The following is a 917,455-nucleotide window of genomic DNA, read 5'->3' as shown; positions in this document are numbered from 1 at the left end:
GCGATCGAAGAGCTGGGTCCGGCTGAGCGAGACCAGCCCGCAAGCGGTGAGGCAGATCGCGGTTGCCGTGCGTGGGCGCCCGTCGAGCGCGCCGATCTCTCCGACCAGGCTGCGCGACAGTTCGATGTTGGCCACCAGCTTCTGGCCACCCGGCGAGTAGATCGAAATCTCCACTGTGCCGCTCATCACGCCATAGATACGGTCGGCTGCGTCTTCCTGCACAAACAGGTGCTGGCCCGCGGCATAACGTTCGACCTTGCAGCCGCTGAACAGCAGATCGAACAGGCTCGGATCGATCCGGGCGAGGCGCGGCAGATCATCGCTGTCGGTTGCGGTGGGCATGATCGGGTTCCGTTGATCCAAGGTATATGGCTGCTCTCTGGAATGTTACCGGTATCGAAAGCTGATTTCGTGCTAATATAGCAGCACGAATTGGGAGGGTCGTCCACACACACAGAGCTTTGGGGCGCTGGCGAGCCGGTTTTCGCATCGGGCAACGTGTTCGGAAATCGTATCACCGCCTGTGAACCAAATCACAGATCGAAGCGACAAACAGAGCGATTGTTCGCATCGACCGGAGCAGCATACCACAATCGGGGGATGTTGTTTCGGACGGAAGTGTAAGGGTTGGGCATCACCGTCGATCTCGACGGTGCGGGTAAAAGGGGTAGGGCGTGACTAATCAGAAATTCAATCTCAGGAAGGAGCAGGACGGGACGTGGACTGTTTTCGAAACCTCCACGGGCGAGCCTGCGTCAACGAAGAGTGCAACCGGCCTCACTGTCTGGCAGGCCGGAGACCTTGCAGTCCTTCTCAATCTGCTGGATGGCAGGCGAAGCGGCACTCCAATGCCGCCTTACGCTTATCGTCATAGCGATTCAGTGGTTCGATCTCAGAAAGCAGACTGATACAGCGAACTTGCCTTACGCAAGGAACGGCTTGTCCTTGCCTTGAATGGCAAGCGCCTCCAGTCTGGATCATCCGGCAATGGCCGGATGTCATCGGGAAGATTTGTGTCGGCTCAAAAAAGATGGGAGGCGGTGCGGCTTCAAGCGCGTGCACCGCCGCCCCCGTCTTATTTCCGCGGGCTCAAATCCATCGCGAACCACTTTTCGGAGATTTTGGCCAGCGTGCCGTCGGCGCGCATGTCCTCGACGGCTTTGTTGAGGATGGCCTTGAGCTCAGGCTCTTCCTTGCGGATGCCCAGGCAGACGTTGGTGGCCATGATGCCCCCCGTCAGCAGCGGACCGCTTGCCTTCAACGCGCCATTGCTGCCCTTGGCGCGATCATTGACGAACACGACATTGTCGAACTGGCCGTCGATGCGGCCGCCTTCGAGGTCGAGGTGGCTTTGCTCGGCTGACTTGTAGGTGCGGACTTCGACGGCGCCGGCAAAATTTTCCTCGACGAACTGCAACTGGCTCGTGGACAGGGACGCACCAAGCGTCTTGCCCTTCAATGCTTCCTTCAGGTCCGCCACGGCCTTCTGGCCTTCCGGCGTATCGGTCGACAACCTCTCTCCGGTGTGAGGCAGGTTGGCGAGCGGGCCATCGGCGGGCACGAGGAACGTGTTGGGCGTGATGACATAGGGATCGGAGAAGTCGATCACCTTGCGCCGCTCCGGGTTGGGCCCCATGGTCAGGACCACGTCGAATTTTCCGGCCAGCAGCGACGGGATCTGGCTATCCCAATCCTGCACGACGATCTTGCAGTCGAGCGCGGCGCGTTTGCAGACTTCCTTCATGACATCGAGATCAAGCCCCTCGACCTCGCCGCCGGCGTTCACGGAGTTGAAGGGCGGGAAGGCGCCTTCGACGCCGACGGTAACCGATTTCCAGTCCTTTGCCGTGGCGACGCCGCCCAGCAGAGGCAATGCGAGGATGGCAAGCGCGGCTGCCAGCGATGATCTTGAGGCCATTGTTTTCTCGTTTTCGTTCCCAGGTTGAAGCCGGACCCCGGTCGCCTGAAGAGGAAGACCGGGAAGTTCAACGCCAACCTTGATATGGCTTTCAGTCCCTGAAAAGCAGAATCACGTTCACATACATGAACCTTGTTCAGATTTTCGCAACACGACGTCAGGCGCAGCCTGCTTTGACGTGGCGAACCACATCCGCATGGGTAGCGAACCAGACCTTGCCGCGGCTGCGTATGTGGGCGATCAGCGCCTCGACGATCCAGATCCGCGAGCGATGGCCGATGATGTCGGGATGCATGGTCAACTGGAAAACACCGCCTTCGTCATAAGCGGCGTCGAACTCGGTGATGAAGATCTTCAGGATGTCGTGCGGCGCGATCTGCGGCCGCAGCCCGCCCCAGCGATCCATCACCAGATAGGCGGCATCGTCGCGGATCCATTCCACCGGCAGTTCGATGACGCCGCTGGGCTTGCCGTCCAGGAGAAGTTCGTAGCAATCGACGTCGGCCATCAGGGACGAGTCGTAGAGCAACCCCATATCGGCGGTGATGCGCAATGTGTTGTCGCTGAAATCCCACGAAGGCGTGCGAATGCCGACAGGGCGCACTCCCGTGATCTGTTCCAGCGTGTCGGCCGCGCGCATTTGCAGGTCGCGTTCCGTATGCGCATCCAGCAAGGTGTTGCGCTCGTGGATCCAGCCATGCAGCCCGATCTCGTGACCGCCGGCGATGAGCTCCCGCTGCTCGTCGGGATAGTGAATTGCCGAAACGGCGGGGACGAAGAAAGTCGCCGGGACGCTTTCGCGCGCCAGCAGGCGGCGGATGCGCGGAATGCCTTGCCGAGGGCCGAAATGGCCCTGCGACAGCGCCGAGATCGAGCGGCCGCCATCGCGGAGCTCGAACGTATCGTGGTCTGAATCGAACGAAAGCGCCACGGCGCAGGCGCCACCCTGCGGCCAGCTTTCCGGTTTCAGGCTCCGCCCGGCCCGGGCACGGTTCATGATCGCCTGCAACTGTTCTTCGGGCCATGTCCATGTCGGGACGGGTGTTTCATTCAGGCTGCTCACGATGTTGGTCCTCCACTCACGGACAAGGTCTGGCCTGCAACCCAGCTGGCAAGCGGCGAAGCCAGGAACAGCACGGCATTGGAAATATCCTCGGGCAATCCGATCCGCCGCAGCGGGATGGAATTGATCATCGCCTGCTGCCCGTCCTCGCCATAGGACGCCCATTGCCGCTCATAATCGGGGCTGGTGCGCAGGAAGCCGGGGGCAACCGCATTGACGTTGATCCCGAACGGACCGAGTTCATGCGCCAGCTGTCGTGTCAGGCTGATCAGGGCTGCCTTGGCGCTGGCATAGGCCTGGATCCCGGTCAGGCTGACGCCCAGGCCCGCACCACTTGATATGTGGACGATCTTGCCGCTGCGCTTGCGCTTCATGGCTGGAACCACGGCCTTCGCGACAAGGAAGGCGCCACGGACATTGACGTCGTAGATGCGATCCCAGTCACGCGCTGGCACGTCTTCGACGGGCTTGCGGGCCTGGCCTAGAACGCCTCCGGCGACATGCACGAAGATGTCGAAGCCGTTGTCACCCGCATGTCGCGTCACGACCCCGGCGATGTCTGTTTCGTCGGTGACGTCCAGCCGTTCACCGGCTAACGAGCCGCCGCGCCCGGGTTTCGCCTCGCGGAGCACGGGCTGCAGCGCGTCTTCATTGATGTCGGTGGCAATCACGGTCGCGCCATTGGCGGCAAAGCTTTCGCAGATAGACCGCCCGATGCCGCGCGCGGCACCGGTCACCAGCACGCGCTGGCCCTCGAAATGAATATCCATTCTATTGATCTTTCGTCGTTTCCTTGTAGCCGAGCCTGTGGCTGAGCTCGGCCGCGTTCCGGATCACCGCGGCGATCATGCGATCGCGGCAGGCGTCGAAGCGGGGCGATATGGTGGCGATGTTGAGGGCCGCGACCACTTCGCCGGTGGCGTCGCGGACGGGCGCGGCCACGCCCGATCCGCCGGTGATGGCTTCCTGATCGCTGATGGCATAGCCATTGTCGCGGGCGGCCTCGATGATCCTGCGGATCTGGACGCGATCGATCACGGTGTGGTCGGTGATCTGCACGATGCGTTCACGCGCCAGGTAGGCGGCCACCTTGTCGGGCCGCCAATGCGAAAGAAGCACCCGCCCCATCGCCGTGCAAAAGGCGGGGTCGGAGCCCGTCAGGTCGGAATCGAAGCGGATCGCGCGGTGGCTCGCGCTCTTGGCCAGCAGCTTGACGCGGCCATCCTTGCGGCGCGCGCCGAGAAAGACGGTCTCGCCCTCGGCGTCGCGCAACGCGTCCATCAGCGGCTGCGCGGTGGCGATCAGCTGCGCTTCGTCGCCGCTCGACCAGCCGGGCCCGTTTCGGAAGGCGTCATGGATCCGGTAGGCGTCCGCCTCGTCGCGCAGGACGTAGGCGCGCGACACCAGCGTGGCCAGAAGATTGAACGTGCTGCTCTTGGGATAGCCAAGCTCGGCGACGATCGTCTTCAGCGACAACGCCTTTGGCGAGCGCGCCAGAAGCTCCAGGATTTCCAGCACGCGCACCGCGGATTTGACGTCTGAATCACCAGTTTTGTTCATGTATGTGAACCATATTCCTATTGAAGAATATCAGCGGAGCCATACCATGCTGAATAGAGGTTGAAAAGGAGCAGTTTCGAGAATGCAGTCACAACACAAGGTGGCCATTGTCACCGGCGCGGCGCGCGGGATCGGCAAGGCCTGCGCGCTGGATCTGGCTCGCTCGGGCTATAACATCGCCCTGGTCGATCTGCTCGAAGCAGAGCTTGAGGCGACGGCCGGCGAGATCGCGGCGCTGGGCGTCGAGGCCGCGACCTTCGTCGCCGATGTGGCCAGCCATCAGCGGGCGGGCGAGGTCGTCAGTCAGACGGTGACCCGTTTCGGACGCGTCGATTTCCTGCTGAACAATGCCGGCCGGTCCGCGCCGCAAGGCATCCTGGACATCACCGAGGATGAGTTCGACCGGGCGATCGCCATCAACCTGAAAAGCTGCTTCAACTATATCCAGCACACGGCGCCGCATATGCTGAACCAGGGTGGCGGACGCATCGTGTCGATGTCGTCGCTCAACGCGCTTTCAGGCGGCGTAACGGCGGCGGTCAGCCGCTTTGCCTATGCCGCCGCCAAGGCCGGCATCCTCGGCATGACCCGGGCGCTTGCCAAGGAACTGGGCCCCGACATCGCCATCAACGCGATCTGCCCCGGCGTCATCCGCACCGAGATCGACACCAATGTGACGGAGCGCGCCGACGAGGTCATCAAGGGCATAGCGCTCGGGCGGCTTGGATGCGCCGACGACGTGGCGCGCCTGGTGACGTTCCTGGCGACCTCGCAGCCCTGCTTCATGACGGGGCAGACACTGACAGTTGACGGTTTCCAGTTCAACGTATGAGGTCAGGCCGGTCATGGACCGGCGATGACGGGATAGCGGCACATGGAGTTCTTTGATCTGGTCGGCTTCGGGCCTGGAGGGTGGGGCAAGGCCCTGCTGCTTGCCGCGCTGGTGACGATCATGGTGGCGATGGCGGGCTTCGCGCTCGGCATCGTCATCGGCGGCCTGATCGCGTGGGCAAAGCTCGCCGGCGGCGTGACCGCTCGCATCCTGGCCGATGTCTACACGACGGTGCTGCGCGGCGTTCCCGATCTGCTGGTCATCTATCTCTTCTATTTCGGCGGAAGCCTGCTTTTGTCGGCGCTGTTCCGTCTTTGGAGTGAGGGCGGCTTCGTCGGCATCCCGCCCTTCATCGCCGGCGCCACCGCCATCGGCGTCGTCTCCGGCGCCTATCAGGCCGAGGTGTTTCGTGGCGCCTTTCGCAGCCTTTCGACAGGCGAGATCGAAGCCGGCAAGGCGGTCGGCATGCATCGGCTGCTGCTGTTTCGCCGCATCATCGCGCCGCAGGTCGCGCGCCATGCCATACCCGGCATCGGCAATGTCTGGCAGATGACCTTGAAGGAATCGGCGCTGGTGTCGGTGACCGGGCTGGTCGAGATCCTGCGCCAGGCGCAGATCGCCGCGGGCTCCACGCGCAAGCCGTTCGAATTCTATCTCATCGCTGCGGCCCTGTTCCTGATCATCACCTGGCTTTCGCAGCGCGTCTTCGACTGGCTCGAAAAACGGGCTTCGCGAAGCACGGTGCGGGAGGCGGCATAATGGACCTGCTCTTCATTCGCGACAGTTTCGTCGAACTGCTGGCCGGCGTGCCGCTGACGCTGCAACTGACCCTGATCGCCTTTTCGATCGGCGTGGTCTTTGCGGTCCTCCTGGCCCTGATGCGCATGTCCGGCATCCGAGGGCTGGACTGGGTGGCGCGGACCTACGTCTTCCTGTTTCGCGGCACGCCGCTCCTGGTGCAGATCTTCCTGATCTATTACGGCCTTGGCCAGTTCCGCCCGACATTGCAAAACCTTGGCCTGTGGCAATTCTTCCGCGAGCCCTATTGGTGCGCGATCCTGGCGCTGTCGCTCAACACCGCCGCCTATGGCAGCGAAATCCTGCGCGGCGCCTTGCGTTCGGTCCCCTCGCGTGAAGTCGAGGCGGGGCGCGCCTGCGGCATGTCCGGGCTGCTGCTCTACCGGCGCATCATTCTGCCGATAGCGCTGCGGCAGGCGCTTCCAGCCTACGGCAATGAACTGATCCTGATGGTGAAGGCGACGTCGCTGGCGTCGATCATCACGATGATGGACGTGACCGGCATCGCCGCGCGCCTGATCTCCGCCAGCTATCGTCCGGTCGAGGTCTTCATCGCCGCCGGCGCGATCTACCTCATCATCAATTTTCTCCTGACGCGGCTGGTCGGTCTGCTTGACTGGTGGCTGACGCCGCATCTGCGCGCGCCGCCGGCGTCATCGAACACAATGGAGCAGGTCAATGCCTGACCAAGCAGCCCTTTCAGTGCGCAAGCTGCGCAAGCGTTTTGGCCCGCTCGAAGTGCTGAAGGATATTTCCTTCGATGCCCAAAAGGGTGAGGTGATCGCGATCCTTGGATCATCGGGATCCGGCAAGAGCACGCTGCTGCGCTGCATCAACCTGCTGGAGATGCCAAGCGCGGGCGAAATCGTCGTTGGCGGCGAAATTGTAAAGCTCAAGCCGCGGCGTGACGGCCTTGCCGTCGTCGATCGCCGCCAGGTCGATGCGCTGCGCGCGCGCGTCGCCATGGTTTTCCAGAGTTTCAATCTCTGGTCGCACATGACCATTCTGGAAAATCTGATCGAAGGCCCGGTCCATGTCCAGGGAAGGCCGCGCCGAGAATGCGTTGCCGAGGCGGAGGCGCTGTTGGCGAAAGTCGGCATCGCCGACAAGCGCGACGCCTATCCCGCTCATCTGTCGGGCGGCCAGCAACAGCGCGCGGCAATCGCCCGTGCGCTCGCGATGAAGCCCGAACTCATGCTGTTCGACGAGCCGACATCCGCGCTCGATCCTGAGCGGGTGGGGGAGGTGCTCAAGGTGATGCGCGCCTTGGCCGATGAAGGCCGCACCATGGTGATCGTCACCCACGAGATGGCGTTCGCGCGCGATGTCGCAAGCCGGGTGATCTTCCTGCACGAAGGCATGATCGAAGAGGATGGTCCGGCGCGGCAGGTGTTCGAGAACCCGAAATCGGCCCGGTTCCAGAAGTTCATTTCCACCAACCGCGACGATGGCTGAACCGCTGCGAATACGAGATCGCGCCTGACTCACTTCGACACGAAGAGAAGACCGCTGCCATGACGACCGACAAGGCCGAAGCCATTTCCGCCTGGCTCGATGAGCAGGCGCCCGCCATGCTCGCCTTGCTTGGCGAACTGGTCGATATCGATTCCGGTTCCCATGACAAGGTCGGCGTCGACAGGGTCGGCGCGCGCCTTGCCCGGTTCTACGCCGAGCATTCGATTGGTGTCGCGACGATTCCCGTTCATGATTTCGGCGATATACTGCGCGCCGGCACCGGTCCCGTGAGTCATAGTTCCGAGCGTCGAAACTACCTCATGATGGGCCATCGCGACACGGTGTTCGGCAAGGGCGAGGCGGCCCGCCGCCCGTTCAGCACCCGTGACGGCCGCGCCTACGGGCCAGGTGTCGCCGACATGAAGGGCGGCCTTGTCATGAATGCCTTCGTCATGGCCGCGCTGAAGCGCTTTGCGCCCGAGATTCCCGTGGTTTCCCTGATGACCGGCGACGAGGAAATCGGCTCGGCGACGGCGCGCCCCACTATCGAGGCGGAAGCGAAATGCGCGGTCGCCGTCTTCAACTCCGAGCCCGGCCGCGTTAGCGGCAACATCGTCACCGGCCGCAAGGGCGGCTTCGGCTATCGCTTCGATATTACCGGCAAGGCAGCGCATTCCGGCGTGAATTTCACCGAAGGCGTGTCGGCCATTGCCGAGCTCGCCCACAAGATCAACGCGCTGCATGCCCTCACCAATGTCGAGGACGGCATGACGCTCAATGTCGGCCTTGTCGGCGGCGGCGTGTCGGTCAACACGGTTGCGCCGACGGCCAGCGGCGAAGTGGATGTGCGGTTCGTCACCAATGCCCAGCGCGACGCGCTGGTCAGGGCGATCGATGCCATCATGGCGACTTCGTCCGTACCGGGAACAAGCACGAAAGCCGTCCGTGACAGCGACTTCTTGCCCCTCGTTCCGACACCGCAAAGCGAGAAACTGACAAGGCATTACCTCGACATTGCGAGGAGTATCGGCCTCGATATCGCGGGCGAGTTCACCGGTGGTTGTGCCGATTCCGGTTTTGCCGCAAGTGCCGGCGCGCCGACGATCTGCGGTGTTGGTCCGGTCGGCGGCAAGGCCCATACGCAAGACGAGTACATCGAAATCGCCAGCCTCGCGCAACGCGCTCGGGTCGCGGCGCTAACCATTTGCACCATGGCGCGATAGCGATCGACGGAGCGCAGGGCCAGACCGCTGACGTTCGTTCGGGGGCGGTCCTCAAAGGCGCGCTTTCGTGCTGCGTGGCGTGGCCAGCAGCAGGTTTGTCTCGCTGCCGGTGATGCCAGGCACGAGCCGGATCCGCCGCAGCACCGCGTCCAGCTCGGTCAGGGTTGCCGTGTTCAGTTCCACCACAAGGTCCCAGCGGCCATTGGTGGTGTGGATCGTGGCGACCTCCGGGAACCCGCCGAGCGCGCGGATCACGCGATCGGCCGCATGCCCTTCGATCTCGATCATCATGATGCCCCTGACGGCAGGGCCGATGGATTCGGCCCGCAAGATCACCGTGTAGCCGATGATCTCGCCGGATTGTTCCAGGCGCTCCATGCGCGAGCGTGCCGTCGCGCGCGACACGCCAAGGTCAGCAGCCAGATCGGAGATGCTTCGGCGCGCGCTGTGGCGCAGGAGCGTGATGAGCTTTTCGTCGAGGGAATCCATGTTTGTCCAATATGGCAGCCTGATAGCTCAAAATGATAAATACTTCTGCGACTTTTGCCAATCGGTACTATTCATTCCGCCGGGCGGATGCGGTTCAACCCTATTCAAAGTAGCGGACGGAGAGTGGCGGAATGAATTGCAACATCCTGGGCGCGCCGGTGCAGGACGGCACTGGCCGAATGGGCTGCGAAATGGGCCCAAGCGCTTTGCGGACAGCCGGGCTGGTCGCCGCCCTGAAGGAGCTTGGTCATGCGGTCGCCGATCTCGGCACGATCGCGCCGGCGCCGATGCGTGCGCTCACCCATGGCAATCTCGCGCTGAAGGCACTTCCGGAGATTTCCGCCTGGACGGCGGGCATCGCCGACGCGGCCTATGCCGCGAGCGCCGACGCCATGCCGATCTTTCTCGGCGGCGATCACTCGATCTCGGCCGGGACCCTGTCCGGGATTGCCCGCCGTGCCGCCCAAGCCGGCCGGCCGCTGTTCGTGCTGTGGCTTGACGCGCACCCGGATTTCCACACGCTCGACACGACAGCCAGCGGCAATCTGCATGGCGTGCCGCTTGCCTATGCCAGTGGCCAGCCCGGCTTTTACGGTTATTTCCCCGACCTGCCGGAACGGGTCGACCCCGCCCGCATCTGTACAATGGGTATCCGCAGTGTCGACCCGGCCGAGCGGCAGGCGCTGCGCGCAGCGGGCGTCACCGTGCACGATATGCGCGCCATCGACGAACATGGCATCGCCCCGCTTCTGCGAGCCTTCCTGGAACGGGTCACGGCCGAGAACGGACTGCTGCATGTCAGCCTCGATGTCGACTTCCTCGATCCGTCGATAGCGCCAGCTGTCGGCACGACCGTGCCCGGCGGCGCGACATTCCGCGAGGCGCATCTGGTCATGGAGATGCTCTCGGACAGCGGCCTGGTCACAAGCCTCGACCTCGTGGAACTCAATCCCTTTCTCGATGAGCGCGGCCGCACCGCGACGCTGATGGTCGACCTCACGGCAAGCCTGATGGGCCGCCGCATCATGGACCGTCCGACCAGGAGCTTTTGACCGATGACCGCCAGACTGAACATCGTTCCTTTCGTCAGCGTCGACCACATGATGAAGCTGGTGCTTGCCATCGGCGTCGAGCGCTTCCTCACCGATCTCGCCGACTATATCGAGGAGGACTTTCGCCGCTGGGCGCTGTTCGACAAGACGCCGCGCGTCGCCTCGCACAGCATCGACGGCGTCATCGAGTTGATGCCGACCAGCGACGGCCGCCTCTACGGCTTCAAATACGTCAACGGCCACCCCAAGAACATGCGCGAGGGCCGCCAGACCGTGACCGCCTTCGGCGTGCTTGCCGATGTCGGCAACGGCTATCCGATGCTGCTTTCCGAGATGACCATCCTCACCGCCCTGCGCACCGCCGCGACCTCGGCGGTGGCGGCGAAGTACCTGGCGCCGAAGGGCGCGGACTGCATGGCCATCATCGGCAACGGCGCCCAGTCGGAATTCCAGGCGATGGCGTTCAAGGCGCTGCTCGGCGTCAACAAGCTGCGCCTCTACGACATCGACCCGGCGGCGACGCGCAAATGCGCGGACAATCTGGCGGGTCTGGGGTTCGAAATCACGTCCTGTGCTTCCGCGCATGCCGCGGTGGAGGGCGCGCAGATCATCACCACGGTGACGGCAGACAAGCAGTATGCGACCATCCTCACCGACAACATGGTAGGCAGCGGCGTCCACATCAACGCGGTCGGCGGCGATTGCCCCGGCAAGACGGAACTCCATCGCGATATACTGCTGCGCTCGCAGATCTTCGTCGAATACACGCCGCAGACGCGCATCGAGGGCGAGATCCAGCAGCTCGATCCCGATCATGCCGTGGTCGAATTGTGGGAGGTGATGGCGGGAACGGCCGAGGGCCGCGCCAGCAGCCAGGCGGTGACGCTGTTCGATTCCGTCGGCTTCGCCACCGAGGATTTCTCGGCGCTGCGTTATGTCCGCGATCAGCTCGCGCGTACCGGCCTCTACGAGGAACTCGACCTGCTCGCCGATCCCGACGAACCGCGCGACCTCTTCGGAATGCTGTTGCGCGCCGCGAAGCAGCCTTGAGGAAGCCGCTTGGCCGGTTTTCAAGGCAGATTCAGCGTTCGGTTCGGGCAAGGAACCGTGTGTATTTGTCCGATACTCCGGAGGTGGCAACTTGCTCGCATCCAATCGCATTGGCGCCAGCACAATGGGTTGAAGGACAATCGGGTTCGCCAGAGCCGCCGTCAAGATTTTGGTGGGGGTATCGATCTCTCGACCGCGGCGTCCTGATTGTCGCCGGCAAGAAACCGCCAAAATACGGGCTGCCAGAGCCCGCGGTTCTTCATATATTGAAGCAGAGAATGAAGAATCGGAGTTCAAGCGTGCCCGCACTGATAGATTCGCCGACGCTTACGGAACAAACCGATCCACCGATTTCTGATCGCGCCATTCGCACGACGAAGAGCGATTGGCTCAATCTTGCAATACGAACGCTGATCACAGATGGCATCGATCATGTGAAAATACAGGTCATGGCCAAGGAGCTCAACGTCTCGAGGTCGAGCTTCTACTGGTTCTTCAAGAGTCTCCAGGACCTTCACGATCAGCTTCTGCAGAACTGGCTGAACAATTATACGGCTCCGATCATCGAGCGCGCCATGCGTCCGGCGCCGTCGATCAATCGGGCCATTCTGAATGTCTTCGAATGCTGGGTGGACGAGAGGCTTTTCGACCCGAAGCTCGACAACGCCGTGAGATTATGGGCGCGCCGCGACCAGGCGGTCCGTGCCGTTGTCGAGGAAGCGGACAACAGGCGGGTCGATGCCATAACCGCCATGTATTCCCGCTACGGATATGATGCGGAGAATGCGCTGATCCGCGCCCGCGTCCTCTACTTCATGCAGATTGGCCACTACACGCTCGACATCCAGGAGCCGATGGACGCGAGGCTTTCGCATGTTCCGGCCTATCTGCGCGCTTTCAGTGGCCAGGAACCGGAACTCGATGATATCAAGCATTTCGATGCCTTCGTGGCCCGCGCCATCAATCGAAAAACCGAAGACTGACAGCCGGCTAACTTCTACCGGATATTGCCGGCCGCGTTCTCCATCCAGGTCCACAAATAGGCCGCGTGCCCTCGGTCGGCATGGATGCGCAGCGTCGCGCCATGACGATAGATGATGGCCTCGATGCCGGCGAAGGATAGTGCGGCGCTCGCGCTGGTCTGTTTGGGGTCCAGCGTCGTGCCCCGCGCCATGAAGGCATCGATGGCATCGCCGCTGACTTCGAATACATGCAGCCCGGCACTGATCTCCGTCACGGCGAAACCCTGGCTGTACCACCCCGTGGCCATGCCGATCGGCGTGGTGGATACGGCCAGCAGGCGATCGCGCGCCAGGCGCACCGTATAGCGGATGCCCTCCGCCAGGCCGAATGCGCCGACAGCCGTCCCGTCGAAGCCGGACGCCTCGGCCCAGGCGGCGAGGTTGCCGCTGACCAGGCGCTGGTGCAGTCCGGAAGCCGAAACGATCCTGAGCCCCGGCACCTCGATGGCGGCATCTTGCCAATCCGGCGCCACTGACCATTTTTCGGCGAGATTACGCATCGAGCCGGCCTCCTTCTGGATCGAAAGCGCAAGGCGGCGAGATCGTCGCGCGCCTGACCTGGCCGAGATGCTGGATCTCGATCGTCTCGCCGTGGCGCGCGGTGCCGCGTTGGATCAGACCAAGCGCGACCGGACGGCCGAGCGCCGGGCTCTGGTAGCTGGAGGTGACGAAGCCGAGGCTCGAAAGCTTGCCGTCGCGGCGTTCTATCCCGTGCGCGCCTGTCGGCAGCGGCGCTTCGCCGGACGGTACTGTCAGGCCGACCAACTTCATCCGGTCGTCCCGCGAGGCCTCCTCGGTGAACAGCGAGCGGCGGCCGACGAATTCGGTCTTGCGCTTGGCGCGCGGACCTTCGACGCCCAGGTCATGCGGCAGCGTGGTGCCGTCCGTGTCCTTGCCGATCACGATATAGCCCTTCTCGGCGCGCAGGATCATCAGCGCTTCCAAACCGATCACCACCGCGTCGAACGCTTGGCCGGCCTCACGCAAACGCTGCCACAAGGGCTCGGCGCGATCCGCGCGGATGGAGATCTCGTAGCTCCGGTCGCCGGTGAAGCTGACGCGGGCGACGCGGACCGCATCCCCGGCATAGGTGCCGTGGCCGATTGCCATGTGCGGCAGGTCGGCGTCGTCAAGCGACAGGCCCAGTTGCAGCGTTTCAAGCAGCTTTCGGGAATTCGGTCCTGAAACCGTCAGCGTTGCCATTTCTGCGGTGGCATTGTGGATGTAGACGGCGTCGCGGCCGAACCGGTCCTGACGCCATTCCTCCAGCCGCGCATGCACGGAGGTCACATGCGAGGAGGAGCACGATACGACGAAGCGGTTATCGTCCAGGCGCACCAGGATGCCGTCGTCGAAGACCACGCCGTTTTCCGACAGCATGAAGCCGTAGCGGCAGCGGCCGGGTTTCAGCGTCGACATGGTGTTGTAATAGATGAAGTCGACGAATTCAGCGGCCTTCGGCCCCATCACCTCGATCTTGCCCAGCGTCGAACCATCGAACAGCGCCACCGACCGGCGGGCGCGCCGCGCCTCGTCCTGGATCGAGCGTTCCGTGTCCCCGCCGCCGTAGTAGGCCGGGCGCAGCCAGCCGCCATATTCCTGGAAGACGGCGCCATCGGCGCGATGGATTTTTTCCAAGGGCAGCCGGCGCACCGGCGCCATCAACTCGCCAGATCGCGCGCCGGCAAAGCTGGCGAGCGGAACAGGCGTGAACGGCGGACGATAGGTGGTGGTGCCGACTTCCGGCACCGTGCGGCCGGTGATCCCGGCCATCAGTGCCAGACCCGCCAGATTGGAGGTCTTGCCCTGGTCGGTCGCCATGCCGAGCGTGGTGTAGCGCTTCAGATGCTCGACGGAGACAAAATTCTCCCGCGCCGCGAGTTCGACGTCCTTCACGGTCACATCGTTCTGGTAGTCGATCCAGATGCGGCCCTTGGATCCCGGTAACGGCCAGGCGGCGGCGATACCGCCGGTCGCCTCCGATCCGGTACTGCGTGGTGGGGTCGCTAGCGTCCGACCGAGAGACGCAACCGACTTGCCGGCGCCGGCGAACACGTCCGCCAGTGACACCGCGCCGGCGGCGGCGCCGGCGACCGCAATGCCCTCGACCGGGTCGCCCGGCAGGAAGGCCGCGCGCGCTTCGCTCCAGGCGAGCTTGCCCTTGGCCTGGCAGAAGAGATGGATTGTCGGCGTCCAGCCGCCGGAGACAAGCAGGCTGTCGGCATCCAGCCTTGTGCCGTCGTCCAGCGTCAAGCCTTCGACGCGCAGCCTGCCACGCGCGGCGGTGACGCTGCGCCCGGCGATCAGCCGCACGGCGGCAGGAATGGCGGGTGTTCCATCGCGGCGAACATCGACCAAAGTGACGTCAGCGCCGGCACCAGCCAGTGCGCCGGCAACCTCGTAGGCGCTGTCATTGTTGGTGGCGACGACGACGCGGCGGCCGACAAGCACCGCGTGACGCTTGAGATAGGCGAGTGCCGCATCCGCCGACATGATGCCCGGCAAGTCATTGTTGGCGAACGGCAGCGGCCGCTCGATGGCGCCCGTCGCCAGGATGATGTGGCGTGGCCTGACCCGCCACAGAGTATCCGGGCGCCCGGCGGGGAGGCGCTGGTTCAGCCCGACCAGATTGTGGTCGTAGATGCCGAAGGCCGTGGTTGCCGGCAGCACGCGGTGGCCGCCTTTGACGAGGTCGCGAACCGTCTCCTCGACCCAAGTGGCGGCCGGCCTGCCGTCGATCTCGCCGGCACGGTGACCGAGCGATCCGCCGGGTGCCTGCTGGTCGTCGACCAGCATGACCGAGAGGCCGGCTCCAGACGCGAGTTTCGCCACGGCGAGCCCGGCGGGTCCCGCGCCGACCACCAGCACGTCGCAATGGGCGTTGATCTGGTCGGCCTTGCCTTGCGATGTCCAGCCGATGTCCGCCTTCCCCAGTCCCGCCATGGCGCGGATGCGCGGTTCGAACATGTGCCAGTCCGGCCACATGAAGGTCTTGTAGTAGAACGCCGCCGGAATGAAGCGCGAGAAGCGGTCGAGGAAGGCGTTGCGGTCCGCGAGCGCGTTCGGCGAGGCATTGACGCTCCGGGCGACCAGGCCATCACGTGCCGGCTCGGTCGTGGCGCGCGTGTTGGGCGTCGACGCTACGTTGCCGCCGATGTCGACCAGGGCATTGGGCTCCTCGACGCCGGCACCCCAGATGCCGCGCGGCCGATGATATTTGAAGCTGCGGCCGACCACCGCGACATCGCCTGCAAGCAGCGCCGAGGCGATGGTGTCGCCGGCAAAGCCCTGCACGGTGCCGCCGTCGAAGCTGAAACGGATCGGGCTGGAACGGTCGATGGCGCTGCCGCCGGAGGGGAGACGCGAGGCGCTCACGCCGCGTGCCCCCCGCCGAGCGCGGTCGAGGACAGCACCTTGTGGGTGACGGTGTCACGTTCCATGACGAAGAACTCGCTGCAATTCATGTGAACCCAGATCTCGCGCGTCGTGCCCTTCGGGTTGCCGCGCATGTAGAGGTAGTTTGCCCAGCGGTCGATGGGCACGTCCGTGCCGTCCGGCCGGAGGTTTCCGGCTTCGCCGCCATAGTGGAATTCGGTCTCGTCGCGCGGACCGCAGAAGGGGCAGGGGAACAGCTGCATGGGAACCTCTAGTCGTGGTCTTTATGCATGTCGCCCAAAACCGCTGCGCGGTTTTGGGCGACATGTATCAGTGCGCGATGCCGGAGCCGGCCGCTTCGTCGATGAGCCGGCCTGTGGCGAAGCGGTCCAGGTCGAACGGACGGCTGATGTCGTTGTGTTTGCCGGTTGCCAGCAATTGCGCCAGCAGCGTGCCGCCGGCGGGAATGGCCTTGAAGCCGCCCGTGCCCCAGCCGCAATTGAGGAACAGACCGGGCAGCGGCGATTCGCCGATGATCGGCGAGGAGTCCGGCACGACGTCGACGATCCCCGCCCATTGCCGCATCAGCTTCAACTGGCCGAAGACCGGGAACATCTCCAGGAGACCGGCGATGACTGTCTCCAGCGTCGGCAGATTGCCGCGCTGCGCATAGGAGGGGATGCGGTCCAGCCCACCGCCAATGACGATCTCGCCCTTGTCCGACTGGCTGACATAGACGCCGGTGCCGGGCGACAGCACCACCGTGTCGAGGATCGGCTTCACCGGTTCGGAGACGCAGGCCTGCAGCGCATAGGAATTGATCGGCAGCCGGAAGCCTGCCTTGGCCGCCAGCACCGATGAATGTCCGGCCACCGCCATGCCGATGCGCTCGGCGCGGATGGCGCCGCGCGTCGTCTGCACGCCACGGCAGCGGCCGCCCTCGATGATGAAATCGGTGATCTCGCAATTCTGGATGATGTCGACGCCCAGCCGGCTCGCCGCACGCGCATAGCCCCAAGCCACCGCGTCGTGGCGGGCCGTGCCGGCCCGGCCTTGCCAGATGCCGCCGAAAACGGGGAAGCGAGCGTCGGCTGAAAAATTGTAGAGGGGTGCTACACGGCGCACGTCGTCCGGTGAAAACAGTTCGGCATCGATGCCGTTGATCTGCATGGCATTGACGGTGCGTGCGCCGACTTCCATCTCGGCGGTCGAGTGGCACAGATTGACCATCCCGCGCTGCGACAGCATCACATTGTAGTTCAGGTCCTTCGACAGGCCCTCATAGAGCCGGTGCGCCAGTCCGTAGAGTTCGACGCTTTCGGGATAATAATAGTTTGAGCGCACAACGGTGGTGTTGCGGCCCGTATTGCCGCCGCCGATCCAGCCTTTCTCAAGCACGGCGACGCGGCTTATGCCGTGGTTCTTTGCCAGGTAGTAGGCCGTTGCGAGCCCATGGCCGCCGCCGCCGATGACGATCGCGTCATAGGACGGCTTCGGTTCGGGCGAACGCCAGGCCGGCTGCCAGCCGGTCTGGCCGGCCAGGCCCTCCTTGAAGAGCGATAGAGCGGAATAGCGTCGGGTCATGGAGTGCTGGACGAGCCTGATTTTCGGAAGGAACGGCAAGGGATCATTGCACGGACTTTTGCGTCCGTGCCACCCGTTTGAGCGGTCATGCCCGCATCTTTATGCCCTTGGGATCGTATGGCGACGACGCGATCACCCGAGCGCCGCGTTCGACGCCGACGATGTGGGTGGTGAGCGCCGTGCCGATGGCGCACGAGTCGCGATCGACGATCGCCATGGCAAGGCTTTTGCCGACCGTGTGCCCGTAGCCGCCCGAGGTGATGAAGCCGGCAAGCGAACCCTTGTTCCAGATAGGCTCATAGCCGCTGGCATCCGCATCGAGAGCATCGATTTCAAGTGTCGCCAGCATGCGCTCTGCTCCGGCCGCCTGCTCCCTCAATGCCACGTCGCGCCCGACGAAATCGCCTTTGTCAAAAGCGATCCAGCGGTTCATGCCCGTCTCCGCCGGCGTATAATCCTGCGTGAATTCGCGCGACCAGATACCAAAACTCTTCTCCAGCCTGAGCGAATTGACCGCGCCGAAGCCATATTCGGTGACGCCCAGATCCTTGCCGGCCGAAAGCAGCGCGCGCCGCAGCGTGGCATGTTCGTTCGCCTGGCAATGGATTTCGTAGCCAAGCTCGCCGACGACCGAGAGCCGGCCGACCTTGGCCCGCACCAGCCCGACGTCCAATGTCTTGCAGGCCAGCAAGCCAAAGGCCTCGTGCGAGATATCCTGGTGCGTCAGGCGCTCGAGCAGCCGGCGAGAATTAGGTCCGGCCAGCGAGAAGCCGACCACCGCGTCCGAGATGTCGCGCACGGTCACGCCTTCGGACAGGTGCTGCTCGAACCAGCGCATGTGCCATTGGCGCAGGTAATAGGAGCCCATGACCCACCAGGTGCCGTCGCCCCAGTTGAAGACGGTGAGGTCGCCCTTGAGCTTGCCGTTTTCGCCCAGCATCGGCGCGAGCTTCGCACGGCCCTGCTTGGGCAGCGCGCAGGCAAGCACCCGGTCGAGCCAGGCCTGCGCCCGCGGCCCGGCGATCTCGTAGCGCGAGAAGGCCGTGATATCGAGCAGGCCGACGCCTTCGCGCACTTTCCGGCATTCGTTGCCGATGATGCCGAAGGCGTTGGAGCGCTTGAGCGTCGGCGTCTCGACAAAACCCTGCGGCGCGAAATAGAGCGGCACTTCCATGCCCCAGGAGTTGCCCCAGCGTGCACCCGCCGCGTCCATCGCGTCATGCGCGCCGGCGGTCTTCAGCGGCCGGCCCGCCGGCAACTGCTCGTTGGGATAGCTCATGATGAAGCGGCGCGAATAGAACTGGCCGGTCGTCTGCTTGATGTATTCGCGGTTGGAGGCGAAGTCGCCGTAACGGGCGATGTCCATGCCGTAGACATCGGCCTCCGGCTCGCCATGGATCATCCATTCGGCGAGCGACTTGCCGACGCCACCGCCTTGCAGGAAGCCGGCCATGACGCCGCAGGCGACCCAGTAATTGGGCACGCCACGCACCGGGCCGACCAGCGGATTGCCGTCCGGAGAGAAGGTGAAGGCGCCGTTCACCCAGCGCTTGATCCCGGCCGTCTCAAGGCACGGATAGCGGCTGAAGCCGAGCGCCAGTTCGTCGGCGATTCGGTCGGTATCCTCCTGGATCAGCTCGATGCCGTAGTTCCACGGCGTGCCGTCCATGTTCCAGTGCTTGTGGTTGGTCTCGTAGATGCCAAGCAGCAGTCCCTTCTGCTCCTGGCGCATATAGGTGAAGCCTTCGAGATCGACGACCATCGCCAACTCGCGGTCCAGTGCCTGGACTTCGGGCAGCGCCTCGGTAACCAGATAGTGGTGCTCCATCGGCGACACTGGCAGGTCGATGCCGGCCATCCTGCCAACCTGCTTGGCCCATAGCCCGCCCGCATTGACGACATGCTCGGCGACGATCGTGCCCTTCTCCGTCACCACGTCCCAGCTGCCGTCGGCACGCCGGTTCAGTTCCAGCACCCGGTTGTGCTCGATGATATCCGCGCCGCGCAGTTTCGCCGCCCTGGCATAGGCGTGCACGACGCCCGAGGGATCGATATGACCCTCACGCTCGGCATAGAGGCCGCCCAATATGCCGTCGGTGTTGAGGATCGGGCAGTGATGCTTGATTTCGTCGACGCCAATCAGGCGGACGTCATCGATGCCCATCGTCTGGAAGACCCGGTAGGAGGCCTGCAGCCATTCCCACCGCTCTGGCGCGGATGCCACCGAGATGCCGCCGGTCATGTGCATGCCGATGTTCTGGCCGGATTCCTTCTCGACCTCCGAGAGCAGGTCGATCGTGTAGCTCTGCAAGGCGGCGATGTTAGGGTCGGCGTTCAGTGCATGAAAGCCGCCAGCGGCGTGCCAGCTCGATCCGGCGGTCAGGACTTCACGCTCGACAAGAGCGACGTCGCGCCACCCGAACTTCGCCAGATGGTAGAGCACCGATGCTCCAACCACGCCGCCGCCGATAACAATTGCCCGGTAATGAGATTTCATCGCGCTGTCCTCTACCCGACGGTCACCAGCACGGTAGCGCCATTGTACACTAGTGTCTAGGTAGTTATGGACAATTGTGTACAGAGCCAGTATCGTCGCCTTGCATCGACCGAAGGCGGCGCCGCGCCCGTCTCTGATCCGTCGGCCGACTGAAGCTGCCGTTTGCCAGTGCTCCCGTCGGCAATCGGGGTTGCGACCATGCGCATGCTTTCCCACGCCGCAATTGTCTGTCAAATACGCGCATCAGACAGACAGCGCCGCGCGGCGATCTCAAGGGAAACACGGACATGACCCAGTTTCGGAAAAACCTCATCGATGGCGAATGGGTGGGCGAAGCCGGCTCCCGCAACATAAACCCGTCCAATCTCGACGATGTTGTCGGCGAATACGCCTCGGCGGGTCCGGAACAGGCCCGACAGGCCATAGCGGCGGCGAAGGCCGCCTTTCCCGCCTGGTCGCGCTCCGGGCCGCTGGCGCGTCACGCCGTGCTGAGGAAGGCGGCGGACGAGATCACCGCGCGCAAGGATGAGATCGGCCGGTCGCTGGCACGCGAGGAGGGCAAGACGCTGGCCGAGGGCATCGGCGAGACCATTCGTGCCGCGCAGATCTTCGATTTCTTTGCTGGCGAGACATTGCGTCTGGCGGGCGAACTGGTTCCGAGCGTGCGTCCGGGTGTCGGCGTCGAGATCACGCGCGAAGCGGTCGGCGTGGTCGGCATCATCACGCCTTGGAATTTCCCGATCGCCATCCCGGCCTGGAAGATCGCGCCGGCACTGGCCTACGGCAACACCATCGTCTTCAAGCCGGCCGAACTGGTTCCCGAGAGCGCCTGGACCATCGTCGACATCCTGCATCGCGCCGGCCTGCCGAAGGGGGTTCTCAACCTGGTCATGGGCAAGGGGTCGGTGGTCGGCCAGGCCATGCTCGACAGCCCCGACCTCAACGCCATCACCTTCACCGGCTCGGTCGGCACCGGGAAGCGTGTCGCCGCCGCCAGCGTCGAGCACATGCGCAAGTTCCAGCTAGAGATGGGCGGCAAGAACCCGCTCGTCGTGCTGGACGACGCTGACCTCGCGGTCGCGGTCGACAGCGCCCTCAACGGCGCGTTCTTCTCCACCGGCCAGCGCTGCACGGCGTCATCCCGGCTGATTGTGACCGAGGGCATCCACGATCGTTTCGTCGAAGCGCTGAAGGACCGCATGGGCAAGCTGGTGATCGGCGACGCGCTGGATGCCAAGACGCAGATCGGCCCGGTCGTCGACCAGAGCCAGCTGAAGCAGGACGAGGACTATATCGCCATCGGCCGCCAGGAAGGCGCCGAGCTCGCCTTTGGCGGCGAGCGGCTCGACCGGCCGACGCCCGGCTTCTATCTGCAGCCGGCGCTGTTCACCGGCAGCACCAACGCCATGCGCATCTCGCGCGAGGAGATTTTCGGGCCGGTGGCAAATGTTATCCGCGTCAAGGATTATGACGAGGCATTGGCTGTCGCCAACGACACGCCGTTCGGCCTGACTTCCGGAATCTGCACGTCCAGCCTCAAGCATGCGACACACTTCAAGCGCAACTCGGAAGCCGGCATGGTGATGGTCAACCTACCGACGGCGGGCGTCGATTTCCATGTTCCCTTCGGCGGGCGCAAGGGCTCGAGCTATGGTCCGCGCGAGCAGGGACGCTACGCGGCGGAGTTCTACACCACCGTGAAAACCGCCTACACATTTGCCGGCTAATTAAATGATGGAAAAATCCGCCGCCGACGGACTGACCTGGCTCAACCCGCCGCCGCATCACGCGGCGGCCGGCAACACGCACCATGTGCGCACCGGCAAGGAAACCGACTTCTGGCGCGAGACCTTCTACGGTTTCTGGCGCGACAACGGCCATTTCCTCTACCAGCCGGTCGAGGGCGATTTCAGCGCCGAGGTCACCGTCAAGGGAAACTACGAGGTGCTCTACGACCAGGCCGGGCTGATGGTCCGGCTGAGCGAGACACACTGGATCAAGGCCGGCATCGAATACACGGACGGCCTTATGTATTTTTCCGTCGTCGTCACCAACGACGCCTCGGACTGGTCGCTGGCCACCATTCCAGCCGATCCGACCGGTGTCAGGATTCGGCTCACCCGCCACGCGGAGACGATCCGTGTCCAATATCTCAACGCGGCCGATGGCCACTGGAAACCGGTGCGCCTTGCCTATTTCCCACCCTCGAAGACAGTTGATGTCGGCATGATGTGCTGCTCGCCGCAGCGCGAGGGGTTCGAGGTTACCTTCGCCGATTTCACGGTCGGCCCGCCGATCGCGCGCGAACTGCACGGCTGAGCGGGCGTCGGCTTCGGCGCGGGCTCACGCCGCGCCATCTTGACCTGTTCCTGATCACAGGGCGGCGCAACGATGTTGCGCCGCGAAAGCCGAGCGTGTCGTCGCCGCGAGAGGATCTCTTGCGCCCTCTTTTGTATATTGTAAAATTGGATCCAATTTTGTCGTGACGATCTTGCGAGAGGGGACCAGAAAGATGACGCATTGGCAGGGAGTGTTCCCCGCGGTCACGACCAAGCTGGAACAGGACGGTACGGTCGATCTCAAGGCGACGCAGGCCAGCATCGACCGCCTGATCGAAAATGGCGTTTCGGGCATCATCGTGCTGCCGATGCTGGGTGAGAATGCCTCACTGCAGCCGCGGGAGCGGGAGGCGGTCGTTCGTGCCGCCGCTGAGGTTGTCGCCAGCCGTGTTCCGTTGCTGTCGGGTCTCGCCGAGATTTCGACCGCGAACGCCATCGCCAGCGCCCGCAAGTATCAGGAGTTCGGCGCCGAAGGCCTGATGGTGTTTCCGAGCCTGGGCTACAAGACCGATCCGCGCGAGACGGCTGCATGGTACAAGGCGATCGCCGGCGCCAGCGACCTACCGATCATGATCTACAACAATCCGATCGCCTATGGCGTCGATGTCACGCCCGACGTCCTCCAGGTGCTTGCCGATTGTCCGACCATCGTTGCGGTCAAGGAGGAAACCGGCGACGTTCGCCGCGTGACAGACATGTTCATCGCGCTCGGCAACCGCTTCGATATTTTCTGCGGCGTCGACGACCAGATCGTTGAGAGCATGTCGCTTGGCGCGACCGGCTGGGTGTCGGGAATGACCAACGCATGGCCGAAGGAATGCGTTGAGATCTTCAATCTGTGCGCGGCCGGAAACTTCGCCAGGGCACGCAATCTCTACCGCATCATGACGCCGTCCTTCCATCTCGATACGCACGTCAAACTGGTCCAGTACATCAAGATGGCCGAGCACCTTGTCTACGGCGCGCCTGAGTGGACCCGGGCGCCGCGCCTGCCGCTGGTCGGCGAGGAACGCGAGCGCGTCATTGCGACCATCAAGACGGCAATCGACCAGCTCAGGCAGGCATAGGCCCGCCGGCGAACTTGTCTGGCCGCGTGGGAGATGGCATGCCTCGCGGAAAGCAGGAAATGATCCCGGAGCGCCGAATGCCCTCAGCCCACAAGCCGCTCCAGCGCCAGACGGTGACGGCCATGGTCGCCGAATACATCGCCGCCAGGATCATCGGCGGCGATTATCCTGGGGGACATCAGATCCGACAGGAGGCGATTGCCGCCGAACTCGGCGTGAGCCGCATTCCGGTGCGCGAAGCGCTTCTGCAACTGGAGGCCGACGGCCTGGTCGTCATCCGCACCCATCGTGGCGCGGTGGTCTCGGAACTGTCGGCCGATGACGCGATCGACCTGTTCGACGCACGGCTTTTGCTCGAACCGTTCCTGGTCGAGAAGGCGATCGCGCTCGTGTCCGATCAGGAGATTGCCGATGCCGAGACGGCGATGCGGGCCTATGAGGCGGCCATCGCGCGGGGCGACGATCCAAAGGAACTCAGCCGGCTCAACTGGGCATTTCACACGGCCTTGCTCGAACCCTCCATGCGGCCGCGCTCGATGGCCGTCGTCCAGACACTTTTCAGTTCTTCCGACCGGTACCTGCGCCTGCAGATCGAGCCCGCCTAGGCGCAGGCCAAGGCCTTGCGGGAGCACCGCGACATCTTCGATGCCTATCGGCGCAGGCAGACCGCCGAAACGTCGATGCTGCTGAGGAGGCACGTTGCCGACGCCGTCGATGAAATTGTCAGCCAATTGAGGCGCGGCGGGGCCGCCGCCTGACCTTCATGGTCCCATTGTTTTTGTCGATCTTGGCCCTTGATAGAGCCGAAGCATCCTTCCATAAGGTCAAAGACACGGCTAAAACTAAGCGTTTCCGCCGAAAGTATTTGCCTTGATTCAAACAGACGAACCGCTCTTTCTGTTCTACACGTCGTTCTTCGGCAAACCTGTCGACATCGCGGCCATATCGCGCTGCGATCTTCCGGTACGGTGGAGCGTCGACCGCCGACGCCTCTCCGAGGCAACAGCAGTCCTTTTTCATCTTCCGGATTATCGCGAGATACGCGACGCCCGCAAATATCCAGGCCAATATTGGGTCGGCTGGTCGATGGAAAGCCGGGAGAACTACCCCGTCATGGCCACCCCGGGGTTCATGCGGCATTTCGATATCACGATGACCCACGAAATCGGGTCGGACATCTGGCGGCCCTATCTGCCAGGCCCAAAATGGTGGAGGAATGCACAAAGAGGGTCCCTGCCGGCAAAAACCGAGAGCGCGCCCGTTGCGCATTTTCAATCCGCCGCGATCGATCTCAGCGGCCGCGTCGCATTTGCCTCGGAGCTTGCCCGGCATATTGGGATCGACTCGTATGGCCGGCATAATCCCACCCGGACGATCGAAGGGCCTGATCTTGGCAAGCAAACGAAGATTGAAACCATCGCGCGCTATCGGTTCTGCCTGGCCCTGGAGAATTCGATCTCGCCAGATTATGTGACGGAGAAGATATACGACCCCCTGCTTGCCGGCACTGTGCCGGTCTATCTCGGCGCCCCGAATGTCGATGAATTCGTTCCCGCCAACGCGTATATCGATGCCTCGTCCTTCAGCAGCCCCGCTGATCTCGCCTCCTACCTCCATCATCTGGTCGAAACGCCGCGGGATTACGAAGCCTATTTCGCCTGGCGCACGAACCCGCTGCCAGAGCGGCTGGCCAGGCGCCTCCACGAATTGGACACATCGCCCGAGTGCCGGCTGGTGGCGCTTGTCCATCAGCGCATGCGCGACAGGGAATGCCAGCCATCGGGCCGGCCGTCTCTTCCATTTGGCCGCGTCGCCTTCCTGCGGACCAAGCTGAGGCGCTGGCGAAGGGTCATCGTCTGAACCCCAACCAAGCATCGCGCCGGTTCACCAGGGGACGTGGAGTATCTCCAGCTTGGGAAGCGCGACCGGCCTGATGCCGAGATCATTGGCGAGGGCGCCGAAACCTTCTGTCTCGATGAGGTCGCGGTAGGGGATTTCAGGGAAGCGGAGGCCGCCGCGATGCAACGCCGCGTCGACCAGCAGCATCGTGCCGCCAACGCAATCGAGCCCGACGATGTCGAGATGCCTGACGTCACTGAGATAAAGCCGGTTTGGTGACGTCGCTGGTGGCTGGTACAGGCCGCCACGTATGTCGCGGTAGTAGCGGTAGTCCCTTTCGAACCGTGTCGCGATGAACGTATTGAGGTCGAAGCTGCCGCCGCCGGCGATCTTGACGCAATTGGGTACGACGATGCGGTGTCCGGCGCCGATCAACCGGTTCACGACATCGTCCGGGAATCGCCAGACGTCGATATCGATCCATAGCGCCCAGTCGTCATCATCATCCAGCCCATGGTCGATCAGATGGTTTCGCACCTTGGCGATGGTGCCGCGTCTTACCCGCTGGTGCCTTGGTTTCGCTCGTTTCTCCCGGTCGAGGCTCGTTCCCACATGTTTGCGCAGCAGTTGGATCCCGCGATATTTCTCGCTGAGGGCGGCCGTCGCAACCTGCAGCTTTTCCCAACTGCCGTCCGTGCTGTCGCCCTCGCAGAAGACCAGCTTGATCCTGTCCTTTGGATAGTCGAGCGCCTGCAACGCATCGAGAAACGGCTGGATATGGTCCGCCGCGTCGCGGAGCGGCACCAGGACGGCAATGTTTGGACCCTTGGGTGGCGGGGTCGAAAGCACTTCGCGATCGACGCTGGCCTTGGCGGAGGCTTCGTCGAGGCAGGCACCTCGCGTGATCTGGTGCCGGAGTCGATAGAGATGCGTTCGTATCCTGCCCCACAGCCGTGGTGGTGGCTGCGTTTTCCACCATGTGCCTGCCCAGCGGTGGACCGACAGGGTCGGTCCTTCAGACCGGCCGATGCTGCCGCCAGCCGAATCGACTGGGCAGAACAGGGAGGACGGATGTATGGATAATGCAGCCTGATCGCTGTAACCGCGCTGCGCCGACGTCAGCATGCACGGTCCCGTGGCGTCGATCACTTCCTTCGCATTGGCCAGTCCGGGCAGCATGGACAGCACGTGAAGCCAGAACGGATGCCCCGGCGGGCTCGCGATCGTGCCGTTGAAGATCAGATAGGGCAGGCCGCGAAAACTCGCCTGGACCAACGCATGTGAATCCGGCTCCTTGCAAAGCACGATCCGTTCCTCGCCCATGATCGGATCGAAGGGCGCCGCGCATTCGCAATCGATGTCGGCGTACACCCCGCCGAAATGGTGGAGAAGCATATAGCGTCCGGCATCGGCGCGCTCTACGCCCTGTGAATAGCTGCAATAGACAGCCAGCAAATGCGGATAGTGTTCTGCAACGAATTCCAGGAGCTTGCGGTCGCTCCAGAACATCATCGTCCAGTCGGGATTGTGTTTCTTCCAGCTTTCAACGTAACCCTGAAACCGGATGGGGATGCTGTCGGTCTTCCACGTCTGGTGCAGTATTGGTGGGATCATCGGCAGCTCGTCAACCTGTGATTAAATTCGTACCCTCTTGAGTAACGTAGGGTTTATCCGCCGGCATCGTCCAGTCCTAATCCGCGGCGTAACGCACTACGGATGGCTTCAGGGCCAAAGCGCGCCCATATGGCGTCATGCGCGCGAATGCGCTGCTTCGCCAGGCGTCCCCGATCCCGGCAAAGCGCAATGGCTGTTTTGGCGAGGTCTTCATCCGATTCCGCCAGAAGCACCTCCTCACCGTCGATCAGGTCCAGGCCCTCCGCCGCCAGCGGCGTGGCAATCACCGGTACGCCCCATGCCATCGCCTCGAGCAGCTTGATGCGCGTACCGCCGCCGCTCGAAAGCGGAACGATGGTCAGGTGCGCGCTCATCAGCAACGGGGCCATGTCGGCAGGGTTCTCGACCAGCGTCACGCCCGGCTGTTCCGCCAAGGCCTGGACCTTCGGTACGGGCGAACGGCCGGCGATCGTGAGCCTTGCATCGGGCAGCGCCTTGCGGATGCGGGGCAGGATGGCGCCGGCAAGTCGCACCGCGGCATCGACATTCGGCTCATAGCCGAGATGTCCGACAAACAGGATGACCGGAAAGCCGTTGGCGGTCGTGGGCTGCGCCGGCAGGTCCGCCGGAATATGCTCGGCGCGGGGAATGCCGTTCGGCACGATATCGATCGGCACGCGATGCCGGGCAAGAGCGTTCAGTTTTTCTCGATCCTGGCTGGAACAGACCCAGGCCCTGTCGACGATAGCAAGGGCTTTTCTTTCGAGGCGCCTGAGGCCTGTCGCGGCCGCTGACGGCCCCCGAGCATTCCGCTGCAACTGCCCCGCCAGATCGGACTCGACATTGTGCATGTCGACAATGAGCTGGCTGGCCAGCGGTCGCAAAGGCCGGAGCAGCTTGAACAGCGGAATGCCTTCGACCACGATCGTGTCCGGGCGAAACGTGCGGACCAGCACTTCCAGGCGCGTCAAGGCGGCGCGCGAAATCCTGTTCTCACCGGCTACCCTCCACCAGCCGATCGAAGCCGTCCTGGGCTCTCCATTGATTGTGAGGGCAGCCATATGAATCCGCGAATCGAGCGGCTGCGACAACTCGGTCCGCGGCCGTATCGAGACGAGGTACACCGGTCCGTATTCCGCAGCCAGCTCGGCATTGCGGTAATTTCGAAGATCCGCGCCCGACACGGGCGGAAAAGCGGGATCGTGGCACACGATCAGTGTGCGCATTTCCTGTCTGTCCGTGTTCATCGCCTCGACCAGGCCAGCCAGCGGTTCGTCAGACGCGTCCAGAAAGGTGTGAGCCGCGTCCGTCTGTAGGCGTCTCCAGCCATCTTGATTCCCTCGGCCTGCGTCGGAAACGGATGGATGACATCGGCCAGAGCACGCAGCCCCATGCCGGACGTGATGGCGAGCGACACCGCGTTGATCATCTCGCCTGCGTGGCTGGCGACGACCGTCGCGCCGAGTATGCGGTCGGATCCTTCCTTGACGTGTACCTTCACGAACCCCTCTTCCTCGCCATCCATCACCGCGCGGGCGACATCGTGCATCAGCACCGTATATGTCTTGACCGGGATGCCATTCTCACGCGCCTCAATCGGGTAGAGGCCGACATGCGCGATCTCCGGGTCGGTATAGGTGCACCACGGAACGACCAGTTCGCTGAGCTTCCTGCGTCCGAGAAACAGCGCATTCCGCACGACGATGCGGGCGGTTGCCTCCGCCGTATGGGTGAACTTATGTTTGAGGCAGACATCGCCCGCCGCATAGATCAGCGGATTTGTGGTTCTCAAGTAATCGTCCACCTTGATACCGCTGGCGTCATACGCCACCCCCGCATTCTCCAGGTCGAGACCGTCGACATTCGGCGAACGGCCGATGCCTGTGACGATCTCGTCGACTGAGATCGTCGTGATCTCGTCGTCCCGCACCAGGTCGGCAAGCTTCTTGCCGCCCTCCGTCCGAACCGCCGCCACCAAGGTGTTCAGGCGAACCTCCACCCCTTCGCGCGCCAGGGCATCCGAAAGGATCTGTGCCGCATCTCTTTCTTCACCGGGCAGGAACATCGGATCGCTCTGCGCCAGGATAACCTTCGCGCCGAGCAGGCATAATGCCTGTGCCGTCTCGCAACCAAGCGGCCCGCCGCCGATGACCAGGAGTCGTTTCGGGCAGTCGACGAGATCGAACAAGGTCTCGTTGCTGAGATAACCGGCCTCGGCGAGACCCGGGATCGCCGGCAGGCTGGGACGCGCACCCGTCGCCACCAGTGCCTTCCTGAAACGCAGGGTTTTCCCGGCGACCAGGATCGAGTCCTGACCGGAAAATCGGGCTTCGCCGAAATAGAGGTCGATACCTTCGGAGGCGATCGCCTCGGCGCTGTCGCCACGGCTGATCCTCTGGCGGATTTGCCGCATCCTCGTCATCGCGCGCTGAAAATCGACGCGGACACGTTTCGGCGTGTCGCCGCCGAAATTCTCGGCATCGCGCATGTCGGCATAGAGCCTGGCCGTGCGGATCAGCGACTTTGAAGGGATGCAGCCGACATTGACGCAAGCGCCGCCGATAAGACCGCGCTCGATCAGAGCGACTTTCGCGCCAAGGCTTGCCGCCTCGCGCGCGGCGGTCAACCCCGCGGGGCCGGCACCGATGACGACAAGATTGTAAGTCCCTGTCGGCTCGGGGTTTCGCCAATGCGGGGGATGGGCGTTCCTGATCAGCTCAAGGTCGTTGCGGTCGACCGGAAATGCGGCGGCCTTTCTGCGGTCACGCGGCATCGCTGCCATCCCTCAGGGGCTGCGCCAGCCAGCCGCCGGTAAACCCCGCCTTGAGCAGTCCGCGACGGATGTGTTGATTTGACCGCATCAGCGTCCAGAGCAGCCGCGAGCGGTGGTTCTCGATCATCATCACTGTGATGCCCTGGTCCAGCCCATAGTGCCCTTCGGACACCCAGCCATCGCGGCCGAATTTTCGCCGGTTTGCCAGGGTCGGGTTGAAACCGCTAGGGAGGCGAAAATTGCTGACCACGCCTGGGTAGCGATCCAGCAGGTGACGCAGCGCCGGCAGGCAGATCTCAGGCGCGAAGGGCAGGGACGCCGGATAGGACCATGGCGCGATCGTTCCGTCATCCGGCCCGAAGGGCGCGCCTCGCGCGGCATAGCCGGAAAACCTGTGAGGCCGTCGCTCCACGCTCGCCCGGAAACCGCCTGGCCCATCCCCCGCCGAAAGCCCCCACAGATTGTCGCTGTAGCCGCCATAATCATAGGGATTGTGACGTGCATAGTCGCGGTGAAGATAGGTCGAGCGACGGCTGTTCTCGAAATAGTCGGAATTCTTCTCGCGCATGAACGCGTCCCGTATGCCCTGGAAGTCGATCCAGGCATGCGAGAACTGGTGCATGAACAACGGCCCGCCATAGAGCACGTCGTAGCCGTAAATATTCTCCCACTGATAGGTCGCGGTCCAGCCCGCATAGCTGTCGTCCGAGCTCGGACTGTCCGGCGAGGCCATGGACAGGACATAGAGGATGGTCGCTTCGTTATAGCCTTCCCAGCCATAGTGCAGAAAGCCGCTCTTCGGCTTCCAGCCCTGTCGCAAGGTGGGCGTGCTGCCCTGCGCCCATCGCCAGTCGACACGTTTGTACAGCGCCTCGGCCAGGTCCCGGATCTCGCGCTCGTGGTCATTGTTTTGCGAGAAATAGGTGCCCGCCACCAGCACGCCTGCGATCAGCAGCGCCGTATCCACCATCGACAGTTCGCAGCGCCAGACGCGCCGGCCCGTGTGCATGTCGAGGAAGTGGTAGTAGAAACCCTTGTGGCCGGTGACGTCGTCGCCATTGCCTTGCTCGCTGCCGTGGAAGAAGCGCAGTGTGGCAAGGGTCAGTTCCACGGCTGCGGCGCGCGTCATCCAGCCGCGCTCGACACCGATGGGATAGCAGGACAGGCCGAAGCCGACGACGGCGATGCTTGCCGGCGAATTGGGGCGCGACGTGTCGGCGACAAGTCCGTTTTTCGGATTCACGTTTTCCACGAAATAGTCGAAGGCAGCGCGCTGGAGTCGGTCCAGCAGCTCTTCGTCGGACAGTGCGGCAGGCTCCCCATCAAGCAAGTGAAGCAAACTCCAGCGTGATCGCGGCGATCCCCAGCGGCGGTACGGTCACGTCGAATTCGAGGCCGCGCTCACTCCAGAGCACAGGCAGGTGCTCTGCGCGCATCTCCGAAACGGCATGGAGTTCATCGGCCATTGCCTGACTGAGATAGTCCGGCTTTCCCATCGTCTCCCACAGCGCCCTGGCGTTGGCGTTGTAATCGTCGATCCGCCTGATGGTCGCTATCGCCGGCACCGGCGCATCGAGCAGTTCGACATGCACGGTCTCGTCCTTCACCGGGTGGCGCGGCAAGGCGAAGTTCGAAACCAGGACGGTTATCGAATGGCCGTCGCGGATGCTCCAGGCGTCGACCGTCGGATGATCGCCCTCCATTTGCAGTATCTCCGTCCCCAGCCCATGCAGCAGTTCGAAGGCACGGTAAGCTGGTTTGGCGATACCGTGAAGATTCATCAGGCCGAAACCACCATGGAAAGGTTGGGAAGGAAAGTAGTTCTCTTCGAAAATGTCGGAAAAGGTCCAGTAGCTGTAGCCCTGCACCAGCCCTCGCGCCTCCATCACCGTCTTGATGATGAAGGCCGCCGCATAAGGCTGGTCATGCATGGGATCGCGCGGGTTCGAGGATGTGCACCATTCGGTGTAGTAGAGCGGCCGGCCGCCTGCATGGGCGCGTGCGATCCGTGCTTCGTCACGCAGTGCGCTTCTCGTGCTTTTCGACAACTGGGTCTCGGTGTCGTCTCCGGGCTGACCGAAAGCGTCGGTCGGATAGTGGTGCGTGCTGATGAAATCCGCCGGCAGGTCTTTGCCGGCGCAGAAGGTGATGAAATCCTCGATCCAGGCGTTGGCGGCGGTTGCAGGGCCGCCGACCTTCAGCCGTCCGTCCACGGATTTGATGGCTCGCGCGGTGTGTGCGTAGAGCTTGAAATAGTCCTCCTGCTTGCCGCTGCCGAACGCTTCGAGATTGGGCTCGTTCCAGACTTCGAAAAACCATTGGCGCACTTCCTCCAGGCCGTAGCGGTCGACCCAATGCGCGACCAGTTTCGAGATCAGCGTCGCCCATTGATCATAATCCTTCGGCGCGCTGACATTGGCACGGTAGTGGAAGATGATCTGGTCGCTGGAGGACAGCATCGTCGGCATGAAGCTCAGTTCGACGAAGGGACGCATGCCGATCGACAGCAGGAAATCGAAGATCTGGTCGGCATTGAAGAACGAGTAGAGCGGCTGGTCGTCCTGGTCGATGAGCGTACCCATGTCGTCATCGAGCAGGCCGTGGAAGCGGACATGGCGAAAGCCGAGTTCGTCATGCGCGCGGCGCATCTGCGCTTGCCAGTCGGCGCGCAACGCGAGCGTGGCGTGGCCGCTGCCGACCGTGTGTTCCCAGAAGTGTGGAAAGTCCTCGCCCTGGCTGCGAAGATCGCAGCGAAAGATGACGGTCATGGGCGGTATCCGATTGCGGCCATTCGTTTGCCAACTATAAGCCTACAAGGTTGCGATCGTTGCCTGGTCACGCCGATTTGTAGTTGGCCGGAGCTGTCGAAGCGATCTCCCGCCCGAAGCTAGATCGGGTTCCCCTCAAGCTGGTCACACAGCGCCTTCACCATGGCCACCAGGGCCGGACCGATCTCGGCATGCGCACGCTCCTCGGTGATGATCTCGCCGATACCGCCGCAAGTGATGGCAACCAGCGGCGAACCGTCGCGCGGGCGGAAGGGCACGCCGACCGCATGGATATAGCTGTGCCAGGCGCCGAAAGAGGTCACATAGCCAAGCCGTGCGTATTGGGAGACCGCTTCCTCGATCGCCGACGCGATCATCGCCGACTTGTCCGGCTCCGCCTCCTGTAGCGTGCGCACAAGGCTGGTGCGTTCCTCCTCCATGAGCCCTGCCGCATAGGCGAGCCCCATCGAGGTCTTCCAGATTGGCAGATAGGAGCCTGGGTTGAGCCGCAGCGTGACAAGGCTCTCCGACCGGCAATTGGCCAGATAGACCATATTGAAGCCATCGCGTGTGCCGATCGCCACCGCCGCGCCGGTCAGGTCGGCCAGCGGCTGCATCAGCGGCCGCGCGATATGGACGACGGCGCTGGAACTGAGCGCGGAATAGCCAAGCGCCACGGTCGCCGGTCCCAGGCTGTAGCGGCCAAGATCCTTGTCGTAGAGGAGATAGCCAAGCGCGCTCAACGTGTAGGTGATGCGCGACACCGTGGCTTTTGGCAAACCGGTGCGCGCGATGATATCCTGATTGCCGAGCGACAGATCGCCGGGCCGGAAGGCGCGCAATATGCCCAATCCGCGCACCAGCGACGACGAAAGCTGCGCGCCTTCGCCGTCGAGCTCCGTCTCGTCTCTGCTGGCTCGCTTGCGCACGCTGAGGTCTTTCTGACGGGAGTGTCCGCCTGTCGGGCCGGTTCTGCCGGCACGGATGATCAAAAATGAAATTAAATTCCATTTATATTGACAGCGGCTTTCGCAGACTGTCAATATGCTCCGATCGATGGCATCTCCCAGCGCCTTGTGCCATCTTACGAAGCCCATCCTTGTGAAGGTAGCCACGTGTCCCGCTATATTTTGCGCAGGCTTATCGCAATGCCGTTTCTGGTGCTCGGCATCGTCACCATCGCCTTCTTGATCACCACGGTGACCAAGGGCGATCCGCTGACGGCAATCGTCGCCGAACAGCAGATGAGCAATCCCGAAGTGGTCGCAGCCGCCAAGGCGCGCTGGGGCCTCGATCGTCCACTTCCGGAACGCTATATGATATATCTTGGCAATCTGATCAGTGGCGACCTCGGCACATCGTTCATCACCAAGCGTAATGTCGGCACCGATATCCTCTACCGCTTGCCGGCGACGCTCGAGCTTGTCTTCGCCGCGATGATCTTTGGCACAACGCTCGGCATCGTGCTGGGCGTTCTGGCTGCCTATTTCCGCAACAGCCTGATCGACCATGGCGCGAGGCTCTTTGCCCTGTTCGGCTCGTCGCTTCCGGTCTTCTGGTCCGGGCTCGGCCTCCTGTTCATCTTCTCCGTCATGCTGAACTGGCTGCCTGGCCCGGGCAGGCTCGACGCGCGCCTGGCGCTGCCGCCCGGCATCACCGGCTTCCTGACCGTCGACTCGTTGCTGGCCGGCAATCTCACCGTGTTCAAGGACGCGCTTTGGCATCTGCTGCTGCCCGCCTTCGTGCTCGGCTGGACCGTGTCGGGAACCATATCGCGGCTGGTCCGCGCCAACATGCTGGACGTGATGAGCCGCGAGTTCGTGCTCACCGCGCGCGCAAAGGGTGCCAGCGAATTCCGCGTCGTCATCGTGCACGCGCTGCGCAACACCATGGTGCCGACACTGACCGTCATCGGTTATTCCTTCGCCTACCTGATCACCGGCGCGGTGCTGACCGAGACCATCTTCTCCTGGCCGGGCATGGGCTCCTATGCTGTTGAAGCCGCGCGGGCACTGGACTTTCCGGCCATCATCGGCGTCACCATCGTCGGCGGTCTCGCCTTCCTGGTCACCAACCTCATCACCGACATCCTTTATGTCGTGGCCAATCCGCGCGTGAGGTTGAGCTGATGTCGGCGGTCGTCACAAAATCCCGTTCCGCCGCCATCCCCGAATGGCTGACCGCGCCGCTGGTCATCGGCACGATCGTTATCCTGTTCTGGCTGTTCATGACCGCGTTCGCCAATCTGGTCGTGCAGTTCGATCCGCTCGAAATGGTCGCGCGCCGCCTGCAGCCGCCAAGCTGGGCGCATTGGCTCGGCACCGACGCGCTCGGTCGCGACGTGCTGAGCCGGACGTTGCACGGCGCGCTTCATTCTCTGCCCATCGCCGTTCTGGTCGTCATCTCGGCCGTCGTCATAGGCTCTCTGCTCGGCGCTATCTCAGGCTTCGTCGGCGGCTTTACCGGGGCCGCGATCATGCGGCTGGTCGACGTCACCTTGTCCTTCCCTCCAATGCTGCTGGCCATGGCCGTCGCGGCGTCGCTCGGGCCCGGTCTCGGCAATGCCGCCATCGCCATGGTGCTGGTCTGGTGGCCCGTCTATGCCCGGCTGATGCGGGCGCAGGTTCTGGAGGTCAAGGAGCGCGAGCATGTCGAGGCGGCCATCGCCGCCGGCGCCAGGCCGCATCGCGTCCTGTTCAAGCACATACTGCCGCTCTGCTGGACCCCCGTGCTGATCAGCGCCACGATGGATCTCGGCCAGGTCGTGCTGCTGGCCGCATCGCTAAGCTTCATCGGCCTTGGCGCCACGCCGCCGACGCCCGAATGGGGCTCGATGATCTCCGACGGCGCCGTCCATTTCTATCAATGGTGGATCGCCTTCGGCCCCGGCGTCGCCATTCTCACCATCGTGCTCGGCTTCAACTTCATCGGTGACGGCTTGCGCGACATTCTCGATCCGAGGTCGGACTAGACGATGAGCGTAGAACAGCTTTCGGCGGGCAGGGCGCCCGCTAATGGAACGGCCGGGCAACCACCGCTTCTGTCCATCCGGGGCCTGCGCGTCGGGTTCCGGCGGGCCGGCAGCCAGTTCGAGGCGGTGCGCGGCATCGATCTTGATGTTGCCAAGGGCGAGGTCCTGGGCATCGTCGGCGAATCCGGTTCGGGCAAGTCCGTCGGCATGCTCGCGGCGCTTGGCCTGACCTCGAAGAATGCCGTCGTCACCGGTTCTGTCCGCTTCAACGGCGACGAACTGGTCGGCAAGTCATCACGCGCGATGCGCAAGATCAGGGGCGCGCGCATCGCCATGATTTTCCAGGACCCGCTGTCCTCGCTCAATCCGGTGATGACGGTCGGCGCACAGATCGCGGAGGCAATCCGGCTACACCAGCGCCTGTCCCACAGGCAGGCCATGGCGCGCGCGGTGGAACTGCTGGCCCTCGTGGCAATCCCGCAGCCCGAGCGCCGGGTCAATCAGTATCCGCATGAATTTTCCGGCGGCATGCGCCAGCGCGCCGTCATCGCCATGGCCGTGGCCAACGACCCGGACCTGTTGATCGCCGACGAACCGACGACAGCGCTCGATGTCACAGTTCAGGCACAGATCCTGGCCGTGCTGCGCTCGCTGCAGGAACGCCTCGGCCTCGGCCTGGTGCTGATCACCCATGATCTCGGCGTCGTCGCTGGCCACGCCGACCGCGTCGCGGTCGTCTATTCCGGTCGCGTCGTCGAGCAGGCTACGGTGTCGGAACTGTTCGCCGACCCCCGCCATCCCTACACGCGCGGTCTCATCGCCTCGATCCCCAATCTCGAGGAAAACCGCGAGCGGCTGTTCTCGATCGACGGCTCCCCGCCGGCGCTCGGCCGCTTGCCGGGCGGCTGCGCCTTCCATCCGCGCTGCATCTATTCCGAGGCACGCTGCCGGACCGAAGACCCGCCGTTGCTCGACGTGGGCGGCCGCTTCTCCGCCTGTCATTTCGCGACGACCTTGCCGCCATTCCACAGCGCCTCGCTGGCGGTGGCAGGCGTGGATATTGGAAACTTGGCCCCATGACCGCGGCAGCAAAAGCAGTGGCAGAACACAAGATCGAGACACAGTCGGTCCCGACGCCCGCTTTGTCGGTCCGCCATCTCGTCAAGGATTTCCCGGTACGCGGCGGTTTCATCTTCGACCGCGCGGTCGCCCATGTGCGGGCGGTGGCCGATGTCTCGTTCGATCTCGCGCCGGGAGAAACGTTGGGTCTCGTCGGTGAATCCGGTTGCGGCAAGTCGACCCTCGGGCGCTGCCTGATGCGGCTCATCGAGCCGACCAGCGGTGAGAGCTGGTTCCGCGGCCAGAACCTCCTGGCGCTGAATCATGAGGACATGCGCCTGATGCGGCGCTACATCCAACTCGTCTTCCAGGATCCCTACGGTTCGCTGCATCCACGCATGCGCATCGCCGACAACATCGCCGAGCCGCTGCGCATGGGCGACATGTCGTCGGCCGATCGGCGCGCGCGCGTCGCCGAACTGCTCGAACTGGTTCGGCTCAACCCCGAGCACGGCCGGCGCTATCCGCACGAACTGTCGGGCGGCCAGCGCCAGCGCGTGGTCATTGCCCGCGCACTCGCGCTCAATCCGCAGGTGGTGATCCTTGACGAGCCAGTCTCGGCGCTCGACGTGTCAGTTCAGGCCGGCGTGCTCAATCTGCTCAAGGACATCCAGCAGTCCTTCGGCACGTCCTATCTGTTCATCGCCCATGATCTTTCAGTCGTGCGCCACATCTCGCACCACGTCGCGGTGATGTATCTCGGCAAGATCGTCGAGATCGCACCGGCGGCCGAGCTCTACTCCAAGGCATTGCATCCCTACACACAGGCGCTGCTCTCGGCCGTGCCGCTCGCCAACCCCGAGAGAGAGCGCAAGCGCAAACGCATCGTGCTGACCGGAGACGTGCCGAGCCCGCTCAACCCGCCCTCCGGCTGTCGCTTTCGCACGCGCTGTTTCAAGGCGCGGGCGATCTGCGCTTCCGTCGAACCGCCGCTCGATCCGGCTGGCGGCGCCCATCGTGTCGCCTGCCACTTTCCCGAGCCGGTGAACGCCTTCAGCGCCGCCTGACGGGCTCTCACAGCTGCAGTTTTTACCGCGAAGGAATTTGATCGTGACCGAAGACCAACCCAGCGATGCCGCGACGGCAGGTCGTGCGCGGCTGCCGCTCGAAGGCATCAAGGTGCTCGACCTCTCGCGTGTCCTTGCCGGCCCTTGGGCGACGATGAGCCTCGCCGATCTCGGCGCCGAGGTCTGGAAGATCGAGAACATCGATGGCGGCGACGACACCAGGGCTTGGTCCGTGCCGAGCTACAAGGGCGTCAGCACCTATTACCTGTCCGCCAATCGCGGCAAGCAAAGCATCGCGCTCGACATGAAGAGTCCGCAGGGCCTCGCGATCGTGCGCGATCTGGCGGCAAAGGCCGACATCGTCGTAGAGAATTTCCGCTCCGGCACCGCCGACCGTCTCGGCGTCGGCTACAAGGAACTCAGCGCATCCAACCCCCGGCTGATCTACTGCTCGATCTCCGGCTACGGCCAGACCGGTCCGGACGCCAACCGCCCCGGCTACGATTTCGTCATGCAGGCCGAGAGCGGCCTGATGGCGATCACCGGCGAGAGCGGGGGCGAGCCGATGCGCGTCGGCGTCGCCATCACCGACGTGGTGTGCGGCATGGTCGCGACGCAGTCGATACTCGCGGCGTTGTTCGAACGCACGACCACCGGCAAGGGTCAGTTCCTCGACCTGTCGCTGATCGATTGCGCGCTGAGCCTGCTCATCAATGTCGGCAGCGGCTACCTCAACACCGGCCGCGAGGTCGCCCGCTACGGCAATGCGCATCCCACTGTCGTGCCCTACCAGATATTTGAAACCTCCGATGGCCGGTTCGCGCTCGCCGTCGGCAATGACAAGCAATTCGCGGCGCTGTGCGAAAAGGTCGTCGGCCTGCCGCATCTTGCCAAGGACCAGCGCTTCATCAAGGCAGGCGCCCGCGCCACCAACCGCGAGGACCTGATCCCGCAGCTTGCCGCCGTCTTCAGGACGCGAACGCGCGACCACTGGATGGCGGCCTGTGCCGCGGCCGGCGTGCCGGCCGGCGTGGTCAAGTCGATACCCGAAGTCTTCGACAGTCCCAACGTGCGCGAGCGCGGGCTCGTGCAAACCTTGCCGCATCCGCATCTCGGCTCCGTCGCCATGGTGCGCCCGGCGCAAGGCCTTGCCGCGCAACTGACGGCGGATTTCACCGCGCCGCCAATGCTTGGTCAGGACACTCAGGCGGTGCTGACCAATATCCTAGGCTACAGCGACGAAACCATCGACCAATTGATCGGCACCGGCGCCATCGGCATCTACAGCCCCGCCGCCGAGCCTCTTCCCGTCTGAGTTTTCACGGAGCCTGACATGTATCCCGACGTTCTCCTCCACATTGACGGCTCGTGGCGTCCGGCATGCGCCGGGCGGACCATGCCTGTCGTCAATCCGGCGACGGAAGCCGAGCTTGGCACACTCGCCCATGCCGATATCGCCGATCTCGATGAAGCCTTGGCGGCGACGGTGAAGGGCTTCGAGGCATGGCGGCGGGTGTCGCCGTTCGATCGCTCGAAGCTGATGCGAAAGGCAGCCACCATCCTGCGCGAACGCAACGAGCATATCGCCACGCTGATGACGCTTGAACAAGGCAAGCCGATCGCCGAGTCGCGCATGGAGGCATTCGCCGCCGCCGATATCATCGACTGGTTCGCCGAGGAGGCGCGCCGCGGCTACGGCCGCATCGTGCCGGCGCGCCTCGAGGGCGTCAGCCAGTCGGTGGTCAAGGAACCGGTCGGTCCGGTCGCCGCTTTCACGCCGTGGAATTTCCCGCTCAATCAGGCCGTTCGCAAACTGTCGGCCGCGCTCGCCGCCGGCTGTTCGATCATCATCAAGGGACCGGAGGAAACGCCGGCTTCGCCAGCAGAACTGGTGCGTGCCTTCATCGATGCCGGCTTGCCGGACGGTGTCGTCCAACTCGTCTATGGCACGCCAGCGGAAATCTCCGCCTATCTCATCCCGCATCCGGTGATCCGCAAGATCTCCTTCACCGGCTCGACCCCGGTCGGCAAGCAACTGGCGTCCCTGGCCGGCCTGCACATGAAGCGGGCGACGATGGAACTCGGCGGCCATGCGCCGGTCATCGTCCTGCCCGACGCCGATCTCGACCGCGCCGCGCGCTCGATGGTGGCGTCGAAATTCCGCAATGCTGGCCAGATCTGCGTCGCGCCGACGCGGTTCCTCGTCGACGAGACTGTCTATGATGATTTCGTCGGCCGCTTCGCGGAGGCTGTCAGCCAGATCAAGGTTGGCGATGGTCTCGCCGAAGGCACCACGATGGGCCCGCTCGCCAATCCGCGACGCGTGCAGGCAATGGAGGAACTGGTCCATGACGCCGTGCAGAAGGGCGCCGCACTCGTCACCGGCGGCAAGCGCATCGGCAACTCCGGCTATTTCTTCGAGCCGACAATCCTGTCGCACGTCGGGACCGATGCGCGCGCCATGAACGAGGAACCGTTCGGTCCGCTGGCGCTGATGACGCCGGTCAACGGGCTGGACGAGGCGCTCGCCGAGGCCAACCGGCTGAACTACGGCCTAGCCGCCTACGGCTTCACTCGGTCATCGGCAAGTGCTGCAAAAATGTCTTCTGGGATCGCCAGCGGCATGGTGTCGATCAACCACTATGGCTTGGCACTGCCGGAAGTACCGTTCGGCGGCATCAACGATTCCGGCAACGGCACCGAGGGCGGCGCCGACGCGCTGGACAGCTACCTCAACAGCAAGTTCGTCTCGCACCTTCAGGTGGATTGAGCAGGTCGCTCGCTACTTCCCGCTGGCCGCCAATTATTTCTGCTGGCCGTAGGTCTTGTAGCGGCCGCGAATGGCGGCGAGTTCGCCGCCCTTGATCAACACGGGCGTGCCGGCGCTGCGCGACAGCAGGTATTGCCGCGCCAGCGTTTCGAGCTTGATGGTGCGGATGAGCGCGGTATCGAGGTCGCCGCCAAAGGCGATCATGCCGTGGTTGGCGAGAAGGCATGCGGTTCGGTCTTCCAGGGCCTCGACGGCAACCTTGGCGAGTTCGCTGGAGGCGAACAGCCCGTAGTCCGAACAGCGCACGTCATCGCCGCCGAAGCCCGCGACCATGTAGTGGAACAGCGGCAGTCCTTCGCGCAAACAAGACAGCGCCACGCAGTGGTCGGGATGGGCGTGTACGACAGCGCCGGCCTCGGGAAAGGCCTTGTAGATCTCGGCATGCATCTCCCATTCGCTCGACGGACGGAAATCGCCGTCCCTGGACCCGTCGAGCCCCATCGGCACCATCTGCTCCGGTCGAAGCGCGCTTGTCGCTATTCCGGTCGGCGTGATCAGCATGCCGTTTGCCGTGCGCACGCTGATATTGCCGGTAGTACCGACATTCATGCCGCTGGCGTCCAGGGTTTCGGTCGCGGCGATCAGTCTGGCGCGTGCGGTCTCGATATCCATCTTATGCTTTCCCTGTCGCGACTTTTGTCGGTGGCCATGTGTCGATTGCCGGAACGATGGTGGTCGCTCGCATCATGTCTTGAAGAACCTCGGCAAAGATATCGGGACCGCCGAGCTTTCCCGATTTCAGCATTAGCGCCAGCGGATCGGCGGGCAGGCCGGGCAGGTGGGCAATTGCCCGCGACAGTCCGGGCCCCTCATAAGCGCCCATGGCGATCCGCGTGATGCCCAGGGCCTTGACCACCGAACCGGCGGTCTCGCCGCCGGCAACGACCAGCCGCCGAACCCCGAGATTGCCCACCAGAAGCCGTGCGATCTCCGCCAGGATTTCCTCGGCCTTTGCCGCCACCGCGTCGCGCCCATGCGCCTGCTGCAACGCTTCGACCGTTGCTTGCGGCGCGGTCGTCGCGATGGCGATCATCGCTCCTGGCAAGTGCCGTTCGGCGAAGGCCCTCGCTTGGGCCAAGACATCCCTGCCGGAAAAGGCGCTCGCGAGGTCTATCGTCAGCAACGGATTGTTCTCGGCGAAGCGCTCGAGCTGTTCGATGGTGCGGTCGGCGACGCTGCCGGCCAGCACGGCCGCCGGGCCTTCCACGGCCGGCAGGCTGGCGGCGACGAGGTCGTCGGACGTCAGCAGTCCATGCGCCAGCCAGGCCGGCGGCAGATGTGCCGCGATCGAGGAGTTGCCGGTCATCAGGGGCAGGTCGAAAGCTGCTTCGGCGATGGCCGCCAGGTCACGCTCGCGGATCGTGTCGGTGACCAGCAGGGTTTCGCCATGCGCGCTCTGTTCTCGTATGGCCTTGCGGATAGCTCCGGCGCCGTTGTCGACGGTGAGATAGGGCAGCAGCCCCGCCTTGCCCTTGCTCTGCGCCTGCAGCACGCGCACCAGGTTGGAATCGGTCATCGGCGTCAGCGGATCGAAACGTTTGGGCGATTCCCCCAGCAACTGAGAACCGCCGAACATATGGCCCTGGTAGACGGTGCGGCCTGTTTCGCAGAGAGCCGGCGTGAACAGCGTGACGCCGCCGCCAAGCCGCTCGAGCAGCGCCTCCGCGCAGGGGCCGATATTGCCGGCCGGCGTGGAATCGAATGTTGCGCAGTATTTGAAGAAAATCTGCCGTGCACCGGCCTCGACCAGCCGGTCGGCGGCCTCAAGCACTTGACGCACCGCGTCGCCCGCCGCGATGACGCGGGTTTTCAGCAAGACCACATGGGCAAGATTGCCTGATGGAATCGGTGCTTCAAGCCCGACCGTGCAGCCTGTCGGAATGCCGCGCGCGACCAGCATCGACGCCAGCTCGGTGCCGCCGGTCAGATCGTCGGCTATGGCGCCGAACAGAAGGGATGGCATCGACGTGGTCATACGCTTTGTCTCATTTTTGCGTGTCTCATGTCGATGGTCAGGCCGGCTGTGATATCATATACACAGCCCGCTCGACGCAGGCGACGCTTGCACGGCTGCAAGGACGGAGACTGGATGTGACTGCTTCCATCGCGCCGATCGCGCGCGACAACCTGACGACCCGCGTCTATGAGGAGCTTCGCCGCGCCATGATGGAGGGCCGTTTCTGGCCTGGCCATCGCTTCAAGATCCGCGATCTCGCCGCCAGCCTCGAGGTCTCCGAAACGCCGGTGCGCGAGGCGCTGATGCAGCTCGTGCGCGAAAAAGGCCTTGAAATGGAGGCGGGACGTTCCATCACCGTCGCGCAGCTTTCTCTTGCCCAATATCTGGAGCTGCGCAGCATAAGGCTGCATCTCGAAGGCATGGCGGGTGCTGCGGCGACGACGCGCATCGAACCGCGCGAAATCGACCGCCTGGCCGCCGTGCACGAAAAGCTGATCGCCAACGAGGACAATGGCCGCTGGTTCGAGGCCGTCCGCGACAATTGGGAATTCCACCACTCGATCTACCAGGCCGCCGGCATGCCGGAACTTCTGGCCATCATCGAGGGCATCTGGCTGCGCAACGGTCCGCTGGTCAACTACCAGTACCCGCACGCCAGGCCGACCTATGACGGCCGCCATCGCCATCTCGACATCCTCGACGCGCTGCGGGCGCGTGACGAGAACGGCGTTCGCAAGGGCATTCAGCAGGACATGATCGAAGGCGGACGCCTGCTGGTCAAGGTTCTGGAAAGACTGAACGACGGCTCGGTCACGTCGGAGGAGCTGCGACGCGCGGCGCAGAACGGCCGCCTGGTGTCGGCGGCCGGCTGAGCGAACTTTCTTCCCACCTCGCATAGGCGTCGCTTCACGCCACCTGCGCTGCCGCGGCCATGCCGGCATCGGCAGCCTGAAGCACCAGGTCGATATCCCGGTCGGTGTGGGCCGCGCTCAGGAACATATTGTGCTTCGGGTGGAAATAGGCGCCCTCGCGCAGGGCGGCCGAGCAGAACGCGTCGGCTTTCTTGAATTCGGTGTCGCCATCGAACAGCACCATCGGCATTGACACCGGACCGGTCTGGCGCAGCGAAAGCCCATGCTTTTTCGCGGCCGCGTCAAGCCCCGACCGCAACCTCTCACCAGCCGCGTTCATGCCAATGATGGCCTTGGTGTCACGCAGCGTCTTGATGGTGGCGATCGCCGCCGCCATGGAAACCGCGCCGTACCAGAACGAGCCTGTCACATAGACCTTGGTCGCGGCCTCGCGGAAGCGATCGTTGCCGGTGACGGCGGCGAGCGGGTAGCCATTGGCGATCGCCTTGGAGAAGGCTGAAAGGTCAGGCCGCACGCCGAGTGGCTCCCAGCTGCCGGCGAGGTCGATGCGGAAACCGGCCCGCACATCGTCGACGATCAGCGCCGCGTCGGCTGCGGTGCAGAGGTCACGCGCCCGCTTGGCGAAGGCGGCGGTCGGCAGTTCCTGGTCGCGGGCAATGTCGTGCCGGAAGGCGGTGACGACGACGGCCGCAAGGTCGTCGCCCGCCTGCTCGACCGCCGTCTCCAGGCTGGCGACGTCATTGTAGTCGAAATGGATGAGGTGGGCGCGATCCTCGGCGGTAACACCGGCGAGCGAGGGCGTGCACCACGGCACCGCGCCATGATAGGAGCCGCGCGCGACCAGCACCTTGCGCCGGCCGGTTCCGGCGCGCGCGATGGTCACGCAGGCCGTGGTGGCGTCGGTTCCGTTCTTCTGCAGCATGGCCCAGTCGGCATGGGCGACAGTTTCAACCAGGAGCTCGGCCAGTTCGACCAGCACTTCTCCCGGGCCGTTCATGGCATCGCCCAGGCCGCGCTGTCGCGCTGCCGCTTCCTCGACCGCGTGATGGTGATGGCCCAGGATGTTGGGACCCCAGCTGCACATCAGGTCGATATATTCGCGCCCATCGACATCCCAGACCCGGCAGCCGTCGGCGCGCTCGAAGAACTGCGGATAGGCGGAGCCCAGATAGCGCGTGGCCATGTGCCCCCACATGCCGCCCGGAATGACCGAGGCCGCCCGCTCGCGCAGCAACTGGTCCTTGGAATTGATCAGGGAAGGCATCGAAAAGTCTCCGCTCGTGGATATATCATATATTAAAATGGACACTGGAAGCACAGGATTTGCTGGTCTTCCTTGACGGGGGACAGGGAGGCGGCAACCGCCTCCCTGTCATTTGTCGGTTCAGTGGCTGATCTCGGCCAGCGGCAGGTTGCAGCAGGCGCTGTAGCGCACGCCCTTGACGTCCGCCTTGTAGGCCAGGATCAGGTTCGGGCTGACCAGCGGCAGGATGACCCTGTCCTTGATCATTTCCTCGCCTGCCTGGTGCCACAGCTTGGCGGCTTCGTCTCCGCTGGCGGCCAGGGCTGCCTTGTAGAGATCCGTCTCCTTCGGGTTGAGCACCGAGGGCTCACGCTCCGCGCCAGCGCGGCGTGCCCACGGGCTGCCCTTGGTCATGCCGAAATACTCGATGTACTGCGACGTGCCGTAATAGTCCGGCGCGTAGAACACCGCTGTCATCGGAATGCCGTCGCCATTGACGCGTTCGCGCCAGTTGGCGAAGGGGATCGGCTGCAGGTCGAGCTTGATGTTGACCTTGGCCAGATCCTGCTGGACCTTCTGCATCAACAGCGACAGGTCGACGCCGTAGACGTTCATGCCGGGGAAGGCCGCTTCCATCTCGAAGCCGTCGGCATGGCCGGCCTTGGCCAGCAGTTCCTTCGCCTTGGCGAGATCGTAGGGCTGTTCCTCGAAGCCGGAGCCGCCGGGGAAACCGATCGGGATCGGCGCGCTGATCAACTGGCCCTGGTCGCCGATAGTGAAATCGAGGATGCTGGGACGGTCGAGGGCGAGCGAGATGGCCTCGCGCACCTCCGCCGTCAAAGGCACCTTGTTGGCCTTGGCGCCGGGCGACAGCGCCACATAGATGAAGTTGTAGGACGGCACGGTCTCGATCTTGACGTCGCTGCCCGTCATCGTCTTGGCCGTGTCCGGATCGATCTGCATGGCGATGTCGGCCGTGCCGCTCTGCAGCATCTGTGCCTGCGCCACCGCGTCCTTGGTCTGGCGGATCACGACTTCGCTCAGCGCCGGCGCCTTGCGCCAGTACTTGTCGTTGCGCGCCAGGCGCAGTTCCGAATTGGGCTCGTAGGACTTCAGCACGAAAGGCGCGCTGCCCGCCGAATGCTGCAGGAACCAGGCTTCGGCATTGTCCGTGGTCGAGGCGTCCGCTCCGGCCTTGGCGCCGGCTTCGGAAGCGACCTTGCTGTTGACGATGGCGGTGTAGGGCGCCGCCGCGATGTTGAGGAATTCCGAGGACGGCGCGACCATCTTGACGACGACGGTATGCGCGTCAGGCGTCTCGATCGAGGCGACATTGTCCATCAGGAACGAGGAGGAGCCCTTGAGGTTCTTCAGGCGCTCCCACGACCATTTCACGTCCTTGGCTTCGACCGGCGAACCGTCGGAGAATTTGGCGGCGGGGTCGAGCGTGAAGGTGAAGCTGGTCTGGTCGGCATTGCCTTCCCACTTCGAGGCCAAGAGCGGGATCAGCTTGTTGTCCTTGTCCAGCGTCAGCAGCGATTCATAGACGCTCGAATTGTAGATCTGGCAGGTATCGCAGAAGGCGCGGTGTGGGTCGAGCGAGTTGAGGTCGATGTTGCGCGCGATGACCAGCGGCTTCTCGTCCTGCGCGAAGGCGGCCGGTGCCCAGAAAGTGCTGGTCGCCAGCAGCGCGGCCGCCAGAAGGGTCGCTCGGGCCTTGGTTCTTGGTAGGATCGTCATGTTCTTCATTCTCCCATTTTCTTGTCGGATCGTGTGGCAATATGTCAGCTCTGTCCGCTCACACCGGTGAGGGATCGAAGCGCGGCCTTGAGCTTGTCAGCGCCGCCCAGTGCGGCCCGGTTGAGCGGGGCCGAAACGACGGGAGCCGAGAGGCTTCCCGTCACATGCAGGATCTCGTGATCGAGATAGTCGAACACGCGGTCCTGAATCTCCTGTGTCAGCCGTCCGCCAAGCGACAGCCCGCGCTGCACCTGCTCGACGACGGCAACGCGGTTGGTCTTGCGGATCGAGGCCTCAACCAGCGGCCAGTCGAGCCCGGTTGGGTCGAGACTGCGCAAATCGATGATCTCGGCATCGACGCCGGTTTCCTCGACCACCTGCCCGGCGACGGCAACCATGCTGGCGCTGGTGAGCAGCGTGCAGGCGCTGCCCGCCCTGACGATTTTCGCCTTGCCGAGCCGTACGCAATAGTCGCGATCGTCGGTGGGAACCGGACCTTCGCTGGGAAACAGTTCGACATGTTCGATGACGACGACCGGATCGTCGCATTTCAGGGCTGAATTCATCAGGCCGATATAGTCGAAGGCCGTCGTCGGCACGACGATGCGCCATCCCGGATAGAGCGCGAACAGGCCGGACGGATCGCCCGAATGCTGCGAGCCATAGCCGGTATGCGGCGAGACCCGGACCCTCACCACGATCGGCACCGGAAAACCGCCGCCGAACATGTGGCGCACCTTGCTGACCGCGTTGAAAAGCTGGTCGGCTGCGACCAGGCAGAAGTCGCCGAACATGATCTCGACGATCGGACGCAGGCCGCAGAGTGCCGCCCCCAGTGCCACGCCGACAAAACCGTTCTCGGCGATCGGCATCGCCAGCACGCGCTCGGGCCAGCGCTCCAGCGCCCCCTTGGTGGCGCCTGAGACGCCGCCGCGCAGCCGGTGCACATCCTCGCCCATGATGATGATGCGAGGGTCCTGCTCCATGGCGCGCGCGATCACCTCGGACGCGGCGACCATGAACTTGACCGGCCTGGTCTCGGCCGGAGGCACGTCCTCGATCTCGAGGAATCGCTCGTTCTTCAGTTCCGACAGGTCGCCCCGGATCTGGTTGTCGACTTCATCGGCGTTCGGCCACAGATGGTCGGGAATGCGCAGGGCGTTGCCGCTCATCTCGGTCAACGAATCCGCGGCGGTGTTGACGACCTCCATGACACGCTGGTCGAGCGTGGCAAGGTCGGCGGCATCGAGAATGCCCATTGTCTTTAGCCGTGCCGCCATCGTGACGAGCGGGTCGCGCGCTTTCCACGCATCCTCCTCGGCGCGTGTGCGATAGCCGAACTCGCTGCCCGGACGTGCGCCGCTCTGGTGCAGGAAACGGTAGCAGAGCGCCTCGACCAGAACGGGGCCGCCTTCTTCCTCGATCGTCCGGCGCGCCTCGCGCATGGCGTGATGAACAGCCACCACATCCATGCCATCGCATTCGATGCCGCGAAAGCCCAGCATCGGGCCGCGCGAAGCCAGCCGCGTCTCGCGCGTCTGCTCGTTGACATGCGTGGAGACGGCATAAAAATTGTTCTCGGCGAAGAAGATCACCGGCAGCCGATAAAGAGCCGCGATGTTCATCGCCTCATAGGCGGGACCGGCCATCATCGTGCCGTCGCCGAAGAAGGCGACCGAAATGTTGCCGTTGCCCTGCAACTTGTCGGCCAGCGCATAGCCGGCGGCATGGGGCAGGTTGCCGCCGATGATGGCGCTGGTGCCCGGAATGCCCGAGGCGTCGTCGCGCATATGCATCGAGCCGCCACGGCCGCCGCAATAGCCTGCGTTCAGGCCCATGATCTCGGCCATCAGGCCGCGCACCGAGCCCTGCATGTCCGGGCTGAAAGCGTCGTGGATCGGATCGAAACCGGTTGGCGTCCGCGCATTGACCAGCTTGGCCAGCACCTGATGATGGGCGCGGTGGGTGCCATTGATGCGGTCGCTGGTGCCAAGCACGGACATGGCGCCGACCGCCGTCGCCTCCTGTCCGATGCTGGCATGCGCCGGCCCATGCACCAGCCCGGCATTGGCCAGGTCGAGCACCTTTTCCTCGAACCGGCGGATCAGCAGCATCTGGTGATACCAGCGCACGAGGCTCGAAACCTCGGCGGCCTTCCAGTCGGACTCGTCGACATCCAGCCGCAACCAGGGCGCCGATGGCTGGATCGATGTCTGTTGGACCATGCAGGCTAGTTCCGTTGCGATAGATGATATATCAAATATTGTCTCAGTCGATTGCTGTCGGATCTTCTTCGCGCCGACACCGGCCTGTGGGGCTTGGCACGCAAATGGAATTAAATTTCATTTTCTGTGCGAGGCAGAGACTAAGCTGGGATGGCGGCGTTCCGCAAGTGGAATTTTGCAGCGCCAATCGGATCGTTTCGGCGGAACGGTGGCCACCTCTGCAGGCGTCGGAGCCCAGCCATGGATCTCCCCGATGCTGGAAAAACCGTGGGAACAACTCCCGGTCGCTTATGTCGGGACGCTTAGTGCTGGCGGGGCAGTCCACCTTTCCTGAAATCCCCAGGACGTCCACATGCCGGTCGCAGCGATCGTTTTTGTCACTTGGGTGACAGGCGGGAGGGGATGGGCTATATTGCACTGCACAATGAAACCTCCCGCGTCCCTGCGCGGCAGGACAGGCGTTGAACGACATGGGAAATCCGACACCGAGATGAAGATCCCGAAATCTTTGTTGATCGACCCGGAGAAGAACACGGCCTATGGCGGTTTTGCTGTCGCTGTCTCCATATGGGCGTTCTCCTACTCCACCATTTTCGGCCAGATGGTCATCCTGGCCTATTATGCGGTCTGGCTGCCGCTCGTTTTCGTGGATTACCGGCGCTACCTGCGCCACGTTTCGAGCGCCTGGTTGCCGCTCGCCTTTGCCGCCTATGTCTGCTTCTCGATCTTCTGGTCCGCGGCGCCCGGCATCACCGCCAGGACGGCGATCCAGTACGCCTCTCACATTGCCTGCGCCTATATCGCTGCGCGAACGGTCAGCGTCAGGACTCTCACGATCGGCAGCCTGATCGGGATCTTCTTCGTCCTGCTTTATTCGCTCAAGGTCGGAGGCTACTCCCAGGATACACTTGACGGTTCCTACAATTTTGTCGGCGCCTTCGCGTCCAAGAACCAGCTCGGCTTCGTCGCCTCGCTTGGCATCTATTTCTACGTCGTATTCCTTGCCTTTCTCCGGCGGGACCGCTTCGGCCTTCTCTGGACGGCGCCCATTGCCCTTCTGTCGGCCTATCTGCTGGTCGCTTCGCACTCCGCCACCTCGATAGCATCGATAGCGGCGGTGCTCGGCTTCATTGTGCTTCTTGCCGCCAGCAAGCTGCTTTCGCTGCGGTACCGAAGGGTTGTGTTCGTTGTCGGCGGCGGCTTGATCGTCGTTGCGATCGTCGCGGCCCTCAATGTGGGGCTCATGGATTTCGTCCTCGGCATATTCGGCAAGGATTCGACGCTGACAGGGCGGACATATCTGTGGGAGCAGGGGTGGAATGCCATCCAGCGGTCGCCACTTCTGGGCGTCGGTTACGCGGCCTTCTGGGTGCAGGGCTTCTCCGAGGCCGAGCGGCTCTGGAATGAATTCTTCATCACCGCCCGCGCCGGCTTCCACTTCCACAACACCTATATCGAAACCCTCGTCGAGCTTGGGTATGTCGGTGCGGCGCTCATCTCGCTGATATTGCTGCGCACCCTGTTGGGGCACGTAACGGCGGTGGTGTTCAAGCCGTGGCGTCCCGAGCCTGTCATTCTTGCCGGCGTGATGGTGCTGCTTCTGATCCGGTCCTTTGTCGAGGTCGACATCCTGACGCCCTACGTGATGGGCTCATTCGTCATGTACTACAGCTATTTCAAACTCGCGAAGGTGCCTGTCACCCATACGCGATGGGCTCCGGCCAGGATGGATGAGGCGAGAATGGCGACGGGCTGAAGGCCCGATCGTGTCCGCATAACCTGTTCAAGGGCGATGCGCGACAAGCGAGGCCGCCAGGGCCGCGCGGCTGAGGGGCCGGGTAATTGGTCCGCTAACACCTCGCCGCAGGATGGACCATTGGCACGCGGCGGTTGCCGCGCGGCCTACTGACTGGCTGCTGGCGTCAGCTTGACCTTGATCACGTCCCCGGGCTGTACCGGCGTATCCTCGCTGGCGGCAATCTCGCTGGACTTGCCGTCCACGACACGCACCAGCGCATAGGAGATCGTGGGCTGCTGGTCACTGGCGCCATCCGCCTGTGACCCGGGGCTGCCGGACATGGCTTCGGACATCAGGCCCTTGTTCATATCCAGCTTGAGAATTGTCGCGTTAAGGTCCGATTCCGTCTGCTGCCGGTCGGTTGCAAGCTTGGCGTTCTGGGTGTTTTCCGCGTCGATGCCGTCCTGCGTGGCCTTGCTGATCGCCTGCTTGGCGGTAAGGATCGCCGTGTCGTAATCCAGGACCTGGCCCTGCAGGTCGGCGATCGATCGCTCCGATGTCAGAACCCTTGTGTTGGCGACAAGCCCCTTCTGGGCCAGCGCGCCGACGCTGGCGAGTTCCTGCTTTGCGAGATCGACCTGCCGCTGCTGGTTGTCGATCTTCTGCTGCAGGGACTCGATCTCGGACTGCAGCAGGTTCTTGAGGTCGTCGAGGGCCTGGAGCTGCAGTTTCAGCTTCTTCTGATCGGCTCCCAGGATCGCCATTTCGTCGGCGACGATGCTCGGCAGCTTCGGATTGTCGGCCACTTCCTTGGGCACGTCGAACGTCGGCTTATCGGCCATCTCCGCTTCGATGCGCGCACGCCGGACGATCAGACGGACCCGCTGGTCCTCTAGGACGTCGAAATTGCCCTTGGCATTGATCAGGTCGCGGTCATAGCGCTGGCCGGTATCCGAGCTGCGGCGCAGCCCGCCTGCGACGCTGATCGCCTTGAGCACGGTCAGGTCGGGCACATAGGGGAACTGCCCGGGCGTCTGCACCTCGCCCGAGATGTAAAACGGCCGGTAGACGGCCATCTCGACGGAAGCTTCAGGCTTGTCCGGCAAGGCGAGCTTTCGCTGCAGCGCCTCGCCGATTGCGGCGGCGACCTCGGACGTGGTCTTGCCAGACGCGGACAATTCGCCGACGAACGGCACGGAAAGTGTTCCGGCCGGACCGACTGTGTATTCTCCGTTGACGGAAGACCAGTCGCGGAAGGTGCCGTCGACCGTCTGCCATTCCGCAATGCGTATGTTGAGCTTGTCCAGCGCGCCGAGATGGTATTCGCTGGCGGCTGAGGGAAATGCGAGGGCCAAGGCAAGGCAGCCGGTCGCGAGCCGCAAACGACCGGCGCCAAGGACGTCGAGGATGTCTGTTTTCAACTGAACGTTTCCAATCCGCTTTGGCCCCGCCCAATGAGCTTTGACGAATGCTGGCGTGTAGGCAGTCGGCTCTGAGTTGCCTGAGCCGAAGGCCCGCCTAGTAGCAGCCGCGTGACATCCAGACGGCCGGTACTGTCTTGACGATGATGCGGATGTCCTCGAACATCGACCAGTTCTCGACATAATGACGATCGAAGGCCACCCGGCTGTCATAGGAGACGTCGTTGCGTCCGCTGACCTGCCATAGCCCGGTGAGCCCAGGGCGCGATTTCAGGTAGTAGACCGCGGCGCTGCCATAGATCTCAAGCTCGTCACGCACGACCGGACGCGGTCCGACAAGGCTCATGTCACCCTGCAGGATGTTGATGATCTGCGGCAGCTCATCGAGGGAAAGCTTGCGCAGCACCGCCCCAACACGCGTGACGCGCGGGTCGTTCTTCAGCTTGCGGGTCGATATCCACTCGGCGTTCGCTTCCGGATTGGCGGCGAGGTAGGCCGCCAGTACCCTTTCGCCGTCCGGGACCATGGTGCGGAACTTGAGGCAAGGGAAGACCCGGCCGCCCCGACCTATTCGCCTATGACCGTAGAAAATGGATCCGCCATCGGAAAATTTGACGAGCAGTGCGATCATCACAAACAGCGGGCTGAGTGCAATCAATCCAGCCAGTGACCCGGCAATATCAAAGCTGCGCTTGAGCAGGCCGCCGATCGGTGGCGGAAAATCAATGTCAGCTTGCGGAAAGCCCGCTGTGGCTGACTTCGCAACGTCCCTCATGCCGAAACTCCATGCGTTGAACGAATGGTTTACGGCACGGTATCAAAAAAATGCTGCAGCGCAACACACTTTTTCCCATTCGGCTGAAATAGTCTCGTCAGGGGGTGGCTAAAAAATAAGCTGATCCTGCCCAAAAATCGGATTATTTAGCAAAATTATGACAATTGACGGGCACAGAGGAAAAATTCAGGGCTTATTTGGAGCAAATATGGGGCAGGCCATCCTCTAATCTGAAAAGCAGAACATACGAGTGCTTTAGAATAATGCGGTCCGTAGGTGTATTCGTATAAAATGCTACTCAATATTGCATATTGTACTGAAATGAGACGATTTCTGAAAAAATGGCCACGATGCCAACGCGTGCATTGCAACATGCCTGAGTCCACCGCCAAAGCCGGTTCAAAAATATGTGCGGTTGCCCTTGCCGCCTATTGCCCGCCTTAATAGAGTTGCAAAGAGTTTCTGTCAGCATGTCGACAGGTCGGAAAGGCTGGAAGCAACCAGCCGAAAGCGGGCGACTTTAACAAGCCCGCATCACAAGGGTAGGCGCTCGGGGTAGGGCAATCTCTTTATTTTAACCCGAGCCGGTAGATGGGCTATGGGTATGTCGCTGCCAAAATTCATCATCGGCATGATCTTCGCGCTCGCGATCGTGGTCGCGTGGTCCTATCTGGGCGGGGCCTCGGTGCTCACGACATTCGTTCGCGTTGTCGTCTGCGCCGTCGTCATCCAGGTCGGCTACTTTGTGGTCGTCTATGTGATGATTGCCAGAAGCGCTCCGACCCCGGCCGACAAGGTTCGCGATGCCGAAAGAAAGCTGAACTCGACCGAGGCCGCCGACGGCGACAAGCTCGGCGCCCGCAGAAGCCTTCACTAAGTCCCAACCATCAGTTCGATATCCGCCGGCCTCACGCGGCGTCGGCCGGCTCCCTCTCCGACTGTTCGCCCGACAGCATCCGGGACAGCCGGCTTTCCGGTTTTTCCTTCAGTCTCTGATATTGGCCGACCTCCACCACGCGGCCATTGTCCATCGCCACCACCCAGTCGGCAAAGGCGATCATCGACGGCCGATGCGCGATGGTCAGGATCGTCATCGAACCGCGCAGTCCGTCGATCGACCTGGCGATCAGCGACTGGTTCTGCCAGTCCAGCGCGCTGGTGGCTTCATCAAGGATCAGCAGGGACGGCTTGCGCAGCAACGCCCGCGCCAGGGCGATGCGCTGACGCTCGCCGCCGGACAGGCGCACGCCGCGATCTCCGACCACCGTATCGAGCCGATGCTCCAGCTTCTCAATGAAGTCGCCGGCCTGCGCGGATCGAAGTGCCGCCCATAAATCGTCATCGGTCGCCTGGGGCGCCGCAAGGCGAAGGTTTGCGGCGATCGTATCATGCAGAAGAAACACATCCTGGGGCACATACGCCACCTGATCGCGCCAACGCCTCCGATTGGCGGTCGTGATTTCGATGCCGTCGGCGAGGATCTTGCCTGCCGTTGGTTCGAGCAGCCCGAGCAGCATGTCGGCGATCGTGCTCTTGCCCGACCCGGAAGGCCCGATGAGGGCGGTGACCTTGCCGGCCGGAAGGCCGAAGGTGATGTCGCTGACAACCGCCTTGCCGGTGGCGTCGCCATAGCCAAAGAACACATTGCGAATGTTGAGCCCTGTCTCGAGCGAGAGCTTTCCGGGTTCTTCAAAGCCGGAACTGGCCGGTTCGCGCTCGGCGTCGAAGCGCGTCTGCATGCCGCGCATCGACGTATAGGCGGGGAGATTGATCAGCACCTGCTGGGCTTGTGTCTGCAGATCCATGAAGCGCGGCGCGATGCGCATGAACACCAGGAGCAGCACCACGATCTCGGCAAGCGACAGATTGTAGCGAACCAGCGCGACGTAGATGAACAGGCTCAAGCCCACGACACTCGCCACCTGGAACAATGCGGTGCCGATCGTCGAGTTGCGCACGTAGTTGATGTTGTCGGTCTTCATCCTGTCGAGGATCGACTGCAACTGCGCGAAATAGCTGGCCTCGACGTTCAGGCTTTTCGCCACCTTGATGCCGCCGAGGAACTCCGAGACCGTACGGTACTGATCCTGCCGATTGGCGGTGAGAACCCGGCCAAAGGCGGTGGCGCGGGTGCGGAACGGCTGAAGCGCCGCAAACATCAGGATGCCGATCACCACGGCGAACACCGTCATCACCGGAGAGATGAACAGCGACACCACAAGGTATCCGGCCAGGAGCACGGCGATCTGGACCAGCATCAGAAGGGCGAAGGCCGCCGCCTGGACACGGTCGATGTCGCCGGTCAGCGCGTGGTCGAGGTCGGAACCGCGCAGCCGGGTGAATATGCCCCATCGCGCCTTTCCGATGCTCTCGAACAGGTTGATACGCAGGCGATTGATGAAGTCATAGAGGAGGCCGGCCATGTAGACGGACTTGAAGCGGTTGAAAGCCGCCTGCAGCGTGATCAGCCCGACAAGCGCGCACAGCACGGTCGTCAGCTGCAGCGTTCCATCAGGCACCAGCCAGCGGATGAATTCCTGGTCCGGCAATCTGATTGCGTAGTTCTGGTCGGAATGCCCGACCAGTTGCAGCAACGGGATGAGAAGAAGGATCGAGATACCCTCGGTCAGGCTGCCAAGGACCAGGAAGATCAACGTCGTCCAGGTTCGCCTGCCGCCGATCCGGGCCATTGTGGCGCCGAATCCGGCGATCTCACGAAACAGCGACAGGCGAATGGCTGGTAATCCGGACATGCTTTTCACCGGGAATGGTTGGAGCGCCGCACGCCCTCTGCCGCCAGGTCCCTCTCGATGAGGTCCACGGCCTCTTCGATCCTGTCGAGCCCTGTTGGCACTTCGAGGCGGCACACTCCGACATCGTTGGCCAGCCCCGCGCAGTGCCCAAGATGCAGCGCGGCGGCGTCGCCGACCAACGCGGGCCGCCCGAAGCGCGTCACATAGGAGAATTTGATGATCGCGGGCAGCGCGGCGATTCCAGCCAGCGGCGAGACCGCCGCCTTTTCTCCCCGCTCGAGGACATAAATCCTGCTTGCCGGGATGCTCTCTTGCGAAAAGCCGCCAAGCAGGCGGTGCTGCGCCTTGTCGATTGCGGGATGCACCCGCGGGCGCACCTCGACGTCGTCGAGGGCGATGGCGGCGGCGGCATCGGCGGCCAACTTCAACTGCGGGAAACCCGGAACGATCATCGCTTCGCCGGAACGCCTCATGTCGAGCGCGACGACATCGTCCGTGAGCAATTGATGGCCGGCTCGGATCATTGCGCCCGCGGTAGTCGATTTGCCGGCGCCCTTGTCGCCCATGAAGATCACGCTCTTGCGGCCGACGGCTATGGCGCTGGCGTGAAGGATGAGCAGGCCGCGCTGGTGCAGCAGTAGCGCCATTACCGGTCCCAGCAGCGGAAACGCGATCAATGCATCGTCGATGCCGGGCGCAGGCTCCACGTCGATGCGGCAGGCATCGCTGATCAGGAAGGCGCCAACCGCCTGCCACGCCAGATACTGCCGGTCGGGCTCGAAGCGGAAATCGGTTCCAAGTTCGGGCGAGGGCTTGGGCAGGTCGATGGGGCCGACATTGATGAGCACGTCGGCCGCCGCCGGCGCGGTCGGCTCAAGTTCCGGCAAGCTGATATCGGAAGCGATGGTCAGTCCATAGGCCCTGTAGAAGCGGCGTTCCCGCACCGCGCCGCCTTGCGGATACGAGCTGGTAAATTCCGGATAGGATGCAAATGTCGCGTTCCTGGGCATCATGCATGGCTCCCGCGAAGTTGAATCTGTCGCAACCAAAGGGAGAGCGACACGGAACGCCAGACATATTGGACATCCAGCGGTGCGGCCTGTTCCGGCTGGCGCACGAGCCGTGCGTAAGCCGCCGTCACCGCGGGAAGGTTCACATAGGGCGCGATACGGTCGGCATCGGCGACCATTACACGCTCCAGAAGGTCGCGGTGGTTGCGGAGCATGCCGTTGACGAGATTGGAGGTGAAGTCGATCTTGTCGCGCCGCCATTGAACCGCTGTCGGCAGGATGCCTTCCATGGCGCGGCGCAGCACATAACGGCCAAAACCTCGGTTCAGCTTTTCTTCCCCCGGCAATGCCAGGCAGAACTCGACCAGCGGCTTGTCCCAGAACGGGTAGCGGGCCTCGACGCCGAAATTGGCCGCTGCCTTGTCGAGAACCTCGAAGGAATGCGGGACGTAGCCGTTCGAGAGGATCCAGCGGTGAGTGAGGGCCTCGCTGGCGCTCACACCCGGCGGCATGTAGCCGGCCCTGTGAAAGCGGTCGACAAGGTCGGTCCGCCCTGCAAGGTCCGGATTGATCAGGCCGTACCAGCTGGCGCCGCGCGATGCTCGCGCCGGCTTGATTATCCGCTTCAGAACACGGTTTGCCACGCTCCTGAGCTTTGCGATGCGCCAGGCCGGCCCGTAAATGGTCAGGAACTGGAAGTACATGCCCAGCATGCCGTCGCCATAGGTGCTGGAGGCGCCCCGCATCTCGCGCCACAGGTCGATCCATCTGCCGGCATTGGCGAGCTCGTGCAGATGGCCGTGCCCCTGCGAGACGACTTCGTCGCCGCCATGTCCATCCAGGAGCACCTTGATACCCTTGGCGCCCGCCGTCCTGTAGATGTCGCGGGTCAGCGTGAGGCCCGGCGCAAGGAAGGTTCCTTCCTGCTCCTCCAGAATCTGTTCGAACTCGGAAAATGGTCGATAGTTGCCGACCGGAATCAGCGTGCCGTCGACCTGTTGTTGTTCCAGCACCGCATCGATGAAGGGGCGTTCGTCCATTGGCGATCCTTTCTCGAAGATCAGCGAGAAGGTCGGCAGCCTTGGCTTGCGTTCGGCGGCATTTTGCATGCCGGCCACGCAGGATATCGACGAGGAATCGAGGCCGCCGCTCAACATCGCCCCAACGGCCGGCGTGCCCCGCATCCGGTTTCGAACCGATTCGGAAAAAATATGGGCGAATTCCTCGGCCGCGTCCGACCGGATTGGCCGCGATGACGGCTCGATCTGCCAGTAGCGGCGCAGCATCACCTGCCGCGCCGTCACGGTCAGCGTATGGCGCGCCGGCAAGCGGAATATGTCGGCATAGTGTGTTGACTGCGGGTCATCGGGAAGGCCGGCCAGGAACCCGGAAATCTGATGCTCGCTGATGCGCGTGCCGATACCGTCGAGGCCGAGGAGCGGTCCGGCCTCCGACGCAAAGACGAAGCGCTGCTCGCTTGCGTGGTAGTAGAAGGGTTTGACCCCGAAGTGATCGCGCGCGCAAAACAGCGCCTGCCGTTCGCTGTCCCATATGGCGAAGGCGAAATCGCCCTGCAGGTGCACCGGGCAGGCCTCGCCCCAGCGCAGATAGGCCCGCATCAAGAGCAAGGCATCGGCAACCGATTTGTCCCGGATACCCAGCCGCGCCAGCAATTCGTCCCGGTTGTCCAGCCGGCAGTCCGCCGTGACGGCAAGCTTGCCGCCGGCCATCGTCAGTGGCCCTGGACCGGACTCATCCGTGGTGTTGAACCATGCATGGCCAAGCGCGACGGGGGTATCCATCCACCACGAGCTTCCGTCCCGGGCGCGGTGTTGCATGCGCGCCAACATCTGCTGGATACCCGCCGCGGCGGCCGCGGGCTCGCCGCCTTGCCTAAGCAGAATTCCGGCCACGCCGCTCATCCCGCTACCGGCCGTGGTCGGCGAGATGGGCGAAACCATCGATCGAGCCGCCAAGAACGATGTGGTTGCCGCTCATCAGCCAGGCATGGGCCTTCAACTGAGCGCCGGTGTTCCGCTCGATGCCGATGCGGATATTGGAGGCGCGGCCGTCACGGGCGAGGATATATTGACCCGCAAGCGCCTGGGTAAGGCAACTGGCGCGCGGCACAAGCCGCGCCGCGGCCGCAACGCCCCAGGCTACGCGCCGCAAGTCGGCGATATCAGCGGATTGACGCGCGTCCAGCCTCGTCACCACCCCGCGAAGGCGGTTGTAGGAGAGCAGCGTCAGACCCAGCCGTACGGCGGTGACCACCAGCAGGCAACGGCCAAGAAAGAGCATTTCCGAGCCGCTCAGGGAGAGGACTCTAGACAAGTTCCTCATGATGCAGCCTCGCAAGCCCATTGTCGGCCAGGCCCTTCAGCAGACCATCGACGTCGGCTTTGCAGCGCTCGGGATCGACACTGTAACGCGCAAGTACCGCCTGGTGGATTTCCTGGATCGGCTTCGGCTCCTGGATCAGGTCCCAGATGAAGGCACCGACGCTGTTCAGGCTGTAGTAGATGTTGGACTTTAGGTTGAGCAGAGCCAGCCCGTTGCCGAACTCGCAAGCCACGGCATCCTTGGTCGCACCGACCCTGTCCTGTTCCGATGGGTTCCAACTCATCCTAAAACCTCGGTTGCAATCACGCTGGCAATCCCCTCGTAAAATCGAGGGGGGCCGAGGGTTGAAAACCCCCGGCCCTCTTATGCTCGGATCTAGAGTCCCAACTTCACTCTAGAAAGCCGCGTCAGTCTTAGGAAAACGTCAGCTGGGAAAGCGGCGTGTGCGCGGGAAAGGATGCGTCGATCGCCGTATTGCCGCCGCCGCCCTGGGTGATGGTTTCGATGGAACCATGAACCGTCAGGCTTGGCGTTTCGTACTCTTGCTTTTCAACATTCTGTTCCATTGTAGTCTCCGATGAGGACTGGAAACGGCCTGTCGAGTGCCGTCAGCAAAATAATGCTGCACCGCAATAGCTGCATGGCAACATTCATGAGTCAAGCCTGATTTACCAACCGTTAATCAATTATGGGTTGCGGTCACTCTCGATACCGTGAAGGGACGGACGCGATTGACGCCCGTCGATGCTGAAACCATGTGCATGATCGCTCGCGCATGCCGATTCTTTAAGCGTCTGATTTTGTTATAATAAAGACATTGGCCTAAAAAGCCCGCTATTTAAGCAGGGCTAACGGGTGGGCCTGATCTGGTGAAATCCAATTGTGTCCGGCTGACATAGTGCGCTGGTTAGGATTACAACCGCGGTTGCTGCCGGGTTTCAAACATGCGCCTTACAAACGCCCTGGTTGCAGCTGCTTGAGTGCCAAAAGGAAAAACTGGACGAAGCCGGCGATTTTGGCGATGCTGTGCCTTCGCAGTTGCAGCATAGATGTCCTGCAATCTGTTTGCGGAGAATTTGCCTGGGATGGCTTTGCAGGAAAGTTCGTATGAGCGTTTACGCGCTGCCGACTGCGCGAATGAAATTGCCTATATCCGGGCGTGCCTGAGGCTGTTTTTTGCGGCGAACCCGGGAGCGCCCGGCGGCGAAGTCTCAATGCCTCCCCTGTCATTGCCTCCCCTGTCGGTCGCCAACGTCGCTGATATCGCCAGGCTGAACAAGGTCGCCACATTCGTGCTGAAGGCCTTGTCACGCTCGACCGGCGAAAGGCCCCGGGATCTGCTCCAGTGGCTGGACACCTACCGCAGGAGGACAATGGCGATGAATTCGTCCTGCATCATGGATTCGATGGCCATCCATGCCGCGCTGCGCGAACGCAACATCGACTTTGTCTTCCTAAAGGGGCCATTCCAGCAGCAGCTTCTCTATGGCGATCATTTCATGAAGCCTTCGGGCGATGCCGACATACTGGTCGCGTCATCCGGGTTCTCCAGGGCGCGCGATGCGCTGCGGGCGATCGGCTACGAGGTTGCCGGCAAGTCACGCTCCGTTTGGTGGGTTCGTTTTCTGGGCGAACAACACATGACGCGCATTGCCGGGACGACCTCCTCCACCGTCGATCTTCACTATCGTCTCCAGCAACCTGGTTCCCCCAGCCCGCGCGACACGGATGGCTTTTTGCGGCGCAAGCGGCCTGTCGAGATCGCCGGCACAAGCGTGCCGTTCATTTCGGCCTCAGACACATTGCTGCTTTCCAGCATCAGCGTCGCAAAGGCGCTTTTCAACCGCGAGCCCTGCGCCGGCTATGTCTGCGACGTCCGCGCCAGCGCCAGCAGGTTGAACACGACGGAACAGCAGACCCTTCTTGACTATGCGACGGAGCAAGGCCTGGTCGACACACTGCTGCTTGGCCTGCGCGCCGCCGACGTGCTTCTCGGCGGAACCGGGACCCTGCTGTCGGAGCGGGCCACCCGGATATTGTCGCGCATTGGTAATGAAGACCTGCTCAACATGGTCATCGCCCCCTGGCTGTCGTCATTGCGGTGGCCGCAGCGGCGAACCGTGTTGTGGGAACTGTGCGGTCGCGCACCGGTCCGTTACATGGCCGAGGCCAGTTGGGCCGCGTCAGCCGATCTCAGTCGTCGCATTTTTGAACGGCCCGGTGGCCGTTGAGGGTGTGAAACATGTCTGTCGCCAAACGGGAGGGGCAAGGAAAACTGGAAATTACTGATGCCAGGAAGAGGTGAAGTCATGACAGGAACCGAGGTCTGCGTGATCATCGCGGCGCGAAACGCAGCGCGGACAATCCCGGTCGCCATCGCTTCGGCCTTGCGTGAGCCGGAAGTGAAGGAAGTCGTTGTCGTCGACGACGCGTCGACCGACGACACCGCAAGCGTTGCCCGGGCTGCCGATGACGGCAGCGGGCGGCTCTCCATCATGCGCCTTGATATCAACCGCGGCCCGTCCTTTGCCCGAAACGCTGCGATCGCCGGATCGAGATCACCGTTCATCAGCATCCTCGACGCCGATGATTTCTTTCTGGAGGGCCGGTTCAAAAAATTGTTTGCCCGCGCCGACTGGGATTTCGCGGCGGATAACATCATGCTCATCAGGGACGACGTCCCTGGAGACATGACGAAGATCGTCGCGCCCCGGTTCTCGGCCGATCCAGAGTTCCTCGATTTCGAGCGCTTCATCGAAGGCAATATCTCCAGGCGCCGTGTGCAGAGAGGCGAGCTTGGCTTCCTCAAGCCGGTGATCAGCCGTGCCTTTCTCGATCGGCACGGGCTGCGCTATGACGAGGGTCTGCGCTTGGGCGAGGACTATGAACTCTATGCGCGAGCGGTTGCCCAAGGCGCACGGTTCAAGGTCATACGGACCTGCGGTTACGGCGCCATTGTACGCCAGGATTCGCTGAGCGGCCGGCACAAGACCCAGGATCTGAAGCGCCTTGCCGACGCCGATCTCGCACTGCTGGAGATCGACAGCCTGCCGGAGGGATCGAAGGCGGTGCTGAGAAAACACGAACGCCATGTGCGGGACAAATACCGGCTACGGAAGTTCCTGGATGTGAAGGCCGAGCGCGGCCTGGCATCGGCCGCGGCCTATGCGTTGGCCAGTCAATCCAACCTTCTTCCGATCGTCCGGGGTGTTACCGCCGACAAGCTCGAGGCGCTGTTTCGCCATGCCGGCCTTGCCTCGAAGTCCCAGAAGGTGCCGCCATTCCGGGTCCTGATGGCCGGAACCAGCACCAGTGGCGAGCCTTGATCAATGCAGGTTCGAAGGGCTCCGTGGCTCGATATTCCCCCTGTTTCATCGGTTTGCCAGCTTGGTGGTTGCTTACTCGCGTCAGGGATGGCACTCTATGTTGCGATGCAGCAATTCCAGATGACGGCATCAAAGTGGCCCGATACGCCTCTCCCCGGCCGGCAATTCCGGCAATGACAGGAGTTTGAAACGATGGCCTCGATATTCGGCTTCCGATCCAGAAACCCCGCCCGCGACCGGCAGACGGATGTCTCGCGCCTTGATCGTCTGGCAAGGCTGTTCGATCAGATTTCGGCGGAGGTCGAAGCGGAAAGAAACGGGCTTGAGAATCGCTACAGGGCAAAGGCCGCCAACGCCGCCTTTCTGGTTGAGGCGATGGAAAACGGATCAGCCTCCGGTCGCTCATCCGAAATCGGCGACCTGACGAAGTCGATCCTGAACTGCGAGCGGCGCATCGCAGTGCTTTCACGGCAGCACCTTCGGATGAAGGAATTCCGTCATTCGCTGGATGCGATCTTCGACGAGAATGGATCTCGGGAGGCAGCGGTCGAATTCACCGTGCCGGCTCGCGTCGGCAGGCGGTGACGTGACGGTTTCGGGGCTGCGGGCGACGCCTCGATAGGACAGCAAGAGGCTGGGAGGAGGTGTCGGACGATCGAGGTCGGCTCGTCTGGCTACAGTTCAATGTCGACTTTGGGTTGGGGTGCACATCACAAAGGTGAGTTTGCCATGAACATGAATTTCGAAAACAACTCCGCCATCGCGAAGGCGGGAACGCCCCGCCATATCCCTGGGCATTGCGGCATCAGGCGGTTGTGGCCGTCCGGCATGTTTGTTCTGGCTGCCCTCGCAAGCCTCGTTGGTGCCCCGGCCATCTCCCGCGCCGAGGACATGCCGACAGCGCCGTCATTTGTCGACAATTTCACCACCCTCGATCAATCCCGGTGGTACGTTTCGGATGGCTGGACGAATGGCAGCCACCAGAATTGCACTTGGTCCAAGGACCTGGTCAGGCTTTCCGATGGCGTGCTGACGCTTGGCTTTGAAAAACGGAAGGTGAAGGATCGCGATTTTGCCTGCGCCGAAATCCAGACCAAGCAGCGTTTTGGCTATGGCACCTATGAGGCGCGTATGAAGACCGATACCGGCCACGGCCTCAACGCGGCGTTCTTCTCCTATATCGGTCCTTCCGACAAGCAGCCCTGGGATGAAATCGACTTCGAGGTCCTGACCAAGGACACGTCCAAGGTGCAGGTCAATGCCTACATAGCCGGCAAAGGAAAGAACGAGAAACTGGTCGACGTGGCGGGCGGGACTGAAAACGCCTTCAACGACTATGCCTTTGTCTGGGAAAAGGACCGCCTGCGCTGGTATCTCAATGGCCAGCTCGTCAACACCATCACCGATCCGGCGAAGCTGCCCAGCCACGCGCAGAAGATATTCTTCAGCCTGTGGGGCAGCGACACCCTGACGGGCTGGATGGGTGCCTTCTCGGATCCAGGCCGCACGGTAACGCTCCAGGTGAAGCGCGTGGCGTTCACGGCCTTGGGTCAGCCTTGCCAGTTTCCAGAATCGGTCGCATGCGCCATAAAGTGAAAGGCGACTGGGAAAAAGTCCATCTGACCTGGCCGCCCTGAGACGATCCGATGCCTTGAGGGGAACCGCGCCAAATGAACTTGACTGTCTTTGGGATAGGCTATGTCGGTTTGGTGCAGGCGGCGGTGCTGGCGGAAGTCGGCCATCAGGTCATGTGCGTCGACATTGACGCGGGCAAGGTCGAGCGGCTCAACCAGGGACTGGTACCAATCTACGAGCCTGGGCTCGAAAGCCTCGTGAGGGAGAACCACGCGGCCGGGCGCATCACCTTCACCACCGATGCCGTCGCGGCTGTCAAGCATGGCGAAATCCAGATGATCGCCGTCGGCACGCCGCCGGGCGAGGACGGTTCGGCCGACCTCAGATATGTGCTGGCGGTGGCCGAGGCGATCGGCAGGGAGATGGACGCGCCCAAGATCGTCGTCGGCAAGTCGACCGTGCCGGTCGGCACCTGCGAGAAGATCAAGGCCAGGATCGCCGAGACGCTGAAGGCACGCGGTCGCGCGGATCTGTCCTTCGACGTGGCCTCAAATCCGGAATTCCTCAAGGAAGGCTCGGCCGTGGCCGACTGCATGAAGCCCGACCGCATCATCATCGGCACCGACAGCGAGGACACCGAGGCGGTGATGCGCGAGCTCTACGCGCCGTTCAACCGCAACCACGAGAAGATGATCGTCATGGATGTGCGCAGCGCCGAGTTCACCAAATACGCGGCCAACTGCATGCTGGCGACCAAGATCAGCTTCATGAACGAGATGGCCAACCTGGCCGAGCAGCTTGGCGCCGACATCGAGGAGGTCCGCAAGGGCATCGGCAGCGATCCGCGCATCGGCTACCACTTCATCTATCCTGGTCTCGGCTATGGCGGCTCGTGCTTTCCAAAGGACGTGCGCGCGCTGATCAAGACCGCCGAAGGGATCAAGTTCGACGCCAAGCTGCTGAAGGCCGTCGAGGAACGCAACAATGAGCAGAAGTCGGTGCTGTTCGAGAAGGTGAACCGCTACTTCAAGGGTCACCTCAAGGGCAAGACCTTCGCCCTGTGGGGCTTGGCCTTCAAGCCCAACACCGACGACATGCGCGAGGCGCCGGCGCGCACACTGATGGAAGCACTGTGGAAGGCGGGCGCCACCGTCCAGGCCTACGATCCCGAGGCGATGCAGGAATGCCAGGCCATATACGGGCTGCGCGATGACCTGCTTTTGTGCGGCACCAAGGAGGCGGCACTCCGCGGTGCCGATGCCTTGCTGATCGCCACCGAATGGAAGAACTTCCGCGCCCCTTCCTTCGACGCGGTCAGGGATGCGCTGACCACGCCGGTCATCTTCGATGGCCGAAACCTGTACGACCCGAAGGTTATTGCCCGCCACGGCATCGAATATCACAGCATCGGCAGGATGGCGGCCTGATGAGGGCGTGATCCCGGAAATCGGATCCCGGTTGTCGAAAAAGATCACGCTCGAACAAACACATACAGCGGGATCGTGCTACCTGACGGCGAAGTCGTGTCGATTGACATAGGTGCGAAATGCACCGCGCTGGGACATTCGGGTGCGAGCGCCGCGAAGTGCTGAAATCCTCGCACGAATGCTGGTTGATGGCTGCGGCGCGGACGTTTCTACCTTGAACACCGACGCAAGCTCGGGAAAACGCTCCAGGAGATCGACATAGGACTGTCGAAAGCGCCATCCCCACGGCGGAACGGCTGCCTTCCATGGCTTGGCCGGCCCGGTGAAATGGATGATCTTCGGCGCGACAATCGTGTGGCAGCGAAGGCCGGCATACGCATTGTGGAAGTTATAGGCCGGCGAGAGCGGTTCGACATTCTGCTGAAACACCGCGTTGAGCGCGCTCTGGTCATGTCGAATGAATGCTTCGCTGTTGCGAAAGAAGGCGTCCAGAGCCTTCGGTCCGTAGACCGCCCAGGTATCCCGGCGGCATGCGAGCACGCCGGCATTGAAATAGCTGTCGCGGGTGGCTCCGCCGAGCGAATCGAAATAGCCCGCCGGATTGACCCCCAGCCTGTCGTCGGGATCGAACCAGGCGCTGCCTCTGCCAGCCGCGATCCAGCCGTCACGGACGCGATGCCGCACGAGCGGCGCAATGTCGCCGACAATTTGGATGTCACCATCCAGATAGACGATGTTTTGATACGTGGGCCCCAGATGCGGGGCGATGACCAGTCGTGCCAATGACGTGACCGGTACGTGGTTCTTGGCGAATGCCACGCCATCCGGTGGCAGATAGGATTTGTCGGGCAGCGCGATGAAGGATATCGCCCGGCCCGTGCCGTTCTGCAGTGTTTCGATCAGGGCGGCATCGACGCCTGCCGTGTAGATGAGGATGTCGGCCAGCGCGTCGATGCCTTGCGCGACAAGTTGGAGCGCAGCCAGCAGCGACGGACCAAGATATCCGTTGTCGGTCACAAAAATGACCGCGGTGTCATGCTGGCTCGCGCCGGTCATGCCCACCGCCCAAGCAGGCTTGAGCTCCTGCCTGCCAGCAGCCGCTTGAACAGGGCGATCATTTCGGTTTCGGGGCCTTCGGGTCGTCGCTTGAAATGCCACTGCAGCAATTGCGCTCCGATGAAGGCGATCGCCCCAACGGCGATCTGCGAAGCGAGGTTCAAGACCAGCTCCCACGTGTCGCTGCCGGATGGAAGCACCGCACGGGAACCGAGCACGGCCACGACCATGATACCGGCACTTGTCAGGCTGCGCAGGTTGGGACGCAATTGCGCGAGGTAGCCGATGCCGGTGAGCTGCCGGACGACCTGGAGATTGAAGAAGATGCCGATGACGCCCGCTACCGCGCGCGCGATGGCCACCCCGGCGAGTCCGCCAAGCCAAAGCCCCACGACGACGGAAGGGACGCGCAGGAGGAATGCCTGGACGTCACGCTTGAAGAGCAATCGCGTGTCTCCTGTCGCCATGGCAAGCGGCTGCGCGAGGCTTCCCAGGGTTTGCAGGGCGAACACGGAGGACAGCGCCTGGATCACGATCACGGCGGGCAGCCACTTGTCCGTCATCGCCAGCCGGACCAGGGGTTCGGCGATCAGCGCCATGCCGACACCCACCGGCAAGGCGATCATCGTGACCAGCGCTTGTGACGATTGATAGACCTTCTCCAGGCCGCCATCGTCGCGGTTCTTCACATGGGCGAACGCGGGAAACAGCACGGAGGTCAAGGGAGCGATGGCCTCACGCGTCGGCATGGCCGCAAGATTGTCGCCCACGGAATAATAGCCAAGCGGGGTCTTGCCGAGGAAGGCGCCGATCAGCAGGTGGTCGAACCGCCAGTTCAGCGTGTTGATGGCCTGTGCAAGCGTGAGCCAGATGGAATAGCCGAACATCTCGCGCCAGTGCCTGAGGCCTGGCTTTGGCCTGAAGGGCGCGACGACATAGGAAATGACCAGGCCGGTGAAGTCCGACGCCAATGTTCCCGCGACAAGCGCCCAGTAGCTTCTGAAGGTGAATGCGAACACCGCCGCCACGATCAGCCCGACAAGCTTCTGGGAAACCTCGATCAGGAATTGTTGCCAGAACACCAGGCCACGTGTGAGCAGTATACGACGCGGGCTGCCGAGCCCTCCTATCAGTGTCGAAATGGCCAGGGCCGCCAGCACCGGCGGCAGGCGCGGTTCGGCGAAGGCCGATTCAGCCGGTATCGCGACGACCATGAGCATGACGGCAACGGCCGCGGCTCGCATGGCGCTCAGCGTCCATGCCGTGTCGAGATGTTCCTTGGTGGGATTTGGATGATGGATGAGCACAGCGCCGATGGAAATTTCGGTGACTGAATTCAAGATGGCGAGCACGGTCAGGCCAAGCGCCACGATTCCGAAGTCGCCGGGTGTCAGCAGGCGCGCCAGGACAAGCGTGCTCACCAGGCCGAGAAGGTTGGTAATGAGGCGGGCCGCCGTGATCCACGCCGCGCCCTTGGCCAGTCTTCCCTTGATTCCGTCCACGCGCCGGCGCCTCCAGTGCACTCAGAACCGACACATCCCCGCCCGCGATCGATCTCCGATCAATGTCCGGTGCGACAGTTTTTATTCTCCGGCGGCTCGGGGTGCAAGCTTTTATGCCGCAGTGCAGCATAAAATCAGATTCAGCTATTGTGCACTGCGGTCAATGGGGCAAGATTGGGAAGGGCGGCGGACAAAAAAGGATCGACTCCTGATGATGCAACAGGAATGGCGAGACGACACGCCACGCGAGAGCCGAACGAGCGAAGACCTTCGAATTGCCTTGCAGGACCGGATCAAGGAGGTCTTGCTGCCGCTGATCTCCGGGCGCGCCGAGCGTATCCACCTTATCGACCCACCGGATCACCCAAACGTCGGCGACTGCGCTATCCTGTTGGGTGAATTGGATTTTTTCAAGCGCGAGCTGCCAGACAGCAAGGTGGGATTCCATGACTGGAGCACCTATAGCCCGCTATCCGCCCGGCACATCGAGCGGGCATCCGTTTTGCTTATGCATGGTGGCGGCAATTTCGGCGACATATGGCCCCATCACCATCAGTTTCGCCTGAAGATACTGCGGCGCTTCTCCAGACAGCCGACGATCCAACTGGCCCAAAGCATCCATTTCGACTCGCCAGAGGCGTTGCGGGAGACGCGTGACGCCATCGCGGCGCACTCGGATTTCACATTGCTGGCGCGTGACACAAAAAGTGAAGCCTTCGCCCGCGCGAACTTCGATTGCCGCGTGGTGCTGTGCCCGGACATGGCCTTCGCCATGGACAGGATCGTCCGCAAGCCCGCGACGGTCGATGCGTTCTGCCTGTTGCGCACTGACAAGGAAGCGGTGGCGCCGCATGAGGGCATCAAGAAGCAGTTGAACCAGATGGACCTGTCCGCGGAAGCGGGGGACTGGATGGATGATCCCAGAAACGCCGCGCGATTGTCGGACATATTGTTCTCAAAGCTCACAAGCAAATTCCCGGCCGCCTATCCGTTCCTGGCGCCCCCGGCGTTTGCCGCACGCCGGTACTACGCGGAGGCCCGGCTGAGGGTGGGGATCGATCTCTTGAGCCGCGGGCGTATCGTGGTCACCGATCGATTGCATGCCCATATCCTGAGTACGCTTCTGGGAATCCCGAACGTGGTTTTCAGGTCGTTCGACGCCAAGGCCGCCGCTTTCTACGAGACATGGACGCATGCGGCGGACATATGCCGGCTGGCGGATGATCCCTCCGACATGGTCCAGGCTGTCCAAGCCGTGATGCCGCCGAAATGAGCCAGGTCGTTGGTATCCCGGATCCAGGTTCTCCGCCACGCTACGCGGCGGTGATCCGCGCATATCAATGCACGCCGCTCCTGCTCGAGGTCGTGGAAGCGCTGCGAAGGCAAACCGCGCCCCCGACGCGATTGATCATCGTGGATTCGTCGCTCGACCCGCGGGTATCGGGTGCGTTTGAAAAGCTCGGCGCCGATGTCGTCACCTACCCCGCAGAGGAGTTCAATTTCTCCAAGGCCATCAATCTCGGTGTCGAGGCCAACGACCAGCCTCTCACGCTCATCATCAGCAGCCACATGCTCATTCACGCGCCCGACCTGATAGCGAAAGGGTGGCAAGCGGCGCTGAGTGGGGGCATGGACATAGTCTACTGGAGGCACCCGCCATACAAGGACGCGCCGCACGAGTGCCGCCATGTCATGACCAGCCGCAACTTCGACGGCAGGAACGGCCTGTCCAACACCATGGCCATGATCCCCACGCAATTGTTGCGAGAACGGCCCTTCCGGGAGGAGGTCTTCTCCGCCGAGGATCAGGAGTGGACACGTTACTATTTCGCGTCGCGCCGTCGCGCGATGTTGCGCATCGACACCAGGGATGTCAGCTACAACAATCCCAATCATAACGCCGGGACGTGGAGCGAGACCAAGCTCCTGCGAGAGGAGTTGGCGATTGGCTATTTCGTCAACCGGCGGCTGCTGTTGCCGGACAGGATCGTCATCCGCTTCCTGCGCGGCGTCCTGGCCACCGTGCGCCGTCGGCCGGAGAAGGCCCGGGTCCATTTTGGCTTTGCCTGGGCAATGACCAAGGCGAACTTCAAGCAACCAAACGCGAAATCCAGATATTTCTGACGGCATCGCCGTGCAGCCGCGGCAAATCGAACGGACATGAGGGGGGTCAAAAGCGAGAGACGACGGAGATCCTGAATGATTGCATTTCTTGTCCTGGTTCACGACCATCCCAGACAGGCGCTGGCGCTTGTGGAAAGCCTTCGATCGCCGCAGGCCCGCACGTTCATTCACGTCGACGCCAAGACCGATATCGGGCCGTTCCAGCAATGCGCCGAGGCGGGAGCCATTCTTATTGAGGAACGCAAGAACGTGCATTGGGGGGGCTTTTCACAGGTGCGCGCCACGTTGGCTCTCATACGGGCAGCCCTGCGGCATGAGATATCCTTCACGCATTTCGCGCTGCTGAGCGGCAGCGATTACCCGATCGCGACGGCGGACGCCATTGCGGGCTATGCGGCCACGCAGGATCGGGAGTTCATCGACGCTGAGCCGGTGGAGGAGGGCCCCGACAGCCTGCCATGGCAGCGTATGCTCAAATACCAGTTGGAAGGCGGCTGGCGGGGCGCCGGCCTGCGCGGGCGCATCATCCGCGAGCTCAACGCCCACATCCTGTCCCGCCTTCCCGACCGCGATGTCCGTGCCATAGCCGGGCCGATCGACTTCTATCGTGGTGGTGCATACTGGATTCTGACACGGGAAGCGGTCGAGGACATCTTCAGCTTCTCGCAGAAGCATAAATCCATCGTCCGGCTGCTATCGCACAGCGTCTGCTCCGACGAAACGTTCTTCCACACCGCCGTCAAGGCGGGCCCACGCGCCGCCCGTGTCGCGGGCACCTCAACCTATTCGCAATGGCTTCCCGGCAGCAGCGGACCCTCTGTCGTCGACGACGGCCTTGTCGATATCGTGACCGCGCCGGGCTTCCATCTCGACGGTGGAGGAGGGGGCGCGCGCCCCGCGCTTTTCGTGCGCAAATTGAACGGCGACGATGACCATATCCGGGCACGGCTGGATCATTACCGAACGGCGCGTGTCCTTCCCACGGAACGTCTTCCTCACATGGAAGGGTGACTTTTGGGACGGCTGACTTGTGGGCGCGCGAAATTGGCGCGGTTTGTTCGAGGTAAGGAGTGACGATGAAGCCCCCCGTTGATGAATCCATCAACATCGTATGCGTTTCGGACACGAACTATGCGCCGCATCTGGTGACATTGTTGAAGTCGGTTGAATCAAATTCCGCCGCTGGCGACAGGTTCAAGGTGCATATCATCCATGATGCCATTGGCCACGACCTGCAAAAGCTGGTGTCGGCTGAACTGGGCAAGATGGACGTTCGTTGGTACTCGATTGTTGGCCACGACGCGCTGACACTGCCTCCGCTCCTGCAGATCAGCCGCGCCACCTATCTGCGCCTGATCATGGACGAGGTTCTCGATGAAACGATATCCCGGCTGATATACCTGGATATCGATATGGTCGTGACCGGCAGCCTGAAAGAGCTTTGGACCTGCGAACTGGGCGACTGCGTTTGTGCGGCGGTTCCTGATCCCGGCGTGGATATCGAGGGGTTCGCCGGGAAGCATGGCCTTGGCCTTCCCGGCCAGTATTTCAACGCGGGCGTCATGGTGTTCGATATGCCGCGCGCCCGTGCCGATGGAACCCTGAGCCGCGCATTGAATCTGCTGCTGGAGGATCCATCAAGGTTTGAATATGCCGATCAGGACGCTCTGAACGTTGTCTTGTGGGGCAAGTGGCAGCAGGTGGACGCGACCTGGAACTTCCAGAGGGAATTCATGTACGACAATCTCGCTGCGTGGCGCTCCATGTCGAAGGATCGCAACACGGTGCCGAAGATCATCCATTTTACGGAAAGCGTTAAGCCGTGGAAGGCCGGGGAGTGGCATCCGTTCGCCTGGCTCTACTGGAAGTATCTGCTCCGGTCCCGGTTTGCCGGCGATGTCATGCGAAAAGGCAACATCAGGTACCGAGACCTACTCAAGATGCGGCTCAAATACCTGCTCAAGAAGCCGAAACTGGCTCGAGGTTCCACAAGGTCATAGGGCCGGCGTCGCGTTTCTTTCGATGAAGCAGGCCGCGATTTTCAGCTCCGATGGCGATTTCGGACAAGCGACACCACATAGTTCAGCCGGGCATGGGAGAGCGTTGAAAGCACGACAATATACACAAGCCCCGATGCCGGCACTTCAGCGCCGATGCGTGCGAGCAGGGATGCTCCGCTCAGGTGCCAGTTCATCACCGCGATGGACGCGACCATCAAAGCGGAAGCTGCCGCCGGCGCCACAAACTGGCTCATGTATTTTGCCGGCGAAATACCCGTCAGCTTCGTGACCATTGCTATCGGCACGGGCCAGCTGACCAAGGTCTTTAAGGCGATTGCCGAGGTGATCGCCAGAACGCCATGGCGATAGAACAGCAGCACGACCGCGATGTTGGAGAGCTGTGACCCGAGTTGATACCAGAACCACCAGTCGCTTTTGCCCTGGCTGGTGACCAGGGCGCTCTGCAGGCTTCCGATACAGCCAAGAAGGCTGATGACGCAGAAGACCTGTATCGGTGCGACCGCTTCCGCCCAATGCGCACCGAAGAACTCGGGGATCGCGTCCGCCGCGATGGCCGCGAGGCCGACAAAGGCGGGGAAGGAGATGGCCGCCGAGGCGAATGTCCCGAGCAGGAAAGCATCGTTCAGCTTCTGCCGCTCGTTTTGAAGCGATGACAGCAGCGTGTAGGAGACGCCGCCAAGCGCCCCGGCGATGACGTCGTTGAGCATGGAACAGACGCGCTTGGCGAAATTGAACACGCCAAGAGACGCAGGGCCGACAAGCGCCCCGATGATGATCTGGTCGACGCTCATCATCTGGAGAAAACGGCTGCCGGACGCGAAAAGACCATAACGCGCAAGATCCAGCACCGACTGTACGCGAATGTCCAGGCCTGGCCGCCAGCCGGCGCTCCAGAATGCCGCCACGCAGGCGACGACGGAGATCAGCAGCTGCGAGACCGCCAGCGCCCACAGCCCGTACCCCATGATCAGCATCACAACGCACAGGATACCGGAGGCAATCGCGGCGACTGTCGTCCTCATTGCGGTCAGCCCGAACGACATCGACCGTGTGATCAGGGCGTTGGGCACGGCGGCGGCAAGGTCGAAAATCACGCGACATCCCAGCAGCCGCAGCAGGTTGACGATCTCAGGCTGGTTGACGAAGCTGGCGATTGGCCCCGCCAATACGAACAGCAACAGATAGATGATTGTCGCCGAGCCGATGCAAAGCCAGAACGTGGTGTCGAGGTGCGTCTTCTGGAGAGCCGAGCGTTGAACGACGGCATCGCCGAAGCCGCCCGGCGCAAATGCGCTTGCCAGTGCGGCGAGCCCGCCCGCCAGCGCGACCAGGCCGAAATCGGCGGGCAGCAGATAGCGCGAGCTCATGACGAAGACGAGACTGCCGGCAATGGTCGGGACGGCCGCGTTCACGGTTGACCACAACACACCGCGCACGGCGGCAATCGAACGACGTGACGACAGATGCGCGTAGGCGATATCGTTCATTGCTGATTTCCATGGCGAGTGCCGCGTGCGCGGTTGGTCGCGGCACGATGGCTAAAAAGATGCTGGAGAAAGCCTCGGCTTTGACGGCGCCCAAAAAGCCGGAGCTCGACCTTGTCCACGCAAACGCAAGACCTGTTCGCCATCCGGCAACCCTCTGTTCGGGTTGGGCTTCAGAACATCAGTCGTGACTTTCTTGGCGTGGATAAATCCACGAACTCATGCCTCGCGACGGAACGCGATCACGATTCCTCAAGCCCGATGCCCTGCCCCAATCCCGCCCAACGTGTAGGCTGATTTCATGCTGCGGTGCAATATGCATAATCGCTAAATTTTGTGTCGATTGATAATGGAGGGGCTGTCAGGCGCGTGGATAGTCCAGGAGCGGGCCTTTGAGGCGGTGAAACCGCAGGAAATAGCGGCCAGGGGAATGATCCGGCAGGCCCCGTGGACGTTACCCACACATGGATCGACGTTTTTTGCTACACTGCACCAAAAATGTTGCGATGCAGCAAGAGCTGTACTAGCATCCTGGTGGGTGGGCCAACAGCGGTCGAGTTTATATGCTGCATGTCTTGTACCTCGTGCATGATGTTTCCGACCCGGCCGTGCGCCGGCGGATCATAATGCTCAGGGCGGGTGGGGCCCGGGTAACGCTCGCGGGCTTCCGCCGCACCGTCAATCCTGTTTCGGATGTCGAGGGATTGCGGCCGATCGATCTTGGCGCGACGCGCGATGGCCGATTCGGCCAACGCATGGCCGCGGTGGCGAAGGCGGCTGTTTCGATCGGCTCGAAGCTTGCAACCATGTCCAGGCCCGACCTGATCATCGCGCGCAATCTGGAAATGCTGGCGCTGGCCAGGCGCGCCAGATCCGCTTTCCAGGCAACGGTGCCGATCGTCTACGAATGCCTCGACATTCATCGGCTCGTGCTTCGCGATGATTTCCTGGGCAAGGCGCTCCGTGGGACGGAACGTTATCTGGCCAGGGACGTGAAACTGCTTGTGACCAGTTCGCCGGCCTTCATAGCCAACTATTTCAAGCCCTTCGGCCAGATCGCGGCCCCCGTTGAACTGCTCGAGAACAAGTATTTCGAAGCCTCGGCTGTTCTGGCGGATGATTTTGCGTCGGCCGAAGACGCGGTCGCTCCGCCGTGGCGGATCGGATGGTTCGGCGCGCTTCGCTGCCGCCGTTCGCTTGAACTCCTGGCCGAATTCTCGCGCCGGCTCGAAGGGCGTTTCGAGATCATTTTGAGAGGGCGCCCGGCACTGTCCGAATTTCCGGACTTCCACGCCTTCGTCGAATCCGAACCGTGGCTTTCGTTTCGTGGTCCGTACCGCAATCCCGAGGACATGGCGGCGATCTACCGGGAAGTTCATTTCTCCTGGGCGATCGATTTCTTCGAGGATGGCCAGAACTCCCAATGGCTGCTTCCGAACCGGCTTTATGAAGGCTGCCGCTTCGGCGCCGTGCCGATCTCGATGGGCGACACCGAAACCGGGCGCTTCCTGAAGCAGCAGGACATCGGCGTTTTGCTGTCCGAGGCGACGCCCGATGCACTGGAAACACTGCTTGGCAAGATGGACGAGCATCGTTTCGGGATGCTCAAGGCACGTGTCCTTGCCCGCAATCCGCGTACGTGGAGCCACGATCGCAACGATTGCAGGGCTCTGGTCGACAAACTCCGAGGGCTGGCCGCAACGCCCGAGCCTCTCGTCGCCGAAGCGCTGGCTTAGCGTGGTCAAGAGTGGATATGGGCGGATGACGCAAACCGAAACGCTTCCATCCAGCCTGATCGTGATTCCCTGCCTCAACGAAGCGGCCCATATCGGTGCGCTGCTGCGGCAGCTTCAGCCCGCGGCGACAAGGCTTGGCGCCAGCATCGTGGTTGCCGATGGCGGCAGCACGGACGGCACGCTGGCGATCGTGGAGAAGGTTGCCGGCGAGGATCCGAAAGTCATCCTGCTGCACAATGAAAAGCGCATCCAGAGCGCGGCCATCAATCTTGCGGTCGCCACATTTGGCGACCGCGCGGAATATCTCATCCGCATCGATGCGCATGGCGGCTACCCCGCGGATTACTGCGACCGGCTGGTCGAGGAGGCAATCGCCACCGGGGCCGATTCGGTAGTCGTTTCCATGCTGACCAGCGGCAGTGGCGCGGTTCAGAGAGCCGCGGCGGCTGCGCAGAACTCGAAGCTCGGAACCGGCGGCTCCAAGCACCGCCACATGTCAGGCGGCGAATGGATCGATCACGGCCACCACGCGTTGATGCGCGTAGCGGCCTTCAAGGCCGTCGGCGGTTACGACGAGACGTTCAGCCACAATGAGGATGCCGAGCTTGATTACCGCCTGCGCCAGGCTGGCTACCGGATCTGGATGAGCGGCAAGACGCAGATGGTCTACTATCCTCGCTCCTCCCTGAAGGGCCTCTTTTTCCAATATCTCGGCTATGGCCGTGGCCGTGCCAAGAATGTCCTCAAGCACCGTGTGATCCCGAAGGTCCGGCAGATGGTGCCCCTCATGGTGTTTCCGGTGGTGCTGCTCGCGGCTTTCTCCTTCGTGCATTGGGTGGCCGCCGTGCCGCTCCTGCTGTGGGCGTCGGTCTGTCTCGGCTATGGCCTCCTGACCGCCATCCGCCAGCGCAATCCAAACATCGCACTTGCCGGTGTTTCGGCGATGGTCATGCATTTTGGCTGGTCTGTCGGCTTCTGGCTGCAACTGCTAGGCCTTGGGACCCGGCGCGGGGTGGCGTGATGGACGCGACCTCCAATACGCGCGGCATCGACGTTTGCGTCTGCACGTTCCGGCGTCCGGAACTGGCCGACACGCTTCGGTCGATCGCCGCGACGGACATGCCTCAAGGGTTTGATGTCCGCGTCATCGTCGCCGACAATGACGAGACGCCGACAGCGGAGCCGCTGGTGACGGCGCTGGCGAAGGAATTGAAGCTGACGGTCGCCTACCGGCATGCGCCTGCGCGCAACATCTCGATCGCCCGCAATGCCTGCCTGGATGCAAGCACGGCGGATTTTGTCGCCTTCATCGATGATGATGAGACGGCGTCGCCGCAATGGCTCGTCGAACTTGTAGCCGCGGCTGAAGCCGATGGCGCCACCGTGGTGCTCGGACCGGTGCGGGCTCTTTACGGACCCGATGCGCCCCGCTGGATGAGCAAGGGCGATTTCCACTCGACCTTGCCGGTCTGGGTCGCCGGCGAGATTCGCACCGGCTACACATGCAATGTCCTGCTTCGCATGGGCGATGAAAGCCTTCGCGGCCGCCGCTTCAGCCTGGCGCGTGGCCAGACCGGGGGCGAGGACACCGAATTCTTCGATCAGATGGTCAAGGCCGGCGGCTGGATTACGTTCGCGCCGGAAGCCTGGGTGGATGAGGTGGTGCCTCCGGCCAGGGCTGCGTTCGACTGGCTTGGCCGCCGCCGCTTCCGCGTCGGACAGACACATGGCCACCTCTTGGGACGCAACGCGAGAGGCCTTGCGCTGGTCAAGGAAGTCGGGCTTGCCTCGGCAAAGGCCGCCTTTTGTTTCGCAGCGGCCATTCCGGTCGCCATCAGTCCGGTTCGCAGGAATCGCAGCGTGCTGCGCGGCATCATGCATGCCGGCGTCGTCAGCGGTCTCGTCGGCGTTCGTGAACTGCGCCTCTATGGCCAGCCAACGCCGCGGCAAGGGGGCAATCGTGCAGCCTGACGTCAGCTTCGTCATCGCGGCATACAATGCCGAACGGACGCTCGACAGGGCGGTCGCGAGCGCCATGGACCAGAAGGGCGTCAGCGTCGAGATCATCATCGTCGACGACCAGTCCAGCGACATGACGCTCGACGTGGCGAATTCCTATCCGAGCGACATTGTGCGGGTCATCGCCCTCCAGCAGAACCGCGGCCCCGGCGGGGCCAGGAATGCGGGCCTCGACGCTGCCCGTGGCAGATGGATCGCGGTTCTCGATTCCGACGATGCGATCTATCCCGAACGCATGTACACGATGATCGCGCGCGCTGAAAAAGCCGGCGCTGAGATCGCCGTCGACAACATCCAGGTCATCAGCGAGGACGGCACCCCGGAAGCAACGATGTTTCCGGCCGAATATCTGCAAGGCCTGAAGGAAATTTCACTGGCCAGCTACATCGCCGGCAATGTGGTCTTCGAATCCAAGTTTAACCTCGGCTATCTCAAGCCGATCTTCCTGCGCAGTTTTCTGAACGAAAACGGGCTTCGCTATGATGAAAATTTGATCATCGGCGAAGACTACATCCTGCTGGCCGAGGCGCTCGCCAAGGGCGGGAAGTGCGTGGTCGAGCCGGCGACCGGCTACATCTACCACATCCGCACCGGCTCGATTTCCCGCGTGCTTGAAATTCATCATGTCGAGGCGATGCGCAAGGCGGATGCCGTATTCGCCGCGACTCATTCCATGGACGCCGAGGCCAAGGCCGCATTCGCGCGGCGCAGCCGCAGCCTGCGCAAGGCGGCGTCGTTCCTGTCTCTGGTTCAACACATCAAGGCGCGGTCCCCGCTCAAGGCGATCCGGACCGCGCTCAGTGATCCGGCTGCGGTCAGGCATATGAGCATGCCGATCGCCGTCCGGTTGCGGAGGGTCGCGGCGCAATTCGCCGTCGGCGCGGGGAGGTAAGGGGGTGGGCACATGAAATTGCTTCTTCATGGCTCGCAGCACGTTGAAATTGATCTCCTCAGAAGGAATTTGCGATGAAGAAAATCAGGAAGGCAGTCATTCCGGTCGCGGGGCTTGGAACACGGTTCCTGCCGGCGACCAAATCCATGCCGAAGGAGATGCTTCCCGTCGTCGACAGGCCCGTCGTGCAGTACGCGGTGGATGAAGCGTTCGAAGCCGGTATCGAGCACATCGTGTTCGTGACCGGCCGCAACAAGGCGGTCATCGAGGACTATTTCGACCTCCATCCTGAATTGATCGGGACCCTGGAGCAGACCGGCAAGAAAGCCCAGCTCGAGTCGCTGGAGAGCCTGCTTCCCGTTGCCGGCGCCACCAGTTTCATCCGCCAGCAATCGCCACAGGGTCTTGGCCACGCCGTATGGTGCGCGCGCGAGGTCATCGGCAACGAGCCCTTCGCACTGCTGTTGCCGGACATGGTGTCCTTCGGCGCACGCGGATGCCTCGCTGAAATCACCGATCTTTACGCCGAGACGGGCGGCAACGTCATTGCTGTCGAGCGCTGCGATCCGAGCGAGACCGGCAAATACGGCATCGTCGGCTGCGGTCCGGATGTAGGCGCGGGTTTCGAAGTCACGGCAATGGTCGAAAAGCCGGCTCCCGCCAACGCTCCGTCCAACTACTACATCAATGGCCGCTATATCCTGCAGCCCGAGATATTCACCCTGCTGGGCAATCAGCAGCGCGGCGCCGGCAACGAAATCCAGTTGACCGACGCCATGGTTCGCCTCTCCCAAAGCCAGGCCTTCTTCGCCCGGCCCTTCAATGGCCGCATGTTCGACTGTGGCTCCAAGGAAGGCTTCATCCAGGCCAACGTCGCCTTCGCGCTGGCGCGCGACGACATGAAGGGGCCTATCTTCGAGATGCTCCAGGAGTTCGTCCGGTCGCATGAACGCCGCGAGGAAGCCGCATAATGCCCTTTTTCTGGATGCATTCTCACGATGCCGGTGGCTCAGGAAACGCCTTTGCGTTTGGTCGCTCAGAAATAGCCCGGGCTGGCATGAAGTTTGCCTCGCATACTTTGCCCCCGATCTTCGAGGCCTAGCGCCTGCAACCTAGAATTGGACCGAAGATGAACTATGCCAACTTTCCTCTCGACAAGAGGATGCCATTGCCGAATTCGGATGCGGGAGACGGCGAAGACTTCATCGACATCGAGCGCCTGCTTGGCATGGCCGCGCGGCAGGCGAAGGTGGCTGCCGTATGTGCCATCATCGGTCTTTTTCTGGGGGTGCTCTATCTGCAGACCACGCCACCGAAATACGCGTCGTTCAGCAGCGTGCTGATCGACGAAGGGCTGAACAAGATTGTCGACGACATCTCGGCCGCGTCGGTGACCATGCAAACCGACTCCGCCATCCTCAGCCAGATTGAAATTCTGACATCGACGCGGCTCGCGGCGGTGGTCGTCGACAAGTTGAAGCTGGACCAGAACGACGCCTTCATGAACCCGCCGATGTCGGCCTTGGCGAAGGGCATGGGCTTTGTGCGCGGCCTGATCCAGTATGTGCATCCCGGTTCTCCCACGGTTGGAGGCACGGACATCACCAAGCTGGATGCGGCCACGCGCGACGCGCTGATTGCTTCGTCTCGCCGCGACTATGCCATCCTCAAGCTGCAGAGCGAGATACGGGCCGAACGCACCGGGCGAAGCTACGTGATCGCCATCGGCTATCAGTCGACGGATCCGGCGCTGGCAACCGCGATCACCAAGGCGTATGCCGACGCCTATCTTGCCGACCAGCTCGATGCCACCTTCGACGCCACCGAGCGCGCGGCGGTCTGGCTTCAGGGCCGGCTGACGGAGCTCCGCCAGAGTTCCCAAGCCGCGTCCCTCGCGGTTGAGAAGTTCAGGGCCGAGCATGGATTGGCCGCCAACAGCGACGGCCAGTTGATGAGCGACAAGCAATTGTCCGACATCAATGCCCAGCTGATCGTCGCACAGGCCGACACCGCGCGCGCCAGTGCCCGCTATCAGCAATACAAGTCGATTGTCGACAGCGGTTCCGAGAACGCCTTCAAGGATTCCGCCATATCGTCGGATCAGCCGAGCGGCTCCGTCATAGCGGGGCTCAAGACGCGCTATCTCGCCGTCGACAAACGGCTTCAGGACGTGGAAGCCAATTATGGCTCGCAGCATCCGCAGGCCGTCGCGCTGGCCAAGGAGAAAGCCGACATATCCGCGCAGATCTTTGGCGAATTGAAGCAACTGACAGAGAGCTATCGCAACGAATACGAAGTCGCCCTGGCACGTGAGACGGCGCTCAAGGCAAATGTCGCCTCGGCGGCCGGCCAGAGTTCCGCCGACAACCAGACGCAGGTCAAGTTGCGTGAACTGGATCAGCAGGCGACGGCACTCAGCACGCTCTATCAGACGTTCCTCAGCCGCTACGAGGAAGCCGCCCAACAGCGTTCCTTCCCGGTCGGCAAGATCCGCATCATTTCGGACGCCTCAATGCCGACGGGCGCGTCAAGCCCCCGTACCACCGTGGTCCTCGGCCTTTCCCTTGTGCTCGGCTTGCTGATGGGCGCTGGATTTGGCGGCCTGAATGAATTCAACGAACGCTTTTTCAGAACCGGCGAGGACGTCCGCGATCGCGTTGGCCTGAAATTCCTCGGCTATCTGCCGATGATCGGCGGCAAGCTGCGCAAGGACGAAAAGCCGGGTGAAGGCGAGCCGGACCCGAAGACCGCCAAATCAGCGTCCGCCGCCGAAAGGCGGGCGCGCATGCGGGTGAGCGTGGATGCCCCGGCATCGATGTTCTCAGAGACGTTGCGCAGCGCCAAGATCGCCTTCGATGTGGTGATGGAAGGTCACGGCAGCCGGGTCATCGGCGTGATCTCGGTGCTGCCTGGTGAGGGAAAGTCGACAGTCGCGGCCAATCTGGCGGGATTGCTTGCCGCCAACGGGTCGAAGACCCTGCTCATCGATGGCGACTTGCGCAACCCAGGTCTCAGCCGCGGACTTGGCATGGAGGCCGAGCAGGGCCTGATGGAAGCGGTCGTGAACGGACAGACCTGGCAGTCCGTTGGCAAGATCGATCGGCAGACCAAGCTGGCGATCATCCCCGCTGTCGCGCGCGGTCATTTCTCGCATACGAGCGAACTTCTCTCGTCGGCGGGAATGCGGCGTTTCATCGAGAACGCCAAGGAGACGTTCGAGTACATCGTCGTCGATCTGCCGCCATTGGGCCCGGTTGTCGACGCCAAGGCCTTCGCACCGCTTGTCGACGGCTTCGTGCTTGTCACCGAATGGGGGCGCACGCCGCGCAACATGGTGCAATCGATGTTGAGGTCGGAACCCTATATCGCCAACAAGATCGTCGGCGCCGTCCTGAACAAGGTGGATTTGAAGAAGCTGGCGAAATACGGCTCGATGGGCGGCTCGGAGAAATTCTTCGACAAATACTCGAGCTACTATCTGGAGAAGTCCGACGTGCGGGCAAAGGCGAACGTCTGAACGGGGCGGCCTCGGGATCATCGTCCCGAAGCCGTCGAGACTTCGCGGCTTTCCTACAATCCGATGCCACGCGCCTTCAGTGCTTGGGTGATTTCGTCGAGGATGATGGGGTCGTCGATGGTTGCCGGCATCGTCCAGGCTTCCTTGTCGGCGATCTTCTGCATCGTGCCGCGCAGGATCTTGCCCGAGCGGGTCTTGGGCAGGCGCTTGATGATCACCACCGTCTTGAAGGCGGCGACCGGCCCGATCCGCTCGCGCACCAGCGCGACCACCTCGCTCTCGATCGCGCCGCTGTCGCGGGCAACCCCGGCATAGAGCACGACGAAGCCGAGCGGCACTTGGCCCTTCATCGCGTCGGCGATGCCGATGACGGCGCATTCGGCGACATCGGGATGCGCGGCCAGAACCTCTTCCATGGCGCCGGTCGACAGCCGATGCCCCGCTACATTGATGATGTCGTCGGTGCGGGCCATGACGAACAGATAGCCGTCCTCGTCGACCAGGCCGGCATCGGCCGTCTTGTAGAAGCCGGGGAACTCTTCGAGATAGGCTTGGCGGAACCGGTCGTCGGCGTTCCACAATGTCGGCAGGCAGCCAGCCGGCAGCGGCAGCCTGACCACCACATTGCCCAGTGTGCCGCGCGGCACCTCATGGCCGGCATCGTCGAGCACGCGGATGTCGTAGCCGGGCATGGGCACGCCGGGTGAGCCGTATTTCACAGGCAGCAGGCCGAGCCCGGCGGGGTTGATTGTCATTGGCGAGCCGGTCTCGGTCTGCCACCAATGGTCGATCACCGGCACGTTCAATTTCTGCTCCGCCCATTTGATGGTGTCCGGATCGGCGCGCTCGCCGGCGAGGAACAGCGTGCGGAATTTCGAAAGATCGTGTTTTGGGACGAATTCGCCTCTGGGATCCTGTCCCTTGATGGCTCGAAAGGCTGTCGGTGCAGTGAACAGGGCGACGACGCCGTGTTCGGCGATCACCCGCCAGTAGGTACCTGCATCCGGCGTGCCGACCGGCTTGCCTTCGAACAGGATGCTGGTGCAGCCATGCAGAAGCGGCCCGTAGACGATGTAGGAATGCCCGACTACCCAGCCGACATCGGACGCCGCCCAGAACACTTCGCCCGGCTTGACGCCGAACTCGTTGTCCATTGTCCATTTCAGCGCGACCATGTGGCCGCCATTGTCGCGCACGATGCCCTTGGGCTGGCCGGTCGTGCCGGATGTGTAGATGATGTAGAGCGGATCGGTGGCAAGCACGGGGACGCAATCGACATTGGCGCCGGCCGCCCGTTCGCGCGCGACGGCATCGGCATAGTCGAAGTCGTAATGTTCCTTGAGTTCGCAGCGCAGCTGGTCGCGTTGCAGGATGAGGCAGGCCTCCGGCTTGTGGCGGGAAATCTCGATCGCCTTGTCGAGCAGCGGCTTGTAGGCAACGACGCGGCCCGGTTCCAGTCCGCAGGAGGCCGAGATGATCAGCTTTGGCCTGGCATCGTCGATGCGGGTGGCAAGCTCATGCGAGGCAAAGCCGCCGAATACGACGGAATGCACCGCGCCGATGCGGGCGCAGGCGAGCATGGCGATGGCAGCCTCGGCCACCATCGGCATGTAGATGATGACGCGGTCGCCCTTGCGGATGCCACGGTTCTTCAGCACCGAAGTCAGCGCGACGACCTCGCGCTTCAGTTCGGCATAGGTGAATTTCCTGACCGTTCCGGTGATGGCGCTGTCATGGATCAGAGCGATCTGGTCGGCGCGTCCGCGGCGACATGGCGGTCGATGGCGTTGAAGCAGGTGTTGCAGGTGGCCCCGGTAAACCAGCGTCCGTAGACGCCGGCCGCGGCATCGAACACCTTGTCGTAGGGTGAATACCAGTCGATGGCACGGGCCGCGTCCGCCCAGAACTTTTCCGGATCGCGTTTCCAGCCGTCATAGACCTCGTGATAGCGTGAAACCATCCGTTTCCTCCCCAGGAAGATTTGCCGTCTTGCCAATAGCCTATGCTGCTTTTTTCCGCGATGTCTTCCTGCATTTTCGTTGGAGGTGAGCCAGAGACGGATCCCACCTGGACTGCGCATGCGCGGCATCGTGGACTGTGGCCTTGAGGGGGTGTGAGCAAATGCCTTGTCCACGATCGATCATGGCCAGGCTGGTTGTCGCGGGGGTGCTCGGTGTTCTGCTCTCGACCGGTGCCGCCATGGCAGGCGATGCTTCGTCAAGGCGCGCGGCTTTCGTCTGACGCTGCTGGGCCAGGACGGCAAGCCTTTCAAGATTCTGCCCGAAGACAAGGCCGTGCCCGGTTCGCGCGATTGCCCGACGTCCTACGCGCTGTCGGAAGCTTACAAATTCACCCCGAGCGGAAAGTCGGCGGTGATTGCCATACTTGTGCAACGCTTCAGCCAAGATTTCGAAGGGCGCGACCGCTGCTTCATAGCCGTCACCGGCGAGCCGCGCTGATCGCACACACGACGTTTCCCGAGATGCATGGGAACTGGCATCGGCGACTCCAGTCCGCATCCGGTCAGTAGATCGAAAATCGGTTTTGTCAGATTGGCATGGCCGCAAGCATGAGGCCTAAGCCGCCGCATATCAAAATAGCCGTTGCCAACGCTTTCCGATGACGTTCGAAAACCGTTGGAGCTCGCTCCCAATTGTAACGCATACGCTATCTCCCCAAGACCCACGGAATCTTTACCTTACTCTGGGGAAGGAACGCAACGGCCTAGCCGGCCAGTCTGCTTGCTGCTCACGCAGGATTGACGACTATTTCTGGGATGAGTTCGGTCGTTGGTGGCCGGCGGCGATCTTGCGAGCGGGTAAGATGCTGTCGGGGCGCAAAACCACAAGAGCCCATCGCCGGTCTTTACCGGACGGCCGATAGACAGGGCGGTATCGCCGCGCTATCTGCATTTCGAGGAATATGCATGGGCTGGGTGGTTAGTGATGGAAGTTGCCTTTGAAACGGTTCTACGGCTGGCTGACGACGCCTCCGTCCAGCACGTCGGCGATGGAGCCGTTGTGCTGCTGGCGCGCAGCGGACAGCTTTTTACCTGCAACGGCACGACCGAGGCCTTTCTCGACAAGGTGGATGGCGCGCGCAGCCTCGACCAGATCGTCGGCCTGCTCTGCGCCGAGTTCGAGGTCGACAAGGACACGCTCGACGAGGACATGGCGGCATTGGCCAATGATCTGCTGTCGCAAGGTATTCTCGCCGCTCCGGGCGCATGATGGCTGACGGACCGCTTATGCGTGCCCTGTTTCGCTGCCATGTCTGGGCAAGCGCGCGATTGATGCCGCTGCTGGTCGCCAATCGCAGTTTCGAGGCCGTGCTCAAATGGGCGCCGCTCAGTTCGCCGACCCCTTATCGGGGGTTGCCGTCGTCCTACATCATTTCAGCGGTGAACCGCGCCGTCAGGCATCCATGGCTGATGCGCGACCGCAGATGCCTGCGGGAGGGCCTGCTCGCCCATCGGTTTCTTCGTTTTGCCGGCTTCGATCCGGAACTGCGCTTTGGCGTCGATCCGAAGTCGATGCAGGCGCCGCGCATGAGCGCTCATTGCTGGGTTTGCCTCGACGGCAGGCCGGTGGTCAGCGACAGCCTTCCGGGAATGGTCGAAATCTATCGCCACCACGCCCATTCTCGAAAGGCGCGCGCAGCTTGACCACGACATCGGCTCAGGTCTGTTACGCTCTCAATGGCCAGGTCATCGGCATATCGGCCGAGCGCACTGATCTTTGGCAGGACTTTGACAGGATGCTCGGCAGCCTGCGCGTGGCCTCCATCGCTGAACCCAGCTTTCATGTCGGCATTGCCGGGATGGCGCTTGCGCCGGAAACGCCTCGCGGTTCTCTCGTCTTCGACGGCGAGGTTCCGGAGGATGGACGGTGCCGGATGTTCCAGGACGGCGAGATCATCCATCTTGTCTTCGCCAGCCAAATACTTTCGATCCATGGGGCCGAGGGCAGGGCTGAAATCCGCATCCGTGCGGAGAACCAGATCAACTGGACAGTCTGGATGCTGGTGCTCGACGCGGCACTGGATGCAGGTGGCCAGCACATGCTTCATACCGCCGGGCTGACGCTGCCGGACCGGGACGCGATTGTCCTAATCCATGCCCCGAGCGGCACGGGCAAGACCACGACGTCCCTGGCGCTTGCCTCGCAAGGCTTCGGCATCTGCTCGGACGATGCGATGATTGTGACCGCGGCATCGGCGGACACGGCCGCCTGGGGCTTGCCGCGCCAGGTGAAGGTTCACCGGAAGACCGCGGAGATGCTTCCGTTCGTTTCGCCGTGCCTGGGTCCCTCATGGGACCGCAATGGCGAGCAGGCCATTTCGCTGGATTGCCTGCGCGACATCGTGCGGGTCGAGGATTCAAGCGTCAGGCCGGTGCTCGCGGTTCTGCACCTCGCGCGATCGGTGGACGGCCAGACCCGGCTTGCGACCATGGCCAGGACCGATGCGATGGTGGCGCTGGCGGCTGACAATGTCAGGACCGGCATGACCGGCCTTTTGCCGCTGCAAAAACGCCGGCTGTCGACGATTGCCAGGCTGGTGACCGCGGTGCCAACCTATACGTTGGAAGTCGGCTCAAGGCCCGCCGATTCGGCAGCACTGATCAGCGCTGCCCTGATGGGGCAGGGCTAGAGCATGATACCGGAAAGTGGAATGATTCCATCGGGATGGAAAAGGCTCTAGCGTAATTCCAGGAAAAGGGTGAAGCGGTTTCCGTCCGGAATTACGCAAATGAGAAGAGCTCTAGGTCCGGCGGCCTTGTTCAGGCAAAGCGTGGCCTGGGTTTGGCAAGCCGCTGGATCCAGCGGAAGGCGTCACGGCGCAGGCGCGAGCGTAGCTTGTCCCGGGAATTGACGTTCAGCAGCGTATTCCTGGTGATCAGCCGCCGGGCCAGCCGGATGCCGAGATCGGGCCTGATGCGGCCCGCGAGTTCAAGCGCCCGTCTTTCGTCGAACAGCCTGCCGGTCACGTTGAGCACGGTCGCCAGTTCGAGCTCGATGCCGGTCATCCGTGCGGCATCGAGAAGGCGCGCTTCGCAGTCCGGGGACTGCAGCGCGCGCACGCCTTGCAGCACGTCAACACAAAGCTGCAGCCGGTGGAATTTGTGTCCGCCGGCGGCATGGACGATGGCGATCGTCAGCAGCGCTGCCGGCGTGTCGATGACCTCGCCGTCGATGGCACGCAATTCACGGTACCCCAGCGACAGGCGCCGCCGCATGCCGGAGTCATGCACGAGGTCGCCATGCAATTCGACCAGCAGGCTCGAATTCTCCTTTTCGAGCCATTTGAATTCCTGCAGCCCGTAGGATTGGGCCTCGTCACCGGCGAGTTCGAAGCCGCATGCCGCGATGACCCGGTTGGCTTCGGACAAACGGCCCGGCTCGACAAGGATGTCGATGTCGGTGAACGGTCTGTCGGAAACGTTGCGGTACAGCTTTCGCGCAAAGACCGGTCCCTTGACGATCCGCGCCGGGATGCCGTCGGCGGCAAGCGCCTTCATGATGCGGTCGCCATGATAGTGCAGCAGCATTGATTGACCGGTCACGATCGTCGCCTTCTGGCGCAGGTCGGACAGCGTTGCTCGCAGCGCCGCATCCTTCGGCAAGGTCTCGCCACCGATCTCCCCAAGCTTGCGCAGCATGATCGGAAGGGTGCCGTGGAACTCTGCATTGGCCAGCAAGGCCATCATTGTATCCGCGGACTCACGAAGGTCGCCAATCATCGACGCCTCCGGATCGGCGTAGCGCAGCAAGAGCTTTTTGTCGGTCGGAGAAAGAGGAGGCAGCATTATCCGGGCAATTTCATCAATCAGGCGGCATGTTCAGGAAGATGGTTGCAGAAATGCGGAGGCGAAGCCAGAGCCGCCTTGCGAGTAAGCGGCGTATATGTTGATTCGCACCGATTGTTGTTGAGCAAAGGGAATTGCATGAGCAAGAAAGCCTATCAGGCGCCGGTGCTGCGCAAGGCAGGGAAATTGTCCGGCGTCACGGCCGCTTCCAATCCGTCCCTTCCGGCAGGTTGACCACTGCAACCGGTGAGCCCGGCGCCTGATATTTCCGAGCCAGTCCAGTTCACGCCATTTGACGATATCCGGAGCTACATGCCCCAACGCAATGCCGGGGCATGGACGGGTGCATCCCACAAGCCGGTCGTCTCCGCGTCGAGCATGGTCAGCGTGATGGAGCAGCCGGCCATATCGAGCGACGTGACATAGCCGCCGACCAGCGATCGGATCACTGTCACGCCGTGCTTCTCGAAAATCCGGCGCGCACTGTTGTACATCAGATAGAGTTCCATCAACGGCGTGCCGCCGAAGCCGTTGACGAACAGGAGTGCCGAGCCCTTGGCCTTGTCGCCGAGGTCGCCCAGGATCGCGGCGCAGATCTCCTCGGCGATCGCATCTGCGCTCTTCAACAGGTCGCGCCGGCGACCCGGCTCTCCATGGATGCCGACGCCGAATTCCATCTCGCCGTCACCAATGTTGAAGGTCGGTCTGCCCGCGGCCGGCACCGTGCCGCTGGTCAATGCCACGCCCATCGACCGCGTCGCGCCGTTGACGCGGTCGCCAAGCGCCTTCAACTGTGCCAACGCCATGCCTTGCTCGGCCGCCGCGCCGACAATCTTTTCGACCACGAGCGTGCCGGCGACGCCGCGCCGGCCGGTCGTGTAGGACGAATTCTCGACGGCGACATCGTCATTGGTCACCACCTGCAACACGCCCTCCGACATTTCGGCGGCCATGTCGAAGTTCATCACGTCGCCCTCATAGTTCTTGACGATGAACAGGCAACCGGCGCCGGTCTCGACGGCCTGCGCCGCCGCCAGCATCTGGTCCGGGGTTGGCGAGGTGAACACCTGGCCGGGGCAGGCGGCGTCCAGCATGCCGTGGCCGATAAAGCCGCCATGCAACGGCTCATGGCCGGAGCCGCCGCCGGAAATCAGTGCAACCTTGCCCGGCCGCAAGGTCTTGCGGCGAATGAATTTATGCTCGTCGCCAAGCACAAGAATATCGGCATGGGCCGCGACGAAGCCATCAAGGCTTTCGGTCAGGGCGGTCTCGACCGAGTTCAGAAATTTCTTCATGGTGTCCTCCCAAACAACCCGGCGAGAAATGATCAGCCGCCACTCTTGCCGGTGATGCTGGTGATCTTCTGGATGAAATCGTTGACCGCACGATCGAGAGCCGCATTCTGCTTGTCGTCGCCGAAATCGGGCACGATGAGCGAAACATGCCGGGTCTTGCGCATGCCGGCGGCCACCGAGATCTTGCCGGGATGCGCCTGGTGGTAGGCGGCCAGGAACTGGTCGCGCTCGGCCGGGCTGAAATGGCAGACGGAAAAAATAGCCGGCAAATGTTTTGATGGAATCGGGATCGAATAGGCGGGACTGGAAATCTGCGTCACGAAACTGCGGTGCTTGCCAAGCGCGTCGGCCAAGCGCTGGCGCATGCCGGACGGCCGCTGGTCGATGACCTGCGACAGGATTGACTTGTAGGCGCGGATCGCCTCTTCGGAACCGGGTTCAGGCGTCTTGTCGACCATGTTAGCCATGCCTAGACCGATACGTCCGCGATGGCCGCCTTGGCCAAGGCGAGCTGAGCTGGCGCGACGGACAGGTCGCGCAGGCCTGCTTCCAGCAACGAAGGGATCTCGGCGGGATCGCCGCCGGCGTCGCCGCACAGGCTGACGGGAATCGTGTGTTCCCGCCCGAAGGCGACGACCGAGCGGATCAGCCGCAGCACGGCCGGATGGCGGACCGAGTTGAGATGCGCGACAGCGGCATTGTCGCGCGCCGCCGCCATCACATATTGCGTCAGGTCGTTGGAGCCGATCGAGAAGAAGGCGACGCTGGCGAACGCCTCCGGCGCGATGGCGACCGAAGGCACCTCGACCATGATGCCGAGCGGTGGCATCCGCTGCGCGACGCCGCGAGCGGCAAGGGCCGACTGTTCGTCAGCGAACAAGGCGGCTGCGCGTACATATTCATCGGCCGTGGCGATCATCGGAAACATGACCTTCAGATTGCCGTGTACGGCGGCGCGCAGCAATGCCCTGATCTGAATACGGAATATGTCGACACGGGCCAGCGACAGCCTGATCCCGCGCAGGCCGAGGAACGGATTGCCTTCTTCCACCGTAAAGCCGGGCACTGGCTTGTCACCGCCGGCATCGACGGTGCGGATCGTCACCGGCTTGTCGCCGGCCCATTCGAGCACCTTGCGATAATGGCGATACTGCGTCTCTTCGTCAGGCAATGACTTGCCGAACAGGAATTCGGTGCGCATCAGCCCAACGCCGTCGCAAGTCGCGATGTCGATGCCGTCGACATCGGACGGATCGGCGATGTTGACCTGCACGCGCACCGGCGTGCCGGCTTTGGTGAGCGCCGGCCGCGCCAGGAACGTCACGGCCCGGTCGCGCCGCGTCGCGAACAAAAGGGCCGACTGGCGAAAGGCATGGATCTCGGTCCTTGAGGGCGAAAGCACGATGCCGCCATGCTCGGCGTCGAGCAGCACCGTGTCGGCCGGACTTGTTGCCGTCGCGCGAGGGTCAATCGCCCCAAGTCCGACCAGCATGGGCACCCCGCGCGAGCGCGCCAGCATCGCGACATGGCTTGCGGTGCTGCCGGCTCGCAGTGCGATGCCGCCGCCCTTGCTCCAGTCGGTTTCGAGAAAGCGTGTCGGGGCGATGTCGTCGCCATACAGGATGGCGCCCGCTGGCGCGCCAAACTCCGCCTCATCGTCGGTCAGCTCCCGCAGCACCTGGTCCCTGATATCGCGCAGGTCCCCGGCGCGCGCGCGGAAATAGTCCTCGTCGGAGGCTTCGTATCCCCCAATCTCGGCATCGAGTGCGTCCCGCCATGCCGCATCGGCGCCTCGTCCGGCATCGATCGATGTCAAAGCCGGTCCGCTCAGCGCGTCGTCCTCCAGCATGGCAATGTGGAATTCGAGTATGCCGGCGGCTTCGCCATCGGCGGTCTCGACCATTGCCGCAAGCCGGCTCACCGCCATGCCAATCGCGGCCTTCAGCGACGCCTTCTCCTCGTCAGGAGTCGTTTTCCGTTTATAGGTGGCTGGCGGCCGGTCGAGTTGGAACAATGGTCCCTCGGCATAGCCAGCCGATGCCGGAACACCCTCAATCCACATGGCCCGAATTCCCCGCGGGCTGGGAATGGCGCGCGCCAGCGTCAAGCCGACCGGACATGACCGGCTTCCTCGTCGAAATCGCGTCGTACCAGTTCGACAAGCGCGCGGACGGCATCATTGGCGTCGCCGCCCTTGGCCCTGATATGCAGCAGCGTGCCCTTCGGCGCCTTGGCCGCCATCACCTTGACGATGCTCTTGGCGTCGAACCAGGGGCCGTTGGCGGCGAGCGCTATCTCCACCTCGGCGGCAAAGTTCTTGGCCAGCTTGGTGAACTTCACCGAAGGACGCGCATGCAGACCCACATCGTGGGTGATCAGGACGGTCGCTTCGGCGGCTGCGGACATTTTCAGAATTCCCGTTTACTCACGACGGCGACAATTCATGCGCTGTCGCAACCACTTCCTTGAGCGAGGCGCCGCCGGACGCCTCGGTCGCCGCCATCACCGCGCCTTCGACGATCGGCGCGTTGCAGACGATGATCTTCTGCGCACGCGGCTCGCCGATCATTTCCACGGCCATCTCGCTGTTGGTCTCGGCGCCGCCGAGATCGACGAGAACCGCGACACCAGCCTCTGACCACGCGTTCTCGATGGCCGCCATGATGGCCTCGACACTGGTGCCGAGCCCGCCATGGCCGTTTCCGCCGCACCATGCAAGCGGCACTTCGTCGCCCACCATCTGGCGTACCATGTCGGCCGTGCCTTCCGCGACCAGCGGTGAATGCGACACGATCACGATCCCGACATTGCTCATGCACTTTCCCCAATGGTCTCGACGATTGCCCGGACCAGCAACGCCGTCGAGCGCGCGCCCGCATCCATATGCCCGATCGAACGGTCGCCGAGGAACGAGGCGCGGCCGCGCAGGGCCTTCATTGGAATGGTTGCCCGGGCAGCGGCGTCGGCGACGTCAGCGATTTCCATTGCTGTCTTTCCCTGCGCCAGCGCGTCATGCACCGGTTTCAGGACATCGAGCATTGTCTTCTGTCCAACCTGCGACTTGCCCCGTGCCGCCACCGCTTCGATCGCCTTGCCAAAGGCTGCCGTAAGGCCGGCGCGATCAGGCTCGGCCGAAATCTCCTTGCCGAGCGCCATGAACAAGGTACCGAACAGTGGGCCGGAAGCGCCGCCGACCGTCATCACCAGCTTGGTTCCAATTGCCTGCAGGGCGTCCGGCAAGGGCTTGGCCGAAAACACCTCGGCCTCGCTGCGCACGGCCTCGAAGCCGCGCTTCATGTTCAGCCCATGGTCGCCGTCGCCGATCGCCTGGTCGAGCGCCGTCAACTCATCCGCGTGAGTGGCAATCATGTCGGCGCTGGCCGCGATCAGCCTGGCAAGGTTCAGCGCCGCCATGTCCAAATTCCCGGTTTCCGTCCTGCCGGCAGTATCGAAAGAACTGTCGTTCGACAACTGAAGCATGCGTCAGGCCGCGGTATGTAGCGCGGCGGCGGCCGCGAAGACCTCGGCCACCGCGTGGGCGCCGGGATCGATCACCCCCCGCAGCTTGCCGCCGACATAGGCGGCTCGCCCGGCCTTGGCCTTCTCCATCGCGGCGGTGGCCTCGGCGCCGCGTCGGGCGGCGGCGGCCGCCTCTTCCAGGCCATTGGCGTCGAGCGCTTTGAGGGCAGGTTCCAGAGCATCGACCATGGTGCGATCGCCTGGTTTGGCGCCGCCGTAGAAGGTCATCCGTTCAAGGCCGGCAAGCAGTGCCTTAGCCATGCCGGCGCCGTCGTCGAGAGCCTGTGCCGCCGCCGTGAAGAAGATCGACAGCAGCACCCCGCTCGAGCCACCCATGGATGCGCTCAATATGTCGCCCACCGCGCCAAGCGTCGCGGCAGGGCTGGCCAGCGGCAGCGCGTCAAGCCGCTCGAGGATGCTGCGTGCGCCGGTCGCCACGGTCGAGCCGGTGTCGCCATCACCCGCCCTGGCGTCGAGCCCGTTCAATGCCGCTTCGAGTGAAATCAGCCTTTCGCAGACCGTGACGATCATGCGCCTGGTGCCTGCATCCTGGCTGGCCTTGTGGTTTGTGCCCTGTCCGGCGGCTTTCGCCATAGGAACGATAGCGGGGGGCACGACCGGCATTATCGGCAACCAGGCATGGGGGCCGACCGGCGCCAGAAGGGCTGCTTCACGTGCGGCATCGAGCCTGATCAGCGACAGCGAGAAGCCGTTCATGTTGAGCGCCGTCATCAGCGGGCCGGGGCCGATCGTCAGCTTGACCATCTTGGCCAGCGGCGAGGCTAGCACCGCATTGGCGATGACAGACATCTCGAGCGGCGGTACCGAGCCGAGATTGTTGATCAGCAAGGCGTGGCTGGCCGCGGGATCGATCCTTGCCGCCAGGCGCTCCGCCATGATGGTCACAAGCCTGTCAGCACTTTGCACCGCGATGCGTTCGACGCCCGGCTCGCCATGAATGCCAAGGCCGAGTTCGCCATCGTCTTCGCCAAACCTGTCCTCGTGAGGCTGGCCAGGTATGGAGCAGGACGACAGCGACATGCCGAGCGAGACAATATCCTTCGCCGCCGCGCGTGCCGCCGCAGTGATACCGGCCAGATCGTGGCCGGCCTCCGACAGATGTCCGGCGATCTTGTGCACGAAAAGGGTGCCCGCAACGCCGCGCGGCTGGGCAATGTCGGGGAGCGCGATGTCGTCGGCGACGATCACCATCTCGACACGAAAGCCTTCCGCGCGCGCTTTCTCGGCGGCCAGGCCGAAATTCAGGCGGTCACCGGTGTAGTTCTTGACGATCAGCAGGCAACCGGCTGGACCGGTGACCGCGCGGATGGCCGCCAGCACGGCTTCGACGCTCGGCGAGGCAAAGATCTCGCCCGAGACCGCCGCCGTCAGCATGCCCTTGCCGACGAAGCCGGCATGCGAAGGCTCGTGCCCGGCGCCACCGCCTGATACGACGCTGACCCTTGTCCTGTCCCAATCGGTGCGCAGCACCACCTTGATCTCGGGATAGCCATCGAGGCGCGCGAGATCGCCAGCGCCGATGGTCCGCAGCAGACCGTCCAACGCCTCGGTGACGATCGTTTCCCGGCGGTTGAAAAAGTGCTTCATCGAATTCGTCCAGTTCCATTGGTCAGTCAAAAGCAGGCGCTGAACCCTTGGCGGCAAATCACCGAAAACGGTTCACATCAGCCCCATTCACATCAGTCGTTGTCCGTCGGCGCCGAAATAGAGCGGCGACCGGTAGCGGATCTCCACTTTGTCGCCTTGCGCCAGATCGGTGTCGGGATCGGTCAGCGTCACCAGCTTCTTTTGGCCCACCGTCACATGCAGGTGGTTCTGGTCGCCCAGATGCTCGACCCAGTCGACGACGCCATCGGCATGGCCATTCGTGGCCTTCTCGATCGCCAGATGTTCGGTGCGCGCGCCGATCGTCTTGGTGCCGGCTGGCGCGCCGCCATCGGGCAACAAACCGGTCGGCAGAAGATTGATCGCGGGCTGTCCGAGCCTTGCCGCGACATGCAGGTTGGCCGGCTCGGAATAGATCGTTCGCGGCGAGCCGATCTGCACCAGCACACCATCGGCGAGGATGCCGATGCGGTCGGCCATGGTCATCGCCTCGATCTGGTCATGCGTGACATAGAGCATGGTGGCGCCAAGCTCGGTCTGGATGCGCTTCAGTTCGAGCCTCAGATCCGCCCGCAGCTTGGCATCGAGCGACGACAGTGGTTCGTCCATCAGGTAGATCGAAGGCTTGCGCACCAGCGCGCGGCCGATGGCAACGCGCTGCATTTCGCCGCCCGACAGTTTTGTCGAGCGGTTGGCGAGCTTGTGATGGATGCGCACCATGGCAGCCACTTCCTCGACCCGGCGCCGGATCTGGTCTTCAGGAACCCGTCGTGCGGGCGAACGCAGCGGGAAGGCGAGGTTGTCGAACACCGACAGGTGCGGGTAGAGCGAGTATTGCTGGAACACAAAGGCCGTGTCGCGCTCGGCCGGCGATAGTGTCGTCGCGTTGTGGCCACCGATTTCGATCGTTCCGCTATCTGGCCGTTCAAGCCCGGCGATCAGCCGCAGCGTCGTCGTCTTGCCGGCGCCGGTGGGCCCGAGCAGCACGACGAACTCGCCATCGGCGATATGCAGGTCGAGACCGTCGACGGCGACATGCTCGCCAAAGCTCTTGGTCACGTTCTTGATATGCACGTCAGCCATGCTGCGCTCTCCCCTGAGAGGCGGTGTCGTGGACGGCGGTTCTCACCGCGCGGCCGGAGCCCTTGTCGAACAGAGACAGCCTCGCGCTGTTCAAGGTCAGGCCGACATGATCGCCGGCATTGAGCCGGATTTCCGCCGGGACACGCGCCTTGATGATGCCGTCAGCCGTCTCCACCGCGACGATCTGCGTGGTGCCGAGATATTCGGTGCCGTAGACGGCGCCGCGCAGTCCGGAAGTGTCATCGAAACGGATGTGTTCGGGGCGGATACCAAGCGCCATGTCGGTGGGCGCGATGTCCTCGCGCACCTCGGGCACCGTAACTGTCGCGCCCTGCACGACGATCTCCCTAGCGCCCTTGGCGAGCCCGCCGCCGAACCCGAGGAAGTTCATCGGCGGCGAGCCGATGAAGTCGGCGACGAACATGGTCGCTGGACGGTCGTAGATCTCACGCGGCGTGCCGAACTGTTCGATGACGCCGTGGTTCATGACCGCGATCTTGTCGGCCATCGACATAGCTTCCATCTGGTCGTGCGTGACATAGACGGTCGTGGCGCGAATGCGGTTGTGCAGCTCGCGCAACTCGTGGACCATCAGATCGCGGAATTCGGTATCGAGGGTTCCCAGCGGCTCGTCCATCAGGAAGCACTTTGGCCGCCGCACGATGGCGCGGCCGAGTGCCACGCGCTGGCGGTCGCCGCCGGCCAGGCCGGAGACGGATTTGTCGAGCAGATGGTCGATGCGCAGCAGCTTCGCCGTCTCCTCGACACGTGTCCGGATTTCGGCCGATGGCATGCCCTGCGCCAGCAGCGGGAAGCCGATGTTCTTGCGCACATTCATATGCGGATAGAGCGCGAACAGCTGGAAGACGAAGGCGATATCGCGCTCGCGTGCCCGCAGCATGGTGACATCGTCGCCGCCAAGCAGGATGTGGCCACCGGTGGGCAATTCCAGCCCGGCGATCATGCGCAGGGTCGTTGTCTTGCCGCAGCCCGACGGTCCGAGCATGACGAAGAACTCGCCGTCCTCGACGACGAAGTTGGAATCCTGCACGGCGACGAAATCGCCGAAGGCCTTTCTGAGGTGTTGGACGCGAATTTCAGCCATGACTATTCCGGGAACTTCGAGACGATGATGAACATCACGGTGCCGGCGAGCATGGTGATGAAGGAATAGGTGTAGAGAGACAGGGCGAAAGGCTGAAACAGCATCAGGAAGCCGATCGCGATCAGCGCCGTGGCGATGTTTTCCATCAGGCCGCGTCGGGCCCAGCGAGGCCAGCGCGACTTGCGTTTGACGGGCTTGGCCATGCTCATTTGCGCACCGCGCCGAAGGTGATGCCGCGCAGCAATTGCTTGCGAAGCAGGATGGTGAAAACCAGGATCGGCACCAGGAAGATCGTCGTTCCTGCCGCGACGGCGGGCCAGTCCTGGCCGCCTTCGCCGATGATGGTCGGGATGAAGGGCGGCGCGGTCTGCGCCGTGCCGGACGTGAGCAGCGAGGCGAACGCGTATTCGTTCCAGGCAAAGATCAGGCAGAAGATGGCGGTCGCGGCGATGCCGGTCGTCGCCTGCGGCAGCACCGTGCGCCAGAACGCCTGCAGGCGCGTATAGCCGTCGATCATCGCCGCTTCTTCATATTCGCGCGGGATCTCGTCGATGAAGCCTTTGAGCAGCCACACCGCCAGCGAGACGTTGACGGCCGTATAGAGCAGGATCATGCCAAGCGCGGTGTCCGACAGGCCAAGCTCGCGGTACATCAGGTAGATGGGGATGGCGACCGCGATCGGCGGCATCATGCGCGTCGACAGGATGAAGAACAGAAGGTCATCCGCCAGCGGCACCTTGAAGCGCGAGAAGCCGTAGGCCGACAGCGTGCCGAGGAAAACCGCGCAGAAGGTCGAGCCGAAGGCGATGATCAGCGAGTTGACGAAGCGCGGCAGGAAGTTGGACGGGCCGGCGATCACCATGTTGCGCTCGCGCGCGCTCTCGTCGCAGACGCCCGTCGCCGGGCCAAGCGAATTGATATACTCCGGCGTCTGCCGGGTCCGCGTTGTGAACAGGTTGCAGTATCCCTCGATGCTCGGTTGGAAGACGATCTTGGGCGGGTAGGCGATCGAATCCGGCGGTGTCTTGAAGCTGGTGGCGAAGATCCAAAGCAGCGGTACGATCGAGATCAGCGCATAGGCGACGATGATGGTGCCGGCGATGCGTTTCGACGTGGTGCTGGGGGCGACGACGGAATGGGCTGTGGTCAGGCTCATCTCTGCTTCACCTTGTTGAGCGCCTTGACGTAGATGTTGGCGAGGCCGAACACCGCGACGAACAGGATGATGGCGAAGGCCGAGGAATAGCCGGTGCGCCAGCTCTCGAAGGCCTGCCGCTTCAGCGTGATCGAGGCAACTTCGGTGGTCGAGCCTGGCCCGCCACCGGTGAGCAGGTTGACCATGTCGAACATCTTGAAGTTCTCGATGCCGCGAAACAGCACCGCCAGCATGATGAAGGGCAGCGCCATCGGCAGCGTGATCGACCAGAACTGCCGCCAGTTCGAGGCGCGGTCGACCTCGGCGGCTTCGTAGATGTATTCCGGGATCGAGCGCAGGCCGGCGAGGCAGATCAGCATCACGTAAGGGGTCCACATCCAGGTGTCGACGATGACGATCGCCCATGGCGCGAGTTGCACGCTGCCCAGCATCTCGAAGGAGGAAGGCGGCACGCCCGTGAAAAAGGCGACGACATAGTTGAAGAGGCCGGTCTGTGGTTGGTAGAGGAAGCGCCAGAAATTGCCGACCACGGCGGGCGACAGCATCATCGGCACCAGGATGATGGTCGTCCAGAAGGCGTGGCCGCGGAACTTCCGGTCGATCAGCCAGGCCAGCGTGAAGCCGATTAGCGTCTGCAGAAGGATGGTCCAAAAGACGAAATGCGCCGTCGTCTGCATGGCGATCCAGACGTCCTGGTCGCCGAGGATGCGCTGGTAGTTGGCGAAGCCGAGATTCTTCACGACCTCGTTGGACCGGTTGGCCCTATAGTTGGTGAACGACAGATAGATCGCCCAGAACAGCGGGAAGATGTTGATGGCGAGCAGCAGAAGGATCGTCGGCGAGATGAACAGCCACGCCAGGCCCTTGTCGCTGATGCCGCGGACCCTGCGCGCCAGCGGTTCCGGGGTCGCCCGGGCAACGCTGTCCGCCGTCCGATTGAGCATGGTCATTCCTGCTTCGGTCACGTGCTCGTCTCGATGATGGAATTTATCTGAACCGCGTCCCGTGCCAAGGCGGCACGGGACGCTCGGGCCGGGCTCGGGAGGAGCCTTACATCTTGCCGTCGTCCTGGAAGGTCGCGGTCCAGTCCTTGACCAGGCTGTCCAGTGCTTCCTGGGCGGTGCCCTGGTCGGCCACCACGTAGTCATGGACGCGCTTCTGCATCGCCTGCAGCAGCGTGGCGTAGCTCGGCTCGGCCCAGAAATCCTTCACCATCTGCATTGACGCGAGGAAGTCAGGAGCGAAGGGCGCGCTTTTCGGGAACGACGGGGCTTCCACCACTGCCTTCAGTGCCGAGTAGCCACCGATCTCCCACCACTTCTGCTGGACAGCCGGCTGGGCGAACCACTTGATGTACTTCAGCGCGGCATCCTTGTGGTCCGAATACGATACCACCGAAATGCCTTGGCCGCCGAGTTGGGTGAAGTGCCCTTCCGGGCCAGCGGGGTTGGGGAAGAACCCGATCTTGTCGCCACCGACGTTCGGGTCCTTGTACAGACCGGGGAAGAACGCGAACCAGTTCATCTGCATGGCCACCTGGCCCGACTTGAAGGCGTCAAGCCCCTCCGACATGTATGCATCGGTCATGCCCGGCGCCGTGCAGCACTTGTAGAGGTCCTTGTAGAATTCGAGGCCCTTCACAGCGCCCGGCGAATTGACGAACCCCTTCATGTCATATGGCTTCTTCGGATTCTCGTACTGGAAGCCATAGTCGTAGAGGACGTTTGTCACGCCCATGGTGATGCCTTCCGAGCCCCGCTCGGTAAAGATATAGGCGCCGTAGACCTTCTTGCCGTCAATATCGCGGCCCTGGAAGAACTTGGCGATGTCCTTGAGTTCGTCATAGGTCTTGGGCGGCGCCAGATCGCGTCCGTATTTCTTCTTGAACTCGGCTTGCAGCTCCGGCTTGGAGAACCAGTCCTTGCGATAGGTCCAGCCGACCGCGTCGGCCATCGCCGGCAATGCCCAGTAGTTCGGCGTGTTCTTCGGCCACTCCGAATAGCCCAGGACCGTCGCCGGCACGAAGTCGTCCATGCTGATCTTCTCCTTGTCGAAGAATTCGTTCAGCTTGACGTAGTGGCCGTTCTCGGCGGAGCCGCCGATCCACTGGCTGTCGCCGATGATCAGGTCGCACAGCTTGCCATGCGAATTCAGCTCGTTGAGGAAGCGATCGGCATAGTTGGTCCACGGCACGAATTCGAATTTCATGCCGATGCCGGTCTGCTTGGTGAAGTCCTTGGACAGTTCGACAAGCGCGTTGGCCGGGTCCCAGGCGGCCCAGCACAGCGTCAGGTCTTCAGCGTGCGCGACACTCGAGACGGCAGTCGACGCTGATATCGCCGAGGCCAGTCCCAACGCCAGTTTCAAGCTCGATTTCATGCCTTCCTCCCATTTGCGAAACGCGCCCGGATGACGGTTTCAAGAACCTGCAACCCCTCTCCTCAGGGGCCCAAACATGGCGGCGCGGCAGCGCTGCGGATGTTTAGTAATTTGTTTAGTGATGCAATTTTTACTAAACAACGCAAGCGAATTCGTTGCTGCGTCGCAGCATGGCGAAACGCGTAATTGAAATCGTTGCGAAATAGGGACCGGACGGACGGTCCGGCTAACGCTCAGCCAGCCTGGACGACAGTGCTCGGGTTCGGCATCACCGGCCGGAGAGGCGGGGCGGGCGGCAACAAGGCGCGTATGTCTGCGAAGGGAAATGTCGGTTCGAAGCGATAGGCCTCGGCCAGTGAACCGGCGACGCCATTGCATTGACCGGCGCGGAATTCATTCTGGATGCGCGCCCTGTCGACATATTGCTCCGGCGCCTGCGACCGATGCATCCGGATCGCCTCCGCCTTGATGGCGGCATGGGTGGAGATATCCACATAATGCGTTGGCGAAAACCCGGTACCGCCCATCGTGTCGGCGTGGACGACCGGAACCCTGAACGACGCCGCGATCCGCACGCCGTCCGACAGGGCGCGGTGATCGGCGTGATAGTCGTTCGGCGCATGCGTGATCACCAAGTCAGGTCCGATCTCGCCGACCAGCGCCTTGAGGGTCGCGATCATTTCGGCATCGGCCACCAGCGCACCATCCGGGAAATCGAGAAAGCGTGGTGTAGCACCCAGCAGGGCCGCCGCCCCGCATGCTTCCTCCCGGCGCGCCCTAGCAAGCGCGGCGGGATCGCCCTTGCCACCCCTGGCACCATCGGTGGCGACGGCAAAAGTCAGTTCTGCGCCTTGCGCCGCATAGGCGGCCATCGTACCGAACATGAAGATCTCGATGTCGTCCGGATGCGCACCGAGCGCCAATATTCTCAAGCCACTCTCTCCCCGGAAATGGAAAAACGTGACGAACGGAATCCTGCTCGCCCTGATCGCCTACGCAAGCTATTCGGGCAGCGATGCCGTTGTCAAAAGCCTGGGCGGACAGTTCACTGTCTTCGAGATCGGCTTTTTCTCGACCTTGTTTGCCGGGTGCTTTCTGTTTTTCAGCAGGCCTGCCGGTGAGCGGTGGCGTGATTTCTGGCGCACCAGGCGCCCCTGGGCGGTACAGGCGCGCGCCTGGGCCGGCATCGCCTCCGGCGTGCTCAGCGTCTACGCTTTCACCACCATTCCGCTGGCGGAGGTCTACGCACTGGTCTTCCTGGCGCCGCTCTGCGTCACCATCCTGTCAACGGTCGTCCTCAAGGAAAAGGTCGGGCCGTGGCGATGGCTGGCGGTGGTCGCTGGCTTTGCCGGCGTCATGCTGGTCGTGCGGCCGGGATTTCGGGAACTCAATCTCGGCCACCTTGCCGCGTTCGGCGTTGCCTTCCTCGCCGCCGCCAACATCATCCTGATGCGTTCGCTGGCACAGCAGGAAAAGCGCACGACCATGCTCGGCGTGCTGGTGGGCTACGGGCTGTTCTTCAACGGAGTGGGCGCCGCCGCAACTTCTTTCACCTTGCCGAATGCCATGCAGCTTTCCTGGCTGGCTCTGGCCGGCGCCTTCACCGCATGCGGTCAATTGCTGCAACTGCTGGCAGCCAAATACGCGCCCGCCAACCGCATCGCGCCGACGCATTATTCGCAGATCGTCTGGGCGGTGATCCTCGGCGCCTTGTTCTTCCAGGAATACCCGGATTGGCTGTCGCTGGTCGGGCTTGCCGTTGTTGGGGCTTCCGGCCTGCTGACCATGGTGCGGGAAGAGGCAAGGCTGGGCACGGTGCGCTGGAACCCGTTTTCACGCACCCGGCTCTGAATTGGCCCCGGTCTCACAAGTTGCATGGCCACCGCGACGGCTGATATGCGGTCGTGGCGGGCCTGCCGCGATTGGATGAGCGCATTCCTGGATCGATGACGACAAAACCCTTGCCGGAGCTTCCGGTATCCGCCGTCCTGCCGGCGCTGCGTGATGCGCTTGGCCAAGGCAACAGCGCCGTGCTGGTGGCGCCGCCGGGCGCCGGCAAGACCACGCTGGTGCCGCTGGCGCTGCTCGATGCGCCCTGGCTTGGCGCCGGCAAGATCGTGCTGCTCGAACCGCGCCGGCTCGCCGCCCGCGCCGCCGCCCGCCGCATGGCCGAACTGCTCGGCGAGGAGCCCGGCGCCACCGTCGGCTATGCCATGCGCATGGAAAACCGCACCTCGGCCAAGACCAGGATATTGGTCGTCACCGAAGGCGTCCTGGCGCGCATGATCCTCGATGATCCGGAATTGCCGGGCGTTTCGGCCGTGATCTTCGACGAATTCCATGAGCGCTCGCTCGACGGCGATTTCGGCCTCGCTCTGGCTGTCGACGTGCAGGGCGCGCTGCGTCCGGACCTGCGCTTGGTCGTGATGTCGGCGACGCTCGACGGCGCGCGTGTCGCGAAACTGCTGTCGGGAGCGCCGGTGATCGAGAGCGAAGGCCGCGCCTTCCCCGTCGACATTCGTTACGACGAGAGGCCTGCCGGCATTGCTGTCGAGGACGCCATGGCCAAGGCGATCCGCTCGGCCCTTGCCGACGAGAGCGGCAGCGTGCTCGCCTTCCTGCCTGGTCAGCGCGAGATCGAGCGCACCACTGAGCGGCTGGCCGGCAAGCTCGGCGGCGACACCGATATCGTGCCGCTCTACGGCATGCTCGACGGCAAGGCGCAGGACGCGGCGATCAAGCCGTCGCCATCCGGCCGCCGCAAGGTGGTGCTGGCGACATCGATCGCCGAGACGTCGATCACCATCGACGGGGTGCGCGTCATCGTTGATTCCGGCCTGTCGCGCTTGCCGCGCTACGAACCGGCCAGCGGCTTGACGCGGCTGGAGACAGTGCGCGTCAGCAAGGCCTCGGCCGACCAGCGGGCCGGCCGCGCCGGGCGAACGCAGCCGGGCGTCGCCATCCGGCTGTGGCGTGCCGAGCAGACCGCCGCACTTCCCGCCTTTACGCCGCCGGAAATCCTCGAAGCCGACCTGTCCGGCTTGATGCTCGATTGCGCGGCCTTCGGTGTCGCCGACCCGACCAGCCTTGCCTTCCTCGATCCGCCGCCGGTCCCGGCGCTGAATGAGGCGAGAGTATTGTTGCGCGCGCTGGACGCCATTGACGAGGCGGGGCGGCTGACGGAAGCGGGCGCTTCGATGCGCAAGTTGGCCTTGCCGGTTCGGCTGGCGCACATGGTCGCGGAGGCAGCCAGGAGCGGGCATGCCCATGAGGCGGCGATGCTTGCCGTGCTGTTGACCGAACGCGGCCTTGGCGGCGACGGCGCCGATCTCGAGCGGCGGCTGATGCGGTTCCGCTCGGAAAGATCGCCGCGCGCCACCGCCGCGCGGCAGCTTGCGGAGAGGCTGGCGAAACAGGCTGGCGGCGGCACGGACGGCGAGCCAGCATCCAGCGGCTCGCTGCTCATCCATGCATGGCCCGATCGCGTCGCCAAGGCGCGTGGCGAGCGCGGCCGTTTCGTGCTGGCCAATGGCTCCGGCGCCATGCTCGATGTCGCCGATCCGCTGGCGGGCGAGGCTTGGCTCGTCGTCGCCGACCTGCAGGGCAAGGCGCAGAATGCGCGTATCGCGGCGGCGGCGCCGATTGATGAGGCCGACATCCGCGCCGCGCTGGCCGACAGGATCGACACCCGCCGCGAAACCAGCTTCGATCGCGACAGGCGCGCGGTGCGCGTGCGCGAGACGGTGCGTCTTGGCGCCATTGTCATTTCCGAACGCATGCTGCCGCCGCCAACCGGCGCCGACGCCGACCGGGCGATCCTCGATGCCTTGCGTGAGCATGGGCTTTCGCTGCTGCCTTGGAGCAAGGAAGCCGAAACGCTTCGCCAGCGCCTGTCCTGGCTGCATCGCGGCCTTGGCGCGCCCTGGCCTGATGTGTCCGATGCGGCGCTCATGGAACGTCTCGACGACTGGCTGCCGCCGTTCCTTTCCGGCGCGTCGTCGCTCAATGCCATCGACGCGGGCGCGCTCTCGTCGGGGTTGATATCCCTGGTGCCGCACGACCTCCAGCGCCGGATAGAAGCCCTGGCACCCACCCATTTCGACGCGCCCTCCGGTAGCCGCGTTCCCATTCGCTATGATGGCGAATGGCCGGTCCTGGCGGTCCGGGTGCAGGAACTGTTTGGCCTCGATCGCCATCCCTCGATCGCCGGCGGATCCGTGCCGCTGACCCTCGAACTGCTGTCGCCGGCGCACCGCCCCATCCAGACGACGCGGGACCTCCCCGGCTTCTGGCGGGGATCCTGGGCGGATGTGCGCGCCGACATGCGTGGCCGCTATCCCAAGCATGTCTGGCCGGAAAATCCGCTGCTTGCCGCCGCCACCAGCCGCGCAAAGCCGCGCGGGACCTGAGCATGATCCCGAAAAGTGGAACCCGCTTTTCGGAAAAGATGACGCTCGAACAAGCAGATAGAGACCCATCCCGGTTCCTGTCGGCATGGAACAGGCTCTGGCGCTTGCGGCTCAGCGCCTGTAATCCTTGACCATGATCAATATCGCCAGAGCACCCGACTTCCAGCAAAGCCAGAGGCTGCGCCTCAACACGCTGATCAGGCTGCGCTGGCTTGCCATCGTCGGCCAGAGCATAACGGTTCTTGTCGTTGCCTATGGCCTGAAATTTCCGCTGCCGGTCAGCCTCTGCTTCGCGCTGATCGCCTGTTCGGCATGGATGAACCTGTTTCTCGCCTTTCGTTTTCCGGCCGCGCATCGGCTGACCCCGTTCGCTGCCTTCGGCATCCTGATCTTCGACAGCCTGCAGCTTGCCGGCCTGCTCTACATGACCGGCGGCCTCACCAATCCGTTTTCGCTGCTGATGACGGTGCCCGTGGTGATCTCGGCGACGTCGCTGCCATTGCGCCTGACAGCGAACCTCGGCGCGCTTGTGATGACGGCGGCGACCTTGCTGGTCTTCCTGCATTTGCCGTTGCCCTGGTATGAGGGGGCGCCGCTGGAGATGCCCTTCATCTATGTCGCCGGCATGTGGATGGCGGTGCTGTCCTCGATCGCCTTCACGGCGATGTACGCGTTCCGGGTGGCCGCGGAAGCGCGGCTTCTGGCCAATGCGCTGGCCGCCACCGAACTGGTGCTGCAGCGCGAGCAGCACCTCTCGGCACTGGACGGGCTGGCGGCCGCGGCCGCGCATGAGCTTGGCACGCCGCTCGCCACCATCACGCTTGTCGCCAAGGAGATGGAGAAAGCGCTCGGCAAGGATCCGAAATACGGCGAGGACGTGAAACTGCTTCGCTCGCAGAGCGAGCGCTGCCGTGAAATCCTCAAGCGCCTGACGAGCCTCTCGTCGGAGGGCGAGGCGCATCTGGCGCGATTGCCGCTGACGTCGCTGGTCGAGGAGGTCATCGCCCCGCATCGCGACTTCGGCATTTCGATCAAGCTTCGGCCGGGCGAGCGCACCGGGCCCGAGCCGGTCGGCCGGCGCAATCCGGGCGTCATCTACGGCCTCGGCAATCTGGTCGAGAATGCCGTCGACTTTGCCCGCAAAAGCGTCACGATAAGCTGGAACTGGGATGAGGCCGAGGTGACGTTCTCGATCATCGACGACGGGCCGGGCTTCCCGGCCGAGATCATCGACCGCATCGGCGAGCCCTACATGTCGACGCGCCAGGGCACCGAAGCCGGCGGCGGCCTGGGCCTCGGCCTTTTCATTGCCAAGACGCTGCTGGAGCGCTCGGGCGCGGCGCTCGATTTCCGCAACTCGAGCGGGCTCGGCGAGGGCGCCGTCGTGCAGATATCGTGGCCGCGCAGTGTCTTCCTCAATCCGGAATCGGCGTCGGCCAACATGTTTGACACTGCGTAAATTGGACAATGGCGCTGCGGAGCGATATCTGCGTAAAATTCGGGCAGCAGGAATGACAAGACGATGACAGGCGACGAAGCGATTGGTGCGATGGTTGAAGGCGAGGACACCTCGCTGTTGATCGTCGACGACGACAAGCCATTCCTCACACGCCTCGCCCGGGCCATGGAAACCAGGGGCTTCGTGGTCGAGACAGCCGAGAGCGTCGAGGAAGCGGTTGCCAAGGCGCGCGCCAACCCGCCGGCCTACGCGGTGGTCGACATGCGGCTCGGTGACGGCAATGGCCTCGACGTCGTCGCCGCCATTCGCGAAAAGCGCGAGGATGCCCGCACCGTGATCCTGACCGGCTATGGCAACATCGCCACGGCAGTGACGGCCGTGAAACTCGGCGCCGTCGACTATCTGTCGAAGCCGGCGGATGCCGACGACATTTTTGGCGCCCTGACCCGCACGAGCGGCGAGCGCGCCGCGCCGCCGGAAAATCCGATGTCGGCCGACCGCGTGCGTTGGGAACACATCCAGCGCGTCTACGAAATGTGCGACCGCAACGTGTCCGAGACCGCGCGCCGGCTCAACATGCACCGCCGCACGCTGCAGCGCATTCTCGCCAAGCGGGCGCCGCGCTGACGCTGTCGTCCGCGCACCATCCCAAACAGTGACGTCGGACCACACCGGCTTGATATGACGGAGGCGATATGCAGGACAGGAAGCCGCGCCCGGTCTCCATCTTCCGCGAGTTTCTCGATGGCGAGGCGGCTGGTGGCATCATCCTCATGGCGGCTGCCGCCCTTGCCCTGATCGTTGCCAATTCGCCGCTGGCGGAAACCTATTTCGCCGCCCTCCATGCCTATGCCGGTCCGCTCAGCGTGTCGCACTGGGTCAATGACGGGCTGATGGCCGTGTTCTTCCTCCTTGTCGGCCTGGAGATCAAGCGCGAGATGCTGGACGGCCAGCTTTCGACCTGGCCGCGCCGCGTCCTGCCCGGCATTGCCGCGGCCGGCGGCATGCTGGTTCCCGCACTCGTCTATGTCGCCATCAACCGCAACAACGCGGCCGCCTTGTCCGGCTGGGCTATCCCCACCGCCACCGACATTGCCTTCGCGCTCGGCGTGCTGTCGCTGCTCGGCAAGCGCGTGCCGGCATCGCTCAAGATCTTCCTCACCGCGCTTGCCATCATCGACGACCTCGGCGCCGTCATCATCATCGCCATATTCTACACGAGCGGCCTGTCGCTCGCCTATCTCGGCGCCGCGTTCGCGGTCATCGCCGTGCTGATCGTGCTGAACCGCATGCGCGTGGTGACGCTGCTTCCCTATATCGTGCTGGGCATCATCCTCTGGATCCTTGTGTTGAAGTCGGGCGTTCACGCCACGCTCGCCGGCGTGGCGCTTGCGCTGACCATACCGCTGAAGGTTTCCGCGGGCACCGGCCACGATCTAGACCATTCGCCGCTGCACCGGCTTGAGCATGGCCTGCACAAGATCGTGCCATTCGTCGTCATCCCCATCTTCGGCTTTGCCAATGCCGGCGTGTCGCTGGCCGGCCTGAGCGCGGCGGCCCTGGTCGAACCTCTGACGCTGGGCGTTGCCGCCGGCCTCGTCGTCGGCAAGCTGGTCGGCGTGTTCGGTTCCTCCGCGCTTGCCATCCGGCTCGGCTTCGCCGATCTGCCGGCCAATGCCGGCTGGTTGCATATGCTGGGCGTCTCGCTGCTTTGCGGCATCGGCTTCACGATGAGCCTGTTCATTGGCCTGCTGGCCTTCGCCAGCGACGTGGCGCTGCAGGACGCGGTCAAGGTCGGCATCCTGGCCGGTTCTTTCGTTGCCGCGCTCCTGGGTGCCGCCGTGCTGCTGATGGCGCCGGCGGCGGGTGGGATGGAGGAGGGCGGGGAGTAGAATTGGTCAGAGGTTTGGAGGCAGGCGCGCATTTCGGCGACGTTCGCGCCGCCCCTCATCTGCCTGCCGGCACCTTCTCCCCGTAAACGGGGAGAAGGGGGCTGACCGCAACGCTAGCGCCCTTTTGCAACGTATGCGATTGGCGAAATCGGTGATGAGAGCGTCCTTCTCCCCGTCACTATACGGGGAGAAGATGCCGGCAGGCAGATGAGGGGCGGCACTGACATTGGAAAGCTGCCCGATCGCCGCTCTGACATTTCGCAGCCCTACTCGCTCTCACCCTCCAGCGCCGGCACCGAGACACCGGCCAGTTCCGCCGCCAGCAATCGCGCCGCACCCGCTCTTGCGATCCTCAGCATCAGCGCCTTGCGCGTTGCCGCCGCCATGCGGTGCTCCGGCGCGTCACGCAGGATCTCGGCGCCGTAGCCGTCGGAAAGGATGAAGCCACATTCCTCGGGAAATATCTCCGCGGGCACGCCGGGGTGGGTGGCGAAGAAGAAGCGGTCGGAGTGCAGCCGGTAATCCGGCCATTTGCGGTCGACCCTGAAATCCTCGATCGACGATTTGATCTCGATGATCCAGATGTCGCCCTGGCGGGTCAGCGCGACGAGGTCGGCGCGCCGGCCGGTCGCCAGCGACAATTCCGGCAGCACATGCGCGCCCATGGCCATCAACAGCCGCTGCACGCCACGCCGCACCAGCATGGCGCGTTCGGACTGGCGACCGTCGATCAGTGGGTTGAGGAGAATCGGCGAGATGATTGGCATGGTCGGCACCATGCCAGATTCTGTTCACGGTTTGAACCTGCTTTGTCGTGGCGATTATCTGGTTGACAAACCCAAACCGAAGAGATAGAAAGATTCCAACAACTTAGGAACTTTCGCCATGTCCGTTCTGTCCCGCCCCGAGTTCCACGACGAAGCGAAGGCTTTCGAGCACGTCGAGGGCATTCTGTGGCCGAATGGTCCGGTCTGCGCCAAGTGCGGCTCTGTTGACCGCCACTATTCCTTGAAGGGCGTTCGCACCAAGCCCTCTAAGAAGAACCCCCACGGCGTCGAGCGTCATGGCCTGTACAAGTGCAGCGCTTGCCGCTCGCAGTTCACGGTTCGCATGGGATCTATTTTCGAGGAAAGCCACTTGCCGCTGACCAAGTGGCTTCAGGCTATCCACCTCATGTGCGCCTCTAAGAAGGGCATTAGCGCCCACCAGATGCACCGCATACTCGAATGCACCTATGAGGCCGCATGGTTCCTCTGCCACCGCATTCGCCTCGCAATGGCGTCTGGCGAACTGGCTCTCATGGGCGGCAGCGGCAAGACCGTCGAAGTTGACGAAACCTATATTGGTCGCCTCAAGGACACTCCGGTTAAGTCTGGCGGTGGCGCGCACAAGAACACCGTGGTCACGCTTGTTGAACGTGGTGGTCGCGCTCGTTCCTTCCACGTCGATACCGCCCGCATTGGCACCGTCATGCCAATCGTCCGCGCCAACATCGCCAAGGAAGGCGCATTGATGACTGACGAGGCTGGCATGTTACGCCGCGTTGGCCAGGAATTCGCCTTCCACGATGTCGTCACGCATTCGACGGACGAATATGTCCGCTACGAAGGCGAAAAGACCGTCCACACGAATACCGTGGAAGGCTTCTATTCGATCTTCAAGCGCGGCATGAAGGGCGTTTACCAGCATTGCGGCGAACACCATTTGCACCGTTACCTCGCTGAATTCGACTTTCGCTATTCGAACCGCATCGCACTCGGCGTTGATGACGGCACCCGCGCTTTCATCGCCTTGAAGGGCGCTGCCGGCAAACGCCTGCGGTATCAAAGACCTGCTTGACGAGAGGCGGACGCACTTCCGAAAGCCGGCGCAGCTAGAGTTGCGCCTCTGGCGCTATCGACAACCCTCCGGCCCCAGCGAACAGATCAAAGGGATTCACAAGCGAAAGCGGCGGTGATATGTTCACCGCCGCTTCCAGTTTCGACTTGGTGGCCCACTTCGAGGCTTCGTGACCCTGCCGGTTGCGAAGCCTCTTCGTTTATCCCGCGCCGTGTCCGTGGACCGTGACACCAGCTAGGGGACTCTTCTGATTCGCATCTCTCACCGCCTTTCTGGAGGTGATAATACTCGCGCCGCTTGCGCAGTCAATTCCTATCATGATACATAACCAATAAGAAAACACCTTCTTATTGGAGACGTATCATGAGCGATGCCCCAGAAACGGTTGCAGCCCAAAAGGCGAAGCGGGAACGTAGCCCCTCTTTCCCATTCATACCGCTTCAGCAGGCGATCAAGCGACTGATGGAATTCGAGGCTACGTTTGGGCGGCACCCCACACCAGCGAAGCATACCGGAAGCGCATGGGCTATGAAGGGCTGGACTAGCCAAGCGCAACAGACATTGGCGGCGTTGAAGGCTTTCGGCTTGGTTGAGTATGCCGGTTCGGCCAGCGATCTGACAGCTTCGATTTCCGAAGAGGGGCGGACTTATCTTCGGGCACAGCAGGACAGCATTAAGGCTGAGGTGCTGAAGCGAGCAGCGCTGAAGCCAAGGGTCATTGCCAAGTACTTTTCCGAATGGGGTCCGGATCGCCCATTGGACGCAATCTGTTTGGACCGTCTTGTTTTGAAAGATGGGTTTACGGATGCGGCGGCCAAACTGTTTTTGAACGTCTATGACAGCACTATTGCCTATGCAGGACTCGGCGATTCTGATAAAAACTTCACTGAAGGCGGAGCCGAAATCGCCTCTGAGGATGATACCGTTGTGGAACCTCCGGTTAAGGAACCGGCTGCCATGACAGAGGTTGAGCCCACGCGCGATTCTCGACCGCTCGTAAAGCAGCGGAGTATTCAGATGACGGAAAATGAGCGTGAGCTAACCACGGGACTGCTATCCAAGGGCGGGGCAAGTTTCCGCTTGATTGTCAGCGGTCGCATCGGTGAAAAGGAAATCGAGCGGCTGATTAAGAAGCTCGAACTCGACAAGGAGATCCTTGCCGATCCTGATGACGAAGAAGGGGATGGTGTGTTTGGGTAAAACGCCAGAGAAACCGCCACAGCCGCAGATCGACAAGTTTAGAGAAGCCGCGCGCGAACTGAAAACCGATCAGTCCGACGCCGCCTTTGAGTCCGTGGTGAACAAGGTCGCCCACGCGCCGAAACTCACGCAAGAGCAGATAAAGGAACTGGTGCGCCGGAAGCGCGAGAAGTGACCACGCACTCGTTCTGGAAAATCAGGTGAATGGTTCGATGAACACTTCGAGCGCATCAATCAAATCGTGTTCTTGCGCGCGATGCTCAACCACTTCAATCAGCAGCGAAGCTAGGTAATCCCAGTCCTCGGTAAGATGGTAGCCGTTTGCCTTTAGGAAAACGTCCGCAGCGATAAAGCCTGTTCGTTTATTCCCCTGTTCGAACACATGGGCTCGTGCGACCGCGACCATAAGCGCGACAGCTAGATCGAGCATATCTTGAGATTCGTAGGCGTGGACTTGCCGGGCTCTTGCTACGGCGCCATCAAGATTGTCGCGGAGCACAAGGGCATGGTTTTCCCCTTTCTCCGCGACAACTAGCTTGTTGATTTCAATTATGTCTTGGCTGTTAAGCCAAATCGGCTCACTCACTCTGCGAGCTTAGCCAGGATCCTAGGAAACTTCTTGATTGAGGCGATCGCTAGAGTACGAACGTCAACGTCCTTCTGAGGACGAGCTTCAAGAGTTTGAGGCGCCTGCATAACGGGCGCAGAAACTGCGTAGCGCATAGGTGCCTCCTTTTCTAACAGTTCTAAAACCGGTCTAGGCCGATCTTGTTCCCATTAAATGAGCCCACATTGGTTAAATGTCAATGAACGAGTCGATCCCTGGTAAACACGAGAAGACTCATCGCGAAACGAATCTGACTCGTAAATGCCGCTTTTTCGTGTCGAAAGGTGGCCAGCGATGACACCCAATTGCCACTTATAACCTTCAAAGGTAACGCTACAGGGCCTGTAGCCATTCCCCTGCGGCTGGGTAGCGCTCGCGCAGGAGGCCAATTCGTGCTTTTGTGTCCCTCGCTAAGGGAGGGCATAGAATGCATCGCATACGTAAATCTGGACCGAAAGGCGTCATTCGTCCGTTCAATCCGACACCCGAGTTTGACGGGTCAATGAAGACCGACGAGAAAATTGCCGAAGCACTAGAGCACATCGCAATAGCACTCTCCGCAATGGACCATAATTTGGAAGCCATCTTGGGGAAGCTTGATGGCCTTCTGCGAATTCAGTCGACGCGAAAGTAGCCGCCTCTGAGGCTGTACAGAAGGCAGACTTTTTGCCTCCCATCTCGGATGCCGTCTTGATTGGTCGTGCCGGCCTGTCGAGGAACATATTCCTATTCTCCTTTGGGTTTGTCAACCAGATAATCGCCTTTGTCGTGGCGATTATATGGTTTGCAAAACCAAGACTGCCAATCCCGGCAAATGCCTTAATCTTCAGCTAGTTCCAACCGAGCTCGCTGCCATTCTTCCCAACAATTCTCGGAATCAATATCGAGGTAGCCTCGCGACTCATCCACCTTTCGAGCAACGTCGCGAGGCATCGCGATCGCCGGACAGGTGTCCCGGATTTGGATCACCTCTTCCTCTGTCAAAGGACTACCCTTTGTTCGCTCCCGGTTAAGAAGGGTCGCGACAAGGCTGGGTACGGGATAAATAATAAGGTCGTCGTTCTCGCTCATCATTGCCCCGTTGTTGTCAGTCCTCTGCTGACGCCTGCGCTTTCGGAGGATGCAACTCCCGCCAGTTGGAGTCCAGATGGCGCTATCCAGCCGTAGGGCGATTGCCTGTTTGACAACCCTCGTGCTTGCCAAGCCCTACGCCAAGGGCGAAGCAACCTTGACGTCGGACATCGCAACTCCCGCCATGTCGTCGAGTATCGGGCAGTCCGGCCGGTCATCGCCGTGGCAGGCGTGGATCAGCTTCTGCAGGGTCGCGCGCATGGACTGCAACTCGCGCACCTTTTCCTCGATGGCGGTGACATGCGCGGCGGCGATGTCGCGTACGTCCTGGCTGGCGCGGCCGCGATCCTGGTAGAGCGCCATCAACTGGCGGCAGTCCTCGATGGAAAAGCCCAGGTTGCGCGCGCGGCGCAGGAAGGCCAACCGGTGGATGTCTTCGCCCGAGTAATCGCGGTAGCCATTGCTGGCGCGCTGGGGCCGGATCAGGCCGATCTCCTCATAGTAGCGGATGGTCTTGGCCGGCAGGCCGGACCGTTGCGCTGCATCACCGACGTTCATGGCCATTCCCTGATTCCAGGTAACCGTTCTGTGTCGCCCTCATTGAATTTCCTTCACAATCCTGTGAGGCATGTTGCCGAAATGCCATAGTGGTAAGGTTACCAGCCCGTCAATTCCCGCATATAGGCATCGCGCGCTTGGCAAGCAAAGCAAATGCCAGCATGAATGGCGACGAACAGGCGGCCGACTCGTGCCGCTGACGTTGGGCGGGGCCTCGGATCACCTTATGCGCATGAAGTCGTTTGCAATCATCGCCGCTCTTGCCCTGTCGACTGCCATCGCCGGTTGCAGCACCATCGGCTCGCAGATGTTCTCCAACGATTATGGTCCGGTCACCGACGCTGGCTACCAGCTGCCGCGCATCCCGATCGAGAAGGTGCCGAGGCAATTCCATCGCCAGGAAGTGGACTATGACACCAAGGAAAAGCCTGGCACGATCATCGTCGATACGCAGAACAAGTTCCTCTACTTCGTCGAGGGTGACGGCCGGGCCATTCGCTACGGCATCGGCGTCGGCCGCGAGGGCTTTGAATGGCACGGCACCGCGCATGTCGCGCTGAAGCGTGAGTGGCCGACCTGGACGCCGCCGCGCGAGATGATCAAGCGTCAGCCCGAACTGGCCAAGTTTGCCAACGGCATGGATCCGGGGCTGAAGAACCCGCTCGGCGCGCGCGCTTTGTACCTGTTCAACAAGGGCGGCGACATGGGCTATCGCCTGCATGGCAGCCCGGAATGGAACTCGATCGGCAAGGCGATGTCGTCGGGCTGCATCCGGTTGATGAATCAGGATATTATCGACCTGTACAACCGCGCCGAAGTCGGCGCCAAGGTCATTGTCCTTTAGGCCATGATCCGAGAAATCCGGCTGTCGGAAAGATCGTGATCACACTAGGAATTTGTAGCTTTCATACGCGGACCGTCTAGGCAACAACTGACGTCCCAAACAGAAAACCGGGCACTTTGGCCCGGTTTTTTGTTTTTATCGCCGTGGTGATTTCGTGCCGTCGCTAGGTGAGGGGCGGACGATCAGGAAACCTGTTCGACCTGCTGCACTTCCGGCACGAAATGCCGAAGCAGGTTCTGGATGCCGTGCTTCAGCGTCGCCGTCGAGGACGGGCAGCCGGCGCAGGCGCCCTTCATGTGCAGGAAAACGGTGCCGTTCTCGAAGCCGCGGAAGGTGATGTCGCCGCCATCCTGCGCAACGGCCGGGCGCACCCGCGTGTCCAGCAGTTCCTTGATGGTGATGACGAGCTCCTCGTCGGCCTTGTCGTAGAACTCGCCGGTCTGGCTGGTTTCGGCGGCAGGGCCGGCCTTGGCCATCACCGGCGCGCCGGACATGAAATGCTCCATGATGGCGCCCAGGATCGCCGGCTTCAGGTGCTGCCAGTCGGGGCCGTCCTTGGTCACCGTGATGAAATCATAGCCGAAGAAGACGCCGGTGACGCCGGGGATCTCGAACAGACGGCCTGCCAGGGGCGATGCCACGGCGGCGCTGTCGGCGTCGCGGAAATCCGCCGTGCCTTCGACAAGCACTTCCTTGCCGGGCAGGAATTTCAGCGTCGCCGGGTTCGGCGTCGATTCGGTCTGGATGAACATGGCTGTCTCCATGCCCGTTTCGGGCAATCAGTTTGGAATAGTTCTAAATAGGCTCTATCGGCTGGACATTCAAGCGAAACGCGTCGCTGGAATGGCTGGCTGGCGGAATGTTTTTGCGGCTCCTGCCGCTCGCCTGGAGGCGTCTTGGGCTTCGGATCAGGCCAAGCATTCGCCTGCCGGCGTCACCTGCACATCAATCACCTCACGCCAGGCTGTCGATCTCTTCGTCGGAAAGATTCTGCGGAACGACGGTGACCGGAATGGGGAAGGCGGCGCCCTTGCCTGCCACCGCGCCGACCAGCGGTCCGGGTCCCTCCTTGCCGGCGCCTGCCGCCAGCACCAGGATCGCGATATCCTGGTCTTCCTCGATCAGCTTGTGGATTTCCTCCGTCGGCTTGCCTTCTCGCACCACCACTTCCGGCTCGATGCCGAGCTTCTGGCGCACCTTGTTGGCGTACCGGTCGAGCGTGCCGCGCGCCGTGGCGGTAGCCTCCTCGCGCATGATCTTCTCGACGCCCAGCCAATGCTGGAAATCATCAGGTTCGATGACATAGAGCAGCACGAGCGTGCCGCTGGTGCTCTGCGCCCGCTTCGAAGCATAGGCGACGGCGCGCTCGCATTCCGGCGTGTCATCGATGATCGCCAGGAACTTGCGGCGATGACCGGCTTCGCGACTGAGGCGTTTGGAGACCATGTCTATCTACTCGATATCTTTTCGCGCGCAATCTGCCACCGCGGCGAACCGGCGGCAAGCCGCCGGTTCCGGGCGATCATGGTGCAACGCACTGTCGACGTGGCTCAGTCCTGCAACAGGCCGATGATGTCGCGAACCGTCTTCATCGTCGCTTCGGCCAGAACGCGGGCGCGATCGCCACCGTCCTTCAGCACCGCGTCGACATAGGCGCGGTCATCGGAAATGCGGCGCATTTCGCTGGCGATGGGCGCCAGCTTTTCCACCGCAAGGTCGGCCAGCGCCGGCTTGAACACGGAAAACTGCTGGCCGGCGAACTCCTTCAGCACGGCCTCTTTGGAGATCTCGGCGAGACCCGCGTAGATGCCGACCAGGTTTTCCGCCTCGGGCCGTGTCGCCAGGCCGTCCAACTCGCTCGGCAAGGCTTCCGGATCGGTCTTGGCCTTGCGGATCTTCTTGGAGATGGCATCGGCGTCATCGGTCAGGTTGATGCGCGACAGGTCCGACGGGTCCGACTTCGACATCTTCTTGGAGCCGTCACGCAGCGACATGATGCGCGCCGCCGGTCCGCCGATGACAGGCTCGGTCAGCGGGAAATAGCCATGCACCGTCTCTTCACCGACCTGCATCTCGACACCTACGCCCAGGCGGGCGATACGGTCCGAGAAGTCGTTGTTGAACTTCTGGGCGATGTCGCGCGTCAGTTCCAGGTGCTGCTTCTGGTCTTCGCCCACCGGCACATGGGTGGCGCGGTAGAGCAGGATGTCGGCCGCCATCAGGCTGGGATAGGCAAGCAGGCCGAGCGAGGCGTTCTCGCGGTCCTTGCCGGCCTTGTCCTTGAACTGCGTCATGCGGTTCATCCAGCCGATACGCGCCACGCAATTGAAGATCCAGGCGAGTTCGGCGTGCTGCATGACCCGCGACTGGTTGAAGACGATATGTTTCTTCGCGTCGATGCCGGACGCCAGGAACGCCGCGGTGATGGACCGCGTCTGGTCGGCGAGGTCTTCATGCACGAGTTGGGCGGTCAGCGAATGCAGGTCGACGACGCAATAGATGCAGTCGGAGGTGTCTTGCAGGGCGACGAATTTCTTGATGGCGCCGAGATAGTTGCCGAGATGCAGATTGCCGGTCGGCTGGACGCCGGAGAAGACGAGTGGCTTGAAGGCGGACATGGCTGTTCCTCTTGGCTTGTGGAGGGCCGTTTCGCACGCGGCGAAAGTCTTTCGACGGCGCGCTTATGGACGAGAGTGAAAAGCGGATCAAGAGGCTGGACAACCGCGAAGCCATTGCTTCAGGCCGCTACGGCTAGGCTTCACGGATTTGGAGACGGCCCCTTGACTGACGGGGAGCCCTTGCGCGTCGCGTTGCGCCGGATCATGCCGAAATCCGCGCCGCCGGTGGCGAAGGCGGTGACGAAGTAGAGCAGTGCTCCGCCGGCTACCAGGGCCAGCACTGTCGTCGCCTTGACCAGCAGCGGCGAACCGGGGCCGATCTGGGCGGCAAGCCAGTGTTCGGCGAAATAGAGCGCCACGCCCATCACGATCGCCGACAGTACGAGGCGCGGGATGCGTTTCAGCAAGGGCACGTCGCGGCCCCAGTGACCGCGCCGGATCAGTGTCGCGAGCAGCATCACCGCATTCACCCAGCCGGCCACCGCCGAGGCCACCGCGATGCCGGGCGCCCCCATCGACGGAAACAGCGTCAGCGCCGTGGCGACGTTCACCGCCACCGAGATGGCGGCAAAGATCATCGGCGTGCGCGTATCCTCGCGCGCGAAATAGCCAGGGGTAAACGCCTTGATCAGCACGAAGGCGGGCAGACCGAGGCCGAAGATAGCCAGGATCGCCGCCACGGTCGGCGTCGAGTGATTGGCGGCAAATGCGCCGCGCTCATAGACCAGCCGCACGATCGGCTCCGACATCACCCAAAGTGCCACCGCCGCGGGCAGCGTCAGGAAGAGCGTGAACTCGACCGAGCGGTTCTGCAGGTTGGCCGCTTCGATCAGGTTGCCGGACTTCAGCGCCCGCGACAGTTCGGGCAGAAGCACGATGGCGACGGCGACGCCGACGACGCCGAGCGGCAGCTGGTAGACGCGATCGGCATAGGCAAGCGAGGAGACAGCGCTGTTTTGGGCCGATGCGATCGCCGTGCCGATCAGCTGGTTGATCTGCGTTATGCCGCCGGTGATCGCGGCCGGCAGCGCCAGGATCAGGAGCCGCTTGACGTTGGGCGTCAGCTTGGGCCGGCGAAAACCGATCGCGATGCCGGCATTGCGCACCGCCACCCAGACGATGGCGAGTTGCACGATGCCCGCCGCCAGCACGCCCCAGGACAGGCCGAACCCGACGTCATGCGCGTCCAGGCCATGGTACCATGCGTAGGCGAGCACACCGATCAGGATGATGTTCAGGAAGGCGGGTGCGATGGCGGCCGCGAAATAGCGCCGCAACGAATTCAGCATGCCCGCCATCATCGCCGCGAGCGACATGCAGATCAGGTAGGGGAACATGATCGTCGCAAGAAGGACGGTCGTCTCGAATTTTCCCGGCGTTTCGGCAAAGCCCGGCGCCACCAGGTAGCGCACGATCAGCGGCATCGCCAGTTCCATGGCGATGGTCAGCACCAGTAGAGCCGAAAACAGCACGCCGAACACTTCCTCCGAAAAGCGCTTGGCGCCATCGGTGCCGTGCGTCTCGATCTCCTTGGCGAAGAGCGGCACGAAGGCGGCGTTGAAAGCACCCTCGGCGAAGAGCCGGCGAAAGGTGTTGGGAAACTGGAAGGCGGCGTTGAAGGCATCGGCGATCGGCCCGGTGCCGAGCGCGGCCGCCATCAGCATCTCGCGGCCGAAGCCAAGCGCCCGGCTCATCAACGTGCCGGAAGCGACCGTCGCGAATTTTCTGACAAGGCTCATAGGTCTGGAAACTGCCTGCGATATTGGGACAAGTGGAGCGAGAGTTTCACTCGGCGGCCGCCTTGGCCTTGCCGCCGCGCTCGGGCGTGATGCCTTCCAGCGCCGATATCAGCCTGTTGTGGATGGCGTTGGTGCGCGCCGGGCTGTCGATCTTCTGGCCGGTGAGGTCGGTGACATAGAATGTGTCGATGACCTTTTCGCCGAAAGTGGTGATGTGGGCCGAGGCGATGTCGAGCGAAAGGTCCGACAGCGCCCCGGTGATTTCCGACAGCAGGCCCGGCCTGTCCAGCCCCTCGACCTCGATCACCGAAAACCGGTTCGACAAGGTGTTGCGGATTTCCGCACGCGGCGGGATCTTGAACACCTTGGAGCCGCGCCGCGGCTTGGTGCGCTTCTCGATCATCTCCGGCAGCCAGCTCTTGCCGGACAACACGTCCTCGATCAGGCGGCCGACGCGCTCGGCGCGACGGCGTTCATCCTCGTCGCGGTCGAACTCTCTCGAAATCAGGATGGTATCCAGCGCGCGGCCGTCCGATGTCGTGAAGATCTGCGCGTCGACGATGTTGCCGCCGGCCCCGGCACAGGCCCCGGCTATGACCGAGAGCAGGCGCGGATGATCCTGCGCCAGCACGGTTATTTCGGTCACCGCCTCGAATTCGCGCGTCTTGACCATGGTGGCGAGCTTCTTGCCGGCGATATCCGCCTCGCGAATGAACTCGGCGTGCCGAAGCTGATCGGCGAGGTCGACGGCCAGCAGATAATTCTCGTAGTGCAGGGCGACATATTGCTTGCGGGCCTTTTCGGGCCATTCGGCAAGCGCCTCGGTAAGCCGCTCTCGCGCCGCCGCCGTACGCTGCGCGCGCGACACTTCGGAAAACCCGCCGGTCAGCAGCAGTTCGGTTTCGTAGTAGAGCGTGCGCAGCAGCTGGCCCTTCCAGCCATTCCATACGCCCGGCCCGACACCCCTGATATCGCAGACGGTGAGAATGAGCAGCAGCTTCAGCCGTTCCACCGACTGCACGATCGCGGCGAAGTCCTCGATCGTCTTGCGGTCGTTGAGATCGCGGGTCTGCGCCGTCATCGACATGACGAGGTGGTTCTCGACCAGCCATGCGACCGTCTCGGTGTCGGCCGGCGACAGCCCCATATGCGGGCAGATGCGCCGTGCGATCCTGGCGCCGGCCTCGGAATGGTCCTCTGGCCTGCCCTTGGCGATGTCATGCAGCAGCACGGCGACGTAAAGCGCCTCGCGGCTCTTCCTCAGGCCCGGCATCAGCGTGTGGGAGAGGGGATGAATCTTCTCGCCGTCGCCGCGCTCGATCTCGGCCAGCACGCCAATGCAGCGGATCAGATGCTCGTCCACCGTATAGTGGTGGTACATCGAGAACTGCATCATGGCGACGATCTTGCCGAAGTCCGGGATCAGTTTTCCCAGCAGGCCCGCTTCGTTCATGCGCCTGAGGTTGAGCTCGGCGTTACGGTCCGACGTGAGGATGTCGAGGAAGAGCCGGTTGGCCTCCTCGTCCCGCCGCAGAGACTTGTTGACCAGTCCGAGCGAGCGGGTGAGCAGCTTCAGCGCATCGGGATGGAACTCCAGCCCGTGCTTGTCGGCGAACCAGAACAGCCGCAGCAGATTGACCGGATCGCGCTGGAACACCTGGTCGTCGGCGATATTGATGCGGTGGTTGTCGACGATGAAATCCGACGTGCCGGCAAGCTTGCGCTTGCGGCGCTGGAAGGTGAGGAAGATGCGGTTGAAGCCAGGCACGTGCTTGGCCTGCTCCTCCTCGAGCGCGGCGCAGAAGATGCGGGTGAGATCTCCGACATCCTTGGCGACAAGGAAGTAGTGCTTCATGAAGCGCTCGACCGCCGAGAGGCCGGGATGAGTGGTGTAGCCAAGCCGCTCGGCGATGTCGCGCTGGATATCGAAATGCAGTCGCTCCTCGGCCTTGCCGGTGAGGAAATGCATGTGGCAGCGCACCGCCCAGAGGAAATCCTCGGCCTTCTGGAACTCCCGGTACTCGCCCTCGGTAAAGACGCCCTTGTCGACCAGTTCCTCGCCGGTGCGCACCCGGTAGAAATACTTTCCGATCCAGAACAGCGTCTGCAGGTCGCGCAGGCCGCCCTTGCCGTCCTTGACGTTGGGCTCGACCAGATAGCGGCTTTCGCCGGCCTTGGCATGGCGCTCGTCACGTTCGGCGAGCTTGGCCTGCACGTATTCCGGACCGGTCGTGCGCACCACCTCGTGGTCGAAGCGCGTGAGCAACTCATCGAAGAGCTTGTGCTCGCCCCACAGGAAACGCGCCTCCAGGATCGAGGTGCGGATGGTGATGTCGGTGCGCGACAATCTCAGGCATTCGTCGATGTTGCGGGTGGCGTGGCCGACCTTCAGCCCCAGGTCCCACAGCATGTAGAGCATGTATTCGACGATCTGCTCGCCCCATGGCGTCTGCTTGTAAGGGAGCAGGAAAAGCAGGTCGATGTCGGAGCCCGGCGCCAGCGTCCCGCGGCCGTAGCCGCCCACGGCGACCACGGCCATGCGCTCCGCCGATGACGGGTTCTTCACCCGGTAGACATGGGTGACGGCAAAATCATAGAGCGCACGGATGATCTCATCCATGACATGCGAGAGGCGCTCGGCGCAGGCGGTGCCGCCGCCATCGTCCATCAGCATGCGCTCGGCCGTTTTGCGACCGTCAGCCAGCCTCCCCTTGAGCAGTTGGAGGACGCCTGTGCGCACCGCCTGCCCCGAGCCATCGCCGGCGGTGGCCGCGGTCAGTGCGCTCATCTCGCGGCGCAAGGCTTCGCCATCGATCAGTTCATCGAGCTTCAGGGAGATTCTTGCCATAAGTGCCGGTTGGCCTCGCCTTTTCGGCGGCGTCTATAGCGCGTTTTCGCGGATATGGGTATGGGGCGCCAAAAGCCGGCTCAAAGCACCGCTATTCCTTTGCATTGGACGGACCGAAGGGGACGATCGTCTGACGCCGCAGCCGGCAGAAATCCACAATGTGCCGGGCGACTCGCGCGAGCTCGACTTTCATCCGCCCGGCGACTGTCTTCCTGGGCTTGCCCGCTGCCTCGATCGCAGCCCATTGGACATCCCGAGGCTCCTTGAGCAGGCTGGGCAGTCCGATCGCCCTGTCGCCAAGCAGATGGTCTTGCGCACACAGTGCCGGAACAAGCTGGTAGATCGTCTTGCGAGGCAAAATCGGGAAAGTCGGGTTGAACACAAGGTCATCGACCGCGACGCGGATCTCCTTGCTTGCCTCGATGAGGTCGCGCGCGGTCTGCTTCGAGATGATGTAGCCTCCGGTCCCTGTGTGGTCGGTGTAGAGTCTGGATAAGGAAAAGCGGTCATCCGCGACGATGCGTTTGCGTCCGATCATGGTTTTGCGGAAGAAGGTTTCCAGCTTGACGATATCGGCGTCGGCCGGAATCCAGCCCGCATGGCCAAGCAATGCGCCGGCCTCGTCGGAAAAGACGACGTCGTCCTCGAAGATGGCCACGTAGGGGTCGTCACCTCCGGCAATCATCATCCAGCAAGCTCTGTGGCTGAGCAGGCAGGCGATCTCGCCACCGGTGAGGCGCAGCCGCTTTGTGTACAACACCTTCTGCGGCATCTGGTCGAGGTCCGGGCGGGCCCGCGCGTCGATGCCCTCAACCCGTTCGAACGCGACGCCGATGCGGGCGAACTCCGCAGTCATGTGCGCAAGCCGGTCCTGGGACCGATCGAGATTGATAACCAGGCACTTCATTTCTTGAGCTGATCGACTCCATTGGATAATCGCGGCGTCATTAGCATAACTGGCCGGTCGTATGCCCGACTTTTTCTGAAGGCCGGCATGGCCTGGATCGCTTCAGCAAAAAGGGAGAAATCAGCCCTTGACCTTCCAGTTACTGGAAGCACTACCTTCGCACCATTGTTGGTACAAAAGGCATTTTTCGATGGCGCATTCCGATCACGATCATCACGCGCACGCACATGGCGGCTGCTGCTCCGTGAAAGCGGCAGCCCCAGCCGGCGACGCCGTCGTGCGCGATCCGGTCTGCGGCATGACGGTCGATCCGGCCGCGGGCAGGCCGACCGCCGAACATGGCGGCCATCTGTTTCATTTCTGCAGCGAGCGGTGCCGGTCGAAATTCGTGGCCGAACCGGACCAATATCTGACGGCCACCGATCCTGTCTGCGGCATGAAGGTCGACCGCGCCACGGCGAAGCATTTCGCACGCCATGAGGGCCAGGGATTCTACTTCTGCTCGGCCGGCTGCAAGGCGAAGTTCGAGGCCGAGCCATTGAAATATCTGGGCGACAGGCCACCAAGCCAGCCGATGCCCAAAGGCACGCAATATACCTGCCCGATGCATCCGGAAGTGATCCGCGACAAGCCTGGATCCTGCCCGAAATGCGGCATGGCGCTTGAGCCGATGGGCGTGCCCACCGGCGATGAAGGCCCCAATCCGGAACTGGTCGATTTTACCAGGCGGTTCTGGGTCAGTGCGGTTCTGTCGGCGCCGTTGCTGATCGTTGCCATGGGCCCCATGCTCGGCCTGTCCTTGGCCAAACTCATCGATGATCGGGCGCTGGTGTGGGCGGAACTGGCACTGGCGAGCCCGGTGGTGCTGTGGGCGGCGCTTCCCTTCTTCCATCGGGGCTGGGAATCAATCCTCAACCGCAGCCCCAACATGTGGACGCTGATTTCGCTCGGCGTCGGCGCGGCCTATCTCTACAGCCTCGTCGCCACCTTGTTCCCAGGCATCTTTCCGCATCAGTTCCGCGACCATGGCGGCACGGTGCCGGTCTATTTCGAAGCGTCCGCCGTCATCGTCGCCCTGGTCTTCCTCGGCCAGGTGCTGGAATTGCGTGCGCGCGAAAAGACCGGCTCGGCGATCCGCGCGCTGCTTGACCTTGCACCCAAGACAGCGCGGCTGATCGGCGAGGACGGTTCAGAAGGCGACGTTCCGCTGGACACGGTCAAGGCCGGCGACCGGCTGAGGATTCGCCCCGGCGACGCCGTGCCGGTCGATGGCAGCGTGCTGGAGGGACGATCTTCGATCGACGAATCGATGATCACCGGCGAGCCGCTGCCGATCGAAAAGACGCAAGGCGACGCCCTTACCGGCGGCACGCTCAACAAGAACGGTTCGCTGGTCATGCGTGCCGAGAAGATCGGTGCCGAGACCACGCTGGCGCGCATCGTCGAGCTCGTCGCCAAGGCGCAGCGTTCGCGCGCGCCGATCCAGGGGCTGGCCGATCGTGTCTCTTTCTATTTTGTCCCGGCGGTCGTCCTGGTCGCGCTCGTTGCCTTCGTCGCCTGGGCGATGTTCGGACCCGACCCAAGCCTTATCTTCGCCATCGTCTCGGCGGTCTCGGTGCTGATCATCGCCTGTCCCTGCGCGCTCGGCCTGGCGACGCCGATGTCGATCATGACGGCGACCGGGCGCGGCGCGCTTGCCGGCGTCCTGATCAAGGAGGCAGCCGCGCTCGAACGCTTTGCCTCTGTCGACACGCTGATCGTCGACAAGACCGGGACGCTGACCGAAGGCCGGCCCAGACTGACGGATGTCGTTCCCGCCGACGGCATGGCGGAAAATGATTTGCTGGCGCTCGCCGCCGGCCTGGAGAAGGGCTCAGAGCATCCGCTGGCCGAGGCTATCGTCGAAGGTGCCCGCGAACGCGGCGCCGTGATCGCCGATGCCGGCGATTTCGAGGCGACAACCGGCAAGGGTGTTTCCGGCAAGGTTTCTGGAAAGAGCGTCTCGCTTGGCAATGCAGCCATGATGGTCGATCTCGGCATCGATACCGCAACGCTCGCCGAACGGGCAGGCGCGCTCCAGGCGGAAGGCAAGACGGCGATGTTCGTCGCCGTGGACAGGAAGCTTGCCGGCATCGTTGCCGTCGCCGATCCGATCAAGGCAACGACCGCCGAGGCCATTAGGGCGCTGCATGAGCGTGGCCTCAGGATCATCATGGCAACCGGCGACAACGAGCGCACGGCCAAGGCCATCGCCAGGCGGCTCGGCATCGATGACGTGCGCGCAGGGCTTTTGCCGGAACAGAAGGCGGCGCTTGTCGAGGAACTGCGCGCCGGGGGTGCCGGCGTCGCCATGGCCGGTGACGGCGTCAACGATGCGCCGGCACTTGCCGCCGCCGATGTCGGCATTGCCATGGGCACGGGCGCCGATGTGGCCGTCGAAAGCGCAGGCATCACACTGGTCAAGGGCGACCTCAACGGCATCGTCCGGGCCCGCACGCTTGCCCAGGCCACGATCGGCAACATTCGCCAGAACCTGTTCTTCGCCTTCCTCTACAATGTGCTCGGCGTGCCCGTCGCGGCTGGCGTGCTCTATCCGCTCACTGGCACGCTCTTGTCGCCGATGCTGGCGGCCGCGGCGATGAGCCTTTCCTCCGTTTCGGTCATCGCCAACGCGTTGCGGTTGCGCACGTTGAAATTGTGATCCCAACCCCCAAATACGAAATCCAATCAACAGGAGACCATGAATGACCTTCGCCAAGAAACTCGTGCTGTTGCTGATGGCGGCAGGAATGTTGCTTGCCGTCTTCCTCGAAAGCGTCCCGGCGCAATCGGAGGAAATGAAACACGACATGAGCGCGATGGCCATGAGCGCGGCAAGTCCTTCGACCGACGGTTACAAGGCGGCCATGGACAAGATGCACAAAGACATGATGGCGTCCGAATACACCGGCAATGCCGACGTCGATTTCGTCCGCGGCATGATTCCGCATCACCAGGGTGCGATCGACATGGCCAAGGTCGAGCTTGCCAACGGCAAGGATCCTGAAATCCGCAAGCTGGCCCAAGCGGTCATCGTCGCGCAGGAAGCCGAGATCAAGCAGATGCAGGATTGGCTCGCCACCCATCCGGTGAAATAGCGTCAGCGAACGCGCGGGGCAAATCCGGGAAGATGGCTTTCCGGATTGCCCCCGATGTCTATGATGCCTTCAGCATCGATCGCAGCATCCCGGGAGCCCCCATGTCATCCGTGATAAGAACAACCACGCTGCCCTCCGGCGAAGCCGTCCAGGTGCTTGGTCAAGGCACCTGGAAAATGGGCGAAGACCCCCGACACCGTACGGATGAGGTCAACGCCCTCAAGCTCGGCCTCGACCTCGGCATCACGCTGATCGACACCGCTGAAATGTATGCCAGCGGCGGCGCCGAAGAGGTGGTGGCGCAAGCCATCGCCGGGCGCCGCGACGAAATCTTCCTGGTCTCCAAGGTCCTGCCGTCCAACGCATCGCGCTCGGGCGTGCCGCTGGCCTGCGAAAGAAGCCTGAAGCGCCTACGCACCGACCGCATCGATCTCTATCTGCTGCACTGGCGCGGCGGCGTGCCCTTGGCCGAAACGATCGAGGCGCTGGAGGCGCTGCGCAAGGGCGGCAAGATCCGTCACTGGGGTGTCAGCAATTTCGACACCGACGACATGGAAGAACTGGCCCGGCTGCCGGCCGGTGGCAATGTGCAGACCAACCAGGTGCTCTACAACCTGTCCCGGCGCGGTCCCGAATTCGACCTGACGCCCTGGGGCCGCCAACGCGGCATCCCGCTGATGGCCTATTCACCGGTCGAGCAGGGGGCGCTGGCCCGCAGCGCCAAGCTGCAGGCCATCGCCAGCCGCCACGACGTGACTCCGGCGCAGATCGCGCTTGCCTGGGTGATGCGCCAGGACGGCGTCATCGCTATTCCCAAGGCCAGCAGCCAGGAGCATGTCCGCCAGAATGTCGCCGCGCTCGACATCGAGCTTACGGGCGAGGATCTGGCCGAGCTTGATCGCGCCTTCCCGCCGCCGACGCGCAAGCGCGGCCTGGAGATGATCTAGCCGGCGTGCAGCTTCGCCCGCGCCCGTTGCAGGGCGCGGGAAAAAACCACCGTATCATCGAACGCACGAGCAAGGGTAAGCGCACCCTGGATGATTGCAACTGTCTCTTCGGCAAGTGCGAACGCCCCGGTCTGGCTGTGCCCAGACCGTTGCAACGCCTCGGCCAGATGCATGACCCAGCGGCCGAAATAGCTGCCGATCTGCCTGGCGAAATGATTGCGGGCATCGTCCAGAGCGAACGCGCCGATCAGGCAGACACGGCGCCCGGACTGGAAATAGCGGTCGGTCGCCTCGAACATCCGCTCGATGCCCGCCCGGGGGTCGAGCGTTTCCTGCAAGGGCAGAAACACGTTGGTTTCGAACCAGCCGTCGATATGGGCTATGACGTCGGCAGCCATCTCCTCCTTCCCGCCGGGAAAGAAATGATAGAGGCTCCCCTTGCCCAGACCCGTCGCTTTGCTGATCAGCGACAGGCTGGCGCCCTCATAGCCGTGCTTGCGGAAGACCTCGGCCACAACAGCCACCAGGCTGTCGCGATCAGGCGCGACCCGGCGCATGTTGTCTAGAGTCCGAGCTCGGAAAGGCTGGGATGATCGTCGGGCCGGCGGCCGAGCGGCCAACGGTATTTGCGCTCGCTCTCGCGGATCGGCAGGTCGTTGATGCTGGCCAGCCGCCGGCTCATCAGCCCGGCGTCGTCGAATTCCCAGTTCTCGTTGCCGTAGGAACGAAACCAGTGGCCGTTGTCATCGCGCCACTCATAGGCAAAACGCACCGCTATGCGGTTTTCGTGCCAGGCCCACACCTCCTTGATAAGGCGGTAGTCGAGTTCGCGCGCCCATTTGCGCGTGAGGAAGGCGACGATCTCTGGCCGTCCGGTGACGAACTCCGCGCGATTGCGCCACACGCTGTCCTCGGTATAGGCGAGCGAAACCCGTTCCGGATCGCGGCTGTTCCAGGCATCCTCGGCCATCCGCGCCTTCCGCGCGGCGGTCTCTAGCGTGAAGGGTGGCAGGGGCGGGCGGCTCATGACGATCTCCAAACGGTCGCGATCCGACCGCAAGGGAGTATTGTACCGAGCGGTACAATGAGGTCAAGGCCGACAGCCGGCGGATAGCAGCCAATTCGCTACGGTTTTGCCGCCAGTCCCTTCAACCGGTATAGCGCGTCCAGCGCCTCGCGGGGCGTCATCTCGTCGGGGTTGATCTCGCCGAGTGCCGCGCCAAGGGCATCGTTCTTCACCGGCTTTGGCGGCTCCCGCTTCAGCGCCACGGAAAACAGGGGCAGGTCGTCGACGAGCCGATTCGTCTTGCCCGAAACCTCGCCTTCTTCAAGCTGGTGCAGCACTTCCTTGGCGCGGCCGACCACCACCTCAGGCAGGCCGGCCAGTCGCGCCACCTGCACGCCATAGGACCGGTCGGCGGCACCCTTGCCGACCTCATGCAGGAAGACGACATCGCCTTCCCATTCCTTCACCCGCATGGTGACGTTGTGCAGCCGGGGCAGTTTCCCCGCCAGCGACGTCATTTCGTGGAAGTGGGTGGCGAAGATCGCCCGGCAGCGGTTCTTCTCGTGCAGATATTCGACCGCCGCCCAGGCGATGGACAGGCCGTCGAAGGTGGCGGTGCCACGGCCGATCTCGTCGAGGATCACCAGGGCTCGTTCGCCGGCCTGGTTGAGGATTGCCGCTGTCTCGACCATCTCGACCATGAAGGTGGAGCGGCCGCGCGCCAGATCGTCCGATGCGCCGACACGCGAGAACAGCCGGTCGACGACGCCGATATGGGCTGATGACGCCGGCACGAACGAGCCGGTCTGGGCAAGGATGGCGATCAACGCATTCTGCCGCAGGAAGGTCGACTTACCGCCCATATTGGGGCCGGTCAGCAGCCAGATCGCGCCGTTCCTGGCACCGCCCTCCGGCGAGAGGTCGCAATCATTGGCGACGAACGGGCCTTCGCCCGAGCGCCGCAGCGCCTGTTCAACCACCGGATGACGTCCGCCCGAAATCTCGAAGGCGAGGCCGTCATCGACGATCGGCCGGCACCAGGCTTCACTTTCGGACAAAAGGGCAAGTGCCGCGGAGACATCGAGCACGGCCAGTGCCTCGGCCCCGGCGCGGATCCTCTCGGCTTCGCCGACGGCTTCCGCTGTCAGCGTGTCGAAGGTGGCAAGTTCGATGCTCAGCGCGCGGTCGGCGGCGTTGGCGATCTTTGTTTCGAGCTCCGCCAGTTCCGTCGTGGTGAAACGCATGGCGTTGGCCATGGTCTGGCGATGGATGAAGCGCGCCTTCGCGCCGTCGCTGCCGGTCATGATCGCGTGATGGTTGGCCGTAACCTCGATGTAATAGCCCAGCACATTGTTGTGCCGGATTTTCAGCGATCGAATGCCGGTCTCGTCGATCAGCGAGCGTTCCAGCCCGGCGATCACCTTACGCGACTCATCGCGCAGCGCCCGCATCTCGTCGAGTTCACCGTTGTAGCCGCCACGGATGAAGCCGCCATCGCGCTTGAGCAACGGCGGTTCGTCGCCGAGCGCCTGCGTCAGATGCGCCGACAGTGGACTCGGCAGCGCCTTGATCGACTCGAGCGCCCCTGCCAGTTCCCCGGGCAAGGCCGTCGCCGCGAATATTCCGGCGATCGCCTCGGCCGCCTCGAAGCCGGCGCGCAACGCGCCGAGATCGCGCGGGCCGCCACGGTTGAGCGCCAGCCGGGACAGAGCACGCGGCATGTCGGCGACGCTCTTCAGGCTCGCCCGCACCGCCTGGCATAGACGGGTCTCGGATCGGAAGAACGAAACCGAATCGAGCCGTGCCGTGATCGCCGCCGGGTCGGTCAGCGGCGCCATCAGTCGGTCGGCCAGCAGGCGCGCGCCGCCGCCGGTCACCGTGCGGTCGATCGCCTTGAACAGCGAACCTTCGCGGCTGCCCGACAGCGTGCGTAGGAGTTCCAGGTTGGCGCGCGTCGCCGGGTCGATGAACAGGGTCGAGCCGGCCTCTTCGCGCTCCGGCCGCGACAGCGGCGGGCGTTCGGCCTTCTGCGTCTTCTCGACATAGGCGATGGCGCCCGAGATCGCCGACAGTTCGGCACGAGAAAACGCGCCAAAACTGTCCGGCGTCGCCACCTCGAAGAAGCGGGCGATGCGCCCCGCGGCCGAGGCCGAATCGAACAGCGATGGCGGCTGCGGGTTGGCGACGCGGCCGAGCACGTCGAAGATAGGCTTCAACTCAGGATCATAAAACACCGGTTCGGCGACGATCAGCTCGCGCGGATCGACGCGGAAGACATCGGCCAGCAGCCGGTCGGCGGTGGTCTCGGCGACGCGGAAGGTGCCGGTCGATATCTCGATCCAGGCAATCGCGAAGCTTCCTTGGTTCCCTGTCGCGCTGCCGCGCTCCCCGCCTCTTGGCTCAGCCCCGCCTTTCACGCGCCCCAGCGCCATCAGAAAACTCGATTCCGACGGCGCCAACAATTTGTCCTCGGTGATGGTTCCCGGCGTCACCAGCCGCACCACGTCGCGGCGCACCACCGATTTTGAGCCGCGCTTCTTGGCCTCGGCCGGATCCTCGATCTGTTCGCACACGGCGACGCGGAAACCCTGTCCGATCAGCTTCTGCAGATAGTCGTCCGCCGCATGCACCGGCACGCCGCACATCGGGATGTCGTGTCCCTGATGCTTGCCGCGCTTGGTCAAGACGATGCCCAGCGCCCGGCTCGCCTTCTCGGCGTCGTCGAAGAACAGCTCGTAGAAATCGCCCATGCGATAGAACAGCAGCGAATCCGGGTTCGCCGCCTTGATCTCGATGAACTGCTCCATCATCGGCGTGACGCCGGCAGTGGCAATCGGCGAGGGCGTCATCGCCTCGGGAGCGTCGGGCTCGTTCGGGGTGTGCATGTTCATGCGCGGCACGCTAGCAGATGTGAACGCGCGGTTTAATGCCGGAGCTTCGAAAAACAGGGGACGACCGGGTTGCCGCCACCATGACGCGCCGCGCGACACTGCGCCGAGCATGCATGTGAGACCATGAGGTTCAAGGGGGCGCCGGCCCGTCTCCCGATCGGCCATGTCCGCATTGAAGCAGCTTTGCCGCGCTTGGCGGTTTACATGGGGCGGCGCGTAGTCTTAATTCGAAACCATACAAGGCACCCGCTTCAAGGAGGTGCCGCACCGGTGAGGAAATCAAAAGCATCATGGCCAGGAAAACCGAGAACAGCGGTCCGTCCGTCAGCGCGCAGGAGGCGCTCGAATTCCATGCCATGGGCCGCCCCGGCAAGCTGGAGGTCGTCGCGACCAAGCCGATGGCGACGCAGCGCGACCTGAGCCTCGCCTATTCGCCGGGTGTGGCGGTTCCCGTGCTGGCCATCGCCGAAGACCCGAGCCGCGCCTTCGACTACACCACGCGCGGCAACATGGTCGCCGTCATCTCCAACGGCACCGCCATCCTCGGCCTCGGCAATCTCGGCGCGTTGGCGTCGAAACCGGTGATGGAAGGCAAGGCGGTCCTGTTCAAGCGCTTCGCCGATGTCGATTCCATCGACCTCGAGGTTGATACCGAGGACGCGGACGAGTTCATCAACTGCGTGCGCTTCCTTGGCCCCTCCTTCGGCGGCATCAATCTCGAGGACATCAAGGCGCCGGAATGCTTCATCATCGAGCAGCGCCTGCGCGAGCTGATGGATATCCCGGTCTTCCACGACGACCAGCATGGCACAGCCATCATCTCGGCCGCCGGCCTGATCAATGCGCTGGAAATCACCGGCCGTGACATGAAGACCACGAAAATGGTCTGCAATGGCGCCGGCGCCGCAGGCATTGCCTGTATCGAGCTGATGAAGGCGATGGGCTTCGCGCCCGAAAACATCATCCTGTGCGACACCAAGGGCGTCGTCTTCCAGGGCCGTACCGAAGGCATGAACCAGTGGAAATCGGCGCATGCGGTCAAGACCGAGGCGCGATCGCTGGCCGAGGCGCTGGACGGCGCCGACGTGTTCCTCGGCCTCTCGGCCAAGGGCGCGCTGACCACCGCCATGGTGCAGTCGATGGCCAAGAACCCGATCATCTTCGCCATGGCCAATCCCGATCCCGAAATCACGCCGGAGGAAGTGGCGGAGATTCGCACAGACGCCATCATGGCGACCGGGCGTTCGGACTATCCGAACCAGGTCAACAACGTGCTGGGCTTCCCCTATATTTTCCGCGGCGCGCTGGATGTGCGGGCCACCACGATAAACGACGACATGAAGATCGCCGCCGCGCAGGCGCTGGCGGCACTTGCTCGCCAGGACGTGCCCGACGACGTTGCAGCCGCCTACCAGGGCAACCGGCCGAAATTCGGCCCCAACTACATCATCCCGGTGCCGTTCGACCCGCGCCTGATCTCGGCCATCCCGATTGCCGTGGCAAAAGCGGCGATGGATTCTGGCGTCGCCCGCAAGCCGATCCTCGATCTCGACCGCTACGCGCAAGAATTGTCCGCCCGCCGCGACCCGATCGCCTCGACCCTGCAGCGCATCTATGACCGCGTGCGTCGCCAGCCCAAGCGCATCGTCTTCGCCGAGGGCGAGGAGGAACAGGTGATGCGCGCCGCCGTCTCCTACGTGAACCAGCGGCTTGGCACCGCCATCCTGCTCGGTCGCGACGATGTCATCAAGGAGAACGCCAGGCACGCCGGCATAGACCTCAACAAGCAAGGCATCGAGATCATCAATGCCAGGCTGTCGCGCCGCAACGGCATCTACACCGACTATCTGTACGAACGCATGCAGCGCAAAGGCTTCCTGTTTCGCGATTGCCAGCGCCTGATCAACAACGACCGCAACCATTTCGCCGCCTGCATGGTTGCGCTGGGCGACGCCGACGGCATCGTCACCGGCGTCACCCGTAACTATTCGACGGCACTCGACGACATCCGCCGCGTCATCGACGCCAAGCCCGGCCATCGCGTCATCGGGGTGTCGATCGTGCTGGCGCGGGGCAGGACCGTGCTCGTCGCCGACACCGCCGTGCATGACATGCCCAACGCCGAGCAGATCGCCGATATCGCCGAGGAGGCGGCAGGCTTCGCCCGCCGCATGGGCTATGAACCCAGGCTCGCCATGCTCGCCTATTCCACCTTCGGCCATCCGCAGGGTGAACGCTCCGAGCGCGTGCAGGAGGCCGTGCGGATCCTCGACAAGCGCCGCGTCGATTTCGAATATGACGGCGAAATGGCCGCCGACGTCGCGCTCAACGCGCGCGCCATGGCGCAATATCCTTTCATAAGGCTCACCGGTCCGGCCAACGTGCTGATCATGCCGGCGTTCCACTCAGCCTCGATCTCGACCAAGATGCTGCAGGAACTCGGCGGCTCCACCGTCATCGGCCCGCTGCTGGTCGGCCTCAACAAGCCGGTCCAGATCGTGTCGCTCAACGCCAAGGACTCGGACATCGTCAACATGGCGGCGATCGCGGCCTATACGGCGGGCGCTTGAGCCAGCGTCGGAGGTCAGCGCCCTGAAAACGCACGGGCAGCCTCGGCGACTTCTTCCACGAGATCCTGCCTGAGCATGTCGATGGGAATGCGCCCCTCGAGATGCGTCGAGGGGCGTGTCAGCCAGAACCAGGCAAGCCTGGGATTTGTGATGGCGGACTGCACGTCGCTGATACCCGCGACCGGCCTGCCATCGACGAACTGCGCGAGCGGGAACACGTGCTTGCGGCCGCCCGTTCTCAGGGCAACGACGTCGTTGCGCTTTTGCCAGCGGTGCAGGGTCGACCGTGCAATGTGCAGATTATCTTCCAGATAGGTCGATCCGGCGACGCGGCCCGCCCAGTCTTCGATAAGCATCGATTCAAAATCGTCGCGCTGGACCGGCTGGGGAGTCACCTCGATAACGACGGGAGCCACGGGTGGGTCTTGCTCCACGCCGATGATCTTCGCCTCGCTGCGGCGCGTGGCTTCGACGGCGAGCGTGCGTACAAATTTCGACGCCAGGCCGGCGAGATCGCCCTGGATGGCGTCGATGGCACGCTGATGCCTGGGCGAAAGCGACGTCACGGCCGCGGCGACGCTTCCTGCTATCTTGCCGGCGGCGACCAATGTATGCGCGTCAACGGCCTCATTGCGTTGAACCAGCAGGCGCTCGACTTCCTTTGCAACGACAGTTGCGAACTCTTTGTGTCGGATTTCATCCGAATCCTGAAATTTGGTCATTCATTATCCTTGCAAGCCGCCACGCGTTGCAGGGGTGCTGATACGGCCGAACGCGCATACGGGAAGAATGCCTATCCAGATGATCGGCAAGCGCAATTGCTACCGATGCGCACAAACGCGCGATCTGTATTGTTCACCCCACGACACTGCGGCCGGACACCCCCGGGCCAATCGACTCGCGGCGCGCATGTCAGTCTACGCGCCGCGAGCTTTGTTCGCGTGTAGGTGCCCTGTGTGACAGACACACGACGACGGGTCGATGGTTCCGAAACCAAATTGATCGCGCCCGGGCACGACGCAATGCCGACGAACAGCGAAACCGCCGCGCCTCCGGACCTTCCGGGTTCGGTCATGATAATTGGCATCTCGTCGGCCGAGCGAAGCGCGACTTCCTGGCCCATCGCGGAGGGGCCGGAGAGAACCTTAAAGCAGTCCCGCCTGTTCGGCCTCGTGGCGCAGATTTTGCCTCGGCCTTGGCCCAATCTGCTGGATCACCAGTCCGGCGGCCAGCGAGCCGAGGTCGCCGCAGGCTTGCAGGTCGCGGCCCTGCGTATAGCCATGCAGGAAGCCCGCGGCGTAGAGGTCGCCGGCGCCTGTGGTGTCGACCAGTTCCCTTATCGCCGTCGCCTTGATGATGACGGTCTCGTCGCCGCGCACGATGACCGAGCCCTTTTCCGAACGCGTCACGGCGGCGATCTTGCAATCCTTGCGGATCCGCGCCAACGCGTCCTCGAAGGACGAGGTCTGGTAGAGCGATTTGATCTCGTGGCTGTTGGCGAAGACGATATCGACCGTGCCGGAGCGCATCAGGTCGAGGAACTCGTCGCGGTAGCGGTCGACGCAGAAGGAATCCGACAGGGTCATCGACACTTCGCGACCGGCGGCGTGGGCGAGCTTGGCTGTCTGCCGGATCGCCTCCTTGGCGCGGGGCGGGTCCCAGAGATATCCCTCGAAATAGGTGACCTTGGCGCCGGAAGCCTTGTCGGCCTCGACATCCTCTGGCCCGAGCTCGACGCAGGCGCCGAGATAGGTGTTCATCGAGCGCTCGCCGTCGGGCGTCACGAAGATCATCGAGCGCGCCGTCGGCGGCTCGCCCTTGAGCGGCTTGGTGTCGAAGGCGACGCCCTGCGCATGGATGTCATGCGCATAGATTTCGCCGAGCGCATCGCTGGAAACCTTGCCGAAGAAGGCGGCGCGGCCGCCGAAGCTGGCGATGCCGGCAGCCGTGTTGCCGGCGCTGCCGCCGGAGGCCTCGATCGCCGGGCCCATGCGGCTGTAGAGCAGTTCGGCGCGCTGGGTGTCGATGAGGTTCATCGCGCCCTTGATGATGCCGTTGGTTTCGAGAAATGCCTCGTCGCATTGGGCAATGATGTCGACAATCGCATTGCCGATGCAAAGCACGTCATAATCCGGCATCAATGTCTCCGCCAAGAACCCAGCCGGCTTCTTGCCACGCCGGCCGGGCGCGGGTCTAGCGATTTGGAATGGGTTTGCCTAGCGCTGATCCCGAAAATCGGAATCTTGTGCCCCGGTATGCCTGCCGGGGCGAGGCGTCATCATTGTTCGATCGTGGTAGAAGCATTTGGGCTGGGCGTTGCCTAAAACACGGCGTGTTCGACCACCGCCCGAAAGCTCCACCATGCCAGCAAAGAACGATGTCACCACCGACCTTGCACTGCTGCTCGTGCTGGCGGTGCTTTGGGGCGCGTCCTACACATTTATCAAGATCGGCGTCGAGACGATCCCGCCGGTCACGCTGATCGCCGCCAGGACATTGATTGCCGGCGCCATCCTCCTTGCCATCATCCGCTGGCGCGGGCTCGCCATGCCGCGTGACGCGGAGAGCTGGCGGCGCTTCGCCTTCCAGGCGTGTCTCAACAGCGTGGTTCCGTTCACCCTGGTCGCCGCCGCCGAGCGTTCGGTCGATGCGGGCCTCGCCACGATCCTCAATTCGACATCGCCGATCTTCACATTCCTGCTCACCGCGCTCATCACCCGCCATGAGCCCGTGACCGTTCGCAAGCTGATCGGCGTCGGCGCCGGCATAGCCGGCATATGCCTGATCATAGGCACCCAGGCGCTGAGCGGCATAGGTCACCAGCTGTGGGCGCAGCTTGCCATCATCGCCGCGACGATCAGCTATGCGGGCGCGGCCATTTTCGGGCGAGGCTTCAAGGGCCTCGATCCGATGCTTCCGGCCGCCGGTTCGATGGTTTGTGGCGCTGTCATGCTCGTGCCCTTGAGCTTCGTGGTCGACCAGCCTTGGAGGCTGGCGCCGTCGATGGCGTCGATCCTTGCCTTGCTCGGCCTGTCGGTTTTCTCCACGGCGCTCGCCTTCTGCATCTATTTCCGCCTCATCCATACGCTGGGCTCCGTCGGCACGACGTCGCAAGCCTATCTGCGCGTGCCGATCGGCGTCGGCATCGGCGCCATCTTCCTTGGCGAAAGCCTTGGTTCCACCGCATGGCTGGGAATGGCCTTTGTCGTCGCCGGCGTCGCGGCCATGACCATTCCCGTTCGCAAGCCGGCGCTCGCGCGCTAGCGAGGTTGCGCTTGCTGCCGGGGCTGCCTATCTCGGAGGCGTCTCTTTCGACACAGGTTGGAACGCCGTGATCCTTGAAGCCGCCCGCGCCGCCGCCAGCCAACTGTTGTCGCCCGAATTCCGCAGGGTGTTCCTGAAGACGTTGGGGTTGACCCTGCTGGCGCTTCTGGGGCTGTGGTTTGGCATCAAGGCGTTTTTCGAATGGCTGGCCTGGGAATGGATCGACACGCTGCTGCCGGGCCTGCCGTCCTGGGCCGGGTGGCTGGGGGCGGTGCTGGTCGGGATAAGTCTTGCCGGGGGACTGGCGCTGCTGGTCGCGCCGGTGACGGCGATCGTCGCCGGCCTGTTCCTCGATGACATCGCCGAAGTGGTCGAGCGTACGGATTACCCAAATGATCCACCAGGCCACGCCGTGCCGGCACTGCGCTCGTTGGTGCTGTCCATAAGGTTCCTGGGCGTCGTTATCCTCGGCAACGTCGTGGCATTGTTGCTGCTCCTGGTGCCGGGCATCAACATCGTCGCCTTCTTCGTCGTCAACGGCTACCTGCTCGGGCGCGAGTTCTTCGAATTCGCCGCCATGCGTTTTCGCCCGGAGGAGCAGGCGAGGGCGCTGCGCCGGAAATATGCCGGCACTGTGTTTCTCGCCGGGCTGGTTATCGCCGCCTGTCTTGCCGTGCCCTTGCTCAACCTGCTGACGCCGCTCTTCGCCGCCGCCATGATGGTGCACTTGCACAAAGCGATCTCGGCGCGGGAAGCGGCTCGATCCTGAAGGTCAGCACTCCTAGCGCAGCAGAAAACCACGCCCAAGCTCGTCATCGGCTTCGACGATGAATTCGGCCTTTCCGGAATAATAGGCGCGGCCGCCGACGCGGGCGATGATGGCATCATGCGGACCGGTCCTCGTCGTTCGCGCCACGGCGCCGGAAAAGCGCGAGCCGGCGATGCTTTCGAACATCCGTGTTCGCCCGATCCCGATCTGTCCCTTGGCATGCATCGCCGCCAGCCGCGCCGTGACGCCCGAACCGGTGGGCGAACGATCGACCTCGGCCTCGGCGAAGACACAGATGTTCTTCGTCGGCTTGTCGGAAAACGCGTCCCGGCCGTCGTTCAGGATGGTGCCATAGAGGAAGGCAAGGTCGGAATGGTCGGGGTGCGACAGCGGGAATTCGGCCTTGAGTTTGTTCGTCAACGCCGTCGCCGCGTCGACGAAGTCGCGCACGCGGTCGCGGCCGAACTCCAGCCCGAACTGATGGCAATCGGCGAGTGCGTAGAAGGCGCCTCCATAGGCGACATCGAAGCCGATCGGGCCGAAGCCCGGTAGTTCGACCGTCCGGTCGCGGGCGAACAGAAAAGCCGGCACGCTTTCGAACGACACCGCGCCCGCCTTGCCGTCCTTGACCTCCACCGAAGCGACGATCAGCCCGCAGGGAGCCTCGATCCTGACTGTCGTCACCGGCTCCTGTTTCACCACCAGCCCCTCGTCGACGGCGTAGCGGCCGAGCGCGATGATGGCGTGGCCGCACATGGTGGAATAGCCTTCATTGTGCATGAACAGCACGGCAAGATCTGCGCCGGGAAGATCGGGTTCGACCAGCAGGGCGGCATACATGTCGTAGTGGCCGCGCGGCTCGAAGATCAGGATCTTTCTGAGATGGTCGAGACGGTCTCGCGCATAGGCACGCTTCTCGAGGATCGTGCCCTCGGGAATATCCGGATAGCCGCCGGTGACGATCCGCAGCGGCTCGCCGCCTGTGTGCATGTCGACGACGGTGAGTGTCATGCGCTGGACTTTGAGAACAGCTCTTGCAGCTTGCCGAAAGGCATGGCGGCGCGGGTGAAGCCGAACGTGCCGTCCTGCTGGATTTCGCGCGCCGCCGTTTCCAGCATGCCGAAGGCGAAATTGGTGAGCCAAGGTCCGAGCGAGATGCGCTTGACCCCCGCCTGGGCTAGGTCGGCGATGGTGAAGCCCGGCCGCGCCATGACATTGACCGGCTTGGTCACCGCCGAACAGATGGTGCGCACGATATCGATGTCGTTGAGGCCTGGCGCGTAGAGCACATCGGCTCCAGCCTTCTCGAAGGCCTGCAGGCGCCTGATCGTGTCGTCGATGTCGGGCTTGCCCCATAGAAAATTCTCGGCCCGGGCGGTGAAGACGAAATCGTGCTTCAGCGCCCGCGCCGCTTCGGCGGCCGCGGCGACGCGCTCGACGGCATGCGAGAAATCATAGATCGGCCTGTCCGGGTCGTCGCCATGGTCCTCGATCGAGCAGCCGGCAAGGCCCGCCGCTTCCGCGGCGAAGATGGTTTCCGCCGCACTCGTGGCGCTGTCGCCCTTGCCTCTCTCCAAGTCGGCCGAAACCGGCAGGCCGGTCGCCGCCGTCACCTCGCGGCAATGGTGGATCATCGCCTCGAACGTCACGGCGCCGTCGGGCAGGCCGCGCGAAAAGGCGAAACCGGCACTGGTCGTCGCCAGCGCCTTGAAGCCAAAGGAGCCGAGCAGCTTCGTGGTGCCGATATCCCAGGGATTGGGCATGACGAAGGTCGAGGCATGCAGATCACGAAAGGTCTTGCCCTTGTCCATGGAAGCTCCCCATCATGTGCTGAGTGATGGAAAGGGTTTTATCGCGACGCTATGCAGCGGGCAAACGAATGCGATTGGCGCAGAAGTATTTTTGAGCTCGCCCCTGCCATTCCGTCAAGCAACGCGGGAACCCGGCAAGAAATGCCGGCCAGCTCAGTGGATCGGCACCAGCCCGGCCAGTTCGCGCATGTCGTCGAACAACACGCCGCCGGCTTCCACCAGCCCGTCGCGGTCGGAATACGGATCGCCGTGGTAGGAAAACACCCGCATGCCGGCGGCAACGCCTGCTTGCGTGCCGGCGACGCTGTCCTCGATGACGATGCAGTCGGCGGGCGCGAAGCCCATCGAGGCGGCCGCATGCAGGAAGAGATCGGGAAACGGCTTGCCGCGCCCCACCATCGTGGCGCTGAACAGCGCATGTTCGAACAGCGGCAGCAGCCCGGTCTGGCCGAGCGTGATGTGCATTTTCGATACCCGTGCCGAGGTGGCGACGCAATAGGCAATGCCCGCCGCCCGCACCGCTTCGACGAACTCTCGCACATGCGGTATGGCTTCGACGCCATGCGCGAACAGGTCGGGGAGGCCGGCATTCCACCGGTCGACGAAATCGGCGCCGAGCCTTACCTCGGTCTGGCCCTCGATCTCTTTTTGCACCGAGACCATGCTGCGGCCGGAAAAATGCTTGCGGCAATATTCGAAGCTTGTCGGAAAGCCGGCGGCTGTCAGCCATTCGGCCAGGCGTCGATTGGCGAGGTTCTCGGTGTCCACCAGAACACCGTCGCAATCGAAGATAACCAGCTTGGGTATGTTCATCAGGCCGTGCCGGTCGACCCGAACCCGCCGGAGCCGCGCGTCGTGCCGCCTGCCAATGTGCGTTCTTCGACGGTCGCCTGGGTCACCGAGGCAAAGACGATCTGCGCGATGCGCATGCCGCGGGTCACCGCGAAATCCTCGTCGCCGAGATTGATCAGCAGCACCTTTACCTCGCCCCGATAGTCGCTGTCGATGGTGCCGGGCGTGTTGAGGACGGTAAGGCCATGCTTGAAGGCGAGGCCGGAGCGCGGTCGCACCTGGCCTTCCATGCCTTCGGGTATTTCCATGACCAGACCTGTCGGCACCAGCGCCCGCTTGCCGGGCAGGATCAGTAGCGGCCGGTCGTCCGGCACCGCCGCACGCAGGTCCATGCCGGCGGCTCCAGTGCTTTCATAGGCGGGGAGGGGCAGGCCTTCACCGTGCGGCAATCTGACGAAGCCGACGGTCGGACCGATGACGGAGGACGTTTGGAGGGATGCGCGCATAAAACCGATCCTATCGGCGCGAACGACGATTCGGTCAACTCGACCGCAATACTATCAACGGCTTTCTTTCGGGCAGCACTATGACCTAGCGTAGCTCCATGGGAACAACCGTCGTTTCCTTGATCTCTTCCATCACGAAGGAGGCGGAGACATCCGACAGCGCCACCTTGGCGATGAGCCGCTGATAGAGCCGGTCATAGGCCTTCACGTCGGCGACGCGGGCGCGCAGCACATAGTCGAGATCCCCGGACATGCGGTAGACACCGGTTATCTCCGGAAAGCCGGTCACCGCCGCGCGGAATTTCCGCAGCCAGTCCGGATCGTGATTGGACGTCCGGATCAGGATGAACACCGAAAGGCCAAGCCCGAGCTTCTCCGCGTCGACCAGCGCCACGCGGCCGGTGATGACGCCGTTCTCCTCGAGCCGCTTGACCCGCCGCCAGCAGGCGTTTCGCGACAGGGCGACCTTCTCGGAGAGCTGGTCCACCGAGAGCGTGCCGTCGCGCTGCAACTCGGTCAGCAATTTTCGGTCGATTTCGTCAATTTCTGGCGCCATGTGGGATGTTTGTCCCATGGATTGGCCAAATACAAGGACATTTTGAGACCGATGAACCGGCGAAGCGTGCCAGGATACTCATATCGGGGAACGTCAAACGCCGAAGGGGAAACAGCATGTCGGTCGCAAGGATTTTCACCTCTCATCCGGCCAAGGTCGGCGAGACCTATTCCGGCCATATGGCCTTTGCCGCCTGGTTCTCCTCGAGACTGTTCATGGCGGCGTGCGCCGCGATTGTTCATGCTTTCTTGCCATTTTTGTTTGAGACTACCGCCAGCCGAATCGTTCGCGAACTCTACGAGCGGACGCACAACAGAGGCTCGCACGCGACCAAGGAGCCGGCAGCTCTGATGGATCGTGCCTAGAGGACGACAAAGCGATGTGCCGGTGGGCGGCCTATCTCGGTGAAGCGGTCTTTCTCGAAGACATCGTCACGGCGCCCTGCCATTCGCTGATCGCCCAGAGCCATTGCGCCCAGGAAGCGAAATCGCCGACAAATGGTGACGGTTTCGGTCTTGCCTGGTATGGTGACCGGCCGGAGCCCGGCCTCTATCGCGACATCCTTCCCGCCTGGTCCGACCCCAATCTGAAGAGCCTCTGCCGGCAGATCAAATCCGGCCTGTTCCTCGCCCATGTCCGCGCCTCGACTGGCGGCGCCACCAGCCGCATGAACTGCCATCCCTTTGTCTCGGACCGCTGGTCGTTCATGCACAACGGCCAGATCGGCGGCTTCGAGAAGATCCGCCGGGCGCTGGAGAATTCGCTTTCCGACGCTGTGTTCGACCAGCGCGAAGGCACTACGGATTCCGAACTCTTCTTTCTGCTGATGATCGACGAGGGATTGGCTGATGATCCGCAAGGCGCCGTCTCGCGCGCCACGGCGCGCGTGCTCGATGCCTCGCGCCGTGCCGGTCTTGAGCCGGCCTTGAAGCTCACCGCCGCCTTTTCGGACGGGCAGGCGCTCCACGCGGTTCGCTACGCCACCGACGATCATGCGCCGACGCTCTACACCTCCACTTTCGGCAAGGGCGGCGGCCGCTGCATCGTCTCGGAACCCTTCGATCGCGACGGCGGCGACTGGCAGGCGATTCCGCCATCAAGTTTCGTCACCATGACCCGGAACGGCATCGCCATTCGTCCCTTTGCTCCGGCCGCGGCGAAGCTGGCTTTGGTCGGATAGATTTCGTCGTCAACTGGTAGCGTCGCGGGACAGAGGGGGCGTCGCAGAGCGCCGACTTCAAAGGTGCAATTTCGATCAAGCGTCGCCGATCCTCGGCTGCTCAATTCCGCTTGAAGTCGCGCTGCTGTCAACCATCTTGATCCGGCTAGCGCGGCCAGGCCGGAGTAATCATCATGGACCTCGTATTTTCCTCGGCAACCGATCTCGCTGCCGCTATCGCCAACCGCAAAATCTCCGCCATCGAAGCGCTCGACGCGCATCTGGCGCAGATCGACGCCCACAACGAGGCCATCAACGCCGTCATTTCGCTCGACCGGGAAGGGGCCCGCGAGAGCGCGAAGAAGGCCGACGCGGCACAGGCGCGCGGTGAGGCGCTTGGACCGCTGCATGGCGTGCCGTTCACCCTGAAGGACACGCATGAGGCAGCAGGCATGAAGACCACGGTCGGCTTCCCGCCCTTCGCCGATTATGTCGCCAGGCAGGACAGCCCGGTCGTTGCCCGGCTGAAGGCGGCCGGGGGCGTGCTGATGGCCAGGACCAATGTCGCGATCATGCTGTCGGACTGGCAGTCGAACAATCCGCTGTTCGGCCGCACCAGCAATCCCTGGAATCTTCAACGCACGGCGGGTGGCTCCAGTGGCGGCGCGGCGGCGGCCATTTGCGCTGGCATGACGCCGTTCGATGTCGGCAACGACATGCAGGCTTCGATCCGGCTGCCGGCCGCCTTCTGTGGCGTCCATGGGTTGAAACCGACCGAGCATCGCGTCTCGCTGGCCGGTGCTTTTCCCGATCCGGGAGGGACCGCGCGCGGCGTGCGCCTGATGTCATGTCTCGGACCGCTGGCGCGCAGCGTGCAAGACCTGTCATTGATCTATCGAATCATCGCCGGACCGGACTGGCGCGACACCGATCTTGCACCGGTGCCGGTCGAGGACATGCCGAAGCTCGACCTCAAGGCATTGCGCATCGCCTTCGTGCCGTCCTTTCCCGGATTTCCAGTGGCCGGCGATATCGGTGCCGCGGTCGAAAATCTAGCAACGCAGTTGCGATCGGCAGGCGCGATCGTCGAGGAAGCCAAACTTCCCAAGCTCGATTTGCACGACGATCTGGAGCAAGGCGGCGCGTTGATCGGCATGATGATGGAGGCCGCGCGACCCGAGCCGCCGGAGAAGCCGACACCGGTTTCGCGCTGGTTCGAGGCGCTGGCTCGTCGCGATCGCTCGATACTGGCCTGGGACCAGTTTTTCGAAAGCCGGGACGCGCTGCTGTGCCCGGTCGCCATGACCACGGCTTTCCCGCATTGCGATCCCGGCACATCGATCGTGGTCGACGGCAGGCAGCAGAGCTATTGGATGCTTCCAGCCCATGGCGCGATCTTCAACTACAGCGGCCACCCCGCGCTTTCGATACCGTGCGGGCTGGACAGCGACGGCCTGCCGATCGGCCTGCAACTGGTCGGCAAACGCTGGTCGGAGTCGCGGCTGCTTGGCATCGCCAGGGCGATCGAGCCATTGACTGGCGGCTTTCGCCGCCCGCCAGGCTATTGAGCGAAACGCGACAGGCCATATGGGGCTAGCAATGGATCGCGCTCGCCGTCGAGGATTTCCTGGGCGGCGAACAAGCCGACGACCGGGGCCAGCGTGATCCCGGAATGCATGACCGCGATATAGACGCCGTCCGTTCCCTTGGCGCGGCCGATGATCGGAAAGCCATCGACCGGTGTCGGACGATAGCCAACCGTGTGGAAATCCAGCTCCAGCCCGTCGGCGCCGCGCAGCATGGGTTTCATGGCCGCGAACAGTTCGCGGGCAGTGACGTCGGCATCCATGCCCGGGTCGGCGCCGCCGAAATCCGAACCGGCTATGATACGGCCCTCTGAGGTCTGGCGCATGTGCAGGCGCTTCGCCAACACCAGTCCGTTGAGCAGTTTTTTGTAAGGGCGCGAGTGGACGATGAGGCCGGGCGGCGTCTCGATCGGCAGGTTGATGCCGGCCGTCGCTGCAATGTCTGGCGAGCCGACGCCGGCCGCGATCACCACCTCGTCGGCGGTAATCAATCCATGCGATGTGTCGACGCCGGTAATCTTGCCGTCGGTTTCAACCAGCGCCGTCACCGTGCTGGATATGATGCGCGTGCCATGTCGCTCGGCATCGGCCAGCAGCGCTTTCGTGGCGGCCACCGGCTCGGCGACACCCTCTTCAGCGACATGCAAGGCAAGATCAGGAAGCTCGGTGAGATTGGGCTCGATGCGCGCGGCGGTGGCACGATCGACGCGCTCGATGCCATAGCCCCAGGCGGAATGCCCGGTGGCATATGCTTCCATTTCGGCCGCCGAGAGATCCCAGCACAGGCCACCGCACCAGGAGAGGGGAATGGTGGGGACGTCATTTGCCAGCCGCGACCATTCGGCCATGGCGCGGGTCCGCAGTCGAAAATAAGGCTCCGGGTTACCCCAGGTGGCATTGATCCAGGCGAAGGAGGCCGGCGTCGCGACCCCACCGACTTCACTGTCGGCAATCACCGTCACCCGCGCGCCTGCCTTGGCCAGATGCGAGGCGATGGAGGCGCCGACGATGCCGGTGCCGATGACGATGATTTGTTTGGCTGCACTCATGCTGAACCTTTGGCGGATTTTGAGTGGCATTTCGGTTAGCCGTTACCATATTGGGCGAGGCCTATCTGCCCAAAACTGTTCGACAGGCCCAAGAAGCGCTGCTAGAAGCCCGCGCCACAGACAGGATTCCAGACATTGGCTGAAGACATCGAACAGGCGGTATCGCGCCGCCGCACCTTCGCGATCATCGCGCACCCGGACGCCGGCAAGACGACGCTGACCGAAAAGCTGCTTCTGTTCGGCGGCGCCATCCAACTCGCCGGCGAGGTCAAGGCCAAGAAGGACAAGATCCAGACCCGGTCCGACTGGATGAAGATCGAGCGCGAGCGCGGCATTTCGGTCGTCACCTCGGTGATGACGTTCGAGTATGAGGACAATGTCTTCAACCTCCTGGATACCCCCGGCCACGAGGATTTCGCCGACGACACCTACCGTACCCTGTCTGCGGTCGACTCGGCGGTCATGGTCATCGACGCCGCCAAGGGCATCGAGCCGCGTACGCTGAAACTGTTCGAGGTCTGCCGGCTGCGCGACATCCCGATCATCACCTTCGTCAACAAGATGGACCGCGAAAGCCGCGATCCGTTCGAGATCCTCGACGAGATCGAGCAGAAGCTGGCGCTGGATACGGCGCCGATCACCTGGCCGATCGGTCGCGGCAAGACGTTTTCCGGCACCTATCATCTGGCTCAGAATGCCGTGCGCAGGGGTGACGCTGAGAAGGAACGCACGCCGGTCAACGGTCCTGATTCCAACCGTGTCGCCGGCTTGCTGCCGGAAAACGAGCGCGAGGCCTTTATCGAGGAGCTCGAACTGGCGCGCGAGGCCTGCCGGCCGCTCGACCTTGAAGCCTTCCGCGAGGGCCATTTGACGCCGGTCTATTTCGGCTCGGCGCTGCGCAATTATGGCGTCCGCGACCTGATCGAGGCGCTCGGCGCCTACGGCCCGCCGCCGCGCGCGCAGGAGGCCGATACCCGCAAGGTCGAGGCGACCGAGGACAAGATGACCTCCTTCGTCTTCAAGATCCAGGCCAACATGGACCCCAACCATCGCGACCGAATCGCCTTCGTCCGCGTTTGCTCGGGCAAGCTCGAGCGTGGCATGAAGGCCAAGCTGGTGCGCACCGGCAAGCCGATGTCACTGTCGGCGCCGCAGTTCTTCTTCGCCCGCACTCGCGTCACCGCCGACGAGGCCTTTGCCGGCGACGTCGTCGGCATCCCCAACCACGGCACGCTGCGCATTGGCGACACGCTGACCGAAGGCGAGGAAATCCTTTTCCGGGGCGTTCCGAACTTCGCCCCGGAAATCCTGCGCCGTGTCCGCCTCGGCGACGCGATGAAGGCCAAGAAGCTCAAGGAAGCGCTGCACCAGATGGCCGAGGAAGGCGTCGTGCAGCTGTTCTCCCCCGAGGACGGCTCGCCGGCCATCGTCGGTGTCGTCGGCGCTCTGCAACTCGACGTCCTGAAGGAGCGGCTGAACTTCGAATACACGCTCCCTGTCGAATTCGAGATGTCGCGCTTTTCGGTCTGCCGCTGGATATCGGCCGATGACAAGGCCGAGGTTAACCGCTTCATCGAGGCGCATCGCGGCGACATCGCTCGCGACCTTGACAACGACCCGGTGTTCCTTGCCCAGCACGCCTTCTCGCTCAACTACGAAGCGGAACGCTGGAAGGCGATCACCTTCGCCACGATCAAGGACTATCAGGTTCGCGACCGGGCAGCTTAGCCGTAGCTCCCTTTCCCTTCTCCCCGTTCAAGGGGGAGAAGAAGGTGCCCGGAGGGCGGATGAGGGGCAGCGCCAGCGCTGAAGCCTGCAGCTCACCCCTTCGCCGCCGCTTCGATCTTGGCGATGTCGATCTTGCCCATCTGCATCATCGCATTCATCACCCGGCCGGCCTTGGCCCTGTCAGGATCCTGAAGCAATCTCGGCAATTGCTCCGGCACGACCTGCCAGGAGACGCCGAACCTGTCTTTCAGCCAGCCGCAAGGCCCGGGTTCGCCGCCGCCATCGGTGAGCCTTGCCCAGAAATGATCGACTTCTTGCTGCGTCTTGCAGTCGATGGACAGCGACATCGCCTCGGTAAACTTGTACTGCGGCCCGCCATTCAGCGCCTGGAACTGGATACCGTCGAGTTCGAACGAGGCCACCAGCACCTTGCCTTCCTCGGCGTGGCCTTTCGGCCAGCGTGTCACGCTGAGCACTTTCGAATTCTCGAATATGGAAATGTAGTGGTTCATCGCGTCTTCGGCTTGGCCATCGAACCATAGGAAGGTGGTGATCTTCTGCATCGTCTCTCTCCTCGGGCTGTTTTGGTCGCTGCTACGGTTGAACGGTTGGCTCCGGGAACGGTGCCATTCCCATGCCTTCCGCCCAAGGACGGACGTGCGACACGCGATCCGACAGTGGTGCGCAATTTTCTTTGAGAATCTGGCGCATTGCAAAATTGTGGCCAGACCAAGCTATGGCGGCTATAACGCCTGCGGTCCGAATTCAGCTCCGTCGCGCCGTTCGTCGGCGGCCGCCAGCCAGCTAAGGAAAATTCATGCCTGCCTATCGCTCCCGCACCACCACCCATGGCCGCAACATGGCCGGCGCCCGCGGCCTCTGGCGCGCCACCGGCATGAAGGACAGTGATTTCGGCAAGCCGATCATCGCCGTGGTCAACTCCTTCACCCAGTTCGTGCCGGGCCACGTCCACCTGAAGGACCTCGGCCAATTGGTCGCGCGCGAGATCGAGAAGGCTGGCGGCGTCGCCAAGGAGTTCAACACCATCGCCGTCGACGACGGCATCGCCATGGGCCATGACGGCATGCTCTATTCGCTGCCGTCTCGCGAACTGATCGCCGACTCGGTCGAATACATGGTCAATGCGCATTGCGCCGACGCCATGGTCTGCATCTCCAACTGCGACAAGATCACCCCCGGCATGCTGATGGCCAGCTTGCGCCTCAACATACCCACTGTCTTCGTGTCCGGCGGCCCGATGGAAGCCGGCAAGGTGGTGCTGGCCGGCAAGACGCAGGCGCTCGACCTCGTCGACGCCATGGTCGCCGCCGCCGACGACAGGATCTCCGACGAGGATGTCAAGGTCATCGAGCGCTCGGCATGCCCGACCTGCGGCTCCTGCTCTGGCATGTTCACGGCCAATTCGATGAATTGCCTGACCGAGGCCCTCGGCCTGTCGCTGCCGGGCAACGGCTCGACGCTGGCCACGCATGCCGACCGCAAGCGCCTGTTCGTCGAGGCTGGCCACCTGATCGTCGATCTGGCCCAGCGCTATTACGAGCAGGATGACGAGACGGCGCTGCCGCGCAACATCGCGTCCAAGGGCGCCTTCGAGAACGCCATGACGCTGGATATTGCCATGGGCGGCTCGACCAACACCGTGCTGCACATCCTGGCCGCCGCCCACGAGGGCGAAGTCGACTTCACCATGGAGGACATAGACCGGCTGTCGCGGCGGGTTCCGGTGCTCTGCAAGGTGGCGCCCGCCAAGTCCGACGTTCACATGGAGGACGTTCACCGTGCCGGCGGCATCATGGCGATCCTTGGCCAGCTCGACAATGCCGGGCTGATCAACCGCGACCTGCCGACGGTGCACACCGCCAGCATCGGCGAAGCGCTCGATCATTGGGATATTTCGCGCACCTCCAGCCAGAGTGTCCGCGACTTCTTCCTCGCCGCCCCTGGCGGCGTGCCGACGCAGGTCGCCTTCAGCCAGAACCGCCGCTGGGACGATCTTGACCTAGACCGCGAGAAAGGTGTCATCCGTTCGGCGGAAACGCCGTTCTCGAAAGATGGCGGCCTTGCCGTGTTGAAAGGTAACCTGGCGCTCGATGGCTGCATCGTGAAGACGGCTGGCGTCGACGAATCGATCCTGAAATTCACCGGCCCGGCGCGGGTCTTCGAGAGCCAGGACGCCAGCGTCAAGGCAATCCTGTCGAACGAGATCAAGGCCGGCGATGTGGTCGTCATCCGCTACGAGGGGCCGCGTGGCGGTCCCGGCATGCAGGAGATGCTCTATCCGACCAGCTATCTGAAGTCGAAGGGCCTCGGCAAGGCCTGCGCCCTAGTCACCGATGGCCGCTTTTCCGGCGGCACGTCGGGCCTGTCGATCGGCCATGTCTCGCCGGAAGCGGCCGAGGGCGGTACGATCGGGCTGGTGCGGGAAGGCGATACGGTCGAGATAGACATCCCCAACCGCACCATCCGCTTGGCCGTCAGCGACGAAGAATTGGCCAGCCGCCGGGCGGCGATGGCGGCCAAGGGCGCCTTGGCGTGGAAGCCGGAGGAAAAGCGCAAGCGCAAGGTAACCACCGCCCTGCGCGCCTACGCCGCCTTCGCCACCAGCGCCGACAAGGGTGCGGTGCGGCACGTTCCGGAATAGGGTTCACGCAGGCCCCCATCCGGCCGCGAAGGGTGGGGGCATGGCTCCGAGATCCGGAGCCAACCCTCACGGCATCAACTGGTATTCATAAAGCTTCTGATAGAGCCCGCCTTGGTTGAGCAAGGTCCTGTGCGGACCGCTCTCGATCACCTGGCCGGCTTCCAGCACCACGATTGTGTCGGCCTGGTGCACGGTCGACAGGCGGTGCGCGATGACGATCGTCGTGCGTCCTTCGGTCAGCTGTTGCAGCGCGTCGCGGAACAGCGCCTCTGATTCCGCGTCCAGCGCGCTCGTCGCTTCGTCGAGCAGCAGGATCTCCGCGTTGCGCAGCATGGCGCGCGCGATGGAAATGCGCTGGCGCTGGCCGCCCGACAGGAAGGCGCCGTTCTCGCCGACTTCCGTCTCGTAGCCTTTTGTCTGGGCGCGGATGAAGTCGTGTGCATTGGCGGCCTTGGCGGCGGCGATCACTTCCGCGTCCGTCGCGTCCTGACGCCCAAGCCGGATGTTGTGCATGATGGTTCCGGCAAACAGGAACGTATCCTGGCTGACATAGGCGATCCTTTCCCGCAGGGACGCGAGCGTCGCATGGGAAATGTCCTGGCCGTCGAACAGGATCTTGCCCCCCTGGGGGTCGTACATGCGCATGATAAGGTTCAGGATCGTCGACTTGCCGCTGCCGGAAGGACCGACCAGTGCCGTCATTTTGCCGGGTTCAAGGGTCAGGTTGAACCGGTCCAGCACCAGTGGGCCGTCCTGATACGCGAAGCTGACCGCGTCGAACCGGATCTCGCCCGGACCGGCCAGGAGGGGGCGCGCATCCGGCTTCTCGGCCAATGTCAGCGGCTGGTCGGCCAACTGGAACATCATGCGCACGCCGACAATGCCGCTTTCCAGGGAAATGCGCACGCGGGCGAGTCGCTTGGCTGGCTCGTAGGCCAGGAGCAGCGCCCCGATAAAAGCCATGATGTTGCCCGGCATCTGGCCACCCTGCACGACCAGGAACCCGCTGACGAAGACGGCCCCGGCGATTGCCAGTCCGGCGAGCGTTTCCATCACCGGACTGGTGGCGGCCTCCAGCGCCGCGATGTTGTTGGCGCGGTTCTCCACATCCGCCACGGCCTGGTACATGCGCTTGCGCATCGTGCCTTCGAGACCGAAGGATTTGACGACGCGCACGCCGATCGCGGTCTCCTGCATCACCTGCACGATCTGGCCAACCGAGCGGAATTCCATCGCGGCGAACTTGCGCACGCGCTTCAGGATGCCGTTGACCCCGTAGATGGCAATGGGCCCGACGACGAAGCAGATCACCGACAGCGCCGGCTGCTGCCAAACCATGACCGCCACTAGGGCAACCAGCGTCACAAGGTCGCGTACATAGGATGTGACGACAAGGTCGAGGACGTTGCGTGCCGCCTGCGCATTGTTGGTCATGCGGGTGATCAGGTCGGACGACGAGGTCGAATGATAGAACTCAATGCCTTGCGCCAGGACGCGGTCGTATATCTTGCGCTGACGATCGGCGATAATGGCGTTGCCGACGCGGCTCATGAAATAGGCCTGGATGAAATTGGCGAGGCCCTTGAGAATGAAGATCGTGGCGACCCCGACCGCAATCTGATTGATGCGATCGATTCGCTTGTAGACCACGAATTCATTCGTGATCTGGCTCAGGATCCAGGCGCTGGCGCCAGTCGTGGCGGCCACCACCAGCATCGACACGATGGCGGCGCCGTAGCCGAACTTATGTTCGTGGAAGGACTCTCTGACCAGCCTTGCAATGAGGCGCTGGTTCTCCGTCGACCGGAAAAAACGAAACAAGCGGGCTGATCCTTGAAACTGGACAATGAAGGGCGGCTTATAGAGCCTGTTGCCACTGGAGGGAACCTGCTGGGACCATTCGAAAGAAACGACTGCGGCAGGCTGTCTTTTGCGCCACTGTCGCGACATGATTCTGCAAGGGGATGACGAAGGATGAATTTCGACCTTATCGTGCGCGGCGGAACGCTGCCTGACGGCACCATCGCCGACATCGGCGTGATCGGCGAGACGATCGCGGCAATTGAGCCCGAACTGAACGTCACCGCTGGCACAGTCATCGACGCGCGCGGCAATCTGATCTCGCCGCCCTTCGTCGATCCGCATTTCCACATGGATGCGACGCTGTCCTACGGCATTCCGCGCATCAATGTGTCGGGCACGCTGCTGGAAGGCATTTCGCTGTGGGGCGAGTTGAAGCCGCTGCTGACCCATGAGGCCGTTCGAGAGCGCGCGCTCGCCTATTGCGACTGGGCTGTGTCGATGGGCCTGCTGGCCATTCGAACCCATGTCGATGTCTGCGACGACCGGCTGCTGGCGGTGGAAGCGTTGCTTGATGTGAAGAAAACCGTGGCTCCCTATATCGACCTGCAACTGGTCGCCTTCCCGCAGGACGGTTTCTACCGCTCGCCGACGGCGCGGCAAAACACCATCCGCGCCCTCGACATGGGAGTCGATATCGTCGGTGGCATTCCGCATTTCGAGCGAACCATGGCTGATGGGGCGCGCTCGGTGACGGAGCTGTGCGAAATCGCGGCCGAGCGTGGCTTGATGGTCGATCTGCATTGCGATGAGACGGATGATCCGCTGTCGCGCCATATCGAACAGCTGGCCTTTGAAACGCAGCGCCTCGGACTGCAGGGCAAGGTGGCCGGCTCGCATCTCACCTCCATGCATTCGATGGACAATTACTATGTCTCGAAGCTTCTGCCGCTGATCGCCGAAGCGGGCGTTTCGGCGATCCCCAATCCGCTCATCAACATCATGCTGCAGGGGCGCCACGACACGTTTCCGAAGCGCCGTGGCCTGACCCGGGTCAAGGAAATGCAGGCGCTCGGCATCCGCGTTGGCTGGGGCCAGGATTGCGTCCTCGATCCCTGGTATTCGCTGGGCACCGCCGACATGCTCGACGTCGCCTTCATGGGCCTTCACGTCGCCCAGATGTCGAGCCCGGCCGACATGGCGCGTTGCTTCGACATGGTCACCAACGTCAACGCCGCCATCATGGGCCTCGATCATCTCGGCCTCGCGGTCGGCAAGCGCGCCAGCCTCGTCGTCCTCGATGCGGGCAGTCCCATCGAAGCCTTGCGCCTGCGCGCCGAACGAATCTGCGTCATCGCCAGGGGCAAGGTGGTGGCGGAACGGACGCGGCAGGATACGCGGCTTTCCATCGAGGGCCGGCCGGCGATGGTCAACCGCCGGCATCGCTCGGGTCACGCACAATGATGCGGCAGGCTTGACAGGGCCTGCGTGCCACGCCGGCTTTTGATCCCTGGATCGTCCTATCGCCCGGTGATTAACCTGCGGCGGCCAAGACAGGCCGCGAAGCGGACAGACCTAGCCGATTCCCGGCGCTGGCCTTGCCAAATGGTGGATTTCTCCTCGTCAAAGCCACCGCTACCGTCTACGACCCGGCAAGGCGAGGGAAAAATCAGGACGGCATGACGCAGCCCGTGACGCAGAATTCAACCATCAGGAACGTGCTCCTGGCCGGCATTCTCCTGATGCTGGCCGGTGACTTCCTGTTTGCGCTGAACGATGCAATGGGCAAGTGGCTGGTTGCCAGCTTCTCCGTCGGCCAGGTCGTGCTGATCCGTTCGATCGGCGCCTTCTTCGTGCTCGGCCCGATGATCGCCCACCAGGGCACGGCCAAGCTGTTTCGGATGGAGCGGCTGGAGTTGCAGGTGCTGCGCGTCGTCATGACGACGCTCGACACGGCCTTCTTCTACGCGGCCGTGGTTTACCTGCCGCTCGCCGACGTCATGAGCTTCTACATGGCTGGTCCGATCTATGTCGCGGCCCTGTCGCATCTGCTGCTTGGCGAGAAAGTCGGCTGGCGCCGCTGGGTCGCGATCCTGCTCGGCTTCTGCGGCGTGCTGATCATGCTGAAACCCTCCTCGGCTGCGTTCTCGCTGTCGTCCAGCTTCGCGCTCGCCGGCAGCATCGCCTTCGCCTTCGCGATTATCCTCAACCGGCGCCTGCGCGGCACCAGCGATACCAATCTTGTGACATGGCAGACCATCGGCACGCTGGTGGTTGGCGGCGTGCTGACCATCGGCGCCTGGCAGACGCCGTCGGCACTCGATTTCGGCGCCATGCTGTTGCTGGGCATCGTCTCCTGCGGCGCGCATCTGATGATCACCAGGGCGCTCAAGCTCGCGCCAGCCTCGACGCTGGCGCCGCTGCACTACACGCTGCTGCTTTGGGCGGTCGTTTTCGGGCTGGTGTTCTTCGGCGATGTTCCGGGCCCGCGTATCCTGATCGGTTCGGGCATCGTGGTGCTGGCTGGCCTGTTCATCTTCCACCGCCAGAAGGTGGTCGACACCACCGTGCCGCCGGAGAACGTGCCGAAGGGCGTGAACTGAAGCCGTAAAGATATCAAACGGCTTTGCGTGGGCGATGGCCTTGAAACACAGTCCTTGGCATATCCCCAATCGTCGCTTCAGAATGAAAGCTTATGCACGGCGCTTCGCTGTCGCTTGACGGCATCTCATACAAGGCTTGGTATTTACATGAATATGTTGCGGTGTAATTTGCTTACTCACCGCAATGCAGCTTTGATTCTCGGGTTGGCCGACTGAAATCAATATATCCTGTCGAATTGCGATGCAGGGGGGATCATGGGTACTTTTTCTATATGGCACTGGCTGATTGTTCTGGTGATTATCGGCTTGCCGCTTGTATTTGTTCTACGGTCGGCGCCAGAAGGCGCTAACCGTTTCGGGGACACGCCGGCAGCGATGAATTTCGCCGAGGCCATTTCAAGCTTCTTTCGCAACTATGTGAATTTTTCCGGCAGGGCCAGTCGCTCGGAGTTCTGGTATTCCTACCTTTTCCTCATCCTCGTTGCCTTCGTTATGGGGATAGCTGATGAGCTTGTTCAGAGTAAGATTGCCTCATCGATCTGGAACCTTGTTGTCTTTCTGCCGACAATCGCAATGAGTGCCCGCCGGCTGCATGACATCAACAGAAGCGGTTGGCACCAGCTTCTGGCGCTGTTGTTCCCCATCGGGACCATTGCCCTGATCATCTGGTTCTGCAAGAAGTCCGACAATACAGGGACGTTGCGGGAAATGCAGAAGGTGTTCGGATAAGGCGAACGATAAGGCAGTCGCTCGCTCTGATTGAATTATTTTCCCTTTTTCGCGGACGCCGCCGCAGGCCTTGCCCGGCGTCTGTGATCCGGCGAGCATCAGTGCGATGGACAGAGCGAGGCTCGCTGAAAACTAAGCTTTCACCCTGTCACCGGCTGGATCATACATCGGCTCAAGACGGATCTTTGCCGGCGTGGGCTCCATCGCCACGACAAGCTCGTATTTGCCGGAAGCCAGGAAATCGTCGCTGACGCCGTCGGCGTTGCGCACATACCCGAAGCCGATGTTCTGACCCAGCGTGTAGCCGTAGCCGCCGCTGGTCAGGTAACCAACCGGGTGGCCATTGCGCAGGATCGTCTCGCGCCCGACGAGCACCACCGCCGGATCGTCGACGGTGAAGCCGGCAAGGCGCTTCTTCAATGCGGCGCCGTTGACCGCCTCAAGCGCGCGGCGGCCAATGAAATCCGTGTTCTTGCGCAGCTTGACCGCCCAGCCGAGGCCTGCTTCCTGCGGCGTATCGTTGGGCGTGATGTCCGAACCCCAGGCGCGGTAACCTTTTTCAAGCCGCAGCGATTCCAGCGCCCGGTAGCCCACCGGCCGGATGTCGTGTTCCTTGCCCGCAGCCATCAGCGCGTCGAATATCTCTCCGGTCGCCGCGATTGGCACATGCAGTTCCCAGCCGAGTTCGCCGACATAGGTAACGCGCAGTGCCCGGACCATATGGCCGGCGATGGTTATCTCGCGCGCATGGCCGAACGGGAAGCCGGCGTTGGACACGTCCGCACTGGTCACATCGGCCAGCACGTCGCGGGCCCGCGGCCCCATCAGCGACAGCGTGCCGAAATCCTCGGTCACATCCGCGAGCCTGGCATTGTGGCCCTCGCCTATATGGTCGCTGATCCACGACAGATCATGCGTGCGGAAGCCGGTCCCCGTGACGATATAGAATCGCTCATCGCCGAGCCGCGCCACGGTCAGGTCAGCCTCGATGCCGCCGCGTGTGTTGAGAAGCTGCGTATAGGTCAGCCGGCCGACCGGTTTGCTGACATCGTTGGCGCAGATCCAGTCCAGCGCCTTCAGCGCGTCGGGTCCGCTCAACTCGTATTTGGCGAAGGACGACTGATCGAAGATTCCGACCTTCTCGCGCACATGCCGATGTTCGTCGCCGACCGCGGCGAACCAGTTCTGCCGGCCCATCGAATAGCTGTCTTTCGGCTCAATGCCTTTCGGAGCGAACCAGTTCGGTCGCTCCCAGCCGAGCTTCGAGCCGAACACCGCGCGGTGTTCTTTCAGCCGTTCGTAAAGCGGCGAGACGATGCGCGGTCTGCCGCTGGTGTATTCCTCATGCGGAAAGCCGATCGTGTAGTGCTTGCCGTAGGCCTCCAGCGTGCGCTCGCAGACCCATTGGCGGTCGCTGCGCAGGTTGGAGAACCGCCGGATGTCGACGGCCCAAAGATCCAGCGGCGCCTCGCCGTCGACGGCCCATTGCGCCAGCACCCAGCCGGCGCCACCCCCCGATGCTATGCCGAAGGCATTGAAGCCGGCGCCGACGAACATGTTGGCGCATTCTGGCGCCACGCCGAGAATGAAATTGCCGTCCGGCGTAAAGCTCTCCGGTCCGTTGATCATCTGCCTGACGCCGACGCTTTCCAGTGCCGGCACGCGCGCGATGGCCTGCGTCATGTGCTGTTCGAAATGGTCGTAGTCATCGTCGAACAGCCGGAATTCCCAATCGTTCGGGACGTCCCCGGTCGTCCATGCCTGCGGGTTGGGCTCATACCCGCCCATCACCAGTCCGCCGACCTCTTCCTTGAAATAGGTGCGCCGGTCCGGGTCGCGCAGCGTCGGCGCATCGGTTGCCAGCCCGTCGATTTTTTCGGTGACGATGTACTGGTGCTTCACCGGCTGCAGCGGCACGTTGATGCCGGCCATCGCGCCGACCTGCCTCGCCCACTGCCCGGCGCAGTTCACCACCTTGTCGCAGACGATGTCGCCCTGGTTGGTCTTGACCGCGGTGATGCGTCCATCCTTCATCTCGAAGCCGGTCACGCGCACCGCTTCGAACAGCTTGGCGCCATGCATCCGCGCGCCCTTGGCCAATGACTGCGTGATGTCGGAAGGACTGGCCTGCCCGTCGGTCGGCAGCCAGGAGGCGCCGACGAGATCGCCGGTCTCCATGAGCGGCCACATTCTTTTCACCTCGGCCGGCGATAGCAAGTGCATGTCCATGCCAAAGCTCCTGGCTGTCGTGGCCAGTCTTTGGTATTCCGTCCAGCGGTCGGCATTGGTGGCCAGCCGCAGGCACCCGGTCATCTTCCAGCCGGTGGCGAGGCCCGTTTCGGCCTCCAGCCCCTTGTAGAGATCGACGGAATATTTGAGCACGCGGGTGATCGAAGCCGACGAACGCAACTGGCCGACCAGCCCGGCGGCATGCCATGTCGAGCCTGACGTCAGCTTTCCCTGTTCCAGAAGCACGACATCGGCCTTGTGATCGCGCGCCAGGTGATAGGCCGTCGAACAGCCGATGATGCCGCCGCCAATGACGACGATCCCGGCATGGGTAGGCAATGTCATGGTTTTTGGATCCCGTATTTTGTCCGGTAGTTTTCAAGCGCGATCTCGAGCCGCGTCAGGTTCTCACCGGTATAGGCGACGTAATCGACGCCCGGTGCGTCGAGATGCAGTTCCGAAACCATGCTCCACATCGCCTCGCGCAGCAGCGACGCGCACTGCATGGCGGCGTGCGAGCGGCGGATTTTCTCGTCCGGCTCGCGGCTGAGATAGGCGGTCAGCAGCTTTTCCGACTCCTCCTCCGACATGCCGGCATTGGAAGCTACGCCGGCTAGGTCGAACATCGCGGTGTTGAATCCGGCATATTCGAAGTCGATCAGCCACAGCTTGTGGCCATCGTCGAGCAGGTTGGCCGGCAGCAGGTCGTTGTGGCCGAAGACGATCGGCAACAGCGCCTGCGCCCGCTCGAGTTCGTCGGCGAGCGCCAGGTAGCGCGGTAATTCGTCGGTCATGCGGCTGTCGCCGGCCTTCAGCGTGCGGGCGTAGTCGCGAATGACATGGAACACCCAGAACATGAAGCCTGCGCCCGAAACGTGGTTGGGCATCTCGCGGTGGAAGGCGCGCATCAGGGCAGCGACGCGGCCGATATTGGCGCGCACGTCCTCGGCCAGATAGGTTCGGGCGCCCAGATACTGCGTCACCATGATGCCCGGCTCGGCATAGTGGACGGCTGGCGCGAAGCCTCCAGCGTGCGCCGCGCGCGCGGTCATCACTTCGCGGTCACGAAAGACGTGGTGGAACGGATAGTCCTTGCCGAAGCGCACGACGTGCTGCCCGGCCGCGTCCTTGACCAGGTAGTTCGCGTTGCTGAGGCCACCCGGCAGCGGCGCGATATCAATGCTGCCCGCCCAGCAGGGCAAGGTGCGGATACGGTCTTCGGCGGTCATGGATGGGCTCCCCGTTTGGCGAGGGGTCGACAGCCTCTCACGGACGACACGACGATGCCGTGCGGCCGTGTCGGCATGTGTTCGTGATTTCGAAGTTCTCGTCGGTGCGAATCTCGGGATTGGTACCCCGCGCCGCACCGACGAGCCCCATGAGCCGGCCTTTTCGGGGCCGACATCCGCCCCCGCGGATTCGAACAATGCCGTCGCCGTGGCGCCATCAATTCCCCAAGCGCTTCGGCGGGCAAGTTTGGATGCGGCTCAGCCATCATTCTCCCATGGCAGTCCGAGCCTGCACCAGGGCAGTGTCATGCCATGTGGTGTGGCTTGTCAACGCAAACTTGTGGCTTTTTCTGTCTTGTTGCCCGATAGCGTCGAGGTTTTCTGGCATAGTCGGCAGGTTTGCCTTACAAGCGGTCAAGATTGCGGCAATTCACCGAACGAGAACCGATGATCCATTCGAAGCGACATGGCGAAATCCTGCGCCTTTTGCAGGAAGAGGGCACCATTACCATCGCCAGCCTGGCCGATCGTCTGGGCGTGTCGCTGGAGACCGTGCGGCGCGACGTCAAGCCGCTCACCAAGGATGGTTCGGTGCTGAAGATGCACGGCGCCATCGGCCTGCTGTCGATGGCGGGTGAAGCGCCCTTCGAGCGACGCATGCGCGAGAACGCCGGCGCCAAGCGCGCCATTGCCCGCATGGTCGCCGCAACCATCCGCGACGGTGAATCGATCATGCTCGACACCGGCACGACGACATCCTTCCTTGCGCGGGAACTGCTGGGGCATCGGCGGCTGACGGTGGTGACGAACTCGTCCGACATTGCCCGCACGCTGGCCACCGTCAACGGCAACAAGGTTTACATGGCTGGCGGTGAGTTGCGCAGCGATTCAGGCGCTGCCTTCGGCGTCTCGGCCATCGACTTCGTCAGCCGCTTCTCCGTCAGCCATGCGGTGATCTCGACCGGCGCCGTCGATGCCGCGACGGGGGTGATGGATTACAATCTGGAAGAAGCGGAATTTGCCCGCATGGTGCTGTCGCGTGGCCAGCGGTCCCTCGTCATAACCGACCACAGCAAGTTCGGCCGCCAGGGTCTGGTCCAGGTCTGCGGCTTCGACGGCTTTTCCGAGCTGGCCACCGACAAGGCGCCGCCGCATGACGTCGCCGCCGCCCTTGCGCAAGCAGGCGCGCGGCTGAGCGTCGCCGGCGGCGAAGCCGGGGTCTGAGCCAAGGTGTGTTGAGATTCGGGTTAGGCCGAGCCGGAGTCGAAGACGGGCGCGAAGCGACCAAAATAGTGGCTTTCCAGAACCGGAGCGGAGCGTACTTTTGGGTACGTGAGCACCGGAAGCACAGAAGGCCATCATTTGCAGGCTGGCATCACCTGAATATCAGGGCACCTTAGCCGAACACCATCGATTGGTGCGCGCACACACCCGCAAAGGCGCCAGCCGACACGGCAAAGGCGATGTTGTGCATGGCGCGTGCGGCGTCTCCGGCGGCATAGACACCGGGAACCGTTGTCTGCTGCCTCTCGTCGACGGTGATCACCGGGCCGAGGAAACCGTCGGTGAAGCCGCAGCCGAGCTGTTCGGCCAGCGGGCTCGCCATGGTGTTGCGCGGCGCGGTGAACATCGCCTGGACGACAGTTTTTCGCCCGTCGCCGAGGTGGACGATCAATCCGCCGGAACCATCCTCCTGCAATTCGCTGACAGTGGTGGGCTCAAAACCCACCTTGCAAGTGTCCAGGACGGTTATTTGCTCGGCGTCAGGCTCGAACTGAGCGTTGCCGAACAGCGTGACATCACCCCAGTCGGCGATCAATTGCGCCTGATGTATCGACATCGGGCCGGTTGCGAGCACCCCAAGCGATCCGCCGGACACCTCGTAGCCGTGGCAATAAGGGCAGTGCAGCACGGTCTTGCCCCATTGCTCGGCAAGGCCCGGCACATCGGGCAGGATATCGCGCACGCCGGTGGCCAGCACCAGTCGTGAGGCGCCGAATGTCTCGCCGCCATCCATCGAGACCTCGAAGCCGGCGCCGGTGGCGGCGGCTCTGCCGGCGTAGCCATTCACCACCCTCGCTGTCGGATAGGCCAGCACCTGCCGCCTTGCATCATCCAGGATCGCGTCGGGCGCGCGCCCGTCCTGACCGAGAAATCCGTGCGAGTGCGCGGCGAAACGGTTGCGCGGCTGGCCGGCGTCGATCACCAGCACATTGCGCCGCGCCCGCGCCGCCTGGATGGCGGCGGACAGGCCGGCAAAGCTGCCTCCCACGACGATCAGGTCATACTGCATGGCTGGATACTCCAATCAGCTCGTAGCGCCGGCGGAAGTCGGCGGTCAGGTCGGCAAGCGTGATGCGGCTGAGTTTATGCTCCAGCAGCTTCTCGGCCTCGACACGGAAGTCGTCGAGAACAGCGATCACCGCCTGTTCGACGAGGCAGCCCGGACTTTCCGGCTCGGTGCTGAATGGCAGCAGCGTTTCGCCCAGCGCTGTGCTGATCTCCGCCAATGAGATGGCCTCCGGTGCCCTGCCAAGCAGCCAGCCGCCACCATGGCCCCGCGCCGAGGTGACGATGCCCGCGTCCCGCAGACCGGCGATGGTGCGACGCACGACAACCGGGTTCGTATGGATGAAGGAGGCGAGCTGTTCGGAGGTCAGCGCGTGGTCGGGCCTCTCGGCCATATGGACGAGGATATGCAATGTCGAGGAAAGCCTGCTGTTGCGTTTCATGTAACTTACATAGTTACGAATCTTCCGTGTGTCAAACCCGGCACGGGATTTTCCGGTCAGCCCTGAGCGGCAGCCGCCGGCGGAAAGGTCATCCTGAAAAGCGCGCCTGATGTGCTGCCTTCGAGAACTTCGATCCGGCCGCCATGCAGATGCATCATTTCCTGCACCAGATTGAGACCGAGCCCGGCGCCATGATCGCGTGGGTGCAGCCGGTAAAACGGCTCGAATATTCGCTCCCGCTCGGCCGATGGCACGCCATTGCCCTCGTCCAGCACCTCGATGACGGCGGGGGTGGTGACGCTGACCGTGATCCTTCCGGCGTTGCCGCCATGTTCGATGGCGTTCTGGACCAGATTGGTCACGGCGCGTTCGATCGCTGTCCGGTCGCCGACGATGAAGACCGACTTCGCCGCGGGTTCGAAGGACATTTCATATCCCGCCGCGAAGGCCATCGGGGCGAGATCGACGACGACGTTGCGCGCGATCACCACAAGGTCGACCGGCTTGAAATCCCCGGCCTGCCGGTCGAGGCGCTGCAGATCCAGAAGCTGGTTGGCCAGCGTCGAAAGGCGTGCCGCGTCCTGCAGCAGCCGTGCTCGTTCAGGCATTGGCGGCAGCGAGGCAAGGCGTGTGTTGAGGATGGCGACCGGCGTTCGCAGCTCGTGCGCCGCATCTGTCAGGAAGCGCTTGTGGCGCTCATAGCCCTTGTCGAGACGTTCCAGCGCCGCGTTCACCGCCTTGACCAGCGGCGTGACTTCCTTGGGCACGCCCTCCAGCGGCAATTGCACGCCGCGTTTGTCGATGTTGATGCGCTCGGCCTCCGAGGCCGCACGGCCAAGGCCCGAAAGCGCGCCGCGCACTACCCACGGCGTGGCGAACAGCGTGGCAAGTGCCATCAGTCCGGCAAGCGGCAATATACCTTGCAGGAAAAACTGTGGCGCTTGGCCCAGCAGGCGCATGAGCGAAAGTCCGCCCTTGGTACCCGTCATGATCTGGACGTTGCCGGCCGCTGTATCGGTCCAGCGGATCTTGCTCTCGGGAGGCGCGGCTTCGCCGATGCCATGGTTGATGCGGGCATCGCCAATATTGTCCAGCAAGCCGACAAAGGGCTGGAACACCGTCGGCACCGTGCCTTCCTGAAGCCGCTGTCCTTGCTCGTCCCGGATGATGAACCAGAGGTCTGGGACGTTCGATCGCAGCTTTGTCAGGTCCGGCGTTTCGCGGAGGATGAACTTGCCGCTCGCATCGCGCGTCAGCGCATCCGCCAACACGTCCATGCTGCCATCCTCGTAGTCGTGCGGAATAAGCCCGGTAACCAGCAGGGCGCCGATGATGGCGATGATGATCAGGGTCAGCATCGCGCACTGCAGCAGGGCGATGCGCAGCACCAGGCTCCATTTCAGCGATCGCGGGCGTCGCAGCGTCATGACGTCTCGCGCAACAGATAGCCGACGCCACGAATACCGTTGATCGTCACTCCGCCATCGGCGTCGGTGAGCTTGCGGCGCAGGCGCGAAACATGGGTATCCAGCGCGTTGGACTGGATCTCGTCGTCGAAGCCGAAGACGGCTTCCATCAAGACCTCGCGCTGCACCATGCGGCCGGTGCGCCGCATCAACGTCTCGAGCACGAGAAGCTCCCGGCGCGGCAGGTTGAGCAGTTCGCCGCGGATCGACGCCTCCCGGTGGCCGACATCCAGGACGAGATGGCCGGCTCGGATCAACTGCGACTGCATGGGCGCCGGGCGCCTGAGCAGCGCGCGAAGCCGTGCCATGAGTTCCTCGAAAGCGAATGGCTTCGCCAGATAGTCGTCCGCTCCCATGTCCAGCCCGTCCACCTTGTCCGCGGTATCGCCCCGTGCGGTCAGCATCAGCACCGGGGTGGTGTTCTTGTCGGCGCGCAGTTTGGAGACCAGCGACAGCCCGTCGCCATCCGGCAATTGGCGGTCGAGCAGGATGGCGTCATAGGCGTCGACGGTGATGAAATCCCTGGCCTCGAGTAGCGAGCCTGCATGGTCGACCACCATGTCGTGCCGCTTCAGCGCGGCACGCAGCGCGGAAACCATTTCCGGTTCGTCCTCAACCAGCAAGATACGCATTCATCACCCCTGGCGAAGACCTTTCCCCGCGCCCTATAGCGCCAAGATTGCGCAAACATGGCGATTGTGAAGCGTCGGCGTCGCAAGGGCCATTTCTTGCAATTTCCGGTTTTCGCAATGTCTGCGCAATCCGCCAGCCGCAAACACCGCCCATCGAATGCCGGCGAGCGATTCGCTTGTGTTCGGACGCGGGAGCATCGGACCCGGAGATTCGCTTCGGGACAATCGGATGCTCAAACAGAGATGGAGCGGTCGCGCCGGCCTCAACGGCGTGTCCGCCGCTTCGATATCGGGGATGGATATGACTGCAAGTGACGCCTTGTCTTTTCTTCGTGCCTGGACCACGGCACCCGCCAGAATCGGGTCCGTCACGCCCTCCAGTTCCAGCCTCGCGGCGCTGATCACGCAAGGGATCGGCCCCGAGACCGGGCCGGTGCTGGAGCTAGGCCCGGGCACAGGACCGTTCACGCGCGCATTGCTGGAGCGCGGTGTGCGCGAGAGGGATTTGACGCTGGTCGAGTCCGATCCCGATTTCGCCGCCTTGCTCAGGCGGCGTTTTCCCGGGGCTCGCATTATCGAGATGGACGCCATCGGACTGCGCCACCAGCCGTTGTTCGACGGGCCGGTTGTCGGCGCCGCCGTCAGTGGCCTTCCCTTCCGTTTGATAACCCCGCGCCACACAAGGGCCATTCTCGAAGGCATCTTCGCCAATCTGCGGCCAGGTGGTGCGTTGTATCAGTTCACGCTTGGCTGGCGCTGCCCGATCGACCAGCCGATGCTGGATGGCCTCGATCTCGAAGCGACGCGGGTCGGCTTCACGTTTCGCAACATCCCGCCTGCCACCGTCTACCGTATCTCCAGGATCAAGACCGTCAAAACCTACGACTGGCGCTTCTCGTGACCGGGCCGCTGTCGAGCATTCTGGGTTTCGGTCTGTTCGGCGTCTTCTGCCTCGCCTTCACCGAAAAGATCCTGCCGATCCCGCCTTCGCATGTGCTGCTGCTGTTCCTCGGCATGACGGCGGCTCCGGACGCCATGACGCTGGCGACCCTGCTGTTGGTAACGACGCTGGCCTCTTCCACCGGATGCCTTGTCTGGTACACGATCGGCCGCCGGATCGGCTCCGATCGCGCTGACCGGCTGGTAGACCGGTTCGGTCGATATGTCTGTCTGCGGCCCTCGACCTACCACAAGCTCGGCCAGGCCTATCGCCGCAATTATCTCCGGGTCTCGTTGCTGGCGCAGTTCATCCCGACGGTGCGCAATTACCTGCCGATCGCGGCCGGCGCGCTTTGCCTGCCGGCGTTGCCCTTCGCGGCCGCGACCATCATCGGCGCCATGCTCTGGAACACCGGCTTTCTCGTCACCGGCTACATGTTGCATGGCAGCGGCCAGGATTCGCTCACGGTGGGCTTTCGCATCATTGTCATTGTCGTGGCCCTGGAAGCGGCCTTCATGCTCGCGTTGCGCTACGGCCCCGCTTGGCGGCGGCGCATCAAGCTGGCGCTCGGCTCTGGGCGCAGCGCCTGATCTCGGTCCTGGGATAAGCTCCGCCGCCGGCTTTCCTTCGGTTGCGCGCCGGTGTTTAGTCCGGCCATGGCTTTCACCATCCGCCAGTTGCAATTCTTCATCGCCGTTGCCGAGCAAGGCACCGTCTCGCGCGCGGCGCAAAATCTCTCCATCTCGCAGTCCTCGGTCACCGAAGCGATCAAGGAGCTCGAAAGCGATCTCGGCGTCGAACTGTTCGAGCGTCATCCGCGCGGCCTGAACATCACCCACAAAGGCCATCAGTTCCTGCGTCATGCCACGAAGATCCTTGCTGACGTCTCCGACGCACGCCGCTCTTTCTCCGGCGAGCAGGCTTCTGCGGGCGGGCGACTGCAACTCGGCGTCACATCGCTGGTCGCCGGCTATGTGCTGTCGGATCTGCTTGCCCGCTATCGCCGCGCCTATCCGGGCGTCGAGGTCTCGGCCATCGAGGACAATGGCGACTATCTCGAACACCTGCTGATCGGCGGCAAGCTCGACATTGCCGTCATGGTGACCTCCAACCTGCGCGACCGCACCGCGCTGCAGTCCGAAATTCTCGAAGTCTCCGCCTATCGGCTGTGGCTGCCGCTCGGCCATCCCTTGGCCGGCGCAGACATCATCGGCATCGGCGACATCGCCTCGGAGCCGCTGATCATGCTCACTGTCGACGAGATCGAGGAGAATACCGGCAAGCTGCTGACGGCGATCGGCGCCAAGCCGCATGTCGCCTTTCGCACCCGTTCCGTTGAAGCGGTGCGCAGCCTAGTCGCCACCGGCGCCGGCGTGGCGCTGCTGCCCGACCTTGTCTACCGGCCGTGGTCGCTGGAAGGAGACCGCATCGAATCGCGCGATATTTCGGGCTCGTTGCCGGTGGTGCAGGTGGGCATGGTCTGGCGACGCGGTTCCGGGCTGCCGCAGGCGGCGCGCGACTTCATCGGCCTCGCCCAGTCGCAGCGCACCGTTCGCCAGCGGCCCTGACCACGTCCTCGGAGACCTATCGGTAAAACCGATATCGGCTTTCTGATAAATGAATTTGCGAAACCGGAATTTTCACAGCACCTTGCATCCTAGGGACCAAAGCCGCCGCAAGTGCGGCCCCTTGGAGCGCTGCTCGCCATCGGGCGAACTGACACTTTGAGTTCGCGCATGATCCGTTCCGAAAGCCGATCCGGGTTTCGGGGTCACGCGCCAAAATGGGAGATTGATGATGAATTCATTTTTGAAGTCATGCACGGCTTTGACGGTCGCGCTGACCTTCTCCGGCCAGGCCGTTGCCCAGGTCAAGGAACTCGGCAAGGGCGAGGGACAGGTCAACATTGTCGCGTGGCCGGGCTATATCGAGCGGGGCGAGACCGACAAGGGCTATGACTGGGTCACCTCCTTCGAGAAGGAGACCGGCTGCAAGGTCAACGTCAAGACCGCCAACACTTCCGACGAGATGGTCTCGCTGATGAACGAGGGTGGTTTCGACCTCGTCACCGCCTCAGGGGATGCCTCGCTGCGCCTCGTCGCCGGCAAGCGCGTCCAGCCGATCAACACCGATCTCATCCCAAGCTGGAAGACGGTAGACGACCGCTTGAAGGACGCGCCATGGTTCACTGTCGGCGGCGTCCACTATGGCGTCCCCTACCAGTGGGGCCCGAACATCCTGATGTACAACACCGATGTGTTCAAGGAGGCCCCCAAGAGCTGGAACGTCGTCTTCGAGGAAATGAACCTGCCGGACGGCAAGTCCAACAAGGGGCGCGTCCAGGCTTATGACGGACCGATCCACATCGCGGACGCAGCCAACTATCTGATGTTCCACAAGCCCGAACTCGGCATCAAGGATCCCTACGAACTGAACGAAGACCAGTACAAGGCAGCACTCGCCTTGCTGCGCGTCCAGCGCACGCTGGTCGGTCGCTACTGGCATGACGCGGCGATCCAGGTCGACGACTTCCAGAACGAAGGCGTCGTCGCTTCGGGTTCGTGGCCGTTCCAGGTCAACACGCTGGTCGCCGCCAAGAAGCCGATCGCCTCGACCGTTCCCGAGGAAGGCGTCACCGGCTGGGCCGACACCACGATGATGGAGGCCGACGCCGCCAACCCGAACTGCGCCTACAAGTGGCTCGAACACTCGCTGGCGCCGAAAGTGCAGGGCGATGTGTCGGCATGGTTCGGCTCGCTTCCGGTCGTCCCCGCCGCCTGTAAGGGCAACGAACTGCTCGGCGAGGAAGGCTGCAAGACCAACGGCTACGAGAACTTCGACAAGATCAAGTTCTGGAAGACCCCGGTGTCGAAATGCGCCAGCCAGAACGACCAGTGCGTGCCCTACTACCGTTGGGTGTCGGATTATATCGGCGTCATCGGCGGTCGGTGATTTTGACTTAGCTTGGCGACCTCGGCGCTGCCCCTCATTGTCCTGCCGGACATTTCTCCCCGTATAGTGACGGGGAGAAAGATGCCGCCATCGATGGTTTCGCCAGTTACCAGCGTTGCGGGATAGAGCCGACTTCGCGGCCATCTCCCTTCTTCCCGTCACTATACGGGGAGGTGAGGAGCGGTCCGCGTAGCGGACGAAAAGCCAATTGCTTGGCTTTTCGAGAGAAGAACGCCGGCAGGCGGATGAGGGGCGGCACTGCCGCTCGAATTGAAAAGCCTGACACATTTCAGGGCCACCCATGACATCAGCCGTTTCCTTCCAAAAAGTCTCCCGCCATTTCGGCAGCGTGCGCGCTGTCGACGCGGTTGATCTCGACATCGCGCCGGGCGAGTTCTTTGCCATGCTCGGGCCGTCGGGGTCCGGCAAGACGACGTGCCTGCGTCTCATCGCCGGCTTCGAGCAGCCGACGTCGGGTTCGATCTCGATCTTCGGCGAGCGGGCCGAGGGCGTGCCGCCCTATCGCCGCAACGTCAACACGGTGTTCCAGGACTATGCGCTGTTTCCGCATCTCAACGTGGTCGACAATGTCGCCTACGGGCTAATGGTCAAGGGCGTCGCCAAGCCGGAACGGCACAAGGCCGCTGAAGAAGCCTTGTCGCTGGTACGGCTGCCCGGCTATGGCGCGCGTCGACCCGGCCAGCTTTCCGGCGGCCAGCGCCAGCGCGTCGCGCTTGCCCGTGCGCTGGTCAACCAGCCCAAGGTACTCCTGCTCGACGAGCCGCTCGGTGCGCTCGACCTCAAGCTGCGCGAAAACATGCAGGAGGAGTTGAAGTCGCTGCAGAAGGCGCTCGGCATCACCTTTGTCTTCGTCACCCACGACCAGGGCGAGGCGCTGTCGATGGCCGACCGGGTCGCCGTCTTCAACGACGGCAAGATCATGCAGATCGGTACGCCGGAGGACATCTACCAGCGGCCAAGCACACGTTTCGTCGCCGATTTCGTTGGCTCCTCCAACGTTCTGCCGCCGGATTTCGTCCAGCGCTATTGCGGCCAGCAGCGCTGGGGCAGCCTGCGGCCGGAATCCATTCGCGTCGGCCGCAACGCAAGCGGCGAAGGCGTATCCGCGCGCCTTGTCTCGACCAATTATCTCGGCGCCACGACAAAGCTGGCGCTCGATGCCGATGGGTTGAAACTGCATGCCATCGTGCCGGCCGGCACCGCGCTGCCGGTGGAGGGCGAGGCGGTCGTGCTGACCTTCAACCGCGAGCACCTGCATCTGATGGACGAGCCGGCATGAGCCTCGACGCCACCATGCCGCGCGCCACGGCGCCCGCCATCCTGCCCGGCAGCGGCGGCATGCGCGGCGCACTCTCCGACCTGTTCTGGCGCCGGCCGCAACTCCTGCTGCTGCTCATGCTGCTGCCGCCGGTTCTCTGGCTCGGCATCGTCTATATCGGCTCGCTGTTTGCCCTTTTGGCGCAGAGCTTCTTCTCCATCGACGAGTACTCCGGCCTTATCAACCGCCAGTTCACGCTGAAGACCTATGGCGACCTGTTCCAGGCCGCCAATCTCGACATCATTCTACGCACGGTGACTATGGCGGCACTCGTCACCCTGGCCTCGGCTGTCGTCGCCTTCCCGATCGCTTATTACGCGGCGCGCTATGCCCGTGGCCGGTGGAAGGCGCTGTTCTATCTCGGCATCATGCTGCCGCTGTGGTCGAGCTATCTGGTCAAGATCTACGCCTGGAAGCTGATCCTGGCCAAGGAGGGCATCCTCACCTGGTTCTTCGGCAAGCTGCATCTGCAATGGGTGATCGATGCCTGGCTGTCGCTGCCCGTGGTTGGCGGCAACTCGCTTTCGGTATCTTTCACCGGCACCTTCATCGTCTTCGTCTATGTCTGGCTGCCCTTCATGATCCTGCCCGTGCAGGCGGCGCTCGAACGCGTGCCCGGCAATCTTGTCGAGGCCTCGTCCGACCTTGGCGCCTCGCCCGGCCAGACCTTCCGCAACGTGCTCTTCCCGCTGGCGTTGCCGGGCATCGTCGCCGGATCGATCTTCACCTTCTCGCTGACGCTCGGCGACTACATCATCCCTCAGATCATCGGCACCTCGCGCCTGTTCATCGGCCAGGCGGTCTATTCGCAGCAGGGAACGGCCGGCAACATCCCGCTCGCCGCCGCCTTCACCGTGGTGCCCATCATCATCATGGGTTTCTACCTCTGGGGCGCCAAACGCATGGGAGCTTTCGATGCGCTCTGATCGTGGTCAATCCGCTCCCCTCGGCCTAAAGATCGCAGCCGCTTGCGGGCTCCTGTTCCTGCATCTGCCGATCCTGCTGATCTTCGTCTATGCCTTCACCACCGAGGAGAAGAGTTTTGTCTGGCCGCCGCCCGGGCTGACAACGCAATGGTTCGCCGTTACATGGAACCGGCCCGATGTGTGGCAGGCGCTGTCGTTGTCGGTCAGGGTCGCCGCCATCTCGACGGCGATCGCGCTGGTCCTCGGCACGCTGTGCTCGGCGGCGGTCTCGCGGACAAAATTCTTCGGCCGCGAAACCATCTCGCTGCTGGTCATCCTGCCTATCGCGCTGCCTGGAATCATCACCGGCATCGCGCTGCGTTCGGCCTTCGCGCTGGCCGACATTCCCTTCTCGTTCTGGACGATCGTGCTCGGCCACGCGACTTTCTGCGTGGTCGTCGTCTACAACAACGCCGTCGCCCGCTTCCGCCGCACCTCCGGTTCGATGATCGAGGCCTCGATGGACCTCGGCGCCGACGGCTTCCAGACCTTCCGCCATGTCGTGCTGCCCAACATTGCCACGGCACTTCTCGCCGGCGGCATGCTGGCCTTCGCTTTGTCCTTCGACGAGGTGATCGTCACCACCTTCACCGCCGGCCAGCAGCAGACGCTGCCGATCTGGATGCTCGAAGAACTGATCCGTCCGCGCCAGCGCCCGGTCACCAACGTCGTGGCCATGGTCGTCATGCTGGTGACGCTGCTGCCCATCCTGTTTGCCTACTACCTGACCCGCGACGGCGACCAGATCGCCGGTTCGGGCAAATAACCGTTCATAAGGGAGAGACGTTCATGGACACCCAGATGCTGATCGGCTCGAAATTCGAGAAGGGCACCGAAACCGAGGAGCCGATCCTCAATCCGAAGACCGGGGCGACCATCCTCAACCTGCCCGAAGCCAGCCAGGCGCAGATCGAGGCGGCGGTGCTCGCCGCCGAAAAGGCGTTCGTCTCCTGGTCGCGGACAACGCCGGCACAGCGTTCCGGCTATCTGCTGAAGATCGCCGACCGCATCGAGGCCGACGCGAAGGAGTTCGCCGCACTCGAGGCGTTGAACTGCGGCAAGCCGATCAATGCCGTGCTCAATGACGAGATCCCGGCGATCGTCGACTGCTATCGCTTCTTTGCCGGCGCCGTCCGCTCGATGCCCGGCGTCGTTGCCGGTGAATATCTGCCCGGTCACACCTCGATGGTCCGTCGCGACCCGATCGGCATCGTTGCCTCGATAGCGCCGTGGAATTATCCGCTGATGATGATGGCCTGGAAGCTGGCGCCGGCCATCGCCGGCGGCAACACCGTTGTCTTCAAGCCTTCCGAACAGACGCCGCTGACCGCGCTGAAGCTGGCGAAGATCCTTGCCGAGATCCTGCCCGAAGGCGTGGTCAATGTCGTGCTCGGCCGTGGCGACAGCGTCGGCAACACGCTGATCAACCACCCCAAGGTCAACATGATCTCGATCACCGGCGATGTCGCCACCGGCAAGAAGGTGCTGCAGGCGGCCGCCAAGTCGGTCAAGCGCACGCATCTGGAACTCGGCGGCAAGGCACCGGTCATCGTCTTCGACGACGCCGATCTCGGCGCGGTTGTCGCCGGCCTGCGCGCCTTCGGCTACTACAATGCCGGGCAGGATTGCACGGCGGCTTGCCGCATCTACGCCGGCAAGAAAATCCACGACAAGCTCGTCGCCGAACTGTCCTCTGCTGTCTCGACCATCAAGTACAATCGTCCCGACGATACCGAAAACGAGATCGGTCCGCTGATCTCGCGCCGCCAGCGCGATCGCGTCTCGAGCTTCGTCGAGCGCGCCTCGGAACTGAAGCACATCGAGATCACCACCGGCGGCAAGCCGGGCGAGGGCACCGGCTTCTACTACCAGCCGACCGTCATTGCCGGTGCGCTGCAGGAAGACGAGATCGTGCGCCGCGAGGTGTTCGGCCCGGTCGTCTCGGTCACGCGTTTCACGGAAGTCGACGAGGCGGTGAGCTGGGCCAATGACAGCGATTACGGCCTTGCCTCATCCGTGTGGACCAAGGACGTTTCCCGCGCCATGGCGACGGCTGCCCGCCTGCAATATGGCTGCACCTGGATCAACACGCACTTCATGCTGACCAACGAGATGCCGCATGGCGGGCTGAAGCAATCCGGCTACGGCAAGGACATGTCGCTTTATGCCTTGGAGGACTATACAGCCGTGCGCCATGTGATGGTTGCGCATGGGTGAGGGATGAACGGCGAGCCGCCGCGCGACTCCGGCCCCTGACAAGGATCCAGGCGATCCCTTTAACGGCATGACGGCGAAAGCCCTGAAAGCGCTCGCGCCACCATATCGACAGGCCGTGAGCGGCGCAAAATCCGGCCTCTCAGTTCGCGGCCGCTGCTTTCGGCAGGGGCGGTTGCGTGGCGAAATAGGCCGCCAGGTCCGCCTGGTCCTGGCTGGACAGTGCGCGGGCGATTGCCGGCATGGGGTTGAGCGCGTCCAGCCTGTCCGCCTCCGGTCCGGAGAAATAGTCGAGTTGACGGCGAAGGTAGACGGCGTTTTGGCCCTCGAGCCGGGCGATGAGCGGGATTGCCGAGGTGAGATCCGGGTTGTGGCAGCCCTGGCATGCCGGTACGCCGCGCTCCGCAATGCCGCTCCTGGCGATTCGGGCGCCACGCTCCACGGAGGACTGGTCAGCCTTGACGGGCTGAGTCATAGGGCTCAAGCCGCCTATGTAGGTGGCCAACGCATCGACCTGGCTTTCGGTAAGATCCCGCGCGGCGAGCTCCATCTTGACGTGGTCTCGCACCCCGGCGCGATAGCTTCGCAGAGCCTGTGCGGTATAGGCGGCGGTCTGGATCGTCAGGTTCGGGGCTTCGCCATCCTTGTCGCCGATGGCCTGCCTGGTGTGGCACGTCGCGCAGACCTTCTCGAACATCGCTGTCGCCGCCGCGATGTCGGACGCCGTCGCCGAAGGCAATGCGGGCAGAGCCCCACCATCTCCCGCCGGTGCCTCGTTCGCGTAGTAGCTCGCAACCGCGTTGATGTCATCGTCCGTCAGATAGTGCGCTTCGGCCGGCATCGGGTTCCATGGCGCGGACCAGCCTCGATCGCCATCGCGCATGGCGAGCAACTGGCGCCGGAGATAGGTCCGCGCCTGTCCCTTGAGATGCGGAGCCGAGATCCTGGCTCCGGCGGCGCTGTCGTGGCACATGGCGCAGGCCGGCATGGCATCGGTCCTAAGCCCTTCCAGCGCTATGGCCTTGCCGCGTGCCAACACTTTCGGGTCGATCGGCGCTTGCCCTTGCTCGGCCTCGTCGGCTCGCGTGTCGGTGAGGCCGGAATAGTAGGAGGCCAAGGCGGTGATCTGGCTTTCCGATAGGGCGGCTGCAACCGGCTGCATGAACCCGCTCTTGCGATCGCCGGCTGCATAGGCCTTGAGGGCGGCCGCGAGATAGGCCGCGCTCTGGATCGTCAGGTTGGGCGCCTCTCCCCCTGTGGCGCTGCCAGTGCCATCCTTGCCGTGACAGCGGCTGCACGCAGTAACCGGGTCGGTCATCAGCCCCTGATCGCCGAATCCTATCGACGGCGACGCATAAAGGAATTCCTCGCTTGGGTAGGTATTGCGGCGCGTATCCGCATCGGTGAGTTTCCGCGGGCCGTTGAATGGAATTTTCGGCCCGGCCTCACCGGGCGACGTCGATCTGGTCATGTCCAGGTAGGTATCGGCCGACATCGAGGGCAGCTTTTTCAGGAACGCCACCATCGACCACACCTCGTCGTCGCGGGTCTGGTTGGGCCAGGACGGCATCGCGCTGAACTTGACCCCATGCTTGACGATCCAGAACAGTTCCTTGTCGTCGAACTGCTTGACCACGGCCGGCAGGCTCTGCGGCCGTGGCTGCATGGAAAGCGCGATCGGCGATTGGCCAAGCCCTGGCCCGCCATGGCAGTTCGAGCACACAAGGTGGAATTGCTGCGCGCCAAGTCTCACGCGCCAAGGGTCATTGAGGTCGGCAGGCGGCGTGTATTCACTGGATCTGACCGACACCGCCCTGTTGAAGGAAAAATGCAGCAGCTGGTAGGTAAGCCAGGAATGCGGCTTGTCGGCCGCGACGTCCACCCCGCCAAGGGCGATGAACACAAAGGCCAGCAGGCCCACGAGCACACCGACGCAAATCAGGGCAACCGCGCCGATCATCCGATCGCGGCGGTTGCGAGCCAACCAATTCATGATCCGAAGGATGTTCATGGAGGACTAGCCGGGGACCAACTGACACAACAAATGCAACTTGCGCCGAATGGTTCCCTGCCGGGTGGCCTCGATCTCCTGATCCTACTTCTGGGAAGAAGCGATCTCGGCTGTCGACTCGCCCGCAGCCGTCCCCTTGCCACCCGGGGCGCCGCGCTCGACCTCAGCGCTGAAACCTGGGCCCTCGGGCGCGTTCGGTCGCCGGATTCTTGCCGAGGCAGCCACGACAATCTCGTTGAACTCCGTGCTGCCGCCGTCCAGCATCTCAAAGAACTGTCGCCGCATCCGTGGCTCCCAGAACTTGTTGATGTGCTCCGCGGTGCCGGCAATGGCTTCCTCGCGAGGCTTGGACTGGAAGAAGGTGCCGATCTGGTTGGCCATGCGCACCAGCTTTTCCCTGGTGCTCATGATGTGGTCTTCGTCATGCGACATGCTGGGCAACTCCCAAAACCACCCGCTCGGGGCGGGTGAAAACATCGAAATCGTCGCCGCGCACCAAGGCCACCAGCGTCATGCCGGCGTCTTCGGCGGTGCGAATGGCCAGTGCGGTCGGCGCCGAGACGGCGATGATGAAGGCCGAACCGATGGCCGCCGTCTTCTGCACCATTTCCACTGAAACGCGGCTTGTCACCACGACGGCGCCGGTCGAGCCGTTTATGCCGGCCCTTGCAAGCGCGCCGGCCAGTTTGTCCAGCGCGTTGTGGCGGCCGACATCCTCGCGCGCCATGACGATGCCCCTGCCAGGCACATAGAAACCGGCCGCGTGTACGGCCCCGGTCTCGGTGTGAAGGGGCTGCACCTTGGAAAGGAGCTTTACCGAACGAACGACGTCCTCGGCCTCAAGCGTAAGTTCTGACGCACCGACGGCGTCGACCGACCGCATCGCTTCCTCGATGGATTCGATGCCGCATAGCCCGCATCCGACTGGACCGGCAAGCCGCCGCCGCCGCGCCTCGAAGCGCGTGTTGGCAGTGTCCTTCAACCGGATCTGGATGTCGATGCCAGCGCCATGATCCTCGACCTCGATCGCCTCAATCTCTTCCGGCTTGGCGATGATGCCCTCGGTCAGGGAGAAGCCGAGCGCGAAATCCTCGAAATCGGCCGGGCTTGCCATCATCACCGCATGAGTGGTGCCGGCGAAGGAAAACGCCACCGGCGTTTCTTCCGGCACCATGCGGTTGGCCGCTGCGGTGCCGCTGGCGCGATGCGCCAGCCGCGAAATCTGCGACGTTGCTTTTCGGTCCTCGTTCAAGACTACTCCGCAGCCTGCAGCGTGGCGATGCGCCGACTCTGCTTGGCCTGCTCGTCATACTCGCGTTGCCATTCCGAGGGGCCATTGGACGCGCCGACCTGCACCGCCGTCACCTTGTATTCCGGACAGTTGGTCGCCCAGTCGGAGAAGTCGGTGGTGATGACGTTGGCCTGTGTGTCGGGATGGTGGAAGGTCGTGTAGACCACGCCCGGTGACACCTTGTCGGTGATCAGAGCGCGCAGTGTCGTCTCGCCCGAGCGGCTGGTCAGCCTTACCCAGTCGCCGTCGCGCAGGCCACGGTTCTCGGCGTCGTGGGGATGGATCTCCAGCCGGTCCTCCGAGTGCCACATGACATTGTCGGTGCGCCGCGTCTGTGCGCCGACATTGTACTGGCTGAGGATGCGGCCAGTGGTGAGCAGCAGCGGGAAACGCGGGCCGGTCTTCTCGTCGGTCGCCACATATTCGGTGCGGATGAACTTGCCCTTGCCGCGCACGAAGCCGTCGACATGGACGATCGGCGTGCCTTCGGGCGCCTTCTCGTTGCACGGCCACTGCACCGAGCCCATCTTCTCAAGGTAATCGTACGAAACCTTGGCGAAGCTCGGCGTGGTCATGGCAATCTCGTCCATGATCTCGGACGGATGCTGATAGTTCCAGGCGAGCCCCATCGTCTGGGCGAGCTTCTGCGTCACTTCCCAGTCGGCCAGGCCGTTCTTCGGGGCCATCACCTTGCGCACGCGGTTGATACGGCGTTCGGCGTTGGTGAACGTGCCGTCCTTTTCGAGGAAGGTCGAGCCCGGCAGGAAGACATGCGCGTAATTCGCGGTCTCGTTGAGGAACAGGTCGTGTACGACCACGCATTCCATCGCGGCGAGCCCCGCCGCGACATGCTTGGTGTCGGGATCCGACTGCAGGATGTCCTCGCCCTGCACGTAGAGGCCCTTGAACGAGCCGTCGACGGCGGCGTCCAGCATGTTGGGGATGCGCAGCCCCGGCTCGTCGTCGAGCTTAACGCCCCACAGGCTTTCGTAGATGTCGCGCACCGCGTCGCCCGAAACGTGGCGATAGCCCGGCAGCTCATGCGGGAACGAACCCATGTCGCAGGAACCCTGCACATTGTTCTGGCCACGCAGCGGATTCACACCGACGCCCGGCCGGCCGATATTGCCGGTCGCCATGGCGAGGTTGGCGATGGCGATGACCGTGGTCGAGCCCTGGCTGTGCTCGGTCACGCCGAGGCCATAATAGATCGAACCATTGCCGCCGCGCGCGTAGAGCCTTGCCGCGCCACGGATCAGGTCCGGGTCGACATTGGCGAGCTTGCCGACGACTTCGGGGCTGTTCTCGGGCAGCGCCACGAACGAAGCCCAGTCCTGGAATTCATCCCAGTCGCACCGCTCGCGGATGAAGGCTTCGTTGAACAGGCCTTCGGTGACGATAACATGCGCCAGCGAGGTGACGACGGCGACGTTGGTGCCCGGCTTCAGCGGCAGATGGTATTCCGCCTCGATATGGGCCGACTTGACCATCTCTGTGCGGCGCGGATCGAGCACGATCAGCTTGGCGCCCTTGCGCAGCCGCTTCTTCAGCCGGGAGGCGAACACCGGGTGTGCCGCGGCCGGATTGGCGCCGATGACCATGACCACATCGGTGTGTTCGACCGAATCGAAATCCTGCGTGCCGGCCGAAGTGCCGAAGGTCTGGCCGAGACCATAGCCGGTCGGCGAGTGGCAGACGCGGGCGCAGGTGTCGACATTGTTGTTGCGGAAGCCCTGGCGGATCAGCTTCTGCACCAGATAGGTTTCCTCGTTCGTGCAGCGCGACGAGGTGATGCCGCCGATCGCCGTGCGGCCATACTGGTACTGGATGCGGCGGAATTCGTTGGCCGTATGGGTCAGTGCCTCTTCCCACGACACTTCGCGCCAGGGATCGGTGATCTTCTCGCGGATCATCGGATTGAGGATGCGGTCCTTGTGGGTCGAGTAGCCATAGGCGAAGCGGCCCTTGACGCACGAATGGCCACGATTGGCCTTGCCGTCCTTGTAGGGCACCATGCGCACCAGCTCGTCACCGCGCATCTCCGCCTTGAACGAGCAGCCGACGCCGCAATAGGCGCAGGTGGTAACCACCGAATGTTCGGGCTGGCCGATCTGGATCACCGACTTTTCCGACAGCGTTGCCGTCGGGCAGGCCTGCACGCAGGCACCGCACGAAACGCACTCGGAGTCGATGAACAACTGATGCATGCCGGGCGAAACGCGGCTGCCGAAACCACGGCCCTCGATGGTCAATGCGAAGGTGCCTTGCACCTCTTCGCAGGCACGCACGCAGCGCGAGCAGACGATGCATTTCGAGGGATCATAGGTGAAGTACGGGTTGGACTCGTCCTTGGCCATCCATTTGAAGTTTTCCGCGCCGTCATTCTTCTTGAAGACGTGATTGTCGCCTTCGTAGCCGTAGCGCACATCGCGCAGGCCAACGACGCCGGCCTGCGTCTGCAACTCGCAGTCGCCATTGGCCGCGCAGGTAAGGCAATCCAGCGGATGGTCGGAAATGTAGAGCTCCATCACGCCGCGGCGGATGTCCTTGAGCTTGCCGGTCTGGGTATGCACCACCATGCCGGGCGCCACCGGCGTCGTGCAGGAGGAGGGCGTGCCGTTGCGGCCGTCGATCTCGACCAGGCAGAGCCGGCAGGAACCGAATGCGTCGACCATGTCGGTGGCGCAGAGCTTCGGGATGGCGATGCCCGCCTCCATCGAAGCGCGCATGATCGAGGTGCCCTCGGGCACGGTGACGGTGAAGCCGTCGACCGTCAGCGTCACCTGCTTCTGCGAGGTGGAGGCCGGCGTGCCGAAGTCGATTTCCTGAATGAGGCCCATGGTTGGCTCCTATTCTGCTGCTTCGGCGACAGGCGCCGGCTTGAAATCTTCGCGGAAATGGTTGAGCGCGCTCATGACCGGGTAGGGGGTGAACCCACCCAGTGCGCAGAGCGAGCCGAATTTCATCGTGTTGCAGAGGTCGGTCACCAGGGCGATCTGCTTTTCCGGCTCGATACCGGCGGCGATCTTGTCGATGGTCTCGACGCCGCGCGTCGAACCGATGCGGCAGGGCGTGCACTTGCCGCAGCTTTCGATGGCGCAGAACTCCATGGCGAAGCGCGCCTGCTTCAGCATGTCGGCGGTGTCGTCGAACACGGTGATGCCGGCATGTCCGATCAGGCCGTCCTTGGCCGCGAAGGCTTCGTAGTCAAACGGCGTGTTGAACAGCGCACGCGGGAAATAGGCGCCCAACGGCCCGCCGACCTGAACCGCCTTCACCGGCCGTCCTGTCGCCGTACCGCCGCCGATGTCGTCGACGATCTCGCCCAGCGTCATGCCGAATGCCGCCTCGAACAGGCCGCCATATTTGACGTTGCCGGCGATCTGGATCGGGATCGTGCCGCGCGAGCGGCCCATGCCGAAATCCTTGTAGAAGGCAGCACCCTTGTCCATGATGATCGGCACCGAAGCCAGCGAGATGACGTTGTTGATCACCGTCGGCTTGCCGAACAACCCCTGGATTGCCGGCAGCGGCGGCTTGGCACGTACCACGCCGCGCTTGCCTTCCAGGCTGTTCAAGAGCGAAGTTTCCTCGCCGCAGACATAGGCGCCGGCGCCGACGCGAATTTCCATGTCGAAGGCATTGGGCGAGCCCAGCACGTTGACGCCGAGCACGCCGGCCTTGCGGGCGACCTCGACGGCTTTCCGCATCATTGCCACCGCATGCGGATATTCCGAGCGAATATAGACGAAGCCCTTGGTCGCGCCGGTCGCGACACCGGCGATCGCCATGCCTTCGATGAGGACGAAGGGGTCGCCCTCCATGATCATGCGATCGGCGAAGGTGGCGCTGTCACCCTCATCCGCGTTGCAGACAATATACTTCTTGTCGGCGCTTGCATCGAGAACGGTCTTCCACTTGATGCCGGTCGGGAAACCGGCGCCGCCGCGACCGCGCAGGCCGGATTCGGTCACCTGCTTGACGACCTCGATCGGCGCCATCGCCACGGCGTTCTGCAGACCCTTCAGGCCGCCGAGCGCCTTGTAGGCGTCGAGAGACAATGGGTCGTTGATGCCGCAGCGGGCAAAGGTCAGCCGCGTCTGCTTGGCCAGGAACGGAATCTTGTCGGGCGCGCCCAGCCAGCGCTTGTGGTGGCCACCGGTGAGGAACCCACTGTCGAACAGGCTTTTGACGTCGGACGTCTTGACCGGGCCGTACGCAACGCGGCCGTTCGCCGTCGCCACTTCGACCATTGGCTCGAGGAAGTAGGCGCCACGCGAGCCGTTGCGCACGATCTTGGCCTCGATGCCGCGCTCGGCGAGCTCGGCTGCGATTGCCTTGGCGACCTTCTCGGCGCCCAGCGCCAGCGCGCCGGAATCGCCGGGTACATAGATGCGCGGGATCATGAACGCACCTCCGCGACGATTTCGTCGAGTTTCTCGTCGTCGAGCCGGCCGATCACTTCTCCGTCCAGCATCGCCGATGGCGCGCAGGCGCACAGGCCGAGGCAATAGACGGGCTCCAGCGTGACCGAGCCATCGCGGGCCGTTTCGTGGAAGCCGATGCCCAGCAATTGCTTGAGCTTGGCGGCGACGGCATCCGAACCCATCGACTGGCAGGCTTCGGCCTGGCAGACTTTCAGCACATGCCGGCCGGCCGGATGGCTGCGGTAATCATGATAGAAAGTAACAACGCCGTGGACTTCCGCGTTGGAAATGTTCAGCGCCTCGGCGATCACCGGCAGTGACGCCTGTGGCACATGGCCGAACTCTTCCTGAATCTCGTGAAGGATGGGCAGCAATGGACCTTCGAGGCCCTTGAGCTCCTGAACAATCGCCGCCGTGCGCGACGCGATCTCGGTACTTGCAGGCTGCATCGTCATGCAGCGCCCTCCCTGGTCGATAGCGTTTTGTCGCTAAGTGTTTACAAAATCAGAGGAAACCCATGAAATCAATAAAGCTGTTTCGTTGCTCGATAGAAATTTTCTATCAAGCGCGATCAGCCAGCAACATCTAGCTCAACGGCGGGCGTGGAAATCGTCCGCCAGCGCCATCGCCTCGTCCAGCAGCGCCGAGACCAGCGGCGTGTGCGGTTCGCGCGGCGCCGCCACCAGGCCAACCGTGTGGCTGGCATCGGGTTCGACGATCGGAATGGCCCGGATCGGCTCCGAAAACCCGAACGTTTCCGCCAGGTTGAGCGGCATGATCGACGACCATTTGCCGGTCCGGATATGCGAAAACAGCAAGATCATCGAGTTGGATTCGAGCGTCGGCCGCACCTGCACCCCGGCCTCGGCCAGATGCTGGTCGATGATGCGGCGGTTCTGCATGTCCGGCGTCAACAGGCAGAGCGGCAGGCTGCCGAGTTCCGACCACGTCACTTTGTCGCGATCGGAATAGGGATTTCCGACAGCGGTGATCAGCTGGTAGCGCTCGTCATAGAGCGGAACACTGGTTACCCGCCCCAGCGGCTCGTTGTCGAGATAGGTGATGCCGGCGTCGATGTCGAAATTGCCGAGCAGTGACAGCACCTCGATCGACGTCCGCGACAATACCGAAAAGGTAACGCCGGGGTGCTTTTCGCGGAAAGGCGTCGTCAGGCGCGGCAGCATGGCGAGCGCCGTCGGTATGGCGGCAATGCGAATACGCCCGGAAAGACCGTGGCGTGCCGCGCGCATTTCCTCGCGCATGGTGCGGGTGTCGCCGACGATGCGGCGTGCCCAGACAAGCACCTGCTTGCCTTCCGGCGTCAGCCCCTGGAAGCGCGAGCCGCGCAGGACCAGCATGACGCCGAGCTGGCCTTCCAGCTGCTTGATGCCCGCCGACAGCGTCGGCTGGGTGACGCCGCACACTTCAGCTGCCCGGCCAAAGTGCTCTTCCCTGGCCAGCGCGATGAAGAATTCCAGCTTGTCGATCATGGTTTGAAGGCTGCCATAGCTGCAAGCGCCTGTCAGCCTGTCAAAGCGACCGCTTGGTTCTGTCCGGAAACTGCATTATCTGAAGCGCCGAACGCCTGAGGAAAAAACCATGCCCGCCGTCCAGAACAATGTCACCAAGGAAATCGTCATCGAACGCCTGAAGACGGTCAATGGGCCGGATTTCACCGGCAATATCGTTGACCTCGGCATGGTTTCGGAGATTTTCATTGCCGACGGGAAGGTCTTCTTCTCGATCACCGTGCCCGCCGCCCGGGCCCAGGAGATGGAGCCGTTGCGCGCGGCCGCCGAACGGGTGGTGAAAGCGATCCCCGGTGTCGCTGGAGCGGTCGTCGCGCTGACCGCCGAGAAGAAAGGCGGCGGCATGGAGGCGCCGGTGCCGACACGGCCGGCTCCCCGGCCCGCGCCGCCGGCAGCGCCCGCGCGGCCCGCACCGCAGGCGCCGGCCTCGCATAGTCAGGGCAAGCGTGGCGTGCCCGGCATCGAGGCAATTATCGCCGTCGCCTCCGGCAAGGGCGGCGTCGGCAAATCGACCACCGCCGTCAACATCGCGCTCGGCCTCGCGGCCAATGGATTGAGGGTCGGCGTGCTCGATGCCGACATTTATGGCCCGTCGATGCCCAAGCTGCTCAACATCCATGGCCGGCCGCAGACGGTCGACGGCAAGATTCTGAAACCCATGGAGAATTACGGGCTCAAGGTGATGTCGATGGGCTTCCTTGTCGATGAGGAAACGCCGATGATCTGGCGCGGGCCCATGGTGATGTCGGCGCTGACGCAGATGCTGCGCGAGGTCGAATGGGGTCCGCTCGACGTGCTCGTGGTCGACATGCCTCCGGGCACCGGCGATGCCCAGCTGACCATGGCCCAGCAGGTGCCGCTCGCCGGCGCCGTCATCGTCTCGACGCCGCAGGATCTCGCCCTGATCGACGCCCGCAAGGGCCTGAACATGTTCAGGAAAGTCGACGTGCCGCTGTTGGGTATCGTCGAGAACATGAGCTATTTCATCGCTCCCGACACCGGCAAGCGCTACGACATTTTTGGCCATGGAGGCGCCCGTCGCGAGGCCGAGCGTCTCGGCGTTACCTTCCTAGGGGAAGTGCCGCTGGAGATGGGTATCCGTGAAAGCTCGGATGCCGGCACACCGGTGGTCGTCTCGAAGCCCGATGGCGCCGAGGCGAAGATTTACCGGGACATCGCCTCGAAGGTCTGGAACCGGGTCAATGAAGAGCGCGGCGCGGCCGAAGCTGCGGTGCCGAGCATCGTGTTCGAGTAACGCGGATATCCCTCCCCCTTGAGGGGAGGGTGCCGAGCGAAGCGAGGCGGGTGGGGTCACCTCAACTGCCTCGACCTTTTACGTGGCCAGGTAGAGCGCGTCGCGGACGACCCCACCCGGCCCTGCGGGCCACCCTCCCCTCAAGGGGGAGGGGATCCTTAGCCGCCCACTTTCTCGCCAAAGCTCGAAAAGAACTGCCCAGCCAGTTTCTTCGAGGTCGATTCGATCAGCCGGCTGCCGAGCTGGGCGATCTTGCCGCCGACATCGGCCTTGGCCGCGTATTTCAACACGGTCGCATCCGGTCCATCTTCCGTCAGCGTCACGTCGGCTCCGCCTTTGGCGAAGCCGGCGATGCCGCCCTTGCCTTCGCCCTGGATGGTATAGGAATGCGGCGGGTTGAGATTTTTCAGGGTCACCTCGCCGTTGAACGTGGCCTTGATCGGCCCGATCTTCAGCACCACGGTTGCCGCCATCTCGGTCGGTGATGTCATCTCCAGGCTCTGGCAGCCGGGAATGGTCGCCTTCAAGACCTCGGGATCGTTCAGCGCTTCCCACACTTTTTGCAGGGGTGCGGCAATGCGTTCCTCGCCTTCGATCACCAAAGCCATCAAAACCTCCCGGACCAGACTGATTGAAGGCCTATCGCACCGTTCGGCGCATGTCTATCGCACCAAAGTCCGGTTGCGACCGTGCGTCCCTCTTGCCTGCTTCCGTGCGTTGCCATATCGATTTGTCGTACAAATACGGAGACCATGATGGCAGGCGCCCCCACCAGAAAGAAAAAGTTCCGCTCGCAGGAATGGTTCGACAATCCCGACAATCCGGGAATGACCGCGCTTTATCTGGAGCGCTACCTGAACTATGGGCTGACACGCGCGGAACTGATGTCGGGCAAGCCGCTGATCGGCATCGCCCAGACCGGGTCGGATCTTTCGCCCTGCAACCGCCACCATATCGAACTGGCCAAGCGCGTGCGCGAAGGCATTGTGTCCATGGGCGGCATTCCCTTCGAATTCCCGTGCCATCCGATCCAGGAGACGGGCAAGCGCCCGACCGCCGCGCTCGACCGCAACCTCGCCTATCTCAGCCTCGTCGAAGTGCTCTATGGTTATCCGCTCGACGGGGTCGTGCTCACCATCGGCTGCGACAAGACCACACCCGCCTTGCTGATGGCCGCCGCTACGGTCAACATCCCGGCCATAGCCCTGTCGGTCGGGCCGATGCTGAATGGCTGGCACAAGGGCAAGCGCACGGGGTCCGGCACCATCGTCTGGGAGTCGCGCCAACGCCTCTCGGCCGGCGAGATCAATTATGACGAGTTCATGGACATCGTCGCCTCCTCGGCGCCGTCGACCGGCTATTGCAACACCATGGGCACCGCCACCACGATGAATTCGCTTGCCGAGGCGCTTGGCATGCAATTGCCGGGTTCAGCCGCCATTCCCGCGCCCTATCGTGAGCGCGGGCAGATCGCCTATGAGACGGGCAAACGCATCGTCGACATGGTGCATGAGGATCTGAAGCCGTCCGACATCATGACGCGCAAGGCCTTCGAGAACGCCATCGTCGTCAATTCGGCCATTGGCGGCTCGACCAATGCGCCGATCCATCTCAATGCCATTGCCCGCCATCTCGGCGTGCCGCTCACCAATGACGACTGGCAGGCGATCGGCCTCCACGTGCCGCTCATCGTCAACCTGCAGCCATCGGGCGAATATCTCGGCGAGGACTATCACCATGCAGGCGGTGTGCCGGCTGTCGTGGCCGAGCTGATGAAGGGCGGGCTGTTGCCCTATCCGGAAGCCATGACCGTCAATGGCAAGACGATCGGCGACAATTGCAGCGGCGTCGTCAACGAGAACGCGGATGTCATCCGCACCGTCGCCGAGCCATTGAAGGCAAATGCCGGCTTCATCAACCTCAAGGGCAATCTGTTCGATTCGGCGATCATGAAGACCAGCGGCATCTCGCCGGAATTCCGCGAGCGCTATCTCTCCAACCCGAATGACCCGGAAGCCTTCGAGGGCAATGCCATGGTCTTCGACGGTCCCGAAGATTATCACGCCCGCATCGACGATCCCGCGCAGGGTATCGACGAGCACACCATCCTGTTCATGCGCGGCGCCGGTCCGATAGGCTATCCCGGCGGAGCCGAGGTGGTGAACATGCAGCCGCCCGCCTACCTCATCAAGAAGGGCATCCATGCGCTGGCCTGTATCGGCGACGGTCGCCAGTCGGGCACGTCGGGCTCGCCGTCCATCCTCAACGCCTCGCCGGAAGCGGCGATCGGCGGCGGACTGGCCCTGCTCAAGACAGGCGACCGCGTCCGCATCGATTTGAACAAGGCCACCGCCAATATTCTCGTCTCGGACGACGAAATCGCGCGGCGGCGCGCCGAACTGCAGAAAGATGGCGGCTATCACTATCCCAAGCACCAGACGCCCTGGCAGGAGATACAGCGCGGCATGGTCGACCAGCTGTCGGAAGGAATGGTGCTGAAGCCGGCGGTGAAATACCAGGACGTGGCGCATACGATGGGCGTGCCGAGAGACAATCACTAGGCGCGGGCACCAAGCGCGGGTCGCGCGCAAAAATCGCAAACGGCGGCTTGATCGGCATCAAGCCGCCGTTTTTCAAGCGCCCTTGCCGGAAGGCCAGCCGTGCTCTGTCGTGCGATCCCGACTGGGCGACAGGTCAAACCAGCCCCTTGTTTGGGAAAGCAACCAGTTTGCCCCTTTGCCAGAACCCCTGTCGCCGCATAGGGTCGGCCACCTGTCGGCGGCCTGTTATCGCCTTGGGCTTGCGTCAGGCATAGAATGCGAAAGTGCTGGCATGGCGGCAGAAGATTTGGATCCGAGGGTGTCGCGTGTGCCGGCGGTGACGGAAGTGTTCGCGGCATTTTTGAAGCTGGGCTTGACGGCTTTCGGGGGGCCGATCGCCCATCTCGGCTATTTTCGCGACGAATTCGTGCTGCGACGCAAATGGCTGGATGATGCCGGCTACGCCGACCTTGTCGCGCTTTGCCAGTTCCTGCCTGGTCCGGCCTCCAGCCAGGTCGGTTTCTCATTAGGCGTGCTGCGCAGCGGAGGCCTGCTTGGCGGTCTTGCCGCCTGGGTCGCCTTCACGCTGCCATCGGCGCTGCTCCTCCTGGCTTTTGCGCTCGGCGCGGCTTCGATGACGGGCCCCGTGGCGCAAGGTGTCATCCACGGTCTGAAACTCGTTGCGGTGGCAGTCGTGGCGCAGGCCCTGTGGGGCATGGCGAAGACCCTGACGCCGGACAGGTTTCGCGCGGCCATCGCGCTCGGCGCGCTTGCCATCGTCACCATTGCCGGCGGCACTTTTGGGCAGGTTGGAGCCATCGCGGTCGGTGCGGTCGCCGGTTTGCTGGTGTGTCGCGCCGAGCCCTCGACGTCCGGCGGGCATCTCACGGTTCCCATTGGCAAGCCCGCCGCGTTCATTGCCTTTGCGCTGTTCCTGTCCCTGCTCATGCTGCCGCCGCTGCTGGCCGCTGGCACCGGCAGTCAGGCCGTAGCGCTGTTCGACGCCTTCTATCGCTCCGGCGCCATGGTCTTCGGCGGCGGCCATGTCGTCTTGCCGCTCTTGCAGAGCCAGGCGGTCACGCCAGGCTGGGTGACGCCCGAGGCGTTCCTGGCGGGCTACGGTGCGGCCCAGGCTGTACCTGGCCCGCTCTTCACCTTCGCGGCCTATCTCGGCGCGGTTTCCGGTCCGCTCCCGAATGGTCCGGCCGGCGCCACCATAGCGCTCGTGGCCGTTTTCCTGCCCGGCCTGCTGCTGGTCTACGGCATGCTGCCTTTCTGGGACGGGCTGCGCAGACTGCCGCGCGCGCAATCCGCCATGCGCGGCGCCAATGCCGCCGTGGTTGGCATACTGGCGGCCGCCTTTTACAATCCGGTCTGGACGAGCGCGGTTCATGCGCCGCTCGATTTCGCGATTGCTCTCGCCGGGTTCCTGCTGCTCGTCGTCTGGAAGACGCCGCCTTGGATCGCCGTGCTCCTGCTTGCTGCCGCTGGAGCCTGCATGGGTTTGGCGGGCGCCGGAGCCTGAGACAATCAGGACCGCGTCACTATATTCGCTCCAGTGCCAACGACAACGGAACGCAAACGGACGGGATCATCATGGCGAGACGACGCTCTTCCCTGGGCTTCCTCGGAATGTTCGGGCGCTCCGGCGACCTCCGGCAGCTCGACGATGCATTGCGGGGCGCCGACCTTCACCCGGCCCTCGTGCCGGAGGGCGTGAAACTCACCATGGTCAATCTGATGAATGACCACTGGCCGGATGAACCGCCCCCGCACGCCTACAAGACCGTTGCTCAGCTGTTCAGCTACTGCATTGCCGAACCGGAAGCTTTCGAACGGTCCAACGGCCTTCAGAACAGGCTGGACGCGGAGCGTCGGATCGAGGCGGCGCTTGAAACCGGCGACAGTTTCGACGCGCGGCTGGTGCTGATGACGCTGCACGCCAAGCTGATCAGCGCCGAGGTCATCGCGCTTTACGGGCTGAGTGCGGACTGACCGCTCGGACGGGCGCTCTCAGCCGCCCATGCTGCTGCGCGGCAAATGGATGAGATTGCCGAAGCGGGCGCGCAGTCTATCGTCGAGCACTTTGGGAATGTGGCGCGGGAAGCGTTCGGCAAGGATGCGCTTCTTCTCGATGATCGCCCTTTGCACGATGTCGGGCCTGCCTTTCTCGTTCCACTCCTTTGGTGAAAAGCGGTCGCCGACGGCCGGGTAGAAATACTCGGTCTGCATCAGCCGCAGGGTCTGCTCATTGCCGAGATAGTGGCCTGGACCCTTCAGGCAGACCTCGGAAATCGTATCTACCGACAGCGCCTCGTCGGTCACGTCGATGCCGCGAACGCAACGCAGGCAATGACCGAGCATGTCATTGTCGATGATCAGGCTCTCAAGGCAGAAGCCGAGCAGCGAGGCATGCATGCCCGCCGATTCATACACCAGGTTCAGGCCGGACAGGCCGGCCATCACGTTGGTGATGCCTTTTTCGTAGCCGGACTGGATGTCCGGTAATTTCGAATCCGTCATGCCGGCGGGCGAACCGCCCGGCAGGTCGTAGAATTGCGCCATCTGCGCGCAGGCCGCGGTCATCATGGCCTGTTCGCCCGAACCGCCCGACATGGCGCCGGTCCTGAGGTCGGAGACAAACGGCCATGTGCCGAATATCGCCGGATGCCCGGGCTTGATCGCGTTGACATAGACGAGGCCGGCCAGGACTTCGGCCACCGCCTGCACGACGGCTCCGGCAATCGCCGCCGGCGCCGTCGCACCGGCCTGTCCGACCGAGAGCAGCAGGATCGGGATGCCGCCCTCGACGCAGGCTTCGAGCACGCCGCAGGCATCCTCGGCGAACTTCATCGGCGGCACGACGAAGGCGTTCGAATTCGAGACGAACGGCCGCGCGCGGAAATTCTCCTCGCCGCCGGCGATGGCATAAAGCAGTTCAAGCGCCGGCTTTACATTTTCGCGCACGGTGAACGACGTGCCGACATGCTTCGATGTACCGGTCACGCAGGCATAGAGCGTGTTGAAATCCATATCGAGCGGGTCGGCGATGTCGCGCGCGACCATGGGGCGCTGGAAGAAATGGATGTTGTCGAGCCCTTCGACGATACGGGCGGCGTCATAGATGTCCTGCAGCCGCGACTCGCGGTATTCGCGCTTTTCGACGTCCACCAGATGGACCGCGGCTCCCGCCGTGCCGTAATGCACGCGTTTGCCCTGGATGACCATGTCGTGTTTCGGATCCTGGCCGCAGAGGGTGAAATGCCGGCCTGCTCTCTTGATCGTGTCGAGCACCAGCGCGCGGGGAAAGCGTATCCGCCCGTCATCGGCATAGATCGCGCCGGCCTTCTTCAACGCTTCGATGCAGGAGGGAATGGCGTTGGCGAAGCCGACCGTCTCAAGCAGCGTCAGCACCGCCTCGTGGATGCGCTCGCGATCGTTTTCGCCGAGCGGTCCGTAGCTGCCGCCTTCGAGGCCGGCGCGGACCGGCAGGGCACTATCGGCCGCCTTCGCGCCACGCGTTTCCCGCCCACCGGAACGCCTTGAACGTTGCTCCGCCGGCACGTCCTGGGTCCCTGGGGCTACTGACATGAATGCACTCCGCCTTTAGCTATGAAGCTGGGAGTGGCGGTTGGCCCACCATCGGCCTGCTTCTCCCCTTTGTGTTGCGACTATGCCGCCAGCGTTGGTACAGCCTATGAGCCAACGAGTCCGGTTGCATATGCCAGGGAGCTAAAGGAACCGGAGCCGTTTATCAACGGCTCCGGTCAGGGATCAGGCAGCGGCAGGCCGGCGTCCGGCCGCTGTCGCCAGTTCGCGAATGCCTGGCTCGATGTGCTGCAACGCAATCGAGGAGATGCCCAGCCGCATGAAGCGCGATGGTTTTTCGGTGCGGTCGAAGAAGCGGTCTCCGGGCTCGATGATGACGCTGCGCGAAGCGGCGGCCTCGGCAAGGCCGCGGGCATCGGTGCCGCGCGGTCCCTCGAGCCAGAGTGAGGTGCCACCGGCGGAGTCGGTCGAACGCCACTCCGGCAGGAAGGCCGAAATCGCATGCACCAGACGCTTGCGCCGCTCGTCGAAGGCTGACGACAGCCGCCGCACCAGTGCCTCGTGGTGGCCGAGCGACAGGAACAGCGCGACCGCGCGCTGGTTGTTGGCCGGGGGATGGCGCAGCATGAAACGGCGCAGCGCCCTCAACTCCGAGATGAGGCCAGCCGAAGCGACGATGTAGCCGAGCCGCAGGCCGGGAGCCAGCGTCTTCGACATCGAGCCGACATAGACGACGCGGCCCGAGCGATCGAGGCTCTTCAGCGCCTGTTGCGGCGCCTCGTCCAGAAGCTGGCTGTCATAGCCATCCTCGATGATGATCTGGTTGTAGCGATTTGCGCGCGCCAGCAGGTCCTGCCGCCGTTCAGCCGACAGCGGCACCATGGTCGGGCAATGGTGGCTGGGCGTGACGAAGACGAAGCCTGAATCATTGGCGATGGATGACGTCACGATGCCGGACTGGTCCACGGGGACCGGCTGTATGTCGGCCCCCGCCAGCCGGAAGATTGAGCGTGCGTCGGGATAGCCGGGGTCTTCCATGGCCACCTTGGAGCCCTTGGTCATCAGCAGTGTCGCCAGCATGTAGAGCGCGTTCTGGGCCCCCAGCGTCACGATGATCTCGTCGGGATTGGCGAAGATGCCGCGCCTTGGCAGCAGCCGCGCCTGGATCTGTTCGATCAGCAGCGGATCGTCGCGATCCACCATGTCGGATGCCCAGTTGCGGATTTCGAGCACCGCCAGCGCCATGCGGTTGCACTCGCGCCATTCGGCTGTCGGGAACAGCGTCGGATCGAACTGGCCGTAGACGAACGGGTAGGACGACTTGATCCAGTTTTCATGCTTGGCCGGCGGCGGCATGTCGCTGGCCGCGATCTGGCGACGCGCCTTCCAGTCGATCTCGTTGGCCTGGTCGGGCGCCTTCTGGTGCGGCTTTGCCGGCGTCGCCAGCACGTCGGGATTGACGAAATGGCCGCGCCGTTCGCGCGCCACCAGGAAACCCTGGTCGACAAGCTGCTGGAAGGCCAGCACCACGGTGCCGCGCGCCACGCCCAGTTTCTCGGCCAGGATCCGGCAGGACGGCAGCGGCATCGAGGCGGCGATCTGCCGGTCGAGAATGGCAGCCACGATCGCCTGGCGAATCTGCGCCTGCAGGGTTTGACCGGATTCCGCCGAAATCCGGAAGAGGCCGGACCATATGGCCGTGTCGTTTCTCTGTGGCATGGGAGATGTTCCTCGATGGCCAGCTTTTTTCACTTTGCTGGCCCAGTCGAATGTAACGGTGGTACAAGGTGTTGCGCCAATCAATTTTTCTGATCGCAGGGATTTATGCCAGTGATCCTTCGTGGTCGAAATCGTGCCTCTCGGCGTGGTCGCATAACGGTTACGTGAGGCAGTGCGTCATCGCTGTGGATTGAAATGACGAATTCGGCTCAATAGTTTTGCGCGACGACACGCGCCGGAAACATCCCACCTGCTATGGTGGTGTCCAAAACCCAGGAGTCCCCCGCCAGTGGATCAACCGTCTTTCCAAAAACAAGTCGCTGCCTTGCGGGATCACCGCGCTGCCGCATCCGGCAGCATGCGCGAGGCTTTTGCCGCCGATCCCCAACGTTTCGAGACATTCTCCGCCTCTGACGGCGATCTGCTGCTCGACTGGTCCAAATGCGCCGTCGATGCCCAGACCATGAGCCTGCTGGAGAAGCTGGCGGCCGCTGCCGATCTCGAGGGCCGGCGCGCCGCGATGTTCGCCGGCAAGAAGATCAACATCACCGAAGACCGCGCCGTCCTGCACACGGCGCTTCGCAACCTGAACGGCAAGGGCATCATGCTCGACGGTCAGGACGTGAAGGCGGAAGTCCTGGCTGTCTTCGACGCCATGAGCGCCTTTGCCGACGCGGTGCGTTCCGGCAAGGCGGCGGGCGCGACCGGCAAGAAGATCACCGACATCGTCAACATCGGCATCGGCGGCTCCGACCTTGGCCCAGCCATGGCGACCCTCGCGCTGGCGCCCTATCATGATGGGCCGCGCGCGCACTATGTCTCCAACATCGACGGCGCCCATATCCACGACACGCTGAAGGACCTTTCCGCCGAAACGACTTTGTTCATCATCGCCTCGAAGACCTTCACCACGGTCGAGACGATGACCAATGCCGAGACGGCGCGCAAATGGGTGCGGAAGGCGCTCGGCAAGGATGCGGTCGGCAAGCATTTCGCCGCCGTCTCCACCGCGCTCGATCTGGTGGCGAAATTCGGCATCGAATCGGATCGCGTCTTCGGCTTCTGGGATTGGGTCGGCGGCCGGTATTCGGTCTGGGGCGCCATCGGCCTGCCGGTGATGATCGCAGTCGGCCCGAAGAATTTTCGCGCCTTCCTCGATGGCGCGCATGAAATGGACGAACATTTCCGCACGGCGCCCATGGCCGGCAATCTGCCCGTGTTGCTGGGGCTGGTTGGCTGGTGGCACCGCGTGATCTGCAAATATCCCGCGCGCGCCGTCATCCCCTATGACCAGCGCCTGTCGCGGCTGCCGGCCTATCTGCAGCAGCTCGACATGGAATCGAACGGCAAGAGCGTCACGCTGGATGGCGGCGCGGTGACAACGCCAACCGGCCCGCTGGTCTGGGGCGAGCCGGGCACCAATGGCCAGCATGCATTCTTCCAGCTGCTGCACCAGGGCACCGACGTCATTCCGGTCGAATTCATCGCTGCGGCCATCGGCCATGAGCCGGACCTCAGGCATCAGCACGACCTGTTGCTGGCCAATTGCCTTGCACAGTCGGAAGCCTTCATGAAGGGCCGCACGCTGGAGGAAGCGCGCGCGCAGATGCTGGCCAAGGGCATGAACCCGGTCGACGTCGACAAGATCGCGCCGCACCGCGTCTTCTCAGGCAATCGCCCGTCGGTGACGATCCTGTACAGGAAACTCGATCCGCATATGCTCGGACGGCTGATCGCGCTCTATGAGCACCGCGTTTTCGTCGAAGGCACGCTGTTCAACATCAACTCATTCGACCAGTGGGGCGTCGAGCTCGGCAAGGAACTGGCGACCGGACTGCTGCCTGTCGTGGAAGGCAAGGAGAGTGCCGCAAAGAGGGATGCTTCGACCGCCGGCCTGGTGGGACATATCCACCATTTGCGAGGTTCGGAGTGAAGAATTTGGCCGACATCAAGGGAATATTGTTCGACAAGGACGGGACCCTTGTCGATTTCAACGCGACCTGGCTCGGCGTCGCCGATTTCATGGCGATGGATGCGTCCGACGGCGATCGCTGGAAAGCCGACAGGCTGCTTGCCGCGGCCGGGTTCGATTTCACCGCCAAACGCTTCAAGCCCGATTCGATCTTTGCCTCCGGCACCAATCTCGACGTTGTCGAACTCTGGTTTCCGAGGCTGTCGGTGGAAGACCAGATGCTGGCCGTGGCCCGCTTCAACGAGATCACTTCCGTGCAGGGGTCGAAGATGGCGGTCGCTCTGCCAGGAATCGTCGACACGTTGGCGGTGCTGCACAAGAAATCCTACCGGCTTGGCGTCGCCACCAACGATTCGACCAGCGGCGCGGAAAAAACCCTGGTGACACTGGGCGTGTCGCAGCTTTTCGACGCCGCCTATGGCTACGATTCCGTGGCCAACCCCAAGCCCGCGCCGGATACGATCATCGCCTTTTCGGACCTCACCGGCCTGAAGCCGGCGGACATCGCCATGGTCGGTGACAACCGCCATGATCTCGAAATGGCACGCGCCGGCGGCTGTGGCCTTGCCATCGGCGTGCTTTCCGGCACCGGCACGCGCGAATCGCTGTCCGAGATTGCCGACGTCATCCTGGATTCGGTTGCCGACCTGCCTAACTTTCTGTCGGCGAGGGTCAAGGAGGCGATCTGATATCCGCTGGCTCGAACGAAAAGACGCCGCTCGGCCTGTTCGCGGCCCCCTTCGCATCGCCGAAATCAGGCACCTGATACTCGGCGAGCAACCGCAGCCGTGACAGCGGCAGGTCGTTGCGGCGGGGGTCGCCGACAAGCACCTCGATGCCGGCGGCCAGGCAGCGGTCAAGGAACGGGATCACCCTTAGAGCAACCTCTGGACCGTAGAACACGTCGCCGGCGAGCACGAGGTCGACCGCCGGTGGCGGACCCGGGGTGATATCCTCGTCGATGACAGTGATCTCGACGCCATTGGCTTGCGCATTGAGGGCGATCGCGGCGACACCGTTGCGATCGATCTCGGTGGCGATCACCGCGCTTGCGCCAGCCTTCGCCGCGGCGATGCCGACAAGGCCCGAGCCGGCTCCAAGGTCGAGAACGCGGCGGCCGGCCACGCTTTGAGGATTGTTGAGTATATGGCGCGCAAGCACCGCGCCGCCGGCCCAGGCATAGGCCCAGTATGGCGGCTGCGGTTCAGGTTGATCGTCGTCCGGCTCGACCGCATCTTCGTCCGCGTCGGCGCCTTGGTGGGGATCGACAAGTCGCCTCAGGCCACTGGCCGGGTGCGCCGTGTAAAGCAGGATTTCACGCAGCGACGGCACCGGGGCTATCAGCATGTTCGCCCTGATGAACGCCACAGGGTCGGGACGGCAGGGCGCCTCTGTCTCGGTGTCGCCGGCGACGCCGTCGCTTGAAGTCACTCGCGCAGCGCTCGCCGCAATATCTTGCCGACTGGCGTCTTCGGCAGTTCGGTCCGGAATTCGATGTATCTGGGCCGCTTGTAGCCGGTCAGGTTCTCGCGGCAGTAGGCGATGAGCGCCTCTGTTGTCAGCGCCGGATCCTTCTTGACGACGAACAGCTTCGGCACCTCGCCGGAATGCTCGTCCGGCACGCCGATCGCCGCGACCTCGAGGACGCCGGGATGCTGCGCCACCACTTCCTCGAGTTCGTTGGGATAGACGTTGAAGCCGGAGACCAGGATCATGTCCTTCTTGCGGTCGACGATCTTGGTGAAGCCGCGCTCGTCCATGAAGCCCATGTCGCCCGACTTGAAGAAGCCGTCCTTGGTCATCACCTTGGCGGTTTCATCGGGCCGGTTCCAGTAACCCGACATCACTTGCGGGCCCTTGATGCAGATTTCGCCCACTTCGCCGAGCGGCACGTTGTTGCCGTCGTCATCGCGGATGGCGATCTCGGTCGACGGCAGCGGCAGGCCGATCGTGCCGGTGAACTGGTCGGAACCGAACGCGTTGGCCGTCGCCACTGGCGAGGTTTCCGACAGTCCGTAACCCTCCGAGATCGGACAGCCGGTCAGCGCCTTCCACCGCTCGGCGACGCCCCTCTGGACGGCCATGCCGCCGCCCAGCGTCAGGATCAGCGGCTTGAAATCCAGCTCGCGGAAATCCTCATTGTTGAGCAGCGCGTTGAACAGCGTGTTGAGGCCCGGAAAGATATGGATCGGGTACTTCTTGAGTTCCTTGACGAAGCCGGGAATGTCGCGCGGATTGGGAATGAGCACATTCTGCGCGCCTTGTTGCATGCCCATCAGCGCATTCACCGTCAACGCGAAGATATGATAGAGCGGCAGTGCGCAGACAAAGTTGAGATGGGCCGGCTTCGGCTTGACCGCATAGGCGTCTTCCAGCCACAGCGCGTTCTGCGCCACATTGGACAGGACGTTGCTGTGCAGCAGCGTCGCTCCCTTCGAGATGCCCGTCGTGCCGCCCGTGTATTGCAGGAAGGCTACATCGCCGGCGGCGACGCTGCCAGGTATGAAGCGCATCCCGGCGCCGGCCTTCAGCGCGGCGTTGAACTTGACATGGCCGGGCAGCGACCATGCCGGCACCATCTTCTTCACGCGGCGCACGACGAGATTGACGATCGTGCCTTTCAGGCCGCCGAGCATGTCGCCCATCGCGGCGACGATCACATGCTTGACCTGTGTCCTGGCAATGACGGCCTGCAAGGTGTTGGCGAAATTCTCAAGGATGACGATCGCCTGGGCGCCGGAATCCTTCAGCTGGTGCTCCAGTTCGCGCGGCGTGTATAGCGGATTGACGTTGACCACGGTGTAGCCGGCGCGCAGCACGGCCATCATCGCGATTGGATACTGCAGCACGTTCGGCATCATCAGCGCGACGCGCGCGCCTTTCGCCAGCCCCTTGGACTGCAGATAGGCGCCAAGGGACGCCGACTGCCGCTCAACTTCGGCGTAGCTTATGTCCTTGCCCATGCAGGTAAAGGCAGGCCGGCCGGCAAACTGCTTGCAGGCCGCGGTAAGCAAATCACCGATAGAGCTGTAGGGCAGGGGGCCGATCTCGGCCGGTACGCCCTTTGGATAGCTTTTCAGCCACGGCTTGTCCGGCAGTCCGGCCGCGAGCGCGGCCAGGGCTTTCGGCAACTTGGCCGGCGCCGTCGCGGAGGCTGGTGCGGGCTTTGCCGGTACGGCCTTCGCTGCTGGCTTGCTGGCGGCAGGCCTGTTCGCGGCACCCGCCTTCGCGGCGGCAGGCTTTGCGCTTGCCTTTGACGGCGCCGCCCTGGGCTTGGCCACGGCGGCTTTTTTGTCGGACGGCGCCTTTGGTGTCTTGGCCGCCGCGCTGGAATCGGGGGCGGGTTTGGCCTTCGCCTTCGCCGGGGCCGCTGTCCTGGGTGTCTTTGCCACCTGTCACTCCCTCAGTCGTTCTTGCCGTATCTTGCCGCGCTCGTCCCTTGATAAGGAGACGTCCTCCGCCGACGACTGCGGATTCCAAGGAAATCCTGCATGACATGTATGTATGGCCACTATCGGCGGTGGTGCAAGTCTTGCCCCTGCGACAGGAACGGAAAGATTTGCCGTCAAAATCTTTGCCCGCGCACGGCATCTTCGGGGAGCGACTTGCGGTCATGCCGACGGCTGCACGAGGTCCCTGGTCGGCGCGTTTCGCACCAGGACAGATCAATAAAAAAATGCGGTCGTTAACAAAGCCGTGATTGGCAAGTTTTGCTATTTTGTTCTGACTTATTGCAAAATATGGGAATTATTTTCCGCTTCCCGTGGGGTAGGCAAACAGGGAGTTCCAAAGCTGGAAAAACGGTGCTTATATGCGCGCTTCGCGAGCCTGATAGAGGGGCTTGGAAGAACATCAGGGAGTGCTCAATGAATAAGAAACTGACTTTTGCAGCCGCGTTGCTGGCTGCAAGCGTCCTGGGCGGCGTGGCCAACGCGAAAACTCTGGTCTATTGCGCGGAGGCGTCGCCGGAGGGTTTCGACCCGGCGCCTTACACCGCGGGACAGACGTTCGACGCGTCCTCGCGCACCGTTTTCAACCGCCTCGTCGAATTCGATCACGGCAAGACCACGATCTCGCCCGGCCTGGCTGAGAGCTGGACCATCTCCGACGACGGCAAGGAATACACCTTCAAGCTGCGTAAGGGCGTCAAATTCGCCCCCACCGACTATTTCACCCCGACGCGCGACCTCGACGCCGATGACGTGGTGTTCTCGTTCGTGCGCCAGGTCGACAAGACCGGTCCCTGGTTCCAGTACATTCCCGGCATTGCCTATCAGTATTATAATGACCAGTTCGGCGACAACATCACCAAGGTCGAGAAGGTTGACGACCTGACGGTGAAGTTCACCCTCAAGGAACCGGCAATCACCTTCATCCCGACGCTGGGCATGGATTTCGCCTCGATCGTCTCCAAGGAATATGCCGACAAGCTGCTGGCCGACAAGACGCCTGAACTGTTCAACCAGAAGCCGATCGGCACCGGTCCGTTCATCTTCGTCGACTACCAGACCGATGCGGCCATCCGCTACAAGGCCAACCCGGATTACTGGGGCGGCAAGCAGAAGATCGATGATCTCGTCTTCGCCATCACCACCGATCCGGCGGTCCGCGCGCAGAAGCTGAAGGCTGGCGAATGCAACATCATGTCGTACCCGGCGCCGGCCGACATTGCCGGTCTGCAGGCTGATCCGAACCTGACGGTCGCCGAGCAGGAAGGCCTCAACGTCGGCGCGCTGATGTACAACACCCAGCAGAAGCCGTTCGATGATGTCCGCGTCCGCAAGGCGCTGAACATGGCCATCAACAAGAAGGCGATCATCGACGCGGTGTTCCAGGGCGCTGGCCAGGTGGCCATCAACCCGATCCCGCCGACGATGTGGTCCTACAACAAGGACGTGAAGGACGATCCGTACGATCCCGATGCAGCCAAGAAGCTGCTCGCGGAAGCCGGCGTCAAGGACCTTAAGATGAACGTCTGGGCCATGCCGGTATCGCGCCCGTACATGCCCAACGCACGTCGTACCGCCGAACTGATCCAGGCTGACTTCGCCAAGGTCGGCGTCACCGTCAACATCGTCAGCTACGATTGGGGCGAATACCTCAAGCGCGCATCCGCGGTCGATCACGATGGCGCCGTCATCGTTGGCTGGACCGGCGACAACGGCGATCCGGACAACTTCCTCGGCGTGCTGCTCAGCTGCGCTTCCGTCGGTTCCAACAACCGCGCGGAATGGTGCAACAAGGACTTCGACGCGCTGATCAACAAGGCCAAGACCGTTTCGGATCAGGCCGAGCGCGCCAAGCTCTATGAACAGGCGCAGGTCATCTTCAAGGAACAGGCGCCTTGGGCCACGCTCGCCCACTCCAAGGTGTTCATGCCGATGCAGAAGACCGTCACCGGCTTTGCGATGGATCCGCTCGGCATCCATCGCTTCGACGGCGTCGATATCGCCGAATAAGGTTCGCGAAACGGGGCGGTGCCATGCGGCGCCGCCCCACCTCGCCCGCCATGCTGCGTTATATCGTCGGTAAGCTCGCCCTCATCATCCCGACCTTCATCGGGATTACCATCCTTGCGTTTGGCTTCGTGCGCATCCTGCCCGGTGATCCGGTGCTGGTGCTCGCGGGCGAGCGTGGCCTGTCGCCCGAACGGCATACGGCGCTGATGCACCAGTTCGGTTTCGACCTGCCGATCTGGCAACAATATCTGACCTATCTGACCAACATCCTCAGCGGCGATTTCGGCACCTCGTTCTCCACCAAGACGCCGGTGATCAAGGATTTCCTGGTGCGCTTCCCGGCGACGGTCGAACTCGCCATCTTCGCTCTGATCTTCGCCATCGTCTTCGGCGTCGCCTTCGGCATCTTCGCCGCGATCCGTCGTGGCTCCTGGTTCGATCAGCTGACGATGGGAACGGCGCTCGCCGGCTACTCCATGCCGATCTTCTGGTGGGGCCTGCTGCTGATCATCGTGTTCTCCGGCACGCTGCACTGGACGCCGGTTTCCGGCCGCATCGACCTTTTGTATTTCTTCAAGCCGGTGACCGGCTTCATGACCATCGATTCCCTGATTTCTGGGCAAAAGGGCGCTTTCCGCTCGGCACTCTCGCATCTCATCTTACCGACCATCGTGCTCGGCACCATCCCGCTTGCCGTCATCGCCAGGCAGACCCGCTCGGCCATGCTGGAAGTGCTGGGTGAGGACTATGTTCGCACCGCGCGTGCAAAAGGTCTGTCACCGTTCCGCGTCGTCGGCCTGCATGCCTTCCGCAACGCGCTGATCCCTGTCGTCACCACCATCGGCCTTCAGGTCGGCACGCTGCTGACCGGCGCCATCCTGACGGAAAGCATCTTTTCCTGGCCCGGCATCGGCAAATGGATGATCGACGCCATTTCCAAGCGGGACTATTTCACGGTGCAGGGTGGGCTGCTGCTGATCGCGTTGATCGTCATGGCCGTCAACCTCATCGTCGACGTGCTCTACGCCGTCATCAATCCGCGCATACGAGCCAACTGACATGACCAACGAAGGCCCAGCCGAGGTCGAAGCCGCCACCGTCGTCAGGCCGCGGGATGCCCGGCTGCAGATGTTTGCCGAGTTCTGGCATTATTTCTCCATCAACAAGGGCGCGGTAATCGGCCTCTTCGTCTTTCTGCTGCTGATCCTGATCGCCATCTTCGCGCCGCTGCTGGCGCCGCACTCGCCGGACGACCAGTTCCGCGACTTCTTCCTCACGCCGCCGGCCTGGCAGGCGGGCGGCAATGCGCAGTTCCTGCTCGGCACCGACGCCGTCGGCCGCGACATGCTTTCGCGGCTGATCTACGGGTCGCGTTTCTCGCTCGCCATCGGTTTCGTCGTGGTGACCACCGCGCTGATCTCCGGCGTCATCCTCGGCCTGCTCGCCGGCTACTGCCGCGGCTGGGTCGACACGCTGATCATGCGCATCATGGATATCATCCTGGCCTTCCCATCGCTGTTGCTGGCACTGGTGCTGGTCGCGGTTCTCGGACCTGGCCTCGTCAACGCCATGATCGCCATCGCCTTCGTGCTGCAGCCGCATTTCGCCCGTCTGACCCGAGCGGCCGTGATGGCCGAGAAGACCCGTGAATATGTGGTCTCGGCCAAGGTCGCCGGTGCCAGCCATATCAGGCTGATGCTGGTCACCATCCTGCCCAACTGCATCGCGCCGCTGATCGTGCAGGCGACGCTGTCCTTCTCCAACGCCATTCTCGAGGCGGCCGCCCTTGGCTTCCTCGGCATGGGCGCCCAGCCGCCGACGCCCGAATGGGGCACCATGCTGGCCGAGGCGCGCGAGTTCATCCTGCGCGCCTGGTGGGTCGTGACCTTCCCGGGCCTCGCCATCCTGATCACCGTCTTCGCCATCAACCTGATCGGCGACGGTCTGCGCGACGCGCTCGACCCCAAGCTGAAGAGGTCGTGAGCATGCCTTTGCTCGAGATCAAGAACCTCACCGTTTCCTTCGACACCGCCGCCGGTCCGTTCATGGCCGTGCAAGGCATCGATATGTCGATCGAGCCGCGCGAGGTGCTGGCGATCGTCGGCGAGTCCGGCTCCGGCAAATCGGTGTCGATGCTGGCGGTGATGGGCCTTTTGCCGAAGACGGCTACCGTCAAGGCCGACCGCATGGCCTTCGATGGCGTCGACCTGCTGAAGCTCAGTCCGTCCGAGCGGCGCAAGATCGTCGGCAAGGACATTTCGATGATCTTCCAGGAGCCGATCGCCAGCCTCAACCCGTGCTTCACCGTCGGTTTCCAGATCGAGGAAGTGCTGCGCTTCCACATGGGCATGGATCGCGCCCAGCGTCGCGCCCGCGCCATCGAATTGATGAAGCTGGTGGGCATTGCCGATCCGGAAGAGCGGCTCAACTCCTATCCGCATCAGATGTCTGGTGGCCAGTGCCAGCGCGTCATGATCGCCATCGCCATTGCCTGCAATCCGAAACTGCTGATCGCCGACGAGCCGACGACGGCGCTCGACGTCACCATCCAGAAGCAGATCCTCGATCTTCTGGTCGGCCTGCAGGCCAAATATGGCATGGGCCTTATCATGATCACCCACAATATGGGCGTGGTGGCCGAGACCGCCGACCGCGTCATCGTCCAGTACAAGGGCCGCAAGATGGAAGAGGCCGACGTACTGTCGCTGTTTGAATCGCCCAAGAGCAATTACACGCGCGCGCTGCTGTCGGCGCTGCCGGAAAACGCCGTCGGCGACCGCCTGCCGACCGTGTCCGACATGATGTTCGAACCGGCCCCCTCTGCGCCAGGAACCACCGCTGGAGCCGCCTCATGAGCACGACGGTCCTCGAAGGCAAGAACATCGTGCGCGACTACCATATCGGTGGCGGCCTGTTCACCGGGCCGCGCACCGTGCACGCGGTCAAGGGCGTCTCCTTCAAGGTGGAGAAGGGCAAGACGCTGGCCATTGTCGGTGAAAGCGGCTGCGGCAAGTCCACGCTCGCCCGCATCATCACGCTGATCGACCCGGCGACGTCCGGTGAGCTGTTGATTGACGGCAACAAGGTCGACATTGCCAAGGGTGGGCTGTCGAAGGAAATGCGCCGCAAGGTGCAGATCGTCTTCCAGAATCCCTACGGCTCGCTCAACCCGCGCCAGAAGATTGGCGACGTACTGGGCGAGCCGTTGCTGATCAACACCGACAAGCCGGCCGCCGAACGGCGCGACCTGGCGATGAAGATGTTGAAGAAGGTCGGCCTCGGCCCGGAGCACTACAATCGCTACCCGCACATGTTCTCGGGCGGCCAGCGCCAGCGCATCGCCATCGCCCGCGCGCTGATGCTCAACCCAAGCCTGCTGGTGCTGGACGAGCCGGTCTCGGCGCTCGACCTGTCGGTGCAGGCGCAGGTGCTCAACCTGCTCGCCGACCTGCAGGACGAATTCCAGCTGACCTATGTCTTCATCAGCCATGATCTGTCGGTGGTGCGCTACATCGCCGACGAGGTCATGGTGATGTATTTCGGCGAGGCCGTGGAATACGGCTCGCGCGACGAGGTCTTTTCAGACCCCAAGCACAGCTATACCAAGACGCTGTTCGCGGCGACGCCGCGCGCCGATGTCGCCTCGATCAAGGCAAGGTTGGCCAAGAAGAAGGCGGCTTGACTCCAGTTCGTCATCCTAGGGCGGAGCGACGCGAAGCGGAGTGCAGACCCTAGGATCCATGCCGTTACCTCAGCCAAAAAGTGCGGCGGAGCAGATTTTGCACCGTTGCGACGCCCGCATGTCACGGCATGGATCCTATGGTCTGCGCCGCGTCGCTTCGCTCCTTGCTCCGCCATAGGATGACGACGTCGAGGAGCCGCGATCCGACTCCCATGCGAAGGTTCGGGTCAAAGGTCCGGGGTTACGACAGCTTGGTGATGATCGCCCGAAGCGCCTCGCCGAAGCGATGAATCTCCTCGACCGTGTTGTAGTGGACCAGCGAGGCGCGGATGGCGCCGCTGTCCATCGACAGGTTGAGGCGCTTCATCAGGCGTGGCGCGTACATATGGCCGTCGCGGATGCCGATCTGCATCTCGGCCATCTCTTCGACGATCTTCTGCGGCGACAGCTTGCCGATGTTGAAGCAGAAGGTCGGCACGCGCTCATTGATTCGGGTCTCCTCGGCGACGCCATAGATGGTCGCGCCGCAATCCTTGAGCACGTCAAGCATTTCGCGTGCCAGCACCAGCTCGTAGTCGCGGATCGCGCCCATGCCGGCGACGATGTTGTCGCGCCGCGAGCGGTTGTTGGCCGGCGCGAGATTGCGGCCGATCAGTTCCAGATACTGCACGGCGGCATCCATGCCCGAAACGTTCTCGTAGATGAAGGTGCCGGCCTCGACCTTGTAGGGCGGCTCATCGGGGATGAAATCCTCGCGGAAGGTCGGCAGCCGCTTCAGCGTTTCGAAGCGACCCCACAGGAAGCCCATATGCGGCGAGAAATTCTTGTAGCCGGAGCAGACCAGATAGTCGCAGTCCCAGGCCTGCACGTCGATCAGCCCATGCGGGCCATAGTGCACGCAGTCGAGAAACACTTCGGCGCCGGCCCCATGCGCGATCTCGGCCACGGACGCGACATCGACGATCGAGCCGATCGAATGCGCCGTCACCGTGCAGGCGACGAGGCGGGTGCGATCGGAGACCAGCGGGCGAAGGTCTTCCACATGCAGATTGCCGTCCTCGCGCATGCGCCACCACTGAAACTTGGCACCGGCGGATTCCAGCGCCAGCCATGTCGCGATGTTGGCGTCGTGGTCCATGTCGGTGATGATGATTTCGTCGCGTTCCTGAAGCATCTGGCCGATGCCGAGGCTGACGAGGCGAATGAACGAGGTGGCGTTCATGCCGAAGCAGATTTCCGCCGGGCTGTAGGCGTTGATCAGCAACGCAACACTCTCACGCGCATCGGCGACGGACTGGTCGACGGCGACGCTGCGGCCATAGCGGCCGCCACGCTGCACATTGTGCGAAACCAGGTGGTTGGTTACGGCGTCGAGCACGCTCTGTGGAATCTGCGCGCCCGCGGCGTTGTCCAGGAAGATGAAGTCGCCGGCTTTCCGCAGGGCGGGAAACATGGCGCGGATGCTTTCGACAGGGAAGCTGCCGCTGGATTGGGAATTGCTCAAGGTCTTCTCCTGCGAGATGTTTTTGCAGATGGGATTGCTGGCGGTCAGCGCGTCTTTTCGGTCTTGAAGCGGCTTTCAAGCAGGCTGACGAGCCGCACCATGGGCCAGAGGAAGATAAGATAGACCAGGGCCGCGCCGATCAGCGGCGAGGGGTTGGCGTAGAGCGACTGCGCGTTGGTCGCTTCCTTCAACAGTTCCGGCAACGCGACCGTGGAAGCGAGCGAGGTGTCTTTGAACATCGAGACACAGTTGCTGGTCATCGGCGGGATGACCACGCGGACAGCCTGCGGCAGCACCACTTTGCGCAAGGTCAGGACGAACGGCAGGCCAAGCGCCTGCGACGCCTCGAACTGGCCGCGCGGAATGCTCTCGATTCCGGATCGGAATACCTCCGCCGAATAGGCCGACATGATGATGGCGAAAGCCGTAACGGCGGACGCCCAGGACGACAGGCGTATGCCGAGAAAAGGCAGCGCGTAATAGATCAGGATGAGCACGACCAGGACCGGCAGTGCGCGGAAAATGTCGGTATAGCCCACCGCCAGCCAGCGCAGCGGCTTCGGCGCATAGAGCCGCAGCAGGCTGATCACCAGGCCGATGGGGATGCCGATGCCGATGCTGAGCAGGCCGAGCAGCAGCGTGTTCAGGAAGCCGCGCAGCAACGCAGGCAAACTGGACGCAATGACATCGGCGTTGAAGAAGGTGTCAATCAGCGACATCTGAGCGTTCCCGAACCATTTTGCGCCCTGTGACGCCAGAGCAAGACCCGGAACTGCCAGATCGGTTGCCGCGCCGACCTGCGAGTCCGGGAAGGATCATGCATCAAAACGAGGCGTGCCGGCCCTTCGAACCGGCACGCGCCCTGTTCCCTTGGTTGTCGCTCAGGCCTTCGGCAGAGGCATTTCCTTGACCGTGGAGGAATCCGCGGGCGCGTCGCTGCCGAACCACTTCTTGTGGATCGCGGCCAGCGTGCCGTCCTTCTTCATCGCGGTCAGCGCGTCGTTCAGCTTGCCGAGCAGCGGGTGGTCCTTGGTGAGCATCAGCCCATACTGTTCGCCCGTCTTGATGCGCTCCTTGACGACCAGGTCCTTCATCTTGGTGAAGGCGTATTGCATGCCCGGAATGTCGCTCACGGCGGCGTCGACGCGACCGGCGATGAGGTCGAGCAGCAGGTTCTGCTGCGTGTCATAGCCCTTCACGTCGCTGAACCCGTCGGCCTCCTGGTGCGCCTTCACCCAGGTCTCGCCGGTCGAGCCGGACAGCACGCCGATGATCTTGCCCTTGAGGTCGGCCTCGGCCTTGATCGGGCTGTCGGACTTGGTGGCGATGCCCATGTCGGAATCATAATAGGGCTGGGTGAACGACTGCGACTTCAGCCGCTCCGGCGTGATGGTGATCGACGAGATGGCGACGTCGATGCGCTTGGACGTGGTGGCGGCGAACAGTGCCTGGAAGCCGAGATCGGCAATGTCCGTGGTCATGCCGATGCGCTTGGCGGCCTCGTTGACGATGTCGACCTCGAATCCCTCGAACGTGCCGCTCTCGTTCTTGAACTCGAAGGGCGGGTTGGTCGGATAGGCGCCGACGTTCAGCACGTCCGCCGCATAGGAGGTTGCGGGGCCGGCGGCGATGCCGATGGCGGCGGCGAGAAGAAGCAGGTGGCGACGTGTGAAGTTCATTTTTGTTCCCTCTGGTTGTTGATCGGGCGGGTTGGTCCCGCACGGTTTCTTGCCGCCCCGCTCCCGGCGGGTCGTCAATTCATGGCAGCGCCCATGCGGTCGAGCGCGGTTGCGATCTGGTCACGATCCCGGCAGACGCACATGCGCAGGAAGGCTGCCGAAGAGTTTCCGAACAGATGGCCAGGCGCCAGCCCGACCCGTGCCGTTTCCAGGATTTTCGCGCAGGCCTGTCGTGCATCGCTTTCGCCTTCGATGGCGAAGAACGCGTACATGCCGCCGCGCGGCTTCGTCGGCAGCACGATGCCGGGAATCCGCGCCAGCCTGTCATAGGCGAGGTCGAGGCCGGTCTTTATCCTTTGCCGGATCTCCTCGACCAATGGCTCGCCCTGGCGGATGGCCGCGACAGCGCCGGCCTGGATGGGGGCCGCGGTGCCGCTGTTGACATACTGGGTCATGGCGCCAAGCTGGTCGGCGACGCCGGACGGGTGCGTCAGCCAGCCAATGCGCCAGCCGGTCATCGCCCAGGCCTTGGAGAAGCTGTTGACGGACAGCACCCGGTCGCCGTCCTCGGCGATCTGCAGGATGGAGGGCGCGACATTGCCGTCGAAACACAGCCTTCCATAGACTTCGTCGGAGATGATCCAGATGCCGGTGCGCCGGCTGAATTCGAGCAGGGCCTGCATCTCCTGGCGCGATGCGGTCCAGCCGGTGGGGTTGGACGGTGTCGACAGGAAGATCGCCCGCGTGCGCGCGTCGCAGGTTGCAAACAGCCGGTCGAGATCAAGCGTCCAGTCGCCCTTGAAGTCGAGCGAACACGGCCGTGGCTCGCCTCCGATCAGGTGGATGGCATTGTGGATGTTGGGCCATTGCGGGGCCACATAAACGACGTTGGTCCCGACATCGACAAGCAGCTCCAGCGCCAGGTAAAGCGCCTGCATGCCGCCCGGTGTCACCGTGGTGCGCGCGATGGGGATCGATCGGCCATGCAGCCGCGTCTGGTATTCCGACAGCGCGTCGTTCAGCGGGCCGAGGCCGCGCATGTTGGGAACGTAGAAGGTCTGGCCGTCGTCGAACGCCGCCTTGGCGGCGTCGCGGATGAAGGCCGGCGTCACCATGTCGCCTTCGCCGTACCAGAGCGCGATCACGTCGCCCAACTCGCGGGCGCGCACGGCAAGGTTGGCGATGTTTTCGGTGTGCAGGTCGCGAATTTGCGCGCGGATGCCATCGAAGGCATAGCGCGCCATGGACGTTGACTGGGGCGGCATGAACGACAAGTACAGGCACCTCTTGATCGCACCCGGAACAGAACGACGCGACCACCGTCAAGCACTTACGGCACGGGAGCCACGATCGTTAGGGAATGCTTATCCAAAGTACCGGACTTTTCAAGGCAAAAGTTTTAAGCTTAAAAAATTATCGGTGCCCGCCCGGATGGCAAGCTTAGCCGGCTGTGCCCCGCTCCAGTTCGGCGCGCGCTGCAATACAGCCGGCAGCAGCGCCCGCGCCAAGGAACATCGCGTCGCTGCCCAGTATGAAAAAGCTGGCGCCGACAGCAGCCCATTGGCCGACATCGTCGGGCTTCGCACAGAATATCCCGGCGGTCTTGTTGTTCGCGATCGTCATGCCAATGATCGTGCGGATCGCCTCGGCAAGTCTGCTGGCGCCTGCAGGACCCAGCGCGTCGATCGACACCGAAAGATCTCCGGGGCCGACGAAGATCACATCGACGCCGTCAACCGCGGCGATCTCCTCGATATTGGCAAGCCCTTCGGCCGTCTCGACCTGGACAGCAATGACGATGGCCTCATTGGCGGCGGCCAGATAGCTCGGGATGCGATAACCATAGGCCGCCGCGCGGCCAGGCCCTACACCTCGCTCGCCGTTCGGCGGGTAGCGCGAGGCTTTCACCGCCATGGCCGCCTGGGCAGCCGTCGAGACGCGGGGAACAAGAACTCCCTGCGCGCCGCTGTCCAGCGCCGCCTGTATGGCTTCGGGCGCATGGCCGGGAACGCGCACCATGGCGGGGACCCGATTGACATCGGCCGCCCGGACCATGTTCTCGATCGTGTCCCTCGATATTTGCGTATGCTCCCAGTCGATGCAGAGGAAATCGAGCCCGGACTGCGCGGCCACTTCCACCGCGACGGGATGCGGTATCGAGGCGAATGATCCGACGAGATTGCTCTTGGCCCTGCATTTCTGGCGGAAGTCGCTCATGCCGATCCCTTTCTCGATCCTCCATGAATCCATACCCGCAAACCGCGTCCGGGCGAAGCTATTTCAGGCTTGAAATATTTCGCCGTGGCCCTAGCCTGCCGTCGTCAGCCCGAGAGTTCGAGACATGATCAAGGCACATCCCCTGCACGGCCCGAACAAACTGAAGCTCGGTGTCTTTTCGACCAATGCCGATGGCGGACTTGCCATTACGGATGTGCCTGAACGCTGGACGGCGAGCTGGCGGGACAATCTGACGGCCGCGCAGATCGCTGACCGTGCCGGGCTGGAGTTCATGCTGCCAATCGCGCGCTGGCGCGGCTTCGGTGGCCGCAACAAGGTGCGGGAATGGTCGTTCGAGACCTTCACCTGGGCGGCCGCTCTTGCCGCCGCCACCGATAAGATCGGCCTGTTCATGACGGTGCACGTGCCGCTTGTGCATCCGCTGTACGCCGCCAAGTCGCTGGCCACGGTCGATCATATCAGCAACGGGCGGGCAGGTCTCAACATCGTCTGCGGCTGGAACCCCAAGGAATTCGGCATGTTCGGCACGCCGCTGGTCGAGAAGGGCTATGACCAGGCGGCGGAATGGATCGAGATCGTTGAAAAACTCTATGCCGCCGACGAGCCTCTCGATTATGAAGGCACCTATTATCACCTCAAGGAGGCGGTCAGCAGGCCGGCCAGCCTGCAGCTACCGCGACCGGTGACCATGAACGCTGCCTTCGGCGGACCGGGTCGCGATTTCGCATCCGCCAAATGCGATTACCTGTTCACGACCTTTTCCGAAATGACTGATGCCGGCAAGCATGTCGTCGACATCCGCGAGCGTGCCGCCAAGCATGGGCGCGATGTCGGCGTCTACACCGTGGCGCATGTCGTCTGCCGGGAGACCATGGAAGAGGCGCAGGCCTATTATAACCGATACGCCGTTGATATGGCCGACCACGAGGCGGTTGATGCGCATATGGCGGGCAAGAAGGAATTTTCCCAGTCGCACGACCCGCATGCCTATGACCGCTATCGCCAGCGTTTCGCCGGCGGCGCCGGCACCTATCCTCTGGTCGGCACTCCTGAGACCATCGCCGCCGATATGGCCGCCATCGCTGGGCACGGCTACCAGGGCATCGCGCTGTCCTTCGTCAACTACACGCAGGAGCTGCCCTATTTCTGCGATCGCGTACTGCCGCTGTTGAGGCTGGCCGGGCTTCGCGAATAGATTATTCCAGGAAGATGGCTATGTGGGGGATGGGCTATTCCGGGATAACGGCGGTGGCCTGGATTTCGATCTTGGCCCGGTCCTCGACAAGGGCCACGACCTGCATGGCGGCCATGGCTGGAAAATGCCGGCCGATTACGGCGCGGTAGGCTTCGCCGATCCCCTTGAGGTTGGCGAGGTATTCGGCCTTGTCGGTAAAATACCAGGTCATCGAGGTGATGTGCTGCGGGCCGGCGCCGGCTTCGGCCAGAACCGCTACCACGTTCTCAAGCGTCTGCCGCACCTGACCGACGAAATCATCGGTTTCGAACTGGCACTGTCCGTTCCAGCCGATCTGTCCGCCGACGAACACAAGCTGCCCGCGCGCGGCGACGCCATTGGCATAGCCGACCGGTTTGGCCCAGCCTTCCGGCTGCAGGATGGTGTGCATGTCCAGTCTCCCGATTCCCTGAATTCGGTTCGCAATGTCCGCGTTCCGAGCAAAATATCCCCGCAGGAGCTGGCCTCAGGCGGCCCCCATCACCTGCCGGGCGATCACCACTTTTTGCACGTCCGACGCCCCTTCGTAGATGCGCAGCGCGCGGATCTCGCGGTAGAGGCTTTCGACGATATGGCCTTTGCGGACGCCATCGCCGCCATGCAGCTGCACCGCCTTGTCGATCACCTCTTGCGCTTTGTCGGTGGCGAACAGCTTGGCCATCGCCGCCTCGCGGGTGACGCGGGCCGCGCCCATGTCCTTCGTCCAGGCGGCGCGATAGACCAGGAGGGCGGCGGCATCGATATCGAGCGCCATGTCGGCGATATGGCCTTGCACCATCTGCAACTCCGCCATCGGCGCGCCGAACAGTTTTCGCTCGGCCACTCTCTTGATGCTTTCGTCCAGGGCACGCCGGGCAAAGCCGAGTGCCGCCGCGCCGACGGTCGACCGGAACACGTCGAGCACCGACATGGCGATGCGGAAGCCGTCGCCGGGCTTGCCGATCAGCGCGGACGCGGGAACGCGTACGCCGTCGAAGGCGAGGCGCGCCAGCGGATGCGGCGCGACCACTTCCAGCCGCTCGGCTATGGTCAGGCCCTTCGTCTCGGCTGGTACGATGAAGGCGGAGAGGCCCTTGGCGCCCGGCGCCTCGCCGGTGCGGGCAAAGACGATGTAGAGATCGGCGATGCCGCCATTCGAAATCCAGGTCTTTTCGCCATTGAGGACATAGCTGTCGCCGTCACGCACGGCCACCATCTCCATGTTGGCGACATCCGAGCCAGAGCGCGGTTCCGAGAGCGCAAAGGCGGAGATTGCCTTGCCTGCCCGGGTTCTCGCCAGCCAGTCTTGCTGGTCGCGCGTACCAAACAGGCTGAGCGCACCTGTGCCGAGCCCCTGCATGGCGAAGGCGAAATCGGCCAGCCCGTCATGCCGGGCCAGCGTCTCACGCGTGATGCACAGCGTGCGCACGTCCAGCGGCCCGGGATTGTCGGTGTCGACGGCCGTCGGCTTCAGCCAGCCATCCCTGCCCAGCTTCGCCACCAGCTCGCGGCAGGCGGCGTCGACATCATGGTGGTCGACCGGCAGGTTTTTCGCGCACCATGCGTCGAGCTGTTCAGCCAGCGCGCGGTGGTGGTCTTCGAAAAACGGCCAGTTGAGAAAGCTCTTGTCAGCCATCAATTGCCCTCGAACACCGGCTTCTGCTTGTCGACGAAGGCGTTGTAGGCGCGCTCGAAATCGCGGGTCTGCATGCAGATCGCCTGCGCCTGAGCCTCCGCCTCGATCGCCTGGTCGAGGCCCATCGACCATTCCTGGTTCAGCTGCGTCTTGGTGATGCCATGCGCGAAGGTCGGGCCAGACACGATGCGCGCGGCCATGTCGAGCGCGTCGGCTTCGAGCGCAGCGGCATCGACCAGCCGGTTGTAGAACCCCCAACGCTCGCCTTCCGCCGCGGTCATGGTGCGGCCGGTGTAGAGCAGTTCGGCGGCGCGGCCCTGGCCGATGATGCGCGGCAGGATCGCGCAGGCGCCCATGTCGCAGCCGGCAAGGCCGACGCGCGTGAACAGGAACGCGGTCTTGGCTTCCGGCGTTGCGATGCGGATGTCAGAGCTCATGGCGATGATGGCGCCGGCGCCGACCGCTACGCCGTCGACCGCCGAAATGATCGGCTTCCCGCAGTTCAGCATCGCCTTGACGAAATCGCCGGTCATGCGCGTGAAGGCGAGCAGTTCCTTCATGTCCATCCTGACCAGTGGGCCGATGATGTCGTGGACATCGCCGCCTGAGCAGAAATTGCCGCCATTGGGCAGGAACACCACCGCGTCGACGTCGTCGGCGTAGACGAGATCGCGAAACGTGTCGCGCAGTTCGGCGTAGCTTTCGAAAGTCAGCGGGTTCTTGCGCTCTGGCCGGTCGAGCCGGATCCTGGCGATCCTGCCCTCGACCTGCCAGAGGAAATGCCTCGGCATCAATCCGGCCATTTTTGTCATTCCCGTCCCTCCCAATTGCTTCGAAAGGATTTGAGCATGCCGCTGAGAAGCCGTGCATCGTCCTCGCCGACATTGCCCAACAGTTCGTTGATCCAGCCTTCGTGCGCGGCGGCGATGATGCCGAAGGCGTTGGACCCTTCTTCCGTCAACCGCACCATCGAGGTGCGGCGATCGCCGTTGCGCCGCGCGCGGGCGACAAGTCCCTCTGACACGAGCCGGTCGACGATGCCCGTCACATTGCCGTTGGACACCAGCAGGAAGCGCGACAGGTCGCTCATCAGCATGCCCTCGGGTGCGCGGTAGAGCGCGGCCATCACATCGAAGCGCGGCAGCGTCGTGTTGAATTCCTGCCTGAGACGCTCGCGCAGCTCGGACTCTATGGTGCGCGACGCCCGCAACAGGCGTACCCACAAACGCAGGCGATCCTTGCCGGGGCCGGACGGAGCGGGAAGAGGGCCGGCTACCATGTTTCTCCTCCCGAAATGGAGATCGTCTGTCCGGTGATCGATTGGGCGGCATCGCCGCACAGCCACAGCACCGCCGCCGCAACCTCCTCGGGCTGGATGAAACGTCCCTGCGGATTTGTCGAGGCGAGGCTTGCCCGCGCCTGCTCGTCCGAGCGGCCGGTTTTTTCGATGATGCGCTGGATGGATTCCTCCAACATCTCTGTTTCGACGAAGCCCGGGCACACGGCGTTGACCGTTACGCCCGATTTGGCCGTCTCGGCGGCCAGCGCCCGCATCAGGCCGACGACGCCATGCTTGGCGGCAACATAGGGGGCGACATAGGCATAGCCCTTCAGGCCGGCGGTGGAAGCAATGAAGATGATCCGGCCCGTCTTCCGCGCGGCCATGCCGGCCAGCGCCGGCTTCACCGTCAGGAACGAACCGGTCAGGTTCACGTCGATCGTCCGCTGCCAGTCGCCGAGCGCGGTCTTGTGCGCCGGCGCGCTGCCGGACATGCCGGCATTGGCGACGACGATGTCGATGGGGCCACGCGCGGCCTCAGCCGTCTCGTAAAGGGATGTCATTGCCGCCTCGTCGGTGACGTCGGCGGCGGTGGCGAAGATGCGGTCGCTTCCATCAGCCACCTTGGCGAGTTCCGCTTCGCGGCGGCCGCATATGGTCACGTCAATGCCGGCACCGGCCAGCGCTAGCGCGGTTGCCCGGCCGACACCTGAACCGCCGCCGGTGACGAGGGCGTGCCGGCCCATGACTGCTGGCATTGCACTCATACTTTCAGCCCCGCGGCGGCATCGCGCTCCGCCAGCCGGTAGAGCTGGTCGCGTCCCGGCAGATAGGGATCGGGCCATTTGACGCCGCGATCGCCAAGCGTCACCGCGGCATGGAGTGTCCAGTAGGGATCGGCCAGATGCGGCCGTGCCAGCGCCACGAGGTCGGCGCGGCCGGCCATCAGGATCGAGTTGACATGGTCAGGCTCGTAGATGTTGCCGACGGCCATGGTGGCCATGCCGACTTCGTTGCGGATGCGATCGGAAAACGGCGTCTGGAACATGCGGCCGTAAACCGGCTTTGCCGCCGCCGATGTCTGGCCCGCCGACACGTCGCAGATGTCGACGCCGGCCTCATGCAGCAGCCGTGCGATCTCGACCGCGTCTGCCGGCGTCACGCCTTCGATGCCGACCCAGTCATTGGCCGAGATGCGCATCGAGATCGGCTTGCCGGATGGCCACGCCGCACGCACGGCGTGGAAGATTTCCAGCGGGTAGCGCATCCGGTTTTCCAGCGAGCCGCCATATTCGTCCGTGCGCCGGTTGGTGACCGGTGTGATGAAGGACGACAGCAGATAGCCATGCGCGGCATGGATCTCCAGCATGTCGAAGCCGCAACGATCGGCCATCTCGGCCGAGGCCACGAACTGGTCGCGCACCAAGTCCATGTCGGCGCGGTCCATCGCCTTCGGCACCTGGTTCCGCGGTGACCAAGCGACGGCCGAAGCCGACATGATCGGCCAGTTGCCGGATGCCAGCGGCACGTCGGTGCCTTCCCAGCCGAGCCGGGTCGAGCCCTTTGCGCCGGAATGGCCAATCTGGGCGCAGATCCTCGCCTCGGTCTCGGCATGGACGAAATCCACCAGCCGCTTCCACGCCGCCTCATGCTCGGGTGCATAGAAACCCGGGCAACCCGGCGTGATGCGTCCTTCGGGGCTGACGCAGGTCATCTCGATATAGACGAGCCCGGCGCCGCCCTTGGCGCGCTCGGCATAATGGGTGAAATGCCAGTCGGTGGGGCAGCCATCGACGGCCTTGTACTGCGCCATCGGCGAGACGACGATGCGATTGTTGAGCGTCATGTCACGCAGCTTGAACGGCGCGAACATCGGCGCGCGGCGCAGGCTGTTGCCGCCGGCGCCGGCCTGCCGCTGGAACCATTCTTCCGCTCGGCCCAGCCATTCGGCATCGCGTAGCCGCAGGTTCTCGTGGCTGATGCGCTGCGACCGGGTCAAAAGCGAATAGTTGAACTGCACGGGATCGAGGCCGAGATAGCGCTCCACTTCCTCGAACCATTCCAGCGAATTGCGCGCCGCCGACTGCAGCTTCAGCACCTCGGTGCGGCGCGCGTCCTCATATTTGCGGAACGCGGCCTCGAGGTCCGGCTCTGACTCGACATACTCGGCCAGCGCCACGGCACTCTCCAGTGCCAGCTTGGTACCGGAGCCGATCGAGAAATGCGCCGATGCCGCCGCGTCGCCCATCAGCGCCAGGTTCTTGTAGGACCAGCGTTCGCAAAGCACGCGCGGGAAATTGATCCAGGCCGAACCACGGATGTGGTTGGCATTGGTCATCAGCGCGTGGCCGCCCAGATGTTTTTGGAAGATGCGCTCGCAGACGGCGATCGATTCCTGCTGCGTCATAGCGCCGAAGCCGAAGGCAGCCCACGTCTGTTCGCTGCACTCGACGATGAAGGTCGCTGTGTCGCTGTCGAACTGGTAGGCGTGCGCCCACACCCAGCCATGCTCGGTCTTCTCGAAGATGAAGGTGAAGGCGTCGTCGAATTTCTGGTTGGTGCCGAGCCACACGAACTTGCATTTGCGGGTGTCGATGTCCGGCTTGAAGATGTCGACGAACGTGTTGCGCGCCCTGGAGTTCAGGCCATCGGCGGCGACTACAAGGTCGTGCGTCTCCATATAGGGCTTGGGATCGGCGATGTCGGTCTCGAACATCAGCTTGACGCCGAGTTCGCGCGCGCGGCGCTGCAGCAACACGAGCAATCGCTTGCGGCCGATGCCGCAGAAACCGTGGCCGGTCGAGACCGTGCGCACGTCGTCATGGATGACGGCGATATCGTCCCAATAGGCAAAATGCTTCTTGATCCAGACGGCGCTGACCGGATCGTTCCTCGACAGGTTTTCGAGCGTCTCGGCCGACAGCACGACACCCCAGCCGAAAGTGTCGTCGGCGCGGTTGCGCTCGAACACCGTCACCTCATGGGCGGCATCCCGCAGCTTCATCGAAATGGCAAAGTAGAGGCCGGCTGGTCCGCCGCCGAGAACCGCAACCTTCATGTGTGCGATCTCCTTCTTGCCTTCGCCCACGCCCATCATGGCGCGTCGCGCAAATTGTTTCAAGCTTAAAATTTCGCAATTCGAGAAGCCCTCGCCGAAGCTGACGTGGCCATCACGCGTTCAGCCAGCCCGCGTCGATTTCGGGCAGCGGGATGGCCGATATCAGGTCGCGCGTGTAGTCCTGCTGGGGGTGCTCGAACAGTGCGTCGGTGGGGCTCGCTTCGACGATCATGCCCTGGCGCATGACGATCACCTGCCGGCACAGCCGTCGGATCACCGACAGGTCATGGCTGATGAAGGCGACGGTCAGGCCCATCTCGGCGGCAAGCTTCTCCAGCAGGGTCAGGATCTGCGCCTGGGTCGACACGTCGAGCCCGGAGACGATCTCGTCAGCCAGCACGAATTTTGGCGACAGCGCCAAAGCACGCGCAATGCCGACGCGCTGGCGCTGGCCGCCAGAAAGTTCGTGGCGATAGCGGCTGGCGAAGTTTTGCGGCAGGCCGACGCGCTGCAGCGCTTCGGCGACCCGGGTCCGGAGATTGTCGCCAAGACCGTTCTGCTTCAGCGGCGCGGCGATGATGCTGGCGATGGTGCGGCGTGGATTGAGCGACGACATCGGGTCCTGGAAGATCATCTGCAGGTCGCGGCGCAGTGGCCTGAGCTCCGCTTCCCGCAAATGCGTGATATCGCGGCCGTCGAATGTGACGCTGCCGGCGCTGGGCTCCAAGAGGCGCACCAGGGCGCGGCCGAGTGTCGATTTTCCCGACCCGGATTCGCCGACGATGCCGGTGACCGATCCCCTGGGCAGGTTGAAATCCAGACCCTTCAGGATTTCGATCATCGGCGCACGGCCGATCAGCGGCTTGCGTGTCATGTCCGGCAGGGCGACCGTCAGGCCGCGCACGGAAAACAGCGGCTCAGCCATGCGGCCGCCTCCATGCCTGGTCCGCAGCCGCGATCTCCGAGGCCAGCCCGGCCAGCACGGCATCGTCCACCGGCTTCAGCGACGCGAACGGATCGGTATATCGCGGCGTCGCTGCCATCAGTGCCCGCGTGTAGGGGTGCTGCGGCGCGGCGAAGAGATCAGCCGTTTCGGCTTCCTCCACCACCTTGCCGGCATAGAGCACCGAGACTTTCTGGCTGATCTTGGCGACGACGCCGAGATCATGGGTGACGAACAGGATCGCCGTGCCGTGCTCGCGCTGCAACAGCGCGATCAGGCGCAGGATCTGTTTCTGCACAGTGACGTCGAGCGCTGTCGTCGGCTCGTCGGCAACGATCAATCGTGGTTCGGCGGCGAAGGCGGCCGCGATCAATACGCGCTGGCGCATACCGCCGGAAAGCTCGTGCGGGTAGCTTTTCAGCACGCGGTCGGGATCGCGGATTTGCACCTCGTCCAGCAGCTGGCGGATGCGCTGATCGGCCCGCTCGCCACTCCAGCCGAGGATGCGCACCAGCCGATCGGTCATCTGTGGACCGATGCGGCGTGACGGATTGAGCGCCGTCAGCGGATCCTGCGGGATCAGAGCGGTGCGCGCGCCGATCAGCGTGCGCCGTGCCTTGGGCTGCAGCTTGCCGAGGTCTTCGCCTTCGAGCAGCATGGCGCCTTCGACGATGCGTACGCTCGACGGCAGGACGCCAAGCACGGCCTTGCCGATCATCGTCTTGCCGGCGCCGCTTTCGCCGACCAGCGCGCGGACTTCGCCGGGTTGGACGGAGAGCGAGACCGAGCGCAGCACGCGCTGGCCGTTAGGCAGCACGGCGCTCAAGTCCCTGATGTCGAGACAAGCGCTCATCGTAGCACCGGATCGAAGCGCGCCCGCAGCGCCTCGCCGAACTGGCTAAACGACAGCACGGTCAGGATCAGCGTTATCAGCGGAAACACCAGCACCCACCAGGCCTGATGTATCGAGAGTCTTCCCTCGGCGATGATCCCGCCCCAGGTCGGATCGTCCGTCGAGATCGACAGATTGACGAAGGACAGGATCGCCTCGACGATGACCGCAATGCCCATTTCGAGGCACAGCAATGCCACGATCGAGGGAACGACATTGGGCAGCACTTCGCGCAGCATGATGCCGATCTGGCCATAGCCGGCGATGCGGGCGTTCTCGACATAGTCCATGCGCGACTGGCCCATGGCTTCTGCGCGGATAACCCGGCAGAAGCGCGTCCAGTCGATGACCGCGATAGCGAGGATAACGGAACTCAGGCCCGTGCCGAGCACGGCCACCAGCAGGATGGCAAACAGCACGGGGGGGAAGGCCATCCAGATGTCGACGATGCGTGAGATGATCCGGTCTGCCCAGCCGCCGAAATAGCCGGCGACCAAGCCAAGCATCGAGCCGACTAGGCACGCCGCGATCGCAGCGGCAAAGGCGACGATGAAAGCGATGCGGCCACCAAAAATCAGGCGGGAGAGCAGGTCGCGGCCAAGGCTGTCCGTGCCCAGCCAATAGCCGGGCTCCGCTCCATCCATCCAGAAAGGCGGTAGCCGCTCCAGCATCAGGTCCTGCGCCAGCGGATCCTGAGGCGCGACCAGCGGGGCGAAGATCGCCGCCAGCAGGGCGAGCAGCAGCCAACCGCCGGCAAGCCAGAGCCTTACGCTCGAGCCATGTCGAGAGATGCGGCCCTTATCCATGGCGCAGCCTCGGGTTGAGCAAGGCGTACATCATGTCGACGGCAAGGTTGATCAGCACGAACAGCAGAGCGAAGACCAACACGATGCCCTGGATCAGCGGCAGGTCGCGATTGATGACGGCATCGATGGCCATGTTGCCGAGGCCTTCATAGGAGAACAGCCGCTCGACGATGACGGTGCCGCCGATGAGGAAGGTGAACTGCACGCCGACCAGGGTGAGCGTCGGCAGGGCGGCATTCTTCAGCGCCTCGCGCAGGATGACCTGCGTTTCCGAAAACCCCTTCACCCGCGCCAGCACGACATAGTCGAGATCGAGCACTTCCTTCAGCGACTGCTTCAGCAGCTGCGAGATGATAGCGGCCAGCGGCAGCGCGAGCGCTATTGCCGGCATCAGCATGTGCTTGAGAAGATCCCAAGTCAGGTCGAAGCGAAGCCGAAGCACGCTCTCGAGCAGATAGAACTGGGTGACGAAGGGCAGGTCGAGCTGCGGCGACACCCGGCCGGAAATGTCGAAGATCGGCACCAGCACGCCGAACAGAAGGATCAGCACCAGGCCCCACAGGAAATCGGGAATGGAAAGCGCCGTTCCGCTGGCGATGTCGATGCCGGCCTCGATCGCAGTGCCGCGCTCGCGCGCGCCGATGATCGCCGTCGTGCCGCCGATCGCCACCGCCATGACGAGCGCCACGACTGCCAGTTCCAGCGTCGCCGGCAGCCGGTTGAAGACAAGCCCAAGGACATCCTGCCGCAGTGAGATCGACGTGCCGAAATCGCCCCGGACGACGCCGGACAGCCAGATGAAGAACTGCTGCACGATGGTCTTGTCGAGCCCGTAAAGCGCCCGCAGCCGGGCAATGTCGTCGTCCGTCGCGCCGGGCGGCAGCATCATCGCTATGGGATCGCCGGGCGCGACGCGGATCACGACGAAGACGACGACGGCCACGCCGAACAGCGTGACCAGCATCGTCAGAAGACGGATCAGAAATCTCTGCAGGAGCATGTAAATCTTTGCACGAGCCCTCTGGCCCGGATGCCTGATGGAAAATGCGCGCCGCCACAATCGACGGCGCGCGGCAATACCAGGCCGATATCAGGCCGGGGTCATCAGGGCCGGCAGCAGCGCGCCGGAAAGGTGCTGGACTACCTTGACGCCCTTGGCGTGCACAACCGGCTGCGCGAACTGCATCAGCGGCAGCACATAGGCCTGCTCGGCGATGTACTTGTCGACCGCCTTCCAGCCGGCGATGCGCTTGGCTTCGTCCTTCTCGCCCCAGAGCGGGCCGATCTTGGCGTCGAGGTCGTCGGTCTTCCACGATGAGTGCGGCGATGGCCCGAACATGGCGAAGCCAGTCGACGTGGTCGGATCGCCGATGGCGTTGCCCCAATTGTAGAAGGCCGCCGGCGCCAGTTTGTGGGCGGCGCGCAGTTCGTAATGCTTGGCGATCTCGTAGACTTCGATGGTCGCCTCGATGCCCACCTTGCGCCACATGCCAACGATCGCCTGCACCATTTCATAGTCCTTGGGCTTGAAGCCCTTGGTGGTCTGGATGGTGATCTTGGCCGGCTTCTCGGGCGAGTAGCCGGAGGCGGCCAGCAACTTCTTGGCCTTTTCCGGATCGTGCTCGACCTTGATCGATGGATCGTAGGCCGCGTATTCCGGCGTCTCCAGCGTCGCGATAGGCTGCCCGTAGCCGCGCAGCAACCGCTTGACCAGAAGCTGCTTGTCCACCGCCATCACGGCCGCCTGGCGGACATTCTTGTCCAGCATGGCGTCCTTGTTGTTGAAAAAGATCATGCCGATGTCCGACACGTTCTTGCACGTGCCGGCGAGGCCGTTCTTGGCGATCAGCCGGTCATATTCCTCATAGGGGATTTCGAGCGTCACCTGGGAGGATCCCGACTCGATTTCCGCGACGCGGCTCGCCGCATCGGTGACGAACTTGATCGTCACATTCTCGAAGGCCGGCTTGCCGCCCCAGTAGTTCGGATTGGCCTTCAGCCGCAGAAAGGCGTTGCGCTCGAATTTGTCGACCATGTACGGCCCGGTGCCGATCGGCGCCTTTTCGAAGCCTTCGGGTCCGACCTTCTCGTAATAGGCCTTGGGCATGACGTAGCCGGTCAGGAACGACATCCATTTGAAATACACCGGGTCGAACTGCACGACATCGCCGGTGATCTTGTTGCCGTCGATCTTGAAGTTGTTGACGTTCTTCCAGACGAACTGGATCGGGTTGCCGGTCTTTTCGTCGCCGGCACGCTGCAGCGACCAGACCACGTCCTCGGCCGTGAACGGCGAACCGTCATGCCAGGTCACGCCCTCGCGCACCGTCATCATGATCTTCGTGCGGTCTTCGTTCCAGCCCCATTCGGTGAGCAGGCCCGGCGCGAAGGACAGGTCCGGCTTTTGCGGGATGAACTGGTCGAACACCGACTGGTAGAGGCCCTGGATCGTCGGGTTGACCGCCGAAGGCCCCGTGGTCGGGTCCCAGGACGGCAGATTGACATTGTAGGCGATGGTCAGTTCGCCGGCCGCGGCTTTCGCGATCTTCGGCAGGCCGATGGCGGTGGCCCCGAGTGCCGCCGCACTGTATCCGAGCAATTCGCGTCTGTTGATTGGCATGGTCGTTCCCCTTGTTGATTGTATTTTCTTTACGCGGTGTCGTCAGTTCATTGGGTTCAGGCTCCATGGGCAACCGCGTCTCGCCCTCCTTCACCTCTATGAAATCGTCGGCTCCTACCTCCCGCCAAGCTGTTGCGCGAGCATGAAGCCAGAGGCGGCACCGGTGCCGGCGCCCGGCCATGTCGCGGCTCCCGTGAGATGCAGATTGCCGACCGGCGTGTTCCAGCCGGCAAAACCGCGCGCCGGGCGAAACAGGAAATTCTGTGCCAGATGATGGCTGCCGCAAACCTGGTCGCCGCCGACGAGGTTCGGGTTCTCGCGCTCCAGGTCTACGGGAGAGAATACCGATCGACCCAGGATCTTCTGCCGAAGGCCGGGTGCATAGGTCTCGATGATGTCGAGCACTCTTTCGGCGTAGCGTTCCTTGATCTGATCCCAATGGCCCGGCGCGATCTTGCCTGCGGCATCGCCGATGATCTCCGCCGGCAGCATGCGCACCTGCACCCACAGCACATGCTTGCCCTGAGGCGCGCGCGACAGGTCGACCGCCGTCGGCTGGCCGACGACCAGCACCGGCTCGTCCGGCAGCATGCCGGCCATCGCCTGCTGGTAGGTGCGCGACATGGCGTCGAGTGAAGGAGACAGATGCACATAGGCGAATTGCCGAAGTTCGGCTGACGCGCGCCAGTCCGGCAGGTCGTCGAGCGCCAGATGGATCATCATCGTGCCCGGCGCATGGCGGAATTTCCGCATCGCCGTATCGAAGCCGGCGTCGCCGGAACCGTTGGGCAGAAGCTTTCCCGGCAGCGCCCCGGGCGCGACGCCCGCGATCACCGCCTTGGTTGCGGTATGTGTTTCGCCCGAAGCAAGCCGCACGCCGGTTGCCTTGCCGCCGGAAACCGTGATCTCCGCCACTTCCGCTCCGTTGACGATCCTGCCGCCGGCTGCCGTGACCATGCCAGACAGGGCGCGAATGATGGTGTCCGCCCCGCCCTTGCCCAGCACCATGCCGAAGCTCTGGTTGGCCATCGATTCCAGATAGGGGAACACGGCTCCCCCGGCGATATCGGGCGCGAAGTCGAGATGCATGCCCCAGGTGGCAAGCGTCGCCCGCACATGCGCGGACTCGAAAGTCTCCTCCAGCCATGCGCGCGGCGAGGACAGCAGCAGGCGACCGGTGTCGAGTGCGCCGGACATGCCCTTCCTGCGCCAAAGGTTCCAGGCGGTGCCGGCCAGCGCGCGTGCGCTCATCGGCGAACCCAAGAGCCGGAACAGATGCTCGGCCTCCGCCGGAAACGCGGCAACCAGCCGGCGCCATGTCGCGGCATCCGCGGCGGAGAAGGCGGCCATGCGGCTCGCGGTCTTTTCCAGATCATTGCTGACGCCGAACCAGCGTCCGTCGGGGAAGGCACTCGCGAAACAATCCGCGACAGGGGCGAACTCGAGGCCCTGCGCTTTCAATTCATTTGCATATTTCCGGTGGAAGGCCGAGCCGGCGAACAGGCTCAGATTCATCGCTCCAAAGTCGTGGCGGAAACCGGGAAGGGTGAACTCGCGGGTCTGCACGGCGCCGCCAATTGTTGCACTGCGCTCAAAAATCCCGGTTTTCCAGCCTTTGAGCGCCAGATGCGCGGCGCATGCCAGACTGTTGTGGCCGGCCCCGACAAAGATGGCGTCGAACTCGCTCACGCCCTGTTCCCATTTCCTTTATGCTTAAAGATAATTGCAGATGCATATGTTTTCGTCTAGTAGGATATTAAGGGCCGAAACGAGCCATCAGCATCAGCTAGAAAGAGGGAACAAAGACCATGGACACGCAAAAACTCCTCGGCGAGGTCGCCGGCCAGCTCCTTTCGGGCGCCATAAAGGTGGTCGACCTGACGGCATCGCTCGGTCCCGACACGCCGCTGATCAAGCTGCCGCCGGAACTCGCGGTCGACACGCCGAAGGTCGAGATCCACACCATCTCCGCCTATGACAAGAACGGCCCGTGGTGGGCGTGGAACTGGCTGAAGCTCGGCGAGCATTCCGGCACGCATTTCGACGCGCCCAAGCACTGGATCACCGGCAAGGATTATCCAGACGGCGCCACCGACACCATTCCGGCGCAGAATTTCGTCGGCCCGGTCAACGTTATCGACTGCTCGAAGGAAGCCGCCGCCGATCACGATTTCCTGCTCACCGTCGATCACATCAAGGCGTGGGAAGCCAAGCACGGCGCCATCAATGCCGGCGAGTGGGTTGTGATGCGTACCGACTGGTATAAGCGCAACGGGTCGGAAGCCGAATTTCTCAATGCCAACGAGACCGGCCCGCACACGCCCGGCCCGACGGCTGAAGCCATCCAGTACCTGATCAGCAAGGACATCAAGGGCTGGGGCTCGGAGACCATCGGTACCGACGCCGGCAAAGCGGGTGGCATGGAGCCGCCATTCCCGGCGCACAGCCTGATGCACAAGGCCAACCGCTATGGTCTCGCTAGCCTCTGCAATCTCGACCAGTTGCCGCCGAAGGGCGCTATCCTGATCGCGGCACCGCTCAAGATCGAACACGGCACCGGCAGCCCGATCCGCGCGCTGGCGCTTGTCTCGAAGGCATGATCGCACCAAGGCGAGGGCCGGTTTCGCAAGAGATCGCGCCCCTGCCGGATGACAAAGGCTGAACGAAGGCACATCAAGGTGAGCCAGCCCGATCACATCATCGTCGGCAGCGGCATCAACGCGCTGGTCTGCGCGGCAATGCTTGGCGGCAAGGGCGCGAAGGTGCTGGTCCTCGAGCGCAACGACCGCATCGGCGGTTGCATGCGCACCGAGGAGATCACCGCTCCCGGCTTCATCCATGACGTGATGGCGACGACCTTCGTGCTGTTCATCACCTCGCCGGCCTTCGCCGCGCTGGGCGCCGAACTCACCCGGCACGGGCTGGAATTCTGCCACACCAGCACGCCGACCGGCGTGCTGCGCCCGGACGGCAGCCATGCCGTACTGCGCACCGATCGCGCCGCCAACATCGCCGCGCTCAACGCGATCGCTGCAGGCGACGGCGATAGCCACGCATCGGATGTCGTCGGCATCGAGCGCAACGCCGGCCTGCTGTTCGGCCTCCTCGGCGGCAGCCTATGGTCCTATCCGACGGCCAAGCTGCTGGCTGGCGATGCCTGGCGGCGAAGCCCGCGCGGCCTTGCCGCCTTTCTCGGCGAAGCGCTGGTGCCGGCACGCGGCTGGCTGGAAAACAGCTACCAGTCCGAAACCATCCGCGCGCTGTGGGCGCCGTGGGTGCTGCATGCCGGGCTTGGACCGGAAGACGCTTTCTCGGGTCAGATCGCCAAAGTCATCGCCTTCGCGCTGGAGGCGGCCGGAGCGCCGATCGTCAAGGGCGGAGCAGTGAATTTGCTGTCCGCCTTCGAAGCGCTCATCACCGAGCGCGGCGGCGTCATCTCCACCGAAGCGGACGTTGCCTCCATCATCCTGACAGGGGACCGCGCAACCGGTGTGCGACTAACTTCGGGCGAAAAGATCACGGCTAAGAAGAGCGTGATCTGCTCGGTCACGCCGACGCAGCTTTATGGTCGGCTGCTCGGCAACGAGGCCCCGAAGGGCGATGCCGAAGCGATGCGGAAATATCGCTACGGCAAAGGCAATTTCCAGATGCACTACGCGCTCGACAAGCCGCCGGCATGGCGCGGCGAAGGCCTGGACAAGGTGGCGCTGCTGCATCTGACGCCTGGCCTGGATGGCGTCTCGAAGGCCTGCAACGAGGCGGCGCGCGGCATGCTGCCGGAAGTGCCGACCATTTGCGTCGGCCAGCCGCATGCGCTCGATCCGTCGCGCTGTCCGGAAGGCAAGGCCATCCTCTGGCTGCAACTGCCCGAGGCGCCCCGTCACATCAAGGGCGACGCCACCGGCAAGCTGCAGGCGCCGGCCGACGGCCAATGGACCGAAGCATTGCGCGAAGCCTATGCCGACCGCGCCGAGGCGATCCTTGCCAGCCATATCGACGGCTTCAAGGGCAGCGTCATCGCGCGGCGCGCCTATTCGCCGGCCGATCTCGAAGCGATGAACATCAACCTGGTCGGCGGCGACCCTTATGGCGGTTCGTCGACCATCGACCAGTCGTTCCTGTGGCGGCCGTTCAAGACCAGCCGCAACCACCAGACGGGCATCAAAAATCTCTACCATATCGGCGCCTCGACCCATCCGGGCGCGGGCCTGGGCGGCGGTTCCGGCTTTCTCCTGGCGGGGAGGCTGTGATGGAGCAGAAGGTTCCGGAAAAGCGCCAGCGCATTTCGACGCTCGGCCAGATCGGCCTGCAGCAATTCGCGCCCTATCTGATGAACCGCATCATGGGCCGCTACAACGCCACCTTGCGCGACGATTTCCGCAAGCAGGGCCTGACCATCCCGCAGGTGCGCACGCTCGCCGTGCTGTCGGTCGCCGACGGTGTCACCGTCAACGACCTGTCGGTCTATACGGTGATCGAGCAGTCAACCTTGAGCCGTACGCTCGACACGCTGGAGGGCCAGGGCCTCGTGCGGCGCGAGCAGGGCGTGACCGACAGCCGCATCCGCCATGTGTTCCTGACCGATGACGGCCGCGCCGAGTTCACGCGCGCCTGGCCAGCCATGCATGACGCGTTCGAGGCGATGTTCGACGATGTCGACGACGCCGAATACTCAGCGCTGATCGCGACGCTTTTGAAGATGCTGAAGAACATCCGCAAGCACGACATCTAGATGTACGCGCCGCCGGCATTCGGCGGCAACGGAAGGAGGCCACCATGGCCGAACGGTCTTTTGCCAAGGAAGTCGAGAAGCTTCGGCTCGGCGCCGGCGAGGAATTTGCAGGCGAGGGCATCCTCGCCATCACCAAGGCGCTGCTGCAATGCGGTGTCGGCTACGTCGGCGGCTATCAGGGCGCGCCGATCAGCCATCTGATGGACGTGCTGGCCGACGCGCAGGACATTCTGGGCGAACTCGGCGTGCATTTCGAGGCCAGCGCCTCGGAAGCCACCGCCACCGCCATGCTGGCGGCGTCAGTGCATTACCCGATCCGGGGCGCGGCCACCTTCAAGTCGACCGTCGGCACCAATGTCGCTTCCGACGCGCTCGCCAATCTCGCTTCCGGCGGCGTCACCGGCGGCGCGCTGATCATCGTGGGCGAGGATTATGGCGAAGGCTCCTCGATCATGCAGGAGCGCAGCCATGCCTTCGCCATGAAGAGCCAGGTCTGGCTGCTCGACCCGCGCCCCAACCTGCCGTCGATCGTCAAGGCGGTGGAGAATGGTTTCGAACTGTCGGAAATCTCCAACACGCCAGTCATGTTGCAGGTCCGCATTCGCTGCTGCCACGTGCACGGCCATTTCATCGCCAAGGACAACAAGCGGCCACCCATGACCGTGGCTGATGCGCTCGACGCGCCACGCCGCGACACCGGCCGCATCGTGCTGCCGCCTGCTTCCTTCCTGCATGAGAAGGAAAAGGTGCAGAAGCGCTGGCCGGCGGCCGTGGAGTTCATCCGCAAAAACAGGATCAATGAATTCTTCGGCTCGGACCATGGCTCGGTCGGCATCGTCATGCAGGGCGGCATGTACAATTCGGTCATCCGCGCCCTGCAGCGCCTTGGCCTCGCCGACGCCTATGGCGACACCGATGTGCCGCTCTATGTGCTCAACGCCGTCTATCCTTTGATCGACGACGAGTTCCTTTCCTTCTGCGAGGGCAAGCAGTCGGTCCTCGTGGTCGAGGAAGGCCAGCCCAACTACATCGAGCAGGCCTTCGCTTCGATGCTGCACAAGGCCGGGCGCGGCACCAGGCTGGTTGGCAAGGAGCACCTGCCGATGGCCGGCGAATATACCGGCCAGGTCATGCTCGACGGCATCGGGTCGTTCCTGCGCGCCGAGGCACCGCATCTGCTGCCGGGCGAGGTTCGCGCGCCCAACAAGGTCGGAGACGGCGTCGACACCGCCGATTTGATCAACGTCGTGCCGGGCCGTCCGCCGGGCTTCTGCATCGGCTGCCCGGAACGGCCGATCTTTGCCGCGACCAAGCTGGTCGAGCAGGAACTCGGCAAGCACCACATCGCCTCCGACATCGGCTGCCATCTGTTCTCGATCATGCCGCCCTTCGAACTCGGCGCCACCACCATGGGCTACGGTCTGGGGCCCGCCTCGGCGTCCGCGTTCAATTCGCCCGACGCCAAGCGTCGCTCGATCTCCTTCGTGGGAGACGGCGGCTTCTGGCACAACGGCCTGACCTCCTCGATCGGCAATGCCGTGTTCAACAAGAACGACGGCGTCATCGTCATCGTCGACAATTTCTATTCGGCCGCCACTGGCGGGCAGGATATTCTGTCGTCGCGCGCGGGCAACAAGACCAAGTCGACGAAGCATCCGATCACCGAGGCGGTGAAGGGCATGGGCGTCAAATGGCTGCGCCATGTCGACCGCACCTATGACGTGACCAAGATGCAGGACACGCTGCGCGAGGCGCTGACGACGGACGAGAAGGGGCCGAAGGTCATCGTTGCCTCGTCCGAATGCATGCTCAACCGGCAGCGCCGTGAAAAGCCGTTGGTCGACAAGGCGATCAACGGCGGCGAGCGCGTGGTCAAGCCGAAGTTCGGCGTTGACGAGGACATCTGCACCGGCGACCACGCCTGCATGCGGCTGTCCGGCTGCCCGTCGCTGTCGGTGAAATCGCTCGACGATCCCTTGCGTGACGATCCCGTGGCAAGCATCGACCAGAGCTGCGTCGGCTGCGGCAATTGCGGCGAGGTCGCCGATGCGGCGGTACTGTGCCCGTCCTTCTACCGCGCCGATGTGGTGCACAATCCGAGCCGCTGGGACCGCTTCCTGGAATCCACGCGCCGCGCCACGATCACCCTGTTGCAGCGTCGCCGCGAAAGCCGGCGCCTGACCTTCGCCGATGCTTGACGCCGTCCCCCCATTTCGCGCCCGGGCCGGGGCCCAGGACGACGAGCCCGTCATCAAGCTCGCCGTGCTGGCGGTCGGCGGCCAGGGCGGCGGCGTGCTGGCCGACTGGATCACCGATGTCGCCGAGCGCAATGGCTATGTCGCGCAATCGACCTCGGTCGCCGGCGTCGCCCAGCGCACCGGCGCCACCATCTACTATGTGGAGATGGCCCGTGACACTGGCCGGCTGCCGGTATTCGCGCTGTCGCCATCGCAAGGCGATGTCGACATCCTGATCGCGGCCGAATTGATGGAGGCGGGCCGCGCCATCATTCGTGGTTTCGTCACGCCCGAGCGCACCACGCTGATCGCCTCATCGCACCGCATCGCCGCCGTGTCGGAAAAGATCGAGCCGGGCGACGGCCGGGCTTCGTCGTCGAAGGTGCATGCCACCGCTGAAGCCGCGTCGAAACGCTTCATCGCCTTCGACATGGAGAAGATCGCCGCAGACAATAGCTCGATGATCTCGGCCAGCCTCTTGGGCGCGCTGGCAGGGTCGGACGCGCTGCCGTTCACCCGCGAAAGTTACGAGCAGGCGGTCAGCGCTGGCGGCCGGGGTGTGAAAGCCAGCCTTGCTGCCTTCGGCGCCGCCTATGATCGCGCGCGCGGTACGGCAGCGGCGTCGGTGCAAAAGGCGCCCGAGCCGGCAATTGTCGAATCCGCCCTGGGTGTGGGACGTGTAAGCGGCCCGCAAAACCTGGTGCAGGGCTGGCAGGCGCTGGCCGCCCGCATCGATCTGATGCCGGTGGCAGCGCGCGACTTGGCGCTTCGGGGCCTTAGGAAGGTCGTCGACTATCAGGACATCGCCTATGGGCGCGAGTATCTCGACCGGCTGGACAAGGCTGTGGCACTGGACAGTCCGGAGCACGCCTATGCTCTGTCCATCGCCGCCGCGAAGCACCTGGCCAACGCCCTATGCTATGACGACATGATCCGCGTTGCCGACCTGAAAACGCGCTCGACACGCGACAGGCGTGTGCGCAAGGAGGTCGGCGTCAAGGACGGCTCGATCCTGCAGGTGACCGAGTATTTCCATCCGCGCATCGAGGAGTTCTGCGGCACGCTGCCAGCCGGGCTCGGCATCTATATCGAGAGCCGGCCAAAGCTCGCCGCTTTCCTCGATCGCCGCATCAACCATGGCCGCCGTATCCGCACCGACAGCTTCGCCGGCTTTGCCGCTTTGTGGTTCATCGGCGGCTTGCGACGCTGGCGCCGCGGCCTGCTGCGCCACAAGGTCGAGACCGCGCATCTCGATCGCTGGTACGCGCTGGCGCTCGGTCATGTGCCGGCTAATTATGCGCTGGCCGTCGAAATCCTCAACTGCCGCCGGCTGATCAAGGGCTACAGCGACACGCATGTGCGCGCCCAGTCGAAATTCGACCGGGTTCTGTCGGCGCTCGATCTGCTCAAGGGCCGTCCCGACGCCGCAGACTGGATCCGCCGCCTGCGCGAGATGGCGCTGAAGGACGAGAAGGGCGACTTGCTCGACGGCGCGCTGAAGACCGTGGCGACGCTTGGGGACCCGATGCCGTAGCACGTCTAGAGTGGCCCGAAGTCAGGTTCAAGATCCAGAATTGCAGTTCCAAAAGCCTGCAACTTTTGCATGCATGGAAGATGGCGCCGGCAAGGCCGCGACCGCGGTGATGACCATGGTCTGTCTGAGCGAGAGCGTCGCGCCTAACGAACATTTGATCGCGTTGCTTACCCGGAATTCCGTGGGCAGGGTGTTATGTTGGCTGGGGGTGTGAACCGTGGAGGACCCAGTCTTGATCACCAGATACATTCTGCCGATTGCCGTCGCAGCGGGCACATTGGTGTTGTCGGCCGTGAGTTCGCAGGCCCTGCCGATGATAAAGCCGAGCGCTGCTCAACTGCCGATCGAAAACGTCGGCTGGCGATGCGGCCCTGGCTGGCATCTGAACCGGTGGGGACGTTGCGTGCCCAACCGACGCATCATCATGCGGCGTCACTGGCATCGTGGATACCGCCACCACCGCTGGCACCATCACCATTGGCGCCGCTACTAGAACTCTTTGTGACTGTGCGGATTGAAGCGGCGGCCGTACCGAAGCGGTGAGGGCAATTCCGCGAACGGTGGCGTCCCTGTGACGCCACCAGCCTTCGTCAGGCGATGAGGTTCGTCATCGGCTTCGCCGCCGCGGATTCCGGAAACACCTTGTCGCCAAGCACGGCGGCGGAAAGACCGAACTGGTCGGCGAGCAGGCCTTTCAGCACCGCCCTGACATCGCTGGTCGGCGCGAGATCGCGCTGTTCATAAAGCTGAGCCGGCTTCAGGCCGGGCCAGTCGGCGATGACGCGGCCGCCCTTGATCGCGCCGCCGGCCAGTAGCACTACCGTGCCGGTGCCATGATCGGTGCCGACCGTGCCGTTGATGCGGGCCGTGCGGCCGAACTCGGTGATGGCCACGATCGCCGTGTCCTTCCAGCGGTCGCCAAGGCCTTTTTCGAACTCCTCGAAGGCGCCATCGAGGCCACCGAGCAGGCTGGCGAGCCGCCCGGTCGCGCCGCCTTCGTTGACATGCGTGTCCCAGCCGTCGAAGGCGAGTGCCGCGACACGTGGCCCATCATCGGCCGCGATCAGCTTGGCCGCGCCCTGTGCGGCCTGCCGCATGCCGGCGGCACTGTCGAGGCCGCCCTTGGGCTTCATCGAATCCATCTTGTCGCCCAGCGCCATCTTGTCGGCGTCGAGTCCTCTTTTGAGGGCAACGGCCAGCACCGGGTCGCGATGGCTGTAGAGGTCGAGCACGCGCGCCGCCAGAGTGTCGGAGGGCGCCGGCAGATATTGCGGAGCCCAGCCAAGCACGGGTGCCGACCCGCGTATCACCAGCGGCGTCGATGGGCCAACGGCGAGGCCGCCCAGCGTCGCGACGCGGTCGCCGGACGGCAGGCTTTCGAGCGCCCGGTTGAGCCAGCCGGTGGCCACATGGCCGGGACCTGCAAAGCCGCTTTCCAGCACATCCTGTCCGTCGAAATGCGAGCGTTCGCGGTAGCCGGTCGCCGCCGCGTGCACAACGGCCGCCTGCTTGTCCTTGAACAAGCGCGCAAACACCGGCATCGCCGGATTGACCGCGAAGAACCCATCCAGCGGCAGTGCCGCATGCGGGCCGGTCAGCGAGAGAGCGATGTCGCCGTGCAGGCCGGCATAGTCGGGATCGCCGACCGGACCGACCGTGGAGAGGCCATCGAGCGCACCGCGCAGCACGATGACGATCAGGCGCGGATCGCGATTGCCGGCGGCGCGGGCAAAGCGCGGCATGTAGGCCCAGGCAAACAGCGCGCCACCCGTCATCAGCATGGCGCGTCGGGAGGGATTGGGGATTTCGCACAACAGGCTCATCGCATCATCTCCGCTGGGGTCATCATCCGTGGAATTCATCGTCTCTGGAATTCATCTTCTCTGGAATTCGGGCGCCATCAGCAGCATCGCCAGCCCCTGCTGCTTGGATTCGGCCTGCGCGATCGCCAGCCTCGTCTCGGGTGACGCCGAGGGACCGATGACGGCGTCGAGCGTATCGTTGGGATTGCCGATGGCCTTGACCTGTCGGGCCGCCTGCCAGGCGATGTCGAGTCGGATCTTCATCCCTTCCGCGGAGGCCCAGGCGTCCGTCTCGTCGGCGAAGCCGTTCGGTCCCGGTGGCTGCCAGAGCGGCTCGCCGAGCGCGTTGAGCCAGCCAAGCGACTGGTTGGGGTTGTTCGCCGGGTCGGGTCCCGCCGCTCGTCTGATGGCGACAATGAAGTCAAAGGGCGAGCGAATCTTCGCCAGCGGCGTGGACCAGGCTTCCGGCATGTCGATGAGCGTGGCCGCCATCGCCCGCAGATCGCCGTCGCTCTTGGTGAAGACCTTGACGAGGCGCTCGACCGCCGCCGGCGGTGGAGTGTCGGCAATGAAATAGCGGGCCAGTTTGGTCGCGATATGCAGAGCCGTCGCGGGATGGCGGGCGATGTCGTTCAGTGCTGCCTCGGCCTGTCCCTGGCCGCCGGCGGGATAGGTCTTGCCCAGCAGGACTTCATCGCCCGGCTCATGTGCGTTGGCGTTGAAGACGAAATTGCCGGGCTCGCCAAGATGCCCGTCGCGCCCGCCGATCATCCAGCCGGTGAGGATGCGCGCGAAGCTGGTGACATCGGCCTGGCTATAGCCGCCGCCGACGCCGAGCGTATGCAGTTCCAGGATTTCGCGGGCGAGGTTTTCGTTGAGGCCCCGCTTGCCATTGTTCCCCGCGCGGGACTTCGGTCCCACCGATTGCTGGTTGTCGAGATAGAACAGCATGGCGGGGTGGTGCTCCACCGCCAGGAGCATGTCGGCGAAGCGGCCGAGCACGAAGGGACGGATTGCCTCCCGCTCGAAGGCGCCGGCGCTGGCGCGCACGATATTGTCCTTCGCCACCGAGATGCAGAAATGGTTCGACCAGAAATAGACCAGACGTTCGACGAATCCGACATCGGCCTTGAGCGCCTTGTCGAAGCGCGCCTGGGCTTCCGCCTGGAACAATCGTGCCTCGATCGGGGGAGGGGCAGGCGGCGAGGCGGGCGGCTGGGCAACTGGTTTGGTGGCCCCGGCCAGGCCGCTGGTCGGTTTGGCGGGCATTTCAGCGGCCGCGGCCGGCTTGGCCGACGCGGCGGCAGGCATCGTAGGTGCTGCCGGGGGCGGCACCGCCGCGGCATTCGTCATGGTTGCTTGCCGCGTTACGGCCTGCATGTCGAGCTTGCGCTGGAAGCTTGCCGCCATGCTGGCCTGTATGGCGGCCGTGCTTCCCAGCAGGCCGGCATAGGCCGGATCGTCGTAGGGGATCATGGCAATGTCGGGCTGCCGGAGTTCCGCCTTCAGATAGGCGCGAGGGTCACCTTTGAGATCACCCCTGAGCTTGTCAACATCGCCGGGCCGGGCTCCGAGCCCGAAACGGTTGAAAACGACCAGAGCGGGATCCGGCCTGGAATTTGAAACTGGGGCAGCCAAATCCGGTCTCCATCATCCGAGGCCGCAAGCCTGGGGCATGAGGCCCAATGCTCCGACTTCGGTCGGACGGGCAGGATATCCAGGCGCCGGCGCTCGGCCGACGCCTGTGATCCGGGTGATCCTACCAGTGGTGCCAGCGATGCCAGCGGTGGACGGGATGCCAGTAGTAGGACGGGCCGTAATAGTACCCGGGATAGACGATCACTCTGCGGTAAGGCACGCAGCGCCCCCAGGGATTGGGGTGCCAGCCAGGCCCGCAGCCATAGGCCACGTGCTCCACCAACCCAGCGGTTGGGCCAACCTGCACCATCGGCATCGCGGACGAGGCCGCGACGGTCGTAAACGTTCCGCCCAGGACGAGGGCGGCGGCTGTGGCGTATTTTTTCAGGCGCGTCATGGGGATACTCCGAAAATGGTTGCCGAGTTGAAATCACAACCTGTCCGGACCATTTGGCCGGGCATGTCTGTCCCTTCTGCGCATTAAACGGCGGCGTGCGGTCTTTCCGTCGGAGGATGCTACGATTTTTCGCCGAAGGCCGTTCACGATCGCGTGCCTGGGCGGGAGGATGCCCGCCGAACTCGCTTTGCGGCGTAAGCCAACTCAAGCTCGATGATCACCTTCGGATCGGCCCGTGATTTAAACTCGCGCTGCTCCGCGGGCTCGTGCTTCCGCACCCCAAAGCGCCAAACGAAGGGCAATAAGCTCCCCCTCAGCTAACGACCGTCGAGAGTCTTGATATCTTGATTGAAGTTCCGCACGAAGTATCAAGCGGTACCAGAAGTGAAAAGAATGCGGCGAACGCTTGGCCGAACGACGTCGCCGCCGTTAGAACTCAATTCCGAGGGCTGTGATGTCATATTGGCGAACCCACCAAGATTCCAGAAATTGTGCCATTCTTAGTGACTGGGGGAATGACTATGGATCGCGAGATTTTCTAGGAATGGAAGGTGCGAGGGACATCGACCAAAGCAAGCTGCGATTCCGCTTTGACAAACAGCGCCCCCTCCCAATCGGCGATTTCGCGCCTGCTAAGAGCGGTGTCTTTTTTGCAAAGCGCGGAATATTCGATCTGTTTGGGTCGATAATTTTACAGAGCCGCCACAAATTCTACACAGCAAAAACTGACAAATACGATCTGGAAATATATGTTCCGATGGAAGAGGTGGATGGCTTCGACTTTTTAAGGTCTAACTACGAAAAATACGACTATGATGGCGGCGACATATCTAGGATTTTTGATTTGAAATTGAAAGAAGGCTTTTCAACAAATCTCGATGTATTTAGAATAGGCGATCCATTTGTTGCCAGATTTGATATAATCGTCTCTGATAAGTTCAAAAATATATATGATTCCAGTAAACTAACAGGCCTCCGGTTCGTTGCGGCTTGATCTTAGATCGACGGTGTCACTTTTCTTTTGTTTTGATAAATCTGATTCAACTGCCGATAGTGATGCTGGTGAATCCGCGACTGATGGACGTCATCCAACAACGTTTTTCGCCGATCCCAAGATTATGATGGTCTTCTTGGATGGACATGTCCGGGCTGGCGAATGGTGCCGCTTGCGTGACTCGAACACGCGACCCCCGCATTACGAATGCGGTGCTCTACCAACTGAGCTAAAGCGGCCCGGGAGGCCGAGACCTCCAAGATGGGCTGGGTGATAGACTCAACCAGCGGCGAATTCAAGATAGGAGTTGGCAATTCGTATCGGCATCGCATTCTTCGTTAGAATGGGCGCCGTGCAGTCGGTCTTCTCGCCTTGCCAAGCCAAAGGCGGGCGCAATCGCGAATGCCGTGTCGCTGCTCCGATCGGTCGTATGCCCGAGAACGAGAAACCTGGCTGGGATACTCGATCGTCATCCAGCGCGGATCGGTGAAATTAGGCGACCGCCGCGTTGCCGCCGAAACGCGCGAAGCAGGAGCCTTGGCGCCGCCGAACGGCATAGGCGCCTCGTCGCCCACGGTCGGGCCGTTGATGTGGGGGATGCCGGGTTCGATTCGCGCCGCCACCACTTGTGGCCCTGCACCGCAAGGCGCCCCACCTCCGTGTCGGCGCGGTCCTTCCGAATCCAGATCAGCCCCGCTCAACCGCCCTGGCGTGCCGCTTCGCGAATGGTCTGCAGAAGAATGGAGAAGGCGGGCGAGGGGGCGACGTCCGTTCGCATCGTCAACCCGACCGGCCCTTTGGTCTCATCCGTGTTGACATCGAGGGCGACGAAGGCGCCGCTGCCGATCTCATTGGCGACGACGCCGGCGGAGATGATCCAGACGGCATCGCTTTGCCGCAGGAAGGCGCGGCCGAAGGAATCCGAGACCGTCTCGATCTCGGTTGCGGGCGCCGTCATGCCGTTGGTGATGAACAGGCGGTCGACGAAGGGACGGATCACCGAGTTCCGCGTCGGCATCAGCACCGGAAATTCGTCGAGCCGCGCGAACACGTCCTCACCCGGCTGCAGCAACGGGTGCCCCGACCGCACGACGAACAGCACCTGCTCGGAATAGAGGTGTTCGAAGAAGAAACCGGTCATGTTTTCCGGCGCGGCGAGCCGCCCGACGACGAGATCGAGCGCGCCGATGCGCAACTGTTCGAGCAGCACCGCGTTCTCGCCGGTGACGATCTTGATCGCAGTCCCCGTATTTTCCTTGAGGAACAGGCTCATCGCTCGCGGCATCACCCGAGCCGACACTGTCGGCAGCGCGCCAATGCGTATGGGATGGCGGTTGATGGCGCCGTCCTGCCGGACGGAATCGACCCCGCGCTTCAGCGCGCTGATCGCCGTGCCGGCATGGCCAAGGAAGATCTCACCCATGCGCGTCACCCGGATGCCCCGCCCGTCGCGCTCGACGACGGCGACGCCCAGCGCCTCTTCCAGTTCGCGCAAGGTCTTGGTCACCGCCGGCGGGCTGACATGCAGGAAATCCGCGGCCCGCGCCACGCTTCCCTGGCGCGCGACCTCCAGGAAGGCTTGCAGGTGCCGGAAACGGATACGGCTTTCGGACATGAATTGCCTAACCCCTGGGTTAATGAAACGCCGCGAAATATCATTTTACCGAACCAAAAGCCTAGTGCAATGTGGCGTTGGAGGATCGAAATCGTGCCATTCGTCAACATTGGCGGCATCACGCTGCACCATCGCCATATCGAGGCGAATGGTCATGCGCGCCCGATCGTGTTGATCAATTCGCTCGGCACCGACTTCCGGATCTGGGACGAGGTCGCGGCTGAGATGAGCGGCGAAATGCCCTTGCTTGTCTACGACAAGCGCGGCCATGGGCTCTCCGACATCGGCGGTGGCATCCGCTCCATTGACGACCATGTCGACGATCTGTCGGGACTCGTCGATCATTTCGGTTTCAGGAATGTCGTGCTGTGCGGCCTGTCGGTCGGCGGCCTGATCGCGCAAGGTCTGTATGCCCGGCGCCCCGACATCGTCGATGCCCTGATCCTGTGCGACACCGCCCACAAGATCGGCACGGCCGACAGCTGGAACGCGCGCATTGAAACGGTCGAGCGCGACGGCATCCAGGCTATCGCCGAAGGCGTGCTGAAGGTGTGGTTCACGCCGGCCTTCCATTCCCGGCGTTCGGCCGAGCTTGCCGGCTGTCGCAACATGCTGACCCGGCAGGCGCTCGCCGGTTATGTCGGCACTTGTGCGGCAGTTCGCGACGCCGATTTTACCGAGGTCGCACGCAGCATTGCCGTGCCTACGCTGTGCATCGTCGGCGATCAGGATGGTTCGACGCCGCCAGAGCTGGTCCGCTCGCTGGCGAACCTCATTCCCGCCGCGCGCTTCGAGATCATTCGCGACGCCGGCCATATTCCTTGCATCGAGCAACCGCACGTCATGGTTGCCCTGATCCGCGATTTCCTCGCGGCGCTTCCCTTTGGAACAAAAGCTCATGGATGAAGCGCCTCACAACGCAAGCCGATACCAGGCCGGGCTGGCGGTCCGGCGCTCCGTGCTGGGCGACACGCATGTCGACAGGGCGGAGGCGGTCGCCACGGATTTCGACCAGCCCTTCCAGCAATTGATCACCGAGGCCGCATGGGGCACGGTGTGGGCACGGCCGGGCCTTACGAAGCGCGAGCGTTCGATTGTTACCCTGGCGCTGCTGGCGGCACTTGGCCACGACGATGAGGTCGCCATGCACGTGCGCGCCACCGCCAACACCGGCGCCTCTCGCGACGATATCCGCGAGGCGTTCCTGCATGTCGCCATTTATGCCGGCGTGCCGGCAGCCAACCGCGCCTTCAAGATCGCCAGGGAGGTGTTTTCGGAAATGGACGGGGGCAAGGCTGATCATGTCGGCTGAGTCCGGTCCGAACCGAAAGCCGGAGACCGGCGCCTTTTTCCAGCGCGACCGTACGTGGCATCCGCCCGCGCTGACGCCGGACTACAAGAGTTCCGTGCTGCGCTCGCCGCGGAAGGCGTTGCTGTCATTCGACAACACGCTGTCGGAGATCACCGGCCCGGTTTTCGGTCACGCCATGCTTGGTGAACTGGACGACGACCTGATCCATAATTTCGCCAGGCCGGGCGAAAGCGCCATTGGCGAGCGCATCATCGTCTATGGGCGGGTGCTCGATGAGCGCGGCGTGGGAGTTCCCGGCGTGCTGCTCGAATTCTGGCAGGCCAATGCCGGAGGCCGCTACCGTCACAAGAGGGACGGTTATCTGGCGGCGCTCGACCCGAATTTCGGCGGCTGCGGCCGCACCATCACCGGCGAGGATGGCGGCTATGCTTTCCGGACGGTCAAGCCCGGTCCCTATCCTTGGCCGAACGGGCCCAATGACTGGCGCCCCGCGCATATCCACTTCTCGGTGTTCGGCCACGGCTTCGCCCAGCGGCTCATCACCCAGATGTATTTCGAGGGCGACCCGCTGATCTGGAAATGCCCCATCGTGCGCGGCATCGCCGACAAGGCGGCCATCGACGCGCTGACCGCCACCCTCGACACGCAGGCGACGATCCCGATGGATGCGCTGGCCTACAAGTTCGACATCGTGCTGCGCGGGCGCCGCTCGTCGCTGTTCGAAAACCGGCTGGAGGGCAACTGATGGCCCAATCCATTAGCCGGCTGAAGGAAAGCCCTTCGCAGACAGCGGGACCCTACGTTCATATCGGCCTGACACCCAATTTCTGCGGCATCGGTGGCGTCTATGCGAGCGACCTTGGCGCGACCATGGTCAACGACAAGACCAGGGGTGAGCGGATCAACCTGCACATCCGCGTGCTCGACGGCACCGGCACGCCGCTCAAGGACGCGCTGATCGAGCTCTGGCAGGCGGACAGCGAGGGACTCTATAACTCACCGGCCGAATTGCGCGGCACCGCCGATCCCAATTTCTTCGGCTGGGGCCGTTGCCCCACCGACATGGAAACCGGCCTTTGCGTCTTCGAGACCATCAAGCCCGGCCGCGTGCCTTTCCGCGATGGCCGCCTGATGGCGCCGCATGTCAGTCTCTGGATCGTGGCGCGCGGCATCAATATCGGCCTGCAGACGCGGCTGTATTTCTCCGACGAGGAACAGGCCAATGCGCAGGATCCGATCCTGGCGCGGATCGAACACCGCAACCGCGTGCCGACGCTGATCGCCGAGCGCAAGGGCGGCAGCTATGTCTTCGACGTCCATCTCCAGGGTGAAAAGGAGACGGTCTTCTTCGACAGCTGACCGCTCACGACATGACCGTATCGCCTTTCGACCACCCGCTGCTTTCCGGTCTCCTCGGCGACGAGGAAACGGCCAGGCATTTCTCGGTCGAGGCCGAAATTGCGGCTATGTTGGCCTTCGAGCGCGCGCTGGCTCAGGCCGAGGCCGAAAGCGGCGTCATCGCCGGCGATGCGGCGGACGCGATCGTGTCGGCGCTGACGTCGTTCCGGCCGGACACCGCCCTGCTTCGGGCCGGTGTCGCCAAGGACGGCGTGATCGTCCCCGAACTGGTGCGTCAGATCCGCGCCGCGGTCGGCGAACGGCATGGCGCTTCCGTTCATTTTGGCGCGACCAGCCAGGACGTGATCGACACGGCCTTGACGCTCCGGTTGAAGTCCGTGGTCGAGCACCTGTGGCTTCTGCTGACCGAAAACATCGTGCGGCTTACGGCGCTTGAAGAGCGCTTCGGAAGCAGGGGACTGGTCGGTATGACGCGGATGCAGCCGGCGATTCCCATTCGGGTCTCGGACCGCGTCAATGCGTGGCGAGCGCCATTGCAGCGGCATCGGGAAAGATTGGCGGAACAGTCCGCGCGGCTGCTCGTGGTACAGTTCGGCGGTGCCGCCGGCACGCTGGAAAAGCTGGGCGACAAGGGGTCGGCGGCGCGTGCCGCGCTTGCCTCCAGGCTCGGCCTTGGCGATGCGCCGCAATGGCAAAGCCAGCGCGACGTACTCGCCGACTTCGCCGGCTGGCTGTCTCTGGTGACCGGCAGCCTCGGCAAGTTCGGCCAGGACATTGCGCTGATGGCGCTGAGCGTCGTCGATATCAAGCTTTCGGGCGGTGGCGGTTCGTCGGCCATGCCCCACAAGCAGAATCCGGTGAAGGCCGAGGCCCTGGTGGCGCTTGCCCGTTTCAACGCCACGCAACTGTCCGGCATGCATCAGGCGCTGGTCCATGAGCAGGAACGGTCGGGCGCGGCGTGGACGCTCGAATGGCTGCTACTCCCGCAAATGGCCGTGGCGACGGCGGCTTCGCTGCGGCTGGCCGCCGAACTGGCGGGGCAGATCGAAAGCCTTGGGCGTTGATGCATGTCGCCCAAAAGTGCCATGGGATTTTGGAACAGCGATATGCATGAGAACAAACCTTGACCCGAACACAGGTCGTCATTGTCGGGTCCGGGCCATCGGGCCTTCTGCTCGGGCAACTCCTGGCGGCCACCGGCGTCGAGACGGTCATCCTCGAACGGTCGAGCCGCGAGCATGTGCTTGGCCGGGTGCGCGCGGGCGTACTCGAGCAAGGCACCGTCGAATTGCTGGAAGAGGCGGGTGCCGCGACTAGGCTGCATGCCGAGGGACTGCCGCATTCCGGCATCTCGCTTGCCTTCGATTTCCGCCTGCACCGTATCGACCTGGCGGGCCTGACCGGCGGCAAGCATGTGACTGTGTATGGCCAAACCGAAGTGACGCACGACTTGATGGATAAGCGCGATGCGGCAGGGCTGACCACGATCTACGAGGTGGAAAACGTCGCGCCCCATGGTTTCGATGGCGAGGCACCTTTCGCCACCTTCGAGAAGGACGGCATCACTCATCGCATCGATTGCGACTTCATCGCCGGCTGCGACGGCTATCATGGGGTCAGTCGCAAATCCGTGCCTGAAGGTGCGCTGAAAACCTTCGAGCGGCAGTACCCGTTCGGCTGGCTGGGCGTGCTGGCTGAAGTGCCGCCGGCCGACCATGAACTGGTCTACGCCAACCACAGCCGGGGCTTCGCCCTGTGTTCGATGCGCTCCACGCACCGCAGTCGCTATTATGTGCAATGCCCTCTCGACGACCGCGTCGAGGCCTGGTCTGACGACCGCTTCTGGGATGAATTGCGCCGCCGCTTGCCGGAGCGGATAGCGGCCAGTGTCGTCACCGGGCCTTCCTTCGAGAAATCGATCGCGCCACTGCGCTCATTCGTCGCCGAGCCGCTGCGTTTCGGCCGCCTCTTTCTGGTGGGCGACGCCGCCCATATCGTGCTGCCGACAGGGGCCAAGGGTCTCAACCTCGCTGCCAGCGATGTGCGCTATCTGTTTGCCGGCTTGCGAGACTTCTATGCCGACAAGTCCATGGCTGGTATCGACGCCTATTCGAGCAAGGCGCTGGCACGTGTCTGGAAGGCCGTGCGTTTCTCCTGGTGGATGACGACGATGCTGCACCGCTTTCCCGACACCGGCGATTTCGGCCAGCGTATCCAGGAAGCCGAACTCGACTATCTCGTGCATTCGCGAGCCGCATCGACCGCTCTCGCCGAGAACTATGTCGGTCTGCCCCACTGACGATCCGCGAAGCCGCCTACCGGCCGTCTCCTACCGGCCCAGAAGATTGTGTTCGACTGTCCTCAGGTGAGTGAGCATCGCCTTCTTCGCGCCCTCGGGATCGCGGTCGAACAGGCACTCCAGGATTGCCTGGTGCTCGCTGCAATAGATCTGGCGGCGCTCTTCCGAGAACGAGCGCTTCTTCATTTCGAACCAGGGCGACTGGTTGCGGATGGCGCGCATGAGATTGTGGATCTCTTTCAGGAAGTCATTGCGGCAGCAGGCGAACACCCGGTGATGGAATTCGGCGTCCCAATGCTCGAACTCCGGCATGTCCCGCGCATCCGATGCGGTCTGGTGCGCTTCGCGAACCGCGTTCAATTCCGCCGCGCTTGCGTTGGTCGCGGCAAAGGCCGCGGCAGCCGGCTCAAGCAGTTGGCGGATCTCCATCATGTCGGCCGGGCTCGTCCCCTCCATGCGGGTGACCATCGAGGTGATCGACGTCGGATTGGGCGCGGTCAGGAAAGTGCCGCGCCCGACATGACGTACGACGGTCCCGTCGTCCTCCAGGAAACCGACGGCACGACGCACGGTGTTGCGCGCCACGCCGAATTCGACCGCAAGGTCACGCTCCGGAGGCATGCGTCCCAGTTCAAGCCATTCGCCCGATGAAATACGCTTCCTGAGCATGGTGGCGATGTCGTTGGCGACGAGTTTGGGCATTCGTGGCTGACTTAATCTGATCCAATATTGAACCAAAAAATAGCAAAAGATTCCAGCCTGGTCCAGTGTTCAGATCGGTTATGCTTGGTGCATGGCTTTTTTGATGAACCAGAAAGCGAAAACCCTCTTGATGTCTGAACCAATGGGTTATAGCGTGTAATGAAAGGACCGGTTTTGGTTCAAAAAAGGTTCAGGGAGGAACTGGATGCGGGTCGCGACATTTTCGATCGCGGGTGAGCGCCGTGTGGGCATGGTCGATCTCGACGCCCAAACTGTCGCGCCCTTCGATGTTCCGGTCGAGCATGCCGAGGCAGGTATCCTTGCGTTGATCGAGCGCAACGGCGCGGGCGCTCCGCGTACCCTTTCGCCAATCCCTCTGTCCCGGGTCGAGATCGAGGCGCCGATCCCGCGGCCGCGCCGCAACATCTTCTGCGTCGGCAAGAATTATCACGAGCACGCGCATGAATTCGCCCGCAGCGGCTTCGATTCCAGCGCCGGCGCTGGCGCCGTGCCAAAGCACCCGATCATCTTTTCCAAGGTTCCTGAAACCGTCGTTGCCAACCATGCCAGCGTGCTGATCGACTCCTCCGTTTCAGCAGCCATCGACTACGAGGCCGAACTCGCTGTCATCATCGGCAAAGCCGGGCGCGGCATCTCGAAGGAAGATGCGCTCGATCATGTCTGGGGCTACACGATCGTCAATGACGTCACAGCCCGCGACCTTCAGGGCAAATATAGCCAGTGGCTGATCGGCAAATCGCAGGATACGTTCTGTCCGATGGGACCATGGGCGGTGACCCGGGATGAATTCGATCTCGAGACCGCCGGGATCCGGTGTTTCGTCAACGAGGACCTTCGCCAGGATTCCCGGATATCGCTGCTCATCTTCGATATACCGACCATCATCGCGACGCTGTCGCAGGGCATTACGCTGAAGCCCGGCGACATCATCGCCACCGGCACGCCGGCCGGTGTCGGCATCGGCTTCGATCCGCCCAGATATCTCAAGGCCGGCGACGTCGTTCGCGTTGAGATCGACGGCATCGGCACGCTGGAAAACAGGTTCGCGGAGCGCGTCCAATGACAACAGTCACTGTCGGCCCCATCGTCGCGGAAGTCACCGGCGAAGGCATGCCGGTGGTGATGATCCACGGTCTCGGCGGAACGTCGAACATGTTCCAGCCGCAGATGCCGGCGCTCGCCGGCTACCGGGTCTTGCGCATGGACCTGCCGGGTTCCGGCCGCTCGGCAAGGCCGATCGAGCCGTTGACCGTCGAGATCATGAGCGAAGCCGTCATTCGCGCCATGGGCGGCATGGGCGTGACCAGGGCGCATCTCGTCGGCCATTCGATGGGTACCATCATCTGCCAGCAGATAGCGGCGACGCAGCCCTCGCTGGTCGCCTCGCTGGCGCTGTTCGGCGCCTTGGCGGAGCCTGGAGAGGGGACGCGGCAAGGCCTCGCCAATCGGGCCCGGCTGGCGCGTTCGGGCGGCATAGCGGATATCGCCGACCAGATCGTCGCCAACGCGATTTCGGCGCACACCAGGGAAACCTCGCCCGCCGCTGTCGCCTTCGTGCGGGAATCGATCACGCGCCAGGACCCGGAATCCTACGCCCGTACCTGCGAGGCCCTGGCCAAGGCGACGGCCGTCGACACCAGACGGATTTCGGCGCCGACGCTGCTGGTCACCGGCGACGCCGACACGGTCAATCCGCCCGGCGTCGCCCAGGCGCTTGCCGACTGGATCAAGGGCGCCGTATTCTCGTCCCTGGATCGGTGCGGACATTGGGCTACGGTGGAGAGCCCGCGCGAAAGCAGCCAGAAGCTCGCCGATTTTTTGAGACGGGTTGATAGGTGAGGATTTTTGATCGAGCGTAGAACTACGCGCTCGGCAAGTTGGGAGGCTTGTTATGGCAGACGACAGCTGGAACGGAAACGGTTCGGGCAGCACGCTGTTCACCAATGTGCGGGTGCTCGACGCAACCGGTGAATATCCCTACACCGGCGAGGTGCTGGTTCAGGGCAATCGCATCAAGCAGATCACCAAGGGATCGTCGCGCTACGGCTCGTCTTCGTCCTACAGTGGTGGCGCCACGGTTATAGACGGCATGGGCGCGACGCTGATGCCCGGCATGATCGACGCGCATCTGCATCTGTCGTGGAACAACGCGCCGGGCATCGATCCCATCCAGATGATGGAAATCGAGGAGCACATGCTGGTCACCATGGAGATGGCCAAGCTGGTGCTCGACGCCGGCTTCACCGCTGGCCGGGGTGCCGCGGCCGCCAAGCCGCGCCTTGATGTCGTCGCCAAGAAGTTCATCAACCAGGGACGCTTCCCCGGGCCGCGCTATCTGGCGGCCGGTCCCGAGATCACCACCGTCGGCGGCCTGGGCGACTCTTCGCCCTCGCACATTCCCCACGAAGGCCTCAATCTCGGCATCGTCGTCTCCGGTCCCGAAGAGATCCGCCGCACGGTGCGCCAGCTGATCAAGTACGGCGTCGATTCCATCAAGCTCAATTTGTCGGGCGAGAGCATTACCGGAATGGGCGCCGAGGAGACGCCGATGTCGGAAGAGGAGGTCGCCATGGCCGCTTCCGAGGCGCGCTGCCGCAACAAGGTCCTGTCGGCGCATGCGCGCTCGTCCGGCTCGGTCAAGCAGTGCATTCGCCACGGCATCCAGAACATCTACCACGCGTCCTTCGCCGACGAGGAAGCGCTCGACATGCTCGAGGCGGTCAAGGACAAGCACTTCGTCGCGCCTGGCATCGCATGGCTCATCAACACCGCGCGCCATGCCGAGCAATGGGGCATCAAGCCCGGTTCGCCGCTGTCGCTCGAATATGAGCGCGAACTCGAAATGTGCATCGACACGATGAAGAAGATGCACCGGCGCGGCATCCGCGTGTGCATCGGCGGCGACTATGGCTTTGCCTGGACGCCGCAAGGCACCAACGCCAAGGACATCCAGACCTTCGTCGAGATGCTCGGCTTCTCGCCGATGGAAGCGATCCAGGCCGGCACCAAATATGGCGGCCAGATCATGAACATGGGCGACGAGCTCGGCCTGATCAAGGAAGGTTACCTCGCCGACATGCTGTTGATCGACGGCGACCCGATCGCCGACGTGCGCATCCTGCAGGACAAGAACCGCATCCTCGCCATCATGAAGGACGGCAAGTTCCACAAGGCGCCGCGCATCAACGAACAGCGCCGCCGGCTGACCGCATGAGCGTTCTCGACCGGCCATCTTCGTCCGGTATTTCGGGCGGCGGCATGACGGGCCGGCAGGCATGGGGCCTCTTCTGGCTCCTTGTCGCCGCCCTCATTGCATGGCTGGTCTTTGCCGTCTGGCCGGATTGGCTTAACGCCATCCTGATCTCCAAGAAGGCCTTCGTCAGCGCGATCCTCAACGGCATCACGCTGGCGGGCCTGTATTTCCTGGTCGCCAGCGGCTTCACGCTGATCTTCGGCCTGATGCGCAACGTCAATCTCGCGCATGGTTCGCTTTATCTGCTTGGCGCCTATATAGGCTACGAGGTCACCAGCCGCACGGGCTACTGGCTGCTCGGCGTTTCCGCCGGCTTCGTTGTGCTCGCCCTTGTCGGCGTCGTCATGCAGGTCTTCGTCTTCCGCCGCCTGGAAGGCGACGACCTTCGCCAGACCCTGGTCAGCATCGGCATCTCCATCGTCGCCGCCGACCTGATGCTGGCGGTGTGGGCCGGCGGTACCTACCAGATATCAACGCCCGAATGGCTCGATGGCGCACTGACCTTGCCGGTGATCACGGCGGTGCGGTCGAACGGCGCTTCGGTCTTCCTCACCTATCCGCTCTACCGCGTCGTCGTGCTGGCGGCCGCGATCGTCATCGGCATCGGCCTGTGGCTGATGCTGAACAAGACGCGTGTCGGCATGATGATCCGCGCCGGGGTCGATGACCGCGCCATGCTGTCGGCTTCGGGCGTCAACGTGCATGCGGTGTTCGCCATCGTCTTTGCGGTTGGCGCCGGGCTTGCCGGCTTCGCCGGCGTCGTCGGCGGCTCCGCGCTCTCCGTCGCGCCGGGCGAGGACGTCCGATACCTGCTGGCGTCGCTGGTCGTGGTCATCGTCGGCGGCATGGGCTCGATCACCGGCGCCGCCATCGGCGCCTTGCTCATCGGGCTCGCCGAACAAATCGGCCTCGTCTACTTCCCTACCTATGGCATCGTGCTCACCTTCGTCATCATGGTGGTGACGCTGGCAGTCAGGCCACAAGGCATCATGGGGAAAGCCCGATGAGCCTGACGATCTCGGTAGGCGCGGTCCCTCGAAAGAACTGGCTGGAGAAGCTTGGCGCGGGCCACATCATCCTCGCGGTCGTGCTGGTGCTCTATCCGTTGGTGGCGTCGGATTTCTTCCTGACCCAGATCGGCGGCTATTCACTGATCTTCGGCATGCTGGGTCTGTCGCTGATGCTGCTCGCGGGCTATGGCGGCATGGTCAGCCTGGCGCAGATCACCGTTGCCGGCATCGCCGCCTACGCCATTGCCATCCTTGGCAACAACAATTCGAACATTTTGGGTTTCGGCTGGCCGTGGTGGCTGGCCGTGCCGTTCGCGGTTCTCGTGGCGGCACTGGCGTCGGCGCTGATCGGCTGGATCTCGGTGCGCACCGAAGGCATCTACACCATCATGATCACGCTGGCGATTGCCACCGCGACCTACTATTTCGCGCAGCAGAACTACGCCATCTTCAACGGCCATTCCGGCTATGCGGGCATTCGCGCGCCGGCGTTCTGGGGCGTCAACTGGCGCGATCCCCGGCCATTCTACTATCTCTGCCTTGGTCTGGCTGTGCTGTCCTACGCGGCCGTGCTCTACGGGTCGCGCTCCACCTTCGGCATGACCCTGCAGGCGATCCGCGACAACCCGCGCCGGATGCGCGCGCTGGGCTACCACGTCACCGCCCACAAGGTCTTCGCCTGGCTGCTGGCGGGCGTCATTGCAGGCTTGGCGGGGGTGCTGCTGGTCTGGTTCAATGGCCGCGTCTCGCCCGGCACCATCGGCGTCGATGCCGCCATCGACGTGCTGATCATCGCCGTCATCGGCGGCCTGCGCCATCCGATCGGGCCGTTTCTCGGCGCGGTCGTCGTCGTCCTGATGCAGACCTTCGCCATCGACATCGTCGGCGCCGAGCGTTTCAACACGCTGATCGGCATGGTGTTCCTGGTGATCGTCTTCGTCTCACCGGATGGAATCCTGGGGTTGTGGGGGAGGATCAAACCACGGCTTGCACAGGAGTCCCTGCGTTCCGGCCCCTAGCGGCCGAAACGGAATCAACTGCTGCGAAATGAAATCAACGGGAGGAAAATCATGAGGATGCATAGACGTACAGTGCTGGCCCTGGCTGTGTTCACCGGGCTGACCGCGCCGTCGATGGCGCTGGCCGCCGACGACACGATCAAGATCGGCCTTCTTGCCACTTTCGAGGGACCGTTCACGGTGCTCGGCGAGGACGGCGAGCGCGGCGCCATGACGGCGGTCGCCGAAATGAACGGCACGGTCGCCGGCAAGAAGATCGAGATCGTCAAGGGTTCGTCCGACGCCTCGCCCGACAGCGCGGTGCGCGCGGCGCGCAAGCTGGTCGAGCAGGATGGCGTCAAGGTGCTGGTCGGTCCGCTCTCTGGCGACGAAGGCATCGCGGTCAAGGACTATGCCAAGACGCAGCCGAACGTCACCTTCATCAACGGCACGTCGGCCGCGCAGGACACGACGCTGCGCGACCCGGCCCCGAACTTCTTCCGCTTCTCGACCGACGGCGCGCAGTGGATGGCGGGCCTCGGCACCTATGCCTTCAAGGACAAGGGCTACAAGAAGGTCGCCACCGTCGCCGAGGATTATTCCTTCCCCTACACGCAGGTGTTCGGCTTCATGGCCGAGTTTTGCAAGGCCGGCGGACATGTGCCGTCGAAGTCCTGGGTGCCGATCGGCAACAAGGATTTCTCCTCGGTCATCGCCGCCATTCCGGAAGGCGTGGATGCGATCTATGTCGCGCTTGGCGGCGCCGATGCCGTCAACTTCCTGACCCAGTACCAGCAAAGCGGCGGTACCGCGCCGCTGATCGGCGGCTCGATCACCGTCGACCAGACGGTGCTGACCTCGAAAGGCAAGCTGCGCGACGTGCTCAAGGGCACGCCCTCGGCTGGCCCCACCGCCGACACCAACGACGCTCCGGCATGGAAGACGTTTGTCGAGGCCTATAAGAAGCAGCCGGGCGCCTTTCCCTCGCCCTCGCTCTTCGCCCACGGCTACTATGTCGACATGAAGGCGACGCTGCTCGGCCTCGACAAGGTTGGGGGCGATGTCTCCGACGGCGGCGTGAAGCTGCGCGATGCGCTGTCGAAGCTCTCCTTCGACACGCCGACCGGCAAGGTGTCGCTGGACAAGAACCGCAACGCCATCGCCGACATCTTCCTGACCGAGGTCACCGAGGGGCCGGACGGCAATCTCATGAACAAGCTGGTCAAGGTCGTGCCGCAGGTCAACCAGACGCTCGGCATTCCCGAGGACGAGTTCATGAAGCTCGGCGCGGTCAACCGCGACAATCCGAGCTGCCCGTAACAACTGACCTGAAAGCGTAGCCGCCAGTGACCGAAAGCCTCGCGACCAACCGTCTTCAAAGCACCGGCGCCTATGCGCTGGAGCTCGATGGTGTTGCGCGGCATTTCGGGGCGCTGGTGGCGCTCTCCGGCATCAACATGAGGATCGCGGCCGGCGAGCGGCGCGCGGTCCTCGGCTCCAACGGCGCCGGCAAGACCACGCTGTTCAACGCCGTCACCGGCGACTTCCTGCCGACGGCCGGGCGCATCCGCTTCTTTGGCGAGGACATCACCGATCTGCCGCCGCATGAGCGCATCCGGCGCGGCCTGCGGCGCACCTACCAGATATCGCAATTGTTCAAGGGCCTGTCCGTCCTCGATTCCATCTTCCTCGCCTGTCGCGGCGTCTCGCGCCGGCGCTTCTCGCTGCTGCGCCCAAGGACCACCGACGTGAACATGGTGCAGGCGGAATCGATCCTGAACGCCGTGCATCTCGAAGCCTATCGCGACACGCTGGTGGCGACGCTGAGCCATGGCCAGCAGCGGCAGCTGGAGATCGCGCTGGCGCTCGCCGGCGCGCCGCGTTTCATCCTGTTCGACGAGCCTGCGGCCGGCCTGTCACCCACCGAGCGGCGCGACCTCGTTGCGATCCTCAACGGCCTGCCGAGGCATATCGGCTATGTCATCATCGAGCACGACCTCGACGTGGCCCTGCGGGTCTCGGAATATGTCTCGATGATGCACAATGGCCGCCTGTTCAAGGAAGGCACCCCGCGGGAGATCGAGGCGGATCCCGAGGTCCAGGAAATCTACCTTGGAGGCAAGCATGGCTGAGCGCCCCGCACCTTCAGGCAAGGCGGTCCTCAGAATAGAGGACCTCCAGGTCTATTACGGGGAAAGCCATGCGCTGCAGGGCGTGTCGCTGACACTGGAAAGCGGCGTGCTGTCGGTCGTCGGCCGCAACGGCATGGGCAAGACGACGCTGTGCAACACCATCACGGGGTTGAAGCGCGCGCAATCGGGATCGATCCGGGTCAACGGCCGCGAAATCTCATCGCTCGAGCCGCATGAAATACACCGCCTAGGCGTCGGCTATGTGCCGCAGGGCCGCCGCGTCTGGCCGAGCCTGACGGTCGACGAGCATCTGCGTCTGGCTGCCGGCAACCGGCGTGATGCAAGCTGGACGGTCGAGCGCATCTACCAGACCTTTCCGCGCCTCGCCGAGCGCCGGAGCAATGGCGGCTCGCAGCTGTCGGGCGGCGAGCAGCAGATGCTGGCGATTTCGCGCGCGCTGCTGAGCGATCCGAAACTGCTGGTGATGGACGAGCCGACGGAGGGGCTTGCCCCCATCATCGTCGAGCAGGTCGAGCGCATGCTGGTGACGCTGGCCGAGGAAGGCGAGATGGCGATCCTCGTCATCGAGCAGAACATCGGCGTCGCGACAGCCGTGTCCGATCGCGTCGCGATCATGGTCAACGGGCGCATCAACCGCATCATGGAAGCCTCGGCGCTTGCCGCCGACCGCGAACTGCAGCAGCGCCTGCTCGGTGTCGGCCGCCATTCCGACGAGCCCGCCGTGACCCCCGCGGCCGCTGCCCAGGCGCAAGAGCAACTGGCCGAGGTCTATCGCATCGATCGTGGGGCGTCCCAAGGCGGCGTCCCGCAAGACGGCATCTACCGTCCGGTAACGGAGCTGCCGAACCGCTGGAACGTGCCGGTCGCGGCCATGCGCCAGGCGGCGGTCGAAAAGACAACACCTCGGGACGACCTGAAAAAGGTCTTCGCCATTCCCTTTGCCGAGCGCATCGGCCGCACCGTGCTCGTCGCCGGCACCTTCGACACCAAGGGCAAGGAATTGCGCTTCGTCGCCGATCGGCTGAAGTCGCTGGGCATTCCGGTCCGCACGGTCGACCTGTCCACGTCAGGAAAGCCGTCCAGCGCCGACGTGCCAGCCATGCAGGTGGCCAGCATGCACGCGCGCGGCGCCTCCGCCGTCATGTCCGGCGATCGCGGCGGCTCGGTGGCGGCGATGGCCGAGGCCTTCGCGCGCTGGATCGAACGCGAGCCGCGCATCGGCGGCGTGATCTCGGCCGGCGGCTCCGGCGGGACGACGTTGGCGACGGCCGGCATGCGCGTCCTGCCCGTAGGCATCCCCAAGCTGATGGTCTCGACCGTGGCAGCCGGCGATGTCGCCCAATATGTCGGCGGCGCCGACATCATGATGTTCCATTCTGTCGCCGATGTTCAGGGCCTGAACTCGATCACCGAAGCCGTGCTCGGCAACGCCGCCCATGCGATGGCCGGCATGATCGCGCAATTGCCGACCGGCGAGGCCTGGGAGGCAAAGCGCAGGCTGGCGCGCCCGGCCGTCGGCATCACCATGTTCGGCGTCACCACGCCGGCGGTGCAGGCGGTCACGAAGCGGCTTGAAGCGGATTACGATTGCCTCGTTTTCCACGCCACCGGCATTGGCGGACGTGCGATGGAGAATCTTGCGGACTCGCGGCTGCTCTCCGCCTTCCTTGACCTCACCACCACCGAGGTGGCCGACATGATCGTTGGCGGCGTCTTCCCGGCGACCGACGACCGTTTCGGCGCGGCGATTCGTACGGGCCTGCCCTATGTCGGCTCGACCGGTGCGCTCGACATGGTCAACTTCGGCCCTCGCGAGACCGTGCCGGAAAAGTTCCGCGGCCGCAAATTCGTTGTCCACAATCCGAACGTCACGTTGATGCGCACCACCCGCGACGAGAACCGCGCCTTCGGCGAATGGATCGGTGGACGCCTCAATGCGATGAACGGCCCGGTCCGCTTTCTTTTGCCGGAAGGCGGTGTGTCCATGCTCGACGCGCCCGGCCAGCCGTTCCACGATCCGGAGGCCGACAACGCGCTGTTCGAGGCGATCGAGAAGACCGTGCGCCCGACATCGCAACGTGTCGTCCAGCGCGTCCGCGCGAACATCAACGACATGCCTTTCGTCGATGCGGTGATCAACGCGTTCCACGCCATCACGCCGAAGCTGCAGAGGCGCGCATGATGGCGTTGAGCGAACGGATTTATGAATTTGATGCCGGTCGCCTCTGGCTGACCGCATCCTGTCTGGGAGGGTAGAAAAATGGACGCGCAGATTTTTGGCGCTTTCCTGTTGTGGCTGATCATCGCCGCGGTCGTCGTTGTCATCGCGGTCTACATCCTGCGATGGCTCTACCGTCGCTCGACCAAGGAGACGGCGTTCGTGCGCACCGGCTTCATGGGCGAGAAGGTGGTGGTGAACGGCGGCGCCTTCGTCATCCCGGTGCTGCACGAGATCACGCCTGTCAACATGAACGTGCTGCGTATCGAGGTGCGCCGCGAGGATGGTCTGGCGCTGATCACCCGGAACCGCATGCGCGTCGATCTGATCGCCGAGTTCTTCGTGCGTGTCGGCGCAAGCCGCGAGCTGGTTGCCGCCGCCGCCCAGACGCTTGGCCGCCGTACGCTGCAGCCCGATAGCCTTCGCGAACTGCTGGAAGGCAAGTTCGCCGGCGCGCTTCGTACCGTTGCCGCCCAGATGACGCTGGAGGAAATGCACGAACTGCGCGGCGACTATGCCGCAAAGGTGCGCAGACTGGCCGAGGAATCGCTAGCCGCCAACGGGCTCGAACTGGAAAGCGTCGCCATCGTCGATCTCGACCAGACCAGCCTGGAGTACTTCGATCCGTCGAATGCCTTCGACGCCGAGGGCCTGACGCAGCTGACCGAATCCATCGAGACGCGCCGCCGCATGCGCAACGAGATCGAGCAGCGCACGCTGGTTGATATCCGCAACCAGAATCTCGATACCCAGCGCAAGGTGCTGGAGATCGACCGCGACAGCGAATATGCGCGCCTCGAACAGGAGCGCGAGGTCGAGATACGCCGCGCCGCCCAGCGCTCGGAACTCGCCATAGAACGTGCGTTGCGCGACCAGGAATCTGAGCAGGCACAGCTCTCGTCACGCGAAGCCGTCGAGAAATCGCGCCTCAACCAGGAGCGCAACATCACCGAGGAGCGCATCCGGAGCGAGGAAGATACACAGCGCCGCGAGATCGCGCGCCGCCGTTCGCTCGACGAAACCGAGATGAAGATGCGCGAACTGACCGAGCGCGAGCAGATCGCGCTCGAATTGTCGCTGGAAAAGGCCCGCATCGAGCGCGAGGGCGCGCAGAGCCAGCTTGAGATAGAACGCAGGAAATTGCTCGAGGTCGCCGAACTGGAACGCCAGATCGCACTGGCCGAAAAGGCGCTGGAGGTGACGAAGGCCGAGGCGGAAAAGCGCCGCGCCGAGATCGTCGAGAACCAGGCGACGGAGACCGCGCGGATCGCGCAGGATCGCGCCATCGATGAGGTCAGGATCGCGCGCGAGCGCCATCTCGAGGCACTGCAGATCGCCAAGCGCCAGGCCTTCGAGGAGGCCGAGATCTCGGCCGGCGAAGAGGTCGAACGCGCCCGCATCACCACCGAGCGCGGCATCGAGGAAGCGCGGCTGATCAAGGACCGCGACATCAGGCAGCTTGGCGTCGACCGCGACCAGAAGATCGAGATCGCCGAGATCCAGAAGGCCATCGACATCGCCAAGAAGACGCAGGAGCGTTCCTCGGCGATCGCGGCTTCGGAAGCCGTCCGCGCCAAGGCTGTGCAGGCCGAGGAACAGGCCTTCACGGTTCGCGAACGCGAGATCGCCGAACGCCGCAAGCTGACGGATCTGATTGGTGCTGCCCGTGAAGCCGAGCGCGAGGCGCTGCGCATCACATCCGCGGCGGACGCCGAGATGAAGGCGGCGAAAAGCCTCGCCGAAGCGCGGAAGATCGCGGCCGTTGCCTCGGCCGAGTCGGAGAAGATCCATGCCCTGGCCGCTGCCCAGCGCTACGAGGTCGACGCCGCCGGCCATCGCCAGCTCAACGAGGCCGAGAACCTGCTTTCCAACGAGGCGCGGGCAGGGCGCCTGCGTGGCAAGCTGCTCGACCACATGGAGGGCATCATCCGCGAAAGCGTCAAGCCGATGGAGAAGATCGAGGGCATCAAGATCCTGCATGTCGATGGCATCAATGGCGGCCAAGGCGGCAACCGCAACGTCACCGACGAGGTGATCGACTCGGCGCTGCGCTACCGGGTGCAGGCGCCGATGATCGACAATTTGATGAAGGAGATCGGCATCGAAGGCGGTTCGCTCGGCCGCATGACCGACGTGCTGCGCGACGCCAAGGATATTTCCAGCCTGACCCGCGACAAGAAGGGCAAGGGCAAGACCGCCAAGGACGACGATGACGACCGCGATCACTGACGGGAACGTCTGCGCTGCCCCTCACCTGCCTGCCGGCATCCTCTCCCCGTATAGGGACGGGGAGAGGGACGCTGTCGTTGATGGTTTCGCAAATCACCAGCGTTGCAAGTTTGGCGCCGAGGTTGCTTGCGGGTCCTTTCTCCTCGTCACTATACGGGGAGAAATGTCCGGCAGGACAATGAGGGGCGGCGCCGATGTCGACAGGGATGGCACACCCAGGCACGGCCTCCGTCGTTCCATCCTCGGCTTCCAAGCATGACCAGGGTCTATATCTCCTCCGTCATTCCCGCGCCCGCTGCCGAAGTGTGGAAGATCGTGCGCAATTTCAACGGCCTTCCCAATTGGACGCCGTTCGTGGCCGAGAGCCGGATCGAGCAGAACGCGCCGGCCGACCAGATCGGCTGCATCCGCAGTTTCACGCTGAAGGGCGGCGGCCGCATCCGTGAAAAACTGTTGGCGCTGTCCGACTATGACCTGTCCTGCAGCTACGCGATCCTTGAAAGCCCGATGGGCGTGGAGAATTATGTCTCCACGCTGTCGCTGACGCCGATCACCGACGGCAACGCGACATTCGCCGAATGGCGGGCCGAGTTCGATTGCGCCCCCGAACGCGAGGCCGCCCTCATGCAGCAGATCGGCACCGGCGTGTTCCAGGCGGCGTTCACCGCGCTCAAGCAACGTTTCAGGGGCTGATGGTCAAGGTTCGTCAGAGCACCATCATCGATGCACCGATCGACGCCGTCTGGGCTATCCTGCGCGATTTCAACAGCCATGAGCGCTGGCACCCGGCAATTGCGTTCAGCCAGATCGAGGGCGGCGATCCCGTCGATGCGGTCGGAGCGGTCCGCCATTTCCGGCTTGCCGATGGCGGTGAACTGCGCGAGCAACTGCTGGCGCTGTCGGACAAGGACCGGCGGCTGAGCTATTGCTTGCTCGAAGCGCCCTTGCCGCTGATGGGCTATGTCGCGTCGGTCAGGCTGAAGCCGGTGACCGACGGCGACGCCACATTCTGGGAATGGTCGTCGGAATTCCAGCCGCCCGCGCACCGTCGCGACGAACTGGTCAAGCTGGTCACAGAAGGAATCTATCAAGCGGGTTTCAAGGCTGTTCGCCGGTTGCTGAAGGGCAGGGCTACTGCGTCGCCCGTCGAGGCAAGGCCGCTAACGATTGTCGCGCCGACACCATCGGCAAGCACGCCGCGCGCGGTGTCACCGATCGCGCCCCACCACGCTGAACGGACCAAAGCGGTGCTCGTGGAGCGCCATGGCGGGCCGGAAGTGCTCCAATTCACGGACATCGTATTGCCTCCGCCGGCGCCCAACGAAGTGCGGATCCGCCATACTGTGATCGGGGTCAATTTCATCGACGTCTATTGCCGCACCGGCTACTTCGATCTCCTGCAGCCGCCGGGCGTACTCGGCATGGAAGCGGCCGGGGTCATCGAAGCCGCCGGACCCGAGGTTTTGGGCTTTTCGGTCGGTGACCGCATCGCTTATGCCTGTCCACCGGTCGGCGCCTATGCCGAGCGGCGCAACATGGCGCCCGAACTGCTGGTTCATCTCTTCGACGATGTTTCGGATGAAATTGCCGCCGCCGGCCTCCTCAAGGGCGTCACCGCCAGTTTCCTGCTTCATGATGTCCATGCGGTACGCCCCGGTTCCGTAGTGCTCATCCATGCCGCGGCCGGCGGCGTCGGTCAGTTGCTGGTGCAATGGGCGCGCCATCTCGGCGCGACGGTCATCGCCACCGTATCCAGCGACGATAAGGCGCGCATTGTCGAGAGGTTGGGCGCACACCACGTCATCGTCTATTCGCGCGACAATTTCGCCGAAGCGGTCATGCGGCTAACAGCCGGCAAAGGCGCCGATGTCGCCTATGACGCGGTGGGCAACGATACGTTTGGCGGCTCGCTGGCGGCACTCGGTGTCCGGGGCCACCTCGTCAGCTTCGGCCAGGCTTCCGGCCCCGTTGGCAACTGGGATATCGGCCGCTTCTCGTCGAAATCGATCACAATCTCCCGGCCGAACTACGCCCATTACACGAACACGCCGGAGAAGCTCTCGCCGCACGTCAACCGCTTTTTCGCGGCATTGCGGCAAGGCGTGGTCAGCATCGAACCGCCGACACGATATCCGCTTTCAAACGCTGCCGCCGCGCATCGCGATCTCGAAGCTCGGCGCACCACCGGAGCCTTGGTGCTGACGGTTTGAGGCGCGGCCTGGCTTTCGCGACCGGCGCTTGGACAGTCGGCCAGTTGGTGAACAGTGGAAAGCCGATCGCGCCGGCATGTGCGCCGGCGTCGGATAGGCTATTGTGGCCCATTCTTTCCATGCAGTCAGGATATCCAGATGGCAAATCCGCCGCGTCGTCCCACCAATCCGATGGCTGCCGCCGAGGCCGCCTTCAAGCCGGTCAAGAAGCCGGCGCCGGCGCCGGTTCGCGAGGCATCGGCAGCTCCGAATGTCAGGGAACTGGTTTCGATCCGGATCGACCGGTCGGTGCTGGACTATTTCCAGGAAGACGGGCCGGGCTGGCAGGATCGCATCAACGATGCATTGCGGCAGCTCGTTTCGGGAAAGCCCGCAGGGACCAGCGACGGCGATTGAGATACGGGCGCGCGGGGGCCGCGACCGCGATATCGGCGGACTGGCCTGGTTTTGTTGGCGGAAAACCTTGGAAATTGCCTTTGAATTCATCGACAAGGCAGAATGCTGCCGCTCGGCCGTTGATTGATTGGTCGGCTGCCGCTAACGATCATGTGATGTAAGCGAACGTGCAGAGGGAATTCGCTTGGACGCGATCGAAACAGCGATCCGCAACGCCCTGGAAAAGGGCAATGCCGACGACCGGGCGTTTCGCGAAAAGGTCTATCGCTCGGCCTTCGCCGCGCTTGACCGCGCGCTTCAGGCCAATCCGAACGTAACGGTGGAAGTCGCCATCAAGCGCCGCAAGGCGGTACAGGCCAAGATCGCCGAAATCGAATCCGAGTACATTCCGGCTGTTTCCGATGGGGAGCAAGCGCAGGGCAACGCGCCGGCGATCGAGCTTTCGGGCAACGGACAAGCCGCGCCGGTGCCATCGATCGCCGTCGGCCCGGCTGCCGATGCGCCGCATTCGCGCGTCGTGCCCGTCGTCCCCGACATCATGCCCGACGCCGTCGTGCCCGGCTCGCCCGCCGATATGTCAGCTTCGGCAGGACCCGCGGCCGAGGTGGCGCCTGACCGGGACGAGCGGCGGATAAGAGGACGTCGCTTGCCGCTGACCGCCATCTTCTTGGGCGTGACGCTGCTCGCCGCTGTCGGCATCGGCCTGTTCTTCGCCATGCAGACCGGCGTCTTCAAGACGGCGGCCCAGCTCGACACGGCTCCGCCCGAAGCGCCCCCGACCGTGAACGACGACGACTTCACGCCGCCGGCCGGCAGCGGCTCACCGCAAAAGCCGGGTACCGCTGACCAGTCGCGCGACTGGATCAACGTGTTTTCGCCGAGCGATGCATCGCATGTCAGCGCGCCGTCCGACGCCAAGGCCGACGTGATGAAGGACGATACGGGTTCGTTCCTGAGGATACGTTCGGGCACGTCCGGATCAGCCATAAGCTTCGACGTCGGGCAGGGCATATTGGAGAAGCTCGCCGGCAAGCACGCCGTGTTCGACATCATCGCTCGCTCCGAGGAAGGCAAGGAGACGCAGATTTCCGTCGACTGCAATTTTGGGGAACTCGGTGATTGTGGCCGCAAGCGCTATGCGATCGGCCAGCAGCGCAACGAATATCTGTTCGACGTGCCGTTTGCCGACAAGCATCCCGGCGCCGCCGGTACCATCGCCATCAATTCAGACTTCGACAAGCAGGGCAAGGCGGTCGACATCTACGAGATCCGCGTCTCGATCGCGCAGTAAGTTCCGCGCATATGCGGAGGTCGCAAGCTAGCGATCGAGCAGCGCCCGCAGCGTTTCGATGCGGTCGGCCTCGGCGCTCGGCTTGTCCCAGCGCAGCCGCGAAATGCGTGGAAAGCGCATGGCAACCCCGGATTTGTGCCGTGTCGAGCGGTTCAGGCCTTCAAATGCCACTTCCAGCACCAAGCCGTTCTTGCGGTCGGCCCGTACCGAGCGGACTGGCCCAAAGCGCTCGATCGTATTGTCACGGACATATTTGTCGATCTGCTTCAGCTCCTCGTCGGTGAAGCCGAAATAGGCCTTGCCGACCGGCACCAGTTCTTCGGAACCTTCCGGGCCGGACCAGACGCCGAACGTGTAGTCCGAGTAGAAGCTTGAGCGCTTGCCGTGGCCGCGCTGGGCATACATCAGCACCGCGTCGACGGTGTGCGGATCGCGCTTCCATTTGAACCAAGGCCCCTTGGGCCGGCCGGCGAGATAGGGCGAATCCCACCGCTTCAGCATGACGCCTTCGATGATCGGATGCGGCGGGGCCCGGCGCAGTTCCTCCAGCATGTGCCAGTCGTCGAAGGCAACGAAAGGCGACAGGTCGAAACGGCTCGGGTCCAGCGTTTTCACGAAGCTTTCGAGACGGTCGCGCCGCTCGCGGAAGGGCAGGGCACGCAGATCCTTGCCGTCGAGCTGCAACAGATCGTAGCAGCGCATGAAAGCCGGATATTGCTGCTGCATCTTAGGTGTCACGCTCTTGCGGTTCAGTCGCTGCTGCAGGTCCGAGAACGTGCCCGTCGCTTCACGGGGATCGCCAACCAGAAGTTCGCCGTCGAGCGTGGCGTGGAAAGTCATGGCCTCGGCGAGGTCGGGGAAAGCGCCAGAGACATCATCACCAGTGCGCGAATAGAGCCGCCGGATGCCGCCTTCCGAAACTGCCTGCACCCGGATGCCGTCCCACTTCCACTCCGCCGCATAGTCGGCGGGATCGAGCTTTTCGAGATCGCCGTCGCCGACAGGGTTGGACAGCATCACCGGACTGAACAGGGCGAGCGCGGTCCTCTCTGGCTTCTGCGCCTTGCCTTCCAGCCAGGCGAAAAGCTCGGTATAGGGTGGCGTCAGCCCGTGCCAGAGTTCCTCGATCTCGGCGACGTCGACCTGGCCGAAATCCGCCAGCGCCTGTTTCGCCAGCCGCGCCGAGACGCCGATGCGCAGACCGCCGGTGACCAGCTTTATGATGGCGAAGCGGGCCGAGATGCCGGCGCTGTCGAGCAGCCGGGCCAGAACCTTCGGCCCGTCGGAGCGGCTGGCCGCCTGCAGCTTGCCGACCACCTCGCCAAGTGTCGGCACGCGGTTGGGGATGGCCTCCGGCGCCTGGGGCCAGACCAGCGAGACCGTTTCGGCGAGGTCGCCGACATAATCGTAGGAATAGCCGAACAGCACCGGGTCCATTCGCTCGGCGACGAGGGACCTCAGCATGGCGGGCTTGACCGCGGCGATGTTGAGGTCGCCGGTGATCGCGGCCAGCGCCAGTCCGCGATCGGGATCCTCGACGGTGCGGAAATAGTCGGTCAGCAGCGTCAGCTTGCCGTTGCGAGACGGCGTCAGCACGAGGCGGTCGAGAAGCTCGGCGAAGCGGTTCATGAGGATATGGACCGCGATCGTGGGTCAAAGAGCGCCATCAATCGCCCTCGTCCTCATACCCCACCAGATGCAGCGGCCGCGCGGCGATGCCCTCGAGTTCGCACCAGCGCACCAGTGCTTCCTCGCGGCCATGCGTGACCCAGACTTCCTCCGCGCCCGTCTCCTTGATGGTCGCCGTCAGTTCATCCCAGTCGGAATGGTCGGATATGATCAGGGGAAGCTCGACGCCGCCTTGCTTGGCGCGTTGCCGGATACGCATCCAGCCCGATGCGAAGCACGAGATTGGATCGGGAAAGCGTCGCGCCCAGCGGTCGGCGAAGGCCGATGGCGGTCCGACGACGATGGCGCCGGCGAAGTCCCCCTTGCCGCCGGTCTCGATGGTTGCCGGCTCCAGTGTGCCAAGGTCTATGCCCTGGCTCCGGTAATAGTCGCTGAGCTTCGCCAAGGCGCCGTGGATGTAGATCGGCCTGTCGTAAGCGGCATCGCGCAACAGCCGCATCACGCGTTGTGCCTTGCCCAACGCATAGGCGCCGACAAGATGCGCGCGTTCGGGAAATTGCAGCGTTGATTTCAGAAGTCGTGCGATTTCCTCCGTGTCGGGCGGGTGGCGGAACACCGGCAGGCCGAAGGTCGCCTCGGTGATGAACACGTCGCAGGGAACCGGCTCGAACGGCAGGCATGTGGCGTCCTTCCGGCGCTTGTAGTCGCCAGACGCCACGATGCGCATCCCTTGGTGCTCAACCGCGATCTGTGCCGACCCCAGCACATGGCCGGCGGGATGGAAAGTGACGCTGACGTCGTTCAGCGCGATCGTCTCGCCCAGGGTGGCCGCCTGCCTCGCGCCGGCAAAATCCTCGCCGTAGCGCAGTGCCATGATGTCCAGGGTCTGCCGCGTCGCCAGTACGGACCGATGCCCGGAGCGGGCATGGTCGGAATGGCCGTGCGTGATCAGCGCGCGGTCAACCGGCCGCACCGGGTCGATGAAGAAATCGCCGGGCGGGCAATAGAGGCCCTCCGGCCGGGGATGAAGCAGGTCACTGGCGCGCATGTCTGCAACATAGGCATGAATTGCGTCACGGGAAGCCTGTTGTAAGTCACTGCTGACTCCAGCATACACACGGTCCCGGCTACTACTTCCGCCGGTGGGACCACTGCCATGAAGCCGCTTCAGGCCTCGTCCGGCGACTTGAACGCCGATCGCCGCGCCGATTATGCCGAAATGCTCCATGCATCCGGCGACCACGCGGCCGCGGCTGAACTGCTGCTTGGCGCCATGGAACTGGTGCCGCAATGGGCAATGGGCTGGTTTCGTCTCGGCGAGTTTCAAGAGGCCGGTGGAGCGCTCGATCTTGCGGCGCAGGCCTGGGCAATGTCTCTGAAACTCGATCCGACGGATCGCCAGGGCGCCGCGCTCAAGCTGCAACTGATCGGCAGGGAGCCGCTGGCAGGGTCGCCACCCAGCGCCTTTGTCGAAACGCTGTTCGATCATTATGCCGAAACCTTCGACGATGCCCTGGTCGAGAAGCTTGGCTACCGGGTGCCCGAATTTCTCGAGGCGGCCATTCGGGCTGCCAGGCCGGGCCGGTTCGGGCTGGTGCTCGATCTCGGCTGCGGTACCGGACTGATGGGTGAAAGGCTGCGGCCTATCGCCGAACGGCTCGAAGGGGTCGACATCTCCGCCAAAATGCTCGGAAAGGCGCGGGCAAGGAACATCTACGATGTCCTCGCTAAGGCCAACTTGCAGGATTTTGTCCATGTGGGCGACAAGGCGCACCTCGTCACCGCTGCCGACGTCTTTATCTACGTAGGCGCGCTCGACGGCGTGGTGAGGAACGTCGCGGCGATGCTCGCCGAAGAAGGATTGTTTGCGTTCTCGGTCGAGAAGCTCGGTGACGGGGAAGGGGATGGTGATTTCGCGCTCCGTCCTTCGCGCCGCTATGCGCATTCGCAAGCCTATGTACGCAGCGTACTGGCCGACAAAGGCTTCTCGATCCTATCACTGGAAACCAAGGTCATCCGTCAGGATCGTCGCCAGGCGGTCGATGGATTGGTGGTCGTCGCGGCCCGGTCATCCTCTCCCCCGAAGGCTGATGTGTGAACAGCTTTTTTCGATCCGCATCGAACGACCATTGCAGCGGTGGTGAAAAAGCCCGATTCTTGAACTTCGACTGACATCCACGAACACGCGATATGGAGCGCCCCATGCGTTGGAACATGATGGTCTTGGCATCCTGCCTGGTGGCAACGGGTTGCATGGAGAATTCGCTGGCGGAGAGGCAGGATGCGAATATCCAGTCCTCGCTTCAATACGATACGGTCCCTTGCGATCAGCTGCTGGCTCAACGCAACGGCCTGGCGCAGCAATATCACCTGTCACCGCAGACCGCGAAGCCGACCTTCACCAACCCTGCGATGGGCTTTGGCCCGTTCATGATGGACACACGTTCGAAGCCCCAACGCGACGCTGAGGCGGCCAGCGGCAAGATCGACGCCATGAACCGTTCGATCACCCGACGTGAATGCGGCAAGCCCGCCGACAAGCAGAAAAAGTTCACTTTGCCCGGCTAAGTCGCGAAACCGTCATCCTCAACGAGTTATCGGAGCCACCAAGTCCACTCGCCTTGGGTCACATCGCATGAATCTCTCGGACCTCGGTGACCGCATATGCATCCTGGGGCCATCGAACAGCGGCAAGTCGACCCTTGCCGACGCGATCGCGCGCAAGCGCGATCTGAAGGTTGTTCATCTCGATCAACTCCATCATCTTCCCAATACAGATTGGGAAGCGCGTCCAACGGACGAATTCATCGCTTTGCATGATGCTGCGATCGCCAACCCGCGTTGGGTCATGGATGGAAACTACTCGGTTTGCATGCCGCAACGCTTTCGGCGGGCGACCGGACTGATCCTCCTGGACATCTCCACGGCGGCAAGCCTGTTGCGTTATTTTCGACGAACGCTGTTCGAGAATGAGAGACGCGGCGGTCTGGAGGGCGGTCGCGACAGCATCAAATGGGATATGATCCATCATATCGCCGCGATCCAGCCGCGAAACCGCGAGCGATACCGGGCGATGTTCCGGCAGCTCGATCTGCCAAAGCTGCAGCTATCTTCCGCGCCGGCAATCAAGAGATGCTTCGCGGCATGGGACCTGGCCAGATGAGAGCTGCGCCTCCGGGTCAATATCCCGCGTCGCGATCCACCAGGTTTTGCAAGGTCTCGCCCCGTTCGAAGGCGTCCATCTGGCGCAGCATGGTCGGTACCAGATGAGCGGGGTCGGAGGTCGCCGCCGCGTGTGGCGTGACGAACACCTTCGGGTGGCCCCATATCGGGCTGGTCTTGGGCAACGGCTCGACCTCGAACACATCGAGGCTCGCCTCCTTCAACGTGCCGTCATCCAGTGCCCGCACGATGTCGGCGTCCTTCTGCAGGCGGCCGCGCCCGGCATTGATCAGCACCGAACCGCCGAGGCCGTTGCGTTTCCTGAGTTCCTTCAGCAGTCCGTAGTTGATCAGGCCTTGCGTATCGGGCGTCAGGGGCAGCAGCACGACCAGAATGTCGGTGGCGTTGAGAAACGGCTTCAATCCGGCCTCGCCCGCAAAGGTCGAAACACCGGCCATCGGCCTGTCACCGCGCGCCCAGCCATTGACCTTGAAGCCGAGCGACAGCAGCGCTGAAGCCGCCGCGCGCCCAAGCGTGCCGAAGCCCATGATGCCCACCGAAATGTCGCCGGCGGGCGGCTGGGTCGGGTCGTGCCATGCCTTCTTCTTCTGCTGTGAACGATAGAGCAGGCCCTGGCGGTGATGATCGAGCACCCGCCACACGACATATTCGGTCATGTATTGGGTCAGATTGTCGGCGACGACCTTGACGATCGGCACATTCGGCAGGCCTGGATCGGCGAAGATATGGTCCACGCCGGCGCCGATCGAGAAGATGGCGCGCAGGTTGGGCAGCGACGACAGCAGGTTCGGCCGCTGCTTCCATACCACCGCATAGGTGATCGATGGGTCCTTGGCGCCGTCCGGTTCCACCACCACATCGCGCTCGGCCGACAGCAATTCGTGCCAGCGTTGCGGGTGAAAGCCTGTCACGGCAAGCAGGATACGGCCTTTTTCCATTGCGGTCTTCTGTTCCGTTAGATGCAAATCACTGGCTGACGATGCCGACCGGGGCGGTCTCGATCTTGAAGGCGGCGGAGATCAGCGCCCGAGTATAGTCGGTCTGCGGCCGTTCGAAAATTTGTTCGGATGGGCCAGCTTCCACCACCAATCCATTGCGCATGACGATGACCTCGTTGGCAAGCGCCCGGATGACCTTCAGATCGTGGCTGATGAACAGATAGGCGAGGTCGTGCTTTGCCTGCAGGTTGCGCAGGAGATCGACCACCTGCGCCTGCACGCTCATGTCGAGCGCGGAGGTCGGCTCGTCCAGCATGACGAAGCGTGGATTGAGCACCATGGCGCGCGCTATGGCGACACGCTGGCGCTGGCCGCCGGAGAATTCGTGCGGGTAGCGATTGCGCGTCTCCGGATCGAGCCCGACCTCCTTCAGCACGGCGACGACCTTGTCGTCGCGCTGATCGGGGGACAGCTTCGGCTCGTGGATCTTCAGCCCTTCCTCGATGATCTCGGCGATCGACATGCGCGGGCTGAGCGAGCCGAACGGGTCCTGGAAGACGATCTGCAGTTCGCGCCGCAGCGGCCGCATGGCGTTGAAGGAGAGCTGGTTGATGTCGCGCCCGTTGAACTGGATCACGCCGGTCGAGGAGATCATCCTGGCCAGCGCCAGGCCGAGCGTCGTCTTGCCGGAACCGGATTCGCCGACCACGCCGAGCGTCTGGCCGGCCCGCACGGTGATGTCGATGCCGTCCACCGCCTTCACATTGTCCACGGTGCGCCGGAAGAACCCCTTCTTGATCGGAAACCAGACCTTTATGTCATGGCCCGTCATCACCGGCTTGGCGGCATTGTTGGCGGCGGGCGGCTTGCCCTTCGGTTCGGCGGCCAGCAGGTGGCGCGTGTAGGGATGCCGCGGATTGGCGAAGATTTCCTTCGTCGGCCCGGTCTCGACGATCTTGCCCTTGGTCATCACGCAGACACGGTCGGCGATCTTGCGCACGATGCCGAGATCATGGGTGATGAACAGCATCGACATGTTCTTGCGGGTCTTCAGTCCGGCGAGCAGCTCCAGGATCTGCGCCTGCACGGTGACGTCGAGCGCCGTCGTCGGCTCGTCCGCGATCAGGAGTTCCGGTTCGTTGGCCAGCGCCATGGCGATCATGACGCGCTGTCGCTGACCGCCGGAGAGCTGGTGCGGATAGGCGTCGAGGCGTTTTTCCGGCTCGCGGATACCCACTTCCTTGAGCAAGGCCAGCGTGCGTGCCTTGGCCGGGCGGTCGGCCATGCCTTGGTGCAGCTTCAGGATTTCGATAATCTGGTGCTCGATCGTGTGCAGCGGATTGAGCGAGGTCATCGGCTCTTGGAAGATCATGGTGATCTTGTTGCCGCGCACTTGCCGCAACTGTTTCTCGTTCATGGCCAAGAGGTCGGCGCCCTGGAACAGGATCTGTCCAGACGGGTGGCTGGCGGTCGGATAGGGCAGCAGTTTCAGCACCGACAGCGCCGAGACCGACTTGCCGGATCCGGATTCTCCGACAAGTGCCACCGTCTCGCCCTTGGCGATGTCGAAGGAGACATGGTCGACGGCCATCGACTGCTTGCCGCCTTGCGAGAAGGCGACGCTGAGATCGCGAACGGAGAGGAGGGAGTTTTCGCTCATCTGAATGTCTTGCGCGGATCGAACGCATCGCGGGTCGCCTCACCGACGAAGACCAGCAGCGACAGCATCAGCGAAATGACGACGAAGCCGGAAATGCCGAGCCACGGCGCGTTGAGGTTGCGCTGCGCCTGCTTCAGCAATTCACCAAGCGAGGCCGAGCCCGGCGGCAGGCCGAAGCCGAGATAGTCGAGCGACGTCAGCGTCGAGATCGAGCCCGAGAGCAGGAAGGGCAGGAAGGTCAGCGCCGCCACCATGGCGTTGGGCAGAAGATGCCGGAACATGATGGTGCGGTTGGAGACGCCGAGCGCCCGTGCCGCGTTGACATATTCGAAGTTGCGGGCGCGCAGGAATTCGGCGCGCACGACGCCGACCAGCGCCACCCAGGAGAACAGCAGCATCAGCCCGAGCAGGATGAAGAAGCCGGGCGGCAGGATGGCGGCCACGATCAGCAGCAAATAGAGGACTGGAATGGCCGACCAGATCTCGATGAATCGCTGGAATAGAAGGTCGGTCCAGCCGCCGAAATAACCTTGCGTGGCGCCGGCCGCCACGCCGATCAGCGCCGAGCCCGTGGTCAGGATCAGGCCGAACAGCACCGAGACCCTGAAGCCGTAGATAACGCGCGCCAGCACGTCGCGGGCCTGGTCGTCGGTGCCCAGCCAGTTCCAGTTGCCGACGATGCAATTGGGGTCGGCAGCGCCCTGCGGATACTGCTTGCAGCGTGTCGCGGCATCGTAGCGCCATGAAGGCTTGGCCGGCGCGGCCTCGGGAATGGCGTTGTTGACGGTCTGGTAGGAGTAACGGACAGGCGGCCAGAGCGTCCAGCCATGGGCGTTGATCTCCTCCTGGATGACCGGATCGCGATAGTCGGTGACGGCGTAGAAGCCGCCGAATTTCTCCTCGGGATAGGCGACCAGCACCGGGAACAGGATCTCGCCCTTGTAGGAGGCGATGAGCGGCTTGTCGTTGGCGATGAACTCGGCGAACAGCGACAGCACGAACAGGATCAGGAATATCCACAGCGACCAGTAACCACGCCGGTTGGCCTTGAAGTTCTGCCAGCGGCGCTGGTTGAGCGGTGAGAACCGGGGCCGGGCTGTCCGGCCAGGCGTCGTCTCGGCGGCGATCTCGACCCCGGACATCAGACGTCTCTCCGCTCGAAATCGATGCGCGGATCGACCCATGTATACATCAGGTCCGACAGTAGCCCGACAAACAGTCCGAGCAGTGAGAAGATGTAGAGGTTGGCGAACACCACCGGATAATCACGCTCGACCACCGACTTGAACCCTAGCAGGCCGAGGCCGTCGAGCGAAAAGATGTTCTCGATCAGCAGAGAGCCGGTGAAGAAGGCCGAGATGAAGGCGCCAGGAAAGCCGGCGATGACGATCAGCATGGCGTTGCGGAAGACATGGCCGTAGAGCACCTGCCGTTCCGACAGCCCCTTGGCGCGCGCGGTGACGACATATTGCTTGCGGATTTCCTCGAGGAAGGAGTTCTTGGTCAGAAGCGTCGTGGTGGCGAAGGCCGACAGCACCAGCGCCGTGAGCGGCAAGGTCATGTGCCAGAAATAGTCGACGATCTTGGCCGGCCAGGACAATTGATCCCAATTGTCGGAGACGATCCCGCGCAATGGGAACCAGTCCCAGAACGAGCCGCCGGCAAACAGGATCATCAGCAGGATGGCGAACAGGAAGCCGGGAATGGCGTAGCCCACGATGACGACGCCGCTGGTCCAGACATCGAACGCCGAACCATCCTTCACCGCCTTGCGGATGCCGAGCGGGATCGAAATCAGATAGGACAGCAGCGTGATCCACAGCCCGATCGAAATCGAAACGGGCATCTTCTCGAGGATCAGGTCGAGCACCGAGATATCGCGAAAGTAGCTGTTGCCGAAATCGAAACGCGAATAGTTCCACAGCATCATGCCGAAGCGTTCGAGCGGCGGCTTGTCGAAGCCGAACTGTTTCTCGAGCTTCTTGATGAATTCCGGGTCGAGTCCCTGTGCGCCCCGGTATTTCGAACCGACGTCGCCGGCAACGTCGAAGTTGCTGCCGCCCGTATCGCCACCGCCGCCGCCAAGGCGGTCGCTGCCGCCCTGGTTCGTCAGCTTGGCGATGACCTGCTCGACCGGGCCGCCTGGCGCGAACTGGATGACGGCGAAGGATATAGCCATGATGCCGAACAGTGTCGGGATCATCAGCAGGATGCGGCGCAGTATATAGGCGCCCATCAGCTCGTCGGTCCTGCGTGCGCGAGAATGTCAGGCTTTGCCAATTTTTGCCGCCTTGCCCTTGTCGAACCACCACAGCGTCTCGACCGGAAAGCCGAAATCGGGCTTCTGTTCAGGAAAACCGAACATGTCCCAATAGGCGCTTCGGTGATTCGCTAGGAACCAACTTGGAATCCAATCGAGCCGCGCGCGCAAGACCCGGTCGAGCGCCCGCATCGCAACGGTCAGGCTTTCGCGATCCTTGGCGGCGCCGACAGCATCGACCAGCGAATCGACCGCCGGATCTGACGTGCCCGGCAGGTTGCGCGAATAGGAGGCATTGGCCGTGCTCGAATGGAAAATGATTTCGAGATCGTCGAGGGTCGGCGTCGCACTGAAGTTGAAGGCAGCCGAGATCAGGTCGAAATCGAACGTCGCCTGCCGCAGCTGATATTGTGCCGAATCCACCAAGCGGATCGTGGCGTCGATGCCGACGGCCTTCATATTGGCGATCCAGGGCGAATAGATCTGAACGAAGATGTCGTCGTCGACCAGGAATTCGGCCGACAGCTTCTCGCCCTTGCCGTTGACGACGAAGTCCCCGGACCGTTTCCAGCCAGCCGCGGCGAGAAGTTTTGCTGCCTGGCCGAGCAGCTTGCGGTCGCGGCCGGACCCATCGGATGCGGGCTGGGTCACGGCCTCGCCGAAGACCTCTGCTGGAACCTTGCTGCGCAATGGCTCCAGCAGCGCCAGTTCCGCCGGCGAGGGCGGTCCTTCGGCGCGAAAATCCGATTTCTCGAAGCACGATTGCGAACGCTCGTACGATCCGTAGAAGAAGTTACGGCGTGTCCACTCGAAATCGAAGCAGAGCGCGATCGCTTGCCGCACCCTTGCGTCGCGAAAGTGCTCACGACGCTGGTTGACGGCGGTTGCCTGCATCGTGGGGAATTTTTCGCTCGGAAACTCGTTCTTGACCACCTTGCCGGAGGTGAAGGCCGGAAAATCATAACCGGTGGCCCAGACGCGTGAGACGGATTCCTCGCGATAGAGGATCTCGCCTTTCTTGAAGGCTTCGAAGCCGGCCGTTCGGTTCTGATAGAACTCGATACGGATGATTTCGAAATTGTTCTGGCCGCGATTGACCGGAAGGTCGCGGCCCCAATAGTCCGCGACGCGCTCATATTCGATCCATGTTCCCGCCGACAGTCGTCCGACCTTGTAAGCGCCAGACCCCAGTGGCGCATTCAATTGCGAGGAGTCGAAAGGGTTCGCCGTATAGAAAGTCTTCGACAGAATAGGAAACTGGACGACATTAAGTACAGTACGGGCGGACTGCCCGCCGGAAAAGGTGAGCCGCAGCGTGTGCGCATCGACCGCCACGACATCGGTCAGAAACTTCAGTGCCTGCGTGATTTTCGGATGGCCCTTGTCCTTGTAGAGCTTGTAGGTGAAGGCGGCATCCTCGGCCGTCAGCGGGGTGCCATCATGGAAGCGCGCCTCCGGCCTCAGCGAAAACTCGTAACTGTTGCGGTCGGCCGAAAGGATCACACCGTCGGCAAGCTGGCCGTACACGGCGTCGGGTTCGTCCTGCGCCCGCGCCATCAGCGTGTCGAAACACATCTCCATGCGCGGCGGCGCATCGCCCTTCGATGTGAAGGAATTCAGCGTGTTGAACGTTTCCGTATTCTGATTGTAGTCCCAGTTCGGTGGCGAGAAGTTGAAGACACCGCCGCTCGGCGCATCGACGTTGACATAGTCGAAATGGGCGAAGTCCTGCTTGTATTTGAGATCGCCGAAGGCGGACAGTCCGTGCAGCTTCACGCCGGTCGCGACGTCCGCGAAGGCCCGGCCCGGCAGAAGCGCGGCTGCGGCCGCCGCCGCGCTCAAGGTCAGGAAGTCGCGGCGGGCCAGAACCGCCATCAATTGACGCCCTTGTACTTGGCTGCCAGTGCTTTTTCCTTGTCCGGGTCGATCCACCAGGAATCGAGGTCGACGCCGAGATAGCTTGGCTGCTTGTCGGGGAAGCTGAACTTGTTCCAATAGGCCAGCCAGACCGCCGATCGGTAATATTGCGGCACGACGTAGAAATTCCACAACAGCACCCGGTCAAGTGCGTGGGTGGTGGCTACGAGGTCCTCGCGATCGGTGGCGAAGATGATGCGGTCGACCAGCGCATCGACGATCGGGTTCTTTATGCCCATCAGATTGCGCGAGCCTGGCGTATCAGCGGCTTTTGAGCTCCAGAAGTCGCGCTGCTCGTTGCCGGGCGATTCCGACTGGCCGAACAGCCCCGTGACCACATCGAAATCGAAATTGGTGACGCGGTTGACATACTGGGTCTGGTCGATGATGCGTAAGGTGGCGTCGACCCCGATCTTGCGCAGGTTGGCGATGTAGGGGCTGGCGATCACCTGGTCGGTGTCGTTCCAGCCAAGGATCTCGAACTTGAACGGCTCGCCGGTCTTGGCGCTGACCATCTTGCCGCCCTTGATCACCCATCCAGCTTGGGCAAAGAGGTCGACCGCCTGTTTCAGGTATTTCCGCTCGGCCTGTGGTGAATCGTAGACCGGCAGCTTGAACTCCTGCGTGAACAGTTCCGGCGGCAGCTTGTCGCGATACTGTTGCAGGATTTCCAGTTCCTTGCCCTGCGGCAATCCGCTGGAGGCCAGTTCCGTGCCTTGGAAATAGCTGGATGTACGGGTGTTGTAGCCGAAGAACAGCGTTCGGTTCATAGTCTCGAAGTCGAACGGATAGGTCAGCGCCTCGCGCACCAGACGGTCCTGGAACAATGGCCGCCTCTGGTTGAGGACGAAACCCTGCATCGGCTGTGGCGACTGTGTCTGGAAATCCTTCTTGATCACATCCCCGGCCTTGACCGCCGGGAAGTCATAAGCCGTTGCCCATTTGCGCGAACTGTATTCCCGGTTGACGTCTTCGAGCCCCCCCTTGGTGAAGGCGAGCCACGCGGCATTGTCGTCGAGGATGTAAGTGTAGCGCCGTGTATCGAAATTCTCGCGGCCCACCTTCACAGGCAGCTTCGCGCCCCAATAATCGGGGACACGCTGCCAGACGATTTCCGAGCCTGGCTTGAAGCTGGCGATCTTGTAGGCGGCCGAACCCAGCGGAGGCTCCAGGGTCGATTTAGTGACGTCGCGCTTTTTGCCATTGGCATCGGTGCCTTCCCACCAATGTTTGGGCAGCACGGCGAGGTCGCCGAGTATCTTCGGCAGTTCCCGGTTGCCCTTCTGGCTGAAATGGAACTCCACCTCACGGTCGGACACGGCCACCGCATCGGTGACATTCTCGAAATAGCGGCTGTACAACGGGCTGTTGGCCTTCAGCACCTGGAACGACCAGATCACGTCATCTACGGTGATCGGCTGACCATCATGCCATTTCGCGCGCGGATCAAGCCGGTAAGTGGCCGACGAGTAGTCAGGCGGGTATTTGTAGGCGTCGGCGATCAGCGGGTGGCTGGTGCTGCCTTCGTCGGTCGCCTGCTCCATCAGCGTATCGTAGAGAAGGCCCCCGCCGAAGCCGGAAAAGCCGGCGGCAGGCGAACCCTGGACGATATACGGGTTGAAGCTGTCATAAGTGCCAAGCAGCACCGAATTTAACGTGCCGCCCTTGGGCGCATCCGGATTGACGTAATCGTAGTGCTGGAAGTTGTCACCATATTTGGACTCGCCGATCAGCGAGGAGGTGGTGCGCCATTCGTCCGAAAAGGCCGTCTGCAGATTTGCAGCGAGAGCTGCGGCGACGAGCACCGATCTGAGAAGCGTCCGGCCAGCCGTCATGCGTTTTCCTCTTTGCGATGCCCTGTCAGCGGACAATCTAGATGATTTGACGCCCATGAAAACCGGCGTGACCCGGCTTTGTCGCCGCACTTGGAATTTTCCCAATAAAAAAGCCGGGCTGAACCCGGCTTTTTCAAGGATATGTCCATTACAATCTGGTTATTGGGCCGCCGGAGCTGGTGCGGCAGGGGCCGCCGGCGCTGCTGGGGCCGGCGCCGCCGGAGCGGCACCCGCCGCGGGCGTGGCCGGCGCTGCTGCGTCCGCCGGCTTGGCGGGAGCGCTTGCGTCGGCCGCTGTGCCGGGTGTCGGCAGCGGCTTCGGATTGTCCGAAAGCGTGCGCAGATAGGCGATGACGTTGGCGCGATCCTCATCCTTCGGCAGGCCGGCGAAGCCCATGGCCGTGCCCTTCACGAATTTCTTCGGCGAGGTGATGAAGTGGTTGATGTTGTCGTAGGTCCACTTTTCGGCGCCGCCTTTGGAGAATTCCTTCATGCCGGCCGAATAGGCGAAGCCTTCGTGCTCGGCCACGGGACGGTCGACGAGGTCCCACAGGTCGGGGCCAACCTTGTTCGGGCCGCCCTTCTCGCCGGAATGGCAAGCCTGGCACTTCTTGAAGACGGCAGCGCCCGCTTCGACATTGGCGGTAGCCAGGAGATCGGCGATCGGCTTGGCCTCGGCGGCCGGTGCGGCCGCGCCGGCTTCCGCGGGCTCGGCGACCTCGATCGCGAAGCCCGGCTTTTCCGGGGCGGGAGAGGCAAACAGCGCGTCGGACACCAGGCCAACCGAGAAGACGACGAAACAAGTTCCGAGCAGTCCGCCGATCAGCTTGTTGATTTCGAAAGAGTCCATACGCCCCAGGCTCCCTTTTCCGGCGGACTGATCCGTCCACTCCGTCCGTCGGTATCGTGACCCACCCTGCCGGGGCGGTCAAATCGGGCGGAAACTAGGTCTTTTGCTCCGGCGTTGCAACACCTATAAGGGCGCTTCCAGTGAGACCTTTTGCCACTTTTCCCCTCCTCTTTTCAAACGCCTGCTGTCCTCATGTCCACGCTCATCCTGATCCCGGCCCGCATGGCCTCAACCCGCCTTCCGGGCAAGCCGCTGGCCGACATCAGCGGAGCCCCGATGATCGTTCATGTTGCCCGCCGCGCAGCCGAGGCCGATCTGGGCCGAGTCGTGGTCGCGACCGACACGCAAAGCGTGGCTGAAGCGGTTCGCGCGCACGGCTTCGAAGCGGTCATGACGCGCATGGATCACGAATCGGGTTCCGACCGTATCTTCGAGGCGCTGACCGCGCTCGACCCCGGCGGCAAGGTGGAAACCATCGTCAATGTTCAGGGCGATCTTCCGACAATCGATCCCAGTGACATCAGCGCCGCGCTCAAGCCTTTCGAGGACGCGGCGGTGGATATCGCCACGCTCTGCGTCGAGATTGTCCGCGATGCGGAAAAGACCAATCCCAATGTCGTCAAGCTGGTCGGTTCGCCACTGTCGCCGGCACGGCTCAGGGCTCTGTACTTCACCCGTGCCACCGCACCGTGGGGTGAGGGACCGCTCTACCATCATATCGGCCTCTATGCGTATCGCCGTTCGGCGCTTGAGCGTTTCGTGGCGCTGAAACCGTCGCCGCTGGAACGCCGCGAGAAGCTGGAGCAACTGCGGGCGTTGGAGGCCGGCATGCGCATCGACGCCGAGATCGTCCATTCCGTGCCGCTCGGGGTCGACACGCCGGAAGACCTGGAACGCGCCAGGACGATCCTCGCGGCCTAAGAAAACCATCCTTCAATCCGAGATCTGGCCATGCCTGAAAAAACCAACAGAATATCCTTCCAGGGCGAGCCGGGCGCCAATTCCGACACCGCCAGCCGCAATGTCTATCCCTCGATGGAGCCGTTGCCGTGCCCCACCTTCGAGGATGCGTTCAACGCGGTCGAGACCGGCAAGGCCGATCTTGCCATGATCCCGATCGAGAACACCATCGCCGGGCGTGTCGCCGACATCCACCATCTGTTGCCGGAATCGAAACTTCACATCGTCGGCGAGTATTTCCTGCCGATTCATTTCCAGCTGATGGTGCTGCCGGGCGTCAAACGCGACGAGATCAAGACCGTCCACAGCCATATCCATGCGCTCGGCCAATGCCGGAAATACATTCGCAAGAACGGCTGGAAGGCGGTCGTCGCGGGCGACACCGCAGGGGCGGCCAAAATGGTCTCCGAGGTCAAGGACCGCACCATGGCAGCCCTGTCGCCGGCGCTGGCCGCGACGCTCTACGGGCTCGATATCCTCGAGGAGAATGTCGAGGATACCGATTCCAACGTCACGCGCTTCGTCGTGCTGACCAAGAACAAGCACTGGGCCGAACGTCCGTCGCCCGACGTCAAGATGATGACGACCTTCATCTTCCGTGTCCGCAACGTGCCGGCCGCGCTGTACAAGGCGATGGGCGGCTTCGCCACCAACGGCATCAACATGACCAAGCTGGAGAGCTATCAACTGGGTGCCTTCACGGCGACGCTGTTCTACGCCGACATCGAAGGCCATCCCGATGACCCTCTGGTAAAGCTGGCGCTGGAGGAGCTTCGGTTCTTCTCACGCGAAGTGCGGATCCTCGGCGTCTATCCGGCGAGCGAATCGCGAGAACAGTGGAAGGTGGCTGATTAGACAACCGAGCCCAGCGGCACGTAGTCGATTTCGAGAAATTGCGCGACCTCCGGGATCCAGCGGTCGCGCACGAAAGCGACATGGTCCGGGTGCTCATTGTATCTCGTATAGGCGGCATGGTCGGCGAACTCCATCGAGAAGCCGAAGTGATAGTCGTTCTTGGGGCTGATCTGCCGCAGTTGCTCGAAATGCGTGACGCCCTTTATCGCTGTGAGGATTCGCTTGGCATCGGTGAGGAAACGCCTTTCCTCGAGCGAATGCGTTGGGTGCTTCAGCGTGAAGACGACGGTGTGACGGATCATTTGCCTGCTCCTGCAATGCCCTGATTATTCGCTGTCGACCCAGGCGCGGATGAGATGATGCGCAATGGCGCCTTTCGGCGGCGTGACCAGATTGCCGGGATGTTCCCTGGCCAGCATCAGACGAACCTCGTCGCGAAGAAACCAGCGGCAGTCCTCCAGTTCGTTGAGGTCGGCCTGGATGTCGTCATTGAGCGGCTCGCCGAAGCAGCCGATCATCAGCGAATAGGGAAACGGCCAGGGTTGGCTGGCATGGTAGACGACGCGTCCAAGCCGGATGCCGGCTTCCTCCAGAGTCTCGCGGCGCACGGCCGCCTCGATGGTCTCGCCCGGTTCTATGAAGCCGGCAAGTGCCGAATACATGCCCGGTCCGAAATGCCGGCCCCGGCCGAGCAGGCACTTCTCGCGGGTCGCGGTCAGCATGATCGCCACCGGATCGGTGCGCGGAAAATGCTCGGTGCCGCAATTCGGGCAGTGGCGCTTGTAGCCGCCGGCCCGCATCCGCGATTGCGTACCGCATTTGCTGCAGAAGCGATGGCTGGCATGCCAGGCCAGAAGTGCGGCCCCTTGCGCCATCGCGCCGGCCGCTGCCTCGTCGATCAGGCCCTGCATGTAGACAGAGCGGTAATCGATGGCCTTGATCGTTTCCGGAAGGTGCTCGGGATCGACGCCTGCCGGGACGGCCAGAACCGGTCCGCTTTCTGAAAAGCCGAGCAGGACGCCCTGGTCCAGGGACAATTCAAGAGCCTGGCTCTCGCTGGCGCTGAACCAGGGATCGAAGCGGCCATCGACAAGCTTCAGGTAGAGCCGGCCACCGTGCGCCAGCAACAGCCGTGCCGAAGGGTCGGCCAGCGCCTTCTCGACGGAATCGTCAGCCCGGTTCTCGGACTGGCGGTCGATCGTGTTGCCGGCGAAGCCGACGAACTGGCTCGGCTCGCGCAAAGGCGCGTCAAAAAGGCGGAAGCTCATGGGGACTCGTGGTGCGGCTTTCAGGATGGACACTGGACAGGCTTATAACGCCGCCTTGATGGTTTCGGCAAACCGTCGGATGTCGGAGCCCTGATAGGGCTCGCGCATGCCGTGTCCCCAGACCGGGCCAGGCCAGCCGGCATCGCCTTCCGAACGCGCGATGACATGGACATGCAGCTGGCGCACGATATTGCCGAGTGCTCCGGTATTGATCTTGGTGCAACCGGTCACCTTTTTCAGCGCCTGCGCCACCATATTGGTCTCGAAAGTCAGCATCGCCTGGTCAAGCGGCGTCATGTCGTGGATTTCTTCGGCGCCGGGCCGCTGCGGCACCAGCAGCAACCAGGGCCAGCGCCGGTCGTTCATCACCCGCAATTCGCACAGGCCGAGCCACATCAACTGCTCACTGTCCGCCTCCAGACGGGCATCCAGCGTGAATCCGGCCTTCAGGCCAGGCAGCATTGGCGTTTCCTCGATTTTATTGTTCCTCAAACTCATGAACGCTAGAGCGGCAGCAAGGGGGCTGCAAGCGAATCATTGGTTCCTCACGCTTTGGTGCGCCGATTCTTGACCGCACTTGCATTTCATCGCCGAATTGCCGATATGGGGGCCGGGAGGTTGGTGGTGGACGATCCACTCGCCAACCGGGTCAGGTCCGGAAGGAAGCAGCCCTAACGAGCCCGGAACGGGTCATTGTTCCAGCCTCCCACCTCTTCGCCTTTCTCTCGCGACATTGACGGCGCCGAGCCGTGCGAGCGAAACTATGCGCGGGAATCGGCCGCCTCCAGTCGCGGCACTTGGAGCTTTACGGGCGAATGAGCGAAGCCGGAAATCCTGGGACCGAAAAGGCCGTGGCCTATCGCGTTCTGGCGCGCAAATATCGTCCCTCGAACTTCTCCGAACTGATCGGCCAGGAGCCGATGGTCCGCACGCTCACCAATGCCTTTGCCACCGGGCGCATCGCGCAGGCCTGGATGCTGACCGGCGTTCGCGGCGTGGGCAAGACGACGACGGCGCGCATCCTGGCGCGGGCACTCAACTACAAGACGTCGACCATGGACCAGCCATCCGTCGATCTTGCGGTCCTGGGCGAGCACTGCCAGGCGATCATGGAAGGCCGCCATGTCGATGTCATCGAGATGGACGCCGCCTCGCACACCGGCATCGACGACATCAGGGACATCATCGAGCGCGTGCGTTACGCGCCGGTCTCGGCACGCTACAAGGTCTACATCATCGATGAGGTGCACATGCTGTCGACGCAGGCTTTCAACGGCCTGCTGAAGACGCTTGAAGAGCCGCCGCCGCACGTCAAGTTCATCTTCGCCACCACCGAAATCCGCAAGGTGCCGATTACCGTGCTGTCGCGCTGCCAGCGCTTTGACCTCAGGCGCATCGATGCCAGCGCGCTGGTCGCGCATCTCGGCTCGATTTCGGCCAAGGAAGGCATTTCGGTCGATGATGACGCGCTGGCCATGGTCGCCCGCGCGGCGGAAGGCTCGGCGCGCGATTCGCTCTCCATTCTTGACCAGGCGATCGCCCATGGCGGCGGCACCGTCACCGCCGAGGCGGTGCGGGCCATGCTTGGGCTCGCTGATCGCGCCCGCATCGTCGACCTGTTCGAGCATGTGATGAAGGGCGACGTGGCGGCGGCACTCGGGGAATTCCGCGCGCAATACGACACCGGCGCCGATCCGGCGGCGGTGCTGACAGATCTCGCCGAGTTCAACCATCTGGTCACGCGCCTGCGCTTCGTGCCCGCGGCCATCGACGACGCTTCGCTGTCCGAGGACGAACGGCAACGCGGCGCGGATTTCGCCAGGGCCCTGTCGGTCAGGGTGTTGTCCCGGACATGGCAGATGTTGTTGAAGGGCATTCCGGAGGTGCAGTCCTCCAACCGGCCGGTCAGCGCCGCCGAGATGGTGTTGATCAGGCTGGCGCATGCCGCCGACCTGCCGACCTTGGACGAGGCACTGAAATCCCTGGAGGGCGGATATTCCGCGCCGGGCGCAACACCACGTTCGAACGGCGCGCCGGCAGGCCCCGGCAATGGCGGCGGCGCCAGCGCGGTGGCACAGGCGCGCATGCCCACCGGTTCGGGAGGCGGCGCCCAGGCCATGCGGCTGGTCGAGACCGTGCCTGCTCCTGCCGCCTTCGTTGCCCCGCGAGAGCCGGTGCAGGAGACGCCGCAAGTGTCGGTGAAGTCGCTGGCCGATATCGTTGCGCTGGCCGATGCGCAGCGCGACATCGCCTTCAAGATCCTGGTCAAGCGCTGCATGCGCCTCGTGCGCATCGAACCGGGTCGCATCGACGTCAATCTGACCGATGACGCGCCAAAGATGCTGCTCAACGACCTGACGACCAAGCTGCGCGCCTGGACCGGCCGCAACTGGCTGGTGTCGCTGTCGAAGGAGGAGGGCGGCCAGACACTGGCCCAGATCGAATCGGCAAAGCGCGAGACCGCTTTCCTCGATGCCAAGAGCGACCCGACCGTGGCTGCCATCCTGGCCCGCTTTCCCGGCGCCAAGATCATCGACGTGCGCATTCCCGACGCCCCGGAAGTGGACAGCGACCAAGCCGATCCGCCGGTAGAGCCGGCAGCGGACGACGACGAAATTTAAACTGTATCAATCGCAAAGGAACACGCGATGAAAGATCTTCTGGGCCTGATGGGCAAGGCGAAGGAAATGCAGGCCAAGTTCCAGGCCATGCAGGACGAGATCGCCACCTTGGAAGCCACCGGTCAGGCCGGCGGCGGCCTGGTGGTGGTGACGCTCACCGGAAAATTCGAGATGAAGTCGCTGAAGATTGATCCCTCCCTGTTCAAGGAGGACGAGGTCGAGATTCTGGAGGACCTCTTGCTTGCCGCCCACAATGACGCCAAGGTCAAGGTCGAGCAGATCATGCAGGAAAAGACCAAGGCGCTGACGGCGGGATTGCCGATACCGCCTGGAATGAAACTGCCTTTCTAGCCATGGCGCCACGCCCGTGATCGAAGAACCGTCGGACAGGCTGATCGAGCAGCGGATCCGCAACAGGATCTACGAGATCCTTGAAATCCTGGCGGAATGCGATGGGGGCGTGGATCTCGTCGGCATTAATGGCTATTTCAATCTCTTCGAGGATTTCGTCCACCGCCCATCGATCGAATCCGGCAAGTCGGTTCTTTCGAAGGATGAGCGCGAGATCGTGATGGAAATCGCTCATTTCCTGGAAGCGGCCTGCCTGGCAATGCCGGACTTCACCAAGGTGGAGTTCATAGCCAGTGGCTGGCCGGAGCAGATCGCACCCAAAGCACGCGATGCGCGGACCCTGTTTCTGATTCGCGGCCTCTTTTCGGAGGAGTTCGAAGAGGCCGAGCCCGGGCAGTCCATCGCCGCGCGGGCCGCGCGATAGCCGGGTTTCTGCCATCGAACTGTGCCAATTTGAGCACTCCTGCAAGTTAATAACGCTTTAGCCATCTTTTTGCCCGAAAGTGTCTCATTCTTGCCGCAGCCTGGGGGCGGGCATCGAAATGAGGGTTGCTTGTTGATAGCCATGCGATGGAAGACGCCGCTGTTGCTCGGTGTCGTCACCTCCCCGCTGTTTTTGGCCGGTTGCAGTCAGACCACGTCGCACGGCATGTCCGTCGCAAGCCTGACCAGCGCGATTACGCCGAGCTTCCTGAGCTCGCGGCCCTACAGCCACACACCCAAGGACAAGGAGTGCCTGGAGCGCGCCATGTTCTTCGAGTCCAACCGCTCGAGCCGGGACGGCATGATCGCCGTCGGCACGGTGGTCATGAACCGGCTGCGGTCCGGTCAACATGGCAGCACCATCTGCGAGGTGGTCGGCGAGCCCGGCCAGTTCGCGCCCGGCGTCATGACCAGGCCGATGAATTCGCGCGCCTTGCCGGACGTTGAAGAAGCCGCCGACGCCGTGCTGAGGGGCGAGCGGCAAACCAAGCTGAAGAACACGATGTATTTCCACACCGCTGGCCTTCGCTTCCCCTACAAGAACATGCACTACACCATGGTTGCCGGCGGCAATGCCTTCTACGAGAAGCGCGGTCGCAACTGGCAGCCGCTGCCGGACGAGCCGCAGGTTGCGGTCGCCTACGCGGCGCCCCCGGTGTCGAAGCCCGTTGCGCCCGCGGTGCTGGTTGCCTCCGCCGCTCCGGCGCCCGTGGCCAAGCCGGCTGCCGCCAGAACCACCACCGTCGAGCCTGTCTACACGACCGCTTCGATCCAGCCGCGGGTGAAACCGGCCAAGGAGACCATGGTGGCGATGCAGGAGCCCATGCAGGAGCCTGACGCCGCCCGTTTTGGTGGTGACGTGCAGCCACGAACGATACCTTTCCAGACTGCTTCGCAACAGGCGACGATGGCCTTCGAGGCGACGCCGGAAAATACCGATGCGATCGGAGCCATGATCGCCAGCCAGAGCCGCCCGCTTCAAGACTAGGCCGCCGGCGGCGTCACGGATGCCCGGCACCGGTGACCGCTTCGCGGGCGTTGCAGGGGAGGGACTGTCAGCACGGTCCCGCCCCGCATGTTCCAAAGCGCGCGGAAAAATCCTAGACCGGTGCCATGTCGAAGCGAATCGCCGGTCCCGAGATCGAACGCCTGATCCAACTCCTGGCCAAGGTGCCGGGGCTTGGCCCCCGTTCGGCCAGGCGCGCGGCCCTTCATCTGATCAAGAAGAAGGAGCAACTGCTGTCGCCGCTCGCCGCCGCCATGGGCGAGGCAGCCGACAAGGTTCGCATCTGCTCGACCTGCGGCAACGTCGACACCTCGGACCCTTGCATGATCTGCACCGATCCGCGCCGTGATGCGGGCACGCTCATCGTCGTCGAGGATGTTTCCGACCTTTGGGCGCTCGAACGCGCGGCGGCCATGAATGTCAGATATCACGTGCTGGGGGGAACGCTGTCGCCACTCGACGGCATCGGCCCCGAACAGCTCAACATCCGTTCCTTGGTCGACCGCGTCGCTGGAGGCGAGGTGAAGGAGATCATCCTCGCCGTCAACGCGACAGTCGAGGGGCAGACCACCGCGCATTACCTCACCGACCAGTTGTCCGGCTTCGACATCAAGGTGACGCGGCTGGCGCATGGCGTGCCGGTGGGCGGTGAGCTCGACTATCTCGACGAGGGCACCCTGGCCGCGGCATTGCGCTCGCGGACAGCATTTTGACGCGATTGCCGGCCACGAGATGCGAATGAACCCAGCGTCCCTCAAATCGATCCTTGCGGTTGTCCTTTTTACCGTTGCGGCGGCGATGATTGCCGCGCCCGCTTCCGCCGGGAAGATCGACGACCAGTTCAGCGCCTGGCTGCAAAACGACCTGTGGCCCGAAGCCAAGGCGAAGGGCATTTCGAAGCAGACGTTCGACGCGGCCTTCAACGGCATCAAGCCGAACCTCAAATTGCCGGACCTGGTCTTGCCGGGCGAGAAAGCGACAACGCCGCAAAAGCAGCATCAGGCCGAGTTCGGTTCGCCGGGCGCCTACTTCGCCGAAAAGACCATCGGCGCCGTCGTCGCCGGCGGCCGGACCCGCGCGGCCGCCAATGCCGGAATTCTGACGGCGATCGAGAAGCGGTTCGGCGTCCCAGGTGAGATCCTGCTGGCGATCTGGGGCCGCGAGACCGGTTTCGGGGCGGCCAGGATGCCTTACGACGCGTTCGAGGTGCTGGGCACCAAGGCGTTCATGTCGACCAAGAAAGAGTTCTATCGCACCGAGCTTTTGGCCGCGCTGGACATCGTCCAGCGTGGGCTGGCGCCTGTCGGCGCGATGAAATCGTCCTGGGCCGGCGCGCTCGGCCAGCCGCAGTTCATGCCGACATCGTTCCTGAAACACGCGGTAGCCTACAATGGCGGCGGCCAGGCCGACATCTGGAATTCCGTGCCCGACACGCTGGCCTCCATCGCCAACTATCTCGACCACTATGGCTGGGTAAAGGGGCGCGGCTGGGGTTTTGAGGTGACGGTGCCGTCGGCGGTCTCCTGCTCGCTCGAAGGTCCAGACCAGGGCAAGAAGATTGCACAATGGGCGGCTATGGGCATCAAGCGCGTCGACGGCAAGCCGTTTCCGGCAAGCGAGCTGAAGGCCGAGGGCTTTCTGTTGATGCCGGCCGGCCGCAGCGGCCCGGCCTTCGTCGTCACGCCCAATTTCTACGTCATCAAGGAATACAACAACAGCGATCTCTACGGACTGTTCATCGCCCACGCCGCCGACCGCATCGCGCATGGCGATAGCAATTTTTCGGGAAAATGGGGCGCCGTCGGCGGTCTCTACCGGTCCGATGTCGCCGCACTGCAGCGGTCGCTCGAAGCCAAGGGATACGATGTCGGCAGCGCCGATGGCTTGCCAGGCTTCAAGACGCGCCGCTCGATCGGTATATGGCAGGCCAAGAACGGCCGAGCCGCCACTTGCTTTCCTGACGCCGACCTGGTCACGGCACTTAAATAACGCCGGCATTAGAGCCTGTTCCATCCCGATGGTATCGGGATGGGGCTCTATCTGTTTGTTTGAGCATGATCTTTTCCGAAAACCGGATTCCACTTTTCGGGATCATGCTCTAGCAGATTTTTCCCGATCGGCCGCTCCGATTGGCTTGCTTTTGCATCGACTCATCGCCGCCTGTTCTGGTTGAGTATGCCGTGCTGCAAATGCTCGTTGCCGGCTCGGAAGCCGCCGGTTATGGTGTTGACCAGCTGGACAAAAAACGCGACGTTAAAGATCAGAGGGCCGTCACGAAGCCCCATAAGAATTGTGCAGCCCTGAGCCGGGAACTCAGGTCAATAACCAACAAAACAGGGAACAATCACCATGATGATGGAAAAGTTTGCTCTACGCTCTCGTACGTTGCTGGCGGGCGCGGCGATGTCCGCGCTGCTCATTGGCGTCGCGCCTGCCTTCGCCGTTACGCCGGCCGACACGCTGGTCGAGGGCTTTGCCATCGACGACATCATCTCCATGGATCCGGGGGAGGCCTTCGAACTGTCTACCGCCGAGGTCACCGGCAACACCTATGACCTGCTGGTCCGTCTCGACCTCAGCGACACGTCCAAGGTCAAGGCCGATCTCGCCGACAGTTGGAGCGTCTCCGATGATGGCCTGACCTATACGTTCAAGCTGAAGCCCGGCCTGAAGTTCGCCTCGGGCAACCCGATCACGGCCGCCGATGTCGCCTATTCGTTCGAGCGGGTCGTCAAGCTGGACAAGAGCCCGGCCTTCATCATCGAACAGTTCGGCATCAGCGGCGACAACGTCGCCGACAAGGCCAAGGCCGTCGACGATACCACCTTCCAGTTCACCGTCGACAAGGCCTATGCGCCGAGCTTCGTCTTGAACTGCCTGTCGGCGACGGTTGCCTCGGTCGTCGACAGCAAGCTGGTCAAGGAGCATGTCGTCAAGGCGGCGCCTACCGCCGACTACAAGTATGACAACGACTTTGGCAACGCGTGGCTGAAGACCGGCTATGCCGGCTCGGGCGCCTACAAGCTGCGCGAATGGCGCGCCAACGAAGCCGTCGTCATGGAGCGCAACGACAATTACCATGGCGACAAGGCCAAGCTCGCCCGTGTCATCTACCGCAACATGAAGGAAAGCTCGGCCCAGCGCTTGGCACTCGAAGCCGGTGACATCGACGTTGCCCGCAACCTCGAGCCGAACGATCTCGACGCCATCGCCAAGAATGACAAGCTCACGACCACCAGCGCGCCGAAGGGCACGGTCTACTATATCAGCCTCAACCAGAAGAACCCTACTCTCGCCAAGCCGGAGGTTCGCCAGGCTTTCAAGTACCTGGTCGATTACGATGCGCTGAGCACGACCATCCTCAAGGGCATAGGCGAAATCCATCAGCCCTTCCTGCCCAAGGGCGACCTCGGCGCCATTGACGACAACCCCTTCAAGCTCGACGTTGCCAAGGCCAAGGAACTGCTGGCCAAGGCCGGCTTGGCCGACGGCTTTAGCGTAACCATGGATGTACGCACCGGCCAGCCGACCACCGGCATGGCGGAATCGATCCAGCAGACTCTGGGCCAGGCCGGCATCAAGCTGGAGATCATTCCGGGCGACGGCAAGCAGACGCTGACCAAGTACCGCGCCCGCAACCACGACATCTATATCGGCAATTGGGGCCAGGACTATTTCGATCCGAACTCCAACGCCCAGACCTTTGCCTCCAACCCCGACAATTCGGATGCCGGCAAGTCCCACACGCTCGCCTGGCGCAATTCCTGGGACATCCCGGATCTGACCAAGGAAACGGAAGCGGCTCTGCTGGAGAAGGATTCGGGCAAGCGCGCCGACATCTACAAGGATCTGCAGCAGAAAATCCTCGACACCAGCCCCTTCGTCATCATCCATCAGCAACTGGAAGTCGCCGGGCTGCGCAAGAACCTCAAGGGCTTCGCGCTCGGCCCGAGCTTCGACAGCAACTTCGTCGGCCCGGTCTCGAAAGAGTAACGCCAGCGGACGCGCGGCATGAGCGCGATTGAAAGCGAGGGCGGGCGCGGCAGCGCCCGCGCCGTCGCCATTGCGTCGGCGATCGGCCGTTTCCTGGTCATCGCGGTAACGACCTATCTTGGTCTGCTCGCGGTGACCTTCTTTATCGGGCGTGTCATTCCGATCGACCCGGTGCTGGCGGTGCTCGGCGACCGGGCGCCTGTCAGTGTCGTCGAGCGCACGCGCCGCGAAATGGGCCTCGACCTGCCTCTGGTCGAGCAGTTCTACATCTATGTGAAAAATGCGCTGAACGGTGATTTCGGCACCTCGGTGCTGACCACCAATCCAGTCATGACCGACATCCGCCGCGCCTTCCCCGCGACCATCGAACTGGCGACGCTGGGAACGCTGATCGGGGCGCTGTTTGGTGTGCCGCTTGGCGTGCTGGCGGCGGTGAAGCGCGGCAGCCTCATCGACCAGATCGTGCGCGTCATTGGCCTGGTCGGCTATTCAGTGCCGATCTTCTGGCTCGGCCTGCTTGGGCTCGTCCTGTTCTACGCCAAGCTGCAATGGGTGGCGTTTCCCGGCCGCCTCGACGTCGTATACGAATACACGTTCACACCGATCACAGGTCTCTACCTTCTCGATTCCGCGATGCAGGGGCAGTGGGACGTCTTTTATGACGCCTTCCGGCACATCATTCTGCCGGCCTCTCTGCTCGGCTATTTCTCGCTGGCCTATATCAGCCGCATGACGCGCTCGTTCATGCTCAACGAGTTGGCACAGGAATATATCGTTGCCGCGCGCGCCAAGGGCCTGTCGGAAACCCGCATCATCTGGGGCCACGCACTGCGCAACGCGGCGGTGCCGATGGTGACGGTGATCGCGCTCTCATACGCCGGGCTGCTCGAAGGCTCGGTGCTGACCGAGGTGGTGTTCTCCTGGCCCGGGATCGGCCTCTACATCACCAATTCGCTGCAGAATGCCGACATGAACGCGGTGCTCGGCGGCACCATCGTCATCGGCTCGGTCTTCATTGGCATCAACCTCCTGTCGGACCTGCTCTACCGCGTGCTCGATCCGAGGACCAAGGTCCGATGAGCGCCGAGATCGTCCAATCCCGCCGCGACTGGCTGCTCAGCGAGCGCCCGGCGTCACGCATGCAGGCTAGGCTCGGGCGGGCCTATGTCGCGTGGCGGCGCTTTTCCGCCAACCGGTTGGCCTTTGTCGGCCTGCTGATCATCATCGCCCTACTGGTCATCGCCGCCCTTGCCGGCGTTCTGGCGCCCTATTCGCCGACATTCGGCGATCTCAAGAATTCACGTTTGCTGGCGCCCAGCGCCGAGCACTGGTTCGGCACCGACGACCTCGGCCGCGATATCCTCTCGCGCATCCTCTACGGCTCGCGCTGGACGCTGTACGTTGTCATTCTGGTGGCCATCATCGCCGCGCCCATCGGGCTTCTGGTCGGCACCGTCGCCGGCTACGCGGGCGGCTGGACCGATGCCATCCTGATGCGCATCACCGACATTTTCCTCGCCTTTCCCAAGCTGATCCTGGCGCTGGCCTTCGTCGCGGCCCTTGGCCCGGGCATCGAGAATGCGGTGCTGGCCATAGCCATCACCTCATGGCCGCCTTACGCCCGCATCGCGCGGGCCGAAACGCTGACGGTGCGCAATTCCGATTACATCAAGGCGGTGCAACTGATGGGCGCCTCGCCGTTCCGCATCGTGCTGCGCCATATCATGCCTCTGTGCATCTCCTCGCTCATCGTCAGGGTGACGCTGGATATGGCCGGCATCATCCTGACCGCGGCCGGTCTTGGGTTTCTTGGGCTCGGTGCCCAGCCGCCGCTCCCCGAATGGGGCACGATGATCGCTTCCGGCCGCCGCTTCGTGCTTGACCAGTGGTGGGTGGCCGGCGCGCCCGGTTTCGCCATCCTCATCGTCAGCCTCGGCTTCAACCTGCTCGGCGACGGCCTGCGCGACGCGCTCGATCCCCGGAGTGGTGACCAATGAGCACGGAAACGAAGACGCTTCTCGATGTCGACGATCTGCGTGTCACCTTCCCGACCCGCACCGGAATGATCGAAGCGGTGCGCGGCGTTTCCTTCACGCTCGGCCGCGAACGGCTTGGAATTGTCGGCGAATCCGGCTCCGGCAAGTCGCAGACCGGCCGTGCCATCATGGGTCTGACTCCGCTGCAGGCCAGGATATCGGCCAACAAATTGGCCTTCAATGGCATCGATCTGCTCGGCATCTCACCGCGCGAACGCCGGGCGCTGCGTGGCAACCACATCGCCATGATCCTGCAGGATCCGAAATATTCGCTCGACCCGGTGATGAGCATCGGCCGCCAGATCGTCGAGACGCTGCGCACGCATGAGAAGGTCGGAAAGGCGGAGGCGCGCGACAGGGCGCTGGCCATGCTGGAAGCCGTGCAGATCCGCGATCCGGCCCGCGTCTTCGACCTGCATCCGCATGAGGTCTCCGGCGGCATGGGGCAACGCGCCATGATCGCCATGATGCTGATCGCCGGTCCGGAGATGATGATCGCCGACGAACCGACCTCGGCGCTCGACGTCACCGTGCAGCTCGACGTGCTTGGCATCCTCGACAAGCTGGTCAGCGAGCGGGGCATGGGGCTGATCTTCATCTCGCACGACCTGCGCCTGGTCTCGTCCTTTTGCGACCGCGTCATCGTCATGTATGCCGGCAAGGTGGTCGAGCAGCTCAAGGCTTCCGAACTCGGCCGCGCCCAGCATCCCTACACGCGCGGCCTGCTCAACTGCATGCCCAGGATCGACGACGACCGTCATCCGCTTCCGGTGCTCGACCGCAAGCCGGAGTGGGCGGCATGAGCGCTGCGCTTGTCGTCAATCAGCTTGAAGTCCTGTTCGATCGCTTTCGCGCGCTGAAAGGCGTCAGCCTCGAGGTCCAGTCGGGAGAGTCCTTTGGACTGGTCGGCGAATCCGGTTCCGGCAAGTCGACGCTGCTGCGGGCCATTGCCGGCCTGGCACCCGTCGCTTCGGGCAGCATCACTGTCAATGGCAAGAAACTCGGCGCGCACCGCGACAAGGCGTTTTATCGCGAAGTCCAGATGGTCTTCCAGGATCCGTACGGATCGCTGCATCCGCGCCAGACGGTTGACCGCCTGCTGCAGGAGCCGCTCGCCATCCATGGTTTTGCCGATGGCGAAAAGCGCATCCAGCGGGCGCTGGACGAGGTGGGCCTCGGAAACGGCTTTCGCTTCCGCTACTCGCATCAACTATCGGGCGGCCAGCGCCAGCGCGTGGCGATCGCGCGCGCCCTTATCCTCGAGCCGTCGATCCTGCTGCTCGACGAGCCGACCTCGGCGCTCGACGCCTCCGTGCAGGCGGAAGTGCTCAACCTGCTGGAGGAAATCCGTCGTCGCCGCAAGCTGACCTTCCTCATGGTCAGCCACGACCTCGCCATCATCACCCATATGTGCGAGAGGCTGATGGTGATGCAGAACGGCGAAGCGGTCGAGAATCTCAGCGCGAACGATCTTGTCGAACGCCGCGTGACGAAGGACTACACGCGCAATCTGCTGAGGGCCAGCGAGGGGTTTGTGCGAGCGTAGGCGAATTTTCTGCGCCACGTTCCGTCGCGCTCCCCTCTGGCCTGCCGGCCATCTCCCCCACGGGTGGGGAGATCGCCAGCCCCGGCGCCCCGCTCTTCATTGACGCATTGGTGATTGGCGAAAGCCGCGATGACAGCCAATCTCCCCCCGAGTGAGGGAGATGCCCGGCAAGACAGAGGGGGCGCGAAGGAACGCAACGTTCGGTTTAGGCTTTGCCGCCCTCAGCGATGGCTTCACCTGCCGGTTCAGCACTATCCTGCCCCTCTTTCGGCTCCTTGATCCGGAACCACGTCACATACAGCGCTGGCAGGAACAAGAGCGTGATCGCCGTGCCGGCGATGATGCCGCCCATCATGGCATAGGCCATCGGCCCCCAGAACACTTCGCGCGCGATCGGGATCAGCGCGAGGCTGGCGGCCGCCGCCGTGAGCGCGATCGGTCGCATGCGGTGTTCCGTCGCTTCGATGACGGCTGCCCAGCGGTCCTTGCCCTCTCGCACGAGATCCTCGATCTGCACGATCAGGATGACCGAATTTCGGATCAGGATGCCGATCAGCGCCAGCACGCCGAGGATGGCGACGAAGCCAAGCGGTGCGCCACTTGGCACCAGTGCCGCCACCACGCCGATCAGCCCGAGCGGCGCCACCGCCACCACCAGGAAAAGGCGTTGGAAGCTCTGCAACTGGATCATCAGGATCGTCGCCATGACGAACAGCATCAACGGCACCACGGCGGCGATCGGTCCCTGGCTCTTGCCGCTTTCCTCGACCGATCCGGCGGTCTCGACGGAATAGCCCGGCGGCAGCTTGGCGATGAAGGCCTCGACCGATGGCTTCAACTCGTTGACGACGGTGGCTGGAAGCACGTCGCCGACCAGGCCGGCCCGTACGGTGATCGTCGGAATGCGGTCGCGCCGCCACACCGTCGGCTGCTCGAGGTCGTAGCGGAAGTTGGCGACCGCCGCGAGCGGGATCGCCTCGCCGGTGCTGGTTGGCAGCTGCATGTTCTGCAACGTCTCGATCGAGCCGCGTTCGGCCTCGCGCGAGCGCGCGACGACATTGATCAGGTAGGTAGCGTCGCGCACCTGGGTGATGGTGGCGCCGCCGACCGTGCTGTTCAGCGCGCTGGCGATGTCGGAGGAGGTGATGCCAAGCTGGCGCGCCTTGTCCTGCAGCACGTCGACCCTCAGCACGCGTTGCGGCTCGTTCCAGTCGAAGGTCGGCGCGGCGAGCTTGGGATTGACCGAAATGGTAGCGGCGAACTGCTGCGCCAGCTCGCGCACCTTCTGGATGTCGGGCCCGCCGACGCGGTACTGCACGGGACGGCCGACCGGCGGTCCGAGTTCGAGCGGCTTCACAAAGGCGTCGGTGCCGACGAACTCCTCGCGCAGCAGCTTTTCCAGCGCAGGTTTCACCCGGTTGCGGGCCTCGATGCTCTTGGTGACGATGACGGTCTGGCCGAAATAGGGGTTGGCCGGCTGCACATCGTACGCCAGCACGAAGCGCACGGCGCCCTGGCCGATATAGGACGAGAAATGGTCGATGTCGGGATTGCCGACCAGCGCGCGCTGCTCGAACCGCTCCATCTGGTCGCGTGTGTCGGCGATCGACGCGTTCTGCGGCAGGTTCCAGTCCACGATCAGCTCGGGCCGGTCCGAGGGTGGGAAGAACTGCTGCTGCACCAGGCCGAAGCCGGCGATCGAGCCGGCAAACAACAGCACCGTGACGATGATGGTCAGCCAGTGATGGCGCACCGACCCGACAAGCACGCGCCGGAACAGGGCGGTGAAGCGGCCTGGCTTGTCGTGATGCTTCGTCTTCATCGTCGCCGGCAGGATGGTGACGCCAAGCAGCGGCGCGAACAGCACCGCCACGATCCACGACACCAGCAGCGAAACGGCGATGACGACGAAGAGGGTGAAGGTGTATTCGCCGGCGGCGCTCGAGTTCAGCCCGATCGGTATGAAGCCGGCGACCGTCACCAGCGTGCCGGTCAGCATCGGGAAGGCGGTCGATGTGTAGACATAGGTCGCCGCCTTGCGCAGCGTGTCGCCGACCTCCAGTCGCGCCACCATCATCTCGACCGCGATCATCGCGTCGTCGACCAGAAGCCCCAGCGCGATGATCAGCGCTCCCAGCGATATGCGCTGCAACGATATGCCAAGATATTCCATGACGGTGAAGGTGATGGCCAGCACCAGGGGTATCGACAGCGCCACGACGAAGCCGGCGCGCATGCCGAGACTGATGAAGGACACCGCGAGCACGATCGCCACGGCCTCGAACAGCGCGCGCGTGAAGCCCGAGACCGCCTCCTCGACGATGACCGGCTGGTCGGCGACCAGATGCACACCGACGCCGATCGGCAGGTCGGCCAGCACCTTGTCCATTTCCTGGTGCAGCGCCTCGCCGAACTTGAGCAGATTGGCGTTGGGCTTCATGCCGATCGCCAGCCCGATCGCGTCCTGGCCGTTGAAACGAAACAGCGCCGCCGGCGGGTCGACATAGCCGCGCGTGATCGTCGCCACATCGCTCAGCCTGAAGAAACGGTCGTTGACGCGCAGGTTGATGGCGCGAAGGCTGTCCTCGGAGGTGAACTGTCCGCCGACGCGCACGCTGATGCGCTCCGGGCCGGACTGGATGACGCCGGACGGCGTGATGGCGTTTTGCGCCTGCAGGCTTGCCACGATCGCCTGCTGGTTGAGGCCAAGCGCGGCGATCTGGCGGGTCGAAAATTCAAGATAGATCGCCTCGTCCTGGGCGCCAACCAGATCCACCTTGCCGGCATTTGGTACGGTCAGGATCTTGGTGCGGACATCCTCGACATAGTCGCGCAATTGGCGGGGCGTCAGCCCGTCCGAGGTGAAGGCGTAGATGTTGCCGTAGACATCGCCGAAGCGGTCATTGAAGAACGGTCCCTGCACGCCTTGCGGAAACTGCGCCCGGATGTCGTTGACCATGTTGCGCACCTGAATCCAGTTCGGCACCACATCGCGCGCCTTGGTGGTGTCCTTCAGGTTGACAAAGATGACGGTCTGGCCGGCGGTGGTGACGGATTTGGTATAGTCGAGGCTGTCGAGCTCCTCGAGCTTCTTCTCGATGCGGTCGGTTACCTGCTGCAATGTCTCCTTGACCGACGCGCCCGGCCAGTTGGCCTGGATGATCATCGTCTTGATGGTGAAGTTGGGGTCTTCCTCACGGCCGAGATTGAGGTAGGAGAAGATGCCGGCCACAACGAATACCAGCATGAAATACCAGACCATGGAGCGGTGGTTGAGCGCCCAGTCGGAGAGATTGAAGCCTTTCATCAGACGCCGCCCTCCGGCACTTTGACCTTCTGGCCTTCGCTCAGGCTGTGAACACCGGCGGTGACCACCCGCATGCCGGCTTCAAGTCCTTCGGCGACGGTGAAGGTTGCCGTGCCCTTGGCGGCCACCTTGATCTCTTTCGTGGTCACGCTCGATGTCTGTGGGTCGACGATCCAAACCTTGTCGGCGCCGTCCTTTTCGAGCAGCGCCGACATGGGCAGTTCGATCGTCGGCGTCACCTTGGTCATGCGGGTTGCCGTCACCGTCGAGCCGAGGCGGAAGGCCTGCGGCGGATCGGTGAGCGTGAGCTTGACGCGCCGCGTCCGTGTCGAGCCCTCGGCCTGCGGCGCGATCTCGCGCAGCTTGGCCTCGGTCTGGATCGTCGGCAGCGATTGCAGGATGACCTGGAATGGCGTCCCGGTCGTCAGATCGCCGGTCAACTGGTCGGGAATGTCCACCACCGCCTCTCGCAGGTCCGAGCGGGCCACGGTGACGACCGTCTGGCCGGGCGAGACGGTTTGGCCGACTTCGGCGCCGACAGCCGTGACGACGCCGTCGAAATCCGAGAAGAGCCGGGCGTAACCAAGCTGTTCCTGCGACTTGGCCAGCGAAGCCTTGGCCCGTTCGACGCCGGCTTCCGCGGCTTTGCGTGCCTGCTGCGCGGCGTCGAAGACCGCCTGCGTCGTGTTGGCGGAGGCAAGCAACTGGCGCTGGCGATCCTCGCTGGCTGCCGCGTTGGCGAATTGCGCTTCGGCATTGGAGAGCTCCGCCTTGGCCGCTTGCACCGCCAGTTCCAGCGCGGTCGGATCGAGTGCCGCGATGGTGGTGCCCTTGCTTACGATGTCGCCGACCTTGACATCGCGCGAGACGACCCGGCCCAGCAGGCGGAATGCAAGATCGGCGCTGACCTGCGGCTCGACCGAGCCGGCGAAACCGTAGATCCGCGTGGTGCGCGGCTCGACCACGACCGACAGCACCGGCCGGATGATCTCGGGCGGCTTTTCATCCGACTTCGAGCAGGAAGCCAGCGCGCCAAGTGCCAGCAGGCCAAGCAGGAGATACGGTAGCCGGCTCATTGGGCCGCTCCCGATATCTCGACCGTCTCGCCGGGGCTGAGCAACTGTCCGCCAGCGGTAACCACGCTTTGGCCCTCGTTCAGTCCCTTGGCGATCACGACGGTGCCCGAATCGAAAGCCAGCACCTCGACGGGCGTTGTCGACACCGCCTTGGTCGAGGGATCGACGACCCAGACGGCCGGCTTGCCGTCACTGGATGTCAGCGCCTGCCACGGCAACAGGATCGCCTTTGCCGGCCTGGCGCTGACCGAGCCGATCACGGCCGCCCCAAGCGGCATTCCGGCCGGCGTATCGGGAATGCCGACCTTGACCCGGATCGATCCGGATGCCTGGTCCACGGCAGGCGAGATCTCGCGCACCTTGCCAGTCGCGCGGATCTGCGGATCGGACAGCAGCGTGATCGTCACCGTCGGCGAGTCCGGCGTCCTGGCGACCAGCGTCTCCTGCACGTTGAACACCGCGTCGCGGTCTCCGTCCTCGGCAACGGTGAAGACGGTCTGCGCCGCTTGCACCACCTGGCCGGTTTCGACCTGGCGGGCGGTGATGACGCCGGGCGCGCCGGCCTTGAGCTCGGTGAAGGACAGGTTTTGCTGGGCATTGGCGAATGCACTCCGCGCGGCATCGACGCTGCCTTGCGCCACCTTCAGCGCCTGGTCGGCCGCGTCATAGTCGCGCCTTGTGGTGAAGCCCTGGGCAAGAAGTGTCTTCTGCCGCTGGAAGGCGGCGGCGGACTGGGTCAGTTGCGCCTGCGCGGCATCGAGATCGGCTTGTGCGGAGCGCAGATCGGACTCCTGTTCCTGCGGGTCGATGCGGGCAAGCACCGCGCCCTGGTCGACATGCTGGCCGACATCGACAAGCCGTTCGGCGACGCGGCCGCCGACGCGGAACGACAGGTTGTTCAGCGTGCGCGCCGCGATCACCCCTGTCAGCGAAGTCCTCGGCGCATAGTCGGCCATCGCCACCGTTTCCGCGCGCACCATGATCGGCAGTTTCCTGTCCGTCGCCTGCTGCTTCTGGCAACCGGCCACGAGCAAGGCTGTCAGCGAGCAGGCCACGATGGTGGAAGCTGTCCGTAACGGCAAATGTCTGGGGTGTTTTTGCGATGGCTGCGGGGCGGACGATGTCGCGTTCCAGCTCATGGCTTCCCTCGCCCGCCTGGGAGTGTCCTGACGTAACGGGTTGCGGGCAGAGCGAAGATAATCAATCCCCGGAAAAAGGAAACCTCTCTCGTACATGTATCGACCGACTGGTTAAGACCTGGTGGCACCATTGCCGCACGGCAGGCCCAATCGCCTCCCGATGGTGCCGACTTGAGGAAAATATGAAATAAGGTCAGAAGACTTCCCGGCAGCCATCAAACGAGAACGGGCAACAGCCTGACGAGGGATAAGCAATGAAGAATTCAGCCATTTCCGAACGCAAGAACCAGTCGATTTCGCGCGGCGTCGGGATGACCACGCAGATTTACGCCGACAAGGCCGAAAACTCCGAGATCTGGGATGTCGAAGGCCGTCGCTACATCGACTTCTCGTCCGGCATTGCCGTGGTCAACACCGGCCACCGCCACCCCAAGGTGATCGAGGCAGTCAAGGCCCAGCTCGACCGCTTCACCCACACCTGCCACCAGGTCGTGCCCTATGAGAGCTATGTGCGGCTGGCCGAACGGCTGAACGCCATGCTGCCCGGAAAGTTCGAGAAGAAGACCATCTTCGTGACGACCGGCGCCGAGGCGGTCGAGAACGCCATCAAGATCGCCCGCAACGCGACCGGCCGCCAGGCCGTCATCGCCTTTGGCGGCGGCTTCCATGGCCGCACCTTCATGGGCATGGCGCTGACCGGCAAGGTCGTCCCCTACAAGGTTGGCTTCGGCGCCATGCCGGGCGACGTCTACCACGTGCCGTTCCCGGTGCCGCTGCATGGTGTCTCGGTAGCCGATTCGCTGGCTGCGCTCGACAAGCTGTTCAAGGCCGATGTCGATCCGGCCCGCGTCGCGGCGATTATCATCGAGCCCGTGCAGGGCGAGGGCGGCTTCTACGACGCGCCGCGTGAACTCCTGACCGCGCTGCGCAAGCTTTGCGACCAGCACGGCATGCTGTTGATCGCCGACGAAGTGCAGACCGGCTTTGCCCGCACCGGCAAGATGTTTGCCATGGACCACCATGACGTGGCGGCGGACATCACCACCATGGCCAAGAGCCTGGCCGGCGGATTCCCGCTATCGGCGGTCACCGGCCGCGCCGAGATCATGGATGCGCCCGGCCCTGGCGGTCTCGGCGGCACCTATGGCGGCAGCCCCATCGGCGTCGCCGCGGCACACGCGGTTCTCGATGTGATCGAGGACGAAAAGCTGTGCGACCGTGCCAACACGCTGGGGGCAAGGTTGAAGCAGCGGCTCGAGTCGATCCGGGACGACGTGCCCGAGATCGTCGACATCAGGGGCCTCGGTTTCATGAACGCGGTCGAGTTCAACGACGTCAAGAAAGGCCAGCCGTCGGCCGAGATCGCCAATGCGATCAGGCTGAAGGCGCTCGACAAGGGCCTGATCCTGCTGACCTGCGGCGTCTATGGCAACGTCATCCGATTCCTGGCGCCGATCACCATCCAGGACAATGTCATGAACGAGGCGCTCGACATTCTGGAAAGCTCGATCCGCGAAGTCTGCGCCGCCTGACCTTCAGGCGGGAGGTCGAGCACGATCCCGAAAGCTTCGGAATAGATCTTGCTCCCACAAACAGATACGATCCCATCCCGATTTCATTGGGATGGGATCTGCTTTAGCCGGCGGCGCGAGACGGTTCCTTCTCGAGAAAAGCGGCCAGCGCCGCTTTCAACCCGTCTGGCCCAGCGGCAATCGTCTCCGGCGTCGGCGAGAAGCCGGCGCCGAGCATCTTGCGGCCAAGCATGTGGTCGCCCGGACGATTGACGGATTCGATGCCAAGCAGCCTGTCCCCGGAATAATGGTAGATCGAGAACTTGTTGTCGGGCAGGTCGCCCAGCACGACATGGCTGTCGCCGCCGGCGGTCAGGCCGACCATCTGCAGTTTCATGTCGCCAATGTCGGACCAGAACCACGGCACCGCTGAATAGTCGTCGGCATGGCCAACGATCGTCCTTGCGGCAAGCCGCGCCTGGTCGGTGGCGTTCTGCACCGATTCCAGCCGCACATCGGCACCGGTGAACCAGTGCCGGTAAGAGGCGGCGTCGCCAATGGCCAGAACCTCCGGCACCGAACTGCGCATCTGGTGATCGACTCGGATGCCGTTGGCGGTGGCGAGGCCGGCGGATTCAGCCAGTTCCACATTCGGCACGGCGCCGATGCCGACGATGACCATGCGCGCCGGCAGCCTTTCGCCGGTTGAGGTGACCGCCGCCGACACATGGCCGTTTTCGCCTTCCAGCCTGGCGATCGAGGTGCCGGTGAGGATGCGTACGCCGGTTGCTTCCAGCCTTTGGCGCACATGGCTCGCAACGACCGGCGCCACCGCGCGGCCAAGCAGCCGGTCCACCGCCTCGACCACTGTCACCGTGCGACCGGCCGCCCGCAGCGTGGCTGCGATTTCCAGGCCGATGAAGCCGCCGCCTAGGATGACGACATCGTCGCTGCGCGCGCTGAGCTCTCGGATCAGCCGCGCGTCGTTCAGTGAGCGCAGCGACAGCACGCCTGAAAGGTCGGAGCCTGGCAAGGGCAGCATGCGAGGGCGCGACCCTGTCGCCAGGATCAGGTGATCGAAGGCAAGCGCGCCTCCTCCGGCAATCTCCAGGCTTCTGTTGCCCGTGTCGATCCGGTTGATGCGCACGCCTGGACGAAAGTCGACGGCGCTGCCCGTGTAGAAGGCCTCGCCGCGCAGCGGTTGCGGCTTTGCCTCGGTATCCTTGATGAAGGTCTTCGACAGCGGCGGCTTGTGGTAGGGCAGGTCCGTCTCGTCGCCTATGAGGATCACCGGCCCGTCATAGGCTTCCTCGCGCAAACTCGCGGCCGCCTGTACACCGGCATGACCCGCACCGACAATGACAACACCGTTCTTCATCGAAAGCTCAATTCCTGTTTCCGAAGTGCAAAGCGCGTCGCGTTCTCTGTTTTATGCATGTCGCTATCCCAAAACCGCGGCGCACTTTTGGACGACATTCATTAAAAGGTTTTCGCCAGATCAGGATTGTCCGGCACCGTCGCGGGACTGGATTTGCGGTCGCACCCGGAATGGCCGATGTCAATTGCCACGTCTCGCGGCAAGTCGGTCCACAGCACGGTGTAAAGTTGAGCTTTGTAGTTTAGAATAATTCTAAACTATTGTTTCAATTGGCTTTTCCCGTCGATTTCTATTGACTTCCAGCAGTGCCGAAGCTTTATGGAGGCTCGCGCATTAGCGCATCCCTTTGATGTCTGGGCCTTGAACCCGTTCGATTGGAGGCATTTTGGTGTCTTTCTTCCACGAGCCGCGCCCCGGCGCGGCATGTTTTGCGCATATGGCTTGGCGTTCGGCGCCACGCGCGCCGTTTATGGAATTTCCAAGAAGCTGGAGAGCGATGATGACAGCACGAAATGGCAGCAGGCTTGCGGCGATCGGTGCCACGGCCCTGTTGACGGCGGCGGTGTTCGTGCTTCCGGCCAAGGCGGACTCGGATCCGAAAGCGGTCATCAAGACCTATGTCGACATCGGGCTTGCCAAATTCGAGGACTCGCTGACCACCGCGCAGGCTCTCGACAAGGCGGTGGACGCGCTGCTTGCCACGCCTTCCACCGACACGCTCAATGCCGCCCGCGACGCCTGGAAAGCGGCGCGCGTTCCGTACCAGCAGACCGAGGTCTACCGCTTCGGCAACAAGATCGTCGACGACTGGGAAGGCAGGGTGAACTCCTGGCCGCTGGACGAAGGCCTGATCGACTATGTCGCCAAGAGCTACGGCACGGAATCGGATGCCAATGCGCTCTATACCGCCAATGTCATCGCCAACAAGTCCATCGAGATCAACGGCAAGACGGTTGATGCCACGAACCTGACCCCGGAATTCCTGTCCGGCACATTGCAGGAAGCGGGCGGCATCGAAGCCAACGTCGCCACCGGCTATCACGCTATCGAATTCCTGCTCTGGGGCCAGGACCTGCATGGCACCGGCCCGGGTGCCGGAGAGCGGCCCTATACGGACTACGACCTCAAGAACTGCACCGGCGGCAATTGCGATCGCCGTGCGCGGTATCTGAAGTCCGCCAGCACCCTTCTGGTTTCCGACCTGCAGGAGATGGTTGGCAACTGGAAGGAAGGCGGCGCCGCGCGCAAAAATCTCGTCGACGGCGAGCCGAATACCGCGATCTCGACCATTTTCACCGGCATGGGCTCTCTTTCCTATGGCGAACTGGCCGGCGAGCGCATGAAGCTTGGCCTTTTGCTGCACGACCCCGAAGAGGAGCATGACTGCTTCTCCGACAACACCTTCAACTCTCATCTCTATGACGCCGTCGGTATCCGCGCGGCCTATCATGGCAGCTACAAGCGCGTTGACGGCACCGTCGTCGAGGGTCCGTCCGTGGCCGACATGGTCAAGGCGGCCGATCCGGCGGTCGACAAGGAACTGTCCGGCAAGCTCGATGTCACAGTAGCCAAGATGGAGGCGATCAAGGCGCGGGCGCTGGCCGGCGAGGCCTACGACCAGCAGATCGCCGAGGGCAATACCGAAGGCAACGCCACGGTGCAGGCGGCGGTCGACGCATTGGTGGACCAGACCAAGTCGATCGAGCGCGCGGTGGCGGCGTTGAAGCTCAACGCAATCGCTTTCGAGGGCTCCAAGAGCCTCGATGCGCCGGACAAGGTGTTCCAGTAGGGACAATACCCCGGGCATGGTCTTGAAACGATCGTGCCCGATGAAGATCTAAGCCACACGGCGAGGAGGAAGCGCGCCGTCAGCCAGAGCCAAGTCAATGCTGATCTGCCATTGCAACATCATTACCGAGAAGGAAATCGAGCAGACGATAGTCGGGCTGCTGGATCTGGATCCATGGCAGCTTATCGTGCCGGCCAAGATCTATCATGCCATGCAAAAGCGTGGACGATGTTGCGGCTGCTTCCCAAATGTGGTGGAAACGATCATTCGGGTAACCGAAAACTACCACGCCCGCTCGGAGGCGAACGGCGTGGATGTCGTTTCACATCTGGATCGCGTCAGAGGCCTGCGCGTCCAATACGGGAGCAGAACCCATGAAAGGCGAAAAGCAGATCATCGAGCGGCTTAACGAGGCTCTTTTTCTGGAGCTCGGAGCTGTCAACCAGTATTGGGTGCATTTCCGTCTGCTGGAGGACTGGGGATACGCCAAGCTGGCGAAGAAGGAGCGCGCGGAGTCGATCGAGGAGATGCACCACGCTGACAAGCTCATCGCGCGCATCATCTTCCTCGAAGGACATCCGAACCTGCAGTCGGTGGCGCCTTTGCGCATCGGGCAGAATGTCAAGGAAGTGCTCGAATCCGATCTTGCCGGCGAATATGACGCGCGCACGAACTACAAGCGATCGCGCGAGATATGCAACGAAGCGGGCGACTACGTGACCATGAAGCTGTTCGAGGAATTGCTGGCCGACGAGGAAGGCCATATCGATTTCCTCGAGACCCAGCTCGACCTGCTTGCATCGATCGGTGAGGAAAAGTACGGCCAGCTCAACGCCGCACCGGCCGACGAGGCGGAGTAAGGACATGCGGGAATGCGGCGCTCCCTAGATTCCGTGCGCCGCATGCGGCTGGCCGAGAAGCTCGGCCTGCCATCTCAAGGAAGACCGCGGCGGCACGTTCCGTTTCGCGGTCCTCTGCTCACGATCATCGCGTTGCTTGCCCTCTCCGCCATGGCTGGCGCGCAAGAGGGAGCGGGTTTTTCGGCAGGCCGGACCGACCTCGATGCCAAAGACCTGGCGCGCGTCATTGCCATCACAAGGCCGACGACGGATTTTTCGAAGCCCGAGCAATTCGAACTGATGCAGGGCGGCGCCGGCACGTCGAGGAAGGACGTCAACCGCGATTCCTTCTCGCATTCATCGGCCAACATCACTTTCGAGGAAGAGGGCACCTTCAAGCTCGGCAATGCCATTTTCCGCAAGAACTGGGTGTCGTCGCCATCCTCGACCCAGGCCTCCGACGGGCTCGGCCCGCTGTTCAACGAACGCGCCTGCCAGAACTGCCATCTGAAGGACGGACGCGGCCGTCCGCCGGAAGGCGGTCGTGGCTCAACGTCGATGTTCCTGCGGCTGGCGCGGCAGGCGAGCACCGAGCAGGAGAAGGCACGGCTTGCCGATCGCAAGGTGCTCAACTTCGCCGATCCTGTCTATGGAACGCAATTGCAGGAGCTGGCCGTTCCCGGCCTGCGTGGCGAAGGCCGGATGCGCGTCGAGTATCAGGAACAGCGAGTGACGCTCGGCGACGGCAGCGTCGTTTCATTGCGCAGGCCTTTCTATTGGGTCGACGACTTGGCCTACGGCCCGCTCGATCCCCGCACGACGCTTTCACCACGTCTGACGCCGCCAATGATTGGCCTCGGCCTCATCGAGCAGATCGCCGCGGGCGATATACTTGCCCGTGCAGATCCGAAGGACCGGGACGGCGATGATATTTCCGGCAGTCCCAACATTGTACGCGACGCGGCAACCGGCGAGCTGACGCTCGGCCGCTTCGGCTGGAAGGCGCAGGCACCGTCGATCCGCCAACAATCGGCCGATGCGTTTTCCGGCGATATCGGCATCTCGACACCAGAGGTGCCCAGGCATTGGGGCGACTGCACCGACGCTCAGAAGGATTGTCTTGCCATGCCCAACGGCGTGCAGGAGCGCCTCGGCCCGGTCGAGGCGCCGCCGCCCGTCATGGACCTTGTAACCTTCTATTCGCAGAACCTTGCCGTGCCGGCCCGGCGCGATCTCGACAAACCGGAAGTGCTGGCCGGCAAGAAACTGTTCTACGACATGGGCTGCACGTCATGCCACACGCCGAAATTCGTCACCCGGCGCGACACGCCCAACAAGGCGCAGGCCTTCCAGCTGATCTGGCCCTATTCGGATTTCCTGTTGCACGACATGGGCGAAGGACTGGCGGATGGGCAACAGGCTGGCGACGCGACGGGCAATGACTGGCGCACGCCGCCACTGTGGGGCATAGGGCTGACCGGGACCGTGAACGGCAACACATTTTTCCTGCATGACGGACGGGCGCGCAATCTGACCGAGGCAATCCTGTGGCATGGCGGCGAGGCGCGGAAGGCCCGCGACCGCTTTGCCGCCGCCAAGGCGGCCGACCGCGATGCGCTGATCAAATTTCTGGAGTCGCTCTGATGCTGAAGCGGTGTGTCTTCGCGATCGTCCTGCCGATGGTCTTGTTCGGCGCGTGGCCCGCCGCCGCGGCGGCGAAGGCCACCGACGTGATCCAGAGGGCGGTCGACGGCTTTGTCCGTCCCGCCTATGCCAGCCTGCATGATCATGCGGGGAAACTGACGGGGTCGATGCAGGCGCTTTGCAAGGCGCCTTCACGGCAAGGCCTGGACGCGGCGCGCGCCGAATTCTCGGCCACGGTGGAAGCCTGGTCCTCGGCGGAGATCATCCGCTTCGGGCCGATCACCGAAAACAACCGTCTGGAGCGCATGCTGTTCTGGCCGGATCGCAAGAGCATCGGCCTGAAGCAGGTACAAGCAGCCCTGTCCGAAAAGGATCCGACGGCGGCGGATGCCACCCAGCTCGCCGGCAAAAGTGTTGCCATGCAGGGCCTGGGTGCGCTGGAATTCGTGCTTTTCGGCGACGGCGCCGAGCAACTTGCCGGCAAGGACGAGCCCTATCGCTGCGCTTACGGCACGGCCATCGCAGCCAATGTCGAGACGATGGCCGCCGATGTCAGCGCCGCCTGGGACAAGACCGAAGGCTTTGCCGCGCTCTGGGCCAATCCGGGCGCGCGGAATCCGCTCTACCGGGATGGCACGGAAGCGGTGACCGAACTGGTAGGGGTCTTCATCAACGAGCTGGAAATGGTTCGAGACGTGCGCCTCAAAGGATTTTTCGGCCCCAATCCCAGCGCGGACAAGCCGAAACAGGCTGTCTATTGGCGTTCCGGAAACACCACCGCGTCACTCGCCGGCAATCTCTCTGGTGTCGATGCGCTGTTTCAGGCCTCGCGAATCGGCGACGCGCTGCCGCAGGACGCGCGCTGGATCGCCGAAACGATCCATATCCAGCTGGTCAACGGCGTTGCCACGGCAAAGGCGGTCAAGGGGCCCATCGACAAGGCGCTCGCCGAGCCGGATCAGCGTGAAAAGCTGGATCATCTCGCGCTGATTACATCGAGCCTCTCCACCCTCTTCGGCACCAGACTGACCACTGAATTCGGTCTGACCGCCGGCTTCTCGTCGCTCGACGGAGACTGAGCATGATTCAGAAAAGTGGAAGCCGGTTTTCGGAAAAGATCATGCTCGACGAGAGACTGACTTGAAGGCCCCGTTGATCGACCGCCGCGATTTCCTGAGGGCGGCTGGCGCTGGTTTGGCGTCCGTCATGGCGCCGCCGGCCTGGGCCGCGACACTGGCCGCCGACGCCGTCTTTGCCACGGCATTCGTCAAGCGCGGCGGCGGCTTTGGCGCGGCTGTCTTGTCCGAGGCCGGTAAGGTCCTGCACGCCATCGACCTGCCCGATCGCGGCCACGATGTCACGTTCGACCCGGTCTCGAAGCGCTCGGTCGTCTTTGCGCGGCAACCTGGGACGTTCGCGGTGGTGTTCGACCATAGCGGTCGTGAGGAGCCCCAAACCATTGCCAGCGTGCCCGACCGGCATTTTTTCGGCCATGGCGTATTCTCGACCGACGGCGCCTTGCTCTATGCCACCGAGAACGATTTCGACAACGCGGCCGGCGTGGTCGGCATCTACGATGCGCGCGCGAACTTCAGCCGCATCGGTGAATTCCCGACCTACGGCATGGGTTCGCATGAGCTTCTGTTGCTCGGCGATGGCAGGACATTGGCCATCGCCAATGGCGGCATCGAGACGCATCCGGATTTCGGCCGCGCCGAGCTCAACCTTGCGACCATGAAGCCGTCCTACGTTCTGGTCGACCGCATCACTGGCGATCTCATCGAAAAGCACGAACTGCCGCCGGCGCTTCACCAACTGTCGATCCGTCACATGGATGCCGACCCATCCGGCACGGTATGGTTCGGCTGCCAGTACCGCGGGCCGGGTACAGATAGTCCGCTGCTCGTCGGCCGCGCCGTACGCGGCAAGGAACTGCAACTGCTCGACATGCCGAGGGATGTGCTCTCAGGCTTCCGAAACTATATCGGCTCGGTCGCCGCCAATCCCGCCGCCGGCACGGTCGCGGTATCGTCGCCGGAAGGTAATTCCCTTGTGGTGGTCGATGCGGCCAGCGGAAAGGTCGTCACGGCAAGCAAACTGGTCGAGGTTTGCGGCCTCGCGCCCGATGGGGCGGGCTTCATGGCGACGAGTGGCGCCGGAGAGGTTGTCGGAGCCGCAACAAAACGTTCCGAACCGGACTATGTCTGGGACAACCACATGCTGCGGATCGACCCGGCCGCATAGGCAGCCGCTTGGGCCGAAGCGAAGCCGCTTAACAATTAATGCACTGTCCCCTTGCGGCGACGAGCCATGGCGGGCACAGGGAAATCGACGAGAGCAAGACTGTCACTCGAACCTTTGTCTGGGATCAACCGGCCGCCTCATGAAGTTGCTTGCCATCGATTGTGCCGCCAGTCTTTGCGCCGCCTGCGTCTACGACGCCGAGGCGAAGCGGGAACTCGGCCGCTCGGTGATTGATCTCGGCAAGGGCCATGCCGAGCATTTGATGGCGGTGATCGAGGAGGCGCTGAAGGCCAGCGAGACCGGCTATGCCGGCCTCGGCGCCATCGGTGTCTCTGTCGGTCCCGGTTCCTTCACCGGATTGCGCGTCGGTGTCTCGGCGGCGCGTGGGCTGGCGCTGGCGTTGAAAATTCCGGCAATCGGCGTGACCAGCCTGGAAGCACTGGCGGCGCAGGCCGCCGAGGTATTTCCTGGCCGCCCGGTGCTGTCTGCGCTGGATGCCGGGCGCGAGGAGATCCACGCCGCTTTCTACGATGAAACAATGACACTGACCTTTGGTCCGGCCGTCACCACGCTTGCGGAAATTGTCGCGATCGCAACGGATCGCTCCCCGGTTCTAACCGGCACGGCCGCCATCCAGATCGCGGCCGCGGCTGGACATGCGTTCGATATCGGCCCGACGGAGGCCACCGCCGACATTGCCGTTTATGCAAGGCTGGCCGTCGAAAAAGGCGAGGGCGAGAGGCCGAAACTTCTCTATCTGCGCGGTGCGGACGCCAAGCCACAGGCGGGTTTCATTCTGGCAAGGCTCGGACCATGATCCCGAACCAGAAGGTCCGCGCCAGCGAAAAGTGGAAGCCGGTTTTCGGAAAAGATCATGGTCAAACTGGAAAACGATAATTGATGCGCATTCCCTTTCTTCAGTCGCGCCGCAGGGACTTTGCGCTCGAGCCGCTGAGAATTGCCGATAGCCCGGCCATTTCCGTCTTGCATCGCGAGGATTTCGTCCGGCCCTGGACCGGTGGCGAATTCGCCGCGCTGCTCGAGCAGAACACGGTGTTTGGCTATGCCGTGCGCGAGACCGGGCAGGGCGCCAAGCCGCCGGTCGGCTTCGTGCTGGCGCGGCTGGCTGCCGGCGAGGGCGAGATCCTGACGGTCGCGGTGGCGCGCTCACACCGCCGGCAGGGACTCGGCTGGCAATTGATGGATGCCGTGCTGCGCGAACTGCATGGGCAACGCGCCGAGGCGCTTTTCCTCGAGGTCGACGAGACCAACGTGGCGGCCATCGCGCTTTACAGGCGGCTGGGCTTCCGCGAAGTCGGCAAGCGCCCGAACTACTACAAGTCGCCTGAACATGGCCCGACCGGCGCGCTTGTCATGCGCCGCGATCTTCGCTAGCCAGAGCGCGGGGACAGGGCTACCGACGGATGATCAAGAAAATCAGGATTTTCCTGGCGCTGGCCCTCGTTGTCGCCAGCTCCCTGGTCCTCGTGCCGTTGCAGGTCCTGTCTATGAAGACCGGGCTGTGGCCCGAGACATTCATCCTGAAGATATGGCACCGGATGATCTTGAGGGCGCTGGGCATGCGCGTGCATGTCAAGGGGACGCTGTCCAGCCAGCGCCCGTTGCTGGTGGCGTCAAACCACATCTCCTGGACCGACATCATGGTGCTGGGCTCCTTTGCCGATGTGAAATTCATCGCCAGGGCTGATATGGAAGGCTGGCCGTTGATCGGCATGTTGTCCAAGCTGCAGCGCACCGTCTTCATCGAGCGCGAACGCAAGCGTTCGTCGGGCGACCAGGCGAGCGAGATCGCCAGCCGCATGGCCAAGGGCGACGCCATGGTGCTGTTCGCCGAAGGTTCGACCGCTGACGGCAACGTCATCCTGCCGTTCAAGAGCACGCTGTTCGGCGCCGCCTCCATGGCGATTTCGGAAGGCGCGGCGCAAACCGTGTTCATCCAGCCTGTCGCGATTGTCTATACGAGGCTGCACGGCGTGCCGCTTGGCCGCCGGCATCGGCCGATTGCCGCCTGGATCGGCGATGAGGATCTAATGCCGCATCTGAAGGTCCTGATGTCGGAGGGGGCCCTCGATGTCGAGGTGCATCTCGGCGAGCCGGTTGCCTTCTCCAAGGGCTCGAACCGCAAGGAAACGGCGAAGCTGATGGAGCGTGAGGTTCGCGCCATGATGCAGGCAGCCCTCGCCGATCCCCGCCCAAGCCGCTAGCTCAAGCCGCTTGCCCACGGGGTTCGGGCCAAAAGCGTCTGTTTTTTGTCATCGAAAGGCGTTAGAAGGCGCCGGATGGATTTGAACACGATAGAACATGACGGCATCGAGCCGCCGGCAGCGGTGTCCACGGCGACCAGGAGGGTCTTCGTCAAGACCTATGGTTGCCAGATGAACGTCTACGATTCGCAGCGCATGACCGACGCGCTGGCCGCTGACGGTTATGCGTCGACCGATGTCATTGACGAAGCCGATCTGGTTTTGCTCAACACCTGTCATATCCGCGAGAAAGCCGCCGAAAAGGTCTATTCCGAACTCGGCCGTATCCGCGACATGAAGGCGGAGCGCGCCCTGGCTGGCCGCGAGATGCTGATTGGCGTTGCCGGCTGCGTGGCGCAGGCCGAGGGAGCCGAGATCATCAGGCGCTCGCCCGCCGTCGACCTCGTCATCGGCCCGCAGACCTATCACCGGTTGCCGGATGTGCTGGCGCGGGTGCGCGGTGGCGAGAAGATCGTCGAGACCGAATACGCCATCGAGGACAAGTTCGAGCACCTGCCGCAGCCCAAGCGCGCCGAGGTCATCAAGCGCGGCGTCACCGCGTTCCTGACCGTGCAGGAAGGCTGCGACAAGTTTTGCACCTTCTGCGTGGTGCCCTATACGCGCGGTTCGGAAGTCTCTCGTCCCGTGGCGCAGATCGTGGCCGAGGCGGAGCGCCTGGCCGAAGCCGGCGTGCGCGAGGTGACGCTGCTTGGCCAGAACGTCAATGCCTGGCATGGCAAGGGCGATAACGGCGAGGAATGGGGCCTCGGCCGTCTTCTGATCCGGCTGGCCGAGATTCCCGGCCTGGCACGGTTGCGCTACACCACCAGCCATCCACGCGACATGGACGACGAGCTGATAGCGGCGCACCGCGACCTGCCTGCGCTGATGCCCTACCTGCATCTGCCGGTGCAGTCGGGCTCGGACCGCATTCTCAAGGCGATGAACCGCAGGCACACGGCCAGGGATTATCTGGCTCTGCTCGACCGCATCCGTGCGGCCAGGCCCGATATCGCGCTTTCTGGCGATTTCATCGTCGGCTTCCCCGGCGAGACCGACGCTGATTTCGAAGCGACCATGCAGCTTGTCCGCGATGTCGGCTATGCCTCGGCCTTCTCTTTCAAGTATTCGCCGCGCCCCGGCACGCCGGGCGCCGACATGCCCGATCACGTACCGGAAGCCGTCAAGGACGAACGCCTGCAGCGGCTGCAGGCGCTGCTCGTGAAGCAGCAGCAGGGTTTCGGCACCAGCCTGATCGGCAGGACCATTGATACGCTGATTGAGAAGCCTGGCCGTCAGGCCGGCCAGAAGGTCGGCCGCTCGCCTTGGCTGCAGCCGGTTATTGTTGATGAAAAGGCCGGCGAGATCGGTGACATTATCCAAGTGCGAATCACGAAGACGGGTTACAATAGCCTGTTCGCCGAATTGGCCTGAGAGCCTCGGCAGATGAGGAGAGACGGTTGAGCGCTGCTGAAGTGAAGACCTTGCCCCCGAACCAGCAATCCGGGGCGTCGGACATGGCGCACATCGTACTGACCTTCGACAACAACAAGCTTGCCAGTGCCCTGTACGGCCAGTTCGACGAGAATCTCGCCAGGCTCGAGCAGAAGCTCGGCGTCGATATCCGTTCGCGTGGCAATCAGTTGACCATCAAGGGCTCCGCCTCGGCCGCCGAGCAGGCGCGTCGGGCGCTGGATAATCTCTATGGCATTCTCCAGAAGGGCGTGGATATCGGCCAGTCCGATGTCGACGGCGCCGTGCGGATGGCGATCGCCGCCGATGACCAACTGACGCTGCCGACGCTGGAGCGCAAGGGCAAGGTGTCCGCAGCGCAGATCGCCACGCGCAAGAAGACCATCTATGCCCGTTCGCTCAATCAGGACGCCTATATGCGCGCGCTGGAGCGCTCCGAGCTTGTTTTCGGCATCGGCCCGGCCGGTACCGGCAAGACCTATCTGGCGGTGGCGCACGCGGCGATGCTGCTGGAGCGCGGCATGGTCGAGCGCATCATCCTGTCGCGGCCTGCCGTCGAGGCCGGCGAGCGGCTCGGCTTCCTGCCGGGCGACATGAAGGAAAAGGTCGATCCCTACCTGCGTCCGCTCTATGACGCGCTCTACGACATGATGCCGGCCGACAAGGTCGAGCGGGCCATCGCCGCCGAGGTCATCGAGATCGCGCCCCTGGCCTTCATGCGCGGCCGCACCCTTGCGCATGCCGCCGTCATCCTCGATGAGGCGCAAAACACCACGCCGATGCAGATGAAGATGTTCCTGACCCGTCTGGGCGAGAACTCGCGCATGATCGTCACCGGCGACCCCACCCAGATCGATCTTCCATCGAACACGAAATCGGGCCTGGTCGAAGCTTTGCGTGTCCTGGACGGCGTGGCCGGTGCGGTGACCGTGCGGTTCAATGATGGCGATGTCGTCCGCCACCCGCTGGTGGCCGAGATCGTCAGGGCGTATGACCGCGATGCCAAGCTGGCGCGCGGCCTGGGCGCCGAAAGCTGATATGACGATGCGGCGTCATGCCTGAAAACACCAAACCGGCCGACGGGGATTTTTCGGTTCCCGTCGACATTGACCTGATGCTCGAAGCGGGAAGCTGGCCGGACGAAGCCCGACTGGCGCTGCTGGTCGATCGCGCCGTCGTGGCCGCCTTCGCCGAGACGGGTACGACAGGCGTTTCCGAACTCAGCGTCGTTTTTTCCGACGATGCCCATGTCCGGACCCTCAATGCCGGCTGGCGCGGTAAGGACAAGCCCACCAACGTATTGTCTTTCCCTGCCTTTTCACTCGCCAAGGGCGGCCGGCTGCCGCCGATGCTGGGCGATATCGTATTGGCCGCCGAGACGGTCGCGCGCGAAGCGGCACTGGAAGACAAGCCGCTCGAGAACCATATCACCCATCTCGTTGTCCATGGCCTGCTGCATCTGCTGGGCTATGATCACGAGACCGACGCCGAGGCGGAGGAGATGGAAGCCATCGAGCGCGCGGCGCTTGCAAGGCTTGCCATTCCTGATCCCTACGCGTAACTACGAAGACACAACCAACCGGACCACGATGAACGACAAACCTGAAACTGCCGCCCGCCCCGACGCCGGCAGTACGACCAAGGCTTCCGACACATCGGAAGAGGGATCAAGTCCGAGTACCATTTCCGGCAGCGTCGCCAGCGAGCACTCGGCTGCCGGGCCGTCTCTGTTCAACCGCATTGTCGGGCTGTTCCGGCAGCGCAACGGAACCAGCCTGCGCGAGGAAATCGCCGGCGCCCTTGCCGAAACCACCAGCGACGCCGAGTCCTTCTCGCCTGGCGAGCGCGCCATGCTCAACAACATCCTGCGCCTGCGCGAAGTGCGCGTCGAGGACGTCATGGTGCCGCGTGCCGACATCGAGGCCGTCGAGATCAACACGACCCTGGGGGACCTGCTTGGCGTGTTCGAACAGTCCGGCCATTCCCGCATGCCCGTCTATTCCGAGACGCTCGACGACCCGCGCGGCATGGTCCATATCCGCGACGTGCTGGCGCACATCACCAAGATTGCGCGAGTCAAGAAGGGCAGGACGACACGCAAGGCGCCTGCCACCCCGCTTCTCGATCTGGCCCAGGTCGACCTTGCCCGCACCATCGGCGACTTGAACCTGATCCGCCCGGTGCTGTTCGTGCCGCCGTCGATGCTCGCTTCCGATCTGATGGGGCGCATGCAGACGACGCGCACCCAGATGGCGCTGGTGATCGACGAATATGGCGGCACCGACGGTCTCGCCTCGCTGGAGGATATCGTCGAGATGGTCGTCGGCGATATCGAAGACGAGCATGACGACGACGAGCCGATGATCACCCAGAGCGGCGATGGCGTGTTCATCGTTGACGGCAAGGCCGAGATCGACGACGTGGCCAAGATGATCGGCGAGGATTTCGCCGCGGGTGAACATGGCGAATATGTCGACACGATCGGCGGCATGATCTTCAACACCCTTGGCCGCGTCCCGGCGCGCGGCGAAGTGGTGCAGGCCATACCCGGCTTCGAGTTCCACGTGCTCGATGCCGATCCGCGTCGCGTCAAGCGGGTACGCATCGTGCACAGCCAGAAGGCCGAGCGGCGCCGGCGCGCGGCGCGCACCGAGCAGGCCTGATAACGCCGTCCCGCCCGATGACAGTCGACGACCCATTCAAGCACGCAACCCTGGGTTCCGGCGTATTCTACAAAGACCCATGGGCCGCCTTGGCATGGCTGGAAACGGCTTTCGGCTTCGAGCGCGGCATGGTGGTCACCGATCCCACCGGCAAGCTTGTTCATTCCGAGATGCGGTTCGGGGACGGCTATATCATCGTCGATTCCGAATGGGCTGATCATATCGCCAGTCCGGCATCAGTCTCGGGCAGGAACACGCAGTCGGTCTATGTCCGTCTCAAGGATGGCCTGGACGAGCATTGCGAGCACGCCCGCACCGCGGGCGCGGAGATCGTTGAGGAGCCAGCCGACCAGTTCTATGGCGAGCGGCTCTATCGGGCGCGCGACCCGGAAGGTCATGTCTGGACCTTCACGCAGACCATGCGTTCCGTTGCGCGCGAGGACGCCGAGAGGCTGGGCGGGGGTCTGAGGATCGAGGGATGGCACCGATAGTGGCCGCGAGCCTGTCCGGTGGATAACCCGTTATTTGGAGCACGGAGCGCAGCCTGTTAAATCTTGCTTCCTGATTCGCGCGACTCGGAAGTATGCATGGAGCGCCTTGCCGGCCGGATAATTCTGCTTTGGGGTTGGCGGCGCGCGCTGGTGGCGTTTCTCGCCGGGGCGTTGGCGGTTCTGGGCCAGGCGCCCTACGATTTCTTCGCGGCCTGCTTCATTTCATTCCCGCTGCTGGTCTGGCTCCTCGACGGTGCGACCAGCGAGGCACCCGGCAGTCTGTTCCGGCGCCTGCGGCCGGCTTTTGCCGTCGGCTGGTGGTTTGGCTTCGGCTATTTTCTCGCCGGCCTCTGGTGGATCGGATCGGCCCTTCTGGTCGAGGCCGACAGCTTCGCCTGGGCCTTGCCGTTCGCGGTCGTCGGCATCCCGTTCGCGCTCGCCTTTTTCTACGGATTCGCGGCAATGGTCGCCCGGCTGCTGTGGAGCAACGACATCGGCCGCATCGCTGCCCTTGCCTTCGCCTTTGGCCTGGCGGAATGGCTGCGTGGCTTCCTGTTCACCGGCTTTCCGTGGAATGCCGTCGGCTACGCGGCCATGCCGGTGCCCTTGCTGATGCAGAGCGTGTCGGTGACCGGCATGATCGGCATGAATTCGCTGGCGGTCTTCGTCTTTTCGCTGCCGGCGTTGCTTGCGGCCCGCCGTAATATTCGCCTTGGCGCGGCACTGCTGGTCGTGCTGGTCGCGGCCCATGTCGGCTTCGGCTACATCCGGCTGAATGCTCCGGCCGCGCCGGCAACCAGTTCGATCGACGTGCGCATCGTGCAGCCGGCGGTTGACCTCTCCGAAAAGTGGGATGCCTCGGTGCGCGACCGCATCTTCGCCACCATGATGGGGCTGTCAGCCAAGGCGCCGGAGCCCGGCCATGCCAAGCCACAGCTGATCGTGTGGCCGGAAACCTCGGTGCCATTTCTGTTCACGGAGCGGCCGGATGCGCTGACGGCGTTGGGCGAGATGCTCGCCGGCGGCCAGATGCTGATTGCCGGCATCGTGCGCGAGGAGGGCGGTGCGGCGAATGCCGACAGCCGCTATTACAATTCCGTCGTGGCGATCAACGACAAGGGCGAGATCGTCGACGCGGTCGACAAGGTTCACCTTGTGCCCTTTGGCGAGTATCTGCCCTTTGCCGGGCTGCTCGGTCGCTTTGGCCTCGACCAGCTCGTCGCCGGGCCGACGAATTTCGCGGCCGGCAATGAACGGCACGCGATCACCGTGCCCGGCGGCATCCGCGCCCTGCCGTTTATTTGCTACGAGGTGATCTTTCCCGATCTGGTGGCTGTTGACGCGACGTCAGCACAGCTTATTGTGAATGTCACAAATGACGCATGGTTCGGCGACACGCCGGGTCCGTACCAGCATTTCAGGCAGGCGCAGATTCGTGCGGTGGAAAACGGGCTGCCTTTGTTGCGCGCAGCCAACAACGGTATTTCCGCGGTTGTCGATCCGCGTGGGCGCATCGTCGACGCTTTGGCGATCGATGCGCGCGGAGCCATGGATGTGCGTGTGCCGATTTCCGGGCAGGCGGTTGCCTCCTCCGGTCAACGGCGCATTAACGGAATGCTGATCATGTTGGTGTTTGCCCTCGCTGCCTGCGTGTCGAATGTAAGGCAAAGGCTACGGGCGAATTGACAGCTGACACATTAGAAACTCATACTGTACCGCCTGAAATTTCTCGAAGCCATTGGATCGTACTGTTGGGGCAGTCGCCGCCGGCTTCGTTTGGGCAGGAAAAAATAGAAAAAGCCGGAAAAATTCGGCGAGGAAAAAAATGATAGAAGACAACAAAAAGAAACCGAATCCGATCGACATCCACGTTGGAAGTCGCGTCCGGCTTCGCCGCAACATGCTGGGAATGAGCCAGGAAAAGCTCGGCGAAAATCTCGGCATCACATTTCAACAGATACAGAAATATGAAAAGGGCACCAACCGCGTTGGCGCCAGTCGTCTCCAGGCGATTGCCTCCATACTTGGAGTGCCTGTCGCCTTTTTCTTCGAGGATGCGCCGGGCCAGGAGGCCAGTGGCAATCGCGGATTTGCCGAGGATTCCTCGATGGCGTTCGCCGTCGAGTTCTGTGGCAGTCCCGAAGGTCTTCAGCTTAACCGTGCCTTCGTCAAGATCACCGACATGAAGGTCCGCCGCAAGATCATCGAGCTTGTAAAATCACTTTCTTCCGACGATCCTGACTGACGCGACCTGTGGCGCCGGCGGCCACCACCGCCGGTCAACCACATAACAATATCAACATTCCTTCATGCCAGAACGGCTGCACCGCTTGACGAGCGGCGCTCCGCACCGCTAACACGTGGCGCGCCAAAATCGGCAGCCTGCCGATCGTTTTTCAAGAGGGGACACCCGTGACGCGGCAGAATTACTTCTTTACCTCGGAATCCGTTGCCGAGGGTCATCCCGACAAAGTCTGTGACCGCATCTCCGACGAGATCGTCGATCTGGTCTATCGTGAGGCCAAGAAGACCGGCATGGACCCGTGGAAGGTCCGCGTCGCCTGCGAGACGCTGGCAACCACCAACCGCGTCGTCATCGCCGGCGAGGTGCGCGTTCCCGAGACGCTGCTCAAGAAGGACAAGCAGGGCAACATCCTCAAGGATGCGGCAGGCCATCCGGTCGTCAATCCGGCCAAGTTCAAGTCGGTTGCCCGCAAGGCGATCCGTGAAATCGGCTACGAACAGGCCGGCTTCCACTGGAAGACCGCGAAGATAGAGGTCCTGCTGCATGGTCAGTCGCCCGATATCGGCCAGGGCGTCGACAACGCCGCCGACCGTCAGGGCGAAGAAGGTGCTGGCGATCAGGGCATCATGTTTGGCTACGCCTGCCGCGAAACGCCGGATCTGATGCCGGCCCCGATCTACTACAGCCACAAGATCCTCGAATTGCTGGCCGCCGCCCGTCACCAGAACAACGGCGAGGCAGGCAAGCTCGGCCCGGACGCCAAGAGCCAGGTCACCGTTCGCTATGTCGACGGCAAGGCCGCCGAGGCGACGCAGATCGTGCTCTCGACCCAGCATCTCGATGCGAGTTGGGATTCGAACAAGGTCCGCAAGGTCGTGGAACCCTATATCCGCGAGGCACTTGGCGACCTCAAGATCGCCGACGACTGCATGTGGTACATCAATCCCACCGGCAAGTTCGTCATCGGCGGGCCCGACGGCGACGCCGGCCTGACCGGGCGCAAGATCATCGTCGACACCTATGGTGGCGCGGCGCCGCATGGCGGCGGCGCCTTCTCCGGCAAGGACACGACCAAGGTCGACCGTTCGGCGGCCTATGCGGCGCGCTATCTGGCCAAGAACGTGGTGGCGGCCAAGCTTGCCGACCGCTGCACCATACAGCTTTCCTACGCCATCGGCGTTGCCCAGCCGCTGTCTGTCTACGTCGACCTGCACGGCACCGGCAAGGTTGACGAAGCCAAGCTCGAGGATGCGCTGCGCACCGTGATGGACCTGTCGCCATCAGGCATCCGCCGCCATCTCGACCTCAACAAGCCGATCTACGCCAAGACGTCGTCCTACGGCCATTTCGGCCGCAAGGCCGGTCGCGACGGGTCTTTCTCGTGGGAGAAGACCGATCTCGCCAAGGCGCTCAAGGACGCTGTCGCCGCCTGACCGCGGCGCCAGCTCCGCAGGCGCGGCCCATGGATCCCAAGGACAGACCAAGCCGCGCGACCGAAGCGTTTTTCGGTCGCCGGCGCGGCAAGGCCATGCGTCCGCAGCAGGCCGCTGCGCTGGAGACCGGATTCACCAAATACCGGCTCGACCTCACAGTTGAAGCCCCGCGCGATCTGACCGGCCTGTTCGAAGCCGATGTTGCCGCCGTGCGCCTTGAAATCGGTTTCGGTGGCGGCGAACACCTGCTGCACCGCGCCAGCGAATCTCCGTCGACCGGGTTCATCGGCGTCGAGCCCTTCGTCAACGGCATGGCCAAGATGATGATGGCGGTAAGGGAAAACCCGCTTGCCAATCTTCGCGTCCATGACGACGACGCCACGCGCTTGCTCGACTGGCTTCCGGAAAACTCGCTCGACGGTATCGATCTCCTCTACCCGGACCCGTGGCCGAAGAAGAAGCACTGGAAGCGTCGCTTCGTCAGTCCGCTCAATCTCGACCGTTTCGCGCGGGTGCTGAAGCGAGGCGGACGCTTCCGCTTCGCATCGGACATCGACACCTATGTGAACTGGACGCTGCTGCATTGCCGCGCGCATGGCGGCTTCGCCTGGCAGGCGAAGGAGGCGTCTGATTGGCATCGGCCGTACGAGGGTTGGCCCGGTACGCGTTACGAGGCCAAGGCCATCCGTGAGCAACGCCGCCCGGCCTACCTTACCTTCCTTCGCACTTGATCCTGAGGCCGCGGCGGGGAGCGAGGTCCGAACGAGCAGGCGAGGTTCGCCCGCTTACGCCTTCGAAGCCCAGATCGCCTGGTTCCGCGTGACGAACGCCGCCGTGGGGCGCAGGCAAGCTCGGCTCGGTTGACCTCATCGAGATTTCTCAGACGGTTTGACGCGGCCCTTGGGATTGCCCGCGTCTAGAGCATGATCCCGAAAAGTGGAATCCGGTTTTCTCGGACGAACGGTTCCCGTTTGTCCAGAGATCATGCTCAAACAAACAGATAGAGCCCCATCTCGATTCCATCGGAATGGAACAGGCTCTATAAGCGCCGGGTGTTGTCGAAATGCTCGGGGTTGATGCCGAGCTTTGAGAGATCATGATTCTTCGGGCGGTGACCGCGTTCGACAGCGGCTGCCGCGGCGACGGCGCTGCCGAAGGCGCGCACGAGGTCGCCGATACGGCCAAAGGATCTATGGTTGTTCATCTCATCGTCCTCTTTGGGTGGAAATCTGGCCTGTAGCTAGGTATCGCAAGGCAAAGCGGTAGAGGCCGCGGATGCATGCTTGCCATGCACGTCTTGCATGATCGGTTGGCCGAACCTGTGGTGTCTCTGGCCGAGGGCTTGAAAGGGAGGTCATATTCGTCTATATCGGCTTCAAATTCTTGGTCGGTATGACGAAGAGTGGGTCCACCCGGTCCCGCTCTTTTTTATTACCTGCCGATCAGTATCGAATCGAGCGACAGGGATCGAATGACTGCAACGACCATCGACGGCGACGACCGCATCATCCGCGAGAGCGGCATCGATGCACGCATCGCGCTGATCGTTCAGCCGGTTCTGCGCGGCATCGGCTTCCGCCTCGTGCGGGTGCATCTGTCCGGGCAGAACGGCCTGACATTGCAGATCATGGCCGAGCGCGAAGACGGCACCATGACGGTCGAGGATTGCGAAGAGGTCAGCCGTGCCGTGTCGCCGGCCCTCGACGTCGATGATCCGATTGAAAAGGCCTATCATCTCGAAGTGTCGTCGCCTGGCATCGATCGGCCGCTGGTCCGCAAGTCGGATTTCGTGACTTGGACGGGACATCTGGTGAAGATGGAAACGTCGGTTCTCGTAGCCGACCGCAAGCGGTTCAAGGGCAAGATCGCCGAAGCCGGTGAAGACGATGTGCTGATCGAGCGCGACGTCGCCGCCTATGGCCAGGAACCGACGGTGCGTGTGCCTTACGATGCGATCGCCGACGTCAGGCTGATCCTGACCGACGATTTGATCCGAGACGCGCTGTCGAAGGACAACAGGGAACGCAAGGAGGCGAAGAAACGCCGCGGCGAACCTGACGATGCACCCGAGGGTGCGGAAGACGAAGCCGAACAGGAAATTTGATTGGGCTGCCGGGCATGAAGGCTCGGCAACAAGCTCGGGAGAAATATGATGGTTGTAAGCGCCAACAGGCTTGAATTGCTGCAGATCGCCGACGCTGTCGCGCGTGAAAAGTCGATCGACAAGTCGATCGTCATCGCCGCCATGGCCGATGCGATCCAGAAGGCCGCGCGCTCGCGTTACGGCCAGGAAACCAATATTCGCGCCGACATCAACGCCAACACCGGCGAAATGAAGCTGCAGCGGCTGATGGAAGTGGTCGAGAAGGTTGACGACTACGCCACGCAGATCGCCATTTCCTCGGCCCGCGAGCGTAATCCGGACGCCCAGCTCGGCGACTTCATCGCCGAACAGCTGCCGCCGATGGACTTCGGCCGTATCGCGGCCCAGTCGGCCAAGCAGGTCATTGTCCAGAAGGTGCGCGAAGCTGAGCGCGACCGCCAGTATGACGAATACAAGGACCGCATCGGCGAAATCGTCAACGGCACCGTCAAGCGCGTCGAATACGGCAACGTCATTGTCGATCTCGGCCGCGGCGAGGCGATCATCCGCCGCGACGAACTGATCCCGCGCGAAAACTACAAATATGGCGATCGCGTCCGTGCTTACGTCTATGACGTGCGCCGCGAACAGCGCGGTCCGCAGATATTCCTGTCGCGTACCCATCCGCAGTTCATGGCCAAGCTGTTCACCATGGAAGTGCCGGAAATCTACGACGGCATCATCGAGATCAAGTCGGTCGCTCGTGACCCGGGCTCGCGCGCCAAGATCGCCGTTATCTCGCGGGATAGCTCGATCGACCCGGTCGGTGCCTGCGTCGGTATGCGCGGCAGCCGCGTCCAGGCGGTTGTCGGCGAACTGCAGGGCGAAAAGATCGACATCATTCCTTGGTCGCCTTCGGCCGCCTCCTTCATCGTCAATGCGCTGCAGCCGGCGGAAGTCGCCAAGGTCGTGCTCGATGAGGACGCCGAGCGCATCGAAGTCGTGGTTCCCGACGACCAGCTGTCGCTGGCCATCGGCCGCCGAGGCCAGAACGTGCGTCTCGCCTCGCAGCTGACCGGCTGGGATATCGACATCCTGACCGAGGCCGAGGAATCCGAACGTCGCCAGAAGGAATTCGTCGAACGCTCGTCGCTGTTCATGGAAGCCCTCGACGTCGACGAGATGGTCGGCCAGGTCCTGGCCTCCGAAGGCTTCACCAGCGTCGAGGAAGTTGCCTATGTCGATTCGAGCGAAATCGCCTCGATCGATGGCTTCGACGAGGACACCGCTTCGGAAATCCAGACCCGCGCCCGCGAGTATCTGGAGAAGATCGAGGCCGAGCATGACGACAAGCGCAAGGCGCTGGGCGTCACGGACGAGCTGCGTGAAATTCCCGGCATCACCACCGCCATGATGGTGACGCTCGGCGAGGACGGCGTGAAGACTATCGAGGATTTCGCCGGCTATGCGGCTGACGACCTGACAGGCTGGAAGGAACGCAAGGACGGCGAGACCAAAGTCTATCCGGGTGTGCTGGCCAGTCACGGCGTAGCGCGTGCCGATGCCGAGCAGATGGTTCTGGCTGCCCGCCTCAAGGCGGGCTGGATCACAGAAGACGAGCTTGCGGCCGAAGACGTTTCGGCTGACGAAGCCGTTGGTGCGTGAGGTGAAACCGCATCGCACCGAACCCGCCCCTGGACGAGATGAACGATCGCACCTGCATCGTCACGCGCCGACAAGCCGAACCGGATGAACTGATCCGTTTCGTCGTCGGCCCGGATTCGGTCGTCGTTCCCGATCTCAAGAGAAACCTCCCCGGCCGTGGTTGCTGGGTGACCGCCGACCGCCTACATATCGAGAAGGCGGCGGCGAAGAACCTGTTCGCTCGCGCATTCAAGGCGCAGGTGACCGTACCGCCAGATCTTGGCGGCATGGTCGACGGGCTGCTTTCCAGATCCGCTTTGGGCATGCTTGGCCTTGCCCGCAAGGCAGGCGCGATTTCGCTTGGCGCCACCAAGGTCGAGAGCGCGGTGCGTGGCGGGCTGGCGCTCTTCGTGCTGCATGCGGCCGAGGCGTCCGATGATGGGGTGCGCAAGATCAGCCAGGCGCGACGGGCAACCGTCCATCTCGGCGGACCTGCAACGCTTGCTTACAAACTTTTCTCCGAGGCCGAGTTGAGCTTGGCATTGGGGGGTACAAATGTGATACATGCTGCCGTTCTCGCGGGAGACGCGGGCAGGGCGGTCCTGAAGCGCATGGTTGCGCTCGACCGATATCGGGGCGGTACCCCGGACGATCTTGCAATGATTGCGGCTGTTGCTGACGAAGATGATGCCGCAGAGGATATGGAATGAGCGATACGAAATCGGGCGACGATAAGACGTTGAGCGTTACACCGAAGAAGACCTTGACGCTGAAGCGCCCCGGTATGGAACAGGGCACCGTGCGCCAGAACTTCTCGCATGGCCGCACGAAGGCGGTCGTGGTCGAGACCAAGAAGCGCAAGTTCTCGATGCCCGGCGACAAGCCCGAGCCGGCTGCTGCCGCGCCTGTGTCCGTCTTCACGCCGAAGCCACCGGTCGCGCCCGCGCCTGCGCCAGTGCCAGCGCCGGCCCCCACGCCGGCGCCCGTCGTCGTGCAGGAAGTGCCCAAGGCGCCTCCTCCTCCTCCGCCGCCATCAAGGCCGGTTGAGCGTGGCGGCATGGTGCTGAACGAGCTGTCGCGCAGTGAAATGGAAGCGCGCCGCAGGGCGCTCGAAGGCTCGAAAGTTCGCGAGGTCGAGGATCGTCAGCGTGCGGCCGAGGATGCCAAGCGCCGCGCCGAGGACGAAGAACGCCGCAAGCGTGAACGCGAGGAATCCGCACGCCGTCAGGCAGAGGAAGAGGCGCGCCTCCAGACCGAGGCCGAGTCCCGCCGCCGCGCCGAGGAAGAAGCACGCCGCCGCGCGCCGCAGGCAGCGGAACTGGCAATCGTCGACGACGAAGAAGAGGTCAAGCCGAAGCGGGCTGTGGCCGGTGCACCGGTGCGCCGTCTGGTCACGCCCGAAGTGGCGCGTCCGGCCAAGCCGACCAAGAGCGAGGAAGACCGCCGCCGTGGCAAGCTGACGCTGAATTCCGCTTTGTCCGATGAGGACGCGCGGGCCCGTTCGCTGTCCTCGATGCGTCGCCGCCAGGAAAAATTCAAGCGCGCGATGCATAATGAGCCGCGCGAGAAAGTCATGCGCGAAGTGATCCTGCCAGAGACCATCACCATCCAGGAACTGGCGCAGCGCATGTCCGAGCGCGCCGTCGACCTGGTCAAGTTTTTCATGAAGCAGGGCCAGATCCTCAAGCCGGGCGACGTTATCGACGCCGACACGGCCGAGCTGGTCGCCACCGAATTCGGCCATACGGTTCGCCGCGTCGCCGAGTCCGACATCGAGGAAGGCCTGTTCAACATCGCCGACCGCCCGGAAGATCTGGTGTCGCGTCCGCCGGTGGTCACGATCATGGGTCACGTCGATCACGGCAAGACCTCGCTGCTCGACGCCATCCGCAATGCCAATGTCGTCTCCGGCGAGGCCGGCGGCATCACCCAGCATATCGGCGCCTATCAGGTCGAGAAGAACGGTCACAAGATCACCTTCATCGACACGCCCGGCCACGCCGCCTTCACGGCAATGCGTGCACGTGGCGCCCAGGCAACCGACATCGCCATCCTGGTGGTGGCGGCCGATGACAGCGTGATGCCGCAGACGATCGAGTCGATCAGCCACGCCAAGGCTGCCGGCGTTCCAATCATCGTGGCGATCAACAAGATCGACAAGCATGATGCCGATCCGCAGAAGGTGCGCTCGGAACTGCTGCGTCACGAAGTGTTCGTCGAATCCATGGGCGGCGAGGTGCTGGACGTCGAAGTGTCGGCAACCAAGGGCACCAATATCGACAAGCTGCTCGAGGCGATCCTGCTGCAGGCCGAAATCCTCGACCTCAAGGCCAATCCTGACCGCACCGCCGAAGGTGTCGTCATCGAGGCCCAACTCGACAAGGGCCGTGGCCCGGTCGCCACCGTCCTGGTGCAGACCGGTACGCTCATGCCCGGCGACATCCTCGTTGCTGGCAACGAGTGGGGCCGGGTGCGCGCGCTGGTCAACGATCGTGGCGGGCAGGTCAAGGAAGCGCCGCCGGCGATGCCGGTCGAGGTGCTCGGTCTTCAGGGCACGCCGCAGGCAGGCGATCGTTTCGCCGTCGTCAACAACGAGGCCCGCGCTCGCGAGATCACGGAATATCGCCAGCGTCTGGCACGTGAGAAGGCTGTTGCCAAGCATGCGGGCCAGCGCGGCTCGCTCGAACAGATGATGTCGCAGTTGCAGACAAGCGGGCTGAAGGAATTCCCGCTGGTCATCAAGGGCGACGTGCAGGGTTCGATCGAGGCGATCAACGCGGCCCTGGACAAGCTCGGCACGGACGAAGTGCGTGCGCGCATCGTCCATGCCGGCGCCGGCGGCATCACCGAGAGCGACGTGTCGCTGGCGGAGACGTCGGGCGCCGCGATCATCGGTTTCAACGTTCGCGCCAATGCACAGGCGCGTGCGGCCGCCGCCGCGGCGGGCATCGAAATCCGCTACTACTCCATCATCTACAATCTGGTGGATGACGTGAAGGCCGCCTTGTCGGGCCTGTTGTCGCCGGAGCGTCGCGAGACCTTCATCGGCAATGCGCAGATCCTCGAAATCTTCGACATCACCAAGGTCGGCAAGATCGCCGGCTGCCGTGTAACCGAAGGCAAGGTCGAACGTGGCGCTGGCGTGCGCCTGATCCGCGACAACGTGGTCATCCACGAAGGCACACTGAAGACGCTGAAGCGCTTCAAGGACGAAGTTTCGGAAGTCCCGGGCGGCCAGGAGTGCGGCATGGCCTTCCAGAACTACGAAGACATGCGCGTCGGCGACATCATCGAATGCTTCCGCGTCGAGATGGTAACCCGTACGCTCTGAGTTCGAGTGTCTTGCTGAGACCGGGCGGTGGTCGAGAGACCGCCGCCCAAAACATATGAGACATGCGGCGCGGTCCCATCCCGCGCCTCACGCTTTCAGGATTGAGAAAAATGCCCCGTCCAACCACGTCAAGCCCATCCCAGCGCATGCTGCGCGTCGCCGAACAGGTGCGCCACGCCTTGTCCGAGACCCTGCAGCGCGGCGAGATCATCGACCCGCTGATCGAGAACACGGTGGTTTCGGTCTCGGAAGTGCGCATGTCGCCCGACCTGAAGGTCGCAACCGCCTTCGTTTCGCCGCTCGGCGCCAAGGATACCGATGCCGTGGTGGCGGCGCTCAACAAACACGCGAAATTCGTGCGCGGCCGCGTCTCCGGCGCGCTCCGGCAGATGAAGTTCATGCCTGAGTTCCGCTTCAAGCTGGACACCTCGTTCGATAATTTCGCCAAGATCAACACCTTGCTGAAATCGCCCGAAGTTGCGCGCGATCTCACCGAGGACGACGACAAGGACACTGAATAGTGGGGCGCCGCGGCAAGAAGAAGGGTCGGCCGATTTCGGGCTGGCTGGTGTTGGACAAGCCGGTTGGCATGGGCTCGACCGAAGCCGTTGCCAAGATCAAATGGCTGTTCCAGGCGGACAAGGCCGGCCATGCCGGCACGCTCGACCCCCTGGCGTCCGGCATGCTGCCGATCGCGCTTGGCGAGGCCACCAAGACCGTGCCTTACGTGCAGGACGGCGCCAAGATCTATCGCTTCACGGTGGCCTGGGGCGAGGAGCGTTCGACCGACGACCTCGAGGGGCCGGTGACCAAAAGTTCCGAGCAACGCCCCTCCGAGGTGGATGTACGCGCGCTTCTGCCAAAATACACCGGTGTCATCATGCAGACTCCACCACAGTTCTCGGCCATCAAGATCGCCGGCGAACGTGCCTATGACCTTGCCCGCGAAGGCGAGACGGTCGACATCCCGGCACGCGAGGTAGAGATCGGCCGCCTGGACATTGTCGAGCACGGCGCCGACCGAACCCTTTTCGAGATCGAATGCGGCAAGGGCACCTATGTGCGCTCGCTGGCACGCGACATGGGCCGCGACCTCGGCTGCTTCGGTCATATCTCGGAACTGCGCCGGGTCGAGGTCGACCCGTTCACAGCGGAGGATTTCGTCACTCTGGCCGAACTCGAGGCCGCCCGTTTCGGTGTGCAAAGCGATGAGCCCGCGGAATCGGCCGATGCCGATGACGCTGTGGATGTGCCGGTAGACTTCAGCGCCATCGATGCGTTGCTGGTCGATACATCCGCCGCACTCGACTGCCTGCCGCAGGTTGCGATCAGCGATGATGCCGCGACCAAGATCCGTCTTGGCAATCCGGTGATCATCCGTGGTCGTGATGCGCCGGTCGAGGCCGAGGAAGCCTGTGCCACGGCACGCGGCAAGCTGGTGGCTATCGGCGCCATCGAGCAAGGCATGTTCAAGCCAAAGCGGGTTTTTGCCGGCTAACCACCCCCTAACGCCTTGAATCCACGTACGATCGCTTTCGCCGAACTGATTCCTGTTTCCCGGGTCATTTGCTAAGGTCGAGCGCATTGGACGTGAGGAACAGATGGCGAGGACCGAAATGGCGAGGAAGCGGGCGCCCGTAAAAACGCGGCGACCGCCGGTCGGCGCTTCGCCGGGCACGCTGATCGCCGACCCGGCGGCGCGGCGTACCGAACTGCGGCTGACCTTGATCTCGCCGACGAAGTTCAAGACGATCGAAAACGCCAGTATCGACTACGTCACTGCCAATTGCGACAAATGGCCGGTGATCTGGCTTGATTGCACCGGCCTCGCCAACATTCCGCTGATCGAGGAGATCGGCCGTATCTTCAGCCTGCACCCGCTGGCGCTGGAAGACGTCGTCAACACCGGCCAGCGGCCGAAGGTCGACTTCTTCGAGGACCACGCCTTCGTCGTCGTCAGGATGATCGACGACGTCAGCGCGCACCGCTACGAGCAGATCGCTGTCTTCCTCGGCAAGAATTTTGTCGTCACCTTCCAGGAGCGTGAGGGCGATCCGTTCGACCCTGTGCGCAAGCGGATCGAGAGTTCGGCGCCGAACCGGTTGCGCGCACGCGGCGCCGATTATCTCGCCTATGCGCTGATCGACGCCATCGTCGACAGCTATTTCCCGCCGATCGAGGCTGTCGGCGACATTGTCGACGGCATCGAGGATGAGATGCTGCACACGCCACACAAGCATCATATGCGGCAGCTGCACGAGTTGCGGCGCGACGCCAATGTGCTGAAGGGCGTGCTGTGGCCGATGCGCGACGCGCTGGCGACGCTCATCCGCAACGACGTGCCCTTTGTGAAGGCCGAGACCAAGGTCTTCCTGAACGACACGCTGGATCATTCGTTGCGCTTGATCGAACTGGTCGAAACCCAGCGCGACATGCTGACAGGCCTGATCGAGATGCATCTGTCGCTGAGCCAGGCCCGCACCAACGATGTCATCAGCTATCTGACGATCGTCTCGGTGATCTTCATGCCGCTGACATTCCTCGTCGGTGTCTGGGGCATGAACTTCGATCCCTCATCCTCGCCCTGGAACATGCCGGAACTGAAGTCCTATTACGGCTACCCGGCGGCCCTGTTCTTCATGTTGCTGGTGGCGATGGGGCTCATAGCCTTTTTCCGATGGAAGAAATGGCTCTAGCGGGAGGCTGATCGTCGGCTCCTGGGAGCCGAAACCGCCAGCGAAGCCGGCTTGTGAATTGGGCTGGTGTTTTCTGGGGAATTGCACTATATGCGCCGCAGCATAGCGCCTTGACGCTCTGCTTGCACCGGCCCCTGCTGGACGACATCCCGGCTGAGGGCGTCCCGTTTCCTCAAACAGATAAGGAAAAACACGATGTCGATTACTGCCGAGCGCAAAAAAGAATTGATGGGTGAATTCGCTACCGCCAAGGGCGATACCGGGTCTCCGGAAGTCCAGGTGGCCATCCTTTCCGAGCGCATCAAGAACCTGACCGACCACTTCAAGGACCACAAGAAGGATAACCATTCCCGCCGTGGTCTGCTCGCTCTCGTCTCCCAGCGCCGCAGCCTGCTTGACTATCTCAAGCGCAAGGATGACGCGCGCTACCAGACGCTGATCGAGAAGCTCGGTCTGCGCCGCTGACGAATTGACCGGCGGGCTCTCTTCGGAGGGCCCGCCGGTCGCGCATTGGAGTGCCGGGCAGAAAAGCCGCGTCGCGACCTTCAGACAAGCCAATGCACGAATGAAGGAATGGAGCACCGCCCGTCCGATGGGACAGCAAGGGTTGCTCCGGGAATTTGAATTTGCGTGTGATTGCGTCCGAGGACCGAGGTTTTCGAGATCACGCGCAAGACCGATCGCATCGATCGGCAATTCGGTTCCGAGGCGGCACAGGGCCGCATCGGCACCGCCCATGGACAGTCATGGGGCAGGATTGCAGGACGCTCGCGTGGCCACCGCGCCGGACTTTTCGAGCTTCCCGTTGTCTTGCCCGTGGCTGGTCCGCAAAGGAAGCCAGGGGGAAGGGCATCCGCGCACGGTGAAACGGCGCGGCCCTTTCCTCATACAAAGGACAAGATATGTTCAATCATCACAAAGTGGAAATCGAATGGGGCGGCCGTCCGCTCATCCTGGAAACCGGCAAGATCGCCCGCCAGGCTGACGGCGCCGTGCTCGCCACTTACGGCGAGACCAAGGTCCTCGCCACCGTCGTGTCGATGAAGGAGCCGAAGCCAGGCCTCGATTTCTTCCCGCTGACCGTCAACTACCAGGAAAAGACCTATGCCGCCGGCAAGATCCCGGGCGGCTATTTCAAGCGTGAAGGCCGTCCGAGCGAGAAGGAAACACTGGTTTCCCGCCTGATCGACCGCCCGATCCGCCCGCTTTTCGCCGATGGCTACAAGAACGACACCCAGATCGTCGTCACCGTCGTGCAGCATGATCTCGAGAACGATCCGGACATCCTGTCGATCGTCGCCACCTCGGCCGCGCTCACGCTGTCTGGCGTTCCGTTCATGGGTCCCGTCGGCGGTGCTCGCGTCGGCTACATCAACGGCGAATACGTGCTCAACCCGCACATCGACGAGATGCAGGAATCCAAGCTCGACCTCGTCGTCGCCGGCACCGCCGACGCCGTGCTGATGGTTGAGTCCGAGGCCAAGGAACTTGGCGAAGAGCTGATGCTCGGCGCCGTGATGTTCGGCCACAAGGGTTTCCAGCCGGTCATCGACGCGATCATCAAGCTCGCCGAAGTCGCCGCCAAGGACCCGCGCGATTTCACCGCGCCGGACTATTCGGTGCTGGAAGCCGAGATGCTGAAGATCGTCGAAGGCGAACTTCGCGATGCCTACAAGATCACCGACAAGCAGAAGCGCTATGCCGCCGTCGACGCCGTCAAGGCGAAGGTCAAGGCCGCCTTTGCTCCGGCCGAAGGCGAAGAGTCCAAATATACCTCCGAGCAGATCGGCACGGTGTTCAAGGAACTGCAGGCCAAGGTCGTGCGCTGGAACATCCTCGATACCGGCTCGCGCATCGACGGCCGCGACCTGAAGACGGTCCGCAAGATCGTTTCCGAAGTCGGCGTCCTGCCGCGCACCCACGGTTCGGCCTTGTTCACCCGCGGCGAGACCCAGGCGCTGGTCGTTGCCACGCTGGGCACCGGCGAAGACGAACAGTATGTCGATTCATTGACCGGCATGTACAAGGAGAAGTTCCTCCTTCACTACAACTTCCCTCCCTATTCCGTCGGTGAGACCGGCCGCATGGGTTCGCCCGGCCGCCGCGAAATCGGCCACGGCAAGCTCGCCTGGCGCGCCATCCGCCCGATGCTGCCGAGCGCTGACCAGTTCCCCTACACGCTTCGCGTCGTCTCGGAGATAACCGAGTCCAACGGTTCCTCCTCGATGGCCACCGTCTGCGGCACTTCGCTAGCGCTGATGGATGCCGGCGTTCCGCTGGCAAAGCCCGTTGCCGGTATTGCCATGGGCCTGATCAAGGAAGGCGAGCGCTTCGCGGTCCTCTCCGACATCCTGGGAGACGAAGACCACCTCGGCGACATGGACTTCAAGGTAGCCGGCACCGCCAACGGCATCACCTCGCTGCAGATGGACATCAAGATCGAGGGCATCACCGAGGAGATCATGAAGATCGCGCTGGACCAGGCCAAGGAAGGCCGCCAGCACATCCTCGGCGAAATGGCATATGCCCTGACCGGCGCCCGCCCCGAACTCGGCGAGTTCGCGCCGCGCATCGAGGTCATGCACATCCCCACCGACAAGATCCGCGACGTGATCGGCTCGGGCGGCAAGGTCATCCGCGAGATCGTGGAAAAGACCGGCGCCAAGATCAACATCGAGGACGACGGCACGGTCAAGATCGCTTCGTCGAATGCCAAGGAAATCGAGGCGGCCAAGAAGTGGATCCACACCATCGTCGCCGAGCCGGAAGTGGGCGAGATCTACGAAGGCACCGTCGTCAAGACCGCCGATTTCGGCGCGTTCGTCAACTTCTTCGGTCCGCGTGACGGCCTCGTCCACATCTCGCAGCTTGCCAACGACCGAGTCGCCAAGACCTCCGACGTCGTCAAGGAAGGCGACAAGGTCTGGGTCAAGCTGATGGGCTTCGATGAGCGCGGCAAGGTCCGTCTGTCGATGAAGGTCGTCGACCAGGCCACCGGCAAGGAACTCGCCCGCGACAAGAAGGCCGAAGGCGAAGAAAACGCCGCTTGATCGGTCTGACAGGGTAATAGAAGCGGGCGCGCCGTAAGGTCGCGCCCGTTTTCGTTTCCAGAGTATCACGGCGACCGAGTTGCCACGCTGACGCCGTGGATCGGTCAAGGGCTTGGGATTGGGGAATGTTGGACGAAGCGACGAAGACACTGTTCCATCCGTTCGAGGCGGAAGCCATCTCGATGCCGGGCAGGGAAGGGCGTGCCCTCTTCCTGGGCGCTGAACCCGGCTTTCGGCTACCTGACGGGTTCGAGGCCGAACTCCATATCGTGCAGGGTTTCCGGCCCTATTTCCGGGCGTTGCAGGCGTCCGGGCGGGTCGTCACGCCGCAAGGTGAAGGTAATGGTTTCGATGTGGCGCTGGCACTTGCCGGGCGTCATCGCGGACAAAACGAGTTGCGCGTCGCCGAGGCGCTGGAGCGTGTGGCGCCCGGCGGTCTGATCGTCGTCGCTGGCGGCAAGGACGAGGGCATCGCCAGCCTGCGCAAGCGTCTCGGCGAGCTTGTGGCACTTGACGGCCATATGCCGAAGTATCACGGCACCGCCTTCTGGTTTCGCCGTCCGGCGGATGCCGTGGCCGCTGCCACGCTTCGCGCCGCCAATCCCGCTCAGCGCGTCGACGGCCGTTTCACGACAAACCCCGGCATGTTTTCCTTCGACCGGATCGATGTCGGTTCTAAACTGCTGGTCGATAACCTGCCTGCCGACATGCGCGGCCACGTCGCTGATTTCTGCGCTGGCTGGGGTTATCTGGCGGCGGAGACGTTGGCGCGGTCACCGGCCATCTCCGCCATTGACCTGCATGAGGCGGACTTCGCTTCACTGGAAGCGGCAAAAGCCAATCTTGCGGATGTCGCCCAATCGGTTGCAAGAAATTTCTTCTGGATCGATCTGCTGAGCGAGTCGGTTGAACGACGCTACGATGCCATCGTCATGAACCCGCCATTCCATCGCAGCCGTGCGGCCGAGCCCGAGATTGGTGCCGGCATGATCCGCACTGTGGCAAAGGCCCTGAAGCCGGGCGGGCGGCTGTTCATGGTCGCGAACCGCCAACTGCCCTACGAGCCGGTGCTGGCGGCGGCCTTCTCCAGCCATGGCGAGATCGCCCGTGACGGCATGTTCAAGGTGCTTTCCGCTCGCCGCTGAAACGGCGCTACGGCGGCCTCAATGCATGTTGGCGACGAGACGCTCGCGAACGCCTTGCGCTGCGTGCACCTCGCGAAGCCCGATCTTGAGCGGAGCCGGGCGGCCGAACAGGTAGCCCTGGACCACTTCGCAGCCGGCGGCCCGGAGCAGTGTCGCCTGGTTCTCGGTCTCGACACCTTCAGCGATGATGCTGACGCCGAGCGCGCGTGAAAGGCCGACAATGGTCGAGACGACCGCGCCGGAACTTGAATCGGTGTCGATGCGGCTGACGAAGGAACGATCGATCTTCAGCTTGCCGAACGAAAAATCGATGAGGTAGCTCAGGTTGGAATAGCCGGTGCCGAAATCGTCAACGGCGACGGAAATGCCCATATCGGCCAACTCGCGCAGGATGGCCGCGGCGCGGTCGCGATCCTGCATCATCGCTGTTTCGGTCACCTCCAGCTCCAGCCTGGACGGCTTGATGCCGGTGCTTGCCATCGTATCGCGCACGATGCCGACGAAATCCCTGGTCATGAATTGCACCGGGGAGATGTTGACGGCGACGAAACAGTCATCCGGCAAATGTTGGGCATCGCTGCAGGCCTTGTGCAACACCCACTCGCCTATGGGGCCGATCATGCCGGTCTCCTCGGCGATCGGGATGAACTCCATGGGCGGGATCATGCCGCGCTCCGGATGCTTCCAGCGGATCAGCGCCTCGTAACCGATGACGCGGCCGGTCGGCAGGTCAAGCTGCGGCTGATAGTGGAGATCAAAATCACCGCGGTCGAAAGCGGCGTTCAGTTCGGATTCGATCCACTGGCGATGGTCGGCGACCCGGCCCATGTCGGCGTGGAAGATCGACCAGTTGCCGACACCGCTGGCGCGCGCATTCTGCAGTGCCAGGTTGGATCGACGCAGGATGAGCACGGGGTCGACGCCATCCTTGGGCATCGCCACGATGCCCACCGACAGGCTGACCGATTGCAGGTGGGAGTTGAGCTGGTAGGGCTCCATCATCTCGTCGATGATCTTCTCGACGGTACCTTCCATCGATCCCTGGATCGCGAGGTCGGGCATGAGCACCGCGAACTCGCCGGCACCGATGCGCCCCACCACCGCGCTCTCGGGCAGGCACGTCTTCAATCGCTTGGTGAAGGCGCGGATCAGTTCGTCGCCCTGGCTGTAACCGATTGCGTCGTTGATCTGCTTGAAGCGATCGATGTCGATGTCGATGAGATATACAGGTTCGCCGGTCCTGCTGGTTGCGCAGGCCGCTTCGGCGATCTTGCCGACCATTGCCGGTCGCGCGACCAGGCCGGTCAGCTTGTCGAAATGGGTTTCCTTGAAGACATATTCCGCCGATTCATCGACGCCGGCGAAGAAGGAAAGTGCGGCACCCGCTGCGGCGAGCGCGCAAAGCGCGGCCATGATGCAGATCATCGTGCTTGCCGGCATGCCGGCCAGGCCATCGCCGAAGCTGTACTTCAGACCCCAGAGCCCGAGAACGAAGCTGCCCATGCCCGAGCTTGCAATGGTGAGCAGCCGGAACATAGGTGTTCGCTTCGGGTTGCTGACAGCTTGCATTACGAAAGTCCCCAGTACGGGGCTTTCTAACGGACATCTCCTTAAAATGAGTTTCCGTCAATGCATCTAATTTTACTGGATAGGACTATTCCCGTCCGCCATCCGTCTGCTTCAACTCGTCGAGAGTCGGCATGGAAACAATATGATAGCCGGAATCGACATAGTGGATCTCACCGGTAACGCCGGAAGACAGATCGGACAGGAGATAGAGCGCCGAACCACCGACTTCATCGATGGTCACGGTGCGGCGCAGCGGCGAGTTGCGCTGCTGGTAGGAGAACATATGGCGCGCATCGGAAATCCCGGCGCCGGCGAGTGTGCGCACCGGTCCCGCCGATATGCCATTCACCCTGATCCCACGCGGACCGTAGTCATTGGCGAGATATCGGACACTGGCTTCCAGCCCGGCCTTGGCAACGCCCATGACGTTGTAGTTGGGCATGACGCGGACCGATCCAGCATAGGTCAGCGTGATCATCGAGCCGCCATCCTTCATCAAGGCCGCGGCATGGCGGGCAACTTCCGTGAAGGAATAGCAGGAGATCACCATGGTGCGCACGAAATTGTCGCGGCTGGTGTCGGCGTAGAGGCCCTTGAGCTCGTTCTTGTCGGAAAAGCCGATGGCGTGGACGACGAAGTCCAGCCCGCCCCAGCTGTTTCCCAAGGTCTCGAAGGTGGCCGCGACAGATGCGCTGTCCTCGACGTCGCACGGAATGATCTGGGACGCGCCGAGCTTTTCCGCGAGCGGCTTGACCCTGCGGCCGAAGGCGTCGCCCTGATAGGTAAAGGCGAGTTCCGCCCCGTGCTCGGACAGTTTCTTGGCAATGCCCCAGGCGATCGAATGATCGTTGGCGACACCCATGACAAGCCCGCGCTTGCCCTTCATCAATCCGTCCATGCCGGCAGTCCTTATGCGGAATAACGCTGGAAAACGAGCGTCGCGTTGGTCCCACCGAAACCGAACGAATTCGACAAAACCGTGTCGATCTTGGCGTTGTCTATGCGCTTTCGCACGATAGGCATGCCCTCGAATTCGGGATCTAGGTTCTCGATATGAGCGCTCTCGCCTATGAACCCGCCCTGCATCATCAGGATCGAGTAGATCGATTCCTGCACCCCTGCGGCGCCCAGTGAATGGCCGGTCAGCGATTTCGTGGAGGTAATGTGAGGCATGGTCTCGCCGAACACCTCGCGGATCGCGCCCATTTCCTTGGAGTCGCCCACCGGCGTCGAAGTGCCGTGGGTGTTGATGTAGTCGATCGGCCCGGACACGGTCGCCAGGGCCTGCCGCATGCAGCGGATCGCGCCCTCGCCCGAAGGAGCCACCATGTCATAGCCGTCCGAAGTCGCGCCATAGCCGACGACCTCGGCGTAGATCTTGGCGCCGCGCGCCTTGGCGTGTTCGAGTTCCTCCAGCACCAGCACGCCGGCGCCGCCGGCAATGACGAAGCCATCGCGGTTGGCGTCATAGGCGCGCGAGGCGGCGGACGCGCGATCGTTGAACTTCGACGACATGGCGCCCATGGCATCGAAGAGATCGGACATGGTCCAGTCGAGATCCTCGTGGCCGCCGGCGAACACGATGTCCTGCTTGCCCCACTGGATCAGTTCGTAGCCATTGCCGATGCAATGAGCGGACGTAGAACAGGCCGACGAGATGGAATAGTTCACGCCGTGAATCTTGAACCACGTCGCCAATGTGGCCGACGCCGTCGAAGACATCGCCTTCGGCACGGCGAAGGGTCCGATGCGCTTGGGGCTGCCGTTCTTGAGCGTGGTTTCGGCCGCTTCGACGATGGTGCGGGTGGACGGACCGCCCGAACCCATCACGATGCCGGTGCGTTCGTTGGTGATGTCGCTCTCGGCAAGGCCCGCGTCGGCGATCGCCTGGTCCATGGCGACATGGTTCCAGGCGGCTCCCTGGGACAGGAAGCGCATGGCGCGGCGGTCGATCATGGCGGACGGGTCCAGCGTCGGCGCACCCCAGACCTGGCAGCGGAAGCCATGTTCGGCGAAGGAATCGGAGAAACTGATGCCGGACCTGGCATCGTGGAGCGAGGTCTGAACCTCGTTGGCGTTGTTGCCGATTGACGACACAATGCCGAGGCCTGTGACTACGACCCGTCTCATGGGCTGCTCCTTCCAGAGTGTCCGGTGACGATCAGGCGACCGCCGACTGCTTTGACAGACCCACCTTGAGATCCGTTGCCGAGTATATGGGCTCGCCATCGGCCTTCAGCCAGCCATCGGCGATGCCGAGTACCAGCCGTCCGCGCATCACGCGCTTGAAGTCGATGCCGTACTCCACCTTCTTGACGGAAGGCGTGACCATGCCCTTGAATTTCACTTCGCCGGTCGACAGCGCCATCCCCTTGCCGGGCTCGCCGAGCCAGCCGAGATAGAAACCGGTCAGTTGCCACATGGCATCCAGTCCCAGGCATCCCGGCATGATCGGGTTGCCGATGAAATGGCAAGCGAAGAACCAAAGGTCCGGCTTGATGTCGAATTCCGCGCGGATGAAACCCTTGTCGAAGGCGCCGCCAGTTTCGCTGATTTCGGTGATGCGGTCGAACATCAGCATCGGAGGATAGGGCAACTGGGCGTTTCCAGGCCCGAACAGCTCGCCGCGGGCGCAGGCAAGCAGTTCCTCATAGTCGTAGCTGGATTTCGAACCCGCCATCAATTCGTCCCCGTAATCGTCCCCGGGCGGTGGTGCGCGCCCTTGTCGTTGGTTTCCTAACACAATCTGTTTCCGGCCGGAAACCGGCGTTTGCGCTTAACCCGCCCGTCTGCCCGGGTCAATGCGCGCTATTGATCGTATTCAGCCGACAGAATATATGTCAGCAGGTGTCCGGTTTGGGCAGAGGCCCTTATTCTGCCACTCTGGACGTGTCTTGGGGCGGAATAAGGGCTCGACAAATAGATGGATCAGGGCTGCCGGAAGGAAGATGTCGCTGTGGACAAGCGGGTTCGCGAAGCAGGCTTGAGGCCGACACGTCAACGCATCGCGCTGGCCGATCTGCTTTTTGCCAAGGGCGACCGCCATCTTTCGGCCGAGGAGTTGCATGAGGAGGCCATCGCTGCCGGTGTGCCGGTATCGCTGGCCACGGTCTACAACGCCCTTCATCAGTTTACCCAAGCCGGCTTGCTGCGCATCCTGGCTGTCGAGGGGTCGAAGACATATTTCGACACCAACACCTCGGATCACCACCATTTCTATATCGAAGGCGAAAATCGGATATTCGATATCGCCAACGGTCCTGTCACGGTCACCAACCTGCCGGAGCCTCCGGAAGGCATGGAGATCGCCAATGTCGATATCGTGGTGAGGCTGCGACCAAAACGCCGCGATTGATCGCCGGCGATGAAGCCGCTGGACCTGACGATTCGGCTCGAATGGGCCGCAGTCGCGCTGGCCGCCATAGCCTTGTATGCAGCGGCTGGTGCTTCTTGGCGGCTGTTTGCCTTGCTAATCCTTGCGCCTGACCTGTCGATGCTTGGTTATCTCGCAGGGCCACGAGCGGGAGCCATCAGTTACAACGCCCTGCACGTCCTGATCTCTCCGGTGCTGCTCTTGCTAGCAGGTCACTTCGGCGGCAGTGCGCTGGCGACGGCGATCGCCGTGATCTGGATTGTCCACATCGCCATCGACCGCGCACTGGGCTACGGCCTCAAGCTGTCCAGCGGCTTTCAGGATACCCATCTTGGCCGCATCGGCCGTTAGGCGATGATCCTGCAAGGTTGGCCCTGAACTATAAAGAGCGATTCGGGAGCAGGATCAGTCCTTGACCCGTTCGCCCGGATAAGCGCCCCATACCAGCGACTGCGCGAGCCAGCCGGTATGGCCCTCAAACGTCATTTCGCACCATTGGCCGTTGCAGGACTTGATCGAGCCCATGACGCCGGGCTCGATGATGGCGACCACTCTGGCGCCATCCTGCGGGCTGTTGAGCAGGTTTATCCTGGCATCCTTGCCGCGCTGCCAGGGCGAGACAATGGCCGTGCGCTTGCCTGAAAGCAGCGACTGGTTGATCCAGCCTTCCGACCCGTCGGCGTCGCGGACGCGGCGCCAGGTGTCGAACTCCTGGATGATTTCCATCGGCAGGCCGGCCTTCATGTACATCCAGTCGACGGAGTAGTTGGCGCCGGGGCCGACGCGGGAATTGACGCGGCCGGATTTCAGGCTGACGAAGCGCGGCAGGGGCAGGCCGCTCGGGCCGAGCGTGATGCTTTGCGCGGGCGCGGCGGCGCTTTGCGCTGCCACGACCGGGGAGTAGAGGAGAGCGCCAAGACATGCTGCGCTGAGGGCCAGGCGAAGCGACGCGTAACCAGACACTTTCGTTCCTTTCGGCGCCGGCCCGTTGGCCATGGCGCGCCTTTTTCTTTGTCTTCGGCGGAACCGCTTGTTACATGGGTAACTGGCACCGCGACCGGCTTTCAGTTTCGCCTGTCTTGGTTAAAGAGGTCTCAACGAGATCGGGGTACGAGGAAACAATGGCAGGCAAAAAGAAGCCTCTCGTCGTCATCACGCGCAAGCTGCCGGACCCGGTCGAGACCCGCATGCGTGAGCTGTTCGACGCGAGGCTGAATGTCGAGGACAGGCCGATGACGCAGCCCGAATTGGTGGCCGCGGTCAAGGAAGCGGATGTTCTCGTCCCCACCGTGACGGATCAGATCGATGCGGCTCTGATCGCCCAGGCCGGCGAGAATCTCAAGCTGATCGCCAATTTCGGCAACGGCGTCGACAAGATCGACGTGGCGGCCGCGGCCAAGAGAGGCATCACCGTCACCAACACGCCGAACGTGCTGACCGAAGACACCGCCGACATGACCATGGCGCTCATGCTGGCCGTGCCCCGGCGGCTGGCGGAAGGTGCCAATGTGCTGACGGGTGACAAGAAATGGGCCGGCTGGTCGCCGACCTGGATGCTCGGCCGGCGCATTTGGGGCAAACGGCTTGGCATCGTCGGCATGGGCCGAATCGGCACTGCCGTCGCCAGGCGGGCAAAGGCGTTCGGCCTTTCGATCCACTATCACAACCGCCATCGGGTGCTGCCGGCGGTCGAGGATGGGCTGGAGGCGACATACTGGGAAAGCCTCGACCAGATGCTCGCCCGCATGGACATCATCTCGGTCAATTGCCCGTCCACGCCAGCGACCTTTCATCTGCTTTCGGCGCGGCGCCTGGCCTTGCTGCAGCCGACGGCCTACGTCGTCAACACGGCGCGCGGCGACATCATCGATGAGGAATCGCTGGTAAAACTGATTCAGGATGGCAAGATTGCCGGCGCCGGCCTCGATGTCTACGAGCACGAACCCGCGTTGAACAGCAAGCTCCTGAAACTCGCCGCCAAGGGGAAGGTGGTGCTGCTGCCGCATATGGGCTCGGCGACGCTTGAGGGCCGAATCGACATGGGCGAGAAGGTCATCATCAACATACGGGCATTCTTCGACGGCCACCGCCCACCTGACCGTGTGTTGCCGCTGCGCACGTGATCGCTAGCCAAGGCGGCATCATCCTGCGTCATGGCGAGAGAATGTTAGTATAAACTTACGAAATCAATTTGCGCATGGTGATGGACGTCGGCCGGCTGTAGCCTTCATGCGCGGTGCGTTCCGTTTCGCGAAAGCCCATGCGGGCAAAAATTGCATGATTGGACGTCAGTTCGATCCGCGTCTGGAGTTCGAGAGCCGCCTTGCCGCGGCTGCGAGCCAGCGTTTCAACAGCCTGCATCAATTGCCTGCCGATGCCTGAGCCCTGGCGATCCGGTTCGACTGCGAGCTTGCCGACATAGAGATCGTCAGCCCTTTCCAGAACGAATACGCAGCCGACGATCCTGCCGCCTTGCAGGGCCGCGAAACCCGTCTCGTGTCCGGCCTTCTCCCGAAGCCTTTCGACGGTCAGCAGATGCGCCGAGGATGGTGGATCGATGACGCCATCCATGGAGGCGAATGCCTCGCGGATCAGCGCCAGCACATCGTCAAAGCGATCGAAATCGCTGGGAAGCCGGATGACGGAAACCCGTGCCCCTTGATCCATCGGGTCAGTTTCTCTTGTAGCGGATGGTGTCGAAGCGCGCATTCAGTGCATCGTAGAGCAGCAGCCTGCCGATCAGCGGCTCGCCGACGCCGGTGATCAGCTTGATCGTCTCCATGGCCTGCAGCGTCCCCACGACACCGGTCAGTGCGCCGATCACGCCTGCAACGGCACAGGACGGCACCAGACCCGGCGGCGGCGGCTCGGGGAAGAGGTCGCGATAGCGGGGGTTTGGCTTGCCGTCCTTGCCGGTTTCGAATGGTTTCAACACCGTCACCGAACCGTCGAAGCGGCCGACGGCGGCATGAACAAGCGGCCTTTCCCGCGCCGCGCAGGCATCGGCTACCGTGTAGCGCGTCTCGAAATTGTCGGAGCCGTCGACGACGATGTCATAGCGGGCGATGAGGGCAGGGGCATTGTCGGCCGTCAGTCGCACAGTGTGCGTTTCGACCGCGGTGTTGGGATTGATGCGGGCAATTGCAGCCTTTGCGCTGTCGGTTTTCAGCGTGCCGACCATGTCTGTATCGTGAATGACCTGCCGCTGGAGGTTGGAAAGCGAGACGACGTCATCGTCGACAACGCCGAGCGTGCCGACGCCGGCGGCGGCGAGGTATTCGAGCACAGGCGCTCCGAGCCCACCCGCACCGATGACGAGCACCCGCGACTGCTTCAGCTTTTGCTGCCCGGCGCCTCCGATTTCGGGAAGCACGATGTGGCGGGCATAGCGTTCGATTTCTTCGGCGGTAAGGGCGGTGGCGTTCATTGCCGGACCATATAGTGGCGGAAAAACCTTGTCAGGGGGTTCATGGGCGAAGATTCACCCAGTCGGCGCAACCGTGCCGTGATCGACCGTCAGGAATTGCGCACGTCCGCTTAGGCTGGAAAACAGCGCCGCGTCGGTGCCGGTCATGAAGGCCTGGCAATTCAACTCTTCCAGGATGGAAAACAGAGCCGCGCGCCGTCCGCTGTCGAGATGCGCGGCGATCTCGTCGAGCAGCAGGATCGGGGTCATGCCAGACATCTCGCCGGTCAGCCGGGCATGCGACAGCACGATGCCGACCAGGAGCGCCTTCTGCTCGCCGGTCGAGCAGAGCTCCGCAGGCATCGCCTTGGGCCGGTGCCGTACCACGAGATCCGATCGGTGGGGGCCGTCAAGCGTCCGTCCAGCGGCGCGGTCGCGGTCGCGGCCTCCCGCCAGGGCGCGGCGGAAGCGTTCCTCGACATCGACCGCCGGCCAGGTCCCCACTTCGCGTTCCAGTTCTCCCGACAGGCTGATGTCCGCCTGGGGAAACGGTCCCGCATCTGGCAACCTGTCGATCATGGCGGCAAGCAGGCGCGCCAATTCGGCTCGTGCGGCGGCGATGGCGACGCCGGTTTCCGCCATCTGCATCTCTATCGCGTCGAACCACGCGCCGTCACGCGAGCCCTCGGCGAGCAGGCGATTGCGGCCGCGCATCGCCTTTTCATAATCGAGCGCACGCTGGCCGTGGCCTGGATCGATTGCCAGAACCAGCCGGTCGAGGAAGCGGCGGCGGTCGCCTGCCGGCCCTGTGAAGAGGCCGTCCATCGCTGGCGTCAGCCACACGACGCGAAGCCACTCCAGCATGTCCTCGGCCGAGCGTGCCGTCGCGCCATTGATCCGCACCCGCCTGCCGCCTTCGCCGGCATCGCCGCCGGAAATGCCGGTGCCTATTTCGGCCTCGCCCTGCGGCCCATCAAGGCGCGCGTGCAATGCAAAGCCGCCGTCGCCACCCTCACGCGCCACGTCGCCGTAAGGTGCGCGGCGCAAGCCGCGGCCGGGTGTCAGGAATGAGATTGCTTCAAGCAGATTGGTCTTGCCGGCGCCATTGTCACCGGAAAACACCACCGCGCCGGGGCTGAGATCGATAGACAGCGCCGCGTAGTTGCGAAAATTCGTAAGTGTAAGCTTACTTATATATGTCTGTTCCGGCAACCGCCATCCGCCTGTAGAAGTCGCCGCATCACCGTTCCATCGTTCGCACCGGGTAAGAACCGGTGCGCCAATGCGGCTATACGCGCATCGGCATCAGCACGTAGAGCGCGGTTTCGTCCGCCATGTCGTGGATCAGTGTCGGCGATCCTGCATCGGCAAGCATGAATTTTGCCTCCGTGCCGGTCAACTGGGCGGCGACATCAAGCAGGTACTTGGCGTTGAAGCCGATTTCGATCGGGTCGGACGAATAGTCGGCGGCCAATTCCTCGGTGGCGCTGCCCGAGTCCGGATTGTTGACGGCAAGCGTCACTTGCCCTTCAGTGATCGAAAGCTTCACCGCCCGGCCACGTTCCGAGGAAATGGTCGAAACGCGATCGACGGCGGCGGCAAAGCTCTGCCGGTCGATGATCAGTTGCTTGTCGTTGCCGGTCGGGATCACGCGCTGATAGTCCGGGAAGGTGCCGTCGATCAGCTTCGAGGTCAGGACGACGCTGCCGATGGTGAAGCGGATCTTGGTGTCCGAAAGTTCCGTGGTCACAGCCACATCGGGATCGTCGACCAGCTTCTGCAATTCGCTGACGGTCTTGCGCGGAATGATGATGCCCGGCATGCCCTCAGAGCCTGCCGGCGCATCGATCTCCGCGCGCGCGAGACGGTGGCCGTCCGTCGCCACCGAGCGAAGCTTCAGCTTGCCGCCAACCTCATGCGTGTGCAGGTAGATGCCGTTCAAGTAGTAGCGCGTCTCCTCGGTGGAGATGGCGAACTGGGTTTTTTCGATGAGCCCCTTCAACGCTACCGAGTCCAGCCGGAATATATGCGAGAAGGATCCGGCGGAAAGCTCGGGGAAGTCGGATTGCGGCAGGCACTGTAGGCGGAAGCTCGAGCGGCCCGAAGTGACCGTCATGGCGTTGCCGTCTTCGTCGGTCTTGAGCATCACCTCCGCGCCGTCGGAGAGCTTGCGCACGATGTCATAGAGCAGGTGCGCCGGAACCGTCGTCGCGCCGCCGCGCTCGACCTTGGCGGGCGTGGCTTCGGTCACCTCGAGATCGAGGTCGGTCGCCTTCATTTCGAGACTGGCGCCCTGCGCGTTCAAAAGCACGTTGGACAGGATCGGTATGGTGTTGCGCCGTTCGACCACACGGTGGACGTGGTTGAGCGACTTCAGGAGATTTGACCGTTCCAGGATAACACGCATGACGAAACAGGCTCGCTTGAATGAATGAACGGGTCCCCGGCGAGCGGCGCCCCGCGAAAGGTCTGAACAGGCTCAGAATCTGCATAAACTGACAGGAAAAAGCCAGCAAACGCAAGCCCGCGCCACCGGTTCGGGCCGGCCACGCGGGCTTTCTGGGGATAAAGGGGCCGAAGTCCGCGGGCCAGGTCATTTTGCAACCGGATGGAACCACCCGGCCTCCGCACAAATGCGGCAAAACAAACAGTTAGAGCGGTTCACCAGCGCAAGGCCGACCACCCGCTCCAGTGTCTTTCGAGTGTATCAGGCCTGGTCGTTGATCAGCCTTCTCAGCAATTCGAGTTCCTGAGCCAGCGTGTTGTCGTTGCCGGACAGGTCTTCGATCTTGCGTACGGCGTGCAGAACCGTGGTGTGGTCTCGACCGCCAAAACGCCGGCCGATCTCCGGCAGGGAGCGCGGCGTCATGACCTTCGACAGGTACATCGCCACCTGGCGCGGCTTGACGATGGTGCGTGTGCGACGGTTGGAGAGCAATTCCGTCTTCGATACATTGTAGTGGCGCGCCACGATGCGCTGGATGTCCTCGATGCGGACCCGCTTAGGCTCGCCGGAGCGATAGATGTGGCCGAGGATTTCATCGATGCGATCGATGGTGATCTGCGGTTCGAAGGATTGGCGAAAAAGAAGCTGATTGAAGGCGCCCTCCAGTTCGCGGCCGCTGCCGGTCACCGTGCGAGCGACGTGGTTGAGTATCTCTTCCGAGATATCGAGCGAGGCGTCGTCGATCCTGGCGGTGGCGAGGCGCAGCTTGAGCATGCCAAGGCGCATGGAGAAGTCGGGCGCGGACATTTCCAGCGCGACGCCGCCATTGAGGCGCGAGCGGACCCGCGGTTCCAGCGATTCCAGCTCCGACGGCGGCCGGTCTGCGGCTACAACCACCTGCTTGGCGCTGTCGAGCAGCATGTTGATGAGATGGCAGAACTCATGCTGGATCGACTTGCCCTGCAGGAACTGCATGTCGTCGATGATGAGCAGGTCGATATCGCGCAACTGCTCCTTGAGCGTCAGCGCATTGTTGTCGCGGATCGCGGTGGCGAAACGCCACATGAAATATTCAGCCGTGAGGTAGACGACGCGCGACTTCGGATTCTGCTTCAGCGATTCCGCCGCGATCGCCTGCAGGAGATGCGTCTTGCCGAGCCCCACGGTCGCGTGGAGGAAAAGTGGATTGAAGCGCACGGCGCTCGACTGGGATTCCGCCACTGCCTTGGCCGCGGCGAAGGCAACCCGGTTCGACGGCCCTTCGATGAAGGAGTTGAATGTGTATCGCGGATCTAGCGGGGAACCGAGCACATTGTGCCGGAACTCGCTCTCCATCGGTGTTCCCGGGCGAGGGGCCGGTGCCCGCTCGACCCTGCCTGGGCCGGCTGTGCCTGCCGCAAGCGCCGTCTGCGTCTGCTTGGTCATCTTGCGCGCCGTGGCCATTTCGGGCTCCACGCTGCCGCGGCCCTGACGGGTGGCGGTGCGCACGACGATCTCGATCTTGAGGAGGTCAGGCTCCTCCTGCTTCCACAGCTCGGAAATGAGATCGAGATAATGGCCGTTGATCCACGAGCGCAGAAAGGCGGTGGGCACCGAGATGCGGACGATACCCTTGGAAGCCTCGGCGACCTTCATGCGGCCGAACCAGCTCGAATAGACCTCGGTTCCCAGACGTGCCTTCAGCTGGGCCTTGACCCGATCGAACTTCTGTTCCGCTTCGCTGGAAGCCGTCATGTCGTCCCCTCTGATCAAAGTTCCGGGAAATGGGAGGTCGCTCGTAAGCTCCCTTTCGATGCCGCTCTGCATGATCGAGTTCCTTGTCTTCCTGTACCTGTTTCCACCGGGAGTGCGCCTCCTGCACCCTTGTTCCGGCGTCTGCTTTGCCACGATGCCATCCGCCGCCGCCGGCAGATGATCTCGCCTCGTAGGTCGGGGATCGGCACTGGCTCATGGAAGCCAGTCCGGTTGGTCATGCCAAGGCAATACGACTCCCTCCGGCCAATAAAGCGCCGGCGCGCCGTCAATCTGCCATGTACAATTACGCCAGTCCCCTACCGCATCAAAAAGGCAAAACCAACCTGTCCACGGAATAGATCCGTGTTGCAAACTCCGCCAATTTCAGCTGGCCGATTCAGGCTGGGTTAGGGGCCAGAGGCCCGTCCCTTTTGATAGACCGACATTACCGAAATCGCTGTGGATAGGGCAAGGCCACCACTAACCGATTTTTAAGGAATCTGGTTAGCTCGGAGGGTTGTGCAGGCCTTGCTGCAAGGGCATATTTTGACAAAGCCATTGTGATTCAAACCCTTTTCCGGCGAATATGAAAAAGGCCGCGCCGCCTGAAATTTTCTGAAATAATTCGCTTGACAGCTACTTCTCCCCCATCGCTCGCGGATGATGTGAACAAGCTGTGGATGACCATCTGTAAATAATTGAAAAGTAAAGATAATTTCTGGCAGTCGTCATCCCCGGCAAGGATGCTTTACGTGGCCGTCGAGATTGTCCGGCGTGTGTATGCCGGCAAAGTATTTCAAACCGCGAAATCCCTGCGCTGCGTGATTTTGGAGCTTCGTTTTAAGTGCTTGCCGGCAAACGAAAAAACCCGGCTCAAAAGGCCGGGTTTGAAGAAAATCAGTTCAGAAACGGGATGATCAGGCCGACAGGACCTTGACCCGCTGGGCCAACCTCGAAACCTTGCGCGACGCGGTGTTCTTGTGGAGAACGCCCTTGGTCGCGGCACGCATCAGCTCAGGCTCCGCGATCTTGAAAGCGGCCTGTGCCGCCGCCTTGTCGCCGGAGGCCAATGCCTCCTCGACCTGACGGACATAGGTGCGGACGCGCGAGCGGCGGTTCTTGTTGATCGCCGCGCGGCGGGCGATCTTGCGCGTTGCCTTTTTGGCCGAGGATGTATTGGCCATGATGCCTCTCTTCTGATCTGGTGAGCACTTGCGGGATGCCGCAGGGCGCAAAAAACATACCGGCAGCCACGGGGCCGCCTCGGTTGGTGCGGCTTATAGTTCAGCTTTTAAGGCGCGTCAACGCCGCCCGGCGTTCTTTTTGGCCAATGTTGCGCCTCTACCGGTTCGTGAAATTCGGCTTCCGCTTTTCAGCGAAAGCCGCCATGCCTTCCTTCTGGTCTTCGAACGCAAAAAGGGAGTGGAACAGCCGGCGCTCGAACCGCAGTCCTTCGCCAAGCGTGGTCTCGTAAGCGCGGTTCACGGCCTCTTTCGTCATCATGACCGAGGGTAGCGAAAACTCAGCGATCCTGGCCGCTGCCTTCACCGCTTCCTCGACAAGATCGCCGACGGGGACCACGCGAGATACGAGGCCGGAACGCTCGGCTTCCGCGGCATCCATCATCCGTCCGGTCAGGCACATGTCCATCGCCTTGGATTTGCCGACGAAGCGGGTCAGGCGCTGCGATCCGCCCATGCCCGGCATGACGCCAAGCGTGATCTCCGGCTGGCCAAACTTGGCATTGTCGGCGGCTATGATGAAATCGCACATCATCGCCAGTTCGCAGCCGCCGCCGAGCGCATAGCCCGCCACCGCCGCGATGACCGGCTTGCGCGTGCGCGTGAATTCCTCCCATCCGACGAAGAAGTCCTGGGTGTAGGCTTCGGCATAGGAGATAGCCTGCATTTCCTTGATGTCGGCGCCCGCCGCGAAGGCTTTTTCCGAACCGGTGACGACCATCGCCCCGATCTCGGGATTCGCGCCGAAATCACGCGCTGCCGAGACCAGGTCCGCGAGGACCCGCGAATTCAGCGCGTTCAGCGCCTTCGGCCGGTTCAGCGTTATCAGGCCGACCTTGCCGCGCGTCTCGGTGAGGATGGTTTCATGGGTCATGGCCGTATCTCCTTGCTCAAGACAACTAGCTCACACCTGACACTTCCGGCAATAGAAGGTGGAGCGCCCGCTCTGCACGATGCGCTCGACATGGCCGCCGCAGCCGGGCTTGGGGCAAGGTTCGCCTTCGCGGTCGTAGACCGCGAAGGAATGCTGGAAGTAGCCCAGGGAGCCATCTGTCTGCCTATGGTCGCGCAAGGAAGATCCGCCGGCGGCAATGGCATCGGCAATGACCGAACGGATTGCCTCCGCGAGGCGCTCGCTCTGCTCCCTGGCCTTCTTGCACGGCCTGGCGATCGTGCCCGCCTCGCGCAAGGGGGAAAGTCCGGCACGCCACAGCGCTTCCGAGACATAGATATTGCCGAGGCCGGCGATCAGCCTCTGGTCGAGCAGTGCCGCCTTCAACGGTGACCTGCGCCCCTTCAGAAGCGAGGCAAGCAGCACGCCATCGAGCGTGTTGCCGGTCGGCTCGACGCCCAGCCCCGCCAGCATCGGATGCTCGTTGGCGGTCCCTTCCGAAAACAACATGAAACCGAAGCGGCGCGGGTCGTTGAAGATCACCTGGGATTGGTCGCCATGGGCGGTCGCGACATGGAAGACGACATGGTCGTGGTTAGCGCTCTTCGAGCGTTCATGATGGAACACGCCCGGCATTTCGTTGGTGTCGGACGTTTCGATACGGAATGAGCCTGACATGCCGAGATGGCATATCAGCACGGGCCCTCCGTCCAGGTGCATCGTCAGATATTTGGCCCGGCGGCCAAGCGCTGTGATCGTCTTGCCAGCCAGCCTCTCCGAAAATCGATCGGGAAACGGAAAGCGCAGATCCGGCCGGCGTGCGTCGACACGGACGATGCGCGCGCCTTCCAGAACCGGCTGCAGTCCGCGCCGGACGGTTTCGACCTCGGGTAATTCAGGCATGGTCACCTATCACCGGATAGAAGGAAGTGCCATGGCGGCCGCGCGCCAGCCCGAGATGTTCAGCCACTGTTTCCCCGATATCGGCAAACGTTGCACGAAGCCCGATGTCGCCACCATGAAGACCCGGCCCGGTGCCGAAGACCGGAATGCGTTCCCGCGTATGGTCGGTGCCACGCCAGGTGGGATCATTGCCATGATCGGCGGTAAGGATGAGAAGGTCTCCGTGCTTCAGCCGTGCAAGCGCCTCCGGCAGCCGCCGGTCAAAGGCTTCGAGCGCGGCGGCATAGCCGGCCACATCGCGCCGATGCCCGTAATCCGTGTCGAAGTCGACGAAATTGGCAAAGACGAGGTCGCCGTCACCGGCATCGTCCATCGCGCCCAGCGCCTTGTCGAACATCGCCATGTTGCCGGCGGCCTTGCGCGTTTCCGTGATTCCGCGATGGGCAAAAATGTCACCGATCTTGCCGACCGCGATGACCTGGCTGCCACGCTCCGTCAGCCTGTCCAGCAAGGTCGGTTCCGGTGGCGGCACGGCGTAGTCGCGACGGTTGTGCGTGCGTGAGAAGGTGGCGGCGGTTTCGCCGACGAAAGGCCGGGCGATAACCCGTCCGATGTTGAGCGGATCAACCAGCCTGCGTATCACCTTGCAGAATTCATAAAGGCGCTCCAGGCCGAAATGCTCTTCATGGGCGGCGATCTGGAGAACGGAGTCGACGGACGTGTAGCAGATCGGCATGCCTGTACGGATATGCTCCTCGCCGAACCGTTCGATGATTTCGGTGCCCGGGGCGTGGCAATTGCCGAGAATGCCCGGCACCTTGCCTTCGCGGATCATCGCCGCGGTCAATTGGGCTGGAAAGGTGGGAAGAGTGTCCGGAAAATAGCCCCAGTCAAAGCGGACCGGCAATCCCGCGATTTCCCAATGACCTGACGGCGTGTCCTTGCCGCTGGAAATTTCTTGCGCGGCGCCGTGAAAGGCGCGGGCGAGGCGAACCCTTGTGCCTCCTTCGATGGTCAACCCTGTCGCGGTTTCGGCGGCATCGCCCAGGCCGAGCGAAAGCATGTTGGGCACAAGGAGCGGTCCGCTGCGCAAACCTTCGCGATCCGCGCGACCCTGCGCGCAGCTTTCGGCGATGTGGCCGAAGGTGTTGGAGCCAGTGTCACCATAGCGCTCGGCATCCGCGGCGCCGCCAATGCCGAAGGAATCGAGAACGAAAAGGAAAGCGCGCGCCATCTGGGCTCATCATTGCCTGTCTAGGGACCCAGACATAGGGTTCCGTGCCGGCAATGGCAATTCGGAAACCAAACCGCAACGGCTCGGCGCGATAGTTGAGACGGCAATGCATTTCGCCGAAGGGCATGACACGATTTTGGCTCCTTCAAGCATTGTGGGCTCCCGGCAACACCGGCATGGTTCTGGATCTATGAAGCTGATGGTCGATCTTCCATGAAACATCTCTTCAAGGTGTATGCGGCGGCGATGCTGCTCGGTGCGTCCTGGTCAGGTCCGGCGCGTGCCGATTGGCGCGACGACATCGGCACGTTTCGCATCGGCCTCGTCGCCGAGCCTGGAGCAGGCAACACCGTGCCGGGTCTTGCGGCCCTGACCGACGCCTACACCAAGGCGCTCGGCATGAAGGTGGAGTTTGTCGTGGCCCGGGACTACGCGGCACTGATCGAGGCGCAAGCCAGCGCCCGCATCCAGTACGCGGTCTATTCGGCAACCGCCTATGCCACGGCTTTGCAACGCTGCGGATGCGTTGAGCCCCTGGTGGCCCCCGTTGATTCCGACGGCGCCATTGGCATCCACTCCATCCTGCTGACCCGGGGCGGCAAGGTACAGGATATTGCCGCCATGGATGGTCATCGGATCGCCATGGCCCCGTCAGACAGTGTTGGCGGTTCTCTTCTGCCGCTGGCGGCTTTGGCCGCGGAAGGCATCAAGGTCCCCGAAGACGCGCCGTTCCTGATACACGCCAATTCAGCCACGGCGGCCGAAGCGATGCTGGTCGATGGCGGGGCCGAGGCGATGTTCGGCTGGGCGCGGGTCGCGGCCGACGGCCAGTCCGAAGTCGCAGGTGGCACCGAAGCAAGGCTCGAGGCGGCCGGGATCGGCAAATCCGAACTCAAGACCGTGTGGACATCGGGCATGCTGAGATATGGCCCCCACGCCGTCCGCGGCGATCTTGATCCCGAAGCGAAACGCCGGCTAACCGTGTTCCTCACCAATCTCAGATCGATGTCACCGGACATCTACGATCTTCTGGAAACGAAGCACTCCGGAGGCTTCGCCGCGGCGGCTCCGAAGGACTACGAAATGGCGGTTGCCATCGTGCGTATGGTTTCGGACATTGGTCGCCAACGCTAGGCCAATGCCTGTCGCTCGAACGTAATCGCAAGGCGCAACGCGTCGCGCCGTCTGGTCAATCGCGATCCGCTATCGACCTATGAGCATATGAGCACCCTGTCAGCAATCGCCGCAGGTGATCGTCGAACTCATGCGGGGGCGCAGGTAGTAGGTCTCACCCATCGATATCGAATTGAATGCCGAGCTCAAGCCAAGCTGCTGCTGGCCCGAGGCCGACCAGGTTATGATCGGTTTGTAGGCGAGGTTGCTTTGGACGCGGATCAGGAAGGTGCCCGCGATTTTGAGCGAAGCGGGAACGGTGGTGATGGTGTTGGGTGCCGCATCGACGCCATTGACACCGCCGACAACCCTGCGCGACCAAACGACCTGCACCTTGGGTGTTGGATCGGTGGTGACCTGGATGGCGGTGATGATGATATCCGGGACGGACCGGTTATAGGGCTGAAGCGTCGAGGTGCCGATCTGCATGATCGCGTCCAGGTCAGCCTTGACGATCGTCTGCTGCTGCGTGACGAGATCCGCCACCATGCTGCCGATGCGGCTGACCTTCTTGCTGGTCTCGATGGCTTGCGAGGCCTCCATCGTCAGGAAATACATGGCCAGCAGGACAGGTACGATGAAGGCAAATTCGATAGCCGCGACGCCGCGACGATCGGCGCGGAAACGGACCGCTTTCGACCAGATCCTCGCAACACCAAGATGTGCCCCCGCACAAAACATGCCTGTGCCCCCTTTTCTTGCTCAACCAAGGTCGAGATTTAATCGTTGAACGGCTCGTTCTGCCATGTGGTCGAAGCGAAATGCAGTGTGTAGCCGGTACCCATGTTGGACATCGTCGTGGCCATGAAGTTGGTCATGACAGGCCATTTGTAGAAGACCCGCAGCATGTTCTTGGACGATGACGGGCCGGGCGCGACCGTGAACGTGGCTGGCGACGTGCCTGTCAGCACGATAGCTCCATTCTGGATATTGAACCCGGCCTGGGCAGCAGCGGCGAAGCTTGCGTATTGGCGCAGGTCGACCTGCAATCCCGGGCAATTCTGGGCGACGATGATCTGCAACTGGCTACAGATCGCCTGTTTCAGCGAGGTATCGGTTACGGTCGCGGCGCTCATCTGCCCGGTACGCAACTGACGCGCCACGTTGTCGGTGGCGTTGGCCATCACTTCCTCTCCGGCAAATGAAATACAGCTTTCCAGGATCGCGAAGACCAGAAACGCAAATGGCAACGCGAGCATCGCGAATTCGATTGCCGTGCTGCCGCGGTTGTCGCGAAGGAGACGGGCGCATAGCCCTGTTCGTCTCATGTCGCGCCCGCCGTGCCTGGGTCTTGGGTCTTCGCTCATGCCCGTTCCTGCCGATCTCATGCGTATCGGCGGAGTATTAGCGCAAATGCATTGAGGTCCGGTTTTGATGACCGTTAAATTCGGCCAAAACCCTTTAACCTGCCGGTAACCGAAGCGTCTTTTTCAATCGGGCTTCATCGATCAGCCGATCAGCGGCCGGTGCTCATCTCGGTTTCTGAAGCCTTCTCGGCATCACTCTTGTACGAGCTCTCGCAGTATGGCGTGCAGGATAAGGTTTGTACTTCGGCTCGCCTGTAGATGCGCACCGATGATGCGGCCTGCCGCACGACGGTGACCTGCTCGTCGACGATCGGGCTGCCCTCTTGATCGAGCACGACGAGATTGGTGACGCCGAACCCTTTTCCCGTCAGGACGATCGTCGATGCGTCTTGCACGGAAGCATCGGCGATAGCCGGATTGCCGACAACGATCGTGTCCGCGGCGCGGGACAGTTTCACGATCTTTGCCTGGTTCATGGTGACTTCGATGCCGGCGCCAGCCTCGGCGGGCATGACGAAGGCGGTAACAAGAAGCGCGGCAACTAGAAATGACGATCTCGGCCCGACCATTGTGGCGCTCCACGGCAGCATACTGTTCAACGGAACATGAACGAGATTGGTGAATCAACGGTTAAGTGCGGATCCTCCGGCGGCGTTCGGCTTGTTGTCATGGACCGCCCGGCCCATCCCGCTGCGTCCCCAAGATGGCGCGACAGCGCTTTTCCATTGCTTGGTTGCTGGGTTGGAGGCCAGAGGTATGTACTTAGTTCACGGTTAACCACGCAATATGTTCAAACCGGGAAAGGAATCGGTAAGGCTGTTTATTAAGCCGATCGAAAGAGCTTCTCCCTAGATTGCCAGTATCCGATCAACCACCAAGAGAAGTTGACGGAAGTGCTGTAACACGTGGAGTAGGAGCTCTCGAATGTCTAATCTTTTTGCACGTTTCGTGAAGGACGAATCCGGCGCGACCGCTATTGAATACGGTCTGATCGCCGCTCTCATCGCACTCGCCATCATGGTCGGCGCCGGCCAGCTCGGCAATGCCCTGAGCGCCAAGTTCGTCGCGATCGCTGGCGCCGTCAACACCGGTACCGCCCCGTAATATCTTCCGCTTCTGGTGGTTATCCAGAACAAGGGCCGCCTCTTTTGGCGGCCCTTGTTTCTTAATCTCCTGAAATTTGAATTCTCGGCATCATCAATCATTAATCGAACATGCCTAGGCTGCTCCCAACTGTAGTTTGACGATAGGCGCCCGGCCAATGCTTGAAGCCTTGATCTTCGTTGTCTTTCCGTTTTGCATGCTGTTTGCAGCGATCTCCGACATGCTGTCGATGACGATCGCCAACCGTGTTTCCGTTCTGCTCGTGGTGGTTTTCGCGCTGGTTGCGCCGATGACGGGCATGGACTGGGCAACCTATGGCTGGCATTTTGCCGCTGGCGGGCTGGTGCTGGCCGTGACCTTCGGCCTGTTCGCGCTCGGCGGCATGGGTGGTGGCGACGCAAAACTTTTGGCGGCCACCGCGGTCTGGATGGGACTGAACGTCAATCTCGTCGAATATCTTGTGATCTCGACATTCATCGGCGGCCTGCTGACGCTTGCAATCCTTCTTTACCGCAACTCGCCGCTTTCCGCCTTTACCGGCCATAACCCGTTTCTTCGCCACTTCGCCAACCCGGCGACGGGTGTTCCCTACGGCATAGCGCTCGGGCTCGGCGGGCTGATCACCTATCCGGATTCTCCGTTGATGGTGTGGGCACTCGCAAGACTGGCTGCCTGAGTTCAATCCAGTTGTTAAAACTGTCGGGATTAGGAGGGAGAAAGATCGCTCTTTCCCAGGCTGGAATGCCGTTTCCATCCAATTTATGTAAACCTTAAATTAATCACGATCGTAAGCATTGCATTAACCTTGTTTTGACGATTGCCGCTGCAGAGTCCGGCTTGGCTAGGTGGTTTGCCAAGGGCGAGGATTCGGACAGATGCCAGCATCCCGATTGATCATTCTGAGCGTGGCGGTGGCCGCGGCGGGTGGCGCAGGGTATGTCGCGAAGAACATGGTCGCGGCGCCTCCGCCTCAAATCGTCGTCGATTCCGGTCCCAAGGCGCCGGCGATCGCGCTGCAGGATGTGCTTGTGCTTTCGGGTGACGTTCCCATGGGCACGCAGCTTGAAAACAATATCGCCTGGGAATCCTGGCCCGCCGACGGCATCAACGCGAATTTCATCACCCGCGCCGCCGAGCCGGACGCGCTGGAAAAGCTGAAGGCGTCCGTGGCTCGCGTGGCGATGTACACCGGGGAGCCGTTGCGGCGCTCCAAGCTTATCGGCGAGGGGCAAAGCTTCATGTCCTCGATCCTGCCCAGCGGAATGCGGGCTGTCGCGACCGCCATCTCTGCCGACACGTCGGCCGGCGGTTTCATTCTTCCCAACGACTTTGTCGACGTCATCATGACCCGCAGGGCCGACGCCGCCAGCGGCAGCACCGGTTTCACCACGGAGACCATCCTCAAGAACATTCGCGTCCTGGCAATCGATCAAACCATTCAGGAAGACGAGCAGGGCAAGAAGACCAGGGTTGGCCAGACCGCCACGCTGGAGCTGACGCCGCAGCAGGCGGAGATCATCACGGTGGCCCAGCAGATGGCGGATCGCCTGACGCTGGCGCTGCGCTCGGTCACGGATACCCAGGAAAAGAATTTGGGCGAGGCCGACTATCTCGTTTCCGGGAAAGGGCGGCGGGGAACTGTGCGGCTGATCAAATCGGGCGAAGTTTCCGAAGTTGGAGCAAGGAAATGAAGCTAACCCGCGAGTTCCCGGTTCTTGTCGCCGCGACATTCGGCCTTCTGCTCGTCGGAACGAACGCCCAAGGCGTCGTCGAGGCGAAGGCAGCTGGCAAGAACGCACAGGTGACTGCGTCCACCGCCACTCAGAAAGTGAAGCTCGGGCTCAACAAATCGGTGGTCATCGACCTGCCTAGCGACGCCTACGATATCCTTGTCGCCAACCCTGCCGTGGCCGATGCCGTTACTCGTACCTCAAGACGCATTTACCTGTTCGGCAAGGCTGTGGGCGAGACGAACATCTTCGTCTTTGGTCCCAATGGCGAACAGATCGTCAGTCTGGATCTGTCTATTGAACGCGACGTCGCCGGCCTGGAAGATTACATCAAGCGCTTCATCCCGACCTCGTCCATCAAGGTCGAGTTGCTGAACGACAACGTGGTTTTGACCGGGACGGTGGATACCCCCCTGGACGCCAAGCGCGCCGAACAGCTGGCAAACATATTCGTGTCCGGTGGTGAAGCGACGACGGGACAGTATTCGCAAACCGCCGCCGGCGGCTCCGCGCAAGGCGGCGTCGACATCAACAATCCCGATTCCCAGCGTCGCGTCAGCCAGATCGTCAACCTGCTGTCGATCATCGGCGATGACCAGGTGACGCTGAAGGTGACCGTCGCCGAAGTCAGCCGCTCGGTGATGAAGCAGCTTGGTGTCAACATGATGGGCAGCGGCGGCAGCAACGGCATCAGCTATGGCGCCCTTAGCGACAATTTCACCGGCCTCGGCAAGCAGTTGTCGAATTCGGGCTTCAACATCGGCACTTCATCGCTGCAGGCCTATATCAACGCCATGGAGCAGTCCGGGGTCATGAAGACCCTGGCCGAGCCCACCCTGACCGCGGTGTCCGGCGAGAAGGCGACCTTCAAGGTCGGCGGCGAATACAACATGGTGACCGGCGTCTCCCAGAACGTCTCCACCGACAACCAGACTGGTCTGAAGACCTACTCCATCGACAAGATCGAATACGGCATCGGCCTGGAGTTCCAGCCGGTGGTGTTGTCGCCCGGCCGCATAAGCCTCAAGGTCAGGACCTCGGTTTCCGAGCCGACGACAGAAGGGTCGGTGTCGCTTTCCAGTGGCGGAACAAGTCCCGGCATGAATGCCCTGTCGCTTCGCAAGCGCCTTGCCGACACGACGGTCGAACTTCCTTCCGGTGGCTCCATGATGATCGCTGGCCTTGTCCGCGATGACGTCAGGCAGGCCGTCAACGGGCTGCCAGGGCTGACAAAGATTCCGGTGCTCGGCGCACTCTTCCGCAGCAGGGATTTCGTGCGCAACGAGACCGAGCTTGTCATCATTATCACGCCTTATCTGGCACGGCCCGTGGCGCGCAACGATCTCGCCAAGCCGGACGACAATTTCAATGCCCCGAGCGACGGGGCCGGCATGTTCCTTGGCCGCGTCAATCGTGTCTACGGCACCATGCAGACGGACAAGCCCAACGGCCGCTATCACGGCGTTGTCGGCTTCATCTACAAGTAAGCGGGGAACGGACATGTCTCAGTCAGTGTCGAAGGCAAGGACGATCACCGCCACGGCGCGGTCCGGCCGTTCGCGGATATTCCTGCGCGCCATTCCAGCCATGGCGGTCGCCGCGGCCGTGCTTCTTGCCGGCTGCGCCAGGCGGGACAGCATCACGGTTGGGGCGATTCCGGACGATTACCGCACCACGCACCCGATCATGATCGCGGAAAAGAACCAGAAGATCGACCTTCCGGTCGGCGCGGGGGATCGCGGCATGACCGGCTATCAGCGCGACACGCTTCTGGGTTTCCTTGACGGATACGACAAGAGCGCGGCCCCCGCGCTCACGATAGCGGTGCCACTCGGCTCGGCCAACGAGGTCGCCGCACTGGTGGCCGGCCGCGATTTCGCCAGGCTCGCAGCGGCCAGCGGCGTCGATCGCAAGCGGATCGTGATGACCTCATATCAATCAGCTTCCGCGGAAGCTTCCGCGCCGGTGCGTGTTTCCTTTGTCGCGGTAAAAGCGCAGACCGACAAATGCGGACGCTGGCCCGAAGATCTGTTGGAGACGTCGGAAAACAAGCACTATGCTGATTTCGGCTGCTCGTATCAGAACAACCTGGCCGCCCAGATGGCCAATCCGGCCGATCTGCTCGGGCCGCGCAAGTCTTCCGACATCGACCCGGCAAATCGCAGCAAGGTCATCGATGTCTATCGCGCCAGGGGCATTTCGAACGAGTTCCTCGGCGCCTCGGAAGTGACGTACTAGTCCCAGGTCACGGAAAGAGCATGACAATGAGCAATCTTGCCTATGACGCCGAGGTAGATGGGGGCGAAACGTCGCCGCAGGATGTCGCCGCCATGCAGGCATTGCGGCCGATCCCGCGCATTTCGATCCAGGCATTTTGCGAGACCGAGGGCGTTGCCAACCCGGTCGAACGCGCCGGCGAAGATCGTCGCATGGCGAAGGCGCATCTGAAGGTTCACATGGGCGGCATCGCCACCGCCATCGAATTCTACCAGTCGGCGCCGACGCCCAACCTGATCCTGCTGGAGTCGCGCAGTGAGCCGAAGCAACTGCTGGAACAGTTGGCCCAGCTGTCAGAATATTGCGATCCGACCTCGAAGGTCGTCGTCATCGGCCACTACAATGATGTCGGCCTCTATCGCGAGCTCATTCGTTCGGGCATTTCGGAATATGTCATCGCCCCCGTATCGATGGCCGACATCGTCAGCGTTATATCCTCGATCTTTGTCGACCCGGAAGCCGAGCCGATCGGTCGCTCGCTGGCGTTCATAGGCGCCAAGGGTGGTGTCGGCTCCTCGACCATTGCCCACAATGTGGCCTGGGCGATGTCATCGCTGTTCAAGTCTGAAGTGATCGTTGCGGATCTCGATCTTGCCTTTGGGACGGCGAACATCAATTTCGACCAGGATCCGGCACAGGGCATAGCAGAGGCGGTATTTTCGCCCGAACGTGTCGACGAAGTCTACCTCGACCGGTTGCTTGCCCAGTGCGCCGAGCATCTCTCCCTGCTGGCGGCGCCGTCCACGCTTGAGCGGGTCTATGATTTCGATCCCGAAGCGTTCACCCAGTTGATCGACACCGCGCAGCGCAGCGTGCCGCTTCTGGTGCTCGATGTTCCGCATGTGTGGACGGGTTGGACCAAGAACACCCTGGTCAAGGCCGACGAGATCATCATCACGGCGACGCCGGAACTGGCCAACTTGCGCAACACCAAGAACCTTGTCGACATGCTCAAGCGGCTGCGTCCGAATGATCCGCCTCCGAAGCTGATCATCAATCAGGCCGGCATGCCCAAGCGGCCGGAAATATCGGCTTCCGACTTCGCCGAGCCGCTTGGCCTGTCGCCAATGTCGGTCATCGCCTTCGATCCGCTTCTCTTTGGCAACGCGGCCAACAACGGGCGCATGCTCGGAGAGATGGACGCCAAGAACCCGGTCGTGGGTACGATCAACGAAATCGCGCATGTGCTGACCGGACGCAGCGAAATCAAGGCCAAGAAGAAAGCGGGCCTTGGCAATCTCCTCGGCAAGCTCTCGCGCAACAAGAAATGACGCTTCAGTGGCGAAATTGGTAGTCCATCATGTTCGGTAAAAGAGGCAGTGACGACGGCAGCCGGTTCAATCCGGAATTCCGCCAGCCGGCACCCGCGCCAGTCGCGCCAGGGAGTGCAAACGCCGCGGAAACGGCGGTACTCCCGCGGCCGGGCGCGCCGATGCCGCCAGGCGCGCCCGCCGCGCCGCCCGCGCGCCGCGCGGTCGAGGCGCCGCCGTTGGCGCCGGAGCCCAAGAAGGTCCAGCGCGAGCGCAGCGAGAGCTACTACGACACCAAGAGCCAAGTCTTTTCCGCGCTCATCGACACGATCGATCTGTCGCAGTTGGCCAAGCTCGATCCCGAGAGCGCGCGCGAGGAAATTCGCGATATCGTCAACGATATCATCGCGATAAAGAACTTCGCGATGTCGATTGCCGAGCAGGAAGAGCTGCTCGAGGATATCTGCAATGACGTGCTGGGCTACGGACCGCTGGAGCCTCTGCTCGCCCGTGACGACATCGCGGATATCATGGTCAACGGGTCCAAGAACGTCTACATCGAAGTCAACGGCAAGGTCGAGCAGACTGGCATCCGGTTCCGCGATAACCAGCAGCTCCTAAACATCTGCCAGCGCATCGTCAGCCAGGTCGGCCGCCGCGTCGATGAATCGAGCCCAATCTGCGACGCGCGCTTGCCCGATGGCTCTCGTGTCAACGTCATCGCACCGCCGCTGTCCATCGACGGGACCGCGCTCACCATCCGCAAGTTCAAGAAGGACAAGCTGACGCTCGATCAGCTGGTCAAATTCGGTGCCATCTCACCGCAGGGAGCCGAAGTTCTCAAGATCATCGGTCGGGTTCGTTGCAACATCATCATCTCGGGTGGTACTGGCTCCGGCAAGACGACGCTGCTCAATTGCCTGACCAACTACATCGACCGCGAGGAGCGCGTCATCACCTGCGAGGACTCGGCGGAGTTGCAATTGCAGCAGCCGCATGTCGTGCGCCTCGAAACCCGCCCGCCCAACCTCGAGGGCGAAGGCGAGGTGACCATGCGCGACCTGGTCAAGAACTGCCTGCGCATGCGGCCCGAACGCATCATCGTCGGCGAAGTGCGCGGACCTGAAGTGTTCGATCTCCTGCAGGCGATGAACACGGGTCATGATGGCTCGATGGGAACCATCCACTCCAACAGCCCGCGCGAATGTCTGAACCGTATCGAATCGATGATCGCCATGGGTGGCTACACGCTGCCGCAGAAAACCGTGCGCGAAATCGTGGTCGGCTCGGTGGACGTGATCATCCAGGCTGCCCGCCTGCGCGATGGCTCGCGCCGCATCACGCACATCACTGAAGTGATCGGCATGGAAGGCGACGTCATCATCACGCAGGACATCGTCCTTTACAACATCAAGGGCGAGGATGCGAATGGCAGGCTGACGGGCGAACACGTTTCGACAGGCATCGGGCGGCCGCATTTCTGGGATCGCGCCCGTTACTACGGCGAGGAACAGCGCCTCGCCAATGCGCTCGAGGCGATGGAGAAACGCGCTGACTGACGCATCCGCAGGCGTAGGGGCTCTGGTCAATGTTTGGAATTGACAGCACAGTATTGGCGTTTGTCGTGCTCGCCGGCTTCAGCGCTGGCGCGGTCGCCTACGCTTTTCTGTTCAACCAGATCACCAACGAAAAACAGGCTGGCAAGCGGCTCGAAACGATCAAGACCGCCGAGACCGACCGCACCGTGGTCAAGGCCTCCCGCGACCGGGTGGCGGAAGCTGCCAAGCGCCGGAAATCGGTACAGGACTCCCTCAAGGACCTTGAGGAAAAACAGAAATCCAAGGACCGCGTCGTCAAAAAGCCGCCGCTGAAGGCACAGATCCGCCAGGCCGGCATGACAGTCTCTCTCGAGCGGTTCTATATCTATTCAGCCGTTTGCGGTGTCATTCTGACGGTTCTCGCCTATATGGCGGGCGCCCCGCTATTGGTCCTGCCGGGAGCGTTGCTGGCTGGCGCGCTGGGCCTGCCGCGCTGGTTCGTCTCGTTTCGTCGCGGGCGCCGGGTCAAGCAGTTCCTCAACGAATTTCCGAACGCGCTCGACATCATCGTCCGGGCTGTCAAATCCGGCCTTCCCCTCAATGACGCGATCCGGCTGATCGCCAATGAATCGCCGGAGCCGGTCAAGGCCGAGTTCCGCCGCATCGTCGATTCCCAGCAGATGGGCCTGTCGATCCCCGACGCCTCGTTGCGCATGGCCGAGACCATGCCTTGCACGGAAGCGAGCTTCTTCGGCATCGTCATCCAGATCCAGTCCCAGGCCGGCGGCAACTTGTCGGAGGCCCTTGGCAATCTTTCGCGCGTGCTGCGCGACCGCAAGAAGATGAAGGCCAAGGTCGCGGCCTTGTCGATGGAAGCCAAGGCCTCCGCCGTCATCATCGGCGCGCTGCCTTTCATCGTCGCCTTTCTCGTCTATCTGACCAGCCCGAACTACATCATGCCGCTGTTCACCACCAGCACGGGCAATCTGATCCTCGGCTGCTCCGGAGTTTGGATGTCGATCGGCATCCTGGTGATGCGCAAGATGATGAACTTCGATGTCTAGAATCCCGGGCATGACCCCGGAAAGCGGTATACGGAGTTGGGAAAAGGTCATGCTCGAACGAGAAGATAGAAAGCAATGACCGACCAAGTCGTCAAATCCCTAACGGACCCGGCGTTCCTGATCGCCTTGCTGGTTGGCATCGCCGTATTCGCCACCGTCTTCACTCTGCTTCCGGCGCTTGGTGGCAACCAGCTCAAGAACCGCATGAAGTCCGTGGCTCTCGAGCGTGACGAGTTGCGCGCCAAGCAGCGCGCCCGGCTTGCCGCCGAGGCCGACCGTCGCCGCAAGGGCTTGCGCGAGGAACAGTCGATCGGCATGCGCGCCATCGTCGAGCGCCTTGACCTGAGGCGCGCCCTGGCGGACGAGGGCACGCTGCAGAAGCTCAAGGTCGCGGGTTTCCGCGGACAGAACCCGCTGACACGCTTTCTGTTCTTCCGCCTGGTCCTTCCATTTGTGTTCTTCGCGCTGGCCGTTGTGTATTTGTTCGTCCTGGGCGGATTGCCCGCCCAGCCGCCCCTGATCAAGCTGTTCGTGGCTATCATCGTTGCCTATGGCGGCTTTTACGCACCGGTGCTTTACGTCAACAACCGCGCCACCAAGCGCAAGCAGTCGATTCAGGCGGCGTGGCCGGATGCACTCGACCTGATGCTGATCTGCGTGGAATCGGGCATGTCGGTCGAAGCCGCGCTTCGCAGGGTTGCCGACGAAATCGGCGCGCAGTCCGTGGCGCTGGCGGAAGAATTCATCCTGACCAATGCCGAGCTCTCCTATCTGCAGGAGCGCAAGCAGGCCTACGAGAACCTTGCAAGCCGCACCGGCCTGGAGTCGGTCAAGTCGGTATCGCAGGCGCTGGTCCAGGCCGAGCGCTATGGTACGCCGGTGGCGCACGCGCTACGCGTGCTCGCCGGCGAGAGCCGCGACATGCGCATGAACGCGGCGGAGAAGAAGGCCGCGGCCCTGCCGCCGAAGCTCACCGTGCCGATGATCCTGTTCTTCCTGCCGGTGCTCTTCGCCATCATCCTCGGGCCGGCCGGCATCCAGGTCAGCCAGCGCGGCATCTTCGGTGATCCGCACAAGACCAGCAGCGAGTAACCGTCGGGGTTGAGAACTGAAATAGCCGCCCTGCATGTGCAGCGCGGCCCTTTTCATGTCGATATGTCAAAGTGGAGCCCGGTGCGGACCCGTCAATTGGTGGCAGGTTTTGTCTTGTCCTGGTCCTTGAGCTGGCTCCAGGCGTTCTGCTGCGCCAGCATCTGGCGAAGGTAGGCAACATTCGCCTGCGCCTGGTCGGGCGAGAGTTCTTGGGAAGCAATCTTCTCGGCTTCATCGAAGCGCCCTTGCAAGCCGACAACCAGCGCGAGGTTCTGACGCACACGGCTATCGGCATTGGGCTGTTGCGCGGCCGAGCGCATGTAGGTTTCAGCCGTGCGCAGGTCGCCTTCCAGCACATAGGACATGCCGAGATTTGAAAGGACCGAGGGTTCGTTCGGCTTCAGCTCGAGCGCCTTGCGATACAGCTGGCGTGCCTGGTCCTTCTGGCCCATCTGGTCGAGAATGGCGGCTTCCGCGGACACAAGTTTCCAGTCCGGGTATTCAGGCGTCTGCGCGCGGCGTACGGCGTCAAGCGCCGGCTCGAACTGGCCGTTGGCGGCCAGCGCCTTGCCGTAGGCGGCCAGCACGTCTCGATCCTTCGGCAACGCGATCGCCAGCTTGCGCATCACGGCGAGCGACTGGTCGGCGTCTCCATCCATCTGCAACGCCGCCGCGTAGTTGGTGGCGATTCGCTTGTCGGCGGGGTTGCGGGAGTAAGACTGGCCAAGCGCCATCGTCGCGCTGTGCAATTCGCTGGCCGACATGGTCTCCAGGGGCTTGCCACTGGTGCGGCCGATCGAACCGGTGGTGAATTTGCTTGTTCCGCAGCCGGAAACGCTGGCCGCGAGAGCCAGAATGAAGGCCGTGGTGATCAGCCTTTTTCCGGTGGCGTTCATCATGCGGTTGGTCAGCATAGGCTCCCGGGCCTCCGTTCATGCGCGTGACCATTGCGTGGCCATCTTCCCTCCCGAAGAAATATTCTGTTAACCCTAACGGACGGTTAAGAACGCCGACTCAAAGCCGCCTGCTGGAGACCATCGAATGCCCGTCGAACTCGTCGAGACTAAGCTGAACAAAGCGTTGCCGGTTCATCTGGTGGCGAAGGACGGTCTGGAGACAGCAGCGCTCGAATCGTCCTCTGTCGCCTGGGCCAAGGCCAATGGCTTTTCCGGCGAAGCGGGCAGGGTACTGGTCTTGCCGGGCGAAAACGGCGCCATTGCTGGCGCGCTGTTTGGCACTGGTGAAAACGAGAGCTCCCTTGCGGTCGGCGCACTGGCGAGAATGTTGCCGGAGGGCGAATGGAGTTTCGCCTCCACTCCTGCGGACCCCGATCTCGCTTCACTTGCCCTGCTGCTGGGTGGTTATGTGTTCACCCGCTACGGCAAGAAACCGGGCAAGGCGCTGCGCTTCGCATCGCCATCGGATACGAATGTCGCCCATATCCGCCGCATCGTCGACGGCGTTTTCCTGACCCGCGATCTGGTCAACACGCCGACCAGCGACATGGGTCCCGATGAGCTGGAGAAGGCAGTGAGGACCCTGGCCGCGGCCCACAAGGCGGACGTATCGGTCATCAAGGGCGACGATCTTCTCAAGCAGAATTTTCCGATGATCCACGCTGTCGGCCGCGCCTCGGTCGGCGCGCCGCGGCTGATCGACATGACATGGGGTCGCAAGGACGCCCCGAAGGTGACGCTGGTCGGCAAGGGTGTCTGCTTCGACACTGGCGGCCTCGACATCAAGCCATCGTCCGGCATGCTGCTGATGAAGAAGGACATGGGCGGAGCGGCCAATGTGCTCGGTCTCGCCTCGATGATCATGGCCGCTGGGCTTAATGTGCGGCTGCGCGTTCTGATCCCCGCGGTCGAGAACTCGATTGCCGGCAACGCCTTCCGGCCCGGCGATGTCCTTGCGAGTCGCAAGGGCATCACCGTCGAGATCGGCAACACCGATGCGGAAGGCAGGCTGGTCCTGGGCGATGCCCTGTCGCTGGCGGACGACGAAGAACCGCGGATGCTGATCGACATGGCGACCTTGACGGGCGCCGCCCGTGTAGCGCTCGGCCCCGACCTGCCGCCCTTCTACACCGGCGACGAAGCTTTGGCGTCGGAACTGGCCGCGGCCGCGATGGCGGTCGAGGACCCGCTGTGGCGCATGCCGCTGTGGCGGCCTTACGAGGCAAAGCTTTCGTCGAAAATCGCCGATATCAACAATGTCACCACCGACGGTTTCGCCGGTTCGATCACGGCGGCACTGTTCCTCAAACGCTTTGTCGAGAAGACAGCGAGCTGGGCGCATTTCGACATCTTCGCCTGGAACCCCGCCGATCGTCCGCATGGTCCAGCCGGCGGTGAAGCGCAAGGCATCCGCGCGCTGGAGCGGGTCATCTCGGCCCGCTTTGGCTGAGACTTCAGGCCTTTCGTCGCACGGCGCTCGACTGAAACGGAACCGAAACAATTTGCGGTCATGCTGGCGCGATGTCGATTGCGCTGCGTCCGAGCCAGGCCCTGCGACTGTGGCAGCAGGTGATGCTGTCGCAGGTGCGCGACGATGCGCCTGATCTGACCATGCGCCAGACGGCGATCCTGTTCACCATCTATCTCGATCCGCCCCCGCATACGGTGCGGGGGCTCGCCGCACGGCTCAACGTCACCAAGCCGGTCATCACCCGCGCCCTCGACACGATGGGCGCGCTGAAACTGGTGTCGCGCCATCGTGACGAACTCGACAAGCGCAATGTCCTCATCAAGCGCACCGTCGAGGGCGCGCTCTTTGTCGAGCGCTTCGGCGATGTTATCATCGCCAAGGCCCACGAATTGCCGATCTGAAGCATGATCCCGAAAAGTGGGAACCGGTTTTCGGGCAAGATCATGCTCAAACAAAATTGGTGCATGATCCCGAAAAGTGGGAACCGGTTTTCGGGCAAGATCATGCGCACACAAAAAGCAGGGTTGCCGATTTGACCGTCCACGATTCACGCCTTCACGCCTACCGCTCCGATCTCGCCGATGCGAGGTTGAAAGGAGAGGTCGCCGCCGACCGTTTCGTCGCCGGCCGGCCGGCACGGATTTCGGCCTCCGTGGCCGATGTACGCAAGGCGCCGCGTCCGGATGCCGGCATCAACACGCAGTTCCTGTTCGGCGACGATGTCCTGGTCTTCGAGGATGCCGAGGGCTGGGCCTGGGTGCAGGGCGAACGTGACGGCTATGTCGGCTATGTCGCCGCCACGATGCTGGTTGCGCGTGACGACAAGCCAACCGATATCGTCTCGGTGCCGCGTACTTTTGTTTATCCAGGACCGGACCTCAGGTTCCCGCGCAGTGGGCAACTGTCCATGGGATCTAGCGTGACCGTGACCGGAGCGGCCGAAACGCGCGGCACGCACTACCAACTGCTGGCCTCGGGCGAGGCGATCGTGTCAGCCCACCTGCAGCGCATCGGTGAAGCAGCGGCCGACTATGTCGCGGTGGCCGAGACTTTCCTCGGCACGCCTTATCTGTGGGGCGGTGTCTCCGGCTTCGGCATCGACTGTTCCGGCCTCGTACAATTGTCCATGCGCATGGCCGGCACCGACGTGCTGCGCGACTCCGACATGCAGGCTGCGACCATTGGCGAGCCGTTCGAAACCGGACCGGATTTTTCCGGATTGCGTCGTGGCGACCTGGTGTTCTGGAAGGGCCATGTCGCCATCATGACCGATGCCGACACGATGATCCATGCCAACGGCCACACGATGCTGGTGTCGCGTGAAGGGCTGAAGGAGGCCGTTGCCCGCATAGGCTATCTCTACGGCGGACCGACAGGATTCAGGCGGCCATAGGGCCACGGTCTTCATCCTGATCCCTTTTTGTTCCGATTCTGCTTGGCTATCGACGTCCGCCGCGCTACCTCTGGCCGAGTGACAGAGCAGCCGCGCCTTGCCGAGCAGAATGCCGCAGTAGCCCTACCCGAACCATTCATCAGATGGTTCGGGGAAAAGGGCTGGTCGCCGCGTGCTCATCAGATCGAATTGCTGGCAAGGGCTCAGGACCGGCAATCGGTGCTGCTGATTGCACCTACCGGTGCTGGCAAGACACTCGCGGGGTTCCTGCCTTCGCTGACCGATCTGGCTGGCCGGCCCAAACGCAAGCCCGGGCAGGCGCATCGTGGCATCCATACCCTTTACATATCGCCATTGAAGGCACTGGCGGTCGACATCGAGCGCAATCTCGGCAAGCCGGTCGAGGAGATCGGCCTGCCGATCACTATCGAGACGCGCACCGGCGACACGCCTTCGCACAAGCGCCAGCGTCAGAAGCTGGTGCCGCCCGACATCCTGCTCACCACGCCGGAGCAATTGGCATTGCTGATTGCCGCAGGCGATGCGAGACGTTTCTTCCAGGATCTGCGCTATGTCGTGCTCGACGAGTTGCATTCGCTGGTCACGTCGAAGCGAGGGCACCTTCTGGCGCTCGGGCTCGCGCGGCTGCGCAGCTTTGTCCCCGGCCTGCAGACGATCGGCCTGTCGGCGACTGTGGCCGAACCGGACGAACTGCGGCACTGGCTGGTCAGCCAGAATCCGCCAGGAGACATGGCCGAATTGATTGTCGTCACCGGCGGCGCCAAGCCCGAGATTTCCATTCTCGATTCCGAAGAGCGCGTCCCGTGGGCGGGACATTCGGCCCGCTATGCGACGCCGGAGATCTACCGCGAGATCAAGCGTCACAAGACGACCCTGCTGTTCGTCAACACGCGCAGCCAGGCGGAACTGCTGTTCCAGGAATTGTGGCGGGTCAACGAGGATACCTTGCCGATCGCGCTGCATCACGGCTCGCTGGACGTCGCCCAGCGCCGGCGCGTCGAGAAGGCGATGGGCGACAACGCGTTGCGCGCCATTGTCGCCACGTCGACGCTAGATCTGGGCATCGACTGGGGCGATGTCGATCTGGTCGTGCATGTCGGCGCGCCGAAGGGCGCCAGCCGGCTGGCGCAGCGCATCGGCCGCGCCAACCATCGCATGGACGAGCCTTCCAAGGCGATCCTCATCCCGGCCAACCGTTTCGAGGTCCTTGAATGCCGGGCAGCGCTCGACGCCAACTATCTCGGCGCGCAGGACACGCCGCCGCTGGTCGATGGCGGCCTCGATGTGCTGGCGCAGCATGTTCTGGGCTGCGCCTGCGGAGCCCCATTCCGCGCCGATGACCTTTTTGAGGAAGTACGAGCGGCGGCGCCCTATGCCAGTCTGGACCGCCTCACATTCGACCGCGTCGTCGACTTCGTCGCCACCGGTGGATACGCGCTCAAGAACTACGAGCGATATGCCCGCATCCGGCTGAACAAGGATGGGTTCTGGCGAGTATCCAATCCGCGCGTTGCCCAGCAATACAGGCTGAATGTCGGCACCATCATCGAAGTGCCGGCGCTCAACGTGCGTTACGTCAAAGCGGGCAGCAAGGGCTCGGCTTCGCGTGGTGGCGCGGTCCTGGGCAAGATCGAGGAAGCCTTTCTCGAAACACTGACGCACGGCGACACGTTCATGTTCGCCGGCAAAATCCTGCGTTTCGAAGGCATCCGGGAAAATGAATGCTTCGTGTCGAACGCGCCCGGAAGCGACGCCAAGGTGCCCTATTATGGGGGAGGCAAGTTCCCGCTCTCCACGTACCTCGCCGAGCAGGTTCGTATCATGCTCGACGATCCGCGGCGATGGAAACAACTGCCCGAGCAAGTGGCCGACTGGCTGCGGTTCCAGGCCGACAAATCTATGCTGCCCAAACGCGGTGACCTGCTGATCGAGACCTTTCCGCGCGGCAATCGCCACTATCTCGTCGCCTATCCGTTCGAGGGCAGGCTTGCCCATCAGACGCTAGGCATGCTGCTCACCCGTCGCCTCGACAGGGCGGGAGCCAGGCCGCTTGGCTTCGTCGCCACCGACTACGCGCTTGCCATTTGGTCACTGGGTGACATGGGAGCGATGTTCAAGGCCAGGAAACCGTCGCTCAGCGCGCTCTTCGACCAGGACATGCTGGGCGACGACCTCGAAGCCTGGCTGGCCGACAGCTGGCTTCTGAAGCGCACCTTCCGCAATTGTGCGCTGATTTCGGGATTGATCGAGAAACGCCATCCGGGTCAGGAAAAGAGCGGTCGCCAGGTCACCGTGTCCACGGATCTCATCTACGACGTGCTGCGCAGCCATGAGCCAGACCACATCCTGCTGCAGGCGACGCGTGCCGATGCGGCCACCGGTCTGCTCGATGTCAGCAGACTTGCCGACATGCTCTCGCGCATCCAGGGTCGAATCATGCATAAGAATCTCGAGCAGATCTCGCCGCTCGCCGTGCCGATCATGCTGGAGATCGGCAAGATGCCTGTGAATGGCGAAGCCGATGAAACACTCTTGATGGATGCGGCGACGCTCGTCGAGGAGGCCATGGGGCCGGGAATGGTTGAGGAATGAATTTTTCGCTGGCACGCGCGTCGCTGATCGCCGAGGCCGACATGGTTGGCATCGCGGGCGAGCGCGCGGTCTGCGATCCGCGCGGCGTGCTTTATTTTCCCGGGCTCGGACTTCTCGCCGTGTCCGACCTGCATCTGGAAAAAGGCTCCTCGCTGGCACGGCGCGGAACGTTGATTCCACCCTACGACACAGGCGCGACCTTACTCAGATTGCAGGCAGTCATTGCTGACTACCACCCATCGATCGTCATCAGCCTGGGTGATAGTTTTCATGATGGCGGCGGTGCCGAGCGCATGCACGCGAGCTTCCGCGAGCGGCTGGAATCGTTGATGTCCGGCCGCCAATGGTTCTGGGTCGCCGGCAACCACGACCCGGAAGCGCCGGCCGATCTGCCCGGAGAAACCGTGCGGGAATTGGCTATCGGTTCGCTGCTGTTCCGCCACGAGCCTTCGAAGATGCGCGTCGAAGGCGAGATATCAGGCCATCTGCATCCTTGCGCCCGCATCGTGCAGCAAGGCCGCTCCGTGCGGCGGCGCTGCTTTGCGGGCGATGGCGGCCGCATGATCATGCCGGCTTTCGGCGCCTATACCGGTTCGCTCAACGTGCTCGACCGCGCCTATGCCGGGTTGTTTCGCCTGGAAACATTGATGGCTTACATGCTCGGGACCGATCGCATTTTTGCGATCTCCCGCTCGATGCTTCGGCCTGGCTGACCTCAACGTCCGTAGTAAAGGGTGACGGTGTGCTTCGCCTCGGCGAAGAACAGCCAGCGCTCGACCAGCATGCCGGCGAATTGCACGATAGCCGCGAGCACGGACAGCATCGCCCCGAACGGCCATGGCAAGGCGAACGCCGCAATCAGCAACACGGCCGGCAGGGCAAAGGCCAGCGCTTGCGTGACCTGTCGCAGCCGGGCGCTGTGCTTGCGCGCAATGCGAAAGCCCATTTCCTTGAGCAGGTAACTTTCCTCGGTATGCGGCCATTCCAATGGCCGTACCGTGCCGCCGGCGAGCCCTGTCGCCGTGTTGGCGGTGGTCGGGATTTCCAGTCGGTCATTGTAGCGCCATGTCGCAAGCTTCCAGCCCCAGCCGAGCAAGGTCAGCAGCACGCAAGCCACCAGAAGCATCATTGAACCGAGAGCAAAGCCTTGCAGCAGCGCGTTCGTCAGCACGCTGCCGGTCATCGCCGAGAAAATGAGATAGGCGGGCAGGGTGAAGCGGCTGTGCCACTGGGCGATGGGTTTCAGCGACGCATAGATCATCCCGGTGGTGCAGACGGTGACGACGGCGCCGACGGCCGCGATCAGTCCGGCTGCGCCCACCCATCCGCCGGTTCTGCCCAACAGGACCCAGCCGATGCCGAACAGCCCCGCCGGAATGAAGGTCGAAACCGAAGACACGCCTTCGCGTGACAGCCATGAGCTGCGCCACTGCGAGAACGCCCGCCAGGCGCGTTCGGGGCGGCCGAGATGACCCGTCGACGATAAAAGACCGGCCGCAATCAGCCCGAGCGCCAGTCCCATGCCGATGAAGCCGAGCCAGAAATCGTTCGGGATGATGCCGAGGCCCCCAAGCACACCCAGTAGCGCCAGCAGGCCGTAGCCGGCCCCGGTGGCGGTGGTGAAAAAGACGACGGAGAAGGCTGGATGCATGGGTCAGTTCGAAAGCATGCGGTCGACCCAGCCCAGGAAACCGCCCTCGGCCCGTACCGGCTCGAGTGCGGGCGCGGCCACCGAGGCGGCGCGTTTGGTATGGGCGCGCGGCGGCAGGTACTTGTTGGTTGGCTGGTAACCAAGTTCCGGCATCAGGTCGACTCCGCCGCGCTCCGCCACCAGTTGCGAGACCGCCGATGAGGGATCGCCAAGATCGCCGAAATGCCGGGCGCTGGTCGGGCAGGCGGCGACGCAGGCCGGCACGCGGTCTTCCTTGGCAAGGTTGTCGTTATAGATGCGGTCGACGCACAGCGTGCACTTCTTCATCACGCCGACATCGGTGTCGAATTCGCGCGCTCCATAGGGGCATGCCCAACTGCACAATTTGCAGCCGATGCACTTGTCCTCATCGATCAGCACGATGCCGTCCGAGGACCGCTTGTAGGATGCGCCGGTCGGACAGACGGTGACGCAGGCCGGCGTCTCGCAATGCAGGCAGGAGCGCGGGAAGTTCACAGTGCGTCCACCCATCTCGGTGGTGTGCTCGTAGGTGTGCACGCGGTTGAACCAGACACCGTCGACATGGCCGCCATAGGGGTCGATGTCGGTCAGCGGCGCCATATGGCCACCGGTGTTCCATTCCTTGCAGGCGGTAACGCAGGCCTGGCAGCCAACGCAGGTGTCGAGGTCGATGACGAGGCCGAGCTTCTTGTCGGTATGGCCTGGAAGGCAAGTCATTTCGCGGCCTCTCTTGCCCGCCGGAAATCGGCGCCGAAACTCAATTTGTCGGGCGAGGGCTCGAAGTGCGGCGGCTGATGGAAGCGCTCGAACTGCGGCTCGGTGAAACCGGCTTCCTTGGCCGCGCATTTGACGATGCGCACGCGCAGGTCGAACCACGCCGCCTGGCCGGTCACCGGATCGGAATTCGAATAGCGCTTGCCGTTGGCGTCGGCCGAAGTCTGGTCGCCGATGACATGGTTGAGCAGGAAGCCGCGATTGGATTCCGCGGCATCGTCCTTCAGCCCCCAGCTGCCGCGCCGCTTGCCGATGGCGTTCCAGGTCCACACCGTGCTTTCGTTCACCCCGTCGATCAGCTTGATCTGCCCCTTCACCCGGCCGTTGATGCTCTCGATCCACACCCAGTCGTCGTCGACCAGACCGAGGCTGGCGCCGGTGCGGTGATGAACGAACAGCCGGTTCTGGCTGGTGATTTGCCGCAGCCACGCATTCTGCGAGCCCCAGGAATGATACATGTGCATCGGCCGCTGTGTCAGCGCATGCAATGGATATCTTTGCAGGTCGACGGCCGCTTCCTCGAAGGGCGTGTACCAGAACGGCAGCGGGTCCATGTAGGCATCGATGCGCTGGCGGTCGCCCTCCGGCGGCAACACACGGCCATGGCCACGCGCGGCAAGGCGGAAGCGCTGCATCGGTTCAGAGTAGAGCTGGAATACGATCGGCTCGGCCGTGGGGATGAAACCCAACTGCACCGCGAAATCGAGATAGGAGCGATTGGCCATCTTGTAGTAGCGCTGGTCGTCGGCGAAATCGTGGTGCCAGAAACCGCCATTGTCGATGTAGCGCTGCAACTGGTTGGGATTGACCGCGCCCTTGCCGATCGCCGTTTCGTCCTTGCCGCGCCAGCCGGCGAGTGGCCCGATCCCCGGCGTGCGCTCATGATTGACGATGTAATCGGCATAATCAGTATATTTGGCCGATCCGTCGTCATTGACGAAGCCGGGCAAGCCCAACCTTGCACCGAGTTCGATCAGCACTGACTGGAACGGCCTGACGTCGCGGTCCGGCTCGACGACCGGATGGCGGATGGCGTCGCCCGGTCCGTCGGCATGGCTGATCGGCCGGTCGAGAAGGCTGATGCAGTCGTGACGCTCAAGATAGGTTGTGTCCGGCAGCACGAGATCGGCGAAGGGCACGGTCTCGGAATAGTAGGCGTCGGAATAGATGATGAAGGGGATCTTGTAGTTTCCCGCATCGTCATGGTCGGTCAGCATCGCCATGGTCTCGACGGTGTTCATCGAGGAATTCCACGCCATGTTCGACATGTACATCAGCAAAGTATCGATCCTGTAGGGATCGCCGGCCCAGGCGTTACGGATGACCGTGTGCATCAGCCCGTGTGCCGCCAGTGGCGCGTCCCAGGAATAGGCCTTGTCGATGCGGACGGGTGTGCCGGCCTCGTCGACCAGCAGGTCTGCCGGCCCGCACACGAAACCGAGCGGCATGCCTTCGAGTGGCGTCATCGGCTTGACGGTCTTGCCTGATGGCTTTGGACCCGGCGGTGCCGATCTGGGGTAGGGCGGCTTGAAGCGGAAGCCGCCGGGAACATCGACAGTGCCGAGCAGCACTTGCAGCAGATGAATGGCGCGGCATGTATGAAAACCGTTCGAATGGGCGGAGATGCCACGCATGGCGTGCATCGAAACAGGCCGGCCCTTGATCGTCTCGTGACGCCGCCCGGCCCAGTCGGTCCACGCTACCGGCAACTCGATCGTCTGTTCGAAGGCGACATGGGCGAGTTCAGCGGCGATCCCGCGGATTGTATCGGCGGGAATGCCGCAGCGCTCGGCGACGGCATCGGGCGCGTAGCTCTGGTCGAGGTAGCGATCGGCAATGAGTTGGAACACGGGGGCGCAATGGCGGCCTCCAACTTCAAAGCTGCCAGTCAGTGCTGGCCTCGCAGTCTGATCGGTTGCCTGGACAGGTACCTTCGCCACCCTGTCCCAGGCCAGCGGATTGCCGTCGGTATCGCGCACAAACAGTCCGTCATCGGCCGCACCCGGCTCCTGGATGACGAGCACGTGGGCGTTGGTGTAGCGCAAGAGATAGTCGAGATCGACGCGGCCCGTCTTCAGCAGTTCGTGGATGAGGGCGAAGACGAACAGGCCGTCGGTGCCCGGCCGGATGCCGATCCAGTCATCGGCAATTGCATTGTAGCCGGTGCGGCACGGATTGATCGAGACCACCTTGGCGCCGCGCGCCTTGAGCTTGCCGAGCCCGATCTTGATCGGGTTGGAATCATGGTCCTCGGCGACGCCGAACAGCATGAAGTATTTGGTGTTGTCCCAGTCGGGTTCGCCGAATTCCCAGAACGAGCCGCCGATCGTATAGAGTCCGCCGGCTGCCATGTTGACCGAGCAGAAGCCGCCATGGGCGGCGAAATTCGGCGTGCCGAAGCGGCTCGCCCACCAGCCGGTCAAGGATTGCGATTGGTCACGGCCGGTGAAGAAGGCAAGCTTCTTCGGATCGGTCCGGCGGATGGCCGAAAGCCGTTCCGTCGCGATCGAGAAGGCCTCTTCCCATTCGATCTCGCGGAACTCGCCTGAGCCGCGTGGGCCGGTACGCAACAGCGGCTTTTTCAGCCGGGCCGGGCTGTAGTGCTGCATGATGCCGGAGCTGCCCTTGCCACAGATCACGCCGCGATTGACCGGATGGTCCCTGTTGCCGTTGATGTAGCGGACCTTGCCATCCTTGATGTGCACGTCGATGCCGCAGCGGCAGGCACACATGTAGCAGGTGGTCTTGGCGATGCTGTCGGAGACGCTGGGCGAGGTTTCGACGCCGTCGCCTTCGTCTGGCGCGGTTGTGTCGGCGAGCGGCCGCTGGGACAGGGCGGAATTGGCGCCGCGCGGCGGATGGTGGTTCATGATCCCCGCATGCCGTCGCGGTTCGCGGATTTGGCTCTCGTTTTCGGTCCGGGGCCGCGCATGTAGTGTTCTTCGGCATGATAGCGGTCGCCGGCCAATTGCCGCCGAAGGCTCCGGGTCCAATAGGCAAGCAGTGATTTGAACCGCCCGATCATGTTTGCTCTGCGATCCGATGGCGAAATTTTTCTAACTTCGCGCAAAAACTTAGAATGAATGTATCGATCCGTCTAATCAGTTGTTCTTGTAAATTCAATCGATATTGGTTCTTAATAATCCCATGACCTTGGACCAATTGCGCATTTTCGTCGCCGTCGCCGAGCGCGGCCACATGACCAAGGCGGCGGAGCTGCTGGGCATTTCCCAGTCGGCGGCGTCGGCCGCCATCCGGGCGCTCGAGGAGCAGCACGGCGTCCATCTGTTCAACCGGGTCGGCCGCAACATCGAGCTCGCCCAGACCGGCCACCGGTTCCTGCCCGAGGCCAAGGCCGTGCTTGAACGGGCGGCCGCCGCCCGCAACGTGCTGGAGCATGTCTCGCAGACGGTTACTGGCAGCCTTTCCATCGCCGCCAGCCAGACGATCGCCAGCTATTGGCTGCCGCGTCGGCTGGCCTCCTTCCACGAAGCGTATCCCGCCGTCAGGCTGAGCGTCACCATCGGCAACACCAGGCAGGTGGAGGCCAATGTGCTCGATGGCGCGGCCGATCTCGGCCTAGTCGAGGGGCGCACGGAATCCGACATATTGCGCCGCGCCAAGGTGGACACCGACAGGCTGATGCTGGTCGTCGCCAGTTCCCATCCGGAGATCGCAGAAATCTCTCGCGGCCGTCCCGATATCAGGGGGCTGCGCTGGATCATTCGCGAGGGCGGCTCGGGCACGCGCGAGGTTCTGGAGGACCTGGCGCGCCGTGAGGGCATGTCGCTCGCCGACCTGCGGATATTCCTGGTGCTGCCGAGCAACGAGGCGGTTCGCCAGGCCGTGGAGGCGGGGGCTGGGGCCACCATCATTTCGGAGCTCGTCGTCGCGCGCGCCGTAGCCGAGGGCAGTCTGCGCTCCGTGCCGCTGGAATTGCCCAAGCGCGACTTCGCTATGATCACCCACCGAGATCGCCAGGCAAGCCTGGCCCAGATGGCGCTCAAGGCGCATCTTGGCGCCGAAACCACTGGAAGCAGTTCGGCCTAAATCAACCGAACTTCCGCTGCGCGTCCAATGCCAGGCCAAGCCCGACCGAGCCGAACATGTCGCCGTCGATGACGGATGCTTGCGGCACCAGCGACAGGATCTCTCGTCTTGCCAGCGGGATCGCCGTCGATCCGCCGGTCAGGAACACCGCGGTGATGTCGGATGGCTTGACCTGGGCATCGCGTATGGTCTGACCCACTGTGTCGGTGACCCTCTCGATGTCCCTGCCAATCGTGGCGTCCAGTCCGCCGCGCGTTATTTCCGCGGCGAACTCCGCTCCGGGCAATTTCACCGCGACCTCGGCGGACGACCTGTCGGTCAGCTCGATCTTGGCTCTTTCAACCAGCGCCGCCAGGGCATGCCCGTAACGGTGTTCGACAATGTGGATGAAGCGGTCGACCAGGTCGGCGCGCTCGGCTTCGTAGCGGATTTGGCGCAAATGCGTCATCGCCTTGGCGGTGTAGACAAGGTTGATGCGTTGCCACGTCGCCAGATCGATGAAGTAGCTGGCCGGCAGGTTACGCTTGCCGTCCTTGGTCGGCGTCAGATAGCCGAGTTGCGGCATCACATGGGCGATGCTCAGCAGCCGGTCGAAATCCGTGCCGCCTATATGGATGCCCCGGCTGGCCAGGATGTCGTCCTTGCGGTCGAGTGAGCGGGCACGCTCCGGTGAGACGCGCACGATGGAGAAGTCCGAGGTGCCGCCGCCCATGTCGATGATGAGAGCCAGTTCCTCGCGCGTCACCTTCTGCTCATAGTCGAGCGCCGCCGCGATCGGCTCGAACTGGAAGGCAATATGCTTGAAGCCTTGCGCGCGGGCAGCGGTCTCGAGTTCGCCCTGCGCCTTCGCATCGGCTTCGGCATCCTCGTCGACGAACTGCACCGGGCGGCCCAGGACCACCGTGTCGACGGCGTCGCCCGAATCTTCCTCGAGCCGCTTCTTGAGATGTCCCAGAAACAGCCCGACGATGTCCATGAAGCCGATCGACCGCGATTTGATGCGTGTCTTCTCGTGTGCCAGCGAACTGCCGAGCACGCTCTTCAGCGAGCGCATCAGCCGGCCTTCGACGCTGTCGGTGTAGTTGGAAATGGCATGGCGGCCAAAACAGGTGCGGTTGTCCTCGAAATTGAAGAACACGGCGCTGGGCAGCGTGACCTGGCCGTCTTCAAGCGCGACGAGGCGCGGCTGCCCGTTGCGGACCACGCCCACGGTGGAGTTTGAAGTGCCGAAGTCGATACCGCCGAATGCTGGTCGCATGGCAAGTTCCTGTATTCTGTCTTTTGGGGAGCGGTAGCTCGTGTCCGGCCGGGCCGGGGGCGTGCTCTAGCGCAAGACGCCGGAAAGGGAAACCTCATTTCCGGAAAAAAGACTCGAGGCCTGGAGCATGATCCCGAAACCGGGAACTGGTCTTCGGGAAAGATCAGGCTCGATCAAGCAGTTTAGTCCTTTCGAAAGATCAGCCGTCCGAGCCAGCCCGTCAGCATGGCCAGCGACACGGCGAAGACGCCGTAGAGAAAGGAATAATCGTGGGCGACGCGAAAGATCGACTGCTCGAAGCCAGACTTGCGGATTTCGAGCTGGGCGGAGCTTTCCTTGATGAACAGGCCGCTCTTGAACAGGAAGGCGCGCGCCTTGTGGGTGCCGACCGGAACATTGGGAGCGAGCCGGACGGTGGCGCGGAACAGGTTCTGCGATAAAAACTGCACCCCGCCGACATTCTCGCTGTAGAGGCCGGTCGCCGATTTGCGTTCGCGCAATGCCGCGGTGAATTCCTGGATCGTCGCCGGGCTCTCGCCGGGATCGGCCGGTTGCATGTAGAGATTGGAGGCGCCAAGCGACAGCTGCTTGTAGCTGTTGGGCTCCGTGATGTCCTGCAGCGGCCGCGTCGTGGCCACCGAGTAGGAGACCGGCACATTTTCGAATGTCTCGGATTCCAGATTGATCCAGACGCCAAGCACCCTGTCCTTGCGCCGCACCACCACCGGTTTCGGCGGCCCCTCGAGAACGACGATGACGTCATAACGTCCCTGGCGGGCGACCAACGGATCCGGATTTTCAAGCGAGCCGAAGATGGTCAGATCGGCGCCGGAAAAGCCTGCGGTGATCGAGACATTGTCGGTGGACAGGCCGATCTGGATGCCTTCCGCCACGGGCGTCTGTGCCGATGTCGGCGAGGCCACCGCGATCAGCGACAGGAAAGCGCCAGCAGCGAACGCCCTCAAGCCCGCCATCAGTTCAGGCCCGCGCCGGACAGCGAAAAGAGGTTGGGTGGCGTCACGAAGAGATCGATGGCGAGCCGTATCGCCACCGCCAGCACCAGCAGCGCCAGCAGGGCCCTGAGTTGTTCGCCACGCAGCCTCTGGCCGGCCTTGGCGCCATACTGCGCGCCGGCGACGCCGCCGGCCATCAACAGGAAGGCGAGCATCACGTCGACGGTCTGGTTGGTGGTGGCGTGGACGAGCGTCGTGTAGGCGGAGGTGAAGATGATCTGGAACAGCGAGGTGCCGATGACGACATTGGTCGGCACCTTCAGCAAATAGATCAGCGCCGGCACCATGATGAAGCCGCCGCCGACGCCCATGATCGACGACAGGAAACCGATCGCGGCACCCAGGCCAAGCACCGGAATGACGCTGACGAAAAGCTTCGACGCCCTGAACCGCATTTTCAGCGGCAGGCGGTGGATCCAGTTGTGTTGTCCCGATTTCTTCAGCACCGGGGCCGCGCCGCTGCGCGTGGCGCGCAATGCATTGACGCTTTCGACCAGCATCAACCCGCCGACGGTGCCGAGCAGCACGACGTAGAGCAGCGAGATGAACAGGTCGAGCTGGCCGAGCCGACGCAGGAAGCCAAAGACGAAGATGCCGCCGGTGGAGCCGACGATACCGCCAGCCAGAAGCACCGCGCCAAGCTTGAAGTCGAGCGTGCCGCGCTTCATGTGCGACAGCGCGCCGGAGAAGGACGAGGCGATGACCTGGTTGGCGCCGGTGGCGACCGCGATGGCCGGCGGGATGTTGTAGAAGATCAGCAGTGGCGTGATGAGGAAGCCGCCGCCCACGCCGAACATGCCCGACAGGAAACCCACCGCAGCGCCCATGGCCAGCAGCACGAAGACGTTGACGGAAATTTCCGCGATCGGGAGATAGATGCCCACCCGTCAGTCTCGATCAGTTGTCCCCGGATGAATGCAGCCGTTGCGGGCATTCCGCGCCGAAGAGCACAATTTCCTTGCGCCAGCGGCACGGCGAAGTCAAACCGCGCCGCGCCGCCGAAACAAAAAACATCTCAATCAGTTAACAGGCAAATATGTGGCAAGGGCGTCGCGTAAGCGACGCATCCCGCGTTATTTGCGCGCCAGCAGCGCCTTGACCAGCGGTTCGTCGATCGTGCCTGTCGCTTTCATGCTGTTGTCGGTCTGGAATGCCATGATCGCATTCTTGGTCTTCTGGCCGATCTTGCCGTCCGCTCCACCGGCGTCATAGCCATTCTTGTTGAGGATGAGCTGGATGTTCTTGATCGCCTTTGTCATGTCGACGCCAGCGGTCGTCTGGGGCGTCCCCTCCTGCCAGGATTCGGGGATGTCGGCCGAATTGGCTGCCGGATCGAGGGGCTTGGCCTTCCACAACTCGGTGGCGGCGCGGGCGCGTTCGAGCTGCTCCGGCCGCAATGCATTGGCGATCTCGTCGCGCTTGGCGGCTGCATCCTTGTCGCCGGTCTTGGCGACGAGCGCGAACCATTTGTAGGACTCCTCGAGATTCTGCTTCATGCCGACACCCTTGGCAGCCAGGATGCCGAGATTGAACTGGCTGTCCTTGACGCCGACGTCGGCGGCGGCCTGGAACCAGTGTGCCGCCGATTCATTGTCGGTCACGCCATCCGCTGCCATGGCGAAAAGCACGGCGAGGTTGTGCATGGCGCTGGCGTTGCCCTGTTCGGCGGAGAGTTGGTACCAGGTCTTTGCCTTCTTGATGTCGCGTGCGACGCCGATGCCCTTCTCGTAGAAATTGCCGATACGGTATTCCGCAGGCGCGAAGCCGAGTTCAGCCGATTTTTCGTACCATTTGGCCGCCGCCGCCATGTCCTCCTTGACGCCGCGAGCCTCTGCGTAACGAGAGCCGATCTCGAAGAGCGCCTTGGAGTCGCCGCCGGCAGCCGCGTCACGCAATGCCTGGGGACCGGCGTCCGCCGGGACGTCGATCTTGGCGATGGCGGCGCCCGCCGTGGCCGCGCCGGCTGGAGAAACAGCGCCGGTCGTGTCCGTCGAGGCAGCCGTTGCCGAGGTGGCTGTCGTATTTGCCAAGGCCGGCACCGTAGCCAGGGTTTGGGTGTCGGTGTCCGCGGCCACGGGGTTTACGGCCGCTGGGGCCATCGCGGCCGGTTCGATCGGATCGGGTGTCGTGGATGAAGCCACGGCCGAAGCCTGGGATGCTGCCACAGGGGCGGCGACGGGCTTTTCGGCATTCGGCTGCATGGCGGCAACTTGCGCCGGCGTGTCTGGCCTGGCCGCGGCCTCCGCCTGCCTGACGTTGCGGGCCGGGGCGCTGTCCAGCGACGCCACCTGCGGCTGTGCCTTCGGCTCGGCGGTGATCGAGGTGGTCTGCACCGGCTGCGCGGCGACGAGTGGCGCGGCGCCATTGCTGGCCATCTCGACGGGATCGGCAAAAAAGGCCTTGCCCAGTTGCAGGCCGGCAAGCGCCAGCATGATGGCGGCTGCGGCCATGAGGATCGGCTTGCGCCGTGCCTTGAGCAGGTCGCCGATCCGCAATGCCTTCACCGGGCCGCTCATCGTCGACTGACGCTTCAGGGCATCGGCCTCGGCGGCGGCGGCCTGGGCCGCGCGTCTGGCGGCGGCGATGAAGTCCGATTTCGCCGCGTCGGTATCGCTGGCCTTGGCCGGTGGCCCGCGCTCGTCGCGTACGCGCTTCATGATGGCATTGAGGTCCGGTGCGCCAGAGCCGGGCTCCAGTGGCCGGTTGGCCACTTTCGGGTCGAGCGGCTCATCGAGGTCAACGGTCGGCACTTCGGCCGCCATTGCCGAGCCTGCCAGCGGAAGATCCGCTTCCTTCCTGCCCTTGAAGGCGCGCGCCAGCCCGCCGAACATCGATTTGCGACGGCCTGGCTGCTCACCCTTCTCGGCGATCGTGTCAGAGCCGAGCGCCGCCATCGCGGCAGCGGCCGCGGCCTCTGCCGGCGTGCGCGGCCCCGGTTCGCCACGCGAGCCCGGTTCGCCGCGCGAGCCCGGTTCGTCACGCATGATGGCAGCGGCGCGGCCGTCGAGATCGGCCATGTCGCCGGTCAGCGGTACGGGCTGGTCGATATCCAGGGACGGTGCATCCTGAACCGCGATCTTGTTTCGCAGGCTCTTGCCAAAAGGTTGGGCAGGATGCGTGTCCACGAGCTCGCTCACCGCCTCGATCGGTTCGCTGGTCTCCAGCGAACCCAGACGGTCGACAATTTTCAGCAGCGTGTCGTGGATGGCCTCGAACGTCCTCGAGTTGCGCTCGTCCGAGCGCCGCGTCAGGGATTCCAGGGTCTTCAGGTCCTGCGCGAGGCCGCTGACGGCGGCTGTGTTGGCGCTGGAGCCGGCCATCGAGCGGACAGCGTTCTCGGCAGCCTCTCGTGCCGCGCCGAGGATGGAATCGCGGGTGCCGGCCAGTGATTTCTCGATTTCGTTGAGACGCGGGCTGATGTCCTCGAAGTCCGGCAGCGGCGTGCTGGGCTTGGAAAGGTGGGCGGACAGGCCGGCGACCTGCGCCTCAAGGCTGCGGATCAGGGCCGGGTCGATGCCGGCAACTTGTGCCGCGGACGCGTCCAGCCGGCTTGAGATGTCTTCCAGCCGGCTTTCGAGGCCGCGGATCGCCGCCTCGCCAGCGGGGTCGGGAGCGCGCGTCTCGATGCGTTGGGCCAGCGCGGTGAAGCGTGCGTCGATGGCTTCCATGATTCCGGCGCTGTCGACCTGCGGCATGCGCTGGTCGAGCCTGTCGGCGACCTCGTCCAGCCGGCGCTCGAGATCGCGGAACAGCATGTTGCCTTGCTGGATCGCGTCGCCCTGGCGGCGTTCCATCATCCCGGACAGCACGTCAAAACGCTGCTCGAGCCCCTGGAAGATGTAATCGGCGTCCGGCATGGCCGGCGCGTGGTCGATCTTGTCGGCGATGAGGGAAATCTGGTTGGCCAGACGCTCCATCGCCTGCTCGGGAAGGTTGGCCCTGCCTGCGAGATCGTCAACCCGGTTCGAAAGCATGTTGAGGCGATCGACGACCTCGCTGCCCGGACGATCCTGGGCGACTTCCTCGATCTGCTGGGCAAGCGATGCGATCCGCTTCTCGATGCGCTCGAAGGGTTCCGGGTCGAATGAATTGGCCTGTGCCGCGACGGTCGAGGCGAGAATGGCGCGGGAAATCTCGTCGAGCCGCTCGTCGATCATGCCCAGCGTGTCGGTGCCGCGATTGTTCTGCTGGCTGGCGAAGTGGTCGACGGCGCCGGCAAGCGTGCGGACCTTTTCCTCAAGCGAGCGCAGCGAGAGCGATTCAGGCAGGTTGTTGACGGCATTGCTGATCTGTTCGAGCCGATCGGTCAGCATCGACAGGCCGGGATCATCCGAACGCTTGCGCTGGTCGGCATCGACACGGTCTTCGAAAGCGCTCCAGCGGCGGTCGAAATCGTCCCAGCGGCGGTCGACAGCCTGCACGCTCTCCTCGCGCGCCAGCGTGTCGAGCGCGGCCTTGACCTGCTCCAGCTCAAGCCGCAGCATGTTGACGCTTCTGTCGTCGCTTTTTTCGGCCAGCGTCTGGATGGCGCCGGAAAGCCGTTCGAACTCGACGCCGAGTTCAGCGCTTCCCTTGCCCGACTGGCCACCGGCCTGGAAGGCCCGCTCGATGTCCTTGCGCAGCGCTTCGAATTCGCGCTGCAGGCCGGCTGTCATCTGGTGGCGCAGTTCCTCGCGCAGCCCGCGCAATTCGCCGGCGATCTTGCCGACCGCGGCGACGCTGTCTTCCTGGCCGCGCACGCGGTCGATGTCGCGGGCGATCGCCTGATAGTTCTGGTCGAATACGGGAGCGGCCGGCGCCGGGCTTTTGGGCCGCGCCGATTGCGGATCCTCGTACCAGCGCTGCTGGCCGTAGGGCCGCGCGCTCGGATAGCGTGGCTCTGCTCCGTACTGGCGCGGATCTTGCCGCTCCATCGGATCCTCGCGTGTCCGCTCCAATCTCTGTTCGAGTGTCTCCAGTGAACGGTTCAACTCCTCCAGCGTGGTATGCGGCTTGCGCTGCCTGCCGGCGTTGAGTGTATCGAGATAGGACCGCTTGCTGTTCATCGATGCGCCCGTTTTTCAGAATGGCTGGCTTTCGGCCAGTTCCCCTAAGCCCCTGTCGGGAACGAAGGCGACCGAGCATCCAAGCCACGGTGAAAGACAAGCTTTCCGGGTTCTCACCCGCGCTCCGAAAAACCGTGAAAATTCGATACAGGATAACCACGGGTCGCCGACATGCGCACATTTCACCCAACGTGGTAAACAACGCGTTAACCAAGCTTAAGAAGTTGCAACGTCGCTGATGCAAGCCGCTTGGGTGCGGCTTAAAGCTCCTCTCGTAGAACGCCCTTGCGCCGGCAAGCCGCTATCGATATAGAATTGACGTAAACGTAAAAGGTGCGCCATGCGTCCCATTTGCGATTTGTTTGTTGAAACCACGACTGGAAGCACGCCCCCCGCTTCCACTCAGGCGACGCAAGGTCCGAGACCGCGACGCCACAGATGGGGAAAGCCAGTGATTATGAAACTTGTTTCGCCCGGCGAGACCGCGGCCAATACCAATGAAGTATCGAACGAAGCCGGTGAGGAGCTAGCCCGCATCGGCGAGATGGCCAAGAAATATGGCGTGACTCTGCGCACGTTGCGTTTCTACGAGGACAAGGGCCTTCTCAATCCGCAGCGCGACGGTTCGACCCGTCTCTACACGCGTCGCGACAAGGCCCGGCTCAAGCTGATCCTGCTCGGCCGCAAGGTCGGGTTCTCGCTGCGTGACGTCAAGCAGATGATGGATCTCTACGATCCGACCGGCTCCAACACCAAGCAGTTGCGGCTGGCGCTGGACAAGTCGGAAAAGCAGCTTGCCCGTCTGCAGAAGCAACGGGCCCTGATCGACGACGCCATCAACGAACTGAGCGGCTCGATGTCGGCCGTGCGCCAGATGTTGATCGAGCGCACAACGGCGCCAGCGAGCGCCGCGAGCTGATCAGTCCGCGGATATGTGACGAATGAGAGCCGCGTGGCCATTGCCGCGCGGCTCTTTTGTTTTTTGTTGCCCGCCCCAGATTCCGCGGACCGCACCTTTTTGGCGCATGAAAAATTTCACTTCGAAAAATATTGACGTTTACGCAAACGTCAATATTTGTTATCTCGATCCCAACATTGGTCCGCATGCCGTTCATGGGCTAGCTTCGGGCCAAGGCCGCATGGTGGAGGAAAAGCATGCCGATCTACGCAGCACCGGTTCAGGATACGCTGTTCGTGCTCAATGAAGTGCTGGCCTACCAGCGCTATTCCAATCTCCCGGGATTTTCCGACGCCACGCCCGATGTTCTCGAAGCAATCCTCGCCGAGGGTGCGAAGCTCGCCGAAAACGTCATGCACCCGTTGAACCGCGTCGGCGACCTGGAAGGCTGCGTGCGCCATGCCGACGGCTCGGTGACGACGCCGAAAGGCTTCAAGGAAGCTTTCGAGCAGTATCGCGAGGGCGGCTGGATGGGGTTGGCGGCGCCGGCCGAGTTTGGCGGCCAGGGGCTACCCTACATGGTGCACCAGGCGGTCTCCGAATACATGGTTTCGGCCAACATGGCGTTGATGATGTATCCGGGCCTGACGCAGGGCGCGATCGCCGCCATCATCACCCATGGCACCGACGAGCAGAAAGCCAGGTGGCTGCCGAAGCTGGTCGAGGGTGCCTGGACAGGCACCATGAACCTGACCGAGCCACATTGCGGCACCGATCTCGGCCTGCTGCGCACCAAGGCCGTCCCCAATGGCGATGGCACCTACAGGATTTCCGGCCAGAAGATCTTCATCTCGGCCGGCGAGCACGACATGTCGGACAACATCGTCCATCTGGTGCTGGCCCGCATCGAAGGCGCGCCGGAAGGCGTGAAGGGCATTTCGCTGTTCATCGTGCCCAAGCTCAAGCTCGATGCCGCCGGCAATCCCGGCGAGAAGAACACGCTCTCCTGCGGCTCGATCGAGGAGAAGATGGGCATCCACGCCAATTCGACCTGCGTCATGAACTATGACGAGGCGGAGGGCACGCTGCTCGGCGAGGTCAATGGCGGCCTGAAGGCCATGTTCACGATGATGAACGAGGCGCGGCTCGGCGTTGCCCTGCAGGGGCTTTCGCTGTCCGAGATCGCCTACCAGAACGCGGTTTCCTACGCCAAGGAACGCCTGCAGGGCCGCTCGCTGTCGGGGCAGAAGGCGCCGGACAAGAAGGCCGACCCGATCATCGTCCATCCCGACATCCGCCGCAGCCTGATGACCATGAAGGCATTCAACGAAGCCGGTCGCGCGCTGGCGCTTTGGACGGCGATCAAGTCCGACATCGCGCATCGTTCCCCCGACGACAAGGATCGCCAGGCGGCGGAAGACTACACCGGCCTGATGACGCCGGTGGTCAAGGGCGTGTTCACCGACAAGGGCTTCGACCATGCCGTCATGGCGCAGCAGGTCTTCGGCGGTCACGGCTACATCGAGGAGCACGGCATGTCCCAGTTCGTGCGTGATGCCCGCATCGCCATGATCTATGAAGGCGCCAACGGCATCCAGGCGCTGGATCTCGTCGGCCGCAAGCTTGGCCTGAACGGCGGCCGCGCGGTGCAGGCCTTCTTCAAGGAAGTCGGCGAGTTCTGCGAGGAGAACCGCTCCGACGAGAAGATGGCGCCGTTCACCAAGGGGTTGAAGAAGGGCCTCAACGACCTGCAGGCCGCGACGATGTGGCTGGTACAGAACGGCATGGCCAAGCCCGACAATGCGGGTGCCGCCTCGACCGACTACATGCATCTCTTCGGCCTTGTGGCGCTGGGTTACATGTGGGGCCAGATGGCCAAGGTGGCGCTTGGCAAGGTGGGCGCCAATGGTTCGCGGTCTTTCTACGACAACAAGGTCGTTACGGCGCGCTTCTTCATGGAGCGGATCATGCCGGAGACATCAGCGCATCTCGCCCGCATTTCCAGTGGCGCGGACACGCTCATGGCGCTGCCCGCGGAAGCGTTCTAAGTTTGAGGGCCGGCATACCGGCTGCATTCAAAACGCGGAGGAAGTCGTGGCGATAAATCCCGCCGAAGTGCTCGCTTTGCCGAAACCTGCCTGGGCGGCCGACGACGTCGGGATGCTCTACGACATGGCGCGCCGTTTCATGTCGGAAGAGATCGCGCCGCGCTACGACGAGTTCGAGAAGAACGAAATGGTCGACCGCGAGAGCTGGCGGAAGGCGGGTGCGGCCGGCCTGCTCTGCGCCTCGATGCCGGAGGAGTATGGGGGCTCGGGCGGCACTTTCGCGCATGAGAGCGCCATCATCGAGGCCATCGGCCATGTCGGCGTCGACGGTTTCGGCATCGGCCTGCACAATGCGATCGTCGCACCCTACATCCTTCACTACGGCTCCGAAGAACAGAAGAAGAAATGGCTGCCGAAGCTCGCGACCGGCGAACTGATCGGCGCCATCGCCATGACCGAGCCCGGCGCCGGCTCCGACCTGCAGGGCGTCAAGACGCGGGCAGAGAAGGATGGCAATCAATACAAGATCAATGGTTCCAAGACCTTCATCACCAACGGCCAGCTTGCCAACCTGATCATCGTCGTCACCAAGACCGATCCGGAAAAGGGAGCCAAGGGCACCTCGCTGATCGTCGTCGAGACCGACGAGGTCGAAGGTTTCCAGCGCGGCCGCAACCTAGACAAGATCGGCCTGAAGGCCAACGACACGTCGGAACTGTTCTTCAACGACGTCCGTGTGCCGACCTCCAGCCTGCTCGGTCACGAGGAAGGGCAGGGCTTCATCCAGTTGATGCAGCAATTGCCGCAGGAACGGCTGCAGATCGGCACCGGCGCCATCGCCATGATCGAGCGCGCGCTGGCGCTGACCATCGATTACGTCAAGGAGCGCAAGGCCTTCGGCAAGGCGATCATCGATTTCCAGAACACGCAGTTCAAGCTGGCCGAACTGAAGACCGAGGCGACCGTCGGCCGCGTCTTCTACAATGATTGCGTCGCCCGCCACATCGCAGGCGGGCTCGATCCGGTGACCGCGTCGATGGCCAAGTACTGGCTGTCCGACCTGCAAGGCAAAGTGGTCGACGAGTGCCTTCAATTGCATGGCGGCTATGGCTACATGAACGAATATCCGATCGCCCGCATGTTCCGCGACGCCCGCGTCCAGCGCATCTACGGCGGCACCAACGAGATCATGAAATTGCTGATCGGACGCTCTCTGTGAGCTGCGTTCGATAAACCCAAGGAGCCAGAGAATGTCCGAAGCTTATGTCTATGACGCCGTGCGCACGCCGCGCGGCAAGGGCAAGAAGGATGGATCGCTGCACGAAGTGCCGGCGGTGCGGCTCGCCGCCAAGACGCTTGAAGCGCTGCGCGACCGCAACGGGCTCGACACCGGCACTGTCGACGACATCATCTTCGGCTGCGTCGATCCGGTCGGCGAAGCCGGTTCGGTCATTCCGCGCGCCGCCGCCTTCGAGGCCGGCTACGACACCAGGGCGCCGGGCATGCAGATCTCGCGCTTCTGCGCCTCCGGTCTCGACGCCATCAATTTTGGCGCGGCCAAGATCGCGCAAGGCGCCGATGACATCGTCATCGCCGGCGGCGTCGAGTCCATGTCGCGCGTCGGCATGGGCGCGTCGGGCGGCGCCTGGTTCATGGATCCCTCGGTGGGCCTGCCCGGCTGGTTCGTACCGCAAGGCATTTCCGCCGACCTGATCGCCACGAAGTATGGCTTCTCGCGCGACGACGTCGACGCCTACGCCGTCGAGAGCCAGAAGCGCGCCGCGCATGCCTGGGAAAAGGGCCGCTTCAAGAATTCGGTCATCCCGATCAGGGACCAGAACGGCCTGACCATCCTCGACCATGACGAGCATATGCGGCCTTCGACCGACATGCAGTCGCTGGCCTCGCTCAATCCGTCCTTTGTCATGCCCGGCGAAATGGGTGGTTTCGATGCGGTCGCGGTACAGAAGCACCCCGAGGTGGAGGAGGTCAACCACGTCCACCATGCCGGCAATTCGTCCGGCATCGTCGATGGCGCGGCGGCCGTGCTGCTTGGCTCCAAGAAGGCTGGCAAGGCCATGGGGCTGAAGCCGCGCGCGCGCATCCGCACCTTCGCCAATATCGGCTCCGAGCCGGTGCTGATGCTGACCGGTCCGGTCGACGTCACCGAGAAGCTCCTGAAGCGCGCCAAGATGAAGCTTTCTGACATCGACCTGTTCGAGCTCAATGAAGCTTTTGCCTCGGTGGTGCTGCGCTACATGCAGGCTTTCGACATTCCGCACGACAAGATCAACGTCAATGGCGGCGCCATCGCCATGGGCCATCCGCTCGGCGCCACGGGCGCGATGATTTTCGGCACCGTGCTGGACGAGCTCGAGAGGCGCGACCTGAACACGGCGCTGGTGACGCTTTGCATCGGCGCCGGCATGGGCACCGCAACGATCATCGAACGCGTCTGACAGGGGAGAGAGAAGATGAGCTATACCAATTTCACCCTCGACATTGACGCCGACGGCATTGCGCTGGTCACCTGGAACAGCCCGGACCGGTCCATGAACGTCTTCACCGAGGAGGTGATGCGGGAGTTGAACGCCATCGTGGACACGGTGGCCGGCGATGCCGCCATCAAGGGCGCGGTGATCACCTCCGGCAAGGATACGTTCTCTGGCGGCGCAGACATCACCCTGCTGCAGAAGATGCTGACCACCTTCGCCACCGACAAGCGCAAGGATATCGAAAAGGCGACCAAGGCACTGTTCGACAATGCCGGCACCATGACCGGCCTGTTCCGCAAGCTGGAGACGTCCGGCAAGCCATGGGTGTCGGCGATCAACGGCACCTGCATGGGTGGCGCCTTCGAAATGTCGCTGGCCTGCCACGGTCGCGTCGCCGCCGATAGCGACAAGGTCAGGATGGCGCTTCCCGAGGTGAAGATAGGCATCTTCCCTGGCGCCGGCGGCACGCAGCGCGTGCCGAGGCTGACCGATCAGCAGCAGGCACTGCAGATGCTGACCTCCGGCCAGACGCTGTCGCCGCAGAAGGCGAAGTCCATGGGTCTGATCCATGAGATCGCCGAACCGGCGAAGCTGGTCGAGACCGCCAAGGCGATGATAAGGAACGGCCTGAAGCCGGTGGCGCCGTGGGACGAGAAGGGCTTCAAGCTGCCCGGTGGCCAGATCTATTCGCCCGCCGGCTTCAACCTGTGGCCGCCGGCCATCGCCATCCTGCGTCGCGAAACCCATGGCAATTATCCGGCCGCCGCCGCGATACTTAAATGCGTTTATGAAGGCCTGCTGGTGCCGTTCGACACAGCCTTGCGCATCGAACAGCGCTATTTCACCAAGATCATGCAGACCAGGGAAGCGGCGGCGATGATCCGCTCGCTGTTCGTGTCGCTGCAGGAACTGAACAAGGGTGCCCGCCGTCCTGCCGGGGTGGCTGAAACCAAATTCAAGAAGATCGGCATCCTCGGCGCTGGCTTCATGGGCGCCGGCATCGCCTATGTCACCGCCAAGGCTGGCATTCCCGTTGTGCTGCTCGATCGCGATTTGGAGTCGGCCCAGAAGGGCAAGGCGCATTCCGAAAGCCTCGTCTCGGATCAGGTGAAGAAGGGCCGCGCCAAGCCCGAGGAGAAGGAAAAACTGCTGTCGCTGATCACGCCGACGGCCGACTATGCCGACCTTGCCGGCTGCGACCTGGTGGTCGAGGCGGTGTTCGAGGATTCGGCGGTCAAGAAGGCTGCCACCGAACAGGCCGAGGCCGTGTTGAAGTCGTCGGCGATTTTCGCCTCCAACACCTCGACCATCCCGATCACCGGCCTGGCGAAGAATTCGGTGCGGCCGAAGAACTTCATAGGCATCCACTTCTTCTCGCCGGTCGACAAGATGATGCTGGTCGAGATCATCCTCGGCAAGAAGACCGGCGACAAGGCACTGGCGACCGCGATCGACTTCGTGCGCGCCATCAAGAAGACGCCGATCGTCGTCAACGACACGCGCGGCTTCTACGTCAACCGCTGTGTGCTCCGCTATATGTCGGAAGCCTACAAGATGCTGATCGAAGGCGTGCCCGCCCCGATGATCGAGAATGCCGCGAAAGCCGCCGGCATGCCGGTGGGTCCGCTGGCGCTGACCGACGAGACTGCAATCGACCTGGCCCAGAAGATCATGAAGCAGACCATCAGGGATCTCGGCGACACTGCGGTGGACCCCCGGCAGATGGCGTTGATCAACACCATGGTCGACGATCATGGTCGCTCCGGCCGCAAGAACGGCAAGGGCTTTTACGACTATCCGGCCAAGCCCGCCAAGAAGAAGCTGTGGCCGGGTCTCAGGGATCTCTACCCTCAGCTGGCGGCCGAGAAGGTCGATTATGAGGAGCTGCAGCAGCGGTTGCTGGTCACCATCGCGCTGGAAGCGGCGCGGGTGATGGAAGAGGGCATCGTCACCGATCCGCGCGAGGCCGATGTCGGCTCGATCCTGGCCTTCGGTTTCGCGCCCTATACCGGCGGCGCCCTGTCCTACATTGACGGCATCGGCGCCAAGGAATTCGTCAAGATCGCCAAGCGCCTGCAGAAGAAGTACGGCGCCGAGTTCAAGGCACCGAGGCTTCTGCTCGACATGGCCGAGAAGGGCGAAACCTTCTACCAGCGCTTCGACCCCTACGCGAAGGGCGACGTCAAGCAGGCGGCCTGACTCATGGGTGGAACCAAGAGCCGTGTCGCGTCCTTTGCGCGTCGAAGAGGACGCGTGGGGCAGTAATGTATGTCTGGGCGCGTATGGCGCGCATGATGGCCACGGCGCGACGCCGTGGTCCGTACGTCGTGGGCGGTGAAAGCCGGCTGGCCTTTCGCTGCCTGCCGACGGACGTCGATTTCAACATCCATCTCAACAATGCGCGTTACATGATGCTGGCCGATCTTGGCCGCATCGACATCTTCCTGCGCGCCGGCCTCATCGCGCTGGCGAGGAAAAACGACTGGGCGCCGATGATGGGCGGGCTGCAGTCGGTCTATGCGCGCGAGATCAGGTTGTGGCGGCGCTTCGAATTGGTATCTTCGATCGAGACATGGGAAGGCACGCAGGTCATCGGCAAGCATCGCTTCGTCCTCGACAATGGCGAAACGGCCGCCTTGATCCTGACGACCGCGGGCGTTTACGACCGCAAGGCGCGACGCTTTCTGGGCATCGACGAGGTCGTCGCGGCGCTCGGCCGTTCTGCTGAGCCGCGCCCGCCTACCGAGGCCGAGCGGATGTTCATGGCTTCGCACCGCAACCTCCGTGCCCAGGCCAAGCGGGGCTGATGAAACTTTCATGGGCCGTCTTCTTCACGCTTTGTAGAGAGGAAGACGCTGAGGGGTTCGCTTGGGGCGGGCCGGGCTGCTCCCCACATAGCGCTTGTCGCCCAGTCACTTTGTGAATGATCCAACGCTCCGCCGGTGGACAAGCTGGCGGTCGCGCGTTAGACAGGTCAGAGGCATTTTTTCCTGTTTCGAAGGAGAGCGGACTTGCTCTCACACGACCGCGTATGGGCCGCCATCGACGCTCTTGCCGAGCGCTACTCGCTGTCCGCGTCCGGCCTTGCCAGGCGCGCGGGACTTGATTCGACCGCTTTCAACAAATCCAAGCGACTGTCCTCCGACGGCCGGCCGCGCTGGCCTTCGACCGAATCGCTGGCAAAGATCATCGAAGCGACAGGCGCTTCGCTCGACGAATTCACCGGTTTGGTCGAGGGCAGGGACAGTTCTGGACATGCGGCGTCTCCTGTTCGCCGGTCCTCGGTCCCGCTGCTCGGCTTTGCCCAGGCTGGCGCTGGCGGTTTCTTCGACGATGCCGGATTTCCCGCCGGGCAGGGCTGGGACCTGATCGAACTCCCTGCACAGTCGACTGAAACGGCCTATGCGCTGAAGGTGCAGGGCGATTCCATGCTGCCGCTCTATCGCAATGGCGACGTACTGATCGTCGAGCCTGGCGCCGCCACCCGCAAGGGCGACAGGGTGGTGGTCAAGACCAACGGCGGCGAGGTGATGGCCAAAGTGCTGGAACGCCAGACCGTCAAGTCGATCGTCCTGGTCTCTCTCAATCCTGATCATCCGGACCGCGACATTGCCATGAGTGATGTCGAATGGGTCGCGCGGATTGTCTGGGCAAGCCAGTAGGAGGCGTGGATGATGCGTCCGCTTCATGCCGGCGTCGCGGTTCTGGCGATCGTGACGATGGGAGCCCTGGTTGTCGCCGGTGGCCGTGCCGTTCAGCGTGGCGGCGATGGCAGCAGCGTCGATCAGCTTCAGGCCATAGCCGAACAACCGATCGACGCTCCGACCACTTCCGCCATTCCCCAGCCGGACAAGGCTACGAAGCCCGAGCAGCACTCGCGGACCATCGACCCCGAGGCAGTCGCGCCACCGCCGCTCCAATCCGAAGAACTCGAGCGGATCGACCCGCGCCCGCCTCTGAGCAAGCTGGCGCTGGCCATGCCGCCGAAGCCGAAAATGCCCAACGACTGGGATGGTACAAAGCTGTTCAACCCGGTGGCCTCCGCGGCCGGCTTGATCGAGGCCAAGGGCTATTCGGTTGCTATCTCTGGCGTCGATATCGTCAGGCAGGACGAGACATGCTCCGACAACGACAAGTCGTGGGCATGCGGCGTGCGGGCGCGCACGGCGTTCCGGGCTTTTCTGCGCGGTCGCACGGTTATCTGCAAAGTACCTTCCGAAGGCGGCCGTGACCTGATCGCCGCCGAATGCAGGATCGGCAAGCAGGATGTCGGTCAATGGCTTGTTGAAAATGGCTGGTCGCGCGCCGCCAGGGGCGGCCCTTACGAGGACGCCGGCGAGAAGGCACGTACCGCCAGGAAAGGTATATTCGGGCCAGCGCCGGACCTTTCCGGCTTGCCGCCGGTTCCGGCCGCGCCGAACCCGGCGCCTCAGGCGTCGAGTTCGATCCTGGAAGAGGTCGGCGGGGAGCTCAGGCCAGCTGACCCGCCAGCGCCTGCTGAATGAGCGCCCGCGTCTCGGCGATGCCATAGAGTGCGGCGAACGAACCGAAGCGCGGCCCGCGCTCCTGGCCGATCAGCACCTGGTAGATCATCTGGAAGAAGGCGCCGGACACGCCAGGGCCGCCCTCCGGGCTCTTCTTTGAATGGTCCTGGTAGCGCTCGATCTGGCGGGCGACGTTGAGCGACGCATTCTGGATCGCTTCGCCATTGGCGTCCGCCGGCAGATTGCCCAGCGCCTTTTCCAGTGCTTCCAGCGCCGCGCGCTCGACGTCGTCGGCTGGGCGGAAGGTTTTCGTCGGCTTCACGAAATCGTCGAAATAGCGGATCGCATAGCCCGTAAGCTTGTCGAGCTCGGGATGTGTTTGTGGCGTCACGCCGGCGGCGTGACGGGAGATGAATCCCCACAGCACATCCTTGTTCTGTGCGTTCGAAGCGCTTACCAGATTGAGCAGTAGCGAGAACGGCACCGGCATATCTACGACCGGCGGGTTGCCGTCATGCATGTGCCACACAGGATTGCCCAGTCGCTCCTTCCAGTCCTGCCGTGGATAGGCCGCGAGGAAAGCGTAATACTCGTCCACGGCCCTCGGGATGACGTCGAAATAGAGCTTCTTGGCCTGCCGTGGCCGCTGGTACATGTAGAGCCCGAGGCTCTCGGTTGGCGCATAGGTCAGCCACTCGTCGATCGTCAGTCCATTGCCTTTCGACTTGGATATCTTCTGGCCATTCTCGTCGAGGAACAGCTCGTAGACGAAATGTTCGGGCGCCCGTCCGCCCAGAATGTTGCAGATGCGGTCATAGATCACCGCATTCGTCTGGTGGTCCTTGCCGAACATTTCGAAATCGACGCCAAGTGCCGCCCAGCGCATGCCGAAATCCGGCTTCCACTGCAGCTTCACCCTGCCGCCGGTGATGGAAAGCGTGGTTTCGGTTCCCTCGTCGTCAAAGGTGATCGTGCCGGCCTTGGCGTCTACATGCTTCATCGGCACGTACAGGACGCGGCCGCTCTTCGGCGAAATCGGCAGGAACGGACTGTAGGTCGCCTGGCGCTCCGGTCCAAGCGTCGGCAGCATCACCGCCATGATCTGGTCATAGCGTTCGGCGGCGCGCAGCAGCATCGCGTCGAAGCGGCCGGCCTTGTAATATTGCGTTGCGCTGGCGAACTCGTAGTCGAACCCGAACGTGTCGAGGAAACGGCACAGCATTGCATTGTTGTGGTCGGCAAAGCTCGCATAGTCGCCGCCGAACGGGTTGGGGACCGACGAGAGCGGCCTGTGCAGATGCGGTTCGAGCGCGGCGCGATCCGGCACGTTGTCGGGTATCTTGCGCATGCCGTCCATGTCGTCGGAGAAGCACAAGAGCTTGGTGGCCACCTTGTCCTGCGTGATCACGCGGAAGGCGTGGCGCACCATGGAGGTTCGCGCCACCTCGCCGAACGTGCCGATATGCGGCAGGCCCGACGGGCCGTAGCCGGTCTCGAACAGAACGGTCTCGGGAAAATCAGTGCCTTTGTAGCGCTCGACGAGCTTTCTGGCTTCCTCGAAGGGCCACGCTTTGCTCTCGGCCGCAGCCGCAAGCACCTCGGGGTTGAGATCGATGAGGTTTGATCCCGCCATGTCCACTGTTCCAAATCGTTCGCCGGCTCAGGCGCCGGGTGGGTGTTCAATCGGTCTCTATCGCATCGGTCCAGGAATCGAAATCGATTTTCGGGAGGCGCCAGGTTCAGAAGCGATGGAGGGCACGCCGTGCGTCCATGCGGACGGACGCCGTCGCTCTATGCGGGCCTGCCCCGGGCGTCAACGCGCACGCCGCTTTTTCCTTGCGGCGCCGAGGGTGCATTCCTACCTTCGAGACCGGTTTACAGGAGTAGAGAATGCCCGCGCTGACGCCACATGAAGCCCTGATCTACCTGATGGTCATTACCTCGGCGTCCGATCGCGACATGACCGATGTCGAACTGGCACGGATTGGCGACGTCGTCCGCTCATGGCCCGTCTTTGAAGACTTCAATCACGATCGGTTGGTTACGGTCGCCCAGGCCTGTCAGAAGGCTTTGCACGAGAAGCACGGGCTGGAAGGCGTGCTGGCTGTTGTCGCCGACGTGCTGCCGGAGCGCTTGCGCGACACCGCCTATGCCGCGGCCTTCGAGGTCGCGGCGGTCGATCTTGAAATGCGGATGGAAGAGGTGCGGGTGCTCCAGCTCATCCGCCGCCAGCTCGATATCGACACGCTGACCGTCGCCGCCATCGGCCGGGCAGCCAAGGCAAGGCTGCGAACGCTCACGTAAGCGCGGATCGAACGAAGTCAGAAAAAGCTGACCGGGAAATAGCGCAGGTAGAACTCGGCAAACGTGCCTTTCACCGAAATCTCCTGCAGCGCGTAATCGAACGCGGCGGCCAGTGCGCGGTCGTCGGCCCTGGTGGCAATGGCCATGCCTGCCCCGAGATATTCAGGCGCCAGATATGGGCCGCCGGCAAAACGGCAGCAGCCGGCCGCATCGGTGCCGCCGAGCCAGAAGGCGAAGCGCATGCCATCGCCAAAGGCGGCGTCGATCTTGCCGGCCTTGAGATCGCCGTAGAGATCATCCGGCTTGTCGAAGGGGACGATCTGAACGGTGCCGAAATAATCGCGCAGCATCCGCTCATGCGCGGAACCCACGATCACGCCAACGCGCTTGCCGCGCAGCTTGTCGAAGATCGGCTCGGTCAGCGCCTTGCCTTTCGGCATGATGAAGCGTGCCGGAAACTGCAGGTAGGAGCGTGAGAAGGCATATTTCTGCCGCGACTCCTGCGTCGGCGCAATGCCGGCGATGATCGCTTCGCCTTCCCCTCTCTGCAGCGCACCGTCGAGCTCGGCCCACGGCAAGGCCTGGATCTGGCATTTATCGGCGATGCCGAGCTCAGCGCAGATGGCCCGGGCCAGATCGACATGGAAGCCGGACAGGCGTCCTGCGTTGTCGAGGAAGTTGAAGGGTGGGAAATCCGTGGTCGTCAGGAATCTCAGCCGCGGCAACGCGGAAAGGTCCGGTTTCGGTAGCCGTTCCTTGGCATCCCACAGCACCGGCACCTGAGGCTCGGCGGCCCGCGCACCGCTGGCGATCAACTGTATCCCGATGAGTATCGGTACCATCCACCGAAACGCCACGACCATGCTCCGACCGCCCCTGCCTGCATCGGCTTTTCGTATGAAAATGCCGCAGGCACAACGGTTTTTGATTTCAACGCGCCGATTTAGGGATATGGTTTAGCGGGTTTGCAAATAGCCGCGCTTGCCTTGATGGGGTGTCAAGGTCAAGCGCAACAACAAATACGAGGCATTTTGCAATCCGGGGTTGGTGGTGGAATGCAGGTTTGCATGGACCATTGACCTCAATGCGGAAGGCAACATGGGGTTGATGTTGCGATGGGTCAGTTCGATCGAACATTGGAATTCATAGACCAGCTGCAGCATGCGAACACAGCTGCGGCTGTCTGCGAAAAGTTGCTTGGCATCACGTCGGATTTCGGTCTGACGGCGCTGATGGCTGGAACCGTTCCGCAGCCAGGCACGCCGGCCGGGCAGCAGAAGCAGCACGTGTTGCTTTGCGATTGGCCGGTCGAATGGCTCGAGCGCTACGTCGCGCGCAACTATGTCGATCATGACCCGGTTGTCAGCCACATGAAGCAATTGCAGGCGCCGTTCCAGTGGCGGGAGGCGGCACAGGGCGTTCGCGTCGACAAGAGTAGCGGTGAAGTGATGGGCGATGCCGGCGCATTCAAGCTGCGCGACGGGCTGGCCTTCCCGCTGATCACACTAGACGGCCAAATCGTCATGGTGTCTCTGGGTGGCGAAGCTGTCGAGCTGTCCGCGGACGAGTTCGGTCTGGTATCGTTGGTGTCGACCTATGCGATCGGCCGCGCCATGCAGCTTCACACGATGGCCAACAAGACCATCGAGCATATCGAGCTGACGCCGCGCGAACGCGAATGCCTGCAATGGGCTGCCGTCGGCAAGTCCGAATGGGAGATTTCGCAGATCCTCGGCATCTCGGAGCATACGTCGGAGAAACACCTTCTTAACGCCAAAAGCAAACTCGGTGCCGTCAACCGGGTTCAGGCCGTCGCGGAAGCGATAAGGCGCGGCTACATTAGTTAGGTCGGCCGTGCCGGCCTAGAAATTCTTGCCTACGTGATCACGTAATTTTCTCGGGAAAGCCCGGCCGTATCTTCCTCTGAACACAGGAGACGGCAGATGCTTTTTGCCCTTACAACCCAGGAATTGATGGAACGTCCCGATCTTTGGGAGGCTGTTCATCGCTTACGCCACCAGGTCTTCGTCGAGGAGATGGGGTGGGAGGATCTGAGGCGCCCGGACGGGCTCGAAATCGACCAGTTCGATCATGATGAGGCAGTCCATCAGATCGTCATCAGGGGCGGCGAAGTCGCCGGCTATCAGCGCATGTTGCCGACGACGCGGGGGCACCTTCTCACGGAGGTGCTGACCGACCTGTTTGAAGGAACGCCACCGTCAGGACCCAACATCTACGAGTTGACCCGCTATGCCGTCGCGCCCGGTTTTCGAGATGGCCGTCGCGGCGTTTCCACTGTTGGAACCGAGCTCATTGCGGGCTTCGTCGAGTGGGGGCTGAAGCGAAACGTCAATCAGGTGATCATCGAGTTCGAGCCGATGTGGGTGCTGCGGGCGCTGCAACTGCATTTCCTTGCGACGCCGCTTGGCTATCAGCGCACCTATGGCAACCAGCAGGTCGTCGCCACGCTGCTCACCTTCACCGAGCACACGCTCGATGTGGTGCGCTCGCGCCGCAATCACTTCGCACCCGTGTTGGTCAGGGGATATCCCGACATGCTCGGGCAAAGGCGGGCGTCATGAGAACAGAGGAAAGCATGAGCGTCCATCCTCAACCGGAGCTGCGCGGCCATGCGCTGATCGTCACGGTATCGTCCGATGACGGTCGGCCTGTGCTGGACAGGCGGGCCTACGAAAGCCTGGCAAGGACATTCCATGAGGCTGCCGATGACGGCGATGTGCGCGTCGTGGTGTTGCGCGGCCTGGCAGGGTGCTTCTGCCTTGGCGGCGACTTCTCCGAATTCCTCGACGCCACCAAGCATCAACGTTTGATCGCGGCCGTCACCGACATGTTTCGCATGCTGGCGACGTTCCCCAAGCCGATCCTTGCCTGTGTCGACGGCGACGCCGTCGGTGTTGGCTGCACCATCCTGTTCCATTGCGACATGGTGATCGCGTCGGGCAAAAGTACGTTCCGTGTACCGTTCGTCGACTTCGGACTGGTGCCGGATGCGGCAACCAGCATCCTGGCGCCGCAGAAACTCGGCTACGCCGGTGCTTTCCGCTTCTTTTGCCTCGGCGATACGCTCGGCGCGGAAGATGCACGGGCGCTCGGACTTGTCGCGGAGATCGTTGCGGATGGCAGTGTCGAGGAGGCGGCCCTTGCCAGGGCGCGTCAACTGGCCAAGAAACCGGTAGCCGCACTGCTGCAGACGCGCGGTTTGCTCAAGGGAGACACGGACGCACTCTGCGACCGTATTGACCGCGAGATCTCGCTTTTCCAGCAGGCGCTGCAGGACGACACGACGCTGCGGCGGCTGCAGCGGATTGCCCGGCTGGCAGCGTAAGGTCCCGACGTTCAGGCCTTTACCAAATTGCGCCGCGCATCCTCGGGATGCGCGGCGCAATGCTTAACCCTGCTTTGACAGGAATGACGGTCCTTCGCCGATGATCTTCTTGTCTTCCTTGCCGATGATTTCAAGATCGCGGCCTTCATAGGGAAGCGACAGAAGCACACGCCGGATGACGGCCAGCCGGGCGCGACGCTTGTCGTTGGCGCGCACGATGATCCACGGCGCGAACTCCTTGTGCGTCCGCTCGATCATGAGATCGCGCGCCTTGGTGTACTCGTCCCATTTCGTTATGCCGGCAATGTCGATCGGCGAGAATTTCCAGCTCTTCAACGGGCTGAAGCGGCGATCGTGGAACCGTTCGAGTTGCGTTTCCTGGCCGATGTTCAGCCAGAATTTGAAGAAATGGATGCCTTCATTGCAGATCATCCGTTCAAAATGGGGGGTCTCGTCCAGAAACTTCTCATGCTGCTCGGGCGTGCAAAAGTCCATCACCGGCTCGACGCCGGCGCGGTTGTACCAGGAGCGGTCGAAGGTGACGAATTCGCCGGCCGTCGGGAAATGTTCCACATAGCGCTGGAAATACCATTGCCCGCGTTCCGTCTCGGTCGGCTTGGTCAGCGCCACGTTGCGCGCGGTTCGAGGATTCATGTACTCGTGCAGCACGAAGATCGTGCCGCCCTTGCCGGCCGCGTCACGTCCCTCGAACAGCGTCATGACCCGCTTACCGGTCTTTTGCAGCCAGGCCTGCGCCTTGACCAGTTCGATCTGCAACTGCTCGAGCGTCTGATCGTACTCCTCCGCCTTCATTTTCTTGTCGTAGGGAAAGCCGCCGGCAGTCAGCTTGTTGTCCTCGACCCATTCAGGAAGCGTGGGGTTCTCGATGTCGAACTCCCGCTCCTTGCCATCGATCCGGATCTTGAGCGGGCCCGGTGCAGGCGCTGCGGGAGTTTCCTTGGGTTTTTTCATCAAGACGAACCTTTCCTGCTTTCGGGATCATGCTATTGGGAGCCTCCATATCGGTCCAGCGGCAAGTTTCCAACCGATCGGCCGACGGGGTTGCGAGACGTGAGGCGCGCGAATGGCTGACATGGGCGAGGGGGAGCGAAGCGCGGCGCATCACATCGCCGGCCGGCTTTGGGGCAGTCGCTGGCTGCTTGCGGCTGGCATTGTCGCCATTGTCGTCGTTTACGTCTTCTCGGGCATGTCTTCCTATGTGCTGGTTGCGGCGCTCGTGCTGATCCTTGGCGCGGCGATGCTGCCAACCGGCGGCCTGCGACAGTCGGCGGAGCGTCGCGCCGCGGCGATCGAAGGAAGCGGATTGCAACGGCTGTCGGGGGAATATCTCGCCGCCGCGGTTGCCGACCCGCTGATCATCTTTGACCGGGAAGCGACGATCGTTCACGCCAATGCCGCTGCTTTCGCGGCCTTCGGCGGCATAGCGCCGGGCTTGTCGTTGTCATTGAAATTCCGTGCCCCGGAGATGCAGACCCTGCTGGACAGCATCCTGTCGGGCAAGGTCGCATCCGACGCGGTCGACTATACGGAAAAGCTTCCGGTCGAGCGCGCCTACAGGGTCAGCGCATCCTCGGTCGGTCATGGCACCGACCTCTATGTGCTGGTGTTCAAGGACCAGAGCGAGGCGCGCCGGATCGATCGGATGCGCGCCGACTTCATCGCCAATGCCAGCCATGAGTTGCGCACCCCGCTGGCCTCGATCGCCGGCTTCATCGAAACGCTGCGCGGGCCGGCCCGCAATGATCCGGCGGCGCGTGAGCAGTTCCTGCAGATCATGCAGAACCAGACCGGCCGCATGGCACGGCTGATCGATGACCTGCTGTCGCTCTCGCGGCTGGAGATGAAGCCGTATCTGAAGCCTGGAACCGAAGTCGACCTGCGCCAGACGATCGAAAGTGTCATCGATTCCCTGGGGCCCATGGCCAGGGATAATGGCGTTGTCATCGAACGTGCCTTTGCTCAAGGTCCGTTCGACGTGCCGGGCGATCGGGATGAACTGTTCCAGGTTTTCGAAAACTTGCTTGAGAACGCCTGCAAGTACGGACAGTCGGGGGGGCGCGTCGTGGTGTCGATGGCGCGCGGCAACGACAATCCAGAACCTGGTATCGACGTGACCATCAGGGATTTCGGGCCCGGCATTCCCGAGGAGCACATTCCGCGCATCACCGAGCGTTTCTACCGCGTCGATGTCGAGACGAGCCGCGCCCAGAAAGGCACCGGCCTCGGCCTGTCGATCGTCAAGCACATACTGACGCGTCACAATGCCAGGCTTACGATCAGGTCCGAGGTCGGCAAGGGCGCCGCCTTCTCGGTTCATTTGCCGGCTCGCTGACGAAGCACTATCTTCCCGACAAGCCGTTTCTTTTTTCTGTCATCCCGATAGCGTATCAGCAGGGATTCAAGGGAACGACTCAACCATAAGAATCCGGGAAGGCATTGGCCCATGCAGTCCGTACATATCATGAGCGCCTACGACGAGGAGCTGAAGTACCTGTCGAAGCGCATCGCCGCGATGGGCGGTCATGCCGAGCGTATGGTCGAGCAGGCGATCGCCGCGCTCGTCAATGCCGATCCGGGGCTTGCTCAGAAAGTCATTCGGGATGATGCCGTTCTCGACGAAGGGCAGCGCGAGATCGACGACAAGGCGATCATCATCATCGCCAAGCGCCAGCCAATGGCTACGGATTTGCGCGAGATCGTCGGCGCCATTCGCATCTCGGCCGACCTTGAACGCGTTGGCGACCTCGGCAAGAATGTCGCCAAGCGCGTGGTGGCGGTCACGGACGGGCGCCAGCCGACCAGCCTGTTTCGTGGCCTCGAGGCGCTGGCGGACCTTGCGCTGACACAGCTCAAGGAAGTCCTCGACGTCTACGCCTCACGCTCCGTCGAGAAGATCGGTTTCGTGCGTGATCGCGACGATCAGATCGATGCGATGTACACTTCGCTGTTTCGCGAGCTGCTGACCTACATGATGGAAGATCCGCGCAACATCACGCCCTGCACGCATCTTCTGTTCTGCGCCAAGAACATCGAGCGGATCGGCGATCACGCCACCAATATTGCCGAGACGATCTACTACATCGTCACCGGCGAGCAGATGCCGGCCGATCGGCCGAAGGGCGACAAGACTGACAAGATCAGCCTTTCCGCGACATTGCCGGTGAACTGAGTCGCTACTTCACGATGATGTCGGCCGCCACTGGATTGGATGGCGGCTGAATCAAAACGGCCTGGCTCTTTCGCAAGAAGCCAGGCCGTTTCTATTCGCTATTCGCTATTCGCTCAGCGGCTGCGCCGACGCTCCGAAGCGGGCTGGAAGGCCACGCGCGCGTGATATTTGCAATAGGGGCCGGTTTCCGCCGCGTCGTTGCCGCAGAAGTGGAAATCCTCCGACAGCGGATCGCCGTTCGGCCATTTGCAGGTCCGTTCCGTCAGTTCGACGAGCTGGAGATGCCTGGAGATCGGCACTACGACGTTCTCCGCGACCGGGCGAATATAGTGGCGCGCCACCGGTTCGGCGTCGAACTGAGCCTGTAGCGCGGTCGCGCCGATCGATGTGGTGACATGGCGCGCCGTGCTTGCCGGGCGCGCCACCGATTTCTGCACGGTCGATCCCTGAACGGCCTTCTTCTGACGCGCAGGGGTAGCTGTCGCGCGGCCGCGGCCCGACAGTTTCAGGCGGTGGACCTTGCCGATGACCGCATTGCGGCTGACGCCACCCAACTGTGCGGCGATCTGGCTGGCGCTCAGACCCTCCGACCAGAGTTTTCTAAGAAGTTCTACCCGCTCGTCAGTCCAGTTCATGAGACCGCGCTCCTGCTCAGCGTGCGGCAATCGGAATCCATTCCCGACCCAGCACCACTGCTGGGGCAGACACCACATATATCTAGTGATTAGGTCCGCCGCACGAAATCTAGTTATTTCTCGTCTACAACTACCTTATGCGCTGACTCGGTGACAAGAGTCCCAAGTGCAACACGAATCGGTTTTTTCGGTTTTCCCCAACTTGCCCGGTCGCTTATGAGCCGGCGTCTTGCTGGAGGGCTTGTCGCGTGCCTTACGCGACGTTTTCGTTGACTTCATGACCGAAAAACACGATAAGCCGCAAAGGCCGCCGCTTTGGCGGCTTTTTTGATTTTCCGGTACCGGAGACGCATATAATGAGCGGTTCGGCGCTTTTCGAGACCTTTGCTCGGGCTCCCCTGGCTTTTGACCGTGGGGAGGGCACGTGGCTGATCACCGACGCGGGCGAGCGATATCTCGATTTCGCGGGTGGCATCGCCGTGAATTCGCTGGGCCACGGCCATCCGCATCTGGTCGCCGCACTCACCGAGCAGGCCGCCAAGCTCTGGCACGTCTCCAACCTTTATGAAATTCCCGGACAAAGCCGGTTGGGCGAGCGTCTGGCGGATGCCACCTTCGCCGACAAGGTGTTCTTTACCAATTCCGGCGCCGAGGCGCTGGAATGCGCGATCAAGACGGCGCGGCGCTACCATTTCGTCAAGGGCCATCCCGAACGCTTCCGCGTCATCACTTTCGAAGGCGCCTTCCATGGCCGCACGCTGGCGACCATAGCGGCCGGCGGCCAGTACAAGTATCTGGAGGGATTCGGACCCAAGGTCGAAGGTTTCGACCAGGTCGGCTTTGATGACATCGACGCCGCCGAAAAGGCGATCACGCCGGAAACGGCGGCGATCCTGATCGAGCCGGTGCAAGGCGAGGGCGGTATTCGCCCGGTGCCCACCCAGTCGCTGAAGCGGCTGCGGCAGCTTTGCGACCAGCACGGCCTGCTGCTGATCTACGACGAAGTCCAGTGTGGCATCGGCCGTACCGGAAAGCTGTTCGCGCATGAATGGTCAGGCGTCACGCCAGACATCATGGCGATCGCCAAGGGTATCGGCGGCGGCTTCCCGATGGGCGCTTGTCTCGCCACCGATGAAGCGGCTGTCGGTATGACGGCTGGCGTGCACGGCACCACTTTCGGCGGCAATCCGCTCGCCATGGCTGTCGGCAATGCCGTGCTCGACGTGGTGCTGGAAGATGGCTTCCTCGAGGATGTCCAGCGCAAGGCGCTTCTGATGAAGCAGGGTCTGGCGGCCATAGCCGATGAGTTTCCCGAGGTCATCGAGGGCATCAGGGGTTCTGGCCTGATGCTTGGCCTCAAATGTGCCATGCCCAACACCAAGGTGAACATGGCGTTGCGCGATCATCACCTGCTGGCGGTTCCGGCCGGCGACAATGTCATTCGTTTGTTGCCGCCGCTCACCGTTACCGATGCCGAGATCCACGAAGCGTTGGAGCGCATACGCGCCGGCGCGAAGGGGCTGTCAGAGGCCATCGACGCGGCCGCCGCGAAGTAAGCCCGGAACCATTCCAGATGTCACTTCGCCATTTTACCGATCTTTCCGCCGTTTCCGAAGGCGATTTGCGTTTCATGCTGGACGATGCGGTGGCGCGAAAGGCACGCCTGAAGGCCGGCGAGCGGACCAGGCCGCTCGAAGGCAAGGTGCTGGCCATGATCTTCGACAAGCCGTCGACGCGCACCCGGGTGTCCTTCGACGTCGGCATGCGCCAGCTTGGCGGCGAGACCATCATGCTGACCGGCACCGAGATGCAGCTTGGCCGCTCGGAAACCATCGCCGACACCGCCAAGGTGCTGTCGCGCTATGTCGATGCCATCATGATCCGAACCACATCGCATGAGCGCCTGATGGAGCTGACCGAGAACGCCACCATCCCGGTCATCAACGGGCTGACCGATGATACGCATCCATGCCAGCTGATGGCCGATATCATGACCTTCGAGGAGCATCGCGGCCCGGTTGCCGGCAAGACCATTGCCTGGACCGGTGACGGCAACAATGTGCTGCACTCGCTGCTGGAAGCCTCGGCGCGGTTCCGCTTCAATCTCAACGTCGCCGTGCCGGAAGGCAGCGAGCCGGCGCAGAAGCATGTCGACTGGTCGAAGGCGCATGGCGGCAAGCTGCATTTCACCCGTTCGCCCGAGGAAGCCGTCGACCAGGCCGACTGCGTCGTTACCGACTGCTGGGTGTCGATGGGTCAGGAGCATCGCGCCCGCGGCCACAACGTGTTCTCGCCTTACCAGGTCAATGCCAAGCTGATGGCCCATGCCAAGCCGGACGCGCTTTTCATGCACTGCCTGCCGGCGCATCGCGGCGAGGAGGTGACCGACGAGGTCATCGACGGTCCCCATTCGGTGGTGTTCGACGAAGCCGAGAACCGGCTCCACGCCCAGAAGGCGGTGCTTGCCTGGTGCCTCGGCGCTTGATCTCCGGAGGTGTGATGCCTATTTGCGGCGCATCACGCAAAACAAGCGCGTTTCGACGCATGCTCCCGACAGGGCGGCATGGCCGCGCCCTGGAGCATTGTCATGTTGGAAACCCATCAATTGTCTGAACATCAACCCAAGCTCGGCGAATTCGGCTATGCCGGTGACGACCATGTCGTGCCGTTCGAGGTCGGTCCGCTCGACGTGCGTGGCCGCACCGTCCAGCTCGGACCGATGCTTGACGCCATTCTCACGCGCCACGACTATCCCGAGCCTGTCGCCCGCCTGCTGGCGGAAGCCTGCGTGCTGACGGTGTTGCTCGGCACATCGCTCAAATTCGAAGGCAAGTTCATCCTTCAGACCCGTACCGACGGGCCAGTCGATATGCTGGTCGCGGATTTTTCCACGCCCTCGGCGCTACGCGCCTATGCGCGCTTCGATGCTGATCGGCTTGAAGCGCTCGTCGCGGCAGGCGAAACGTCGCAGCAGACGCTCCTCGGCAGCGGCGTTCTGGCGCTGACCATCGACCAGGGCGCTCATACGCAGCGCTATCAGGGCATCGTCCAGCTCGATGGCGAAACGCTGGAGGATGCGGCACGCACCTATTTCCGTCAGTCGGAGCAGATCCCGACCGATGTCAGGCTATCGGTTGCGAAGCTGTTGACGCCCGGCGTCGGCGGCGCGCGCGAGCAGTGGCGCGCCGGCGGCATCCTGGCGCAGTTCCTGCCGCAGTCGCCCGAGCGCATGCGCGTTCCGGATCTGCCTGGCGGTGACGGCGATCCGCGTGAGGAAGTCCACGATCCCGTCGACAATTCTTGGCAGGAGTTGCTTGCGTTGCTCGGCACGATCGAGCCGACAGAACTGATCGACCCGACCATCGGGGCCGAGCGCTTGCTTTATCGGCTGTTCCACGAGCATGGCGTGCGCGTGTTCGGCGGCGTCCCGGTCGACGATCAGTGCTCGTGCTCCAGGGACAAGATCCGCGGCATCCTCGAGGGCTTCTCGGCGCAGGAGATCAAGGAAAGCACCGAGGATGGCGGCATCCATGTCGCCTGCGAATTCTGCTCGAAGCAATATGACTTCGATCCGGCGGAATTCACGGCGCGGTAAAGGAGCCGCCTTCTCCCCGTTTCACGGGGAGAAGGAGCCCGCAGGGCGGATGACGGGCCGCGCCAACGCTTCCGCGATGGTTGTTGTTCAATTTACCGTCCGCCGCGTTCCCGGCAGGTCGAGCGAGAAGGCGGGGATGGCGATGTCAAACGTCTCGCCGCGCTTGTTGCGCATCGTGTAGTGCCCGACCATGATGCCGGATGGCGTCGAGAGCGGGCAGCCCGAAGTGTATTGATAGCTGTCGCCCGGATTGAGTTCGGGCTGGTCGCCGACCACGCCGGCTCCGCTGACCTCCTCGACCCGGCCGGTTCCGTCCGTGATGCGCCAGTAGCGTGACAACAACTGCACGAATTCATCGGACTGGTTGTCGATCGTTATCTGATAGCCCCAGACGTAGCGGTTCTCGGAGGGCTCGGAGCGCTCCTCCAGATAGAACGGCCTGACCTGCACTTCGATGTTGCGCGTTACGGCGCTGTACATGGGCTACTCCAAAACAATCCGGCAACTTTCGGGTTCTCGCCTGGCCTGGTCAATGGCGCGTATCCGGTTCTTACCAGCCTTGAAGGGCAGGTGCCGACAAACAATGTCATTTAAGTGACACATGACAGTGATGGTGTGCTCGGGATTGTGCCGGGCGACTCAGCGCTCTGTCGACCTGTTGGAAACGGCCCTCAAGTGGTCGGTTTTTCTGGAGTGACCAGATCTCGATGGAACTGACACTCATCGCTGCCCCGCTTTCCGCCGCCCTCATCCTTGCAAATCTTGCGAGTATCGTGCTCGCCTCGCTCCAGCTGAAGCGGCGCGGGACCATCGCGCCGCCAGCCGGCATGGCTCCCACGGTCTCGATCGTCATTCCGGCGCGTGGTGTCGAGCCCTTCACCGAAGAGACTTTGGAGCGCGCCTTCTCGCTCGACTGGCCGCATTATGAGCTTGTCTTCTGCGTCGCCCAGGCCGACGATCCTGTGGTCGGCTTGATCAGACAAGCCATCGCCCGCTTTCCGGATGTGCCTGCCAGGCTGCTTTTCGGTGACGACCGCATCAGCGGCAACCCCAAGCTCAACAATTGCGTCAAGGGCTGGGAAGCGGCACGCCACGAATGGGTGATCCTTGCCGATTCGAACGTCCTGATGCCCAGGGACTACGTGCAGCACCTGATGTCGGCATGGGGGCCTGGAACCGGCCTCGTCTGCTCGACACCGATAGGATCTCGTCCCGACGGCTTCTGGGCCGAGGTCGAATGCGCGTTTCTCAACACGCTGCAGGCGCGCTGGCAGTATGCCGGCGAGGCGATTGGCCTTGGCTTCGCCCAGGGCAAGAGCATGTTGTGGAACAAGCCCCTGCTCGATGCCAATGGCGGCATTCGGGCGCTTGCGGCCGAGATCGCGGAAGATGCCGCGGCGACCAAGCTGGTGAACGGGCTCGGCCTGCGCGTCAATCTGGTGGCCGCGCCCTTCGAGCAGCCGTTGGGCCGGCGCACGCTGGGCGAGATTTGGTCGCGCCAGGCGCGTTGGGCGCGGCTGCGCCGTGTGACGTTCCCGCTGTTCTTCGCGCCCGAAATATTGACCGGCGTGGCCGTGCCGCTGCTGCTCGCGCTGGCCGCCGCCGCTGGCGCTGGATGGAGCCTGCCGTTGACGGCCGCCGCCCTGCTGGCGGCAGCCTACCTTCCGGAATGCGCCTTGGCTTTCGCCAAGGGTTGGTACATCTCATGGCGGACCATCCCGGCCATGATGGCGCGGGACTGCATCCTGCCGGCCATGTGGGTGCGCGGATGGGTCGGCGGCGCCGTCGACTGGCGCGGCAATGCCATGACGATCGGCACCAAGGCCACCGAGCTGGAAGAAACGCCGTCCGGGGCCTGAAAGCAGCGGGCGGTACTGCCCGTGCGCTTACTTCACCGACTTCAGCGCCTGCTCGATATCCTCCAGCAGATCGTCGGCGTCCTCGAGACCGACCGACAGGCGCAGCGTGCCAGGCCCTATGCCCAGTTCGGCGCGCGCCTCGTCGCTCAGGTTCTTGTGCGTCGTGGTGGCCGGATGGGTGATCAGGCTCTTCGAGTCGCCTAGATTGTTCGAGATCAGCACGATGTCGAGCGCGTTCTGCAGGGCGAAAGCCGCCTGCTTGCCGCCCTTGACGTCGAGACAGATCAGCGTCGAGCCACCCGACATCTGCTTCTTGACGATATCGGCCTGCGGATGGTCGGCCCGGCCCGGATAGATGACCCGAGCGATTTCCGGCCTTTCGGCGAGGAAGTCGGCGATACGGCCTGCACTTTCGGTCTGCTGGCGCACGCGCAGCGGCAGCGTCTCCAGGCCCTTCAGCAGCGTCCAGGCATTGAAGGGCGACAGGCTGGGGCCGGTATGGCGGAAATAGTCGTGCAGGTTCTCGTCGATCCACTTCTTGTCCGACAGGATGACGCCGCCGAGGCAGCGGCCCTGGCCGTCTATGTGCTTGGTCGCCGAATAGACGACGATGTGGGCGCCGAGTTGCAGCGGTTTCTGTTGCAGCGGCGTGGCGAAGACATTGTCGACGACGAGCCGCGCGCCGATCGAATTGGCCAGCGAGGCGACGGCGGCGATATCGACCACCTCCAATGTCGGATTTGTTGGGCTCTCCAAGAAGAACAGCTTGGTGTTCGGCCTGACCGCTTGTTCCCAATTTGCGATGTCGGTACCGTCGACAAGCGTCGCTTCGATGCCGTATCGCGGCGCCAGCGTCTCGACCACCCAGCGGCAGGAGCCGAACAGTGCGCGCGCCGCCACGATGTGATCGCCGGCCTTGACGCTGCACAGAAGGGCCGCGGTCACCGCCGCCATTCCCGACGACGTGGCGCGCGCATCCTCGGCGCCTTCCAGCGCGCACATGCGCTTCTCGAACATGTCGACGGTCGGATTGGCGTATCGCGAATAGATGAAACCGGGTTCCTCGCCCTTGAATCGGGCTTCCGCCGCCTGCGCCGTTTCGTAAACGTAGCCTTGGGTCAGGTATATCGCCTCGGAGGTTTCACCGAAGCCGGAACGCAAGGTCCCGCTATGCACGAGTGCCGTCTGAGGCTTCCAGTTGCGCTTGTTGGTGCTCATCGCTTTTGTTCCAGACACAAAAAAACCGGCCGCGAAAGTCGCAACCGGTCCATACGGCCTTGCGGCCAACGGTCCTTTAGCGACTTGTTTAACGTGGCTGCAAGCCGACCGGCCAAATCACCACGGGATAACGACCCTTTAGACCCGCGCCGCGCTTGCGTCAATTGCCGGCTTCATTAAGAGGTTTGTACCAGCGGCTAAGGAGCAGAGCCTTGCGGCAGACAGGCATTCTTCCAGATCAGGATATTTCGGCGCTGTTCCAGTCGGGTGCGCTCACCTCGTCGCGCCCTCTGGATGTCGACCAGATCCAGCCGGCGAGCCTTGACCTGAGGCTAGGGGACAAGGCCTGGCGGGTGCGGGCTTCGTTCCTGCCCGGTCCCAATCACAAGGTCTCGGAAAAGCTCGACCGGCTAAAGCTGCACGAGATCAGCCTGGCAGAAGGCGCGGTGCTGGAAACGGGCTGCGTCTACATAGTGCCGCTGCTGGAGAGCCTGGCGCTTCCCGCCGACATTTCCGCTTCGGCCAATCCCAAGAGTTCGACGGGCCGACTGGACATCTTCACACGCGTCATGACTGATCGCGGCCACGAGTTCGACAAGATCGCCGCCGGCTATAACGGCCCGCTCTACCTGGAGGTAAGCCCTCGCACGTTCCCGATCGTGCTGCGCACCGGTTCGCGTCTGTCGCAGATACGCTTCCGCACCGGCAATGCGCTGCTGTCCGAGGCCGAGTTGCACGACCTGCATCGCAACGAGATGCTGGTCGCGACCGATCCGCCCAACATCTCCGGTGGTGGCATAGCGCTGTCGATCGACCTCAACGGTGACAAGGACGGTCTTGTCGGGTATCGCGGAAAGCATCACACGGGGCTGGTCGATGTCGACAAGCGCGCCGCGCAGGAGGTCGTCGATTTCTGGGAGCCGATCCATAAGAGCGGCGCCGGTGAACTCGTACTCGATCCCGATGAGTTCTACATCCTCGTCAGCCAGGAAGCGGTGCATGTGCCGCCGCTCTACGCTGCCGAAATGACGCCCTTCGACCCTCTGGTCGGCGAATTCCGCGTTCACTATGCCGGCTTCTTCGATCCGGGGTTTGGCCATTCGGCGGCCGGCGGCACCGGAAGCCGGGCCGTGCTCGAAGTGCGCAGCCATGAAGTGCCGTTCATCCTCGACCATGGGCAGATTGTCGGCAGACTGGTCTACGAACACATGCTGAAGCGGCCGCAGGCGCTCTACGGCACCGATCTCGGCTCCAACTACCAGGCGCAGGGCCTGAAACTCTCCAAGCACTTTCGCTCGGCGCGCTGACGCTGATGTCGTGAAGTTTCCGCGTTCAGCCGCGAAAGAGAGATTCTTTTGCGGCGCCAAGGCAGCCATGGAGCCCACCGATAAAGCGCAGTTCGCGTACGGTGAGGCGCTTCCTGCCCCAAAATCCTTTGGTTTGTTTCTCGTCGTCGAGCAAAGCGTTTGTGCCGGACTTCAAGGGGAACAGTTGCTTGTCGAGGCATCCGAAGACATAGGCTTTAGCGGAGTCGATGCCGCAGGCCTTGGCATTCCCGTCGAGTTTGTCGGCAGGTAGCGCGGAAGTTATGCGGTCCGCATTGCGCATAAGAAAGTTCACTTGCGTCTTCGAGTAACCGGTGGCCAGAAGCCGGCGGGTCATTGCCGACTGGGCTTCATGATAGGATTTCGGGCTGCAGCGCTGCGCGCCGTAAGCCATCGAGGAAGAACAGGCAAAGGCAAGCGCCAAGCCGGTGACCACAATAGCAAGCCGTCCCCGGTTCGTTTCCTTGCCCAACATTCCAGTCTCTCGTTACAGCGCCCTCACCGCCACCTTCACCGGCTGCTCGATCTCGAGCGGATTGCGTAGCGGCAAGCCGAAATCCTTGGCTTCGATCTCGAACACGTCGCCGGCTTCTGTGGTGATGCCGTCGGCGAAGGACAATGTCGCCGTGCCGAACATGTGCACGTGCACGTCGCCCGGCTGACGGAACGCCGAATATTTGAAGTGGTGATGTTCCAGGTTGGCGATCGTGTGCGACATGTTCGTTTCTCCCGACAGAAAGGGCTTTTCCCAAAGCACCGAGCCATCGCGATAGATGCGCGATGCGCCACGGATATCCGTTGGCAGATCGCCGATCAGGATTTCAGGTCCGAAAGAGGCGTTGCGCAGCTTTGAATGAGCGAGGAACAGATAGTTCACGCGCTCGGTAACGTGGTCCGAGAACTCGTTCGACAGCGTGAAGCCGATGCGGAATGGCGCGCCGTCGTCGCCGATGACGTAAATGCCGGCCACTTCCGGCTCCTCGCCGGCATCCTTGGCGAAGGCGGGCGAGAGGAGTGCGGCGCCGGGTGCAACCGCCATCGTGCCGTTGCCCTTGTAGAACCATTCAGGCTGGACCCCGACCTCGCCCTTGGCTGGCTTGCCCCCCTCCAGTCCCATGCGGAACATCTTCATGGAATCGGTAAGCTGTTCCTCGCCATCCTTGAGCTTCTTATGCATGGAATCGCGGGTCGCCGCGGAGCCGAGATGCGTCAGTCCGGTTCCGGTAAGGTGCAGGTGCGCGGGGTCAGGATGGTTGATGGGCGACAACAGCCGCCCCTTTTTGTATGCGGCGTCGAGGTCGACCGTCTCGCCATATCCCTTGCGTTCGATCAGCGCGACGAGCCCGGTGCCGGTGCGCGCGGCCTCCATGGCCAGAGAATAGACGCTGCGGGCGCCGTTGATGACCCGGGTCTTGCCGCCGGTACGGGCGACAACGCGGATTGTCTCGGCGTCGTCAAGGATCTGGGAGATCAGCATGATGAATCCTCTCAAGTGTAGTGGGCCGACCTGCCTGTCTGACAAGCCTTCTCCATCGTCGCTCGGACCTTGTCCGCGCCACGGGTTAAACTCTCTGTCCGGATTGCGCTCGCGGTGCTTGGTCCCTGGAGGGATTGTCCAGGCCGGCTATTTGCCGGCGATGCCGCGATGTGACCCGTACGCTGCCTGCTTTCTCTGGACCTCAGCCCTTGTTCTTGTTGTAGACGTCGAAGATCACAGCGCCCAGCAGGACAAGGCCCTTGACCACCTGCTGCCAATCGACGTTGACGCCCATGATCGACATGCCGTTGTTCATCACGCCCATGATGAAGCCGCCGACCACGGCGCCGATGACCTGGCCGACGCCGCCCATCGCCGAGGCGCCGCCGATGAACACGGCGGCGATGACGTCGAGCTCCGAGCCCAGACCCGCCGCCGGCACCGCCTGGCCAAGCCGCGCCGCGATGATCAGACCACCGAGCGCCGACAACACGCCCATGTTGATGAAAACCAGAAGCGTGAGCCGTTCGGTATTGATGCCCGACAACTGAGCCGCCTTCGGGTTGCCGCCCATCGCGTAGATGCGGCGGCCGATCGTCATCCGCTTGGTGACGAAGACGAACAGCGAGATCAGCACGCCCATCACGAGCAACACCACCGGCAGGCCCCTGTAGCTGGCGAACTCATAGACCAGGAACAGTGCCAGCGCGCTGGCGACCAGCGTCTTGACGACGAACAAGGGGAAGGGCTCTGCCTCATAGCCGTGGCGCTCCCGCTTGCGCCGCGTCCTCAACCCGAAATAGGCGTAGGCCAGCACGGCGATCAAGCCCAGCACGATCGTCGTCATATGCAGCGTCAGTCCGCTGCCCATGATCGTTTTGCCGGCGGCATTGACCGTCGGCGGGATCAGCGTCATCGGGCCTATCACGTCGGGTATGAAGCCGGAGCTGAGCATCTTGAAGTTGTCCGGAAGCGGTCCCACCGAAGAGCCGCCGCCCAGTAACGCCTGGCAGATGCCTCGGAAGATCAGCATTCCCGCCAGCGTGACGATGAAACTCGGTATTCGGTGGTAGGCGATCCAATAACCTTGGGCCGCGCCGATCAGACCGCCGACGATCAGGCATACGATCGAAACAACCAGCGGATTGCTGAGCGGTCCAAGCTGCCAGATGACCATCATGTTTGCCGCCAGGGCGCCGATGAAACCGGCGACCGATCCGACGCTGAGGTCGATATAGCCGGAAACGATGACCAGCAGCATACCCAGCGCCATCACGATGATGAAGGAGTTCTGCTGTACCAGATTGCTCAGGTTGACCGGCTTGAACAGCGTGCCCGAGGTCGTGAACTGGAAGAACAGCATGATGACGATCAGCGCGATGATCAGACCGTATTCGCGCAGGTTCGTCGCCAGTGCCGAGACGGCGATGCGTGGGCGCTGTTCCTCGGTGATGTTGCCCTGCGGGGCGGGGGCGCTATCGGTGCTCATGCTGCTTTTCCTTCTCCCCGGACGATGGCGCGCATTATTTTTTCCTGGCTTGCTTCCGCGGCGGGCATTTCGCCCACCATGCGTCCTTCGTTCATCACATAGATGCGGTCGGTGATGCCGAGCAATTCCGGCATTTCCGACGAGATGACCACGATCGCCTTACCCTCGGAGGCAAGGCGAGCGATGATCGTGTAGATTTCGTATTTCGCGCCGACATCGATGCCGCGCGTCGGCTCGTCCAGGATCAGCACGTCCGGATCGGCGAACAGCCATTTCGACAGCACCACCTTCTGTTGGTTGCCGCCCGAAAGATTGCCGGTCAACTGATAGACGCTGGACGCGCGGATGTTGGTCTTTTTGCGATAGTCGTTGGCGACGGCGAGTTCGCGCAAATCGTCGATCACGCTGTGGCGCGACACGCCGCCGAGATTGGCCAGCGTGATGTTGTGCTTGATGTGGTCGATGAGGTTGAGGCCGTAAGTCTTGCGGTCCTCGGTGACGTAGGCGATGCCATGCTGGACGGCCTTGCTTACCGAGGAGACATCGATTTGCTTGCCCTTCAGAAACACCTCGCCGGTGATGCGGCGCCCGTACGAGCGGCCGAACAGGCTCATGGCGAATTCGGTGCGGCCAGCGCCCATCAGGCCGGCGATGCCGACCACCTCGCCCTTGCGAACGTTGATGTCGATGCCCTTGATGACCTGCCGATCGGCATGGATCGGGTGGTAGACCGACCAGTTCTTCACTTGGAACACCACCTCGCCGATCTCGGGCTCGCGCGGCGGATAGCGGTCGTCGAGCGACCGGCCGACCATGGAGGTGATGATACGGTCTTCCGAGATGTCCTTCTTGGCCAGCGTCTCTATGGTGCGCCCGTCACGAATGACGGTGACCTTGTCGGCGACCCGGTTGATCTCGTTGAGCTTGTGCGAAATCAGGATCGAGGTCATGCCTTGCCGCTTGAATTCGAGCAGAAGGTCCAGCAGCGCCTGGCTGTCCTTTTCGCTGAGCGACGCCGTCGGCTCGTCCAGGATCAGCAGCTTGACTTCCTTGCTCAGCGCCTTGGCGATCTCGACCAGTTGCTGCTTGCCGACGCCGATGTTGGTGATCAGCGTCTTGGGGTCCTCCCTGAGGCCCACCTTCTTCAACAGCGCACTGGTGCGTTCCTCGTTGGCGTCCCAGTCGATCACGCCGTATCTGGCGCGCTCGTTGCCGAGGAAGATGTTTTCGGCGATCGACAGCATCGGCACCAGCGCAAGCTCCTGGTGGATGATGACGATGCCCTTGTGTTCACTGTCCTGGATGCCTTTGAAATGGCATTCCTGGCCCTGAAAGATGATCTGGCCGTCATAGGTGCCGGACGGGTAGACGCCCGAGAGTACCTTCATCAGCGTGGATTTGCCGGCGCCGTTCTCACCCACCACGGCGTGGATTTCGCCTTCCTCTACGCTGAGGTTGACGTTCGATAGCGCCTTCACGCCGGGAAACGTCTTGGTGATGTCGCGCATCTCCAAAATCGTCGTCATCAGGCAAGCTCCTAGACGTTTTTGTTCATGCGCAATTCCCCACGGAAAGCGCAAGGCGCGTCTCCTGGAATTGCTCTAGGCCGGCACAAACAATACCGGGGTCGCTTGGGAACGGAAAGGGGCCCTGCATCGCGCAGGACCCCCATCTTTATAACCGGGATTACTTCAGGTCTTCGGCCTTGATGTAGCCGGAGTCGACGACCAGCTTCTGGTAGTTCGACTTGTCGACTTCATGCGGCGTCAAGAGGATCGACGGAACGACCTTGACGTCGTTGTTGTAGGTCTTGGTGTCGAGGCCATCAGGCTTGCCGCCGGAGAGCACCTTGTCGACGAGCGCGACAGTGGCCTTGGCCAGGTCGCGTGTATCCTTGAACACGGTCGAATACTGCTCGCCCGTGATGATCAGCTTGACCGAAGCGGTCTCGGCGTCCTGGCCGGTCACGATCGGCCAAGGCTGGGCGCTCGTGCCGTAACCGACAGCGCGCAGCGAAGCGGTGATGCCGCGCGACAGGCCATCATAGGGCGACAGAACGCCATCGACGCGGCTGCCGTCCGAGTAGTTGGCCGACAGGAGGTTGTCCATGCGCGCCTGAGCGGTGGCGGCGAGCCAACGCAGCGTGCCGACCTTGTCCATGCCGGTCTGGCCGGACTTGATCTTGATCGAGCCGTTGTCGATCAGCGGCTGGAGCACGGAAATCGCGCCATTGTAGAAGAAGAAGGCGTTGTTATCGTCCGGCGAGCCGCCAAACAGTTCGACGTTCCAAGGCTTGGTGTTCGGGAAACGCTCCTTGAGACCCTTGACCAGGGAATTTGCCTGGATCACGCCGACGCCGAAATTGTCGAACGTGGTGTAGTAGTCGACATTGGCGGTCTTCTTGATCAGACGGTCATAGGCGACGACGACAACGCCGGCATCCGCGGCCTTCTGCAGCGCGTCGGACAAGGTGGTGCCGTCGATCGAGGCGATGATCAGCGCCTTCGGGCCCTTGGTGATTTCGTTTTCCAGCTGGCTGAGCTGGTTGGGGATGTCGTCCTGCGCATACTGCAGGTCGACGGTGTAGCCGAGAGCCTCGAGCTGGGACTTCACGGCATCGCCGTCATTGATCCAGCGCTGCGAGGTCTTGGTCGGCATCAGCACGCCGACGAGGCCCTTGTCGGCTGCGTAGGCGGTGGCCGACATGGCCGCGATGCTGACCGCCAAGGCGGCGACTAACGTCTTGATGATTTTCACTTAACTCTCCCTGGTTGATGGACGCGGCACCCCGGGGGTCGCGGGCCGCGCAATCGTGCAGAAGCGCCGGGGCACCACTGCCGTCATATCGATCTCCGGTATCCTCCCATGGCTCCGAAACGCTGGTTTCAATCGATACGATTTTTATCGTCAAAGATCGTCACGTCTTGAAGCGCATCAAGGTTGTGTCCCTTTGCCATAACTGTCAAATGCGATCTTTGATGATTGCTATATCGAAACCGGTATATGGCTTAAGCTGAGAGAGCTCTGGTCCGGGCAATGGCCGGAAGCAAGGGGAAGAGATGGCGGCGTTGCGAAATCCAGCTGGAATTTCAGGTGGTTACAATGAGACCCCTGGCGATGGCGAGACCCTGTTGCGCAGCGGTCTCAGCCTGCGCCACATGCGCATGATCGTTGCCCTCGACGACCACGGCCGGGTCAGTGCGGCCGCTCAGGTGATGAACATCTCGCAGCCGGCGGCCTCGCGCATGATCGGCGAGATGGAAGCGGTGCTCGATGTGAAGCTGTGCGAGAGGCTGCCGCGCGGCATCACGCTGACGCCCTATGGCAAGGCGCTGGCGCGGCGCGCCCGCTCGATCCTGCTCGAGATGCGCGAGGTCGATCGCGAGATATCCGAGCTCAAGGCGGGCAAGGGCGGTTCCGTCTTCCTGGGCGCGGTGACGGCGCCGGCGATCGAACTGGCCGTGCCTGCGATCCGCGAAATCCGCCGCATCTATCCGCGAATCGAGATCACCATGCAGGTCGAGACCTCGAATGTGCTGGCGCGGGAACTGATCGCCTCGCGCCATGACTTCATCATCGCGCGCATCCCCGATGACCTCAATCCGCGTCTGTTCGAATCGCGTGTGATCGGCGTCGAGAAAGCCTGCCTGATCGTTCGTCGTGACCACCCCCTCACAAGGAGCAAGCTGGTGCGGCTGGAGGATACCGCGGCCTATGACTGGGTCTTCCAGTCCGGCGGCTCGCCGCTGCGGCAGGCCATGGAAAGCAATTTCCTCAACCGCAACATCGCCTTGCCGGATCGTATCCTCAACACCAGCTCGCTGCTGCTCACCCTTGTCATGGTCGCGCAGTCGGACGCCATCGCCCCGGTGTCGATCCAGGTGGCGAAATTCATCCAGAGCCCGGAGGGGCTGGCCGGTGCCATCGACGTTGTCCAGACCGAATTCGACATCGAGGTCAGGCCCTACAGCCTGATCACGGTAAAGAACCGCGTCCTGTCGCCGGCAGCCAAGATGCTGCACGATTTCATTTTGCGGGAGGTGGGGTGAAGGCTGGAGCGGGTAGCGGGAATCGAACCCGCGCGTTCAGCTTGGGAAGCTGACAGGCTACCATTACATCATACCCGCGCGAGCCCTCGTTATCATGAGGACACGGCTTCGGGCAATCGCAAAGCGGCATTCGCGCCGGCATCAAAAGATCAGACGTTGGGTACGTAGATGACGGCATATTGGTCGGAATATGCCCGCTTCCAGCCGAGTTCGTCGAAGAGGCTCTCTCGGCTGTCGCCCGCCGAGAGCAGTGCCCAGCCTATCGCGTATTTCTTCAACTGGGCTTCGAGGACTGGCTTGCCGCCGCCGTGCCCCGATTCGTCGTCGGCTTTTGTGAAGCCGCCCAGGAACAGCTGATCCGTCCGGCCATCGATGTAGGTCTTGATTCCGTGGAAAATCAGCGTGCCGCCGAAGTTGTAGGAGTTGAGCACATTGCCTGAAAGCTTGTGGCTCTCGGCGAAGGCGAGCGCGTCGCGGGCCGAGGTCTTCTGGCTGGGCGTGATCTGCTGCACGCTGCCGAGCATCGAGATCGAGGCGGTCGCCAGCACAATGGCCGCTCCGCAGATAGGGTAGAACTGCCTGGCGAAAAACCGCTCCAGCCCGTCCCGCTTATCCGTCATCCATTTCCGGAGGGAAAGCGAAGGGTATTGCTGTGCGACCTCCACCGCCAACACGACCGGAACCAGCAGAAAGAACAGATATGTGAAGCGCAGATGGCTGAGATACAAATGCAGGGCGAAGACGACGAACAGCGCCTTCGCCCAGCCGATTCGCAGCCGCGACACCAGAAGCCCAAAAAAGATCAGCATCAGCACGGCTTCCTGAGGCATCTGCTCGGCCGCGTTGAACGCCTTCCATTCCACGATCAGGGGCACTGCCTCATTGCCGTAGGCGACGGTGAACGTCGCCAGTATGGCCTTGAAACCGTACGGATTGAGAAGGCTGACCAGCGGACACAGCAGCCCGAAAGCAACCCACTTGGCCAGCAATGCCGGCTTCGACAGACGGACGCGCACCAGAAGATCCAGGCCGGCGAAAGCCACGATGACAAAGCTCAAGGTAAAGGTCGCATGCAGGTTCGCCCACAGGACGACCAGGGCAAGCAGCCACCATGGCGGCGCGCGTTCTTCTCTTGCCGCGTCAAAGAGCAGCGCCGTCCAGATGACGATGATCGGCAAGGTGAAGACGTGTGGCCGCGCCGTATAGATGGGGCTGATCAAGGCGGCCGCGGTGAAAGCCAGCGCTATCGCAAGCGTCGGCTTCAGCCATTCGCTGAGAAACCACGCCATCAGGAAGACCGTAAGGCAGATCGTGGCAATGATCAGCGCCACGACGCCGTTCCAGTCCGCGGCCTGGTAGGCGAGCGCCAGCAGGACCTGCCCCAGCCATTCCTTGGCAATCCATGGCTGGCCGGCAAAAGTGTGGGAATAGGTATCGACGGTGGGGAAGGTCCGGTTCGCCAGGAAGTCCAGCCCCACCTTGACCTGCCACCAACTATCGGGGTCCTGCAGGGTGGAGCCGGCGAACATTGCCAGGGCAACCGCCATCAGAAAGGCGATGAGCAGGCAGAATACCAGCCTGGCACGCTGCGCATCCTGAATTGACGGCACGGCGCTCGTGGCGGCCTGAGCGCTGCTCATGTCATCCCTCCAGTCGCGTCCGTATGGCGATCGTGCATCAAGGTATTCTGGCGGTTGACGCAGGGCCGGGCTGTTTGGCGGCAAGCACGCCCTCGGCTCCGCTTTCCGTATTTCCCACGAACACAAAATGGGCGGAACCGAAAAAGAAGATAACAGAGTAGAGACAGATCCCTGCCAGATGGACCAGCGGATTTTCGATCATGCCGAACGAGCGGGCGGCAACCACGACAGCCAGATTGGCGCCATAAGCCGTGAAGAACGTGAGCGCATACCGCTGGACCGTTCCGGGCCGGAACCCGCCAGCGCGACCGAAAGTCCATTGGCGGTTGAGGAAGAAACCAAGGACAAGACCGGTACCGAAACCTGCGGCATTGGATGCGATGTCGCCAAGACCCAGCAGCACCCCGGCCAGGATAACCGCGTATCCCACGCCCGTATTCAGCACCCCGACAGCGCCAAATCGAAGCATTCTGGTCCAGTCAAATGGCAGGCGTGACCACATGCGCAAAAAATTGTGCTCCAACTGAATCTCGGTCAGGAAATGCTCAAGCGGTCGCGGGCCCGCGGGCGGCCTGGGGCACCGGCGGAATGACAGCGCGCTGTGGCGATCCGCTTCTCCACCAGGGCCTGGCTCCCAATACGTATGAGGGAATACGGCGAATTGGTTAGAAAACAGATAAACCCGCGTGCCCGTTGAGGTGGTTGGAAAAGGCCGCCTGCCGACGGATGAATGGGCGAACTCGATGGTTCGGACTACGAATCGTGCGTCATCCAGCCTTCGATCGTCGCGTAGCGGACAAGCGCCGCGCGCGTTCTCAATCCCAGCTTTTCGCTTGCCCTGGCACGGTACGTCTCCACGGTCTTCACACTCAGCGACAATTGCCCGGAAATCTCCTTGTTGCTGAAGCCCTTGGCGACCAGCTTGAACACCATGATCTCGCGCTCGCTCAGCGGGTCGGCATTGGCGGCGGAGGAGCGAGGTTCGCTCAGGATCTTGGCCGCCACGCCGGGATCGATGTAAAGCCCTCCGGCCAGGACAGATCGGATCGCATGGATCAATTCCTCGGCCGCCGAGCGCTTGAGAATGAAGCCCCGCGCTCCTGCCTGGAGCAATTGGCGCACATAGGCGGCCTCTTCGTGCAATGTCAGGGCGAGCGCGGCGATGTGCGGAAACATTGTGCGCATCCGGTCGACCAGCACGATGCCGCTGGCGCCCGGCAACGAAACGTCGACGACGACGATATCCGGCAATGTTTCCGCCAGGCCGATCAGCGCGCTCTCCACGTCACCCGCCGTGCCGGCGACTTGCAGGTCGTGCTGCGCCTCGACCATGGCCCGGATGCCAGACAGCACGACCGGATGATCGTCGACAAGGAACACGCTGCGACGAGAAGTCGAAGGCACTTGGGTCATTGTACGCTCACATCGGCTTGTCTGCTCACCGCTGGCAGGGACGCGTAGATGGTCGTTCCCTGACCGGGGGCGCTTTCCACCGCGAAATAACCGCCAACCAAAGCCAGCCTTTCGCGCATGCCTGACAGTCCAAAGCATCTGGACCGTGTTTCATTGATGACCTCGGGATCGAAGCCCTTGCCGTCATCCTCGACGACGATTCTCAGCTGGCCGTCGGCGTGTTGTGCGGTAACACTGATCCAGCTTGCCTCGGAGTGCTTGGCCACATTGGTCAGAGCCTCCTGCACCACCCGATAGATCGTCACCGCGCCCTCGTCGTCCAGAGGATCGGCCAGCGCCTCAAGATGCGCGTCCGCCGAAACGCTGAGGCGCTCGGCCCAGGTCGTGACCATGTCTTCCACAGCCTGCCGCAGGCCAAGGTCGCTGAGCAGCGTCGGCCGCAGCGTTGCCGCGGTGTGGTGCACCTGGATGCTCATATGCTCGACAATCTTCCGGATTCCGGCAAAGGATTGCTTGAGATCCGGCAACTCGACCACGTCCTCCAAGGTCTTCAGTCCCAATGACAACGCCGTCAGGTCCTGTCCCATCTCGTCGTGAAGTTCGCGGGCGACGCGCAGTCGCTCGTCTTCCTGTGCGTTGACAAGCCGGCGCGCAAGCATCGCGCGCTCCTCGGCCATCTCCTTGCGTTCCGTCACATCGGTAAATGCCATGACCGCGGCCGATATGTTACCCGACGCGTCGAAGACAGGTGCCGAGTTGATGGACAGGCAGGCCTTGGTTCCATCCCCACGCTTGACCCAGATCTCCTCGTCGAGAACCACCTCGCCATCGCGGATGGCCCGGGTGATGGGCCAGTCGTCATGTTCATAAGGCCGTCCGTCCGCGTGATATCCTTTTTGCCCACTCTGTTCCCATAGGTTGACGCCAGAGGTCAGCGTGTACTTCAGCAGTCTTTCATGCTGGTCGTTGGCAAGGATCAGGCTGCCACTGGGAGCTTCGACCACCACGACGCCCACGGGCATGTACTTCACCACCGCCTGCAGACGGGCCTGGCTACCCTGAAAATCCTGACTGGCGCGGGCCCAGTCCCGTTCGACGCCAGCCATGCGGCTTGCCGACCGCATCAACGCGATCGCAAGCGCCATGATCAGCACGATTCCCACGATCAGCAGCAACTCCACGGCGCCATAATGCCGTGAGTGATGCGCCAGCACTGTTGCCCAGGCGAAGTTACAGATGAGCGCGGATACACCAATCAACAGCGTCGCACCGGCGATCTGCTTGTGCAGCCCCAGCCAGTCACGGCTTGTGGTTGTTTGTACCGGCGGCATGTCAAGGTCCATGAGAGCCTCTGACTATTGGCGCCGACTACCTAATCAACAAACAAGGGTCGTGAAGCGTAAGTTTGCCCGCGGAATTGGCTGGAAAGTGGGCTACCCCTAGCAAGAACGTCCCCAAGCGCCAGCTGAATTAATACACCTTTTTCCCCGGCGTGTCTGTCGGGTTTTTCCCGCAGGGCAGGAGGTGAAACCGAAGAGCGCCGCCAGCTTAAAACCTGACTCGCCGCATGGGTGAATTCCAATTGTTTACGCTTCGCATCGACGAGATGATGAGACCGTCAACTTGGCCATTAAAGAGTGGTTGTTGGCAACGCTAATAAGTACTCAGATCTCAAAAAGAGGATATGGATATGAGAAAGATCATTCTTGCCGCAGCAATATTGACCGCTTTTACTGGTTATGCTGGCGCATTTTCTATTGGAAGTGGCAATGGCAACGGTAACGGCAACGTCGGTATCGGAAATGGTAACGGCAACGGCAACGGCAATACAGGCGCCTTCAACGGCAACCTGAACGGCAACGGCAACTGGGGCATCGGCAACGGTAACCTCAACGGTAACGTCAACCATGGCGCCCTGAGCGGTAACGCGAACGGCAACGGGAACGTCGGCTTCGGCAACGGCAACGTGAACGGCAATGCCAACCACGGCATCGGCAACGGCAACGTGAACGGCAACCTGAACGGCGGCGCGTTCAACGGCAACGGCAACGGCAATCACAATCATTGACCGTTAGCGGTTCCGCTGAAGATCGGGATTCCTGCAGTTTCGCCCTCACCCCCGGCGACTCCATAGGGCGCTCCCCCAATCGCCCCGCCAGGGATCCCGGTCGTCGCCTTCTTACGACCTGTTCGAATCTGGTGTTTCGAACAAGGCTCTTCGGAAACAGATCAAGGAGACCGTCATGAAACGCTATATCACAGCACTCACGTGCCTGGCTTTGTGCGCGCCCGTGTTGCTGCCGCCTCAATTTGGGGTAGGCCAGGTCTTTGCCGGCAATGGCAATGGCAACGGCAACGGCAACGGCAATGTTGGTGCCGGCAATGGCAACAACAACGGTAACGGCAATACCGGCTCCGCCAACGGCAACGGTAACGGCAACGGCAATTTCGGCAACGGCAACGGTAACGGTAACGGTAACCACAATACCGGCATCGGTAACGGTAACGGTAACGGCAACGGCAACGTCGGCGCCGCCAGTGGCAACGGCAACGGTAACCGCAACAACGGTACCGGCAACGGTAACGGCAACGGCAACGGCAATTTCGGTTTCGGCAATGGCAATGCCAACGGCAACCGCAATACCGGCATCGGCAACGGCAACGGTAACGGTAACGGCAATTTCGGCTTCGGCAACGGTAATGCCAACGGAAACCATAATACCGGCATCGCCAACGGCAACGCCAACGGCAACGGCAAACCGAACGCCAGCGGCAACATCGGTTATCACAACTCCGGGACCGGCAATATCGGCGCCTTCAACGGCAGTAGCGGAAACGTCGGCGCCTTCAACGGCAACGGCAACACGTCCTCCACCAGCGGAAATGGAAATCTCGGCTCGTTCAACGGGAATTTCAACGGTGGGACGTATAACGGCAACGGCAACATCGGATCCGGCAACGGCAACAACAACGGCAATTGAGGCCGACGATGGCCAACAGCAAATCGGCTCCTATCGTCTCGCTGCTGCTTGCTGTCGCATTGGCCGTTGCCTCTTCCTGTAGCTGGGCCATTGCCGGGAGCGGCAATGGAAACGGTAATGGAAACACCGGCGCCGGCAACGGCAATGGCAATTCCGGAAGCGGGAATGGCAATTCCAATGTCGGTAACGGCAATGGCAATGACAATTCGGGAAACGGGAATGGCAATTCCAATGTCGGCAACGGCAATGGCAATGACAATTCCGGAGACGGGAATGGCAACTACGATGTCGGCAACGGCAATGGCAACGGCAATTCCGGAAACGACAATGGCAACTCCGATGTCGGGAACAACAACGGCGTTGGCAACTCCGCGAACGGGATGGGCAATTCCGTGACAGGCGACAACCAGGGATCTCAGCTGCCGCCCCCCAGTACCCCCTGAAACTTCCGCGTTTCGGGAAGGTGCCGACGGACAGGGTGGGCGACACATCGGTGTTGTTGCAGGCGAGCGCACGCATCCGTGCGCTCGCAGTGGTGTGTATGGCAAATCTCCGATTGTCGGGCTTGGCTTCCCGGTGAACGTGTCACGGATGAACGGGCAGCTGCATCCGAATGCGGGCACCCGGCCATGGGCCTTGCAATATCCTGATCGTTCCTTCATGCAGCAAAGCTATCTGCCGGGCGAGGTTCAACCCCAGTCCCGCTCCATGTGATTGCGGCTGCAGGCGATAGAAGGGCTCGAAGACATTCTCATGCTCTTCCACGGGGATGCCCGGGCCCTCATCGCGGACTTCTACCCCTCCCATATCGTCCATCGCCACCGTGATCGTACCCCTGGCCCCGCCATGGTCGATTGCATTGCGGATGATGTTTGCCAGCGCGCGCTCGATCTGCAGTGTGTTCACCTCGACACGGACCTTGCCATTGGACGGTTCGAAGGCAAGGTCGTAGCCAGCCTCGATGGCAAGCGGCGCGAAGTCGGCCGCGACCCGGCTGACAAGCTCGGCAAGGTCGACGATCTGGCGCTCGCTTGCCGGCCGGTCGAGCATTTGATGGTCCAGCAGTTGTTGCGCCAGATGCGACAGACGCTCGATATCCTGGACGAGGCGGACGCTCTGGGGCTCCTTCTTCAGAAGTTCGGCGCGCGTCCGCAGGATCGCTATAGGCGTTCGCAGTTCGTGCGCGGCATCGGTCAGGAAGCGGTTATGCCGGTCATAGCCCTGGGCAAGTCGCGCAAGCGTCTGGTTGAAGGCATGGACCAGCGGTGCGATCTCCTGGGGCACGCGCTTGACCGGAAGTTGCATCGCGCGTGTATCGATATCGATGCGCGAGGCCTGTTCGGCGGTATCGACAAGGCCGGCAAAGGATCGGCGAACGACCGCTGGTGTGGTCACCAGGGTCGTCACTCCCATGACGAGAATGATAGGCAGGAGCAGTATCGCGATGATGACCGCGAGAGCGGGAAGGGCTTTCTCCCAGTTCCTGCTGCCATCAGGATTCCTGGCCACGTCGACAGTGGCCGAGATGCTGACTTCAAGTCCTTCGGTTTCGCCGCGCGATGATCGTGTCGCGGCCATGATCTGCATCATGCCCGCCTTGGTTGCTGCTTTCTCGATATAGGCTTCGGGCCGCAGATCATCCTCGGAAAATCCAAGGGTTGCATGGTCGACTTCGCTCAGCAGAGCACCAAAATCCTTGTTGTAGACGTCGGGTACGGTCCCAAAGCGGACGCTCTGGCCGCTGCTGTCGCGAATGATGTACCAGACATTGGGAAATTCTTCGCGAAACGACCGAAGTTCATCGGTTTCACGGACGATCAGCTTGCCATTGCTGTCGCGGTCGACTGCATTCTTGAGGGCGGCGACAGCTGCTTCATTGTCGATCAGCAGCCGCGGATTGGCGATCCAAAACGCGGCCACGCACAACACGATGAATATGACAAGGGTCGTCGCCTGCAGCAGGATCAGCCGCCGAACCAGGACCCACTGCAGCGAGCGGGCGCGCATCTCCTTCATGGTGCCGCCCGCAAGAGATAGCCAAGGTTGCGGATCGCCCGGATCTCGATGCCCGCGGCGACATCCTCGAGTTTGCGGCGCAGCCGTGAGATGTGCGCGTCGAGGGCATTGGAGCCGATCTCGTCATCCAAAGCGTAGACGGCCTCTTCCAATGCACCGCGCATGATGGTTCGCCCGGGCCGGCGAATGAGCGTTTCGAGAACGAGACGCTCGCGTCGCGGCAATTCCAGAGCCTGATCCTCGACCAGCGCTTCGCGGTGCCGGAAATCATAGGTGAGCCGGCCGACCACGGTCCGGTTGGAGCGTGAGGTGAAGGAGCGCCGGTGCAGGGCGTGGAGGCGTGCGACCAGCTCCACCGTGGCGAACGGCTTGACCATGTAATCGTCAGCGCCGGCATCAAGCCCGGCGACGCGGTCATCGAGGCCGCTCATCGCGGTCAGCGCGATCACCGGTGCCTCGATCTGAAGTGCGCGCAGGCGCGGTATGAGGCTGAGCCCGTCGCCGTCGGGCAGCCGGCGATCCAGGATGACGGCGTCATGATGCCCAAGCCGCGCCATGGCCTCGGCGTCGGCGAGCGTCGAAACATGATCGACAACGATGTCCTGACGTTCCAGCGCGGTCTTGAGGACGGAAGCCATTTCCGGCTCGTCCTCCACCAGCAAGATGCGCATGTCATTCTCCGTCAGTTCGGACCGGCGGCGATCCCCGGTTGCGGGCAGGAGCGTGGGCCATGGCCTGGCGGTAAACGATTGCCATGATGCGACAAGAGCCAGATGGCGGCTCTGATTTACTCACATTCGAGCTTGGGTTGGCGAAAGTTGGTCACGAACCAGCGGCCCGCGGAAGCCCTTGCATAGAAGGTGTAGAAGCATTCCCGACTTTCCACGTAGCCCGGCGTCTCGGTTGTCTCGTATTCGGTGCCATGCTTGGTATGGCGGACCTCGCCACTGGATGAGCCTGAGACCGCGTTGGTGGATATCTTTCGCCATTGATACGCCCGTTCACCCTGGCCGAGATCGACAACCGTGGTCGGCGGGCCATAGTCGAGGACGACGGATTCGATTGGCTGTCCAATATAGTTCTTCATGATGTCGGAGGCGCATCCCGCCAGCGCAAACACAGTCGCAATGACAAATGCACCCAGGACGCCCTTGAGGCGACCCGTGCCGTGTATGGTCATGTCTGATTCCTGTCGTGAGGTTCGCGACAGGCAGGTAGATTGCGAAGATTACACCGACATTACGACGCGACATGCGAATTTCACACGAACGGAGCGAGCAGTTTTCCAGTGGACTGGCAGCGTGGCCAATCATACCGGAGGCTGCCGGCTCCGTTCGCTACTGTCACCGGACCGAGGCAGGGCGGGTGTGGCGCGGTCCGGTGAGTCCGTTCTAGAACCGGTAGTTGACGCCGGCTTTCAACTCATGGCTTGCGATCGTCGACTTGGATGTGCCGAGTGCCGTGGTTGTTTCGACGTTCGGCGTGCGAATGTAATCATACTCGACCTTGGCGGAGAGACCGCCGGCAAAGGCTTGTTCGATACCGGCGCCGACCAGGTAACCGGTCTTCCACCCGCTGCTGTCGGTCAGGTTGTCGCCCTTCTCGAACTTGGTGAGCGCGACGCCGCCGGTTCCGAACACCAGCGTCTGATTGAAACTCAGGCCGGCCTTGGCCTTCGCGGCGGCGCGCCACTTTTCCTTGACCTTGCCGCCCTGGACATCGTGTTCGGCGCCACCAAGGGTGGAGCCTTCGACTTCGGCGCCCAGAACCGCCGGACCCATCTGGACATTGTAGCCTGCCTGCACGCCGGCCTCGAAGCCGTTCCTGTCGGCAAACGGGTTCGGCATCTTTGTGAACGCCGTGCCGCCATGGGCGCCGAAATAGGCGCCGCTCCAATCGAAAGCCGGGGGACCATTGGAAGCAGGCGAGAGGTCGGCGGCCATGGCCGATCCGTTCAAACAGACGGTGAGTGCAAGGGCAACTCCCGCCAGGGCAGTCAGTTTTTGAGAGGACATTGCATTACTCCAGACACACATGCGCAGCGCTCGACGCGCGGATTTGTTCCTTGAGAGCGCGACCATTTGAGCCAGGCCGTGCTCCGGTTCCGATGTCTCTCGCTTGGGATGATCGCCCGGCGCCGTGGTCACACGAACTGCCGTGGAACACATGTCATTGGGAGCTGATTTTGCCGTGCGATCCGTCATGTGAAAGACGCCGACTATCTCGCAGGCGAAAATTGCAGGCACATTGCGGTAAATCTAAAAGTAAAAATTTTTCGCTGTATTTTCAGTTAATTAGAACGAATGGCTTTACTCATATTTAACCATTGTGGCGTTCGCCGCTGCTTGCCTTGACATCATTTGCACGGGATGTTGGTCTGCGTCATCGCTTGGATTTGCCAAAAGCGTTGCTGTCAAGCTCGGTCATTTTGCCTTTGCCAATTCGGCGCTGGCTGACAAGCGCGGCCAGTATTTGGAAACCGCCAGGATTGCCCCTGCCGTCGAGAAATGGCCGTAGTCGAAATAGAGGAACTGACCGGTGCCGGCGTCGGCGTAGGAGCAGCCCTTTGTATCGCACAGCGACGTCAGCGGATCGATAAACGTGGCGCCCTTGGTAAAGGGTTGAACCTTTTCATTGATCCTGGGGTCCATGGCCATGGGCCATTCCAGATTGCCGGCATGCGCCCGCTTGGCGAAGAAAGCGATTTTCTGGACGTCGGCGATGAATTCCGGCGATTGGCCGATGACATACACGCGCAAGCCCAGCCCGTGCAGCGTGTCGATCGTCTGCTGAAGGCCGCCGAACCCTCGGGTCTCGTAGTCGGTCCAGCGACCGCTCAATATGACGGACTGGATTCCGGCATCCCGGATGATGGTCAACGCCCGCTTGTTGAAACGCGTGCAGTTGGGGCGTGCGTAGGAGAAATAGGAGAGGTCCGGCGGGCAGCCGGCATAGGTGTACTGGACAACGTTTGCCTGGATCTTGTCGATGTTGGCTTCGAGGCCCGGCACGTAATGCGCCGCGAACGAATCTCCCCACAGCATGACATTGGTGGCAAAGCCGTGTGTGCGCGTGCAATCGGCGAGGTTCCAGGTTTCTATCGGGGTTGAGCCTTCGTTGAAACAGACGCCGTTGCGCCAGTCCCCGACCTGGACCTTCTGCGTGGAGAAATCCGGGAAGCGATGCGGAAAACCATTGGCGAGCACGCCGGCGACACCGCAAGCGCACAGCGCCGCGATGGCCGCGCTTGAGAAGGCGAAGATCGGCAGCGGCGCCGTGAACGGCCGTTTTTGCCGGAAGGGCTGCTCGACGAATTTCCAGGAGAATGTCGCCAGGGCAAGGCTGCCGGCCAGCATGGCGATGACCGTCGGTACGCTGATGTTCTGCAGGGAAAGGTAATGGACAAACGAGTTGATCGGCCAGTGAACGAGATACAGCGAATAGGAGATCAGGCCGATCCAGACGAACGGGCTGAACTGGAGAATTAGCGTGGCAATCGTTGCGGGTCGGTCGGCGGTCGGCGGATTCTGGCCGATATAGATGAGCAGCGCCGTGCCGATGCAGGGAAACAGGGCGTTGTAGCCGGGAAAAGGATCGCTCTCCGAGATCGTCAGGAACCCGTAGGCTATCAAGCCGAAGCCAGCCAGTCCCAGAAGTTCCCTCAGCGGCCGGTTTCCGATCGCGGGCGGCCGTCTCAGCATGAGCATGGCGCCCAGCATGAGTTCCCACATTCGCGTCGGCAGCAGGTAGAAGCCGGCGGTGGGCGCTAGCGACGTCGCCATGATTGCCAGCACGAAGCTGCCAATGACGATCGGCACCAGCACGAGGAGCCAGCGCTTGCCCAGATAGCGGTAGATCAGGAACATCAGGATCGGGGCGAATATGTAGTACTGCTCCTCCACGGAAAGCGACCATGTGTGCAGCAGCGGTCGCAACTCCGCATCGATCGAGAAGTAGTTGGTCGTTTTCCAGAAATAGATGTTCGACCAGAAGGTCGACGCCGCGATGACGCTCAGGCTGAATTCGTGCAGGTCCGATGGCAGCAGGATGAACCAGGCCGCGATGCATGTGAGAAAAATGACAAAGACCAGGGCCGGCAGGATGCGCCGGGCCCGGCGCCAGTAGAAGCGCGCGATCGAGAATTGGCCGCGATCGAGGTCATCCAGCAGGCTGCCGCTGATCAGATAGCCGGAGATGACGAAGAAAATGTCGACACCGGTAAAGCCGCCGGGGATGGCGGAGACTCCGAAGTGAAAAAGCACGACCGGAAGCACCGCAACGGCCCTGAGGCCATCGATGTCACGCCTGTAGTTCATTCCAATCGTCCATCCGCTATGTTTGAGGGCATTTGCGCGGCAATCCTGGCGCAAGCGCCCTTGCTGCGGCGGCGAAACTGCATGAGCCCTCAATCTCTGGGCCGCAGGGATGAATCTGGCTGACAAATTTCAACAGGCTGCCCTTTGAGCGATGAGTTTGCTGCACTGCAACATAAGTGTCAAGGCTGGGGAATGGCTGATTGGCGAGGCAGGTTGGTCGAGCGGTCTGACGCCGGTCCCGTCCTTGCCCAGGCCGCATACTCGCTGCCATGGCTTGAAGCGGGGGAACCAAGTGCGTATTTCTGCGGTCGTGCTCCGAATCCGGGCACCCGATTCTGGAGACAGGCCTTGTCCACACTGACGCGCTTTCTCGGCGACTCTCCGTTCAGGGTGATCCTGAAGCTGCTGGTTGTCTCCTTCCTTGTCGGCCTCGTCATGAACGCGTTCGGCTGGTCTCCGTCGGATGTGATCTACGGCATCCAGAAGTTCTTCATCGATCTCTGGAACCTCGGTTTTCACGCCATCGACCGCTTCCTCGGCTACATCCTGCTGGGCGCTGCGATCGTTGTGCCGGCCTTCATTCTGATAAGAATCGCCAACTACAGGAAGTGACTCAGCGGGCGTAGCGGGAGGCAACCTCGAACAGGATGGCGTGCCGCGCCGCCAGCGCGGCCACATCGGTGGAGTAGCCTCCACCAATAACGCCGCAGACCGGTACGCCGAGTGTCCGAAAGTGGCGGATCACCGTTTCGTCGCGCGCACGCACCCCATCATTCGACAGGGACAGCCGGCCAAGCCGATCGTCGGCATGGACGTCGACCCCCGCATTGTAGAAGACGATGTCCCAACGAGCCAGGCCGGACAGTGCCGGCAGAATGCCGGCGACCCGCTCGATATAGGCGGCATCGCTGGTGCCGTCGGGCAGCGCAACGTCGAGATCGGAGGCGATCTTGCGCACCGGATAATTGCGCTCGCCATGCATGGAAAAGGTGAACACGTGCGGATTGTCGCGCAGGATATCGGCCGTGCCGTCGCCCTGATGCACGTCAAGATCGACGACCAGGATGTTGGCGGCGGCATGTTCGGCAAGCAGCCCAAGCGAGGCGACGGCGACATCGTTGAAGGTACAGAAGCCGGCACCTTGCGCATGCCGCGCGTGGTGACTGCCGCCGGCGGTGTTGCAGGCGATGCCGTGCCGCAACGCCAGCCGCGATGCCAGGATCGTTCCGCCGGTGGCCATTTGCGCCCTGAGCGAAACACGCGGGCCCACCGGGAACCCGATTTCACGCTCGATCTTAGCCGGCACCTCGCAGGCAAGCACCTGTTCGACGTAGTCGGCCGCATGGGCGCGTTTCAGCCATGATGCCGGCGCCGGCTCGGGTGTGTTGAGCGCGGCGGGCTCCGCCAGCCCGCGTTGACGCAAGGCCTCCATCAGCAGCGGATACTTGCTCATCGGGAAGCGATGGTTGACGGCAAAACCGGCGTCATAGTCGGGATGATGAACGATCTGCAGGGGCATGGGGATGTCCGGCGGGCTCGCGCCAGGCGAGGAATTCCATTGGCCGCTACGCGAAGAGTAATTGCGCGGCGTGCGGAAAATGGGGCACATCGGGCGCTCGATCAAGCCGCAATCAGCAAGGCAGCAATCCTTGGACAAGGGTGTATCCCCAGCCGACGCCAGATCCTTTGTCGTCACCAATCGTTCCGTGCTCGCCATCGCGGTGCCGATGACGCTTGCCTATCTCACGACGCCGCTGCTCGGCCTCGTCGACACGGCCGTGGTCGGCCAGTTCGGCGATGCTTCTCTTCTGGGCGGACTCGCGGCAGGCGCGCTGATCTTCGATGTTGTCTTCACCTCCTTCAATTTCCTGCGTTCCGGCACCACCGGTCTGGTCGCCCAGGCTTTCGGGCGCGGCGACGCGTTGGAAGAGCAGGCCGTTTTCTGGCGCGCTGTCTTGATCGCGGTCGTTGCCGGCATCATTCTCGCAGCGCTTTCGCCACTGGTGGCCATTGGCGGCCAGTGGTTCATGGGTGCCGGGCCGCGCGTCAGCGAAGCGATGGGCGTCTACATCCGCATCAGGCTGCTCGCCGCGCCCTTCTCTCTGATCAACTACGCCATCCTGGGCTATGTGCTGGGGCGTGGCGAGGGCGGGCTCGGGCTGATGCTGCAACTGGTGCTGAACGGCATCAACATCGTGCTATGCTTCCTGCTCGGTCTCGAACTTGGCTGGGGTGTCGCCGGCGTCGCCTGGGCGACGGTCACAGGTGAGTTCCTCGCCATGCTGCTCGGCCTGACGATCGTCGTAACGCGGTTCCGCGCCGCACCCCGATTGCCCCGTCATATACTGCTCGACATGTCGGCCTTCCTGCACATGCTGTCGCTCAACCGCGACATCATGATCCGCTCCTTCTCGCTGCTCGCCGCCTTCGCGCTGTTCACCCGTCAGGGCGCGCAGTTCGGCACCGTGACACTGGCCGCCAACGCCGTGCTGATGAACTTCTTCCTTGTCGCCGGCTATTTCCTGGATGGTTTCGCCACCGCGGCCGAACAACTGGCGGGCCGTGCGGTCGGCGCGCGCGCCGAGGAACCCTTTCGGCAAGCTGTGCGGCTGACCTTGTTCTGGGGCTTCGGGCTGGCGGGGGCCGCGACCCTGGTGTTGCTGCTCGGCGGCGCCAATCTTGTTGCCGTCGTCACGACCTCGCAGGACGTGCGCACCATCGCCGACATCTACCTGCCCTGGGCGGCATTCACCGCGCTGAGCGGCGTGCTGGCGTTCCAGATGGATGGGGTCTTCATAGGCGCCACCTGGTCGCGCGACATGCGCAACATGATGCTGCTGTCGTTCCTGGTTTTTGTGGCCGCGCTGCTGACACTGGCGCCCGCCTTCGGCAATCACGGCCTGTGGGCCGCGCTACACATCTTCCTGCTGGCGCGCGGCTTCAGCCTGCTTGCTATTTTGCGGCTGCGGGTGCGCACGGCATTCTAGGGTTTCAAAGCGGCTTGGCGGCCCATCTGTCGAGGCCGGCATCGCGCAGTTCCCGCAGCGATCCGAGTCGCTCCTGGACCGCGAAACCAGCCATCCCTGCTAGAATCCTGCCCGGCAGCGCAGGCCCGGCATAGATCATGCTCGTGTAGAGTTGCACGAGATCGGCGCCGGCGCGGATCTTTTCAAGCGCCGCATCGGCGGAATCGACACCGCCGACACCGATGATGGCGCGTTCAGGGCCAAGCAGCTTCCGCATTTTAGCCAGCACGATCGTCGAGCGTACAAACAGCGGCTTGCCTGAAAGCCCGCCGGTCTCGCGCGCGACATCGCCGCTGCGCAGCGGTGGGCGGGAGATCGTGGTGTTGGATACGATGACCCCATCGATCTGCTTTTCGGTCACCTCGGCGGCGATATCTTCCAGTTCCGCCTCGACCAGGTCCGGTGCGATCTTGAGGAAGACAGGCGGCTGCGCCGAGGCTCTGGCGCGTGCGGCCATGACGCGCGAAAGCAGTTCGTCAAGCTGTTCGCGCGCCTGCATGTTGCGCAGGCCCGGCGTGTTGGGCGAGGAGATGTTGACCGTCAGGTAGGTGGCATGTTCAGCGAACCGGGCGACGCCGCGTTCATAGTCACCGATGCGGTCTGCGCTGTCCTTGTTGGCGCCGATGTTGACGCCGACAATGCCGGCTCGCCCCTTGCGTGCGGCAAGGCGTCTTTCAGCCGCCTCGTGCCCCTCATTGTTGAAGCCCAGCCGGTTGATCACCGCCTCATCCGACGTCAGCCGGAAGATGCGCGGCTTCGGATTGCCGGTCTGTGGCAGCGGCGTGATCGTGCCGACCTCGGCGAAACCGAAGCCGAGACCGAGCAGGGCGTCGGGCACCTCGGCATTCTTGTCGTAGCCGGCGGCCATGCCGAGCGGATTGGGGAACTCGATGCCACAGACAGTCACTTTCAGCCGTGCATCGCGCACCGTCCGCGCGCCAACCGGCAGGCCGCACCGCAGCGCGGCGATCGACATGCCATGCGCGGTTTCCGGATCGAACGTGAACAGCAGTTTCTGGCCAAGACGGTCGAGCACGCTCATTCTGCCTCCAGTACCGGGAACTGGTGGGCGCCATCGGCACCAACCGGCAGTAGTCGCACCCAAAGCACGGCCTTGAGATCGAGCGAGCCGTAGAGATGCGGAAACAGCGCGCCTCCGCGCGAGACCTCGTATTTCAGGCGATCGCCAAGGCCGGCGCCGTCAATGGCCACCAGCAGAAGGCCGGTCTGGCCGGCGAAGTGTTTTGCCGCCGTTTCCTTGACTTGCCCTGCCGTCGAGAAATGAATGAATCCGTCGGCGACATCGATCGGCGCGCCGGTGAAGCGGCCATTGGCTTCGGCCTCTCGCCACAGTGTTTCGGGTGCTATCTTGTAGATAATCTGAGACATGGCTGCGCTATAGTCCGAACCAGCGACGCGGGGAAGGCCGAGCCAGGGCTCTTCCCCATTTCCGGCGCAAAGATCGGCTATATTGTCTTTAATGGCCCATGGAGGACACTATGCGTCTGCAGCACATCTTGATCCCCGCCGCCCTCGTCTCGCTTGTCGCGGCATCGGCATATTCCGAGGAAGCCGACCGCTACCGGCTCGAAAAGTCGACAAACGGCTATGTCCGCATGGACACTCAGACCGGAGCTATGTCGATCTGCGAGGAAACCTCAGGCCAGCTGGTCTGCAAAGTGGCGACCGACGAGCGTGCCGCCTACCAGGACGAGATCGATCGTCTTCAGACGTCGATGAAGGCGTTGGACGAGCGCGTCACCAAGCTCGAGAATTCGCCGTCCGCCCGTCTGGAATCCAATCTGCCCAGCGAGGAGGATTTCAACAAGACGATGAGCTACATGGAACGCTTCGTGCGCGGCTTCATGGGCATCGTCAAGGATATGGACAAGGACAGCGGCGGCGACGGCGCCAAGCTCAATTCTCAAAAGACCTGAGCGAAAGCGCGGTCGTAAGTCCTGGGGAAAAATCGGCAAGCCACCTTTGCCGCTTGAAAACAGGACGCATCGCCTCATAATCCGCCTGGTCCCGTAAGAAGCAGAAAATCATCAGGGATTGGGGAGGAGCATTTGCCGTCGGGCTACACTTTCGTCATTGCCGACGACCACCCGCTTTTTCGTGGCGCGCTGAGGGAGGCGCTTGCCGGCATCGGCAATGTCGCCGCCATCCATGAGGCCGGCGATTTCGAAAGCGCCAAGGCCCTGGTCGTCGCCAATGAGGATGTCGATCTGGTGCTGCTCGACCTGTCCATGCCGGGAGCGAGCGGCCTGTCGGGCCTGATTTCGCTGCGCGGGATTCATCCGGCCGTGCCGATGGTCGTGGTGTCGGCGCATGATGATCCGGTGACGATCCGGCGTGCGCTCGATCTCGGCGCGTCGGGGTTCATCTCCAAGTCGGCAAGCATGGAAGAAATCCGCAACGCCGTGCAGGTGGTTTTGGCAGGGGATATCGCCGCGCCCATCGGTATCGATCTCGGCATTGAACGCGATCCCGAGATTTCGGACCTGATCAAGCGATTGCAGGCGCTGACGCCACAGCAGACCCGCGTGCTCGGCATGCTGGCGGAAGGCCTGCTCAACAAACAGATCGCCTATGAGCTCGGAGTCTCCGAGGCGACCATCAAGGCGCATGTTTCCGCCATACTGCAGAAGCTCGGCGTCGACAGCCGCACCCAGGCGGTGATCCAGCTGTCCAAGATCGGCAGCGACCCGCTGCAGCCGGCGAAATGATCGCGGTGCTTTCGGCGACCCAGCCTCACGCGATGGCTGGCCGTATCCGAGACGGCTCTCTCAGCGATGATATTCAAGGATGGGGCATTCCTGCGGCTTCGCTTGACGGATCCACCGGTCCCTCCGTTGACTTGGCAACTTCGCCACCGAGTGCGGAGAAGGAGGGGTTCGAAGAGTGCCGTGCTCGCCCGATCGCCGCGCCTAGGCCGAGCGATGCGATCGCCACCAGGGGAATGCCGGCGATCCAGGGCAAGCGCGGCGCCAGTGCGTAAAGTGCGGTGCCTATCGAAGGACCCAGCGAGTCCTTGAGGTCGACAGCCACGGACGAGGCCGCCATATAGGAGGCGCGCCGCGCCGGAGGCGAAAGCGCACTGACGGCGGTCGGCACGAGCGGCCCGACCAGCATCTGCGCGACCGAGCAAAGGCTGACCGCGACGATCAACGCGACTGTCGCTGGCGAGGCCGCCAGCAGAGCGAAGGCGGCAATCGTCGAGATGCCGGCGCCGACCGTCAGCCACAGGGCGGATCGTGTCCGCGCGATGCGGCTCACCAGCATCTGCAGGCCGACGGTCAATGCGGCCGCATAGGCGAACAGCGCGCCGACGCCCGACGGTGTCAACGTGCCGGCATCCCTTGCATAGAGCGGGATCACCGCCTCGGTCCAGTTTCCTGCGACCTCGAACAGGACAACCCAGAGCAGGAGTTTCGCCAACCGGCCGTCGCGGAAAGCCGGCAGCAGGGCGGACAGGCCTTCCCCCTCCTCGTCGCCTTCGCCGTCGCAGCTGCGACGGTCGTCGCCGCCGGCGGCACGGCCAATACTCATCGTCTCGGTGAGGGCGAACAACATTACGACACCGCCCAGCAGCAGCATTCCGCCGGCGGCCAGGAACACCATGCGCAGCGATATGAGCGCCAGCAGGGCACCGCAAGCCGGCCCAACTATCTGCCCGGTGCTTGAGCTGACGCGTGCGAGGCTGAACCAGCGGGGATGCGTGGATGGCGGCGTCACATCGGCGATCGCGGTCAGGATCGTCGGGTGAAGCACCGACTCGCACATGCCGGTCAAAAGCAGCACGACCGCGGTCGCGCCGACGCCATGCACGAAGAACAGGGCCAGGAAGCCGGTCCCGACACCGAGCGACGATGCGACCAGCACCGGCCGTCGCCCGATCCGGTCCGCGATGCCACCAATCAGCGGCGCCGCCAAAAGTTCGCCGCCGGCGTAGCAGCCGAACAGCAGACCAATCGCGCCGATGGGAATGCTTGCCTCACTGCTCGCCCAAAGCGGAAAGAAAGGCACGAGCGCCCCATCGGCGAAACCCGCACAGAAGAACAGTAGAAGGCCAAGCAGGGCAGGGCGCGGCGTTGAGCGCCAGGAGGACAAAAATGGATTGATCATGACGTCACCTGCGCATGGGAACCCCGATCGGGGGTCCGGGATCGCGCGTTGGTTGACGTAAACGCTTACGGCCGCGCCTGGAGCGGCATGGATGTTTGAGCGGTTGGCCCCAATCGTTAGGGCGCTGGCCTCAACCGAGCCGCACGGACAACTCGACATCCTCGCCGAAGGGCGTGGACATGTAGCCCGATGCCGGCGAGCGCACGCGCTCGAGATATTCGGGAGAGAAATCGGCATTGTCGGCGATGACCAATGCGCCCGGCCGCAAGCGGCTCTCGACCAGGCTCAGGATCTCCGGGTAGATCGCCTTGGCGCCGTCGAGGAGCAAAAGGTCGATCGTCTCTGGCAGGTCGGCCCTCAATGTCTCCAGCGCGTCGCCCTCGCGGATTTCCACGAGGTCGACGACGCCGCCCTCAGTGAGGTTGGCCTTGGCCCGCGTCACCTTGGACGGCTCGAATTCGGTGGTGATCAGGCGGCCGCCGCCATTGTCGCGCAGCGCCGCGGCAAGGTAGAGCGTCGAGATGCCGAACGAGGTTCCGAACTCAATGATGGTGCGGGCGCCGCTGCTCCGCGCCAGCATGTAGAGCAGCGTGCCGGTCTCCGGCGAAACCGCGAGCCAAAGATCCTTCAACTGCCCGTAGACTTCGAGGTATTCGGTCTTGCTCCGCAGCAGGCGTGCCCCCTCGTCGTGCGAGAGCGCGGCCATGGCGGGACTGGTCGCGGCGCTGGCCTCCTTGAACAGGCGAGCGAGCAGTGGCGCGAGCGGGGCATTGGTGAGCGTCGTCATGAAGTATCCTGTCGAAAATGATCGCGTTGTTGTGTTGCCCTCAAAATACGAATAATCCTTCAGATTTCCAATTCGCATTGCCGAGGTGCGACATGGCCGAGCGCCCAAGTCCTTCAATTTCTTCACGAAAGCAGCCGAAGCAGACGCGCGCCACGGAGCTTGTCACCGCGATTTTGGAGGCTGCTGTTCAGGTTTTGGCGAGCGAGGGCGCGCAGCGTTTCACCACCACGCGCGTGGCGGAAAAGGCCGGCGTCAGTGTCGGTTCGCTCTATCAGTATTTCCCCAACAAGGCGGCGCTGTTGTTCAGGCTCCAGAGCGATGAATGGCGGCAGACGGGCGGCTTGTTGCGCGACATCTTTGAGGACACCCGGCAGCCACCGCTCGATCGGCTGCGTTCGCTGGTCCACGCCTTCATCCGCTCGGAATGCGAGGAGGCCGCCGTGCGTGGTGCGCTCAATGACGCTGCACCGCTCTACAGGGATACGCCCGAGGCGCGCCAGGCGCGGGCCTCGGGCGAGCGCACCGCCCAGGCCTTCATGCGGGAAGCGCTGCCAGATGCGCCGGACGCTGTCCGCGCCTTGGCCGGCGAACTGATCATGATGACCCTCAGTGCGGTGGGAAAGGATTTCTCGGGAAGTCCCCGAACATCCGCGGAGATCGAGACCTACGCCGACGCGATGGCCGATATGTTCTGCGCCTATCTTGAAAGCCTTGGGAGCCGGGCTTGACGCACTCGGTTAGCCGGCGAACTATTGCGCTCCCTTGATGTCACTCCGCCGCCTTCGCCAGTGGCCGGATACGCGCCATCATCGAACGCAGCGCCGCTGGCTTCAACGGCTTGTTGATCACCTGCACGTCGAGCCTGTCGGCGGCGGTGCGCACCTCGTTCGAACGGTCGGCGGTGACAAGCACGGCCGGGATGTCTTCGCCATGGACAGTGCGCAGTTTTCGGATGACGCCAAGACCGGTTTCGCCGTCGAGATGATAGTCGGCGAGGATGATATCTGGACGATGCGCTCCGGGCCCGCCGAGATCCCGTGAGCCGGAAGCGGTGTCGACGATACAGCCCCATCCTTCAAGCAACAGGCGCATGCCTTCGAGGATGCGGGCATCATTGTCGATGCAGAGAACGCGGAGCCCGGCCAGCGAAGTGGTGGCGCGCGCTGGGGCCTTGGCTTCGACCTCGCGGCGCGCCTGCACGGCCGCGACTGGCAGGATGACCGAGAAACGCGTGCCCTTGCCGGGATTTGAAAAGATCCGGATTTCGAGACGCAGCACCCGGGCGAGGCGGTCGACAATGGAGAGGCCGAGGCCGAGGCCCTCGGCCTCGCGCGCGCCTTCATCGAGCCGGGTGAATTCGTGAAAGACAGTGTTCAACTTGTCGCCGGCAATGCCTATGCCGGTATCGATGACCTGGATCTCGGCCAATTCGCCGCGCCGCCGCACGCCCACCAGCACACGGCCATGGCGCGTGTATTTGATGGCGTTGGAGACGAGATTCTGGATCAGGCGGCGCAGCAGGTTGCGGTCCGTCATCACGCTGAGCGACGACGGCATGATCGTCAGGTCGAGTTTCTTTTCGGCGGCCAGCGGCCGGAAGTCATTGCCGATCTGCCTGAGCAGTCCATCCAGGCTGAAGCTGGTGTCATCGGGCTTCATCGCACCAGCATCGAGGCGGGAGATATCGAGCACCGCGCCAAGGATGGTCTCTACCGATTCCAGCGATGTTTCGATGTTGACCGCTGCCTTTCCCGCCGCCCCCTTGCCGGCCTTTTCGATCAGCGACGAACAGTAGAGACGGGCGGCGTTCAGGGGCTGCAGGATGTCGTGGCCGGCGGCCGCGAGAAAGCGCGTCTTGCCCAGATTGGCCTCCTCTGCCAGCATCTGCGCCTGCGCCAGCTCCTCATTGACGCGGGTGAGTTCGATCGTGCGGTTCTTGACGCGCTGCTCCAGCGATTCATTGGCACGCTTCAGCGCCAGGTCCTGTTCCACGCGCCCGGAGATATCGGCGTAAGTGGCGACGATGCCGCCGTCCGGCATCGGATTGGAGCGCAGTTCCAGGATGCGGCCACTGGTCTTCAGTTCCATCTGCCACGGGCTGACGAAGCTGGTCAGGCGGTTCAGCATTGCCACCCGCTGGTCGGCCGGAATGTCGCCGCGCTCGGCAAGGTGATACAGGATGCGGTCGAGCGAGACGCCGACCTGGCCCATCTCGTCGGGCAGGTCGAACAGCGCACGATATTGGCGGTTCCAGCAGATCAGGCGGAAATCCCGGTCGAAGACGGTGATGCCCTGTTCCATCTGGTCGAGCGCGATCTGCAGCAGGTCGCGATTGTGCTGCAAGGCCTCGGTGGCGTCGTCGAGCAGGCGGAAGGCGTCCTTGGATTCACGGTCATTGCGCCGCAACAACAACTCGAGGATCAGACGCGCGGAGGAGGAGCCGACGGCGCTGGCCAGCAATTGCTCGGCGAAGCGGATCACGTCCATGCTTGCCTGCTCGTTGCCCTGCAGCGACGTGCCGCTGTTCTTTTCGAAGGACTGAAACGAGCGTTCCGTGCGTTCGACGCCGAGATAGCGCGAGATGGTGTCCTTGAGGTCGTTGACGGTGATGGCGGTGCGGAAGCGGCGCAGGCTCGGCATCGGCCCGGTCTCGCGAGGCACGAAGATGGACGCCTGGATGCGCTCGAGCGGCACCGACGCGCGGGAAAGCGAGCCCAGGACGAAGAACAGCGTGTTGATCGAGAGGCTCCAGAGCACGCCGTGGTTCAGTGGCTCCGCGACGGTGCCGAACAGTGCCTGCGGCCTCAAGGCGTCGAAGCCGAACAGGCCACGGACGATAATGTCGGCATCGGGTGCGGCGAGAGAGGGCAAAAGCAGTGTGTAGCCCCAGACGAGGATACCGGCGGCCATCCCAAGTGTCGCGCCCCTGCCGTTGGCGCCACGCCAGATCAACCCGCCGATCAGGGCCGGCGCGAACTGGGAAATGGCCGCGAAGGACATCAGGCCGATCGATGAGAGCCGCGCGCTGTTGGTGCTCTCGCGGTAATAGAGGAAAGCGACGAACAGCATGATGAAGATGGATGCGCGTCGCACGTTGAGGATCAGCGTCGACCAGTCCTCGTTCTCGGAGGTCGTGGTCTTGAGCAGGCGGCGCACGAACAGCGGGATGACCAGGTCGTTGGAGATCATGATGGATAGCGCGACGCTCTCGACGATCACCATCGCTGTCGCGGCCGACAGGCCGCCGATGAAGGCTGCCATGGCCAGCACGTCATGGCCATTGAACAAGGGCAGCGACAGCACATAGAGGTCGCTGCTGGTCCTGGTGCCAACCAGCGCAAGGCCGGCGAAGGCGATCGGCAGCACGAACAGGTTGATCGCCACGAGATAGAGCGGAAACACCCATGTCGCTGTGCGCAGTTCGGCCTCGCCGCGGTTCTCGACGATGGTGACGTAGAACTGGCGTGGCAGCATGATGATGGCAAAGCCGCTGATGCCGGTCAGCACCAGCCAAGTCGCTGGCGATGTCGAATAGCTCATCGCCTGGCGGACCGGCGTATTCTCAGCGAGTTTGGCGAACATGTCGGCCGGGCCGCCGAAAACAAGGAAGGTGACCATCAGGCCGATCGCCAGGAAGGCGGCGAGCTTGACCACCGTCTCGACGGCGACCGCCAGCACCAGCCCGTCCTGGTGCTCGGTGGCGTCCGCATGGCGGGTGCCGAACAGCACCGCAAACAGCGCAAGCAGCATGGCCACGACCAGCGAGATGTCGCTGACGAACGGGTCGAATGACGGGGGCGAGCCGGTATAGTGCTCGACCATCAGGCTGACCGAGCCGGAAATCGCTTTCAACTGCAGCGCGATATAGGGCACAGCGCCGATGGTGGCGATCAGCGTGGCAATGGCGGCGACGCTGAAGCTCTTGCCGTAGCGCGCCCCGAGGAAGTCGGCGATCGAGGTGATCTTCTCCGATTTCGCCAGCCTGACGAGGCGGTTCAGCAGCGGAAAGCCGAACACGAAGACCAGCACCGGGCCCGTATAGATGCCCAGGAATTCAAGGCCCCGCTCCGAGGAAAGGCCGACAGAGCCGAAAAAGGTCCAGGAGGTGCAATAGATGGCGAGGCTGAGCGCGTAGATGAAGGGCCGCGCTCGGCCAGGACCCGATGTGGCCGAACGCCGGTCACCCAGGCTTGCGATGGCAAAGAGCAACGTCACATAGGCAATCGCGATGATGACGATGAACCAGCCCTGCACGCCGCAAGATCCTCCCTTCGCCGAATTTGTCCGGTCTGCCCCAGACGCAATCACAGCTTGCCGGTCAAGTCCATCGCGGCTTTGGGAGCAGGACGACTGAAGCATCACGCTGTGGCGACGGCGAGAAACCGGTTGCTTTCCGCTTTTTACCCATTTTGCAACCGCAGGTTTTTGCTATGCTATTTGCGGGTCGGCGCCGGACGAGGGGTGGAGCGGCAGCGCGGCTTGTGAGGACAGGAGGGTCAAAATGCTGAAAGAATTCCAGGCATTCATTTCCAAGGGCAACGTTATGGACCTTGCCGTCGGCGTCATCATCGGCGCTGCGTTTGGCAAGATCGTCGATTCTCTTGTCAACGACATCATCATGCCCTTCATCGGCGCGCTCGGCGGCGTCGACTTTTCCAACTATTTCATCGGCCTGTCGCACAACGTCACGGCCACCAATCTGGTCGATGCGCGCAAGCAGGGCGCCGTTTTCGCCTACGGCAATTTCATCACCGTGGCGTTGAACTTCGTCATCCTCGCTTTCATCATCTTCCTCATGGTGAAGGCGGTGAACAATATGCGCTCGCGTCTGGAGAGAGAGAAGCCGGTCGCTCCGCCTGCTCCGCCGCCTGCCGATGTCGCTCTGCTCACCGAAATTCGCGATCTCCTTGCCAGGAGATAACAGCACGGGATTGCTGGACCAAAGCCCCGGTCGCTCGCGGCCGGGGTTTTTCGTTTTCCCATCTGGTAGAGAGCAGCAACCCCAAGCAAAACGGACCCGTAGATGAGCCTGATCGAGACCTTGCGCGCCGAAGCCCGGGCCGCGCCCGAAAGCGGCATTGTCGCCGTCGTCAACCATGGCCGCCTGCGCGAAGGGTTGATCCCGCTCTGGGCTGGCGAGGGCGACCTGCCGACGCCCGCCTTCATCAGCGATGCCGCCGCTCGGGGATTGGCTGGCGGAGAGACGTTCTATACCTGGCAGAAGGGCATTCCCGATCTCAGGCAGGGCCTTGCCCGCTACTATGCCAGGCATTTCGGCAAGACCTTTCCCGAGGAAGAATTCATTGTCACCGGATCCGGCATGCACGCGATCCAGCTGGCGCTCGCCGCGCTTGCCGGCGCTGGCGACGAGGTGATCTACCTGTCACCGGCCTGGCCGAATTTCGAGGCTGCCGCGGCGATAGCGGGAGCCGTGCCGGTGCCGGTCACGCTTGATCAGTCCGGCAATGGCTGGTCCTGCGATGTCGAGAAGATCGCGGCGGCGATCACGCCGCGCACAAGGGCGCTGTTCATCAACACCCCGTCCAATCCCACCGGCTGGACCGCCGACCGCGAGACGTTGCAGGCGATCCTCGATCTTGCCCGGGCGCGGAACCTGTGGATCATCGCCGACGAGATCTATTCGCTGTTCCACTACGGCCACGGCCGCGCGCCGTCCTTCCTCGACATCGCAGCGTCGGAGGACCGCATCCTGTTCGTCAACAGCTTCTCCAAGAACTGGGCGATGACCGGCTGGCGCGTCGGCTGGATCAAGACGCATCCCGCCTTGCAGCAGGTGTTCGAGAATCTGATCCAGTATTCGAACTCCGGTGTCGCCCAGTTCATGCAGCGTGGCGCGGTCGCGGCTCTCGATGAAGGCGATGCATTCATTGCCGGACAGGTGGAGCGGGCGCGGGCGGCCCGCGATCTGGTTTGCGGTATCCTGGGCGCAACGGGCCGGACGCGGTTCACGGTGCCGCAAGGCGCGTTCTATCTGTTCTTCACCATTGATGGCATCACGGATTCACGCGGCGCGGCGTTCGATATCGTCGACAATGCCAATGTCGGACTGGCGCCTGGTACGGCCTTCGGTCCGGGCGGCGAAGCCTTTCTCAGGCTGTGCTTCCACCGCCGCCTCGATCAGATCGAGGAAGCCGCGCACCGGCTGGCGAAGTGGATGAAGACTGTCTAGCTACGCCGCTGACGAAGCCGAATTGAAAATCGCTTCGATGAGTCAGCTGGCGTGGGTTTCGAGAACCGGAGCGCGGCGGACATTTAAGTCCGTGAGCATGTGCATGACCCCGAAGATCGGAACCGATCTTCGGAAAGGATCATGCGCCAAATTAAGAGTTGCTACAGCGTCCTTTGCGCGTCCATACGGACGCGCGGCGCTGTAGGAAGCGCAGAAACCCGAGTCAGATGGCCGTCGGAGTAGAGTTTCGAACGGGCTTCAGCCGCCTGACTTGGGCACCAGCAATGGAATGATCCGGTCGGTCTTGGCGACCGAAGGTCTGCCCGCGGAGCCGTAGGGAATGCCAAGCGCATCCCACGTCTCGACCAGCGCATCCTGCAGCGAAGCGATCAGTTCGTCCGAATGGAACGGCGTCGGCGTGATGCGCAGCCGTTCCGTGCCGCGCGGCACGGTCGGGTAGTTGATCGGCTGGATATAGATGCCGTGCACACCGAGCAGGCGGTCGCTTGCCATCTTGCACAGTTCCGGATCGCCGACGAGCAGAGGCACGATATGGGTCGGCGATTCCATCACCGGCAGGCCTGCCGCGGCAAGTATCTGCTTGGTCCGCGTCGCCTGCAGCTGCTGCGAGTCGCGTTCGGCCTGCGAACGCTTCAGATGGCGGATGGAAGCGGTGGTGGCGGCGGCAAGGGCCGGCGGCAGTGCGGTGGTGAAAATGAAGCCGGGCGCATAGGAACGCACGGCGTCGATGACGGCGCTGTTTCCGGTGATGTATCCGCCCAGCGTTCCGAACGCCTTGGCCAGCGTGCCCTGGATGATGTCGATTCGATCGGCCAGGCCTTCGCGCTCGGTGATACCGCCACCGCGCGGTCCGTACATGCCGACGGCGTGCACTTCATCGATGTAGGTCATGGCGTTGTGGCGCTCGGCGAGATCGACGATCTGCTTGATGGGAGCAATGTCGCCGTCCATCGAATAGACGCTTTCGAAGACAATCAACTTGGCGCGCTCGCGGCCGGCTGCCTGCAGCAGGCTTTCAAGATGCGCGACATCGTTGTGGCGGAATATCTTCTTCTCAGCGCCGGAGCGTCGCACGCCTTCGATCATCGAGGCATGGTTCAACTCGTCCGAGATTATCAGGCAGTTGGGCAGCAGCCGCGCGATGGTCGAGATCGATGCTTCGTTGGAGACGAAGCCCGAAGTGAAGACCAGTGCGGCTTCCTTGTCATGCAGGTCGGCAAGTTCGAGTTCGAGCTCGACCAGCGGGTTGCTGGTGCCGGAAATGTTGCGGGTGCCGCCGGCGCCCGAACCCATCTTGCCCGCGGCGTTCTGGAACGCGGCGATGACGTCGGGATGCTGGCCCATGCCCAGATAGTCGTTGGAGCACCAGACGGTGATTTCCTCGGCACGTCCGTTGGCACGCCAGATGGCGCGCGGAAACTTGCCCGCGATGCGTTCCAGGTCGGCGAAGACGCGGTAGCGACGCTCGGCATGGAGCTGGTCGATCGCTTCTTCGAAGAACCGCTGATAGTTCATGTCGGTTTCCCAATTTTTGCGCGGGATCATAGTCATTGGCCTATTCGGCGTCCACCGGGCCTATTTGGTCAAAATGCCACGCCCCAAGCCTGTTCCTAACGTCGCCGGATCGTGGCCTATTCCCTTGATGTGGATCAACTCTGTTTCAGAACGATGCCACACGCCGGCAAGACTGTTTACCGTGGACTGTAATGGTTCGGTCACGGGCTTTCCATATGGCTGTCGATGAGACAGTTTCCTGTAAATCTTGATCCGCGAGGACGCGAATGACGGTTTTGGTCACGGGCGGCGCCGGCTATATCGGCAGCCACATGGTCTGGGAGTTGCTTGATGCGGGTGAGAGCGTCGTCGTTCTCGACCGTCTTTCGACAGGTTTCGAATGGGCGGTGGCGCCCGAGGCAAAGCTGGTCGTCGGCGATGTCGCCGACAAGGAACTGGTCGGCTCCATCATCAGGGGCAACAAGGTCGATGCGATCATCCATTTTGCCGGCTCGATCGTGGTTCCTGAATCGGTCGCCGACCCTCTTGGCTACTACGAGAACAACACCTGCAAGACGCGCACGCTGATCGAAACGGCGGTGCGCGAAGGCGTGCCCAACTTCATTTTCTCATCGACCGCGGCCGTCTATGGCGGCGCCGGACTGGAGCCGGTGCGCGAGGATGCCCGCCTGGCGCCGGAATCGCCCTATGGCCTGTCGAAGCTGATGAGCGAATGGATGTTGCGCGACGCGGCGATCGCGCACGGGCTGCGCTATACGGCGCTGCGCTATTTCAATGTCGCCGGCGCCGACCCCAGAGGCCGCACCGGCCAGTCGACACCGGGTGCCACGCATCTGATCAAGGTCGCCTGCGAGACGGCGCTCGGCAAGCGCCCGTTCATGCAGGTGTTCGGCACGGATTACGAGACGCCCGATGGCACCTGCATGCGCGACTACATCCATGTCAGCGATCTGGCGGCGGCGCACCGCCTGGCGTTGCAGCGGCTGCGCGCAGGCGGTCAAAGCCTGGTCGCCAATTGCGGCTATAGCCATGGCTATTCGGTGCTCGAGGTCATCGACAGTGTGCGACGCGCCTTTGGCCGCGATTTCGAGGTGAGGATGGGTGATCGACGCCCAGGTGACGCCGCGGCGGTGGTTGCCAATTCGGACCTTGCCCGCGCGGAGTTCGGCTGGACCCCGCAGCGCGACGATCTCGACCAGATCGTTGCCGATGCTCTGGCCTGGGAACGCATCCTGACCAGCAAGAATTCGGCGCGCGGCTGAGGCCAGCCCGCCGCCATCCAAGGGGTCGCAAGTCGCACAGGGAACCGCTATTGAAGACGCTTGGCGGAGGCGCATGGCGGTGCGTGCCCGCAGCTCGTTGAGGGGGGTGGCATGAAGATATCGGTGCTCGGGGCCGGCGTCGTTGGCACGGCGGCGGCATACTATCTGGCCGCCGATGGCCACGAAGTCACCGTCATCGAGCGCCACCCGATGGCGGCGCGCGGCACCAGCCAGTCGAACGCCGGCCTGGTCTCGCCTGGAGACGCCACCGCCTGGGCCTCGCCCGCGGCGCTCAGGACTTTCCTGCGCGGGCTCTACAACCATGATCTGGGCATCAAGGTACGACTGCGCTTCGACCCGTATTTCCTGGCCTGGAGCCTGCGTTTTCTGCGCCAGTGCACCTTTGCACGCATGCGGGCGAACACCGATATCAAGCTGCGCCTGGCGCTCTATTCCCGCGACTGCATCAACGCCGTCTCGGCGGACACCGGCATTCATTATGATCAACGAAGCCGGGGCATTCTCTACTTCTTCCGCTCGCAGCGCAGTCTGGACACCGGCACGGCCAACTACCGCTATCTCGCGGAGCACGGACTGCCCATCGAGATCGTTGACCGCGACCGGCTCGTCGAGCTGGAACCGGGCCTCGCCGGCGCCAGGGACAAGATCGCCGGCGGCGTCTATTCACCGATCGACCAGACCGGCGATTCAAGCCAGTTCACGCGCAACCTCGCCGCCTACGCGGCGGAGAAACTCGGTGTCCGCTTTCTCTACGGCACGACGGTCGAAGGCCTCGATATCGAGGGCGACCGGGTCCGCGCCGTGATGACTTCGGCCGGACCGATCGCCGGCGACGCGGTGGTGATCTCGATGGGACCGGAGAGCGGCCTGCTCGGCCGCCGCTACGGCATCGACCTGCCTGTCTATCCGGTCAAGGGCTACACCGCGACCATCCCGTTGGAGGATGAGAGCAAGGGGCCGACCATGGGCGGGGCGGATGAAGACCAGTTGATTGCCTATTCGCGACTTGGCAACCGGCTGCGGCTCGCCTCGACCGCGGAATTCACCGGTTTTGACCGCACGCACAAGCCATCCGATTTCGCCGCCATGTTCAGGACTGGCAAGGATCTTTTCCCAGGCGCCTTCGACGAGAAGAAGGCCGAGCTCTGGGCCGGCTTGAGGCCGATGATGCCCGGTTCGGTACCGGTGATCGGACAGGCGCGCTACACGAACCTCTACCTCGACACCGGACACGGCCATCTCGGCTGGACGATGGCCTGCGGCTCGGGAAAATTCCTCGCCGACCTCGTCGCGGGCCGCACGCCGGAGATCGATCCGCAAGGATTGACCTATGCCGGGTAAGTGATGCCCGGGCTGCTTGCCGCGGACCGGACATCGTCTGCCCATGGGATCGAGGTGTGGCGGTTCCTCGGCGACCAGCTCTATCTTTGCAGGGACTTTCGAACACGCACGAACGGTGCCGGATCGATAAGGTCGTTCTGGTTGAGCGCGCGGCTCGCACAGCAGCAACAATAGCAGTAACACATGCTAGCGCCGAGCGGACCGATCTTGAGGGCGTAACGCTTGTCCTTGGGAATATACATCCAATCCCCGGCATTCAGCTCGATGCCGTCATAGTAGACCGAGCCGGACATGATGAAGCGGACGCCGTCATTGTCGTGTGAATGTTCTCCCACTTCGGCGTTGGCGGCGGAGGCGGTGATGAAGAATTGCCCGCCTTCCAGATAGAACGGCAACTGCCACTTCACGAACCCGCCCGGAAGCTGCTCACGCGGAACGCCGAGGAGGTTGCACAGGGCGACCGCCTCCTTGTCCCGTGAGGTGAGTATCCGCGAATTCATCTTATGCCCTACCTTTGCAAGAGCTTCATCGATGCGCTTCTTGCCGTCGGCGAAATCTATATGCGTCGGTTTGAAAGTCGTTGTCATTTTGGGATCTCCATTCGGGAAAAAGGCAAATATCGATCGACGCCAATTTACATTGGGCGGCATATGGACAACTTAACGTGTAATTATTGGCTAAAAATATGATGCAACAATGTGATTGGTTTCACATTTTTTGAAATAATGCTTCCATTCGGAAGTATTCGGCCCGTGCCAAAAGAGAGCGTCCTAGATGGCTGACTTCCAGCGCCGCGCGTAGTCTGCCCAATCTGGATCGGCTGGCGGCTCCGTTCTTTCGCCTTTGCCTTGGGCACTACCACGATCTGAAGCCAGCAAGGCCGCGCCGATGCTGGTGCCGGTCGCGGCTTCCGAGGCGATCACGGAGCGTGAGGTGGCGGCGGCCAGCATGCGTGTAAAAAGCCGGTTGCGGGCGAATGGTCCCTCGACGATGGCCGGGCCATCGGCCCCGATCAGGTCGAGGCACACGGCGGTCATGAGTGCGAGATAGAACGAGATGGCGACGAAGCGCTGGCCGTTGGTCATGCCTTCGGCATGGAGCCATTCCGCCGCATGAGCCGGAAACGGCCCCGAACCCTGCTGGGTCGACGGCAGCAGCAATGTCTTGCGGGAGAGCGCGTCGGTGACATCGGCATCGGTCCAGTCCTCCGGCACGTCTTTCGTCAGCACGGAAAATTCGCGGCCACCCATGAAGCGCGCGGAAGGGACCGGGGCACCTAGCGCGTTGACATTGACCAGCGTATCGCGTGCCGGATCGAGCGCGACCTGCCGACCGCCGACCGCCATCGACACTACCCAGGTGCCGGTCGAGACAACGCAGAAGGGCGGCGCGTCGGATAGAAGATGCGGCAGCAGCGAGGCGTTGGAATCGTGCAGGCCGCGGAAGACCGGCGTTTGTGGATCAAGCCCGGTTCGCCGGGCAACCGCCGGCAGGATCGGGCCCAACCGTTCCCTGGCTGGCCGCACCGGCGCCATCAGCTCTCGCCACCCCAAGCGGTCGACCAATGTTGAAAAATCCGCCTCCCAAGGGTTCCACAAATCGGTGTGGCAGCCAAGCGAGGTGACCTCATTGCTGGCGACACCGGTCAGCCGCAGGGCCCAGTATTGCGGGTACATCAGTATCGCGGCGGCCTTGCCGAACTGCGCCGGGAAACGCTTCTGCTGCCAGAAGAGCTGCGCGCCAAGGTTGAGACCCATGGGAAGGCGCGGCGTACCGGTCTCGGCGAAGGGCGGCCGGACCGCATCGTAGTCCGCCGCCAGACTGTCGGGACCATCGAACTCATAGTCGAGCACCGGCAGCACCAGTTCGCCCGTGGCATCCACCAGCGCGCCGGTCGCGCCATGCGTGGTGATCGATATGGCATCGATGCGCTGTTCGCGGTTGAGCGCTGCCAAGCTGTTGAGGATGAACGTCCAAAGCGATTCGACATCGTGATGCGGATAGGGCGCCTGCTGCGACGGCGCATTCTTCATGCGGCGCAGCGTGACCTCGCTCGATGTCGTGAGGTCGACCAGCGCCACCTTGGCGTTGGTCTTGCCGATATCGATGACGGCGATGTGGCGGATCGCGCTCATCCCATATGGAACATGGTTTCCAGGGGCAATGCCACCGGCTCATTGTCGGGTCTGGTATCCATGATATCGGCCATGTGAGCCCACCAGCGCTGCATCACGGGCTGTTTCGGAAGCTCGCCCATGGCGTGGTCGTCGCGCCGCCACAGCACGCCGAACAGGATGTTGGTCTCCTCGTCCAGATGGATCGAATAATCGGAAATGCCGGCCTGCTTCAGCAGTGCGACCAGAGAAGGCCAGATCTCGTCATGGCGCTTCCTGTACTCAGCCTTCATGCCGGGCTTGAGCTTCATCTTGAATGCGTATTTCTGCGGCATCAGCGTCCTCCGCGCAGCCGCCGCCAGACGATCGGCAGTGCGATGACGATGATCAGCAGCATGCCGATGAAGATCGACATGACGATGCCCGGCACGTTGAGCAGTCCAAGCCCGAAAGTCACCAGTCCCATGATGAACGCCGCGAGCACGACGCCCAGAATGCTGCCCGCGCCCCCGAGAATGCTGACGCCGCCGAGCACCACCATGGTGATGACTTCGAGTTCATAGCCTTGCGCGATCGATGGCCGTGTCGAACCGAGCCGCGAGGTGATCAGCACCGACGCGATGCCCGACATAAGCCCGGTCAGGCAGAACAGGATGAACTTGATCCGCCCCACCCGCACGCCGGAGAACTGTGCCGCGACCGGGTTGTTGCCGATGGCGAAGACGCGGCGTCCGAAACTCGTGCGGTGCAGCAGGAACCAGTAGACGACCGCCGCCATGGCGAACAGCACCAGTTCGAACGACACCACCCACCAGACGTAGCCCTGGCCGAAGAAGGCGAAGCTGTCTGGATAGCCCTTGTAGGCCTGGTCGCCGAGGATGATGAAGGCTATGCCGCGAAACAGGCTCATCGTGCCGATGGTCACGACGATCGAGGGCAACCCCAGCCGCGTCACGAGCAGCCCGTTGAACGCGCCGCAGCCGAGCCCGACGACAATGCCGATCAGCACTAGAAGCGGCGTGTCGGCGCCGGCCTGCACCGCCATGCCCATCATCGTGGAGGCGAGCGCGATGATGGCGGCGACCGAAAGGTCGATTTCGCCGGAGATGATCAGCAGCGCCATGGCGAAGGCGATCAGGCCCTTCTCGGTGAAATTGAAGGTCAGGTCCGAGAGCGAGTAGGGGTCGAGGAAATAGGGCGAGGCGAAGCTGTTGACGGCGAAGATGGCGACGGCCACCAAGACCAGCAATGCTTCCCAGGAGAAGATCGCCGCACGCAGCGGCTTGTCCAGCCGGTCTGGAATGTGGCGCGGGGCAGGGATGTCGGTCATGCCGCCTCCGCCTTTCTCAGGATGATGCGGCCCTGCTGGCGCTCGCCGCGCGCATTGAGCACGACGGCCAGGATGATGGCGCTGCCCGAAATCGCCATCTGCCAGAAGGGCGAGATGTTGATGACGGGGAGTGCGTTGGAGATGATGCCGAGGAACAGCGCGCCGAGCACGGCGCCACCGACCGAGCCGATGCCCCCGGCGATCGAAATGCCGCCGATGACGCAGGCGGCGATGATGTTCAGCTCATAGCCATTGGCGACTTCGACGGACGCGATCACATAGCGCGAAATCCAGAGATAGCCCGAGAGGCCGCCGATCATGCCGGAGATGCAGAAGACGATGAACTTCGTCCGGCCGACATCGATGCCGGCATAGACCGACGCCGTCGGGTTGACCCCGATTGCATAGATCGAGCGGCCAAGCGCCGTGCGTGTCATCAAAAGGAAGAACGATGCGATGACCAGGATGGCGATCCAGGACAGCACCGGAATCCCCAGGATGGCGGCGCGCTGAAAGTCGATGAAATCCGGGCTCATCTTGTCGGCATTGACCCAGGCGCCGCCGGAAATGACGAAGGTGGCGCCGCGATAGATTGTCAGCGTGCCCAGTGTCACCACGATCGAGGGGATGTTCAGCCGCCACACCAGAAGGCCGTTGATGGCGCCGAGCACCAGCCCGACCGCCAACGCAATAACGATCAGCAGCGGGATCGGGATCGCCGGATGCGCGGCGTTCAGCATCGCCACCACCATGCCGGTGAAGCAAAGGTTGGACGCCATCGACAGGTCGATCGACCGGGTCAGGATGACCGCCATCTGGCCAAGCGCCAGGATCATCAGGATAGAGGTGTCGTTGAACACCTGGCGCAGATTGCCGGGGTCGGCGAAAGCTGGGAAGCGGGTCGAGATCAACCCGATCAGAACGACGATAGCCGCCGCCAGCCAGATTTCACGATACTTCAGCAAGGTCTTCATGCCGCGATACCCGCCGCGGTCCTGACCAGCGTCTCGGCGTCCAGCCCCTTGTTGTCGTAGACAGCGGCGACGAGGCCTTCGCGCATGACGACGACGCGGTCGGACATGCCGAGGATTTCCGGCAACTCGGACGACACCATGATCACCGAAAGGCCCTGCGCGACCAATTCTGCCATGAAGCCGTGCACGGCCGCCTTTGAACCGATGTCGATGCCCTTGGTCGGCTCGTCCAGGATGATCACCTTGGGTGCTGTCGCCAGCCATTTGGCGATGACGATCTTCTGCTGGTTGCCACCTGACAGCGTGCCGACATCCTGGCTGAGCGAGGACGCCCGCAGGTCGAGCCGTTCGGTATAGGAGCGGGCGAGCGAGAACTCCTCGGCCAGTCGCAGCAGGCCGGATTTCGACGTGCGCTTGAGCGACGGCAGGGAGATGTTCTGGAAGATCGGCAGGCCGATCACCACGCCCTGCTTGCCACGCTCCTCGGGCACATAGACGATACCGGCATCGATGGAGTCCGCCGCCGATCTTGGCGCGATCGCCTTGCCCTCGAGTGTGATCGTTCCACCCGACGTGCGGGTGATGCCCGATATCGCCTGCATGACCTCGCTGCGTCCAGCGCCGACAAGTCCGTAGAAGCCAAGGATTTCGCCCTTGTGAAGCTCGAAGCCGATGTCGTTGAACTCGGTCGGATGCGACAGGCCTGAGACGGTAAGCACCGGCGCGCCAATCTCGGCCTTGCGCTGCGGGAAGATGTGATCGACCGAGCGGCCGACCATCATGCGCACGATCTGGCTCTGGCCGGCATCCTTGATCAGGCCTTCGCCGACCATCTCACCATCGCGGAAGACCGTGTAGCGGTCGGCGATGCGGTAGATCTCGTCGAACTTGTGGCTGATGAACAGGATCGCCTTGCCTTCTTCCTTGAGGAACTCGACGAGCAGGAACAGCTCCTCGATCTCCTTCATCGAAAGCGCGGCGGTCGGTTCGTCCATGATGACGATCTGCGCGTCGATCGACATGGCGCGCGCCACGGCGACCAGATGCTTGTTGGCGATGCCGAGATCCTTCAGCCGCGCGTCGGCGTCGATATGGCCGGCATGCATGGTGTCCAGCACTTCCCGCGCGTTCTTGCGCATAGTGCGCCAGTCGATGGTGCCGAAGCGCGAGCGCGGTGCGTGGCCGAGAAAGATGTTTTCGGCCACGCTCAGGTCGTCGAACAGCACGGTTTCCTGATGAATGGCGGTGACGCCGTGGCCGAAGGCGGCGTGCGCACTGGGCAGGACGACAGCCTGGCCGTCGATGCTGATGGTTCCCGCATCGGGCTGGTAGATGCCCGTCATGATCTTGACCAGCGTCGACTTGCCGGCGCCGTTTTCGCCGATCAGTGCGGTCACCTGGCCGGGATAGAGCGACAGGCTGACATTGTGCAGCGCGCGCACGCCAGGGAAACTTTTGGAGATGCCCGAGAGTGTCAGTCGCGGGCTCGCGCTTTGAGCCGGGCCCGAAGGCTTGGGCTCATTCGTCTCTGGTTTGCGCCGGGCTGTCGTGTCCATATCCGTATCAGGCCCTGAGCAAGGTCCGTTTGAAGATGCGGCGGGACGATCGCCCCGCCGCAAGCTTGAAGGCGCCAGGATCAATAGATCTTGGAGAACTTCTCGATGTTGGACTTGTCGAACTGGAAGGGCGGAGCCATCGCAGCCGAGTTGGTGTCGTCGAGCGTCACCTTGCCGACGCGGCCGATCGAGAGCGTGGCGCCGGGCTTGGCCACTTCCTTCTTCACGGCCAGGTCGTGAGCGAGGTAGACGGCGGAGTAACCGAGATCGATCGGGTTCCAGAGGGCAACGGCCTGTGAAGCGCCGTTGTCGATGAACTTCTTAAACTCGGACGGCAGGGCGAGACCGGTGACGTTGACCTTGCCGATCAGCTTCTCGTCGGTGACAACCTGAGCGGCGGCGACGACGCCGACGGTGGTCGGCGCGATGATCGCCTTCAGGTTCGGATAGGACTTCAAAAGGCCCTTGGCCTCGTCCGTGCTCTTGGCCGAGTCGTCATCGCCATAGACAGTGGCGACGAGTTTGATCTTGGGGAATTTCTCCGGCAGGATTTTCTTGGCCGCGTCGATCCAGGCGTTCTGGTTGGTCGCGGTGGAGGAGGCCGACAGGATGGCGACGTCGCCGCCTTCCGGCAGATAGTCGGCGGCAAGCTTGATGATGGTCTCGCCGATCAGGCCGGTGTCGGATGGGTTGAGGTGAAGCTGGCGGCCTTCCTTGGCGACACCCGAATCCCACGAGATGACGGTGATGCCGCGCTGCATGGCTTTCTTCAGCACCGGCACCAGCGCGTCGGCGTCATTGGCTGAAATGGCGATCGCGTTGACCTTTTGGGCGATCAGCGAATTGACCACTTCGATCTGCGCTTCGGCGGTCGCCTTGGTCGGGCCGGTGTAGATGATGTCGACGTCGCCGAGTTCCTTGGCCGCCTCTTCGGCGCCCTTGTTGGCGGCATCGAAGAAGCCGTTGCCGAGCGACTTCACCACCAGCGCGATCTTGACGTTCTCGGCATAGGCGGCATTCACGAACATGGCGGCGGAAAATGCCGCCGTAACCATCAATTTCTTCAGAAAGCTCATCGTTATCCTCCCTTTAGCGTTGCATTCCATCGCCACTGCGGGCGTGAGATCGTCTCAGGCCTGCAGTGAAGATTCTTCCTTTGCCGATTTGCGGGCGACGATCAGCGTCACACCGGCGGTTTCCAGCATTTTGGCTTCGCGATCCTCGATGCCGTCATCGGTGATGACCGTGGCGATGCGCGACAGGCCGCATAGGATCAGGCTTGAGCGTTTGCGGAATTTTGATGAGTCGATCAGCACCACCAGTTCATCGGCCTGGTCGATCAGCTTCTGCTCTGCCTGGATCAGCAGCGGGTCGGCTTCCATGAGGCCGAGCGGTCCCAGCCCCTGGGCGCCCATGAACATTCGGCGCGCGTAGAAATTGCGCGTCACGTCATTGTCGAACGGCGACAGGATGATGTTCTGCTCGCGGTAGATAGTGCCGCCCGACAGCATGACCGTATTCTTGGAATGCTTGAGCAGATGCTCGGCGATCGGAAAGGAATTGGTGAAGATCGGCATGCGGTGGCCGGTCAGGAAATGCACCATCTGGAAGGTGGTCGTGCCGCCATTGATGATGATCGGCTCGCCGTCCCTGCACAGTTCCACCGCTTCGCGGGCGATCGCCCGCTTCTGCGCGGCGTTGATCGTCTCGTTGACGGAGAAGGGCCGGCCGGCAAGGCCGATGAACTGCGGCGGCGAGATCGCCTCGGCGCCACCACGCACACGGCGCAGGCGCTTCTGCACATGCATGGCCGCGATATCGCGCCGGATCGTCGCTTCGGAAGAGTCCGTCAGGTCGACCAGTTCCTGCACCGTCACCACAGGCTTTTCCTGGACGGCGGACAGAATGATCCTGTGACGTTCTTTCTCGTGCATGGTTCCTCCCCTTGCCAGCCCATCTAGGCACTCAAAACGCGCAGTGTCAATCATTTCCGATCAGATATTTTCATGTTGCAGTGCAATATGATCGAATTTGATCGTTTGTGATTGACAAGATCGTCGCTTCCGTGGACATTCATGCAAAAGGGACGGCGTCGTTCGCGCGTCCCATGGGAGGATATCCAATGCTCGACAAGCGCTCCGGCACGCGCCTCGCCAATCTTTGGGACGAGGCCAAGGCATCGGCGATGAGCGAACCGGAACGCCTTGTCTATCGTTCCAATGTTCTCGGCTCCGACAAGCGCGTCACCAATTATGGCGGCGGCAACACCTCGTCCAAGATCTGGCAGAAGGACCCGCTCACCGGCGAGAATGTCGAAGTGCTGTGGGTCAAGGGCTCGGGCGGCGACAGCGCCTCGATCAAGCTCGACGGCTTCGCCACGCTCTACATGGACAAGCTGCGCGCGCTCAAGAGCCTGTATCGCGGCGTTGAGCACGAGGATGAGATGGTCGGCTTCCTGCCGCACTGCACCTTCAACCTCAATCCACGTGCTGCCTCCATCGACACGCCGCTGCACGCATTCGTGCCGAAGCCTTACGTGGACCACATGCATCCCGACGCGATCATCGCCATTGCCGCAGCGAAGGATTCCAGGGCGCTCACGCAGCAAATCTTCGGCGACGCCATCGGGTGGCTGCCGTGGAAGCGGCCGGGCTTCGAACTCGGCCTGTGGCTGGAGAAATTCTGCCTCGAACATCCCGCCGCCAAGGGCGTCATCCTCGAAAGCCATGGTCTGTTCACCTGGGGCGACACGCCCAGGGAATGCTACGAAACGACGATTTCGGTGATCAACCAGGCAATCGACTGGTTCGAGCGTCGGTCCGAGGGCAAGCCCATCTTCGGCGGCGAGGTGGTCAAGTCGCTTGATGCCGCCGCCAGGCGGGCAATCGCCGCGAAGCTGATGCCGAGGATTCGCGGCCTGATCTCGGAAAAGAGCCACAAGCTCGGCCATTTCGACGATTCCTCCGCCGTGCTCGAATTCGTCAACTCCAGGGACATGCGTCCTCTGGCGGCACTTGGCACCTCGTGCCCCGACCATTTCCTGCGCACCAAGATCCGGCCGCTGGTCATCGAGTTCGACCCGGCAAAGCCTGACGTCGATGCCGTCATCGCCCGCCTCGCCGACGACGTTGCGGCCTATCGTGTCGGCTACCAGGCCTATTACGACAGCTGCAAGCATGCTGACTCGCCCGCCATCCGCGATCCCAACGCCGTCGTCTATCTGATGCCGGGCGTCGGCATGTTCACCTTCGCCGGTGATAAAGCAACGGCGCGCATCTCCGGCGAGTTCTACGTCAACGCCATCAACGTCATGCGCGGCGCCTCGACCGTCTCGTCCTACGTCGGCCTGCCCGCGCAGGAGGCCTTCAATATCGAATACTGGTTGCTCGAGGATCTGAAGCTGCAGCGCATGCCGAAACCTAAGTCGCTGGCGGGGCAGATCGCACTGGTCACCGGCGGCGCCGGCGGCATTGGCCGTGCGACGGCCAACCGCCTGCTGCGCGAAGGCGCCTGCGTGGTATTGGCCGATATCGATGAGGCCGCGCTCGCCAACGCCAACGACGAACTGGCCAAGACCTACGGCAAGGATTTCGTCCGGCCTGTGATCATCAACGTCACATCGGAGGAGCATGTCGTTTCGGGCTTTGCCGAAGCGGCGGTCGAATACGGCGGCATCGACATTCTGGTGTCAAATGCAGGGCTGGCCTCCTCGGCGCCGATCGAGGAGACGACGCTGGCGCTGTGGAACAAGAACATGGACATCCTGTCGACCGGCTATTTCCTGGTCTCAAGGGAAGCGTTCCGGCTGTTCCGAGCCCAGAAGATCGGCGGCAACGTCGTCTTCGTCGCCTCCAAGAACGGTCTTGCCGCTTCGCCCAATGCAGCCGCCTATTGCACGGCCAAGGCCGCCGAAATCCACCTCGCGCGCTGCCTCGCGCTGGAAGGGGCGGAGGCGCAGATCCGGGTCAATGTCGTCAATCCCGACGCGGTGTTGCGAGGCTCCAAGATATGGACCGGCGAGTGGAAGGAACAGCGGGCCGCCGCCTACAAGATGTCGACCGACGACCTGGAAGAGCACTACCGCTCGCGCTCCATGCTGAAGCGGTCTGTGTTCCCCGAGGATATCGCCGAAGCGATCTATTTCTTCGCCTCCGACATGTCGGCCAAGTCGACCGGCAACATCATCAATGTCGATGCCGGCAACGCGCAGAGCTTTACGCGATAATCGTCTGACGGCGGCGCTGCCCCTTACCCTATCCCCGTGAAGAACGGGGAGAAGGGGCGCCGGCGCCGGAGTGCTTGCCTTCTCCCCGTACCTATACGGGGAGAAGGTGCCGGCAGGCGGATGAGGGGCAGCGCTGCCCGAACATATTTTGGGAGGAACCGCACTTGTCCGAAACCATCATCTCCGCCGACGTCGTCGTCAAGGACAACGCCGCGCGCAAGGCCGACCTCGAGCGCGACTACGCCTCACTCGGCGAACGCCTAGACCGCCGCGGCATCGCCATCGATGCAATCCGCGACAAGGTCGAGAAATTCGCGGTGGCGATCCCTTCCTGGGGCGTCGGCACCGGCGGCACCCGATTTGCCCGTTTCCCCGGCGCGGGCGAACCGCGTGATATCTTCGACAAGATCGAGGACTGCGCCGTCATCCAGCAATTGACCCAGGCGACGCCGACCGTCTCCCTGCACATTCCATGGGACAAGGCCGATCCGAACCGGCTCAAGCAGGCCGCCTCGCGCTTCGGCCTCGGCTTCGACGCCATGAACTCCAACACCTTCTCGGATGCCAGGGACCAGAAACTCTCCTACAAATTCGGCTCGCTGTCGCATGCCGATGCCGCCACGCGGCGACAAGCAGTCGAGCACAATCTCGAATGCATCGAGATCGGCAAGACGCTGGGCTCCAAGGCGCTTACTGTGTGGATCGGCGACGGCTCCAACTTCCCCGGTCAGGTCAATTTCGCCAGGGCATTCGAGCGCTATCTCGACGCGATGAAGGAGGTCTATGCCGGACTGCCGGACGACTGGAAGCTGTTCACCGAACACAAGATGTACGAGCCGGCCTTCTATTCAACCGTCGTGCAGGATTGGGGCACCAACTACATGATCGCGCAGGAGCTCGGCGACAAGGCGTTCTGCCTCGTCGACCTCGGTCACCATGCGCCGAACGTCAACATCGAGATGATCGTTTCGCGGCTTATCCAGTTCAAGAAACTCGGCGGCTTCCATTTCAACGATTCGAAATATGGCGATGACGACCTCGATGCCGGGTCGATCGATCCTTACCGGCTGTTCCTGGTCTTCAATGAACTGGTCGACGCCGAGCTCTCCGGCGCCGAGGGTTTCGATCCCGCCCACATGCTCGATCAGAGCCACAATGTCACCGATCCCATCGAAAGCCTGATGCTGTCGGCGGTCGAGGTGCAGCGCGCCTATGCCCAGGCGCTGCTGGTCGACCGCAAGGCACTGGAAGGCTACCAGGACAGCAGCGACGCGCTGATGGCCACGCAGACGCTGAAGGCCGCCTATCGCACGGATGTCGAACCGATCCTGGCGATGGCGCGGCTGAAGACCGGCGGCGCCATCGATCCGGTAACGGCCTATCGCGCGGCCGGTTACCGCGCCAAGGTTGCCGCGGAGCGTCCGGCTGTCGCTGGCGGATCGGGCGGGATTGTCTGAAGCGAACTCACAGCTGATGTTGCCCCTCACCGGGTTGCTTCGTGATGGGGCATTTTGTGAATGGACTCGGTCTCTGCGAGAGGGTCTTCTAGGCTTCCCCGCCCGGAGACCCGCCATGCTTCTCAGCCGCCGGACACTGATCGCCGCCAGTCTTTCCATCACCTTTGCCTTCGCTCCATTGGCGAGCGTCTTCGCCGCGTCACCCGCGCCAGCCAAGGGCGAGCACGGGATGGTGGTGACAGCCCAGCATCTGGCATCGGAAGTTGGCGTCGAGGTCTTGAAGAAGGGCGGCAATGCCGTCGATGCCGCGGTGGCCGTCGGCTATGCCTTGGCCGTCGTCTACCCCAATGCTGGCAACATCGGCGGCGGCGGCTTCATGACCATCCGCTTCAAGGATGGTAGATCGACCTTCCTCGACTTTCGCGAACGCGCGCCGCTGGCGGCGACCAAGACAATGTATCTCGACAAGGACGGCACCCCGGTAAAGGGCGCCAGCCTCGATGGCTATCTCGCGGTCGGCGTGCCGGGTTCCGTGGCGGGTTTCGAGATGGCGCGCGAAAGATACGGAAAACTGTCCAGACAGGACCTTTTGGCGCCGGCGATAGCGCTCGCCAAAGACGGCTTCGTCTTCAATCAAGGCGACGCTGCTACCTTGGCGGGCAGCGCGGACCGGCTGGCGAAGGATCCGGCGGCCTCCGCCATCTTCCTGAAACCCGGCGGCAAGCCCTATGCCGTCGGCGAGCGGCTGGTCCAGTCCGACCTTGCCGCTTCCTTGTCAGCCATTTCCGAAAAAGGCCCTGATGCCTTCTACAAGGGCCCCATCGCCGACGCCATCGTCAAGGCGAGCGGCGCCAAGGGCGGTATCCTGGCAAAGGCCGACTTCGAACAATATGCGGTGCGCGAACTGAAACCCGTGACCTGCACCTATCGAGGCTACGAAATCACCTCCTCGCCGCCCCCGAGCTCCGGCGGCGTCATCATCTGCGAAATCCTCAACGTGCTTGAAGGCTATCCCTTATCCTATCTCGGCGCGGGCTCGGCCGAGACCGTGCATGTCATGGTCGAGGCCATGCGCCACGCATACGTGGACCGCAACTCGGCCCTTGGCGATCCCGATTTCGTCGACAACCCGGTCTCGAAGCTGCTGGATAAAACCTACGCCAAAGGTATCCGCGACAAGATCGACCCGTTCCGCGCCGGCGTGTCACAGGATTTGATGCCGAAGGGCTTTGGCGAGTCGAAGGAGACGACGCATTATTCGATCATCGACAATGACGGCAACGCGGTCGCGGTCACCTACACGCTGAACGGCTCCTTCGGCGCCGGCGTCGTCGCCGATGGCACCGGCATCCTGCTCAACAACGAGATGGATGATTTCACCCAGAAGCCCGGCGTGCCCAATCTCTACGGTCTGGTCCAGGGCGAGGCCAACGCGATCCAGCCCAGGAAGACGCCGCTGTCGTCGATGAGCCCGACCATCGTCGCCAGGGACGGCAAGCCGTTCATGGTTATCGGCAGTCCCGGCGGTTCGCGCATCATCACCATCACGCTGGAAGCCATCGTCAACGTCGTCGACCACGGCATGAACATCCAGGAAGCGCTCGACGCGCCGCGCATCCACCACCAATGGCTGCCCGATACGGTTTATGTCGAGCCGTTCGGCCTGTCGCCGGACACCGAAAGGCTGCTGGCCGGCATGGGTTATCACCTCGACCTCGGTGGCCAGACCTGGGGGCAGGCGGCGGGCATTCTGGTCGGCGGCAAGAGTCTGGCGGAAATCGAGAAGGGCGGCGGCGCGCGCTACAACGGCGCCATCGACAGTCGAGCCGCTTCCGGCGAGGCGCTGGGATACTGACGCTATCCCGAAATGCGCGGCCCGGTCTGGAGCATGATGCCGAAAGGTGGAAGCCCGCTTTCGGAAGAGATCATGCTCAAAGCGGATGGAGCCTGTTCCATCTCGATGCCATCGGCATGGAACAGAAGACAGAGCGGATCTCGCTCGGGTCAGGCGATCAGCGTGATGGTGGATGCAACCAGCATCAACGCTGCGATACCGACGAAGATCGCATAGATGCGCGGCCGATCAAGCAGAAGCGCGTTGCCAGATATCCAGGCCGAAGTGGCGCCGCCCAGTGCGTAGAGGAAGCCGTTACGGTGCCCCAGCGTCAGGGAGGCGGCCATCAAGCCGCCAATGATCAGCGCTCCGAACACGATGATAACGGCAACGGCATATTTCTCGAAGTCGTTTCCCCCGATGCTCGGCCCCATCGCGTTCAAGGTCGACAGGTCATTCGGGTCGAACGGATTCGGCGACCCATATTCGTCTTGACCCATAGGCTCTCGCATCATTCATTCTCCGTAAAGCGGCAACAAACCACCAAGCCTCGCCGAGCGCAACCGCATGACGCCTTGCTGACAGCGTTCGACAAGCTCTTCAACACTTTCTGGCCGCGACCTGCCACCGTTTTTTCACCGGCGCCCAATCAAGCCCCCGCACAATCCACGGCGCGTGCCCCTTGGCGACTCTTTGTTGGTCCGTTTGAATATGCGATGTGTTCGTGGAGGAATAATGATGCCTTGAGTATCAAGCTCGCGAATCTGGCGGAACTCACGATGATGTCGGTGGATTGAAGCACGGCGGTGCCGCCTTCTGTCGATGCGGCACTTCCTGGAGCCGCTTCCGACACCTATGTGAATGAGACCAGGCAACGGGAACAGGTGACAAGAGTTGGCGCAACGATCTGGCAGTGCTGACCTTCCCCTGCATGGCGGACGCGTGCCGAAATGGCTGGGCGATCGCATGACGCGGCTTGGTGCCGTCATGTCCGAGGCGATCATTCATCATTATGGTCGCGACGAGCTGCTGCGCCGACTGGCAAACCCCTTCTGGTTTCAGTCCTTCGGCGCCGTGATGGGCATGGACTGGCACTCTTCGGGCATCACCACCAGCGTCGTCGGTGCCCTGAAGCGTGGCCTGTCGCCGCTTTCGCGCGAACTCGGCATTCATGTCTGTGGTGGCCGCGGCGCGCATTCGCGCAAGACGCCGCACGAACTGGCGCTGATCGGCAAGCGCGTCGGGCTGGACGGAGTTGGCCTTGCCAATGCCAGCCGCCTCGTCGCCAAGGTGGATAGCGCCGCCGTCCAGGACGGCTTCGACCTCTATCTGCACGGTTTCATCGTCACCGATGACGGCAAATGGGTTGTGGTGCAGCAAGGCATGAACGGCGACAGCAAGCTGGCGCGACGCTATCACTGGCTGTCCGAGGGCCTGAAGAGCTTTGTCGACCAGCCCCACGCGGCAATAGAGGGCGCCAACCAGGGCGAGATCGTCAACCTGACCGACCGCCGCGCCGATGCCTCGCGGCAGGGGCAACTGGACCTGTTGCGGGATCTCGGTCCGGACCGCATCGTCAGGGAACTGGCGACATTGGAGCGTGGTCCGCCGCCTCCGCCGGAACAGCCGCTGCTGCCCTATCTGGTCATGCCGGCGCACCATGATGTCCGCGAGAGCGATGTCGTCATGCGCCGCCTTCACGGAAACATCGCCGCGGCCGCCGACCGGGGGCCGGAGGATTTCGCCCAACTGCTGCTGGTGCCCGGTGTCGGCGCCCGCACGGTGCGCGCCCTGGCGCTGGTGGCCGAGGTGCTGCATGGCGCGCCCTGCCGTTTCTCCGACCCCGGCCGCTTCTCGCTGGCTCATGGCGGCAAGGACCGGCATCCGTTCCCTGTGCCGTTGAAGGTCTATGATGAGACGATCGGCGTGCTGAAGTCCGCTGTCCAGAAGGCCCGGCTCGGACGCGAGGAAGAAGTCGAGGCACTACGGCGCCTCGACGACCAGTCGCGCCAGGTCGAGCGTTACGTCACCCGACCCAGCCTGAAGGAAATCATCGCGGGTGAGTTCGACCAGTCGCACCTGCTCGGCGGCAGGAGCGTGTTCGGATGGGAACCGCCGCCCGAGATATCGAACAAGGTGTAGTCGTCGCTCTCTCCTGTCTCAGCTTCCACACGCCTCAGCGCACCGCAAGTTGCGGCGCGATCCGCTGGCGGAGCCCAGCACGCGCTCCCTAAAAATCCATGCGGAGTTCGTAGGTGCCTGGCCGGTCTTCGCCGATGGATACAGATGCAATTCCCCAAGGGCATATGAGGATTCGTTAATTTCCACACGCTATGGTCGTACCGGGTAGTGACGGACTGGAACCGTCACAGGGTTTTGGCGCCGTGATCGGCTGGCTTGCGTACTTCAGGAGAAACGATGAAAGGTGTTGTCTTCAATCTTCTTGAAGAGGCCGTGCTGCGCGAATTCGGCGCGGACACCTGGGACGAATTGCTGGACGAAGCCAATCTTCGCGGTGCCTACACGTCGCTAGGCAATTATTCCGACGATGAAATCGTCGCCTTGGTTACAACCGCGGCCGCCAAGCTGAACCTTACAAATGGCGAAGTGCTGAGGTGGTTCGGCGAGCGGGCGATGCCTATCCTCAAGGAAAAGTATCCGACCCTGTTTCAGAACCATGCCTCGGCGCGGAACTTCATCCTGAGCGTGAACAGCATCATCCATCCTGAGGTTCGCAAGCTCTATTCAGGGGCGAGCTGCCCGTTCTTCCATTTCCGGGAAGCCGACAATGGCAGCGTCATGATGGGATACGAATCCTCGCGAAAAATGTGCGACCTGGCCCATGGTTTCGTGAAGGGGGCTTCGAAACTCTTCTGCGAGGAAGTGGAGATCGACCACAAGACCTGCATGAACCACGGCGCCGACAAGTGCCTCATGGAGATCACATGGCATTAGTGGGGGCACATCCATCCGTCGCCCCCAGCGAAGAGCTCAACCTCAGAATCCTGAAGCTGGAATCCCGTCTTCAGAGGGAGCGTCTTTCGCGGCTTGAAGCAGAGTCGATCGCCGAGAAAGGGCTGAGCGACCTCTATGAGAAGCAGCGGCAGCTGGAGCTCATTCAGGACATCGCGACCAAGGCCAACGAAAGCCGCGATGTCGAGGAAACGTTGCGCCATGCGTTGCGGGCAATCTGCGCTCATACGGGCGCGCCCTGCGGCAACGTCTACAGGGTCAGCGATGACGATGACGATCTGCTGATGCCCACAACGGTATCGTTCATTCAGGATGGCGCGCGGCTCCAGGAGTTCATCGAGAACAGCCGTCTCATGCGGTTCGAGCGGGGACAGGGCTTGCCGGGCAGGGTGCTCGCCACGCGCGGATCGATCTGGATCGTCGATGTGGCCATGGATCCGGGCTTCCGGCGGGCGTCGGTCGCCGGCCAATGCGGCCTGCACGCGGCCTTCGCCTTTCCTGTGCTGATTGGAGTGCAGGTCGCGGCCGTGATGGAGTTTTTCTTTCGCGATCCGCTGGAGCCCGACGCGCCGCTGCTATCGATCATGTCGCAGATCGGCACACAGCTCGGCCGCGTGATCGAACGCAGCAGGCTCGAAGAGCGGCTGATACACGATGCGACCCACGATCCGTTGACTGCCCTGCCAAACCGCATGCTGTTCATGGACAGGCTCGCGCGAGCCGTATCCATCCGCCGGGTGCGGCCGGAGTTCCGTTTCGCGGTGCTCTTCATCGATCTCGATCGCTTCAAGCTCGTCAACGACAGCCTCGGTCACGCCGCCGGCGATACCTTGCTCATCGATATCACAAGCCGTCTCTCCGCTTTGCTTTCGGATGTGGGCGTCAGCGGAGCCGTGGCTACGCTCGCACGGCTCGGTGGCGATGAGTTCACCGTTCTGCTCGAGGAGATCAAGCACGACGGTGTTGCCATTGACCTCGCCGACAGCATCCAGGAGGTGCTTAAGCAGCCCATCCATATCGAAGGCCAGGACGTCTATACATCGGCCAGCATCGGCATCGCCTCCAGCGACGCGGATGCCATCAGCGCCGCCGACATCATGCGCGACGCGGACCTTGCGATGTACCGGGCCAAGAACACGGGACGCGCCCGTGTCGAGGTCTTCGATGCCTCGCTCCACGCGATAGCGATCAAGCGCCTGGCGATCGAAAGCGACTTGCGCTCGGCACTGCGCAAGAAGGAATTCCTGCTGCACTACCAGCCGATCGTCGATCTCAATTCGCGGCATATCGTCGGGTTTGAGGCCCTGGTGCGCTGGCAGCGCAATGGTGTGGTCGTGCCGCCCTCCGATTTCATCGCAATTGCAGAGGATACCGGCCTCATCGTCTTCCTCGGCAACTGGGTCATGCGCGAGGCGTTCGGCACGCTGGCGAAATGGCAAAAGTCCGACGAGCGCAATGCCGCGCTGACCATCAGTGTGAACGTGTCTCCGCGGCAATTCCATCAGCCGGACTTTCTGGACAACGTGGTCGATGCTATCGCCGTGTCGGGTGTGCGTGCCAACACGGTGCGCCTGGAAATCACCGAATCTGTCACGATCCAGGATGCTGGCCGCACGATCGAGATCCTGCAGGCGCTTCGGGCGATGGGGGTGCGCGTCAGCATCGACGATTTCGGCACCGGCTATTCGTCGTTGAGCTATATCCACCAACTGCCGTTCGATACGCTGAAGATCGACCGGTCGTTCGTGGCCGCGCTGCAGAAGACGACCGGCGGCAGCGAGATCATCCAGACCATACTGGCGCTAGCCCAGAACATGAAGATGGACGTGATCGCCGAAGGCACGGAAACCGAGGCACATGTCGACGTGCTGCGGGACATGGGCTGCGGCTTTGCCCAGGGCTTCTTCTTCTCCCATCCGCTCGACGAATCCGCCGCCGAAGCGCTGCTTCCCCAATATGGCGTTGAGTGCGGATCGACAGCAGGGCTGAGTATCGTGAACCCAATGCATGCAGGCACGCCGCGCAGCTAGGGTCGTTTCCAACAATAGCGCGATGCCCAGCGATATGGCCATCGGCATTGGCTTAACGCCCTGTGCCTTCGTCGAGACTCTCGTCATGAAGATTATTCATGATTTCGATCAGGTCGACGCGATCGATTATGGGATGCTGAATCAGTAGCGTGGCCTGTGTTAAATGAGGTGGCTAAACGGGAAACATGCTCCCATGCCCCGCCTGTTTGCTGAAAAGGCTCCCCATGGCGCTTCTTGACCCGGATGCAATTCACCCGATTACCCTGCCGGATGGCATGGTTTATCGCGATACGGTGTACCTGAAGAACGTTATCGACCATCCACGCATGGAAGTGGGCGACTTCAGCTACTTCACGCACGCCGAAAGGCCGGAAGAGACGGCCCGGATACTGGCCCCATATCTTGGACACGCGGTTCGAGAACGGTTGGTGATCGGCAAATTCGTGCAGATTGCGCGCGGCAGCTACTTCATCACAAGTTCCGCCAACCATCCCATGACCGGCTTCACGACCTACCCTTTCCGCATCTTCAAGCCGGAAACCTTTGGCTACAAGGACTTACCGGTCAAAGACACTGTTGTGGACCATGACGTGTGGATTGGCCACAATGCCGCGATCATGCCAGGTGTCCATATTGGCTCTGGTGCAATTGTCGCCGCGGCTTCCGTAGTCGCTCGCGACGTTCCACCCTATGCAGTGGTCGGAGGAAATCCGGCATCTGTTATCCGGATGCGTTATCCCAGCGAGGTCATTGGTGAACTTCTTGAAATCGCATGGTGGGATTGGCCGATCGACAAGATCGAAGCCAATCTAGCAGCCCTGTGCGCAGGTGACATTGTGGCCCTCAGAAATGTCTAACGGAGAGCCTTCACGAGCCTGTTAGGCGCCAACTGCGGCCATTCTCGTCTTTTGGCAGTGTCATTTCATAGCTATGACCATGTGTAACACCTGCGTGCGGGGCACGCTTAGCCTAAGCATATAATTTTGCTGGTTTTTGAGCTGCATCAACACCTTAGGAAGGTGATGGTGCCCAGAGGCGGATTCGAACCACCGACACGCGGATTTTCAATCCGCTGCTCTACCAACTGAGCTATCTGGGCCTGTTCCGGCTAAAGAACTCTCATTCACCGGAATTCATGGAAGCGCCGTGGGCGTCCCCTTGAAAGCGGGTGGGTTATAGCATGGGAATCCGGCCTGTCCAGCGCCTAAGCGTTGATTTCCGAAGGAAAAGAAAACCGGCCCTCGCATGCGGCGAACCGGCCGCGATCACGGGCGCGACACGGCCCCGATTGGCCTTATTTGGGCTCGTCGGGATCCGTTTCTTCCTCGTCGTCGCGCGCCTTTATGACATACGCGCCCTTCAGCCAGCGGTTGAGATCGACGTCCTTGCAGCGCTTCGAGCAGAACGGGTATGTCTCGCGCGCCGAAGGCTTGCCGCATTCGGGGCAGGGGCGCCGGGGACGGAGCGGCGTGACGTTGTCGTCTAGGCTCATGACCGTGCTGAAGTCCAGCTGGTGTGGACTTTGAAGCCTTCGCCGGCCAGCAACGCCACGGTCTCGTAGAGCGGCAGCCCGACGACGTTGGTATAGGAGCCGACGAGCTTGACGACGAACGAGCCCGCGAGGCCCTGGATGGCGTAGCCGCCGGCCTTGCCGCGCCATTCGCCCGAGGCGACATAGGCTTCCAGCTCCTCGCGCGGCAGCCGCTTGAACCGCACCCGCGTCTCGACCAGCCGCTGGCGGACCTTGCCACCCGGCGTGATCAGGCAGACACCTGAATAGACCCGGTGCGAACGGCCCGAAAGCAGTCCGAGGCAATTGGCGGCGTCGTCGATCGTTTCGGCCTTGGGCAGGATGCGCCGCCCGACGGCAACCACAGTGTCGGCGGCCAGCACGAAACCCGGCGCGTAATCGGTTTCCGTGTTGAGCGAGGCCAGCGCCTTCTCGGCCTTTTCCTGCGACAGGCGCTTGGCCAGCGAGCGCGGATGCTCTGCACGCAGCGGCGTCTCGTCGACATCGGCTGGCAACACGCGGTCCGGCTCGAGACCCGCCTGCTGCAGCAGTTCGATCCGGCGTGGCGAACCCGAGGCAAGCACGAGCTTCTGCAAAATGCTCATCGCGATTCCAGCCGGGCTCTTAACGTGTGCTTACTTGAAACGATAGGTGATGCGGCCCTTGGTCAGGTCGTAGGGCGTCATTTCGACCAGTACCTTGTCGCCGGTCAGCACGCGGATGCGGTTCTTGCGCATGCGGCCAGCCGTATGGGCGATGATTTCGTGTTCGTTTTCGAGCTTCACTCTGAACATCGCGTTGGGCAACAATTCCGTGACGACACCCGGAAACTCGAGGACTTCTTCCTTCGGCATTCGATACCTTTGCTTGGATGGCAGTTCCAGCGCTTAGAGCATGATGCCGAAAAGTGCAAAGCGGTTTTCGGTCGACATCATGCTCTACTTCTTGGTTTAGAGCCGGATTCAGATTTCAGGTCGAACGGACCTGAAATCATCCGACTCTAGCCGGAATTTCGGCGGAACCTATATGATAATCGCCCGCTTGTGAACACGCTTAATCCGTCGCGTTTTTTGCGTCTTCGAGCAAAAAACGTCGACTTATCCGCGCCCTCAGCCGCTCGCGCACATCGCGATATGCAGCCATGATCTGCTCGCGCGTGCCGCCCACGTCCGTCGGGTCCGGCGTTGGCCAGTATTCCACCTCGACGGCGAGCGAACGGGTCAGTTCCAGCGCGGTGTGATGCGCTTCCGGCGCCAGGGTGACGATCAGGTCGAAATAATCGTCATCGAGATCGTCCAGCGTCCGCGGGTGGCGCTCGCCCAGCGACAGGCCTTCCTCGGCAAGCACGGCATCCACGAACGGATCGCGCTCGCCGCCGCGCACGCCTGCCGAGGCCACGAAGGTGGCGGCGGGCAGCATCTTGCGCGCCAACTGTTCCGCCATGGGCGAGCGCACGGCATTCATGCCGCACAGGAACAGGATCGAGCGGGGCAGAGCGGCTGGCAGTTCAGCCTCGCCAGTGCAGCACGCAGACCAGCGTGAAAAGCCGCCGCGCCGTATCGAAGTCGATGTCGATCTTGCCGGCCAGCCGGTCCATCAATGTCTGGGAGCCCTCATTGTGCAAGCCGCGCCGGCCCATGTCGATCGCCTCGATGTGACTGGGCGTCGAGGAGCGGATGGCGTCGTAATAGCTCTCGCAGATCATGTAGTAGTCCTTGACGATGCGCCGCAGAGGCGTCAGCGACAGTATGTGGGTGACGACGGCGCCGCCGTCTTCGCGCGTCACGGCAAAGACCAGGCGGGATTCGGCCAGCGACAGTTTCAGCCGGTAAGGTCCCGTGCCGCTGTCATTGATCGGCTGGAAGCGGTTTTCCTCGATCAGGTCGAAAATCGCCACCGCGCGCTCATGCTCGACATCGGGTGTCGAACGGCCGATCGATTCGTCGAGTTCGACATCGATCAGTTTTGCGCGGGTTTGATCGGAGCCCGTCATGGCGGTCTACATGTTCAGCCGTATGGAGACGGAGCGGCCGTGCGCGTCGAGCCCCTCGGCTGCGGCAAGCGCGATCGCCGCCGGCGCCAGCACCCGCAACTGCTCCGGCCCGAGCTTGAGCACCGAGGTGCGCTTGACGAAATCGAGCACGGAAAGCCCCGACGAAAAGCGCGCCGAACGTGCGGTCGGCAGCACATGGTTCGAGCCGCCGACATAGTCGCCGATGGCTTCGGGCGTATGGCGGCCGAGAAAGACCGCGCCCGCGTTGCGCATCCGCGACAGGAAGCCCTCGGCGTCATCGATGGCAAGCTCCACATGCTCGGCGGCGATGCGGTCGACCAGGGGCAGGGAGGCCTCGATGGCCGGCACCAGGATCACCGCGCCGAAGTCGCGCCAGCTGGCCGCCGCGGTTTCCGCACGCGGCAGGCTCTGCAACTGACGCTCGACCGCATGCTCGACCGCCTTGCCGAAAGCGGGATCGTCGGTGATCAGGATCGACTGCGCCGATACGTCATGCTCGGCCTGGGCGAGCAGGTCGGCGGCGATCCAGTCCGGATTGTTGCTGCCATCGGCCACGACCAGGACTTCGGACGGTCCGGCGATCATGTCGATGCCGACCGTGCCGAACACCCTGCGCTTTGCGGCCGCGACATAGGCGTTGCCGGGGCCGACGATCTTGGCGACGGGCCTGATCGTCTCGGTTCCATAGGCAAGGGCAGCGATCGCCTGGGCGCCGCCGACGCGGTAGATTTCGGACACGCCGGCTATGTCGGCGGCCACCAGCACCAGCGGCGGTATGGCGCCGCCCGAGGCAGGCACGCATATTGCAATGCGTTCGACGCCGGCGACCTTGGCGGGGATGGCGTTCATCAGCACCGAACTTGGGTAGCTCGCGGTGCCGCCGGGCACATAGAGGCCGACCGCCTCGATCGCCGTCCATCGCCAGCCGAGTTCGACGCCCGCGGCATCGGTGTAGCGATCATCCTTGGGCAGTTGCCGCTCATGATAGGCGCGGATGCGGTCGCGCGCGAATGTAAGCGCCTTGGTCGTCTGCGCATCGACGCTATCATGCGCCTTGGCGATTTCATCCTTCGAGACCGCGATGCCGACGCTTTCCAGGTCGGCCTGGTCGAATCGTCTGGTCAAGTCGATCAGGGCGGCGTCGCCTTCGGCGCGCACCCGCGCGATGATGTCGCGCACCGCAATGTCGACATCCTCGGACACCTCCCGCTTGGTCAGCAGGAAGGCGGAGAATTGCTGCTCGAAATCGGCGTCGGTCTGGCGAAGCGTTATGGCCATCTGAAATCGCTCAAGCCTTGTGAACGGGGCGCGATGTTGCTTCCCAGGCGCCGCCTATATCGGTGAGGCGCGCCTCGATGCACTCGACATCGAGCATGATGGTGCCGCCGCCAGAAAAGATCAGCTCGACGATGCCGGCTGGCTTGCTGATCTCGACAAAGCTGATCGCCAGCAGCGACAGGACCTCTGCCGACTTTTCGCGAGCAATGCCGTTGGTCTTGGCGCCCAGCACCCGGTCGAAATGCAGCACGGCCTGCCGCCGCTCATTGTGCTGGCGAAACAGGCCGGAATTTGCTTCCCAGACGAAGCGGTTCATGGTCAGCACGAAGCGCTTGGCCGATGGCAGGAATTCGAGGTCGCCAACTTTCATCACGGCGTCCTGGACATGGGCCGAGACGATGCTCAGATCCTGATCGTCGAGAGCGACAAGCTTGAGGGCATTCATGCGGATTTCGCACCTGAAAGTTGACTGTTCAGCCTTCTGTTAGGCGGTCTTTCCAATACGCGCAACCGCGAGCGGGATCCGGATCAGGGCAATCGCCCCGGGCTTGCACCGCCACCGTGCTGCCAGAGGGCGCCGCCCTGCCGGTGCGCGACAGTGCCGGCGTCGACGATCGGGCGTTTCAGCAGGTGCTGGAATGCCCGTCTTGTCCGAAGCCACGCCGTGCGTCTGTCAGGCTGAAATCCGCTCGATCACCGCGCCGCAGCCCGAAAGTTTTTCCTCCAGCCGCTCGAAGCCGCGATCGAGATGGTAGACACGGTTGACCGTCGTTTCGCCCTCGGCCGCAAGGCCGGCGATGACCAGCGAGACCGATGCCCTAAGGTCGGTCGCCATGACCGGTGCGCCCTTCAGCTTGGAGACGCCGTCGACGATCGCCGTCTGGCCGGACAGCGTGATGTGGGCGCCGAGCCGGGCCAGTTCCTGTACGTGCATGAAGCGGTTCTCGAAAATCGTCTCGGTGATGCGTGACTTGCCCTTGGCCATGGTCATCAGGCCCATGAACTGTGCCTGAAGATCGGTCGGGAACGCCGGGAAGGGCGCCGTCGTCACGTCGACTGGCGAGATGCCGGCGCCGTTGCGCTTGACGCGGATGCCGGAATTGGTCGGTGTGATCTCGGCGCCGGTCTGGCTGATGATGTCGAGCGCGGTCTGCAGCAGTTCCGGCCGTGCGCCTTCAAGCACGACATCGCCGCCGGTCATGGCGACCGCCATGGCATAAGTGCCGGTCTCTATGCGGTCGGGAATCACGCGCACGCGGGCGCCGGACAGCGATTCGACGCCATCAATGGTGATGGTGGGCGTGCCGGCGCCATGGATTTTCGCGCCCATGGCGTTCAGGCATTCGGCGAGGTTGACGATCTCGGGTTCGCAAGCGGCGTTTTCAAGCACCGTCTCGCCCTTGGCCAGCGAGGCGGCCATCATCAGCACATGGGTGGCGCCGACCGAGACTTTCGGGAACACATAGCGATTGCCGACGAGGCGGCCGTTCCTGGTCTTGGCGATGACATAGCCGGTGTCGACGTCGATATCGGCGCCCAGCGCTTGCAAGCCTTCGAGGAACAGGTCGACCGGTCGCGTGCCGATGGCGCAACCGCCGGGCAGCGACACCTTGGCTTCGCCCATGCGGGCAAGCAGCGGGCCGATCACCCAGAACGACGCGCGCATCTTCGACACGAGCTCGTAGGGAGCGGTGGTGTCGACGATGTTGCGGGCCGAGAAATTGATGGTGCGCGAATAGCCCTCATGCTGCTTTTCGCGGCGGCCGTTGACTGAATAGTCGACGCCATGATTGCCGAGGATGCGGATAAGCTGCTCCACATCGGCCAGATGCGGCACGTTTTCGAGCGTCAGCGTGTCGTCGGTCAGCAACGAGGCGATCATCAACGGCAGCGCGGCGTTCTTGGCGCCGGAGATCGGAATGCTTCCGGCAAGCTCGTTGCCGCCGACAATTCTGATGCGATCCATGGATGAATGTCCCCTCGGCCAAAAAGCCGGTTTCAGTCGTTTGAGTGTCGGCCCGTCTAGACCATTGGCCAGTCTGGTTCAAGAAACCGTCTGGTTCAAGAAATAGGATTTCCTGGCGTTCGCACCAAGAGTGGCTGATTTGAGTTAATCTTTTTGCAATTCCTTTGACGCGTTGAGCCCGTCCGGCCGCTGGTCGGCCTCGCCGGTCCGGCGCGAGCGCAACTGCGCCTTGCGTTTCTGCAGGTTGGCGCGCAATTGCTCCGCCAGGCGGCCCTTGCGGTCGGTGCCGCCCTTTTTTGCTGGATTTGTCTTGTCGTTCATCATTCCGTCCCGGCCGACGATCAGCCGGCGCACTATTCAGGCATAGTCAACATTGTGGCGCGGCCATGTCGGCAAAACCAGTTGGCCCGTGCTTTCCCACAGGCGCTGATTTAGGCTGTGTTCCTGGCTTGCGCTTGGCGGTTCGATATGGCAGAAGCCCCGCCATCGGCTGCGGTAGCTCAGTGGTAGAGCACTCCCTTGGTAAGGGAGAGGTCGAGAGTTCAATCCTCTCTCGCAGCACCATTTTTCAAACATGGGTATTATCTGGGCAGACCTTGCTCCCTTCATGCGAGAGCAGTGTCGGAAACATCGCATGGGCTGAGGAACCGCGTCCTCGAATGCCGATCACCGGCGCTCTAGACCCAGAGCTCAAAATAAATGGTGCTTGCCAGCAGCGTGCCCATCACCAGCAGGAAGACCACGTAGCCGCTGCCAAAGAGTTGCGTTCCATCGTCGTCTGACTTGTCGGGCCTCATCGTCCAGCGTCCCTCGATCTCGTTTGATGTTAACGGTAACAGAAACCGATCGGGCATTCCACGCCGACTTTCGCCGACGAATGGGCATCCCAGCCAGCGCTCCGATAACCACAGTGCGACAGCTGGTCCGGCCTCGCATCGCGCTGAAAGCAAGCTGCCGGGGGCCTTCAATCGAACGCATGCCGCGTATCGACACGATTCGTTAACCAAGATGATGTTCATCGACATGACATAATTATGGGATGGATGCCCGTCTGGCTCCGGGGCAGGTCCATGCCTGGTCGAGGCAAGGGCGGCGAGAAAAGAGACTCCCGGCACGGCGGAGACGTCAAATCGCCCCGAACAAAAACGATGTGCGAGGCATGAAGGTGATTGAAAGCGAACAAAACGCCCCGGGCGCTTCCCATCGTTGGGCCTTGTTGCCGGCCGTCATGGCCGCGTTCCTTTGCATGTGCGTCACAAGTGCGTTCGCGGAGACGCGCAGTCTGAAGATTCAGCACCTCCATACCGGCGAAAAGGCCGAGATCGTCTTCAAGCGTAATGGCCGTTACGATCAGGCTGGACTGAAGAAGATCAGTTTCATGCTGCGCGACTGGCGCCGCAACGAGCCCACCAGGATGGACCCGCGCCTGCTCGATCTTGTCTGGCAGGCCTATCGCGCCAGCGGCTCGACGGGCTATATTCACGTGGTCAGCGGCTACCGTTCCCCGGCGACGAATGCCATGCTGCGCAGCCGCTCCAAGGGCGTGGCCCGCGAAAGCCAGCACATGGTTGGCCGTGCGATGGATTTCTTCCTGCCGGATGTGCCGCTCAAGAAGCTGCGCGACATCGGCCTGAAGATGCAGGGCGGCGGTGTCGGCTACTACCCCACCTCCGGCTCGCCCTTCATCCACATGGACGTCGGCAATGTGCGGCACTGGCCAGGCATCAGCCGCCAGGAACTCGCCAGGGTCTTCCCCGACGGCAAGACGCTGCATGTGCCAAGCGACGGCCGGCCGTTGCCGGGCTACGATCAGGCGCTGGCCGCCTATAAATCCCGCAAGGATGCCGGTACGCCCAATATCGAACTGGCAAGCGCCGATGACGGCCAGCGCAGACCGCGTGGCCTGCTGGCGACGCTGCTGGGCGGGCGCGGCGGAAGCGAGTCGGACAATAACGCGGAAGCCGCGGAAGCTGTGCCGGCGCCGCGCAAACCAGCCAAGTCCGTTGAGCCCAAGCAGGCGGGACAAGCCATTGCCGTCGTGGCGCCGCAAGATGCCCGGCGGGCGGATGTCCAGGTCGCCGCCAGCAATCCGGTCAGGGAGACGCTGGCCGCCCAGGAGAAGGAGGCGCCCGCGGCGATCGTCACGGCGATGGCGCCGCAATCCGTGCCGCTGCCGGCCTTCGCACCGCGCGCGGACGTCACGGCGAGTATCCGGACGCCTTCAACCGTGCCGTTCGCGATAGCCAGCGCCCCGCGAAGCGAATTGGCAACTGCGCGGCCAACGGCAACCGATACCAACTCTCTCCCGGCCAAGGCGGATACGACCCTTGCGAATGTTTCTCCTGACATCGTGGCGCTGAATATCCCTGTTCCGGCATGGCGGCCGGCAAGTCAGCCAGGCCCGGCGCGTCAGTCCGAGGTGGCCAAGCCTGGTGACGCCGTGGGTGCCCTCCTGGCCATGCACCACGCCGATGATGGCTTGAACCCGCTGGCCGGCCAACCGGTCGCGCCAGCCCCCACAAGGGAGCTGGAAGCTCGCGTCAGGACCAGCCCGAAGGCCGGCCGTGTGCAGCCGCGCGCTGATCGACCCGAAATGCCGGCGGTCGTGGTGCCCGCGCGCCTGGCCGTCGCCACCCAGCAACCCGAGAGTGGGCGCGTGGTCACCCGGGGAAGCGGGGCTGCGACAGAGCCGGTAATCGCCGCCAACTTCATCCTGACCGCGCCGGAGCAGGTCTATCTTGAGGGATTTCGGCCGCGAAATGAGCTGTCCGACCATCGCCGCTTTACGGGCTCCGCGGTGAAGTTCCTGCCGATTGCGAGCTTCAAATAGCTGATCCGAGGCCACGCAACCATTCCTGCGGACGGTTTTGTAAGATAATTGCCAAATTTGACAATCCTAGGCAAAATTGTAAGGTAATCTTCTTTCCGTCAGCGATAGGCGATGACCATGTCGATCCGCGAAGAACTGGCCAATACGACCTTGGCGTTCACTTCGGCGGAAGCCAAGATCGTTCAGGCCCTGCTTGCCGACTATCCCATGTCTGGGCTGGGAACGGCGACCCGCCTCGCGCGGCGCGCCGGCGTCAGCGACCCGACAGTCATGCGCCTCATGATCAAGCTTGGCTATGCCGGCTTTGCCGATTTCCAGACAAAGCTGCTCACGGAAGTCGAATCCAGACTGCATTCGCCTCTCCTGATGATGGAGGCCAAGCGTCCGGGCGGCTCCAGCGAGGGCACGGCGCTCGCTTATTTTCACTCGGTTTCCGACAGCCTGGAGCGTACCCGCACGGCCGTGCCCCTGCAGGCCTACACGCGCGCGGTCAACATGCTGCTCGGGGCCAAGGGCCAGGTCGTGCTTCTGGGCGGTCGCTTCAGCCGGCATATCGCATCCATGCTTGCGGGCTACCTGTTGCAGTTCCGCTCCGGCGTGCGCGACATCGGCTCGCTGAGCCCCGCTGATTTCGACCTCTTGATCGACCTTGGCAAACGCGACCTTCTCGTCGTCTTCGACTATCGGCGCTACCAGGCCGATGTGGTGCGCTTCGCGCAACAGGCGCACGAACGTGGCGTCTCCATATTGCTGTTCACCGATATGTGGCTGTCGCCGATCGCCGAGTTCGCCGACCTGACCCTGGTCGCGGCGATCGACGCCAATTCGCCGTTCGACACGCTGGCAACCGCCGTCGCCCAGATGGAAACGGTGTTCGCCCATGCGCTGGAAGATCATGGCGCCGGGGTGCGAAGGCGGATCGAGGACATCGAGAAGATCCGCAGGGCCAACGCGGTCACGCTCGATGCCGCCGAATCGTCGCCAGCCGATGACGGCCGGCCGCCCAAGCCGGCACGCAAATCGAGGGCGGGAAAGAAATGACGCCCGTGAGCTTCCAATTCGTCGCGGTCATCGCATAGCAGGGGAAAGAGAATGTCGGATACTCAAGCCATTATCGCCGCGGTTCAGGCACAAATCGATGTTGATCGCGACTGGTTGATCGGCCTGGCCCGCGACATGGTCCGCATCCCTTCAGTCAATCCCAAGTTCGAGTCCAACCCGGCCATCAACCGCGAAGCGGATGTCCAGGCGCTGCTTGAGCCTATCCTCAAGCAGGATGGTTTTCGCACCGAACAGTGGGATGCCTTGCCCGGTCGACCCAACCTGGTCGGCGAGTGGGCGGGCGACGAGGATCGCAGCCTGATCCTGTGTGGCCATATCGATGTCGTGCCCGTCGGCGAGATGAAGGACTGGTCGGTCGATCCGTTCGGCGGCGAGATCAGGGATGGCCGTCTCTATGGCCGGGGCGCCGTCGACATGAAGGGCGGCGTCGCCGCCTGCATCGCGGCCGCGCATGCGATCAAAAAGGCTGGCATCGACCTGCAAGGCCGTCTGGCCATTCATTCCGTCGTCGACGAGGAGGCCGGAGGTTTCGGCGCGATGGACGCCGTGAAGAAAGGCAAGCTCGCCAAGGCGGTGCTTGTCGCCGAGCCGACCTGGGGCGATGTCCTGCCGGTGGAAGGCGGTCTCGAATGGGCGCGGGTGACGATCCGTGGCCGTAACGCGCATTCGGCGCTGCGCTACAACGAAATCTACCCACAGCGCCACGACAAGGACCGGCTGAAGCCTGGTGTCAACGCAATCGAGATCGCCGCCCGCTTCATCGCCGCCGTCCGTCAGTACGAACTGGACCGGACGCGGGCGAAATCCCACCCGCTGCTGCCGCTCGGCATGAACACGATCAACATCGGCGTCATGCATGGCGGCACCGGGCTTGGCGAACAGGGTCTGCCAACCGTGATGACCAATCCGGCAATCATCCCCGATGTCGCCGTCCTCGATCTCGACATGAAATTCCTGCCGGATGAGACATCCGCCGACTACCGCCGCGATTTTGAAGCGTTCGTCCATCATTTCGCGCAGACCGACGCCTGGCTGCGCGACAATCCGCCCACCATCCAGTGGGAGCTTGGCGGACTGCATTTCCCGCCAATGAACACACCAGTGGATCATCCGCTGGTGACATCTCTGATGAAGCGCAAGGCGATGATCGGCAAGGCGCCGGAGGCGCGGGGTTTCGTCGCCGTATGCGACGCGGCGCATTATGCCGGCGCCGGTGTCGACGGCGTCATCTTCGGCCCGTCGGGCGACGGGTTCCATGGCGCCAACGAATATGTCGAAGTCGAGTCGGTGGTCGAGACCGCCAAGGTGATCGCGGCTTCGGTCATCGACTGGTGCGGCATCCGCTGAGGCGCAGCCGCATTTCGAACCGCTCAGGCCGGGCGCTTGAGGCGCCCGGCGGCACCATTCCAAGCAGCCTTGATCATGCCGGCAAGTCCGCTCGGATAGGCCAGCATGACGCCGATGATAAGCACCGCCGTGATCATCGGGCGCCATGCCCCGAAGTCGGCCATCCATTCGGCGAAGATCGTCAGCACGAAGGATGCGATGATGGCGCCATAGATGGTGCTTGTGCCGCCCAGCAGCACCATCGACAGGATGATCGTCGCCAGGCTCATGCCGAAGACATCGATAGAGGCATTGCGCTGGTAGGCGGCATAGAAGGCGCCGGCCATGCCGGTGAAGAAGGCGCTCGCGGCAAGCGTGAGCATGCGTTGGCGCACGATCGAAACGCCGCGGCTGATGGCGTATTCTTCATTGTCGCGCAAGGCAACGACGCTGGCCCCTGTACGTGAGCGTACGAAGACGCGCAGGAAGAGCGTGCTGGCCACCAGCATGGCCAGGGCAATGTAGAAATAGGCGAATTTGCCGTCACGGACCATGTTGTGGTCGAACCAGTAGAGCCCAGGAATTCGCACCAGTCCTTGCGTGCCGCCTGTGATGTCGGACTGGCTTAGGATCACCTGCATCACCAGCTGCGCGAAGCCGAAGGTGACCAGGATGATGTAGATGCCCTTCAGCCGCAGGATCGGCACGGTCACCAGGATCGCCGCCATCGTGGCGATCACACCGCTGGCCAGCAGAGCGATCCAAGGGTCGAGCCCGGCCAGCTTTGTCAACAGGCTGTAGGCGTAGACGCCGATGCCGAACAGCGCGAGGTGGCCGAAATTGAAGACACCGCCATAGCCGAGGCTGAGGTCCCAGTTCGAGGCGACGATGGCATAGATGAAGGCCGTGATCAGGATGTGGCGGGCATAGGTATCACCGAAGATCAGCGGCAGCAGCGCCAGCAACGCGAAGCCGAGGACGAAGCCGACGGCCTCGTGCTTCCACGGCGTGCGGCCAGGCGCGACCGGGGTTGCCGTCGTCGTGCGGATGGGGGCGATCGGCGAGGTCGTGTCGGTCATGCGAGGCCTCGGGAACGGCTGGCGAAGATGCCTTCGGGGCGCACCATCAACGTCAGGATCAACACGCCGAACAGCAGTGCCGGCGTCCAGTACAGGCCGAAATAATAGCTGCAGGCGGCTTCGAAGAAGCCGATGAGATAGGCAGCGAAGATTGGCCCGGATATGCTCGATATGCCGCCGAAGACGACGACGATCAGCGCCTTGAGCAATGGATCCGCGCCCATCACCGGCGACATGAAGCGATAGCCGCCCATGAAGATGCCGGCGAGGCCGGCGAGCGAAGCCGCGATGGCGAAGGCGAGCCCGTAGAGCGCGGTGACGTTCAGGCCGACAAGGTGGCTCGCATCCTCGTTCTGCGCCACGGCGCGCAGCGCCAGCCCCAGCCGCGTGCGGTTGAGGAACATCCACAGCGCGGCAAGGATCAGCGGCGTGACGACGATGATGGCGATCTGATGCAGGGAGACGCCGACGCCGCCGATCGTGGTGTTGCCGTCGATCAGCGCCGGGATCTGCTTCGAGCGTGGGCCCCAGATCGTCAGGGCGCCGTTCTCGATCAAGGAGCCGGCCGCCAGCGTTGTGATGACGACGACCAGCACGATGTTGGGTCGGCCGATCAGCGGGCGCACGACGCTTGCCTGCAATATCCATCCGACGCCGGCCATGACGACGACGGCGATCGGGAAGGCGACCGCTGCCGGGAGCCCGAACTCGACCAGTTGCCAGGCGATATAGGCGCCCAGCATCATGAACACGCCGTGGCTGAAGTTGAACACGCCGATCGTTGTCCAGACCAAAGCGAGCCCGACCGCCATCATGGCATAGAGCGAGCCCTGGAACAGGCCGCCGAACAGGATTTCCGCCAATGCGCTCATCCCAGGATTCCTTGAGCATTTCGCGACCGGACGAAATCGCCTTGCATCGCGGCAACGCGGCTAAAACAGACAGAACGGAATGCCAGGTTCATTCAGATGCGTCCCGCTCTAATGGCCAAAATACATCGACATGATCTCGCCGTGGTCGAGGCTTTCGCCGGGCTTGATCTCGGTCGCCACCGCGCCATGATTGACGAGGTAAAGTTGTTGCGTCAGTTCCAGCAGGAACTCGATGTCCTGCTCGACGACGATGAGCGGCACGCCGCCGCGCGAAATGTCCAGAACGGACGCACACAGTTCGTCCTTTATCTTGGGCGCCAGCCCAAGCGTCGGCTCGTCGAGGATCAGCAGCCGCGGATGGCTCATCAGCGCCGTGCCGATCGATACCATCTGGCGCTCGCCGCCCGACAGCGTGCGCACGCGCTGGCGCCAGCGCTGCGCCAGCTTGGGAAACAGCTTGATCACCTTTTCCCTGTTCTCCGCCTCATGCGGACGGGCTCGCGCCGAATAGGCGCCGAGCGCCATGCAGTCGGCGATGGACAGGTCGGGAAACAGCCGGTTGCCCTGTGGCACATGGATCAGGCCGGTGCCGACGATGGCCCGTGCGCTGTGGCCGGCAATATCCTGTCCGTCGAACAGGATGCGGCCGCTCCTGGGCTGGAGCAACCCGGAGATCGCCCGCAGGAGCGTCGTCTTGCCGTGTCCGTTGGGGCCAAACAGGCCGACATTGCCGAAGCGGCCGGCTTCCAGCGAAATATCGTGCAGTACGGTCACGCGGCCATAGCCGGCGGTGACGCCTTGCACAGTGAGGACGGGGGTCACGCGGCCGCCCTCCTTGTTCCCAGATAGGCCTCGATGACGCGTGGGTCGGCGATCACGCCGGCGGGGTCGCCCGCGGCGAGAACACGGCCATTGTTGAGCACCAAGAGATGCTGCGAAAGACTCATCAGGAATGTCAGCACGTGCTCGATCAGCACGATGGTGATGCCGCGTTCGGCGGTGCGGCGGATCAGGCCGATCGATGTCTCAATCTCCGGCTTGGTCAGGCTCGATGCCGGCTCGTCAAGCAACAGCATGCGCGGCCGCATGGCGATCGCGGTCGCCAGCATCAGGCACTTTCGCTCGAACACGGATAGCTCGCCGGCAAGACGTCCGAACGACGTGGACCCCAACCCGACAAACTCCAGCGCCTCGGCTGCCGCATCGCGGGCCGCCGCGGCCGATCTTTCCTGCTTGCCGTAGCTCGCTCCGATCAGTGCGTTCTCGAACACCGTCAGTCCGTCGAAGCTGGTCTCGCGCTGGAAGGTGCGGGCAAGGCCAAGACGGGCGATGGCATGTCCTGGCTTGCCGTTGATCGCCGTTCCGTCGAACCGAACCTGTCCCCGGTCCGGGCCGAACGGAATGCCGGTGATGATGTTGAACAGCGTGCTCTTGCCACTGCCGTTCGGGCCGGCGATGCCAAAAATCTCGCCGGCCTCGACCTTGAACGACACGTCGTCGACGGCCTTCAGCGAGCCGAAGCTCTTGGAGACGTCGTCAAGCTCGAGAAGCGCCATTCGTTATTTCATCCAGGGCTGGAGCTTGAAGGCGCCGGTTGCGTATTTCTCCGGGGAAATCAAGGTGCGCTGGCCATCCCAGATCTGGAAGAAAGTGATGGGGATGTAATCGTCGCCCTGCGTGGCAAGGTGGGTGGCGGGATCGAACTTCAGCCGCCCCTCGGCCACCTGCTTGTCGGTTTCCGAAAGCGCCTTCATGATCGCCGCATGGTCGGACGCGCCGCCGGCCTTCTTGACCGCGTCGAAATAGACATTGGTCATTTCGTAGAGGCCGACGCCATAGGTGCCGCTCTCGACGCCATACTTGGCCTTGAACTTGGCCGCCACCTCATCGGCGCGTGGGTTCTTCGGCGTGGTCAGCGCGCCGCCCAGCAGATTGTAGATGACGCCGTCCGACTTCTTGCCCGTGAGCTCGACGAATTCCGGGACGCTCGGCGCATATTGCAGGAAGACGAGGCTCTTGGTCGGCTGCTCCAGGAACTGGTTCAGGAATGATGCGGAATTGCCGGGCAGATAGTCGGTGTTGATGACCACATCCGGCACGTTCTCGCGCACCTTGGCAAGGATCGAGCGCCAGTCAGTGACTTCGCCGAACGGGACGATCTCGTCGACGGTGATGGTCCAACCCTTCTCCTTGAAGGTCTTCTTCATGCCTTCCGAGATGGTCTTGGAGTAGGCATTGTCGGAAGAGATGATGGCGACCTTCTTGGTCGGCAAGGTGATCTTGCCGTCGGCCGCGAGCTTCTCGACGAACAGGGTCACGTCGGTGTTGTAGGCGTCGAAGGAAGGCGTCAGCGACCAGCAGCACATGTATTTGTCGGGGCTCGGCGCGATGATGTCCTTGGTCTGCTGCGACGTGGCCGCGAGCATATAGGGCATCTCAGCCTCAGCCATGTTGTCGATCTCGAAATTCGTCAGGCTGGCGTATCCGGTCAGCATGAATTGCACTCCGGGGTCGCCAAGCAGGCGCTCGACCGCGCTGGTGACGTTGCCGGCGGACTGATCCTTGACGTCGCCGACAACCAGTTCGAACGTGTTCCCGGCAACGCCGCCGGCTGCGTTCGCCTCGTCGATGGCCATCTGTACGCCGCGCTGGAATTCCTGGCCGTCCGCCGCGGCCGGGCCGGTGATCGGCGCGAGCAGGCCGATCTTGACGACGTCGGCGAAGGCGCTGGTGGTGGCCAACGCGCCGATCATTGCCGTGCTCATCAGTATATTGCGAAGTCTGGTCGCTGCGATTGTCGATTTCATCGTCTTGTTCCCTCTTTTCCTCCCACTCATCGGGAGTTGGATAATTGACAATCTACGCACAAATGTTCTTATTTGAAAAGGATTTTTCAACGCACGCCGGGCAAGAAGATATTCCTTGGGTGGACAGGTCGCATTGACGGTTTGGTGTGCAACTGCTTGAAAACAAGGCAACTCAAGGCGGAGCGGAACATGGCGATCTCACAGAAAACTCTTGAAACCAGCCACGGCAAGATCGCCGTTCGCGAGACCGGCGGAAGCGGAACCGCCGTCATGTTGATCCATGGCAATTCATCCTCGAGCGCGGTTTTCCGTAATCAGCTGGAGAGCCCTCTGGGCGAGCGCTACCATATGATCGCGCCCGATCTGCCCGGTCATGGCGCGTCCGGCGACGCACTCGATCCTGAGCGCTCCTACAGCATGGAAGGTTATGCCGATGCCATGACCGAAGTGCTCGGCCTGCTCGGCATCGACAAGGCCATTGTCTTCGGCTGGTCGCTCGGCGGCCATATCGGGCTTGAGATGATCGACCGCTTTCCCGGATTGATCGGCCTGATGATCACCGGCACCCCGCCCGTGGCGCCCGAGGAGGTCGGCAACGGCTTCAAGCCGAGCCCGCATATGCACCTTGCCGGGCAGGAGATATTCAACGACGCCGATGTCGAGGCCTATGCGCGCAGCACTTGTGGCGAGCCGTTCGAGCCGTTTCTCCTCGACACCGTGGCGCGAACCGACGGTCGTGCACGCCGCCTGATGTTCGAGAAATTCGCTGCCGGTACCGGCCGGAACCAGCGCGCGATCGTCGCCGGCAAGACGCCGACGATCGCGGTTTTGAACGGTATCGAGGAGCCCTTCGTCAATACGGATTTCGTCGCCGGTGTAGCCTTTTCCAACCTCTGGGAAGGCAAGACTCACCTGCTCGACAGGTCCGGCCACGCTCCATTCTGGGACTCTCCCGACCGCTTCGATCCGATCTTTGCTCGATTCCTGGCAAGCGTCGACAAGGCGTAATATATCGTGGCGCGAAACGCCACGTCTGGTGACTCGCTCGCGATCCAAGTCTGCGATAGAGCCTGACTCAGTTGGGTTTTCCCTCGGAGCTGGATGACAGTGATCACACGCCGAAGGCTTTTGAAAACGGCAGCGATCGCCGGCTTGGGCGGGGCAGGGCTTTCGGCCATGGCCAGGTTTGGTGGCTGGGCTGCCGCCAGGCCTGAACCGGTCATGCTGCAAACCGCCAAAATCCCGGCCACGTTGATGGATGGTGGCCAGACCAGGGATGTCCTGACTTATGGACATGCCGGAATGCCGCCGGTGCTGAGGATGAAAAAGGGCGAGCCTTTCGCCGCGCGCCTCGTCAACGCCATCGACGATCCGACGACGATCCACTGGCACGGCATCCGGCTTCCCAACAAGATGGACGGCGTGCCGTTCCTGGTTCAGCCCTATGTCTACACCGGCGATCATTTCGACTACGCGTTCACGCCGCCCGACGCCGGCACCTTCTGGTACCATCCGCATTGCAACACGCTGACCCAGATGGGTCACGGCCTGACCGGCGTGATCGTGGTGGAGAATCCCGGCGATCCAGAATTCGACGCCGAGGTGGTCCTCAATCTGCGCGACTGGCGTCTTGGCGATGACGCCCAGTTCATCGACCAGTTTCGACCGCGCGATGCCGCGAAAACCGGCACCTATGGCACGGTGCGCACGGCAAACTGGCTGGGTCAGCCGCAATATGACGCTCCGGCCGGAGGGCTGGTGCGGTTGCGGGTCGTCATCACCGACGTCACGCGCATCTACGCCTTTCGCGTCGACGGCGCCGAGGCGGTCGTCATCGCGCTGGACGGCAATCCGGTGCCCCAGCGTTTTGCGCCCGATGCCTTACTGCTTGGACCGGGACAGCGCATGGAACTCGCCATCCGCATGCCCGACGACGAGGGCGCGATCGTGAGCCTTCGGGACGTCCGGGGCACCAAGCCCAAGGTCCTGGCAACGCTGCGCGCGACGGGCAGCTCTCTCAGGCGCAACATTCGCGATGTTGCTCCGCTGGCGGCCAATCCGATCGCGGAGGCGGATCTCTCGGCCGCCGAGCACATTTCGCTGACGCTCAGCGCCACGGCGGAGAACATTCCGGGCGATGGCATCTGCGGTTCGCTCGGCTACACGTTCTGGGCAATCAACAAGGTGCCGTGGCCAGGCGATACGCCGGATCCAACCGCGCCGCTGGCCGAGCTGAAACTGGGCAAAAGCTATGTCATCGACATGGAGAACCTGACACCGCAGTCCCATCCGATCCACTTGCACGGCATGAGCTTCAAGGTGCTGTCGTCCTCGACGCGCCAGGTTCAGCCGCTGATTTCCGATACCTACCTCGTCCAGCCCAATGAAAAGGTCAGCCTGGCCTTCGTCGCCGACAATCCCGGCGACTGGCTGCTGCACTGCCACATCATCGAGCATCAGAAATCCGGAATGACGAGCTACGTCAGGGTGGTTTGATGTCACGGATGCGGGGCCGTGTCGGACCCGCATCCGCCCAACCGCTACTTGCGCAGTTGCGCCTCGATCTCGTCGAGAACCTTGTCCTTGCCGATGCCGGTGAGGAAGGCGAGGCCCTTGATCACCGGCTTCGTCACCGAGGCGGAGATCGGGGTGGTGGCGACGATGAAGTCGACATTGTCAGCCAGCCCCGGCACTTCGGTGGCCTTTGCCTGTTGGGCATTGAAGGTTAGCCCGCGCTTCTTCATTTCCTCGGTGACGGCGACGTTGACGGCCGTCGAAGTGGCGATGCCCGTGCCGCAGGCAAAGAGAATCGTTTTCTGTCTGGACATATCTGCTTTTCCTTGTTTCAGCCGAGTACGGCACGCACGTCGTCGAGCGTCCTGGCCGACCTCAGGCCATCGAGCGCGGCAGGGTTCTGGATCGTGGCCATGACGGTCTGCAGTGCTTCAATCTGCTTGTCCTTGTCGTTGATGGCAAGGAGGAAGACGAAGCCCACCGGCAGCGTCTCGTCGGGGTCTTCCATGTTGGCGAAGGTGACGGGTGTCTTCAATGTGCCCATGGCGATGCCTGGCTTCAAGACATGTTCCGGATCGGTGTGCGGCACCGCGACATTGTCGGGACGTTCGAGCGGCAGGCCGGTCGGGATCGTCATCTCGCGGCGAACCACCGCGTCGGCGTAGGAGCTCTTGACGTAGCCCAGCATCTCCAGCCTGCCGGCCAGGATGCGGATGATCTCTTCATTGGTGGATGCATCGGATCCGAGCACAATCGCTTCGGGGTCAAGGAGATGCATGAGTCCATCTGACATGTTTTGCTCCGTCCATAAAATCGTGCGCCCGGGAAGGGCGCACGATCGTTTCAAATTGAAGGCGTGATGAAGATCAAGCCGTGCCTTCCGCGGGTTCGTCCTCGGCGCCGGCGGCGCGTTCCCAGCCGAGGGTATTGCGGCGGTAGAGGACAAACAGCGCGGCGATGACCACGGCGATGACGAGGATGCCGATGAGCCCAAGTCCCTGGATCGCCTCTATGATCACATAGGGAACCCACAGGAAGCCGTCGACCACGGAGGTGATCTGCAGGGCATCCGCTGGCAGCTTGAAGCCCGATGCGACGGCGGCGCTGGTGAACAGCGGGGCGAGCGCGTTGGCGACGTAGAAGCCGATCGCCAGCGTCACCGTGCCGATCACCACCATGCGGAACACGTTGCCTTTGACCAACGGCGCGGTCATGGCCACTATGAAGGGGATGACCGCCAGGTCGGCGAACAGGATGACGCGGTTACCCGGCAGGATGACGGACAGGACGATGGCGATCGGCACCAGGATCAGTGACGACGAGATCGCCGCGGGATGCCCGATCAGGATCGCGGAATCCAGGCCAACGAGCAACTCGCGGTCGCCGGTGCGCTTGCGCACGAACTCCTGGGCCGCATCCGAAACCGGAAGCAGGCCTTCCATCAGGATCTTCACCATGCGCGGCAAGAGCAGCATCACCGCGGCCAGCGTCATGCCGGTACCCAGAACCTTGGCCAGCACCACGCTGAGATCGCCCGCATTGTAGAAGGCGATCGCACCCAGCACGAGGCCGATGATGAGACCCAGCACCACCGGTTCGCCGAACACGCCGAACCGACGCTCGATGGTCTCGGTGTTGATGTTGATGCGGTTGATTCCGGGGATACGGTCCATGATCCAGTTGAGCACGATGGCGATCGGCAGGATCTGCGCCGAGGCGAGATGCGGCACGGAGATGCCGGGCACGCCGTAGAACTGCTGCACCGCGCGTGCCGACCAGTCGGCGAAGAGCAGCGACAGCGCGGCGACAAGCGCGGCGACGGCGATGCCGTAGGCCAGATTGTCCGTGGCCGCGACGACAAGCGAGCCGACGAACGCGAAGTGCCAGAAATTCCAGACGTCGACATTGAGCGTGCGGGTCATGCGCGTCAGCAGGAGCACGATGTTGACAAGGATACCGACCGGGATCACCCACAGGCCGACCGATGAGCCGAAGGCGATTGCCGCGGCCGAAGGCCAGCCGACATCGATGATGTCACGGTGGATGCCGGTGTTGGTGACGATGGCCTTGGCGACGTCGCCGATCGACGTGAACATGAGGCCAAGCACGAGATTGATGCCGATGAAGGCGACGCCGATGGTGACGGCGGCGCGAAACGCCTTGCTGACCTTGGCGCCGAGAACCACGGCGATGATGAAAATGACGATCGGCAGCAGGATCGTCGGTCCAAGCGTGTCGATGGCTCCCTTGAAGCCCGCGAGAATAGTATCCATTCTTTCTCCCCCTGGAGCATCGAGTTATCGGCTCGACGCCTTGCAACGATGCTCCACTGATTTGAACCAAAGCCCCTGTTGCCGTCCCGGTACAGAGGCACTCCCCAACCCAACGCAATGCGCTATGCTCACCGGTTGAAGATGTTTCGGTGAACATTTGCCTTTGTTGGCGAACGAAAGTTTTATTATTGCTGTTCGCTACAATGTCAATTGGCAACCCTTTGGGCCAATCGACCCTCGGCAGCCGGATGTCACCGGGCAATGAAACGCGCTTTATCGGCATGATTCCGTTCGAAATTGCCGCTGGCCTGCGGTTTCGTTGGCAAAACGGGTCCGATCCCTGCTAATCCGGCGCGGATCAAGAAATGGACGCTCGCGCATGACCAACGTCTCCCTGACCGGGCTTGCCCGCGATCTCGCCAGGCGGGCCGCCGAGGGCCGCCCGGTGCGCATCGGCGTCATCGGCTCGGGCGAGATGGGCACCGATCTGGTGACGCAGGGCATGCTGATGCCGGGCATCTCTGTCTGTGCCGTCTCGACCCGCCGTCCGCATACCGCGCGCGATGCGATCCGCATCGCCTATGGCGACGAGGCGATGGCGGTCGAGGCGGACACCGCATCGAAAGTCACAAGCGCCATCGAGAGTGGCAGGATCGCCATCACCTCCAACGAAATGCTGGTGACCAATCCGTTGATCGATGTCGTCATCGACGCCACGGGAAAACCCGGTGTTGCCGCCGACTTCTGCCTGTCGGCGATGGAGCACGGCAAGCATCTGGTGATGATGAATGTCGAGGCCGACGTCACCATCGGCTGTTATCTCAAGCAGCAGGCCGATCGGCTCGGCGTGGTCTATTCGGTCGGCGCCGGCGACGAGCCGTCAAGCTGCATGGAACTGATCGAATTCGCCTCGGCGCTTGGCCTGACCATCGTCTCGGCCGGCAAGGGCAAGAACAACCCGCTCAACCACGATGCCGTGCCCGACGATTATCGCGAGGAAGCGATACGCCGCAACATGAACCCGCGCATGCTCGTCGAATTCGTCGACGGCTCGAAGACCATGGTCGAGATGTGCGCCATCGCCAACGCCACCGGCTTGGTGCCGGATGTACCCGGCATGCATGGACCCAAGGCCGATCGCGATGATCTGGCCAAGGTGCTCATCCCACGCGAGGATGGCGGGCTTCTGTTGAAGAAGGGCGTCGTCGACTACACCGTCGGCAAGGGCGTGGCGCCCGGCGTCTTCGTCATCGTCGAGGCCACGCATCCGCGCATCATCGAGCGCTTGGACGATCTGCATATCGGCCACGGCCCCTATTACAGTCTCTTCCGGCCCTATCACCTGACATCCCTGGAGGTGCCGCTGACGGCGGCGCGCATCATGCTGTTCGGCAAGCCGGACATGGTGCCTCTGCCAAGGCCGGTGGCCGAGGTCTGCGCGGTGGCCAAGCGGGACCTTGCCGCCGGCGAGACCTTCGATGCGGTCGGCGAGACCTGCTATCGCTCGTGGACCATGACCGTGGGCGAGGCCCGCGCGCAACATGCCATGCCGGTCGGCCTGCTGGAGGGCGGCAAGGTGCTGAAGCCGGTCAGGAAGGGCGAATTGCTGACCACGGACAATGCCGCGCCTGACCAGACGACGAGACTGTTCGCCCTACGCCGACTTCAAGACGAGATGCTGTACGGGGCAAGCTGAGGTCTGGAGCCGAATAGACCTATTTCCCCAGTTCGACCGATCGCAGCCGCGCCGCTTCCACCGCCTCGGTAAGAAGGTTAGTCAGCCGGTCCTCGCCCATCAGAACGCCGAGTGCCGCCGCCGTCGTTCCATTGGGGCTGGTCACCTGTTGGCGCAGCACGCCCGGTTCCTCATGGCTTTCTGCGGCCAGCGAGGCGGCGCCATAGACCGTCTGCATGGCCAGCAGCTTGGCGGTCTTGCTGGGCAGCCCTGCCTTTTCCGCCGCCACCGTCAGCGCTTCAATGAAGTGAAAGATGTAGGCGGGGCCGGATCCCGACACGGCGGTCACCGCATCCATCAGGCCCTCGTCATCAATATCGGTAACTTCTCCGCTTGCCGACAGCAGGTCGGCAACGGAACGCTTCGTCTCATCCGAGACCAACTGGTTGGAAAACACCACCATCATGCCCTTGCCGATTGCCGCCGGTGTGTTGGGCATGCAGCGCATGATCGGCGCGCGATCGCCCAGGACCGTCTCGAACGTGGCGACCGGAGTGCCGGCGGCAATGCTGACGAAGGTGGTGCGACCGTCGCCGAAACGTTTGTAGGCCGAAGTCACCTCCCGGATCACCTGCGGCTTGACGGCGATGACGACGAGCGCCGGCGCGGCATCGGCCGGGATCGCGCTTGCGTCCGCCGCGCCGCCGCAGCCGAGCGCCTCCGCGCGCTGGCGCAGTTCGGCATTGGGCTCGACCACGAAAACCGCCGATGGCGCCAGCTTGCCCGATTTCAGCCAGCCCGAAAGCATGGCGTAACCCATATTGCCGCAACCGGCGAGAACAAGCTTGATTGCCATGGAACCCTCCGAAAGAAGGTTCTCCCATAGCGCATGGCCCCGAAAATCGAAATCGATTTTCGGGAAGGATTACGCTCAAGGAAACTTAACGCTCGCGGATCCGTGGCGAGGCTCTTCTCAGGATCGATCGCGCGCCGGGATTGGCCGCAGAGACACTTGTCTGAGGCCAAGCACGCCGAGCACGAAGAACAGCCAGACCGGGTCGCCGCGATGGAAAAAGAAGCTTTCGAGGAAAGCATTGAGTGCCGTGAACAGCACCACCATCATGAAGAAGTCGCCGAGATATATGTTTTCCTTGCGCAGGGGAATGCGCATGTAATCGCGCATTGGCGCGATGAGGAATGTGTAGACCGCCACGCAAAGTGCCGGGATGCCCATCAGCACCGCGATGTCGAGATAGCCGTCATGGCCGTGCACGATGGTGCGGATATCCCATGGCCGGTCGAAGGGCTGGTCCTGGTTGAGTAGTAGCGGCGTGCCCCAGAAACTTTCGTAGCCGTAGCCTGTCCATGGCTTCTTCGCCAGCATGCTGCCGGCGAACTCCCACAGCGTTGTGCGCCCGGTATATGTCAAATCGGGGAAATAGACGGTTGCCAGATGCTTCACCGGCGGCAGGAAGACGATGCCGAGCGTGCCGACGGCCGTGGCGATGATGGCCAGCGCAAAAAGGATCGGCGTACCCAGTCGCATGCCCATAAGGCTTGGAAACATGACGATCAGGACAGAAAACGGCACCAGCCCAGCTGTCGTCTTTGAGCCGGTGTGAAACATGAAGATCATCGCCGCACAGAAGATGGCGATGCCGGCTTTGCGGCGCCCGCGCCGGAAGAGGTAGAGGCCGGCGAAGCTGAAGCAGGCCATGATTGGACCGGCAATGTTCTTGTGGGTGAACACGCCGCGCCACAAGCCGGCATGCTCCGGCTCGGTTGAATTCACCGTGTGCAGCGCCTCGTTGGGAAACACGAAAAGTCCGACATAGGAGAGGCCCATGACCATACAGGCGGTAAAGATGATGACGCTTGAAAACGCCTCGGCGTCACGCGGCAGCACCAGGATGGTTGCCATGGTCAGGATGCCGATCAGCGTGAACGACGCCGCGCGCATCGCCGATGCCGGATCGGTGGCCATCACCACCGAAAGCATGAAGAAGCCCAGCATCAGCAGCCAGGACGGGCTGAGCAGCGAGCGCACCACGCGAGGCTCGGCGAATGCCATCAGCGAGAAGATCGAGACGGCGCCGAGCGAACCGAAACCTAGCTGGTTGACGATATCGCCGCCATCGCCCGTCAGCTCCGCGCCGGCAGGCTGGAACGGGCGGAAGGACACGATGATCACGGTGAACAGCAGCGCGGCGATCGCGGTGGCGACGCCATCCCGCGTGAACGCCGCACTGAGTGGCGCGCGCTCAGTTCTTCTCAGGCTGCCGGTACTGCTCATTGGCATATCCGAATTCGGCAAGCACCCGGCCGAGTGCGACATGGACTGGATAGGCTGCCGCGGCCGGTGATCCCGTCCGCGCCAGTCTGATCGCTCCGCGAAATGGCGAAGCGGCAAGCAGCGCCAGGCTTTTCAGGAAAACTTTCACGCCGGCCATCGGGGTGCCGGCGCGTTTCTTCTTCTCAACCAGCGTCGAGATCACGCCGTTGCGCAGGCTGCGGGCGCGGATCCAGTCGGCCTCGACACGTCGGGCCGGAACGGTCTCGAACACCTTCGCTTCCGCGCACCAGCCAAGCACGAAACCTTTCTGTGCCGAACGGCTGAGGAAATCGGAATCGCCGCCGCCCATGAAATTGAATCTGAGATCGAGAAAGGGCGGGCCCATGGCGGCAAGCACATCGCGCCCCACCAGGAGGTTGCCCGACGAATAAAGCGCGGGCACGCGCCCGGTCTTGCGATAGGGTGGCGCGAAAACCGGGTGCTCGGCCCATTTCGCGTGGGCTGGGTCGGCGAAGACCGGCACTTGCGGGCCGCCGACTATGTCGGCGCCAAGCGTTTCGGCGGCCTTGCACATGCGTTCGAGCCATTGCGGCCCGGCGATCTCGTCATCGTCGATGACCAGCAGGTGTCGGAAGTTCGGGAAATGCAGGATCGCGGTCTGCCAGCCGGCATTGTAGGCGCTGCAATTGCCGCGTTGATGCGCGATGATCACCATGCCGGGGATGTCGCCTCGTTCGAACACCGGCAGTGCCGCATTGGCGCCGGCGCGCGCTTCGGCCTCGTTTTCCATGACGATGACGGCGAAGCGCCGTGCGGTTTCCTGCGCCTTCAGCGAAGCCAGCGTTTCCAGCACCTGATCGGGGCGCTTGAAGGTTGGCAGTGTGACGACCACATCAACCACTTCGGTCACAAGCCCGGCGGACCGTCCCGCGATCGATACCGAACTGTCCGATGGCAAAGGGTTCATACGCATCCAGCCGCACGGTGAGTTTGCATCTGGGTTAGCACCACGATGATAAGGTTTCGTTAATCACCTTTCACGGACAAGACTGCAAACCCAAGTCTTTCCGATGGCCATTGTGCTCGTTTAATCAAGGGTTCACCGCGCTTTGCTACCCGCTAAACCACAGGATAGGTGAGATGCATCTGCTGTTCGCCACATCGATCGTGCCCGACGGTGCTCTCGCCTCGGGTTATGAGATTGCCAACGCGGCGATCATCGCTGCCTTGCGGCGTGCCGGCGCGCGCGTCACCGTCATCGGCTTTACCTGGCCGGGAAAACTACCCGTCGATCCCGAAAACACCATCGTGCTCGGCGCCCTCGACGTGCGCACCGAAAACGCGTCGTCGCGGCAGAAGCTTGCCTGGGTTGCCAGGGCGATGCTGTCAGGTCTCACATTCGCATCGGTGAAGTTGCGCGCGGTCTCCGACAGCCAGGTTCTAGCCGCCATCAGGCATGCCGGCCCGTTCGACGGCTATGTGCTGAATTCCGTGCAATTCACCGGCGCATTCGAAAAGCTCTTCGACGATCGGCCGTCGATCTTCGTTGCGCACAATGTCGAACATCGCTCGGCACAGGAGAACGCAGCTGCCGCGGGCAGTCTCTTCCAGCGATTTCTGTTCCGCCGCGAGGCGCGGCTGCTCAAGACAATGGAAGAGCGGCTCTGCCGACGCGCGCGTTTTGTCTTCACGCTGGCCGAGGAAGACCGTGCCGCACTTGGTGTCGCCGACGGCGACCGCTCGGCGGTGCTGCCGCTGGTGACGTTCAAGCAGGCGCCGAAGCAAAGGGAGCCGCGCCAGATCGATTGCGATGCGGCGCTGATCGGCACATGGACCTGGCAGCCGAATCGCATCGGGCTCGACTGGTTCCTGGACAGGGTCGTGCCGCATCTGAGGCAGGATTTCCGCCTCAGGATCGCGGGCAGCGTGCCGTCGGGCGTTGCATCGACGCATCCCGGCGTCAAATTTGTTGGACGCGTGCCGGATGCCGAAGCCTTCGTGCGCAGTGCGGCCGTCATCCCGCTGATCAGCACGGCAGGCAGCGGTGTGCAGCTCAAGACAATCGAGACTTTCGAACTCGGCCTGCCGTCTGTCGCGACAAGCCGCTCGCTGCGTGGCATCGACCACCGCCCTGCCAACTGTGTCGTCACCGACGATCCCATCGCCTTTGCCGGCGCGCTGGAAGTGGCCGCCGGCAATGTCAGGGACGTAGACGGCAGCGCGTTCCATCACCGTCAGGTCAAGGCGCTCGACGCCGCGATCAGGCACGGCCTGGAGAAGCTTGGACCCGTCAAGCAGGAGGCCTATGCATGAACATGCATTCCGCCCGCTCTGTATCCGGCCTCGACAATCTGAAGACGATCCTGGGCATCGCGGTGCTCTCCATCCGCTGGGATGATGCGATTGCGCTGCTTGCGCGCCTTGTTGCCGAGCGGCGCTTCACCAAGATCAGTTTTCTCAACGCGCACAATGCCAATATTGCCTGTACGGACCCGGTCTTTGCCGAGGCGCTCGACGATTTCCTCATCCTGCCGGACGGGGTGGGTGTGGATGTGGCCGCCAAGCTGCTCTACGGGGCGCCGTTTCCCGACAATCTCAACGGCACGGATTTCATCCCCGCGTTCCTGCAGGCGTCGGCCAGGCCGCTCACCGTTGGGCTCCTCGGCGCAACAAGGGTCAATGCCGAGGCGGCCTCGGTAAAGTTGGCCGCGCTCGCGGTGCAGCACACATTCGTTGTCATCCACGACGGCTATTTTTCGGCCGAGCAGGAGCAGGGGATTGTCGATCGGATCGCCAAGTTGCGACCGGACATACTGCTTGTCGCCATGGGGGTTCCCCGGCAGGAATTGTGGATTGCGCGCCACATCGACCAGCGCCACTGCACACTGCCGATCGCCGTCGGCGCACTGCTCGATTTCCTAAGCGGTACGGTGCCGCGCGCGCCCTTGTGGATGCGCAGGCTGCGGGTGGAATGGCTGTTTCGGCTGATCGTCGAACCAGGTCGGCTCTGGCGCCGATACGTGGTCGGCAATCCGTTGTTTCTGTGGCGCGTCGTCCGTCAGAAACTGTCGCGCCGGACCGATCCTGCTGGAGAGGCCCTTTGAACAGCCGCTTCGTTCCAGGTGCCGATGTCGAGCCGGGCATGCTTCCCCAGATGCCCACGGCCGCGATCGTGACGGCCAGCTACGCGCCGGATTTTGAGCGCTGCCGCCTGTTGTGCGAAACGATCGACCGTCATGTTTCAGGTATGGCGCATCACTATATCCTGGTCGAACAGCGCGACGTGACGCTGTTTCGACAATTGCAGGACGGCCGCCGCACGATTGTCGACGAACGGGCCCTGCTGCCGCGCTGGCTGCACGCCTTCGACGATCCGCTCAGCCTGCTTCGCCGGCGCATCTGGTTGAGCCTGAAGACGATGCCACTACGCGGCTGGCATGTGCAGCAGCTGCGCCGTATCGCCATCGCCGCGCATGCCAGGGAAGACGTGCTGATCTTCTGCGATTCCGATGTCGCCTTCCTCAGGTCCTTCGATTGCGGCGCCTTTTGGCGCAACGGCAAGGTGCGCCTTTTTCGCCGGGATGGCGTGCTGGAGAACAGCGGCCACGAGGAACAGCGCATCTGGTCGCGCAACGCTGGTGCGGTTCTTGGCATCGATGAAGCCGTGGTTTCGACCCATGACTATATTTCGACGCTGATCGCGTGGCATCGCGAAACCGTGACGGCGATGTGTGCCGAGATCGAGAAAGTCCACGGCCGCGGCTGGGTTCAGGTCATCGGTTCGGAGCGCAAATTCTCCGAATGCATGATATACGGCCGCTATGTCGATGACGTGCTGGGCGGCGCCGGCCATTTCCATGGCTCGGAAGAGCTCTGCCGTGTCCATTGGACCGGCGAGGCATTGTCGGACGACGAATTTCGTCGCTTCGTCGCGGCCATGGCGCCGGAACAGGTGGCCATCGGCATGCAGTCCTTCATCGGCACGGATATTGGCCGCATCCGCCGGCTGATCGGGCTTGGCGGCTGACCTCGAATATCGGCGTTTCGGAAACAGCAAGCCGGCGTAGCCGCTAGACCGGCTTGGCCGGCTTGCGCATCGCCGAATAGGTGAGCAGGGCCGACGCGAGATACATCAACAGGAAAACCACGTTGAGCGAAAGCACGAGGCTGGGCGTGTCGGAGATGGTTGTCAGCACATAGGTCAGAAGCAGCGCCTTCAGCCCGGCGAGCAGTCCGAGATTGATTGCCCGCACCAGTGTCTGGCCGCGCGCGAACAGCAACTCGGCCTGGTATTCGACAAGATTTCGCAAGCCGGGAACGCAGATCGCCAGTGCCACCAGAGGCGCCGCTTCGGAGACATTCTTGCCCAGCGCGTTGGGGAAGAAGTGCAGTACGATGCCAAGCGCCAGCAGCGCTGAGGTCGAGACGACGAAAACGCCGCCTTCGATACCGCTTTTGACCGTCAGCCGGGACAACATGTCCGGCGCGCGCATCATGCGCTGCACCAGCATCATCGAGAAGGTACGGATGGGAATCGCCGTCAGGTCGACCAGCCGCATGATGATGGCATAGATACCGGCCAGATGCGGGCCGCCGATCGCCAGCACCAGCAGCTTGTCGAACTCCGACTGAAGGTAGAACAGCACTTCGGCACCGGCCACATAAATGGAATCTGCGAGCCGCCGCAAATAGAGTTCCGTACGCAGCCGCAGACGCTGGCGCGGATAGAAGAAGCCGAAGGCTAGCAGCAGCGAGGCCGCGTTGGCGCCGATATAGTACCAGGACCAGACGCCGACGGTCCGCTCCGCACTGAACATGAAAAGCACGGCGCCCAGCGCCCGCAAGGCCGTTGCCAGGATCGCCAGAAATGCGGCGCGGCCGAATTTGCCGAGACCGTTGTTGACGATCAGCGCCACCTCCACCGGCCGCCAAAGAAGGGCCTCGGCGAACACGATCGCCGCGAACACCGCCAGCGGCACGGTGCTGGCGAAGAAAATCAGATAGACACCGTAGGAGGCTGCCGCCAGCACCGGCAGCGAGGCCACGCCAAGCATCAGGAAACCGGCGGTGAACGTGCCGATCAGCCTGGGGCGGATTGTGGCGGTGCGATAAAGCGCCGAGATGAAGCCGAAGGCGAGGATGCGCGACAGCATGACGCCGGCGGCGGATGCCGTCGCGAACATACCGAATTCGGAGATCGACAATGTGTTGGCGAGCGCGATGAAATAGGCGAGCGAAAACACCAGCCGCCCGCCGGCGCCGCTGATCGCCGAGAAATAGTCGAGGAGAAGCTTCCGTCGTTCGGCCAGGAAAGAGCCGATCCGGGCGAGGGGCCGCCTTTGCGGTATGTCACTGGCCTGTGTCGTCATGCGTCCCGGAAAGATAGATGGGAAAGCTTAACGTGCCGTTCTGAAGCCATTGAGTGCATTTGGAAAAGTGTGCAATCGAGGCGGGAAACTTTGCTTCTGGTTCCCCAAAATTAACCTTTTGTTTCCTATGCCTCTTTAGCGTGGCTTAACGAATGGCCGCCCCGCCGCCCCACTGCCAAGAGTAAAGCTCAAAGACCATGGTCGACAGGGAAAACCGTGAAGACTGGAAGCGCGAGCGGTCCTTGCTCGCGCTTGGCCAGGCTGTGCGCGGCGAGGAGGACGTTGACGCTTCGCTGGTCTCGATTGGCGATCGAACAGATCCTTCATGGCGCGAGGATGCCGCCACGCGTCATCGCCTCGCACGTTCGCGGCGTGAGGCGCGGGCGAATCCGACGCCTTCCGCCGCCGTCGAGGCTGGTCAGCCTGGCACGGACCAACAGTTCACACCCACCCCGCTGCTCCCCGAGGCAACTGACCAGACGGACGCGTCATCCAGGCTGGCTGGTTTGCTGCCGGGTTGGCTGGGTGGGAAACGGGCGAATGATTCCAGCGCCGAATTGCTGGGGGCCGAGACAGACCCGGCAAGCTACGCGCAAACTGTTCCACAGCCACAGCCACAGCCACAGCCACAGCCACAGCCACAGCCCGCTGCCGCCGACGCTTTCGGTTCCGCCCAGTCCCATTTGGCTGGGGAGCCCCGAATCGCCGGCGGAGAGCAATCGTCGCGTGACGAGGATCCGCAGCGGTGGAAGCCGCTGATCGATCCGATGCAGGTGGTCCGAGGCGTTGCCAGGTCGAAGGCGCTGATCGTGACGACAACGATCCTGGGCGCGGCGCTGGGCATCGCGATCGCCCTGTCGACGCCCAAGAAATACGAGGCCACCACTGAACTGGTTATCGAACCGGGCGACCTCAAGCTTTCCGACCGCGATCTTACCCAGGCGGTGGGGCAGCCCGATGCCGCGCTGGCTGTCGTCGAAACCCGCATCAGGATGCTCACGTCCGGCAACGTTCTCAACAAGGTCGTCGACAAGCTCAATCTCGTCGACGATCCCGAGTTCAATGGCCAGGGCTCCGGCGGTCTCGGCGTCATGTCGCTGGTCCGGTCGGTGTTGTCGCGACAGGATGGACCGGGCGGTGTCGACGACGTTCGCCGCCGGGCGCTGGCCGTTCGCAATCTGGCTGAGAGCCTGTCGGTCGAGCGCACCGGCAAGACCTTTGTGGTTTCCATCAGCGCCATCACGCATGATGGCGAGAAGTCGGCTCTTATCGCCAACACGACGAGGGCCGTCTTCCAGCAGGAGACGGGTCAATATCAGTCCGACATGGCCGGGCGTGCCACGGACGAACTGACGTCGAAGCTCGATGAACTGCGCAAGGGTGTCGAGGCGGCCGAGCGTAAGGTCGAGGATTTCAGGGCCACGCATGGTCTTGTCGACGCTCAAGGGCACTTGATCAGTGACGATCAGATGCTGAAGCTCAACGAGCAGCTCTCCGTTGCCCGCGCCCGCACGCTGGAACTCAACGCCCGGGCAGCGTCGGCGCGTTCGATCGATGTGAATTCCGTTCTGACCGGCACGTTGCCGGAGGAGATCAACTCAAACACGATGAGTGATCTGCGCTCGCAATATGCGACGCTTAAGCAGGAGGCTGACCGCGCCGCCGTCCGGCTTGGGCCACGTCATCCCGAGCTCCAGGCTCTCGACGCCCAGATTGCCGGCGCGCGCGAGCGGATTGCCGCCGAATTGCGCCGCATCGCCTCCTCGCTCCAGGTCGACCTGAAGCGCGCGGTACAACTCGAACAGGATCTGGCTTCCCGGCTGGCGCAGGCGAAAGTGCAAAGCGGAGACGTCAACAGCGACCTCGTCACCATGCGCGAACTGGAGCGCGAGGCAACGGCCAAGCGTTCCGTCTACGAGCAATATCTTCTGCGCTCCAAGGAAACCGGCGAGCAGAAGAATATCAACACCGCCAACATCAATGTGATCTCCCCGGCCGTCCCTCCGCTCGAGGCGAAGGGACCGTCGCGCGCCATCATTGCGCTGGCCGGACTGTTGCTGGGCCTGGCCTCAGGGGTTGGTCTTGGTGCCATGCGCGGCGTCTATGAGAGCTTGCGTGATACCGCCAATTCGAGAGCGCGCCACAGCGCTGACGAACGCCGCACGCCTTATGAGGACAAGGCCTATCAGGCAGCGCCTCCGTCCGTTCGGCCAATCGCGGTGGTCGGCGCTGACCGGCCAGGTCGCCTTGGGTCCTTTTTCTCGGTCTTCCGCAAGACAACTCCTGGCAAGCCAGTCGCTGAAGGCTCCGCCAACAGCCGTGCGAGCCAGCCTGTCTCTCAAGCTGTTCCCGAACGGGCGACGCCGATGGTACCCCAGCAGCCTGGTTACCCGCCGCACGCCGGTCCCTATGCTTCTCATCAGCAGCCCATGGCCCGACCGCCTGTGACGCATCCCATGATGCCGCTGCAAGCTGCCAACCCTGCTATGCCCTATTCCTATCCCCAGCAGGCGGGCTACCCGCAGGCGCGGTCTTGGCAGGTGCCGCCGCCCGTTGGCTACGCCCACCCACAAGGCGCGTCCCCCTACGCAGGGCAGATGTCCTATCCACAGCAGCCGGCGGCTCCCCAGGCTGTAGCGCCTCGGCAGGGCACATATCCTCGGGATCCGTCGGCCTCCACGGCTTCGGAGGCTACCGGGCAGACCCCGATCGAGGAAATCCGCGCCAGCCTGCGCGAATTCCGCGAGGCGGTTCAGGAGCTCACCGAGAGCCGCGCGCGCCGTCGCTACTTCTGAGCGGCGAATAAAACATGTCTGTTTCGAGTTAACGGCATCGGACGGCGCATTGACGGGATTGCCGCGCCGAATTTTCGTGAAAATGCCGCGCTGGCGAATTGCGTTGAGGTGCACAAGCATATGCGCTTCAGATGCGACGCCTTGGGTGGATAGTGTTGAGGGTTGTCATGGCTGAAGTGATTGACGGAAAGAGCGCCGCCGAGGACGTGGTGCGCAAGGTCAAGGCCTTGACGGCCGAGCTTGCGGCGAAAGGCAAAGCCCAGCCTGGCCTTGCCGTTGTCATCGTTGGCGAGGATCCGGCCAGCCAGGTGTACGTCGCCTCCAAATCCCGCACCGCCAAGGAATGCGGTTTCCTCTCGGTGCAGCACACTCTGCCTGTCCAAACATCCGAGCAGGACCTGCTGAAGATCATCGGCGACCTCAATGCAGATCCCGCGATCAATGGTATCCTGGTACAGCTGCCGCTTCCCGCCCATATCGATGCGGGCAAGATCATCCAGACAATCGCTCCGGAAAAGGATGTCGACGGCTTCCATTTCATCAATGTCGGCAAGCTCGGCACGGGCGAGCTCGAAACAGCCTTTGTCCCCTGCACGCCTGCCGGCTCGATGCTGCTGATCGAGCGCGTGCGCGGCAAGGATCTGTCCGGCCTCAACGCGGTTGTCGTCGGTCGCTCCAACATCGTCGGCAAGCCGATGGCCAATCTTCTGCTCGCCGCCAACTGCACCGTCACCATTGCCCATAGTCGCACCAAGGATTTGCCGGCGCTGGCGCGGACCGCCGACATACTGGTCGCCGCCGTCGGTCGGCCCGAGATGGTGAAGGGCGACTGGGTCAAGCCGGGTGCTACCGTCATCGATGTCGGCATCAACCGTATTCCGGCGCCCGAGAAGGGCGAGGGCAAGTCGCGCCTGGTTGGCGACGTCGCCTATGCCGAGGCCGCCAAGGTGGCCGGCGCCATCACGCCTGTTCCAGGCGGCGTCGGGCCGATGACCATTGCAATGCTCATGGCCAATACGCTAGCCTCCGCCTACCTTGCGGCCGGACTGAAACGGCCCTCTTTCTGAGAGCGCCTGCTTTGCCTAACCCCACTGTTCCCGCAGAACGGCCGGCCGTGAATGAGATCGTTCAAGGCGGCCGGCAGTTCGCGTTCCTGCTGGTCGACAAGTTCTCCATGTTCTCGCTGGCCGCGGCGATCGACACGTTCCGCTCGGCCAACCGGCTGCTCGGTAGCGATTTCTATGGCTGGACCACGGTGTCCGCCGATGGCGATCCGGTCATGGCTTCCAACGGCCTGCCGCTCAAGATCGACTACAGCGTCGCCGACCTGCCGCCGGTGGACATTCTCTTTGTATCCGTCGGCTTGACGACGGAATTTCCGGGCAAGAGCAAGGTCCTGGCGGCGCTGCGCAGCTGGGGCCGGCGCGGCAACGCGCTCGGCGCGCTCTCGGTCGGATCCTATCTGCTCGCCGAGGCCGGCCAGCTCGAGGGGTATCGCTGCACCATCCATTGGGAAAACCGCGCCGGCTTCGTCGAGCGCTTCCCCGACATCAACTGCACCGGCAACGTCTTCGAGATCGATCGCAAGCGCTACACCTGCGCCGGCGGCACGACCTCGATCGACCTGATGCTGGAAATCGTGCGCAGTGATTTCGGCTCGAATCTCGCCAACGGCGTTGCCAATCAGTTCCAGCACGAGCGCATCCGCTCGGCCGGCGACCGTCAGCGCGTGGGGCCTGAACGTGATCTGACCGGCAAGTCCGAGAAGCTGCGGCGGATCGTCGAATTGATGGCCGATCATCTCGACGAGCCGCTGTCGGCGGTACAGCTTGCCAAGTCGGCGGGCCTCTCGGTGCGTCAGGTCGAACGCCTCTTCCTGCGCCATCTCAGCGTCACCCCCGGCCGCTACTACATGCGGCTCCGCCTCGAGCGCGCACGCGAATTGCTGCGCCAGACCAACATGCCGATTCTCGATGTGGCGATCGCCACCGGCTTCACGTCGCATTCCTATTTCGCGCAAAGCTACCGGCTGCAGTTCGGCCGGCCGCCGTCCGAAGAGCGCCGCACCACATACTGAGCCGGTTTCGCCCGGCCGGCATGCCCTCAGTCCGGCTCTTCTGCCTCAGCCATTCACACTCAGCTTGCCGTGAGATGACGACGCTCGGGCTTGTGCCTCGCGGCCACGTCAAATAGCTTTCGCACGCGGACCAGAGGCTTCTCGGGAGATTGACATGGTGGGATTTTCACGGAGCGCCGCTGCGGCGCTGCTCCTTCTCTGCACGACGACATATGGCTTCGCCGCCGAGCGCGTGATCATCATACTCGATGCCTCCGGTTCCATGTGGTCGCAGATCGACGGCAAGCCCAGGCAAGAAATCGCGCGTCAATCCTTGAGGACCGTGCTGCAGTCGATCCCGGCCGACAGGGAGATCGGCTTCATGGCCTATGGCCATCGCGAGAAGGGCAGTTGCGAGGATATCGAGCTGATCGTGCCGCCGCGGCAGGGATCGGCAAGCGCGATCACCACGGCTGCCGACGGCCTGAGATTTCTGGGCAAGACACCGCTGACGGCAGCCGTCAAGCAAGCGGCGGAAGCCTTGAAATACAAGGAAGACAAGGCCAAGGTCGTTCTCATCACCGATGGGATAGAAACATGCGGCGGTGATCCCTGCGCGCTGGGCAAGGAGTTGAAGGCGTCCGGTGTCGATTTCACCGCCGACGTCGTCGGCTTCGGCCTGAACTCAGACGAGGGAAGGCAGGTGGCATGCCTGGCTGAAAACACCGGGGGCAAATACATCCAGGCTTCGGACGAGAAGGCGCTCCGCGACGCGTTGGTCGAAACCATGGCCGCGGCCGCCCCGGCGCCAGCACCCGCGCCACAGCCTGGGCCTGCCGCGCAAGCCGCGCCCGTTGTCGCGCCCGCACCCGAGAAGCCCGAATTCAATTTCCTGCCGACCGCCGTGTTTGCAGACGGCGGCAGTGCTGTGACGGACGGCAATGCGTGGGAGATCTACAAGGCTCAAGCCGACGGCACGCGAGGCGACCTCGTCACAACCGAATACGGTGCCTACAAGGGCAATCTGGAGCCGGGCGAATACCTTGTTGTCGCACGCGACGGCGAGGTGAAGACCGAGCAGAAGCTGAAGGTCGAGGCTGGCCAGGTCTACAAGCCCGTCTTCACCTTGAATGCCGGCACGCTCGTCATTCATCCGCGGCCGAATGAGGGGGCCGATGTTCTGGATGGCGCGACGGTCGAGTTCGTCTATCCGGGCGGCAGCACCACCTCCTATGGCAATTCCACGGTCATCGTGCCAGCCGGCGAGCAGCAAGTCACGGTCAAGATCGGCAGTGGAACGGTTACTGAAACCATCCAGCTCGCAGCCGGCAAGACGGTGGAGAAGGATGTGATCGTCGGTGTCGGAAACATCAACGTCAACGCCTTCTATGTTGCCGGCGGCGACAAGGCCGATGGCTCCGGCATCGACTTCCAGATCGTCAAGGCGAAGAAGGGGATCGACGGTACCAGGGAGAATGTCGACAACTCCTATGGGCCCGACAGCAAGTTCTGGCTGCCGCCCGGCGACTATGTGGTGGTCGCGACGGTCGATCTGGCGGTTGTCGAGCAGCCATTCACGATCAAGGCCGGCGAGCATCAGGACCTGAAAATCGCGATGAACGCCGGCGTGTTGGCCATTACCGCGCCCGGCGCCGAGAAGATCGAGATCTTTGACCCGAAGAAGGATGTCAACGGCAATCGCAAATCGATCGGCTATGCCTATGATCAGAAATACCAGACTGTAATACCGGCGGGCGATTACGTGGTCGTAGCCGGAAAGTCGGACACCAGTTCGAAGGAAAGCAGTGTCACGGTCAAAGCGGGAGGACGGGCCGAACTGACGGTGCAATAGGAGCAGCGCCTTTTGCCACTTGGAAGGGCGGCCTTGAGCCACCCTTCTTCACGCGAACCGACGCTGTCAGGGCGTGCCGAATGCACTGGCGCCATGGTCGGCGCGGCCCACCAGCTGCCGGAAACCAGCGAACAATTCGCGGCCAAAACCGAACTCGTTGCCGATGAGATCGGCATCCGCCGTTCGGCGCAGCGCGAACTCCGGCGCCGGCACCAGCACCTCGAGCGTACCGGCATCGGCATCCAGCCGGATGATATCGCCGTCATGGAGCCTGGAGATCGGTCCTTCCTCGACTGCTTCCGGCGTGACGTGGATGGCCGCCGGCACCTTGCCGGAAGCGCCTGACATGCGTCCGTCCGTCACCAGTGCGACCCGCTGGCCGCGGTCCTGCAGGATGCCGAGCACGGTGGTCAGCTTGTGCAATTCCGGCATACCGTTGGCCTTCGGCCCCTGGAAGCGGATGACGGCGATGAAGTCGCCGGTCAGCGAGCCTGCCTTGAAGGCATCGTTCAGACCCTGCTGACTGTCGAAGACCCTTGCCGGCGCCTCGATGATACGCCGCTCCGGCTTCACGGCGGACGTTTTGATCACTGCGTGTCCGAGATTGCCCGAGAGCACCTTCAAGCCGCCGGTTGCCTGGAACGCCTTGCTGAATGGCGCCAGAACCTTTTCGTCGCCGCTCTCGCGCGGCGCGGCCTGGCGCGCCACGCTGCCGTCGTCGCCCAGTCTGGCCTCGACCGCGTAAGGCCGCAGGCCTTCGCCCCACACCGTCTGCACATCCTCGTGCAGGACACCTTCGTCGAGCAGCTCGCGGATCAGGAAGCCAAGCCCGCCCGCGGCGTGGAAATGGTTCACGTCGGCAAGGCCGTTGGGATAGACCCGCGCCAGCAGCGGCACCGCTTCCGAGAGGTCGGATATGTCCTGCCAGGTGATGGCAATGCCGGCCGCCGCCGCCATGGCGATCAGGTGGATGGTGTGGTTTGTCGAGCCTCCGGTGGCGTGCAGGCCGACCACGCCATTGACGATCGAGCGTTCGTCGATCATTCGCCCGACCGGCGTGTAGGCATTGCCGAGCGCGGTGATCGCCAGCGCACGCTTGGTCGCCTCACGGGTCAGCGCGTCGCGCAACGGCGTGCCGGGGTTGACGAAGGATGCGCCCGGCGTGTGCAGGCCCATGATCTCCATCAGCATCTGGTTGGAGTTCGCCGTGCCGTAGAAGGTGCAGGTGCCCGGTCCGTGATAGGACTTGGACTCGGCCTCGAGCAGCTCTGCCCGTCCCACCTTGCCTTCGGCGTAGAGCTGCCGGACCCTGGCTTTTTCATCATTGGGCAGGCCGGTGGTCATCGGTCCGGCCGGAACGAAGACCGCCGGCAGATGGCCGAAGGTCAGAGCCGCGATCACCAGTCCCGGCACGATCTTGTCGCAGACGCCGAGATAGACGGCCGCGTCGAACATGTTGTGCGAGAGGCCGATTGCCGCCGCCATGGCGATGACATCGCGCGAAAACAGCGAAAGCTCCATGCCGGTCTGGCCCTGGGTGACGCCGTCGCACATGGCGGGCACGCCGCCGGCCACCTGCGCGATGCCGCCTGCTTCACGCGCGGCGTCCTTGATCAGTGCCGGATACGTCTCGAAGGGCTGATGCGCCGACAGCATGTCATTGTAGGAGGTGATGATGCCAAGGTTCGGCACCTTGTCACCACCCAGCGCCACCTTTTCGGATGGGCTGCAGACGGCGAAGCCATGGGCGAGGTTGCCACAGGACAGCACGCTTCGGTTGGCGGAACGGTTGGAAGCCTCGGCGATGCGGCCGAGATAAGCCTCCCTGCCAGGTTTCGAACGCTGGCGGATGCGCTCGGTGATGGCTTCGATGTCGCGTCTTGCGGTCATTGCGGTCGGTCCTTTCAGGCGAGGTCCCGGAAAACATCCTCCCGCCGTTGCCGGGACCACTGTAAACTTCAAATCAGGGCGCCCAGAAAACCTCTACGGGCCTCGGCGCGGCGTCGAGCACGGCACGGATCGGCTTGCGGGGGCCAGGAGCGACCGCAGCGTCGAAGGCGGATCGCTTGTCCTCGCCCTCTATGTGCAACGCGATGAAATCGGCATCGATGATCCGCGCCAGTGAGAGCGTGAGCCGGGGCTCGCCGGCGCTCGCCGCGTGAACCGGCAGGACGATCCTGTCCGAGGATGGATCCAGCAAGACCGGCAGGTCGTCGGCATCGGGAAAGAACGAGGCGGTATGGCCGTCGCCGCCCATGCCGAGGATGACGACGTCTAGCGGCCAGGGAAGCGCCTGTAGCGCCGCATTGTCGGAAGCCGCCGCATCCTCGATGCTTGTGGCCTCTTGATACAGCGGCACGAAACGTGCCGCCTTGGCCGCGTTCCGCAGCAGATTGGCGGCCACAAGTCCCGCGTTTGAGCGCGGTGATGAGGCGGGCACGAAACGCTCGTCGACCAGCGTGATCGTCACCTTGTCCCAGGCGATTGGGTTCGTTGAAAGCACGGCAAAGAGCCTCGCCGGCGTGGTGCCGCCTGACACGGCAAGCAGCGCCGTGCCGCGTTTGGCGATCGCCTTTGTCAACTGGCTGGCTATCCGGTCGGCCAGGGCCGAAGCCAGTTCCTCGCGCCCGAAGAAGGCGTGCCAGTCGTAAGCGGCCGTGTTCAATTGCTCTCGTGCCATGTCCGCCCGTCTCGTTCGATCAGCGCGATGGAGGCCGATGGTCCCCATGTGCCCGCCGTATAGCCTTGCGCCTCCTGCCGGGCACTTTCCCAGGCGTTCTGGATCGGGTCGATCCATTTCCAGGCGGCCTCGACCTCGTCACGGCGCATGAACAGCGTCTGGTTGCCACGGATAACATCCATGATCAGCCGCTCATAGGCGTCGGGTGCGCGGCCATCGAAGGACTGCGCGAAACTCATGTCGAGGGGGATCTGGCGCAGTCGCATGCCGCCCGGCCCCGGATCCTTGATCATGATGAACTGCTTGACGCCCTCATCGGGCTGCAGCCGGATGACCAACTGGTTGGCGAAGATCGGTCCGGCGGTGTCGCCGAAGATCGAGTGCGGGATCGGCTTGAACTCGATGGCGATTTCCGAAACCCTGGTCGCCAGCCTTTTGCCGGTTCGGAGATAGAATGGAACGCCGGCCCAGCGCCAGTTGCCGATCTCCGCCTTGATGGCGACGAAAGTTTCGGTGTTGCTGTCGTGGCCGAGTTCCTCGACATAGCCCTTCACCGGCCCGCCGGCCGAGGCGCCGGCGCGGTATTGCCCGCGCACCGTATGCTTGGGTGCTTCATTGCCGTTGATGCGCTTGAGGGCTCTGAGCACCTTCAGTTTCTCGTCGCGCACGGCATCGGCGTCCATCGAAGACGGCGCTTCCATCGCGACTAGGCAGAGCAGCTGCAGGATATGGTTCTGTACCATGTCGCGTAGCGCGCCGGCCTTGTCGTAGTAGGTGACGCGATCCTCCAGCCCGACCGTCTCGGCCACGGTGATCTGTACGTGGTCGATATGGGCCGAGTTCCAAAGCGGCTCGTAAAGCGCGTTGGCAAAGCGCAGCGCCATCAGGTTCTGCACCGTTTCCTTGCCGAGATAGTGGTCGATGCGGAAAATCTGGCTTTCGTGGAAATCGTCGCCGACCAGATCGTTTAGCGTGCGCGCCGAAGCAAGGTCGCGGCCGATCGGCTTTTCCAGCACGATGCGCGAATTCGGCGTGATCAGCTTGTTTTCCTTGAGCTTGTGCGAGATGTCGCCGAACAGCGACGGCGACACCGCCAGGTAAAAGGCGCGGATGGCATTGCTGTCGCCGATCGCCTTCTTCAGCTTGTCGAAACCCGCGCCAGTGGTCGCGTCGGCCGAGACGTAGGAAAGGCGGGCAAGGAATGTCTTCAATTCCTTGGCATCGATATCGGCCGGCTTCACGTGGTCGGAAATCGCCTGCTTGGCAAAGGCCCGGAATTCCTCATCGGTCATTTTCGAACGTGACGTGCCGATGATGCGTGTTGGCTCGGAAAACTGGTGATCGCGCTGCCGGTGGTAGAGCGACGGCAGAAGCTTGCGTTCCGACAGGTCGCCGGTTCCGCCGAAAATGATGAAGTCGAACGGGTCGACGGGAATGATCTGGCTGGTCATGGTCTGTCCGCTTTGACGCCGGTCGCTTTGACGCGGCTGATATAATCTAATCGATTTAAATTTTCCAGTGCCATGGTGTCACATACAGCACCAATCGCCGGGGATTGATTGGGTCCACATGTGCCCTTGACACCAACGCTACCCGGAGGCTTGTCGGCAAGCGATGACTCCCGGACGCCTTCGCAATTGCAGCATAGAACGCGAATGTGACGAAAGCTAAGGGAGAAATCGGCGCCATGTATGTAACTGCTTGAGCCACGGCGGCCGGCAGCATGCCTCGTGGCTGAAGGATGGATCTGGAAGGGCGGACAAATCATGCGTCTTGAAAACAAGGTCGCCATCATCACTGGCGCTGCATCGGGCTTCGGCGAAGGCATGGCCAGGCGCTTCGCGGAAGAGGGGGCGCGCGTCGTTGTCGCCGACCTCAATGCCAAGGGCGCCGAGCGCGTCGCCAAAGATATCGGCGAGGCGGCGATCTGGACGCAGACGGACGTCTCGCTGCGCTCGGAATTCGACGAGATGGTCTACGCCGCGAAAAGCGCCTTCGGCCGTATCGACATCATGGTCAACAATGCGGGCTATACCCATCGCAATGGCGATATGCTTGGGGTCGACGAGGAGACTTTCGACCTGATCACCGCCGTCAACATGAAGGCGATCTATCATGCCGCTCTTGCGGTGGTGCCGGTCATGGAGCGGCAGGGTGGCGGCGTCATCCTGACCACGGCGTCTACTGCTGGCATCAGGCCCCGACCTGGCCTCACCTGGTACAATGCCTCCAAAGGCTGGGCAATCACCGCCACCAAATCGATGGCGGTGGAACTGGCGCCGAAGAACATCCGCGTCAACTGCCTTTGCCCGGTCGCCGGCGAAACCGGCATGCTGGAGAAATTCATGGGCGCGGACACGCCGGAAACCCGCGACAGGTTCCGCGCATCGATACCGCTTGGCCGGCTTTCGACACCGCTGGATATCGCCAATGCAGCGCTATGGCTTGCATCGGATGAAGCGGCGTTCATCACCGGCGTCGCGCTGGAGGTCGATGGCGGCCGCTGCATCTGAGCGGCGGGCCGAACTGGAAGCCCGAGGATAATCCTGGGCTCGTGTGCCGCATCCGACCGGTTGAGACCAGCGAAACTGGCCTGGGAGCATCGCCAGTCGTAGGCGTGTCCCGACAACGGCTGCTTTGGTGGCTCTACTGCCGGGCGCCGTCTCAGGCGCCGGGTTTGATATAGCTCTTGTAGACCCAGCCGTGCTTGCCGTTATAGACGATTTCGCACCACTGCTTGCAACTCACCAACTGCACCGATGTCTTGGCGGGAACGGTCGTGATGGCGGCGGCATTTGTCTTCGGACCGCTTCGCATGGTGACCGGCCTCAGTATGCGTCCAGTGCCGACAGCAGCTGCCTTGTGTGGCTTGGCCTGGCTGTCGGTGTCTCCGGTGGCCGCGGGCTGTGGCGGTACCACCGGCTGTACTTCGGGAATGGCCGCTGTCTGCGCGCCATCGGCCGAGTCGCTGGTGTCGGCATTGTCGGGCGCCGCGACCTTGGCAAGTTCCGTGGACGCATTCGTTCCGGCGGGCGGTTCGGCGAACGCCGCGGCGGCAGCTGGTTTGTCGGCCGCCTGGGCAGTTGGACTTGGCTGTGGGGCGGGCGACGTATCAGTGGTGCCGGAGGGCGGCTTCGAGCCTGATCCGGTCCAGCGCGGATCGTTGGATGCCAGCGTCGTGATCACAGCCTTGGAAGCTGCCGCCGTTGCCGCCGCCGGTGAAACCTTGTCTGCCTTGCGATTCGCCTGCGGCAATGTCGCCGCCGCGATCGTGGTCGCGACGGGGATCGTGGCAACTTTCATCGTCTTCACCGGAACAGTCGGGACGGTCTGCTCCGCACTCGCAATTGCCTGGCGCTCATTGGCCGGCAATGCCAGCCATAGCGCCACGGCCGCGACACCGAGAAGCGCCGCGGTGCCGACCACGGCGATCACAAGATGCGAGTTGGACTGGATTCCCTGCCAGAACGAGGGTCGCGTGTCATAGCCGAACTGCATGGCAAAGCGCCGCCGTTCCGGCGTGCCGAAACTGAATGGCTCTTTCACTCTTGCCACCTCCATATGCGGGCCGATGTTCTTTCGATCAAACGCCGGAAGCCCGGCGTCCGATCGGCATCGGTCCCAAACTTAAAGCGGGCAGGCCCGCGGAAATCCCCGTTAATCACCCACGGTCGGCATCATTTGCCGCTGATTGTGGCATCAGTGCGCCCTTGTTAAGAGTTTTGCAATGTATCGCTAAATCCTGTCCCTCAAGGCAAACCAGTTCAGGGCGAGGAAAAGCAGCGGGGCGCGGAAGCGGCGTCCACCGGGAAAGGGAGGTATATTCAGATCCTCGATCATCTTCAGTCTATCCCGGTTGCCGGCAACGGTTTCGGCGTAGAGCTTGCCGAAAAAGTTCGAAAGCATCACGCCGTGGCCGGAATAGCCGCCGACAGAGATCACATTGGGCATGACCTCGCGCACGAACGGCTTTCTCGGCATGGTGATCCCGACATAGCCGCCCCAGCCATGCGTGATCTCCACGTCCTTCAACGCGGGATAAAGTTCGGCGATCTGCCGGCGGATATGGATGTGGATATCCTTGGGGTCATTGACCGCATAGACCTCGCGCCCGCCAAACAGCAGCCGTCCATCCATCGATCTGCGAAAGTACCGGACGACGAAACGCGAGTCATCGACTGATTCGCCGCCTGGCAGCACGCTGGAACCGGCGCCGAGTGGCACCGTCGCGCCGATGAAGGAACCTATCGGCATGATGTGCGCCGCACTCACCGGCTCGAGCGTGCCGCCATAGGCATTGACCGCGATAAGACACTTGTCGGCGGTGACCGTGCCGCTGGGGGTGGTGACCCTGACCTTACCGCCGCTTGAGGTGATGCCGGTCGACGATGTCTGTTCGAACAGTTGTGCGCCTGCCTGGGCCGCCACCCGTGCGGTGCCGATCAGCAGTTTCAGCGGGTGGATATGGCCAGTGCCGGCATCGCGCGTGCCGCCGAAATATCGTGTCGAGCCCAGCCGTTCGGCGGTCTCTTTGGCGTCCATGAAGGAGATATGCGGGTAACCGAAGCGCCCGGCCATGATCTCGGCATGCGCCTTGTAGTCGTCGACATAGCGCGGCTTGTGCGCCACCGAGAGCTGGCCCGGCATATAATCGATATCGATCTGATGGGCGGCGGCGAATTCAAGGAGATGGGCCTTTGCCTCCTCGGCAAGGTCGAACAGTGCCTTGGCGCGCGAAAAACCATATTCCGCCTCCATCTCTTCCGCCCAAGCACGCTGGCCGGTGCCGAGTTGGCCGCCATTGCGACCGGATGCGCCGTCGCCGAAGCGATACGCCTCGACCAGCACGACATTGGTGCCTGCCTTGGCCAGGTGAGCCGCCGCCGACAGCCCTGTAAAGCCGCCGCCGATGATGACGACGTCGCACCTCCGGTCGCCGTCGAGCGAGGGGTATTCCGGCCGTGGACCAGCCGTGTCCTCATACCAGGACCGGCCGGGTGAAATCGGGGATTGGTAGGGCATGATGCGGCGAAGACTCAGGGAATTGGGGGGAATAGGCAGTAAGGGATTAGGCAGTAGGCAGTAGTAAATTGTAGGTAGTAATTTTTAGGCAGTAGGCATTCTATCGGCTATTCAATATTGCCTATTGCCTATTGCCTACTGCCTGTTGCTCTAAACATTCAGCAGCAGATATTCCCGCTCCCACGGGCTGATCACTTCCATGAAGGTCTCGAACTCCGCCCGCTTGATCGCCGCATAGGTGGCGGCGAAGGATTTGCCCAGCAGTGCGCAGAGTTCTTCATCACCCTCGAACAGGTCGACGGCTTCGAGCAGGCCGCGCGGCAAGTCGATTTCATCCGCGTTCGCGGTGGTCAGGACGGGAGCCTCGGCCTTGATCTTGTTGGTGATGCCGATCAGCCCGCAGGCGAGCGAGCCGGCGAGCGCCAGATAGGGATTTGCGTCTGACGAAGGGATACGGTTTTCGACACGCCGCGCCGCGGGATCGGAACGGGGAACGCGGAAGGCCGTGGTGCGGTTGTCATAGCCCCATTTGTTGTTGACCGGGGCGGAGGCCGCCTGGGTCAGCCGGCGGTAGGAATTGACATAGGGCGCGAACATCACCAGCGCGTTTGGCACGTGCTTCTGCATACCGCCGATGAAGTGGAAGAAATCGTCGGTTTCCGAGCCGTCCTCGGCCGAGAAAATGTTCTTGCCGGTCTTCTTGTCGATGATCGACTGGTGGATGTGCATGGCGGAACCAGGCTGTCCCTGGATCGGCTTGGCCATGAAGGTGGCGTAGATCTCGTGCTTCAGCGCGGCTTCGCGAATCGTACGCTTGAACATGAAGACCTGGTCGGCAAGCTCGATCGGGTCGCCGTGGCGCAGATTGATCTCGAGCTGGCCGGCGCCCTCTTCATGGATCAGCGTATCGATCTCTAGCCCCTGGCTCTCGGAGAAATGATAGATGTCATCGATCAGTTCGTCGAACTCGTTGACGCCGGCGATCGAATAGCCGGCGCCGCCGCCGATCGCTCGTCCCGAACGTCCGACGGGCGGGGTCAGCGGATAGTCAGGATCGGGATTCTTGCGGACCAAGTAGAATTCGATCTCGGGCGCCACGACGGGTTTGAGGCCGAGCCTGTCATAGGCTGCCACTACGCGCTTCAGGACATTGCGCGGCGTGAACTCGACCGAGCGGCCGTCCTGATGGACGAGATCGCAGATCACCGCCGCCGTCGGATCCTCTTCCCACGGCACGACGGTCAGCGTCGAGAGATCCGGCATCAGCTTGAGATCGCCGTCGTCCTCCGGATAGTGGAAGCCGTTGCCGTCTTCCGGGTAGCCGCCGGATATCGTCGTCATGAACACCGCCGAGGGAAGCGCCAGCGAGGTGTTGGAGGTGAATTTCTTCGACGGCATCATCTTGCCGCGGGCGACGCCTGCCTGGTCAGGCGTAATGCACTCTATGTCCTCGATGCCGCGCCATTCCAGCCACTCGCTGACTTCCTTCCAGTTCTTCACCCCACGATGGTTCTTCACGAAGGCAGGTGTGCGGGCGCGTCCTCCGCGGCTCGACGGACGGACTTCCTTTTTTGCAGGCGGCATCATTCACCAGGTTTGATTACGGATGCCAGAGTATAGCCGTGCCCCACGATGGAAGGGAAGGGGAGCCGGTCGCCTTTGCCGACATGATTGAAAATTGCGTCAATCAGCCTAGTTTGACGTCCCAAACATCAACCGCAGTGACCGAATGCAGTCCGAACTGACGACGATCGGCTTCGATGCCGACGATACGCTTTGGCAGAACGAACAATTCTTCCGCATGACCGAGAAGCGATTTGTCGCCATGCTCGTTGACCATGGCGAGGAAACGCACATCTCGGCGCGATTGCTGGATGCCGAGAGACGCAACCTTGCCGTCTACGGCTTCGGCATCAAGGGATTTACGCTGTCGATGATCGAAACGGCCATCGAGGTCACCGAAGGTCGTGTTCCAGCCTCGGTTATAGCCGAAATTCTCGCCGCTGGCCGCGAGATGCTAAACCATCCAATCGAAGCGCTGCCTCATGCGCGTGAAACCGTGGAGGCGCTTGCTGGCGCCTATCGGCTGGTGCTGATCACCAAGGGCGATCTCTTCGATCAGGAGCGAAAACTGGCCCAGTCGGGCCTCGGAGACCTGTTCGATGCCGTGGAGATCGTCAGCGACAAGAGCGCGGCCACCTATGCCCGCATCTTCAGCCGCCACGGCGATGGTCCTGAAAAAAGCATGATGGTCGGAAACTCACTCAAGTCCGACGTGGTTCCTGCCATCGAGGCCGGCGGTTGGGGCATCCATGTACCGCATGAACTGACCTGGGTTCTCGAGCATGTCGAGCCCCCCGTGGGAGCATCCCGCTTCCGCCAGATAGCCGATCTCGGGGAACTGCCCGGCTTGATAGAAAGCATCACGAAAAGCGGCTGACGGTGCCCCGGTCGGCGTCGATCGGCTGTATCAGTCCACAGCCTGGTTGCGCCGGAGCCCGATCAGTCGGTCGATCACCGGTTGCAGGCGTTCGGGCGTAATTGGCTTGGCAACCACCGCATCGACGATGCTCGACAGGCCGAGGCTCTCCGGCGTGCCATTCTTGGTGGAAAGCAGGATCACGGGGGGGCGTGATTTCCCCGAGGCCCGCCGCAGCGCATCAATGCCCGATATCAGGCTGTCGCAGTCCTTGTTGTCGGGCCCCCCATCGAGGACAACGGCGCCGGGAATGAGGGACCGCAACGCCCTTGCCGCCGTCTCAGGCGATTCCGAGATCGGCCTGAGACCGCACAGTTCGACGATCTTTGAAACGACCACGCGGTTGATCGGCGATTTCCCCACAACCAGAACATGTGACAAGTCCGTGGATATCTCGGCGTCCGTGTTTCGAGTCACCAGGTTCAGGTGTCTTGTGATTTCGTTGTCGCGATTCACTGGGCACATGGGCGGGCGGGCCGTTTGCTCTATTTCAATGCAGAGTTGAAATCAGAGGGACTATTGGCTTGAGATCGCGAGCCAAGTCAAGATGAAATGAAGCGTATCGAAGGCGCTGTTTAAGCCAAGGAAGTTAGTATTTGCTTCTGTACTGTTGTGTCTGCAAAAACAAAATTCACCTGCGCAGAGATTGCGCAGGTGAATGTTGGATCTGAGGGCTGTTCGATCAGTCGTGGCGCTGTTGCGTGACGATCACCGGTATCAGCAGATCACCCCAGTTGCCGTCGCCGCCATGATGTCTCGCGGAGCGCACAAGCTCCACCGAGACACCTGCCTCGACCGCCTTCATAACAGACTGGTTGAGCCTGTGCAGGTCGTTCGCCAGCATGCGTATTGTCGCCTGCTGGTCGACGCTCATGGTGGTCGCCTGTTCTTCTGCTCGTTCCTTGACGCGGCTGATCGATGCCATTGCTCTTCTCCTCGGATTTCCATGCCCCTTCGGGCGTTTCCTCTGTGTCTGGTCAGCTATTCCGCTGCCGGTTTGAACTGGGCGTGCTCGGTCGATTCATGCATGGCGGTGGTCGAAGACCGGCCGCCGGTGATCGCCATCGACACCGCGTCGAAATAGCCGGTGCCGACCTCGCGCTGGTGCTTGGTGGCGGTATATCCATGGGCTTCCGCCGCGAATTCTGCTTCCTGCAGTTCGGAGTAGGCAGACATCTGCCGTGCCTTGTAGCCACGAGCGAGTTCGAACATGCCGAAATTGAGCTGGTGGAACCCGGCCAGCGTGATGAACTGGAACTTGTATCCCATCGCGCCCAACTCCCGCTGGAACTTGGCGATCGTCGCGTCGTCGAGGTTCTTCTTCCAGTTGAACGAGGGCGAGCAATTGTAGGCCAGCAGCTTGCCTGGATGATGCTTGCGCACGCCTTCGGCGAATTTTTTTGCCTGCGCCAGATCGGGCTTCGAGGTTTCGCACCAGATCAGATCAGCGTGTGGGGCATAGGCAATGGCACGCGCGATGCATGGCTCGATGCCGTTCCTGACTTGGTAGAAGCCTTCCACCGTGCGCCCAGCGTCATAGTCGACGAAAGGCTGGTCGCGCTCGTCGATGTCGGAGGTCAGCAGTTTCGCGGCCTCCGCATCGGTGCGCGCCACGACCAAGGTCGGCGTGCCCATCACGTCTGCCGCAAGCCGCGCGGCGTTGAGATTGCGTATGTGCGCCGCGGTCGGGATCAGCACCTTGCCGCCGAGATGGCCGCACTTCTTCTCCGACGCCAGCTGGTCCTCGTAGTGGACGCCGGCCGCACCCGCCTCGATGAAGGCCTTCATGATCTCGAAGGCGTTCAGCGGTCCGCCGAAGCCGGCTTCCGCATCGGCGACGATCGGTGCGAACCATGTGTCGACCGACAGGCCGTTGCCTTCCGACGTCTCGATCTGGTCGGCGCGCTGCAGCGTGCGGTTGATGCGCTTGACCAGTTCGGGCGCTGCGTTGGCAGGATAAAGCGACTGGTCCGGATACATGGCCGAGGCCGTGTTGGCATCGGCGGCGACCTGCCAGCCGGAAAGGTAGATCGCCTTCAGCCCCGCGCGGACCTGCTGCATCGCCTGATTGCCGGACATGGCGCCGAGCGCGTTGACGAAATCCTCCTCGTGAATGAGCTTCCAGAGCCGGTTCGCTCCCATCTCGGCGAGGCTTTGCCGGATCTGCACCGAACCGCGCAGCCGCTTCACGTCTTCGGGCGAATACGGTCGTTCGATGCCGTCGAAGCGGCCTTCCGGTGCCGAGGGAACAAGGTTGTAAAAATCAGTCATGGGTCACTCCGAAGATTCTGCGATCTGCCTCGGGCTGCGGTCAAATGTGCTGCCTCCGTGTGACTGAGTTTACATTGCAGCGCGAAATGAGCGAGAGAAAACCAGGAATTTCGCGAAAAATAAGAGAAAACCTGTGTTGTGTTTGACAGGTGAAAGCTGTAAATTTGTCATACTTGTAAAAGATGATGTTACGGATATCACACGCGAATGTCTGTAAATTCCTGTCAACGGCGAATCGATGGCTGACCAGAAGATCTTTGCCGGTCCACGGATCCGGCGCGTTCGCAACGCCAAGGGGCTGACCCAGACGGCGATGGCCGAGGGGCTTGGCATTTCGCCGTCCTATCTGAACCTCATCGAGCGTAACCAGCGGCCGCTGACGGTGCAACTGATCCTGAAGCTGGCGTCCGTGTACAAGGTCGATCCTCACGAATTGCAGGGCGAGGCGCGAGGATCGATCGCGGCTCTGAAAGAGGTCTTCACCGATCCGCTGCTGGTTGGCGAACTTCCCGGCGACCAGGAACTGATCGAGATTGCCGAGGCCGCGCCCAATGCATCGGCCGCCGTGATAAAGCTGTTCCGGGCCTATCGCGAGCAGGCTGAACGTCTTTCCGATCTCAATGAACTCCTTGCGCGCGAGGGCAGGGCGACAGCACTTTCAGGCGCGCGCCTGCCGATCGACGAGGTGCATGAGGTCTTCCAGCGCCGTCCCAACCATTTTGCCGCTCTCGAGGAAGAGGCCGAGGCGTTCACGTCGGTTCTCGATCCCGGCGACGACCTGTTCGGTGCGCTGAAGGCCTGGCTGAAGCGTGAATATGGCATCGTGGTCAAGGTGCTGCCGGTCGCCACCATGCCCAACTGGCGTCGCCGCTACGACCGCCATTCGCAACGCCTGTTCCTGTCCGAGCGCCTCTCGCCTTTCGACCAGTTGCGCGAAGTCGCGATGGAGGCTTGCCTGATCCGCATGACGGTCGCCGTCGCTGGCGAGATCCAGGCGCTCAAGCTGACCACCGACGAGGCCCGCCGACTGGCCCGTTTCGAACTCGGCCGCTACGTGGCTCACGCGCTGATGATGCCCTACCAGGCCTTCCACGCCGCTGCCATGCGGGCGCGTTACGATGTCGACGTGCTACGCTCGCGCTTCGGGGTTTCCTTCGAGCAGGCTGCGAACAGGCTGACGATGTTGCAGCGCTCCGGCGCTTCCGCGGTGCCGTTCTTCATGCTTGAGGTTGACAATGCCGGCAACCGCTTTCGAAAGGCGGGCAGCCAGGGATTCCCGCAGAGCCGTTTTGGCGGTGGTTGCCCGAAACTTCCCGTGCATGCCGCTTTCTCGCAGCCCGGCCAGATCTTCGTCGAGGCGGTGGAAATGCCGGACGGGGCGGAGTTCCTCTGCATCGCCCGTACGCTCGAAGGGCCTCAGGGCTCGTTTTCGGAACGTCCGCGCCGCACCGCGCTGTTGTTGGGTTGCGACATCGGTTTCCACGACGAGATCGTCTATGGCGCCGCATTGCCCGGCGCGGTTGGCGGCGCGGCCAAGGCCGGCGCTGTAATGGCCACGCCGGTCGGGCCAGCCTGCCGGCTCTGCGAACGCATCGGTTGCCTGGCGCGGGCGGAGCCCCCGGTGACGAGACCGCTTGGCCTGGACGAGATGGTGACGGGCCTGAGCGCGTTCGACTTCCAGTGATGCAGATACGGACGTCGGCGCGGTGGACTTTGCCACAACCATCGCATTTGGCTGGATCACGCCTGGGCGCTGGCTTTGCGTTACGCGAATAGGGCAGGTTTTTGTCGTCCGTTGCGCATCGTAGCGTTCCGAATACGTCGACAGTCGTGCCCATGACCGACACAGCATCACCGCCGATTGCCGTCTTGCCGATTGTTTCACGGCGGGAAGAGCGTGCCGGATACCTGCTGGTGTTTCTGTCCGCGCTGATGTGGAGCTTCGGCGGAACCTTTGCCCGTTTCATACATGCAGATGACAGCTGGACAGTGGTGTTCTGGCGCTCGGTCTGGGCGGCTGCGTTTCTTCTAGGCTTCATGGCATGGCGGGACGGCTGGCGAGGCACCCTGAAGTTGTTCCGCGACATGGGTCTGCCTGGCCTTGCCGTGGCGATCTGCTTTGCCGTCGCATCGACCTGTTTCGTCGTGGCGTTGTCCTACACCACTGTCGCCAACATCCTGCTGATGCAGGCCGGCGTGCCGCTGCTGGCCGCGCTGTTCGCCTGGGCGCTGTTTCGCGAAAGGGTGTCGGTGACGACATGGGTGGCAATTGCCGCCGTCATTGCCGGCGTCGCCATCATGGTGTCGGAATCCCTTGATGGCGCCGTGTCTCCCATCGGCGACGGGCTGGCGCTGCTCATCGCAGTCATGTTTTCGATCGCCACCGTCATCACGCGGCGCTTTGCCCATGTGCGCATGACGCCGGCCACATGTCTTGGCACGATCCTGGCCGCCGCCTTCGCGGCGTCGCAGGCGTCGACCTTTGCCGTTTCAGGCCACGACATGGGCTTTCTGTTTGCCTTCGGCGTCATCAATCTCGGGCTCGGCCTTGCCTTCTTCGCCACCGGTGCGCGGTTGATCCCGGCGGCCATCGCCGCGTTGCTCGGCACCTTCGAGCCGATCCTTGGGCCGATCTGGGTCTGGCTCATCCATTCCGAGGTGCCGTCGGGACGCACCATCGTCGGCGGTGCCGTCGTGGTCACTGCGTTGCTCGTCCATATCGGGCTCGAATTCAAGCGCCAGGCGCGACCGGTAAGGCCGGGTGTCACCGGCCTGCCTTCTCCCAATTGATGTAATTGATGCAACCCACGGCTTTGCCATTGACAACGTCGCTATCGGGCGGGCAGGCTGACAATACGGCAACAACAAGACAGGCGTATCTTGCCAAGTCTCCCCGCTGGCCCGTTTGAGACCGGTTCACATCGTTGTATTTGTGTCCGCGCAGTGGCGAAAGCTTCTGACGGCAACGGAACGCCATCCAACTCACGATATAGAGCTCCTGCCGGACTTGCTTTGGACTGCCATAATACTGGCGGTTCGCGCTTGTCGCCCTCGGGAGAGCTCAATAGTCTGAACCAAATGTCCGGCAGCGCTCCTGCGGCGACAAGCCGGCGAAGGAACACTCACCAAAGGAGAATAGCATGATCCGCAAAGCGCTCTGGCTTTCGGCAACCTCGGTATTCCTGGCGCTTTTCACGCCGGGAAGCCACGCGGAAGATCGCGTCGTGAATGTATACAATTGGTCGGATTATATCGACCCGACGATCATCGACGACTTCACCAAGAAGACCGGCATCAAGGTCGTCTACGACACGTTCGATTCCAACGAGATCCTGGAGACCAAGCTGCTTGCCGGCGGCAGCGGCTACGACGTCGTCGTACCGTCAGCCAATTTCCTTGCGCGTCAGATCCAGGCCAAGGTCTTCCAGAAACTCGACAAGTCGAAGCTGCCGAACATTTCCAACATGTGGGACGTCATCACGGATCGGACCAGCAAATACGATCCTGGCAACGAATACTCGGTCAACTACATGTGGGGCACGGTCGGCATCGGGTACAACATCAAGAAGGTGCAGGCGGCACTCGGCACCGACAAGATCGACAGCTGGGACGTCTTCTTTAATCCGGAAAAGCTGGCCAAGGTGAAGGACTGCGGTGTCTATGTGCTGGACTCGCCAGCCGACATCATTCCGGCGGCGCTGAAATATCTCGGCCTTGATCCGAACAGCACCTCGCCGGACGATATCGCCAAGGCCGAAGAGGCCCTGCTGAAGGTCAGGCCCTATATCCGCAAGTTCCATTCGTCCGAATACATCAATGCTCTCGCCAATGGCGACATCTGCCTGGCGGTCGGCTGGTCGGGCGACGTATTCCAGGCCCGCAACCGAGCCGTCGACGCCAAGCAGGGCGTCGAGATCGGCTATTCGGTGCCCAAGGAAGGCGCTCAGATGTGGTTCGATCAGATGGCAATCCCCGCCGACGCGCCGCATGTCGCCGAGGCGCATGAATTCCTCAACTACATGATGACGCCGGAAGTGATCGCGAAATCGTCGAACGTCGTGCTTTATGCCAACGGCAACAAGGCGTCGCAGCAGTTCGTCGACAAGACCCTCCTTGACGATCCGTCGGTCTATCCCGACGCGGAGACGGTGAAGAAGCTCTATACCGTAGCGCCCTATGATCCCAAGACCCAGCGCATCGTTACGCGCAGCTGGACCAAGATAGTCACGGGCCAATAACAGTCTCGAACAGGTCCCGGCGGTCCAACTGCCGGGACCTGGCATCGTCAAGGCGTGATCCGGAAAAGTTGGGGACCGGCTCTCCGAAAGGAGCCATGCCCGAAACAAGACAGCCACAGGTCGGTTCAACCAGGTTGAACGGCTATTGGGCAAAGCAGCAGGACGGAGTGGGACATGAAATCGCTTGGCAGCATCCGCAGAGATTTCGCGCCGTGGACCGACCCTAATGCCAAGCCGTACATTCAATTCGACAACGTCACCAAGAAGTTCGGCGACTTCACGGCGGTCAACAACCTCTCGCTGACCATATTCGAGCGCGAGTTCTTCGCGTTGCTCGGCGCGTCCGGTTGCGGAAAATCGACGCTGCTGAGAATGCTCGCCGGCTTCGAGGAGCCGACCGCCGGCCGCATCCTGCTCGACGGCCAGGACCTGCGTGGCATCCCGCCTTACCGGCGGCCGGTCAACATGATGTTCCAGTCCTACGCCCTGTTCCCGCACATGACGGTCGAGAACAACATTGCCTTCGGCCTGAAGCAGGACGGCATGCCGAAGCCCGAAATCGCGGCGCGTGTCGCCGAGATGCTGAAGCTGGTCAAGCTCGAACAGTTCGCCAAGCGCAAGCCGCACCAGCTGTCCGGTGGCCAGCGCCAGCGCGTTGCGCTGGCACGCTCGGTCGCCAAGCGGCCCAAAGTGCTTTTGCTCGACGAGCCGCTTGGCGCCCTCGACAAGAAGCTTCGCGAGGAGACCCAATTCGAACTGATGGACATGCAGCAGACGCTGGGGCTGACATTCGTCGTCGTAACCCACGACCAGGAAGAGGCCATGACCATGGCCGACCGCATCGCCATTCTCGAAAAGGGCGAGGTGATGCAGGTTGCGACGCCCGCGGAGGTGTACGAGGCGCCCAGTTCTCGCTTTGTCGCCGGCTTCGTCGGCAATGTGAACATGTTCGAGGGCAAGATCGCGCGTGGCGACGACGGCGGGGCAAGCATCGATGCCGGCAACGGCATCACGATCCGCACGGAAAACGCCGGCAACGCCGCACCCGGAGCCGCGGTGACCTTCGCTATCAGGCCGGAGAAGATCAAGGTTTCATCGAAGAGGCCCGCTGAAACCGTCAACGCCATCGAGGGCGAGGTCTACGACATCGCCTATCTCGGCGACATGACCGTCTATCACGTCAAGCTGGACGATGGGCAGGTCGTTCGGGCCAGCTCCATGAACGCATCCCGTGTCACCGAGGATCCGCTGAACTGGAGCGACCGCGCCTGGGTGTCGTTCCGGCCGGATGCCGGCGTTGTGCTGACAAGGTAGGGGGCGGTCATGTCGAACGTCGCCATCGCCGATGCGGCCGCTCCGTCGGGCGCATCAAAGTCGGTCTTGACCCGGCTGGGTGCCGGATTCATTAGCCGGCTGGTCATCATCATTCCCTATGTCTGGCTGCTCTTCTTCTTTCTCATTCCCTTCATTATCGTCTTCAAGATATCGCTGTCGCAGACAGCGATCGCCATGCCGCCTTACACCCCGACGCTCGACTTCAGCGACGGCATTTCCGGGTTCTTCGCGCGGTTCGGCGGGCTCAATTTCGACAACTACGTCTGGCTGACGCAGGATGCCCTCTACTTCAACGCCTATGTTTCCAGCGTGGTCATCGCCGGCATATCGACCATCCTGACGCTGCTGGTCGGCTACCCGATCGCCTATGGCATGGCGCGCGCGCCGGCCTCGATCCGCCCGACATTGCTGATGCTGGTCATCTTGCCGTTCTGGACGTCGTTCCTGATCCGCGTCTACGCCTGGATCGGCATTCTCAAGCCGGAGGGGCTGCTCAATCAGCTTCTCTTGTCGCTGCATGTCATCAGCGAACCGCTTGTCATCCTCAACACCTACACGGCCATCTTCATCGGTATCGTCTACTCCTACCTGCCCTTCATGGTGCTGCCACTCTATTCGTCGCTGGAGAAGATGGATTACTCGCTGATCGAGGCTGCAAAGGATTTGGGCTGTCCGCCGACATCGGCCTTCTGGAAGATTACCTTCCCCCTGTCGCTGCCCGGCGTCATCGCCGGCTGCCTTCTGGTCTTCATCCCCGCCGTCGGTGAGTTCGTCATTCCCGATCTGCTCGGCGGATCGCAGACGCTGATGATCGGCAAGACGTTGTGGAACGAGTTCTTCGCCAACCGCGACTGGCCCGTTTCATCCGCCGTCGCCGTGATCCTGCTCCTGCTCTTGACCGTGCCGATCATGATCTTCCAGCAGGCCCAGGCGCGCGCCCAGGAGCAGGACAAATGAACACGACCTGGAGCCGCTTCAACATCACCTCGATCGTATTGGGCTTTGCCTTTCTCTATCTGCCGATCGTGCTGCTCGTCGTCTTCTCCTTCAACGAGTCGAAGCTGGTCACCGTCTGGGGTGGTTTCTCGACCAAATGGTACGTGTCGCTGTTCCACAATCAGGGCCTCATGGACGCCGCCTGGGTGACGGCGCGCGTCGGCGTCATCTCGGCCACGGTGGCGACCGTGCTTGGCACGCTGGCGGCACTGACCTTGACGCGTTACACGCGCTTCAAGGGCAGGGTGCTGTTTTCCGGTATGGTCTTTGCACCGCTTGTCATGCCGGAAGTCATCACCGGTCTGTCGCTGCTCTTGCTGTTCGTCGCCGTCGGCCTCGATCGCGGCTTCCTCACCGTCACGCTCGCGCACATCACCTTCACCATGTGCTTCGTGGCGGTCGTCGTCCAATCGCGGCTGGTCAGCTTCGACCGCTCGCTGGAAGAGGCGGCGATGGATCTCGGTGCGCCGCCGGTAAAGACCTTCTTCCAGATCACGCTGCCGGTCATCCTGCCGGCAATCGTGTCAGGCTGGATGCTGGCCTTCACATTGTCGCTCGACGATCTGGTCATCGCCAGCTTCACCTCCGGACCCGGCGCCACCACGCTGCCGATGAAGATCTACAGCCAGGTGCGCCTCGGTGTCACACCGGAGATCAACGCCGCCTGCACCATCCTGATCGCCGTCGTCGCGATCGGCGTCATCATCGCATCGCTCGCCAACAAGCGCCGCGAGGTCCAGCGTCAGCGCGACGAGCAGGCCGCACAGCGCGGGTGACCTGCGGGGCGGAGGCGGGGGCGTCGAAAGAAGGCGGCCTATTCGCCGGAAATGCCGCGGCTGATGGGCGAGATGAACGGCGCGGTCCACGTCCCGCCGACAAAGAAGGAAGATTGGCTGGGAGGCGGAGGATTGTTGGCCTGGCTGTTGGCCGGCTGATTATTGGCGGGTGGCGCCGGTTTGTCCGGTTGGATCACGCCGCCCGACAGAGCCAGTCCGCGCCCCGCATAGGATGCAATGCCTGAAAGCCAGATCTTGTACTTGGCCGAATTGACTTCGGCCTTGTCGATCCTGGCGACGCCTTTGGAAATGCTGGCCTTCAGCTCCGCTCCGTCGATAGGCAGCGTTCCGTCCGAAACGTCGTCCAGTGCGAAGAACCCGCCCTGTTCGGTGTGCTTGAGGAAAGCCGGCAGATTGAGCTTGCTCAGCGCGCCAGGACCGAAGGTCGCCGAGACAGAGCCGTCCGCGTTCTCGAATATGGAGTTCCAGGTCCGGCCGGGTCCCTTGAGGATGAGCGACACGGTGCCGGTGCCAATCGGAACCAGCTGCGTCATGCCGGCAGCGGTGCCGAAAGCGCCGCCATCGATATCGGAGGCCAGGAGACGTATCTCGACCTGCGTTCCCTCCGGCTTGCGGTCGAAACGAAGGCTGCTCTGGACGTTGCCGCCGAAGGCGGAAGCATCTGAAATATCGAAGACAGCCAGGCCGTTCTTGACCTGGGCATTGGCGGCGACGTCGGCAAGCTGGATCGCGCCCGCCGTGGCATGTGCCGCCGATAGCCTGAGGTCGAGGTTGATGCGGTCGGCGAAACTTGTATCGACTTCGCTGGGGCTGGCTCCGTCAACGGGCGCCAAGGGCGTGAATGCCGATAGGAACGACCACAGGTCGAGTGTGTCGAAAGCAAGCGTACCGGAGATCAACGGCCGCGATTCGCCGAAGGAGAAGTCCAGCGCGCCCATTCCGGGATTGTTGTCGAGTGCGATCGCCGTGTTTTCGAACTTGACGCGCCCGGCGGTCGCGGTGACCTTGCTGGAAACGGAGACGGAGCCGATGGCCGCTCCAGGCGCTATTCCTGCCTGCGTCCATTCGAGCAGGCGCCTGAGCGAGGGCGCTGAAAACTTGGCCTGGCCATCAAAATAGGCGTTGTCCGACATGCTGGCCGTGCCATCGAAGGAGAAGGTGGCAGGCGCGGCCTTGAAGGATAGCGTCAGGGGTGCGGCACCGCCCGCAAACAGCACCAGTGGCTTCTGCGAAGCGACATCCAGGGCGACACTTTCACCTCGCCATATGCCGGTGGCCGACAGCGACGCGTTGCTGTTCAGTGCGGCCCAGCTCGCCTGTCCTGTCAGGCTGCTCAAGACTTCGACGTCCTTGCCGCCGATCGAAGCCACCATGCGCCCGTCCCTGAACTCGATGGTGCCGAACGGATCCGATGGCAGCTTGCTCAGGTCAGGCTTGGCCGGGTCGGCATTGAGCACGCCCCGCGCCGTGTCGACAGACCGGGCTATCCGTCCGCCGGAAGGCACGGCAGGCAGGAACAGGCCGTTTTTCGTGCGCTGAACCCTGATTGTCGGCCGCACCAGCCGTGCCGTCGAGAACACCACGTCGCCGCGCAGCGCCGACATTGCGGAAAGGTCGACCTCGACACGCTCGGCTTCGATCACCGGCGGCGCGTCGGCATCCGTCCATTGCGACAATGTCACATCGGTAAGGATGGCGCGGAATGTCGGCCAGACCTCGATGCGAGGCGAACCTTCAATGGTGACCCGGAACCCGCTCCACGCGCTCATTTCCCAGGCGATACGGTCGCGCACGATGCGTGTCGATGCGATAAGCGGCAGGGTCGCGACCACCAGTACGGCGACGATCACGGCAGCGCCGATCGCCCATATTCCGCGCCGGATCAAAGAGGATGGCATCTCGCCCTGTATGCTTTCATTCCGACAAATCGCCTGACGGGTGTAACTCACGGCTGACGCATTTCAAGTCTTTATGGCCCGGCGATGGCATTTGCGCACAGCCCAGGCGGGGTGCCGAACAAAATCTTGCTCTGCTGCGTTGCAATATGCATAAGCGGAGATGACCGTGGAGGAACGATCATGACCGGCGACGCACCCCTGTGGACCCCAACGCAAGACCAGGTCGATGCGGCACCGATGACGGCCTTCATGAAGGTCGCGGCGGCGAAAGCCGGCACCCCCTTTGCGTCCTATGCGGAGCTCCACCGCTGGTCGGTCGACGATCGCGAGGCGTTCTGGAGCCAGGTCTGGGACTTTTGCGGCATCGTTGGCGACAAGGGCAGTGAGCGCGTGCTCGTCGACGGCGACAGGATGCCCGGCGCCGCCTTCTTTCCCGATGCGACCCTGAACTTTGCCGAGAACCTGTTGAAGAAGACGGGTTCGGGCAATGCAATCGTGTTTCGCGGCGAGGACAAGGTCGAGCGCCGCCTGTCCTGGAATGAGCTGCACGCGCTGACGTCACGCCTGCAGCAACTCTTCCTGTCGCTCAAGGTGAAGAAGGGGGATCGCATAGCCGCGATGATGCCCAACATGCCCGAGACCGTCGCAGCCATGCTCGCGGCGGCATCGATCGGAGCCGTCTGGTCGTCCTGCTCTCCCGATTTTGGCGAGCAGGGCGTGCTTGACCGCTTCGGCCAGATCGAGCCCGTCGTCTTCATCGCGCCCGATGGCTACTGGTACAATGGCAAGGCGATCGAGGTCGCCGACAAGATCGCCGCCGTCGCGGCCAAGCTCGGCACGGTGCGCAAGATCTTGGTCGTCGATTATCTGGGCACCTCGTCCGATGTCGCCGAAACCATCGAGAGTGCATCGGCCCTGGAAGAGGCGCTGGCGCCCTTTGCCGCCAGGCCCCTTACCTTCGAGCGTCTGCCATTCGCGCATCCGCTCTACATTCTGTTTTCGTCGGGCACGACCGGCATCCCCAAATGCATCGTCCATTCGGCAGGCGGCACGCTGATCCAGCACGTCAAGGAACAGCGCCTGCATGCCGGCCTCGTCGATGGCGACCGCTTCTTCTATTTCACCACCTGCGGCTGGATGATGTGGAACTGGCTGGTGTCCGGCCTGGCGTCGGGGGCGACGCTGCTGCTCTATGACGGCTCGCCCTTCTATCCCGATGGCAATGCGCTGTTCGACTTCGCCGACGCCGAGAAGATGACCTATTTCGGCACTTCGGCAAAATTCATCGATTCTGTACGCAAGGCCGCCCTCAAGCCGATCCGCACGCATGATCTGTCCACCGTGCGCACCATCTCCTCCACCGGCTCGCCACTCTCGCCGGAGGACTTCCGTTTCGTCTATGACGGCATCAGGCAGGATGTCCATCTGGCCTCGATTTCGGGTGGCACCGACATCGTCTCTTGCTTCGTGCTGGGCGTGCCGACATTGCCGGTGTGGACCGGCGAGATCCAGGGCCCGGGTCTTGGCCTTGCCGTCGACGTCTGGGACGACGACGGCAAGCCCATTCGGCAGGAGAAGGGCGAACTGGTCTGCACAAAGGCGTTTCCCGCCATGCCGATCGGCTTCTGGAACGACCCCGACGGCAAGAAATACCAGGCCGCCTATTTCGAGCGCTTCGATAATGTCTGGTGCCATGGCGACTTCGCTGAATGGACGGTTCATGGCGGCCTGATCATTCATGGGCGTTCCGACGCCACGCTCAATCCCGGTGGCGTGCGCATCGGCACGGCGGAGATCTACAATCAGGTCGAGCAGATGCCGGAGATCCTGGAGGCGCTCTGCATCGGTCAGGATTTCGACAATGACGTGCGCGTGGTGCTGTTCGTGCGACTGGCCGCTGGCGCGGAACTCGATGCCGATCTGGAAAAGCGGATCCGTTCGAAAATCCGCAGCGGGGCAAGCCCGCGCCACGTGCCGGCCAAGATCGTTGCCGTCACCGATATACCGCGCACCAAGTCGGGCAAGATCACCGAGCTTGCGGTGCGCGACATGGTCCATGGCCGTGCCATCAAGAACAAGGAGGCGCTCGCAAATCCCGAGGCGCTGGACCTTTTCAGGAACCTGCCGGAACTCGCGAGCTGAACCGTCCCATGCACCCAATCTGATCTTGGACCATTCGCGGAGTGGATTTCAGCTTTCAGGCACTCAGTCATGGTTAATGAAATATGTCGGCCGAATTTACCTAGATTTCATGAGTGGTACACATTGGTAAATTTTTTGGCGCTCCGGTAAGGAATTGTTAAGAGGTAGCGCCGATATTCGCATACAACTTGAGGGAGAAATCCCGTTCCTCTGATCCCCGGAGGATCTGATTCGCTCAAGCCCCCGTTGTGACAGCAAATTCCATCATTTAAGGCGCCCGTTGGGCGCCTTTTTTCTTTTTCCGTGTGGGCGCCTCGCCTTACTCGGCAAGCACGCGCGTCGAGGGAAAAGCGACCTCAACCAACGTGCCTTCGCCCGGCGTCGAGTTGATGGTGAACCGCGCGCGGTTCGCTTCCACCATCGCCTTGGTCAGCGGCAGGCCGAGGCCGGTGCCGTCACCACGTCCACGCTTCAGTGCGTTGATCTGCTTGAAAGGCTTCAGCGCCTGCTCGATTTCGGCCTGGCTCATGCCGATGCCGGTATCGCGCACGCGCATCACGACGTCGCCCGAGGTCTCATACGCGGTCGACACGATCACCTGGCCGCCGGCCTGCGTGTAACGGATGGCGTTCGACAGGATGTTGAGCGCGATCTGGCGCACGCTGCGCAGATCGGCCACCACTTCCGGCAGGCGCGAAGCGAAGCTGGAACGGATGATGACCCGTTCGCGATTGGCCTGCGGCTGCATCATGGCCACGGTCTCGGCCAGCGTGTCATTGAGCGACACGGCCTCGTAATCCATCTCTTGCTGGCCGGCCTCGATCTTCGAGATGTCGAGCAGGTCGTTGACAAGGTCCAGCACATGGTTGCCCGACCGGTTGATGTCGCGCAGATAGTCGCGATAGCGATCATTGGCCACCGGGCCGAATTTCTCATCCACCATCAGTTCCGAGAAGCCGATGATGGCGTTGAGAGGCGTGCGGATTTCATGGCTGATGCGCGCAAGAAAATCGGTCTTTTGCGAGGAGGCCCGTTCGGCCACCGCGCGCGCCTGCGTCAGTTCTTCCTCGGCGCGCTTCCATTGCGTGATGTCGCGCACCACGGCGCAGAAACCGCTCTCGTTGGGCAGCCTGCCGATTGTCATGAACAGGGGAATGAAGCGGCCCTGCGCCTCGCGCCCGATCACCTCGCGGCCGTCATTCAGCACGCTGGCGACGCCAGGCTCGGACAGTCCTTCGAGATAGTCGCGCGCAGCGCGCTGGCTTTCGATGGCGAACAGGGAGGCGAAGGGCTTGCCGGTGACTTCGTCGCTGTCAAAGCCGAACAGCGCTTCCGCTGGACGGCTGATCGAACGGATCGCACCGTCGCGTCCGATCAACACGACGCCATCGGTCGCGGTGTCGATGATGGTGCGCATCTCGGCGATGCGTGATTTGAGCTCGGAAATATCGGGCTGTGTCTGCTCGTTGGCGACGGCATGCAGCGGTGCCGCCGGTGCATCATCCTCGCCCGAACGGCGCACGACAAGCATCAGCGCCTTGCCGCCGCGCCAGGGGACGGACCGCAGTATGGCCTCGATCGGAAACTCCTGCCCGTCGCGCGTCTTCAGCCTCAGCGTGCGATCGGCTCCATCGGAAGTGCCGTCCCCGGCGTAGTGGTCCGCAAACAGTGCGTCGAGCCCACCGGCGTCCGACAGATCCTCAACCGTGTCATAGCCGGTCAGATGGAGGAACTCGTCGTTCGCATAGTGCAAGGTGTCGCCGGAATGAATGAGCAGCGGCACAGGCAGCTTGCCGATGATCGAGGTATCCGGGGTCTCCTCGCCGACGGAAAAGGCCGACGGCACGAATCCCTCGAGCTTGATTGGGGGCACGTGCAGCAGTGGCCGGGGGCGTGCGCCGACAATCTCCCCGGCGTTGGTTGGTGCGCCGGCCTCCTCGTCGGGCCAGTCCTCATTGTCTTCCGCATCGTGAAAATCGGCGGATGTCATGCTGTCATCGTCATCGGCGGTATCGGCTGCCGCCTTCGCGGCCTGCTGCGGATCCGTGACGATGGGCTCGGCACCATTTCGCGGCGATTCCTGGTCGGCTACAGCAACCGGTGTTTTGTCGGCGGCGGTGGCGACGTCGGCGGGGACGTCCGTATGGCTGGCGAAGCTGAGCAGTGATCCGCCCGGCTTCCCGGCATGTGGGTCGTCCCGCCGCCCGCCATCCAGCCGCGCCAGATCTTCCTGGTCCTCGACGTCGACCTCGGGCGGCTCGTCTGAAATGGGCCCGCTGTCCTTGGCCGTCGCCTGCAATTCGACCTCATGCGAGGGGTGGGCTTCTTCCCGAGGCGCCATGTCTGGCACCGGCTGGGTTGTATCGGCTGTCGTCGTCGCTTTCGCCGCCGGTTCAGGCTGTTTCTCGACAGCAGGCTGTTCAGCCTCGGTCTGTGCAGCCGGAGCGCTGTCCTTCTTCAACCGCTCGCCGATCTCGCGAAACGCGCTGCGCTCCAGTGTTGACAGGCCTTTGTCATTGGCAGGCTGCCTGTGCTCCGCCAAGCGGATCACCTTGTCGGCAAAGCGCCGCTCCGGTTTCGGCACGATGGTCAGCGCCGGCACTTCGCCCTTGAACGGATCCTCAGTCTCGGGTTCTTCAGGCGGCTGCGTGGGAATTTCGGCCGCCGCTGGCCCCGCGCCATTGGGAACGAGCGCCATTCCGATCGCCTCCGGATCGACGACCGCATCGCCGGTCCGGGCGACGCCGAAGCCACGAAAGCCCTCGAAGACGCGGCTGCGGCTGTAGACGGGCAGCGCCGCCAGATCCACCGGTATCTTCAGGTCGGTGCCAGCAACCGGCCACAATACGGAGCGGCCGGACCAGGTGTCGCGCCGTTCCAGCAGGCCGGCAATCTCGCCGGAGGCATCCAGGCCGAATGTCGTGGCAACGTCCTTGAAGCGCCGTCCGATCACGTCGGCGGCCGTCTTGCCGACGATCTGCGAAAACTCCGGCGACAGGGTGCTGAACTTGCCCTCGGCATCGGTGCGCCAGACAAAACGCAAGGGCGGCGCCGAGCGGTCGATCTCCCGGGTGGCGGGACGGGCGGGCGCGGGCGGCGCCTCGGTAGTGTCCTGCCCCGAGCTTTCGGCGGTAGTGCCGGAAACCGCCGGCGGCTCATGAGGGGCGGCGGCATCGGGTTGGCCCGCCCGCTGCGCATCGTCTTCGCCGGCATTGAAGTACCAATGGTCATGCTGCGCGGACGTTGCGCCAGAGGCGCTGCCTGCATCTTCCTTGTGCTGCCCCGTCGAAACGTGAAGCGCCTGTTCCGCGGGAGCAGGGATGTTCTGTTCCGTCTCCGCATCGGCGTGTTCGCAGGCTGCCTCGATCAGCGGGGCTTCGGGCTCGTGGTCCTCGCCGGATTTGGATTGGGCGAGCGCTTCGCCCGAGGCTGTTGCCATATCGGCGCCAGTCCCGTCGACGCCCTCGTCGACAGCCTCACCGGCAGGCACCTCGTCGTCCAGCTGGTCCTCGTCGATAACCACCAGCAGATGCCGCAAATCAGTTAGTTTGGCGAGGCCGGCCGGGTAGGAAGCAGAACCACCCGGTACCAAGCGCTTGACGATCCTATCGTTTCCACTCGCGACGTCCGCCACGAGCGCGGCCAGCGTTTCCGGCAGGATGCCCAGCGCTGAAAAGCCGTCCGATGCGGCCTCGATATTACCCTTGGCGTCGAGAAAGGCGATGAAATGCCCGTGTTCGGTGAAGCCGCTGATGGCGCGGGCGGCGATCTCGGCGGCGCTGCGCGATCCAGTCTGCGCCGCGGGGACCGCGAGCATGATGGCGTCTTCGCCGTCGGGCATCTTCACCGCGCTGGCCAGGAAGCCGACCGCGCGGCTGGTCATGCCTGTTGCCAGCCGCACCATGAGGGAGCGGTCGCTGCCAATGCCTGGAAAGCCGCTTGTCGCCATGATCTGGCGCCTGGCAACCAGCGGCAGATGCGCGGATGCGCCGATGATGGCTTCGATATCCGCATAGCCGAACGCGGCCGCGCCCGGGCCATTGGCCCAGATCACCTGCTCCAGATCCGTCGACAGGATGGCGATGGCGTCACCGGCGGCAAAGCGCTGGCGCACCGCGTCGAGCACGGCGACATCAAGGAAGGAATAGTTTTCGGGCGGCATGCGCTTGGCGAACCCTCACGGAGCGGGCAACTTGCGGTTAACGCTTTGTTAATAAAAGCCGGCGGCGCGAAGGTCCACAAGCCATAACGTGCAAAGGCTGAAATCTGGGCTTTTGGTTAACGGCCGAAAAGAATTTATGGTGCACTGCAACAAAGATATTGCAATGCACAAAAATCGCCTTTATATTGCCATCATACATGAACGAGACGGCTTTCTGTCAAAGCCGCTGCCGCTGAAAAGGATGGAAAATGTCCAGGACCAAGACCGCCGACACGATCGAAAATGTTGAGTTCCCGAGCTTTGATGCTTCGAAGGCCACCGACCAGATCCGCGCTTTCGCCGAAAAGGGCGTCGAACAGTCGAAGGAAGCCTATGCCAAGCTGAAGACTGGCGCCGAGGAGACCCAGAAAGCCCTGGAGTCGACCTACGAGTCCGCCAAGACCGTTTCCAGCGACCTGTCGATCAAGACCATCTCTGCGCTGCGTGCCAACGCCGAAGCAGGCTTTTCGCATCTCGAATCCCTGATCGCCGCCAAGTCGCTGTCGGAAGTGATCGAACTGCAGACCGCGTTCCTGCGCAAGCGCGTCGAGGCGACCGTCGAGCAGGCCAAGGACTTCCAGGCCATTGCCTCCAAGGCAGCCGAGGACGTGTCCAAGCCGATCAAGACCGCCTTCGAGAAGGCGATGAAGGAAATCAAGGTCGCCTGATATTTCGCGCTTGATCCGAAGAGGTAGCAAAAGGTCGCATTTCTTCGAACAGGATCATGTGAAATATTACTGACCATGCGAATACCCGGCGGGCGGAACCTCCTCCCTCTGCTCTCCGGGGTGACCAGCCAGCACGTCCTCCCGCTGGCTCGTGAATGGAAAAGGCCGGCACCTCCTCCCGCCGGCCTTTTTCTTTGGCCGATGATACGATGGATGTGGGGAAGTGAGCTTTGCTTTCCAAAAGCCTTGAATTAAAATCCATAAGCCCGTATGGACGCATCGCCGAACGACAAAGCGGACCACGCGGAAAGAATTTTCAACCGTGGTCGCTTCAGGCTAACGTGCCGTTGTAGCTCAGCTGGTTAGAGCGCCGGATTGTGGATCCGGAGGTCGCTGGTTCGATCCCAGCCAACGGTACCATCGGCTTTTATAATAAGTTTGTGGTTCTACTGCGCAGTTTCGCGGCCGCGACTGAAGCGCTGTTTTGGCCGTTTGTGATACTTATTGTGATACAAGCGGTATCTTGAAGGCAGGGAAGGCGACGCGAAAAGCGGCATCGAGATCGTTTTCTAGAACCCAAAAGCCGCACGTGTTACCAGCGCGCGATCAAGCGTGCAGAGGCGCAAGGGTTTGTCTATCGGCCCCTCGCTGACATCCTCATCACCGATCCGCTTGATATGATCCTTCAGCGGGTTGAAGCTATAATTGGAAATCCTGCCAACTCGCCCGGGATCGAAGCGATCGGCGGAACTGTGCGGCCTCCAGATGCCTCTATTTCGACGAGATGGTCCGCGACGAGATCCGTACCAAGAGCCCTGATCGGAAAAAGCGCTGGAAGGCAAAACGCCAAATGAGCGTTGATATGTTCATCAGCTTGGTTGACGACAAACCGATAACCGCGATCAAACGCGACAATGCGCGTGCCGTGCATAAATGCTGGTTACATCGCATCGCACCCGAAGAAGGGAAAGCAGACCGCTCGGTGTCAACTGGCAACCGGAACATGGGCAACCTGCGAAGTGATTTTTGCAGATACTGCAAAGCCGGATTACCTGTTAACAGTGCATTGGCTAGCGCGAGCACGAAGTTCAGCGGCATGCGGTGGGTGATTTAGGCAAACGCCTATTCCGCATCGCTCGGGCTGGTCACGCTCCCGCAGGTTTCTGCGAAGTTCCCGCCACGACCAGTCCGTGACGAGGTCGCTCATGCCGCCAGATGCCCTGGCGAAGCTATATCGCTGAGGCGGTCGATAAGACCGCCGATCCCGCTCCGGCGCAAACGTGGCACGCGTGCAGTCCAGGGTCGGGCGGCGGTGCTGCAGGCCTGATGGTCGTGCTCGCCTGCAGCCAGATAAGTGCCAAACTCATGGTTGCCATGAGCCGGCACAAGACGCGGCAGGAACTGCACTGGGCACCGCTGGGGCACTAGTCCATCACCGGAAGTTGGTCAAAGAGTTCCAAGTTTGGTTTTTATTGGAGCCGGCCTTCGAACGAAAACTTTACACTGCAAACCAATACAAAAGTATTGCCGATACGATAGTGCAATAGAAACCATCGTTCGCTCCTTCGACAAATGCATGGAAATTTTTGTCGTTATCGAACAGGAGAAAACGATGTCGGAACTGTTGACCACTCGTCGGGAACTTCTTGCTCTCGCTGCCGCGAGCAGCGTTGTCGGTCTCTTGCCGGGAGGATCGCGCGCGGCGACAGCCGACCTGATCCGCCCGTTCAACATCAGTTTTTCGCAGGATGATCTGGACGACTTGCGACGGCGCGTTCTGGCGACCAAGTGGCCGGACAAGGAACAGGTGCACGATACCACCCAAGGCGTGCAACTTGAGACGATACAGCAGCTAGCCCGGCATTGGGCTACGGATTACGACTGGCGCAAGGCTGAGTCCAGGCTGAACGCAGTGCCTAATTTCATCACCGAGATCGACGGTCTGGATATCCACTTCATCCATGTCCGATCAAGGCACGAGAATGCGTTGCCCATGATCGTCACGCACGGCTGGCCCGGCTCCATCATCGAGCAACTGAAGATCGTCGGTCCGCTGACCGACCCCACTGCGCACGGCGCGAACGCGGCGGAGGCTTTCCACCTCGTCATCCCATCCCTGCCAGGGTATGGCTTCTCTGGCAAGCCAAAGGCGGTTGGTTGGAATCCTCCCCGTATCGCGAGAGCGTGGGCCATCCTGATGCAGCGGCTTGGCTACAAGGAGTATGTGGCGCAGGGCGGCGACTGGGGTAATGCCGTCACTGAGCATCTTGCCTTGCAGCAACCGCCTGGATTGCTGGGTATCCATACCAATATGCCAGCGACGGTACCGGTTGAAATCTCCAAGTCGCTGGCGGAGGGGGCGCCGCCTGCCAATCTGACCATCGACGAGCTGACCGCGTGGAACCAGCTCGATTTTTTCAACAAGAACGGCCTGGGCTATGCGATCGAGATGAACAATCGCCCGCAGACGCTATACGCTATCGCGGATTCACCAGTCGGTCTCGCGGCCTGGATGATTGACCATGATGACGCCAGCCAGAAGATGATTGCCCGGGCATTCGCCGGCCAGAACGAGGGCCTCTCCAAGGATGACGTCCTCGACAACGTCACGCTTTATTGGCTGACCAATACGGCGATCTCGTCCGCTCGGCTTTATTGGGACAATGCGCATCATCCGACGGGTGGTTTCTTCGACGTGCGTGGGATCAAGCTTCCTGTCGCTGTGACTGCCTATCCTGATGAAATTTACACAGCACCCAAGAGCTGGTCAGAAAAGGCTTATTCCAATCTCATTCATTACAACAAAGCCCCGAAGGGTGGCCACTTCGCGGCTTGGGAACAACCGGAATTCTTCTGCCAGGAAATGCGCTCGTCTTTCCGGACCCTGCGCAGGCCTGCATAGAGCAGGCCGCGATGCGCATTGCGTCAAGTTTGGGACTGGATTGGTGGCCGGCGCTGCCTGGCTGTAGGCCGAGCCGGCCGGATCGGCGGTGTTGCAAGCGCGCTGCCGTAGGCAGTCTTTGCGTCACCCAATCCGTTACGAAGGGGCCAAAGCTACGTCAGGAAAAGTGCGGAGGCGCCGAAACACCGCAACACCCATGGTGCTGCTCGGATCCTCTGCCCGGAGGACGTTAGCCCCAGGTCGCCAAAAGACTCTGCGCTGTTTGCAGGTCCGCTGTTTTGGCGCCGTCCGCGAACTGAATTACCACCGGCTGCAGCAGCGCTCGGGCTTGTGGCGTATTCCCTCGAGCCGCGGAAAGCCTTGCCAAATCAATCGAAGTTCGCAATTCCCATGCAAGCGCACCCTGACGCCGGCTTAGAGCCAACGATTCCGTAAAGCACGCTTGCGCTAATCCGTCGAGCTGAACTGGGAGGTTGAGCAGAAGGTTCGCCTTCACGCGGAGGAGTTCAGGCATGTAGCAAGCGTCTCCGTTCTGCTCGACCGATTGAATAGCGGCGTCGACAAGGGAGATGCCTTCATCAATTCGCCCGGTGGCGGCGAACGCCTGCGCCAATGAGATGTTGAACGAGGTGGTCATCAGTTCATAACGAAGCGCGTGCAATCCATGCAGGCACCTCTGAATGAGTTTGATGCCGTGTTCATTGTCGCCACGGCGGATCGCCAATTGTCCTTCGAAGCAACGTCCCAGAAGGATATACGTGTCCAAGTCGTAGGATTCGGCGTTTGATATGAAGCGATCTATTTGTTGTTCAGCTTCATCCAGGTTGCCGTTCCAGATCATGACACAGATGGCATACAGCAAAGCAACCAGGAGGGTAACTGGGTGGTTGGTGCTGGACGCGGCAATTATGGTCTGGTTGACATAGTTGAGTGCCGCCTCCGAGTCTCCCTGCAGCCACAATGTCCTCGCCAGTGCGCTTGGGGCCGCCGACGACGCCAAGGCCAGAATCGGGGCACCCATCGCGTCGTCTATCATCGTAACTGAAGAAGACCTTGTTGGCGCATATCCATGCTCATCGCCCTGACCCGGCCTCAGGGCCGCCTCCAACTCACGTCGCGCCTTGGCGAGGTCGCCTGCAAAATGAAATGAGTAACCAAGGAGAATGCGTGACAGCTCAACGGCTTTCGAATCTTCGGTCTGCCGCGATAGGTCGGAAACCTGCTCCGCGCATTGCATTGCTTTTTCAAAATCTGCCGCACAGAGGTGAAATACATGCAGTGGCGCGAGAAGCAGTATTTGGTTCAGCGGGTCTCCGAGCTGCTTTGCAATGGCGATGCTTCGGTTCATCGCGGCAAAGGTCACTTCGCTGTTGCTATTGGTCCACATCGATGAGAGCGCCAATGCAGCCTGCAGACGCATTTCTTGGCGTCCTCCAAACATCTTGTCATCGAGCGCAAGAATCGCACGCAGCGACCAGCGTTGACATTCGGTCAGTAGCGACATGGCGAAAAAGACTGGTGCGGCGGCAGATGCGAGACTTACGCCGGATCCGACATTCCCTTCGTCGCCGAAACACCACTCCAAAGCCGCACGCACATTGTTCAGATCGCCCAGGTGGGACGCCCGTCTTGCGGCGTCCAGCAAGAGGCGTGCGTCGTTGGCGAATTGATTCAACCAGCGTAGGCAATACTGCGCATGGCGAGCGGCCAATGCTGTCCGCTCCGCCGTGTCCATACTGATGTCTTGGGCGTAGGCGCGCGCGGTGTCGAGTAGACGGTAGCGCATCATCGCGCCTGCTGGAAAAGCCGTAACCATGGACTTCGCGACCAAGCTGTCGATCGCGGCGAACACCCATGCGGCGTCAATCTTCTCGTTCGTGACCACGGCCAGAGCAGCGTCTATGGTGAAGGGGCCGACGAATATTGCCAGCCGCCTGAAAACCACGCGTTCCGCCTCCGACAACAAGCCATAGCTCCAATCCAAGGTCGCCCGCAACGTCTTCTGCCGTGGGGGCGCGGTGCGCTGCCCCGGCCAGAGCAGGGTGAGACGTTCATCCAGAAGGGCCGCGGTTTGCTTCAGCCCATAGGCCTCGACCCGGCCAGCTGCCAACTCGATGGCCAGCGCCATGCCGTCCAACTTTCGGCAGATGTCGGCCACGATCGCGGCATTCGCCTCCCCGAAATCCATACGGGCGCCGCTTGCGATTGCGCGCTCCACGAAAAGCCGGGCGGCCGGGAATTCCAGCGTGGCCTCTGCGGTCAGTTCGGCATCCTCGGGCGGTGTTTCCAGCGGCGCCAATCTGTGCACGCGCTCGCCCTCCGCGCGCAATGGCTCGCGGCTGGTCGCTAGGATTCGAATTTCCGGCGCGGCCAGGAAGAGTTGCTCAGTCAGCCGGGCCGCATCCTCGATGACATGCTCGCAATTGTCCAAAACCACAAGCATTCGCCGCTCGCGCAGCAGGGCGATCAGGCTGGGCACCGGGTCGTCGGACTGGACCGAAAGTCCCATCATCGAGGCCACCGATACAGGTACCATGCGGGAATCACTGAGAAGGCCGAAGTCGACAAACAGCACTGCCCCGTTGAACAACGGCATCAGGTCGTGCGCGACCGCCACCGCGACCGTGGTCTTACCGACGCCCCCCGGTCCTACGATCGTCACAAAACGCGATGTCGCCAATTCCGCCGCTATCGCGCGGACACTATCTTCTCGTCCGATCATTCGAGGCAGCCGGGCCGGTAGGAAAGTGGCGCGGGGCGACGCCGGCTCGGTTGGGGTGTTCTCGCTCGTCGGACTTTCTGAACGCGTGAGGGGAGCCACGAAGCAATAGCCGCGACCGGCCAGGGTTGCGATATAGCGGGCCCCGCCCTTGCCATCGCCAAGCGCCTTGCGCACGCCCGCGATGTGAAATCGCAGGCTGCCCTCGTCGACTGTGACGTCAGGCCAGACCGCCGCCATCAACTCCCGCTTGCCAACGACCTCGTTGGGACGGGATACCAACGCGATCAGCGTATCCAGGGCACGGCCTCCCAATTCCAGTGGGACACCGTCCTTTTTGAGCAGTCGCTCGCTTGGGTACAGTTCGAAACGACCGAACGACAGGATAACCCTTTTCTGCGGAGATTGCTGTTCCATTTCGTCAGCGTCCGGCCACCATATTAAATGGATATTAGGGCAACGAGGGGCCATTCGCCATTGTCCTCAAGGACTCATGGCTTCTAACAACGCCTAACGGGCTTTTCTCCCTGACCTCTGTTCCTATCGGCGCAGCCAATCCAGTGGCGCTTCGCCAACGATCCAGAGGACCCTGCCTGTGACCAATCTGTCGTTCTTTCCTGCAAGGCGCAAATTGATCGCCACGTCCTACACCGCACGGGCTGTTTCGGGCCAACTTGGAAATGGCGCCCAGCTTGTCAATCCGGTTGTCGATGCTCAGGTGGCGTCTGACCGCGAACAATCGGCGCCCGTCGGCGCATCGAGCGACGACGCAGCAATCCGTCCCTTCCGTTTCGCGGTTCCGGAGGCGGCACTTGCGGATCTTCGTAATCGTATTGCCGCGATACGTTGGCCTGACCGTGGCCTCAAATCTGAACACTGCCAGGGCACGAAGGCCGATAGGATCAGGGAATTGGTGCGCTATTGGGGCACCCATTATGACTGGCGAAGGGCGGAGGCGAAGCTGAACGCCCTGCCTGTGTTTGTAACGCGCATAGATGGTCTTGATATACAGTTCGTTCACGTCCGGTCACGCCATCCGGGTGCAATGCCTCTGGTCATCACCGACGGGCGGCCCGGTTCCATTTTCGAGCTTTTGGAGGCCGTCGGCCCGCTGACCGATCCCACTTCCTACGGAGGACGTGCGGAAGAGGCGTTTGACCTCGTCTTGCCCTCGATGCCGGGCCACGGCTTCTCCAGCAAGCCACACGACCCGTGCTGGAGTTCCGACCGTATCGCACGCTCCTGGGACATTCTTATGAAGCGCCTGGGGTACAAGAATTACGTGGCGCGGGGCCGCGATTGGGGATCAGTCGTGACCATCGCGATGGCGCATCAGGCACCTCCGGGGCTCCTGGGTATCCACGTAGCCATGCCGGCCGAGGCCACCAGATCGCCCAACCAAGCTGAGCGTGCCCCAAGGCGATTGTCTGGTATCGACAGGGATATGCTCGATGCCCTTGGCAATCTCGACAAGAGGCGCGGCCCTGCAGCGACGATGCTCACGCGGCGGCAAACCGCGGGACATGCCTTGGCGGATTCACCAACCGGCAAGGTCGTCTGGATCTATGACAGATTGGCGGCATGGACCGACGCCGGACGCGAGCCGGAGCGCCGGCCGTCCAGGGAGGACATGCTCGACAGCATCACCCTCTGCTGGCTCGCCAACTCCGGTACATTTTCGGCACAGCTCTACCGGGAAAACAACGACAACAACTTTCACGCTCTCGATCAGAGGGCCGAGGGAATCTCTATTCCCGTCGCCGTAACTGTCTTTCCAGGCGAAATCCAAAGGCCACCGCCTAACTGGACCCGGGAGGCCTATCGAAACCTGATCTGCTTTTACGAAACGGGCCAGGACCGCCAAGTCGTCGACTGGGAACGTCCGGGACCGCTGGCGGCTGAAATCCGCGCGGCGTTCAGTCCTTTGTTCCTGGAAAATGACGCGCGGGGCGACTGACCGTCGCGTATCCGGACGCAACACCAAAGCCGAACCAAACCGAGAGAGAGAATACACCCATGACTCATATCGAAAAAGTCCTCTACACCGCCAGGACCCATACCACCGGAGGCCGGGACGGTACGTCCCGCAGCGACGACGGGCGGCTGGACGTCAAGCTTTCATCGCCCGGAACGTCCGGCCTCGGCACCAATCCCGAGCAACTGTTCGCAGCAGGTTGGTCGGCGTGTTTCCAAGGCGCCATTGGTCTTGCCGCAAGGAAGATGAAGGTCATTCTTCCTGCTGACCTGGCCATCGACGCCGAGGTCGATCTTGGCATCACAGGGGAAGCCTATTTCCTTCAAGCGCGCCTCAATGTGAGCTTGCCTGGACTGGAACGTGACATCGCCCAGGCGCTGGTCGATGCCGCCCATCAGACCTGTCCCTATTCGAAGGCCACCCGAGGCAAAATCCACGTCACGATCACGCTGGTATAAGACCGATTTCCCATCTGCATAGGCCTATCGTTCAATAGCCTGAACTGCCTCAATGGGGCTGGCCCCCATCCTCCCGCGCGTCGGATCGCGGTCGCCAACTTGCCAAGTCACAGTGGGCGGCCCGATCCTGACGCGTAACCCGGGTTTGTTTGAAGTAGCCTCCGCAGGCCGTGCAATCTCGTGCAAAGCTCAAGCCTCTCCCTAATCCAAGTTTTGGCGGCGTCGCCTCAACATCCGTTGCAACTGTTAGCGTCGAGCTGACAGGTAAAACTGACACTCTGCGGTGCAGAACCAGGCGATCAACGTGCAACGCTCGCGATGATGGAGATAGGTTTCGCGCAGGATATAGCGCGGCCGGTTTTTGATATTGATCAGGACAGTACATCGAATGCTGCGCATGCGCCCAAAGTGTTCGGGCAAGCAGCAGGTCGCGAGGGGCCAGCCCACGGACAAAACGTGGCTGCCGCACTCGGGATCCCTCGCTCAGCTATCGTGCGAGATGAGCGCAACTTCAATTTGAATAGGACGGCGCTGCTAGTGGCGCGAGATTTTTGTGATGTATGCTGGCCAGCTTCGCTGGCGGGCAAGATAAATTATGTTCGGCGATCCTATCGCAGTGGCGCCACTGATGCTGCACAGTAAATATCGGGATGATGCACTGGCGGCGCCCGGGCAATCTCTATCCGCGTCCGCGTGTATAGGCTGTTAAATAATTAATGTCGTTTATAACGAGAATCGTATCGCGCGAAAGCGAGTACGAGGCACATGAATGATGATAATAAATTGTCCAGCGTCGCGCTGTATTGAGCATACTGGTTGTTGCGCCCAGCTTGCAGAATTTCAAACTGGTGCTTCTCAATTGCGCGCTGTCTGGGTTGATTTCCGGCGTGGATGATGGCGGGCGTAAATGCCCGCCATCATCCTGCGCTAGTCGCCTCTGGGGCTCGGCACCGATTAGGGGAGAGGTGCCGTCTAGCGCATTCCTGTGAGCGCATTCACGTCCGCACAGAACTCGGCATAGCGTTTGCGTTGTCCAGCGTCCTGGCACTCCCTCATTACGGTCCGACGCTTGGATTCCGGCATGGCCATAAAGGCTTTCTTGAATTCAGGCATGGGCTTCAGTTTCTTCATGCTACTGTCGGTGTAAAAATTCTGAAGGTGGTCGACAGCGTCAAGCGCACCTGCAAGTGCTGCGTTGCACGAAAGGGCGAGTGTGGCACAAAGGCAGATTGTTCTGATATTCATGGTGTTCCTTTCCTTCTGTTGATTGTCGCCAGCAGGCGACAGTTTTTTCAGTCTGGTTTTGGCTGGTGTTTAATATATATCCGCATTGCCAGGGCGAATAATTTGGATTGATCGCTGACTATAAATGATTAGATAGATAAAAATGAACCTCAGTAAGATACTTTGATTTATATATATGCAGTAAAAGCAATTAACATCGATAAATTCATATACTACAGATTTTTTATCAGATGTTATTGTACTAACGTGTCGGCGATACCTAAGTATCATCCGAATAGGATCGGACGCCTATCAAGGCATGGATAGCGCGCTGCGAAATTCGGTTTTCGTGCGCGGCGGGATAGGCGGTACGTCGGAACGGGATGAACATGGATGAGCTGAATCCGCACCCATGCGCCCTCGTTTTTCCTTAAGAAGATAGGAAACCGACACCAAAGCATCATGGACTCATCATCCGAACCGGCTCAATCTTGGCGCATGGATCACGATTGCCCTGCAGCCTTCGAAGCGACGCCAGGTCTAGTCTGGACGATGTTTTCCGACGGAGACATTGGCGTGCTGAATCGGCCGTTGAGAGAGTATGCTGGTTTTACCTCCGAAGAGGCCGAACAACTGGGTTTGCGGGCGGCTATTCACCCTGATGATGTTGAGGCCGCCATCGTTCGCTTGCGGGCGATTGTTGCTTCGGGCGAGTGCGGTGAATTGGAGGTGCGCCTCAAGCGTTTCGACGGGACCTACAAACCATTCTGCTTTCTGGCGGTCCCGGTGGCTGGCGCGGATGGACGAATATCTGTCTGGTGCAGCGCTGGCTTGGCGGTGCGGGCCGAGGCGTTGGCTACCCATGAAAGACATCTGCTTGAGATGGTCGCCGCGGGACGCCCCTTGCCGCTCGTGCTCGAGAGGCTTTGCGGAATGTTGGACGAGGCCCTGGAAGGCTCCAAAAGTAGCGTTCTGGTTCTCGATCCGACAGGCGCGAGGGTGGAAAAGGTGATCGGCCCCGGGCTGCCCTCCGGCTATAACGCGGTATTGGAGGGCAAGGCCGTGAGTTGCGATGCCGGGCCTTGCGGCATGGCATCCTCGTTGAAGGTGCCGGTGCTTGTTTCGGACGTCGCAGTTGATGCGCGCTGGGATAGCAGTGGCTGGCCTGCGCTGGCGAGCATGCACGGGCTTGGTTCCTGCTGGTCTACACCAATAATCTCTTCGACTGGCGACGCGGTTGGAACCTTGGCAATTTATCAGGGGCCGGGCAGACTTCCCACTCCTCTACAGGACGAAGTCATTCATAGGCTCACCCATATTGCGAGTATCGCGATAGAACGAATGCAGGGTGACCGTGATCGCGAACGGGCCGAGATCTTGCTCGCGCGTGAAAAGCGGCTGCTGGAAATGATAGCACGGGGCAGTTCCCTGCCGCTGGTTCTCAATGCTCTGTGCGATTTGGTCGAAGAGGTGGCAACTCGTTGCCACTGCGGCATTCTTTTCTTCGGTGCCGACGGGAGCGAATGGCAGTACGCCGTAGGTCCCAATCTGCCGCAAGGCTACAACGAAGCCATGCAGGGAAGACCCGCGCATCGCGCCTCGGGGCCATGCGGACTGGCGGCATTCGAAAAGGCGCCGGTCATCGTGCCGAATATCGAGGCAGACAGCCGGTGGGAGGCGCACGGTTGGCGCGACATTGCGTTATCTCATGGCCTGCAGGCGTGCTGGTCTTCTCCAATTCTATCGCAGGATCAGCACGCGCTGGGCGCGCTTGCTGTCTACAGGTTTGAGTCCGGCAGTCCATCCACCTTCGAGTTGGAGCTTATTTCCCAGTTATCGCACATTGCAAGCATCGCGGTGGAGCGCACGCGCAGCGAAAATGCATTGAAACGAAGCGAGGCATTTCTGTCTGAGGCGCAGAGGCTCAGCTCCACCGGCAGCTTCTCATGGCACGTCGCGAGCAACGAGTTTACCTGGTCCGAACAGGCTCATCGTATTTTCAATTTTGACGACCGAATTCCCGTCACGGTCCAGCAGGTCAGCTCGCGTGTGCATCCAGATGACTTGCCCCGATTGCTTGAGGTGATTGATCAGGCGCGTTGTGGGCCGGGCGAATTTGAACATGAGTGCCGCCTGCGCATGCCCGACCAGTCCGTCAAGTATCTCCGTATCCTTGCAAGTGGCATCTGCGATGTCGAGCACGGGCAACTTGAGTATATCGGCGCGGTTCAAGACGTCACCGAGCGCAGACTGGCGGACGAGGCTCTTAGCAAGGTTCGTTCGGAGTTGAGCTATGTTGCTCGGGCGACCAGTCTGGGAGCGCTGACGGCCTCGATTGCCCACGAGGTCAATCAGCCGCTCGCGGGCATCGTGGCAAACGCGAGCACGTGCCTCAGAATGCTGGCAGTCAGTCCGCCAAACATCGAGGGCGCGCGTGAAACGGCGAAGCGCACAATTCGTGACGGAAACAGGGCGGCTGACGTAATCGTGAGATTGCGTTCTCTCTTCGCGAAGAAGAGCGGCCTCACCGAATTGGTCGACCTCAATGAGGCGACGAGAGAGGTGATTGCACTCCATTCAAGTGACTTGCAGCGGAGCAGGGTGATTGTCAGGACGGAGTTGGCCGACGACATTCCGCTGGTCAGGGGTGATCGTGTCCAGCTTCAGCAGGTCATCCTAAACCTTATGATCAATGCTACAGAATCTATTGTCCAGAGCGGCAGCGATCATGGTTCTATTTCCATAAAGACACAATCTGATGAAAATAATAATATAGTGATATCGGTTTCGGATACGGGTCCTGGTATTGATTCAAATTCTATTGATATGATATTTGAATCTTTTTACACAACAAAGAAGAACGGAATGGGTATAGGTCTGTCAGTTTGCAAGAACATTATTGAAATGCATGGTGGAAATATTTGGGCGGAGACCGAATTGGGTTCGGGGGCCAGTTTCTATTTTTCAGTTCCGATAAATACCCCATGAAAAATTGGATAATCATTTTTCGCAATTCCGGAGTATTTTCCGTTTTCATCTTCATCTCGAAATTCATGGGGATCTGACAATGAGTGGAGGTCCGGTTGTATCCGTCGTTGATGATGATGAATCGGTGCGCGAGTCATTGCCGGATCTGTTGAGGGAATTCGGCTTCTCGGTGCAGGCTTTTTCGTCCGCGGAGGATTTTCTTAATTCCGGTTGGGTTTGTCTGACCGAGTGCCTGGTTCTCGACGTTGTCATGCCGGGAATGACTGGCCCGGGCCTTCAACAGGAATTGAGGCGTAGGCGCCAAACGATTCCGATCATCTTCATGACAGCCCACGAAAATGACAATATCCGGTCGCGGGCTCTTGAATGTGGTGCCGTTGCCTGCCTTTCGAAGCCGTTCAGTCCTACCGAACTGTTCGATGCGTTGACCGTCGCGCTTCGAACGAAAGAGCCAGGGGGATCCTAGAATATGGAGTCGATGTCAACGCACAGGAGCCGTGGAGACAACAGGATGTCGCAGGACCTTCCAATTGTATTTGTCGTCGATGATGACCCCTCGGTGCGCGAGTCATTAAAGGCTCTGTTGGAGGTTTCAGGCTGGCATGCCGAGACATTCGCGTCAGCGCAAGAGTTTCTGGCGCATCCGAGGGTATTCGTGCCCCGATGCCTGGTGCTCGATGTAAGTCTGCCGGATATCAATGGCCTGGAACTGCAAAGGCAGATTGGCGCCGATCGGATCGGAATGCCTATCATATTCATCACAGGGTACGGAGACGTTCCCATGACGGTGAAGGCGATGAAAGCAGGCGCGGCGGAGTTCCTGACGAAGCCCTTCGACGACGAGGTGCTGCTGGTTGCCGTTGGGCATGCGATCGAACAAAGCCGCGCCGCAATCTCGCTTGAGATGGAGTTGCGGACACTGCGAGATCATTATGCACTGCTCAGTCGGCGCGAGCGCGAGGTGATGGCGCTTGTAATATCGGGATTGATGAACAAGCAGATCGGATTCAAACTCGGCATATCCGAAATCACCGTAAAGGCGCACCGAGGAAGAGTGATGGAGAAGATGAACGCGCGTTCACTGCCGGATTTGGTGAACATGAACGCACGATTGAATCCCTCGGCTGGTGTCGTCACTCGTGAGGCCTAGGTAAGGAAAGAAATCGATCGGATAATTTCTCTCAAATAGCTCCGCTCCGTCATCATGGGGACGAGGAAGCGCTGTCTTTCTACATCGGGAAGTTTCGCCATGGGAAATAGCTCCCGCAAGACAAAATTCGATAATCTCCAACAGGATAAATCATGACGAACAGGATAGTTCTTGCCGCTACACTTATGGTGGCCTCTACGTCGATGACATACGCGTCCAGCGACGGCGCATGGAACGCGCTCTTTGCCAAAGCGAACGGAATCTGCATAGGCCAATCCCGCATGGACACTCCCGAGGTAAGCGCACCTGTCGTGTTCGACGATAGCGTAGCCAAGGTCGCTATCCTCTTGAGGGGCTCCTTTGGCAAGGGCAAGTCGAAAGCTCAGAACGTCAACCTGATCTGCCTGTACGACAAGAAGACGGGCAAGGCGTCGATCGAGGAATACCGCTGGTTAGGCAAGTAAGCGTTGGCTTCGGCCCGGCTCTTCAAATCGTGGCCATTGCCCGTTGTTCTGCGGGGTGCCTTGAAGGCTTGAGCGATTGGTGAAGAGCACCGCTCGCGCCAGTGCAACGACGCTCCCATTAAGATCGCTGGAATATACCCGGCCCATCGCTGGGCCTGGGGCGCTTTACAGCGGTCCCGAGCCTGCCGTCATCTTTTCGAAATCCGATCCTAAAGTATCGCCGATACCTTCGTTCAATAGCTTGTCTATCGTCTTTGCGGTGTTGTTGAGCTCGTGACAGCCGCGCGACGCATCGTTTGTCGCCAGAAACGATACTCAATCAAATTGAAGGAAGTTGGATCATGAAAAATCCGGAAGGTAAGAGTATTATTGTCAACGACCATGAAGAAATTCTATTTCATGATGGAAATGATATCGAAGAATCTGTCGCAACATCTCGAGCGTTGCCAGGTCATTCAAGAAGAGGTTTCCTCTCGCTTTCAGCCGCCTCGGCGGTCGCGCTTGTGGCGGGAACTGGTTGGATCTGTTCCCCGCGCGGATGGCGTTTGCATCGGGAGGCACCGAAATCCGACCTTTCACGGTCAACGTTCCGGAAGCGGCGCTCGATGATCTTCGCAATCGCATCAAAGCCACGCGTTGGCCTGCCAAAGAGACGGTAGCCGATCAATCGCAGGGCGTCCAACTGGCGAAGCTTCAGGAACTCGTCCGCTATTGGGGGACTGAGTACGACTGGCGCAAGGTCGAGGCTCGTCTGAACGCACTGCCTATGTTCGTAACCGAGATCGATGGTCTCGACATCCAGTTCATTCACGTTCGCTCGAAGTATCCGAACGCTTTGCCGCTGATCATCACGCACGGTTGGCCGGGTTCGATCCTGGAGCTTTTGAAGGTGATTGAGCCTCTTACCGATCCGACGGCTCATGGTGGTACCGCCGAAGATGCGTTCGATTTGGTCATCCCTTCAATGCCTGGTTACGGATTCTCCCAGCAGCCGACTGAGACCGGCTGGAATGCCGACCGGATCGGTCTCGCCTGGGATATCCTCATGGGGCGTCTCGGATACAAGCATTATGTCGCTCAAGGCGGGGACTGGGGGTCAGTCGTCTGTGACAAGATGGCTCGTCAGGGGCATGCAGGATTGCTGGGCATCCACGTGAACATGCCGGCCACGGTGCCCGCCGACGCCGCACGGGCGATGAGCTCGGGAGATCCCGCGCCAGCAGGGCTCTCCGCGGAGGAGAAGGCCGCTTACGACCAGCTTAACGCGTTCTTTGCCAAGAACGGCGCCTATGGCGCGATGATGAGCACGCGTCCGCAGACGGTAGGCTATGGACTGTCGGATTCGCCGGCCGGCTTGGCGGCCTGGATGTTCGACAAGTTCAACCAATGGACCTATAGCGGCGGTGATGCCGAGCGTTCGCTCACAAAAGACGAGATGCTTGACGACATCACGCTCTATTGGCTCACCAACAGCGCAATTTCCTCGGCGCAGCTCTACTGGGAGAACAATGCCAACAATTTCAACGCAGTCGATATATCAATCCCTGCCGCGGTTACCATCTTTCCTGGCGAAATCTACCGCGCGCCCCGTAGCTGGACCGAACAAAGCTATCACAATCTGATCTACTTTAACGTGGTCGACAAGGGTGGTCACTTTGCATCCTGGGAGGAGCCGCAGCTCTTTTCGGTAGAGATTCGGAAGGCTTTCAAATCGCTTCGCAAGCTTACGTGAGAAGTTTGGCGCGCACGCTGTGCGCGCCAAACTTCATACGTTCCCTTCGACGTCTCCACCAACTGGCTTTCGCGCATTGCCAGCATTGGTCAGTCGCCAGTTACTGATCTGGCTATCCACATTCAGTCGGTGCACTCATGACGGTTTTCGCACTTGCCTATCTGGCCGGCATGTTCACCATTGCCACGCCGTGCATTTTTCCAATCCTGCCGTTCGTGCTGGCTCGGGCCAATCGACCATTCAGTCAAGGCGGCTTGCCGATGCTTCTGGGCTTGGCCTTCGCGTTTGCTGCGGTCGCCAGCCTGGCATCGGTCGCCGGCGGATGGGCGGTGGAGATCAACAAGCATGGCCGTACGGCAGCGCTGGCGCTGATCATCTTGTTCGGTGTCGCCATGCTGATGCCGGCAGTCGCCGCAAGGATAACCATGCCTTTGGTCTCGATCGGATCCAGGCTGTCACGTTGGTCATTTCGACATGGCCCGGACAAGGATAGAACCACCGCTTCCTCATTGATACTTGGGGTCGCCACGGGATTTGTCTGGGCGCCATGCGCCGGCCCGATCTTGGGACTGATCCTGACAGGCGCGGCGCTTCGAGGGCCAAGCACCGAAACATCCCTTCTGCTCCTCACATATGGATTTGGCGCCGCCACCGGGCTTGGCATCGGGGTGCTTTGCGGAAAACGTCTTTTTGCCGCGTTACGCCAGTCGATACCGTGGGCGGAAGGCCTTCGACGCATTTCAGGTGCTGCCGTGATCGCAGGCGCCCTGGCGATCAGTCTGGGAGTGGATACCGGCCTTTTGACACGTTTGGCCTCCACAAGCACGACCACGTTCGAGCAGTGGATCATCACGACCCTGAGCGAAAAGCTACCGGTCGTCGATGAAGTGGCTCAAGTTCCCACCCTCTCACGGGCACAATCCTCGCTGCTTGGGGCAACCCATTGGCTCAACACTCAACCGCTAAGCGCCGAGGACATTCAGGGCAAGGTCGTTTTGGTCAACTTCTGGACCTATTCGTGCATCAATTGCCTGCGGGCGCTGCCGTACATTCGAGCTTGGGCGGCCAAATACAAGGCGCTTGGGCTCGTGGTCGTCGGCGTGCATACGCCTGAATTCGCCTTCGAAAAAAGCCTTGCCAATGTGGAGAGAGCAACTGGCGCGCTCGGCGTTCGCTATCCAGTGGCCATGGACAACGATTTTGCGATATGGAGGGCGTTCGGCAACAATTCATGGCCTGCACTCTACTTCGTCGGTGCGGACGGTACGGTGCGGCACACGGTTGTCGGCGAACGCGAATATGACAAATCCGAACGCCTGATCCAGAAATTGCTCTCGGAAGCCAATGGAGCAGAGCCAAGAGGCGTACTTAGTGCCGTAACAGGCGAAGGTGCTCAAGCGCCCTTCGACAAGGTAAATCTGCGCTCGTCGGAGACCTACATCGGCTATGGCCTGGGACATACGCTCTTTTCGCCAGGCGGCGTCATTGAAGACATACCCACCTTTTATTGGACGGCTGCCGGGCTGCCGCTTGACCGCTGGGGCCTGACAGGTCTCTGGACAATCGGACGCGAATTCGCCACGCTGAACGCAAGGCCGGGATCCATTTCCTACAGGTTTCACGCTCGCGATGTTCACCTTGTAATGGCTCCGCTCTCAATGGGCCAATCGATCCGGTTTCGCGTCACGATCGATGGAGCTTCCCCGGGGGCCGACCATGGTATTGATGTTGACGCCGATGGCTGGGGACAAGTGGAGGATGCGCGCCTCTATCAGCTCGTCAGGCAAAGCGGCTCTATCAAGGATCGCACGTTCCAAATCGAGTTTTTCGATGCGGGTGTCAGAGCCTATGTGTTCACGTTCGGGTAGTTGGGTTGGAAGCGCCTGGCGAGTCCTTTCAGGCTTTGGCGGCCAGCGCCATTCCCGGACCTCTGGCATGCCGTGCGCGCGAATGTAGCGCTCATGTTCGACGAGCTTGTCACGCATCGCTTGCTTGACTTAGACGGCACTCGCACCGAGCCTTGGCACGAGGTCGATGACGTCGCCCGCCAGTTGGAAACTGTCGAGCTGGTTGCGAACCACCATATCGAAGGTGGTTGTCGTTGACCCTTCCTCCTGGTAGCCGCGAACATGGATGTTGTGGTGGTTGGTGCGTTTGTAGACCAGCCGATGGATCAGCGTTGGATAGCCGTGATAGGCAAAGACGAACGGTTTGTCCCTGGTGAACAGGGCATTGAAGTCGTTGTCACTCAAGCCATGCGGATGAGCCGTGCTTGGCTGTAGCGTCATCAAATCCACTACATTGACCACCCGCACCTTCAGGTCGGGAATGTAGACGCGCAGCAGATTCACCGCCGCGAGGGTCTCAACGGTGGGCACATCGCCGGCGCAGGCCAGAACGACATCCGGCTCGCCGCCTTTATCGTTGATGGCCCAATCCCAGATGCCGACGCCCGACGCGTATTTCGAAGCCGGAAAAGCCAGGAATTCGGCGGCGGTCTGAGCGCGCCGGCGCCCGTCAGAAATGGTCTCCGGCCTTGAATGGGTCAACCTGAGTCCTTGGCGCTATCAGCTACGCTGTGTACCAGCCGACTGCAGAAGTTCAATCACGCCTTCACGCCTCGCAGGCACGCGCCGGCACCATGTCGCCGTGGCCAACCGTCGAGAAGGCAATACTCGAAATACGGGGGCGGTTTCGAAGTCGGAGGAACCCGAGCCATGCCATGGTAATGCTCATCCTCCGACATGCCCTCGCTCCCCTGCCGCGAGGCAAGCAAGCACCGGGGTATGCCGGCTCCCGAAAGCCTATCCCGTGGCGCTGGTTTGCGGCCTTGCCGCTGGCGCTTTCGAGGCTGGATTGGGGGAATCGCGGGTGATCCGGCCGTCTACGACCTCGATGATCCGGTCGCAACGGTCGGCGAGATCGTGGTTGTGCGTGACGATCAGGAAGGTCGTGCCGCGCTCCTTGTTGAAGCGCCGCATCAATTCGAAGACTCCATCGGCCGAGACGGTGTCGAGATTGCCTGTCGGTTCATCGGCCAGCACCAGCGACGGGTTCATCACCAGGGCGCGCGCGATCGCGACGCGTTGCTGCTGGCCGCCGGACATGTTCATGGCGCGATTGTCGCGCCACCGACCGAGTTCGACTGAATCGAGCAGTTCGTCGGCGCGTTTCTCCATCGCGGAGTCCGGCCGGCCTTTGTCCACCAGCATGGGCATCATGACGTTCTCGTGCGCCGTGAAGGCCGAGATCAGGTAGTGGTACTGGAAGACGAATCCGATTGTGTGGCCACGCAGGCTGGTCAATGACGCTTCCGAGAGGTGGGTCGTGTCCTCGCCCGCGATCGACAGGCGACCGGAGGTCGGGCGATCGAGCAACCCGATGATGTTGAGGAGCGTGCTCTTGCCTGAGCCTGATGGCCCCATGAGCGCCACGAACTCTCCCGAACGCATGGTGAGGTCGATGCCGTGAAGGACTTCGATTTCGACCGGGGTACCGACATTGTAGGCCTTGCGGATGGCTTCCAGGACGAGCAGATCAGCCACGGATCGCCTCCACGGGGTCAAGCCTAGCTGCCCGGAGCGCCGGCACGAGCCCGGCGACCACGCCGGTCAGCGTTGCAAGCGCCGCCGAGGAGACGAAGAGGCTGGGGTCGATGGTGAGCGGAAACAATTCCGTCCCGTTGGCCTGGCGCGCATAGGCGTGCCACACCACGAGCGCTGCGGCGCCGAGGACGGACCCCGCAAGCGAACCGAGGAAACCGAGAATGCCTCCCTGAATGAGGAACAACCTCAGGATCTGGCCGCGCGAACTGCCCATGGCGCGCAGAATGCCGATGTCCTTGGACCTTTGCAGTACGGATACGACCAGCACGGCCGCGATGCCGAACGCCACGGACAAGGCGACAAAGACGCGAATGAGGGTGCTCGACAGATTCTGGGCGTTGATGGCGGTGAAGAATTGAGCGTTGGTCTTGATCCAGCTATCGGCCTCGACGGGCAGACTCGACTGGATGTCCTGCGCGATGGTCTCCGCCGCGTAGACGTCGGTGACCGTGATGTCGATCGTCGTCGCGCCGCCGATCAGTCCGAGCAGGCTTTGGGCCGTCCGCAAGGCCACATAGGTATTACGCTCGTTCGCACCCTTGTTGCCGAGGTCGAATATCCCCCTGATGGTCAAGGTGCGGCTGGCGCCGGCGGCCGGGATGACGTTGAGCTTGTCGCCGATCGTGGCGCCAAGGTCATTGGCGAGATCAAGACCGACGAGGATGTCATCCGAGCCGATATCCGACACCCCCGCCACGATGTAATCCGGTATGCGTACGATCCGAAAATAGTCTTCGGGTTCCATCCCGAAGATGCCGATGCTGCGGCTGGCGTCGCCGCGTACGGCAAGCGCGGATCCCGACACGGTGGGTGCTGCCGTGACGACATCCGGCCGAGCCCTCATGCTGGCAAGGATAGTCTGCCACTGATCGACCGAGAGCACGCGCTGTGTCGGCTGCTGTACGACGGCTGCCTCGGCGACACCAAGATCCCACCTTAGTGGCCTGGCGACCTCCTTTGGCGGCACGATCTGGATTTGCGGTTGCGAGGTCAGCACGCGGTTGGTGAAATTGGCCTGGAGGCCGCTGAGCATGGCCGACATGAACACGATCACGCCAACCCCTATGGCGATGCCGCTCAGGATGAACCCGGTCTGCATCCGCCCCTCGGCAAGAAACCGAAGCGCGGCGATCCAGGCGAATGTCAGCCATCGCTTCATCACGTTATCGGCCTGATGCGTTGACCGGCCCTGACGCCCGCCGCGACGGGAACCACTTGCTCCGCCTGTGAAACGCCCGCCAGAACCTCGACCTGGTCGCCTGCCTGCAGACCGAGCCTCACGACCTGTTCGCGGGGCCTTCCGTCGCGCATGACGAGTACCCAAGGCGAAGCCGACGTGGCGTCATGTACGACACGCGCCGGAACGATCAAGGTCGATGTCCGCTTGTCGACCTGAATGTCGACGGAAACCGTCATGTCTTGCCGAAGGTAGTCCGGCGGGTTGGACACGGTCAGCTTGACCTCCACGGAGGCCCGCGTGATGTCGACTGACGGGTTGATGTACGAGACCTTGGCGCCGAAGCGTTGGCTGGGATAGGCATCTGCCGAGGCAAGGGCGTCCTGGCCGAGATGGATCAGCCCGAGATTCTTCTCATCGATCTCGAGCAGCAGCTGGATGTCACCGGCAGGCGCCAATACCAGCAGCGCATTTCCGGGCTGGACCACCGCGCCTTTCTCGACGCTGCGTGTGATGAGAACCCCGTCGCGCGGCGACGTGATGGTCGCATAGCCAAGGCGAGCCTGGGCTGTCGCGAGGGTGGCCTGTGCCTGATTGAGCTGCGTAAAAGCCATGACATAGTCACTTCCGCCCGACTGCGAGGTGTAGACCTCCAGTTGCGCTGTACGGACCTGGGTACGCGCGATGTCGAGGTCCCTGGTGGCGGCGTCCAGGGTCTGCTGGGTGCCAAAACCTGTCTTGGACAGCTGTGCGGCCCTTTGATATTCGGCCTGGGCATCGGCGAGCGTGGCCTGTGACTGCTTCAAGGCCTCCTGGGCGGTCGGCAAGGTGAGATCATGCAGCTGCCGCATCCGGGCATCGGCCTGCGCGACCGCGCCTTGCGCCTCGATGACGGCGGATTTCAGCTCGCTTGGTTCAAGGGCGACCAGTGGCTGGCTCTGCTTGACTGTCTGGCCCTCGTCGACCAGGACATCAGCGACCGTGCCCGTGATCTGGCTTCCGATATTGACGCGGTAGGGCGTTTCCACATTGCCGCTCGCCACCACCGTCTTCACGAGATCTCCCCGCACCACGGGATAGACGACGACTTCAGGGCCGACCAGCCAGCGCGCCGCTCCCAGGGCGAGCGCGACGACTAGCAGCAGGAGTCCGGCCAATGCCCACTTGTGCACCCAGGTGAAATGTCCTGCACTCGACAGAACCGACTTGGGCGCTGTCTCGGGATGAAAGTCGGTATCGGTCTGCAGCATGGCGGCCTCGAAGGGATGGCTCTCCACCCTCATGACATCGACGTCGGTGTGTGACCTTGCGACAGATCAAGCGCGCCGACGTCGCTCGAATTCATTTAAGGCCGAAGGTCTGGTGCTTTGCTTCCCAGCCGCCGCTTGACCAGGACGAGCGTCGGATCGTCGGGGTAGCTCGTGACGGTGAAGCCCATGTCGCGCTCGAGATCGATCGCAGCATGGTTTTCTCGCGTCTCGATGGACTCGATCGCATCGAAGCCGATGGCTTGAGCATACTTCGCTATGTAGTCCAGAAACTCCCAGCTGACGCCCAGATGCTTGCGGTCATCGCGGATGCAGATTGCGACTTCGCCGTCGCGGCCAGCAGTGTCGCTTGCCAGTGTTGCCGTGGCGATCAGAACCCCCTCCATGGAGAAGGCGAGGAAGTTGTGAATCCGGCTATCATCCGAGCGCGTCATTGCAACAAGGCGCTCGTGCGAAACCGCCTTCATTCCGCCAAGGAAGCGAAACCGCAGATCCTGCGGCGTCACATGGGTGAAGAATTCCGCGAGCGTTGGTTCATCCTCGATGCGCGCACGGCGCACTTCAAAACGATATCCTGTGCGTGTCGTAAGAATGGTGTTGCTGTCCTTGGGCACGGTAACCTCCGTCAGTGATGCCGTGATCAGAACTTGCGCTCCTGCTTCCACGGATTGATTGGCCGAAGCCTAGTGAGTGATCGCCGAGGCACGTTGATCAGGATCAATTGTCGTGCGGCGATGGTTTTAAGCCAGCGGCAAACTCAGACCGCGCGGGGCCTCCGCATGCGGCTTCGAAATGCCTCTCGGTCCGCGCTGCATCTGGATGCTGCGTCCTCCAGAGTGTTGGTCACTTGCCCGTCGGTCAGCTGGGGAAAATCTCGGCAGCGGTAGCTGAGGGAGCCGAAACGGGCCGGTTGGCTGAGGCAAATGATCCAGTCGGCTTCCTGGGCGACATCGGCCGAACCGCCACGACGATCTCCGGGGTGAGCGTTGCCTGAGCGCGCGGATCATTACCTTCATCGTGGTCCCGGTCGCGATCCCGTCATCGATAATGATTGCGGTCTTTCCAGCAATCGACAACGGCGGACGCTTGCCACGATAGGCAAGCCGGCGCCGTTCCAGTTCTTGGCGCTCAGGCTTCGGAGCGCGGCATCGTCGAGCGCGTAGGCTTCGACGATCTCACGGTTCAGCACGACATCCGGAGGCTCGTCATCGACGATTGAGGCGACGGCCGGATTGCCAGGTGCGCCAACGCTGCGCATAACGATCAGATCCAGTGGAGCCTTGAGGGCCTTGGCCACCTCCGTCGCAACGGCGACGCCGCCGCGAGGCGGAGCCAGGACAACGGGCCCATGCAGGTCGAGCTTTCCCAACTCGACGCCAAGCCTCTGCCCAGTCTCCTATCGGTCGCGGAACATCGTCAGGGCGCCGGCGGATTCAGCATCGTGCCGGATAGGGGCTCGACCCAGAACATGCGATCGGTCACGGCCTTTACGCCCGCCACGTTTTCCGCGGCGACGATAGCGGCCTGGCGCTCGCGTTCATCCAGGATAGCGCCCTCCAGTTCGGCGATCCCTTCGTTCACGCTGACCCTGAGCATGCCAGCGCCTGCCCACGGTTGGCTCGCGAGTTCGGCAACGATGTTCTGGCGGATCTGTTCGTCGCCCACGGCCACCAGGCCCGGCGTCGGGAGGGCGCGGAGCAGGGCGCGTAGAATGTCGGATCGGGTGACGATGCCGACGACTTTGGCGCCGTCGACCACCGGGATGCGTTTGACATGGTGGCGGGTCATCAGTTCGACGACATCCTCCAGCGACGCATCGCGGGACGTCGTGATGACATTCTCCGACATCACCTCCGCGACACGCCTGCCATTGGCGTGGACGTACTCATCGGCAGCCTTGCCAGGGCTTACGAGAAACTCCAGCCATCGCGAGCGCTTGCGCTTCGTGCCCAGTTCTCCCCTGCGCAGGAAATCACCCTCGCTGACAATACCCAACAGCGTGCCTTCGGCGCCAATGACAGGAAGGCCGCTGATCTTGCGCGAGAGCATCAATCCCGCGGCCTGGGAAATCGGCGCGGAAGGTTCGATGCTGGCAACGGGAGAGGTCATTACCGTTTCGACTTGCATGGTCATCTCCTTCGAATGCTCTGTTTTTCACCTGCAATCCTAGTCCTGTCGCCGCCGGACGCCTTGACCGACGTCAAGAAAAAGTCCCGACCAAATGGCGGCTTCCAAATTCAATCGCGCGGACTCACGACGTCTCGGATAGCGCCGTCGAGCTTGCCCGACGACGAGCGGGAACATGGCGGCCAGAACGTTCGCCCGACGGAATTGATCAACATCAAGGCTGTCGAAATCATATCGGATAGCTTGCGCCGATGGTCATGAAATACGTCAAAGAACGCTCGATACACGCCGCATGCACGGCGATTGCAATCGCTGCATCAGGGCTGTGCGCCGCGTCCGCTTGGGCGGATTCCGTGTCGCACGGAAAGGCGCTTGTCGAAACGAACTGCGCCCGGTGCCATGCTGTTGGCAAGACGGACAAGAGCACCCATCCCGACGCGCCGGCATTTCGCACGCTTTCCCAACGTTATCCGATAGCCGACCTCGAAGAGGCCCTCGCCGAAGGCATTTCAACAGGGCATCCGGATATGCCTGAATGGGTTGCGAGCCCCGAGCAGATCGACGCCATTCTCGCGTACATCCAAAGCCTGCAGAAACAATGATACGGCGCCGCTTAACAAAGCCGCGCTTTTGACCGGCATCAAGGCGGCAAGCGTTGGCGGATGCACTTTGTCATCCCATTCAATCCATCCAGTGGAAGGCGTTCGCGATGTCCTACAAGTCAATTGCCGTAAATCTGGCGGTCGACGCGGATCCATCACCGATGGTCAAGGCAGCGACCGAACTCGCGAAACACTTTGGAGCCCGCCTGATCGGCCTTGCGGCGGCGGATGTTCCACCGCTGGTGCCGACTGGCGACGGCATGGTGTTTGACGGCGAGATCATGCAGATTCAGCGTGAACAGATCGAAGAGCGGCTCCATGAGCTTCGCGCCGAATTCGAAAAACTGGTTCCATCCACGGTTGCCAGCGAATGGGGTCAGGCTGTCTGCAGCCCGACCCGCTTCCTGACCGTGTCCGCCAGGGCCGCCGACCTCATTGTCGTTGGCGGCGACAAGGCTGATAACGTCTATCGCGACGTGGATATCGGCAGTCTTGCGCTTGGCGCCGGTCGTCCGGTCCTTGTCGCTGCAACCAATGGCCAGCATGTACGGGGAGGAACCGTGCTGGTTGCCTGGAAGGACACCAGGGAGGCGCGGCGGGCGGTCGCCGACGCACTACCCTTCCTGGCCAGGGCCAACGAGGTCGTCGTCGCCACGATGGACACCGATCCCGACGGCAGTATTCACAACAGTCTTGCCGATGTCGCTGCCTTTCTGGAACTTCATGGCGTCAAGGCGCGTACCGAACTGCTGGTCGGGGAGGGGGACGGTGGCCGGCTGTTGGCTTTCGCACACTCGATCCATGCGGATCTGATCGTCTCGGGTGCATATGGGCATAGCCGCTTGCGGGAATGGGCTTTCGGCGGCTTGACGCGCAGGTTGCTCGAAGAGAGCGGCATCAATCGCATCATGTCCTATTGAAGGTCCGCGCGTCGCTTGGCGGGATCATCGAGACCTGGAGAAAGTGCCGGCGAGAACTCGCGCATGTAGCAGGTGGCGAAAATACCTTGGCGTGTTTCAGAAGCCAAAGAATTCCTTGCGCAACAGGTCTTCGTACTTTTTCTTCGCGTCCAGAACCTGATTGCGCAGCTCATCCTCCTTGAAGTGAGCTGCTTCCCATTTGTCGACCTCCGCGACGGAATGATTGACGGACGCCAATGCCTCTTCCTGTTTGATCGCCGCTATCCATTCCTCCACCGCTGCCTTGTAGGCGCTCTGGAGTTGGTCGAGTTCAGACGTATCGACTTGCATGGCACAGCCCGCCGTTGATCCCGTCACCTTAGATCACCCCCATGAACGAACGACGACAGCACTATGGCGCGCGGTACCGGAGGTTCCGATACGGATCAGTTTTCTGTCCTCGAGCTGTTTGGCGGTTTCTCGGAGAGCGCCGCCGTCGGATAGCTCGTGTCCCCCTGCACCGCATTGCCAGCCGTTCGAAGAGCGCGCAATTCATCGTCGGGCTTTTCCGAAGGCGGCGTCACCGCAGGCGCAATGTTGCCGTTCCCCTGGGCGTCAGCTCGTCATGGCTGGACAGGATGACGATCCGTTGCCGTAGCCGGTAAAGCAGCGCGTCGAGAATCCGTTTGCCCTGTTCGTCATCGAGGTGTTCGATCGGCTCATCCAGGAGAACCACTGGCCGATCGCAAAGCCATGCGCGGGCTAGATTCAACCTTTGCGCCTCGCCAAGCGACAGTACATCCTGCGTGATCCAGCTATCGATGCCTCCCGCCGCCCTGATCCGCTCCTGAAGCTCGACGGCGCTCAAGGCTGCCCACACTTCATCATCGCTCGCCTGTGGCGCGAACAGGTTCTCGCGCACCGTGTCGGCGAGGACGGCCGCGTCATGCGGGAAGAAGCAACTCATGGCGCGGCGGGCATCCATATCGAGCCCGACGCCGTCGCCGAGGACGCGTCCGTCACCGGCCTCGAGCCAGCCGGCAATCTGCTTCAGCAGGGAGGTCTTGCCGCGGCCGCTGGCGCCATGCAGGACTGTCGGCCGGCCCGCCCTGAACATGGCGCTAAGCGGCCCGCCGATGGACCGGCCATCCGGGGCGCGGCGCGGCAACGCTTCAAGCGTCAACGACGAGATCTGCTTGCTTGGATGCTCATGGGACGATCCGCCCGCGTCGGTCGGCCATTTCGACAGGGCGGCGCGGGCAGCCTTCTCGCGTGCCGAAGCGATGACGATCCTGGATGCCCCGAGCACGGATTCGCCGATCGCCAGCCAGGCGAAGCCCAGCAGTGCGGCTGGCAGCAGTGCCTCGCCGCGCAGGCCCGACAGCCATGCGGAAACAAGAACGCTGAGCATGGCACATGGAGCCAGGCAGTCTGCCAGCATGTCGAACACGGCCTGGCTTTGGCGAAGCATCCGCGTTCGCGCCTGGGCCGTGGCGTAATCGTCAAACGGCCCGTCGAGCACGGAATTCCAGCGGCGCTCGCCCTGCAACGGCACCACGGACTGTACCGCGTCGCCAAGCAGGCGTGAGCCCTGCTGCCTGGCTTCGCGCATGGCGGCCAGCTCAGCTTCAGCCCGCCTCGCCAGAAAATGAGTGCCGGCCATGTTTGCGGCAACGAGCAGCAGGATCGGCGCCATGGCCCACGGAGCGATCCACAACGTCGCGGCGGCGAGCAGGACAATTGCCACACCAAGTGTTGCCGACGGCAACCCTACACGAAGGCGTGCGTAGTCCACGTCCTCGACATCGTCGAGATAGTCGGCCAGCCGGTCCTGGTTGCCGAGTTGCCAGCCGGTCTTGCGCACGGAGGGAGCGACGGCCATCGCGGCGAACAGCGTCGAGCGACGCCGCACCTGGTCAGCAAGCGCTGCCTGGTGGCCAATGACGCGCTCGCCATATTTCGCCGCCGTCCGTGTCAGCGCGAACAGGCGGATGAAGGCGGCAGGGACATGGAAGTTGAACGTCAGGGCGGCCGGCGTCAGCCCCGCCAGTGCCACCGCGCCGAGGAACCAGGCGGAAATGCCGGTCAGCAGGACCGAGCCCGTGAGGGCGGCAAACGCCAGGACAAGGGCAAGCCGCCATGGTGCCTTGTTTCGGGCGAGATATTCCGGCGGCCTGATCCGTGTCTCGCCAGCGGTGGAATGGACCGTGCTGTTCATGCGACTTTCTCCCGTCCACGATCCGCGCCGAGGTCTATCGTCGTGCCCAGCATGGCCAGGCTCCTGTCGTGCGTGGCCACCAGCACGAGCCGGCGGCGTGCCGCCTCAGCAAGCGCGCGGCGCACCATCGCGGCGTTGGCGGGATCAAGCTTGGCGGTTGGCTCGTCGGCAAAGATGGCGCGGCCCGAGATCAGCGCGCGTGCAAGGCCGATGCGTACGCGTTGCCCGCCGGAAAGGTTCTCGCCGCCGTCCCTGACCAGCGCGTCCAGCCCACCCGGCAGCAGCACGTCGTCGAGAAGACCGACACTGCCCGCCGCAAGCAGCAGCCGCGTGGGGCAGCAAGGGCCGTTGCCCCAGGCGATGGCGGCGCCAAGCGTTCCCCGCGGCACATGGATATCCGTGGAGCACCAGGCGATGGCCGGGCGGATGTCGGAGCAGAATCGACCCCCCGACGCGGGTTCGATCCCGGCCAGCTGTCTCAGTAAGGTCGACTTGCCCGACCCGCTCGGGCCGGTGATGGCCACCAGCCCGGCACGGGGCAGGCGCAACGACGCGGTGCCGCCAAGATGATGCGTCCCCAGGGCCGCGTCGAAAGCGGCCGGCACGGCCAGGACCAGCGTGTCCAGCGCGCTGGCGGCGGCAAGCCCTTCGGCCTTGGCGTGATACTGCTCGGCATAACGGCGGAACGGAGCAAAATACTCCGGAGCGATCATCAGGATGAACAGGCTCTGCCAAAGCTGGAGATTGGCAAAGCCGGGGATGCTTATGAGCTTGAGATGGCCAAGGCCTAGAAACACGGCAAGGATCGCGATCGACAGCGACGAGAAGAAGTCGATGATGCCCGCGTTGAGGAAGGCGATCCTCAGCACGCTCATCGTGCCTGACGCATAGGTGTCGAGCCGCGCCGCCAGTTTGCGCCGCTCGCCAGCCAGCGCGTGGTTGCCCAGGATCGTCGGCAAGGTGCGTATACGATCGGCGAACTGGGCGGCGAGACGGCCGAAGGCCTTCTCCTGCGCTTCGGCGCCACTGCGGATCGCGCCGCCGACAAGGATGAAGAAGACGATCATCACCGGCGTCAATACGATGAGCGCCAGCGCTGCCTCCCAGGAGACGGCGACAATCGCGATCGCGGCCAGCATCGGCCCCAGCCCCAACATGATCGACGCGAGGCGATGCCCGACCGCCAGGCCGGCCACCGCCGCAGGATAGCGTTGCAACCCCGCGATCAATGTTCCCAGCGGCATCGCCTGGATGTCGCGGGGCAGGGTCGTGGCAAGGGCGCGGCGCACCTCCTCGAGCACGCCGTTGGCAACTGCCATCTCCGCATTGGCGACAGCGCGGTCGGCCATCAGACCGATGGCGCTGCAAAGCACCAGGCTGGCCAGGGCCGCGCCGAGCAGCGGCCAACTGGCCTGGCCGGAGATCATTCGACCCACGAACATGGCCACCAACCCCGTGAAGGCCAGACGCGAAAGCATGCGCGCCGTTTGCAACGTCAAGGCGGAACGCAAGCCAGGGGCGGCAAGGCCGCGCGCGAGACCGAGAGTCGTGCCGGGGACGGGCGCTTCAACATTCGGAGCCTTGGGCTCCGCGGGCTTCGCAGCCGTGAGGCGTTTGTCGTGGCGGTTCGTGGCGGTTTCGAGCATGGCCGTTCAATCTCACGCCATGGCTGTTCGTGTTTTGACGCACATCAAAAGCAATGGGTGCGCAACACGCTAGGGAGAGGCAACTTTTTCAACGGAGCCTTTCCATGACCAGTCCAATGCTAGTGGAATTGTCGCGTCTGCAATTCGCGCTGACGGCCATGTACCACTTTCTGTTTGTTCCGCTGACGCTGGGCCTCTCCATCATGCTTGCCATGATGGAGACGGTTTATGTCATGACGGGTCGCGCGATCTGGCGCGACATGGTCAAATTCTGGGGCGTGCTGTTCGGCATCAATTTCGCGCTTGGCGTCGCCACCGGCATCACCATGGAATTCCAGTTCGGCATGAACTGGGCCTATTACTCGCACTATGTCGGCGACGTGTTCGGCGCACCGCTGGCGATCGAAGGCCTGATGGCGTTCTTCCTGGAAGCGACCTTTGTCGGCCTGTTCTTCTTCGGTTGGGAAAAGCTCTCGGCGCGCGCGCATCTCGCCGTCACCTGGCTGGTGGCGCTCGGCACCAATTTCTCGGCGCTGTGGATCCTGATCGCCAATGGCTGGATGCAGAACCCGGTCGGCTCGGCATTCAACCCGGACACGATGCGCATGGAAGTGACGGATTTCATGGCCGTTCTCTTCAACCCGGTGGCGCAGGCAAAGTTCGTCCACACCGTTTCGGCCGGCTATGTCTGCGGCGCCGTCTTCGTGCTTGGCGTCTCGGCCTTCTACATGCTGCGCGGGCGGCACGTCGATCTCGCCAAACGCTCCTTCGTGATCGCCTCGGCCTTCGGCATCGCCTCCTCGCTGTCGGTCATCGTGCTCGGCGACGAGAGCGGATATGCCATCACCGATAACCAGAAGATGAAGCTCGCCGCCATGGAGGCGATGTGGGAGACCGAACCGGCTCCCGCTTCCTTCACCGCCTTCGGCATTCCCTCGATGAGCGATCGTACGACCCATTTCGCCATCCATATCCCGTGGGTCATGGGCATTATCGGCACACGCTCGATCGACAAGGAGATTCCCGGCATCTTCGAACTCGTGGAAAAGGCCGAGGGGCGGATCCGCAACGGCCTGACCGCCTACGACGCGCTGGAAAAGCTCAAAGTCAACCATGGCGACGCGACGGCGCGCGCCTCCTTCGACGCGACCAGCAAGGACCTTGGCTATGCGCTGCTGCTCAAGCGCTATGTCGAGGACCCGCGCCAGGCCAGCGAAGACCAGATCAAGCAGGCTGCCTGGTCGACCGTGCCGGAAGTGCCGGCGATCTTCTTCACCTTCCGCCTGATGGTGCTCTGCGCCTTCCTGCTGCTCGCCGTCTTCGCCATATCGCTCTGGCATACGATGCGGGAGACACCGGCACCACGCTGGCTTTTCCGCATGGCGCTGCTGGCGATGCCGTTGCCGTGGATCGCGGCGGAAGTCGGCTGGTTCGTCGCCGAATTCGGCCGGCAACCATGGATCATCGAGGGCACGCTGCCGACTTTCCTTGCGACCTCCGAGCTCGGCATCCCTGACCTCCTGATTACCATCCTGGGCTTCACCGTCGTCTACGGCGTCCTGGCCGTGATCGAGGTGCGACTGATGCTGCAGGCGATAGCGAAGGGGCCGGTGCTCAGCGCGGATGTCGCGCCGCCCGTCGGCGAAGGCACACGAGCCCATCTGGCGGCCGCCCAATAAACCCGGGATCTGCAAGGAACAACGACGATGATCGATTTTCTCTTCAACTACGAAACGCTGCGGATCACGTGGTGGGTGCTGCTTGGCGTCCTTCTCATCGGCTTCGCGGTCACGGATGGCTTCGACATGGGCGTGGGGGCACTGCTGCCCTTCGTCGCCAAGACCGACATCGAACGGCGTGTTGCCATCAACACCATCGGACCGGTCTGGGAAGGCAACCAGGTCTGGTTCATCCTGGGCGGCGGCGCGATCTTCGCCGCCTGGCCAGCGCTCTACGCATTGAGCTTTTCGGGCTTCTACCTCGCCATGTTCCTGGTCCTGTTCGCGCTGATTCTACGGCCGGTCGCCTTCAAGTATCGCTCGAAGCGGGAAGACCCTCGCTGGCGCTCGAACTGGGACTGGGCGCTGTTCATCGGCGGCGCGGTGCCCGCGCTGATCTTCGGCGTGGCGGTGGGAAATGCGCTGAGGGGCGTGCCGTTCCACTTCTCCACGGACCTGCGGCCGTTCTACGAGGGCACCCTGTTTGGCCTTCTCAATCCGGTGGCGCTGTATTGCGGCCTGGTTTCGCTCTCGATGCTTGTCATGCATGGCGCGGCTTGGCTGGCGTTCAAGGCGGAAGGACCGGTGGCCGAGCGCGCCAGGACCATCGGCGGCAAGGCCGCAATGGCCGCCGCCATCCTGTTCGCCGGTGGCGGCGTGCTTGTCTGGCTCGGCCTGCTCGGCGGCTATGAGGTGACGAGCGCGATCGTCTGGGATGGCCCATCCAACCCGCTGGGCAAGACCGTGATCGCGAATGCGAGCGGTTGGCTGCGCAACTTCCACGCCACGCCGGCCCTGTGCCTGGTGCCCGCGCTGGGCATCGTGGCGCCGCTCATCGCCGCCGCCGGCTTCCGCTCGCGCCGCGAAGGCCTGACCTTCATCGCGTCGAAGCTTGGCGTGCTCTGCATCATCGCGACCGTGGGCCTGGCGATGTTCCCGATCATCCTGCCGTCAAGCACCAATCCGGGTCATTCGCTGGCCGTGTTCGACGCATCCTCAAGCCGCGCTACCCTGCGCAACATGCTCATCGCCACGGTCATCTTCCTGCCTCTCATCCTGGCCTACACGGCCTGGGTCTACAGCGTGCTTTGGGGCAAGGTCACCGAAGCCTCCGTACGCGAGGCCGGGCCATCGGCTTACTGAAACAGACATCGGAGATTGCATCAATGTGGTATTTCGCCTGGATTCTCGGCCTTGGACTGGCCACCACCGTCGGCATCCTGAACGCCCTCTGGTACGAGTTGCGCGCGGTGCGCGCGCAGCCCTCGCAAAAGGCCGAACATCTCGACACGCCCTGACATCCGGTTGGGCTCCGGCGCGTTATTCAGGGGTGGGCCGGCATCCCTTGCGCGGTGACATGGCCGAGCCCGGCCGCCAGCCGATCGAGAAACGCGCCCTGGCCCGGGACGATCCTGGCGCATGCATCGGTCAGATTGAACCATTGCGCGCGATCGATCTCGGGAAAGCGTTGCAGGGTCCCCCCATGCGGCGGCCATTCCATTTCGAAAGTATTGCTAACCAACGTCGCGACATCGAAATCGGCGCGTGCGGCGTAGGCGGTGACGATCTTGCCGCTGCGCTGCCTGACTTCGCCAAGCGGCTCGAGCGCCACGTCGAGACTCCAGCCGGTCTCCTCGGTGAATTCCCGCAAGGCCGCGGCTTCGGGACTCTCGTCGGGGTCATATTCGCCCTTGAGAATGGACCAGGCCCCAAGGTCGCGCGATCGCCAGAATGGCCCGCCAGGATGGCCAAGCAGCACCTCCAGCGCGCCTCCCTTTTGGCGGTACGGGACAATTCCCGCGCTGCGTCGAGGCATCATCTGTCTCCGGTTCGAGCAAGCGGCTCCAGCCATTGCGTTGCGCATGACCGTTCACTCCATGAGAAATGTGGTCCGCAATCTTCTGTAGACAAGTTTGGCAGGCATCCTTCCCGACCGTTCATTGACCCTGATCAAGGCTGTGGGGATCGTGAAGACGATCACGCGCTGGCAAGCCAACGTCCTTGACTCACGTCAAGGCCGGCTTCGCCCCTTGCCGCAGTATCACTTACGACCGCAAAGGGCCGTGCCAGGCGGCAGACAGAACAGAGCCCACCTCAGAGGGATACGATCCATGCTGATCAGGACAATGACCACCTTCGAATGCGTCAAGCTTCTCGATGTCCATCGCCTTTGCCGGCTTGCCTGCGTCAGCGACGGCCAGCCTTATGTCGTGCCGATCTATTTCGCCCACGCAGCCAACTATCTCTATGCATTTTCGATGCCGGGCAAGAAAATCGACCTGATGCGCACCAATCCGAAAGTCGCGGTGGTCGTCGAGGATCATGAGCAGGGCAGGCAGTGGAAGAGCGTTGTCGTCGATGGCCTCTACCAGGAATTGCCCGACCGCATCGGCTCCAAGCTGGAGCGCGAGCACGCCTGGTCGCTGCTGAGCAAACACACCGACTGGTGGGAGCCGGGCGCCCTCAAACCCCAGGCGCAGCCGCTGTCGGACCATTCCCCGCATGTGTTCTTCCGCATCTCGATTGAACATGTATCCGGCCGCGAGGCCAGGGAAGAGGGGCAGCCAGGGGTAGAATGAACTCCTGTTTGGCTGAGATAGCGCGACGGGACATTCGTGTTCGCGCATCGGGCGGCCTGTTGCGGAAAGATGCCGGCTGATAGGGTGAAAGGGCAAACGTCCACAACGCAAGTGTCCTGAATGACTTCAATGACCGACGGTTTCTTTGGAAGCCTGTCCAAAGCCGCATCGTCCAGTCGCCATGAAGGGAAGGCTGGATATGGGCTGGCTTGCCTTGCCGTCGCCGCGGCCTGCGTCCTGACGGTGCTGTTCCACGCGGTGTCTGGCGATGGAGCGACCGTTCCTCTGTTCGTCCTGGCGGTCCTGGTCAGTGCGTTCGCGGGCGGGCTTGGGCCCGGAGTTGCGTCGCTGGTACTGGCCATCGCGGCGATCTGGTATTTTCGAGCGCCGCGGGCGGGAGGCGTCTCGGATATCCTTGACCTGCTCTTCTTCGCGCTGGCCGCGCTCGGAACTATCGCTTTGGGTGAAGCGCTGCATCGTTCGTGGCGCGCAAATGCCAGGACGACACGCCTGCTCGATGAGCGGGAAGCGCATCTGCGCTCGATCCTCGATACGGTGCTCGACGCGACCGTCGTCATCGAAAAGGACGGAACGATCGTATCGTTCAATTCCGCGGCGGTGCGCCAGTTCGGCTATCAGGAGAAGGAGGTCATCGGCCAGAATGTCCGCATACTGATGCCGGAACCCTACAGGGCCGGCCATGACGGCTATATGCACCGCTATCTTGAAACCGGAGAGAAACGCATCATCGGCGTCGACCGCGTGGTCGTCGGCAGGAGGAAGGACGGCTCGACCTTTCCAATGAAACTTGCGGTCGGCGAGATGAAGTCAGGCGACAGGACATATTTCACCGGCTTCATCCGGGACCTGACCGAGCGCGAGGAGTCCGCGGCACGGCTCGAGGAAATCCAGACCGAGCTGGCGCGCCTAGCCAGACTTAACGAGCTCGGCGAAATGGCCTCGACGCTGGCGCATGAGCTGAACCAGCCGCTGGCCGCGATCGCGAATTACGCGCAGGGCTGCACGCGGCTTCTGCGCGACCTTCCCGACACGGCATCGCAAAGAGTTCGGGAGGCGCTGGAGGAGATTTCACGGCAATCGCTGCGCGCCGGACAGATCATCAGACACCTGCGTGAGTTCGTGACGCGCGGTGAAACGGAGAAGGGTCCGGAAGACATTCGCAAGCTGGTGGAGGAAGCAGGCGCGCTGGCTCTGGTCGGCTCCCGGGAGCGCGGCGTCCGCTCGGTCTTCGATTTCGCTCCAGGTGCCGAACTTGTCATGGCCGACGGCGTGCAGATCCAGCAGGTGCTGATCAATCTCATGCGAAACGCGATGGAAGCGATGCGCGACAGCGAAACGCGTCTTCTCACCGTTCGCACCGCCCCCGCCGCCAAGGACCAGGTTTCGGTCGAGGTCTCCGACACGGGGCCTGGAATATCTGAAGAGATCGCGCCCCAGCTGTTCAAGCCTTTCGTGACGACAAAGGCCGGCGGTATGGGCATCGGCCTTTCGATTTCGAAGCGTATCGTCGAGTCGCACGGGGGCATGATAGAGGTGCGCAAAAATGCGCGGGGCGGAACCACATTCAGGTTCACCGTGCCGGCTTACGGGGATGACGGATCTGATGGAGATCGGTGACTATACAGTTCATATCGTCGATGACGAGGAGCCGGTCAGGAAATCGCTGGCGTTCTTGCTGACGGTGTCCGGCTTCACCGTTCGCCTGCATGAATCCGCCACCGCTTTTCTTGCGACCGCGCCAGCCATTCGAAACGGCTGCCTCATCACTGATCTCCGGATGCCGGACATGAGCGGCGTCGAGCTGCTGCTGAAGCTTCGTCATCTTCCGACGCGCATTCCCGCTATCGTCATAACGGGCCATGGTGACGTGCCCATGGCCGTCGAGGCGATGAAGGCCGGCGCGCTCGACTTCATCGAGAAGCCCTTCGAGGACGAAACGCTGATACAGGCGATCAAGCGCGCCGCCGAGGAGATAGCCAAGACCGCGCCGGGCGACGACATCGCCTCCATCAACACCCGGTTTGCCTCGCTCACCGAGCGGGAGAGGGAGGTGCTGTCGGGCGTGGTCGCGGGTCTTGCGAACAAGACGATCGCCTTCGAGCTGGACATCAGTCCGCGCACGGTCGAGGTGCATCGCGCCAACGTGATGGCCAAGATGGAAGCGCGCAGCCTGCCAGAACTCGTCCGAATGGCGATGGCAGCGGGATTTGGCCCGAAGTAGCGATCCGTTTTTGACTTGCCTCAAGGCGCCATGCCCGGCGGCCATGTTTGATGACGGACGTGATAACCGGATTTGTCGGCTATCCGTTCGGAGACGGCAAGTGAGGCCCTGTACGGTTCTGATCGTGGTTCCAGAGGAAGATTTGCGGCGGTCGATCGTGTTTGCCCTCGAAGCCGAGGGTCTCGACGTGGTGACATGCGCCCTGCTGGAGGATCTGTTGTTGCTGCCCAGGCTTGCGTGCACCGACTGCATGATCGTTGATCATAAGGCATTTCGCAGCTCCAACGGATATGGTGGTCTGGCGCTTCCTGCCAGGCCGGTGATCCTCCTTGCCGACACTGTTCCCGATGCTTGCCCGGCGTGGGCCGATGCGGTGCTGATGAAGCCGCTGCTTGGGCGCAGCCTCGTCGATGCCGTCCTTATGCAACTGGCACGGCGCCACACGGCCCAGCCTGACATGGGTATCTGCGTTTAAGCAATGCGGTCATAACCGGGCGTACCCCGCTGATCATTCCTTCCCCGATGCAATCGGTCCGGGGCTTGCGCCCCGTGATGCACGTGCATGGGGTGGATATGTCGCCCCGACTGCTGCCGTTCGCCTTGCCTGCGCGGCATCGAGATCCGCAAGTGCCAGGCATTTCTGGGCATGATGGAGTGACGGGCGCAACGGCGGTCGCATTCCCGAACCGGATTACTGGGCGTTTGTCTGGCGGGCCAACTTGACGTCGTTGAGCCCCTTCAGGGCGTCGTGGTTTCCGGTACCGGCGGCGGCACGGAAGATCTGCTCGGCGTCTGCAAACCGGCGCAGCTTCAGGTACGCGTAGCCGCGCAGCACCATCAGGCCCGTGCGCTCGGGCGCGATGCGCGACAGTTCGTCCAGCACCATGATCGTCTCGACATAGCGGCCCTGGTCGAAGGCGCTGCTGGCCTGGCTTTCCAAAAGCGCGGTTCTCAATTGCACGCCCCGGTCGGCGTCCAATGGCGCCTTTGCCGCCGCCACAGCCGCCATGTCCGACAGCCCGGCGCGCAGATAAGCCAGGCTCTGCCCGTAGGCAGCGTCGGCACGGGTCTTGCCGGTGCCGTGCAGCGCCACCTCAAAGGCGGCGACCGCCTCCAATGGCCGGTTCGCGCCCATCAGGCACCAGCCGCGCGTCAGCGCCTGGGCCGGCGCCAGCCCGGTTGGGTCAAGAGTGCTGGAGCAGCCGCGCGCCTGCTGTTTCGTCCTGCTGGCCGCCGGCGCATTGTCCTGGCCCGTGCCTGCCTGCTCCGTGGCCTGCTCTTGCAAGGCGCGCGGACGCCGCGCGCCGTTTCCCTTGCCCACTGCCGCTGTCTCGATGCTGCGCTCGCCAACCGACGGGATGCGCTCGGAGCGTCCGGCCCAAGCAGCCTGTATGGCCCGCGCGCCAGCCTTGTCGCCGGTCTTCCAGAGCGTCAGCGCCAGCCCATAAGCGGAGGGCTCGTCGTCGGGTTTCCAGTCCAGCGCCAGCTTGAACCATTGCGCCGCCGTCTGCGACTGGTTGAGCCCATCGGCGTACCAGCCAAGCTGTTGCGCGGCGGCGGCGTCCTTTGCCGCGTAGATGGCGTGCACCATGCGCTGCAGCACGTCCGGGCCTAGTGGCGCCTGCGGCGTCACGGCCAGCAGGTTCGCCACCGCGGCCAGATAGACATGCCGCGTATCGTCGTTGGTGTCGCGCCATGGATAGAGGATGTCCTCGGCGTCGGCCGGCCGGTCCTGTTGGATCAACGCCAGCGCAAGGCCCTGCGAGGCGGCCGCGTTGTTTTCCTTGTCATGCGCCTTGCGAAACCAGTTTTCCGCCTCCTTCGGATTCTCGCGGCGCACATAGTACCAGCCCAGCAAGAGGTCGTCGGAGGCCAGGCCGCCCTGGTCGGCCAATGCCTGAACCGTGGCAATGTCGGCCGGCGCGACCACGAGCTTCGGGTCGGCATCGCCATTGGCGAGGCTCTGCCGCGCGATGTCGTTGCGCACGACGGCGAACTCGCCCTTGCCGTCGGGCGTTTTCTGCTCGGTGGCCAGAAGCTGGTCGAGATCCGCCCGGGACAGCAGTGGCAGCGCTTTCTGGACGGTGGCGACGCGTTCCTCGGGTTTCTTGCAATTGTTCAGCACATAAAGATAGGCGTCGCGCGCACGGTCCTTGCGGTCAGTCCGCGCGAAGGCTTCGGCGACTCGCCACAGCACATCGACGTCGCCACAGGTGAGCAGGCTGGAATTGGCCGAGCCGATGCGGATAACGGCATCATACTGCTTGAGGTCGGATGCGTTGACCAGTTGCTCCCTTGCCTCGGCGACCGCCAACCGGGCAAGCAGGTCCGGTGGGGCCTGCCAGCCCGGCTGCACGGCCTGCCTGTCGGAGATGGCCTTGCGCACGTCGGAGAGCTTGCCTTCGGAATAGAGTTTCCAGATCTGGTCGAGTTGCGGGTCGCCCGCCTGGCTGGACGCCAGCGGGTTCTCCGGCGGTGTCCATTGCGGATAAAGGGCCTTCAGCCTGGCGATCTCCGCCTCGAGCCGTTTTGTGTCGCCCTTCGAGGCGAAATAGCGCAGCGCCGTCTCGTCGACCTCTGGCGCTGGCGCGGCGGCGGGATTTGCCGGAGCATTCGTTGCCGGACGGCCGGTCGTCGGGGTTCTGGCCGCCGGGGCATTCGTTGCCGTGCCCGGCTCCGCCTGGGCTACCGTTGGCGGCTGCGAGTAGCCTGCTTGCGATTGACCGCCGCCAGTGGCGGTGGGAGCGTCGCCCGGGATCGGTGGAACTGTATCGAAGTAGCCGCTGTGAAGCGCAACCGCTCCGAGCAGCCCAATACCGGCGGCCGTGAGCATGAACAACTTCATAGGCACTCCGGATCGTGACGCCGTGCATAGGAGAGCGCGAGCAAATGCAAGGTCGAGGGATAGTAATCGGTCGGGGCAAATGACTGCAGCCTGTCGGGCAGCTTCTTGCCGTCGAGTACACAGGCGACCAGCGCCGGGATGATGCGGTAGCCGGCATCGTCGAGCAGTTGCCGGGTCTGCCCTGTCGCGATGTCGACGATGCGCAGCCGGCCGTCCGCCTCGACCATATGCGCCGCGAAGGGCTCCAGCATGGCGCGGTCGCGTATCCCCGCGCGGACGAGATAAAGCGGGATGCGAATCGCATTGTAGCCGAAATCCTGCGGGAACCCGTCGGCCGCGCGCGGCACGGTCTTCAGCGACACCCAGTCCGGCGGCAGGCCGGATTGTCCAATCTTCATGGATGCTGCCAGCAAGGCGCGGCCATTGTCGGCCAGCTCGCGCCACGGACCGTCCGGCACCAGCTCGGCCATTACGGGCAGCGCCTCGAACACCCAGTAGGACGGGTTGACCACGGGGCCGTCCTGGCGGTCGGCGGCGCCGAAACCGGCATTGCCGGGCTTCAGCAGAACAGCATCCCCCACTTTCTCCAGGCCACCGGCGGCGAGCGCGGTCGCGATCCCCGCCGCGGCGGCGGTGAAGTCGGGCCGATGCCAGGCGGATCCGGCGAGCGCCAACCCGTAGGCGATCAGCAGATCGCCATCGGTGGCATTGTTGGTGTCGGTCACATGTGGCGTTGCGACCGGGTCCCATTTCCACGCCGCCAACCCGTCATTCCGCACCAGCATCTCTGTGCGGGTAAACGCCCAGATGCGATCGAAATCACCCCGGTTGTCGGCGAGATATGACAAGAGCAGTCCGTACCCCTGACCTTCGCTGTGACTGATATCGGCATTGGCATTGTCGACGATTCTGCCGGCCGGGTCGAGGAACTTGTCCCGGTAAAGCGTCCATTCCGCCGTGGTGATGGCTCCGCCTGCCACCGCCGGCGGGGACTGTGCGGCAAGGATGGAGACCATTGCGGCGAGCATCATCAGCAGTCTCAGCCCCGGCGTCGTCATCGTCTCCTGCCCAGCGAACCGAGCAGAACGGACGTTGCGAAGCCAAGCAGAATCGACAGCACAATCAGCACCACGGCGTAGGACAGCGCATTGGCCGACAGCCAGTTGGCGACGATCAAGCGATAGTTCGACAGGGAAAACGGCTGCGTCTCGACGAAATCGAAACGAGTGGCCGGTATGGAGGCTACCTTGTCGCCGCCGACATCGACCGACGTGATGTGGCCCGCCATCTTGCGCCACGACCCCTGCCCACTCAGCGACCGCACGCCGTCCTGCAGCGCATTGACGGAAGGCGCCGTGACCAGCGTCCAGGTGCCGTCACCTGTCGGGCTCGATTGTTGCGCCACGATGATCCCGGCACTTCCCTGCGGCGTGTACGCTGCCTCTGGCCCGGGCAATATGCGGAACGAGTTCATGGAGATGTTGAAGGTCCGGTTCATCCAGTCTTCGAATGAACTGACCTGCCCGCGCCAGCCGCTGCCGCGCAGCTTTTCGCGCCACTGGTCGAATGTCGCTTCGGTGTTGGGACGGATTGAGCTCACACTTTCGCCCCATGTCGAGGCGGCGCCGGTCACGCCGACCTGTGCGAGGACGGCCGCCGGCACTTGCGAAATGGCGCTGATGAAAAGCGCATTCCTGTCGTTGACGGCGGTGGCCGCGCTCAGCGCGTCGACCGGGATCAGGCGGCCCGCCGCGACCGACAGGCGCGCCAGCAGCGTCACTCCGGCGGATACCGTTTCGGGTTGCGTGCGATCCATGATCAGGGGGGTCGCGTATTCTGCGGTGCTGTAGGGATAGCCGGTTCCGCTTGTCCCCGCGAGATTGGGGGTTCTGGCCACCCGCGCGAAGGCGGGCATCACGAATTCGGAACTGTCGAAAACGGCGAAGCGCTGGGCACCCTGCGCCGTGGCGCCCGGCGCGCAGATCGCATCGGCCTTGGTCATCAGCACCGCCTCGATGGCGATGGTGTTGTCGCCCGGCCTGAAGTGCCGCATCGTCACCTTGATCGGCAGGTGGCGCAGGATCTCGCCGCCCGAGGTGGTGATCGGCATGGTCGCGGCGATGCTGTCGTTCACATAGATGTCGATATGACTTCCCGGCAGCACCTCCTGCGAATAGGCGGCATCGAGCAGGATCGTCGCCTGACCGTAGGCCTCGGCGTAGAAGTCCGAGGGTACGCCCACCGCGAAATCTGTGCGCACCCTGCGCCCGGCGAATTCCAGCGTGGCGATGCCCAGCTCGGAAAATGTCATCCGGCTCGCACCGAGCAGCATGGGCACGTCGGGCGTGCGCCATGTGCGGGTCGCAAGGCTGGTCCGCAGGCTGCCGACAGGTCGGTCGACTTGTTTGGCAATGTCGTCGATAGCCTGGTCGACCGCCTGCCAGCTCGGGCCGCTGACCACCAGGGTCGAAGGGCCGAGCGTGGGATCGTCAACCAGCGTCGCGCTTGGCCCGGCCTCCGCGCTGGCGGGTATGGTCGCCAGCACCTTGGACAGTTCCACGGCCGGCCCCAGGACGATGTTCGCCACGCCTGGCTTGGCTGCGGCGGGGGCGGCCTCGCTGACGGTGAAGGCCTGGTTGGGCATGTTGGCCATCAGCGCCATGGCTTCGCCCAGGCGCACTGACGGCGCGGTCGAAACGGTCTGGCTCATCGATGGCACGATCAGGTTGAAGGTCGTGGCGCCGGCCTCATCCACGCCGATCGCGCGCAGGTCTTCAACACGTTTCCAGCGCCCGGCCTCCGGATCATCGAAGGAAATGAAGGTCTTGGCCGTGTCGATCTGCGTCCACAACTCATAAGTCGATTCGATGGTGCAATCGGTACGGTGCCGCTGCACCGCGAACATGGTGATGTCGTTGAGGCCTGCATGAAGCAGTTTCGCCGGAATGGCGACGGACATGTCGGAAGGATTGTCCGAGGAGGCGATCGGCGCGTCGACCAGATCGCTGCCATTGATCGATACTTTCAGGCGCGACGCCTCCGGGGCCACGACGACGGCGTTTTGATAGCCGAGGTGGAAATCCGCCTTCGAGGCGGCCTGTTCCGGCGTCAGGAAGATCGACCAGGAGCGCCGGGAATATTCGCCGGAAAACACAAGTTCCGCGAACGGCACTATATACCGTCGCGCTTTGAGAACTGCCGGTTGCGGTACCGTGGCCGCCGCCGGCGCGGTGCTGCTCGGCGCCGGTGCGGCGGCCGAAGGAACGGGCACCGCGGGTTGTGGCGCGGGCGTCACGACAGCCGGCTTCTCTTTCGACATGTCGAACGGACTGGTCTGGGCCATGGCCGGCGACGCGGCAATCACCAGCAGCGCGATCGACGCCAGGCGGGCTCTCATTGACGCTTCTCGGCAAGGGTGGCGACGGGCTCACCGCCGGTGCGGCCGCGCAGGTCGCGCCAGAAGTACACCAGGCCACGATAGGTCTGGAAGATCGCCATCCGCAGGAACCAGGCGGTTCCGCGCAGCAGGCCGGGATTGCCACGGCGCGAGAGCTGGAACTGCTCCCACTGCTTGGAGTTGGCGAAGATCAGGTCGGCGACAAGCCGGTGATGGACCGCTTCCGTCGGCCGGTAGAGGCAGCCGACCGCGATGCCGTCGACCGTGCGTTCGAAGTTACGGATCACAACCGGCAACACGGCTTCGGTGCCGTCAGCGAAAAGCTTGAAGCGAATGCCGGCCGTGGCATCCTTGGCCAGTTCTTCCAAGTCCGCGCCCAGCACCAACACACGGGCACCGTTGGCCGACACGTTCTCGATCGTGCCTTGCAGCCATTTGCCGCCGACTTCGAAATCGCAGCGACGGCTGACCTTGACGCGCCTTGTCGCGGCGCGCTCTCCCCGCTCGGAGACGACGCCCAGCGCGCAACCGGCCATGATCAGATTGATCAGGTTCCAGCCACCCACCACAAGCGTGACGTCGGCCTTGAACGGTTCGGCGTAAACCTTCCAGACAGTGACGCCGACGCCGATGAGCAGGATGCCGAAGATGACGAAAAACGGCTTGCCGATCTCGGAAAGCCGGCTTTTCGCGATCGATTCATCCTTGGCGGTGACCTTGAAGGTCGGCTTTCGCGGATTGAGGATCACCGAGATCACGGCGGGCAAAAGATGCACCGTTTGCACATACTCGTAGAGCTCGGAGACCCAGGGCCATCGGAAGGCACCGTAGAGGTAATTCTGCATCATCAGGTTCACGACCATGTAGGTGAGCGTGTAGGCCATGAACTCGCCGCCCGACGCGGTGAAGATCTGCAGGTCGAAGAACAGATAAAAGAGCGGCGCGACGAGGAAGATCGTGCGCGGGAACGGGAACAGCCAGAACAGCGTCGACGACATGTAGCACAGGCGCTGCGGTATCGAGAGGCCGCGCTTGAAAGGCGGGAACCGGAAACGCAGGATCTGCATCATCCCTTGCGCCCAACGGCTGCGCTGGCCGATGAAACTGGCGAATGTAGCCGGCTGCAGACCCGCGATCAGCGGCTTGTCCACATAAACGCTGTGCCATCCGCGCGAATGCAGCTCGATGGCCGTTTCGCAATCCTCGGTGATGCTGACGCCGCTGAAGCCGTTCGTTTCCGCAAGCGCGGCGCGGCGCAGCACCGCGGCCGAGCCGCAGAAGAACGATGCGTTCCATTTGTCCAGGCCGCGCTGGATGATGCCGTAGAACATCTCGTTCTCCGACGGCATCGTCTCGAAGGTGCGCAGGTTCCGCTCGACCGGGTCGGGGTTGAGGAAGAAGTGCGGCGTCTGCACCAGGAACAGGCGGGGGTCCTCGTCGAAGTAACCGACGGTCTCCTTGAGAAAATCACGCGCTGGCGCGTGATCGGCATCGAACACGGCGATGAGCTCGCCTGTCGAATGGGCAAGGCCGTTGTTCAGATTGCCAGCCTTGGCATGCTCGTTGCGGTCGCGCGTCAGATAGGTGACGCCGAGCTCCGCGCTCAGCTTCTGCAATTGGACGTATCGCCGCTCGGCGTTGTTGGCATCGCCAATCTTGTCGGAGTTGCGCTTTTGCAGCGTCCCGCCATCGTCGAGGAGCCAGACCCGCACCTTGTCCGCGGGATAATCCATGCCCCTGGCGGCCGCCATCGTGTTGGCCAGCAGGTCTGGATCTTCGTTGTAGGTGGGGATGAACACATCGACCTGAGGCAAACGGTCGTTCATGTTCGCCCGCGAAGGGCGCGACGGCAGCGGAAGCGCCACGACGAACAGGCTGAGCGCCAGCATCATCACGCTGTACATTTCCGCGAGATAGAGCAGGAAGCCGGGAATGAAGTTCTCCAGCTGGTTGATCGGCGGCAGCGTGCTGGTGGTGCGCCAGTACACGTAGCGCATCACGATGGCCGTGCCGAAGGCAAGCGCGACCAGTCGCCAGATGCCATCGGGCCGGATGAGCTTGAGCACCATCATGGCGAACAGCACGCACATGCCGGTGACCAGCTGGGTTTCCAGGCTGATCGGCAGCGTCACCAAGGTGATGACGCACACCGATGCCAATGCCCATAGGGCTATGATCAGCAATTTCCGCATTCAATGCGTCCTTGCATTCGGACGCCTGCCGATCGTCGGTCGATGGCATCCCGGGAACCGGCTGCGAACCGGGCTGATGCCGCATCTCGGGGGCATCACCACCCATGGCCGGTGTTTGATGGAAACACGCAATGGTTGATATGGATTTCCTGTCCAACAGCGAGTTGCGCCGATGGTTAACGAACCGTATGCGGCGCCTAGTTGCATGTCCTCGACCCGTCGGTCGCCGCGCAAGGCGGTGGCGGAACAATCGGCACCGTTCCCGTTCCGGCGGCTTTCGAGGATTCCGTGATCGGAGCCACTGCCGGCTGCCCGGACGCGCGAGCGATGGGCGCGGTCCCAGGCGGCGGCGGAACGGTCGGGCCGACGGGAGCCGGCAGCGTAGGCTGCGGTTCGGCCAGAACCTGCCTTGGCGCGTGGGCGGTGCGGCGCGGCTGCTGTGTCGCGGCCGGCGGCGTCGTTACCGTCTCGAAGCGCGAAACCCCTACGGGATAGATCGGCTGCCCGGGCTTGCCAAGCGAGGCTTCCGGCGGCGGCGGCTCGCCATAAGGGTTCCAGTTGCCGGTCTTGAAGTAGGACGTGATCGTATACCCGTACATGACGTCGAGCAGCTTCTGCTCGGGCGCGTTCTGGTCGCAGATGCGCAGGCGCACCTGGATCGAGCCCTTGTTGCCGATCCAGGTCTGGGTAACACCCGTCGAGCTGATGCGCTGCCAACCGTAGAGACATGTATCGCCGGAGGCCGAGCGGCCCGCTGCATAGCCGAACGGGCCGTATTTGTTCTGCACGTAGTAGGGTGATGTCTGCATCCGGATACCCGGCAGCGCCTGCCGGATCTCGGAGCCGATATTGCTGAGTGGAAGATAGCCCTCGCGAAGCCGGCTCTCCCCCGCGGCGGCCGTATCGACCGGCCCGAAGATCTGCACCCGCAGCATGTTCTGTCCTGGCGTGTGCGCCGATGTCGAAAGCAGGATGTCTTGCTGGGTAGCGTTGGCAAACCGCCTCTCAAGCACCGCCGTGACGGCCGGACCGCCGGGCGCGGGAAGCGCGAACGCTGTCTCGGCGGCGACCAGGCTCGTTCCGGTGGAACGCATCAGGGGCGGTGGCTGCGCGCAGCCGCCGATTGCCAGCATCAGAGCCAGGCCAGCCCCGCTCGCAACGGATGCCAAGCCAACCGGCCTGGCGGCTCCCGTCGGGGAGGCGGGCTGTCGTGCAAGCGGGCAGATGTGGCGGGGCCCAGCGAAGTCCATGCAGGCGACGCTATGAGATTCGCGCCGGTCGACGAAGAGTTAATATGGAGAATACGGACTTGCCCCCAAGTAAAGCTGGAGCTGAGTCAAAATTGCCACTGTTCCCCGTGTTGCGCGGTGCAAATCATGCCTGGGAAGCGGTTGAAAAAATTTGACATTTCGCAGACGGCTGGTCGCCGCGCGTTGCGCAAGCCGCGCTGCCGAGATCGCGCCATCCAGCCTCGGCGACTTGATCCAGCGCAAGGCAGCCAAGGGTCGATCCTGTTACCCGATACTTAGGTAGAGGGAACTTATGCCGCGTGTGAATGATAGCCTTGCCGAACCGCCCAGCCCCGCCTTGGCCCGGCGCTTGTGGGATCGCCTGAAGGAACACCCCTTGGCCCGGGTGGGGCCGGGCCTGATCACCGGCGTTGCCGATGACGACCCAAGTGGTATCGCGACCTATTCTCAGGCGGGAGCCCAGTTCGGGCTCAACATGCTCTGGACGATGCCCTTGTGTTTCCCTCTCATGGGAGCGGTGCAGTCGATGTGCGGCCGTATCGGCAGGGTGACCGGCAAGGGGCTCGCGGCCAATATCAAGGCCACCTTTCCGCCGATCGTTCTCAAGGTCGTGGTGGCATTGCTGCTCGTTGCCAACACGCTCAACATCGCGGCCGACATCGCCGCTATGGGCGAGGTGGCTGAACTGGTCACCAGCATAAACAGGCACTTGGCGACCATCCTGTTTTCGCTGGCGACGCTGGCGCTCCAGGTGTTGGTTCCCTACCACCGCTATGTCACCTACCTGAAGTGGCTGACCCTTTCGCTGCTTGCCTACGCGGCGGTGCTCTTTGCCGTGCGCGTGCCGTGGGGGGAAGTCCTGTTGCGGACGGTCTGGCCCCAGGTCACGCTGAACCCGGACACCGCCACCGTGGTGGTCGGTGTGTTCGGTACCACAATCAGCCCCTATCTCTTCTTCTGGCAGGCCTCCGAAGAGGTCGAGGACATGAAAGGCGCGCCGCCACTCATCGAAGACGCCTCGGCATCGCGGAGCGAATTGCGTCGCCTTGGATGGGATACCTGGAGCGGCATGCTTTATTCGGACCTCACCGCCTATTTCATCATCCTGGCGACCGCCGTTACCCTGCACGTTTCGGGCGTGACGGACATCGAAACGGCGGCGCAGGCGGCGAGTGCCCTGCGGCCGCTGGCCGGTGACTTTGCCTACCTGTTGTTCGCTCTTGGTATCCTCGGTGTCGGACTGATCGGCGTTCCGGTCCTGGCCGGCTCGGCTGCCTATGCGCTGGCCGAAACGATGGGGTGGAAATCGGGGCTCGAGCGGAAAGCTAAGGATGCGCGGGGCTTCTATGGTGTCATCGGCGTCAGTGTGCTGGCAGCGCTGGTGATCCAATATCGGCCGATCAGCCCGATGAAGGCCCTGTTCTGGAGCGCGGTGATCAACGGCATCGTCGCCGTGCCGCTTCTGGTGGTGATCATACTTCTGGCGTCAAAGAAATCCGTGATGGGCTCCTTCACCTCGAGCCGGCCGATCCTTCTCCTCGGTTGGGTCACGACGGTGGTCATGGCAGCGGCGGCCGTGATGATCTTCATTCCGGGCTAGGAAGCCGCGGCCTTGGCTGCTCACCCAGGTGTCAGACAGCCGCCATGAATGTGTTTGTTGTGATGCCCATTCCGACACACGATCATCATCTCGTCCTTGGTCGCCATCCTGGGTGCCATGGCGAAGCGCTCCGCCAACGGCTGCGCCTACGCCATCAAGCGATCATGCCGCCCACCAGCTGATTGCACGAAGGTTTGTCAGTGGTGACGGTTGTCAGCTCCTGCCCACGACTTGGCCGGCGTAGTATCTTGTTCTATGCGTTGTAGGGATTTTCGGCACGCTTCCAGGGACCATGCATGAGTCGACCGCGCCTGGCGTTGCATTTTGGGAACTGGCTGACGGCTGGGCGCATCTCTCTCGTTGTAGGCTTTCTGCTGAGCATCGCTGGAAGTATCGCCTCGCAATTCTATGAGCAGCCGGCCGCCGATCGATTTCAGGCGACCGCCAGAAGCCTCGACGAAACGTGGGCGCATCTGAAGATCATTCACAGCGCCCAGACGTTGTTCGGTCTCCTGCGGTCTTTCGATGGTCTGGTCTATCTCGTCCCCGCCGACTTTTCTCGCAACCCACAGGGCGCCAATGCGGTCACGGAAATCACGAACCGTGCCGTACACGGCCGTCATGAAGCGATGCGGAACTATTTCGCCCAGGTCGCCGCGGCAGGTCTGGTCGACTATGACCAGACGATGAGACGTTACGACACGTTGATCTCGGCCGAAACCGCCGATTGGTCGCTCAAGACCTACACCGCCACCAACGACTTGCCCGCCGATCTCAGCATGCATGTCGGTTCTGAACGCTGGAACCTGGAGAAATCGGTGGTGCCCCAGGAGAACGGTTTCCTTCTGCTGCTGGCGGAGGTTTCCCGCAGGGCTTGGCTCGTCGCCCTTCTGGGCGTCGCCGGCTCGGGCGTCATCTTTGTGCAAGCTCTGGCAAGTGCGAGTGAGGCGCCTCCAGGCGCTGCTTCGCAAGGCTCTATTCACAAGGCAGTCGTTCTATTGCAGGCGGCTCTTGATGAAGCGCACCGTCGCCTTGATGAGAAACAGAAGGCTCAAGCAGCGCAAGGATAGAAGTGCATGACGCCCATGCGATTGCCGCCGATATTCACCGCCGGCTACTGGTCGGCCAAGCGGATTGCCCTGCTGGTCGGGTTCCTGCTCAGCATCGTCGGTTCGGTCGGAACCCAGCTTATCGTGACGCCCTATGAGAATGTCTCGAATGCCCTTGACCTTCGGGCCAAGGACCTGTCCGCGAAAATCGACACAGTGAAAAATGCGCAGGCGCAATACATCCTGTTCCAGCAGCAAGGCGCCTTGATTTTCGCGATGAGCGCGGCGGGCCTGGCGTCGGGCACCGCAAACAGCATGCAGATCATCTCCCAGCTGTTCCAGCTCAATATGCTGGACAGGACAGAGGCTATCCAGATCATTATCGGCAGCTTGGCGCTCGACCGGCGGCTCGACTATCGTGCGACATACGATCATTACAAAAGCCTGGTGGACGCGGCGCGCAAGGATATATCCCTATCAACCTATACCGCCGTCGACGACCAGGAAAAGGCGCTGTCGCGCCAGGCGACGGAAGAGATAGGACGGTTCCAGGACTGGCTGACGCAGGTCCAGCAACTGAAATCGCAAGCCGACGCCTCGGCTGGGCGGAGCAAGCTCATCCTGCTTGTCGCGATGGCGCTTGGCGCGACATTTCTTCTGGCCGCGAACCTGTTTTCGACGCGCGAGCCCAAAGCGGGTTCAGCTCGACAGAACCTGCAAGCCTCACCGGAGACCGACCTGGCCAGCGCGGCCTATCTGATCGAGGTCGCCTTGGATAAGGCACGCGCGATGGGGAAGGCCCAGCCGGTGGAAAAGGACCCACCGCTCGCCGGCTGAGAACGAGGGGAAGTCAATGGGCACCATCTTGCCGGCCGCCGCATGAACTGAAGGTACGCAGGCGCTGGGGAACCGGTTTGGGCGATCGCGCAGTACGCCTTCGCCCGCAAGAGTGAGCCCGTCGCATCGGAACGAAATTCTCCCGCGGTATTTCCGGCATCGGCCGCCGAACCCGGTTCCAGGCCGCATCATCTTTGGCCGCCGAAAGGGAGGATGAATATGCAGTTTGGAAGAATCCATCCCAATTCGGCACCCTGCGGATCGAACCCGTGCATTGGGGGCGCCGCATGATGGCGCCCGGCGCCCTGAGAGCTTACAAATCGAGCTTACAAATCCGTAAGTCGCCAAACTGGCTGGACACGGCTAACCTGCTGTTGCGAAGAAGGATTTAAACCCCGCGCGGCCAGACCGCGCGGGGCCTTTTTCATCATTCAAGCCTTAGCAGCAATCCCGCCATCAGTTTCGCGCGTTCTACCAGGCTGTCGATCTCGATGTGCTCGTCCAGCGTATGCAGCCCCTTGCCGCGCACGCCGATGGAATCAAGGGTAGGGATGCCCAGAGCTCCGGTAAAATTTCCGTCCGAACCGCCGCCGGCGCTTCCATGACTGAGGTCGAATCCGATCTCCTTGCAGATGCCACGCGCAACCTCGTAGAGCGCCAGCGTTCCCGCGTCCGGTTCCCAGACCGGCCGCGTCACACCGCGCGTGACCTTGAAGGTGACGTCGTTGGTCTCACCGGAAAGCGCCAGCATGGCGGCAATGCCGCCATCGAGGTCCTCCTGGCGCTTGGCCATGCTCAACGCTTCCGCGTGGCAGACCGACGAGACGCAGTTGACCCATTGGCCGGCGTGTATGACGCCGACGCTGAAGGTGCAATCCGCGGTCGTCATCGCCTCGATGGCCAGGATCTTCGATGCCATCGCGGCAATCGCCGAGCGGCCTTCGGCAAGCGCCCAGCCGGCATGGCTTGGCCGGCCCTCGGTCGTCAGATTGTAGCGTGCGATCGCATAGCGTCCCGTTACCGCGCCGCCGTCTTGGCGGGCCGGCTCGGGCACGAGAACGAATTTGTTCTTGCGCGCCTCCATTTCGACCAGCTCGCGCGTGCTCGGCGTGCCGACCTCCTCGTCGGGCGTGAACAGTACGGTGACGGGCAACGGCGTCTCGATGCCGGCAAGCTTGAGCCGGCGTAAGGCCTCCAAGCCGGCAAAGTTTCCGCCTTTCATGTCCATGATGCCGGGGCCGTAGCACTTGCCGTCGTCGATGCGGAACGGCAGCACGGCGAGCGTGCCAACAGGATGGACCGTGTCAAGGTGACCCAGGATCAGGACGCCCGGCTTGCCGAAATCCTTGTGCGGAAAGCGCGCGCGTACGGATCCGCCGAAGCCCATGCGGCCGGGTATGCGTTCGATTTCGGCGCCGACGGCGGCAAGATCGTGGGCGGCAAGATCCATCATCCGATCGACGGCGGCCGCGTCGAATGTCGGGCTCTCACATTCGATCCACGGCCTAAGCCCGGCAAGCATCTCGCCCGTGTCGAATGGCAGCGCGTTCACATTCATGAGGTGTCTTCTCGGTTTTGGTTCTGAGGGAACGCGCTTCTCGACGATTCGCGCTGCCGCCGCCGACTGGCGGAAACACGCAGGTGCGGGCGCCGACAAATGGGCTGCACGACAAGCCTGCGATCTTGCCACGTTGCGCTGGCTGGATGACGATAGCGCAAGTGCCTTCTGCTTAAACTCGGATTTCGCGAATCCGCGATTCGGGAAAAGCTCCGTCTGGGCCCTGAAGAATTGCCTTCGATCTTCAGCTAAAGCCGCATCGCTTGTTGAGCTCGAAACAACGACAGGTCCGGCAAGGATTAGGTTAATCCGACGCAATGCGACGGCAATCGCTCATTGCCAGCGAGTCCATCAAGTCAATATTTGATCTGACCATGCGGTGGCTTCTTGCTGCCGGGCGGCATGGCGTCAGGGGTCGTGGGTATGCGGGTGGAGCAGGCGTATTTGAACGGTAGGGTCTACACGATCGATGCGGCGCAGCCGTGGGCGCAAGCAGTCGGCGTCGTGGGCGGGCGCGTCGTCGCCGTCGGGACCAACGACGATCTGCGCGCTCTTCTGGACCACGCCAGTCAGGTCTTGGATCTCAACGGTCGCTTCCTCATGCCGGGATTTATCGACGCCCATCTGCATTTCCTGTCGGGCGCCAATTACTTGAATGACGTCGGCGTGCGCGACGCACGCAGCATGGCCGAAGTGCTGCGCCGGCTAAGAGATTATGCCGAGGCCAACCCCGAAAAACCATGGATTGTCGGCCAAGAGTTCAGTTACGGCTACCCTGATCTGGAAGGCCGCGATTTTCACAGGACGATGTTCGACGACATCGTATCGGACCGGCCGGTGTACTTCCGCTCGGGAATGGCGCATGCCGGATGGGCCAACAGCAAGGCGCTGGCGCTCGCGGGCATTACCCGTGACACGCCGGATCCGGAGAACGGCATCATCGTGCGTGACGAACATGGCGAGCCGACCGGCTGGCTGATGGAACACGCCACGCAGGCGATCGAGCGCCACATTCCCAAGCCCGGTCGCGACGAAATTCGTGTGGCCCTCGAGGGCGCCATTCGCGAGGCGAATGGCTATGGCATTACGCGGGTCCAAAGCGCCGGCTTCGACAACGAGATGTTTTCGCTTCTGGCGGAGATGCGCGATGCCGACGATCTGACGCTGCGTTTCACCCTTTCGACCATATGTGATCCCCCTTCGTTCGAGGGTGGGCTGCTCGGCCAGATGATCGAGGACCGGCAACGTTACCATGATGGTTTCCTCGATTTTCGCGTGGCGAAGTTCTTCCTCGACGGCGTGCTGGAATCCCATACGGGCTACATGCCGGATGGTTATGCCGACAAGCCGGAGGAACGAGGGATTCTTCTGTGGAACCGGGAGGCCTATGTCGATGCGGTGAAAAAGGCGCAGGAGAACGGATTCCAGGTTTGGACCCATGCCATTGGCACCGGCGCCATCGCATTGGCGCTCGACGCCTACCAGGCCGATCGCGAGCGCTCGTTGACGCTTCGCCCGCGTGTCGAGCACAACGAAATCCCGGCCGCGTCCGACATCGCCCGCTTCTCGGAAATCGGTGCGATCGCCAGCTTCCAGCCGGCCATGATCTACCCCAAGGATCAGTGGTTGGGCATGCCGGGGGTTTGGGAAAAGCGCGTCGGTTCGAACAGTCTTCCTCGTGCCTTTCCCATTCGCTCGATGCTCGATGCCGGCGCCGCCACGGCCTTCGGCACGGACTGGCCAATCGTCGACCTGAACCCCTTGATCGGGATCAGGAACGCAGTGCTGCGCCAGAGCCTGGACCACGATCCCGAAGCTGGCTGGGTGCCCGCGCAGCGAATCTCCGTTGAGGAGGGCTTGCATGCCTACACCCTTGGAGCGGCGCATGCGGGACATCGGGATCTTGATGAAGGCAGCATCACGGTCGGCAAGTTGGCCGACATGATCGTCCTGTCGGCAAACCCGCTCGAAGTGAATGCGGATCGGCTCCACGAGATACACGTCGTAGCCACGATCGTGGGCGGCAAGATGGTCTATAGCCGAGAACACCCCTGATCGCAGTCGCGGGTTTGCGCCTTCGAAGCTGAAACCTGGCTATCTTCCAGACGCTTGGGACTGTGTTCCATATAGCCGGCAATGCATGCCAGTATTTAGGGACAGGCTAACCATTGCCACATGAAATCATAATTTTCGCTATCCGCTCCCTCCAGTAAACCAGCCGCTGAACCCGTCGCCCGCCTGCGGAGATTCTCGGGGGCGCCAGAAAGGACGCTGAAATGCCGGTTGAAAAAGTGAACACGCTCGTCGTCGGCGCCGGCCAGGCGGGATTGGCCATGAGCGAGCATCTGAGCAACTGCGGCGTGCCGCATCTCGTGCTCGAGCGGCAGCGTATCGCCGAGCGCTGGCGCTCCGAGAGATGGGACTCGCTTGTCGCCAATGGTCCTGCCTGGCACGATCGCTTTCCGGGCATGGAGTTTCCCGACGCCGGCCCCGACGCCTTTGTCTCCAAGGAGAAGGTCGCGGACTATTTTGTCGCCTACGCCGAAATGATCGCCGCCCCCATCCGCTGCGGCGTGGCAGTGAACAAAGTGCATCGGCTTGTCGGCCGTCCAGGCTTCCATGTCGAAACCTCGGATGGCGTCATCGAGGCCAGCAACGTGGTTGCCGCCACCGGAGCATTCCAACATCCCATCATCCCGGCCATCGTTCCCGGCGATGCCGGGCTCATGCAGATCCACTCCACCGCCTATCGCAATCCCGGCCAACTGCCTGAGGGTGCGGTGCTGGTGGTCGGTTCGGGGTCCTCGGGAGTGCAGATCGCCGACGAACTCCAACGAGCCGGAAGGCGCGTCTACCTTTCCGTCGGACCGCACGATCGCCCGCCACGGGCCTATCGGGGGCGCGACTTCTGCTGGTGGCTGGGGGTTCTCGGCAAGTGGGACGCCCAGGCGCCGGCGCCTGGCACGGAACATGTCACCATCGCGGTGAGCGGTGCGCGTGGCGGCGAGACGATCGACTTCCGGCGTCTTGCCGCGCAAGGGATGATGCTTGTTGGCCGGACGCAGTTATACAAGGAGGGTGCCATGACGTTCGCGCCGGATCTCGGCAGGAATATTGCCCGTGGCGATGCCAATTACATGTCGGTGCTGGACGAAGCCGACGCCTATGTCGCCCGCAATGGCCTTGACCTTCCGGAAGAGCCCGATGCCCGCAGGATCGGGCCGGATCCGCAATGCGTGACCGATCCCATTCTTGAGTTGAACCTCGCCGAGGCGGGAATAGCCTCGATCATATGGGCGACGGGATTTACCGTCGATTACAGGTGGCTGGAGGTCGATGTGTTCGACGAGAAAGGCAAGCCGAGGCATCAGCGCGGTGTGTCGGTCGAGCCTGGAATCTATTTCCTGGGATTGCCGTGGCAGTCGCGCAGGGGTTCCAGCTTCATCTGGGGCGTCTGGCACGACGCCAAGCACCTGGCGGACCACATTTCCACCCAGCGCAAGTACCTGGCGTATCATGCTTATGCGATGCGCGGGACCAAGGTCGCGTAGCCGGCGCTGGTCCCCAGAAACTGGCTATCCGTCGAGTGAAGCGGCACGCCTGACAAGCCGTGGATCGCTCGCGTTTCAGGGGCCTCTCCAATGATTAGGAGCTGCCTTACCAACGATGAGACAGACTGTTCTTTCAAAGCCTGTCCACGCTGTGAATATCCGGCCGAGACATGCAGGCTGTTGTCCTGGCGCTTCTTCGCGAAGGAAAGACGTCGGGCCAAAAGTTGCGCAGCGGATGTCCTCGAGGCGTTCTGACGGAGACCAATATGTCGCATACAAGAATTCGCAAGTTCAACACCAAGGACACCTATCCCGAGCAGAAACTCGACAACGATCTGTGTCAGGCGGTCGTTACGCGAGGCGGCAGAACAGTCTATCTGCGTGGCCAGTGTCCGCAGGATCTCGACACGGCCAGGAACATCGATAGCCATGATCCGGCCGAGCAGACGCACAAGGTCATGCGGAACATCCGCCAACTGATCGAGGAGTGCGGCGGCACCATGGACCACCTGGTCAAGGTGGTGGTTTACATCACCGACGTGCGCCATCGCGAGGCTGTCTACCGCACCATGGGCGAGTACATCAAAGGTGTGCATCCCGTCTCGACGGGGCTCGTCGTGCAGGCCTTGGCGCGGCCGGACTGGCTGGTCGAGATCGACGGCACCGCCGTCATTCCGGACTGATCGCCATGACCTTTTCCGTCGTCGCGCGGTGCGGCCGCACCGGTATGTTCGGGGTCGCGGTGTCATCCTCGTCTCCAGCCGTGGCGGCGCGATGCGCCTATGCGCGGGCCGGTGTCGGCGCCATTGCCAGCCAGAACGTTACCGATCCGACGCTTGGGCTGCGAGGCCTCGACTTGCTGGCGCGTGGTGCCTCGGCCACGGAGGCGGTTGCCATACTGAAGCGCACCGGCGCCTATCCCGAATACAGGCAGGTGCTGGCTGTCGATGCCGCGGGCACGACCGCGATTCATTCTGGCCCCAAGGCGCTTGGCATCTGGGCGGAAGCACGTGCGGACAATGTCGCTTGCGGCGGCAACATGCTGGCCCATGACGGCGTGCCGCAAGCCATGGTCGAGGCCTTTCTGGCATCGGAAGGGCATCTGGGCGGTCGTCTCATCGCGACCATGCGCGCCGCGCTGAAAGCGGGCGGCGAGGCAGGTCCGGTCCATTCCGCCGGCATGAAGCTGGTGCGCGAGGTCGCCTGGCCGGTCGCCGACCTGCGCTGCGACTGGACCGACGACTGCCCGATCGAGCAGTTGGCGACGCTTTGGAAGATCTACGAGCCACAGCTCGATGCCTATGTGACCCGCGCGATAAACCCATCCGCCGCGCCGAGCTACGGCGTGCCAGGCGATGAATAAGCAAGACATGGTCGGGAAGCACTCGCAATGAGCGAACTCAGCCACAAGGACTGGATCGGCAAGGCGTCGGCGATCCGTTTTCGCGATAAGGCGTTCATCGACGGCAAGGCCGTTGCGGCGCGTTCGGGCCGAACCTTTGCCAGCGTCAATCCGGCAACCGGCGAAGTGCTTGCCGAAGTGGCGTCTTGCGGCGAAGAAGACATCGACCTGGCGGTTGCCGCGGCTCGGCGCAGCTTCAACGCTGGCGTCTGGTCACGGAGGAGCCCGTCGCATCGCAAGGAGGTGTTGCTACGGCTGGCGCAATTGCTGCGCGACAACCTGCATGAATTGGCCCTGCTTGAATCGCTCGACATGGGCAAGCTCGTCAGGGATGCCGTCTCGGTCGACATTCCCGGCTCGGCGTCGATCTTCCAATGGTATGGCGAAGCCATCGACAAGATCTACGGCGAAGTGGCGCCGACCGGCGAAGGCGATCTGGTGTTGGTGCGGCGCGAGCCGCTGGGCGTGGTCGGCGCGGTGGTGCCATGGAATTTCCCGCTCGACATGGCAACCTGGAAGTGCGCGCCCGCACTCGCGGCGGGCAATTCGGTGGTGCTGAAACCCGCCGAACAGTCGCCCTTGTCGGCCCTGCGGCTGGCGGAACTGGCAATGGAAGCTGGCCTGCCGGCTGGCGTGCTCAATGTGGTGCCCGGCCTTGGCGAAACCGCCGGCCAGGCGCTTGGCCGCCATATGGATGTGGATTGTCTTGCCTTCACCGGTTCGACAGCCGTCGGCAAGATGTTCCTGCAGTATTCCGGTCAATCTAACATGAAGCAGGTCTGGCTGGAGACCGGCGGCAAGAGCCCGAACCTTGTCTTTGCCGACTGCGCCGATCTCGATGCGGCGGCCGATATGGCGGCCTTTGGCATCTTCTTCAACCAGGGCGAGGTCTGCTCCGCCAATTCACGACTGCTCGTACAACGCGGCATCAAGGATGCGCTCGTGGAAAAACTGGTGCGGCGCGCGGCGGCGACGCAACCCGGCGATCCCCTCGATCCGGCATCGAAGATGGGCGCCATGGTCGACGCCCGCCACGCGGCCAATGTCATGCGGTTTGTCGATGCCGGCAAGAAAACCGCGCGCCTGGTTGCGGGCGGCGATCTGGTCACGGTCAACGGGCGCGGCAGCTTCGTGCAGCCCACCATCTTCGACGATGTCGCGCATTCCGATCCGATTGCCCGAGACGAGATATTCGGACCGGTGCTTTCGGTCATCGCCTTCGACGACGAGGTGGAGGCGATCCGTATCGCCAATGACAGTCCATACGGGCTGGCCGCGTCGCTGTGGACCGACAGCCTGTCGCGCGCGCACCGCATCGCCGGCCGGCTCCATGCCGGCACGGTTTCGGTAAACACGGTCGACGCGTTGAGCCCGATGACCCCGTTCGGCGGTTTCAAGCAATCCGGCTTCGGCCGCGACCTGTCGCTGCATGCGCTCGACAAGTACACAGCACTTAAAACGACATGGATCAAATACTGATGGGTGCCAAGGCTTGATCGAACCACCCAAACCGGCAACATAGCCAGCCATGCCGCTACGCTTCACGCTCAGACAGCTGGAATATTTCGTCGCCGTGGGCGAGGCGGGTTCCATCGTCAAGGCAGCCGAACAGGTCAACGTTTCCCCGCCATCGATCTCCGCCTCGATCGCTCAGCTGGAGACCGAGTTCGGCGTCCAGCTTTTTGTTCGCAAGCATTCGCACGCGCTTTCGCTCACGGCTGGTGGTCGCGTCTTCCTGAAGGAAGCCGCCCGCTTGCTGAACGACGCCGACGCTCTGCACGACATCGCCGGCGACATCGCCGAGAAAGTGCGCGGGCCGCTGGCGATCGGATGTCTGCTGACTTTCGCGCAGATCGTTCTGCCGGCCCTGCGCGTGAAATTCGAGCGCGCCTATCCGGATGTGCGGCTGAGGCAGTTCGAGCGCAATCAGAGTCAGTTGCTGGAGATGCTGCAACGGGGCGAGATCGATGCCGCGTTGACCTACGATCTCGAACTGTCGCAGGACATGACGTTCGAGCCGCTGATGCTGGTGCCGGCCTATGTCATGCTGCCGGAGGGACATCGCTTCGCCGGCAACGCGTCGATCACCACGGAAGAACTGGCAAACGAGCCAATGGTGCTTCTCGATTTGCCCTATAGTCGCGAATATTTCCTGTCGGCGTTCCACCAGCGGGGAATCCGGCCGAACATTGCCGAGCGCACCGGCGACATCGCGGTCATGCGTTCAATGGTGGCGAACGGCTTCGGCTACGGCATCGCCAATATGCGGCCGCTCAACACGCTGGCGCCGGACGGCAAGCCGCTTGTCTTTGTGCCGCTGGCCGGCGACCTGCGGCCCTTGACCATGGGCATTGCCTTGCCCAATTCCGAACATCGGACGCAAACCGTCCAGGCCTTCATCGACCATTGCCGGCATTTCGTGGTTGAGCAAGGGGTGTTCGGCGCCGGGCGGGCGGTGGAACAGCAGTCGAGCGGTTAAATCAGACCAGCCGTCCGATCGGACTCGGATACGCTCTATTGCTCGGTATCAAGCTGGTCGTCGCAAAGCCGCTGCAGCAATTTCTCCAGCATGTCGTCGCAGCGGCGCATTTGCTCGACGCTGACGAATTCGTCCGGCTTGTGTCCCTGCGCCATCGATCCCGGTCCGCACACGACCGTCGGCGTGCCGAGATCACGGCTGAACAGGCCGCCTTCCGTGCCGAAGGCGACCTTGATGGTATTGTTGGCGCCGGTCAGCGATTTGACGAAAGCGACGGCCTGCGAACTGGCTGGCGTGTCCAGGCCTGGATAGGTATTGGTGATGTCGATCTCGATCGCCGCCTCGGGCGCGATGGTCGAAGCTTCCCCCGCAAGGCGCGCGGCCTCATCGCGCAGGCGGTCGAGGATTTCATGCGGATCGTCGGCCGCGATATTGCGGATCTCGAAGTCGACCTGACAGAGGTTCGGCACGATGTTCAACGCAACGCCGGCGTTCATCTTGCCGACATGCACGGTCGTGTAGGGAATGTCGTAGTCGCCGTCGCGGGCGCCATCGCGCGCCAGCCGGTCCTGCTCCCGGCGCAAGGCGGCGACGAAGTCGCAGCCGAGATGGATGGCGTTGAGCGCCAGCGGGGCCAGCGCCGAATGACCTTCGCGTCCCTTGCAGATGGCGCGTGCGGCAAGCTTGCCCTTGTGTCCCGTCGCCACCTGCATGTCGGTCGGCTCGCCGACGATACAAAGCAATGGCCGTTGCGGGGCGGCCTGCAGCATGTCGACCAGGCTGCGCACACCGATGCAGCCGATCTCTTCGTCATAGGAGAGTGCCAGATGCAACGGCGTCCGCAGCGTTATCTTCGTGGCCTTCACGCACGCGGCCAGCGCGCAGGCGGCGAAGCCCTTCATGTCGGCCGCGCCGCGTCCGTAAAGCCTGCCGTCGCGCGCGGTCATCTCGAAGGGGGGCAAGGTCCAGTTCTGTCCTTCAATGGGAACCACGTCGGTGTGGCCGGACAGCATGATACCGGACGTTTCGGTCGGTCCGATGGTGGCAAAGAGGTTGGCCTTTTGACCATCCGGGCTCTGGATGATCTGGCAAGCAACGCCATGTCTGTCGAGGACATCGGCCACATATGAGATGAGATCGAGATTCGAGTCGCGGCTCACCGTCGGGAATGCGATCAGCTTTTCTAGAATCTGGATGCTTTCCATGCGTCTCATGCCTCGTTGGCCGCGCGCTATCTAGCATCGCGCGGCCGCGCCCTTGAAGTCGCATTTGGCTCAGCCGGGATTCGCCGGATGCTAACCCGGGCGACAGGGCCGGTTAGGCACGTCCTAATCGGTACAGAAGAAATCTGTAGTTTTCCGGCGCGTGCCTCAGCCTATGAGTGGTCTCTCGTCATCATTCCCGATGGTGTTGGGCCGACCGGCTTGTGCCGTGGATCGAAAACCATGTTCGGGCATGCCGCAAGGCGATGATGGCAGGAAGGAAAGTTACATGCGCGATCCCCGCTATGACATTCTGTTCGAGCCCATGAAGATCGGTCCGGTGACTGCCAAGAACCGCTTCTACCAGGTTCCGCATTGCAATGGCGGCGGCTACCGTGATCCTTCGGCCGCGGCCGAAATGCGCCGGATAAAGTCGGAGGGCGGCTGGGGCGTCATCTTCACCGAGCAGACCGAGATGCACCACACCTCGGAGATCACACCCTTCATCGAGCTCAGGCTGTGGGACGACGCCGATATCCCGGCGTTGGCGAGAATGGCCAAGGCCATGCACCAGCATGGCGCGCTGGCCGGCATCCAGCTCGCCTATTCAGGCATCAACGGCCCGAACCTCTACACCAAGGAAGTGCCGCGCGGACCGTCGGCCTTGCCGATCCGCACCTTCACCAATGATCCGGTCCAGGCGCGCGCCATGGACAAGCAGGATATCCGCGACCTGCGCCGCTGGCACCGCAACGCTTTCAAACGTGCCAGGCTGGCGGGCTTCGACCTCGTGTGTCTCTACGGTGCGCATGGCTTCGGCATCATCCAGCACTTCCTGTCCACGGCCACCAACCAGCGCACCGACGAATATGGCGGTTCGCTCGAAAACCGTTCGCGGCTGATGCGCGAATTGATCGAAGAGGGACGGGACGCCATTGGCGACACCTGCGGCCTGACGCTGCGGCTGTCGTTGGACGAGATGATCGGCGAGCTTGGCTTCGCCAATTCCGAGGTGCGCGACATGATCGAGATGCACGCCGACCTGCCCGACCTCTGGGATCTGGCGCATGGCGCGTGGGAGGACTGTTCCGGGCCATCGCGCTTCAAGGAGGAGGGCGCGCAGGAGAGCCTCGTATCCGGCATCAAGAAGCTGACCTCGAAGCCGGTCGTCGGCGTCGGCCGTTTCACGTCGCCGGATGTGATGGTCAGGATGATCAGGTCCGGCACGCTTGATTTCATCGGCTGCGCGCGCCCGTCGATCGCCGATCCCTTCCTGCCGAAGAAGGTGGAAGAGGGGCGCATCGAGGACATCCGCGAATGCATCGGCTGCAACATCTGCATCACCGGCGACATGACCATGTCGATCTCGCGCTGCACGCAGAACCCGACCTTCATGGAGGAGTGGCGCAAGGGCTGGCATCCGGAAAGGATGCAGGCCAAGGGCGACAGCGACAGCGTGCTGGTCGTCGGCGCCGGCCCCGCCGGGCTGGAGGCCGCCCGCGCGCTTGGCCTGCGCGGCTATCAGGTGGCCATTGCCGAGGCCGGCACCGAACTTGGCGGCCGCGTGGCGCGCGAGTGCCGCTTGCCGGGCCTCTCCGCATGGGGTCGCGTGCGCGACTACCGCCAGTACCAGATCAGCCAGATGTCCAATGTCGATGTCTATTTCGAAAGCCGTTTGTCGGCAGGGGACATCCTGGCTTTCGGCTTTCAGAACATCGCCATTGCCACCGGCTCGACCTGGCGGCGTGACGGCGTGGCGCGAGCCCATGTCGTGCCCATCCCGGTGGATCCAGCCATGCCGGTCTACACGCCCGACGATTTGATGGGCGGCAATGTGCCGTCCGGCAATATCGTGCTGTTCGACGACGACCACTACTACATGGGCGGCGTCCTGGCCGAACTCCTGGTCCGTCAGGGTGCGAAGGTGACTTTGGTGACGCCATCCGCCTATGTGTCGGACTGGACCCGCAACACTCTGGAGCAGGGTGCCATCCACCGCCGGCTGGCTGAACTCGGCGTAGAGATCGTGTTGAACCGGATTGTGAAGCGCATTGTGCCGGGAGGCGTTGCCACTGCCTGTGCCTATGCCGGAACCGGACGCGACATCGCCGCGGACGCCGTGGTGCTGGTAACGTCGCGCCAGCAGGACGACGGGGTCTGGCGCGAACTGAAGGCGCGGCAAGGCGAGTGGGCGGCCAACGGTATTCGCTCGGTCAGGGTCATCGGCGACGCCGAGGCGCCGGGCCCGATTGCCTGGGCAACCTACGCCGGCCATCGCTTTGCCCGAGAACTCGATGAATCGGATATCGGCGATGCACTGCCCTTCCGTCGCGAGGTCACGGCGTTGGCCGCGGAATAGCCCCATGCGGATTAGGGGGAAGCTAATTACGACGCCAGAAAACAATAGTTTTGCGTTTTTTAGGTTGCGCTAATTTTTTATCCACGCTTGGCTGCGTTCGGACTGCAAAGAAGGATGTCGGATGAACCTTCAGTCGACCAATGGCACCGTGGATGCGCGTGCCGTCAGCAATGGGCACGTGGCGCCCCGGCGTGATCTTCGCAATCAATCAACAATCGAACCTGCCTTGAAGGGCAGGCCAGACAATGGGGTAATCGTGCCGGATCAACCGGGTAAGAATGCAATTGAAGTTCGTGGCGTCCGCAAGGTGTTCGGCACCGGTGAGACGCAAGTCGCCGCCCTCGACACGGTTTCGGTGTCGATCCGCGAGAACGAGTTCTTCACGCTGCTCGGGCCTTCCGGGTGTGGAAAGACGACACTGCTCAGGCTGATCGCCGGCTTCGACTTTCCAAGCGCTGGCGAAATCCTGCTCCATGGCCAGGACATCGCCGTGCTGCCGCCGTTCAAGCGGCCGGTCAACACCGTGTTCCAGTCCTACGCGCTGTTCCCGCACATGACGGTGGCGGAGAATATCGGTTTCGGCCTGGAAATGCTGGGCAAGCCGAAGGCGGAGATCAAGGCGCGTGTCGCCGAGATGCTGAAGCTGGTGAAGATGGAGGCGTTGGCGGCGCGCCGCACCAGCCAGATTTCCGGCGGCCAGCAGCAGCGCGTGGCGCTGGCCCGGGCGCTGGCGCCGCAGCCCAAGGTGCTGCTGCTCGACGAGCCGCTGTCGGCGCTCGACTACAAGCTGCGCAAGGACATGCAGATCGAGCTGAAGCGTCTGCAGAACGAGACCGGCATCACCTTCATCTTCGTCACCCACGACCAGGAAGAGGCGCTGACGATGTCGGACCGCATCGCGGTGATGTCGTCGGGCAAGATCCTGCAGGTCGGCTCGCCCCGCGACATCTACGATCGGCCGGCCGAGCGTTTCGTCGCCGACTTCATCGGTGAGACGAATTTCCTCAAGGGCACCATCGTATCAAAGAAATCCGGTGTCGCGACCGTGAAGATCGCTTCCGACGCCACCATCGCGGCGGGGTTCCCGGAAGAATTAGACCCATCCGGCGAAGTGACGGTCGTGGTGCGGCCGGAGCATGCGGACCTGGTTGACGATGCGGCAAGGGGCACGGTCGCCGGGACCTTGGCCAATGTCGTCTACTTCGGCACGGACACCCACTACCACGTGACGCTCGACGGCGGTGACAACTTCATCGTGCGCCACCAGAACAGCCGCTCCGGTGCGGGGACGTTCCAGCCGGGCGCAAGGGTGGGCATCGTGTTTGAGGACGACGGCGCGCGGATACTGAGGGACTGATATGACGATGACGCTTTCCCAAGCCGCGTTTTTCGAGGCCAAGGCCGAGAAAACAAGCGCCAGGCGCAACCGGCTGCTTTCACTCCCGGCTCTCGTCGTGATCGGAATTTTCGGCGTTCTGCCGCTGTTGATCATCCTTGTCTATTCGTTTCTCGAGGCGGCGCCCTATGGTGGCGTACAATGGAAATTTTCAACGGATGCCTATCTGAACTTCCTTTTCCAGCAGGATATTTTTGACAACACGCTGCAGTTCACGCCGGATTTCCTGATCATCTATCTGCGCTCGTTTCTGTTCGCCGTGGTGACGACAGTCATCTGTCTTCTGCTTGGCTTTCCAACCGCCTATTTCATGGCGACGCGAACACCGGCACAGCGCAACTGGTGGGTGCTGTTGATCACCATCCCGTTCTGGTCGAACCTTTTGGTGCGCACGCTGGCCATCATGTTTATCATCCGCGACGAAGGCCTCATCAACAACCTGCTGATGGGGCTTGGCGTGATCGAGAAGCCGATCACCATGCTCTACACCAACTTCGCCATTCAACTGGGCCTGCTGTACTCATTCCTGCCGTTCATGATCCTGCCGCTCTATGCCAGCCTGGAGAAGATGGATTTCCGGTTGGTCGAGGCCGCCAGCGACCTCTACGCGACACGCAGGCAGGTTCTTCGGCGTGTGATCATTCCTCTGTCCCTACCGGGCATCATCGCGGGCTGCCTGCTCGTCTTCATTCCGGCTCTCGGCGCCTATGTGACACCGCTGATCCTTGGCGGCGGCATCCACCTGATGATCGGCGATCTCATCGCCCAGCAATTCGGGTCCGGGCGCAACTGGCCACTCGGCTGCGCCCAGGCGCTGATCCTGATGGCCGCTGTTCTGGTGGCACTCTACTTCTACGTTCGCAACACGTCGGGAAAGATCCAACATGGCTGATCCCCGCACAGTCGACATCAAGGACCAGCCAGGGTTCCGAGTGATCGCCATCATATGCGTTGCCGTGCTTTACGTACCGATCCTGATCCTGATGATCTTTTCGCTGAACACCGGTTCGCTCATCACCCATTGGGAGGGCGTCGGCTTCAACTGGTACGGCAGTGCGCTGCGTAACGTGGAGTTCCACAACGCCGCTGAAAATACGCTGATCATATCGGTGACGGCGACCATCGTGTCGACGATCTGCGCCACGCTTGCGGCGATCGGCATGACCCGGGTCAAGCCGTGGCGCGGTCTCCCGGCCGCGTTCATGGTCATCAACCTGCCGCTGATGGTGCCCGAGATCATCACGGCGGTGGCGACCCTGTCTTTCTTCGCCTTGATCGCCGGCGTGTTCGGGCTGAATTTCGGTATCGGCAATCTGATCCTTGCCCACACCGTCTTTTGCATTCCTTTCGCCTACATGCCGATCCGGGCGCGCCTCCAGGACATGGATCTCACTCTGGAATTCGCCGCGGCCGATCTCTACGCGACGCCGTGGAACGCCTTCCGGCGCATAACGCTGCCGCTGCTGGTCCCCGGCATCCTGTCGGGTGGGGCGCTGGCCTTCATCGTATCCTTCGACGATTTCACCATCACCCAGCTCGTTGCCGGTCCAGGACAGACGACGCTGCCTCTCTACATCTGGAACCAGATCAGGCGACCGATGACACCGGAGATCAATGCCATCTCCACCATCTTGCTGCTGGTCTCGATCCTGTTCGTCTCGGTATCGTTCCTGATCGCGCGCCGACGCGCCAACTGAATAACAATGGGAAGGCAAAGGAGAACATGATGTCTAGGAAATTTATGGCCGCCGTTTCGACGGCGGCACTCTTGTGGGCTGTGCCGGCGCTCGCCGACGGCGAGCTGCATATCTACAATTGGGGCGACTATACCAACCCCAAACTGGTCGAGAAATTCGAGAAGCAGTACAACATCAAGGTCACGCTGGACGACTATGACTCCAACGAGACCATGCTGTCGAAGGTACGCGCTGGCAATTCCGGCTACGACATCGTCGTGCCCTCGGACTACACCGTGAAGATCATGATCGACGAAGGGCTGCTCGAAAAGACCGAGCCCAATGCGATGCCGAACGGCAAGAATCTCGACCCGCGCTTCGTCAACGTCTACTGGGACAGCGGCCGCCACTACACGGTGCCATGGCAGTTCGGCACCACGACATTCGAAGTCAACACGGACAAATACAAGGGTGACATCAATACGCTGGCGATCCTGTTCAATCCGCCGGACGAGTTGAAGGGCCAGATCAACATGCTCGACGATGTGAACTCCGTCATGCATGCGGCCGAACGCTACGCCGGCGTGCCGCGCTGCGGCGCCGACAAGGCTGCGCTGAAAAAGGTCAACGACATCCTGATGGCGGCCAAGCCGTCCTGGAAAACCTTCAGCTACGACACCATCACCAAGATGACATCCGGCGATGTCATCGTCTCGCAAGCCTGGAATGGCGCAACCTACCGTGCGCGTCAGAAAATCCCGGCCATCAAATATGCCTACACCAAGGAAGGCATCGAAGGCTGGATGGACAATGTCGCGGTGCTGAAAGGCGCCAAGAACCTTGAGAACGCCAAGCTTTTCCAGGATTTCGTCATGGCTCCGGAAAACGCGGCGCTGATCTCGGAATTCGCGGGCTACGACAACGGCATTACCGGCAGCCACAAATTCCTGCCACCGGATTTCGCCAGCTCACCGGAAATCAATCCGCCCGCGGGTGCGCCGGCGGCTGAGTTCGTTCCGCCGTGCCCGCCTGATGTTGTCGAGATCTACAACAAGATCTGGACCAACCTGCGCAAATAGCCGCGCCCTCGAATCCGGCAGAAGGGAGGCCTCGGCCTCCCTTTTTGCGTTCAAGGAGGACGTGCGCCGCAACGGCCGACGAGCGGCCTGCCCGGTGCCTCCCCAGCATAGGCCTGGCCGAGAGCAGCGCCTGTCTCCATGCCCAATTCTGGCGATTGCGCGGGCACAGATCGAAGCTCACTCAAAAAAGTCCGACAGTACCTTGTCCGAAACGACCACGCAGTGCTATATATGACCGACCGGTCGGTTAATATAAACCGAAAGGCCTTGGAGGAGGTTGATGCCTGAAGCCTTCATCTGCGATGCCTTGCGTATGCCAATCGGCCGGCATGCCGGTGCTATCCCTGCTGTTCGGGCGGATGATCTCGCCGCGTTGATGCGGCGCAATCGCGGCGGCGCGCTGCGTTATGCAGTCTGCACGATGCCTGGTGTCGGACAGGAACAACCCTTGGTCCTCGAGTGCCTGACGCGCCGGCTGGGAAGGAGACGGTCATGTATGCGCGGATGGTGAAGACCGATGCGGCCAAGGTGAAGTCGCTGGATGAGATGGATCCGGTCGAGCGCGCCTTTCAGGAGCGCATCGACGATGGCCAGAAGATCGAGCCGAAAGAGTGGATGCCGGAAGGCTACCGCAAGACGCTGATCCGCCAGATCAGCCAGCACGCGCACTCCGAGATTGTCGGCCAGCTCCCCGAGGGCAACTGGATCACTCGTGCGCCGACGCTGGAGCGCAAGGCGATCCTTCTGGCCAAGGTGCAGGACGAGGCGGGCCATGGCCTCTACCTCTACTGCGCCGCCGAGACGCTCGGCATCAGCCGCGACGAGATGTACGAGCAACTGCATTCGGGCAAGGCCAAGTATTCCTCGATCTTCAACTACCCAACGCTGAGCTGGGCCGACATCGGCGCGATCGGCTGGCTGGTCGACGGCGCCGCGATCATGAACCAGGTGCCGCTGCAGCGCTGCTCCTATGGGCCTTACGCGCGCGCCATGGTGCGCATCTGCAAGGAGGAGAGTTTTCATCAGCGGCAAGGCTTCGATATCATGAACGTTTTGTGCCGCGGCACCGAAGATCAGAAGGCGATGGCGCAGGACGCGTTGAACCGCTGGTGGTGGCCATCGCTGATGATGTTCGGTCCTTCCGACGATGCGTCCGTCCATTCCGCGCAATCGATGGCCTGGAACATAAAGCAGGATTCCAACGACGATTTGCGCCAGAAATTCGTCGACCAGACCGTGCCGCAGGCGAAGTTCCTCGGCCTAACCGTTCCCGATCCGGAATTGAAGTGGAACGAGGAAAAGGGCGGCCATGATTTCGGCCAGCCGGACTGGAGCGAATTTTTCGAGATCATCGCCGGCAACGGGCCCTGCAACCGTGAGCGGCTTGAAGCCAGGCAAACGGCCTGGAACGAAGGCGCCTGGTTCCGCGACGGATTGACCGCCTACGCGAAAAAGGCGGCCGCGCGCAAGGCGGCGATGCCGGTAGCTGCGGAATAGCGAGTTACCACGGCAGCCAGATAAAAGAGGCATCCTATGTCCAGCGAATGGCCCCTGTGGGAGGTCTTCATCCGAGGTCAGCATGGCCTGAACCACCGGCATGTCGGGAGCCTTCATGCGCCTGACGCTGAAATGGCGATCCACAATGCTCGAGATGTCTACACGCGCCGCAACGAGGGCGTGAGCATCTGGGTGGTGCGCTCCACGGATATCGTTGCGTCCGCGCCGTCGGACAAGGGCCCGCTCTTCGACCCCGCGAATTCCAAGGTCTATCGCCACCCGACATTCTTCGACGTGCCGGATGAAGTGGGGCACATGTGATGAGTGTTCCAACAGCCAGGTCGGGGATCGCGGAGTTCGCCCTGCGCATGGGCGATACATGCCTGATACTGGCGCACCGCAATTCCGAATGGTGTGGCCACGCCCCGGCATTGGAGGAAGATATCGCACTGGCCAACACCGCGCTTGACCTGATCGGCCAGGCACAGCTTTGGCTTGGGCTCGCCGCCGATGCGGAGGGCCGAGGCCGCAGTGCCGACGATCTGGCTTATCTGAGGGACGCCTCAGCCTATCGAAACCTGTTGCTGGTCGAACAGCCGAACGGGGATTTTGGCCGCACGGTCATGCGGCAGTTCCTGTTCGATGCCTGGCACTATCCCTTGCTCATTGCCCTGAAGACATCGTCTGAACATCGCGTCGCCGAGATCGCCGAGAAAGCCTCCAAGGAAGCAGCCTACCATCTGGAGCGAAGTGTCGACCTGGTGGTCCGCCTGGGTGACGGAACCCCGGAAAGCCATCAGCGCATGCAGTGCGCCCTGGACGTTCTGTGGCCATATACCGGCGAGATGTTTCTTGCCGACAGCGTCGATGACGAGCTTGCCGACACCGGAATTGCGCCGGCCCCCGGGAGCCTGCGCCCCGCGTGGGATGCCACGGTGGGCAGGGCGCTGCTCGACGCAGCGTTGAAGACGCCGGAAACGACGTTCGCCCACAAGGGCAGCAAGCGTGGCGTGCATAGCGAGCATCTCGGCTACATCCTGGCCGAGATGCAGTTCCTGCAGCGCTCTTACCCCGGCGCGCAGTGGTAGGGGCGCACGATGAGTGAACCCGGCACCGGCCAAGGCAGGGCGAATTATCCCATGGACCAGATCTGGTCCTGGCTGGCGGAAGTTCCGGACCCGGAAATCCCGGTCATTTCTCTGGTCGACCTGGGAATCATCCGGAACGTTGCCTGGAACGGCGAGATGCTTGAGGTCACCGTCACGCCGACCTATTCGGGATGTCCCGCCACCAGCGTGATCAATTTCGAGATCGGCCGGAAGCTGCGTCAACATGGAATTGAGAAGATTGCCCTGAAGCGGCAGCTGTCGCCGGCGTGGACGACCGCCTGGATCAGCGCCGAAGGCCGCGACAAGCTCAGCGCCTACGGCATCGCGCCGCCGATCGAGGGCACCGCCGCCTGCGTCGGGGCACTCAAGGTCATGAACGTCGTTTGTCCGCGTTGCGGGTCGCAAAACACGGAGCGGGTCAGCCAGTTCGGCTCGACACCGTGCAAGGCCTCGTGGCGCTGCGCGCAATGCCTTGAGCCGTTCGATTATTTCAAAAGCATCTGACCCGTTGAGGAACGCTTGATGGCTCGTTTTTTCCACCTTGAAGTCGCGGATGTCCGTCGCGAAACGCGCGATGCGGTGGTGGTGACACTGAGCCCTCGGGACGAGGACCGCGTCGCCTTCGATTTCACGCAGGGACAATATCTGACATTCCGCCGTATCTTCGAGGGGGAGGAGTTGCGCCGTTCCTACTCGATCTGCGCCGGCAGGGACGAAGGCCTGCTGAAGGTCGGCATCAAGAAGGTGGAAGGCGGAGCCTTCTCGACCTGGGCCAACGACGAACTGAGGCCAGGTGATCTGCTGGAGGCGATGCCGCCCATGGGTGCGTTCCATGTGCCGCTGGAGCCGGAGCGTGGACGCAGCTACCTTGGCTTTGCCGGCGGCAGCGGCATCACGCCGGTCCTCTCATTGATCAAGACGACCCTGGCACGCGAGCCAAGGTCGCGGTTCACGCTGATCTACGGCAACCGGTCGATCAATTCGATCATGTTCCGCGAAGAGCTGGAGGACATCAAGAACATCTATCTTGGCCGTTTCAGCATCGTCCATGTGCTGGAAAGCGAAGCCCAGGACATCGATCTGTTTTCCGGGCGCATCGACGCCGAGAAGTGCTCGAGGCTCTTCAAGGGATGGATAGACATCAAGGCGGTTGATCTCGCCTATATTTGCGGCCCGGAACCGATGATGCTGGCGATCGCCGCCTCGTTGCGGGAGCATGGGCTACGCGACGACCAGATCAAGTTCGAGCTGTTCGCCTCCGCGCCGCGTCGGGCCCGGCATGTCGCCAAGACTGTCAGCAGCAATGACCGGGCCGAGACCTGCAAGGCGGCAATCACGCTCGACGGCACGACCCGCATCATCGACATGCCCAAGCGAGGCCAGTCGATCCTCGAGGCGGCACTCGGTGCCAGCCTCGAGGCACCCTACGCCTGCAAGGCCGGCGTCTGCTCCACCTGCCGCGCCATGGTGCTGGAGGGTGAAGTCGAGATGGAGACCAACCACGCGCTGGAAGATTACGAGGTCAAGCGCGGCTATGTGCTGACGTGCCAGTGCTACCCGATCTCGGACTCCGTGGTGGTCAGCTATGACCAGTGAAGCTCAAGCAGCCATATCGGAAACCATGCCCATCGATGAATATCTCGCTCAGGGCGGCAAACTGACCTCGCCGAACGCACCTCTCAGGGACGTTCGCCAGCTGGAGAGCTACATCGGCGGGCAATGGGTTCGCGGTGTTGGCCAAGCGGTTCCCTTGCTCGACGCTTCGACTGGCCAGCCTGTCGCGCTGATCGACGCCAGCGGCATCGATTTTGCGGAATCGCTTGCCCATGGCCGGTCGAAAGGCGGGCCGGCGCTGCGCAAGATGAGCTTCCACGAACGCGCGCTCATGCTGAAGGCGCTTGGCCAGAAGCTCATGGAGGGCAAGGACGAGTTCTACGCCTTGTCGACGTCCACCGGCGCAACCCGCACCGACAGCTGGATCGACATCGAGGGCGGCATCGGCACGCTGCTTTCCTATGCGTCCAGGGGACGGCGCGAATTGCCGAACAGCCGTGTACTCGTCGACGGTGAGGTCGAACAGCTGTCGCGCGATGGCACGTTTTCCGCTCAGCATGTCATGTCGCCTTTGGAAGGCGTGGCGGTCCATATCAATGCGTTCAATTTTCCTTGCTGGGGCATGCTGGAAAAACTGGCGCCGACAATTCTTGCCGGGATGCCGGCGATCATCAAACCAGCCAGCCAGACCGCCTACCTCACCGAGCTGATGGTGCGCCGCATTGTCGAAACCGGAATTTTCCCCGAGGGCACGCTGCAGCTGATCTGCGGATCGGTTGGCGACCTGCTCGATCATGTCGACTGCCAGGATGTCGTCACCTTTACGGGCTCGGCGACGACGGGCCGCAAGCTGCGCACGCATCCCGCGATTGTCGGGAATTCGGTTCGCTTCACCATGGAGGCCGATAGCCTGAATGCCGCCATCCTTGGGACGGATGCGGTGGCCGGCACCGAGGAATTCGACCTTTTCGTCAAGGAGGTGGCCCGCGAGATGACCGCGAAAGCCGGCCAGAAATGCACGGCCATCCGCCGTGTCATCGCGCCGCGCGGGTCGGTCGAAGCCTTGATCAAGGCGTTGGGCGACAGGCTTGCCAAGGTGACGCTCGGCAATCCGGCCGACGAGGCCGTGAAAATGGGGCCGCTGGCCAGCCTGGCCCAGCGCGACGAGGTGCGCGCGCGGATCGCCGAGTTGAGAGGGGATGCCGAAATCGCCGCCGGCGATCCCGACCGGCCTAGCATCATCTCGGGCGACGTGGTGGCGGGTGCTTTCCTCAATCCGGTGCTGCTTTATTGCGACAGGCCCGGAAGTGCCAGGGCAGTCCACGACGTCGAGGCGTTCGGCCCGGTCAGCACCATCCTTCCATATGAGACTATCGACGAGGCCGCCGAACTTGCACGCCGTGGCAAGGGCAGTCTGGTCGCGTCGGTATTCACCAATGATGCTTCATTTGCTCGCGAAGCGGTGGCCGCGCTGGGGCCCTGGCACGGGCGCATCATGATCGGCAATCGCGTCAGCGCGAAATCATCCACCGGTCATGGCTCGCCGCTTCCCGTCCTCGTCCATGGCGGACCGGGCAGGGCGGGCGGCGGCGAGGAACTTGGCGGCATCCGCTCGGTCAAGCACTACATGCAGCGCAGCGCGGTGCAGGCCGCACCGTGGCTGCTGTCAGAAGTGACTGGCCGCTGGATGGCCGGTGCCATTGCCCGCAAGGACACGGTCCATCCGTTCCGTAAATCGCTCGCCGAGCTTGAGATCGGCGACCAGTTGGTCACCGCCACACGCACCGTGACGCTGGACGACATCGAGCATTTCGCCAACTTCACCGGTGACACGTTCTATGCCCACATGGATGAGGAAGCGGCCCGGGCCAATCCGTTCTTCGACGGCCGGGTGGCCCATGGCTATCTGATCGTCTCCTTCGCCGCCGGCCTGTTCGTTGATCCCTCACCGGGGCCAGTGCTGGCCAATTACGGCGTCGACGCGCTCCGCTTTCTGACGCCCGTCAACCCGGGCGACACGCTTGGTGTCACTCTGACCTGCAAGCAGATCAATCCGCGCGAGACGGAAGACCATGGCGAAGTGCGCTGGGACTGCACGGTGACCAATCAGGAGGCCCAGGTGGTTGCCCAGTATGACGTGCTGACCATGGTGGCAAAGACCTGGCCGCGATAGCAACGGGGGTCTTTCGCTACGCCGGGACCTTGCCGTGCAGCTTGATTTCCTTCAGCACCAGATTGGTGCGCACATGGGCAATTCCCGGCAAACGGAACAGGAATTGCTCAAGGAAAACATTGTAGTCATCCTTGTCGCGGCAGACGACGCGCAGATGGTAGTCCGCCTCTCCGGTGGTCGAGAAACATTCCAGCACCTCGGGCTGTTGAACGACCCGCGCGATGAAATTGGACACGTGGTCGGCCTCGTGGCGCACCAGCGCCACATGAACGATGGCGCTGAAGCCAAACCCTGCCCTTGCGGTGTCGACGAGCGCCATGTAGCCGGAGATCACGCCGGCATCTTCCAGCATCCGCACCCTGCGCCAGCAGGCAGACGCGGACATGCCGGCTTTTTCAGCCAGATCCTGATTGGAGATGCGGGCATCGGATTGCAGGAGAGCCAGCAGCTTGCTGTCCTGGGCGCTGAGTTCGAGTTTTGCCATTTTTGGTAAATCCTGCCGAGGTGGCCTTTGATGCTGGTAGGAATAACCGAGATAATATCGTAAATCCTGAAGAAAGGCAGCCTGTTTCGCAGGGCGCTGGTAGAATCGACCGCAACGATGACATGCGGGAGGTTTCATTGGTCGCTCTCACTCCGGTCGCCGACTACGCGCTCGGCGATCGCTACACGAAGACCTCCGGCCGGGTGTTCATGACCGGTACGCAGGCCCTGGTTCGCGTCCTGCTGGAACGGGCGCGGCGCGACAAGGCGAACGGGCTGAACACCGCCGGCTTTGTCTCAGGATATCGCGGTTCTCCGCTTGGCGGCGTCGATATGGAGCTGTGGCGCGCCAAGGATCTGGTCAAGCAGGCGAACATCGAGTTCCTGCCGGCGGTGAACGAGGATCTCGCTGCGACCGCCGTGCTCGGCTCGCAACAGGTCGAGACGAACCCGGACAAGCAGGTCGAGGGTGTGTTCGCGATGTGGTACGGCAAGGGCCCGGGCGTCGACCGCGCCGGTGATGCGCTGAAGCATGGCAATGCTTATGGCTGCTCGCCGCATGGCGGTGTCCTCGTCGTGGCGGGCGACGACCACGGATGTGTCTCGTCGTCCATGCCGCACCAGTCCGATGTCGCCTTCATGGCCTGGTTCATGCCGACGCTGAACCCGTCGTCGGTAGGCGAATATCTGGCTTTCGGCGAATATGGCTACGAACTGTCGCGCTTTTCCGGCATGTGGGTCGGCTTCAAGGCGATCTCGGAAACCGTCGAAAGCGGCCAGTCAGTGGAGATCGCGGCGCCGCGCGAGTTCCAGCAGCCCGCCTACACCGCGCCGGCCACCGGCCTGCACTACCGTTGGCCGGATTTGCCGGGACCGCAGATCGAGGAGCGCATGGAGGCGAAGAAAATGGCGGTCTTCGCCTTCGCCGAGGCCAACCCGATCGACCGTCGCATCTACGATATCCCCGATGCCGGGTTCGGCATTGTAACGACCGGCAAGGGCCATCTGGACCTGATGGAGGCCTTGCGGCTGCTCGGCCTTGACGAAACGGCCTGTCGGAAACTCGGTATCGACATCTACAAGGTCGGCATGGTCTGGCCGCTGGCGCGGCGCGATGCGCTGGAGTTCGTGCGCGGCAAGAAGGAGATCCTCGTCGTCGAGGAGAAGCGCGGCATCATCGAGAGCCAGCTGAAGGAGTATTTCTACGACTATCCCGGCGACAAGCCGCACGCGATGGTGGGCAAGCGCGACGAGGACGGCAACCGGCTGATCTCGTGGATCGGCGAACTGTCGCCGGGAATGCTGGTCCCAATCGTCGCCAGGCGCCTGGACATGATGTTTCCAAGCCTGCGCCTGCTCGAACGGGCAGCGAAACTGGTCCCCGAGGCCGAACGCCTTATCCAGGTGCCGGGCGCCACGCGCACGCCCTATTTCTGTTCGGGCTGCCCGCACAACACGTCGACCAAGGTGCCGGAAGGCTCCAAGGCGCTGGCCGGCATCGGCTGTCATTTCATGGCGAGCTGGATGGACCGGGAGACGACCTCGCTGATCCAGATGGGCGGCGAGGGCGTGAATTGGGCAGCCTCCTCGCTTTTCACCGGCAAGGGCCATATTTTCCAGAACCTTGGCGAAGGGACCTATTACCATTCAGGGTCGATGGCGATCCGCCAGGCGATCGCGGCCAAGGCAAACATCACCTACAAGATCCTCTACAATGATGCCGTGGCGATGACAGGCGGCCAGCCAGTCGACGGGCCGATCAGCGTGCACGCGATCGCACAGGAGGTACGCGCCGAAGGGGTCGAGCGCATCGCACTGGTATCGGACCAGCCCGAGAAATTCTCCCCCTCCGGTCTGCCTTCCGGCATGACCATCCATCACCGCCGCGAACTTGATGCCGTGCAGCGTGAACTGCGCGATGTGAAAGGCGTCTCGGTGCTGATCTACGAACAGGCCTGCGCGACCGAAAAGCGTCGTCGCCGCAAGCGTGGCACCATGGAGGACCCAAAGCGCTTCGCCTACATCAACGATCTCGTATGCGAGGGCTGTGGCGATTGCTCCGTCGAGTCGAATTGCCTGAGTGTCGAGCCGAAGGAGACGCCGTTCGGCCGCAAGCGCAAGATCAACCTGTCGAACTGCAACAAGGACTTCTCCTGCCTGAACGGCTTCTGCCCCAGCTTCGTGACCGTGGAGGGCGCCGTCAGGCGCAAGAAAACCGTTCTGGAAGATGATTTCGTCTCCCGCGCCTTCGGGCTCGCCGCGCCGGACCTGCCGTCCCTCGACAAGCCGTTCGACCTGCTGGTCACCGGGGTCGGCGGCACTGGCGTTGTCACCATCGGCGCGCTGGTCTCCATGGCCGCCCACCTCGAGGGCAAGGGCAGTTCGGTCCTCGACTTCACCGGTTTCGCGCAGAAGTTCGGACCGGTGCTGTCCTTCATCCGCTTGGCCGGCACGCCATCGGCCATCAACCAGGTGCGGATCGACAATGGTGCCGCCGACGCACTGATCGGCTGCGACATTGTCGTGTCTTCCTCGCCCAAGGCATCAGCAGCCTATCGTCACGGCATGCGCGCGGTCGTCAATCTCGCGGAGATGCCGACCGGTGACGTCGTGCGCATACGCGATGCCGGTCTCGCCACGCGCCGCCGGATGAGTGAAATCGAAAAGGTCGCCGGAACCGGAAATGTCCGCGCCTTCGATGCCAACGCCATGGCGGAGAGGCTTTTCGGCGATGCTGTTTTCGCCAATGTCATCATGCTGGGTTTCGCTTGGCAGCAGGGGCTGGTGCCGGTCTCGCTCGCGGCGCTCGATCGGGCCATTGAGCTCAACGGTGTCTCGGTCGAGAAGAACCGGCAGGCGCTCGCGGCGGGGCGTCTGGCCTTTGCCGATCCTGAACTTCTTGACAAGGACAAAGCATCTGCCCCGGAGTCGGTCGATGAGCTGATCGCGCGGCGCGCCGAATTTCTGGTCGGCTATCAGGACGAGGCCTTGTCGCGGCGCTACCGCGACGCGGTCGAGCGCGTCCGCGCTGCGGAGGCGCCCTTTAATTCCATTGCGTTGACCGAGGCGGTGGCCCGCTCGCTGTTCAAGCTGATGTCGTACAAGGACGAATATGAGGTCGCGCGGCTGCACATGCAGACCGGATTTCTGCCCGAACTCAAACGCGAGTTCGAAGGTGACTTCAAGGTGAACTATCACCTCGCGCCGCCTATGCTCGCGGCCGGCAAGGATGCAAGGGGCCGGCCGCTGAAGCGGCAGTTCGGCCAATGGGTCCAGACCCCGCTGCGTGCGTTGGCACGGCTCAAGCGGCTGCGGGGCACCCCGTTCGACGTCTTCGGCTACACCGCCGAGCGCAGGATGGAGCGGGGTCTTATCGACTGGTACGAAGGGATCGTGGCGCTGCTGCTGGAACGTGTGACGCGGCAGGGGCCATCTGAAGTGGTGGAGATCGCCAGGGCGCCGATGGACATCCGCGGCTATGGCCCGGTCAAGGACGCGGCCGCCGCCCAGGTGAAAGCACGCGTCAGCGAGATGCTCGCGCGGGAAACCCAGACGGCTGTGAATAAGAAGAATGGCCGAGAGTTGGAGACGAGCGTGGCGAGCCGTTAGCGAATAGCTTTCACACCGTCCAGGAAGAGCGAGGCGACGAGGTCCGCATAGCCTTTGCGGGTCATTGCCCCACTCGGTTTGAACCAGGTGTGCACCCAGTTCAGCATGCCGAAGAGCGACATGGTGACGGGCATCACCATAGCGCGCCGTTCGACAAGCGCTGGATTGATCTCTTCGACAATTCCTGAAAAGGCGCGGATGATACGGCGTTCGATCTGATTGAGCTCGGCCTTCTGGTCCTCGGAAAGCGAACCGGTTCCGTTCAACAAGACCTGCTGGTGGTTGGCCGCGTGGCGGTAATTTTCGAGAACCGCGGCGATCAGCAGGGCAAGCCGTCTGTCCGGCGCCTGGCTCGGTTGATCGGCTCCGAGAATAGCCGCCTCAAGCTCCACGAGGTGGGTGCGGCCGATGTCGAAGATCAGCAGTTCCTTGCTCGGGTAGTAGTGGTAAAGCAGCGCCTTGGAAACATTGTTCTCCTTGGCGATCTGCGCCATCGAGGCGTGCTCCATGCCGAGCTTGGCAAAGACGGCTGCGGCACTGTCCAGAATGCCGCGGCGTTTCTCATCGAAATCTGCAGCCTTCGTCCTTGCCATAGCCTGTCCTTCTGGGCCTATCCTTTTGGCCTGTTGTCGACGATGCGTCTTGCCTTGCCAGCGGACCGCTCGACGGAATCCGGATCGCCAACCTCGATCTTGGTGCTTATCCCAACCACGCTTTTGATGTGATGCGCAAGTTCCTTCGCGGACGCCGCGCGCTCGGCTCCGCCGGCTGCGTGCGGCATCGCTTCGACATGCACCATCATGTCGTCCATCCTACTCGAACGCGTCAATTCGATCTGGAAATGCGGCGCAAGGCCCCTGCATTTCAGGATCTGTTCCTCGATCTGGGTCGGGAACACGTTGACGCCTCGCAGGATCATCATGTCGTCCGAGCGGCCGGTGATCTTCTCGATCCGCCGCATCGAGCGCGCCGTACCCGGCATAAGCCGTGTCAGGTCGCGCGTGCGGTAGCGGATGATCGGAAGGGCTTCCTTCGTCAGCGAGGTAAAGACCAGTTCGCCCATTTCGCCGTCTGGCAGCATGTTTCCCGTTTCCGGGTTGATGATCTCGGGATAGAAATGATCTTCCAAGACATGCAGTCCGTCCTTCGTCTCGACGCACTCATTGGCGACGCCCGGTCCCATCACCTCGGAAAGATCGTAGAATGTCGACCGCGTGCATGTCTAAATCCTTCTCGATCTCCTGCCTCATGGCGTTCGTCCAGGGCTCGGCGCCGAAAATACCCACGGCCAGCGACGATCCCCGGGGGTCGAGGCCGAGACGGCGATACTCGTCCAGGATCGATAGCATATGCCGAGCGCCACGTGATCCAGTGCCATGCCGAGGTTTTGCGAGGCGCGATCGTTCTTCCACATCGCTTCGGCGGAGGCCTTCGCGACCGCCATCGGATCGTTCAGGTCGACCGTCATTTGCCCGTGAACTCAGCCGGCCGCTTGTCAAGGAAAGCGGCGACGCCTTCGGCGTAGTCGGCACTTCGCCCGGCCATGCGCTGCAGGTCACGTTCGAGATCCAACTGCTGATCCAGACTGTTGACCGCTGCCGCCTGGATGGCCTGCTTGATCAGGCCAAGGCCGAACGTAGGGCCTGCGGCAAGCTGCCTGGCAAGCGTTTGCGCCTCGTCCATCAGTCTGTCATCATCAGCGACTTTCCAGATCATTCCCCACTCCGCCGCGGTCTCGGCCGGCAGCGGCTGCGCCGTCATGGCGAGACCCTTGGCGCGCGCCTCGCCCAGCAGGCGCGGCAGGCTCCAGGTACCGCCCGAGTCTGGCAGCAGGCCAATTTTAGAGAACGCCTGGATGAATTTTGCCGAGCGCGCCGCGATGACGATGTCGCAGGCCAGTGCGATATTGGCTCCGGCCCCGGCCGCTACACCGTTGACGGCGCACACGACAGGCTTTTCCAAGCTGCGTATCAGCCGCAACAGCGGATTGTACAAGGTCTCGATCGTATGGCCGAGATCCGGTGCGACGGTCGAATTGCGGGGATCGCGGTCCCCCAAATCCTGCCCTGCGCAGAAGGCGCGCCCGGCGCCTGTAAGCAGGACGGCGCGGATCGCCTCGTCGTCATGGGCTCTCTGGACCTGGGCCCTAAGCGCCCCATGCATCTCTTCATTGAACGAATTCAGTTTGCTGGGACGGTTCAGCGTCAGCGTCATGACGCCGTCGCTGACCGCGACAAGCACTGTCTCGGACTGGTCCAATGGCTTCCTCCCGATTTCGTTCGCGCTTGGTGCGGACGAGCATTTCAAACAGGTCTTGCATAACCCGACCGGTCGGTCAATAATAATATAGGCAAGAATGGCCGGGGCGGCGAAGGGCAATAAGCGCCGCCTTGTAAGGGCTTGTGACCGAATACCGTGGCGTCCGGCGAGGTCGCCATGCCCCGATGATTGCTAAAAGGCGCATTCGGCTCGAACGTCGGGTGGGCCGATCCCCTCGATGAATATCTCAATACCAAGGGCGTCTGGATAAGGACCGACTAAATCAAGTCAGCCTGTCCGCATCCCGGCCGGGAAGAATCCCAGCCCTCAGACGATGAAACGCACCGCCCGCTGGATATCGAAGAAATCAGCGGCCTTGAAGCGGAGCGTGCGCGCCGCGACATGCTCTACGCCCGGATACCAGCTGGCCCGATAGGCTTCGATGGGCGTTGTGTATTCGACCACGAGTTCAAAACTGTCGGCGAGCCGGGGCAGGCAGGCTGAAAGGTCGCGCGACAGCGCCGCCTCGACCCCGTTGCGGATAGCCTTGACGGCGGCTCCAGGCGTCAGCGACGAGGTCGCCGGGCCAAATCCTTCGCTGGTCGCCACCGTGCCGATGGCTGGCACCAGCACCTTCGCTTCCGCGCACATGCCTGCGTCGCCGCTCAGGAAAACCGAAGGCACGCGGTAGCGTGACGCGCAGAGCGCGTTCAGCGTATATTCCGAGGCCACCTCGCCGTTGATCAGCAGCCGCGAGACGGTGCCGGTCAAGGTATGCGCCAGCGGATTGGTATCCGTCCCCGCCTTGTTGTGATAGCCGGTGTAGAGAGCCGCGGCGAAGCTTTCATCGATGCCGAACATCATCATGTCGGGGTGGCCGCTCCAGCCGCGCACGATGCGGACATAGTCTGGCAGTTTCGACAGGATGAGGTTGCGCGCCGTGGAATGCGCGTCCTTGACCACCACTTCCGTAGCGCCGGCCGCCTTTGCGCCCTCGCAGGCCGCGACCAGCTCGTCGGTCATGTATTCGCGGAATTCGGCATAATCGGGATTGCCCTTCTTGGCCTCGTCCCAGTTGGTGATGCCGGCCGTGCCTTCGATATCGGCGCTGATGAATACCTTCATTGTCTGTCCTCCCTCAATGTCAAAGAAGCTCGGCCATCGACGACAACAGCCGGTCGATCTGCTCGGGCGAATGCTCGGAAAATACCGCCAGACGCATCATCGGCACGTCGGGCGCGTCGGAATAGCCGGATGCCTGGGTCACCTTGACGATGATGTCGCGCTCATCGAGCCGGGCCTGAAGCGCGTCGAAGTCGACGGCGCCCCGGATCGACACGATGGGCACCGGCGTGTCGGCGACATCGAAGCCCAGTTTTCGCAAACCGCTTCGCATGTGGCTGACATTGCGGATCAGGTCGGAGCGCATTCGTGGCGTTGTGGCCAGGATGCGCAAGGCGGCATTGGCCGCTGCCGCGGCGCCCGGCGGCGGCGTGGAGGCACCGCGCATGATCATGGCGTTGCGGCCTATCTTCTCAGCCAGCGCCGCATCGCACGGAATGATGCCGCCGAGTGCGCCGAAGGCCTTGCTCAGCGTGCCTGCAAGATGATTGCCGTCCAATTCCATGCCGGCATGATCCAGCGAACCGCGCCCGCCCGGACCGATCGCTCCGACGCCGTGTGAATCATCAATGCACAAAAGCGCGCCGTCATAGGATGCCATCGCCTTCCGGTAGTCCTCGAGCGGCGCCAGCGCGCCTGTCGAGGGAAACACACCGTCGGCGACGACAGCGGGACGCTGCCCTGGCTCGACATGGCGCGACAGGGCATCGGCAAGGCTGCCGGCATCGAGATGGCGAAAGCTGTGGACGGGCTTGCCAAGCGTCGGGATGGCGTCGCGGCTGCTATAGTGGGTTGCCGCGTCCATGAAAACCACGTCGAAATCGTCGCGCAGACCCTGCAGCAGCGTCATCGGTCCGGCATAGCCGGAGATCATCATGACGACCTCTTCGGTGTCGAACCATGCGCGAAGTCGCTCCCTCAGGTCCTCGTGGATCTGCATCCGCGCCAAGGTTCCAGACCCCATGCCGAACCGCCGCGTGGCGTTGCAAGCGGCCTCGATCACCTCGGGATGGCCGTGCAGGCAGAAGTAGCTGGTGCCGCAGAAATAATCGACGTCACGGCCATTGATGCGCATGCGGGCGTTCAATGGCGATTCCATGGTGATGGGCGTTGCCATGTGCTCGCTTCCGGTCAGACTGCCTTGGCTGCGGATGCGGGCCGACGCTCGAGGAACATCGGGCCGACCCGGATGCCGCGCCGGCCGTGATCGTCTACGGCGTCGAGTTCGAGGATCTCTTCTTCATAGAGCAGGCCGTGCATGCGATAGCGCCCAGCCTCGACCGGCTCGCAGCTATGGGTACAGAAATACTCGATCAGGCATTTCAGCCCGCCATGGCTGTAGGTCAGGTAGGTGATGTTGAAGTCTGGACCGTATTCGCCGAGATGCGGCGCGATGTCGGCAGGCGCCGTCTCTGTGGGCAGTGCCTCGATGCGCGACCAGTTCGCCCCCTTCCACACCAGCACGTCGGGAGTGGAGAACGACAGCTTCATGTGCGGATATTCGGCATCGCGACCATAGATGCGCCCGTCAATGGTGAAATCCAAACCGGCGATCGGGCGGATCTGCAACGGCACGCCTTCGCCCATCAGGTAGAGCTTGCCGCCCTTGGCCTTGACCTCGACGACCTCGCCGGAGGTTTCGTGCCGATAGTGGCCGGGCAGCGCCGCAAGCTGGTCGGCGCCGACAGCCGGCAGGCTCTGTCGCCGCGACGGCAGAGCACCCATGCGGCGCTCTGCCAGCGCGATGCGCAGGCCCTCGACGCCAAGCCGCGCGCCAATCTGGTTGGAGAAATCCAGCGTCGAGAAGATCAGCACGCCGACGCCGGCGGCGGGCAGCAGGATCATCTGCGAGGCGTAGCCATAGACGGCGCCGCCATGGCCAACGGACGTCCAGCCATCGACGTCACCAACGCCAAAACACAGGCCATAGGTGTTCGCCACCCTTTCGGCGGAGGGACGCCTGCCGATTGGCACCCACATCTCGCGCAGTGAAGCAGGCGATGCGATCGCCCGGCCATCGGGTGTGAAGCCGCCGCGCAGCAGGCACTGGGCATAGCGGGCCATGTCGGCAATGGTGGAATAGATGTTGCCGGCTGGCGGGCCGCCAAGGTCGAACACGGGCGCCGGGCTGTCTCCCTCCAGCGTCCACATGTCGGCGGGCGCGAGCCGTTCGGCGATGCCAGGCGCAAGGCCCGACGAGGTCTGGTCCATGCCGAGTGGCTTCAGGATGTTCTCGGTGACGTATTCGGCGTAGCTCTTGCCCGTCACCGTCTCGATGACCCTTCCGGCCGCGGCGATGCCGGCATTGGAATAATGCATCTGGCCCAGACTCGGATCCTGTTTCAGCGTCGAGCTGGCGAGCTCGGCCACGGTGTCGGCGAGCGGCGGCCGCGACGCGTCGAGATAGTGGCCGCTCTTGGGCTCGCGCACCAGGCCCGCGGTGTGGCTAAGCAGCTTGCGAAGGCTGATCTGTGAGCCATGGCGGCCGCCCTCGCGTCCGGCAAACGGGTTGATCGGCTTGAAGCCGGGCAGGTATTCGCCGACGTCGACATCGAGATCGACAAGCCCTTTTTCGGCAAGCTGCATGATAGACAGGGCGGTGAATGTCTTGGTGATCGAGCCGATCCGGAAGCAGGTGTCGTCGCCAAACGCGAAGCCGCGGTCATGACGCTGGATATGGCCGGCCGCCATCAGCCCGTCGCGGTCGACAAGGCCGTAGGAAATGGAGGGGATCGCCTTGTCCTCGACCTGCTCGCGGATCAGGTCCTCGAACAGCTCGACAGCGGCGGGGGAAAGTCTGCTCATCGGTGGTCTCCTCGCAAAATCAGTCGGAAGCAATCAACGGGGACATTGCCGCGAGGCGCTTCAGAAGAAGGTCTTCATGGCTTCCATCACCCTGTAGTCGCTGTCCACAAGGTAGATGATCTGCCACTTGTCGAACGTCGTGCATGGATGGGAAATGCCGAGCCCGACACGGTCGCCCACGGCAAGTGGCAGATCGGCGGGGAAACGCATGTAGGCGTGCTGATCGTTGAGGTTGATGACCTCGCACCCGGACGGCAGATCTCGCGGATGGGCGCCCGCTCGCGACAGGAGCAGCGGCACCGGAAACCCCGAATCCGTGCCGCAGTCGCGCCGGCCAGCGGTCAGCAGGGCGAGCCCCGGTTCCGGGATAGACTGCACATAGGCCCAGATTTCAAGCGCCCGGCGCAGGCCGTCCGCTTCGCCGGTCTTGGCCTGCAGACGCTGGTGGGCGCTCTGATAGAGCCCGGAATCATGCGTGACATAACAGCCGCTTCTCGTCACCACGCGGGCGCCGCAACTCGCCAGCCCGTCGATGACGATATCGTAGTAGGAGGAGCCGCCGGCCGTGACCAGCGGCGCGTCGCTCTCGAACAGGCCTTCGGCCTTGCAAAGGCCAAAAAGCGCTGCGATTTCATCCATGAACAGCCCAACCGCATCCTCGGGCGACGTGCCTTCGGTTTTGATCAGGCCTTCAAAGGCCTCGATCCCGACAAGGCTGAGCCCCGGGGTGCCGCGTATCTGCCTGGCAAGGGCAAGGGCTGCATCATTGGTTCGGCAGCCGGTGCGGCCACCGTGGTAGCCGCGTTCGAGAAGCACTTGCAGCGGACGGTCGAGCTGGTTGCGCCTGACAGCTTCCGCTGCCGCCTCGATGCCGGCGGCGCTGTCGACGATCATCATGAAATGGAGATCGTTCTCTTTGAGCATGGCGGCAATCGCATCGAGTTCCAACCGTCCGACAGCCTGATTGGCGAGGATGATACGCTCCGCGCCGAATGTGCGACAGACCCGCATCTGCTGGACGGTCGCGACGGTCACGCCCCAGGCCCCATCGGCAATCTGGCGGGCGATGATCTGCGGGCACATGGTGGTCTTGACGTGGGGGGCGATCAGCGCGCCGCGCTCTGCCACGAAGCGCTGCATCCAGCGCGAATTGTGCGCGAGAGCGTCGGCGCGGATGATGGCCGCCGGCAGCGGCAGGTCGCCGGAAAGCACATTCCAGCCCTGGCCGGCGACATCGGCGAGCCTGAGCCTGGCGCCGAACGGAATGCCCTTGACGCTGTCGTCGAGGACGACCGACGCCAGCGCGTCAAGATTGAAGGCCATTGGATGATCTCCCCCGGATCAGAGTTATGCGGCGGCAATATCGGCCGCGCCGCCAATCCCGGCGCGAGCAGGCGACACCGCATTGGGCTCGAAGCCGGTGTCGATGATGGCATCGGCAATGGGCCTGCGGTGCGCCAGCGCCACCACCACCTTGGCCAGTGCCGGAGCGGTCTGGATGCCATAGCCGCCCTGTCCCGCCAACCAGAAGAAGTCCTCGCAATGTGGGTCGAAGCCGACCACCGGACTACGGTCGGCCGCGAATGTGCGCAGGCCCGCCCAGCGGCGCGGGATCGAACGCACCGGCAAGTCGGCCGCTTGCTGGATGCGGTCGATGGCGACGGCGATGTCGAACTCGTCGGCCTGCGCATCACAAGGCACGCTCGGCGTTTCGTCCGCCGGCGAGGCGAGAAGGCGACCGCCGTCCGGCTTGAAGTAGAATTCCTCATCGACGTCGATCACATGCGGCCAGGACGAGGCGTCAACGCCATCGGGCAGGTCCAGCATCATGGCGGTGCGCCGCAGCGGCATCAGTCCGGCTGTCGCGACGCCGGCCATGGCAGCAATCATGTCGGCCCACGCGCCGGCGGCATTGACGATGATCCTTGCCTCGAATTGCTCGCTGGCCGTGGTGACCCGCCAGCCGGAAGGACCCCTGTCGATATCCAGCACTTCGGCCGAGACGGCGATGCGGGCGCCCCGGGCGCGCGCACCGCGCAGATAACCCTGATGCAAGGCGTGGACGTCGATGTCCATCGAGGTCTCGTCGAGCAGGGCCTGCGCCACATAGTCTGCGCGCAGTATAGGCACGCGCTCGCGCACGGCGTCGACGCCGAGAACCCGCGACGGTTTTCCCCCCGTCTGCGCGAATATCTCGGCCATGTCAGCGATGCTTGCTTCCTGGTCGCTGCGTGCGATGAAAAGCACATGGCGCGGCGTCAGCAGCGGGTGTTCGGCAAAGCCGGGCGGCGGCGCGTCATAGAGGCCGCGACTGGCCCGCGTCAGCGAGCGTATGGTGGCGTTGCCATAGGTCTCGGAAAACAGGGCAGCCGAACGGCCCGTCGTGTGGTAGCCACAATGCTCCTCACGCTCCAGGAGAAGGACGCTTGCCCCGCCGGCCAATTCGTAAGCCGCGGAGGCGCCCGCCATGCCGCCGCCGATCACAACAAAGTCGAACATCATGCACCCGATACCGATTGATCTTATCAGAAACTTATTTTTCCTATAGATCAAGCTGTTTTCCGTATCGCGCAAAAAATTAGAGTGTACTATCTTTAGCAACCTGAAATGAGGGATACAGCGACGAATATGATGGATCAGAAAGCCAGCCTGGGCGACTTCCTGCGGGAAATCCGCACGCGCAATCACTGGACCTTGTCGCAAGTCAGTGCGATGACCGGGCTCGCCATATCGACGTTGTCCAAGGTCGAAAACAACCAGATGTCGTTGACCTATGACCGGATCGTTCAGTTGGCCGAGGGCTTGAAGGTCGACATTGTCGAATTGTTCGGGACCCGCGCCACGGAAGCGAGCCCCAGTCCCTTGGGACGCCGCACGATCAGCAGGGCAGGCGAGGGCCGCTCCATCAAGACCAAGAACTACGACTATCTCTATTTGTGCACCGACATCTCGAAGAAATCCATCGTTCCGATGTTCGGCGTGGCGCACGCCCGCACGATGGAAGAGTTCGGGCCTTTCGTCAGGCATGTTGGCGAAGAATATACTTACGTGGTCGAAGGCGAACTGCAACTTCACACGGAACACTATGAGCCGGTAACCTTGAAGGTTGGAGACTCCGTCTATTTCGACGCGACCATGGGGCATGCCTACGTCACCGTCAGCGAGAAGCCTGCACGTTTTGTCTGCATTTGCTCCACGACCGAGAAAGACCTGATCGATGCGATCGGCTCATCCTCGATCGAGGAAAGCGCCATTTCAAAATTGGCGCCACGCGCCAGGGTAGAGCAAGTGGCGCGTACGATAAGAAAATAAGTTGCGCTTCGGAAAATCGTTGCCTAATCTGATCGTGCGGACAAATTGCCGGAAACAGGCGTCGTTCGAGTCCGCCGAACCTCAGAGGGTAGAGAGATGGTTTTCGCGCACTGGAAGAAGCTGGGCTTTGCCCTTTTGGTCACCTCATCGCTGACGCAGGCGGCATGGGCCGCGTCGGATGTGCTGGTTCTCAGCCGCGCGGAGGACGCGCCGACCGCGGACCCTGGCGTCGAGATCAGCAACAGCGGCTATACTTTCATCTACGCCGCCTACGAGCATCTGGTTGCTTACAAGGGCGCCACCACCGAAGTCGTTCCCGAGCTTGCCGAAAGCTGGTCGGTCGACGACACCAACACTGTCTGGACCTTCAAGCTGGCCAAGGGCCACAAATTCGATGACGGCACCGACGTCGACGCCGCCGCCGTCAAGTTCAGCTTCGACCGGGCGATGAAACTCAAGGCTGGCCCTTCCGACGCGTTCCCCGTGCTGAAGGAAGTTCAGGTCGTCGACCCCAGCACCGTCAAGTTCATCCTGTCGTCGCAGTTCGCGCCGTTCCTCTCGACCATGGCCGTCTCCGGTGCCGCCATCATTAATCCCAAGGTGATGGAACATGAAAAAGATGGCGACATGGCCAAGGGCTGGCTTGCCGAACACACGGCCGGCAGTGGCGCCTACAAGATCACCAGTTGGGAGCGCAACCAGAGCGTCGTGCTCGATCGCAACGAGCACTACAGCGGCCCGACTCCGGCCCTGAAGCAGATTGTGGTGCGCGTTGTCGGTGAAATCTCGGCGCGCCGCCTTCAACTCGTCAACGGCGATGCCGATATCATCGAGCAGGTTCCCGTAGACCAGGCCGCCGCGTTGAAAAGCGACAGCAACATCGTTGTCGAGAGCAATCCGAGCCTCTACGTCGACTATATCTACATGAACAACAAGCGGCCGCCGCTCGACGATGTGCGGGTGCGCCAGGCGATCTCCTACGCTGTGGATTACAAGGGCATCGTCGACGGCATCATGCAAGGCCAGGCCGAGCAGATGCGCGGCGCGGTTCCGGATGGCATGTGGGGGCATGACCCCAATGGCTTCCAGTACAGCTACGACGCCGAAAAGGCCAAGGCGCTGTTGAAGGAAGCCGGCAAGTCCGACATCCACCTCACCTACACATTCTCCCAAGCCGACACGGCCTGGGAACCGGTCGGCCTCGCCTTGCAGGCCAATCTGGCCGATATCGGCATCAAGCTCGACCTTCAGTCGGTTGCCGACACCACCAAGCGCGAAATGGCGGCGAGCGGCAATTACGACCTGGCGCCAGGCGCATGGACGCCCGATTTCGCCGACCCCTACATGTTCATGAACTACTGGTTCGATCCGGAGCGGATGGGCGGCCCGGGCAACCGCGCCTTCTACAACAATCCCAAGGTTGCCAGTCTTGTTCGCGAGGCCGCCAGCATCATCGACCAGCCCAAGCGCGAGCAGCTCTATCTCGAGGCACAGAAGCTCTCGACGCAAGATGCGCCCTATCTCTATCTGATGCAGAAGAACGACATCTTCGCGCGCCGCGCGGTGGTCAAGGGTTATGTCTACAACCCGATGCTGATCCAGGTCTACAACTTCGCCACCATGTCGAAGTCCGAATGACCGCGCGCGACGGAGCGCCAGTGGCGCTCCCTTTCGTCGCACATGTGGAACCTGACATTCCCGGCACGCCTGCCTTGCACGGTGCTGTCACGCCAGACGCCTTCCGGTCGATCGACGGAAGCGCCTGGCTGAGCGGCCTGCATGGTATCTCGGGGAGCGCTGAAAAATGTCCGACGGTCGGCGAGGCGCAACGCCTCGCCCCCTGTCGCAATGTTCCATAGGAAAAAAGCCCGCAGCGCCGCGAGGACCGACCTCACATGACGATCATGCGCATTATCATTCCCCGCTTCGTGATGCTGTTCTTCGTCGTCTTCGGCGTCGCGGTCATCACCTTCATCATTTCCCACCTGATCCCCGGCGACCCCGCCCGGATGATCGCTGGCGACAGGGCGAGTGCCGAGACGCTGATGAGCGTGCGGCGTGACCTCGGGCTCGACCGGCCGGTATGGGACCAGTTCACCATCTATGTCAGCAACCTGCTGCATGGCGACCTCGGCACCTCTCTGCGGACGCGCCGCTCGGTTGCCGGCGATATCGCCACCTTCCTGCCGGCAACGATGGAACTCGGCGCCATCTCGCTGATCCTGGCGATCGTGATCGGCATTCCGCTCGGCGTGGCCTCCGCCATCTACAAGGACGGACCGATCGACCAGGTGGCGCGCACCATCTCGGTGTGCGGCATTTCGATGCCGGTGTTCTGGTTCGCGCTGGTGCTGGTGCTTCTGTTCTACGCCAAGCTGCATATTCTGCCCGGCAGCGGGCGCATCGACATGGGCATTGCACTGCCAACGCGCGTCACCGGTTTCTTCCTGGTCGATTCCTTGCTTGAGGGCCGCATGGACGCTTTCTGGAGCTCGGTGCGCCATCTCATCTTGCCCTCCTTCGTGCTCGCCTTCGCCAATCTCGGCGTCATCACGCGCCAAATCCGCGCATCGATGCTGGATGTGCTCCAGGAGGACTATATCCGGACCGCGCGCGCCAGCGGCCTGCGCCGCCGGGTCATCATCTTCAATCACGCCCTGCGCAACGCCCTGATCCCGTCAATCACCTTGCTTGGCCTGGCGCTGGGCGATCTCCTCTACGGCGCGGTGCTGACCGAGACCGTGTTCGCCTGGCCGGGCATGGGCACCTATGTGGTCACCTCGATCCAGACGCTCGATTTTCCGGCGATCATGGGATTCACCGTGGTTGCTTCGATCGGCTACGTCCTCATCAACCTGGTCGTCGACATTGCCTACATGTTCGCCGATCCGCAGATCAGGGAGATCGGATGATGAGTGTGATCTCTCCCGTGGTAAAAGCCGTTCCCGCCGCTTCCGGCTGGAAATCGCGACTGCATTTTCTCTGGTACCTGTCCCGCCGCAGCCCGCTGACGCTGGTTGGCGCGGCGATCATCGTGATGGTCATCATCATGATCGTCGCGGCTCCCCTGATCGCGCCCTACAATCCCGACAAGCTGATGCTGTCGGCGCGCCTGCAACCGCCGAGCGCGCAGCACTGGTTCGGCACCGACGAGGTCGGTCGCGACCTGTTTTCACGCATCATCTTCGGCTCGCGGGCTTCGTGCGTCGCCGCGTTCATGATCGTCCTGATCTCGGTCGGCGTCGGTGTGGTGATCGGATGCATGTCGGCCATACTGGGCGGCCGCATCGACACCGCGATCATGCGGCTGATGGATGTCATCATGGCGCTGCCGGCGCTGGTCCTGGCCATGGCGCTCGCCGCTGCGCTGGGCCCCAGCCTGGTCAACTCGATGTTGGCGGTGGCGCTGGTGCGCATCCCCGCCTATGTGCGGCTGGCGCGCGGTCAGACGCTGTCCTTGAGGGAGCGGGTCTTCGTCAAGGCGGCGCGCACCTTCGGCGCCTCGCCGCTCTATATCCTGCGTTGGCATGTCCTGCCCAATGCGCTGTCGCCGATCATAGTGCAGGCGACGCTTGACCTTGGCGGCATCGTGCTGATCGCGGCCGCCTTGAGCTTCATCGGGCTGGGCGCGCAGCCGCCGACATCCGAATGGGGTGCGCTGGTCAGCACCGGCCGCAACTACATCCTCGACCAGTGGTGGTACTGCACGTTTCCCGGCCTTGCCATCCTGATCACCGCGATGGGCTGCAACCTGCTGGGCGACGGCATCCGCGACATGCTCGATCCACGGCTGGGGGGACGGTGATGGCGGCGGCATCTGCAACCCTGAAGCCTGCCGGGAAAAAGCCGGCCGCGTTGACTATCGAAGGCCTGTCGCTGGAATTCCCGACCTATGCAGGCGCGATCAAGGCGCTGGACGATGTGACGATCGAGATCGGCAACTCCGAGATCGTCGGTCTCGTCGGCGAGTCCGGTTGCGGCAAGTCGGTGACCACGATGGCGGCGACAAGGCTGCTGCCGGAAGGCCGCTACCGCGTCACATCAGGCAGTATCCGCCTGTTTGGCCGCGATCCGTTCGCGATGGGCGAAACCGAACTCCAGGATGTCAGGGGCAAGCTGGTCTCGACCATCTTCCAGGAGCCGATGAACGCGCTCAATCCGACCATCCGCATCGGCAAGCAACTGGTCGGCGTCATCCAGCGCCACGAGGCGGTCAGCGAAGCGAAGGCCGAGCGCACGGCGCGCGGCATCCTCAAGGACATGCTGATTGCCGAACCCGAGCGCATCATGAAGGCCTATCCGTTCGAGCTGTCAGGCGGGATGCGCCAGCGCGTGCTCATCGCCATGGCGTTCTCGTGCAACCCCGGCCTGATCATCGCCGACGAGCCGACGACCGCCCTGGACGTGACGGTGCAGGCCGTGATCCTGCGCCTGATCCTCGACCGCGCCAAGCGGACCGGCACTTCGGTCGTCTTCATCTCGCATAACATCGCAGTCGTCTCGCAGCTCTGCGACCGGCTCTACGTCATGTATGCCGGCCGCATCGTCGAGTCCGGCCCGACGCGGGCGGTGCTGGAAGCGCCGCAGCACCCCTACACGCAAGCCCTGTTGCGCTGCCTGCCGGAACGCGTGGAGCCGAAAGCGGAGCTGGAAGCCATCCCCGGAACGGTGCCCAATTTGCTTGATCCGCCGCAGGGCTGCTTCTACCGGCCGCGCTGTCCGGAAGCCAACGACCAGTGCCTGGCCAAGCCTCCGTCCGTGGCGACCGCTCCCGGTCATCTCGTCGCCTGCTGGCGGCGCGGCACAATTCAACCATCGGCCATCATGAGCGAGGCCACGCAATGACGACCGCGCCTCTCCTCAGTGTCGAGGACCTCACCGTCAACTTTCCCATTCCCGGCGGCTGGTTCGGCCGGGCCACCTCGCATGTCCATGCCGTCAACAAGGTGGACCTGACGATCCGTCCGGGGGAAAGCCTCGGCATCGTCGGTGAATCCGGATGCGGCAAGAGCACGCTGGTCCAGGCGATCATCGGCCTCGTCGAGCGCAGCTCCGGCAAGGTGCTGATCGACGGCCAGGATTTCCACGACGCGCGCGGCAAGCGCAAACGTGAAATCCGCCAGCAGATGCAGATCGTGTTCCAGGATCCGCAATCGTCGCTCGATCCGCGCCTGCCGGTGTGGCGGCTGATCACCGAACCGCTGCACGTGCGCGGCGGAATGTCGAAGACGGAACTGCGGGCGCGTGCCGCCGAACTCGCGGCTTCCGTTGGCCTGCGGCCGGAGCACCTCGACCGGCGACCGCATGAATTCTCCGGCGGCCAGCGCCAGCGCATCGCCGTTGCGCGCGCGATCAGCACCGACCCGGACCTGTTGATCCTGGACGAGCCGACATCCGCGCTCGATGTGTCCGTACAGGCGCAGATCATCAACCTTCTGCTGAAGCTTCAGCGTGAGCTCGGCCTTGCCTATCTGATGATCTCGCATGACGTGTCTCTCGTGCGCCACTTCTGCGACCGTGTGGCGGTGATGTATCTCGGCCAGATCGTCGAGGCGGGACCGGCGGTGCAGGTACTCGATTCGCCGGCGCATCCCTACACCAGGACCTTGCTGGCGACGGTGCCGAGCCTCAAGCACCCGCTGCCCGAACTCGCCGCGACTCGTGTCGGCGAGCTTCCCAACAACCGGATCCTGCCGACGGGCTGCTACTATCGCGACCGCTGCTCCTTCGCCGCCGCCGGCTGTGATCGCCCGCAGACGCTCGTCGAATTGGGCGCCCGTGCCGGTGCTACACCGACGCCACCGCCTGGCAATGCTGCATGGCCGCGCTCGGTGCGCTGTCACCGCGCCCAGGCGGGTGATATCTGAAAACAGATGGTGAATCGGCGCGTGGGCACGGTCGACCGGCCTGGTTCACGCGCCGCGAAAGCTGAAGCCTGGCGTTGATTACAGCGCCAATTCCGCGAACGGTTCAGCGACCTTTGGCCAGTATGGCTGCCGCAGCTTGGTGTAGGCCAGATCGCGGAAATTGGGCTGCAGCGCCCCAGGCGCGGCAACGTAGAGAATGTCCTTGGCGATCGGCTCGAAACCGGCCCGGAAATGGTTGCTCGATTTGACGATCACGATCTTGCGGGTAGCGGGATCAAGACCGAGCGCGGTCATGCATTCGGGATGAAAGGTCTGCGTGCGCACGCTGTTGATCACTAGGTCGATGCCATCAGCGCTCACCCAGGCGGCATCGCCGATCGGCAGCGGCACCACGCCAAAGCGTTGGGTAACGCCCGAAGTGATGCGGCGCACGGTGACATTGAGGTCGAGCGGTTCGCCGGATGCCGCCCCGATCTTGCCGCCGATCCGAAGCGGCAACGTCGCGCCTTCGCCGGCGGCCTGGCACAGCCGCACCGCGATCGGATCCCAGTACAGGCAACTGGCGACGCCGCGTATGCCGCGTTCGATGACGCGACGAATGATAAAGGTGGAGTCGCCCGGAGCGCCGCCGCCCGCATTGTCCGAAACGTCGGCCAGCACGACCGGGCCGCCCTCGATCGCCATGGCGCGGTCAAGCGCGTCGTCGATGCTGAGATGATGGGGTTCCAACGCTTCGCGCAGGGCGAAAATCTCGCGGCCGAAGGCGGAGGCGACTTGATGCGCCTTGCCCGCGTCGCGATCGGCAACGACCAGCATCTTGGCGCCGACATCCGCGACATCGCCCCACGGAAAGCCGTGGCCGAACGACACCGAAAGGATGCCGTCGCGGCCCTGGCTCGCCTTCATCCGGTCGACCAGCCCGCGCAGGGGCTGCTGATGAGGCCTGAAGGTACCGATCATGCGGCAATCGAACAGCGCCATCACCGGGCGGATCTCTCCCGCCAGCACCTTGACCATCAACTCGAACAGATGGGCGGCGCGCTCCTCGATGTCGGTATGGGGATATTCCATATAGGCGGCGATCATCGTGGCGTTTTCGACCATGCGATCAGTCAGATGGCAGTGCAGGTCGAGCTCCGCGCCAATCGGGATATCGGGCCCGACCAGCGCACGGACATGGGCCAGAAGATCGCCTTCGACATCGTCGTAACCTTCGGCGACGCAGGCGCCGTGCAGGGCAAGAAGCACCCCGTCGACCGGCATGGCGTCCTTGAGGTCGCGAAGGATCTCGCCGCGGAAATCCTCATAGACCGAGCGCGTCGTCGTGCCGCCGGGTTCCGCCACCGCGCACAGGCTTTCGACGACATTCCAGCCGCGCTCGCGAGCGGCATTGCGCCAGACGAAGAGCTGCGAGGAGCAGCAATTCAGCGGCTTCGTCGTGGCGTCGCCATGCGCGATCTGGCCCTCGGCAAAGGCGTGATGGCCGGTGCGTATCGGAGAAAACGTGTTGGTTTCGGTGTCCAACCCAGCAATGAACAACTTCATGAAACCACCTCGGGCGCTGACTTGAAACGACTTTTCCGATCAATAAAAATATGTTTATGTTCGGAAAGTCAACTGCGGAGGCCCATGCCGACTTGCGGATGATCCAAGGCTCCTGACGTCAACCCTGTCGGGCTATGACCGCCCTTGCCATGGGCTCCATCAGCACCACTCACGTCGCCTTGCCGACCGCAGCGCCCTGTTCCATCTCGCCTTCCGCGATATCATCGAACGAGGCGTAGTTCATGTTGTAGAGCCGGGCGTACAGGCCCTTTCTTTCCATTAACTGTTCATGGTTGCCGCTTTCGACGATCTCGCCGTTCTGCAGGACGATGATACGGTCGGCGCCGCGGATGGTGGCCAGGCGGTGGGCGATGACCAGCCCCGTCCGGCCTTCCAGCAGCTTCACCAGTGCCTTCTGGATCAGCATCTCGGTGTAGGAATCGATGCTGGCGGTGGCTTCGTCAAGCACAAGGATCTTGGCGTCGGCCACGAGCGCCCGCGCGAAGCTGATCAGCTGGCGCTGGCCGAGCGAGAGATTGCCGCCGCGCTGCTCGAGTTCGGTGTCGTAGCCATTGGGCAGTTGCTCGATGAAGTCGTGCGCGCCGACTGCCTGTGCCGCACGAACCACGTCCTCGCGGCTGGCCGATGTCTTGTGGTAGCGAATGTTCTCGAGCACCGAGCCGGAGAACAGGAACGGCTCCTGCAGCACCATGGCCACCTGGTCGCCAAGCGAATCCTGCGTCAGGTCGCGCACATCATGGCCGCCGACCATGACTTGACCCGACCAGACATCGTAGAAGCGGTGCACCAATGCCATGCAACTGGACTTGCCCGATCCGGTCGGGCCGACCAGCGCGACGGTCTCGCCCGGATTGACGCGAAAGGAGATGTCCTTGAGCACCGGCTGGTTCTGCCGGTAACCGAAGGTAACATTCCTGAACTCAACCGAGCCGTCCATATCGCGCGACAGCGTCACGGCATTTTCCTTGTCGCTGACATCCACCGGCACGTCGAGCACTTCGGAAATACGCTGCCCCGAGGCCATGGCGCGCTGCATGACGCTGTACTGCATGGTGAGCGAGCGGATCGGGTCGAAGAAGCGCTGGATGTAGAACAGGAACGCCACCATGACGCCGACGTCGAGGCTGTGCGAGAGCACCATCGAACCGCCGACGACGATGACCGTCGCCATGGCGATGCCGGTCAGCGTATCGACGATCGGCACCATCACCTGCGCGTATTTCGCCGACCTCAGATGAGCATTGAGGTTGGCCAGTACCTTCTCGTCATAGAGGTCGAAATTGACATGCTGGCGCTCAAGGCTCTGTACCGTGCGCACGCCATGGATGCCTTCGGCCAGAGCCCCGTTGGCGATGGAGTTGGTTTCGTGCGCGGCCATGAAGGCGACCTTGGCGCGCGGCAGCCAGAACAGGCGAACGATGAACAGCACCGGCATGGTCGACAGCGTCAGCAGTCCGAGCCTGAAATCCAGCCACAGCAACACGGTGACAATGCCGAACAACAGCACGATATCGCCCACAGACATGACGGACGTCTCGAGGAATTCCTGCATCGAGTTGACGTCGCCCTGCAGGCGCGACATCAGCCGGCCGACCTCGGTCTTGTCCATGAAGCTCAACGACACGCGCTGCAGATGGCTGAACATGCCGCGGCGCAGGTCCGACAGCACGTGTTCGGCGACCTTGCCAACGACGCTTTCCTGAACATGGCTGGCGGCATAGTTGATCAGGATGATCACGGCGAAAGTGCCGATCGCGGAGATCATCACCGAATGGTCGAGCTTGCCTGCCGCCATCCCGTGGTCGATGGCGTAGCGGATGACCAGCGGGATCGCCAGCTGTGTCAGCGTAAACACCAGCACGGCGGCGACCGAGATCAGGATCTTGCCCTGGTAAGGCTTCACGAAGGTCCAGATGCGCCTGACAATGCGAGGATCATAGGCTTTGCCGAAGACCTCCTCGTCGTCGCGATGCGAGCCGACGACAGCCTTTGTCGGCCGCCTGCTTTTGTCGTCCTTCTCGTCATCATCCTGCGTCGACATCACGCGGCTCCCTCGAGCCGATCGTCGTCCGGCCGCAATTGCAGGTCGTAAAGCGCGCGATAGCGTCCACCAAGCGCCAGCAGTTCCTCATGCGTGCCGCGCTCGACGATCTGCCCACCCTCGACGAACAGGATCTGGTCGGCATGCATCAGCGAACTCAGCCGGTGCGAGATGATCAGCGTGACGCGATCCCTGGCGAAGCGCTTCATGGCCGCGCGGATCCGCTGCTCGGTGCCGGCGTCGATGGCAGCGGTGGAATCGTCGAACACCAGTACCGATGGCCGCAGCATCAGGCTGCGCGCAATGGTCAGGCGCTGCCGCTGGCCACCCGAAAGCGACGCGCCGCGTTCGCCGACCACCGTGGTGTAGCCGGCGGGAAGGCCGATGATGTAGTTGTGCAACTGGGCAAATTCGGCCGCCTTCTCGATGCGGGTCTCGCGTGCCCAGGGATTGCCGTATGCGATGTTGTTTTCGATCGAGGTGGTGAACAGGAAAGCGTCCTGCTGCACGACGCCGACCGCCTTGCGCAGCGATTGCAGCGTGACCTCACGGATGTCCTGGCCGTCGATGGTGATCGTACCGGACGTCACGTCATAGAAACGCGGGATGAGGTGCGCGATAGTCGACTTGCCGCTGCCTGGCGGACCGACGATGCCGATCGTCTCGCCCGGCCTCGCCTCGAAGGAAATGCCCGACAATGTCGCACGCTCGCCGGCGCCCGCGTAGCGGAAGCCGACATTGTCGAAGCGCAGCACGCCCTCGGTGATGACGAGATCCCTGGCGCCCGGCGCGTCCTTGACGTCGAGTTCGGTGTCGAGCAGTTCAAACAGCCGCGTGCCGCAGGTCGAGGCGCGGGCGAATGAGTTGACCATCAGGCCGAGCTGGCGCACCGGCATCTGCAGGATGGTCATGAAGGTGAGGAACTGGGCCAGTGTGCCGACGCTGATCTGGCCGGCAATCACCTTCTGGCCGCCGAACCACAGCACCAGGCCCATGGCGGCCAGGAAAGAGAAGTTCATGGCGCTGGTGTTGCCGACGCGGATATCGACGCGCTCATTGGCAAGGTCCAGCGCGTCCTGCTTGGCGCGGTCGAACTTTTCGAGCTCGTGGCGCTGCGCCGCGAAGGCGCGCACGACACGGATGCCGCCGAGGTTCTCGTCCATGACCCGGCTCAGCACCGACAATCGCTGTTGCAAGGTCAGCCAGGTGCTGCGCAGCTTGAGCTGCGTCACCGAGGAGCGCCAGGCGACGAACGGCACGAAGCTCAGGCTGAGCAGGCCGAGCACGAGATCGGTGCTGATCAGCAGGTAGGCGCCAACGCCGATCAGCACCCCGAGCAGCACCACACGCAGGATGCCCGTGGCAAAAAACATGCGCACGCCGTCGAGGTCGAGCAGCCCGAGCGTGATGAGATCGCCGGTATGGACCTTGTCATGGTAGGAAAAGCTCAGGCGCTGGATCTTTTCGTAGAATGCCAGGCGAAGTTCATAGCCGGTCCGATGGCCGACGGCTTCGCCGTAATAGTTCTGCGCCATGGTGAAGAGACCGCGCAGGATGCTGACGACGAGCAGCGTCAGCGCCGTGTTCCACAATGCCTGCTGTGCCCCGGCACCGGCACCCGCTGCCATCACGCCTTGCGCCTGATCGATCGCGCGCCCGAGCAGGCGTGGAATGAAAAGCTGCAGCGTCGCGGCGATGAAGGTAGAGACCAGGGTGATCGCGACCTGCCAGGGATGGCGCAGTGTCATGCGCACGATGCGGAGCAAGGTGCTGAGGCCCTTGCCCCAGGAGGCTTCCGCCACATGGGCAAACGATTTGCCGCGCTGCGTCGCGCTGCTGCTTGCTTGCGTATTCAAGGAAAAATATCCAGACCCATCCGGGCACTGGCTCGGACGAATGAATCAGACTCAGTTCAGATGCCGCCATGTTACGCGGGTCCGACTTTGCCGTTCAAGGGCCAATGCCGGGATCGCACTGTGCCTGGGAATACGAGACGCCGACCCGTCTGGACCATGGGGAGGTGGATCGTGTCGCAAAAGGCTCCTCGCAATCGAGCTTGATCGCGAGGAGCTGATGGCATGGGGCATCAGCCCGCCATTGCCGGAGACATACCCGGCCGGTCTGGCGTCATTGCCGCGATCAGGCCTGCTGTATGGCCGAGAGCTTCCAATCGGAGCCATTCTGTCGCGTGAATGTCCACAACTCGGTCGTTTCCGTCGGGTGGTCCGCGTTGCCGTCGACGACCTTGCCGCTGGTCCGGTCGCGCGTCACGTCGCGGGACTCGTAGCGCAGCGCGGCCGTGGCATAGTCGCGGTCGCCTTCACGCCAGCTTTCCGCGACATCGGCCTGGAGCAGGCTGACTTCGGTCACCTCGTTCTTCACCCCGTTCTGGGCATTGTCGGCCAGTTCCTCGGACAGGTACGACACCATCTCCGGCGTCACCAGGCGGCGCAGCGCGGCATGGTCTTCGCGCCCGAAGGCTTCCTGCACCTCGGTCAGCAGGTGCTGGAATGTATCGAGGTCGGTACGGGCCAGGGTGATTTCGTCCGAATCGGCCGGAGTGCTTCCACCCGAGCCGCCGCCAAAGCCGGGAATCGTGAAGGAAGGCGCATTCCCCGAATCGCGAGGCGTGGCTGCGCGGTTCTCAAATCCCGAACCTCCAGCATTCCCGGCACCGGCAAGGGCCGGGGCGGGGCCGCGCGCCGACTGCGAGCGGAAGAAGCGGATGGCCAGCATGATCGCGCCACCGATCAGCAGCGCCTGGAGCAGAAACCCGAACATGCCGGCGAGGCCGCCGAAGCCTTGCCCCACCAGCAACCCTATAAGGCCGCCAAGCAGCAGTCCGCGCATCATCGTCCCGCCAAAGCCGCTCATGAAGCCTGGACGCTGGGGGCTGACCTGCGGCTGTCGGGCCGCGGTGTTCGTCCCGGTGTTGGGTGTCATCGAGCGCTCGACCGGTGCGGTCGGCGCCGGCGCGGTGTTCGTCGGTGGGGCGGACTGGTAGGTGCGCGTCCCGCGACTGCCGAAGCTGCCGCCGCGCCTTGCCTCGGCGTGATCGATCGCCACCATCGAAAAGGCCAGGAACAGTCCTGCAAGCAGGGCGGCAAATCGGTTCGTTCTGGAAATCATGGTCAGGTGGCCCTCCACGGCGGCAATCTGGCAAAAATGTCGGCAGTTCCGGTCCCGAGGCGGACCGGCGGTTTCAAGGATCAGTCGAACAGCTCTTCGAAGAACGATTTCTTCCGCTTCGGGTAGTGATGGCCCTGCGAGCGCGAATAGTCGTCATCACGGCCCCGGCTGTGCGGCTGCGGATGGGAATATGAAGGAGGGGGGGCCTGCGGCGCGGGTGCTGCCTCCCTGCCGGCACGCTCGATGATCTTGTCGAGTTCCCCTCGATCAAGCCAGATGCCACGGCACTGCGGGCAGTAATCGATCTCGATGCCTTGACGTTCGCTCATCACGAGAGCGACGCGGCAGGTGGGACAGGCCAAGCCTAGGATAGACGATGTCATGCGGGGTCTCCGACCGAATAAGAAATGAGCCCGATTGACCGAAAGGTATTGAAATAGGGCCCGTTACTGCGGTCCGACATCACAATCGCCAGTGGCGACAGTCAGAGGGGCCCGGCCCGCATCGCAGAGTTGGTGGTGCCGGGTTGAGCTTTCAAGAGCCAAATTGGATTGACCCGATGAATTTGGGTGCAAGGTGTCGACGCGGCGCACGACGCTTCAGTCCGTCTCCACCAAAAATCTCGGCAAAAATGGTTACGCGAAAAAGCCCCTGTGACCTCGATATTTACTTTTCGTTAACCATCGCTGGCTAGCCTTAACCAATCAGTAAGGAATCGCCCGCGTGACCTGCGCCACTCCCATTCAGAAGAAATCCATACGCTTTCGGGCGCGCTCGTTTGTGGCCTTCACGCTGACCCCCGAAGCGCCCTTGAGCGACTGGCTGCAGGACCTGGATCAGTGGATTGGCAACTCTCCGGGCTTCTTTGCGGGCCGGCCTGTCGTGCTTGATCTGAGCATGTTGAAGCCGCGGGCGGACGAGATCAGGGACCTGATCGAGGAACTTGGCGGGCGCGGCATACGCGTCTATGCGATCGAGGCAGACAGCGACACCACTCTGGGCGCCGATCTGCCGCCCCGGCTCACCGGGGCCAAGGAAGCCAGTGGCGAAACGTTGCTCATGCAGCCGTCGGAGCCGAATGCGAAGGCCGCGGGGCAGCCAAGGATCGACGAGCCACGGTCGCCGAGCTCATTGATGATCAAGTCGCCCATACGCTCAGGACAGTCGATCATTCATCCGCATGGCGACGTGATTGTCCTCGGTTCAGTCGCGTCCGGTTCCGAGATCATTGCCGGAGGATCCATCCACGTCTACGGGACACTGCGCGGACGCGCCTCCGCCGGCGCCCAGGGCAATGCCGGTGCGCGCATCTTCTGCCGCAGGAACGAAGCCGAACTTCTGTCTGTCGATGGCTGGTACTGCACGGCCGAGGAGATGGATCCTTCCTCGCGGGGACGGACCATACAGGCCTTTCTCGAAAACGACGTGCTGCGCATCGCATCTTTCACCTGACAATCTCGCACCGCTCAAGCAACAATAATGGAGGCTTTAAACATGGGCAAAGTAGTCGTGGTCACTTCCGGCAAAGGAGGCGTCGGCAAGACCACCTCGACGGCCGCCCTTGGAGCGGCGGTCGCGAAGACCGGCAAGAAGGTGGCACTGGTCGACTTCGATGTCGGCCTGCGCAATCTCGATCTCATCATGGGCGCCGAGCGCCGGGTGGTGTTCGATCTGGTCAACGTCATTCAGGGAACGGCCAAGCTTTCGCAGGCGCTTATCCGCGACAAGCGGGTCGAATCGCTGTTCCTGCTGCCGGCCTCGCAGACGCGCGACAAGGATGCGCTTACCGAGGAAGGCGTTGGCGAAGTGATCGACAAGCTGCGCTCGGTGTTCGACTACGTCTTCTGCGATAGCCCGGCCGGTATCGAGCGTGGCGCGCAACTGGCCATGCGCTTCGCCGACGAGGCAGTGATCGTGACCAACCCGGAAGTCAGTTCCGTCCGCGATTCCGACCGCATCATCGGCCTGCTTGACGCCAGGACCATGAAGGCGGAGCAGGGCGAGTCGATCGTGAAGCATGTCCTCGTCACCCGCTACGATGCGGCGCGCGCGTCGCGCGGCGAAATGCTCAGCATCGACGACGTCCTGGAAATCCTGTCCACCCCGCTGCTGGGGATCATCCCGGAGAGCCAGGACATCCTGCGCGCTTCGAACATGGGCGCGCCGGTGACGCTCAGCGAGACCATGAATTCCGCCGCCCGCGCCTACATCGACGCGGCAAGGCGGCTTGAAGGCGAGGATTTCCCGGTCGTGGTGCCTTTCGAGCGCAAGGGCTTCCTCGACCGCCTGTTGGGAAGGAGGGCGGCATGATGCTTCTGGACCTCTTCAAGCGCCGCCGCAGCGCGCCTGTGGCGCGCGAGCGCTTGCAAGTCCTGCTGGCTTACGAACGCCGCAATCGCAACCAGCCCGATCTTGTCTCCATATTGCGCGAGGAGATCATGGCCGTGATTGCCAGGCACGTTCAGATCGACCAGGACTATCTGCAGGTGAGCATGGACCGCGGCGAGACGATGTCGACGCTGGAGATCGATATCCAGATCCCCAACAAGAGCACCGTTCTGGCCGCCCAGTCCAAAGAGATGCCGCTGCTGGCTTGACCGGCGGTTCTTCGTTTCCGGCCAACCCTCAAGGGCCGGAATTCAAACCGACCTTTTGCACCTCGGCCTTCGGAGACCATCCGAAGGCCGCTTTGCTTTGGGATTTCCCGAGCGCGTACAAATTCAAGCGTTCAACGATCTGTCGGCCCCACCTCTGTCCGGAACCGACCCGACAAGGGTTTCAAATCCGCCGAGCCTTGCCCGCCGCCCAGGCAATCTCCACATATGAGCAACGCTTTCATGGCGCTTCGCCAGGCCTGCCGGGCCGATGCAGGCATTCTCACGGCGTAGCCGCTTTGCCCATGACGCGGCGGAAAGAAGCAGCCCAGGAACGAGAGTCGACATTATGTGAGGATGTCACTATATAGCGGCGGCTTCGACCGCGCGCCCTTTGGGATGCGCCCACGGAGCAGCTGCGAACGTGCTGTGTATGTGACAACTATTGTGATGCAAATCGGCGTGAAACCCGGAAAAAAGCAAATAGAAACAACGGCACGATTCTGGGCTTGATCCCAGCCAGCGGTAACAATCATCTCAACGATAGACGTGTTCCTTGAACCCTCGATTTCCTTCGGCTCTGTGGAGCTTGGACAACATCGGCTTGCCGGACGACAACGACTCGGCTGGAATGGGACCTGCATCCTTTTGCGGGTGTTCACGTTTATGATTACCAACCGGCACAGCCGCCAGGGAACAGCAGCATGAGTGAACACGCGATCGAATTCTTGCGGGGATGGATCGGCGAAAAGGTCCATTGCCAGCCCTCCGCGATCAAGATCGAGAAGCAGGCTGAGACGCTGGCCAGGGAATGCGCGGCCAAGGCGGCCGAAGCTGGCATACCCCTGGAGGATATCCAGGAAGAGGTCGGCGATATCCAGGAGCTGATTGCCTCGCGCCTGGAAGAGGCCGCCGAGGCGGATCAGGGCCAGGAGCCTGCGGGTAAAACCGCTAGCAAATGACGATCCGGGGATGACCCGGTCTTGAAAGCGCGGGCCCATTCGGCCCGCGTTTTCGTTTGAAAGCTTATTTCAGCCAAATCTTTTCTTCAGCCATGCTTTCGGCAGGGCCGGAACGAAATTGCCGTCGCGCCCGGTCATATCGTCATTGGCGACCAGAGCGTTGAGGATGGCCTCCTCCACGCACTGGATCACGGCATCGAAGAACGGGTCGATATCGGTGTCGGGGATGAAGTCGGCCTTGGCGATATGACCCGACGGCGCCAGTGCCGCGCCGGGATTGGCTGTCGAGAAGGCAAGAAAGATATCACCCGAACTGTGGTAGCCGAAGCCGCCGGTCATGGCGACGCCAAGCGGCACGCGGCGGGCCAGCCGCTTCATCTGATGCGGCAGGAACGGCGCATCGGTGGCGATGACCGCGATGATAGAGCCTTTTTCGGCGCGCCGCGTGCCTTCGCGGATCGCCGGCTCCGCCAGATCGGGCCCGACGCACTGGCCGCGAATCGTGAAGTTGCGCCGCTTGCCGAAATTCGACTGCACGAACGCGCCGACCGCGTAGCTGTTGTCTTGCCATTTGACGACGCGCGAGGCGGTGCCTGAACCCGCCTTGAAGCCGAAGGTGATCATCCCCGTGCCACCGCCGACACTGCCTTCCTCGATTGCTCCGCCAGCCGCGCCATCGAGCGCGGCGGCAACATCGTCGAACGTCAGATGGTGGCCGTTGATGTCGTTCAGGAACCCGTCATAGGTTTCCGCCGCGACAGGCAGCCCCCAGGCGCTATCAAGCGCCGCCGGCAGCACGCGTTGCATCCAGCGCAGCGTGCCGTCGCGCGAGACGCCGCAGGAATGCGTATTGGTGATTGTGATCGGAAAGTTGAAAGCGCCGGTCTCCTCGACGATGTGCGAGCCCGTCAATTCGCCATTGCCGTTCTGGCTGAAGATGCCGGCGAAGACCGGCGTGGCCAGCGCTTCGCGCGGACGGGGCAGGATGGCGGTCACCCCGGTGCGCACTGGTCCCTTGCCGACGACGAGCGGACCATCGCCTGAGATCAATGTCGAATAACCAACGGAAACACCCGGCACGTCCGTGATGGCGTTGAATGGTCCGGGCGTTCCGTCGAAACCGATGCCAAGGCTTCGCGCGCGAGGTTTGCCAGACGGCGTTTTCAGATGATGGGAATGGTCGCTCATGGCCGTGCTCAGAACAGGGAGCCCTGGTTGCCGGGTTCCTTGGTCTTGGCCGCCGGCTTCACAGCCGGCTTTGGCCGCGCCGGGCCGCTCGTGGCTACCGCATCGGCGGTGCCGTCGGCAAATTCCAGCGAAAGCGCCATCCCGGACGCCACGTCGGCGGCATGCTTGATCACGGTGCCGTCGGCGTCCTTTACCAGTGCGAATCCCCGTGCCAGCACCGCCTTGTGCGAAAGCGTGGTCAGCAGGCGTTCGGCCTGGGTCAGTTGCCCACGCAGACGTTCGAGCCGCACGGAGATCACCCGATCCTGCCGCCGCGACAACGCCGTCAAGGCATCGCCCTGCAGCTTCTGCCGTCTTTCGATCGGCGCGGGCGACAGCCGCGTCGCCGTGCGTGAAAACCGCGCGCGCCGTTCGCGCACGATGGCGAAGAATGCGGCTTGCGCACGGGCGAGGTCGCGGCCGGTCAGCGTGCGCGTCTCATTGATGCGTCGCGACAGAGTGGCCGGCGTCAGCCGCTGCGCGGCAAGCCGGGCTCGCTTGCGGTCGACGCTGACGGACAATGCCCGGCCGAGCCGGTTCGTCGCTTCGTCAAGGCGCCGGCGCGGCAGCGCCAGCAACTGATCGGGAGAGGGAAGCGCACGGGCCGCCGCCCGCACCGCCTGGCGTTTGCGTTCGAAATTGCGCGACACCGCCGCCTTGAGCCGCGCGCCAAGGCTAGCCAGCGTCGCCTCGAGGTCCGCACGCACCGGCACGGCAATTTCGGCTGCTCCCGTCGGCGTCGGCGCCCGCACGTCCGCGACAAGGTCGATCAGCGTCCAGTCGGTCTCGTGACCGACGGCTGAAATCACCGGAATGTGGGAGGCCGCGACGGCCCGGGCCAGAGCCTCGTCGTTGAAACCCCAGAGGTCTTCGAGGCTGCCGCCGCCGCGCGCCACGATCAGTAGGTCCGGGCGCGCGATCATGCCGTCCCATGCCAGCGCGTTGAAGCCGTTGACCGCAGCGGTGACTTCCGCGCCCGCCGTTTCGCCCTGCACGCGCACCGGCCAGACCAGCACATGCAGCGGAAACCGGTCCTTGATGCGGTGGATGATGTCGCGGATGACGGCGCCGGTCGGCGAGGTGACGACGCCGATGACGCGCGGCATGTAGGGAAGCAACCGCTTGCGGCCGGCGTCGAACAGGCCCTCGGCCTGCATCCGGCGCTTTCGCTCTTCCAGCAGCGCCATCAGCGCGCCGGCGCCGGCGGGCTCAAGGTTGTCGATGACGATCTGGTAGTTGGATTTGCCGGGATAGGTGGTGAGCTTGCCGGTGGCGATCACTTCCATCCCCTCCTCGGGGCGGAACTTGAGCCGGCTCATCGTGCCTTTCCACACCACGGCGTCGAGCCGCGCGCGATCATCCTTCAGCGCGAAATAGGCATGGCCGGAGGAGTGCGGCCCGCGATAGCCGGAAATTTCGCCGCGCACCCGCACATTGCCGAAGACATCCTCGACAGTGCGCTTCAGGGCGCCGGAAATCTCGCTCACCGTGTATTCGGCGGCGTTCGTGCGTGATTCGGATGCTGTTTCGCTCATGGCCGATTGGCACGCGCTTGTCGGCCCGCGTCAAGACGCCTGCGCCTTTCGTCCCGTTCGACCTACCAGCCGGGCAGGATCTGGTTGGGCTTGGTCCGCTTCATCTTGCTGAAGGCAAGCGCGGCGAAATCGAACGATCCGGTCTCCTCGCCGATCGGCACCGAGATGTTGTCGAGGCTCTCCGAGATATGGCGTGCCAGAGCGTCGACGATTTCGGGACGCGACGTCTGGCCGCGCATGATGCCGATGCGGCAATCGGGCAGGGCGCCGAAACCGTCGGCCTCGCCCAGCACGCGCATCCCGGGCCGCAGCGCGCATTCCGGCAGCACCGAGATCGCCAGGCCCGAAAGCACCGCCGCCGTGATGACGGTCGCCGAGAAGCTGGTGAACAGGATGCGATAGTCGCGGTTTTGCCGGTCGAGCACATCCACCGCGGCGCGCCGCCAGATGCAGTTCGGCCGGCCGAAAGCCATCGGCAGTGTTTCTTGTTCATGCGTTGCGTGATTGACCGACGTAACCCACAGCAGGGGCTCGCGCCGCACCACTTCCGACTGGCCGCGCGTGTCGTTGTGCGTCACCAGCGCCAGGTCGAGATTTCCACGCTTGATATGTTCGACCAGCCCCGGGGTCGGCTCGCAGATGACGGTCAGCTCGACACGCGGGTTGGAACGCGTGAACCGCGCCATGATTTCGGGCAGGAAACGGTCGGCGTAGTCGTCGGGCGTGCCGATGCGGATGGTGCCTTCGAGCCGTCGGTCATCGAAGGCGGCCAGCGTTTCCCGGTTGAGATAAAGCAGCCGTCTTGCATAGGAGAGCAGCTTGTCACCCTCCTCGGTCAGCCTGTTGGTACGCCCGTCCTTCTCGAACAGCGGCTTGCCGATCCGCTCCTCCAGCCGGCGCATCTGCATGGACACCGCCGACTGGGTCCGGTGCACCTCTTCCGCTGCGCGCGTGAAGCTGCCGGTATCGGCAATCGAGATGAAGGTCTGCAACTGATCGAGATCGAGCGGCGCTTTCATCGACATGATCCATCATCGTTGTTGATGCTAAAGATTAGAAACATTCGTTGGATTAATCAATCGCGCGATGGCAAATTCGCATCATCCACATGAAGGCATGTGAATCGAGACCCGAACGGCCGCTGTCGCCAGCGCCGATCATTGGGTTTCGCCGGTTCGCGTCTGAAAGGAGACCGACATGACCACGTTCGATTTCGCCACCGAGACCTCGCGCATTACCTCGCGTCCGGCCGTTGCGATGCGCGTGGCCAACACCATCTCCAATTTCTACCGCGCGTGGAAAAACCGTCGTGCCTTCTATCGCCTTGGTGAGATGTCGGACGCTGAGCTTGCCGATATCGGCCTGACGCGGAGCGACCTCCATGTCGCCATCGATGTGCCGTTTGGCAGCGATCCGACGGTGAGGCTCCGCTCCATCGCGGTCGAGCGTGCGGAGACCATCGAGGATCTCGCCCGCAAGGTCGCCTGACAGCTTTGATTGCCGAGTGTTTCGGTTGCCGTGAACCTTTTTGAGGCTCGATGCGACCAACAACCATCGCAGGCTCCCCACTCCCTGCCGGTATCCCCACCGGCTAGCCTGCGCGCTGCCCGGTCCTCCCAGGACCGGGCTTTTCTTTTTGGTGGGCCGGTCTTACCGCCGGTCCATGCCGCGCTTGAACTGGTCGAAGATCGACTCCACCCCCTTCTGATACTCGTCGCGCTGCTGGGCGCCTGTCTCGAACATCTTGCCGAACAGATCGTCGAACGGGTTCCTTGGGCGGCCGCTCGGATTTGTCTGCGGCTCTGGCGCTTGGCGCTGCTGCGGCGCTTGTGGCTGCTGCGGCGCCGGCTGCGCACCAGGAATGCCGAAGCCGCCACCCGGCTTCAGCATATCCTCGAAAATCTTCCCAAGCGGATTGTCGCCGTAAGGGCTTTGCGTCTGTTGAGGCTGCGGCTGCTGCTGCGCGCCACCACCAAACATGTCCTGCAGCACCTTGCCGAGCGGATTGTCACCGTAGGGACTCTGTGTCTGCTGCGGCTGGCTTGGCGGCTGCCGTGCGCCGCCGCCGAACATGTCCTGCAGCACCTTGCCGAGTGGGTTGTCCATCGGGTTCTGGGGTGGCGGCGCCTGGCGCTGTTGCGGCGCCTGCGTGCCTCCACCCTGCCGCATCATCTGCTCGATGATCTCGCCCAGCGGATTGTTGGCCCCACCGAATCCGCCGGCTGCCTGCATCTGGTTGGTGGTCTGCTTGAACAGCCCACCCATCAGCATCGTGGCGATTGCCGGGAGCATTTGCTGCAAGACCTGCTGGCTGACGCCGCTGGCCTGCGCGGCCTGGCTGGCAACGGCGCGCGACAGATCCTTGGAGCCGAACAGATGCCCCAGAATGCCGTTGCCCTCGTCGACACCCTGCGGCGAGAAGGCCCGCGCCGCATCCTCGAAATACTGGGCATGCTGGCCGCTGGCCATTGCCGTCATGAACGCGCCGAGGCCGTAGGGATCGGCCGTATTGCGCTGCAGCCCTTGCGAAAAGGCTGGCAGCAGCGCGGCGACCGCCGATTGTGCCTGCTGCTGCGAAAGCCCGAACTGCCGGGCAAGCGCGTCCATGCCATTGCCGTTCTGGGCCTGCCCCAGCATGTCGAACAAGGAAGGCATAGGTTTCTCCTCCGGAAATCCTCGTCGCAGAAGCCTAAAGCAATTCCAGGAAAAGTGCGAAACGGTTTTCCGTTCGCAATTGCATCAACGCAAAAAGCCGGAGCGGTCCCGCATTTCAGCGAAAAGATGACCCGCTCCGGTTCCTTTGCACCGCCGATTGAAGCGGCTTTGGCGATCAATGGCCGCGCTAACCGGCGGGGTTAGTACGCATACTCCATGAACACCGGCTCGATCGAGCCGCCCCATCGCGTATGGTACGCCGACAGCATCTCCTCGGCGCTGGTGGTGCCACGCGCGACGACTTCGTCAAGCGTGTTGAGGAAAGAGGTTTCGTCATAACCGTCGCGGTTCTTCCTGCCACGGTTCTTCAGCCCGGTGCGCGAGATGGCAAGCACGTCGCGGGCGATGTCGCGCAGCGTGGTGTTGCGGAAGGGCGCGGAAATGCCCTGTTCGGGCACCGCGTTTCGCATCGCCAGCACTTCTTCATAGGTCCAGCTCGATGTCAGCGCCTCGGCGGCGTCGAGCGCGGCCTCGTCATAGAGCAGCCCCACCCAGAAAGCCGGCAGCGCGCAGATGTGCCGCCACGGCCCGCCATCGGCGCCGCGCATTTCCAGGAAACGTTTCAGCCGCACATCCGGGAACAACGTTGACAGATGGTTTGCCCAGTCGCCCATCGTCGGTAGCCCGTCCGGCACCTCGTTGCGCGCCGCCCCCGCCATGAACTGGCGGAAGGTGATGTGCGTCATGTCGTGGTAGTGGCCGTCGCGGATGACGAAATACATCGGCACGTCGAGCGCCCATTCGACGTAGTCGGCAAAACCGAAGTCTGGCGAGAAACAGAAGTCGAGCAGGCCCGAGCGCTGGTTGTCGGTGTCGCGCCAGATGTCGCCGCGCCAGCTCTGAAATCCGTTCGGACGGCTCTCGGTGAAAGGCGAATTGGCGAACAGCGCCGTCGAAAGCGGCTGCAGTTTCAGCGACACCTGCATCTTGCGGCGCATGTCGGCTTCGCTCTCGAAGTCGAGATTCACCTGGATCGTGCAGGTACGGTACATCATGTCGAGGCCCTTGGTGCCGACCTTGGGCATGTAGCGCGTCATGATCTCGTAGCGCGACTTCGGCATTCTCGGCGTCTCGGCCAGCGACCATTTTGGGCTGCCGCCGAGGCCAAGAAACCGGATGCCCATGGGCTCGGCGATCTCGCGCACCTGCGCCAGATGCGCGTTGCCCTCGCGGCAGGTCTGGTGGATCGTTTCCACCGGTGCGCCGGAGAGCTCGAACTGGCCCCCGGGCTCGAGCGAGATCGCGCCCTGGCCGGTCGGCTCGACCAGACCGATGATGCGGCCGGCGTCCATGATCGGATCCCAGCCGAGCTTTTGCTGCATGCCTTCGAGAATGGCGCGGATGCCACGGTCGCCGCCATAGGGCACCGGCGCATTGCCGTCGACATAGAACGGGAACTTTTCGTGTTCGGTGCCGATGCGCCATTTGTCGCGCGGCTTGTTGCCTTCAGCCAGGTGCTCGACGAGTTCGTCGATGCCCTCGATCGGCCTGAAATCGGTTGTGTCGCGCGCCATGAGAAGCCCTCTTAGCGCATGATTCCGACAATCGACCTCGATCTTCGGAAGGTGATCATGCGCCAACCCAATGCTACAGCGTCCTTTGCGTGTCCGGAAGGACACGCGGCACTGCAGGCGGCCGGACGACCGCCGGCGCTAGATGGACGAAATGCCGGCAGCCGATCAAGCGAAAAATCCTGAGCCACGCGTCAACAGGAATTGATTCACGCGATGGGTCTCCCCTTCTCCCAGAACAAGGGGAGAGGCGAAGCTTGTCTCACCAGTCGCCGATCGTCGCTTGCATCACCGCCAGCGCCGCCACCGCCGCCGTATCGGCGCGCAGGATCCTCGGTCCCAACGGAATGGCCGTGACGAAGGGCAGGGCGCGCAGCATCTTGCGTTCTTCGTCGGAGAAGCCGCCCTCCGGCCCGACCAGAAGTCCAAGCCTTCGTTCCCGGACAGCTTGAAGGGCGGTCAGCGGATTGTTGGTCGACGCATCCTCGTCGCAGAAGATCAGCCGGCGTTCTTTGTCCCAACCTGCCAGCAGGCGTTCGAACTTTTCCGCTTCGCGCACCTCCGGCACCGCCAGAATGCCGCATTGCTCGGCGGCTTCGATGACATTGGCGCGCAAGCGGTCGATGGAAGGTTTCGCCACCTGGGTATGCTGGGTGATCACCGGCTGAAGCACGCCGGCGCCCATTTCCACCGCCTTCTGCATGAGATAGTCGAGCCGGCCCTGTTTCAGCGGCGCGAAGCAGTAGATGAGGTCGGGCAGAGGTGGTTGCGGCCTTTGTGGCTGCAGCACCTTGAGGCGTACCGCCTTTTTGGATTTCGCGGCGATTGCAGCCGACCACTCGCCGTCGCGACCATTGAACACAAGGATCTCCGCACCTTCGCCCAGCCGCAAGACATGCTGGAGATAATGGCTCTGCTGCTGTCCCGCATCGAATTCGGTGTCTGGTCCGAGGTCGTCGGGCACGAACAGCCGTTGCATCTTGTAATTGGCGCGCATCGTCGAGGAATGAGCGAGCCGGTCCTTCGCGTCAAGACGGCCATCGCTTCAAAGACGACACCGCGCTGTCGGAATAGCGATGCCGGTTTGCGGTACCATCGCGCACTCTGGATGCGGGACAACGCGGTCCGGAGGTGTTGGGTGGAGAGGATCACACGAGGCGGCTGCCTATGCGGTGGCGTCAGCTACGAATTGCATGGCGACCTGCGCCCGGTCGTTGCATGCCATTGTAATCAATGCAGGAAGGCCAGCGGCCATTACGTTGCCGCCACGCAGGTCGAACAGAGCCGCGCGACCATCAAGGGCGACACCCTGCGCTGGTTCAAGTCGTCGGAGCATGCCGAGCGCGGTTTCTGCTCGGTATGCGGCGGCAACCTGTTCTGGCGTCGGTTTGACAGCCCGTTCATTTCGGTCTGGGCCGGAACCATCGACGGCAGGACTGGCCTCAAAATGGAAAGTCAGCTGTATCCGGAATCCGCTGGCGACTATTACGACCTGCCGGCGGTGCGCGTGATCCCGCAATCGGAACTGGATTAACCGGGTCGGGCCGCCCATGCCGGGCGATATCCGGCGCGAAGCACGGCCACGCTTGTCGGCGGTGTGATCAGCAGCGGATCGGCCAGATCCTGATGGTCGAACTTGATCGCAGGCTGGTAGCCTCCGAAACTCCAGGGCAGTGCCGCACCATGGTGAAGCGCGTAAGGCTTGCGGCCCGAGGAGATCATCGTGCCATCCGGCAGGTCTCCAAGTGCCCGCGGATTGAGTCGTGTTGCCCGCCCGCCCGATGCCAGCCTCTCCTTGTGCAGCCGCTTGTCGACCTGTGGCGCGCGCGGCTCGGCGATGCCGAATGCGTCGCCGAAGCGTTGGACGAAATCCTTCGCTCTCTCGCGCCGGCAGAAGAAGCAGGGGCGATGTCCGGCGGCAAGCGCGGTCACCTCGTCCAGGAAGAAAAGCTCGGTCCATCCGGCTTTCCCGCCCGGCCGGTTTCGGCCCATCGGATCGCGACGCACATTGCGGAATTCGCACACGCAGATGATCCAGGCCTGAAGCGCCCAGCGTTTCCTCAGCAGTGTCTTCGTATCAGGATCATGGATAATGCCGCGATTGCCGGTGAAAATACCGCGCTCGGGTACGGCGTGGATAGCGCCAAAGGGGTCTACCCGGTTTTGCAGTGGCATAGCTTTCTCTCCGGATGCGCATCTTGGCTGTGATGCTGGCGGCATGATATCGCTCGCGGCATCTTTTTCATGTCAGCAGGGTTTTGCGATGCGGGTGCTGGTGGTCCAGAACTACGACAATACCGGCCTTGGCCAGGTCGGCGCCGCTCTTGCGGAAGCTGGCGCCGACCTTGATGTGCGCCTCCCCTACAAGGGTGATCCCCTGCCGGAAGATGCGGCCGCGCACGATGCCATGGTGGTCCTAGGCGGCGGCCAGAATGCGCTGGCCGATGACGACTACCCCTATTTTCCTGCGTTGCTAGAATTGACCCGCGACTTCGCCGACAAGGACCGCGCGGTGCTCGGTATCTGCCTCGGCAGCCAACTGGTTGCCCGCGCCTTCGGCGGCGAGAACAAGATCGGCGGCGCCAATGAATTCGGCTGGCGCGGTGTGTCGCTGACGCCCAATGCAAAGGCCGACCCCGTGCTCGGCGCGCTTCCTGAAAAATTCCCGATCTTCCAGTGGCATGACGACACGTTCGTGCTGCCTGAAAACGCGGTGAGGCTGGCCGGCAACGATGTCGCCGAGAACCAGGCGTTCCGGGTGGGCCGCGCCGTCTACGGCTTCCAGTTCCACTTCGAGGCCGACCGGCCGATGGTCAAGGACTGGAGCACGTCGTTCGCCCCCGTCATCGCCGCGCGCCATCCCGACTGGGCCGTCAATCTCGACGTGGAGATGGCCCGCAACGGTCCGGACGCGGATGCCGCCGGCCTTGCGATCGCCCGCGCCTGGGTTGCGACGATCTGAGCAACCCGTCGCACCCGGCGGCGTGACATAATTGGCACGCGGCGGTGAATCCGCCGGGGAAAACGTCATTCATACTTGGAGTGTGTCAGCCCGCTGCCCTAGAAGGCACGCGCTCTGCATCGGCTATGCAACCGTGATGAACCTTTTGTGTGACCGCCGCGACACACCGTCGATACAGAACACACATAGAAGCGCAAAATCGTCGAAACTTTGAGGCGTATTTTTCGTTTCAACGCATTGGTAACCGCCTCGTGCACAGATGCAGGAAGCTCAACAAGAGATGACCTCCGTGAAAGCAGCGCTTCTGTCCTTTGCCATGTTGTCCGCGATCGTGATCTGCGGCCTTGGCATCTATGCCGCCGACGCAGCCAACAACCACAACGCCGTCGACGGCTACGGCGTCACCGCCTCGCTTCGCTAGCAAGCGATCTCGAAAGCCGTGATCGGTTTTCGAAAAGATCAAGCGCTGACAGCGCTTTAACCCCGTTTACCGGTCATAGACAGGATACGTTTATCCGCGCCGTCCACGACGAGCGCGGTAAGGTTTCCTGACTGCCAGGCGAGGGTGTCGACATTGACGCGGTTGGCCATCACCTCGGCCTCCGGCACCGGTGTGTGGCCGTGCACCACGATCTTCTGATAAAGACCGGAATGCTCGTGGAAGACGTCGCGGATCCAGATCAGATCCTGCCGGTTCTGGTTTTCCAGCGCGATGCCCGGCCTGATGCCGGCGTGGCAGAAGAAGAAGTCGCCGAACGTCATTGAAAATGGCAGCGACCGCAGGAAGTCGACATGGCTCCGCGGCACGGCCTGGACCAGCGCAGCGTGGCCTCGCTTCAACGTTTCCGCCTTGCCGAACCAACTGGCATCCGTGGTCAACGACACGCCGTAGGATTGCGCCGTCTGCACACCGCCGTAGCGGACGAAGAGCCCTTCGGGATCGGGCGTTCCCAGGAAATCGAGAAAGCCGACGTCGTGATTGCCGGCAAGCATCAGATGGCGGGGGTCGCGCTGCCGCGCGTCGACAAGGAAATCGATGACGCCTTTGGAATCGGGGCCACGGTCGACATAGTCGCCGAGATGAATCACACGCCAATCGCGAGTTGGTTTCCACTCCAGCTCGCTATCGATTCGCCGGTGCATCGCTTCCAGCAGATCCAGCCGGCCGTGCACGTCACCGATGGCATAGAGGCGCACGCCGTCCGGTCCGCGCGCGTCGAGGAAGTGGATGCCGGGGGTCGTCAAGGCCTGCGTCGTCTCCGTGGTCGGACAGTCACCGGACTTTAGCGCCGGAGCTGGTCCTTGCCCATTTCGGTGACCAGGCGCTTTCCGCACAATGCCAGTGTTATGTCCATCTCTTTTCGGATGATTTCCAGAGCCTTTGTAACCCCTTCCTTGCCGAGCGCCCCCAGGCCATAGAGGAAGGGCCGCCCGATATAGGTGCCCTTGGCGCCCAGGCACAGCGCCTTCAACACATCCTGGCCGGAACGGATTCCGCCATCCATATGGACCTCGATCTGGTCGCCAACCGCATCGGCAATCTCTTCCAATGCCATGATGGAAGATGACGCGCCGTCGAGCTGGCGCCCGCCATGGTTGGATACGATGATGGCGTCGGCGCCGGTCCTGGCCGCCATCAACGCGTCTTCCTTGTCGAGAATGCCTTTGAGGATCAGTTTGCCGCCCCAGCGCTCCTTGATCCAGGCGACGTCCTTCCACGACAGGTGCGGGTCGAACTGCTCGGTTGTCCATGACGCCAATGATGCAACATCGCCGACGCCCTTGGCATGGCCGACAATGTTGCGAAAGGTGCGGCGCTGCGTGCCGGCCATGCCCATCCACCAGCGTGGGCGTAAGGCAATATCGGCGATGTTGGCCAGCGTCATCTTGGGCGGCGCCGATAGCCCGTTGCGCACATCCTTGTGGCGCTGGCCAAGAATCTGCAGGTCGAGGGTCAGCACCAGCGCCGAGCATTTCGCGGCCTTCGCCCGGTCGATGAGGTTAAGCACGAAATCCTTGTCGCGCAGCACATAGAGCTGGAACCAGAACGGCTTCGTCGTCGCCGAGGCGACATCCTCGATCGAACAGATGCTCATCGTCGACAGGGTGAAAGGCACGCCGAACGCTTCCGCCGCCTGTGCCGCCAGCATCTCGCCATCGGCGTGTTGCATACCAGTCAACCCGGTCGGAGCCAGTGCCACCGGCATCGCCACCTTCTCGCCGATCATCGTCGATTCCAGCGAGCGGTTGCTCATGTCGACCAGCACTCGCTGGCGGAACTTGATCTTCTGGAAGTCCTCCTCGTTCGCCCGGTACGTGCTCTCGGTCCATGCGCCGGAATCGGCATAGTCGAAGAACATCTTCGGCACGCGCCGCCGCGCGAGGTCCTTGAGGTCTGCGATGGTCAGGATCTGGCTCATGGGCTTCCCGTTTCGAGATTAGGAGCTTTTGCGTGCGGGTTCGATATCGGCGGCGTCGCCGCGCTGCTTGAGCCTGAGCCGCGACACGCGCTGCCAGTCGCCGCTGCGTTCGGCCTCGGCCATCGACCGTTCGACGTAGGTGATATGATCCATCGCGGCCTGGCGGGCGGCGGCGGGATCGCCTGCCTTCACCGCCGCATGGATCGCCCTGTGTTGCGCAAGCAGCGCCTCGCGCGCGCCTGGCACGCTGAACACCAGCAGGCGGTTCTGGAACACGCCCTCCGACAACAGCCGGTAACAGGAGCGCAGCGTGTGCAGGAGGATGATGTTGTGCGCGCATTCGCAGATGGCGTGATGGAATTCGACATCGATTTCGGCTTCATCGTCGAAATCGCCGGTCCGGTCCGCTTCATCCATGCGCGCCATGATGCGATCGAGCAGGGCCAGATCGTCCGCGGTGGCGCGTCGCGCGGCGTATTCCGCCGCCACGCCTTCTATCTCGCGCCGATACTCAAGATAATCGGTCACCGCCTTGCGGTGCATGGAGATCAGGTCGGTCACCGGCTTGGTGAAAAGCTGGCCTATGACATCGGCGACATGCGTCCCGCCGCCGGGTCGAGTCGTCAGCAGCCCGCGCCCCTCGAGCTCTTTCAGCGCGTCGCGCAGGATCGGCCGCGATACATCGAACTGGCGTGCAAGCTCGCGTTCGCCCGGCAACCGGTCGCCGGTGCGCAGCACGCCTTCAAGAATGAGACTCTCGATCTGCTGCACCACCTCGTCGGCGGTGCGCGAATGCTCGATCCTTGAAAAGATGTCGCTCAAAGGGGTGCCTGGGATTGAACCGGTGTCGAGCAGGATAAAGCCTGCGTCGCCAACTGGTCAAATTATTTATCCAATTGGTCGGGACACGTCGCGTTCATCGCGCCAAGCCATACCATCTTCGGCTGAACTTTGCCGTTTGCGTCATCGGGCTATTGGCTCTAGAGGACGCAATTGCAAGAGGCTTCAAAGAAGCTCGGGGGACCAGCCGTGTCAGACGACCTGTCCAATCTCGAATTCCAGCCACGCGCCAAGGGCAGCGTGATGGGTTTTCCGGCGCATGAAGGCCGCCCGGGCGCGCTTGGCGAAGTCCATGCCCGGCCGCATCCGCTCATCGAGAAGCCGCGCGTTCTCATTCAGCTTGCCTTCATGACCGAAGGCGGCTCCGGCGTTGACCATGCCGTGCTTTCCGAACTGTCGCGTCGCCTCGGCATTGCCGCGCCGGATCGCCATGCTCGCCACCATGCGATGAAATGGGGCAAGGGCTCCCTGCGCTGGGAGCGGCACACGGAATTCTCGACCTATCTGTGGGAAGGGCCGCTCTCCGACGGGAGCAGGGCGCAGGAAGACTCGCCGTTCGGCAACGGCTTTTGCCCGCCGGGTACCGTCATTTCCGGCATCAGGCTCGAAATTCGCAAATGGACGCAAGCAAGCGAGGAACTGATTTCCGGCTTCGATCCGACCAGCCTCTGCTACTCGCTGGTCGAGCGCGGCAACGCCGCCATCGTCACCGATTTCCGCCAGGATGGCGACGGCTTGACCCGCATACTGGTGCTCGACCGTGGCCTGACGCCAGCGCGAACGGGCGCGCTGTCGCAACGGCTGATCGACATCGAAACCTACCGGACGCTCGCCATGCTTGGCTTGCCGCTGGCGCTGACCTTGTCTGGCCGCGCGCGGCGCATCGAAGACAGGCTGGCGCAGACGACGCTGGAAATGAAGGCGGCGGAGACTCGTGACAGCCAGACATTGCTGGCCGACCTGACCGAACTTGCCGCGGAACTCGAAGCCGACGCCGCTTCCAGCCTGTACCGTTTCGGCGCCAGCCGCGCCTATGACGGCATCGTTGTCGAGCGTCTCGAAGCGCTGGAGGAAGAGGCCGTGCCCGGCTACGACACATGGGGCGGATTTCTGCAACGCCGCGTGGCGCCGGCCATGCGCACCTGCCGGTCGGTCGAGGAGCGTCAGGCCAATCTGTCGCGCAAGCTCACCCGTGCCACCACGCTGCTGCGCACCTGGGTCGACGTCGAGGTCGAGAAGCAGAACCGCGATCTGCTGGCGTCGATGAACAATCGCGCCCGCCTGCAATTGCGCCTGCAGCAGACCGTCGAAGGCCTCTCGGTCGCTGCCGTTTCTTACTATGTCGTCGGGCTTATCGGGTATGTCGCCAAGGGCGCCTCGATCTTCGGCCATGCCTTTGCTCCGGAAGTGGTAACGGCGGCCTCCGTGCCAGTGGCGATTCTGCTGGTCTGGTGGGGCGTACGCCGTGTCCGCCTGATGCATTCCGAGCCCGGCAAGCATCCGGGCGAATAGCCGTCTTGCAAAAGGGCTGGGCGCGAATCGGGCAGCGGCAGATTGCCGCTGCGGAACCTTGTCCCGGCCTCGAAGCCGGATTCCAGAGCAAAGCAGGATTTGCAACGAACGCGCTTCACTGGTAAAAGATTTTGACCAGTCAAGCGAATGAGGCTGTCGATGTCCGGCCTGGCCATGCCGAAACCTGACGACGCAACGATGCGCCGGCGCGACGAGATCGTCGCCGACATGCGCATCATCGTGCCGGGCGAGGGCGTCGTCGACGCGACCAATCAAATGCGCGCCTTCGAAAGCGACGGGCTCACCGCCTATCGTCAGTTGCCGTTGGTCGTGGTCCTGCCCGAGACCGTGGCGCAGGTCTCGCGTGTGCTCAAATACTGCAACGACCGCAACATCCGCGTCGTGCCGCGCGGTTCCGGCACGTCGCTCTCTGGCGGCGCACTGCCGCTTGAGGACGCTGTGCTGCTGGTCATGAGCCGCTTCAACCGCATTCTCGCGATCGATTTTCCAAACCGCGCCGTCGTCGCCCAGCCGGGCGTCACCAATCTCGGCATCACCACCGCCGTCGAGCAGGAGGGCTTTTATTACGCCCCCGATCCATCCTCCCAGATCGCCTGCTCGATCGGTGGCAACGTCGCTGAAAATTCCGGCGGCGTGCACTGCCTGAAATACGGTCTCACCGCCAACAATGTGCTGGGCGCCGAGATGGTGCTGATGAACGGAGAGGTGGTCCGGCTCGGCGGCAGCCATCTCGACACGGAAGGTTACGACCTGCTTGGCGTGATGACTGGTTCTGAAGGCCTGCTTGGTGTCGTCACCGAGGTGACCGTGCGCATCTTGAAGAAGCCCGAGACGGCACGCGCTCTGCTGATCGGGTTTCCCACCAGCGAACAGGGCGGCCAGTGCGTCGCCGACATTATCGGCGCCGGCATCATCCCCGGCGGCATGGAGATGATGGACCGCCCTGCCATCCACGCCGCCGAGGACTTCGTCCATGCAGGCTATCCCTTGGACGTGGAGGCCCTGCTCATCGTCGAACTCGACGGCCCGGGCGTGGAGGTCGACCATCTCATCACCGCGGTAGAGGCGATCGCCATCCGCAACGGCTCGACCACCTGCCGCATCTCACAGTCGGAACAGGAACGGCTGAGCTTCTGGGCCGGCCGCAAGGCGGCTTTCCCGGCGGTCGGCCGCATCTCGCCCGACTACTACTGCATGGATGGCACCATCCCGCGCAAGGAACTGCCGCGCGTCCTGCACGGCATGCGCGAACTCTCCGAAAAGTATGGTCTCGGCGTCGCCAATGTCTTCCATGCAGGCGACGGCAATCTGCATCCGCTCATTCTCTATGATGCCAACGTGCCCGGCGAACTCGACAAGGCGGAAAGCTTCGGCGCCGACATATTGCGCCTCTGCGTCAAGGTCGGCGGCGTGCTGACCGGCGAGCACGGCGTGGGCGTGGAGAAGCGCGACCTGATGCCGGAAATGTTCAACCAGGTCGACCTCGACCAGCAGATGCGCGTCAAATGCGCTTTCGATCCCAATCATCTGCTCAACCCAGGCAAGGTTTTCCCGCAACTTCGCCGCTGCGCCGAACTTGGGCGTATGCACGTACACCGGGGCCAGGTGGCATTCCCGGACATTCCGAGGTTTTGAGGAGATATGTCGGTGTATGAACACCCCCCTCTGTCCTGCCGGACTTCTCGCCCTCAAGGCGGGAGATCGGCAGCTTCCGCGCCTCGCTCTTTCGCCGCCATTGTAAATTGTCGAATCGATATGCGACCTCCGATCTCCCGCCTTGAGGGCGAGATGTCTGGTAGGACAGCGGGGAGCGCGAAGGATCGCGGATTGCGCGTGTTCGAAAACAGCCCATCCTTACAATGACCACTTTCACCCCAACAACATCAGACGAAGTCCAGTCCGCCGTCGCTTGGGCGGTGGCGGAGGAGTCGCCGCTTGAAATCCTCGGTCATGGCTCCAAGCGCGGCATCGGCCGCCCGCTGCAGACCGAACATACGCTCGACCTGTCGAAACTGTCCGGTGTCACACTTTATGAGCCGGCCGAACTGGTGCTGTCGGCAAAGGCCGGCACGCCGATTGCCGACATCGAGAAGCTGTTGGCTGAAAACGGCCAGCAATTCGCTTTCGAGCCCATGGATTACGGACCGCTGCTCGGCGGCGAGTCGGGAAAAGGCACGATCGGCGGTGTGCTCGGTGCGAACCTGTCGGGTCCACGACGCCTCAAGGCGGGTGCGGCACGCGATCATATTCTGGGCATCAATGTCGTCTCCGGTCGCGGCGAAGCCTTCAAGTCAGGCGGCCGCGTCGTGAAGAACGTCACCGGCTACGACATGTCCAAACTGATGGCCAACAGCTGGGGCACGCTGGCCGCGTTCACCGACCTCACCTTCAAGGTGCTTCCAGCGGCGGAGACCGAAGTGACCCTCTCAATCAGAGGATTGCTTGACGATGCCGCCGCCTCTGCGATGGCATTGGCGCTTGGCTCCAGCGCGGAGGTCTCGAGTGCGGCCCACCTGCCGGAGCGGATCGCGGCGCGTGTCGCCGGCGGTACGCTCGGCAGCGAAGCCGCCACACTGTTGCGTGTCGAGGGTTTCGGCCCTTCCGTCGCCTATCGCATCGCCGCCCTCAAGGCACTGCTCGGCAATGCCGGGCCGCTGGAAGAGATTTCAGGCGAAACGTCAACGGTCATCTGGCGCGACGTGCGCGATTGCAGGCCGTTCGCCGACGGCAGCGAGAAGCCGGTCTGGCGCGTGTCGATGACGCCTTCGCAGGGACACCAGATGGTGTTGACGCTACGCATGCAGGCCGCCGTCAGCGCCTTCTATGACTGGCAGGGCGGACTGGTGTGGTTGCGCATGGAGGAGGGCGATCCGGAAGCCGCTCTGCTGCGGAGCCTCCTGAGAAAACATGGTGGCGGCCATGCGACGCTGGTGCGCGCTGCCCCTGCTCATCGCGCCGCCCTGCCTGTCTTCGAGCCGCAGGCGCCGGCGCTGGCGGCGCTCAGCCAGCGCCTGAAGCAGGAATTCGACCCGAAGAACATCCTCAATCCCGGCCGCATGGCCTAGGACATCAGCGATGCAGACCAACTTTTCGCTTGCCCAGCTTGCCGATCCGCATATCGCGGAGTCCGAAAAGATCCTGCGCAAATGCGTGCATTGCGGCTTCTGCACCGCCACCTGCCCAACCTATGTCACGCTTGGCAACGAGCTGGATTCGCCGCGCGGGCGCATCTACCTGATCAAGGACATGTTGGAAAACGGCCGCCCCGCCGACAAGGAGATCGTCACCCATATCGACCGTTGCCTGTCCTGCCTCGCCTGCATGACCACCTGCCCGTCGGGCGTCAACTACATGCATCTGGTCGACCATGCCCGCGCCCATATCCAGGAGACCTACGAGCGGCCGCTGCTCGACCGGATGACGCGTGCCATGCTGGCTTTCGTATTGCCTTATCCCCAGCGTTTTCGCGCCGCCCTCAAGCTGGCCAAATTGGGAAAACCGTTCATAGGCCTGTTCGAAAAGATCCCGGGGCTGAAGCCGTTCAGCGCGATGCTCAAGCTTGCGCCGGCATCGATCCCCGCCGCGTCGCCAATGGCCTCGCCGGGCATCCACGCCGGGCAGGGGGCGAAAAGGGGTCGCGTTGCCATCCTCACCGGCTGTGCGCAATCGGTGCTTGATCCCGCCATCAACGACACGAGCATCTCGCTGCTGACGCGGCTTGGCGTCGAGGTTGTTGTGCCACAGGGCGAGGGCTGTTGCGGCGCGCTGGTTCATCACATGGGCCGCGAAGAGGCCGCGCTTGCGTCGGCCAGGCAGAATGTCGACGCCTGGACGCGTGCGATCGACAAAGGCGGGCTCGATGCAATCGTCATCACCGCATCCGGCTGCGGCACGACGATCAAGGACTATGGCTTCATGCTGCGGCTGGATCCGGCCTACGCCGATAAGGCCGCACGGGTGTCAGCGCTGGCCAAGGACATCACCGAGTATCTGGCGGGTATCGATCTGCCCGAACCCGTGCGCAAGCCGGGCACCGTCATCGCCTATCACTCCGCCTGCTCGATGCAGCACGGCCAGAAGATCACGCGCCAGCCGAAGGAGCTTCTGGCCAAGGCCGGCTTCGTCGTGCGTGAACCGCGCGAGGGCCATCTGTGCTGCGGTTCGGCCGGCACCTACAACATCCTGCAGCCGGAGATTTCAGCCAGGCTGCGTGATCGCAAGGTGAAGAACATCGAGGCGACCGGTGCGGCAATCGTCGCCACCGGCAACATCGGCTGCATCACGCAGATCGCTTCCGCCGCGAAGATGCCGGTGGTGCACACCATAAAGCTGCTCGACTGGGCCTATGGCGGGCCGAAGCCGGAAGGCGTCGCCGAGAAAGCGCTCGTCGCGGCGGAATAGTCGGTTCTCGCGACGATTACTCGGCCGCGAGCTTGTCCGCCGTACCGTAGGTCGCCTCATAGAGTGCGCGCTGCCGGCTGAGCGCCACCATCGTGTTGCGCAGCAGGATCGACACCGTGATCGGGCCGACGCCGCCCGGCACCGGCGTGATCCAGGACGCGACGTCCTTGACGCTCTCGGTGTCGACGTCGCCGACGATGCGGCTGGTGCCATCGGGACCGATCTCGGAATTGATGCCGATGTCGATGACGGCGGCGCCCGGCTTGACCATGTCGGCCTTGATCAGTCGCGGCTTGCCGACGGCGACGAACAGCGCGTCGGCGCGGCGCGCGTGGGCCGCCACAGATCGCGTCATGTGGTGGCAGACGGTCACTGTCGCGCCCTCGCTCATCAGCAGGAAGGCGATCGGCTTGCCGACGATCTCCGAATGGCCGACGACGACCACCTCCAGCCCCTTGAGATCGAGGCCGGTTTCCTTGAGCAGTTCGACCGATGCGGCCGCCGTGCAAGGCGCGAGGTCGAGCTGGTTGTAGACGATGTTGCCGATGGAGGCCGGATGCATGCCCTCGACATCCTTGAGCGGATGCACCGCCGACTGCAGCGTCCGGACCGGTATATGCGCGGGAACCGGCCGCTGGATGATGATACCGGTGACGCGCGGATCTGCATTCAGGCCATGGATCGCGGCCTCGAGTTCGGCCGCCGTGATGTCGGCGGGAAACCGCCGCTCCTCGAAACCGATGCCGGCGAGCCCGGCCTTGGCGCGCTGGTTGCGCACGTAGACGTCCACAGAGGCGGTGTCGCCGACTGTGATCGACACCAGCTTTGGCGGGAATCCTTCGGCTGTCGCAATCGCGGCGTCCTCGCGAACAGAAGCGATAATACGCTGGGCGACCGGCCCACCTTTCAGGTAGCGGCTGTCATCGGACAGGGACATGGCTGAACCTTTGTACGGAAATGTTGCCGCCCCCATAGCAAAAGAACGGCGGGAAGGGCAGCGTGAAAGCGCACCGCAATGCCCCTGGCGCGACCTTCTGGCGCAGCCTTGCCCAGATGCGGGTTAATTCCGTCGGAAACAGAAAAGGCAGCGCGGCTTGCCGTGCTGCCTTTTCTTGACCGGCCGCATCCCCATACGGCCCGTCCCCCGTTATTCCTTACAATGGTCCGTGGACGTGGTGCCTACCGGACCAAGTGATTCGCCTCAGCTATTGTATCACTTCGACGGTCGTTCCGACATTGACCCTCTCGTAGAGGTCCACAACGTCTTCGTTGCGCATGCGGATGCATCCCGACGACACCGCGCCGCCAATGGTCCAGGGCTGGTTGGTCCCGTGAATGCGGTAGAGCGTCGAGCCGAGATAGAGCGCGCGTGCGCCGAGAGGGTTCTCGATGCCGCCGGCCAGATAGGTCGGCAGATAGCGGCCCTTGGCGGCCTCGCGCGCGATCATCTCCGCCGGCGGGCGCCACTCCGGCCATTCCTTCTTCTGCGAAATCTTGTGCGTGCCGGCCCATTCGAAGCCCGGCTTGCCGGTGCCGACGCCATAACGCCGCGCCTTGCCGTCCTTCTCGACCAGATAGAGGAAATTCTGCGTCGTATCGATGACGATCGTGCCCGGCTTCTGCGAGCCGCTGTAGGCGACTTCCTGCGGCAGGTAGATCGGGTTGATCTGCGGACGCATCACCATGCGCCTGGCCGGCGCCTGCACCGCCGCCGTCTGCACGCGGTCGGGCTGCTGCGGCTGCGCGTAGCGCAGGCGCTGCTGTGGCTGCTGAACCACCTGCCGGTTCTGCCGGACAATGCCCGGTGCGCGGCCAAGCTGCAGCACCCAGGGTGCCGAGAGGTCGGGGCTCACCATCACCGGGGGCCTGTCGGCATAACGATCTTCGGCCTTGGAGGGGGCGGCGCCAGCGGCGAGAATGGTCGCGGCACTGAGCAGGGTAAGCAAGACTGTCTTCATCGGGACGCACCTTGATCGTCGAATATGCCAGGGCGGAACATGCCCTCGGTTTCGCGATCATTGGCGACGAGCAGCAACCGAAACATGAATCGGAATGCGTAAAATGCCGAGATGCCGGTAAACCTTTTGGTGTGGTTACCGCCGGGTGCAGGAATCTGGTAAAGCCAAGGTAAAGCAGCGCAAAAGCGCATTAACGAATGGAATTCTGGCCATGGAACAAGAGAATGCCGGCTTGCTTGCCGGCCCCGACGGGGCCGTGCGCTGCTTCTGGCACGGCAATCTGCCCGATTATCTGCACTACCACGACCATGAATGGGGCAGGCCGGTCGCCGATGACCGCAGGCTGTTCGAAAAGATCTGCCTCGAAGGTTTTCAGTCGGGCTTGTCCTGGCTGACCATCCTGCGCAAGCGGGAGAATTTCCGCGAAGCCTTCGCCAATTTCGAGTTCGATGAGGTCGCCGCCTTCACCGACAAGGATGTCGAGCGCCTCGTCGGCAATGCCGGCATCATCCGCCACCGAGGCAAGATCGTCTCCACCATCAACAACGCTAAGCGCGCCCGCGAAATGGCCGATGAATTCGGCTCGCTGGCCGCGTGGTTCTGGAAGTTCGAGCCCGGCAAGGACGAGCGGCCGCAGATCGTCGATCTCGCCCATCTGCGCGCCAATCCGACCACGGCGGTTTCGGTGCGTATTTCCAAGGAATTGAAGAAGCGTGGATGGAGCTTTGTCGGCCCGACCACGGTCTACGCCTTCATGCAGGCAATGGGACTGGTCAATGATCATCTCGAAGGCTGCGCCTGCCGCGACCAGGTCGAGAAAGATCGCAAGGCGTTCAAGCGACCGAAATTGCTGTGATCGCTACGGCCCCGGGAGCGGCCGGCACATATCAGGTCCCGGCGGCTCCCGACAGGTAAAGTCCGGCGACGATGGCGGCCACGATGGCGAGAGCAGGATAGATCACCAGCAGGCCGGTCACCAGCACATCGCGCATACTGGGGCTGGCGGCTTCATCAGCCGTGGGTTCGAATGGGCCGGCCGGCTGGCTCGCGATCTTGTAAGTGTGAGTGCCGGCGGGGCGCAGATGCGCGTTCACGCCGTAGGCGCCATCGATGGCGTCGAATTTCCGCGCCATGGCCATGGCCCGATCCCCTTGTTTCTGCGGGCTTTATCGGCTGCGATTGTGTCGGCAGAATGCCACGTTCATGGCGGAATTGGTTCATTCGCGCAGTGGTTTGTTGGAGCGAGGCAAAGCGCGCCGCCCGGCCTTGCCGCTCCATGCTGCATCGGTTAGGACACGCGCATAGCGAATATCGCTACATTATAGACCAAAGATCACCACGAAACCGAGCAAACACGCCATGGCCGACAAATCGGAAAAGACGAAAGCGCGACTGCCGCGCGGTTTTGCCGACCGCAGCGCCGAGGATATCCGCGCGGTCGAGAAGATGATGGCCACTATCCGTTCGGTCTATGAACTCTATGGCTTCGAACCGGCCGACCAGCCGCTGATCGAGTACACCGATGCGCTGGGAAAATTCCTGCCCGATCAGGACCGCCCGAACGAGGGCGTGTTCTCGTTCCAGGACGATGACGACCAGTGGCTGTCGCTGCGCTACGACCTGACCGCGCCGACGGCGCGTTTCGTGGCCGAGAATTACGAGCGCTTGCCAAAGCCCTACCGCAGCTATCGCTCCGGCTGGGTGTTCCGCAACGAGAAGCCCGGCCCCGGCCGCTTCCGCCAGTTCATGCAGTTCGACGCCGACACGATCGGCACGCCGGGCGTCGCCGCCGATGCCGAGATGGCCATGATGATGGCCGACGTCATGGAAGCGCTCGGCATCAAGCGCGGCGATTACGTCATCCGCGTCAACAACCGCAAGGTGCTCGACGGCGTGCTGGAGGCGATCGGCCTTGGCGGCGAGGAGAATGCCGGCCGCCGGCTGACGGTACTGCGCGCGATCGACAAGCTGGACAAGCTCGGGCCGGAAGGCGTGAGACTTCTGCTTGGGCCGGGGCGGTGGGATGGCGGCAAGGAAGGCGAGGGTGACTTCGCCAAGGGCGCCGGACTGAACGATCAGCAGGCCGAGGCCGTTCTTCTCGCGACAGCGAGGGAACAGGCCCGCCAGGATTCCGATGTCAGTGCGAACGCGATCTACCAGGAAGGCGTTGGCGAACTCTCGACGATCGAAGCCTTGGTCAGGGCGGCGGGGTACGGCGAAGACCGCATCGCCATGGACCGCTCCGTCGTGCGCGGCCTCGAATACTATACCGGCCCGGTCTTCGAGGCCGAGCTGTTGGCCGAAATCCCCAATGAGGATGGCCAGATCGTACGCTTCGGCTCGGTCGGTGGCGGCGGCCGCTATGATGGCCTGGTCTCGCGCTTCCGCGGCGAGCCGGTGCCGGCGACGGGTTTTTCCATCGGCGTTTCCCGGCTGATGACCGCGCTGAAGAACCTCGGCAAGCTCGACAGCGCCGATGTCATCGCGCCGGTCGTCGTGCTGGTGATGGACAAGGACACGGAAAGCCTCGGCCGCTACCAGAAGATGGTCAGCGAATTGCGCGCCGCCGGCATCCGCTCCGAAATGTATCTCGGCGGCGCCGGAATGAAGGCGCAGCTGAAGTATGCCGACCGTCGCGGCTGTCCGGTCGCGATCATCCAGGGCGGCGACGAACGCGCCAAGGGTGAATTGCAGATCAAGGACCTGATCGAAGGCGCGCGCATGTCGGCGGAGATCACCGACAACGCCGAATGGCGTGCCGCGCGGCCGGCGCAGGTGACTGTGGCGGAAAGCGAACTCGTCGCGGAAGTGAAGAAGATCCTGGCGGCGCAGGCTGAGGAACGGGCGCGTGGCAAGTAGAGGTCGCGTTCCTTCGCGCCTCCTTCTGTCCTGCCGGACATCTGATTTGGGACAAGAGGGGTGTGCATCAGTGAGGTCGGCAAATTGACGTCCCGCTACCCCGCCATATCGACCGACATCTTAAACCTCTTCGCTGCCCGCGACACGCATGCGGTCGAGGTTGCCATCCTGCAGCCGGCCGACCCGTTCCTCGACATGGCCGGCGAGGATTTGCGCCGCCGTATCTTCTTGACCGAAAGCGAGACCGGCCAGACCTTGTGCCTGCGGCCGGAATTCACCATTCCGGTCTGCCTAGACCATATCGCCAGCCAGGCGGGCACGCCGCGCCGCTATTCTTATCTGGGCGAGGTTTTCCGCCAGCGCCGCGAGGGCGGCAACGAATTCTTCCAGGCCGGCATCGAGGATCTGGGCGACCGCGATACAGCGCAGGCCGATGCGCGCTCGGTGGCCGACGCGCATGCCCTGCTTTCGCTGGCACTGCCAGGTCAGTCCCTGAAGATCACCCTTGGCGACCAGACGATCTTCGAGGCGGTTCTGGCGGCACTCGGCCTGCCGCGCGGCTGGCGCATGCGCCTTGCTCGCGCCTTCGGCTCGGCGCCGATGCTGGAAGCCGCCCTGGCTGATCTCGCCAACCCGCCGCGCAACGGTCAGCTTTCCGGCCCGGTCGCGACCCTGGTGCTTGATGGCGATCTGGATGGTCTTGCCCAGCACATCGCTGGCGGCATGGAAGAGGCCGGGCTTTCGGCTTCTGCCGGGCGCTCGCCCACCGACATCGCCCGGCGCTTGATCGAGAAGGCCGAGCTGCGCAGCGTCAGGCTGTCGAACGAGGCGTTCGCGGCACTGAAGGGTTTTCTGTCGATCGACGTGCAACTCGACGGCGCGTCTGGCGCATTGGAAACATTTGCGGCGGGTGCGGGCCTGTCGCTGGGCATGGCTCTGGAGAAATTCGCGGCCCGCGCGAAAGCCATCGAGGCGCTGGGCCTGCCGACGGGAAAAATCCAATACGACGCCGCTTTCGGCCGCCCGCTCGACTATTATACGGGACTTGTCTTCGAAATATCAGCTGAGAATGGCGATCGGCCGCTGGCCGGCGGCGGCCGCTACGACCGGCTGCTGACCTTGCTTGGCGCGAAAACGGCGATCCCCGGCGTCGGCTTTTCGGTCTGGCTCGACCGTATCGAGGCACTGCGGGAGACGGCGCAATGATCACGCTGGCGATCCCATCCAAGGGCCGGCTCAAGGAGCAGGCGCTGGAAGTGCTGGCCAAGGCCGGGCTTGCCGTCAGCATGCCCGGCGACGAACGCAAGTACCACGCCCGCGTCGAAGGCCTGGACAATGTCGAGGTGGCCTTCCTGTCGGCCTCCGAGATTGCCGGCGAAATAGGGCAGGGCGCTGTCGATCTCGGAATCACCGGCGAGGATCTGGTGCGCGAAAATCTCGCCGACTGGGAAGCCCGCGCCGAAATCGTCGCTCGGCTCGGCTTCGGCAGCGCCGATGTCGTCGTCGCCGTGCCCGATATCTGGCTCGACGTCGACACCATGGCGGATCTCGACGATGTCGCGGCGGATTTTCGTCAGCGCCATGGCCGGCGGCTGCGCATCGCCACCAAATACTGGCGGCTGACCCAGCAATTCTTCTCCCAGAAACATGGCATCCAGGTCTATCGCATCGTCGAAAGCCTTGGCGCCACCGAAGGCGCGCCGGCGGCGGGCCTTGCGGATATCATCGTCGACATCACCACCACCGGCTCGACCCTGCGCGCGAACCATCTGAAGGTTCTGGGTGACGGCGTCGTGCTGAAGTCGCAGGCTTGTCTCGTGGCATCCAGGAAAGGTCGCACCGAGGCGGATGATGCCATCCTGCGCGACATAGCCGCAAGGATGAGCGCCCTCCCTCCCTCTTGAGGGGAGGGTGGACAGCCGCCGAAGGCGGATGCACGGGAGGGGTCATGGGGGCAGTGCTCGACGTGAGACGACTCCACCCGCCTCGCTTCGCTCGGCACCGTCCCATCCAGGTCGAGGGGATCCGCAGTACCATCGGCGGGATTTCCACCATCCCGGCAGGCTGATAGACTCGGGGCCGTCTGGGAGGAGACAGTAATGCCGGTCAATCTCGACGAGCTGAAGAACGCCACCAATCTGCGCGGACGCGCTGCGCGCGCCGGCGGCGTCTTTATCGCACCCGTCGACGGCCGGGCCCATGTGTCGGGCGAGCGGTCAGTGCCTTTGCTGCCGCACACAATCCCGGCGCTGTTTTCGCAGACCGCCGCCAGATACGGCACCCTCGATGCCGCCGTCTTCGTCGCCCAGGACAAGCGCTTCACCTGGAGCGAGCTTTCGGACACGGTGGACGCACTGGCCGCAGGCTTCCTGGCGCTGGGCCTTGTGAAAGGCGACCGCGTCGGCATCTGGTCGCCCAATCGCTGGGAATGGCTGGTCACGCAATTCGCCACCGCCCGCATCGGCCTGATCCTGGTCAACATCAATCCGGCCTACAGGCTGACCGAGCTCGAATATGCCCTCAACAAGGTTGGCTGCAAGGCTCTGGTCACTGCTGCTCAGTTCAAGACCTCCGACTATCTCGGCATGATCGAGACGCTGGCGCCCGAGATCGCGACCGCCACCCCCGGCAAGCTCAAGTCGAACAGACTGCCGGGCCTGAAGATCGTCATCCGCATGGGCGAGGAGAATTCGCCCGGCATGTTCAATTTCGGCGATGTCCTGGCCATGGCCGGACGCGACGAGCACGACAGTCTCGACAGGATATCCGAGGGACTGAAGGCGAGCGACGCCATTAACATCCAGTTCACCTCCGGCACCACCGGCGCGCCCAAGGGCGCCACGCTGACCCACGGCAACATCGTCAACAACGGTCATTTCGTGACCTCCGCCATCAAGCTCACCGCCGACGATCGATTGTGCATCCCCGTGCCGCTCTATCATTGCTTCGGCATGTCGATGGGCACTATGGGCTGCGTCTCCAAGGGCGCGACCATGGTTTTCCCAGGCGAGGGGTTCGATGCCGGAGCCACGCTGACGGCGGTGGCCCGGGAGCGTTGCACCGGCCTATATGGCGTCCCCACCATGTTCGTCGCCATTCTCGACCATGCGGATTTCCAGTCCTTCGACCTCTCCAGCCTTCGCACCGGCATCATGGCAGGCTCGCCATGCCCGATCGAGGTGATGAAGAAGGTGGTGTCGTCGATGCACATGGAAGAGGTCACCATCGCCTACGGCATGACCGAAACCAGCCCGGTCTCGTTCCAGAGCGGCGTCGACGATCCGCTGGAAAAGCGTGTTTCGACCGTCGGGCGCATCCATCCTCATGTCGAGGTGAAGGCGGTCGATGCCGATGGCGCGACCGTTGCCGTCGGCGAGCCCGGTGAGCTCTGCACGCGTGGCTATTCGGTGATGAAGGGCTATTGGCAGGACGAGGCGAAGACTCGCGAGGCGATCGACGCCGATGGCTGGATGCACACCGGCGACCTCGCCACCATCGACGCCGAGGGCTATTGCAACATTGTCGGCCGGGTCAAGGACATGGTCATCCGCGGTGGCGAGAATGTCTATCCGCGCGAAGTGGAGGAGTTCCTCTATCGCCATCCCAAGGTGAAGGAAGTGCAGGTGTTCGGCATTCCCGATTCGAAATATGGCGAGGAGCTTTGCGCCTGGATCGTGCTCAAGCCAGGCCAGATCACCACCGAGCACGAGATCAAGGCCTTCTGCGCCGGCCAGATCGCCCACTACAAGATCCCCCGTTACATCCGCTTCCGTACCGAACTGCCGATGACGGTGACCGGCAAGCCGCAGAAATTCCTCATGCGCAACGCGATGGTCGAGGAACTGGGATTGGTGGCGCAGAAGACGGCGTGATTGTCCGGCCCTTCTGGTCTTGATCCGGTCAAGCCCGCCCGTTTAAGGATTGCTAACGGCTGCCCCGGCTATCCCCGGACTTTACCGCTGTGCCGGGCTCCTGGACGAGTGGTCCGAGCAGCACTTCTCCAAACAGCGGCTGGTAGCGGCGGCGCACGACCGGGTCCTCCTTGAAGGACAGCGCATACTGCCCGATCTGGTGGAAATAGGTGATGCGGGCCCGCACGATGCTCTCGTCTTCCGAATAGCCCATGGCGCGGAACGACCGGATCAGCAGCTCTATGCGCAGGTCGTCGATCTCCTTGACTTCCTGGGCCAGCTTTTTCGAGGTTCGCGACCAGTCGCGCACGGCCAGGTCGAGGAGCGGGCTGAATGGGGCCTCGTCCACCCAGACATGGACGATGTCGGTGAAGAACTGCAGGCCGTCTATCTCGCGGATCTCCCGCATGGCCCAGAACGGCGCGCAATTGCTGTCTCGCCATTCCTGCAGCAGGCCGCCACGCAGGTCCGCCAGGCTGGCGAAGTGAAAATAGAAGCTGCCGCGCGTGACCTTGAGTTGCCGCGCCAGGCGGTCGATCTTGACTTCACCGATGCCCCGCTTCTCCAGCACCTTGCGCGCGGCGGCGATCCAGGCCTCGCGGCTAAGCGTCTGCCGCGCCGGTTTTGATCGCGGCGCGGGAGTACGCGTTCCCCCCGGTTTCTTCGGCGCGCGTTGCTCGTTCATCGGATCAGAGACCTTCGTCGCCCTGCGCAATTCATCTGGCCGACTCGCCAATCGAGCCGGCTCCTATCTGCTACGCAATTCCCGGCGTCATCGTCCACCGGCGAGACGCATTTTCAGGGCAGCGCGCTGATCCGTTCCAGCATCAATTCGAAGAACGGTGCAGGATCGATCCGCCGCAGCACGTTGCAGTTCTTGCGGCGGCCGGTGACGTGCCACCAGTCGACGACCGTCATGCCGATGGTCTCCGGCGAGACGATATCGACCGTCACCGCGCACTGGCGTTGTTCGTAGATTTCGGGAGCCAGCAGGTAGCCGGTGACGCAGGCATCGTGGATGGGACGTGCCGGTGTTTCGAATTTATGCGTGCCGTATTGGCGGAAGAAGTCAGCGAGGTTGGCGGCTTCGATCGCGGCGCGGCTGCCGGTTTTACGAAGGCGATCCAGCCACTCGGGCGTCATCAGCGCGGTATAGGTGCAGTCGATGCTGGCCATCGTCACGGGAACGCCGCTGTCGAACACCTTGTGCGCCGCATGAGGGTCGACGAAGATGTTGAATTCGGCCGCGGGCGTGGCGTTGCCGCCCTGGAAGAAGCCGCCGCCCATCAGCACGACTTCGCGAATTCGGGGGATGATCCTCGGTTCCATGGTCATGGCCATGGCCAGATTTGTCATCGGACCAAGCGTGCAGACGGTAATCTCGCCTTCCGGGGCATCCATGATCGTGCGGACCATATAGTTCACAGCGTGCTCGCTTTGCAGCGGCGTCACGGGTTCGGGTAGGTCGGCGCCGTCGAGGCCTGTTTCACCATGGACGTACTCGGCGGTGATCAGTTTGCGCACCATGGGCGCCGGGCAGCCGGCATGGACGGGCACATCCGGCCGCCCGGCAAGCTCCACGACCTTCAGCGCGTTCTTCGTGGTCAGCGCAAGCGGCACGTTGCCGCCTACCGTGGTGATGCCGACCACCTCGAGTTCGGCCGGTGAACCCAGCGCGAAGAGGATCGCGAATGCGTCATCCTGACCCGGATCGGTGTCGATGATTATCTTGCGTGGTGCCATTGTGACGCGGTTATCCCCTGCTGGTGAAAAGCCTATTGCTGAGCCGATCTGGATGTGTAGAAATACAGTACTGTATCTTATGTTCAAGACAAGGTTGTTCGAGATGGACGCACGCGGCGACTTTTCAGAAATCCCGATCCTCGACGTATCCGCGCTTTACGGTAGTGATAAGGATGCGATCGCCAGCACGGCCGCGACGCTGCGCCGCTATCTCGAGACGGTCGGCTTTCTCTACGTCGTGGGACATCCGATCCCGCGTGCCGATGTCGAGGCGGTCCGCGAGGCCAGCAAGCGTTTCTTCGCGCTGCCGGAGGAACAGAAGCTTGCGCTGAAGATCGACAAGAATTTCCGTGGCTATCTGCCCTTTGCCGGTTCCACGATCGTGACGTCATCGGTGGCGACGGTGAGCAAGCCGAACCAGAGTGAATCGATCTTCTTCATGCACGAGGTCGAGGCCGACGATCCCCGGGCGTTGGCCGACCAGCCGTTGCAGGGACCCAACCAGTGGCCCGACGAGGCGTCGCTCACCGGCTTCAGGTCCACGGTCGAACGCTATGTCGATGAAATGAGCACGCTTGCCCGCAAGATGGTGGGCGCCATCGCGCTCTCGCTTGGGCTCCCCACCGACAGCCTCGACCGGTATTTCGAACAGCCGACAACCTTCCTGCGGTTGCTGCACTATCCCACGCAGCCCCAGGAAGAGGGGCTATTCGGCTCGGCACCGCACACCGATTACGGCTTCATCACCTTGCTCGCGCAGGACAATGTCGGAGGCCTCGAGGTCAAGAACAAGGCAGGCGACTGGGTTCCCGCGCCACCGATCCCGGATTCCTTCGTGATGAATGTCGGCGACATCCTGGCGCGCTGGTCGAACGACCAGTTCGTTTCGACCCCTCATCGCGTCATCAACCGGTCGGGACGCGAACGCTATTCACAGCCCTTCTTCTTCGATCCGTCGATGGATGAAACGATCGAGGCGCTGCCGGCCTGCGTGCCCGCCGGCACCCAGCCGAAATACGAGCCGGTGCTCTACGGCGATTACCTGATGGAGCGCATCGACAAGAACTATCACTACCGAAAGAAGAAGGCCGCGGAGACGGCCAGTTCGTAATGCAAGAACCGTTGTCATCAAAAAGGGGAACGAAAATGAGATCACATTTGCGCATGGCAGGTCTGGCGCTGGCCACACTTGCAGCGACCTGGAGCGGATCGGCGAACGCCGCCGAAATCACGAAGTCGGCCGACGTCAAGCAGACCGGCATGCTGACCATCGCCAACACGCTGGACTATGCGCCGTTCGAATATCTCGACGCCGACGGCAAGCAGACCGGCATCATCATAGAACTGGCTGGCGAAGTGGCAAAGCTGGTCGATGCCAAGCTGGACGTGGCGCGCACGCCGTTCCCGTCGATGGTACCGGGATTGGCGGCGGGCCGTTTCAAGATCGCCTGGGAAACGTTCTCCGCCACGCCGGAGCGGCTCAAGCAGGTTGACTTCGTCATGTTCCTGAAAGCGGGCCTCGCGGTCTCGACATCGCCGGACAAGAAGGCGAGCTTCGCTGGCGACAGCCCGCTTTGCGGCAAGCGCATCGGCGTTTCAGCGGGAAGCGCGTCGGACTTCCTTGTCGACAAGCTGAGCAAGGATTGCACCGACAAGGGCCAGGCGGCGATCCAGAAGTCCGTCTTCAACTCCTCCACGGATATCGTCCAGGGGGTGCTGTCCGACCGTCTCGACGCCCGCATGGACGATGCGACGGCATCGAGCTATTTCGAGGTCACCAGCAAGGGCCAGCTCGTCGTGCTGCCGACGCTCTACGAAGTCGCCCCGCTCGGTCTGGCGATCGCCAAGGACGACAAGGAGACCGCCGACATGATGGTTGGCGCGCTCTCCGAACTGTTCAGGAACGGCACCTACAAGGCGATCCTCGAAAAGTATGGCATGGGTGCCTACGCGATCAAGGAACCCTATTTCGTCGGCAGCATGGAGGCGCTCCGCGCCGACTAGGACGAAATGGTTCATTAGGGCGCACGCAGTGTGCTCCAATACACTTGAATCTGCGCATTGAGGCGTCCGATCCCGTATCGGGCGCCGTTTGCGGATGAAGACCAGGAGAAGCAGCGATGGGCGTGGCCCACCCAACCGAGATACGCATCGAGCCAGGCGTCGCCGAGGCGGTCTCGCGCCTGACCGTCGTGCCGCGGCGCCGTTACGGCATCTGGATCGGCACGGCCCTGGCCCTGATCGTGGCGTTTTTCATCATCCGGGCCTTCGCCAGCAACCCCGCTTTTGCCTGGCCGACGGTCGTGGGCTACCTGTTCCACCCGTCCGTCATGCGCGGCCTCGGCAACACATTGTTGCTGACCGTGGTGATCATGGTGCTGGCGATCGTGGTCGGCACGGTCATCGCCATCATGCGCGTGTCGCCTAGCCCTGTGCTGCGTGCATTCGCTGGCCTGTATGTCTGGTTCTTCCGCGGTGTGCCTGCCTTGATCCAGCTGATCTTCTGGTTCAACCTGTCGCTGCTCGTGCGCGAGGTGTCCCTGACCATCCCTTTCGTAGGCACGCTGTTTTCCGTACGCACGAATGACTTCATGACGCCGTTCTTTTCCGCTGTCGTGGCGCTCTCCCTGTGCGAGGCCGGCTACATGGCCGAGATCATCAGGGCGGGCATCAAGTCGGTGCCGTCGGGCCAGGCCGAGGCGGCGAGTGCGCTTGGCATGCCATATCGCATGATCCTGAAGCGCATCACGCTGCCGCAGGCCATGCGCTTCGTGTTGCCGCCCACCGGCAACGAGGCCATCAATCTCCTGAAGATGACGTCGCTGGTGACCTTCATCGCTGTCGACGACCTCTTCTATTCGGCCCAGAGCATCTATGCGCGCACCTTCGAGACAATCCCGCTGCTGATCGTGGTCGCCTTCTGGTATCTCGCCGTGGTCAGCATCATGTCGGCCGGACAGCATGTCCTGGAACGCCATTTCGGTCGCAGCGACACGCGTGGCGATCCCAGCGCAATTCAGTTCCTGCGCAATGTCCTTGGTCTGCGAGGTGTTGCCCAATGAGTGATGTGAAGGCTGAAAACCGCGCCCGCTTCGGCGTGCCGGAGAACTCCATGGTTTTCGCGCGCGGCGTGCGCAAATCCTATGGCCCGCTGGAGGTACTCAAGGGCGTCGATCTCGACGTGCCCTCCGGGTCGGTCGCCTGCATCATCGGCCCTTCGGGCTCCGGCAAGAGCACCTTCTTGCGCTGCATCAACCATCTCGAGAAACTCAGCGGCGGCATTCTGCTCGTCGACAGCGAGTTCGTCGGCTACGACCTCAGGGGCGACAAGCTCTACGAGGTCAAGGACGATCTTCTCTGCCAGCGGCGTGCCGAGACCGGCATGTTGTTCCAGTCGTTCAACCTGTTCTCCCACATGACCGTGATGGAGAATCTGATCGAGGCGCCGACGCAGGTGCGGCGAATCCCGCCGGAACAGGCGAAGGCCGAGGCGGAAATCCTGCTGCGGCGTGTCGGTCTCCTCGACAAGGTCGACCGCTACCCGAGGGAACTTTCCGGTGGGCAGCAGCAGCGTGTCGCTATCGCACGTGCGATGGCGATGAAGCCGAAGGTCCTGCTCTTCGATGAGCCGACATCGGCGCTCGACCCCGAACTCGTTGGCGAGGTCCTCCAGGTCATGCGCGACCTCGCCGAAAGCGGCATGACGATGGTGGTGGTGACCCACGAAATCGGCTTTGCGCGTGAGATCGGCGATCAGCTCGTCTTCATGGATGGCGGCGTGATCGTCGAACGCGGCTCTCCGCGTCAGATGATCGCCAATCCGGCGTCGCCGCGAACTCGCGAGTTCCTTTCGCGCGTCCTTTGACGGCGAGGAAGCAAGCCAGGGCCGCACGGCCAAACAAAAAAGGCGCGGGGTTGGCCCGCGCCTTTTTCGTGTTAGGGCTTCGAGGATTTAGTCCTTCTCGAAGATGCGGGCCTTGGCGACCACGCCGGCAATGGCGCCGCCGATCAGCGGGGCAACGATGAAAAGCCAGAGCTGACCGATCGCCGCACCGCCCGAAAACAGCGCCGGGCCGATGGAGCGGGCCGGGTTCAGCGACGTGCCGGTTACCGGGATGATCGCGAAATGCAACCCGGCCAGCGTCAGGCCGATGACCAAGCCGGCGAAGGCGGTGGCGTGTTTTTCCGCGGTCACGCCGAGGATCACCGTGACGAAGGTGAAGGTGCCGATGACCTCCCACAGGAAGGCGGAACTGACACCGTATTTGGTGATGTCCCAACCGTTGGCGCCAAAGCCGGTGGTGTGTCCCCCGGTCTGGCCGGAGACGATGATCCACAGCGCCAGCGACGCGATCACGCCGCCGATGATCTGCGCGATCCAGTAGGGGATGACATCCTTGGCCGGCAGCCGGCCGGCAAGAAAGACGCCAAGCGTCACCGCCGGATTGAGATGTGCGCCCGAGATGGGCCCGATCGCATAGGCCGCCGCGATGAGGCCGATGCCGAATGCGAGACCGATGCCTTCCTGGCCCAGCGGCAAGGCGCCGCCGAAGCCACCCGTTACCACCGACGCCGTACCGATGAACACCAACAAGAATGTACCTAGAACTTCCGCCAGATAAGTCTTCATTGCCCTCTCCTCGTGCCGATCCGCCGGTCCGCCTTTTCCGCGCCGCGAATCACAGCTGAAACAGTATTCGCAAGCAGAAAAGTTGGAAAGCAGCGCGGTTGCGCGGGCCAGCCTGCTTGTGCGCGTCTGTTGCGCGCTCTAGAGCATCCGTGAGGTAAATTTGCTGAAACGACGGAATGAAGAATGCGACTGGGCGGACGACTGGCTGCGGCTTTCGAAGTGCTGGAAGATATTAGCCGGCGTCACCGGCCGGTCGCCGATGCGCTGAAGGACTGGGGTCTGTCGCATCGCTTTGCCGGCGGAGGCGACCGTGCCGCGATCGGCAACATCGTCTATGACGCGCTGCGCCACAAGCGCTCCGCTGCCTGGCTGCTTGGCGACGATACGCCCCGCGCCATCGGCTTTGGCGCTCTGCTGCTCGAATGGAACCAGACCGCGCAATCGCTGAACGATGTGCTCGAAGGCGACAAGTTCGCGCCGCCGCTTTTGACCGCCGCCGAACTTCAGGCAATCGCCGAGCGTCGTCTCGCCGATGCGCCGCCCGCGGTGCGGGCGGACGTGCCGGACTGGTGTGAGCCGCTATTCGAACAGGCTTTTGGTGCCGCGTGGGTCGAGGAGGGCGCTGCCCTTGCCACTCGCCCGCCGCTCGACATCCGGGTCAACACGTTGCAGGCCGATCGGCCGAAAGTACTGGCGGAACTGGCGGAGACTGGCGCCCAGGCCGCGCATCTCGCTCCCTATGGCATTCGCATCCCGCCGATCGATGGCGATGGCAGGCACCCCAATGTGCAGGCGGAGCCGGCTTTCCAGAAAGGCTGGTTCGAGGTTCAGGACGAAGGCTCGCAGATCGTGTCGGCCCTTGCCGGCGCGGAGGCCGGGATGCAGGTGCTCGACTTCTGCGCCGGTGCCGGCGGCAAGACGCTGGCGCTGTCGGCGGCGATGGGAAATACAGGCCAGGTCTTTGCCCATGATGCCGAAAAGGCGCGGCTGGCGCCGATCTTCGACCGCATGCGCCGCTCCGAAAACCGCAATGTGCAGATCGTCACCAAGCCGGCGGAACTCGCTCCGCTGGCCAACCGCATGGACATCGTGCTGGTCGACGCGCCCTGCACGGGCAGCGGCACCTGGCGGCGCCGTCCCGACGCCAAATGGCGGCTGACGCAAAGACAGCTCGACACACGCAAGGGCGAGCAATCGGCAATCCTCGATGCGGCCAGGGCCTTCGTCAAACCGGGCGGCCTGCTGGTCTATATCACCTGCTCGGTGTTCGACGAGGAGAATGGCGAACAGATCTCGGCGTTCCGGGACCGCAACAGCGGCTTTGTGCCGGTCGATCATCGCGCCTTGTGGGACGGTCATTTTCCTGGCCACGGGACGGCCGCGCGCATTGGCGCCGCTGGCGATATTTCCCTGTCGCCGTCGCTGAGCGGCACGGACGGGTTCTACTTCTGCGCGCTGCGCCGGGCAGGCTGACGCTGCCGTTGACAGGGTGGCGATGCGCCCCAGTTTTTGGCAACACCGCATCGTGCCGCTCAAAAGGGTGCATTCCTTGCAAAGATACCTTTCGTTTGTCCTGTTTCTCATTCTCGCGCTGGGCGGCGGCATGCTGATCGGTTACGCGACCTTGCCGGGCCAATGGTATGCATCGCTGGTCAAGCCGCCCTTCAACCCGCCAAACTGGATCTTCGGCCCGGTCTGGTCATTCCTCTACGTGCTGATCGCCATTGCCGGCTGGCGGACATGGATGCGCGAGCCGAAAGGCACGGCGATGAAAATCTGGGGTACGCAACTGGTTCTAAACTTCCTGTGGGCGCCGACATTCTTTGGCGCCAGGCTGATAGGCCCGGCGCTGGTGATCATTGTGCTTATGCTTGCAAGCATAATTCTGTTCGTAGCCAAGGCTGGGAACCGCGACCGGGTATCGGGCTGGCTGTTCGTGCCCTACGCGGTCTGGGTTGCGTTCGCCACCTTGCTCAACGCATCGCTCCTCTGGTTGAACTAGGATATCTCGGGGATTGCTTTGTTGCAGTGCAGCAATTGAGATTGCCTGCCGACGATCCCTCTGCAATAAGATTTGCCAGACAAACGAAGGCGATGGCCATGGCAGCAAAGATCGTTCCCGCCCCGGACTACGAGGACCGCGTCAGGACCTCCTTCGCGCGCCAGCAGGCGATGGCGACGATCGGCGCCGAACTCACGCTGGTAACGCCCGGCATTATCGAGATCGAGATGCCCTATTCGGCCGCACTCACCCAGCAGCATGGTTTCCTGCATGCGGGCGTCATTTCGACGGCGCTGGACTCGGCCTGTGGCTACGCCGCCTTCTCGCTGATGCCGGAAAACTCCGGCGTGCTGACCATCGAGTTCAAGGTCAACCTGCTGGCGCCGGGCAGGGGCGAACGCTTCCTGTTCCGCGGCTCGGTGACCAAGCCCGGCCGCACCATCATCGTTGCCGACGGCCAGGCCTATGCCTTCGCCGCCGACGGCGAGGCCAAGCTGATCGCCACCATGACAGGAACGATGATGACGGTGGTTGGCCGTGATGGGATAGAGGGCTGATCCGATGGGCCGCGTGGTGCGACTTGGCGGCAAGGATGTCCTCTTCGTCATGGCTGCCGAGGCCGAGTACGGCCCGCATCTGAAGCGATTGTTCGCACCTTTCATGACCGGCGTCGGGCCTGTCGAGGCCGGTGTCAGGCTGGGCGCGCAATTGTCCCTGATGAAGTCGCGAAAGGCATTGCCCGATCTGGTCGTCTCACTGGGGTCCGCAGGCAGCCGAACCTTGGAGCAGACGGAAATCTACCAAGCTGTTTCGGTGAGTTACCGTGACATGGATGCCTCGCCGCTGGGCTTCGAGAAGGGCGCGACACCGTTCCTCGACCTGCCGGCGACCGTGCGGCTGCCATTTCGCATTCCCGGCATCAGGCAAGCCAGCCTGTCGACCGGTGGCGCGATCATTACAGGTGCTGCCTATGAGGCAATTGGCGCCGACATGGTCGATATGGAAACCTTCGCTTGCCTGCGCGCCTGCCAGTTGTTCGATATTCCGCTGATCGGCCTGCGCGGCATTTCCGACGGCGCGGCTGATCTCAGGCATGTAGGGGACTGGACCGAGTATCTGCACGTCATCGACGAGAAGCTGGCGGACGCGGTCACGCGCCTCGAACAGGCGATCGCGTCGGGTACGGTTGGGATCGAGCCGGCACAGGAAGACGTGACGCCGCTTTAAACACAGGCCTCGCAACCCATTGCATCGACTCGGATCTTTCTCTAAACGCTCGCCATGAAAACAGCCAATCATCCCGACACCGTCCTGATTGTCGATTTCGGCAGCCAGTTTACCCAGCTCATTGCCCGCCGCGTGCGCGAGGCCGGAGTCTTCTCCGAGATCGTGCCGTTCCAGTCGGCCGAGGCAGCCTTCAAGCGCATCAATCCCAAAGCGGTGATCCTGTCTGGTGGTCCCGCCTCGACCTCCGATATCGGCAGCCCGCGCGCGCCGCAGATCGTCTTCGATGCCGGCGTGCCGGTACTCGGTATCTGCTACGGCCAGATGGCCATGTGCGTGCAGATGGGCGGTGTCGCGGAAAGCTCCAATCATCGTGAATTCGGCCGGGCCTTCGTCGAGATCGAAAAGGACAGCCCGCTGTTCGAGGGACTGTGGGCGACTGGCCAGAGGCACCAGGTCTGGATGAGCCATGGCGACCGCGTCATCGCGCTGCCGCCGGGCTTCGAGGTTTTGGGAAAGTCGGAAAGCTCGCCCTTCGCCATCTTCGGCAATATCGAGCGCAAGATGTATGGCATCATGTTCCACCCCGAGGTGGTGCACACGCCGGACGGTGCAAGGCTGCTTCGCAATTTCGTCCACAACATCGCTGGCATCGAGGGCGACTGGACGATGCGCGCCTACCGCGAGCATGCCGTCGAGGCGATCCGCAAGCAGGTCGGCAAGGGCAAGGTCATCTGCGCGTTGTCGGGCGGCGTGGACTCGTCCGTGGCGGCGCTGCTGATCCATGAAGCCGTCGGCGACCAGCTCACCTGCATCCTCGTCGACCACGGCCTGATGCGCAAGGATGAGGCCGCCGGCGTGGTGGCCATGTTCCGCGAGCATTACAATCTCCCGCTCATCCTGGTGAACGCTTCAGACCGGTTCATCGGTGCGCTGGAAGGCGAGGTCGACCCGGAGAAGAAGCGCAAGACCATCGGCCGGCTGTTCATCGAGGTGTTCGAGGAAGAGGCCAAGAAGCTCGGCGGCGCCGAGTTCCTGGCGCAGGGTACGCTCTATCCCGACGTCATCGAAAGCGTTTCCTTCACCGGCGGTCCTTCGGTGACGATCAAGTCGCACCACAATGTCGGCGGTCTGCCCGAGCGCATGAACATGCAGCTGGTCGAACCGCTGCGCGAACTGTTCAAGGACGAGGTGAGGGCGCTCGGCAAGGAGCTTGGCCTGCCCGAAAGCTTCATCGGCCGGCATCCATTCCCGGGGCCTGGTCTTGCCATCCGCTGCCCGGGCGGCATCACCCGCGAAAAGCTGGAGATCCTGCGCGAGGCCGACGCCATCTATCTCGACGAGATCCGCAAGGCCGGGCTCTATGACGCCATCTGGCAGGCCTTCGCCGTGCTGTTGCCGGTGCAGACCGTCGGCGTGATGGGCGACGGCCGCACCTACGAGTTCGTCTGCGCGCTCCGCGCCGTCACCTCGGTCGACGGCATGACGGCGGATTTCTACCACTACGACATGGCCTTCCTGGGCGCCGCCGCCACCCGCATCATCAACGAAGTCCGCGGCATCAACCGCGTCGTCTACGATGTGACGTCGAAGCCGCCTGGAACAATCGAGTGGGAATGATTCAGGCCCATCCGAGCGTATCCGGAAATACGCCATGGTGCGCCGCAAGATATTGAAAACAAAAATGAATCTCTTCGGAGTCTATCGGCAACAATCGGCACGCAGCTTTTGGCTTTGACGTCTGCGTGACGGACCTCCGGATATTTCTCGAAAGAATTTTTCAAAGTACCGTCATGATAAGGAAGGCTCGTGACGGTACTATTTTGCAGTAAGGCATTGAAAGTAAAAGAAATATTTAGCCGCGAGCTCTCGAAATTGCCCTGACGGTACTTTTCAGTAGGCAGCAGAGATGTTGACGGACACCGCCCTTAAGTCGCTGAAATCAAAAGAAAAAATCTAAAGATTGCCGACCGCGACGGAATGTATGTGCGCGTTGTGCCCGGTGGCGCGATCTCATTTCGGCTGGACTACAGGCTGAATGGACGCGGTGAGACGGTCTATCTAGGCAGATGCGGCAGAGATGGAATCTCGCTCGCATTGGCTCGAGAGAAATGTCTCGACGCGAAGTGTGTTGTTGGCGAGGGACGGACGCCGGCAATCGAGAAACAACGCGACAAGCGCCGCCTGGAAGAGGCGAAGAGTTTTGGCGAGTTTCGAGGAAAAGTGGCTCGCAGCCGCGCCCATGGCCGATAGCACGCGTGCGATGCACCGTTCCATCTTCGAACGTGAATTGCTCCCGTTTGGAGAAGCCGCCTTCTTACCGAAATCGCGCCTGACGATCTCAGAGCACTTTTCGGCAAGATCGTTCCCCCTGCCACGGCGATCCACGGTCGCGACATCCTCAAGCAGATTTACAGCTTCGTGTAGCGACTTTGTTCGTGTAGCGACTTTGATCGAAGCTCTTATCTCGGCGTTCGTCTCGGAAGACCGCTACATTACAAAATCCACTATTGTGGAAGCGTTCTTTTGCTATCGTCGGCACGCAGCACACCCCCCGAAGAGATCGCCCTATCCATCCTTGCGGAGGTCACGATGGAGCGTCGTCGCGGGAAACGCGGCCAAGGCTCGCGGTAGGAAGAAGTGCTCCCTACGCTTATCGAGCAACCAGTTCTGCCTTCGCTTGAGGTGTCCCAGGCAATGCTTGCTGTGAACACCTCGAGCAAGTCTCCGCCGCGGCATGTGATCCGGTCTCGCGATGTCTGCGTATTATCTGCGTATTAGCCAGACGCGGTCGCGGGAGCGTTGAGCCATGGTGGGGAGTGCGGCGGGTTTTGTCACCTCGATCTCAGGAACGTGGCGACAGGTCTCCATTGTGAAAACCTTTGCCACTATTCGGTTGCCGCCTCAGCAAGGCGGCGTCGTTGCCCCAACGTCACATCCTGAAACCGTCCGGAAATTGCTGGCCGCGGTTTTGTGGAAGGAGCTTGGGTTGACCATGGAAAACTGGAAGATCAAGGGCGTCGTTGAATGGCAAACTAGCGCAAACGCTGGCCGATCGAACCAAAGGCGTGCGTTTTCCCCTTCGCGAATTAAACTCGTTTCACGCTTTTTGCGTCGTGTCCGGCAGCAGCGGTCGTCAACATGACGCCGCAGGACATCACCAAGCTGATCGTCCGGACCTCGATGAAGGACCGGGCCGCTTTCGATCTGCTGTACCGGCAGACCAGCGCGAAACTTTTCGGGGTCTGCCTGCGTGTCTTGAATGACCGGGGAGATGCGGAAGAGGCGCTTCAAGAGGTCTTCGTCAAGATCTGGACGAAGGCCGACCGTTTTGCTGTTTCCGATCTCAGCCCGATTTCCTGGCTGGTGGCGATCGCCCGCAATCACGCGATCGATCGCATCAGGGCGCGGCGCAAGCCTGCCGCCGACATCGATGCCGCGCTTGACGTGGCCGATCCGGCGCCTGGACCGGAAGCAATGGTGGTCGCAGGCGGTGAATCGGAGCGCATCTATCATTGCCTGGACGAACTGGAAAAGGACCGCGCGGCGGCCGTCAGGGGCGCCTACCTGCAGGGCGAGAGCTATGCCGAACTGGCGGAGCGCCATGGCGTGCCGCTGAACACGATGCGGACCTGGCTGCGCCGCAGCCTGCTTAAACTGAGAGAATGTCTGGAAAGATGACGCTGGAACAGGACAACGGACCGGAACATGGAGGCGACGACCTGCTCGCCGCCGAGTATGTTCTTGGCGTCCTGCCGGCCGATGAGCGCCAGGTCGCGTCCCGCCGCATCGACACCGAACCGGGTTTCGCGCGCATGGTCGACGGCTGGGAGGCGCACCTCGCGCCGATGGCCTCGGCCTATCCTGAGATCGAGCCGCCCGCCTCGGTGAAGCCGGCGATCGATCGCCGGCTGTTCACGTCGGCGGCAGCCGCGCCGGCGCGGTCATCCTTGGGCATCTGGTCGAGCCTTGCCTTCTGGCGCGGCCTTGCCGCCGTGGCGGTCGCGGCCCTGGCGATCTATGTCGCGGTGCCCTACATCAACCCGCCGGCGGCGCTGTCGCAGGCACGCCTGGTCGCCTCGCTCGCCGCCGACGGCAGCGACGTCAAATATCTCGCCGTTTACGATCCCGCCCATCATGAAGTCGGGCTCTCGCACGTCTCGGGTGAGCGTGCTTCCGGCAAGGACTTCGAACTGTGGATGATCGAGGGCAAGAACCCACCGGTTTCGATGGGCGTCATTCCCGTCGGTTCAACCGCGCATATCGTCGTTTCGCCCGCCGCCCAGCAGAAGCTCGCACAAGGCGCCGTGCTGGCGGTTACCCTTGAACCTCTTGGCGGTTCTCCGACGGGCATTGCGACTGGCCCCGTTGTCGCTGCTGGCGCTCTGATTGGGATCTGAAAGACGCGACGCAAATGTGTGGGAAAAATGGCTGGGTCTTGATCGCGGGGCTCGTGATGGGTGCCGAATGGTGATTGCAATGGACAAAAAGTCTTCCTCGAAACCGCAGACAGTACTGCTTCTCGGAAGCGCACCCGATGTGGTGCGCTGCGAAAGTTGGCCAAAGCAGGCCTTTGGAAAGATCATAGCCATCAACAACGCCTGGCGCGTGCGTTCAGACTGGGATTTTCTTGTTCACGCGGGCGATTTTCCGGCAGACCGGCTGCCGGACGATGCGACTTTGCGTCAGGCCCAGATCTTCAGCGCCACGCAGTATGTCCCCGCGCAGAACGCCTTCGGCGGCTTCGTCTATGCCGGCGCAACGATGGCGATGACCGCCGCGTATTGGGCGATCCACAGCCAGAAGCCAGATGTGCTTGCGTTCCTGGGCTGCGACATGATCTACGATCGGCCCGACAAGACGCACTTCTATGGCGTCGGTCGTCCGGACCCATTGCGGGACGACGTTACACTTCGAAACCTTGAGGCGAAGTCGGTGCGCCTGCTTGTTCAGGCGCTGAAGCGCGACTGTCTCTGTATCAACCTGTCTGACCTCCCGCGCAGCCGGCTGATCTTTCCCCGTCTGGATTTCGAGGATTTGCAGAGCCTGACGCATGACAGGATAGCCGAAATGAAGGCTGAAATCCTCGCCCGGATAAGGTTCGATAACGCGGAGAAGGCTGAAAGGATCGAGAATGACCTTGGCTATTTCTACGAAGACGGAATGTATTGGAATCATCTCGACGAGATCAATGAAGGCTTCCTTGCGGAAGTCGATCGACTCTGGATATCGGCGTTTGCGCAAAATTGAACCGAAGCTTTGACGAGCGGACAATTTGGCTGGAAATCGCAACCGGTCCGGTTGGCTGGTGCAAAGCGGTTGACATCGGTCAGGCAAATCACTGCCAGACGCCATGATCCTCGATAGCATTGGAACGTCGCGGCCGCGCACGAGTTGTACCGGCGCGACTAACTCGCTGAAGGATGTCCAATGGCTATTGTCGAACAGGAAACACACTTCGCATCCGGCGAGGCAGCAGATCACATTTCGAAATTGGCGAAGGTCGGGCACGATTGCGTTCGACACTCGATTTTACGCGGGCAAATCGCCAGGTTCGTCCAAAGCTTCTTTGCCGCATCGCTTGCTTTCGGAGTGCTGACGGGGAGCGCGCTTGCGCAGGGAACCGACGACCCGACGGTCACAGCCTGCAAATCGACCGGTCTGTTGGCTCTGCAGGAGAAGTCAAAGGATATAACCGATCTTGTGATCGATATGGAAAGCGTCGCGGTGAGCAAGTCCGATACCAAGGTAGAGGATGTGCCGATCAAAACAGTTGTCCTGGGGGAGGCCTACATCGCGCGAAACGGCAAAACCGGAACACCTGACCGGTTCGTTTGTTTGCTCGGGGATAAAGGCAAGGTCCTGTTGACCTTCTTTACCGCCAAATGATCGCGGTGGCTGCGGTGCTGGCTCACCGCTTTCACAGCGCCAGCTCTCTGACGGTGCGCTGAAAGCAAGCAACCGAGCGAATGTTCGCTCCAGCCGTTCGCGGTATTCGACGATCTTGGGTTGGCTCGACGTTGCTGACCAGAGAGGTTGGCGACGGGGAGGGTTGGCTCCACGTCGCCCAATTCTAGGATCTTATCAGTCCGGCGCGCCGGGAGGGATTGTCGCAACATCGCGGCCATGCAGGCGGTCGAGCAGCCCGCGTGGACCTGGGCGTGGCGGGCGCAGACTCTCTGCCTTGCCATCCGCGTGAACCAGCACATCGCCATGGATGAACCCGTCGTCGAAGCGTCCCTGGACAGTAAGGGTTTCGCCGGCGGCAACCAGCTTGCCGCTCTCGCCGGCACGGCCTGTTTCGACCAGTGCGCGGCCGCTGCCGTCGTCGATCACGAACTTGTTGCCGAAAATCTCGGCGACTTTGCCTTTGACGGCTACGGTGCTGTAGGGCGCCAGCGTTGCGATGCTCGTCGGCTGCATCAGCACCACATTGTCATGCGGTACCGCAAAAATCGTGGCACCTGCGCCTGCAACAAGTCCGAATGCGATAAGCCCGGCGGCGAACAGGCCGGTAATGTAGGGTCTGCGCCGGCGATCGGATGGTGCCGGGGCAGCGTTCGTTTCCTGTGCGGTGCTTTGGGTATCGGTCATGGGGGGTCACCTTTCTGTTGTGTGGAATGGCTACCGTTTTACCTGACCCAACAGGAACCGAGCCTGAACCAGGCCGTTCAGCTTCGGTTCAGCCGCAGGGCATAGGACCGACGCGGGCGCGCAGCGGGAAAGTCAATGCAATGAAGGTATTGCTCGTTGAAGACGATGGATCGATCGCCAGCCAGTTGGCGGAGGCGTTGCGCGGCGAGAATTTTGCCGTCGACATCGCCCGCAATGGCGAGGACGGGCAGCATCTCGGTGAAACAGGAACCTATGATGTCGCGGTTCTAGACCTCGGTTTGCCCAAGGTCGACGGCAAGGCGGTCCTCAAGGCGTGGCGCGCCGCGGGGCGTGAGCTACCCGTGCTGATCCTGACCGCGCGTGATGGATGGTCGGAAAAGGTCGAAGGCTTCAAGGCCGGCGCCGACGACTATCTGACGAAGCCCTTTCGGACCGAAGAACTCATCATGCGATTGCGGGCCCTGGTGCGCCGGGCGGCAGGTCACGCCCAGACAAGAATAGTATGCGGACCGCTTGGCTTCGATGCGCAGATCGGAACCTTCGAACTCGATGGACTGCCTCTCAAGCTGACGGGACTCGAATGGCGCGTGCTGTCCAGTCTCATCCTGCGCAAGGAGGTGGTGGTGACGCGAACCGACTTGCTCGAACGTGTCTATGACGGCGATGCCGAGGTAGACTCCAACTCGCTGGAAGTGATCGTGGCACGTTTACGTCGCAAAATCGGCCATCGTCACATCGAGACGGTACGCGGTCTTGGCTATCGGCTGACGGCCGCCGCGAAATGAGATGGTTGCCGAGCTCGCTGGCCGGGAGGCTGCGACTGGCGGCAGTGATTGCGATTGTCGCAGCACTCCTGCTGGCCGCCATGGTCATAGCAATCATCCTGCAGCGCTTCGTCGTGGGCCAGATCGACCAACGGCTGGACGCGCAGATATTCGCCATCTCCTCGGCCCTGCAGCGAGATGGCGATGGAAAAATCACCGTGACACCCGCGTTAAGCGGCCCGCCCTACGATCGTCCGCAATCAGGGTGGGCATGGCAGGTGTCCTGGCCATCCGGTGATCTTGTCTCGACTTCGCTTGCTGCCGTTGGTCCCGTCAAACTGCCGTCGATCGGCCCAGACCGCGTGGACAACTTGCTTGGCCTGAGGGACTGGTTTGGCCTGCTGCGGTCGCTCGGGCGGCCCAAGTCAGTCGAGGGCGAGCACCCAGATGGTCAAGCGTTGCATTGGCGCATCCTTGAGGTGCCATTTGGCGGGGAGACGGTCACCATTGCCGCAGGCGCCCCCTACCACGCGATCTCTGGACCTCTGCGGGAGGCGTTGCTTCCCTTGGGACTGGCGCTGCTGACATTAGGTATTCTTCTGTTCGGAGCACTGTTTGCGCAGGTCCGACTTGGCCTGCGCCCCCTCGCCGACCTGAGGACCGGTCTGGCCGACATCCGGGCCGGCAGGCGAAACGCATTGCCTGGCGATCAACCCAGCGAGGTCCAACCGCTGGTCGATGAGGTCAACAGCCTGCTGGCCGAAAACGCCGAGGGGTTGGCACGGGCCAGGCGTCACGTCGCCAACCTGGCGCATGGGTTGAAGACACCATTGGCTGCCCTTGGACTGGCTTTGGAGCGGCGATCCTTCAGAGCTGTGTCCGCGGAAGTCGATACCGATAACATCGATACTATGCGAGCCCAACTGGACGTCATGGAACGGCTTATCCGTCATCATCTGGCACGCGCTCGTGTTGCGGCCCTGTCGGGTCCGGCACGGGCCAGTACGAATGTCAGCGAGCGCCTCGCGGATCTTGCCGGCATGATGAACAATATTCATCGAGAGCGCGCCCTGAGCTTTAAAGTATCTGTGCCGACAGGGCTTTCGGTGGCGGTCGAGACCCAGGATTTCGACGAAATCCTGGGTAACATTCTCGACAATGCCTGCAAATGGGCAGCATCGGGCGTTGTCGTCGGAGCAAGCGACGACCAAGGGCAAGTCATGATCATCATCGAGGATGATGGCCCCGGCCTTGACCCAGCCGCAATGCCCGAGGCAATGCGACCAGGACGTCGCATCGACGAAGCAACGCCCGGACATGGGTTCGGCTTGCCGATCGCCGCCGAGCTGACCGAGCTTTATGGCGGGAGCCTTGTCCTGGAGAGGGTGCCGGGCACAGGCTTGCGGGTCCAGGTCCGGTTACCAAAAGCTCCTCGGTCCTAGAGCAACGCCAGGAAAAGCGTGAAACGGCTATTCGTACGGATTAGCGTCAAAACAATGGGTTCGCGCGGTTTTTCCGTGAAACGGTGAGCCGGTCCAAGCAAGACAACGGACATCAGCCGGCGACAAATGCCGCAGCCAGCGCTAGCAACAACGCTGGCGGCATCACGACCAGGCCGACCCTGAGAAATGCGATTGTGCCAACCATGTAGCCCTCGCGGCGCAAGGCCGTCAGCCACAGAATAGTCGCCAGCGAGCCGGTGACAGACAGGTTGGGTCCAATGTCGACACCAATCAGCACTGCCTGAACGACATGGTCGGGAACGTGGGCAGCCGCGACCACCGTCCCGGCAACAAGGCCCATTGGCAGATTGTTGGCGAGGTTGCTACCAAAGCCGGTAACGATCCCAGCTACCCATGCGGCCGAAGTCGGTGACTGGTGTGCCATCTCTCGCAACAAGCTGGCAACAGTTGCAATCACTCCCGTCCTCTCAAGTGCCCCCACCAGCACAAAGAGGCCCGCCACAAGGGGCAGCACGCCCCATGATATGTCCTTTGCGACCGACCAAGGGCCTTTTTTCTCCTTGATCAGCACAATCATTGTCGTAGCCAATCCAGCAAGCGCGGTCGGCAGGCCAAGCTGGAGATCGAAAGCCGATGCCCCGATAAGCACGAAAGCCGTGACAACGATACCGGCCGCTGCAAGCACGCCCGCGGCGGACAACGTCGGCACTGGAACATCGATGGCGACCTCCTGGACAAGAGCTTGTCGCTGCGACCAGAAAAGCATCGCGTAGGTCGCGATCACGGACACAAGGGACGGCAGGATGTAGCGTGGCAACCATTCCAGCAGAGACGGAATCGATCGGCCGTAGATCACCAGGTTGGCCGGGTTTGAAATCGGCAGCACGAATGACGCGGCGTTGGCGATGAAAGCGCAGATCAGCAGGTAGGGGAGTGGATTCTTCACCTTGGCAGCACGCACCGCAGCGGCCACCGCCGGCGTTAAGACGACCGCGGTTGCGTCGTTCGACAGGAAAACGGTGACGATGGTGCCGACGACGTAAACCAGCAGGAACAGCCTTGCTGCGGAGCCTTTCGCGCGGCGTGCGGCCTGCGCCGCCAACCAGTCGAACAGGCCTTCGACCCTCGCCACCTCGGACAGCAGCATCATGCCGATCAGGAAGAGGTAGACATCGAGGCCTCTCGCTATGCCCGCCAAGGCGTCAGCCGGCGCGATCAGACGTGCGGCAACGAGGATTGCCGCACCTGCAACAGCCCAGATCCACTCCGGCCAGCCGAAGGGCCGAAGGATGACGCCCGCCGTCGCCGTGCCGGTGACAGCCCAGATTGCGAGATTGGGAGACATGACAGAGACGCCGCTGATCACGCGGTGGCCGTCAGCTTCCGCGGAGAAACCCGCAGGCGATCGAGCATCAGATAGATCACTGGCGTCGTGAACAATGTCAGGATCTGGCTGACGACCAATCCGCCGACAATCGCGTAACCCAGCGGTTGGCGGATCTCGGCCCCTGAGCCGTGGCCCAGCATCAATGGTATCCCACCGAGGATCGCAGCCATCGTGGTCATCAGGATTGGTCTGAACCGCAACAACGCGGCCTCGCGGATAGCCTCGACGCTGGAAGCGCCCTTTTGCTCGGCTGTAATGGCGAAATCCACCAGCATGATTCCGTTCTTTTTCACGATGCCGATCAACAGGATCACGCCAATCATCGCGACGAGACTGAAGTCCAGGCCGGCAAGCATCAGCGCCGCCAGCGCGCCGAGCGCGGCGGAAGGCAGCGTCGACAGGATGGTCAGCGGATGGACGAAACTCTCGTAGAGAACGCCCAGGATGAGATAGACCACGACAAGCGAAGCAGCAATCAGCAGCGGGACGGTCGACAGCGACTCCTCGAACGCCTGCGCACTGCCGGCAAAGGCACCGGTCAGCGTTGCGGGTGCCTTCAAATCCTGAAATGCCTTGTTCACGGCTGACGTTGCGGTGCCCAACGACGCGCCAGACACCAGATTGAATGAGATCGTCGTGGCCGGGAACTGGCCCTGGTGGTTGATCGATACGGGCGCCACGGTTTCGGTGGTCCAATGCGCGATGTTGCCGAGCGGCACGAGTGTCCCATCGGCTGCCTTGACGGACAAGCGGTCGAGCGTCTGCAAATCGTGCTGCAGGTTGGGAAGCACCTCCAACACCACGTGGAACGTGTCGGTCTGCGTGGTAAACTGCGCGATTTGCCTCTGCCCGAACGCGTCATAAAGCGTATCGTCGATGGTTTGCGGCGCCACGCCGAACAGCGAGGCAGCCGCACGGTCGATCTTCAACGACAGGGTTGGCGCGACCTTTTGCAGATCGCTGGCAATGTCGGTGATCTCCGGGATGGACTTGAGGGCATCGACGACCTTGGGCGCCCACGTCCCCAACTCGGTGACATCGCTGTCTTCCAAGGTAAACTGATACTGGGTAAGTGCCGGCCTGGCACCGATGTTGATATCTTGTGCCGCCTGCATGAAAAGTTGAATGCCCTCGACCTTCGCCAATTCCGGCTTGAGGCGCGCGATAACCTCCTGTGCGGTCGCATCCCTCTCGCCGATCGGCTTCAGGGTAATGTTGACGTGTCCCTGGTTGAGGGCATTGCCGCCATTGCCGCCACCGATGTCCATGAACACGCTGTAGACAGCGGGATCCTTGAGCACCACCGCACTGAGGCGCTCCTGCAGCTCAACCATTTTTGGGTACGAGACTTCGGGTGCGGCCTGCGACTGAGCGCCGATGAACCCTGTGTCCTGGTTGGGGAAGAACCCCTTGGGAATGATGATGAAAAGCCAGGCCGTGGCCCCGACGGTTGCCACGAAAACCAGAAGCGTAATGTAGCGGTGCCGAAGCACGACGTCCAAGGCCTTCGCGTAGCCGTTCTGCAGCGCATCGAAGGCGCGCTCGCTCCAAAGATAGAGGCGACCATGCGTACGGCCCGCCGACGGTTTGATCAGGCGGGCCGCCATCATCGGCGTCAGCGTCAACGACACGATCGTCGAGAGGACAATGGCCAGCGTCAAAGTAATGGCAAACTCTCGGAACAGGCGCCCGACAATGCCCCCCATCAACAGGATCGGAATGAGCACGGCAATCAGGGACAGGCTGATCGAAATGATCGTAAACCCGATCTCATGCGAGCCTCGTAACGCCGCCGCCACCGGCTCTTCCCCATCCTCGATATGCCGGCTGATGTTTTCGAGCATGACGATGGCGTCGTCGACCACGAAGCCGACCGCCACCACCAAGGCCATGAGCGACAGATTGTCGATGCTGTAACCGAGCAGATACATCGGCGCCGCCGCCCCCAGCAAAGCGACGGGTAGTGTGACTGCCGGGATAAGCGTGGCCCGCAGGTTGCGCAAGAAGATGAAAATGACCATCACGACCAAGGCAATGGTGATCATCAGCGTAAACTGAACGTCGCGCACCGATGCTCGAATGGTCGTGGTCCTGTCTGTCACCAGTGCCAGTTTGACAGATGGCGGCAGCGAGGCCTGCAGATCGGGCAGGATTGCCTTGACGCGGTTTACAACCTCGATGACGTTTGCGCCTGGCTGGCGAAAGACATCCACGGCAATGCCGCGCTCGCCGTTCGTCCAATGCGCCATCTTTGCATCTTCCGGCCCTTTGACGGCCTGACCGATATCGCGGATCCGGATTGGCCCGCCGTCGCGATAGGCCACGACCGCGTCACTCCAGCCGGCCGCGTCAGTGATCTGGTCGTTGTCATAGATCGGGAATGTTCGTGTGGCGTCGTCGATGTTGCCCTTGGGGCTGCTGACGCTAAGGCCGGAGATTGCCGAGCGTACGTCCTCCATCGTGACGCCCGCGGCGGCGATCCGCCCAGGGTCGATGGAAATCCGGACCGCCGGTTTCTGGCGACCTCCAATATTGACCTGGGCGACACCTGGCATCTGGCTGATACGCTGGGCCACGCGCGTCTCGATCAACTCGTCGACATCGATCAGCGGCAGCGTTTTGGACGTGGCTGAAAGCTGCAGCACTGGCGCGTCGGCAGGATTGACCTTGCGAAAGGTCGGCGGCGCGGGAAGATCCTTGGGCAGTTGGCCGCTGGCAGCGGTAATAGCGGCCTGAACATCACTTGCGGCCTGGTTGATGTCTCGATCGAGCTCGAACTGGACGGTGATCTCGGTCGAGCCGAGAGAACTCGATGATGTCATCTCGGTGACGCCGCTCACCTTGGATAACTGGGTTTCGAGGGGTTGCGCGACCGATGACGCCATCGTGTCTGGTGCCGCCCCCGGAAGGCTGGCGGCGACCTGGATTGTGGGGAAGGAGATTTCCGGCAGGGCCGAGACCGGCAGAAACGGGTATGCCACGCCGCCAAGGAACAGCACGCCCAACATCAGCAGTGTCGTTGCCACCGGGTGCGAAATGAAAAACGCCGAAATCCCGCCCAGCCGCGATTGGGTCGCGGCCTTGACCTGGGGAACGTCCTGCGATTTTGACCGGGCGTCTTCTGTAAGGCTCATGGCTGCGCCGCTGAGCCGGAGGCCGCGACCGCCTGATCGGCTGTCGGGACGACGTTGCCAGGCCCCAGGACATGAACAGTGGCTCCGTCAGCGATCTGGCCTAGCCCATCGAAGACAATTGTGTCGCCGTCCGCGAGCCCTTTCGTCACCAACGCCATGCCATCCGTAGTGACACTCACGCCGACCGGATGTTTGGCGGCTTTGTTGTCTTGGCCAATGACATAGGCCGAGAGGCCATCCGTTCCTCGCGCCAGGGCCTTGTCCGGAACGACGACGCCTTTTTCGATGGCCACGACAAGACGGGTGGCGACGGGCAAGCCCGGCCAAAGGGTGCCCGCCTTATTGTCGAAGCTCGCCCTCAGTCGAATTGATCCGTTCGACGCGTTGACGATGTTGTCCATCAGCGTCAGCTTGCCTCGCGCCAACACCTTGCTCCCGTCGGTCGCGATGGCCTCAACATCGGCTACGCCGGTCTTCAACGCATTCTGGATCTCCCCGAAACGATCTCCTGGCGCCACGAACACCACACTGATCGGATCGAACTGCGTAATCGTCACCAGGCCATCCGTGTTGCTCTGGCTGACCACGCTTCCGACACTCGCCGTCTTGAAACCTGTCCGACCGCCGATAGGCGCCCTGATGGTGGCATAGCTCAATTCGGTCTCGGCACTGCTGATCGATGCGTCGTCGGCATCCAGCGTGGCCTCAAGCTGCTTGACCGCGGCACGTTTGCCATCGAGATCCTGAGACGAAACGACCTTCTTGTCCGCCAGCGTGGAATAGCGATCGAGGTCGGCACGGGCATTATCCAACAGGGCTTGGTCCTGGCCCTTCTTGGCGCGCGCTCCGTCCAGGGTTGCCTGCAAGGCGCGAGGGTCCAGATGCACCAGAACGTCGCCGGCGCTGACTGTATCGCCTTCAACGAAATCGATCTCTTTGACCGCGCCTTCAATGCGTGGGCGTATGGTGACTGACTGGAGTGACGTGACGACGCCAATGCCTGCGATAATGCGGGGTACCGTGCCGGTCTTGGCTACGACAGTGGTTACTGGGATTGGCTGCGTGTTGGTGGCGGCGGCATCGGCCGCCTCGGCCGAACTCGCGCCCCAGGCGCCGGGCAACAGGCATAGTGACGCTAAGCCAACCGCCAGTGCGACAGTATGGAACAACCCTGCCGACTTTAGATACATTTTCTGGAAGCCCCTCAAAATCGAAGCTTAAACAGGGAAGTCGGCCAAATGTTCCGGCGCTGACTATTCGGAGCGTGCCCGGCTAGAGATAACGGGGCTCGAACAACCCAAGCTGAACCGAATTGTTCAGCTTGGGTTAAGCATGGACTTGCATGTTCGGGAGTCAAAGCGGCGACAGCGTGGTTCGCCGAGCATCCAGAAGATCGATCACCCGTTCCAGACCGCGTATGAAGCTGGGCCATTTTTGTCCCATGTTCCATCATGCGAGGGACGGCGCCCACCACAGCCTTCGATCAATAACAAATGATGCAAAACCCGATTTTATTTGTTCGGAACATTTTCTCATGTCCGCTCTTTTTCGGGCCTCGGACCAAAGGAGGCTGTCTTGAAACGGCGAAGCGTAGACAAGGAAAAAATCGAGAGAGCGGACCGAGAGTCCAGGCTCGTTCTGGAAGCCGAGCGTAAAGCGCGGGACGATAAAACGGCTCGGCTCAGGCAAATGCGGCTAACCACCCAAGAGTCGTCTTCAAATCTGAAACAATCTCTAAAAAACGACCTTTAAAGTCCTCTGGATCAGGTCAGGGGTCTCCTTGAAGAAAGTCACCACAACCAAGCAAGCAAGGGAGGCCGCGCGGCGGTCATAATCTATTCGAAATTTCAACAGTTTCCATGAGGCGTTGCCCGGCTTGCGTGCCGACGATGCCAAGGTCTCGCACGCTGTTCATATGGTTCCGATCTTCTAGGCGGAAGTCGCGCACCCTTAAGCTTTGCTCCCGCAAGCGCATTGCGAACCTGGCGGCTTGCTGGTGGAAGGGCGGCGTTTCCTGGCTGCCAACAACGATGGTCACGGCCACCCTCGGATCTTGCCGACCTGTCATCGGCGTAAACTCATCAACCTCGTCATCGGTGATGCCGATCAACGGGTGCAGGAAAGAGAGCTGCAGAGGCTTCAGGTCGTACAGGCCGCCCATCAGCAGCGCGGCTCGCACGCCCGAAGGCTTTGGCGCTGCCTCGAACAGGAAGGTCGCAAGGTGGGCGCCTGCGGAATGGCCGCTGACGCTCAGCTTGGCGGGATCGCCGCCATGACTGGCGATGTTGTCCAGCACCCATTGTTTGGCGCGACGGACCTGTTCGACGATGACAGCCATCCTGACCTCGGGCATCAGCGCATAGTCGACGATGACCGCGATCGCGCCGGCTTTGGTGACTGTGTCCGCTACATAGGAATAGTCGCTCCTGGAAAACATGCGCCAGTAACCGCCATGGATGAAGATGTGAACCGGGAGGTTTCCACGCCTGCCCGATGGAAAGAACAGGTCGAGCCTCTCGGCCTTGCCTTCGCCATAGGCGACATCAGCCACCATCGGCAGCCTTGACCGTGCCAATGCGCTGCGCGCGACGATATCGGCCACGATGTCATCGAAGTCGGCGACGTGGTCGCGGGTGCGGAAGGGGTCCTTGCGCATGGACGAACGCTCAGAAGGTGACAGCGATATATTTGGCCTCCATGAACTCGGCGATACCGTGATGCTGGCCGCCTTCGCGGCCGAGGCCGCTCTGCTTGACGCCGCCGAAGGGTGCGGCCGGATCGGACATCAGCCCGCGATTGAGGCCGATCATGCCTGCCTCGATTGCCGACGCCACGCGCATACTGCGCCCCACATCACGGGTATAGATATAGGCGGCAAGGCCGTATTCCGTGTCGTTGGCGAGCATGATGGCCTCAGCCTCGGTCTCGAATCGCGTGATGGGAGCCACCGGCCCGAAAATCTCCTCATGCGCCATGTCCGCGTCCGGCGGCACGGCGGACAAGACGGTCGGCGGATAGAAGAAGCCTTCGCGGTCCAAAGTCGAGCCGCCGCAAAGCACCTTGGCTCCGCGCCTCACCGCGTCCTTGACGAGGCGGTCGATCTTGTCCACGGCCTTTTTCGTTATCATCGGGCCGCATTCGGTATCGGCTTTGGTGCCTGCTCCCACGGTAAGCGCCGCCATGCGTCTGGAAAGCCCTTCGGCGAAGGCGTCATGGATACCCGACTGCACATAGAGGCGGTTGGCCGCCGTGCAGGCTTCGCCGGCGTTGCGCATCTTGGCGATCATGGCGCCATCGAGCGCGGCGTCAAGATCGGCATCGTCGAAGACGACGAAAGGCGCGTTGCCGCCGAGCTCCATCGAGCAAGAAATCACATGCCTGGCAGCCTCGCCAAGCAAGGTTCGGCCGACGCCCGTCGAACCGGTGAAGGACAGCTTCCTGACGCGCGGATCGGCCAGCATGGCCGATGTCAGCGGGCCCGGATTAGTCGTGGTGAGAACGTTGATGACGCCGGCCGGCACGCCGGCGTCGCTGTAGAGCGCCGCCAGCGCGTAGGCGGTGAGGGGCGTTTCGCTGGCCGGCTTCAGGATGACCGTGCAGCCGGCGGCCAGGGCCGGCGCGATCTTGCGCGTCGCCATCGCGGCGGGGAAGTTCCACGGTGTGATCAGCACGCAGATTCCGATCGGCTCATAGTCTACCACGATCCGGTTGGTGCCGGACGGCGCCGTGCCGAACTCTCCGCTGATCCGGACGGCCTCTTCGGCGTTCCAGCGGAAGAATTCGGCCGCATACGCCACCTCGCCGCGGGCGTCGCGCAGCGCCTTGCCGTTCTCCAGCGAAATCAGCATGGCGAGCGTCTCGGACCGTTCGACCATGAGCTCGAAGCAGCGCCGAAGGATTTCCGAGCGCTTGCGGGGCGCGGTCTCTCGCCATCCCCTGGCGGCGGCGGCCGCGGCCTCGACGGCAGCCGCTGCATCCTCGAGCGTTGCATCGGGAACCGCCGCGATCACGGCGCCGGAGGACGGGTCGACGACGTCAATGAGCCGGCCGTCGGAAGAGGGGCGCCATGTGCCGTCGATGTAAAGTCCGTGCGAAAACCGGTGCACGTGATGGCCATCCAGATCGAGCTGCGGGGAATTTAGGGGAAGGGTCATCTTCTTGATCCGTTGGTTCACATGACGCAGGCGGCGAGGTCACCGTCATGTGCGGCCTGCACGAGACGTCGCATGGCGGCGGGGTCGAACGGGCGCGGGTTGTTCTTGATCAGGCGCTCGATGCCGAGCGCCTGCTCGGCGGTCCAGTCGAGCTTGTCGGCGGGCAGGCCGAGATCGGACAGCGTCCGCGTGATGCCGATCGCCGCGAACAGCCGCCTGATCTCCTCGATGGCAGCGGTGGCCATCTCGACAACGGTCCGCTCCTTGGTTTCGAGGCCAAGCGCGAGGCCAATCTCGGCTATCTCGGCCGCCGCCACGCGGCTGTTGTAGGTCATGACGTAAGGCATCATCGTCGCCACGCCCAATCCGTGCGCGGTGTGGGTGAGCGCCCCTGCCGGATACTGCACGGCATGCGCCGCGGCCGTTCCAGCAGTACCAAAGGCACAGCCCGCGGCCAGTGCGCCCATCATCACATCGGCACGCGCGTCGGCATCGGTGCCGTCGATGCAGGCTTTCTCCAGGCTGCGCCCCAGCAATCTGATGGCCAGCAGCGCAAAATGGTCGGTCAGCGCGGTCTTGCCGATAAAGACATGATTCTGCGGCAGTGCGGGGTCTTCGCCGCGCCGCATGGCGGTGAAAGCCTCGATCGCATGCGTCAAGGCGTCGGCGCCGGCTATCGCGGTCAGGGCAGGGGGGCACGTCATCGTGAGCTCGGGATCGCACAAGGCAACTTCCGCGATCAGATACGGGCTCGATATGCCGACCTTGAGCGTGCGGTCGGGATCGGAAATGACCGCGACCGGCGTCACTTCGGAGCCAGTGCCCGCCGTCGTGGGCACGGCGATAAGCGGCAGCGTCGGACCCGGCACCTTGAACTCACCGTAGTAGTCCTGGAGCTGGCCGCCATGGCTGAGCAGCAAGGTGGCGCATTTGGCGAAGTCGAGGCAACTGCCGCCGCCGATGCCGATCACCATCTCGGGCTGAAATTCTTTCGCTTCGTCGACGCAAATGCTGACGCTGTCGCGTGGCACGTCGGGCAGGACGCGGTCATGCACCAGCACCTCGATCGAGGCTGCCCGGAGCGACTTGACGACTTCCGCGAAGACCGCGGTGCCGGCGAAGCGCTGGTCGGTACAGACCAGCGCGCGCTGGCCGAACCGGCCAGCCACCGTCGGCAGCACATGGCGCTGCCCCTTCCCGAACAGGATTTCTCGCGGCAGCCGGAGGGCGGCGAAAAGGCTCATGATGATCTGCGTCCTTTCATGGAGGCTGAAGGCGAAAGCGCGTTGAATCCGGCCGCTGCGGGGACTTCGGGTCCGAGCTTATCGGGGTCGTATCGCGTCCAAAATGTATCCGCTTTAAAATCGTATATGATATAGGATTGCATCGGCCGGAGCATCGTGTTAGCCATCATCACTGTCAAGAGGCAAAAAGATGCAGAGCACGAACTTACCCGATACGACCGAAATGGCTGCCGCAGGGGGGCGCATCCAGCGCTCCAACAGCCTCGTCGAGGATGTCTATGAAGCCATCTTCGCCCAGCTGATGGCGCTCAAGATCGCGCCCGGCTCGCGCATCACCGTCGACACCCTGGTCAAGGAACTCGACGTCTCCCACACACCCATCCGCGAGGCTCTCGGGCGCCTCGAAGGTGAAGGCCTGGTGCTCAAGACGCATCTCATTGGCTACCGCGCGGCGCCGCAGATTACCCGTCGCCGTTTCGATGAATTGTACGAAATGCGGCTTCTGCTTGAGCCGCATGCCGCGGCGAAGGCCGCCGCCGCCATGGATGAGGTGAAGCTCAACACCTTGCTGGAAGCTGCCGGCGTGATGTCACGGCGCGAAGGCAAGGACGATCGCCTGCGCTATTCGAATTTCGCCCGCCAGGACGCGATCTTCCACGACAAGATCATGGAGTTTTCCCAAAACGAGCTCATTCGCCAGACCTTGAGCCACCAGCATTCCCACTTCCACATCTTCCGCCTGATGTATCATGCCCGGGTCACCGAAGAAGCGCTCGACGAACACGAGGCAATCCTGGCCGCGTTTGGCTCGGCCGATCCCGAAGCCGCCAGAAAGGCGATGCGCATCCACATAGAGCACTCGCGCGACCGCCTGCTGCCGGCATTCGATTGAGGCCGGAACCGATGTCCATCGCCGCCAACATAACGGGGGAGGGAGGGAGGACGTTGCCGCAAGGCGACGGCCGGAGTGCCCTGGAGCCGGTGCTGCGCGCCGAACGCCTGTCGAAACAATACGGGCCCGTGACCGTGCTGTCGGACGTCATTCTAGACGTCCTGCCTGGAGAGATTCACGCCATCATCGGCGAGAACGGAGCCGGCAAGTCGACATTGATGCGGCTCCTGTCCGGCTATGTCGAGCCGACAAGCGGCGCATTGTCGATGGCCGGCCATCCGGTGAAATTCACCAGGCCCAGCCAGGCACAGGAAGCCGGTATCGCGCTGGTCCATCAGGAGATCCTGCTCGCCGAGGCGCTCACTGTGACGGACAATCTGTTTCTCGGGCGCGAGCTTTCGCGTGGGCCCATCGTGGACGACCGCACAATGCGGCGCATGGCTGTCGAGAAGCTGGCGCGGATCGGCTGCACGGTCTCGCCGACGGCACTGGTGCGCGATATCTCCCTGGCTGATAGGCAGATGGTGCAGATCGCCCGCGCGCTGCTCGACGACTACAAAGTGGTGATCTTCGACGAACCCACCGCCGTGCTGACCGGTGGGGAAGTCGAACGGCTGCTTGAGATCGTGCTGCAATTGAAGGCGCATGGCACCGCGGTGCTCTATATCAGCCACCGCCTGGACGAGGTGCAGCGGGTCGCCGACAAGGTCACGGTGCTGCGCGACGGCAAGATGGTCGGCACCTATCCCGGCAAGACGCTGAGCCAGATGGACATGGCGCGGCTGATGGTCGGCCGCGAACTGGCAACGCTTTATCCAGAGAAAACCACGGCGCCTTCGAACGTGCCGATGCTGAGCGTCAGGAACGCGACCGTTCCAGGCCATGCGCAGGATGTCTCCTTCACGGTCCACAAGGGTGAGATCCTGGGCTTTGCCGGCATGGTCGGCGCCGGGCGAACCGAACTGTTTGAGGGCATAATCGGCCTGCGTCCAGCGACCGCGACGGTCGAACTTGAAGGCAAGCCGCTACACTTCCCTTCGCAGCGCGCCGCGATCGACGCCGGGATCGGTTATCTGACAGAGGACCGCAAAGGCAAGGGCCTGCTGCTGCAGGAACGCCTGGCACCCAATCTGACGCTCTCCGCGCTCGGTGTATTCCATCCGGGCCTCTCGATGGCCATCCGCCGCGAAGCGATGGCCTTGGAGAACGCCGTCGAAACCTACGATATCAGGGTGAAAAGCCTCAGCGCCAAGGCGGGCCAGCTCTCGGGCGGCAACCAGCAGAAGCTCCTGCTGGCCAAGGTGCTTTTGACCAATCCATCGGTGGTCATCATCGACGAGCCGACACGCGGCATCGACATCGCCAACAAGGCGCAGATCTACGCCTTCATCCAGGGCCTCGTCGCCAGGGGCAAGGCATGCATCGTCATCTCTTCCGAGATGCAGGAACTGATCGGCATCTGCGATCGCATCCTGGTGATGCGCGAGGGGCGCATCACCGGCGAGGTCAGCGGCGCCGAAATGACCGAAAGCAATGTGGCGCTGCTGGCAACCAGTGGCGCCAAACCAAGGCCAAAAGCCAAGGAAGGACCAGAATGGCTGTCATGACCGGATCCGCATCCACACGTCGCTTCAGTGACCTGAACCTCACCTGGACCGACGTCGGACCCTTCCTGGCATTGGCTGCCCTGCTGGTGGCGGGCTTTCTTGTCAATCCGGACTTTCTCTCCGCCACCAACCTTGCCAACGTCATCACCCGCAGCTCCTTCATCGCCATCATCGCGGTCGGTGCGACGTTCGTGATATCGTCGGGCGGGCTCGATCTTTCCGTGGGCTCGATGGCCGCCTTCATCACCGGCATCACCATCATGTTCATGAACGCGGTGGCGCCGTATGCCGGTGTCTGGGCCATTCCCGCCGGAATGGTGGTGGCGATCCTGGTTGGGCTGATGTGTGGGCTCGCCAACGGACTGATCGTCACGGTTGGCCGGATCGAGCCGTTCATCGCGACGCTCGGCACGATGGGAATTTTCCGGGCTCTTATAACCTATCTGACCGACGGCGGCACGATCCCGATCGACCGGTCGCTGCGTGATGCCTACCGTCCCGTCTACTTCGGCACGGTCGCAGGCATCCCGGTCCCGATCCTGATATCCGTCGCGGTCGCCGCGGTCGCGTCCTTCGTTCTCTACAAGATGAAATACGGGCGCAAATGCGCGGCCGTCGGCGCCAACGAGGATGTCGCCCGCTATTCCGGCATCTCGGTCATCAAGACCCGCACCATCGCCTATATCGTCCAGGGCATCTGCGTGGCGATCGCCGCCATCTGCTACGTGCCGCGCCTGGGCGCTGCCACGCCGACCACCGGTCAGCTTTGGGAATTGCAGGTCATCACCGCCGTGGTGATCGGTGGCACCGCGTTGCGCGGCGGCAAGGGCCATGTGTGGGGAACGGTCGCCGGCGCGGTCATCCTGGAACTCATCGCCAACCTCATGGTGCTGTCGGACTTCGTCTCCGAATATCTGGTGGCCGCCGTCCAGGGCGTCATCATCATCATCGCCATGCTCATCCAGCGGTTTTCGAATTCGAAATAGCCCCGCGTCCGGACCACGCGGGAGCCAGGTTTTTGTAGGTCCAATGGGAGAAGACAATGTTCAGTAAAAAATGGATCGCGGCGGCCGCCCTCGGCTCGCTGCTCCTGGCCGGACAGGCCATGGCGCAAGACAAGAAGGTCATTGCGGTGTCGATACCGGCGGCCGACCACGGCTGGACGGCGGGCGTGGTCTACCATGCCCAGCAGGCTGCCAAGGAAGTCAATGCCGCTTTCCCGGGCATGGAAGTGGTCGTCAAGACGTCGCCATCGGCAGCGCAGCAGGTCAGCGCGCTCGAGGATCTGTCCGCCAGCCGCAAACTGGATGCCTTGGTCATCCTGCCTTACAGTTCGGAGGAACTCACCCAGCCGGTCAAGGCCATCAAGGATGCGGGGACCTTCATCACCGTCGTCGACCGGGGCCTGACCGACTCCTCGATCCAGGACCTCTATCTCGCCGGTGACAACATCGCGGTTGGCGCGAACACCGCGAAGTTCATGATCGACAAGCTCGGCGGCAAGGGCGACCTCGTGGTGCTGCGTGGCATTCCGACCGTCATTGACGACGAGCGTATCAAAGGCTTCCAGGATACGATCAAGGGCACCGGCCTGAAGGTGCTGGACATTCAATATGCCCATTGGAACAGCGACGAGGCATTCAAGCTCATGCAGGACTACCTGGCCAAGTACCCGCACATCGATGCGGTCTGGGCCAATGACGATGACATGCTGCTTGGCGTGCTCGAGGCCGTGAAGCAGTCGGGCAGGACCGACATCAAGCTGGCGCTTGGCGGCAACGGCATGAAGGATATCGTGAAGAAGGTGATCGATGGCGACGCGATGACGCCGGTCGAGACGCCGTACCCGCCGTCGATGATCAAGACGGCGATCTACATGACCGTCGCCAATCTGATCGGTCAGGCGCCCGTGCGCGGCACGGTGAAGCTCGATGCGCCTCTGATCACCCAGGCCAACGCCAAGGAGTACTATTTCCCGGACTCGCCGTTCTGACCGGACCCGATTTCAAAAAAGCGCGGGGCGCGATCGCGCCTTGCCCCCAGGAATGAGAGGAAAAGCCATGCCAGGCAAAAAGATACTGATGCTGACCGGTGAGTTCACCGAGGAATACGAAATCTTCGTCTATCAACAGGCGATGGAAGCCGTAGGCCATACGATCCATGTCGTGTGCCCCGACAAGAACGCCGGAGATCGGATCAAGACGTCGCTGCACGACTTCGAGGGCGACCAGACCTACACCGAAAAACTCGGTCACTACCAGTTGATCAACAAGACGTTTTCCGAGGCGGAAAGGCAGCTCGATCAATATGATGCCGTCTACTGCGCGGGTGGGCGCGGGCCGGAATACATCCGCACCGACAAGCGCATCCAGGCCATGGTGCGTCACTTCCATGAGGCGAAAAAGCCCATTTTCACGATCTGCCACGGCGTGCAGATCCTGATTGCGGTGGACGGTGTCGTGCGTGGAAAGAAAGTCGCAGCGCTGGCGGCGTGCGAGCCGGAGGTTACGCTGGCGGGCGGTACCTATATCGACCTGTCGCCGACCGACGCCTACGTGGATGGAACGATGGTTTCAGCCAAAGGATGGACCGCGCTTGCCGCCTTCATCCGTGAATGCCTGAAGGTTCTGGGCACACAGATCCACCACGCATGATACGCAAAGGCCGGCGCGACAAACGCGCCGGCCTTTGCATGATGACAGCATCCTCGATGATCTGCATCCGAGTGTTCGCTTTCGGCGCAACATCGCCGACATTGCGGTGTGGAAGCCTATCGAAGGTCGAAAGAGTGTCAGCCCGATCACCGGGCTCTGGCTCGGATCCAATCAAAAGCGCGCTCTCCCGCGATTGGTGGGGCTTGCCGAGAATGTGTCAAACGCAACTTCCATGGCATCACGCGCGAGCCCGGCGCACGTGATCGATGGTTCGTCAAAACGGGACGTTTGGCACTCTCCCACTTTGAGTGCCATTTTTTCTTCCGAGCCCTTGAAACCGAAAAATCGCAAAACTAGCTCGTATGCGCGCGCGATGCCTGACCAAGGGTCGCCGCGTCCCGCGCCGGCCCGATATTGCCGGTCCGGTGCGGAGGAACCGCAACAATCTGTTTGTCCAAAGAGGAGAACGACATGGCGTTCCGTCCATTGCATGACCGTATCCTGGTTCGCCGCATCGAAGCCGAGGAAAAGACCGCGGGCGGCATCATCATTCCCGATACCGCCAAGGAGAAGCCGCAGGAAGGCGAGGTTCTCGCCGTCGGTCCCGGCGCGCGGGATGAGAGCGGCAAGCTGACAGAGCTCGACGTGAGGGTCGGCGACCGCGTCCTGTTCGGCAAATGGTCCGGCACCGAGATCAGGCTCGATGGCCAGGATCTGCTCATCATGAAGGAAAGCGACGTGATGGGCGTGATCGAACAGGCCGCCCAGGTGAGGAAGGCCGCCTGACGGCTTGTCCGAAATCCAACCAGTCAACGAATGCTGCCTAGAGAAAGGAGTGATCCAATGGCTGCCAAAGAGGTGAAATTTCATACCGAAGCCCGCGAGAAGATGTTGCGCGGTGTCGACATCCTCGCCAATGCGGTGAAGGTCACGCTCGGCCCCAAGGGCCGTAACGTCGTCATCGACAAGTCGTTTGGCGCACCGCGCATTACCAAGGACGGCGTCACCGTCGCCAAGGAGATCGAACTCGAGGACAAGTTCGAGAACATGGGCGCGCAGATGGTGCGCGAAGTGGCCTCCAAGACAAATGACCTCGCCGGCGACGGCACCACGACGGCGACTGTTCTTGCCCAGGCCATCGTAAAGGAAGGCGCCAAGGCTGTGGCCTCGGGCATGAACCCGATGGACCTGAAGCGCGGCATCGACAAGGCGGTGGAGGCCGTGGTTGCCGAGCTGAAGGCCAAGGCCCGCAAGGTCACCAGGAACGATGAGATCGCGCAGGTCGGCACCATTTCAGCCAATGGCGATGCGGAGATCGGACGCTTTCTCGCGGAGGCCATGGAAAAAGTCGGCAATGACGGCGTCATCACCGTCGAGGAGGCCAAGACCGCCGAGACCGAGCTCGAAGTGGTCGAAGGCATGCAGTTCGACCGCGGCTATCTCTCGCCCTATTTCATCACGAACCAGGACAAGATGCGCGTCGAGCTCGAAGAGCCCTATGTACTGATTCACGAGAAGAAGCTGTCGAACCTGCAGGCGCTGCTTCCGGTGCTTGAAGCCGTGGTGCAATCCGGCAAGCCGCTGCTGATCATCGCCGAGGATGTCGAGGGCGAGGCGCTCGCCACGCTCGTCGTCAACAGACTGCGAGGTGGCCTCAAGGTCGCGGCCGTCAAGGCGCCGGGCTTCGGCGACCGCCGCAAGGCCATGCTGGAAGATATCGCCATCCTTACCGGCGGCACCGCGATTTCCGAAGACCTCGGCATCAAACTGGAGAACGTAACACTGCAGATGCTCGGCCGCGCCAAGAAGGCGGTGATCGAGAAGGAGAATACCACCCTCGTTGACGGTGTTGGCCGCAAGGAAGAAATCCAGGGCCGCGTTGCACAGATCAGGGCGCAGATCGAGGAGACCACGTCGGATTATGACCGGGAAAAGCTGCAGGAGCGCCTGGCCAAGCTTGCCGGCGGTGTCGCCGTGATCCGCGTCGGCGGCTCGACCGAAGTCGAGGTCAAGGAGCGAAAAGACCGCGTCGACGATGCGCTCCACGCCACGAGGGCGGCGGTCGAGGAGGGCGTATTGCCCGGTGGCGGTGTCGCGCTGCTGCGAGCCGCCAAGGCGCTCGACAGCGTGCAGGTCGACAATGCCGACCAGAAGACCGGCGTCGAGATCGTGCGCCGCGCCATCGAGACGCCGGTGCGCCAGATCGCCGAGAATGCAGGCGCCGAAGGGTCGATCATCGTCGGCAAGCTGCGCGAGAAGGCCGAGTTTGGTTGGGGCTGGAACGCCCAGACCAACGAATTCGGCGACCTCTATGGCCAGGGCGTGATCGATCCGGCCAAGGTGGTGCGCACGGCCCTTCAGGACGCCGCCTCCGTCGCCGGCCTGTTGGTCACGACCGAGGCGATGGTTGCCGAGAAGCCGAAAAAGGCAACCGCCCCGGCCATGCCTGCGGGCGCCGGCATGGACTTCTGAGATTTCTGTCGGACCGCCCGCTCCCCTCAAGGGGAGCGGGCAACAGGCGGTGAACAGCGGAGACGGATATGGATACGAAGGCTGGCCTTGGAACGGTGCCGGCGCCGACACACGATGCAAGGGAGTTCCTGGCCTACGAAACCGAATGCAGGAGCGTGCTGAAGCCGATGTTGGCGGGGCTGCTCGACTTGGCCGAGGCCGCCGGCTGGAGCCGGCGCACCGCGGCGTCAACCCTGATGTTCCTGGCCGCGCAGCAGGTGTCGGCCACTGCCGGCTCTTCCGGCGACGGCTGAAAGCCGGGATCCTGCGCAGGTGAGACGAGGCATGCACCGGTCTCGGTTTCCGTGCCCGTTTAGCTGCCTTCTGCATTCCACCCCGTTGACCAGAGACAATGTCGGCCATCTCGGTTCGCCCATGGCGCATATCCGGAAACGTATCGCATAGCGCTGTTTTGCCGCCCAAAAAACAGCATTCTCAGGCCGCGCTGGACAGTCCTCCGCCCAGCCTCCCAAAGCGAGAGCGAGGCCGAAATCGTGCTACTCGCCAAGAACCATGCGCAAGAGGTGGACCGTACTTCGTGCGTTGGTTTTCTTGAGGAGATTGGCCCTGTGGAACTCGACCGTTCGCGGCGCAATTCCCAGGGCGCGGGCAATCTCCTTGCTTGAATAACCCCTGACGATCTGGGCGAGCACGACACGCTCGCGGGCTGTGAAAGCGGCATGGCCGGTGTCCGAAAGGACATCCAGCGCGCCATTCAGCTTCCTGATTTCCTGCTTGGCGGCCTGAAGCTCCGGCGTCTCGAGGAATTCCCATTCACCCTTTCGCCGGGTGATGGTGAATTGGTGGGCGCGCGCGACATCGAGCAGGTCCACTGCCCTGCTTTTCGATAGCGAATACGTGCACAAAACGACCATCTTCTGGCCTGCCAGCGACCGGTCGAGTTCATGCTCATATTGGCAAAACTCCTTCCAGTGGCTCGTCCCCATCCAGAATGCGTTACCGCTCACTCTCATCCCGGAGAAGCCCTGTTCCAAGGCCGCGCGCAGCTTTTCATTCCAGCCGCCGGTGATGCGCTGCATGTCGAACTCGCCGCCCGGAAGGTACCAGTCAGTGCCGGGGATCATCTCCATCTGGCCGGCCAACAGGCGTGTATCGATGTCGGGGATGGACTGCCGCAACGCATCCGTCGCGGTCTCCGCGTCGATTGGATCGGATACCGCCCAGATGCAGAATTCGTTGCCCTCCAGGCCAGCCGCGAAATAGGAAGCATTGGTGGCAAGCAGGTCCTGTTCCGCTTCGTAGAAGACGCAGATATGTGTGCCCCAGTTTATCTCGCCCATGACGCGGATGCCGGACTTGCGCGGCGCATAGGCAGCCTCATCGCTCATGTCGACGCCACTTTCCGGATGCACGAGTATTTCACGGACCCGCTGGATCGGTCGCGGCCCACGCTGCCTCTACATTCCGCTACGGAACCTGATGATCGTACCAGTAGAATGTGCGCGGCAGCTGACCCTTTATGGGGCGTGCACCTCCAGAGAGGCTATCAGCTGTGGCGCCGACATGACAGAGATTTTCAAGGCCGGGTTTGGCAGTCTGATCCGCACCTCCGCGGCCGATAGCCCGCGCCGCTCAGGCATGCCGGAAGCAATCGTGGCCCGGCTACCCGATCTATCAAGGGATGGTTTGGCCATCAGCGATCTGCGTGAAAGGGGGATGGCGCTGATCTACGTCAACAGCGCTTTCCAGGACATCACCGGCTATTCCAGTGACGAACTGATAGGGAGAAACTGCCGCTTCCTGCAAGGCAGCGATCGCCTCCAACCCGAAATCCAGTTCATCCGCGACGCAATCGCCCGGCGTACGGATGTCGCCGTAACGCTGAAGAATTACCGCAAGGACGGTCGCTGGTTCTGGAACGAACTCCAGCTTGCGGCCATCAGCGTCGCTGGTGGCGAGCCGACGCACTATGTCGGACTGATCCGGGACGTGACGGCGAGCAGAGCCGCCGCGGCCCAGATTGCCCATAGCAACCGCGCCGACATGCTCACCGGCGCGCTCAACAGATATGCTTTCGTCGAGGACGTCGACGTCCTTCTAAGTAAAGGGGAAGGGCCGATCCTGATTGCCAAGATCGACATGGCGCGGTTCCATGACATCAACGAAGGTTACGGATATGACGTTGGCGACCAGGTGCTGATGCAGATCGCCCGACGGCTGACCAACACTGGCGCGGCATTGGTCTGCCGCACGGGATCTAATGAGTTTGCGCTCGCCCAGCCTCTAAGCCATGCCGACGAGGCTCGATCAACAATTGAAAGGATCCGGCAGACCTTGGCGCCGCAATATCTCGTTGCGGGCGCAACGATCAGGATACGTTTCGCAATGGGCTATGTCGTTGGCAACCAAACGACAGACGCCATAACGCTGGTTCGTCGTGCCGGTGCCGCTTTGCATCGGTCGAAGGCGTCCGCGTTCCTCGATGTTTGCGCATTCAGCTCCGAGGACGATAGACGCGCCCGAAATCGACTGCGAATGACCAGCGAAATGCAGCAGGCCCTGGAACATGACGAGTTCGATTTTCACTACCAGCCGCAGGTCGAGCTTTCCACGGGAGCCCTTGTCGGTGCTGAAGCCCTGTTGAGATGGCACCATGGCCTCTTTGGGGTCCAGTCGCCGGACAAGTTCGTCGGCCATGCCGAAGATACGGGGCTCATACTCGACATTGGCGCCCGTGGTCTACGCACCGTCGCGAACTTTGCCGCGCGCGTCAACAGGGACCGGCAAGTGCCGATAGTCTTCTCGTTCAACGTTTCGCCGATCGAGTTCAAGCTTCGCGACATGCCGAAACTTGTCTCCAGCGTGCTCACGGCGAGCGGTGCTGATGCCGCATGGATCAAGCTGGAGCTAACCGAGAGCTTGATGGTCGAGAGTTCCGCGGAAATGCTGTCGATCATGAGAAATTTGCGCGAACTGGGCGTCGGCCTATCGATCGATGATTTCGGCACCGGTTACGCAAATCTGCGCTATCTCGAGGATTTCCCCCTGACGGAAATCAAGATCGATCGTGGTTTCGTCAAAGGGCTGGCACAAAGCCGATCCAAGCGGGTCATCATTGAGTCCATCATCCGGATTTCCAGGGAACTCGGCTTTCATGTCGTCGCCGAGGGAATAGAGACCGAAGTGGAACGCACGCTCTTGCGCGACATGGGCTGCGATATCGGGCAAGGATTCCTGCTCGGTCGGCCGGTCGACGCTGCAGGATTTGAAACGCTGGTTTGAGATCTCGCGTGACCGGATGGCAGCGGTTGCCTTGCGCTGGATGTAAAGGCCTTGCGATACGGCCGGAGAAGGTCGTGGGTCACCCTGGCGTCGGTCGCCCCCCAAGGAGGGTCTTCTGCGAGCAGCTCGAAGGCATGACGCTGTGGGCGGGTGGCCCTGGCCTAAGGCGTCATCAAATGTACTAAGCCCGGTCGAACGTGAAGGATGTAAGAAGCGTGGTGACGAAATTGCTCGCCTTTTCCTTGACGAGAGTCTCTGTCCATTCGTCGGTTCCACGCAGCATCAGCCCGGTGTAAATGCTGTCCACCGCGGCCTCTTCGATGCGTTTGATGTGTGACTTGAACGCAGCTTCGCCGTCCGTCCTGTAAATATCCCGGACAATCATTCGCAGGATTTCCTGGATGGCGATTTGCCAGGCGGTGTTGATTGTCTGGAGCTCGTTCGTCTTTTCGGTCATCCGGGATCTCCTTGATCGTCACGGCCATCGACAAGGTGTGGCGACACGCGCGCAACCTTGAACGGGCCGGTCGGCCGGACATAAAAAAAGGCCAGGCAACCTGCCTGACCTCGCTTGGTCTCATGCTTTCAACAGTGCCAGTACATCCGTGGTCAAAGGAAAGCTGAATCCGATCAGACGGCCTGCAGGTTGCAGGCTGACATCTTGCCCGACTTGCTGTCGCGCTCCATTTCGTAGCCGATCTTCTGACCTTCGACGATTTCGCGCATTCCGGCGCGCTCGACGGCAGAGATATGAACGAAGGCGTCGGCGCCGCCATTGTCAGGCTGAATGAAGCCGAAGCCCTTGGTGGAATTGAACCATTTAACTGTACCAGTGGTCATGATGAACCCTTTTCATAGCAGTATTGAACGACGGCAACGCAACAGCGATGCCGTTTGTGACGATGACGATTTTGAAGGAAGGTTCGTTCAGGGCGCGGTGCCAAACGCGCGATAACCAAAGCTCAGCAAGCAATATCGACAGGCAAATTCATATCCTGCTTCCATAGCTACGTCAACTTTTGGTTTTGGAAAATGCGATTTCAACTTTTTGTTGCGTTCGCTGAAGATGCAATCCGACCGAACGCCTAAGGAATGAATTCTGCTGAGGGAAGGATAGAAACGGCCATTGAGCCATGAAGGCAGCCATACGAAATTGTCCATTGCCAAATGGCCTGACCTTGTCGAAACTCATCGCGTCGGCCATCCGGTCCTCCCGGCGGCGATGCCGCCATGCGGGCCGCGCTGCTCCGTGGCAAAGATGATATCCAGGCTGTCGTCACGCCTTCTGGCAACTGGTTTCTCACTCCATCAAGACGCATGTAAATTTTTTTGCGCGGCATCTTGAAGCTGTTTTTGAGGCTTCCCAAATCGTCTGCCGTCGAGGCTGTATGGCTCGACAAAAGGCGGCGCCGTTGGGCGGTGCCCCTTGTACCCATGTTGCTTCAAGGAGAATGTGGCTATGAGAACCTTTGACTCGCTTTATCGAACCACCATTGGATTCGATCGTCTTTTCGACATGCTCGACAACAGCGCCAGGACCGACTGGCCGCCTTACAATATCGAGAAGACAGGTGAAAACGACTACCGTATCGCCATGGCAATTGCCGGCTTCAGCTCGGAGGAGGTGGAGTTGACGCAGAATGGCCCTGAACTTGTGGTCGTCGGCCAGAAAGCCACCGACACGGAGGGGCGTCAAGTGCTGCACCAGGGCCTTGCCTTGCGCAACTTCAGACAGGTGTTCAAGCTGGCCGACCACATGAAGGTGGTGGCTGCCTCCCTTGAGAATGGCTTGCTCAGCGTCGAGATCGTACGGGAAATCCCCGAGGAACTGAAGCCTCGCCGCATCAACATCGGCCCTGGCGACGCTGTGGCGGCCAGAAAGCAGATCACGCAGGATGTCGAGAAACCGCGCAAGGTTGCCTGACACCGGGATTGCAACACTAACACTGCGGTCGCCTCCCGGCTTCGGTCGGGAGGCCTTGATTGCGGAGATTGGAGATGAAACAGCAGACTGAAACATCCCGCGCCGCAACTCGGCGCGAGAGACTTTTCGAGGGTCTTTTTTGTCTTCTCGACAGTCCTAGGGACGTGCTCAGGCATCCGCGCATGAGTGTGGACGAAAAGCGGGCCTTGCTCGCCTCATGGGCATCGGATGCCCATGCCGTCGAAAACCAGCCCACCCTACGCAAACTGGACAACGGCAAGATCGTCCCTGTCGACGATATATTGCGGTGCCTGAAGGCGCTGGATCAGGTCGGCTCCGCCGGCAAGGATCCTTCGCGTCGGGCGATGCCCTGGAACATCACCTTTGATCGCCGCGGCCGGCGTGGCAATGGATGGCTGCGCAAACGGCGCTTTACCGGCAGAGACGATGACGATGATCCGCCACCTTGCCCGGCGGCGGTATCGCCACGCGTACCCGGCGGTGGGCAAAGTGGCGCGTATATGATGTTTGAGCGCAAGCCCGCTTATGCCTGACGCATCGCCTTCCGGTTTGTGAAGGGCACAAAGAACCCGCTGCGCCGGTTCGCAGCGGGTTCGCAAGGGCTATTTTCTTTCCAGTATGGTGCCGTGGTTCGGATCGAAGGCCTGTGCGTCCAGGCCTGCTTTGACGATGATTGTGCAAACGCCCATTACCTGAGGTGCTCGACGTACTGGCCGCAATGGACGGCCGTGTGGCTTCATCATTGTCCGGGGTGTCTATCGGGACTGTCCCCGGTCTTTTCCATCCAGTTTCTGGTCGAGGCGCCTGCTGTCCATCGAAGCTCGACCATTCGGTGGAGCCTCGTCTGAATGCCCGCCCGCCGTCCTGCCGTTTCAGGACATCCGCGTGCGACCGGCGGGTCTGTGTCGTTGACTCTGGCCATGCCAAAAGCGTAAGTCGCGGTGCGCGTCACACGTCCAAGGCGCGGCACTTCACCATAAAGGTATCAAAAAAATGGACGACAAATATGCCAACGCGCGCGAGCATTTTTTCGCGGCTGTCAGGACGCTGGCAGCCTCTTCCGACAGTGTTCAAACGCGCCTGATCGACGCGAATACGAACATTATGGACGTTACGATCGATGAGTTCGATGGTGACCCGGAGCTCAAGTTCAAGTTTGCGAAAATACTGGATCTGCTTGCTGTCGATCAAGACGATATGGAAGCGGTCGCTGTTGAAACAGCCGCGCACATGACGGATTTTGAAGCGGTCAAGGTCGCCGACCTCATTTGTGACTTCTATTACGAGCTGACGTAGTTGGGCGTGACGGGCGAAGCAGCTCGGCTTCGCCCCGGCCAGTTGCAAGGACTGGCACCCCCAATCGAGACCTCGATCTTGATCCGCGCAGTGATCATCGAGTAAGCTGGCCGACCAATGGAGTTATCATGGTCAAGCCTTCATTGGGCGCTGCCGCAACAAGGCTCCGATTTTCACGCACGTCCATCTAGGCGCCAGCAATTGCCGCTTCGACCTCTTGCGCGGAATGGCCTGTGAGATCCTTGGCGATTTCGCCAATGAGCACGGCCGACAGTTTCTGATGATAGTGCTTGCGAAGTTCGCCAAGGGTTCGCGGAGCGGCGATGACAATAAGGTTGGCGATTCGCCCATCCAGGACCTGTCGGTTAAGCAACCCCGCGGTTCCTGCCGCGAAACTGTCTTCTTCGATCTGGCTGTTGTCGGGGTTGGCCGAACTGCTCACGTGACGGGCACCGGACCCCTTGTTCTCATTGGCCACATCGTCAACCACCGAGGCCGTCAGCTTCGGGTTGGCTTCGTCTCCGGAGTTGCGAAAGAGGTTGAGTTTCTCACCATCAGCCACCGCAACGGTCGCACCTTTGGGAATATTCATTCTAAGTCTCCAAAATTGCGCCAGTCGTTGGATGATCCAATTCAAAAGATATCTGGCGTCTGACTCAACGCCTCAGCGAGCCATTGGATGCCTTTCGTCGAAGGCCATTGCGGGATCGGATGTGGCCTCCATCGTTATGCCGCGTCGAACGCTGGCTTCTCCTCAACCAACGCTTGTGTCTTGTCGGAACCAATGAAAATTCCAGCCGTTACCCTGTCCAGGCAAAGCCAGAGGGGCAAATGGAAACAGATGACGCAGCACCAATCCGTTCGGGCGTTGAAGGTCTCGATTATGTGCTGCGTGGCGGTTATGCCAAGTTTCGATCTCATCTTGTCGAAGGCAGGCCCGGTTCCGGCAAAACCACGCTCGGCCTTCAGTTCTTGATCGAGGGCGCGGCGCGCGGAGAGAGATGCCTTTACATCACATTGTCGGAAAGCAAGCGCGAATTGCTGTCTGTTGCACAGCGGCACGGCTGGGATCTCCATGGGATCGAGATTCTGGAGCTTGTGCCGCCGGAACTCAGCCTTGATCCGTCGCAGTTGCAGACCCTGGTCCATTCATCGGAACTTGAGCTTGGCGAGACCGTACAGGCGGCATTGGCCGAGATCGGACGCCTGAAGCCGGACCGGGTAGTGTTCGACTCGCTGTCGGAAATAAGGTTGCTGTCGCAGGGGTCATTGCGCTATCGCCGCCAGGTCCTGGCGCTCAAGAGTTTCTTTCTTCTCAACCACGCCACCGTGCTGCTGCTTGATGATCTGACAGCAGAGCATGACGACCTCAACCTCCATTCGATCAGCCACGCGGTCATACGCATGGAGCAGTTGATGCCGGTGTATGGCGGCGAACGGAGGCGCCTGCGCGTCATCAAGATGCGGGGCGTGCAAATCCGCGGCGGATTTCACGACTTTGTCATTCGGCCGGGCGGTGTTACCGTGTTTCCTCGGCTAGTCGCGGCCGAGCACGAGAACGAGGAGAATGGATCTCCGGCACTAAGCGGCAACCGGATTGATGCCTTGCTCGGCGGCGGGCTCGACCGGGGGACGAGCACCTTGCTGATGGGGCCTTCCGGTGTTGGCAAATCGACAGTGGCGTGCTCCTATTGCCATGCCGCGCTGGAGCGCGGCGAGCGCGTCCTGGTGCTGCTTTTCGACGAAACCAAGCGGATATTCCTTGCAAGGGCCGCCAGCATCGGAATGGATCTGGATCGTTTCCTTGGCAATGGCATGCTTGTCTTGGAGCAGATCAATCCGGCCGAGGTATCGCCCGGCGAACTGTCGACCCGCATCCAAATCGCCGTCGAGAAACTCGACGCCAGGATCGTCGTCATCGACAGTTTGACCGGTTATCTCAATGCCATGTCGGAAGAGCAGCATCTCGTGCTCCAGATGCACGAAATCCTGACCTATCTGAACCAGAAAGGCGTTGTAACCATCCTGCTTCTGGCCAGTCATGGGCTTATCGGCCAGATGGCCGCCCCCGTCGACATGACGTACCTGTGCGACGCCATCATGCTTTTGCGGTTCTTTGAAAATGGCGGTCGGATCCGGCGTGCGATCTCGGTGGTGAAGAAGCGCGTAGGGCCGCACGAAGACACGATCCGTGAGTTCGGGATTGGAAGTGATGGCATCACGGTGGGCGAACCCCTTGCCCGATTTCGCGGCATCCTCACTGGCGTGCCTTTCTTCGAGGGCCAGCCTTCCGATCTCCTGGATGAGAAGGTGCCCTGATGCCGCCGGAGCCCGCCGCGCTCTTGCTCACCCCGTCGGGGAGGGATGCTGAAATCGCCGCTTCCATTCTGGCGGCAAGTGAGATCGGCTCGCATGCTTGTTCGACACTGGACGAGGCGTTGCCGTTGCTTGACAAGATGCAATGCCTGGTCGTTGCCGAGGAGGCACTGATCAGCGCGGACCGCAGCCAATTTGCCACGTGGTTTCAGAACCAGCCGGCCTGGTCTGATTTCCCGATTATCCTGCTGGCGCTGCGCGGGCAGGAAATTGACAAGCGGCTGGCGTTTCTGGATCGATATCTGATCGTGTTGGAAAGACCCTTTCTAGCATCGAGCCTGGCCAATTCGGTCCGTTCAGCGATACGTGCACGTGCACGCCAGCTCGAGGTCAAATCCTACATCGACCAGATGCGGGAACTCGCTGATAGGCAGCAGTTGCTGATCCGGGAATTGCATCACCGCGTCAAGAACACCTTGGCCAATGTGCGCGCGATGATGGGTGCAACGGCCCGCTCGACCGAAACTGTAGCCGACTTCATACGCGATTTCTCGGCCAGGCTGGTGTCGCTGGCGGACACGCACTCGATGCTTACCGACGATTACTGGCAGACAGCCTCGCTTCACAAACTCCTGGAGAACGAACTGAGGCACTACGAGATACGCGACAAGCCACGCGTCGTGATGGACGGCCCCAATATTGATCTCGTTGCCGACCTGGCTGTGCCGGTAGGCATGGCATTTCACGAGCTTGCCACCAATTCATCGAAGTTTGGCGCGCTCTCGCAGCCGCAAGGAACGATCAAGGTGCGCTGGTCGCTGGCCGATGCCGGCGATCGGCAGCTTGTCCATTTCAACTGGCAGGAGTGTGGTGGACCCGTGGTCGAGCCGCCAAGGCGGCGTGGATTTGGCACCACCTTGTTGGAAAAGGTGGTCGCCATACAATGCGACGCAAAAGTCGAACTGAACTTCGAGCCAGATGGCTTGTGTTTTACAATGACGCTGCCGCTACGCGACACGAGGCTTGTTCCGTCATATTCGTGATCCCGGTGGCAAGGTCGCGTCTCGCTTTGGCAATGGCGGCAGCAGCGCATCGCTGATATTGGTGTCGCCCACTTGCAGCACGGGCGCACCAGATGACATCCGATACAGATAAGGCCGAGGCAGTGGAGCAACTGCTCGATACACCGGATCTTGCCACCGCGCTGGAGAGCGAACAGTTCAAGAAATTCCTCGACCAGATTCCGATCGCCATCGCCGTGTCCGACCTTAGTGCGAATGAGCGTGTCGTTTATGCCAATCCGGAATTCGAGAAGCTTTCAGGACTGGAGGAAGCCAGGCTTGCAAGGGAACACTGGGCGGCGCTGTCGGGCACCGACCTCGACCCGGAGAAGGACCGGCCTCTCTTCAAGGCCGTGGTTGAGGAAACAGATTTCGTCGGAACCTTCCAGCTCGAGCGGGCAGGGGAAAAACCTGCGATCGTCGACGTGTATTCCAACGTCATCGAGGACGACAACGGGAAAGTCTGCTTCAGGCTGGTGGCGTTGGTGGACGTATCGGCCCATGGCGAAAAGCAGGATGGGGGCTCGATGCAGGAGCGCATCCGCGAGAAGGACACGCTGCTGCGCGAGCTTCAGCATCGGGTGAAGAACAATCTGCAGATGATCACGGCGCTGATCCGCCTGGAAACGCGCAACGCCGCCGAGCCGGACCAGAAGCGGTTCGAGCGACTTGCCGGCCGCGTCGACGCTTTGGCCATCCTCTACCAGACGCTGTCTGGCGATGAGCAGAAGGACGAGGTCGATCTCGGCGTCTACCTCAGCCAGATCGCCTCGGCGGTGATGATCTCGCATGCGGTCGAGGGCATCCGCCTCGACATGAAGGTCGACAGCTATCCTGTGTCGATAAACGTTGCCATGCCGACAGGACTGGTGGTGAACGAACTGCTGACCAATTCGTTAAAGCACGCGTTCCGAGGCCGTGACGGCGGCACGATCACCTTGCACAGCATCGTCGATGGCAATGGTTGCCGTATTGTCGTTGCCGATGATGGGGTAGGTCTGCCGGAAGGGGAGACCTGGCCCAGACGCGGCAAGCTCGGCGCGCTTATCGCGCGCTCGCTGACCGAGAACGCAAAGGCGGAGTTCGACGTAAATTCCAGCGCCAAGGAAGGCACGAAGGTTACCATTGTCTTCAAACGCTCGGTTGCCGCCGCAACGAACTGATGCTGCCGCAACATCAGAGCGTGCGTGACAGGCTGCCTTGTGGCTGGCTTGGCGCGGCGGCGGTTTGCTGAACAATCGCCCGCCTGACAGATTGCTGGAAAGCGGTTCAGTTCGCGCGCTGTCGCTTCATCATGGCGCCATACAGGCAAAACGCTTGCTGCTTCGGCCGGCGAACGAGCAAGCAATGCTCGTGGATATCGGCTTGAAGGTACGTATGGCCGCGAACAGAGATTTGTTTGATTCATGTCATCTCTGTTCAAATATCCTGATTGATGGTCGAATACTATCGGGGGACGGGTCTCGACGAAAGTCACATTGGCCGGTTGCTTGATTCTGTTCCGATTGGCATAATCGGCTTTCGAGTGAGGGAGGCCTGTCTTGTCAATTCGTCTTGGCCGGAAGTACCAGCAACTGGCTCATGGTTGGGGCTGTGCCTGCCACAGTCCGCAAGCCCAGCAACTCCTGGCTCGCATCGACAAGGGCCTTTCGCGCCGTTCAGTCCTGAAGGGGCTGGCGGCGAGCCTTTCGGCGCCCGCGCTTGGCGTCGTCAGCCCTGCCTTCGCGCAGAGTGCTTCAAAGCCCGTGCTCCTCAGGAACGTGAACATCTTCGATGGGACGAACGGCAAACTCCTCGAGGGCCAGGGCGTCCTGGTCGAGGGCAATCTCATCAAGGCGATTGTCGCGTCCACGGAGACGGTTCCCGATGCCGACATCATCGACTGCGGTGGCCGCACGCTGATGCCTGGCATGATCGATGCACACTGGCATTCGATCCTGGCCGGCATTTCGCAGATCGTGGCAATGACCGCCGACATCCCGTATGTGCACCTGGTTGCCGCGCAGGAAGCAGAGCGCACGGTGCTACGTGGCTTTACAACTGTCCGGGACGTTGGAGGGCCGTCATTCGCCTTGAAGCGCGCGATCGATGAGGGACGCATCGCGGGCCCCCGCATCTATCCGTCAGGCGCGATGATCACGCAGACGTCCGGGCATGGCGACTTCCGGATGCGAACGGAACTGCCGCGGACGCCGCAGAGCAATCTGAGCGCGGCCGAGCAGGCCGGTATCTCGGCGATCGCTGATGGTGAAGCGGAGGTGCTGCGCCGGGTCCGTGAGCAGCTGATGCTTGGCGCGAGCCAGATCAAGATCATGGGTGGTGGCGGTGTCGCCTCCGCCTACGACCCGATCGACGCGCTCCAGTATACCGAAACAGAGATGAAGGCGGCTGTGCAGGCCGCGGACGACTGGGGCACCTATGTGTGTATCCACGCCTACACCTCGGCCGCCGTTCAGCGTGCGCTTGCGAGCGGCGTGAGATCAATCGAGCATGGCCAGCTAGCCGACGAGGAGACTGCCAAGCGTATCGCCGACGCGGGTGCCTGGTGGAGCATCCAACCGTTCCTCGCCGACGAAGATGCCAATACCTATGCTTCGCCGGAGCAACGCGCACAACAGCAGATGATTGCCGAGGGGACGGCCCGCGCGGTGGAACTCGGGCGCAAGCACAACGTCAAGATGGCTTTGGGGACCGACATATTGTTCAGTCCAAAAGGCACGGCGACACAGGGCAAGCAACTCGCCAAATTCGCCCGATGGTACCACAATGCGGATGTGCTGCGGCTCCTCACCAGCGGCAATGCCGATCTCGCCGGTCTTTCCGGACAGCGCAATCCTTATCCGGCAAAACTTGGACGTATAGAACAAGGCGCCTACGCCGACATTCTTGTGATCGATGGCAATCCGCTTGAGGATATTTCGCTGATCGCCGACCCTGCCCGGAGCTTGAAGCTCATCATGAAGGACGGGCGCATTCACAAGAACACGCTTTCGGCTTGAGGGAGAGGATGTCTTGAAGATCTATGCTGGCATCTTTGTCCTGATAACCTTGTCTGGTGTTCACGCTTCATATGCCGCCGACCCCGTTCTACCCCGGCAGGAAGACCAGGGACCTGCCACGGCGGACCATCCGGATTGGGCCTTGCAGATCACACCTTACATGTGGGCCGCCGGCCTCGACGGAAACATCTCGCCCTTTCGGCGTGCGCCGACGATTGGCATTGAGAAGTCGTTCTCCGATGTCCTGGACGATCTCAACTTCGGCGGCTTTGTCAACATCTGGGGGCGCTATGACCGTTTTGTCGTCTCGGGCGATATCATGTACGTCGATACGACGGACAGTCATGCTTTCGGGCCGTTACCGCCACTCGGACCCGTGCCGCCTGGAACGGTTGTGAACGGCAGCGTCGACACAAGGCAGTTCACCGCGACCCTGCAAGGAGGCTACCGCGTTCTTGACATGCCGGCCTTCACACTCGACGCGTTGGCAGGCGCCCGCTTCTGGCATATCGCCAACGATGTTACGGTCAGTGCCCTGGGTGTTTCCCGCGGTTATGGCGAAAGCTTTGGCTGGGTCGATCCCGTTATCGGCGCTCGTGCCTTCATGCGTCTGACCCAAAAGCTTTCTCTTCAGGCACAAGCGGATATTGGCGGCTTCGGCGCGGGGTCTCGTTTTACCTGGTCTGCCCTGGCAACGGCAAACTATGCCTTCACCGACCGCCTTTCTGTCTCCGCGGGCTACAAGGTGCTCGACGTCAATTACGATCACGGCGGTCATGTCTACGACACGCGCCTGTCCGGGCCGGTCATGGGAGCAACTTGGCGGTTTTAGCTTGAAAGCGCGTCGCCAGCGTGGCGGTCGCCGCGCATGTCCCCACCAAAGCGGAAGCCGACGGTTCACTCGTGCCAGCGAAATGCGTCCAGTGTGTAGTCTGGAAAGGCGCCCAGCCCGCTGAAAAGCGCCGTCAGGTCTTTGCAATTGGCCAAGATCCCTGATGCCACGAGCGTGGTTGCCATCCCGGCGCCATTCCCGCCGGCGATGTCGTGCTCGACGCTGTCGCCGATGCAGACCGCTTTTCCTCTATCCGGGCTACCGGCGAGCGCCAGCGCTGCCTCGAAGATCGGCTGATAGGGCTTGCCGATACGGGTGACGCTGCCGCCCAGTCTTTCATAGAGATCCGCTATCTCGCCGGCGCCGAAGCGCGGCCCCACGGACGTCAGCATGATCCGGTCAGGGTTGGTGCAAAAGCACGGTACGCCCCGCTCCGCCGCGGGCTTGAGCAGCGCGCGATAGTAATCCAACTGGTGACGGTCGCCTTCGCTTGCCGAGATGAGGACGAAATCGGCATCGTTCCCGCTGGCGGTCAAGGTCAAAGGCAAGTCATCGATTGCTGAGCGGTCGCCGTCACGGCTGATCAGCAGACATCTCGTCTCCGGCTTCAGCGCGCCGGAGACCGCCATGTCCTTGAACGAGCGCCACGCCACTTCGCCCGAGGAGACCAGATGATCCCAGCTTCCCGCCTCGAAGCCGAGCGAGAGCAGGCGCCGTTCGTTGGGTTTGGCGCGCTTGCCGGAGTTGGAGATCAGGATGATCGTCTTGCCGGCACGCTTGAGTGACGACAGGGCATGAACCGCGCCAGGATAAGGGTGTTGGCCGTCATGCAGCACGCCGAACTGATCTATCAGGAAAACCTCATAGCGTTGCGCCAGCGCTTCGATGCCTTCGATGGGTTGGACAGACATGGTCCTCACAGGAGTCCTGCCGAGCCTGCACCCTTCAGCGCCAACCGCGCCGTTCCGGCGGCGGCCGCATCCGAAAGCGCCGGCAGGAAATCGACACCGAGCTTGCGTTGCCGGATCGCAGTCCAGGCATGATTTGCCGCGCCGCCCCCAACGCTCCTGACCGATGTCAACTTCGGCGCGCCGAGCTCGGCCAGCCTTCGATAGCCGAGGGCTTCGATAGCGGCGATGCCTTCCAGCATCGCCTTGAGGTATTCGCCGTCATCGGTCGGGCGCGGGGCCATTCGCGGCGACAGGGCAGGATCGGCAATCGGAAAGCGCTCACCCGCGGCGCCGAGCGGGTAGTAGTCGAGGCCAGTCTCGGTTGCCGTATCGATTGTCGCGCTGAGTTCGATGATGCGTGCCAACGAAAAATGCTGAGCCAGCACCTTTCCCCCGGAATTCGAAGCGCCGCCAGCAAGCCACGCATTGCCCAGCCTATGGCTGTAGATGCCGAATCGCGGCGCCGAGATCGGCCGGTCGGAGAGGATCTTGATGGTCAGCGAAGAGCCGAGCGCCGTGACACCTTCGCCCGCGGCCTCGGCCCCTGTCGCCAGGAACGAGGCGCAGCCATCGGTGGTGCCTGCCACCACCAGCACGTCACGCGGCAGTCCGAACTGGTCAGCAATCCCTAGGGAAATCCTCGCCGTGACCTCGCCGGGTTCGACGACGCTCGGCAGCAACTCCGTTCGCATGCCGGTCGCAGCGATCCAGTCTGGCCAGCGGCGGCTTTCGGGATCGTAGCCTGTCTTGAGGCAGTTGTTTTCGTCACTGACGTCGAACCGGCTGGACAGCCGGCCGGCGATCCAGTCCGCCTGGTGCAGCACGGCCGCCACACCTGGCAGGCGCTGGAACCAAAGTGCCTTGGCAAGTCCCGATGTCGCCCCATGCGCCGCACTCGTCTCCGGTGCTTCGCGGGCCACCATGGACAGGATCGTGCCATCGCTGACCTTGTCGTTGTACATCAGCGGCTCCGCCAGCGGTTCGCCCGCGCCGTTCACCGGCAGCACCGTGCCTGAAGTTCCGTCAACGGCGATCGAGCGCACGGCGGCGGGCTCGATCGCCGGCAGCAGCTCCTCAAGCGCCGCGCTGACCGCCGACCACCATATCGACGGTGAGCGCGCATTGTCGCCGAACCCCGCAAGCTGCACAGCGGACTGCGCGGCGATGGAATAGTCCGGACGCATGGCGACGGCGCGCGCTCCAGACGTGCCGATGTCGATGCCAATTGCGAGCGGGATCATGGTCTCCACCTAGATGGCGGCGTTCAGTTTTTGACGATAGCGCTCGGCGTCCCAGTTCATCAGCTGGTCGTTTTCAGCGTCGGTGAGGTAGTTCAGCCGGGCCGTGACGTCGACCCGTGCGGTGACGTCCGCAAGGCAGCGGATCATCGCATCTGCGCTCGCGCCGGCGTCCCCGCGCATGAGCACGCCAAGGCCAGGAAAGAGGATCGCCGCGGGCCGCGTGTCCAGGCGGTGGATCACGTCAGCCACGGCTTCGCCGCTGCGCGCCACGACAGAGCCGTTGCCGAGGAAGATGACGTGGTCCGGATAAAGACTCCCGCCCACGGCCATGCGGCGGCTTTCGGGGTCGATGGCGACAGCGTGCGCCTCGATATCCGCCGGCAAGCGGTAGCCGGTCTCTCCAGCGAGTTTGAGCAACGCCACGATGTCGGGTTGCGCAACCTGGCGCGGCGGCCGTGCGAGAAGCGCGTTCACACGACGCAGCAGCGCCTGGGCTCCGGCAACGGTCTCTGCCGCGACGACAAGGCCGTGATTGCCGAGGATGAGGACGTCGACGCCTGGCCGCAGGCGTTCGGCAATGCCCTGGGCAAGCGGCAATCCTGGCCGAAAATACGGTACGTACGCCCACTCGACACCGCCGAGCCGCCTGGCGGCTTCATCCTCGCAGTCGGTCTGCACCGCAAGCGAAATCGTATCGACGCAGTGAACATGCAAAACGATGCGCTGCGGCATCAACGCATGCACCGTTGTCTCGATCGAGGGACGAAGTTTGCGTGTGTTGAGCGCCTCGATGGCGAAGATCTGCGGCCGATCGGCGGCCGGGTCGCGCCCTTCGACGGCCTTGAGCAGCGAGACCGTGTCCACCGGCACCATGATGTCTTCTGCAAGCGCATCCTTCAGCCATGTTCCGGAGGCCTTGATCCAAAGCGTGTCACCGGCCTTCAGCGATGTGTTGCCGCCGGCGGCCTGCGTCATATGCGGGTCGCGACCAATGGTGGCCGAGAGCGATCGCAACGCCGCCAGTTCCTGCGCATCCGCATGGGTCGCCATGGCCATTCCTTCAAACAGTCCAGCCGTATTCCCACGGCCTTGGATCTCGCCACAGGGACGATTGTTGGTGCTGGTATTGCAGATACGATTGAGTTTCGTCAACAGTGATCTAATTTCGTCATTTGACGCTTGCAATCCAAAAGTCGTTGAGTAAGTTAGATCAAATTCTGCTGTAAAGCGGAGATGGGGAGGAAAAATTGAGCGACACCGGCCGCCAGCGTCAGATCGTCGAGCTGTTGCGCGATCGGCCGTTCGCTTCGGTGCGCGAGTTGCAGGAGCGGCTTGGCGTTTCGGCGGCGACGGTGCGGCGCGATATCGACAGGATCGACGAGGCCGGCGAGGCGAGAAAAGTCTACGGCGGTATTTCGGCGCTCGACGGGGCCCTGCAAGCGGGTGTTGCCTACGCGAGGCCCTTCGACGAGAATCGTGATCTGGCGGTAGAGGCCAAGCTGCAGATCGCTGCTGTCGCGGCAACCATGGTCCGTGACGGCGATGCTGTCATCGTGCACGGCGGTTCGACGTGCTTCCACCTTGGGGTCAAGCTCGCTGATCGCAACATCCGGCTCTATACCAACTCGATGCCGCTCGCGGCCTATCTGAGTGACCACGGTCACTGCAGTCTGACGGTTGCCGGGGGCGACCTGCATCGCGAACCCGGGATCATCCACTCGCCAACCCAAAGCTCGCCGTTCTACGCCTCCAAGTTCTTTCTCGGCGCGCAGGGCCTTGGCCAGGAAGGCGTCCTGGAATCGCATCCTCTCTTGGTCCGCTCGATCGCCGATCTCAGCCTCTGCGCCGACCAGATCGTGGTCCTGGCCGACAGCCGCAAACTGTCGATCCATCCTCGCAATGTCGCGCTACCACTGTCGCGCATCGGCACGCTGGTCACCGATGACGGTTTGTCGGACGTCGATGCCCGCATGCTGGAGGATGCCGGCGTCACGGTGCGGATCGCCTCTCTTTCGGGAGGCGCTCCGTGAAGTTGGCGGTACTTGATTTCGGCAAGACAAATTCGAAGCTTTTCATTTTCGGCCAGGACGGGCGGATTGTCGACGAGCGCCGCACCCAGCCAGGCTGGACGCGTCAAGGCAGCTGCACTGTCCTCGACGAGCCGAGGCTTCACGACTGGGCGGTGCGCGCCGTGGGCGAGGCCGCGGACCTTCATGGCATAGAGGGCCTCATGGTCTCGGGCCATGGCTGCACCTTTGCCTTGATCGGCAAGGATAAGCTTACGCACCCCATCCTGGACTACGAACAGGATCCGCCTGTCGATCTGGCCGCGCGGATCGATCGGCGTATTCCCGATTTCGCCGAAACGTTTTCGCCGCGATTGCCGCTTGGCTTCAACTTCGGCCGCCACATGCTGTGGCTGAAGGAGGTCGAGCCCGAAGCCTTCGAGACCGCCACCTCGATCCTTGGCTACCCGCAGTACTGGAGCTGGCGGTTCGGCGGTCGGCCTGTTTCGGAAGTCTCCTATCTCGGCTGCCATTCGCATTTGTGGGCTCCACGCCGGCGTGATTTTTCCTCATTGGTCGACGCGGAGGGTTGGCGCGGCAAGATGCCATCGTTTGAGCGCGCGGGAACCGTCATCGGCGACGCGCCTTTCGGCGAGGTCACGCGCCGCCCGGTCGCCATTCATAACGGTGTCCACGACAGCAATGCGGCGCTGCATGCCTATCGCAGGCAAGCGCTCGGCTCGGTCACGGTCGTTTCCACCGGCACGTGGGTCATCATCCTCAATCCGGATTGCCCGCTTGACGCGCTCGATCGTCACCGCGACATGCTGGTCAACGTCGATGTCGATGGCGGCCCGGTGCCGACCATTCGGTTCATGGGCGGACGCGAGTTCGATGTCATCAGCGATGGCTGGCAAGGCGCGATCGAGCCGCCCGCGCTCCAGCGCGTCATAGACGCCGGAATGCTGGCGCTGCCGAGCTTTGCGCCCGGCGGCCCGGCGCCCGGGCGATCGGGAACCTTGGTCGGGCCGGTGCCCAACTCCGGCGAACGAGCCGCCGCGGCGCTGCTCTACGTCGCGCTGATGTGTGACCTGTCGCTTGATCTGATCCAGTCGAACAACACGGTGATCGTCGACGGTGGCCTGAACAATGGCGGGCTCCTCGCCAGTCTGCTCGCGCAGCTTCGTCCCGCCCAGGGCTTCTTGCAGGGCGCGACGCTTGAAGGCAGCGCCACCGGGGCCGCCGCGCTTGCCTTTGAAGGGGTGGGGCGCGAATTCGCCGCCGAAGCGCCCGAACCGGTACACGCGGCGCGCATCTCGGGCCTGGCTGGTTATCGCGACCGCTGGCGCGATCTGGTCGAAGGCCTGGCGGTCGCCGAGGCTGCTGCGGGTGGTTCGCGATGAGCGCGGCGATCCAGACGGAGGAGACGCGCAAGCCGGTGCTGGAAATGCGCCATATCTCCAAGACATTTGGGGTGATCCGCGCGTTGCAGGACGTGTCGCTTCGAGTTCACGCCGGTGAAGTCCACGCACTGATGGGTGAGAACGGAGCTGGCAAATCGACCTTGATGAAGGTGCTGTCCGGCGCCTACCGGCCCGATCCCGGCGGCGAAATCCTGATCGATGGCAAGCCTGCAGCGACCGGCGATCCTGTCAAGGCGCGCGCAAGTGGCGTCGCGGTGATTTACCAGGAGCTGTCGCTGGCCCCAAATCTCACGGTGGCGCAGAACATTTTCCTGGGCAACGAACCGCGGCGCTTCGGCATCGTCGACCGCGATCAGTGCAACCGCCGCGCCACGGACATCATCGAGCGGCTTGGCGTTTCCTTTTCGGCGCACGACGCGGTGTCCGGTCTGTCTCTAGGCGAGCGCCAACTGGTCGAGATAGCCCGTGCATTGTCGACCAGCGCCCGCATCATCGTCATGGACGAGCCAACGACCTCGCTGACCTCGCGCGAGACCGACAGGCTTTTCGAGGTCATCGCGACGCTGAAAGCGCAAGGCATCGCCATCATCTACATCAGCCACCGCATGGAGGAAGTGTACCAGCTTGCCGACCGCGTCAGCGTGCTGCGCGACAGCGGCTATGTCGGGACACTGGATCGCGCCGACCTCAACGCGTCACGCCTTGTGTCGATGATGGTCGGGCGCGATCTCTCGGCCTTCTACAAGAAGGACCACCGGGCTCCGGACGGACAGCGCGCGATGGCACTCTCGGTGCGCGGCATGTCGGATGGCCGCCTGTTGAAGAACTGTTCCTTCGACCTGCACAAGGGTGAAGTGCTGGCGCTGGCGGGCCTTGTCGGCTCCGGCCGCACCGAGCTCGCGCGGCTGATCTTCGGCGCCGACAAGAGAACGTCAGGCACGCTTGAACTCGAGGGCAGACCGATCTTGATCGGCTCGCCGCGAGAGGCTCTGGATGCCGGCATCGCTTACCTCACCGAGGATCGCAAGGAACTGGGCCTGTTCCTCGACATGTCGATTTCAGACAATGTCAGCATGGGCGTTCTGGCAAGGGACGCGCATGCGGGAGGCTTCCGTGATTTCGCCGCCGCCGAGAGGCGCGCGGCAAAGGCGGTTGCCGATCTTTCCATACGCACGCGTTCCGTTCAGGCCAATGCCGGTTCGTTGTCGGGCGGAAACCAACAGAAAGTGCTGCTCGCCCGGCTGCTCGAGACAGAGCCCAAGGTCGTCATCCTCGACGAGCCGACCCGTGGCGTCGATGTCGGCGCGAAGTCGGAAATCTACCGCCTGATAGACAACCTGGCCAACAAGGGCATGGCCATCCTGATGATCTCCAGCGAACTGCCGGAGGTGATCGGCGTGGCCGACCGGGTGCTGGTGATGCGCGACGGCGCCATCGCCGGCGAAGTGGCATCCGCGGGGGAGCCGCTCAGCCAGGAAAAGATCATGGAACTTGCAACGGGAGCGGCTCAGCAATGACCGAAACGGCGACCGGGATGACGAATGCGGGCGACCGGACGACCGTCAGGAGCCGTCGGCTGCGCACTGCTTTCGCGGCGCTGGGCATGCTGCCGGTGCTCGTCCTGCTCGCCGCCGGGTTCCAGTTCATCAATCCCCGCTTCCTGACCGAGACCAACCTGTTGATCGTCACTCAGCAATCTTCGATCAACATCGTGTTGGCGGCGGGAATGACCTTCGTCATTCTGACCGGGGGCATCGATCTGTCCGTAGGCGCCATCCTTGCCGCCTCCGCGATGGTCGCGGTGATCGTGTCGCTGGTACCGGAATGGGGACTGCTCGGGGTTCCGGCCGCCATTCTCGTCGGCCTCGGCTTCGGGCTCATCAACGGGCTCCTTATCGCCTACATCAAGTTGCCCCCGTTCATTGTCACGCTTGGTTCGTTGACCGCGGTGCGCGGCATCGCCCGCCTGCTCGGTCAGGACACGACGGTGTTCAACTCGGACCTGCCTTTCGATTTCATCGGCAACGGTTCTCTGTTTGGCATCCCGTGGCTGGTCATCATCGCGCTGTCGGTGGTGGTGCTGTCCTGGCTTGTGTTGAAGCGAACCGTGCTCGGCACCTGGGTCTATGCCGTTGGCGGCAATGCCGAAGCGGCCCGGCTGACCGGCATCAAGGTGCCGCTGGTTCTGCTCTTCGTCTATGGCGTTTCCGGTCTGCTGGCCGGTCTTGGCGGCGCCATGTCGGCGGCCAGGCTCTACGCGGCCAACGGGCTGCAACTCGGGCAGTCCTACGAGCTCGACGCCATCGCGGCCGTCATCCTCGGCGGCACCAGCTTTGTCGGCGGCGTTGGCTCGATCTGGGGAACACTGATCGGCGGACTGATCATCGCGGTGCTCTCCAACGGGCTCATCTTGGCCGGTGTCTCGGACATCTGGCAGTACATCATCAAGGGATTGGTCATCATCGTGGCGGTCGCCCTCGACCGCTACAGGCTCCAGGCAGGAGCAAGGACGTGAGTGACCTTTGTCGCCGGCAACGCCCGGTTTGTGTAACGCACCGTGAGAGGCGCGGGGCAATCGGAGGAAAACAATGAAGACCATCGCTAAACTGCTCTGCGGCGTCGCGCTCGCGTCCGTCGCCATCGCGCCGGCTTCGGCCAAGGACCTGAACAAGGTCGGTATTTCGGTCGGCCTGCTCGGAAATCCGTTCTTCGTCGCCACCATCAAGGGCATCGAGGACTCGGCCAAGAAGATCAATCCGAAGGTCGAGGTTACGTCGGTGTCCGCCGACTACGACCTCAACAAGCAGGTTTCGCAGGTGGATTCGTTCATTGCCGCGGGTGTCGACGTGATCATGCTCAATGCCGTCGACGCCAAGGCGATCGCGCCGGCGGTCAAGAAGGCACAGGCAGCCGGCATCATCGTTGCCGCCTTCGACGTCTCGGCGCCAGGCGCCGATGTCACCGTGATGACCAACAACGTCAAGGCCGGTGAAGAGGCCTGCCAGTATCTCGTCGATCACACCGGCGGCAAGGGCAACTACGTCATCCTCAATGGCCCGGCATCGTCATCGATCCTGGAGCGGGTCAAGGGCTGCAAGAACGTGCTGACGCAGCATCCGGACATCAAGATCCTGTCCGACGACCAGAACGCGGAAGGTTCGCGCGATGGCGGTCTGAAAGTATTCCAGTCGCTGCTCACCCGTTTCGACAAGATCGACGCGGTCTTCGCCATCAACGATCCGACAGCGATCGGTGGCCAGCTCGCGGCCAAGCAGCTCAACCGTTCGGAGTTCATCTTCACCGCCGTCGACGGCGCGCCCGATATCGAGAAGGAGCTGGCATCGGGCACGTCGATGATCAAGGCCTCGGCCTCGCAGGACCCTTACGTGATGGCCGGCCAGTCGCTCACGATGGCGGCTGACCTGCTTGCCGGCAAGAAGCCGGCCGAGCCGGTCGTGCTGCTCGACCCCAAGCTGATCACGGCCGAGAACCTGAAGGACTACAAGGGCTGGACCGCGGCCCGCTAAGCCTCCCAGGGCCGGTGCGGCCGGGAATGCCCGGCCGCACCGATTTATGTTCATTTGAACATTGGATTTATCGAGGGCCGGATAGCCGTGTCTGCCCGATGTTCCGAAACAGCCGGAGACGACGATGTCGCGCATTGGAATCCACTCTTTCGTCTGGTCGGCGAGTTCGGCGCAGGCCGATCTGGAACGGACGTTGGCCAATACCAGGGAGGCCGGCTTCGACCTCATCGAATTCTCCTACCTCGACCCGGCCGATGTCGACATCGCAGGCCTCGCCAAGCGTATTGCCGATCTGGATCTCGGCGTGGCGATCAGCATTGGATTGCCGACCGAGGGCGACATTTCGAGCGCCGACAAGGCGGTTGCCGCGCGCGGCGTCGCGATCCTCAACGAGACCATCGCGCTCACGCGGGACCTAGGCGGCCGCAAGGTCGCCGGTATTTTGTCGACCAGCCATGGACTGCAAGTCGAGGCGCCAACGCGCGATCAATGGAAGCGTAGTGCCGGGACGCTGGCGGCGGCGGCGGAGACGGCCAAGGCTGCTGGTGTCACGCTCAACCTCGAGATCGTCAACCGATTCGAGAGCAACCTGCTGAACACCGCCGCGCAGGGGATGGCCTTCATCGAGGATACGGGGTCCGACAATATCTTCCTGCATCTTGATACCTTTCATATGAATATCGAGGAGGCTGATGTCGGGCTGGCTATCCGCCACGCGGCGGGCAAGATCGGCTATGTCCATATCGGCGAAAGCCATCGTGGCTTCCTTGGTACGGGCAGTATCGACTTCCCGGCGATCTTCGATGCGCTGACGGCCATCGGCTACGGCGACGACCTCAGTTTCGAATCGTTCTCGTCGGAGATCGTCGACGAGAACCTGTCGAAAAAGACCGCCATCTGGCGCAATCTGTGGACTGACAACATGGCGCTCGCCAAGCACGCGCGCACGTTCATCGGGCTTGGAATGGATACGGCGCGGCGCAAGAGCGAGCTTGTCGCGGCGTCTCAGCGCCCCTGACATTACAGCAGCCCTGGCTCTGGCTGTCGCCACAGGTTCACGGCGACTTCCATCAGGAACGGGCGGCGGTTGCTATGCCAAGGAACGGGTCACGCGCGACCTGGATGTTCCGGGTTCCTCGGCATCGATCTACAAGATCCGTTCGGCGAGTGTGGTTCTGCGCGCTTCGCCACCTTGCCTCGCGGCATAGGCGCCTGCCAAACGCGACAGGATGGAGTGGGCTGGGACGGGCGCTGGCGTCTAGGTGACGAGGCGTCCACCAATGTGCGCCTCTGAAAGCTGCTTGCCGAGACAGGTGCGGAAGATTACCAAGTAAGAAAAAGGGGCGTGCGACATGAGGGCCTCCGTCCAAGATCAGGGGCAACGTCGCGTCAGGGCGGTGACGGCCCTTGCCTGCATGGGGATCGTGTTCGGCGATATCGGGACAAGTCCCCTCTACGCCTTGCAGGTCGCAATCAATTCGGCGACGCCGGCCGGGAACAGCCCCGCTCCGCAGGCGATCCTCGGCATCGTCTCGCTGATATTCTGGTCGCTGATCGTCGTCATTTCGATCAAATACGCGATCCTTATCATGCGAGCCGACAATCATGGCGAGGGCGGTATTCTCGCGCTGCTCGCACTGGTAAGCCCGCAGCGCGCCAGGCAGAGCCGCGCGCGTGCCTTGATGGTGATGGTCGGCCTCTTCGGCGCGACGCTGCTTTACGGCGACGGCGCAATCACGCCCGCCATGTCCGTGCTCAGCGCGATCGAAGGGCTCAAGGTCTATACGCCGCAGATGGGACATCTTGTCGTCCCTCTGACCGTGGCCATCCTTGTCCTTCTGTTCTTTTTCCAGAAGAAGGGAACGGGCTGGATCGGCGGCATTTTCGGGCCAATCATGCTGGTCTGGTTCGGGGTTATCGGCATTCTCGGCATCGGTGGCATCATGAAGGGGCCGGCGATCCTCGCGGCCCTCAGTCCCTGGCCCGCCATCGACTACCTCTGGCACGCCGGGCCGCTCGCCTTCACGGTGATCGGAAGCGCTTTCCTTGCGGTCACGGGCGGCGAGGCGCTGTATGCGGACATGGGCCATTTCGGACCTTTCCCAATACGTGTCGCATGGTTCGGCGTGGCGCTGCCGTCACTGACGCTGAATTATTTCGGGCAAGGCGGGTTGCTGCTGGTTGACCCGTCGGCCATCGAAAATCCGTTCTATCACCTCGCGCCCGCCTGGTCGCACTACGGACTGATTTTGCTGGCGACGGCTGCGACGGTGATTGCCTCGCAGGCGATCATCACGGGCGCCTATTCGCTGACGCAGCAGGCGATCCAACTCGGCTTCCTGCCGCGCATGAACATCATCCACACGGCAGGGCACGAGCGCGGGCAGATCTATATTCCGCTGGTCAACTGGACCCTCGCCGTGGCCACGCTCACCGCCGTCCTTGGCTTCCGCTCGTCGGATGCGCTTGCCGGCGCTTATGGTATCGCGGTGTCGCTGCTGATGGTGATCACCACGGTTCTCGCCGCTTTCGTAGCGCTCAACTGGAAGCACAATCCATTGATTGTCCTTGTTGTGAACGGTAGCCTCTTCCTGCTTGAACTCCTGTTTTTCGCATCGGCCTCCACGAAGCTGCTGGACGGCGGCTGGTTCCCGCTGACGATTTCCGTCGTGATCGCCTTTCTCATGATGACCTGGCGCCGTGGCGAGGAGATTCTGGACAAGGCGCGTCTCGCCGTTCGCCAGACAGTCGCCGACTTCAATGCCGGCATCAAGGCTAATCCGCCCTTTCGCATTCCCGGCACCGCGGTCGTGCTCGGCCGCTTGACGAAAGGCATTCCGCTCGCCCTGTCGCACAACCTCAAGCTCAACCATGTGCTGCATGAGAAGGTGCTGCTTGTCGCGGTCGAAGTCGCCGAGACGCCGCGCGTGCCCGACGAAGAGCGGGCCATCATCCAGACGATTTCGGATGACATTTCCCGTATCGAACTACGCTACGGCTTCATGGAGAATCCGGATGTGCCTGAAGGCCTGAGGACCGCGCTCGCACGCGAGCAGATCGGCAAATGCGAATTGTCGAAGATCACGTACTATACCGGACACGAGACGATCATCGCTGGCGGTCTGAAGGACGGGATGGCGCGCTGGCGCGAGCGTCTCTTCGCGCTGATGCACCACAACGCGCAGCGACCTGGGGCATATTTCAACATCCCCGCCGAGCAGATCATGGAGATCGGCGTCGAATTCAAGATCTGACGACGTCGCTACCGCGGTTTCTACACCCCACCAGCGGCGAACGATCCGCGTCGGTCACCGACGTCTGCCTCTCCACTTGACGCCAAAGCAGCTATTCAGGTCGTCCATCAGGGCGATCATCATCGGCACGAAGACCATTGTCAGCATGGCGAGGTGACCAGTGCGCCGGCGTCGCTCGGCCTTCGACAGCGCGGTACGTCGGCTTGCTGGCGATCAACTCGCCTCTCCACAGCGATTTTTCCGTGGTCATTGGAACAACAATCTCCGCTGCCAGTTCCTCCGTCATATGCACCTTAGCCTTTGATATCGTCACCCGGTGGCGTGATCCGGCTGGACATCATGACCGATTTTGAGGAAGCAGCCCCACGGGCTTCGACCACAATGTCGCGCCAGGTGGATTTTGCTGGCCGGGTTCACCACATCCTCCCACAACGGGACAACCCCTGCCTGGCGCCGTGCGAGCGGCGCCTGACATAACACGCGCCGGCATGGAACCGGCTCCTCACCCCGATGAAAGGTAATTCATGGCCACGCTGTTCGATCCCATCAAAGTCGGAGACCTAGACCTTGCCAATCGCATCGTCCTTGCGCCGCTGACCCGCAACCGGTCGCCAAAGGCGGTGCCTCGCGATCTCGCCGTCACCTACTATGTCCAGCGTGCGACGGCTGGTTTGCTGATCACGGAAGCCACCGCGATCACGCATCAGGGGCAGGGCTATGCCGATGTGCCCGGCCTCTACGCGCCCGAACAGCTCGCGGCCTGGCGCAAGGTGACGGACGCCGTCCACGCGGCAGGAGGGAAGATCGTGGTGCAGCTCTGGCACGTCGGCCGCATCTCCCACAATTCGCTGCAGCCGGGTGGTGGCAAGCCGGTTGCGCCTTCGGCTATAACAGCCAAGTCCAAGACCTATCTGATCGATCCGGAAGGCACCGGCGTCTTTGCCGAAACATCCGAGCCGCGAGCGCTCGAACGGAATGAGCTGCCCGGCATCATCGAAGACTTCCGGCGCGCCGCGAAAGCGGCGGTCGAGGATGCCGGCTTCGATGGCGTCGAGATCCACGGCGCCAATGGTTATCTGATCGACCAGTTTCTGCGCTCCGGCAGCAACCATCGCACCGACGAATATGGCGGCTCCATCGAGAACCGCACGCGGCTTGCCCTGGAAGTCGTTGACGCGGTTGTCGCCGAGGTTGGTGCGGGCAGAACCGGTATTCGCCTTTCTCCGGTCACACCCGCCAACGATGCCGCGGACCCTGATCCGCAGCCCTTGTTCGAGCACCTCGTGCGCGCGCTTGCCACGCGTGGTCTTGCCTACATCCACGTCATAGAGGGCGCGACCGGCGGAGCTCGGGACTTTCAGCAGGGCGACCGGCCGTTCGACTATGCGTCCTTCAAGGCGGCCTATCGCAATGCCGGTGGCAAGGGCGCCTGGATCGTCAACAACGGCTATGACGCGAAACTTGCCGAGGCGGCGGTCGCGGAAGGCCGCGCCGACCTGGTGGCCTTCGGCAAGCTCTTTCTCGCCAATCCGGATCTTGTCCGCAGGCTCCGCGAAGGCAAGGACCTGAACGAGCCGGACAAATCCACGTTCTACGGCGGCGGAGCCAAAGGCTACACCGACTATCCGACACTGGCCTGATCCCTCGAACTGCACGCAGATTTGCAATGACGACCCGTGCTTCCGCGGAGTTGCCGGAAGGACTGGAGCCGCACGGCCTCTTGTGGGATGCCGTGCGGCAGCTCGCGAAGATCAAAACTTCGGCAGTGAAATGCTGCGCAAGCCGCCCATCGTGGAACAGAATACCTTCCTCGCGCCGCGATGGCGTCCGATCCTCGCTCGGATTCGATCAATCTCCAACGTTCGAGATATCAAGGCATGACACAGAAACAATTGCGGCTCGGCGCCTTCATGCGCCCCGTCAGCCTTCACACCGGCGCCTGGCGCTATCCGGGCGCCTATGCGGACGCCAATTTCAACTTCGCGCATCTGAAGCGCTTCGCCCAGACATTGGAGGCGGCGAAGTTCGATGCCTTCTTCATGGCCGACCATCTGGCCGTCCTCAACATGCCGATCGAGGCGCTGCGGCGCAGCCATACGGTGACCTCGTTCGAACCCTTCACCCTGCTGTCGGCGCTCGCTGCCGTCACCGACCACATCGGCCTGGTCGCCACCGCATCGACGACGTTCGACGCCCCCTACCACATCGCGCGCCGCTTCGCTTCGCTCGACCATATCAGCGGCGGGCGCGCCGGCTGGAACATCGTCACCACGTCCAATCCCGATGCGGCGCTGAACTTCGGCCTCGACGAGCATGTCGAGCATGACGAGCGCTACCAGCGGGCGCGGGAGTTCTACGATGTCGTGACCGGGCTGTGGGACAGCTTTGCCGACGATGCCTTCATCCGCGATGCCGAAAGCGGGCTCTATTTCGACCCGGATCGGCTGCATGTGCTCGATCACAAGGGCGAGCATCTCTCGGTGCGCGGTCCCCTCAACATCGCCCGGCCGGTCCAGGGTTGGCCGGTGATCGTCCAGGCGGGCGCCTCGGAAGCCGGACGACAACTGGCGGCAGAAACAGCGGATGTTATTTTCGCCGCGCATGGCGATCTGGCCTCCGGACAGCGCTTCTTCGCCGACGTCAAGGGCCGGGCGGAGAAACTCGGCCGTGCGCGCGACGACATTAAGATACTCCCCGGCGCCTTTGTCGTCGTCGGCGAGAGCGTCGAGGAGGCGCGGGCCAAACGGTCGAAGCTCGATAGTCTCGTCTACTACGAGAGCGGCATTGCCTCGCTGTCGATCGCGATCGGTCACGATGCGTCCGGCTTCGATCCGGATGCGCCGCTGCCGGAAATTCCCCAGACAAATGCCTCGAAAAGCAGCCGCGAGCGGGTCATCGAACTGGCACGCCACGAGAACCTGACCGTCCGGCAACTGGCGCAAAGACTGGGTGGCTATTCGGGCCTCGCCTTCGTCGGCACGCCGAAGACCATCGCCGACGAGATGGAGGAATGGCTGGTCGGCGAGGGCTCCGACGGCTTCAACATCATGTTTCCCTATCTGCCTGCCGGGCTCGACGACTTCGTCGAGAAGGTCGTGCCCGAACTGCAGCGGCGAGGCATATTCAGGCGGCAATATGAGGGAACGACGCTGCGCGAAAATCTCGGCCTGAAGCGCCCGCCCAACCGGTTCTTCGAGTAGAGCGTGCCGCGCAACGAGCTACCCAATGTTCACCCAGGCATCTGATCGTGCTTGCGGCGCGGTCTTGTGGTCGAGCGATTTGCGCGTCGCAGGCAAGGTTGCTGGCCGTCACCGGGAAGGAACTGGCGGCAGTTCGAACAGATTGGCACCGTTCTCCTTGCCTCTCTCCTCATAGCCGATCGTTCGAAACCAGCGCGCGACGTCAGCCCCCTGGAGCCAACTGCGCGAGTGAATGGGGAGGTTGCCGGCGAGCGCCTGGATGTGGCGAATGTGTCGCTTGCAGAAGCGGACGGTGGCGGCGCGGAAGAAATCGTCCTGTGCGGCAAATAGCGTATCGGCAGCGTCACTATGCTCATGCCAGGCGATGATCGCCACGGCCTTGTCGCCCTCGACAAGCGCATGGGCACGACCTTCTTTCAGGTTCATCATCAGATTGTCATAGGCGATCTTGCTATCCTTGCCCGCGGCTACGTATTCGTCCGACATCCGCTTGGACAGACCCCGGAAAACATCTTCCAGATCTCCGATCGTTGCTGCGCGTGCTCTCATTTCTCCTCCTGCGGCCCCGGCAGGTAGTTTGCCCTAGGGTTGGGCAATCACCAAGCAAATCAAGTTCGCCATCTGGCCCTGATGAGCAAAATTGGTTCACTTGGGCATGTCCGGATATTCCATGAGCAGCCACGCTCGATCCCTCCATCAATCCAGCCGCGCGCAGGAGTCCCACGCCGAAGGCTCACCAGGGAACAGTGCGGCCGAGGTAATCGAGATATTGCAGGCCGGGAGTTCCTTGCACGGAGAGGAGCACCTTCACCAGCTTCGGGACGCTCTCCTCGATGCTAAGCCGTCCATCCGAACCACCCATATCGGTTCGCACCCAGCCAGGCGCCATCAGCACCATCGCCCTGGATTCCTCGGCGTGGCGTGCCGCGAAACTGCGCATGAACATGTTCAATGCCGCCTTGCTGCCTCGGTATACCTCCCGCATGCCGGTCGTGTTGTTGCCGATGCTGCCTTGACCCGACGACATCACCCCTATCGTTCCGGTCGGAGAGACGAGATCGTGCAGGGCTTCGACGACCCGCATCGGGCTCAGGGAATTCGTCACCATGACACGCACGAACTCTTCGGTGGTGACATCGGCTATCGTTTCAGCGGGATTGTTCGTGACGCCGGCGCTCACGAACATGGCATCGAACCGCCTTGGCGACAGACGAGCGCGCAGCGCGGCGATCTGATCCGGTTCACAAATGTCGAGGGTCTCGATCTCGACCCGGTCTTTGAATGTGTTCGCCAGGTCGTGCAGGGCGGTCCCGGCTTTCCCCCGCACCGTGCCGACGACGTTCCATCCGTGCCTCAGATATTCCGCGGCGATCGCGTGGCCGAGGCCCCGCGAGGCTCCGACAATCAGAATGGTCTTGTTGGGAAGGGACATGGCCTGAAGCCTCCTTTTGCTGCTCTGGCATTCATGTGGTGGCTTTTCAGTCCATGCGCCAGACGCAACAGCTGCAACAACGAGTTGCATGAAACGCTATGCCATCCAGCGCGTCCATGATATTGAGCGGCCATGCTTGGCGCGGATTTGAACCTGCTTGTTGCGCTGGATGCTTTGCTTGCCGAGGGCAGCGTGACCGGAGCCGCGCGCCGGCTTGGGTTGAGCACGTCCGCCATGAGCCGCACGCTTGTGCGCCTCCGCTTGGCGACGCGCAATCCCTTGCTTGTCCGCGCCGGCCGGGGGCTGGTGCCTACGCCCCGCGCCGCCGAGTTACGCGATCGTGTTCATTTGCTGACCCGCGACGCCCAGGCGGTGCTGCGGCCCACAGCGATTGACCCTCCGGACATCGCGGCGCTGGAACTGACCTTCACGATTCGCGCCAACGAGGGGTTCATCGCGGTTTTCGCCGCCCCGCTGCTGGTGGCGATCACGCAGGCCGCACCTGGCGTCCGCGTGCGGTTCGCACCCAAGCCCGACAAGGATGCGCGCCCGCTTCGTGAAGGGCAGGTCGACCTTGAAATCGGCGTTCTTGGCGACTCGGTGCCGGAAGCGCGAACGCAAATGCTCTTTCGCGACAGGTTCGTGGGGGTCGCGCGTGCGGGACATCCTCTGTTGGCGGGCCAGGAAATCACGCCCCGGCAATACGCTGCCTGCGGCCACGTGGTGGCCTCGCGCAGAGGGGCGAGCACCGGGCCGGTCGACGACGCACTGGACGCGCTCGGGCTGAAGCGCGCCGTGGTTGCGGTGGTGCCGGGATTTCCCGACGCGGTACGAATAGCACGCTGCTCGGACCTGATTGCGCTTGTGACGCAAACATTCTTGAACAGCCTTACCGAGGCGGGCGCCGGCGCGGCAGAGACTGTCAAGGGCTTCGCTCTGCCGGTCCCCACCCCTGAGATCGCGGTTTCGGCAACGTGGCATCCCCGCATGGATGCCGATCCGGTCCATCGCTGGTTGCGCAACACCGTGATCGAGGTCTGCAAGAATGAAAGCCGCCAGCGTGCCAAGGGCGGCGCATTGCAATAGGGCCCGTCTTCCCGTGCACCGCATCGAATTGCTGAACGCCGCATATTGGGCGTTGCAGGCCATTGTTAAACGGAATTCTGATTGGCTTTTCGGCGCGGCGCTGCTGCAGCGGCAATCAACAACTTTGTTGCGTCGGTGCCCAGATTCTCCACGTCGGCCCAGCGTTGACCGACTATCAATATCTCCATTCGTCGCCGACATTTCATGGGAGACGGCCATGGTGGACCACAAGGATCGTTTTCTTTGACAATTTTCCCCTTCACGGAAGCCGCTCCTGTCCAGTTTCAGGCGCAGTTGCCGAAGACCTCGGAGGTCGTGGTCATCGGCGGTGGCGTCATCGGCGTGACCACAGCGCTGTACCTGGCGCGACGCAACATCTCGGTGACGTTGCTGGAAAAGGGACGCGTTGCCGCAGAGCAATCCTCGCGCAACTGGGGTTGGATCCGGCAGCAGGGCCGCGATGCAGACGAACTGCCGATCGTCATCGAAGCGCTTCGCCTCTGGCGGCAACTCGCAGAGGAGTGCGGTGAAGACATAGGGCTGAAGCAGACAGGCGTTACTTATCTCGCGCGCACGGACAAGGAGATGACCCACTTCGGGAATTTCCTGAAGATAGCCCAGGCTCATGGCGTGGACACGCGCCTGCTCGATCAGGGCGGGGCCGCGAAGCTGATCCCGGCCATGTCGCTGCGGTTCAAGGGTGGGATGACCACTCCGTCTGACATGCGCGCCGAGCCCTGGGTCGCGGTGCCCGCGCTGGCTCGCCTTGCCGCCCGGCAAGGGGTCACCATCATCGAGAATTGTGCGGCGCGCATGCTCGACGTCGCCGCGGGACGGGTCAGCGGCGTCTGGACCGAAAGCGGCCGCATCGCCACCTCGAACGTCGTCGTCGCCAGCGGCGCATGGACGTCGCTGTTCCTGCGCGCGCACGGCATTTCGATCCCGCAGCTCAGCGTCAGGTCGACGGTCGCGGCGACAGCGCCGATGCCGGAAATTCACGCCGGCGCCGTCGCGGACGACCGTATCGCCTTCCGGCGGCGGCAGGATGGCGGGTACACGCTCGCATCGGGAGGTAGCAACCAGCTTTACGTGGGGCCGGACGCATTTCGCCACGCCACCAAATATGTCAGCGCCCTGATGGCGAATCCCTTTGGCACACGCTACCTGCCGGCCGCGCCGCGAGGGTACCCGGACAGCTGGTCGACGCCGCGCAAGTGGGACGCTGACAAGCAAAGCCCGTTCGAACGGATGCGCATCCTCGATCCCGCTCCTGAAGCCTCGGCGCTTCGCGCCATCGACCGCGAGTTCAGGAAACTTTTCCCGCGGTTCAAGACGGTGCCGCTTAAGGCGAGCTGGGCGGGAATGATCGATGCAATGCCGGATGTCGTTCCCGTTGTGGATCGCGCGGCCGCCATCCCGGGTCTCGTCGTCGCGACCGGGATGAGCGGCCATGGCTTTGGCATCGGACCAGGCATGGGCCGCATCCTTTCCGACTTGGTCCAGGGCAACGACACAGGACACAAGCTCGACAGATTCCGTCTGTCGCGTTTCAGCGATGGCAGCCCGATCCGGCTGGGACCTTCCCTCTAGACGAGATAACCTGGCACGGCCTTTGGACGACGATAGCGAGCGCTCACATCGTCAGTAGCAGGCCCGGCGGGAAGCAACTGTTAACCACTCGCTCCCTATTGCTCGGAGGACGGTTCACAGGTGAGTCTTGAGAATGGAATCCACGCGTTTCCCCCGGGCCAGTTCATTGAAGACGGCCTCGCCCCATGACGCTGGGGCAGATCGCACTGAGGCAGATCGTTTCAACGCCACGGGGGACAGGGATGGCAAGCGACCCCCTTCAGACACAACGTCTGACCTGATTCGCTCCCAGAGAATGGCCGGCCGGCAGCCCGACGAGCCCCAGGCCGGCTACTCAGGGCGGGTCGTCAATCTCTACGGCAACAGCCAGTCCTACATGGAGCCAAGGGGCAAGTCCCCGGCGGGCGCCGCTTTCCCCAAGCTCGGCGCCATCGAAGGTCCCGCCTGGCAGGATTATTTCTTCCTCGCGCCCAATGTGCGTTTCACCCGTACGCCAGATTATGAGGCCAAGAAACCGGTCCCGCGGCAGGATCAGGGTGCGGCCGAGCAAGCCGAGGCAAGGGCGCCTTCAACGCAGCCTGCGTTCGGGCAGCCGGCGCCTGCCTCCAGCCCTTCGGCATCCTCGGCGCCGGTGAAAAGCCACAACGCCGCGATCGGCGCGCGGCTGCCCATCGGCAACAGAGCCGTCATGGGCGAAAGAACGTCGCCTGTGGCTTCCGTGTCCGCTCCTCAAGGCCAGACCAGCGAAAAGACCCGGCCTGCGGCTCCGGTCCATGTCGCGGCCACGGCGGCACGCCCTTCCGTGCAGGCACGTGTCGTCCACGGACCTGGTGCGCCGACCGAAACAGCCAGCCGTGAAAGGCTGAGATGGCCGTATCTGTCGGATCACGCTTTCTTCGAGGTCATGGCGCCCTATGTGGTCGATGCGTCGTCGCCGGTTAGAAGGGCCGATCTAGTAGCCGCCCCTGCACCGATCGTGGTGGCGCCCATCGCCGCCGCGCAGGTCGACATGCGCCCGGCTCCCACGGCCGATGTCACCTCGTTGTTTCGTGTCATCGAATGTCTTCCAGGCCAGCAGGCTTCGCCCGTTTTGCCGGAGGTCCATCCGGCCAATTCGAACCAAGCTGTCGCCGTGCCTGAAGTGTCGGTGATGAAAGCGCCTCGGCGAGCGGCCCGCTCGGCTGAAATCAAGGTCATGGCGAGCGCCGCGGTCCCAGAACCAGCCGTGCAAGATGCGGACGTCGCCGCGCAGGTTCCGGCCGCGCGCGCCGTTTCGCTTCTGCCCCTGGCCGGGAAAATCGTGCCGGCAACCACGGGCGATGCTTACGAGCTTCCTTCGGAAGAGCTCTTGCAGCAGCCACCTGAAGGGCAGGGCTTCTACATGTCGCAGGAGCGGCTGGAGCAGAATGCCGATCTTCTGGAAAGCGTGCTTGAGGATTTCGGCGTGCGCGGAGAGATCATCCATGTTCGCCCTGGTCCAGTCGTCACGCTCTACGAATTTGAGCCGGCGCCTGGCGTCAAATCATCTCGCGTCATCGGTCTGGCCGACGATATCGCCCGCTCCATGTCGGCGGTCTCGGCGCGCGTCGCTGTCGTCCCGGGCCGCAACGTCATCGGCATCGAGCTTCCGAACGAGACGCGCGAAACCGTCTATTTCCGGGAGCTGATCGAATCGGAGGGCTTCCGCAAGACCAGTTGCAAGCTGGCGCTGTGCCTTGGCAAGACGATCGGTGGCGAGCCGGTCATCGCCGAACTGGCAAAGATGCCCCATCTGCTCGTCGCCGGCACCACCGGCTCGGGCAAGTCGGTCGCCATCAACACGATGATCCTGTCCTTGCTTTACCGGCTGAAGCCGGAAGAGTGCCGGCTGATCATGGTCGACCCCAAGATGCTCGAACTCTCCATCTACGATGGCATCCCGCATCTGCTGACCCCTGTCGTCACGGATCCCAAGAAGGCGGTAACCGCACTGAAATGGGCGGTGCGCGAGATGGAGGACCGGTACCGCAAGATGGCGCGGCTCGGGGTCCGCAACATCGACGGCTACAACGAGCGCGCCGCCGCGGCCCGCGACAAGGGCGAGACGGTCGTCATGACCGTGCAGACCGGCTTCGAGAAGGGTACCGGCGAACCGCTGTTCGAACAGCAGGAGATCGACCTTGCGCCGATGCCGTTCATCGTCATCATCGTCGACGAGATGGCCGACCTGATGATGGTGGCCGGCAAGGAAATCGAAGGCGCGATCCAGCGCCTGGCGCAGATGGCGCGCGCCGCCGGTATCCACCTGATCATGGCAACGCAGCGTCCCTCGGTCGACGTCATCACCGGCACGATCAAGGCCAACTTCCCGACCCGCATCTCCTTCCAGGTGACGTCCAAGATCGACAGCCGCACAATCCTGGGCGAGCAGGGCGCCGAGCAACTGCTGGGCCAGGGCGACATGCTGCACATGGTGGGCGGCGGGCGCATCGCCCGTGTTCACGGCCCCTTTGTCTCCGACGTGGAGGTCGAGCATGTCGTGGCGCATCTGAAGGCGCAGGGCCGCCCCGAATATCTGGAAACCGTGACCGCCGACGAGGACGAGGAAGAAGCCGAGGCCGACCAGGGCGCGGTTTTCGACAAGGGCTCCGTAGCGGCCGAGGACAGCGATTCCATCTATGACGAGGCCGTCAAGGTGGTCTTGCGCGACAAGAAGTGTTCGACGTCCTACATCCAGCGCCGCCTCGGCGTCGGTTACAACCGCGCCGCGTCGCTGGTCGAACGCATGGAAAAGGAAGGATTGGTCGGCGCCCCCAACCATGTGGGCAAGCGCGAGATCATGACCGGCCGGCGCCAGCAGGCCAACACGCCGCAGGAAGACGGCGCGGATTGATCGGGTCCCTGTTCAATCGATGGCGATGCGCGCGACTGTCTGGCGCATCGCCATCGATCGACTGATCACATGATGCCGAAAGTCCTGTAGGCCTCTACCGCGCTCATGCCGTCGCGGATCGCCTTGGCGACGAGTTTCTCACCCCGGACTTTCTCCAGTGCGAGCCTTATAACCTCTTCCTCCGCTTGTCGGGGAATGACGAGGACGCCTTCCTTGTCGCCGAACAGCAGCGTACCCGGCTCGATCCGCACACCACCGATCTCGAGTGCGCAGCGATAGTCCATGACCTTGCCGCGCACGCCCTGGTCCTGCGCGTAGTAGCCGGTGCAGAAGCAGGGGAAGCCAAGTGCCTTGATGCCGTCCGTGTCGCGGGCGAAGCCGTTCACCAATGCGCCATGCGCGCCGAGGATTTTCGCGCGCGTCGACATCAGTTCGCCCCACAGCGCGTAGCGTGGCGAGGCGCCGCTGGCGACGTAGATTTCGCCCGGCTTGAGATCATCAAGCGCTTCGAACATCAACCCGAACGGCTTGGTCATCAGCGGATTGTGCGTCGACTGCCCGGACGGGAAGATATCGGTTTCAAGCACTGGCATGGCCCGGCCAAGCAGTCGCGTCGTCTCGTCGACCGGCTTGAACACCGGCGGCAGGAACTGGTGCTGCAATCCCAACGTATCCATCACATCTCCGACGACCGCGACGAAGAGCTCTTTCTCGAACAGGCGGTACATTTCCGTGTCGTCGGCATAGAGGCGCGTCGAACGGGTCATGAGGCTTGCCTCCGGATGTTGGTGGATTGGGCACTGCGAGAAGGCCCGAGAGCCGCGGCGTTCTGGACCAGCGCGCGCATGTAGCCCAGCGCAAAAGCCTTTCCGGCGTGCCAGGGCGCGTCGCAGGACATTTCCGGCGTGTGATCCGGGATCATCACGCCATCATAGTTCTCGTCGCGCAGGATGCGGACGATCTCGGCCATGTCGATGTCGCCATCATCGACAAAGGTCTCGTGATAGTTCGGCACCTTGCCGCGCACGTTGCGGAAGTGGATGTAGCCGATACGGCCGCGCCGTGCGAAACGGCGGACATGCTCATAGATGTCGTCGGTGCCCGGCATTTCCTGCAGGGAGCCGAGACAGAGCTCCAGGCCGTTGGCCGGCGAGTCGACGATGTCCATCAGCCGGTCGTACTTCTGGGGCCGGTTGACGAGCCGCGCGGCACCGCGCAGCGCTTCGGCCGGCGGGTCGTCGGGGTGAGCCGCCATCACGACGCCCGCTTCCTCGGCCACCGGCACGATCTCGCGCAGGAAGACGCCGAGCCGTTGCCAAAGCTCATCGCTGCTGATTTGCACCGGCTCGGCGTTCGGCCGGGCGGCACGGTAACGCATGTTCCAGACGACGCCGTCGGGCAGGGGCAGATCGGGGTCGATGGCGGAAAGGTCGAGACCCACCGACATCGCTTCGCCTCGCGCGAATGGGCCTCGCGACCAGCCCCAGACGCCCGCGATGGAGAAATTGTAGCCGATGCATGGAATGCCCGCGCGCCCGGCATCGCGGACGAGGCGCTTCAGCCCTTCGATCTGTTTTGCCCTGTCGGGACCGCCAAGCAGCACGTCGTACCAGAATCGAGGCGAAAAATTCTCGATCGCGGCGATCTCCAGGCCATTGTCGCGCACAGTCTTCACCAGGCCGGCGAAGTCCTCGTAGTTCCAGAGTTCGTCGGTGGAGCAGTCGCCCCAGCCCTCCGTTTCGCTGCCGGCGGAAAGCGAAGGGTCGCGGCCGCGAAAATAGTTGGTGAGGTGGGCGACGACATGGGTGGCGCCTGCCTGGCGGGCGAAGCGGAAATTATCCGGGGTCAGTGACTCCCGGTAAAGGCCAAGGCCGATCTTCATGGTTTACTTCACACCAATGCCGGCGGTCAGGCCGCCATCTATTCTGTAGTCGGCGCCGGTGCAGAAGCCGGCCTTTGACGAGCAGAGGAATGCGATGAGTTCCGCCACCTCCTCCGGTTCGCCAATCCGGCCAAGCGGATGGGCCGCGCCGAAACGCCTGTAGGCCTCTTCGACATCGGCGTCGCTGCCACCTTCGCCACGCGCGGCCTTTTCGAGAATAGGGGTGCGGATCGAGCCGGGGCTGACCGAATTGACCCGGATTCCGGCCGCCGCGTAGTCGAGTGCCAGCGAGCGCGTCAGCGTGTGGATGGCGCCCTTTGTCGTGGCGTAGGCGGCAACGTTCTGCTGGCAGGCGAAACCCTGCACCGAGGCGACATTGACGATGGCGCCGCCGCCGCGCTTGATCATTTCCGGGATGCCGAAATGGGCGGTCAGATAGATCGATCCGACATTGACCGTCATCGTCCGGTTCCAGATTTCCCAGTCGGTTGTGGTCGCTGTCCCGTAGGGATGGACGGCCGCGGAATTGACGATGATGTCGATGCCGCCAAACCTCGCGACGCCAGCCGCCACCGCGTCGCGCACCTGGTCTGAAACCGAGACATCCACTGTCTGCACCAGCACTTTCGCTCCGGCCTTGGCGAGGCCTTCCTGCATCGCGGCATTGGCGGCCTGGTCAATGCCGCAGGCGACGATCGAGGCGCCGCCCTGCGCGAGGCGCCTCGCGGTGGCGAGCGCGATTCCGGTCGTGCCGGTGATCAGCGCAACCTTGTTCTCAAAGTCAGACATGGTGCAAATCCTTGGAAGATGCCAGGTCCGGCCGCGCCGGCGTGGTCCTTGCGTTTTCGAGGTCGTCGGGAACGAAGCGCAGGCCGAAATCGAGATGCCGGCTCATCAGGTAGCAATAGGCGATGCGGTCGCGCGCGCGCAGCGCCGCGATGATCTCGCCATGCGCCTGGCGTGTTTCGCTCAGCACCGGCCGGATCGATTTGCCGACGGTCATGATGTGCTGGATGACCGGCGACAGGAACTGGTAGGTCTGCACCAGCATGCGGTTGCCGGCGAGCTTCATCAGCGCGAGGTGGAAATCGAAATCGCGCTGCGCTGCTTCCTGGACATCCTTGCTGGTTTCGATCAGGCCATTGACCTCGTCCAGTGTGTCGAGTTCGGCGGCGCTGGCGTTCAGGATAATGTGGTCGCCGATGCTCACTTCGATGATGCGGCGAAACCCCTGGATGTCGTTGAACGACGTCCTTGAAATATCCATCTGGGCGGCGAAAAAGTTCTGGATCGCGATGTTCTGGCGATCAGCCAGCACCGCGCCGACACGCGGCTTGGGATCGATCAGGCCATAGGTTCGGATGGTACGCAGCGCTTCGCGTATCGTGTTGCGGCTGGCGCCGAACAGTTCGCAAAGCTCCCGTTCAGTCGGCAGCACGTCACCGACCGACATGGCGCGATTGCGAATAAGGTCGAGGATTTGCCGCACCGTCTGGTCGACGGCCGAATTGCTGACCGCGGCTTCTTCCGCCGCCTCGTGACCAGTTGGCTCCAATGGACTGTCTCCGATTTGTTGGACCAAGCCTAAGGGTGAGTGGATAAGAAATCAACTGATAGCCAGCGAAAAAGGAGTTGGCGGTCCATATGAGTGCTATTTTAGCGTGTTGACAGGTCTGTGGTCCAACAATATGGTCACTGCCTGATCTTTAGGAGGCTTCATGGAACAGTGTTGGCGCTGGTATGGTCCGGACGACCCGGTGACGCTCGAGCATGTCAAGCAGGCCGGCGCGACCGGCGTGGTTTCCGCGCTCCACCAGATCTATGACGGCAGGGCCTGGCCGGAAGCCGATGTGCTCGAGCGCAAGCGGATCATCGAGGCCGCCGGTCTCGAATGGTCGGTCGTCGAGAGCATCCCGGTCCACAATTCCTTCAAGATCGGCGCTCCGGAACGCGAGCGCTATGCCGGTTTCTATCGCGACAGCATCCGTGCGCTCGCCAAGGCCGGAATCAAAACCATCTGTTACAATTTCATGCCGGTCGTGGACTGGACCCGCACCGACCTCATGTATCGCCTGCCGACGACCGGCTACGCGTTGCGCTTCGATGCCATCGACTTCGCCGCCTATGATCTGTTCGTGCTGCAACGCAAGAACGGCTCGGCCAGCTATACGCCGGCGCGTATCGCCGAGGCCGAAAAGCGCCTGAAGACGCTGACGTCAGAGCAGGTCGACCAGATCGAGCGCAACCTCATTGCTGGCCTTCCGGCGACCGAGCGCAGCTACAACCGTGACAGTTTTCGCGAGGCGCTGGCGGAGTACGACGCGATCGGACCGAAGGAGTTGCGCGAAAACCTTGCATGGTTCCTGCGCGAGATCATCCCGGTGGCCGAAGAGGAGGGGGTGCGCATGGGCATCCATCCCGACGATCCGCCCTTCTCGCTCTATGGCCTGCCGCGCGTCGTTTCGACCGCCGAGGATGCGCGCTTCATCCTCAACGCCGTCAACAGCCCGGCCAATGGCCTGACGTTCTGCACCGGCTCCTATGGCACGCGCGCCGACAATGACATTGTCGCCATGGTCAAGGAATTCGCCGACCGCATCCATTTCGTCCATCTTCGCAACATCACCATCGAGGATGACGGCTCGTTCCATGAAGCCGAGCATCTCGAGGGCGGCACTGACATGGCACATGTCATCCTCGCTTTGATGCAGGAGGAGAAGCGCCGTCGCAACGAGGGTCGCACCGACTGGCGCATCCCGATGCGGCCCGACCATGGGCATCTGCTTGCCGACGACATCGGCAAGAAAAAGATCAATCCCGGCTATTCGCTCATCGGGCGGCTCAAGGGGCTGGCTGAACTGCGCGGCATCATGCGCGCCGTGGAACGTTTCGATCTGGCTTGAGGTGACATCTCGGACCAGCGGGTGTCACTCACTCAGTTTGTGTAAGTGAAAACAATTTGCACAAATGAAAATAGATGCTATGTCGATGGCAGGCCGGCTGTTGTCCGGCCGCCGGGAGGATAAGAAGAGCATGACGAAGCTGCGCGGATTGGCGTGGGATCATAAGCGTTGCTGGGGTCCGCTCGACGCCAGTATCGGACCCTGGTGCGCAAGCCGTCCCGGTCTCGAGATCGAATGGGATCGCCGCAGCCTCTACGAATTTGGCGAAGGGGCGATCGACCGGGTTCTCGGCCAGTATGATCTCGTCGTTTTCGATCATCCGTTCATTGGCGAGATCGCCAGTGGCGGGCTCATGGTTCCTTTCGACGGGCATCTGACCGGCGAGCAGCGCCAGCTCTTCGAACGGGATTCGGTCGGCAAGTCGTGGCAGTCCTACGCGAGTGAAGGGCGCCAATGGGCGCTCCCGATCGATGCCGCCTGCCAGGTGGCGTCGTTCCGGCCGGACTTGATGGCGGCCTATGGCGAAGTGCCTCGCTCCCATGACGATGTTGTCGATCTCGGCCGCCGTGCACGCAAGGACGGCAAGTGGCTTGGCCTGCCCCTGGTCCCGACCGATGCCATGTGCCTTCTGCTGACGCTTGGCGATCCGCGGGAAGACGCCGACGACTTCATCGGTCGCGATAGGGTCGAGCAAGCCATCGACCAGTTGCGCGAGCTTTCGGAGCTTTCGCATCCAAGCTCGCGGCAGTGGAATCCCATACGCTGCTATGACCACATGATCGCCAATGACGACTTGGTCTATGTTCCCTTTGCCTTCGGCTACGTGAACTATGCCTCGCGCACGGAAACGCCAAGGCTCCGCTTCGCCGACGCGCCGATCCCGGGATCGGCGGGCGCGCTGCTCGGCGGCGCGGGCATCGGCGTCAGCGCACAGTCGGCAAACGTCCAGGCGGCAATTGATTATGCCCTGTTCCTCTGCTCACCGGACAACCAGCGTGGCCAGTATGTCAGCGCGGGCGGGCAGCCTGGCTCGTTGTCGGCCTGGCGGGACAGCGCGGTCAATGCCGCCACGGGCGACTTCTTCGCCGATACGCTGAAGACGATCCAGTCGTCCTACCTCCGTCCCACCCATGCCGGCTTCATAACCTTCTTCCGCGAGACCGCGCCGCGCGTCGGGGCGGCCATCTCCGGCGAGCTTTCGGTCGCCGAACTGGCCGCCTGGGTAAACCGGCGTTACCGCGAGACGCGGCCCTCGACCAAGTCGGTACGGAGCGTCGCGTGATGGCCACCGTCGCCAAGGCATTCGATGACGGCGAAAACGGGCGCGGCGAATACCGCGCGCCTGCGGCCGAGAAGGCGCTGGATATCCTTGAGTTCATGGCCGCGCAGGGCGAGGCGCTGACCCAGACCGAAATCGCCAACGGCCTCGATCGCTCCATTCACGAAATCTACCGCATCCTTCTGTTGCTGGAAAAGCGCGGCTTCATCCTGCGCACGGGCAGTGACCGTTTCCGCCTGTCGCTCAAGCTCTTCGAACTGGCGCACATGCATCCTCCCGTGAACCGGTTGGTGGAGTGCGCATTGCCGGTCATGCGCGAGCTTGCCGCCAACGCGGATCAAAGCTGTCACCTGGTGGTGCGCGAAGGCCAGAATGTGCTGGTCGTCCTGCAGATCGATTCACCCTTGCCGATGCGCTATTCGGTGGCGCTGGGCTCGCATTTCCCCATCATGGAGACGAGTTCCGGCGCCGTGCTGCTGGCGCACCAGAGCCCGGCGGAGCGCGATGCCATCGTCGAGCGCATCGTCGCTGCCGGCGAAGGGCAGGGGTCGCGCGCGGAAATCGAGGCGCGGCTGGCCGAGGCATCGAAGCGTGGCTACGAGATGCGCTCCTCCCTGGCCGTCGATGGCTGCATCAACATTTCAATGCCGGTTCGCGACCATACGGGCGCGGTGATCGCGGCGCTGACCGTTCCCTTCCTGCCGCAGAAGGCCGCCCGCTTCGACCGCGAGACGGTCTTCGCGCGCGCCATGGCCGCCGCCAACAAGGTTTCCGCTGCTCTGGGCGCCGGCGACGCCGCGACCTGACTTTGACTGCAACCCGAGACGGCGGGGCCTACCGTTCCAAGACTGAACCGTACTGATGAAAATTGGGAGAAGAGTATGAACTGGTCTAAAACAATGCTGCTTGCCTCGGCGGCGGCGCTCGCCTTCGCCGCGGCCTCCGCCCATGCACAGAACATGCCGAAGAAGATCGGCTACGTCACCAACTACGCCACCCATGAGTGGTACCAGAATGTCATCAAGGGCATGAAGGCCCATGGCAAGGATCTCGGCATCGAGGTCGAGGTGCAGGACGCCAATCTCGATATCGCCAAGCAGGTGGCCGCGGCCGAGGACTTCATCGCCAAGGGCGTCGACGTCCTGATCATCACGCCGGTAAACGAGGAAGGCGTGGTGCCGCTGCTGCGCCAGGCCAAGGCCGCCAATATCCCCGTCGTGCTGGAAGGCAATCCGGTCAAGGGCATGACGACCATGGTCGCCATCTGCGACTACGACACCGGCTATTTCTCGGGCATCGAGGCTGGCAAATACGCCAAGGAAAAGCTTGGCGGGACAGCCAAGGTGATGAATGTCGGCCTGCCGCTGCTTTCCGCCACGGTGCTGCGCTCGCATGGCTTCATGGACGGGCTGAAGACCATCATCCCCGATGCGGTCATGGTGCATGACCTCGACGGCGGCGGCAATCCGGATCGCGCGCTCGAAGTCTCCTCGGCGGCGCTCGCAAAGAATGCCGACATCAACATCATCTACGGCATCAACGACTCGTCGTCGCTGGGTGGTCTTCAGGCGTGGAAGGCCGCCGGAAAGTCGCAGGACAACCTGCTGACCGTCGGCACCGGCGGTGAGGGCCTCGCCTTCATCAACGCCATCGAGAAGGAGCCGTCCTATCGCATCGAGGCGGCTATGTTCCCCGAGAAGGAGGGCTACACGGCCATCGACGCGGCGGTGAAGCTGTTCAACCACGAGGAAGTGCCGCAGCACATCGTCAGCCCGACCGCCCCGATGAACGGCGACGACTGGAAGAAGTACTACGACTATGACGGCACCACCCGCACCATCAAGTGGGACGCTGTCAATGCGCTGACGCCTCCGGCCAAGTGCATGAAGACCGCCGCCGACCTGAAGAAGTAACGATACTCCCAGGACGCTCCCTTTCGCCATCCGGCGGGAGGGAGCGACGCGGACCATGAAAGAGCAGACCAGGCATCACCCGCGCAATCGCGCGATACACTCAAGGATGCATCGCGCCGGAGCGCTGCCTGCCTGCACGCCGTCTCTCGGAGCGGACTGACATGACAGACATACCTCATCAGCCGGCAGGACGTTCGATGTCGATACGGTTCGGCAAGTCGGGCTCGCTCGTGCTGGCGCTTATTCTCGCGGCCCTTTGCATCGTCATCTCGATCGCGGAGCCGCAATTCTATTCCGAGGCCAACGTCATCGCCATTCTGCGCCAATGCGCATTGGTGCTGATCGTTGCATGCGGGATGACGATGCTGATCATCACGGCCGAGGTCGACCTGTCGGTCGGCGCCTCGCTCGCCTTTGTCGGCTGCATCGGCATGTCGGTTCTGAACGCAACGCATAGTCTTGCACTTGGCATGCTCGCGGGCCTTGCCTTTGCCGGAGCGGTTGGCCTTGCCAACGGCCTGATCGTCACCCGCCTGAAAGTGAATTCGCTGATCGCCACGATCGGCACGATGATGATGCTGCAAGGCGGCGTCTATCTCTTCACCCGCGAGGCGGTGCAGAACCACCACCAGCTCGTGGATTTCACGGCACTTGGCGCGGGCTATGTCGGGGCCATCCCGATCCCGGTCATTTTCGCGGCGGTCATCTTCCTCATCGCCTGGATCACGCTGCGCTTCACGGTGCTGGGGCGTTTCATCTACGCCGTTGGCGCCAATGAAAAGGCGGTTCGCCTGTCGGGCGTCCGCTCCGAGCGGCTAAAGCTGTTCGCCTTCGTCCTCACCGGCCTGTGCGTCGGCATTGCCGGCATGATCCTGTCGTCGCTGATGAATGCCGGCCAGCCTACAGCAGGGCGCGGTTTCGAGCTCACGGTCATCGCTGCCGTCATTCTCGGCGGCACCAGCCTGACGGGAGGTCGCGGCACTCTCTTCGGCACCTTGCTCGGTGTGCTCGTGCTGAAAGTCATCGACAACGGCATCATCATCCTCGGCTGGAACCAGGACCTGCAGATGATCGTGCCGGGCGTGGTCATCATCCTGGCAACCTATCTCGACATCGTGCGGAGCAAAGCCAATGCCCGCTGACCTGCGCCAAGGCATCAACAACAAGGCTCCCGTCGACATCAGCCTGCCGGCGCTCGAAATGGCCGGGATAGGCAAGCGTTTCCCCGGTGTCATGGCGCTCGAGAATGTCGACCTGACGCTTGTGCCCGGCAAGGTGCACGCCCTGATGGGCGAAAACGGCGCCGGCAAGTCGACGCTGATCAAGATCATGGCGGGCGTCTACTCAAGGGATGCCGGAACGATCCGGATGCAGGGCCGCGACGTCGAGATCAAGTCGCCGCGCGACAGCCTGAAGCAAGGCATCAAGGTCGTCTTCCAGGAGATCGCTCTGATCTCTGAATTCACGGTTGCCGAAAACATTTTCCTTGAAGGCTACCCGACCGGCAAGGGCGGTTCGATCGACTGGAAAAAGATCCGCGCCGACGCAGCGGCGCTGTTCCAGCGCATCGGCTTCAATGTCGATCCGGCGGCACGCACCGGCTCGCTGCCGGTCAGCCAGCAACAGATGGTCGAGATTGCCCGCGCACTGGCGCATGAGGCGCGTGTCGTCGTCATGGATGAGCCGACATCGTCGCTGACGCCGAACGAGGTGGCCCTGCTGTTCGCGGTCATCCGCCGCCTGACCGCGCTCGGCATCGCGGTCGTTTATGTCAGCCACAAGCTAGACGAAGTCCTCGAGATCGCCGACACGGTGACCGTGCTGCGCGACGGCAGGCACATCTCCACCAGGCCGATCGGCGAACACACCAACGACACGCTGATCCAGGACATGATCGGCCGGCGCATCGACAATCTGTTCCCCCGCCAGCGCGGTCCTGCGGGTACAAGCGTCGCGCTTTCCGTCGAGGGGCTATCGACTGGGCGCAAACTGAAGGATGTCAGCTTCGAGGCCCGCGCCGGCGAGGTCCTGGGCTTCTTCGGCCTGATGGGTGCCGGCCGCACCGAGCTTGCCAAGGCCATCGTCGGCTACGATCCGATCACCGCCGGCACGATCATGATCGACGGGCAGGCCCTGTCGCCGCACAACACCACTTCGGGTGTGCGCCTCGGCATCGGCCTCTTGACCGAAGACCGCAAGAGCGAAGGCCTGATGGGCGACCTGCCCGTCTACCAGAATGCCAGCCTCGCCTCGCTGAAACGCTTCGCCAGGATGGGTTTCGTCGACACGGCCAGCGAGCGCGCCGCTGTCCAGGACTATGTGGACCGCTTCCGCGTCAAGACGCCGAGCCTGTTCCAGCAGATCAAGAACCTGTCGGGCGGCAACCAGCAGAAGGTGCTTATCTCGCGCTGGCTGATGCGCGGGCTGAAGGTCATCGTCGTCGACGAACCGACGCGCGGCATCGATGTCGGTGCCAAGTCGGAAATCTTCGCGCTGATCGACCGCCTCGCCGGGGAAGGCCTGGCCGTGGTGATGATGACGTCTGAAATGCCCGAACTGCTCGGTCTGGCCGACCGTGTCGCGGTCATGGCCGAAGGCCGCATTTCCGCGACCTTTTCACGTGCCGACGCCACGCAGGAGAGGATCCTCAATGCCGCTATCGGTTGAGATTGCCATGATTGCGCGCGCATTCCCTCGATCCTCGCGGGAGCGTGCCCAATCAATTGTGGAGGCGGCTGCATCATGAGCAACGCTTCGCTGTCCGCGGACGCGCAAACGCAATCGTCTCTTCTGGCTCGCCTGCTGCGGCGTCAGGAAGTGGCGCTGCTGATTTGCCTGATCCTGGTCGTCGCCTTCTTCTCCGTCACGGCGGAGAACTTCTTTTCCGTCCGCAACATGACCAACGTGCTGGGCCAGGCATCGCTGCCGCTGATCGCCGGTATCGGTTGCGCCATCGTCTTCATTTCCGGCGAAGTGGACATCTCGATCGGCTCGCTGCTGGCGACCATCGCGCTGCCGCTGATCATCATCATGAACGACACCAACTCGCTGTTGCTCGGCATCAGTGGCGCGCTGCTGTTCGGGCTGATCATCGGCGTGGTGAACGGCTATCTCACCGCTTATGCCGGCATCAATTCGCTGATCGTGACGCTCGGCACGATGTTCATCATGCGCGGTGGCGTCTATCTCTATACCGGCCAGCGCGCGATTCCCGACGATGCCAGTCTCGACAGCTTCATCGCTTTGTCGGATGGACGCCTGTTCGACATCCTGCCGTATTCGGCGGTCATCGCCATCGTCCTGCTTGCCGCCTTCGCCTACATGATGCGGCACCGGCCTTTCGGCCGGCAGATCTATGCCGTCGGCGGTAACCCCGAAGTGGCGCGGTTGGCGGGTTACGATGTGCGGCGCGTCAAGTTCATCTGCTTCATCATCAGTTCGCTGCTGGCGACGGTGGCCGGCATCATCCTGGCAGCGCGCGTCGGTTCGGCGCAGCATACGGCAGGGCTGAATTTCGAGTTCCAGGTCGTCGCCGCGACGGTGCTTGGCGGGGTCAGCCTCGCCGGCGGTATCGGCAGCCTGAGCGGCATGGCGCTCGGCGTGCTGATCCTGCAGTTCCTGTCCAACGGACTGCGCGGGCTCGGCCTGCCGACCGAATGGCAACTGGTCATCACCGGCATGATCATCATCGCCGCGGTCGCCTTCGACGAGGCGAAGCGACGCCGGGCACAGGGAGGCTGACATGGCTCGTCTTGAAGCAAAGGTCGCCGTCATCACCGGCGCCGCCGACGGCATTGGCCACGCGATCGCCGAGGCGATGGCGCGGGAGGGCGCGCATGTCTTCCTGGGCGACATCGCCGACAAGGCGGGCGAGGACTTCGCGGCCACGCTGCGCGCGGCCGGCCACCGGGCTGACTATGTGCATTGTGACGTTTCTCAGGAGGCCGATATCGCCGGCCTCATCGACAGCGCCGTCAAGAAGACCGGCCGCCTTGATGTTCTGGTCAACAACGCCGCCATCGCCATTGGCGGCATGCCCGTGCACGAGATGACCGACGAACAGTGGCACCGGCTTATGTCCGTCAACCTGACCAGCGTGTTTCGCGGCTGCAAATACGCGCTGCCGCGCATGATCGCGCAAAAGTCGGGCTCGATCATCAACATGGCTTCGGCGCAGGGCCATATCGGTCTCGACGGCTGGACCGCCTATGCTGGCGCCAAGGGTGCGGTGATGGCAATGACGCGCCAGATGGCGGTCGAGTTCGGGCCGATGAACATCCGCGTCAATTCCATCTCGCCGGGCACCATCAACACCCCGATGAACGACAAGCTGATCAAGGAGATCGGCGGCAACCTCGCCAAGGCCTGGGTCAAGATGCATCCGCTCGGCCGCATCGGCGAGCCTTCCGAAGTGGCGGAGGCGGCCATCTATCTCGCCTCCGATGCCGCCGGCTTCACCACCGGCACCGACCTGCGTGTCGACGGCGGGCTGACGGCGGCGCCGCGCTACGTTCCCGAACTGCTTTGAAAACGAAACGAGACATGAAATGAACAAGGCCCTCGAAGGCGTCCGCATCCTCGACTTCAGCCATCTGCTGCAGGGGCCGTTCGCCACGCAATTGCTTGGCGACATGGGCGCCGACGTCATCAAGGTGGAGCGCGCCGGCGCCGGCGACATGTTCCGTGGCATGACCTTCTTTGCCAAATGGGTGGGCGGCTCAGAGAGCCCGAACTTCCTCGCCTGGAACCGCAACAAGCGCTCGATCGCGCTCAACCTCAAGAGCCGCAAGGTGCACGCCATCATCATGGAGATGGCCAAGACCGCCGACGTGGTGGTGCAGAATTTTCGCCCCGGCGTGCTGGCCAAGCTCGGCTATGGCTATGAAGACTTCAAGGCCGTCAATCCGCGCATCATCTACTGCTCGGGTTCGGGCTATGGCGAGGAAGGGCCCTATGTCGAGCGTCCCGGCCAGGACATGCTGATCCAGGGGCTTGCCGGGTTGATTGCCAACACCGGTCGCGGCGACCAGGCACCGGTTCCCGCCGGCGCCGGCCTCGCCGACCAGATAGGCGCCATGAACATGGTCTACGGCATCCTGTCGGCGCTCTATTATCGCGAGAAGACCGGCAAGGGCCAGAAGATCGAGGTCAATCTCCTGGCCGGCCTGCTGGCGCATCTCAACCAGGAATATGTCGCCGTGCTCAACCTCGGCGAGGATTTCGTGCGGCCGAACTCCGGCATCGGCCATCCCGGCATGCAGGCGCCGTTCGGCATCTACGAGACCAGGGATGGCGGCTATATCTCGATCGCCATGAGCCCGTTCAAGACGCTGTACGAGGTGCTGCAGGCACCGCGGCTTGCCGTCTATGACGACCTGAAAACCCTGTTCGACAAGCGCGACGAGGTGTTCGAGAAGGTCAACGCCGAGACCAGGAAATTCGCCACGCAGGATCTGCTGGCACGGCTGCTGGCGGTCGACATCTGGTGCGCGGAGGTGAAGGATATCCGCCGTGCGGCCGAGGATCCGCAGGTCAAGCACATGGGCATGATCACCAGCTACGATCATCCGCGCGGCGGCAAGGTGCGGGTGGTGGCCCCCGCCGTCAAGATGAGCGAGACGCCCGCGACCATCGACCGGCCGGCTCCGCTGGTTGGCCAGCATGGGCGCGAGATCCTGGCCGAGTTCGGCCTATCCAAGGAGGAGATCGCCGCGCTCGAAGCGTCCGGCGACATGACCGTGGACGCGGCCTGACGATGCGAGCCTATCAGACACTTACGGTCGAAACCTCGGGCCGCGTCGCCATCGTCACCTTCCGGCGTGCTGACCAGCTCAACGCCATGAACCGGCTGATGCAAGGCGAGATCACCGAGGCCTTCGAGGCGCTGTCGGTGGATGCGGATATCGGCGCGATCGTGGTGACCGGCGAAGGGCGCGGCTTCATGGCCGGCGCCGACATCAAGGAATATGCCGCGCAGACCGGAGCCGAATTCGACACGTTCCAGGCGGCGGGCATATGTATGTACGCGGCGATCGAAAACAACCGCAAGCCGGTAATCGCGGCGGTCAACGGCTTCGCGCTGGGCGGTGGCATGGAGTTGGTGTTGTGCTGTGACATCGTGATCGCCAACCAGTTCGCGAAACTCGGCCTGCCGGAGATCAAGCTTGGATTGATTCCCGGCGGTGGCGGCACGCAGCGCAGCGTCGCCAAGCTCGGCCGCAACCGCGCCAATCTTCTGCTGATGACCGGCGCCATCGTACCGGCCTCCGAATTCGTCGCTGCCGGCCTGGTCAACGAGATCGTCGATGTCGATAGGCTGATGCCGCGCGCGCTGGAACTGGCCGAAACGATTGCCGCCGAACCCGCCGCCGCGATCGAAGGGCTGAAGGCGCTGACGGCGCATGCCGTCTCGGGCCAACTGGCCGACGGTCTCGCCATGGAGCGCGACATATTGGGTGAGCTCTACCGAAGCCAGATTGGCCAAAGGCGGGTGAGGGAGTTCGCGGACAGAAGCACGACCAAGGTGAAGAAGGCCGGATCGTGAAAGACGACGACCATCGCGGATTGGGCTGGGCCCACGGCGCGCTGACCGTCCAGCGGCTGGGTGCGATGCTGGCGCCGGTTACTTTTGTGCTGGAAAACGGCCGGCAGGTCTCGCCGATGCACATTGCACCATGGTCGAGCAAACCGGAGGCGGAAGCGCTACCGGGTATTCTACGCAGATTGCGCGGCGAATGGCCTTGCGTGCCCTTCGGTTACTCCGTTCCTGCCGATGGATGGCCAAAGGACTGGGCGCGTGTGATGGGGCCGCCCGAGCCGGGCGAAGAAATCCATGGCCATGGCTCCAATCATGACTGGACATGGCGCGACAGTGACAGCGGTTCACTGTCGCTGCTACTCGCCTATCCGAAGGGAAGCCCGGTCGAGCGCGTTGAACGGACGATTACGCCCGATCCTTTGGCGCCGGCAATCGACATTGAATTCAAGATTGTCGTTCGCCGTGCCTGCCGCTTGCCGATCGGCCTGCACCCGGTGTTCCGGCTGCCGGCGCGGACCGGTGCCGCCACGCTGGAACTCGGCTCCTTCGACAACGGTCGCACCTATCCGCACGATGTCGAGCCAGGCGCTGAAATGTTCGCCCGGAACACGAGATTTGCCGAACTGACCAGCGTGCCGGCGTGTGCCGGCGGGGGGGCCGACGCCTCGCGGTTGCCATTCGCCGCCGATACCGAGGAGCTTCTGCAAATCGACGGTCTTGAAGGCACGGCGGCGCTCGCCAACCATGCCGACGGCTACAGGGTAAAGCTTTGCTGGCAAAAGGAACATTTCCCGAGCTTGCTGCTCTGGTATTCCAATCGCGGGCGCAAGGCCGCACCCTGGAAGGGCCGTCATGTCGCCATCGGCATCGAGCCAATCTGCTCGCCCTTCGGGCTCGGTCCGGCAACGGCGCTTGCCGACAATCCGATCGCGCAGTCCGGCATTGCGACGGCGTTGGACTTTTCACCCGAAAAACCGTTTCTGACCCGCTACCGCATCGAGGCGTCCGCGCTGTGACAGATCGTGTGCCAACGTCCCAGGTCAAGCCGAACCGGCCGCGCTTCACCGATGTGGAGGGGCTGGCCGCGATGGTCGGCCAAGGGGACTCTTTTGGCGTCGGCGGCCACCATTTCGCCCGTCTGCCGATCGCATTGCTGCGTGCCATTGCTGGCTCCGGCGTCAAGGATTTGCACTACGTTTGCTGGGCGGGCGGCTTGCCGCTTGAACTGCTGCTCGAAGCGGATGCGATAGCGCAGATCGACCTCTGCTTTTCCAGCCTCGACATTTTTGGCCTGCCGCCGCGTTTCCGCGCCGCTGCGGAGAGCGGCGCAATACCGGTTCGCGACTGGACGGCGCTGGCGATGATCCAGGCGCTGCGGGCGGCGCAGCAGAACCTGCCGTCCATGCCGTTCCAGCTTCCAGAGGGATCGGACATGCTGGCACGCGTGCCGGGCGCAATCGCCGCGCCCGATCCTGTTGCCGGCAACGCCACGGGATTTGTCCTCCCGCTGCGGCTCGATACATTCGTCGTCCACGCGCAGCGCGCTGATGAAAGCGGTAATGTGCAGATCATCGGGCCGCGCGCACTGGACTTCGCCATGGTAGGCGCGGCGCGGCAAGTGCTGGTCACCGTCGAGGAAGTCGTCCCCGTCGGTGCGCTTCGTTTGGACGGGCGCCAGAGCATCCTCACTCGCAACCAGGTTTCGGCCATAGCGCCGGCGCCAGGTGGTGCCTATCCGGCCTCCTGCCTGCCGTTCTATGTCACGGATTATAAGAAATTGTCGGCGGCGTTCACGGCAAGGGAAATGCCCCTGGAGGATAGTCTGCGCCTGCCTTCAGAGGGCGTGCCGGAACCGCTGCAAGCCGCTGCCAAGGTGCGTGCCGAAACGGTCATCGCAATGCCGCTGATTCTTGACGCCGACAAGAAAGCATCCGTCGAGGAGATCATTGTCGCACGTATCGCGGCTGAGCTGGGCAATGAGAGCTTTGCCAGTGCCGGCGCTGTCTCGCCGCTCGCCAATGTTGCCTACCGGCTGGCCAAGGCAACGCACGCGCCGGACATGATCATCGCCACGATGAGCTGCGGCCATCTCGATATCGCGCCCAGCCCGATGATCCTGTCGCTGATCGAAAGCCTGGATTGCGAGACGGCGGTGGCGCATGCCGGTGGCGACGACACCTACTCGACCTACTACCAGGCGGGCGCGGTGACGCATGAGATCGTTGGCGCGGCGCAAGTCGACCGGCGCGGCCGCGTCAACACCATCGCACTGCGCAAGCCCAGCGGCGGCCTCATCCGGCTGCCCGGGCAGGGTGGCATGGCGGATGTCGCCAACATGCACCGCGACTACCTGCTCTACATTCCCCGTCATTCGGCCCAGTCGCTGGTGAATGAGGTCGAGATCGTCAGTTCCGCGCGTGGGCTGCTGACGCCGGCCGAACGCGAGCCGATGGGCTATCGCACCGGCAAGGCGCTGGTCTTCACCGATCTCTGCGTCTTCCGGCTCGACCGGACATCCAGGGAATTGACGGTCATCGAAACCATGCCTGGGGTCACACACCAGCAGATCCGTGACGCCACCGGATTTGCGGTGACGTTCGACGCCGACTGCCGGCAGGTCCCCCTGCCTTCCGATGCCACGCTCGCGGTCCTGAGAAACCAAATCGACCCGCTCGGCCTGCGCCGCCTGGAGTTCGTCAGCGCCAAGGAGCGCGGCGCGCTCATCGCCGGCATACTCGCGGATGACCGCGGCATGGTCGAGCGCTGCATCGCAGCGCAGCTGGGATTGGACATTGCAAGGAGCTGATCCATGGCAAAGCCGTTGCTCGACATATCAGCCGCGCGCGTCTTCTTCGACGGCATCTTCACCACCCCACGTGTCGCGCATCCGGAGGGCGTGGCAGTCCACCGCGACGGCTCGATCTGGTGCGGCACCGAAACCGGCGACCTGCTGCGGTTGGCCGCCGACGGCGGCTCGGTCGAGCGCATGGGCGGCACGGACGGCTTCCTGCTCGGCATCGCCTTCGACAGTGCGGGCAACTGCTTTGCCTGTGATCTCAGGCACGCGGCGATCTTTCGCTGGGATGCCATGGCAGGCCAAATGGAGCGCTTCGCTTCGTCCGGCATCCGCGTGCCGAACTATCCGGTCGTCGACGAGGCGAGAGGTTGGCTCTACGTGTCGGATAGCGTTGGCGAAGACAATCGCTCCGGCATCTTCCGCTACGATCTCAAGACCGGCGAGGGCGGCCTGTGGTGTCGCGAGGCCATGTCCTTCGCCAATGGCATGGCGATGGCGCCGGACGGCAACGGCCTCTACGTCGTGGAAAGCGAGGCGCCTTGCATCAGCTACGTGCCGATCCTCCCCGACGGCACGGCAGGCGCGCGGAAAGTCTTCGTCGAAGGCGTGCACAACGTTCCCGATGGCTTGGCTTTCGCATCCGACGGCTCGCTGTTCATCTCATGCTACGAGCCCAGCCGCATCTATCGCTGGCGGCAGGATCGAGGTCTCGAAGTGCTGATCGAGGATCCGGCGGCGACCACGCTGGCGCACCCCACCAACATCGCCTTCAAGGGCGACAAGCTCTACACCTCGAATCTTGGCCGCTGGCACATCACAGAAATTGATCTGGCCGCGATCTCAAACGGGAGCAGCTAATCCACAGCCCAAGCTGGCGCAGCATTTGAGCTGCGCCGCTGCTCGCTCCCACTTCGATTCCCTCTCTACATCTCGGTAACGAACTTCGTCCGCAGATAGGCGTCGAGCCCTTCGACGCCGCTTTCCGAGCCGTAGCCGGATTCATTGACGCCGCCGAAGGGTGTTTCCGGTGTCGAGACCATCATGTGGTTGACGCCGACCATGCCGGCTTCAAGCGCCATCTCGGTCTTTTGGGCAAGGCTGAGGTCGCGGGTGAAGACGAAGGACGCCAGTCCGTAAGGCAGCGAGTTGGCGCGCTCGATCATGTCGTCAAAATTGAAGAACGTTGTCGTCGGTGCGATCGGTCCGAAAGGTTCTTCGGACATGATGCGTGCCGTGTCCGGTACGTCCCGCAGCAGTGTTGGGGCAAAGAAATAGCCCTTGTTGCCGATGCGCTTGCCGCCGGTCACGACGGTGGCCCCCTTTGTCGTGGCATCGCCGACAAGGGCGTCCATCGCATCGAGCCGTCTTGGCGCGATCATCGGCCCCATCTGCACGCCGGTCTCAAGCCCGTTGCCGATCTTGAGCTTCTCGGCGCGTGAGGCGAAGCCGTCGATGAAGCGGTCATAGACAGCCTCGTGGACGTAAAAGCGGGTTGGCGAGGTGCACACCTGGCCGGCATTGCGGAACTTGAAGGCGACCACCGTATCGAGTGTCTTTTCGAGATCGGCATCTTCATGGACGATGACAGGAGCGTGGCCGCCAAGCTCCATCGTGCAGCGCTTCAGCGTATCCGCGGCCTGTTTCTGCAAAAGCTTTCCAACGGCGGTCGATCCGGTCAGCGAAACCTTCTTGGGGATCGGCGACGCGATCAGGTAGGACGAGACCCGCGCCGGTTCGCCGAAGACGATGTTGAGCACGCCTGCCGGCAGTCCGGCGTCCTGGAAGCAGCGGGCGATGGCCACCGCGGTTCCGGGCGTCTCCTCCGCCGGCTTCAGGATGATCGAGCAGCCGGCGCCAAGCGCGCCCGAGATCTTGCGGATGACATTGCTGGCCGGAAAGTTCCAGGCGGCAAAGGCCACGACAGGCCCGACAGGTTCCTTGAAGACCATCTGCCGCACGCCGGGCAACCGGGCCGGGACGATGCGCCCATAGGCGCGCTTGCCTTCCTCGGCATACCAGCGCGTCGCGTCGGCGGCGAACTGCACCTCGCCGGTGGCCTCGGCCAGCGCCTTGCCGTTTTCCATCGTCAGTATGCGGGCGATGGTGTCCTTGCGCTGCTCGATCAAGTCGGCGGCCTTGTTCATGATGGCCCAGCGCTGCATCGCGGTCATCGCCTTCCACAGCCTGAAGCCTTTTGCCGATGCCGCGAGAGCGCGGTCAAGATCGGCCTCCGTGGCATGCGGGACAGATGCCAGCGCTTCCTCCGTGGCGGGGTTGATCAGCGTTTCGGACTTACCGTCCGATCCCTGGCACCACACGCCGTCAATCAGCAACTCGATCGTCTCTGGATACATGTCCTGGCCCTTTCCAGCCCGGCGGTCCGCGGAATGGCCGCCGGCAAATTGCGCGTCGAAAGAAAATGTCCGCGATGTGGCTTGACCTGTACATTGTATACAGTATGGTGTCGACATGATTTTAGCGCGCATCCAGAAATTGTCGGTCGCCATTCCCGAGAACCTCGCGGAAATGCTGGAGGAAGAGATCATCTTCGGCCGCATCAAATCCCGGGAGCGGTTGACCGAGGAAATGGTCGCCGAGCGTTACGGCGTCAGCCGGTCACCAGTGCGCGAGGCGCTTCGGCTGCTCGAGCGCGACGGCCTGGTTATGCGTGAGGCAAGACGCGGCATTTGGGTTTCGCCAATGTCGCAGCGCGACTTCGACGAGGTCTATACCTGCCGCATCGAGCTTGAAGGGCTGGTCGCCAAACAGGCCGCCGAATCCGTGGACATCGAGAAGAAGGCCGAGTTCAAGAACCTGCTGTCCGAACTGAAGCAGGCCCAGGCCAGGAACGATGCGCGGCAGTTCTTCATCGTCGACGTTCGCGGTTCTTTCCTGACCTACACCCTGGCGGGCAACAAGACCCTGACGCGCCTTCTCGGCGGCTTGGAAAAGCAGGCCCTGCGCTATCGCTATCACGCTTACGAGCAGGATCCCAAGATCATCCAGCTGTCCCTGGATGACACGGCTCGCATCTACGACGCGATTACCGATGGCGACGGCGAAAGCGCCAAGGCGATGACCGAAAACCTCATTCGCGAAATCTGGCAGAGCATGCGCGCCGGCATTCGCGACGCCTTCGGCGAGGGCTAGGTCGTGTCCACCTTCACGTCAGCGTTCAGCGTCATCGATTCCCATACTGCTGGTCACCCCACTCGCGTCATCCTCAGCGGCGTCCCGAAACTTTCCGGTTCAAGCGTGCGCGAGAAGCGGGACCATTTTCGCGAGAATTTCGATCATTTGCGTCCCGCGCTTCTGCACGAGCCGCGCGGCCATGCGGCCATGGTCGGTCTGGTGCCGGTCGCCTCGGATGTCGCCGATTACGGCGCGTTCTTCATCTCGTCCTATGTCTATCTCGATATGTGCGGCCACGGCACAATCGGTCTAGCCAGAACGCTGGCGTTCACCGGAGAGATATCTCCTGAAACGGGTGACAGTTTCACGCTGGAGACGCCCGCCGGTATCGTGACGGTACATTGTGTGTGGAGCCACGCCGGGACTCTCGATCGGGTGCGCATCGCCAACGTCCCAAGCTATGTCGGGCTGGAGCATCTCAGCGTTGCCGTCGAAGGCGTAGGCACGGTCAATGCCGCCATCGTCTATGCCGGCATGTGGTACGCCCTGGTGGACGCGGCCTCGCTCGGCTTCCAACTGGTCCCGGACAATGCGTCCGCCTTGATGCGGTCCGGCGCCAGGATCAAGGACGCGATAAAGGCGGCAACGAAGGACCTTCCGCTGCTGGCGGGCTCGGCCGCGCCGAGCGTGCTCTTCCATGATGCCGACAGCGAGGCGTCGGCGACGCATTTCCTGGTGCTGGAATCGAACAAGTTCGACCGTTCGCCTTGCGGCACGGGGACCTCGGCACGCCTGACTTATCTGCTGGAGAAGGGTCTGATCGGTCCCGATCAAACCTACCATGCAAAGAATATCTTCGGCATTCCGTTCGAGGCGCGCCTGCGACAACGCGTCAACGAGGACGGCCGCGAGGCGATGATCATCGAGATCGAAGGCTCTGCCTTCATCACCTCCACCCAGACCATCTACTTCGAGAAGGGAGACCCTCTCTCGAAGGGATTTCTAAGCCGATAACCAACAAAAACTCAGAAAGGGGAATGACATGAAACTGACAGTGATGCGTACGTTCATGGCCGCATTGACCATTGGCCTCGGTCTGCTCACGGCGCCGATCGCCGCCTCTGCGCAAGACAATCCGTCCGCCGTCATCGACCAGATCCGCGCCAGCGGGGTTCTCAAGGTGCCGGTAATGACCGGCGAGGAGCCGGGCTATATCAAGGATCCCGCGACGGGCCAGTGGAGCGGTTTCTACTACGAATTTCTGGGCGAGATCGCGACCCAGCTTGGCGTCAAGCTCGAGCCTGTCGAGACGACATGGGGCAATCTGGCGGCCGACTTCCAGTCCAACAAGATCGACATAGCCATCGGTGTCAATCCGAATCCGAAGCGCGGCCTTGTGGTCGACTATCTGTGGGAGCCGTTGTTTACCGACGCCTGGGCCGTGCTGACGCCTCCGGGAAAGCCGGTCAAGACCTGGGCCGAGCTCAATTCGACCGACAAGACAGTGGTCGTCCAGAAAGGCAGCACCATGCAGGTTGTCGCCGAGGCGCTGCTGCCGAAGGCCAAGATCACTCCGGTTGAAGATCGCGGTCTCGCACTCATGGAGCTTCAGGCCGGCCGTGCCGATGGCGTTGTGCTCTCGGTTTTCGATGCGCTGCAGATCACCAACCAGAAGATCGGCAACGTGTCGCTTCCCGAGCCGATCCTGCGCAATCCCGCCACGCTCGCCGTGGCGCGCAAGCCGGGCAATGCCGGGTTCATCAACTTCCTGACCAACTGGATCCTGCAGGAGCGTTCGCTTGGCCTCGCCCAGGGCAAGCTTGCTCGCTCATGGGAAGCCCGTGGCATTGATCTGTCGATCCTCCCGGCTGGCTTCAGCTTCTGATCGCAACAGCCTGACCGCGGCATGACGCGGCGGTCAGGCTTTCCACTGGCGCGTCTCCCGGGGTGGACGTGCATCGCACCAGTGAGGACACTATGCTGTTCGACTACACGGTCATTACCAACAATATCGGGCTGCTCTGGCAAGGCCTGCTGATGACGCTCTACTTCACCGTCATCACCATCGGCGCGGGCATGCTGATTGGCCTGTTCATCGGGCTTATCCAACTGAGCACCTTCAAACCGCTGGTCGTACTCGGCCAGGTCTATGTCGAGTTCTTCCGCAACATCCCGCTGCTCGTCACGCTGCTCTGGGTCTACTACGCCTTCCCCATCTTCGCCGGCATCAATGTCACGAAATTCTGGGCCGGCTTCATTGGGCTGAGCTGCTATGTCGGGTCGTTCTACGCCGAAATCCTGCGCGCCGGCGTGCAGTCGGTCGATCCCGGCCAGACGGATGCCGCCACCGCTATCGGCATGTCCTACGGCCAGCGCATGCGCCGGATCATACTGCCGCAGGCCTTTCGCAAGATGATCCCGCCATTGGCCGGCCAGTCGATCATCCAGATGAAGAACACGACGCTTCTGTCGATGATCACCGTTCCCGATCTTCTCTACCAGGCGAGCTATATCTCCAGCTTCACCTATCGTCCGATGGAAGTTTACACCGCCGTCGGCGTCATCTTTCTCATCATCCTCGTTCCTCTGACGCTGCTGTCGCGGAAACTCGAAAGAAGCGGGAGCCTGAAATGAGCGCCATTGAACCAAGCGCCGTGACGGCCAGGAGTGAAAAGCCTGTCCTGCGGCTGAACGGCATATGCCTGAAGTTCGGTGACAAGCGCGTGCTGAACGGCATCGATCTGTCGGTCGTCGAGGGCGAGGTGGTCGTGCTGATCGGCGCCAGCGGATCGGGCAAGACATCGCTGCTGCGCTGCATCAACCTGCTTAATGTTCCGACCAGCGGCAGCATCATCATCGATGAAGAGACGCTGTTCAACAGGCAAGCCGATGGCAAGGGCGCCCAGATACCGCCCCAGGAGGTCAACCGAATTCGCTCCAAGACCGGCATGGTCTTCCAGCAGTTCAATCTCTTTCCGCACATGACGGCGCTTGAAAACGTCATGGAAGGTCCGGTCATCGTCAAGAAGGAGCCGAAGGAGCAGGCGCGTCAAACGGCGTTGAAGCTTCTTGATGTGATGGGCTTGGCGCAGCACGTGGAAAAATATCCGCGCCAGCTTTCCGGCGGTCAGCAGCAACGGGTGGCCATCGCCAGGGCGATGGCCATGCAGCCCAAGGTGATGCTGTTCGACGAGCCGACCTCGGCGCTCGATCCCGAACTGGTCGGCGAAGTCATGAAGGCGATGGTCGAACTGGCCAAGAGCGGCATGACCATGGTTATCGTGACTCACGAACTGGGCTTTGCCTTCGAGGTTGCCGACCGGGTCGTGTTCCTCGATCAGGGGCTGGTCGCCGAGCAAGGCCCGCCGTCCAAGGTGCTGCTGCATCCCGAACATCCGCGTCTGAAGACGTTTGTCGGACGTTTCCATGAATCGGCGGACCTGCTCCGCCCGTTCCTCGAGGCGCGTGAAGCCGAGAAGGCGTGCTGAAGGCACGTTGCGCCACGCAAACAGTCAGGTGGCCATCATCGACGCGGCGCCCGTTCATGCCGTGCCTGCGAGTTGGCCGCATAAGGAAAGATATCAATGACGCTAAGTTTTGATCCGGCCACGGTCGCTATTCCCAGAGGCCATCATATCGGCGGGCAGTATGTCGAGCTGCCTGGCTCGGAAATCGAGGTTTTGCGACCTTCCGATCTCCAGCACATGGGAATGATCGCCGATGGTGGTGAAGCCGCGGTGCAGCAGGCCGTCGATGCCGCCAGGAAAGCCCTGGCCCAGAGCCGCTGGGCGAAGATCGCGCCACGGGACCGCGCTGCCGTGCTCATGCGTTTCGCCGCGCTAATCGAGGAGAACGCCGTCTATCTCGGACAGCTTGAAGCGATGGGATCGAGCCGGCTGATTTCGATGACCATCGGGCGCGACGCCGTCCGCACCGCCGGCGTCGTGCGCTACTATGCCGAGTTCTGCGACAAGATCGAAGGCACGGTCACCTCCACCGAGGCGAATGCGCTCAGCATCGTCAAGCATGAGCCCTATGGCATTGTCGGCGCGATCGTTCCCTGGAATTTCCCAATGATCACCGCCGCCTGGAAGTTCGCACCGGCATTGGCCGCCGGCAATGCGGTGGTGATGAAGACGTCCGAACTGACACCGCATAGCCTTCTCGCGCTGGCGGACCTTGCCGCACGGGCCGGCGTGCCGGCTGGCCTGTTCAATGTCATCAACGGTTACGGTCACACGACCGGGGCGGCGATCGTGCGTCATCCCGACATCCTGAAAATCTCGTTCACCGGGTCGACGCAGACGGGCGCCGCGATCATGACGCTCGCCGCCCAGTCGGGCATCAAGCCCGTCACGCTAGAGCTCGGCGGCAAGAGCCCGCAGTTGGTGCTGGCCGATGCCGGCGACATCGATGTCGTGGCCGGTCGGGTGGCCGCCGCCTTCATGGACAACGCCGGGCAGGTATGCACCGCGGGATCGCGCCTGATCGTCGAGGACAAGATCGCCGAGGCGCTCGTCGAGCGCATCGTCGCCCGCACCAAGGCGATCAAGCCAGGGCCGACCTGGGACGAGGCGACGACCTTCGCCCCGATCATCAGCCGAAAGCAGCTCGAACGGATCGACACGATGGTTCGCGAAAGCGTCAGCCAGGGCGCCACGGCAATCGCGGGCGGCACCGTGCTGGAGGGTCGCAACGAAGGCAGCTTCTATTCTCCGACGATCCTGGAGAACGTGTCCGACGACAATATCGGCTTCAAGGACGAATTCTTTGGCCCGGTGCTGACGGTGAGGAGCTTCACCGATCTGGAGGAAGGCCTCGCCCTGGCGGCCCACCCTGTCTACGGCCTTGCCGCCAGTATCCACACCACGGATTTGAAGAAGGCGCTCAAGGCAGCGGATTCGATCGAGGCCGGCATGGTCTGGATCAACCAGCATGGGCGCGGCCCGGAATTCACCTATCCGGCCGGAGGCTACAAGGGCTCGGGCTTCGGCAAGGACATGGGCCGTGCGGGCATCGAGGCGTTCCTGCGCCAAAAGGCCGTCTGGGCCAATTACGCCTGAAGCGAGCACAAGACATGCAATTCGATTACATCATTGTCGGGGGCGGCTCGGCGGGCGCCGTGCTCGCCAGCCGTCTTTCTGAAAACGGCACGAAACAAGTGGCGCTTTTCGAAGCCGGACCCGACACCCCGCCGGATGACGTCCCTGAGGTCATCGCGGACAGCTATCCCGGACTTTCCTATTTCGATCCGAAATATCACTGGACGGATCTGCGCGTCTTCAATCGATCGCCCAAGCAGAACGCACAGGTGGTTAAGACCGCCAAGCTCGAACAGGCCAAGGTGATGGGCGGCGGGTCGAGCATCAATGGCCAGTTCGCGGTGCGCGGCATGCCCCACGACTACGATGAATGGGAGGGCCTTGGCCTGCTTGGATGGGGATGGGACGGCATGCTGCCCTACCTCAAGAAACTCGAACGCGACCTCGATTTCGGCGGCGATCTCCACAACAAGACCGGCCGGATTCCCATCCGGCGCGTCTTCCCGCAGGACTGGGCCGGCTTTACCAAGTCCGTGCTGAAGGTCACGGAAAGCGAATATCCGTACCGCCCGGACTACAATGGCAGCTTCGAGGACGGATCGTTTCCGCTGCCGCTTTCCAACGAGAACGATCGCCGTGTATCGACCGCCGTCGGCTACCTCGACAGCGAAGCGCGCGCTCGCAAGAACCTGCACATCTTCGCCAATGCGTTCGTCGAAGGCCTGGTGACGGAAGGAACGCGCATCACCGGCGCCAGGGTCACGATCGCCGGCCAAACCAATGTCTACAGCGCAGGCGAGACGATCGTTTCCGCTGGCGCCCTGCACTCGCCGGCGATCCTGCTTCGTGCCGGCATCGGGCCGGCGGCGCAGCTCAGGCGGCTTGGCATCGACATCATCGCCGATCGCCCGGGTGTTGGGGAGAACCTGACCGATCATCCGCATCTGGCCGTCGGCGCGCATTTCAAGAAGTCCGCTCGCCTCAAGCCTGGTCAGCGCCGCCACATTTTCCTGGGGGTGAGATACTCATCCAATTATGCGGACTGCCATCCCGGCGACATGCTGTTGATGCCCGTCAACCGCGCCGGCTGGCATCCGCTGGGCAAGGCGATGGGCGCGCTCAATGTCTGCGTCAACAAATCCTATTCGCGCGGAACGGTGACATTGAAGTCGGCCGTCCAGAGCGAAGAGCCGATCGTCGATCTCAACCTCGCCTCCGACGGACGCGACCTGATGCGTCTGGTAGACGGCTTCAAGCGCATCTGTCGCATCATGCAATCGCCGGACGTCCAGCAGCACGTCAACACCTGGTTCCTGGCGGGCTACAGCGACGAGGCGCGCGCGCTCAGTGTCCGCAAGCCGTCGAACTGGGTGAAGACCGCGACGGCGGCCTGTCTCTTCGACTATGCGCCGTTCTTCCGCGAGACCTTGCTCAAGCGCAAATTCGGCACCACCGACCGCATCCATGCGATGCTGGGGAATGAAGAGCTGATCACCGATTGGGTCAAGCAATCGGTCTGGTCGGGCTGGCATGTCTCCGGCACCTGCAAGATGGGCGCCAATGGCGATCCGCTGGCGGTGCTCGACGCCGAATGCCGCGTGCGTGGCGTGCAGGGCCTTAGGGTCGTCGATGCCTCGATCATGCCGACCATCGTTGCCGCCAACACCAACATCACGACGATCGCCATCGCTGAAAAAGCGGCGGACCTGATTTTGAACTCACGACAATAGCAAAGGACCTGAAGGCAATGCGCAAGAACAAGGTGAAGGACATCTGGGCCGCCGGTGGCGAAGTGGTGACGGGATGGCTCGGCATTCCGTCGTCGATCTCGGCGGAACTGATGGCGCAGCAGGGTTGGGACGCCCTGACCGTCGATCTCCAGCATGGCGCGACAGACTATGTCGACGCCGTACCGATGCTGCAGGCGATATCGACCACGGACACGACGCCGATGGTGCGCGTGCCCTGGAACGATCCGGCGATCATCGGCAAGGTGCTCGATGCCGGCGCCTATGGCGTGATCTGCCCGATGGTCAACACGCCCGAGGAAGCCGACGCCTTCGTCAAGGCCTGCCGCTATTTCCCCAAGGGCGGCCGTAGTGTCGGTCCGCTGCGCGCCTCCCTCTATGCCGGCGCGGACTATTTCCAGCATGCCAACGACACGATCATCACCATGGCGATGATCGAGAGCGAGCAGGCGGTGAAGAACCTGGAAGAGATACTGAAGACGCCGAACCTGGATGCCATCTTTGTCGGGCCCTCGGACCTCGCGGTGACCATGGGCGAAGCGCCCGGTTTCGATCCCCGTTTTCCGGCCGTCTACGAAGCGATCGAATATATCGCCGCCAAGTGCAAGGAAGCCGGCGTCATTCCGGGCATCCATTGCGGCTCGGTCGCATACGGTGTCGACATGCGCAAGATGGGCTACCGTTTCATGGCCTATCTGTCCGACTTCCGCATGCTGCAGCAGATGGTCTCGCGTTCGCTTCCTGCGTTCCGCGCGGGCACGCCGAGCGCGATCGCGCCCTGATCTGAGATGGTGGATCGATCGCCATGACTTCGACAGGCATGAGGCGCGGCACGGTGACGGTCATCGGCGCCGGTATCATCGGCGTCTGCACCGCGAATTACCTGCTCCAGCAGGGGTTTTCCGTCGAGGTGGTCGATCCCGCATTGCCGGGCTCGGAGGAACAATGCTCCTTCGGCAATGCCGGCGGCATCTGCCCGGGATCCTGCATCCCGAACTCGATGCCGGGCGTGCTCGGCAATGTGCCGAAATGGCTGATGGATCCGGAAGGGCCACTGATCGTGCGGCTGTCCTACCTGCCGCACGCGCTGCCTTGGTTGCTGCGCTTTCTGGCCGCCAGCCGCAAGCCCAGGGTCGAGGAGATATCGGCCGCGATGCGCTCGCTGCATCGCTATACATTCGAATGCTACGAACCGCTGATCAAAGCCGCCGGCTGCGAGGACCTGTTGCAGAAGCGCGGCCAGCTCTTCGTCCACGAAACGGCCGACGGTCCGTCGAAAGGCGCCTATGGGCTCGGCCTTCGGCGCGACCACGGCGTGAAGGTCGAGATCCTGGATGCCGACGAAATCCGCCAGCTTGAGCCGGCCCTTGCCCCGATTTTCAAAAGCGCTGTCTATCTGCCCGAACAGGGGCAATGCCCGAATCCCGGCCGTCTGGTCTCCAGGCTCGCCGAACACGCCGCGCGTCTGGGCGCGCGCTTCACGCGGGCACGGGTGATCGGTTTCGACATGGGCGCCGGTGGCCCCTCGGCACTGCGGCTCGAAGGCGGCGGGCGCATGGCGGTCGAGACGGTGGTGCTTTGCGCCGGCGCCTGGTCGGGTGATCTCGCCCGCCAACTCGGCGACCGCATTCCGCTCGAAACCGAGCGCGGCTATCACATCATGGTCAAGGACGCCGACACGGGCTTGCGCATCCAGACCATTTCGGCCGACCGCAAGTTTGTTGCCTCGCCGATGGAAGACGGATTGCGGATTGCCGGCAATGTCGAATTCGCCGGATTGAAGGCGCCCGCTAACATGAACCGGGCGGATGTCCTCCTGAAACAGGCACGGCCGATGTTCAGGAGACTGGAGAATGGCGAGGTCACGCGCTGGATGGGCCATCGCCCGGGAACCCCCGACAGCATTCCGGTCATCGACCGGGCGTCGCGGGCCAAGAACGTCATCTATGCTTTCGGCCACGGCCATCAAGGCCTCATCGGGGGTGCAGTCACCGGCAAGATCGTGTCGCAACTTGCCGCGGGTTTGCCGCCGGCAATCGATCTAACGCCTTTCCGGGCGGATAGGTTCTGACTATTCAGAGCACGCTGCTACACCAGCAGGGCTTTTCGTTCTCGCATGGGGAAACGACGTGACCGCAAACACAAATACGCAGGCCATACAGCCAGTCGACCCTGAGCGCGCCTACGCGGTGCTGATCTGCGATCTTGTGGGCCTGCGCTTCGGCGATGACGGAAGGCCGGACCCCTCGGAGGTCCGAGCCCATATCGAAGCCAAGGGCGGCCGCTTTCATGCGAGCGCGCTTGACGACAAGGCCAGCCTCGAACGCGGCCGCATCCATTTCTTCTACCAGCCGGATCTCAGCACGCGCGAGGAACTGATCGCGGTGGCAGGCGACGGCCGCTATGACGCCGTCATCGCCGCCGCAACCTTCCTGCCGGCCGAAACCGTTTTTCCCGTCGCTGGCGTGCGGATCGGCGCCGGCACCGGCAATATGGGGTCACGCTCCTGGGGCGGCGGAAGCGGCGAGGGCGGCGCGGCGGTGCTGATGAACACACCGGGCATCAACAGCCGCGCCACCGCGCAGATGGTGATGAAGGCGATCCTGAAAGTGCTGCCCGATATACCGGTCGATACGCTTCACGACCGTGTCGCGCGCGGCATGTTCGATACCGGCAGGGACCTGCGCGATTTTCCTACCGAAAAGCTGGAAGGCAAGACGATCGCCATCATCGGCTATGGCAATATCGGCCGCGAGGTTGCCAAGCTTGCGCGCGCCTTCGGCATGCATGTGGTCGTTCACGCGCGGCCAAGGCACCGGGAGTGGATAGAGGCGGAAGGGTTTGCCTACGCGCCAAGTCCCGCTGAGGGGGCCGAAGGGGCCGATGTGCTAAGCGTCCATGTCGGGCTCGGCAAGCAGGATACGCAAACCGGACGCTATGCCAATGCAGGACTCGTCGGCGCGGAGGTGTTGTCGCGCCTCAACAAGGGCGCGGTGCTGGTCAACTATGATCGCGGTGAACTTGTCGACGTCGCGGCCCTTGGTGATGCCCTGGATGCGGGGCGGGTGCGCCATGCGGCGATCGATGCAGACCTCTTCCGGGACGCCTCGACCGGTAACCTTTCCGGCCCGATGTTGCCCTATCTCGCCCTTGTCGAAAAGCATGGCGACAGACTTGAGCTTCTCCCGCACGCCGCCGCCGATACGGATCATCCTTCACGGGTGGCGGGCGCGAGGCAGGCCGTCGACCAGATATTCGATGTCATTCACCGCAAATCGGTGACGAATGCCAAGGGCACCGTGCCGTCGCGGTATGTTCCCCTGGGAGCAACCACGCCCCCCGGCGTCGGGCCGGTGACGGCAGGCGATCTTCTGAAGCTGACCGCCGAGGAATGTTCGGAATTGGGCGATCTCTGCGACCGGCAAGCCGGTCTTTGGAAGGCCCTGGCCGGCGGGGATCCGCAGCAGCGGCGAGACATCGTCGCCCTAAAGGGCGAGCAGCTTGTCCGGCTGATAAATCGCTTTCGCCTTATCTCGGAAAAATCCAACCTCACCGGCCCGTATCAATAACACCTGTCGGGCCCATGCGGGTTTGATGCCTTCTAATTGATCTGCATTTGCTGGCAGGCAGCCGGTAGTCAAACTTTGTTGACTTCCGTCCAGGCAGAATTGACTACCGCTCCGCCTTTTGACGGACCATAAGACACGCCGTGCGATCGTGTTACGGCTGGTCGGTCGGATATGAGATGATTGCGCTTTGGAGGGATCATACTCCAGCAAACATATTGAGCCCGTTCCGATTCCATCGGGATGGAACAGGCCAGAGTATAAGCCACCTGAATGACGGACCTGGCCGGAGCATTGGAACAGCCTCAATTCGCCACCGAGCGTGACCCGAGGCTGAGGCTGATTATTCCGATAATCGTTGCCATCGCCTTCCTGATGGAGCAGCTCGATTCCACCATCATCACCACCGCGATCCCAGCCATCGCGCATAGCCTCGACACCACCCCGGTCAGGCTCAATCTGGCGATCACCACCTATATCCTGACGCTGGCCGTGTTCATTCCCGTCAGCGGCTGGTTCGCCGACAGGTTCGGTGCACGAAGAGTGTTCGCACTGGCGCTGTTCACCTTCACCGTTGGCTCGGCCCTTTGTGGCATGGCGGACAGTTTCGGCATGCTGCTGGCCATGCGCGCCCTGCAGGGGCTGGGTGGCGCCATGATGACGCCGGTCGGGCGGCTGATCCTGTTGCGCAGCTTTCCGCGCAGCGGACTGGTCACCGCCATGACCTACATGACCTTGCCGGCCATCATGGGACCGGTCATCGGGCCGCTGCTTGGCGGCTTGTTGACAACCTACGCATCGTGGCGATGGATCTTCTACGTCAATGTGCCCTTCGGCTGCATCGGCATTCTGGCCGCGCTGCGCTTCGTCGACGATTTTCACGAGGAAGCGGTGCAACGCTTCGACTTCGCCGGCTTCCTGATGGTGGGGTGCGGCGTAGCCCTACTCCAATTCGGGCTGGAAAGCATCGGTCGGCCCATCATTCCCGCCTCGGCAACAGCGCTGGTGTTGGCCGCGGCAATCCTGTTGCTGCTCGCCTTCGGGCGCTATGCGCGCAGGGTGGTCGCGCCGGCCGTCGATCTGACGCTGTTTCGATTTCGTTCGTTCTGGGTCGGCACGCTGGCAGGCGGCCTGTGCCGCGTCGGCCTCAACGGGGTGCCGTTCCTCCTGCCATTGATGTTGCAGGTCGGCTTCGGCATGAGCCCGGTCACGTCCGGCTCGCTGACATTCGTCGGCAGCTTCGGCGCCTTGCTCATGCGACCGCTGCTGTCGTCACTGTTGCGTCGCTTCGGCTTCAAGGTCGTGCTGATCGGCAGCGCGCTTGTCGGCTCGGCCGCGGTCGCGGGCTTCGCGTTGCTCAGCGCCGACACGCCTCACTGGATGATCGGCTTGTATGTCTTCCTGTTCGGCATCGTTCGTTCGTCGCAGTTCATGACCTCCAACACCTTGTCCTATGCCGACCTGCCGGGGGAAAAGCTAAGCCGCGCCACCAGCCTGGGCGGCGTCTTGCAGCAGCTCAGCGTTTCGCTGGGCGTTTCGATCGCCGCCATGCTGCTCGGACTGGTCGCGGGAGAAACGCATGTCCTGACACCGGAGCGCTTTCACCAGGTTTTCCTGTTGACCGCGATCATCCCCCTGATGTCGATTCCAGGGTTCTTCTATCTGCGGGTGGAAGATGGCGTCCAGGTCAGCGGCCACAAGAGTGGCGTTTCTCATAAGTGATGATCGGCTCTCAGTGCGCGGATCATCAAAATCCGGAGGATTTGCAGCGATCCGGCGCTTCAATCCCTGAAACAAACACGGCTTGGCACGGCGCGCGATCGGCCTGAACCCCTGGCTGAAAATGCTTCGATGTTGCCGGGGATCGTCCGGCACTACGCCCGTTTTTCTCCTTGGCGGGAGAAAATCGAAACAGATTTCCTTATCTCTATAGATTTTGTCGAATATCGTTCAACCCAACTTGGATGAGCCAGTCAACCTAATTTGGCTGAGCCAGTCAAAAAGAAGGGAACGACGATATGACCTCGCATTCCGACAGCCTGAAATTCGCTTACTGGGTCCCCAACGTGTCCGGCGGCCTGGTCATTTCCAACATCGAGCAACGCACGGGTTGGGATATCGACTACAACCGCAAGCTCGCCCAGATCGCCGAGGCCAACGGCTTCGATTATGCGCTGAGCCAGATACGGTTCACGGCAGGCTACGGCGCCGACAACCAGCACGAATCCGTCTCGTTCAGTCACGCCTTGCTCGCCGCCACAACCACGTTGAAGGTTATCGCGGCGATCTTGCCAGGCCCCTGGAACCCGGCGCTCGCGGCCAAGCAGATCGCCACCATCAACCACCTGACCAATGGCCGCGTCGCCGTCAATATCGTCAGCGGCTGGTTCCGCGGCGAGTTCGCCGCCATCGGTGAACTCTGGCTCGACCATGACGAACGCTATCGCCGCTCGGAGGAATTCATCCGCGCGCTGCGCGGCATCTGGACCGAGGACAATTTCACGCTGAAGGGCGATTTCTACCGCTTCACTAATTATTCGATGAAGCCCAAGCCGATCGACCCCCAGCCCGAGATTTTCCAGGGCGGCTCGTCACGCGCCGCTCGTGACATGGCTGCACGCGTCTCCGACTGGTATTTCACCAACGGCAACACGCCCGAGGAAATCAGGAAGCAGGTCGACGACATCAAGGCCAAGGCGAAAGCCAACGGCCACAAGGTCAAGATCGGCGTCAATGCCTTTGCCATCGCTCGCGAGACCGAGGCGGAAGCGCGCGCAGTGCTGGACGAGATCGTCGCCAAGGCCAATCCCGAAGCAGTGCAGGGCTTCGCCGATCAGGTGAAAAATGCCGGCAAGGCCTCGCCAGAGGGTGAAGGCAACTGGGCGAAGTCCTCCTTGGAAGACCTGGTGCAGTACAATGACGGGTTCCGCAGCAATCTCATCGGTACGCCCGAGCAGATCGCCGAACGCATCCTCAAGCTCAAGGATGCCGGCGCCGATCTGATCCTGCTCGGCTTCCTGCATTTCCAGGAAGAGGTCGAGTTCTTCGGCAAGCGTGTCATCCCGCTGGTGCGGGCGCTGGAAGAGGCGCGCGACAGGGAACTTGTCGCCGCCGAATAGGCCGGCGCGGCCGACTGGCCGCGCGCTTTCCTTCAAAGATCAGGGACGTTTCATGTTTGGTGCTTCGCTGGGAGCCGCCGCATACGAGCGCGCGCCCGAAATTCGCGGGATAGGTGCCGCCGCCGAGCGCGTCACCGAGACGCGCGCGGCGCACCTGCCAGCGCGATCGGACGCGATCCTGGTGCTGAGCGGGATCGGTATTTCTTTCGGCGGCGTCACGGCTTTGCGCGATGTCGACCTCGAGGTCGGCAGCGGCGAGATCCGCGCCGTGATCGGTCCCAACGGCGCCGGCAAATCCTCGCTGATCAACATCATCAGCGGTCTCTACCCCGCCGACCACGGCAAGATCGTCATTGACGGTCAGTCCTTCTCCCGTGTGCCGGCAAGCCGTCTGGCGCGTCTGGGCATCGCGCGCACCTTCCAGAACCTCGCGCTGTTCGGCGGGCTTTCGGTGCGTGACAACATCGCGTCTGGCCGTGTCCACAACAGGCGCGCCAGCTTCATCGAGCATATTGCCGGCCTGCCGCGCGCCAGGCGCGAGGATGCGGCGATCGCCGCCAAGGTCGACCAGACACTTGCCTTCCTGCATCTCGAGGCGGTCGCCGATCGTCTGGTCTCGACACTGCCCTACGGCCTGCAGAAGCGTGTCGAGCTGGCGCGGGCGCTGGTCGCCGAGCCGAAGATCCTGCTGCTCGACGAGCCGATGGCCGGCATGACCGCGACCGAGAAGGCCGAGATGGCCGGTTTCGTGCGCGCCGCGCGCGACAGGCAGGGCATCACCATCATCCTGATCGAGCACGATATCGGCGTGGTCATGGGCCTTTCCGATCGGGTCGCGGTGCTCGACTACGGCCGCAAGATCGCGGACGGGACGCCGGCCGAGGTGCAGGCCGATCCGGAGGTCATCCGCGCCTATCTCGGCACCGCCGAGGGCGAGGACGGGGAGGGCATCTGATGAGCTACTATGATTTCCTCTTCGTCATCGAGGTGCTGGTCGGCGGCCTGCTCTCAGGTGTCATGTACTCGCTCGTCGCCATCGGCTTCGTGCTGATCTACAAGACATCGGGCGTGCTGAATTTCGCGCAAGGGTCGATGGTGCTGTTCGCGGCCCTGACCTTCGTGAGCCTTCTCGAACGTGGCGTCCCCTTCGCGCTGGCACTGCTCATTACCTTCGCGGTCATGATCGCGCTGGGCTTCACCATCGAGCGGACCGTGCTGCGGCCCCTGGTCAACCGATCGCCGATGACGCTGTTCATGGCCACGCTTGGCCTGTCCTACATCATCGAGGGCGCTGCCCAGCTGATCTGGGGCACGCAGGTGCACGGGCTTGACCTCGGCATTGACGACACGCCGTTCGAAGTCGGCGGCATCCTGATCTCCTCGTTCGATCTCGTCGCGGCGGGCATCGCGGCGGCGATGGTTGCGGGCTTGAGCGCATTCTTCCACTGGACACGGGTCGGCCTTGCGTTCCGCGCCGTCGCCGACGACCAGTTCGCGGCGCTTGCCGTCGGGCTGCGGCTGCCCTGGATATGGGGAACGGTGTGGGCAGCAGCAGGCTTTGTTGCACTGGTCGCCGGGCTCTTGTGGGGCGCGCGCCTCGGCGTCCAGTTCTCGCTGTCGCTGATCGTGCTGAAGGCGCTGCCCGTGCTGGTGCTTGGCGGTTTCGATTCCATCCTTGGCGCCATTGTCGGCGGTCTCATCATCGGCGCCAGCGAGAAGCTCGCCGAGGTCTATCTCGGACCCTTTGTCGGCGGCGGCATAGAAGGCTGGTTTGCCTATGCGCTGGCGCTCGTCGTCCTGCTCGTGCGCCCCTCCGGCCTGTTTGGCCAGAAGCTTGTCGAAAGGGTCTGACCGATGGCCGTGCAAACGCTCGACACCTCAACGCCGGCGATTGACTGGCTGAAGCTCGCATTGAAGTTCGCCTTGCCGGTCGCGTTGATCGTCATCGCCTACGGGCTGATCCCGGCCTATGCATCGAGCTATCTGGTCGAGGCGATTCTGTTGCCGTTCCTGGCGCTTAGCCTGGCGGCGGTCGGCCTCAACGTGCTGACTGGCTATTGCGGTCAGCTGTCGCTGGGCTCCTCCGCCTTCATGGCGGTGGGCGCCTTCGCCGCCTACAATTTCAACTTGCGGATAGAGGGATTGCCGCTGGCGGTCACCATGATCCTCGCCGGCATTTCCGCCGCTGGCATCGGCGTCATCTTCGGGCTGCCGAGCCTGCGGCTGCGCGGCTTCTACCTGGCCGTCTCGACGCTCGCCGCCCAGTTCTTCGTACAATGGGCGCTGACCAAGTTCGGCTGGTTCTCCAACGACAATCCGTCAGGCGTGATTTCCGCGCCGCGCCTTGCTATCGCGGGGTTCGACCTCGACGGCGCGACCGGTCGCTACCTGCTGTCCGTCACCACGGTCATCGTGCTGACGGCCGTCGTCTGGCGGCTGGTCAACAGCGCGACCGGGCGCAACTTCATCGCCGTGCGCGACAACGAAACCGCCGCGCGTGTCATCGGCGTGCCGGTGCTGCGAACAAAGCTGCTGGCATTCGCCATCTCCTCCTTCATCATCGGTGTCTCCGGGGTGCTGTGGGCCTTCACCTATCTTCGCACCGTCGAGCCGGCCGGCTTCAATCTCGACCGCTCTTTCCAGATCCTGTTCATCATCATCATCGGTGGCCTGGCCTCGATACGCGGCGCGTTTCTGGGCGCGGCGTTCATCGTCATCTTCCCGCTCATCCTGTCCCGACTCGGGGCCTTCCTGTTCGGAGGCGTGTTCGATTCAGGCGTGCTCGACATGAGCCAGCGCATCGTGCTCGGCGCACTCATCATCATCTTTCTCATCGCGGAACCGAACGGGCTGTCGGCCCTCTTCGACCGCCTGAAACGACGGATCGGCTCAAGGTCCAGCTGAGCGCCGCTCGACACCCTCCCTCGCGGACCACAACTCAGGAGACGCAATCCATGACCTCCTTCAATCACCTCCGAAAAGCGGCCATCGCCGCGGCCCTCGTTCTAGGGGCCACGGCGGCTCACGCCGACGAACAGTATTTCCCGCTGCAGAGCTATCGCGTTGGCCCATATGCCGCCGGCGGCACCGGCTTCTTCGGCGGCTTCATCGACTACCTCAACCTCATCAACATCCGCGACGGCGGCGTCAACGGCGTCAAGCTGACCTGGAGCGAGGGGGAGACGCAGTATGAGGTCGAAAAGGGTGTCGAGGTCTATGAGCGTCTGAAAAGCAATCCCGGCATCGCCGCCTGGAACCCGCTCTCGGTCGGCATCGCCTACGCCATGATCGACCGCATCACCGAGGACAAGGTGCCGCTGATCACCATCAACCACGGCCGCACCGACACAACCGACGGGCGCGTGTTTCCCTACGTCTTCCCGCTGCTGCTCAACCCTTATAGCGAAACGTCCGGCATCGTGAACTACATCGCCTCCAAGGAAGGCGGCCTTGACAAGCTCAAGGGCAAGAAGATCGTCGTGCTCTATCACGGCTCGCCCTATGGCAAGGAAACCATCCCCATCTATGAGCTGCTGTCCCAGAAATACGGGTTCGAGCTGAAGCAGATCGAGGTTCCGCATCCCGGCAATGAACAGCAGGCGCAGTGGCTGACGATCCGTCGCGACCATCCCGACTATGTCGTGCTACGTGGCTGGGGCGTGATGAACCCCGTTGCCTTGAAGACCGCTCAGAAGACCGGCTTCCCGGTTGATCACATCGTCGGCAATGTCTGGTCGAACTCGGAAGAAGACGTCATCCCGGCCGGCGACGCCGCCAAGGGCTACACGGCCATCACCACCCAGGCATCCGGAGCGACATATCCGGTCGTCCAGGAGATCATCAAGACGGTCTACGGCGCCGGCAAGGGCAATCTCGAGGACAAGAACCGTATCGGCTCGGTCTACCACAATCTCGGCATCGTCAATGGCATCCTCAACGTCGAGGCGATCCGCATCGCGCAGGCCAAGTTCGGCAATCGCACGCTGACCGGTGACGAGGTGCGCTGGGGCTTCGAGCATCTCAAGCTTGATCCAGCGCGTGTCGAGGCGCTCGGCGCCAAGGACCTGTTCCACTCCATCAACGTCTCCTGGGACAATCACGAGGGCGACGGTTACGTGACCTTCCAGCAGTGGGACGGCAAGAAGTGGAATGTCGTGTCCGACTGGATCGCGCCCGACTGGAAACTGCTGCGCCCGATCATCGAAAAGTCCTCCGAGGCCTATGCCAAGGAAAAGGGCATCAAGATCCGCACGGCCGAAGACGCCGAAGCGACGGTCAGCAACTGAGTCCGGCCTGGCGCGGCCGACCTTGTGGTTGGCCGCGCCAGCCAGCGTTCCAGCGGAGGCATCGATGTCCAGCCCGGAAAACCCGATCCTGTCGGTCAGTCGCGTGGAGGCCGTCTACAACGGTGCCATCGCCGCCTTGCACGGCGTCGACCTGTCGGTCGGCAAAGGCGAGATCGTCGCGTTGCTCGGCTCCAACGGTGCCGGCAAGACGACGCTGCTGCGCGCCGTGTCCAATCTTCTCCCGGCCGAGCGCGGCACTGTTACCGCTGGCCGGATCACCTTCGACGGCGTCGATGTTTCCAGGGCAAGCCCTTCGCAGCTTGTCCGCGGCGGCCTTGTCCAAGTGCTTGAGGGCCGGCATTGCTTCCGCTCGCTGACGGTAGAGGAGAACCTGTTCACCGGCGCGCTCGGGCGCTCGTCCTCGCGCGCCGGCGTCAAGGCTGATTTGGAGCGCGTCTACGTTCTCTTCCCGCGGCTTCTCGAGAAGCGGCGCACCCGCTCCGGCCTCACCTCCGGCGGCGAACAGCAGATGACGGCGATCGGCCGGGGCCTGATGTCGCGGCCGAAGCTCTTCGTGCTGGACGAGCCCTCGATGGGCCTGGCGCCCCTGATCGTCGACGAAATCTTCAGCGCTTTGAAGAAGCTCAACCGTGATGAAGGCCTGTCGATCCTCGTCGCCGAACAGAACTCGGCGGTCGCGCTGAAATACGCCGATCGCGCCACCGTGCTCGAAAACGGCGTCAGCGTGCTCGAAGGGTCGGCCGCCGACCTGCGCCAGCGCGACGACATCAAGTCCTACTATCTCGGCGGCGCGCCGCTTCCACCCCAACACTTTCCCAAGGAGACAGCAGCATGACCATCCAATCCAGGCAGCCGTCGGACATCCGTAGCGCCGTGCCTCCGGTCGAACGCCCTTCGGCCAAGGCACATGTCATCAAGACCGATGCCGAGGCGATCGCCGTCGCCGAAAAGCTCGCCGCCGAGTTCGCCAGGGACGCTTCAAAGCGAGACCGCGAACGCATCTGGCCGAAGCAGGAGCTCGACGCGTTTTCGCAGAGCGGCCTGTGGTCGATCAACGTGCCGAAGGCCTATGGCGGCCCGGAGCTCTCTTACGTGACGCTGTCGAAGGTCATCACCATCATCTCGGCGGCCGACCCGTCGCTCGGCCAGATCCCGCAGAACCATCTCGGCGTCGTCGCCGCCATCCGCACCGTCTCGGACGAGGCTCAGAAGAAGCTGCTGTTCGCCGAGGTTCTCTCGGGCACCCGCTTTGGCAACGCCTTCTCCGAATTCGGCTCCAGGCGGGCAGCCGACTTCGAGACAAAATTCGTCGACGCCGGCAACCATGTCGTGGTCAACGGCCAGAAATTCTATTCCAGCGGCGCCCTGCTTGCCCATCTGGTGCCGATCGTGGCGCTCGATGACGAAGGCCGCGCCTGGTACGCCATCGCCGATCGCGGGGCACCTGGACTGACGGTCATCGACGACTGGTCGAGCTTCGGCCAGAAGACGACGCTGTCCGGCACGGTCCTGCTCGACAACGTGAAGGTGCCGAAGACGCATCTCGTTCCCGGCTACAAGGGCTATGACAGGCCGACGGCGGACGGCGCCATCTTCCAGATCATCCAGGCCGCGGTAGACCTCGGCATCGCCAGGGCGGCGATCGACGAGACGATTGAATTTGTACGGACAAAATCGCGTGCGTGGATCGACAGCGGCGTCGACCATGCCTGGCAAGATCCCTATACGATCCAGGCGGTCGGCGATCTCCGCCTGCGCGCCAATGCGGCGGAAGCCATTCTTGAAAAGGCCGGGCTCGCGGTCGACCGCGCGGTCGCCGACCCGAACGCCAAGACCGTCGCGGAGGCTCAGATCGCGGTGGCGGAAGCCAAGATCCTCACCACCGAGATCGCCATCACCGCCACCAACAGATTGTTCGAGCTGGCCGGCACGCGATCGACCCTGGCCGAGCATAATCTCGACCGCCACTGGCGCAACGCCCGCACCCACACGCTGCACGACCCGGTGCGGTGGAAATACGCGATCCTCGGCAACTACTACCTGAACGACATCAACCCGCCGCTCCATGCCTGGAGCTGAGCGCGGCGTCGTAAAGTCATGGAAGGACCGTTCATGAGCATTGCCATTCCCGACAGGATCAAGGTCCTGTGGTTTCTTCCGACCCATGGCGACAGCCGCTATCTCGGCACGTCGGAGGGCGGCAGGGCGGTCGATCTGCCCTACCTTACCCAGGTCGCCAAGGCCGCCGACGCCATCGGTTACTACGGCGCGCTGCTGCCGACCGGACGCAGTTGCGAGGATAGCTGGGTCGTGGCATCGGCGCTTGCGCCGCTGACCCAGCGCCTGCGCTTCCTCGTCGCGGTGCGGCCGGGGCTGCAGTCACCGACGCTTGCCGCGCGCATGACCTCGACGCTCGATCGCATTTCCGGCGGACGGCTGCTCATCAACGTCGTCACGGGCGGTGACCCCGTTGAGAACAAGGGCGACGGCATCTTCCTCAGCCATGATGAGCGCTATGAGGTGACGCGGGAATTCCTCGACATCTACAAGGCCGTGCTGCGCGGCGAAACGGTTGCCTTCGAGGGCAAGCATTTCCGCATCGAGGACGGTCGATTGCTGTTCCCGCCGGTGCAGACGCCGCATCCGCCGCTCTACTTCGGCGGCTCGTCGGAGGCCGCCAACGCGGTCGCAGCCGAACAGATCGACAAGTACCTGACCTGGGGCGAACCACCGGCGGATGTCGCGGCCAAGGTCGATCATGTGCGCGGCCTTGCCGAAAAGGCAGGACGCCAGGTGAGCTTCGGCATCAGGCTGCATGTCATCGTGCGCGAGACCAATGACGAGGCCTGGGGAGATGCCGAGCGGCTGATCAGCCGTCTAGACGACAGGACGATCAGCGAGGCGCAGAAGGTGTTCGCGCGCATGGATTCAGTCGGCCAGTCGCGCATGTCCAAGCTACATGGCGGCAGCCGGGACAAGCTGGAGATCAGCCCCAATCTGTGGGCCGGAGTCGGGCTTGTGCGCGGCGGCGCCGGGACCGCGTTGGTCGGCGACGCGGCGACGGTGGCCGAGCGCATCGACGAATACCGGCGCATCGGTATCGATACCTTCATCCTCTCCGGCTATCCGCATCTGGAAGAAGCCTACCGGTTCGGCGAACTGGTGCTGCCGCTGTTGCCGCTCGATCACGAAATCTCGACACGGCCGACCACCGTCAACATGGGACCGTTCGGCGAAACGGTGGCTGGCGACCATCGGCCGCCGACGCTGCGCGCGAGCCAGTCTTGAGTGCTTTCCAACCTGTCGTTGCCATCATCGGCGGTGGCTTTTCCGGCGCGGCAACCGCCTTTCATCTGGCGCGACTGCTGCCGGCAGGCGCGGCGGACATCGTGGTCGTCGAACCCCGAGACCGGCTGGGTCATGGCCTGGCCTATTCGACGGACGATCCGGCGCACCGCGTCAATGTGGCAGCGACCAGGATGACGCTGGTCTCCAGCGAGCCGAGTCATTTTGCTGATTGGCTGGAGCGGACCGGCGTCATTGTTGACGACCCGGAGGCCGTTGTTGCCAATGGCGCTGTTTATCCGCGGCGTCGCGTCTTCGGGCGCTATGTCGAATCCCACCTCCAGCCCTTTCTGCAAAACAAGACGATCAGGCACGTCAGGTCCGCCGTCGCATCGGTCGAGTGCAGTGGTGAGGGCTATCGCCTGATCCTTGCCGACGGCGCCACGCTTGTGGCGGACGCGCTGGTCATTGCAACGACGCATCCGCCGCCGGCCTTGCCGCGGGCTTTGCGTGCCTTGGCGGGCGCGGCCGGCATGGTGTCCAATCCGTATGATCTCGAACGGCTGGCGGCGATCGGCCGCGACGACCGTGTCCTGGTCGTCGGCACCGGGCTGACATCGGCGGATGTCATCGCGACGCTCGACCGCAGGGGACATCGTGGCCGCATCACCGCACTTTCCCGTCACGGCTATCGCTCGCGCGGCCACGCCGACACATCGGTCGATCCGGTCGGCGATTTCACCAGCCAGCCTTCGCGGAGCGCGACAGTGCTGCTCAGGCGCATCCGGGCTACGCTCGCCGATGCCGAGCGCCAGGGCCACGACTGGCATCCCGTGCTCGACGCGGTCCGGCGCCAGGGGCAGGCGATCTGGAAGGCCTTGCCTGTCGACGAGCGACGTCGCGTGGTGCGCCATCTGCGCGCGCTTTGGGATGTGCATCGCTTCCGCGTCGCACCGCAAATTGCGACTGTGCTCGATCGCCGCATTGCCGAGGGAACGCTTGTCTATCGCGCCGCATCGATATCCAGCGTGGAACCGGCGGATGGCGCCCTTCGCGTCAGCCAGCGGCCAAGACGCCAGCGGGGCTTCATCGTGGAGTCGTTCGATACCATCATCGTGACGACCGGCCCGGCGCATGGCGATATCTTGCGGACCAACACCGCAATCGCCGGCCTCGGGCGTCTCGGACTGGTCAGGCTTGATCCGATCGGGCTCGGCCTGGAGACCGATCGCCTTGGCCATGCGGTCGGTACCTCGGGCCGTTCGGCCGACAGCATTTTCGTCAGCGGGCCTCTCGCCCGTGGCGGCGTCGGCGAACTGATGGGAATTCCCGAGGTGACCGTACATGCCGAACGCATCGCCTCCGAAATCCGGCACTGGCTGGACTATCGAACGGCGCTGCGCCGCAAAGCCTCGTGATGCATTTGAAGAGTTGCGCCATCGGTTGCGGGCGCGGCCTCAGCGACATCCAGGGAGGAGGCCTGCATGTGTTGGTCCGGAGCGGTCACCGGCACCGGTAAGCCGCTCTTGAGGTGCGCCGGTGGTCCCACGTTCAGTGCCGGCGCGCGCTTAGCGTGCCATCGCCGTAGATCATGCGGCCGGCGCGGAAGGTGGCCCGCACGCGCGGCACCGGTTGGCGGTCCGCCACGACGAGGTCCGCGAGAAGTCCCGGCTCGATGGCGCCGCGATCGGTCAGCCCCAATGCCCTGGCCGGATTGGCGCTGGTCAGGGCGGCCGCCGTTACCAGGCTGCCCTCGCGCAGTTCCGCTAGGCCGAGCACGGCCGGCAGGATCGAGGCGGGGTGGTAGTCGCTGGCCAGCATGTCGAGAAGCCCGGCCTCATAGGCTTGCCGGGCGGAAAGATTGCCTGAGTAGGATTCACCGCGCAGAGCGTTGGGGGCGCCCATCGCGGTATGCATTCCGAGCCTGCGGGCCTCCTGCGCTGCTTCCAGGGTCACCGGGAATTCGCTGAGCGCGGCGCCCAGGCCATGGACGAGCTCCACCTTTTCCGGCGTATCGTCATCATGCGAGGCAAGCGCAATTCCGCTGGCACGGGCGCGCGCCGACAGGTCCTGCAGCGCGTTGAGAACGTCCCCTTGTCCTTCCCGTCCGGCCATGCGCTTGCCGACGACCTCGGAAGCCGCGGCAACGGACATGCCGCGCTCCTTGGCGATGCGGGCGATATACAGTTCGACGTCGCGGTACTGCCCCTGTCCTGGCGTGTGGTCCATCAGCGATATCAGGTGCAGTCTGCCGGCATCCATCAGTTTCTGCAGCATGGCGATTGCTGGCGTGAAGGTCACCTCGAACCGGGCATGGATGCGGTGATCGACCAGCAAATCGTCCTTCAATCCGGCAATGGTCTCGATGATTGCGGATGTGTGTTCTTCCGAGCGCAGCACGCCGCTGGTGACGCTGGCGCCGATGAAGGAGAGCGCGGCATAGGCCGTGGTCACGCCGCAGGAGGCCAGCTTCTTGTCGAGTTCGGCAATGCCGGTCTTCATCGGGACATGGACGCCGATACGCGGCTCCACTTCCCTCTCCACCATGTCGCCATGCATGTCGATGAATCCGGGCAGCAGCAGGCGGCCGCCGCCCACCAAATCGGCATTCTCGACGGGCTCGTCGCGGACTTCGGCAATCCGCCCATTCTCGATCCTGACGGCACCGTTCGGAATGACGCGATCGCGCAGGACAACTTCGAATTCACTTAGCCACATATAGCTTCTCTTCGATCGGGTTGTTGCATTGGCCGGATTTCCCGGTCGATGAGACCGGCGAGATCGTTGGGATGGCGGATGATGGCGATGATGGCACGACGGGGCGGCTTGCCGCCGCCTCGGATAATGATTGCTCCAAGACATTCGGATGTTTTCTAATTCACCCGAATGTCGATTGCCATTTGATTTTTATGACATTTCCATGAAGGGCGGCCCTCACGGAGCGCTTTCCTCAGCCGGTAAGTTGTCGTTCGCTGAGCCACTCGGCGGTTTGCTGGCTGGCCTGCTCGGCGGAAATCTCAAGGCTTGCCCCCTGCAGCAGCCCATGCAGGAATATCCCGGTAAAACAGTCGCCGGCGCCGATCGTGTCGGGTACCGAAACCTGTTTCAGCGGCGTGACTTGGCTCAGCACCTTGCCGTCATAGAGCGAGATCGGGCGCGTTCCATCCGTCAGCACCAATGTCCTCATGCGTGGTCCGGCGATCAGCGACGCTCTCGCCCAGATCCCATGAGTGTCTTCATCTGGAAAATCGGCGCGCGATCCGATGACGATGTCGGCCGGGCGCGGTGAGTGGCGACGCAGCGGAAACTGCGAGATCACCAGCGGAATCGTCTCCAGCGATGCGATGACGCTATCATCGAGCAAGAGGGCATTCAGATAGGCGGCGTCGCCGGAAACAGGCGCCGACACCGCGAAGGCCGGACGCAACTGGCCGCTGGTGTTCAGGATGGTGCGCTCGCCATTTGGCTCGAGCATGATTTCGGTGAACTGGGTTGCGCCAGCCCACATGGCGACCCCGCTGACATCGATGCCGGTCGCCTTCAAGGTCGCAAGCGCTGCCCGGCCGTGGTCGTCGTCCATCAGATTGCTGACCAGTTTCACGTCGTTGCCGAGCCTTGCCAACTGGGTGCCGGTGTGAAATCCGCCGCCTCCAAGCCTGACAGTGCGATCAAAATAGGTGATGCGCGCGCCCGAAGCGAGCGGTGAGGACAACGACCAGACCTGGTCGTGGTTGACATGGCCGACAACGATGACTGTGTTCATGGTCTCCTGCTTCTCGGCCTTCTGCATTTCGCCCAGACATGGCGCCAGCGCATCCATGCGCCGCGCGATCAGGAATAACACCGGCCCGGGACAACGGACAGCGGGCCGGTCGCCATCAGCGGCGCGAAGACGAGATAGGAAGACGGCGCTCGCCTGCCTCTTGTCGTAGGGCCAGTCGATATCGCTCATGTGACCACGCGCGAACATTGCCAATCTTGGTTGCGCCCGCTACGATTCATTCGAATGATACGATGGGAAATGGCTTGGCCCTTGCTGTCGTTCAGAAGGTGAGAATGCAAAACAAGTTGTTTCATGGCCAATGGCAGCAGGTCGAGGAAGAGCTCGCCGCCGATATTGCCTCCGGCCGGTTTGTCGACGACAACAGGTTGCCGAGAGAGACGGAACTGATGGCGCGCTTCGGGGTGGGTCGCCACAGCATCCGGCGGGCGATGCAGCAGCTTCAGAGCCGCGGTCTTGTTCAGGTCGAACAGGGGAAGGGCACCTTTGTCAGGCATGCCCGGCTCGACTACCGTCTGTCGGAGCGGACGCGCTTTTCGCAAAACCTTCTGGAACAGGGGCGCGAGCCGCTGGGTCAGGCGATCAAGGAGGAGGCGATCCCAGCGCCGTGCCGGGTCAGCGAGGCGCTCAGGCTGCCGCCCAATGAGCCGGTCTATCAGATCGTGCACCTTGGTTTTGCCGACGCTGATCCCATCGGCCTTTCCAACGCCTATTTCCCGGTGCGCCGCTTCCCCGGTTTCGACAAGGCAAGACGCAACGGGAGCAGCGTCAGCGTCATCCTCGCGGAATATGGCGTCACCGACTATATCCGCCTGCGCACCGACATCATCGTGCGCCTGCCGACCAGGGAAGAGGCTAAGCATCTCAAGCAGTCCGAAACGCAGCCGGTCGTGCTGCTGAAGAAGGTCGATGTCGATATGAAGGGCACGCCGATCTCCTATTCCGAATCGGTATGGCCCAGCGAACGCGTGCAATTCTCGATCGACAATACGAGCCAACTCCTCGACGTGCTGGCAGAGGCTGCGAACTCCAAAGCGTGAATGCAGCAGGGACACTTCCATTCCGCGTTCCGCTGACGTTCATTCGCGCGCGACGCAGCACCGCTCGGATGGCTTCGTAAACCGCGGCAGCGACGTGTCTCACTGAAGCGGACCCTACGTTGCCGATGGGTGGCGCCCCGAGCCACCGCGCAGGTGTGGCCAAACTGCAGCACTGGGAAGTCCACCGATATCGGCTTCGACAAAGCTGCGGCACCAACGGCACGGCGTCACATAACTGTTATGTATCGCGAATAGCTAAAATTCGTCGCCACATCCCGCCGCGTCTCGGCTACATCTCATATTGAGGAAATACCATGCTTTCTCCAAAGATCACCATTCCGCTTGGCATCTGCCTGCTCATGGCGACGCCCGGCTTTGCAGCCGATCTGGTTGCCGCCGACGTGGCTGAAGCACCGCCGCCCGCGCCAACCTGGACCATCGGCATCGAGGGCAGCCCCGAGTTCTACGCCATCAACAATGGCAGCAACACCGCCCGCTCGCTTGCCGACACCTACTTCAAGTTCAGCGTCTCGCACAACTTCGACAACAACTTCGTCGGCGGGGTGTATTTCCAGCCCACCTTCAAGACCGGCGGAAAAACCCAGTATTATGGCGAGGCAAGCGTCGGTTATAAAATCAAGCTGACCGATGTCTTCACCCTGACGCCCAGCGTGGCCTTTGGCTACACCTGGCACGACACCGGCATTCCGAAGGATGGAAATGCCAATGCGCAGGTTCCTTATTACGCCATTTATCTCGCGGGCGACTGGAAGCTGACCAAGCAGTGGACGTGGAACGTCTTCAACCTGCGCTACCGCAATGCCTTCAACGCCACGTGGGAAACCCCCAAGGTGGCCACCGGCGTGACATACAACATCGACTCCACCAATGCGGTCTACACCAGCATCGGCTATTCGTGGAAGAAGGTCGACACGTCCTCGGCTCCCTACAACGATCTGTCAGCCGACAAGCTCAACATCGCGATCGGATACAAGCACTCGTTCTGATCGCGCGTGTCGTAGATCCGGAGAATCCGGATTAACATCACGGGGTGCCCGCGCTGTACAGTGCGTGGGCGCCCCGACATCCTTGGCCATAGTCAAGACAGCTTGCCGCGATGCTTCGTTGCGGCCAGCTTGCCAGAACACCGATCAGTAAGAGAGAAGCGATTCGAGGGGCGCATGTCCGCTAGGTCGCTTTCCTGGTATCACCGACGGGAATCCCGCAGGACCATGTCCGCGGCTTTCTCGGCGATCATGATCACCGGCGAATTGGTGTTGCCCGAGACGATCGTGGGCATGATCGAGGCGTCCACCACATAGAGCCCGCCAAGTCCGTGGACGCGCAGGCGGTCGTCGACGACCGCCATCGAGTCCGACCCCATCTTGCAGGTGCCGACCGGGTGGAAGATCGTCGTACCGATGTCGCCGGCCTTGCGGATGAGGTCTTCGTCGCTGTCGTATTGCGTGCCTGGCAGCATCTCTTCCGGTGCGAAGCGTGCCACGGCCTGTGCCTTCATCAGGCCGCGGACGTGGCGCAGCGAAGCGACGGCAACGCTGCGGTCTCCTTCGGTGGAGAGATAGTTCGGCTGGATCTTCGTCGTCTCGCGCGGATCGGCGGAGCCCATATGCACCGTGCCCCGGCTTTCCGGGCGCAGATTGCAGACCGACACCGTGACCGCGGGAAACCGATGCAACGGCTCGCCAAGCCGGTCGGTGCTGAGCGGCTGAACGTGATATTCGAGATCCGGCGTTTCGAGGCGCGGGTCGCTCTTGGCGAAGATGCCGAGCTGGCTCGGTGCCATGGAGAGCGGGCCGGAGCGTTTGACTGCGTATTCGATACCCATCGCCGCGCGGCTGAACAGGTTGTGGTAGCGCTGGTTGAGGGTCGCGGCACCAGTCACCTTGAAGACAGTGCGAATCTGCAAATGGTCCTGCAGGTTTTCGCCGACACCGGGCAGGGCATGGCGCACGTCAATACCGAGCCGCGAAAGCAGTTCGGTTTGGCCAACGCCGGAAAGCTCGAGCAGCTTGGGCGAGTTGATCGCGCCGGCCGCGAGGATGGTTTGTCCGGCACGGACGTGGTGGCGCCTGTCACCCTGTCGGTAGACGAGCCCGGTGACGCGGCGGCCGTCGAACTCCAGCCGCTCCGCTTCGGCACCGGTGACCACGCGCAGGTTCCGACGATCTTCTATGCCGCGCAGGAAGGCCTTGGATGTATTCCAGCGCACGCCCTTCCTCTGGTTGACCTCGAAATATCCGGAGCCCTCGTTGGTGCCGGTGTTGAAATCGTCGGTGCGGGGAATGCCGAGTTCCTCGGCGGCGTCGCGGAACGCGTCGAGGATCGGCCATGACAGCCGCTGTCTTTCGATCCGCCATTCGCCTCCACTGCCATGCATGGCGTTGGCGCCGCCGTGATAATCCTCGGACTTCAGGAAATAGGGCAGCACGTCGTCCCAGGCCCAGCCGACATTGCCGGCCTGGCGCCAGCCATCATAGTCGGCCGCCTGTCCGCGCATGTAGATCATGCCGTTGATCGACGAGCAGCCGCCCAATACCTTGCCGCGCGGATAGTTGAGGCTGCGCCCGTTGAGGCCAGCCTCCGGCTCGGTCTTCATCAGCCAGTCGGTGCGCGGGTTACCCATGCAGTAGAGATAGCCAATGGGGATGTTGACCCAATGATAGCGGTCGCTGCCGCCTGCCTCGAGCAGCAGCACCCGGTTGCGTGGATCGGCGGACAGCCGGTTGGCGAGCACGCAGCCGGCCGAACCCGCGCCAACGATGACGTAATCATATTCGTGCGACGAAGAGGGTGGAGTTTTGGTCACGTGAGCGCCTGCTCGGCTGCGATGCGTTGCCATATCGGGCCCATCGCCTGGTTGATCTCCCGGTACAAGCGATAGCGCCGTGCATAGGCCGGGGCAATCGCGCCATTGGGCGTATAGTGCCGGGCGGCCTGCGTCATGGCGGCGGAGCCCGCGCTGAAATCCGCGAAGACGCCGACCCCGGTGCCGGCGGCAATCGCCGCGCCAAGCGCGCCGGTCTCGCGGCTGCGCGCCACGGTGACCGGGACGCCCAGCACATCCGCGAATATCCGTGGCCAGACGTGGCTGCGCGAACCGCCGCCCGACAGCACCGCTTCGTCGAATGTGGCCCCCGCCTTATGCAACGTCTCGACATGCCGCTTGTGTTCGAAGGCCACGCCCTCGAACAGCGCGCGCAGCATGTGCGCCCGCGTATGCCAGCCTGCCATGCCATAGAAGCCGGCACGAGCGCGGCCGTTCTGCTGCGAGCCATAAAGGAACGGGTGGTAGATCGGGATGTCGCCGTCGGGATCGACCGAGGCGACGAGATCGCTGCAGAGTTCGAACGGCGACATGTCGGTGTCTGTGTGTTCGAGGAACTCGCGCACGATCCATTCGAGGTTGGCCGCCGATGTGGCGCTGGATTCGATCGCCAGGTAGCGCCTGGGATCGAAGGTGGAGAGCATGAAGATCGAGGGATCGCGGATTGGCGCGTCGGTGATGACCTGGTTGATGCTCCAGGTGCCGGCGATGATCGAGGCGGCGCCTGTACGGGTAACGCCGGAGCCGATGGCGCTGGCGACCACGTCGAACAGGCCGGCCACGACCGGCGTGCCTGCGCGCAGGCCGGTTAGTGCCGCGACCTCGTCAGTGATGTGACCGGCGATCTCTGCCGACTCCAGCACGGGTGGCAGCAGGTCCATGCAGCCGCCGAGACCATAGGCAGCGAGCAGATCCTGATTGTAACGCCGGCCCGGCATCTCGAGCAGGCCGCAACCCGACATGTCCGACGTATCGGTGGAGCGCGCGCCGGTCAGCCGGTTGACGACGAAATCCTTGCAAAGAAAGACGGTCCCGATCGTGGCGAACAGCTGCGGTGCGAAGCGCTTCAGCCAGGCGAGCAGGGTCGGCGTCTGCGCTGCCCATGGCTTTTGCAGGCAATGCACATAGGTGCGGTCGCCGACATTCTGCCCGGCCCATTCGGCAACCACGCCGACGGCGCGCGTATCGAGTGACTGGATGCCGATCAGCGGCGCGCCGTCGCGGTCCAGCGCATAGAGACCATTGCCATGTCCGGCGCAGCCGATGGCGATGATATCGCCGGCTTCGATGCCGGCCTTTTCGATGCATTCCCCGATGACGGCCACGGCGTTGCGCCAGAGTTCGGCGAGATCGCGCTCGACATGCCCGGGCCTGGGCATGGTGGAGCGGCCGTCGCGGACCGCCAATGCCAGCTCGCACCCGGACCTGTCGAAGATGATGGCCTTGATGACGGTGTTGCCGGCATCGAGGCCAAGAATGTACCTACCCATTGGCTACTCCCGATGGCCGGCCTATGCCTGCTTGTACAGGTCCCAGGCCGTGGCGCCATCCGCGTCGTCGTGGATGATCGCCATCAGCCCGCGCACCACGGCGCTCGGATTGGCGTGCTGGTAGATGTTGCGGCCATAGACCATGCCCATGGCGCCCTGCGCCATCAGTGCGGCCGACTTGTCGAACACCACGCGCAGATCCTCCTTGCCGCCGCCGCGCACCAGCACCGGGCAGCGTGCCGCCTCGATGACGCGGTGGAAGTCGTTGGGGTCGCTGGTCGGATCGGCCTTGACAATGTCGGCGCCCATCTCACGCGCGAGCCGCGTCAGGGTGACGATCTTTTCGGCGTCACCATCGACCATGTAGCCGCCATGTTCGGAGACCGGCAGCATGGCCAGCGGCTCGATCATCAGCGGCAGGCCGTATTTGTCGCAGTCGGCGCGGACCCTTGCGATGTTCTGGACGCACTGCCGGAACAGATCCGGCTCGTCGGGCAGCATGAACAAATTGACCACAACACAGGCGGCATCCATCTCGATGGCGCCCACCAGCGGCTCTGCCTCGTTCTGCAACACCGCCCACATCGAGCGATGGCGGATCTTGTTGTAGGGATTGCCCATGTCGATGCGCATGACCAGCGCGGGCTTGTCCTTGCCGGGCACGGCCTGCAGCAGGTCGGCCTGTCCGTAGTTCATCTGGATGGCGTCGGGCCTGGCCTTCACCAGTTGACCAACGACGCCTGCCATGTCTTCGAGCCCGTTGAGGAAGCTGGGCTCGTTGCACACGCCATGGTCGATGGCGACGTCGAGGCAGCGGCCGCCGCCGAACAACCGGTTCATGCGGACTTTGGTGTTCACGCGCATAGGGCGCTCCTCTTGTCGTTTGTCCTGGAGAGATTGGAAAGGTCGATGCCATGCTGGTGTACCAGCAGGGAAAGAAAGGCGGCGCGCTCGGTTGCGGCTCGCGCCGCGTCCCAGCCCTTGTGCGCAGCCAGGATGGCCAGCACCGCGTCGATAAGGGCGAGGCTGAGACCGCCGGAAATGGCGATGGTGGTGCGGCGCAGGAAAAGATCGGCGAGGCACTCGACCTGCTCGCGCTCGATGATCAGGCGGATTTCGCCGGGCGAATAATCCGATCGCGAAAGCATCGCCGAGCGCTCCGCGAATTGCTCGGCTGAGGTGCCATAGCGCTCGAACAGCGAGGATGCCCGTTCGACGCTCAAGCCATGTCGCTCAGCCAACGCCGCGCACCATGTTTCGGGATCGTCGGGAAAGTTGCGGCCGCCGCCGATGGCAAGGTCCTCGGTGCCTCTGCTGCGTGCCAGTCCGAGCCGCGCAAGTGCCATGTCAGCCGCCAACGCGCCGAAAGAGCGGAAGGTGGTCCACTTGCCGCCGATCATGCAAAGGGTCGCCGGCAGATGGCCGTTGGCTTCGACGTACTCGCAGAAGTGATCGCGCGGGATGCGGCCGGTAAAACTGTCGTCGCTGGCGGGCAGGGGGCGGACGCCGGAGAAGCTGAACACAATCTGGTCTTCGCCGATCTTGATTGAGGGAAACACGAAGGCGAGCGACTGCAGGATGTAGCGGCGCTCGTCATCCTCGCAGCGCACCTCGTCCGGATTGTCGACGCGAATGTCGGTCGAGCCGATCAGCACCTTGCCGAGATAGGGAAACAGGATGCAGATGCGCCCGTCCTCGTTCTCGTAATAGACCATGTGCCCGCCCAGCGCATCGTAGAGTTCGGCGTTGTCGACGATCAGATGCGAACCCTTGGTTCCGCCCATCATCCGGGGTGCCGTGGCGCCTATGGCCTTGTTGGTCAGGTCGATCCAGCCGCCGGTGGCGTTGATTATCAGCGCCGGGCGGATCGGCAGTGCCTCGCCGGTCAGACCGTCGGTCAGCACCAGCCCGGCGCCCGCGGAAGCCACCGCAGCATAGTTCAGGACGCGTGCAGCCGGGCTGGCTTCCATGGCGTCGAACAGCATTTCCAAGCCAAGCCGCTCCGGCCGGCTCACCCAGGCGTCATAATAGGTGGCGGAACTGCGGATCGCCGGATTGATGGCTGGCCATGTCCCCAGCGTTTCCGCTCGGCCCCTGAAGCGATGTGTCGGCATCAATCGCCGCGCCGACGTGAACAGGTCGTAGAGCGTCAGCCCGGCCTTTATCACGAGGGCGCCGCGCCGGCTCGGCCGCCGCGTCAGGCCAAGAAAGCGGACAGCACCGTTGGCGATGCCCGAAAATGTGTCGAAGATGGGCACGGTCGTCGGCAAAGGCGCGACATAGTGCGGGGCGTTTTTCAACAGCCGGTCGCGCTCGGCCAGAGCCTCGCGCACCAGCTTGAACTCGCCGTTTTCGAGATAGCGCAGGCCGCCATGCACCATGCGCGACAGGGCAGCACTTGCGCCGCTGCAATAGTCGCCCTTTTCCGCCAGCACGACGTCGACGCCCTGCAGCGCCAACTCGCGAAAAACGCTGATGCCGTTGATGCCGCCGCCAATGACGAGCACGGCAATATCGGGCCGCTCGCGCAAAGCGGCGAGTGTGTCGTTGCGGTTCATTTGGACTATGCCTTTTCGCTCAGGCATCCAACGCGGTGAGATGCGTGGCAATTGCCGCGTCGATGGCGGCAAGTTCACTGGCGTCGAGCGCAATCTCCCCCGCGCGCGCATTGTCGATGGCCTGTTCGGCATTGCGCGCGCCGCAAAGGGCGAAGGTGATGCCTGGCTGGGCCAGCGTCCACGCAATGACGATCTGGGCCATCGATGCCTGATGCTTTGCCGCGATCGGCGCGATCGCCTGTTTCAACCGCGCCACCTTTTGCCGGTTGGCTATGGAGAAGCGCGGATTGTCCTTGCGCTGGTCGTCGCCGGTGAATTCGCGCGCCGGATCGATCGCGCCGCTGAGCAGGCCGAGCGCCAGCGACGAATAGCTGAGCGTTGCGATGTCGTGGCGGCGGGAGATCGGCAGCAGGCTGCCTTCGATCTCACGGTCGATCATCGAGTAACGCTCCTGGATCGCGTCGATCTGGCCGGCCGCGACATAGTCTTCGAGATCCCCCGTGCTGACATTCGAGGCGCCGATGGCGCGGATCTTGCCGGCGGCCTTGAGCTTCTCGAGCACAGCCATGGTCTCGGCGATCGGCGTCGTGGGGTCCTGCCAATGGGTGATGTAGAGGTCGATATGGTCGGTGCCGAGCCGGCGCAGGCTTTGCTCCAGTTCATGCGTGATGCCGTCGGCGCCGAGATAGCGATGCACCGGCTTGCCGTCCTGGTCGAAGAAATGGTTGCCCTTGCCGGAGTACCAATTGAGCCCGCATTTGGTGGCGATTACCACTCTGTCGCGCTTGCCCTTGATGGCTTTGCCGACAATCTCCTCGCTGCGGCCGAGGCCGTAGGCCGGAGCAGTATCGATCAGGCTGATGCCGGCATCGATGGAGGCTTCAATGGCGCGGATCGAGGCCTGCTCGTCGGTGCCACCCCACATCCAGCCGCCGATCGCCCATGTGCCGAGGCCGACAGCCGAGGCAGAGACACCGGATGTGCCGATCTGGCGGATAGTCTGTTGGGAGCTCATGCTGCCTCCTGTTGGGCAAGGTCGAGAATCTGGAGGCTGGTCGCCTCGTCGGTGACGATGGTGTCGAGATGGTTGCCGCGCATGGCGCTGAGAATGGGCGCGGCCTTGCTGGCGCCGCTGGCAATCCCGATCGAGCGCGGGATGGTGGCGAATTCGTCGAGCGTCAGCGACACCAGCGAACGGTTGAGCGCATAGCCGCAGAGCTTGCCGTCGCGGCCGATCAAGTGGGCAAGCAGCTCGCCGGCCGCGCCTGACTGTTCAATGGCCTGCCGGTCGGCGCTCGATGACGGGTGCAGGTCGTAATAGCTGGAATCATCGCTCAGGATTGAACCGACGCCGACCACGGCCACATTCGCCTCGCGCGCCTTGCGGAACACATCGGCGACCGAGCGCACGCCCATCAGCATTTCACGCTGCTCGGGACTGTCGGCAAACAGCGGCGCATGCACCTGATAGGCGCGTCCGCCAAGCTTGTCGGCCATCAGCGACGCGACGTGGTTGACGTCGGTATAGTGCTTGCCCTGGACGAGACCTGTGGCGGGAATGACTTCGACGTCGTAGCGGCGGCTGGGCTTCAGCCCGGCGACCAGTGCGCTGACACCCTTGCCGCCGGTGATCGAGATGGTGTCGCCGTCCTTGATGGTGTCAAGCAGCAGGCGCGCGGCGGCTTCGCCGACGCGCTGCAGCGCCGTCTGCGGATTGTCCGACACCGTGGGCACGACCACCGCGCGTTCTATGCCGCCCAGCGCCACCAGCCGCGCCTCGATGTCGACCAGATGGTCGATCGGCGATTTGATCTTGATCTCGACCAGGCCGAGCTGGTGGCCGCGTTTGATCAGCCGGTTGACGGTGGCATGCGAGATGCCGAGCTCCCGGGCGATTTCAGCCTGGGTCTTGCCTTCGACATAGTGCAGCACCAGCGCCTGATGCATCTGGCGTACCGTGGAGATGTCGTCGCGGGTGTTGGGAGGGGCCATGATCTTGTCTCGTCGCCTTGGGGCTCAGGACTTCTTGCGGTGCAGGAAATGGTCGATCGACACCGCCGCCAGCAGGATGCAGCCCTTGATCATGTCCTGCCAATAGACCGACACATCGAGAAGGATCAGCGAACTGGTCACCACCGACAGTAGCGCCATGCCCAGGATGGCGCCGAAGATCGTACCTGAACCGCCATTCAGCGAGGCGCCGCCGATCACGGCCGCGGCAATGATGTTGAGCTCCATGCCGGCGCCGAAGGTCGGCGTCGCCGCGCCGAAGCGAGCCATGTAGATGACGCCCGCCAGGCCGGCGAGGGTGGAACACAGCACCGTCACCCAGAACTTCACCTGTTTGGTCTTTATGCCCGAGAACTGCGCCGCCTTCTCGTTGGAGCCGGTGTAGAAGACCTTGCGGAAGGCGGTTGCACGGCGCAGCAGGAAGTCGAAGATCGCCACGACCGCAACGAAGATGATGATGACATAGGGCAGGCCATTGAGGCTGCCCTGGCCAATGGCCTTGAACGACGGCGGCAGCGTGAACAGCGACAGCGGCGTGCCCTTGGTGACGATCAGGCACATGCCGCGCACGATGACCATCGCCGCCAGCGAGGTGATGAAGTGATTTAGGCCGACCACGGTGACGAAGAAGCCCATCGCCGCGCCGATCAGCGCGCTGACGCCGATGCCGATCAGGCTGGCGGTCCATGGGTCGAGCCCGGCGAGGAACAGCGCGCCAGAGACCACCATGGAGAAGCACACGACAGAGCCGACCGACAGGTCGATGCCGCCGACGATGAGCAGGATGGTCATGCCGACGACGACGATGCCCTCGATGGAGAAGCTCATCAGCATGGCGCGGAAATTGCCCCATGTCAGGAAGTGTGGCGAGGCAAAGCTCATCGCGATGCACAGCGCCAGGATGATGACGATCAACCCGGCCTCGCGCATCGAGGCCATGCGGGCGAAATTGCCGCGCCGCGTGATGCCCGTTGCCTTGATCTCGGCATGCATGAGGGTTTCTCCCGCTTCCCTAGGCGACATTCTGGGCCTGCATTTGCTGAACTGGATTTTTCTGGACGCCCGAGGCGAGCATGATGATGGCTTCCTCGGCGAGTTCGTCGGCGCCAAGCTCGCCGGCGATCCGGCCTTCGCGCACGACGATGACGCGGTCGCACAGGCCGATCAACTCCGGCAGTTCCGACGAGATGACGACGATGCCGACGCCCGTGCCGGCGAGCTGCCGCAGCAGGCGGTGGATCTCGACCTTGGCGCCGACGTCGATGCCACGTGTCGGCTCGTCCATGATGATGACCCTGGGGTCGACAGACAGCTGCTTGGCGATTGCCACCTTCTGCTGGTTGCCGCCGCTCAGCGTCGAAACGGCGGCATCGATGCCGGCCATGCGCACGCCGAGCTTTCTGGTCAGCTCGGTCGCCTGGCTGTCCTCGGCCCGGCGGTTGAGCAGCCCGAGCGCTCCCGTCAGCTTGCGGAGGTCGAGCGCCGAGATGTTTGCCGCGATCGGCATGTCGAGGAACACGCCTGAGCCCTTGCGGTCCTCGGAGAGGTAGACGAGCCCGGCTTTCACGGCGTCGCTGTAGTTGCGGATGCGCAGATGCTTGCCGTCGACTGCGACTGTACCTGAAGTCGCGGGCCTCAACCCGCAGATGGTCTGCGCGATCTCGCTGCGTCCAGCGCCGATCAGCCCGCCAATGCCGAGGATTTCGCCGGCACGAAGTTGCAGCGACACATCCCTGAAGCGCTGGCCGTCGGAAAGCGCCTCGACGTCGAGCAGCAGGCGCCCGGGTTCTTGCGGCGCCAGCTTGTCGGGATAGAGCTGGGTGATCTCGCGTCCCACCATCTTGCGCACCACGTCGTCGGGCGAGGTCTCCGCGATCGGGTCGGTGGCGACATAGTGGCCGTCGCGGAAGACGGTCACCCGGTCGCACAGCGAGAAGATCTCGGCCATGCGATGGCTGATATAGACGATGGAGATGCCGCGCTGCTTGAGGCCGCGAACGATGGCAAAGAGGCGCTGCGCCTCGCTCTCGGTCAGCGCGGCTGTCGGCTCGTCGAGCATCAGCACCTTGCAGTCGAGAGTCAGCGCCTTGGCGATCTCGACGAGTTGCTGGTTGGAAATGGAGAGGTCGGCGACCTTTGTCCGCACGGGGATAGGGGCGAGCATGTCCATCACCTTCTGGGCGTCGGCATGGAGCTTCTGATAGTTCATCAGCGGCGCGCGGCGGCTGTTGATCGCCGCCATGTAGATGTTCTCTGCGACCGTCGCGTCCTGGCACAGCGCGATCTCCTGGTGGACGAGCGCGATGCCAAGCCGCTGCGCCGCCGAGGGCGAGGGGATCGAGACACGCTGGCCGTCGATCAGGATTTCGCCCTGGTCGGGCTGCAGCACGCCGGCGATCATGTTCATCAGCGTCGACTTGCCGGCGCCGTTTTCGCCGCACAGCGCATGGATTTCGCCGCGCCTGAGTTCGAACCGCACGTCGCTCAGCGCCCTGGCCGGGCCGAACGCCTTGGACAGGCCGCGTATTTCAAGAATGGGCGTTTCGACCACGCCATACTCCTTGCGATGGGCGCTTTCAGGGGAAGGGAGCAAGCGCCCCCTTCCGACTTTATCGGCCCCCGGCTGCGCGCCGGGGCAAGAAGATCGGGCTTACTCGTCGATGCCCTTTGTGCCGCGCCGCTGCAGGTACTTGTCCCAGTAGAAATCATCGGCGTTTTCGGCGGTGACGATGGAGAAGCCATTGTCGACGAAGGGCACGCTCATGGCGTTGAAGCCCGAGCGCTTGGCATCGTTCATCGGGTCGATCAGCTGCGGATGCTTGGCCAGCCACAACAGCATGAAGCCCATATAGCCCTGCATGCCCTGGTTGGGATTGACCGATCCGAAGATCTCGCCGGCCTTGATCATGTCGAGGATCTTGGCGTTGACGTCGGCCAGCATGACGCGGATCTTGCCACCGCCTTCCTTGGCTGCCTGCGCCGCACCGATCGCCGAATTGGCTTCGGGCATGAACACGGCGCCGAGGTTCGGATGCGCCTGGGCGAGGCTGAGGACCGCCTGATAGGCCTTGGTCGGATCCTGGTTGGAGGCGGCGCGGCCGACGAGCTTCATGTCCGGCCATTTGGCTTCCATGCGCGCGACGAAGGCGTTGACGCGCTTGTCGTGATTGTCCTGGCCGGGGTTTTCCAGCACGGCATATTCGCCCTTGCCGTCCATCGCCTTGGCGACAGCATCGGCGGCATAAGTGCCCTCTGCGTTGTTGTCGGAGGTGATGTAGGAGATGCGCTTGGAATTAGGCGAGTCCGCCGCGAAGGTCACCACGGCGGTGCCCTGTTCGATGGCGCGATTGATCGGCTCGATGAACGGATCGGAGTTCATCGGATGCACCAGGATGCCCGCCGGCTTCTGCGCCAGCGCCTGGTCGAAGGTGGCGATCTGCTTGTTGACGTCATATTCCGGCGTGCCGGTATAGGCGGTTTCGCAGCCGAACTGCTGGCCGGCCTGCTTGAACATCTCGTAGACCGGGAACCAGTATTCGACCCCCGAGACCATGACGTTCATGACGTATTTCTCACCCGGTTCGCACTTGAACGGGTTTGCGGTTTCGCCGGCAAGCGCCTGAACCGAACCCAAGCAGGTCGATGCAGCCGCCGCGATCGCGAGCGTGCTCAAAAATTTGCGCAAGTTTCCTCCCCTGGCCAAAGCCATTCTCAATAAGCGTCGCGAGCGCTCAGGGCGCCGCTCTGTGGATTGATTGTCGCCGGACTTCCTCCTGAACCCCGACGTGCCAACCATTGCAGTCCGCTTGTAATGTGTCAATAAAATTCAGATAGTGAAATATATTTCAGAGTATAGCGTGCAAGTTTGATCTGCAAGCTCCAACGAGCGCATTCCGGCTGCGTCGTCCTGATGACCGGAAATGTCGGCCGATGAGAGTCGATCTTGGCTAAATGGCTATGGCGGACAACTCGGCAATGCTGGAGATCGCCGATAGTGGGAGCAACCGGCCGGCGACTTTGGAGACAGCGCTTTCAGCTTGGCGTCGTCTTGTCGCGACGCTCGACGATGTAGATGTGGTCGGCTGCCAGCACGACCTCGCCACGCTGGTTGATCACTTCGCAGCGCTCGATCACACGGCCTGAATTGGGTCGCTTCGGGTCGTCTTCCTTGGCCGCGATTGTCGTGCGGGTCTTGATCGTATCACCGATGAACACCGGCTTGATGAAACGCAGCCTGTCGTAGCCATAGGAAAAGGCGACGGGATTGACGACGCTCGCCGTCAATCCGATGCCGACCGAGAACACCAGCGTGCCGTGCGCGATGCGCTGGCCGAATGGCGTCGTCTTCATGAACTCGGCGTCCATGTGGTGCGGGAAGAAATCGCCGGTGTGACCGGCATGGACGATGAAATCAGTCTCGGTGATGGTACGGCCGCTGGTCGTGCGCGACGAGCCGATCTCGTACTCCTCGAAATAGACGATCTGTTCCATGTCAGGGCCTCGCCGCGATCGGTGTCGCCGGGGCGGCACTGGATTGATAGCCGGCCTCGACAAGCGCCATCGTGTTCCAGGCATCCTCGACGGAGCTGACCAGTTCGGTGTCCTCGCCCGATGCAAAGCGCTGGACATTGGCCATGCGACCGACAAAGGCGTCGGGGAACCATTCGCCCTGAAGCGGCACCGTGACCCAGTCGGAACCCCCCTTCGGATGGATTTCAAGGATGTCCGGCTCGCCGCGTGGATAATCCAGATTGAGCCCCAGCTTGAGGTAGGCCGCACCCTCGGTGCCGCAGATGCGGAACTCGCAGGCTTGGCGCCGGCGGCCGAATTTGTGGTCGTGGTTGATCGACAGCGCGCAGCGCAAGGTATCGCCATAGTCGAGGATCGCGCTGGTGCGTGTTTGCGCGACCTTGTGGTTGGGATGGCCGAGCGTCTTGGCGTGAATCCCCCTGGGGTCGCCAAGGAGCTGCCGGATCAGGTCGAGATAGTGGATCGAATGCATGGCGATCTCGACGCGCGGCGCTGTCCGCAGGAATTCCCAGAGTTGCCAGGGCGTCGCAAGCGCGAGCCAGGCATCGAAATCGACGATTTCGCCCAGCCACCCCTTGGCGATAGCGTCCTTGAGCGCCAGCATCATCGGCGCGAAGCGGAGCTGAAAGTTGACGGCCGCCCTGAGGTTCTTGCGCCGGCACGTACGCAGGATTTCGGTAGCCTCTGTGAGGTCGCTGCCCATCGGCTTCTGGATCAGCGCCACGGCATCGTCGGCCAGTTTGCCGAGCACATCGGCGTGACGGGCCGGCGGCGTTGCCAGATCGAAGATGGCATCGTTGACCGACGCGGCCTCCTCGGCCGAGCGGTAGGCAGCGATGCCCCAGCTGTCCGCCAGCTTCTGTGCCTTGGCGTGATCGGGATCGAAAAGCCCGGCGACCGGGAAGCCGGCCTTCCGGTAGGCCGGCAGATGGGCGTCGCCAACGATCGAGCCGGCCCCGAAAATCACGATCGGCCGAGGATTTGACGGCCGCGCCCACGCCTGCGAGAGCGAGGCGGGATCGAAGGCACCATCAGTCATGATGGAAGACTTCATCCATCGACGCCCACCATTCGCCCTCCTTGCGGGTCGGCAGCGGCTCCTGGCAGGGCATGCAGACCGCCCACCATTCCTGCGTCCTTGGGTCGGCCGCCATCTTGGCCATGTCCGCGGCGTAATCGGTGCCGTGATATTCAAAAGTGCTGAACAGCAGATTCTCCGGCTGCTTCAGGTAAATGGAATAGTTCTTGATGTTGCAGGCGGAAATCATGGTGAGCACGTCAGGCCAGACGGCGGCGTGAAGCCGCACATATTCCTTGACCTTTTCCGGCTTGAGGCCGAGCACCATTCCCATCCGCTGCATGTCCGCTTCCTATTTCATGATCGTCGTGGTGAACTCACCGATGCTCTTCGCCTTGACGGCATCCCAGTCCCAGTCGATGCCGATGCCGGGTTCTTCCGGTGCCAGGGCATGGCCGTCCTCGATGCGCATCTTCTTGCCGGTCAGTTCGTCAAGTTGGGGAATATACTCGACATAGCGGCCGTTCTGAATGGCGCAGGTCAGGCTGACATGCAGTTCCATCAGGAAGTGCGGACAAACGGGAATGTCGAACGCCTCGGCCGCATGAGCCACCTTCAGCCAGGGAGTGATACCGCCGATGCGGCCGACATCGACCTGGACGATCGAGCAGGCGCCCTTCTGCATGTATTCGCGGAAATGGCGGATCGAATAGAGCGACTCGCCAATGGCGATCGGCGTCGATGTCGCGTTCGACAGCCGCACATGTCCGTCAATATCATCGGCCGGCAGCGGCTCCTCGATCCAGGCGAGGTCGAGCTCACGCAACCGCTCCGCCCGGCGGATCGCCTCGTCGACGGAAAAGCCTTGGTTGCAGTCGGTCATGATCTCGTAGCCGTCGCCGACCGCCTTGCGCACCGCTCTCAGCCGGGCAAGGTCCTCCGACCCGTGCGGTTTGCCGATCTTGACCTTCGAACCGCGAAAACCCTTGGCCTTGGCGGCCAGCGCGTCGTCGACCAGCGCCTCGGTCTCGATGTGCAGCCAGCCGCCCTCGGTGGTGTACAGCGGGCAACGGTCCTTGGCGCCGCCGGCCAGCTTCCACAGCGGCAAGTTCTGCTTTTTCGCCCGAAGGTCCCAGAGCGCCGTGTCGACGGCCGCGAGTGCGATGGCCGTGATCGCGCCGATCGTCGTGGCGTGGGTGGCGAATTCGAGTTCGTGCCAGATCGCCTCGATCATGTCGGCGTCGCGGCCGATCAGGCGCGGCGCCAGATGATCGGACAACAGCCGCATCACCGAGGAGCCCCCGGTGCCGATCGTGTAGCTGTAGCCGGTTCCGACCGCGCCATCGGCGTCGGTGATAGTGACGATCGGCGTTTCCTGGCTGACGAAACTCTGGATCGCGTCGGTGCGCTTCACCTTCGGCACCAGGTCGACGATGCGCAGTTCGACTTTTTCGATTCTTGCCATGGTCAGCCTCGCAATGTCCGTCCGGTCGCGGTGGAAAACAGATGCGCCTGCGACAGGTCCAGGCTCATCTTCACCTTGTCGCCCGCCCGCAGCGGTTTCGGGTTGAGCATGCGCGATACCCAGTCGTTGCCGTTGAATTCGACGAACACCAGCGTCTCGTTGCCCAGCGGCTCTGTCACGATCACGGGCAATTCCAGCTGGTGAACGTCGGCGTCCGCGCCGGAGCTGATTCCGTGCCCCGTCGGATAGATGTCGTCGGGCCTGAGGCCGAACACCACCTTGTCGCCGGCGGTCACATTCGCCTTGAACTGCCCGGGCAGGGGCAATTTCTGGCCGCTGGCGAACAGCAACTGTCCGGCGTCGACGACCGCCTCATGCAGGTTCATCGGCGGCGAACCGATGAAGCCGGCGACAAAGCGCGTGGCCGGCCGCCGGAAAACCTCGTCGGGTGTGCCGACCTGTTCGATATGGCCATCGCGCATGATGACGATGCGGTCGGCGAGCGTCATCGCCTCGACCTGGTCATGGGTGACATAGATCACCGTCGACTGCACCTTGGCGTGCAGCTTCTTGATCTCGGTACGCATCTGCGTCCGCAGCTTGGCGTCGAGATTGGACAGCGGCTCGTCGAACAGGAAGACATCGGGATCGCGCACGATCGCGCGGCCCATGGCGACGCGCTGGCGCTGGCCGCCGGACAACTGCGAGGGGCGGCGGTCGAGCAGCGTGTCGAGGCCGAGGATGGCCGATGCCTCGGCGACGCGCCGGTCCATGTCTTCCTTGGCCGCTCCCGCGATCTTGAGCGAGAAGCCGAGGTTTTCGCGCACCGTCATGTGCGGGTAGAGCGCGTAGGACTGGAACACCATCGAGATGTTGCGCGAGCGCGGCGGCAGGTCGTTGACCTTGCGGCCGCCGATCTCGATCACCCCGCCGCTGATATCCTCGAGTCCCGCGATCATGCGCAGCGTCGTCGATTTGCCGCAGCCGGAAGGCCCGACCAAGGCAATGAACTCGCGATCGGCGACATCGAGGTCGATGCCGTGCACGACGCCGACCGGGCCATAGCTCTTGGTAAGTTTCTTCAGGGATACGGTTGCCATGTCAGCCTTTCACTGCGCCCGACGTCAGGCCGCCGACGAGATGTTTCTGGACGATGAAGGTAAGCGTGAGGGCCGGAATGATCATGACCACGGCCAGCGCGCACATGCCGCGCCAGTCGATGGTGAATTCAGCGGTGTAGTCGAGCAGCCCGACCGGCAGCGTCTTGGAATTGACCGAGCGCGTCAGCTGCGATGCCAGCGCGAACTCGTTCCACGATGTCAGGAAAGCGAAGATGCCGGCGGAAGCGATGCCGGGGCCGGCCAGCGGAAACTCGACCTGCCAGAAGGCCTGCCAGCGGGTGCAGCCGTCGATCTGGGCCGCTTCGGCGAGGTCTTTCGGCACCTGACGGAAGAAGCCGTCGATCAGCCAGATGGTGAAGGGAACGTTGAGCGCGACATAGGCGAGGATCAGCCCGAAATGCGTGTCGATGATGCCGAGCCGCGCATAGACGAAGAACAGCGGCAGCGACAGCGCGATGCCCGGCACCGTGCGCGTCAGCATCAGGCCAAGGAACATCGCCGACTTGGCGCGGAAGCGGTAGCGGGCAAAGGCGTAGCCGCCGGCCATGCCTATGGCGATGGCGATGACCGTGGAGGTCACCGAGATGATCAGCGAGTTGCGGAAATAGTCGAGCACGGGAATGCCGCCCTTGCCGATGCCGCTGAACATGGCGACATAGGCGTCGAGCGAAATATCCTGGGGGATCCAAACCGGCGGCTTGGCCATGATCTCGACGGTTGGCCTCAGCGACGACAGCACGATCCAGATGCCGGGCAGGCAGATGACCAGCATGGCCAGGAACAGGCCGACGGCGTGGGCAATGCTCAAGGCGCGGCGGCGCAGGCGATGGGCGGCGTTCTGGTCCATGCTCACCATTCCGCCGCGACCTGCGAGCGCGCCGCGGCGAGCTTGCGGTAGAAATAGACGGTGAACAGGATCGATAGCAGGATCGAGACATAGGCCATGGCGTTGGCCATTCCCATCCTGGAATCGCTGTAGCCGGTGCGCGCCACGAGCGTCCACAAAAGCTCGGTACGCCCGGCCGGGCCGCCATCGGTCATGATCTTGACGATGTCATAGGCGCGCGCGACGTCCAGCGATCGGATCGTCATGGCGATGTAGGCGAACGGCATGATGAACGGCCATGTCACATAGCGGAACGTCTGCCACGGCGTGCAGCCGTCGACGCGGGCCGCCTCGACCGGTTCGCGCGGCATGGCCAGAAGCCCGGCCAGGATGAGGATCGCGAACACCGAGGTCGACGACCAGATCTCGGCGGTCAGAATGGCGAAGAAGGCAAGCTTGCCGTCGATCAGCCACGGGATGGCGCGGTCGGTCAGGCCGAGCGCCTGGAGCGCGTTGTTCACCAGGCCGATATTGTCATTGAACATGAATTTGAACTGGAAGCCGACCAGGATCGGCGAGAACATCATCGGGAACATCATGATGGTGCGCAGCAGGCGCTGTCCGCGCGACGCCTTTTCCACCAGCAAAGCCAGGCCGAGTCCCAGCAGCATTTCGAGATTGAGCGCCACTGTCAGCAGCACGACGGTGCGCAGGAAGGCTGCCCAGAAATTCCAGTCGGCCAGGATGTTGGCATAGTTGCGAAACCCGATGAACACCCAGAAGGTCTCCGGCCGGGTCAGCCGGAACGGTGTGAAACTCGAATAGAGGGACAGGCACAGCGGCACCACGACCACCGCGGCCAGCACGATGATGGCCGGCAGCAGAAGCAGGAACGGTGCCGAGGGTTTCCAGCCTTTCATGTCGATCCGGTTCTGTTTGGTGCCCGAATACCGCAGGCCAGGGCGCTGGAAACGGTTCGGGGACGTAACGTCTTCACAAACGCCGCGCCCCCGGGGAGGAAATTAAAGCTTGCCGGCATCCTGCAGGATCTGCGTCGCCTTGGCTGCGGCTTCGTCCAACGCCTGCTTGGAGGTCTTGTCACCCAGGATAGCGGCCTGCAGTTCAGGATAGACAGCGTTGGATATCTCGATCCATTCCGGCGTCTGCGGAACCGCGAAAGCGTGCTTGGCCTCTTCCTGGAATGCGGCGAGGACCTCCTTCTTGTAAGGATCGTTCTCGGCCTGCTTTAGGTCCCATTCCCAGACCGCCGTGCGGGTCGGCAGCGGGCCGGCGGCCGCTTCCAGCTTCTGGCTATCCTCGTTGGTGAGCCACCACACCAGGGAGGCAGCCGCCTCCTTGTTGGGGCAATTCTCGGTTACCGAGAAGCCATGGAAGCCGGACCAGCCGGTGCGGATGCCGGCCGAGCCCTTGGGCGCGACCTTGACGCCGACATTGCCGGCGACCTTCGACGATTTCGGATCGTTGAAGAATCCGGCCCATCCCGGCCAGTCGAGATTGATGGCGATCGTACCCGAAGCAAAGCCCTGGCCAAGATCGTCCCACAGGTAGTTGGTGGTGCCCGCCGGCACGGCCTTGGCCTTGTAGAGGTTGACGAACCAGTCGAGCGCACGCACGCCGGCTTCGGAGTTGAAGACGGGCTTGCCGTCCTTGTCGAGATACTCGCCGCCCTCGGCGACAACCATCTCGTAGAAGCGGCCGTTGATTGCCTCTTCCTTGCCCGCGAACTGGGTGCCGTAGAAATTTGGCGGATTGGCGAAGAATTCGGCCTGGTCGGTGACTTCCTTCCAGGTGTCCGGAGGCACGAGGTCGTAGCCGTATTTCGCCTTGAACTTGGTCTTGTTGTCGGCGTCCTCGTACAGGCTCTTCTGGTAGTAGAGCGCCGACACGTCGAACTGCGCGCGCGGCAGCATTTCCAGCTTGCCGTCGATGGTTGCCGCCTTGATCGTCGAGGGCACGAAGGCGTCAATCTCCGACTTGGGCAGCAGCTTGCTGAGATCGGTGTAGAGGCCGGTGTACTGCGGCGCGAAAGAGGAGTGGTTCCAGCCGACGCACCAGTTGGTGCTGCCGGAAGCGATGTCCGATTTCAGCTCCTTGTCGATATCGAAGCCGTTCTTCTTGGTCAGGATGTTGACCTTGGCGCCGGTCGCCTTCTCCCACTCGCCGATGCGCGTGTATAGCGCTTCATACTGCTGGCCGCCGATCAGCTTGGCGTCGATGGTGACGCCTTCGAACTTGCCGGGTAGGTCGCCGGCGAAGGCAGCGCCCGCGCCAAAAGCAAGCAGCGTTACGCCGGCCGACAGGCCGGAAATCAATCTCTTCATTGGTTCCTCCCAAAGGACCCGCGTCGACGGCCATGACATGATCGTCGGGCAGATTCATTCATATACAAACAAAACATTCATACATCGTCAAGCCGAAAGTTCTTTCGAATTTTCGCTCTTTATGCGCATATGAAGGACGGAATTCACTGGAGAGGGTCATGGCCGAGGACGATGAAGATGACCGTTATCGCGCGCCCGCGCTGGACAAGGGGCTCGATATCCTCGAACTGTTGGCGGGCGTGGACGGTGGCCTGACGCAGGCCGAGATCGCCAAGAAACTCGACCGCAGTCCCAACGAATTCTACCGCATGCTCGACCGCCTTGTGCGGCGGGGATATGTGACGCGCCCTGATGGCGATCGCTATTCGCTGACGCTCAAGCTGTTTGGGCTGGCGCAATTGCACGCGCCGGTGCGTCGGCTCGTTTCCTACGCAACGCCGATCATGCGCGACCTGGCCGAGACCTCATGGCAGGCGAACCAATTGGTCGTGTTCGACCGTGGAGCCGCCGTTGTCATCGCCCAGCAGGAAGCGCCGCGTTACTGGGGCATCTCGATCCGAGTCGGCTCCCACATCAGCCTTTTCGACACCGGATCCGGTCATGTGCTTCTTGCATTCCGCTCTCCGGAAGAGCGCAAGATGATGATCGCGGAGCATCTGCAGAGTACCGATGAGGTCGCCCTGACGCCGGAATTTTTCGCTCGTCTCGACCAGGTCCGCGACCGCGGCTACGAGATGATGGCATCTCTTCAGACCGCGGGCGTCTATAATCTTTCCACGCCGGTTCTCGGCCCGGATGGCCGTGCCATCGCCGCGCTGACCATACCCTACATCACGCTTGTGAACGCGCCGGCCGCACCCGACATAACGGCCACGATCCAGCTGCTGCAGAGCGCCGCGACGCGACTCTCGAATCTCGCCGGGTCAGCCGTAAAGCAGGGCAGGTAATTCTTATTTGAATGATTGATTTCTCCGTGAGATGATCGCAAGTCGCCAGGGAGGAGGGCGCGCCGCCATGATCTTCGACACCCATCTGCACCTGATCGATCTTTCGGCGCTGCGCTATCCGTGGCTCGGCGGCGTGCCGGCGCTGAACCGCGATTTCTCCCATGACGACTATGCGACCCAGGCCCGCCGCGCCGGCATCGAGGGCGCGTTGCATATGGAAGTCGATGTCGATCCGGCCGACATCGAAGCTGAAACCGGTCATGTGAAGGCGCAGTCGCGAAAGAGTGGCAGTTTGCTGCGTGGGGCGATTGCTTCCTGCCGTCCGGAAGATGCGGACTTTGCCGCCTATCTGGAACGTCAGCAGGCCGATCCTTTCGTCAAGGGCTTTCGCCGCGTACTCCACGTCATGCCTGACGAGCTTTCGGAAGGCGCGCATTTTCGCGAAAGCATCAAGCGGCTTGCGGGAACCGGCCTGACCTTCGATCTCGTCGTCCTGCCGCACCAGATACCCAAGGCGATCGCTCTCGCCGATCTGGCGCCCGGCGTCCAGTTCGTGCTCGACCATTGCGGTGTGCCCGACATCAAGAGCGCCGGCGATCATCCGTGGCGCCAGCACATTGCGGAGATCGCGCGGCGCGAAAACGTCGTCGCCAAGATTTCCGGCGTTGTCGCCTATGCGGATGCCGGGTCCTGGACGGTCGACACCTTGCGTCCCTATGTCGAACACACCATCAAGTGCTTCGGCTGGAGCCGCGTCGTCTGGGGCAGCGACTGGCCGGTCTGCACGCTGGGCGGCGGCCTCGCGACCTGGGTGGCGGCAACGCATGCGTTGATCGGCGGCGCAAGCCCGGATGAGCGGACACTGCTGCTGTCCGCCAACGCCAAGCGGCTGTGGGGCCTGTAGAACGGCTGAGGCGCACTCGACCTCCAGCGTTATTGTCGGCGCTCAGATCGTCGCCGATACGTGGCGCTCGCGGCCATAGAGCGACACGAGCAGCACGATGACGAAGCCAAGGGCCGCCTGCACCGTCGAGGGCTGGAAGCCGAGCCCGATCAGCAGCGTGTTGATCTCCGTCAGCACCAGCACGCCGGCGATGGTGCCGAAATAGTTGCCGCGGCCGCCAACGAGCGCAGCACCACCGACCACAACCGCCGCGATGGTCTGGAACAGATAGGGTTGGCCGACATCGCCATAGGCCGAACCAGTGAAGCCGAGCAGCAGCACGCCTGCGGCGGCGGCGAAGAAGGCGCTCGCGGCATAGGTGACCGTCCACATTCGCACCGGATCGATCAACGCCAGCGGTGCTGCCTCCGGGTTGCTGCCGACGGCATAGAGGCGGCGTCCATAGGGCGTTCTGGCAAGCACGAGCGCCACCAATAAGGTCAGCACCGCCACGCATGGCACCACCGCCGGCACCGGAAGCGGGCCGGTGGACCCGCCGATCGAAACGAAAGCGGATACAGCATCCGGTGCCGATCCGGATGGAAAGCCGCCGGTCCACAAAAGGACTGCGCCTTGCACGATCATTCCGATGCCCAGCGTGACGATCAGCGGATGGATGTTCAGACCGCGCGAGATCAGCCCATTGAGCGCGCCGATCAGGATGGCGAGCACGCCGACGATCAGGCAGACCAGCGCGAAATTCATGCCGTTGCCGTAGAGCTGCGCGGCGACGACGTTGGCAAAGCCGATGACGAAGGGGATCGACAGGTCGATGCCGCCGAGGATGACGACGAGCGTCTGGCCGATCGATGCCACGGCTAGCAGCGAGGCGATGACCAGCAACGCGCGGATCGCGAACGGCGCGGAATAGCCGGGGATCAGCAGCGTGCCGGAGATCTGCAAGGCGACCGCGACGGCAAAGGCGCCGGCGACGCGGGCATTGGTGGACTGGAACCAGGTCTGGGCCATGCTTGTCAGCCTTTCCGTCCGGAGAGCCGTTCCTGCAGCGCGGTCATGATGACCGCCACCACGAGGATGACGCCATAGGCGATCTGCAGCACATAGGTGGAGACGTTGAAGGCGGTCAGCACGCTCTGCAGCAGGAAGATGTCGATGGCGCCGATCGCGGCGCCCAACAGTCCGCCGCGTCCGCCGGCAAGGCTGACGCCGCCAAGCGCCACCGCGGCGATTGCGATCAGCGTGTAGGTCGGTCCGATGTTGGGATCGGCCGAACCGATCAGCGCCGTCAGCATCAAGCCGGCGCAGGCGGCAAGCATGCCGGTCATGACATAGGCGATGAAGCGAACCTTGGTGACGGGCACGCCGGCCGTGTAGGCGGCGCGATCGTCACTGCCGACAGCCATCAGCTGGTCGTAATAGGGCGTCTGGCGCACCAGCCACCAGAACAGGAAGATCAGCGCCAGCGGCACCGCCGACCAGGGACCCGACATGGCCTTCAGCCATGCCGGCGCCGGGCCGATCGGCGCGGGCAGGATGGTCAGCGTTATGCCGGCAAGGATCAAATAGGTGCCCAGCGTCGCGACGATCGGCTGGATGCGTACCACCGTGGCCAGGAAGCCGTTGGCGGCACCGACCAGTGCACCGATCAGCAGTGCCGCCGGCACAATGATCAACGGCGACGAGATGCCGAGCGTCAGGAACAGCAACTGGATCACGATCGCGTTGACGAACCCCATCAGCGGTCCGACGGAAATGTCGATGCCGCCGCGCCCGGCCAGTATGACCGGAGCCGAGGCCACCGCCGCGCCGATCAGCGGCGCCGCCAGGCCGATCAATGTGCCCCATGCCGATGGGTGGAAACGGGCCGGGTTGAGCACCAGGTTGACCACCGCAAGGATGACCAGAAGCACGACCGCGAAACCAGCGCCGCGCCATTTGCGCCACGAGCCCTTCATGCCGCGCGTCCGAACATGGCGGCGATCACGGTGTCACTGTTCATTTGCTGTCCGCTGATTTCTGCCGCCACCTGCTGTTCACGGAACACCAGGACGCGATGGCAGAGCAGGAGAATTTCCTCGATCTCGCTCGACAGGATGACCAGCGACATGCCGTCGGCGGCCAACCCCCGGAATACGTCGTAGAGGATATGGCGAGTCGCCACGTCGACGCCGCGCGTCGGGTCGTTGAGCAGCAGGAAGGCCGGCTCCAGTGCCAATGCCCGGGCCAGCAGCACCTTCTGCTGGTTGCCGCCGGAAAGCGTGGTGATCGCGGCGTCCGGTCGTGGCGCGACGATGGAGAGCTTTTCGCGATACGCTTCATAGCGCTGCCGGCGCCGTGAAAAATTCAGCAACCCGAAATGCATGTCGCGCGACAGCGTCGAGACTGCGAAATTGTCCAGCACGGACTGGGTCGGAAAGATCCCGGTGGCGCGCCGGTCGCGCGGCAGATAGGCGATGCCGCTGGCGACCGCCTTGCGAAAACTGGTAACGGCACGCGGCCCAGCCGGCGTGTGGATGATCACATCGCCGCCGACAGGTTTCTCCAGTCCAGCCAGCGCTTTCAGGAACCGCTCCTGGCCATGGCCGTCGAGACCTGCAAGGCCGACAATCTCGCCCGGCGCGATTGTCTGTGTCACCGGGGCCGCGCCGGGCGCGATGACCAGGCCGCGCACCGAAAGGGCAGTCTGTTCAGACATGCGCGAGCTCCGCCGCCGTGCGCGGCGCCATCGCCTTGAGCAACTCGGATGCTGTGGATCCGCCGCGCTCCTCCGTTGCCACCACATTGCCGCCGCGCAGCACGGAGATCCGGTCGGAAAGCGCCATCACCTCGTCCATGCGGTGGGTAATGAACAGGATAAGGCAGCCCTCCGAGGCGAGCCTGCGCATCATGGCGAAAACCGCCTCGCGGTCGGCAAAGTCGAGCGCTGCCGTCACCTCGTCGAGAATGAGAATGCGCGGCGTGCGGACGATCGCGCGGGCGAGCACAATGAGTTGCTGAACCGCCAGCGGCAACTGCCCCGCCGGCTGGTCAAGCGGGATCTCGGTTACCGCGAACTGCTTCAGCACGGCTTGCGCGCGCTGCTTTCGCTCGCCTCGGGGCACCGCGCGTTTGAGCAGGCCATCGAGCCCAAGCAGGATGTTGTCGGTGACCGAGCGGTCGGGCGCGATCAGCACCTCCTGGAACACGGTGGCGAAACCGGCGGCCTGGAAGGCTGCCGGTCCATGGCCGGAGAAGGGCGCTCCGTTGAGCCGGATCGTGCCGCTGTCTGATTGCACGATCCCGGACAGCAGTTTGACGAGCGTGCTCTTGCCCGAGCCGTTCTCGCCCAGGATGGTGTGGATCGTGCCAGCGCGGAACGCGATCGAGGCGTTCGCCAGCGCGACCGTTTCGCCATAGCGTTTAGAGACATCCTGGACTTCCAGCATGGCATATTCCTGATGGGGGAAGGCCGGCGCCGCGCGTGCGGCGCCGGCCTTCAAGATATTACTTGGCGCAGGCGTCCGGCACCTTCGAATAGTCCCAGCCCTGGGTCGGCGCCGGATTGGCGAAATAGGCGTTCAGCCATTCCTCCGGCATCGGGTCCTTCGGCGGGACCGGGAAGATCGAAACCGCGTCCGGCGTCATGCAGTCCTTGTACCAGGCGCCAAGATCCGCGCTGTGAACCGGCGGTATCGGGATCAGCAGCGTGTTCAGCTTGGGCTTCTGGCCGTCGAGCATGCGAACGCCGATGCGAAACAGCGTCTCGGCGGTCCAGTGCGGCAGCACCGCATGGCCTTCGAAGCGGTACTTGTCGGGATTGGCCTTCCAGTAGCCCAGCGCATCGCCGGTGATCGAACCGGTGATCAGCGGAGCAGGCCTCCCGGCCTGCGCGAACGCTTCCGCCACGACGCGGCTTTCGCTGCCTGTCGTCCACACCGCATCGATCGGCGCCGGATTGGTGGCGATCGCCTGCAGCACCACGGTCTTGGTGACGTTGGCCGTCCAGTTGCCGTTGACGTTGCGCGCGATCTTCAGCTTCGGATTCTCGGCCAGCGCCTTGTCCGCGCCCTGGCGTTCCTGAACCACGATCGGGTGGCCCGCGATGCCCTCGACCAAAAGTATGCTGGCGCCGTTCGGATCGGCCTTGCCGATCGCCGTCATCATGTCATAGCCCCAACGCGAATAGTTGGAATCGACATTGATCGCGTTCGGGCTGGTCACCGAACCGGCGGCGGTCAGGAAGGGAATACCGGCCTTGGCGGCGGCATCGATGGCGTCGTCCAGCGCGGTCGCCGAGCCGGGGATCGACGTGATGATCGAGCACTTCTTGTCGATGAAGGCGCGGATCTGGTTGATCTGCTGGCTGGCGTCGTTGTTGGAATCCGACACTTCGAAGCTCGACACCGTGCCGTCGGCGATCAGCCCGTCAACCAGACGTTTCAACTCCTTGGTGACGGTAACGCGCCACGGATTGCCCTGGTAGGATTCCGAGTGGCACCATTTCCATGGCTTCGGCGGCGGCGTGAAATTGTCCCAGGCCGATGGCAGGATTTTCTGCGGCGCCCCGTCATACTGCGCTTTCAGTTCAGTCGGCAGCCCCGCGATCACGCCCTGCACGTCCTCGGCATAGGCAACGGTTGCCATCGATACAAAAGCGGTTGCGGCCAAAAGGCCGCGGATCATGTTTTTCATTGTTCTCCTCCGTTTAGTTTAGTTTCAGGCTCCTCCACCGGCAGCGCCGGACACCCGCGCCGGGAAACTCTCCCGAAACAGGCGATTGAGATCGGCGACAACGGAAGCGGCGGCGTGCCGCTCGACCAGGCCGAGATTGATGCGATCGGACGCGCTCTGCTGGAACGCCATGTAGCCATCGTGACGAGGCCTGACCCATGCGCCGTCGAGCGTGGCGCGGGTGTCCTTGTAGAAATTGCCGGTCGCCGCATTGACCGCCTGGTCTCCCCAGGCCGCGGCGTGGCCGGGCTGGCCGCCCGCGGCGGCATAGGGGCCGCGCTGCACGTCGCCGCTGGCGATCCAATAGGCAAAGTCGATCGCCTCGGGTTTCGCCTTTGAAAAGGCCGAGACGGCGATACCGGTTCCGCCCAGTGCCGAACCGACAGGGCCGGCATCTCCGGCGGCCGGGATGTCCGTGAAGGCGAGGCGGTGGGGCCGGAAGCCGGTGACGGCGTAGGAAACGTAGCCATAGATCAGCGGCGCGCAGAATGTTTGCGAGTCGGTCGCGGCCATGTCCTCGGAAACCGCGATCGGGTCCATGCCAAGGCAAACCGGGTCGACGAGCGCGGCGATCTCGCGCATCATCTCGAAAACCTGCTCGCCGGTCGCGAGGCCGATGAGATCGCCGGGCGCATCGGTCGCGCAGGGCTTCCCGAGATTACCGGCAAGCGTGTAGAGCGTCATCAGCGAATGCGGCGGCCTGAGCGGCAACAGGACATGGCCTCGCCGCGCCAGGTCGAGCACCTCGGACCAGCGCGTCGGCGCCGCGTTCAGCCGATCCGGTCGCCACGCTTGCACCTGGCTGGCCGCGTCGATTGGAAACGCCCATTGTCGGCCTTGCCACGTATAGCTCGGATAGGACTGACCGAGGCTGCCGGCCTTGAGTGCCGCACGGTCAGCTTCCCGGCCCGCGACATCCAGCGGCGCCAGGCAATTCTCGGCGGTGATCTGGCCGACATGCGGATGGTCGATGACGATGAGGTCGTAGGCGCGCGCCAGTTCCTCGACCGGGAAGGATTCGAAATCCTGCAGCGAGCGCTTGTCCCATGCGATGGCAACGCCGGTTTTCTGCTCCCACAGGGACGAGCAGGCGACCATCGGATCGTAGCCACGCGGATGACTCCAGGTCATGCCCTTGAGGGTGCGCACGCTCACAGGCCGAATTCCTCGCGAATCCGTGCACTATGCTCGCCAATGCGCGGCGCTGCCCGGTCGACCTTGGCGCGGACGCCATCGACCCTGAGCGGCGAACTTGTGGTCAGGATCGAGACATCATCCTCGCGCGTCACGGTCTGCAGCATATCAAGCGACTGGAAACCCTCGCTTGCCAGCATTTCCGGCCAGGTCAGCACCTTGGCGCACCAGATATCGGCCGGCTCGAGAATGGCCAGCCATTCCTCGATCGTCTTGGTGGCGATTCTCCTGGCGATGATCGCCTTGATGTCGTCGCGCGCGGTAAACCACGATGCCGGCTTGTCGCGATAGGGGGCCAGTTCTTCAAGCGACAGCAGGTCGGCAAGCTTGGGGATCGGCGTCATGGCTATGGCCAGGTACCCGTCCTTGGCAGGGTAGACACCGTAGGGTGCCGAGAGATAGGCATGCGCGCTGCGGAAGTTGGAGCGCTTGGGCAAGCGGCGGCCATCGTTTAGATGCGTCGTCAGCACCTCGAACTGGAAGTCGACCAGTGCTTCGAGCAGGCTGGTTTCGATATGGCTTCCCTGACCGGTGACGCCGCGCCGCACAAGCGCCGCCAGAATGCCTTGCGCACAGGCCGCGCCCGCCAGCATGTCGCCGATGGCAAGCCCGAACGGCACCGGTCCCTGATCCTCGTCGCCGTTCAGCCACATCACGCCCGAGCGCGACTGTGCCAGCAGGTCCTGGCCGGGCCGCTTGACCCATGGACCGTCCTCGCCATAGCCGCTGATGGAGGCGTAGACGAGCCGCGGATTGATCTTGCGGACAGCCTCATAGTCGAGGCCCAGCCGCTCGATGACACCCGGCCTGAAGTTCTGGATCAACACGTCGGCCTTCGTCAGTAATTCGCGCAAAGCCTTGAGATCGGCCTCGTTCTTGAGGTCGATCGCAAAGCTTTCCTTGGCCCGGTTGATGGCATGGAAGATGGTGGAATCGCCGCCGATCTCGGTGTCGCTGAGATAGAGCCTTCGCGATAGGTCGCCGCCATCCGGGCGCTCGATCTTGATGACGCGAGCGCCGAGGTCAAGAAGCCTGAGCGAGCAGTAGGGCCCGGACAGGAACTGGCTCATGTCGACGACGACCAGGCCGGCAAGCGGCAAATCGGCTGCTGCCGGCATCATTATTTCTCCGTCTTGCCGACGAAATCGGCCGGGTTGCGGTACTTCACCGTCTGCAGATGCTCGCAATAGAGAACGAGTTCGCCTTCGCCCTTGAACACCTCATAGCTGGCGCGGATCAGCCCCATCTCCTTGTAGCGGGGCTTCTTGTCGAGGTTGGAGCGGATCGAATAGATCGTATCACCAATGAAGACAGGCTTTATGAAGCGCAACTTGTCGTAGCCATAGGAAAAAGCGTTGACGCAGTTGGTGGCGACCAGCCCCAGCCCGGCCGAGAACACAAAAGCGCCTGCAATCAGCCGCTTGCCGAAAATGCCCTCTGTCTCGGCAAACATCTGGTCCTGCACGTAAGGATGGATGTCGAGCACAAGCGTATTGAACAGATGGCTGTCGCCTTCCGCCATGGTGCGGCGCAGCGACCGGATCTTCTGCCCGACCGGCCAATCCTCATAGAACCAGTTTTCCGCGTTCCAGACCGGAAGATCGGCATGGTCCTTCGGCATGTTGGCGGGATGCGTCGAGGCGACGCCGACCGTGGGCGCGAAATCGCTCATGGCTGGCGCTGCCAGCCTTGCAATGGCTGCGGCCAAACCGTCGGAACACGCGTCAAAGCGTCTGAAAGCACGACGTCTCCTCCCGTCAATCTTCTTTTGTAAATAGTATTTTCACATATGGGGTTGCGTTGCAAGCGAGTCTCGGCGAAATTTTGGCTGTTCCCGCGCGCCGAAGCGCCTTCGGAACAGGGGAGGAAATCATGCACAATGCCAGTCTGGTCTTTGTCGGCAGCCTGAACCGCGAGGCACCGTATTTTCAGGGCGCGCGCGGCGTCGGCCTCAGCATCTACAGCTTTGACGAGGTCACGCTGGAAACGCGAAAGCTGGCCGAGACCAACGATGTCGACAACCCGACCTTCCTGTCGGTGACGCCCGACGGCTCGCGCATCTATGCCAATTCGGAAGTGTTCGCCTGGCGCGAGGGAACCGTCTCCGCCTACAGCTTCGATCGCGCCTCGGGCACGCTGAACTATTTGAACAAGCAGCCATCTCTCGGCAGCATCACCGCCCACAACACCATCACCCGCGACGGCACGAAGCTGCTGGTTGCCAATTACGGCATGGGGCAGGGTGGTCCGGACCGTGCCGTGGCGGTCTATGGCTTCGAGACGAATGGTGCACTGTCGGCACCGCTGGCCAGCGTGTCGCATACCGGCACCGGCCCCAATTCGGCACGACAGGAACGCTCGCACGCCCACAGCGTCACTGAAACCATCGCCGGTGGGACAGCCATCGTCGCCGATCTCGGCATCGACCGGCTGGTGTCCTACCGGATCGAGCGCGATGGCAGGCTGAGCAAGCTCGCCGAATCCGCGCTACCGCCCGGCGCAGGCCCAAGGCATCTGGCCTTGCACCCGAACGGGCGCTTTGTCTTTGTGATGAACGAACTGGACTCGACCATCGTGTCGATGGCGCTGGACGAAGCTTCTGGCAAGCTGTCGCTCATCGACGCCAAGCCGGCGGTACCCGCCGAGTCACGCGACAGCAACCATTGCGCCGACATCCAGATCTCGCCCGATGGCCGTTTTGTCTATGGCTCGAACCGTGGCCACGACAGCATCGTCACCATGGCCGTCGACCAGCAGACCGGGGCGTTGAGCCTTGTGGGCCATGTCCCCTGCGGCGGAGCCACGCCGCGAAATCTGGCATTGACGCCCTCGGGCGGACATCTGTTCTCGGCCAACCAGAATGCCGACCGCATCTCGATTTTTATCCGCGATCCCGCCAGCGGCGGCTTGACCGACACCGGACGCCCGATCGAGATCGGCACCCCGATGTGCGTGAAGATCGTGGGCTGATCGGCCACGGCTCGAATCTGCGCTTGCTTCGTCGCGGCCAGCGCCGCGTTCGAGCGGTTTCGGCCATGGGCAAACACCTATCGAATCTGTCACAAGACCGTCGCGGCAACGGCCGCTAGAAGCAATCGCGCGAACGGGGACGCGGATGGATTTGGCTTTTGACCTCGGCCGGGGCGCTGCCTCGCTCGGCCATCGTTTTCTGATCGGCCTGCAGCCCGGTCATGTGCTGGGCGATCACGACAAGCGGTTGCTGTCCCTGCTCAAGCCTGCCGGCGTGGTATTTTTCCGCGCCAATTTCCTTGCCGACGCGCCCTATGACGACTGGCTGGCCGCGCATCGCAAGCTGATGGCCGACATACGCGAACATATCGGCCGCGACGAGGTGCTGTTCTGCATCGATCATGAGGGTGGTGGCGTGCTCAGGCCGCCGGCGCCGATCACGCCCTTCGCCTATGCAAGGCGCTGGAAGGAACAGGCCGCCGATGTCGGGCGCGCGATGGGCATCGAACTGGCCTCGCTCGGCTTCAACGTCAACTTTGCTCCCGTGCTTGATGTCAATTCCAATGCTGACAACCCGGTCATCGGCCAGCGCGCCTTTGGCGCCACGCCGCAGGACGTGACAGCGGCGGCGCGGCCGTTCCTGCAGGCCATGCAGGCTGAAGGCGTTCTCGGCTGTCCAAAGCATTTCCCCGGCCATGGCGACACCAGCGTCGATTCGCATTACGGCCTCCCGGTCGTCGACATCGATGCCTCGACGTTCGGTAGCCGTGAACTGGCGCCTTTCAGGGATATGGCGGATGCCGGGGCGCGCATGATCATGACCGCCCACATCGTCTTTCCACAGATCGATCCCGGCACGCCGGCGACGATGTCGAAGGTCATGCTGCAGGACATCCTGCGCGGCGAACTCGGCTTCAAGGGCGTGGTCGTCTCCGACGATCTCGGCATGGCGGCGATCTCGTCGATGCTCGACCGGCCGGAAACGTCGATCAAGCTTGCCAATGCCGGCTGCGACCTGTTGTGCATGTGCGCATACTGGGCCGACACCTCGCTGATCCTGCGCATGACCGATCATATCCTTGCGGGCGTACGCGACGGCTCTGTCGCCGAGGCGACGCTGGCTCAGTCGCACCAGCGCATCGCCGTCTTGCTGTCGTCCGCGCCACAGCATGCCGTGTGGCGCCTGCCCGACGACGCCTTCGCCCAGCACAGCACGCTCGCGCCCCTGCGCGACAACAGTCCGCGAAAGGTTTCAGAAGGGGGCGCCGCGACGGTTTAGTCGAGAAATCAGGCTGTAGGCTCGGTGCTACTGCGCACGAGCCTTGGTCGCTGCCATGAAGGCCTCATCGTTGGCGCCATCATGGGGCGGGCCCACGGAGCCTCTTTCGATAATCCCGGTCGGCAGTATGAGCCTTTCTGGAGGTCGTGCTTCGCCCTTCAGGCGGCGTATCAGCAATTCCGCTACGCTTCTTCCAAGCGCATAAACAGGTTGATCGACGACCGTTATGGGCGGGGTGGTGACGCTCGTCCAGTCCGCGTCATGGAAGGTGATCAGCGAAATGTCCTGGGGAATGCGCAGGCCGTGCTGGCGGATGATCTTGAAGATCTCCAGTGCGATGAGGCTGTCGGAAGCAAGGATCGCTGTCGGTCGATCCGGTCCGGACAACAGTTTAGCTGCCAGTTTTCGCGTTTCGTCTGGACTGGTGGCACCAAGGCGAACATGACGTTCCGGCCGATCTATTCCGGCGTCCCTGCACACGGTAAGAAAACCGTCGATACGCTCGCGCACCGACGAGGTGTAGATTTGGCCGAGGTCGCGATATTCATGCCCCTCGGCGTCAACCGCTGTGACATAGGCGATGTTGCCGTGGCCCGCCTCGGCAAGGATGCGGGTCGCCCGCATGGCGATGTTCCGGTCGTCTATCGTGACTGTGTCGACATCGAGATCGGGCAGCGCACGGTCAAGCAGGGCAAGCGGGCGGCCTGAACGATGGATGTCGCGCAGATGCGAGATATCCCGTGATTCCGACGGCGTGACGATCAGTCCGTCGACGCGCTTGCCGATCAGCAGCCGCACAGCCGCCTTTTCCGCCTCGATCCGCTCGCCGGAGTTGGCCAGGATCACGTTGAACCCGGCCGCCCTTGCCGCATCGCTGATGCCGCGCACCGCGAGACTGAAGAACGGGTTCTCGATGTCGCCGACCACCACGCCGATGATGCCGGACCTGCCGGTCGTCATGCTGCGGGCCAATTCGTTCGGACGGTAGTCCAGTGTCTTGGCGGCGGCCATGACGTCGGCGCGGATCGTGTCGCTGACGATGCCGTATCCGCCGAGCACGCGCGCCGCCGTCGCTTTGGACACGTTTGCCGCGCGGGCGACGTCGCTGACTGTTATCGAGCGGGTTTTGGTCGCGGTTCTTTTCATCGGATGACGACTACAAGAGTTGTTGACGGAAGGTCAATCTGGCGATAACGATTATCAAAGAGACCGGTCTCACGCAATAAGAGACCGGTCTCTTTCGAGAAGATGCGGAGACAAGGGGCGTGATGACAGCCTGCCGTGCAAGCCGCTTGCGCGGCGCCGGACGATGCAAGGCGTGAAATTACGGGCTCAACGTAAATGCCAAGAAGAACAGACCTTCAGAGTGGAGAGAAGACATGAGCAGGACAGGAATTCTCAAGTCGTTGATGTCGCCGGTTCGGGCCGGTGCAATGGCTCTTATGGTTGTGTGCATCGGCGCAGGTCTGGTTTCGCGGGCCGCTGCCGCCGATGACAATCCCTATGGGCTTATCGATGCGAAGGTCATCAGCGTCGGTACCATGGGAGACGCCAAGCCCTACGCTTTCACGCAGGCGGATGGCACGTTCACGGGGTTCGACATTGAATTCTTCCGCAACGTCGCAAGCCGCCTTGGGTTCAAACCGGAACAGGTGATCTTCACTGGTCAGGAATTCTCGGCGCTGATGCCCTCGGTCGCCAATGAGCGCTTCGACGTCGCTGTGGCGGCGATCGGCACGACGGAAGCGCGCAAGAAGACGGTCGACTTTTCCGACGGCTATCTCGCGGGCTACCTGTCGGTGCTTACCGCAGACAAGGCGATAACGTCCGCGGACGGGCTCAAGGGCAAACGTCTTGGCGTCGTGCAGGGCACGCTGCAGGAAATCTATGCGGCGAAGAATTTTGTCGGAACCGATCTCGTCAAATTCCCCGACAACAACTCCGCCGTTTCGGCGTTGAACAACGGAACTATCGACGCGCATTTCCTCGACTACGAGGCCGCCAAGCAATATGGCGAGCGGTATCCGGGGCTGACGATCGCGATCAATATTCCGTCCTTCGACGCGCCCGCCGGCTTCGTCGTGCGCAAGGGCAACGACAAGCTTCGTAACGCGCTCAACAGTGCCCTTCATGCTGCCATGCAGGACGGCACTTGGAAGACGCTTTACGAGAAGTGGTTCCCCGGTTCGCCGATGCCTGACGAATATCTCCCCAAGAAGTGACCGCGCCTCTCGCCGCCGGCCGTGATGGCCGGCGGCGGGAAGACACGCTGTCGCGTCTGATTTCTGGTCGGCGTTATCAGCGCAATGGAGAAGGGGATCGAATGAACTGGCTTGAAAACCTGCGCCGCAGTTTCCTCGACTGGCAGGCCATGGCGGACGTGCTGCCAAGCATGATCACCATCGGATTGAAGAACACCTTGATCCTCGCCGCCACCTCCACGGTGCTCGGCGTCATCTTGGGCATGATCCTGGCCGTCATGGGCATCTCGCAATCGCGCTGGCTGCGCATTCCGGCCCGGGTCTACACCGATATCTTCCGTGGCCTTCCCGCCATCGTGACGATCCTGCTGATCGGCCAGGGCTTCGCCCGCATCGGCCGAGAAATCTTCGGGCCGTCGCCCTATCCGCTCGGCATCCTTGCCCTCAGCCTGATCGCCGGCGCCTATATCGGTGAAATCTTCCGCTCCGGCATCCAGAGCGTCGAACGCGGACAGATGGAAGCCTGCAAGGCGCTCAGCATGAGCTACGGGCAAGGCATGCGCCTGATCGTGATCCCTCAAGGCATCCGTCGCGTGCTGCCTGCCTTGGTCAACCAGTTCATCGGCAACGTCAAGGATTCCAGCCTCGTCTACTTCCTCGGCCTGCTCGCGTCGGAGCGCGAGATTTTCCGTGTCGGTCAGGACCAGGCGGTGGTCACCGGAAACCTCTCGCCCTTGCTTCTGGCTGGTGTGTTCTATCTCGTCATCACGGTGCCGTTGACGCATGTCGTGAATTACATCGACAACTCGCTGCGGGTCGGCAAGCAGAAAGCCGGTCTCGTCACCAGCGGTCTTGCCGAGGTGAGCGAACTGGAAAGCGCGATCAGCAGCCCTCCTTCGGAGACCAGCACGGAATCCAGTTCGGCGCTTCCCCGGTTCAAGGGCGGCAGTCTCGCCATCAGCAATCTCGACATGGCCTATGGCACTCTCGATGTCCTCAAGGGCGTCAGCCTGACGGTCAAACCGGGTACGGTCACCTGTGTCATCGGTCCGTCGGGTTCAGGCAAGTCGACGCTGTTGCGCTGCCTGAACCGCCTGGTCGAGCCAAAGGGTGGCGACGTGCTGCTCGATGGCGCGAGCATCTTGGCGATGAAGCCTGAAAAGCTGCGCCGGCGTGTCGGCATGGTGTTCCAGCATTTCAACCTGTTTCCCGACCACACAGCCCTGGAAAACGTCATGCTGTCGCTGACCAAGGTCAAGGGGATTCCCGCGCGGGAAGCCGAGCGCATCGCCGAGGCGCGCCTCGCCGATGTCGGCCTTGCCGCCCGCAAGCACCATCGTCCCGGGGGTCTTTCCGGAGGCCAGCAGCAACGTGTGGCAATTGCCCGCGCGCTGGCGATGGACCCGGAAGTCATCCTGTTCGACGAGGTTACCAGCGCTCTCGATCCCGAACTGGTGAAGGGTGTCCTCAACCTGATGGCGGACCTCGGCCGGCGCGGCATGACGATGGTCGTCGTCACCCATGAAATGGGCTTTGCCCGCAAGGTCGCCGATCAGGTCGTCTTCATGGATGAAGGTCGCATCATCGAGGCCGGCACGCCGGCCGCGATCTTCGACACTCCGAAAAGCGCGCGTCTGAAGCACTTCCTGGCCGAAGTGCTTTGATCGGCGCGGTGGCATGGCCGCGAGATGCATGGAGACGCCGTCGCCCGGCCACTCAACCCATCCCTTACACAGTGAAAGAACATTCCATGGCTACACTAGATTCGGTCTCGAAGGTCGTCGTTGTCGGCGGCGGCATTTTCGGTGTGTCCTCGGCCGTCCATCTTGCGCGGCTCGGCATCGAAACGATCCTCGTCAATGATGGACCGCTCGCCAAAGGTGCCTCAGGCCGCTCGCTTGCATGGCTCAATTCAGCGCGCAAGCGGTCGGCTGAGTATCATCGCCTGCGCATGATCGGCATCGATCGCTACCGGACGCTGTCGGCGAGATATCCGGATGCTGCCTGGCTGCGTTTCGACGGTGGCCTGACATGGGATGCGGACAACGCCTCGAACGAGATCGCGGATGTCTTCGCCCATGAAAAAACCCTCGGCTATGACGCGCAACATTTGTCCCCGGCTGCGATAGCGTCGGTCACGCCGGGTATCGCCGCGAGCGCTGTCACGCCTCAGGGCGCGATCTTCAACCCGGGCGAAGGCTGGGTCGACCTGCCGTCGCTGATCGAGATACTGGTTGCGGAATTCGTGGGCCGTGGCGGCCAGCTTGTCACCGACGCCGGAAGCGCTGCGGTCACGGTCGTCGACGGTCGCGCCACCGGCGTCACCACGACGAGCGGCACCAGCTTTGCCGCCGACGCGGTGCTGCTGGCAACCGGCGGCAATGTGCCGCGAATGGTTGCGGACTCCGGACGGCATATCGCCGACGGGACGCCGATCGCGCTGCTGGTCAGGACCAAGCCGGTCGGCCCGCCCCTTCGCGCCGTCCTCAACACGCCGCGCGTCGCCATCCGCCCAACGCCGGACGGCGCCCTGGCGCTCGATTCCGCCTGGTCGGAGGAAGAAATTGTCGTCAATCCTGACGGCACTTATGGCGTGAAGGATTCGACCGTTCAGGGGCTTCTCGACGAAGCCTCGAAGGTTCTCGAGGGCCATCCTAAGCTGGAGTTGGAAAGCTACGGCGTCGGCCCCAAGCCGATCCCCGGAGACGGCGAGCCGGTGTTTGGCCAATTGAAGGACATCGAGGGATACTACGTCGCCTTTAGCCACAGCGGCGCGACGCTTGGCCTGATTGCCGGCGAGTTGCTGGCCGGCGAGATCGCCACCGGGAAAGAGCACCCGCTCCTTGCAAACTTTCGGCCAGCTCGGTTCTCTCGCTAGGCGTTGCCAAACAAGAAGAGCCTGACGCTTGCATGGTTCGGCTGACGCGCCGAACCATGCTTCACGAACGCGGACGGCTATGCAGCCGAAATCAGCGCGCCGACACTTGCTGGGGCATTTCGGTAAAGGCATTCACATGCCGTCTTGCCCAGTGCTCGATGGAGCTCGGGCAAAAACCTTCGAGGCCTGGCTGGGGAACATAGGGTCGGGCGAGTATGGCGTCAGCCTCGTCCTTGTAGTCCTGAAAGAACCGGAACTTGGATGCCACACGCTTTCCCTCTCCGGCACCCATGACGGCTTCAACCTCGCGCTCGAAATCGTCGAGAGGCTCGCTGCGATAGATGACCTTCCACCCCAGGCCCACCGACAATGCCGCGGTCAGTTCGGCGCCATCCACGCTGTCTGGTCCTGAGATGAGGTAGTCACCGCCACTGGTCTTGTTTTCGATCAGCGTCATCGCCGCCGCCGCGCAATCGTCCGCCGAGGTCCAGGCAATCCGCTGTGAGATGTCGATCGGAACCTGGAACACGCCATCAACAGCGACTTCCTGCCGAACGCCGGGTTTGAGCAGGTTGTCGAGATACATGGTTGGCCGGACGATCGCATAAGGGAGTCCGGACGATCGGACCATCGCCTCGATCACGCTGTTGGCGACAAAGCTCGGCTCATCGCAAGGCGCGGGGCGGCTGGCGCTGGCGAGCTTCAGGACCACCATGTTGACCGATGCCTTCCTTGCCGCTGCCAGCGCGTTGGCGGCAAAGCCTTTGACCCTGTCGAGCGGCCCGATCGGCATCCGCAGCACGATCTCGGTGACGCCGGCATGGGCCGCATCGAGTGATGATGGATCGGCAAGATCGCCATGGGCGGGATCGATCCCTGCTTGCGCAAGGTTGGCGCCTGCCGCTCGATCTCTAACCAGGGCGGTGACCGCGAAGCCGCGTCTTGCCGCTTCGCGCGCCACCGCGCCGCCCTGGACGCCATTGGCAAGGTAAACAAGGATACGGTGTTTCTGATTTGACATGCTCAGCTCCTGTTGAATCGGGTCCAGGAGCGTCATCATCATGATATCAGCCCAACAGACCCGATGGCGCGCTGCGCCGGGACTGTCGAGGAATCTCATGCACGGGCATGGAACAGAGCTTCACCCCGAAGGGGAAGGGCTTGGGCCTACCCAGACCAAGCCAGCCATTTTCGACAGGCGGAAAATAGGCACGAGGCGACGGAATGTCCATGCGTCAAAGCGCGACTACGGACATTCTCGCCGACGCCGAGGCGCCTTCCTTCTCCTCGTTTCATAAGGAGAAGGTGCCGGCAGGTGATCTGCCGGCAGCACCGTCGGCGACAATCAGAGACCGGCAAACACGCTGTTGACCGCGTCAGCGGTCTTCGAAACCACGATGTCGGCTTCTGCGCGGGTCAGGCAAAGCGGCGGCGCGAAGCCGAGGATATCGCCCTGCGGCATGGCGCGGCCGATGACGCCGCTCGCCGCAAGCGCCGTCGCCACCCGCGGCCCGATTTTCCGCGAGGCGTCGAAGAACACCCGGTCGTTCCTGTCGGCGACGAATTCGACCGCCGCCAGCATGCCGTCGCCACGAACGTCGCCGACATTCTTGTGGCCGCCGACTGCCTTGGCGAGTTCCGCGCGGAAATAGGCGCCGGTCTCGCGGGCATTTGTCACGAGGTCCATCTCGTCGATCAGTTCGAGATTGGCGACGCCGGCGGCAACGCAGATCGGATGCGCCGAATAGGTCCAGCCATGACCGAGCGAGCCGAGCTTGTCGGAGCCCTCCACCAGCACCTGCCACATCTTGTCGGCGACGATGACACCCGACAGCGGCGCATAGGCCGAGGTCAGGCCCTTGGCGATGGTGATCAGGTCCGGCTTCATGCCATAGTGGTCGGAGCCGAACATCGTGCCCAGCCGGCCAAAGCCCGTCACCACTTCGTCGGCGACCAGCAGCACGTCGTACTTCTTGAGCACTGCCTGGATCTTTTCCCAGTAGCTGGCGGGCGGAGGCACGATGCCGCCAGTGCCGAGGATCGGCTCGCCAATGAAGGCGGCCACCGTTTCGGGACCTTCAGCCAGGATCATCTCCTCCAGCTTGTCGGCGCAATGCTGCGAGAACTGCTCCTCGCTCATCGAGCGATCGGCTCGGCGGAAATAATAGGGCGCCTCGGTGTGCAGGATCGGCGCGCGCGGCAGATCGAAGGCGTTGTGGAACAGGTCGAGGCCGGTCAGCGATCCGGTCATCACGCCCGAGCCGTGATAGCCGCGCCAGCGCGAAATGATCTTCTTCTTCTCCGGCCGGCCCAGCACATTGTTGTAGTACCAGATCAGCTTGATGTTGGTTTCGTTGGCGTCGGAACCAGAGAGGCCGAAATAGACCCGGCTCATGCCCTTCGGCGCGCGGTCGATGATCATCTTGGCCAGTGTGATCGAGGCCTCCGTGCCGTGGCCGACATAGGCATGGTAGTAGGCGAGGTTCTTGGCCTGGGCGGCGATGGCATCGGCGATCTTCTGGCGGCCATAGCCGACATTCACGCAATAGAGGCCGGCAAAGGCGTCGAGGCTCTTCTTGCCATTGTTGTCCCATACGGTAACGCCTTCGCCGCCGGCCATGATGCGCGTCGGGCTCTCGCCTCGCGCGTGCGTGCCCATATGGGTCGAGGGATGGAAGAAGTGGTCGCGATCCCAGGCGGCGAGTTCGTTGGACTGGTCGAGCATTCTTTTGACTCCTTGAAGGTCGGGTGGGGCTTAGGCCACATCCAGGCAGAGGTATTTCAGATCGGTGAAGGCTTCGAGCCCGTGGCGAGAGCCCTCGCGGCCGATGCCGGACTGCTTGACGCCGCCGAAGGGTATCGGCGCGCCGGTGATCTTGACGCGGTTGATCGCGACCATGCCGTAGTCGAGCGCGCGACCCATGCGCTGCTGGCGAGCGCCATTCTCGGTCACGACATAGGCGACAAGGCCATATTCGGTGGCGTTGGCGCGGGCGATCACTTCGTCCTCGCTGTCGAATGGCGTGACTGCGGCGACCGGACCAAAGGTCTCCTCGCGCATGATCAGCGCGTTGTCTGAAACATCGGCCAGCAGCGTCGGCTGGTAGAACAGCGGCCCGGCCTTATGCCGCCCGCCGCCGGCAAGGCAGCGCGCGCCATGAGCGATGGCGTCTGCGACCTGTTCCCCAACCTTCGCGAAGGCGCGCTCGTGCATCAGCGGTCCGATGTCGGTGTCATCGACAAGGCCATTGCCGGTCCGCAACGCCTCGATGCGCCTGGCGAAGGCAGCGCAAAATCGGTCGTAGAGCGGACGCTGGACGTAGATGCGGTTGGCGGCAAGGCAGTCCTGACCCGACGTGGCGAACTTGGCATCGATGGCTATGCCCACGGCCTTGTCGAGATCTGCGTCGGAAAAGACGATCAGCGGCGCGTGGCCGCCAAGCTCCATCACCAGCCGCTTCATCGTCGACGCGCTCTGGGCGGCGATCAGCCTGCCGATTTCGGTCGAGCCGGTGAAACTCATGGCGCGAACGCGCGGGTCTTCGCACATTCGGCCAACGATCGTCGCAGCCTTGCCAGTGATGACGTTGAAGACACCGGCGGGCAGGCCGGCACGTTCGCCGAGTTCGGCGAGCGCCAGCGCCGACAGCGGCGTCTCGGATGACGGATGCGCGACGACGGTGCAGCCGGCGGCAAGCGCTGCCGCCGCTTTGCGGGTCAACATCGCCGACGGAAAATTCCACGGCGTGACGACACCAACGACACCGAGCGGCTCACGCCGCACCATCATCTCGGCGTTGGGCAGATGGCTGGTGACGCTCTCGGCGTTGAGACGCTTTGCTTCCTCCGCATACCACTCGACGAAAGACGCGGCATAGTCGATCTCGCCCAGCGATTCCTGCAGCGGCTTGCCTTGCTCCAATGTCATCAGCAGGGCCAGATCATCCTTGGCGGCAACGATCAGCTCGAACCATTTTCGCAGGACTTTGGAGCGCTCCTGCGGCAGCAGCGAACGCCAGGCCGGAAAGGCACGCGCCGCGGCATCGATCGCTTTTGTCGTTTGCCCCGCGTCGAGCGCGGCGACAAAGGCAACGGTGGCGCCGGTGGCCGGGTCAGTGACCTCAAAACTTTCGGCCGCCTCGCTCGCGGTCCAATGGCCGTTGGCATAGGCGAGTTCGCGCAGCAGCCGGCGGTCGGTGAGGCGGTCGAGCGCTTCATGGCGGTTCTGGCGGGCGAAATGCGCGGACATGGTCGAAGCCTCCCGGTCGGACTGATGCCGGAAGACTATCCGCCACGGGTAGACAGAGAGGCTGTTCGGGTGCCTGTCTATAGAGAGACTCTCTCTATTGTTCGGCTACGGTAGACGATGTCTCCGGCCTTAGGCCGATGCCGGCAACAGCTCGGCCACTGGCAGTGTGATCTCGTCTTTCACGGTCTTGGTGACGATGTAGGTGAAGTAGCGGTCGATGCCGATCTCGCGGTCGAGCAAGCCGTCGACAAGGCGCTGATAGGCGTCGATGTCGCGCGCCATCACCTTCAGCACATAGTCGACGCCGCCGCCCACCGACCAGCAGGCGACGATCTCCGGAATGTCGCGGATGGTGCGTTCGAAGCGGTCGAAATCGGCCTGGCGATGGCTGGCCAGCGTCACTTCCATCAGCACCGTTGCGACCGGCGCCACGATGCGCATGGCGATCCTGGCGTGATAGCCCGATATGATGCCGGCCTTTTCCAGCTTGCGCAGCCGCATCCAGCATGGCGTCGGCGACAGCCCGACCTTTTCGGCCAGCGCCAGCTTGGTGATGCGCCCGTCGCGCTGGATGGCGTCAAGGATTTTGAGGTCGATCGGGTCGAGTTTCGCGGCAGTCATCAGCATCCACTTTTTCGTCGACGATACCATGACGGCGCATGATTTCGATTGTCAATTGCACTGATTTCGATCTCTAATAAGTCATGACATTGTGGCAACCCGATCCTGACCTCATAAGGCGGCCGGCCTATCAGTCGCTGGCCGACCAGTTTGCGCGCGCCATCCATGATGGGCGCCTTGCCAATGGAGCGCGGCTGCCAACGCATCGCCGGCTCGCGGACGATCTGAAGCTCTCGGTTCAGACCGTCAGCCGTGCCTATGAGGAACTGATCCGGCGCGGCCTGATTTCCGGCGAGATCGGCAGGGGCAGCTTCGTCCAGACGCAACGCCGCGAGCCGGAGCCGCCGTATCTGCCGGAGCGCCTCGGCGAGGTTATCGACCTGTCGATCCTGAAGCCCGTCTGCGAACCCATGCATCTGGAGCGGCTGAAGCAGGCGCTGGGCTGGCTGGCCGAGAACCTGCCGTCGAGTTCAGCACTTTCGTTCCGCCCCAACATGGTGTTTCCGCGTCATCGCGCGGTAGCGGTCGAATGGCTGAAGCTATGCGGACTCGATATTTCCGCCCAGAACGTCAGCCTGACCAATGGCGCCACCGCCGGGATGACGGTGGCGCTGATGAGCGTGGCGCCGCCGGGCTCGACCGTCGCCACGGAGGCCATCGGCCACCACACGCTGGTGCCGCTGGCGCGCTATCTGGGCTTCAATCTCGAAGGCCTGCCGATCGACGGCAACGGCTTGATCCCCGAAGCGCTGGACGAGGCCTGCCGTCTCTCGGACATCCGCGCCGTCTTCGTTCAGCCTTCGGTGATCAATCCGACGGCAACGCTGATGGATGCGGCGCGGCGTGAGCAGATCGCGGCGGTCGCCCGCAAGCACGACATCGCCATCATCGAGAACGATGTGCTGGGTCCGCTGGTCGAGGACCGGCCGCCGCCGGTCGCGGCCTATGCGCCGGAACGCACGCTGTACGTCACTTCCTTCACCAAGATCACGGTGCCCGGCCTGCGCATCGGCTATCTCGCCGCGCCCGACCGCTACGTCGCCGCCGTCGCCAACCGGCACCTGGTTTCCAACTGGATGGCGACGCCGATAGTGGCGGAGATCGCCACCAAATGGGTGACCGACGGCACCGCGATGGAGCTTGTCCGCTGGCAACGCAACGCGTTGCGGCGTCGACAGGATATCGCGGCCGAGGTGCTGGCCGGCGTCGACTACCGTGCTCACCGCGACGGGTTGCATGTCTGGCTGCAACTGCCCGGCGATCGTGCCGAGGAGAGCTTTGTCGCCCAGGCCCGCTTACAGGGCGTGGCGATCGCGCCCGGCACGTCATTCCGCATCTCGGCCGCGCCATGGCATCCGGCGGTGCGCATCTCGCTGGGGTCGACCACGGAGGGGGAATTGCGTGTGGGACTCGGCGTTGTCACCAAGCTGCTGCTTGGTGATCCGGAGCATCTGTTGCTGGCAATTTAGGCCGGTAATGCTTCGAAAATGTGCGCAATCAGAATAATTGTCATGATATTATTTTCCTAATTGACATGATTTGGCGCGTTCCGCATCGTTAAGGGCATAACGCTTCTCCAGCACGGGGAAATTCATTTGTCCGCATCCGCGCCCATCATCAAGATCGACGGCATCTCGAAGAGCTTCGGCAGTTTTAAAGTGCTGGACGGCCTGTCGATGCAGGTCATGCCACGCGAGAAGCTGGCATTGATCGGCCCTTCCGGCTCGGGCAAGACGACAATCCTGCGCATCCTGATGACGCTGGAGCGCATCGACGGCGGCCACATCCAGGTCGATGGCGAACAGCTCTACCACATGGAACGCAACGGCCAGCTTCTGCCGGCCGACGAGCGACATCTCGCTCGCATGCGCCAGAAGATCGGCATGGTCTTCCAGCTGTTCAACCTGTTTCCGCACAAGAGCGTCATCGACAATGTCACGCTGGCCCCGATGCTGACCAAGGGCATGCCGCGCGCCGCCGCCGAGAAGCGGGCGATGGAACTGCTCGACATGGTCGGCATGGCCGACAAGGCCAAGGCCATGCCGGCACAGCTGTCCGGCGGCCAGAAGCAGCGCGTGGCGATCGCCCGGGCACTCGCTTTGCAGCCGAAGATCATGCTGTTCGACGAGGTGACATCAGCGCTCGACCCTGAACTTGTCGAGGAGGTGCTGAACGTCTTGTGGCGGCTTTGCGCCGAGACCGACATGACCATGTTGCTGGTCACCCATGAGATGGGTTTCGCCCACGACTTCGCCGACCGCGTTCTGTTCTTTGATCGCGGCAAGATTGTCGAGGAGGGGAAGCCCGACGAGATTTTCCGCAATCCCAGGCAGGAGCGCACGCAAGGCTTCCTGAAGAAGATCATCGCGGCCGGACATCGCGTCTGACCGCCATGCCCGAGGCGACGCCGTCCTCAAGGGTGGCAACGTCGTCGCGAACAACCAGACAAGAAACCAAGAAACAAGGAGTTGGGAACAATGACAAAACTTGGCACACTCGCCGGCGTCGCCGGCCTCGCACTGACCGCGGTGCTCGCCGCCTCGAGCGTGGGGTCTGCTGCGGACAAGAAGCTCGAACAGCTCAAGACGCAAGGCTTCGCGCGCGTCGCGATCGCCAACGAGCCGCCTTATACGGCGGTTGCCGCCGACGGCAAGGTCTCGGGCGCGGCGCCTGACGTGGCGCGCGAAATCTTCAAGCGCTTGGGTGTCGCCGATATCGTAGCCTCGATTTCGGAATATGGCGCCATGATCCCCGGCCTGCAGGCCGGCCGCTTCGACGTCGTCACCGCCGGCCTGTTCATGAAGCCGGAACGCTGCGCGGCGGTCGCTTACTCGGAGCCGGTGCTTTGCGATGCCGAAGCGATGCTGGTTAAGAAGGGCAATCCCAAGCACTTCAAGAGCTATGAGGACGTTGCCAAGGATTCGACCGCGACGGTCGGTGCACCCGGTGGCGGCACTGAGGAGAAGCTGGCGCTCAATGCCGGCGTGCCGCGTGAGCGCGTCATCGTGGTGCCGGACGGCCAGAGCGGCGTGAAGATGCTGCAGGACGGCCGCATCGATGCCTATTCCCTGCCCGTCCTGTCGATAAACGATCTGATGAAGAAGGCGGCCGATCCGAACCTTGAAGTCATCGCTCCCGTACAGGGCGCGCCGGTCTATTGCGACGGCGCCGCGTTCAAGAAGGGCGACGAGAAGCTGCGCGACGCCTTCGACGTCGAGCTCGCCAAGATGAAGAAGTCGGGCGAGTTCGCCAAGATCATCGAACCCTACGGCTTCTCGGCCGCGGCAGCGATGTCGACGACGCGAGAGAAGCTCTGCTCGGCAAAGTAGGGCGCCTTCTTCCTTCTCCCCGTTCACGAGGAGAAGGTGTGTCACGAAGTGACGGATGAGGGGTAGCGCGAACTTCTGCGAGGCCGGCACCGCCCCTCATCTGCCTGCCGGCATCTTCTCCCCGTGAACGGCGAGAAGGACCCAAGAACCAAACCAACGTTGGAAGCTAAATGACCCAGTGGTCCGGCTACTTCGGCCTGATATTGCAGGGAGCGCTTGTCACCATCGAGCTGACGCTGATGGGGTCGGTGCTTGCCCTGATCATGGCCTTTCTTGCCGGCATGGGGCGGCTGTCGCGCTTCTTCGTGCTGCGCGCGCTTGCCACCGCCTACATCGAATTCTTCCGCGGCACCTCGATCTTCGTGCAGCTGTTCTTTGCCTATTTCGTTTTGCCCTTGATCGGCCTCGAACTGACCCCGCTGCAGGCCGGCGTGCTGGCCCTGGGCTTGAATGTCGGCGCCTATGCCGCCGAGGTGGTGCGCGGCGCGGTGCAATCGATCGGCCGCGAGCAGCATGAAGCCTGCATCGCGCTCAATCTCGGCCGCTGGCAAGGCATGCGCCATGTCATCCTGCCTCAGGCCTTTCTGGTGATGCTGCCGACCTTCGGCAACAACGCCATCGAATTGCTCAAGGCGACATCGGTCGTCTCGCTGATCTCGCTCGCCGACTTGACCTTCCAGGCGCAGGTGGTACGCGCCCAGACCGGCAACACGATGGTGCCGTTCACAACCATCCTGATCATTTATTTCATCCTGGCCCTTTTGATCTCGTGGGGCGTGCGCTCGCTGGAGCGCCGACTGGCGCGCGGCCTTGACGGGGTGCGGGTCTGATGGACTGGGATTGGGATTTCGTCTGGCAGATCATGCCGACGCTGATCGAGGGCGTGAAGATCACCATCTTGGCGACGCTGCTCGGCTCGGTGCTGGCGGCGATCGTCGGGCTGGGGATCGCGCTGGCGCGGCGTTCGCCCAACAAGGTCTTGTCGAGCACCGTCGGTTGGGCGGCGGAGTTCATCCGCGGCACGCCGCTTCTGGTGCAGCTCTATTTCATTTTCTACGTGCTGCCCGACATCGGCATCTTGCTGCCGCCGCTGGTCGCCGGTGTCATCGGGCTCGGTCTGCACTACGGAACCTATACCGCGGAAGTGTATCGCGCGGGCATCGACAATGTGCCGCGCGGCCAGTGGGAGGCAGCCAAGGCGTGCAATCTCAGCGCCAGTCAGACCTGGACGCACATCATCATTCCGCAGGCCATCCCGCCGATGATTCCCGCGCTAGCCAACTATTTCATCGCCATGTTCAAGGAGACGCCGCTGTTGTCGGCGATCACCGTGCTGGAGCTGATGAACCAGGCGAAGAGCGTCGCCAACACTTACTATCGTTACCTCGAGCCGATCACGCTGGTCGGCGCGTTCTTCCTCGTCATCAGTCTTTGTTCGGTCGTGCTGCTGCGCTGGCTGGAACGCCGCTACGGCAAGATCGAGAGATAGCCGATGAAAGCCTTACCCGAGATCACACTCCATCCCATAAGGCCCCCATTGGATGCGCGGCCGATTGAAAGACGTGTCGGCCTGATCATCCTCGCCACCGATCATACGAGCGAGCCGGACTTCCGCCGAATGGTGGCAAGCGAGCGCATCGGCGTCTATGTCGCGCGCGTTCCCTACGCCAACCCGACAACGCCGGAAAACCTTCGCAAGATGCAGCCGGCACTGACGGCGGGGGCGGCCCTGATCCTGCCCGACGAGCCGCTCGACGCCATCTGCTATTCCTGCACCTCGGCCTCCGTGGTGATTGGCGATGCCGAGATCGAAGCGGCGATCCAGGCCGCCAAGCCTGGCGTTCCCGTCGTCACGCCGCCGATGGCAGGCGTGCGCGGGCTTAAAGCACTGAGCGCCAGGCGGATCAGCATCCTCACCCCTTACACGGTCGAGACCAGCAGGCCGATGGCCGACTATTTCGCGGCACGCGGCTTCGACATCTTGAGCTTCACCTGCCTCGGCTTCGAGGATGACCGAGAGATGGCGCGCATTGCCCCGGCCGCGCTTGTCGATCTGGCGCGTGAGGCGACTGACGCGAGTGCTGACGCATTGTTCGTATCCTGCACGGCGTTGCGCGGGGCACTCGCGGTTGGGGGCATGGAGAATGCGATCGGTCGCCCCGTCGTGACCAGCAATCAGGCGACCGCGTGGAACTGCTTGCGCCTTTGCGGTGACGAGACGGAACATCCCGAATTCGGCCGTCTGATGACACTGCGGCTGGGACAGTAAGACTATGTCCCGCATTCACCACCGACCCCCTCTGGCCTGCCGGCCATCTCCCCCTCGAGGGGGGAGACTAGCTGCTGCCACGCCTTCGCCAATCATCGACGTTTCAGAAAGAGCGGCAGCGTCGAAGCTGCTGATCTCCCCCCTTGAGGGGGGTAAGGAGTGGTCCGCGCAGCGGACGAAAAGCCAATTGCTTGGCTTTTCGAATGACGAACGCCCGAAGCGACAGCGAAGGGCCGGAGCCGGCAGGCCAGAGGGGGTCATCCCATGACGCGGGCTATCGCCCTGGCGGACATCCGTATCGCCCGCGAGCGTATCGCCAACAACATCGAGCGCACGCCGACCGCACATTCACACAGTCTCTCAGAGCAATTTGGCATCCCCGTATATCTCAAGCTCGAACATCGCCAGATCACCGGCAGCTTCAAGCTGCGCGGCGCCTCGAATGCCGTTGCTTCACTGACCGCCGAGGAGAAGGCCCGTGGCGTGGTCGCGGCCTCGACCGGCAATCACGGGAGGGCGCTGGCCCATGCGGCGAGGCTTCAGGGCATGCGCGCCGTGATCTGCATGTCGCGCCTGGTTCCTCAAAACAAGCTCGACGAGATCCGTCGGCTTGGCGCCGAAATCCGTATCGTCGGCAACAGCCAGGACGATGCGCAGCAGGAGGTCGAGCGGCTGACGGCGCAAGAGGGGCTGGTGATGCTGCCGCCATTCGACCATCCCGCGATCATCGCCGGGCAAGGCACGATAGGGCTGGAGATGATCGAGCAGGTCTCGGACGCGGCCCTTGTTCTGGTGCCGCTCTCCGGCGGCGGCCTTGCCTCGGGCATTGCCGCCGCCGTCAAGGGCGTCAGCCCCGGAACAAGGATCATCGGGGTTTCGATGGCGCGCGGCGCGGCGATGAAGGCGAGCCTCCATGCCGGTCGTCCGGTGCTGGTGGAAGAGTTGCCCACGCTTGCGGATTCGCTAGGCGGCGGCATCGGCCTCGACAACCGGCTGACCTTCGCCATGTGCCGCGACTTGCTCGACGACGTCATCCTTCTCGGCGAGGACGAGATCGCCGCCGGCATCCGCCATGCCTATGCGCCGGAGCGCGAGATCGTCGAAGGCGCCGGCGCCGTCGGCATTGCCGCGCTGCTTGCCGGCAAGGTCAAGGCGAGCGGGCCGGTTGTTGTGCTGCTGTCCGGACGAAACATAGACATGACCATGCACCGCCGGATCGTCTGTGGCGAGGCGATCGCGGAGCGCGCCGCATGAGTCGCATGACGATCCTCACTGAAGCCGAGTTGCGCCAGATCGTGACGCTCGACCTCGACGCCGTCGCGTGCGTCGAAAACGCTTTTCGCGCGCTGGCCACTTTGCCGGTCGCGATGCCGCCGATCCTGCGCCTCGACATTCCCGAGCATCGCGGCGAGGTCGATGTGAAGACCGCCTACGTTCCCGGCATCGATGGCTTCGCCATCAAGATCAGCCCCGGCTTCTTCGACAATCCGAAGCTCGGTCTGCCCAGCGTCAACGGGCTGATGGTCCTGCTGTCATCCACGACGGGTCTGGTCGATGCACTTCTGCTCGACAATGGCTATCTGACCGACGTCCGCACGGCCGCCGCGGGCGCGGTAGCGGCCAGACATCTGTCGCGGCAAGATTCGGCGGTCGCGGCGATCTTTGGTGCCGGCGTGCAGGCTGGACTGCAACTCGAAGCGCTCATGCTGGTGCGGCCGATCGTGGAAGCGCGCATATGGGCGCGCGATGCCATCAAGGCGGAGGTTACCGCGGCTGCCTTGCGCGAAAAGCTCGGCATCGTGGTGCACGCCGAACCCGACGCTGCAACGGCGGTTGCCGGCGCCGACATCATCGTCACCACCACGCCGTCGACAGAGCCGTTGATCGAGGCCGGGTTCATCACCGCCGGGCAGCACATCACCGCCATGGGCTCGGACGCCGAGCATAAAAACGAGATCGCACCGGCGATCCTGCACATGGCCGATCTCTATGTCGCCGACAGCGCCCACCAGACAAGACGACTGGGCGAACTGCATCACGCCATTACCGCCGGCGTTATGGCCGCCGACGCCGTGGTAACCGAACTTGGCCAGATCATCGCCGGCACCAGGCACGGCCGGCGCTCGGCTACCGATATCACCATCGCCGATCTCACCGGCACCGGCGTGCAGGACACGGCGATTGCCACGCTCGCCCGCGACAGGGCGCGCGTTGCCAGGTCCGGAACCATTTTCGAAAGCTGATGCTGGCCGAGGGAGCATGTCGAACAGGCTCCAGGCTCAACAAACGAGGAACCAAGAACAATGCAACCAAACCTGAAATTCTCGCGCGGCGAATTCGCGGAACGCCTCGCCAAGACCCGCAAAGCGATGGAGGCGAAGGGCGTCGATCTCCTGATCGTCAGCGACCCTTCGAACATGGCCTGGCTCACCGGCTATGATGGCTGGTCGTTCTATGTGCACCAGGCAGTCATCGTGCCGCCATCGGGCGAGCCGGTCTGGTACGGCCGTGGCCAGGACGCCAACGGCGCCAGGCGCACCGCCTATCTCGCCCACGACAACATCGTCGGCTACGCCGACCATTATGTGCAATCGACCGAGCGCCATCCGATGGATTTCCTGTCCAGCGTGCTTTCCGATCGGGGTTGGGGCAAGCTCAACGTGGGCGTCGAGATGGACAATTACTGGTTCTCGGCCGCCGCCTTCGCCTCGCTGCGGAAGCATCTGCCCAATGCCCGCTTTGTCGACGCCACCGCGCTGGTCAACTGGCAGCGCGCGGTGAAGAGCCCGACCGAGATCGACTATATGCGCAAGGCCGCACGCATCGTCGAAGCCATGCACCAGCGCATCGTCGACAAGATCGCCGTCGGCATGCGCAAGTGCGATCTGGTCGCTGAGATATACGATGCCGGAACACGCGGCGTCGACGGCATCGGCGGCGACTATCCGGCGATCGTGCCGCTTCTGCCATCGGGCGCTGATGCCTCGGCGCCGCACTTGACATGGGACGACCAGCCGATGAGGCGAGGCGAAGGCACCTTCTTCGAGATCGCCGGCTGCTACAACAGGTACCATTGCCCGCTTTCGCGCACCGTTTTCCTCGGCAAGCCGACGCAGGAATTCCTCGATGCCGAGAAGGCGACGCTGGAAGGCATGGAGGCCGGGCTCGCGGCGGCCAAACCCGGCAACACCTGTGAGGACATCGCCAACGGCTTCTTCGCCGTGCTGAAGAAATACGGGATCGTCAAGGACAACCGCACCGGCTACTCGATCGGCCTGGCCTATCCGCCGGACTGGGGCGAGCGCACGATGAGCCTGCGCCCCGGCGACCGCACCGAACTCAAGCCCGGCATGACCTTCCATTTCATGACCGGCCTGTGGCTGGAAACGATGGGACTGGAGATAACCGAGTCCATCCTGATCACCGAAACCGGGGTGGAGTGCCTGGCCAATGTACCGCGCAAGCTGGTTGTGAAGGATTGAAACCGATGTCCAGTCTCCGCCCGTCGCCGATCGCGCCGACTGTCGATTTCGATCGTGATGGCGTCCAGCACGGTTTCCTGCGTTTGCCCTACAGCCGCGACGACTCCGCCTGGGGCTCCGTGATGATCCCGATCTGTGTCATCCGCAACGGCAAGGGGCCGACGGCGCTTCTGTCCGGCGGCAACCATGGCGACGAGTATGAGGGGCCGCTTGCGCTTTACGATCTTGCCCGCATGCTCGACCCGAAACATGTCAGCGGCACGGTGATCATCGTGCCGGCGATGAACTATCCGGCGTTCCGCGCCGGCACGCGGACATCACCGATCGACAAGGGCAATATGAACCGTAGTTTTCCGGGCCGGCCGGACGGCACGGTGACGGAAAAAATCGCCGACTATTTTCAGCGCGAATTGCTGCCCCGCGCCGACATCGCGTTCGACTTCCACTCCGGCGGCAAGACGCTGGACTTCGTGCCGTTCTGCGCCGCGCACACTTTGCCCGACAAGGTGCTGGAGCAGAAGGCATTCGACGCGGTCGCGGCCTTTGCCGCGCCGTACTCGATGCGCATGATCGAGATCGATGCGGTCGGCATGTACGACACGGCGGCGGAAGAGATGGGCAAGGTGTTCGTCAGCACCGAGCTTGGCGGCGGCGGCACCTCGCGTGCGCAAACCGTTGGCGTAGCGCGGCGCGGCATTCTCAATGTGCTGCGCCATGCCGGCATTGTCGCGGGTGCGGTCGAGACGGGCAAGACCCAATGGCTCGACATGCCGTCGGGCGATTGCTTTTCCTTCGCCGAGGACGACGGCATGATCGAAACCATGGTCGATCTCGGCGAGCCCGTCGAAGAAGGCTCGGTTCTGGCGCGCATTCATTCCGTTGGCCGCACCGGAATCGCCCCGAGGGAGATCAGGGCGAAGATTTCGGGCATGCTGGCGGCGCGGCATTTTCCCGGCCTGGTCAAGGCCGGGGATTGTGCGGCAGTGGTGGCGGTTGAGGTCGATTGACCCTTCGCAAAAGACGGCGGCGCTTCCTCTGCCGCCAAACAGCAAGCTGACGTCTGGTAAAGCCGGCCCCGACCGTGCCGTCAAAGGTGCCTGCAATCGCGGCCTTGTCACAGGTCGCGGTGCTCTCCGTCGCGACGGCAATGCCTGATCACTCGATGATCAAAGTATCGTGCAAGCCGCCAACGGTCGAACATTCGTCGATATAGGACATTCTGGTTTGTAGCTCGACGCGATGCACGCCGTCGACCCAGGGAAAATTTGCCATGTCCGATGCTCCGCGTCCCCAGACAACGAAGGACCAGACATCAGAGGGCCAGATATCGAAGGGCCAGACGTCGACGGGCCAGACGTCGACGGGTATGAGGCGCGCGGTGATGGGTCTGGTGCTCGTGGCGCTTGCCGGCGGCGCTTGGATCGAACGGGACTATCTGGCCGACATGGCAAACAGGCTTCGCGGCTCGAACCAGGCCGCGGCGGCAAAGCCACCCGTCCAGAACAAGGGCATACCCGTGACCCTGTCGGCAGCAAGGCAGGGCGATTTTCCTGTCTACCTCGACGAACTCGGCAATGTGCAGGCGCTCAATACCATTACCGTGCGGGCTCAGGTCACCGGCCTGATCACCAAGATCGGTTTCACCCAGGGGCACATGGTGAACAAGGGCGATCTCCTCGCCCAGATCGATCCGCGGCCCTATGAAGCCGCGCTTGCCCAGGCGAATGGTCAACTGGCGCGCGATCAGGCCTCGCTGAAAGACGCGCAGATGGATCTCGATCGCGATACGGTTCTGGTCAAGCAGAAGGCGGTACCGCAGCAGACACTGGACACGCAGGCGGCTCTCGTCGCCCAGGACCAGGGTTCGGTGGCGGCAGACGAGGCCTCGGTACAAGTGGCCCAGATAAACCTGGACTTCTGTCGCATCGTTTCGCCGGTGACGGGCAGGGCCGGGTTCCGGCTCGTGGACGAAGGCAACCTGGTCCAGTCAGGCTCGACCGGCGGCATCGTCAGCATCGAGCAGGTTCAGCCGATCAGCGTCGTCTTTCCGGTGGCCCAGGACCAGATCCCGGCTGTCGGCAGGGCGCTCGACACCGGCCGCGCGCCTGTGCTGGCCATGGCGGAAGACGGACACACGGTGTTGTCCAGGGGCACGCTTTCCTACACCAACAATCAGGTCGACGCCGCGACCGGCACGATCAGCCTCAAGGCGACATTCCCCAATGAGGACAATGCGCTTTGGCCGGGCCAGTCGGTCACGGTCAGGTTGCTGCTGGATACGCTGAAGGACGTGACGCTGATACCGGAGGATGCCGTGCAGCACGGCCCTGACGGACTGTTCGCCTATATCGCGGGAGACGACGGCAAGGCGCGGATGCGGCCGATCAAGGTGGCGCAGACCGGCAGCGGCCAGGCGGTGGTGAGCGACGGCATCAAGCCAGGCGAGAAGGCGGTGACCGACGGCGCCTACGGTGTCCAGCCCGGCGCTCTGCTCGACGCGACCAGCAATCCCGCGACACCCGCGCAGCCGCCGGCGGCGACCGTGACAGACGGCGCGCAAACCTCGTCCATTCCGCCCGTCAGTGGGGCACAAAGCGTTCAAGCGCAGAAATGAGCTGATGGCATGGCTGCTGACGGCGGTTTATCGTCTCCCTTCATCAAGCATCCCGTGGCGACATCGCTGCTGATGGTCGCCATTCTGCTGATCGGCATCGCGGCCTATCCGCTGTTGCCAGTCGCGCCGCTGCCGCAGGTGGATTTTCCAACCATACAGGTGTCCGTGCAGTTTCCGGGCGCGAGCCCCACAACGATGGCTTCGTCCGTCGCGCAGCCGCTGGAGAGCGCCTTCGCGCAGATATCCGGCATATCCGAGATGACGTCGCTGAATTCGCTCGGCTCGTCGCAGATAACGCTTCAGTTCGACCTCAACCGCAACATCGACGGCGCCGCCAATGACGTGCAGGCGGCGATCAATTCCGCCAGTGGGCAGTTGCCGACCAACCTGCCGACGCCGCCAACCTATCGCAAGGTCAATCCCGCGGATTCACCCATTCTGCTGCTGTCGGCCACGTCGGATACATTGCCGCTCACGGCGGTCGACGACGAGGTGGAGACGAAGCTCGGGCAACAGTTGAGCCAGCTTCCGGGCGTTGCGCAGGTGCTCTACGGTGGACAGCAAAAGCCTGCGATCCGAGTCCAGTTGGATCCGGCCAAGCTGGTTTCCAAGGGGCTGACGCTTGAGGACGTCCGCGGCCAGTTGAACGGTGTCACCGCCAACAGCCCCACCGGCAGCATCGACGGGACGACACGCAGCTACACCATCTACACCAACGACCAGCTCATCCAGGTGACGAAATGGAATGATGTCATCGTCACCTACAAGAACGGGTCGCCGCTCTATGTGAGGGATATCGGCAATGCCGTGACTGCGGCCCAGGACAGCAAGCAGGCCGCCTGGGCCAACGGCAAGCGCGGCATCTTCCTGATCATCTTCAAGCAGCCCGGCGCCAACGTCATCGAGACCGTTGACCGTATCAACGCCGAGCTGCCGCGACTCACGGCCACCATGTCGCCTGGCATCAAGATCGGCGTGCTGAGCGACCGCACACAAACCATTCGGGCCGCGGTCAGCGATGTCCGCAACACGCTGCTGATTACCATCGTCCTCGTCATCGCCGTCATCTTCGTGTTTCTGCGCAATGTCCGGGCGACCGCCATTCCAAGCCTGACGGTGCCGCTCGCTTTGTTCGGGGCCTGTGCGATGATGTGGATCGCCGGGTTCACCCTCGACAACCTGTCGCTCATGGCCTTGACCATCGCCGTCGGTTTCGTCGTCGACGACGCGATCGTCGTGCTTGAGAACATCCAGCGTCATATCGACGATGGGATGGGTGCGCTCGAAGCGGCAATGACAGGCGCCGGGGAAATTGGCTTCACCATCCTCTCCATCAGCCTGTCGCTGATCGCGGTCCTGCTGCCGCTCTTGCTGATGAGCGGCATCATCGGACGGTTGTTTCGAGAGTTCTCGCTGACGCTGGCCATGACGATCGTCGTTTCGGCCTTCGTGTCGCTGACGCTGATTCCGATGCTGGCATCGCGCTTCCTGCGCAGCGAGCATTCCGTGAAGCACGGCACGATCTACAACTGGAGCGAGCGCGGCTTCGACGCGCTGGCAAAGGGCTACGAAAAGGCGCTCGATCTCGCTCTGCATTTCCGCTTCGTCACCCTGTGCATCTTCATCGCGTCGGTGGTGCTGTCCGTCTTCCTCTTCGTCTGGATACCGAAAGGCTTCTTTCCGCAGCAGGATACGGGCCTCATCACCGGACAGTCGGAAGCCGCGCAGGACATTTCCTTCGCCAAGATGCTTGGACGCCAGCGCGCGCTGGGCGACATCGTGCAGGCGGACCCCGACGTCGCCAGCGTCGCCATGGCCATCGGCGGTGTCGGCAATCCCCTGAACAGCGGCCGAGTCTTCGTCACGCTTAAGCCCCGCGATCAGCGGCAGTCGACCGCCGACCAGATCATCCGCCGGCTCCAGCCCAAACTGGCCACGGTCGAAGGGGCGCACCTGTTCCTTCAGGCCGCCCAAGACGTGCGCGTCGGCGGCCGCCTGTCACGCACCCAGTATCAGATGAGCCTGACCAGTCCCGACATAGCCACGCTGAACAGCTGGTCGCCCAAGGTGCTTGCAAAGCTCAAGACATTGCCTGGCCTCGCGGACGTGGCCTCCGACCAGCAGACAAATGGCGGAACGCTGACCTTGACGATCGATCGTGCCCAGGCGGAGCGCTACGGCATCCAGCCGAGCGTGGTCGACAGCACGCTCGACGATGCCTTCGGCCAGCGCCAGATCGCACAGTATTTTACCCAGCTTGCTAGCTATGACGTCATCATGGAGGTTTTGCCCTCGCTCCAGGGCGACATCAGCACTTTGAACAAGCTTTATGTGAAGTCGGCGAGCGGCGCCGATGTGCCTCTTTCGGTTCTTGCCCACTGGACAACGGTCCCGGTTCAACCGCTTCAGATCAGTCATGCAAGCCAGTTTCCATCTGTCACACTCAGTTTCAACCTGACGCCGGGCACCTCGATCGGAGATGCTACCACCAGTGTAACCCAGGCGCTGAAGGACATGCACCTGCCGCCGACGATCAACACCAGTTTCGAAGGTACGGCTCAGGCTTTCCAGCAGTCGCTCAGTTCCATCCCGCTGCTGCTGCTGGGTGCGCTGGTGGCGGTTTATCTGATCCTCGGCATTCTCTATGAGAGCTACATCCACCCGCTGACCATCCTGTCCACCTTGCCATCCGCCGGCATTGGCGCCGTGGCCACCCTGATGCTCCTGGGCTACGACTTCAGCCTGATCGCCCTGATTGCCGTCATTCTGTTGATCGGCATCGTCAAGAAGAACGGTATCATGATGGTCGACTTCGCCATCGAGGGCGAACGCCGGGATGGGTTGTCGAGCGAGGACGCCATCCGCAGGGCAGCGCTGATCCGCTTCCGGCCGATCATGATGACGACGATGGCGACCATGCTCGGCGCGGTTCCGCTGATGCTCGGCCACGGAACGGGATCGGAACTGCGCCAGCCGCTTGGTGCCGCCATGTTCGGCGGCCTGGCCGTCAGCCAGGCGCTGACCCTGTTCACCACGCCCGTGGTCTACCTTTATCTCGACCGCTTCTCGCAATGGATATCAAAAGGCCGTAGCCGTCCGGCCGCATCCACCACTCCGGCCTCGCCGCAGCCGGCCTTGCCTGCGGGGCATGTCGTCAGTGGCGACGACTATGCCATCTAGATGCAGATGGACCAAGTTTAGCTGAACGGCGGTGCAAGGATACTGACAGGCTGGACTTCTGTTTGTGCGATCAACACTTTGTCACGTTTCCGTTCAATGCCGTGTCGTGAGTTGGAACAGCCCCATATGACTCCTGCGGACCATGAACCGCCGGCGATGAGAGGATCATCGCGACGCGACGGAGCAGACGGTCCGTGTTCGGAAAGCGTTATCCAAACCGCTTTCCAGTAAAGAGGAGGCATGACCATGCGCACTTTCACCCCAAGGATCATAGCAATCGCATCGCTTCTGGCGGCTGTGCCATTGTCGAGCGCTTACGCGGTGCACCGGCACCGGGTTGAGCCGCAGACGATGTCGGTCGAGGGAAGGGCGGTCCTGGATCAACTGCAGGGCGTGAAGCAGGGAATTGTCGAGGCAAGGGATGCAAAGGCGATCACTCCCGAGCAGGAGCATGATCTGATGATACAGGCCGACAACATTCAGCGCTCGGCCGCCGGCAACGGCGTATCTCGGGACTTGCTCAGCCAGATCGAGGATCTGGATCAGCAGTTGCAGCTTGATGCCGGCGGTGGCTTCTACATCGGCGACGGCGCCGATGGTGGCTACTATCCGAACGGCTGATGCAGGCCGGCAATGATCGCTCGGCGCCCCCAGCGCGTCGCAGGGGGCGCCGGATTTTTCAACGGCGCTGACCAATCCTTGCCGGGGCGCCGATTCGGGTTGGCGATCAATTCAATCAAGGACCATCGACGCGACAGATTGCCTGCCGGCTTCCGGCCTGCCACATATTGCAACATCATTTTGTGGCGCAGGACCGTAATGTCTCCCATCAACCCTCTACCGGCGCGTGCGCTGGCGACTCGACGTCATGATGAAATCCTGAAGCGCCTTGGCGCTCAGGGATCCGTCAGCATTGCCGAATTGGCGGAGTTTTTCGATGTCTCGCGAGAAACCATCCGCCGCGACCTGAAGCTGCTGTCCGACCGAGGGCAACTCGGCATCGTGCATGGCGGCGCTGCCCGGTTTGAGCCGAGCGAACCCGCGATGAGCCTGCGCAGCCAGGAGAATGCCCAGGGCAAGGCGGCAATCGGCAGAGTGGCTGCGGGTCTCGTAAGGGACGGGATGGTGGTTTTCCTTGATTCCGGCACCACCACTCTGGCGGTCGCACAATCCATGACCGAGCTGCGTAATCTCACAATCTGTACGGCCAGCCTCAAGATCGCGCTTCACATGTGCCACATGCCCGGCGTGCGCGTGCACATGCTGGGTGGCGAAATCGACCCTGGCGAGGAAGCAGCATCCGGCATCGACATGCTTGAGGCGATGTCGCGCTTTCGCGTCGACATTGCCTTTCTCGGCGGCGGCGCGCTCTCACCCGATGGCGAGGTCACCGACTTCACGCGCGCCGGCGCCGAGCAGCGCGGACGGATGATCGCGCTCGCCGCCAAAGCCTACTTCGTGCTCGACAGCAGTAAGTTCGCCAAGCTTACGCCGCTAAGGGTCCCAAATTTTCAGCGCGCGGCAGGGGTGATTGTCGACGCCAGGCCGCAGGCCGACATCATCGATGCACTAGCGCGAAAGGGGCCAAGCCTGGTTGTTGCCACATGATGTGATATTTTGTGGTCTTTTGTGTTGATATTTGGAGTTGGGTTGCTATGATCCAGCCAGTGTCAAAACGGCAGGATGTCCCATGGCAAATGAATTCCCCACCCAGGCACGCGTCGTCATTGTCGGCGGCGGTATCATCGGCTGCTCCGTTGCCTATCATCTGACGAAGCTCGGCTGGACCGATGTCGTCCTGCTCGAACAAGGCCAGCTTAGCGGCGGCACCACTTGGCACGCCGCCGGTCTCGTCGGGCAGTTGCGCAGCCATTCCAACATGACCAGCCTGATCAGATACTCCACGCAGCTCTATCGTGAGTTGGAGGCGGAAACCGGTCTCGCCACTGGCTGGAAGAATTGCGGCTCGCTGTCGGTGGCGCGCACGACCGACCGCATGACGGTGTTGAAGCGCACGGCCGCATCGGCGCGTGCCCAAGGGGTGGAGATCGACGTCATTTCGCCCACGGAGGCGGCGGAGCTGTGGCCGGTGATGGCCACGGATGACCTGGTCGGCGCCGTCTGGTTGCCCGGGGACGGCAAGGCCAATCCGACCGACCTTACGCAATCGCTGGCCAAGGGCGCGCGTAACGGCGGCGCGAGGATATTCGAGCGGGTCAAGGTCACCGGCATCACGGTGAAAAACGGCGTCGCCCGCGGCGTCGAGACCGATCGCGGCGACATCGCCGCCGAGATCGTCGTCAACTGCGCCGGCCAATGGGCGCGCAAGGTCGGACTGATGTGCGGCGTCTCGGTGCCGCTGCATTCGGCCGAGCACATGTACATCGTCACCGGAAGGATCGAGGGCGTGCACCCGGACCTGCCGGTCATGCGCGACCCCGATGGCTTCATCTACTTCAAGGAAGAGGTCGGCGGCCTGGTCATGGGCGGCTTCGAACCGCATGCCAAGCCGTGGGGCATGAACGGCATCCCGGAGAATTTCGAATTCGCGCTGCTACCGGATGATTGGGACCACTTCGAGATCCTGATGGAAAACGCGCTGGTCCGTGTGCCGCAACTGGCGCGGGCCGAGGTCAAGAAATTCTACAATGGCCCGGAAAGCTTCACGCCGGACAACAACTTCATCCTAGGCGAGGCGCCCGAGCTCAAGAACTTCTATGTCGGCGCCGGCTTCAACTCCATGGGCATCGCCAGCGCTGGCGGCGCGGGCAGGGCGTTGGCCGAATGGATCGTCAACAGCGCGCCGACCATGGACCTTTGGCCGGTCGACATCCGCCGATTCGCCGGCTTCAACAACAATCCACGCTGGCTGCACGACCGGGTCAAGGAGACGCTCGGGCTGCACTACGCCATGCCGTGGCCGAACCGCGAGCTGGATACCGCACGACCCTTCCGCCGTTCGCCGATCTATGACCGGCTGGCCGCCAAGGGTGCCTGCTTCGGTTCCAAGATGGGCTGGGAGCGCGCCAACTGGTTCGCCGCTCCAGGCGAGAAGGCGGAGAACGGCTATGCCTTCGGCCGCCAGAACTGGCACGAAGCGGTTCGCCGCGAGATGATGGCGACGCGTGAAGCCGTCGCCATCTTCGACCAGACCTCCTTCGCCAAGCTTCTCGTCCAGGGCCGGGATGCCTGCGCCGTGCTCAACAGGATCTGCGCCGGTGACGTCGATGTACCGGTCGGCACGTCAGTCTACACAGGTGTGCTCAACGCGCGCGGCGGCTATGAAAGCGATCTGACGCTCATGCGGCTCGCCACGGAAACATTCCTCATCGTCACCGGTTCCGCGCAGGCGGTTCACGATGCCGACTGGATCGTCAGGAACATCCCGGCGGATGCCCATGCCATCCTGACCGATGTCACCTCTTCATATGCGGTACTGGCCTTGATGGGCCCGCGCTCGCGCGATCTCTTGAGCAAATTGTCGTCAGCCGATCTTTCCAATGCGGGCTTCCCTTTCGCCACTATCCGCGAGATCGATATCGGCTACGCCACCGCCTACGCCAATCGCATGACCTATGTCGGCGAACTCGGCTGGGAACTGATCGTGCCGACCGAGTTCGCAGTCGGCGTCTATGAGGCGTTGCACGAAGCGGGCCGCGAGTTCGGCCTGGCCGATGCCGGCTACTACGCGCTCGATGCCTTGCGCATCGAAAAAGGTTTTCGCGCCTGGGGCAGGGAATTGACGCCGGACATCGACCCCTGGCAGGCCGGGCTTGGCTTCGCCGTGGCCATGGACAAGCCGGACGGCTTCATCGGCCACGATGCGCTGGTCGAGGCAAAGCCGTCGACGGCACCATCAAAGCGCATTGTGCTGTTCACGCTCGACGATGCCGAGCCCATGCTATGGGGTGGAGAACTGATCCTGCGCGACGGCCGTCCGGTCGGGGAGGTTCGCTCGGCTGCCTATGGCCACACGCTTGGCCGCTCGGTGGCGCTCGGACTGATCGAGCACGAAACGGGTGTCGACGCCCCGTTCCTGACCGGCGGCCGTTTTGAGATCGACCTCGCCGGCGTACGCCACACAGCGACAGCGCATTTGCGCAGTCCTTATGACCCCAAATCGGAACGTGTGAAGGCCGATGTCGTGGAGGTTCGCGCGGCTGCCTAGCTCAACTAGTCAGGCGACATCGAGCGGGCCATGTCGAGGAAGGCGCGCACCAGCTTGCCGCCGCTGCGTTCACGCAGGCAGATCAGCGCCTCGTCCATCAGGGTCTCGGGAGCATCGATCGTGATCGGGACCAGCCGCGAATCCTGGCCGAATTCCGCCGCCGAGACAAAGCCGATGCCTGCGCCCGAAGCGACGATCTCGCGGACGGCTTCGCGGCCCTCCGCCTCGATCGATGGCCTGAGTTCGACCTTTGAAGCCGCCGCCAGGTCTTCGAGCTTCTGACGCGTCTTCGAGCCGCGCTCGCGCATCACAAGGGACTCCTGCGCGAGTTGCTTGAGCGTCAGCGAGGCCTTTCCCGACAGTGGATGATCGACCGAGGTGAAGGCGATGATCGGCGTCGAATTCAGTTTCAACACCTCGAAATCGCGTCCGGCAGGCACTTCACCGAGCACGCCAATATCGGCATCGTAGCTGTACAGGCTGCTGATCACGGTCTCGGTGTTGCCGGCGCGCACCGAAACCTGGACGCCGGGATAGCGAGCCCGGAAGCTGCCGAGGATGTGGAGCAGATGATGCGCGGCATCGGCGACGATCCGCAGCGTACCCGAGCGAAGCGCGCGCGACTCGGTCAGGAGTTCGAGCGCCTGCTGCTCGGTATCGAACATGCGGTGGGTTATCTCGAGCAGCTTCTGGCCGGAATGCGTCAGCGTGACCTGCTTCTTGTTCCGGTTGAACAGCAGGACGTCATATTCTTCCTCGAGCTTGCGCACCTGGTCGGAGATGGCGGGCTGGGTCAGGAACAACGCCTCGGCGGCCCGCGAAAAACCGCCAGAGATTGCCACCTGATGAAAAGCCCGCAACTGAACGTAGCGCATCTTCTGTGCCTTCGATCTCCCGAAATCGCGGCCAGCTTATCATAAGAGCAGCTAACTAAAAGATAGAAATGAACGATTTGACTTATGTCTGGTCGGCCATCAGCCTGACTGAGGGTCGACGTTCCTGCCGGCCATTGGCACCGGAGGCGTCGCCATGCAATTTTCCATCATCCTGCTGCATCTGGCGGGCGCCGTCATGCTGCTGCTCTGGGCCGTGCGCATGGTGCGTACGGGCGTGGAGCGCGCCTGCGGCCCGGCATTGCGCGATGCGCTGAGACAGGCGCGAACTGCTCGGATCAGGTCGGCGGGTGTCGGCACGGTGCTTGCCGTGCTTCTGCAGAGCTCCACGGCCGTTGCCATCCTGGCGGCCGGCTTTGCCGCCAGCGGCATGGTTTCGGTGTCCGCCGGACTGGCGATCCTGCTTGGCGCCGATCTCGGCTCCGCGCTGGTCGTGCAGGTGCTGTCGTTCGACCTCAGTTGGCTGGTGCCGGCGCTGATCCTCATCGGCGGCGCCATGTTCCTGAAGTTCGAGGCGCGCGGGATCAAACAGGGCGGGCGCATCCTGATGGGTATAGCGTTCGTGTTGTTGTCGCTGCACATGATCGGCGAGGCCACGGCGCCGATGCGGCAGAGCATATTGCTGCCGTTGGTGATTTCCTACCTCCGTGCGGATTACTTCACGGCCTTTGCGGTCGCCGCCCTGTTCACCTGGCTGATCCACTCCAGCGTGGCGGCGATCCTGCTGTTCGTCACGCTTGCCGCACAGGGCGTCTTGCCCGTCGAGGTCGGTCTGTTCTTCCTTCTTGGCGCCAATTGCGGCGGCGCGCTGATCGCGGTGTGGCTAACCCGCGGTGAGCCTGTCGAAGCACGCCGTGTTCCGCTCGGCAATTTGATCTTTCGTGGCACGGCGGCACTTGCTGCCTTGTTCGCGCTTCAGGCCGTGGCGTTTCCAACGTATGTGTTCGGCGCAACCGAAGGCCGGCAACTGGTCAACCTGCACCTCGCCTTCAATATGGCGCTGGTCGTCTGCTGCCTGCCCCTCACGGGCATGATGGAAAAGCTGGTCACCTTGCTCATCGCCGACAGGCCGGCGGCAAAGCCGGCCGAGAGCTCGGACCTGATGTCGCGCCGCGCCAGCGCCCTCGACCGCACTGTCATGCGCACACCCGGTCTTGCGCTGGCCAGCGCCACCCGCGAGCTGTTGCGCATGGGCGAAGTTGTCGAAATCATGCTGCGTCCGGTGATGGATTTCTTCGACGCTGGCACCATCGAGCAGATCCACCAGGCGCAAAAGCTTGATGAAGAGGTCAACCGCGCCCACACCGAGATCAAGCTCTACATTGCCGAAGTCAATCGCGGCAGCATGACCGCTGCCGAGGCCCAGCGCGGCATCGAACTCACCGATTTCGCCATCAATCTCGAGCGCGCCGGCGACATCGTCGCCAAGAACCTGCTCGTGCTCACACGGGAATTGCGCGACAAGGACCTGCGCTTTTCACGAGACGGCTGGAGCGAATTGTCGGGGCTTCACAACCGTGTCATGGCCAACATGCAGCTTGCGCTCAACGTGCTGGTATCGAGCGATCTCGATTCGGCGCGCCAACTCGTCGTCGAGAAGGAGCGGATGCGCAAGCTGGAACGCATGAGCCATGACCGTCACCTCAAGCGCCTGCAATCAGGAATGGCGCAGAGCATCGACACCAGCGACATCCATCTGGAAGCGGTGCGGGCGCTGAAGGAAATCAACTCGCTGATGGCCTCGGTCGCCTATCCGCTGCTGACGCAAAGCGGCGATCTGCTTGAGAGCCGGCTGGCGAGGGGCGTGGATGCGATGGCCGCGACACCGGCCTGACAAGCGAGTTGTGATTTCTATCATCGTTTAAATCGATACTTCGATACAAAATAACGATTTTACAAATATGTCATTCGGGCCAAGAATAAGGCCACACCGAAAAAGCAGAGACCTGTCGGAGGACACCATGCTCGCCGAGACGAAATTTGCCGCAGCAAAGCCGCTGGACAAGCCGGCGCTGGGCGAGCCCTATCTGCTGACCCCGGGGCCGCTTACCACGGCCTATTCCGTCAAGCAGGCGATGCTGCGCGACTGGGGGTCCTGGGATGGTGACTTCCGCGCCATGACCGCCGACATGCGCCGCCGCCTGCTGGCGCTGACCGGTGACGCGAATGGCGAGTTCGACTGCGTGCCGATGCAAGGCAGCGGTTCCTTCTGCGTCGAGGCGATGCTGGGCTCGTTCGTGCCGAAGGACGGCAAGGTTCTGGTCCTGGCCAATGGCGCCTATGGCCTGCGCGCCGCCCAGACCATGCAGTATCTCGGTCGCGCCTATACGCTGATCGACAAGGGCGATTACCTGCCCCCGCGCGGCGACGAGGTGGCGGCGGCGCTCGAGGCCGACCATGCCATCACGCATGTGATCGCCATCCATTGCGAGACCAGTTCCGGCATCCTCAACCCGGTCGCCGAGATCGCCGAGGCCGTCCACGCCAAGGGCCGCAAGCTGCTGGTCGATTCCATGAGCGCCTTCGGCGCCGTCGCGCTCGACGTCAACGAGATCCGCTACGAGGCGATGGTCTCGTCCGCCAACAAATGCATCGAGGGCGTGCCGGGCTTCGGCTTCATCATCGCCCGCAAGAGCGAGCTGGAGGCCGCCAAGGGCCGCAGCCACTCGCTCTCGCTCGACGTCCATGCGCAGTGGGCGCACATGAACAAGACCGGCCAGTGGCGCTACACGCCGCCGACGCATGTGGTGGCGGCCTTCCTCGAAGCGCTGCGCCAGCATGAGGCCGAAGGTGGTGTTGCCGGCCGTGGCGCCCGCTACACCCGCAATCGCGACGTCATGGTTGCGGGCATGCGCGAGCTCGGCTTCGAGACATTGCTCAAGGATCGCTGGCTGTCGCCGATCATCGTCACCTTCTTCAACCCGGCCCATGCCAGTTTCGCCTTCGACCGCTTCTATGAGCTGATGAAGGACAAGGGTTTCATCATCTATCCTGGCAAGCTGACCGTCGTGGACTCCTTCCGCGTCGGCTGCATCGGCCAGATGGACGAACATGTCATGCGTCGCGTCGTCGAGGCGGCGGCGCAATCACTGAAGGAAATGGGCGTCGACACCGCCGCTCCACCCGCCGCGGCAATCGCCGAGCGCGCCAAACTTGCCGCCTGAACGGCCAATTTCGAGGATTTCGATGAACCAGATGTCTCCCATCAATGTCGCCGTCAACGGCCGCACCTATGCCTGGCCACGCGTGCCGGCCATCGCCATCTGCCTTGACGGCTGCGAGCCGGCCTATCTCGATGAAGCGATCAAGGCCGGGCTCATGCCGGCCCTGGTCAGGATCAAGCAGAAGGGCACGGTGCGCTTCGCGCACTCGGTCATCCCGAGCTTCACGAACCCCAACAATCTGTCGATCGCCACCGGCCGGCCGCCATCAGTGCATGGCATCTGCGGCAACTATCTCTATGAGCGCGAGACCGGCAAGGAAGTGATGATGAACGACCCGCGCTTCCTGCGCGCGCCGACCATTTTTCAGGCCTTCTACGACGCCGGCGCCAAGGTCGCGATTGTTACCGCCAAGGACAAGCTGCGCGCGCTGCTCGGCAAGGGCCTTGCCTTCGACGAAGGCCGCGCGCTGTGCTTCTCGGCCGAAAAGTCGGACACCACGACCAAGGCCGAGCACGGCATCGACAACGCCTCGAAGCATTTCGGGCTGCCGGTGCCGGAGGTCTATTCGGCCGAACTGTCGGAATTCGTATTCGCCGCCGGCGTCCAGCTGCTGAAGGAATTCCGGCCGGACATCATGTACCTGACGACCACCGACTATGTGCAGCACAAATACGCACCTGGCGTGCCCCAGGCCAACGCCTTCTATGAGATGTTCGACAAATACCTGACCGAGCTCGATGCGCTGGGCGCGGCGATCGTCGTCACCGCCGACCATGGCATGAAACCCAAGCACAAGGCGGACGGTTCGCCTGCCGTGGTCTACGTTCAGGACCTTCTGGACGAATGGCTGGGCAAGGACGCCGCCCGCGTCATCCTGCCGATCACCGACCCCTATGTCGTGCACCACGGCGCGCTCGGCTCCTTCGCCACCGCCTATCTGCCTGATGGCGCCGATCAGGCCGACATCATGGCGCGGCTGGCCAAGGTCAACGGCATCATGCTGGTCGTCGACAGCCCGACGGCATGCGAGCGCTTCGAACTGCCTGCCGACCGCATCGGCGACATCGTGCTGATCTCGACCGAGAACATGACGATCGGCACCAGCGAACACCGCCACGATCTGGCGGCACTCAACGAGCCGCTGCGTTCGCATGGCGGGCTGACCGAGCAGGAGGTGCCGTTCATCGTCAATCGCGTTCTGCCCGACCTGCCGAACGAACCGACCCTGCGCAACTTCGACGCCTTCTATTACGCCACCATGGCGGCGGCGCTGGCGGGCTGAGTGAATGGGGTCGCTATTAGATGCGTGCCCGCCCAAGATAGCGTTGGTCGACCCCCACTCCGGCCCTTTGGGCCACCTCTCCCCCGATCGACGGGGGAGAGGAAAGGCGCCAAGCCGATTCTGTCGCGCTTTGGCTTGGAAACAACGGGGCGCTGACCTTGCCGAATTTACTCTCCCCCGTCGATCGGGGGAGAGGTGGCCCGAAGGGCCGGAGTGGGGGGCGATCCCCTGCCGAGGCGCACCCAAGAATCTGCTGGAGCAGAGCCCATGACCCAACTCGATCCCTCCATCAAAGTTCGCCACGAGCCGATGCGCATTGCCGGCAAGAAGGTCGATGCCGACGGCGTCGTCGAGGTGCGCTACCCCTGGAACGACACCGTCATCGGCACCGTGCCGGCCGGCCGCGCCGAGCATGCCCGTCAGGCCTTCGAGATCGCCGCCGGCTATAGGTCGAAACTGACCCGCTACGAGCGCCAGCAGATCCTGTTCCGCACCGCTGAAGCGCTGGCGTCGCGCCGGGAAGAAATATCCGATCTCATCACGCTCGAACTGGGCATCTCCAAGACGGATTCGCTCTATGAGGTCGGCCGCGCCTATGACGTGTTCACGTTGTCGGCGCAGATGTGCATCCAGGACGACGGCCAGATATTCTCCTGCGATCTGACCCCGCACGGCAAGGCGCGCAAGATATTCACCACCCGCGAGCCGCTCAAGGCGATCTCGGCGATCACGCCCTTCAATCACCCGCTCAACATGGTCTCGCACAAGGTGGCGCCGGCCATCGCCACCAACAATTGCGTTGTGGTGAAGCCGACCGAACTAACGCCGATGACGGCGCTGTTGCTGGCCGACATTCTCTACGAAGCTGGCCTGCCGCCTGAAATGCTCTCGGTGGTTACGGGATGGCCGGCCGACATCGGCAACGAGATGATCACCAACGAAAACATCGACCTGATCACCTTTACCGGCGGCGTACCCGTCGGCAAGATGATCGCCCGCACAGCCGGCTACAAGCGCCAGGTGCTGGAGCTCGGCGGCAACGATCCGCTGATCATCCTCAACGATCTCTCAGACGAAGACCTTGCCAAGGCAGCCGATCTCGCCGTTGCCGGCGCGACGAAGAATTCCGGCCAGCGCTGCACGGCGGTCAAGCGCATCCTCGTCCAGGAAAGCGTCGCCGATCGCTTCGTCCCGATGGTGCTGGAGCGGGCCAGGAAGATCCGCTTCGGCGACCCGATGGACCGCTCGACCGACCTTGGCACCGTCGTGCACGAAAAGGCCGCCGCGCTGTTCGAGGCCCGTGTCCATATGGCCGCCGAGCAAGGCGCCGAGGTCCTTTACAATCCCGGTCGGCAGGGCGCGCTGCTGCCGCCGATCGTCGTCGATCGCGTGCCGCACACGTCCGAACTGGTGATGGAGGAGACGTTCGGCCCGATCATCCCGATCGTGCGCGCCCCGGACGACGATGACGCGCTGATCGCATTGTCCAACTCGACCGCCTTCGGCCTGTCTTCTGGCGTCTGCACAAATGATTTCCGGCGCATGCAGAAATACATTGCCGGCCTTCAGGTCGGCACGGTCAACATCTGGGAAGTGCCGGGCTACCGCATCGAGATGTCGCCCTTCGGCGGCATCAAGGACTCGGGCAATGGCTACAAGGAAGGCGTCATCGAGGCGATGAAGAGCTATACTAATGTGAAGACGTTTTCACTGCCCTGGTCCTGAACGGATCGTACCAAATTGGCAGACCAACCGAGGGGGCGTTCCACGCTCCCTCATTCGCGTTTCGGAGACCATGATGGCCGCGATATCTGAGCTTGTGCATACCGAAGGCGATTCCAACACCACGCCGGCGCGCAGGCGCTGGGATGCCGGACAGGACGATCCCCGGATCCGCGGCCTGCTCGATCGCGACGCGGCCGCGTTCATGCACCAGAGCCTGTCCAGCCCCTGTCTTTCGACGATCGCCAAGGCTGAAGGCATCTGGATCGAGGACACCGCCGGCCGCCGCTTCATGGATTTCCACGGCAACAGCGTGCACCACCTCGGCTATGGACATCCAACGCTGGTAGCCGCTATCAAGAAACAACTCGACGACCTGTGTTTTGCGCCGCGCCGTTTCACCTGCGAGCCGGCCGTCGAACTGGCCGAAAGGCTGGCCGCTCTGGCGCCCGGCGATCTCGGCAAGGTGTTGTTCACCACCGGTGGTTCGGACGCCATCGAGGTCGCGCTCAAGATCGCACGCGCCGCGACGGGTCGCTACAAGACGGTGTCGTTCTGGGATGCCTTTCATGGCGCGGGTTTCGGTGCGGCCAGCGTCGGCGGTGAGGCGACCTTCCGCTCCCACATCGCAGGCCCGATGATGACCGGCACCGAGCATGTCGCGCCCTGGGACGGCTATCGCTGCCCCTATGGCCACGATAGCCTCGAGACGTCGGGCATCGCTTGCGCCAACATGATCGCCTATGTGCTTGGCCGCGAGCAGGATGTGGCGGCGGTCGTCGCCGAACCGATGCGCGCGACGCCCAACCCGCCGCCGCCCGGATTCTGGAAGCGGGTGCGCGAAGCTTGCGACCGGCACGGCACGTTGTTGATCTTCGACGAAATTCCAACCGGCCTCGGCAAGACCGGCAAGTTCTTCGCGCATGAGCATGACGGCGTGACGCCCGACATCGTCGTTCTTGGCAAGTCGCTGGGCGGCGGCATATTGCCGATCGCCGCAGTCATTGCGCGCCGCGATCTCGACGTCACCGGCGGCTTCGCCATTGGTCACTACACGCACGAAAAGAACCCGGTGACGACGCGCGCGGCACTGACGACGATCGACATCATCCAGGAGGAAGGACTGGTCGAGCACGCCGCCGAACTCGGTCGGCATATGCTCGGACGTATGCACGATCTGATGGCGCGTTCGCCCCATGTCGGCGACGTCAGGGGCAGGGGGCTGATGGTCGGCGTCGAACTGGTCGAGGACCGCGACTCGCGCCAACTGGCACGCGACCTCGCCGAACGTGTCTTCTACGCCTGCCTGGAGCAGGGGCTGAGCTTCAAGATCAGCCAGGGCAACGTGCTGACGCTGTCGCCGCCGCTGGTCATTTCACGTGGTGATCTCGACCGTGCGCTCGACATTGTCGAGGCCGCCGTGCTGGCGGCCTGACCATGAAGGCCGTGCGCACGGACCAGGAGCTCGAATGCCCGGGCATCGACGCCGGGCTGCGCGCACGCGGCGTCGAACTGGTGACGTTGCCGGACGGCATTCCAGAGGCGGATCTCATCAGCGCGGTCTTCGACGCTGATGTCCTGCTGATGTGCTACACACCGGTCACCGCAAGAGTGATCGAAGCAGCGCCCAAATTGAAGGGCATCGTCAAATACGGCGTTGGCATCGACGCCATCGACATTCCCGCCGCGATCCGCCACGGCATTCCCGTCGTCAACGTGCCCGAATATGCGGAGGAAACTGTTGCCGAGGGCGCTTTCACACTGATGATCGCGCTCGCCAAGCGGCTGCCGGCGATCACGGCGGCGGTGTCGCGCGATGGCTGGGTCTGGCCTGAGCAGAGCTGGCTGGGACGCGATATTTCCGGCGCCACGCTGGGGCTCGTCGGTTGTGGCAAGATCGGCCGCAGCATGGCGCGCATGGCAGGCCAAGGGTTTCGCGCGCGGGTTCTCGGCTTTGATCCCGGCCTCGATGCCGCAACCATGCAGGCGGCCGGTATCGAGAAGGTCGATGACCTCCACGCCATGCTGCGTGCCTGCGATTTCGTGTCCCTCCATTGCGTGCTCAACGACAGGACGCGCGGTCTGATCGGCAAGGCCGAACTTGCTTGTCTGAAACCATCGGCCATCATCGTCAATGTCTCGCGCGGCGCGTTGATCGACGAGGCCGCCCTTGTCGAGGCGATCGTTACCGGGCGCGTCGGGGGCGCCGGCCTCGATGTCTATTCGGTCGAGCCGCTGATGAAGTCGGGCCACCCGATGAGCGCGCTTTTCGGTCGCGACAATGTGATCCTTTTTCCGCATCTCACCTTCTTCACGCAGGAGGCGATGCGCCGATTGGAAGAGGACACGCTCGCGCGCTGCTTCGAGGTCCTGGAAGGGCGTCCGGTGACTGTCCGCTCGTTGGATTCACGTCTGCGCGCGCAGACGACGGGCGTGTCTTTCCGCTGAGCGCGGCCGTTTTTCTGCGTCGCTTCAAGGGCTTCGGCAGCCTTTCGCTGTCCTCGCGACGCGGATGCGACAGTTCCGTGACAAATATCAGAAGAACTTTGTCTGTCATAAAATAAATAGATTTTACTTATCGATCCCCAGTCATCAGAGTTGTCACAACGACGACATCCAACCGGCGCAACGTGGGCAAGCAGATCCACCGCCGATCGTCCTAGTGCATCGAAGAATGTGCCTTCAATCAAAGGGGAACTGAACCATGAAATCACGAAATCCAGCCATACTGGTGGCCTTCGCCGCCGCTCTCTCCGCCTCGGCGGCTCTTGTCGGACCGGCGCTCGCCGACGGCGTCGTCACCATCTATTCGGCCGACGGCCTGCATGACGGCAATGGCAGCTGGTACGAGACCGAATTCGCCGCCTTCACCAAAGCCACCGGCATCAAGGTTCAGTACATCGAGGCAGGCTCGGGCGGTGTCGTCGAGCGTGTCGCCAAGGAGAAGTCGAACCCACAGGCCGACGTGCTGGTGACCTTGCCCCCCTTCGTCCAGCGCGCCGCCGCCGACGGCTTGCTGCAGGACTACAAACCAGCGGGGTCGGACCAGATCGATGGTGGCGCCGACAAGTACCGGCCGCTCGTCAACAACTACATGAACTTCATCTACAACAGCGCCGTGCTTTCCGAAGCGCCGAAGACCTACAACGACCTGCTCGATCCGAAGTTCAAACACAAGATTCAGTACTCGACCCCAGGTCAGGCCGGCGACGGCACGGCCGTCATGCTCCAGGTCATCCACGCTTTCGGTGGCGAGGATGCCGGCTTCGAATTCATGAAGAAGCTGCAGGACAACAATGTCGGCCCCTCCGCTTCCACCGGCAAGCTGACTGCGCTGGTCAACAAGGGCGAACTTCATGTCGCCAACGGTGACCTGCAGATGAACATGTCGCAGATGGCCGACAATCCCAACATCAAGGTGTTCTGGCCCGTGGGACCGGACGGCGTGCGCTCCACCTTCGCTCTGCCCTATGAAATCGGCCTGGTGACCGGCGCCCCCAATGGCGACAACGGCAAGAAGCTGATCGACTTCCTGCTTTCCAAGGAAGCGCAGTCGACTGTAAGCTCGGTGGCGCTCGGCATGCCTGCCCGCAAGGACGTGACGCCGACCGACGCGAACTTCGCCAAGCTGCAGGAGGCGATGAAGGGCGTGACGATATGGTCTCCGAACTGGGACGACGCGCTGAGCAAGCTTCCCGACTATGTCAAGAAGTGGAACGAAGCGACCGGCAGTTGACCTCGAAAGGAAACAACACCGGGAGTTCCGCCATGTCAGCTGTCGCCTTCACAGGTACCAGTGTCATGGACATCGACGCCGCGAAGGTTCGCGGCGCCGGTTCCAATGTTCACTTCGACAAGGTCAGCGTCGCCTATGGCGCGCATGTCGTCCTTCACCCGCTGACCCTGGACATCGCACCAGGTGAAATCCTGGCGATGATCGGCCCGTCCGGTTCCGGCAAGACGACCGCACTGCGGGCAGTGGCCGGTTTCGTGCGGCCCGCCAGCGGGCGGATTCGCATCGGCACGACCGATGTGACCGATCTGCCGCCATACGAACGCGGGCTCGGCATGGTGGTCCAGAACTACGCGTTGTTTCCGCATATGCGGGTCGAGGACAATGTCGCCTTTGGCCTCAGGGCCCAAGGCGCCGACAAGGCGCTCATCGCCGAGCGCGTCAAGGACGCGCTCGGCACTGTCGGAATGTCTGCTTATGCCAGGCGCTATCCGCGCGAGCTTTCGGGCGGCCAGCAGCAACGTGTCGCCATTGCAAGGGCTCTCGCGGTGCGGCCGCGCGTGCTCCTGCTCGACGAGCCGCTTTCGGCGCTCGACGCGCAGATCCGCCGCAACATGGTCGAGGAGATCGCCCGCCTGCACCGCAACCTGCCGGGCCTGACCATCCTCTATGTCACCCACGACCAGACCGAGGCGCTCACGCTTGCCGACAAGATCGCCATCATGCGGGACGGCAGGGTCTGTTCACACGGGCCGACGGCTGAACTCTACCAGCGCCCGCCCAACCGTTTCACCGCCGAATTCCTCGGCCGGGCCAATCTTTTGCCGGTGACCGTTTCCGAAGCTGCTGGGTCGAAGGGGTTTGCCACGGCCAGGCATGGTGATGCCGTACTGACGGGTGCCGGCCGTGACGAGAAGGCCGGAGACAAGACACTTCTGTGTATTCGTCCCCAGCACCTCAGCCTGACGCCCGACAGCGAGCATACCAACCGGATCGTCGGCACGCTGAAGGAAGTGCACTGGCAGGGCGAACTCACGCATCTCGTGCTCGATGTCGACGGCACGCCCGTGCGTGCGTCCGCGACAAGGCTGCCGATCGCCTTGCCCGAAGCCGGCGCCAGGGTCCCGCTCTTCTTTGCGCCCGCCGACACATCGCTTGTTCCGGAAGACGCCGGTGTCTGAGGCCGTTGCCATTGCCGCGCCGGGCGTCAGGAGAGAACCCGGCAAATTCTGGATCGTGCCGCCCGCGGCCCTGCTGGCGCTGCTGTTCTTCTACCCGCTGGCGCTTATCGCCCGGCAGGCCTTCCTCGACGACAGCGGCGTTGCCAATGTCGCCGAAGTCTTCAGCGTCCTGCATTCGCGCTTCTTCCTCAATGCGCTGATCAACACAGTGACGATATCGGTTACCGCAACGGCAGGCTGCCTGATCGTCGGTCTCGTGCTCGCGCTTATCCTGGCCTTCGTGCCATTCCCGGGCAGTGGCTTCATCGCCCGGCTGATCGACACGTTCATCGCGCTGCCGACCTTCCTGGTCACGCTTGCCTTCACCTTCCTCTACGGCTCCGCCGGCATGCTCAATGCCGGGCTGATGGAAGCCTTCTCCTTGCCGCTGCCACCTGTCGATTTCCTCTATTCGACCTGGGGCGTGGTGCTGGCCGAAGTCACGGTCTACACCCCCTTCATCCTGCGGCCGCTGCTCGCCGCGTTTTCGCTGGTCGATCGCGGCCAGATCGAGGCGGCAAGCGTGCTTGGCGCCCGGCCGTTCCGCATCGTCCGGCAGGTCATCATGCCGGCGGCGATCCCCGCGCTCATTGCCGGCGGCAGCCTCTGCCTGCTTTTGACCGTCAACGAATTCGGCATCGTGCTGTTCATCGGCGCCAAGGGCGTCATCACGCTGCCGCTGCTGATCTACAGCAAGGCGATCCAGGAATCGGCTTATCAGGTCGCCTGCATCATCGCCGTGATCAACGTCGCGCTGTCGCTGGGCCTGTTCGGGCTCTATCGCTTCGCCGCCGGACGGTTGGGAGCCTAGCCATGCTGGTGTGGTCGCGGCCAGGTCGCATTGTCCTGTGGGTGCTCTTCGCGCTGCTGTTCGGCGTGCTGTTCCTGGCGCCGCTCGCCGTCATCCTGCTGTCCAGTCTTGCCGACCAATGGAATGGCGTTCTGCCGAGCGGCCTGACGACCGAGCACTATAGCGATGTCATCGGCGGCGCCGCCGGGGACTCGGTGAAGGCCAGCCTCGTCACCGGTTTCCTGGCCAGCGCGCTGGCGCTGGTCAGCGGCACCTGGGCTGCGCTTTCGCTTCGTCTTCAGGGTCCGTCCTTGAAGCGGCTGCTTGGCCTGCTGTTCTTCATTCCCAGTGCCGTGCCTTCGGTGTCCGTCGGCCTTGGCCTGCTGGTTGCCTTCAGCCATCCGCCGCTGCTGCTCAACGGCACCGTGGCGATCGTGCTGATCGCGCATTTCGTGCTGATCTCGGCCTTCACCTTCGGCAATGTATCGGCGGGGCTGGCACGGCTTTCGCCTGATTTTGAACAGGTTGCATCCAGCCTCGGCGCGAAGCCGGCTTACCGGCTCTGGCATGTCACGCTGCCGCTGCTCGCGCCCTATCTGGTCGCCGCCTTCGGCCTGAGCTTCGCGCTCTCCATGGGGGAACTGGGCGCGACCGTGATGGTCTATCCGCCGGGTTGGGTGACGCTGCCGGTATCGATTTTCAGCCTCACCGATCGTGGCGACATTTTTGCCGGTGCGGCGTTGACCATGATCCTTGTGGTGGCAACCCTGGTCCTGTTGCTCGGGCTCGAACGCATCACCGCGCGCGCGACCGGCACGTAAGCTCGAGCCATCGCCAGGCCAGACCCGCAGCCGCCGGCTAACGGGGCTGGCGCTGCGCGGGATCGTAGAAGAACGTCTCTTCCGCGACGAATTCTCCTTCCCAGCGCTGGTAGGCCAGTTCCTCCATATGCGTGGCGGTCCCGTCCTTCCATTCGAAATGGAACACCCAGCGGATCACCACGTGGTCGCCATTGATGAACACTGGCCGCACGCATCGCGATTCCATCGTCTTCACCCTGGCCATGACGTTGCGTTCGTTCGCGACATGCGCATCGCGGCCGACGCGAGGCGGCGCCTGGTTTTCCTGCATTGTCGAGTCCGCCGTGTAGAACTGTTCCACGGCTTCGATGTGGTCGTTGCGTTCGACGCAGGCGATGAATCTTTCGAGGGTTTCGGCGCTGGGCATGTCTGACCTCTGGGGGCTGGATCGACCGAGGCCGCGCGCCTCTTGCTGCCGGTCCGGCACGCGGTCTGCTTCACGCATATAGGACTGCCCAACAGCCGAAGAAGACATCCAGGGAAAGCAGATTTTGGTCCAGCGGTGATCCGCCTGGCCGCCACTGTGCAAAATCATTTGTCGGCAATGCTCTCCCTCTTGACTCTCGCCGTCGCGACTATAAGACATATCATATGAATAGTATGAAGAATAAGAAATCCTTCAGCACGGCGCGAACGTCGCGGATCGCCGTCGCCGTCTCCAGCGGCTCGACGGCACTGCATGCGACGGTTGTCGAGCAGATCGGACTGCGCATTGTGCAGGGCGATTTCCTGCCCGGCGAAGCGCTTCCCAGTGCCGATGATTCCAGTGAAATGCTGGGGGTCAGCCGCACCGTGCTGCGCGAGGCGATCAAGGTTCTGGCAGGCAAGGGGCTCGTCGAGTCGCGTCCGAAGACCGGCACTCGGGTGCGTCCTCGCTCCGATTGGAATTTCCTCGACCCCGACGTGCTGTCGTGGCGCTACGCGGCGGGCGTCAGCGATGAAGATGTCAGGGCGCTGTTCGAGCTGCGCCGGGCCATCGAGCCCATGTCGGCGGCGCTTGCCGCCCAGCGCGCCACACCCGTGCAGATTGCCGAGATCCATGCCGCGCTGGCTGAAATGGAAGCCTTCAGCGACGACGGCGACCGCTTCGCCAAGCCCGACCTGGTGTTCCACCAGACCATTCTGCGCATGACCGGCAACGAGCTGATCGGCTCGCTGGCGGCACTCGTCGAAACCGCCCTGGTGATGAGCTTTCGCCTCTCGAACGACAATCCCGAGGGACAGCGCCATTCTTTGCCGCTGCATCGGGAAGTGGCCGAAAAGATCGCCGCTGGTGACGGTCCGGGCGCGCAGAAGGCGCTGCTCGTGCTCATCGACAATGCCGAGGAAGACGTGCGCCGCAGCGTCGAGAACCGCAACAAGCGCCGCAAGGATCGGGAACAGCAGTCGTGACGGAAGAAAAGCGCAAGCTGCGTTCAGCGGCATGGTTTGGCGGCGAGGGCAAGAATGCCTTCATGCACCGCAGCTGGATGAAGAACCAGGGCATTCCCGGCGACGAGTTCGACGGCCGTCCGGTGATCGGCATCTGCAACACCTGGTCGGAGCTGACCCCCTGCAATGCGCATCTGCGGGGGCTGGCCGAACACGTCAAGCGCGGCGTCTATGAGGCTGGCGGCCTGCCGCTCGAATTCCCGGTGATGTCGCTGGGTGAAAGCAACATGCGCCCGACCGCCATGCTGTTTCGCAACCTCGCCAGCATGGACGTGGAGGAATCGATCCGCGCCAATCCGATCGACGGCGTCATTCTGCTGGCAGGGTGTGACAAGACCACGCCCGCACTGCTGATGGGGGCTGCGTCCTGCAACCTGCCGACCATCACCGTCTCGGGTGGCCCGATGCTCAACGGCAAGTTCCGCGGCCAGGATATCGGCTCGGGCACCCATGTCTGGAAATTCGCCGAAGAGGTGAAGGCGGGCCGCATGCCTGTGGCGGACTTCCTCGCTGCCGAGCAGGGCCAGAGCCGGTCGGCGGGCAGCTGCATGACCATGGGTACGGCTTCCACGATGGCCAGCATGGTCGAAGCGCTCGGCATCGGCATGCCCGACAACGCGGCGATACCGGCGGTGGATTCCCGGCGGGGCGTGCTGGCCCATTTGGCCGGTCGCCGCATCGTCGATCTCGTCCACAAGGATGTGACCATTTCGCGGATCCTTACCAGGGCGGCCTTCGAGAATGCCATTCGCGTCAACGGCGCGATCGGCGGCTCGACCAATGCGGTGCTGCACCTGATCGCCATCGCGCGCCGGGTCGGCGTGGATCTGAGCCTCGATGACTGGGATCGGCTGGGACGTGGCGTGCCGACAATCGTCGACCTGATGCCGTCGGGCCGGTTCCTGATGGAGGATTTCTACTACGCCGGGGGGCTGGCCGCGGTCATGGCGTCGCTTGATGGGGCGGGGTTGCTTCAACGCGACGTCATGACCGTGAGCGGGAAAACCATCGGCGAACTGGTCGATGGCGCTCCCAACTACAATCATGAGGTGATCCGGCCACTGGAAAACCCGCTGACCGAGGAGGGCGGCATATCGATCCTGCGCGGCAATCTCGCGCCCAATGGCGCGGTCATCAAGCCGTCCGCCGCGACCGCCGAGTTGATGCAGCATCGCGGCAAGGCCGTCGTCTTCGAGAACATCGAGCACTACTACGCCCGCATCGACGATCCCGACCTGGACATCGACGCGTCCTCGGTGATGGTGCTGAAGAATTGCGGCCCGCGCGGTTATCCCGGCATGGCCGAGGTCGGCAATATGCCGCTGCCGGCCAAGCTGCTCAAGCAGGGTGTCTCCGACATGGTGCGCATCTCCGATGCGCGCATGAGCGGCACCGCCTATGGCACCGTGGTTCTGCACGTCGCTCCCGAAGCGGCGGCAGGCGGTGTGCTGGCGCTGGTGCGCGATGGCGATCTCATCGAATTGGATGTCGCCGGCCGTCGGCTGGAGCTTCTGGTTCCGGACGAGGAACTCGCCATCCGACGCCGCGACTGGGCGCCGCCGACGCCACCTGTGGGCGGCTACCAGAGCCTCTATGTCGAGCGCGTCCTGCAGGCCGATGCAGGCTGTGATTTCGACTTCCTCGTGGGACGCCGCGATGCCGGCATCCCCAGGCATTCCCACTGAACGGACGCAAGCCATGACTGACGAAGCCGACAGCTACGCAATCTACCCCAGTCTCAAGGGCTGCAGCGTCTTCATAACCGGCGGCGGCAGCGGCATCGGCGAGAGCCTGGTGCGCCACTTCTGCGCCCAGGGCAGCTGCGTTGCCTTTGTCGATCTGGCCGAAGAGCCTTCAAGGCGCCTCGTCGATGCGATCGTGGCGGAAGGTCACGCCGCGCCGCTGTTCATCCCATGCGACCTCCGAGACATTGAAGTTCTGCAGGCAGCCGTCGCGCGGGCGAAGGAGCATAACGGCCCCATCCAGGTCCTGTGCAACAACGCCGGCAGCGATGACCGCCATCAGACCAAGGATGTGACCGTCGCCTATTGGGACGATCGCATGGCGGTCAACCTTCGCCACCAGTTCTTTGCAGCCCAAGCCGTGCGCCCGCAGATGAGCGCGCTGGGCGGCGGCTCGATCATCAATTTCGGCTCCATCACCTGGATTGTCGGCGATCCGGATTGCCCGGCCTATGTCACCGCCAAGGCCGCTGTCTACGGAATGACGCGCGCGCTTGCCCGCGAGCTTGGGCCCGAGCGTATCCGCGTCAACTGCATGGTGCCGGGCTGGGTCATGACGGAGCGCCAGATGCGGCTGTGGCTGACGCCGGCCGGGGAGCGTCAGATCGAGGAGAGGCAATGCCTGCCTGACCGGCTGCAGCCGTCCGATATCGCGCGCATGGCGCTGTTCCTCGCCGCCGACGACAGCCGCATGTGCACCAGCCAGCAGTTCATCGTCGATGGGGGCTGGGTGTGACCCGGGCAGCCTTGAAGAAGGAAGGGAATTTCATGCGTCTTGTTCAATTCAAAATGCCCGATGGCGGCAGGCGGGTCGGCCGTGTTTCCGAAGACGGCGACCACCTGCATCCGCTCAAGGCAACGAGCACCGTCCTGGAACTGGCGGAAGCGGCGATCGCGCGTGGCGTGTCCATCGCGACGCTTGTCGAAGAGCGCACGACCACCGAACAGATCGACTATGACCAGCTGTTGCGCGAAAGCCGTGTGCTGGCCCCCGTCGATCATGCGGAGCCTGCGCGGTTCCTTGTCACTGGCACCGGTCTGACCCACACGGGAAGTGCGGCCGCGCGCAATCAGATGCATGTGCTGACCCATGGCGAGGGTGCGGCGGAATCCGACTCCCTCAAGATTTTCCGCATGGGTCTGGAGGGCGGCAAGCCGGGCGCTGGCAAGATCGGCATCCAGCCCGAATGGTTCTTCAAGGGTGTCGGCACCTGCGTCGTCCCACCCGGCGCGCCGCTGCCGATGCCGGCCTTCGCCAAGGCCGGCGCCGAGGAAGCCGAGATCGTTGGGCTTTATCTCAACGGGCCGGACGGCCATCCCTATCGCATCGGCTACGCGCTCGGAAACGAATATTCCGACCATGTCACGGAAGGCGAGAACTACCTCTATCTCGCCCATTCCAAGCTGCGCTCATGCTCGATCGGTCCCGAACTGCTGATCGGCGATCTGCCGAACGAAGTGCGCGGCCATTCCCGCATCACGCGCAACGGCGCCGTCATCTGGGAGCAGGAATTCCTGTCTGGCGAGGCGCACATGTCACACTCGATCGCCAATCTCGAACACTACCATTTCCGCTACCCGATGCATCGCCGGCCAGGCGACCTGCACGCCTATTTCTTCGGCGCGGCGGTGATGAGCTACGCCTCCGGTGTCCAGACGGCTCCCGGCGACGAGTATGAAATCCAGGCACCGACATTCGGCAAGCCACTGCGCAACCGGATGGAAAAGGTGTCGGACGAGGGACTGGTCACCGTCACCCAGCTGTGAGGGCAGAGGTCCGAAGACTGCGGTTCACGACAACGATAATGGGAGAATGACAATGGGACTGAAGAGACTGTTTCTCAAAATGGCCACGATCGGCCTCGGCATCGGCCTGATGACCTCGGCGGCACTCGCGGCAAACCTTCGTGTTCTGGCCTGGGATGGCTATGCGGACGCGGACTGGGTCAAGGACTTCACCGCCAAGACCGGCATCGGCGTCGACGTCGTCTTCATCGGCAGCGATGACGAGATCTGGGCCAAGATCAAGGGCAGCGAAGGCCAGGACTTCGACGTGTTCGCCGTCAATACCGCCCAGTTGCAGCGCTACATCAAGGCTGACCTGGTGTCGCCGATCGACGTATCGAAACTCCCCAATCAGAAAGAAGTGCTGCCGCGCTTCCGCGACCTGACCGCGGTCAGCGGCGTCACCAAGGACGGCAAGGTCTACGGCATTCCGTTCTGCTTCGACTCGATCGGCCTGATCTACGATACCGACAAGGTCAAGCCCGCGCCGACCTCGATGTCCGTTCTCTGGGATCCGGCATACAAGGGCAAGGTGCTTGCCTACGACAATGGCGAGCACAATTTCTCCTTCACCGCGCTGACGCTCGGCTACAAGGATCCGTTCAATCTCAATGAAGAGCAGATGGCGGCGGTCAAGGCCAAGCTGGTGGAGCTGAAGCGCAACGTGTTGAGCTTCTACACCACCGCCGACGAAGCCCAGCAGATCTTCCAGAACAACGACGTCGCGCTGATCTGGGCCAATTACGGCCAGCAGCAGGTCAAGGCTCTCCAGAAGGTCGGCGCCCATGTCGCCTACGTCAATCCGAGCGAAGGCGCGCTTGCCTGGCTCGACAATTGGGTCATTTCCAAGGGCGTCCGCGACAACGATGCCGCCGAGAAATGGATCAACTTCATGCTGAGCAAGCAGGTCAGCGGCACGCTGTCCGAGCGCACCGGCTTCGGCAACACCGTGACCGAAACCAGCAGCGCCGGCGGCAACGACAAGCTGGTCTGGCTGAACAATGTCGAGGATCCACTGAAGCGTTCGGACATGTGGAACGAGGTCAAGGCCACGCCCTGATCCCTGGAGCATGATCCCGAAAACTGGAATCCGGTTTTTGGAAAAGATCATGCTCAAACAAACAGATAGAGCCCCATCCCGATTCTATCGGGATGGGGCAGGCTCTGCCATTTGAAGGACCCGGCGGTTCGGGCGTTCCGGACCGCCGAAACGCGCACGTCGAGAGTATCCAATGAACCAGAACACCGACCTGCTCACGCTACGGTCCGTCTCGAAATCCTACGGCACGGTTCCCGTGCTGCATGACATCGACCTTTCGATCAAGGACGGCGAGTTCCTCACCGTCCTTGGACCATCCGGCTCGGGCAAGACCACGGTGCTGCGGCTCATCGGCGGTCTGGAGCCGTTGACAGCAGGCGAGATCCGGCTCGACGGCCAGGACATCAGCCGCATGCCGATCAACCGGCGGCCATTCAACACCGTGTTTCAGGACTACGCGCTGTTCCCGCACCTAACCGTTTCCGGCAATGTCGGCTACGGGCTCTCGGTTCGCCATGTGCCACGCAAGGAGATTGCCAGCCGCGTCACGCAAGCCCTGGAGCTGGTGCAGCTCGGGCTTTTTGCCGATCGCTTTCCGGCGCAGCTTTCCGGCGGCCAGCGCCAGCGCGTCGCCCTGGCGCGCGCCCTGATCTGCCAGCCGCGCCTCATCCTGCTAGACGAACCGCTCGCGGCGCTCGATCTCGAACTGCGCCGGCAGATGCAGGAATTCCTGAAGTCCATCCAGCGCGAGATCAAGACCACCTTCCTGTTCGTCACCCACGACCAGGAAGAGGCCATCGGCATGGCCGATCGCATCTGCGTCATGCAGGCCGGCCATATCCGCCAGCTCGGCACTCCGCACGAGCTCTACTACAAGCCGAACTGCGAGTTCGTGGCGCGCTTCTTCGGCGAGAACAACCTCGTGGCCGGAACGCTTGGACCGGTGCAGGACGAACTGCGCTCCATCGATACAGTGCTCGGACGGCTGGTCTGCTCGATTGCCGGGCAGCCGCATTTGAAGGCCGCGGCGAACGGCGCCAGAGCCTTCGCGGCCTTTCGCCCGGAAGCCTTGCGCCTTGCCGGCCCACATGATGCCGTCAACCTCTTTTCGGGCAAGATAGCTGACCTGGCCTTTGCCGGCTCGTCGACCGTCGCCACGGTCGTCGCGGGAGAGGGGGCAGCCGCGCCACGCCTGCGCCTGCGCTTCCCGAGCCAGGTCGACGGCAGCGCCCTGAGATCCGGCGAGACCGTGGCGCTTTCCTTTGCGCCGCACGAAGGCCATCTGGTGCTGGCATGAGCGGATCAGGCCCGATACAGGCTGCCGAACGGCGATGGTCGCTGCTGGTGACGGTACTGGCTTTTGCCATGCCGGTCGTGTTCGTCCTTGTCCCGCTGGTGATCTTCCTGGATTACAGCTTCTTCAGCGTCGACCAGGGCACGATTGTCCACACGCCGACGCTCGGCAACTATGTCCGCTTCGTCACCGACCCTGTCTTCTTCAAGGTGTTCTGGAACACCATCGTGCTGTGCCTCTCAGTTGCGGCGATCTGCATACTGCTCGCCTATCCCGCCGCCTATTTCCTGACCACGCTCCAGGGGCGCTGGCGCTATGCATTGCTGATGTTGCTGCTGGTGCCGCTGCTGATGAGCTACGTCATCAAGATCTACGCCATCCGCAGCATCCTCGGCCTCAACGGCTTCCTCAACAAGGCGCTGGTAGGGCTCGGCATCCTGGAGCAGCCGTCGACGCTATTCGTCTTCAACATGAACGCCATCCTGCTCACGCTAACGCTGTTGCTGATCCCGTTCGCCATCCTGCCGATCTTTCTCGCGCTCGAACGCATCCCGCAGGTCCTGCTGCGCGCCTCCGACGATCTCGGCGCCACCGGATTGCAAACCTTCCTGCGCATCACTCTGCCCCTCAGCCTGCCCGGGGTGGCGTCGGCGGCGAGCTTCGTCTTCGTGCTGGCGATCGGCGATTTCCTGACACCGCAGATGGTCGGCGGCATCAGCGGCTTCACCTTCGGTCGCATCCTCTACAGCCAGTTCGGCACCGCCTATAACTGGCCATTCGGGGCCGCGCTCTCTGTCGCCTTGGCCGCCGTGGTGATCGCGGCGATCCTTGTCGGCGAGCGTTTCGGGCGCAGCAAGGGGACTTCGGTATGACCGCATTGCCCCGCTTGTCCACGATCTTCCTGGCTGCCATCACCGCTCTGGTCGCTATGCTGCTCTACAGCCCGCTGTTCGTACCCATCGTGTCGTCGTTCTTCACCGTTGCGCATGGCGATGTCGACTGGTCGTCCCCGACCGTTGCGACCTATGTGTCGCTGGCCCAGAACCATGACATCCTCGCCGCCTTGCGCACAACGCTCATCGTCGGCGTCTGCACGGTCATCCTGTCCGTGGTCAGCGGCACGCTGCTGGCGCTCTACTATCACGGCCGCCGCGGCGGACGCTCGGTGCTGCAGTTCATCATTTTCCTCCCGTTCCTGATGCCGCCCATCATCAGCGGCCTGGCGCTCCTGATCTTCTTCCGCGAGATCGGCCTCGAACGCTCACTGCTGACCGTGATCATCGGCCATACGGTGTTCGTGCTGGCGATCGTCTACCGCACGGTGCTGATGCGTCTTCAGTCGATGAGCCGCACGCTGGTCGAGGCGTCCTACGATCTCGGCGCCACGAGCTGGCAGACCTTCTGGCGCATCATCCTGCCGAACCTGTCGAGCGCGATGGTCGGCGGCGCCATCCTGGCCTTTGCCCTGTCCTTTGACGAGACCATGATCACCATCCTGGTCACCGGCACGCAGAGCACATTGCCGGTCAGGCTGTGGGCGATGATGCGGCTCGGCTTCTCGCCGGACATCAATGCGCTGGTGGCGCTAATCCTGATGTTCACCGTTCTGCTATGCGTTCTCGCCGCCCGCTTCCTCATTCCGAGGCAAGTCGCCACGCAACGCAATTGAGGACTCAGCTTGCCCCGGCGAATCCCCGGTTGCGGTCCATCAACTCGCGAACAAAGGCCTGGACGAGGCTGCGTGCCTCGTCCGCCTTGCGGTAGGCCAGCAGATGGCGCGAGGAGAAGGTGTATGATCCCGGCTTGATCGCCCGCAACTCACCGGCCTCGACCCATGACGAGGCGTAGTGGGCCGGCAGGAAACCGATGAAGTTCTGCGACAGGATCAGCATCAGTTGCGCTTCCATGTCGATGACCGCCGCGCTCGCTTTGGGATGACCGACCAGATAAAGATCGTCGAAATAGCGATAACTGCGCACCGAAAACCGCGCGGCATCGACGGCGTTCTGGTCGATCCTTGAATCGGGCATGGCGAACAGCGGATGGTGTCGGCCGCAATAGAGGAAATGCGGCTCGCCGCAATAGTCCCGGTAGACGACGCCCGGCGCCTTCTGCGACAGCGGCCCGATGACGACATCGCGGTCGCCATCGGCAACCTGCTGTTCGAGCTCGGATGGCGTTCCCAGCGAAAGGTCGATGAAAACATCGGAATCCGGTCCCATGAAACGGTTGAGGGCGTGCTGGATGCCCAATTCCCTGCTTGTGAATACCCCATCCGATGTGCCAATGCGCAGCCGGCCGGACAGGCTACCGCTGGCCGCGCTGATGCGATGGCCGAAATCGTCGAGGTCGCGAAACAGTTTCTGCGCGGCTTCGTAGGTCGCCTGGCCGACCTCGGTGAGGCGGAACTGCTTGCGCCCGCGATGGCAGCTGCGCGCCGATGCGTTTCTCCAGTTCCGCCAGATGTGTGCTGAGCGTCGGCTGCGACAGGTTGAGCGTGATCTGCGCGTCGGCGAAGCCGCCTGAATCAGCTAGCGCCACGAAGACGCGCAACAGGCGGATATCGATGTTGTCGAGCCGACGCATGCGCTGTTCCTCGCTTCGCGACACATCGACATTATTCGATGTAAAATTCGAAATAAACTCATTTACATCAATGTTGAAAATCGCGAGCTTGGCGCAACAAAAAGGGGAACAATCATGAAAACAAAACTCGCCACCGTGCTGTCGGCAGCGCTCGTGCTAGCAAGTTCGCAGGTCGCCTTCAGCGCCGACCAGATACGCATCCTTGCCCCGACATGGCTGGGATTTGCGCCTGTCCACATCGCCAGCGATCTCGGCTGCTTCACCGCCAAGGGCCTCGACGTCAGCATCAAGTTCGAGGACGATCTGACAAACGTCATGGCGGCGATGGCGCGCGGCGATGTCGAGATGCAGATGCGCTCCGTCGGCGAATATCAGGGCCGTCCGCGCGATGCCTCGACGCCCGGCATCATCATCGGTACGATCGATGAATCGGTTGGCGGCGATGGCGTCATCACCGACGACAAGATCAAGTCGGTCTCCGATCTCAAGGGCAAGGTCGTCGCCGCCGAGCCCAACATCCCCTCGCGCCTGCTGCTGCAGATGGAACTCAAGCAGGCTGGCCTGTCGCTGAAGGATCTCCAGATCAAGGACATCGCCACGGCCGATACGGGCGCGGTTTTCGTCGACCCGTCGATTGCCGCGATCGCGACCTACGAACCGTTCATGTCGCAGGCGATCAAGGCCTCGACCCGTCCGGGTGCCCGCATGCTGATCTCGTCCAAGGATCATCGTGGCATCATCATCGACGCCATCATCGCCCGTAACGACGACTTCAAGGCGAACCCGGACAAATACGCCAAGTTCCTCGGCTGCATCTATGAAGCCGTCGATTTCATCAAGGCCGAGCCGCAGAAGTTCGCCGACATGGCGTCCAAACATTTCGGCCTGACGCCGGCCGAAGTGACGGATATCGTCAACTCCAGCCTGTCCTACACGACGCTCGCGGAATCGCAGGCCTATATGGGCAAGCCGGGCGAAAAGGGCACGTTGCACGGCATCTTCGATACGGTCATGGAGCTCAACCTGGAGAATGGCGCCGCCGACAACAAGCTGGTGGCGGCTGACCAGATCGACAATTCGGCGATCAACAAAATCCCGGCAAAGTAAAGGACACGCCAATTTGCCGGCAGCCGCTCGATGGCTGCCGGCGCCATGTCATCGCGGATCGCCGTCGGTGACGGCCAGTGTTTCGTCCACCGGGGATAGTCACTTGTTCAGCAGCCTGTTTGTTTTTCGCGGCCGCGCGTCGCCGATGGTGGAGTTCGCCGTCAGTGTCGGGGCCGCCGTGCTTGTCGTTGCGCTCTGGGAACTGGCGGCGCGCGCGGGCATCATCGCGCCGCAGTTCCTGCCGTCGCCGAGCCGCGTCGTCGTCGCTTTGTGGACGATGCTGACCGAGCAGAACCTGCTCTGGCATGTCGGGGTTTCGACCCTCCGCGTCTGGATCGCCTTCCTGCTCGCCGCCATCATGGCCATTCCGATCGGCATCATGATGAGCAGCTACCGGATCGTCGGCGCGGCCCTGGAGCCGATGATCGATTTCATCCGCTACCTGCCGGTGCCGGCGCTGGTGCCGCTGTCCATCATCTGGTTCGGTGTTGGCGAGGAGACCAAGATCTTCCTTCTCTGGCTGGGCACATTCTTCCAGCTCGTGCTGCTCGTGGCCGACGACATGCGGCGTGTGCCGCAGGAGTTCGTCGAGGTCGCCCGCACCGTCGGCGCAAACTCCAGGCAGGTGATGGTTGATGTCGCCTTGCGCTGGATGGGACCAACGCTGCTCGACAATCTTCGGATCACGCTCGGCTGGTGCTGGACTTATCTGATCATCGCCGAGATCGTCGCCGCCGATTCCGGCATCGGCTATGTGATCTGGACGGCGCGCCGCTTCGTCAAGACACCCGAGGTCATGGCCGGCGTCGTCGTCATCGGCCTGATTGGCCTTGTTACCGACCAACTGCTTCGCCTGCTTCACCGCCGGCTGTTCCGGTATCTGTGAGAGGCATGACAATGACCGGATACGTTCAATTCGTTGACACGGCGAAATCCTTCGGCCCCGTCAATGTCGTGCGCAAGACAAGCCTTGGGCTCGACCGCAATTCGCTGGTCGTCTTCCTCGGTCCTTCGGGCTGCGGCAAGACCACATTGATGCGGATGGTCGGCGGCCTTGATGAGCCGAGCTCGGGTTCTATCCTGCTCGGCGGCGAAAAGGTCGTCAGGCCGGACCGCCGGCGCGGCATGGTTTTCCAGTCCTATTCGTCCTTTCCCTGGCTGACGGTGGAAAAGAACATCGCCTTCGGCATGCGCTACAGGAAGGATCTGGACGCGGCGCAAAAAGCCGAGCGCATCGGCCACTATCTCGACCTGTTCGGTCTCGCCGATTTCGCCGGCTCCTATCCGAACCGGATCTCGGGCGGCATGCGCCAGCGCGTGGCCATAGCGCGCACGCTGGCCGCGGGGTCGGATGTGCTGTTGATGGACGAGCCCTTCGGCGCGCTCGACGCGCTGACCCGCGAGCGCCTTCAGGTCGAGCTACGGCAGATCCAGATCCGCGAGGAAAAGACCGTCATCTTCGTCACTCATGATGTCGAGGAAGCGGTGTTCTTGGCCGACCGGATCATCCTGTTCTCGCGCCGGCCGGCTTCGGTGGTCGCCGATATAGACGTGGCCGCCGAGCTTGGCCCGGACCGGCCGCTGGAAATCCGCGAAACCCAAAAATTCTTCGAGCTGCGCAACAGGGTCCTGCACCTCATCCGCAACGAAACCGGAGTGGTCGTATGAGCCTCTCGCTGTCTGGCAAGACAGTCGTGATCACGGGGGCAAGCCGTGGCATTGGGCTCGGCATCGCAGCGGGATTCGCACGGGCTGGCGCCAGCCTGCATCTGATCGCGAACGACAAGTCCGTGCACGAACGCGCACATGAACTGGGCGCCACCAGCGCCGAAGCCGACATCGCCGACCGCGAGGCCGTGGCATCGGCGCTCGGGCCGGTGCCTCGCATCGACGTGCTCATTAACAATGCCGGTCTCGAATTGATGACGCCGATCACCGACAGCGGCGACGACAACGAGGCCGCGTTCCGGCGCATCGTCGAGATCAACATCATCGGCACGGCGCTGGTCACCGCACGCGCTTTGCCGCGCATGCGGGCCGGCGCCTCGATCATCAACACCGCGTCGATCTGGGGCCGCGTCGCCGAGGCACGCTTCGGCGCCTATGTCGCCTCCAAGCACGCCATCATCGGCCTGACCAAGACCTGGGCGCGGGAGCTTGGATCCAAAGGCATCCGCGTCAACGCGGTCTGTCCCGGCTGGGTCCGCACCGAGGCCTCGATGCGTTCGCTTGGACGTATGGCGGAAGAGAGCGACGTTGGCGAGGCTGATCTGCTTGACGATATAGTTGGCGCGCAGGCCTTGCCGGGCCTGATGGAACCAGCCGACATGGCCGGCACCTATCTGTTCCTGGCGTCCGACCTCGCGGCCAACATCACCGGGCAGTCGCTCGGCGTCGACAGGGGAGAAGTGCCTTGGTAACTCCGCTCCACGGAAAACGCGCTCTGGTCACAGGCGCTGCCAGCGGCATCGGCCGCGCCACCGCGCTCGCCCTGCGGGAGGCGGGCGCCACCGTTCTTGGGCTCGACTTGAAGGCGTCCGAGGGCGATATCCCGATCCTTGCCTGCGACCTCGTCAGCGAGGCCGACATCATCGCCGCGGTCGGGCAGGGGGCTGAGCGGATCGGCGGCTATGACATCCTCGTCAACAATGCCGGCATCCTGCAGGAAGCGTCGCTCGATGCGATCTCGCTCGACCATGTCGACCGCATGTTCGCCGTCAACGTGCGCGGCGCCATCCTCGTGGCGCGGGAAGTCCTGCCGCACCTTCCCGATGGCGGCCGCATCATCAACATCGCCTCGGAGCTTGCCTATCTCGGCCGGGCCAACGCCTCGGTCTATTGCGCGACCAAGGCGGCGCTGCTCGGCCTGACCCGCTCCTGGGCGCGCGAGCTCGCCCCTCGCATCCTCGTAAACGCCGTGGCGCCAGGCCCCACCGATACGCCGCTTCTCGGCTTCGAGGCGCTAAGCGAGAGCCAGCGGGCGCTGGAAACCACCCATCCGTTGGGGCGGATCGGCCGGCCGGATGAAATCGCCTCTGCGGTGGTTTTCCTGGCCGGCCCAGGCGCCACCTTCTTCACCGGACAATGCCTGGGCGCCAATGGTGGCGCGGCGATGCTTTGAGATGAGATGATCATGAAACACAGGGTTTTCCTCGCTGAATTGCCGTGGCCGGAGGCCGAGAAGCGGATCGCCGCCGGCGCGCCGGTCTTCCTGCCGCTTGGCGCGACCGAGCAGCACGGCCACCACATGGCGATGAATGTCGATGTCGTCATTCCCACCGCCATCGCCGAGACCGTGGCGAGGGAGGTTGGCGGCCTCGTCGCGCCGACCATCGCCTACGGCAACCGCTCGCAGCCAAGGACAGGCGGCGGCCCTGCCTTTCCCGGCACGATCAACATCACCGCGCACACATTCTCGCTCATCGTCAAGGATGTGATCTGCGACCTCTATCGTCAGAAGGTCCGGCGCATCGTCGTGCTCAATGGCCACTATGAGAACATCGGCCCGTCGATCGAAGGCATCGAGCTGGCGCTCGACGCCATCGGCCGCGAGCGCGCGCCGGATCTGACGATCCTTCGCATAGACCATTGGGAAATGGTGCGCACAGAGACGCTGGCGAAAGTGTTCCCCGATGGCTACCCGGGCATCGAACTGGAGCATGCCAGCGTGATCGAGACATCGATGATGCTGGCGCTACGCCCCGAACTCGTCGACCTCGCCAAGGCGCTGCATGACGGCCCCGCGCAATTCAAGCCCTATGACCGCTATCCACGCCCTGCGGAGGAAGTGCCGCCTTCCGGCGTCCTGTCGCTGACCGAGGGCTCTTCGGCGCAAAAGGGCCGATGGCTGCTCGACGACTGCGAGACGCGGATCACTGAAATCGTCAAACGTGAATTCTTCTGAGGTGCCGACATCATGAGCAGCAATTTCTTCCAGCCGGTCGACGCCTCGGCCGTGCCGCGCTTCGCCGGGCTTTCGACCTTCATGCGGCTGCCGGCCGTGGCGGGCGCGCAGGGGCTCGACATCGCGCTTGTCGGCATACCCTGGGACGGCGGCACGACCAACCGCGCCGGCGCGCGGCACGGCCCCCGCGAGATCCGCAACCAGTCGAGCCTGATGCGGCGCGTCCACCACGTCTCGGGAACCGAACCGTTCAGCATCGCCAACGTCGCCGATGTCGGCGATCTCTCGGTCAATCCGATCAATCTTCTGGACGGATTGAAGCGCATCGAGGTCGGCATCGAGGCGATCGTCGCGGCGGGCGCCATTCCGCTCTCCGCCGGTGGCGACCATCTGACGACGCTGCCGGTGCTGCGCGCCGTCGCCCGGAGCGGGCCGGTCGGCATGATCCATTTCGACGCGCATTCCGACACCAATGACAGCTATTTCGGCGACAATCCCTACACGCATGGCACGCCCTTCCGCCGCGCCATCGAAGAAGGCCTGCTCGATCCCCATCGCGTCGTCCAGATCGGCATCCGTGGCTCCATCTACGAGCCCGGCGAGCATGAGTGGGCGGTCGCCCAGGGCATCCGCATCATCTACATGGAGGAGTTCGTCCGGCGGGGCGTGGCCAGCGTCATGGAAGAGGCGCGGACCATCGCCGGCACCGGTCCCACCTATGTGACCTTCGACATCGACTGCATCGACCCGTCGATGGCGCCGGGGACAGGCACGCCGGAGCTTGGCGGCTTCACCACCCGCGAGGCGCAGGAAATGGTCCGCCTTCTCGACGGACTGAACATTATCGGCGCCGATGTCGTGGAAGTGGCGCCGCCCTTCGATGTCGCAGGCATGACGGCGCTGGCGGGTGCGACGATGATGTTCGAACTGCTGTGCGTGATCGCGAGGTCGGTCGCGGATCGCAGAGCCTGATCGTCGCGATCAGGCGAAGGCGATCCTGATCGTGCCGTGCGGGCCGAAATCGGCGACGATTGCGTCGCCGTGGCGCGCCTCGACCGGTCGCACGAAGGAACCGGACAGCACGACCTGTCCGGTTGATATCCGCATGCCGTATGTATGCAGACGATTGGCCAGCCAGACGATGCCCTTGGCCGGATGATCGAGTACGCCGGCGCCAAGCCCCGTCTCCTCCACCTCGCCATTGCGCGACACGATGGCGCCGATCCAGCGCAGGTCGGCATCGCGCGGACCGCTGCGGCGCCCGCCCACGACGATGCCGGCATTCGCCGCATTGTCCGAGATGGTGTCGAAGAAGGTGCGGGCCTTGCCGGTTTCCTTGTTCGCCCGCTCGACGCGGGTATCGAGGATTTCCAGCGCCGGCGTGATGTAGTCGGTGGCGTCCAGCACGTCGTCGATCGACACGTCCGGCCCCGACAGCGGCGCCTTCATGACAAAGGCGATCTCGGACTCGATGCGCGGCTGGATGAAGCGGTCGGCGGGAACGATGCCGCCATCGTCGAAGAACATGTCGTCGAACAACACGCCGGAATCCGGAATGTCGATGTTGAGCGCTGACTGCATCGCCTTGGAGGTCAGGCCGATCTTCCAGCCCTTGATCGCCAGGCCCGAAGCGATCTTGCGCTTCACCAGCGCTGCCTGCACGCGGTAGGCGTCGTCCATCGTGGCGTTGGGGAAATCGAGGCTGAGCAGCCTGATCTGGCGTCGGCTGCGCTCCGCCTCGAACAGCCGCGTGGCGGCGTCCTCCACTTGATCTGGCGTCATCATCGGTCGGTTCCTTCATCGACAACGCCGTTCCTGAGCAGGCCGATGCCGTCGGCCTCGACCTCGATCACATCGCCCGGCTTCAGCCAGACCGGCGGATCGAAGCGCGCGCCGGCGCCGGTCGGCGTTCCCGTGACGATGATGTCGCCGGGCACCAGCGTGGTGAAGGTCGAGACATAGTTGATGATCTTGCGGAACGAGAAGATCATGCGGTTGGTGCGGTCCTGCTGCCGCACCTCGCCATTGACGCGGGTGGTCAGCGCGATGTCGGCGATCTGCGCCTCGTCGCCGTATGGCACGAGCCAAGGGCCGATCGAGCCGGTGCGGTCGAAATTCTTGCCCTGCGTCACGTTGAACTTGGCGTGGCGCACCCAGTCGCGAATGGTGCCCTCGTTGCAGAGCGACAATGCCGCGATATGGCCGAGCGCATCGGCCTCGGCAATCCGCCGTCCCGCCTTGCCGATGACGATGACCACCTCGCCCTCATAGTCGAGCTGCGGCGATTCCGGTGGCCGCACCAGCGGCGCGCCATGGCCGACGAACGACCGCGGAAAGCGGATGAACAGCGACGGGTTGGAGGGCGCCGCCTGTCCGTCCTTGTACTCCTCGTTGCGGTCCGGATAGTTGACGCCAACGCAGATGATCTTTTCCGGGGAGGGGACCGGTATCGCGTAGGCGATGTCGTCAAGCGAGAAGTCGGCCGCGAAGGCTTCGGCCTCATCCGCCAGGCGCCGCAGCGCACCGGCCTCGATCACCTCTCGCAGCGTTGGCCATTGGCCGTGACGCGCCGACAGGTCGACGACCCCCTTGGCGGTGACCGCGCCGTAGCGCGCCTTGCCACCCACGGTAAACGTGGCGAGCCGTCCCTGTGTCGTCATGCTGACCTTCCCGTCCCTGCTTTCGAGTTCGTCGTCACGGCGCGACGATCGGCGAGGCCGCGAGATCGGGCTGGCGGGGCTCGACTCCGGCGAAGGTGCTGCCTTCCTCGAACCAGCTCTTGGGTGCCGGCGCGCCCCAAAGCGTTTGCCGCTGCGGGTCCTTGAGGTCCCATTTGATCGGCTCCAGATCGGGATCGACCGTCTGGTAGTCCGAGCAGTAGATCTCGATGCGGTGGTTGTTGGGATCGCGCACATAAAGGAAGAAGGCGTTGGAAATGCCATGCCGGCCCGGGCCACGCTCGATGTTCGGCAGATAGCCGGTGGTCGCCATCAGGTCGAGCAGGTCGATGATGTTGAGCGGCGTCGGCACCCAGAAGGCGACGTGATGCAGGCGCGGTCCGACACCGTTGGTGAAGGCGATGTCATGGACGCCGCCCTTGCGGTGCGTCCAGGCGGCCCACAGCTTTCCCGATACCGCATCCTCGGTGTACTCGGTCACGCGAAAGCCGAGCTCGTTGTAGAACGCCACGGATTCATCGACATTGGGCGAGAAGCAGTTGAAGTGGTCGATGCGCAGCGGCTTGACGCCCTTGTAGAGCGCGTATTTCTGGTGGATCGGCGGCAGCCGGTCCATCCTAGAATAGAATTCCAGCGGAATGCCATGCGGATCGCGGGTGCGGAAGGTGCGTGACTGGTAGGGACGCTCGACCCATTCGACCGGCAGGCCCTTGCCCTTGAAGAAGTGCTCGGCCTTGTCGAGGTCCTCGTCGGAGAACACCTTGAAGCCGAGGTCGCGCGCTTCAGGCTTGGCACCTTTCCGCAGCACGATGCAGTGATGGCCGCGTTCTTCCAACGCGCGCAGATAGATGGCGCCGCTGGTCTCATCGGTAATCTGCAAGCCCAGCGTGTCGACGTAGAAGGCGCGCGACTTGGCAAGGTCCGTGACCGCCAGTTCGACATGGCTGAGGCGCACGATGTTGAACGCCGGATAGAGGTTTGGGGTGGGCAAGGGCATGGGAATGGCCTCCGGTCAGCCGCCGAGCTTCTGGATCGAATGTGGCGCGGTCGCGAATGCGATGTTCTTGGTTTCCATGTAGAAATCGAACGACCAGTCGCCGCCGTCGCGGCCGATGCCCGAACTCTTGACGCCGCCGAACGGCGTCGGCAGGTGGCGCACATTCTCGGAATTGACCCAGATCATGCCGGCGTCCAGCGCATCGGTGAAGCGAAAGGCGCGGGTGACATCCGAGGTCCACAGATAGCCGGTCAGGCCGTAGCTGGTGGCGTTGGCCAGTTCCAGCGCCTCGGCCTCGTCCTTGAAGGCGATGGCCGTCAGCACCGGCCCGAAAATCTCTTCCTGGGCGATGCGCATCTTGTTGGTGGCGCCGACGAAAAGCGTCGGGCTGACATAGCAGCCGCCGCCCGGGCCGGCGAACTTGCCGCCGCCGGCGGCGACGACGGCGCCTTCCGACTTGCCGATCTCGATATAGGAGAGGACCTTTTCCTCGTGCACCGGATGGATCAGCGGGCCGACCACGGTCTCAGGATCGAGCGGATGGCCGATCTTGATGCGCTTGGCCTTCTCGGCCACCAGCGCGGTAAATTCGTCGTGGATCGATGCTTCGACCAGCAGGCGCGAGGATGAAGTGCAGCGCTCGCCGTTCAGCGAATAGATCATGAAGACCGCGGCGTCCGCCGCGCGCTCCAGGTCGGCGTCGGCGAAGACGATGACCGGGTTCTTGCCGCCAAGCTCGAAATGCACGCGCTTCAGCGTGTCGGCGCCTTGTTTCATGATCATCGAACCGGTGCGGCTTTCGCCGACGAAGCCGATCGCCTTGATGTCGGGATGCTCCGTCAGCGCCTTGCCGGCATCTTCGCCGTGACCGTTGACGAGGTTCCAGACGCCCTTGGGCAGGCCTGCCCCCTCGGCGATCTCGACCAGCAGCCGTGCCGATAGTGGCGAGAACTCGGCCGGCTTGTGGACGATCGTGCAGCCGGCGGCGAGCGCCGGTGCGATCTTCCAGGTCGAGAGCATGAACGGCGTGTTCCAAGGCGTGATGATGCCCACCGGGCCGATCGGCACACGGGTGGTCATGTTGACCTGGTTCGGCGCGCGTATCGTGCGGCCGTCGCGGGCTTCCGGGGCGCGGTCGGCGTAGAAGCGGAAGTTCTCCGCGCCGCGCAATGCCGCCTTGGCCATGAATTTGAGCGACTGGCCGGTATCCATGCATTCGACGAAGGCGATTTCCTCGGCGCGCGCGACGATCGCATCGGCGATCCGGTGCAGCAGCGCCTTGCGCTTGTCGCCGGGCATCGCGGCCCAGTCGCGAAACGCCGCTTTCGCCGCCTTGGCAGCCCGGTCGATGTCGACAGCCTTGCCGCGCGCCACCTTGGCGATCGGCTTCAGGTCGACGGGTGACAGCGTCTCGAATGTCGAGCCGTCGGCCGCCGGCACGGCCTCGCCGCCGATCTGGTTGAGCACGCCCCCGGTCCTGAAGCGCTCGAGATAGGCTTCGGCCTTCCTCAGATTGTCGTCCAATGCCGCCATGGTGTTTTCCTGTATTTACTTGCCGCGCAACCGCGGGTGGATGGCATTCTTCTTCCAGCTCAATTCGGCGTCGATCTCGCGGATCTCCAGCGACAGCGCGAAATGCGGGGTGGTGAAAAGCGCTGCGAGATACTCGGAGACGGCTGCGAAGATCGCCTCGCCGGTCCGCTTCTTCTCCTCCGCGCTTCGCCCCTTGCCGATGCGAAAATTCATGTCGATGAATCCATTCTCGGGCAACAGGTCGGCGATCGCGTACGCCTCGGCGCGAAAGGCACGTACGCGCACCGCGCCTGGCTCGAACAGGCCGGTTTCGAGGATGGTTCGCGACACCAGCGTGCAAAGCCCGGCCATGTCGACGCCGGCGTCGAGATTGGCCGAATACTCGATGGTCATGTGCGGCAAGGATTCCTCCGCCGGCGCTGCCGGTTCTTGTAATTAACATGTGAATTACATCTTGATCGCGGAATGTCAAGCACCGTTCCGGGTTTGAAGGCGCTGCTTGAGCGGGATTGCCGCCCTCGGCAAAATCACGGATATAGCAGCGTCCGCCGCATTCTCCGTCATGCCTGTGTTCGGCACAGGAAATGCAGCCGAAACGTTCTTCGGAGGCCTGCTCTTGCTACCGCCCAGCACTCGCCGCTCCTTGCCGATGGCTCTTCTGCGCGCGCGCGAGGTGATCATGGCGCATTTCCGGCCCATGCTTGCCCGGCACGACATCACCGAGCAGCAATGGCGCGTGCTGCGCGTGCTGGCCGAGGCCGGCCCGCTCGAGGCCACCGAACTTGCCAATCGCGCCTCGATCCTGCCGCCCAGTCTCACCCGCATCATCAAGGCGATGGAAGAGCGCGCGTTCATCACCCGCAACAAGGTCAAGGATGACGGACGCCGGGCGCTGCTGGCCATCAGCCCGGCCGGATTGGCGCTGATCGAGGATCTGTCGCCCGAGCGCGTCGCCATCTATGACGCGATTGAAAAGCGCTACGGCGCCGAACAGCACGAACGTCTGCTCGACATGCTGGAGAGCCTCATCCAGTCGGAGACGACCGAGGGCTGAATCTCGTGCCGGACTTGCCTTCTCCCCTTCTGGGAGAAAGGAAGAGCAGAGGAGCTCACCCACCAAAACTACCCAGCGCGCTCGGCTGCATGTAGTTGCGGCCGACATAAAGCAGTGCTGCCTCGTCGCTGCCATGGCGGATATCGACGACGCGGCCGAACATCACATTGTGCGTGCCGACCTTGTTCACCGCGCCGATCTCGCAGTCGAAGCTGACGATCGCGTCGAGAAGGGCCGGCATGCCGGACGGCATCGTCTGCCACCTGGCGGCGTTGTAGCGCTCGGCCATGTCGCGGATCGCGCCGGCGAACTTGCCGGCGAGGTGCATGTGAAGCTGGGTCAGCACGTTGACGCAGAAGCGCCGGTTGGCCAGGAACATGCCGGTCTGCGCCGAGCGTTCGTTCATGCACACAAGCAGCGTAGGCGGATCGTCGGAAACGCTGCACATGGCGGTGGCTGTGAAGCCGCCGCGACCTGCCGGGCCGTCGGTGGTGACGATGTTGACCGGCGCGCACACCCGCGCCATGGCCTCGCGGAATTCCAGTCTCGGGACCTGCGCCTCCATGGCCCGGTCCTCAACTGGCGCCGGCTGGCAGCGGCGGCAGCCAGGTGTCGCCGGTCCAGCCCTTCTCGTCATAATCGGCCATGCAGGTGTCGACCAGTTCCTCCATCGCCTTGAGCCGGCCGCCGCGCTCCGCGCCCTTCAGCACCTGCAGCCGCACCTCTTCGGGCGCACCGGCATAATTGAGCTCGTAGAGCGCATGGCGGCCGCCGAATTCGGTGCCGGTCGCGTCCCACAACAGCTTCATGATCTTGATCCGCTCGACATGGCCCATGTCATTGGAGCCGCGCACATATTGCGCGAGATAGCGGTCGATTTCCGGATTGGCGAAATCCTTCACCGAGGACGGCAGGTAGATCAGGCCCGACGCGATCACCCGCCGCACGGTGTCGATGACGCGCGGATAGGCTTCCGACATGAAGGTGCGATAGGCGAGCGCGGCCTCCAGGTTGGGCAGCACGGCGCCATCGGCCCAGGGGATAGGATCGTGCGCCATGGCATTGGAAAAACTCCAGAACATGTGGCGCAGCGCGATGACCTCGCCGAGTGCGGCCTGGTTGCCGCGAAACGCGTCGCCGCCGGTGGCCCGCAGCGCCTTGGCGAGAAGGCCGGCGAGAAAATCGAGCTTGACGGAAAAGCGCGTGCAGCCCTGGAAGCAGTAGCCGTGCATGAAGCCGGATGCCGGATGGAACGACAGGATCTTCCGCGCGTCGCGCAGCACCAGCACGTCCTCCCAGGGGATGAAGACGTTGTCGAGCACCAGGATCGCGTCGTTCTCGTCGAAGCGCGACGACAGCGGATAGTCGAACGGTGTTCCCACCGTGTTGGCTGTCTGCTCGTAGGAAACACGGCAGAACATCTTTATCCCCGGGGCATTCATTGGCACGATGAACATCACCGACAGCGATGGATCCTCGGTCACCGTTGCCGAGCCCTGCGCCAGGAAATTGTAATGGGTGAGCGCCGACGACGTCGCCACCACCTTGGCGCCGGAGACCCAGATACCGGCGTCGCTCTCCTTGGTGATGTGCACGAACACGTCCTTTACCTGCTCGGCAGGCTTGTGGCGGTCGATGGGCGGGTTGACGATGGCATGGTTCATGAACAGGACGGCTTCCTGCGCCCGTTTGTGCCATGCCCGTGCACTGTGCTTGAAGGGGCCGTACCACTCGGCATTGGCGCCCAGCGTGTTCATCAGCGCAGCCTTGTAGTCAGGCGTGCGCCCCATCCATCCGTAGGACATGCGCGACCAGTCCGCGATCGCCGCCTGCTGCGCGACAAGGTCGCTGGAAGACTTGGCGACGCGAAAATACTTGTGCGTGTAGCCGCCTGACCCGGTATCCGTCGGGGAGGTGAGTGCCGGCTGTCGCGCCGGGTCGTGCAACGCGTCGTAGAGGCGGGCAAGCGAACGGGCGGAATTGCGCATCGCCGGGTGCGTGGTGACATCGGTCACCCGCTCGCCATTGATGTAGACCTCGCGCCCGTCGCGCAGGCTCTCTAGGTATTCGGCGCCGGTAAACGGCCTTGTGCTGTCGGCCCGGAAATCTTCCGATCGCATGATCTTCCTCCCTTGATGCCCACACAGTAGCCCGGCCCGCGACAATGGTTTATGGACGAAAAGCCAAAACCACTTGGACTTTTTCCGGAGGATCATGAGCAAGACAGCCATCCCGGAATTCTTCGTCTATGGCGAGCCGGCGCAAGCTCTCGATGTCGGCTTCCTGCATGTCGAGACCGTTCTTGCTCGTGCGTCCGTACATCGCGGCCAGGTTCAGGCGCACAAACATCCACAGATGGCGCAGATCACCTTCTGGACCAGCGGCAGCGGAACGTACCGGATCGAGGATGAGACCTGGATTTTTTCGGCGCCAACGGTGAGTTTCATGCCGAGCGGCGTGGTGCATGGCTTCTCCATCGAGCCCGGCGCCGATGCCATAGTGATTTCCATCGCGGATGCCGCGCTGGCGGCGATCGCCGAGCATTCCATGCTGCCGCTCGACCAGCCGGTCTTCGTCACCGGGCGCGGCGAATCCGCCCTTTGGGACAAGCTTGCGGGCACCATCGGCATGATCCAGTCCGAGTTTCGAGAGGCACTGCCCGGCTTGGAGAAAATCCTGTTGTCGCTGATCGCCGTGGCTCTGTCGGGGATCGCCCGCCTTGATGCCGATTCCCATTCCGTGGCCGTCCCGGCGGCTGTGGCGCTGGCCGGCCGTTTGCGGCGGCTGATCGACCGGCACTTTCGCGACGATTGGCCGGTCGAGCGCTATGTCGAGACGCTCGGCACGACGCGCCATCTGCTCGACAAGGCGGCGCGGCAGGTTCTGGGGAAAGGCGTTCGGCAAGCCATCAGCGACCGGCGGCTGATCGAGGCGAAACGCCTGCTTCTGTTCACCGTGCGCCCGGTCGAGGACATCGCCTATGAGACCGGCTTCAATGACCCAGCCTATTTCTCGCGCTTCTTTCGCGCTGCCGCCGGCCGGTCGCCGGCGGCGTGGCGACGGGAGAGGCTGAAGTAGGCAGTAGGGTGGGTTTCCCTACTCCCTAGGCCGCGACAGCGGCCAATCCCGCATCTAGCCCCTCCGCGATCTTCGCCACATCGGCGGACGAGATGATCAGCGGTGGCGACAGGATGATGCCGTTGCCGGAGACGCGCAGCATGACGCCGGCGGCATAGGCTGCATCAGCGACTGCGGCCATCGTCTTCTTGTCGGCCGGCTTCTTGGTGCCACGGTCGGAGACCAGTTCGAGCGCCGCCATCAAACCCTTGTAGCGGACATCGCCGACTATCGCGTGCTTGGCCTTCAGCGCTTCGAGCGCCTTGCCTAGCTCGACGCCGCGCGCGGCGGCATTGTCATGCAGGGCCAGCCGCTTGGTCTCGGCCAGTGCCGCCAGCCCGGCCGCGCAGCCGACCGGGTGGCCGGAATAGGTATAGCCATGGCCGATCGCGCCAAAACTCGTCTTGTCCGACTCGAACACCTCGGCGACCTTGGCGCTGATCATCGTGGCGCCGAGCGGGAAGTAGCCTGAGGTGATCGCCTTGGCGATGGTCATGAAATCCGGTTTCACGCCGGAAAGACGCGAGCCCGACCAGGCGCCGGTGCGGCCGAAGCCTGTCACCACCTCGTCGGCGATGAGCAGGATCTCGTGGCGGTCGCAGATCGCGCGCACCATTGGCATGAAGCTCTCATGCGGAACGATGACGCCGCCCGCGCCCAGCACCGGCTCCATGATGAAGGCGGCGATGGTGTCGCCGCCCTGGAAGGCGATCTCGTCCTCGATCGCCCGGGCGCAAAGCTTGGCCAGCTCCACCGGATCGGTCTCGTCGAACGGGTTGCGGTAGGTCCAAGGTGCTGGCGTGTGGAAGACGCCGGGCATCAGCGGCTCGTAGTTGCGGCGGAAATTGGCGTTGCCGTTGACCGAGGCGCCGCCGAAATGCGTGCCGTGATAGCCCTTCTTCAGCGCTAGGAATTTCGTCCGGTCGCCCTGGCCCCGGATCTTCCAGTATTGCCGGGAAAGCCGCAGCGCCGTCTCCACCGAATCCGATCCGCCCGAGGTGAAGAAGGCCCTCACCATGCCTTCGGGCGCGAACCAGTCGCAAAGCTCGTAGGCAAGTTCGATCGAGGGTCCGGTCGAGGTGCCGCGAAAGCCGGAATAATAGGGCAGGGCGTCGAGCTGGGCGGCCATCGCCTTCTTGATCGGGTCGCAGCTGTAGCCAAGGTTGACGTTCCACAATCCGCCGACGGCGTCGAGCACGGTGCGGCCGTCGATGTCGGTCACCGAGACGCCGTCGCCCTTCATGATGACCCTGGGCGGTGTCGCCCGCATCTCGGCCGGATGCGCCATCGGATGCCAGATCGGCTTGGCGTTGTTCTCGGTGAGGAAGTTGATGTCGCGCATCGCGGAGGCTCCGGTTTTCGAATTATGCGGTGATAAGGCCGAAATGCGCCAGCGCCTCGGCATAGCTTCGCGCGGGCCGGGCAACGTCGAAATGCACGGTCAACATGCCCGCCGCGAGCGCGCCGTCGGCATTGCGCTTCTGGTCGTCGACGAAGACGCAAGCCCCGGCCGGCAGCCCCAGCGCTTCGCTTGCCATCGCATAGGCGCGCGAATCTGGCTTGAGGATTTTCGTATAGGTCGCGTCGATGATGGTTTCGAACAGCGACAACAGCGGCAGGCTTTCGCGGAATGCTTTGCCGTAGAACAGGTCGAGTTCATTGGAGAGGATGGCCAGCCGGATGCCGGCGGCGTGTGCCGCGCGGATCGCGCGATCGGCTTCCGGCCGCACCACGGCCCGCGGATCGGCGCCACGCGCGCGTTGCACGAAGGTCGACATGTCGTTCCAGTCCTCGCCAACGAGACGCCCGACCTCGCGTGTCCGGGTCCGCCAGTAGTCGCGCTCACTGATCTCGTCGGCTTGCATCTTGAGCCACAGCGGGTCTGATGAAGGCTCGAACGGCCCGCGCCAGTCGAGCGTGCCGGGCGCCAGGCCCAGCGCGTGCTCGGTGAGCGCGTGCGTCTCGAACAGCGTGCGGGTGACGACGCCGCCGAAATCGAGCACCAGCGCCTTGGGCTTCTGGTCGCTCATGCGGCTTTCCTGTCGCCGGGTACGCCGGGCGGGATGATGCCCTCGGCAACCCAGCGATCAAAAATCTCCAGCGCCTTGGCGCTGAAGGCGGCATCATTGATGTGGCCGGCAATTTCATGCAGCTCGGCATTGGCGGGGACGCTGATGCGCATCTCCTGGATAAAAGCCGTCAGCGCTTCGGGCTCGTGCAGCGGCTCGCCATGCTGGTCCCATTGCTGGATGCCGCCGGCGGGCAGGATAAAGGCCGTCGAACCCTTGGAAGCGGCCAGCTTCTCACCGATGGCGCGCGCGATCGCGCGACGCGTTTCGCCGTCGGACGTGACAGAGGCGAGCAGGCGATTGTGGGCATGGTACGGCCGCCCGGCAAAGCGGGCGGGCACCGCTTGCCATGTCGGAAAGTCGACCATGTCGATGGCGCCGGGAGCGACGATCTGAGGAATGGCCTGCCGTCCGGCATTCTCCAGCCGGTCGATGCCGGAGTTCACCACCGAACCGGTGAGATGGTTGGCGAGTTCCTGCAGGCTGAAATCCATGACGGCGACGAAACCGCGTTGCGCGGCGATCGCCTCCATCGCCCGTCCGCCCATGCCGGTGGTGTGGAAGACGACGACTTCATAGCCGCGCCGTTCCAGTTCCGGCTTCAAGGTCACCATGTAATGCAGGCAGCTCTTGCCGAGCGAACTCATGCCGACCACGGGCTTGAGCGCATCGGGCTTGATCGCCGCGCGGGCCGCGCCGACGACCGCGCCGCAGGCTTGCGACAGCACCGCCTTGCAGGTGCTGTTGAGGCCATAGAGGCCGCCCGCCCACAGGATCATCATCAGGTCGGTGGCGATCCGCTCCGGCGGTATCAGATGCGAGAAGGCGATGGTCGAGACGACGAATTTCGGCACGCCGAGCGGCAGCATCAGGGCGACATCCAACGCTAGATCTGTTCCCATCGTGCCGCCGAGCGCGATGAAGCCGTCGATTTCGCCCCTGTCGTAAAGGGCGCGGGCCAGCAGCGAGGCACCCAGCGCCATCAGCGTCATCGCCGAATTCTCGTCACCGCTGCCGATGATCGCTTCGATGCTCGTACCCGCAGCCCTGGCCACGGCATGCCTGTCGTGCGCTGGCCGGTATGGCGGGTCGCCGAGCACGCTGACATCCATCATGACCGCGATGCCGCCGACGGCCTCGATGCGCTCGCGCATGAACAGCAACTCGTCGGCCTTGGTATCGCCGGTGCCGATCACCAGGATTCGTCGTTTCTCCTCCACCGTCAGTCTCTCCCTGTCACCTGACAAACTATCACGAAGCGCGCTTGCGGGCTGGCAGGCCGCGCCGGCCGACAAGCTGCTCGCCGATGGTGCGTGCCGCCTCGATGAGGCTCACGCCATGACGTTCGATGTCGCCCTCGTGGATACGCGCGCGCGGCGCGGCGATCGCGATGGCGCCCATGGCGAGATCGTCGGCGCCCAGGATCGGGGCGGCGACGCTCATCACGCCTTCCTCGTAGCCCTGCGAGCCGATCGAGTATCCGCGGGCGCGTGCCGCCGCGATATGTTCGGCAAGCGCCATGGCGCTTGATACAGTGAAGGGCGTGAAAGCCGGGAACGGCCCCGCCAGAATGGCATTGCGGATGCGATCCTCGGTGAAGGCCAGGAAGGCGATGCCCGAGGCAGTGGCATGCATCGGCAGCAATTCGCCGAGCGGCACGCTGACGCGGTTGGCCTTGGCCGATTCGATGACATGGACGGAGATCAGGCCTCGCTTCGAATATTCGGACAGGTGCACCGTTTCGCCGCTCTCCGTGGCCAATGCCTCGACCATCGGTATCGCGGTCCGCAGGAACGGGAACTGTGCTTCACGCATCATGGCCAGCCGCGCGACGCCGGCGCCCAGCCTGTAGAGGCGGGTGCCTTCATCCTGTTCCACCAGGTCGTGTTCGATCAGCGAGATCAGCAGACGGCGCGCCGTGGCCTTGTCAAATCCGGTGCGCTTGGCGAGATCGGCAAGCGCGATCTCGGGCTCGCCCTGGCCGAGGATTTCAAGCAGGGAAATGGCCTTGGCCACCGTGCTCATGCGTCCTTATCCTCCCATAGATACTTAACGTGCGAATTAACTTGACAGGAGTCGGGTTCGTTTGCAAGTCTATATTCGAAATGTCGTTCCAAATAATGAAACGATACTGGCCCGCAGAAGGCCGCGACATCTCAGGGACACTTGTTTCCGCGGCGCGGAATTTGGAGGGAGAAATGACCACAACAGTTGAAGCCGGCGAAGTGAACCGGCTGAGGAAGAACAGTCTTGGCGTCGGCGCCATCACTTTCATGGTGATCTCGGCGGCGGCTCCGCTCACGGCGGTGGCCGGCGGCACGCCGCTCGGCATGCTGATGGGCAACGGCGCGGGCTTTGCCGGCACCTATCTGATCGTGACGGTGTTGCTGCTCCTGTTCGCGGTCGGCTATGTCGCCATGTCGCGTCACGTCGGCAACGCCGGCGCCTTCTATGCCTTCGCCGCGCGCGGCCTGGGCGGGCTAGCCGGCGGCGCCACGGCGCTGATCGCGATCCTGTCCTACAATGCCATGCAGATCGGCGTCATGGGCCTGCTGGGTGCTGCGACCTCCGGGCTATTCGCCGGCTGGGGCATCAATCTGCCCTGGTGGGTGTGGAGTTTCATCGCCATCGCCGTCGTCGCGGTGCTCGGCTACCGCCAGGTCGACCTGTCGGCCAAGATCCTGACGGTGCTGGTGTTGTGCGAATACGCGGTGGTGCTGATCCTCGACCTGACGATCCTCAAGACCGGCGGCGATAGCGGCCTATCGGCGGCGCCGTTTAGCTGGAGCCAGATCACATCGGGCGCGCCGGCCATCGCCATCCTGTTCTGCTTTGCCGCGTTCATCGGCTTCGAGGCGACCACGATCTACGCCGAGGAGGCACGCGATCCGAAGGTCACCATTCCGCGCGCGACTTACTTCTCCGTCCTGCTGATCGGCGTTTTCTACATGGTCACCGCCTGGCTGATGGCGGTCGGCGCCGGTGTCGACAAATTGCTGCCGGCGCTGCAGGGCCTGCAGGATCCGACGACCTTCCTGTTCGGCCTGTCCGACCGTTATGCCGGGACGCTGCTCACGCATGCGATGAGCATCCTGTTCGTGTCGAGCCTGTTCGCCGGCGTGCTGGCGTTCCACAATGCGGTTGCCCGCTACATCTACGTCTCGGGCCGCGAGAAGTTGCTGCCGCAATCGATCGGCGTGACGCACTCGGCGCACCAGAGCCCGCATGTCGCCTCGGTGATCCAGAGCGTGCTGGCGGCTGTCGTCGTCGGCCTGTTCGCCGTGCTCGGCCTCGATCCGGTGCTGGCGCTGTTTTCCTGGCTGACCAATGTCGCGACGCTCGGCGTCATCGTCATGATGGCGGTCGCATCGCTCGCCGTGGTGATGTACTTCCGCGCCAACCCGTCGGCGCAGGAGAACGCGGTGAAGACCACCATCCTGCCCGGGCTTACGTTCATCGCCTTCGTCGTCATCATCTATCTGATCGTGATCAATTTCGGCAGCCTGTCCGGGGCCGGTGGCTTCCTCGGCGTGTTCTTGCCGGGGCTGGTGCTGATCGCCGCGCTGGTCGGCCTGTTGCTGGCCGGCGCCTTGAGGGGCCGGGATCGCGTGGCCTTCGACAGCCTGGGTCTGCCCCTGAAGGATTGAACGAGGCCGTGGATTGAGAGACCTACCGGGGCGGCGTGCAACGCCGCCCTTCTCATCGTGAAGGGAATGGCGGCTTTGAGCTTTGCCGAAAACATCACCGTCGAGGCGCTGGAAGCCGATCCGTACCCGATCTATGCCGAGCTCAGGCGTAGTGCGCCGGTCGCTTTCGTGCCCTCGGTCAATCTCTGGTTCGTCACCCGATGGAAGGATGTCGAGTTCGTCGCGAAATCGCCCGACATCTTCTCCGCCGTCGTCGGCTCGTCACCCGTCGAGCGCTCCTTCGGCAAACCGACGATCCTGACCACCGATGGCGAGACGCACAAGCAACTGCGCCTGGGCGTCGACCCGAAATACCGGCCGCGCACCGTTGCCTCCTATGCCGGCGACCTCGTGCGATCGATCGCCGACCCGTATCTCGACGGCATCGCAAAACGGGGTGCCGCCGAACTGATGGCCGACTATTTCGAGCCGGTGTCGACGCTCAGCCTGGCGCGTTCGCTCGGCCTCGCCGACATCGACATGCCGACGCTGCGCCGCTGGTTCTACGGCCTTGCACAAGGCGCTATCAACTTCGAGAACGATCCGAAGCGGCAGGAGGTCGCAGACGCCATCAGCGCTGAGGTCGGCGCCGCCATCCTGCCGACGCTGGAAAGGCTCGTGCGTGAGCCCGACGATTCCGCGCTATCGCACATGCTGCATGACGGCATGCCGGAGGGTAAAACCCGCCCGATCGATTTCCTGATGCCGAGCATCAAGGTGATCCTGCTCGGCGGCATGCAGGAGCCCGGGCATGGCGCCGGTTCGATCCTGGCTGGCCTGCTTTCGCATCCCCGGCAATTGCGGCAAGTGCTCGATGACCCCGAGACCTTCGTGCCGAAAGCCGTCGATGAGGGCCTGCGCTGGGTGGCGCCGATCGGCACCCAGACGCGGCAGACGACAACAACGGTCGAGCTTGGCGGCGCGACGATCCCGGCAGGCGCCCCGGTCGCCGCGCTGGTCTCCTCGGCGAACCGCGACGAGAGCCGCTTTGCCGATCCCGACCGCTTCGACATCAACCGCGATGAAGGCAACCACGCCGCCTTCGGTTTCGGCCACCATTTCTGTTCCGGCCGGTTTTTCGCGCGCGAGCAGATGTGCCTCGCGGTAAGGCTGTTGCTCCTGCGATTCCCCGATCTCAGGCTGGTGCCCGGCAAGGAGCCGGAGTTCCGTGGCTGGGAGTTTAGGGCGCCAACCACATTGCATGTCAGTCCAGGAGCGATTTCCCCATGATCAGTCAAAATGCCATCGACATGCTGCGCAAGACGGAGATCGGCCCGCGCGGCCTGTTCATCGATGGCGTGCAGGCGCAGGCCGCAAGCGGCGTCACGCTGCCGGTGATTTCGCCGATCGACGGCCGCGCCTTCACCAGCATCGCCGACGGCAATGCCGCCGATATCGACAGCGCGGTCAAATCGGCGCGCAAGGCGTTCGAGAAGGGCTCGTGGTCGCGGGCGGCCCCCGCCTTCCGCAAGAAGGTGCTGACCAAGCTCGCCGAACTGGTCGAAAAGCATGTCGATGAACTGGCAGTCCTCGGCGTGCGCGACAACGGCACCGAGATCGGCATGGCCTACAAGGCCGAGCCGCTGTCGGCCGCAGGCACCATCCGTTACTACGCCGAGGCCATCGACAAGGTCTATGGCGAGATCGCGCCGACCGCCGACAATGTGCTGGGGCTGATCCACAAGGAGCCGCTCGGCGTCGTCGGCGTCATCGTGCCCTGGAATTTCCCGCTGATGATCGGCGCATGGAAGATCGCGCCCGCACTTGCCGCCGGCAATTGCGTGGTGGTCAAGCCGCCGGAGATCGCGTCACTGACGCTGCTGCGGCTGGCGGAATTGGCGGCCGAAGCCGGGCTTCCCGCAGGCGTGCTCAATGTCGTCACCGGCCGAGGCGCGGTCACCGGCGAGGCGCTGGGCCTGCATATGGATGTCGACGCCATCGCCTTCACCGGTTCGGGGCCGGTCGGAAGGCGATTGCTCGAATACTCCGCGCGCTCCAATCTCAAGCGCGTCTTCCTCGAACTCGGCGGCAAGTCCCCCAACATCGTCTTTGCCGACGCGCCCGACCTGAAACAGGCCGCGATCGTCTCGGCCAACGGCATCTTCCGCAATTCCGGCCAGGTCTGCGTCGCCGGCTCGCGCCTGCTCGTCCAGTCGTCGGTCTATGACCGCTTCATGGACGAGCTTGTCTCGGCGACCACGCGGCTCAAGGTCGGCGACCCGCTCGATCTCACCAGCGATGTCGGCGCGGTATCGAGTTCGCAGCAGCTGGACAAGAATCTCGGCTTCGTCGCCAGGGCAGCCGAGGAAGGCGCAAGACTGGTCACGGGCGGGCAGCGGATCCTGGCGGATACCGGCGGCAGCTACATGGCGCCGACGATCTTCGAGAATGTCACGCAAGGGATGCAGCTTGCGCAAGAAGAGGTGTTCGGGCCGGTGCTCGGCGTGATGCGCTTCGAGACCGAAGAGGAAGCGGTGCGCCTGGCCAATTCAACCGTCTACGGGCTTGCCTCGGCGGTGTGGACCGCCAACCTTTCCACCGCGCATCGCATGGTGCGCGCCATCAATGCCGGCGTCGTCCATGTCAACACCTATGGCGGCGCCGATATCACCGTGCCGCTCGGCGGCGTCAAGCAGTCCGGCTTCGGCCGCGACAAGTCGCTGCACGCCCTGGACAAATACACCGACCTCAAGACGGCATGGATCGCACTGGGATGATGTCTCCGCTCAAGAGGTAGGGGGGAGCCCACAAGCAAATCGGCGCAGCGGTCGCCGATCATGATCACCGGCGCGCTGGTGTTGCCGCTGGTCAGCCGAAGCATGATCGCTGCATGACGGATGCGCGGGCGCTACACGCCGCGCGCTGCCCGTGGGGTCGTTTCAAGCGGCGCCGGCCTAGCCCCGCTTTTCAATCACGGCGTACAGAACGTTGCGGTTCTCGCCGAAGAACACCCGCGCCTCTACGGTGTTGCGGTCGACGCTGGCATTGACGATGTTCCACATGTCGACCTCGGTCCGCAGCAGCAGCACCCAGTCCATGAATGTCTCCCGGTACCCGGCATCTGGATTGTCCTCGGCGTAGTTCGCAAAGAGGAACGTGCCGTTGGGCTTCAGCATCTGCAGGCACGTCTTGGTGAGCTTCACGGCGACATTGTGCTGGAGGTAGTCGTAGAGCCCGGAGGCGTAGATGAAGTCGAACTTGCCCAGCTTGTGGCCTCGCGTGAGCATGGTTCGCACCGAGCCGTCGACGGCCTCGATGGCGGTGCCCTGGAAGTCGCGGGCGATCAATCCGACGCTCTGGGGATCCTGGTCGAGTGCGACCCAGCGCTTGAGGCCGCCCTGTGCCAGCGCGACGGAACGATTGGCTTCCCGCAAATGGCCGGCGGCGATCGCCAGGACTTCGGTTTCCGGCCCGGTCCTGGCCGCGATCTCATCGACATAGCGGGTCAGGAGATCGCGTCGTTCGCGTGCCGCGACGCATGACGGTACGTTCTGGGTATGGCTGTAAAGCGCCTTGCCGACCTCGGAAGCGCTTGCCACGCTCTCGGCCACATGCGGGTCACAATAGATGTAGTCGAGCAGCTCGGCGTCGCCGGAATAACCCCTGGGCTTGGTGAAGGACCACCGCGTCAGCGGATCCTGGAGGAAATATTCCAGGATCGGGTGGTTCTGCGCCACCGGAATCAACGCTTGCCAGACGTCGGGGTGGACCTTGGACCGCAGCGCGTTGAGGGTCGACAGCAGGCGACGAACAGTCTCCGCGGGGTCTCTGCGTTGCTCCACCTGCTGGTGCGTCGCGTGGAGGATCAGCGCCAGTTCCGCGCGCGCGGTTTCGAACGCTTCGCCATGATGCTCGGGCTTCCCTCGGCTGAGGTTGCTGGCAATCATCTCGGCGGTAATCAGGCTCTTGCCATCAAAGACGGTTTGCACAGCATCGCTCCATGGTTAACAGTGGCTTAACTTATTGCGTAGAATGCTCCATTTGCCAACGGTGGTTCGGGTGCATTTTAGCGGTATGATTAATTTCCCGCTAACCATCTCAGTTCTTTGAACATCTTGTCGGCCAGATTCCGGTTTCGAGTTAACGCAAACTTGTCTTGCGTCATTGCATTTTGACTACGTCGAGAATCGTCGTCGCGTCCCAAGGAGTCGGCCCGCGTGGGCGCAGAAGCTGGAAAAGAGCTCGGAAAGCACAATCCCCTTGAACCGGGATTTGTTGTGAACGAACGCCTGTCATCCGGCTTGGCCGACATGGCGCATGTGGACGTGTTCGAACCGCGCCACGAGCCGGGCTCCGAGGAACTTCGAACTCTTTACAGGACCGAGGCACAGGCGAAGCGAAGAGCGGACGCCAGGCCTGGGCTCTGGATAGCCGTCGTTATCTATGTCCTGTTTTCGGCGACGGATCTCCTGCTTATCCCGGATGTCGCGGCCTATACGATCACGGCGCGGTTCGCCGTCGGGCTGACGGCACTGCTGACGCTGGAAGTCCAGCTTCGCCGGGGAGCCGCTACCGAATGGCTTGACCTGACGTGCGCCGCGGCCATCATCTTTGGCTACATTGGCTGGCTGTACCCAACATCCATGGGGGCGGACAGGGAAAGTGTCGCCTATTATATGGTCTTCGGCACCATCTTTATGATGAGCGCCAATCTATTCTTTACGTTCAGCTTCAAATTATCCATCATAACGTCCACCATAATCCTGTGCATACTGTATGTGGTGAACTACTTTGTTCCGGCATCAATAACGTACAAGATGGTGTTCGGCACCTTCTATATTTCGTGCTTTACGTTCACGTCATACGTGAACTGGAAGCTGAACAAGGAGCGCTACAACGTCTTTCTGAACGCCCTGGAAGCGAAGGTTCAGCACAGGGAGGCCACCGAGCGCGGCAAGGCTTTGCTGAGACTGTCGCGGACCGATCCGCTCACGGGCCTGGAGAACCGCCGGGCCATCGACGAGAAGCTGCGCGAGTATTGGAGCGACTGGCAAAAGCTCGGCAGCAGCTTTGCCGCGATCCTCATTGACGTGGACTTCTTCAAGAAGTTCAACGACTGCTACGGCCACCAGGAAGGCGACCGTTGCCTGATCCATGTGGCCAATGCCCTTAGCGATCTGATCAGGCAGTATGATGGCTCGATCGGGCGCTATGGCGGTGAAGAGTTCATTGTCCTGGCGCGCATGGACAAGAAGGACCAGGTCGCGGACCTGGCGGAAGCCATTTGCCGCGCTGTGGAGAATCTGGCGATCGCCCACGAGCTGCGGCGGGACGGCATCTCGATCGTGACGGCGAGCGTTGGCGCAGCATTCACCAGGAAGCAGACCGGCGCCAAGCTGGAGAAGATCATCCACGAGGCCGACCGGGCGCTCTATCTGGCGAAGGCGGGCGGTCGAAATTGCGCCCGGCTGTTCGATCCAACCGATCCCCAGAGCAGCGACGAAAGTGAGAACCTCGCGGCCTTGTTAAAGATCGCGATCGGCCAGGGTCTCGTGTCGCTCGTTTATCAACCCATCCAGGACGTTAAGTCGGGCCGAGTTGAAGCCGTGGAGGCTCTGATGCGCCTCAAGATGCTGGACGGCACCCTGGTCCCGCCGAGCCTGTTCATTCCCGTGGCGGAGCGGACCGGCGCCATCCTGGAACTGGGGCGTTGGGCAATACGGACAGTATGCGCGGAACTCCTTGCGGATGATCACGTCCGTGTCGTCAGCGTCAACGTCTCTCCAATCCAGCTCAAGACGCCTGGCTTCGCGGCGTCTGTCGCGACCATCCTGGGCGAGACCGGCGTGACCGGCAACAGGCTGGCCTTCGAGATCACCGAGGGGCTGGAGATGGAGATGCACTCCGACATCCTTCGCTGCATCAGCGACCTGAAGCTGCTGGGCATCAAGATATGGCTCGATGATTTCGGCACCGGCTTCGCCGGCCTTTCGTGGCTTCGCCTGATCGATTTCGATACGGTGAAGATCGACCGCTCGTTCCTTCACGACTGCGCCACGCCGAACGGCAAGGCAATGCTCCAGGACATCATCGCCCTGGTCAGAAACCGCGGCCACAAGATCCTGGTCGAAGGCGTGGAAACCGACGAGCAGATCGCCCTTATGCGCGAGTTCGGCATAGACAAGATCCAGGGCTTCCGCGTCGGACGTCCGGCTCCGGCCGCGAATTTCCAGGCAAAGCGGGCCATCCACAAACGCCCGTTCACCGTTCTCAAGTCGGCATAGTACTGGCTGCGGCGCCCAGGCTTCCGGTGCACCACCGGCCAAAGCCCATGGTGCAACTCGCGCGGCCCTACATCGCACTTGCTTTTGAAGGCGCGTGAAAACTGCGCGCTCGAATTTGCATCGTGGCGCGCGATGTCCTCGGCCTCCAGGGTCTTGCGCGCCGGATTGGCGTCGAGCCGTCATGGCTCTCCGTTGAGGTGAGCCGAAATCAATCGTGCCGCCCGGATGGCCGCGTCGCCCTGGCTGGCCGCGACCGCCTCGTCGATGCGTGAGATCGGCGAGGCTACCGCCAGCGTTCCAAGCGGACAGCCATCCGCGCCGAGGATGGGCGCGGCGATGCTGTGCACGCCGTCCTCGTAGCCCTGGGCGCTGCGCGAATAGCCGCGCGATGTGGCAAGGCGGATCGCCTCGGTGAGCTTGTCACGCGTCGTCACCGTATGCTTGGTGAAAGCCTCCAGCGGTTTGTCGATATAGGCTTGGATCGTCTCGGGGCGCGAGAAGCCGAGAAAGGCGATGCCGGACGCCGTGCCATGCAGCGGCAGCACCTGGCCAACATCGACATTGACGCGGTTGGCCTTTGCCGAGAGTTCGACATGCACCGTCAGCAGCGCGCCGGCGCTGAACTCCGACAGGTGCACGGTCTCGCCGGTCTCCACCGAAAGCTCCCGTAGAATCGGCGCGGCGACGCGGACAAACGGAAAGTGCGCATCGCGGATTCGGGCGAGCCGCGACAGGCCGGCGCCGAGGCGATAGCGGCGGCTGCGCGGCTCCTGCTCGATCAGGCGATGACCGGCGAGCGACACCAGCAGGCGCCGGGCGGTGGCCTTGTCTAGGCCGGCCTTGCGGGCAAGGTCCGAGAGGCCGATCTCCGGCTCCGCCAGCGTGAACAGCTCCAGCAATGAAATCGCCTTGCCGACTGTGCTCATCCTGAATTCTCCGAGATACTTCGCGTGTGAATTAACTTGACAGAGGCCGATCCGCCTTGCAGGGTCTCTATAACATACTAAACGCGGGTTCAAATAATGAACCAAATCGGGAAGCAGATTTTCGCGCCCCGGAAGCGATGGCGTACGAGGGGAAACTCCGCACTTTGACGGCAGCCAGCAGACAAGAAACGCATCCCGCAACGATCAGCGACCTGCTCGACCGCGAGCAGCAACGCTTCCGGCTGACGCATCCGCTGTCGGCGGCCGCATGGGAGGAGGGCAAACGGCATTTCCTCTATGGCGCGCCATCGCACTGGATGCGCCGCTGGGCCGGCGGCTTCCCGGTCTACGCCGCCGAGGCGAAGGGCGCCCATATCCGTGACATAGATGGGCACGACTATATCGACTTCGCCCTTGGCGACACCGGCGGCATGTGCGGCCACGCGCCGGAAGCGGTGACGCGCGCGGCCGTCCGCCAATTGCAGAACGGCACCACCATGATGCTGCCCACGCAAGACAGCTTGTGGGTCGGCGCCGAGTTGCAGCGGCGTTTCGGATTGCCCTATTGGACGTTCACCACCTCGGCGACCGACGCCAATCGCGGCGCCATCCGCATCGCCCGCATGATCACGGGTCGCGACAAGGTGCTGGTCTTCTCCGGCTGCTATCACGGCGGCGTCGAGGAGGCGCATGTCGAGATCCGCGAAGGCCGCATCGGTATGCGCAACATGATCCATCCCAATGGCGTCGACCATTCCGCCGTCTCCCGGGTGGTCGAATTCAACGATGTCGAAGCTTTGGAGCAGGCGCTTTCAGTCGGCGATGTCGCCTGCGTGCTGACCGAACCGCTGATGACCAATTTCGGCATGATCCCGGTCGCCGAAGGCTTTCACGCGGCACTGCGCGAGATCACCCGCCGCACCGGCACCGTGCTGATCATCGACGAGACGCATACTATCTCCAGCGGTCCCGGCGGCTATTCATCCGAGCATGGATTGGAGTCGGACATATTGGTGGCGGGCAAGGCCATTGCCGGCGGCATTCCAGCGGGCATCTTCGGGGTCTCGCAGGAGATCGCCGAGCGGCTGTGGGCGATCGTGCCGATGGTCAATCCGCGCGTGCGCCAGTCGGCCCATCTCGGCATCGGCGGCACGCTGGCCGGCAACGCGCTCACCGTCGCCACCATGCGCGCGGTGCTGGAAGAGGTGCTGACGTCAGCCAATTTCGACGTGATGATCGGCAATGCCTCGCGGCTCGCCGAGGCCGCGCGCGGGATTATCGCCGCCAACAATCTGCCCTGGCACGTGACGCAGATAGGCGCCCGGGCCGAGATTATGTTCATGCCGCATCCGCCGAGGAACGGCGCCGAAGTCATCGCCAGCCGGCGCGGTGATCTCGAGACGCTGCTGCATGCCTTCTACATGAACGAGGGAATTCTGGTGACGCCGTTCCACACCATGTTCCTGATGTGCCCGGCAACCACGTCGGCCGATGTCGACCGCCATACCGAGGTATTCGAGCGCTTCATCGCCTTGGTCGTCGACGCCGGGGTTGTCTGAGCGATGGCGCGGCCCTTCGACCTCACGGGCAAGGTGGCGCTGGTGACCGGCGGTGGACGCGGCATCGGCGCCGCGATCGCCACCCGCTTCGCGGAAGCCGGTGCTTCCGTCGTCATCGCCAACCGCACCGTCGATGTCGCGCGGGCTCTGGCCGCCGACCTGTCGGGCCGCAAACTGAGCGCCCGCGCTGTTCCGCTCGACGGCCTTGGCCGTTCCGCGGTGCATGCGTTGGTCGACGATGTCGTCGGTCAGTCCGGCAGGCTAGACATCGTCGTCCATAATGCCGGCGGCTGCCCCTGGACCTCGATCGGCGAGATGGACGAGGACAAGCTCGAAGAGGCGCTGTCGCTCAACCTCAAGGCCTGCTTCTGGCTGGCGCAGGCGGCGGCTCCGGTGATGCGCCGGAACGGCTTTGGCCGCATGCTGGTCACGTCGTCCGTGTCGGCCCGCGTGGCGATGGCCGGCGGCGCCCACTATTCGGCGGCCAAGGCTGGCGTCAACGCCTTCATCCGGGGGGCCGCCTTCGAATTCGCGCGCGACGGCATCACCGTCAACGGCGTCGAGCCGGGCTTCATCGCCAAGCCGGGCCGCGGCAAGATGAGCGCACCCGAAATTGCCGGCCGGCTCGCCCGCCACATCCCCGTCGGTCATCTGGGCGAGGCCGACGACATCGCCTTCGCCATGCTCTACCTCGCTTCGGAACAGGCTGGATACATGACCGGGCAGACGATGATCGTCGATGGCGGTTCGACCTTGCCGGAGACCGGATTCGCGGTCGAACGGCACTGGGGGCTGGCATGAGCGGAGAAAGTGTCAGCTGCCGCCTCGCGGGCCGCAAGGCGCTTGTCACCGGCGCCGCGACCGGCATGGGCCGAGCGACCGCCGAACTGTTCGGGCGCCATGGCGCTGAAGTCGTCGTCTTCGGCCTCGGCGGCGAAACGCTGGACGTCGCCGCCAAAGCCTGCGGCGGCACCGCCGTGCGCGGCGACATCACCAACTCGGGCGACGTGGCGCGTGCCATCGGCGCTTGCGGCGGCCGGCTCGACATCGTCGTCAACGCCGCCGGGCTGATGATCCTCGACGAACCGGCGAGCCTGAGCGACGAGACCTGGGCCCGCAGCTTCGCAGTCAATGTGACCGGCGCCATGATGGTCTGCCGTGCCGCCCTGCCGTTGCTGAAACAGCGCGGCGGTTCGATCGTCAACATCGCCTCGGTCGGCGCCTTCAACGCCAGCGGCCAGAACGCGGCATACTCGGCGAGCAAGGCCGCACTCGTCTCCTACACCCGCTCGCTGGCCTATGCGCACGGCCCCGACGGCATCCGCGCCAATGCGGTGGCGCCAGGCTGGGTGCGCACGCCGATGAGCGTGCAGGAGATGGAGGCGGCCGCGGCGATCAACTGCTCGACCCCCGACGAAGAGTTCGCCGCGCTGACCGGCCGCATCGCGCTCCGGCGTGTGGCCGAGCCGGCGGAGATCGCATCCTGCTGCCTGTTTCTCGCATCCGACGACGCCTCCTTCGTCACCGGCGCCGTGCTCGTCGCCGATGGCGGCGGCCGCGCGCCGACGCAGAACAGGGCGGTCTGAGGCAAACGGCGTCTGCCAGCAAGGTTGCGGCGGTCGCGGGGTTCGACTTCAGTTGGGCTGTCAGGCCGCGTCCATCTGATCGCGCAGCATGCTCCAGGGCAGCAGCATGTTTGGCGCGTGCCGCATCAGGCCGTGGAACGGGATCGGCGAGGGCGGCGCGAACGGCAGCGGCAGATCACTGGCATTCGCGCCTTCGGCCCAATCCGCCAGCACCTTGCCCATGGCCGTTGTCATTGCGATGCCGCGTCCATTGCAGGCAAAGCCGGCGATCAGTCCCGGCCCGAGATCGACGAGACGCGGCAGGAAATCAGGTTCGACGGCGGCCATTCCCGACCAGCTGTATTCAAGCGGTGGGAGGTCTGGAAGGTCCAGATGCCTGCCAAGCCGCCGCCAGATCGTTTGCGGCACCCGAGTATCGGAGCCGGCGCCGAAGACATGCATGCCGCCAGTAATCAGCCGGTTCGCGCTGTCGAAGCGGAAGGTGAAAAGGTTGCGCCTGGTGTCGCCGACGCCTTGCCCGCCGGGAAGCAGCCGGCTGCGTATCGCGCCCGGCAGTGGCCGGGTCGCGATCTGGAAGACCTTGAGCGGAAAATAGGTGCGCTCAAGCGTTGGATTGAGCCGCCCGCCATAGGCGTTGGTGGCGATCAGCAGCTTTCCGGCACGCACCGATCCCGCCGCCGTTTTCAGCATCCAGCCGTCCGCTATCCTGTCGATCGACATGACCCGCGAATGCTCGAAAATCCGTGCGCCGGCCTTTTCCGCCGCATTGGCGAGCCCACGCGCATAGTCGACCGGATTGAGAACTCCGCCTGAGCGGTCCATCCAGCCGCCCATATAGCCGCGAGCGCCCGTCAGCGCCTCGGTCTCCCTTGCATCCAGCGCGACGGCCGGCCTGCCGCGTTGCGCCCACTGGTCGGCGCGCGACTTGACCTTCTCCAGGGCAGCGGGGGAATGCGCCGGCTGTATCCATCCATTTTGCAGCGCGTCGCATGCGATGCCGTGCCGATTGATGAGATCGAAGACGAGATCGGCGCTGCCGGCGGCGAAATCGATCAGGCGTTCGCCGCGTTCGGGACCGAGATGGGCTGTTATATTGGCCGGATCCATCCTGGCGAAGTTCGGCACGACGAAGCCGGCGTTCCGGCCGGTCGCGCCCCAGGCGACGATCTCCGCCTCGAGAACGGCGACGGTGCGGCCTTTCTCGGCGGTGTGCAACGCCGTGGAAAGGCCTGAAAAGCCGCCGCCGACAATTGCCAGGTCGACATCGATCGCGCCGTTGAGAGCAGGGCGCTCGCGGCGATCGCGGCCGACAGCATGCCATAGGGAGAGACGCGATGAGCCGGCAACATCCTGCTTCACTTGCTGGTGCTTTCGCCCGCTGCCGCTTTCGCGGCCTTGCCGAACCTCGGGCGTCGCGGCATGTCGCCGAAAAGGCCGCCTGGCCTGACCAGAAGAATGATGCAGAGCATCACGCCGATAGCGGCGATCTGCAGGGCCGCGGCGCGTGCCTGTTGCTCGGCAGGGACCAGCGCGCTCGTCACGGCTCCGGAGCCGGCCCATATCGCCCAGACCAGGATACTGCCGATGATGGCGCCCTTGTTGCTGCCCGAGCCCCCGACAATCAGCATCACCCAGACCTGGAAGGTCAGGATCGGCAGGTAATTGTCCGGGGCGATGAAGCCTATGAAATGCGCCTGCAGCGCACCGGCCAGCGCCATGATTGCGCCGCCGACGGCAAAGGCCTGGACGCGGTAGAACCGCGCGCTTTTGCCCAGCGATATCGCCGCCCGCTCATCCTCGCGCAGCGCCTTCAGCACACGCCCCCAGGGGCTGCGCGACAGATGTTCCAGCGCCAGATAGGCGATCATCGTCACCGCCGCGACGACGGCGAGGTTGGACAGGTTGAACAATAGGGGTTTCTCGGCAAGTTCGCCGAAGGGACGCGGAATGAAGCCTATGCCGAAAGGGCCGCCGGTAAGCTTCTGGGCATTGAGGGCGACCAGTTGCACGACGACGGCGACGCCAAAAGTGGTGATAGCGAGGTAGTCCGACCTCAGGCGCAAGGTGGCCATGCCAGTGATGGCCGCCGCGATGCCGCCGACGATCATGGCGCCCAGCCAGCCGATGATGATCGGCAGGCCGAAACCGCCAAGCCGGGCGGCATCTTCGGGCGTGGTCAGCAGCGCGGAGGTGTACGCGCCGATGGCGACGAAGCCGGCGAGGCCGACATTGAAGAGGCCGGTCAGCCCCCACTGCAGATTGAGCCCAAGCGTGATCAGCGAGAAGATCAGCGCTGTCGTCAGGAAGAACGCCCCGTATCCGAGAAGATCGATCATCTCTCCCTCACGCCGAAGATGCCGAAAGGCCGCACGAACAGCACCGCCATCAGGATGATGAAGGAGACGGCGGCGCGCCATTCGGCGCCGATCAGTTGCACCGCGCCCGCTTCCGCCAGTCCGATGATCAGGCCGCCGAGTATGGCGCCTGGAATGCTGCCGATGCCGCCGAGTATGGCCGCCGCGAACATCGGCAACAGCATGTCGAAGCCCATGAAAGGCCGGATCTGCACGAGAATGCCGATCATGACGCCGGCCACGCAGGCCAGAGCCCCACCGATGATCCAGGTCATGCGAACGACCTTGGCGACGTCGATGCCGACGATACGCGCCAGCGCCGCGTTTTGGCTGTATGCCTGCATCGAGCGTCCGGCTTGCGTGCGCGTCATCAACAGATGCACGCCGAAGACGAGCACGGCGGTGACCAGCAGCAGCGCGATCTGGTCGGGGGTGATGCGGATGCCGAAGCCGACCGGCATGGCGATCTGGATGGCGCGGCTGAAATAGGTCGGCCGCGAGGTGAAGATGAACTCGAGCAGGCTGCGCAGCGCCATCGAGGCGCCGAAGCTGGCCATCACCACGATGATCGCCTGTCCCTGCGTCCGCAGCCGCGAGAACAGCACCTTGTCGAGCAGCAGCGCCAGAAGCGCCGTGAAAGCCATGCCGATGATGACGGCGACGATCAGCGGCCAGCCAAAGGAGAGTGGCGCGATGGGCGCGATCTTGCCGAACACCGCGCCAATGGCGCTTACGACGGCGAGCGTCGCGTAGGTGCCCCAGGCCATGAAGTCGCCATGGGCGAAGTTCGAGAACCGCAGGATGGAGTAGGTCAGCGTCACCCCGATGGCGCCAAGGCCGATCATCGAGCCCGTCAGCAATCCGTCGACGACAAATTGCAGGTTCATGCCTCGCCTCCTTTCTCGGAGCCCTGGCCTGTCTCAGCCTGACCGGCTTCTCTGGAATGGAGAGGGCGCTGGCCGAGATAGAGTTCCGCGACCACCGGGTCGTTCCAGAGTTCGGAAGCGACGCCCTCGTGCCGGTCCTTGCCTTCGACCAGCACGTAGGCACGGTCTCCAATGGCAAGTGCTGCCTTGGCGTTCTGCTCGACCAGGAGGATGGTGACGCCGGATTTGCGGATACCGGCCAGCATCTCGAAGACCATGGAAACGAATTTCGGCGACAGGCCGGCCGACGGCTCGTCGAGCACCAGCACCTTCGGATGCACGACCAGTGCTCGCGCGACGGCGAGCATCTGCCGCTGACCGCCCGACAGATTGCCGGCGGCGGTCCTGCGCTGGCGCACGAGATCGGGAAAAGCCGTGTACATTTCGTCGATGCGGCTGGGGATGTCGCGCGGCTTCAGGATGCCGCAGGCTACCTTCAGATTGTCCTCGACCGACATCAGCGGAAAGATGTTCTCGGTCTGCGGCACGAAGGCAAGCCCAAGCCGAACCATCATGTGGGCGGGAGCCGCCGTGATGTCCTTGCCGTCGAGAAGGACGGCGCCGGCGGTGATGGGCACAAGGCCGGCGATGGCCTTGATCAGGCTCGACTTGCCGGCGCCATTGGGGCCGAGCACGACGACGATCTCGCCCTTCCTGACGGTGATCGAGGCGCCGCGGACGATCGGTACGCCGGGCTCATAGCCTGCAACGAGATCGCGGACGTCGAGGACGGTTTCGCTCATGCCGCCGCCGCCCCTCCGAGATAGGCCTCGATGACACGCGGGTCGCGCGCCACCTCGTCCGCAGTGCCTTCGCACAGCAACTGGCCGCTGGCCATGACGAGGACGCGGTGGCAGAGCCGCGTCACCATGTCGATGTTGTGCTCGATCAGCAGGAAAGTGATGCCGCGCGCGTTGATGTCGCGGATGCGGTCGATGATGACTTCGAGCAGTGTTGCGTTGACGCCCGCCGCCGGTTCGTCGAGCAGGATGATCGCCGGGTCGGCCATCATCACGCGGGCGAGTTCAAGCAGCTTGCGCTGACCGCCGGACAGCACGCGCGCCGGTTCGTGGGCGAGGCGGGCAAGGGACACAAGCTCCAGCAATTCGCCGGCCTTGGTCTCGGCGACCTTCTCTTCAGCCGCGACTCGCCAGGGCGTCAGGAAGTTGGCGAGCAACCGCTCACCGGACTGCCCCTGCGCGGCGAGCATGACGTTTTCGATCAGCGTCAGGTTGGGTAGGGGGCGGGGGATCTGGAATGTGCGCCCCAAGCCTCGGCCGATGCGGCGATGCGCGGCTTCGCCCGACACGTTGACGCCGTTGAGGAGGATTTCGCCGCTGGTCGGCAGGATACTGCCCGCCAGCAGGTCGAACATGGTGGTCTTGCCGGCGCCGTTCGGGCCGATGAGGCCGAGTATTTCGCCTTGGCGGACGTCGAACGAGACATCGTTGACCGCGACCAGCCCGCCAAAGCGCCGGACGACGTTTTTTGCCATCAGAACCGGCGCGCTGGGCGCTCCTTCGATCGTGTCGTTCATGCATCCCTCTGGATGGAGCGGTCTTTGCCGCCTTCTTGTTTTTGATCTGTGATCACACTTGCTTTGATCACGCTATTCGGCTTTAATTTCCTCCGCAAGCCGAAAAACGGGGCCGGGAATGCAAAAGGCTGCCATCGAAAAGAACAACGGGTCGATCGCGGCCCAACTCACGCCCGTCGGCCGCGAGACCGTGCAGGACCGCGTCTATTCCGAACTGCGACGGGCACTGATCGGCGGCCTTTTCGAGCCAAGCCAGGTTCTGACCATTCGTGGCCTCGCCGAGGCGCTGGTCACCTCGACCATGCCGGTGCGCGAGGCGCTGGGACGGTTGATCACGGAAAAGGCTCTGGAGGCGCTTCCCAACCGCTCCGTGCGCGTACCCCCCATCACGCTGGAGCGCATGGACGACCTCCTGCGCGCCCGGTCTCTCATCGAGGGCGAAGCGATCGCGCTTGCCGCCACCCGCATGAGCCCGCGCCAGATCGCGTCCATCGAAGCCATGCTGGGCGAATGGGACGAGATGCGCGCGCTGAAGCAGAAGAAAGACATCGACCGCGAAGCGACGCTCAACCAGAGCTTCCACTTCGAGATCTACCGCTGCTGCGGTTCCGCCGTGCTGATCCCGATGATCGAAAGCCTATGGCTGCAGTCGGGGCCGTGTATCCGCGTGGCGATCTATGCCTTTTCCGAGGCTGGCGAGGTCGACACCGCCCACTATCACCGCGGCATCGTCGCCGCACTTGCCAAGCAGGATGCGCAGGCCGCGCGCGAGGCGCTGGTGGCCGACATCAGCCGCCCCTTCGCCTTTCTGCGCGACAAGCTCCAATCCGCGAAGGACTGAGTATCTGACATGACCGGCCGCGCCATCGTCATCACCGAACCCCGTTCCGAGCTCTCGGTCACGGCGCTGCTCTTGCCGCAAAAGGCGCCTGAGAACGCCGCCTTCCTCTGGGCCTATCTCGAGCAGCCGCGCATCGTGCCGGGCATTCATGCGATGTGGACGGGTCCCGAAATCTCCTGCCCGATTCCCGCCACTCACCTGGAGGGTCGGTCCTATGCCGCGCCCTTGCCGGCGGAGAATGCGACGCTGACGCCGCAGCCGGGCGACATCGTGCTGTCCTATGTGCCGCCGCGCATGTGGGGCGGCAGTCCCAATGCGATCTTCGATATCGGCCTGTTCTACGGCCAGGGCGCGCGCCTGCTGTTCCCGATCGGCTGGCTCGCCGGAAGCGTCGTTGCGCAGGTCCGGCCCGAGGAGCGCGAGCCTTTCGCCGCCGCTTGCGGTATCATCCGCCGCAACGGCGCCTGCGAAGTCACCTTCACCCGTGTGGAGATCTGAATGGCCGACGACAGTTTCGAACTCTTCGATCTTCGCGTCGAGGCGGTCATCCCAAGGGACAAGCCGATCTATTGCGGCGCCAAGCCCGGCGACTATTTCGAGCTCAAGGGCGAGATGCTGTCGATGCCGGCGGGTCAGGGTTTTTCGATCTATTCGCTCGCCGCCGTCCTGCCGCTGCTGGCGGCCAAGCAGCGCCCGACCGACAGGAATGACTGGATGACGTCGGACGCCGAGATCGCCTGTCCGGACCCGAATTGCGCCAGCCGGCTGCGCATCGTCAGGACAGGAAAACGGCGGTTCAGCCATGCCGAAACGACGGCCGTGCCGCTGCCGAAGGAGAATGAAGCCAGATGACCGCCAGGACCTTCGAACTCAGCCCGGGCTATGCGATCTCGCGCGTCATTCGCGGCGGCTGGCAGCTCGCCGGCGGTCATGGGGCGATCGATCGCGACCAGGCGGTGAGCGACCTGATCGCCACCTTCGATGCGGGCATCTGGACCTATGACTGCGCCGACATCTATACCGGCGTCGAGGAACTGATTGGTGCCGCGCGGCTGCGGCTTGCCAGCGAGCGCGGCCTCGATGTCGCCGCCAGGATGCGAGTGCATACCAAGCTGGTGCCGGATCTCGCAAGGCTGTCGAACATCAGCCGCGACTATATTCGCGGCATCGTCGAGCAATCGCTGCGCCGGCTGAAGACCGAGCGCCTCGACCTCGTGCAGTTCCATTGGTGGGACTATGCAATGCCCGGCTATGTCGATGCGATGGGCTGGCTGGATGAGATGCGCCGCGAGGGCAAGGTGCGCAATCTCGGCACGACCAATTTCGACACTCGGCGCCTGACCGAGCTCCTCGACGCGGGTATTCCGCTGGTCAGCCAGCAACTGCAGTATTCCGTGCTCGACCAGCGGCCGGCCAGGAGCCTCGCGGCACTCGCGGCCAGGAACGGCGTCAGTTTCCTCTGCTATGGTTCCGTCGCCGGCGGGTTCCTCAGCGACAGGTGGCTCGGCGCTGCCGAGCCCGGCATGCCGCTCGAGAACCGCTCGCTGGTCAAGTACAAGCTGATCATCGACGATTTCGGCGGCTGGGATCTCTTCCAGCAACTGCTGCGGGCGCTGAAGGCGGTTGGCGATCGCCATGGGGTGGATATCGCCACCATCGCCAGTGCCTGGGTGCTCGAACAGCCGCGGGTAGCGGCCGTGATCGTCGGCGCCCGCAACCAGGCGCATGCGCTCGCCAATGCCGGGATCATGGACATCGCGCTCGATGCCGGGGATCGTTCCCGGATCGCCGCTGTCATCGCGCAAGGCAAAGGTCTCGAGGGAGACGTCTACACGCTGGAGCGCGACCGTCATGGCCGCCACGGCTCGATCATGCACTACAACCTGAACGCGGGGAAGAAATGACCAGCGAACGCAGCCTGTTCTCCCGCGCCCGCGCCGAGATCGTCGATCTCCACCATTTCTTCTTCGAATGGTATCGCACGGTCAGTGCCGACAAGACGCATTTCGGCCGCTTCGAAACCGTCATCGGTGAAGGCTTCCGCATGATCCCGCCGAGCGGCAGGATTCTCGATCGCGATGCCGTGCTCGACTATGTCAGGGCCAACCGCGCCACATGCGGCAGCGATTTTCTGATCTCGACCGACGACATCCGTCCCGGCTGGGAGAGCGACGACACGATCATCGTCTCCTACATCGAGATACAGCATCGTGGCGGCAAGCATAGCCGACGTCAGGCGAGCGCTGTTTTCACCACCCGTTCTTCGGCGCCCAACGGCGTCGAATGGCGGCATCTGCATGAAACCTGGCTGCAGATGCCGGAAGGCTGACAGGCTCCAGACATCGACAGACATCAACGAGAGTCGTGTAACGAAAGGGGAACAACAATGACCAAGACGATCCTTCAGATCACCACCGCGCTCGCGCTGCTGACGGCAGCCGGCGCAGCCCACGCCGCCGATTGCAAGATCACCGTCGGCCTCGTCATGGAACTGACCGGTCCGGCCGGCGAATACGGCCAGGCCGGCGCCAAGTCCGTGGAGATGGCGTTCCGCGACATCAATGACGCCGGCGGCGTGCGCGGCTGCGATCTCGCCACAGACACGCGTGACAGCCAGAGCCAGGGCAATATCGCGGTCGACGCCGCGACGCAGTTGGTCCAGGTGAAGAAGGTGCCCGTCATCATCGGCGGCATCATCTCTTCCGTGTCGATCCCGATTCTGACCTCGGTCACCGCACCGGCCAAGATCGTCCAGGTCTCGCCGGCCTCCTCCTCGCCGACGTTGACGACTCTCGGACGCGACGGCAAGACCAACGGCATCTTCTTCCGTACCATCACCTCCGATGCGCTGCAGGGCGTCGCCGCCGCCAAATACGCTGTCGACAAGGGCTTTAAGAAACTCGCCATCATCCACGTCAACAACGACTTCGGCGTCAACATGTCGGCGGAATTCTCGCGCGCCTACAAGGCACTCGGCGGCACCATCGTCTCCGACACCCCCTACAACGAAAAGCAGTCGAGCTACGCTTCCGAAGTTACGGCGGCGATGGCCGGCGAGCCTGACGGGCTTTATCTCATCAGCACGCCGGTCGATGGCGCCACCATCGCGCGCACCTGGATTTCTCAGGGCGGCGTGCAGAAGTTCCTGCTCAATGACGGCATGAACAGCCCGGACTTCATCGAATCCGTCGGCGCCGACTACCTTAAGGATGCCTATGGCACGTCCTCCGGCACCAGCCCGACCGCATCGACCGACTACTTCATGAAGAACTACAAGGCCTTCTCCGGCATCGAGCCGTCAAACCCGGCGGCCGATCGGTCTTATGACGCAGGCGCCATCGTTGGCCTCGCCATCGCCATCGCCGGCTCCGAGGATCCGGCCAAGATCAAGGATGCGATGTACAAGGCCGTCGATCCATCAGGCACGCCGATCTTTGCCGGCAAGGAAGAGTTCGCAAAGGCGCTCGGCCTAATCAAGGACGGCAAGCCTATCCGCTATGAAGGTGTCATCGGTCCGGTTGCCTTCGACAAGTATGGCGACATCACCGGTCCGTTCCGCCTTTGGAAGATCGCCGACGGCAAGGTGACGACGGATGGGGAGATGACGACGGACGACGTCAACGCCCTGCAGGCGAAGCTTCAGTAAGGCGCCTCATACTGTCGGCGTCGATTCCGGTACCACCAGGATCGACGTCGACAACGAGAGCCTCCGGTAATATCCAGGGACAAGCATAGTAATCGGCGATGCGATCGATGACCCCGTAGGCTGCGTGGATTCGAATCGGATAGGCTGGATTCCAAGCGTCGTCGTTTCGATGGAGAATGAGCAACAGCACCTCGCCATCGATCTTGCCAACCACCATCTTCCAGACCCCTTGGCCCTTTTCATATTCGGCAAAATAGGGCGATTCCGACAGCCGGCCTCGAAAACAATCCGAGACCCGCAATTGTGCATCGGCGCTGGTCAGGGCCCGCACGCCGTCCCAGTCGCGCCGGTTGAAAAGTTCGACATAGCGGCTCAGCAATTTCGAAAGTTCGGGATCGCGCTCCGGCGCCGAACCCGCAAGTGGGTCCGCTGGCAACGAGGCCAGCTTCGACCGTCCACGGTTCAACGCCGCCTTGACGCCGCCCACCGTCGAGCCGACGAGATCGGCCACCTCTTCCAGCGAATAGTCGAAGACATCCTTGAGCAGGACGCAGGCGCGTTCCTTGGGCGGCAGGTGGATCACCAGCCGTTCGATAGCGCGATCAGCACCTTGGCCAGCCGGCTCGACGGGTAAGACAATCCCGTCTCCGGCAAAATTGGCTTCCGCCCGCTCGCGTGCCTGCCGGCTGCGCAGGAAATCGATGCAGCGATTGTGCGCGATGCGAAACAACCACGGGCGAAGGGCGCCGGGATCGTCGAGCGTCTCGATCTTCCGGTAGGCCTCGAACAGCGCTTCCTGCATGACATCTTCAGCGTCGAGCGTGGAACCCGTCATGCGTGCGCAGTAGCGATGCAGTCGCACACGCAAATGCGTGACCGTCGCCAGGAAGGCGGCGTAACGGACGTCGAAAAGCCCGGTGGGGTCGTATCTCTGCTGCATCGTCATGGCATCAGAACACTCCGGCGAAGAATACGCACGCCCGGCGCGGCTCCGCCATGTTACATCAGCCTGATGTCATCGGGAGTCCGATCGAAACGATCGTGCCTGCCGTCGACATACATCACCGGGGCGGCCGCCAACTCGTCCGGGTCGATATCGTCAAGCGCCGCCATCGGTATGGCATGGACGACGCCACCAAGGGCCGGGATATCGCCTCGTGCCGGCATCCGGGTCCCACAGGTCGAGCAGAAATGATACTGGATGCTGGGACCTTCTCTGCCAGGCGGCGTCCATTGGTATTCAGTCTGCGATTGCGCTCCCGATACGAGACGGAAGTGCTGTGGCGCGACGAACCCTATCCATGAGCGCGTCTTGGTGCAGGTCGAACAATTGCATTTGATGGTGCCTTTGCCGAGATCGATATCGGCCTCGAACCGAACTTTGCCGCAGTGGCAGCTCCCTGTGTGCGTTTTCAGCATTGCCTTCTCCACGATCACCGGCCGGGACATGTCGCCAGCTGCAATCAAGACGTACGGCGTTAGAAAAAGGATACGTGCCGATCGGCCGGTGCGGGCCGGCCAACACCTTGACCTTGCGTCCAGGCACCGTCCTTCGCTACACGCTTCAAGGGAAATCCACTCTCGAAGCCGCGGACAAGGCCATGAATACCACGCTTGAAACGACCGCCGATCCACGGCCGGAAGAACTGGCCTTTCTCGGCGAGCGCCTGACGGCATTCAACGACAGCGATGTCGGTGCCTCCGAAAGAAAGGCGCTTGCCGTATTCGTCCGCGACGACGATGGCGCGGTGGTTGCCGGTATTTCGGGATACACTGCCTGGGGCTGGCTTTACGTACAATGGCTTTGGGTCGACGAGCGCCTGCGCGGCCAGCACATGGCAGGCGGCATGCTCGACGCCGCCGAGCAGGAAGCCGCTGCGCGCGGCTGTAAAAACGCCTGGATCGACACGTTCAGCCCGAAAGCCGCCAAGGTCTATGAACGCCAGGGCTATCGGCCGTTCGGAACGCTTGCCGATTTCCCTGTCGGCCGCAACCGCGTCTTCCTACAGAAGAAGCTGGCGGATTAACCCGCCAGCCGCCCGCCGCGCATCGGTTGTGGCACGCCCGTTGTGCTCGGAAAACTGATGGGCAAACCCCTCAGCACCCGAACCGCGAGGAAGGCGAAGCATTCGGCCTCCACCGCATCGCCCTTCCAGCCCAGCGTTTCCGCCTGCACCGCTTCGACGCCGGAGCGGTTGGCGATCATCTCCATCATCATCGGATTGTGGCGACCGCCGCCGCTGACCACCAACTTCTTGGGCCTGTGCGGCAGCAGGTCGAGCGCCTTGCCGACGGCGGATGCCGTGAACGCCGTCAACAATGCCGCGCCGTCCTCCGCGTTCATGCCGTCGGCCATCGCGGCGCCGAAATCGAAACGGTCTAGGGATTTCGGATAGGCCTTGCTCAGATAGGGGTGCTCCAGCAGCTTGGCCAGCCGGCCTTCATCGACCTTGCCCGCGCGGGCCAGCGCACCGTCTCGGTCCATCTCGCCAAGCCCTTTCGACTTGATGAAATCGTTCAAGGGCGCATTGGCCGGGCCGGTGTCGAAGGCCACGACATTGTCCTTGCCGTCCCACCAGGTGATGTTGGCGACGCCGCCGAGATTGAGCACGGCCGTGTCGCCGCTGGCATCGGCATCGCGCAGCAGCGCCGCATGATAGGCGGCCGATAGCGGCGCGCCCTGGCCGCCCGCGCGCATGTCGGCCGAGCGGAAATCATAGGCGACCTTGGTCCCCAGGATGGAATGCATCAGGGCGCCGTCGCCGAGCTGGCGGGTCTGGCCGAGCCGGCCGACCTGCGGCGCGCGATGCAGCACGGTCTGGCCATGGAAGCCGACGACGCCGATATCGGCCATCGTCAGGCCGTGGCTTTCGACAAGGTTCTTGACCGCCGTTGATTGCGCGCGCGTCAGCGCGTCTTCGGCTTCGCGGAAGATTGCCGGCTCTGGCCCGACGAAATTCCAGGTTCGCGCCTGCTTCAGCGTTTCCTCGAGCAGGTCCCGGATCGACGCGGGGTAGGGCGCCAGCGTGTAGGTTCCAAAATCCGCGATGCGCTCGCCATCGGTCTTGATCAGGGCGACATCGATATTGCCGTCAAGCACGGTGCCGGTCATCAGGCCGACGGCCCAGATTGGTTCCATTGTGTTCCTAAGCTCCATTGACGAGATCGCCGACCGCCTGGCGAAGCGAGGCGATCCCGCTGTCGAAATGACGTGTCGGATGGATCCGGTTGGTGAGCAAGGTCCAAGCCCTGCCTTTGTCGAAGTCGATCCACAGTCCCGTGCCGGTAAAGCCGGTATGGCCGATGGTGGCTGGGCCACACAAGGCGCCGCCGGACCAGCCCTCATACGGGCGCTCCCAGCCATGGGTGCGGGTGGCTGACAAGGGCGTGCGCATCAAAGCAATGGAACGTTCGGAGGCGCCGCCGCCATCCAGCAATCCCCCAGCGAAATCGAGGATCGATGCCGCCGTTCCGAACAGCCCGGCATGGCCAGCACCTTGCAGCGCCGAGCAATTGTCATCATGGACTTCGCCCGAGAGCACGCGATGGCGCCAGGTGCAGTCCTCGGTCGCGGCGGCGCCATCGGGTTCCGCGGACCAGGCAAAGCCGAGGCCGGGGTCCATGTCGCGGATGGTCCTGCCCGTTAGGCGCTCCAGCGCGAAACCCAGGAGAATGAAGTTGATGTCGGAATAGACGGGCTCCCGTTTCAGCCATTCGCGCTGCAGGATGAAGGCGCGCAGCAACTCCGGGTCCCGCCCGTAAGTGTAGATCGGCTCGACGGCGGGAAAGGGCGTCTGGTGCCCAAGGCATTGGCGAAACGTCACCTTCCGCTCCCACGCCTCCGCATCGTACTGGCGAAGGTCCGGCAGAACCGAGATCAGCGGCGCGTCGAGATCTATGACGCCTTCCTCGGCCAGCGCCAGGATGCGCGGCGTCGTGAAGATGACCTTGGTCAGCGATGCAAGGTCGAACCATGTTTCGACATGCATCGGCCTTACGGTTGGCACCAATTGCGCGCAGCCGGTCGCCTTGATGATACGTTCGCCGTTTTTGTCGACAATGCCGAGCACGCCCCCGGGAATGCGGCCCTCTGTTACCGCCGCTTCGAGCGGTCGGAAAGCACGATCGAAGGGCGTGGCGAGTTTGATCAATGCCGGCCCCCTTCAGATAGGCAGCGATCTCTCACGCTCCCCTCTGTCCTGCCGGGCATCTCCCCCACAAGGGGGGAGATTGGCGGTTTACGCGCGCCGCCAGCCTTCAGGTGTTGGAGATTGGCGAAGGCAGATGCGACATCCAATCTCCCCGCGTGTGGGGGAGATGCCCAGCAGGGCAGAGGGGCGCGCTGTCCCGCTGACCTCGCATACTTCAGGCTACCAGCCATCACACTTCCGCCCTCGCCATGTGGTCGGGCCCGAACTGCTCCCATCTGGCCTGCGCCGGTTCAAACCCCGGCGGCCGAACAAGCGAAGGGACCTGCCGCGTATCCAGCTCGAAACGCTTATGCCGCCGATCGATGGTCGGAACAGCGGCAATCAGCTTCCTGGTATAGGAATGCCTGGGCTCCGACAGCACCGAGGCAGCATCGCCGATCTCGACGATCTGCCCGGCATAGATCACCGCGATCCGGTGGGCGATCCGCTCGACCACCGCCATGTCATGCGAGATGAACAGATAGGCGAGGCCGAACTCGCGTTGCAGGTCGACCAGCAACTCCAGCACCTTGGCCTGCACGGACACGTCGAGCGCGGACACGGCTTCGTCCAGCACGACGACGGAAGGGTTGAGCATCAGCGCTCGTGCGATGCACAGCCTTTGCCGCTGGCCACCGGAAAATTCGTGCGGATAGCGCTCCAGGCTGTTTCTTGGCAGGCCGACGCGCTCGAGCAGCGCCGCCATTTTCGTTCGCGTTCCGGCATCCACCCGGTCGCCGTTGGCGACCACCGGCTCGGCCAGGATGCTTTCGATGGTCAGCCTGGGGTTGAGCGATGCATAGGGGTTCTGGAACACCATCTGAACGGGCAGGGCACTTCGCTCGGCCGAGGCCTTCCGGACCGCGACAGAGAAGGTGCCGCGCGTCGTCTTCACCAGCCCCAGGACGGCGCGAGCGGTGGTCGATTTGCCAGAGCCGCTTTCGCCGACAATGGCCAATGTCTCGCCCGGCATCAGGTCGAAATCGACGCCGTCAACGGCATGCACGGCACCTGTCGCGCGGCTGAAGAAATTACCCTTGAGGGGAAATCTTACCACCAGCCCGTCGACCTTCAAGGCCGGTTGCGCGTCTCGGTTCTTGTCGCGCTGTCCGTCCACGCGCGCCGCGCGACCGCCAGCGAAATGCGGCACGGCGTGCAGCAGATGCCGCGTGTAGGGATGCTGTGGATGGTCCAGGATCCGGTTCAATTCGCCCTGTTCGACGGCCTGTCCGTTCTGCATCACCATGACCTTGTCGGCGATGCCGGCAACAAGGCCGATGTCATGGGTGATGAAGATCATGGACATGCCGGTTTCACGCTTCAGCTCGGCAAGCAGCGCCATGATCTGCGCCTGCACGGTCACGTCGAGCGCCGTCGTCGGCTCGTCGGCGATCAGCAGGCGCGGGTTGCAGGCCAGCGCGATGGCGATCATCACCCGCTGCAGCATGCCGCCCGAAAGCTGGTTGGGCGTGTATTTGAGGCGCCGCGCCGCATCGGGAATGCGCACGCGGTCAAGCGCATCCTTGGCCGCCGCTGTTGCCTGCCGGCCGGTCAGGCCGCGATGCAGGCGAAACGATTCCTCGATCTGGGTGCCGATGGACAGCACCGGATTGAGCGAGGTCATCGGTTCCTGGAAGATCATGCCGATCTCGGCGCCACGGATCCTTGTCAGTTGCGGTTCGGTGGCGGTCAGCAGGTCGAGGATGCTGCCGTCGGCACGCTTCAGGTTCATGGCGCCGCCGGTGATGCGGCCGCCGCCGAAATCGACGAGACGGTTGATCGACAATGCCGTGACGGATTTTCCCGAACCGCTTTCGCCGACGATGGCCAGCGTCTCGCCGTCGGTGAGGTCGAAGCTGACGCCGCGAACCACTTCGTTGGCTTGCGGATTGCGGCCGAAACCGACGCGCAGGTTGGCGACGGACAGAAGCGGGATCATGTCGTCGCTCTCCGCATCTTCGGGTCGAGGATATCGCGCAAGGCGTCGCCAAGCAGGTTGAAGCCGAGGATGCTGACCATGATCGCCAGGCCCGGAAAGATCATCAGCCAGGGCGCCGTTTCCATCAGGTTGCGGCTGTCGCTGAGCATCAGCCCGAGCGACGCCGCCGGCGGCTGGATGCCGAGGCCGAGAAAGCTCAGGCCTGCTTCCGTCAGCAGCGCCCAGGCCAGCGCGAGCGTGACCTGGACGGTCAGCGGCGCCACCAGGTTGAGCAGCAGATGGCGGGTGACGATGTAGGACGGGCTGCTGCCGAAGGTGCGCGCGGCGTCGACGAACTCACGCGCCTTGAGCGACAGCGCAGGGCCGCGCACCACACGCGTGAAGATCGGCGTGTAGACGATCGCAATGGCAAGGATGCTGGTACATGTGCCCGGCCCGGCAACGGCCACGATCAGCAGCGCCAGGAGGATTGCCGGGAAGGCCAGCAGCACGTCCATGACGCGCATCACGACACCGTCCCAGCGCCGGCCGAACCAGGCGGCCGCCAAGCCCAGTGCAGTGCCGGCGAGCGATGCAAAGGCCACCGAGAAGAAGGCGACGGTGAACGACTGGCCGACGCCCGCCATCAGCCGGCTTGCCACATCACGGCCGAAAAGGTCCGTGCCCATCCAGTAGGTGCCGTTGGGAGCATGCAGCCGGTCCACCCGGAACTGCGTCAGCGGATTGTGCGGTGTCAGCCCGAGCATGCCGAGCGCCGCGATGATGAGATAGAGCCCGACGATGAAGCCGCCGATACGCCCGCTGGGATGCGCGAAGATGGCCCGAAGAACGCGCATCAACCCTCCCCCAGCCGAATGCGCGGATCGAGCGCGACATAGGCGAGGTCGACCAGGAGATTGACGATCATGAAGTTGAAGGCGATGAACAGCACGCTTCCCTGCACCAGCGCATAGTCGCGCTGCAGGATCGCGTCGAGCACCATGCGCCCGAGACCCGGCAGCGCATAGATCTGCTCGACGATGACGGCGCCGCCCAGCAGATAGCCGAATTCGATGCCACTCAGCGTCACGACCGGGATGAGTGCATTGGGCAGGGCATGCCGCCAGATGACGCTGCGCGCCGACGCGCCCTTGCTGCGCGCGGTCCTCACATAATCGTCGCTCAGCACATCGAGCATCGCCGAGCGGGATATGCGTGTGACCGAGGCGGCGAAGGCAAATCCGAGCGTGATCGCCGGCAGGATCAGCTGGCTGAGATTGCGCAGCGGCTCCTGCCAGAGCGGTGCGAACTGGCCCATCGCCGGCAGCACGCCGAAGCCGGCCGACAATGCATAGATGATCAATAGCGCAAGGACGAAGTTTGGCGTCGACTGGCCGATCATGGCGACGACGCGCACCACCAGATCGGAAGGCTTTTCATTGTGCGTGGCGGCGAAGACCCCGGCGGGCACGCCGACGACAAGCGCGATGATCATCGACAGCAGCGCGAGCTCGAGTGTCAGCGGGAAGCGCTCGAGGATGACGTCGAGCACTGGCCTGCCATAGGTGACGGATATGCCGAGATTGCCGTGCAGGATGCCGAGCAGCCAGCGTCCGTATTGAATGAACCAGGGCTGGTCGATGCCGAAATAGGCTGCAAGAGAATCTCGCTGTGCCGGCGTCAGCAGTCCGGCCTCTGTGCCCAGCATCGCCGTGATCGAGTCGCCCGGAACCATCCGGATCGCCACGAACACGACAAGGGAGACACCAAGCAGGACGAGAGGGAAGGTCGACAGCCGTCGCATCAGATAGTTCACGCGAAGAATACCTCTCGCCCTGCGTCGATATCGGGTGCTGCTACTGCTGGATCGTGACCTTGCCCAGGCTGAACAGCGTGCCGGTCGGCGTCGGGACAAACCCCTGGATGTTCTTCTGCTGCGCCGTGTAGCTGTACGAGGTGTAGAGCCAGATCCAGGGCGAGACCTCGGCGAGGTGCTTCTCGAACTCGGCGAAGATCACCTTGCGCTTGGCCGGATCGGTCTCGGCGCGGCCCTGCTGCATCTGGCTGTCGAGCGTGTCGTCGATATAGTTCGCCACCTTCTGCAAATTGCCAGCCTTGGTCCAGTAGCGGTTGTACATGGTATAGGGGTCGGCCCTGCCGCCGTTCAGCGCAATCGCCATGTCGAAATCGCCCTTCAGCCAGGCGTCGACATAGACGTTGAGCTCCATCATCTTGATGTCGAGCTTGACGCCGATCTCGGCGAGTTGCGACTGGATCACCTGCGCTTCCGCCGCCGCCGTCGGCGGCTCGCCGGTGGCGCCGATAACGGTCGCCGAAAAGCCGTCGGCATAGCCCGCCTCCTTCATCAGCGCCTTCGCCTTCTCGACGTCGCGCTTGTAGCAGAACAGCTGGCTCGGATCGGTTGCCATGGCCGGAATGGTCAGCGGGCCGGTGACCTTGCCTTCGCCCAGCGAAGCGGTATCCAGCACTTCCTGCCGGTCGATGGCGCAGGAGATCGCCTGCCGCACCTTGAGCTCTGTCATCGGCTTGCGCGAGGGATTGAGCTGAAGCACGTGATAGGAGAGCACCGGCACGCGGTTCAGCTGCAGGCTGGCTTCCTTGGGGACCAGCGTGGCGACCAGCGGATCGTTCAGCAGCGCGAAATCGATCTGCTTGGTGCGCAGCGCCGCCAGGATCGCCGTTTCGTCCGGCAGCACGCTGATCTCGATGCCGTCGACGCCTGTAGGGCCGCCGGCCCAATCCTTGTTGGCGCTGAGCACTTCCTTGGCGTTGGGGTCCCATTTGTCGAGCTTGAAGGGACCAGAGCCGATCGCCGCCGTGCCGATGGTGCCGGCCTTGATCTCGCTTGCCGGAACGATCGCCGCGTTCACGTCGCTCATCGCCGTCAGGATCGGAACATCCGGCTGCGACAGGTGGAAGACCACGGTGGCCGGATCCGGCGTATCCATGCTGGCGATCGACAGGAAGTTGGCGCGGGCGGCAGCACCCGTCTTCTCGTCCAGGATGCGCTCGAACGATGCCTTGACGTCGGCCGAGGTCACCGTCGCGCCGCCCTGGAATTTCGCTTTCGGGTCGAGCTTGAACGTCAGCGCCTTGCCGTCCTTCGAAAATTCCCAGGACGTGGCGATGGCCGGCACGATCCGCAGGCTGGCGTCGACGCGCACCAGCGGCTCATAGATCAGTTCCAAGAGCCGCAGCGACGAGAAGGCCGTCTGCTTGTGCGGATCAAGCCCCGTGGCGTCCTGCGCCCACGCCATGTGCAGCGTCGCGGCATTCGCCTGCGTCGAAATCGCAGCCACGCCCAGCATCGCCGCGAGCGTGATGCCGGAAAGTAGTTTCCTGGTAAGATGCTGTCCCATTCTCGTCTCCCATTATGATTGAATGCCTTGCAGTTTCCCTGGGCCGCTTCAAAGGCACACGCACCTTTGAGTATCGGCCCAGTGCTTGTGCGGCCTCACGCCGTCTTGTCACTGATCGCCTTGCGCAGGAAACCTCCTGTCTTGCCAAGGGCCTCGCGCGCATCTTCGACGCCCATGCCCGTGATCACCACCAATATCGCCAGCTTCACGTCATTGCCGGTCTTGTCGAGCGCCTGCCGTGCCTTCGGCGCCGAGCAGCCGGTCGTCTGCATGACGATCCGGATGGCCCTGGCGACAAGCTTCTTGTTGGACGGATTAAGGTCGACCATCAGGTTCTGGTAGCTCTTGCCGATGCGGATCATGCTGGCGGTGGTCAGCATGTTGAGCACCAGCTTCTGCGCGGTTCCCGATTTCAGCCGCGTCGAGCCGGTGAGGACTTCGGGGCCGACGACAGGCGAGATGGCGATATCGGCAATGCCGGCAATGGTCGATGCCGGATTGCAGGACAGTGCGACCGTCGTCGCGCCCACCTGTTTTGCGTAATTCAGGCCGCCTATGACATAGGGAGTACGCCCGCTGACGGCGATGCCGACGACGACGTCGTCGGCGGTCAGCTTTATGTCGCGCAATGCCCGCGCGCCTTGCCTGGGATCGTCTTCCGCGCCTTCCGCCGCCCGCACCAGCGCGTCGGCGCCGCCGGCGATCAGCCCCACCACCATGCCTTCGGGCACACCGAACGTGGGCGGGCACTCGGATGCGTCGAGAACGCCGAGACGGCCGCTCGTGCCGGCGCCCAGATAAATCAGCCGCGCGCCTTTTTGAAAGGCTGACACGATGCGGTCGACGGCATCCGTGATCTCCGGGATGACTTTCTCCACGGCCAACGGAACGGCCCGGTCCTCGTCATTGATCTTGCGCAGGACGTCGAGGGTCGGCAACAGGTCGATGTCCATCGTGTTCGGGTTCCGATCCTCGGAAACCAGCTGCTCCAACTCAGACATCAACCCTTTTTCGGTCATCGGGCTGCTTTCAAAAATTGCCATGTCGCCGGCGCAAAGATGGATCTGGCGTCAAGCGTCGCACGCCGACGCCGCCATTCGCCACCAATCGCATTCCGTTAACTTTTTAGAATTCGATATTCTTAATGTCAACGAATGATTGGAATAAAATATTCCTTGTCCTGTTCAGGCGCTACCGACCATCAAGCGATTTCCTGGCTAGGATGATCGCACCGGAAACGGCATCGCCGTCAGCGGGCTTCAAACGGCGTCGTACATCGGGAGCAAGCCACGGTTCGAGCGGGCTGGAGAGGCCTCCGAGCAGAGTGACGCGAGGCGCGCCCTGCTCAAAAAGCACCCTCACGAACGTGTCGATCTGCTCGGCCGCGCTTTGCACGATGCGCCGTCCGACGGGATCACCCTGGTCGGCGTGGCGCATAACCATCGGGGCCAGGGCCGCATAGTCGGTCGCCGTCGCGTGGTCCATCCACGCCACCGCAGCCATCGGGTCGTTCTGGAACCGTTGCATTACCTCGGCCACCAGCGCCGTGCGCTCATGCCGTCCGTCATGGGCGCGCAGCGCAAGTTGCACGACCTTCAGCCCGAGATCGGCGCCGCTGCCTTCGTCGGAAATCGGAAAGCCATAGCCGCCGACGCGCAGGTCGCGTCCCTCGACGAAGCCGAGGCCGATCGAGCCCGTGCCGGCAATGACGATGGCGCCGTCCAGGCCGGAATGGGCGCCAAGGCAGGCGCCGACACCGTCGCTGACGAAGTCGATGCTGGCGAAGGGATGGGCGATCGCCCGAAGCGCCTCCAGCGCGCCCTTGCGCCCGATGCCGGCAAGGCCGATCCCGGCCCGGATGCGCGCGGCTTCGGCCGCGCCGAAACCCGCCTCCGCGATCGCGGCACTGTAGGCTCGGGAAATCGATGCCCATGCTTCTTCGATGCCGAGCCGCGTCGTTGCCGGGCCTGAAAGCCCTTGTCCTAGAACCGTTCCCGCCTCGTCCTCGATGCGGGCCCGGCACCCGGTCCCGCCACCATCGACGCCCAGGAAATAAGAACCTGACGCCGACGCGCTCATGTGCTGATCCGCTCGATCTGGGCGCCGCAGAGACGCAGCTTGCGGTCTAGTTGCTCATAGCCGCGGTCGAGGTGATAGACCCGGTTGATGATCGTTTCGCCCTCGGATACCAGCGCCGCCAGCACCAGCGAGACCGACGCGCGCAGATCGGTGGCCATCACCTGCGCGCCCCGCAGTTTCTCGCCGCCGCGCACCAGCGCCATGGTTCCCTGCAGCTTGATGTTGGCGCCGAGCCGCATCAGTTCGGGCACATGCATGAAGCGGTTCTCGAAGATCGTCTCGCGCAACAGCGAGGCGCCGTCGGCGCAGCACATCAGCGCCATGAACTGCGCCTGGAGATCGGTCGGAAAACCCGGATAGGGTTCCGTGGTGACGTCGACGGCCTTGAGCGGACCGTCCCGCGACACGATCAGCCCACGGTCGCCGGGCCAGACCTTGACGCCGGTGGCCTCGAGGAGTTGTACCACGGAAGCCATGTGCTCGAGCCTTGCGTGGGTCAGTTCGAGCTGGCCGCCGGTGATCGCGGCGGCGACCGCATAGGTGCCGGCCTCGATCCTGTCGGGGATGATGTGGTGGCTGGCGGCCCGCCATACGGTGCTGCCGGCGATCAGGATGCGATGTGTGCCGGCGCCTTCGATCCTGGCGCCCATGGCGTTGAGGCAGGCGGCGAGGTCGGCCACCTCCGGCTCACGCGCCGCGTTAAGGATTTCGGTCTCGCCCTTCGCGGTTGTCGCGGCCATCATTGCCGTCTCCGTCGCGCCCACCGATGGCGAACTCAGCACGATGCGCGTGCCAGCCAGGCCGTTCGGCGCCGAGGCGACGATCAGCCCGTTTTCGATCGCAATGTTGGCGCCAAGGGCTGCGAGCGCCCCCACATGCATGTCGACCGGCCGCGCGCCGATCGCGCAGCCACCCGGCAGTGAAACCCGCGCATGCCCGAACCGCGCCAGCAGCGGGCCGAGAACCAGGACCGTCGCCCGCATCTTTCTCACAGTGTCATAAGACGTTTCCTTGGAAACGGCGGCACTGGTGTCGATCGTCGCGGTATGAGCCGACCGCGTCACTTCGGCGCCGTGAAGCGCCACCACGCCGAGCATGTTTTCCACATCGGTGACATCAGGCAGGTTGGTCAGTTCCAGCCGATAGGGGCTGAGCAGCGCCGCCGCGATCTGCGGCAGTGCGGCGTTCTTGGCGCCGGAGATGGTCACCGCGCCCTGCAGCCTTTGTCCGCCGGCGATCCGTAACTTGTCCATGGCTGTGGAACCCGATCTGTCGTGACCTGAGATAGCGAGCCTACAGGCTCGCAAGGGGTCTTTCATGCTCGAATCGAGGATCGACGCGGCATGCTTCGAAAGTCGATCGATCATTCTTCGCTGTCAATCTTGATTGGAATAATTTATTCCTGGATCTGGCATCGCCGGCCTGCCGGCGTCCTGAACCGCTCGGGGAAACGCATGTCCGTCCTGAAGAAGATCGAAGTGAAGCTCGACGCCATGGCGCCCGGCGATCGCGAGATCGGCCAGTACATTCTCGACAATCCCGACGGGATGCTGCGCCTGTCGACGGCGGCGCTGGCGGCCGAGATCGGCCGCAGTCAGTCGAGCGTCGTCAAGTTCAGCCAGAAACTCGGCTATGCCAGCTATCAGGAGCTCAAGCTTGCGGTGAGCGAGGCCAAGGCGCAGGACTGGCAGGTTCCGGCCGGCATGATCCACGGCTCGATCGAGGTCGGCGACAACCACCAGGTCATCCTGAAGAAGCTGATCGGCAGCAAGCTTCTGTCGATGCAGCAGACAGTCGCCAGCAACAGCGAGCGCATCATCTCAAAGGCGCTGGACATGCTGGATGGCGCGCGCCGCATCCATCTGGTCGGCGTCGGCGCATCCTCGCTGGTGGCGCGCGATTTCTCCTACAAGCTGATGAAGCTCGGCCGCAATGTCCTGCATGACAGCGACAGCCATATCCAGATGGCCAATGTCTCGACGCTCGGGCCTGGCGACGTGTTGTTCGCGCTCTCCTATTCCGGCGCCAGCATCGAAACCCTGCGCATCGCCGAGCTTGCCCGCAAGCGCGGTGCGACTGTCATCGCCGTCACCGGCTTGCACGACAATCCGCTGAGCCGCGTCGCCGACATCCGCCTCTACACGGTCGCCGACGAGGAGCGCGCGCGCTCGTCCTCGATCACCGCGCGCGATGCACAGCTGACGCTGACCGACCTCCTTTTCATCCTGCTGGTTCAAAGGCAGCCTGATGCCAACGAGTTCGTGCACAACAGCGAGGTGGCTGTTTCCGTGCTGAAAGCCGATCGATCCTCGTAACTTCCGCTCAGCTTTCTTCCCGGCGCGCCGTGTCGCCCTCGAAGCCACACCGCCAGTAGGCGACCACAAGATGCTGCTCACGCGTCAGCTTCCTGTCCTGTCGCAGGTGCGATCGGATCGCGCGAAAACTCTTGTACTCGCATCCCGCCCAGGCAAAGACGCGGCGGTCATCCTCGGGCCATCGTACTTTCCGAACCGCGTCCTCTAGCAAAGTGGACTTGCCCGGCGCGATGTCATTGCGGTGCAGCCATTGGACATCCAGCCCGGCCCGCGAAGCGAGTGGCTGTTCCTCCGCGCCATCGGCGACCTCGATGCGCACCACCGCCTGTGCGTCTCCGGGCAGCTCCTCCAGGATACGGCCAATCGCCGGCAGGGCCGTCTCGTCGCCCGCCAGCAGGTACCAGTCGGCGGGGGCGACGCTGCCGCCGCCCGGCCCGGTCATGCCGACGATGTCGCCGATATCAGCGTTACAGCCAAAACGGGCACCGGGCATTCCCTCACCTTCATGCAGGACGAAATCGATATCGACCTCGCCTTTCTCGACGTCGACGCGGCGCAGCGTGTAGATGCGCACATCCGGACGCTGTTCAGCCTCGGGCCAAGCCGGGCGGCCATCCGCGCCGGTGACCGGCCATGCCGGCGTGATGCCATCCCGGGGGAGCAGCAGGCGGATGTGAAGGCCGCCGGTGGCGAAGCGCTCGAGGTTGTTGCCGGCGAGGGTCACCCGCCGCATGTGCGGCGTCACGCTGGCGGTTCTGACAACGCGCATCTCGCGAAAGTAGGGCAGCGGCTGGCCCACCGCGCCGTCGCCTTGCCAGACGATGCTGGGGTTTTCGGCGGACGCAAAGTTAAGCAGATGCTCGGCAATGGAAAGCTTCACATAGGCCAGCGAGCTTTCGTCCCGGCCTTCGGCGCGGACCTTCAGGCAGCCCTGGCAGGCTTCCATGCTGGCCGAACCGAAAGCGGTGTCGATGCGGCTGCAGGCGCCGTCGACTGCGACCGTGCCGAATTCGACAAAATGCGCGCAAAGCCGCTTCATGACGTCTTGCGGACAGGACAGCAGGATCTCGGCGGAAGCTAAGAAATTTCTCGGCATCTCAGCCATGGCGCGGCACTCCCTTTGCAAGCAGGTAGACGAGATACGGTCCGCCAAGCAGCGAGGCGAAAAGACCGGCGGGCAGTTCGTAGGGAAAGGCCGCCATGCGCGACAGCCAGTCGGAGAGGACCATCAGCAAGGCGCCCAACAGCATCGCCCCGGTGAGGTGGACGCGTGCGCGCGAAAAGCCGACGAGACGGGCAAGGTGCGGCGCGATCAGGCCGACGAAGCTCAGCGGGCCGACGACCATGGCGGCCAGCGCGGCCAGGATCGCCGCGACGATGATCAGCATCAGCCGTCCGCCGGCCACCGGCACGCCCAAGCCCCGTGCGCTGTCGGGCCCGAGCGGCAGTATGTCCAGCCAGCGGGCGGCGAGGAACAGCGGCAGCGTCAGCGGGGCCAGGCAGGCGATCGCTACCCAGGCATCGACAGCGGTTGCCTGGCTGGTCGAGCCGCTGAGCCAGCGCAAGAGGATGTAGGCTTGCGCATTGCCCATCGCTATCGTCGCGGTGATGACGGCGCTGCATAGCGCGCTCATGGCGATGCCTGCGAGCAGCAGCCGGTCCGTGCCGAATTTCGCCCGTGCAGCGATGGCCAGCATCACGAGCAATGCCGCCAGCGCGCCAAGACCGGAGCCCACGAGCTGCCAGCCAAGGCTGGCTGTGGCACTGACCATCAGCACGGCGGTGAGGCCCGCACCGGCGCCCGTGCCAACACCCAGCACTTCGGGGCTTGCCAGAGGGTTTCCGGTGACACGCTGGATCACCACCCCGGCCGCCGCCAGCATGGCGCCAGCGGCCGCGGCCACGCCGATCCGTGGCGCGCGCCAGGCGGCGAGGTCGGCCAGCATCTCGCCGCTGGCGATCGACCAGCCCATGGGGCCACGCCCAACCACCAGTGCCATGGCTACAGCGACAAGCGTCAGCGCAAGCAGGAGCAGGATGAGGAACCAGGGACGGCTGGCCTTGTGCGATTTGGTGCCGGTGGCGCCGAGATGCGGCCATTCGAACATGCGCAACCGTGGCAACAGCCACAGCAGCAGGGGGCCGCCGAGCAGGGCCGTGCCCGCGCCGGTCGGAATGCGTTCGCCGCCAGAGCCGGCGGCCAGTTGCACCAACCCGTCCGTCAGCCACAGCAGGGTGGCGCCGATCAGGGGTGCGGCGAGCAGCTTTTGCCGCAAGGTGCGAGCACCCGAAAGTGAGGCAAGTGCTGGTGCGGCAAGACCGACGAAACCGATGACACCGACCTCGGCTGCCACGGTCGTCGCCATCCACACGGCAAGCGCGATGATGAGAAAGCGGCTGGTGTTGCGGGCGACGCCCAGGCCGCGTGCCGAGCTGTCGTCGAGGCCAAGGATCGTCAGCGGCCGCAGCAGCATCAGCGCTGCGCCGCCGCCTGCTGCCAATCTGATCGCCAATGCCATGGCCGGACCCCAATCCTGCTGGACGAGGGATCCGCCGCCCCAGATGAACAGCGAAAAAAGATATTCGCCATTGGCGAGGATCAGGGCGGCGCTGATGGAACTGGCTGTCAACGCCACCATCATCCCGGCAAGCACGACGGACACCGGTTCCAGCCCGCGCCGCCAGGTCAGCGACAGCACCAGCAGCACTGACGCGATGCCGCCGGCAAAGGCGACTGACCCCTGCGCCCGCTCCATCAGCAAGGGGGCGTGAAGCGAGGCGATCGTCATGGCCAATTGCGCGCCCGCCGAGATGCCGAGCGTCGACGGCTCGGCCAATGCATTGCGCAATACGTGCTGCAGCAAGAGGCCGGATAGGCCAAGGACAGCGCCTGCCAGCACCGCCACCGCCGCGCGTGGCAGTGTGCTGTAGAGCAGGATGATATGATCGAGATCGACGCCGTCGCTCGGCAATGCGGCCGGCCACTGCATGCCGACCCGCCATACGAACAGGAGCGCGGCCGCTAGCGCCAGCATGCCCCATAGGGCAACTGGCGATAAGGCGCTGCCGGCAATAATGCGATAGGGCAGGGCGGGGCGGGTCACGGCGCGATCAGTCATGCCGCGTGCCGGCAAGCGCTGCCGTGGCAAGGCGAGCGAAGCGGCGTGCCGAAGGCAGGCAGCCGAAATGATTGACCGGCTCCAGCACGGTGACGCGGTTCTGGCGGACTGCCGGCAACGCGTTCCACAGGGCATTTGATGGAAGCGAGCGGCCGACATCCGCCGGCAGCGGCGAAACGATCAGGATCGACGCTTCGGGCAGGCGTGCCAGCGCCTCCAGCCCGACCGGCGCGGCGGCGCTGTAGCTTGTCTCGTCGGTCCAGGCGTTTTCAATGCCGAGGCGGGTCAGCACGTCGCCGAACATGGCGTCCCGCCCAAAGGCACGGAAATGGCGGGAATCGCCAAGGCTGATGACGAAGGCCGGGCGCGTGGAACCTGGAGACAAGGCGGCGCGAAGCCGTGCGATTTCGTGCGCGGTATCATCGACGTACCTCTTGGCTTCGGCCTGCCGGCCGAGCCTTTCGCCCAGTGCCAGCGTCGCCGCCTCGGCGAGCGGATAGGGCGGCACGCCGGCCTCGTAGACGGTTTGTGCGAACACCGGCGCGATGCGTTCGAGCATCGGGCGCTGGTATTCGTAGAAATTCGAGATGACGATGAGATCCGGCGCGACGGTGAGCAGAAGCTCGTAATTGGGCGCGCCGCGCAGCCCGAGATCAGCAACCGATTGCGGGACGGCCGGCTCGACCACGATCTTGCGGAACTGCATCAGTTCCGTCGCCGCCACCGGTTCGATGCCGAGCGCCAGAAGCGTTTCCAGCATGCCCCAATCGATGGCGGCAATGCGTGGCGCCGCCGCCTTGCTGGCGACCGGGGACAGCAGGGCAGAGGCCGCCAGCGCAAGCGCCTGCCGTCTGTTGGGCAGATGGATCATTGCCTGCGGCTTTGACGAATGGCTACCAAGTCGTGTGCGCCTTCAGCTTGATCGAGCGGCCTTCGCCATAGCTACACACGTTGATACCCTGGCATCCGGAGACATAGGTTTTGTCGAAGAGATTGGTTATGTTGAGATCGACGCCCCAATTCTCCTTCTCGTAGCCGAGCTTGAGATCCGCCAGGGTAACCGCGGGCACCTTGAATTCGTTGGCCTGGTCCGCCCATGAGGAGCCGAGATAGCGCATACCACCGCCGATCGAGATGCCATCGTACCAGTCGCCGCGGAACGTGTAGTCGGCGGAAACCGAGGCCATCACCTCCGGTACGAGGAAAGGCCTTTTGCCGATGAGAGTGGGGTCGGCATCCTTTGTAACCTTGAGATCGTAGGCCGTGAAAGCGCCGGTGACACGGAAGTCCTCGGTGACGTTCACCTTGCCTTCCAGTTCCACGCCGCGCGACCGCACTTCGCCGGTCTGAATCTGGACATAAGGATTATCGACGGTTGGGGTGGGCACGTTCTGTCGGGTGAGGTCGAAGAGCGACAGGGTGAACAGGCCGTCGATGAAGCTTGGCGCATATTTGACGCCAGCCTCATATTGGGCGCCCTCTTCCGGCTTGAACAGACTGCCATTGGCGTCGGTGCCGATAATCGGGTTGAAGAAGGTGGCCATGCTGACATAGGGCGTCAGACCGTTGACGAATTCGTAGGCGAGGCCGGCGCGACCGGAAAAATCGCCGACCGAGTTGCTCAGGGAACTCGAAGTGTTCGAGTAGTAGGTAGGACGGTTGTCAGCATCGAGCCAGCCGCGATCATAGCGGCCATTCAGCGTCACCAGCCAGCCATCGCCGAAACGCAACTGGTCCTGCGCATAAAGGCCAAGCTGCTTCTGCGTCAGGTCCTGGTTCAGGTAACTCACGCGCGGCGTCAGAGGCACGCCGTAAACCGGGTCGAAGGCATCGATCGGCGGCGTTGTGCCGAAGAGAGCCGACGACTGCACCTGGTCGATGTTGTAATACTTGTAGTCCAGGCCAAACAGCAGCGTGTGTTCGATCGAGCCGGTCCGCACCTTGCCCTCGATCTGCAGGTCCGAGAGGAATGTCATGGCGTCCGTGTCATGGCCGAAATTGACGCGGTCAAGTTGCGTCGCGTTCGCCCATCCGTTTGGATAGACATAGACCTCGTTGATATCAGCTGCCGTGAAGCGCGTGTTGGAGCGTACCGTCCACTGATTGTCGAATGTGTGCTCGAACTGGTAACCGATCGAACCCTGCTCGCGCTTGTAGAGGTCTATGCTTGGTTCCGTGAAATTGGCATCGGGATTGATACGGCCGTAATTCGTGCAGTTCCCCGGAAGCTGACACACAATGTGGTCCGTCACGGTGCCTGAGTAAGGCAGGAAGGTACCGCCGCCGTGGTTTTCGTCGACGTGGCTGTAGTTGGCCAGCACCGTCAGCTTCGTCTGCTCGTCAGGTTGCCAGGTGATGCTTGGCGAGATGAAGCCGCGCCAGCCATTCTGCAGGTCGCTGTAGGTGTCGCCGCCGGCGACGCGGCCATTTATGCGGTAGCTGATTACGCCATCGCTGGCCACGTCACCGATGTCGAAGCCGAGATAGGCATTGCCGGCGTCGTTGATGCCGGTCTCGACATAGCGCTGCCGGCCATCGGGAAGCTTGCTGACATAGTTGACGATGCCGCCGGGATTGCTGCCGCCATAGAGTACGGAGGCCGGCCCCTTCAGCACTTCGATGCGCTCGAGCCCGAAGCTGTCGACATAGAAGCCGCCGAAGCCGTAGCTGAACAGCTGCAGCCCATCCATGTAAGTGCCTGTGGCCGTCGCGTCGAAGCCGCGTATGTACAGCCAGTTGGTGCGGCTGTCGGGACCGAAGGGCTGGGCGAACACGCCGGCTGTGTAGCGCAACGATTCGTCGATCTTCTGCGCGCCATGGTCGTCGATTTCCTGGCGGCCGACCACCGAGACGGATTGCGGAATGTCCTTGATCTCCGTCGCGGTCTTGGAGCCGGTCTTCGTCCTCTTGGCAACGACGCCTTTGACCGGCCCGGTCGCGCTGTCGCCGGTCTCACCCTCGACCACTACCGGCTCCAGTTGGGTGCTGTTCTGGACGGTCTGGGCGAACGCCGCCACCGACGGGATCATCGCGACGAGGGCGACGCCGCCCGCAAGGAGCGCCTTCATCCGGTAAGTTCTGCTCATAAGGAATGTCCCCGCCTGACGGAATTGAGATACTTGACCATCTATCTCAACTTATTTGCGGGTCATTGGATGGATTTGTATGGCTTGTCCGTTCTTGTCCAAATGGTGGATATCGATGCCCCGTGTTGCGGAAATGTCACTGGTGTGCGGCCAGCCAGGCGGCAGGCGTCATTCCGACAATTGATTTGAAGACGCGGGTCAGGTGCGCCTGGTCGAAAAAACCCGCGGTTTCAGCAATGTCGCTGAGTGAGGCCTTTCCATGCGTCATCATGGCTTGCACCCTGGCAACACGTGCCTGCATCTGCCAGCGATGCGGGGGCACCCCGGTGGCCGCCTTGAAGGCATGGCTCATGGCTGTTTCCGACAGGCCGGTCAGCGCGGCCAGATCGGCGAGCCGTATCTTGTCCAGGCAATGCGCGTCTATGTACTCGGTAACCAGCCGCAGCTTGTGGCGCGCCAGCGGCGGGCGCCTCCGTGCGGCGGTCGGCCTCTCGATCTGGAAGAGACTGACGAACAAGGCGTTTAGCAGCCCCTCACCATAAAGTTCGTGCATCGGTCGGTTGTTGTCGCATTCCGCCGCGATCAGGCCGGCCAGCGTGGCGACCCTGTCGTCGCGAAACTGGATGCGTGGCACGTGCAGGGTTTCATGATCGAGGCTGCGGCCAAACCGGCGTCTCAGCATCGCCTCGTCGAAATGCAGATCGAGGTGCCGGATCCGGCGCAGGTTCTCGACCCGACTTCGGATAGGCACGCCAGCTGGTATGTAAGCCATGGAAAACGCGCGCCGATGCTGCCGCAATTCGCCCTTTGCACCTTCAACGACAAAGGCGCCGTCGCCCTCCAGATCGAGCGTGACAAACAATCTGGGATCAGGGGAAACATAGAAGCCTTCGGCCTCCTCCCCGCATGAGACATCCCACAGGTCGGCGACCACGCCCTCCCAGACGTGCCACTTCAGGTCGCCGATGACGGAAAAGCCTTCAATTCGGCTTTCCATGCGCGGAACGAATGTCAAGTTCGCTATCCCGGATCCTAATACATGACAAAAATAATCATGTTTATGAACGGTTCGCGTCTTTGCCGCAAGCCCTTGCTTCGCTCAAGCCGAGAAGGGCGCTTGGATCCGTTCCGCCTGTCAGTCGAGCCTAAACGCTTTCGAGATAGGTCTCGATCTCGAAGTCGCTGACATTGAGCGCGAACGTGTTCAACTCCTGCCGTTTGCAGGCAATGAAGGAGTCGCGCAGGATTGCCGGAAAGATCTCGGCCACATGCTGCCCGCTTTCAAAGGTGGCGATGGCGGAAGCCCAGTCCGGCGGCAGTTTCGCCGGCACAACGCCTTGTCCGTCGCTGCCGGTCGGATCGCCAGGCGACATCTGCCTTTCAATACCGATCAAAGCGGCGCCCAATATGGCGGCAAGCACCAGATATGGATTGGCGTCCGCTCCCGACACGCGATGCTCTATGCGTCGCGCGCCAGTCGGGCCGCCGGGAATGCGGATCGCGACCATGCGGTTTTCGTAGCCCCAGGCGACCGCGGTTGGTGCATAGGACCTTGGACGAAGCCTGCGGTAGGAGTTGAAGTGCGGTGCGAACACCAGCGTGCTCTCGGCCATCGCCGCGAGCAGACCGCCGACCGCATGGCGCATGGTGTCCGATCCCTGGTCCGTGCCATCGTCGAAGATGTTGCGTCCCTCGGCGTCGATCAGGCTGAAATGGACGTGGAAGCCATTGCCGGCGCGGTCGCCATAGGGCTTCGCCATGAAGCAGGCGGCAAATCCGTGCTTGCGCGCGATGCCCTTGACCGTTCGCTTGAACAGCACGGCATCGTCGGCGGCACGCAGGGCATCCGCGACGTGATTCAAATTGATCTCGAACTGGCCGACGCCGTTTTCGGCAATGGCGGTGTCGACCGGAATGCCTTGTGCCCGGCAGGCCTCGTACACGTCGTGGATGAAGGATTCGAAGTCGTCGATTTCGTCGATCGACAATGCCGCGTCGGAATCGAGGCGGCGCCCGGTGACCGGCGACACCGGCCCGACCGGCCGTTGCGACTGCGGATCGACCAGATAGAATTCAAGTTCGGTTGCCGCGACCGGTGTCAATCCCAGCGCCTTGTAGCGATCGAGTATGCGAGCCAGCGCCCGCCGCGGATCGCCAAGATAGGGCGCACCGTTTTCGTCGGCGAGCCACAGTGGGACGAGTGCCGTCGGATGGGCTGTCCACTCCACCGGAAGAATGCCGCGTCCCGTCCATTGACAAAGCCCGTCGGCGTCGCCGGTCGAGAAGACCAGCGTGTTGCCTTCGATGTCTTCGCCCCAGATGTCGAGTCCGATCAGGGAATAGGGCATGCGCAGCTTGCCCTCCAGCGCCTTGCGTGCCTGCTCGACCGGGATGCGCTTGCCGCGCATGACGCCGTTGAGGTCGCACACAGCAGCCCTCAGGCTCTGGATGTCGTTTCTGCTTTCAAGCCAGTTCAGGACGTCCGCAATTGCATCGCTCAATTTCTAACCTCTGGTTTTGAAGTGTGCCACAGCCTGATCGGCTGTCTGGCCCGTGTAAAAGTAGCTTGTGAGTTTTTGGAAAGCCGATCTGGCTGCCGCCAGCGGTTTTCCCTATTTTTTCAAGTTACTAGCCCGGATGTCGGGAGGAATTTCAAAACCAGTTTCGCGATCTGCGATCGCAACATAGAGGCAAGAGGGCAGAAAGCCAAGTGGGATTGTGGCATTTGAACCGCCGCGGCCCGCCGCCAACGCGACATGGGCGTTGGTATCGGGTTCAGCGTTTGCCGCGACGCGCTTCTAGTTTCTCGTTTCCGGAAACCTGGCCTGCCGAAGAATATGCGCCGCGCCCTCGTCGATGTCGCGAACGATGGCCGCGCGGGCGCGCTCCCCATCCTGGGCCTCGATCGCCGCGACGACTTCCTCGTGGTAGTCGATGTCGAGAATGGAGGCGAGATCGTCCTCGAACCCCATGGCCAGGTTGCGCAGAAACGGGCCAACCTGCATCCATACGGTCTCGATCAGGAAGATCATCTGTTCATTGCCGCAATGGCGATAGATCGAGAATTTGAAGTCGTGGTTCTTGCGCAGATAGTCGTCGATATCGCCCTTGCGCGCCGCCGACGTCAGATCGGTGCAGTGGCGCCGGATCGTGCGCAGATTGTTGCCATTGATGAGCTTTGTCGCCAGTTCAGTCGCCGAGCCTTCGAGGATCGTGCGCACGGCGGTCAATTGCGAGAATCGTTCGGCCGAGATGATCGGCACTTCCACGCTGCCGTTCGGCATGGGGCTCAGCGCACGCAGTGCCTGCAGCCGCATGAAGGCACTGCGCACCGGCATGTCGCTGGTGCCCAGTTCCTTCGCCAGCTTGCGCGAGGTCAGCTTCTGACCGGGCACGAACTGGCCGGACATCAACGCTCTGACCAGTTCCAGATAGACTTTCTCATGCAAGGGCACGGTGTCGACGGCGGTCAACCCGAAGTGTGTTCTGTCGGCCATTGGCGGTGCGCTTCGTTCTGAAATCTACGCAGCTGACG

General features: G+C 62.9%; 810 protein-coding genes, 5 tRNA genes, 1 other RNA gene, 4 pseudogenes and 1 riboswitch (1 of these 821 cut by a window edge). Of the genes and pseudogenes, 449 read left to right on the top strand and 371 right to left on the bottom strand.

The annotated features are described in order from the left end of the window. The 5 genes from ACO07C_RS14530 to ACO07C_RS14510 all read right to left on the bottom strand — a co-directional run. On the bottom strand, window positions 1–342 hold the 5' portion of the coding sequence (locus ACO07C_RS14530; RefSeq protein ID WP_421914853.1) for a Crp/Fnr family transcriptional regulator. Its footprint begins 339 nt before the window's first position; only the first 342 of its 681 coding nucleotides appear in the window; the start codon lies at window positions 340–342; its stop codon lies off the left edge, out of view. A gap of 733 nt (window positions 343–1,075) precedes the next feature. Next, on the bottom strand, window positions 1,076–1,918 hold the full coding sequence (locus ACO07C_RS14525) for a transporter substrate-binding domain-containing protein (RefSeq protein ID WP_421914852.1): 843 nt from the start codon (window positions 1,916–1,918) through the stop codon (window positions 1,076–1,078). 157 nt (window positions 1,919–2,075) lie between these two features. Next, window positions 2,076–2,915, bottom strand: a complete 840-nt coding sequence (locus ACO07C_RS14520; RefSeq protein WP_421917530.1) for a polysaccharide deacetylase family protein — start codon at window positions 2,913–2,915, stop codon at window positions 2,076–2,078. Between the two features lie 62 nt (window positions 2,916–2,977). Continuing rightward, a complete protein-coding gene (locus ACO07C_RS14515) occupies window positions 2,978–3,751 on the bottom strand; it encodes an SDR family NAD(P)-dependent oxidoreductase (RefSeq protein ID WP_421914851.1) in 774 nt (257 codons plus the stop codon). A 1-nt stretch (window position 3,752) separates the two neighbouring features. Further along, window positions 3,753–4,541 carry an IclR family transcriptional regulator gene (locus ACO07C_RS14510; protein ID WP_421914850.1) on the bottom strand — a complete coding sequence of 263 codons (789 nt, stop codon included), beginning with the start codon at window positions 4,539–4,541 and terminating at the stop codon, window positions 3,753–3,755. Window positions 4,542–4,623: 82 nt separating this feature from the next. On the opposite strand from ACO07C_RS14510, the gene ACO07C_RS14505 reads away from it, so the two are divergent. The 5 genes from ACO07C_RS14505 to ACO07C_RS14485 are packed head-to-tail and all read left to right on the top strand — an operon-like array spanning window position 4,624 to window position 8,849. Continuing rightward, window positions 4,624–5,373: an SDR family NAD(P)-dependent oxidoreductase gene (locus ACO07C_RS14505; protein WP_421914849.1), complete on the top strand. Its 750-nt coding sequence runs from the start codon at window positions 4,624–4,626 to the stop codon at window positions 5,371–5,373. A 42-nt stretch (window positions 5,374–5,415) separates the two neighbouring features. Next, window positions 5,416–6,132 carry an ABC transporter permease gene (locus ACO07C_RS14500; RefSeq protein ID WP_421914848.1) on the top strand — a complete coding sequence of 239 codons (717 nt, stop codon included), beginning with the start codon at window positions 5,416–5,418 and terminating at the stop codon, window positions 6,130–6,132. Beyond that, window positions 6,132–6,857, top strand: coding sequence for an ABC transporter permease (locus ACO07C_RS14495; protein ID WP_421914847.1), 726 nt, complete (start codon window positions 6,132–6,134; stop codon window positions 6,855–6,857). Before ACO07C_RS14500 ends, ACO07C_RS14495 begins: the two co-directional genes overlap by 1 nt. Next, window positions 6,850–7,626 (top strand): ABC transporter ATP-binding protein, encoded by a 777-nt coding sequence (locus ACO07C_RS14490; RefSeq protein WP_421914846.1) that lies wholly within the window; start codon window positions 6,850–6,852, stop codon window positions 7,624–7,626. Before ACO07C_RS14495 ends, ACO07C_RS14490 begins: the two co-directional genes overlap by 8 nt. A 59-nt stretch (window positions 7,627–7,685) precedes the next feature. Continuing rightward, complete coding sequence (locus tag ACO07C_RS14485; protein ID WP_421914845.1) at window positions 7,686–8,849, top strand: M20 family metallopeptidase; 1,164 nt, start codon at window positions 7,686–7,688, stop codon at window positions 8,847–8,849. A 51-nt stretch (window positions 8,850–8,900) separates the two neighbouring features. Here ACO07C_RS14485 and ACO07C_RS14480 read toward each other — a convergent pair whose 3' ends face one another. Continuing rightward, the gene (locus ACO07C_RS14480; RefSeq protein ID WP_421914844.1) at window positions 8,901–9,338 is read right to left on the bottom strand and encodes an Lrp/AsnC family transcriptional regulator; all 438 of its coding nucleotides are present in this window, start codon (window positions 9,336–9,338) and stop codon (window positions 8,901–8,903) included. 131 nt (window positions 9,339–9,469) lie between these two features. Between ACO07C_RS14480 and rocF the strand changes: the two genes are divergently transcribed. From rocF to ACO07C_RS14465, 3 genes are all read left to right on the top strand, one after another. Continuing rightward, window positions 9,470–10,390 (top strand): arginase, encoded by a 921-nt coding sequence (rocF, locus tag ACO07C_RS14475; RefSeq protein ID WP_421914843.1) that lies wholly within the window; start codon window positions 9,470–9,472, stop codon window positions 10,388–10,390. Window positions 10,391–10,393: 3 nt separating this feature from the next. Further along, entirely contained in the window at window positions 10,394–11,440 is a 1,047-nt protein-coding gene (locus tag ACO07C_RS14470; protein WP_421914842.1) for an ornithine cyclodeaminase, read from the top strand. A gap of 299 nt (window positions 11,441–11,739) precedes the next feature. Further along, entirely contained in the window at window positions 11,740–12,423 is a 684-nt protein-coding gene (locus tag ACO07C_RS14465) for a TetR/AcrR family transcriptional regulator (protein ID WP_421914841.1), read from the top strand. 14 nt (window positions 12,424–12,437) lie between these two features. Here the strand turns inward: ACO07C_RS14465 and ACO07C_RS14460 are convergent, their stop codons facing one another. The 5 genes from ACO07C_RS14460 to ACO07C_RS14440 all read right to left on the bottom strand — a co-directional run bounded on the left by ACO07C_RS14460 (window position 12,438) and on the right by ACO07C_RS14440 (window position 19,918). Beyond that, a complete protein-coding gene (locus tag ACO07C_RS14460; RefSeq protein ID WP_421914840.1) occupies window positions 12,438–12,962 on the bottom strand; it encodes a hypothetical protein in 525 nt (174 codons plus the stop codon). After that, the gene (locus ACO07C_RS14455) at window positions 12,955–15,837 is read right to left on the bottom strand and encodes a sarcosine oxidase subunit alpha family protein (RefSeq protein ID WP_421914839.1); all 2,883 of its coding nucleotides are present in this window, start codon (window positions 15,835–15,837) and stop codon (window positions 12,955–12,957) included. Before ACO07C_RS14455 ends, ACO07C_RS14460 begins: the two co-directional genes overlap by 8 nt. Then, window positions 15,834–16,100: a sarcosine oxidase subunit delta gene (locus ACO07C_RS14450; protein WP_421914838.1), complete on the bottom strand. Its 267-nt coding sequence runs from the start codon at window positions 16,098–16,100 to the stop codon at window positions 15,834–15,836. Before ACO07C_RS14450 ends, ACO07C_RS14455 begins: the two co-directional genes overlap by 4 nt. A gap of 67 nt (window positions 16,101–16,167) precedes the next feature. Then, complete coding sequence (locus ACO07C_RS14445; RefSeq protein ID WP_421914837.1) at window positions 16,168–17,421, bottom strand: sarcosine oxidase subunit beta; 1,254 nt, start codon at window positions 17,419–17,421, stop codon at window positions 16,168–16,170. Between the two features lie 85 nt (window positions 17,422–17,506). After that, window positions 17,507–19,918 carry a GcvT family protein gene (locus tag ACO07C_RS14440; RefSeq protein WP_421914836.1) on the bottom strand — a complete coding sequence of 804 codons (2,412 nt, stop codon included), beginning with the start codon at window positions 19,916–19,918 and terminating at the stop codon, window positions 17,507–17,509. Between the two features lie 287 nt (window positions 19,919–20,205). On the opposite strand from ACO07C_RS14440, the gene ACO07C_RS14435 reads away from it, so the two are divergent. The 5 genes from ACO07C_RS14435 to ACO07C_RS14415 all read left to right on the top strand — a co-directional run bounded on the left by ACO07C_RS14435 (window position 20,206) and on the right by ACO07C_RS14415 (window position 25,184). Next, on the top strand, window positions 20,206–21,645 hold the full coding sequence (locus ACO07C_RS14435; RefSeq protein WP_421914835.1) for an aldehyde dehydrogenase family protein: 1,440 nt from the start codon (window positions 20,206–20,208) through the stop codon (window positions 21,643–21,645). Between the two features lie 4 nt (window positions 21,646–21,649). Beyond that, window positions 21,650–22,237, top strand: coding sequence for a DUF1349 domain-containing protein (locus tag ACO07C_RS14430; protein WP_421914834.1), 588 nt, complete (start codon window positions 21,650–21,652; stop codon window positions 22,235–22,237). Between the two features lie 193 nt (window positions 22,238–22,430). Then, on the top strand, window positions 22,431–23,324 hold the full coding sequence (locus ACO07C_RS14425; RefSeq protein ID WP_421914833.1) for a dihydrodipicolinate synthase family protein: 894 nt from the start codon (window positions 22,431–22,433) through the stop codon (window positions 23,322–23,324). A gap of 77 nt (window positions 23,325–23,401) precedes the next feature. Next, a complete protein-coding gene (locus ACO07C_RS14420) occupies window positions 23,402–23,929 on the top strand; it encodes a GntR family transcriptional regulator (RefSeq protein ID WP_421914832.1) in 528 nt (175 codons plus the stop codon). 265 nt (window positions 23,930–24,194) lie between these two features. Continuing rightward, a complete protein-coding gene (locus ACO07C_RS14415; protein WP_421914831.1) occupies window positions 24,195–25,184 on the top strand; it encodes a glycosyltransferase family 10 domain-containing protein in 990 nt (329 codons plus the stop codon). Between the two features lie 24 nt (window positions 25,185–25,208). Here the strand turns inward: ACO07C_RS14415 and ACO07C_RS14410 are convergent, their stop codons facing one another. From ACO07C_RS14410 to ACO07C_RS14385, 6 genes are all read right to left on the bottom strand, one after another. Then, the gene (locus ACO07C_RS14410) at window positions 25,209–26,777 is read right to left on the bottom strand and encodes a glycosyltransferase (RefSeq protein ID WP_421914830.1); all 1,569 of its coding nucleotides are present in this window, start codon (window positions 26,775–26,777) and stop codon (window positions 25,209–25,211) included. Between the two features lie 53 nt (window positions 26,778–26,830). Further along, window positions 26,831–28,003 carry a glycosyltransferase family 4 protein gene (locus ACO07C_RS14405; RefSeq protein ID WP_421914829.1) on the bottom strand — a complete coding sequence of 391 codons (1,173 nt, stop codon included), beginning with the start codon at window positions 28,001–28,003 and terminating at the stop codon, window positions 26,831–26,833. Window positions 28,004–28,020: 17 nt separating this feature from the next. After that, entirely contained in the window at window positions 28,021–29,550 is a 1,530-nt protein-coding gene (locus ACO07C_RS14400; RefSeq protein WP_421914828.1) for a mercuric reductase, read from the bottom strand. After that, window positions 29,540–30,880, bottom strand: coding sequence for a glucoamylase family protein (locus tag ACO07C_RS14395; protein WP_421914827.1), 1,341 nt, complete (start codon window positions 30,878–30,880; stop codon window positions 29,540–29,542). Before ACO07C_RS14395 ends, ACO07C_RS14400 begins: the two co-directional genes overlap by 11 nt. Then, complete coding sequence (locus ACO07C_RS14390; protein WP_421914826.1) at window positions 30,873–32,318, bottom strand: GH39 family glycosyl hydrolase; 1,446 nt, start codon at window positions 32,316–32,318, stop codon at window positions 30,873–30,875. Before ACO07C_RS14390 ends, ACO07C_RS14395 begins: the two co-directional genes overlap by 8 nt. Before the next feature lie 119 nt (window positions 32,319–32,437). Further along, window positions 32,438–33,247 (bottom strand): IclR family transcriptional regulator, encoded by an 810-nt coding sequence (locus tag ACO07C_RS14385; RefSeq protein WP_421914825.1) that lies wholly within the window; start codon window positions 33,245–33,247, stop codon window positions 32,438–32,440. Window positions 33,248–33,433: 186 nt separating this feature from the next. Between ACO07C_RS14385 and ACO07C_RS14380 the strand changes: the two genes are divergently transcribed. The 6 genes from ACO07C_RS14380 to ACO07C_RS14355 are packed head-to-tail and all read left to right on the top strand — an operon-like array spanning window position 33,434 to window position 40,185. Further along, the gene (locus tag ACO07C_RS14380; RefSeq protein ID WP_421914824.1) at window positions 33,434–34,447 is read left to right on the top strand and encodes an ABC transporter permease; all 1,014 of its coding nucleotides are present in this window, start codon (window positions 33,434–33,436) and stop codon (window positions 34,445–34,447) included. Further along, on the top strand, window positions 34,447–35,289 hold the full coding sequence (locus tag ACO07C_RS14375; RefSeq protein WP_421914823.1) for an ABC transporter permease: 843 nt from the start codon (window positions 34,447–34,449) through the stop codon (window positions 35,287–35,289). The genes ACO07C_RS14380 and ACO07C_RS14375 overlap by 1 nt, the downstream gene beginning before the upstream one ends. 3 nt (window positions 35,290–35,292) lie before the next feature. After that, a complete protein-coding gene (locus tag ACO07C_RS14370) occupies window positions 35,293–36,369 on the top strand; it encodes an ABC transporter ATP-binding protein (RefSeq protein WP_421914822.1) in 1,077 nt (358 codons plus the stop codon). After that, complete coding sequence (locus ACO07C_RS14365) at window positions 36,366–37,415, top strand: ABC transporter ATP-binding protein (protein WP_421914821.1); 1,050 nt, start codon at window positions 36,366–36,368, stop codon at window positions 37,413–37,415. Before ACO07C_RS14370 ends, ACO07C_RS14365 begins: the two co-directional genes overlap by 4 nt. Window positions 37,416–37,458: 43 nt before the next feature. Then, on the top strand, window positions 37,459–38,730 hold the full coding sequence (locus ACO07C_RS14360) for a CaiB/BaiF CoA transferase family protein (RefSeq protein ID WP_421914820.1): 1,272 nt from the start codon (window positions 37,459–37,461) through the stop codon (window positions 38,728–38,730). Window positions 38,731–38,748: 18 nt separating this feature from the next. After that, on the top strand, window positions 38,749–40,185 hold the full coding sequence (locus tag ACO07C_RS14355; protein WP_421914819.1) for an NAD-dependent succinate-semialdehyde dehydrogenase: 1,437 nt from the start codon (window positions 38,749–38,751) through the stop codon (window positions 40,183–40,185). A 33-nt stretch (window positions 40,186–40,218) separates the two neighbouring features. On the opposite strand, the gene ACO07C_RS14350 is transcribed toward ACO07C_RS14355, so the two are convergent. Further along, window positions 40,219–40,857, bottom strand: a complete 639-nt coding sequence (locus tag ACO07C_RS14350) for a class II aldolase/adducin family protein (RefSeq protein WP_421914818.1) — start codon at window positions 40,855–40,857, stop codon at window positions 40,219–40,221. Between the two features lies 1 nt (window position 40,858). Beyond that, the gene (gene otnK, locus ACO07C_RS14345) at window positions 40,859–42,220 is read right to left on the bottom strand and encodes a 3-oxo-tetronate kinase (RefSeq protein ID WP_421914817.1); all 1,362 of its coding nucleotides are present in this window, start codon (window positions 42,218–42,220) and stop codon (window positions 40,859–40,861) included. 116 nt (window positions 42,221–42,336) lie between these two features. Between otnK and ACO07C_RS14340 the strand changes: the two genes are divergently transcribed. Then, on the top strand, window positions 42,337–43,074 hold the full coding sequence (locus tag ACO07C_RS14340) for a GntR family transcriptional regulator (RefSeq protein ID WP_421914816.1): 738 nt from the start codon (window positions 42,337–42,339) through the stop codon (window positions 43,072–43,074). 34 nt (window positions 43,075–43,108) lie between these two features. Here ACO07C_RS14340 and ACO07C_RS14335 read toward each other — a convergent pair whose 3' ends face one another. The 3 genes from ACO07C_RS14335 to ACO07C_RS14325 all read right to left on the bottom strand — a co-directional run bounded on the left by ACO07C_RS14335 (window position 43,109) and on the right by ACO07C_RS14325 (window position 48,282). Further along, the gene (locus ACO07C_RS14335) at window positions 43,109–44,338 is read right to left on the bottom strand and encodes an aminotransferase class III-fold pyridoxal phosphate-dependent enzyme (RefSeq protein WP_421914815.1); all 1,230 of its coding nucleotides are present in this window, start codon (window positions 44,336–44,338) and stop codon (window positions 43,109–43,111) included. Between the two features lie 120 nt (window positions 44,339–44,458). After that, window positions 44,459–46,066 carry an ABC transporter substrate-binding protein gene (locus ACO07C_RS14330; RefSeq protein WP_421914814.1) on the bottom strand — a complete coding sequence of 536 codons (1,608 nt, stop codon included), beginning with the start codon at window positions 46,064–46,066 and terminating at the stop codon, window positions 44,459–44,461. Between the two features lie 35 nt (window positions 46,067–46,101). Beyond that, entirely contained in the window at window positions 46,102–48,282 is a 2,181-nt protein-coding gene (locus ACO07C_RS14325) for an alpha-ketoacid dehydrogenase subunit alpha/beta (protein ID WP_421914813.1), read from the bottom strand. A 490-nt stretch (window positions 48,283–48,772) separates the two neighbouring features. Here ACO07C_RS14325 and ACO07C_RS14320 point away from each other — a divergent pair, with 490 nt between their 5' ends. Further along, window positions 48,773–50,038, top strand: a complete 1,266-nt coding sequence (locus ACO07C_RS14320) for an O-antigen ligase family protein (RefSeq protein ID WP_421914812.1) — start codon at window positions 48,773–48,775, stop codon at window positions 50,036–50,038. A gap of 146 nt (window positions 50,039–50,184) precedes the next feature. Here ACO07C_RS14320 and ACO07C_RS14315 read toward each other — a convergent pair whose 3' ends face one another. Next, window positions 50,185–51,441, bottom strand: coding sequence for a polysaccharide biosynthesis/export family protein (locus ACO07C_RS14315; RefSeq protein ID WP_421914811.1), 1,257 nt, complete (start codon window positions 51,439–51,441; stop codon window positions 50,185–50,187). 97 nt (window positions 51,442–51,538) lie between these two features. Continuing rightward, window positions 51,539–52,216 carry a sugar transferase gene (locus tag ACO07C_RS14310; RefSeq protein WP_421914810.1) on the bottom strand — a complete coding sequence of 226 codons (678 nt, stop codon included), beginning with the start codon at window positions 52,214–52,216 and terminating at the stop codon, window positions 51,539–51,541. Between the two features lie 604 nt (window positions 52,217–52,820). Between ACO07C_RS14310 and ACO07C_RS14305 the strand changes: the two genes are divergently transcribed. Continuing rightward, complete coding sequence (locus ACO07C_RS14305) at window positions 52,821–53,093, top strand: exopolysaccharide production repressor exox (RefSeq protein WP_421914809.1); 273 nt, start codon at window positions 52,821–52,823, stop codon at window positions 53,091–53,093. Window positions 53,094–53,124: 31 nt separating this feature from the next. On the opposite strand, the gene ACO07C_RS14300 is transcribed toward ACO07C_RS14305, so the two are convergent. The 6 genes from ACO07C_RS14300 to ACO07C_RS14275 form a co-directional block, all read right to left on the bottom strand. Then, window positions 53,125–54,969: an ABC transporter ATP-binding protein gene (locus ACO07C_RS14300; protein ID WP_421914808.1), complete on the bottom strand. Its 1,845-nt coding sequence runs from the start codon at window positions 54,967–54,969 to the stop codon at window positions 53,125–53,127. 5 nt (window positions 54,970–54,974) lie between these two features. Continuing rightward, window positions 54,975–55,982 carry a serine kinase gene (locus ACO07C_RS14295; protein ID WP_421914807.1) on the bottom strand — a complete coding sequence of 336 codons (1,008 nt, stop codon included), beginning with the start codon at window positions 55,980–55,982 and terminating at the stop codon, window positions 54,975–54,977. After that, window positions 55,979–57,901 carry a lasso peptide isopeptide bond-forming cyclase gene (locus ACO07C_RS14290; RefSeq protein WP_421917529.1) on the bottom strand — a complete coding sequence of 641 codons (1,923 nt, stop codon included), beginning with the start codon at window positions 57,899–57,901 and terminating at the stop codon, window positions 55,979–55,981. Before ACO07C_RS14290 ends, ACO07C_RS14295 begins: the two co-directional genes overlap by 4 nt. A 4-nt stretch (window positions 57,902–57,905) precedes the next feature. After that, window positions 57,906–58,280: a lasso peptide biosynthesis B2 protein gene (locus ACO07C_RS14285; protein WP_421914806.1), complete on the bottom strand. Its 375-nt coding sequence runs from the start codon at window positions 58,278–58,280 to the stop codon at window positions 57,906–57,908. A gap of 25 nt (window positions 58,281–58,305) precedes the next feature. Further along, window positions 58,306–58,605, bottom strand: coding sequence for a PqqD family protein (locus ACO07C_RS14280; RefSeq protein WP_421914805.1), 300 nt, complete (start codon window positions 58,603–58,605; stop codon window positions 58,306–58,308). Between the two features lie 130 nt (window positions 58,606–58,735). Beyond that, on the bottom strand, window positions 58,736–58,888 hold the full coding sequence (locus ACO07C_RS14275; RefSeq protein ID WP_421914804.1) for a lasso peptide: 153 nt from the start codon (window positions 58,886–58,888) through the stop codon (window positions 58,736–58,738). Between the two features lie 519 nt (window positions 58,889–59,407). Here ACO07C_RS14275 and ACO07C_RS14270 point away from each other — a divergent pair. The 5 genes from ACO07C_RS14270 to ACO07C_RS14250 all read left to right on the top strand — a co-directional run bounded on the left by ACO07C_RS14270 (window position 59,408) and on the right by ACO07C_RS14250 (window position 64,650). Next, window positions 59,408–60,553, top strand: coding sequence for a nucleotidyltransferase family protein (locus ACO07C_RS14270; protein WP_421914803.1), 1,146 nt, complete (start codon window positions 59,408–59,410; stop codon window positions 60,551–60,553). A gap of 78 nt (window positions 60,554–60,631) precedes the next feature. Then, window positions 60,632–61,648: a glycosyltransferase family 2 protein gene (locus ACO07C_RS14265; RefSeq protein ID WP_421914802.1), complete on the top strand. Its 1,017-nt coding sequence runs from the start codon at window positions 60,632–60,634 to the stop codon at window positions 61,646–61,648. Window positions 61,649–61,840: 192 nt separating this feature from the next. Beyond that, entirely contained in the window at window positions 61,841–62,233 is a 393-nt protein-coding gene (locus tag ACO07C_RS14260) for a hypothetical protein (protein ID WP_421914801.1), read from the top strand. Between the two features lie 243 nt (window positions 62,234–62,476). After that, window positions 62,477–63,244: a family 16 glycosylhydrolase gene (locus ACO07C_RS14255; protein ID WP_421917528.1), complete on the top strand. Its 768-nt coding sequence runs from the start codon at window positions 62,477–62,479 to the stop codon at window positions 63,242–63,244. 74 nt (window positions 63,245–63,318) lie between these two features. Beyond that, a complete protein-coding gene (locus ACO07C_RS14250) occupies window positions 63,319–64,650 on the top strand; it encodes a UDP-glucose dehydrogenase family protein (protein ID WP_421914800.1) in 1,332 nt (443 codons plus the stop codon). Between the two features lie 78 nt (window positions 64,651–64,728). On the opposite strand, the gene ACO07C_RS14245 is transcribed toward ACO07C_RS14250, so the two are convergent. Further along, on the bottom strand, window positions 64,729–65,706 hold the full coding sequence (locus tag ACO07C_RS14245; RefSeq protein WP_421914799.1) for a glycosyltransferase family 8 protein: 978 nt from the start codon (window positions 65,704–65,706) through the stop codon (window positions 64,729–64,731). Beyond that, on the bottom strand, window positions 65,703–67,208 hold the full coding sequence (locus ACO07C_RS14240) for a lipopolysaccharide biosynthesis protein (protein WP_421914798.1): 1,506 nt from the start codon (window positions 67,206–67,208) through the stop codon (window positions 65,703–65,705). The genes ACO07C_RS14245 and ACO07C_RS14240 overlap by 4 nt, the downstream gene beginning before the upstream one ends. Before the next feature lie 121 nt (window positions 67,209–67,329). Between ACO07C_RS14240 and ACO07C_RS14235 the strand changes: the two genes are divergently transcribed. The 4 genes from ACO07C_RS14235 (at window position 67,330) to ACO07C_RS14220 (ending at window position 71,332) form a co-directional block, all read left to right on the top strand. Then, a complete protein-coding gene (locus ACO07C_RS14235) occupies window positions 67,330–68,481 on the top strand; it encodes a polysaccharide pyruvyl transferase family protein (RefSeq protein WP_421914797.1) in 1,152 nt (383 codons plus the stop codon). Further along, window positions 68,478–69,332, top strand: coding sequence for a glycosyltransferase (locus ACO07C_RS14230; protein WP_421914796.1), 855 nt, complete (start codon window positions 68,478–68,480; stop codon window positions 69,330–69,332). The genes ACO07C_RS14235 and ACO07C_RS14230 overlap by 4 nt, the downstream gene beginning before the upstream one ends. 75 nt (window positions 69,333–69,407) lie before the next feature. Beyond that, a complete protein-coding gene (locus tag ACO07C_RS14225) occupies window positions 69,408–70,343 on the top strand; it encodes a beta-1,6-N-acetylglucosaminyltransferase (protein WP_421914795.1) in 936 nt (311 codons plus the stop codon). 65 nt (window positions 70,344–70,408) lie between these two features. Beyond that, window positions 70,409–71,332 carry a glycosyltransferase family 8 protein gene (locus tag ACO07C_RS14220; RefSeq protein WP_421917527.1) on the top strand — a complete coding sequence of 308 codons (924 nt, stop codon included), beginning with the start codon at window positions 70,409–70,411 and terminating at the stop codon, window positions 71,330–71,332. Between the two features lie 41 nt (window positions 71,333–71,373). Here the strand turns inward: ACO07C_RS14220 and ACO07C_RS14215 are convergent, their stop codons facing one another. After that, a complete protein-coding gene (locus ACO07C_RS14215; RefSeq protein ID WP_421914794.1) occupies window positions 71,374–72,840 on the bottom strand; it encodes a lipopolysaccharide biosynthesis protein in 1,467 nt (488 codons plus the stop codon). A 560-nt stretch (window positions 72,841–73,400) separates the two neighbouring features. Here ACO07C_RS14215 and ACO07C_RS14210 point away from each other — a divergent pair. From ACO07C_RS14210 to ACO07C_RS14185, 6 genes are all read left to right on the top strand, one after another. Then, window positions 73,401–74,573, top strand: a complete 1,173-nt coding sequence (locus ACO07C_RS14210) for a glycosyl transferase family 1 (RefSeq protein ID WP_421914793.1) — start codon at window positions 73,401–73,403, stop codon at window positions 74,571–74,573. 25 nt (window positions 74,574–74,598) lie between these two features. Then, window positions 74,599–75,594: a glycosyltransferase family 2 protein gene (locus tag ACO07C_RS14205; protein ID WP_421914792.1), complete on the top strand. Its 996-nt coding sequence runs from the start codon at window positions 74,599–74,601 to the stop codon at window positions 75,592–75,594. Further along, a complete protein-coding gene (locus tag ACO07C_RS14200; RefSeq protein WP_421914791.1) occupies window positions 75,594–76,544 on the top strand; it encodes a glycosyltransferase family 2 protein in 951 nt (316 codons plus the stop codon). The genes ACO07C_RS14205 and ACO07C_RS14200 overlap by 1 nt, the downstream gene beginning before the upstream one ends. Further along, window positions 76,534–77,484 (top strand): glycosyltransferase family 2 protein, encoded by a 951-nt coding sequence (locus ACO07C_RS14195; protein ID WP_421914790.1) that lies wholly within the window; start codon window positions 76,534–76,536, stop codon window positions 77,482–77,484. The genes ACO07C_RS14200 and ACO07C_RS14195 overlap by 11 nt, the downstream gene beginning before the upstream one ends. A 74-nt stretch (window positions 77,485–77,558) precedes the next feature. Next, the gene (locus ACO07C_RS14190) at window positions 77,559–78,455 is read left to right on the top strand and encodes a UTP--glucose-1-phosphate uridylyltransferase (protein ID WP_421914789.1); all 897 of its coding nucleotides are present in this window, start codon (window positions 77,559–77,561) and stop codon (window positions 78,453–78,455) included. Between the two features lie 158 nt (window positions 78,456–78,613). Beyond that, the gene (locus tag ACO07C_RS14185) at window positions 78,614–81,001 is read left to right on the top strand and encodes a polysaccharide biosynthesis tyrosine autokinase (protein ID WP_421914788.1); all 2,388 of its coding nucleotides are present in this window, start codon (window positions 78,614–78,616) and stop codon (window positions 80,999–81,001) included. A gap of 53 nt (window positions 81,002–81,054) precedes the next feature. Here ACO07C_RS14185 and ACO07C_RS14180 read toward each other — a convergent pair. Next, window positions 81,055–82,961, bottom strand: a pseudogene (locus tag ACO07C_RS14180) (propionyl-CoA synthetase). 166 nt (window positions 82,962–83,127) lie between these two features. On the opposite strand from ACO07C_RS14180, the gene ACO07C_RS14175 reads away from it, so the two are divergent. The 4 genes from ACO07C_RS14175 to ACO07C_RS14160 all read left to right on the top strand — a co-directional run bounded on the left by ACO07C_RS14175 (window position 83,128) and on the right by ACO07C_RS14160 (window position 85,651). Continuing rightward, the gene (locus ACO07C_RS14175) at window positions 83,128–83,460 is read left to right on the top strand and encodes a DUF2259 domain-containing protein (RefSeq protein ID WP_421914787.1); all 333 of its coding nucleotides are present in this window, start codon (window positions 83,128–83,130) and stop codon (window positions 83,458–83,460) included. Window positions 83,461–83,946: 486 nt separating this feature from the next. Continuing rightward, complete coding sequence (locus ACO07C_RS14170) at window positions 83,947–84,231, top strand: PqqD family protein (protein WP_421914786.1); 285 nt, start codon at window positions 83,947–83,949, stop codon at window positions 84,229–84,231. Continuing rightward, the gene (locus ACO07C_RS14165; protein ID WP_421914785.1) at window positions 84,231–84,665 is read left to right on the top strand and encodes a lasso peptide biosynthesis B2 protein; all 435 of its coding nucleotides are present in this window, start codon (window positions 84,231–84,233) and stop codon (window positions 84,663–84,665) included. The genes ACO07C_RS14170 and ACO07C_RS14165 overlap by 1 nt, the downstream gene beginning before the upstream one ends. Beyond that, window positions 84,662–85,651: a serine kinase gene (locus ACO07C_RS14160; RefSeq protein ID WP_421914784.1), complete on the top strand. Its 990-nt coding sequence runs from the start codon at window positions 84,662–84,664 to the stop codon at window positions 85,649–85,651. The genes ACO07C_RS14165 and ACO07C_RS14160 overlap by 4 nt, the downstream gene beginning before the upstream one ends. 130 nt (window positions 85,652–85,781) lie before the next feature. Here the strand turns inward: ACO07C_RS14160 and ACO07C_RS14155 are convergent, their stop codons facing one another. From ACO07C_RS14155 to ACO07C_RS14085, 15 genes are all read right to left on the bottom strand, one after another. Next, window positions 85,782–86,807, bottom strand: a complete 1,026-nt coding sequence (locus ACO07C_RS14155; RefSeq protein ID WP_421914783.1) for a nucleotidyltransferase family protein — start codon at window positions 86,805–86,807, stop codon at window positions 85,782–85,784. A gap of 308 nt (window positions 86,808–87,115) precedes the next feature. After that, window positions 87,116–88,102 carry a dihydroxyacetone kinase subunit DhaK gene (gene dhaK, locus ACO07C_RS14150; protein ID WP_421914782.1) on the bottom strand — a complete coding sequence of 329 codons (987 nt, stop codon included), beginning with the start codon at window positions 88,100–88,102 and terminating at the stop codon, window positions 87,116–87,118. Between the two features lie 32 nt (window positions 88,103–88,134). Beyond that, window positions 88,135–88,560 (bottom strand): hypothetical protein, encoded by a 426-nt coding sequence (locus ACO07C_RS14145; RefSeq protein WP_421914781.1) that lies wholly within the window; start codon window positions 88,558–88,560, stop codon window positions 88,135–88,137. An 11-nt stretch (window positions 88,561–88,571) separates the two neighbouring features. Continuing rightward, window positions 88,572–90,164 (bottom strand): phosphoenolpyruvate--protein phosphotransferase, encoded by a 1,593-nt coding sequence (gene ptsP, locus ACO07C_RS14140; protein ID WP_421914780.1) that lies wholly within the window; start codon window positions 90,162–90,164, stop codon window positions 88,572–88,574. Window positions 90,165–90,205: 41 nt separating this feature from the next. Further along, a complete protein-coding gene (locus ACO07C_RS14135; protein ID WP_421914779.1) occupies window positions 90,206–90,508 on the bottom strand; it encodes an HPr family phosphocarrier protein in 303 nt (100 codons plus the stop codon). A 19-nt stretch (window positions 90,509–90,527) separates the two neighbouring features. After that, window positions 90,528–90,917, bottom strand: a complete 390-nt coding sequence (gene dhaM, locus ACO07C_RS14130) for a dihydroxyacetone kinase phosphoryl donor subunit DhaM (protein WP_421914778.1) — start codon at window positions 90,915–90,917, stop codon at window positions 90,528–90,530. Then, entirely contained in the window at window positions 90,914–91,516 is a 603-nt protein-coding gene (dhaL, locus tag ACO07C_RS14125; protein WP_421914776.1) for a dihydroxyacetone kinase subunit DhaL, read from the bottom strand. Before dhaL ends, dhaM begins: the two co-directional genes overlap by 4 nt. 69 nt (window positions 91,517–91,585) lie before the next feature. After that, window positions 91,586–93,229 (bottom strand): dihydroxyacetone kinase subunit DhaK, encoded by a 1,644-nt coding sequence (locus ACO07C_RS14120; protein ID WP_421914775.1) that lies wholly within the window; start codon window positions 93,227–93,229, stop codon window positions 91,586–91,588. An 87-nt stretch (window positions 93,230–93,316) separates the two neighbouring features. Further along, a complete protein-coding gene (locus ACO07C_RS14115) occupies window positions 93,317–94,330 on the bottom strand; it encodes an ABC transporter ATP-binding protein (RefSeq protein WP_421914774.1) in 1,014 nt (337 codons plus the stop codon). Continuing rightward, the gene (locus tag ACO07C_RS14110; protein WP_421914773.1) at window positions 94,323–95,435 is read right to left on the bottom strand and encodes an ABC transporter ATP-binding protein; all 1,113 of its coding nucleotides are present in this window, start codon (window positions 95,433–95,435) and stop codon (window positions 94,323–94,325) included. The genes ACO07C_RS14115 and ACO07C_RS14110 overlap by 8 nt, the downstream gene beginning before the upstream one ends. A gap of 2 nt (window positions 95,436–95,437) precedes the next feature. Then, window positions 95,438–95,644 (bottom strand): hypothetical protein, encoded by a 207-nt coding sequence (locus ACO07C_RS14105; RefSeq protein WP_421914772.1) that lies wholly within the window; start codon window positions 95,642–95,644, stop codon window positions 95,438–95,440. After that, on the bottom strand, window positions 95,641–96,591 hold the full coding sequence (locus tag ACO07C_RS14100; RefSeq protein WP_421914771.1) for a carbohydrate ABC transporter permease: 951 nt from the start codon (window positions 96,589–96,591) through the stop codon (window positions 95,641–95,643). The genes ACO07C_RS14105 and ACO07C_RS14100 overlap by 4 nt, the downstream gene beginning before the upstream one ends. Then, on the bottom strand, window positions 96,588–97,535 hold the full coding sequence (locus tag ACO07C_RS14095) for a carbohydrate ABC transporter permease (protein WP_421917526.1): 948 nt from the start codon (window positions 97,533–97,535) through the stop codon (window positions 96,588–96,590). The genes ACO07C_RS14100 and ACO07C_RS14095 overlap by 4 nt, the downstream gene beginning before the upstream one ends. 106 nt (window positions 97,536–97,641) lie before the next feature. Further along, complete coding sequence (locus ACO07C_RS14090) at window positions 97,642–98,970, bottom strand: extracellular solute-binding protein (RefSeq protein ID WP_421914770.1); 1,329 nt, start codon at window positions 98,968–98,970, stop codon at window positions 97,642–97,644. A gap of 233 nt (window positions 98,971–99,203) precedes the next feature. Continuing rightward, window positions 99,204–99,902: a PIG-L deacetylase family protein gene (locus ACO07C_RS14085; protein WP_421914769.1), complete on the bottom strand. Its 699-nt coding sequence runs from the start codon at window positions 99,900–99,902 to the stop codon at window positions 99,204–99,206. A 28-nt stretch (window positions 99,903–99,930) separates the two neighbouring features. On the opposite strand from ACO07C_RS14085, the gene ACO07C_RS14080 reads away from it, so the two are divergent. The 5 genes from ACO07C_RS14080 to nhaA all read left to right on the top strand — a co-directional run bounded on the left by ACO07C_RS14080 (window position 99,931) and on the right by nhaA (window position 106,730). Beyond that, window positions 99,931–100,821, top strand: coding sequence for a DMT family transporter (locus ACO07C_RS14080; RefSeq protein WP_421914768.1), 891 nt, complete (start codon window positions 99,931–99,933; stop codon window positions 100,819–100,821). Between the two features lie 95 nt (window positions 100,822–100,916). Beyond that, a complete protein-coding gene (hrpB, locus tag ACO07C_RS14075) occupies window positions 100,917–103,379 on the top strand; it encodes an ATP-dependent helicase HrpB (RefSeq protein ID WP_421914767.1) in 2,463 nt (820 codons plus the stop codon). Window positions 103,380–103,512: 133 nt separating this feature from the next. Beyond that, window positions 103,513–104,838, top strand: coding sequence for an ActS/PrrB/RegB family redox-sensitive histidine kinase (locus ACO07C_RS14070; RefSeq protein ID WP_421914766.1), 1,326 nt, complete (start codon window positions 103,513–103,515; stop codon window positions 104,836–104,838). A gap of 63 nt (window positions 104,839–104,901) precedes the next feature. Then, window positions 104,902–105,465: an ActR/PrrA/RegA family redox response regulator transcription factor gene (locus ACO07C_RS14065; RefSeq protein ID WP_421914765.1), complete on the top strand. Its 564-nt coding sequence runs from the start codon at window positions 104,902–104,904 to the stop codon at window positions 105,463–105,465. 68 nt (window positions 105,466–105,533) lie between these two features. Then, window positions 105,534–106,730, top strand: a complete 1,197-nt coding sequence (nhaA, locus tag ACO07C_RS14060) for a Na+/H+ antiporter NhaA (protein WP_421914764.1) — start codon at window positions 105,534–105,536, stop codon at window positions 106,728–106,730. 266 nt (window positions 106,731–106,996) lie between these two features. Here the strand turns inward: nhaA and ACO07C_RS14055 are convergent, their stop codons facing one another. Continuing rightward, window positions 106,997–107,497: an MmcB family DNA repair protein gene (locus ACO07C_RS14055; protein ID WP_421914763.1), complete on the bottom strand. Its 501-nt coding sequence runs from the start codon at window positions 107,495–107,497 to the stop codon at window positions 106,997–106,999. Window positions 107,498–107,615: 118 nt separating this feature from the next. Here ACO07C_RS14055 and ACO07C_RS14050 point away from each other — a divergent pair, with 118 nt between their 5' ends. The 3 genes from ACO07C_RS14050 (at window position 107,616) to ACO07C_RS14040 (ending at window position 109,944) form a co-directional block, all read left to right on the top strand. Beyond that, window positions 107,616–108,569, top strand: coding sequence for an IS1595 family transposase (locus ACO07C_RS14050; protein WP_421914762.1), 954 nt, complete (start codon window positions 107,616–107,618; stop codon window positions 108,567–108,569). Window positions 108,570–108,932: 363 nt separating this feature from the next. Further along, window positions 108,933–109,769, top strand: a complete 837-nt coding sequence (locus tag ACO07C_RS14045) for a hypothetical protein (RefSeq protein WP_421914761.1) — start codon at window positions 108,933–108,935, stop codon at window positions 109,767–109,769. Next, the gene (locus ACO07C_RS14040; RefSeq protein ID WP_421914760.1) at window positions 109,726–109,944 is read left to right on the top strand and encodes a hypothetical protein; all 219 of its coding nucleotides are present in this window, start codon (window positions 109,726–109,728) and stop codon (window positions 109,942–109,944) included. The genes ACO07C_RS14045 and ACO07C_RS14040 overlap by 44 nt, the downstream gene beginning before the upstream one ends. A 21-nt stretch (window positions 109,945–109,965) precedes the next feature. Here ACO07C_RS14040 and ACO07C_RS14035 read toward each other — a convergent pair whose 3' ends face one another. Then, window positions 109,966–110,355: a type II toxin-antitoxin system death-on-curing family toxin gene (locus ACO07C_RS14035; protein WP_421914759.1), complete on the bottom strand. Its 390-nt coding sequence runs from the start codon at window positions 110,353–110,355 to the stop codon at window positions 109,966–109,968. A gap of 1,227 nt (window positions 110,356–111,582) precedes the next feature. Next, window positions 111,583–112,005 carry a Cu(I)-responsive transcriptional regulator gene (cueR, locus tag ACO07C_RS14030; RefSeq protein WP_421914758.1) on the bottom strand — a complete coding sequence of 141 codons (423 nt, stop codon included), beginning with the start codon at window positions 112,003–112,005 and terminating at the stop codon, window positions 111,583–111,585. Window positions 112,006–112,231: 226 nt separating this feature from the next. Between cueR and ACO07C_RS14025 the strand changes: the two genes are divergently transcribed. Then, window positions 112,232–112,849, top strand: a complete 618-nt coding sequence (locus ACO07C_RS14025) for a L,D-transpeptidase (RefSeq protein WP_421914757.1) — start codon at window positions 112,232–112,234, stop codon at window positions 112,847–112,849. A 182-nt stretch (window positions 112,850–113,031) separates the two neighbouring features. Here ACO07C_RS14025 and ACO07C_RS14020 read toward each other — a convergent pair whose 3' ends face one another. The 6 genes from ACO07C_RS14020 to ACO07C_RS13995 all read right to left on the bottom strand — a co-directional run bounded on the left by ACO07C_RS14020 (window position 113,032) and on the right by ACO07C_RS13995 (window position 120,910). Further along, complete coding sequence (locus ACO07C_RS14020; RefSeq protein WP_013528064.1) at window positions 113,032–113,601, bottom strand: NifU family protein; 570 nt, start codon at window positions 113,599–113,601, stop codon at window positions 113,032–113,034. A gap of 202 nt (window positions 113,602–113,803) precedes the next feature. Beyond that, window positions 113,804–114,295, bottom strand: a complete 492-nt coding sequence (locus ACO07C_RS14015; RefSeq protein WP_421914755.1) for a universal stress protein — start codon at window positions 114,293–114,295, stop codon at window positions 113,804–113,806. Window positions 114,296–114,399: 104 nt separating this feature from the next. Next, window positions 114,400–115,467, bottom strand: coding sequence for a tryptophan--tRNA ligase (gene trpS, locus ACO07C_RS14010; RefSeq protein WP_421914754.1), 1,068 nt, complete (start codon window positions 115,465–115,467; stop codon window positions 114,400–114,402). A 140-nt stretch (window positions 115,468–115,607) separates the two neighbouring features. Further along, window positions 115,608–117,206 (bottom strand): murein biosynthesis integral membrane protein MurJ, encoded by a 1,599-nt coding sequence (gene murJ, locus ACO07C_RS14005; protein WP_421914753.1) that lies wholly within the window; start codon window positions 117,204–117,206, stop codon window positions 115,608–115,610. Between the two features lie 46 nt (window positions 117,207–117,252). Further along, entirely contained in the window at window positions 117,253–120,054 is a 2,802-nt protein-coding gene (locus tag ACO07C_RS14000) for a [protein-PII] uridylyltransferase (protein WP_421914752.1), read from the bottom strand. Window positions 120,055–120,145: 91 nt separating this feature from the next. Further along, window positions 120,146–120,910 (bottom strand): glycosyltransferase family 25 protein, encoded by a 765-nt coding sequence (locus tag ACO07C_RS13995; RefSeq protein ID WP_421914751.1) that lies wholly within the window; start codon window positions 120,908–120,910, stop codon window positions 120,146–120,148. Between the two features lie 241 nt (window positions 120,911–121,151). On the opposite strand from ACO07C_RS13995, the gene ACO07C_RS13990 reads away from it, so the two are divergent. The 3 genes from ACO07C_RS13990 to ACO07C_RS13980 all read left to right on the top strand — a co-directional run bounded on the left by ACO07C_RS13990 (window position 121,152) and on the right by ACO07C_RS13980 (window position 125,045). Then, window positions 121,152–123,662: a heavy metal translocating P-type ATPase gene (locus ACO07C_RS13990; RefSeq protein ID WP_421914750.1), complete on the top strand. Its 2,511-nt coding sequence runs from the start codon at window positions 121,152–121,154 to the stop codon at window positions 123,660–123,662. Window positions 123,663–123,705: 43 nt separating this feature from the next. Beyond that, window positions 123,706–124,098 carry a CopM family metallochaperone gene (copM, locus tag ACO07C_RS13985; protein WP_421914749.1) on the top strand — a complete coding sequence of 131 codons (393 nt, stop codon included), beginning with the start codon at window positions 123,706–123,708 and terminating at the stop codon, window positions 124,096–124,098. Window positions 124,099–124,199: 101 nt separating this feature from the next. Further along, window positions 124,200–125,045, top strand: coding sequence for an aldo/keto reductase (locus ACO07C_RS13980; protein WP_421914748.1), 846 nt, complete (start codon window positions 124,200–124,202; stop codon window positions 125,043–125,045). On the opposite strand, the gene ACO07C_RS13975 is transcribed toward ACO07C_RS13980, so the two are convergent. The 3 genes from ACO07C_RS13975 to mutS form a co-directional block, all read right to left on the bottom strand. After that, the gene (locus ACO07C_RS13975; protein WP_421914747.1) at window positions 125,042–125,602 is read right to left on the bottom strand and encodes a TetR/AcrR family transcriptional regulator; all 561 of its coding nucleotides are present in this window, start codon (window positions 125,600–125,602) and stop codon (window positions 125,042–125,044) included. The two genes, ACO07C_RS13980 and ACO07C_RS13975, sit on opposite strands and share 4 nt — an antisense overlap. A 5-nt stretch (window positions 125,603–125,607) precedes the next feature. Beyond that, on the bottom strand, window positions 125,608–126,072 hold the full coding sequence (locus tag ACO07C_RS13970; protein WP_421914746.1) for a DUF1348 family protein: 465 nt from the start codon (window positions 126,070–126,072) through the stop codon (window positions 125,608–125,610). A 98-nt stretch (window positions 126,073–126,170) separates the two neighbouring features. Continuing rightward, complete coding sequence (gene mutS, locus ACO07C_RS13965; protein ID WP_421914745.1) at window positions 126,171–128,942, bottom strand: DNA mismatch repair protein MutS; 2,772 nt, start codon at window positions 128,940–128,942, stop codon at window positions 126,171–126,173. Between the two features lie 290 nt (window positions 128,943–129,232). Between mutS and ACO07C_RS13960 the strand changes: the two genes are divergently transcribed. Then, entirely contained in the window at window positions 129,233–131,512 is a 2,280-nt protein-coding gene (locus tag ACO07C_RS13960) for an NADP-dependent malic enzyme (RefSeq protein WP_421914744.1), read from the top strand. Between the two features lie 14 nt (window positions 131,513–131,526). Here the strand turns inward: ACO07C_RS13960 and ACO07C_RS13955 are convergent, their stop codons facing one another. Further along, the gene (locus ACO07C_RS13955) at window positions 131,527–132,234 is read right to left on the bottom strand and encodes a hypothetical protein (protein ID WP_421914743.1); all 708 of its coding nucleotides are present in this window, start codon (window positions 132,232–132,234) and stop codon (window positions 131,527–131,529) included. Window positions 132,235–132,657: 423 nt separating this feature from the next. Beyond that, the gene (locus ACO07C_RS13950; protein ID WP_421914742.1) at window positions 132,658–133,650 is read right to left on the bottom strand and encodes an adenosine kinase; all 993 of its coding nucleotides are present in this window, start codon (window positions 133,648–133,650) and stop codon (window positions 132,658–132,660) included. A 223-nt stretch (window positions 133,651–133,873) separates the two neighbouring features. On the opposite strand from ACO07C_RS13950, the gene ACO07C_RS13945 reads away from it, so the two are divergent. Then, window positions 133,874–134,776: a DMT family transporter gene (locus tag ACO07C_RS13945; protein ID WP_421914741.1), complete on the top strand. Its 903-nt coding sequence runs from the start codon at window positions 133,874–133,876 to the stop codon at window positions 134,774–134,776. Window positions 134,777–134,843: 67 nt separating this feature from the next. Then, complete coding sequence (locus tag ACO07C_RS13940; protein WP_421914740.1) at window positions 134,844–135,545, top strand: sulfate transporter family protein; 702 nt, start codon at window positions 134,844–134,846, stop codon at window positions 135,543–135,545. A 12-nt stretch (window positions 135,546–135,557) separates the two neighbouring features. On the opposite strand, the gene ACO07C_RS13935 is transcribed toward ACO07C_RS13940, so the two are convergent. From ACO07C_RS13935 to ACO07C_RS13915, 5 genes are all read right to left on the bottom strand, one after another. Then, the gene (locus tag ACO07C_RS13935; protein ID WP_421914739.1) at window positions 135,558–136,556 is read right to left on the bottom strand and encodes a proline racemase family protein; all 999 of its coding nucleotides are present in this window, start codon (window positions 136,554–136,556) and stop codon (window positions 135,558–135,560) included. Then, a complete protein-coding gene (locus ACO07C_RS13930) occupies window positions 136,553–137,356 on the bottom strand; it encodes an isocitrate lyase/PEP mutase family protein (protein WP_421914738.1) in 804 nt (267 codons plus the stop codon). The genes ACO07C_RS13935 and ACO07C_RS13930 overlap by 4 nt, the downstream gene beginning before the upstream one ends. A 153-nt stretch (window positions 137,357–137,509) precedes the next feature. Further along, entirely contained in the window at window positions 137,510–138,169 is a 660-nt protein-coding gene (locus ACO07C_RS13925; protein ID WP_421914737.1) for an HAD family hydrolase, read from the bottom strand. Then, on the bottom strand, window positions 138,169–138,654 hold the full coding sequence (gene dut / locus ACO07C_RS13920) for a dUTP diphosphatase (protein ID WP_421914736.1): 486 nt from the start codon (window positions 138,652–138,654) through the stop codon (window positions 138,169–138,171). Before dut ends, ACO07C_RS13925 begins: the two co-directional genes overlap by 1 nt. Window positions 138,655–138,739: 85 nt before the next feature. Next, window positions 138,740–139,210 (bottom strand): Lrp/AsnC family transcriptional regulator, encoded by a 471-nt coding sequence (locus tag ACO07C_RS13915; RefSeq protein ID WP_421914735.1) that lies wholly within the window; start codon window positions 139,208–139,210, stop codon window positions 138,740–138,742. A gap of 116 nt (window positions 139,211–139,326) precedes the next feature. On the opposite strand from ACO07C_RS13915, the gene ACO07C_RS13910 reads away from it, so the two are divergent. From ACO07C_RS13910 to ACO07C_RS13900, 3 genes are all read left to right on the top strand, one after another. Continuing rightward, the gene (locus tag ACO07C_RS13910; protein WP_421914734.1) at window positions 139,327–139,575 is read left to right on the top strand and encodes a DUF6356 family protein; all 249 of its coding nucleotides are present in this window, start codon (window positions 139,327–139,329) and stop codon (window positions 139,573–139,575) included. Between the two features lie 14 nt (window positions 139,576–139,589). Then, window positions 139,590–140,390 carry a class II glutamine amidotransferase gene (locus tag ACO07C_RS13905; RefSeq protein ID WP_421914733.1) on the top strand — a complete coding sequence of 267 codons (801 nt, stop codon included), beginning with the start codon at window positions 139,590–139,592 and terminating at the stop codon, window positions 140,388–140,390. A gap of 173 nt (window positions 140,391–140,563) precedes the next feature. Next, window positions 140,564–141,937 carry an amidase gene (locus tag ACO07C_RS13900; RefSeq protein WP_421914732.1) on the top strand — a complete coding sequence of 458 codons (1,374 nt, stop codon included), beginning with the start codon at window positions 140,564–140,566 and terminating at the stop codon, window positions 141,935–141,937. Here ACO07C_RS13900 and ACO07C_RS13895 read toward each other — a convergent pair. Further along, window positions 141,931–143,004, bottom strand: a complete 1,074-nt coding sequence (locus ACO07C_RS13895; protein WP_421914731.1) for an NAD(P)/FAD-dependent oxidoreductase — start codon at window positions 143,002–143,004, stop codon at window positions 141,931–141,933. The two genes, ACO07C_RS13900 and ACO07C_RS13895, sit on opposite strands and share 7 nt — an antisense overlap. 135 nt (window positions 143,005–143,139) lie before the next feature. Here ACO07C_RS13895 and ACO07C_RS13890 point away from each other — a divergent pair, with 135 nt between their 5' ends. Beyond that, window positions 143,140–144,732, top strand: coding sequence for a peptide chain release factor 3 (locus ACO07C_RS13890; RefSeq protein WP_421914730.1), 1,593 nt, complete (start codon window positions 143,140–143,142; stop codon window positions 144,730–144,732). Between the two features lie 92 nt (window positions 144,733–144,824). Here ACO07C_RS13890 and ACO07C_RS13885 read toward each other — a convergent pair whose 3' ends face one another. Continuing rightward, window positions 144,825–145,295, bottom strand: coding sequence for a VOC family protein (locus tag ACO07C_RS13885; protein ID WP_421914729.1), 471 nt, complete (start codon window positions 145,293–145,295; stop codon window positions 144,825–144,827). Between the two features lie 254 nt (window positions 145,296–145,549). Here ACO07C_RS13885 and ilvD point away from each other — a divergent pair, with 254 nt between their 5' ends. Next, window positions 145,550–147,394: a dihydroxy-acid dehydratase gene (ilvD, locus tag ACO07C_RS13880; RefSeq protein ID WP_421914727.1), complete on the top strand. Its 1,845-nt coding sequence runs from the start codon at window positions 145,550–145,552 to the stop codon at window positions 147,392–147,394. Window positions 147,395–147,460: 66 nt separating this feature from the next. Here the strand turns inward: ilvD and ACO07C_RS13875 are convergent, their stop codons facing one another. Further along, window positions 147,461–149,215, bottom strand: coding sequence for an ABC transporter ATP-binding protein (locus tag ACO07C_RS13875; protein ID WP_421914726.1), 1,755 nt, complete (start codon window positions 149,213–149,215; stop codon window positions 147,461–147,463). 153 nt (window positions 149,216–149,368) lie between these two features. Here ACO07C_RS13875 and ACO07C_RS13870 point away from each other — a divergent pair, with 153 nt between their 5' ends. The 3 genes from ACO07C_RS13870 to ACO07C_RS13860 all read left to right on the top strand — a co-directional run bounded on the left by ACO07C_RS13870 (window position 149,369) and on the right by ACO07C_RS13860 (window position 152,526). Next, a complete protein-coding gene (locus ACO07C_RS13870; RefSeq protein ID WP_421914725.1) occupies window positions 149,369–150,658 on the top strand; it encodes an amidohydrolase family protein in 1,290 nt (429 codons plus the stop codon). 215 nt (window positions 150,659–150,873) lie between these two features. Next, the gene (locus ACO07C_RS13865) at window positions 150,874–151,797 is read left to right on the top strand and encodes a DMT family transporter (protein WP_421914724.1); all 924 of its coding nucleotides are present in this window, start codon (window positions 150,874–150,876) and stop codon (window positions 151,795–151,797) included. Window positions 151,798–152,052: 255 nt separating this feature from the next. Further along, a complete protein-coding gene (locus ACO07C_RS13860; protein ID WP_421914723.1) occupies window positions 152,053–152,526 on the top strand; it encodes a DUF805 domain-containing protein in 474 nt (157 codons plus the stop codon). A 132-nt stretch (window positions 152,527–152,658) separates the two neighbouring features. On the opposite strand, the gene ACO07C_RS13855 is transcribed toward ACO07C_RS13860, so the two are convergent. Both ACO07C_RS13855 and ACO07C_RS13850 read right to left on the bottom strand, forming a co-directional pair. Next, window positions 152,659–155,100, bottom strand: a complete 2,442-nt coding sequence (locus ACO07C_RS13855) for a GcvT family protein (RefSeq protein ID WP_421914722.1) — start codon at window positions 155,098–155,100, stop codon at window positions 152,659–152,661. Continuing rightward, complete coding sequence (locus tag ACO07C_RS13850) at window positions 155,097–155,984, bottom strand: phosphotransferase (protein WP_421914721.1); 888 nt, start codon at window positions 155,982–155,984, stop codon at window positions 155,097–155,099. Before ACO07C_RS13850 ends, ACO07C_RS13855 begins: the two co-directional genes overlap by 4 nt. Before the next feature lie 447 nt (window positions 155,985–156,431). Here ACO07C_RS13850 and ACO07C_RS13845 point away from each other — a divergent pair, with 447 nt between their 5' ends. Next, a complete protein-coding gene (locus ACO07C_RS13845) occupies window positions 156,432–157,208 on the top strand; it encodes a DeoR/GlpR family DNA-binding transcription regulator (RefSeq protein ID WP_421914720.1) in 777 nt (258 codons plus the stop codon). 172 nt (window positions 157,209–157,380) lie between these two features. On the opposite strand, the gene ACO07C_RS13840 is transcribed toward ACO07C_RS13845, so the two are convergent. The 4 genes from ACO07C_RS13840 to ACO07C_RS13825 are packed head-to-tail and all read right to left on the bottom strand — an operon-like array spanning window position 157,381 to window position 160,814. Further along, the gene (locus ACO07C_RS13840; RefSeq protein ID WP_421914719.1) at window positions 157,381–158,277 is read right to left on the bottom strand and encodes an NAD(P)/FAD-dependent oxidoreductase; all 897 of its coding nucleotides are present in this window, start codon (window positions 158,275–158,277) and stop codon (window positions 157,381–157,383) included. Continuing rightward, window positions 158,267–158,716, bottom strand: coding sequence for an RrF2 family transcriptional regulator (locus ACO07C_RS13835; RefSeq protein WP_421914718.1), 450 nt, complete (start codon window positions 158,714–158,716; stop codon window positions 158,267–158,269). Before ACO07C_RS13835 ends, ACO07C_RS13840 begins: the two co-directional genes overlap by 11 nt. Before the next feature lie 56 nt (window positions 158,717–158,772). Next, window positions 158,773–160,143 (bottom strand): sensor histidine kinase, encoded by a 1,371-nt coding sequence (locus ACO07C_RS13830; protein WP_421914717.1) that lies wholly within the window; start codon window positions 160,141–160,143, stop codon window positions 158,773–158,775. Beyond that, on the bottom strand, window positions 160,140–160,814 hold the full coding sequence (locus ACO07C_RS13825) for a response regulator transcription factor (protein WP_421914716.1): 675 nt from the start codon (window positions 160,812–160,814) through the stop codon (window positions 160,140–160,142). The genes ACO07C_RS13830 and ACO07C_RS13825 overlap by 4 nt, the downstream gene beginning before the upstream one ends. A gap of 301 nt (window positions 160,815–161,115) precedes the next feature. On the opposite strand from ACO07C_RS13825, the gene ACO07C_RS13820 reads away from it, so the two are divergent. The 8 genes from ACO07C_RS13820 to ACO07C_RS13785 all read left to right on the top strand — a co-directional run bounded on the left by ACO07C_RS13820 (window position 161,116) and on the right by ACO07C_RS13785 (window position 169,227). Further along, complete coding sequence (locus ACO07C_RS13820; protein ID WP_421914715.1) at window positions 161,116–161,715, top strand: class I SAM-dependent methyltransferase; 600 nt, start codon at window positions 161,116–161,118, stop codon at window positions 161,713–161,715. Further along, window positions 161,712–162,344 carry a DedA family protein gene (locus ACO07C_RS13815; RefSeq protein WP_421914714.1) on the top strand — a complete coding sequence of 211 codons (633 nt, stop codon included), beginning with the start codon at window positions 161,712–161,714 and terminating at the stop codon, window positions 162,342–162,344. The genes ACO07C_RS13820 and ACO07C_RS13815 overlap by 4 nt, the downstream gene beginning before the upstream one ends. A gap of 66 nt (window positions 162,345–162,410) precedes the next feature. Beyond that, window positions 162,411–163,322 (top strand): LysR substrate-binding domain-containing protein, encoded by a 912-nt coding sequence (locus ACO07C_RS13810; RefSeq protein ID WP_421914713.1) that lies wholly within the window; start codon window positions 162,411–162,413, stop codon window positions 163,320–163,322. A gap of 229 nt (window positions 163,323–163,551) precedes the next feature. Beyond that, complete coding sequence (locus tag ACO07C_RS13805) at window positions 163,552–164,706, top strand: ABC transporter substrate-binding protein (protein WP_421914712.1); 1,155 nt, start codon at window positions 163,552–163,554, stop codon at window positions 164,704–164,706. A 301-nt stretch (window positions 164,707–165,007) separates the two neighbouring features. Continuing rightward, on the top strand, window positions 165,008–166,006 hold the full coding sequence (locus tag ACO07C_RS13800) for an ABC transporter ATP-binding protein (protein WP_421914711.1): 999 nt from the start codon (window positions 165,008–165,010) through the stop codon (window positions 166,004–166,006). After that, window positions 166,003–166,971, top strand: a complete 969-nt coding sequence (locus ACO07C_RS13795) for an ABC transporter permease (protein ID WP_421914710.1) — start codon at window positions 166,003–166,005, stop codon at window positions 166,969–166,971. Before ACO07C_RS13800 ends, ACO07C_RS13795 begins: the two co-directional genes overlap by 4 nt. After that, entirely contained in the window at window positions 166,961–167,776 is an 816-nt protein-coding gene (locus tag ACO07C_RS13790) for an ABC transporter permease (protein WP_421914709.1), read from the top strand. The genes ACO07C_RS13795 and ACO07C_RS13790 overlap by 11 nt, the downstream gene beginning before the upstream one ends. A gap of 23 nt (window positions 167,777–167,799) precedes the next feature. Then, on the top strand, window positions 167,800–169,227 hold the full coding sequence (locus ACO07C_RS13785; RefSeq protein WP_421914708.1) for a gamma-aminobutyraldehyde dehydrogenase: 1,428 nt from the start codon (window positions 167,800–167,802) through the stop codon (window positions 169,225–169,227). A 139-nt stretch (window positions 169,228–169,366) separates the two neighbouring features. Here ACO07C_RS13785 and ACO07C_RS13780 read toward each other — a convergent pair whose 3' ends face one another. The 7 genes from ACO07C_RS13780 to ACO07C_RS13750 all read right to left on the bottom strand — a co-directional run bounded on the left by ACO07C_RS13780 (window position 169,367) and on the right by ACO07C_RS13750 (window position 178,443). Further along, window positions 169,367–171,235, bottom strand: a complete 1,869-nt coding sequence (locus ACO07C_RS13780) for a c-type cytochrome (protein ID WP_421914707.1) — start codon at window positions 171,233–171,235, stop codon at window positions 169,367–169,369. Window positions 171,236–171,319: 84 nt separating this feature from the next. Beyond that, window positions 171,320–171,667, bottom strand: a complete 348-nt coding sequence (locus tag ACO07C_RS13775; RefSeq protein WP_421914706.1) for a formate dehydrogenase subunit delta — start codon at window positions 171,665–171,667, stop codon at window positions 171,320–171,322. Then, window positions 171,657–172,487: a formate dehydrogenase accessory sulfurtransferase FdhD gene (gene fdhD, locus ACO07C_RS13770; protein ID WP_421914705.1), complete on the bottom strand. Its 831-nt coding sequence runs from the start codon at window positions 172,485–172,487 to the stop codon at window positions 171,657–171,659. Before fdhD ends, ACO07C_RS13775 begins: the two co-directional genes overlap by 11 nt. Before the next feature lie 2 nt (window positions 172,488–172,489). Then, complete coding sequence (fdhF, locus tag ACO07C_RS13765) at window positions 172,490–175,366, bottom strand: formate dehydrogenase subunit alpha (protein WP_421914704.1); 2,877 nt, start codon at window positions 175,364–175,366, stop codon at window positions 172,490–172,492. A 9-nt stretch (window positions 175,367–175,375) separates the two neighbouring features. Further along, a complete protein-coding gene (locus ACO07C_RS13760) occupies window positions 175,376–176,932 on the bottom strand; it encodes a formate dehydrogenase beta subunit (protein WP_421914703.1) in 1,557 nt (518 codons plus the stop codon). Further along, window positions 176,929–177,408 (bottom strand): formate dehydrogenase subunit gamma, encoded by a 480-nt coding sequence (locus ACO07C_RS13755; RefSeq protein WP_421914702.1) that lies wholly within the window; start codon window positions 177,406–177,408, stop codon window positions 176,929–176,931. Before ACO07C_RS13755 ends, ACO07C_RS13760 begins: the two co-directional genes overlap by 4 nt. A 135-nt stretch (window positions 177,409–177,543) precedes the next feature. Next, window positions 177,544–178,443, bottom strand: a complete 900-nt coding sequence (locus ACO07C_RS13750) for a LysR family transcriptional regulator (RefSeq protein WP_421914701.1) — start codon at window positions 178,441–178,443, stop codon at window positions 177,544–177,546. Window positions 178,444–178,552: 109 nt separating this feature from the next. On the opposite strand from ACO07C_RS13750, the gene ACO07C_RS13745 reads away from it, so the two are divergent. After that, window positions 178,553–179,737: an Mrp/NBP35 family ATP-binding protein gene (locus ACO07C_RS13745; RefSeq protein ID WP_421914699.1), complete on the top strand. Its 1,185-nt coding sequence runs from the start codon at window positions 178,553–178,555 to the stop codon at window positions 179,735–179,737. Window positions 179,738–179,895: 158 nt separating this feature from the next. Here ACO07C_RS13745 and ACO07C_RS13740 read toward each other — a convergent pair whose 3' ends face one another. Beyond that, window positions 179,896–180,345: an SRPBCC family protein gene (locus ACO07C_RS13740; protein ID WP_421914698.1), complete on the bottom strand. Its 450-nt coding sequence runs from the start codon at window positions 180,343–180,345 to the stop codon at window positions 179,896–179,898. A 147-nt stretch (window positions 180,346–180,492) separates the two neighbouring features. Between ACO07C_RS13740 and ACO07C_RS13735 the strand changes: the two genes are divergently transcribed. The 3 genes from ACO07C_RS13735 (at window position 180,493) to ACO07C_RS13725 (ending at window position 184,272) form a co-directional block, all read left to right on the top strand. Next, a complete protein-coding gene (locus ACO07C_RS13735; protein WP_421914697.1) occupies window positions 180,493–182,298 on the top strand; it encodes an IlvD/Edd family dehydratase in 1,806 nt (601 codons plus the stop codon). A 271-nt stretch (window positions 182,299–182,569) separates the two neighbouring features. Beyond that, window positions 182,570–183,802, top strand: a complete 1,233-nt coding sequence (gene chrA, locus ACO07C_RS13730; RefSeq protein WP_421914696.1) for a chromate efflux transporter — start codon at window positions 182,570–182,572, stop codon at window positions 183,800–183,802. Between the two features lie 71 nt (window positions 183,803–183,873). After that, window positions 183,874–184,272: a hypothetical protein gene (locus tag ACO07C_RS13725; RefSeq protein WP_421914695.1), complete on the top strand. Its 399-nt coding sequence runs from the start codon at window positions 183,874–183,876 to the stop codon at window positions 184,270–184,272. Window positions 184,273–184,290: 18 nt separating this feature from the next. Here the strand turns inward: ACO07C_RS13725 and ACO07C_RS13720 are convergent, their stop codons facing one another. Further along, window positions 184,291–185,868, bottom strand: coding sequence for a trimethylamine methyltransferase family protein (locus ACO07C_RS13720; RefSeq protein ID WP_421914694.1), 1,578 nt, complete (start codon window positions 185,866–185,868; stop codon window positions 184,291–184,293). 183 nt (window positions 185,869–186,051) lie between these two features. Then, on the bottom strand, window positions 186,052–187,545 hold the full coding sequence (locus ACO07C_RS13715) for a PLP-dependent aminotransferase family protein (protein WP_227349214.1): 1,494 nt from the start codon (window positions 187,543–187,545) through the stop codon (window positions 186,052–186,054). Window positions 187,546–187,834: 289 nt separating this feature from the next. Between ACO07C_RS13715 and pgi the strand changes: the two genes are divergently transcribed. Both pgi and ACO07C_RS13705 read left to right on the top strand, forming a co-directional pair. Next, window positions 187,835–189,478: a glucose-6-phosphate isomerase gene (pgi, locus tag ACO07C_RS13710; RefSeq protein ID WP_421914693.1), complete on the top strand. Its 1,644-nt coding sequence runs from the start codon at window positions 187,835–187,837 to the stop codon at window positions 189,476–189,478. A gap of 5 nt (window positions 189,479–189,483) precedes the next feature. After that, window positions 189,484–190,206 carry an HAD family hydrolase gene (locus tag ACO07C_RS13705; RefSeq protein ID WP_421914692.1) on the top strand — a complete coding sequence of 241 codons (723 nt, stop codon included), beginning with the start codon at window positions 189,484–189,486 and terminating at the stop codon, window positions 190,204–190,206. Here the strand turns inward: ACO07C_RS13705 and ACO07C_RS13700 are convergent. Both ACO07C_RS13700 and ACO07C_RS13695 read right to left on the bottom strand, forming a co-directional pair. After that, window positions 190,190–190,864, bottom strand: coding sequence for a class I SAM-dependent methyltransferase (locus ACO07C_RS13700; protein WP_421917525.1), 675 nt, complete (start codon window positions 190,862–190,864; stop codon window positions 190,190–190,192). The genes ACO07C_RS13705 and ACO07C_RS13700 overlap by 17 nt on opposite strands. 80 nt (window positions 190,865–190,944) lie before the next feature. Beyond that, on the bottom strand, window positions 190,945–192,909 hold the full coding sequence (locus tag ACO07C_RS13695) for a long-chain fatty acid--CoA ligase (RefSeq protein WP_421914691.1): 1,965 nt from the start codon (window positions 192,907–192,909) through the stop codon (window positions 190,945–190,947). Between the two features lie 474 nt (window positions 192,910–193,383). Here ACO07C_RS13695 and ACO07C_RS13690 point away from each other — a divergent pair, with 474 nt between their 5' ends. From ACO07C_RS13690 to ACO07C_RS13670, 5 genes are read left to right on the top strand one after another with little or no spacing between them, the layout of a single operon-like run. Then, entirely contained in the window at window positions 193,384–194,976 is a 1,593-nt protein-coding gene (locus ACO07C_RS13690; protein ID WP_421914690.1) for an ABC transporter substrate-binding protein, read from the top strand. Between the two features lie 50 nt (window positions 194,977–195,026). Then, window positions 195,027–196,034, top strand: a complete 1,008-nt coding sequence (locus tag ACO07C_RS13685; protein WP_421917524.1) for an ABC transporter permease subunit — start codon at window positions 195,027–195,029, stop codon at window positions 196,032–196,034. A 1-nt stretch (window position 196,035) separates the two neighbouring features. Then, window positions 196,036–196,959, top strand: a complete 924-nt coding sequence (locus tag ACO07C_RS13680; protein ID WP_421914689.1) for an ABC transporter permease subunit — start codon at window positions 196,036–196,038, stop codon at window positions 196,957–196,959. 2 nt (window positions 196,960–196,961) lie between these two features. Continuing rightward, window positions 196,962–197,831, top strand: a complete 870-nt coding sequence (locus ACO07C_RS13675; RefSeq protein ID WP_421917523.1) for an ABC transporter ATP-binding protein — start codon at window positions 196,962–196,964, stop codon at window positions 197,829–197,831. Beyond that, window positions 197,828–198,658: a dipeptide ABC transporter ATP-binding protein gene (locus ACO07C_RS13670; RefSeq protein WP_421914688.1), complete on the top strand. Its 831-nt coding sequence runs from the start codon at window positions 197,828–197,830 to the stop codon at window positions 198,656–198,658. Before ACO07C_RS13675 ends, ACO07C_RS13670 begins: the two co-directional genes overlap by 4 nt. A gap of 241 nt (window positions 198,659–198,899) precedes the next feature. Here the strand turns inward: ACO07C_RS13670 and ACO07C_RS13665 are convergent, their stop codons facing one another. From ACO07C_RS13665 to ACO07C_RS13645, 5 genes are all read right to left on the bottom strand, one after another. Beyond that, window positions 198,900–200,162: a cysteine desulfurase-like protein gene (locus ACO07C_RS13665; RefSeq protein ID WP_421914687.1), complete on the bottom strand. Its 1,263-nt coding sequence runs from the start codon at window positions 200,160–200,162 to the stop codon at window positions 198,900–198,902. A 44-nt stretch (window positions 200,163–200,206) separates the two neighbouring features. Then, window positions 200,207–200,881, bottom strand: a complete 675-nt coding sequence (locus ACO07C_RS13660) for an amino acid ABC transporter permease (RefSeq protein ID WP_421914686.1) — start codon at window positions 200,879–200,881, stop codon at window positions 200,207–200,209. A 162-nt stretch (window positions 200,882–201,043) separates the two neighbouring features. Further along, complete coding sequence (locus ACO07C_RS13655; protein ID WP_421914685.1) at window positions 201,044–201,841, bottom strand: ABC transporter substrate-binding protein; 798 nt, start codon at window positions 201,839–201,841, stop codon at window positions 201,044–201,046. Between the two features lie 74 nt (window positions 201,842–201,915). Then, complete coding sequence (locus tag ACO07C_RS13650; RefSeq protein WP_421914684.1) at window positions 201,916–203,085, bottom strand: pyridoxal phosphate-dependent aminotransferase; 1,170 nt, start codon at window positions 203,083–203,085, stop codon at window positions 201,916–201,918. Between the two features lie 196 nt (window positions 203,086–203,281). After that, window positions 203,282–204,058: an HpcH/HpaI aldolase family protein gene (locus ACO07C_RS13645; RefSeq protein ID WP_421914683.1), complete on the bottom strand. Its 777-nt coding sequence runs from the start codon at window positions 204,056–204,058 to the stop codon at window positions 203,282–203,284. Between the two features lie 124 nt (window positions 204,059–204,182). On the opposite strand from ACO07C_RS13645, the gene ACO07C_RS13640 reads away from it, so the two are divergent. After that, the gene (locus ACO07C_RS13640) at window positions 204,183–205,274 is read left to right on the top strand and encodes an LLM class flavin-dependent oxidoreductase (RefSeq protein ID WP_421914682.1); all 1,092 of its coding nucleotides are present in this window, start codon (window positions 204,183–204,185) and stop codon (window positions 205,272–205,274) included. A gap of 34 nt (window positions 205,275–205,308) precedes the next feature. Here the strand turns inward: ACO07C_RS13640 and ACO07C_RS13635 are convergent, their stop codons facing one another. From ACO07C_RS13635 to ACO07C_RS13580, 12 genes are all read right to left on the bottom strand, one after another. Then, on the bottom strand, window positions 205,309–205,704 hold the full coding sequence (locus ACO07C_RS13635) for a RidA family protein (RefSeq protein WP_421914681.1): 396 nt from the start codon (window positions 205,702–205,704) through the stop codon (window positions 205,309–205,311). A gap of 75 nt (window positions 205,705–205,779) precedes the next feature. Continuing rightward, a complete protein-coding gene (locus ACO07C_RS13630; protein ID WP_421914680.1) occupies window positions 205,780–206,928 on the bottom strand; it encodes an acyl-CoA dehydrogenase family protein in 1,149 nt (382 codons plus the stop codon). Beyond that, entirely contained in the window at window positions 206,928–207,740 is an 813-nt protein-coding gene (locus ACO07C_RS13625) for an enoyl-CoA hydratase family protein (RefSeq protein ID WP_421914679.1), read from the bottom strand. Before ACO07C_RS13625 ends, ACO07C_RS13630 begins: the two co-directional genes overlap by 1 nt. Further along, complete coding sequence (locus ACO07C_RS13620) at window positions 207,737–208,207, bottom strand: MarR family winged helix-turn-helix transcriptional regulator (RefSeq protein ID WP_421914678.1); 471 nt, start codon at window positions 208,205–208,207, stop codon at window positions 207,737–207,739. Before ACO07C_RS13620 ends, ACO07C_RS13625 begins: the two co-directional genes overlap by 4 nt. Next, window positions 208,201–208,965, bottom strand: a complete 765-nt coding sequence (locus ACO07C_RS13615; protein WP_421917522.1) for an SDR family NAD(P)-dependent oxidoreductase — start codon at window positions 208,963–208,965, stop codon at window positions 208,201–208,203. Before ACO07C_RS13615 ends, ACO07C_RS13620 begins: the two co-directional genes overlap by 7 nt. Window positions 208,966–208,970: 5 nt before the next feature. After that, entirely contained in the window at window positions 208,971–211,265 is a 2,295-nt protein-coding gene (locus tag ACO07C_RS13610; protein WP_421917521.1) for a bifunctional salicylyl-CoA 5-hydroxylase/oxidoreductase, read from the bottom strand. 112 nt (window positions 211,266–211,377) lie between these two features. Next, on the bottom strand, window positions 211,378–212,190 hold the full coding sequence (locus tag ACO07C_RS13605) for an ATP-binding cassette domain-containing protein (RefSeq protein ID WP_421914677.1): 813 nt from the start codon (window positions 212,188–212,190) through the stop codon (window positions 211,378–211,380). Continuing rightward, on the bottom strand, window positions 212,183–213,061 hold the full coding sequence (locus tag ACO07C_RS13600) for an ABC transporter ATP-binding protein (protein ID WP_421914676.1): 879 nt from the start codon (window positions 213,059–213,061) through the stop codon (window positions 212,183–212,185). Before ACO07C_RS13600 ends, ACO07C_RS13605 begins: the two co-directional genes overlap by 8 nt. Further along, the gene (locus ACO07C_RS13595) at window positions 213,058–213,906 is read right to left on the bottom strand and encodes an ABC transporter permease (RefSeq protein ID WP_421914675.1); all 849 of its coding nucleotides are present in this window, start codon (window positions 213,904–213,906) and stop codon (window positions 213,058–213,060) included. The genes ACO07C_RS13600 and ACO07C_RS13595 overlap by 4 nt, the downstream gene beginning before the upstream one ends. Continuing rightward, on the bottom strand, window positions 213,899–214,906 hold the full coding sequence (locus ACO07C_RS13590) for an ABC transporter permease (RefSeq protein WP_421914673.1): 1,008 nt from the start codon (window positions 214,904–214,906) through the stop codon (window positions 213,899–213,901). The genes ACO07C_RS13595 and ACO07C_RS13590 overlap by 8 nt, the downstream gene beginning before the upstream one ends. Before the next feature lie 90 nt (window positions 214,907–214,996). Beyond that, window positions 214,997–216,526: an ABC transporter substrate-binding protein gene (locus ACO07C_RS13585; RefSeq protein WP_421914672.1), complete on the bottom strand. Its 1,530-nt coding sequence runs from the start codon at window positions 216,524–216,526 to the stop codon at window positions 214,997–214,999. Window positions 216,527–216,640: 114 nt separating this feature from the next. Beyond that, the gene (locus ACO07C_RS13580) at window positions 216,641–218,215 is read right to left on the bottom strand and encodes a phytoene desaturase family protein (RefSeq protein WP_421914671.1); all 1,575 of its coding nucleotides are present in this window, start codon (window positions 218,213–218,215) and stop codon (window positions 216,641–216,643) included. 119 nt (window positions 218,216–218,334) lie between these two features. On the opposite strand from ACO07C_RS13580, the gene ACO07C_RS13575 reads away from it, so the two are divergent. The 6 genes from ACO07C_RS13575 to ACO07C_RS13550 all read left to right on the top strand — a co-directional run bounded on the left by ACO07C_RS13575 (window position 218,335) and on the right by ACO07C_RS13550 (window position 225,522). Next, window positions 218,335–219,126, top strand: coding sequence for a cyclase family protein (locus ACO07C_RS13575; RefSeq protein WP_421914670.1), 792 nt, complete (start codon window positions 218,335–218,337; stop codon window positions 219,124–219,126). 78 nt (window positions 219,127–219,204) lie between these two features. Continuing rightward, window positions 219,205–220,776 carry a phytoene desaturase family protein gene (locus tag ACO07C_RS13570; protein ID WP_421914669.1) on the top strand — a complete coding sequence of 524 codons (1,572 nt, stop codon included), beginning with the start codon at window positions 219,205–219,207 and terminating at the stop codon, window positions 220,774–220,776. Then, window positions 220,776–221,258, top strand: a complete 483-nt coding sequence (locus tag ACO07C_RS13565; protein ID WP_421914668.1) for a MarR family winged helix-turn-helix transcriptional regulator — start codon at window positions 220,776–220,778, stop codon at window positions 221,256–221,258. The genes ACO07C_RS13570 and ACO07C_RS13565 overlap by 1 nt, the downstream gene beginning before the upstream one ends. Before the next feature lie 44 nt (window positions 221,259–221,302). Beyond that, on the top strand, window positions 221,303–223,456 hold the full coding sequence (locus ACO07C_RS13560; RefSeq protein WP_421914667.1) for a thiamine pyrophosphate-dependent enzyme: 2,154 nt from the start codon (window positions 221,303–221,305) through the stop codon (window positions 223,454–223,456). Continuing rightward, window positions 223,449–225,029 (top strand): indolepyruvate oxidoreductase subunit beta family protein, encoded by a 1,581-nt coding sequence (locus ACO07C_RS13555; protein ID WP_421914666.1) that lies wholly within the window; start codon window positions 223,449–223,451, stop codon window positions 225,027–225,029. The genes ACO07C_RS13560 and ACO07C_RS13555 overlap by 8 nt, the downstream gene beginning before the upstream one ends. Window positions 225,030–225,261: 232 nt before the next feature. Further along, window positions 225,262–225,522 carry a GCG_CRPN prefix-to-repeats domain-containing protein gene (locus ACO07C_RS13550; RefSeq protein WP_421914665.1) on the top strand — a complete coding sequence of 87 codons (261 nt, stop codon included), beginning with the start codon at window positions 225,262–225,264 and terminating at the stop codon, window positions 225,520–225,522. A 97-nt stretch (window positions 225,523–225,619) separates the two neighbouring features. Here the strand turns inward: ACO07C_RS13550 and ACO07C_RS13545 are convergent, their stop codons facing one another. From ACO07C_RS13545 to ACO07C_RS13535, 3 genes are all read right to left on the bottom strand, one after another. Further along, the gene (locus ACO07C_RS13545; protein WP_421914664.1) at window positions 225,620–226,852 is read right to left on the bottom strand and encodes a DUF1501 domain-containing protein; all 1,233 of its coding nucleotides are present in this window, start codon (window positions 226,850–226,852) and stop codon (window positions 225,620–225,622) included. Window positions 226,853–226,903: 51 nt separating this feature from the next. Beyond that, window positions 226,904–228,469, bottom strand: coding sequence for a DUF1800 domain-containing protein (locus ACO07C_RS13540; RefSeq protein WP_421914663.1), 1,566 nt, complete (start codon window positions 228,467–228,469; stop codon window positions 226,904–226,906). A gap of 121 nt (window positions 228,470–228,590) precedes the next feature. Further along, window positions 228,591–228,866, bottom strand: a complete 276-nt coding sequence (locus tag ACO07C_RS13535) for a GCG_CRPN prefix-to-repeats domain-containing protein (protein WP_421914662.1) — start codon at window positions 228,864–228,866, stop codon at window positions 228,591–228,593. A 544-nt stretch (window positions 228,867–229,410) separates the two neighbouring features. Here ACO07C_RS13535 and ACO07C_RS13530 point away from each other — a divergent pair. After that, complete coding sequence (locus tag ACO07C_RS13530) at window positions 229,411–229,860, top strand: hypothetical protein (protein ID WP_421914661.1); 450 nt, start codon at window positions 229,411–229,413, stop codon at window positions 229,858–229,860. Between the two features lie 163 nt (window positions 229,861–230,023). Here the strand turns inward: ACO07C_RS13530 and ACO07C_RS13525 are convergent. Then, a tRNA-Thr gene (locus ACO07C_RS13525) sits at window positions 230,024–230,099 on the bottom strand. Window positions 230,100–230,557: 458 nt separating this feature from the next. Next, complete coding sequence (gene pcaQ, locus ACO07C_RS13520) at window positions 230,558–231,475, bottom strand: pca operon transcription factor PcaQ (RefSeq protein WP_421914660.1); 918 nt, start codon at window positions 231,473–231,475, stop codon at window positions 230,558–230,560. Between the two features lie 93 nt (window positions 231,476–231,568). Between pcaQ and pcaD the strand changes: the two genes are divergently transcribed. From pcaD to pobA, 6 genes are read left to right on the top strand one after another with little or no spacing between them, the layout of a single operon-like run. Beyond that, complete coding sequence (gene pcaD / locus ACO07C_RS13515) at window positions 231,569–232,381, top strand: 3-oxoadipate enol-lactonase (RefSeq protein WP_421914659.1); 813 nt, start codon at window positions 231,569–231,571, stop codon at window positions 232,379–232,381. Beyond that, complete coding sequence (pcaC, locus tag ACO07C_RS13510) at window positions 232,374–232,787, top strand: 4-carboxymuconolactone decarboxylase (protein WP_421914658.1); 414 nt, start codon at window positions 232,374–232,376, stop codon at window positions 232,785–232,787. The genes pcaD and pcaC overlap by 8 nt, the downstream gene beginning before the upstream one ends. Continuing rightward, window positions 232,777–233,532 carry a protocatechuate 3,4-dioxygenase subunit beta gene (gene pcaH, locus ACO07C_RS13505; RefSeq protein ID WP_421914657.1) on the top strand — a complete coding sequence of 252 codons (756 nt, stop codon included), beginning with the start codon at window positions 232,777–232,779 and terminating at the stop codon, window positions 233,530–233,532. Before pcaC ends, pcaH begins: the two co-directional genes overlap by 11 nt. Continuing rightward, the gene (pcaG, locus tag ACO07C_RS13500; protein ID WP_421914656.1) at window positions 233,532–234,146 is read left to right on the top strand and encodes a protocatechuate 3,4-dioxygenase subunit alpha; all 615 of its coding nucleotides are present in this window, start codon (window positions 233,532–233,534) and stop codon (window positions 234,144–234,146) included. The genes pcaH and pcaG overlap by 1 nt, the downstream gene beginning before the upstream one ends. 11 nt (window positions 234,147–234,157) lie before the next feature. After that, a complete protein-coding gene (locus ACO07C_RS13495) occupies window positions 234,158–235,210 on the top strand; it encodes a 3-carboxy-cis,cis-muconate cycloisomerase (protein WP_421914655.1) in 1,053 nt (350 codons plus the stop codon). 59 nt (window positions 235,211–235,269) lie between these two features. Beyond that, window positions 235,270–236,445 (top strand): 4-hydroxybenzoate 3-monooxygenase, encoded by a 1,176-nt coding sequence (gene pobA / locus ACO07C_RS13490; RefSeq protein WP_421914654.1) that lies wholly within the window; start codon window positions 235,270–235,272, stop codon window positions 236,443–236,445. A 30-nt stretch (window positions 236,446–236,475) separates the two neighbouring features. On the opposite strand, the gene ACO07C_RS13485 is transcribed toward pobA, so the two are convergent. Next, window positions 236,476–237,147 (bottom strand): FadR/GntR family transcriptional regulator, encoded by a 672-nt coding sequence (locus ACO07C_RS13485; RefSeq protein ID WP_421914653.1) that lies wholly within the window; start codon window positions 237,145–237,147, stop codon window positions 236,476–236,478. Between the two features lie 205 nt (window positions 237,148–237,352). On the opposite strand from ACO07C_RS13485, the gene ACO07C_RS13480 reads away from it, so the two are divergent. The 13 genes from ACO07C_RS13480 to ACO07C_RS13420 all read left to right on the top strand — a co-directional run bounded on the left by ACO07C_RS13480 (window position 237,353) and on the right by ACO07C_RS13420 (window position 252,926). Next, window positions 237,353–238,231: a fumarylacetoacetate hydrolase family protein gene (locus tag ACO07C_RS13480; RefSeq protein WP_421914652.1), complete on the top strand. Its 879-nt coding sequence runs from the start codon at window positions 237,353–237,355 to the stop codon at window positions 238,229–238,231. Then, window positions 238,228–239,007 (top strand): alpha/beta fold hydrolase, encoded by a 780-nt coding sequence (locus ACO07C_RS13475; RefSeq protein WP_421914651.1) that lies wholly within the window; start codon window positions 238,228–238,230, stop codon window positions 239,005–239,007. Before ACO07C_RS13480 ends, ACO07C_RS13475 begins: the two co-directional genes overlap by 4 nt. Window positions 239,008–239,059: 52 nt before the next feature. Then, entirely contained in the window at window positions 239,060–240,382 is a 1,323-nt protein-coding gene (locus tag ACO07C_RS13470) for an amidohydrolase family protein (protein WP_421914650.1), read from the top strand. Window positions 240,383–240,426: 44 nt separating this feature from the next. Further along, on the top strand, window positions 240,427–241,428 hold the full coding sequence (locus ACO07C_RS13465; RefSeq protein ID WP_421917520.1) for a branched-chain amino acid ABC transporter permease: 1,002 nt from the start codon (window positions 240,427–240,429) through the stop codon (window positions 241,426–241,428). Continuing rightward, window positions 241,425–242,450 carry a branched-chain amino acid ABC transporter permease gene (locus ACO07C_RS13460; RefSeq protein ID WP_421914649.1) on the top strand — a complete coding sequence of 342 codons (1,026 nt, stop codon included), beginning with the start codon at window positions 241,425–241,427 and terminating at the stop codon, window positions 242,448–242,450. The genes ACO07C_RS13465 and ACO07C_RS13460 overlap by 4 nt, the downstream gene beginning before the upstream one ends. A gap of 51 nt (window positions 242,451–242,501) precedes the next feature. Next, complete coding sequence (locus ACO07C_RS13455) at window positions 242,502–243,749, top strand: ABC transporter substrate-binding protein (protein WP_421914648.1); 1,248 nt, start codon at window positions 242,502–242,504, stop codon at window positions 243,747–243,749. Window positions 243,750–243,775: 26 nt separating this feature from the next. Beyond that, on the top strand, window positions 243,776–244,561 hold the full coding sequence (locus ACO07C_RS13450; protein ID WP_421914647.1) for an ABC transporter ATP-binding protein: 786 nt from the start codon (window positions 243,776–243,778) through the stop codon (window positions 244,559–244,561). After that, window positions 244,554–246,764, top strand: a complete 2,211-nt coding sequence (locus tag ACO07C_RS13445) for an ABC transporter permease (protein WP_421914646.1) — start codon at window positions 244,554–244,556, stop codon at window positions 246,762–246,764. Before ACO07C_RS13450 ends, ACO07C_RS13445 begins: the two co-directional genes overlap by 8 nt. A 78-nt stretch (window positions 246,765–246,842) precedes the next feature. Beyond that, window positions 246,843–249,029 (top strand): flotillin domain-containing protein, encoded by a 2,187-nt coding sequence (locus ACO07C_RS13440; RefSeq protein WP_421914645.1) that lies wholly within the window; start codon window positions 246,843–246,845, stop codon window positions 249,027–249,029. Between the two features lie 255 nt (window positions 249,030–249,284). Next, complete coding sequence (locus tag ACO07C_RS13435; protein WP_421914644.1) at window positions 249,285–249,722, top strand: SRPBCC family protein; 438 nt, start codon at window positions 249,285–249,287, stop codon at window positions 249,720–249,722. Next, window positions 249,722–251,239: an SRPBCC family protein gene (locus ACO07C_RS13430; RefSeq protein WP_421914643.1), complete on the top strand. Its 1,518-nt coding sequence runs from the start codon at window positions 249,722–249,724 to the stop codon at window positions 251,237–251,239. Before ACO07C_RS13435 ends, ACO07C_RS13430 begins: the two co-directional genes overlap by 1 nt. 138 nt (window positions 251,240–251,377) lie before the next feature. After that, a complete protein-coding gene (locus ACO07C_RS13425; RefSeq protein ID WP_421914642.1) occupies window positions 251,378–251,635 on the top strand; it encodes a BrnA antitoxin family protein in 258 nt (85 codons plus the stop codon). 184 nt (window positions 251,636–251,819) lie between these two features. Next, on the top strand, window positions 251,820–252,926 hold the full coding sequence (locus ACO07C_RS13420; RefSeq protein ID WP_421914641.1) for a hypothetical protein: 1,107 nt from the start codon (window positions 251,820–251,822) through the stop codon (window positions 252,924–252,926). A gap of 27 nt (window positions 252,927–252,953) precedes the next feature. Here ACO07C_RS13420 and ACO07C_RS13415 read toward each other — a convergent pair whose 3' ends face one another. Together ACO07C_RS13415 and ACO07C_RS13410 are read right to left on the bottom strand one after the other, a co-directional pair. Continuing rightward, the gene (locus ACO07C_RS13415; RefSeq protein ID WP_421914640.1) at window positions 252,954–254,555 is read right to left on the bottom strand and encodes a cisplatin damage response ATP-dependent DNA ligase; all 1,602 of its coding nucleotides are present in this window, start codon (window positions 254,553–254,555) and stop codon (window positions 252,954–252,956) included. 37 nt (window positions 254,556–254,592) lie between these two features. Then, a complete protein-coding gene (locus ACO07C_RS13410; RefSeq protein ID WP_421914639.1) occupies window positions 254,593–255,603 on the bottom strand; it encodes a ligase-associated DNA damage response exonuclease in 1,011 nt (336 codons plus the stop codon). A gap of 108 nt (window positions 255,604–255,711) precedes the next feature. Between ACO07C_RS13410 and ACO07C_RS13405 the strand changes: the two genes are divergently transcribed. The 3 genes from ACO07C_RS13405 to ACO07C_RS13395 all read left to right on the top strand — a co-directional run bounded on the left by ACO07C_RS13405 (window position 255,712) and on the right by ACO07C_RS13395 (window position 257,718). Then, window positions 255,712–256,653 (top strand): methyltransferase domain-containing protein, encoded by a 942-nt coding sequence (locus tag ACO07C_RS13405; protein WP_421914638.1) that lies wholly within the window; start codon window positions 255,712–255,714, stop codon window positions 256,651–256,653. 104 nt (window positions 256,654–256,757) lie between these two features. Beyond that, window positions 256,758–257,123 carry a hypothetical protein gene (locus ACO07C_RS13400; RefSeq protein ID WP_421914637.1) on the top strand — a complete coding sequence of 122 codons (366 nt, stop codon included), beginning with the start codon at window positions 256,758–256,760 and terminating at the stop codon, window positions 257,121–257,123. Between the two features lie 67 nt (window positions 257,124–257,190). Next, complete coding sequence (locus ACO07C_RS13395; protein WP_421914636.1) at window positions 257,191–257,718, top strand: AAA family ATPase; 528 nt, start codon at window positions 257,191–257,193, stop codon at window positions 257,716–257,718. Window positions 257,719–257,734: 16 nt separating this feature from the next. Here the strand turns inward: ACO07C_RS13395 and ACO07C_RS13390 are convergent, their stop codons facing one another. The 7 genes from ACO07C_RS13390 to ACO07C_RS13360 all read right to left on the bottom strand — a co-directional run bounded on the left by ACO07C_RS13390 (window position 257,735) and on the right by ACO07C_RS13360 (window position 267,197). Continuing rightward, complete coding sequence (locus ACO07C_RS13390) at window positions 257,735–258,676, bottom strand: 2-hydroxyacid dehydrogenase (RefSeq protein WP_421914635.1); 942 nt, start codon at window positions 258,674–258,676, stop codon at window positions 257,735–257,737. Window positions 258,677–258,704: 28 nt separating this feature from the next. After that, the gene (locus tag ACO07C_RS13385; RefSeq protein ID WP_421914634.1) at window positions 258,705–260,336 is read right to left on the bottom strand and encodes an ABC transporter ATP-binding protein; all 1,632 of its coding nucleotides are present in this window, start codon (window positions 260,334–260,336) and stop codon (window positions 258,705–258,707) included. After that, window positions 260,333–261,478 carry an ABC transporter permease gene (locus ACO07C_RS13380; RefSeq protein WP_421914633.1) on the bottom strand — a complete coding sequence of 382 codons (1,146 nt, stop codon included), beginning with the start codon at window positions 261,476–261,478 and terminating at the stop codon, window positions 260,333–260,335. Before ACO07C_RS13380 ends, ACO07C_RS13385 begins: the two co-directional genes overlap by 4 nt. Continuing rightward, complete coding sequence (locus tag ACO07C_RS13375; protein ID WP_421914632.1) at window positions 261,478–262,572, bottom strand: microcin C ABC transporter permease YejB; 1,095 nt, start codon at window positions 262,570–262,572, stop codon at window positions 261,478–261,480. Before ACO07C_RS13375 ends, ACO07C_RS13380 begins: the two co-directional genes overlap by 1 nt. A gap of 30 nt (window positions 262,573–262,602) precedes the next feature. Beyond that, window positions 262,603–264,471: an extracellular solute-binding protein gene (locus tag ACO07C_RS13370; RefSeq protein WP_421914631.1), complete on the bottom strand. Its 1,869-nt coding sequence runs from the start codon at window positions 264,469–264,471 to the stop codon at window positions 262,603–262,605. Further along, window positions 264,471–266,348, bottom strand: coding sequence for an extracellular solute-binding protein (locus ACO07C_RS13365; RefSeq protein ID WP_421914630.1), 1,878 nt, complete (start codon window positions 266,346–266,348; stop codon window positions 264,471–264,473). Before ACO07C_RS13365 ends, ACO07C_RS13370 begins: the two co-directional genes overlap by 1 nt. A gap of 159 nt (window positions 266,349–266,507) precedes the next feature. Further along, window positions 266,508–267,197 (bottom strand): c-type cytochrome, encoded by a 690-nt coding sequence (locus tag ACO07C_RS13360; protein ID WP_421914629.1) that lies wholly within the window; start codon window positions 267,195–267,197, stop codon window positions 266,508–266,510. 192 nt (window positions 267,198–267,389) lie between these two features. Between ACO07C_RS13360 and ACO07C_RS13355 the strand changes: the two genes are divergently transcribed. Further along, complete coding sequence (locus ACO07C_RS13355) at window positions 267,390–268,118, top strand: 3-deoxy-manno-octulosonate cytidylyltransferase (protein ID WP_421914628.1); 729 nt, start codon at window positions 267,390–267,392, stop codon at window positions 268,116–268,118. A 30-nt stretch (window positions 268,119–268,148) separates the two neighbouring features. After that, window positions 268,149–269,012 (top strand): prephenate dehydratase, encoded by an 864-nt coding sequence (locus ACO07C_RS13350; protein ID WP_421914627.1) that lies wholly within the window; start codon window positions 268,149–268,151, stop codon window positions 269,010–269,012. Here the strand turns inward: ACO07C_RS13350 and ACO07C_RS13345 are convergent. The 3 genes from ACO07C_RS13345 to ACO07C_RS13335 are packed head-to-tail and all read right to left on the bottom strand — an operon-like array spanning window position 269,009 to window position 270,742. Then, entirely contained in the window at window positions 269,009–269,314 is a 306-nt protein-coding gene (locus ACO07C_RS13345; RefSeq protein WP_421914626.1) for a Dabb family protein, read from the bottom strand. The genes ACO07C_RS13350 and ACO07C_RS13345 overlap by 4 nt on opposite strands. A gap of 24 nt (window positions 269,315–269,338) precedes the next feature. Further along, window positions 269,339–270,280 carry an NAD(+) diphosphatase gene (gene nudC, locus ACO07C_RS13340; RefSeq protein ID WP_421914625.1) on the bottom strand — a complete coding sequence of 314 codons (942 nt, stop codon included), beginning with the start codon at window positions 270,278–270,280 and terminating at the stop codon, window positions 269,339–269,341. Window positions 270,281–270,322: 42 nt separating this feature from the next. Then, window positions 270,323–270,742 (bottom strand): HIT domain-containing protein, encoded by a 420-nt coding sequence (locus ACO07C_RS13335; protein WP_421914624.1) that lies wholly within the window; start codon window positions 270,740–270,742, stop codon window positions 270,323–270,325. A gap of 151 nt (window positions 270,743–270,893) precedes the next feature. Here ACO07C_RS13335 and ffs point away from each other — a divergent pair. The 12 genes from ffs (at window position 270,894) to ACO07C_RS13275 (ending at window position 282,316) form a co-directional block, all read left to right on the top strand. Next, window positions 270,894–270,990, top strand: an RNA gene (gene ffs / locus ACO07C_RS13330) — signal recognition particle sRNA small type. A gap of 105 nt (window positions 270,991–271,095) precedes the next feature. Then, the gene (locus ACO07C_RS13325) at window positions 271,096–272,901 is read left to right on the top strand and encodes a DNA polymerase III subunit gamma/tau (RefSeq protein ID WP_421914623.1); all 1,806 of its coding nucleotides are present in this window, start codon (window positions 271,096–271,098) and stop codon (window positions 272,899–272,901) included. Between the two features lie 27 nt (window positions 272,902–272,928). Beyond that, entirely contained in the window at window positions 272,929–273,252 is a 324-nt protein-coding gene (locus ACO07C_RS13320) for a YbaB/EbfC family nucleoid-associated protein (RefSeq protein ID WP_227349139.1), read from the top strand. 16 nt (window positions 273,253–273,268) lie between these two features. Continuing rightward, window positions 273,269–273,676 (top strand): hypothetical protein, encoded by a 408-nt coding sequence (locus tag ACO07C_RS13315; RefSeq protein ID WP_421914622.1) that lies wholly within the window; start codon window positions 273,269–273,271, stop codon window positions 273,674–273,676. Between the two features lie 132 nt (window positions 273,677–273,808). After that, the gene (locus tag ACO07C_RS13310) at window positions 273,809–274,723 is read left to right on the top strand and encodes a cell wall hydrolase (protein ID WP_421917519.1); all 915 of its coding nucleotides are present in this window, start codon (window positions 273,809–273,811) and stop codon (window positions 274,721–274,723) included. A gap of 125 nt (window positions 274,724–274,848) precedes the next feature. Beyond that, window positions 274,849–275,454 carry a recombination mediator RecR gene (gene recR, locus ACO07C_RS13305; protein WP_421914621.1) on the top strand — a complete coding sequence of 202 codons (606 nt, stop codon included), beginning with the start codon at window positions 274,849–274,851 and terminating at the stop codon, window positions 275,452–275,454. A gap of 25 nt (window positions 275,455–275,479) precedes the next feature. Beyond that, the gene (locus tag ACO07C_RS13300; protein ID WP_421914620.1) at window positions 275,480–276,730 is read left to right on the top strand and encodes a lytic murein transglycosylase; all 1,251 of its coding nucleotides are present in this window, start codon (window positions 275,480–275,482) and stop codon (window positions 276,728–276,730) included. Between the two features lie 360 nt (window positions 276,731–277,090). After that, window positions 277,091–278,734: an ABC transporter substrate-binding protein gene (locus tag ACO07C_RS13295; RefSeq protein ID WP_421914619.1), complete on the top strand. Its 1,644-nt coding sequence runs from the start codon at window positions 277,091–277,093 to the stop codon at window positions 278,732–278,734. A gap of 18 nt (window positions 278,735–278,752) precedes the next feature. Beyond that, complete coding sequence (locus ACO07C_RS13290) at window positions 278,753–279,814, top strand: ABC transporter permease (RefSeq protein WP_421914618.1); 1,062 nt, start codon at window positions 278,753–278,755, stop codon at window positions 279,812–279,814. Continuing rightward, window positions 279,811–280,731: a nickel transporter permease gene (gene nikC / locus ACO07C_RS13285; RefSeq protein ID WP_421914616.1), complete on the top strand. Its 921-nt coding sequence runs from the start codon at window positions 279,811–279,813 to the stop codon at window positions 280,729–280,731. The genes ACO07C_RS13290 and nikC overlap by 4 nt, the downstream gene beginning before the upstream one ends. Then, complete coding sequence (locus tag ACO07C_RS13280; protein ID WP_421914615.1) at window positions 280,728–281,573, top strand: ABC transporter ATP-binding protein; 846 nt, start codon at window positions 280,728–280,730, stop codon at window positions 281,571–281,573. The genes nikC and ACO07C_RS13280 overlap by 4 nt, the downstream gene beginning before the upstream one ends. Continuing rightward, entirely contained in the window at window positions 281,570–282,316 is a 747-nt protein-coding gene (locus ACO07C_RS13275; RefSeq protein ID WP_421914614.1) for an ABC transporter ATP-binding protein, read from the top strand. Before ACO07C_RS13280 ends, ACO07C_RS13275 begins: the two co-directional genes overlap by 4 nt. Before the next feature lie 205 nt (window positions 282,317–282,521). Here ACO07C_RS13275 and ACO07C_RS13270 read toward each other — a convergent pair whose 3' ends face one another. Genes ACO07C_RS13270 through ACO07C_RS13260 form a run of 3 tightly spaced genes read right to left on the bottom strand, consistent with a single transcriptional unit; the run spans window position 282,522 to window position 287,838 of the window. Beyond that, window positions 282,522–285,623, bottom strand: a complete 3,102-nt coding sequence (locus ACO07C_RS13270) for an efflux RND transporter permease subunit (protein WP_421914612.1) — start codon at window positions 285,621–285,623, stop codon at window positions 282,522–282,524. Beyond that, entirely contained in the window at window positions 285,623–286,699 is a 1,077-nt protein-coding gene (locus ACO07C_RS13265) for an efflux RND transporter periplasmic adaptor subunit (protein ID WP_421914611.1), read from the bottom strand. The genes ACO07C_RS13270 and ACO07C_RS13265 overlap by 1 nt, the downstream gene beginning before the upstream one ends. Next, on the bottom strand, window positions 286,696–287,838 hold the full coding sequence (locus ACO07C_RS13260) for an efflux RND transporter periplasmic adaptor subunit (RefSeq protein ID WP_421914610.1): 1,143 nt from the start codon (window positions 287,836–287,838) through the stop codon (window positions 286,696–286,698). The genes ACO07C_RS13265 and ACO07C_RS13260 overlap by 4 nt, the downstream gene beginning before the upstream one ends. A gap of 254 nt (window positions 287,839–288,092) precedes the next feature. On the opposite strand from ACO07C_RS13260, the gene ACO07C_RS13255 reads away from it, so the two are divergent. Next, on the top strand, window positions 288,093–289,370 hold the full coding sequence (locus ACO07C_RS13255; RefSeq protein ID WP_421914609.1) for a 4-aminobutyrate--2-oxoglutarate transaminase: 1,278 nt from the start codon (window positions 288,093–288,095) through the stop codon (window positions 289,368–289,370). A 103-nt stretch (window positions 289,371–289,473) separates the two neighbouring features. On the opposite strand, the gene ACO07C_RS13250 is transcribed toward ACO07C_RS13255, so the two are convergent. Further along, window positions 289,474–290,727: an NAD(P)/FAD-dependent oxidoreductase gene (locus tag ACO07C_RS13250; RefSeq protein WP_421914608.1), complete on the bottom strand. Its 1,254-nt coding sequence runs from the start codon at window positions 290,725–290,727 to the stop codon at window positions 289,474–289,476. A gap of 499 nt (window positions 290,728–291,226) precedes the next feature. Here ACO07C_RS13250 and ACO07C_RS13245 point away from each other — a divergent pair, with 499 nt between their 5' ends. The 18 genes from ACO07C_RS13245 to trmB all read left to right on the top strand — a co-directional run bounded on the left by ACO07C_RS13245 (window position 291,227) and on the right by trmB (window position 308,543). Beyond that, a complete protein-coding gene (locus ACO07C_RS13245; protein ID WP_421914607.1) occupies window positions 291,227–292,516 on the top strand; it encodes an imelysin family protein in 1,290 nt (429 codons plus the stop codon). Window positions 292,517–292,613: 97 nt separating this feature from the next. Then, the gene (locus ACO07C_RS13240; protein WP_421914606.1) at window positions 292,614–292,925 is read left to right on the top strand and encodes a (2Fe-2S)-binding protein; all 312 of its coding nucleotides are present in this window, start codon (window positions 292,614–292,616) and stop codon (window positions 292,923–292,925) included. Beyond that, window positions 292,891–293,376: a bacterioferritin gene (gene bfr, locus ACO07C_RS13235; protein ID WP_421914605.1), complete on the top strand. Its 486-nt coding sequence runs from the start codon at window positions 292,891–292,893 to the stop codon at window positions 293,374–293,376. The genes ACO07C_RS13240 and bfr overlap by 35 nt, the downstream gene beginning before the upstream one ends. Window positions 293,377–293,526: 150 nt before the next feature. Continuing rightward, window positions 293,527–294,999: a di-heme oxidoredictase family protein gene (locus ACO07C_RS13230; RefSeq protein WP_421917518.1), complete on the top strand. Its 1,473-nt coding sequence runs from the start codon at window positions 293,527–293,529 to the stop codon at window positions 294,997–294,999. After that, on the top strand, window positions 294,999–296,078 hold the full coding sequence (locus tag ACO07C_RS13225) for an imelysin family protein (protein WP_421914604.1): 1,080 nt from the start codon (window positions 294,999–295,001) through the stop codon (window positions 296,076–296,078). Before ACO07C_RS13230 ends, ACO07C_RS13225 begins: the two co-directional genes overlap by 1 nt. Window positions 296,079–296,139: 61 nt before the next feature. After that, entirely contained in the window at window positions 296,140–297,243 is a 1,104-nt protein-coding gene (locus ACO07C_RS13220; protein ID WP_421914603.1) for a DUF1513 domain-containing protein, read from the top strand. Between the two features lie 139 nt (window positions 297,244–297,382). Next, complete coding sequence (tsaB, locus tag ACO07C_RS13215) at window positions 297,383–298,060, top strand: tRNA (adenosine(37)-N6)-threonylcarbamoyltransferase complex dimerization subunit type 1 TsaB (protein ID WP_421914602.1); 678 nt, start codon at window positions 297,383–297,385, stop codon at window positions 298,058–298,060. 83 nt (window positions 298,061–298,143) lie between these two features. Further along, the gene (gene rimI, locus ACO07C_RS13210; RefSeq protein WP_421914601.1) at window positions 298,144–298,638 is read left to right on the top strand and encodes a ribosomal protein S18-alanine N-acetyltransferase; all 495 of its coding nucleotides are present in this window, start codon (window positions 298,144–298,146) and stop codon (window positions 298,636–298,638) included. Between the two features lie 29 nt (window positions 298,639–298,667). Further along, window positions 298,668–299,468 carry a lysophospholipid acyltransferase family protein gene (locus ACO07C_RS13205; protein WP_421914600.1) on the top strand — a complete coding sequence of 267 codons (801 nt, stop codon included), beginning with the start codon at window positions 298,668–298,670 and terminating at the stop codon, window positions 299,466–299,468. A 75-nt stretch (window positions 299,469–299,543) separates the two neighbouring features. After that, window positions 299,544–300,941 carry a tRNA (N6-isopentenyl adenosine(37)-C2)-methylthiotransferase MiaB gene (miaB, locus tag ACO07C_RS13200; protein WP_421914599.1) on the top strand — a complete coding sequence of 466 codons (1,398 nt, stop codon included), beginning with the start codon at window positions 299,544–299,546 and terminating at the stop codon, window positions 300,939–300,941. A gap of 83 nt (window positions 300,942–301,024) precedes the next feature. After that, window positions 301,025–302,017, top strand: a complete 993-nt coding sequence (locus ACO07C_RS13195) for a PhoH family protein (protein ID WP_227349586.1) — start codon at window positions 301,025–301,027, stop codon at window positions 302,015–302,017. Between the two features lie 17 nt (window positions 302,018–302,034). Next, window positions 302,035–302,541 (top strand): rRNA maturation RNase YbeY, encoded by a 507-nt coding sequence (gene ybeY, locus ACO07C_RS13190; RefSeq protein WP_421914598.1) that lies wholly within the window; start codon window positions 302,035–302,037, stop codon window positions 302,539–302,541. Window positions 302,542–302,569: 28 nt separating this feature from the next. Continuing rightward, window positions 302,570–303,643, top strand: a complete 1,074-nt coding sequence (locus ACO07C_RS13185) for a hemolysin family protein (RefSeq protein WP_421914597.1) — start codon at window positions 302,570–302,572, stop codon at window positions 303,641–303,643. Between the two features lie 17 nt (window positions 303,644–303,660). Beyond that, entirely contained in the window at window positions 303,661–304,134 is a 474-nt protein-coding gene (locus ACO07C_RS13180) for a VOC family protein (protein ID WP_421914596.1), read from the top strand. Between the two features lie 96 nt (window positions 304,135–304,230). Continuing rightward, window positions 304,231–305,820 (top strand): apolipoprotein N-acyltransferase, encoded by a 1,590-nt coding sequence (gene lnt / locus ACO07C_RS13175; protein ID WP_421914595.1) that lies wholly within the window; start codon window positions 304,231–304,233, stop codon window positions 305,818–305,820. A gap of 139 nt (window positions 305,821–305,959) precedes the next feature. Beyond that, complete coding sequence (locus ACO07C_RS13170; protein ID WP_421917517.1) at window positions 305,960–306,379, top strand: helix-turn-helix domain-containing protein; 420 nt, start codon at window positions 305,960–305,962, stop codon at window positions 306,377–306,379. A gap of 167 nt (window positions 306,380–306,546) precedes the next feature. After that, a complete protein-coding gene (metK, locus tag ACO07C_RS13165; protein ID WP_421914594.1) occupies window positions 306,547–307,812 on the top strand; it encodes a methionine adenosyltransferase in 1,266 nt (421 codons plus the stop codon). 29 nt (window positions 307,813–307,841) lie between these two features. After that, window positions 307,842–308,543, top strand: a complete 702-nt coding sequence (gene trmB, locus ACO07C_RS13160; protein WP_421914593.1) for a tRNA (guanine(46)-N(7))-methyltransferase TrmB — start codon at window positions 307,842–307,844, stop codon at window positions 308,541–308,543. Between the two features lie 308 nt (window positions 308,544–308,851). On the opposite strand, the gene ACO07C_RS13155 is transcribed toward trmB, so the two are convergent. Continuing rightward, on the bottom strand, window positions 308,852–309,016 hold the full coding sequence (locus ACO07C_RS13155) for a hypothetical protein (RefSeq protein WP_421914592.1): 165 nt from the start codon (window positions 309,014–309,016) through the stop codon (window positions 308,852–308,854). Between the two features lie 267 nt (window positions 309,017–309,283). Between ACO07C_RS13155 and rimP the strand changes: the two genes are divergently transcribed. The 10 genes from rimP to ACO07C_RS13105 all read left to right on the top strand — a co-directional run bounded on the left by rimP (window position 309,284) and on the right by ACO07C_RS13105 (window position 321,761). Continuing rightward, window positions 309,284–309,916 carry a ribosome maturation factor RimP gene (gene rimP / locus ACO07C_RS13150; protein ID WP_421914591.1) on the top strand — a complete coding sequence of 211 codons (633 nt, stop codon included), beginning with the start codon at window positions 309,284–309,286 and terminating at the stop codon, window positions 309,914–309,916. A 48-nt stretch (window positions 309,917–309,964) separates the two neighbouring features. Beyond that, entirely contained in the window at window positions 309,965–311,560 is a 1,596-nt protein-coding gene (gene nusA / locus ACO07C_RS13145; protein WP_421914590.1) for a transcription termination factor NusA, read from the top strand. 38 nt (window positions 311,561–311,598) lie between these two features. Further along, window positions 311,599–312,249, top strand: a complete 651-nt coding sequence (locus ACO07C_RS13140) for an RNA-binding protein (RefSeq protein WP_421914589.1) — start codon at window positions 311,599–311,601, stop codon at window positions 312,247–312,249. Further along, window positions 312,246–314,870, top strand: coding sequence for a translation initiation factor IF-2 (infB, locus tag ACO07C_RS13135; protein ID WP_421914588.1), 2,625 nt, complete (start codon window positions 312,246–312,248; stop codon window positions 314,868–314,870). The genes ACO07C_RS13140 and infB overlap by 4 nt, the downstream gene beginning before the upstream one ends. Before the next feature lie 110 nt (window positions 314,871–314,980). Further along, the gene (rbfA, locus tag ACO07C_RS13130; RefSeq protein WP_421914587.1) at window positions 314,981–315,391 is read left to right on the top strand and encodes a 30S ribosome-binding factor RbfA; all 411 of its coding nucleotides are present in this window, start codon (window positions 314,981–314,983) and stop codon (window positions 315,389–315,391) included. Further along, window positions 315,391–316,368, top strand: coding sequence for a tRNA pseudouridine(55) synthase TruB (gene truB, locus ACO07C_RS13125; protein WP_421914586.1), 978 nt, complete (start codon window positions 315,391–315,393; stop codon window positions 316,366–316,368). Before rbfA ends, truB begins: the two co-directional genes overlap by 1 nt. A gap of 103 nt (window positions 316,369–316,471) precedes the next feature. Beyond that, a complete protein-coding gene (gene corA, locus ACO07C_RS13120) occupies window positions 316,472–317,566 on the top strand; it encodes a magnesium/cobalt transporter CorA (RefSeq protein WP_421914585.1) in 1,095 nt (364 codons plus the stop codon). A 195-nt stretch (window positions 317,567–317,761) separates the two neighbouring features. Beyond that, window positions 317,762–318,031, top strand: coding sequence for a 30S ribosomal protein S15 (gene rpsO / locus ACO07C_RS13115; protein ID WP_006337962.1), 270 nt, complete (start codon window positions 317,762–317,764; stop codon window positions 318,029–318,031). Window positions 318,032–318,468: 437 nt separating this feature from the next. Next, the gene (pnp, locus tag ACO07C_RS13110; RefSeq protein WP_421914583.1) at window positions 318,469–320,616 is read left to right on the top strand and encodes a polyribonucleotide nucleotidyltransferase; all 2,148 of its coding nucleotides are present in this window, start codon (window positions 318,469–318,471) and stop codon (window positions 320,614–320,616) included. 125 nt (window positions 320,617–320,741) lie between these two features. Further along, the gene (locus tag ACO07C_RS13105) at window positions 320,742–321,761 is read left to right on the top strand and encodes a class I SAM-dependent methyltransferase (protein WP_421914582.1); all 1,020 of its coding nucleotides are present in this window, start codon (window positions 320,742–320,744) and stop codon (window positions 321,759–321,761) included. 18 nt (window positions 321,762–321,779) lie between these two features. Here the strand turns inward: ACO07C_RS13105 and ACO07C_RS13100 are convergent, their stop codons facing one another. The 4 genes from ACO07C_RS13100 to fabA form a co-directional block, all read right to left on the bottom strand. Then, the gene (locus tag ACO07C_RS13100; RefSeq protein WP_421914581.1) at window positions 321,780–323,330 is read right to left on the bottom strand and encodes a putative bifunctional diguanylate cyclase/phosphodiesterase; all 1,551 of its coding nucleotides are present in this window, start codon (window positions 323,328–323,330) and stop codon (window positions 321,780–321,782) included. A gap of 85 nt (window positions 323,331–323,415) precedes the next feature. Continuing rightward, window positions 323,416–324,228 (bottom strand): enoyl-ACP reductase FabI, encoded by an 813-nt coding sequence (fabI, locus tag ACO07C_RS13095; protein ID WP_421914580.1) that lies wholly within the window; start codon window positions 324,226–324,228, stop codon window positions 323,416–323,418. 11 nt (window positions 324,229–324,239) lie between these two features. Continuing rightward, window positions 324,240–325,460, bottom strand: coding sequence for a beta-ketoacyl-ACP synthase I (fabB, locus tag ACO07C_RS13090; RefSeq protein ID WP_421914579.1), 1,221 nt, complete (start codon window positions 325,458–325,460; stop codon window positions 324,240–324,242). Window positions 325,461–325,491: 31 nt separating this feature from the next. Then, the gene (fabA, locus tag ACO07C_RS13085; RefSeq protein WP_421914578.1) at window positions 325,492–326,010 is read right to left on the bottom strand and encodes a 3-hydroxyacyl-[acyl-carrier-protein] dehydratase FabA; all 519 of its coding nucleotides are present in this window, start codon (window positions 326,008–326,010) and stop codon (window positions 325,492–325,494) included. A 243-nt stretch (window positions 326,011–326,253) separates the two neighbouring features. Between fabA and irrA the strand changes: the two genes are divergently transcribed. After that, window positions 326,254–326,685, top strand: coding sequence for an iron response transcriptional regulator IrrA (gene irrA / locus ACO07C_RS13080; protein ID WP_421914577.1), 432 nt, complete (start codon window positions 326,254–326,256; stop codon window positions 326,683–326,685). Between the two features lie 9 nt (window positions 326,686–326,694). Then, window positions 326,695–327,054: a DUF4260 domain-containing protein gene (locus ACO07C_RS13075; RefSeq protein ID WP_421914576.1), complete on the top strand. Its 360-nt coding sequence runs from the start codon at window positions 326,695–326,697 to the stop codon at window positions 327,052–327,054. A 54-nt stretch (window positions 327,055–327,108) separates the two neighbouring features. On the opposite strand, the gene ACO07C_RS13070 is transcribed toward ACO07C_RS13075, so the two are convergent. Next, window positions 327,109–327,666 carry an SH3 domain-containing protein gene (locus ACO07C_RS13070; protein WP_421914575.1) on the bottom strand — a complete coding sequence of 186 codons (558 nt, stop codon included), beginning with the start codon at window positions 327,664–327,666 and terminating at the stop codon, window positions 327,109–327,111. Window positions 327,667–327,824: 158 nt separating this feature from the next. On the opposite strand from ACO07C_RS13070, the gene ACO07C_RS13065 reads away from it, so the two are divergent. Further along, window positions 327,825–328,826, top strand: coding sequence for a 2-hydroxyacid dehydrogenase (locus ACO07C_RS13065; protein WP_421914574.1), 1,002 nt, complete (start codon window positions 327,825–327,827; stop codon window positions 328,824–328,826). 55 nt (window positions 328,827–328,881) lie between these two features. On the opposite strand, the gene ACO07C_RS13060 is transcribed toward ACO07C_RS13065, so the two are convergent. From ACO07C_RS13060 to dnaA, 5 genes are all read right to left on the bottom strand, one after another. Further along, window positions 328,882–329,370: a GNAT family N-acetyltransferase gene (locus ACO07C_RS13060; protein ID WP_421914573.1), complete on the bottom strand. Its 489-nt coding sequence runs from the start codon at window positions 329,368–329,370 to the stop codon at window positions 328,882–328,884. Between the two features lie 4 nt (window positions 329,371–329,374). Further along, entirely contained in the window at window positions 329,375–330,130 is a 756-nt protein-coding gene (locus ACO07C_RS13055; RefSeq protein WP_421914572.1) for a molybdopterin-synthase adenylyltransferase MoeB, read from the bottom strand. Window positions 330,131–330,184: 54 nt separating this feature from the next. Next, entirely contained in the window at window positions 330,185–331,321 is a 1,137-nt protein-coding gene (recF, locus tag ACO07C_RS13050) for a DNA replication/repair protein RecF (RefSeq protein ID WP_421914571.1), read from the bottom strand. Window positions 331,322–331,397: 76 nt separating this feature from the next. Next, on the bottom strand, window positions 331,398–332,516 hold the full coding sequence (gene dnaN, locus ACO07C_RS13045; protein ID WP_421914570.1) for a DNA polymerase III subunit beta: 1,119 nt from the start codon (window positions 332,514–332,516) through the stop codon (window positions 331,398–331,400). A gap of 300 nt (window positions 332,517–332,816) precedes the next feature. Beyond that, window positions 332,817–334,361, bottom strand: a complete 1,545-nt coding sequence (gene dnaA, locus ACO07C_RS13040) for a chromosomal replication initiator protein DnaA (RefSeq protein ID WP_421914569.1) — start codon at window positions 334,359–334,361, stop codon at window positions 332,817–332,819. Between the two features lie 680 nt (window positions 334,362–335,041). Between dnaA and ACO07C_RS13035 the strand changes: the two genes are divergently transcribed. Beyond that, on the top strand, window positions 335,042–335,206 hold the full coding sequence (locus ACO07C_RS13035) for a hypothetical protein (RefSeq protein ID WP_421914568.1): 165 nt from the start codon (window positions 335,042–335,044) through the stop codon (window positions 335,204–335,206). Here ACO07C_RS13035 and rpsT read toward each other — a convergent pair whose 3' ends face one another. From rpsT to ACO07C_RS13015, 4 genes are all read right to left on the bottom strand, one after another. After that, the gene (gene rpsT / locus ACO07C_RS13030; protein WP_421914567.1) at window positions 335,207–335,473 is read right to left on the bottom strand and encodes a 30S ribosomal protein S20; all 267 of its coding nucleotides are present in this window, start codon (window positions 335,471–335,473) and stop codon (window positions 335,207–335,209) included. 157 nt (window positions 335,474–335,630) lie between these two features. After that, entirely contained in the window at window positions 335,631–336,404 is a 774-nt protein-coding gene (locus tag ACO07C_RS13025) for an enoyl-CoA hydratase (protein WP_421914566.1), read from the bottom strand. A 30-nt stretch (window positions 336,405–336,434) separates the two neighbouring features. Continuing rightward, a complete protein-coding gene (gene mutM / locus ACO07C_RS13020; protein WP_421914565.1) occupies window positions 336,435–337,325 on the bottom strand; it encodes a bifunctional DNA-formamidopyrimidine glycosylase/DNA-(apurinic or apyrimidinic site) lyase in 891 nt (296 codons plus the stop codon). Then, entirely contained in the window at window positions 337,318–338,559 is a 1,242-nt protein-coding gene (locus ACO07C_RS13015) for a phosphopentomutase (RefSeq protein WP_421914564.1), read from the bottom strand. The genes mutM and ACO07C_RS13015 overlap by 8 nt, the downstream gene beginning before the upstream one ends. A gap of 213 nt (window positions 338,560–338,772) precedes the next feature. On the opposite strand from ACO07C_RS13015, the gene ACO07C_RS13010 reads away from it, so the two are divergent. Further along, window positions 338,773–339,693: a PhnD/SsuA/transferrin family substrate-binding protein gene (locus ACO07C_RS13010; protein WP_421914563.1), complete on the top strand. Its 921-nt coding sequence runs from the start codon at window positions 338,773–338,775 to the stop codon at window positions 339,691–339,693. Window positions 339,694–339,792: 99 nt separating this feature from the next. On the opposite strand, the gene ACO07C_RS13005 is transcribed toward ACO07C_RS13010, so the two are convergent. The 3 genes from ACO07C_RS13005 to ACO07C_RS12995 all read right to left on the bottom strand — a co-directional run bounded on the left by ACO07C_RS13005 (window position 339,793) and on the right by ACO07C_RS12995 (window position 341,608). Then, entirely contained in the window at window positions 339,793–340,413 is a 621-nt protein-coding gene (locus ACO07C_RS13005) for a TadE/TadG family type IV pilus assembly protein (RefSeq protein ID WP_421914562.1), read from the bottom strand. 38 nt (window positions 340,414–340,451) lie between these two features. After that, complete coding sequence (locus tag ACO07C_RS13000) at window positions 340,452–341,000, bottom strand: TadE/TadG family type IV pilus assembly protein (protein WP_421917516.1); 549 nt, start codon at window positions 340,998–341,000, stop codon at window positions 340,452–340,454. A 188-nt stretch (window positions 341,001–341,188) separates the two neighbouring features. Further along, window positions 341,189–341,608 carry a pilus assembly protein N-terminal domain-containing protein gene (locus tag ACO07C_RS12995; protein ID WP_421914561.1) on the bottom strand — a complete coding sequence of 140 codons (420 nt, stop codon included), beginning with the start codon at window positions 341,606–341,608 and terminating at the stop codon, window positions 341,189–341,191. 355 nt (window positions 341,609–341,963) lie between these two features. Between ACO07C_RS12995 and ACO07C_RS12990 the strand changes: the two genes are divergently transcribed. The 9 genes from ACO07C_RS12990 (at window position 341,964) to ACO07C_RS12950 (ending at window position 351,094) form a co-directional block, all read left to right on the top strand. Next, window positions 341,964–342,143, top strand: coding sequence for a Flp family type IVb pilin (locus ACO07C_RS12990; protein ID WP_421914560.1), 180 nt, complete (start codon window positions 341,964–341,966; stop codon window positions 342,141–342,143). 157 nt (window positions 342,144–342,300) lie between these two features. Beyond that, the gene (locus tag ACO07C_RS12985) at window positions 342,301–342,819 is read left to right on the top strand and encodes an A24 family peptidase (protein ID WP_421914559.1); all 519 of its coding nucleotides are present in this window, start codon (window positions 342,301–342,303) and stop codon (window positions 342,817–342,819) included. 199 nt (window positions 342,820–343,018) lie between these two features. After that, window positions 343,019–343,834, top strand: coding sequence for a Flp pilus assembly protein CpaB (gene cpaB / locus ACO07C_RS12980; protein WP_421914558.1), 816 nt, complete (start codon window positions 343,019–343,021; stop codon window positions 343,832–343,834). Further along, on the top strand, window positions 343,831–345,360 hold the full coding sequence (locus ACO07C_RS12975; RefSeq protein WP_421914557.1) for a type II and III secretion system protein family protein: 1,530 nt from the start codon (window positions 343,831–343,833) through the stop codon (window positions 345,358–345,360). Before cpaB ends, ACO07C_RS12975 begins: the two co-directional genes overlap by 4 nt. Window positions 345,361–345,373: 13 nt before the next feature. Then, on the top strand, window positions 345,374–346,111 hold the full coding sequence (locus ACO07C_RS12970) for a CpaD family pilus assembly protein (protein ID WP_421914556.1): 738 nt from the start codon (window positions 345,374–345,376) through the stop codon (window positions 346,109–346,111). A gap of 26 nt (window positions 346,112–346,137) precedes the next feature. Continuing rightward, window positions 346,138–347,421, top strand: a complete 1,284-nt coding sequence (locus ACO07C_RS12965; protein ID WP_421917515.1) for an AAA family ATPase — start codon at window positions 346,138–346,140, stop codon at window positions 347,419–347,421. A gap of 29 nt (window positions 347,422–347,450) precedes the next feature. Continuing rightward, complete coding sequence (locus ACO07C_RS12960) at window positions 347,451–348,959, top strand: CpaF family protein (protein WP_421914555.1); 1,509 nt, start codon at window positions 347,451–347,453, stop codon at window positions 348,957–348,959. Window positions 348,960–348,988: 29 nt separating this feature from the next. Further along, window positions 348,989–350,002, top strand: coding sequence for a type II secretion system F family protein (locus ACO07C_RS12955; RefSeq protein WP_421914554.1), 1,014 nt, complete (start codon window positions 348,989–348,991; stop codon window positions 350,000–350,002). Window positions 350,003–350,077: 75 nt separating this feature from the next. Beyond that, window positions 350,078–351,094 carry a type II secretion system F family protein gene (locus ACO07C_RS12950; RefSeq protein WP_421914553.1) on the top strand — a complete coding sequence of 339 codons (1,017 nt, stop codon included), beginning with the start codon at window positions 350,078–350,080 and terminating at the stop codon, window positions 351,092–351,094. 92 nt (window positions 351,095–351,186) lie between these two features. On the opposite strand, the gene ACO07C_RS12945 is transcribed toward ACO07C_RS12950, so the two are convergent. Beyond that, entirely contained in the window at window positions 351,187–352,008 is an 822-nt protein-coding gene (locus ACO07C_RS12945; RefSeq protein ID WP_421914552.1) for a tetratricopeptide repeat protein, read from the bottom strand. 127 nt (window positions 352,009–352,135) lie between these two features. On the opposite strand from ACO07C_RS12945, the gene ACO07C_RS12940 reads away from it, so the two are divergent. From ACO07C_RS12940 to pdeM, 5 genes are all read left to right on the top strand, one after another. Next, window positions 352,136–353,500: a leucyl aminopeptidase family protein gene (locus tag ACO07C_RS12940; protein WP_421914551.1), complete on the top strand. Its 1,365-nt coding sequence runs from the start codon at window positions 352,136–352,138 to the stop codon at window positions 353,498–353,500. Window positions 353,501–353,571: 71 nt separating this feature from the next. Further along, entirely contained in the window at window positions 353,572–353,922 is a 351-nt protein-coding gene (locus ACO07C_RS12935; RefSeq protein WP_227349070.1) for a MarR family winged helix-turn-helix transcriptional regulator, read from the top strand. Between the two features lie 131 nt (window positions 353,923–354,053). Further along, window positions 354,054–354,914 (top strand): C40 family peptidase, encoded by an 861-nt coding sequence (locus tag ACO07C_RS12930; protein ID WP_421914550.1) that lies wholly within the window; start codon window positions 354,054–354,056, stop codon window positions 354,912–354,914. Window positions 354,915–354,992: 78 nt separating this feature from the next. Beyond that, the gene (locus ACO07C_RS12925) at window positions 354,993–357,527 is read left to right on the top strand and encodes a ligase-associated DNA damage response DEXH box helicase (RefSeq protein ID WP_421917514.1); all 2,535 of its coding nucleotides are present in this window, start codon (window positions 354,993–354,995) and stop codon (window positions 357,525–357,527) included. Further along, window positions 357,524–358,240, top strand: a complete 717-nt coding sequence (pdeM, locus tag ACO07C_RS12920) for a ligase-associated DNA damage response endonuclease PdeM (RefSeq protein ID WP_421914549.1) — start codon at window positions 357,524–357,526, stop codon at window positions 358,238–358,240. Before ACO07C_RS12925 ends, pdeM begins: the two co-directional genes overlap by 4 nt. Window positions 358,241–358,242: 2 nt before the next feature. Here pdeM and ACO07C_RS12915 read toward each other — a convergent pair whose 3' ends face one another. Genes ACO07C_RS12915 through ACO07C_RS12905 form a run of 3 tightly spaced genes read right to left on the bottom strand, consistent with a single transcriptional unit; the run spans window position 358,243 to window position 362,843 of the window. Next, window positions 358,243–359,178 (bottom strand): dimethyl sulfoxide reductase anchor subunit family protein, encoded by a 936-nt coding sequence (locus ACO07C_RS12915; protein WP_421914548.1) that lies wholly within the window; start codon window positions 359,176–359,178, stop codon window positions 358,243–358,245. Window positions 359,179–359,181: 3 nt separating this feature from the next. Further along, a complete protein-coding gene (locus ACO07C_RS12910) occupies window positions 359,182–359,916 on the bottom strand; it encodes a 4Fe-4S dicluster domain-containing protein (RefSeq protein ID WP_421914547.1) in 735 nt (244 codons plus the stop codon). Further along, a complete protein-coding gene (locus ACO07C_RS12905) occupies window positions 359,913–362,843 on the bottom strand; it encodes a molybdopterin oxidoreductase family protein (protein WP_421914546.1) in 2,931 nt (976 codons plus the stop codon). The genes ACO07C_RS12910 and ACO07C_RS12905 overlap by 4 nt, the downstream gene beginning before the upstream one ends. Before the next feature lie 277 nt (window positions 362,844–363,120). Between ACO07C_RS12905 and ACO07C_RS12900 the strand changes: the two genes are divergently transcribed. Then, entirely contained in the window at window positions 363,121–364,023 is a 903-nt protein-coding gene (locus ACO07C_RS12900) for a LysR substrate-binding domain-containing protein (protein WP_421914545.1), read from the top strand. 1 nt (window position 364,024) lies between these two features. Here the strand turns inward: ACO07C_RS12900 and ACO07C_RS12895 are convergent, their stop codons facing one another. The 4 genes from ACO07C_RS12895 to ACO07C_RS12880 all read right to left on the bottom strand — a co-directional run bounded on the left by ACO07C_RS12895 (window position 364,025) and on the right by ACO07C_RS12880 (window position 371,339). Then, window positions 364,025–365,281, bottom strand: a complete 1,257-nt coding sequence (locus tag ACO07C_RS12895; RefSeq protein WP_421914544.1) for an Hsp70 family protein — start codon at window positions 365,279–365,281, stop codon at window positions 364,025–364,027. Between the two features lie 182 nt (window positions 365,282–365,463). Then, complete coding sequence (locus ACO07C_RS12890; RefSeq protein ID WP_421914543.1) at window positions 365,464–366,255, bottom strand: TIGR02186 family protein; 792 nt, start codon at window positions 366,253–366,255, stop codon at window positions 365,464–365,466. Next, window positions 366,255–367,178, bottom strand: a complete 924-nt coding sequence (locus tag ACO07C_RS12885; RefSeq protein WP_421914542.1) for a sulfite exporter TauE/SafE family protein — start codon at window positions 367,176–367,178, stop codon at window positions 366,255–366,257. The genes ACO07C_RS12890 and ACO07C_RS12885 overlap by 1 nt, the downstream gene beginning before the upstream one ends. Window positions 367,179–367,367: 189 nt before the next feature. Beyond that, window positions 367,368–371,339, bottom strand: coding sequence for a peptidoglycan-binding protein (locus tag ACO07C_RS12880; RefSeq protein WP_421914540.1), 3,972 nt, complete (start codon window positions 371,337–371,339; stop codon window positions 367,368–367,370). Window positions 371,340–371,796: 457 nt separating this feature from the next. On the opposite strand from ACO07C_RS12880, the gene ACO07C_RS12875 reads away from it, so the two are divergent. The 8 genes from ACO07C_RS12875 to ACO07C_RS12840 all read left to right on the top strand — a co-directional run bounded on the left by ACO07C_RS12875 (window position 371,797) and on the right by ACO07C_RS12840 (window position 381,285). Next, window positions 371,797–372,258: a MerR family transcriptional regulator gene (locus ACO07C_RS12875; RefSeq protein ID WP_421914539.1), complete on the top strand. Its 462-nt coding sequence runs from the start codon at window positions 371,797–371,799 to the stop codon at window positions 372,256–372,258. Between the two features lie 236 nt (window positions 372,259–372,494). Continuing rightward, the gene (locus ACO07C_RS12870) at window positions 372,495–374,285 is read left to right on the top strand and encodes an acyl-CoA dehydrogenase (protein WP_421914538.1); all 1,791 of its coding nucleotides are present in this window, start codon (window positions 372,495–372,497) and stop codon (window positions 374,283–374,285) included. A gap of 46 nt (window positions 374,286–374,331) precedes the next feature. Next, the gene (locus tag ACO07C_RS12865; protein WP_421914537.1) at window positions 374,332–375,504 is read left to right on the top strand and encodes an acyl-CoA dehydrogenase family protein; all 1,173 of its coding nucleotides are present in this window, start codon (window positions 374,332–374,334) and stop codon (window positions 375,502–375,504) included. Between the two features lie 31 nt (window positions 375,505–375,535). Beyond that, entirely contained in the window at window positions 375,536–376,744 is a 1,209-nt protein-coding gene (locus ACO07C_RS12860; RefSeq protein ID WP_421914536.1) for an acetyl-CoA C-acetyltransferase, read from the top strand. 15 nt (window positions 376,745–376,759) lie between these two features. After that, window positions 376,760–378,979, top strand: coding sequence for a 3-hydroxyacyl-CoA dehydrogenase NAD-binding domain-containing protein (locus ACO07C_RS12855; RefSeq protein ID WP_421914535.1), 2,220 nt, complete (start codon window positions 376,760–376,762; stop codon window positions 378,977–378,979). Window positions 378,980–379,044: 65 nt separating this feature from the next. Continuing rightward, on the top strand, window positions 379,045–379,587 hold the full coding sequence (locus tag ACO07C_RS12850) for a thioesterase family protein (protein ID WP_421914534.1): 543 nt from the start codon (window positions 379,045–379,047) through the stop codon (window positions 379,585–379,587). 204 nt (window positions 379,588–379,791) lie between these two features. Continuing rightward, window positions 379,792–380,442 carry a S24 family peptidase gene (locus ACO07C_RS12845; protein WP_421914533.1) on the top strand — a complete coding sequence of 217 codons (651 nt, stop codon included), beginning with the start codon at window positions 379,792–379,794 and terminating at the stop codon, window positions 380,440–380,442. A gap of 12 nt (window positions 380,443–380,454) precedes the next feature. After that, window positions 380,455–381,285, top strand: coding sequence for a thermonuclease family protein (locus ACO07C_RS12840; RefSeq protein WP_421917513.1), 831 nt, complete (start codon window positions 380,455–380,457; stop codon window positions 381,283–381,285). Here the strand turns inward: ACO07C_RS12840 and ACO07C_RS12835 are convergent. Then, window positions 381,251–382,897, bottom strand: coding sequence for a lysine--tRNA ligase (locus ACO07C_RS12835; RefSeq protein ID WP_421914532.1), 1,647 nt, complete (start codon window positions 382,895–382,897; stop codon window positions 381,251–381,253). The two genes, ACO07C_RS12840 and ACO07C_RS12835, sit on opposite strands and share 35 nt — an antisense overlap. A 257-nt stretch (window positions 382,898–383,154) precedes the next feature. Here ACO07C_RS12835 and ACO07C_RS12830 point away from each other — a divergent pair, with 257 nt between their 5' ends. Then, window positions 383,155–383,568, top strand: coding sequence for a tellurite resistance TerB family protein (locus ACO07C_RS12830; RefSeq protein WP_421914531.1), 414 nt, complete (start codon window positions 383,155–383,157; stop codon window positions 383,566–383,568). A 17-nt stretch (window positions 383,569–383,585) separates the two neighbouring features. Here ACO07C_RS12830 and ACO07C_RS12825 read toward each other — a convergent pair whose 3' ends face one another. Both ACO07C_RS12825 and ACO07C_RS12820 read right to left on the bottom strand, forming a co-directional pair. Beyond that, window positions 383,586–384,410 (bottom strand): transporter substrate-binding domain-containing protein, encoded by an 825-nt coding sequence (locus tag ACO07C_RS12825; RefSeq protein WP_421914530.1) that lies wholly within the window; start codon window positions 384,408–384,410, stop codon window positions 383,586–383,588. Between the two features lie 114 nt (window positions 384,411–384,524). Continuing rightward, window positions 384,525–384,854, bottom strand: a complete 330-nt coding sequence (locus ACO07C_RS12820) for a hypothetical protein (protein WP_421917624.1) — start codon at window positions 384,852–384,854, stop codon at window positions 384,525–384,527. On the opposite strand from ACO07C_RS12820, the gene ACO07C_RS12815 reads away from it, so the two are divergent. The 3 genes from ACO07C_RS12815 (at window position 384,801) to ACO07C_RS12805 (ending at window position 386,914) form a co-directional block, all read left to right on the top strand. Beyond that, a complete protein-coding gene (locus tag ACO07C_RS12815; protein ID WP_421914529.1) occupies window positions 384,801–385,415 on the top strand; it encodes a helix-turn-helix transcriptional regulator in 615 nt (204 codons plus the stop codon). The two genes, ACO07C_RS12820 and ACO07C_RS12815, sit on opposite strands and share 54 nt — an antisense overlap. Before the next feature lie 96 nt (window positions 385,416–385,511). Continuing rightward, the gene (locus ACO07C_RS12810) at window positions 385,512–386,150 is read left to right on the top strand and encodes an acyl-homoserine-lactone synthase (protein WP_421914528.1); all 639 of its coding nucleotides are present in this window, start codon (window positions 385,512–385,514) and stop codon (window positions 386,148–386,150) included. Window positions 386,151–386,164: 14 nt separating this feature from the next. Continuing rightward, window positions 386,165–386,914, top strand: a complete 750-nt coding sequence (locus ACO07C_RS12805) for an enoyl-CoA hydratase-related protein (protein WP_421914527.1) — start codon at window positions 386,165–386,167, stop codon at window positions 386,912–386,914. 63 nt (window positions 386,915–386,977) lie between these two features. Here the strand turns inward: ACO07C_RS12805 and ppk2 are convergent, their stop codons facing one another. After that, window positions 386,978–387,886 (bottom strand): polyphosphate kinase 2, encoded by a 909-nt coding sequence (gene ppk2 / locus ACO07C_RS12800; RefSeq protein WP_421914526.1) that lies wholly within the window; start codon window positions 387,884–387,886, stop codon window positions 386,978–386,980. Between the two features lie 112 nt (window positions 387,887–387,998). On the opposite strand from ppk2, the gene ACO07C_RS12795 reads away from it, so the two are divergent. Next, on the top strand, window positions 387,999–389,267 hold the full coding sequence (locus ACO07C_RS12795) for a sensor histidine kinase (protein ID WP_421914525.1): 1,269 nt from the start codon (window positions 387,999–388,001) through the stop codon (window positions 389,265–389,267). A 111-nt stretch (window positions 389,268–389,378) separates the two neighbouring features. Next, window positions 389,379–390,104 carry a phosphate signaling complex protein PhoU gene (gene phoU, locus ACO07C_RS12790; protein WP_421914524.1) on the top strand — a complete coding sequence of 242 codons (726 nt, stop codon included), beginning with the start codon at window positions 389,379–389,381 and terminating at the stop codon, window positions 390,102–390,104. A 113-nt stretch (window positions 390,105–390,217) separates the two neighbouring features. Here phoU and ACO07C_RS12785 read toward each other — a convergent pair whose 3' ends face one another. After that, window positions 390,218–390,739 (bottom strand): GcrA family cell cycle regulator, encoded by a 522-nt coding sequence (locus ACO07C_RS12785; RefSeq protein ID WP_421914523.1) that lies wholly within the window; start codon window positions 390,737–390,739, stop codon window positions 390,218–390,220. 356 nt (window positions 390,740–391,095) lie between these two features. On the opposite strand from ACO07C_RS12785, the gene ACO07C_RS12780 reads away from it, so the two are divergent. The 3 genes from ACO07C_RS12780 to ACO07C_RS12770 all read left to right on the top strand — a co-directional run bounded on the left by ACO07C_RS12780 (window position 391,096) and on the right by ACO07C_RS12770 (window position 394,334). Beyond that, window positions 391,096–392,295 carry an aspartate aminotransferase family protein gene (locus ACO07C_RS12780; RefSeq protein WP_421914522.1) on the top strand — a complete coding sequence of 400 codons (1,200 nt, stop codon included), beginning with the start codon at window positions 391,096–391,098 and terminating at the stop codon, window positions 392,293–392,295. Window positions 392,296–392,312: 17 nt separating this feature from the next. Next, window positions 392,313–393,224, top strand: a complete 912-nt coding sequence (argF, locus tag ACO07C_RS12775; RefSeq protein WP_421914521.1) for an ornithine carbamoyltransferase — start codon at window positions 392,313–392,315, stop codon at window positions 393,222–393,224. Window positions 393,225–393,302: 78 nt separating this feature from the next. Further along, a complete protein-coding gene (locus ACO07C_RS12770) occupies window positions 393,303–394,334 on the top strand; it encodes an Hsp33 family molecular chaperone (RefSeq protein ID WP_421914520.1) in 1,032 nt (343 codons plus the stop codon). Between the two features lie 87 nt (window positions 394,335–394,421). Here the strand turns inward: ACO07C_RS12770 and apaG are convergent, their stop codons facing one another. Then, window positions 394,422–394,814 (bottom strand): Co2+/Mg2+ efflux protein ApaG, encoded by a 393-nt coding sequence (gene apaG / locus ACO07C_RS12765; protein WP_421914519.1) that lies wholly within the window; start codon window positions 394,812–394,814, stop codon window positions 394,422–394,424. Between the two features lie 227 nt (window positions 394,815–395,041). On the opposite strand from apaG, the gene ACO07C_RS12760 reads away from it, so the two are divergent. Further along, entirely contained in the window at window positions 395,042–396,193 is a 1,152-nt protein-coding gene (locus ACO07C_RS12760) for a ceramide glucosyltransferase (RefSeq protein ID WP_421914518.1), read from the top strand. Between the two features lie 27 nt (window positions 396,194–396,220). On the opposite strand, the gene ACO07C_RS12755 is transcribed toward ACO07C_RS12760, so the two are convergent. After that, window positions 396,221–397,411 carry an O-succinylhomoserine sulfhydrylase gene (locus ACO07C_RS12755; protein ID WP_421914517.1) on the bottom strand — a complete coding sequence of 397 codons (1,191 nt, stop codon included), beginning with the start codon at window positions 397,409–397,411 and terminating at the stop codon, window positions 396,221–396,223. Window positions 397,412–397,467: 56 nt separating this feature from the next. Beyond that, a riboswitch (SAM riboswitch) is annotated at window positions 397,468–397,545 on the bottom strand. A 78-nt stretch (window positions 397,546–397,623) separates the two neighbouring features. On the opposite strand from ACO07C_RS12755, the gene ACO07C_RS12750 reads away from it, so the two are divergent. Then, window positions 397,624–398,718: a 2'-deoxycytidine 5'-triphosphate deaminase gene (locus ACO07C_RS12750; protein ID WP_421914516.1), complete on the top strand. Its 1,095-nt coding sequence runs from the start codon at window positions 397,624–397,626 to the stop codon at window positions 398,716–398,718. 25 nt (window positions 398,719–398,743) lie between these two features. On the opposite strand, the gene ACO07C_RS12745 is transcribed toward ACO07C_RS12750, so the two are convergent. The 5 genes from ACO07C_RS12745 to chvE all read right to left on the bottom strand — a co-directional run bounded on the left by ACO07C_RS12745 (window position 398,744) and on the right by chvE (window position 404,459). Continuing rightward, window positions 398,744–399,211: a hypothetical protein gene (locus ACO07C_RS12745; RefSeq protein WP_421914515.1), complete on the bottom strand. Its 468-nt coding sequence runs from the start codon at window positions 399,209–399,211 to the stop codon at window positions 398,744–398,746. 12 nt (window positions 399,212–399,223) lie between these two features. After that, window positions 399,224–400,213 carry an AraD1 family protein gene (araD1, locus tag ACO07C_RS12740; protein ID WP_421914514.1) on the bottom strand — a complete coding sequence of 330 codons (990 nt, stop codon included), beginning with the start codon at window positions 400,211–400,213 and terminating at the stop codon, window positions 399,224–399,226. A 202-nt stretch (window positions 400,214–400,415) separates the two neighbouring features. After that, a complete protein-coding gene (gene mmsB / locus ACO07C_RS12735; protein WP_421914513.1) occupies window positions 400,416–401,702 on the bottom strand; it encodes a multiple monosaccharide ABC transporter permease in 1,287 nt (428 codons plus the stop codon). Next, entirely contained in the window at window positions 401,699–403,231 is a 1,533-nt protein-coding gene (gene mmsA / locus ACO07C_RS12730) for a multiple monosaccharide ABC transporter ATP-binding protein (RefSeq protein ID WP_421917512.1), read from the bottom strand. Before mmsA ends, mmsB begins: the two co-directional genes overlap by 4 nt. A gap of 157 nt (window positions 403,232–403,388) precedes the next feature. Next, window positions 403,389–404,459: a multiple monosaccharide ABC transporter substrate-binding protein gene (gene chvE / locus ACO07C_RS12725; protein WP_421914512.1), complete on the bottom strand. Its 1,071-nt coding sequence runs from the start codon at window positions 404,457–404,459 to the stop codon at window positions 403,389–403,391. A 302-nt stretch (window positions 404,460–404,761) separates the two neighbouring features. Here chvE and ACO07C_RS12720 point away from each other — a divergent pair, with 302 nt between their 5' ends. Then, on the top strand, window positions 404,762–405,751 hold the full coding sequence (locus tag ACO07C_RS12720) for a LysR family transcriptional regulator (protein ID WP_421914510.1): 990 nt from the start codon (window positions 404,762–404,764) through the stop codon (window positions 405,749–405,751). A gap of 4 nt (window positions 405,752–405,755) precedes the next feature. On the opposite strand, the gene ACO07C_RS12715 is transcribed toward ACO07C_RS12720, so the two are convergent. The 5 genes from ACO07C_RS12715 to ACO07C_RS12695 form a co-directional block, all read right to left on the bottom strand. Beyond that, a tRNA-Gly gene (locus ACO07C_RS12715) sits at window positions 405,756–405,829 on the bottom strand. Between the two features lie 71 nt (window positions 405,830–405,900). Then, window positions 405,901–407,391, bottom strand: a complete 1,491-nt coding sequence (locus tag ACO07C_RS12710) for a hypothetical protein (protein WP_421914509.1) — start codon at window positions 407,389–407,391, stop codon at window positions 405,901–405,903. A 37-nt stretch (window positions 407,392–407,428) separates the two neighbouring features. Beyond that, window positions 407,429–407,914, bottom strand: a complete 486-nt coding sequence (locus ACO07C_RS12705) for a GtrA family protein (protein WP_421914508.1) — start codon at window positions 407,912–407,914, stop codon at window positions 407,429–407,431. 230 nt (window positions 407,915–408,144) lie between these two features. Continuing rightward, window positions 408,145–408,804 carry a response regulator gene (locus ACO07C_RS12700; RefSeq protein WP_421914507.1) on the bottom strand — a complete coding sequence of 220 codons (660 nt, stop codon included), beginning with the start codon at window positions 408,802–408,804 and terminating at the stop codon, window positions 408,145–408,147. After that, on the bottom strand, window positions 408,801–410,147 hold the full coding sequence (locus ACO07C_RS12695; RefSeq protein WP_421914506.1) for an ATP-binding protein: 1,347 nt from the start codon (window positions 410,145–410,147) through the stop codon (window positions 408,801–408,803). Before ACO07C_RS12695 ends, ACO07C_RS12700 begins: the two co-directional genes overlap by 4 nt. Before the next feature lie 347 nt (window positions 410,148–410,494). Here ACO07C_RS12695 and ACO07C_RS12690 point away from each other — a divergent pair, with 347 nt between their 5' ends. From ACO07C_RS12690 to ACO07C_RS12680, 3 genes are all read left to right on the top strand, one after another. Then, a complete protein-coding gene (locus tag ACO07C_RS12690) occupies window positions 410,495–410,872 on the top strand; it encodes a hypothetical protein (protein WP_421914505.1) in 378 nt (125 codons plus the stop codon). A 175-nt stretch (window positions 410,873–411,047) separates the two neighbouring features. Next, entirely contained in the window at window positions 411,048–411,785 is a 738-nt protein-coding gene (locus tag ACO07C_RS12685; RefSeq protein WP_421914504.1) for a hypothetical protein, read from the top strand. A gap of 8 nt (window positions 411,786–411,793) precedes the next feature. Then, window positions 411,794–412,228 carry a hypothetical protein gene (locus tag ACO07C_RS12680; protein WP_421914503.1) on the top strand — a complete coding sequence of 145 codons (435 nt, stop codon included), beginning with the start codon at window positions 411,794–411,796 and terminating at the stop codon, window positions 412,226–412,228. 142 nt (window positions 412,229–412,370) lie between these two features. Here the strand turns inward: ACO07C_RS12680 and ACO07C_RS12675 are convergent, their stop codons facing one another. The 5 genes from ACO07C_RS12675 to ACO07C_RS12655 form a co-directional block, all read right to left on the bottom strand. Next, window positions 412,371–413,801, bottom strand: a complete 1,431-nt coding sequence (locus ACO07C_RS12675; RefSeq protein ID WP_421914502.1) for a sensor histidine kinase — start codon at window positions 413,799–413,801, stop codon at window positions 412,371–412,373. After that, on the bottom strand, window positions 413,798–414,472 hold the full coding sequence (locus tag ACO07C_RS12670) for a response regulator (protein WP_421914501.1): 675 nt from the start codon (window positions 414,470–414,472) through the stop codon (window positions 413,798–413,800). Before ACO07C_RS12670 ends, ACO07C_RS12675 begins: the two co-directional genes overlap by 4 nt. Before the next feature lie 116 nt (window positions 414,473–414,588). Next, window positions 414,589–414,981, bottom strand: a complete 393-nt coding sequence (locus tag ACO07C_RS12665) for a hypothetical protein (RefSeq protein ID WP_421914500.1) — start codon at window positions 414,979–414,981, stop codon at window positions 414,589–414,591. 211 nt (window positions 414,982–415,192) lie between these two features. After that, the gene (locus ACO07C_RS12660; RefSeq protein WP_421914499.1) at window positions 415,193–415,816 is read right to left on the bottom strand and encodes an outer membrane protein; all 624 of its coding nucleotides are present in this window, start codon (window positions 415,814–415,816) and stop codon (window positions 415,193–415,195) included. Between the two features lie 408 nt (window positions 415,817–416,224). After that, window positions 416,225–418,117 carry an acyltransferase family protein gene (locus ACO07C_RS12655; protein WP_421914498.1) on the bottom strand — a complete coding sequence of 631 codons (1,893 nt, stop codon included), beginning with the start codon at window positions 418,115–418,117 and terminating at the stop codon, window positions 416,225–416,227. A gap of 348 nt (window positions 418,118–418,465) precedes the next feature. On the opposite strand from ACO07C_RS12655, the gene ACO07C_RS12650 reads away from it, so the two are divergent. Then, window positions 418,466–418,729, top strand: coding sequence for a DUF6460 domain-containing protein (locus ACO07C_RS12650; protein WP_421914497.1), 264 nt, complete (start codon window positions 418,466–418,468; stop codon window positions 418,727–418,729). A gap of 1 nt (window position 418,730) precedes the next feature. Here ACO07C_RS12650 and ACO07C_RS12645 read toward each other — a convergent pair whose 3' ends face one another. Further along, on the bottom strand, window positions 418,731–419,636 hold the full coding sequence (locus ACO07C_RS12645) for a histone deacetylase (protein ID WP_421914496.1): 906 nt from the start codon (window positions 419,634–419,636) through the stop codon (window positions 418,731–418,733). A 130-nt stretch (window positions 419,637–419,766) separates the two neighbouring features. Between ACO07C_RS12645 and ACO07C_RS12640 the strand changes: the two genes are divergently transcribed. Then, window positions 419,767–421,104: an MATE family efflux transporter gene (locus ACO07C_RS12640; RefSeq protein ID WP_421914495.1), complete on the top strand. Its 1,338-nt coding sequence runs from the start codon at window positions 419,767–419,769 to the stop codon at window positions 421,102–421,104. A gap of 4 nt (window positions 421,105–421,108) precedes the next feature. Here ACO07C_RS12640 and ACO07C_RS12635 read toward each other — a convergent pair whose 3' ends face one another. Continuing rightward, complete coding sequence (locus ACO07C_RS12635) at window positions 421,109–422,185, bottom strand: quinone-dependent dihydroorotate dehydrogenase (RefSeq protein ID WP_421914494.1); 1,077 nt, start codon at window positions 422,183–422,185, stop codon at window positions 421,109–421,111. Further along, on the bottom strand, window positions 422,182–422,532 hold the full coding sequence (locus tag ACO07C_RS12630; RefSeq protein WP_421914493.1) for a DUF952 domain-containing protein: 351 nt from the start codon (window positions 422,530–422,532) through the stop codon (window positions 422,182–422,184). The genes ACO07C_RS12635 and ACO07C_RS12630 overlap by 4 nt, the downstream gene beginning before the upstream one ends. A gap of 110 nt (window positions 422,533–422,642) precedes the next feature. On the opposite strand from ACO07C_RS12630, the gene ACO07C_RS12625 reads away from it, so the two are divergent. After that, the gene (locus tag ACO07C_RS12625; protein WP_421914492.1) at window positions 422,643–423,080 is read left to right on the top strand and encodes a hypothetical protein; all 438 of its coding nucleotides are present in this window, start codon (window positions 422,643–422,645) and stop codon (window positions 423,078–423,080) included. Between the two features lie 132 nt (window positions 423,081–423,212). Next, window positions 423,213–423,872, top strand: coding sequence for a response regulator transcription factor (locus tag ACO07C_RS12620; protein WP_421914491.1), 660 nt, complete (start codon window positions 423,213–423,215; stop codon window positions 423,870–423,872). Between the two features lie 73 nt (window positions 423,873–423,945). Here ACO07C_RS12620 and ACO07C_RS12615 read toward each other — a convergent pair whose 3' ends face one another. Together ACO07C_RS12615 and ACO07C_RS12610 are read right to left on the bottom strand one after the other, a co-directional pair. After that, on the bottom strand, window positions 423,946–425,271 hold the full coding sequence (locus ACO07C_RS12615; RefSeq protein ID WP_421914490.1) for an MDR family MFS transporter: 1,326 nt from the start codon (window positions 425,269–425,271) through the stop codon (window positions 423,946–423,948). A 130-nt stretch (window positions 425,272–425,401) separates the two neighbouring features. Further along, window positions 425,402–426,058, bottom strand: coding sequence for an O-methyltransferase (locus ACO07C_RS12610; RefSeq protein WP_421914489.1), 657 nt, complete (start codon window positions 426,056–426,058; stop codon window positions 425,402–425,404). Between the two features lie 92 nt (window positions 426,059–426,150). On the opposite strand from ACO07C_RS12610, the gene ACO07C_RS12605 reads away from it, so the two are divergent. Further along, entirely contained in the window at window positions 426,151–426,786 is a 636-nt protein-coding gene (locus ACO07C_RS12605; protein WP_421914488.1) for a TetR family transcriptional regulator, read from the top strand. Between the two features lie 40 nt (window positions 426,787–426,826). Here ACO07C_RS12605 and ACO07C_RS12600 read toward each other — a convergent pair whose 3' ends face one another. Then, window positions 426,827–430,312: a PAS domain-containing hybrid sensor histidine kinase/response regulator gene (locus ACO07C_RS12600; protein ID WP_421914487.1), complete on the bottom strand. Its 3,486-nt coding sequence runs from the start codon at window positions 430,310–430,312 to the stop codon at window positions 426,827–426,829. A gap of 247 nt (window positions 430,313–430,559) precedes the next feature. Here ACO07C_RS12600 and mscL point away from each other — a divergent pair, with 247 nt between their 5' ends. Together mscL and ACO07C_RS12590 are read left to right on the top strand one after the other, a co-directional pair. Further along, window positions 430,560–430,979 (top strand): large conductance mechanosensitive channel protein MscL, encoded by a 420-nt coding sequence (mscL, locus tag ACO07C_RS12595; protein ID WP_421914486.1) that lies wholly within the window; start codon window positions 430,560–430,562, stop codon window positions 430,977–430,979. 102 nt (window positions 430,980–431,081) lie between these two features. Further along, on the top strand, window positions 431,082–432,248 hold the full coding sequence (locus ACO07C_RS12590) for a pyridoxal phosphate-dependent aminotransferase (protein ID WP_421914485.1): 1,167 nt from the start codon (window positions 431,082–431,084) through the stop codon (window positions 432,246–432,248). A gap of 258 nt (window positions 432,249–432,506) precedes the next feature. Here ACO07C_RS12590 and hemA read toward each other — a convergent pair whose 3' ends face one another. After that, the gene (gene hemA, locus ACO07C_RS12585; protein ID WP_421914484.1) at window positions 432,507–433,784 is read right to left on the bottom strand and encodes a 5-aminolevulinate synthase; all 1,278 of its coding nucleotides are present in this window, start codon (window positions 433,782–433,784) and stop codon (window positions 432,507–432,509) included. Between the two features lie 266 nt (window positions 433,785–434,050). On the opposite strand from hemA, the gene galE reads away from it, so the two are divergent. Both galE and ACO07C_RS12575 read left to right on the top strand, forming a co-directional pair. After that, window positions 434,051–435,046 (top strand): UDP-glucose 4-epimerase GalE, encoded by a 996-nt coding sequence (gene galE, locus ACO07C_RS12580; protein ID WP_421914483.1) that lies wholly within the window; start codon window positions 434,051–434,053, stop codon window positions 435,044–435,046. 111 nt (window positions 435,047–435,157) lie between these two features. After that, window positions 435,158–436,408 carry a D-amino acid dehydrogenase gene (locus tag ACO07C_RS12575; RefSeq protein WP_421914482.1) on the top strand — a complete coding sequence of 417 codons (1,251 nt, stop codon included), beginning with the start codon at window positions 435,158–435,160 and terminating at the stop codon, window positions 436,406–436,408. A gap of 80 nt (window positions 436,409–436,488) precedes the next feature. On the opposite strand, the gene ACO07C_RS12570 is transcribed toward ACO07C_RS12575, so the two are convergent. The 8 genes from ACO07C_RS12570 to ACO07C_RS12535 all read right to left on the bottom strand — a co-directional run bounded on the left by ACO07C_RS12570 (window position 436,489) and on the right by ACO07C_RS12535 (window position 444,316). Beyond that, window positions 436,489–436,995, bottom strand: coding sequence for a hypothetical protein (locus tag ACO07C_RS12570; RefSeq protein WP_421914481.1), 507 nt, complete (start codon window positions 436,993–436,995; stop codon window positions 436,489–436,491). A gap of 183 nt (window positions 436,996–437,178) precedes the next feature. Further along, window positions 437,179–438,543, bottom strand: a complete 1,365-nt coding sequence (locus ACO07C_RS12565) for an FGGY-family carbohydrate kinase (protein WP_421914480.1) — start codon at window positions 438,541–438,543, stop codon at window positions 437,179–437,181. Further along, entirely contained in the window at window positions 438,540–438,857 is a 318-nt protein-coding gene (rhaM, locus tag ACO07C_RS12560; RefSeq protein WP_421914479.1) for an L-rhamnose mutarotase, read from the bottom strand. Before rhaM ends, ACO07C_RS12565 begins: the two co-directional genes overlap by 4 nt. Further along, a complete protein-coding gene (locus tag ACO07C_RS12555) occupies window positions 438,857–439,852 on the bottom strand; it encodes an ABC transporter permease (protein WP_421914478.1) in 996 nt (331 codons plus the stop codon). Before ACO07C_RS12555 ends, rhaM begins: the two co-directional genes overlap by 1 nt. Beyond that, window positions 439,849–440,826: an ABC transporter permease gene (locus ACO07C_RS12550; protein WP_421914477.1), complete on the bottom strand. Its 978-nt coding sequence runs from the start codon at window positions 440,824–440,826 to the stop codon at window positions 439,849–439,851. Before ACO07C_RS12550 ends, ACO07C_RS12555 begins: the two co-directional genes overlap by 4 nt. Further along, the gene (locus ACO07C_RS12545) at window positions 440,823–442,382 is read right to left on the bottom strand and encodes a sugar ABC transporter ATP-binding protein (protein ID WP_421914476.1); all 1,560 of its coding nucleotides are present in this window, start codon (window positions 442,380–442,382) and stop codon (window positions 440,823–440,825) included. Before ACO07C_RS12545 ends, ACO07C_RS12550 begins: the two co-directional genes overlap by 4 nt. An 80-nt stretch (window positions 442,383–442,462) precedes the next feature. After that, window positions 442,463–443,458: a rhamnose ABC transporter substrate-binding protein gene (gene rhaS / locus ACO07C_RS12540; RefSeq protein WP_421914475.1), complete on the bottom strand. Its 996-nt coding sequence runs from the start codon at window positions 443,456–443,458 to the stop codon at window positions 442,463–442,465. Between the two features lie 54 nt (window positions 443,459–443,512). After that, window positions 443,513–444,316, bottom strand: coding sequence for a DeoR/GlpR family DNA-binding transcription regulator (locus ACO07C_RS12535; RefSeq protein ID WP_421914474.1), 804 nt, complete (start codon window positions 444,314–444,316; stop codon window positions 443,513–443,515). A 188-nt stretch (window positions 444,317–444,504) separates the two neighbouring features. Here ACO07C_RS12535 and ACO07C_RS12530 point away from each other — a divergent pair, with 188 nt between their 5' ends. The 3 genes from ACO07C_RS12530 (at window position 444,505) to ggt (ending at window position 449,919) form a co-directional block, all read left to right on the top strand. Further along, window positions 444,505–446,607 carry a bifunctional rhamnulose-1-phosphate aldolase/short-chain dehydrogenase gene (locus ACO07C_RS12530; protein ID WP_421914473.1) on the top strand — a complete coding sequence of 701 codons (2,103 nt, stop codon included), beginning with the start codon at window positions 444,505–444,507 and terminating at the stop codon, window positions 446,605–446,607. Window positions 446,608–446,771: 164 nt separating this feature from the next. Continuing rightward, a complete protein-coding gene (rhaI, locus tag ACO07C_RS12525) occupies window positions 446,772–448,064 on the top strand; it encodes an L-rhamnose catabolism isomerase (RefSeq protein WP_421914472.1) in 1,293 nt (430 codons plus the stop codon). 115 nt (window positions 448,065–448,179) lie between these two features. Further along, window positions 448,180–449,919, top strand: coding sequence for a gamma-glutamyltransferase (gene ggt / locus ACO07C_RS12520; protein WP_421914471.1), 1,740 nt, complete (start codon window positions 448,180–448,182; stop codon window positions 449,917–449,919). Window positions 449,920–450,068: 149 nt separating this feature from the next. Here ggt and ACO07C_RS12515 read toward each other — a convergent pair whose 3' ends face one another. Then, window positions 450,069–450,413 carry a hypothetical protein gene (locus ACO07C_RS12515; protein WP_421914470.1) on the bottom strand — a complete coding sequence of 115 codons (345 nt, stop codon included), beginning with the start codon at window positions 450,411–450,413 and terminating at the stop codon, window positions 450,069–450,071. A gap of 379 nt (window positions 450,414–450,792) precedes the next feature. On the opposite strand from ACO07C_RS12515, the gene ACO07C_RS12510 reads away from it, so the two are divergent. From ACO07C_RS12510 to ACO07C_RS12495, 4 genes are all read left to right on the top strand, one after another. Then, window positions 450,793–452,040, top strand: a complete 1,248-nt coding sequence (locus tag ACO07C_RS12510; RefSeq protein WP_421914469.1) for a DUF763 domain-containing protein — start codon at window positions 450,793–450,795, stop codon at window positions 452,038–452,040. Window positions 452,041–452,316: 276 nt separating this feature from the next. Beyond that, window positions 452,317–452,853, top strand: coding sequence for a heme NO-binding domain-containing protein (locus ACO07C_RS12505; protein ID WP_421914468.1), 537 nt, complete (start codon window positions 452,317–452,319; stop codon window positions 452,851–452,853). Next, a complete protein-coding gene (locus tag ACO07C_RS12500) occupies window positions 452,844–454,901 on the top strand; it encodes a putative bifunctional diguanylate cyclase/phosphodiesterase (protein WP_421914467.1) in 2,058 nt (685 codons plus the stop codon). The genes ACO07C_RS12505 and ACO07C_RS12500 overlap by 10 nt, the downstream gene beginning before the upstream one ends. Before the next feature lie 224 nt (window positions 454,902–455,125). After that, window positions 455,126–455,758 carry a CatB-related O-acetyltransferase gene (locus ACO07C_RS12495; RefSeq protein ID WP_421914466.1) on the top strand — a complete coding sequence of 211 codons (633 nt, stop codon included), beginning with the start codon at window positions 455,126–455,128 and terminating at the stop codon, window positions 455,756–455,758. A 166-nt stretch (window positions 455,759–455,924) separates the two neighbouring features. On the opposite strand, the gene ACO07C_RS12490 is transcribed toward ACO07C_RS12495, so the two are convergent. The 10 genes from ACO07C_RS12490 to ACO07C_RS12445 form a co-directional block, all read right to left on the bottom strand. Then, a tRNA-Phe gene (locus ACO07C_RS12490) sits at window positions 455,925–456,000 on the bottom strand. 195 nt (window positions 456,001–456,195) lie between these two features. Next, window positions 456,196–456,393, bottom strand: coding sequence for a DNA gyrase inhibitor YacG (gene yacG / locus ACO07C_RS12485; protein WP_421914465.1), 198 nt, complete (start codon window positions 456,391–456,393; stop codon window positions 456,196–456,198). Further along, window positions 456,390–457,016 carry a Maf-like protein gene (locus tag ACO07C_RS12480; protein ID WP_421914464.1) on the bottom strand — a complete coding sequence of 209 codons (627 nt, stop codon included), beginning with the start codon at window positions 457,014–457,016 and terminating at the stop codon, window positions 456,390–456,392. Before ACO07C_RS12480 ends, yacG begins: the two co-directional genes overlap by 4 nt. Before the next feature lie 30 nt (window positions 457,017–457,046). After that, on the bottom strand, window positions 457,047–457,265 hold the full coding sequence (infA, locus tag ACO07C_RS12475; RefSeq protein WP_006200926.1) for a translation initiation factor IF-1: 219 nt from the start codon (window positions 457,263–457,265) through the stop codon (window positions 457,047–457,049). 199 nt (window positions 457,266–457,464) lie between these two features. Next, a complete protein-coding gene (locus ACO07C_RS12470; RefSeq protein WP_421917511.1) occupies window positions 457,465–457,917 on the bottom strand; it encodes a low molecular weight phosphatase family protein in 453 nt (150 codons plus the stop codon). A 1-nt stretch (window position 457,918) separates the two neighbouring features. Next, on the bottom strand, window positions 457,919–458,404 hold the full coding sequence (locus ACO07C_RS12465; protein WP_421914463.1) for a UPF0262 family protein: 486 nt from the start codon (window positions 458,402–458,404) through the stop codon (window positions 457,919–457,921). 6 nt (window positions 458,405–458,410) lie between these two features. After that, window positions 458,411–459,703 (bottom strand): histidinol dehydrogenase, encoded by a 1,293-nt coding sequence (gene hisD, locus ACO07C_RS12460; protein ID WP_421914462.1) that lies wholly within the window; start codon window positions 459,701–459,703, stop codon window positions 458,411–458,413. Window positions 459,704–459,713: 10 nt separating this feature from the next. Next, entirely contained in the window at window positions 459,714–460,148 is a 435-nt protein-coding gene (locus tag ACO07C_RS12455) for a DUF2948 family protein (protein ID WP_421914461.1), read from the bottom strand. A gap of 228 nt (window positions 460,149–460,376) precedes the next feature. Next, window positions 460,377–461,669, bottom strand: coding sequence for a UDP-N-acetylglucosamine 1-carboxyvinyltransferase (gene murA / locus ACO07C_RS12450; protein WP_421914460.1), 1,293 nt, complete (start codon window positions 461,667–461,669; stop codon window positions 460,377–460,379). A 144-nt stretch (window positions 461,670–461,813) separates the two neighbouring features. Next, window positions 461,814–461,990 carry a hypothetical protein gene (locus ACO07C_RS12445; protein WP_421914459.1) on the bottom strand — a complete coding sequence of 59 codons (177 nt, stop codon included), beginning with the start codon at window positions 461,988–461,990 and terminating at the stop codon, window positions 461,814–461,816. 168 nt (window positions 461,991–462,158) lie between these two features. On the opposite strand from ACO07C_RS12445, the gene ACO07C_RS12440 reads away from it, so the two are divergent. From ACO07C_RS12440 to ACO07C_RS12425, 4 genes are all read left to right on the top strand, one after another. Then, a tRNA-Thr gene (locus ACO07C_RS12440) sits at window positions 462,159–462,233 on the top strand. A gap of 664 nt (window positions 462,234–462,897) precedes the next feature. Beyond that, window positions 462,898–464,499: a DUF882 domain-containing protein gene (locus ACO07C_RS12435; protein ID WP_421914458.1), complete on the top strand. Its 1,602-nt coding sequence runs from the start codon at window positions 462,898–462,900 to the stop codon at window positions 464,497–464,499. A gap of 117 nt (window positions 464,500–464,616) precedes the next feature. Further along, the gene (locus tag ACO07C_RS12430; RefSeq protein WP_421914457.1) at window positions 464,617–465,540 is read left to right on the top strand and encodes a MurR/RpiR family transcriptional regulator; all 924 of its coding nucleotides are present in this window, start codon (window positions 464,617–464,619) and stop codon (window positions 465,538–465,540) included. Window positions 465,541–465,591: 51 nt separating this feature from the next. Then, window positions 465,592–466,908 carry a M20 family metallopeptidase gene (locus ACO07C_RS12425; RefSeq protein WP_421914456.1) on the top strand — a complete coding sequence of 439 codons (1,317 nt, stop codon included), beginning with the start codon at window positions 465,592–465,594 and terminating at the stop codon, window positions 466,906–466,908. A 23-nt stretch (window positions 466,909–466,931) separates the two neighbouring features. Here the strand turns inward: ACO07C_RS12425 and ACO07C_RS12420 are convergent, their stop codons facing one another. From ACO07C_RS12420 to ACO07C_RS12400, 5 genes are all read right to left on the bottom strand, one after another. After that, window positions 466,932–467,966, bottom strand: a complete 1,035-nt coding sequence (locus ACO07C_RS12420) for a branched-chain amino acid ABC transporter permease (RefSeq protein ID WP_421914455.1) — start codon at window positions 467,964–467,966, stop codon at window positions 466,932–466,934. Further along, window positions 467,963–468,838, bottom strand: a complete 876-nt coding sequence (locus tag ACO07C_RS12415) for a branched-chain amino acid ABC transporter permease (RefSeq protein WP_421914454.1) — start codon at window positions 468,836–468,838, stop codon at window positions 467,963–467,965. Before ACO07C_RS12415 ends, ACO07C_RS12420 begins: the two co-directional genes overlap by 4 nt. Before the next feature lie 108 nt (window positions 468,839–468,946). Then, window positions 468,947–469,660, bottom strand: a complete 714-nt coding sequence (locus ACO07C_RS12410; RefSeq protein WP_421914453.1) for an ABC transporter ATP-binding protein — start codon at window positions 469,658–469,660, stop codon at window positions 468,947–468,949. Next, the gene (locus tag ACO07C_RS12405; protein WP_421914452.1) at window positions 469,657–470,394 is read right to left on the bottom strand and encodes an ABC transporter ATP-binding protein; all 738 of its coding nucleotides are present in this window, start codon (window positions 470,392–470,394) and stop codon (window positions 469,657–469,659) included. Before ACO07C_RS12405 ends, ACO07C_RS12410 begins: the two co-directional genes overlap by 4 nt. A 3-nt stretch (window positions 470,395–470,397) precedes the next feature. Beyond that, a complete protein-coding gene (locus ACO07C_RS12400) occupies window positions 470,398–471,645 on the bottom strand; it encodes an ABC transporter substrate-binding protein (RefSeq protein WP_421914451.1) in 1,248 nt (415 codons plus the stop codon). A gap of 189 nt (window positions 471,646–471,834) precedes the next feature. On the opposite strand from ACO07C_RS12400, the gene ACO07C_RS12395 reads away from it, so the two are divergent. Together ACO07C_RS12395 and ACO07C_RS12390 are read left to right on the top strand one after the other, a co-directional pair. Continuing rightward, a complete protein-coding gene (locus ACO07C_RS12395) occupies window positions 471,835–472,653 on the top strand; it encodes an alpha/beta fold hydrolase (protein WP_421914450.1) in 819 nt (272 codons plus the stop codon). 93 nt (window positions 472,654–472,746) lie between these two features. Then, window positions 472,747–474,141, top strand: coding sequence for a multicopper oxidase family protein (locus ACO07C_RS12390; RefSeq protein ID WP_421914449.1), 1,395 nt, complete (start codon window positions 472,747–472,749; stop codon window positions 474,139–474,141). 44 nt (window positions 474,142–474,185) lie between these two features. Here ACO07C_RS12390 and ACO07C_RS12385 read toward each other — a convergent pair whose 3' ends face one another. From ACO07C_RS12385 to ACO07C_RS12375, 3 genes are all read right to left on the bottom strand, one after another. Further along, the gene (locus ACO07C_RS12385; protein ID WP_023809203.1) at window positions 474,186–474,473 is read right to left on the bottom strand and encodes a PTS sugar transporter subunit IIB; all 288 of its coding nucleotides are present in this window, start codon (window positions 474,471–474,473) and stop codon (window positions 474,186–474,188) included. A 17-nt stretch (window positions 474,474–474,490) separates the two neighbouring features. Then, window positions 474,491–474,952 (bottom strand): PTS sugar transporter subunit IIA, encoded by a 462-nt coding sequence (locus ACO07C_RS12380; RefSeq protein WP_421914448.1) that lies wholly within the window; start codon window positions 474,950–474,952, stop codon window positions 474,491–474,493. A 73-nt stretch (window positions 474,953–475,025) separates the two neighbouring features. Further along, window positions 475,026–476,432 (bottom strand): PTS galactitol transporter subunit IIC, encoded by a 1,407-nt coding sequence (locus ACO07C_RS12375; RefSeq protein ID WP_421914447.1) that lies wholly within the window; start codon window positions 476,430–476,432, stop codon window positions 475,026–475,028. A gap of 379 nt (window positions 476,433–476,811) precedes the next feature. On the opposite strand from ACO07C_RS12375, the gene ACO07C_RS12370 reads away from it, so the two are divergent. Then, window positions 476,812–478,128, top strand: coding sequence for an NAD(P)H-dependent oxidoreductase (locus ACO07C_RS12370; protein WP_421914446.1), 1,317 nt, complete (start codon window positions 476,812–476,814; stop codon window positions 478,126–478,128). 19 nt (window positions 478,129–478,147) lie between these two features. On the opposite strand, the gene proC is transcribed toward ACO07C_RS12370, so the two are convergent. The 3 genes from proC to ACO07C_RS12355 form a co-directional block, all read right to left on the bottom strand. Next, entirely contained in the window at window positions 478,148–478,963 is an 816-nt protein-coding gene (gene proC / locus ACO07C_RS12365) for a pyrroline-5-carboxylate reductase (RefSeq protein ID WP_421914445.1), read from the bottom strand. A gap of 117 nt (window positions 478,964–479,080) precedes the next feature. Next, window positions 479,081–480,400, bottom strand: coding sequence for an O-antigen ligase family protein (locus tag ACO07C_RS12360; RefSeq protein WP_421914444.1), 1,320 nt, complete (start codon window positions 480,398–480,400; stop codon window positions 479,081–479,083). Further along, on the bottom strand, window positions 480,369–481,367 hold the full coding sequence (locus ACO07C_RS12355) for a glycosyltransferase family 2 protein (protein ID WP_421914443.1): 999 nt from the start codon (window positions 481,365–481,367) through the stop codon (window positions 480,369–480,371). The genes ACO07C_RS12360 and ACO07C_RS12355 overlap by 32 nt, the downstream gene beginning before the upstream one ends. A 173-nt stretch (window positions 481,368–481,540) precedes the next feature. Here ACO07C_RS12355 and ACO07C_RS12350 point away from each other — a divergent pair, with 173 nt between their 5' ends. The 3 genes from ACO07C_RS12350 to ACO07C_RS12340 are packed head-to-tail and all read left to right on the top strand — an operon-like array spanning window position 481,541 to window position 484,427. Then, window positions 481,541–482,713, top strand: coding sequence for a glycosyltransferase (locus tag ACO07C_RS12350; protein WP_421914442.1), 1,173 nt, complete (start codon window positions 481,541–481,543; stop codon window positions 482,711–482,713). Continuing rightward, complete coding sequence (locus ACO07C_RS12345; protein WP_421914441.1) at window positions 482,710–483,504, top strand: WecB/TagA/CpsF family glycosyltransferase; 795 nt, start codon at window positions 482,710–482,712, stop codon at window positions 483,502–483,504. Before ACO07C_RS12350 ends, ACO07C_RS12345 begins: the two co-directional genes overlap by 4 nt. Further along, a complete protein-coding gene (locus tag ACO07C_RS12340) occupies window positions 483,501–484,427 on the top strand; it encodes a DUF6492 family protein (protein ID WP_421914440.1) in 927 nt (308 codons plus the stop codon). Before ACO07C_RS12345 ends, ACO07C_RS12340 begins: the two co-directional genes overlap by 4 nt. 43 nt (window positions 484,428–484,470) lie before the next feature. Here the strand turns inward: ACO07C_RS12340 and ACO07C_RS12335 are convergent, their stop codons facing one another. Next, window positions 484,471–485,769 (bottom strand): lipopolysaccharide biosynthesis protein, encoded by a 1,299-nt coding sequence (locus tag ACO07C_RS12335; RefSeq protein WP_421914439.1) that lies wholly within the window; start codon window positions 485,767–485,769, stop codon window positions 484,471–484,473. 197 nt (window positions 485,770–485,966) lie between these two features. On the opposite strand from ACO07C_RS12335, the gene ACO07C_RS12330 reads away from it, so the two are divergent. The 4 genes from ACO07C_RS12330 to ACO07C_RS12315 all read left to right on the top strand — a co-directional run bounded on the left by ACO07C_RS12330 (window position 485,967) and on the right by ACO07C_RS12315 (window position 492,472). Beyond that, window positions 485,967–488,564: a GNVR domain-containing protein gene (locus tag ACO07C_RS12330; RefSeq protein WP_421914438.1), complete on the top strand. Its 2,598-nt coding sequence runs from the start codon at window positions 485,967–485,969 to the stop codon at window positions 488,562–488,564. 167 nt (window positions 488,565–488,731) lie between these two features. Further along, a complete protein-coding gene (folD, locus tag ACO07C_RS12325) occupies window positions 488,732–489,631 on the top strand; it encodes a bifunctional methylenetetrahydrofolate dehydrogenase/methenyltetrahydrofolate cyclohydrolase FolD (protein WP_421914437.1) in 900 nt (299 codons plus the stop codon). A gap of 11 nt (window positions 489,632–489,642) precedes the next feature. Further along, window positions 489,643–490,641 (top strand): GlxA family transcriptional regulator, encoded by a 999-nt coding sequence (locus tag ACO07C_RS12320; RefSeq protein ID WP_421914436.1) that lies wholly within the window; start codon window positions 489,643–489,645, stop codon window positions 490,639–490,641. 154 nt (window positions 490,642–490,795) lie between these two features. Next, window positions 490,796–492,472: a vWA domain-containing protein gene (locus ACO07C_RS12315; RefSeq protein ID WP_421914435.1), complete on the top strand. Its 1,677-nt coding sequence runs from the start codon at window positions 490,796–490,798 to the stop codon at window positions 492,470–492,472. Window positions 492,473–492,538: 66 nt separating this feature from the next. Here the strand turns inward: ACO07C_RS12315 and edd are convergent, their stop codons facing one another. The 3 genes from edd to zwf all read right to left on the bottom strand — a co-directional run bounded on the left by edd (window position 492,539) and on the right by zwf (window position 496,603). Then, the gene (gene edd, locus ACO07C_RS12310) at window positions 492,539–494,362 is read right to left on the bottom strand and encodes a phosphogluconate dehydratase (protein WP_421914434.1); all 1,824 of its coding nucleotides are present in this window, start codon (window positions 494,360–494,362) and stop codon (window positions 492,539–492,541) included. Window positions 494,363–494,435: 73 nt separating this feature from the next. Next, the gene (gene pgl / locus ACO07C_RS12305) at window positions 494,436–495,152 is read right to left on the bottom strand and encodes a 6-phosphogluconolactonase (RefSeq protein WP_421914433.1); all 717 of its coding nucleotides are present in this window, start codon (window positions 495,150–495,152) and stop codon (window positions 494,436–494,438) included. Continuing rightward, on the bottom strand, window positions 495,134–496,603 hold the full coding sequence (gene zwf, locus ACO07C_RS12300; RefSeq protein WP_421914432.1) for a glucose-6-phosphate dehydrogenase: 1,470 nt from the start codon (window positions 496,601–496,603) through the stop codon (window positions 495,134–495,136). Before zwf ends, pgl begins: the two co-directional genes overlap by 19 nt. Before the next feature lie 315 nt (window positions 496,604–496,918). Between zwf and ACO07C_RS12295 the strand changes: the two genes are divergently transcribed. Further along, a complete protein-coding gene (locus tag ACO07C_RS12295) occupies window positions 496,919–497,665 on the top strand; it encodes an SDR family oxidoreductase (protein WP_421914431.1) in 747 nt (248 codons plus the stop codon). A 151-nt stretch (window positions 497,666–497,816) separates the two neighbouring features. Here ACO07C_RS12295 and ACO07C_RS12290 read toward each other — a convergent pair whose 3' ends face one another. The 3 genes from ACO07C_RS12290 to ACO07C_RS12280 form a co-directional block, all read right to left on the bottom strand. Then, on the bottom strand, window positions 497,817–498,698 hold the full coding sequence (locus tag ACO07C_RS12290; protein WP_421914430.1) for an SH3 domain-containing protein: 882 nt from the start codon (window positions 498,696–498,698) through the stop codon (window positions 497,817–497,819). A gap of 189 nt (window positions 498,699–498,887) precedes the next feature. Further along, window positions 498,888–500,174, bottom strand: coding sequence for an NAD(P)/FAD-dependent oxidoreductase (locus tag ACO07C_RS12285; protein WP_421914429.1), 1,287 nt, complete (start codon window positions 500,172–500,174; stop codon window positions 498,888–498,890). A gap of 150 nt (window positions 500,175–500,324) precedes the next feature. Further along, window positions 500,325–501,761 carry a glutamine synthetase family protein gene (locus ACO07C_RS12280; RefSeq protein ID WP_421914428.1) on the bottom strand — a complete coding sequence of 479 codons (1,437 nt, stop codon included), beginning with the start codon at window positions 501,759–501,761 and terminating at the stop codon, window positions 500,325–500,327. Between the two features lie 142 nt (window positions 501,762–501,903). On the opposite strand from ACO07C_RS12280, the gene ACO07C_RS12275 reads away from it, so the two are divergent. Beyond that, a complete protein-coding gene (locus ACO07C_RS12275; RefSeq protein ID WP_421914427.1) occupies window positions 501,904–502,614 on the top strand; it encodes an HAD family hydrolase in 711 nt (236 codons plus the stop codon). Window positions 502,615–502,644: 30 nt separating this feature from the next. On the opposite strand, the gene ACO07C_RS12270 is transcribed toward ACO07C_RS12275, so the two are convergent. The 3 genes from ACO07C_RS12270 to aceA form a co-directional block, all read right to left on the bottom strand. Beyond that, entirely contained in the window at window positions 502,645–503,118 is a 474-nt protein-coding gene (locus ACO07C_RS12270) for a response regulator (protein WP_421914426.1), read from the bottom strand. A gap of 217 nt (window positions 503,119–503,335) precedes the next feature. Then, window positions 503,336–503,578 (bottom strand): hypothetical protein, encoded by a 243-nt coding sequence (locus tag ACO07C_RS12265; protein WP_227348935.1) that lies wholly within the window; start codon window positions 503,576–503,578, stop codon window positions 503,336–503,338. A gap of 56 nt (window positions 503,579–503,634) precedes the next feature. Next, window positions 503,635–504,924 carry an isocitrate lyase gene (gene aceA, locus ACO07C_RS12260; RefSeq protein ID WP_421914425.1) on the bottom strand — a complete coding sequence of 430 codons (1,290 nt, stop codon included), beginning with the start codon at window positions 504,922–504,924 and terminating at the stop codon, window positions 503,635–503,637. 238 nt (window positions 504,925–505,162) lie between these two features. On the opposite strand from aceA, the gene ACO07C_RS12255 reads away from it, so the two are divergent. The 6 genes from ACO07C_RS12255 to ACO07C_RS12230 all read left to right on the top strand — a co-directional run bounded on the left by ACO07C_RS12255 (window position 505,163) and on the right by ACO07C_RS12230 (window position 512,269). Further along, window positions 505,163–506,608 carry a helix-turn-helix domain-containing protein gene (locus ACO07C_RS12255; RefSeq protein ID WP_421914424.1) on the top strand — a complete coding sequence of 482 codons (1,446 nt, stop codon included), beginning with the start codon at window positions 505,163–505,165 and terminating at the stop codon, window positions 506,606–506,608. 152 nt (window positions 506,609–506,760) lie between these two features. Continuing rightward, window positions 506,761–507,714 carry a DMT family transporter gene (locus tag ACO07C_RS12250; protein WP_421914423.1) on the top strand — a complete coding sequence of 318 codons (954 nt, stop codon included), beginning with the start codon at window positions 506,761–506,763 and terminating at the stop codon, window positions 507,712–507,714. A gap of 350 nt (window positions 507,715–508,064) precedes the next feature. Then, window positions 508,065–509,162 (top strand): polyamine ABC transporter substrate-binding protein, encoded by a 1,098-nt coding sequence (locus ACO07C_RS12245; protein ID WP_421914422.1) that lies wholly within the window; start codon window positions 508,065–508,067, stop codon window positions 509,160–509,162. 174 nt (window positions 509,163–509,336) lie between these two features. Next, window positions 509,337–510,476, top strand: a complete 1,140-nt coding sequence (locus tag ACO07C_RS12240) for an ABC transporter ATP-binding protein (RefSeq protein WP_421914421.1) — start codon at window positions 509,337–509,339, stop codon at window positions 510,474–510,476. 9 nt (window positions 510,477–510,485) lie between these two features. Next, window positions 510,486–511,454, top strand: coding sequence for an ABC transporter permease subunit (locus tag ACO07C_RS12235; protein ID WP_421914420.1), 969 nt, complete (start codon window positions 510,486–510,488; stop codon window positions 511,452–511,454). Beyond that, the gene (locus tag ACO07C_RS12230; protein ID WP_421914419.1) at window positions 511,451–512,269 is read left to right on the top strand and encodes an ABC transporter permease; all 819 of its coding nucleotides are present in this window, start codon (window positions 511,451–511,453) and stop codon (window positions 512,267–512,269) included. Before ACO07C_RS12235 ends, ACO07C_RS12230 begins: the two co-directional genes overlap by 4 nt. A 38-nt stretch (window positions 512,270–512,307) precedes the next feature. Here ACO07C_RS12230 and ACO07C_RS12225 read toward each other — a convergent pair whose 3' ends face one another. Continuing rightward, window positions 512,308–514,188 carry an AsmA family protein gene (locus tag ACO07C_RS12225; protein WP_421914418.1) on the bottom strand — a complete coding sequence of 627 codons (1,881 nt, stop codon included), beginning with the start codon at window positions 514,186–514,188 and terminating at the stop codon, window positions 512,308–512,310. A gap of 180 nt (window positions 514,189–514,368) precedes the next feature. On the opposite strand from ACO07C_RS12225, the gene ACO07C_RS12220 reads away from it, so the two are divergent. Further along, window positions 514,369–516,330 (top strand): acetoacetate--CoA ligase, encoded by a 1,962-nt coding sequence (locus ACO07C_RS12220; RefSeq protein ID WP_421914417.1) that lies wholly within the window; start codon window positions 514,369–514,371, stop codon window positions 516,328–516,330. A 319-nt stretch (window positions 516,331–516,649) separates the two neighbouring features. On the opposite strand, the gene ACO07C_RS12215 is transcribed toward ACO07C_RS12220, so the two are convergent. Continuing rightward, window positions 516,650–520,492, bottom strand: coding sequence for a PAS domain S-box protein (locus ACO07C_RS12215; protein WP_421914416.1), 3,843 nt, complete (start codon window positions 520,490–520,492; stop codon window positions 516,650–516,652). A 248-nt stretch (window positions 520,493–520,740) separates the two neighbouring features. On the opposite strand from ACO07C_RS12215, the gene ACO07C_RS12210 reads away from it, so the two are divergent. From ACO07C_RS12210 to ACO07C_RS12195, 4 genes are all read left to right on the top strand, one after another. Beyond that, window positions 520,741–521,199, top strand: coding sequence for a phasin (locus ACO07C_RS12210; protein ID WP_421914415.1), 459 nt, complete (start codon window positions 520,741–520,743; stop codon window positions 521,197–521,199). 343 nt (window positions 521,200–521,542) lie between these two features. After that, window positions 521,543–521,619, top strand: a tRNA-His gene (locus ACO07C_RS12205). A 364-nt stretch (window positions 521,620–521,983) separates the two neighbouring features. Next, window positions 521,984–522,313 carry a hypothetical protein gene (locus ACO07C_RS12200; protein ID WP_421914414.1) on the top strand — a complete coding sequence of 110 codons (330 nt, stop codon included), beginning with the start codon at window positions 521,984–521,986 and terminating at the stop codon, window positions 522,311–522,313. Between the two features lie 462 nt (window positions 522,314–522,775). Then, window positions 522,776–524,101: an epoxide hydrolase family protein gene (locus ACO07C_RS12195; RefSeq protein WP_421914413.1), complete on the top strand. Its 1,326-nt coding sequence runs from the start codon at window positions 522,776–522,778 to the stop codon at window positions 524,099–524,101. 229 nt (window positions 524,102–524,330) lie between these two features. Here the strand turns inward: ACO07C_RS12195 and ACO07C_RS12190 are convergent, their stop codons facing one another. Then, window positions 524,331–527,237 (bottom strand): ATP-binding protein, encoded by a 2,907-nt coding sequence (locus ACO07C_RS12190; RefSeq protein WP_421914412.1) that lies wholly within the window; start codon window positions 527,235–527,237, stop codon window positions 524,331–524,333. Between the two features lie 178 nt (window positions 527,238–527,415). Here ACO07C_RS12190 and ACO07C_RS12185 point away from each other — a divergent pair, with 178 nt between their 5' ends. Together ACO07C_RS12185 and ACO07C_RS12180 are read left to right on the top strand one after the other, a co-directional pair. After that, window positions 527,416–528,777 (top strand): epoxide hydrolase family protein, encoded by a 1,362-nt coding sequence (locus tag ACO07C_RS12185; protein WP_421914411.1) that lies wholly within the window; start codon window positions 527,416–527,418, stop codon window positions 528,775–528,777. A 59-nt stretch (window positions 528,778–528,836) separates the two neighbouring features. After that, complete coding sequence (locus ACO07C_RS12180; RefSeq protein WP_421914410.1) at window positions 528,837–529,253, top strand: organic hydroperoxide resistance protein; 417 nt, start codon at window positions 528,837–528,839, stop codon at window positions 529,251–529,253. Window positions 529,254–530,225: 972 nt separating this feature from the next. Here ACO07C_RS12180 and ACO07C_RS12175 read toward each other — a convergent pair. Then, window positions 530,226–530,498: a hypothetical protein gene (locus ACO07C_RS12175; RefSeq protein WP_421914409.1), complete on the bottom strand. Its 273-nt coding sequence runs from the start codon at window positions 530,496–530,498 to the stop codon at window positions 530,226–530,228. 441 nt (window positions 530,499–530,939) lie between these two features. On the opposite strand from ACO07C_RS12175, the gene ACO07C_RS12170 reads away from it, so the two are divergent. From ACO07C_RS12170 to ACO07C_RS12140, 7 genes are all read left to right on the top strand, one after another. Then, entirely contained in the window at window positions 530,940–533,465 is a 2,526-nt protein-coding gene (locus tag ACO07C_RS12170) for a GAF domain-containing protein (protein WP_421914408.1), read from the top strand. A gap of 79 nt (window positions 533,466–533,544) precedes the next feature. Then, the gene (locus ACO07C_RS12165; protein ID WP_421914407.1) at window positions 533,545–533,931 is read left to right on the top strand and encodes a response regulator; all 387 of its coding nucleotides are present in this window, start codon (window positions 533,545–533,547) and stop codon (window positions 533,929–533,931) included. Window positions 533,932–533,976: 45 nt separating this feature from the next. Then, window positions 533,977–534,615: a response regulator transcription factor gene (locus tag ACO07C_RS12160; protein WP_421914406.1), complete on the top strand. Its 639-nt coding sequence runs from the start codon at window positions 533,977–533,979 to the stop codon at window positions 534,613–534,615. Window positions 534,616–534,896: 281 nt separating this feature from the next. Continuing rightward, complete coding sequence (locus ACO07C_RS12155) at window positions 534,897–535,079, top strand: hypothetical protein (RefSeq protein WP_421914405.1); 183 nt, start codon at window positions 534,897–534,899, stop codon at window positions 535,077–535,079. Between the two features lie 341 nt (window positions 535,080–535,420). Continuing rightward, window positions 535,421–535,738 carry a twin-arginine translocation signal domain-containing protein gene (locus tag ACO07C_RS12150; RefSeq protein WP_421914404.1) on the top strand — a complete coding sequence of 106 codons (318 nt, stop codon included), beginning with the start codon at window positions 535,421–535,423 and terminating at the stop codon, window positions 535,736–535,738. After that, window positions 535,645–536,811 (top strand): epoxide hydrolase family protein, encoded by a 1,167-nt coding sequence (locus ACO07C_RS12145; RefSeq protein ID WP_421917510.1) that lies wholly within the window; start codon window positions 535,645–535,647, stop codon window positions 536,809–536,811. Before ACO07C_RS12150 ends, ACO07C_RS12145 begins: the two co-directional genes overlap by 94 nt. Before the next feature lie 137 nt (window positions 536,812–536,948). Further along, window positions 536,949–538,679, top strand: coding sequence for a cytochrome c biogenesis protein CcdA (locus tag ACO07C_RS12140; protein WP_421914403.1), 1,731 nt, complete (start codon window positions 536,949–536,951; stop codon window positions 538,677–538,679). Between the two features lie 42 nt (window positions 538,680–538,721). Here the strand turns inward: ACO07C_RS12140 and ACO07C_RS12135 are convergent. The 8 genes and pseudogenes from ACO07C_RS12135 to ACO07C_RS12100 form a co-directional block, all read right to left on the bottom strand. Then, window positions 538,722–539,264: pseudogene (locus ACO07C_RS12135) on the bottom strand (phosphoketolase); the annotation flags it as partial. Between the two features lie 351 nt (window positions 539,265–539,615). Beyond that, window positions 539,616–540,356, bottom strand: coding sequence for an ABC transporter ATP-binding protein (locus tag ACO07C_RS12130; RefSeq protein ID WP_421914402.1), 741 nt, complete (start codon window positions 540,354–540,356; stop codon window positions 539,616–539,618). Beyond that, window positions 540,349–541,575 (bottom strand): ABC transporter permease, encoded by a 1,227-nt coding sequence (locus tag ACO07C_RS12125; protein ID WP_421914401.1) that lies wholly within the window; start codon window positions 541,573–541,575, stop codon window positions 540,349–540,351. The genes ACO07C_RS12130 and ACO07C_RS12125 overlap by 8 nt, the downstream gene beginning before the upstream one ends. Continuing rightward, complete coding sequence (locus ACO07C_RS12120) at window positions 541,575–542,876, bottom strand: efflux RND transporter periplasmic adaptor subunit (protein ID WP_421914400.1); 1,302 nt, start codon at window positions 542,874–542,876, stop codon at window positions 541,575–541,577. Before ACO07C_RS12120 ends, ACO07C_RS12125 begins: the two co-directional genes overlap by 1 nt. Before the next feature lie 62 nt (window positions 542,877–542,938). Next, complete coding sequence (locus ACO07C_RS12115) at window positions 542,939–543,475, bottom strand: GNAT family N-acetyltransferase (RefSeq protein ID WP_421914399.1); 537 nt, start codon at window positions 543,473–543,475, stop codon at window positions 542,939–542,941. A 126-nt stretch (window positions 543,476–543,601) separates the two neighbouring features. After that, entirely contained in the window at window positions 543,602–543,937 is a 336-nt protein-coding gene (locus ACO07C_RS12110; RefSeq protein ID WP_421914398.1) for a phosphoribosyltransferase family protein, read from the bottom strand. Next, the gene (locus ACO07C_RS12105) at window positions 543,874–544,230 is read right to left on the bottom strand and encodes a hypothetical protein (RefSeq protein WP_421917623.1); all 357 of its coding nucleotides are present in this window, start codon (window positions 544,228–544,230) and stop codon (window positions 543,874–543,876) included. Before ACO07C_RS12105 ends, ACO07C_RS12110 begins: the two co-directional genes overlap by 64 nt. A 47-nt stretch (window positions 544,231–544,277) precedes the next feature. Next, entirely contained in the window at window positions 544,278–544,988 is a 711-nt protein-coding gene (locus ACO07C_RS12100; protein WP_421914397.1) for a CBS domain-containing protein, read from the bottom strand. A gap of 251 nt (window positions 544,989–545,239) precedes the next feature. Between ACO07C_RS12100 and ACO07C_RS12095 the strand changes: the two genes are divergently transcribed. Both ACO07C_RS12095 and ACO07C_RS12090 read left to right on the top strand, forming a co-directional pair. Beyond that, entirely contained in the window at window positions 545,240–545,590 is a 351-nt protein-coding gene (locus tag ACO07C_RS12095; protein WP_421914396.1) for a c-type cytochrome, read from the top strand. Between the two features lie 107 nt (window positions 545,591–545,697). Beyond that, window positions 545,698–546,510 carry a universal stress protein gene (locus ACO07C_RS12090; protein ID WP_421914395.1) on the top strand — a complete coding sequence of 271 codons (813 nt, stop codon included), beginning with the start codon at window positions 545,698–545,700 and terminating at the stop codon, window positions 546,508–546,510. A 96-nt stretch (window positions 546,511–546,606) separates the two neighbouring features. Here ACO07C_RS12090 and ACO07C_RS12085 read toward each other — a convergent pair whose 3' ends face one another. The 3 genes from ACO07C_RS12085 to ACO07C_RS12075 form a co-directional block, all read right to left on the bottom strand. Next, entirely contained in the window at window positions 546,607–546,867 is a 261-nt protein-coding gene (locus ACO07C_RS12085) for a hypothetical protein (RefSeq protein WP_421914394.1), read from the bottom strand. A 202-nt stretch (window positions 546,868–547,069) separates the two neighbouring features. After that, window positions 547,070–548,707, bottom strand: a complete 1,638-nt coding sequence (locus ACO07C_RS12080; RefSeq protein WP_421914393.1) for an ATP-binding cassette domain-containing protein — start codon at window positions 548,705–548,707, stop codon at window positions 547,070–547,072. Further along, window positions 548,704–550,185 carry an ATP-binding cassette domain-containing protein gene (locus tag ACO07C_RS12075; protein ID WP_421914392.1) on the bottom strand — a complete coding sequence of 494 codons (1,482 nt, stop codon included), beginning with the start codon at window positions 550,183–550,185 and terminating at the stop codon, window positions 548,704–548,706. The genes ACO07C_RS12080 and ACO07C_RS12075 overlap by 4 nt, the downstream gene beginning before the upstream one ends. 284 nt (window positions 550,186–550,469) lie before the next feature. Here ACO07C_RS12075 and ACO07C_RS12070 point away from each other — a divergent pair, with 284 nt between their 5' ends. From ACO07C_RS12070 to cydX, 3 genes are read left to right on the top strand one after another with little or no spacing between them, the layout of a single operon-like run. Next, entirely contained in the window at window positions 550,470–552,032 is a 1,563-nt protein-coding gene (locus ACO07C_RS12070) for a cytochrome ubiquinol oxidase subunit I (RefSeq protein WP_421917509.1), read from the top strand. Between the two features lie 27 nt (window positions 552,033–552,059). After that, a complete protein-coding gene (gene cydB / locus ACO07C_RS12065) occupies window positions 552,060–553,214 on the top strand; it encodes a cytochrome d ubiquinol oxidase subunit II (RefSeq protein ID WP_421914391.1) in 1,155 nt (384 codons plus the stop codon). 23 nt (window positions 553,215–553,237) lie between these two features. Next, the gene (cydX, locus tag ACO07C_RS12060) at window positions 553,238–553,369 is read left to right on the top strand and encodes a cytochrome bd-I oxidase subunit CydX (RefSeq protein WP_421914390.1); all 132 of its coding nucleotides are present in this window, start codon (window positions 553,238–553,240) and stop codon (window positions 553,367–553,369) included. Between the two features lie 26 nt (window positions 553,370–553,395). Here cydX and ACO07C_RS12055 read toward each other — a convergent pair whose 3' ends face one another. Further along, window positions 553,396–553,887, bottom strand: a complete 492-nt coding sequence (locus tag ACO07C_RS12055) for an NUDIX domain-containing protein (RefSeq protein WP_421914389.1) — start codon at window positions 553,885–553,887, stop codon at window positions 553,396–553,398. Between the two features lie 295 nt (window positions 553,888–554,182). On the opposite strand from ACO07C_RS12055, the gene ACO07C_RS12050 reads away from it, so the two are divergent. The 4 genes from ACO07C_RS12050 to ACO07C_RS12035 all read left to right on the top strand — a co-directional run bounded on the left by ACO07C_RS12050 (window position 554,183) and on the right by ACO07C_RS12035 (window position 557,367). Further along, window positions 554,183–554,650 carry a pyridoxamine 5'-phosphate oxidase family protein gene (locus ACO07C_RS12050; RefSeq protein WP_421914388.1) on the top strand — a complete coding sequence of 156 codons (468 nt, stop codon included), beginning with the start codon at window positions 554,183–554,185 and terminating at the stop codon, window positions 554,648–554,650. A gap of 129 nt (window positions 554,651–554,779) precedes the next feature. Next, entirely contained in the window at window positions 554,780–556,288 is a 1,509-nt protein-coding gene (locus ACO07C_RS12045) for a PAS domain S-box protein (RefSeq protein WP_421914387.1), read from the top strand. Continuing rightward, window positions 556,281–556,892, top strand: a complete 612-nt coding sequence (fixJ, locus tag ACO07C_RS12040; RefSeq protein WP_421917508.1) for a response regulator FixJ — start codon at window positions 556,281–556,283, stop codon at window positions 556,890–556,892. The genes ACO07C_RS12045 and fixJ overlap by 8 nt, the downstream gene beginning before the upstream one ends. Window positions 556,893–557,049: 157 nt before the next feature. Continuing rightward, window positions 557,050–557,367: a hypothetical protein gene (locus ACO07C_RS12035; RefSeq protein ID WP_421914386.1), complete on the top strand. Its 318-nt coding sequence runs from the start codon at window positions 557,050–557,052 to the stop codon at window positions 557,365–557,367. Between the two features lie 216 nt (window positions 557,368–557,583). Here the strand turns inward: ACO07C_RS12035 and ACO07C_RS12030 are convergent, their stop codons facing one another. The 5 genes from ACO07C_RS12030 to bcsN form a co-directional block, all read right to left on the bottom strand. Further along, window positions 557,584–559,737, bottom strand: coding sequence for a tetratricopeptide repeat protein (locus ACO07C_RS12030; RefSeq protein WP_421914385.1), 2,154 nt, complete (start codon window positions 559,735–559,737; stop codon window positions 557,584–557,586). Then, window positions 559,734–560,795 carry a glycosyl hydrolase family 8 gene (locus ACO07C_RS12025; RefSeq protein WP_421914384.1) on the bottom strand — a complete coding sequence of 354 codons (1,062 nt, stop codon included), beginning with the start codon at window positions 560,793–560,795 and terminating at the stop codon, window positions 559,734–559,736. The genes ACO07C_RS12030 and ACO07C_RS12025 overlap by 4 nt, the downstream gene beginning before the upstream one ends. Next, window positions 560,792–563,134, bottom strand: a complete 2,343-nt coding sequence (locus ACO07C_RS12020; protein WP_421914383.1) for a cellulose biosynthesis cyclic di-GMP-binding regulatory protein BcsB — start codon at window positions 563,132–563,134, stop codon at window positions 560,792–560,794. The genes ACO07C_RS12025 and ACO07C_RS12020 overlap by 4 nt, the downstream gene beginning before the upstream one ends. Then, complete coding sequence (bcsA, locus tag ACO07C_RS12015) at window positions 563,131–565,326, bottom strand: UDP-forming cellulose synthase catalytic subunit (protein WP_421914382.1); 2,196 nt, start codon at window positions 565,324–565,326, stop codon at window positions 563,131–563,133. The genes ACO07C_RS12020 and bcsA overlap by 4 nt, the downstream gene beginning before the upstream one ends. Window positions 565,327–565,523: 197 nt before the next feature. Beyond that, the gene (gene bcsN, locus ACO07C_RS12010) at window positions 565,524–566,495 is read right to left on the bottom strand and encodes a cellulose biosynthesis protein BcsN (protein ID WP_421914381.1); all 972 of its coding nucleotides are present in this window, start codon (window positions 566,493–566,495) and stop codon (window positions 565,524–565,526) included. Between the two features lie 466 nt (window positions 566,496–566,961). Here bcsN and ACO07C_RS12005 point away from each other — a divergent pair, with 466 nt between their 5' ends. From ACO07C_RS12005 to ACO07C_RS11995, 3 genes are all read left to right on the top strand, one after another. Next, window positions 566,962–568,176 (top strand): NRAMP family divalent metal transporter, encoded by a 1,215-nt coding sequence (locus tag ACO07C_RS12005; protein WP_421917507.1) that lies wholly within the window; start codon window positions 566,962–566,964, stop codon window positions 568,174–568,176. A gap of 296 nt (window positions 568,177–568,472) precedes the next feature. Continuing rightward, the gene (locus ACO07C_RS12000; protein WP_421914380.1) at window positions 568,473–569,246 is read left to right on the top strand and encodes a hypothetical protein; all 774 of its coding nucleotides are present in this window, start codon (window positions 568,473–568,475) and stop codon (window positions 569,244–569,246) included. A 6-nt stretch (window positions 569,247–569,252) separates the two neighbouring features. Continuing rightward, window positions 569,253–570,062 carry a hypothetical protein gene (locus tag ACO07C_RS11995; protein WP_421914379.1) on the top strand — a complete coding sequence of 270 codons (810 nt, stop codon included), beginning with the start codon at window positions 569,253–569,255 and terminating at the stop codon, window positions 570,060–570,062. A gap of 427 nt (window positions 570,063–570,489) precedes the next feature. Here ACO07C_RS11995 and ACO07C_RS11990 read toward each other — a convergent pair whose 3' ends face one another. Further along, window positions 570,490–571,620 (bottom strand): M20/M25/M40 family metallo-hydrolase, encoded by a 1,131-nt coding sequence (locus ACO07C_RS11990; protein WP_421914378.1) that lies wholly within the window; start codon window positions 571,618–571,620, stop codon window positions 570,490–570,492. 423 nt (window positions 571,621–572,043) lie between these two features. On the opposite strand from ACO07C_RS11990, the gene ACO07C_RS11985 reads away from it, so the two are divergent. From ACO07C_RS11985 to ACO07C_RS11960, 6 genes are all read left to right on the top strand, one after another. After that, complete coding sequence (locus ACO07C_RS11985) at window positions 572,044–573,675, top strand: amidohydrolase (RefSeq protein ID WP_421914377.1); 1,632 nt, start codon at window positions 572,044–572,046, stop codon at window positions 573,673–573,675. Window positions 573,676–573,896: 221 nt separating this feature from the next. Continuing rightward, the gene (locus ACO07C_RS11980; protein WP_421914376.1) at window positions 573,897–575,171 is read left to right on the top strand and encodes a flavin-containing monooxygenase; all 1,275 of its coding nucleotides are present in this window, start codon (window positions 573,897–573,899) and stop codon (window positions 575,169–575,171) included. Between the two features lie 266 nt (window positions 575,172–575,437). Continuing rightward, window positions 575,438–575,854 carry a RidA family protein gene (locus ACO07C_RS11975; RefSeq protein ID WP_421914375.1) on the top strand — a complete coding sequence of 139 codons (417 nt, stop codon included), beginning with the start codon at window positions 575,438–575,440 and terminating at the stop codon, window positions 575,852–575,854. A gap of 5 nt (window positions 575,855–575,859) precedes the next feature. Beyond that, window positions 575,860–576,534, top strand: a complete 675-nt coding sequence (locus tag ACO07C_RS11970) for a DUF1028 domain-containing protein (protein ID WP_421914374.1) — start codon at window positions 575,860–575,862, stop codon at window positions 576,532–576,534. Window positions 576,535–576,561: 27 nt separating this feature from the next. After that, window positions 576,562–578,052: an aldehyde dehydrogenase gene (locus ACO07C_RS11965; RefSeq protein ID WP_421914373.1), complete on the top strand. Its 1,491-nt coding sequence runs from the start codon at window positions 576,562–576,564 to the stop codon at window positions 578,050–578,052. A 49-nt stretch (window positions 578,053–578,101) separates the two neighbouring features. Beyond that, a complete protein-coding gene (locus tag ACO07C_RS11960) occupies window positions 578,102–579,052 on the top strand; it encodes a LysR substrate-binding domain-containing protein (RefSeq protein WP_421914372.1) in 951 nt (316 codons plus the stop codon). 35 nt (window positions 579,053–579,087) lie between these two features. On the opposite strand, the gene argE is transcribed toward ACO07C_RS11960, so the two are convergent. After that, complete coding sequence (gene argE, locus ACO07C_RS11955; RefSeq protein WP_421914371.1) at window positions 579,088–580,257, bottom strand: acetylornithine deacetylase; 1,170 nt, start codon at window positions 580,255–580,257, stop codon at window positions 579,088–579,090. A gap of 286 nt (window positions 580,258–580,543) precedes the next feature. Between argE and ACO07C_RS11950 the strand changes: the two genes are divergently transcribed. From ACO07C_RS11950 to paaZ, 11 genes are all read left to right on the top strand, one after another. After that, entirely contained in the window at window positions 580,544–582,613 is a 2,070-nt protein-coding gene (locus tag ACO07C_RS11950; protein ID WP_421914370.1) for an NAD(P)-binding protein, read from the top strand. Between the two features lie 256 nt (window positions 582,614–582,869). Further along, the gene (locus tag ACO07C_RS11945) at window positions 582,870–583,970 is read left to right on the top strand and encodes an ABC transporter ATP-binding protein (protein ID WP_421917506.1); all 1,101 of its coding nucleotides are present in this window, start codon (window positions 582,870–582,872) and stop codon (window positions 583,968–583,970) included. 1 nt (window position 583,971) lies between these two features. Beyond that, window positions 583,972–584,901 (top strand): ABC transporter permease, encoded by a 930-nt coding sequence (locus tag ACO07C_RS11940; protein WP_421914369.1) that lies wholly within the window; start codon window positions 583,972–583,974, stop codon window positions 584,899–584,901. Further along, window positions 584,894–585,706: an ABC transporter permease gene (locus ACO07C_RS11935; protein ID WP_421914368.1), complete on the top strand. Its 813-nt coding sequence runs from the start codon at window positions 584,894–584,896 to the stop codon at window positions 585,704–585,706. Before ACO07C_RS11940 ends, ACO07C_RS11935 begins: the two co-directional genes overlap by 8 nt. Before the next feature lie 29 nt (window positions 585,707–585,735). Beyond that, window positions 585,736–586,764, top strand: a complete 1,029-nt coding sequence (locus ACO07C_RS11930) for an extracellular solute-binding protein (protein ID WP_421914367.1) — start codon at window positions 585,736–585,738, stop codon at window positions 586,762–586,764. Window positions 586,765–587,256: 492 nt separating this feature from the next. Next, entirely contained in the window at window positions 587,257–588,261 is a 1,005-nt protein-coding gene (gene paaA, locus ACO07C_RS11925; RefSeq protein ID WP_421914366.1) for a 1,2-phenylacetyl-CoA epoxidase subunit PaaA, read from the top strand. Window positions 588,262–588,297: 36 nt separating this feature from the next. Then, complete coding sequence (paaB, locus tag ACO07C_RS11920; RefSeq protein WP_421914365.1) at window positions 588,298–588,582, top strand: 1,2-phenylacetyl-CoA epoxidase subunit PaaB; 285 nt, start codon at window positions 588,298–588,300, stop codon at window positions 588,580–588,582. Continuing rightward, entirely contained in the window at window positions 588,582–589,349 is a 768-nt protein-coding gene (paaC, locus tag ACO07C_RS11915; protein ID WP_421914364.1) for a 1,2-phenylacetyl-CoA epoxidase subunit PaaC, read from the top strand. Before paaB ends, paaC begins: the two co-directional genes overlap by 1 nt. 9 nt (window positions 589,350–589,358) lie before the next feature. Beyond that, window positions 589,359–589,874 (top strand): 1,2-phenylacetyl-CoA epoxidase subunit PaaD, encoded by a 516-nt coding sequence (gene paaD, locus ACO07C_RS11910; protein WP_421914363.1) that lies wholly within the window; start codon window positions 589,359–589,361, stop codon window positions 589,872–589,874. 18 nt (window positions 589,875–589,892) lie between these two features. Then, window positions 589,893–590,966, top strand: a complete 1,074-nt coding sequence (paaE, locus tag ACO07C_RS11905; protein ID WP_421914362.1) for a 1,2-phenylacetyl-CoA epoxidase subunit PaaE — start codon at window positions 589,893–589,895, stop codon at window positions 590,964–590,966. 25 nt (window positions 590,967–590,991) lie between these two features. Continuing rightward, complete coding sequence (gene paaZ, locus ACO07C_RS11900; protein ID WP_421914361.1) at window positions 590,992–593,097, top strand: phenylacetic acid degradation bifunctional protein PaaZ; 2,106 nt, start codon at window positions 590,992–590,994, stop codon at window positions 593,095–593,097. Between the two features lie 16 nt (window positions 593,098–593,113). On the opposite strand, the gene ACO07C_RS11895 is transcribed toward paaZ, so the two are convergent. Further along, window positions 593,114–593,581, bottom strand: a complete 468-nt coding sequence (locus ACO07C_RS11895; RefSeq protein ID WP_421914360.1) for an Lrp/AsnC family transcriptional regulator — start codon at window positions 593,579–593,581, stop codon at window positions 593,114–593,116. Between the two features lie 137 nt (window positions 593,582–593,718). Here ACO07C_RS11895 and ACO07C_RS11890 point away from each other — a divergent pair, with 137 nt between their 5' ends. Continuing rightward, window positions 593,719–597,189: an indolepyruvate ferredoxin oxidoreductase family protein gene (locus tag ACO07C_RS11890; protein ID WP_421914359.1), complete on the top strand. Its 3,471-nt coding sequence runs from the start codon at window positions 593,719–593,721 to the stop codon at window positions 597,187–597,189. Here ACO07C_RS11890 and ACO07C_RS11885 read toward each other — a convergent pair. From ACO07C_RS11885 to ACO07C_RS11845, 9 genes and pseudogenes are all read right to left on the bottom strand, one after another. Then, window positions 597,186–597,782: a TetR/AcrR family transcriptional regulator gene (locus ACO07C_RS11885; RefSeq protein WP_421914358.1), complete on the bottom strand. Its 597-nt coding sequence runs from the start codon at window positions 597,780–597,782 to the stop codon at window positions 597,186–597,188. The genes ACO07C_RS11890 and ACO07C_RS11885 overlap by 4 nt on opposite strands. 17 nt (window positions 597,783–597,799) lie before the next feature. Beyond that, window positions 597,800–598,541, bottom strand: a pseudogene (locus ACO07C_RS11880) (phenylacetate--CoA ligase); the annotation flags it as partial. Further along, window positions 598,436–598,657, bottom strand: a complete 222-nt coding sequence (locus ACO07C_RS11875) for a hypothetical protein (protein WP_421917622.1) — start codon at window positions 598,655–598,657, stop codon at window positions 598,436–598,438. The gene ACO07C_RS11875 and the pseudogene ACO07C_RS11880, both read right to left, overlap by 106 nt. Next, the gene (gene paaG, locus ACO07C_RS11870) at window positions 598,654–599,448 is read right to left on the bottom strand and encodes a 2-(1,2-epoxy-1,2-dihydrophenyl)acetyl-CoA isomerase PaaG (RefSeq protein ID WP_421917505.1); all 795 of its coding nucleotides are present in this window, start codon (window positions 599,446–599,448) and stop codon (window positions 598,654–598,656) included. The genes ACO07C_RS11875 and paaG overlap by 4 nt, the downstream gene beginning before the upstream one ends. A 327-nt stretch (window positions 599,449–599,775) precedes the next feature. After that, the gene (locus tag ACO07C_RS11865; RefSeq protein WP_421914357.1) at window positions 599,776–600,573 is read right to left on the bottom strand and encodes a M55 family metallopeptidase; all 798 of its coding nucleotides are present in this window, start codon (window positions 600,571–600,573) and stop codon (window positions 599,776–599,778) included. Window positions 600,574–600,592: 19 nt separating this feature from the next. Further along, complete coding sequence (locus ACO07C_RS11860) at window positions 600,593–601,687, bottom strand: aminotransferase class I/II-fold pyridoxal phosphate-dependent enzyme (protein WP_421914356.1); 1,095 nt, start codon at window positions 601,685–601,687, stop codon at window positions 600,593–600,595. Window positions 601,688–601,701: 14 nt separating this feature from the next. After that, the gene (locus ACO07C_RS11855) at window positions 601,702–603,375 is read right to left on the bottom strand and encodes a serine hydrolase domain-containing protein (RefSeq protein WP_421914355.1); all 1,674 of its coding nucleotides are present in this window, start codon (window positions 603,373–603,375) and stop codon (window positions 601,702–601,704) included. A 60-nt stretch (window positions 603,376–603,435) separates the two neighbouring features. Then, on the bottom strand, window positions 603,436–604,698 hold the full coding sequence (locus ACO07C_RS11850) for an amino acid deaminase (RefSeq protein WP_421914354.1): 1,263 nt from the start codon (window positions 604,696–604,698) through the stop codon (window positions 603,436–603,438). A 24-nt stretch (window positions 604,699–604,722) separates the two neighbouring features. Next, window positions 604,723–605,874 carry an NAD(P)/FAD-dependent oxidoreductase gene (locus ACO07C_RS11845; protein ID WP_421914353.1) on the bottom strand — a complete coding sequence of 384 codons (1,152 nt, stop codon included), beginning with the start codon at window positions 605,872–605,874 and terminating at the stop codon, window positions 604,723–604,725. Window positions 605,875–606,003: 129 nt separating this feature from the next. Between ACO07C_RS11845 and ACO07C_RS11840 the strand changes: the two genes are divergently transcribed. The 6 genes from ACO07C_RS11840 (at window position 606,004) to ACO07C_RS11815 (ending at window position 612,554) form a co-directional block, all read left to right on the top strand. Beyond that, window positions 606,004–606,687: a helix-turn-helix domain-containing protein gene (locus ACO07C_RS11840; protein WP_421914352.1), complete on the top strand. Its 684-nt coding sequence runs from the start codon at window positions 606,004–606,006 to the stop codon at window positions 606,685–606,687. 96 nt (window positions 606,688–606,783) lie between these two features. Continuing rightward, window positions 606,784–608,325, top strand: coding sequence for an ABC transporter substrate-binding protein (locus ACO07C_RS11835; protein WP_421914351.1), 1,542 nt, complete (start codon window positions 606,784–606,786; stop codon window positions 608,323–608,325). Window positions 608,326–608,582: 257 nt separating this feature from the next. Then, complete coding sequence (locus tag ACO07C_RS11830; protein ID WP_421914350.1) at window positions 608,583–609,599, top strand: ABC transporter permease; 1,017 nt, start codon at window positions 608,583–608,585, stop codon at window positions 609,597–609,599. Further along, the gene (gene ddpC / locus ACO07C_RS11825) at window positions 609,599–610,492 is read left to right on the top strand and encodes a D,D-dipeptide ABC transporter permease (RefSeq protein WP_421914349.1); all 894 of its coding nucleotides are present in this window, start codon (window positions 609,599–609,601) and stop codon (window positions 610,490–610,492) included. Before ACO07C_RS11830 ends, ddpC begins: the two co-directional genes overlap by 1 nt. Next, window positions 610,492–611,532: an ABC transporter ATP-binding protein gene (locus ACO07C_RS11820; protein WP_421914348.1), complete on the top strand. Its 1,041-nt coding sequence runs from the start codon at window positions 610,492–610,494 to the stop codon at window positions 611,530–611,532. The genes ddpC and ACO07C_RS11820 overlap by 1 nt, the downstream gene beginning before the upstream one ends. After that, on the top strand, window positions 611,529–612,554 hold the full coding sequence (locus ACO07C_RS11815; RefSeq protein WP_421914347.1) for an ABC transporter ATP-binding protein: 1,026 nt from the start codon (window positions 611,529–611,531) through the stop codon (window positions 612,552–612,554). The genes ACO07C_RS11820 and ACO07C_RS11815 overlap by 4 nt, the downstream gene beginning before the upstream one ends. A gap of 78 nt (window positions 612,555–612,632) precedes the next feature. Here ACO07C_RS11815 and ACO07C_RS11810 read toward each other — a convergent pair whose 3' ends face one another. The 5 genes from ACO07C_RS11810 to ACO07C_RS11790 form a co-directional block, all read right to left on the bottom strand. Beyond that, complete coding sequence (locus ACO07C_RS11810) at window positions 612,633–614,099, bottom strand: M81 family metallopeptidase (protein WP_421914346.1); 1,467 nt, start codon at window positions 614,097–614,099, stop codon at window positions 612,633–612,635. A 169-nt stretch (window positions 614,100–614,268) separates the two neighbouring features. Then, window positions 614,269–616,161, bottom strand: a complete 1,893-nt coding sequence (locus ACO07C_RS11805) for an ABC transporter ATP-binding protein (protein ID WP_421914345.1) — start codon at window positions 616,159–616,161, stop codon at window positions 614,269–614,271. After that, window positions 616,161–618,017, bottom strand: a complete 1,857-nt coding sequence (locus ACO07C_RS11800) for an ABC transporter ATP-binding protein (RefSeq protein ID WP_421914344.1) — start codon at window positions 618,015–618,017, stop codon at window positions 616,161–616,163. Before ACO07C_RS11800 ends, ACO07C_RS11805 begins: the two co-directional genes overlap by 1 nt. A 283-nt stretch (window positions 618,018–618,300) precedes the next feature. Further along, entirely contained in the window at window positions 618,301–619,290 is a 990-nt protein-coding gene (locus ACO07C_RS11795) for a Tim44 domain-containing protein (RefSeq protein ID WP_421914343.1), read from the bottom strand. Window positions 619,291–619,370: 80 nt separating this feature from the next. Further along, window positions 619,371–619,673 carry a zf-TFIIB domain-containing protein gene (locus ACO07C_RS11790; protein WP_421914342.1) on the bottom strand — a complete coding sequence of 101 codons (303 nt, stop codon included), beginning with the start codon at window positions 619,671–619,673 and terminating at the stop codon, window positions 619,371–619,373. A 340-nt stretch (window positions 619,674–620,013) separates the two neighbouring features. On the opposite strand from ACO07C_RS11790, the gene minC reads away from it, so the two are divergent. From minC to ACO07C_RS11770, 4 genes are all read left to right on the top strand, one after another. Then, on the top strand, window positions 620,014–620,742 hold the full coding sequence (gene minC, locus ACO07C_RS11785) for a septum site-determining protein MinC (RefSeq protein ID WP_421914341.1): 729 nt from the start codon (window positions 620,014–620,016) through the stop codon (window positions 620,740–620,742). Window positions 620,743–620,784: 42 nt separating this feature from the next. Next, window positions 620,785–621,600, top strand: coding sequence for a septum site-determining protein MinD (gene minD, locus ACO07C_RS11780; RefSeq protein WP_421914340.1), 816 nt, complete (start codon window positions 620,785–620,787; stop codon window positions 621,598–621,600). Next, on the top strand, window positions 621,597–621,887 hold the full coding sequence (gene minE / locus ACO07C_RS11775; RefSeq protein ID WP_421914339.1) for a cell division topological specificity factor MinE: 291 nt from the start codon (window positions 621,597–621,599) through the stop codon (window positions 621,885–621,887). Before minD ends, minE begins: the two co-directional genes overlap by 4 nt. A 701-nt stretch (window positions 621,888–622,588) precedes the next feature. Beyond that, window positions 622,589–622,846 (top strand): hypothetical protein, encoded by a 258-nt coding sequence (locus ACO07C_RS11770; protein ID WP_421914338.1) that lies wholly within the window; start codon window positions 622,589–622,591, stop codon window positions 622,844–622,846. A gap of 69 nt (window positions 622,847–622,915) precedes the next feature. On the opposite strand, the gene ACO07C_RS11765 is transcribed toward ACO07C_RS11770, so the two are convergent. The 3 genes from ACO07C_RS11765 to ACO07C_RS11755 form a co-directional block, all read right to left on the bottom strand. Next, window positions 622,916–624,034, bottom strand: a complete 1,119-nt coding sequence (locus ACO07C_RS11765; protein ID WP_421914337.1) for a P1 family peptidase — start codon at window positions 624,032–624,034, stop codon at window positions 622,916–622,918. A gap of 8 nt (window positions 624,035–624,042) precedes the next feature. Continuing rightward, window positions 624,043–625,608: an exodeoxyribonuclease VII large subunit gene (gene xseA, locus ACO07C_RS11760; RefSeq protein ID WP_421914336.1), complete on the bottom strand. Its 1,566-nt coding sequence runs from the start codon at window positions 625,606–625,608 to the stop codon at window positions 624,043–624,045. 62 nt (window positions 625,609–625,670) lie between these two features. Next, on the bottom strand, window positions 625,671–626,627 hold the full coding sequence (locus tag ACO07C_RS11755; protein ID WP_421917504.1) for a LysR substrate-binding domain-containing protein: 957 nt from the start codon (window positions 626,625–626,627) through the stop codon (window positions 625,671–625,673). 178 nt (window positions 626,628–626,805) lie between these two features. Here ACO07C_RS11755 and ACO07C_RS11750 point away from each other — a divergent pair, with 178 nt between their 5' ends. Then, entirely contained in the window at window positions 626,806–627,096 is a 291-nt protein-coding gene (locus ACO07C_RS11750) for a DUF1127 domain-containing protein (RefSeq protein WP_421914335.1), read from the top strand. Between the two features lie 162 nt (window positions 627,097–627,258). On the opposite strand, the gene ACO07C_RS11745 is transcribed toward ACO07C_RS11750, so the two are convergent. The 3 genes from ACO07C_RS11745 to ACO07C_RS11735 form a co-directional block, all read right to left on the bottom strand. Continuing rightward, a complete protein-coding gene (locus ACO07C_RS11745) occupies window positions 627,259–628,263 on the bottom strand; it encodes a DUF937 domain-containing protein (RefSeq protein WP_421914334.1) in 1,005 nt (334 codons plus the stop codon). A 200-nt stretch (window positions 628,264–628,463) separates the two neighbouring features. After that, window positions 628,464–629,837 (bottom strand): glutamate--cysteine ligase, encoded by a 1,374-nt coding sequence (locus tag ACO07C_RS11740; protein ID WP_421914333.1) that lies wholly within the window; start codon window positions 629,835–629,837, stop codon window positions 628,464–628,466. A gap of 259 nt (window positions 629,838–630,096) precedes the next feature. Then, window positions 630,097–630,831 (bottom strand): 16S rRNA (uracil(1498)-N(3))-methyltransferase, encoded by a 735-nt coding sequence (locus ACO07C_RS11735; RefSeq protein WP_421914332.1) that lies wholly within the window; start codon window positions 630,829–630,831, stop codon window positions 630,097–630,099. Between ACO07C_RS11735 and ACO07C_RS11730 the strand changes: the two genes are divergently transcribed. Then, window positions 630,742–631,368, top strand: a complete 627-nt coding sequence (locus tag ACO07C_RS11730) for a GFA family protein (protein ID WP_421914331.1) — start codon at window positions 630,742–630,744, stop codon at window positions 631,366–631,368. The two genes, ACO07C_RS11735 and ACO07C_RS11730, sit on opposite strands and share 90 nt — an antisense overlap. On the opposite strand, the gene ACO07C_RS11725 is transcribed toward ACO07C_RS11730, so the two are convergent. Then, the gene (locus ACO07C_RS11725; protein WP_421914330.1) at window positions 631,365–632,009 is read right to left on the bottom strand and encodes a hypothetical protein; all 645 of its coding nucleotides are present in this window, start codon (window positions 632,007–632,009) and stop codon (window positions 631,365–631,367) included. The two genes, ACO07C_RS11730 and ACO07C_RS11725, sit on opposite strands and share 4 nt — an antisense overlap. Window positions 632,010–632,097: 88 nt before the next feature. Here ACO07C_RS11725 and ACO07C_RS11720 point away from each other — a divergent pair, with 88 nt between their 5' ends. Together ACO07C_RS11720 and ACO07C_RS11715 are read left to right on the top strand one after the other, a co-directional pair. After that, window positions 632,098–632,796 (top strand): type 1 glutamine amidotransferase, encoded by a 699-nt coding sequence (locus ACO07C_RS11720; protein ID WP_421914329.1) that lies wholly within the window; start codon window positions 632,098–632,100, stop codon window positions 632,794–632,796. Window positions 632,797–633,076: 280 nt separating this feature from the next. After that, on the top strand, window positions 633,077–633,217 hold the full coding sequence (locus ACO07C_RS11715; RefSeq protein WP_354462268.1) for a hypothetical protein: 141 nt from the start codon (window positions 633,077–633,079) through the stop codon (window positions 633,215–633,217). Between the two features lie 56 nt (window positions 633,218–633,273). Here ACO07C_RS11715 and ACO07C_RS11710 read toward each other — a convergent pair whose 3' ends face one another. The 3 genes from ACO07C_RS11710 to ACO07C_RS11700 are packed head-to-tail and all read right to left on the bottom strand — an operon-like array spanning window position 633,274 to window position 636,038. Next, window positions 633,274–634,041, bottom strand: coding sequence for a metallophosphoesterase (locus ACO07C_RS11710; RefSeq protein ID WP_421914328.1), 768 nt, complete (start codon window positions 634,039–634,041; stop codon window positions 633,274–633,276). Window positions 634,042–634,079: 38 nt separating this feature from the next. Beyond that, the gene (locus ACO07C_RS11705) at window positions 634,080–635,216 is read right to left on the bottom strand and encodes an alpha-hydroxy acid oxidase (RefSeq protein ID WP_421914327.1); all 1,137 of its coding nucleotides are present in this window, start codon (window positions 635,214–635,216) and stop codon (window positions 634,080–634,082) included. Window positions 635,217–635,234: 18 nt separating this feature from the next. Then, window positions 635,235–636,038, bottom strand: a complete 804-nt coding sequence (locus tag ACO07C_RS11700; protein ID WP_421914326.1) for a FadR/GntR family transcriptional regulator — start codon at window positions 636,036–636,038, stop codon at window positions 635,235–635,237. A 207-nt stretch (window positions 636,039–636,245) separates the two neighbouring features. Between ACO07C_RS11700 and ACO07C_RS11695 the strand changes: the two genes are divergently transcribed. The 4 genes from ACO07C_RS11695 to glcF all read left to right on the top strand — a co-directional run bounded on the left by ACO07C_RS11695 (window position 636,246) and on the right by glcF (window position 641,990). Next, on the top strand, window positions 636,246–637,568 hold the full coding sequence (locus ACO07C_RS11695) for a DUF3422 family protein (RefSeq protein WP_421914325.1): 1,323 nt from the start codon (window positions 636,246–636,248) through the stop codon (window positions 637,566–637,568). 159 nt (window positions 637,569–637,727) lie between these two features. After that, the gene (locus ACO07C_RS11690; protein ID WP_421914324.1) at window positions 637,728–639,224 is read left to right on the top strand and encodes an FAD-linked oxidase C-terminal domain-containing protein; all 1,497 of its coding nucleotides are present in this window, start codon (window positions 637,728–637,730) and stop codon (window positions 639,222–639,224) included. A gap of 224 nt (window positions 639,225–639,448) precedes the next feature. Then, window positions 639,449–640,654: an FAD-binding protein gene (locus tag ACO07C_RS11685; protein ID WP_421914323.1), complete on the top strand. Its 1,206-nt coding sequence runs from the start codon at window positions 639,449–639,451 to the stop codon at window positions 640,652–640,654. Window positions 640,655–640,664: 10 nt separating this feature from the next. Beyond that, window positions 640,665–641,990 (top strand): glycolate oxidase subunit GlcF, encoded by a 1,326-nt coding sequence (gene glcF / locus ACO07C_RS11680; RefSeq protein WP_421914322.1) that lies wholly within the window; start codon window positions 640,665–640,667, stop codon window positions 641,988–641,990. A 16-nt stretch (window positions 641,991–642,006) separates the two neighbouring features. On the opposite strand, the gene ACO07C_RS11675 is transcribed toward glcF, so the two are convergent. After that, window positions 642,007–642,927 carry a bifunctional 5,10-methylenetetrahydrofolate dehydrogenase/5,10-methenyltetrahydrofolate cyclohydrolase gene (locus ACO07C_RS11675; RefSeq protein WP_421914321.1) on the bottom strand — a complete coding sequence of 307 codons (921 nt, stop codon included), beginning with the start codon at window positions 642,925–642,927 and terminating at the stop codon, window positions 642,007–642,009. Between the two features lie 268 nt (window positions 642,928–643,195). Further along, on the bottom strand, window positions 643,196–643,948 hold the full coding sequence (locus ACO07C_RS11670; RefSeq protein ID WP_421914320.1) for a L,D-transpeptidase: 753 nt from the start codon (window positions 643,946–643,948) through the stop codon (window positions 643,196–643,198). Window positions 643,949–644,159: 211 nt separating this feature from the next. Here ACO07C_RS11670 and ACO07C_RS11665 point away from each other — a divergent pair, with 211 nt between their 5' ends. After that, complete coding sequence (locus tag ACO07C_RS11665) at window positions 644,160–644,804, top strand: DNA-3-methyladenine glycosylase I (protein ID WP_421914319.1); 645 nt, start codon at window positions 644,160–644,162, stop codon at window positions 644,802–644,804. 31 nt (window positions 644,805–644,835) lie between these two features. Here the strand turns inward: ACO07C_RS11665 and ACO07C_RS11660 are convergent, their stop codons facing one another. Then, window positions 644,836–645,087, bottom strand: a complete 252-nt coding sequence (locus ACO07C_RS11660; RefSeq protein WP_421914318.1) for a hypothetical protein — start codon at window positions 645,085–645,087, stop codon at window positions 644,836–644,838. A 220-nt stretch (window positions 645,088–645,307) separates the two neighbouring features. On the opposite strand from ACO07C_RS11660, the gene hisS reads away from it, so the two are divergent. The 4 genes from hisS (at window position 645,308) to ACO07C_RS11640 (ending at window position 650,679) form a co-directional block, all read left to right on the top strand. After that, complete coding sequence (gene hisS, locus ACO07C_RS11655) at window positions 645,308–646,807, top strand: histidine--tRNA ligase (protein WP_421914317.1); 1,500 nt, start codon at window positions 645,308–645,310, stop codon at window positions 646,805–646,807. 84 nt (window positions 646,808–646,891) lie between these two features. Next, window positions 646,892–648,013, top strand: a complete 1,122-nt coding sequence (locus ACO07C_RS11650) for an ATP phosphoribosyltransferase regulatory subunit (RefSeq protein ID WP_421914316.1) — start codon at window positions 646,892–646,894, stop codon at window positions 648,011–648,013. Then, window positions 648,010–648,711, top strand: a complete 702-nt coding sequence (gene hisG / locus ACO07C_RS11645; RefSeq protein ID WP_421914315.1) for an ATP phosphoribosyltransferase — start codon at window positions 648,010–648,012, stop codon at window positions 648,709–648,711. Before ACO07C_RS11650 ends, hisG begins: the two co-directional genes overlap by 4 nt. 195 nt (window positions 648,712–648,906) lie before the next feature. After that, entirely contained in the window at window positions 648,907–650,679 is a 1,773-nt protein-coding gene (locus ACO07C_RS11640; RefSeq protein ID WP_421914314.1) for an AMP-binding protein, read from the top strand. 52 nt (window positions 650,680–650,731) lie between these two features. On the opposite strand, the gene ACO07C_RS11635 is transcribed toward ACO07C_RS11640, so the two are convergent. Both ACO07C_RS11635 and ACO07C_RS11630 read right to left on the bottom strand, forming a co-directional pair. Next, on the bottom strand, window positions 650,732–651,403 hold the full coding sequence (locus ACO07C_RS11635) for a TetR/AcrR family transcriptional regulator (RefSeq protein WP_421914313.1): 672 nt from the start codon (window positions 651,401–651,403) through the stop codon (window positions 650,732–650,734). A 113-nt stretch (window positions 651,404–651,516) separates the two neighbouring features. Then, window positions 651,517–652,461 (bottom strand): nucleoside hydrolase, encoded by a 945-nt coding sequence (locus ACO07C_RS11630; RefSeq protein WP_421914312.1) that lies wholly within the window; start codon window positions 652,459–652,461, stop codon window positions 651,517–651,519. A 103-nt stretch (window positions 652,462–652,564) separates the two neighbouring features. Here ACO07C_RS11630 and ACO07C_RS11625 point away from each other — a divergent pair, with 103 nt between their 5' ends. The 4 genes from ACO07C_RS11625 to ACO07C_RS11610 all read left to right on the top strand — a co-directional run bounded on the left by ACO07C_RS11625 (window position 652,565) and on the right by ACO07C_RS11610 (window position 656,326). Beyond that, complete coding sequence (locus tag ACO07C_RS11625; protein WP_421914311.1) at window positions 652,565–653,572, top strand: isopenicillin N synthase family dioxygenase; 1,008 nt, start codon at window positions 652,565–652,567, stop codon at window positions 653,570–653,572. 35 nt (window positions 653,573–653,607) lie between these two features. Then, window positions 653,608–654,465 carry an ABC transporter substrate-binding protein gene (locus ACO07C_RS11620; RefSeq protein ID WP_421914310.1) on the top strand — a complete coding sequence of 286 codons (858 nt, stop codon included), beginning with the start codon at window positions 653,608–653,610 and terminating at the stop codon, window positions 654,463–654,465. 116 nt (window positions 654,466–654,581) lie between these two features. Further along, complete coding sequence (locus ACO07C_RS11615) at window positions 654,582–655,523, top strand: amino acid ABC transporter permease (RefSeq protein ID WP_421914309.1); 942 nt, start codon at window positions 654,582–654,584, stop codon at window positions 655,521–655,523. Next, window positions 655,520–656,326 carry an amino acid ABC transporter ATP-binding protein gene (locus ACO07C_RS11610; RefSeq protein ID WP_421914308.1) on the top strand — a complete coding sequence of 269 codons (807 nt, stop codon included), beginning with the start codon at window positions 655,520–655,522 and terminating at the stop codon, window positions 656,324–656,326. The genes ACO07C_RS11615 and ACO07C_RS11610 overlap by 4 nt, the downstream gene beginning before the upstream one ends. 87 nt (window positions 656,327–656,413) lie before the next feature. Here the strand turns inward: ACO07C_RS11610 and ACO07C_RS11605 are convergent, their stop codons facing one another. After that, a complete protein-coding gene (locus tag ACO07C_RS11605) occupies window positions 656,414–657,091 on the bottom strand; it encodes an MIP family channel protein (protein WP_421914307.1) in 678 nt (225 codons plus the stop codon). A 183-nt stretch (window positions 657,092–657,274) separates the two neighbouring features. Here ACO07C_RS11605 and ACO07C_RS11600 point away from each other — a divergent pair, with 183 nt between their 5' ends. From ACO07C_RS11600 to ACO07C_RS11555, 10 genes and pseudogenes are all read left to right on the top strand, one after another. Continuing rightward, window positions 657,275–658,564 (top strand): RsmB/NOP family class I SAM-dependent RNA methyltransferase, encoded by a 1,290-nt coding sequence (locus ACO07C_RS11600; RefSeq protein ID WP_421914306.1) that lies wholly within the window; start codon window positions 657,275–657,277, stop codon window positions 658,562–658,564. Window positions 658,565–658,640: 76 nt separating this feature from the next. Further along, window positions 658,641–659,093 carry a TspO/MBR family protein gene (locus ACO07C_RS11595; RefSeq protein ID WP_421914305.1) on the top strand — a complete coding sequence of 151 codons (453 nt, stop codon included), beginning with the start codon at window positions 658,641–658,643 and terminating at the stop codon, window positions 659,091–659,093. A gap of 98 nt (window positions 659,094–659,191) precedes the next feature. Further along, complete coding sequence (locus ACO07C_RS11590; RefSeq protein ID WP_095088397.1) at window positions 659,192–659,650, top strand: PaaI family thioesterase; 459 nt, start codon at window positions 659,192–659,194, stop codon at window positions 659,648–659,650. Window positions 659,651–659,654: 4 nt separating this feature from the next. Further along, complete coding sequence (locus tag ACO07C_RS11585; protein WP_421914304.1) at window positions 659,655–660,320, top strand: 5'-methylthioadenosine/S-adenosylhomocysteine nucleosidase; 666 nt, start codon at window positions 659,655–659,657, stop codon at window positions 660,318–660,320. Between the two features lie 54 nt (window positions 660,321–660,374). After that, window positions 660,375–661,937, top strand: a complete 1,563-nt coding sequence (gene guaA / locus ACO07C_RS11580) for a glutamine-hydrolyzing GMP synthase (protein WP_421914303.1) — start codon at window positions 660,375–660,377, stop codon at window positions 661,935–661,937. Between the two features lie 289 nt (window positions 661,938–662,226). After that, window positions 662,227–662,738 (top strand): annotated as a pseudogene (locus ACO07C_RS11575) (Arm DNA-binding domain-containing protein); the annotation flags it as partial. Between the two features lie 720 nt (window positions 662,739–663,458). After that, on the top strand, window positions 663,459–663,998 hold the full coding sequence (locus ACO07C_RS11570; RefSeq protein WP_421914302.1) for a sigma-70 family RNA polymerase sigma factor: 540 nt from the start codon (window positions 663,459–663,461) through the stop codon (window positions 663,996–663,998). Then, the gene (locus tag ACO07C_RS11565; RefSeq protein WP_421917503.1) at window positions 663,995–664,717 is read left to right on the top strand and encodes an anti-sigma factor; all 723 of its coding nucleotides are present in this window, start codon (window positions 663,995–663,997) and stop codon (window positions 664,715–664,717) included. The genes ACO07C_RS11570 and ACO07C_RS11565 overlap by 4 nt, the downstream gene beginning before the upstream one ends. Window positions 664,718–664,784: 67 nt before the next feature. Further along, entirely contained in the window at window positions 664,785–665,567 is a 783-nt protein-coding gene (locus ACO07C_RS11560; RefSeq protein WP_421914301.1) for a hypothetical protein, read from the top strand. A 342-nt stretch (window positions 665,568–665,909) separates the two neighbouring features. After that, the gene (locus ACO07C_RS11555) at window positions 665,910–666,206 is read left to right on the top strand and encodes a hypothetical protein (RefSeq protein WP_421917502.1); all 297 of its coding nucleotides are present in this window, start codon (window positions 665,910–665,912) and stop codon (window positions 666,204–666,206) included. 195 nt (window positions 666,207–666,401) lie between these two features. Here ACO07C_RS11555 and ACO07C_RS11550 read toward each other — a convergent pair whose 3' ends face one another. Then, entirely contained in the window at window positions 666,402–666,911 is a 510-nt protein-coding gene (locus ACO07C_RS11550; RefSeq protein ID WP_421914300.1) for a hypothetical protein, read from the bottom strand. 140 nt (window positions 666,912–667,051) lie between these two features. Between ACO07C_RS11550 and ACO07C_RS11545 the strand changes: the two genes are divergently transcribed. Continuing rightward, window positions 667,052–667,717, top strand: coding sequence for a response regulator (locus ACO07C_RS11545; protein ID WP_421914299.1), 666 nt, complete (start codon window positions 667,052–667,054; stop codon window positions 667,715–667,717). A 44-nt stretch (window positions 667,718–667,761) separates the two neighbouring features. Continuing rightward, window positions 667,762–669,138, top strand: coding sequence for a sensor histidine kinase (locus ACO07C_RS11540; protein ID WP_421914298.1), 1,377 nt, complete (start codon window positions 667,762–667,764; stop codon window positions 669,136–669,138). 112 nt (window positions 669,139–669,250) lie between these two features. Here ACO07C_RS11540 and ACO07C_RS11535 read toward each other — a convergent pair whose 3' ends face one another. From ACO07C_RS11535 to ACO07C_RS11510, 6 genes are all read right to left on the bottom strand, one after another. Further along, entirely contained in the window at window positions 669,251–670,504 is a 1,254-nt protein-coding gene (locus ACO07C_RS11535; RefSeq protein WP_421914297.1) for an arsenic transporter, read from the bottom strand. Window positions 670,505–670,521: 17 nt separating this feature from the next. After that, window positions 670,522–673,554, bottom strand: coding sequence for an efflux RND transporter permease subunit (locus tag ACO07C_RS11530; protein WP_421917501.1), 3,033 nt, complete (start codon window positions 673,552–673,554; stop codon window positions 670,522–670,524). 122 nt (window positions 673,555–673,676) lie between these two features. Continuing rightward, window positions 673,677–674,801 (bottom strand): efflux RND transporter periplasmic adaptor subunit, encoded by a 1,125-nt coding sequence (locus ACO07C_RS11525; RefSeq protein WP_421914296.1) that lies wholly within the window; start codon window positions 674,799–674,801, stop codon window positions 673,677–673,679. 707 nt (window positions 674,802–675,508) lie between these two features. Beyond that, complete coding sequence (locus ACO07C_RS11520) at window positions 675,509–676,336, bottom strand: alpha/beta hydrolase (protein WP_421914295.1); 828 nt, start codon at window positions 676,334–676,336, stop codon at window positions 675,509–675,511. A gap of 10 nt (window positions 676,337–676,346) precedes the next feature. Next, window positions 676,347–677,834 carry an NAD-dependent succinate-semialdehyde dehydrogenase gene (locus tag ACO07C_RS11515; RefSeq protein WP_421914294.1) on the bottom strand — a complete coding sequence of 496 codons (1,488 nt, stop codon included), beginning with the start codon at window positions 677,832–677,834 and terminating at the stop codon, window positions 676,347–676,349. 17 nt (window positions 677,835–677,851) lie between these two features. Then, on the bottom strand, window positions 677,852–679,078 hold the full coding sequence (locus ACO07C_RS11510) for an iron-containing alcohol dehydrogenase (RefSeq protein ID WP_421914293.1): 1,227 nt from the start codon (window positions 679,076–679,078) through the stop codon (window positions 677,852–677,854). 190 nt (window positions 679,079–679,268) lie between these two features. Here ACO07C_RS11510 and ACO07C_RS11505 point away from each other — a divergent pair, with 190 nt between their 5' ends. The 8 genes from ACO07C_RS11505 to ACO07C_RS11470 all read left to right on the top strand — a co-directional run bounded on the left by ACO07C_RS11505 (window position 679,269) and on the right by ACO07C_RS11470 (window position 686,996). Further along, complete coding sequence (locus ACO07C_RS11505; protein ID WP_421914292.1) at window positions 679,269–679,970, top strand: GntR family transcriptional regulator; 702 nt, start codon at window positions 679,269–679,271, stop codon at window positions 679,968–679,970. 11 nt (window positions 679,971–679,981) lie between these two features. Continuing rightward, the gene (locus ACO07C_RS11500) at window positions 679,982–681,577 is read left to right on the top strand and encodes a sugar ABC transporter ATP-binding protein (protein WP_421914291.1); all 1,596 of its coding nucleotides are present in this window, start codon (window positions 679,982–679,984) and stop codon (window positions 681,575–681,577) included. Next, window positions 681,565–682,563 carry an ABC transporter permease gene (locus ACO07C_RS11495; protein WP_421914290.1) on the top strand — a complete coding sequence of 333 codons (999 nt, stop codon included), beginning with the start codon at window positions 681,565–681,567 and terminating at the stop codon, window positions 682,561–682,563. The genes ACO07C_RS11500 and ACO07C_RS11495 overlap by 13 nt, the downstream gene beginning before the upstream one ends. Before the next feature lie 56 nt (window positions 682,564–682,619). Then, entirely contained in the window at window positions 682,620–683,570 is a 951-nt protein-coding gene (locus ACO07C_RS11490; protein ID WP_421914289.1) for a substrate-binding domain-containing protein, read from the top strand. Between the two features lie 67 nt (window positions 683,571–683,637). After that, window positions 683,638–684,231, top strand: coding sequence for a DJ-1/PfpI family protein (locus ACO07C_RS11485; protein ID WP_421914288.1), 594 nt, complete (start codon window positions 683,638–683,640; stop codon window positions 684,229–684,231). A 471-nt stretch (window positions 684,232–684,702) separates the two neighbouring features. After that, on the top strand, window positions 684,703–685,017 hold the full coding sequence (locus tag ACO07C_RS11480) for a co-chaperone GroES (RefSeq protein WP_421914287.1): 315 nt from the start codon (window positions 684,703–684,705) through the stop codon (window positions 685,015–685,017). A 57-nt stretch (window positions 685,018–685,074) separates the two neighbouring features. After that, window positions 685,075–686,703 carry a chaperonin GroEL gene (groL, locus tag ACO07C_RS11475; RefSeq protein ID WP_421914286.1) on the top strand — a complete coding sequence of 543 codons (1,629 nt, stop codon included), beginning with the start codon at window positions 685,075–685,077 and terminating at the stop codon, window positions 686,701–686,703. Between the two features lie 68 nt (window positions 686,704–686,771). Then, window positions 686,772–686,996, top strand: a complete 225-nt coding sequence (locus ACO07C_RS11470; RefSeq protein ID WP_421914285.1) for a hypothetical protein — start codon at window positions 686,772–686,774, stop codon at window positions 686,994–686,996. A 243-nt stretch (window positions 686,997–687,239) separates the two neighbouring features. Here ACO07C_RS11470 and ACO07C_RS11465 read toward each other — a convergent pair whose 3' ends face one another. Continuing rightward, complete coding sequence (locus tag ACO07C_RS11465; RefSeq protein WP_421914284.1) at window positions 687,240–688,091, bottom strand: MEDS domain-containing protein; 852 nt, start codon at window positions 688,089–688,091, stop codon at window positions 687,240–687,242. Between the two features lie 91 nt (window positions 688,092–688,182). Here ACO07C_RS11465 and ACO07C_RS11460 point away from each other — a divergent pair, with 91 nt between their 5' ends. Then, window positions 688,183–689,985 (top strand): putative bifunctional diguanylate cyclase/phosphodiesterase, encoded by a 1,803-nt coding sequence (locus ACO07C_RS11460; RefSeq protein ID WP_421914283.1) that lies wholly within the window; start codon window positions 688,183–688,185, stop codon window positions 689,983–689,985. Window positions 689,986–690,166: 181 nt separating this feature from the next. Here ACO07C_RS11460 and ACO07C_RS11455 read toward each other — a convergent pair whose 3' ends face one another. The 3 genes from ACO07C_RS11455 to ACO07C_RS11445 all read right to left on the bottom strand — a co-directional run bounded on the left by ACO07C_RS11455 (window position 690,167) and on the right by ACO07C_RS11445 (window position 691,189). Continuing rightward, window positions 690,167–690,442, bottom strand: a complete 276-nt coding sequence (locus tag ACO07C_RS11455) for a hypothetical protein (protein WP_421914282.1) — start codon at window positions 690,440–690,442, stop codon at window positions 690,167–690,169. A gap of 173 nt (window positions 690,443–690,615) precedes the next feature. Next, complete coding sequence (locus tag ACO07C_RS11450; RefSeq protein WP_123170354.1) at window positions 690,616–690,825, bottom strand: cold-shock protein; 210 nt, start codon at window positions 690,823–690,825, stop codon at window positions 690,616–690,618. 172 nt (window positions 690,826–690,997) lie between these two features. Next, window positions 690,998–691,189, bottom strand: coding sequence for a hypothetical protein (locus tag ACO07C_RS11445; RefSeq protein ID WP_421914281.1), 192 nt, complete (start codon window positions 691,187–691,189; stop codon window positions 690,998–691,000). A gap of 255 nt (window positions 691,190–691,444) precedes the next feature. Between ACO07C_RS11445 and ACO07C_RS11440 the strand changes: the two genes are divergently transcribed. From ACO07C_RS11440 to ACO07C_RS11430, 3 genes are all read left to right on the top strand, one after another. Continuing rightward, window positions 691,445–691,909, top strand: a complete 465-nt coding sequence (locus ACO07C_RS11440) for an Hsp20 family protein (protein ID WP_421914280.1) — start codon at window positions 691,445–691,447, stop codon at window positions 691,907–691,909. Window positions 691,910–691,983: 74 nt separating this feature from the next. Next, window positions 691,984–692,463, top strand: a complete 480-nt coding sequence (locus tag ACO07C_RS11435) for a hypothetical protein (protein ID WP_421914279.1) — start codon at window positions 691,984–691,986, stop codon at window positions 692,461–692,463. A gap of 460 nt (window positions 692,464–692,923) precedes the next feature. Further along, window positions 692,924–693,226 carry a hypothetical protein gene (locus tag ACO07C_RS11430; RefSeq protein WP_421914278.1) on the top strand — a complete coding sequence of 101 codons (303 nt, stop codon included), beginning with the start codon at window positions 692,924–692,926 and terminating at the stop codon, window positions 693,224–693,226. A 187-nt stretch (window positions 693,227–693,413) separates the two neighbouring features. Here the strand turns inward: ACO07C_RS11430 and ACO07C_RS11425 are convergent, their stop codons facing one another. Then, window positions 693,414–693,818, bottom strand: a complete 405-nt coding sequence (locus ACO07C_RS11425; protein ID WP_421914277.1) for a host attachment family protein — start codon at window positions 693,816–693,818, stop codon at window positions 693,414–693,416. A 239-nt stretch (window positions 693,819–694,057) separates the two neighbouring features. Here ACO07C_RS11425 and ACO07C_RS11420 point away from each other — a divergent pair, with 239 nt between their 5' ends. The 5 genes from ACO07C_RS11420 (at window position 694,058) to ACO07C_RS11400 (ending at window position 700,434) form a co-directional block, all read left to right on the top strand. After that, window positions 694,058–695,545 (top strand): ATPase domain-containing protein, encoded by a 1,488-nt coding sequence (locus tag ACO07C_RS11420; RefSeq protein WP_421914276.1) that lies wholly within the window; start codon window positions 694,058–694,060, stop codon window positions 695,543–695,545. Next, window positions 695,545–696,585, top strand: a complete 1,041-nt coding sequence (locus tag ACO07C_RS11415; RefSeq protein ID WP_421914275.1) for a sensor histidine kinase — start codon at window positions 695,545–695,547, stop codon at window positions 696,583–696,585. Before ACO07C_RS11420 ends, ACO07C_RS11415 begins: the two co-directional genes overlap by 1 nt. A 92-nt stretch (window positions 696,586–696,677) precedes the next feature. Continuing rightward, complete coding sequence (locus tag ACO07C_RS11410) at window positions 696,678–697,766, top strand: sensor histidine kinase (RefSeq protein WP_421914274.1); 1,089 nt, start codon at window positions 696,678–696,680, stop codon at window positions 697,764–697,766. 378 nt (window positions 697,767–698,144) lie between these two features. Next, a complete protein-coding gene (locus ACO07C_RS11405; RefSeq protein ID WP_421914273.1) occupies window positions 698,145–699,602 on the top strand; it encodes an amidohydrolase family protein in 1,458 nt (485 codons plus the stop codon). Window positions 699,603–699,645: 43 nt separating this feature from the next. Further along, window positions 699,646–700,434, top strand: a complete 789-nt coding sequence (locus ACO07C_RS11400) for a hypothetical protein (RefSeq protein ID WP_421917500.1) — start codon at window positions 699,646–699,648, stop codon at window positions 700,432–700,434. Between the two features lie 65 nt (window positions 700,435–700,499). Here the strand turns inward: ACO07C_RS11400 and ACO07C_RS11395 are convergent, their stop codons facing one another. From ACO07C_RS11395 to ACO07C_RS11385, 3 genes are read right to left on the bottom strand one after another with little or no spacing between them, the layout of a single operon-like run. Continuing rightward, a complete protein-coding gene (locus ACO07C_RS11395) occupies window positions 700,500–701,345 on the bottom strand; it encodes a TIGR01459 family HAD-type hydrolase (RefSeq protein WP_421914272.1) in 846 nt (281 codons plus the stop codon). Window positions 701,346–701,350: 5 nt separating this feature from the next. Then, window positions 701,351–702,625, bottom strand: coding sequence for an FGGY-family carbohydrate kinase (locus ACO07C_RS11390; protein ID WP_421914271.1), 1,275 nt, complete (start codon window positions 702,623–702,625; stop codon window positions 701,351–701,353). 9 nt (window positions 702,626–702,634) lie between these two features. Beyond that, entirely contained in the window at window positions 702,635–703,675 is a 1,041-nt protein-coding gene (locus tag ACO07C_RS11385) for a class II aldolase/adducin family protein (RefSeq protein ID WP_421914270.1), read from the bottom strand. 197 nt (window positions 703,676–703,872) lie between these two features. Between ACO07C_RS11385 and ACO07C_RS11380 the strand changes: the two genes are divergently transcribed. From ACO07C_RS11380 to ACO07C_RS11340, 9 genes are all read left to right on the top strand, one after another. Beyond that, window positions 703,873–704,655, top strand: a complete 783-nt coding sequence (locus ACO07C_RS11380) for a DeoR/GlpR family DNA-binding transcription regulator (RefSeq protein WP_421914269.1) — start codon at window positions 703,873–703,875, stop codon at window positions 704,653–704,655. Next, a complete protein-coding gene (locus tag ACO07C_RS11375; protein ID WP_421914268.1) occupies window positions 704,652–706,034 on the top strand; it encodes a carbohydrate kinase in 1,383 nt (460 codons plus the stop codon). The genes ACO07C_RS11380 and ACO07C_RS11375 overlap by 4 nt, the downstream gene beginning before the upstream one ends. Beyond that, complete coding sequence (locus tag ACO07C_RS11370; RefSeq protein WP_421914267.1) at window positions 706,031–707,572, top strand: sugar ABC transporter ATP-binding protein; 1,542 nt, start codon at window positions 706,031–706,033, stop codon at window positions 707,570–707,572. The genes ACO07C_RS11375 and ACO07C_RS11370 overlap by 4 nt, the downstream gene beginning before the upstream one ends. Further along, the gene (locus ACO07C_RS11365) at window positions 707,569–708,570 is read left to right on the top strand and encodes an ABC transporter permease subunit (RefSeq protein WP_421914266.1); all 1,002 of its coding nucleotides are present in this window, start codon (window positions 707,569–707,571) and stop codon (window positions 708,568–708,570) included. The genes ACO07C_RS11370 and ACO07C_RS11365 overlap by 4 nt, the downstream gene beginning before the upstream one ends. A gap of 73 nt (window positions 708,571–708,643) precedes the next feature. Continuing rightward, entirely contained in the window at window positions 708,644–709,582 is a 939-nt protein-coding gene (locus tag ACO07C_RS11360; protein ID WP_421914265.1) for an ABC transporter substrate-binding protein, read from the top strand. A 124-nt stretch (window positions 709,583–709,706) separates the two neighbouring features. Beyond that, complete coding sequence (locus ACO07C_RS11355; RefSeq protein WP_421914264.1) at window positions 709,707–710,600, top strand: sugar phosphate isomerase/epimerase family protein; 894 nt, start codon at window positions 709,707–709,709, stop codon at window positions 710,598–710,600. Window positions 710,601–710,934: 334 nt separating this feature from the next. Next, the gene (locus ACO07C_RS11350; protein WP_421914263.1) at window positions 710,935–712,836 is read left to right on the top strand and encodes a potassium transporter Kup; all 1,902 of its coding nucleotides are present in this window, start codon (window positions 710,935–710,937) and stop codon (window positions 712,834–712,836) included. Window positions 712,837–713,360: 524 nt separating this feature from the next. Then, on the top strand, window positions 713,361–714,476 hold the full coding sequence (locus ACO07C_RS11345) for an alkene reductase (protein WP_421914262.1): 1,116 nt from the start codon (window positions 713,361–713,363) through the stop codon (window positions 714,474–714,476). A 237-nt stretch (window positions 714,477–714,713) separates the two neighbouring features. Beyond that, complete coding sequence (locus ACO07C_RS11340) at window positions 714,714–716,036, top strand: LLM class flavin-dependent oxidoreductase (protein WP_421914261.1); 1,323 nt, start codon at window positions 714,714–714,716, stop codon at window positions 716,034–716,036. Between the two features lie 108 nt (window positions 716,037–716,144). Here ACO07C_RS11340 and ACO07C_RS11335 read toward each other — a convergent pair whose 3' ends face one another. Together ACO07C_RS11335 and ACO07C_RS11330 are read right to left on the bottom strand one after the other, a co-directional pair. Continuing rightward, complete coding sequence (locus ACO07C_RS11335; RefSeq protein ID WP_421914260.1) at window positions 716,145–716,585, bottom strand: hypothetical protein; 441 nt, start codon at window positions 716,583–716,585, stop codon at window positions 716,145–716,147. Between the two features lie 184 nt (window positions 716,586–716,769). Beyond that, window positions 716,770–717,558 (bottom strand): SDR family NAD(P)-dependent oxidoreductase, encoded by a 789-nt coding sequence (locus ACO07C_RS11330; protein ID WP_421914259.1) that lies wholly within the window; start codon window positions 717,556–717,558, stop codon window positions 716,770–716,772. 42 nt (window positions 717,559–717,600) lie between these two features. Here ACO07C_RS11330 and ACO07C_RS11325 point away from each other — a divergent pair, with 42 nt between their 5' ends. The 3 genes from ACO07C_RS11325 (at window position 717,601) to ACO07C_RS11315 (ending at window position 723,016) form a co-directional block, all read left to right on the top strand. Beyond that, the gene (locus ACO07C_RS11325; RefSeq protein ID WP_421914258.1) at window positions 717,601–718,554 is read left to right on the top strand and encodes a LysR family transcriptional regulator; all 954 of its coding nucleotides are present in this window, start codon (window positions 717,601–717,603) and stop codon (window positions 718,552–718,554) included. 243 nt (window positions 718,555–718,797) lie between these two features. Beyond that, the gene (locus ACO07C_RS11320; RefSeq protein WP_421914257.1) at window positions 718,798–720,144 is read left to right on the top strand and encodes an NAD(P)/FAD-dependent oxidoreductase; all 1,347 of its coding nucleotides are present in this window, start codon (window positions 718,798–718,800) and stop codon (window positions 720,142–720,144) included. 133 nt (window positions 720,145–720,277) lie between these two features. Beyond that, a complete protein-coding gene (locus tag ACO07C_RS11315; RefSeq protein ID WP_421914256.1) occupies window positions 720,278–723,016 on the top strand; it encodes a DNA translocase FtsK in 2,739 nt (912 codons plus the stop codon). Window positions 723,017–723,081: 65 nt separating this feature from the next. On the opposite strand, the gene ACO07C_RS11310 is transcribed toward ACO07C_RS11315, so the two are convergent. From ACO07C_RS11310 to ACO07C_RS11295, 4 genes are read right to left on the bottom strand one after another with little or no spacing between them, the layout of a single operon-like run. Continuing rightward, window positions 723,082–723,783 carry an RraA family protein gene (locus tag ACO07C_RS11310; RefSeq protein ID WP_421914255.1) on the bottom strand — a complete coding sequence of 234 codons (702 nt, stop codon included), beginning with the start codon at window positions 723,781–723,783 and terminating at the stop codon, window positions 723,082–723,084. Next, a complete protein-coding gene (locus ACO07C_RS11305; protein ID WP_421914254.1) occupies window positions 723,780–724,898 on the bottom strand; it encodes a mannonate dehydratase in 1,119 nt (372 codons plus the stop codon). Before ACO07C_RS11305 ends, ACO07C_RS11310 begins: the two co-directional genes overlap by 4 nt. A gap of 3 nt (window positions 724,899–724,901) precedes the next feature. Next, window positions 724,902–725,687, bottom strand: a complete 786-nt coding sequence (locus ACO07C_RS11300; RefSeq protein ID WP_421914253.1) for an SDR family NAD(P)-dependent oxidoreductase — start codon at window positions 725,685–725,687, stop codon at window positions 724,902–724,904. After that, a complete protein-coding gene (locus tag ACO07C_RS11295) occupies window positions 725,680–726,453 on the bottom strand; it encodes a FadR/GntR family transcriptional regulator (protein WP_421914252.1) in 774 nt (257 codons plus the stop codon). The genes ACO07C_RS11300 and ACO07C_RS11295 overlap by 8 nt, the downstream gene beginning before the upstream one ends. Window positions 726,454–726,616: 163 nt before the next feature. Between ACO07C_RS11295 and uxuA the strand changes: the two genes are divergently transcribed. From uxuA to ACO07C_RS11230, 13 genes are all read left to right on the top strand, one after another. Continuing rightward, window positions 726,617–727,801, top strand: a complete 1,185-nt coding sequence (gene uxuA / locus ACO07C_RS11290) for a mannonate dehydratase (protein ID WP_421914251.1) — start codon at window positions 726,617–726,619, stop codon at window positions 727,799–727,801. A 130-nt stretch (window positions 727,802–727,931) separates the two neighbouring features. Next, complete coding sequence (locus ACO07C_RS11285) at window positions 727,932–729,083, top strand: extracellular solute-binding protein (RefSeq protein WP_421914250.1); 1,152 nt, start codon at window positions 727,932–727,934, stop codon at window positions 729,081–729,083. Then, window positions 729,083–729,886 carry an IclR family transcriptional regulator gene (locus tag ACO07C_RS11280; RefSeq protein ID WP_421917499.1) on the top strand — a complete coding sequence of 268 codons (804 nt, stop codon included), beginning with the start codon at window positions 729,083–729,085 and terminating at the stop codon, window positions 729,884–729,886. The genes ACO07C_RS11285 and ACO07C_RS11280 overlap by 1 nt, the downstream gene beginning before the upstream one ends. A gap of 75 nt (window positions 729,887–729,961) precedes the next feature. Continuing rightward, window positions 729,962–730,993, top strand: coding sequence for a sugar ABC transporter substrate-binding protein (locus tag ACO07C_RS11275; protein ID WP_421914249.1), 1,032 nt, complete (start codon window positions 729,962–729,964; stop codon window positions 730,991–730,993). A gap of 161 nt (window positions 730,994–731,154) precedes the next feature. Continuing rightward, entirely contained in the window at window positions 731,155–732,135 is a 981-nt protein-coding gene (locus ACO07C_RS11270) for an ABC transporter permease (RefSeq protein WP_421914248.1), read from the top strand. Next, window positions 732,125–733,660, top strand: a complete 1,536-nt coding sequence (locus tag ACO07C_RS11265) for a sugar ABC transporter ATP-binding protein (RefSeq protein ID WP_421914247.1) — start codon at window positions 732,125–732,127, stop codon at window positions 733,658–733,660. Before ACO07C_RS11270 ends, ACO07C_RS11265 begins: the two co-directional genes overlap by 11 nt. 75 nt (window positions 733,661–733,735) lie before the next feature. Next, complete coding sequence (locus ACO07C_RS11260) at window positions 733,736–734,734, top strand: ABC transporter permease (protein WP_421914246.1); 999 nt, start codon at window positions 733,736–733,738, stop codon at window positions 734,732–734,734. A gap of 1 nt (window position 734,735) precedes the next feature. Beyond that, window positions 734,736–735,521 carry an SDR family NAD(P)-dependent oxidoreductase gene (locus ACO07C_RS11255; RefSeq protein WP_421914245.1) on the top strand — a complete coding sequence of 262 codons (786 nt, stop codon included), beginning with the start codon at window positions 734,736–734,738 and terminating at the stop codon, window positions 735,519–735,521. Window positions 735,522–735,540: 19 nt separating this feature from the next. Then, window positions 735,541–736,746 carry a CaiB/BaiF CoA transferase family protein gene (locus tag ACO07C_RS11250; RefSeq protein ID WP_421914244.1) on the top strand — a complete coding sequence of 402 codons (1,206 nt, stop codon included), beginning with the start codon at window positions 735,541–735,543 and terminating at the stop codon, window positions 736,744–736,746. A gap of 2 nt (window positions 736,747–736,748) precedes the next feature. After that, entirely contained in the window at window positions 736,749–737,537 is a 789-nt protein-coding gene (locus ACO07C_RS11245) for an enoyl-CoA hydratase/isomerase family protein (protein WP_421914243.1), read from the top strand. Further along, window positions 737,534–738,547: a hypothetical protein gene (locus tag ACO07C_RS11240; protein WP_421914242.1), complete on the top strand. Its 1,014-nt coding sequence runs from the start codon at window positions 737,534–737,536 to the stop codon at window positions 738,545–738,547. Before ACO07C_RS11245 ends, ACO07C_RS11240 begins: the two co-directional genes overlap by 4 nt. Window positions 738,548–738,555: 8 nt before the next feature. Then, entirely contained in the window at window positions 738,556–740,337 is a 1,782-nt protein-coding gene (locus ACO07C_RS11235; protein ID WP_421914241.1) for a CoA-transferase, read from the top strand. A 3-nt stretch (window positions 740,338–740,340) separates the two neighbouring features. After that, the gene (locus ACO07C_RS11230; RefSeq protein ID WP_421914240.1) at window positions 740,341–741,186 is read left to right on the top strand and encodes an SMP-30/gluconolactonase/LRE family protein; all 846 of its coding nucleotides are present in this window, start codon (window positions 740,341–740,343) and stop codon (window positions 741,184–741,186) included. A 65-nt stretch (window positions 741,187–741,251) separates the two neighbouring features. Here ACO07C_RS11230 and ACO07C_RS11225 read toward each other — a convergent pair whose 3' ends face one another. Next, window positions 741,252–742,682: an NAD-dependent succinate-semialdehyde dehydrogenase gene (locus tag ACO07C_RS11225; protein ID WP_421914239.1), complete on the bottom strand. Its 1,431-nt coding sequence runs from the start codon at window positions 742,680–742,682 to the stop codon at window positions 741,252–741,254. A gap of 115 nt (window positions 742,683–742,797) precedes the next feature. On the opposite strand from ACO07C_RS11225, the gene ACO07C_RS11220 reads away from it, so the two are divergent. From ACO07C_RS11220 to ACO07C_RS11125, 20 genes are all read left to right on the top strand, one after another. Then, complete coding sequence (locus ACO07C_RS11220) at window positions 742,798–743,478, top strand: GntR family transcriptional regulator (RefSeq protein WP_421914238.1); 681 nt, start codon at window positions 742,798–742,800, stop codon at window positions 743,476–743,478. Window positions 743,479–743,481: 3 nt separating this feature from the next. Then, window positions 743,482–744,474: a proline racemase family protein gene (locus tag ACO07C_RS11215; RefSeq protein ID WP_421914237.1), complete on the top strand. Its 993-nt coding sequence runs from the start codon at window positions 743,482–743,484 to the stop codon at window positions 744,472–744,474. A 28-nt stretch (window positions 744,475–744,502) separates the two neighbouring features. Further along, window positions 744,503–745,345: a transporter substrate-binding domain-containing protein gene (locus tag ACO07C_RS11210; protein ID WP_421914236.1), complete on the top strand. Its 843-nt coding sequence runs from the start codon at window positions 744,503–744,505 to the stop codon at window positions 745,343–745,345. 68 nt (window positions 745,346–745,413) lie between these two features. Beyond that, the gene (locus tag ACO07C_RS11205; RefSeq protein ID WP_421914235.1) at window positions 745,414–746,094 is read left to right on the top strand and encodes an amino acid ABC transporter permease; all 681 of its coding nucleotides are present in this window, start codon (window positions 745,414–745,416) and stop codon (window positions 746,092–746,094) included. Next, window positions 746,091–746,948 carry an amino acid ABC transporter ATP-binding protein gene (locus ACO07C_RS11200; RefSeq protein ID WP_421914234.1) on the top strand — a complete coding sequence of 286 codons (858 nt, stop codon included), beginning with the start codon at window positions 746,091–746,093 and terminating at the stop codon, window positions 746,946–746,948. Before ACO07C_RS11205 ends, ACO07C_RS11200 begins: the two co-directional genes overlap by 4 nt. A gap of 96 nt (window positions 746,949–747,044) precedes the next feature. Then, window positions 747,045–748,523: an aldehyde dehydrogenase family protein gene (locus tag ACO07C_RS11195; RefSeq protein WP_421914233.1), complete on the top strand. Its 1,479-nt coding sequence runs from the start codon at window positions 747,045–747,047 to the stop codon at window positions 748,521–748,523. 14 nt (window positions 748,524–748,537) lie between these two features. Continuing rightward, entirely contained in the window at window positions 748,538–750,232 is a 1,695-nt protein-coding gene (locus ACO07C_RS11190; RefSeq protein ID WP_421914232.1) for a GMC family oxidoreductase, read from the top strand. A gap of 17 nt (window positions 750,233–750,249) precedes the next feature. Further along, complete coding sequence (locus ACO07C_RS11185; RefSeq protein WP_421914231.1) at window positions 750,250–751,032, top strand: HpcH/HpaI aldolase family protein; 783 nt, start codon at window positions 750,250–750,252, stop codon at window positions 751,030–751,032. Between the two features lie 23 nt (window positions 751,033–751,055). Then, window positions 751,056–752,321, top strand: coding sequence for an NAD(P)/FAD-dependent oxidoreductase (locus ACO07C_RS11180; protein WP_421914230.1), 1,266 nt, complete (start codon window positions 751,056–751,058; stop codon window positions 752,319–752,321). A 58-nt stretch (window positions 752,322–752,379) separates the two neighbouring features. Further along, complete coding sequence (locus ACO07C_RS11175) at window positions 752,380–753,819, top strand: NAD(P)-dependent oxidoreductase (protein ID WP_421914229.1); 1,440 nt, start codon at window positions 752,380–752,382, stop codon at window positions 753,817–753,819. Window positions 753,820–754,089: 270 nt separating this feature from the next. After that, complete coding sequence (locus ACO07C_RS11170) at window positions 754,090–755,538, top strand: DHA2 family efflux MFS transporter permease subunit (RefSeq protein ID WP_421914228.1); 1,449 nt, start codon at window positions 754,090–754,092, stop codon at window positions 755,536–755,538. A 296-nt stretch (window positions 755,539–755,834) separates the two neighbouring features. After that, a complete protein-coding gene (gene sfnG, locus ACO07C_RS11165) occupies window positions 755,835–756,935 on the top strand; it encodes a dimethylsulfone monooxygenase SfnG (protein ID WP_421914227.1) in 1,101 nt (366 codons plus the stop codon). Between the two features lie 52 nt (window positions 756,936–756,987). Then, complete coding sequence (locus ACO07C_RS11160; protein ID WP_421914226.1) at window positions 756,988–757,890, top strand: ABC transporter ATP-binding protein; 903 nt, start codon at window positions 756,988–756,990, stop codon at window positions 757,888–757,890. After that, window positions 757,890–758,786, top strand: a complete 897-nt coding sequence (locus tag ACO07C_RS11155; RefSeq protein ID WP_421914225.1) for a branched-chain amino acid ABC transporter permease — start codon at window positions 757,890–757,892, stop codon at window positions 758,784–758,786. The genes ACO07C_RS11160 and ACO07C_RS11155 overlap by 1 nt, the downstream gene beginning before the upstream one ends. A 3-nt stretch (window positions 758,787–758,789) precedes the next feature. Continuing rightward, window positions 758,790–759,839: a branched-chain amino acid ABC transporter permease gene (locus ACO07C_RS11150; RefSeq protein WP_421914224.1), complete on the top strand. Its 1,050-nt coding sequence runs from the start codon at window positions 758,790–758,792 to the stop codon at window positions 759,837–759,839. A 50-nt stretch (window positions 759,840–759,889) separates the two neighbouring features. Further along, a complete protein-coding gene (locus tag ACO07C_RS11145; RefSeq protein WP_421914223.1) occupies window positions 759,890–761,221 on the top strand; it encodes an ABC transporter substrate-binding protein in 1,332 nt (443 codons plus the stop codon). 64 nt (window positions 761,222–761,285) lie between these two features. Next, window positions 761,286–762,077: an ABC transporter ATP-binding protein gene (locus ACO07C_RS11140; protein WP_421914222.1), complete on the top strand. Its 792-nt coding sequence runs from the start codon at window positions 761,286–761,288 to the stop codon at window positions 762,075–762,077. Continuing rightward, window positions 762,074–763,321: an SfnB family sulfur acquisition oxidoreductase gene (locus ACO07C_RS11135; protein WP_421914221.1), complete on the top strand. Its 1,248-nt coding sequence runs from the start codon at window positions 762,074–762,076 to the stop codon at window positions 763,319–763,321. Before ACO07C_RS11140 ends, ACO07C_RS11135 begins: the two co-directional genes overlap by 4 nt. A 33-nt stretch (window positions 763,322–763,354) precedes the next feature. Beyond that, entirely contained in the window at window positions 763,355–764,530 is a 1,176-nt protein-coding gene (gene ssuD, locus ACO07C_RS11130) for an FMNH2-dependent alkanesulfonate monooxygenase (protein WP_421914220.1), read from the top strand. Next, complete coding sequence (locus tag ACO07C_RS11125; protein ID WP_421914219.1) at window positions 764,527–765,945, top strand: FAD/NAD(P)-binding protein; 1,419 nt, start codon at window positions 764,527–764,529, stop codon at window positions 765,943–765,945. Before ssuD ends, ACO07C_RS11125 begins: the two co-directional genes overlap by 4 nt. 133 nt (window positions 765,946–766,078) lie before the next feature. On the opposite strand, the gene ACO07C_RS11120 is transcribed toward ACO07C_RS11125, so the two are convergent. Further along, the gene (locus ACO07C_RS11120) at window positions 766,079–767,245 is read right to left on the bottom strand and encodes an alpha-D-ribose 1-methylphosphonate 5-triphosphate diphosphatase (protein ID WP_421914218.1); all 1,167 of its coding nucleotides are present in this window, start codon (window positions 767,243–767,245) and stop codon (window positions 766,079–766,081) included. A gap of 232 nt (window positions 767,246–767,477) precedes the next feature. Further along, window positions 767,478–768,479 carry a PfkB family carbohydrate kinase gene (locus ACO07C_RS11115; RefSeq protein WP_421914217.1) on the bottom strand — a complete coding sequence of 334 codons (1,002 nt, stop codon included), beginning with the start codon at window positions 768,477–768,479 and terminating at the stop codon, window positions 767,478–767,480. Between the two features lie 104 nt (window positions 768,480–768,583). On the opposite strand from ACO07C_RS11115, the gene phnF reads away from it, so the two are divergent. Both phnF and ACO07C_RS11105 read left to right on the top strand, forming a co-directional pair. Beyond that, window positions 768,584–769,348 (top strand): phosphonate metabolism transcriptional regulator PhnF, encoded by a 765-nt coding sequence (gene phnF / locus ACO07C_RS11110; RefSeq protein WP_421914216.1) that lies wholly within the window; start codon window positions 768,584–768,586, stop codon window positions 769,346–769,348. 314 nt (window positions 769,349–769,662) lie between these two features. Continuing rightward, window positions 769,663–770,355, top strand: a complete 693-nt coding sequence (locus tag ACO07C_RS11105; protein WP_421914215.1) for a hypothetical protein — start codon at window positions 769,663–769,665, stop codon at window positions 770,353–770,355. Window positions 770,356–770,555: 200 nt separating this feature from the next. Here ACO07C_RS11105 and ACO07C_RS11100 read toward each other — a convergent pair whose 3' ends face one another. The 17 genes from ACO07C_RS11100 to ACO07C_RS11020 form a co-directional block, all read right to left on the bottom strand. Continuing rightward, on the bottom strand, window positions 770,556–772,208 hold the full coding sequence (locus tag ACO07C_RS11100) for a GMC family oxidoreductase (protein ID WP_421914214.1): 1,653 nt from the start codon (window positions 772,206–772,208) through the stop codon (window positions 770,556–770,558). After that, complete coding sequence (locus ACO07C_RS11095; protein WP_421914213.1) at window positions 772,172–773,683, bottom strand: FGGY-family carbohydrate kinase; 1,512 nt, start codon at window positions 773,681–773,683, stop codon at window positions 772,172–772,174. The genes ACO07C_RS11100 and ACO07C_RS11095 overlap by 37 nt, the downstream gene beginning before the upstream one ends. Window positions 773,684–773,704: 21 nt before the next feature. Further along, window positions 773,705–774,547 (bottom strand): class I fructose-bisphosphate aldolase, encoded by an 843-nt coding sequence (locus ACO07C_RS11090; protein WP_421914212.1) that lies wholly within the window; start codon window positions 774,545–774,547, stop codon window positions 773,705–773,707. Further along, entirely contained in the window at window positions 774,538–776,241 is a 1,704-nt protein-coding gene (locus ACO07C_RS11085; protein WP_421914211.1) for a glycerol-3-phosphate dehydrogenase/oxidase, read from the bottom strand. Before ACO07C_RS11085 ends, ACO07C_RS11090 begins: the two co-directional genes overlap by 10 nt. A gap of 19 nt (window positions 776,242–776,260) precedes the next feature. Continuing rightward, a complete protein-coding gene (locus tag ACO07C_RS11080) occupies window positions 776,261–777,256 on the bottom strand; it encodes an aldo/keto reductase (protein WP_421914210.1) in 996 nt (331 codons plus the stop codon). Beyond that, window positions 777,253–778,233, bottom strand: coding sequence for a sugar-binding transcriptional regulator (locus tag ACO07C_RS11075; protein WP_421914209.1), 981 nt, complete (start codon window positions 778,231–778,233; stop codon window positions 777,253–777,255). The genes ACO07C_RS11080 and ACO07C_RS11075 overlap by 4 nt, the downstream gene beginning before the upstream one ends. Before the next feature lie 24 nt (window positions 778,234–778,257). Continuing rightward, the gene (locus ACO07C_RS11070) at window positions 778,258–779,244 is read right to left on the bottom strand and encodes an ABC transporter permease (protein WP_421914208.1); all 987 of its coding nucleotides are present in this window, start codon (window positions 779,242–779,244) and stop codon (window positions 778,258–778,260) included. A gap of 19 nt (window positions 779,245–779,263) precedes the next feature. Next, entirely contained in the window at window positions 779,264–780,802 is a 1,539-nt protein-coding gene (locus ACO07C_RS11065; RefSeq protein WP_421917498.1) for a sugar ABC transporter ATP-binding protein, read from the bottom strand. 99 nt (window positions 780,803–780,901) lie between these two features. Beyond that, complete coding sequence (locus tag ACO07C_RS11060; RefSeq protein WP_421914207.1) at window positions 780,902–781,936, bottom strand: substrate-binding domain-containing protein; 1,035 nt, start codon at window positions 781,934–781,936, stop codon at window positions 780,902–780,904. Window positions 781,937–782,283: 347 nt separating this feature from the next. Further along, entirely contained in the window at window positions 782,284–782,742 is a 459-nt protein-coding gene (locus tag ACO07C_RS11055; RefSeq protein WP_421914206.1) for a MaoC/PaaZ C-terminal domain-containing protein, read from the bottom strand. A 1-nt stretch (window position 782,743) separates the two neighbouring features. After that, the gene (locus ACO07C_RS11050) at window positions 782,744–783,820 is read right to left on the bottom strand and encodes a Gfo/Idh/MocA family protein (protein WP_421917497.1); all 1,077 of its coding nucleotides are present in this window, start codon (window positions 783,818–783,820) and stop codon (window positions 782,744–782,746) included. After that, window positions 783,813–784,142: an L-rhamnose mutarotase gene (locus ACO07C_RS11045; protein WP_421914205.1), complete on the bottom strand. Its 330-nt coding sequence runs from the start codon at window positions 784,140–784,142 to the stop codon at window positions 783,813–783,815. The genes ACO07C_RS11050 and ACO07C_RS11045 overlap by 8 nt, the downstream gene beginning before the upstream one ends. Before the next feature lie 9 nt (window positions 784,143–784,151). Then, window positions 784,152–785,264, bottom strand: a complete 1,113-nt coding sequence (locus tag ACO07C_RS11040; protein ID WP_421914204.1) for a mandelate racemase/muconate lactonizing enzyme family protein — start codon at window positions 785,262–785,264, stop codon at window positions 784,152–784,154. 2 nt (window positions 785,265–785,266) lie between these two features. Next, the gene (locus ACO07C_RS11035) at window positions 785,267–786,364 is read right to left on the bottom strand and encodes an ABC transporter ATP-binding protein (RefSeq protein WP_421914203.1); all 1,098 of its coding nucleotides are present in this window, start codon (window positions 786,362–786,364) and stop codon (window positions 785,267–785,269) included. A 1-nt stretch (window position 786,365) separates the two neighbouring features. Beyond that, window positions 786,366–787,232: a carbohydrate ABC transporter permease gene (locus ACO07C_RS11030; RefSeq protein ID WP_421914202.1), complete on the bottom strand. Its 867-nt coding sequence runs from the start codon at window positions 787,230–787,232 to the stop codon at window positions 786,366–786,368. 2 nt (window positions 787,233–787,234) lie between these two features. Then, window positions 787,235–788,131, bottom strand: coding sequence for a carbohydrate ABC transporter permease (locus tag ACO07C_RS11025; RefSeq protein WP_421914201.1), 897 nt, complete (start codon window positions 788,129–788,131; stop codon window positions 787,235–787,237). A gap of 102 nt (window positions 788,132–788,233) precedes the next feature. Continuing rightward, window positions 788,234–789,553 carry an ABC transporter substrate-binding protein gene (locus ACO07C_RS11020; RefSeq protein WP_421914200.1) on the bottom strand — a complete coding sequence of 440 codons (1,320 nt, stop codon included), beginning with the start codon at window positions 789,551–789,553 and terminating at the stop codon, window positions 788,234–788,236. A gap of 158 nt (window positions 789,554–789,711) precedes the next feature. Here ACO07C_RS11020 and ACO07C_RS11015 point away from each other — a divergent pair, with 158 nt between their 5' ends. After that, window positions 789,712–790,500 (top strand): IclR family transcriptional regulator, encoded by a 789-nt coding sequence (locus ACO07C_RS11015; RefSeq protein ID WP_421914199.1) that lies wholly within the window; start codon window positions 789,712–789,714, stop codon window positions 790,498–790,500. A 67-nt stretch (window positions 790,501–790,567) separates the two neighbouring features. After that, on the top strand, window positions 790,568–791,404 hold the full coding sequence (locus ACO07C_RS11010; protein ID WP_421914198.1) for an amidohydrolase family protein: 837 nt from the start codon (window positions 790,568–790,570) through the stop codon (window positions 791,402–791,404). Window positions 791,405–791,446: 42 nt separating this feature from the next. Here ACO07C_RS11010 and ACO07C_RS11005 read toward each other — a convergent pair whose 3' ends face one another. Genes ACO07C_RS11005 through ACO07C_RS10970 form a run of 8 tightly spaced genes read right to left on the bottom strand, consistent with a single transcriptional unit; the run spans window position 791,447 to window position 798,980 of the window. Continuing rightward, on the bottom strand, window positions 791,447–792,412 hold the full coding sequence (locus tag ACO07C_RS11005; RefSeq protein ID WP_421914197.1) for an ABC transporter permease: 966 nt from the start codon (window positions 792,410–792,412) through the stop codon (window positions 791,447–791,449). A gap of 5 nt (window positions 792,413–792,417) precedes the next feature. Then, window positions 792,418–793,359: an ABC transporter permease gene (locus ACO07C_RS11000; RefSeq protein WP_421914196.1), complete on the bottom strand. Its 942-nt coding sequence runs from the start codon at window positions 793,357–793,359 to the stop codon at window positions 792,418–792,420. Beyond that, window positions 793,356–794,099: an ATP-binding cassette domain-containing protein gene (locus ACO07C_RS10995; RefSeq protein ID WP_421914195.1), complete on the bottom strand. Its 744-nt coding sequence runs from the start codon at window positions 794,097–794,099 to the stop codon at window positions 793,356–793,358. The genes ACO07C_RS11000 and ACO07C_RS10995 overlap by 4 nt, the downstream gene beginning before the upstream one ends. Next, complete coding sequence (locus ACO07C_RS10990) at window positions 794,092–794,829, bottom strand: ATP-binding cassette domain-containing protein (RefSeq protein ID WP_421914194.1); 738 nt, start codon at window positions 794,827–794,829, stop codon at window positions 794,092–794,094. Before ACO07C_RS10990 ends, ACO07C_RS10995 begins: the two co-directional genes overlap by 8 nt. 58 nt (window positions 794,830–794,887) lie before the next feature. Then, window positions 794,888–796,075, bottom strand: a complete 1,188-nt coding sequence (locus tag ACO07C_RS10985) for an ABC transporter substrate-binding protein (protein ID WP_421914193.1) — start codon at window positions 796,073–796,075, stop codon at window positions 794,888–794,890. A gap of 24 nt (window positions 796,076–796,099) precedes the next feature. Further along, on the bottom strand, window positions 796,100–797,245 hold the full coding sequence (locus tag ACO07C_RS10980; protein ID WP_421917496.1) for an extracellular solute-binding protein: 1,146 nt from the start codon (window positions 797,243–797,245) through the stop codon (window positions 796,100–796,102). Between the two features lie 20 nt (window positions 797,246–797,265). Further along, a complete protein-coding gene (locus tag ACO07C_RS10975) occupies window positions 797,266–798,426 on the bottom strand; it encodes a CaiB/BaiF CoA transferase family protein (RefSeq protein WP_421914192.1) in 1,161 nt (386 codons plus the stop codon). 2 nt (window positions 798,427–798,428) lie between these two features. Next, the gene (locus tag ACO07C_RS10970; RefSeq protein ID WP_227348765.1) at window positions 798,429–798,980 is read right to left on the bottom strand and encodes a MaoC family dehydratase; all 552 of its coding nucleotides are present in this window, start codon (window positions 798,978–798,980) and stop codon (window positions 798,429–798,431) included. A gap of 200 nt (window positions 798,981–799,180) precedes the next feature. Here ACO07C_RS10970 and ACO07C_RS10965 point away from each other — a divergent pair, with 200 nt between their 5' ends. Both ACO07C_RS10965 and ACO07C_RS10960 read left to right on the top strand, forming a co-directional pair. After that, window positions 799,181–800,278, top strand: coding sequence for a lactonase family protein (locus ACO07C_RS10965; protein WP_421914191.1), 1,098 nt, complete (start codon window positions 799,181–799,183; stop codon window positions 800,276–800,278). A gap of 145 nt (window positions 800,279–800,423) precedes the next feature. After that, complete coding sequence (locus tag ACO07C_RS10960) at window positions 800,424–801,557, top strand: glycoside hydrolase family 3 protein (protein ID WP_421914190.1); 1,134 nt, start codon at window positions 800,424–800,426, stop codon at window positions 801,555–801,557. 27 nt (window positions 801,558–801,584) lie between these two features. Here ACO07C_RS10960 and ACO07C_RS10955 read toward each other — a convergent pair whose 3' ends face one another. Then, complete coding sequence (locus ACO07C_RS10955) at window positions 801,585–802,703, bottom strand: LacI family DNA-binding transcriptional regulator (RefSeq protein WP_421914189.1); 1,119 nt, start codon at window positions 802,701–802,703, stop codon at window positions 801,585–801,587. Between the two features lie 233 nt (window positions 802,704–802,936). On the opposite strand from ACO07C_RS10955, the gene ACO07C_RS10950 reads away from it, so the two are divergent. From ACO07C_RS10950 to ACO07C_RS10940, 3 genes are all read left to right on the top strand, one after another. After that, window positions 802,937–803,779 (top strand): ABC transporter substrate-binding protein, encoded by an 843-nt coding sequence (locus tag ACO07C_RS10950; RefSeq protein ID WP_421914188.1) that lies wholly within the window; start codon window positions 802,937–802,939, stop codon window positions 803,777–803,779. 101 nt (window positions 803,780–803,880) lie between these two features. Next, window positions 803,881–805,422, top strand: coding sequence for an amino acid ABC transporter permease/ATP-binding protein (locus tag ACO07C_RS10945; protein WP_421914187.1), 1,542 nt, complete (start codon window positions 803,881–803,883; stop codon window positions 805,420–805,422). Between the two features lie 86 nt (window positions 805,423–805,508). Further along, window positions 805,509–806,636: an NAD(P)/FAD-dependent oxidoreductase gene (locus ACO07C_RS10940; RefSeq protein ID WP_421914186.1), complete on the top strand. Its 1,128-nt coding sequence runs from the start codon at window positions 805,509–805,511 to the stop codon at window positions 806,634–806,636. Between the two features lie 91 nt (window positions 806,637–806,727). Here ACO07C_RS10940 and ACO07C_RS10935 read toward each other — a convergent pair whose 3' ends face one another. From ACO07C_RS10935 to ACO07C_RS10920, 4 genes are all read right to left on the bottom strand, one after another. Next, window positions 806,728–807,657 carry an NAD(P)H-binding protein gene (locus ACO07C_RS10935; RefSeq protein WP_421914185.1) on the bottom strand — a complete coding sequence of 310 codons (930 nt, stop codon included), beginning with the start codon at window positions 807,655–807,657 and terminating at the stop codon, window positions 806,728–806,730. Window positions 807,658–807,981: 324 nt separating this feature from the next. Continuing rightward, window positions 807,982–809,361, bottom strand: a complete 1,380-nt coding sequence (locus ACO07C_RS10930; protein WP_421914184.1) for an aspartate aminotransferase family protein — start codon at window positions 809,359–809,361, stop codon at window positions 807,982–807,984. A 30-nt stretch (window positions 809,362–809,391) separates the two neighbouring features. Further along, window positions 809,392–810,885: an NAD-dependent succinate-semialdehyde dehydrogenase gene (locus tag ACO07C_RS10925; protein ID WP_421914183.1), complete on the bottom strand. Its 1,494-nt coding sequence runs from the start codon at window positions 810,883–810,885 to the stop codon at window positions 809,392–809,394. Window positions 810,886–811,014: 129 nt separating this feature from the next. After that, window positions 811,015–811,506, bottom strand: coding sequence for an Lrp/AsnC family transcriptional regulator (locus ACO07C_RS10920; RefSeq protein ID WP_421917495.1), 492 nt, complete (start codon window positions 811,504–811,506; stop codon window positions 811,015–811,017). An 83-nt stretch (window positions 811,507–811,589) separates the two neighbouring features. Here ACO07C_RS10920 and ACO07C_RS10915 point away from each other — a divergent pair, with 83 nt between their 5' ends. The 15 genes from ACO07C_RS10915 to ACO07C_RS10845 all read left to right on the top strand — a co-directional run bounded on the left by ACO07C_RS10915 (window position 811,590) and on the right by ACO07C_RS10845 (window position 830,548). Further along, window positions 811,590–812,975: a PLP-dependent aminotransferase family protein gene (locus tag ACO07C_RS10915; RefSeq protein ID WP_421914182.1), complete on the top strand. Its 1,386-nt coding sequence runs from the start codon at window positions 811,590–811,592 to the stop codon at window positions 812,973–812,975. A gap of 126 nt (window positions 812,976–813,101) precedes the next feature. Further along, the gene (gene ehuA / locus ACO07C_RS10910; RefSeq protein ID WP_421914181.1) at window positions 813,102–813,893 is read left to right on the top strand and encodes an ectoine/hydroxyectoine ABC transporter ATP-binding protein EhuA; all 792 of its coding nucleotides are present in this window, start codon (window positions 813,102–813,104) and stop codon (window positions 813,891–813,893) included. Window positions 813,894–813,983: 90 nt separating this feature from the next. Continuing rightward, window positions 813,984–814,835 (top strand): ectoine/hydroxyectoine ABC transporter substrate-binding protein EhuB, encoded by an 852-nt coding sequence (ehuB, locus tag ACO07C_RS10905; protein WP_421914180.1) that lies wholly within the window; start codon window positions 813,984–813,986, stop codon window positions 814,833–814,835. 170 nt (window positions 814,836–815,005) lie between these two features. Continuing rightward, complete coding sequence (ehuC, locus tag ACO07C_RS10900; RefSeq protein ID WP_421914179.1) at window positions 815,006–815,665, top strand: ectoine/hydroxyectoine ABC transporter permease subunit EhuC; 660 nt, start codon at window positions 815,006–815,008, stop codon at window positions 815,663–815,665. Then, on the top strand, window positions 815,665–816,324 hold the full coding sequence (gene ehuD / locus ACO07C_RS10895; protein WP_421914178.1) for an ectoine/hydroxyectoine ABC transporter permease subunit EhuD: 660 nt from the start codon (window positions 815,665–815,667) through the stop codon (window positions 816,322–816,324). Before ehuC ends, ehuD begins: the two co-directional genes overlap by 1 nt. A 3-nt stretch (window positions 816,325–816,327) precedes the next feature. After that, on the top strand, window positions 816,328–817,104 hold the full coding sequence (eutA, locus tag ACO07C_RS10890; RefSeq protein ID WP_421914177.1) for an ectoine utilization protein EutA: 777 nt from the start codon (window positions 816,328–816,330) through the stop codon (window positions 817,102–817,104). A gap of 264 nt (window positions 817,105–817,368) precedes the next feature. After that, on the top strand, window positions 817,369–818,358 hold the full coding sequence (gene eutB / locus ACO07C_RS10885; protein WP_421914176.1) for a hydroxyectoine utilization dehydratase EutB: 990 nt from the start codon (window positions 817,369–817,371) through the stop codon (window positions 818,356–818,358). Then, entirely contained in the window at window positions 818,355–819,347 is a 993-nt protein-coding gene (gene eutC / locus ACO07C_RS10880) for an ectoine utilization protein EutC (RefSeq protein WP_421914175.1), read from the top strand. Before eutB ends, eutC begins: the two co-directional genes overlap by 4 nt. 60 nt (window positions 819,348–819,407) lie before the next feature. Next, window positions 819,408–820,586: an ectoine hydrolase DoeA gene (gene doeA, locus ACO07C_RS10875; RefSeq protein WP_421914174.1), complete on the top strand. Its 1,179-nt coding sequence runs from the start codon at window positions 819,408–819,410 to the stop codon at window positions 820,584–820,586. Between the two features lie 5 nt (window positions 820,587–820,591). Further along, window positions 820,592–821,593, top strand: a complete 1,002-nt coding sequence (doeB, locus tag ACO07C_RS10870) for a N(2)-acetyl-L-2,4-diaminobutanoate deacetylase DoeB (RefSeq protein ID WP_421914173.1) — start codon at window positions 820,592–820,594, stop codon at window positions 821,591–821,593. Between the two features lie 263 nt (window positions 821,594–821,856). Then, window positions 821,857–823,200 (top strand): efflux RND transporter periplasmic adaptor subunit, encoded by a 1,344-nt coding sequence (locus ACO07C_RS10865; RefSeq protein ID WP_421914172.1) that lies wholly within the window; start codon window positions 821,857–821,859, stop codon window positions 823,198–823,200. Window positions 823,201–823,209: 9 nt separating this feature from the next. Continuing rightward, the gene (locus ACO07C_RS10860; protein WP_421914171.1) at window positions 823,210–826,380 is read left to right on the top strand and encodes an efflux RND transporter permease subunit; all 3,171 of its coding nucleotides are present in this window, start codon (window positions 823,210–823,212) and stop codon (window positions 826,378–826,380) included. Window positions 826,381–826,626: 246 nt separating this feature from the next. Further along, the gene (locus ACO07C_RS10855; RefSeq protein WP_421914170.1) at window positions 826,627–827,001 is read left to right on the top strand and encodes a hypothetical protein; all 375 of its coding nucleotides are present in this window, start codon (window positions 826,627–826,629) and stop codon (window positions 826,999–827,001) included. A 198-nt stretch (window positions 827,002–827,199) separates the two neighbouring features. Further along, a complete protein-coding gene (locus ACO07C_RS10850) occupies window positions 827,200–827,988 on the top strand; it encodes a DeoR/GlpR family DNA-binding transcription regulator (RefSeq protein ID WP_421917494.1) in 789 nt (262 codons plus the stop codon). A gap of 82 nt (window positions 827,989–828,070) precedes the next feature. Beyond that, window positions 828,071–830,548, top strand: coding sequence for a GcvT family protein (locus tag ACO07C_RS10845; protein ID WP_421914169.1), 2,478 nt, complete (start codon window positions 828,071–828,073; stop codon window positions 830,546–830,548). Between the two features lie 5 nt (window positions 830,549–830,553). On the opposite strand, the gene ACO07C_RS10840 is transcribed toward ACO07C_RS10845, so the two are convergent. Then, window positions 830,554–831,423, bottom strand: coding sequence for a LysR substrate-binding domain-containing protein (locus ACO07C_RS10840; RefSeq protein WP_421914168.1), 870 nt, complete (start codon window positions 831,421–831,423; stop codon window positions 830,554–830,556). A 154-nt stretch (window positions 831,424–831,577) separates the two neighbouring features. On the opposite strand from ACO07C_RS10840, the gene ACO07C_RS10835 reads away from it, so the two are divergent. The 10 genes from ACO07C_RS10835 (at window position 831,578) to ACO07C_RS10790 (ending at window position 844,173) form a co-directional block, all read left to right on the top strand. After that, complete coding sequence (locus tag ACO07C_RS10835) at window positions 831,578–833,275, top strand: Na/Pi cotransporter family protein (RefSeq protein ID WP_421914167.1); 1,698 nt, start codon at window positions 831,578–831,580, stop codon at window positions 833,273–833,275. 127 nt (window positions 833,276–833,402) lie between these two features. Then, complete coding sequence (locus tag ACO07C_RS10830; protein ID WP_421914166.1) at window positions 833,403–834,605, top strand: 2-aminoethylphosphonate--pyruvate transaminase; 1,203 nt, start codon at window positions 833,403–833,405, stop codon at window positions 834,603–834,605. Window positions 834,606–834,627: 22 nt separating this feature from the next. After that, window positions 834,628–835,887, top strand: a complete 1,260-nt coding sequence (phnA, locus tag ACO07C_RS10825) for a phosphonoacetate hydrolase (RefSeq protein ID WP_421914165.1) — start codon at window positions 834,628–834,630, stop codon at window positions 835,885–835,887. A 267-nt stretch (window positions 835,888–836,154) separates the two neighbouring features. After that, window positions 836,155–837,612 carry a phosphonoacetaldehyde dehydrogenase gene (phnY, locus tag ACO07C_RS10820; protein WP_421914164.1) on the top strand — a complete coding sequence of 486 codons (1,458 nt, stop codon included), beginning with the start codon at window positions 836,155–836,157 and terminating at the stop codon, window positions 837,610–837,612. A gap of 73 nt (window positions 837,613–837,685) precedes the next feature. Beyond that, the gene (pbfA, locus tag ACO07C_RS10815; RefSeq protein WP_421914163.1) at window positions 837,686–839,044 is read left to right on the top strand and encodes a (R)-1-hydroxy-2-aminoethylphosphonate ammonia-lyase; all 1,359 of its coding nucleotides are present in this window, start codon (window positions 837,686–837,688) and stop codon (window positions 839,042–839,044) included. Between the two features lie 2 nt (window positions 839,045–839,046). After that, a complete protein-coding gene (locus ACO07C_RS10810; RefSeq protein ID WP_421914162.1) occupies window positions 839,047–840,057 on the top strand; it encodes an NAD(P)-dependent oxidoreductase in 1,011 nt (336 codons plus the stop codon). Window positions 840,058–840,313: 256 nt separating this feature from the next. Further along, a complete protein-coding gene (locus ACO07C_RS10805) occupies window positions 840,314–841,345 on the top strand; it encodes a 2-aminoethylphosphonate ABC transporter substrate-binding protein (RefSeq protein ID WP_421914161.1) in 1,032 nt (343 codons plus the stop codon). A gap of 32 nt (window positions 841,346–841,377) precedes the next feature. Further along, window positions 841,378–842,523, top strand: coding sequence for an ABC transporter ATP-binding protein (locus ACO07C_RS10800; protein ID WP_421914160.1), 1,146 nt, complete (start codon window positions 841,378–841,380; stop codon window positions 842,521–842,523). Further along, window positions 842,516–843,373 carry a 2-aminoethylphosphonate ABC transporter permease subunit gene (locus tag ACO07C_RS10795; protein ID WP_421914159.1) on the top strand — a complete coding sequence of 286 codons (858 nt, stop codon included), beginning with the start codon at window positions 842,516–842,518 and terminating at the stop codon, window positions 843,371–843,373. Before ACO07C_RS10800 ends, ACO07C_RS10795 begins: the two co-directional genes overlap by 8 nt. Before the next feature lie 2 nt (window positions 843,374–843,375). Continuing rightward, the gene (locus ACO07C_RS10790) at window positions 843,376–844,173 is read left to right on the top strand and encodes an ABC transporter permease subunit (RefSeq protein WP_421914158.1); all 798 of its coding nucleotides are present in this window, start codon (window positions 843,376–843,378) and stop codon (window positions 844,171–844,173) included. Window positions 844,174–844,210: 37 nt separating this feature from the next. On the opposite strand, the gene ACO07C_RS10785 is transcribed toward ACO07C_RS10790, so the two are convergent. Further along, window positions 844,211–844,657, bottom strand: a complete 447-nt coding sequence (locus ACO07C_RS10785) for a nuclear transport factor 2 family protein (protein ID WP_421914157.1) — start codon at window positions 844,655–844,657, stop codon at window positions 844,211–844,213. 146 nt (window positions 844,658–844,803) lie between these two features. Here ACO07C_RS10785 and ACO07C_RS10780 point away from each other — a divergent pair, with 146 nt between their 5' ends. The 8 genes from ACO07C_RS10780 (at window position 844,804) to ACO07C_RS10745 (ending at window position 853,172) form a co-directional block, all read left to right on the top strand. Further along, window positions 844,804–845,604, top strand: a complete 801-nt coding sequence (locus tag ACO07C_RS10780; RefSeq protein ID WP_421914156.1) for a FadR/GntR family transcriptional regulator — start codon at window positions 844,804–844,806, stop codon at window positions 845,602–845,604. Continuing rightward, the gene (locus ACO07C_RS10775; protein ID WP_421914155.1) at window positions 845,601–847,328 is read left to right on the top strand and encodes an IlvD/Edd family dehydratase; all 1,728 of its coding nucleotides are present in this window, start codon (window positions 845,601–845,603) and stop codon (window positions 847,326–847,328) included. Before ACO07C_RS10780 ends, ACO07C_RS10775 begins: the two co-directional genes overlap by 4 nt. 13 nt (window positions 847,329–847,341) lie before the next feature. Beyond that, the gene (locus ACO07C_RS10770; protein WP_421914154.1) at window positions 847,342–848,121 is read left to right on the top strand and encodes an SDR family NAD(P)-dependent oxidoreductase; all 780 of its coding nucleotides are present in this window, start codon (window positions 847,342–847,344) and stop codon (window positions 848,119–848,121) included. Window positions 848,122–848,153: 32 nt separating this feature from the next. Continuing rightward, a complete protein-coding gene (gene araD1, locus ACO07C_RS10765; RefSeq protein WP_421914153.1) occupies window positions 848,154–849,152 on the top strand; it encodes an AraD1 family protein in 999 nt (332 codons plus the stop codon). Between the two features lie 52 nt (window positions 849,153–849,204). Continuing rightward, on the top strand, window positions 849,205–850,230 hold the full coding sequence (locus ACO07C_RS10760) for an ABC transporter substrate-binding protein (protein ID WP_421914152.1): 1,026 nt from the start codon (window positions 849,205–849,207) through the stop codon (window positions 850,228–850,230). Between the two features lie 172 nt (window positions 850,231–850,402). After that, entirely contained in the window at window positions 850,403–851,506 is a 1,104-nt protein-coding gene (locus tag ACO07C_RS10755) for an ABC transporter ATP-binding protein (protein ID WP_421914151.1), read from the top strand. Next, entirely contained in the window at window positions 851,503–852,375 is an 873-nt protein-coding gene (locus ACO07C_RS10750; RefSeq protein WP_421914150.1) for an ABC transporter permease, read from the top strand. Before ACO07C_RS10755 ends, ACO07C_RS10750 begins: the two co-directional genes overlap by 4 nt. Continuing rightward, window positions 852,372–853,172 (top strand): ABC transporter permease, encoded by an 801-nt coding sequence (locus ACO07C_RS10745; protein WP_421914149.1) that lies wholly within the window; start codon window positions 852,372–852,374, stop codon window positions 853,170–853,172. Before ACO07C_RS10750 ends, ACO07C_RS10745 begins: the two co-directional genes overlap by 4 nt. 4 nt (window positions 853,173–853,176) lie before the next feature. On the opposite strand, the gene ACO07C_RS10740 is transcribed toward ACO07C_RS10745, so the two are convergent. Next, window positions 853,177–853,755, bottom strand: coding sequence for a substrate-binding domain-containing protein (locus ACO07C_RS10740; protein ID WP_421914148.1), 579 nt, complete (start codon window positions 853,753–853,755; stop codon window positions 853,177–853,179). Between the two features lie 55 nt (window positions 853,756–853,810). Beyond that, complete coding sequence (locus tag ACO07C_RS10735; protein ID WP_421914147.1) at window positions 853,811–854,089, bottom strand: helix-turn-helix domain-containing protein; 279 nt, start codon at window positions 854,087–854,089, stop codon at window positions 853,811–853,813. A 114-nt stretch (window positions 854,090–854,203) separates the two neighbouring features. Between ACO07C_RS10735 and ACO07C_RS10730 the strand changes: the two genes are divergently transcribed. From ACO07C_RS10730 to speB, 7 genes are all read left to right on the top strand, one after another. After that, the gene (locus ACO07C_RS10730; RefSeq protein WP_421914146.1) at window positions 854,204–855,196 is read left to right on the top strand and encodes an ABC transporter substrate-binding protein; all 993 of its coding nucleotides are present in this window, start codon (window positions 854,204–854,206) and stop codon (window positions 855,194–855,196) included. A gap of 103 nt (window positions 855,197–855,299) precedes the next feature. Further along, window positions 855,300–856,082, top strand: a complete 783-nt coding sequence (locus tag ACO07C_RS10725; RefSeq protein ID WP_421914145.1) for an ABC transporter permease — start codon at window positions 855,300–855,302, stop codon at window positions 856,080–856,082. Between the two features lie 11 nt (window positions 856,083–856,093). Continuing rightward, window positions 856,094–856,864 carry an ABC transporter ATP-binding protein gene (locus tag ACO07C_RS10720; RefSeq protein ID WP_421914144.1) on the top strand — a complete coding sequence of 257 codons (771 nt, stop codon included), beginning with the start codon at window positions 856,094–856,096 and terminating at the stop codon, window positions 856,862–856,864. Next, window positions 856,861–857,616, top strand: a complete 756-nt coding sequence (locus ACO07C_RS10715; protein ID WP_421914143.1) for an SDR family NAD(P)-dependent oxidoreductase — start codon at window positions 856,861–856,863, stop codon at window positions 857,614–857,616. Before ACO07C_RS10720 ends, ACO07C_RS10715 begins: the two co-directional genes overlap by 4 nt. After that, on the top strand, window positions 857,610–858,317 hold the full coding sequence (locus ACO07C_RS10710) for an SDR family NAD(P)-dependent oxidoreductase (protein ID WP_421914142.1): 708 nt from the start codon (window positions 857,610–857,612) through the stop codon (window positions 858,315–858,317). Before ACO07C_RS10715 ends, ACO07C_RS10710 begins: the two co-directional genes overlap by 7 nt. Window positions 858,318–858,329: 12 nt before the next feature. Beyond that, window positions 858,330–859,100 (top strand): creatininase, encoded by a 771-nt coding sequence (locus ACO07C_RS10705; protein WP_421914141.1) that lies wholly within the window; start codon window positions 858,330–858,332, stop codon window positions 859,098–859,100. A 12-nt stretch (window positions 859,101–859,112) separates the two neighbouring features. Further along, window positions 859,113–860,072, top strand: a complete 960-nt coding sequence (gene speB, locus ACO07C_RS10700) for an agmatinase (protein WP_421914140.1) — start codon at window positions 859,113–859,115, stop codon at window positions 860,070–860,072. Between the two features lie 9 nt (window positions 860,073–860,081). Here the strand turns inward: speB and hpaH are convergent, their stop codons facing one another. Genes hpaH through ACO07C_RS10675 form a run of 5 tightly spaced genes read right to left on the bottom strand, consistent with a single transcriptional unit; the run spans window position 860,082 to window position 864,710 of the window. Continuing rightward, window positions 860,082–860,885 (bottom strand): 2-oxo-hept-4-ene-1,7-dioate hydratase, encoded by an 804-nt coding sequence (hpaH, locus tag ACO07C_RS10695; RefSeq protein ID WP_421914139.1) that lies wholly within the window; start codon window positions 860,883–860,885, stop codon window positions 860,082–860,084. After that, window positions 860,882–861,760: a fumarylacetoacetate hydrolase family protein gene (locus ACO07C_RS10690; protein WP_421914138.1), complete on the bottom strand. Its 879-nt coding sequence runs from the start codon at window positions 861,758–861,760 to the stop codon at window positions 860,882–860,884. The genes hpaH and ACO07C_RS10690 overlap by 4 nt, the downstream gene beginning before the upstream one ends. Window positions 861,761–861,794: 34 nt before the next feature. Beyond that, window positions 861,795–862,775 carry a 3,4-dihydroxyphenylacetate 2,3-dioxygenase gene (hpaD, locus tag ACO07C_RS10685; protein ID WP_421914137.1) on the bottom strand — a complete coding sequence of 327 codons (981 nt, stop codon included), beginning with the start codon at window positions 862,773–862,775 and terminating at the stop codon, window positions 861,795–861,797. A 15-nt stretch (window positions 862,776–862,790) separates the two neighbouring features. Continuing rightward, on the bottom strand, window positions 862,791–864,308 hold the full coding sequence (hpaE, locus tag ACO07C_RS10680; RefSeq protein ID WP_421914136.1) for a 5-carboxymethyl-2-hydroxymuconate semialdehyde dehydrogenase: 1,518 nt from the start codon (window positions 864,306–864,308) through the stop codon (window positions 862,791–862,793). Between the two features lie 15 nt (window positions 864,309–864,323). Further along, a complete protein-coding gene (locus tag ACO07C_RS10675) occupies window positions 864,324–864,710 on the bottom strand; it encodes a 5-carboxymethyl-2-hydroxymuconate Delta-isomerase (protein ID WP_421914135.1) in 387 nt (128 codons plus the stop codon). Window positions 864,711–864,870: 160 nt separating this feature from the next. Between ACO07C_RS10675 and hpaR the strand changes: the two genes are divergently transcribed. Further along, window positions 864,871–865,362 (top strand): homoprotocatechuate degradation operon regulator HpaR, encoded by a 492-nt coding sequence (gene hpaR / locus ACO07C_RS10670; RefSeq protein ID WP_421917493.1) that lies wholly within the window; start codon window positions 864,871–864,873, stop codon window positions 865,360–865,362. Between the two features lie 55 nt (window positions 865,363–865,417). Here hpaR and ACO07C_RS10665 read toward each other — a convergent pair whose 3' ends face one another. Together ACO07C_RS10665 and ACO07C_RS10660 are read right to left on the bottom strand one after the other, a co-directional pair. Continuing rightward, window positions 865,418–865,927 (bottom strand): flavin reductase, encoded by a 510-nt coding sequence (locus ACO07C_RS10665; RefSeq protein WP_421914134.1) that lies wholly within the window; start codon window positions 865,925–865,927, stop codon window positions 865,418–865,420. Window positions 865,928–865,937: 10 nt separating this feature from the next. Continuing rightward, window positions 865,938–867,482 carry a 4-hydroxyphenylacetate 3-hydroxylase N-terminal domain-containing protein gene (locus ACO07C_RS10660; RefSeq protein WP_421914133.1) on the bottom strand — a complete coding sequence of 515 codons (1,545 nt, stop codon included), beginning with the start codon at window positions 867,480–867,482 and terminating at the stop codon, window positions 865,938–865,940. Between the two features lie 94 nt (window positions 867,483–867,576). Between ACO07C_RS10660 and ACO07C_RS10655 the strand changes: the two genes are divergently transcribed. Further along, a complete protein-coding gene (locus tag ACO07C_RS10655) occupies window positions 867,577–868,440 on the top strand; it encodes a helix-turn-helix domain-containing protein (protein WP_421914132.1) in 864 nt (287 codons plus the stop codon). A 25-nt stretch (window positions 868,441–868,465) separates the two neighbouring features. Here the strand turns inward: ACO07C_RS10655 and ACO07C_RS10650 are convergent, their stop codons facing one another. Genes ACO07C_RS10650 through ACO07C_RS10635 form a run of 4 tightly spaced genes read right to left on the bottom strand, consistent with a single transcriptional unit; the run spans window position 868,466 to window position 872,573 of the window. Then, window positions 868,466–869,821, bottom strand: a complete 1,356-nt coding sequence (locus tag ACO07C_RS10650) for an aminotransferase class III-fold pyridoxal phosphate-dependent enzyme (RefSeq protein WP_421914131.1) — start codon at window positions 869,819–869,821, stop codon at window positions 868,466–868,468. Window positions 869,822–869,843: 22 nt separating this feature from the next. After that, window positions 869,844–870,509 carry an HAD family hydrolase gene (locus tag ACO07C_RS10645; protein ID WP_421914130.1) on the bottom strand — a complete coding sequence of 222 codons (666 nt, stop codon included), beginning with the start codon at window positions 870,507–870,509 and terminating at the stop codon, window positions 869,844–869,846. Beyond that, window positions 870,506–871,774, bottom strand: coding sequence for a Tm-1-like ATP-binding domain-containing protein (locus ACO07C_RS10640; protein ID WP_421917492.1), 1,269 nt, complete (start codon window positions 871,772–871,774; stop codon window positions 870,506–870,508). The genes ACO07C_RS10645 and ACO07C_RS10640 overlap by 4 nt, the downstream gene beginning before the upstream one ends. A 25-nt stretch (window positions 871,775–871,799) precedes the next feature. Then, window positions 871,800–872,573 carry an IclR family transcriptional regulator gene (locus ACO07C_RS10635; protein WP_421914129.1) on the bottom strand — a complete coding sequence of 258 codons (774 nt, stop codon included), beginning with the start codon at window positions 872,571–872,573 and terminating at the stop codon, window positions 871,800–871,802. 173 nt (window positions 872,574–872,746) lie between these two features. Here ACO07C_RS10635 and ACO07C_RS10630 point away from each other — a divergent pair, with 173 nt between their 5' ends. The 3 genes from ACO07C_RS10630 to ACO07C_RS10620 all read left to right on the top strand — a co-directional run bounded on the left by ACO07C_RS10630 (window position 872,747) and on the right by ACO07C_RS10620 (window position 876,951). Beyond that, window positions 872,747–874,195, top strand: coding sequence for an APC family permease (locus ACO07C_RS10630; RefSeq protein WP_421914128.1), 1,449 nt, complete (start codon window positions 872,747–872,749; stop codon window positions 874,193–874,195). 75 nt (window positions 874,196–874,270) lie between these two features. After that, window positions 874,271–875,464 carry a cytochrome P450 gene (locus ACO07C_RS10625; protein ID WP_421914127.1) on the top strand — a complete coding sequence of 398 codons (1,194 nt, stop codon included), beginning with the start codon at window positions 874,271–874,273 and terminating at the stop codon, window positions 875,462–875,464. Then, entirely contained in the window at window positions 875,461–876,951 is a 1,491-nt protein-coding gene (locus ACO07C_RS10620; RefSeq protein ID WP_421914126.1) for an aldehyde dehydrogenase, read from the top strand. The genes ACO07C_RS10625 and ACO07C_RS10620 overlap by 4 nt, the downstream gene beginning before the upstream one ends. A gap of 177 nt (window positions 876,952–877,128) precedes the next feature. Here ACO07C_RS10620 and ACO07C_RS10615 read toward each other — a convergent pair whose 3' ends face one another. Beyond that, on the bottom strand, window positions 877,129–878,163 hold the full coding sequence (locus ACO07C_RS10615; RefSeq protein WP_421914125.1) for a class I SAM-dependent methyltransferase: 1,035 nt from the start codon (window positions 878,161–878,163) through the stop codon (window positions 877,129–877,131). 321 nt (window positions 878,164–878,484) lie between these two features. On the opposite strand from ACO07C_RS10615, the gene ACO07C_RS10610 reads away from it, so the two are divergent. Continuing rightward, the gene (locus tag ACO07C_RS10610; protein WP_421917491.1) at window positions 878,485–880,458 is read left to right on the top strand and encodes a putative bifunctional diguanylate cyclase/phosphodiesterase; all 1,974 of its coding nucleotides are present in this window, start codon (window positions 878,485–878,487) and stop codon (window positions 880,456–880,458) included. A gap of 179 nt (window positions 880,459–880,637) precedes the next feature. Here ACO07C_RS10610 and ACO07C_RS10605 read toward each other — a convergent pair whose 3' ends face one another. After that, window positions 880,638–881,384, bottom strand: a complete 747-nt coding sequence (locus ACO07C_RS10605) for an IclR family transcriptional regulator (protein WP_421914124.1) — start codon at window positions 881,382–881,384, stop codon at window positions 880,638–880,640. A 164-nt stretch (window positions 881,385–881,548) separates the two neighbouring features. On the opposite strand from ACO07C_RS10605, the gene ACO07C_RS10600 reads away from it, so the two are divergent. Genes ACO07C_RS10600 through ACO07C_RS10590 form a run of 3 tightly spaced genes read left to right on the top strand, consistent with a single transcriptional unit; the run spans window position 881,549 to window position 884,529 of the window. Then, on the top strand, window positions 881,549–882,943 hold the full coding sequence (locus ACO07C_RS10600) for a transaminase (RefSeq protein ID WP_421914123.1): 1,395 nt from the start codon (window positions 881,549–881,551) through the stop codon (window positions 882,941–882,943). Between the two features lie 3 nt (window positions 882,944–882,946). After that, on the top strand, window positions 882,947–883,744 hold the full coding sequence (locus ACO07C_RS10595) for an SDR family oxidoreductase (RefSeq protein WP_421914122.1): 798 nt from the start codon (window positions 882,947–882,949) through the stop codon (window positions 883,742–883,744). Further along, complete coding sequence (locus tag ACO07C_RS10590) at window positions 883,741–884,529, top strand: SDR family NAD(P)-dependent oxidoreductase (protein ID WP_421914121.1); 789 nt, start codon at window positions 883,741–883,743, stop codon at window positions 884,527–884,529. Before ACO07C_RS10595 ends, ACO07C_RS10590 begins: the two co-directional genes overlap by 4 nt. Before the next feature lie 60 nt (window positions 884,530–884,589). Here the strand turns inward: ACO07C_RS10590 and ACO07C_RS10585 are convergent, their stop codons facing one another. From ACO07C_RS10585 to ACO07C_RS10565, 5 genes are read right to left on the bottom strand one after another with little or no spacing between them, the layout of a single operon-like run. Then, the gene (locus tag ACO07C_RS10585; RefSeq protein WP_421914120.1) at window positions 884,590–885,888 is read right to left on the bottom strand and encodes an NAD(P)/FAD-dependent oxidoreductase; all 1,299 of its coding nucleotides are present in this window, start codon (window positions 885,886–885,888) and stop codon (window positions 884,590–884,592) included. After that, window positions 885,885–886,865 (bottom strand): branched-chain amino acid ABC transporter permease, encoded by a 981-nt coding sequence (locus ACO07C_RS10580; protein ID WP_421914119.1) that lies wholly within the window; start codon window positions 886,863–886,865, stop codon window positions 885,885–885,887. Before ACO07C_RS10580 ends, ACO07C_RS10585 begins: the two co-directional genes overlap by 4 nt. Continuing rightward, window positions 886,862–887,770, bottom strand: a complete 909-nt coding sequence (locus tag ACO07C_RS10575) for a branched-chain amino acid ABC transporter permease (protein ID WP_421914118.1) — start codon at window positions 887,768–887,770, stop codon at window positions 886,862–886,864. The genes ACO07C_RS10580 and ACO07C_RS10575 overlap by 4 nt, the downstream gene beginning before the upstream one ends. After that, the gene (locus tag ACO07C_RS10570) at window positions 887,767–888,552 is read right to left on the bottom strand and encodes an ABC transporter ATP-binding protein (protein WP_421914117.1); all 786 of its coding nucleotides are present in this window, start codon (window positions 888,550–888,552) and stop codon (window positions 887,767–887,769) included. The genes ACO07C_RS10575 and ACO07C_RS10570 overlap by 4 nt, the downstream gene beginning before the upstream one ends. Next, the gene (locus ACO07C_RS10565; RefSeq protein WP_421914116.1) at window positions 888,549–889,346 is read right to left on the bottom strand and encodes an ABC transporter ATP-binding protein; all 798 of its coding nucleotides are present in this window, start codon (window positions 889,344–889,346) and stop codon (window positions 888,549–888,551) included. The genes ACO07C_RS10570 and ACO07C_RS10565 overlap by 4 nt, the downstream gene beginning before the upstream one ends. Before the next feature lie 118 nt (window positions 889,347–889,464). Between ACO07C_RS10565 and ACO07C_RS10560 the strand changes: the two genes are divergently transcribed. From ACO07C_RS10560 to ACO07C_RS10535, 6 genes are read left to right on the top strand one after another with little or no spacing between them, the layout of a single operon-like run. Next, window positions 889,465–890,187: a GntR family transcriptional regulator gene (locus tag ACO07C_RS10560; RefSeq protein WP_421914115.1), complete on the top strand. Its 723-nt coding sequence runs from the start codon at window positions 889,465–889,467 to the stop codon at window positions 890,185–890,187. 9 nt (window positions 890,188–890,196) lie between these two features. Beyond that, entirely contained in the window at window positions 890,197–890,685 is a 489-nt protein-coding gene (locus ACO07C_RS10555; RefSeq protein ID WP_421914114.1) for a DUF3830 family protein, read from the top strand. Continuing rightward, window positions 890,686–891,039 (top strand): TIGR04076 family protein, encoded by a 354-nt coding sequence (locus tag ACO07C_RS10550; protein WP_421914113.1) that lies wholly within the window; start codon window positions 890,686–890,688, stop codon window positions 891,037–891,039. Beyond that, a complete protein-coding gene (locus ACO07C_RS10545; RefSeq protein WP_421914112.1) occupies window positions 891,036–892,091 on the top strand; it encodes an aldo/keto reductase in 1,056 nt (351 codons plus the stop codon). The genes ACO07C_RS10550 and ACO07C_RS10545 overlap by 4 nt, the downstream gene beginning before the upstream one ends. Beyond that, window positions 892,088–892,516 carry a hypothetical protein gene (locus tag ACO07C_RS10540; RefSeq protein ID WP_421914111.1) on the top strand — a complete coding sequence of 143 codons (429 nt, stop codon included), beginning with the start codon at window positions 892,088–892,090 and terminating at the stop codon, window positions 892,514–892,516. Before ACO07C_RS10545 ends, ACO07C_RS10540 begins: the two co-directional genes overlap by 4 nt. Window positions 892,517–892,573: 57 nt before the next feature. Continuing rightward, entirely contained in the window at window positions 892,574–893,833 is a 1,260-nt protein-coding gene (locus ACO07C_RS10535; RefSeq protein ID WP_421914110.1) for an ABC transporter substrate-binding protein, read from the top strand. Here the strand turns inward: ACO07C_RS10535 and ACO07C_RS10530 are convergent. Together ACO07C_RS10530 and ACO07C_RS10525 are read right to left on the bottom strand one after the other, a co-directional pair. Next, window positions 893,805–894,779 carry a sigma-70 family RNA polymerase sigma factor gene (locus ACO07C_RS10530; protein WP_421914109.1) on the bottom strand — a complete coding sequence of 325 codons (975 nt, stop codon included), beginning with the start codon at window positions 894,777–894,779 and terminating at the stop codon, window positions 893,805–893,807. The two genes, ACO07C_RS10535 and ACO07C_RS10530, sit on opposite strands and share 29 nt — an antisense overlap. A gap of 53 nt (window positions 894,780–894,832) precedes the next feature. Then, window positions 894,833–895,252: a GFA family protein gene (locus ACO07C_RS10525; RefSeq protein ID WP_421914108.1), complete on the bottom strand. Its 420-nt coding sequence runs from the start codon at window positions 895,250–895,252 to the stop codon at window positions 894,833–894,835. Between the two features lie 182 nt (window positions 895,253–895,434). On the opposite strand from ACO07C_RS10525, the gene ACO07C_RS10520 reads away from it, so the two are divergent. Further along, the gene (locus ACO07C_RS10520; RefSeq protein ID WP_421914107.1) at window positions 895,435–895,860 is read left to right on the top strand and encodes a GNAT family N-acetyltransferase; all 426 of its coding nucleotides are present in this window, start codon (window positions 895,435–895,437) and stop codon (window positions 895,858–895,860) included. On the opposite strand, the gene ACO07C_RS10515 is transcribed toward ACO07C_RS10520, so the two are convergent. The 9 genes from ACO07C_RS10515 to murA (ACO07C_RS10475) form a co-directional block, all read right to left on the bottom strand. Further along, a complete protein-coding gene (locus ACO07C_RS10515) occupies window positions 895,857–896,972 on the bottom strand; it encodes an anhydro-N-acetylmuramic acid kinase (RefSeq protein ID WP_421914106.1) in 1,116 nt (371 codons plus the stop codon). The two genes, ACO07C_RS10520 and ACO07C_RS10515, sit on opposite strands and share 4 nt — an antisense overlap. Window positions 896,973–896,979: 7 nt before the next feature. After that, window positions 896,980–897,984 (bottom strand): serine hydrolase domain-containing protein, encoded by a 1,005-nt coding sequence (locus tag ACO07C_RS10510; protein WP_421914105.1) that lies wholly within the window; start codon window positions 897,982–897,984, stop codon window positions 896,980–896,982. A gap of 229 nt (window positions 897,985–898,213) precedes the next feature. Next, window positions 898,214–899,962, bottom strand: a complete 1,749-nt coding sequence (locus ACO07C_RS10505) for an ABC transporter ATP-binding protein (protein ID WP_421914104.1) — start codon at window positions 899,960–899,962, stop codon at window positions 898,214–898,216. Beyond that, window positions 899,959–900,798 carry an ABC transporter permease gene (locus tag ACO07C_RS10500; protein ID WP_421914103.1) on the bottom strand — a complete coding sequence of 280 codons (840 nt, stop codon included), beginning with the start codon at window positions 900,796–900,798 and terminating at the stop codon, window positions 899,959–899,961. The genes ACO07C_RS10505 and ACO07C_RS10500 overlap by 4 nt, the downstream gene beginning before the upstream one ends. Beyond that, window positions 900,798–901,757, bottom strand: coding sequence for an ABC transporter permease (locus tag ACO07C_RS10495; protein ID WP_421914102.1), 960 nt, complete (start codon window positions 901,755–901,757; stop codon window positions 900,798–900,800). The genes ACO07C_RS10500 and ACO07C_RS10495 overlap by 1 nt, the downstream gene beginning before the upstream one ends. Before the next feature lie 40 nt (window positions 901,758–901,797). Next, the gene (locus tag ACO07C_RS10490; RefSeq protein WP_421914101.1) at window positions 901,798–903,321 is read right to left on the bottom strand and encodes an ABC transporter substrate-binding protein; all 1,524 of its coding nucleotides are present in this window, start codon (window positions 903,319–903,321) and stop codon (window positions 901,798–901,800) included. Between the two features lie 95 nt (window positions 903,322–903,416). Further along, window positions 903,417–904,340, bottom strand: a complete 924-nt coding sequence (gene murQ, locus ACO07C_RS10485) for an N-acetylmuramic acid 6-phosphate etherase (RefSeq protein WP_421917490.1) — start codon at window positions 904,338–904,340, stop codon at window positions 903,417–903,419. Between the two features lie 172 nt (window positions 904,341–904,512). Beyond that, window positions 904,513–905,400, bottom strand: coding sequence for a BadF/BadG/BcrA/BcrD ATPase family protein (locus ACO07C_RS10480; protein ID WP_421914100.1), 888 nt, complete (start codon window positions 905,398–905,400; stop codon window positions 904,513–904,515). Beyond that, on the bottom strand, window positions 905,397–906,653 hold the full coding sequence (gene murA, locus ACO07C_RS10475) for a UDP-N-acetylglucosamine 1-carboxyvinyltransferase (RefSeq protein ID WP_421914099.1): 1,257 nt from the start codon (window positions 906,651–906,653) through the stop codon (window positions 905,397–905,399). The genes ACO07C_RS10480 and murA (ACO07C_RS10475) overlap by 4 nt, the downstream gene beginning before the upstream one ends. A 201-nt stretch (window positions 906,654–906,854) precedes the next feature. Between murA (ACO07C_RS10475) and ACO07C_RS10470 the strand changes: the two genes are divergently transcribed. Next, the gene (locus tag ACO07C_RS10470) at window positions 906,855–907,715 is read left to right on the top strand and encodes a MurR/RpiR family transcriptional regulator (RefSeq protein ID WP_421914098.1); all 861 of its coding nucleotides are present in this window, start codon (window positions 906,855–906,857) and stop codon (window positions 907,713–907,715) included. Window positions 907,716–907,722: 7 nt separating this feature from the next. On the opposite strand, the gene ACO07C_RS10465 is transcribed toward ACO07C_RS10470, so the two are convergent. The 7 genes from ACO07C_RS10465 to ACO07C_RS10435 all read right to left on the bottom strand — a co-directional run bounded on the left by ACO07C_RS10465 (window position 907,723) and on the right by ACO07C_RS10435 (window position 917,417). After that, window positions 907,723–908,820 (bottom strand): DUF2218 domain-containing protein, encoded by a 1,098-nt coding sequence (locus ACO07C_RS10465; protein ID WP_421914097.1) that lies wholly within the window; start codon window positions 908,818–908,820, stop codon window positions 907,723–907,725. Continuing rightward, a complete protein-coding gene (fhuB, locus tag ACO07C_RS10460; RefSeq protein WP_421914096.1) occupies window positions 908,813–910,834 on the bottom strand; it encodes a Fe(3+)-hydroxamate ABC transporter permease FhuB in 2,022 nt (673 codons plus the stop codon). Before fhuB ends, ACO07C_RS10465 begins: the two co-directional genes overlap by 8 nt. After that, window positions 910,827–911,705, bottom strand: coding sequence for an ABC transporter substrate-binding protein (locus tag ACO07C_RS10455; protein WP_421914095.1), 879 nt, complete (start codon window positions 911,703–911,705; stop codon window positions 910,827–910,829). Before ACO07C_RS10455 ends, fhuB begins: the two co-directional genes overlap by 8 nt. A gap of 22 nt (window positions 911,706–911,727) precedes the next feature. Then, on the bottom strand, window positions 911,728–913,920 hold the full coding sequence (locus ACO07C_RS10450) for a TonB-dependent siderophore receptor (protein ID WP_421914094.1): 2,193 nt from the start codon (window positions 913,918–913,920) through the stop codon (window positions 911,728–911,730). 136 nt (window positions 913,921–914,056) lie between these two features. Beyond that, window positions 914,057–914,854 carry a helix-turn-helix domain-containing protein gene (locus ACO07C_RS10445; protein WP_421914093.1) on the bottom strand — a complete coding sequence of 266 codons (798 nt, stop codon included), beginning with the start codon at window positions 914,852–914,854 and terminating at the stop codon, window positions 914,057–914,059. Between the two features lie 211 nt (window positions 914,855–915,065). Beyond that, window positions 915,066–916,421: a glutamine synthetase family protein gene (locus ACO07C_RS10440; RefSeq protein ID WP_421914092.1), complete on the bottom strand. Its 1,356-nt coding sequence runs from the start codon at window positions 916,419–916,421 to the stop codon at window positions 915,066–915,068. A gap of 297 nt (window positions 916,422–916,718) precedes the next feature. Next, window positions 916,719–917,417 (bottom strand): GntR family transcriptional regulator, encoded by a 699-nt coding sequence (locus tag ACO07C_RS10435; protein WP_421914091.1) that lies wholly within the window; start codon window positions 917,415–917,417, stop codon window positions 916,719–916,721. Window positions 917,418–917,455: the final 38 nt, after the last annotated feature.

This window comes from Mesorhizobium sp. (genome assembly GCF_965229135.1).
Classification (GTDB): Bacteria; Pseudomonadota; Alphaproteobacteria; order Rhizobiales; family Rhizobiaceae; genus Mesorhizobium.
This window is presented reverse-complemented; position numbering and strand designations above follow the sequence as displayed.

What these genes read in the sequence shown, in the direction of transcription:
- ACO07C_RS14525 (WP_421914852.1), bottom strand. Translation starts at nt 1,918, where the DNA reads ATGGCCTCAAGATCATCGCTGGCAGCCGCGCTTGCCATCCTCGCATTG.
- ACO07C_RS14520 (WP_421917530.1), bottom strand. Translation starts at nt 2,915, where the DNA reads ATGAACCGTGCCCGGGCCGGGCGGAGCCTGAAACCGGAAAGCTGGCCG.
- ACO07C_RS14515 (WP_421914851.1), bottom strand. Translation starts at nt 3,751, where the DNA reads ATGGATATTCATTTCGAGGGCCAGCGCGTGCTGGTGACCGGTGCCGCG.
- ACO07C_RS14510 (WP_421914850.1), bottom strand. Translation starts at nt 4,541, where the DNA reads ATGAACAAAACTGGTGATTCAGACGTCAAATCCGCGGTGCGCGTGCTG.
- ACO07C_RS14505 (WP_421914849.1), top strand. Translation starts at nt 4,624, where the DNA reads ATGCAGTCACAACACAAGGTGGCCATTGTCACCGGCGCGGCGCGCGGG.
- ACO07C_RS14500 (WP_421914848.1), top strand. Translation starts at nt 5,416, where the DNA reads ATGGAGTTCTTTGATCTGGTCGGCTTCGGGCCTGGAGGGTGGGGCAAG.
- ACO07C_RS14495 (WP_421914847.1), top strand. Translation starts at nt 6,132, where the DNA reads ATGGACCTGCTCTTCATTCGCGACAGTTTCGTCGAACTGCTGGCCGGC.
- ACO07C_RS14490 (WP_421914846.1), top strand. Translation starts at nt 6,850, where the DNA reads ATGCCTGACCAAGCAGCCCTTTCAGTGCGCAAGCTGCGCAAGCGTTTT.
- ACO07C_RS14485 (WP_421914845.1), top strand. Translation starts at nt 7,686, where the DNA reads ATGACGACCGACAAGGCCGAAGCCATTTCCGCCTGGCTCGATGAGCAG.
- ACO07C_RS14480 (WP_421914844.1), bottom strand. Translation starts at nt 9,338, where the DNA reads ATGGATTCCCTCGACGAAAAGCTCATCACGCTCCTGCGCCACAGCGCG.
- rocF (WP_421914843.1), top strand. Translation starts at nt 9,470, where the DNA reads ATGAATTGCAACATCCTGGGCGCGCCGGTGCAGGACGGCACTGGCCGA.
- ACO07C_RS14470 (WP_421914842.1), top strand. Translation starts at nt 10,394, where the DNA reads ATGACCGCCAGACTGAACATCGTTCCTTTCGTCAGCGTCGACCACATG.
- ACO07C_RS14460 (WP_421914840.1), bottom strand. Translation starts at nt 12,962, where the DNA reads ATGCGTAATCTCGCCGAAAAATGGTCAGTGGCGCCGGATTGGCAAGAT.
- ACO07C_RS14450 (WP_421914838.1), bottom strand. Translation starts at nt 16,100, where the DNA reads ATGCAGCTGTTCCCCTGCCCCTTCTGCGGTCCGCGCGACGAGACCGAA.
- ACO07C_RS14445 (WP_421914837.1), bottom strand. Translation starts at nt 17,421, where the DNA reads ATGACCCGACGCTATTCCGCTCTATCGCTCTTCAAGGAGGGCCTGGCC.
- ACO07C_RS14440 (WP_421914836.1), bottom strand. Translation starts at nt 19,918, where the DNA reads ATGAAATCTCATTACCGGGCAATTGTTATCGGCGGCGGCGTGGTTGGA.
- ACO07C_RS14435 (WP_421914835.1), top strand. Translation starts at nt 20,206, where the DNA reads ATGACCCAGTTTCGGAAAAACCTCATCGATGGCGAATGGGTGGGCGAA.
- ACO07C_RS14430 (WP_421914834.1), top strand. Translation starts at nt 21,650, where the DNA reads ATGATGGAAAAATCCGCCGCCGACGGACTGACCTGGCTCAACCCGCCG.
- ACO07C_RS14425 (WP_421914833.1), top strand. Translation starts at nt 22,431, where the DNA reads ATGACGCATTGGCAGGGAGTGTTCCCCGCGGTCACGACCAAGCTGGAA.
- ACO07C_RS14420 (WP_421914832.1), top strand. Translation starts at nt 23,402, where the DNA reads ATGCCCTCAGCCCACAAGCCGCTCCAGCGCCAGACGGTGACGGCCATG.
- ACO07C_RS14410 (WP_421914830.1), bottom strand. Translation starts at nt 26,777, where the DNA reads ATGATCCCACCAATACTGCACCAGACGTGGAAGACCGACAGCATCCCC.
- ACO07C_RS14405 (WP_421914829.1), bottom strand. Translation starts at nt 28,003, where the DNA reads ATGCGCACACTGATCGTGTGCCACGATCCCGCTTTTCCGCCCGTGTCG.
- ACO07C_RS14400 (WP_421914828.1), bottom strand. Translation starts at nt 29,550, where the DNA reads ATGCCGCGTGACCGCAGAAAGGCCGCCGCATTTCCGGTCGACCGCAAC.
- ACO07C_RS14390 (WP_421914826.1), bottom strand. Translation starts at nt 32,318, where the DNA reads ATGACCGTCATCTTTCGCTGCGATCTTCGCAGCCAGGGCGAGGACTTT.
- ACO07C_RS14375 (WP_421914823.1), top strand. Translation starts at nt 34,447, where the DNA reads ATGTCGGCGGTCGTCACAAAATCCCGTTCCGCCGCCATCCCCGAATGG.
- ACO07C_RS14370 (WP_421914822.1), top strand. Translation starts at nt 35,293, where the DNA reads ATGAGCGTAGAACAGCTTTCGGCGGGCAGGGCGCCCGCTAATGGAACG.
- ACO07C_RS14365 (WP_421914821.1), top strand. Translation starts at nt 36,366, where the DNA reads ATGACCGCGGCAGCAAAAGCAGTGGCAGAACACAAGATCGAGACACAG.
- ACO07C_RS14355 (WP_421914819.1), top strand. Translation starts at nt 38,749, where the DNA reads ATGTATCCCGACGTTCTCCTCCACATTGACGGCTCGTGGCGTCCGGCA.
- ACO07C_RS14350 (WP_421914818.1), bottom strand. Translation starts at nt 40,857, where the DNA reads ATGGATATCGAGACCGCACGCGCCAGACTGATCGCCGCGACCGAAACC.
- otnK (WP_421914817.1), bottom strand. Translation starts at nt 42,220, where the DNA reads ATGACCACGTCGATGCCATCCCTTCTGTTCGGCGCCATAGCCGACGAT.
- ACO07C_RS14335 (WP_421914815.1), bottom strand. Translation starts at nt 44,338, where the DNA reads ATGCCTTCCCTGATCAATTCCAAGGACCAGTTGCTGCGCGAGCGGGCG.
- ACO07C_RS14330 (WP_421914814.1), bottom strand. Translation starts at nt 46,066, where the DNA reads ATGAAGAACATGACGATCCTACCAAGAACCAAGGCCCGAGCGACCCTT.
- ACO07C_RS14325 (WP_421914813.1), bottom strand. Translation starts at nt 48,282, where the DNA reads ATGGTCCAACAGACATCGATCCAGCCATCGGCGCCCTGGTTGCGGCTG.
- ACO07C_RS14320 (WP_421914812.1), top strand. Translation starts at nt 48,773, where the DNA reads ATGAAGATCCCGAAATCTTTGTTGATCGACCCGGAGAAGAACACGGCC.
- ACO07C_RS14310 (WP_421914810.1), bottom strand. Translation starts at nt 52,216, where the DNA reads ATGAGGGACGTTGCGAAGTCAGCCACAGCGGGCTTTCCGCAAGCTGAC.
- ACO07C_RS14305 (WP_421914809.1), top strand. Translation starts at nt 52,821, where the DNA reads ATGTCGCTGCCAAAATTCATCATCGGCATGATCTTCGCGCTCGCGATC.
- ACO07C_RS14300 (WP_421914808.1), bottom strand. Translation starts at nt 54,969, where the DNA reads ATGTCCGGATTACCAGCCATTCGCCTGTCGCTGTTTCGTGAGATCGCC.
- ACO07C_RS14295 (WP_421914807.1), bottom strand. Translation starts at nt 55,982, where the DNA reads ATGATGCCCAGGAACGCGACATTTGCATCCTATCCGGAATTTACCAGC.
- ACO07C_RS14290 (WP_421917529.1), bottom strand. Translation starts at nt 57,901, where the DNA reads ATGAGCGGCGTGGCCGGAATTCTGCTTAGGCAAGGCGGCGAGCCCGCG.
- ACO07C_RS14285 (WP_421914806.1), bottom strand. Translation starts at nt 58,280, where the DNA reads ATGCTCTTTCTTGGCCGTTGCCTGCTGGTGGTCACCGCCGTACGGCTG.
- ACO07C_RS14280 (WP_421914805.1), bottom strand. Translation starts at nt 58,605, where the DNA reads ATGAGTTGGAACCCATCGGAACAGGACAGGGTCGGTGCGACCAAGGAT.
- ACO07C_RS14275 (WP_421914804.1), bottom strand. Translation starts at nt 58,888, where the DNA reads ATGGAACAGAATGTTGAAAAGCAAGAGTACGAAACGCCAAGCCTGACG.
- ACO07C_RS14270 (WP_421914803.1), top strand. Translation starts at nt 59,408, where the DNA reads ATGGCTTTGCAGGAAAGTTCGTATGAGCGTTTACGCGCTGCCGACTGC.
- ACO07C_RS14265 (WP_421914802.1), top strand. Translation starts at nt 60,632, where the DNA reads ATGACAGGAACCGAGGTCTGCGTGATCATCGCGGCGCGAAACGCAGCG.
- ACO07C_RS14260 (WP_421914801.1), top strand. Translation starts at nt 61,841, where the DNA reads ATGGCCTCGATATTCGGCTTCCGATCCAGAAACCCCGCCCGCGACCGG.
- ACO07C_RS14255 (WP_421917528.1), top strand. Translation starts at nt 62,477, where the DNA reads ATGTTTGTTCTGGCTGCCCTCGCAAGCCTCGTTGGTGCCCCGGCCATC.
- ACO07C_RS14250 (WP_421914800.1), top strand. Translation starts at nt 63,319, where the DNA reads ATGAACTTGACTGTCTTTGGGATAGGCTATGTCGGTTTGGTGCAGGCG.
- ACO07C_RS14245 (WP_421914799.1), bottom strand. Translation starts at nt 65,706, where the DNA reads ATGACCGGCGCGAGCCAGCATGACACCGCGGTCATTTTTGTGACCGAC.
- ACO07C_RS14230 (WP_421914796.1), top strand. Translation starts at nt 68,478, where the DNA reads ATGAGCCAGGTCGTTGGTATCCCGGATCCAGGTTCTCCGCCACGCTAC.
- ACO07C_RS14225 (WP_421914795.1), top strand. Translation starts at nt 69,408, where the DNA reads ATGATTGCATTTCTTGTCCTGGTTCACGACCATCCCAGACAGGCGCTG.
- ACO07C_RS14220 (WP_421917527.1), top strand. Translation starts at nt 70,409, where the DNA reads ATGAAGCCCCCCGTTGATGAATCCATCAACATCGTATGCGTTTCGGAC.
- ACO07C_RS14215 (WP_421914794.1), bottom strand. Translation starts at nt 72,840, where the DNA reads ATGAACGATATCGCCTACGCGCATCTGTCGTCACGTCGTTCGATTGCC.
- ACO07C_RS14210 (WP_421914793.1), top strand. Translation starts at nt 73,401, where the DNA reads ATGCTGCATGTCTTGTACCTCGTGCATGATGTTTCCGACCCGGCCGTG.
- ACO07C_RS14205 (WP_421914792.1), top strand. Translation starts at nt 74,599, where the DNA reads ATGACGCAAACCGAAACGCTTCCATCCAGCCTGATCGTGATTCCCTGC.
- ACO07C_RS14200 (WP_421914791.1), top strand. Translation starts at nt 75,594, where the DNA reads ATGGACGCGACCTCCAATACGCGCGGCATCGACGTTTGCGTCTGCACG.
- ACO07C_RS14190 (WP_421914789.1), top strand. Translation starts at nt 77,559, where the DNA reads ATGAAGAAAATCAGGAAGGCAGTCATTCCGGTCGCGGGGCTTGGAACA.
- ACO07C_RS14185 (WP_421914788.1), top strand. Translation starts at nt 78,614, where the DNA reads ATGAACTATGCCAACTTTCCTCTCGACAAGAGGATGCCATTGCCGAAT.
- ACO07C_RS14170 (WP_421914786.1), top strand. Translation starts at nt 83,947, where the DNA reads ATGGAAGTTGCCTTTGAAACGGTTCTACGGCTGGCTGACGACGCCTCC.
- ACO07C_RS14165 (WP_421914785.1), top strand. Translation starts at nt 84,231, where the DNA reads ATGGCTGACGGACCGCTTATGCGTGCCCTGTTTCGCTGCCATGTCTGG.
- ACO07C_RS14155 (WP_421914783.1), bottom strand. Translation starts at nt 86,807, where the DNA reads ATGCTGCCTCCTCTTTCTCCGACCGACAAAAAGCTCTTGCTGCGCTAC.
- dhaK (WP_421914782.1), bottom strand. Translation starts at nt 88,102, where the DNA reads ATGAAGAAATTTCTGAACTCGGTCGAGACCGCCCTGACCGAAAGCCTT.
- ACO07C_RS14145 (WP_421914781.1), bottom strand. Translation starts at nt 88,560, where the DNA reads ATGGTCGACAAGACGCCTGAACCCGGTTCCGAAGAGGCGATCCGCGCC.
- ptsP (WP_421914780.1), bottom strand. Translation starts at nt 90,164, where the DNA reads ATGTGGATTGAGGGTGTTCCGGCATCGGCTGGCTATGCCGAGGGACCA.
- ACO07C_RS14135 (WP_421914779.1), bottom strand. Translation starts at nt 90,508, where the DNA reads ATGTCCGCAGCCGCCGAAGCGACCGTCCTGATCACCCACGATGTGGGT.
- dhaM (WP_421914778.1), bottom strand. Translation starts at nt 90,917, where the DNA reads ATGAGCAATGTCGGGATCGTGATCGTGTCGCATTCACCGCTGGTCGCG.
- dhaL (WP_421914776.1), bottom strand. Translation starts at nt 91,516, where the DNA reads ATGGCGGCGCTGAACCTTGCCAGGCTGATCGCGGCCAGCGCCGACATG.
- ACO07C_RS14120 (WP_421914775.1), bottom strand. Translation starts at nt 93,229, where the DNA reads ATGAAGCACTTTTTCAACCGCCGGGAAACGATCGTCACCGAGGCGTTG.
- ACO07C_RS14115 (WP_421914774.1), bottom strand. Translation starts at nt 94,330, where the DNA reads ATGGCTGACGTGCATATCAAGAACGTGACCAAGAGCTTTGGCGAGCAT.
- ACO07C_RS14110 (WP_421914773.1), bottom strand. Translation starts at nt 95,435, where the DNA reads ATGGCTGAAATTCGCGTCCAACACCTCAGAAAGGCCTTCGGCGATTTC.
- ACO07C_RS14105 (WP_421914772.1), bottom strand. Translation starts at nt 95,644, where the DNA reads ATGAGCATGGCCAAGCCCGTCAAACGCAAGTCGCGCTGGCCTCGCTGG.
- ACO07C_RS14100 (WP_421914771.1), bottom strand. Translation starts at nt 96,591, where the DNA reads ATGAGCCTGACCACAGCCCATTCCGTCGTCGCCCCCAGCACCACGTCG.
- ACO07C_RS14095 (WP_421917526.1), bottom strand. Translation starts at nt 97,535, where the DNA reads ATGCTCAATCGGACGGCGGACAGCGTTGCCCGGGCGACCCCGGAACCG.
- ACO07C_RS14090 (WP_421914770.1), bottom strand. Translation starts at nt 98,970, where the DNA reads ATGAAATCGAGCTTGAAACTGGCGTTGGGACTGGCCTCGGCGATATCA.
- hrpB (WP_421914767.1), top strand. Translation starts at nt 100,917, where the DNA reads ATGACGACAAAACCCTTGCCGGAGCTTCCGGTATCCGCCGTCCTGCCG.
- ACO07C_RS14070 (WP_421914766.1), top strand. Translation starts at nt 103,513, where the DNA reads ATGATCAATATCGCCAGAGCACCCGACTTCCAGCAAAGCCAGAGGCTG.
- ACO07C_RS14065 (WP_421914765.1), top strand. Translation starts at nt 104,902, where the DNA reads ATGACAGGCGACGAAGCGATTGGTGCGATGGTTGAAGGCGAGGACACC.
- nhaA (WP_421914764.1), top strand. Translation starts at nt 105,534, where the DNA reads ATGCAGGACAGGAAGCCGCGCCCGGTCTCCATCTTCCGCGAGTTTCTC.
- ACO07C_RS14055 (WP_421914763.1), bottom strand. Translation starts at nt 107,497, where the DNA reads ATGCCAATCATCTCGCCGATTCTCCTCAACCCACTGATCGACGGTCGC.
- ACO07C_RS14050 (WP_421914762.1), top strand. Translation starts at nt 107,616, where the DNA reads ATGTCCGTTCTGTCCCGCCCCGAGTTCCACGACGAAGCGAAGGCTTTC.
- ACO07C_RS14045 (WP_421914761.1), top strand. Translation starts at nt 108,933, where the DNA reads ATGAGCGATGCCCCAGAAACGGTTGCAGCCCAAAAGGCGAAGCGGGAA.
- cueR (WP_421914758.1), bottom strand. Translation starts at nt 112,005, where the DNA reads ATGAACGTCGGTGATGCAGCGCAACGGTCCGGCCTGCCGGCCAAGACC.
- ACO07C_RS14025 (WP_421914757.1), top strand. Translation starts at nt 112,232, where the DNA reads ATGCGCATGAAGTCGTTTGCAATCATCGCCGCTCTTGCCCTGTCGACT.
- ACO07C_RS14020 (WP_013528064.1), bottom strand. Translation starts at nt 113,601, where the DNA reads ATGTTCATCCAGACCGAATCGACGCCGAACCCGGCGACGCTGAAATTC.
- ACO07C_RS14015 (WP_421914755.1), bottom strand. Translation starts at nt 114,295, where the DNA reads ATGGTCTCCAAACGCCTCAGTCGCGAAGCCGGTCATCGCCGCAAGTTC.
- trpS (WP_421914754.1), bottom strand. Translation starts at nt 115,467, where the DNA reads ATGTCCGCCTTCAAGCCACTCGTCTTCTCCGGCGTCCAGCCGACCGGC.
- murJ (WP_421914753.1), bottom strand. Translation starts at nt 117,206, where the DNA reads ATGAGCCTTGTCAGAAAATTCGCGACGGTCGCTTCCGGCACGTTGATG.
- ACO07C_RS14000 (WP_421914752.1), bottom strand. Translation starts at nt 120,054, where the DNA reads ATGGCAAGAATCTCCCTGAAGCTCGATGAACTGATCGATGGCGAAGCC.
- ACO07C_RS13995 (WP_421914751.1), bottom strand. Translation starts at nt 120,910, where the DNA reads ATGACTGCGGAGTTCGCCCGCATCGGCGTCGCGTTCGAACGGGTTGAG.
- ACO07C_RS13990 (WP_421914750.1), top strand. Translation starts at nt 121,152, where the DNA reads ATGGCGCATTCCGATCACGATCATCACGCGCACGCACATGGCGGCTGC.
- copM (WP_421914749.1), top strand. Translation starts at nt 123,706, where the DNA reads ATGACCTTCGCCAAGAAACTCGTGCTGTTGCTGATGGCGGCAGGAATG.
- ACO07C_RS13980 (WP_421914748.1), top strand. Translation starts at nt 124,200, where the DNA reads ATGTCATCCGTGATAAGAACAACCACGCTGCCCTCCGGCGAAGCCGTC.
- ACO07C_RS13975 (WP_421914747.1), bottom strand. Translation starts at nt 125,602, where the DNA reads ATGCGCCGGGTCGCGCCTGATCGCGACAGCCTGGTGGCTGTTGTGGCC.
- ACO07C_RS13970 (WP_421914746.1), bottom strand. Translation starts at nt 126,072, where the DNA reads ATGAGCCGCCCGCCCCTGCCACCCTTCACGCTAGAGACCGCCGCGCGG.
- mutS (WP_421914745.1), bottom strand. Translation starts at nt 128,942, where the DNA reads ATGAACATGCACACCCCGAACGAGCCCGACGCTCCCGAGGCGATGACG.
- ACO07C_RS13960 (WP_421914744.1), top strand. Translation starts at nt 129,233, where the DNA reads ATGGCCAGGAAAACCGAGAACAGCGGTCCGTCCGTCAGCGCGCAGGAG.
- ACO07C_RS13955 (WP_421914743.1), bottom strand. Translation starts at nt 132,234, where the DNA reads ATGACCAAATTTCAGGATTCGGATGAAATCCGACACAAAGAGTTCGCA.
- ACO07C_RS13950 (WP_421914742.1), bottom strand. Translation starts at nt 133,650, where the DNA reads ATGCCGGATTATGACGTGCTTTGCATCGGCAATGCGATTGTCGACATC.
- ACO07C_RS13945 (WP_421914741.1), top strand. Translation starts at nt 133,874, where the DNA reads ATGCCAGCAAAGAACGATGTCACCACCGACCTTGCACTGCTGCTCGTG.
- ACO07C_RS13935 (WP_421914739.1), bottom strand. Translation starts at nt 136,556, where the DNA reads ATGACACTCACCGTCGTCGACATGCACACAGGCGGCGAGCCGCTGCGG.
- ACO07C_RS13930 (WP_421914738.1), bottom strand. Translation starts at nt 137,356, where the DNA reads ATGGACAAGGGCAAGACCTTTCGTGATCTGCATGCCTCGACCTTCGTC.
- ACO07C_RS13925 (WP_421914737.1), bottom strand. Translation starts at nt 138,169, where the DNA reads ATGAACATACCCAAGCTGGTTATCTTCGATTGCGACGGTGTTCTGGTG.
- dut (WP_421914736.1), bottom strand. Translation starts at nt 138,654, where the DNA reads ATGCGCGCATCCCTCCAAACGTCCTCCGTCATCGGTCCGACCGTCGGC.
- ACO07C_RS13915 (WP_421914735.1), bottom strand. Translation starts at nt 139,210, where the DNA reads ATGGCGCCAGAAATTGACGAAATCGACCGAAAATTGCTGACCGAGTTG.
- ACO07C_RS13910 (WP_421914734.1), top strand. Translation starts at nt 139,327, where the DNA reads ATGTCGGTCGCAAGGATTTTCACCTCTCATCCGGCCAAGGTCGGCGAG.
- ACO07C_RS13905 (WP_421914733.1), top strand. Translation starts at nt 139,590, where the DNA reads ATGTGCCGGTGGGCGGCCTATCTCGGTGAAGCGGTCTTTCTCGAAGAC.
- ACO07C_RS13900 (WP_421914732.1), top strand. Translation starts at nt 140,564, where the DNA reads ATGGACCTCGTATTTTCCTCGGCAACCGATCTCGCTGCCGCTATCGCC.
- ACO07C_RS13895 (WP_421914731.1), bottom strand. Translation starts at nt 143,004, where the DNA reads ATGAGTGCAGCCAAACAAATCATCGTCATCGGCACCGGCATCGTCGGC.
- ACO07C_RS13885 (WP_421914729.1), bottom strand. Translation starts at nt 145,295, where the DNA reads ATGCAGAAGATCACCACCTTCCTATGGTTCGATGGCCAAGCCGAAGAC.
- ilvD (WP_421914727.1), top strand. Translation starts at nt 145,550, where the DNA reads ATGCCTGCCTATCGCTCCCGCACCACCACCCATGGCCGCAACATGGCC.
- ACO07C_RS13870 (WP_421914725.1), top strand. Translation starts at nt 149,369, where the DNA reads ATGAATTTCGACCTTATCGTGCGCGGCGGAACGCTGCCTGACGGCACC.
- ACO07C_RS13865 (WP_421914724.1), top strand. Translation starts at nt 150,874, where the DNA reads ATGACGCAGCCCGTGACGCAGAATTCAACCATCAGGAACGTGCTCCTG.
- ACO07C_RS13860 (WP_421914723.1), top strand. Translation starts at nt 152,053, where the DNA reads ATGGGTACTTTTTCTATATGGCACTGGCTGATTGTTCTGGTGATTATC.
- ACO07C_RS13855 (WP_421914722.1), bottom strand. Translation starts at nt 155,100, where the DNA reads ATGACATTGCCTACCCATGCCGGGATCGTCGTCATTGGCGGCGGCATC.
- ACO07C_RS13850 (WP_421914721.1), bottom strand. Translation starts at nt 155,984, where the DNA reads ATGACCGCCGAAGACCGTATCCGCACCTTGCCCTGCTGGGCGGGCAGC.
- ACO07C_RS13845 (WP_421914720.1), top strand. Translation starts at nt 156,432, where the DNA reads ATGATCCATTCGAAGCGACATGGCGAAATCCTGCGCCTTTTGCAGGAA.
- ACO07C_RS13840 (WP_421914719.1), bottom strand. Translation starts at nt 158,277, where the DNA reads ATGCAGTATGACCTGATCGTCGTGGGAGGCAGCTTTGCCGGCCTGTCC.
- ACO07C_RS13835 (WP_421914718.1), bottom strand. Translation starts at nt 158,716, where the DNA reads ATGAAACGCAACAGCAGGCTTTCCTCGACATTGCATATCCTCGTCCAT.
- ACO07C_RS13830 (WP_421914717.1), bottom strand. Translation starts at nt 160,143, where the DNA reads ATGACGCTGCGACGCCCGCGATCGCTGAAATGGAGCCTGGTGCTGCGC.
- ACO07C_RS13825 (WP_421914716.1), bottom strand. Translation starts at nt 160,814, where the DNA reads ATGCGTATCTTGCTGGTTGAGGACGAACCGGAAATGGTTTCCGCGCTG.
- ACO07C_RS13820 (WP_421914715.1), top strand. Translation starts at nt 161,116, where the DNA reads ATGACTGCAAGTGACGCCTTGTCTTTTCTTCGTGCCTGGACCACGGCA.
- ACO07C_RS13810 (WP_421914713.1), top strand. Translation starts at nt 162,411, where the DNA reads ATGGCTTTCACCATCCGCCAGTTGCAATTCTTCATCGCCGTTGCCGAG.
- ACO07C_RS13805 (WP_421914712.1), top strand. Translation starts at nt 163,552, where the DNA reads ATGAATTCATTTTTGAAGTCATGCACGGCTTTGACGGTCGCGCTGACC.
- ACO07C_RS13800 (WP_421914711.1), top strand. Translation starts at nt 165,008, where the DNA reads ATGACATCAGCCGTTTCCTTCCAAAAAGTCTCCCGCCATTTCGGCAGC.
- ACO07C_RS13795 (WP_421914710.1), top strand. Translation starts at nt 166,003, where the DNA reads ATGAGCCTCGACGCCACCATGCCGCGCGCCACGGCGCCCGCCATCCTG.
- ACO07C_RS13790 (WP_421914709.1), top strand. Translation starts at nt 166,961, where the DNA reads ATGCGCTCTGATCGTGGTCAATCCGCTCCCCTCGGCCTAAAGATCGCA.
- ACO07C_RS13785 (WP_421914708.1), top strand. Translation starts at nt 167,800, where the DNA reads ATGGACACCCAGATGCTGATCGGCTCGAAATTCGAGAAGGGCACCGAA.
- ACO07C_RS13780 (WP_421914707.1), bottom strand. Translation starts at nt 171,235, where the DNA reads ATGAACATCCTTCGGATCATGAATTGGTTGGCTCGCAACCGCCGCGAT.
- ACO07C_RS13775 (WP_421914706.1), bottom strand. Translation starts at nt 171,667, where the DNA reads ATGTCGCATGACGAAGACCACATCATGAGCACCAGGGAAAAGCTGGTG.
- fdhF (WP_421914704.1), bottom strand. Translation starts at nt 175,366, where the DNA reads ATGGGCCTCATTCAGGAAATCGACTTCGGCACGCCGGCCTCCACCTCG.
- ACO07C_RS13760 (WP_421914703.1), bottom strand. Translation starts at nt 176,932, where the DNA reads ATGATCCCGCGCATCTATGTACCCGGCGATTCCGGCGCGCTGGCGCTG.
- ACO07C_RS13755 (WP_421914702.1), bottom strand. Translation starts at nt 177,408, where the DNA reads ATGACGATGCAGCCTGCAAGTACCGAGATCGCGTCGCGCACGGCGGCG.
- ACO07C_RS13750 (WP_421914701.1), bottom strand. Translation starts at nt 178,443, where the DNA reads ATGATCGACAAGCTGGAATTCTTCATCGCGCTGGCCAGGGAAGAGCAC.
- ACO07C_RS13745 (WP_421914699.1), top strand. Translation starts at nt 178,553, where the DNA reads ATGCCCGCCGTCCAGAACAATGTCACCAAGGAAATCGTCATCGAACGC.
- ACO07C_RS13740 (WP_421914698.1), bottom strand. Translation starts at nt 180,345, where the DNA reads ATGGCTTTGGTGATCGAAGGCGAGGAACGCATTGCCGCACCCCTGCAA.
- ACO07C_RS13735 (WP_421914697.1), top strand. Translation starts at nt 180,493, where the DNA reads ATGGCAGGCGCCCCCACCAGAAAGAAAAAGTTCCGCTCGCAGGAATGG.
- chrA (WP_421914696.1), top strand. Translation starts at nt 182,570, where the DNA reads ATGGCGGCAGAAGATTTGGATCCGAGGGTGTCGCGTGTGCCGGCGGTG.
- ACO07C_RS13725 (WP_421914695.1), top strand. Translation starts at nt 183,874, where the DNA reads ATGGCGAGACGACGCTCTTCCCTGGGCTTCCTCGGAATGTTCGGGCGC.
- ACO07C_RS13720 (WP_421914694.1), bottom strand. Translation starts at nt 185,868, where the DNA reads ATGTCAGTAGCCCCAGGGACCCAGGACGTGCCGGCGGAGCAACGTTCA.
- ACO07C_RS13715 (WP_227349214.1), bottom strand. Translation starts at nt 187,545, where the DNA reads ATGCCACAGAGAAACGACACGGCCATATGGTCCGGCCTCTTCCGGATT.
- ACO07C_RS13700 (WP_421917525.1), bottom strand. Translation starts at nt 190,864, where the DNA reads ATGCTGATAGCCCCGGTGCCGTCGCTGCGTGAAATCCTGCTTTACACG.
- ACO07C_RS13690 (WP_421914690.1), top strand. Translation starts at nt 193,384, where the DNA reads ATGAATAAGAAACTGACTTTTGCAGCCGCGTTGCTGGCTGCAAGCGTC.
- ACO07C_RS13685 (WP_421917524.1), top strand. Translation starts at nt 195,027, where the DNA reads ATGCTGCGTTATATCGTCGGTAAGCTCGCCCTCATCATCCCGACCTTC.
- ACO07C_RS13680 (WP_421914689.1), top strand. Translation starts at nt 196,036, where the DNA reads ATGACCAACGAAGGCCCAGCCGAGGTCGAAGCCGCCACCGTCGTCAGG.
- ACO07C_RS13675 (WP_421917523.1), top strand. Translation starts at nt 196,962, where the DNA reads ATGCCTTTGCTCGAGATCAAGAACCTCACCGTTTCCTTCGACACCGCC.
- ACO07C_RS13670 (WP_421914688.1), top strand. Translation starts at nt 197,828, where the DNA reads ATGAGCACGACGGTCCTCGAAGGCAAGAACATCGTGCGCGACTACCAT.
- ACO07C_RS13660 (WP_421914686.1), bottom strand. Translation starts at nt 200,881, where the DNA reads ATGTCGCTGATTGACACCTTCTTCAACGCCGATGTCATTGCGTCCAGT.
- ACO07C_RS13655 (WP_421914685.1), bottom strand. Translation starts at nt 201,841, where the DNA reads ATGAACTTCACACGTCGCCACCTGCTTCTTCTCGCCGCCGCCATCGGC.
- ACO07C_RS13650 (WP_421914684.1), bottom strand. Translation starts at nt 203,085, where the DNA reads ATGGCGCGCTATGCCTTCGATGGCATCCGCGCGCAAATTCGCGACCTG.
- ACO07C_RS13645 (WP_421914683.1), bottom strand. Translation starts at nt 204,058, where the DNA reads ATGAGCGACTTCCGCCAGAAATGCAGGGCCAAGAGCAATCTCGTCGGA.
- ACO07C_RS13640 (WP_421914682.1), top strand. Translation starts at nt 204,183, where the DNA reads ATGATCAAGGCACATCCCCTGCACGGCCCGAACAAACTGAAGCTCGGT.
- ACO07C_RS13635 (WP_421914681.1), bottom strand. Translation starts at nt 205,704, where the DNA reads ATGCACACCATCCTGCAGCCGGAAGGCTGGGCCAAACCGGTCGGCTAT.
- ACO07C_RS13630 (WP_421914680.1), bottom strand. Translation starts at nt 206,928, where the DNA reads ATGGCTGACAAGAGCTTTCTCAACTGGCCGTTTTTCGAAGACCACCAC.
- ACO07C_RS13625 (WP_421914679.1), bottom strand. Translation starts at nt 207,740, where the DNA reads ATGACAAAAATGGCCGGATTGATGCCGAGGCATTTCCTCTGGCAGGTC.
- ACO07C_RS13620 (WP_421914678.1), bottom strand. Translation starts at nt 208,207, where the DNA reads ATGGTAGCCGGCCCTCTTCCCGCTCCGTCCGGCCCCGGCAAGGATCGC.
- ACO07C_RS13615 (WP_421917522.1), bottom strand. Translation starts at nt 208,965, where the DNA reads ATGCCAGCAGTCATGGGCCGGCACGCCCTCGTCACCGGCGGCGGTTCA.
- ACO07C_RS13610 (WP_421917521.1), bottom strand. Translation starts at nt 211,265, where the DNA reads ATGAAGGTTGCGGTTCTCGGCGGCGGACCAGCCGGCCTCTACTTTGCC.
- ACO07C_RS13605 (WP_421914677.1), bottom strand. Translation starts at nt 212,190, where the DNA reads ATGGCTGAGCCGCTGTTTTCCGTGCGCGGCCTGACGGTCGCCCTGCCG.
- ACO07C_RS13600 (WP_421914676.1), bottom strand. Translation starts at nt 213,061, where the DNA reads ATGAGCGCTTGTCTCGACATCAGGGACTTGAGCGCCGTGCTGCCTAAC.
- ACO07C_RS13595 (WP_421914675.1), bottom strand. Translation starts at nt 213,906, where the DNA reads ATGGATAAGGGCCGCATCTCTCGACATGGCTCGAGCGTAAGGCTCTGG.
- ACO07C_RS13590 (WP_421914673.1), bottom strand. Translation starts at nt 214,906, where the DNA reads ATGCTCCTGCAGAGATTTCTGATCCGTCTTCTGACGATGCTGGTCACG.
- ACO07C_RS13585 (WP_421914672.1), bottom strand. Translation starts at nt 216,526, where the DNA reads ATGCCAATCAACAGACGCGAATTGCTCGGATACAGTGCGGCGGCACTC.
- ACO07C_RS13575 (WP_421914670.1), top strand. Translation starts at nt 218,335, where the DNA reads ATGGACACGCAAAAACTCCTCGGCGAGGTCGCCGGCCAGCTCCTTTCG.
- ACO07C_RS13565 (WP_421914668.1), top strand. Translation starts at nt 220,776, where the DNA reads ATGGAGCAGAAGGTTCCGGAAAAGCGCCAGCGCATTTCGACGCTCGGC.
- ACO07C_RS13560 (WP_421914667.1), top strand. Translation starts at nt 221,303, where the DNA reads ATGGCCGAACGGTCTTTTGCCAAGGAAGTCGAGAAGCTTCGGCTCGGC.
- ACO07C_RS13555 (WP_421914666.1), top strand. Translation starts at nt 223,449, where the DNA reads ATGCTTGACGCCGTCCCCCCATTTCGCGCCCGGGCCGGGGCCCAGGAC.
- ACO07C_RS13545 (WP_421914664.1), bottom strand. Translation starts at nt 226,852, where the DNA reads ATGAGCCTGTTGTGCGAAATCCCCAATCCCTCCCGACGCGCCATGCTG.
- ACO07C_RS13535 (WP_421914662.1), bottom strand. Translation starts at nt 228,866, where the DNA reads ATGACGCGCCTGAAAAAATACGCCACAGCCGCCGCCCTCGTCCTGGGC.
- ACO07C_RS13530 (WP_421914661.1), top strand. Translation starts at nt 229,411, where the DNA reads ATGGAAGGTGCGAGGGACATCGACCAAAGCAAGCTGCGATTCCGCTTT.
- pcaQ (WP_421914660.1), bottom strand. Translation starts at nt 231,475, where the DNA reads ATGTCCGAAAGCCGTATCCGTTTCCGGCACCTGCAAGCCTTCCTGGAG.
- pcaC (WP_421914658.1), top strand. Translation starts at nt 232,374, where the DNA reads ATGGATGAAGCGCCTCACAACGCAAGCCGATACCAGGCCGGGCTGGCG.
- pcaH (WP_421914657.1), top strand. Translation starts at nt 232,777, where the DNA reads ATGTCGGCTGAGTCCGGTCCGAACCGAAAGCCGGAGACCGGCGCCTTT.
- pcaG (WP_421914656.1), top strand. Translation starts at nt 233,532, where the DNA reads ATGGCCCAATCCATTAGCCGGCTGAAGGAAAGCCCTTCGCAGACAGCG.
- ACO07C_RS13495 (WP_421914655.1), top strand. Translation starts at nt 234,158, where the DNA reads ATGACCGTATCGCCTTTCGACCACCCGCTGCTTTCCGGTCTCCTCGGC.
- ACO07C_RS13485 (WP_421914653.1), bottom strand. Translation starts at nt 237,147, where the DNA reads ATGCCCAAACTCGTCGCCAACGACATCGCCACCATGCTCAGGAAGCGT.
- ACO07C_RS13480 (WP_421914652.1), top strand. Translation starts at nt 237,353, where the DNA reads ATGCGGGTCGCGACATTTTCGATCGCGGGTGAGCGCCGTGTGGGCATG.
- ACO07C_RS13475 (WP_421914651.1), top strand. Translation starts at nt 238,228, where the DNA reads ATGACAACAGTCACTGTCGGCCCCATCGTCGCGGAAGTCACCGGCGAA.
- ACO07C_RS13470 (WP_421914650.1), top strand. Translation starts at nt 239,060, where the DNA reads ATGGCAGACGACAGCTGGAACGGAAACGGTTCGGGCAGCACGCTGTTC.
- ACO07C_RS13465 (WP_421917520.1), top strand. Translation starts at nt 240,427, where the DNA reads ATGACGGGCCGGCAGGCATGGGGCCTCTTCTGGCTCCTTGTCGCCGCC.
- ACO07C_RS13460 (WP_421914649.1), top strand. Translation starts at nt 241,425, where the DNA reads ATGAGCCTGACGATCTCGGTAGGCGCGGTCCCTCGAAAGAACTGGCTG.
- ACO07C_RS13455 (WP_421914648.1), top strand. Translation starts at nt 242,502, where the DNA reads ATGAGGATGCATAGACGTACAGTGCTGGCCCTGGCTGTGTTCACCGGG.
- ACO07C_RS13445 (WP_421914646.1), top strand. Translation starts at nt 244,554, where the DNA reads ATGGCTGAGCGCCCCGCACCTTCAGGCAAGGCGGTCCTCAGAATAGAG.
- ACO07C_RS13440 (WP_421914645.1), top strand. Translation starts at nt 246,843, where the DNA reads ATGGACGCGCAGATTTTTGGCGCTTTCCTGTTGTGGCTGATCATCGCC.
- ACO07C_RS13435 (WP_421914644.1), top strand. Translation starts at nt 249,285, where the DNA reads ATGACCAGGGTCTATATCTCCTCCGTCATTCCCGCGCCCGCTGCCGAA.
- ACO07C_RS13430 (WP_421914643.1), top strand. Translation starts at nt 249,722, where the DNA reads ATGGTCAAGGTTCGTCAGAGCACCATCATCGATGCACCGATCGACGCC.
- ACO07C_RS13425 (WP_421914642.1), top strand. Translation starts at nt 251,378, where the DNA reads ATGGCAAATCCGCCGCGTCGTCCCACCAATCCGATGGCTGCCGCCGAG.
- ACO07C_RS13415 (WP_421914640.1), bottom strand. Translation starts at nt 254,555, where the DNA reads ATGAACCGCTTCGCCGAGCTTCTCGACCGCCTCGTGCTGACGCCGTCT.
- ACO07C_RS13410 (WP_421914639.1), bottom strand. Translation starts at nt 255,603, where the DNA reads ATGCGCGCCAGTGACCTGCTTCATCCCCGGCCGGAGGGCCTCTATTGC.
- ACO07C_RS13405 (WP_421914638.1), top strand. Translation starts at nt 255,712, where the DNA reads ATGAAGCCGCTTCAGGCCTCGTCCGGCGACTTGAACGCCGATCGCCGC.
- ACO07C_RS13400 (WP_421914637.1), top strand. Translation starts at nt 256,758, where the DNA reads ATGCGTTGGAACATGATGGTCTTGGCATCCTGCCTGGTGGCAACGGGT.
- ACO07C_RS13395 (WP_421914636.1), top strand. Translation starts at nt 257,191, where the DNA reads ATGAATCTCTCGGACCTCGGTGACCGCATATGCATCCTGGGGCCATCG.
- ACO07C_RS13390 (WP_421914635.1), bottom strand. Translation starts at nt 258,676, where the DNA reads ATGGAAAAAGGCCGTATCCTGCTTGCCGTGACAGGCTTTCACCCGCAA.
- ACO07C_RS13385 (WP_421914634.1), bottom strand. Translation starts at nt 260,336, where the DNA reads ATGAGCGAAAACTCCCTCCTCTCCGTTCGCGATCTCAGCGTCGCCTTC.
- ACO07C_RS13380 (WP_421914633.1), bottom strand. Translation starts at nt 261,478, where the DNA reads ATGTCCGGGGTCGAGATCGCCGCCGAGACGACGCCTGGCCGGACAGCC.
- ACO07C_RS13375 (WP_421914632.1), bottom strand. Translation starts at nt 262,572, where the DNA reads ATGGGCGCCTATATACTGCGCCGCATCCTGCTGATGATCCCGACACTG.
- ACO07C_RS13370 (WP_421914631.1), bottom strand. Translation starts at nt 264,471, where the DNA reads ATGGCGGTTCTGGCCCGCCGCGACTTCCTGACCTTGAGCGCGGCGGCG.
- ACO07C_RS13365 (WP_421914630.1), bottom strand. Translation starts at nt 266,348, where the DNA reads ATGACGGCTGGCCGGACGCTTCTCAGATCGGTGCTCGTCGCCGCAGCT.
- ACO07C_RS13360 (WP_421914629.1), bottom strand. Translation starts at nt 267,197, where the DNA reads ATGGACTCTTTCGAAATCAACAAGCTGATCGGCGGACTGCTCGGAACT.
- ACO07C_RS13355 (WP_421914628.1), top strand. Translation starts at nt 267,390, where the DNA reads ATGTCCACGCTCATCCTGATCCCGGCCCGCATGGCCTCAACCCGCCTT.
- ACO07C_RS13350 (WP_421914627.1), top strand. Translation starts at nt 268,149, where the DNA reads ATGCCTGAAAAAACCAACAGAATATCCTTCCAGGGCGAGCCGGGCGCC.
- ACO07C_RS13345 (WP_421914626.1), bottom strand. Translation starts at nt 269,314, where the DNA reads ATGATCCGTCACACCGTCGTCTTCACGCTGAAGCACCCAACGCATTCG.
- nudC (WP_421914625.1), bottom strand. Translation starts at nt 270,280, where the DNA reads ATGAGCTTCCGCCTTTTTGACGCGCCTTTGCGCGAGCCGAGCCAGTTC.
- ACO07C_RS13335 (WP_421914624.1), bottom strand. Translation starts at nt 270,742, where the DNA reads ATGCTGCCTGGCCTGAAGGCCGGATTCACGCTGGATGCCCGTCTGGAG.
- ACO07C_RS13325 (WP_421914623.1), top strand. Translation starts at nt 271,096, where the DNA reads ATGAGCGAAGCCGGAAATCCTGGGACCGAAAAGGCCGTGGCCTATCGC.
- ACO07C_RS13320 (WP_227349139.1), top strand. Translation starts at nt 272,929, where the DNA reads ATGAAAGATCTTCTGGGCCTGATGGGCAAGGCGAAGGAAATGCAGGCC.
- recR (WP_421914621.1), top strand. Translation starts at nt 274,849, where the DNA reads ATGTCGAAGCGAATCGCCGGTCCCGAGATCGAACGCCTGATCCAACTC.
- ACO07C_RS13300 (WP_421914620.1), top strand. Translation starts at nt 275,480, where the DNA reads ATGAACCCAGCGTCCCTCAAATCGATCCTTGCGGTTGTCCTTTTTACC.
- ACO07C_RS13295 (WP_421914619.1), top strand. Translation starts at nt 277,091, where the DNA reads ATGATGATGGAAAAGTTTGCTCTACGCTCTCGTACGTTGCTGGCGGGC.
- ACO07C_RS13290 (WP_421914618.1), top strand. Translation starts at nt 278,753, where the DNA reads ATGAGCGCGATTGAAAGCGAGGGCGGGCGCGGCAGCGCCCGCGCCGTC.
- nikC (WP_421914616.1), top strand. Translation starts at nt 279,811, where the DNA reads ATGAGCGCCGAGATCGTCCAATCCCGCCGCGACTGGCTGCTCAGCGAG.
- ACO07C_RS13280 (WP_421914615.1), top strand. Translation starts at nt 280,728, where the DNA reads ATGAGCACGGAAACGAAGACGCTTCTCGATGTCGACGATCTGCGTGTC.
- ACO07C_RS13275 (WP_421914614.1), top strand. Translation starts at nt 281,570, where the DNA reads ATGAGCGCTGCGCTTGTCGTCAATCAGCTTGAAGTCCTGTTCGATCGC.
- ACO07C_RS13270 (WP_421914612.1), bottom strand. Translation starts at nt 285,623, where the DNA reads ATGAAAGGCTTCAATCTCTCCGACTGGGCGCTCAACCACCGCTCCATG.
- ACO07C_RS13265 (WP_421914611.1), bottom strand. Translation starts at nt 286,699, where the DNA reads ATGAGCCGGCTACCGTATCTCCTGCTTGGCCTGCTGGCACTTGGCGCG.
- ACO07C_RS13260 (WP_421914610.1), bottom strand. Translation starts at nt 287,838, where the DNA reads ATGAGCTGGAACGCGACATCGTCCGCCCCGCAGCCATCGCAAAAACAC.
- ACO07C_RS13255 (WP_421914609.1), top strand. Translation starts at nt 288,093, where the DNA reads ATGAAGAATTCAGCCATTTCCGAACGCAAGAACCAGTCGATTTCGCGC.
- ACO07C_RS13250 (WP_421914608.1), bottom strand. Translation starts at nt 290,727, where the DNA reads ATGAAGAACGGTGTTGTCATTGTCGGTGCGGGTCATGCCGGTGTACAG.
- ACO07C_RS13245 (WP_421914607.1), top strand. Translation starts at nt 291,227, where the DNA reads ATGACAGCACGAAATGGCAGCAGGCTTGCGGCGATCGGTGCCACGGCC.
- ACO07C_RS13240 (WP_421914606.1), top strand. Translation starts at nt 292,614, where the DNA reads ATGCTGATCTGCCATTGCAACATCATTACCGAGAAGGAAATCGAGCAG.
- bfr (WP_421914605.1), top strand. Translation starts at nt 292,891, where the DNA reads ATGAAAGGCGAAAAGCAGATCATCGAGCGGCTTAACGAGGCTCTTTTT.
- ACO07C_RS13230 (WP_421917518.1), top strand. Translation starts at nt 293,527, where the DNA reads ATGGCTGGCGCGCAAGAGGGAGCGGGTTTTTCGGCAGGCCGGACCGAC.
- ACO07C_RS13225 (WP_421914604.1), top strand. Translation starts at nt 294,999, where the DNA reads ATGCTGAAGCGGTGTGTCTTCGCGATCGTCCTGCCGATGGTCTTGTTC.
- tsaB (WP_421914602.1), top strand. Translation starts at nt 297,383, where the DNA reads ATGAAGTTGCTTGCCATCGATTGTGCCGCCAGTCTTTGCGCCGCCTGC.
- rimI (WP_421914601.1), top strand. Translation starts at nt 298,144, where the DNA reads ATGCGCATTCCCTTTCTTCAGTCGCGCCGCAGGGACTTTGCGCTCGAG.
- ACO07C_RS13205 (WP_421914600.1), top strand. Translation starts at nt 298,668, where the DNA reads ATGATCAAGAAAATCAGGATTTTCCTGGCGCTGGCCCTCGTTGTCGCC.
- miaB (WP_421914599.1), top strand. Translation starts at nt 299,544, where the DNA reads ATGGATTTGAACACGATAGAACATGACGGCATCGAGCCGCCGGCAGCG.
- ACO07C_RS13195 (WP_227349586.1), top strand. Translation starts at nt 301,025, where the DNA reads ATGGCGCACATCGTACTGACCTTCGACAACAACAAGCTTGCCAGTGCC.
- ybeY (WP_421914598.1), top strand. Translation starts at nt 302,035, where the DNA reads ATGCCTGAAAACACCAAACCGGCCGACGGGGATTTTTCGGTTCCCGTC.
- ACO07C_RS13185 (WP_421914597.1), top strand. Translation starts at nt 302,570, where the DNA reads ATGAACGACAAACCTGAAACTGCCGCCCGCCCCGACGCCGGCAGTACG.
- ACO07C_RS13180 (WP_421914596.1), top strand. Translation starts at nt 303,661, where the DNA reads ATGACAGTCGACGACCCATTCAAGCACGCAACCCTGGGTTCCGGCGTA.
- lnt (WP_421914595.1), top strand. Translation starts at nt 304,231, where the DNA reads ATGGAGCGCCTTGCCGGCCGGATAATTCTGCTTTGGGGTTGGCGGCGC.
- ACO07C_RS13170 (WP_421917517.1), top strand. Translation starts at nt 305,960, where the DNA reads ATGATAGAAGACAACAAAAAGAAACCGAATCCGATCGACATCCACGTT.
- trmB (WP_421914593.1), top strand. Translation starts at nt 307,842, where the DNA reads ATGGATCCCAAGGACAGACCAAGCCGCGCGACCGAAGCGTTTTTCGGT.
- ACO07C_RS13155 (WP_421914592.1), bottom strand. Translation starts at nt 309,016, where the DNA reads ATGAACAACCATAGATCCTTTGGCCGTATCGGCGACCTCGTGCGCGCC.
- rimP (WP_421914591.1), top strand. Translation starts at nt 309,284, where the DNA reads ATGACTGCAACGACCATCGACGGCGACGACCGCATCATCCGCGAGAGC.
- nusA (WP_421914590.1), top strand. Translation starts at nt 309,965, where the DNA reads ATGGTTGTAAGCGCCAACAGGCTTGAATTGCTGCAGATCGCCGACGCT.
- ACO07C_RS13140 (WP_421914589.1), top strand. Translation starts at nt 311,599, where the DNA reads ATGAACGATCGCACCTGCATCGTCACGCGCCGACAAGCCGAACCGGAT.
- infB (WP_421914588.1), top strand. Translation starts at nt 312,246, where the DNA reads ATGAGCGATACGAAATCGGGCGACGATAAGACGTTGAGCGTTACACCG.
- rbfA (WP_421914587.1), top strand. Translation starts at nt 314,981, where the DNA reads ATGCCCCGTCCAACCACGTCAAGCCCATCCCAGCGCATGCTGCGCGTC.
- corA (WP_421914585.1), top strand. Translation starts at nt 316,472, where the DNA reads ATGGCGAGGACCGAAATGGCGAGGAAGCGGGCGCCCGTAAAAACGCGG.
- rpsO (WP_006337962.1), top strand. Translation starts at nt 317,762, where the DNA reads ATGTCGATTACTGCCGAGCGCAAAAAAGAATTGATGGGTGAATTCGCT.
- pnp (WP_421914583.1), top strand. Translation starts at nt 318,469, where the DNA reads ATGTTCAATCATCACAAAGTGGAAATCGAATGGGGCGGCCGTCCGCTC.
- ACO07C_RS13105 (WP_421914582.1), top strand. Translation starts at nt 320,742, where the DNA reads ATGTTGGACGAAGCGACGAAGACACTGTTCCATCCGTTCGAGGCGGAA.
- ACO07C_RS13100 (WP_421914581.1), bottom strand. Translation starts at nt 323,330, where the DNA reads ATGCAAGCTGTCAGCAACCCGAAGCGAACACCTATGTTCCGGCTGCTC.
- fabI (WP_421914580.1), bottom strand. Translation starts at nt 324,228, where the DNA reads ATGGACGGATTGATGAAGGGCAAGCGCGGGCTTGTCATGGGTGTCGCC.
- fabB (WP_421914579.1), bottom strand. Translation starts at nt 325,460, where the DNA reads ATGAGACGGGTCGTAGTCACAGGCCTCGGCATTGTGTCGTCAATCGGC.
- fabA (WP_421914578.1), bottom strand. Translation starts at nt 326,010, where the DNA reads ATGGCGGGTTCGAAATCCAGCTACGACTATGAGGAACTGCTTGCCTGC.
- irrA (WP_421914577.1), top strand. Translation starts at nt 326,254, where the DNA reads ATGGATCAGGGCTGCCGGAAGGAAGATGTCGCTGTGGACAAGCGGGTT.
- ACO07C_RS13075 (WP_421914576.1), top strand. Translation starts at nt 326,695, where the DNA reads ATGAAGCCGCTGGACCTGACGATTCGGCTCGAATGGGCCGCAGTCGCG.
- ACO07C_RS13065 (WP_421914574.1), top strand. Translation starts at nt 327,825, where the DNA reads ATGGCAGGCAAAAAGAAGCCTCTCGTCGTCATCACGCGCAAGCTGCCG.
- ACO07C_RS13060 (WP_421914573.1), bottom strand. Translation starts at nt 329,370, where the DNA reads ATGGATCAAGGGGCACGGGTTTCCGTCATCCGGCTTCCCAGCGATTTC.
- ACO07C_RS13055 (WP_421914572.1), bottom strand. Translation starts at nt 330,130, where the DNA reads ATGAACGCCACCGCCCTTACCGCCGAAGAAATCGAACGCTATGCCCGC.
- dnaN (WP_421914570.1), bottom strand. Translation starts at nt 332,516, where the DNA reads ATGCGTGTTATCCTGGAACGGTCAAATCTCCTGAAGTCGCTCAACCAC.
- dnaA (WP_421914569.1), bottom strand. Translation starts at nt 334,361, where the DNA reads ATGCAGAGCGGCATCGAAAGGGAGCTTACGAGCGACCTCCCATTTCCC.
- rpsT (WP_421914567.1), bottom strand. Translation starts at nt 335,473, where the DNA reads ATGGCCAATACATCCTCGGCCAAAAAGGCAACGCGCAAGATCGCCCGC.
- ACO07C_RS13025 (WP_421914566.1), bottom strand. Translation starts at nt 336,404, where the DNA reads ATGACCCATGAAACCATCCTCACCGAGACGCGCGGCAAGGTCGGCCTG.
- mutM (WP_421914565.1), bottom strand. Translation starts at nt 337,325, where the DNA reads ATGCCTGAATTACCCGAGGTCGAAACCGTCCGGCGCGGACTGCAGCCG.
- ACO07C_RS13015 (WP_421914564.1), bottom strand. Translation starts at nt 338,559, where the DNA reads ATGGCGCGCGCTTTCCTTTTCGTTCTCGATTCCTTCGGCATTGGCGGC.
- ACO07C_RS13010 (WP_421914563.1), top strand. Translation starts at nt 338,773, where the DNA reads ATGAAACATCTCTTCAAGGTGTATGCGGCGGCGATGCTGCTCGGTGCG.
- ACO07C_RS13005 (WP_421914562.1), bottom strand. Translation starts at nt 340,413, where the DNA reads ATGTTTTGTGCGGGGGCACATCTTGGTGTTGCGAGGATCTGGTCGAAA.
- ACO07C_RS13000 (WP_421917516.1), bottom strand. Translation starts at nt 341,000, where the DNA reads ATGAGACGAACAGGGCTATGCGCCCGTCTCCTTCGCGACAACCGCGGC.
- ACO07C_RS12995 (WP_421914561.1), bottom strand. Translation starts at nt 341,608, where the DNA reads ATGGTCGGGCCGAGATCGTCATTTCTAGTTGCCGCGCTTCTTGTTACC.
- ACO07C_RS12990 (WP_421914560.1), top strand. Translation starts at nt 341,964, where the DNA reads ATGTCTAATCTTTTTGCACGTTTCGTGAAGGACGAATCCGGCGCGACC.
- ACO07C_RS12985 (WP_421914559.1), top strand. Translation starts at nt 342,301, where the DNA reads ATGCTTGAAGCCTTGATCTTCGTTGTCTTTCCGTTTTGCATGCTGTTT.
- cpaB (WP_421914558.1), top strand. Translation starts at nt 343,019, where the DNA reads ATGCCAGCATCCCGATTGATCATTCTGAGCGTGGCGGTGGCCGCGGCG.
- ACO07C_RS12975 (WP_421914557.1), top strand. Translation starts at nt 343,831, where the DNA reads ATGAAGCTAACCCGCGAGTTCCCGGTTCTTGTCGCCGCGACATTCGGC.
- ACO07C_RS12970 (WP_421914556.1), top strand. Translation starts at nt 345,374, where the DNA reads ATGTCTCAGTCAGTGTCGAAGGCAAGGACGATCACCGCCACGGCGCGG.
- ACO07C_RS12965 (WP_421917515.1), top strand. Translation starts at nt 346,138, where the DNA reads ATGAGCAATCTTGCCTATGACGCCGAGGTAGATGGGGGCGAAACGTCG.
- ACO07C_RS12960 (WP_421914555.1), top strand. Translation starts at nt 347,451, where the DNA reads ATGTTCGGTAAAAGAGGCAGTGACGACGGCAGCCGGTTCAATCCGGAA.
- ACO07C_RS12955 (WP_421914554.1), top strand. Translation starts at nt 348,989, where the DNA reads ATGTTTGGAATTGACAGCACAGTATTGGCGTTTGTCGTGCTCGCCGGC.
- ACO07C_RS12950 (WP_421914553.1), top strand. Translation starts at nt 350,078, where the DNA reads ATGACCGACCAAGTCGTCAAATCCCTAACGGACCCGGCGTTCCTGATC.
- ACO07C_RS12945 (WP_421914552.1), bottom strand. Translation starts at nt 352,008, where the DNA reads ATGCTGACCAACCGCATGATGAACGCCACCGGAAAAAGGCTGATCACC.
- ACO07C_RS12940 (WP_421914551.1), top strand. Translation starts at nt 352,136, where the DNA reads ATGCCCGTCGAACTCGTCGAGACTAAGCTGAACAAAGCGTTGCCGGTT.
- ACO07C_RS12935 (WP_227349070.1), top strand. Translation starts at nt 353,572, where the DNA reads ATGTCGATTGCGCTGCGTCCGAGCCAGGCCCTGCGACTGTGGCAGCAG.
- pdeM (WP_421914549.1), top strand. Translation starts at nt 357,524, where the DNA reads ATGAATTTTTCGCTGGCACGCGCGTCGCTGATCGCCGAGGCCGACATG.
- ACO07C_RS12915 (WP_421914548.1), bottom strand. Translation starts at nt 359,178, where the DNA reads ATGCATCCAGCCTTCTCCGTCGTCTTTTTCACCACCGCCACCGGGGCC.
- ACO07C_RS12910 (WP_421914547.1), bottom strand. Translation starts at nt 359,916, where the DNA reads ATGACTTGCCTTCCAGGCCATACCGACAAGAAGCTCGGCCTCGTCATC.
- ACO07C_RS12905 (WP_421914546.1), bottom strand. Translation starts at nt 362,843, where the DNA reads ATGAACCACCATCCGCCGCGCGGCGCCAATTCCGCCCTGTCCCAGCGG.
- ACO07C_RS12900 (WP_421914545.1), top strand. Translation starts at nt 363,121, where the DNA reads ATGACCTTGGACCAATTGCGCATTTTCGTCGCCGTCGCCGAGCGCGGC.
- ACO07C_RS12895 (WP_421914544.1), bottom strand. Translation starts at nt 365,281, where the DNA reads ATGCGACCAGCATTCGGCGGTATCGACTTCGGCACTTCAAACTCCACC.
- ACO07C_RS12890 (WP_421914543.1), bottom strand. Translation starts at nt 366,255, where the DNA reads ATGGCGGGCTTGAGGGCGTTCGCTGCTGGCGCTTTCCTGTCGCTGATC.
- ACO07C_RS12880 (WP_421914540.1), bottom strand. Translation starts at nt 371,339, where the DNA reads ATGAACAGCAAGCGGTCCTATCTCGATACACTCAACGCCGGCAGGCAG.
- ACO07C_RS12875 (WP_421914539.1), top strand. Translation starts at nt 371,797, where the DNA reads ATGAAACTTGTTTCGCCCGGCGAGACCGCGGCCAATACCAATGAAGTA.
- ACO07C_RS12870 (WP_421914538.1), top strand. Translation starts at nt 372,495, where the DNA reads ATGCCGATCTACGCAGCACCGGTTCAGGATACGCTGTTCGTGCTCAAT.
- ACO07C_RS12860 (WP_421914536.1), top strand. Translation starts at nt 375,536, where the DNA reads ATGTCCGAAGCTTATGTCTATGACGCCGTGCGCACGCCGCGCGGCAAG.
- ACO07C_RS12855 (WP_421914535.1), top strand. Translation starts at nt 376,760, where the DNA reads ATGAGCTATACCAATTTCACCCTCGACATTGACGCCGACGGCATTGCG.
- ACO07C_RS12850 (WP_421914534.1), top strand. Translation starts at nt 379,045, where the DNA reads ATGTATGTCTGGGCGCGTATGGCGCGCATGATGGCCACGGCGCGACGC.
- ACO07C_RS12840 (WP_421917513.1), top strand. Translation starts at nt 380,455, where the DNA reads ATGCGTCCGCTTCATGCCGGCGTCGCGGTTCTGGCGATCGTGACGATG.
- ACO07C_RS12835 (WP_421914532.1), bottom strand. Translation starts at nt 382,897, where the DNA reads ATGGCGGGATCAAACCTCATCGATCTCAACCCCGAGGTGCTTGCGGCT.
- ACO07C_RS12830 (WP_421914531.1), top strand. Translation starts at nt 383,155, where the DNA reads ATGCCCGCGCTGACGCCACATGAAGCCCTGATCTACCTGATGGTCATT.
- ACO07C_RS12825 (WP_421914530.1), bottom strand. Translation starts at nt 384,410, where the DNA reads ATGGTACCGATACTCATCGGGATACAGTTGATCGCCAGCGGTGCGCGG.
- ACO07C_RS12815 (WP_421914529.1), top strand. Translation starts at nt 384,801, where the DNA reads ATGGCTGGAACCGTTCCGCAGCCAGGCACGCCGGCCGGGCAGCAGAAG.
- ACO07C_RS12810 (WP_421914528.1), top strand. Translation starts at nt 385,512, where the DNA reads ATGCTTTTTGCCCTTACAACCCAGGAATTGATGGAACGTCCCGATCTT.
- ACO07C_RS12805 (WP_421914527.1), top strand. Translation starts at nt 386,165, where the DNA reads ATGAGCGTCCATCCTCAACCGGAGCTGCGCGGCCATGCGCTGATCGTC.
- ppk2 (WP_421914526.1), bottom strand. Translation starts at nt 387,886, where the DNA reads ATGAAAAAACCCAAGGAAACTCCCGCAGCGCCTGCACCGGGCCCGCTC.
- ACO07C_RS12795 (WP_421914525.1), top strand. Translation starts at nt 387,999, where the DNA reads ATGGCTGACATGGGCGAGGGGGAGCGAAGCGCGGCGCATCACATCGCC.
- phoU (WP_421914524.1), top strand. Translation starts at nt 389,379, where the DNA reads ATGCAGTCCGTACATATCATGAGCGCCTACGACGAGGAGCTGAAGTAC.
- ACO07C_RS12785 (WP_421914523.1), bottom strand. Translation starts at nt 390,739, where the DNA reads ATGAACTGGACTGACGAGCGGGTAGAACTTCTTAGAAAACTCTGGTCG.
- ACO07C_RS12780 (WP_421914522.1), top strand. Translation starts at nt 391,096, where the DNA reads ATGAGCGGTTCGGCGCTTTTCGAGACCTTTGCTCGGGCTCCCCTGGCT.
- argF (WP_421914521.1), top strand. Translation starts at nt 392,313, where the DNA reads ATGTCACTTCGCCATTTTACCGATCTTTCCGCCGTTTCCGAAGGCGAT.
- ACO07C_RS12770 (WP_421914520.1), top strand. Translation starts at nt 393,303, where the DNA reads ATGGCCGCGCCCTGGAGCATTGTCATGTTGGAAACCCATCAATTGTCT.
- apaG (WP_421914519.1), bottom strand. Translation starts at nt 394,814, where the DNA reads ATGTACAGCGCCGTAACGCGCAACATCGAAGTGCAGGTCAGGCCGTTC.
- ACO07C_RS12760 (WP_421914518.1), top strand. Translation starts at nt 395,042, where the DNA reads ATGGAACTGACACTCATCGCTGCCCCGCTTTCCGCCGCCCTCATCCTT.
- ACO07C_RS12755 (WP_421914517.1), bottom strand. Translation starts at nt 397,411, where the DNA reads ATGAGCACCAACAAGCGCAACTGGAAGCCTCAGACGGCACTCGTGCAT.
- ACO07C_RS12745 (WP_421914515.1), bottom strand. Translation starts at nt 399,211, where the DNA reads ATGTTGGGCAAGGAAACGAACCGGGGACGGCTTGCTATTGTGGTCACC.
- araD1 (WP_421914514.1), bottom strand. Translation starts at nt 400,213, where the DNA reads ATGCTGATCTCCCAGATCCTTGACGACGCCGAGACAATCCGCGTTGTC.
- mmsB (WP_421914513.1), bottom strand. Translation starts at nt 401,702, where the DNA reads ATGAGCACCGATAGCGCCCCCGCCCCGCAGGGCAACATCACCGAGGAA.
- ACO07C_RS12720 (WP_421914510.1), top strand. Translation starts at nt 404,762, where the DNA reads ATGGCGGCGTTGCGAAATCCAGCTGGAATTTCAGGTGGTTACAATGAG.
- ACO07C_RS12710 (WP_421914509.1), bottom strand. Translation starts at nt 407,391, where the DNA reads ATGAGCAGCGCTCAGGCCGCCACGAGCGCCGTGCCGTCAATTCAGGAT.
- ACO07C_RS12700 (WP_421914507.1), bottom strand. Translation starts at nt 408,804, where the DNA reads ATGACCCAAGTGCCTTCGACTTCTCGTCGCAGCGTGTTCCTTGTCGAC.
- ACO07C_RS12695 (WP_421914506.1), bottom strand. Translation starts at nt 410,147, where the DNA reads ATGGACCTTGACATGCCGCCGGTACAAACAACCACAAGCCGTGACTGG.
- ACO07C_RS12690 (WP_421914505.1), top strand. Translation starts at nt 410,495, where the DNA reads ATGAGAAAGATCATTCTTGCCGCAGCAATATTGACCGCTTTTACTGGT.
- ACO07C_RS12685 (WP_421914504.1), top strand. Translation starts at nt 411,048, where the DNA reads ATGAAACGCTATATCACAGCACTCACGTGCCTGGCTTTGTGCGCGCCC.
- ACO07C_RS12680 (WP_421914503.1), top strand. Translation starts at nt 411,794, where the DNA reads ATGGCCAACAGCAAATCGGCTCCTATCGTCTCGCTGCTGCTTGCTGTC.
- ACO07C_RS12675 (WP_421914502.1), bottom strand. Translation starts at nt 413,801, where the DNA reads ATGAAGGAGATGCGCGCCCGCTCGCTGCAGTGGGTCCTGGTTCGGCGG.
- ACO07C_RS12670 (WP_421914501.1), bottom strand. Translation starts at nt 414,472, where the DNA reads ATGCGCATCTTGCTGGTGGAGGACGAGCCGGAAATGGCTTCCGTCCTC.
- ACO07C_RS12665 (WP_421914500.1), bottom strand. Translation starts at nt 414,981, where the DNA reads ATGACCATACACGGCACGGGTCGCCTCAAGGGCGTCCTGGGTGCATTT.
- ACO07C_RS12660 (WP_421914499.1), bottom strand. Translation starts at nt 415,816, where the DNA reads ATGTCCTCTCAAAAACTGACTGCCCTGGCGGGAGTTGCCCTTGCACTC.
- ACO07C_RS12655 (WP_421914498.1), bottom strand. Translation starts at nt 418,117, where the DNA reads ATGAACTACAGGCGTGACATCGATGGCCTCAGGGCCGTTGCGGTGCTT.
- ACO07C_RS12645 (WP_421914496.1), bottom strand. Translation starts at nt 419,636, where the DNA reads ATGCCCCTGCAGATCGTTCATCATCCCGACTATGACGCCGGTTTTGCC.
- ACO07C_RS12635 (WP_421914494.1), bottom strand. Translation starts at nt 422,185, where the DNA reads ATGAGCGTGCTCGACCGTCTTGGCCAGAAACTGCTGTTCACGTTCGAT.
- ACO07C_RS12630 (WP_421914493.1), bottom strand. Translation starts at nt 422,532, where the DNA reads ATGTCTCAGATTATCTACAAGATAGCACCCGAAACACTGTGGCGAGAG.
- ACO07C_RS12625 (WP_421914492.1), top strand. Translation starts at nt 422,643, where the DNA reads ATGCGTCTGCAGCACATCTTGATCCCCGCCGCCCTCGTCTCGCTTGTC.
- ACO07C_RS12615 (WP_421914490.1), bottom strand. Translation starts at nt 425,271, where the DNA reads ATGATCAATCCATTTTTGTCCTCCTGGCGCTCAACGCCGCGCCCTGCC.
- ACO07C_RS12610 (WP_421914489.1), bottom strand. Translation starts at nt 426,058, where the DNA reads ATGACGACGCTCACCAATGCCCCGCTCGCGCCACTGCTCGCTCGCCTG.
- ACO07C_RS12605 (WP_421914488.1), top strand. Translation starts at nt 426,151, where the DNA reads ATGGCCGAGCGCCCAAGTCCTTCAATTTCTTCACGAAAGCAGCCGAAG.
- mscL (WP_421914486.1), top strand. Translation starts at nt 430,560, where the DNA reads ATGCTGAAAGAATTCCAGGCATTCATTTCCAAGGGCAACGTTATGGAC.
- ACO07C_RS12590 (WP_421914485.1), top strand. Translation starts at nt 431,082, where the DNA reads ATGAGCCTGATCGAGACCTTGCGCGCCGAAGCCCGGGCCGCGCCCGAA.
- hemA (WP_421914484.1), bottom strand. Translation starts at nt 433,784, where the DNA reads ATGAACTATCAGCGGTTCTTCGAAGAAGCGATCGACCAGCTCCATGCC.
- galE (WP_421914483.1), top strand. Translation starts at nt 434,051, where the DNA reads ATGACGGTTTTGGTCACGGGCGGCGCCGGCTATATCGGCAGCCACATG.
- ACO07C_RS12575 (WP_421914482.1), top strand. Translation starts at nt 435,158, where the DNA reads ATGAAGATATCGGTGCTCGGGGCCGGCGTCGTTGGCACGGCGGCGGCA.
- ACO07C_RS12570 (WP_421914481.1), bottom strand. Translation starts at nt 436,995, where the DNA reads ATGACAACGACTTTCAAACCGACGCATATAGATTTCGCCGACGGCAAG.
- ACO07C_RS12565 (WP_421914480.1), bottom strand. Translation starts at nt 438,543, where the DNA reads ATGAGCGCGATCCGCCACATCGCCGTCATCGATATCGGCAAGACCAAC.
- rhaM (WP_421914479.1), bottom strand. Translation starts at nt 438,857, where the DNA reads ATGCCGCAGAAATACGCATTCAAGATGAAGCTCAAGCCCGGCATGAAG.
- ACO07C_RS12555 (WP_421914478.1), bottom strand. Translation starts at nt 439,852, where the DNA reads ATGACCGACATCCCTGCCCCGCGCCACATTCCAGACCGGCTGGACAAG.
- ACO07C_RS12550 (WP_421914477.1), bottom strand. Translation starts at nt 440,826, where the DNA reads ATGAAGACCTTGCTGAAGTATCGTGAAATCTGGCTGGCGGCGGCTATC.
- ACO07C_RS12545 (WP_421914476.1), bottom strand. Translation starts at nt 442,382, where the DNA reads ATGGACACGACAGCCCGGCGCAAACCAGAGACGAATGAGCCCAAGCCT.
- rhaS (WP_421914475.1), bottom strand. Translation starts at nt 443,458, where the DNA reads ATGAGCTTTCTGAAGAAATTGATGGTTACGGCGGCATTTTCCGCCGCC.
- ACO07C_RS12535 (WP_421914474.1), bottom strand. Translation starts at nt 444,316, where the DNA reads ATGCACGAGAAAGAACGTCACAGGATCATTCTGTCCGCCGTCCAGGAA.
- ACO07C_RS12530 (WP_421914473.1), top strand. Translation starts at nt 444,505, where the DNA reads ATGCTCGACAAGCGCTCCGGCACGCGCCTCGCCAATCTTTGGGACGAG.
- ggt (WP_421914471.1), top strand. Translation starts at nt 448,180, where the DNA reads ATGCTTCTCAGCCGCCGGACACTGATCGCCGCCAGTCTTTCCATCACC.
- ACO07C_RS12515 (WP_421914470.1), bottom strand. Translation starts at nt 450,413, where the DNA reads ATGATGCGAGAGCCTATGGGTCAAGACGAATATGGGTCGCCGAATCCG.
- ACO07C_RS12505 (WP_421914468.1), top strand. Translation starts at nt 452,317, where the DNA reads ATGAAAGGTGTTGTCTTCAATCTTCTTGAAGAGGCCGTGCTGCGCGAA.
- ACO07C_RS12500 (WP_421914467.1), top strand. Translation starts at nt 452,844, where the DNA reads ATGGCATTAGTGGGGGCACATCCATCCGTCGCCCCCAGCGAAGAGCTC.
- ACO07C_RS12495 (WP_421914466.1), top strand. Translation starts at nt 455,126, where the DNA reads ATGGCGCTTCTTGACCCGGATGCAATTCACCCGATTACCCTGCCGGAT.
- yacG (WP_421914465.1), bottom strand. Translation starts at nt 456,393, where the DNA reads ATGAGCCTAGACGACAACGTCACGCCGCTCCGTCCCCGGCGCCCCTGC.
- ACO07C_RS12480 (WP_421914464.1), bottom strand. Translation starts at nt 457,016, where the DNA reads ATGAGCATTTTGCAGAAGCTCGTGCTTGCCTCGGGTTCGCCACGCCGG.
- infA (WP_006200926.1), bottom strand. Translation starts at nt 457,265, where the DNA reads ATGCCGAAGGAAGAAGTCCTCGAGTTTCCGGGTGTCGTCACGGAATTG.
- ACO07C_RS12465 (WP_421914463.1), bottom strand. Translation starts at nt 458,404, where the DNA reads ATGACGGGCTCCGATCAAACCCGCGCAAAACTGATCGATGTCGAACTC.
- hisD (WP_421914462.1), bottom strand. Translation starts at nt 459,703, where the DNA reads ATGGCCATAACGCTTCGCCAGACCGACGCCGATTTCGAGCAGCAATTC.
- ACO07C_RS12455 (WP_421914461.1), bottom strand. Translation starts at nt 460,148, where the DNA reads ATGAATGCCCTCAAGCTTGTCGCTCTCGACGATCAGGATCTGAGCATC.
- murA (WP_421914460.1), bottom strand. Translation starts at nt 461,669, where the DNA reads ATGGATCGCATCAGAATTGTCGGCGGCAACGAGCTTGCCGGAAGCATT.
- ACO07C_RS12445 (WP_421914459.1), bottom strand. Translation starts at nt 461,990, where the DNA reads ATGAACGACAAGACAAATCCAGCAAAAAAGGGCGGCACCGACCGCAAG.
- ACO07C_RS12435 (WP_421914458.1), top strand. Translation starts at nt 462,898, where the DNA reads ATGGCCGCGTTCCTTTGCATGTGCGTCACAAGTGCGTTCGCGGAGACG.
- ACO07C_RS12430 (WP_421914457.1), top strand. Translation starts at nt 464,617, where the DNA reads ATGTCGATCCGCGAAGAACTGGCCAATACGACCTTGGCGTTCACTTCG.
- ACO07C_RS12425 (WP_421914456.1), top strand. Translation starts at nt 465,592, where the DNA reads ATGTCGGATACTCAAGCCATTATCGCCGCGGTTCAGGCACAAATCGAT.
- ACO07C_RS12420 (WP_421914455.1), bottom strand. Translation starts at nt 467,966, where the DNA reads ATGACCGACACGACCTCGCCGATCGCCCCCATCCGCACGACGACGGCA.
- ACO07C_RS12415 (WP_421914454.1), bottom strand. Translation starts at nt 468,838, where the DNA reads ATGAGCGCATTGGCGGAAATCCTGTTCGGCGGCCTGTTCCAGGGCTCG.
- ACO07C_RS12405 (WP_421914452.1), bottom strand. Translation starts at nt 470,394, where the DNA reads ATGGCGCTTCTCGAGCTTGACGACGTCTCCAAGAGCTTCGGCTCGCTG.
- ACO07C_RS12400 (WP_421914451.1), bottom strand. Translation starts at nt 471,645, where the DNA reads ATGAAATCGACAATCGCAGCGACCAGACTTCGCAATATACTGATGAGC.
- ACO07C_RS12395 (WP_421914450.1), top strand. Translation starts at nt 471,835, where the DNA reads ATGGCGATCTCACAGAAAACTCTTGAAACCAGCCACGGCAAGATCGCC.
- ACO07C_RS12390 (WP_421914449.1), top strand. Translation starts at nt 472,747, where the DNA reads ATGACAGTGATCACACGCCGAAGGCTTTTGAAAACGGCAGCGATCGCC.
- ACO07C_RS12385 (WP_023809203.1), bottom strand. Translation starts at nt 474,473, where the DNA reads ATGTCCAGACAGAAAACGATTCTCTTTGCCTGCGGCACGGGCATCGCC.
- ACO07C_RS12380 (WP_421914448.1), bottom strand. Translation starts at nt 474,952, where the DNA reads ATGTCAGATGGACTCATGCATCTCCTTGACCCCGAAGCGATTGTGCTC.
- ACO07C_RS12375 (WP_421914447.1), bottom strand. Translation starts at nt 476,432, where the DNA reads ATGGATACTATTCTCGCGGGCTTCAAGGGAGCCATCGACACGCTTGGA.
- ACO07C_RS12370 (WP_421914446.1), top strand. Translation starts at nt 476,812, where the DNA reads ATGACCAACGTCTCCCTGACCGGGCTTGCCCGCGATCTCGCCAGGCGG.
- proC (WP_421914445.1), bottom strand. Translation starts at nt 478,963, where the DNA reads ATGGCAATCAAGCTTGTTCTCGCCGGTTGCGGCAATATGGGTTACGCC.
- ACO07C_RS12360 (WP_421914444.1), bottom strand. Translation starts at nt 480,400, where the DNA reads ATGAGCAGTACCGGCAGCCTGAGAAGAACTGAGCGCGCGCCACTCAGT.
- ACO07C_RS12355 (WP_421914443.1), bottom strand. Translation starts at nt 481,367, where the DNA reads ATGAACCCTTTGCCATCGGACAGTTCGGTATCGATCGCGGGACGGTCC.
- ACO07C_RS12350 (WP_421914442.1), top strand. Translation starts at nt 481,541, where the DNA reads ATGCATCTGCTGTTCGCCACATCGATCGTGCCCGACGGTGCTCTCGCC.
- ACO07C_RS12345 (WP_421914441.1), top strand. Translation starts at nt 482,710, where the DNA reads ATGAACATGCATTCCGCCCGCTCTGTATCCGGCCTCGACAATCTGAAG.
- ACO07C_RS12335 (WP_421914439.1), bottom strand. Translation starts at nt 485,769, where the DNA reads ATGACGACACAGGCCAGTGACATACCGCAAAGGCGGCCCCTCGCCCGG.
- ACO07C_RS12330 (WP_421914438.1), top strand. Translation starts at nt 485,967, where the DNA reads ATGGTCGACAGGGAAAACCGTGAAGACTGGAAGCGCGAGCGGTCCTTG.
- folD (WP_421914437.1), top strand. Translation starts at nt 488,732, where the DNA reads ATGGCTGAAGTGATTGACGGAAAGAGCGCCGCCGAGGACGTGGTGCGC.
- ACO07C_RS12315 (WP_421914435.1), top strand. Translation starts at nt 490,796, where the DNA reads ATGGTGGGATTTTCACGGAGCGCCGCTGCGGCGCTGCTCCTTCTCTGC.
- edd (WP_421914434.1), bottom strand. Translation starts at nt 494,362, where the DNA reads ATGACCGCAAGACGCGACATCGAAGCCATCACCGAGCGCATCCGCCAG.
- pgl (WP_421914433.1), bottom strand. Translation starts at nt 495,152, where the DNA reads ATGGCACGAGAGCAATTGAACACGGCCGCTTACGACTGGCACGCCTTC.
- zwf (WP_421914432.1), bottom strand. Translation starts at nt 496,603, where the DNA reads ATGACCAGCCAGATCATTCCCGTCGACCCGTTCGACTTCATCATTTTC.
- ACO07C_RS12295 (WP_421914431.1), top strand. Translation starts at nt 496,919, where the DNA reads ATGCGTCTTGAAAACAAGGTCGCCATCATCACTGGCGCTGCATCGGGC.
- ACO07C_RS12285 (WP_421914429.1), bottom strand. Translation starts at nt 500,174, where the DNA reads ATGCCCTACCAATCCCCGATTTCACCCGGCCGGTCCTGGTATGAGGAC.
- ACO07C_RS12280 (WP_421914428.1), bottom strand. Translation starts at nt 501,761, where the DNA reads ATGATGCCGCCTGCAAAAAAGGAAGTCCGTCCGTCGAGCCGCGGAGGA.
- ACO07C_RS12275 (WP_421914427.1), top strand. Translation starts at nt 501,904, where the DNA reads ATGCAGTCCGAACTGACGACGATCGGCTTCGATGCCGACGATACGCTT.
- ACO07C_RS12270 (WP_421914426.1), bottom strand. Translation starts at nt 503,118, where the DNA reads ATGTGCCCAGTGAATCGCGACAACGAAATCACAAGACACCTGAACCTG.
- ACO07C_RS12265 (WP_227348935.1), bottom strand. Translation starts at nt 503,578, where the DNA reads ATGGCATCGATCAGCCGCGTCAAGGAACGAGCAGAAGAACAGGCGACC.
- aceA (WP_421914425.1), bottom strand. Translation starts at nt 504,924, where the DNA reads ATGACTGATTTTTACAACCTTGTTCCCTCGGCACCGGAAGGCCGCTTC.
- ACO07C_RS12255 (WP_421914424.1), top strand. Translation starts at nt 505,163, where the DNA reads ATGGCTGACCAGAAGATCTTTGCCGGTCCACGGATCCGGCGCGTTCGC.
- ACO07C_RS12250 (WP_421914423.1), top strand. Translation starts at nt 506,761, where the DNA reads ATGACCGACACAGCATCACCGCCGATTGCCGTCTTGCCGATTGTTTCA.
- ACO07C_RS12245 (WP_421914422.1), top strand. Translation starts at nt 508,065, where the DNA reads ATGATCCGCAAAGCGCTCTGGCTTTCGGCAACCTCGGTATTCCTGGCG.
- ACO07C_RS12240 (WP_421914421.1), top strand. Translation starts at nt 509,337, where the DNA reads ATGAAATCGCTTGGCAGCATCCGCAGAGATTTCGCGCCGTGGACCGAC.
- ACO07C_RS12235 (WP_421914420.1), top strand. Translation starts at nt 510,486, where the DNA reads ATGTCGAACGTCGCCATCGCCGATGCGGCCGCTCCGTCGGGCGCATCA.
- ACO07C_RS12230 (WP_421914419.1), top strand. Translation starts at nt 511,451, where the DNA reads ATGAACACGACCTGGAGCCGCTTCAACATCACCTCGATCGTATTGGGC.
- ACO07C_RS12225 (WP_421914418.1), bottom strand. Translation starts at nt 514,188, where the DNA reads ATGCCATCCTCTTTGATCCGGCGCGGAATATGGGCGATCGGCGCTGCC.
- ACO07C_RS12220 (WP_421914417.1), top strand. Translation starts at nt 514,369, where the DNA reads ATGACCGGCGACGCACCCCTGTGGACCCCAACGCAAGACCAGGTCGAT.
- ACO07C_RS12215 (WP_421914416.1), bottom strand. Translation starts at nt 520,492, where the DNA reads ATGCCGCCCGAAAACTATTCCTTCCTTGATGTCGCCGTGCTCGACGCG.
- ACO07C_RS12210 (WP_421914415.1), top strand. Translation starts at nt 520,741, where the DNA reads ATGTCCAGGACCAAGACCGCCGACACGATCGAAAATGTTGAGTTCCCG.
- ACO07C_RS12200 (WP_421914414.1), top strand. Translation starts at nt 521,984, where the DNA reads ATGGTCCGCGACGAGATCCGTACCAAGAGCCCTGATCGGAAAAAGCGC.
- ACO07C_RS12195 (WP_421914413.1), top strand. Translation starts at nt 522,776, where the DNA reads ATGGAAATTTTTGTCGTTATCGAACAGGAGAAAACGATGTCGGAACTG.
- ACO07C_RS12190 (WP_421914412.1), bottom strand. Translation starts at nt 527,237, where the DNA reads ATGGAACAGCAATCTCCGCAGAAAAGGGTTATCCTGTCGTTCGGTCGT.
- ACO07C_RS12180 (WP_421914410.1), top strand. Translation starts at nt 528,837, where the DNA reads ATGACTCATATCGAAAAAGTCCTCTACACCGCCAGGACCCATACCACC.
- ACO07C_RS12175 (WP_421914409.1), bottom strand. Translation starts at nt 530,498, where the DNA reads ATGAATATCAGAACAATCTGCCTTTGTGCCACACTCGCCCTTTCGTGC.
- ACO07C_RS12170 (WP_421914408.1), top strand. Translation starts at nt 530,940, where the DNA reads ATGGACTCATCATCCGAACCGGCTCAATCTTGGCGCATGGATCACGAT.
- ACO07C_RS12165 (WP_421914407.1), top strand. Translation starts at nt 533,545, where the DNA reads ATGAGTGGAGGTCCGGTTGTATCCGTCGTTGATGATGATGAATCGGTG.
- ACO07C_RS12160 (WP_421914406.1), top strand. Translation starts at nt 533,977, where the DNA reads ATGTCGCAGGACCTTCCAATTGTATTTGTCGTCGATGATGACCCCTCG.
- ACO07C_RS12155 (WP_421914405.1), top strand. Translation starts at nt 534,897, where the DNA reads ATGGACACTCCCGAGGTAAGCGCACCTGTCGTGTTCGACGATAGCGTA.
- ACO07C_RS12150 (WP_421914404.1), top strand. Translation starts at nt 535,421, where the DNA reads ATGAAAAATCCGGAAGGTAAGAGTATTATTGTCAACGACCATGAAGAA.
- ACO07C_RS12140 (WP_421914403.1), top strand. Translation starts at nt 536,949, where the DNA reads ATGACGGTTTTCGCACTTGCCTATCTGGCCGGCATGTTCACCATTGCC.
- ACO07C_RS12125 (WP_421914401.1), bottom strand. Translation starts at nt 541,575, where the DNA reads ATGAAGCGATGGCTGACATTCGCCTGGATCGCCGCGCTTCGGTTTCTT.
- ACO07C_RS12120 (WP_421914400.1), bottom strand. Translation starts at nt 542,876, where the DNA reads ATGAGGGTGGAGAGCCATCCCTTCGAGGCCGCCATGCTGCAGACCGAT.
- ACO07C_RS12100 (WP_421914397.1), bottom strand. Translation starts at nt 544,988, where the DNA reads ATGCAAGTCGAAACGGTAATGACCTCTCCCGTTGCCAGCATCGAACCT.
- ACO07C_RS12095 (WP_421914396.1), top strand. Translation starts at nt 545,240, where the DNA reads ATGGTCATGAAATACGTCAAAGAACGCTCGATACACGCCGCATGCACG.
- ACO07C_RS12090 (WP_421914395.1), top strand. Translation starts at nt 545,698, where the DNA reads ATGTCCTACAAGTCAATTGCCGTAAATCTGGCGGTCGACGCGGATCCA.
- ACO07C_RS12080 (WP_421914393.1), bottom strand. Translation starts at nt 548,707, where the DNA reads ATGAACAGCACGGTCCATTCCACCGCTGGCGAGACACGGATCAGGCCG.
- ACO07C_RS12075 (WP_421914392.1), bottom strand. Translation starts at nt 550,185, where the DNA reads ATGCTTTCGCGTCTGGCCTTCACGGGGTTGGTGGCCATGTTCGTGGGT.
- ACO07C_RS12070 (WP_421917509.1), top strand. Translation starts at nt 550,470, where the DNA reads ATGCTAGTGGAATTGTCGCGTCTGCAATTCGCGCTGACGGCCATGTAC.
- cydB (WP_421914391.1), top strand. Translation starts at nt 552,060, where the DNA reads ATGATCGATTTTCTCTTCAACTACGAAACGCTGCGGATCACGTGGTGG.
- cydX (WP_421914390.1), top strand. Translation starts at nt 553,238, where the DNA reads ATGTGGTATTTCGCCTGGATTCTCGGCCTTGGACTGGCCACCACCGTC.
- ACO07C_RS12055 (WP_421914389.1), bottom strand. Translation starts at nt 553,887, where the DNA reads ATGCCTCGACGCAGCGCGGGAATTGTCCCGTACCGCCAAAAGGGAGGC.
- ACO07C_RS12050 (WP_421914388.1), top strand. Translation starts at nt 554,183, where the DNA reads ATGCTGATCAGGACAATGACCACCTTCGAATGCGTCAAGCTTCTCGAT.
- ACO07C_RS12045 (WP_421914387.1), top strand. Translation starts at nt 554,780, where the DNA reads ATGACCGACGGTTTCTTTGGAAGCCTGTCCAAAGCCGCATCGTCCAGT.
- ACO07C_RS12030 (WP_421914385.1), bottom strand. Translation starts at nt 559,737, where the DNA reads ATGAAGTTGTTCATGCTCACGGCCGCCGGTATTGGGCTGCTCGGAGCG.
- ACO07C_RS12025 (WP_421914384.1), bottom strand. Translation starts at nt 560,795, where the DNA reads ATGACGACGCCGGGGCTGAGACTGCTGATGATGCTCGCCGCAATGGTC.
- ACO07C_RS12020 (WP_421914383.1), bottom strand. Translation starts at nt 563,134, where the DNA reads ATGAGAGCCCGCCTGGCGTCGATCGCGCTGCTGGTGATTGCCGCGTCG.
- bcsA (WP_421914382.1), bottom strand. Translation starts at nt 565,326, where the DNA reads ATGCGGAAATTGCTGATCATAGCCCTATGGGCATTGGCATCGGTGTGC.
- ACO07C_RS12000 (WP_421914380.1), top strand. Translation starts at nt 568,473, where the DNA reads ATGAGTCGACCGCGCCTGGCGTTGCATTTTGGGAACTGGCTGACGGCT.
- ACO07C_RS11995 (WP_421914379.1), top strand. Translation starts at nt 569,253, where the DNA reads ATGACGCCCATGCGATTGCCGCCGATATTCACCGCCGGCTACTGGTCG.
- ACO07C_RS11990 (WP_421914378.1), bottom strand. Translation starts at nt 571,620, where the DNA reads ATGAATGTGAACGCGCTGCCATTCGACACGGGCGAGATGCTTGCCGGG.
- ACO07C_RS11985 (WP_421914377.1), top strand. Translation starts at nt 572,044, where the DNA reads ATGCGGGTGGAGCAGGCGTATTTGAACGGTAGGGTCTACACGATCGAT.
- ACO07C_RS11980 (WP_421914376.1), top strand. Translation starts at nt 573,897, where the DNA reads ATGCCGGTTGAAAAAGTGAACACGCTCGTCGTCGGCGCCGGCCAGGCG.
- ACO07C_RS11975 (WP_421914375.1), top strand. Translation starts at nt 575,438, where the DNA reads ATGTCGCATACAAGAATTCGCAAGTTCAACACCAAGGACACCTATCCC.
- ACO07C_RS11970 (WP_421914374.1), top strand. Translation starts at nt 575,860, where the DNA reads ATGACCTTTTCCGTCGTCGCGCGGTGCGGCCGCACCGGTATGTTCGGG.
- ACO07C_RS11965 (WP_421914373.1), top strand. Translation starts at nt 576,562, where the DNA reads ATGAGCGAACTCAGCCACAAGGACTGGATCGGCAAGGCGTCGGCGATC.
- ACO07C_RS11960 (WP_421914372.1), top strand. Translation starts at nt 578,102, where the DNA reads ATGCCGCTACGCTTCACGCTCAGACAGCTGGAATATTTCGTCGCCGTG.
- argE (WP_421914371.1), bottom strand. Translation starts at nt 580,257, where the DNA reads ATGGAAAGCATCCAGATTCTAGAAAAGCTGATCGCATTCCCGACGGTG.
- ACO07C_RS11950 (WP_421914370.1), top strand. Translation starts at nt 580,544, where the DNA reads ATGCGCGATCCCCGCTATGACATTCTGTTCGAGCCCATGAAGATCGGT.
- ACO07C_RS11940 (WP_421914369.1), top strand. Translation starts at nt 583,972, where the DNA reads ATGACGATGACGCTTTCCCAAGCCGCGTTTTTCGAGGCCAAGGCCGAG.
- ACO07C_RS11935 (WP_421914368.1), top strand. Translation starts at nt 584,894, where the DNA reads ATGGCTGATCCCCGCACAGTCGACATCAAGGACCAGCCAGGGTTCCGA.
- ACO07C_RS11930 (WP_421914367.1), top strand. Translation starts at nt 585,736, where the DNA reads ATGTCTAGGAAATTTATGGCCGCCGTTTCGACGGCGGCACTCTTGTGG.
- paaA (WP_421914366.1), top strand. Translation starts at nt 587,257, where the DNA reads ATGTATGCGCGGATGGTGAAGACCGATGCGGCCAAGGTGAAGTCGCTG.
- paaB (WP_421914365.1), top strand. Translation starts at nt 588,298, where the DNA reads ATGTCCAGCGAATGGCCCCTGTGGGAGGTCTTCATCCGAGGTCAGCAT.
- paaC (WP_421914364.1), top strand. Translation starts at nt 588,582, where the DNA reads ATGAGTGTTCCAACAGCCAGGTCGGGGATCGCGGAGTTCGCCCTGCGC.
- paaD (WP_421914363.1), top strand. Translation starts at nt 589,359, where the DNA reads ATGAGTGAACCCGGCACCGGCCAAGGCAGGGCGAATTATCCCATGGAC.
- paaE (WP_421914362.1), top strand. Translation starts at nt 589,893, where the DNA reads ATGGCTCGTTTTTTCCACCTTGAAGTCGCGGATGTCCGTCGCGAAACG.
- paaZ (WP_421914361.1), top strand. Translation starts at nt 590,992, where the DNA reads ATGCCCATCGATGAATATCTCGCTCAGGGCGGCAAACTGACCTCGCCG.
- ACO07C_RS11895 (WP_421914360.1), bottom strand. Translation starts at nt 593,581, where the DNA reads ATGGCAAAACTCGAACTCAGCGCCCAGGACAGCAAGCTGCTGGCTCTC.
- ACO07C_RS11885 (WP_421914358.1), bottom strand. Translation starts at nt 597,782, where the DNA reads ATGGCAAGGACGAAGGCTGCAGATTTCGATGAGAAACGCCGCGGCATT.
- ACO07C_RS11875 (WP_421917622.1), bottom strand. Translation starts at nt 598,657, where the DNA reads ATGACGGTCGACCTGAACGATCCGATGGCGGTCGCGAAGGCCTCCGCC.
- ACO07C_RS11865 (WP_421914357.1), bottom strand. Translation starts at nt 600,573, where the DNA reads ATGAAGGTATTCATCAGCGCCGATATCGAAGGCACGGCCGGCATCACC.
- ACO07C_RS11860 (WP_421914356.1), bottom strand. Translation starts at nt 601,687, where the DNA reads ATGGCAACGCCCATCACCATGGAATCGCCATTGAACGCCCGCATGCGC.
- ACO07C_RS11855 (WP_421914355.1), bottom strand. Translation starts at nt 603,375, where the DNA reads ATGAGCAGACTTTCCCCCGCCGCTGTCGAGCTGTTCGAGGACCTGATC.
- ACO07C_RS11850 (WP_421914354.1), bottom strand. Translation starts at nt 604,698, where the DNA reads ATGGCCTTCAATCTTGACGCGCTGGCGTCGGTCGTCCTCGACGACAGC.
- ACO07C_RS11845 (WP_421914353.1), bottom strand. Translation starts at nt 605,874, where the DNA reads ATGTTCGACTTTGTTGTGATCGGCGGCGGCATGGCGGGCGCCTCCGCG.
- ACO07C_RS11840 (WP_421914352.1), top strand. Translation starts at nt 606,004, where the DNA reads ATGATGGATCAGAAAGCCAGCCTGGGCGACTTCCTGCGGGAAATCCGC.
- ACO07C_RS11835 (WP_421914351.1), top strand. Translation starts at nt 606,784, where the DNA reads ATGGTTTTCGCGCACTGGAAGAAGCTGGGCTTTGCCCTTTTGGTCACC.
- ACO07C_RS11830 (WP_421914350.1), top strand. Translation starts at nt 608,583, where the DNA reads ATGACGATCATGCGCATTATCATTCCCCGCTTCGTGATGCTGTTCTTC.
- ddpC (WP_421914349.1), top strand. Translation starts at nt 609,599, where the DNA reads ATGAGTGTGATCTCTCCCGTGGTAAAAGCCGTTCCCGCCGCTTCCGGC.
- ACO07C_RS11820 (WP_421914348.1), top strand. Translation starts at nt 610,492, where the DNA reads ATGGCGGCGGCATCTGCAACCCTGAAGCCTGCCGGGAAAAAGCCGGCC.
- ACO07C_RS11815 (WP_421914347.1), top strand. Translation starts at nt 611,529, where the DNA reads ATGACGACCGCGCCTCTCCTCAGTGTCGAGGACCTCACCGTCAACTTT.
- ACO07C_RS11810 (WP_421914346.1), bottom strand. Translation starts at nt 614,099, where the DNA reads ATGAAGTTGTTCATTGCTGGGTTGGACACCGAAACCAACACGTTTTCT.
- ACO07C_RS11805 (WP_421914345.1), bottom strand. Translation starts at nt 616,161, where the DNA reads ATGTCGACGCAGGATGATGACGAGAAGGACGACAAAAGCAGGCGGCCG.
- ACO07C_RS11795 (WP_421914343.1), bottom strand. Translation starts at nt 619,290, where the DNA reads ATGATTTCCAGAACGAACCGATTTGCCGCCCTGCTTGCAGGACTGTTC.
- ACO07C_RS11790 (WP_421914342.1), bottom strand. Translation starts at nt 619,673, where the DNA reads ATGACATCGTCTATCCTAGGCTTGGCCTGTCCCACCTGCCGCGTCGCT.
- minD (WP_421914340.1), top strand. Translation starts at nt 620,785, where the DNA reads ATGGGCAAAGTAGTCGTGGTCACTTCCGGCAAAGGAGGCGTCGGCAAG.
- minE (WP_421914339.1), top strand. Translation starts at nt 621,597, where the DNA reads ATGATGCTTCTGGACCTCTTCAAGCGCCGCCGCAGCGCGCCTGTGGCG.
- ACO07C_RS11770 (WP_421914338.1), top strand. Translation starts at nt 622,589, where the DNA reads ATGAGTGAACACGCGATCGAATTCTTGCGGGGATGGATCGGCGAAAAG.
- ACO07C_RS11765 (WP_421914337.1), bottom strand. Translation starts at nt 624,034, where the DNA reads ATGAGCGACCATTCCCATCATCTGAAAACGCCGTCTGGCAAACCTCGC.
- xseA (WP_421914336.1), bottom strand. Translation starts at nt 625,608, where the DNA reads ATGAGCGAAACAGCATCCGAATCACGCACGAACGCCGCCGAATACACG.
- ACO07C_RS11755 (WP_421917504.1), bottom strand. Translation starts at nt 626,627, where the DNA reads ATGAAAGCGCCGCTCGATCTCGATCAGTTGCAGACCTTCATCTCGATT.
- ACO07C_RS11750 (WP_421914335.1), top strand. Translation starts at nt 626,806, where the DNA reads ATGACCACGTTCGATTTCGCCACCGAGACCTCGCGCATTACCTCGCGT.
- ACO07C_RS11745 (WP_421914334.1), bottom strand. Translation starts at nt 628,263, where the DNA reads ATGCCTTCCTTGTTCGACATGCTGGGGCAGGCCCAGAACGGCAATGGC.
- ACO07C_RS11740 (WP_421914333.1), bottom strand. Translation starts at nt 629,837, where the DNA reads ATGGCGCGCGACACAACCGATTTCAGGCCGATCGAGGGCATCGACGAA.
- ACO07C_RS11730 (WP_421914331.1), top strand. Translation starts at nt 630,742, where the DNA reads ATGGCTCTGCTGCTGTCCCGCATCGAATTCGGTGTCTGGTCCGAGGTC.
- ACO07C_RS11735 (WP_421914332.1), bottom strand. Translation starts at nt 630,831, where the DNA reads ATGCGCGCCAATTACAAGATGCAACGGCTGTTCGTGCCCGACGACCTC.
- ACO07C_RS11725 (WP_421914330.1), bottom strand. Translation starts at nt 632,009, where the DNA reads ATGCCACTGCAAAACCGGGTAGACCCCTTTGGCGCTATCCACGCCGTA.
- ACO07C_RS11720 (WP_421914329.1), top strand. Translation starts at nt 632,098, where the DNA reads ATGCGGGTGCTGGTGGTCCAGAACTACGACAATACCGGCCTTGGCCAG.
- ACO07C_RS11715 (WP_354462268.1), top strand. Translation starts at nt 633,077, where the DNA reads ATGACCTCCGTGAAAGCAGCGCTTCTGTCCTTTGCCATGTTGTCCGCG.
- ACO07C_RS11705 (WP_421914327.1), bottom strand. Translation starts at nt 635,216, where the DNA reads ATGAGCCAGATCCTGACCATCGCAGACCTCAAGGACCTCGCGCGGCGG.
- ACO07C_RS11690 (WP_421914324.1), top strand. Translation starts at nt 637,728, where the DNA reads ATGTCCGGCCTGGCCATGCCGAAACCTGACGACGCAACGATGCGCCGG.
- ACO07C_RS11685 (WP_421914323.1), top strand. Translation starts at nt 639,449, where the DNA reads ATGACCACTTTCACCCCAACAACATCAGACGAAGTCCAGTCCGCCGTC.
- glcF (WP_421914322.1), top strand. Translation starts at nt 640,665, where the DNA reads ATGCAGACCAACTTTTCGCTTGCCCAGCTTGCCGATCCGCATATCGCG.
- ACO07C_RS11675 (WP_421914321.1), bottom strand. Translation starts at nt 642,927, where the DNA reads ATGTCCCTGTCCGATGACAGCCGCTACCTGAAAGGTGGGCCGGTCGCC.
- ACO07C_RS11670 (WP_421914320.1), bottom strand. Translation starts at nt 643,948, where the DNA reads ATGAAGACAGTCTTGCTTACCCTGCTCAGTGCCGCGACCATTCTCGCC.
- ACO07C_RS11665 (WP_421914319.1), top strand. Translation starts at nt 644,160, where the DNA reads ATGGAACAAGAGAATGCCGGCTTGCTTGCCGGCCCCGACGGGGCCGTG.
- ACO07C_RS11660 (WP_421914318.1), bottom strand. Translation starts at nt 645,087, where the DNA reads ATGGCCATGGCGCGGAAATTCGACGCCATCGATGGCGCCTACGGCGTG.
- hisS (WP_421914317.1), top strand. Translation starts at nt 645,308, where the DNA reads ATGGCCGACAAATCGGAAAAGACGAAAGCGCGACTGCCGCGCGGTTTT.
- hisG (WP_421914315.1), top strand. Translation starts at nt 648,010, where the DNA reads ATGATCACGCTGGCGATCCCATCCAAGGGCCGGCTCAAGGAGCAGGCG.
- ACO07C_RS11640 (WP_421914314.1), top strand. Translation starts at nt 648,907, where the DNA reads ATGCCGGTCAATCTCGACGAGCTGAAGAACGCCACCAATCTGCGCGGA.
- ACO07C_RS11635 (WP_421914313.1), bottom strand. Translation starts at nt 651,403, where the DNA reads ATGAACGAGCAACGCGCGCCGAAGAAACCGGGGGGAACGCGTACTCCC.
- ACO07C_RS11630 (WP_421914312.1), bottom strand. Translation starts at nt 652,461, where the DNA reads ATGGCACCACGCAAGATAATCATCGACACCGATCCGGGTCAGGATGAC.
- ACO07C_RS11625 (WP_421914311.1), top strand. Translation starts at nt 652,565, where the DNA reads ATGGACGCACGCGGCGACTTTTCAGAAATCCCGATCCTCGACGTATCC.
- ACO07C_RS11620 (WP_421914310.1), top strand. Translation starts at nt 653,608, where the DNA reads ATGAGATCACATTTGCGCATGGCAGGTCTGGCGCTGGCCACACTTGCA.
- ACO07C_RS11615 (WP_421914309.1), top strand. Translation starts at nt 654,582, where the DNA reads ATGGGCGTGGCCCACCCAACCGAGATACGCATCGAGCCAGGCGTCGCC.
- ACO07C_RS11610 (WP_421914308.1), top strand. Translation starts at nt 655,520, where the DNA reads ATGAGTGATGTGAAGGCTGAAAACCGCGCCCGCTTCGGCGTGCCGGAG.
- ACO07C_RS11605 (WP_421914307.1), bottom strand. Translation starts at nt 657,091, where the DNA reads ATGAAGACTTATCTGGCGGAAGTTCTAGGTACATTCTTGTTGGTGTTC.
- ACO07C_RS11600 (WP_421914306.1), top strand. Translation starts at nt 657,275, where the DNA reads ATGCGACTGGGCGGACGACTGGCTGCGGCTTTCGAAGTGCTGGAAGAT.
- ACO07C_RS11590 (WP_095088397.1), top strand. Translation starts at nt 659,192, where the DNA reads ATGGCAGCAAAGATCGTTCCCGCCCCGGACTACGAGGACCGCGTCAGG.
- ACO07C_RS11585 (WP_421914304.1), top strand. Translation starts at nt 659,655, where the DNA reads ATGGGCCGCGTGGTGCGACTTGGCGGCAAGGATGTCCTCTTCGTCATG.
- guaA (WP_421914303.1), top strand. Translation starts at nt 660,375, where the DNA reads ATGAAAACAGCCAATCATCCCGACACCGTCCTGATTGTCGATTTCGGC.
- ACO07C_RS11570 (WP_421914302.1), top strand. Translation starts at nt 663,459, where the DNA reads ATGACGCCGCAGGACATCACCAAGCTGATCGTCCGGACCTCGATGAAG.
- ACO07C_RS11565 (WP_421917503.1), top strand. Translation starts at nt 663,995, where the DNA reads ATGACGCTGGAACAGGACAACGGACCGGAACATGGAGGCGACGACCTG.
- ACO07C_RS11560 (WP_421914301.1), top strand. Translation starts at nt 664,785, where the DNA reads ATGGTGATTGCAATGGACAAAAAGTCTTCCTCGAAACCGCAGACAGTA.
- ACO07C_RS11550 (WP_421914300.1), bottom strand. Translation starts at nt 666,911, where the DNA reads ATGACCGATACCCAAAGCACCGCACAGGAAACGAACGCTGCCCCGGCA.
- ACO07C_RS11545 (WP_421914299.1), top strand. Translation starts at nt 667,052, where the DNA reads ATGAAGGTATTGCTCGTTGAAGACGATGGATCGATCGCCAGCCAGTTG.
- ACO07C_RS11535 (WP_421914297.1), bottom strand. Translation starts at nt 670,504, where the DNA reads ATGTCTCCCAATCTCGCAATCTGGGCTGTCACCGGCACGGCGACGGCG.
- ACO07C_RS11530 (WP_421917501.1), bottom strand. Translation starts at nt 673,554, where the DNA reads ATGTTGGGCGTGCTGTTCCTTGGCGGCGTGGCATACCCGTTTCTGCCG.
- ACO07C_RS11520 (WP_421914295.1), bottom strand. Translation starts at nt 676,336, where the DNA reads ATGCGCAAGGACCCCTTCCGCACCCGCGACCACGTCGCCGACTTCGAT.
- ACO07C_RS11515 (WP_421914294.1), bottom strand. Translation starts at nt 677,834, where the DNA reads ATGACCCTTCCCCTAAATTCCCCGCAGCTCGATCTGGATGGCCATCAC.
- ACO07C_RS11510 (WP_421914293.1), bottom strand. Translation starts at nt 679,078, where the DNA reads ATGAGCCTTTTCGCCGCCCTCCGGCTGCCGCGAGAAATCCTGTTCGGG.
- ACO07C_RS11505 (WP_421914292.1), top strand. Translation starts at nt 679,269, where the DNA reads ATGCAGAGCACGAACTTACCCGATACGACCGAAATGGCTGCCGCAGGG.
- ACO07C_RS11500 (WP_421914291.1), top strand. Translation starts at nt 679,982, where the DNA reads ATGTCCATCGCCGCCAACATAACGGGGGAGGGAGGGAGGACGTTGCCG.
- ACO07C_RS11495 (WP_421914290.1), top strand. Translation starts at nt 681,565, where the DNA reads ATGGCTGTCATGACCGGATCCGCATCCACACGTCGCTTCAGTGACCTG.
- ACO07C_RS11490 (WP_421914289.1), top strand. Translation starts at nt 682,620, where the DNA reads ATGTTCAGTAAAAAATGGATCGCGGCGGCCGCCCTCGGCTCGCTGCTC.
- ACO07C_RS11485 (WP_421914288.1), top strand. Translation starts at nt 683,638, where the DNA reads ATGCCAGGCAAAAAGATACTGATGCTGACCGGTGAGTTCACCGAGGAA.
- ACO07C_RS11480 (WP_421914287.1), top strand. Translation starts at nt 684,703, where the DNA reads ATGGCGTTCCGTCCATTGCATGACCGTATCCTGGTTCGCCGCATCGAA.
- groL (WP_421914286.1), top strand. Translation starts at nt 685,075, where the DNA reads ATGGCTGCCAAAGAGGTGAAATTTCATACCGAAGCCCGCGAGAAGATG.
- ACO07C_RS11470 (WP_421914285.1), top strand. Translation starts at nt 686,772, where the DNA reads ATGGATACGAAGGCTGGCCTTGGAACGGTGCCGGCGCCGACACACGAT.
- ACO07C_RS11465 (WP_421914284.1), bottom strand. Translation starts at nt 688,091, where the DNA reads ATGAGCGATGAGGCTGCCTATGCGCCGCGCAAGTCCGGCATCCGCGTC.
- ACO07C_RS11460 (WP_421914283.1), top strand. Translation starts at nt 688,183, where the DNA reads ATGATCGTACCAGTAGAATGTGCGCGGCAGCTGACCCTTTATGGGGCG.
- ACO07C_RS11455 (WP_421914282.1), bottom strand. Translation starts at nt 690,442, where the DNA reads ATGACCGAAAAGACGAACGAGCTCCAGACAATCAACACCGCCTGGCAA.
- ACO07C_RS11450 (WP_123170354.1), bottom strand. Translation starts at nt 690,825, where the DNA reads ATGACCACTGGTACAGTTAAATGGTTCAATTCCACCAAGGGCTTCGGC.
- ACO07C_RS11445 (WP_421914281.1), bottom strand. Translation starts at nt 691,189, where the DNA reads ATGGCCGACGCGATGAGTTTCGACAAGGTCAGGCCATTTGGCAATGGA.
- ACO07C_RS11440 (WP_421914280.1), top strand. Translation starts at nt 691,445, where the DNA reads ATGAGAACCTTTGACTCGCTTTATCGAACCACCATTGGATTCGATCGT.
- ACO07C_RS11435 (WP_421914279.1), top strand. Translation starts at nt 691,984, where the DNA reads ATGAAACAGCAGACTGAAACATCCCGCGCCGCAACTCGGCGCGAGAGA.
- ACO07C_RS11430 (WP_421914278.1), top strand. Translation starts at nt 692,924, where the DNA reads ATGGACGACAAATATGCCAACGCGCGCGAGCATTTTTTCGCGGCTGTC.
- ACO07C_RS11425 (WP_421914277.1), bottom strand. Translation starts at nt 693,818, where the DNA reads ATGAATATTCCCAAAGGTGCGACCGTTGCGGTGGCTGATGGTGAGAAA.
- ACO07C_RS11420 (WP_421914276.1), top strand. Translation starts at nt 694,058, where the DNA reads ATGGAAACAGATGACGCAGCACCAATCCGTTCGGGCGTTGAAGGTCTC.
- ACO07C_RS11415 (WP_421914275.1), top strand. Translation starts at nt 695,545, where the DNA reads ATGCCGCCGGAGCCCGCCGCGCTCTTGCTCACCCCGTCGGGGAGGGAT.
- ACO07C_RS11410 (WP_421914274.1), top strand. Translation starts at nt 696,678, where the DNA reads ATGACATCCGATACAGATAAGGCCGAGGCAGTGGAGCAACTGCTCGAT.
- ACO07C_RS11395 (WP_421914272.1), bottom strand. Translation starts at nt 701,345, where the DNA reads ATGTCTGTCCAACCCATCGAAGGCATCGAAGCGCTGGCGCAACGCTAT.
- ACO07C_RS11390 (WP_421914271.1), bottom strand. Translation starts at nt 702,625, where the DNA reads ATGATCCCGCTCGCAATTGGCATCGACATCGGCACGTCTGGAGCGCGC.
- ACO07C_RS11385 (WP_421914270.1), bottom strand. Translation starts at nt 703,675, where the DNA reads ATGGCGACCCATGCGGATGCGCAGGAACTGGCGGCGTTGCGATCGCTC.
- ACO07C_RS11370 (WP_421914267.1), top strand. Translation starts at nt 706,031, where the DNA reads ATGAGCGCGGCGATCCAGACGGAGGAGACGCGCAAGCCGGTGCTGGAA.
- ACO07C_RS11365 (WP_421914266.1), top strand. Translation starts at nt 707,569, where the DNA reads ATGACCGAAACGGCGACCGGGATGACGAATGCGGGCGACCGGACGACC.
- ACO07C_RS11360 (WP_421914265.1), top strand. Translation starts at nt 708,644, where the DNA reads ATGAAGACCATCGCTAAACTGCTCTGCGGCGTCGCGCTCGCGTCCGTC.
- ACO07C_RS11355 (WP_421914264.1), top strand. Translation starts at nt 709,707, where the DNA reads ATGTCGCGCATTGGAATCCACTCTTTCGTCTGGTCGGCGAGTTCGGCG.
- ACO07C_RS11350 (WP_421914263.1), top strand. Translation starts at nt 710,935, where the DNA reads ATGAGGGCCTCCGTCCAAGATCAGGGGCAACGTCGCGTCAGGGCGGTG.
- ACO07C_RS11345 (WP_421914262.1), top strand. Translation starts at nt 713,361, where the DNA reads ATGGCCACGCTGTTCGATCCCATCAAAGTCGGAGACCTAGACCTTGCC.
- ACO07C_RS11340 (WP_421914261.1), top strand. Translation starts at nt 714,714, where the DNA reads ATGACACAGAAACAATTGCGGCTCGGCGCCTTCATGCGCCCCGTCAGC.
- ACO07C_RS11335 (WP_421914260.1), bottom strand. Translation starts at nt 716,585, where the DNA reads ATGAGAGCACGCGCAGCAACGATCGGAGATCTGGAAGATGTTTTCCGG.
- ACO07C_RS11330 (WP_421914259.1), bottom strand. Translation starts at nt 717,558, where the DNA reads ATGCAACTCGTTGTTGCAGCTGTTGCGTCTGGCGCATGGACTGAAAAG.
- ACO07C_RS11325 (WP_421914258.1), top strand. Translation starts at nt 717,601, where the DNA reads ATGCTTGGCGCGGATTTGAACCTGCTTGTTGCGCTGGATGCTTTGCTT.
- ACO07C_RS11315 (WP_421914256.1), top strand. Translation starts at nt 720,278, where the DNA reads ATGGAATCCACGCGTTTCCCCCGGGCCAGTTCATTGAAGACGGCCTCG.
- ACO07C_RS11310 (WP_421914255.1), bottom strand. Translation starts at nt 723,783, where the DNA reads ATGACCCGTTCGACGCGCCTCTATGCCGACGACACGGAAATGTACCGC.
- ACO07C_RS11305 (WP_421914254.1), bottom strand. Translation starts at nt 724,898, where the DNA reads ATGAAGATCGGCCTTGGCCTTTACCGGGAGTCACTGACCCCGGATAAT.
- ACO07C_RS11300 (WP_421914253.1), bottom strand. Translation starts at nt 725,687, where the DNA reads ATGTCTGACTTTGAGAACAAGGTTGCGCTGATCACCGGCACGACCGGA.
- uxuA (WP_421914251.1), top strand. Translation starts at nt 726,617, where the DNA reads ATGGAACAGTGTTGGCGCTGGTATGGTCCGGACGACCCGGTGACGCTC.
- ACO07C_RS11285 (WP_421914250.1), top strand. Translation starts at nt 727,932, where the DNA reads ATGACGAAGCTGCGCGGATTGGCGTGGGATCATAAGCGTTGCTGGGGT.
- ACO07C_RS11280 (WP_421917499.1), top strand. Translation starts at nt 729,083, where the DNA reads ATGGCCACCGTCGCCAAGGCATTCGATGACGGCGAAAACGGGCGCGGC.
- ACO07C_RS11275 (WP_421914249.1), top strand. Translation starts at nt 729,962, where the DNA reads ATGAACTGGTCTAAAACAATGCTGCTTGCCTCGGCGGCGGCGCTCGCC.
- ACO07C_RS11270 (WP_421914248.1), top strand. Translation starts at nt 731,155, where the DNA reads ATGACAGACATACCTCATCAGCCGGCAGGACGTTCGATGTCGATACGG.
- ACO07C_RS11265 (WP_421914247.1), top strand. Translation starts at nt 732,125, where the DNA reads ATGCCCGCTGACCTGCGCCAAGGCATCAACAACAAGGCTCCCGTCGAC.
- ACO07C_RS11260 (WP_421914246.1), top strand. Translation starts at nt 733,736, where the DNA reads ATGAGCAACGCTTCGCTGTCCGCGGACGCGCAAACGCAATCGTCTCTT.
- ACO07C_RS11255 (WP_421914245.1), top strand. Translation starts at nt 734,736, where the DNA reads ATGGCTCGTCTTGAAGCAAAGGTCGCCGTCATCACCGGCGCCGCCGAC.
- ACO07C_RS11250 (WP_421914244.1), top strand. Translation starts at nt 735,541, where the DNA reads ATGAACAAGGCCCTCGAAGGCGTCCGCATCCTCGACTTCAGCCATCTG.
- ACO07C_RS11245 (WP_421914243.1), top strand. Translation starts at nt 736,749, where the DNA reads ATGCGAGCCTATCAGACACTTACGGTCGAAACCTCGGGCCGCGTCGCC.
- ACO07C_RS11230 (WP_421914240.1), top strand. Translation starts at nt 740,341, where the DNA reads ATGGCAAAGCCGTTGCTCGACATATCAGCCGCGCGCGTCTTCTTCGAC.
- ACO07C_RS11225 (WP_421914239.1), bottom strand. Translation starts at nt 742,682, where the DNA reads ATGTATCCAGAGACGATCGAGTTGCTGATTGACGGCGTGTGGTGCCAG.
- ACO07C_RS11220 (WP_421914238.1), top strand. Translation starts at nt 742,798, where the DNA reads ATGATTTTAGCGCGCATCCAGAAATTGTCGGTCGCCATTCCCGAGAAC.
- ACO07C_RS11210 (WP_421914236.1), top strand. Translation starts at nt 744,503, where the DNA reads ATGAAACTGACAGTGATGCGTACGTTCATGGCCGCATTGACCATTGGC.
- ACO07C_RS11200 (WP_421914234.1), top strand. Translation starts at nt 746,091, where the DNA reads ATGAGCGCCATTGAACCAAGCGCCGTGACGGCCAGGAGTGAAAAGCCT.
- ACO07C_RS11195 (WP_421914233.1), top strand. Translation starts at nt 747,045, where the DNA reads ATGACGCTAAGTTTTGATCCGGCCACGGTCGCTATTCCCAGAGGCCAT.
- ACO07C_RS11190 (WP_421914232.1), top strand. Translation starts at nt 748,538, where the DNA reads ATGCAATTCGATTACATCATTGTCGGGGGCGGCTCGGCGGGCGCCGTG.
- ACO07C_RS11185 (WP_421914231.1), top strand. Translation starts at nt 750,250, where the DNA reads ATGCGCAAGAACAAGGTGAAGGACATCTGGGCCGCCGGTGGCGAAGTG.
- ACO07C_RS11180 (WP_421914230.1), top strand. Translation starts at nt 751,056, where the DNA reads ATGACTTCGACAGGCATGAGGCGCGGCACGGTGACGGTCATCGGCGCC.
- ACO07C_RS11170 (WP_421914228.1), top strand. Translation starts at nt 754,090, where the DNA reads ATGACGGACCTGGCCGGAGCATTGGAACAGCCTCAATTCGCCACCGAG.
- sfnG (WP_421914227.1), top strand. Translation starts at nt 755,835, where the DNA reads ATGACCTCGCATTCCGACAGCCTGAAATTCGCTTACTGGGTCCCCAAC.
- ACO07C_RS11160 (WP_421914226.1), top strand. Translation starts at nt 756,988, where the DNA reads ATGTTTGGTGCTTCGCTGGGAGCCGCCGCATACGAGCGCGCGCCCGAA.
- ACO07C_RS11155 (WP_421914225.1), top strand. Translation starts at nt 757,890, where the DNA reads ATGAGCTACTATGATTTCCTCTTCGTCATCGAGGTGCTGGTCGGCGGC.
- ACO07C_RS11150 (WP_421914224.1), top strand. Translation starts at nt 758,790, where the DNA reads ATGGCCGTGCAAACGCTCGACACCTCAACGCCGGCGATTGACTGGCTG.
- ACO07C_RS11145 (WP_421914223.1), top strand. Translation starts at nt 759,890, where the DNA reads ATGACCTCCTTCAATCACCTCCGAAAAGCGGCCATCGCCGCGGCCCTC.
- ACO07C_RS11140 (WP_421914222.1), top strand. Translation starts at nt 761,286, where the DNA reads ATGTCCAGCCCGGAAAACCCGATCCTGTCGGTCAGTCGCGTGGAGGCC.
- ACO07C_RS11135 (WP_421914221.1), top strand. Translation starts at nt 762,074, where the DNA reads ATGACCATCCAATCCAGGCAGCCGTCGGACATCCGTAGCGCCGTGCCT.
- ssuD (WP_421914220.1), top strand. Translation starts at nt 763,355, where the DNA reads ATGAGCATTGCCATTCCCGACAGGATCAAGGTCCTGTGGTTTCTTCCG.
- ACO07C_RS11120 (WP_421914218.1), bottom strand. Translation starts at nt 767,245, where the DNA reads ATGTGGCTAAGTGAATTCGAAGTTGTCCTGCGCGATCGCGTCATTCCG.
- ACO07C_RS11115 (WP_421914217.1), bottom strand. Translation starts at nt 768,479, where the DNA reads ATGAGCGATATCGACTGGCCCTACGACAAGAGGCAGGCGAGCGCCGTC.
- phnF (WP_421914216.1), top strand. Translation starts at nt 768,584, where the DNA reads ATGCAAAACAAGTTGTTTCATGGCCAATGGCAGCAGGTCGAGGAAGAG.
- ACO07C_RS11105 (WP_421914215.1), top strand. Translation starts at nt 769,663, where the DNA reads ATGCTTTCTCCAAAGATCACCATTCCGCTTGGCATCTGCCTGCTCATG.
- ACO07C_RS11100 (WP_421914214.1), bottom strand. Translation starts at nt 772,208, where the DNA reads ATGGCAACGCATCGCAGCCGAGCAGGCGCTCACGTGACCAAAACTCCA.
- ACO07C_RS11095 (WP_421914213.1), bottom strand. Translation starts at nt 773,683, where the DNA reads ATGGGTAGGTACATTCTTGGCCTCGATGCCGGCAACACCGTCATCAAG.
- ACO07C_RS11090 (WP_421914212.1), bottom strand. Translation starts at nt 774,547, where the DNA reads ATGCGCGTGAACACCAAAGTCCGCATGAACCGGTTGTTCGGCGGCGGC.
- ACO07C_RS11085 (WP_421914211.1), bottom strand. Translation starts at nt 776,241, where the DNA reads ATGAACCGCAACGACACACTCGCCGCTTTGCGCGAGCGGCCCGATATT.
- ACO07C_RS11080 (WP_421914210.1), bottom strand. Translation starts at nt 777,256, where the DNA reads ATGAGCTCCCAACAGACTATCCGCCAGATCGGCACATCCGGTGTCTCT.
- ACO07C_RS11075 (WP_421914209.1), bottom strand. Translation starts at nt 778,233, where the DNA reads ATGGCCCCTCCCAACACCCGCGACGACATCTCCACGGTACGCCAGATG.
- ACO07C_RS11070 (WP_421914208.1), bottom strand. Translation starts at nt 779,244, where the DNA reads ATGCATGCCGAGATCAAGGCAACGGGCATCACGCGGCGCGGCAATTTC.
- ACO07C_RS11055 (WP_421914206.1), bottom strand. Translation starts at nt 782,742, where the DNA reads ATGGAACAGATCGTCTATTTCGAGGAGTACGAGATCGGCTCGTCGCGC.
- ACO07C_RS11050 (WP_421917497.1), bottom strand. Translation starts at nt 783,820, where the DNA reads ATGACTGATGGTGCCTTCGATCCCGCCTCGCTCTCGCAGGCGTGGGCG.
- ACO07C_RS11045 (WP_421914205.1), bottom strand. Translation starts at nt 784,142, where the DNA reads ATGCAGCGGATGGGAATGGTGCTCGGCCTCAAGCCGGAAAAGGTCAAG.
- ACO07C_RS11040 (WP_421914204.1), bottom strand. Translation starts at nt 785,264, where the DNA reads ATGGCAAGAATCGAAAAAGTCGAACTGCGCATCGTCGACCTGGTGCCG.
- ACO07C_RS11035 (WP_421914203.1), bottom strand. Translation starts at nt 786,364, where the DNA reads ATGGCAACCGTATCCCTGAAGAAACTTACCAAGAGCTATGGCCCGGTC.
- ACO07C_RS11030 (WP_421914202.1), bottom strand. Translation starts at nt 787,232, where the DNA reads ATGGACCAGAACGCCGCCCATCGCCTGCGCCGCCGCGCCTTGAGCATT.
- ACO07C_RS11025 (WP_421914201.1), bottom strand. Translation starts at nt 788,131, where the DNA reads ATGAAAGGCTGGAAACCCTCGGCACCGTTCCTGCTTCTGCTGCCGGCC.
- ACO07C_RS11020 (WP_421914200.1), bottom strand. Translation starts at nt 789,553, where the DNA reads ATGAAGAGATTGATTTCCGGCCTGTCGGCCGGCGTAACGCTGCTTGCT.
- ACO07C_RS11015 (WP_421914199.1), top strand. Translation starts at nt 789,712, where the DNA reads ATGGCCGAGGACGATGAAGATGACCGTTATCGCGCGCCCGCGCTGGAC.
- ACO07C_RS11010 (WP_421914198.1), top strand. Translation starts at nt 790,568, where the DNA reads ATGATCTTCGACACCCATCTGCACCTGATCGATCTTTCGGCGCTGCGC.
- ACO07C_RS11005 (WP_421914197.1), bottom strand. Translation starts at nt 792,412, where the DNA reads ATGGCCCAGACCTGGTTCCAGTCCACCAATGCCCGCGTCGCCGGCGCC.
- ACO07C_RS11000 (WP_421914196.1), bottom strand. Translation starts at nt 793,359, where the DNA reads ATGAAGGGCTCGTGGCGCAAATGGCGCGGCGCTGGTTTCGCGGTCGTG.
- ACO07C_RS10995 (WP_421914195.1), bottom strand. Translation starts at nt 794,099, where the DNA reads ATGTCTGAACAGACTGCCCTTTCGGTGCGCGGCCTGGTCATCGCGCCC.
- ACO07C_RS10990 (WP_421914194.1), bottom strand. Translation starts at nt 794,829, where the DNA reads ATGCTGGAAGTCCAGGATGTCTCTAAACGCTATGGCGAAACGGTCGCG.
- ACO07C_RS10985 (WP_421914193.1), bottom strand. Translation starts at nt 796,075, where the DNA reads ATGAAAAACATGATCCGCGGCCTTTTGGCCGCAACCGCTTTTGTATCG.
- ACO07C_RS10980 (WP_421917496.1), bottom strand. Translation starts at nt 797,245, where the DNA reads ATGACCTGGAGTCATCCGCGTGGCTACGATCCGATGGTCGCCTGCTCG.
- ACO07C_RS10975 (WP_421914192.1), bottom strand. Translation starts at nt 798,426, where the DNA reads ATGCCGGCAGCAGCCGATTTGCCGCTTGCCGGCCTGGTCGTCGTCGAC.
- ACO07C_RS10970 (WP_227348765.1), bottom strand. Translation starts at nt 798,980, where the DNA reads ATGAGCGATTTCGCGCCCACGGTCGGCGTCGCCTCGACGCATCCCGCC.
- ACO07C_RS10965 (WP_421914191.1), top strand. Translation starts at nt 799,181, where the DNA reads ATGCACAATGCCAGTCTGGTCTTTGTCGGCAGCCTGAACCGCGAGGCA.
- ACO07C_RS10960 (WP_421914190.1), top strand. Translation starts at nt 800,424, where the DNA reads ATGGATTTGGCTTTTGACCTCGGCCGGGGCGCTGCCTCGCTCGGCCAT.
- ACO07C_RS10955 (WP_421914189.1), bottom strand. Translation starts at nt 802,703, where the DNA reads ATGAAAAGAACCGCGACCAAAACCCGCTCGATAACAGTCAGCGACGTC.
- ACO07C_RS10950 (WP_421914188.1), top strand. Translation starts at nt 802,937, where the DNA reads ATGAGCAGGACAGGAATTCTCAAGTCGTTGATGTCGCCGGTTCGGGCC.
- ACO07C_RS10945 (WP_421914187.1), top strand. Translation starts at nt 803,881, where the DNA reads ATGAACTGGCTTGAAAACCTGCGCCGCAGTTTCCTCGACTGGCAGGCC.
- ACO07C_RS10940 (WP_421914186.1), top strand. Translation starts at nt 805,509, where the DNA reads ATGGCTACACTAGATTCGGTCTCGAAGGTCGTCGTTGTCGGCGGCGGC.
- ACO07C_RS10935 (WP_421914185.1), bottom strand. Translation starts at nt 807,657, where the DNA reads ATGTCAAATCAGAAACACCGTATCCTTGTTTACCTTGCCAATGGCGTC.
- ACO07C_RS10930 (WP_421914184.1), bottom strand. Translation starts at nt 809,361, where the DNA reads ATGCTCGACCAGTCCAACGAACTCGCCGCCTGGGATCGCGACCACTTC.
- ACO07C_RS10925 (WP_421914183.1), bottom strand. Translation starts at nt 810,885, where the DNA reads ATGTCCGCGCATTTCGCCCGCCAGAACCGCCATGAAGCGCTCGACCGC.
- ACO07C_RS10920 (WP_421917495.1), bottom strand. Translation starts at nt 811,506, where the DNA reads ATGACTGCCGCGAAACTCGACCCGATCGACCTCAAAATCCTTGACGCC.
- ACO07C_RS10915 (WP_421914182.1), top strand. Translation starts at nt 811,590, where the DNA reads ATGACATTGTGGCAACCCGATCCTGACCTCATAAGGCGGCCGGCCTAT.
- ehuB (WP_421914180.1), top strand. Translation starts at nt 813,984, where the DNA reads ATGACAAAACTTGGCACACTCGCCGGCGTCGCCGGCCTCGCACTGACC.
- ehuC (WP_421914179.1), top strand. Translation starts at nt 815,006, where the DNA reads ATGACCCAGTGGTCCGGCTACTTCGGCCTGATATTGCAGGGAGCGCTT.
- ehuD (WP_421914178.1), top strand. Translation starts at nt 815,665, where the DNA reads ATGGACTGGGATTGGGATTTCGTCTGGCAGATCATGCCGACGCTGATC.
- eutA (WP_421914177.1), top strand. Translation starts at nt 816,328, where the DNA reads ATGAAAGCCTTACCCGAGATCACACTCCATCCCATAAGGCCCCCATTG.
- eutB (WP_421914176.1), top strand. Translation starts at nt 817,369, where the DNA reads ATGACGCGGGCTATCGCCCTGGCGGACATCCGTATCGCCCGCGAGCGT.
- eutC (WP_421914175.1), top strand. Translation starts at nt 818,355, where the DNA reads ATGAGTCGCATGACGATCCTCACTGAAGCCGAGTTGCGCCAGATCGTG.
- doeA (WP_421914174.1), top strand. Translation starts at nt 819,408, where the DNA reads ATGCAACCAAACCTGAAATTCTCGCGCGGCGAATTCGCGGAACGCCTC.
- doeB (WP_421914173.1), top strand. Translation starts at nt 820,592, where the DNA reads ATGTCCAGTCTCCGCCCGTCGCCGATCGCGCCGACTGTCGATTTCGAT.
- ACO07C_RS10865 (WP_421914172.1), top strand. Translation starts at nt 821,857, where the DNA reads ATGTCCGATGCTCCGCGTCCCCAGACAACGAAGGACCAGACATCAGAG.
- ACO07C_RS10860 (WP_421914171.1), top strand. Translation starts at nt 823,210, where the DNA reads ATGGCTGCTGACGGCGGTTTATCGTCTCCCTTCATCAAGCATCCCGTG.
- ACO07C_RS10855 (WP_421914170.1), top strand. Translation starts at nt 826,627, where the DNA reads ATGCGCACTTTCACCCCAAGGATCATAGCAATCGCATCGCTTCTGGCG.
- ACO07C_RS10850 (WP_421917494.1), top strand. Translation starts at nt 827,200, where the DNA reads ATGTCTCCCATCAACCCTCTACCGGCGCGTGCGCTGGCGACTCGACGT.
- ACO07C_RS10845 (WP_421914169.1), top strand. Translation starts at nt 828,071, where the DNA reads ATGGCAAATGAATTCCCCACCCAGGCACGCGTCGTCATTGTCGGCGGC.
- ACO07C_RS10840 (WP_421914168.1), bottom strand. Translation starts at nt 831,423, where the DNA reads ATGCGCTACGTTCAGTTGCGGGCTTTTCATCAGGTGGCAATCTCTGGC.
- ACO07C_RS10835 (WP_421914167.1), top strand. Translation starts at nt 831,578, where the DNA reads ATGCAATTTTCCATCATCCTGCTGCATCTGGCGGGCGCCGTCATGCTG.
- ACO07C_RS10830 (WP_421914166.1), top strand. Translation starts at nt 833,403, where the DNA reads ATGCTCGCCGAGACGAAATTTGCCGCAGCAAAGCCGCTGGACAAGCCG.
- phnA (WP_421914165.1), top strand. Translation starts at nt 834,628, where the DNA reads ATGAACCAGATGTCTCCCATCAATGTCGCCGTCAACGGCCGCACCTAT.
- phnY (WP_421914164.1), top strand. Translation starts at nt 836,155, where the DNA reads ATGACCCAACTCGATCCCTCCATCAAAGTTCGCCACGAGCCGATGCGC.
- pbfA (WP_421914163.1), top strand. Translation starts at nt 837,686, where the DNA reads ATGGCCGCGATATCTGAGCTTGTGCATACCGAAGGCGATTCCAACACC.
- ACO07C_RS10810 (WP_421914162.1), top strand. Translation starts at nt 839,047, where the DNA reads ATGAAGGCCGTGCGCACGGACCAGGAGCTCGAATGCCCGGGCATCGAC.
- ACO07C_RS10805 (WP_421914161.1), top strand. Translation starts at nt 840,314, where the DNA reads ATGAAATCACGAAATCCAGCCATACTGGTGGCCTTCGCCGCCGCTCTC.
- ACO07C_RS10800 (WP_421914160.1), top strand. Translation starts at nt 841,378, where the DNA reads ATGTCAGCTGTCGCCTTCACAGGTACCAGTGTCATGGACATCGACGCC.
- ACO07C_RS10790 (WP_421914158.1), top strand. Translation starts at nt 843,376, where the DNA reads ATGCTGGTGTGGTCGCGGCCAGGTCGCATTGTCCTGTGGGTGCTCTTC.
- ACO07C_RS10785 (WP_421914157.1), bottom strand. Translation starts at nt 844,657, where the DNA reads ATGCGTGAAGCAGACCGCGTGCCGGACCGGCAGCAAGAGGCGCGCGGC.
- ACO07C_RS10780 (WP_421914156.1), top strand. Translation starts at nt 844,804, where the DNA reads ATGAATAGTATGAAGAATAAGAAATCCTTCAGCACGGCGCGAACGTCG.
- ACO07C_RS10770 (WP_421914154.1), top strand. Translation starts at nt 847,342, where the DNA reads ATGACTGACGAAGCCGACAGCTACGCAATCTACCCCAGTCTCAAGGGC.
- araD1 (WP_421914153.1), top strand. Translation starts at nt 848,154, where the DNA reads ATGCGTCTTGTTCAATTCAAAATGCCCGATGGCGGCAGGCGGGTCGGC.
- ACO07C_RS10760 (WP_421914152.1), top strand. Translation starts at nt 849,205, where the DNA reads ATGGGACTGAAGAGACTGTTTCTCAAAATGGCCACGATCGGCCTCGGC.
- ACO07C_RS10755 (WP_421914151.1), top strand. Translation starts at nt 850,403, where the DNA reads ATGAACCAGAACACCGACCTGCTCACGCTACGGTCCGTCTCGAAATCC.
- ACO07C_RS10750 (WP_421914150.1), top strand. Translation starts at nt 851,503, where the DNA reads ATGAGCGGATCAGGCCCGATACAGGCTGCCGAACGGCGATGGTCGCTG.
- ACO07C_RS10745 (WP_421914149.1), top strand. Translation starts at nt 852,372, where the DNA reads ATGACCGCATTGCCCCGCTTGTCCACGATCTTCCTGGCTGCCATCACC.
- ACO07C_RS10735 (WP_421914147.1), bottom strand. Translation starts at nt 854,089, where the DNA reads ATGCGTCGGCTCGACAACATCGATATCCGCCTGTTGCGCGTCTTCGTG.
- ACO07C_RS10730 (WP_421914146.1), top strand. Translation starts at nt 854,204, where the DNA reads ATGAAAACAAAACTCGCCACCGTGCTGTCGGCAGCGCTCGTGCTAGCA.
- ACO07C_RS10720 (WP_421914144.1), top strand. Translation starts at nt 856,094, where the DNA reads ATGACCGGATACGTTCAATTCGTTGACACGGCGAAATCCTTCGGCCCC.
- ACO07C_RS10715 (WP_421914143.1), top strand. Translation starts at nt 856,861, where the DNA reads ATGAGCCTCTCGCTGTCTGGCAAGACAGTCGTGATCACGGGGGCAAGC.
- ACO07C_RS10705 (WP_421914141.1), top strand. Translation starts at nt 858,330, where the DNA reads ATGAAACACAGGGTTTTCCTCGCTGAATTGCCGTGGCCGGAGGCCGAG.
- speB (WP_421914140.1), top strand. Translation starts at nt 859,113, where the DNA reads ATGAGCAGCAATTTCTTCCAGCCGGTCGACGCCTCGGCCGTGCCGCGC.
- hpaH (WP_421914139.1), bottom strand. Translation starts at nt 860,885, where the DNA reads ATGATGACGCCAGATCAAGTGGAGGACGCCGCCACGCGGCTGTTCGAG.
- ACO07C_RS10690 (WP_421914138.1), bottom strand. Translation starts at nt 861,760, where the DNA reads ATGACGACACAGGGACGGCTCGCCACGTTTACCGTGGGTGGCAAGGCG.
- hpaD (WP_421914137.1), bottom strand. Translation starts at nt 862,775, where the DNA reads ATGCCCTTGCCCACCCCAAACCTCTATCCGGCGTTCAACATCGTGCGC.
- hpaE (WP_421914136.1), bottom strand. Translation starts at nt 864,308, where the DNA reads ATGGCGGCATTGGACGACAATCTGAGGAAGGCCGAAGCCTATCTCGAG.
- hpaR (WP_421917493.1), top strand. Translation starts at nt 864,871, where the DNA reads ATGCCTGTGTTCGGCACAGGAAATGCAGCCGAAACGTTCTTCGGAGGC.
- ACO07C_RS10665 (WP_421914134.1), bottom strand. Translation starts at nt 865,927, where the DNA reads ATGGAGGCGCAGGTCCCGAGACTGGAATTCCGCGAGGCCATGGCGCGG.
- ACO07C_RS10660 (WP_421914133.1), bottom strand. Translation starts at nt 867,482, where the DNA reads ATGCGATCGGAAGATTTCCGGGCCGACAGCACAAGGCCGTTTACCGGC.
- ACO07C_RS10655 (WP_421914132.1), top strand. Translation starts at nt 867,577, where the DNA reads ATGAGCAAGACAGCCATCCCGGAATTCTTCGTCTATGGCGAGCCGGCG.
- ACO07C_RS10650 (WP_421914131.1), bottom strand. Translation starts at nt 869,821, where the DNA reads ATGCGCGACATCAACTTCCTCACCGAGAACAACGCCAAGCCGATCTGG.
- ACO07C_RS10645 (WP_421914130.1), bottom strand. Translation starts at nt 870,509, where the DNA reads ATGAGCGACCAGAAGCCCAAGGCGCTGGTGCTCGATTTCGGCGGCGTC.
- ACO07C_RS10635 (WP_421914129.1), bottom strand. Translation starts at nt 872,573, where the DNA reads ATGAGCACGGTGGCCAAGGCCATTTCCCTGCTTGAAATCCTCGGCCAG.
- ACO07C_RS10630 (WP_421914128.1), top strand. Translation starts at nt 872,747, where the DNA reads ATGACCACAACAGTTGAAGCCGGCGAAGTGAACCGGCTGAGGAAGAAC.
- ACO07C_RS10620 (WP_421914126.1), top strand. Translation starts at nt 875,461, where the DNA reads ATGATCAGTCAAAATGCCATCGACATGCTGCGCAAGACGGAGATCGGC.
- ACO07C_RS10610 (WP_421917491.1), top strand. Translation starts at nt 878,485, where the DNA reads ATGGCGCATGTGGACGTGTTCGAACCGCGCCACGAGCCGGGCTCCGAG.
- ACO07C_RS10605 (WP_421914124.1), bottom strand. Translation starts at nt 881,384, where the DNA reads ATGAGCACAGTCGGCAAGGCGATTTCATTGCTGGAGCTGTTCACGCTG.
- ACO07C_RS10595 (WP_421914122.1), top strand. Translation starts at nt 882,947, where the DNA reads ATGGCGCGGCCCTTCGACCTCACGGGCAAGGTGGCGCTGGTGACCGGC.
- ACO07C_RS10590 (WP_421914121.1), top strand. Translation starts at nt 883,741, where the DNA reads ATGAGCGGAGAAAGTGTCAGCTGCCGCCTCGCGGGCCGCAAGGCGCTT.
- ACO07C_RS10580 (WP_421914119.1), bottom strand. Translation starts at nt 886,865, where the DNA reads ATGATCGATCTTCTCGGATACGGGGCGTTCTTCCTGACGACAGCGCTG.
- ACO07C_RS10575 (WP_421914118.1), bottom strand. Translation starts at nt 887,770, where the DNA reads ATGAACCTGCAATTTGTCGTCGACGGATTGCTGACGGGCTCGATGATC.
- ACO07C_RS10570 (WP_421914117.1), bottom strand. Translation starts at nt 888,552, where the DNA reads ATGAGCGAAACCGTCCTCGACGTCCGCGATCTCGTTGCAGGCTATGAG.
- ACO07C_RS10565 (WP_421914116.1), bottom strand. Translation starts at nt 889,346, where the DNA reads ATGAACGACACGATCGAAGGAGCGCCCAGCGCGCCGGTTCTGATGGCA.
- ACO07C_RS10560 (WP_421914115.1), top strand. Translation starts at nt 889,465, where the DNA reads ATGCAAAAGGCTGCCATCGAAAAGAACAACGGGTCGATCGCGGCCCAA.
- ACO07C_RS10555 (WP_421914114.1), top strand. Translation starts at nt 890,197, where the DNA reads ATGACCGGCCGCGCCATCGTCATCACCGAACCCCGTTCCGAGCTCTCG.
- ACO07C_RS10550 (WP_421914113.1), top strand. Translation starts at nt 890,686, where the DNA reads ATGGCCGACGACAGTTTCGAACTCTTCGATCTTCGCGTCGAGGCGGTC.
- ACO07C_RS10545 (WP_421914112.1), top strand. Translation starts at nt 891,036, where the DNA reads ATGACCGCCAGGACCTTCGAACTCAGCCCGGGCTATGCGATCTCGCGC.
- ACO07C_RS10540 (WP_421914111.1), top strand. Translation starts at nt 892,088, where the DNA reads ATGACCAGCGAACGCAGCCTGTTCTCCCGCGCCCGCGCCGAGATCGTC.
- ACO07C_RS10535 (WP_421914110.1), top strand. Translation starts at nt 892,574, where the DNA reads ATGACCAAGACGATCCTTCAGATCACCACCGCGCTCGCGCTGCTGACG.
- ACO07C_RS10530 (WP_421914109.1), bottom strand. Translation starts at nt 894,779, where the DNA reads ATGACGATGCAGCAGAGATACGACCCCACCGGGCTTTTCGACGTCCGT.
- ACO07C_RS10525 (WP_421914108.1), bottom strand. Translation starts at nt 895,252, where the DNA reads ATGCTGAAAACGCACACAGGGAGCTGCCACTGCGGCAAAGTTCGGTTC.
- ACO07C_RS10520 (WP_421914107.1), top strand. Translation starts at nt 895,435, where the DNA reads ATGAATACCACGCTTGAAACGACCGCCGATCCACGGCCGGAAGAACTG.
- ACO07C_RS10515 (WP_421914106.1), bottom strand. Translation starts at nt 896,972, where the DNA reads ATGGAACCAATCTGGGCCGTCGGCCTGATGACCGGCACCGTGCTTGAC.
- ACO07C_RS10505 (WP_421914104.1), bottom strand. Translation starts at nt 899,962, where the DNA reads ATGATCCCGCTTCTGTCCGTCGCCAACCTGCGCGTCGGTTTCGGCCGC.
- ACO07C_RS10500 (WP_421914103.1), bottom strand. Translation starts at nt 900,798, where the DNA reads ATGCGCGTTCTTCGGGCCATCTTCGCGCATCCCAGCGGGCGTATCGGC.
- ACO07C_RS10490 (WP_421914101.1), bottom strand. Translation starts at nt 903,321, where the DNA reads ATGGGACAGCATCTTACCAGGAAACTACTTTCCGGCATCACGCTCGCG.
- murQ (WP_421917490.1), bottom strand. Translation starts at nt 904,340, where the DNA reads ATGACCGAAAAAGGGTTGATGTCTGAGTTGGAGCAGCTGGTTTCCGAG.
- ACO07C_RS10480 (WP_421914100.1), bottom strand. Translation starts at nt 905,400, where the DNA reads ATGAGCGCGTCGGCGTCAGGTTCTTATTTCCTGGGCGTCGATGGTGGC.
- murA (WP_421914099.1), bottom strand. Translation starts at nt 906,653, where the DNA reads ATGGACAAGTTACGGATCGCCGGCGGACAAAGGCTGCAGGGCGCGGTG.
- ACO07C_RS10470 (WP_421914098.1), top strand. Translation starts at nt 906,855, where the DNA reads ATGTCCGTCCTGAAGAAGATCGAAGTGAAGCTCGACGCCATGGCGCCC.
- ACO07C_RS10465 (WP_421914097.1), bottom strand. Translation starts at nt 908,820, where the DNA reads ATGGCTGAGATGCCGAGAAATTTCTTAGCTTCCGCCGAGATCCTGCTG.
- fhuB (WP_421914096.1), bottom strand. Translation starts at nt 910,834, where the DNA reads ATGACTGATCGCGCCGTGACCCGCCCCGCCCTGCCCTATCGCATTATT.
- ACO07C_RS10455 (WP_421914095.1), bottom strand. Translation starts at nt 911,705, where the DNA reads ATGATCCATCTGCCCAACAGACGGCAGGCGCTTGCGCTGGCGGCCTCT.
- ACO07C_RS10450 (WP_421914094.1), bottom strand. Translation starts at nt 913,920, where the DNA reads ATGAGCAGAACTTACCGGATGAAGGCGCTCCTTGCGGGCGGCGTCGCC.
- ACO07C_RS10435 (WP_421914091.1), bottom strand. Translation starts at nt 917,417, where the DNA reads ATGGCCGACAGAACACACTTCGGGTTGACCGCCGTCGACACCGTGCCC.